The organism is Vibrio sp. nBUS_14 (assembly GCF_051201655.1).
Classification (GTDB): domain Bacteria; phylum Pseudomonadota; class Gammaproteobacteria; order Enterobacterales; family Vibrionaceae; genus Vibrio.
Map to the genome: position 1 here is coordinate 3,054,372 of NZ_CP179206.1, position 665,677 is coordinate 3,720,048.

General features: G+C 44.6%; 564 protein-coding genes, 42 tRNA genes, 25 rRNA genes, 1 other RNA gene, 20 pseudogenes and 3 riboswitches (1 of these 655 running past the window's edge). Of the genes and pseudogenes, 245 read left to right on the forward strand and 407 right to left on the reverse strand.

The genetic code is table 11. The features are described 5' to 3' along the window. The 8 genes from ACMAZD_RS14295 to hrpB form a co-directional block, all read right to left on the reverse strand. A protein-coding gene (locus ACMAZD_RS14295; RefSeq protein ID WP_435247715.1) for a Fe(3+) ABC transporter substrate-binding protein crosses the window boundary here: on the reverse strand, positions 1-60 show its beginning. The gene continues 954 nt to the left of window position 1, outside the view; 60 of the gene's 1,014 nt are visible here — the first part of the coding sequence; its start codon is at positions 58-60; its stop codon lies beyond the left edge, outside the window. 143 nt (positions 61-203) lie between these two features. Further along, positions 204-1,433 carry an ammonium transporter gene (locus tag ACMAZD_RS14300; protein ID WP_435247716.1) on the reverse strand — a complete coding sequence of 410 codons (1,230 nt, stop codon included), beginning with the start codon at positions 1,431-1,433 and terminating at the stop codon, positions 204-206. Positions 1,434-1,460: 27 nt separating this feature from the next. Continuing rightward, positions 1,461-1,799: a P-II family nitrogen regulator gene (gene glnK / locus ACMAZD_RS14305; protein ID WP_004738200.1), complete on the reverse strand. Its 339-nt coding sequence runs from the start codon at positions 1,797-1,799 to the stop codon at positions 1,461-1,463. Between the two features lie 225 nt (positions 1,800-2,024). Then, the gene (locus ACMAZD_RS14310; protein WP_435247717.1) at positions 2,025-2,393 is read right to left on the reverse strand and encodes a YacL family protein; all 369 of its coding nucleotides are present in this window, start codon (positions 2,391-2,393) and stop codon (positions 2,025-2,027) included. Positions 2,394-2,620: 227 nt separating this feature from the next. Further along, the gene (gene acnB, locus ACMAZD_RS14315; RefSeq protein WP_435247718.1) at positions 2,621-5,209 is read right to left on the reverse strand and encodes a bifunctional aconitate hydratase 2/2-methylisocitrate dehydratase; all 2,589 of its coding nucleotides are present in this window, start codon (positions 5,207-5,209) and stop codon (positions 2,621-2,623) included. A gap of 274 nt (positions 5,210-5,483) precedes the next feature. Further along, on the reverse strand, positions 5,484-7,823 hold the full coding sequence (locus ACMAZD_RS14320; protein WP_435247719.1) for a patatin-like phospholipase family protein: 2,340 nt from the start codon (positions 7,821-7,823) through the stop codon (positions 5,484-5,486). 38 nt (positions 7,824-7,861) lie between these two features. Next, positions 7,862-10,261 (reverse strand): penicillin-binding protein 1B, encoded by a 2,400-nt coding sequence (mrcB, locus tag ACMAZD_RS14325; RefSeq protein ID WP_435247720.1) that lies wholly within the window; start codon positions 10,259-10,261, stop codon positions 7,862-7,864. Further along, complete coding sequence (gene hrpB, locus ACMAZD_RS14330; protein ID WP_435249384.1) at positions 10,258-12,696, reverse strand: ATP-dependent helicase HrpB; 2,439 nt, start codon at positions 12,694-12,696, stop codon at positions 10,258-10,260. The genes mrcB and hrpB overlap by 4 nt, the downstream gene beginning before the upstream one ends. Positions 12,697-12,790: 94 nt before the next feature. Between hrpB and sfsA the strand changes: the two genes are divergently transcribed. The 7 genes from sfsA (at position 12,791) to panC (ending at position 18,856) form a co-directional block, all read left to right on the forward strand. Then, entirely contained in the window at positions 12,791-13,534 is a 744-nt protein-coding gene (gene sfsA, locus ACMAZD_RS14335) for a DNA/RNA nuclease SfsA (protein WP_435247721.1), read from the forward strand. A gap of 117 nt (positions 13,535-13,651) precedes the next feature. Further along, complete coding sequence (dksA, locus tag ACMAZD_RS14340) at positions 13,652-14,098, forward strand: RNA polymerase-binding protein DksA (RefSeq protein WP_017108728.1); 447 nt, start codon at positions 13,652-13,654, stop codon at positions 14,096-14,098. Positions 14,099-14,243: 145 nt separating this feature from the next. Next, positions 14,244-15,119 carry a tRNA glutamyl-Q(34) synthetase GluQRS gene (gene gluQRS, locus ACMAZD_RS14345; RefSeq protein WP_435247722.1) on the forward strand — a complete coding sequence of 292 codons (876 nt, stop codon included), beginning with the start codon at positions 14,244-14,246 and terminating at the stop codon, positions 15,117-15,119. A gap of 183 nt (positions 15,120-15,302) precedes the next feature. After that, on the forward strand, positions 15,303-16,658 hold the full coding sequence (pcnB, locus tag ACMAZD_RS14350; protein ID WP_435247723.1) for a polynucleotide adenylyltransferase PcnB: 1,356 nt from the start codon (positions 15,303-15,305) through the stop codon (positions 16,656-16,658). Next, complete coding sequence (gene folK, locus ACMAZD_RS14355; protein WP_435247724.1) at positions 16,655-17,140, forward strand: 2-amino-4-hydroxy-6-hydroxymethyldihydropteridine diphosphokinase; 486 nt, start codon at positions 16,655-16,657, stop codon at positions 17,138-17,140. Before pcnB ends, folK begins: the two co-directional genes overlap by 4 nt. Before the next feature lie 22 nt (positions 17,141-17,162). After that, entirely contained in the window at positions 17,163-17,957 is a 795-nt protein-coding gene (gene panB / locus ACMAZD_RS14360) for a 3-methyl-2-oxobutanoate hydroxymethyltransferase (protein WP_435247725.1), read from the forward strand. Positions 17,958-17,965: 8 nt separating this feature from the next. Then, positions 17,966-18,856 (forward strand): pantoate--beta-alanine ligase, encoded by an 891-nt coding sequence (gene panC, locus ACMAZD_RS14365; protein WP_017106898.1) that lies wholly within the window; start codon positions 17,966-17,968, stop codon positions 18,854-18,856. A 112-nt stretch (positions 18,857-18,968) separates the two neighbouring features. Here the strand turns inward: panC and ACMAZD_RS14370 are convergent, their stop codons facing one another. From ACMAZD_RS14370 to ACMAZD_RS14380, 3 genes are all read right to left on the reverse strand, one after another. Further along, the gene (locus ACMAZD_RS14370; RefSeq protein ID WP_435247726.1) at positions 18,969-19,739 is read right to left on the reverse strand and encodes an ABC transporter permease; all 771 of its coding nucleotides are present in this window, start codon (positions 19,737-19,739) and stop codon (positions 18,969-18,971) included. Between the two features lies 1 nt (position 19,740). Beyond that, the gene (locus ACMAZD_RS14375; RefSeq protein WP_435247727.1) at positions 19,741-20,658 is read right to left on the reverse strand and encodes an ABC transporter ATP-binding protein; all 918 of its coding nucleotides are present in this window, start codon (positions 20,656-20,658) and stop codon (positions 19,741-19,743) included. A gap of 311 nt (positions 20,659-20,969) precedes the next feature. Beyond that, positions 20,970-22,601 (reverse strand): SulP family inorganic anion transporter, encoded by a 1,632-nt coding sequence (locus ACMAZD_RS14380; RefSeq protein WP_435249385.1) that lies wholly within the window; start codon positions 22,599-22,601, stop codon positions 20,970-20,972. Between the two features lie 286 nt (positions 22,602-22,887). On the opposite strand from ACMAZD_RS14380, the gene can reads away from it, so the two are divergent. Then, the gene (can, locus tag ACMAZD_RS14385; RefSeq protein ID WP_435247728.1) at positions 22,888-23,547 is read left to right on the forward strand and encodes a carbonate dehydratase; all 660 of its coding nucleotides are present in this window, start codon (positions 22,888-22,890) and stop codon (positions 23,545-23,547) included. Between the two features lie 91 nt (positions 23,548-23,638). Here the strand turns inward: can and hpt are convergent, their stop codons facing one another. Continuing rightward, positions 23,639-24,169 (reverse strand): hypoxanthine phosphoribosyltransferase, encoded by a 531-nt coding sequence (hpt, locus tag ACMAZD_RS14390; protein WP_010435974.1) that lies wholly within the window; start codon positions 24,167-24,169, stop codon positions 23,639-23,641. Positions 24,170-24,506: 337 nt separating this feature from the next. On the opposite strand from hpt, the gene ACMAZD_RS14395 reads away from it, so the two are divergent. Beyond that, positions 24,507-25,112, forward strand: coding sequence for a LuxR/HapR/OpaR family quorum-sensing transcriptional regulator (locus ACMAZD_RS14395; RefSeq protein ID WP_048664508.1), 606 nt, complete (start codon positions 24,507-24,509; stop codon positions 25,110-25,112). Positions 25,113-25,436: 324 nt separating this feature from the next. Here the strand turns inward: ACMAZD_RS14395 and lpdA are convergent, their stop codons facing one another. The 5 genes and pseudogenes from lpdA to ampD all read right to left on the reverse strand — a co-directional run bounded on the left by lpdA (position 25,437) and on the right by ampD (position 33,611). Then, positions 25,437-26,864, reverse strand: a complete 1,428-nt coding sequence (gene lpdA, locus ACMAZD_RS14400) for a dihydrolipoyl dehydrogenase (RefSeq protein ID WP_372262177.1) — start codon at positions 26,862-26,864, stop codon at positions 25,437-25,439. Positions 26,865-27,106: 242 nt separating this feature from the next. Next, on the reverse strand, positions 27,107-29,014 hold the full coding sequence (gene aceF / locus ACMAZD_RS14405) for a pyruvate dehydrogenase complex dihydrolipoyllysine-residue acetyltransferase (RefSeq protein WP_435247729.1): 1,908 nt from the start codon (positions 29,012-29,014) through the stop codon (positions 27,107-27,109). 26 nt (positions 29,015-29,040) lie between these two features. After that, entirely contained in the window at positions 29,041-31,704 is a 2,664-nt protein-coding gene (gene aceE / locus ACMAZD_RS14410; RefSeq protein ID WP_435247730.1) for a pyruvate dehydrogenase (acetyl-transferring), homodimeric type, read from the reverse strand. 62 nt (positions 31,705-31,766) lie between these two features. Next, positions 31,767-32,528: a pyruvate dehydrogenase complex transcriptional repressor PdhR gene (gene pdhR / locus ACMAZD_RS14415; protein ID WP_009847596.1), complete on the reverse strand. Its 762-nt coding sequence runs from the start codon at positions 32,526-32,528 to the stop codon at positions 31,767-31,769. A 482-nt stretch (positions 32,529-33,010) separates the two neighbouring features. Further along, positions 33,011-33,611: pseudogene (ampD, locus tag ACMAZD_RS14420) on the reverse strand (1,6-anhydro-N-acetylmuramyl-L-alanine amidase AmpD). 83 nt (positions 33,612-33,694) lie between these two features. Here ampD and nadC point away from each other — a divergent pair. From nadC to yacG, 8 genes are all read left to right on the forward strand, one after another. After that, a complete protein-coding gene (nadC, locus tag ACMAZD_RS14425) occupies positions 33,695-34,585 on the forward strand; it encodes a carboxylating nicotinate-nucleotide diphosphorylase (RefSeq protein ID WP_435247731.1) in 891 nt (296 codons plus the stop codon). Positions 34,586-34,840: 255 nt separating this feature from the next. Then, on the forward strand, positions 34,841-35,257 hold the full coding sequence (locus tag ACMAZD_RS14430) for a pilin (protein ID WP_435249386.1): 417 nt from the start codon (positions 34,841-34,843) through the stop codon (positions 35,255-35,257). Next, positions 35,258-36,943: a type IV-A pilus assembly ATPase PilB gene (pilB, locus tag ACMAZD_RS14435; RefSeq protein WP_435247732.1), complete on the forward strand. Its 1,686-nt coding sequence runs from the start codon at positions 35,258-35,260 to the stop codon at positions 36,941-36,943. A 14-nt stretch (positions 36,944-36,957) separates the two neighbouring features. After that, positions 36,958-38,187: a type II secretion system F family protein gene (locus tag ACMAZD_RS14440; RefSeq protein ID WP_435247733.1), complete on the forward strand. Its 1,230-nt coding sequence runs from the start codon at positions 36,958-36,960 to the stop codon at positions 38,185-38,187. A 68-nt stretch (positions 38,188-38,255) separates the two neighbouring features. Then, positions 38,256-39,125, forward strand: coding sequence for a prepilin peptidase (locus ACMAZD_RS14445; RefSeq protein ID WP_435247734.1), 870 nt, complete (start codon positions 38,256-38,258; stop codon positions 39,123-39,125). A gap of 2 nt (positions 39,126-39,127) precedes the next feature. Continuing rightward, entirely contained in the window at positions 39,128-39,742 is a 615-nt protein-coding gene (gene coaE, locus ACMAZD_RS14450; protein WP_435247735.1) for a dephospho-CoA kinase, read from the forward strand. Between the two features lie 26 nt (positions 39,743-39,768). Continuing rightward, on the forward strand, positions 39,769-40,509 hold the full coding sequence (gene zapD / locus ACMAZD_RS14455) for a cell division protein ZapD (protein WP_435247736.1): 741 nt from the start codon (positions 39,769-39,771) through the stop codon (positions 40,507-40,509). A gap of 81 nt (positions 40,510-40,590) precedes the next feature. Next, positions 40,591-40,788, forward strand: a complete 198-nt coding sequence (gene yacG, locus ACMAZD_RS14460; RefSeq protein WP_435247737.1) for a DNA gyrase inhibitor YacG — start codon at positions 40,591-40,593, stop codon at positions 40,786-40,788. A 331-nt stretch (positions 40,789-41,119) separates the two neighbouring features. Here yacG and rplS read toward each other — a convergent pair whose 3' ends face one another. From rplS to ffh, 5 genes are all read right to left on the reverse strand, one after another. Continuing rightward, entirely contained in the window at positions 41,120-41,473 is a 354-nt protein-coding gene (gene rplS / locus ACMAZD_RS14465) for a 50S ribosomal protein L19 (protein WP_009847607.1), read from the reverse strand. 59 nt (positions 41,474-41,532) lie between these two features. Then, positions 41,533-42,273: a tRNA (guanosine(37)-N1)-methyltransferase TrmD gene (trmD, locus tag ACMAZD_RS14470; RefSeq protein ID WP_009847608.1), complete on the reverse strand. Its 741-nt coding sequence runs from the start codon at positions 42,271-42,273 to the stop codon at positions 41,533-41,535. Between the two features lie 26 nt (positions 42,274-42,299). Beyond that, positions 42,300-42,854, reverse strand: a complete 555-nt coding sequence (rimM, locus tag ACMAZD_RS14475) for a ribosome maturation factor RimM (protein WP_009847609.1) — start codon at positions 42,852-42,854, stop codon at positions 42,300-42,302. A 26-nt stretch (positions 42,855-42,880) separates the two neighbouring features. After that, positions 42,881-43,129 (reverse strand): 30S ribosomal protein S16, encoded by a 249-nt coding sequence (gene rpsP, locus ACMAZD_RS14480; protein WP_004735508.1) that lies wholly within the window; start codon positions 43,127-43,129, stop codon positions 42,881-42,883. A 211-nt stretch (positions 43,130-43,340) separates the two neighbouring features. Beyond that, positions 43,341-44,735 carry a signal recognition particle protein gene (gene ffh, locus ACMAZD_RS14485; RefSeq protein ID WP_435247738.1) on the reverse strand — a complete coding sequence of 465 codons (1,395 nt, stop codon included), beginning with the start codon at positions 44,733-44,735 and terminating at the stop codon, positions 43,341-43,343. Positions 44,736-44,935: 200 nt separating this feature from the next. Here ffh and ACMAZD_RS14490 point away from each other — a divergent pair, with 200 nt between their 5' ends. Continuing rightward, positions 44,936-45,730, forward strand: coding sequence for a cytochrome C assembly family protein (locus tag ACMAZD_RS14490; protein WP_019825854.1), 795 nt, complete (start codon positions 44,936-44,938; stop codon positions 45,728-45,730). Between the two features lie 127 nt (positions 45,731-45,857). Beyond that, entirely contained in the window at positions 45,858-47,129 is a 1,272-nt protein-coding gene (locus ACMAZD_RS14495) for an HlyC/CorC family transporter (protein ID WP_435247739.1), read from the forward strand. 124 nt (positions 47,130-47,253) lie between these two features. Here the strand turns inward: ACMAZD_RS14495 and luxS are convergent, their stop codons facing one another. The 24 genes and pseudogenes from luxS to ACMAZD_RS14615 form a co-directional block, all read right to left on the reverse strand. Further along, on the reverse strand, positions 47,254-47,772 hold the full coding sequence (luxS, locus tag ACMAZD_RS14500) for an S-ribosylhomocysteine lyase (RefSeq protein ID WP_017079953.1): 519 nt from the start codon (positions 47,770-47,772) through the stop codon (positions 47,254-47,256). A gap of 24 nt (positions 47,773-47,796) precedes the next feature. Next, on the reverse strand, positions 47,797-48,447 hold the full coding sequence (locus tag ACMAZD_RS14505) for a hypothetical protein (protein WP_435247740.1): 651 nt from the start codon (positions 48,445-48,447) through the stop codon (positions 47,797-47,799). 10 nt (positions 48,448-48,457) lie between these two features. Next, positions 48,458-50,026 carry a glutamate--cysteine ligase gene (gshA, locus tag ACMAZD_RS14510; RefSeq protein WP_435247741.1) on the reverse strand — a complete coding sequence of 523 codons (1,569 nt, stop codon included), beginning with the start codon at positions 50,024-50,026 and terminating at the stop codon, positions 48,458-48,460. A 99-nt stretch (positions 50,027-50,125) separates the two neighbouring features. Beyond that, positions 50,126-52,984, reverse strand: a complete 2,859-nt coding sequence (locus ACMAZD_RS14515; protein ID WP_435247742.1) for a M16 family metallopeptidase — start codon at positions 52,982-52,984, stop codon at positions 50,126-50,128. 9 nt (positions 52,985-52,993) lie between these two features. After that, positions 52,994-53,434, reverse strand: a complete 441-nt coding sequence (locus ACMAZD_RS14520) for a YqaA family protein (protein WP_435247743.1) — start codon at positions 53,432-53,434, stop codon at positions 52,994-52,996. A 6-nt stretch (positions 53,435-53,440) separates the two neighbouring features. Then, entirely contained in the window at positions 53,441-54,394 is a 954-nt protein-coding gene (locus ACMAZD_RS14525) for an NADP-dependent oxidoreductase (protein WP_435247744.1), read from the reverse strand. Between the two features lie 171 nt (positions 54,395-54,565). Then, complete coding sequence (locus ACMAZD_RS14530; RefSeq protein WP_435247745.1) at positions 54,566-55,696, reverse strand: sodium ion-translocating decarboxylase subunit beta; 1,131 nt, start codon at positions 55,694-55,696, stop codon at positions 54,566-54,568. 9 nt (positions 55,697-55,705) lie between these two features. After that, positions 55,706-57,490 carry a sodium-extruding oxaloacetate decarboxylase subunit alpha gene (gene oadA / locus ACMAZD_RS14535; RefSeq protein ID WP_435247746.1) on the reverse strand — a complete coding sequence of 595 codons (1,785 nt, stop codon included), beginning with the start codon at positions 57,488-57,490 and terminating at the stop codon, positions 55,706-55,708. A 31-nt stretch (positions 57,491-57,521) separates the two neighbouring features. Then, positions 57,522-57,779: an oxaloacetate decarboxylase subunit gamma gene (locus tag ACMAZD_RS14540; RefSeq protein ID WP_435247747.1), complete on the reverse strand. Its 258-nt coding sequence runs from the start codon at positions 57,777-57,779 to the stop codon at positions 57,522-57,524. Positions 57,780-58,146: 367 nt separating this feature from the next. Continuing rightward, positions 58,147-59,439: a group II intron reverse transcriptase/maturase gene (gene ltrA, locus ACMAZD_RS14545; protein WP_435249317.1), complete on the reverse strand. Its 1,293-nt coding sequence runs from the start codon at positions 59,437-59,439 to the stop codon at positions 58,147-58,149. Between the two features lie 603 nt (positions 59,440-60,042). Beyond that, positions 60,043-60,119, reverse strand: a tRNA-Arg gene (locus ACMAZD_RS14550). 88 nt (positions 60,120-60,207) lie between these two features. Then, positions 60,208-60,284, reverse strand: a tRNA-Arg gene (locus ACMAZD_RS14555). Positions 60,285-60,372: 88 nt separating this feature from the next. Beyond that, positions 60,373-60,449, reverse strand: a tRNA-Arg gene (locus ACMAZD_RS14560). Between the two features lie 88 nt (positions 60,450-60,537). Further along, positions 60,538-60,614, reverse strand: a tRNA-Arg gene (locus tag ACMAZD_RS14565). An 88-nt stretch (positions 60,615-60,702) separates the two neighbouring features. After that, a tRNA-Arg gene (locus ACMAZD_RS14570) sits at positions 60,703-60,779 on the reverse strand. 88 nt (positions 60,780-60,867) lie between these two features. Next, positions 60,868-60,944 (reverse strand) — tRNA-Arg (locus ACMAZD_RS14575). A gap of 85 nt (positions 60,945-61,029) precedes the next feature. Next, positions 61,030-61,122, reverse strand: a tRNA-Ser gene (locus ACMAZD_RS14580). Between the two features lie 48 nt (positions 61,123-61,170). Further along, positions 61,171-61,247 (reverse strand) — tRNA-Arg (locus ACMAZD_RS14585). A gap of 46 nt (positions 61,248-61,293) precedes the next feature. Continuing rightward, a tRNA-Ser gene (locus ACMAZD_RS14590) sits at positions 61,294-61,386 on the reverse strand. 475 nt (positions 61,387-61,861) lie between these two features. After that, positions 61,862-62,059 carry a carbon storage regulator CsrA gene (gene csrA, locus ACMAZD_RS14595; protein WP_004415691.1) on the reverse strand — a complete coding sequence of 66 codons (198 nt, stop codon included), beginning with the start codon at positions 62,057-62,059 and terminating at the stop codon, positions 61,862-61,864. A 92-nt stretch (positions 62,060-62,151) separates the two neighbouring features. After that, positions 62,152-63,333 carry an aspartate kinase gene (locus tag ACMAZD_RS14600; protein WP_435249387.1) on the reverse strand — a complete coding sequence of 394 codons (1,182 nt, stop codon included), beginning with the start codon at positions 63,331-63,333 and terminating at the stop codon, positions 62,152-62,154. A 220-nt stretch (positions 63,334-63,553) separates the two neighbouring features. Then, positions 63,554-66,136: an alanine--tRNA ligase gene (gene alaS / locus ACMAZD_RS14605; RefSeq protein WP_435247748.1), complete on the reverse strand. Its 2,583-nt coding sequence runs from the start codon at positions 66,134-66,136 to the stop codon at positions 63,554-63,556. 324 nt (positions 66,137-66,460) lie between these two features. Beyond that, a pseudogene (gene recA / locus ACMAZD_RS14610) lies at positions 66,461-66,892 on the reverse strand (recombinase RecA); the annotation flags it as partial. A 194-nt stretch (positions 66,893-67,086) separates the two neighbouring features. After that, positions 67,087-68,250: a hypothetical protein gene (locus ACMAZD_RS14615; RefSeq protein ID WP_435247749.1), complete on the reverse strand. Its 1,164-nt coding sequence runs from the start codon at positions 68,248-68,250 to the stop codon at positions 67,087-67,089. Between the two features lie 116 nt (positions 68,251-68,366). Between ACMAZD_RS14615 and ACMAZD_RS14620 the strand changes: the two genes are divergently transcribed. After that, complete coding sequence (locus tag ACMAZD_RS14620; RefSeq protein WP_435247750.1) at positions 68,367-69,584, forward strand: chromosome partitioning protein ParB; 1,218 nt, start codon at positions 68,367-68,369, stop codon at positions 69,582-69,584. A gap of 47 nt (positions 69,585-69,631) precedes the next feature. On the opposite strand, the gene ACMAZD_RS14625 is transcribed toward ACMAZD_RS14620, so the two are convergent. Further along, positions 69,632-72,844, reverse strand: coding sequence for a type I restriction endonuclease subunit R (locus tag ACMAZD_RS14625; protein WP_435247751.1), 3,213 nt, complete (start codon positions 72,842-72,844; stop codon positions 69,632-69,634). Between the two features lie 21 nt (positions 72,845-72,865). Then, positions 72,866-73,804, reverse strand: a complete 939-nt coding sequence (locus ACMAZD_RS14630; protein WP_435247752.1) for a COG2958 family protein — start codon at positions 73,802-73,804, stop codon at positions 72,866-72,868. Between the two features lie 52 nt (positions 73,805-73,856). Between ACMAZD_RS14630 and tnpC the strand changes: the two are divergent. The 3 genes and pseudogenes from tnpC to ACMAZD_RS14645 all read left to right on the forward strand — a co-directional run. Further along, positions 73,857-75,254: pseudogene (gene tnpC / locus ACMAZD_RS14635) on the forward strand (IS66 family transposase); the annotation flags it as partial. A 131-nt stretch (positions 75,255-75,385) separates the two neighbouring features. Further along, entirely contained in the window at positions 75,386-77,005 is a 1,620-nt protein-coding gene (locus ACMAZD_RS14640) for an IS1634 family transposase (RefSeq protein WP_435247103.1), read from the forward strand. A 7-nt stretch (positions 77,006-77,012) separates the two neighbouring features. Further along, positions 77,013-77,168 (forward strand): annotated as a pseudogene (locus tag ACMAZD_RS14645) (transposase domain-containing protein); the annotation flags it as partial. Between the two features lie 103 nt (positions 77,169-77,271). On the opposite strand, the gene ACMAZD_RS14650 reads toward ACMAZD_RS14645, so the two are convergent. From ACMAZD_RS14650 to ACMAZD_RS14665, 4 genes are all read right to left on the reverse strand, one after another. Next, a complete protein-coding gene (locus tag ACMAZD_RS14650) occupies positions 77,272-78,270 on the reverse strand; it encodes an outer membrane beta-barrel protein (RefSeq protein WP_435247753.1) in 999 nt (332 codons plus the stop codon). 122 nt (positions 78,271-78,392) lie between these two features. After that, positions 78,393-78,986 carry a transposase gene (locus ACMAZD_RS14655; protein WP_435247754.1) on the reverse strand — a complete coding sequence of 198 codons (594 nt, stop codon included), beginning with the start codon at positions 78,984-78,986 and terminating at the stop codon, positions 78,393-78,395. 79 nt (positions 78,987-79,065) lie between these two features. Then, positions 79,066-79,494, reverse strand: coding sequence for a hypothetical protein (locus ACMAZD_RS14660; protein ID WP_435247755.1), 429 nt, complete (start codon positions 79,492-79,494; stop codon positions 79,066-79,068). 205 nt (positions 79,495-79,699) lie between these two features. Beyond that, positions 79,700-82,921: an Ig-like domain-containing protein gene (locus ACMAZD_RS14665; protein WP_435247756.1), complete on the reverse strand. Its 3,222-nt coding sequence runs from the start codon at positions 82,919-82,921 to the stop codon at positions 79,700-79,702. 425 nt (positions 82,922-83,346) lie between these two features. Here ACMAZD_RS14665 and ACMAZD_RS14670 point away from each other — a divergent pair, with 425 nt between their 5' ends. Then, positions 83,347-83,667, forward strand: a complete 321-nt coding sequence (locus ACMAZD_RS14670; RefSeq protein ID WP_435247757.1) for a transposase — start codon at positions 83,347-83,349, stop codon at positions 83,665-83,667. 72 nt (positions 83,668-83,739) lie between these two features. After that, on the forward strand, positions 83,740-84,933 hold the full coding sequence (locus ACMAZD_RS14675; protein WP_435247758.1) for an IS91 family transposase: 1,194 nt from the start codon (positions 83,740-83,742) through the stop codon (positions 84,931-84,933). Positions 84,934-85,098: 165 nt separating this feature from the next. Here ACMAZD_RS14675 and ACMAZD_RS14680 read toward each other — a convergent pair. Beyond that, positions 85,099-85,356: pseudogene (locus tag ACMAZD_RS14680) on the reverse strand (type I restriction-modification system subunit M N-terminal domain-containing protein); the annotation flags it as partial. Between the two features lie 110 nt (positions 85,357-85,466). Between ACMAZD_RS14680 and ACMAZD_RS14685 the strand changes: the two are divergent. Further along, a pseudogene (locus tag ACMAZD_RS14685) lies at positions 85,467-86,063 on the forward strand (tyrosine-type recombinase/integrase). A 9-nt stretch (positions 86,064-86,072) separates the two neighbouring features. Here ACMAZD_RS14685 and ACMAZD_RS14690 read toward each other — a convergent pair. The 10 genes from ACMAZD_RS14690 to pncC form a co-directional block, all read right to left on the reverse strand. Beyond that, complete coding sequence (locus ACMAZD_RS14690) at positions 86,073-86,498, reverse strand: DUF2971 domain-containing protein (RefSeq protein WP_435247759.1); 426 nt, start codon at positions 86,496-86,498, stop codon at positions 86,073-86,075. Continuing rightward, positions 86,455-86,808 carry a hypothetical protein gene (locus ACMAZD_RS14695; RefSeq protein ID WP_435247760.1) on the reverse strand — a complete coding sequence of 118 codons (354 nt, stop codon included), beginning with the start codon at positions 86,806-86,808 and terminating at the stop codon, positions 86,455-86,457. The genes ACMAZD_RS14690 and ACMAZD_RS14695 overlap by 44 nt, the downstream gene beginning before the upstream one ends. A 260-nt stretch (positions 86,809-87,068) precedes the next feature. After that, positions 87,069-88,826 (reverse strand): hypothetical protein, encoded by a 1,758-nt coding sequence (locus tag ACMAZD_RS14700; protein ID WP_435247761.1) that lies wholly within the window; start codon positions 88,824-88,826, stop codon positions 87,069-87,071. Positions 88,827-89,116: 290 nt separating this feature from the next. Then, the gene (locus ACMAZD_RS14705; RefSeq protein ID WP_435247762.1) at positions 89,117-90,514 is read right to left on the reverse strand and encodes a tyrosine-type recombinase/integrase; all 1,398 of its coding nucleotides are present in this window, start codon (positions 90,512-90,514) and stop codon (positions 89,117-89,119) included. Further along, complete coding sequence (locus ACMAZD_RS14710) at positions 90,495-91,046, reverse strand: hypothetical protein (protein ID WP_435247763.1); 552 nt, start codon at positions 91,044-91,046, stop codon at positions 90,495-90,497. Before ACMAZD_RS14710 ends, ACMAZD_RS14705 begins: the two co-directional genes overlap by 20 nt. Beyond that, positions 91,030-92,115 (reverse strand): hypothetical protein, encoded by a 1,086-nt coding sequence (locus ACMAZD_RS14715; RefSeq protein WP_435247764.1) that lies wholly within the window; start codon positions 92,113-92,115, stop codon positions 91,030-91,032. The genes ACMAZD_RS14710 and ACMAZD_RS14715 overlap by 17 nt, the downstream gene beginning before the upstream one ends. Before the next feature lie 83 nt (positions 92,116-92,198). Beyond that, entirely contained in the window at positions 92,199-93,371 is a 1,173-nt protein-coding gene (locus ACMAZD_RS14720) for a hypothetical protein (RefSeq protein ID WP_435247765.1), read from the reverse strand. Continuing rightward, positions 93,372-95,450 carry a hypothetical protein gene (locus tag ACMAZD_RS14725; protein WP_435247766.1) on the reverse strand — a complete coding sequence of 693 codons (2,079 nt, stop codon included), beginning with the start codon at positions 95,448-95,450 and terminating at the stop codon, positions 93,372-93,374. Next, positions 95,450-96,496: a recombinase RecA gene (recA, locus tag ACMAZD_RS14730; protein ID WP_435247767.1), complete on the reverse strand. Its 1,047-nt coding sequence runs from the start codon at positions 96,494-96,496 to the stop codon at positions 95,450-95,452. Before recA (ACMAZD_RS14730) ends, ACMAZD_RS14725 begins: the two co-directional genes overlap by 1 nt. Before the next feature lie 139 nt (positions 96,497-96,635). Continuing rightward, a complete protein-coding gene (pncC, locus tag ACMAZD_RS14735; RefSeq protein WP_435247768.1) occupies positions 96,636-97,130 on the reverse strand; it encodes a nicotinamide-nucleotide amidase in 495 nt (164 codons plus the stop codon). Between the two features lie 123 nt (positions 97,131-97,253). On the opposite strand from pncC, the gene mutS reads away from it, so the two are divergent. Further along, entirely contained in the window at positions 97,254-99,815 is a 2,562-nt protein-coding gene (gene mutS, locus ACMAZD_RS14740) for a DNA mismatch repair protein MutS (protein ID WP_372243657.1), read from the forward strand. A gap of 144 nt (positions 99,816-99,959) precedes the next feature. Here mutS and rpoS read toward each other — a convergent pair whose 3' ends face one another. The 13 genes from rpoS to rlmD form a co-directional block, all read right to left on the reverse strand. Continuing rightward, a complete protein-coding gene (gene rpoS / locus ACMAZD_RS14745) occupies positions 99,960-100,940 on the reverse strand; it encodes an RNA polymerase sigma factor RpoS (RefSeq protein ID WP_029223238.1) in 981 nt (326 codons plus the stop codon). A gap of 97 nt (positions 100,941-101,037) precedes the next feature. Further along, entirely contained in the window at positions 101,038-101,952 is a 915-nt protein-coding gene (gene nlpD, locus ACMAZD_RS14750) for a murein hydrolase activator NlpD (protein WP_435247769.1), read from the reverse strand. Positions 101,953-101,987: 35 nt separating this feature from the next. Beyond that, positions 101,988-102,614, reverse strand: a complete 627-nt coding sequence (locus ACMAZD_RS14755) for a protein-L-isoaspartate(D-aspartate) O-methyltransferase (RefSeq protein ID WP_435247770.1) — start codon at positions 102,612-102,614, stop codon at positions 101,988-101,990. Then, on the reverse strand, positions 102,615-103,358 hold the full coding sequence (gene surE, locus ACMAZD_RS14760; RefSeq protein ID WP_435247771.1) for a 5'/3'-nucleotidase SurE: 744 nt from the start codon (positions 103,356-103,358) through the stop codon (positions 102,615-102,617). Positions 103,359-103,434: 76 nt separating this feature from the next. After that, positions 103,435-104,481: a tRNA pseudouridine(13) synthase TruD gene (gene truD, locus ACMAZD_RS14765; RefSeq protein WP_435247772.1), complete on the reverse strand. Its 1,047-nt coding sequence runs from the start codon at positions 104,479-104,481 to the stop codon at positions 103,435-103,437. Between the two features lie 22 nt (positions 104,482-104,503). Beyond that, positions 104,504-104,983 carry a 2-C-methyl-D-erythritol 2,4-cyclodiphosphate synthase gene (gene ispF / locus ACMAZD_RS14770; protein WP_004735397.1) on the reverse strand — a complete coding sequence of 160 codons (480 nt, stop codon included), beginning with the start codon at positions 104,981-104,983 and terminating at the stop codon, positions 104,504-104,506. A 2-nt stretch (positions 104,984-104,985) separates the two neighbouring features. Next, positions 104,986-105,687 (reverse strand): 2-C-methyl-D-erythritol 4-phosphate cytidylyltransferase, encoded by a 702-nt coding sequence (gene ispD / locus ACMAZD_RS14775; RefSeq protein ID WP_435247773.1) that lies wholly within the window; start codon positions 105,685-105,687, stop codon positions 104,986-104,988. After that, positions 105,687-105,968: a cell division protein FtsB gene (ftsB, locus tag ACMAZD_RS14780; RefSeq protein WP_004735394.1), complete on the reverse strand. Its 282-nt coding sequence runs from the start codon at positions 105,966-105,968 to the stop codon at positions 105,687-105,689. Before ftsB ends, ispD begins: the two co-directional genes overlap by 1 nt. Positions 105,969-106,385: 417 nt before the next feature. Then, on the reverse strand, positions 106,386-107,684 hold the full coding sequence (gene eno, locus ACMAZD_RS14785) for a phosphopyruvate hydratase (protein WP_435247774.1): 1,299 nt from the start codon (positions 107,682-107,684) through the stop codon (positions 106,386-106,388). Positions 107,685-107,765: 81 nt separating this feature from the next. Continuing rightward, a complete protein-coding gene (locus ACMAZD_RS14790; protein ID WP_017108150.1) occupies positions 107,766-109,406 on the reverse strand; it encodes a CTP synthase in 1,641 nt (546 codons plus the stop codon). Between the two features lie 132 nt (positions 109,407-109,538). Next, entirely contained in the window at positions 109,539-110,354 is an 816-nt protein-coding gene (gene mazG / locus ACMAZD_RS14795) for a nucleoside triphosphate pyrophosphohydrolase (RefSeq protein ID WP_435247775.1), read from the reverse strand. Positions 110,355-110,596: 242 nt separating this feature from the next. Continuing rightward, entirely contained in the window at positions 110,597-112,822 is a 2,226-nt protein-coding gene (gene relA / locus ACMAZD_RS14800; protein WP_435247776.1) for a GTP diphosphokinase, read from the reverse strand. A gap of 136 nt (positions 112,823-112,958) precedes the next feature. After that, the gene (gene rlmD / locus ACMAZD_RS14805) at positions 112,959-114,278 is read right to left on the reverse strand and encodes a 23S rRNA (uracil(1939)-C(5))-methyltransferase RlmD (RefSeq protein WP_435247777.1); all 1,320 of its coding nucleotides are present in this window, start codon (positions 114,276-114,278) and stop codon (positions 112,959-112,961) included. Positions 114,279-114,443: 165 nt separating this feature from the next. On the opposite strand from rlmD, the gene barA reads away from it, so the two are divergent. After that, positions 114,444-117,242: a two-component sensor histidine kinase BarA gene (barA, locus tag ACMAZD_RS14810; protein ID WP_435247778.1), complete on the forward strand. Its 2,799-nt coding sequence runs from the start codon at positions 114,444-114,446 to the stop codon at positions 117,240-117,242. A 215-nt stretch (positions 117,243-117,457) separates the two neighbouring features. Here the strand turns inward: barA and acpS are convergent, their stop codons facing one another. The 11 genes from acpS to rpoE form a co-directional block, all read right to left on the reverse strand. After that, positions 117,458-117,838, reverse strand: a complete 381-nt coding sequence (gene acpS, locus ACMAZD_RS14815) for a holo-ACP synthase (RefSeq protein WP_017108146.1) — start codon at positions 117,836-117,838, stop codon at positions 117,458-117,460. An 85-nt stretch (positions 117,839-117,923) separates the two neighbouring features. Continuing rightward, positions 117,924-118,661: a pyridoxine 5'-phosphate synthase gene (pdxJ, locus tag ACMAZD_RS14820; RefSeq protein ID WP_435247779.1), complete on the reverse strand. Its 738-nt coding sequence runs from the start codon at positions 118,659-118,661 to the stop codon at positions 117,924-117,926. After that, a complete protein-coding gene (recO, locus tag ACMAZD_RS14825) occupies positions 118,658-119,386 on the reverse strand; it encodes a DNA repair protein RecO (protein ID WP_017108686.1) in 729 nt (242 codons plus the stop codon). Before recO ends, pdxJ begins: the two co-directional genes overlap by 4 nt. 102 nt (positions 119,387-119,488) lie before the next feature. Then, the gene (gene era, locus ACMAZD_RS14830; protein WP_004735384.1) at positions 119,489-120,460 is read right to left on the reverse strand and encodes a GTPase Era; all 972 of its coding nucleotides are present in this window, start codon (positions 120,458-120,460) and stop codon (positions 119,489-119,491) included. Continuing rightward, on the reverse strand, positions 120,453-121,130 hold the full coding sequence (gene rnc, locus ACMAZD_RS14835) for a ribonuclease III (RefSeq protein ID WP_004735383.1): 678 nt from the start codon (positions 121,128-121,130) through the stop codon (positions 120,453-120,455). The genes era and rnc overlap by 8 nt, the downstream gene beginning before the upstream one ends. A gap of 26 nt (positions 121,131-121,156) precedes the next feature. After that, positions 121,157-122,053, reverse strand: a complete 897-nt coding sequence (gene lepB / locus ACMAZD_RS14840; protein WP_435247780.1) for a signal peptidase I — start codon at positions 122,051-122,053, stop codon at positions 121,157-121,159. A gap of 245 nt (positions 122,054-122,298) precedes the next feature. Further along, positions 122,299-124,092 (reverse strand): translation elongation factor 4, encoded by a 1,794-nt coding sequence (gene lepA, locus ACMAZD_RS14845; protein WP_102361365.1) that lies wholly within the window; start codon positions 124,090-124,092, stop codon positions 122,299-122,301. A 137-nt stretch (positions 124,093-124,229) separates the two neighbouring features. Then, a complete protein-coding gene (locus ACMAZD_RS14850; RefSeq protein ID WP_435247781.1) occupies positions 124,230-124,700 on the reverse strand; it encodes a SoxR reducing system RseC family protein in 471 nt (156 codons plus the stop codon). Continuing rightward, complete coding sequence (rseB, locus tag ACMAZD_RS14855) at positions 124,697-125,659, reverse strand: sigma-E factor regulatory protein RseB (protein WP_435247782.1); 963 nt, start codon at positions 125,657-125,659, stop codon at positions 124,697-124,699. The genes ACMAZD_RS14850 and rseB overlap by 4 nt, the downstream gene beginning before the upstream one ends. Next, entirely contained in the window at positions 125,656-126,276 is a 621-nt protein-coding gene (locus ACMAZD_RS14860; RefSeq protein ID WP_435247783.1) for an RseA family anti-sigma factor, read from the reverse strand. Before ACMAZD_RS14860 ends, rseB begins: the two co-directional genes overlap by 4 nt. A 26-nt stretch (positions 126,277-126,302) precedes the next feature. Then, positions 126,303-126,881, reverse strand: a complete 579-nt coding sequence (gene rpoE / locus ACMAZD_RS14865; RefSeq protein ID WP_008223963.1) for an RNA polymerase sigma factor RpoE — start codon at positions 126,879-126,881, stop codon at positions 126,303-126,305. A 389-nt stretch (positions 126,882-127,270) separates the two neighbouring features. Here rpoE and nadB point away from each other — a divergent pair, with 389 nt between their 5' ends. After that, complete coding sequence (gene nadB / locus ACMAZD_RS14870) at positions 127,271-128,887, forward strand: L-aspartate oxidase (protein ID WP_435247784.1); 1,617 nt, start codon at positions 127,271-127,273, stop codon at positions 128,885-128,887. An 81-nt stretch (positions 128,888-128,968) separates the two neighbouring features. Here nadB and tnpA (ACMAZD_RS14875) read toward each other — a convergent pair whose 3' ends face one another. The 3 genes from tnpA (ACMAZD_RS14875) to ACMAZD_RS14885 form a co-directional block, all read right to left on the reverse strand. After that, positions 128,969-129,397, reverse strand: a complete 429-nt coding sequence (tnpA, locus tag ACMAZD_RS14875) for an IS200/IS605 family transposase (protein WP_140150538.1) — start codon at positions 129,395-129,397, stop codon at positions 128,969-128,971. Positions 129,398-129,527: 130 nt separating this feature from the next. Continuing rightward, entirely contained in the window at positions 129,528-129,956 is a 429-nt protein-coding gene (locus ACMAZD_RS14880; protein WP_435247785.1) for a protein YgfX, read from the reverse strand. Continuing rightward, the gene (locus ACMAZD_RS14885; protein WP_435247786.1) at positions 129,904-130,164 is read right to left on the reverse strand and encodes a succinate dehydrogenase assembly factor 2; all 261 of its coding nucleotides are present in this window, start codon (positions 130,162-130,164) and stop codon (positions 129,904-129,906) included. The genes ACMAZD_RS14880 and ACMAZD_RS14885 overlap by 53 nt, the downstream gene beginning before the upstream one ends. 167 nt (positions 130,165-130,331) lie before the next feature. Between ACMAZD_RS14885 and ygfZ the strand changes: the two genes are divergently transcribed. The 3 genes from ygfZ to ACMAZD_RS14900 all read left to right on the forward strand — a co-directional run bounded on the left by ygfZ (position 130,332) and on the right by ACMAZD_RS14900 (position 132,539). Further along, a complete protein-coding gene (ygfZ, locus tag ACMAZD_RS14890; RefSeq protein ID WP_435247787.1) occupies positions 130,332-131,303 on the forward strand; it encodes a tRNA-modifying protein YgfZ in 972 nt (323 codons plus the stop codon). 4 nt (positions 131,304-131,307) lie between these two features. Next, positions 131,308-131,769, forward strand: coding sequence for an aminoacyl-tRNA deacylase (locus ACMAZD_RS14895; protein WP_435247788.1), 462 nt, complete (start codon positions 131,308-131,310; stop codon positions 131,767-131,769). A gap of 563 nt (positions 131,770-132,332) precedes the next feature. Beyond that, positions 132,333-132,539: a DUF1107 domain-containing protein gene (locus ACMAZD_RS14900; RefSeq protein ID WP_017108134.1), complete on the forward strand. Its 207-nt coding sequence runs from the start codon at positions 132,333-132,335 to the stop codon at positions 132,537-132,539. 135 nt (positions 132,540-132,674) lie between these two features. Here ACMAZD_RS14900 and ACMAZD_RS14905 read toward each other — a convergent pair whose 3' ends face one another. From ACMAZD_RS14905 to ACMAZD_RS14915, 3 genes are read right to left on the reverse strand one after another with little or no spacing between them, the layout of a single operon-like run. Further along, the gene (locus ACMAZD_RS14905) at positions 132,675-133,898 is read right to left on the reverse strand and encodes an FAD-dependent 2-octaprenylphenol hydroxylase (protein WP_435249388.1); all 1,224 of its coding nucleotides are present in this window, start codon (positions 133,896-133,898) and stop codon (positions 132,675-132,677) included. A 12-nt stretch (positions 133,899-133,910) separates the two neighbouring features. Continuing rightward, complete coding sequence (ubiH, locus tag ACMAZD_RS14910; RefSeq protein WP_435249389.1) at positions 133,911-135,089, reverse strand: 2-octaprenyl-6-methoxyphenyl hydroxylase; 1,179 nt, start codon at positions 135,087-135,089, stop codon at positions 133,911-133,913. A 24-nt stretch (positions 135,090-135,113) separates the two neighbouring features. Continuing rightward, entirely contained in the window at positions 135,114-135,689 is a 576-nt protein-coding gene (locus ACMAZD_RS14915; RefSeq protein WP_435247789.1) for a YecA family protein, read from the reverse strand. Between the two features lie 307 nt (positions 135,690-135,996). Here ACMAZD_RS14915 and zapA point away from each other — a divergent pair, with 307 nt between their 5' ends. The 5 genes from zapA to serA all read left to right on the forward strand — a co-directional run bounded on the left by zapA (position 135,997) and on the right by serA (position 139,356). Continuing rightward, positions 135,997-136,305, forward strand: coding sequence for a cell division protein ZapA (gene zapA / locus ACMAZD_RS14920; RefSeq protein WP_192889420.1), 309 nt, complete (start codon positions 135,997-135,999; stop codon positions 136,303-136,305). Positions 136,306-136,316: 11 nt separating this feature from the next. Then, positions 136,317-136,499, forward strand: a non-coding RNA gene (gene ssrS, locus ACMAZD_RS14925) — 6S RNA. A 6-nt stretch (positions 136,500-136,505) separates the two neighbouring features. Next, positions 136,506-137,105, forward strand: coding sequence for a 5-formyltetrahydrofolate cyclo-ligase (locus ACMAZD_RS14930; RefSeq protein WP_435247790.1), 600 nt, complete (start codon positions 136,506-136,508; stop codon positions 137,103-137,105). Positions 137,106-137,208: 103 nt separating this feature from the next. After that, positions 137,209-137,865, forward strand: coding sequence for a ribose-5-phosphate isomerase RpiA (gene rpiA, locus ACMAZD_RS14935; RefSeq protein WP_102436032.1), 657 nt, complete (start codon positions 137,209-137,211; stop codon positions 137,863-137,865). Between the two features lie 261 nt (positions 137,866-138,126). Further along, entirely contained in the window at positions 138,127-139,356 is a 1,230-nt protein-coding gene (gene serA / locus ACMAZD_RS14940; RefSeq protein WP_435247791.1) for a phosphoglycerate dehydrogenase, read from the forward strand. Positions 139,357-139,473: 117 nt separating this feature from the next. On the opposite strand, the gene ACMAZD_RS14945 is transcribed toward serA, so the two are convergent. After that, positions 139,474-140,187 (reverse strand): oxidative stress defense protein, encoded by a 714-nt coding sequence (locus tag ACMAZD_RS14945; RefSeq protein WP_435247792.1) that lies wholly within the window; start codon positions 140,185-140,187, stop codon positions 139,474-139,476. 109 nt (positions 140,188-140,296) lie between these two features. Then, complete coding sequence (locus ACMAZD_RS14950; protein WP_435247793.1) at positions 140,297-141,193, reverse strand: LysR family transcriptional regulator ArgP; 897 nt, start codon at positions 141,191-141,193, stop codon at positions 140,297-140,299. Positions 141,194-141,335: 142 nt separating this feature from the next. Here ACMAZD_RS14950 and ACMAZD_RS14955 point away from each other — a divergent pair, with 142 nt between their 5' ends. Further along, positions 141,336-141,965: a LysE/ArgO family amino acid transporter gene (locus ACMAZD_RS14955; protein WP_435247794.1), complete on the forward strand. Its 630-nt coding sequence runs from the start codon at positions 141,336-141,338 to the stop codon at positions 141,963-141,965. A 66-nt stretch (positions 141,966-142,031) separates the two neighbouring features. Here the strand turns inward: ACMAZD_RS14955 and ACMAZD_RS14960 are convergent, their stop codons facing one another. Continuing rightward, positions 142,032-142,553 carry a TetR/AcrR family transcriptional regulator gene (locus tag ACMAZD_RS14960; protein WP_435247795.1) on the reverse strand — a complete coding sequence of 174 codons (522 nt, stop codon included), beginning with the start codon at positions 142,551-142,553 and terminating at the stop codon, positions 142,032-142,034. A gap of 114 nt (positions 142,554-142,667) precedes the next feature. Between ACMAZD_RS14960 and ACMAZD_RS14965 the strand changes: the two genes are divergently transcribed. Continuing rightward, the gene (locus tag ACMAZD_RS14965; protein ID WP_435247796.1) at positions 142,668-142,910 is read left to right on the forward strand and encodes a hypothetical protein; all 243 of its coding nucleotides are present in this window, start codon (positions 142,668-142,670) and stop codon (positions 142,908-142,910) included. Between the two features lie 111 nt (positions 142,911-143,021). Here the strand turns inward: ACMAZD_RS14965 and mscS are convergent, their stop codons facing one another. From mscS to epd, 5 genes are all read right to left on the reverse strand, one after another. Beyond that, positions 143,022-143,888 carry a small-conductance mechanosensitive channel MscS gene (gene mscS, locus ACMAZD_RS14970; RefSeq protein WP_435247797.1) on the reverse strand — a complete coding sequence of 289 codons (867 nt, stop codon included), beginning with the start codon at positions 143,886-143,888 and terminating at the stop codon, positions 143,022-143,024. A 57-nt stretch (positions 143,889-143,945) separates the two neighbouring features. Next, positions 143,946-145,049, reverse strand: coding sequence for an ISAs1 family transposase (locus tag ACMAZD_RS14975; protein WP_435247249.1), 1,104 nt, complete (start codon positions 145,047-145,049; stop codon positions 143,946-143,948). A 458-nt stretch (positions 145,050-145,507) separates the two neighbouring features. Next, entirely contained in the window at positions 145,508-146,584 is a 1,077-nt protein-coding gene (fbaA, locus tag ACMAZD_RS14980) for a class II fructose-bisphosphate aldolase (protein WP_435247798.1), read from the reverse strand. Between the two features lie 155 nt (positions 146,585-146,739). After that, entirely contained in the window at positions 146,740-147,903 is a 1,164-nt protein-coding gene (locus ACMAZD_RS14985; RefSeq protein ID WP_435247799.1) for a phosphoglycerate kinase, read from the reverse strand. A 166-nt stretch (positions 147,904-148,069) separates the two neighbouring features. After that, complete coding sequence (gene epd / locus ACMAZD_RS14990; RefSeq protein ID WP_239716672.1) at positions 148,070-149,119, reverse strand: erythrose-4-phosphate dehydrogenase; 1,050 nt, start codon at positions 149,117-149,119, stop codon at positions 148,070-148,072. A 198-nt stretch (positions 149,120-149,317) separates the two neighbouring features. Between epd and ACMAZD_RS14995 the strand changes: the two genes are divergently transcribed. Then, entirely contained in the window at positions 149,318-149,554 is a 237-nt protein-coding gene (locus tag ACMAZD_RS14995) for a hypothetical protein (RefSeq protein ID WP_435247800.1), read from the forward strand. Between the two features lie 94 nt (positions 149,555-149,648). On the opposite strand, the gene tkt is transcribed toward ACMAZD_RS14995, so the two are convergent. After that, positions 149,649-151,643, reverse strand: coding sequence for a transketolase (tkt, locus tag ACMAZD_RS15000; protein WP_435247801.1), 1,995 nt, complete (start codon positions 151,641-151,643; stop codon positions 149,649-149,651). Between tkt and ACMAZD_RS15005 the strand changes: the two genes are divergently transcribed. From ACMAZD_RS15005 to ruvX, 9 genes are all read left to right on the forward strand, one after another. After that, positions 151,642-151,899 (forward strand): hypothetical protein, encoded by a 258-nt coding sequence (locus ACMAZD_RS15005; protein ID WP_435247802.1) that lies wholly within the window; start codon positions 151,642-151,644, stop codon positions 151,897-151,899. The two genes, tkt and ACMAZD_RS15005, sit on opposite strands and share 2 nt — an antisense overlap. A 119-nt stretch (positions 151,900-152,018) precedes the next feature. Continuing rightward, positions 152,019-153,173 (forward strand): methionine adenosyltransferase, encoded by a 1,155-nt coding sequence (metK, locus tag ACMAZD_RS15010; protein ID WP_435247803.1) that lies wholly within the window; start codon positions 152,019-152,021, stop codon positions 153,171-153,173. A gap of 368 nt (positions 153,174-153,541) precedes the next feature. Then, positions 153,542-154,339, forward strand: coding sequence for a DUF2189 domain-containing protein (locus ACMAZD_RS15015; protein WP_435247804.1), 798 nt, complete (start codon positions 153,542-153,544; stop codon positions 154,337-154,339). Between the two features lie 78 nt (positions 154,340-154,417). Continuing rightward, on the forward strand, positions 154,418-154,918 hold the full coding sequence (locus ACMAZD_RS15020; protein ID WP_435247805.1) for a SprT family zinc-dependent metalloprotease: 501 nt from the start codon (positions 154,418-154,420) through the stop codon (positions 154,916-154,918). Positions 154,919-155,015: 97 nt separating this feature from the next. Then, complete coding sequence (locus ACMAZD_RS15025) at positions 155,016-155,747, forward strand: endonuclease (protein ID WP_435247806.1); 732 nt, start codon at positions 155,016-155,018, stop codon at positions 155,745-155,747. Positions 155,748-155,906: 159 nt separating this feature from the next. Beyond that, complete coding sequence (gene rsmE / locus ACMAZD_RS15030) at positions 155,907-156,638, forward strand: 16S rRNA (uracil(1498)-N(3))-methyltransferase (RefSeq protein WP_435247807.1); 732 nt, start codon at positions 155,907-155,909, stop codon at positions 156,636-156,638. A 9-nt stretch (positions 156,639-156,647) separates the two neighbouring features. Beyond that, positions 156,648-157,598: a glutathione synthase gene (gshB, locus tag ACMAZD_RS15035; RefSeq protein ID WP_004735482.1), complete on the forward strand. Its 951-nt coding sequence runs from the start codon at positions 156,648-156,650 to the stop codon at positions 157,596-157,598. A gap of 109 nt (positions 157,599-157,707) precedes the next feature. Continuing rightward, complete coding sequence (locus ACMAZD_RS15040; protein WP_435247808.1) at positions 157,708-158,271, forward strand: YqgE/AlgH family protein; 564 nt, start codon at positions 157,708-157,710, stop codon at positions 158,269-158,271. A 46-nt stretch (positions 158,272-158,317) separates the two neighbouring features. Continuing rightward, positions 158,318-158,740, forward strand: coding sequence for a Holliday junction resolvase RuvX (gene ruvX / locus ACMAZD_RS15045; RefSeq protein ID WP_435247809.1), 423 nt, complete (start codon positions 158,318-158,320; stop codon positions 158,738-158,740). Positions 158,741-158,821: 81 nt separating this feature from the next. Here the strand turns inward: ruvX and ACMAZD_RS15050 are convergent, their stop codons facing one another. Beyond that, positions 158,822-159,931 carry a PilT/PilU family type 4a pilus ATPase gene (locus tag ACMAZD_RS15050; protein ID WP_435247810.1) on the reverse strand — a complete coding sequence of 370 codons (1,110 nt, stop codon included), beginning with the start codon at positions 159,929-159,931 and terminating at the stop codon, positions 158,822-158,824. Positions 159,932-159,945: 14 nt separating this feature from the next. Continuing rightward, positions 159,946-160,983, reverse strand: a complete 1,038-nt coding sequence (locus tag ACMAZD_RS15055) for a type IV pilus twitching motility protein PilT (RefSeq protein WP_004735478.1) — start codon at positions 160,981-160,983, stop codon at positions 159,946-159,948. 26 nt (positions 160,984-161,009) lie between these two features. On the opposite strand from ACMAZD_RS15055, the gene ACMAZD_RS15060 reads away from it, so the two are divergent. The 7 genes and pseudogenes from ACMAZD_RS15060 to hemW all read left to right on the forward strand — a co-directional run bounded on the left by ACMAZD_RS15060 (position 161,010) and on the right by hemW (position 165,865). After that, positions 161,010-161,714, forward strand: coding sequence for a YggS family pyridoxal phosphate-dependent enzyme (locus tag ACMAZD_RS15060; protein WP_435247811.1), 705 nt, complete (start codon positions 161,010-161,012; stop codon positions 161,712-161,714). 84 nt (positions 161,715-161,798) lie between these two features. Next, a complete protein-coding gene (proC, locus tag ACMAZD_RS15065) occupies positions 161,799-162,617 on the forward strand; it encodes a pyrroline-5-carboxylate reductase (protein WP_435247812.1) in 819 nt (272 codons plus the stop codon). A 75-nt stretch (positions 162,618-162,692) separates the two neighbouring features. Beyond that, positions 162,693-163,250 carry a YggT family protein gene (locus ACMAZD_RS15070; RefSeq protein WP_004735475.1) on the forward strand — a complete coding sequence of 186 codons (558 nt, stop codon included), beginning with the start codon at positions 162,693-162,695 and terminating at the stop codon, positions 163,248-163,250. 29 nt (positions 163,251-163,279) lie between these two features. Next, a pseudogene (yggU, locus tag ACMAZD_RS15075) lies at positions 163,280-163,570 on the forward strand (DUF167 family protein YggU). Positions 163,571-163,598: 28 nt separating this feature from the next. Beyond that, positions 163,599-164,030, forward strand: coding sequence for a DUF4426 domain-containing protein (locus ACMAZD_RS15080; protein WP_435247813.1), 432 nt, complete (start codon positions 163,599-163,601; stop codon positions 164,028-164,030). Between the two features lie 48 nt (positions 164,031-164,078). Next, positions 164,079-164,678, forward strand: a complete 600-nt coding sequence (locus ACMAZD_RS15085; RefSeq protein ID WP_435247814.1) for an XTP/dITP diphosphatase — start codon at positions 164,079-164,081, stop codon at positions 164,676-164,678. Then, positions 164,678-165,865 (forward strand): radical SAM family heme chaperone HemW, encoded by a 1,188-nt coding sequence (hemW, locus tag ACMAZD_RS15090; protein WP_435247815.1) that lies wholly within the window; start codon positions 164,678-164,680, stop codon positions 165,863-165,865. The genes ACMAZD_RS15085 and hemW overlap by 1 nt, the downstream gene beginning before the upstream one ends. 228 nt (positions 165,866-166,093) lie before the next feature. Here the strand turns inward: hemW and glsB are convergent, their stop codons facing one another. Then, positions 166,094-167,014 (reverse strand): glutaminase B, encoded by a 921-nt coding sequence (glsB, locus tag ACMAZD_RS15095; RefSeq protein ID WP_435247816.1) that lies wholly within the window; start codon positions 167,012-167,014, stop codon positions 166,094-166,096. A gap of 187 nt (positions 167,015-167,201) precedes the next feature. Next, entirely contained in the window at positions 167,202-167,921 is a 720-nt protein-coding gene (trmB, locus tag ACMAZD_RS15100) for a tRNA (guanosine(46)-N7)-methyltransferase TrmB (protein ID WP_102276311.1), read from the reverse strand. Positions 167,922-168,086: 165 nt separating this feature from the next. Here trmB and mutY point away from each other — a divergent pair, with 165 nt between their 5' ends. The 16 genes and pseudogenes from mutY (at position 168,087) to ACMAZD_RS15180 (ending at position 173,600) form a co-directional block, all read left to right on the forward strand. Further along, complete coding sequence (gene mutY, locus ACMAZD_RS15105) at positions 168,087-169,148, forward strand: A/G-specific adenine glycosylase (protein ID WP_102276312.1); 1,062 nt, start codon at positions 168,087-168,089, stop codon at positions 169,146-169,148. 28 nt (positions 169,149-169,176) lie between these two features. Continuing rightward, positions 169,177-169,449: an oxidative damage protection protein gene (locus ACMAZD_RS15110; protein ID WP_004735465.1), complete on the forward strand. Its 273-nt coding sequence runs from the start codon at positions 169,177-169,179 to the stop codon at positions 169,447-169,449. 69 nt (positions 169,450-169,518) lie between these two features. Then, positions 169,519-170,664, forward strand: a complete 1,146-nt coding sequence (gene mltC, locus ACMAZD_RS15115) for a membrane-bound lytic murein transglycosylase MltC (protein WP_435247817.1) — start codon at positions 169,519-169,521, stop codon at positions 170,662-170,664. A 90-nt stretch (positions 170,665-170,754) separates the two neighbouring features. After that, positions 170,755-170,830, forward strand: a tRNA-Phe gene (locus ACMAZD_RS15120). Between the two features lie 74 nt (positions 170,831-170,904). Next, positions 170,905-170,980: transfer RNA gene (locus ACMAZD_RS15125), tRNA-Thr, on the forward strand. A gap of 7 nt (positions 170,981-170,987) precedes the next feature. Further along, positions 170,988-171,063: transfer RNA gene (locus ACMAZD_RS15130), tRNA-Phe, on the forward strand. A 56-nt stretch (positions 171,064-171,119) separates the two neighbouring features. Continuing rightward, positions 171,120-171,195: transfer RNA gene (locus ACMAZD_RS15135), tRNA-Asn, on the forward strand. Between the two features lie 70 nt (positions 171,196-171,265). Continuing rightward, positions 171,266-171,341, forward strand: a tRNA-Thr gene (locus tag ACMAZD_RS15140). A 7-nt stretch (positions 171,342-171,348) separates the two neighbouring features. Continuing rightward, positions 171,349-171,424: transfer RNA gene (locus ACMAZD_RS15145), tRNA-Phe, on the forward strand. 74 nt (positions 171,425-171,498) lie between these two features. Further along, positions 171,499-171,574: transfer RNA gene (locus ACMAZD_RS15150), tRNA-Asn, on the forward strand. Positions 171,575-172,120: 546 nt separating this feature from the next. Then, positions 172,121-172,840: pseudogene (locus tag ACMAZD_RS15155) on the forward strand (methyl-accepting chemotaxis protein); the annotation flags it as partial. Positions 172,841-173,075: 235 nt separating this feature from the next. Beyond that, positions 173,076-173,151 (forward strand) — tRNA-Phe (locus ACMAZD_RS15160). 56 nt (positions 173,152-173,207) lie between these two features. Next, positions 173,208-173,283 (forward strand) — tRNA-Thr (locus ACMAZD_RS15165). Between the two features lie 24 nt (positions 173,284-173,307). Next, positions 173,308-173,383, forward strand: a tRNA-Asn gene (locus tag ACMAZD_RS15170). A gap of 36 nt (positions 173,384-173,419) precedes the next feature. Beyond that, a tRNA-Thr gene (locus ACMAZD_RS15175) sits at positions 173,420-173,495 on the forward strand. Between the two features lie 29 nt (positions 173,496-173,524). After that, positions 173,525-173,600, forward strand: a tRNA-Asn gene (locus ACMAZD_RS15180). Positions 173,601-173,921: 321 nt separating this feature from the next. Here ACMAZD_RS15180 and ACMAZD_RS15185 read toward each other — a convergent pair. After that, a complete protein-coding gene (locus ACMAZD_RS15185) occupies positions 173,922-174,317 on the reverse strand; it encodes a DUF2391 family protein (protein WP_076654782.1) in 396 nt (131 codons plus the stop codon). A gap of 545 nt (positions 174,318-174,862) precedes the next feature. On the opposite strand from ACMAZD_RS15185, the gene istA (ACMAZD_RS15190) reads away from it, so the two are divergent. Continuing rightward, positions 174,863-176,395: an IS21 family transposase gene (gene istA, locus ACMAZD_RS15190; RefSeq protein WP_435247818.1), complete on the forward strand. Its 1,533-nt coding sequence runs from the start codon at positions 174,863-174,865 to the stop codon at positions 176,393-176,395. Positions 176,396-176,405: 10 nt separating this feature from the next. Further along, entirely contained in the window at positions 176,406-177,128 is a 723-nt protein-coding gene (gene istB, locus ACMAZD_RS15195) for an IS21-like element helper ATPase IstB (protein ID WP_286291966.1), read from the forward strand. A 747-nt stretch (positions 177,129-177,875) separates the two neighbouring features. Here istB (ACMAZD_RS15195) and ACMAZD_RS15200 read toward each other — a convergent pair. The 9 genes from ACMAZD_RS15200 to ACMAZD_RS15240 form a co-directional block, all read right to left on the reverse strand. Then, a tRNA-Asp gene (locus ACMAZD_RS15200) sits at positions 177,876-177,952 on the reverse strand. Between the two features lie 30 nt (positions 177,953-177,982). After that, positions 177,983-178,098: ribosomal RNA gene (gene rrf, locus ACMAZD_RS15205) — 5S ribosomal RNA — on the reverse strand. Positions 178,099-178,140: 42 nt separating this feature from the next. After that, positions 178,141-178,217 (reverse strand) — tRNA-Thr (locus tag ACMAZD_RS15210). 72 nt (positions 178,218-178,289) lie between these two features. After that, a 5S ribosomal RNA gene (gene rrf, locus ACMAZD_RS15215) occupies positions 178,290-178,405 on the reverse strand. Positions 178,406-178,551: 146 nt separating this feature from the next. Then, positions 178,552-181,444, reverse strand: a 23S ribosomal RNA gene (locus ACMAZD_RS15220). A gap of 411 nt (positions 181,445-181,855) precedes the next feature. Next, positions 181,856-183,410: ribosomal RNA gene (locus ACMAZD_RS15225) — 16S ribosomal RNA — on the reverse strand. The 16S, 23S and 5S rRNA genes sit together here with 2 tRNA genes alongside, the layout of an rRNA operon. 693 nt (positions 183,411-184,103) lie before the next feature. Then, positions 184,104-185,357: an HD-GYP domain-containing protein gene (locus ACMAZD_RS15230; RefSeq protein WP_435247819.1), complete on the reverse strand. Its 1,254-nt coding sequence runs from the start codon at positions 185,355-185,357 to the stop codon at positions 184,104-184,106. An 83-nt stretch (positions 185,358-185,440) separates the two neighbouring features. After that, positions 185,441-185,848, reverse strand: coding sequence for a VOC family protein (locus ACMAZD_RS15235; RefSeq protein ID WP_435247820.1), 408 nt, complete (start codon positions 185,846-185,848; stop codon positions 185,441-185,443). 245 nt (positions 185,849-186,093) lie between these two features. Next, positions 186,094-186,178: transfer RNA gene (locus ACMAZD_RS15240), tRNA-Leu, on the reverse strand. Between the two features lie 195 nt (positions 186,179-186,373). Here ACMAZD_RS15240 and ACMAZD_RS15245 point away from each other — a divergent pair. Further along, a pseudogene (locus ACMAZD_RS15245) lies at positions 186,374-186,469 on the forward strand (RDD family protein); the annotation flags it as partial. 803 nt (positions 186,470-187,272) lie between these two features. After that, on the forward strand, positions 187,273-187,545 hold the full coding sequence (locus tag ACMAZD_RS15250) for a helix-turn-helix domain-containing protein (protein WP_435247821.1): 273 nt from the start codon (positions 187,273-187,275) through the stop codon (positions 187,543-187,545). 113 nt (positions 187,546-187,658) lie between these two features. Here ACMAZD_RS15250 and ACMAZD_RS15255 read toward each other — a convergent pair whose 3' ends face one another. Then, positions 187,659-188,144 (reverse strand): type II secretion system protein, encoded by a 486-nt coding sequence (locus ACMAZD_RS15255; RefSeq protein WP_435247822.1) that lies wholly within the window; start codon positions 188,142-188,144, stop codon positions 187,659-187,661. 548 nt (positions 188,145-188,692) lie between these two features. On the opposite strand from ACMAZD_RS15255, the gene ACMAZD_RS15260 reads away from it, so the two are divergent. Next, positions 188,693-189,292 (forward strand): chromosome partitioning protein ParA, encoded by a 600-nt coding sequence (locus ACMAZD_RS15260; protein ID WP_435247362.1) that lies wholly within the window; start codon positions 188,693-188,695, stop codon positions 189,290-189,292. A gap of 16 nt (positions 189,293-189,308) precedes the next feature. Next, positions 189,309-190,807: pseudogene (locus tag ACMAZD_RS15265) on the forward strand (hypothetical protein). A 492-nt stretch (positions 190,808-191,299) separates the two neighbouring features. Here ACMAZD_RS15265 and ACMAZD_RS15270 read toward each other — a convergent pair. The 7 genes and pseudogenes from ACMAZD_RS15270 to ACMAZD_RS15300 form a co-directional block, all read right to left on the reverse strand. After that, the gene (locus tag ACMAZD_RS15270; RefSeq protein WP_435247823.1) at positions 191,300-191,719 is read right to left on the reverse strand and encodes a hypothetical protein; all 420 of its coding nucleotides are present in this window, start codon (positions 191,717-191,719) and stop codon (positions 191,300-191,302) included. Between the two features lie 418 nt (positions 191,720-192,137). Then, the gene (gene ltrA / locus ACMAZD_RS15275) at positions 192,138-193,610 is read right to left on the reverse strand and encodes a group II intron reverse transcriptase/maturase (protein ID WP_435247824.1); all 1,473 of its coding nucleotides are present in this window, start codon (positions 193,608-193,610) and stop codon (positions 192,138-192,140) included. Positions 193,611-194,302: 692 nt separating this feature from the next. Next, positions 194,303-194,573: pseudogene (locus ACMAZD_RS15280) on the reverse strand (topoisomerase DNA-binding C4 zinc finger domain-containing protein); the annotation flags it as partial. 710 nt (positions 194,574-195,283) lie between these two features. Continuing rightward, positions 195,284-198,316 (reverse strand): DNA polymerase, encoded by a 3,033-nt coding sequence (locus tag ACMAZD_RS15285; protein WP_435247825.1) that lies wholly within the window; start codon positions 198,314-198,316, stop codon positions 195,284-195,286. A 54-nt stretch (positions 198,317-198,370) separates the two neighbouring features. Continuing rightward, positions 198,371-198,835 (reverse strand): hypothetical protein, encoded by a 465-nt coding sequence (locus tag ACMAZD_RS15290; RefSeq protein WP_435247826.1) that lies wholly within the window; start codon positions 198,833-198,835, stop codon positions 198,371-198,373. A gap of 570 nt (positions 198,836-199,405) precedes the next feature. Then, on the reverse strand, positions 199,406-199,600 hold the full coding sequence (locus ACMAZD_RS15295) for a hypothetical protein (protein ID WP_137027067.1): 195 nt from the start codon (positions 199,598-199,600) through the stop codon (positions 199,406-199,408). Between the two features lie 297 nt (positions 199,601-199,897). After that, on the reverse strand, positions 199,898-200,164 hold the full coding sequence (locus ACMAZD_RS15300; RefSeq protein WP_435247827.1) for a hypothetical protein: 267 nt from the start codon (positions 200,162-200,164) through the stop codon (positions 199,898-199,900). 267 nt (positions 200,165-200,431) lie between these two features. Between ACMAZD_RS15300 and ACMAZD_RS15305 the strand changes: the two genes are divergently transcribed. Further along, positions 200,432-201,313, forward strand: a complete 882-nt coding sequence (locus ACMAZD_RS15305; protein ID WP_435249390.1) for a helix-turn-helix transcriptional regulator — start codon at positions 200,432-200,434, stop codon at positions 201,311-201,313. Between the two features lie 882 nt (positions 201,314-202,195). On the opposite strand, the gene ACMAZD_RS15310 is transcribed toward ACMAZD_RS15305, so the two are convergent. From ACMAZD_RS15310 to ACMAZD_RS15330, 5 genes are all read right to left on the reverse strand, one after another. Further along, on the reverse strand, positions 202,196-202,624 hold the full coding sequence (locus ACMAZD_RS15310; RefSeq protein ID WP_435247828.1) for a DUF2787 family protein: 429 nt from the start codon (positions 202,622-202,624) through the stop codon (positions 202,196-202,198). A 266-nt stretch (positions 202,625-202,890) separates the two neighbouring features. Beyond that, on the reverse strand, positions 202,891-203,370 hold the full coding sequence (locus ACMAZD_RS15315; protein ID WP_010434987.1) for a hypothetical protein: 480 nt from the start codon (positions 203,368-203,370) through the stop codon (positions 202,891-202,893). A gap of 50 nt (positions 203,371-203,420) precedes the next feature. Beyond that, a complete protein-coding gene (locus ACMAZD_RS15320) occupies positions 203,421-203,795 on the reverse strand; it encodes a hypothetical protein (protein ID WP_435247829.1) in 375 nt (124 codons plus the stop codon). Positions 203,796-203,897: 102 nt separating this feature from the next. Beyond that, positions 203,898-205,124, reverse strand: coding sequence for a tyrosine-type recombinase/integrase (locus ACMAZD_RS15325; RefSeq protein ID WP_435247830.1), 1,227 nt, complete (start codon positions 205,122-205,124; stop codon positions 203,898-203,900). 239 nt (positions 205,125-205,363) lie between these two features. Continuing rightward, on the reverse strand, positions 205,364-207,298 hold the full coding sequence (locus ACMAZD_RS15330) for a HAMP domain-containing methyl-accepting chemotaxis protein (protein WP_435247831.1): 1,935 nt from the start codon (positions 207,296-207,298) through the stop codon (positions 205,364-205,366). A 1,332-nt stretch (positions 207,299-208,630) separates the two neighbouring features. Here ACMAZD_RS15330 and ACMAZD_RS15335 point away from each other — a divergent pair. After that, positions 208,631-209,107, forward strand: a complete 477-nt coding sequence (locus ACMAZD_RS15335) for an RDD family protein (RefSeq protein ID WP_281053292.1) — start codon at positions 208,631-208,633, stop codon at positions 209,105-209,107. 62 nt (positions 209,108-209,169) lie between these two features. On the opposite strand, the gene lptG is transcribed toward ACMAZD_RS15335, so the two are convergent. Both lptG and lptF read right to left on the reverse strand, forming a co-directional pair. Continuing rightward, on the reverse strand, positions 209,170-210,240 hold the full coding sequence (lptG, locus tag ACMAZD_RS15340) for an LPS export ABC transporter permease LptG (RefSeq protein ID WP_435247832.1): 1,071 nt from the start codon (positions 210,238-210,240) through the stop codon (positions 209,170-209,172). A gap of 3 nt (positions 210,241-210,243) precedes the next feature. After that, a complete protein-coding gene (lptF, locus tag ACMAZD_RS15345; RefSeq protein ID WP_435247833.1) occupies positions 210,244-211,344 on the reverse strand; it encodes an LPS export ABC transporter permease LptF in 1,101 nt (366 codons plus the stop codon). A gap of 192 nt (positions 211,345-211,536) precedes the next feature. Here lptF and pepA point away from each other — a divergent pair, with 192 nt between their 5' ends. From pepA to ACMAZD_RS15360, 3 genes are all read left to right on the forward strand, one after another. Beyond that, complete coding sequence (gene pepA / locus ACMAZD_RS15350) at positions 211,537-213,057, forward strand: leucyl aminopeptidase (protein WP_435247834.1); 1,521 nt, start codon at positions 211,537-211,539, stop codon at positions 213,055-213,057. Between the two features lie 99 nt (positions 213,058-213,156). Further along, on the forward strand, positions 213,157-213,606 hold the full coding sequence (locus ACMAZD_RS15355) for a DNA polymerase III subunit chi (protein ID WP_017107785.1): 450 nt from the start codon (positions 213,157-213,159) through the stop codon (positions 213,604-213,606). 102 nt (positions 213,607-213,708) lie between these two features. Next, complete coding sequence (locus ACMAZD_RS15360; protein ID WP_435247835.1) at positions 213,709-216,597, forward strand: valine--tRNA ligase; 2,889 nt, start codon at positions 213,709-213,711, stop codon at positions 216,595-216,597. 149 nt (positions 216,598-216,746) lie between these two features. On the opposite strand, the gene ACMAZD_RS15365 is transcribed toward ACMAZD_RS15360, so the two are convergent. Then, positions 216,747-217,748: a M48 family metallopeptidase gene (locus ACMAZD_RS15365; protein ID WP_435247836.1), complete on the reverse strand. Its 1,002-nt coding sequence runs from the start codon at positions 217,746-217,748 to the stop codon at positions 216,747-216,749. Further along, a complete protein-coding gene (locus tag ACMAZD_RS15370) occupies positions 217,749-218,921 on the reverse strand; it encodes a YjgN family protein (RefSeq protein WP_435247837.1) in 1,173 nt (390 codons plus the stop codon). Between the two features lie 265 nt (positions 218,922-219,186). Between ACMAZD_RS15370 and ACMAZD_RS15375 the strand changes: the two genes are divergently transcribed. Further along, positions 219,187-220,092: a bifunctional helix-turn-helix transcriptional regulator/GNAT family N-acetyltransferase gene (locus ACMAZD_RS15375; RefSeq protein ID WP_435247838.1), complete on the forward strand. Its 906-nt coding sequence runs from the start codon at positions 219,187-219,189 to the stop codon at positions 220,090-220,092. Positions 220,093-220,186: 94 nt separating this feature from the next. Here ACMAZD_RS15375 and ACMAZD_RS15380 read toward each other — a convergent pair whose 3' ends face one another. The 4 genes from ACMAZD_RS15380 to ACMAZD_RS15395 form a co-directional block, all read right to left on the reverse strand. After that, the gene (locus tag ACMAZD_RS15380) at positions 220,187-220,984 is read right to left on the reverse strand and encodes a glycosyl hydrolase 2 galactose-binding domain-containing protein (protein WP_435247839.1); all 798 of its coding nucleotides are present in this window, start codon (positions 220,982-220,984) and stop codon (positions 220,187-220,189) included. 660 nt (positions 220,985-221,644) lie between these two features. Beyond that, entirely contained in the window at positions 221,645-222,598 is a 954-nt protein-coding gene (locus ACMAZD_RS15385; RefSeq protein WP_435247840.1) for a Shedu immune nuclease family protein, read from the reverse strand. Between the two features lie 36 nt (positions 222,599-222,634). Then, the gene (locus ACMAZD_RS15390) at positions 222,635-222,895 is read right to left on the reverse strand and encodes an AbrB/MazE/SpoVT family DNA-binding domain-containing protein (RefSeq protein ID WP_435247841.1); all 261 of its coding nucleotides are present in this window, start codon (positions 222,893-222,895) and stop codon (positions 222,635-222,637) included. Between the two features lie 100 nt (positions 222,896-222,995). Continuing rightward, positions 222,996-223,250, reverse strand: a complete 255-nt coding sequence (locus ACMAZD_RS15395; protein WP_435247842.1) for a helix-turn-helix domain-containing protein — start codon at positions 223,248-223,250, stop codon at positions 222,996-222,998. 82 nt (positions 223,251-223,332) lie between these two features. Between ACMAZD_RS15395 and ACMAZD_RS15400 the strand changes: the two genes are divergently transcribed. Continuing rightward, the gene (locus ACMAZD_RS15400) at positions 223,333-223,860 is read left to right on the forward strand and encodes a hypothetical protein (protein WP_435247843.1); all 528 of its coding nucleotides are present in this window, start codon (positions 223,333-223,335) and stop codon (positions 223,858-223,860) included. A 100-nt stretch (positions 223,861-223,960) separates the two neighbouring features. On the opposite strand, the gene ACMAZD_RS15405 is transcribed toward ACMAZD_RS15400, so the two are convergent. The 3 genes from ACMAZD_RS15405 to ACMAZD_RS15415 form a co-directional block, all read right to left on the reverse strand. After that, a complete protein-coding gene (locus ACMAZD_RS15405) occupies positions 223,961-227,047 on the reverse strand; it encodes a type I restriction endonuclease subunit R (RefSeq protein ID WP_435247844.1) in 3,087 nt (1,028 codons plus the stop codon). Between the two features lie 82 nt (positions 227,048-227,129). Continuing rightward, positions 227,130-228,356, reverse strand: coding sequence for a restriction endonuclease subunit S (locus ACMAZD_RS15410; protein WP_435247845.1), 1,227 nt, complete (start codon positions 228,354-228,356; stop codon positions 227,130-227,132). Further along, entirely contained in the window at positions 228,346-229,893 is a 1,548-nt protein-coding gene (locus ACMAZD_RS15415) for an N-6 DNA methylase (protein WP_435247846.1), read from the reverse strand. The genes ACMAZD_RS15410 and ACMAZD_RS15415 overlap by 11 nt, the downstream gene beginning before the upstream one ends. 118 nt (positions 229,894-230,011) lie before the next feature. Here ACMAZD_RS15415 and ACMAZD_RS15420 point away from each other — a divergent pair, with 118 nt between their 5' ends. Beyond that, positions 230,012-230,185 (forward strand): hypothetical protein, encoded by a 174-nt coding sequence (locus tag ACMAZD_RS15420; RefSeq protein WP_435247847.1) that lies wholly within the window; start codon positions 230,012-230,014, stop codon positions 230,183-230,185. Between the two features lie 125 nt (positions 230,186-230,310). Here ACMAZD_RS15420 and ACMAZD_RS15425 read toward each other — a convergent pair whose 3' ends face one another. The 5 genes from ACMAZD_RS15425 to rraB all read right to left on the reverse strand — a co-directional run bounded on the left by ACMAZD_RS15425 (position 230,311) and on the right by rraB (position 236,877). Continuing rightward, positions 230,311-230,763: a hypothetical protein gene (locus tag ACMAZD_RS15425; RefSeq protein ID WP_435247848.1), complete on the reverse strand. Its 453-nt coding sequence runs from the start codon at positions 230,761-230,763 to the stop codon at positions 230,311-230,313. A gap of 98 nt (positions 230,764-230,861) precedes the next feature. Continuing rightward, positions 230,862-232,850, reverse strand: a complete 1,989-nt coding sequence (locus ACMAZD_RS15430; RefSeq protein ID WP_435247849.1) for a hypothetical protein — start codon at positions 232,848-232,850, stop codon at positions 230,862-230,864. Between the two features lie 2 nt (positions 232,851-232,852). Next, entirely contained in the window at positions 232,853-234,700 is a 1,848-nt protein-coding gene (locus ACMAZD_RS15435; protein WP_435247850.1) for a hypothetical protein, read from the reverse strand. Next, complete coding sequence (locus ACMAZD_RS15440; RefSeq protein ID WP_435247851.1) at positions 234,697-236,325, reverse strand: tyrosine-type recombinase/integrase; 1,629 nt, start codon at positions 236,323-236,325, stop codon at positions 234,697-234,699. The genes ACMAZD_RS15435 and ACMAZD_RS15440 overlap by 4 nt, the downstream gene beginning before the upstream one ends. A 135-nt stretch (positions 236,326-236,460) precedes the next feature. Beyond that, positions 236,461-236,877, reverse strand: coding sequence for a ribonuclease E inhibitor RraB (gene rraB / locus ACMAZD_RS15445; protein ID WP_435247852.1), 417 nt, complete (start codon positions 236,875-236,877; stop codon positions 236,461-236,463). 577 nt (positions 236,878-237,454) lie between these two features. Between rraB and arcA (ACMAZD_RS15450) the strand changes: the two genes are divergently transcribed. The 5 genes from arcA (ACMAZD_RS15450) (at position 237,455) to ACMAZD_RS15470 (ending at position 242,051) form a co-directional block, all read left to right on the forward strand. Further along, on the forward strand, positions 237,455-238,675 hold the full coding sequence (gene arcA, locus ACMAZD_RS15450; RefSeq protein WP_009847726.1) for an arginine deiminase: 1,221 nt from the start codon (positions 237,455-237,457) through the stop codon (positions 238,673-238,675). Positions 238,676-238,831: 156 nt separating this feature from the next. After that, positions 238,832-239,833: an ornithine carbamoyltransferase gene (locus tag ACMAZD_RS15455; protein WP_435247853.1), complete on the forward strand. Its 1,002-nt coding sequence runs from the start codon at positions 238,832-238,834 to the stop codon at positions 239,831-239,833. Positions 239,834-240,122: 289 nt separating this feature from the next. Continuing rightward, a complete protein-coding gene (gene pyrB / locus ACMAZD_RS15460; RefSeq protein WP_009847728.1) occupies positions 240,123-241,052 on the forward strand; it encodes an aspartate carbamoyltransferase in 930 nt (309 codons plus the stop codon). A 12-nt stretch (positions 241,053-241,064) separates the two neighbouring features. Beyond that, complete coding sequence (pyrI, locus tag ACMAZD_RS15465; RefSeq protein ID WP_435247854.1) at positions 241,065-241,526, forward strand: aspartate carbamoyltransferase regulatory subunit; 462 nt, start codon at positions 241,065-241,067, stop codon at positions 241,524-241,526. 135 nt (positions 241,527-241,661) lie between these two features. Next, the gene (locus ACMAZD_RS15470) at positions 241,662-242,051 is read left to right on the forward strand and encodes a RidA family protein (RefSeq protein ID WP_004735319.1); all 390 of its coding nucleotides are present in this window, start codon (positions 241,662-241,664) and stop codon (positions 242,049-242,051) included. Positions 242,052-242,175: 124 nt separating this feature from the next. Here ACMAZD_RS15470 and ACMAZD_RS15475 read toward each other — a convergent pair whose 3' ends face one another. The 9 genes from ACMAZD_RS15475 to tnpA (ACMAZD_RS15515) form a co-directional block, all read right to left on the reverse strand. Continuing rightward, positions 242,176-242,901 carry a 1-acylglycerol-3-phosphate O-acyltransferase gene (locus tag ACMAZD_RS15475; RefSeq protein ID WP_435247855.1) on the reverse strand — a complete coding sequence of 242 codons (726 nt, stop codon included), beginning with the start codon at positions 242,899-242,901 and terminating at the stop codon, positions 242,176-242,178. A gap of 150 nt (positions 242,902-243,051) precedes the next feature. Next, positions 243,052-244,317, reverse strand: a complete 1,266-nt coding sequence (murA, locus tag ACMAZD_RS15480; RefSeq protein WP_435247856.1) for a UDP-N-acetylglucosamine 1-carboxyvinyltransferase — start codon at positions 244,315-244,317, stop codon at positions 243,052-243,054. Between the two features lie 8 nt (positions 244,318-244,325). Continuing rightward, positions 244,326-244,580: a BolA family iron metabolism protein IbaG gene (gene ibaG, locus ACMAZD_RS15485; protein WP_017058924.1), complete on the reverse strand. Its 255-nt coding sequence runs from the start codon at positions 244,578-244,580 to the stop codon at positions 244,326-244,328. 13 nt (positions 244,581-244,593) lie between these two features. Beyond that, positions 244,594-244,902 carry an STAS domain-containing protein gene (locus ACMAZD_RS15490; RefSeq protein WP_435247857.1) on the reverse strand — a complete coding sequence of 103 codons (309 nt, stop codon included), beginning with the start codon at positions 244,900-244,902 and terminating at the stop codon, positions 244,594-244,596. Continuing rightward, positions 244,902-245,504, reverse strand: coding sequence for an ABC transporter substrate-binding protein (locus tag ACMAZD_RS15495; protein ID WP_435249391.1), 603 nt, complete (start codon positions 245,502-245,504; stop codon positions 244,902-244,904). Before ACMAZD_RS15495 ends, ACMAZD_RS15490 begins: the two co-directional genes overlap by 1 nt. Positions 245,505-245,565: 61 nt before the next feature. Beyond that, the gene (mlaD, locus tag ACMAZD_RS15500) at positions 245,566-246,057 is read right to left on the reverse strand and encodes an outer membrane lipid asymmetry maintenance protein MlaD (protein ID WP_435247858.1); all 492 of its coding nucleotides are present in this window, start codon (positions 246,055-246,057) and stop codon (positions 245,566-245,568) included. A 2-nt stretch (positions 246,058-246,059) separates the two neighbouring features. Then, complete coding sequence (gene mlaE / locus ACMAZD_RS15505) at positions 246,060-246,839, reverse strand: lipid asymmetry maintenance ABC transporter permease subunit MlaE (RefSeq protein ID WP_435247859.1); 780 nt, start codon at positions 246,837-246,839, stop codon at positions 246,060-246,062. A gap of 1 nt (position 246,840) precedes the next feature. After that, entirely contained in the window at positions 246,841-247,635 is a 795-nt protein-coding gene (gene mlaF / locus ACMAZD_RS15510; protein ID WP_435247860.1) for a phospholipid ABC transporter ATP-binding protein MlaF, read from the reverse strand. Positions 247,636-247,763: 128 nt separating this feature from the next. Further along, the gene (gene tnpA / locus ACMAZD_RS15515; RefSeq protein ID WP_140150538.1) at positions 247,764-248,192 is read right to left on the reverse strand and encodes an IS200/IS605 family transposase; all 429 of its coding nucleotides are present in this window, start codon (positions 248,190-248,192) and stop codon (positions 247,764-247,766) included. Between the two features lie 238 nt (positions 248,193-248,430). Between tnpA (ACMAZD_RS15515) and ACMAZD_RS15520 the strand changes: the two genes are divergently transcribed. The 12 genes from ACMAZD_RS15520 (at position 248,431) to mgtE (ending at position 257,699) form a co-directional block, all read left to right on the forward strand. Continuing rightward, entirely contained in the window at positions 248,431-249,396 is a 966-nt protein-coding gene (locus tag ACMAZD_RS15520; protein WP_435247861.1) for a calcium/sodium antiporter, read from the forward strand. A 34-nt stretch (positions 249,397-249,430) separates the two neighbouring features. Beyond that, positions 249,431-250,402, forward strand: coding sequence for a KpsF/GutQ family sugar-phosphate isomerase (locus ACMAZD_RS15525; RefSeq protein ID WP_435247862.1), 972 nt, complete (start codon positions 249,431-249,433; stop codon positions 250,400-250,402). Beyond that, complete coding sequence (kdsC, locus tag ACMAZD_RS15530) at positions 250,402-250,959, forward strand: 3-deoxy-manno-octulosonate-8-phosphatase KdsC (RefSeq protein ID WP_435247863.1); 558 nt, start codon at positions 250,402-250,404, stop codon at positions 250,957-250,959. Before ACMAZD_RS15525 ends, kdsC begins: the two co-directional genes overlap by 1 nt. Further along, positions 250,956-251,519, forward strand: coding sequence for an LPS export ABC transporter periplasmic protein LptC (gene lptC, locus ACMAZD_RS15535; RefSeq protein ID WP_435247864.1), 564 nt, complete (start codon positions 250,956-250,958; stop codon positions 251,517-251,519). The genes kdsC and lptC overlap by 4 nt, the downstream gene beginning before the upstream one ends. Continuing rightward, positions 251,500-251,994 carry a lipopolysaccharide transport periplasmic protein LptA gene (gene lptA / locus ACMAZD_RS15540; RefSeq protein ID WP_435247865.1) on the forward strand — a complete coding sequence of 165 codons (495 nt, stop codon included), beginning with the start codon at positions 251,500-251,502 and terminating at the stop codon, positions 251,992-251,994. The genes lptC and lptA overlap by 20 nt, the downstream gene beginning before the upstream one ends. Positions 251,995-251,996: 2 nt before the next feature. Then, entirely contained in the window at positions 251,997-252,722 is a 726-nt protein-coding gene (gene lptB, locus ACMAZD_RS15545; protein ID WP_017107768.1) for an LPS export ABC transporter ATP-binding protein, read from the forward strand. Between the two features lie 54 nt (positions 252,723-252,776). Continuing rightward, the gene (locus ACMAZD_RS15550; RefSeq protein WP_435247866.1) at positions 252,777-254,237 is read left to right on the forward strand and encodes an RNA polymerase factor sigma-54; all 1,461 of its coding nucleotides are present in this window, start codon (positions 252,777-252,779) and stop codon (positions 254,235-254,237) included. 57 nt (positions 254,238-254,294) lie between these two features. Then, the gene (gene hpf, locus ACMAZD_RS15555) at positions 254,295-254,582 is read left to right on the forward strand and encodes a ribosome hibernation promoting factor (RefSeq protein ID WP_017110569.1); all 288 of its coding nucleotides are present in this window, start codon (positions 254,295-254,297) and stop codon (positions 254,580-254,582) included. A 1-nt stretch (position 254,583) separates the two neighbouring features. Further along, the gene (ptsN, locus tag ACMAZD_RS15560) at positions 254,584-255,045 is read left to right on the forward strand and encodes a PTS IIA-like nitrogen regulatory protein PtsN (RefSeq protein WP_017107765.1); all 462 of its coding nucleotides are present in this window, start codon (positions 254,584-254,586) and stop codon (positions 255,043-255,045) included. Position 255,046: 1 nt separating this feature from the next. Next, positions 255,047-255,916: an RNase adapter RapZ gene (gene rapZ / locus ACMAZD_RS15565; protein ID WP_435247867.1), complete on the forward strand. Its 870-nt coding sequence runs from the start codon at positions 255,047-255,049 to the stop codon at positions 255,914-255,916. A 2-nt stretch (positions 255,917-255,918) separates the two neighbouring features. Then, positions 255,919-256,194: an HPr family phosphocarrier protein gene (locus tag ACMAZD_RS15570; protein WP_017110571.1), complete on the forward strand. Its 276-nt coding sequence runs from the start codon at positions 255,919-255,921 to the stop codon at positions 256,192-256,194. Between the two features lie 149 nt (positions 256,195-256,343). Beyond that, on the forward strand, positions 256,344-257,699 hold the full coding sequence (gene mgtE / locus ACMAZD_RS15575; protein ID WP_435247868.1) for a magnesium transporter: 1,356 nt from the start codon (positions 256,344-256,346) through the stop codon (positions 257,697-257,699). A 149-nt stretch (positions 257,700-257,848) separates the two neighbouring features. On the opposite strand, the gene pmbA is transcribed toward mgtE, so the two are convergent. Next, positions 257,849-259,192, reverse strand: coding sequence for a metalloprotease PmbA (pmbA, locus tag ACMAZD_RS15580; protein WP_435247869.1), 1,344 nt, complete (start codon positions 259,190-259,192; stop codon positions 257,849-257,851). Between the two features lie 118 nt (positions 259,193-259,310). Between pmbA and yjgA the strand changes: the two genes are divergently transcribed. Further along, entirely contained in the window at positions 259,311-259,835 is a 525-nt protein-coding gene (gene yjgA / locus ACMAZD_RS15585; RefSeq protein ID WP_017107760.1) for a ribosome biogenesis factor YjgA, read from the forward strand. A gap of 108 nt (positions 259,836-259,943) precedes the next feature. On the opposite strand, the gene thiQ is transcribed toward yjgA, so the two are convergent. From thiQ to mpl, 5 genes are all read right to left on the reverse strand, one after another. Next, a complete protein-coding gene (gene thiQ, locus ACMAZD_RS15590; protein WP_435247870.1) occupies positions 259,944-260,648 on the reverse strand; it encodes a thiamine ABC transporter ATP-binding protein in 705 nt (234 codons plus the stop codon). Beyond that, complete coding sequence (gene thiP / locus ACMAZD_RS15595; protein ID WP_435247871.1) at positions 260,648-262,261, reverse strand: thiamine/thiamine pyrophosphate ABC transporter permease ThiP; 1,614 nt, start codon at positions 262,259-262,261, stop codon at positions 260,648-260,650. The genes thiQ and thiP overlap by 1 nt, the downstream gene beginning before the upstream one ends. Positions 262,262-262,345: 84 nt before the next feature. After that, positions 262,346-263,338: a thiamine ABC transporter substrate binding subunit gene (gene thiB, locus ACMAZD_RS15600; protein WP_435247872.1), complete on the reverse strand. Its 993-nt coding sequence runs from the start codon at positions 263,336-263,338 to the stop codon at positions 262,346-262,348. Between the two features lie 53 nt (positions 263,339-263,391). After that, positions 263,392-263,511: riboswitch (TPP riboswitch) on the reverse strand. Between the two features lie 43 nt (positions 263,512-263,554). Continuing rightward, positions 263,555-264,178 carry a flavin prenyltransferase UbiX gene (locus tag ACMAZD_RS15605; RefSeq protein ID WP_435247873.1) on the reverse strand — a complete coding sequence of 208 codons (624 nt, stop codon included), beginning with the start codon at positions 264,176-264,178 and terminating at the stop codon, positions 263,555-263,557. Between the two features lie 37 nt (positions 264,179-264,215). After that, complete coding sequence (mpl, locus tag ACMAZD_RS15610) at positions 264,216-265,574, reverse strand: UDP-N-acetylmuramate:L-alanyl-gamma-D-glutamyl-meso-diaminopimelate ligase (protein ID WP_435247874.1); 1,359 nt, start codon at positions 265,572-265,574, stop codon at positions 264,216-264,218. A 270-nt stretch (positions 265,575-265,844) separates the two neighbouring features. On the opposite strand from mpl, the gene fbp reads away from it, so the two are divergent. Next, positions 265,845-266,855, forward strand: coding sequence for a class 1 fructose-bisphosphatase (gene fbp / locus ACMAZD_RS15615; protein ID WP_435247875.1), 1,011 nt, complete (start codon positions 265,845-265,847; stop codon positions 266,853-266,855). A gap of 86 nt (positions 266,856-266,941) precedes the next feature. Here fbp and ACMAZD_RS15620 read toward each other — a convergent pair whose 3' ends face one another. Genes ACMAZD_RS15620 through tamA form a run of 3 tightly spaced genes read right to left on the reverse strand, consistent with a single transcriptional unit; the run spans position 266,942 to position 272,820 of the window. After that, a complete protein-coding gene (locus ACMAZD_RS15620) occupies positions 266,942-267,298 on the reverse strand; it encodes a gamma-glutamylcyclotransferase family protein (RefSeq protein ID WP_435247876.1) in 357 nt (118 codons plus the stop codon). A gap of 54 nt (positions 267,299-267,352) precedes the next feature. Then, entirely contained in the window at positions 267,353-271,111 is a 3,759-nt protein-coding gene (tamB, locus tag ACMAZD_RS15625) for an autotransporter assembly complex protein TamB (RefSeq protein ID WP_435247877.1), read from the reverse strand. Beyond that, positions 271,108-272,820, reverse strand: a complete 1,713-nt coding sequence (gene tamA, locus ACMAZD_RS15630) for an autotransporter assembly complex protein TamA (protein ID WP_435247878.1) — start codon at positions 272,818-272,820, stop codon at positions 271,108-271,110. The genes tamB and tamA overlap by 4 nt, the downstream gene beginning before the upstream one ends. Before the next feature lie 196 nt (positions 272,821-273,016). On the opposite strand from tamA, the gene msrA reads away from it, so the two are divergent. Next, entirely contained in the window at positions 273,017-273,646 is a 630-nt protein-coding gene (gene msrA, locus ACMAZD_RS15635) for a peptide-methionine (S)-S-oxide reductase MsrA (RefSeq protein ID WP_435247879.1), read from the forward strand. Between the two features lie 114 nt (positions 273,647-273,760). Here msrA and ACMAZD_RS15640 read toward each other — a convergent pair whose 3' ends face one another. Beyond that, positions 273,761-273,961 (reverse strand): DUF1107 family protein, encoded by a 201-nt coding sequence (locus ACMAZD_RS15640; protein ID WP_135382122.1) that lies wholly within the window; start codon positions 273,959-273,961, stop codon positions 273,761-273,763. 252 nt (positions 273,962-274,213) lie between these two features. Here ACMAZD_RS15640 and ACMAZD_RS15645 point away from each other — a divergent pair, with 252 nt between their 5' ends. From ACMAZD_RS15645 to ACMAZD_RS15675, 7 genes are all read left to right on the forward strand, one after another. Next, entirely contained in the window at positions 274,214-274,765 is a 552-nt protein-coding gene (locus tag ACMAZD_RS15645; RefSeq protein WP_435247880.1) for a YtfJ family protein, read from the forward strand. Between the two features lie 90 nt (positions 274,766-274,855). Further along, on the forward strand, positions 274,856-275,146 hold the full coding sequence (locus ACMAZD_RS15650; protein ID WP_435247881.1) for a DUF2607 family protein: 291 nt from the start codon (positions 274,856-274,858) through the stop codon (positions 275,144-275,146). A gap of 40 nt (positions 275,147-275,186) precedes the next feature. Then, entirely contained in the window at positions 275,187-275,963 is a 777-nt protein-coding gene (zrgA, locus tag ACMAZD_RS15655) for a zinc uptake protein ZrgA (RefSeq protein WP_435247882.1), read from the forward strand. A gap of 140 nt (positions 275,964-276,103) precedes the next feature. Beyond that, positions 276,104-276,820, forward strand: coding sequence for an ABC transporter ATP-binding protein (locus ACMAZD_RS15660; protein ID WP_086714269.1), 717 nt, complete (start codon positions 276,104-276,106; stop codon positions 276,818-276,820). Then, on the forward strand, positions 276,817-278,076 hold the full coding sequence (locus ACMAZD_RS15665; RefSeq protein WP_435247883.1) for an ABC transporter permease: 1,260 nt from the start codon (positions 276,817-276,819) through the stop codon (positions 278,074-278,076). Before ACMAZD_RS15660 ends, ACMAZD_RS15665 begins: the two co-directional genes overlap by 4 nt. Before the next feature lie 13 nt (positions 278,077-278,089). Further along, positions 278,090-278,605 (forward strand): DUF3299 domain-containing protein, encoded by a 516-nt coding sequence (locus ACMAZD_RS15670; protein ID WP_435247884.1) that lies wholly within the window; start codon positions 278,090-278,092, stop codon positions 278,603-278,605. A gap of 426 nt (positions 278,606-279,031) precedes the next feature. Then, positions 279,032-279,940: a TIGR03899 family protein gene (locus ACMAZD_RS15675; RefSeq protein ID WP_435249392.1), complete on the forward strand. Its 909-nt coding sequence runs from the start codon at positions 279,032-279,034 to the stop codon at positions 279,938-279,940. Positions 279,941-280,094: 154 nt separating this feature from the next. Here ACMAZD_RS15675 and cysC read toward each other — a convergent pair whose 3' ends face one another. The 4 genes from cysC to cysD all read right to left on the reverse strand — a co-directional run bounded on the left by cysC (position 280,095) and on the right by cysD (position 284,887). Then, on the reverse strand, positions 280,095-280,715 hold the full coding sequence (cysC, locus tag ACMAZD_RS15680) for an adenylyl-sulfate kinase (protein ID WP_435247885.1): 621 nt from the start codon (positions 280,713-280,715) through the stop codon (positions 280,095-280,097). A 24-nt stretch (positions 280,716-280,739) separates the two neighbouring features. Next, a complete protein-coding gene (locus ACMAZD_RS15685) occupies positions 280,740-282,464 on the reverse strand; it encodes an SLC13 family permease (protein WP_435247886.1) in 1,725 nt (574 codons plus the stop codon). A 65-nt stretch (positions 282,465-282,529) separates the two neighbouring features. Then, positions 282,530-283,960, reverse strand: coding sequence for a sulfate adenylyltransferase subunit CysN (cysN, locus tag ACMAZD_RS15690; RefSeq protein ID WP_435247887.1), 1,431 nt, complete (start codon positions 283,958-283,960; stop codon positions 282,530-282,532). 18 nt (positions 283,961-283,978) lie between these two features. Then, entirely contained in the window at positions 283,979-284,887 is a 909-nt protein-coding gene (cysD, locus tag ACMAZD_RS15695; RefSeq protein ID WP_435247888.1) for a sulfate adenylyltransferase subunit CysD, read from the reverse strand. A 450-nt stretch (positions 284,888-285,337) separates the two neighbouring features. On the opposite strand from cysD, the gene ACMAZD_RS15700 reads away from it, so the two are divergent. Next, the gene (locus ACMAZD_RS15700; protein WP_435247889.1) at positions 285,338-287,314 is read left to right on the forward strand and encodes a bifunctional 2',3'-cyclic-nucleotide 2'-phosphodiesterase/3'-nucleotidase; all 1,977 of its coding nucleotides are present in this window, start codon (positions 285,338-285,340) and stop codon (positions 287,312-287,314) included. A 58-nt stretch (positions 287,315-287,372) separates the two neighbouring features. Here the strand turns inward: ACMAZD_RS15700 and ltrA (ACMAZD_RS15705) are convergent, their stop codons facing one another. After that, positions 287,373-288,665, reverse strand: a complete 1,293-nt coding sequence (ltrA, locus tag ACMAZD_RS15705; RefSeq protein ID WP_435249317.1) for a group II intron reverse transcriptase/maturase — start codon at positions 288,663-288,665, stop codon at positions 287,373-287,375. Between the two features lie 821 nt (positions 288,666-289,486). On the opposite strand from ltrA (ACMAZD_RS15705), the gene ACMAZD_RS15710 reads away from it, so the two are divergent. From ACMAZD_RS15710 to ACMAZD_RS15765, 12 genes are all read left to right on the forward strand, one after another. Next, on the forward strand, positions 289,487-290,074 hold the full coding sequence (locus ACMAZD_RS15710; protein WP_435247890.1) for a DedA family protein: 588 nt from the start codon (positions 289,487-289,489) through the stop codon (positions 290,072-290,074). Further along, positions 290,071-291,204 carry a D-alanine--D-alanine ligase gene (locus tag ACMAZD_RS15715; RefSeq protein ID WP_435247891.1) on the forward strand — a complete coding sequence of 378 codons (1,134 nt, stop codon included), beginning with the start codon at positions 290,071-290,073 and terminating at the stop codon, positions 291,202-291,204. Before ACMAZD_RS15710 ends, ACMAZD_RS15715 begins: the two co-directional genes overlap by 4 nt. A 19-nt stretch (positions 291,205-291,223) precedes the next feature. Next, positions 291,224-291,766 (forward strand): hypothetical protein, encoded by a 543-nt coding sequence (locus tag ACMAZD_RS15720; RefSeq protein WP_435247892.1) that lies wholly within the window; start codon positions 291,224-291,226, stop codon positions 291,764-291,766. A 2-nt stretch (positions 291,767-291,768) separates the two neighbouring features. After that, complete coding sequence (locus ACMAZD_RS15725) at positions 291,769-292,518, forward strand: NRDE family protein (protein WP_435247893.1); 750 nt, start codon at positions 291,769-291,771, stop codon at positions 292,516-292,518. Positions 292,519-292,530: 12 nt separating this feature from the next. Next, positions 292,531-292,968 (forward strand): YHS domain-containing (seleno)protein, encoded by a 438-nt coding sequence (locus ACMAZD_RS15730; protein ID WP_435247894.1) that lies wholly within the window; start codon positions 292,531-292,533, stop codon positions 292,966-292,968. A gap of 10 nt (positions 292,969-292,978) precedes the next feature. Next, a complete protein-coding gene (locus ACMAZD_RS15735) occupies positions 292,979-293,422 on the forward strand; it encodes a hypothetical protein (RefSeq protein ID WP_435247895.1) in 444 nt (147 codons plus the stop codon). Between the two features lie 12 nt (positions 293,423-293,434). After that, positions 293,435-295,189 (forward strand): lysophospholipid acyltransferase family protein, encoded by a 1,755-nt coding sequence (locus ACMAZD_RS15740; RefSeq protein ID WP_435247896.1) that lies wholly within the window; start codon positions 293,435-293,437, stop codon positions 295,187-295,189. Between the two features lie 71 nt (positions 295,190-295,260). Beyond that, positions 295,261-295,827 carry a Crp/Fnr family transcriptional regulator gene (locus ACMAZD_RS15745; RefSeq protein WP_435247897.1) on the forward strand — a complete coding sequence of 189 codons (567 nt, stop codon included), beginning with the start codon at positions 295,261-295,263 and terminating at the stop codon, positions 295,825-295,827. 57 nt (positions 295,828-295,884) lie between these two features. Further along, positions 295,885-296,337, forward strand: a complete 453-nt coding sequence (locus ACMAZD_RS15750; RefSeq protein WP_435247898.1) for a GNAT family N-acetyltransferase — start codon at positions 295,885-295,887, stop codon at positions 296,335-296,337. Beyond that, the gene (locus ACMAZD_RS15755; protein WP_017107732.1) at positions 296,337-297,215 is read left to right on the forward strand and encodes a DMT family transporter; all 879 of its coding nucleotides are present in this window, start codon (positions 296,337-296,339) and stop codon (positions 297,213-297,215) included. Before ACMAZD_RS15750 ends, ACMAZD_RS15755 begins: the two co-directional genes overlap by 1 nt. Further along, positions 297,187-297,897: an AraC family transcriptional regulator gene (locus ACMAZD_RS15760; protein ID WP_435247899.1), complete on the forward strand. Its 711-nt coding sequence runs from the start codon at positions 297,187-297,189 to the stop codon at positions 297,895-297,897. The genes ACMAZD_RS15755 and ACMAZD_RS15760 overlap by 29 nt, the downstream gene beginning before the upstream one ends. A 92-nt stretch (positions 297,898-297,989) precedes the next feature. Further along, on the forward strand, positions 297,990-298,466 hold the full coding sequence (locus ACMAZD_RS15765) for a hypothetical protein (protein ID WP_017107730.1): 477 nt from the start codon (positions 297,990-297,992) through the stop codon (positions 298,464-298,466). A gap of 110 nt (positions 298,467-298,576) precedes the next feature. On the opposite strand, the gene ACMAZD_RS15770 is transcribed toward ACMAZD_RS15765, so the two are convergent. After that, positions 298,577-299,161 carry a LysM-like peptidoglycan-binding domain-containing protein gene (locus ACMAZD_RS15770; protein WP_435247900.1) on the reverse strand — a complete coding sequence of 195 codons (585 nt, stop codon included), beginning with the start codon at positions 299,159-299,161 and terminating at the stop codon, positions 298,577-298,579. 212 nt (positions 299,162-299,373) lie between these two features. On the opposite strand from ACMAZD_RS15770, the gene ACMAZD_RS15775 reads away from it, so the two are divergent. Further along, positions 299,374-299,994: an FKBP-type peptidyl-prolyl cis-trans isomerase gene (locus ACMAZD_RS15775; protein ID WP_435247901.1), complete on the forward strand. Its 621-nt coding sequence runs from the start codon at positions 299,374-299,376 to the stop codon at positions 299,992-299,994. Between the two features lie 134 nt (positions 299,995-300,128). Next, positions 300,129-300,623, forward strand: a complete 495-nt coding sequence (locus ACMAZD_RS15780) for a DUF2780 domain-containing protein (RefSeq protein ID WP_435247902.1) — start codon at positions 300,129-300,131, stop codon at positions 300,621-300,623. A gap of 273 nt (positions 300,624-300,896) precedes the next feature. On the opposite strand, the gene rplQ is transcribed toward ACMAZD_RS15780, so the two are convergent. The 37 genes from rplQ to fkpA form a co-directional block, all read right to left on the reverse strand. Beyond that, positions 300,897-301,277, reverse strand: a complete 381-nt coding sequence (rplQ, locus tag ACMAZD_RS15785; protein ID WP_004729812.1) for a 50S ribosomal protein L17 — start codon at positions 301,275-301,277, stop codon at positions 300,897-300,899. A 24-nt stretch (positions 301,278-301,301) separates the two neighbouring features. Then, complete coding sequence (locus ACMAZD_RS15790; protein WP_435247903.1) at positions 301,302-302,294, reverse strand: DNA-directed RNA polymerase subunit alpha; 993 nt, start codon at positions 302,292-302,294, stop codon at positions 301,302-301,304. Between the two features lie 22 nt (positions 302,295-302,316). Next, complete coding sequence (gene rpsD / locus ACMAZD_RS15795; protein ID WP_017076303.1) at positions 302,317-302,937, reverse strand: 30S ribosomal protein S4; 621 nt, start codon at positions 302,935-302,937, stop codon at positions 302,317-302,319. Between the two features lie 31 nt (positions 302,938-302,968). After that, positions 302,969-303,358 carry a 30S ribosomal protein S11 gene (rpsK, locus tag ACMAZD_RS15800; RefSeq protein WP_004738778.1) on the reverse strand — a complete coding sequence of 130 codons (390 nt, stop codon included), beginning with the start codon at positions 303,356-303,358 and terminating at the stop codon, positions 302,969-302,971. Between the two features lie 19 nt (positions 303,359-303,377). Next, a complete protein-coding gene (gene rpsM, locus ACMAZD_RS15805; protein WP_017029081.1) occupies positions 303,378-303,734 on the reverse strand; it encodes a 30S ribosomal protein S13 in 357 nt (118 codons plus the stop codon). A 148-nt stretch (positions 303,735-303,882) separates the two neighbouring features. Further along, positions 303,883-303,996: a 50S ribosomal protein L36 gene (gene rpmJ, locus ACMAZD_RS15810; protein ID WP_000868186.1), complete on the reverse strand. Its 114-nt coding sequence runs from the start codon at positions 303,994-303,996 to the stop codon at positions 303,883-303,885. A 39-nt stretch (positions 303,997-304,035) separates the two neighbouring features. Beyond that, positions 304,036-305,370 (reverse strand): preprotein translocase subunit SecY, encoded by a 1,335-nt coding sequence (secY, locus tag ACMAZD_RS15815; protein WP_004736759.1) that lies wholly within the window; start codon positions 305,368-305,370, stop codon positions 304,036-304,038. A gap of 20 nt (positions 305,371-305,390) precedes the next feature. Then, on the reverse strand, positions 305,391-305,825 hold the full coding sequence (rplO, locus tag ACMAZD_RS15820) for a 50S ribosomal protein L15 (RefSeq protein ID WP_004736758.1): 435 nt from the start codon (positions 305,823-305,825) through the stop codon (positions 305,391-305,393). 5 nt (positions 305,826-305,830) lie between these two features. Further along, on the reverse strand, positions 305,831-306,007 hold the full coding sequence (rpmD, locus tag ACMAZD_RS15825) for a 50S ribosomal protein L30 (protein ID WP_004736756.1): 177 nt from the start codon (positions 306,005-306,007) through the stop codon (positions 305,831-305,833). 7 nt (positions 306,008-306,014) lie between these two features. Continuing rightward, a complete protein-coding gene (gene rpsE / locus ACMAZD_RS15830; protein WP_004736754.1) occupies positions 306,015-306,515 on the reverse strand; it encodes a 30S ribosomal protein S5 in 501 nt (166 codons plus the stop codon). Positions 306,516-306,529: 14 nt separating this feature from the next. Beyond that, entirely contained in the window at positions 306,530-306,883 is a 354-nt protein-coding gene (gene rplR / locus ACMAZD_RS15835; protein WP_004736752.1) for a 50S ribosomal protein L18, read from the reverse strand. A 9-nt stretch (positions 306,884-306,892) separates the two neighbouring features. Further along, positions 306,893-307,426, reverse strand: a complete 534-nt coding sequence (rplF, locus tag ACMAZD_RS15840) for a 50S ribosomal protein L6 (RefSeq protein WP_017104677.1) — start codon at positions 307,424-307,426, stop codon at positions 306,893-306,895. A 10-nt stretch (positions 307,427-307,436) separates the two neighbouring features. Then, positions 307,437-307,829: a 30S ribosomal protein S8 gene (rpsH, locus tag ACMAZD_RS15845; RefSeq protein WP_017104676.1), complete on the reverse strand. Its 393-nt coding sequence runs from the start codon at positions 307,827-307,829 to the stop codon at positions 307,437-307,439. A 29-nt stretch (positions 307,830-307,858) separates the two neighbouring features. After that, positions 307,859-308,164: a 30S ribosomal protein S14 gene (rpsN, locus tag ACMAZD_RS15850; protein ID WP_004736747.1), complete on the reverse strand. Its 306-nt coding sequence runs from the start codon at positions 308,162-308,164 to the stop codon at positions 307,859-307,861. Positions 308,165-308,180: 16 nt separating this feature from the next. After that, the gene (gene rplE, locus ACMAZD_RS15855; RefSeq protein ID WP_004738790.1) at positions 308,181-308,720 is read right to left on the reverse strand and encodes a 50S ribosomal protein L5; all 540 of its coding nucleotides are present in this window, start codon (positions 308,718-308,720) and stop codon (positions 308,181-308,183) included. A gap of 24 nt (positions 308,721-308,744) precedes the next feature. Then, entirely contained in the window at positions 308,745-309,062 is a 318-nt protein-coding gene (gene rplX, locus ACMAZD_RS15860; RefSeq protein WP_017108547.1) for a 50S ribosomal protein L24, read from the reverse strand. An 11-nt stretch (positions 309,063-309,073) separates the two neighbouring features. Beyond that, positions 309,074-309,445, reverse strand: a complete 372-nt coding sequence (gene rplN / locus ACMAZD_RS15865; RefSeq protein WP_004736740.1) for a 50S ribosomal protein L14 — start codon at positions 309,443-309,445, stop codon at positions 309,074-309,076. A 161-nt stretch (positions 309,446-309,606) separates the two neighbouring features. Then, positions 309,607-309,861 (reverse strand): 30S ribosomal protein S17, encoded by a 255-nt coding sequence (rpsQ, locus tag ACMAZD_RS15870; RefSeq protein WP_004736739.1) that lies wholly within the window; start codon positions 309,859-309,861, stop codon positions 309,607-309,609. After that, positions 309,861-310,052: a 50S ribosomal protein L29 gene (gene rpmC / locus ACMAZD_RS15875; RefSeq protein ID WP_004736737.1), complete on the reverse strand. Its 192-nt coding sequence runs from the start codon at positions 310,050-310,052 to the stop codon at positions 309,861-309,863. The genes rpsQ and rpmC overlap by 1 nt, the downstream gene beginning before the upstream one ends. Next, positions 310,052-310,462, reverse strand: coding sequence for a 50S ribosomal protein L16 (gene rplP / locus ACMAZD_RS15880; RefSeq protein WP_004736736.1), 411 nt, complete (start codon positions 310,460-310,462; stop codon positions 310,052-310,054). The genes rpmC and rplP overlap by 1 nt, the downstream gene beginning before the upstream one ends. 11 nt (positions 310,463-310,473) lie before the next feature. Then, the gene (gene rpsC, locus ACMAZD_RS15885) at positions 310,474-311,172 is read right to left on the reverse strand and encodes a 30S ribosomal protein S3 (protein WP_004736734.1); all 699 of its coding nucleotides are present in this window, start codon (positions 311,170-311,172) and stop codon (positions 310,474-310,476) included. An 18-nt stretch (positions 311,173-311,190) separates the two neighbouring features. Next, a complete protein-coding gene (rplV, locus tag ACMAZD_RS15890; protein WP_004736732.1) occupies positions 311,191-311,523 on the reverse strand; it encodes a 50S ribosomal protein L22 in 333 nt (110 codons plus the stop codon). A 10-nt stretch (positions 311,524-311,533) separates the two neighbouring features. After that, positions 311,534-311,812, reverse strand: a complete 279-nt coding sequence (gene rpsS, locus ACMAZD_RS15895) for a 30S ribosomal protein S19 (RefSeq protein WP_004736729.1) — start codon at positions 311,810-311,812, stop codon at positions 311,534-311,536. Positions 311,813-311,831: 19 nt separating this feature from the next. After that, positions 311,832-312,656, reverse strand: coding sequence for a 50S ribosomal protein L2 (gene rplB, locus ACMAZD_RS15900; protein WP_017104674.1), 825 nt, complete (start codon positions 312,654-312,656; stop codon positions 311,832-311,834). Positions 312,657-312,670: 14 nt separating this feature from the next. After that, positions 312,671-312,973 (reverse strand): 50S ribosomal protein L23, encoded by a 303-nt coding sequence (gene rplW / locus ACMAZD_RS15905; RefSeq protein ID WP_004738802.1) that lies wholly within the window; start codon positions 312,971-312,973, stop codon positions 312,671-312,673. Next, the gene (gene rplD, locus ACMAZD_RS15910; protein WP_017104673.1) at positions 312,970-313,572 is read right to left on the reverse strand and encodes a 50S ribosomal protein L4; all 603 of its coding nucleotides are present in this window, start codon (positions 313,570-313,572) and stop codon (positions 312,970-312,972) included. Before rplD ends, rplW begins: the two co-directional genes overlap by 4 nt. A gap of 16 nt (positions 313,573-313,588) precedes the next feature. Further along, a complete protein-coding gene (gene rplC, locus ACMAZD_RS15915) occupies positions 313,589-314,218 on the reverse strand; it encodes a 50S ribosomal protein L3 (RefSeq protein WP_004736763.1) in 630 nt (209 codons plus the stop codon). 14 nt (positions 314,219-314,232) lie between these two features. Continuing rightward, a complete protein-coding gene (rpsJ, locus tag ACMAZD_RS15920; RefSeq protein WP_004736761.1) occupies positions 314,233-314,544 on the reverse strand; it encodes a 30S ribosomal protein S10 in 312 nt (103 codons plus the stop codon). Positions 314,545-315,022: 478 nt separating this feature from the next. Continuing rightward, positions 315,023-316,207, reverse strand: a complete 1,185-nt coding sequence (gene tuf / locus ACMAZD_RS15925) for an elongation factor Tu (protein ID WP_012604914.1) — start codon at positions 316,205-316,207, stop codon at positions 315,023-315,025. Positions 316,208-316,353: 146 nt separating this feature from the next. Beyond that, the gene (gene fusA, locus ACMAZD_RS15930; RefSeq protein WP_435247904.1) at positions 316,354-318,450 is read right to left on the reverse strand and encodes an elongation factor G; all 2,097 of its coding nucleotides are present in this window, start codon (positions 318,448-318,450) and stop codon (positions 316,354-316,356) included. A 165-nt stretch (positions 318,451-318,615) separates the two neighbouring features. Beyond that, positions 318,616-319,086 carry a 30S ribosomal protein S7 gene (rpsG, locus tag ACMAZD_RS15935; RefSeq protein WP_017073678.1) on the reverse strand — a complete coding sequence of 157 codons (471 nt, stop codon included), beginning with the start codon at positions 319,084-319,086 and terminating at the stop codon, positions 318,616-318,618. A gap of 103 nt (positions 319,087-319,189) precedes the next feature. Continuing rightward, positions 319,190-319,564, reverse strand: a complete 375-nt coding sequence (rpsL, locus tag ACMAZD_RS15940; protein ID WP_012604917.1) for a 30S ribosomal protein S12 — start codon at positions 319,562-319,564, stop codon at positions 319,190-319,192. Positions 319,565-319,745: 181 nt separating this feature from the next. Then, complete coding sequence (gene tusB / locus ACMAZD_RS15945) at positions 319,746-320,021, reverse strand: sulfurtransferase complex subunit TusB (RefSeq protein ID WP_435247905.1); 276 nt, start codon at positions 320,019-320,021, stop codon at positions 319,746-319,748. An 8-nt stretch (positions 320,022-320,029) separates the two neighbouring features. Continuing rightward, the gene (tusC, locus tag ACMAZD_RS15950) at positions 320,030-320,386 is read right to left on the reverse strand and encodes a sulfurtransferase complex subunit TusC (protein ID WP_435247906.1); all 357 of its coding nucleotides are present in this window, start codon (positions 320,384-320,386) and stop codon (positions 320,030-320,032) included. After that, complete coding sequence (tusD, locus tag ACMAZD_RS15955; protein ID WP_435247907.1) at positions 320,383-320,772, reverse strand: sulfurtransferase complex subunit TusD; 390 nt, start codon at positions 320,770-320,772, stop codon at positions 320,383-320,385. The genes tusC and tusD overlap by 4 nt, the downstream gene beginning before the upstream one ends. After that, a complete protein-coding gene (locus ACMAZD_RS15960; RefSeq protein ID WP_004729851.1) occupies positions 320,766-321,491 on the reverse strand; it encodes a helix-turn-helix transcriptional regulator in 726 nt (241 codons plus the stop codon). Before ACMAZD_RS15960 ends, tusD begins: the two co-directional genes overlap by 7 nt. Before the next feature lie 218 nt (positions 321,492-321,709). Next, on the reverse strand, positions 321,710-322,486 hold the full coding sequence (gene fkpA / locus ACMAZD_RS15965; RefSeq protein ID WP_435247908.1) for an FKBP-type peptidyl-prolyl cis-trans isomerase: 777 nt from the start codon (positions 322,484-322,486) through the stop codon (positions 321,710-321,712). Positions 322,487-322,617: 131 nt separating this feature from the next. Between fkpA and ACMAZD_RS15970 the strand changes: the two genes are divergently transcribed. Then, a complete protein-coding gene (locus tag ACMAZD_RS15970; protein WP_435249393.1) occupies positions 322,618-323,604 on the forward strand; it encodes a WD40 repeat domain-containing protein in 987 nt (328 codons plus the stop codon). Beyond that, positions 323,601-323,828: a SlyX family protein gene (locus ACMAZD_RS15975; RefSeq protein WP_004729640.1), complete on the forward strand. Its 228-nt coding sequence runs from the start codon at positions 323,601-323,603 to the stop codon at positions 323,826-323,828. Before ACMAZD_RS15970 ends, ACMAZD_RS15975 begins: the two co-directional genes overlap by 4 nt. Before the next feature lie 181 nt (positions 323,829-324,009). Here the strand turns inward: ACMAZD_RS15975 and ACMAZD_RS15980 are convergent, their stop codons facing one another. From ACMAZD_RS15980 to kefG, 5 genes are all read right to left on the reverse strand, one after another. Beyond that, on the reverse strand, positions 324,010-324,975 hold the full coding sequence (locus ACMAZD_RS15980) for an isoaspartyl peptidase/L-asparaginase family protein (protein WP_435247909.1): 966 nt from the start codon (positions 324,973-324,975) through the stop codon (positions 324,010-324,012). Positions 324,976-325,194: 219 nt separating this feature from the next. Beyond that, the gene (gene slyD, locus ACMAZD_RS15985) at positions 325,195-325,743 is read right to left on the reverse strand and encodes a peptidylprolyl isomerase (protein WP_435247910.1); all 549 of its coding nucleotides are present in this window, start codon (positions 325,741-325,743) and stop codon (positions 325,195-325,197) included. Between the two features lie 94 nt (positions 325,744-325,837). Beyond that, on the reverse strand, positions 325,838-326,038 hold the full coding sequence (locus tag ACMAZD_RS15990) for a YheV family putative zinc ribbon protein (protein ID WP_020477226.1): 201 nt from the start codon (positions 326,036-326,038) through the stop codon (positions 325,838-325,840). A 146-nt stretch (positions 326,039-326,184) separates the two neighbouring features. Beyond that, positions 326,185-327,981 carry a glutathione-regulated potassium-efflux system protein KefB gene (kefB, locus tag ACMAZD_RS15995; RefSeq protein WP_435247911.1) on the reverse strand — a complete coding sequence of 599 codons (1,797 nt, stop codon included), beginning with the start codon at positions 327,979-327,981 and terminating at the stop codon, positions 326,185-326,187. After that, on the reverse strand, positions 327,968-328,552 hold the full coding sequence (gene kefG, locus ACMAZD_RS16000; RefSeq protein ID WP_435247912.1) for a glutathione-regulated potassium-efflux system ancillary protein KefG: 585 nt from the start codon (positions 328,550-328,552) through the stop codon (positions 327,968-327,970). Before kefG ends, kefB begins: the two co-directional genes overlap by 14 nt. Before the next feature lie 173 nt (positions 328,553-328,725). Here kefG and ACMAZD_RS16005 point away from each other — a divergent pair, with 173 nt between their 5' ends. The 6 genes from ACMAZD_RS16005 (at position 328,726) to crp (ending at position 334,517) form a co-directional block, all read left to right on the forward strand. Continuing rightward, the gene (locus ACMAZD_RS16005; protein WP_435247913.1) at positions 328,726-330,648 is read left to right on the forward strand and encodes an ABC transporter ATP-binding protein; all 1,923 of its coding nucleotides are present in this window, start codon (positions 328,726-328,728) and stop codon (positions 330,646-330,648) included. Beyond that, positions 330,645-331,115, forward strand: a complete 471-nt coding sequence (locus tag ACMAZD_RS16010; RefSeq protein ID WP_435247914.1) for a TIGR02444 family protein — start codon at positions 330,645-330,647, stop codon at positions 331,113-331,115. The genes ACMAZD_RS16005 and ACMAZD_RS16010 overlap by 4 nt, the downstream gene beginning before the upstream one ends. A 274-nt stretch (positions 331,116-331,389) precedes the next feature. Further along, positions 331,390-332,382, forward strand: a complete 993-nt coding sequence (locus tag ACMAZD_RS16015) for a hydrolase (RefSeq protein WP_435247915.1) — start codon at positions 331,390-331,392, stop codon at positions 332,380-332,382. A gap of 101 nt (positions 332,383-332,483) precedes the next feature. Beyond that, entirely contained in the window at positions 332,484-332,696 is a 213-nt protein-coding gene (locus ACMAZD_RS16020) for a YheU family protein (protein ID WP_435247916.1), read from the forward strand. 77 nt (positions 332,697-332,773) lie between these two features. Beyond that, complete coding sequence (locus ACMAZD_RS16025) at positions 332,774-333,643, forward strand: phosphoribulokinase (RefSeq protein WP_102465063.1); 870 nt, start codon at positions 332,774-332,776, stop codon at positions 333,641-333,643. Positions 333,644-333,884: 241 nt separating this feature from the next. Then, positions 333,885-334,517 carry a cAMP-activated global transcriptional regulator CRP gene (gene crp / locus ACMAZD_RS16030; protein ID WP_004729651.1) on the forward strand — a complete coding sequence of 211 codons (633 nt, stop codon included), beginning with the start codon at positions 333,885-333,887 and terminating at the stop codon, positions 334,515-334,517. Positions 334,518-334,721: 204 nt separating this feature from the next. Here crp and ACMAZD_RS16035 read toward each other — a convergent pair whose 3' ends face one another. From ACMAZD_RS16035 to pilM, 18 genes are all read right to left on the reverse strand, one after another. Next, positions 334,722-335,513: a DUF1338 domain-containing protein gene (locus ACMAZD_RS16035; protein WP_435247917.1), complete on the reverse strand. Its 792-nt coding sequence runs from the start codon at positions 335,511-335,513 to the stop codon at positions 334,722-334,724. 258 nt (positions 335,514-335,771) lie between these two features. Further along, positions 335,772-337,229, reverse strand: a complete 1,458-nt coding sequence (gene astD / locus ACMAZD_RS16040; protein WP_435247918.1) for a succinylglutamate-semialdehyde dehydrogenase — start codon at positions 337,227-337,229, stop codon at positions 335,772-335,774. A 39-nt stretch (positions 337,230-337,268) separates the two neighbouring features. Then, complete coding sequence (gene astA, locus ACMAZD_RS16045; protein ID WP_435247919.1) at positions 337,269-338,288, reverse strand: arginine N-succinyltransferase; 1,020 nt, start codon at positions 338,286-338,288, stop codon at positions 337,269-337,271. 107 nt (positions 338,289-338,395) lie between these two features. Then, positions 338,396-339,607: an aspartate aminotransferase family protein gene (locus ACMAZD_RS16050; protein ID WP_435247920.1), complete on the reverse strand. Its 1,212-nt coding sequence runs from the start codon at positions 339,605-339,607 to the stop codon at positions 338,396-338,398. A gap of 465 nt (positions 339,608-340,072) precedes the next feature. Then, entirely contained in the window at positions 340,073-340,651 is a 579-nt protein-coding gene (locus tag ACMAZD_RS16055; RefSeq protein ID WP_210446803.1) for an aminodeoxychorismate/anthranilate synthase component II, read from the reverse strand. A 188-nt stretch (positions 340,652-340,839) separates the two neighbouring features. Continuing rightward, positions 340,840-343,434 carry an ExeM/NucH family extracellular endonuclease gene (locus tag ACMAZD_RS16060; protein WP_435247921.1) on the reverse strand — a complete coding sequence of 865 codons (2,595 nt, stop codon included), beginning with the start codon at positions 343,432-343,434 and terminating at the stop codon, positions 340,840-340,842. 384 nt (positions 343,435-343,818) lie between these two features. Next, positions 343,819-344,835 (reverse strand): tryptophan--tRNA ligase, encoded by a 1,017-nt coding sequence (trpS, locus tag ACMAZD_RS16065; protein ID WP_010435234.1) that lies wholly within the window; start codon positions 344,833-344,835, stop codon positions 343,819-343,821. 176 nt (positions 344,836-345,011) lie between these two features. Continuing rightward, complete coding sequence (locus tag ACMAZD_RS16070) at positions 345,012-345,698, reverse strand: phosphoglycolate phosphatase (protein WP_435247922.1); 687 nt, start codon at positions 345,696-345,698, stop codon at positions 345,012-345,014. Positions 345,699-345,817: 119 nt separating this feature from the next. Then, positions 345,818-346,492 carry a ribulose-phosphate 3-epimerase gene (gene rpe / locus ACMAZD_RS16075; RefSeq protein ID WP_029222055.1) on the reverse strand — a complete coding sequence of 225 codons (675 nt, stop codon included), beginning with the start codon at positions 346,490-346,492 and terminating at the stop codon, positions 345,818-345,820. 200 nt (positions 346,493-346,692) lie between these two features. Beyond that, positions 346,693-347,541: a Dam family site-specific DNA-(adenine-N6)-methyltransferase gene (locus ACMAZD_RS16080; protein WP_435247923.1), complete on the reverse strand. Its 849-nt coding sequence runs from the start codon at positions 347,539-347,541 to the stop codon at positions 346,693-346,695. Positions 347,542-347,610: 69 nt separating this feature from the next. Then, positions 347,611-349,128: an SPOR domain-containing protein gene (locus ACMAZD_RS16085; protein WP_435247924.1), complete on the reverse strand. Its 1,518-nt coding sequence runs from the start codon at positions 349,126-349,128 to the stop codon at positions 347,611-347,613. A gap of 79 nt (positions 349,129-349,207) precedes the next feature. Next, a complete protein-coding gene (gene aroB, locus ACMAZD_RS16090; protein WP_435247925.1) occupies positions 349,208-350,296 on the reverse strand; it encodes a 3-dehydroquinate synthase in 1,089 nt (362 codons plus the stop codon). A 25-nt stretch (positions 350,297-350,321) separates the two neighbouring features. After that, entirely contained in the window at positions 350,322-350,840 is a 519-nt protein-coding gene (gene aroK, locus ACMAZD_RS16095; RefSeq protein WP_004729664.1) for a shikimate kinase AroK, read from the reverse strand. A 176-nt stretch (positions 350,841-351,016) separates the two neighbouring features. Next, positions 351,017-352,735 (reverse strand): type IV pilus secretin PilQ, encoded by a 1,719-nt coding sequence (locus ACMAZD_RS16100; RefSeq protein ID WP_435247926.1) that lies wholly within the window; start codon positions 352,733-352,735, stop codon positions 351,017-351,019. A 35-nt stretch (positions 352,736-352,770) separates the two neighbouring features. Beyond that, positions 352,771-353,289, reverse strand: a complete 519-nt coding sequence (locus tag ACMAZD_RS16105; RefSeq protein ID WP_435249394.1) for a pilus assembly protein PilP — start codon at positions 353,287-353,289, stop codon at positions 352,771-352,773. Then, positions 353,276-353,887: a type 4a pilus biogenesis protein PilO gene (locus ACMAZD_RS16110; protein ID WP_435247927.1), complete on the reverse strand. Its 612-nt coding sequence runs from the start codon at positions 353,885-353,887 to the stop codon at positions 353,276-353,278. The genes ACMAZD_RS16105 and ACMAZD_RS16110 overlap by 14 nt, the downstream gene beginning before the upstream one ends. Next, complete coding sequence (locus ACMAZD_RS16115; RefSeq protein WP_435247928.1) at positions 353,880-354,479, reverse strand: PilN domain-containing protein; 600 nt, start codon at positions 354,477-354,479, stop codon at positions 353,880-353,882. Before ACMAZD_RS16115 ends, ACMAZD_RS16110 begins: the two co-directional genes overlap by 8 nt. After that, complete coding sequence (gene pilM / locus ACMAZD_RS16120; protein ID WP_435247929.1) at positions 354,463-355,488, reverse strand: type IV pilus assembly protein PilM; 1,026 nt, start codon at positions 355,486-355,488, stop codon at positions 354,463-354,465. Before pilM ends, ACMAZD_RS16115 begins: the two co-directional genes overlap by 17 nt. Positions 355,489-355,639: 151 nt before the next feature. Between pilM and ACMAZD_RS16125 the strand changes: the two genes are divergently transcribed. After that, a complete protein-coding gene (locus tag ACMAZD_RS16125) occupies positions 355,640-358,198 on the forward strand; it encodes a penicillin-binding protein 1A (protein ID WP_435247930.1) in 2,559 nt (852 codons plus the stop codon). Positions 358,199-358,299: 101 nt separating this feature from the next. On the opposite strand, the gene oxyR is transcribed toward ACMAZD_RS16125, so the two are convergent. Further along, the gene (oxyR, locus tag ACMAZD_RS16130) at positions 358,300-359,193 is read right to left on the reverse strand and encodes a DNA-binding transcriptional regulator OxyR (protein ID WP_435247931.1); all 894 of its coding nucleotides are present in this window, start codon (positions 359,191-359,193) and stop codon (positions 358,300-358,302) included. Between the two features lie 221 nt (positions 359,194-359,414). Between oxyR and ACMAZD_RS16135 the strand changes: the two genes are divergently transcribed. After that, positions 359,415-360,143: a glutathione peroxidase gene (locus ACMAZD_RS16135; protein WP_017073712.1), complete on the forward strand. Its 729-nt coding sequence runs from the start codon at positions 359,415-359,417 to the stop codon at positions 360,141-360,143. 292 nt (positions 360,144-360,435) lie between these two features. Beyond that, positions 360,436-361,902 carry a dihydrolipoyl dehydrogenase gene (locus ACMAZD_RS16140; protein WP_435247932.1) on the forward strand — a complete coding sequence of 489 codons (1,467 nt, stop codon included), beginning with the start codon at positions 360,436-360,438 and terminating at the stop codon, positions 361,900-361,902. Between the two features lie 159 nt (positions 361,903-362,061). On the opposite strand, the gene ACMAZD_RS16145 is transcribed toward ACMAZD_RS16140, so the two are convergent. After that, a complete protein-coding gene (locus ACMAZD_RS16145; protein ID WP_372213112.1) occupies positions 362,062-362,409 on the reverse strand; it encodes a RidA family protein in 348 nt (115 codons plus the stop codon). A gap of 87 nt (positions 362,410-362,496) precedes the next feature. Between ACMAZD_RS16145 and ACMAZD_RS16150 the strand changes: the two genes are divergently transcribed. Then, positions 362,497-362,745 (forward strand): DUF3624 domain-containing protein, encoded by a 249-nt coding sequence (locus ACMAZD_RS16150; RefSeq protein WP_102314086.1) that lies wholly within the window; start codon positions 362,497-362,499, stop codon positions 362,743-362,745. Between the two features lie 253 nt (positions 362,746-362,998). Here the strand turns inward: ACMAZD_RS16150 and argH are convergent, their stop codons facing one another. From argH to argC, 4 genes are all read right to left on the reverse strand, one after another. Beyond that, positions 362,999-364,873: an argininosuccinate lyase gene (gene argH / locus ACMAZD_RS16155; RefSeq protein ID WP_017086009.1), complete on the reverse strand. Its 1,875-nt coding sequence runs from the start codon at positions 364,871-364,873 to the stop codon at positions 362,999-363,001. A gap of 348 nt (positions 364,874-365,221) precedes the next feature. Beyond that, positions 365,222-366,433 (reverse strand): argininosuccinate synthase, encoded by a 1,212-nt coding sequence (locus tag ACMAZD_RS16160; RefSeq protein WP_009848894.1) that lies wholly within the window; start codon positions 366,431-366,433, stop codon positions 365,222-365,224. Positions 366,434-366,546: 113 nt separating this feature from the next. Beyond that, entirely contained in the window at positions 366,547-367,335 is a 789-nt protein-coding gene (gene argB, locus ACMAZD_RS16165; protein WP_435247933.1) for an acetylglutamate kinase, read from the reverse strand. Between the two features lie 12 nt (positions 367,336-367,347). Further along, complete coding sequence (argC, locus tag ACMAZD_RS16170) at positions 367,348-368,352, reverse strand: N-acetyl-gamma-glutamyl-phosphate reductase (protein ID WP_435247934.1); 1,005 nt, start codon at positions 368,350-368,352, stop codon at positions 367,348-367,350. Positions 368,353-368,505: 153 nt separating this feature from the next. Between argC and argE the strand changes: the two genes are divergently transcribed. From argE to ACMAZD_RS16185, 3 genes are all read left to right on the forward strand, one after another. Beyond that, positions 368,506-369,642: an acetylornithine deacetylase gene (gene argE, locus ACMAZD_RS16175; protein WP_435247935.1), complete on the forward strand. Its 1,137-nt coding sequence runs from the start codon at positions 368,506-368,508 to the stop codon at positions 369,640-369,642. A 252-nt stretch (positions 369,643-369,894) separates the two neighbouring features. Continuing rightward, complete coding sequence (gene ppc / locus ACMAZD_RS16180) at positions 369,895-372,531, forward strand: phosphoenolpyruvate carboxylase (RefSeq protein WP_435247936.1); 2,637 nt, start codon at positions 369,895-369,897, stop codon at positions 372,529-372,531. A 363-nt stretch (positions 372,532-372,894) separates the two neighbouring features. Beyond that, on the forward strand, positions 372,895-373,434 hold the full coding sequence (locus ACMAZD_RS16185) for a PadR family transcriptional regulator (protein WP_435247937.1): 540 nt from the start codon (positions 372,895-372,897) through the stop codon (positions 373,432-373,434). 138 nt (positions 373,435-373,572) lie between these two features. On the opposite strand, the gene metF is transcribed toward ACMAZD_RS16185, so the two are convergent. From metF to ACMAZD_RS16200, 3 genes are all read right to left on the reverse strand, one after another. Next, the gene (metF, locus tag ACMAZD_RS16190; protein ID WP_435247938.1) at positions 373,573-374,472 is read right to left on the reverse strand and encodes a methylenetetrahydrofolate reductase; all 900 of its coding nucleotides are present in this window, start codon (positions 374,470-374,472) and stop codon (positions 373,573-373,575) included. Between the two features lie 300 nt (positions 374,473-374,772). Beyond that, positions 374,773-377,184, reverse strand: a complete 2,412-nt coding sequence (locus ACMAZD_RS16195) for a bifunctional aspartate kinase/homoserine dehydrogenase II (RefSeq protein ID WP_435247939.1) — start codon at positions 377,182-377,184, stop codon at positions 374,773-374,775. A 2-nt stretch (positions 377,185-377,186) separates the two neighbouring features. Next, on the reverse strand, positions 377,187-378,368 hold the full coding sequence (locus ACMAZD_RS16200; protein ID WP_435247940.1) for an O-succinylhomoserine (thiol)-lyase: 1,182 nt from the start codon (positions 378,366-378,368) through the stop codon (positions 377,187-377,189). A gap of 208 nt (positions 378,369-378,576) precedes the next feature. On the opposite strand from ACMAZD_RS16200, the gene metJ reads away from it, so the two are divergent. After that, on the forward strand, positions 378,577-378,897 hold the full coding sequence (gene metJ, locus ACMAZD_RS16205) for a met regulon transcriptional regulator MetJ (protein WP_004729686.1): 321 nt from the start codon (positions 378,577-378,579) through the stop codon (positions 378,895-378,897). A 185-nt stretch (positions 378,898-379,082) separates the two neighbouring features. Here the strand turns inward: metJ and ACMAZD_RS16210 are convergent, their stop codons facing one another. Continuing rightward, the gene (locus tag ACMAZD_RS16210) at positions 379,083-380,372 is read right to left on the reverse strand and encodes a malic enzyme-like NAD(P)-binding protein (RefSeq protein WP_435247941.1); all 1,290 of its coding nucleotides are present in this window, start codon (positions 380,370-380,372) and stop codon (positions 379,083-379,085) included. 331 nt (positions 380,373-380,703) lie between these two features. Further along, complete coding sequence (gene rpmE / locus ACMAZD_RS16215) at positions 380,704-380,922, reverse strand: 50S ribosomal protein L31 (RefSeq protein ID WP_086715817.1); 219 nt, start codon at positions 380,920-380,922, stop codon at positions 380,704-380,706. A 331-nt stretch (positions 380,923-381,253) separates the two neighbouring features. On the opposite strand from rpmE, the gene priA reads away from it, so the two are divergent. From priA to rraA, 7 genes are all read left to right on the forward strand, one after another. After that, complete coding sequence (priA, locus tag ACMAZD_RS16220) at positions 381,254-383,455, forward strand: primosomal protein N' (RefSeq protein ID WP_435247942.1); 2,202 nt, start codon at positions 381,254-381,256, stop codon at positions 383,453-383,455. Positions 383,456-383,695: 240 nt separating this feature from the next. Then, on the forward strand, positions 383,696-384,700 hold the full coding sequence (gene cytR, locus ACMAZD_RS16225; RefSeq protein ID WP_435247943.1) for a DNA-binding transcriptional regulator CytR: 1,005 nt from the start codon (positions 383,696-383,698) through the stop codon (positions 384,698-384,700). Positions 384,701-384,822: 122 nt separating this feature from the next. After that, positions 384,823-385,362, forward strand: coding sequence for an SPOR domain-containing protein (locus tag ACMAZD_RS16230; RefSeq protein ID WP_065104139.1), 540 nt, complete (start codon positions 384,823-384,825; stop codon positions 385,360-385,362). A 229-nt stretch (positions 385,363-385,591) separates the two neighbouring features. Then, positions 385,592-386,140: an ATP-dependent protease subunit HslV gene (hslV, locus tag ACMAZD_RS16235; protein WP_192889527.1), complete on the forward strand. Its 549-nt coding sequence runs from the start codon at positions 385,592-385,594 to the stop codon at positions 386,138-386,140. Positions 386,141-386,198: 58 nt separating this feature from the next. Continuing rightward, positions 386,199-387,539 carry an HslU--HslV peptidase ATPase subunit gene (hslU, locus tag ACMAZD_RS16240; RefSeq protein ID WP_435247944.1) on the forward strand — a complete coding sequence of 447 codons (1,341 nt, stop codon included), beginning with the start codon at positions 386,199-386,201 and terminating at the stop codon, positions 387,537-387,539. A 155-nt stretch (positions 387,540-387,694) separates the two neighbouring features. Then, a complete protein-coding gene (locus ACMAZD_RS16245; protein ID WP_435247945.1) occupies positions 387,695-388,612 on the forward strand; it encodes a 1,4-dihydroxy-2-naphthoate polyprenyltransferase in 918 nt (305 codons plus the stop codon). A 73-nt stretch (positions 388,613-388,685) separates the two neighbouring features. Then, positions 388,686-389,204, forward strand: a complete 519-nt coding sequence (gene rraA / locus ACMAZD_RS16250) for a ribonuclease E activity regulator RraA (RefSeq protein WP_017108581.1) — start codon at positions 388,686-388,688, stop codon at positions 389,202-389,204. A 129-nt stretch (positions 389,205-389,333) separates the two neighbouring features. On the opposite strand, the gene ltrA (ACMAZD_RS16255) is transcribed toward rraA, so the two are convergent. Together ltrA (ACMAZD_RS16255) and zapB are read right to left on the reverse strand one after the other, a co-directional pair. After that, complete coding sequence (gene ltrA, locus ACMAZD_RS16255; protein WP_435249395.1) at positions 389,334-390,626, reverse strand: group II intron reverse transcriptase/maturase; 1,293 nt, start codon at positions 390,624-390,626, stop codon at positions 389,334-389,336. Between the two features lie 615 nt (positions 390,627-391,241). Further along, the gene (zapB, locus tag ACMAZD_RS16260; RefSeq protein WP_017104626.1) at positions 391,242-391,484 is read right to left on the reverse strand and encodes a cell division protein ZapB; all 243 of its coding nucleotides are present in this window, start codon (positions 391,482-391,484) and stop codon (positions 391,242-391,244) included. A 325-nt stretch (positions 391,485-391,809) separates the two neighbouring features. On the opposite strand from zapB, the gene glpX reads away from it, so the two are divergent. The 3 genes from glpX (at position 391,810) to ACMAZD_RS16275 (ending at position 394,050) form a co-directional block, all read left to right on the forward strand. Continuing rightward, complete coding sequence (glpX, locus tag ACMAZD_RS16265) at positions 391,810-392,817, forward strand: class II fructose-bisphosphatase (RefSeq protein WP_435247946.1); 1,008 nt, start codon at positions 391,810-391,812, stop codon at positions 392,815-392,817. Between the two features lie 162 nt (positions 392,818-392,979). Further along, on the forward strand, positions 392,980-393,600 hold the full coding sequence (locus ACMAZD_RS16270) for a helix-turn-helix transcriptional regulator (protein WP_435247947.1): 621 nt from the start codon (positions 392,980-392,982) through the stop codon (positions 393,598-393,600). 102 nt (positions 393,601-393,702) lie between these two features. Continuing rightward, entirely contained in the window at positions 393,703-394,050 is a 348-nt protein-coding gene (locus ACMAZD_RS16275) for a DUF3135 domain-containing protein (RefSeq protein ID WP_435249396.1), read from the forward strand. 90 nt (positions 394,051-394,140) lie between these two features. On the opposite strand, the gene ACMAZD_RS16280 is transcribed toward ACMAZD_RS16275, so the two are convergent. Together ACMAZD_RS16280 and ACMAZD_RS16285 are read right to left on the reverse strand one after the other, a co-directional pair. Next, positions 394,141-394,563, reverse strand: a complete 423-nt coding sequence (locus tag ACMAZD_RS16280) for a DUF805 domain-containing protein (RefSeq protein WP_435247948.1) — start codon at positions 394,561-394,563, stop codon at positions 394,141-394,143. Positions 394,564-394,649: 86 nt separating this feature from the next. Continuing rightward, positions 394,650-394,997: a 5-carboxymethyl-2-hydroxymuconate Delta-isomerase gene (locus ACMAZD_RS16285; protein WP_435247949.1), complete on the reverse strand. Its 348-nt coding sequence runs from the start codon at positions 394,995-394,997 to the stop codon at positions 394,650-394,652. Between the two features lie 249 nt (positions 394,998-395,246). On the opposite strand from ACMAZD_RS16285, the gene tpiA reads away from it, so the two are divergent. Beyond that, entirely contained in the window at positions 395,247-396,017 is a 771-nt protein-coding gene (tpiA, locus tag ACMAZD_RS16290; RefSeq protein WP_012604968.1) for a triose-phosphate isomerase, read from the forward strand. 158 nt (positions 396,018-396,175) lie between these two features. Here tpiA and pfkA read toward each other — a convergent pair whose 3' ends face one another. The 3 genes from pfkA to ACMAZD_RS16305 all read right to left on the reverse strand — a co-directional run bounded on the left by pfkA (position 396,176) and on the right by ACMAZD_RS16305 (position 399,036). Further along, entirely contained in the window at positions 396,176-397,138 is a 963-nt protein-coding gene (pfkA, locus tag ACMAZD_RS16295; protein WP_029223212.1) for a 6-phosphofructokinase, read from the reverse strand. 315 nt (positions 397,139-397,453) lie between these two features. Further along, entirely contained in the window at positions 397,454-398,362 is a 909-nt protein-coding gene (fieF, locus tag ACMAZD_RS16300; RefSeq protein ID WP_435247950.1) for a CDF family cation-efflux transporter FieF, read from the reverse strand. A 164-nt stretch (positions 398,363-398,526) separates the two neighbouring features. Continuing rightward, positions 398,527-399,036, reverse strand: a complete 510-nt coding sequence (locus ACMAZD_RS16305) for a CpxP family protein (RefSeq protein WP_435247951.1) — start codon at positions 399,034-399,036, stop codon at positions 398,527-398,529. A 180-nt stretch (positions 399,037-399,216) separates the two neighbouring features. On the opposite strand from ACMAZD_RS16305, the gene ACMAZD_RS16310 reads away from it, so the two are divergent. The 4 genes and pseudogenes from ACMAZD_RS16310 (at position 399,217) to ACMAZD_RS16325 (ending at position 402,581) form a co-directional block, all read left to right on the forward strand. Further along, entirely contained in the window at positions 399,217-399,906 is a 690-nt protein-coding gene (locus ACMAZD_RS16310; protein ID WP_435247952.1) for a response regulator, read from the forward strand. Beyond that, complete coding sequence (gene cpxA / locus ACMAZD_RS16315; RefSeq protein WP_435247953.1) at positions 399,906-401,285, forward strand: envelope stress sensor histidine kinase CpxA; 1,380 nt, start codon at positions 399,906-399,908, stop codon at positions 401,283-401,285. Before ACMAZD_RS16310 ends, cpxA begins: the two co-directional genes overlap by 1 nt. Before the next feature lie 76 nt (positions 401,286-401,361). Beyond that, positions 401,362-401,973, forward strand: coding sequence for a superoxide dismutase (locus tag ACMAZD_RS16320; RefSeq protein ID WP_435247954.1), 612 nt, complete (start codon positions 401,362-401,364; stop codon positions 401,971-401,973). A gap of 127 nt (positions 401,974-402,100) precedes the next feature. Further along, positions 402,101-402,581 (forward strand): annotated as a pseudogene (locus ACMAZD_RS16325) (tRNA (cytidine(34)-2'-O)-methyltransferase). Positions 402,582-402,766: 185 nt separating this feature from the next. On the opposite strand, the gene ACMAZD_RS16330 reads toward ACMAZD_RS16325, so the two are convergent. Continuing rightward, entirely contained in the window at positions 402,767-403,291 is a 525-nt protein-coding gene (locus ACMAZD_RS16330) for an FxsA family protein (protein WP_012604974.1), read from the reverse strand. Positions 403,292-403,575: 284 nt separating this feature from the next. Here ACMAZD_RS16330 and aspA point away from each other — a divergent pair, with 284 nt between their 5' ends. The 3 genes and pseudogenes from aspA to ACMAZD_RS16345 all read left to right on the forward strand — a co-directional run. After that, entirely contained in the window at positions 403,576-405,027 is a 1,452-nt protein-coding gene (aspA, locus tag ACMAZD_RS16335) for an aspartate ammonia-lyase (protein WP_435247955.1), read from the forward strand. A gap of 180 nt (positions 405,028-405,207) precedes the next feature. After that, positions 405,208-406,515 carry an anaerobic C4-dicarboxylate transporter gene (locus ACMAZD_RS16340; RefSeq protein WP_435247956.1) on the forward strand — a complete coding sequence of 436 codons (1,308 nt, stop codon included), beginning with the start codon at positions 405,208-405,210 and terminating at the stop codon, positions 406,513-406,515. A 510-nt stretch (positions 406,516-407,025) separates the two neighbouring features. Continuing rightward, positions 407,026-407,253 (forward strand): annotated as a pseudogene (locus tag ACMAZD_RS16345) (YfcC family protein); the annotation flags it as partial. Positions 407,254-407,300: 47 nt separating this feature from the next. On the opposite strand, the gene ACMAZD_RS16350 reads toward ACMAZD_RS16345, so the two are convergent. Continuing rightward, positions 407,301-408,221 (reverse strand): IS5 family transposase, encoded by a 921-nt coding sequence (locus tag ACMAZD_RS16350; protein ID WP_435246996.1) that lies wholly within the window; start codon positions 408,219-408,221, stop codon positions 407,301-407,303. Between the two features lie 80 nt (positions 408,222-408,301). Here ACMAZD_RS16350 and ACMAZD_RS16355 point away from each other — a divergent pair. The 9 genes and pseudogenes from ACMAZD_RS16355 to ACMAZD_RS16395 form a co-directional block, all read left to right on the forward strand. Further along, a pseudogene (locus ACMAZD_RS16355) lies at positions 408,302-409,537 on the forward strand (YfcC family protein); the annotation flags it as partial. Between the two features lie 834 nt (positions 409,538-410,371). Further along, positions 410,372-411,595: an arginine deiminase gene (gene arcA, locus ACMAZD_RS16360; protein WP_435247957.1), complete on the forward strand. Its 1,224-nt coding sequence runs from the start codon at positions 410,372-410,374 to the stop codon at positions 411,593-411,595. Positions 411,596-411,667: 72 nt separating this feature from the next. Further along, the gene (gene arcC, locus ACMAZD_RS16365; protein WP_435247958.1) at positions 411,668-412,579 is read left to right on the forward strand and encodes a carbamate kinase; all 912 of its coding nucleotides are present in this window, start codon (positions 411,668-411,670) and stop codon (positions 412,577-412,579) included. Positions 412,580-412,772: 193 nt separating this feature from the next. Beyond that, entirely contained in the window at positions 412,773-413,783 is a 1,011-nt protein-coding gene (locus ACMAZD_RS16370) for an ornithine carbamoyltransferase (protein ID WP_004729719.1), read from the forward strand. Positions 413,784-414,282: 499 nt separating this feature from the next. Beyond that, positions 414,283-415,212, forward strand: a complete 930-nt coding sequence (gene pyrB, locus ACMAZD_RS16375; RefSeq protein ID WP_435247959.1) for an aspartate carbamoyltransferase — start codon at positions 414,283-414,285, stop codon at positions 415,210-415,212. Positions 415,213-415,227: 15 nt separating this feature from the next. Next, the gene (gene pyrI / locus ACMAZD_RS16380; protein ID WP_435247960.1) at positions 415,228-415,692 is read left to right on the forward strand and encodes an aspartate carbamoyltransferase regulatory subunit; all 465 of its coding nucleotides are present in this window, start codon (positions 415,228-415,230) and stop codon (positions 415,690-415,692) included. Between the two features lie 326 nt (positions 415,693-416,018). After that, entirely contained in the window at positions 416,019-416,504 is a 486-nt protein-coding gene (locus ACMAZD_RS16385) for an arginine repressor (protein WP_435247961.1), read from the forward strand. 175 nt (positions 416,505-416,679) lie between these two features. Then, positions 416,680-418,524, forward strand: coding sequence for a protein-disulfide reductase DsbD (locus ACMAZD_RS16390; protein WP_435247962.1), 1,845 nt, complete (start codon positions 416,680-416,682; stop codon positions 418,522-418,524). 211 nt (positions 418,525-418,735) lie between these two features. Continuing rightward, positions 418,736-419,365, forward strand: coding sequence for a response regulator transcription factor (locus ACMAZD_RS16395; protein ID WP_012604978.1), 630 nt, complete (start codon positions 418,736-418,738; stop codon positions 419,363-419,365). Here the strand turns inward: ACMAZD_RS16395 and ACMAZD_RS16400 are convergent. Then, positions 419,362-421,113: a potassium/proton antiporter gene (locus ACMAZD_RS16400; RefSeq protein WP_435247963.1), complete on the reverse strand. Its 1,752-nt coding sequence runs from the start codon at positions 421,111-421,113 to the stop codon at positions 419,362-419,364. The two genes, ACMAZD_RS16395 and ACMAZD_RS16400, sit on opposite strands and share 4 nt — an antisense overlap. 434 nt (positions 421,114-421,547) lie before the next feature. On the opposite strand from ACMAZD_RS16400, the gene ACMAZD_RS16405 reads away from it, so the two are divergent. The 4 genes from ACMAZD_RS16405 (at position 421,548) to ACMAZD_RS16420 (ending at position 425,523) form a co-directional block, all read left to right on the forward strand. Beyond that, on the forward strand, positions 421,548-421,814 hold the full coding sequence (locus ACMAZD_RS16405; protein WP_004729726.1) for a DUF4212 domain-containing protein: 267 nt from the start codon (positions 421,548-421,550) through the stop codon (positions 421,812-421,814). A 10-nt stretch (positions 421,815-421,824) separates the two neighbouring features. Then, positions 421,825-423,528, forward strand: coding sequence for a sodium:solute symporter family protein (locus tag ACMAZD_RS16410; protein WP_435247964.1), 1,704 nt, complete (start codon positions 421,825-421,827; stop codon positions 423,526-423,528). A gap of 213 nt (positions 423,529-423,741) precedes the next feature. After that, positions 423,742-424,125, forward strand: coding sequence for a hypothetical protein (locus ACMAZD_RS16415; RefSeq protein WP_435249397.1), 384 nt, complete (start codon positions 423,742-423,744; stop codon positions 424,123-424,125). 12 nt (positions 424,126-424,137) lie between these two features. After that, the gene (locus ACMAZD_RS16420) at positions 424,138-425,523 is read left to right on the forward strand and encodes a class II fumarate hydratase (RefSeq protein WP_435247965.1); all 1,386 of its coding nucleotides are present in this window, start codon (positions 424,138-424,140) and stop codon (positions 425,521-425,523) included. A 101-nt stretch (positions 425,524-425,624) separates the two neighbouring features. Here ACMAZD_RS16420 and ACMAZD_RS16425 read toward each other — a convergent pair whose 3' ends face one another. Next, a complete protein-coding gene (locus tag ACMAZD_RS16425; RefSeq protein WP_435249398.1) occupies positions 425,625-429,056 on the reverse strand; it encodes a hybrid sensor histidine kinase/response regulator in 3,432 nt (1,143 codons plus the stop codon). Positions 429,057-429,166: 110 nt separating this feature from the next. Beyond that, positions 429,167-430,357: a 3-phenylpropionate MFS transporter gene (locus ACMAZD_RS16430; protein ID WP_435247966.1), complete on the reverse strand. Its 1,191-nt coding sequence runs from the start codon at positions 430,355-430,357 to the stop codon at positions 429,167-429,169. A 230-nt stretch (positions 430,358-430,587) separates the two neighbouring features. Here ACMAZD_RS16430 and ACMAZD_RS16435 point away from each other — a divergent pair, with 230 nt between their 5' ends. From ACMAZD_RS16435 to fis, 9 genes are all read left to right on the forward strand, one after another. Continuing rightward, positions 430,588-432,420, forward strand: coding sequence for a DUF294 nucleotidyltransferase-like domain-containing protein (locus ACMAZD_RS16435; RefSeq protein WP_435249399.1), 1,833 nt, complete (start codon positions 430,588-430,590; stop codon positions 432,418-432,420). Positions 432,421-432,431: 11 nt separating this feature from the next. Continuing rightward, entirely contained in the window at positions 432,432-433,064 is a 633-nt protein-coding gene (locus ACMAZD_RS16440) for a 3'-5' exonuclease (RefSeq protein WP_286294960.1), read from the forward strand. 218 nt (positions 433,065-433,282) lie between these two features. Next, complete coding sequence (gene acs / locus ACMAZD_RS16445; protein ID WP_054548246.1) at positions 433,283-435,232, forward strand: acetate--CoA ligase; 1,950 nt, start codon at positions 433,283-433,285, stop codon at positions 435,230-435,232. Between the two features lie 322 nt (positions 435,233-435,554). After that, positions 435,555-436,004 carry a type II 3-dehydroquinate dehydratase gene (aroQ, locus tag ACMAZD_RS16450; RefSeq protein ID WP_004729735.1) on the forward strand — a complete coding sequence of 150 codons (450 nt, stop codon included), beginning with the start codon at positions 435,555-435,557 and terminating at the stop codon, positions 436,002-436,004. 74 nt (positions 436,005-436,078) lie between these two features. Continuing rightward, positions 436,079-436,549 carry an acetyl-CoA carboxylase biotin carboxyl carrier protein gene (gene accB / locus ACMAZD_RS16455; protein ID WP_435247967.1) on the forward strand — a complete coding sequence of 157 codons (471 nt, stop codon included), beginning with the start codon at positions 436,079-436,081 and terminating at the stop codon, positions 436,547-436,549. A 15-nt stretch (positions 436,550-436,564) separates the two neighbouring features. Continuing rightward, the gene (gene accC / locus ACMAZD_RS16460; protein ID WP_435247968.1) at positions 436,565-437,908 is read left to right on the forward strand and encodes an acetyl-CoA carboxylase biotin carboxylase subunit; all 1,344 of its coding nucleotides are present in this window, start codon (positions 436,565-436,567) and stop codon (positions 437,906-437,908) included. 206 nt (positions 437,909-438,114) lie between these two features. Then, entirely contained in the window at positions 438,115-439,002 is an 888-nt protein-coding gene (gene prmA / locus ACMAZD_RS16465; RefSeq protein ID WP_435247969.1) for a 50S ribosomal protein L11 methyltransferase, read from the forward strand. Positions 439,003-439,142: 140 nt separating this feature from the next. Next, positions 439,143-440,111: a tRNA dihydrouridine synthase DusB gene (dusB, locus tag ACMAZD_RS16470; RefSeq protein WP_435249400.1), complete on the forward strand. Its 969-nt coding sequence runs from the start codon at positions 439,143-439,145 to the stop codon at positions 440,109-440,111. A 23-nt stretch (positions 440,112-440,134) separates the two neighbouring features. Further along, on the forward strand, positions 440,135-440,431 hold the full coding sequence (fis, locus tag ACMAZD_RS16475) for a DNA-binding transcriptional regulator Fis (RefSeq protein WP_004729744.1): 297 nt from the start codon (positions 440,135-440,137) through the stop codon (positions 440,429-440,431). A gap of 198 nt (positions 440,432-440,629) precedes the next feature. Here the strand turns inward: fis and zntR are convergent, their stop codons facing one another. Continuing rightward, positions 440,630-441,061 (reverse strand): Zn(2+)-responsive transcriptional regulator, encoded by a 432-nt coding sequence (gene zntR / locus ACMAZD_RS16480; RefSeq protein WP_435247970.1) that lies wholly within the window; start codon positions 441,059-441,061, stop codon positions 440,630-440,632. Between the two features lie 324 nt (positions 441,062-441,385). Here zntR and purH point away from each other — a divergent pair, with 324 nt between their 5' ends. After that, positions 441,386-442,996, forward strand: a complete 1,611-nt coding sequence (gene purH / locus ACMAZD_RS16485; RefSeq protein WP_435247971.1) for a bifunctional phosphoribosylaminoimidazolecarboxamide formyltransferase/IMP cyclohydrolase — start codon at positions 441,386-441,388, stop codon at positions 442,994-442,996. A gap of 283 nt (positions 442,997-443,279) precedes the next feature. After that, the gene (purD, locus tag ACMAZD_RS16490; RefSeq protein ID WP_435247972.1) at positions 443,280-444,569 is read left to right on the forward strand and encodes a phosphoribosylamine--glycine ligase; all 1,290 of its coding nucleotides are present in this window, start codon (positions 443,280-443,282) and stop codon (positions 444,567-444,569) included. Between the two features lie 133 nt (positions 444,570-444,702). Here the strand turns inward: purD and ACMAZD_RS16495 are convergent, their stop codons facing one another. Together ACMAZD_RS16495 and hupA are read right to left on the reverse strand one after the other, a co-directional pair. Then, entirely contained in the window at positions 444,703-445,401 is a 699-nt protein-coding gene (locus tag ACMAZD_RS16495; RefSeq protein ID WP_435247973.1) for a DUF1481 domain-containing protein, read from the reverse strand. Between the two features lie 47 nt (positions 445,402-445,448). Then, complete coding sequence (hupA, locus tag ACMAZD_RS16500; protein ID WP_017108607.1) at positions 445,449-445,721, reverse strand: nucleoid-associated protein HU-alpha; 273 nt, start codon at positions 445,719-445,721, stop codon at positions 445,449-445,451. A gap of 270 nt (positions 445,722-445,991) precedes the next feature. Between hupA and ACMAZD_RS16505 the strand changes: the two genes are divergently transcribed. Next, on the forward strand, positions 445,992-447,161 hold the full coding sequence (locus ACMAZD_RS16505) for a CNNM domain-containing protein (RefSeq protein ID WP_435247974.1): 1,170 nt from the start codon (positions 445,992-445,994) through the stop codon (positions 447,159-447,161). A 162-nt stretch (positions 447,162-447,323) separates the two neighbouring features. After that, positions 447,324-448,631: an IS4 family transposase gene (locus ACMAZD_RS16510; protein ID WP_435247567.1), complete on the forward strand. Its 1,308-nt coding sequence runs from the start codon at positions 447,324-447,326 to the stop codon at positions 448,629-448,631. Between the two features lie 64 nt (positions 448,632-448,695). On the opposite strand, the gene ACMAZD_RS16515 is transcribed toward ACMAZD_RS16510, so the two are convergent. Further along, positions 448,696-449,283: a YjaG family protein gene (locus tag ACMAZD_RS16515; RefSeq protein ID WP_435247975.1), complete on the reverse strand. Its 588-nt coding sequence runs from the start codon at positions 449,281-449,283 to the stop codon at positions 448,696-448,698. A 71-nt stretch (positions 449,284-449,354) separates the two neighbouring features. On the opposite strand from ACMAZD_RS16515, the gene ACMAZD_RS16520 reads away from it, so the two are divergent. Both ACMAZD_RS16520 and ACMAZD_RS16525 read left to right on the forward strand, forming a co-directional pair. Beyond that, entirely contained in the window at positions 449,355-450,281 is a 927-nt protein-coding gene (locus ACMAZD_RS16520; protein ID WP_435247976.1) for a D-2-hydroxyacid dehydrogenase, read from the forward strand. Continuing rightward, complete coding sequence (locus ACMAZD_RS16525) at positions 450,281-450,910, forward strand: uracil-DNA glycosylase family protein (RefSeq protein WP_435247977.1); 630 nt, start codon at positions 450,281-450,283, stop codon at positions 450,908-450,910. The genes ACMAZD_RS16520 and ACMAZD_RS16525 overlap by 1 nt, the downstream gene beginning before the upstream one ends. Positions 450,911-450,981: 71 nt before the next feature. Here ACMAZD_RS16525 and hemE read toward each other — a convergent pair whose 3' ends face one another. Both hemE and nudC read right to left on the reverse strand, forming a co-directional pair. After that, on the reverse strand, positions 450,982-452,049 hold the full coding sequence (hemE, locus tag ACMAZD_RS16530; protein ID WP_435247978.1) for a uroporphyrinogen decarboxylase: 1,068 nt from the start codon (positions 452,047-452,049) through the stop codon (positions 450,982-450,984). 299 nt (positions 452,050-452,348) lie between these two features. Then, the gene (gene nudC, locus ACMAZD_RS16535; RefSeq protein WP_435247979.1) at positions 452,349-453,158 is read right to left on the reverse strand and encodes an NAD(+) diphosphatase; all 810 of its coding nucleotides are present in this window, start codon (positions 453,156-453,158) and stop codon (positions 452,349-452,351) included. A gap of 165 nt (positions 453,159-453,323) precedes the next feature. On the opposite strand from nudC, the gene rsd reads away from it, so the two are divergent. Continuing rightward, positions 453,324-453,821 (forward strand): sigma D regulator, encoded by a 498-nt coding sequence (gene rsd, locus ACMAZD_RS16540; RefSeq protein WP_435247980.1) that lies wholly within the window; start codon positions 453,324-453,326, stop codon positions 453,819-453,821. 374 nt (positions 453,822-454,195) lie between these two features. Here rsd and rpoC read toward each other — a convergent pair. From rpoC to ACMAZD_RS16605, 13 genes and pseudogenes are all read right to left on the reverse strand, one after another. Then, a pseudogene (gene rpoC / locus ACMAZD_RS16545) lies at positions 454,196-458,397 on the reverse strand (DNA-directed RNA polymerase subunit beta'). A gap of 89 nt (positions 458,398-458,486) precedes the next feature. Beyond that, a complete protein-coding gene (gene rpoB / locus ACMAZD_RS16550) occupies positions 458,487-462,515 on the reverse strand; it encodes a DNA-directed RNA polymerase subunit beta (RefSeq protein ID WP_017104578.1) in 4,029 nt (1,342 codons plus the stop codon). A gap of 234 nt (positions 462,516-462,749) precedes the next feature. Then, positions 462,750-463,115 carry a 50S ribosomal protein L7/L12 gene (rplL, locus tag ACMAZD_RS16555; protein ID WP_004729770.1) on the reverse strand — a complete coding sequence of 122 codons (366 nt, stop codon included), beginning with the start codon at positions 463,113-463,115 and terminating at the stop codon, positions 462,750-462,752. A 57-nt stretch (positions 463,116-463,172) separates the two neighbouring features. Continuing rightward, complete coding sequence (rplJ, locus tag ACMAZD_RS16560; RefSeq protein WP_010435550.1) at positions 463,173-463,667, reverse strand: 50S ribosomal protein L10; 495 nt, start codon at positions 463,665-463,667, stop codon at positions 463,173-463,175. A gap of 251 nt (positions 463,668-463,918) precedes the next feature. Beyond that, entirely contained in the window at positions 463,919-464,623 is a 705-nt protein-coding gene (gene rplA, locus ACMAZD_RS16565; protein WP_435247981.1) for a 50S ribosomal protein L1, read from the reverse strand. Positions 464,624-464,627: 4 nt separating this feature from the next. Further along, complete coding sequence (gene rplK, locus ACMAZD_RS16570) at positions 464,628-465,056, reverse strand: 50S ribosomal protein L11 (RefSeq protein ID WP_010435555.1); 429 nt, start codon at positions 465,054-465,056, stop codon at positions 464,628-464,630. A gap of 213 nt (positions 465,057-465,269) precedes the next feature. Next, entirely contained in the window at positions 465,270-465,818 is a 549-nt protein-coding gene (gene nusG, locus ACMAZD_RS16575) for a transcription termination/antitermination protein NusG (RefSeq protein WP_012605006.1), read from the reverse strand. A gap of 13 nt (positions 465,819-465,831) precedes the next feature. Continuing rightward, a complete protein-coding gene (gene secE, locus ACMAZD_RS16580; RefSeq protein ID WP_017096511.1) occupies positions 465,832-466,209 on the reverse strand; it encodes a preprotein translocase subunit SecE in 378 nt (125 codons plus the stop codon). Between the two features lie 223 nt (positions 466,210-466,432). Continuing rightward, positions 466,433-467,617, reverse strand: coding sequence for an elongation factor Tu (tuf, locus tag ACMAZD_RS16585; RefSeq protein ID WP_012604914.1), 1,185 nt, complete (start codon positions 467,615-467,617; stop codon positions 466,433-466,435). A 96-nt stretch (positions 467,618-467,713) separates the two neighbouring features. Further along, positions 467,714-467,789 (reverse strand) — tRNA-Thr (locus tag ACMAZD_RS16590). Positions 467,790-467,802: 13 nt separating this feature from the next. Next, positions 467,803-467,877: transfer RNA gene (locus tag ACMAZD_RS16595), tRNA-Gly, on the reverse strand. A gap of 38 nt (positions 467,878-467,915) precedes the next feature. Then, positions 467,916-468,000, reverse strand: a tRNA-Tyr gene (locus ACMAZD_RS16600). 45 nt (positions 468,001-468,045) lie between these two features. Next, a tRNA-Thr gene (locus tag ACMAZD_RS16605) sits at positions 468,046-468,121 on the reverse strand. A gap of 210 nt (positions 468,122-468,331) precedes the next feature. On the opposite strand from ACMAZD_RS16605, the gene coaA reads away from it, so the two are divergent. After that, positions 468,332-469,255 (forward strand): type I pantothenate kinase, encoded by a 924-nt coding sequence (gene coaA / locus ACMAZD_RS16610; RefSeq protein ID WP_017078366.1) that lies wholly within the window; start codon positions 468,332-468,334, stop codon positions 469,253-469,255. A gap of 7 nt (positions 469,256-469,262) precedes the next feature. Here coaA and birA read toward each other — a convergent pair whose 3' ends face one another. Together birA and murB are read right to left on the reverse strand one after the other, a co-directional pair. Then, positions 469,263-470,228, reverse strand: coding sequence for a bifunctional biotin--[acetyl-CoA-carboxylase] ligase/biotin operon repressor BirA (gene birA / locus ACMAZD_RS16615; protein ID WP_435247982.1), 966 nt, complete (start codon positions 470,226-470,228; stop codon positions 469,263-469,265). Continuing rightward, positions 470,225-471,271: a UDP-N-acetylmuramate dehydrogenase gene (murB, locus tag ACMAZD_RS16620; RefSeq protein ID WP_435247983.1), complete on the reverse strand. Its 1,047-nt coding sequence runs from the start codon at positions 471,269-471,271 to the stop codon at positions 470,225-470,227. Before murB ends, birA begins: the two co-directional genes overlap by 4 nt. A gap of 66 nt (positions 471,272-471,337) precedes the next feature. Here murB and ACMAZD_RS16625 point away from each other — a divergent pair, with 66 nt between their 5' ends. Beyond that, positions 471,338-471,769 (forward strand): GNAT family N-acetyltransferase, encoded by a 432-nt coding sequence (locus ACMAZD_RS16625; RefSeq protein ID WP_435247984.1) that lies wholly within the window; start codon positions 471,338-471,340, stop codon positions 471,767-471,769. A gap of 91 nt (positions 471,770-471,860) precedes the next feature. Continuing rightward, on the forward strand, positions 471,861-473,201 hold the full coding sequence (gene pssA, locus ACMAZD_RS16630) for a CDP-diacylglycerol--serine O-phosphatidyltransferase (RefSeq protein WP_435247985.1): 1,341 nt from the start codon (positions 471,861-471,863) through the stop codon (positions 473,199-473,201). 457 nt (positions 473,202-473,658) lie between these two features. Here pssA and istB (ACMAZD_RS16635) read toward each other — a convergent pair whose 3' ends face one another. The 16 genes from istB (ACMAZD_RS16635) to ACMAZD_RS16710 form a co-directional block, all read right to left on the reverse strand. After that, positions 473,659-474,381 (reverse strand): IS21-like element helper ATPase IstB, encoded by a 723-nt coding sequence (gene istB / locus ACMAZD_RS16635; protein ID WP_286291966.1) that lies wholly within the window; start codon positions 474,379-474,381, stop codon positions 473,659-473,661. 10 nt (positions 474,382-474,391) lie between these two features. Then, positions 474,392-475,924: an IS21 family transposase gene (gene istA, locus ACMAZD_RS16640; protein ID WP_435247818.1), complete on the reverse strand. Its 1,533-nt coding sequence runs from the start codon at positions 475,922-475,924 to the stop codon at positions 474,392-474,394. Positions 475,925-476,456: 532 nt separating this feature from the next. After that, positions 476,457-476,533: transfer RNA gene (locus tag ACMAZD_RS16645), tRNA-Asp, on the reverse strand. 67 nt (positions 476,534-476,600) lie between these two features. Then, a 5S ribosomal RNA gene (gene rrf / locus ACMAZD_RS16650) occupies positions 476,601-476,716 on the reverse strand. Between the two features lie 148 nt (positions 476,717-476,864). Continuing rightward, a 23S ribosomal RNA gene (locus tag ACMAZD_RS16655) occupies positions 476,865-479,758 on the reverse strand. Between the two features lie 319 nt (positions 479,759-480,077). Next, positions 480,078-480,153: transfer RNA gene (locus tag ACMAZD_RS16660), tRNA-Glu, on the reverse strand. A 91-nt stretch (positions 480,154-480,244) separates the two neighbouring features. Further along, a 16S ribosomal RNA gene (locus ACMAZD_RS16665) occupies positions 480,245-481,799 on the reverse strand. 477 nt (positions 481,800-482,276) lie between these two features. Further along, positions 482,277-482,392: ribosomal RNA gene (gene rrf, locus ACMAZD_RS16670) — 5S ribosomal RNA — on the reverse strand. 146 nt (positions 482,393-482,538) lie between these two features. After that, a 23S ribosomal RNA gene (locus ACMAZD_RS16675) occupies positions 482,539-485,432 on the reverse strand. A gap of 367 nt (positions 485,433-485,799) precedes the next feature. After that, positions 485,800-485,875 (reverse strand) — tRNA-Val (locus ACMAZD_RS16680). Positions 485,876-485,908: 33 nt separating this feature from the next. Beyond that, positions 485,909-485,984: transfer RNA gene (locus tag ACMAZD_RS16685), tRNA-Lys, on the reverse strand. A gap of 2 nt (positions 485,985-485,986) precedes the next feature. Continuing rightward, a tRNA-Glu gene (locus ACMAZD_RS16690) sits at positions 485,987-486,062 on the reverse strand. A gap of 91 nt (positions 486,063-486,153) precedes the next feature. Next, positions 486,154-487,708, reverse strand: a 16S ribosomal RNA gene (locus ACMAZD_RS16695). 528 nt (positions 487,709-488,236) lie between these two features. After that, positions 488,237-488,352: ribosomal RNA gene (rrf, locus tag ACMAZD_RS16700) — 5S ribosomal RNA — on the reverse strand. 149 nt (positions 488,353-488,501) lie between these two features. Beyond that, a 23S ribosomal RNA gene (locus ACMAZD_RS16705) occupies positions 488,502-491,395 on the reverse strand. Between the two features lie 403 nt (positions 491,396-491,798). Then, a 16S ribosomal RNA gene (locus tag ACMAZD_RS16710) occupies positions 491,799-493,353 on the reverse strand. Between the two features lie 655 nt (positions 493,354-494,008). Here ACMAZD_RS16710 and ACMAZD_RS16715 point away from each other — a divergent pair. After that, a complete protein-coding gene (locus ACMAZD_RS16715; protein ID WP_004736687.1) occupies positions 494,009-494,461 on the forward strand; it encodes an RNA recognition motif domain-containing protein in 453 nt (150 codons plus the stop codon). Here ACMAZD_RS16715 and murI read toward each other — a convergent pair. The 3 genes and pseudogenes from murI to ACMAZD_RS16730 all read right to left on the reverse strand — a co-directional run bounded on the left by murI (position 494,424) and on the right by ACMAZD_RS16730 (position 497,928). Then, entirely contained in the window at positions 494,424-495,230 is an 807-nt protein-coding gene (gene murI / locus ACMAZD_RS16720; RefSeq protein WP_435249401.1) for a glutamate racemase, read from the reverse strand. The genes ACMAZD_RS16715 and murI overlap by 38 nt on opposite strands. A 60-nt stretch (positions 495,231-495,290) precedes the next feature. Then, positions 495,291-495,957, reverse strand: a pseudogene (locus ACMAZD_RS16725) (ATPase). Between the two features lie 45 nt (positions 495,958-496,002). After that, positions 496,003-497,928 carry a TonB-dependent receptor family protein gene (locus ACMAZD_RS16730; RefSeq protein WP_435247986.1) on the reverse strand — a complete coding sequence of 642 codons (1,926 nt, stop codon included), beginning with the start codon at positions 497,926-497,928 and terminating at the stop codon, positions 496,003-496,005. 40 nt (positions 497,929-497,968) lie between these two features. After that, positions 497,969-498,172: riboswitch (cobalamin riboswitch) on the reverse strand. Positions 498,173-498,327: 155 nt separating this feature from the next. Between ACMAZD_RS16730 and trmA the strand changes: the two genes are divergently transcribed. Next, on the forward strand, positions 498,328-499,437 hold the full coding sequence (gene trmA, locus ACMAZD_RS16735; RefSeq protein WP_435247987.1) for a tRNA (uridine(54)-C5)-methyltransferase TrmA: 1,110 nt from the start codon (positions 498,328-498,330) through the stop codon (positions 499,435-499,437). Positions 499,438-499,511: 74 nt separating this feature from the next. Here trmA and ACMAZD_RS16740 read toward each other — a convergent pair whose 3' ends face one another. Together ACMAZD_RS16740 and fabR are read right to left on the reverse strand one after the other, a co-directional pair. Continuing rightward, positions 499,512-499,883 carry a YijD family membrane protein gene (locus ACMAZD_RS16740; protein WP_004736696.1) on the reverse strand — a complete coding sequence of 124 codons (372 nt, stop codon included), beginning with the start codon at positions 499,881-499,883 and terminating at the stop codon, positions 499,512-499,514. After that, positions 499,883-500,524, reverse strand: a complete 642-nt coding sequence (gene fabR, locus ACMAZD_RS16745) for an HTH-type transcriptional repressor FabR (RefSeq protein ID WP_435247988.1) — start codon at positions 500,522-500,524, stop codon at positions 499,883-499,885. Before fabR ends, ACMAZD_RS16740 begins: the two co-directional genes overlap by 1 nt. 327 nt (positions 500,525-500,851) lie before the next feature. Here fabR and sthA point away from each other — a divergent pair, with 327 nt between their 5' ends. Then, positions 500,852-502,252, forward strand: a complete 1,401-nt coding sequence (gene sthA, locus ACMAZD_RS16750) for a Si-specific NAD(P)(+) transhydrogenase (RefSeq protein WP_435247989.1) — start codon at positions 500,852-500,854, stop codon at positions 502,250-502,252. 190 nt (positions 502,253-502,442) lie between these two features. Here sthA and ACMAZD_RS16755 read toward each other — a convergent pair. The 6 genes and pseudogenes from ACMAZD_RS16755 to ACMAZD_RS16780 form a co-directional block, all read right to left on the reverse strand. Further along, a pseudogene (locus ACMAZD_RS16755) lies at positions 502,443-502,790 on the reverse strand (MATE family efflux transporter); the annotation flags it as partial. Positions 502,791-502,821: 31 nt separating this feature from the next. Next, a protein-coding gene (locus tag ACMAZD_RS16760) for an IS5 family transposase (protein WP_435247990.1) occupies positions 502,822-503,584 on the reverse strand; the annotation gives its coding sequence in 2 pieces (ribosomal slippage) (positions 502,822-503,133 and positions 503,135-503,584; 762 coding nt in all). 89 nt (positions 503,585-503,673) lie between these two features. After that, positions 503,674-504,684: pseudogene (locus ACMAZD_RS16765) on the reverse strand (MATE family efflux transporter); the annotation flags it as partial. Positions 504,685-504,801: 117 nt separating this feature from the next. Continuing rightward, positions 504,802-505,680: a class I SAM-dependent methyltransferase gene (locus ACMAZD_RS16770; protein WP_435247991.1), complete on the reverse strand. Its 879-nt coding sequence runs from the start codon at positions 505,678-505,680 to the stop codon at positions 504,802-504,804. A gap of 97 nt (positions 505,681-505,777) precedes the next feature. Continuing rightward, complete coding sequence (lexA, locus tag ACMAZD_RS16775; RefSeq protein ID WP_017104719.1) at positions 505,778-506,398, reverse strand: transcriptional repressor LexA; 621 nt, start codon at positions 506,396-506,398, stop codon at positions 505,778-505,780. A gap of 94 nt (positions 506,399-506,492) precedes the next feature. After that, complete coding sequence (locus tag ACMAZD_RS16780) at positions 506,493-506,855, reverse strand: diacylglycerol kinase (protein WP_435247992.1); 363 nt, start codon at positions 506,853-506,855, stop codon at positions 506,493-506,495. Between the two features lie 219 nt (positions 506,856-507,074). On the opposite strand from ACMAZD_RS16780, the gene plsB reads away from it, so the two are divergent. Further along, a complete protein-coding gene (plsB, locus tag ACMAZD_RS16785; protein WP_435247993.1) occupies positions 507,075-509,498 on the forward strand; it encodes a glycerol-3-phosphate 1-O-acyltransferase PlsB in 2,424 nt (807 codons plus the stop codon). Positions 509,499-509,602: 104 nt separating this feature from the next. On the opposite strand, the gene ubiA is transcribed toward plsB, so the two are convergent. Further along, positions 509,603-510,457, reverse strand: coding sequence for a 4-hydroxybenzoate octaprenyltransferase (gene ubiA, locus ACMAZD_RS16790; protein WP_435247994.1), 855 nt, complete (start codon positions 510,455-510,457; stop codon positions 509,603-509,605). Further along, positions 510,458-510,997 carry a chorismate lyase gene (locus ACMAZD_RS16795; RefSeq protein ID WP_435247995.1) on the reverse strand — a complete coding sequence of 180 codons (540 nt, stop codon included), beginning with the start codon at positions 510,995-510,997 and terminating at the stop codon, positions 510,458-510,460. 162 nt (positions 510,998-511,159) lie between these two features. Here ACMAZD_RS16795 and ACMAZD_RS16800 point away from each other — a divergent pair, with 162 nt between their 5' ends. Further along, a complete protein-coding gene (locus ACMAZD_RS16800) occupies positions 511,160-511,567 on the forward strand; it encodes a flagellar basal body-associated protein FliL (protein ID WP_435247996.1) in 408 nt (135 codons plus the stop codon). An 89-nt stretch (positions 511,568-511,656) separates the two neighbouring features. On the opposite strand, the gene glpG is transcribed toward ACMAZD_RS16800, so the two are convergent. The 6 genes from glpG to ftsY form a co-directional block, all read right to left on the reverse strand. Beyond that, complete coding sequence (glpG, locus tag ACMAZD_RS16805) at positions 511,657-512,499, reverse strand: rhomboid family intramembrane serine protease GlpG (RefSeq protein ID WP_435247997.1); 843 nt, start codon at positions 512,497-512,499, stop codon at positions 511,657-511,659. 41 nt (positions 512,500-512,540) lie between these two features. Continuing rightward, on the reverse strand, positions 512,541-512,861 hold the full coding sequence (gene glpE / locus ACMAZD_RS16810) for a thiosulfate sulfurtransferase GlpE (RefSeq protein ID WP_017104726.1): 321 nt from the start codon (positions 512,859-512,861) through the stop codon (positions 512,541-512,543). A 416-nt stretch (positions 512,862-513,277) separates the two neighbouring features. Next, positions 513,278-514,135 carry an RNA polymerase sigma factor RpoH gene (gene rpoH / locus ACMAZD_RS16815; RefSeq protein WP_029225660.1) on the reverse strand — a complete coding sequence of 286 codons (858 nt, stop codon included), beginning with the start codon at positions 514,133-514,135 and terminating at the stop codon, positions 513,278-513,280. 177 nt (positions 514,136-514,312) lie between these two features. Next, on the reverse strand, positions 514,313-515,269 hold the full coding sequence (gene ftsX, locus ACMAZD_RS16820) for a permease-like cell division protein FtsX (protein WP_435247998.1): 957 nt from the start codon (positions 515,267-515,269) through the stop codon (positions 514,313-514,315). Further along, a complete protein-coding gene (gene ftsE / locus ACMAZD_RS16825; RefSeq protein WP_435247999.1) occupies positions 515,259-515,933 on the reverse strand; it encodes a cell division ATP-binding protein FtsE in 675 nt (224 codons plus the stop codon). The genes ftsX and ftsE overlap by 11 nt, the downstream gene beginning before the upstream one ends. Positions 515,934-516,010: 77 nt before the next feature. Further along, positions 516,011-517,276, reverse strand: a complete 1,266-nt coding sequence (gene ftsY, locus ACMAZD_RS16830; protein ID WP_435248000.1) for a signal recognition particle-docking protein FtsY — start codon at positions 517,274-517,276, stop codon at positions 516,011-516,013. A gap of 230 nt (positions 517,277-517,506) precedes the next feature. On the opposite strand from ftsY, the gene rsmD reads away from it, so the two are divergent. Both rsmD and ACMAZD_RS16840 read left to right on the forward strand, forming a co-directional pair. After that, positions 517,507-518,109 (forward strand): 16S rRNA (guanine(966)-N(2))-methyltransferase RsmD, encoded by a 603-nt coding sequence (gene rsmD, locus ACMAZD_RS16835; RefSeq protein ID WP_435248001.1) that lies wholly within the window; start codon positions 517,507-517,509, stop codon positions 518,107-518,109. 10 nt (positions 518,110-518,119) lie between these two features. Beyond that, positions 518,120-518,386 (forward strand): DUF1145 domain-containing protein, encoded by a 267-nt coding sequence (locus ACMAZD_RS16840; protein WP_435248002.1) that lies wholly within the window; start codon positions 518,120-518,122, stop codon positions 518,384-518,386. A 144-nt stretch (positions 518,387-518,530) separates the two neighbouring features. On the opposite strand, the gene ACMAZD_RS16845 is transcribed toward ACMAZD_RS16840, so the two are convergent. The 4 genes from ACMAZD_RS16845 to ACMAZD_RS16860 form a co-directional block, all read right to left on the reverse strand. Then, positions 518,531-519,115 (reverse strand): YhgN family NAAT transporter, encoded by a 585-nt coding sequence (locus ACMAZD_RS16845; RefSeq protein ID WP_029223649.1) that lies wholly within the window; start codon positions 519,113-519,115, stop codon positions 518,531-518,533. Positions 519,116-519,324: 209 nt separating this feature from the next. Next, on the reverse strand, positions 519,325-519,561 hold the full coding sequence (locus tag ACMAZD_RS16850) for a YecH family metal-binding protein (RefSeq protein ID WP_435248003.1): 237 nt from the start codon (positions 519,559-519,561) through the stop codon (positions 519,325-519,327). Between the two features lie 91 nt (positions 519,562-519,652). Next, entirely contained in the window at positions 519,653-520,273 is a 621-nt protein-coding gene (locus ACMAZD_RS16855; RefSeq protein ID WP_435248004.1) for a lysoplasmalogenase, read from the reverse strand. 925 nt (positions 520,274-521,198) lie between these two features. Then, positions 521,199-521,573 (reverse strand): DUF4145 domain-containing protein, encoded by a 375-nt coding sequence (locus ACMAZD_RS16860; protein WP_435248005.1) that lies wholly within the window; start codon positions 521,571-521,573, stop codon positions 521,199-521,201. 244 nt (positions 521,574-521,817) lie between these two features. On the opposite strand from ACMAZD_RS16860, the gene ACMAZD_RS16865 reads away from it, so the two are divergent. After that, on the forward strand, positions 521,818-522,147 hold the full coding sequence (locus ACMAZD_RS16865) for a DUF2500 domain-containing protein (protein ID WP_286295065.1): 330 nt from the start codon (positions 521,818-521,820) through the stop codon (positions 522,145-522,147). Between the two features lie 29 nt (positions 522,148-522,176). Here the strand turns inward: ACMAZD_RS16865 and ACMAZD_RS16870 are convergent, their stop codons facing one another. The 7 genes from ACMAZD_RS16870 to rhtB form a co-directional block, all read right to left on the reverse strand. Continuing rightward, positions 522,177-523,190, reverse strand: coding sequence for an acyltransferase (locus ACMAZD_RS16870; RefSeq protein WP_435248006.1), 1,014 nt, complete (start codon positions 523,188-523,190; stop codon positions 522,177-522,179). Positions 523,191-523,329: 139 nt separating this feature from the next. Then, positions 523,330-524,550 (reverse strand): organoarsenical effux MFS transporter ArsJ, encoded by a 1,221-nt coding sequence (arsJ, locus tag ACMAZD_RS16875; RefSeq protein WP_435248007.1) that lies wholly within the window; start codon positions 524,548-524,550, stop codon positions 523,330-523,332. Positions 524,551-524,647: 97 nt separating this feature from the next. After that, positions 524,648-525,157, reverse strand: coding sequence for a cyclin-dependent kinase inhibitor 3 family protein (locus ACMAZD_RS16880; protein ID WP_435248008.1), 510 nt, complete (start codon positions 525,155-525,157; stop codon positions 524,648-524,650). 186 nt (positions 525,158-525,343) lie between these two features. Beyond that, entirely contained in the window at positions 525,344-526,345 is a 1,002-nt protein-coding gene (locus ACMAZD_RS16885) for an ArsJ-associated glyceraldehyde-3-phosphate dehydrogenase (RefSeq protein ID WP_435248009.1), read from the reverse strand. 173 nt (positions 526,346-526,518) lie between these two features. Next, a complete protein-coding gene (locus ACMAZD_RS16890; protein WP_435248010.1) occupies positions 526,519-526,860 on the reverse strand; it encodes an ArsR/SmtB family transcription factor in 342 nt (113 codons plus the stop codon). A gap of 99 nt (positions 526,861-526,959) precedes the next feature. Further along, positions 526,960-528,180 carry an EAL and HDOD domain-containing protein gene (locus tag ACMAZD_RS16895; RefSeq protein ID WP_435248011.1) on the reverse strand — a complete coding sequence of 407 codons (1,221 nt, stop codon included), beginning with the start codon at positions 528,178-528,180 and terminating at the stop codon, positions 526,960-526,962. Between the two features lie 44 nt (positions 528,181-528,224). Next, entirely contained in the window at positions 528,225-528,842 is a 618-nt protein-coding gene (gene rhtB / locus ACMAZD_RS16900; protein WP_435248012.1) for a homoserine/homoserine lactone efflux protein, read from the reverse strand. An 81-nt stretch (positions 528,843-528,923) separates the two neighbouring features. Between rhtB and ACMAZD_RS16905 the strand changes: the two genes are divergently transcribed. Together ACMAZD_RS16905 and ACMAZD_RS16910 are read left to right on the forward strand one after the other, a co-directional pair. Beyond that, positions 528,924-529,904 carry an alpha/beta fold hydrolase gene (locus ACMAZD_RS16905; protein ID WP_435248013.1) on the forward strand — a complete coding sequence of 327 codons (981 nt, stop codon included), beginning with the start codon at positions 528,924-528,926 and terminating at the stop codon, positions 529,902-529,904. Positions 529,905-530,091: 187 nt separating this feature from the next. Next, positions 530,092-530,919, forward strand: coding sequence for a Cof-type HAD-IIB family hydrolase (locus tag ACMAZD_RS16910; protein ID WP_435248014.1), 828 nt, complete (start codon positions 530,092-530,094; stop codon positions 530,917-530,919). 82 nt (positions 530,920-531,001) lie between these two features. Here ACMAZD_RS16910 and ACMAZD_RS16915 read toward each other — a convergent pair whose 3' ends face one another. Continuing rightward, positions 531,002-531,469, reverse strand: coding sequence for an EVE domain-containing protein (locus ACMAZD_RS16915; RefSeq protein ID WP_435248015.1), 468 nt, complete (start codon positions 531,467-531,469; stop codon positions 531,002-531,004). Between the two features lie 39 nt (positions 531,470-531,508). Between ACMAZD_RS16915 and ACMAZD_RS16920 the strand changes: the two genes are divergently transcribed. Continuing rightward, positions 531,509-533,053, forward strand: coding sequence for a COG3650 family protein (locus ACMAZD_RS16920; protein WP_435248016.1), 1,545 nt, complete (start codon positions 531,509-531,511; stop codon positions 533,051-533,053). Positions 533,054-533,055: 2 nt separating this feature from the next. Next, positions 533,056-533,652, forward strand: a complete 597-nt coding sequence (locus ACMAZD_RS16925; protein WP_435248017.1) for a tRNA-uridine aminocarboxypropyltransferase — start codon at positions 533,056-533,058, stop codon at positions 533,650-533,652. A 146-nt stretch (positions 533,653-533,798) separates the two neighbouring features. Here ACMAZD_RS16925 and ACMAZD_RS16930 read toward each other — a convergent pair whose 3' ends face one another. The 8 genes from ACMAZD_RS16930 to lptM all read right to left on the reverse strand — a co-directional run bounded on the left by ACMAZD_RS16930 (position 533,799) and on the right by lptM (position 543,769). Beyond that, positions 533,799-536,279 carry a bifunctional diguanylate cyclase/phosphodiesterase gene (locus ACMAZD_RS16930; protein ID WP_435248018.1) on the reverse strand — a complete coding sequence of 827 codons (2,481 nt, stop codon included), beginning with the start codon at positions 536,277-536,279 and terminating at the stop codon, positions 533,799-533,801. A gap of 193 nt (positions 536,280-536,472) precedes the next feature. After that, the gene (locus ACMAZD_RS16935; protein ID WP_435248019.1) at positions 536,473-538,971 is read right to left on the reverse strand and encodes a bifunctional diguanylate cyclase/phosphodiesterase; all 2,499 of its coding nucleotides are present in this window, start codon (positions 538,969-538,971) and stop codon (positions 536,473-536,475) included. A 168-nt stretch (positions 538,972-539,139) separates the two neighbouring features. Next, positions 539,140-539,856, reverse strand: a complete 717-nt coding sequence (gene yigB, locus ACMAZD_RS16940; protein ID WP_435248020.1) for a 5-amino-6-(5-phospho-D-ribitylamino)uracil phosphatase YigB — start codon at positions 539,854-539,856, stop codon at positions 539,140-539,142. A 15-nt stretch (positions 539,857-539,871) separates the two neighbouring features. Then, positions 539,872-540,804: a tyrosine recombinase XerC gene (gene xerC / locus ACMAZD_RS16945; RefSeq protein WP_372283252.1), complete on the reverse strand. Its 933-nt coding sequence runs from the start codon at positions 540,802-540,804 to the stop codon at positions 539,872-539,874. Next, positions 540,773-541,471: a DUF484 family protein gene (locus ACMAZD_RS16950; protein ID WP_435248021.1), complete on the reverse strand. Its 699-nt coding sequence runs from the start codon at positions 541,469-541,471 to the stop codon at positions 540,773-540,775. The genes xerC and ACMAZD_RS16950 overlap by 32 nt, the downstream gene beginning before the upstream one ends. Before the next feature lie 44 nt (positions 541,472-541,515). Next, positions 541,516-542,346 (reverse strand): diaminopimelate epimerase, encoded by an 831-nt coding sequence (gene dapF, locus ACMAZD_RS16955; protein WP_435248022.1) that lies wholly within the window; start codon positions 542,344-542,346, stop codon positions 541,516-541,518. An 11-nt stretch (positions 542,347-542,357) separates the two neighbouring features. After that, entirely contained in the window at positions 542,358-543,611 is a 1,254-nt protein-coding gene (gene lysA / locus ACMAZD_RS16960; protein WP_435248023.1) for a diaminopimelate decarboxylase, read from the reverse strand. Positions 543,612-543,652: 41 nt separating this feature from the next. Continuing rightward, the gene (lptM, locus tag ACMAZD_RS16965; RefSeq protein WP_407829960.1) at positions 543,653-543,769 is read right to left on the reverse strand and encodes an LPS translocon maturation chaperone LptM; all 117 of its coding nucleotides are present in this window, start codon (positions 543,767-543,769) and stop codon (positions 543,653-543,655) included. 75 nt (positions 543,770-543,844) lie between these two features. On the opposite strand from lptM, the gene cyaY reads away from it, so the two are divergent. Beyond that, on the forward strand, positions 543,845-544,159 hold the full coding sequence (gene cyaY / locus ACMAZD_RS16970) for an iron donor protein CyaY (RefSeq protein WP_010438796.1): 315 nt from the start codon (positions 543,845-543,847) through the stop codon (positions 544,157-544,159). 71 nt (positions 544,160-544,230) lie between these two features. On the opposite strand, the gene ACMAZD_RS16975 is transcribed toward cyaY, so the two are convergent. Next, complete coding sequence (locus ACMAZD_RS16975; RefSeq protein ID WP_435248024.1) at positions 544,231-546,759, reverse strand: class I adenylate cyclase; 2,529 nt, start codon at positions 546,757-546,759, stop codon at positions 544,231-544,233. A 344-nt stretch (positions 546,760-547,103) separates the two neighbouring features. Between ACMAZD_RS16975 and hemC the strand changes: the two genes are divergently transcribed. From hemC to ACMAZD_RS16995, 4 genes are read left to right on the forward strand one after another with little or no spacing between them, the layout of a single operon-like run. Then, positions 547,104-548,042 (forward strand): hydroxymethylbilane synthase, encoded by a 939-nt coding sequence (gene hemC / locus ACMAZD_RS16980; RefSeq protein ID WP_435248025.1) that lies wholly within the window; start codon positions 547,104-547,106, stop codon positions 548,040-548,042. A 2-nt stretch (positions 548,043-548,044) separates the two neighbouring features. Continuing rightward, positions 548,045-548,773, forward strand: coding sequence for a uroporphyrinogen-III synthase (locus tag ACMAZD_RS16985; protein WP_435248026.1), 729 nt, complete (start codon positions 548,045-548,047; stop codon positions 548,771-548,773). A gap of 19 nt (positions 548,774-548,792) precedes the next feature. Beyond that, positions 548,793-550,019 (forward strand): uroporphyrinogen-III C-methyltransferase, encoded by a 1,227-nt coding sequence (locus ACMAZD_RS16990; protein WP_435248027.1) that lies wholly within the window; start codon positions 548,793-548,795, stop codon positions 550,017-550,019. After that, a complete protein-coding gene (locus ACMAZD_RS16995) occupies positions 550,019-551,200 on the forward strand; it encodes a heme biosynthesis protein HemY (protein ID WP_435248028.1) in 1,182 nt (393 codons plus the stop codon). The genes ACMAZD_RS16990 and ACMAZD_RS16995 overlap by 1 nt, the downstream gene beginning before the upstream one ends. On the opposite strand, the gene ACMAZD_RS17000 is transcribed toward ACMAZD_RS16995, so the two are convergent. From ACMAZD_RS17000 to trxA, 21 genes are all read right to left on the reverse strand, one after another. Beyond that, positions 551,197-551,331, reverse strand: coding sequence for a hypothetical protein (locus ACMAZD_RS17000; RefSeq protein ID WP_435248029.1), 135 nt, complete (start codon positions 551,329-551,331; stop codon positions 551,197-551,199). The genes ACMAZD_RS16995 and ACMAZD_RS17000 overlap by 4 nt on opposite strands. A gap of 781 nt (positions 551,332-552,112) precedes the next feature. Further along, a tRNA-Asp gene (locus ACMAZD_RS17005) sits at positions 552,113-552,189 on the reverse strand. A gap of 67 nt (positions 552,190-552,256) precedes the next feature. Beyond that, positions 552,257-552,372: ribosomal RNA gene (rrf, locus tag ACMAZD_RS17010) — 5S ribosomal RNA — on the reverse strand. A gap of 149 nt (positions 552,373-552,521) precedes the next feature. After that, positions 552,522-555,415 (reverse strand): 23S ribosomal RNA (locus tag ACMAZD_RS17015). 315 nt (positions 555,416-555,730) lie between these two features. Then, positions 555,731-555,806, reverse strand: a tRNA-Ala gene (locus ACMAZD_RS17020). A 21-nt stretch (positions 555,807-555,827) separates the two neighbouring features. Then, positions 555,828-555,904 (reverse strand) — tRNA-Ile (locus ACMAZD_RS17025). Between the two features lie 67 nt (positions 555,905-555,971). Next, positions 555,972-557,526: ribosomal RNA gene (locus ACMAZD_RS17030) — 16S ribosomal RNA — on the reverse strand. Between the two features lie 429 nt (positions 557,527-557,955). Beyond that, positions 557,956-558,071: ribosomal RNA gene (gene rrf, locus ACMAZD_RS17035) — 5S ribosomal RNA — on the reverse strand. 147 nt (positions 558,072-558,218) lie between these two features. Further along, positions 558,219-561,112 (reverse strand): 23S ribosomal RNA (locus tag ACMAZD_RS17040). Between the two features lie 315 nt (positions 561,113-561,427). Next, a tRNA-Ala gene (locus ACMAZD_RS17045) sits at positions 561,428-561,503 on the reverse strand. A gap of 21 nt (positions 561,504-561,524) precedes the next feature. Beyond that, positions 561,525-561,601, reverse strand: a tRNA-Ile gene (locus ACMAZD_RS17050). 67 nt (positions 561,602-561,668) lie between these two features. Further along, positions 561,669-563,223 (reverse strand): 16S ribosomal RNA (locus ACMAZD_RS17055). Positions 563,224-563,652: 429 nt separating this feature from the next. Then, a 5S ribosomal RNA gene (rrf, locus tag ACMAZD_RS17060) occupies positions 563,653-563,768 on the reverse strand. Between the two features lie 149 nt (positions 563,769-563,917). Continuing rightward, positions 563,918-566,811 (reverse strand): 23S ribosomal RNA (locus ACMAZD_RS17065). Between the two features lie 486 nt (positions 566,812-567,297). Continuing rightward, positions 567,298-568,852, reverse strand: a 16S ribosomal RNA gene (locus ACMAZD_RS17070). 650 nt (positions 568,853-569,502) lie between these two features. Further along, positions 569,503-570,216, reverse strand: coding sequence for an NAD(P)H-flavin reductase (gene fre / locus ACMAZD_RS17075; protein WP_435248030.1), 714 nt, complete (start codon positions 570,214-570,216; stop codon positions 569,503-569,505). 20 nt (positions 570,217-570,236) lie between these two features. Continuing rightward, positions 570,237-570,506 (reverse strand): 2Fe-2S iron-sulfur cluster-binding protein, encoded by a 270-nt coding sequence (locus ACMAZD_RS17080; protein ID WP_435248031.1) that lies wholly within the window; start codon positions 570,504-570,506, stop codon positions 570,237-570,239. Continuing rightward, on the reverse strand, positions 570,503-572,344 hold the full coding sequence (ubiD, locus tag ACMAZD_RS17085; protein ID WP_435248032.1) for a 4-hydroxy-3-polyprenylbenzoate decarboxylase: 1,842 nt from the start codon (positions 572,342-572,344) through the stop codon (positions 570,503-570,505). The genes ACMAZD_RS17080 and ubiD overlap by 4 nt, the downstream gene beginning before the upstream one ends. Positions 572,345-572,442: 98 nt before the next feature. Beyond that, positions 572,443-573,438 carry a hypothetical protein gene (locus tag ACMAZD_RS17090; RefSeq protein ID WP_435248033.1) on the reverse strand — a complete coding sequence of 332 codons (996 nt, stop codon included), beginning with the start codon at positions 573,436-573,438 and terminating at the stop codon, positions 572,443-572,445. Between the two features lie 110 nt (positions 573,439-573,548). Then, positions 573,549-574,808, reverse strand: coding sequence for a transcription termination factor Rho (gene rho, locus ACMAZD_RS17095; RefSeq protein WP_010440702.1), 1,260 nt, complete (start codon positions 574,806-574,808; stop codon positions 573,549-573,551). A gap of 200 nt (positions 574,809-575,008) precedes the next feature. After that, positions 575,009-575,335 (reverse strand): thioredoxin TrxA, encoded by a 327-nt coding sequence (trxA, locus tag ACMAZD_RS17100; protein WP_435248034.1) that lies wholly within the window; start codon positions 575,333-575,335, stop codon positions 575,009-575,011. A 111-nt stretch (positions 575,336-575,446) separates the two neighbouring features. Here trxA and rhlB point away from each other — a divergent pair, with 111 nt between their 5' ends. Continuing rightward, the gene (gene rhlB, locus ACMAZD_RS17105) at positions 575,447-576,757 is read left to right on the forward strand and encodes an ATP-dependent RNA helicase RhlB (protein ID WP_435248035.1); all 1,311 of its coding nucleotides are present in this window, start codon (positions 575,447-575,449) and stop codon (positions 576,755-576,757) included. A gap of 6 nt (positions 576,758-576,763) precedes the next feature. Next, the gene (gppA, locus tag ACMAZD_RS17110; protein ID WP_435248036.1) at positions 576,764-578,257 is read left to right on the forward strand and encodes a guanosine-5'-triphosphate,3'-diphosphate diphosphatase; all 1,494 of its coding nucleotides are present in this window, start codon (positions 576,764-576,766) and stop codon (positions 578,255-578,257) included. A 96-nt stretch (positions 578,258-578,353) separates the two neighbouring features. Here the strand turns inward: gppA and ACMAZD_RS17115 are convergent, their stop codons facing one another. The 3 genes from ACMAZD_RS17115 to recQ form a co-directional block, all read right to left on the reverse strand. Then, positions 578,354-579,025: a 7-cyano-7-deazaguanine/7-aminomethyl-7-deazaguanine transporter gene (locus ACMAZD_RS17115; protein ID WP_435248037.1), complete on the reverse strand. Its 672-nt coding sequence runs from the start codon at positions 579,023-579,025 to the stop codon at positions 578,354-578,356. A 278-nt stretch (positions 579,026-579,303) separates the two neighbouring features. Next, positions 579,304-579,615, reverse strand: a complete 312-nt coding sequence (locus ACMAZD_RS17120) for a DUF3630 family protein (RefSeq protein ID WP_435248038.1) — start codon at positions 579,613-579,615, stop codon at positions 579,304-579,306. 80 nt (positions 579,616-579,695) lie between these two features. Further along, the gene (gene recQ / locus ACMAZD_RS17125) at positions 579,696-581,534 is read right to left on the reverse strand and encodes an ATP-dependent DNA helicase RecQ (RefSeq protein WP_435248039.1); all 1,839 of its coding nucleotides are present in this window, start codon (positions 581,532-581,534) and stop codon (positions 579,696-579,698) included. A 180-nt stretch (positions 581,535-581,714) separates the two neighbouring features. Here recQ and rarD point away from each other — a divergent pair, with 180 nt between their 5' ends. From rarD to tpx, 5 genes are all read left to right on the forward strand, one after another. Continuing rightward, a complete protein-coding gene (gene rarD / locus ACMAZD_RS17130; protein WP_435248040.1) occupies positions 581,715-582,623 on the forward strand; it encodes an EamA family transporter RarD in 909 nt (302 codons plus the stop codon). Between the two features lie 86 nt (positions 582,624-582,709). Next, on the forward strand, positions 582,710-583,504 hold the full coding sequence (locus ACMAZD_RS17135; protein ID WP_435248041.1) for an AraC family transcriptional regulator: 795 nt from the start codon (positions 582,710-582,712) through the stop codon (positions 583,502-583,504). A 92-nt stretch (positions 583,505-583,596) separates the two neighbouring features. Further along, entirely contained in the window at positions 583,597-584,259 is a 663-nt protein-coding gene (locus ACMAZD_RS17140) for a LysE family translocator (protein WP_435248042.1), read from the forward strand. A gap of 91 nt (positions 584,260-584,350) precedes the next feature. After that, a complete protein-coding gene (gene ggt / locus ACMAZD_RS17145; protein ID WP_435248043.1) occupies positions 584,351-586,108 on the forward strand; it encodes a gamma-glutamyltransferase in 1,758 nt (585 codons plus the stop codon). 785 nt (positions 586,109-586,893) lie between these two features. Continuing rightward, positions 586,894-587,391, forward strand: a complete 498-nt coding sequence (gene tpx, locus ACMAZD_RS17150) for a thiol peroxidase (protein WP_435248044.1) — start codon at positions 586,894-586,896, stop codon at positions 587,389-587,391. Positions 587,392-587,526: 135 nt separating this feature from the next. Here tpx and uvrD read toward each other — a convergent pair whose 3' ends face one another. After that, positions 587,527-589,701, reverse strand: coding sequence for a DNA helicase II (uvrD, locus tag ACMAZD_RS17155; protein ID WP_435248045.1), 2,175 nt, complete (start codon positions 589,699-589,701; stop codon positions 587,527-587,529). Between the two features lie 264 nt (positions 589,702-589,965). On the opposite strand from uvrD, the gene ACMAZD_RS17160 reads away from it, so the two are divergent. The 4 genes and pseudogenes from ACMAZD_RS17160 (at position 589,966) to ACMAZD_RS17175 (ending at position 592,376) form a co-directional block, all read left to right on the forward strand. Continuing rightward, on the forward strand, positions 589,966-590,226 hold the full coding sequence (locus tag ACMAZD_RS17160) for a BufA1 family periplasmic bufferin-type metallophore (RefSeq protein ID WP_016783738.1): 261 nt from the start codon (positions 589,966-589,968) through the stop codon (positions 590,224-590,226). A 64-nt stretch (positions 590,227-590,290) separates the two neighbouring features. Further along, positions 590,291-591,152: pseudogene (gene bufB / locus ACMAZD_RS17165) on the forward strand (MNIO family bufferin maturase). Then, positions 591,149-591,916 carry an HvfC/BufC N-terminal domain-containing protein gene (locus ACMAZD_RS17170; RefSeq protein ID WP_435248046.1) on the forward strand — a complete coding sequence of 256 codons (768 nt, stop codon included), beginning with the start codon at positions 591,149-591,151 and terminating at the stop codon, positions 591,914-591,916. The pseudogene bufB and the gene ACMAZD_RS17170 overlap by 4 nt, the downstream one beginning before the upstream one ends. Position 591,917: 1 nt before the next feature. Beyond that, entirely contained in the window at positions 591,918-592,376 is a 459-nt protein-coding gene (locus tag ACMAZD_RS17175; protein WP_435248047.1) for a DoxX family protein, read from the forward strand. Positions 592,377-592,443: 67 nt separating this feature from the next. Here the strand turns inward: ACMAZD_RS17175 and tsrA are convergent, their stop codons facing one another. Together tsrA and ACMAZD_RS17185 are read right to left on the reverse strand one after the other, a co-directional pair. Beyond that, positions 592,444-592,725, reverse strand: coding sequence for an H-NS-like global regulator TsrA (gene tsrA, locus ACMAZD_RS17180; protein ID WP_435248048.1), 282 nt, complete (start codon positions 592,723-592,725; stop codon positions 592,444-592,446). A 102-nt stretch (positions 592,726-592,827) separates the two neighbouring features. Next, entirely contained in the window at positions 592,828-594,027 is a 1,200-nt protein-coding gene (locus ACMAZD_RS17185; protein WP_435248049.1) for a multidrug effflux MFS transporter, read from the reverse strand. 101 nt (positions 594,028-594,128) lie between these two features. On the opposite strand from ACMAZD_RS17185, the gene ACMAZD_RS17190 reads away from it, so the two are divergent. Together ACMAZD_RS17190 and ACMAZD_RS17195 are read left to right on the forward strand one after the other, a co-directional pair. After that, on the forward strand, positions 594,129-595,070 hold the full coding sequence (locus ACMAZD_RS17190) for a LysR substrate-binding domain-containing protein (protein WP_435248050.1): 942 nt from the start codon (positions 594,129-594,131) through the stop codon (positions 595,068-595,070). 122 nt (positions 595,071-595,192) lie between these two features. Beyond that, positions 595,193-596,983, forward strand: a complete 1,791-nt coding sequence (locus ACMAZD_RS17195) for an aminopeptidase P family protein (protein ID WP_435248051.1) — start codon at positions 595,193-595,195, stop codon at positions 596,981-596,983. Between the two features lie 136 nt (positions 596,984-597,119). On the opposite strand, the gene thiH is transcribed toward ACMAZD_RS17195, so the two are convergent. From thiH to ACMAZD_RS17270, 15 genes are all read right to left on the reverse strand, one after another. Then, on the reverse strand, positions 597,120-598,247 hold the full coding sequence (thiH, locus tag ACMAZD_RS17200; protein WP_435248052.1) for a 2-iminoacetate synthase ThiH: 1,128 nt from the start codon (positions 598,245-598,247) through the stop codon (positions 597,120-597,122). 7 nt (positions 598,248-598,254) lie between these two features. Further along, positions 598,255-599,019, reverse strand: coding sequence for a thiazole synthase (locus ACMAZD_RS17205; protein ID WP_435248053.1), 765 nt, complete (start codon positions 599,017-599,019; stop codon positions 598,255-598,257). A 2-nt stretch (positions 599,020-599,021) separates the two neighbouring features. Continuing rightward, a complete protein-coding gene (thiS, locus tag ACMAZD_RS17210) occupies positions 599,022-599,231 on the reverse strand; it encodes a sulfur carrier protein ThiS (protein WP_435248054.1) in 210 nt (69 codons plus the stop codon). After that, positions 599,228-600,010 (reverse strand): HesA/MoeB/ThiF family protein, encoded by a 783-nt coding sequence (locus ACMAZD_RS17215; RefSeq protein ID WP_435248055.1) that lies wholly within the window; start codon positions 600,008-600,010, stop codon positions 599,228-599,230. Before ACMAZD_RS17215 ends, thiS begins: the two co-directional genes overlap by 4 nt. Continuing rightward, positions 600,000-601,292, reverse strand: a complete 1,293-nt coding sequence (locus ACMAZD_RS17220; RefSeq protein WP_435248056.1) for a thiamine phosphate synthase — start codon at positions 601,290-601,292, stop codon at positions 600,000-600,002. The genes ACMAZD_RS17215 and ACMAZD_RS17220 overlap by 11 nt, the downstream gene beginning before the upstream one ends. After that, complete coding sequence (gene thiC, locus ACMAZD_RS17225) at positions 601,292-603,241, reverse strand: phosphomethylpyrimidine synthase ThiC (RefSeq protein WP_435248057.1); 1,950 nt, start codon at positions 603,239-603,241, stop codon at positions 601,292-601,294. Before thiC ends, ACMAZD_RS17220 begins: the two co-directional genes overlap by 1 nt. A 129-nt stretch (positions 603,242-603,370) precedes the next feature. Continuing rightward, positions 603,371-603,469: riboswitch (TPP riboswitch) on the reverse strand. Positions 603,470-603,531: 62 nt separating this feature from the next. After that, positions 603,532-603,915, reverse strand: coding sequence for a fluoride efflux transporter CrcB (gene crcB, locus ACMAZD_RS17230; protein ID WP_004736665.1), 384 nt, complete (start codon positions 603,913-603,915; stop codon positions 603,532-603,534). A 100-nt stretch (positions 603,916-604,015) separates the two neighbouring features. After that, a complete protein-coding gene (locus tag ACMAZD_RS17235) occupies positions 604,016-605,398 on the reverse strand; it encodes a multicopper oxidase family protein (protein WP_435248058.1) in 1,383 nt (460 codons plus the stop codon). Between the two features lie 601 nt (positions 605,399-605,999). After that, a tRNA-Asp gene (locus tag ACMAZD_RS17240) sits at positions 606,000-606,076 on the reverse strand. A gap of 67 nt (positions 606,077-606,143) precedes the next feature. Further along, positions 606,144-606,259: ribosomal RNA gene (gene rrf, locus ACMAZD_RS17245) — 5S ribosomal RNA — on the reverse strand. Between the two features lie 149 nt (positions 606,260-606,408). Then, positions 606,409-609,302: ribosomal RNA gene (locus ACMAZD_RS17250) — 23S ribosomal RNA — on the reverse strand. Positions 609,303-609,684: 382 nt separating this feature from the next. Further along, positions 609,685-609,760 (reverse strand) — tRNA-Val (locus tag ACMAZD_RS17255). Positions 609,761-609,793: 33 nt separating this feature from the next. Then, positions 609,794-609,869 (reverse strand) — tRNA-Lys (locus ACMAZD_RS17260). 2 nt (positions 609,870-609,871) lie between these two features. Beyond that, positions 609,872-609,947: transfer RNA gene (locus tag ACMAZD_RS17265), tRNA-Glu, on the reverse strand. Between the two features lie 120 nt (positions 609,948-610,067). Beyond that, a 16S ribosomal RNA gene (locus tag ACMAZD_RS17270) occupies positions 610,068-611,622 on the reverse strand. A gap of 608 nt (positions 611,623-612,230) precedes the next feature. On the opposite strand from ACMAZD_RS17270, the gene ACMAZD_RS17275 reads away from it, so the two are divergent. Next, entirely contained in the window at positions 612,231-612,776 is a 546-nt protein-coding gene (locus ACMAZD_RS17275) for a gamma carbonic anhydrase family protein (RefSeq protein ID WP_435248059.1), read from the forward strand. On the opposite strand, the gene ACMAZD_RS17280 is transcribed toward ACMAZD_RS17275, so the two are convergent. From ACMAZD_RS17280 to ACMAZD_RS17295, 4 genes are all read right to left on the reverse strand, one after another. Then, on the reverse strand, positions 612,773-613,042 hold the full coding sequence (locus ACMAZD_RS17280; RefSeq protein WP_435248060.1) for a DUF1488 domain-containing protein: 270 nt from the start codon (positions 613,040-613,042) through the stop codon (positions 612,773-612,775). The genes ACMAZD_RS17275 and ACMAZD_RS17280 overlap by 4 nt on opposite strands. 17 nt (positions 613,043-613,059) lie before the next feature. After that, complete coding sequence (gene aroE / locus ACMAZD_RS17285) at positions 613,060-613,890, reverse strand: shikimate dehydrogenase (RefSeq protein ID WP_435248061.1); 831 nt, start codon at positions 613,888-613,890, stop codon at positions 613,060-613,062. A gap of 75 nt (positions 613,891-613,965) precedes the next feature. Further along, positions 613,966-614,883, reverse strand: a complete 918-nt coding sequence (gene hemF / locus ACMAZD_RS17290; protein ID WP_435248062.1) for an oxygen-dependent coproporphyrinogen oxidase — start codon at positions 614,881-614,883, stop codon at positions 613,966-613,968. 20 nt (positions 614,884-614,903) lie between these two features. Continuing rightward, complete coding sequence (locus tag ACMAZD_RS17295; protein ID WP_435248063.1) at positions 614,904-615,461, reverse strand: L-threonylcarbamoyladenylate synthase; 558 nt, start codon at positions 615,459-615,461, stop codon at positions 614,904-614,906. Between the two features lie 195 nt (positions 615,462-615,656). Between ACMAZD_RS17295 and purE the strand changes: the two genes are divergently transcribed. Together purE and ACMAZD_RS17305 are read left to right on the forward strand one after the other, a co-directional pair. Further along, complete coding sequence (gene purE, locus ACMAZD_RS17300) at positions 615,657-616,142, forward strand: 5-(carboxyamino)imidazole ribonucleotide mutase (protein ID WP_004735777.1); 486 nt, start codon at positions 615,657-615,659, stop codon at positions 616,140-616,142. 5 nt (positions 616,143-616,147) lie between these two features. Continuing rightward, positions 616,148-617,278, forward strand: coding sequence for a 5-(carboxyamino)imidazole ribonucleotide synthase (locus ACMAZD_RS17305; protein WP_435248064.1), 1,131 nt, complete (start codon positions 616,148-616,150; stop codon positions 617,276-617,278). A gap of 68 nt (positions 617,279-617,346) precedes the next feature. Here the strand turns inward: ACMAZD_RS17305 and ACMAZD_RS17310 are convergent, their stop codons facing one another. From ACMAZD_RS17310 to ACMAZD_RS17325, 4 genes are read right to left on the reverse strand one after another with little or no spacing between them, the layout of a single operon-like run. Beyond that, positions 617,347-617,916 carry a DNA topoisomerase family protein gene (locus tag ACMAZD_RS17310; RefSeq protein ID WP_012605086.1) on the reverse strand — a complete coding sequence of 190 codons (570 nt, stop codon included), beginning with the start codon at positions 617,914-617,916 and terminating at the stop codon, positions 617,347-617,349. A gap of 12 nt (positions 617,917-617,928) precedes the next feature. Then, complete coding sequence (locus tag ACMAZD_RS17315; protein ID WP_009848094.1) at positions 617,929-618,405, reverse strand: DUF494 family protein; 477 nt, start codon at positions 618,403-618,405, stop codon at positions 617,929-617,931. Between the two features lie 3 nt (positions 618,406-618,408). Next, a complete protein-coding gene (gene dprA, locus ACMAZD_RS17320) occupies positions 618,409-619,521 on the reverse strand; it encodes a DNA-processing protein DprA (RefSeq protein ID WP_435248065.1) in 1,113 nt (370 codons plus the stop codon). Continuing rightward, positions 619,518-620,609: a LysM peptidoglycan-binding domain-containing protein gene (locus ACMAZD_RS17325; protein ID WP_435248066.1), complete on the reverse strand. Its 1,092-nt coding sequence runs from the start codon at positions 620,607-620,609 to the stop codon at positions 619,518-619,520. The genes dprA and ACMAZD_RS17325 overlap by 4 nt, the downstream gene beginning before the upstream one ends. A 140-nt stretch (positions 620,610-620,749) precedes the next feature. On the opposite strand from ACMAZD_RS17325, the gene def reads away from it, so the two are divergent. From def to ACMAZD_RS17355, 6 genes are all read left to right on the forward strand, one after another. Next, on the forward strand, positions 620,750-621,262 hold the full coding sequence (gene def / locus ACMAZD_RS17330) for a peptide deformylase (protein ID WP_004735769.1): 513 nt from the start codon (positions 620,750-620,752) through the stop codon (positions 621,260-621,262). Between the two features lie 38 nt (positions 621,263-621,300). Beyond that, on the forward strand, positions 621,301-622,266 hold the full coding sequence (gene fmt, locus ACMAZD_RS17335; RefSeq protein WP_435248067.1) for a methionyl-tRNA formyltransferase: 966 nt from the start codon (positions 621,301-621,303) through the stop codon (positions 622,264-622,266). A gap of 135 nt (positions 622,267-622,401) precedes the next feature. Continuing rightward, complete coding sequence (gene rsmB, locus ACMAZD_RS17340; protein ID WP_435248068.1) at positions 622,402-623,682, forward strand: 16S rRNA (cytosine(967)-C(5))-methyltransferase RsmB; 1,281 nt, start codon at positions 622,402-622,404, stop codon at positions 623,680-623,682. A gap of 110 nt (positions 623,683-623,792) precedes the next feature. After that, entirely contained in the window at positions 623,793-625,169 is a 1,377-nt protein-coding gene (trkA, locus tag ACMAZD_RS17345) for a Trk system potassium transporter TrkA (protein WP_004735766.1), read from the forward strand. Positions 625,170-625,265: 96 nt separating this feature from the next. Then, on the forward strand, positions 625,266-626,711 hold the full coding sequence (locus tag ACMAZD_RS17350) for a TrkH family potassium uptake protein (protein WP_435248069.1): 1,446 nt from the start codon (positions 625,266-625,268) through the stop codon (positions 626,709-626,711). Positions 626,712-626,737: 26 nt separating this feature from the next. Then, positions 626,738-627,310 carry a DUF3157 family protein gene (locus ACMAZD_RS17355; RefSeq protein ID WP_435248070.1) on the forward strand — a complete coding sequence of 191 codons (573 nt, stop codon included), beginning with the start codon at positions 626,738-626,740 and terminating at the stop codon, positions 627,308-627,310. Here ACMAZD_RS17355 and trhA read toward each other — a convergent pair. Next, the gene (trhA, locus tag ACMAZD_RS17360; RefSeq protein WP_102296550.1) at positions 627,307-627,960 is read right to left on the reverse strand and encodes a PAQR family membrane homeostasis protein TrhA; all 654 of its coding nucleotides are present in this window, start codon (positions 627,958-627,960) and stop codon (positions 627,307-627,309) included. The two genes, ACMAZD_RS17355 and trhA, sit on opposite strands and share 4 nt — an antisense overlap. Positions 627,961-628,104: 144 nt before the next feature. Continuing rightward, entirely contained in the window at positions 628,105-628,896 is a 792-nt protein-coding gene (locus ACMAZD_RS17365) for a sporulation protein (protein WP_435248071.1), read from the reverse strand. Between the two features lie 282 nt (positions 628,897-629,178). On the opposite strand from ACMAZD_RS17365, the gene ACMAZD_RS17370 reads away from it, so the two are divergent. From ACMAZD_RS17370 to ACMAZD_RS17395, 6 genes are all read left to right on the forward strand, one after another. After that, entirely contained in the window at positions 629,179-629,346 is a 168-nt protein-coding gene (locus ACMAZD_RS17370) for a hypothetical protein (protein ID WP_435248072.1), read from the forward strand. Positions 629,347-629,482: 136 nt separating this feature from the next. Then, positions 629,483-629,746 carry a YihD family protein gene (locus ACMAZD_RS17375; RefSeq protein WP_017109664.1) on the forward strand — a complete coding sequence of 88 codons (264 nt, stop codon included), beginning with the start codon at positions 629,483-629,485 and terminating at the stop codon, positions 629,744-629,746. Between the two features lie 300 nt (positions 629,747-630,046). Next, positions 630,047-631,465 (forward strand): cytochrome c oxidase accessory protein CcoG, encoded by a 1,419-nt coding sequence (gene ccoG / locus ACMAZD_RS17380; RefSeq protein WP_435248073.1) that lies wholly within the window; start codon positions 630,047-630,049, stop codon positions 631,463-631,465. A gap of 74 nt (positions 631,466-631,539) precedes the next feature. Next, positions 631,540-632,526, forward strand: coding sequence for a serine/threonine protein kinase (locus tag ACMAZD_RS17385; RefSeq protein WP_435249402.1), 987 nt, complete (start codon positions 631,540-631,542; stop codon positions 632,524-632,526). A 55-nt stretch (positions 632,527-632,581) separates the two neighbouring features. After that, complete coding sequence (locus ACMAZD_RS17390) at positions 632,582-633,181, forward strand: thiol:disulfide interchange protein DsbA/DsbL (protein WP_435248074.1); 600 nt, start codon at positions 632,582-632,584, stop codon at positions 633,179-633,181. Positions 633,182-633,320: 139 nt separating this feature from the next. Then, positions 633,321-634,277, forward strand: a complete 957-nt coding sequence (locus ACMAZD_RS17395) for a DUF2860 domain-containing protein (protein ID WP_435248075.1) — start codon at positions 633,321-633,323, stop codon at positions 634,275-634,277. A gap of 125 nt (positions 634,278-634,402) precedes the next feature. On the opposite strand, the pseudogene ACMAZD_RS17400 reads toward ACMAZD_RS17395, so the two are convergent. Continuing rightward, positions 634,403-635,927, reverse strand: a pseudogene (locus ACMAZD_RS17400) (YifB family Mg chelatase-like AAA ATPase). Positions 635,928-636,397: 470 nt separating this feature from the next. Between ACMAZD_RS17400 and ilvG the strand changes: the two are divergent. Genes ilvG through ilvA form a run of 5 tightly spaced genes read left to right on the forward strand, consistent with a single transcriptional unit; the run spans position 636,398 to position 642,734 of the window. Then, positions 636,398-638,044 carry an acetolactate synthase 2 catalytic subunit gene (ilvG, locus tag ACMAZD_RS17405; protein WP_435248076.1) on the forward strand — a complete coding sequence of 549 codons (1,647 nt, stop codon included), beginning with the start codon at positions 636,398-636,400 and terminating at the stop codon, positions 638,042-638,044. Position 638,045: 1 nt separating this feature from the next. Continuing rightward, a complete protein-coding gene (ilvM, locus tag ACMAZD_RS17410) occupies positions 638,046-638,330 on the forward strand; it encodes an acetolactate synthase 2 small subunit (RefSeq protein WP_435248077.1) in 285 nt (94 codons plus the stop codon). A gap of 12 nt (positions 638,331-638,342) precedes the next feature. Further along, positions 638,343-639,311, forward strand: coding sequence for a branched-chain amino acid transaminase (locus ACMAZD_RS17415; protein WP_435248078.1), 969 nt, complete (start codon positions 638,343-638,345; stop codon positions 639,309-639,311). Positions 639,312-639,344: 33 nt separating this feature from the next. Further along, positions 639,345-641,186, forward strand: a complete 1,842-nt coding sequence (gene ilvD, locus ACMAZD_RS17420) for a dihydroxy-acid dehydratase (protein ID WP_435248079.1) — start codon at positions 639,345-639,347, stop codon at positions 641,184-641,186. Positions 641,187-641,189: 3 nt separating this feature from the next. Beyond that, complete coding sequence (gene ilvA / locus ACMAZD_RS17425) at positions 641,190-642,734, forward strand: threonine ammonia-lyase, biosynthetic (protein ID WP_435248080.1); 1,545 nt, start codon at positions 641,190-641,192, stop codon at positions 642,732-642,734. 106 nt (positions 642,735-642,840) lie between these two features. Here the strand turns inward: ilvA and punR are convergent, their stop codons facing one another. Further along, positions 642,841-643,755: a DNA-binding transcriptional activator PunR gene (gene punR, locus ACMAZD_RS17430; protein ID WP_435248081.1), complete on the reverse strand. Its 915-nt coding sequence runs from the start codon at positions 643,753-643,755 to the stop codon at positions 642,841-642,843. A gap of 163 nt (positions 643,756-643,918) precedes the next feature. Here punR and punC point away from each other — a divergent pair, with 163 nt between their 5' ends. After that, positions 643,919-645,130, forward strand: a complete 1,212-nt coding sequence (gene punC / locus ACMAZD_RS17435) for a purine nucleoside transporter PunC (protein WP_435248082.1) — start codon at positions 643,919-643,921, stop codon at positions 645,128-645,130. Between the two features lie 158 nt (positions 645,131-645,288). Here the strand turns inward: punC and glmU are convergent, their stop codons facing one another. From glmU to ACMAZD_RS17550, 23 genes are all read right to left on the reverse strand, one after another. Further along, complete coding sequence (glmU, locus tag ACMAZD_RS17440; protein ID WP_435248083.1) at positions 645,289-646,647, reverse strand: bifunctional UDP-N-acetylglucosamine diphosphorylase/glucosamine-1-phosphate N-acetyltransferase GlmU; 1,359 nt, start codon at positions 646,645-646,647, stop codon at positions 645,289-645,291. 184 nt (positions 646,648-646,831) lie between these two features. Further along, positions 646,832-647,254, reverse strand: a complete 423-nt coding sequence (locus tag ACMAZD_RS17445) for a F0F1 ATP synthase subunit epsilon (RefSeq protein WP_017107532.1) — start codon at positions 647,252-647,254, stop codon at positions 646,832-646,834. A gap of 18 nt (positions 647,255-647,272) precedes the next feature. Beyond that, positions 647,273-648,676 carry a F0F1 ATP synthase subunit beta gene (gene atpD / locus ACMAZD_RS17450; protein WP_017107531.1) on the reverse strand — a complete coding sequence of 468 codons (1,404 nt, stop codon included), beginning with the start codon at positions 648,674-648,676 and terminating at the stop codon, positions 647,273-647,275. A gap of 34 nt (positions 648,677-648,710) precedes the next feature. Continuing rightward, positions 648,711-649,577, reverse strand: coding sequence for a F0F1 ATP synthase subunit gamma (gene atpG, locus ACMAZD_RS17455; protein WP_004735739.1), 867 nt, complete (start codon positions 649,575-649,577; stop codon positions 648,711-648,713). Between the two features lie 48 nt (positions 649,578-649,625). Continuing rightward, complete coding sequence (gene atpA / locus ACMAZD_RS17460; RefSeq protein WP_004735737.1) at positions 649,626-651,167, reverse strand: F0F1 ATP synthase subunit alpha; 1,542 nt, start codon at positions 651,165-651,167, stop codon at positions 649,626-649,628. Between the two features lie 13 nt (positions 651,168-651,180). Next, entirely contained in the window at positions 651,181-651,714 is a 534-nt protein-coding gene (gene atpH / locus ACMAZD_RS17465) for a F0F1 ATP synthase subunit delta (RefSeq protein ID WP_017107529.1), read from the reverse strand. 15 nt (positions 651,715-651,729) lie between these two features. Next, positions 651,730-652,200: a F0F1 ATP synthase subunit B gene (gene atpF, locus ACMAZD_RS17470; protein WP_017077303.1), complete on the reverse strand. Its 471-nt coding sequence runs from the start codon at positions 652,198-652,200 to the stop codon at positions 651,730-651,732. A 58-nt stretch (positions 652,201-652,258) separates the two neighbouring features. Next, positions 652,259-652,516 carry a F0F1 ATP synthase subunit C gene (atpE, locus tag ACMAZD_RS17475; protein WP_004735734.1) on the reverse strand — a complete coding sequence of 86 codons (258 nt, stop codon included), beginning with the start codon at positions 652,514-652,516 and terminating at the stop codon, positions 652,259-652,261. Between the two features lie 49 nt (positions 652,517-652,565). Beyond that, positions 652,566-653,363, reverse strand: a complete 798-nt coding sequence (gene atpB, locus ACMAZD_RS17480; protein ID WP_004735733.1) for a F0F1 ATP synthase subunit A — start codon at positions 653,361-653,363, stop codon at positions 652,566-652,568. Positions 653,364-653,371: 8 nt separating this feature from the next. Then, entirely contained in the window at positions 653,372-653,761 is a 390-nt protein-coding gene (locus tag ACMAZD_RS17485; protein ID WP_004735732.1) for a F0F1 ATP synthase subunit I, read from the reverse strand. 191 nt (positions 653,762-653,952) lie between these two features. Next, on the reverse strand, positions 653,953-654,834 hold the full coding sequence (locus tag ACMAZD_RS17490; protein WP_435248084.1) for a ParB/RepB/Spo0J family partition protein: 882 nt from the start codon (positions 654,832-654,834) through the stop codon (positions 653,953-653,955). A 23-nt stretch (positions 654,835-654,857) separates the two neighbouring features. Then, entirely contained in the window at positions 654,858-655,631 is a 774-nt protein-coding gene (locus ACMAZD_RS17495; RefSeq protein WP_435248085.1) for a ParA family protein, read from the reverse strand. A gap of 14 nt (positions 655,632-655,645) precedes the next feature. Then, positions 655,646-656,278 (reverse strand): 16S rRNA (guanine(527)-N(7))-methyltransferase RsmG, encoded by a 633-nt coding sequence (gene rsmG, locus ACMAZD_RS17500; RefSeq protein ID WP_435248086.1) that lies wholly within the window; start codon positions 656,276-656,278, stop codon positions 655,646-655,648. Beyond that, positions 656,278-658,173 (reverse strand): tRNA uridine-5-carboxymethylaminomethyl(34) synthesis enzyme MnmG, encoded by a 1,896-nt coding sequence (gene mnmG, locus ACMAZD_RS17505; protein WP_435248087.1) that lies wholly within the window; start codon positions 658,171-658,173, stop codon positions 656,278-656,280. The genes rsmG and mnmG overlap by 1 nt, the downstream gene beginning before the upstream one ends. A 479-nt stretch (positions 658,174-658,652) precedes the next feature. Then, positions 658,653-659,087, reverse strand: a complete 435-nt coding sequence (mioC, locus tag ACMAZD_RS17510) for an FMN-binding protein MioC (RefSeq protein ID WP_435248088.1) — start codon at positions 659,085-659,087, stop codon at positions 658,653-658,655. A gap of 48 nt (positions 659,088-659,135) precedes the next feature. Continuing rightward, the gene (mnmE, locus tag ACMAZD_RS17515; RefSeq protein ID WP_029223656.1) at positions 659,136-660,497 is read right to left on the reverse strand and encodes a tRNA uridine-5-carboxymethylaminomethyl(34) synthesis GTPase MnmE; all 1,362 of its coding nucleotides are present in this window, start codon (positions 660,495-660,497) and stop codon (positions 659,136-659,138) included. A gap of 130 nt (positions 660,498-660,627) precedes the next feature. Then, the gene (gene yidC, locus ACMAZD_RS17520) at positions 660,628-662,247 is read right to left on the reverse strand and encodes a membrane protein insertase YidC (RefSeq protein ID WP_435248089.1); all 1,620 of its coding nucleotides are present in this window, start codon (positions 662,245-662,247) and stop codon (positions 660,628-660,630) included. Between the two features lie 2 nt (positions 662,248-662,249). Beyond that, entirely contained in the window at positions 662,250-662,507 is a 258-nt protein-coding gene (gene yidD, locus ACMAZD_RS17525; protein WP_004735802.1) for a membrane protein insertion efficiency factor YidD, read from the reverse strand. Further along, entirely contained in the window at positions 662,474-662,797 is a 324-nt protein-coding gene (gene rnpA / locus ACMAZD_RS17530) for a ribonuclease P protein component (RefSeq protein ID WP_017055478.1), read from the reverse strand. Before rnpA ends, yidD begins: the two co-directional genes overlap by 34 nt. A gap of 45 nt (positions 662,798-662,842) precedes the next feature. After that, positions 662,843-662,977, reverse strand: a complete 135-nt coding sequence (gene rpmH / locus ACMAZD_RS17535) for a 50S ribosomal protein L34 (RefSeq protein WP_004735800.1) — start codon at positions 662,975-662,977, stop codon at positions 662,843-662,845. A gap of 206 nt (positions 662,978-663,183) precedes the next feature. Next, positions 663,184-663,921: an amino acid ABC transporter ATP-binding protein gene (locus ACMAZD_RS17540; RefSeq protein WP_017111750.1), complete on the reverse strand. Its 738-nt coding sequence runs from the start codon at positions 663,919-663,921 to the stop codon at positions 663,184-663,186. After that, the gene (locus tag ACMAZD_RS17545) at positions 663,918-664,589 is read right to left on the reverse strand and encodes an amino acid ABC transporter permease (RefSeq protein WP_004735796.1); all 672 of its coding nucleotides are present in this window, start codon (positions 664,587-664,589) and stop codon (positions 663,918-663,920) included. Before ACMAZD_RS17545 ends, ACMAZD_RS17540 begins: the two co-directional genes overlap by 4 nt. A 129-nt stretch (positions 664,590-664,718) precedes the next feature. Next, complete coding sequence (locus ACMAZD_RS17550) at positions 664,719-665,468, reverse strand: amino acid ABC transporter substrate-binding protein (protein WP_435248090.1); 750 nt, start codon at positions 665,466-665,468, stop codon at positions 664,719-664,721. Positions 665,469-665,677: the final 209 nt, after the last annotated feature.

A 665,677-nucleotide genomic window follows, 5' to 3' on the forward strand; every position in this document is an offset into this window, starting at 1 on the left:
GATTGCTGCTGGTGCGATAGTGCTGCACGCAATAGCTGAAAGAGTTAGCAGTTTTTTCATGGTTCAATCCTTTTTGCATAGAAATGATAATATTTATCAGTTGCATTATTATATGTATCATTAGATTAAACACAACGTTAAACATCAAAAAAACCTGCTCATCTGAGCAGGTTTCAAGTAGGTTAAATGTAAATGTTTGTAAATTATTTTACCGACACAAATTCTGGATAAGCACCTACACCACAGTCATGCATGTCCATACCTTCTAGCTCTTCGTCTTCACTTACACGAATACCGATTGTCGCTTTAAGTACAGCCCATACCGCTAGACTCGCACCAAATACCCAAGCAAATATAACCGCTGCGCCGAATAGCTGTGCACCAAATGTTGCATCTGTATTGCTTAGTGGCACAGCCATTAGGCCGAAGAAACCACACACACCGTGAACTGAGATAGCACCTACTGGATCATCAATCTTAGCTTTGTCTAGGGCAATGATGCTGAACACCACCAGTGCACCAGATACTGAACCAATTGCCACTGCAAACAGAGGTGATGGTGATAGAGGGTCTGCCGTGATTGCTACTAGGCCAGCCAACGCACCGTTAAGAATCATAGTTAGGTCCGCTTTACCCCAAGTTGTCTTACATACTAGTAGTGCTGCGATTGCACCCGCTGCTGCAGCTGCGTTGGTGTTAAGGAAGATTTGCCCTACTGCTGTTGCGTTCTCGAAATCCGAAACCATCAGTTGAGAGCCGCCGTTGAAACCGAACCAACCAAACCAAAGGATGAATGTACCTAGTGTAGCAAGTGGCATGTTTGAACCAGGAATTGGGTAGATTTCACCGTTCTTACCATATTTACCCTTACGAGCACCCAGTAGAAGCACACCCGCTAACGCTGCTGAAGCACCAGCCATGTGTACGATACCCGAACCAGCAAAGTCACTAAAGCCTGCTTCTGATAGGAAACCACCGCCCCAAGTCCAGTAACCTTCCATTGGGTAGATGAACGCTGTTAGCACGACAGAGAAGATAAGGAATGACCAAAGTTTCATTCGCTCAGCAACCGCACCAGATACCACAGACATTGCTGTTGCAACGAATACTACTTGGAAGAAAAAGTCTGATTCTAATGAGTGGTCTGCACCTTCACCTTGAGTACCAATCAGGGTACCAAATGACGGTAACCAGCCACCTCCGCCGTTATCGACATACATAATATTGTAACCAACGACTAAGAAAGTCGTACAAGCAATCGCGTACAAACAAATGTTCTTAGTTAAAATTTCTGTAGTGTTCTTTGAACGAACGAGGCCAGCTTCTAACATCGCGAAGCCTGCAGCCATCCACATTACCAACGCACCTGAAATGAGGAAGAAAAAAGTGTCTAGTGCGTAACGTAGTTCCGTTACTGTTGTTGTAAGTTCCATATTAAAGTCTCCAGTCCTTGTAATTCTTTAAAGTGCTTCAGCATCCATTTCACCAGTACGAATTCGTACAGCTTGGCTTAGATCGTACACAAAAATTTTGCCATCGCCGATTTTTCCGGTGTGTGCTGCTTGGCTAATCGCTTCAACAACTCGGTCAACATTTTCCGCTTGGGTTGCAATTTCTAACTTTACCTTTGGTAGGAAATCAACTTGGTATTCCGCACCGCGATACAACTCAGTGTGCCCTTTTTGACGACCAAAACCTTTCACTTCAGAAACTGTCATACCTTCAATACCGACATCAGAGAGCGCTTCTCGAACATCATCTAACTTAAATGGTTTAACTATGGCGTTTATTAATTTCATATTCTTTCCTTAAATTCTTCACTTAATCCGTTAATACTCTCATTACAATCCAAGTAGCGTGCCAAAAATTTAAGCTGTTGATTTTGAATGAAATAGAAACAATAGCGCTTTAGAAACGAAAAAGGCCGCACCAATATGGTGCGGCCTTTTCACTATCTTAATGCGTTGCACTGTCGTTGCTCTAGTTTTGGGCAACGAAGCTTTCATGATGCAAAACCATCACTACTAGTAACCTAAAAAATCAATCCAACGTTCGATGAGTAACTCGAAATCATCGATTCCGCAGCTTGCTTCGCTTTCACAATTATAGAAATCGAACTCACTGCCCTCTTCCATCTCTTGCTCATGCCTTAGTACATTTTCTTGGATGGTTACGTCGTCTTCGTTGATCGCCAGGCTGATCTCTTTGCCTAGTAGAATAACTTCATTATTCAGATCCAAACGTGAACGCTCAATAAGCGCCATAACGTGGTCAAGCTTTTGCTTATCTTTACCGATCTCTTCTTGAAGCCAGCGGCCAACAATTTCATGACCCATGCTGCATTTCACATAGTATTCACCCATCAGAGTGTTTCTAGTAAATTCGAATTCCATAAGACTCCAAAGCTCTAATAAAAAGAGGATTCAATAAAGAGGGTGTGGCAAAAATGAGGCGAGAGTATATAGCGAAGTCTATTGGAGATCGAGTCTGATTCATTCAACATTAAGCGAGCAGTTGGAGCGCAGAAACAAAAACGCCTTCTCACAAAGAGAAGGCGTAGTATTAGCAGCAAGTGCTTTACTGCAACGCAGTCGGCACTTTATCGCACTTCATTAACCGCTTACGCAGGCTCTTGGAAGATAACTGTGTCGGCTTTATCCGTGTACTGACCCATTTTATGGAAGTTCAAGTAACGGTAAGTATCGGCAGCGGTTGCATTAATCTTCTCTGCGTACGCTAAGTACTCTTCTTTAGTTGGAATACGACCAAGAATCGCACCAACAGCAGAAAGCTCAGCAGAAGCTAGATAAACGTTCGCACCATTACCCAAACGGTTCGGGAAGTTACGAGTAGACGTCGACATAACCGTCGAAGCGTCAGCAACACGAGCTTGGTTACCCATACATAATGAACAACCTGGAGTTTCAATACGAACCCCAGCACGACCGAAGATGCCGTAGTAGCCTTCTTCTGTCAGTTGATCTTTATCCATCTTAGTTGGCGGAGCAACCCATAGGCGAGTATTCAAAGAGCCATTAAACTCTTCAAGCATCTTACCTGCAGCACGGAAGTGACCGATGTTGGTCATACAAGAACCGATGAACACTTCTTGAATCTCAGTGCCTTGAACGTCGGAAAGAAGACGAGCATCATCTGGATCGTTTGGTGCACATAGGATTGGCTGATCGATGTCAGCAAGGTCAATCTCGATAACATGAGCGTATTCAGCATCTGAATCAGCAGCAAGCAACTCAGGGTTCGCTAGCCATTCTTCCATTGCCGTAATACGACGCTCAATAGTACGAACATCACCGTAACCTTCAGCAATCATCCACTTAAGCATAACGACGTTCGAGTTAAGATACTCTTCGATAGACTCTTGAGAAAGCTTAACGGTACAACCTGCAGCAGAACGCTCAGCAGATGCATCTGAAAGTTCAAACGCTTGCTCAACAGAAAGGTGCTCAACACCTTCAATCTCTAGTACACGACCAGAGAATTCATTGATCTTACCAGCTTTTTCTACAGTCAGTAGACCTTGCTTAATACCGTAAAGAGGAATGGCATGTACAAGGTCACGTAGCGTGATACCTGGCTGCATTTCGCCTTTAAAGCGAACCAAGATTGATTCAGGCATATCAAGAGGCATAACACCTGTTGCCGCAGCAAATGCTACTAAGCCAGAACCTGCAGGGAACGAGATACCTAGAGGGAAACGAGTATGCGAGTCACCACCTGTACCAACAGTATCAGGCAGAAGCATACGGTTTAGCCATGAGTGGATAACACCATCACCCGGACGAAGTGAAACACCCGCACGGTTCATGATGAAATCAGGCAATGTATGGTGAGTGTTTACATCAACTGGTTTCGGGTATGCAGATGTGTGACAGAAAGACTGCATCACAAGATCCGCTGAGAAACCAAGACAAGCTAGATCTTTCAGCTCATCACGAGTCATAGGACCCGTGGTATCTTGAGAACCTACTGTTGTCATTTTAGGTTCACAGTACTGACCCGCACGCACACCTTCAACGCCACATGCTTTACCTACCATCTTCTGAGCTAACGTATAACCTTTATCAGAAGCAGAAGGGTCGATTGGCTTAGCAAACAGATCAGTTTCAGCAAGACCTAGAGCATCACGAGCACGGCCCGTTAAGCCACGACCGATGATCAATGGAATACGCCCACCAGCACGAACTTCATCTAGAAGTACTTTGCCTAATTCAAAGCTTGAGATATCTGCACCGTCTTTACGAACAACACCTTCATAAGGATAGATATCAATCACATCACCCATGTTCATGTCTTGTACGTTCAGCTCAATTGGTAGTGCGCCTGAGTCTTCCATTGTGTTGTAGAAGATTGGAGCAATTTTACCACCAAGACAAACACCGCCAGTACGCTTGTTTGGTACGAATGGGATATCTTCGCCCATGAACCAAAGCACTGAGTTTGTCGCAGATTTACGTGAAGAACCAGTACCAACAACATCACCAACGTAAGCCAGTGGAATGCCGTCTTTTTGCATTTCTTCAATTTGAGTAATTGGGCCAACGTTGCCCTGCTCATCAGGACTAATGCCATCACGTTCCATCTTCAGCATCGCTTTTGCGTGTACTGGGATATCAGGACGTGACCATGCATCCGGCGCTGGAGATAGGTCATCGGTGTTTGTTTCACCAGTGACTTTGAATACTTTAACGGTAATTTTTTCCGCTACTTTATCTTTAGCTGTAAACCACTCAGCATCAGCCCAAGACTGAAGAACTTGCTGAGCAGAAGCATTGCCAGCTTTTGCTTTTTCTTCTACGTCGTAGAATGCATCAAACATCAATAGAGTATGAGAAAGCGCTTTAACGGCGATAGGAGCAAGATCTGTATCATCCAGTAGAGAAACTAGAGATTCGATGTTGTAACCACCTTGCATTGTGCCAAGTAGTTCCGCAGCTTTTTCTTTGCTTACTAGTGGAGATTCAACTTCACCTTTAGTGATAGCCGTTAGGAAGCCCGCTTTAACGTAAGCAGCTTCATCTACACCTGGTGGAATACGGTTTTCTAGTAGGTCAAGAATAACAGCTTCTTCACCTTGAGGCGGGTTCTTTAAAAGTTCAACTAGGCCTGCTACTTGTTCAGCATCTAATGGTCTAGGAACAACTCCTTCGGCAGCACGCTCTGCGACGTGTTTACGGTAGGCTTCAAGCACGACTTTTTCCTCTCATTGCGGTTCCTTCTTTACATTGGTAATTATTAGTAAAATAAAGAAGCGAACATCCTTGGAAACTTAGCTCTCCATTGCCATTTTTGTCATTCAATTTGTATTGATGAGCGGCGTCATAGAGGCCAAACTGTGAGCGACACAATAGCAAAATTAACGATAAATTAAAATCTTATCATTTTGACCAACATAGCAAGTTAAGACGAAAGTCCTACGATTTTTGCCTATTTAGTCAGAAAAAGAGCTATCCCGCGCATTATTATTAGTAAGATGTACCGATGATTAAGTAAACAGAATCGTAGTTATCTTCTGTTTTACCATAAGCCAAAATGATTGGCCCAATTGGTGAATCTACACCAGCAAAGAGTGACCCAGCAGTAAACATCGGCGCTTCATCCAATGACAAGTCGGTGTTCGACCAAACGCCGCCATGTTCTAGAGATGCGCCTATGTAAAATGGCGACTCAAACAAGCCAAAATCATTTTCAAACCATTTATAGCGATAAATTAAGCTGCCATACGCCAAGTTTTGCCCAATAAGACTGTTTCTCGGAATTCCCGATAAATTTAAGAAGCCTCCAAGCTCCTTTGGATCAATAGGGAACACGGAGTTTTTACTCTCTACCGCGCCAAAATCGAACTTTGCAACTAAAGTATGCTTTTCAATACTCTGCGCCGCCATAAAATTAGCTGAAATCTCATAAACCGTATCACTTTCAGAATTAAACTCAGAATCAGCAAGAGAAGAGTTGTTATCAAAATCATCATGAGAAATAAAATACTCGAGATCGACGAAGTAACCTTCGGTTGGTAAATTAAAGTCATTCAAAGTATCCAATCGAAAACTGAGGAAACCACCAAGGCGAGTATAATCTCCCCCACTCCCAAATGAAGGTAACGAAGCTATCCTTACGTGACCATTTTTATAGCGAGCACCAAATTTTAGCTCTTGCCACAAAGTGGGCTGATAACCTATTGCGAACTCACCAATATACTCACGATAGTTCAAAGAAAGGTAATCTTGAGTGACATCTAATGTTGGCTCTGCTACATCTTGACTCCCCACAGACAAATTTCGATTCTGTTTACTGTAAACCACAGAAGCTGAAGTAAAGAGCTTCTGACTAGAAAAAAAGGGAGAAAACAGTTCTGCTTCGATACGCTTATCTGTGCCCATTTCTAAGTTAGTTCTCAACTCTGCACCGTGCGAATTAAGATCAGTAAAGTTAGCTGAAACACCTAATGAATACTGGCTTTGAGTAGTAAAATCATCAGCAAGAAAGAACCTAAAATTAAGGTAATTAGGCCCCCATGATTTTTCATTTACGTCAACCTGAAGTTGGTCTTCACCATCGACATTTTCAAATTCATAGGTCACCAGCTCAAAGCGGTCTAATGCATAGAGGTCTTGTACCTTAGATTCGATTTCACTGGTTTTTAGAATCTCACCTGAATCGAGATTTAAGCGGTTTTCAATCAATTTATCTGAGTAGTGGGTATTGTTGTTGATAACCACTCGGTCGACCACGGTTTTATCACCATGCTTGAGCTGCTTTCGAGCTTTCTGCTTGTCATCAATATAATGTTGGTAGTCCGCATTCGAGAGCGCCAACTTAGAAAGCTGATCCCGATACTGCCTTGTTGCTTCGTATCCAGCATGGTAAGCCGTCGGCATTTTATCGAACTCTGTGGTCTCCATTTGCCCAACATCAGGACGTAGGAAAAAGTCATCGTCTGTTAACGTCTCGGCTTGCTCTTGAGTACTGCGTTGAACAAGGTAGTTAGAGAGTTGATCTGCGGCGGCTAAAAAGTTAGTGAAATCTTCCTTGCTTTTGTAGTTAGTACTGATATCTACGGCAATAACGATGTCGGCTCCCATAGATCGAGCAACATCAACGGGCATGTTATTGGTGACACCACCATCAACCAGCATTCGCCCATCAATCTCATAAGGTGGAAGGGCGCCGGGTACCGACATACTGGCCATCATCGCATCAACAAGATGACCATGGTCGATGACCACCTCTTTAAGATCGATGATGTCGGTTGCGACAGAACGATATGGAATAGCGAGGTTATCGAAAGAGTCGAGTGGAGATAAGTTACCTGTCGTTTCGCGCAGAATACGCAACATATTCTGGCCTTGAACCACACCTTTTCTGGCTTTGATTTCGCCCCAACCTAAACCGAGGTCGGTATTCAGTTGATAACGGTCTTCATACTCTTTGTCTCGCACACGGCGATCACTACGGTTAACGCGATCGCGATAGCCACGATTCCAATCAACCGTATAAATAAAGCTCTCGATCTCATCTGCGCTCATCCCCGTCGCATAAAGACCACCAACGTATGCACCCATACTGGTACCGGTAATGTAATCAACCGGAATTTGCATCTCTTCTAAGGCTTTAAGTACGCCAATGTGGGCAGCACCTTTAGCGCCTCCACCCGCGAGAACGACAGCAACGGTTGGCCTTTTATGAGCTTGTTTGAGTTCAACATGTTCTGATGAATCAACCTGTGCTGCAGTAGCTGCAAACAGTTGAAAACTGATCACAGTACCGACAATACCTAAGCCACTCACTAACCAACGAAAAATCATTATCTAAACTATCCTTGTCATTCTTTTCTGTTATGACTTTACCACTGAAAAAGCTTCTTTAGCCACTGTTTTGGTTGACTTTCGCAGCCCTTTTTAATGCTGCCACTCTCATCCCAAACCGGCAATTTGACCGTACCATCACAGTCAAACTCTAACGCCCCTTCAGAAGTTCGAGTAAAGCTTGCGGTTGCAATTCCGGTTGGCCAAGACAGCAATAACTGTTCTGGCGTTCTTTGTTTCAAATAATCGGCATAGACACGCAACGCACCGCTAGAACCTGTTAGTTTAGTCGGTTTATTGTCGTCTCGACCCAACCAAATCGTCGTTACTTCACGACCATCAACACCAACAAACCAACTGTCTCGGCTATCATTACTGGTACCCGTTTTACCCGCTAAGCCCGCCCATGCAAACTGACCTTGTAGGAAACGGCCTGTACCTTCTGATACACCACGCTTCATCGCATACGTTGTTAACCAAGCTGCTTGTTGATCAACGCTTTGTGATACACGAGGAATCGATTGATACAACACCTCACCTTCACTATCAACAACAGAGCGAAGCGCAGACAATGGCGCGATACGGCCAGAGTTGGTAATTGTTTGATACATCTGAGCAACCTGGAAAGGTGTCAGCGAGAATGAACCCAAGAACATCGATGGCACTGGACGAATTTCGTTTTTATCGACACCCAACTTCTCAATCGTATTGGAAACACTATCGATACCTAACTGCATGCCCAGACGAACCGTTGGTACGTTATAAGACTTAGAAAGCGCCACATACAACGGTACGTCTCCGCGGAACTTACGGTCAAAGTTTCGAGGGCTCCACACGCTGCCTTTACTGCCCTTCAAACTTAGTGGGGTGTCCATCAAGGTTGTGGCAAGCGTGTACTTCTGAGGTTGATCTAGTGCTGTCAGATAGATAGCGGGCTTCACCAAAGAACCAATCGGGCGACTTGCATTCAGTGCACGGTTAAAACCGTCATAACCCGTGCGTTTACCGCCGACCATCGCTCGGATTTCACCAGTATTTCTATCAACGGCAATCGCAGCCGCTTCGAGTTTATCACCCGCCGTTTTAGACAGTTCCGGCACCTTACGAGCTATCGACTTCTCCAGCTTGTCTTGAGAGACAGGGTCAAGAGAAGTAAATACTCTGATGCCTTTTTGAGCCTCAAATCGATCGCCGACGTATTTCTTCAGCTCAATATTAACCTGCTGAAAATAAGCGGGTTGACGGCTGGCGATACGAGGGTTGTCTTGAATATCCAAGTCTCGGCCTGCGGCTTCTTCGTACTGTTTCGGCGTCAATATGTCTTGTTGCATCAGCAAACGTAGAACCAAATCACGTCGAGTCTTAGCTCTCTCAGGGTAACGAACCGGGTTGTAATACGAAGGTCCTTTGACCATACCGACCAGCAGTGCTAGTTGGTCGATCCGGAGTTCTTGAATAGGTTGCCCGAAGTACAAGCGAGATGCTAACCCAAATCCATGAATCGCTTGCCCACCATTTTGCCCAAGATAAACCTCGTTTAAGTAGGCTTCTAAGATGCGATCTTTACTGTAACGATGATCCAAGATCAACGCGATATACGCTTCACGAACTTTACGCCACAAGGTACGTTCACTGGATAGAAAGAGGTTTTTGGCTAATTGTTGAGTCAGGGTACTCCCCCCCTGCACCGTGCGCCCAGCTTTAACGTTGATCACCATGGCACGCGCTATTGCGAGTGGCGATACACCATCATGTTGATAGAAGTTTCGGTCTTCGGTTGCCAGCAATGCATCAACCATCACTTCTGGGAACTGATTACGTTTTAAGAACAAGCGCTGCTCATCGTTGCTTTTTTCAAGCATGCCAAGCATTTTCGGTTCAACCCGCAGATAACCCATGTCGCCTTTCTTCTCGAGCGACTGGATACGAGTTAGTTCGTTGCCATCGAAGTGCAACATCACATGACGATCCGCTTCAGGGCCATCGACAAACTCGAACGGACGACGAATCATTTCAATCTTGGTTGAAGAAGAAGAGTACTCACCTGGATGACGAGGAGAGTTCACCTTACGGTAATTCAGCACGTCCAGTTCATTTTTGACTTGTACCAAACTAGCGGCAGTACCCGGAGAGAGATCCAACACACGAGCATAAACAACCGTCGGCAAATCAAACAGCTGACCTTCAAAACGTTGCTTAACTACCGAATCCAAATAGATCCCAACGAACAACAACAGAGCTGCCGTCGCTAAACTCACCTTCCAAGCGATGCCCCATAGCGTCTTCAACCAACCTCTGTTGCCTGTTTTCTTAGCCTTTACCTTACCTTTCTTCGCTGCCGCTCTAGGCTTTCTTGCCTTGGCTTTGGTCGCTGGTGACTTTTTTGCTGGCGCTTTTTTAGGTGGTGCCTTTTTCGGCGTTAACATTTTGGTCATCATCGGTTCAACTGTCGTTTAGTTTTAGTGGTTGCTACATGATTAGCAGGGTCATCCGGCCAAGGATGTTTGGGGTAACGGCCTTTCATTTCTTTTTGAACTTCTTTATACGCGCCAGCCCAAAAGCCAGCTAGATCCTGAGTGATTTGCAGTGGTCGTTGCGCAGGAGACAATAACTCAAGCACCACCTTTTTACGTCCTTGGGCAATCAAGGGGGAATCTTGCTCACCAAAGACTTCCTGCATTCGAACAGAGATCATTGGCTCAGATTGATATTGGTATCGAATCGACTTCTTACTGCCCGTTGGCATCAGGTAATTAGTAGGTAGCCACTGATCAACTTCTTGATTAAGAGGCCAGCCAAGATAAGCCGACAATGCTTGCTCAACCGAGATACTCATCAGTCCTTTTGCTGACTTAATACCATTCAAATAAGGTAAAAGCCATTCATCAAGATGACGCAATAAGCTCGCTTCATCCATTTGAGGCCATTGTTGTTCGGGCAGCCACAACTCAGCACAGCGCACGCGTTCAACCAGCTGTTTAGCAGAAGCCGTCCAATTTAAACTCTCAAGTCCGCGTCGAGCGATATAATTCAACAACGCTTGGCTTATCTGATCGGAATCAGGCTCCGGCAAAGGTTTAGTGCTGATAATCAGCTTACCCAGTAATACTCTTTGTTCAGCCACCAAACGACCGCGTTTTTCATCCCAATCCGCATAATCTTCGCGTGTGAAAAAACCGGAAAATGAAGCCTCTAGCTGCACAATATCAATCGGCGTCGCTAAAAATATCTGACTTGCTCGCCCTGCAGTGCGCATCAAATCAATCACCAAGATGTATTCGTTGTTTGCCAACGGATCATCATCACAAACCTCGGCTCCATGACCGTTGGCAAGACGAAATGCACAGCCAGTCGCACTTCTCGATTGGGCAATTCGGTCTGGAAAGGCCAAGCAAAGCACTAATGGTAGCAATGATTCATCGAGTTGTGACAAATCTAAGTGATGATTGAGTTTGCTGGCGAGACTTTTCGCTCGCTGCATCACAACACTATTTTTCGTATGCTTTCTTTGCTTAAATCGATTTAGCGAGTGCTGAATATCCGTCACGTTACGTTCAGGCTCTTCGAGCAAAGCGGCAGCGACAATCGCGACATTTAACAAGGCTTGGCTGTTTTGTTGTGCTTTGATCAGCATACTGGCGATCCGTGGCTCAATACCTAAGCACTGAGCTTGCTTGCCTACTGAAGTAAATTGCCCATTACTATCCAATAAATCAAGCTCTTGTAACAGTTCTGTCGCTTGCTCAATCGATGGCTGTGGCGGAATATCTAACCAATGAAGCTCATCGGCACGGCTTGCTCCCCATTGCGTCAATTCAGCCACTAGCGAAGAGAGATCGGAATGAAGGATTTCAGCTTCTGGAACGGAGGGTTGTTGCATCAACTGTGTCTCGCTGTATAAGCGAACACACAAGCCCTCTTCGATTCGCCCTGCACGACCAGCTCTTTGTTCTGCTGAGGATTGTGAGATTTTTACTTGCTCAAGTTTGGTGATTCCGGTTTTAAGATCGAACTTTGCGACCCGTTCCAATCCCGAATCAACAACTAAGCGAATTCCCTCAATCGTCAAAGAAGTTTCCGCGATATTGGTGGCTAACACCACTTTTCGGCGACCTTGCTTTGACGACGCAATGGCTCTCTGTTGCTGTTCAAAACTCAACTGGCCATACAACGGACACACATCAATATCACTAGCAAGTTGTCCAAGCTGTGATTCCACTTGTTTTATCGCCGAGACACCCGGTAAGAAAGCCAAAAGTGAGCCCAATTCTTTCTCTATCAGAGATTGGATCACCTTTGCCATTTTAGGTGCTAAGTATTCATTCGAGCCTAACGGTTGATAACGGAAATCGACAGGGAAAGTACGGCCTTGTGATTCAACATACTTGGCATCAGGTAGCAAAGATTGCAGCGCGTATTGATCCAATGTTGCCGACATCACGATCACCTTGAGATCATCTCGCAGCGCTTCTTGGATCTCTAAGCTAAACGCTAATGAGGTATCGGCATGAATGCTGCGTTCGTGGAATTCATCAAAGATCACCATGTCCACACCTGTCAATTCAGGGTCACTTTGGATCATTCTGGTCATGACCCCTTCAGTTACGATTTCCAAACGCGTTGCACTACTGGTTTTAGATTCACCACGAACTCTAAAACCAATGCTCTCTCCCACCTTCTCTCCCAATTGACTCGCTAGGTAAGTGGCAATATTCCTAGCCGCTAAGCGCCTTGGTTCGAGCATGATAATTTTCCCTTTAACAGCATTAGTCTTAACCAACTGCAGAGGGAAAAATGTTGACTTACCCGCACCGGGAGCGGCCTTTAGAATAAGTTGAGTATGTGTTTCTACGCCAGCGAGCAGATCTGGCATCACAGCTTCTATGGGCAGTTGTGGCAATGGGAGAACCTTGTGGTGTAATGTTGGCAACATTGTACATAAAAACCCACCTGTCTAAATAAGTAATATGCACTTCAATCCCCCTTTAGAGCCAGCGACTCTTATTAAACGCTATAAACGTTTTCTCGCTGATATCACATTGCCTGACGACAGTGAGCGTACCATTCACTGTGCGAACACCGGAGCCATGACTGGCTGCGCCACACCCGGCAATACGGTTTGGTATTCAACCTCAGATAATGCAAAGCGAAAATACCCAAACAGTTGGGAGATCTCAGAAACAGATAAAGGTCATCGAATTTGTGTAAATACTGCGCGAGCGAACCAGCTAGCAGTGGAAGCAATTGAAAATCAGACTATAGTTGAACTCTTAGGCTATGACGCTTTGCGAACTGAAGTGAAATATGGCCGTGAGAATAGTCGAATTGATATTCTACTGGAAGACAATGAAAAGCCATCTTGTTATGTCGAAGTAAAAAGCGTCACTTTGTTCGATGAACAAGAAACCTCAACCGAAGGGCAAGGCTTTTTCCCTGACTCAGTCACCACCAGAGGTCAAAAACACCTGCGTGAACTCACAGAAATGGCAGAATCTGGAAATAGAGCCGTACTTTTATTCACTGTTTTACATTCAGGTATTGAAAAAGTATCTGCAGCACACCATATAGATGCCAAATATTCGTTATTACTAAAACAAGCACAAGACGCTGGGGTTGAAGTGCTTTGCTATAAAGCAGAGCTCAGCAGTACTCAAATACAACTAAAACAGGCTGTTGAATTTATCAATAGCCAAACAAAGATGATGAAGTAATCACTTTGACTACAAGTTTAAATAAGAGTATTTGCCAGAACCAGATCTTTCTGCTATAGATACCCGCCTTAAAATTAGCTGCTTTGCAGTTGACTAGGTGTAAATAGGAGATGCTGTATGCCAGAATCTAAGAAAAAAGCGCTAGGCATCCTAGCCATCGCAGGTGTTGAACCGTACCAAGAAAAGCCAGGTGAAGAGTACATGTCACCTGAGCAAACGGAACATTTTACAAAAATTTTAGCAGCTTGGCGCAACCAGCTCAGGGAAGAAGTTGATCGTACTGTGCACCACATGCAGGACGAAGCAGCGAATTTCCCAGACCCAGTTGACCGTGCTTCTCAAGAAGAAGAATTCAGCCTAGAGTTACGTAACCGTGACCGTGAGCGTCGTCTTATCAAGAAAATTGAAAAGACACTAGATAAGATTGAAGAAGATGATTTTGGCTTCTGCGATTCTTGTGGTGTTGAGATCGGTATTCGTCGCCTTGAAGCTCGTCCAACAGCTGACCTTTGTATTGACTGTAAAACACTTGCAGAGATCAAAGAGAAACAAATGCAAGGTTAATTCTTGCTGATGTAAAAAAGGGAGCTTTCGCTCCCTTTTTTGTTTGTATTGAAAGCTATTTTCAACATGTGTTATCTCATTATCAAATAGCTACCAATACCAACAAACAGTTAATGTTGTTCTATCCAGACTAGGTTTTTCACTCATGAGTTATATCGGGCGTTTTGCACCATCACCGTCAGGTCCTCTTCATTTTGGCTCACTGGTTGCCGCACTAGGTAGCTACTTTCAAGCGAAATCACACCAAGGACAATGGTTGGTTCGTATGGAAGACCTTGACCCACCAAGAGAAATGGCTGGCGCTACAGAACTCATCCTCAAAACACTTGAGGCTTATCACCTATTTTGGGATGGTGAAGTGGTGTATCAAAGCCAGCGTCATGATTTGTACCAAGCTCAAATAGATACATGGGTAGCCGATAACCAAGCCTACTATTGCCAATGCACTCGTAAACAGATCAAAGCCCTTGGCGGCTTTTATACCGGGACTTGCCGCAACGCTGCGTTAATGGATTCAGGTGACCAAGCCGTTCGCTTACTTATGGCACACCCTATTGAATCGTTTACCGACATTCGCCATGGTGAAATACATATACCGAAAGCACTGGCTGAAGAAGATTTCATCATAAAGCGTAGAGATGGCTTATTCGCTTATAACTTGGCTGTTGTGCTTGATGATGTAGACCAAGGCATCACAGAGGTTGTGCGAGGAGCCGATTTGATTAAGCCAACAGGCCGTCAAATTAGTTTGTATAAAACACTCAAACAAAAAACAGTCAGTTACTTGCACTTACCATTGGCAACCGATGGCTTGGGTAATAAACTGTCAAAACAAAATCATGCAACTGCGATAGATCTCGACAATCCGAAACCGACGCTAATTAACGCGATGCGATTCTTAGGTTTTGATATCACCGAAGCCCTTTTGAGTGCTTCAATTGACGAGATTTTGTTTTGGGGCTGCCAGCAATGGAGCATTGCTCAATTGCCTGATAGTTTACAAAAAGAACACCGTGATTAACCCGATTTCAGAGCTAAATAGCAAAAACGACACATAAAAATGCCATAACCAACAACTGTGGTTAAGCAGACGATGTTCTCAAATGGCTCGCGCTAAGCTATTATTAGCCGCAATTAAACTCTGCACTACCACTTTGGACTAAGAGAAAAACAAAGTTGGCGATACCTACTTTGTTCTAAACTAATGAATAAAAACGACAATACCCCAAGCGAACAACGCGGATTCCACGAATTAGCACTGAATATTTATACTCGTCAAGAGCACAGTATTTCACGCAAGCAGATCAGCGACAACGCACTAAAAGTATTATATCGCCTAAATGGGGCGGGTTTTGATGCATTTTTAGTCGGTGGTGGTGTGCGCGACATCTTATTGGGTTCTCAACCAAAAGATTTTGATATCGCAACCAACGCTACGCCAGAACAGATCAAAAACCTGTTTAGAAACTGCCGCCTAATTGGCCGTCGTTTCCGCTTGGCACATATCATGTTTGGTCGCGATATCATCGAAGTTGCAACTTTCCGTGGCCACCATCAAGAGCCATCGAAAAACGTGTCTGCACAATCGAAAGAAGGCATGCTATTACGTGATAACGTTTATGGCAGTGTCGACGAAGATGCAGAACGTCGCGATTTCACCATTAACGCGATGTACTACAACATTGCCGATTACAGCATCCACGACTACGCGGGTGGTATCGAAGATTTAGAAGATAAGCTGATCCGCTTGATTGGCGATCCTGAAACTCGTTACCGTGAAGACCCGGTACGCATGCTACGTGCTATGCGTTTCGCCGCTAAACTGGATTTCGATATTGAAGAAGATACTGCCGACCCAATCGAAGAGTTGGCACACCTTCTAAAAGATATTCCAGCTGCGCGTCTTTACGAAGAGTCACTTAAGTTACTGCAATCAGGACACGGCTTAGAAACTTACCACTTAATGCGTGAGTACAACCTATTCCAACAGATGTTCCCAGCTGTGGCTGAGCACTTCACTAAAGGTTATGATTCTCATACCGAGCAGATGCTTGATTTAGTACTCGATTCAACTGACCTTCGTATCGATGATGGCAAGCGAGTAAACCCAGCCTTCATGTTTGCTGCAATTCTTTGGTACCCAATGAATAAGCTAGCGGACAAGCTAGTCGCAGAACAAGGCATGGCGCACTACGATGCGATCATGGAAGCAAGTAACATCATCCTTGATCAGCAAGTAAAGTCGATTGCTATTCCTCGTCGTCACACCGCGACTATTCGTGAAATTTGGCAGCTGCAAGTTCGACTTCCGCGTCGCAACGGTAAACGTGCTGTACGCCTAATGGAACTGAACAAATTCCGTGCAGGCTACGACTTCCTAGAAATGCGTGGCGAAATCGAGGGTGACGAAACCAAAGAGTTGGCCAAATGGTGGGAGCGTTATCAAACGGCTGGTCGCAATATGCGCCAAGCTATGGCTAATGACGTTGCTGCACCATCAAAATCAGGTCATCGTCGCCGTAAGACTTACCGTAATAAAAAAAGTAAGCAATCCGAATGATAACGGCTTATATTGCGGTCGGCAGCAACCTCGCCGACCCAGTTAGCCAAGCAAATTTGGCTATCGAAACACTAAAAAGCTTACCGCGATCAACGTTTATTGCGACCTCTAAGCTATATAGTAGCACTCCAATGGGGCCGCAAAATCAACCCGACTACATCAACGCGGTAGTGGCAATCCAAACCGAATTAACGCCAATTGAACTGCTTGATTGCACTCAAAAAATCGAGTTAGAGCAAGGGCGCGTCCGTAAAGACGAGCGTTGGGGACCAAGAACCTTGGATCTCGACATTATACTTTACGGCAATGAGGTGATCGATTCAAAGCGCTTAACCGTTCCTCATTATGGAATGAAAGAACGAGAGTTTGTACTCTATCCGCTTGCTGAAATCGCACCAAGTTTACAACTCCCTGATGGGACTGAGCTGAACGAACTACTCAAAATAGTCGATCAAAATGGGCTCAACGTTTGGCAACAATAGCCAAGCGCATTAAGGAAACCCAATGAAAAAAGTAACCATTAACGACCTTATCAAGTGCAAACAAGAAGGCCGTAAATTCGCGACGTCGACAGCTTATGATGCGAGCTTTGCTCAATTATTCGAAAGCCAAGAGATCCCTGTATTACTTGTCGGTGATTCACTAGGCATGGTTTTACAAGGCCAAACTGACACATTGCCAGTAACAGTCGAAGAAATTGCTTACCACACTCGCTCTGTGCGTGCTGGTAGCCCAAACTGTCTTCTTATGGCAGATATGCCGTTCATGAGCTATGCAACACCAGAGCAAGCTTGTGAGAGCGCTGCAACCATAGTGCGAGCTGGTGCAAACATGGTCAAAATCGAAGGCGGAAGCTGGTTGGTTGATACCGTGAAGATGCTAACAGAGCGCGCTGTTCCCGTTTGTGCTCACTTGGGGTTAACCCCTCAATCAGTGAACATCTTTGGTGGTTACAAAATTCAAGGCCGTGACGATGATCAAGCGGACAAAATGGTTGCTGACGCTCTAGCACTGCAAAACGCAGGTGCTCAAATAGTTCTCCTTGAATGTGTGCCCGCTTCATTGGCAAAACGAATTACAGAAGCTTGTCACGTGCCAGTTATCGGCATTGGTGCAGGTAATGTTACCGATGGTCAGATCTTGGTTATGCATGATATGTTCGGTATATCAGCAAACTACATGCCGAAATTCTCTAAGAACTTCCTAGCTGAAACAGGTGATATGCGTAAAGCCGTCGCTCTATACAAAGAAGAAGTAGAGAGCGCACGTTTCCCTGATGATGCTCATACAATCGCTTAGGAGTAACTATGCAAACTTTTGCTGAAATAGCGGCTCTTCGCGAGCAGATTAAACAGTTTAAGCGTGATGGACGTACCGTTGCTTTCGTCCCGACGATGGGAAACCTGCATGAAGGTCACCTGACTCTAGTCAAGAAAGCTCGTGAACTGGCAGACATTGTTGTGGTAAGCATCTTTGTAAACCCAATGCAGTTTGACCGTGCTGACGACCTGAACAATTACCCTCGAACGTTAGAAGCTGATTTAAGCAAACTAACAGGCGAAGGTGTTGAGCTTGTGTTTACTCCAACGCCAGAAGTGATGTACCCAGATGGACTAGACAAACAGACGTTTGTTGAAGTGCCTGGTATTTCGCACATGCTGGAAGGTGCATCTCGCCCAGGCCACTTCCGTGGTGTGGCGACGATTGTTGCTAAGCTTTTTAATATCGTTCAGCCAGACTTTGCATGCTTCGGCGAGAAAGACTTCCAACAGCTTGCGGTCATTAGTCACATGACGACGGATCTTGCTTTAGATATCCAAATTATCGGCGTACCAACCGTTCGTGAGATGGATGGACTTGCGATGAGCTCTCGCAATAGCAATCTGACTATCGACGAGCGCCAGCGCGCACCTGTGCTTGCTCGCACTATGCGTTGGATCAGTAGCGCTATTCGTGGTGGCCGTGACGATTACGCATCTGTCATTGAAGACGCAACCGATCAACTTCGTGCTGCAGACCTGCAACCTGATGAGATTTTCATTTGCGATGCTAAAACGCTGCAAGCCATCACTTCAGAATCAACTCAAGCCGTTATCTTGATGTCAGCTTTCTTAGGTAAGACTCGTCTTATCGACAACCAAGTTCTCGATTTGGTCACGGAAACGAAAGAAGAAGTGAAAGAAGAAACAGCAGAATAATCACTCACTGCTCTAAATACGAAACAAAAGCACAAAACGCAGAACACAAAAAAGGTCGATGTAATATCGACCTTTTTCTTTACCTGTCATTCCAAAACTTACAAGTAATGCATTAACTACGTAAGCCGATGCCCTTTGTTACTAGGTAGTGAGCAATGCTATACAACACCACAATAAACACACCTAATACGCTGAATGAAGCCACGATGCCAACATCAGAAACACCCAAGAAGCCATAACGGAACGCGTTTACCATGTATACGATAGGGTTCAACTTCGACACGCTCTGCCAAACTTCAGGCAATAGACTGATTGAGTAGAACACGCCACCAAGGTATGTCAGCGGTGTCAGAATAAACGTTGGGATAATAGAAATATCATCGAACGTGCGTGCAAATACCGCATTAATCAAACCACCAAGAGAAAAAACTATCGAGGTCAAAAATACCGTCGCGATGATTACCCCCCAGTGTTCAACCTGCAGGTCAACAAAAAATAGTGATACGAAGGTTACAATCGTACCCACTAATAAGCCACGCACCACGCCACCCATAACGAAACCAGCGATAATCACATAATTAGGAACAGGGGCTACGAGTAACTCTTCAATGTTCTTTTGAAATTTCGCGCTAAAGAACGACGAAGCAACGTTAGAGTATGAGTTGGTGATCACCGACATCATGATCAAACCCGGCACAATGTATTCCATGTAACTAAAACCGTCCATTTCACCGATACGAGCACCAATCAGGTTGCCGAAGATGATGAAGTAAAGCGTCATGGTAATGGCAGGAGGAACCAGTGTCTGCACCCAAATCCGAGTGAATCGGTTCACCTCTTTGGTCAACAAGCTACAAAAAGCTGTCCAATATAATTTATGCATGTTACTTTCTCCCCTCACGCACGATGCTCACAAATAGCTCTTCTAGACGGTTCGCTTTGTTACGCATAGAAAGGACTTTTACCTGTTGCTCTGTCAATTGAGCAAAGATAGTGTTCAAACCTAGGTTCTTGTCGATTTCGATCTCTAGCGAGCCATTGACCATTACTTGGCTATTCACGCCATCAAGCTGAGGCTCTGCACTGCCCTCTTCAAGATCAAGAATAAAGGTCTCAGCACTTAACTTACCCAGCAGCGCTTTCATGGTTGTGTTCTCAATCAGCTCACCGCGATTGATGATACCGATGTTGCGACACAGCATTTCAGCTTCTTCTAGGTAGTGCGTAGTCAAGATAATGGTAATGCCCTGCTTCTCGTTGATCTCTTTCAGGAATTCCCACATCGAACGACGTAGCTCAATATCAACACCCGCTGTTGGCTCATCAAGGATCAGCAAATGAGGTTCATGCATCAGTGCACGAGCGATCATCAAACGACGCTTCATACCACCAGACAAGTTACGCGCACGTTCGCCACGCTTTTCCCACAAATCGAGTTGAGATAAGTACTTTTTCGCGCGTTCTTTAGCAAGAGTTTTAGTCACGCCGTAATAACCCGCTTGTTGCAGCACAATCTGCTCAACGGTTTCGAACGGGTTAAAGTTAAACTCTTGCGGTACTAAGCCTAAGTTCTGTTTCGCTAACTCCAGATCGGTATCAATGTCATACCCAAACACCTTAACCTTGCCGGATGTTTTGTTAACCAGAGAAGAAATAACACCAATGGTCGTGGATTTACCCGCGCCGTTTGGACCAAGGAGCGCGTAAAAGTCGCCCTTTTCCACTTGTAAACTGATGCTTTTTAGAGCCTCAAAGCCCCCTGCATAAGTTTTTCTTAATTGCTCAATTTCTAATGCATACATAGAGATAAACTGCCATTTGCTATAGATAGATGTTGATGACTGAGTATGAGGAAGAGAGTGAAACTTAAAACGAGCTAGTTGAACACTAACCCAAAACTTGTTAACTCGGCCATTTTGCAAGCAAGATTATCGTTATTTAACGATTAACACAAACATCGATTGATACTTTCTTTTTTAAGAGACGAGCGATCTTATTGCCTGTAGATGTAAAAATGCTGCCAAGTCATTCGCTTAACAGCATTTTGTATTTATAAATGAATTCAATTGTATTAGCGAAAACCCAAACAGAATTTAGCTAAAATTGCTTATTACTAAATCGTTTCGAATTGATGCTCGTCTCTATCAACATAACTCGTAGCGGCGGTGAGTGCCTCATATCTGAATCGATAGGTGTTGGACTCCGGCACTAAATCAATCACATGGAACTTCTCTAGCTGCTGACGGGTATTCTCGTTTGGACACAACAAATAAACCTCACATTCAGCATCGAGGGCATCTTTGATTGCGTTCTCTAGCGCGAGGCCGACTGTCACGTCAATCATAGGCACATCCGTCAGATCCAAGATCATTGCTTCATAATCAGAGATGCTTGAGTGCTGGCGCGATATCGCCTTCGAAACACTGAAAATCATCGGCCCAGAAAGGTAGAAGAACAACACCTTACCGTTAGCGGTATCTAGCAGCTGACGCTCACTGTCCGTCAGCGGAATATCGTCTTCGTCATCACCATCACTGATGGACTTTACTTGTCTGGCTTGTTCACGACTCAAACGTTCAATAATCAGGATATTCGATATAAATACACCAAGACCAACAGCAATAATCAGATCAACAAATACGGTAAGGAGCATCACGCCATACATCACGCCCATGCCCGCATAACTCACCTTGTGCGCACGCTGAATGAAACTCCAATCAAGAATATTGAAACCGACATACATCGCGATACCCGCGAGCACGGCCATCGGAATCGGTTCAGTCAAACCACCCGCCACCAATACCACCAGTGCCAGAACTAATGCACGAATAACACCTGAAAGTGGGGAGCGGGCACCTACTTGGATATTCGTTACTGTCCCCATGGTGGCACCTGCGCCCGGCAAAGCACCGAACAAGCCAGAAATCATATTAGCGATGCCCTGCCCTCGAAGTTCCTTGTCAGAGTCATGCTCTTTACGGGTTAATGAATCCCCTATCACCGCGGTAAGCAGCGTATCGATACAACCCAACGTACCCAACACCAAGGCATCAATTAACATGGTCGTGAACAGTTCAGAGCTAATCGTTGGAATAACTAAAGAAGGTAAGCCAGCCGGAATTTCACCAATACGGCGGATAGAATCAGTATCTAAAATAATGACCGACAATAGGGTCACAGCAACTAGGGCAACCAATTGCGCAGGAACATACTTACGGTATTTAGCAGGAAAACCAAAAAGGATACAGAGCGTTAGTGCTCCTAAAAACAGTTCGCTTATTTTCAAGTTGGCCAAGGTATCAGGCAGCGCAGAAAGCGTCCCCATCACCCCACCAGATGGAGCCGCGTGTCCTAACAGTGGAGACAGTTGCAAGATAATAAGAATAACGCCAATGCCCGACATAAAGCCGGAGATCACGCTATATGGCATCAAAGTAACGTATTTACCGAGCTTTAATGTCCCAAGTAATATCTGAAACGCACCCGCCATCATCACGACGGTAAAGGTCATTGCCATGCCAGTTTCAGGATATTTAGCGACCATGCTGGTCATCACCGCCGTCATGATCACCGTCATAGGTCCGGTGGGCTCAGAGATCAGGCTGCTGGAACCGCCAAATAATGCTGCAAACAGGCCAACCATAATGGCGCCCCACAAGCCCGCTTCCGCACCCGCTCCAGAAGCAACACCAAAAGCTAATGCTAAAGGCAGTGAGATGATGGCTGTAGTGACACCGCCAAACATATCTCCTTTGAGATTGATATCCGCAAAACGACTTCCAAACAAAACACACCTTCCTGATGATGAAATGACAAACCTTATTACTTTAACAAATGAGTCTGTAACACAGAAAGTGTTAATTCAATCACATTATTCATGTCTTATAACCAGATGCTAGCTTCTACGCTAAGTTAATGATTTTAACAGCTAGAACACGTCAGATGAGTGCGAGTTGACACAGTTTTTACGAGATTGAATTTGTAACATTGTGTATAGTTATAATTCTTAATTAAGGGACGTAAGACGCAAAATGCCAGAGATTAAACAGCTTTTTGAAAACAACTCTAAATGGTCTGAAGAAATTCGTTCTCAAAGACCAGAGTATTTTACAACGCTTGAAGAGGGTCAAAACCCTGGTTTCCTATGGATCGGCTGCTCTGATAGCCGTGTACCGGCCGAGCGTCTCACTGGTTTGTATTCTGGCGAACTGTTTGTTCATCGAAATGTCGCTAACCAAGTGGTTCATACTGACCTAAACTGCCTGTCTGTTGTGCAGTACGCCGTAGATGTGCTCAAGGTTAAACACATTATTGTTTGTGGTCACTACGGTTGTGGTGGTGTTAATGCGGCGATTGATAACCCTAAACTTGGCCTTATCAATAACTGGTTACTTCACATCCGTGATAATTACTTAAAGTACCGTAAGCAAATCGAGGCGCTTCCTCGTGAGCAATGGGGCGACAAACTGTGCGAAATTAACGTTGCAGAGCAGGTTTATAACTTGGGCAATTCAACGATTCTGCAAAATGCGTGGGAACGTGGTCAAGAGGTTGAAATCCACGGTGTCGTTTATGGTATTGGTAATGGCAAACTGCAAGATCTTGGTGTGCGTTGCTCAAGCAATGACACTTTAGAAAACAGCCATTTAGAGGCGCTTGATAAAATCCTCTCGTCTCCAATTCTTGGTTAAGATTTAAACCTTATCGTTTTAATCACTAGATATAAGAAAGGCTCGCATTGTGCGAGCCTTTTTGTTTTGTCAGTCTTCAACAGAGTAGTAATTACTCTTGAGGTACAACTTTACCGATGTACGGCAGGTGACGATATTTCTGTGCGTAGTCGATGCCCACACCAACAACGAATTCGTCAGGAATTTCAAAACCAATCCACTTAGTATCAACAATCACTTCACGGCGAGAAGGCTTGTCTAGCAGCGTACAAATCTCGATAGATTTAGGACCACGTAGACTTAGAATCTCTTTCACTTTAGTCAGTGTGTTACCTGTATCGATAATATCTTCTACAAGTAGAACGTCTTTACCTTGGATGTCGTCGTCAAGGTCTTTCAAAATACGCACGTCGCGCGAGCTTTCCATACCGTTGCCGTAGCTAGATGCGGTCATGAAATCAACTTGGTGAGTTAAATCGATAGCACGAGCAAGATCCGCCATAAAGACAAAAGATCCACGTAATAAGCCAACTAGAACCAGATCTTCACTACCGTTGTAGTGTTCCGTGATCTGTTTACCTAGTTCATTCACTCGATCCTGAACTTCTTGCTCAGAGATCATGACTTCAACTGTATGCTTCATACTGCTCTCATTTTATTTGGTGATTGCGACAAGTGTAGACAGTTTTGCCATTGATGCCGCTCAATTTTGTGGGTAAGTCTAGCATTGCTCAAATACCCACACCACCTTATGGTTCGAATTTACTCATACATTATCAACGAAGTGTGCGCTGATGTCTTGTCTAATACTCGCTTCCTTTCACATCAATCCTGATCACGCTTTATGGATCTAGTTTGATGTAACTGCCTATAAAACAAGCTCAAAGGATTGACCATTCGCATATGCACCATTACACTCATCTAGGCTTAAATAATAATAAAATCATTAATATAAAAAATTCGTTGGCAAGGAAAAAAAAATGGACTCAATCTCTAAGAGACCTAGAACTAGGCTTTCACCCCTAAAAAGAAAACTGCAATTGATGGAGATCGCTCTTGAAGTCTTCTCTCGTCGTGGCATTGGCCGTGGCGGTCATGCAGACATCGCAGACATTGCTCAAGTATCAGTTGCAACGGTATTTAACTACTTCCCAACCCGTGAAGATCTGGTTGATGAAGTGCTTAATCACGTGGTTCGCCAATTCTCTAACTTCCTTTCAGACAATATCGACTTAGATATTCACGCAAAAGAAAACCTACATAATATTGCGACTGAAATGGTGACGTTAGTGGCTCAAGATAGCCATTGGTTGAACGTATGGTTTGAATGGAGCGCTTCTACTCGTGATGAAGTGTGGCCTCTCTTCGTAACCACTAACCGCACTAACCAAATGTTAGTGCAAAACATGTTTAGCAAAGCGATTGAGCGCGGCGAAGTTTGCGACGATCACGACCCTAAGCATCTAGCGAACCTATTCCACGGAATCTGCTACTCGCTGTTCATTCAAGCGAAACGTGTAGAAACGCCAGAAGAGCTTTCAAGCTTAACGGATAGCTACCTAAACATGCTGTGCATCTATAAGTAGCTTAGAGCTTCGAGATAAATTGTTAAAGGGTTAGCCTAATGGGTCAGCCCTTTTTTTGCGCTGTGTAGTCGCTCTTCGCATCACGCAGCGCAGCGTAATCGCATCTCGAAGTGTAATGTTTCTGCTCTTTTCGTCAGACATAAAAAACCGCTGACGAATCAGCGGTTTTTATAATCTAGATATACTCAAAATAATTGGTGTTGCAGCTGGGCAATCCTTTCTTTATTAAGTGACTAAAGTTCAGCCCTATGAGCATAGATTTACTATGTGATTAGGGTGAACTTACGCAGTTAATAACGCTGCGGCTTCAAGTATGAAGAGTATTTACTTTTTCTTTTTCACTGCTTTTTTGTTTGGAAGGTCAGTGATTGAACCTTCGAATACTTCCGCAGCTAGACCAACAGACTCGTGTAGAGTTGGGTGAGCGTGGATAGTAAGTGCGATATCTTCAGCATCACAACCCATTTCAATTGCTAGGCCGATTTCACCAAGAAGTTCACCACCGTTAGTACCAACAACAGCACCACCGATTACGCGATGAGTATCTTTATCGAAAATCATCTTAGTTATACCGTCAGCACAGTCAGAAGCGATTGCACGACCAGAAGCAGCCCAAGGGAAAGTAGCAACTTCGTAGTTCAGGCCTTCCGCTTTCGCTTCTTTCTCAGTCTTACCTACCCAAGCAACTTCTGGCTCAGTGTACGCAATTGATGGGATTACTTTAGGGTCGAAGTAGTGCTTTTTACCAGAGATAACTTCAGCAGCTACGTGACCTTCATGCACACCTTTGTGAGCAAGCATTGGTTGACCAACAACGTCACCGATCGCATGGATGTGAGGAACGTTAGTACGCATTTGCTTATCAACATTGATGAAACCACGCTCATCAACTTCGATACCTGCTTTTTCAGCGTCGATAAGTGCACCGTTTGGAACACGACCGATAGCAACAAGAACAGCATCGTAGCGCTCAGCTTCAGCTGGTGCTTTTTTGCCTTCCATTGAAACGTAGATACCGTCTTCTTTCGCTTCAACAGCAGTGACTTTAGTTTCAAGCATTAGCTTGAACTTGTTCTTGATGCGTTTAGTGAAGACTTTAACGATGTCTTTATCCGCAGCAGGGATAACTTGATCGAACATCTCAACAACTTCAACTTTAGAACCTAGAGAGTGGTAAACCGTACCCATCTCAAGACCGATGATACCACCGCCCATAATAAGCAGTTTTTCTGGTACTTCGTTTAGTTCTAGTGCATCCGTAGAATCCCAAATACGTGGGTCTTCATGTGGGATGAAAGGAAGTTTGATTGGGCGAGAACCCGCTGCAATGATTGCATTATCAAAGTTAATTGTTGCCGTCTCTTCGCCAACAACTTCAATGCTGTTAGGACCAGTAAACTTACCGAAACCGTTAACAACAGTAACGTTACGCATCTTAGCCATACCGCCAAGACCGCCAGTCAGTTGATCAACTACTTTGTCTTTCCAGATACGAACTTTGTTGATATCCGTTTGTGGCTCGCCGAATACAACGCCGTGCTCTGCCATCGCTTTTGCTTCTTCAATTACTTTAGAAACGTGAAGAAGTGCTTTTGATGGAATACAACCAACGTTTAGACATACACCACCAAGAGTGCTGTAACGTTCAACTAGTACTGTTTCTAGACCTAAATCCGCACAACGGAATGCCGCTGAGTAGCCAGCAGGACCTGAACCAAGTACAACAACTTGGGCTTTAATTTCTTTGCTCATTGTGACCTCTTGTAGTCATTATCCCTAACAGGCTGAGTAGATGTTCTTAAAATTATTGGGCTTTCAAACTGGAAACATTTTACAGAGATGTTAACAGTGTGAAAGTAGCTTTAAGTTAGCCTGTGAGCTAGACAACAATTCCCCCGCACTTTATGAGAAATGCCGGAAACTGTTCTCTAAAAATAGTCTTTATATAAAGAATTAAGGTGACCCGAAAGCCACCTTAATAATTACTTTCTCAATTACAGTACTAGACGACGGATGTCAGATAGTGCGCTGTTTAGGAAAGTAATGAAGCGTGCACCTTCAGCACCATCGATCACACGGTGGTCGTATGATAGAGATAGTGGAAGCTGAAGACGTGGCTGGAACTCTTTACCATTCCAAACTGGCTTAATTTCAGACTTAGATACACCTAGGATACCTACTTCTGGCGCATTTACGATTGGCGTAAATGCAGTACCGCCGATGCCACCAAGGCTAGAAATTGTGAAACAACCGCCTTGCATGTCTGCTGCTGTTAGCTTACCAGAGCGTGCTTTCTTAGAAACAACCATTAGTTCTTCAGATAGCTCGTAAATGCCTTTCTTGTTCACGTCTTTGAATACAGGAACAACTAGACCGTTTGGCGTATCTACCGCGATACCTACGTTTACGTACTTCTTAAGAATGATGCTTTCGCCATCGTCAGAAAGAGAAGAGTTAAACGCTGGGAACGCTTCTAGTGCTTTCGCAACAGCTTTCATGATGAACACAAGAGGAGTGATCTTCATGCCAGTATCTTTCTTCGCTTCGATTGCGTTCTGCTCTTTACGGAATGCTTCTAGCTCAGTGATGTCTGCGTTATCCCATTGTGTAACGTGAGGGATCATTACCCAGTTACGGTGTAGGTTTGCACCAGAGATCTTCTTGATCTTAGAAAGCTTCTGAACTTCAGTTTCGCCGAATTTGCTGAAGTCAACTTTTGGCCATGGTAGTAGACCAAGAGCAGAGCCGTCACCGCCTTTGCCAGATGCTGCAGCACCAGACTCTAGACGCTTAAGTGCATCTTTAACGTAAGACTGAACGTCTTCTTTTAGTACACGACTCTTACGACCAGTACCTTTAACTTTCGCTAGGTTTACACCGAACTCACGAGCTAGACGACGTACAACTGGAGACGCGTGTGCGTACTCACCGTTTTCTTGGAAGTCGTCTGTTGCTGCAGGAGCTTCAGCTTTAGGAGCAGGTGCCGCCGCTGGAGCTGCTGCTTGTGCAGGTGCTGCAACAGGAGCTGGAGCCGCGCCTTCAACCGGAGTGCCGGCCACAACGAAAGTCATGATTGAAGAGCCAGTTGACACTTTGTCGCCAGCTGCAATCTTGATCTCTTTTACTGTACCAGAGAATGGTGCAGGCACTTCCATTGAAGCTTTGTCGCCTTCAACAGTAATTAGAGATTGCTCTTCTTCTACTGTATCGCCAACCGCTACCATTACTTCAGTAACTTCAACTTCGTCACCACCGATATCAGGAACGTTCACTTCTTTTTCTGCTGACGCCACAGGAGCTGCTGCTGGAGCCGCTTCAACTGCTGGAGCAGCTGCTACTGGTGCACCAGAGCCTGCTACTTCGAATACCATCACTAGAGAACCAGTTGATACTGAGTCACCAGAAGCAATCTTGATTTCCTTAACGATACCAGCGAATGGTGCAGGAACTTCCATTGAAGCCTTGTCACCTTCAACAGTAAGAAGAGATTGCTCTTCTTCTACTGCGTCGCCGATAGCGACCATGATTTCAGTTACTTCAACTTCATCACCGCCGATATCAGGAACGTGAACTTCTTTAAGCTCAGCGGCCGCTGCAGAAGCAGCTGCAACTGGTGCCGCCGCTTCAACTGGCGCAGCCGGTGCTGCTGCAGCACCTTCCGCAGGAGAGCCTGCCTCTTCAAAGATCATGATAAGAGAACCAGTAGAAACAGAATCACCTTCTGAAATCTTGATTTCTTTAACGATACCCGCTTGAGACGCAGGAACTTCCATTGAAGCTTTGTCGCCTTCAACAGTAATAAGTGACTGCTCTTCTTCAACCTTGTCGCCAACGTTTACAAGAATCTCAGTTACTTCAACCTCGTCAGCACCGATGTCTGGTACATTAATTTCGATTGTCATTGTATTTACCTACCTTAATGCCAGTCTTATGCGTATTGCGGGTTAGTTTTTTCAGTGTCGATATCAAACTTAGCAATTGCTTCAACAACTACTGATTTCTCAATATCACCACGTTTAGCCAGTTCAGTTAGAGCTGCAACTACGATGTAGCCAGCGTTCACTTCGAAGTGACGACGTAGATTTGCACGACTGTCAGAACGGCCGAAACCATCTGTACCAAGTACTTTGTAAGACTCAGTTGGCATGTACGCACGTACTTGCTCAGCGTAGTTCTTCATGTAGTCAGTCACTGCGATTGCAGGTTCTTTACCAAGAACAGTCGTGATGTACGGTACTTTCTCTTCAGCTTCTGGGTGAAGCATGTTGTCACGCTCTACCGCTTGGCCGTCACGAGTTAGTTCGTTGAACGACGTTACAGAGAATACGTCAGATGCTACGCCGTACTCTTCGCTTAGAATTTCAGCGGCTTTACGCGCTTCATTCATGATAGTACCAGAGCTCATTAGTTGAACTTTACCTTTAGCACCAGCGTGAGATTCAAGCTTGTAGATACCCTTACGAATGCCTTCTTCAGCGCCTTCTGGCATTGCTGGCATTGCGTAGTTCTCGTTCATTACTGTTAGGTAGTAGTAAATGTTCTCTTGGTTCTCACCGTACATGCGACGGATACCGTCTTGCATGATAACCGCTAGCTCGTAAGCAAACGTTGGGTCATAAGAGATACAGTTAGGGATCGTATTCGCTTGAATGTGCGAGTGACCATCTTCGTGTTGTAGACCTTCACCATTCAGTGTTGTACGGCCTGCAGTAGCACCTAATAGGAAACCACGAGCCTGTTGGTCACCAGCTAACCACGCCATGTCGCCTACACGTTGGAAACCGAACATTGAGTAGTATATGTAGAACGGAATCATTGGTAGGTCATTCGTGCTGTATGAAGTTGCCGCTGCAACCCATGAAGCCATAGAACCTAGCTCGTTGATGCCTTCTTGAAGAACTTGACCAGACGTTGCTTCTTTATAGTAAGAAACGATGCCTTTATCTTCAGGGGTGTATTCTTGACCATCTGGGTTGTAGATACCAACCTGACGGAATAGACCTTCCATACCAAATGTACGAGCTTCATCACAAATGATAGGAACGATGTTCTTACCAATGTTCTTATCTTTAAGCAGGATGTTCAACGTACGTACATAAGCCATAGTCGTTGAAATTTCACGCTTTTGGGCACCTAGTAGAGGAGCAAACTCTTCTAGTTCAGGCACTTTGAACTCTTGTGTAAACTTAGGCAGACGCTGTGGCGTGTAACCTTTTAGGTCTTTACGACGTGCATGTAGGTATTCATACTCGGCAGAACCTTTTTCCAGTGTCAGATAAGGAAGATCTGTAATTTTCTCATCAGAAAGGAGGTCCTGTAGACCTAGACGATCACGTAGGTATTGTACGTGAGTCATGTCCATCTTCTTAACACCGTGAGCGATGTTCTTACCTTCTGCAGCTTCACCCATGCCGTAACCTTTAACAGTCTTAGCTAGGATTACTGTTGGCTTACCACCGGTCTCTTTTGCATTGTTGAATGCAGCGAACAGTTTAGAAGAATCGTGACCACCACGCTTCAGTTCGAAGATTTGGTCGTCAGTCATGTCTGCAACTAGTGCAGCTGTTTCTGGGTACTTACCAAAGAAGTGCTCACGTACGTATGCGCCATCTTTAGATTTAAATGTCTGGTAGTCACCATCGATAGTTTCGTTCATTAGTTGAAGAAGCTTACCGGTCGTGTCTTTAGCTAGTAGAGAATCCCAGTTGCTACCCCAGATAACTTTAACAACGTTCCAACCTGCGCCTTTGAATAAGCCTTCAAGTTCTTGAATGATGCTACCGTTACCCATTACAGGGCCGTCTAAACGCTGTAGGTTACAGTTGATTAGGAAACATAGGTTGTCTAGCTTCTCACGTGCAGCGAAAGAGATAGCACCACGTGATTCTGGCTCATCCATCTCACCGTCACCTAGGAACGCATATACGCGTTGAGCTGAAGTATCTTTAAGGCCACGGCCATTAAGGTACTTAAGGAAGCGCGCTTGGTAGATAGCAGAGATCGGGCCAAGACCCATAGATACTGTCGGGAACTGCCAGAACTCAGGCATCAGTTTCGGGTGCGGGTAAGAAGGGACACCTTTACCATCAACTTCTTGACGGAAGTTATCTAGCTGTTCTTCAGTTAGACGACCTTCAACGAATGCTCGAGAGTAGATACCTGGAGAGATGTGACCTTGGTAATAGACTAGATCGCCACCGTCCGTCTCATTTGGAGCACGGAAGAAGTGGTTGAAACATACTTCATAGAACGCTGCAGCTGACTGGTAAGAAGCCATGTGACCACCAAGGTCTAGGTCTTTCTTAGAAGCACGCAATACTATCATGATTGCGTTCCAGCGAATAATCGAACGAATACGACGCTCAAGAGTTACGTCACCAGGGTAAGCTGGCTCTTGTGCTGCTGGAATTGTGTTGATGTAGTTCGTGTTGATGCCTGTAGCCATATCAACACCATCTAAACGCGCTTTATCTAGAACTTGTTCTAGTAAAAACTGTGCACGTTCTACACCTTCTTCACGTACTACTGACTCAAGAGCTTCTAACCAATCTTGAGTTTCCAGAGCATCAACGTCATGCTTCATGTCAGACATGGCGATCTATCCTTTTTGTTAGTTGGATTCTACTAAACACGTAAAAAGCCGAAGTATTACGGCTATTTACCCTGTTGGATTCGACGTAAAGAACGTTCGCGGCGCGATTCTTCTTTGGTCAAATCCATCAATGTTTCTTCGATGTAAGCTAAATGAGAATGTGACATTTCACGAGCCTGTTCAGGCTGTCCTGAAACGATCGCATCCACAATGTTAGCTCGATGTATACTCACTTTCTCCACAACGTCTTTACGACGATGTAACAGCTTTAAATTTTCTAAGACGTTTTGCTCAAGTAACGGAGCCAAGCTACGAACAATATGCAATAACACCACATTGTGCGCTGCCTCTGTTAAAGCAATAAGAAAAGCCATCACAGCTGCAGATTCGGCTTCAATATCACCCTTATCTTGCGCACCGCGAATTTTTTCTTGGCATGCTTGAATTCGAGCAAAGTCTTCATCAGTACCACGTAATGCCGCGAAGTAAGCCGAAATCCCTTCCATCGCATGGCGCGATTCCAATAAGTCTAGTTGGGTTTCAGAATGGGAGGACAACAAATTAAGCAAAGGATCTGAAAAGCTTTTCCAGATATTTTCACTAACAAACGTACCTCCACCTTGACGGCGAGTAAGCAAGCGTTTTGCTTCTAAACGTTGTATCGCTTCTCGGATTGAAGGACGAGACACATCGAACTGTTTCGCCAGTTCGCGCTCAGGCGGCAGCTGCTGCCCTGGAGCCAGTGTTCCTTCCACTATCAACCTTTCTAACTCTTGTTCGATAACGTCCGAGAGTTTTGGCTGACGAATCCTTTGATAAGCCATAGTTTGTTATTCTTCTTTTCTTCGCTGACAATTGGTATTACCAATTTTAAGTTGAGCAGAAATTAACATAATTAAAACGCCACTGTCCAGCCTAAAGTTGACCTGAATCATAGAACACAATGTGAATTAACCGTGATTTAACAAATGAAATTTAAAACAGCAACCAAATTGGTCTTACCATTTACAGGGGTAATACTTTTGGGAAGGTTTCGTGCTAGAAAGTTTCAGGATAAAAATGAATTGTTTCAGAAAGATTAGCGTCACTTGATTAAAAATCGAACCAAGCGCACATTTAAGGTGGAAATTCTGTTCATAAGTTTTAATAAATGAGTGTTTGATAAGCTCGTCACACTCTCGATTTATTGACGCTCACCATCCGACCACTTCCTTTACAAAAGCACAACAAAAATTCACAAACAGTTATGCTCATCGTTGATTATTTAGAACTCTTCAATGAGCAGAGTCTTGTTGTGAATTCGGATTTAGAAGCTCAGTTGACCTTGATATTTATTCCAATCAAAAACCAAGCCGGGGTCAGTTTTTCGTAGCGGAGCGATGTATTGGTGCCCAGTGATGCGCTGACGAGTAATCTGCGGGAAGTTCGACACCAATGTCTCCGTCAATTGAGCCAGGGACTGATATTGCAGCTCGGTATAAGCAACAAAGTCACTGCCTTCCAATTCAATGCCAATAGAGTAATCATTGCACCTTTCGCGGCCAGCGAAGCTCGATTGACCTGCATGCCAAGCTCGGTCTAAGAAAGAAACGAACTGCACCACTTCCCCATCACGACGAATCAAGCAATGCGCCGAGACGCCCATTTGGTGAATCACCTTAAAAAACGGATGCTCAGCGGGATCGAGTTTTCCCGTAAAAAACTGTTCGATGTAAGGCCCACCAAATTGACCCGGTGGCAAACTGATGTTGTGGACCACCAGCAAAGAGATATCGTCACCCTTTGGCCTTGCATCAAAATAAGGCGAAGGTACATGCCGAGCGTTGTCATACCATCCGTTAGAGCTGATCGTCATCTTGGTCTCACTTTCTTTTCTGCTAGCACAATAAGATTGTGACCTTGCCCATAGAGCAGTCGCGCTAGCCTCTTTAATTTGAAGTTAAGCAAGAGTATCATTCCATTCCCACTCCCTTTCAAGATTAGATTTGCGATGAAAAACACACATAACAGCCACCAACGCCTTGATTACTTAAAAGAGCAACTGCCGCTAGAGATCATTCGCTCAGTAGCTGAGACTATCAAAGAAGATCTAGGTGGAACATTAGATCCAGCGGCTGATATCACGGCAAGTCTAATCCCAGCAGACGCAATCAATAGCGCAACCATCATTACGCGTGAACACGGTGTGTTCTGTGGTAAAGCTTGGGCTGATGAAGTGTTTAAGCAATTGGGTGGTGAAGTTACTATCAAGTGGAACGTAGAAGATGGCGACAAAGTTAAACCAAACCAAACGCTTTGCTCGTTAACAGGCCCTGCTCGCGCACTATTAACGGGTGAGCGTAATGCCATGAACTTCATTCAAACGCTATCGGGTTGTGCGACTACAACCGCCATTTACGCTGACAAAATCAAACACACAGAGTGCCGCCTGTTAGACACCCGTAAAACGATTCCAGGCCTACGTAGCGCACTAAAATACGCTGTGGCTTGTGGTGGCGGTTTCAACCACCGTATCGGTGTTTTCGATGCCTACCTAATCAAAGAAAATCACATCATTGCCTGTGGTGGTATCGAGAAAGCTATCTCGACGGCAAAAGAGCTTAACCCAGGTAAACCTGTTGAAGTAGAAACAGAAAGCCTAGCAGAGCTAGAGCAAGCGATCAGCGCTGGCGCAGACATCATCATGCTAGACAACTTCACCACAGACATGATGCGTGAAGCCGTTAAAATCAACGCAGGTCGTGCAGCATTAGAGAACTCAGGTAACATCACTCTAGACACTATCGCAGAGTTCGCTGAAACGGGTGTTGATTACATCTCGGTAGGTGCACTTACTAAGCACTTAAAATCGATGGATTTATCAATGAGATTCAAAGCTTAATTTATTGAAATATAAATAATTTATTCATAAAGGCACGGTTAACTACCGTGCCTTTTTTATTGCCTAATTTATCAGTATTTCAATCACTTATTTAAGTTGGTCGCATAAATTTGCTCGCTATATGAAACACGGTACTAATAAATACCAAACCACTCGCGACCACACATGAACACCATTCCACTTCCCCATTCCGACTTCTATTCTCTCAATCAACCAGTGCTTGCGCTGAAACAAACTAAACAATGGAATAGAACAATGGATAACAAAAAGAGAAGAACAAATCAGAAAGGCTTTACGCTGATTGAATTGATGATTGTGGTGGCGATTATTGGTGTGTTATCGGCGATTGCTGTACCTGCATACAAGGATTATGTGTCAAAGAGCGAGCTAGCCTCTGGATTTGCCAGTGTAAAATCAATAATTACTCCAGCTGAACTTTACATCCAAGAAAATGGGTCATTATCAGGTGCAAACCCAAGTCTTTTGGGTATATCTGCTGGAGCTAACAGTCTAGGAAACCTTTCGGTTGGTACAAACACTGTTGTATTTACACATGATAATGGCGCGGTGACAGGAGCTATTTTTACTTATTCAAGAAGTACTACTACAGGATGGGCTTGCGCCTTAACAGGCCAACCAACAAATGTAGCAGCTCCAAAAGGTTGCTCATAAGTGCTAACCAACCTCCCCACGGTTCTACGTCAGGCTAATCTACTTAGTCTGACTCAAGAACAAGCCGTTGCGGAACATATACATGCTTCAGGAATTTCAACGCCTGAAGCTTTGCTCGTTCTTGATTTCTTCACCGGCGATTCCTTAGCAAATAACATCAAAACTATTTTCGGTTTACCGTTAGTACAACTAGCCAGTACTGACTACGAAGTCTTATGCGACCAATTAGGGCTTCGCGAGCTGATCACTAAATATCACGCTATTCCGATTTCAGTCTCTAGTTCGACTCTCACTCTCGCCTCAGCTGATCCAACCGACTTACAAGCAGAAGATGATTTCAGATTCGCGACCGGATTGCAGATAGAACTCGTTGTCGCTAACTACTCTGAATTAGAAGGCGCAATACGAAAGCTGTATGGACGATCTATTTTTGGGCAAGACTCCAAGCGTAAAGAGATCACCCAAGATGAACTCGCCAATCTCGTTGAAGTCTCTGACGATGAGATGACTTCTATTGAAGATCTCAGCCAAGACGACTCCCCTGTCAGCCGATTTATCAATCAGATACTGGTTGATGCGGTGCGTAAAGGAGCATCGGATATCCACTTTGAACCTTATGAAGAACGCTTCCGAGTACGACTGCGTTGTGATGGCATCCTTGTTGAAATACAGCAGCCCGCTTCCCATTTAAGTCGCCGTTTATCTGCTCGTTTAAAGATCCTCGCCAAGCTGGATATAGCTGAGCGTCGCTTACCTCAAGATGGTCGTATCAAGTTGCGTTTGAACGACGAACTCGCGATTGATATGCGCGTATCTACACTGCCAACCTTATGGGGAGAAAAGATCGTTCTTCGCCTTCTAGACAGCAGCGCGGCCAATCTCGATATCGACAAACTGGGTTACAGCGAGGATCAAAAAGCACTCTATCTCAATGCATTGAAACGTCCACAAGGTATGATTCTAATGACCGGCCCAACCGGCAGTGGTAAAACAGTTTCTCTCTACACTGGCCTTCGAGTGCTTAACACCTCTGAGCGCAACATCTCAACAGCCGAAGATCCGGTAGAGATCAATCTATGTGGGATCAATCAAGTTCAAGTCGCAACCAAAATCGGTTTTGGGTTTGCCGAAGCATTGCGATCGTTTTTACGACAAGATCCCGACGTGGTCATGGTTGGGGAGATCCGAGATTTAGAAACCGCAGAGATCGCGATCAAAGCATCGCAAACCGGACACCTCGTCCTTTCGACATTGCACACCAACTCCGCCGCAGAAACCGTAACTCGACTCGCTCACATGGGAATTGAACCCTTTAATCTTGCTTCATCATTAAGCCTGATTATCGCCCAACGACTGGCAAGACGATTGTGCAACCACTGTAAAGCTGCTGACGACTCTCCGGACATATTTCTGCGCCACTCCATCCCTAACAGCCAAACGATCTACAAAGCCAATCCAAAAGGGTGTGATGAATGTAACCAGGGATACTCCGGCCGAGTGGGTATCTATGAAGTTATGCCGTTTAGCGACCAACTGAAGAGCTGCCTGATCGACAAACCGAACGCGTTAGCCATTGAAAACTTGGCGCGCCGAGAAGGCATGCGAACATTACAAGAATCAGGGCTAGATAAATTGCTGGAAGGCACTACCAGCTATCAAGAACTACAACGTGTTCTGTACCTATAATTCACGGAGCGAGAATGAGTAGTAAAAACAAAAAATCACAACTAAAAAACTACCATTGGAAGGGAATGAACAGCTCCGGAAAGAAAGTCTCAGGGCAAACCTTAGCATTGACGGAATTAGAGGTACGAGAAAAGCTCAAAGACCAGCATATCCAAATAAAGAAAATCAAAAAGAAAAGCATCTCAGCACTGACTCGTTTAACGCACCGAGTTAAGGCCAAAGACATCACAGTACTAACTCGGCAACTCGCGACCATGTTAGCAACGGGTGTTCCTATCGTGCAGGCCATCAAGTTAGTCTCAGACAACCATCGTAAAGCTGAGATTAAGTCTATCTTGTCGCATATCTGTAAAGGCGTGGAAGCAGGCACTCCGATTTCAAAAGCCATGCGCACCGCAAGCCGTCACTTTGATGATCTGTATACCGAATTAGTTGCGACAGGAGAACTCTCAGGAAACCTAGCGCAAGTCTTTGAACGTTTGGCGACATACCGTGAAAAAAGTGAGCAACTAAAATCTAAGGTTATAAAGGCTCTCATCTACCCAGCAATGGTTGTTGCGGTCGCCCTTACCGTTTCCTATTTAATGCTGACCATAGTCATCCCGGAATTTGAATCGATGTTTTCTGGTTTCGGAGCAGACTTACCTTGGTTCACTCAGCAAGTGCTTTACCTTTCCCATTGGATGCGGGCCTACAGTTTCTATACTGCTATCGGTGTTAGTTTATTATTCCTGTCCATTCAGCAACTGCGTCAGCGATCTTACTCGATTCGACTTTCAACCAGTCGTCTTGGTTTACGCTTCCCTATCTTGGGTATTGTCATCACTAAGGCATCAATTGCAAAATTCAGCCGGACGCTATCAACCAGTTTTGGTTCTGGGATTCCCATCTTAACTAGCCTAAAAACCACAGCTAAAACAGCGGGGAATCTGCACTATGAATCGGCAATCATCGAGGTTCACCGTGAGACTGCCGCAGGCATGCCGATGTACATTGCAATGCGCAATACCAACGCCTTCCCGGAAATGGTTTTACAGATGGTGATGATAGGTGAAGAGTCCGGAAACCTTGATGATATGCTCAATAAAGTCGCTTCCATTTATGAGTTTGAAGTAGATAACACCGTCGATAATCTAGGTAAAATTCTCGAACCGCTGATTATTGTCTTTTTAGGTACGGTTGTTGGTGGGCTTGTTATCGCGATGTACTTACCGATCTTTAATCTTATGAGTGTGTTAGGATAGCCAAAAGCAACCAAACACCCATGAGTAGCCAATCTCTACTCATATAGATCAAGTGGTAAAAGGACACTATGGAAGTATTTCACTACTATCCTTGGCTATTCCCCGTATTAGCTTTCATTTTTAGCCTTATTATCGGCAGTTTTCTCAACGTCGTCATACACCGTTTACCTATTATGATGGAGCGAGAATGGCAACAAGAGTGCTCGGAGTATTTCTCTCAGTATAAGATTCCAGCACCAGAGGGAAAGTTTAATCTCAGCATTCCTCGTTCTACCTGCCCAAAATGCAAAACCCAATTAAGGGTAATCGACAATATTCCTGTATTAAGCTGGTTGTTCTTAAAAGGTAAATGCCATAGCTGCGCTAACCCAATCAGTGCTCGCTACCCTTTGGTCGAACTGCTTACCGCAATCCTTTGTACCGTAGTCGCTAGTCATTTGGGTTTCAGTTACTATGCCATCACCCTGATCTTTTTCACGTTTGCCTTGATTACCGCAACCTTTATCGATCTCGATACCATGCTGCTGCCTGATCAAATCACCTTACCTTTAGTTTGGTCTGGTATCGCTTTAGCTCTGTTTAACGTCAGCCCAGTATCGCTTCAAGATTCCGTGATTGGTGCAATGGCTGGCTACCTAGCCCTATGGTCCGTCTATTGGCTGTTTAAGCTACTAACAAGCAAAGAAGGCATGGGTTACGGCGACTTCAAGCTTCTGGCTGCGCTTGGTGCATGGCTTGGCTGGCAGCACCTACCAATGATCATTCTTTTGTCGTCGCTGGTCGGTTTGATTTTCGGCTTAATTCAACTTCGCTTGAAACAACAAGGCATAGATAAAGCCTTCCCATTTGGTCCCTACCTCGCGATTGCTGGTTGGGTAAGCCTATTGTGGGGTAATGACATCATGGGTTGGTATTTCACTTCTGTGTTAGGGATTTAATCATGGCAATCATTATCGGATTAAGTGGTGGTATCGCTAGTGGCAAAACCACGGTAGCCAACCTATTCAATCAGCATTTCAATATTGATATTGTCGATGCTGATATCGTGGCACGCGAAGTGGTGGCGTTGGGCAGCGAAGGTCTAAAACAGATCGCTACTCATTTTGGTGAAGGCATATTAGTCAAAGATGGGACACTAAACCGAGCTAAACTTCGAGAAGTGATCTTCACTGACCCCACAGAAAAACAATGGCTCAATGATCTTCTTCATCCAATGATCCGCGACAAAATTGACAGTGACCTGTCTAAAGTCACATCTCCTTATGCTTTATTAGTCGCACCGCTATTGGTTGAAAACCAAATGCAAGGCATGGCCGATCGCGTTTTAATCATTGATGTGCCTACAGAAGTGCAAATAGAACGCACAATGAGTCGTGACAATGTTTCAAAGGAACAGGTTACAGCAATTTTAAAATCACAGGCTTCAAGAGAACAGCGCTTAGCGGTTGCAGATGACGTGATTAAAAACCATACTAAAAACCAAGAACTTTTGCCTCAAATCACAGATTTACATCAAAAGTACCTGGCAATCAGTACAGTAGATGGGTCAGAATAGAACTATGTTGAATGAAGGTTTGCTTGATGATCACCCATAAATTTGAACATCCTCTAAATGAGAAAACAAGAATCTACTTAAGAGTTGAATCACTCTTAAGGCAGCTCCACCTGTCTTCTACATTTTCTGATGCTCAACAGTATCAACTCTTTTTCCGTTCAATCTTTGATCTGATTGAAATATTCGAACAGATCCAACTTAAGAGTGAACTTGCGAAAGACATTGAGAAACAACGTGTAACCTACAAGAGTTGGTTAGATGTTGAAGGTGTCGATCAAGAGATGCTAACGTCGTTACTTAATGATATTGGCAACATCTATCGCGAACTGATGCAGGCCGAGCGTTTTGGGCAATCCCTAAAAGAAGACCGCTTCCTGAGTGCGATTCGTCAGCGCTTTAATTTACCCGGTGGTTCGTGCTGCTTTGATTTACCCGCACTGCATTATTGGCTACACCTGCCTCTCGATAAAAAAATGAGAGATGCCAAAGCATGGATGGACAGCCTACAACCGCTGTATGAAGCGTTGACACTGTGGTTAAAGCTCACCAGAGAGACTGGTCACTTTAAAGAACAAGTCGCTCGTGCAGGCTTCTTCCAGAGCGATGCTGATGAAGCAAATATCCTTCGCCTTTCTATTCCAATGCAATACGGTGCCTACCCGATGATCTCGGGACATAAAAACCGTTTTGCTGTTAAGTTCATGAGTTTTGAAACCGGCCAAGCCTGTACGCAAGATATCGAATTTGAATTGGCTATCTGCACCTAATCAATTTCCTTTTATAGTTTGGCTTGAGTCCTCACTCGAGCTTAAACTCTTTCTTACAATACCCTCTAATTAAGAATCACTATGTCGAAAAAAATCACCATCGTAAAATGCCCTCAATGTAATACTGACGTTGAATGGGGCGAGCAAAGCCCACATCGCCCGTTTTGCAGCAAGCAATGTCAGATGATTGATTTCGGAGAATGGGCAGACGAAGAAAACAGCATCGCTGGCGCACCAGACATGTCAGATAGCGATGGTTGGTCGGAATACCCACACTAAACGAGTAAATTTTGAAGGGTTGACGTTTACGTCAATCCTTTTTTATTGCCGGTAACAGGGTATTGGTAGAGATTCCATGTTCGTTCCTCTGTCAGTCTAGGGAATGACGGTTCTTTGGGTTATTAAGTTCTATTCATCACTGCCACCTTAAACTCAGCCTACTTCCAATAAATATCCATCACCCGACTACATAATTCCAGTTATCTATTCGTCATCCTCAAGAGCGAAGTACAAGCGAGTTGGAAATCTCTTATCTGCGAAGCTCTAAAAAAGCCAGCACAAAAAAGCGGAGCCAAATGGCTCCGCTTTTATCGATAGAATGCAAAAAGAATTACTTCTTAGTAAGCTTCTCTTTAATACGAGCTGACTTACCAGAACGCTCACGTAGGTAGTACAACTTGGCACGACGTACTGCACCACGGCGTTTAACTTCGATGCTATCAACCATTGGAGAGTGAGTTTGGAACGCACGCTCTACACCTTCACCGTTCGAAATCTTACGAACTGTGAATGCAGAGTGAAGACCACGGTTACGAATAGCGATTACAACGCCTTCGAAAGCCTGTAGACGCTCACGGTCACCTTCTTTTACCTTAACCTTAACTACAACAGTGTCACCTGGTGCGAATTTAGGAAGGTCTGATTTTAGTTGCTCTTCTTCAAGAGCCTTGATGATGTTGCTCATTTGTATAAATTCCTAGAATAAACTGATACTAAATTTAATAGGTTACTGCTTGCTTTTCGTTAAGAGCGTTGCTCTTTAATGAATTCAGCCAGTAATTGTTCCTGTTCGTCAGTCAGAGCTAGGTTTTCCAGGAGTTCTGGTCTTCTTAGCCAAGTTCGGCCCAACGATTGTTTCAATCGCCAGCGACGAATGTCCTTATGGTTTCCAGACTTGAGTACCGAAGGTACATCTTTATCGTCTAGCACCTCAGGGCGCGTATAATGGGGGCAATCTAGCAAACCATTTGCAAAAGAATCTTCTTCTGCTGATGCGAAATCTCCCAGTACACCCGGAACAAACCGAGAGACTGAATCAATCAACGTCATGGCTGGCAACTCGCCACCCGTCATCACAAAATCTCCAATCGACCATTCTTCGTCGACTTCAGATTGAATGATGCGCTCATCTACCCCTTCATAGCGACCACAAATAAGAAGCAAGTTCTCGTTTGTTGCCAGCTCTTCAACACCTTGTTGGTCGAGTTTGCGACCTTGAGGTGAAAGGTAAATAACCTTCGTCTTTCCCGGTGCTGCCTGTTTGGCTGTTTGGATAGCATCGCGCAAAGGCTGAACCATCATTAACATGCCAGGACCACCACCGTAAGGTCTGTCATCAACAGTGCGATGTTTATCATGAGTGAAATCACGAGGATTCCATGTCTCAATAGATAAAAGACCTTTTTTAACCGCTTGACCTGTTACTCCAAAATCAGTAACAGAACGGAACATTTCAGGAAAAAGGCTAATAATGCCAACCCACATGTGTTCTCTCGCTCTGTAATTTGGAGTTAGAATCCAGGATCCCAGTCAACTTCGATCCGGCGAGCTTCGCGATCAACTTTCTTGATCACTTGCTCTTCAAGGTACGGGATTAACCGTTCCTTTTGGCCAAAAGCATCTTTAAGATTTGCTTTGATCACTAGAACATCGTTCGAGCCAGTTTCTAATAGGTCAGTGACCTCACCAAGATTGTAACCTTTAGTGGTAAAAACTTGCATACCGAACAATTCGCGCCAGTAGAATTCATCTTCTGATAATTCAGGTAATGAAGCAGGGTCAATAGCAATTTCAAAGTTGGTCATCAGTTGCGCGTCTTCACGTACATCTAATCCCGCTAGCTTACATACATAGCCTTGACCATGACGTTTCCAGCTTTCAACTTTATACTCAACCCACTCGCCCTTTAGCTTTAAATACCAAGGACTGTAATCAAATATGCTTTCAGCATTGTCTGTGTAGGAGAACACTTTAAGCCAGCCACGAATACCATAGGTAGACCCAAGTTTACCCATAACAATTCTTTCGTTTTGCTCGCTCATCGTTTCTTTACCCTTCATCGACATAAGCTATTTCTCTTTTTAAAAAAGAATTAAGCCGCTTTTTGAGCGTCTTTAACTAGCTTAGCTACGCGGTCAGATAGAGATGCGCCTTGACCAACCCAGTGGTTAACACGATCTAGGTCTAGACGTAGACCTTCTTCTTGACCTTGAGCAGTAGGGTTAAAGAAACCTACTTTCTCGATGAAACGGCCAGTTACAGAGTTACGGCTATCCGCAACTACGATTTGATAAAATGGGCGCTTCTTTGCACCGTGACGTGCCAAACGAATGGTTACCATGTCGTCCTCTTTGCTTTCTTAATAAAATAATTAACCCCAAGTATAAGTAAATAGCTTGGGGTCTCGTGCCAAATTAAAGCCCCGAAATTTTACTCTTATTCCGGGGCAATGCAAGGGCTTTAGCTATTTTTCACCAACATAGCCACCGTACACTTTCTGTGACACGGCTAACACTATGAAAAGTAACGGAGCTAAAGCTTACATTTGTAGATTATCGGCCAAACGGGTTAAAACCACCACCCATTCCGCCCATACCTCCACCGCCGCCCATCATGCCTTGCATGTTGCGCATCATGCCTTTCATTCCACCCTTCTGCATTTTCTTCATCATCTTCTGCATTTGAGTGAACTGTTTCAGCATTCGGTTTACATCTTGTACTTGAGTACCAGAACCTGCAGCAATACGCTTCTTGCGCGAGCCTTTGATTAGGTCAGGACGCTGGCGCTCTTTCATTGTCATAGAGTTGATGATCGCTTCCATTTGCTTGAACATCTTGTCATCCACTTTATCTTTTACGTTGTCCGGTAGCTGAGACATGCCTGGAAGCTTATCCATCATGCCCATCATACCGCCCATGTTCTGCATTTGTCCTAGCTGTTCACGGAAGTCTTCAAGGTCAAAGCCTTTCTTCTCTTTGAACTTCTTAGCCAGTTTCTCTGCTTTCTCGGTATCAACGTTTTTCTGTAGGTCTTCAATAAGAGACAGTACGTCGCCCATACCAAGGATACGAGAAGCAACACGATCTGGGTGGAACGGTTCTAGTGCATCAGTTTTTTCACCAACACCCAAGAATTTAATCGGTTTACCTGTGATATGACGAACAGACAGTGCAGCACCACCACGTGCATCACCATCCACTTTCGTTAAGATAACACCAGTAAGTGGTAGCGTATCGCCAAAGGCTTTTGCAGTATTCGCAGCATCTTGACCTGTCATTGCATCAACAACGAACAGTGTCTCTACTGGGTTAATTGCAGTATGAAGCTCTTTGATCTCCCCCATCATATCTTCATCGATAGCCAAACGACCGGCAGTATCGACAATTAGTACGTCGTAGAATTTCTTCTTCGCGTGGTCGATTGCGGCGTTTGCAATATCAAGAGGCTTTTGGTCAGCTGAGGATGGGAAGAAGTCGACACCAACATCGCTGGCTAAGGTTTCAAGCTGTTTGATCGCTGCTGGACGATAAACGTCGGCAGACACAACCAAAACTTTCTTCTTGTCACGCTCAGTCAGGAGCTTAGATAGCTTACCTACCGATGTGGTTTTACCCGCACCTTGTAGACCCGCCATTAAGATAACTGCTGGCGGTTGTGCTGCTAGGTCAAGAGCCTCGTTAGACTCCCCCATAACAGCTTCAAGTTCAGCTTGAACGATCTTAATGAATTCTTGGCCAGGTGTTAGAGATTTAGATACCTCAACACCAACAGCGCCTTCTTTTACGCGCTTAACAAAATCACGGACAACTGGCAGTGCAACGTCGGCTTCAAGTAGCGCCATACGTACTTCACGCAGCGTCTCTTTAATATTGTCTTCGGTCAGGCGACCTTTACCGCTGATATTCTTCAGCGTTTTGGATAGACGATCCGTTAAGTTATCAAACATAGTTTTCTCTTCGCTCAATCCTGCGACTATTACTGTGAGTATACATTAGCGTGGATTAGAGTCATACCCGTTGTAGAGCGTTAATCATCCACGCTTGTGATGTGAGACATTGTTCCTTTGGAATTGAGTGAGGTTCACCATAGCCCCAAAGAGCGATGCAAGGTATAATTCGGCAACTAGTAATCATTTAAATGGATACCATGGACAGTCTTATTGCGATTGCAGCAGCCTTTCTTTATACAATGGCGATTTCCACGATCATTCCAGGTCTCGTGCACCAAACAGGAATCCGTGTAAAAACGGTGTTTATCAGCGCATTACTTGCTTTAGCTTTCCATGCTTGGTTGCTTGGCGATTTAATCTTTAATGCCAGTGGTCAAAACCTCAGTATCTTAAACGTTGCTTCTTTAATCAGTTTGATCATATCTGTGGTCATGAGCGGTGCTATGCTCAAAACACGTTTGTGGTTCATCTTACCTGTTGTTTATAGCTTCGCTGCTCTAAATCTAATGGCTGCCACTTTTCTTCCTAGCACCTTCATCAAACACTTAGAGAATGATCCAAAACTGCTTGTGCACATCTCTTTGGCGCTCTTCTCATACGCGACACTAACTATCGGCGCGCTATACGCCCTACAACTCGCGTGGCTCGATCACAAACTTAAAAAGAAAAAAGCGTTAGTAATAAACCCTAACCTACCTCCATTAATGATGGTGGAAAGACAACTTTTCAAGATCATTCTTATCGGTAATGGTTTATTAACAGGCACCTTGTTGACCGGGCTTATCTTCGTACAAGATATGTTTGCTCAAGGAAAGGCGCACAAAGCCGTGTTGTCTTTTATTGCTTGGGTTATCTACTCCATCCTTCTTTGGGGTCATTATCAGAAAGGTTGGCGTGGACAGAAAGTTACTTGGTTCGCCCTTGCGGGTGCCAGCATGCTCACATTAGCCTACTTCGGTAGCCGCTTCGTTCAGGAAATAATCCTGAATTAGTCTGTAAAATAAAGGCAAGGTCTCACACACCTTGCCTTTAAAATGTTGAGTCCGTTAGATTCAATTGACATCTCGACCATGTTCGGTCATAAATTAATCAAGATACACAAATAGGAAAAGAATAGTTTTGGACGACATATCAACGGGTATCTTATTTGCGCTACTCGCGTGTCTCATCGTAATTTCTGGTTATTTCTCTGGTTCTGAAACGGGCATGATGTCCCTGAACCGCTACCGTTTAAAGCACTTAGCCAATACGGGCCATAAAGGTGCCAAACGCGTAGAAAAACTTCTGAGTCGTCCAGACAGATTGATCGGCCTCATTCTCATCGGCAACAATCTCGTCAACATTCTTGCATCTGCGATCGCTACGATTCTTGGTATGCGTATCTATGGGGATATCGGTGTTGCAATCGCAACCGGAGCCCTGACCCTAGTGATCCTCGTCTTTGCTGAGGTTACCCCAAAAACCATCGCCTCACTTTTTCCAGAACGAGTGTCTTACGCCAGCAGTATTCTATTAATGATACTGATGAAGGTGCTGTCTCCACTGGTTATCTTGGTTAACTTTATTACTAACGGCTTCATTCGTATCTTAGGTGTCAAAGCCAGCCATGATGCGACCGACCATTTGAGCTCAGAAGAACTTAGAACCGTAGTAAATGAAGCGGGAACCTTGATACCTCAACGCCACCAAGATATGTTGGTTTCTATTCTAGATTTAGAGCACGTCACCGTGAATGACATCATGGTGCCACGTAATGAGATCACTGGCATCGACATCAACGATGATTGGAAGTCTATCGTCCGTCAGCTTACTCACTCTCCTCATGGTCGTGTAGTTCTGTATCGAGATCAGATAGATGAAGTGGTTGGTATGCTGAGGCTGCGTGAAGCTTATCGCTTGATGCTTGAAAAGAATGAATTCAATAAAGAGACATTGTTGCGTGCCGCAGATGAAATCTACTTTATTCCTGAAGCGACGCCACTCAACATTCAACTGCTTAAATTCCAACGCAACAAACAGCGTATTGGCTTGATCGTCGATGAGTATGGCGATATCAACGGCTTGGTCACGCTAGAAGATATTCTTGAAGAGATCGTGGGCGAATTTACGACCTCTATCGCACCGAGCTTATCTGAAGAGATCACTCCACAGAGTGATGGTAGCTTCTTAATTGAAGGCAGCGCCAATATCCGAGATATCAACAAGGGCTTGCAGTGGACATTGCCTACAGACGGTCCAAGAACACTCAATGGCCTGATATTAGAACATCTAGAAGATATCCCAGAAAGTCACCTCAGTGTTCAGGTTGCCAGTCATCCGATGGAAATCGTTGAACTCGAAGAGAACCGTATCAAGCTAGTACGCGTGTTTCCGCAGGTAGCTAACGGGTAATAGCGACTCAGACAAAAAACAAAAGGCCCGGTTCATTGAACCGGGCCTTTTAGTATCTAACTCACTCTGTCTCTAAAGTGAAATATATCTAGAGTAAAGCGCATTCAAGGTGGACTATCAGTGATTAGTCGATTTTAAGCTCTTGAAGCATCGACTCTGGCAGTGCCAATTCATCATTTTTGTTTACAGAGATCCCTGCAGCGATGATCGCGTTGGCGATATCTTTCGCTTCATCCAAAGAGTGCATTGCCGCAGTACCACATTGGTATTCGTTCAACTCAGGGATCTTATTTTGATTCTCAACTTTCAGTACATCTTGCATTGCAGCCAACCAACCGTCTGCCACTTGCTGCTCTGAAGGCGTACCAATCAAGCTCATGTAGAAACCAGTACGGCAACCCATCGGTGAAATATCGATGATCTCTACATCTGAACCGTTCAATTGATTACGCATGAATCCAGCGTATAGGTGCTCTAGAGTATGGATACCTTTTTCAGATAGGATATCTTTATTTGGTGCCGTAAAACGCAGGTCAAATACCGTAATGGTATCCCCTTTTGGGGTTTGCATTGTTTTAGCTACACGAACCGCAGGTGCGTTCATGCGCGTATGATCAACAGTAAAACTATCTAATAAAGGCATTGCTATTCTCCATGACGGTTGGCTTTAGAAAAACCAACTTCTATTGTCTTCTAGTTCTTTACGACACTGTTTAAGCTGCCATCCATAATCTTTTGCTTGCTGTTCGACTTTGCGCGCCACCTTAATCAAAGATGGCTTGCTGTTATACGATTTACGCTTATAACCACCACGACCTTCATGATAAGCCAGGTATTGGTTATACGGATCCCATAATGAGATACCAAGCTGACGACGTGTCTCGCTGGTGTACCAACCGATGAACATCAATGCATCATCAAAGTTGGTTCTTGAGCCACCGTTATTCGTCGCCTTTTGGAAGTCTTCCCAAGCAGGGTCTTGAGCTTGTGCATAACCGTAAGCACTGCTCACACGGCCCCACGGAATAAAACCCAAAAGGTAATCTTTAGACGGCCGCGCATCATGACGGTAGCTACTCTCTTGTTTAACAAAAGCCATCGCTACGTTGATGGGCGTTCCCCACTCTTCTTGCATATCTAGCGCATCTTCGTACCACGAAGGGTGCTCTCTAAAAATACTGCAGATGTTACTTTGTTCTTTAGGCGGTGGCGTTGCACAACCAACCAAAAGGCTAGAGACAACACCAACAGTCACTACGGGCAGCCACTTTCCACTTACACGAGTGGACAGGCCGAATAAGGCTTGCTTCCTTTCCACCAAAGTCTCGCTATGCTTTTAAATACGAAAAATAATCCGTTAAGAAGCTGTCAAAATCTTGCGTACTGGCTTCTTCAGTTTGTTGCTGAGCAATCACAGAGCGTTGAACCTCTGCTTCCATCAGCTCAGCTGAATACACTTTGTATTGTTGTGCTTTGTGTTGTTGAGCGTAGGTTTTTCCTAGCGCACAACCGACTTTACCCAAACCACCTAATCTTTTGGTCTCTTCAAGTAGCTGACCAGAAATGGTTAATTCTGGATTATCTATCCAAGCTTCAAGCGTTTCGCACGTTTCTTGGTATACACGACCACCTTGCTCAGCATCCATCAACTCAGCGATAACACGAAGATCTTTGAATACGCGTTTAGCCCACTCTTGCAGAGACAGTCTCTCGCCATCACAACCAATCTTGAGCTCTAAACCAACCTGACGACCTTCTAAGATCACCTTGTTCCAGTTATCGCGCCAGCATTCAAGTTCGCAGTTATCCATCTCAGCAGAGTCGGTTAACACGCTCCAAGTTAAGAATAAATCTAAGAAACGAACTTGTTGCTCATTGATACCAATTGAGCTGAATGGGTTTACGTCTAAAGAGCGAACCTCGATGTACTCGACACCAGCACGAGCTAGTGCTTCTGATGGCTTTTCACCACTTTTAGCAACACGCTTAGGACGAATCGGTGCATAAAGTTCATTCTCGATTTGAAGAACATTGCTATTCAACTGACGGTATTCACCATCAACTTTAGTACCGATTTCGGCAAACTCTTCTGATGGTGTGCGAATCGCTTGGTTCAACCCCTCTAGGTACTGATCTAGGTTATTAAAGCCAATTTTCAATACACTTTGAGCACTGTTAGTGTAGCCAAGATCGCTAAGACGTAGTGCCGTTGCTTTTGGTAGATACAGCGTCTCGCCAATCTTTTCAAAAGGTAGCTTTGTCTCCCTGCCTTTGATGAAAGAAGGACATAGCGCAGGTGAAGCGCCGAAGAAATAAGGAATTAACCAACCAAAACGGTAGTAATTACGAATCAAACCAAAGTAAGAGTCGGATTTAGACTCACAACGCGCTTCTTCGGTTTGCTCTCCAAACAGGCTATCCCAAAAACTATCAGGGAAAGAGAAGTTGAAGTGAACACCTGAAATGATCTGCATCAGGCTACCGTAGCGACGCTTTAGGCCTTCACGATACAGAGTCTTCATCTTGCCATTGTTAGAGATGCCGTATTGCGCTAGCTGAATGTAATCTTCACTGCCCACATAACAAGGCATAGAAAGCGGCCACATCTTTTCGCTATCTAATTTGGTTTGTGTGAAATGGTGGATATCAGACAACTGATTCAAAAGCGTCGTAACGTCGTTAGAAACAGGCGTAATAAACTCCAGTAACGACTCAGAAAAGTCGGTCGTTACCCATCCGTTCATCAACGCAGACCCCAAAGCCTTTGGGTGCGGCCCAGTCGCAAGATGCCCATCTTCCGTGTAGCGTAACGTTTCCCTTTCAACTCCACGACCAAATTGAGAGAAGGTCTTAGGGTTGGTTGCAACTTGCTTTAGTCGCGCAGCAAAATCAGTCAAAATTCAGTTCACTTATCTTATATCGTTCTGATTAGAACTATCATAAATTAGGTCGGAGGAGAAAAATAGAGTCTTTTCCCTCCCCCTTTAATGTGTACTCTAACGAATGATTTCAAGCTCTTCTATTGGAATATCTAACTTTTCTAGTTGAGGACGAAGCGAAGCCGCGTCGCCAACAACAATTATTTGATAATCATTCGGGTCAAACCATTTCTTAGATAGCTCGTTTAATGTCTCTTTTGAGACTGTTTCAACTATCTGATTACGTTGTTGCAGGTAATCTTCGTCAAGGTTCAGCGCAACAATATTACTCAACAACCCAGCCTTTTGAGTTGGTGTTTCGTATTTAAGTGCATCTTGTTGACCGACGGCAAGACGCATAAATTTCACCTCTTCGTCAGTTAGTCCACTCTGACTGAATTCATTTAGCTCAGAGATAAACTCTTGAATCGATGGAACAGTCGCATTGGCTCTCACTTGAGCACTGAATACTACCGCACCAGTTTCACGCGTACTGGCGAAGTAACCGCTCGCACCGTAAGTGTAGGCTTTGTCCTCACGTAGATTCTGGTTGATACGGCTATTGAAGTTACCGGCTAAATTAAAGTTAGCCAGCTGGCTCAAATACAACTCACCGGTAGCGTCAAACGGTAACCCTTTACGAACCAGGCGAACAATGCTTTGCGGCGCACCCGGTTTATCGACCAAGTACAAGTGCTGACCAGAAAGCTCTTTGACGATCTGCGGACGCGTTAGTGGTGCCGCATCGCCTTGCCATTGTTCAAAGAATTGTAGCTGCTTCCCGACCTCTTTCTTCGAGATATCCCCTACAATAACAATATTAGCTCCCTCCGGAGTATAGTGCTGACTGTAAAACAGTTTTACATCGTCTAGAGTTAATGATTCTAGAGAGTCCTTAGTGCCATCACTTGCACGAGCAAAAATACTGTCGCCAAACAGCACTTCACGGGTTGCTTGAGAAGCCATCCAGCTTGGCTGCTGGTGCTGATACACAACGCCTTCTAGCATCTGTTTCTTAACACGCTCGAAATCTTGCTCATCAAACTTAGGCTCAAATAGAACCTCTTGTACAATTGCTAAGGTTTGAGGCAGATTTTTCTCTAGCGTTGAAACAGAGATATCCGTGGTATAACTTCCAGCGCTAATGCTGACACTGCTACCTAGCTTATCTAAGGTCGCCTGTAACTCTTCAACCGTTCGTTTCGTCGAACCTTCTTCCATCATAGAAGCCGTTAAGTTCGCTAAGCCCTCTTGCCCTTTGCGAACATAGCGTTCGCCTGCAGGCAGTTGAATTTGTAGCTGCACTGTCGGCGTTTCACTGGTCACGGTACCAATCAAGTCAGTGCCGTTCGCAAAGTGCATGTGATATAGCTCAGGCATGGTCGCTTCAACGCCAAAGTTCACTTCTGGCATCACGCTGCGATCAAATGTGTTCGATACTTTTCTGAAGTTCAGCTGATCTTCAGTCACCTTGCTATATTCAGGTAACGTGCGAGCTGGAGTGGTGAATGTGGCTTCACGAACCGCGAGATCGAGCTGCTTCTTGGGAACGACACTCAAGGTAACCTTATGCTTGCCCTCGATGAAATCTTGGTATGCCTTGCTGACGCTTTCTGGTGTTACCGCTCGGATTTGATCGAGTTGTGATTCAATACGATCCGGTTGACCATAGAAGGTTTGATTCGAAGCCAGTTGTGAAACTTTCCCTTTGACACTTTGCAGAGCGAAAACCGCATCCGCTTCAGCCATACCGGTAATTTGGTCTAAACGTTCTTGTTCAACACCCTCTTTCGAGAACTGTTCTAAGGTATCCATCAACTCTTTGTTCAGAACCGTCAAATCACCTTTTTTACCAGAGTCGCCCATCGCATAAACATACATGGTACAAGCCAATTCAGCACAGTCATGGAATGAACCGGCACTCACCGCTTTTTGCGTCTTAACCAAATTTTGATATAGGTAACTGTTTGTACCAGAACCTAAAACATTAGACAGTGCATTTAACGAAGCTTGTGTTTCTTCACCACGATACGTCGTTGGCCAACCGACCAGTACCATCGGCTGACGAATATTATCCTTTAAGGTGATGTACTTATCTTCAGTCAGCACGGCAGGTTGTTTCTCAGCAGCCTTAACTTCAGGGCCTTGAAGGATTGGACCAAAGTACTTGTTAACCCACTCTAGCGTGTCATCAACATCGATATCGCCACCGATAGTCAACACGGCATTATTTGGGCCATACCAGCGTAGGAAGAAGGCTTTGAGGTCATTCACATCTACACGGTCTAAGTCTTCAACATAACCGATTGGTTGCCACGAATACGGGTGTCCTTCAGGGTAAAGCGCTTCACCCATTCGTTCCCACATTAAGCCATAAGGCCGATTTTCGTAGCTTTGAGCTCGCTCGTTCTTAACCGTGCCTCTTTGAACTTCAAATTTCTTCTGAGAAACCGCATCCAACAAAAAGCCCATACGGTCTGATTCCAACCACAACATTTTCTCAAGTTGATTAGATGGAACGGTTTCAAAATAGTTGGTACGGTCACGGTTGGTGGTGCCGTTTAACGAGCCACCAGCCTCGGTAATGATCTTAAAATGCTGTTGGTCACCAACGTTCTCAGAACCTTGGAACATCATGTGCTCAAAGAAGTGAGCAAAGCCTGACTTACCAATCTGTTCACGTGCAGAACCTACGTGATAAGTAACATCAACATGCACCAGTGGATCGGAATTGTCAGGAGAAAGAATAACGGTCAGGCCATTTTCAAGCTGATATTTCGCATACGGAATCACGACTTTATCTTTAGAAGGCTTAACTTCTTCTAATAAGGTGACACCTTCAGGTAGCGAAGAAAAGAAGGGGGTTGAGCTAGGTACATTGTAAGAACAGCCAGCGATGGCGATAAGAGAAAATGTACCAAGTAAAACCGTTTTCATAGGTTCTCCTTAGAAAAAACCGAAGTAAATAGCAGCAAGTAAGCTGTAGCGAGCGGCTTTGCCAATCACTATCAAAATAATGCTAGGGATAAATTTCATTCTCAGCCAACCCGCAGCCAGACACAAAGGATCACCAATGATAGGTAACCAACTGAACAATAGTGTCCAATAACCATAACGGCTCAGCCAAGCCATAGCCTTATGACCATGCTTTTCAGATTGAGTTCGATTAGGCAACCATAAACCAATCCAATAGTTGGTCAGCCCGCCTAAAGTATTACCGAGTGTCGCCAAAAGAATGATCGATGATGTTGAGTACTGCTCTAAGCTCAGGGCTGCCACAACGCTCGCTTCTGCCCCCCCTGGCAATAATGTGGCACTCAAGAATCCACTGATAAAGAGTACCCACAGCGCTATATTTTCGAAAAGAGAATTAAAGAACTCTAGCACTGCATATCAACCTTCTTGCATTTTAAGTAATACCTTGCCTCTGGTATGCCCAGTTTCAACCTGCAGATGCGCTGACTGCGCTTCGTCTAACTGGTAGATACCTTGAATTTCTGTTTTGAGCAATCCGACACTGACCATGTACAGCATAGTATCCATTTGCTCTGGGTTTGGCTCAACCAGCATACCTGACGCAGTAAAGCCTAATAATGTTGCTTTTTCGCAGATCAATTCAGCAGATAAAGTTGGGACTGTCACGACTCTTGCGCCGTCTTTTAGACACTTCAATGCATCGAGAGCGGTATCGCCACCGACCAAATCAATCAGCACATCAACATCGGATACTCTTTCTGATGCTGGCGCAAACTTATAGTTAATCGCGTGAGCGCCTAACGTTGCTAAGTAATCAAGATTCGCTTCACTACAAGTGGTATAAACCTCGGCTTTCGCGGCCACTGCGATTTGAACCGCTAGATGACCAACGCCACCTGCACCCGCCAAAATAAGTACGCGATCGCCCTCTTTCACCTCAGCTTTGTTGAGTGCCTGTGCTGCCGTTTGGCTGGCTAGTGGCAATGCAGCTGCCGCTTCTAGAGTTACCGAATCAAGAACCATACTTAATGCCGCTTCTGGAACACACACATATTGGCTGTAACCGCCGCCTTGCAATGGAAAGCCAATAAAGCCGGCTACGTTATCACCGACAGTAAAACGCTCTGCCTGTTCGCCTAGCGCGACAATTTTTCCAGAAATGTCGTAACCAGGTACCCAAGGAAGGTTATCTTTGTTCTGTGCTGCGGCCCAACCAAGGCCTGCACGAGTTTTGACATCAATCGGATTAATGCCTGAAAAGGAAACCTTAACCACGACCTCCCCGGCTTTAGGCTCAGGAATAGCACTAGTTTGAATACTTAGGTTTTCGACGCCACCGAATTGAGTAATCGCAATCTGTTTGTTTTCCATTTCCACATTTCCTTGATTGATAAAAGCCCTAGTGAGCAAACACCCTAATTGATAAAAAGAAAGGGATGCGAAAGCATCCCTTTGACTATAAACCATTTAATAAGGCGAAGTTAACCGCTCATTCGTAAATTGGCGACCAATTAACGTAACGATACATGACCCAGCAGTTCATTAACGCACTAGCGCTAATAGAATACCTGCGGCAACCGCACTACCAAGTACACCTGCCACGTTCGGGCCCATCGCATGCATCAACAAGAAGTTCTGAGGGTTTGCCTCAAGACCAACCTTGTTTACCACACGAGCTGCCATCGGAACCGCTGATACACCAGCTGCACCAATCAATGGGTTGATGTCTTCTTTAGAGAGGCGATTAAGCAGCTTAGCCATTAATACGCCCCCCGCCGTACCGATACTGAACGCCACCGCACCTAAACCGAGAATACCCAGCGTCTCTAAGTTCAAGAACGTATCTGCTTGAAGCTTAGAACCAACACCTAGACCTAGAAAAATAGTCACGACGTTAATCAGTTCGTTTTGAGCTGTTTTTGAAAGACGATCAACCACACCTGCTTCACGCATTAAGTTACCTAAACAGAACATACCCACTAGAGGTGTTGCTGAAGGTAGGAACAGAATTGTCATCAGCAGTACAGCAAGCGGGAAAAGGATCTTCTCGGCTTTACCAACGTGACGTAACTGCGCCATTTTAATCTTACGTTCTTCAGGAGTCGTTAACGCTTTCATGATTGGCGGCTGAATAATAGGAACCAACGCCATGTAGCTATAAGCCGCTACCGCAATGGCACCTAATAAATCAGGAGACAACTTACTTGCCAAGAAGATCGCAGTTGGGCCATCAGCACCACCAATGATCGCAATCGAAGAAGCATCGGCCATCGAGAATTCCATTCCTGGAACATAGTTCAGCAAGATCGCGCCAAATAACGTTGCGAAGATACCAAACTGAGCCGCAGCCCCTAGCCATAACGTTTTAGGGTTAGCAATCAACGCACCGAAGTCCGTCATTGCACCAACACCCATAAAGATAAGCAGTGGGAAAATACCCGTTTCAATACCAATGTAGTAAACGTAATAAAGCAAACCACCTGGCTCAGTAAACCCAGCATTTGGAATATTTGCTAATACGGCACCAAAACCAATCGGCAGTAGAAGTAACGGTTCAAATCCTTTACGAATTGCCAAAAACAACAGTAAGCAACCGACCAACATCATACAGATCTGGCCGAACTCAAAGTTAGCAATACCTGTTTCAGACCATAAGGTCATCAATCCTTCCATGGGACTCCCTTACGCTAAGCTTAGTAGTGGAGCGCCTACAGTAACTGCATCGCCTTCTTTAACATTCAACTCTTGAACGATACCACCACGGGCAGCACGAACTTCCGTTTCCATCTTCATCGCTTCCAAGATCAGTAGCACATCACCTTCAGCCACTTCAGCACCCGGCTGAACGATAACTTTGAAGATGTTACCCGCTAATGGAGCTGGAACTGCTTCTGCATCAGAAGTCGCAGCAGGTGCTGCTTGAGCCGCTTGTGCTGGTTTCGCTGATGGAGATACCGATGTCAGTTCACCTTGAGGGCCAACTTCAACATCATAAACTTGACCATCAACCTTCACACTGTAGCTTTCAATACCGCAAGCAGCAGATTGTGGTGCTACCGTAGCAGGAGCTGCCGCTTCAGCAGTCGGTGCAGGTTCAAATGCTTCAGGATTACGACGGTTCTTAAGGAACTTAAGGCCAACTTGTGGGAAGAGAGCGTATGTCAGCACATCATCAACGGTATCTTCAGCGAGTGAAATGCCATCTGATTTCGCTTTTTCTAAAAGGTCAGTCGTTAACGTATCCATTTCTGACTTAAGTAAATCAGCAGGACGACACGTGATTGGCTCAGCACCATCTAACACTTTCGCTTGCAGATCAGCATCAACCTCAGCAGGAGCTTGACCGTATTCGCCTTTCAGCAGACCCGCTGTCTCTTTAGTGATGCTCTTATAGCGCTCACCCGTTAGAACGTTGATAACCGCTTGAGTACCAACAATCTGAGAAGTAGGTGTTACCAAAGGAATGTAACCCAACTCTTTACGTACGCGCGGGATCTCTTCAAGCACTTCGTCCATACGATCGGCTGCACCTTGCTCTTTAAGCTGACCTTCCATGTTGGTTAACATGCCGCCAGGAACTTGAGCAATCAATATACGAGAATCCACGCCCTTCAGCTGGCCTTCCCATTTCGCGTACTTTTTACGTACATCACGGAAATAAGCCGCAATGGGTTCGATCTGATCAAGCTTAAGATTCGTGTCGCGCTCTGTGCCTTCTAACATAGCAACAACCGTTTCGGTTGGTGTATGGCCGTAAGTACAGCTCATAGAAGAGATTGCGGTGTCTAGAATATCAATGCCAGCTTCAACAGCTTTAACGGCTGTAGCGGTTGATAGACCTGTTGTCGCGTGGCTATGCAGCGCTAGAGGCACATCACAAGATGCTTTGATGCGAGTGATTAGTTCTTCCGCTTCATAAGGCTTTAATAAACCTGACATATCTTTGATACATAGTGAATGGCAGCCTAGATCTTCCAAGCGCTTAGCAAGATCAACCCACGTATCTGAGTTGTGTACTGGACTGGTTGTGTAAGACAACGTACCTTGAGCGTGGCCGCCAACATCAATCGTTGCTTTCACGGCCGTTTCAAAGTTACGAACATCATTCATCGCATCAAAAATACGGAATACGTCCATGCCGTTCTTATGGGCACGTTCAACAAACTTTTCAACTACGTCATCCGCGTAGTGGCGGTAACCTAATAAATTTTGACCACGCAGTAGCATCTGCATTGGTGTATTTGGTATCGCTTTTTTCAGCTCACGCAAACGCTCCCACGGATCTTCTCCAAGAAAACGGATACACGAATCAAACGTCGCGCCACCCCAAGTCTCTAAAGACCAGTAACCGACTTTATCCAGTTCTGCCGCAATAGGCAGCATATCTTCGATACGCATACGTGTAGCAAATAGTGACTGGTGCGCGTCACGAAGTACCACATCAGTGATAGCTAGTGGTTTAGACATGCTCATAAACTCCTTTTTAATCCTTTAAATGCTACTCAGCAGTAGACGCACGGTATTGGTGAACCGCGGCCGAAATTGCTGCCACTACCTGTGGACTAACAGCAGAAGGGTTTGATTGTAATTTTTTAATTTTTTTAGGTGCTGCGATCGGTTCAGGTACTTCTTCTGGTACCAGTTTTGACATCAACCGAACGAGGTAAACTAGAATAGTTAGGAAAATAAAGACAACGGACATTCCCGTTATCATTAGGGTTGCTGCATCTCCTAGCAGGCTTCCAATATTAGTCATGTTGCTTCCTTTCTTCGTCATCCTGACATAGGTGCAGGATTTCAGCGAATAGTGATCCCGACCCATGGATTATCTCGATTGGTAAAAGTTTGTCAATTTTGTTTAAGGTTCTGTTACGGATAACGCACACATAAGGTTAATTATTCGCCTATCAGATCACATAAATCTGTCAAACGAGTCATTTTTAGATATTTAAACTGTGACTTAAACGGGGCTTTTCTGAGAATTGATATAAGAAAGGTGGAATAACAAAGAAGCAATCAAGAATTACTTTAAATACAACAAGTTAAAAAACCGTAGAATTAACATTATTGCAACAATTTTATAGCTGAATCGAGTAGGAGGAGGCCTCGCAGCCTCCGTCCTCTCACACCACCGTACAAGCGTGGGTCGCATACGGCGGTTCCGAATATACTTTCAGTGACTCGTACCCATCTCTTAATGAGTACAGCCCCAACCCCTCGAACCATTTTATTGGCATGGCGTGATTAACCTGTGGCGTTAAAGCTAGATGCCACCAACCCTTATCTGACATCGCTAGCTTCCACGCATTACGCTCCGTTACACCTTGTCGCTGTAACCATGTCGCTATGCTGTGTCTGCGTTTGCGCTGCTTTAGTCGGTAGCACCTTAGTCTACGCCGTATCCATTCATCTAAGCGCTGCATTGCACTTTTACGAACAGTAAGCTTGAAGTAGTGTTGCCATCCTCTTAGATATTGAGTTAACTCCGTGATTATCACCTGTAACTCTCGTCCTCGATTTCGCTTCGTTATCTGACGTACTCGCTTCTTCATTTGAGCTTGTGCCGTCTTCGATATCCCGATTGTTCCGTCTATCTGGAAGCGATGGCTTAGGTAAGTTCGCTTTGTCACTCTCGTTGCTGCACTTTTCTTACGGTTTACCGTCAGCTTTAGTTTCTGCTCCAAGAACTCCGTTATCGACTCTTTGACTCGATGAGCGGCTTCCTCACTACGCACGTAGATTTGACAGTCATCTGCATATCGACAGAACTTATGCCCTCTACGCTCTAACTCTTTATCCAGTTCATCTAATACAATATTTGATAGTAGCGGAGATAATGGCCCACCCTGGGGTGTGCCTCGTTGTCTCTGCTCAACTAGTCCATGTCGCATTATGCCTACCTGTAGGTATGACCTAATTAGCTTTAACACGCGTTTATCAGCAATATCTTGTGACAGCCTGTGCATTAGCCTATCGTGATTCACTGTATCGAAGTATTTTGCTAGGTCTATATCTACTACATAACCTCGACCCTCTCGGATGTAGCGACTGGCGGCCGCCAATGCATGGTGCGCACTGCGGTTGGGTCTAAACCCGTAACTATTGTCGGAGAACTTCGGCTCATAGATACATGACAGCACTGATGTGATTGCCTGTTGGACTACCCTATCAAGGACTGTTGGGATACCTAATTGCCTTACGCCACCACTAGCTTTGGGGATTTCTACACCAAGAACAGATTGAGGTTGATAGCTTCCATCCAGAAGAATCTGGCGAAGCTCTTGCCCGTTTGATGCCTGTCGAAGTCTTGAGATAGTGGCGTTGATGTCGAGCTTGTCGACTCCTGCACACCCTTTGTTCTTCTTCACGCGTCTAAGAGCTTGATTCAAATTGGTTGAAGAGCAAATTTGCTCCATCAACGAAGTTGAGGTCACCAAGACTCGCCCTCCTGTCTATGCCGACCATGCTTGTCATTCTTCGTATCCATGAGCTTTACTTGCGGTATTGCCCTTTGGGACGTAGAGATGAGTTTCATCTTGCTATGACTCCACATGATTGAGTGTCTAGTGACTGCTTCTTGATATATTCAGTTCAGGCCTTCCTTTGAGTTGTACATTCTCAAAGTACTATGCCTTCTGCTGACTTCTTATTGTCCATCACACAACATCACTGCTGTATTAGTCTCTATTGAGACAAACAATAAGATCTCCCGAGGTAAGGCGTTGTTCTTTCCCTTGGCTGTGCCTGATTTACCACTACACACTTCCCGTCGAGGCATTGGACTATTCTATCTATGGCTAGGTTGCCCAAGTTGTAATGGCCTACTATCAGATTTCTGTTCGTCACAACCAAGTTTTGCCATTTGCTTCCTTCAGATTTCACCTCACGGTGAACACCCTTGCATAGGCTAACGGTTCTCGCTCGACTGAGCCCGTAGAGGACTTTCACCTCCTAGATCAACGCCATGCTCGGCGCACCATAAAAAAAGCCTCGTAAAAACGAGGCTTTCTCTAGTAATGTGGTGCGCCCTGGAGGATTCGAACCTCCGACCGCCTGGTTCGTAGCCAGGTACTCTATCCAGCTGAGCTAAGGGCGCAACGGTTTCGATATTGAGCTGTTAGTTAAGATAATAAAGCAGTTAAAACTAAACATTCAACATCAGGATTAATGAAAACCCTAAATAGTGGTGCGCCCTGGAGGATTCGAACCTCCGACCGCCTGGTTCGTAGCCAGGTACTCTATCCAGCTGAGCTAAGGGCGCAACGGTTTCGATATTGAGCTGTTAGTTAAGACAATAAAGCAGTTAAAACTAAACATTCAACATCAGGATTAATGAAAACCCTAAATAGTGGTGCGCCCTGGAGGATTCGAACCTCCGACCGCCTGGTTCGTAGCCAGGTACTCTATCCAGCTGAGCTAAGGGCGCAACGGTTTCGATATTGAGCTGTTAGTTAAGACAATAAAGCAGTTAAAACTAAACATTCAACATCAGGATTAATGAAAACCCTAAATAGTGGTGCGCCCTGGAGGATTCGAACCTCCGACCGCCTGGTTCGTAGCCAGGTACTCTATCCAGCTGAGCTAAGGGCGCAACGGTTTCGATATTGAGCTGTTAGTTAAGACAATAAAGCAGTTAAAACTAAACATTCAACATCAGGATTAATGAAAACCCTAAATAGTGGTGCGCCCTGGAGGATTCGAACCTCCGACCGCCTGGTTCGTAGCCAGGTACTCTATCCAGCTGAGCTAAGGGCGCAACGGTTTCGATATTGAGCTGTTAGTTAAGACAATAAAGCAGTTAAAACTAAACATTCAACATCAGGATTAATGAAAACCCTAAATAGTGGTGCGCCCTGGAGGATTCGAACCTCCGACCGCCTGGTTCGTAGCCAGGTACTCTATCCAGCTGAGCTAAGGGCGCACGGTATCTTCAAGTGAAGAAGTTGTGAAATACATCACATTCTCGTTTCTACGAAACAAAAAAAAGGCCATAGGCCTGTAATGAATGGCGGTGAGGGAGGGATTCGAACCCTCGATGCGGCTACAAACCACATACTCCCTTAGCAGGGGAGCGCCTTCGGCCACTCGGCCACCTCACCTAATTCATTATTCTTATCCATTACTTCTTAACAAAGTAATCTAAAGAATGGTGCGCCCTGGAGGATTCGAACCTCCGACCGCCTGGTTCGTAGCCAGGTACTCTATCCAGCTGAGCTAAGGGCGCACATTGTTACTTCTGTGTTTGCTTGCAAATTCAAACGTGCAAGAAATGGCGGTGAGGGAGGGATTCGAACCCTCGATGCGGCTACAAACCACATACTCCCTTAGCAGGGGAGCGCCTTCGGCCTCTCGGCCACCTCACCGTCTTGCGGAGGCACATATTACGTTTTACCGAAAATATGTCAAACACTTTATTGAAAAAAACCGGACAAAAACACTCAACCGTTTGCAATTTAATCAAAGCGATTGCAAATTGAACTTATAACATCCAATTAGCGCTTTTTTCCTTAAAAATTAAGGTCAAAGATTGGCAAGAATTAACAGAGGAAACAATTATCTAATTTATCTCGCAGTAAGTGTCACTGCTGTTTGCACCATACTACGGGATGCTCTATTTCGCCATAGGGTAGGTCAGTAAAACTTGAACTATGGCAAACAAATATCCTGTGCCTCAATAAGAGTTAACTAAGACAGCGTAGCTTTTCTACCTCAAGCATTCAGCCCTGCATCTTGAAATAAGCCAGTTATTGAACTAACCAATCACTAAGTTGTGATCATGATCCCCCCAAGATCAAAAAAGGCTAGCAACAATGCTAGCCCCTCTTCTACGCAAAAGTATTAGTAGTTGCCAGATGCAACGTTACCATTACCTTTTTCAGCTTGAATGCGCATGTAGATCTCTTCACGGTGAACAGATACTTCTTTAGGTGCGTTAACACCAATACGTACTTGGTTACCTTTAACGCCTAGTACAGTAACTGTTACTTCATCACCAATCATCAGTGTTTCGCCAACACGGCGAGTCAAAATTAGCATTCTTTGCTCCTTGAGTAATCTCTAAATTTATCTAGCTACGAGAGCATTATCCAACAAAAGTTATATTTTCGTAAACTATCGATTGAGTTTATTTAACCAAAATGCACTTCTTTTTTAAGATAACCCTGTGTTTCACGCGCTACGATGTATGCATTGTGTAATATGTTAGCAGCCATATCGACTTGCGTTGGTGATATCACCAAAGTTAAAGACTGCTGCTGCAATAAGTGATGTTGTACATCAATTTCGCCTTCAGACAACAATCCATGTGAACTGACCACAATTTCTTGTGTTCGGCTTCCTACCACAGTTAACAAACTAACATATTCACTATTACGGATTTTTTCAGCAAAAACTAGTTTTAATTTAGCACTTATGTCCGGTTTGATAATGAGCGCTGCCCGTTCTGCTTTCTCGATCACACTACAGACTTCGATCCCTAACAACCGGCAATGCGACATGAGACACGGTAAATCTTGATTCAAACACTCGATGCGAACCATATCTCTTTGAATGGCTATCCCTGCAATATCATTCAAACAGTCATTACCCGCGATAAGAGTTCCCTCGCCTTCTTCAAAGCTCGAAAGCACTCTCAATGGTACATTGTGTCGCCACGCATGCTGAACACATGGAAGGTGCAAAACCTTAGCGCCTCTGCGAGCCATTTCTTCCATAGAGGGAAAGTCTAAGGTATCTAGTTTCTTAGATTGCTTAACCACTCTAGGGTCGCAGGAATATACGCCATCAACATCGGTATAAATCTGACACTCTTTCGCTTGAAGCGCGCCCGCCATCGCAACGGCCGTGGTGTCTGAACCACCTCGCCCTAAAGTTGTGATATCACCTTTCGCATTAACGCCTTGAAAACCTGCAACAATGACAATCTGGTCGTCATCTAACAGCGCTTTAATAGGAGCGGTATCAATACGCTCAATCGTCGCATTATTATGATTAGAATCGGTGTGTATCTTGGCTTGATAGCCAGTCATCGATGTCGCTTCATAACCCAACTTGTGCAACGTCATCGCTAACAAAGCCATGGAAACTTGTTCTCCAGCCGTTAACAGCACATCCAACTCTCTAGCATTTGGTACGCTATCAACTTGTGAAGCTAAGTTAACTAACCGATTTGTTTCACCTGACATAGCAGAAACGACAACCAGGATCTGGTTCCCTTCATTTTTCGCTTCAATGATTTTTTCTGCTACATGATGGATTCGTTCTATTGAACCCACCGACGTCCCGCCAAATTTCTGCACGATAAGAGGCATTTTCACCCTTCCTCACCTTCCCAAGACCAATGTCTATATATGACAAAAAAACACATACCCCGCGTCATGGCGAAGCAATAAAAAATTAACCAAGGAGTCTAACGTTACCATTAGACTTCTTGGTTAATCTCAATCAAACCTTTTTCAGACGTTCTTCCAATAGGCAAAATAAAAGATGCCCAATCAGTTGATTGGGCATCTTTGTATCAATTACTTAAGCTTAAAGACGCTCTTCTAGCCAAATACGTACTGATTTAAGCGCTTCAGGTAGTGCTTCAACGTCTGTACCACCCGCTTGAGCCATGTCTGGACGACCGCCGCCTTTACCGCCAACTTGCTCAGCAACCATCTTAACGAGGTCACCAGCTTTTACTTTACCGATAAGGTCTTTGGTTACGCCAGCAATTAAGCCAACTTTACCGTCGGCTACGTTCGCAATCAGGATGATGCCGCTACCTACTTGGTTTTTAGCATTATCAACCATAGTGCGTAGGTTCTTGTTGTCTGCGCCTTCAATTGCAGCAACCAGAACTTTAGTACCTGAGATGTCTTCCACTTTACCCATGATGTTTGCACCTTCAGCTGCAGCCATCTTTTCTTTAAGTAGTTGGATTTCTTTCTCTAGCGATTTCGCTTTCTTAGCCGATTCAGCCAATTTCTCTTCGTAAGCGTTATTCTGAGCATCAACTGCATCTAGAGCAGCTTCACCCGTTACCGCTTCAATACGACGAATACCAGCAGCAATACCACCTTCAGAAGTGATCTTGAATAAACCGATATCACCGGTGTTGCTCGCGTGGATACCACCACAAAGCTCAGTAGAGAAATCGCCCATCGACAGAACGCGAACTTCATCATCGTACTTCTCGCCAAACAGTGCCATCGCACCTTTTTCTTTCGCTGACTCGATGTCCATGATGTTCGTTTCAATCACATGGTTCTTACGAACTTGTGCGTTAACTAGACGCTCTACTTCTTTAATCTGTGCTGGTGTTACCGCTTCAAGGTTAGAGAAGTCAAAACGTAGGTTGTCTGGCTTAACTAAAGAACCTTTCTGAGCAACGTGTTCACCTAGCACTTCGCGCAATGCAGAGTGAAGTAAGTGAGTTGCAGAGTGATTTAGTGAGATAGCAGCACGACGCTCAGCATCAACGCGCGCTTCTACTTTATCGCCTTGAGCAAATACACCTTCAACGAGATCGCCGTGGTGTGCAAATGCATTACCTAGCTTCTGAGTGTCTTGTACTTTGAACAGACCCGACGCAGTGCTTAGCGTACCAGCGTCACCACATTGACCGCCTGACTCAGCGTAGAATGGTGTCTCTTCAAGGATGATGATTGCTTTGTCGCCAGCCGATAGTGAAGATACTTCTTCGCCGTCAACGAATAACGCAGAAATTTCACCAGCACCTTCAGTACCTGTATAACCACAGAACTCAGTGTTCGTGTCTACTTTGATCGTTGCGTTGTAATCAGTACCGAACTGACCCGCTTCACGTGCACGCTTACGCTGTGCTTCCATCGCCTTCTCGAAGCCTTCTTCATCGATAGTAAAGTCGCGTTCGCGAGCTACATCGTTAGTAAGGTCAGCTGGGAAGCCGTATGTGTCGTAAAGTTTGAAGACTGTTTCACCGTCAAGCTCTTTACCTTCAAGTGCGTCTAATGCGTCGTTTAGGATAACCATGCCGCGCTCTAGCGTGCGACCAAAGTTCTCTTCTTCGATGCGAAGTACTTTTTCAACAAGCTCTTGTTGTTTTTTAAGTTCTTCAGCTGCAGAACCCATCACTTCAGCCAGTACACCCACAAGTTTGTGGAAGAACACGCCTTGTGCACCAATCTTGTTACCGTGACGAACTGCACGACGAATAATACGACGTAGAACGTAGCCACGACCTTCGTTTGAAGGCATTACGCCATCAGCGATTAGGAATGAACAAGAACGGATGTGGTCAGCAATAACACGTAGAGATTGGTTAGATAGGTCGTCATGACCAACAACTTCAGCTGTCGCTTTAATTAGCTTTTGGAATACATCAATTTCATAGTTAGAGTGAACGCCCTGCATGATTGCAGAGATACGTTCAATACCCATACCAGTATCTACAGCTGGCTTAGGTAGCGGTTCCATAGTGCCGTCAGCGTGACGGTTGAACTGCATGAATACGTTGTTCCAAATCTCGATGAAACGGTCACCATCTTCTTCAGGTGTACCAGGACGGCCACCCCAAATGTGCTCACCGTGATCGTAGAAGATTTCAGTACATGGACCACAAGGACCTGTGTCACCCATTGTCCAGAAGTTATCAGATTCAAACTTCTTACCGCCTTCTTTGTCGCCGATGCGAACAATCTTGTCAGCTGGGATGCCCACTTTCTTGTTCCAGATTTCGAATGCTTCGTCATCTGTCTCGTAAACCGTTACTAACAGGCGATCTTTTGGCAGACCTAGTGTTTCAGTCAGGAATTCACAAGCAAACCCAATCGCTTCTTCTTTGAAGTAATCACCAAAGCTGAAGTTACCTAGCATTTCGAAGAATGTGTGGTGACGAGCCGTGAAACCTACGTTTTCAAGGTCATTGTGTTTACCACCCGCACGTACACAACGCTGAGCCGTAGTTGCTCGAGTGTAGGCACGTTTTTCGGCGCCTAAGAAGCAATCTTTGAATTGGTTCATACCTGCATTAGTAAATAGCAGGGTTGGATCGTTATGTGGAACTAACGATGAACTGTCTACGATTTGGTGTTCTTTGCTCTCAAAGAACTTAAGGAACGCCTTGCGAACCTCATCAGTGCTCATGTACATGCAGCTCTTCCTGAAAATAGTCGAGTTAGAATTTTGCCGTATTGTAGATCATGGTTAAGGCTTCGACTAGTTTTCTTGTAGAAAAGACACCCTTGGGCAGAATTTTAGTTGGAATTCGATAAAATGAAGAATATTCCACTAGCTTAGGTGGGAGACAAACAAAATAAATTGGCAAGCTACCTCAAACAACCAGGAACATTTAACTAGGCTCAGCAAGGATAGATATGGGCACTTCAATAAAAAAGCCCCGCATAACATATGCGAGGCCTTCTATTCTTTCAAAACGAATGTTTATTTAAAACACCCGCTCTATAAAACGTTAGCTTATAGCTCTTCGTTTTCTTCTTCTTTCTCTGCGCCTTTCTCTTCAAGAACAGCAGGAGTCAGTAGCAATTCACGAAGCTTAGTGTCAAGTTCCAGAGCGATCTCTGGGTTTTCACGTAGGTGCTTACAAGAGTTCGATTTACCTTGGCCGATCTTATCGCCTTTGTAGCTGTACCAAGCGCCCGCTTTCTCTACCAGCTTATTCTTAACACCTAAATCGATAAGCTCACCTTCGCGGTTGAAGCCTTTGCCGTAAAGGATTTGAGTTTCAGCTTGTTTGAATGGTGCAGCAATCTTGTTCTTAACAACCTTAATACGAGTCTCGTTACCAACAACTTCATCACCATCTTTGATTGCACCAGTACGGCGAATATCAAGACGAACAGATGCGTAGAACTTAAGTGCATTACCACCTGTTGTTGTTTCTGGGTTGAATGTAACATTAGCTAAAGAGTATAAATCTGTCTGAGACGGTAGATGAACTACACCGGATCAGGACGTAAAGAAAACTCCTACCTAATATTAACAAAGTAATAGCTAGTAGAGAGTAAACCTGCTATTCACTCAATTAATCTGTGGACGCTATATCACTATGTCGACCAAGTTTAGGCTTTGAGCCTTTACACTCAATTACACTCAATTATTTTGATGAAGTAGTCTTTCAACCCTAACTTAAACTCACGTGTGGACTTCGCGCCGTTTTTAAAAAGCCTGCCATTGGAATCTAACTGCATCACATCACAATTCTCCCAGTGCTTCGCTCGTTTTCCGTAATCAAGCTTGCCTAGTTGCGATCCTGCGTATGATATTTCATCTATTGTCTTCCCTTCCAAGGCTAACTCATTAATAACCAATGATAAGGCTTGCCATATCTGAGCAGATAACCTAAAACCTTGCCTGTTATACTCATGGTTTTCGTTAATCGGACTTAGCCATGCTCTAAAAAAGGTTTCCACGTACTGTTGGTATATATCTGAATAAGCCTGAACAAAGATACCACCATCTTTCAAAGTAATATCATCTGACATTTTAGCCCGCTCTTGAGCTTTCTCACCACATACAGAACCAACGAGCACTTTGAACAAAATATATTCCGTCGTTATGTATTTTTCTGAAGCTCGTACATGCTTTGTCTGATTAGATATACCGCCGAAGTCATCTAAGGCTAGGTTTTTACCTAACTGAGACACTACTTTTTGCAAAGGAAAGGAATCCGTATCTGCGAACTGCGTTAAATGAACTTCCGACTCTCGCCTATTATGTTTAAAGAATAACGATCTCACGTCATCTTCACTAAAGCCATTTTCTCTAAAAACAATGGTTAACATCAGATCTTGAGTCGCTAGTAGTTGTCGGAAAACACTATTTTTTTGCAAGTCACTTGAGCTGATCCTAGATGAAAACAGCGGGGCTTTTAAGCCTGTCAGATTAAGGAGTGCGTTATATGTCAATAGATTACCAATTACGAATGCTTTACTTCTTTCGAATTCAATTTCAGTAGCAAATTTATTCTCGCGCACTTCACTGTCACCACTAACGACGGCAGTCAACGATAGAGGAACTCCTAATTCACCAGATAGAACCTCATTTTTTATATCCCCTTGAAGGGTTAGTGTTTTTTTCTTATTGGTTGCGTTTTGCGCTGCATTGAACAACATTTTCAACGCTTCATGTGGCTTAGTTGTTTCAACGTAACTACTTAATTCAATTACAGGAATAAAGGTTACAAGAGCCTTTGTTGGCTGACTTCCATAGGAAATCACCTTCCCCTTTAACTTGACCTTAGACAATGAACCAATCTCATTAATTACATGTAGCTTTGCAGTGTAAAATAAAAATAATCATTGATCAGACAAATTGTCTGATCAATGATTAACAAGACCAAGAAAAAATACGAGAATTCAATATGATCGATAAGCACCCGATTGCAAATGATGCACTTGATTGTTCAATAGAAGAGTCCATCACTAATAAACTTGTAGATCACTACGATCAAGTGACTTCCAGAAGCTACCTCGCTAGCTCGACCAAGCTATTGGAGACAACTGGGAAAAACTTAACCGCTCAACAAACGGAAGCGATATTTAAGTCTAAAGCCAAGTATTACAGTGGATTAAGATCTGTTGAAACAGGGTTAAAGCATATTCATATTTACATAAGCCCTTCTTTAGCTCGTGATATGCTCCAGTTTTCTAGAAGAGGCGTGGTAAATACAAACAATAAAAATCGTCGGCTAAGCAAAACCAAAGTGAACAAATACGCAGAAGCAATGAAAAAAGGAGAATGGTGCCTCACAGGAGAGCCTGTAATCATCTCCCATGAGGGTGAAATTCTAAATGGCCACCATAGGCTAGAGGCAGCTTGTGAAGCTCAAGTCGGCTTTATTGCAACAGTGGCATACGATGTTATTGATGAACGAAGTTTTGCCAACATTGATGTAGGCAACACACGAAGTCGTGCGCAAGTTCTCGAAATGGCAGGGGTGGAAGTGAATGCGGCGTCTCTTTCTCGTGTTGCAATGTTAGCCAAAGCTTTTGAAACGATGCCTAATCCTTTTGCTTTCCGAGGCACTCAAGGCACATCATTTCAGCCTGAAGAGATTCTTAAATACGTTGAACAGAACCATGAACTCGCCCTGTCTGTAGATTTTGTTTCAAAAGTGCTAAAAAGAAACAAGCAGGAGAGCCAAGCATCGGAACCGATCTACGCTTTTGCGCATTACTTGATTAAGTTGAAGTTGCAAGAGTCTCAGTTAGAGCACTTGCCAATCACACCAGAGTTGTATTTAACGCGCTTGATTTCTTCAATTGGCTTAGAATCTGAGAATGATATCGAGTATCAGGTACGAAAATATCTTCAATCATTGGTTCATGAATCAACATCTTATTCATTATTGTGCCGTCTTTCTTCAATTTTCAAAGGCTGGAATACCTACTTAAACATTCCTATCGTGGGTAACAAGGTTTCAGTTAAGCGCATCGCTCGCTATAAAAAAGATGAAGATGGTAATAAACTCCCTTTACCGGGTGCGGGTAATATTAACGAAGCTTTTACGATCCCGTGTGTAGCTAAGGGACCAACGCCTAAGCGCATTCAAGACCAAGCAAATATTCAGATGATGTAAAAACAAAAAGGGTAACGACATTTAGCTGTTACCCTTCTTATTTCTGGCTACTTATACCACCCATCAGCCTGCTCTAACACAAGCTTAATCGCCTCTTCAGCCGCGTCAGGCGGGTACTTCCAACGGCGAAGCAATCGACGAACGAGGTTGCGCATGCGAGCACGAACACTATCTCTTTTTTGCCAATCTACTGTGGCTGACTTACGTAGTTGATGAGTCAATTCAATAGCAAGCTTACGCAAGTTGTCGTCACCAAGATCTCTAACCGAAGATTCGTTGTCGACCAAGGCACGATAAAAAGCAATTTCGTCAACAGAGAGGTCGAGCTTCTCTAATAGCTCTCCATCTTCTTGCATCTCTTTTGCCCATTGAATCAGCTCTTCGATAACCTGAGCCGTTTCAATGCTGCGGTTATGATACTTTTGCAGCGTCGACATAATACGTTCAGAGTATTTCTTCTCCTGAACCACATCATTCTTCATGCGAGCTTTAACCTCATCACGAAGTAGCTTCTCTAACAGCTCTACAGCGAGATTCTTCTCCTTCATGTTCTTCACATCTTCCAAGAACTCTTCAGAAAGAAGCCCGATATTCGGCTTATCAAGACCAACCATAGTGAAAATGTCATCAACACCATCGGCTACCACAGCATTATTTAAAATTTGCTTCAATGCTGTATTGCGCTCTTCATCGGTACGTTTCTTGTCTACCGTTGAGTGCTTGATGAAAGCTGTCTTTATCGCAGAGTAAAAAGCAATTTCATTCTTATAACCATGAGTTTCATCCATGGTGCTACACAGTGAATATGCTTTAGCTAAAGCAGCCATCACATCGAGGAATCGCCTCTTTCCGTCTCTGACTTGCTTTCCGTTAGCACCAGAATGAGACAAACCTGATAAATGGTTTACCGCTCCCGGTAACAAGCGCAATGCATCCGTTTCAAAGTCCGGACGGTAGTTGAATACCTTTGTATCAACGGGTGTTGCGAACATACCTCGAATGATATCAACCTTTTCCATTAGTACAGCAAACGCTTCTGCCGTATCGACGGTGGGTTGCCCCTTACCTTGGCTATTAGTGTAGGTTTTCAGTGCATTTTTAAGCTCATTAGCGATACCGATATAGTCAACTACCAGACCGCCGGGCTTATCTTTAAACACGCGATTTACACGAGCAATCGCCTGCATCAGGTTATGCCCTTTCATTGGCTTGTCAATATACATGGTATGACAACAAGGCGCATCGAATCCTGTTAACCACATATCTCGAACGATAACGAGTTGAAGCTCATCGTCAGTATCTTTGTAGCGCTTCTCGAATAGTTTTTTGGTTTTCTTATCATGGATGTGAGGCTGCATCTTTTCTTTGTCTGATGCAGAGCCTGTCATCACAATCTTGATTGCACCTTTAGCTGTATCTGGGTGATGCCATTCTGGTTTAATTGCCACAATAGCATTGTAGAGGTCAACACAGATTTCTCGACTCATCGAAACAATCATCGCCTTACCGGGAAATGTCGACGTTCGAGTAGTGAAGTGCTCAACCAGATCTTTGGCTACTTGTTCAATGCGAGGCTCAGCGCCTACCAACTTTTCTAACGTTGCCCATTCTGATTTTACTTTTTCGCGATCTGCCGTTTCTTCATCTTCACCGATTTCATCTTCAACTTTATCGTTAAGTTGCTCAATTTCATCTTGGTTAATATCAAGCTTTGCGAGGCGAGATTCGTAGTAGATAGGCACAGTGGCACCATCGTCAACGGCATCTTGAATATCATAGATAGAGACGTACTCACCAAAAACACCACGCGTGTCTTTGTCATCCATTGCGATAGGTGTCCCTGTAAAGCCTATGAATGAAGCATTAGGCAATGCGTCACGCACATACTTGGAATAACCATAAACGTACTTATGACCCGTTACAGTGCCGTTTTTGTCCTTCACTTCCACCATCTTTGACTTGTTGCCATACTGGCTGCGGTGCGCCTCATCAGAAACGACAACAATATTACTTCGCTCAGACAGCCTAGGGTGCTCTGTCTCTTCATCTAATAAAGCAAACTTTTGAATCGTCGTGAAGATGATGCCGCCAGATTGACGATTTAAAAGCAGATCACGTAACGCATCACGATCATCCGCTTGTTGAGGTATTTGCTTTAACGTTTCTTGCGCCATCCCAAAGGTGTTGTAAAGCTGACCATCGAGATCATTTCGATCAGTTACCACCACAATCGTTGGGTTATTCATGGATGCTTGCTGTAACAGTTTACTCGCGTAGCAAACCATAGAGATGCTTTTGCCACTACCTTGAGTATGCCAAACAACCCCAGCCTTACCACTGCCTTGCTTAATCTTTTCTAATGCAGGGATAGTGCTCTCAAGGAAGTTTCCTGAAGTATTAGCAGCGCGAACCGTTGCTTCAACCGCCGCTCTCACCGCGTGGAATTGGTGATAACCTGCGATTTTTTTAATAATTTTGTCACTGTCAGTTTCAAACAGTACAAAATAACGAATGTAATCGAGCAGCAAATCTTGCTTGAAAAAGCCTCGAACCATCGTTTCTAATTGAAACTCCAATAACGGTCTATCATCCTCTGTAGCAACTGTTTTCCAAGGTAAGAATCGTTCTTTATTAGCCGTTAATGAACCAACACGAGCCGTCCAGCCATCGCTAACAATCAACGCTTCATTAAAAATAAACAGATCTGAAATTTCATCTTTGTAGGTTTGAAGTTGATTAAAGGCATTCCAAATGTCGGCATGTTCATCGGCTGGATTTTTCAACTCAATAACAGAGATGGGTAGGCCGTTAATAAACACCACAACATCAGGGCGGCGATTGCCCTTGGTGCCAGTAATGGTGAACTGATTCACGATAAGGAATTCATTATTATTAGGCGTTGCAAAATCCATTAACTGAGCGTGAGTATGCTTTGTCTTCAATTCACCGTCTTCAACAGCCGTGTATTCGACAGGCACCCCTTCAATCACAAACTTATGGAAAGCGCGGTTGTTTTTAATAAGAATTGGCGTATCGGGGGAAGATACCGTGTTAACCACATCATTCAGTGCCTCTATCGGAAGCTCCGGATTGATGATTGCTAATTGATTTAATAGCCGTTGCTTCAAAACAACTTGATGGTAATCATCACGCTCTGGAAAATCTCCATCAGGTGCGATGTCATAGCCATTTTTATACAGATAACCTTGGTCGGTGAACCATCTAATACATTCTTGTTCTAACTGGTCTTCAGTGATCATTAAGCCTTACCCTTGTTATTTTTATTTATTCCATGCGCTCTGAATCAATCGTCCAGTTTGGTTATAAATTCCGACTTGCTCGATATAATGATGAAAGTCACTATTCTCAGTCACAATCCGATTTGCAGACTGCCAGTCAACGTTACTTTTTTCCTGAGCTGGAATCAGGATCTGGCTATCAAATAATGATTCAGTATCGAGGATGACGACCCCAATACCATGCAGACTTGATAACATTTGCAACTCGCCTTCAACATCACTGTTCAAGCCCGTCGCAACTAAGTAACCAAAATTAGCCCAGCTAGAGTTCGAGACTGCTTGAAAGAAATACTTCCTAACGTTGCCTTTTGTTAGGTGTTTCTTCACTTCAAAAGACCAAAGTCTCACCGAACTGTGATTACCACTTCGAACACAGCTTCGGACAATTTCATCCCAACCTTGCTCAAGAGGCTCTAAAGCGACAATATCAGGATGAAGCCAATGGTTACCGCCGTTACCATGTGAGTTTTTCGACTTTCGCTCGTCAATGCGCTGGCAGTACAGGCCAAGATCTTTACTCAAGTATTTGACAAGCATAGGGTAGAGATCGTGCTCACTGTAACTATGCGATGCGAATGGAGTATCAACCTCGACCTCTTCTTGTTCGTTTTCGTCCTTTACTATGACTCGTGACGGCTCTGTTACTGGATTAGCTTCCCAGTAATAAACGCGTGGCCTTGGTTTATCCCTTGTGATCACGTTGGGGCAAACGTTCTTCGCTCTTTCTGTTCTCTCCCCACCGATTTCAGCCGCCAATTGCGCAATCAACTTTTCTTCAGTGTTATAACGAGGGTTGGTTTGCTTTTCTGCAATTTCTTGTGGGTATCGAAGTACGAACTCTTTGGCTAAATCCCGAGCAGTAAACTTTTTCTCAGGATGCGATTTAAGCGTCTCGATGATCATTTCCACTCGGGTCGCCATTAGTTTACCTCTACCAATTCTTCGGTTGTATCTAAGTTGATTTCGTCCAAAAGTGACTGAGCTTGAATCTACGGTACTCACACTTCGCCAATCTCTAAGCGAGAGCGAATTAACCATCCAATCGCTGGTTGAAAAACTCAACCTAGCGCGGCGTAAACGCTTTGGTAGCACTAGTGAAACCCTGCCCCCTCAGGACTTAGAGTTCAATGAGGCGGAGACTCATGCCGATACGACAGGTGAAGAGGAAGCACCCGATAATCCGAATGATGACGCTTCGGAAGCGGAAAACACTTCATCCGAGACAAAACGTCGTGGTCGCCCAAAGCTTCCTGAAGACCTGCCACGAGAGCGAGTCGTGGTGGACATACCAGAATCAGAAAAAACCTGCTCGTGTTGTCAGTCGATACTCTGCAGGATGGGGCAAAGCACCAGTGAAAAACTGGTGTATATCCCGGCCAAGTTGTATGTCGAAGTCACTGAAAGACCCAAATACGTCTGTCGTCAATGTGACGCGTTAGGAGAGAAGGGTGTTGTTGCAATGGCTCTACCGCCAGCATCGATTATCCCGAAAAGCATCGCGACTCCCTCTTTGCTTGCGCAAATTATCACGAACAAATACCACTACGCCCTGCCTCTCTATCGTCAAGAATCGCTGTTCAGACAATATGGGCTAGCGCTCAGCCGAAAAACGATGAGTCAATGGATACTGCGTTGCGCTGATAAGGTAGAGCCGTTAATCGCCTTACTGAAAGAAACCCTCCTTGCACAAGATGTTCTGTTCGCGGACGAGACCACGTTGACCGTGCTCGATGACGAAAGAAAGAAAAGTTACATCTGGTTGTATGGGTGTGGTCCAGACCGGGGCGGTAATGCGCAATCTCCCGGTATCGTCTTGTTCGACTACCAGGAAGGGAGTCGGGGGCACCACTGCCCTGAATCGTACCTGTCAAACTACACTGGATACCTTCATGTTGATGGGTATAAAGCGTATGAAAAGACAGAAGCGAAGTTGGTGGGTTGCTGGGCTCATGCAAGACGTAAGTTCATAGAGGCAGAGCAGAGCCAACCAAAAGGCAAGCAAGGAAAAGGGGGTAAAATCCAGTGGGCAGTGAGTTGGTTCCAAAAGCTCTATCGTGTTGAACAAGCACTCAAAGATAAGACGAGGGAAGAGCGATATGTTACCCGCCAGTCAAAGACTCAGTCTCTGCTCAATGAATTCAAGGCGTGGTTAGATAAATCGGTCACTCAGGTGCCCCCTAAAAGTAAATTGGGTGAGGCGATTAGCTACAGTCTCAATCAATGGTCGAAGCTAGTAAGAGTTATCGATGATGGCCGGTTAAGCATGGATAATAACCGAGCGGAACGTTCAGTACGTCCGTTCACGGTAGGACGGAACAACTGGTTGTTCTCAAAGACTCATAATGGAGCCCGCGCCAGTGCAGTGTTGTACCCGTCATTCCGCAGCCAATTCTAGATTTTAATTAGTGTGATCCCACGATCATTTATCAATAATGATTGCAGTTGAGACTTGACGCAGATCCCCCGTTTTGATCTATTACTTTTATTTGCCGGTAACTTGCGATGTCTGCTCCTCAACCTGTCATAAAACGCTTAGATCATCTTGGATTAATCGCTGCATTCTGTCATGAGATTGATTTACCCGGGCTTATCGACCGCATAATTCCTAAGTATTCAGAGCATAATGTCTCACACGGTGATGCCGTTCTAGCCATGATTTTGAACGGTTTGGGCTTCCATAGTCGAACATTGCATATGTTTTCTGACTTTTTCGAGACAAAGCCAATATCAAAGCTGCTTGCTAAAAACATAGAAGCGCACCACTTAACTGATGATGTTCTTGGGCGCACATTAGATGCTTTATTTGAAGCTGATGTATCTATTTTATATCAAGTTATTGCAGAGCATACCGTTGAAAAATTGGGCCTCAAGACAGAGTCTGTCCACCTTGATATAACGAGTTTCCATGTTGATGGTGAATATGCTCAATCAGCAGAGGATGACATTAATTCTATTCAACTCGTCAAAGGTTATAGTCGAGATCACCGACCTGAATTGAATCAGGTTGTCCTTGAATTAATTTGTGAAAATCAAGCAGGGCTCCCTGTTTATATGCAGGCTCTCAGTGGAAACACGAACGATGCAAAAGCATTTGCAGAGGTCACTAAGCGCCATATTCACTGTCTTAAAGCCGCGCAAAATAGTCGTTACTTTATTGCTGATGCAGCTTTATACACGTCAGACAGTATTTGCTCACTTGATGAACAAAAGCAGAAGTTCATTACACGCGTCCCAATGACCATTAAAATGGCCAAACAAGCTCTACTGGCATTATCGCCAGCGCAATTAGAGCCTATCGGTAATGGTTATTCGGGGCACTGGATTGAATCTGATTATGGCAACGTGAAGCAGCGATGGTTGTTAGTGAACAGCGAGCAAGCGACAAAGCGAGAAGAAGCCACTTTTTATAAAAATTTGGATAAAAATCTGACCAAAGAGCTTAAATCTCTAGCTCAATTAGCTAAGAAACAATTTGCCTGTGCGACTGATGCACAAAAGGCTATGAGTGAATTTCAGAGTCAATGCCAACTGTTGAGTTTCGAGCAAAGTGAGATACGGCAAGTGCCCGAGTTTGCTGGCCGAGGGCGCCCTAAAAAAGATGAGGTTCCAACTGGATACCACTACAAAATTGAAGCAAATCCGTTCACTGATTTAGAAAAAGTAAAACTCGCGAAGCTTAAAGTTGGTATGTTCATTCTTGCGACCAATGATACTGAAAGTACCGATCTCGATATGGCTGCGTTACTGGAACACTACAAGTCACAACAGAAAGTCGAGCGAGGTTTTCGCTTCCTTAAAAGCCCTGAGTTTTTAACATCATCTATCTTCTTAAAAAAACCACAACGCATCGAAGCTTTACTCATGATAATGACCTTAAGCCTAATGGTTTATGCTGGACTCGAGCATAAGATACGTGAAGAGTTGGCTGTTACTGAAGAATTTTTTCCAAGCATGGTTAAGAACAAAACCACATCTAAGCCAACTGCTCGCTGGGTGTTTTTAAAATTTGAAGGGGTCGATACACTTGAGTTCGGCGAACAATGGTTTATCACCGGCATTCAAGACCATCAGAGGAGATTGCTTCAATTGCTAGGTAAGCTATATGAAGCAATTTATTCCTAAATGAGGTGCGGAATGTCGGTTGTACAGTCTTATCGAAACCGCGAAGGCTAACGACTGTGAGCCGTATGAGTACCTCGAATACGTGTTACGAGAAATCCCGAAACTGAAGAGTGAGGATGACCATGGTCATCTTCTACCTTGGAACATGCCAAAGACGGAATAGTCCGCCCCTACAGAATACCGCTCAGAATGACAGATACCGCCTTAGTTGGCGGTATCTGCGTAGATATTAGAAAGTCAATGAGTCGGTTCGTAGACGCTTACACTTATCCTTGAAACTGAAAGCTAGGAATGGTGATTTCTACTCGGCGATTTTTAGCTCGTCCTTCTGCAGTATTGTTTCCTGAAACAGGTTGAGATTCACCCTCACCTCTCCACTCAAGTTGCGTCGGTGTGGCACCCAATTCAATCAGTTTATTGACGACCGCTTGAGCACGATGCTCAGAAAGGTTTTGATTGTAGAGTGCAGAGCCTTTTGAGTCAGTGTGTCCAACAACCACAGCATGACCTTGTGGGTAAGAATTTAATACTGAAGAGACTTCAGTTAATTGGTCAATAAACTCTTGGCTAAATTTGACTGAATCAAAACCAAACAATCCATCTGTAGTTTTTGGTGAAAAGACCTGTATTTGAGGAGGTGCTTTTACAGTGGCTGTCTCTTTAACGGGAGTATCTTCAATAATAGACGTTGGCGCTGTTTCGACTAACGTTAGTTGAGTTGTACTGCCAAACGTATAGGTAAGACTGACTAACAATCCATTGCTATCATACCTTCCCGTGTTTGACTTACCAATACTGTCAATGTATTGATAGCCCGCTGATAATCGGACGTTAGGGTTAAAGTGATAGTTAATACCCACCTCACCGAGAGGAGAAAAACCTGTCGCATGGCTCTTACTTGAAGACAGTTGCGTTTTTCCCATGTCCCAATAAGTAGCACCAAGTCGACCGTATAAACTTAGGTCATCTTGTAGGGACCAATCGTAACGAAGAGCACTTTCAATCAGCCAAGTTTTAACATTAACCGATGTGGCGTCCGCCTTTATTTCATCGTGATATTGATAGCCTAAATCCCAACTCCAAGAGGGAGTGAATTGTAAGCCGCCATAGAGACCTAAAATTGTGCCCTCTGGATTTGAATGATTGTAATTGTCGTCTAGGGCCCATTGATACCCACCCTTTACGCCAACAAAAATCTGAGGGGATTCCGTCGCAGCCAGTACTGGAATACTGAACAAGCTAGTAAGTAATAGTATTTTTTTCATAATTTTCATATAGATAGATAGATAGATAGATAGATAGATAGATAGATACATAGATAGATACATAGATAGATAGTATCATTTTCAAGCAAATATTAGGTTCTACGTGTCTTTGCGTGGAATGCTTAAAAACCAATCACCCCAGGAGCAAAGCGAGTCATACCAGTGGTATCCACGAGTAACCGTTGAAATAGCTTAGTCGGCTCTGATAATCCATAGCATCGTCGTTTCAATACTTTTACTCGATTATTGAATCCTTCGACAAATCCGCTGCTATGTCGCGCGATAAAATAATTAGTAATTTGCTCCTGATAATTCACCAAAGTTCGAATAAACCGGTTAAAACAAGTAAGCTTAGAAGTTGTCACGCTATTCACCCACTCGGTCATCTTTTCCTTAGCTGTCTCAGGGGAAATGTGGCTGTCGAATATCCCACTGAGTTGGCGGCTAAACTCATATCCTTGCTTCAATTTCGGTGAGACTAAAAACAGGGGTTCAACAACCGTCTTCTCTTCATTAGTAAAATAATCTTTTTGTTTCCTCAGCAGGGATATAGCTGGTTTTAACTCTGCATACTCTTCCGCCGTAATTTCTTTTCTTAATCGTTTCACCTCGAACTTCCGTAAACTAACGAGACCCTTTCGATACAACTTACGAACATGAAAACGGTCAGCGACAATGGGAATAATCTTATTGAATACAGCGTTACAAGCATTCATATAACCATCGTATCGAGCCCTAAAACACCCAGTGTTTTAATTGTCGAAAAATCGATATCGGTTTCAATATAGCGATCAATTAAGGCATCAACTGTATGATAATCCACATCAGCTTTCGACTGACATCTGAGACGGTCGAATTGACCATCTCAAACAGCAAGTGATGCTCTAATGGTTTAGTTAATTTGCCTTTAGTATCATACCAATCCAGTTTTTCAGTGGTGGTAGGGCCCCCATCACAATGTTCACATCGACCTCTGCGAGGAATAATTTTAATGATTGTATCTCTGCCAAACATGGGCAAATGTCGCAATCGTAATTTACGGCCCAAACCATGTGATTTAGTCGGCTTACCGCATTGACGACAGAGGAGGTGTTTTCGTGTACTTTCAACTGCAATAGTAATCTCACGAATTGATAAATTAGTGTGGACGTCGATCACTTTCACATCTGGTAACCCTAATAGTTCCGCTGTAATATTGAGTGAACCTGAAGGAATACCGAACATAGAAAATACCTTTTTGTATCATGATTGAAAGTGACAAAAGTTTACTAAAATTAATTATTCCACGCAAAGAAGCGTAGAGCCAATCTTTAACGATCAAGAGTATAGTATATTCTTTTTTTAAATTTTTTTGATTTTCAATACTTAAAATTATATTAAAGTGCCAGATATTAATCTGACACTTTATAGTTATGAAATCTATGCTTTATTACTCTGAAATACAGGAAGCAAAATATGCCACGGATTTTCCATCAGCGTAGGCAAATCCACTGTTAAGATCTATTCTTGAATAAAAATCGGTATTAGTTCCGGATGTTGAAGTCCACCATCCATACCCGCCACGTGTCGGCCAATTACGAGATTCTAAGTCACCAAATTTATCATACAATTGAGTAAGTTCATCTAATGATGGAAGTCTCCAATTATTTCTACCACCTACAAAATAAGTATTATAACTATTACAAATATTATTTGCTTTATCCCAATCGAAAGTATAGTAATCATCTCCACGCACATTGAGAGTACTACTAAAAGTAGGAGAGGGGCTTATACTATTTAAGTATGCTACTGATGGTGTACCAGTAATTAATACATGTTCACCCATATTGACAAAATCAAGACATTCATTACCGAAATCATTACAAGTATTAAAAGTAGCTGAATCTGAAGCAGTATCTGACGTTACAGTTATATTTGCTTGTCCGACACTGATGTTAGTGACTAACCCTGTATCGCTTACAGTCATAATACTTTCGTTATCACTTTCGAACTTTGACAGTTTAGTTATATCTATTCCATCTTGGTTTAAAACTATTAGTTGAAGAGTTCCTAACCATGGGAGTACTTCAGATTTGTTTGAAATTGATAAAGATATAACATCTGATACAACATCTACGCTAATTGTGTCCTGAAATTTGTCATCTATCGATGCGGTGATATCAAGCTTACCCGCTTTATATGTAGTTAGATTACCATAAGGATCAATGGTAGCAATTGATTTATCAGATGTTAATAAATCAGTAAAGGTTGTAATTTCAGCAGTATGATCGTCTTCCCAAGTTCCTATTACCACTACCTGTTCTATAGTTCCAGCTTGTAATGTAGTATTTCCAGATTTAAATTTAACATCAATTGATTTAAGCGATGCTGGCTTAACTTCAACAATAACTTCATCACTTAAATATCTAATATTATCGGTAGCTTTAATAGTTGTATAACCGACTGATTTTGGCGTAAAAATACCAGCATTATCAACGATACCAATGTTTGGATCTGTACTGATAAATGATACCTTATCAGTATCCATTTTATTTCCATCACTGAATTCAGCTTCCACAGTGAATTGAATCGGCACTCCGACTCTAGTTTGAACGTTACCTTCTTTAATCTTAATGGCCGTTATTTCTGAAGGAGTAACTTCTAAAGTATAGTTTGAACTTGGTGTTACTCCTGATAAATCACCGGTAATTGAAATTTCAACAGTACCTGCCTGCTTTGTAGTTAATACCCCAGTGTTAGCATCTATAGTTGCGATATTAGTATCACCACTAACCCAAGAAAAACTTGGACTCGAATATATTTTTGACTCTACACCTGTTGAGCTTGTCGCCATTAAGTAAAATTTAGCATCAATTCCGACAGGCAAAGTACTTGATTGATCACTTACGATATCAAGTGTTACGATGTCTGATGAAGATAAACCAATAACACTTAAATAAACACTATCGGTATAGCCATTATAGTTAGCTCTAATTATTGTTTGGCCTGGCGAATTACCCTTCACAATACCAGATGAAGTGATTTCTGCTATAGAAGGATCATCAGAAGTCCAAGATATTTCTTCTGAACGAGTTACGTCTACGGTTTTAGAATTAGATAGCGTGACTTCACCTAGTAACTGTAACGACTGAGTTTCAGATAATACATGATTACGAGGTGTAATTATCAATTCATTAATAACAGCATTATTTACGTTTACTGCGATTGTGTCATCGAATACTTCGCCATTGAAAGTACCTGTAATTGTAATATTTGTCGTACCAAGAGATTCAGCAGTAACAAGACCCGCTTTATCTACACTTGCAATAAGAGGATCATTTGAGAGCCAATTAATAGATGAATACGAAGAAACATCTAGAGATTCACCTGATTCGAATATTAAGAACGCTTGTAGCTTTTCAGTAAGACCATTAGATAAACTAATATCTCTAGGGGAGATAGAAATATATTCAATAGGTGATGATACAATAGTTATAATCTCTTTCGCAGTCTGTTCATTATATGTAGCAGTAATTTCTAAAGTTCCAGTTTCTCCATAGATCGTCAGTAAACCGGAATCATCAATAGATGCTAAACTTGTATCATCAATGCTCCAATTGGTATCATTAGAAACATCATAGTTGCTGCCATCATCATATATGGCTGTTGCTGTAATTTTATAATTGGAAAAAATTGGAAGTACAGGATCAACAAATATACCAAAGCTATTAATGTTTGAAACATTATTATCCACGACTACATATGCATCATCGCTGAATGATGTATCTATTGAAGAGTAACTAGCACTAATTTTTGCTTGACCTGACTGAGTTATACCTGCGGTAAGAAGACCGTTGATATCAATAGTGGCTATGCTCGGATTATCTATATTCCAAGTTACAAGCTTTGTTATATCAGAAGTATTATTATCAGAATATATAGCCATCGCGGTGTATTGCTTTGTTTCTCCACCATTCATAAACGAATTCTGTGGAGTTATGGCAATTCGAGTAACAACAGCGTTTGTAACTGTCAATGTGTCAGTAGCAGAAAAATCTATCCCATTAGCTTTACCAGAAAGACTGATTTCTGCTGTTCCAGCTGAAATAGTAGTAAATTCTCCCGTTATTTCGTCTATTGATACAACATATGGATCACTACTTTTCCAAATAGAGTTATTCTGTTGGGTAATATCCAGAGTTGAGTTATCAGAGAAAGTTGCTGTAGCATTATAGGAACCGACCTCTCCAATACTAAATGAGCTTTTTCCCGAATTGATAACAATTGATTGAATGATCGAGTCTTCGGCTGTTAACGCTGTAAATGCAGAATAATTAACACCTAAATATTCGATCTGAGATTCTAAATCAACTCTACCGGGACTTAAAGCTACAGCTCTATTTCCATCTATAATCTCGATCACTGATTCTTTAGATGATTTGAATGAAACTTCATTTGTAACATCTTTACTTAAACCTGTTTCATTTGATATCAACTCAGCTGTTAATGGAATTTCGAAATCGATAGGTATTTTTTGCTCTTTAACAACCAGCCGATAATCACTGTTAATAGACCCAGAACCAGAGTCTGAATCTAGCCCGTAATCGGAATTACAACCATTTAAAATAAAGATAACGAGCAGTAAAAATGTAGATATAACTTTATTCTTCATATTTTATAACTTATATTAATACATTAACTTAAAGTTAATGATTTTGATGATAAAAAAAGTCCCGAATTCAAGTACGAAGTATGACACTTCCTCATTTAAGTACCCATGCACATTTCTTTGAATATTGTGACTAACGGTTTAAAGCCTAAACACTTCTTTGGCCTGTAATTTATTCTCTCCATGCAAGATATATCACGTTCAATACAGCTTAATCAGCGCGATAACCACCCTCACCAAAAGCAAAATCAGTGCCAACTTTTAAAATCCCCAACATTACTTAACTTTGCACTCAAAACCTCTTTTATACAAGAGTTAAAATGACCTCTTTTCGTGTCAATATGACTGCATTGGGTCCTATTGACACGCTCATAAATTCGTCAATTTTGATTTGAGCGTGCCTTACTTTATCATTGCCATCTATCTTCGTGTCCAGTTCAAAAATCATGCCTTACAAATACAACGAATCCAGACGTCATCACTTCAAAAAGCACACCTATCGGCAAACCAATTATGCTGAATACAACCAAAGTCTTCGTGATCGTGGGCGCATTGATATCTGGTTATCTGACGATATCATAGAGAACTGGCAAACTGAGCAACGCTCTTACGATGGCACAGGGTCATCACCAAAATACCCAGACAGCACACTCATGGCGTGCCATTATTTGAGACTCGTATTCAAACAACCTCTCCGCCAGACTCAAGGCTTTATCGATAGTCTCCGAACCGGCGACGGGGTCGCCTGAGCGGCCTAAGGCCGAAAACAAAGAGACTCAACCGACTAGGGTGCTTTACATAGATCGTTTGTCCTATAGGTCATGCATCCGAATAAGCCCATCAAACAACTCTTCAATGCCAACGATACTTGGCTGAACTACCTCAATAAGTACCGAGAAACCCTCCGAACCGTCGTCATTGAAAACGTCACCAAGATGCTCGCTTGCAGTACCGCTGCTTTTGGCTCTAAAGAGTATCGATGCACTCATGCTGACTGCACCCATCACAAATACATTCACCAGACGTGTAAATCTCGCTTTTGCAGCAGTTGTGGCATAAAAGCCACAGAGCGGTGGATACGAAAGCAACAACATGTCTTTCCTGAGTGTGAGTATCAACACGTTACGTTGACGCTACCACACACGTTGTGGCCCATCTTTCGGGATAATCGTTTTCTTCTCAATCATCTCTTTAGCTGCGCAGCCAAAATCTTCTTAGGATGGGCAAAGCAACTCGATATCGATATTGGCGTGTTCTGTGCACTTCATACCTACGGCAGAAAGCTGAATTGGAATGTGCACATCCATTTGTCTGTCACCCGTGGGGGTTTATGTAAGAAAACTGGTCTATGGAAGCCGATTTTCTTTAAAGCTAAGACCACTGAGAAGTGTTGGCGAGGTGCCATCACTCAACTTCTCAGTTCCCATTACGCAGAGTTAGACTTAAGTGGAGAAAACTGCCCTTTTATTCGCAATGAGCAAGATTGGTCCCGATTTTTAACCAGCCAATATTGCCGTCGATGGAAGCTGCACTTTGCAAAGAAAACAGCCAACGTGACGCCAACCATGACTTACCTGGGTCGATACCTAAAACGGCCACCGATATCGGCGTCGCGTTTACGACATAACTTCCAGGGAGGCTTGGTGACGTTTGATTACCTCAACCATAGGAATGGTCGAACGGAATCCCTCATTTTGAGTCCAGAAGCTCTGATAGAGCGCATGATTGAGCATATTCCAGATAAGCACTTCAAAATGATTCGATACTTCGGTTTTCTATCAAACCGACGTCGTGGTGAGATGCTCCCTAAGGTCTACGGTGCCTTGGGTGTCGCACCTAAAGACGCACCTGAAATGCCCGGTTACGCAGCTATGCTGAAAGGGTATGTGAAGGTTGATCCGTTTGAGTGCATTCTTTGTGGGCACCGTTTAACGTTTCTTCGCTTTAGGGCTGGGGAGCCGCTGTCAGAGCTGGTCCACCATGCTCTGGTTCAAGCCCAAATCAGGTCAATTTAGGCGTTTCAAAGGATGGGTGTATCTGAAATAGCGAAAACAGCATGAAAGTGTTCAACAAACATCCGTGTTTAGATTGTAGAGCAGAAGTTAGATCAATCAGCGACTCATTCTGACGTGAGTTATGCCGCGATCATCAAGGTAAGGAATCATTCAGATTCCTTACCTTTCAATAGCAACCTCTGCCGCTAGCTCTTCTTCCGAGAAGTCAGCAGGATCTAAGTAGTATTCGTGCTCAGGGTTAGCGATGTCAGCTTTGATCTCATCCTGACGCAGCTTAAACGCATCAGAGACGTACTTAACGAAGATTAGACCTAATACTGCATGTTTGTACTGCGCGGCGTCTAGCGTTGAGCGTAGCTTGTCTGCTGCGTTCCAAAGCTTGCCTTCAAGCTCTTTCAAATACTGTTGTTCTGTTTGATTCATTGGAAGTTTTCTTGTTATAGAAATATTCCGTCAATCATACCACTGGATGCAGCATTGTCTTTGATTTCTGCCTTACTTAAAGAGCATTTTTATGAAGTAAGGAGCACATTATGGAAGCTTGGAATAAAGGAAAGCGTATAGGTCAGAAGAAAGCCTTCAAACTAGAAGACATTTGGCGCATCCGTATTCGGCTTGAATTGGAAGAGCGCTTGTTTGAGTTGGCATTGTTTAATCTTGCCATCGACTGCAAGCTGAGATCCTGTGATTTACGTAACTTGAAAGTCCAAGATGTCAGTCGCAGTGGTTGTGTGATGTAGAGAACAATCGTCAAACAACAGAAGACCCAGCAGGAAGTACACTTCGAGATCACACCCAAGACTCAACAAACATTATCGCAGTGGATCATTCAAAATTCATTGTCACCAACAGACTACCTGTTTCCAAGTCCACGCCGTGAAGGACAACCCATCTCGTACCATTACTACACCACCATGGTTAACCGATGGGTTACTGATATCGGGCTCGATAAAACGCAATACGGCACGCATTCACTGCGAAGAACCAAGGCTTCTTTGATCTACGCCAAAACCAAGAACTTACGTGCTATCCAGTTGCTTCTTGGTCATGCTATGTTAGAAAGTACGATTGAATACCTTGGTGTCGAGATTGAAGATGCGCTAAGGATTTCAGAGAGTTGTGAGACCTGAGGCACCTCCTCAACACTGCTTAAAGTAGATACCAAATTTGTCACTATACTGGTGTCCCATAAAATATTGTATTGTAGGGTCAGCGATAACGTTCTTAACTAAAGTGATATCCGACTCATCAACCTTGCATCCAAAGTATACCGCTTTCAAAGGCGCGGGCCATGGGTGCAACTTATTCCCATCCTCAACAATATGCCGCCACTCTTGCTCATGCTCCCAATGCTTTGATTTTGAATAAAGTATACGTCGTTTACTTGTGAGGGCATCGGTTTTATCAATTAAGGACTTTGTATTTAAAGTCGGGTGATTATCGATGTAGTTAACTGGATTGCAGCTTTTTGAATCACCTAACGCTGAGTCCGGATGACGCTGAAACTCTAAACACATACCTTTATGGTCTGCCGCATAATGAGACCACATTAAAAGATTTTTCATTACTATCAGCTAATGACAGTATTCCAAGCTCTTCAACTCCCTTACGAAACTCATCTAAGTGTCCATCAAGTGATACTTTTTTCATAACGATCGCACTACTCATATCCTCGTCAAAAAAATGCTGGAGCTTTTGAGAATCGGTTTCCTGTGCATATGCGAATTTTTCACCCTTTACAGAAAATCGAGTATCGAACGGATCATTAAAACCTGCCGGCTTTGAGTACCACATTTTCTGTTGGGAAAGCGCACTTAATTGATTCTTACCGATGGGACAGTATTTAAACAAGGATGTAACGTCTGGATGTTTCACTAATTCTTCATCTTAGTCGAACAGAGTAAATTGAAATGATGCTACGTGATTGCTCTGATGAACAGAGCTACGAGTGAGAAATGTGATTAATGACTGAGTCGCTTTTGTCCCGTAGCGAAAGACCGCGGACGAACCAACACTATCTCAACGAAAAAAGAAAACCACTGCTAGTTCTTCAACATCAGGTGTGAATGAAATTGAGTAATTCACCTCTAAAATGATCGCTTACAGGGCAAAAAACTTTGCCCTTACATTGAAAACTATGAATGTATGGGCATAGCATAGGCAAGTTCATGAACTAATTGTCTAAACAACGATTCTTTGCCCTCTGGGATAATTAACTGGTCTTTTCCTACGCGTTGGCACAATTTCTGTAATTTTGTTGCTGACGCTGTGTTCTTTGCTATCGACTCGGTATCGCATTTCAAAAGTAAAAAACGCCCCTCTAATCGTACTTCATTCTTATTGCTCTCCAACGTTTTGAAGAGGTGCTCAATTTGAGTCGGGAAATATGGTTGTTCATCTCTTTCAGATAGGAAAGATTGTATTTCTTCTAAGTCACCACCATTTTCGAGGTGTGAGAGTATCCTGCTTGTGCATAGCTGCCAGACTTGGTCGGTAACTTCATCCGCATAATTAGTAAGAAATACTCGCTCACTTGTAGTGGGTGGCTGCATAAACTGAACACGATTCTTCGGCAATAATGCGATCGATGTTTTCGTTGATTCGGATACATCGATGTAGGTATCAACCACTCCAAGCACATAGGCTCCGAGCTTTGTAAGCCTGATATATTTTAAACCATCATAAATGGACAAATAATCTAGGTCATATTGCCCCCAACGGTCATAGTAATTATCTTGAGCGCTCTCCGGCGTTACGTAAGCTATATCGACGATCCCTAGAGTCGCGAAATACTCCATAATTAAACAGCGAGAGTAAGCATTAGTAAGAAAGGTACCGTCATGAATGCGGCCATACGTGGAATCACCGATATACAAGCTATAGGGTTCAAACGTAATATTAAAGAATTGCCCCTCAACCGCCATTAATCTCAGATAGTCATCAAAAGAGACCCATTCTTCAGGTGGGCAAGATCGCAATGTTTCTATACAAGCATCCCTGCGGCTCAGAACATTGGTAAAATATTTCTGACCTTTTCCTTTTTGCCCTTTAATCTGATTGATACGTGAGAACTCGTCAAATTTGCTTCGATCTTTCCAGTCCAAGAAAAGCTGTTTAATGACGTCACAATGTCGTTGTTGAAGAGCGGCTTTTTTTAGGTTGATTTGCAATTCACCATTTGTCTCTTTGAACCATAGAGCAGCTCTTAGAATTTGAATCCAACCAAAAGCCTTTATACTTTTCGCTGATTCGTCATCAAGTGATGTTGCCTTTTGATACGGTTCATTGAGTTTGTTGCACAGTTGGTTGAGCAATGCTTTAGAAGGCTGCCCAGTTTTCGGACTGACTTTTAACTTCTTAACCTTAATAGTATTAAGAAGAACGTTAAGCTCCGCTTCCGTGTATTGTGGTGTTTCTGACGTTTCAATCTCGTCACCATCGACAATTGCCGTTGGCACAGAAAAATGTGGTGGCAATGGAACATGAGGTTTCAAAAAAGCTAATAGGTCATTAGGTATTCTGCGTGAAGATCCGTAACGGCGGTCAGGATAAAAGAACGGAGATAAAGCTTTGTCACCGTTATCTTTATCTCGACTTCGATACAACGACCAGTCTTCTGTACTAGGTGGTTCTTTTTGATATTTTGACCAGAATACGAAACCGTCCATATAACCTGCTTGATTGTGAACGGCCTCTTGCAAAGCAAGTTTCTGAACCTCTGAGAGGTGGTTCCAAATTGACTGTAGGTTGTCTGGGTTCATCAATGCATTAAAGAGTACACTTGCAACTTCTGCTTTGCGACTGGGGATAGCACAAGAAAAGGGTAATGACTTGATACGAAACTTCAGGTCATCAACGGTGCTGTAATCAATAAGGTTTTGAAAATTATCCATGCTGTTCCTAGCTCTCTTGATATCTTCAGGAGATTTTATACTATCCCCCTTAGCTCTTTTTCCTTATTTTCGAAAAGGCGTACTTTGCATGGCTTGAATAAATGCAAATTCAATGGAAAGTGTGATTTTGCTAAGGCGCTTTTGTCCCGAAGCGACCTTAACAAAATAAAAAATCACTTTTACTGCATGAGTCTTGTTATCATCACATGTGCAGCGATTTGCTAAACCACGCACAGAAAGATCGATTCTTACAACAAAAATCGAGACACGAAAAACAGCGTGATAGCTGGTTATTCCTCTAGAGTCTTATTTTTCAGCTCGTCAAGCTCCCTCATCAGCTTTTCAAGCTGGAAATCCTTGGCGATAAGTTCGGCTTTTAATGAACCAATCGAACCCATTTTGTCTCGCTGACACATCTCAAAGGCTAGTGTGTAATGGTACTCAGCGGTTTCGCCTCTTGAACGTGCTGAGTGCCCTAGAAACTCACCAATCAATAGCAACGATGTTGGTTTGTCGAACCCTGCATTAATGCAGACCATTCCGTACTCTGTAGCACTAAGTTTTCGTAAATCATGAGGGCTTAGATCAAAAGGTTTTAGCTTCTTATTTATTGCTTGGCGTTGCAATGGTTTACCCGTTTTGCTGGAAGGAAATAGGTACTCTTTGTCGGCTTTGGATATCTTGCCTGATCTGGTTTTAGGGATTAGATCATCAGAAACATCTTCCTCAATGTAGTCCCTAATAGCTATGTATAAATCTTTTGAAACCTCTAGTGGTCGAGAATACTTTCCTCTGCCTTTGGTCACTGATGTGTCAATTAAGACAATATTGCCAGTCTCGTCATACTGTGGCTTTTCTAGGAACGCTGACTTTTTCAATGTGATCGCTTCCGAAACACGCGGCCCTGCCTCTCTCATGAGTCTTAGTATGAGAAAGTCACGTTCGGCTACGACGTTGGAACGTTCACTGAGGTTTTCATTTTCAGAGCGCTCAAACGTTGACTTAAGGGCGAGGTCAGTTTTGTTTATGATGGCTCTCTTTTTTCTTGGTGTAGAAATTGGTTCATCCAGAAGCCAAGGGATATGATAATCAGCTCTAGTGACAGACTTTTTACTGGATTTCGGCTTTTCAACTGGTACAGGGTAAGTTGGAGTATCCTGATCATGGATTCCAATTAAATTCTGGGAGTAACCTTTTTTGTTAGTCCACCATAAAAAACGAACGAATGCCCTGATATAGCTGTTCAGTGTACTAGGGTCGTAGCCATCTTTTTCTTTCTCGACTTTCCAAGTCTTTAGTATTCTTCTGAATCTTGATCTTGAACTGTTAAGCCAGCAATCATGAAACTTGTTCGAAGCTGAAGCGATTGTGATATCACCACCACGCACAGACCACCTCGTCTCAATCCCACTCACCAGCCGAGCTAAAATGTTGTATGTTATAACAATATTAAGCGTTTCTTGATAGATAGTGCTATTAATATCCATTCTTTGCACAACAGCTCTGTGCCGAATATAGGCGTTAATTACCTGATGCGGCCTTCCATCCTGATCTAGAACGAAAGGCAACCTTGGAAGCTCGGTTCCACCTATCTGAAAATGCTCGGACAACCTAATAGTCTCCAGCCTGAAATGACGTGGATTGTGACTCAGCTTAAGTTCCTTATCACTAGAAGATGGATGTAACATTGCTACTCCTATTCGCAAGCATAGATTCTAAGCGTTCATTCTCCTCAAGCAGCTCCGAAATCCGGGTCTGCAACTCCTCTATGTGCTGTTGGTACTCATGTTCAATCTGAGTGTTTAATTCAGCAAGGTTTTGAGTGCGGATAGTAAGTCTCTCAATTTCAGCCTCTGAAGCTTTTTTTTCTTTGGCTACATTTTCCGGATTTTTGACGGCCTTACATAGATTTGTGACTTCATTCAGTTTAGAAATGAATTCATCTTCTTTTTTGTATAAGGTTGCTCTGGATACCTTTATTGCAGTGGGGTCGATAGCTTCTTTGGAGTCGGTAACTTCAGGTAACCAGTTATCTTCCAAGAACTTCGTCGGATTAAGTGGCAACCCCTCCATTGAAATAAGGTTTTCCTTACGTTCATTGATCAACCTCTTGAAGATTGCAATTCGCGCTTTTAACCTACCTAGAGATTGATTTCTGGATTCTTCTGCATGCTTACGAACGTTCTCATGACCTTTGTTAAGTTTACCTTTCGCAGCCATTACATACCTCCATTAAGATGTCTGATTGCCCGTTGTCTTCGAGTAATTTGATATGTCCCTTGCCAATTTCTGGAACCGTCAACTGCGCTGGACATCCTGCACACATATCATTAGAAGCTTTATGGATTAAAGCCTTGCCAAGGGCTTCATCGTGGCAATTACAGCTACCAGAATCTGATAACGATGGCGTAGCACCGAAACAAATACCAGTGCTAATAAAATCGATGACATAGCTATGCTCTGCAATCTTCCGAATTGCACGATCTCGTTTGTTCCTGACGTCTGCTACAGATTTTATCGATTCCGCCACCTCTGCTTTGAGTCTAGGAAGCATCTTGCCACCAACGTTCTCTCGCACAAGATAATCATATATCCTGTCATTCATTACAGAGCGACTGGCTTCAACCTGCTTCTTCTTCATTGCTCCAGCGGCTTTTAACGTTAGATAAACCTCTGTCATACCCCAATCAACATGTTTAAACTCATGCATTAGAGCGTCGGCTTTTGCATCCTCATAGTGATAAAAGTACATCACGGCGAAAAACCGCCTAAACTGGTGCTCTGATAGCTTCCAGTGCTGACCATTTTCATCTCGTTCTGCACCGATAAAATCAAAGAACCTATCAGCAACTTCATTGATTCTGTTTAGGTTTCTAGGCGCATCTCGCTGATAGGTATCTTCGAAGACAAAAAGTGAATCGGCTCCAAGCTTTTTGCGAGCAGAGGCACTAAGCTTTTCCAGAATTTTTACGGCCTTCTCTACCAAGGAAACAGTCGAAAAGTTGTATTCATCCTGTAGTGTTTTGGCAACGTAGCAGTTTATCCATAGCTTATCGGTGGCATCACTGGAAACACAGCCAGCCTTCAAAGAGTAAACCTCTGACTCACGCCTAGCTGTCAACGCAAAAATGATGACCGTGCACGAGAAGATAAGGTACTGGTAAATAGCCTTTTGCAATGACATGCCGCCGTTGTCAGGGTTTCGTACAAGCCTCCTCAGTAATGAGTCATACTGTGACTTTGATAGCTTAAATCGCTCTCGCGTAGTCACTGCCTCTTCACCAAGCAAAATAGCTTCCTTAATTAGAGAAATAACTTCTTGTGGATACCTTTGGCTTGCCAAATTCCCTTTTTGCGCGTGTTTATATGCTCCTAATGGAAATGGGGAGTGCTTCCTATCATCATGAGGCTTCCAACTTCGAGCATCTGAGTTAATTCTGTTACTGGAGCTCTAGTGCCTAGCCCTAACTGCAAATAAGATTCATACTGTTTGTCTAGGTATGACTTTGCATCAAGTAACTCATCCGCATAATCCAAAACGAATCGAGCCGCTGCATCCATCATTTGCAGGAAAGTTAGCGGGGGGATATCACGAGTCCGTCCAGCCAGATCCAACTTCTCATCAAAGTTCTGATTTTTTAATAGATCATACCTATCAAATGTGTACGGAGAAAAATCGTAGTTGAATAGATGAGGCAAGAACCTGTACGCCTTATGTGCACCTTCAACTGCCGATAGAAAATCTTCATATGTTGCTCTGTTTGTTTTGGTCGAAAAAGCTGTTTTCTCAAGCGCAGCCGCATACCGTGGCTTGAAGCCCTTTATTGTAAGGGCACCTATCATCTCTTGCTCTTTTCGACCAAGAATCGCCTTTACGTTATCATCAACCCTGTAAACTTCTGGGTCTAAACCCAGCTCTTTCTTTAGGTACGCAACATCCAGTTGCGGAGGGTTTTTATTGGCAGGTGTATACTGAACTGGAATATCATCAAGTTTGGTTTGTTCGAAATAACGTTTGATGATGTCCGCGTAACCCAAAGTTATCGACCTCTTGTTAGATGCCTCCTTCATAACTCTGTCAAAGGTAGTCCTCTTTAACATCGACGGGTTCAGCATGTGTGGTGCCATCATTACGTCTGTTACATATCGCTTTAATGAATATGCAAATGATCTGCAACCACTAGCATTATCGAGGGATAGTTTGATATTAGATTTTGTCATTTTCACTATGACAAAAGCAGTTTTCATATCCTCGATAATCAATGGGTTATCACTGAGCTTCCGCCCTTTCCCTAACAAAACCGTGTTTTTGTTATCTCTACGCTTAGGGGCGGGGAAAGTGGAGTCCCAATTAATGGTCTCCTTCTTATTTCCTATTTTAATCACCCAACGATGATCTTCGAAATCCCCCTCAATAAGCCAGTCAAACTCCATTGAGATAATACTACTCAACTTAAACCCACTACGTTTAACAGAAGTCTTTAGTGCTTCTTGTTCATGACGGGGCAATTGAATGTAATCACTGAACTTCATCTGTGAAACCACTTAGACAACCTCCTTGAAATCGATAACCAAATACGGGTTAGGCGTTGATGCCACAATGCTTTCTGCTTCAGCCAGCATTGCCTGTTTTCTTCCGCTTGCTATATCGTCCTCTGTCATTCTACGGAGCATTTCTTTGATAAAAGCCATCCAGAAAAACCAGTTCGGTGCTTTTGGGTCTATCTCTTTACGCTCAGCACCAAGAGTTAGCGCTTTCTCCCATTGCAGCAGGTGAACTAAATTTTGAACTGTCTCAATGAATACATTTCTGCGTTGCGGACAAAATAAGCACCGAGCTATTTTGTTACATGTAACCCCCTTCACTGTACCTTCTTGGGTGCCTGCTTTCGGGTCATTGCAGCCCAACCCTCCGAATCGATACCTAACGGTCATCTCTGCACGTTTTTTGTAGTCATCAGGATCGACACCAAGTTTTTCAGCAGCACCCTCAATATTTAGTGTAATGATGGTTTGGAGCCACTCTTTGAATTCACGCATGGACTCGTTGTGTTGCAACTGTACTAATGCTTTGTCTGCATATCTGGTAGATACCGCTGAACTCCCATTGTCGTCACTGTGTAGAGCTTCTTCCTTAAGCCCTTCAACCCCATCATCTAAGGCTATAAGTAAAAGAATGCTGTTTCTCAATTGATTTGCAGTAGATGTCCAATCAGCGCTACTAGCCTTAGACAACGCGCTTTTCGTATATCTAGCAAACGTTGCCCATTCTGGCTTACGTGGAATCAACAGAGCTGTCTTTTGCTCTTTACTGCTGTGGTAGTTGAGGAAAAGATACTTATCATTGATATTAAATTCATCCAAAAGATACCGTCGGTACACCTTCGTAGCATTAGCTACAACCCTAATTACCTCATCTGTACTTACAGAGATATTTATTGGTAAGAACTTGAATAATGAGCTTTTTGCCCGCTTCTTTACCCAGTGAAGAACAGGTACTCCAAATTCATTAGAAAGTGGTTTGTTCTCAATATCATAAGCTGATGTTGGATTTACACAGTGGTCAAATACAAGCATCAAAGTAGCAGATGCAATGAGGCTTTCACCGCATCCTAATCGGTCTGCAAACCATCGGTCATCCCATTTGAACTCTCCGACTGGTAGATTCTCAGCTAACCTTACCTCGTTGAAGTTCTTGATGGCAGTCCTGTAGTGACCTGTGTTTAGGGTTTCTTTTAGCTGTAGCTTGTTGTTTTGATACCAAAACCATGAAAGCAGCGCATTTCTGAAAGCTTCATACCCCAATGCATGTACATCACTTTTATATGGATTAGATTTTCCTGAGCCGCCACCTTTTCTCCAACTTAGTAGGTTGTCAATTAAAGGAACTAAGTGACGGTGTTGTCTAATTGTTCTAAGACCTTCAAGTCGGAGCTGTTTGGCTTCTAAGAACTGGCTCTCAATACCTTCTCTTAAGGTGGCTAGTCTTGTTTCCAAAACCCAGCGCGATTGCTCGTGAAAAGATAGTCCATCAAAGCCACTTGGTTTATCCTCAAGTAGGCTGATTTCATATCTTGTATGGGTATAAAACCGCTTGATTTCATCTGGCTCTTCCACATTCATGGATCCCAAAGCCTTCAATACATGCTCAGGAAGGTGAGTGTCGATAATGGTACTCGGCTTTTTTCTATTTTTGACTTTCGGAGTTGGGTACCTTGCAACTCCATCAAAGAATGGAATGCTCTTTGCGGACTGCAACCGACTTATCCACCAATTCAATGAGGATAGCGACTTGTTGGCACGCTCCTTTGTTTCTCGCTCTTTTAATAACCATTGGCGATAAGCAAGAAGAGCTGTCGTCCAAGTGTATGTATCTTGAACAGGCAGGTAAGGGGAGTTAGAAAATTTGATTGAATTGAATAGAGTAGGGGCCTCTTCGACTAAATACCTGAGAAATAGTCTTATCCCTTGCCAGTGTCCTCCGAAGGTCGAGTTCTTAAGCCCGTCAATTAGGTCTGGGACGTTACATAGTGAACTTATGAAGTCAGGGTGGTACAGGGTAGAGAACCCTGCTTTTTTAAAGCAGTATTCTCTACCTTCAACAATGAAGTTAACCTTCTGCATTAAAAGGCTTCATCCTCAGTTTGGTCGGCCACATCGTCACCTTCAGACTCAAGGGTCGCTGGAGTCAATAGTAGCTCACGAAGTTTAGTGTCGATCTCTAGAGCAACCTCTGGGTTTTCACGCAGGTATTTACCAGCGTTAGCTTTACCTTGGCCGATCTTGTCGCCCTTGTAGCTGTACCAAGCACCCGCCTTTTCTACCAGCTTGTTCTTAACACCTAAGTCGATAAGCTCACCTTCGCGATTGAAACCTTTGCCGTAAAGAATTTGAGTTTCAGCTTGTTTGAATGGTGCAGCAATCTTGTTCTTAACCACCTTAATGCGAGTTTCGTTACCAACGACTTCATCACCATCTTTAATCGCACCAGTTCGGCGAATATCAAGACGAACAGATGCATAGAACTTGAGTGCATTCCCGCCAGTAGTTGTCTCAGGATTTCCAAACATGACCCCGATCTTCATTCGGATTTGGTTGATGAAGATAGCCATACAGTTAGACTGCTTTAGGTTACCTGTTAGCTTACGCATTGCTTGAGAAAGCATACGTGCTTGAAGACCCATGTGGCTATCGCCCATTTCGCCTTCGATCTCAGCTTTAGGTGTTAGTGCAGCAACCGAGTCAATAACAAGAACATCGATAGCACCTGAACGAGCCAGTGCATCACAAATTTCTAGAGCTTGTTCACCTGTATCTGGTTGAGACACAAGCAAAGCGTCGATATCAACACCCAACTTTTGAGCGTAGATAGGATCAAGTGCGTGTTCCGCATCAACGAATGCACACGTTTTGCCCACTTTCTGCGCTGCTGCAATAAGCTCAAGCGTTAGCGTTGTTTTACCTGATGATTCTGGACCGTAAACTTCAACGATACGTCCCATCGGTAGGCCACCAGCACCTAGTGCGATATCTAGAGATAGAGAACCTGTAGAAATAGTTTCTACGTCCATTGTACGGTTATCACCAAGACGCATGATCGAACCTTTACCAAATTGCTTTTCAATCTGACCAAGGGCTGCGGCTAACGCTTTTTGTTTATTCTCGTCCATTTCTATCTCCACATAATCGGTTGTCTCAACAAGCGACTTAGAATCTATTTCTAACCCACAAAGGGGTGACTAATTGGCTTTTATTATACTGTTGATTCATACAGTGTCTATACCTGTATGAAAATAATTTGTACAAATGTTACTTGTCTTCCATTGATAGGTAATCATAAATAACTTGCAGGGCATGGTGCGTGGCTTGTTGGCGTACTTGTGATCTATCGCCTGTAAATACATGCGTTGCTACTTTGTTCCATCCATTTGCAGCCTTCCAAGCAAAACACACGGTCCCTACCGGCTTATCTTCCGTGCTACCGCTAGGGCCAGCAATGCCACTGATCGATACAGAAATAGTGCCGTTTGAATGATGCAGCGCCCCGTGAGCCATTTCTATAACCACCGGCTCACTCACGGCACCAAATTCAACTAAGGTTTCAAGCTGAACACCGATCATCTCTTGTTTCGCTTCATTACTGTAGGTCACGAAAGCACGGTCAAACCAAGCTGAGCTTCCAGCAATATCCGTTACCGCGCTAGCAACACCACCGCCAGTGCAAGATTCAGCCGTCACTAATACATGTTTATGTTTCGCAAGTAAGTGTCCAAGTTTTTCACTAAGAGCTTGAGTCATCTGCATCTTTGGCTTCCCTTATCTGGATGTATATCATTTGGATTTGCATCTTTTCGCATGTGTCGCTTTTCGCACGAAACGCTTTCACGTATCCTAAGCCGCAATAGAAATAAACGAAAGAAGTTAACTGTGAAAGCCGATCAAAAACATACTCCTATGATGCAGCAGTACCTAAAACTAAAAGCAGAAAATCCAGAAATTTTGCTGTTCTACCGCATGGGAGATTTCTACGAGCTTTTCTACGATGATGCTAAAAAAGCCTCTCAACTCCTCGATATTTCGCTAACCAAGCGTGGCTCTTCAAACGGTGAGCCTATTCCTATGGCTGGCGTTCCATACCACGCTGTTGAAGGTTACCTAGCGAAGTTAGTGCAGTTGGGCGAGTCCGTAGCGATTTGTGAGCAGATTGGTAATCCAGCAACTTCAAAGGGCCCGGTTGACCGCGCTGTCGTAAGAATTGTGACACCGGGAACTGTAACCGATGAAGCATTGCTTTCTGAGCGTGTTGATAACCTGATTGCCTCCATTTACCACCACAACGGTAAATTCGGCTATGCGACGCTTGATATTACTTCTGGCCGATTCCAGCTATGTGAGCCGGAAACCGAAGAAGCAATGGCGGCAGAGCTACAAAGAACGTCACCACGTGAGCTGCTATTCCCTGAAGATTTCGAACCCGTAAATTTGATGGCAAGTCGTAATGGCAATCGCCGTCGCCCAGTATGGGAATTTGAATTAGATACAGCGAAGCAACAACTCAATCAACAATTTGGTACTCGTGACCTAGTTGGCTTTGGCGTTGAAAGCGCAAAACTAGGTTTATGCGCTGCGGGCTGTTTGATTCAATATGTAAAAGACACGCAACGTACTGCTCTTCCACACATCCGTTCACTCACAATGGATAAGCAAGATCACTCTGTGATCCTTGACGCGGCTACTCGCCGTAATTTGGAGATCACCCAAAATCTTAGTGGCGGTACAGACAACACCCTAGCCGAAGTACTCGATCATACTGCGACCGCTATGGGCAGCCGCATGCTTAAGCGTTGGTTACATCAACCAATGCGTAATATTTCAGCTCTTGATCAACGCCTAGATGCGATTGGTGAGATGAAAGATCTAGCTCTATTTACTGAGTTACAACCAACGCTGAAACAGATCGGTGATATCGAGCGTATTCTTGCGCGTCTTGCACTTCGTTCTGCTCGTCCACGTGATATGGCACGACTTCGCCAAGCAATGGAATACCTACCAGAGCTTGCAGAAACGCTGACGCAACTTAAGCACCCATACCTTACTCAGCTTGCTCAATATGCATCTCCTGTGGATGAAGTATCAGAGCTGCTTGAGCGTGCGATCAAAGAAAACCCACCAGTGGTTATCCGCGATGGTGGCGTGATAGCTGAAGGCTACAACGCAGAACTCGATGAATGGCGCGACCTTGCGGCTGGCGCAACCGAGTTTTTAGATAAGCTTGAGCAAGAAGAGCGTGAACGTCACGGTATCGACACGCTTAAAGTTGGCTACAACAACGTACACGGTTTCTTCATTCAAGTTAGCCGCGGACAAAGCCATCTTGTGCCACCACACTATGTTCGCCGTCAAACACTGAAAAATGCAGAACGCTACATTATTCCTGAGTTGAAAGAGCACGAAGACAAAGTTCTCAGCTCTAAATCGAAAGCCCTAGCTATCGAGAAGAAATTGTGGGATGAGTTGTTTGATTTGTTACTGCCTTATCTAGAGCGACTACAAAACATCGCTTCTTCAGTGTCTCAACTGGATGTTCTACAAAACTTAGCTGAACGTGCAGACACCCTTGATTACTGTCGTCCAACCATGACTGAGTCTGCTGGTGTACAAATTCAGGCGGGCCGTCACCCTGTTGTTGAACAAGTGATGGACGAACCGTTTATTGCGAACCCTATCGACCTCAATGATCAACGTAAGATGCTGATCATCACGGGTCCAAACATGGGTGGTAAGTCGACCTACATGCGTCAGACCGCACTCATTGCGCTGATGGCTCATATCGGTTGTTATGTTCCAGCAGAAAGCGCAACGATTGGTTCTATCGACCGTATCTTTACGCGTATTGGCGCATCCGATGATTTGGCTTCGGGTCGTTCAACATTCATGGTTGAGATGACAGAAACCGCGAATATTCTGCACAACGCAACACCAAATAGCCTTGTGCTAATGGATGAAATCGGTCGTGGTACCAGTACTTACGATGGTCTGTCACTAGCTTGGGCAAGTGCTGAATGGCTAGCCAATCAAATCAATGCGATGACACTATTTGCAACGCACTACTTTGAGCTAACTGAACTACCTAACCAAATTCCAACCTTAGCGAACGTACACTTAGATGCGGTTGAACATGGTGACAGCATTGCCTTTATGCACGCAGTTCAAGAAGGTGCAGCAAGTAAATCTTATGGTCTTGCGGTTGCTGGATTGGCAGGTGTACCTAAAGCGGTGATCAAAAACGCACGTGCGAAGCTGACTCAGCTAGAAGCATTGAGTATCGACTCTCCGACATCAAAGCCAAGTGGCGTTGATATCGCGAACCAACTGAGCCTGATACCTGAACCAAGCGAAGTAGAACAAGCACTTGCGAATGTTGATCCAGATGATCTAACCCCTCGCCAAGCATTAGAGGAACTCTACCGCTTGAAGAAGTTGCTTTAGTCTCTTTCCAAATAGCTGGTTATTGTCGCTTTGTACTGTCGTTTAAGTCGGCAGCATCAAATACAAAAGCCACAAACAAAAAAACGCTGACTTAAAGTCAGCGTTTTTATTTGTCTTCTATTCAAAGAAACATCATCAGTTCATTTAGTCGTTTTCTACGTTGAACAGATTTTCCATGTTCAAGCCTTGCTTGATTAGAATCTCACGTAGACGACGAAGGCCTTCAACTTGGATTTGACGAACACGTTCACGAGTCAGGCTGATTTCACGGCCTACTTCTTCTAATGTTGACGGTTCATAGCCAAGTAGTCCAAAGCGACGCGCAAGCACCTCTTTCTGCTTAGGATTCAGCTCATCAAGCCAGAAAATTAACGAGTTTTTGATATCGCTATCTTGAGTTGAAACCTCAGGATCTGAGTTGTTGATGTCCGGAATAATATCCAGTAGCGCTTTCTCACCATCACCACCAATCGGCGTATCAACGGAGCTCACTCTTTCGTTTAGACGAAGCATCTTACTCACATCACCAACTGGTTTATCTAACTTAGAAGCGATCTCTTCAGCCGTTGGTTCGTGGTCAAGTTTTTGTGATAACTCTCGCGCAGTACGCAGGTAGATGTTCAGCTCTTTCACAACATGAATTGGCAAACGGATAGTGCGAGTCTGATTCATTAGCGCACGTTCAATGGTTTGACGAATCCACCATGTCGCGTAAGTTGAGAAGCGGAAGCCACGCTCTGGGTCAAACTTCTCTACGGCGCGAATCAAACCTAGGTTGCCTTCTTCAATAAGATCGAGAAGTGCAAGACCACGGTTGCTATAACGACGAGAAATTTTTACCACCAAACGCAGGTTACTTTCGATCATGCGTTTGCGTGCTGCTTCATCACCGCGTAGAGCTCGACGTGCATAAAGCACTTCTTCTTCAGCGGTTAATAGTGGTGAGAAACCGATTTCGCCTAAGTAGAGTTGAGTAGCATCTAAACTCTTAGATGTAACTTCAGTCTCTTCTTTCGTTTCGGCTTTCTTTTTGACTGTTCGTTTTGCTTTTCCAAGAGCTTCCGGTTCCGTGGTTGCTTGGTTAAGATCGAACTCTTCTTTGGTTACTGCATTGCTTATACTCATAACGCCTCCCCCTGGCGAAATTAGCATGACATTACAACTTCATATGTCGCTAAATGACTGTGTCACTCCATACAATACGTAATTTTGCATACTGTATTTAAGGTAAATATCGTTTTGGATTAACGGATTTGCCTTGGTAACGAATCTCAAAGTGCAGCCTAACACTGCTGGCTCCAGAGCTTCCCATTGTTGCAATCTTCTGCCCTGGTTTCACACTTTGCCCTTCAGATACTAATAGTCGGTCGTTGTGCGCGTATGCACTTAAGTAATTATCATTGTGCTTCACAATCACTAGATTGCCGTAGCCTCGTAGTGCATTACCCGAATAAACAACCGTTCCCCCTGCAGTAGATACTATTGGCTGACCTCGCTGTCCTGCTATGTCTATGCCTTTATTTCCTTGTTCGCCTACCGAGAAATTCTTGATTACTCTCCCTTTAGTTGGCCATAACCATTTGGATACTTTATCATTTGTTGGTTTGGTGGACGGTGTAACATTCTGTTTACCTTTAGACCCAACATACTCCTTTGATTTGGATTGTTCAACCTTCTTTGGTGGATCTTTTTTCACCGGTTTGGCGGAAGTTTGCGCAGGCTTGGAATTAGAGTTTTTACTCTTTGGCGGAGTAGTTTTAGGCTTACTGCTCGCAGACGCTGTCGTGGCAGCGGCTGCAGGAGCTACCACAGCTGCCGCAACGACCGTTGATTTACCATACGCTGGCGCGCTATAGCTAGGACGCCATAACTTAAGCTTCTGTCCGGGATGAATAGTGTAAGGTGCTGCGAGGTTGTTATAACTCACAAGGTCTTTAACGTCTTTATTGGTGACATAAGCAATGAAATAAAGGGTATCGCCTTTTTTGACTTCATAGTAACTGCCACGATAACTACCACGATCAATCGATGAGTAATTTTTGTTTAGGCTAGAAACTGGCGCAGGCGAGTTAGCCGCACACCCAACAAGTGCACAGCTAAGTAACAAAGTACTTCCTTTAAAAACCTTCGAACGCATCGACTATCTATCCACCTACACCATTAGTCTTGTTATTAAGCTAGCTCACCAGGAACAAGAGGTACAAACCTTACCATTTCAATCACGCTGGATAAGAACTCATCACCATGGCGAACGATTTTCAGCAACTGTTGTTCATCATCACCAACAGGAATCAACAAGCGACCACCATCTTTTAGCTGCTGCAGGAGTGCTTGAGGGATCGACTCCGCTGCTGCTGTTACAATAATGGCATCAAAAGGCGCTTTTGCTGCCCAGCCTTGCCAACCATCGCCATGTTTGGTTGATATGTTGTAGAAATCGAGCTGCTTGAGGCGACGCTTAGCATCCCATTGCAATGATTTAATTCTTTCAACCGAATACACATGATCAACCAGTTGAGCCAAGACGGCCGTTTGATAGCCAGAACCCGTACCGATTTCTAAAACACGGCTATTTTGCTGTAATTCTAGCAACTCTGTCATCTTAGCGACAATGTACGGCTGAGAAATCGTCTGGCCCTGTCCGATAGGAAGCGCATTATTATCATAGGCTTGATGATACATCGCCTGTGATAAAAAGCTCTCTCTCGGCAGTTGATAAATAGCATCAAGAACCTTTTGTTCCTGAATACCATTTTCAATCAGAAAAGTAATTAAGCGCTCTGCTTGAGGATTACTCACTTACTTCTCCCCTAACCATGCTGTCATCGCACCTAGCGACTCATGCGCTGTCAGGTCAACTTGTAACGGTGTTACTGATACAAAGCCATGCTCGATAGCATAAAAATCGGTGCCTTCACCGGCATCTTGCTCTTTGCCAGGAGGGCCAAGCCAATAGATATCATGACCACGTGGGTCTTTTTGCTTAATCATATCTTCAGCATGATGACGAGCACCTAGGCGTGTCACCTGAGTGCCAGACAACTGCTCTAAAGCTAAATCAGGGATATTAACGTTTAACAAGCGATTGGTTGGGATTGGGGTTACTAAATGTTGTTCGACGATACGACGAGCAATGGCCGCCGCTGTCTTAAAATGTTTTTTACCCACCAGAGAAAACGCCACCGATTGAACGCCTAAAAAATGCCCTTCCATGGCTGCAGCCACTGTGCCTGAATAAAGCACATCATCACCTAGATTAGCACCATGATTAATACCCGTTAATACCAGTTCGGGCATATCATTCTTTAGCAATTCATTTAATGCAAAATGTACACAGTCGGTCGGTGTTCCTTGTACCGAATATGTATTTTCAGTAATTTCTTGAACACGTAAAGGCTGCTCTAAAGTTAATGAATTTGAAGCACCTGAGCGATTACGGTCAGGTGCAACAATGATAATTTCAGCAAGATCACGTAATTCATTGGCCAACTCATGAATACCCTGAGCATGCACACCATCATCGTTACTGAGTAAAATCTTCATCTTGTATCCTTTCTTTTGTTCCAATGCCAAGTCACTTAATTTCCGATATCAAGTGACTTCGCTCCAAGCAGAATCGTTATTGCTCGTAGCTTCTCTCTACGTGAACTTCTTCAACCAATTCACGGACAATAGCGGTTGCGAAACAACCCGCATCAAGAGAGAACTTAAGAGTGACATTGTCTTCGTTCACTTCCCACGCTAAACCCATCGGCTTCAATGAAGCTTCACGGCGATCATGACGCATACGGTTGCCACAAATAAGAGCCATTAGATCCGGTTCAGCATCAAGGTGTTTCTGCTCTAGAGCTTGAGCCTCATCGGTCGTCGGTAACGCATTATCTCCAGCTAAAGCAACGGTAATAAACGCAGAACCGTTCGCGATATCTTGATTTACCGTTTCGATGTTATCTGCCGCCATAGCTAATTGAGCGCCGTCTTTAACGACGATATCGCCAACCAATGCCGACGTAAACGCATCTTGCTCAATACGCTCAGAAAGGATTAAGTTGTAGATCCAAGAACGAGCTGCAGAGAGATACAAGCTGCGCTTATTTTGATTACGCGTACGAACGTTTTCACGCCCCCAACGACGAGCCTCAGATAAGTTGTTACCTTCATTACCAAAGCGCTGAGCACCAAAGTAATTTGGCACACCGACTTGAGCGACTTTTTCTAAACGCTTTACCACATCATCACAGTCCGTTACTTCAGACAAAGTAAGCTCGAATTGGTTGCCAACTAAATCGCCTGGACGTAACTTTTTGTTGTGACGTGCTGTCGCCAAGATCTCAATGCTTGGGTATTGTGCGAGAAAAGCAGAAAAGTCAGGTTCACCTTTTGGTAGATGCACGCTCAACCACTGTTCTGTCACAGCATGACGGTCTTTCAAACCAGCCCAGCTAACGTCTTTCGACTTAACACCACACGCTTTAGCCAGCTCGTTTGCTACGAAGCTCGTGTTCTCACCAGTTTTACGAATACGCACCATCAGGTGTTCGCCTTCACCAGTAAACTCAAAACCCAAGTCTTCATTAACGACAAAGTGTTCGGCTTTTGCTTTTAGTTTTGCTTTCGCAGTTGGTTTACCGTTTAGGTAAGCCAATGAAGATAAAATATCTGACATGCTGTTCTTTTCGTGTTGGTGCTTACGCACTTTTAGTAATTAGGACCACCGCTTCACATGCGATGCCCTCTTTGCGACCTGTAAAACCTAAACGTTCGGTAGTCGTGGCTTTTACATTCACATTGCTAATGCTTGTTTCTAAATCTTGAGCAATGGCTTGGCACATAGAATCTATATGAGGAGCCATCTTTGGAGCTTGCGCCATGATAGTAATATCCGCATTACCAATCACATAACCTTGCTCTTTTACTCGACGGTAAACATCTTTAAGTAATTCGCGGCTATCTGCGCCTTTCCATTCATCGTCCGTATCAGGGAAATGACGACCAATATCACCGGCTGCAATCGAACCCAGTAAAGCATCGCATAATGCGTGCAAGGCAACATCACCGTCAGAGTGTGCGATAAGACCCTGCTCATAAGGGACACTCACGCCACCAATAATTACCGGGCCTTCGCCACCAAATTTGTGTACATCAAAGCCATGACCAATACGAATCATCTTTATTCCTTATTCTGACTTAAATAGAACTCAGCCAAAGCCAAATCTTCAGGCTGAGTAATCTTAAAATTATCTGAACGCCCAGCAATCAATGCTGGTGATAAACCTTTCCACTCAAACGCAGAGGCCTCATCGGTAATCGAAACGCCTTGTTGTAAGGCCTCATTTAAGACTGTCCGTAAAGGCTTAGATCGAAACATCTGAGGGGTAAGCGCATGCCAAAGATCGACGCGATCGACCGTGTGTTCAATTTGTCCCTGAGCCCCACGCTTCATTGTATCGCGAACCGGCGCTGCTAAAATTGCGCCCACATCATGGGTCATGGCCCCAGAGATCAGTTTGTCGATATCGCTCAATTGGATACAAGGCCTAGCGGCATCATGTACCATCACCCAATCACTGAGTTGCTGTCGGGCAATATAATCCAGAGCCGAAAGCACCGAGTCGGCTCTTTCCGTTCCGCCGAAAACTCTGATCACCTGTGGATTAAGGTTAAGCGGTAATTCAGGGTAATAAGGGTCATCGTCGCTGACCGCTACCACGATTTTAGACACCTGAGGGTGAGACAACAGTTTCTCAACAGTGTGCTCTAAAATCGTTTTACCGTGAATTTGAAGATATTGCTTGGGACGGTCTGCCTTCATTCGGCTGCCGACGCCCGCAGCGGGGACCACTGCAATAACGCTTTGAAGTTGGTTCGACATTAATGAGATTCCTCACCAATAATACGATAAAACGTTTCGCCTTCTTTCACCATTCCAAGCTCATGACGTGCGCGCTCTTCTATCGCGTCTAAGCCTTGGCGTAGATCGTCGATTTCCGCAAACATCTCAGCATTACGCAGATGAAGCTTTTCATTTACTTGCTGCTGAACTTGGATTTCGTTGTTCACACCGTAGTAATCAGAAATACCATTTTTACCGAGCCACAGTGTGTGTTGTAGCCAGCCAAACACTATGAGCAGTACTAAAGCAAAAATTCGCATAACACCTTTCGCCGGTTGAAAAAGAAGGAACTAGAATAAGGCACATATATACCATAATGAGCTTATTGGTGCGAGATATGTGGTGTCTGGGAATCAATAAGTCGGGGAATTATTGGACAGAATAGTGAGTGGTAACAATGAAGTTCCCCACTCCTTTCTTCGTTAGTCTAAGGAATGACGAATTTGAGGCAAAAAAATGCCCCGCATAAGCGAGGCATTTAAAATGCTTAGATTAACAATTCCGTTGGTTTAAAACCAAAAAGATTATTGACCTTTAACTTATTTGAGACCGCTTTCGTTGTAAAAAAGAGGAGCTTTAGAATCTAGAGCTTCTTTCCACCATTTTCTACAGGCAAAAAAAACGCCCTACCGAAGTAGAGCGCTTTCAAAAGCTTTAAGCTAATAATTCAGAGTGAATTATTGACCTTTAACTTCTTTAAGACCGTTGAAAGGAGCTTTAGAACCTAGAGCTTCTTCGATACGGATAAGTTGGTTGTACTTAGCAACACGGTCAGAACGGCTCATAGAACCAGTTTTGATTTGACCTGCAGCTGTACCTACCGCTAGATCAGCGATAGTTGCATCTTCAGTTTCGCCAGAACGGTGAGAGATTACTGCTGTGTAGCCAGCGTCTTTAGCCATCTTGATAGCAGCTAGAGTCTCTGTTAGAGAACCGATTTGGTTGAACTTGATAAGGATAGAGTTAGCTACGCCTTTCTCGATACCTTCAGCAAGAATCTTAGTGTTTGTAACGAACAGATCGTCACCAACGATTTGAAGCTTGTCGCCTAGAAGTTCAGTTTGGTGCTTGAAGCCATCCCAATCTGACTCGTCAAGACCGTCTTCGATAGAAACGATTGGGAAGTTGTTAGCTAGTTCAGCTAGGTAGTGGTTGAACTCTTCAGAAGTGAAAGTTTTACCTTCGCCCTTCATGTTATAGATGCCAGCTTCTTTGTCGAAGAACTCAGATGCTGCACAGTCCATAGCAAGAGTAACGTCTTTACCTAGTTCGTAACCAGCAGCTGCAACAGCTTCTGCGATAACTTCTAGAGCTTCAGCGTTAGATTTAAGGTTAGGAGCGAAACCACCTTCATCACCAACAGCAGTGCTGTAGCCTTTAGACTTAAGAACTTTAGCTAGGTTGTGGAATACTTCAGCGCCGATACGCAGACCTTCTTTAAGAGTTTTAGCGCCAACGGGTTGGATCATGAACTCTTGGATGTCAACGTTGTTATCAGCGTGCTCGCCACCGTTGATGATGTTCATCATAGGTAGAGGCATAGAGAACTGACCAGCAGTACCGTTTAGCTCAGCAATGTGCTCGTATAGAGGCATACCTTTCGCAGCAGCAGCAGCTTTTGCGTTAGCTAGAGAAACAGCAAGGATAGCGTTAGCGCCAAACTTAGACTTATTCTCAGTACCGTCTAGATCAAGCATAACTTGGTCAACGTCAGCTTGTGCTTTAGCGTCTTTACCAACTAGAGCGTCTGCGATTGGGCCGCTTACAGCTTCAATTGCTTTAAGAACACCTTTACCTAGGAAACGGGATTTGTCGCCGTCACGTAGCTCAAGAGCTTCGCGAGAACCAGTAGATGCGCCAGATGGAGCAGCAGCCATACCTACGAAACCGCCTTCTAGGTGTACTTCAGCTTCTACAGTTGGGTTACCACGTGAATCGATGATTTCACGACCTAGAACTTTAACGATCTTAGACATTGAATGTTTCCTTCTCGTTGAATATATAAATGTCAAATTTAAAGGTAGCAGCACAACTTACGCAGCTACCTGTATTCCTTTTTACTTTTCTAATTCGCCGCGCTGGAATTCACCAGCTGCTTTAACGAAACCTGCAAACAATGGGTGACCATCGCGAGGTGTTGAAGTGAACTCTGGGTGGAACTGAGCAGCAACGAACCATGGGTGGTTCGGGTTCTCGATAACTTCAACCAGCTTCTTGTCCGCAGATAGCCCCGATACTTTTAGGCCCGCTTTTTCGATTTGTGGACGAAGATTGTTGTTCACTTCGTAACGGTGACGGTGACGTTCATGGATCGTCGCGCTACCGTATAATTCGTAAGCTTTCGTCCCTTTCGCTAGGTGACAAAGCTGTGAACCAAGGCGCATTGTGCCGCCTAGGTCTGATTTCTCAGTACGCTCTTCAACTTTACCTTCGCCGTCAATCCACTCAGTGATTAGGCCAACAACAGGGTATTTAGTTTCTTTGCAGAATTCAGAAGAGTGTGCACCTTCCATTTTCGCAACGTTACGAGCGTACTCAATAAGAGCAACTTGCATACCTAGACAGATACCTAAGTAAGGTACTTTGTTTTCACGAGCGTATTGTGCAGCAAGGATCTTACCTTCAACACCACGATCGCCAAAACCACCAGGAACTAGGATTGCATCTAGATCTTGTAGAATTTCTGTGCCTTTAGATTCAACATCTTGTGAATCTACATATTTAATTGTGACACTTAGGCGATTTTTCAAGCCTGCATGTTTCAACGCTTCATTCACTGATTTGTATGCGTCAGGCAGTTCAATGTACTTACCAACCATACCAATCGTCACTTCACCCGTAGGGTTAGCTTCTTCGTAAATGACTTGTTCCCACTCAGACAGATCAGCTTCTGGTGCATTGATACCGAAACGCGTACATACAAGATCATCAATGCCTTGAGCACGGATTAATTGTGGGATCTTGTAGATTGAATCTACGTCTTTCATAGAGATAACGGCTTTTTCTTGTACATTACAGAAAAGAGCAATTTTCTTACGTTCGTTTGCAGGGATAACACGATCTGAACGACAAACTAGGATGTCAGGCTGGATACCGATAGACAGCAGCTCTTTTACAGAGTGTTGCGTTGGCTTAGTTTTCACTTCGCCCGCAGCTGCTAGGTATGGCACTAGAGTAAGGTGCATGAACATTGCGCGTTCACGGCCGAGTTCTACTGCTAGCTGACGAATCGCTTCCATGAATGGTAAAGATTCGATATCACCTACAGTACCACCAACTTCAACAAGCGCGATATCGTGGCCTTTAGCACCAGAGATTACGCGTTCTTTGATAGAGTTAGTGATGTGAGGGATAACCTGAATTGTTGCACCTAGATAGTCACCACGACGTTCATTGCGTAGAACATCAGCATAAACACGACCTGCTGTGAAGTTGTTACGCTTAGTCATCTTGGTGCGAATGAATCGCTCATAGTGACCAAGGTCAAGGTCTGTTTCAGCGCCATCTTCCGTAACGAACACTTCACCGTGTTGAGTCGGGCTCATAGTGCCTGGATCAACGTTGATGTAAGGGTCAAGCTTCATCATAGTCACTTTAAGACCACGAGCTTCTAAAATAGCCGCAAGAGATGCTGCTGCAATACCTTTACCTAGAGAGGATACAACCCCGCCAGTAACAAAAATGTAATTTGTCGTCATGTTTAACCTGAAATTGGTTGAATGAGGGAAATGGATTACTTCTGGACGGGATGAAAATATACCAGAAGCCCCTTATCGCCACAACGTGAAATCTATCACACTGCAATTTTTTATTTTTTGCTTCAAATCAATTCATGATAAAAGCTTTGATGATCTTTTCTCCGCCACTTTGACTTCATCCCACATGGAATCAAGCTGTTGTAGAGAAAAATCGGTCAACATTTTATCTTGCTGACGAACTTTTTGTTCCACACCTTTAAAGCGGCGTGAAAATTTCAGATTGGCTTTATTGAGAGCCGTTTCTGGATTTTTACCTAAATGTCGCACTAAATTGACGGTAGCAAACAACAAATCACCCAGTTCTTCTTCAACTAAATCTTCGTTTGGCGTTACTTGAAGCGCTTCTTCTAATACCTCATCAACTTCCTCTAAAACCTTATCGGCAACTGGGCCAATAGAGTCCCAATCAAAGCCAAATTTCGCGACTTGCTTTTGAATTTTTGTAGCACGCGAAAGTGCGGGTAGAGAGTTTGGTATTGAGTCTAGAATACTTTCCTGAGTTTTTCCTGCCTGTGCTTTTTCTTTGGCTTTTTCAGCTTCCCAGTTGGCATGAATTTCTTCATCACTGGCAAACTCTTTATCAGAAAAGACATGAGGATGACGGCGCGTCAGCTTCTCATTAATACCATCGACCACATCAGAGAACTCAAACAAACCCAGCTCTTTCGCCAGTTGGCTGTAGAAGATCACCTGAAACAACAGGTCACCCAACTCTTCTTGTAGGTTTGGCCAATCTTTATTGTGGATCGCATCCACCACCTCATACGTCTCTTCGATAGTATGCGGCACAATTGTTTCAAAATTTTGTTTCAAATCCCAAGGACAGCCACCTTCTGGATCACGCAGCTTAGTCATAATCTGTTCAAGTTGTTCAATCGGGTGATTCATCTATTCTTCCTATCCACTGTCTTTGATTGTTAAATTTAAAGCTTCACTAAAACTAAAAAAGGTGAGCAGCCAAAACCACTCACCTTTGTTGATACTGTCTAATTCTCTAAATAATTGAAACTGTGGCTAGGCGACAAGCAAACGAGACTCCTGAGCATAGCTTGTCTATGTGATGAGCCTGGGCCGGCACTCCGGAGTGCGCGCAGGCAACAACACCATCAGCTTCAAGTATGACGAGAATTTTAGCCGAGGCGTTTTACGCTCATAACATCTTTGATCTGCTCGACTCGGCTGGTCACTCGGCTCAGAATCTCAATGTTGGTCACTTCCAAATCGAAATCCATCACCGACAGCTGACGTTTATAATCAATACGGCTCTTCATTGTCGTCACACTGACTTTTTCGTTCAAGAACAGGGATGTTATGTCCTTCAACAAACCGGTACGTTCCAACGCCTCTACACGCAGCGTTAAGATATACGAGCCTACAAAACCATCGCCCCACACGGTATCGATGATACGTTCGGGAGCATGCAGGTTAAGCTCACTCAGCTGTTCGCAATCGCTGCGGTGTACTGAGATACCACGCCCTTGAGTAATGTAACCTTTGATCACATCGCCAGGGATTGGCTGACAACAACGAGCCAAGTGGGTCATTAGGTTATCAACACCTTCAACAACGACCGCATCCTTTTTCGGGCGACTTTGATGCGCGGGCTTATTGTCAGATTCAAGCAACTTCTCTAGCGCTTTCTTATCTTCTTCTTCCGCCGTTGGCTTATTGACCAAAGCATTGATGTGATTAACGACTTGGTTGATACGTAAATCGCCGCTACCAATACCCGCATACAACTCATCTGGAGTGTTGACGTTGAATCGTTTCAGCGCGTATTGCTCTGCATCTTTCAGTGTTGCGCCGACTCTACCTAGCTCGACTTCTAAAATATCTCGTCCAGCTTCGAGGTTTTTCTCACGACTCTGAGCACGGAACCAAGCGTTAATTTTTGCACGAGCTCGACTTGAATGAACAAAACCTGTGGTCGGGTTTAGCCAATCACGTGATGGATTCGGTTCTTTTTGAGTGATGATCTCAACTTGATCCCCCATCGCCAACTTATGAGTAAACGGAACGATTCGACCTGCCACTTTGGCACCGATACAACGGTGTCCAACCATCGAGTGGATGTGGTAAGCAAAATCCAACGGTGTTGCACCCATTGGTAAATCAACCACATCACCGCGTGGTGTAAAGGCATAGACACGGTCATCAAAGACTTGGCTACGGACTTCATCCAGCATTTCGCCAGAATCCGACATCTCTTCTTGCCAGTCGATAAGCTTACGCAACCAGGTGATTTTCTCATCGTAGCCACTGCGTACGCCGCTAGATGCGCCTTCTTTGTATTTCCAGTGCGCAGCAACGCCTAATTCAGAGTCTTCATGCATCTGCTTGGTTCTAATCTGAATTTCAATAGTCTTGCCTTCAGGGCCAAGAACTATGGTATGAATCGACTGATAACCATTTGGCTTAGGATTCGCCACGTAGTCATCAAATTCACTGGGTAGGTGTTTATATTTGGTGTGAACCACACCTAAGCCGGCATAACAGTCTTGCAGCTGGTCTGCGATAATACGCACCGCACGCACGTCAAAAAGCTCATCAAACTCTAAGCCTTTTTTCTGCATTTTACGCCAGATACTGTAGATGTGTTTTGGCCGACCGCTGACTTCAGCATTGATGCTTGAACGGTTCATTTCTGACGTGAGATCGTCGACAAAGTCAGTAATGTATTGTTCGCGCACGATACGGCGCTCAGACAGCTGTTTAGCAATCTGCTTATAGGTATCTGGTTGTTGGTAGCGGAAAGCGTAATCTTCAATTTCCCACTTTAGCTGACCAATACCAAGACGGTTTGCTAGAGGCGCATAGATGTTGGCACACTCTTTTGCTGCCGCACGGCGCACAGCATCAGGAGCCTTTTTCACTTCTATGAGGTTACAAATTCGCTCTGCTAGTTTGATGACTACGCAGCGGAAATCATCCACCATTGCCAATAGCATTCGTCGAACATTATCGACTTGACCCGAGGCTGCACTGCCTTCAAGGGTCACATTTAGCTGGCCCAAAGCCGCCATTTCTTCCACGCCATCAATCAGCTTTACGGTTTCCTTTCCGTAACTTTCTTCAAACGCTTCACGCTCAAAAACACCGCTTGATACGACAGGGAAGAGTTGTGCCGCAACTAAAGTAGCGCGATCCATCGACAAGGTGACCAAGATTTCGATCATCTCGCGACCACGCCAAAGCAAAAGTTCACCTTGCTCGTGATCTTTTAATAGCTCTTCACAGTGACGATAAACTTTGGTCAGTTTATTCGAGGTTTTTGCGTCTTGATTCAGTGACGCAATCCAATTATCTAGCTCAAACTGTTCGCTTGGGTTTAAATGTGCGCTTCGTACCGCAACCATCATGCCTTCCTAGTTATTATGTTTTATACCCAATTCAATATGACTAACTGGTTCCACATTAGTTCGACTCATATTGATATCGGTGCAGGCAGTCCCGCACCTTTGTAATACATTTTTAAGCCTTATTTAAGGACTTCTAAGCCTTAATAAAGAGAGCCATCGATTCGAGATGACTGGTATGAGGGAACATGTCCAACATGCCTAGCTTAGCCAATTGGTAGCCTTGTTTTTCCAAGCTCTCTGAATCTCTAGCTAGAGTAGCAGGATTACACGAAACATAAACCACACGCTTCGCTCTTAACCCTGAAATTTGATCAACGATCCCACTCGCTCCTGCACGTGCTGGATCAAGTAAGATTTTATCAAATCTTTCTTTTGCCCAAGGTTGTGAAGACAGCTCTTCTTCAAGGTTCGCTTGGAAGAATTCTGTATTACTTAATTGATTCAAAGCTGCGTTAGACGTTGCCTGTTGAACCATTTCATCGACACCTTCAACACCCACAACAAACGCAGATTGCTGTGCGATAGGTAGGCTGAAGTTTCCTAAGCCACAAAACAAGTCGAGCACTCGCTCATCAGCTTGAGGCTCCAACCATTCAATCGCTTGAGTGACCATCTGTTGATTGACCTTTTGATTCACTTGAATGAAGTGGTTTGGCTCAAAAGGCAAGGTTACGCCAGTTTCGCTATAGCTTGGCGTATCACCCATCAAACGAATCAACTTGTCAGTTTCTGGCATAGAATACAGCGTAGCGCCTTCTGTCTGAGCCAGCTCAATCAAAGATTGCTTATCTTTTTCAATCAAAGGCTTAAGGTGGCGTAGCACCATGACTGGACCAGTATCCCCGATCACTAATTCAACGTGTCCTAAAGAAGTAAGGTTGCTGAAAGTATTCAGTAAACTTTTCAGCTTTGGCAGCAAAGTATTAAGGCGAGGGTCAAGCACCGCACAATCGGTAATATTTTCAATCTGCTTGCTTTGCTTTTTGCGGAAACCAAACTGAAGTTTCTGTGTTTTCTTATCAACAAACAAGCTGATGCGCGCACGGCGGCGATAACCTGTTTCATCACCAATAATCGGTTCAACAACGTCTGTTTTATCCGTTTGATATTGGCTCATTAAATGGCTCAAAGACTGCGCCTTATGCTCTACCTGAGAGGAGTAGCCGAGATGCTGGAGATGGCAGCCACCGCACTGATTAAAGTGTTTACAGAAAGGCTTCAAACGCAGTTCGCTTGGCTCAAGTAATTTAATCAGTTTTGCTCGCGCAAATTTACTCTTACTCTCGATGAGCTGAATAACAACCTGCTCACCCGGCAATGCACCATCAATAAAAACGGGCTTATTTTTCTGATAAGCAATCCCTGCCCCATTGTGATCCATTCGTTCAACCAAAACCGATTGGTGCTTGGTCTCGAATTGAGTTTTCTTTTTTGGTTGAAAAAAACGTGCCATTGCTTGTGCCTAATGTATCTTTTAATAAGTAATTTGTATCCAGGACTCACTATTATGTCTTGGAATCATTGTCGAACGTCACGGCTTTGATTAAGCTTACCGTTCACTTAACCGCCATTGTGCGCGTTATTTTCCCATATCCAGACCTCGATGTAATTAAAGAACATGACCAGATATGGCTTAAGAGCCCGTGTAATTACCTTAACTCTAGCTCCAACCCTAATTATTGGGCTGCTATTGAGTGCATTTTTCTCATTTAACCGCTATCAAGACCTTGAGGGTCAGGTGGTTAACACTGGTACTAGCATTATAGAACCGCTTGCAATTGCGAGCGCATCTGGCATGCAACTCGAAAGCCGAGAGTCTGTTCGCCAGCTCATCAGCTATGCGCATCGAAAAAACTCTAACCTTGTGCGCAGCATCGCGGTGTTTGATGAACGCCATGAGTTGTTCGTAACCTCAAACTTCCACCCCGACTTTGAAAGCCTCACTTATCCCAAAGATAAGCCGATACCGCATTTGAGCTCGTCGAACCTGCTCGATAACACGCTGATTCTCAGGACGCCCATCATCGCTGAGGGGCAATACATCAACTCAGCCAATGGGCAATCGCAAGCGAACCAAGCGATCGGTTATATCGCAATTGAGCTCGACTTATCTTCATTACGATTACAGCAGTATCAAGAAGTATTCTCTGCTTTCTTGGTGTTGATTCTGGGACTTGGTTTATCGGGCGTGTTTGCGTTCCGCTTAATGCACGATGTAACTCAACCGATCACACACATGAAAAACATGGTTGACCGGATTCGACGCGGTCATCTCGATGTACGTATCGAAGGCAAGATGCATGGTGAGCTAGATTCACTGAAAAACGGTATCAACGCGATGGCGGTATCGCTGTCAGAGTATCACGTTGAGATGCAACACAGCATCGACCAAGCAACGTCTGATCTGCGTGAAACTCTAGAACAACTAGAGATTCAAAACGTTGAGTTGGACATTGCGAAAAAACGCGCTCAAGAAGCTGCGCGTGTTAAGTCTGAGTTCTTGGCAAATATGTCTCACGAATTAAGAACGCCGCTAAACGGTGTGATTGGCTTTACTCGCCAGATGCTTAAGACCCACCTATCGACCAGCCAAACCGATTACTTGCAGACCATTGAACGCTCTGCCAATAACCTACTCAGCATCATCAACGACATTCTGGATTTCTCGAAGTTGGAAGCCGGTAAATTAGCGCTCGAGAACATCCCATTTGAATTCCAAGCCAGCCTTGAAGAGGTTGTGAACCTTCAAGCGACCAATGCTCATGAGAAAGGTCTAGAATTGACACTTAAGATAGATCCGAAAGTGCCACCAGGCGTGGTTGGTGATCCACTGCGCATTCAGCAGATCCTAACCAACCTTGTTGGTAACTCAATCAAGTTTACCGAGCGTGGCAATATCGATATCAGTGTTGAACTTCGTTCTCAGACCGAAGACAACATCGAACTTCAATTCATGGTTCGGGACACCGGTATAGGTATATCGGAGCGTCAACAGGCTCAGCTATTCCAAGCCTTCAGCCAAGCAGATGCGAGTATCTCTCGTCGTTATGGTGGTACAGGCCTTGGTCTCGTTATCACACAGAAATTGGTAAGCCAAATGGGCGGTGAGATCAGCCTCACTAGCCGCCTGCACCAAGGTTCAACCTTCTGGTTTACTTTAAGGCTATCAACGACTGATATGCCAATGACCGAGCTTATCGAAACTCAATGCCTACAAGACAAACAGTTGTTGTTGATCGAGCCGAACATGCAAGCCGCATCAATCACTCAGCAGATCTTGACCCAAGCAGGGCTAGTCGTCACTTATCGTTCAGTGATGCCTGACGAAAGCACCTCTTATGACTACGTATTACTTAACCTTGCCGCAAATCAAGAGTACCAACTTGATACCGTCAGTGGTTGGGCGATTGGTGCTAAGAAGATTGCTCAGAACGTCATTATTGGTACACCAAGTACCGAACTTGCATTAGGTGAGCAATTGATGAAAGAGGTCGATGTTCAATGCATCACCAAACCTCTCTCTCGGAAGAAGCTGCTGCAAACTCTGATCTCTAATCAAGCACCAACCTTGATTGCACCAGCAATTGAAACGCACTCAGAAGAGAAGCTACCGTTAACAGTACTGGCGGTAGACGATAACCCAGCCAACCTTAAGTTGATTACTGCGTTATTGAAAGAGCGCGTGGAAACCGTGATCAGCTGTACTAACGGTCAACAAGCGATCGACAAAGCGACTAGCACACCATTTGATATCATCTTCATGGATATCCAAATGCCACAAATGGATGGGGTGACCGCTTGTAAGCACATTAAGAAACTCGCTAACAACGCCAACACACCGATTATCGCGGTGACCGCGCACGCCATGATGGGTGAGCGAGATCGACTGCTAGCTGCAGGCATGGATGATTACCTCACCAAGCCTATCGAAGAGCATGTCTTACAGCAGGTTCTGCTCCATTGGAGCCCAGCTTCAGAGGTTGAGCATATCAATAAGATAGACCCAGAACATCCTGCCGTCGCAGTTGAGATAGATAGTAGCCAACCGCAAGAAGCAGAAGCGAACGTGCACAAAAATATCATCATTGATTGGCAGGCCGCAATGAAGCAAGCCGCTAACAAAGAGGATCTTGCACGCGATATGCTGCGGATGTTAGTGGACTTTATTCCTGAGGTTTATGAAGCCGCAGAGAAAGCGATAGAAGACAATGACTTCCCTATTGAAGAACTGATACATATCATCCACAAAATGCATGGCAGTAGCTCATACAGCGGCGTACCAAGACTAAAATCAGTCTGTGCCACGATAGAGAAAGAGCTACGCTCAGGTACTTCCATTGAGGCGATTGAGCCAGAGCTATTTGAATTACAGGATGAATTAGACAAAGTTCAGGCAACAGCGATCCATTACTTATAGCCGACTTAGAGCTAAAAGTTAACGGTTGGTAGTTGGTAGTTGGTAGTTGGTAGTTGGTAGGAAACTGTAACGCGTTCAGATAATAAAAAAGCAGAGCCATGAGCTCTGCTTTTTATAACTGGAATATTTGGTCAGTGTTAGTCAGTTTATTCGTGGTCTAAACATGCTCGTAACTAAACATGCTCGTAGTCTAAACACATGGCTCAATTCAAAGCTTACGACTCAAGTAATACCGTCGCCACCGCGTAGTGGCGCTCATCGGAAATCGTCAGATGAATCGACTTTGTTCCATTCGCCAATGCGATTTCCTGAGCTTTTTTATGCAAGCTCAGCACTGGCTTACCATGCTCGTCGTTCGAGATTTCGAAGTCATGAAAAGTAACACCCAGTGCGATGCCTGTACCCAGCGCTTTTGATGCTGCTTCTTTAGCCGCAAAACGCTTCGCAAGGTAACGCCCTTTTTGCTTAAGCTGCTGGAATACTTCAAATTCAGAATCCGTCAAAATACGTTTAGCGAAAGCCTCACCACTTCGTGACAGTGCTTTTTCTACACGTTCTATTTCTGCGATATCTGTACCTAATCCAACAACAGCCATGTTTACCTTAATATCAAACTTCGATTTATTGATTCTATTGGTTTTTGATTAACCACTAACACTTAACTACTTACTAATTAAAAAGTTAAGCGTTGTTGCGTGCTGTTTCCATCACGGCTTTCATGTCTGCAACGGCTTTGTTCAAACCATCAAACACTGCGCGTCCCATGATCGAGTGACCGATGTTCAGCTCGTAGATCTCTGGAAGTGCCGCAATCGGTGCTACGTTGTGGTAAGTCAGACCATGGCCAGCATTGACGGTGATACCAAGATCGTCTGCGTAACTTGCGCCTGCAGCAATCTTTTTCAGCTCGTCTTGTTGATCTTCTTCTGTTTTCGCATCGGCATAATGGCCAGTGTGCAGCTCAATGAACGGTGCGCCACACGCTTTTGCTGCGTCGATTTGCTCACGATCTGCATCGATAAATAGAGAGACCTTGATACCCGCTGCCGACAGCTTTTGCGTTGCTGCTTTGATCTTCTCAAGTTGACCAACCACATCCAAGCCACCTTCAGTAGTTAGCTCTTCACGCTTTTCTGGAACTAGACAAACGAACTCTGGATTAGTATCGAGTGCAATTTGAACCATCTCGTCCGTCACTGCCATCTCTAAGTTCATGCGAGTCTGGATTGTCTCAGCAAGAATACGTACATCGCGATCAACAATATGACGGCGGTCTTCACGCAGGTGAATGGTGATGCCGTCAGCACCAGCGCGCTCAGCAATTTCAGCTGCGTGTACTGGATCTGGGTATTTAGTACCACGTGCATTACGCAGTGTTGCAATATGGTCGATATTAACGCCTAAAAGGATTGAGCTCATTTTCCAATACTCCGTGCTCTAGAGAGGGCTATTGTTGGCATAAATAGCTCTCTACTTTTTAATGGTTTACCGCCAAGATACGGCTTTAAGGCTATGCGTGTAAAGCGTTTTGCCGCTTTTAACTGCTCTTTAGTGATAAACCTACGTTCGCTGATTGCGATAAGTTCATCGCCCATAAAAGTTAGGTTATCTCGACGTACCGATGCGATAAAACCTTTCTGCTCTCGATAACGATAAGTCATGCTCGGATCAATCGGCTCACCGGTACCCGCACAGTGTAAAAAGTCGACGCCATACCCCATAGCGGAAAGTAGAGCCAATTCAAAACGACGTAGCGCTGGCTCAGGATTCTCATTATGAGCGAGTTCTGTTAAGGCATGAAGATAGTCATGAAAAAATGCGGGCATCGCCACTTCAGCCATCAACACTCGCCCAACTAACTCGTTAACGTACATTGCTGAATACAGATTAATACCGGCAAGAGGGAGTCCCAAGCTGATCGGTTCTGCTTGGCGCAACGTTTTCATTGAACCATTACCAGACCACTTAAGCAGCAGAGGCGTAAAAGGTTGCAATGCACCTTTCAAATTAGAACGCTTACTCCGCGCACCTTTAGACATCAACGTCACCCGACCGTATTCTTCACTGAAGACGTCCAGAATCAGGCTCGACTCACTGTATGGTCGACGGTGCAACACAAAGCATCGCTGTAACCCTTCGCTCAATATCTTACCCTTCTTACAGATACAAAAAGAGAGAGTTCGCACTCTCTCTTGTATTTATATTCAATTCAACTTTCTTAATATCAGAAAGTGACGTTCAATATATTATAGATCGTCGATGTAGCCTAACGAGCGAAGTGCACGCTCATCGTCAGCCCAACCAGACTTAACTTTAACCCAAGTCTCTAGGTAAACCTTACGACCGAATAGTTCTTCCATATCGATACGAGCTTCACGACCAATCGTTTTGATCTTCTCGCCCGCTTTACCAATCACCATCTTCTTCTGACCAGTACGTTCAACAAGAATCAAAGCATTGATGTGGAAACCATCATTATCTGGGTTGTAATCAAAACGCTCGATTTCAACCGTTACTGAGTAAGGTAGCTCTTCGCCCGTGAATCGCATCAGTTTTTCACGGATGATTTCAGAGGCCATAAAGCGCTGTGAACGATCCGTTACGTACTCTTCAGGGAAGTGATGCGTCGCTTTTGGTAAAGAATTACGAACGTGCTTACGCAGTACATCGATATTCTTACCTTGTTTCGCTGAGATTGGCACAACATCAAGGAAGTCCATCTTCTTAGACACTTCCATCATGTGTTGCATTACGTCAGTACGGTCTTGAACGTTGTCTACCTTGTTAATACAAAGGACGACTGGGAAATCTGTTTTTCTCAGCTTGTTCAGTACCATTTCATCGTCGTCAGTCCAATGAGTACCGTCAACAAGGAAAAATACTAGGTTCACATCGCTCAGTGAGCTGTTCGCCGCACGGTTCATCAAACGGTTGATTGCACGCTTTTCTTCGATGTGAAGTCCAGGAGTATCAACGTAGATCGCTTGGTAATCACCTTCAGTTTCTACGCCCATAATACGGTGGCGTGTCGTCTGAGGCTTACGTGATGTGATCGAGATTTTCTGACCCAAAATATGGTTCAGAAGCGTCGATTTACCTACGTTTGGTCGACCCACGATAGCGATGAAGCCACAGTGTTGGTTTTCCGGTAGGCCCGTTTTTTTGCTATCAGATGAAAAGAATGCATCGATATCGAAATCTTGATTGTTATCAGACATTGCTTAGTTGCTCTAATGCTGTTTCAGCAGCCGCTTGTTCTGCCTTGCGGCGGCTAGTGCCTTTACCGATAACAGGTTTATCCACACCTGCCACTTCACACTCAACCGTAAACTCTTGGTTGTGTGCTTCACCTTTAATATTAGTCACTGTGTAGACAGGTAGGGGATTTCTTCGACCTTGTAAAAACTCTTGTAGGCGAGTTTTCGGATCCTTTTGAGATACACCAGGCTGAATAGACTCTAGGCGAGATTGGTACCAGCTTAAAATAATGCGGCGAACAACCTCGGTATCACTATCCAAATAGACAGCACCGATGATCGCTTCTACTGCATCCGCTAGAATAGAATCACGACGGAAACCGCCACTCTTCAACTCACCTGGACCTAATTTTAAGTAATCTCCTAGTTCGAATTCACGACCTAGTTCTGCCAATGTATGACCACGTACTAATGTTGCGCGCATGCGGCTCATATCACCTTCGTTTACCTTAGGGAAACGGTGGTAAAGATCATCAGCGATAACAAAACTTAAAATTGAATCGCCCAGAAACTCAAGACGTTCGTTGTGTTTACCTGCGGCGCTGCGGTGAGTCAGCGCCAGATGGATAAGATCGGCATCATTAAACTGATAGCCAATCTTTCTCTCTAGTTTATCAATTGGAGAATTCATGCTCTCTCGATGTGTTATGTGATCGATTAGTGAATCCCACCGATGCGATTAAAACGCACACCAGTAGGAATCCATGTTGGAAGTACACTGTCTGAACCGCGTTCGAATTCGAAGCTGATCCAAATAGCAACGGCCTTACCAACAAGGTTTGCTTCAGGGACAAAGCCCCAGTAACGGCTATCAGCACTGTTGTCACGGTTATCACCCATCACAAAGTATTGGCCTTCTGGAACGATCCACTCGTTAACACCATTGCGGGGTTGATATGCTTGCACACGATCACGACGTAATGGGTTAACTAAAATTTGGTGCTCCACGTCACCCAGCTGTTCATTCAGCTGAATCAGAGGCACACCGTCTTGAATAAATTGGCTTTCTTCAACGTGACTTAGTTTCACTGGTTCACAGCTACTTGTACCCTTCGCTTGAATGCAAACCTCTTTGCGGCTGCTGTAGCGAATGGTGTCGCCAGGCATACCAACAACACGTTTGATGTAGTCGATATTCGGCTGAGGTGGGTACTTAAATACGATTGAATCACCGCGTTCTGGCTTGCCTGTTTCGACCAGTTGAGTGCGCCAAACTGGGTCTTTTAGACCGTACGCGTACTTCTCTACTAAGATGAAATCACCAACCAAAAGGGTTGGCATCATCGAACCAGATGGGATTTGAAACGGTTCATAGATGAATGAACGCAAGATCAAAACAAATGCAATTACCGGGAAAATGGACACACTGTTCTCAACCCACCAAGGCTGAGCCGTAACTTTTGCGCTGGTTGCAGCGTCTAGGCCATTCGATTGTGCTTCAACGTTAGCCAGTTTTTGTTGGCGCTTCTTCGCCCACACAAACTTTTCCAACGCCCATATAATGCCGGTCACTAGAGTTACGATCACTAAGATAAGCGAAAATGTATTAGCCATTGATATCCCTTAAATTTCATTTCTTTAAAAATAACGAAAGTGAAAGAGTATAACCCTTTCACTCTGCTTAATATTTCTAATCTGTATCAATCATGCTGACTAAATGCTGGGGAGATTACGCAGGAAGAATCGTTTAGTTCGAGGCGCAAAGTGCAGTGACTAGTGGGCCTAATTGCAATCTTTGCAACAAAGAAATAAACGATTTTAACCAGTAATGTTCAGCAGATAGTTAGTGCGATTGATACCTAGTCTTTACCAACATGAAGAATCGCTAAGAATGCTTCTTGAGGCAGTTCAACGTTACCGATCTGCTTCATACGCTTCTTACCTTCTTTTTGTTTCTTAAGAAGTTTCTTCTTACGACTGATATCACCACCGTAACATTTTGCGATTACGTTCTTACGCAGTTGTTTCACTGTAGAACGAGCAATGATGTGGTTACCAATCGCTGCTTGAATCGCGATATCAAACATTTGACGAGGGATGAATTCTTTCATCTTCTCAACCAATAGACGACCACGAGACTGTGCAATGTCTTTGTGCGTAATGATAGCCAGTGCATCAACTGTTTCGCCATTAAGCAATACGTCTACACGAACCATGTTCGACATTTCAAAACGTTGGAAGTTGTAATCCAGTGACGCATAGCCACGAGATGTTGATTTCAAACGGTCGAAGAAGTCTAGAACTACTTCAGCCATTGGCAGGTCGTAAGTCACTGCAACTTGCTTTCCGTGATAAACCATATCAACTTGAACACCACGTTTTTCTACACATAAGGTAATTACGTTACCTAGGTAGTCAGACGGTACAAGGATATTACAACGAGCGATAGGCTCACGAATTTCTTCTACATCATTAGTCGCAGGCAGTTTAGCCGGGCTATCAACGTAAAGAATGCTGCCATCCGTTTTTACAACTTCGTACACTACGGTTGGTGCCGTTGTGATTAAGTCTAGGTCGTATTCACGCTCTAAACGCTCTTGGATGATCTCCATGTGAAGCATTCCTAAGAAGCCACAACGGAAACCAAAGCCAAGTGCTGCTGAACTTTCTGGTTCGTAGAACAGTGATGCATCGTTCAGGCTTAATTTGCCTAGTGCGTCACGGAAGTTTTCGTAGTCGTCAGACGATACTGGGAATAGACCTGCGTATACCTGAGGCTTCACTTTTTGGAAACCAGGTAGACGTTCAGTGCTGCCGCCTTTTGCAAGCGTCAACGTATCACCAACAGGTGCGCCAAGGATGTCTTTAATACCACAAACAACCCAACCAACTTCGCCAGTATTTAGCTCAGTTGTGTCGATTTGCTTAGGTGTGAAGATACCTAGACGGTCAACACCCCAAACTTGGTCTGTCGACATCACTTTAATCTTGTCGTTCTTCTTCAGCTTACCGTTCTTGATACGAACCAAAGAAACAACACCTAAATAGTTATCGAACCAAGAGTCGATGATCAGCGCTTGTAGTGGCGCTTCTGGATCACCTTCTGGTGGTGGGATAGCCGTTACGATGTTTTCAAGAACGTCGTCAACACCGATACCGGTTTTTGCAGAACAACGAGTCGCTTCCATCGCATCGATACCAACGATCTCTTCGATTTCTTCAGCAACACGCTCAGGTTCAGCCGCAGGTAAGTCAATCTTGTTCAAGATTGGCACTACTTCCAGTTCCATTTCGATCGCGGTGTAACAATTTGCTAGAGTTTGTGCTTCAACACCTTGACCAGCATCCACAACCAATAGCGCGCCTTCACAAGCGGCTAGAGAACGAGATACTTCGTAAGAGAAATCTACGTGTCCTGGAGTGTCGATAAAGTTAAGTTGGTAAGTTTCACCATCTTTCGCTTTGTAATCTAAAGTCACACTCTGCGCTTTAATTGTAATACCACGCTCGCGTTCTATATCCATAGAATCGAGGACTTGAGCTGCCATCTCACGTTCACTTAACCCTCCACAAACTTGGATTAAGCGGTCAGAAAGGGTCGACTTACCGTGGTCGATGTGGGCGATAATCGAAAAATTACGAATGTGCTTCATAGGCTTGGTGTGACTAAACTCTTTGAATAGGGATAATAAGAAAGCCGCGACGCGTCCAATCTACAGTCAGCATTGGTGGCGGCATTTCAATCAAGTTGGCAGATTCTACCCAATTTAAGGGCAAGAAGCATCATAAATTAGACGAGAGGCTCGCCTAGGATTCGAATCAAGACGACTTCTTGCTTGGATTTGTCTTCCATAGGTTTGGCTAAGCGCTTCGCTAAGGCAATACCACCAGCCGTAAACAGCGCAGCACTTAAGATAACAATGCCCTCGCCCTCTTGGAGTAAGGGTTGTAACAAGAGTTGCCCAAAACCAGCACCAATCATCAACATGAAAAGTGGAATGAGGTAAACAATCGCCGCCGACTGAAGTAGGCTTTTTTCTGGAAAGCCAATTTCTACGATTTGTCCTGTTTTAACTAAACTTTTGGTTTTAAGCCGCCAAAACAAAGATTTATTGCCGACAGCTTTAGTGACAATACCAGTTCCACAGCTTTTTTGAGAAGAACAGCTACTGCAACTGGTTTGTTGTTCGCAGCTCAGATGAACAAAAAATTGCTTACCTTTTTGTTCGACTGAGCTGACGGTAGCAAGCGCGGTCATCATTGCGCTGCAACCGAATTAGCAAACTTGATCGATAGAGCAATACGCTTAGCGGTTGCTGGCGGAATGTCACCCACCACAGAGATCTCGCGGTCTCCATTCACTAAACTGTGTAACGTTCTGCGTCCTTGACGCACCAACTGACCTTTCAATGAATGTTCATCTTTATCGGCAACGTACACCGAGAAACTGAATAATCCATCACTGAACAGTTGGCTCTCAACCATTTTATTGGTTGCCGCCATTGGATAACGACTGAGTTCTTTTGACTTAAAGCCTTCGGGTATCCAAGACACTTCCCAGTTCGTTTCACTCACTAAGCCTTCAGGTAATGACAGTACTTTCGGTAATTGAGCACTATTCAAGCCTCCCATCGCTTCTGCAATTTTGTCATTCACCACGTAAGAAATAGTGCGGTACTGTTCTAAAACTTCACCGTCACGATCAAGAAGATCGGCACGTAAAGGAAGATTGGTTTTTTCGTCAACCCATACGACATAAGAGTAGCGAAGCCCATCTTTCGGAACCACTCGCAATACTTGAGTGGTACTTCCAGCTTCACGAGCTCGACCCACTTTCACGAAATCGTAGTAGTCGTTAAGCGCGTCAATATCTCGGTTAATCATAGGAATGACAGGCGCAACCATACTGCCAGACTGGATAGTGAATGGTTCTGTACCCGGTTCTATATAGCTAACTTCGTCGCCACGTCGAATGACTTCGCGAACAGGGCCACTTAAGTAAGCAAGGTGTGCGAGTTGTTGGTCGTCGTTGACTGCATGACGATAAAGCAGAGGTTCAATACTGCTCTTCTTTATCAAAATATAGGAGAGTTCGTAATTTAGATGCTGACTGGCCTCGTTCATTTGATGCAATAACGCCTTTGCAGTAATTTCCTCTGCAAAGGCCGTTGGAGACATCAAGCTGAACAGTGTCAGTGCACTGACCAGAATTTTCTTCATTCAATGTCCGATTCTAGATGTGCATCTTGCATTGGCGATGCATCACTGTTTAATCTTAGCTGTAACTCATAATCTTCTAACAATGCATGAACGCGTTTGCGCTGCTCTTGCAAATTAGCTTCAGATGCTGGTTTCTCAACAGAGTCACGCGTTAAGCTTACTGGTTCAGCAGAACCCGCAAACGGAATCGTCTGGAGTACAGGCAGCTGTTCTGCTGCTGGGTCACTACCACCATATTGTTGAACACCTAACACAACAGCTAGAGAAACACAGGCTGCAACGGCAACTTGTCCAAACTGTTGTAACCAAGCAGGAAGCTGGCGCTTCGCTTGTTGAGGTTTCGGTTGTTCTTCAACTGGAGCAACAACAGGTTCTACATTCACTTGGTGCAAGTTCGACATTGAACCATGTGCTGGCTCGCTTTCAAGCGCAGCGGCAACACTGTTAGCAATGTTCCAACCTTGACTTTCTGGCGCATCCCCACGCATTACATCACCAATTAAATGGTAATTCTGCCAGGTATCCATGCTTTCTTGATCAGACTCCAACTCTGCAATCAGAGCTTTGTCGATCATTTCTCCATCCATGAGTGTCGAAAGCTTTTCTTTATCAGCCATTATTTTCACCATAATTATTACAAGTTCTAGCGTTGTAAAAGAGGTTTAATTTTCTTTTCCACTGCTTCACGAGCTCGGAAAATACGCGAACGTACGGTTCCTACAGGGCAATCCATTACTTCTGCAATCTCTTCGTAGCTCAAACCTTCGAGCTCACGCAGCGTCATTGCAGTTTTTAAGTCTTCTGGTAACGCTTCAATCGCACCAAAAACGACCTGTTTCAATTCTTTGGACAGCGTTAAGTTCTCAGGGTTCGATATTTCTTTTAACGCGCTGCCTGTTTCGTAATATTCTGCATCTTCTGCATCAACATCTGTTGCTGGCGGCCTGCGGCTCTGAGCAACAATATGATTTTTAGCGGTGTTCACGGCAATTCGGTACAACCATGTATAGAAGGCACTTTCGCCACGAAAATTAGGTATCGCGCGGTAAGCTTTAATAAAAGCTTCTTGTGCTACGTCAGGTACATCACCAGAATTATTCACGTATCGAGAGATAAGGTTACAAACTTTATTTTGGTACTTAACCACTAGTAAGTTAAATGCCTGCTTATCTCCACTCTGCACTCGCTCAATCAACACTTGATCGGTTAGCTGCTCGTTCATTCGAGCGGGTACTCCTATTGTTATAACCCTTACCTTCGCAGATATGGGTACTAATTATGCAAAATGTAGTATTGACACCACCGTCTACAAGAGCACTATTGTGACTAAGCCAAATACTGAAAGTTCCAACTTTCTTAAAATTATTTGCCATTATTGTTTCACAATGTGATGTAATAAAAATAGCTATCCCTATTAATTTGGGGAAACTTGAGCAAAAGCAATGGTATTGAGCAATTAAATATTTCTAGATAGCTGTCTATATCTTGATTTTGCATAGCGTTTTAGGATGGTACTCTGGGGATTATAACAGTCTTACCCCAACTCCTAAAACAAGACAGAGTCAATTGAGAGTGGACAACTCTACTATAGCCCGGGATTTAATAAGTTTTATGAACGCAAACCGTGAACATCAGTGTGATGTATTAGTGGTAGGAAGTGGTGCGGCCGGCTTGTCATTAGCCTTACGTGTAGCAGAACATGCAAAAGTAATTGTATTAAGCAAAGGACCACGTAGCGAAGGATCGACGTATTACGCACAAGGTGGTATTGCCGCGGTATTCGATGAATCAGACAGTATTGAGTCTCACGTAGAAGATACTCAAATTGCGGGTGCTGGGCTATGTGAAGAAGATACAGTTCAATTCATTGCTGAAAATGCAAAAGAGTGTGTGCAGTGGCTAATTGATGGCGGTGTTCCATTTGATAAAGATGAGAACAGCACTGAAGGCCAACCTAAATATCACCTCACTCGTGAAGGTGGACACAGCCACCGTAGAATTTTGCACGCTGCCGATGCAACTGGCATGGCAATGCAAACCTCACTACAAGACAACGTCAATAATCACCCAAACATCGAGATCTTCGAACGCCATAATGCGCTTGATTTGATCACAGAAGATAAAGTCGGTGGCTCTAAAGACAAAGTTATCGGTGCCTACATCTGGAACCGTAACCAAGAACACGTAGAAACCGTGCGCGCTAAATTTGTGGTACTAGCAACTGGCGGCGCTTCCAAAGTTTATCAATACACTTCAAACCCTGATGTCTCTTCAGGTGATGGGATTGCTATTGCTTGGCGTGCAGGTTGTCGTGTCGCAAACCTCGAATTCAACCAATTCCACCCAACGTGTCTATTCCATCCAGAAGCACGTAACTTCCTTCTAACGGAAGCATTGCGTGGTGAGGGTGCTTACTTACGTCGCCCTGATGGTTCAAGATTCATGAAGGACTTCGACGAGCGTGGTGAACTGGCACCTCGTGATGTGGTTGCTCGTGCGATTGACTTCGAAATGAAGCGTTTAGGCGCAGACTGCATGTATGTAGACATCAGCCACAAGCCTGAAGAATTCATCACCGCGCATTTCCCAATGATCCACACGCGTTTGATGGATTTGGGTATCGACATGACCAAAGAGCCGATCCCTATCGTACCGGCTGCCCACTATACCTGTGGTGGTGTAATGGTGAATAAGCAAGGTCAAACCGATCTCACTAACTTATATGCGATTGGCGAAGTCAGCTATACTGGCCTGCACGGTGCAAACCGTATGGCTTCAAACTCACTGCTTGAGTGTGTGGTATACGCATGGGCAGCAGCGAAAGATATTGTTGAGAACATCGACCAATCTCAACTGTGCGCTGAACTGCCTGCATGGGATGAAAGCCAAGTCACCAACAGCGATGAAGAGGTGATCATTCAGCACAACTGGCACGAGCTAAGGCTGTTCATGTGGGATTATATGGGTATTGTTCGAACGGATAAACGTCTAGAACGTGCAATGCGACGTATTCAGATGCTGCAGCAAGAAACTCATGAGTACTACAGCTACTTTAAGGTTTCGAACAACCTACTTGAACTGCGCAACTTATTGCAAGTGGCTGAACTGATGGTGCGTTGTGCGATGCAACGTAAAGAGAGCCGAGGTCTGCACTATACGTTGGATTACCCAGAGCTTGCAGAAGACTGCAGTCCAACCATTCTCACACCAGAGAGAAACCAGTCATAAACATTGGTTAAAAATTGTTAGCGACTTAATACGTTAACCAAAATCAGTAGATACCCCCGTGCATGCACGGGGTACTTACTGTTACAACTCCATGCGGAGTTGACCAGAATCCTTTTCGCCCTGGTGTCTAACGTAATTCGCTATAACTTGTTCATTCACGCCTACGCTACTGACAAAGTAACCTGGCGACCACACAATGTTCTCTTTCCAGTAAACCTTACTTAGCCAACTGAACGTTTTTCGCATGTGGTGCGACGATTGGCTTTTTAGTTTACCCATGACGTCTGAAATACTGTATTTCGGTGGGATAAGCATCATCATATGCAGATGATCTTCATCAAAGCCTATCGTCTCAATCTCAACGCCAGGTAAACTTCGCAGTAACTTTGGCATAACCTTCCGTAGGTAGCTGCACATACCAGGATTCAGGATTTTCCGACGGTACTTAGTTACCCAAACTACGTGATACTTCGTGTAGTAGACACTATGGGATGAGGTGTAATATTGCATTTATCCATCGTACCGTCTCCAAAGGCATTCATCCACGGGTAAACCCGTGGTTTTCTGTATCCACAGAATAAAATGAAAGGGAGCCAAGTGCTCTCTTTTCTTTTATCTACGCTTTCTTTTATTTGATGCTCTAGTTTATCTCGCGGGAGCGTTGTAGGTTTGCCAGAAAATGTCGATACTCACGCTCATCACAACTATCTCGCCATAACAGGACTGAATGTCCACATTCAAAACTCAGCTTAACGAAAAATTGCGCCCAAACCTTATCGACGGTCTTGAGAACATAACGTTGGTCATTCAATCTAACTTCCCCATCGAGCTTGTAATCGAAACAGCCTTGAGCCGCATTAACCACAACCGCATCGGTTTTGAATAAAGAAATCATGAGATACAAACAGTAGAGGCTGGCAACAAGAGGGATAGAAGAGAATACGATGAAAAACAAAAGGCACCCAAAAATAGTGCCTTTTGCAAATAATGCGGAATATGAAGGGTTAAGCTGAAGCCTAACGAACCTTGCTGAGATTATGCGCGACAATTTTATCAACCATTGATGCATGACCTAGGTTTTCACTGCGCCCGTGTCCCATCACCCAAGTAAACAGATCTGGGTCATCACACTCTAATAGAGAAACAAACTCGCGCTGTTCCTGCTCTTGCAATGAATCAAAACACTCTTCAAAAAATGGCATGATGACTACATCAAGTTCTAACATGCCGCGACGGCAACCCCATTTAACTCGTGCTTTCTGCTCTGCAGTGTACATTGGCTATCCTCACCTATAGTTTTTCTTTTTCGGAGTGTAACAAGTCATACGCTCTGCAACTACTATGTGAGTCACAGTCCCTATCAAAGCTCACAAAAAAACCTTGGCTGACAAAGAAACAGAACCGGATTAACATAGAGCCAAATAAAATTCTTAGGAAAGATAAAATGGATTGGAAAAACACATTTCAGCCGCTCGCTCATACGCAAAATGAATCGCTGCCAAAACTGATGATGACACACGTGTCAGATTGGAGCGCAATCACCATGATAGGCGATGACAAAAAGTCGTACCTACAAGGTCAAGTTACGTGCGATGTCGTCACTCTTCCTAATGATGAATCTACATTAGGTGCGCATTGTGATGCGAAAGGAAAGGTATGGAGTATCTTTCGCTTGTTCCACCACAACGGTGGCTATGCACTCATGCAGCCTAAATCGGCAATTGAAGTCGAGCTAGTTGAAATCAAGAAATACGCCGTATTCTCTAAGGTTGATATCGAGCAAACGTCTGATGTTGTTATCGGTGTGATGGGCGCGTCAGCTGCTCAATACATTGACTCGATTTCAGAAAGCCAAGGTAAAGTGCGTGTTATTTCTGGTGGTACAGCGGTTCAAGTCTCCGACAACCGTTGGGCTCTACTTGTTACGCAAGAAGCAGCCGAAACTTTGGTATCAAGCAGCACAGCAGAAAAAGTATCGGAAGCGCTTTGGCAGTATTATGAAATTCTTGATGCTCAACCGAACCTATCGAAAGCAGAGCAAAACGAACACATCCCTCAAGCACTTAATCTGCAAGCAATTGGCGGTATCAGCTTTTCAAAAGGCTGCTACACAGGTCAAGAAACGGTTGCTCGTGCTAAGTACCGTGGCATGAACAAGCGTGAAATGCGCATTGTTTCTGGAACGACTTCAGATGTACTGTCTCTAGAGAATAAGATTGAACTAGAACGCAGCGTGGGTGAAAACTGGCGCGGTACAGGCCGATTATTAAACGTGTATCAGTTTGCTGATAGCCACGCGATTGGTTTGATGGTATTGCCAAACAACCTTGATGACGATGTTCAGCTTCGATTGGCTGCGCAGCCTGATCAAGTGTGGAACATTCTGCCACTGCCTTACAGCCTTGATGAAGAGTAACCACGTGGAAACACTGATTACACAATGGTTAGATCAACAGCAGGTGGACTATCGCCTGCTGATGCAAAGTAAACCAACCACCAGCATCGAAGAGACAGCGCAAGAACGAGGCATCGATTCCTCTCAAATGGTCAAGTGCATCCTGCTCAAGGATATGGGAAACCAATATGCGTTAGCTTGTATTGCAGGTGATCGCTCTGTCGACCCTAAGAAAGTACGCTCGGTACTGAATTGCCGCCGAATGACCTGCGTATCACTGAAAGATGTTGAATCCATCACTGGCTTTAAAGCTGGGTGTGTTGGGCCGCTTGCTCTGAAGAGACACATGCCGATCATTTTTGATCCTTCTCTACAGAACAACACCTTCGTGACGATCAGCTCTGGCGATCGAATGGCTGGCGTCGGACTGGATCTCGATGATCTTATGGCGTTGTGTGCCCCTATCGTCGCAGAGATCAGTCGATGATCGACTCTAAGGCGTAATTGATCGCAAACCTCACTTAAAGTTTTCATTAAATACATATTTTGTGTGAAGTTCGTCATAAGAAAAACACTCCAACATTAAATATTTAATCAAATTAAATGCATGGGTAGTCACAACATAAAATCTGCGTTATTGTTAATTTACTGACTAGCCTTTGGGTAAATCAGTACAAGTGAATCCACTGAGTAATATCAGTATCCACTTTTGTGTAATGCATCTGTGACTATTCGCCCGTTTTAGACGGGCTTTTTTTATGTCTAAAATTTACAATTTGATTACACAAATAGAAAAATCCCGCCTATTCTTATACTTGTAACATTTCTACTGCTTAATACCGAACAGGAAAGTTCACGGCAGTTTCCCTACTCACTATTATTTTGAGGAGAAGCTCACGTAAAAATAGATATTTACTATAGGAAGTGCTTAGAACAGCACAAATATCTAATAAACGTCAACTCTGCTGCATATTAATCCACGCTTATCACAATTATTATCACGGATTTTTCTATAATATGCAGGCTAGGTAAATATAAGGATAATTAAGAATGAGACTGTTTAAGCGCTATACACCGGGTATGATTGCTAAACATGTAAGTCGACTTTTCAAAGGACGAATCTACATTTACGGCGTCGGCAAATTTGAGTTTGATAATGGCAAGCTCGTACTACCGGAGCGAGCAGAGAAACGTCATTTTCAAACAGTGAAAGAGATCAACAGTGAAATCATGAAGCTGCGTTGTGCATACGCCTAATCTGATTATCTAAAGAATTCGAAACAAAACGGGTTGGCATATTAATGCCAACCCTTTTTTAGTGCTTATGATTCTGAAACCTGTTCTGCCGCGAGTGATTCGTTATGAATACTCAACAACTTAGCCATTAAATCACTATCGGTGAGTTACGGGGCGTTTTGCTAAATAAGGAAGGTTTCCTGATAGGCCGAGTGCTCTTTTCATGATTTCATCTTTCGCGCCAGGCAGTTGACCCGCAAGCTTCATACCGATGCCGCGAATCAACTTCTTGGCTGGATTGTTACCTTCAAACAGATCTTTAAAGCCTTGCATAGACGCAATCATTTTAGCCGCCTCCGCTTTTCTCCAGCGCTCGTAGCCACGAAGGTTACGCTTAGTACCAATGTCCTCGCCAGCAGCCCACAGCGTTAACAGCTCTTGCGCTAAGCTTGCAGCATCTAATAGCCCTAAGTTAACACCCTGCCCCGCTAACGGGTGAATCGTATGAGCAGCATCACCAACTAAAGCTACACGCTCTACCGCGAAATCGCGCGCGTATCGCATGCGCAGCGGGAAGGCAAAACGCTCCCCAACTACTTCGCACAATCCAAGCTTGGCATCAAACTCAGCCGTTAGCTGTTTATTGAAATCAGCGTCCGACATGGATACAAGCTTCTCGGCACGATTTGGTTCCGTAGACCAAACGATAGAGTTCATATTCGTTGGCTGCATTGGCAGGAACGCCAGTGGCCCTTGCGGTGTGAATATTTGACGAGCAACACTGTGGTGAGGCTCTGTTGTTTTAATGTTCGCGACAATCGCACTGTGGCCGTAATCCCAATGTGTCAGCGGGATATCTTGTTGTTTGCGAACCCAAGAGTTTGCACCGTCAGCGCCAACAACTAACTTAGCGGTCAGAGCTTGGCCATTGTCTAACGTTAACCATGCTTCACTTTCACCAATCGCCATCGTTTTGCACGTAGCTGGCATGTATAAGCTGACATTGTCTTGTTTCTTAACCTGCTCAAGCAATGCTAATTGAATCACGCGGTTCTCAACAATATGGCCTAGGTTAGGCTGAGCTAAACGCGTCGAGTCAAACTCGATACGAGCAAAGCTGTCTTGCTCCCACACTTCCATCGCTTGATAGGGCGCAGCACGCCTTTGTTCGATGCCTTGCCATGCGCCTAGATTACGCAGAATAACCTCACTCGAACGGCTCAGGGCCGACACTCGCACATCGGGTAATTCACTAAGCCCTTCAATGGGTGCTTTGCCTTCAATCACCGCAACTCTTAAGTCACTATCTTTCAATGCGGCCGCAAGCGCTAGGCCAACCATGCCACCGCCGACAATGGCGATATCAACACTTTGCATCATCATTTTTTTACCTTATCTATCTACTAGGCCAAGCGTATGACGCAAAAGTGGACCTTTAAGAGATGGGAGGTTATCGATTACGGCTAACCCAAGATTTCGCCCAATACGAGCGGTCAAAAAATCGTTTGAGAACAGATGAACGAGGCTTGAAGTCAACGTAATCGTTGTGTCTCTGTCTTGTTCTCTACGCTTTCTAAAGTTAACAAGACCAGTGTAACGGCCCACATCATCTGATTGAGTACATAACTCTTCCGCTAAAGAAGCGACGTCACGAATGCCGAGGTTAAAACCTTGACCCGCAATGGGGTGAAGCGTTTGAGCGGCATTGCCTACGATCGCAAAGCGATGAGAAATATTCTGCTGGCGGTGACGAAGGATTAATGGGTAACTCGCACGCTTGCCAACTTTTTCTAATCGGCCTAATCGCCAGCCAAAATCTTTCTGCAGTTGCTCAAGAAATTCATCATCGTTTAAAGCGATGACTTGCTGTGCTTGCTCTGGTGATAAACACCAAACCAGAGATAAACGATTGTCACTCATCGGTAACAGAGCAACTGGCCCATGATGGGTAAAACGCTCAAAGGCTCGACCTTGATGAGGTTCACTAGCGACAATATTGGCAATCACCGCAACTTGTTCAAAGTCATGTTCGCTCAATGGTATATTCAGTTGCTGACAGCAGGTTGAGATAGCACCGTCAGCTGCAACCAATAACTTAGTTGTTACTGTTTTCCCACTTGTCAGCTCAATCGTCGTTAACGATTCATCACGTTCAACGGTTCTAACAGACTCAGGGCAAAGCATCGTAATTGCAGCTTCTAATTCTAATTTCTGCTGGTAGATCCGACCAACATCCGCCAACTCGACTACATAGCCAAGCGCATCAACAGCAAGTTCTTCACTGTAGATGTCCGTCATCCCAGCATGGCCTCGATCTGATACATGAATATCTTTGATCGCGGTGGCGACTGGAGCGATAGATTGCCACAACTGCAAAGAGTCAAGGATCTGCACTGTGCCATAAGACAAAGCGATAGAGCGAGAATCGAATCCAGGATGAGCTTGATGATCAACCAGATAAGGCTCCACTACTGCAATAGATAGAGAGCCTTGACTTAAGTGGTTCAGAGCAAGGGCTAAGGTTGCCCCCGCCATTGCACCACCAGCAATTACAACATCATACTGAGCCATCATAACCTCAAGCGAGCAAACGAATTAGTGAATGGTTGGAGCGGCATCTTCAGATGGACGAGCACCAAACTCAGCATGAATCGTTAATGCACACGCTTTAACATGCTCGATAACGTGTTCTAGAAGCTGTGCTTGTTCTTCTAAGTCGTCTTCTTCGTCAATACCCAGCTTCGCCATCTCTTCCAGATCAGCCAAGGCTTCTTTGGTGCCATCAGACGCTTTGTTTAACGGAGCGCCCACTAAACCCAAACCAGAAATAAAGTGGTTAATCCAATCAGAAACACCGTCAGCAAGATCAAACAGACTTGCACTTGCGTCTTCATCAGGCAGCAACATAGATAATTCCATGCCAGAACCGGTAATTTCGCTGGTCGTCACCTTTAATGTCGCTTCAGCTAACGTTAAGACACGATCAGGCCAACCCATGCCTTCATTGGTGTAATCAAAGATCAGTGGTTGCCAGCTTTTATCTGTAAGGTTTAAACCTCCACTTAACATACCCGTTAACAAACCATGCATTTCAGCAGGTGTTAAGGCTAGACTTGCCGATTGAAGTTCAGTCGCAACCGTTAGGTAATCAGGTAAAGTAGTTTCGCTCATCAGTAGCTCGCTCAGTTATTCTTTATATCGATAGTATAATCGTACCACTTCACCCCAATTCTGGTAAGCATCGATCCCCAGCAATTGAAGGATGACTGACTACCAAACGTTCAATTTGCTGAATTACTGTGTGCTCAAGCTCTCATTTACAAACAGTCACTCTGAAAAGCTTGAATCTTAATAGCGGTTTACCTATAGTTTCTCCCTCAGAGGAGATTGCTTCCTCAGCGGTGTTTGCTCTTTTTCTTTTTCAAAAATGAGAAAGTGCAACAGCCTTAAAAATAGCGCGTTAAAGAGTTCATCCATCATGAGTAATCAAGCGGTAGACGTTGAAATATTAGGGAAACTGACTCGAGTTAATTGTCCTCCTGGGCAAGAAGAGTCATTAATTGCAGCGGCGGCCGATCTTGATAATCGATTGAAAGAGATGGCTGAACGTACTAAGGTAACCAATGAAGTGAAGCTGCTAACGATCGCAGCTCTGAATATTTGTTATGAGCTACAAACTAAGAAGTTTGAAGCAAGCGACGAACAAGACGCACTGACCGAGCGAATGGAACAGCTCACGACATCACTTTCCGATGTCCTCAGTAAAGTTAAGCACGGACAGCAATAGCGTACACAAAATTTACCCTGGAGTGTTTGTCAGAGGATTCACGTCCCCGAGCCGATAAGCAATCCCTAAGGGTTAGTACTTGAGTGCTATTGAGCATGCTCGGTCCGCCGAGAAGCCTACGGTAATCATTGCTGATCCGCCTTGAACTCGCTGGTTCAAGGGCCATCTATTCTCAACGGCACTTTGGGGTATCCCTTCTTATGAAGACGCTCACACGCAGCGAATTTCGCAAACAGATCCGTATCAAACGTAATGCCTTATCTGGCGAACAACAAACTCAATCCGGTTTAGATTTAGTCCAGCAGTGCGCTCAGCTTGATGAAGTTCAGTCTGCTCAGCATATCGCACTCTATATATCCATCGATGGCGAACTCGATACCCAACCGTTAATTGAATGGTTATGGGCGCAAGGTAAACAAACTTATTTACCGGTATTACACCCCTTCTCTGCCGGACACCTGTTATTTCTTCACTATTCTCCAGATACACCGACCGTCCTCAATAAGTACGGAATCGTTGAACCTCAGCTAAATCAATTACTCGTCAAACCCTGCCAACAACTTGATCTTATTCTCACACCACTGGTGGGCTTTGACTCTCAAGGGCATCGATTGGGGATGGGCGGCGGGTATTACGATCGCACTTTGGCTCGATGGTTTGAGAGTGGCAACGGTGCACCCCCAATTGGTTTAGCTCATGATTGCCAACATGTCGATACCTTACCGACTGAAGAATGGGACATTCCGTTACCTAAAATCGTGACTCCGAGTAAAACTTGGCAATGGGAAAACAACCATTAAAGCGCTATAATCGCGCCCGCAAACGTTAACCTCGTTATCCAAACGTTAACTTTAATACGCGAACGATTAATTCAAAGCGCACGACCTTATTCAGGAGAATGGCATGACTCAAGATGAAATGAAAAAAGCAGCTGGCTGGGCAGCACTTCAATATGTTGAAGAAGGCAGCATTGTAGGTGTAGGTACTGGCTCTACAGTAAATCACTTCATCGACGCACTTGGCACAATGAAAGATAAAATCAAAGGTGCGGTTTCAAGCTCTGTCGCTTCTACTGAAAAACTAGAAGCACTAGAAATCAAAGTTTTTGAGTGCAACGACGTTTTCAAACTAGACGTTTATGTTGATGGTGCTGACGAAATTAACGGTTCACGTGACATGATTAAAGGCGGCGGCGCTGCTCTTACTCGTGAAAAAATCGTAGCGGCAATCTCAGACAAGTTTATTTGTATCGTAGATGGCACGAAAGCGGTTGATGTTTTAGGTAAATTCCCTCTTCCTGTTGAAGTTATTCCAATGGCACGCTCATACGTAGCTCGCGAGCTAGTCAAACTTGGTGGTGACCCAGTTTACCGCGATGGTTGCACAACGGATAACGGCAACATGATCCTAGACGTGTACGGCATGGCGATCGAAAATCCAAAACAACTAGAAGATATTATCAATGGTATCGCTGGTGTGGTAACGGTTGGTCTGTTTGCTCACCGTGGTGCTGATGTGGTTATCACAGGCACGCCTGAAGGTGCAAAAATCGAAGAATAAATAATAGAAGATTGAGTTTTTCTGTTACTTCATTACATACGGTGCCCAAGTGCGCCGTTTTTTTTGCTTTATACCTGTAAAATTATGTCTTATTCCGTAATTTTCTTACCCAAAACATTTTTTTTTTGTTACTTTATTGTTCAGAAGACGCACAGGGAAAACGTTTGTCTCCTGACAAAGTGGTGAATTTGTTCCCCTTTCAGCCATTTTGTAGCACGTGCGCCGCATTTGCCCAACCTTTCCATTTTAAGGACGAGAACAATGGCCAAAGTTTCACTGGAAAAAGAAAAAATCAAAATTCTACTTCTAGAAGGTCTTCACCCTTCTTCTGTAGAAGTACTGCAAGCTGCTGGTTACACAAACATTGAGTACCACAAAGGCTCGCTACCTGAAGATGAACTTCTTGAAGCAGTTAAAGATGCTCACTTCATTGGTATCCGTTCTCGCACAAACATCTCCCAAGAAGTTATTGATGCGGCTGAAAAGCTGGTTGCAGTTGGTTGTTTCTGTATTGGTACCAACCAAGTAAACCTTCAAGCGGCAGCAAAACGTGGTATCCCTGTGTTCAACGCACCGTTCTCAAACACTCGAAGTGTTGCTGAGCTGGTTCTTGGTCAGGTTCTATTGCTACTGCGTGGCATTCCAGAAAAGAACGCTCTTGCACACCGTGGTATTTGGAAAAAGAGTGCAGACAACTCTTACGAAGCTCGTGGTAAGCGTTTAGGTATTATTGGTTACGGTCACATTGGTACTCAGCTGGGTATTATTGCGGAAAACCTTGGTATGCGCGTTTACTTCTACGACATCGAAAACAAGCTATCTCTAGGTAACGCAACGCAAGTTCATACCATGACTGAACTGTTGAATAAGTGTGATGTGATCTCTTTACACGTCCCTGAAACCAACGAAACTAAGAACATGATGGGTAAAGAAGAGTTCGAGCGCATGAAGCCTGATTCTATCTTTATCAACGCAGCACGTGGCACAGTGGTAGACATTCCAGCTCTGTGTGGCGCTCTAGATTCTGGTCACCTTGCAGGTGCAGCGATCGACGTTTTCCCAACAGAACCAAAAACCAATGCAGACCCATTTGAGTCGCCATTGATGCAGTTCGACAACGTGATTCTTACTCCTCACGTAGGTGGTTCAACTCAGGAAGCGCAAGAGAATATCGGTGTTGAAGTGGCTGGCAAGCTAGCGAAATACTCTGATAACGGTTCTACGCTATCAAGCGTTAACTTCCCAGAGGTATCTCTACCGCTGCACACGGGCACGTCTCGTTTGCTGCACATTCACGAAAACCGCCCAGGTATCCTAACTCAGATTAACACCATCTTCGCTGAAGAAGGCATCAACATCGCGGGTCAGTACCTACAGACTGCGGCTGATATGGGTTATGTAGTTATCGATGTAGAAGCGGATCGTTCAGAAGAAGCACTGCTTAAATTGAAAGAGATCGAAGGCACAATCCGTGCTCGTCTACTTCACTAATCATCGAACTCGATATTAGTAAAAACAAAAAGGCTCTCCTTATGAGAGCCTTTTTAGTATTTTTTTTATCATAGGTAATTAGATCATCATGATCCAAAAGCCTCTATAGCGCTGTCATTACTCTTCGATCTGGTAGATCACATTAACGCGATCACGAATGGTGATAGTTGAGTCTTCATAAGAATTCGACTCTGTTCTCGCATCCATCGCCATTGAACGCATTAGCACAGGCTGAGAAGATTGTGTGTTGTAATCAACACGCCAAACATCACCTAGCTCACGCTCAAAACCACTCGCTAATGATTTCGCTTTCGATCGTGCATCCTTGATGGCTTCTAAACGCGCTTGTTCTTGATACTTAGCTTGATCACGAACTTGAAGCTGAATGTTGTCGATCTGATTAATGCCCTCTCCAATCGCAATATCCATGTACTCATTGAGATTGGCTAGCTCGTTCACTTGAACGGTCACATTACGTGACGCGCGGTAGCCGACCAATTCTGGTTTACCATCTTTTGGATAATGATATTGAGGAGATAGATACAGGTTAGAGCTGTGTACGCTCGCCTCTTCGACACCGGCTTGGTGCAATTTATTGAGGAAGCCAGTCACTACTTTATCAACGGTATTTTTAGCTTGTTCAGCAGTCATCGTCGATTCCACGACTCTAACAGAGAATGTCGCCATATCTGGTGTTGCGATCACTTCACCATAGCCCGTCGTTGAAATATACGGGAAGGATGGAGAGTCAGCCAATGATGGGAAACTCACAGAACTCAACGCTGCAGTAAGAGTAAGAGACGTTGCTAACATCTTTGGTGCAAACTTCATTAGGTAGACCTGTGCTAAACAAATGTACTTTCATCATAGAGCAATTTGCCGTTTCGCCAATCCTGATGCAGAACTTCTAACAGAACTTTGACGCTGAAAAAACCACAATTTACTGAGGTAAGTGGTTGTGAGCAAAACCTAATATCGCTTGAGATATCTCTTTGAGTACCCCACTTTCTAGCTGCCAGTGGTGCCAATAGATACGATAAGACAACAAAAAACCGGGCGTAATATCGATCAACGCACCAGACTCTAGCTCATCGATGATCTGTAATCGAGGGATCAAGCAATAGGCCACACCCGATAATGCCAAACGCACAAACGCCTCTGAGCTGCCGACCGTATGATTAATCACGCTGTCCCTTGGTACATTAAAATGGTCATGCAGAAACTTCTTATGTAAATCATCGTATTGGTCATAAGAAACAGCCGGTGCCTTGCTTAATGTGGCGTAGTTTACACCTTCAGAAAAATATCGCTGGTGAAAGTCAGGGCTCGCCACACACACATAATCCATCCTGCCAAGATAGTCAGCACTGCAACCAGGAATTGCTTGAGACTCTAAACTGATTGCACCAGCAACCTCACCACTTTTAATCTTATCAATGGTTCTCGCCTCACCATGAATCGCAAGGTTTAATTCCACTTGGCGAAACTTCATCACATCTGATAATGCAGGCAACAACCATGTCGCTAAGCTATCGGCATTGGTGGCAATAGATATTGATAAAGGTTGCGCACTATCTTCATTCATCAACTCAGGCACCAGTTCATGCTCTAACAAACGAACCCTGCGATACAAACCCAATAATTTTTTCCCCGCAGGGGTTGGCCTAGGCGGGTTTTCTCTCACCAAGGCAGGCTGGGCTAACCACTTTTCTAGCTGTTTGATGCGTTGAGATACCGCAGACTGGGAGATATATAACTGCTCCGCAGCCCTTTCAAAGCTACGTTGTTTCACCACAGCATCCAGTGCTTCTATCCACTTATAATCCAATCCACGCATCAATTTGCTTCCTTTTTAAGCTAACTCAACACCACATTAGTAACTCTAATAATATATTAAAATCATTAATTATACTTATTTAAAAGGTCAGAGTATCTTCGCCATATAGCACGTAAATATCGTTAAATAAGTGGAGATTAAAATGAGTTTTTGGGTTTTATTACAAGGTTTTGGTCTAGGGGCCAGCATGATTATCCCTATTGGTGCTCAAAATGCGTACGTCCTAAATCAAGGGATAAAGCGCAACCACCATTTAACCACAGCGACAATCTGTAGCCTGCTCGACGCTCTGTTTATCTCATTGGGTATCTTTGGTGGCGGTGCAATTTTGTCGAAAAATGAATTGCTACTCACCTCGGTGACGTTAGGCGGCATCGCTTTTCTAATCGTGTATGGTTTGTTATCACTGCGCAGTGCCTTTAAAGCGCCCTCAAGCGAAGAATCAAAAGGAGAAATACTGGCTCGTGGTAAGCGCACCGTTATTTTGGGCGCCTTGGCGGTGACAGTATTAAACCCACACCTCTATTTGGATACCGTGGTGATTCTTGGTTCGATTGGCGGACAGTTTGAAGGTAACGACAGAATTGCTTTTGCTATGGGAACCATCTTGGCTTCATTTGTTTGGTTTTACTCTTTGTCATTGGGTGCAGCAAAGTTAGGACCAACGCTATCTAAACCGAATGTTAAGAAAGGCATTGATATAGCAGTAGCAACTATGATGTTCGCAATTGCTGCTGTGCTTACCAATGGACTGATTGAGCAATACTGGTAAGCAATTAAAGAACAAAGACTGCCAACCAAGCCAGAGATGACATCAGTAAGTCATTAATATCATAAGCTACGCTAGAATGACTCGAATTTTACTGTTCAGTTCACTCAGCGCAGCTTCAAGACTTGGTTCAAGTTGGCTCAAGTGACTTATCAAGGTCATGAAATAGCTATCCATAATCAATGGCATTTTTTCAGAAATAGATGCATCGACATTAACCGTCTGAAAGAGTCCCTGATCAAAGGTTCGGTAATAGTCTAGATCCCAAATGACCTCTTTGAGTAACGCTCGACTTAACTCAACATTCTCAAAATAATAGCGATAGTAATGTTCAATCAGCGAGATACCGACATCCACAGCACGTTTATCTTGCTCAGCAGCTAACACCTCCTGACCAACCTTTTCCAACTGCGATAGCATTCCTGCTCGAAGAATCGTCAACTTGGTTTCAAAATGACTAAACACCGTGCCATCAGCTACACCCGCGTGGCGAGCGATCTGTCGAGTTGTGGTATTGTCATAACCATTTTCCCCAAACAACTCCCAAGCAGACGCTAAGATCTTCTGTTTTGTTATCTCTCTCTTACTCACGAAAATACACCCTTCTCAAATCAAGCTTGATCATACTCTTAGTACTCTAATTTGACAAATTGAGCATGCTCAATTATAAAATGAGCGCGCTCAATTTAACTTGGAGATACGGACATGATGAATTTATTAAACCGACTGGGACAAGTGTTGATTTTTCTGCCCACGATCTTTTGCTTCTCTTACCTACTTCGACCACTACTGATGATGATTTTGATTCCTGGCGGTTTATGTTTATTGGCTATTTTGGGAGGACAAGAAGTAAGAAAGCCCTTATATGCGATGTTGAAAACATTGATGTGGCCAACGTCGAGTAGAACGCGAAATAGAGATATACAAAGAAAAGAAGCTAAGCAGTAACAACAATTAACGAGTAAGAGGAATGATATTGAAGACAACAAAAAAGGCGGACAACCGAAGTTATCCGCCTTTCGTTATAAAAGCTTACCGCTGTAAAAGCCGATTAAAAAATTAAGCTTCTACTTTATTCATGTGCACATCCATTTGTGGGAATGGAATTTCGATACCTTCTTTATCCAAGCCTTCTTTGATTGCTTGCATCAGGTCGAAGTAAACATTCCAGTACTCTGCAGTACTAACCCATGGACGAACCACGAAGTTAACTGAAGAGTCAGCAAGTGTGTGAACACCTACTTGAACACCTGGTTCTTTCAATACGCGCTCATCAGATTCACAGATCTTAGCCAGAAGTTCTTTAGTCTTTTGAAGATCAGCACCGTAAGAAACACCAATCATTAGGTCGATACGACGTGTATCATGACGAGAATAGTTCGTGATTGGGCTACCGATAACGCTGCCGTTTGGTACTACAACCATTTTGTTGTCAGGTGTTGTTAGAACAGTTTGGAAGATTTGAATTGAATCAACTGAGCCCGCTACACCACCGATTTCCACGTAGTCACCAGACTTAAATGGACGGAATGCAACAATAAGTACACCAGCAGCAAAGTTAGATAGTGAGCCTTGTAGTGCAAGACCAACGGCTAAACCAGCCGCACCAATAACAGCAACTACAGATGCCGTTTGAACGCCTAAACGACCAAGTGCAGCAATTAAAACAATAACAAACAATAAGTAACGAACTAAGCCATGAATAAATTCCACAACCGCTCGGTCCATCTTCTTCTTCTGAAGAACCTTAGCCACGCTATTCGCTACAGCTTTAACAATTAGGTTGCCAATAAATAAAATTATCAGTGCTGAAATAATATTTACGCCATATTGGATAAATAGATCTGAATTATTTGTTAACCACTGCTCTGCTTGAGATAAACCATCCACAAGCGGAGTTTCAATTACTATCGAACTATCAGCCATAATGTGCATCCTCTATATAATATGCTATGGGCTAAACAAGGGCACGAATGTACTTTGTTAATTTGATGTAAACAAAACCGAAGCTCTGTAATCTTTGTCCCATACCGCTTTATTCATCTTCCTGGGTACTGACAAGTTCCCTTCGGATTTTCTAAACAAGTTCTGAACAAAACGTCTGCAACAAGCCATATTTAGTGCTGAATCTCCAGCATAAATACATTGTTCATCTTCTTTGAAAATAACGTCCAACGCCCAGTGCTGCTGGTTCTCGATGTGCCAGTGTTTTCTGGTCGCTTGTAAGGCTAACTCTAACGACAAGTGATCTGTGCAAATATAATACGATGTTTCATAACTTCCTTTCCCTTTGACACTTCTATCTCTCACCACTGCAACAACACTTTTAACGACAGACCACTTTTCTCTGAGTGCTTCACTGAAGGCTGCTGGGAGAACGTAAACCTCACGAACCTCTTTTCTGCCATGCCCTTTATCTTCGGTGATGTATGACTCTTGTTTATCTTCAGGCAAAGACCAATAGTCTTGGAATTGTGCATCCACTTCTGCAAGCAAACTGGGCTGATTCAGTTTGACTTGCACTAAGAAATCGCCACCTTTATCAACCACTTTATTCAGAGTTTCAACCTGACAATGCAGGGCATCAGCCGTTAATAGACATCCTTTTATATCTAAAGTATCTAACAGGTTTTTTATCGCTGTTAGCTCCGTCCCTTTGCCTTTACAGGGTTGATGTGTGAGGGTCAAACCTTCATCAACATCGAATGCCGAGACCATATAAAGGGGGTTATCTTGTTTGTTTGCTTTAGCACCTTTTAGTACCTTCCCGTCAACACTGATGATAGGTTGAGCATGCCTCTCTCTATGCAAATTAACCCAGCCCACCATAGCTTCTAAGAGTGTTTCAGGAACAATAGTCCTCATAATTGCTGCAATATTATGACGAGTAGGAAGGCCATTTTCGTAGGGGAAATACTCACGTAACCAGTCGATATTTCCTTCACCAAAATCCTTGATATCCGTCCACTTGTTTTGACCACAAAGCATGGCTGTTATGACAACAAAAGCGACTTCTATAACAGGGTAGACTTGGTTGATGTGCGAACGGGTATCTTTCACTTTTTTTAGCTGTTCAATGATAATCATGCGAGTTTCTCATATTTTTTATTTCATGATCTGATCGTGACTATCAGGAAAAGTTCCAATTGAAAATAAAGTTATTTATTTTCAATAACTAAAGTTCGATCCCGCCCTTGGGCTAAACTGCCTTAAGCCTAATTTACTCTGCAATGTAACAAACAGTCCAATTACCGTTAAATCATTGTATTAAAAGCAAATTAAATCCAAGTCCTTTTTTATAAACTGAACCAAGTCCAGTTTTTCGGCACGATATCCTATCTTTGACAGATTGCAAAATCATATTTATGTAAGCTTTTGAAATAATAAAACTTACTGATAAACACAAATACCGATACCTAAAAGACTACGAAATTTATTCACCGCACGCTAGTTTTTTCACATAATTAATACAAGTTTTTATCAGACATAAAAAAACCCGCTCAATGAGCGGGTTTTTAAAACTTAAGAGTGCTTAATTCAAAGAATTATAGTACGTCTACAGCGTTAAGGTCAGCAAATGCTTTCTCTAGACGAGCAACCATTGAAGCTTGACCAGCACGTAGCCATACGCGTGGATCGTAGTACTTCTTGTTTGGAGCAGCTTCGCCAGTTGGGTTACCGATTTGACCTTGTAGGAAATCGAAGTTGTCAGCAGAGTACTGACGGATACCGTCCCAAGTTGCCCACTGTGTATCAGTATCGATGTTCATTTTGATAACACCGTAGCCGATAGACTCTTGGATTTCTGCTTCAGAAGAACCAGAACCACCGTGGAATACGAAGTTTAGAGCGTTAGGATCAATACCGAACTTCTCTGCACAGTATGCTTGAGAATCACGTAGGATAGTTGGAGTAAGTACAACGTTACCAGCTTGGTAAACACCGTGTACGTTACCGAAAGAAGCAGCGATAGTGAAACGTGGGCTAACAGCCATTAGTTTCTCGTATGCGTATGCTACGTCTTCAGGAGAAGTGTAAAGCTCAGATGCATCCATATCAGAGTTATCTACGCCGTCTTCTTCACCACCAGTACAACCAAGTTCGATCTCGATTGTCATGTTCATTTTAGCCATGCGCTCTAGGTACTTAGCACATGTTTCGATGTTCTCTTCTAGAGACTCTTCAGAAAGGTCTAGCATGTGAGAAGAGAATAGAGGCTTACCGGTTTGTGCGAAGAACTCTTCACCAGCGTCTAGTAGACCGTCGATCCATGGAAGAAGTTTCTTAGCAGCGTGGTCAGTATGTAGAATAACTGGAACACCGTAAGCTTCAGCTACAGCGTGTACGTATTTTGCACCAGCTACTGCGCCAAGAACTTGTGCGCCTTGACCTTCAAGTTTAACGCCTTTACCTGCGAAGAATGCAGCGCCACCGTTAGAGAACTGAACAACTACTGGAGCTTTAACTTTAGCAGCGGCTTCTAGTACTGCGTTTACAGAGTCAGTACCAACAACGTTTACAGCAGGAAGAGCAAATTTGTTTTCTTTTGCTACTTCAAATACTTTCTGTACGTCATCGCCAGAAATCACACCAGGTTTTACAAAATCGAAGATCTTAGACATGGAAATAGTCCTATTTATTCTATCGTTTTAAGATTAAAAAACTTAAGTTCAAAAACTTGCAATCGTTTGCTCACAACTTACACCATTCTAGCAAAAAAGTGTGATATGCAGCAAATGTTAAAAGGCGAGATTCGTATCTCGCCTTTCTAAATCAATTATGCTTTAGCGCGCTCTTCAAGCATTGCTACTGCAGGAAGTACTTTACCTTCAACGAACTCAAGGAAAGCGCCACCGCCAGTAGAGATGTAAGAAACGTCAGCTTTGATACCGAACTTGTCGATGGCTGCTAGCGTGTCGCCACCACCTGCTACAGAGAAGCCTACAGACTCAGCGATTGCTTTAGAGATACCAGCGGTACCCGCTTCGAAGTTTTTGAATTCGAATACGCCTACAGGGCCGTTCCAAAGGATAGTTTTAGCGTTGCCGATGATTTCAGCTAGTGCAGCAGTTGAATCTGGGCCAAGGTCGAAGATCATATCGTCGTCTTGAACTTCAGAAACGTGCTTGATTTCAGCTTCTGCGTTTTCGTCGAATGCTTTAGCACACGCAACATCAGTTGCTACTGGGATAGCACACTCTTTCATTAGTTTTTGAGCCGTTTCAACTAGGTCAGCTTCGTATAGAGACTTACCTACGTTGTGGCCTTCAGCAGCGATGAATGTGTTCGCGATACCGCCACCAACAACAAGTTGGTCAGCGATTTTAGATAGGGACTCAAGAACTGTTAGCTTGGTAGACACTTTAGAACCACCAACGATCGCAACTAGCGGACGCTCTGGGTTGTCCATTGCTTTACCAAGAGCTTCAAGCTCAGCAGCAAGAAGAGGACCAGCACATGCTACAGGAGCGTGAGTACCAACACCGTGAGTAGATGCTTGTGCACGGTGAGCTGTACCGAATGCGTCCATCACGAAGATGTCACATAGCGCAGCGTACTGCTTAGAAAGTGCTTCTTCGTTCTTCTTCTCACCTTCGTTGAAACGAACGTTTTCAAGAACAACCAGTTCACCAGCGTTTAGCTCTAGGCCATTTAGGTAATCTTTAGCTAGTTTAACTTCGCAGTCTAGTGCATCGTTTAGGTAGTTAACTACAGGAGCTAGAGAGAATTCTTCGTTGTATTCGCCTTCAGTAGGACGACCAAGGTGAGAAGTAACCATAACTTTTGCGCCAGCTTCTAGGCAAAGTTTGATAGTTGGTAGAGATGCTAGGATACGTGCATCTGAAGTTACTTTACCGTCTTTTACTGGTACGTTTAGGTCAGCACGGATAAATACGCGTTTACCTGCAAGTTCCAGGTCAGTCATCTTGATCACAGACATGATTTGTCCTCTCAAATTTAAATAAAAATAAAGTTTTGGAAACTCAGCAACCCTGCTAAGCCTATAAATTATTCAACTGGTAATTCTTTAACTACTAGTAATATGTGGACACTTAGAATTTATTTCAAGCTAAAAAATAAATAATCCGCACATTTGCTTCTAGGTCTTACTTCTTGCCTTCAGAAGCTTGCATTGCGAGAACCGTATCCAGCATTCGGTTCGCAAAGCCCCATTCATTGTCACACCACACTAGCATTTTTACTAAGTGGCCGTTGCTCACTCGAGTTTGTGAACCATCAACAATTGCGCTATGAGGATCGTGATTAAAGTCGATGGAAACGAGCGGTGCTTCAGTATAGTCAACTATATTGTGTAATGTACACTGGGATGCATTAACAATGGTTTGATTTACGTCATTAACTTTCACATTTGCATTAATTGTGACACTTAAATCCATCGCAGTGACGTTTACCGTCGGCACACGCACAGATATCGCTTCAAATTTGTTGGAAAATTTCGGGAAGATTCTTTCAATACCTTTATGCAATTTGGTATCGACAGGAATGATGGATTGGCTTGCAGCTCGAGTACGGCGAAGGTCGCTGTGGTACGCATCGATCACTTGCTGATCATTCATTGAAGAGTGAATCGTTGTGATAGTACCGGACTCGATGCCAAAGGCATCATCAAGAACCTTAATGATAGGAACAATACAGTTGGTGGTGCATGAACCGTTGGAAACGATTCGATGGTCAGCTTCGATGGTATCGTGATTCACGCCATAGATAATGGTGTTATCAAGGTCGTTAGCACCTGGATGTGAAAACAGCACCTTTTTCGCCCCAGCAGCAATGTGTGCTAGACCGTCAGCTCGGCAACCGTAAACACCGGTACAGTCGAGTACAATATCCACCTCAAGATCACGCCAAGGCAACAACTCGATATCAGCGAGGTGCAAGATACGAATTGTATCGAACTCTCCTTTGTCTTCAGCACCAATACCATGATGAACATAGATGTGCTCTTGATCGTTAGAGATTTTCTTGCCGAAACGGCCGTGACTGGTGTCGTATTGCAATAGGTGAGCCATAGCGTCAGGCTGAGCAAGCTCATTGACAGCTACTACTTTGATTTGTTGGCTTTTGCCACTTTCATAGACAGCGCGTAATACATTACGCCCTATTCGTCCAAATCCGTTTATCGCGACTTTTAGCATAGTTCCGCACATCTAACCAAAATTTCGTGCAACAGATAATAACTTAATCTGAGGTAAAACGCATTAATTGAGTGGACAGAGATGAAAGCCCACAGGATGCATCTTGACTCATATCTGGGCGATATATATAGTCATTATGAATAAATTATTTTCTATTGGCTGTTTCTTACCTACTTTTACCAACCAAAGGAAATGATTATGTCTGGATACCCAGCAAACCACTTTTGTAAACAATGCGAACAAAAAACACCGCATAGTGAAATGCTTGTAAGAAAAACCAGCAACTACGACACAGACACTTCTCTGTTAGGTAGGATCAGACTTTTTGCTCATACCGTTATTAATGGTGGCCAATACTATGACATGGACAGATACGTCACCTGTAAGGTATGCGGTAACAAAGAGAAGGATAATTGGGGCAAGGAGTTTGACTAAACAATTGCTCTTAGCTTAAACGCACAAAAAACCGAGCTCAACGCTCGGTTTTTTTGTTTCATTTCACTGTTAGTACAAGGCTAGCAATCAATGATTAAGCAAGAAGCTCTTTCGCTGTGTTTACTACATTTTCAGTAGTGAAACCGAACATCTTGAATAGCTCGCCTGCTGGTGCAGATTCGCCAAACGTTGTCATGCCGATAATCTTGCCACCGAAGCCAACGTACTTGTACCAGAAGTCAGCGATGCCAGCTTCTACTGCGATACGCGCTGTAACGTCAGATGGAAGTACAGACTCGCGGTATTCAGCGTCTTGCTTGTCGAATGCGTCAGTTGCAGGCATAGATACTACGCGTACTGCTTTGCCTTCAGCGGTTAGTTGTACAGCAGCTTCAACTGCAAGCTCAACTTCAGAACCTGTTGCAATGATGATTAGCTCTGGCTTGCCTTCACAGTCTTTCAGGATGTAACCACCCTTAGCGATGTTAGCTACTTGCTCAGCGTTACGATCTTGTTGTGCAAGGTTTTGACGAGAGAAGATTAAAGATGAAGGACCATCTTTACGCTCAATAGCCAGCTTCCAAGCCACTGCTGATTCAACTTGGTCACATGGGCGCCATGTGCTCATGTTTGGCGTCAGACGTAGAGATGCGATCTGCTCAACCGGTTGGTGAGTAGGACCATCTTCGCCTAGGCCGATAGAGTCGTGCGTGTAAACTTGGATGTTCTGAACTTTCATCAGAGCAGCCATACGCATTGCGTTACGAGCGTATTCCATGAACATTAGGAACGTTGCGCCGTATGGCACGAAACCACCGTGCAGAGCGATACCGTTCATGATAGCCGTCATACCGAATTCACGTACACCGTAGTGGATGTAGTTACCAGAGAAGTCAGTTGCTTCAAGAGACTTAGAACCAGACCACATAGTTAGGTTAGAAGGCGCAAGGTCAGCAGAGCCGCCCATGAATTCTGGAAGCATTTGACCAAACGCTTCTAGTGCGTTTTGAGATGCTTTACGTGAAGCGATGTTGGCTGGGTTAGCTTGAAGATCAGTAATGATTGCATTTGCTTTTTCTTCCCACTCAGCTGGAAGTTCACCGTTAGTACGACGTTTGAACTCTGCTGCTAGCTCTGGGTAAGCAGCTGCGTATGCATCAAACTTAGCATTCCATGCCGCCTCTTTCATTGCGCCTGCTTCTTTCGCATTCCACTCAGCTGCAATATCAGCTGGGATTTCGAAAGGACCGTGTTCCCAACCCAATGCTGCTTTAGTTGCTGTGATTTCATCAGCGCCTAGTGGAGCACCGTGACAGTCGTGCGTACCCGCTTTGTTTGGAGAACCAAAACCAATGATAGTTTTAGTACAGATAAGCGTTGGACGAGGATCCGCTTTAGCCGCTTCAATAGCCGTGTTGATAGCGTCAGCATCGTGGCCATCTACCGCTGGGATTACATGCCAGCCGTATGCTTCAAAACGCTTTGGTGTATCGTCAGAGAACCAACCTTCAACTTCACCATCGATAGAGATACCGTTGTCATCCCAGAAAGCAACCAGCTTACCAAGACCTAGCGTACCTGCTAGCGAACATGCTTCGTGAGAGATACCTTCCATCAGACAGCCATCACCCATGAATGCATAAGTGTAGTGGTCTACGATGTCGTGGCCTTCTTTGTTGAACTGTGCAGACAGTGCTTTCTCAGCCATTGCCATACCAACAGCGTTAGTGATGCCTTGACCTAAAGGACCAGTTGTTGTCTCGATACCAGGAGCGTAGCCGTACTCTGGGTGACCTGGAGTCTTAGAATGCAGTTGACGGAAGTTTTTAAGGTCTTCAATTGAAAGCTCGTAACCTGCAAGGTGAAGCAGAGAGTAAATCAGCATTGAACCATGGCCGTTAGATAGAATAAAACGGTCGCGGTCAGCCCACTCTGGGTTTGCAGGGTTGTGGTTCAAGTGGCCACGCCAAAGAACTTCAGCGATGTCAGCCATGCCCATAGGTGCACCTGGGTGGCCTGAATTTGCTTGTTGAACACCATCCATGCTGAGTGCGCGAATTGCATTGGCTAGATCTTTACGAGAAGGCATGTCTGCTCCTGAGTACATAAGCGATTTAAAAAAGATTGATGCTAAAATTTTCATTTTTATTAGCGCGGGTATTCTCTCAAACGACTTTAGCGACTGCAAACGTTTTACTGGCATTTTAACGGTCATTTTTCGCAATTTTCGAACATTTACATCACTTAGGAATGCCTTATCTCGACCGATACGCAAACGTTTAGTTATGACATATCATAAAAAAGAGCTTGTAATTCGACCGCTGGAATTTAGAATAGCCGTCTAGATGTAGAAACACCTACGAAATATACTGTATTTAATGGCGGCGCTTTCTAGCTTGCGACGCCTGAAATTATTTGCATTTAACTATTTGCAACTAAAAACTAAACTAAAAGTGGAGCTCTCATGGCTAAGCACCTATTCACTTCTGAATCTGTTTCAGAAGGCCATCCAGATAAAATTGCAGACCAAATCTCTGATGCTGTTCTTGATGCCATTTTGGAACAAGATCCAAAAGCACGTGTTGCTTGTGAGACTTACGTAAAAACCGGCATGGTTATGGTTGGCGGTGAAGTAACAACGTCTGCATGGGTTGATATCGAAGAAATCACTCGTGAAACAGTACGTGAAATTGGTTACGTTCATTCTGATATGGGCTTTGACGCTGACTCTTGTGCTGTACTAAACACAATTGGTAAGCAGTCTCCAGACATCAACCAAGGTGTTGATAAAGCAGACCCTAAAGAGCAAGGCGCAGGCGACCAAGGCATCATGTTTGGTTACGCGACTAACGAAACACCAATCCTAATGCCAGCTCCAATTACTTACTCTCACCTTCTTGTTAAGAAGCAAGCTGAAGTACGTAAGAGCGGTAAGCTTGACTTCCTTCGCCCAGATGCGAAATCCCAAGTTACGTTCCAATACGACCAAGGTAAAATCGTTGGTATCGATGCTGTTGTTCTTTCTACTCAACACTGTGATTCAGTAACAACACCTGACCTACGTGAAGCGGTAATGGAAGAGATCATCAAGCCAGTACTTCCTACTGAGTGGATCAACAAAGATACTAACTTCTTCATCAACCCAACCGGCCGTTTTGTAATCGGTGGCCCAATGGGTGACTGTGGTCTAACAGGCCGTAAGATCATTGTTGATACCTATGGCGGCGCAGCTCGTCACGGTGGCGGTGCATTCTCTGGTAAAGATCCATCAAAAGTTGACCGTTCTGCAGCTTACGCAGCGCGTTACGTTGCGAAAAACATCGTTGCTGCTGGCATGGCTGACCGTTGTGAGATTCAACTGTCTTACGCTATCGGTGTTGCAGATCCAACATCTATCATGGTTGAAACGTTTGGTACTGAGAAAGTAGCTCACGAAATCATCATTGAAGCCGTTCGTCAAAACTTCGACCTACGTCCATACGGCCTTCAAGAGATGCTGAACCTTCTTCAACCTATCTACAAGCAGACTGCTGCATACGGCCACTTCGGTCGTGAAGAATTCCCTTGGGAAGCGACTGACAAAGCAGCAATCCTTGCGGACTTCGCTGGCCTAAAATAATTTAGCTACTGCTATTTATTTCTTTAAAGCCCTTACTGCTTAGTAAGGGCTTTATTTTTATGCACTTACCAAACCTTTCCTTACTAGAACACCCTGCCCAAGTCTTCTTTACCGTTAACCACTTAGTATAAAAACTCACCGATAATTTGTGTTTTCGAACACTACTGACAATAGTTAAGGTAGCTCCTAAGAGATCAAGCTCACATTTAACTCAAAGTAATTCAGTCTGATAGCTCTCGTTAAATGCACGCTAGAACAGTAACTGGGACGAAAAAGAGCATTTTAGCTCAACACCATAATCCTCATATGATCGCAAATACTGAGCTTTATGGAACTATAACTAGGACGTTATTTAACTAGGGGGATATATGCCTCGTACTGTACACCCATCCGAACTGAACGATAAGAAACACAAGGTCAGCGATCAGGATTATGCTCGCACCATTCCTTGTAACCAAGTAAGCATATCAGCCCCATTCCATTGGTTATCGCTTGCACTGTATGACTTAGTGAAAATGCCATTAATCAGCGCATTTTACGGTTTGTGCTTCATGGCTGCGGCCATCGCCATCGTGCAACTAGTGCAATGGCAAGGAACACACCTAGTCATCATGCCAAGCTTGATAGTCTATATGTTGATAGGTCCATTCCTTGCTTTGGGTTTATACGATGCGAGCTGGGAAAGAGAGAAAGGACATTCCCCAAGCTTGTTCCACTCAATGAAAGCAATTACTCGCAACTCCACCCACCAATGGGCCTTTGCGATTGTGTTAATGGTTGCAATGATCTTTTGGATGCGGATTGCTGCGTTATTGCATGCACTCTACCCTTCCGTACAAGGCGCACCATTAAGCGAGTTTGCACCATTCCTGATGACGGGTTCGGTGATTGGGTTGGTTATCGCGAGCCTGATATTTAGCATCTCAGCATTTTCGATTCCATTGATGATGGAAAGACGTGTAGATGTAATGAGTGCCATTTTTACTAGCTTCAACGCTGTTAAATCAAACATCCCTGCGATGGTCGTTTGGGCGGGTATCATTGGTACAGGTATCTTAGTCGGCTTCGCGACCTACGGTGTGGGTATGATTGTCACGATGCCATTACTTGGCTACGGAACATGGCATGCTTACCACGAAGTCATAAAAAAGAAACATCACGTTTAAATCGTTTCACGATCGATGAGCAATGTTATGATGAGGCCTTAGCTTAAACGCTGAGGCTTTTTTTGGAGTTAACAACGCTTGTCTTACCCCCCTCAACAACATCGAGTAAATAAAAAACTGGGCGAATGCCTAGCTATTGCTAGTCAACATTTTTCTCGTGAATTTCCATGCCCAACCGTCACTTACAAGTTAAGAGGAAAGGCAGCGGGAAAAGCCTACCTCCAATTAAACGAGATAAAACTCAACCAAGTGCTATTCAGCGAAAATGAAGACGCCTTTATTAACGAAGTCGTGCCTCATGAACTCGCACATCTGATCACACATCAGGTCTTCGGACGAGTTAGGCCTCACGGGAATGAGTGGAAATACGTGATGGAAAAGGTATTCAATGTACCGGCCAAAACGACTCACAGCTTAGAAATTACCTCAGTGCAGGGTAAAACCTTTGAGTACCGCTGTGATTGCACCACTTACTCCTTGTCAATACGACGACACAACAAAGTCATCCGCAACCAATCAACTTATCGTTGCCAACAATGCCAACAAACCTTAGCTTTTACCGGTCTTCAATTGAGCTAACTCTTAAGCTCACAAAGTAACGAAAATAAATGTAATAGAGAGAACTAACATTTGAGTGATAGACTGTTGTTTATCATACTTTCATCAGTCTTCTTCTATGCAAAAAACCACTTCAAAAGCATTTAGCCTATCGGTGTATTTTTACCTATCAATAGTATTTGGCCTACTGGTAACCCAATGCGTTTTCGCCGCTCCACCAAGCTCTTTCTCCAAAGCAAAAAAAGAAGCCGTGAAGATTTATCTCGATCACCCGACTTCATTTTATTGTGGTTGTGATATTACTTGGAAAAACAAAAAGAAAGGTATCCCCGACCTCGATGGCTGTGGTTATCAAGTGAGAAAACAGCAAAAACGCGCTTCACGTATTGAGTGGGAACACGTAGTTCCAGCTTGGCAATTTGGCCACCAGCGTCAGTGCTGGCAGGATGGCGGACGTAAGAACTGTACTCGCAATGACAAAATATTCAAATCAATGGAAGCCGATCTTCACAACCTGACGCCAGCCATTGGTGAAGTAAATGGCGACCGTTCGAACTACAACTTCAGCCAGTGGAATGGAATGGATGGCGTGAGCTATGGCCAGTGTGAAATGCAGGTCAACTTCAAGCAGCGTAAAGTTATGCCGCCAGACAGAGCAAAAGGATCTATCGCTCGCACTTATCTTTATATGAGCCAAGAATATGGTTTTAAGCTATCTAAACAACAAAGCAACCTGATGATGGCGTGGAACAATCAGTTTCCTGTCGATAAGTGGGAATGTACTCGTGATGAGCGAATCTATGCGATCCAAGGTAATCACAACCCATTTGTTTTCCCTGCTTGTAAATAACACGACTCAGGCAACCAACATCTCCAATTGCCTCCATCTCAAACAAGAGTTTCAGAATTGCCTCTGAAACTCTCGCTCTACCCTTGTTTTTTCAACTAAAAGCATCCATGTTAGGCAGAGACAAAATACCCAAATGACACTATTTATAGGTTTACCAGCATGAGAATCCCTCGTATCCATCACCCAGAACGCATTCATCAGTTAGGTTCATTCGCTTTAGGCGAAGATGCCGCGGGTCATGTTGGTCGAGTCCTTCGTATGAAAGAAGGTCAAGATGTTCTTCTATTTGATGGCAGTGGCGCTGAATTCCCTGCGACAATTGCTGAAGTATCAAAAAAGAACGTCACAGTTAATGTTACTGAGCGTATCGAGCGTAGCAGCGAATCTCCGTTAGACTTACATTTAGGCCAAGTGATTTCACGTGGCGACAAAATGGAATTCACGATTCAGAAATCGGTTGAGCTTGGTGTGAACACCATTACCCCGCTGATTTCAGAGCGCTGTGGCGTTAAACTGGATACTAAACGCTTCGAGAAAAAGCTCGCGCAGTGGCAAAAGATTGCTATCGCAGCATGTGAACAATCTGGTCGCAATACGGTTCCGGTTATTCGCCCAATCATGCAACTTGAAGAGTGGTGCAGCGAACCGAGTGAAGCGTTGAAGCTAAACCTGCATCCTCGTGCAAAATACTCAATCAATACCCTTCCAGAACCCATCAGTAAGGTGCGCCTATTGATCGGTCCGGAAGGCGGACTGTCAGCTGAAGAAATCGGTATGACAGAACAATACAAATTTGAAGAGACGCTACTCGGCCCACGTGTACTTCGTACCGAGACAGCAGCTCTAACCGCAATTACTGCCTTACAAGTCCGTTTTGGCGATCTAGGCTAGGAGAAAAAAATGATCAAACTTGGCATCGTAATGGATCCAATTTCATCCATTAACATCAAAAAAGACTCTAGCTTTGCCATGATGCTTGAAGCTCAGCGTCGTGGTTACGAAATCCATTACATGGAAATGGATGATCTACATTTAGATCAAGGCGTAGCCATTGCTGACACTAAGGTTGTTGAACTAAAAGAAGATCCAAACGGTTGGTACGAATTCAAATCAGAACAAACTATCGCGCTATCCGATTTAGATGCGGTATTGATGCGTAAAGATCCTCCGTTTGATACTGAGTACATCTACGCAACTTATATTCTTGAGCGTGCTGAAGAGAACGGTGCACTGATCGTCAACAAGCCACAAAGCCTACGTGACTGTAACGAGAAGTTGTTCACGGCTTGGTTCCCTGAACTGACACCAACCACCATCGTGACTCGTAAAGCTGAAAAAATTAAAGCATTCCGAGAAGAGCACGGTGACGTGATCCTAAAACCACTTGATGGTATGGGTGGCGCATCTATCTTCCGTGTTAAGGAGGGAGATCCAAACGTATCAGTGATCATTGAAACCTTGACTAACCACGGTCAGAACTACGCAATGGCACAGACCTTTGTTCCAGACATCAGCAACGGTGACAAGCGTATTCTTGTGGTTGATGGTGAGCCAATGCCTTACTGCCTAGCGCGTATTCCGGCTAAAGGGGAAACTCGAGGCAACCTAGCGGCTGGCGGTACTGGTGAAGCTCGCCCTCTAAGTGAAACTGATTGGGCTATCGCACGAGCGGTTGCTCCAGCACTAAAAGAGAAAGGACTAATCTTCGTAGGACTTGACGTTATCGGTGACAAGCTAACTGAGATTAACGTGACGAGCCCAACTTGTATCCGTGAAATTGAAGCTGCTTTTGATATTTCAGTTACAGGTAAATTAATGGATGCAATCGAGCGTCGAGTTAACGCTAAATAGCCTAAACTTAAGAAAGTCTTAGCTATTCGCAAATATTTAGACACAGAATCAATGAGCGGCTTTACGCCGCTCTTCTTCCTTTACTGGGAACACACTGGCAGGAGGCTCTATGAATTTAACGAACCACTTTCTGGTCGCTATGCCCGGAATGAAAGATCCGTACTTTCAAAATTCGGTGATCTACCTTTGTGAGCACAATGACGAAGGCGCGATGGGTTTGATGATCAACGCACCTATCGATGTCACTGTCGGCACTATGCTCAAACGAGTTGAGGTTGATTCTGAGCAACCAAAATCCAACCAAGCAAGTCTTGATAAGCCCGTATTAAATGGTGGGCCTGTAGCAGAAGACCGCGGGTTTATTTTGCACAAACCTAAAGGCAGCTATCAGTCTAGCATTAATATGACGGACCAAATTTCGGTAACGACCTCAAAAGATATCTTGATGGTGTTAGGAACCGAAGATGAACCTATCAATTATCTGGTTGCACTTGGTTATTCTGGGTGGGAGCCTGGCCAGCTGGAGACTGAACTGACCGAGAATTCATGGCTAACCGTTGAGGCCGATCCAAAGGTCATCTTCGACACGCCAATCTCAGACCGCTGGAAAGTTGCGGTACAAATGTTAGGTATTAATGCTACTCAGCTTTCAGCAGACGCAGGCCATGCTTAACTCAACTCAATAAACACTCTCAAACACAGATAAATTTGGAAGCCCCATGTCACGAACAATTATGGCATTTGACTACGGTACGAAAAGTATCGGCAGCGCGATCGGACAAGAAATTACTGGCACAGCAAGTCCTTTAAAAGCCTTTAAAGCCAAAGATGGCATCCCAAATTGGGACGATATCGAGAAGCAAATTAAGGAATGGCAGCCAAATCTTATTGTGGTTGGCCTTCCTACCGACCTTCATGGTAAAGATCTAGCATCCATTACACCCAGAGCGAAGAAGTTCGCTAACCGTCTTAAAGGTCGCTTTGGTGTGGATGTTGAACTGCATGATGAAAGACTTTCTACGACAGAAGCAAGGGCCGACCTTTTTGAAATGGGTGGCTATAAAGCGCTAAGCAAAGGTAATGTCGATAACCAGTCTGCAGTCGTCATTTTAGAGAGCTGGTTTGAAGCACAATATTCTTAACGAAAATAATGACAATTGAATACGCATCTGCAAACGCCTGAGTTTTTAATCTTAGGCGTTCTTCTTTAGAGCCTATAGCTTCTACCCCATATCAATCTTAACGCCAGCCAACGCACCAGTTCCGTAGTCATCATCGCCACGTCTGGTTTTTAACATCAAGCGCAAATCATTAGCCGAGTCGGCACTGTGGAACGCACCCTCTTCGCTAATCTTGCCAGCAATGACCAGGTCATACAAAGCTTGGTCAAAAGTCTGCATCCCAATCTCTTTCGATTTCGCCATCGTTGCTTTTAGCTCATGTAACTCACCACGGCGAATCAAGTCAGACACTCGTGGGCTGTTGAGTAGAATCTCAAACACACCATGACGACCGCTGCCATTCTTATCTCGGATTAATTGCTGAGCGACCACACCACGTAGATTCATCGACAGATCAAACAAGAACTGTTCTTTTTGTTCCTTCGGTACCAAATGGAGAATACGTTCTAACGCTTGGTTAGCGTTATTAGCGTGCAAAGTTGCCATACACAAGTGACCCGTTTCAGCAAAGGTCATCGCGTATTCCATGGTTTCACGGCTACGGATTTCGCCAATCAAAATCATATCAGGTGCTTGGCGCAAAGAGTTCTTAAGCGCGACTTCATAGCTCTCGGTGTCTAGCCCAACCTCACGTTGAGTTACGATGCACTTTTTATGTTCGTGAACGAATTCAACCGGGTCTTCAACCGTCAATATATGCCCCGAGCGGTTGGTATTGCGATAACCCGTCATTGCAGCCATTGAGGTTGATTTACCAGAGCCCGTCGCCCCAACCACCAGCACAAGTCCACGCTTTGCGATTGAAAGGTCTTGCAGTACATCAGGAAGCTTTAGTTGCTCAAAGGTTGGGATGTTAGTCTCGATACGTCGAATGACTGCTCCAGGTAGCTCTCGTTGAAAGAATGCACTCACACGAAAACGACCAAAATCACGCACTATGGCAAAATTAGCCTCACGCGTTTGCTGATATTCATCACGTCGGTCTTGATTCATCATCGCGTCAAGCAACTGTGCGACCTGAGCCGAATTCAATTTCTCGCCTTGAGATCGCAGTTCACCATCCACACGAAACAGGATTGGCGCATCAACAGTGATATAAAGATCCGAAGCCTTTTGAGATAGCATCCCCTCAAGGATTTGATTCAATTCCATTTTGTTCACCTTGATTAAAACATTGAGGTTTCAATTTCGATCTTTTTCTCGACCTCTTCTGAATCAACCAAGCCTTGAGCCATCAGCTGCTTCGCATTTTGCTCCATGGTCTGCATACCATGTGCCGCGCCCGTTTGAATAATCGAATACATCTGCGCGACCTTGTCTTCACGAATCAAGTTTCTGATCGCAGGTGTCGCCATCATAATTTCATGACAAGCCACACGACCGCCACCAACACGCTTTAACAGCTTTTGGGCAATCACCGAACGTAACGATTCAGACAACATTGAACGCACCATGTCTTTGTCGCTACCTGGGAATACATCGATAATACGGTCTATGGTTTTTGCCGCAGAACTGGTATGCAAAGTACCAAAAACTAAGTGGCCTGTTTCTGCTGCGGTTAGCGCTAAGCTGATCGTCTCTTGGTCACGAAGCTCGCCAACAAGGATAACGTCTGGGTCTTCACGTAACGCACTGCGCAACGCCGCTTTGAAGCTATGAGTATCGCGATGCACTTCACGTTGGTTGATTAAGCATTTGTTGTTGGTATGAACAAATTCGATCGGGTCTTCAATCGTCAATATATGCTTATTATGGTTACGGTTAACGTAATCTACCATCGCAGCCAAAGTTGTCGACTTACCCGAACCCGTCGGCCCTGTCACCAAGACTAAACCTTTTTCGTAATTAGATATTCTTTCAAAGATCTCAGGAGCCCCTAGCTGTTCAAGGGTAGGAATCTCTACTGGAATGGTACGAAATACAGCAGAGCAGCCACGAGATTGGTTAAAAGCATTAACACGGAATCGACCAACGTTAGGTAATTCAAAAGAGAAGTCTACTTCCAGTTTTTCTTCAAACTCACCGCGTTGTGAATCACTCATGATCTCAAAAACCAAACGATGCACATCAGCATGACTCAAAGCTGGTATTCCAAGCTTCCTTACTTCACCATCTATACGTACCATTGGAGATACACCCGCAGAAAGATGTAGATCTGACGCGTTATGCTTTACACTAAAATCTAGTAACTCAGTGATATCCATTTATTTTCCCTTAAGTAAAGTCAGCTATGAGCAGTATTCAACAAAATATCGAACAAATCACCTCACAGATTCGTAGTGCTGAGCAAAAGTGCGGACGAGCTCCAGACTCCGTGCAACTTTTAGCCGTCAGTAAAACGAAACCTATTGATGCGATTCTAGAAGCCGCACTCGGAGGCCAAGTTGCCTTTGGTGAAAACTATGTTCAAGAAGGTGTCGATAAAGTAAAACACTTTTCAGAACAACATTCTAACCTAAATTTAGAATGGCATTTTATTGGCCCAATTCAATCCAATAAAACCCGCCCTATCGCAGAAAGCTTCCAGTGGGTGCATTCTGTCGATCGCGATAAAATCGCGCAAAGGCTTAATGATCAGCGACCAAACGAGCTTCCACCTCTACAAGTACTCATTCAAGTAAACACCAGTGGTGAAGATTCGAAGTCAGGAACGTCAGAAGAGACAGTTTTTGCACTCGCAGAGTTGATTTCGTCGCTCCCTAACCTCACCTTAAGAGGATTGATGTCGATTCCTGCAAACGTATCTGACTATCAATCACAGCTTAATGCATTTTCGCAACTGGCAGAGCTTAAAGACAAGCTAGCCGGGAAGTATCCAAACATCGATACCCTTTCGATGGGCATGAGTGGTGATATGGATGCGGCAGTTGAGGCTGGTAGCACAATGGTTCGTATTGGAACGGCTATTTTCGGTGCTCGTCATTACGCGAAATAGCAAATAGTCAGCGACCAAAAGTCGATGATAAGTATTGATACCGCTTCGCTTTAACTGCGCAGCGACACGCTCAGGATTTTATATATGGAACATAAGAACATCGCCTTTATTGGGGCGGGAAATATGGTTCGCTCAATTATAGCGGGCTTAGTGGCGAGTGGTTACCCAGCGCAAAAGGTTACTGCAACAGCACCTTCAGACACCAGAAGGCTGCCGTTAGAGCAAGAATACGGCATCAATACCACCAGCGATAATATTGCCGCAGTAGAGCAAGCAGACGTTGTGGTGTTATCAGTGAAACCACAAATGATGGCTGATGTATGTAAACCCTTACAAAGCATCGACTTTAGCAACAAACTGGTTATCTCAATTGCAGCGGGTATTAATGCGAATAGACTCAATGAGATGTTAAACTGCCAACTGAACCTGGTACGTGTGATGCCAAACACGCCATCACTGCTTGGTAAAGGGATGAGCGGCCTTTATGCTGATTCAACGGTCAGCCAAGATGATAAAGACTTTGCTTCTCAGCTAATGCAAGCCGTAGGTGAGGTAAGCTGGGTTGAACAAGAGTCTGGTATCAACAACATCATTGCGGCAGCGGGGAGTGCTCCGGCTTACTTCTTCCTGTTTATGGAAGCGATGCAAGCTGAAGCAATTAACCAAGGTTTTGACCAAGAAACCGCTCGTAAATTAGTGCAGCAATCTGCATTAGGCGCGGCAGAGATGGTAGTAGCAAATCCAAATACTGAATTATCAACACTGCGTGAGCAAGTAACTTCAAAAGGCGGAACGACCGCAGAAGCATTGCGAACGTTTAACGACCATCAACTATCAGACATCGTAGCGAAAGCCATGCAAGCGGCGGTTGCTCGAGCTGAAGAGATGGAAAAACTGTTTTAATACTCGTTACAGTACAAAAGCATTGTGTCGTTCGGGTTATACCTAGCGGCAAGTAAATCCGAAAAAGGAAACAATATGAATTCGATGAGCTTTCTGATCTCGACCGTTTTTGATCTTTACATCATGGTTGTGATCTTGCGTATCTGGCTACAAGCATCACGTGCAGATTTCTACAACCCATTCTCACAATTTATCGTAAAAGCGACACAACCGGTTGTTGCCCCACTACGCCGAGTGATTCCATCAATAGGCAGCCTTGACCTGGCGACTGTTGTTTTCGCTTACGTGCTGTGTGTACTTAAGTTCGTCGCCCTAAACTTGATTATCTCTGGAGGTGCGGCTGTATTTGATATCAGCTTCCTGATCTTTGGCGCACTATCTCTGCTCAAAGCGGCTGGTGGGTTAATTTTCTGGGTTCTGCTAATCCGTGCAATTCTGAGCTGGGTTAGCCAAGGCCGTAGCCCAATCGAATACGTATTCCATCAGTTAACAGAACCAATGTTAACGCCGATTCGCCGTATCCTTCCTGATATGGGTGGCTTCGACCTAAGTGTGCTCGTTCTGTTCATTGTTCTACAATTTGCGAACTTCCTAATGGGCGACATGATCGGTCCTATTTGGTATCAGCTATAATTCAAGCACGAACATCAGGTACTTTGACGATGCCAAAAGCAGTTTGGGCCGAAGAAGACGATATTATTCTTAGGCTCTATATCTAACCCAAAGCAAGCCGAGACAAGATTGTCGGCTTGCACGGAGAGGAACTGAAAATTGCCATTACTGCACCACCGGTTGATGGCAAAGCAAATGCTCACTTAGCGAAATACCTTGCGAAACAATTTAAGGTCGCTAAAGGGCAAATTAAGATAGAAAAGGGAGAGCTCGGTCGGCATAAGCAAGTTCGAATATGCTCACCAAGCCAGATCCCAACTGAAGTCAAAGCCATCCTATGATGGCTTTTTGCTATTTATTGGAGTCATTATGCGTCTATGGATAACAGCACTACTCACCGCTCTGATTGCCCTACCAAGCTCGGCAGGACAATTTAAAAGTATCAAGGATGTCGAGGTTCATTACTCGGCTTTCAATTCCACGTTTTTAACTGCGCAGGTTGCTAAGCAATATAAATTAAAACGAAACGGATACTCAGCGATTCTAAATATCAGCGTGCTAGACAACGCTTCTTTAGGCAAGCCTGCAACAACGGCTAAAATTACGGGAACAGCACGCAACCTAGTAGGTAACACCCGCACGCTTAACTTCCGTGAAATAAAGGAAGGCGATGCGATTTATTATCTTGCTGAGTTTCCGGTCACTCACGAAGAGAACATCACTTTTAATATTGATGTTAACGCAGGTTTGAAAGGCACAGGTCCACTGCGTTTCACACAAAAATTCTATATAGAAGAGTAGCTTCAAAGCTCACTTTTCTAGTCATTAACTTATTAGAGCCACATCCCTATGACTAAGATTGTTTTAGCAACAGGCAACCAAGGCAAAGTTCTCGAGATGGCAGATATTCTGTCTGAGTTTGGTTTCGACGTTGTCGCGCAAAGTGAGTTTAACGTTTCAGAAGTTGCTGAAACGGGAACAACTTTTATTGAAAATGCCATCATCAAAGCTCGCCACGCTGCGAAAGAGACGGGACTACCAGCCATTGCTGACGATTCTGGCTTAGAAGTTGATTACCTTAATGGTGCACCCGGTATCTACTCAGCGCGTTACTCAGGTGAAGGAGCGACTGATACGCAGAACATCGAAAAGCTGTTAGATGCAATGCAAAGTGTGGAAACTGAAAAGCGTACCGCCCGCTTCCACTGTGTGTTGGTGCTAATGCGTCACGAAAACGATCCAACACCATTGGTGTGTCACGGTAAATGGGAGGGCCGCATTCTTACTGAAGAACACGGTAAAAATGGCTTTGGCTACGATCCTGTATTCTTTGTACCAGAAGATAACTGCGCCTCAGCAGAGCTTAAATCGTCACGCAAGAAGCAACTGTCACACCGTGGAAAAGCCCTCGCGTCATTATTCAAGACTCTCAAGGAGCAAGCTCTGTAATGCACAATGCAGCGCTTATACCACCCGCACTTAGCCTTTATGTCCACATCCCATGGTGTGTACAAAAGTGTCCGTATTGTGATTTTAACTCTCACGCTCTCAAAGCCGAGATTCCTGAAAAAGAGTACATTGATGCACTGCTTGAGGATCTCGATACCGATATCGAAAAATACCAACTCAATAGCGCACCTCGCCCATTGCATTCGATCTTTATTGGTGGCGGCACACCGAGTCTATTTTCTCCAGAAGGAATAGGTCGATTACTACAAGGTATTGAACAACGCATCCCGTTCAAACCTGAAATAGAAATCACCATGGAAGCCAATCCGGGTACTATAGAGGCAGAACGTTTCGCTGGTTACCAAAAGGCAGGAATCACTCGAATCTCGGTAGGCGTACAAAGTTTTGAGCAAGAGAAACTGGAAAGGCTTGGTCGTATTCATGGTCAAGATGAAGCGGTCAACGCAGCTCACTTAGCGCATAAAATCGGATTGAACAGCTTCAACCTAGATCTAATGCACGGCTTACCCGATCAAAGCATTGATCAGGCCTTGGTTGATTTGGACAAAGCGATCGAGCTCGATCCTCCACATTTGTCTTGGTATCAGCTAACAATAGAACCTAACACCATGTTCTATTACAAAACGCCCAAACTGCCTGACGATGATGACCTATGGGATATCTTCGACTTGGGCCATAAGAAGCTTGCAGATGCAGGTTATGTACAGTACGAAATTTCAGGCTACAGCAAGCCAGGATATCAGTGTCAGCATAATCTCAACTACTGGCGCTTTGGTGACTACCTAGGTATTGGTTGTGGCTCTCATGGCAAGCTGAGCTTTGCAGATGGACGTATTGTTCGCACCACTAAGGTTAAACACCCTAGAGGCTACCTAGCAGCGTATCAGAATCTGGTGAAGCCCTATCTGTCGGATGAACTTGAAGTCCCTAATGAGGACCGCCCTTTTGAGTTTTTCATGAACCGCTTTAGGCTAATGGAAGCATGTCCAAAACAAGACTTCATTGATACAACTGGGTTAGAGTTTGATTCGATTCAGCCAACGATAGAGTGGGCCAAAGAGCTCGGTTATCTTAATGAAACCGACAGCCATTGGCAGATCACTGAAAAAGGAAAGCTGTTCCTTAATGATCTGCTTGAAGCCTTTATGGCTGAGGAAGACGAGTAGTTCGATATTCGATATTCGATATTCGATATTCGATATTCGATATTCGATATTCGATAAGTATTGAGTAAGGGTTGGCTTTAGGGTCAGCCTTTTTCTAACCGGTGCGCCGAAAAAAATAGAGTTAAAGCGAGAGCGTCGAAATTACAAACAACACCGTCATCCTCAAGAGCGAAGGATGAGTGAGTTGAGGATCTCTTGCAAATGTAGAACCCCAACGTAAAAGCGCTTTTAGAAAATAGAACGACCAATGCGCTCAGAGAGTAATTCTAAAGCCTGAGTTCCCGCCAGTGAATTACCCGAAGCGTCTAATTCTGGAGACCAAACCGCGATCGTCATTTCACCAGGAACAATCGCAATAATCCCGCCACCGACACCAGACTTTCCTGGCATACCAACACGATAGGCAAACTCTCCCGCCCCATCGTACAAACCACATGTCGCAAGCAAAGCATTCAGCTGTTTGGTTTGAACTGGCGTGATGATCTCTTTCTTGGTCTGAACTGACACACCTTTGTTTGCCAAATAGCTAAAAGTCTTCGCTAAATCCACACAGGTCATTTTAAGCGCACAAGCATGAAAGTAATTGTTGAGTACGGGGATAACATCGTTCTCAAAATTACCAAATGAACGCATCAAATAAGCGATAGCAGCATTACGATCGCTGTGCATCATCTCAGAAGCCGCTACAACCTTGTCATACACAATATGAGTATCACCTGATAACTGACGCACAAATTCTAATAAACGGTGTCTTGGTGCTGATAGACGGCTTTGTAATAAGTCAGCCACGACAATCGCGCCAGCATTAATAAACGGGTTACGGGGGATGCCGTGCTCCATCTCAAGCTGAATCATCGAATTAAAGGCTTGCCCTGAAGGCTCCTTCCCTACTCGCTGCCATATTTCTTCAGGCTTATACAACACCATAGCCAACGTCAGGCTTAAAGCTTTAGAGATTGATTGCACAGAAAAGGCTTCATTGGCATCGCCAGCTTGAATAACTTCACCTTCATTGGTGTATACCGCAATCGCCAGTTTCTGGTTTGATACGCGAGCCAATGCAGGAATATAATCTGCGACCTTTCCCTGACCAATTAAAGGGCGAACTTCATCTAAAATCTCGGCCAAAATAGCTTGAGTTGGTTTCATGTGTACTTACTTCTTTATTGTTATTCTTCTAGGGGGTGTGACATTATTTTCTGTCCTTAAACCTTTATCGCAATAAAAGCCTAAGGACAAAAAAGCCAACATTACAATAATGTTGGCTTTAATCAATCCCATAAAGTGTAGGGTTTAATCCTAAGTCGGATCCACCTTCACTTAATTTGATTCAGAATTACTTAGTACGCTTAAACTTAATGTCCCAAACGCCATGACCTAAACGGTGGCCACGCGCTTCAAACTTAGTTAGCGGACGCTCGTCTGGACGAGGAATGTAATCCCCATCTTCAGCGATATTCTTGAAGCCTGGAGCTACGTTCATCACTTCAATCATATGTTCTGCGTAATTTTCCCAGTCTGTTGCCATATGGAAAATACCAGTATCAAGTTGCAGCTTACCGCGAACCATTTCTGCAAACTCAGCCTTAACAATACGACGTTTGTGGTGACGAGCTTTATGCCATGGGTCAGGGAAAAACAGTTGCAGTGAATGCAGGCTGCTGTCTGGGATCATGTGTTCAAATACTTCAACTGCATCATGACACATTACACGCAGGTTAGTTACGCCAGCATCGCGAGCTGTACCTAAACACGCACCAACTCCTGGGCTATGAACTTCAATACCTAAGAAGTTTTTCTCAGGCGCATTCTTTGCCATTTCAACCAGTGATGCACCCATACCGAAGCCAATTTCTAGTACAACAGGGTTGTCGTTGCCAAACACTTCTTTCCAATTAAGAAGTTCTGGGTTGTAGTCGATACCCATTGTTGGCCAACATTCGTTCATTGCGTTTTCTTGGCCTTTTGTTAAGCGGCCTTCGCGGCGAACAAAACTACGGATCTTACGAACCAGTTTGCCGTCTTCAGTATATTCGTTAGTGGTCACTTCACTCATTGATTTTTGCCTGCACATTGATTAATCAAAGCGGGGATTATCCAAAGAATTGCCTCCGGTGCAAGTCTTTCCGTGGATAAATTCCCACACAATTTGTCTGTTTTACATCCAACCGTAAGTGTGGTGCAATTTCACTCCTAATAATAGCAAAGCATAGAGCATGTCGTGACTCCTTTCGCAACCGCCATATTAAAGTGGTATGACGCCTTTGGGCGTAAAGAATTACCTTGGCAACAAAACAAAACCGCCTACACCGTTTGGCTATCTGAAATCATGCTTCAGCAGACTCAAGTCGCCACGGTCATTCCATACTACAAACGCTTCTTAGAACGTTTCCCAACGGTTATTGACCTAGCGAACGCCGAACAAGATGAGGTGCTTCACTTATGGACAGGGCTTGGCTATTACGCGCGAGCTCGTAACTTACATAAGGCTGCCAAAATTGTTGCCGAACAATACGGTGGTGAGTTTCCGCTTTCTATCGAAGAGATGAACGCGCTACCGGGCATTGGACGCTCTACTGCCGCTGCAGTACTATCTTCTGTTCACAAGCTTCCTCACGCGATTCTTGATGGTAACGTCAAGCGCACCTTGGCGAGAAGCTTTGCAATTGAAGGTTGGCCGGGGCAAAAGAAAGTCGAGAACCAGTTGTGGGAACACGCAGAAGCACACACTCCCAATCAAGATGTTGATAAGTACAATCAAGCCATGATGGACATGGGCGCGATGGTTTGTACCCGTAGCAAGCCTAAATGTACCTTATGCCCGATTGAAAGCATGTGTGAAGCTAAGAAGCTCGATAGACAGCTCGATTTTCCTGGCAAGAAACCAAAGAAAGAAAAGCCAACAAAAGAAACATGGTTTGTGATTCTGTACCACAACAATCAAGTATGGCTCGAACAACGCCCTCAATCGGGTATCTGGGGAGGACTATTCTGTTTCCCTCAAAATGAAAACGCAGAGATCGAACATCAGTTAGATCTTCGTTCAATCAAAGACAATGAAACAGATTCGATCAAGACCATGATTGCGTTTCGACATACTTTCAGCCACTACCACTTAGATATCACGCCTGTATTAGTAAAATTAGATAAACAACCAGTTTTGATAATGGAAGGGACTAAAGGTCTCTGGTATAACTTATCAAAACCGGAAGAAATTGGCCTAGCCGCTCCTGTAAAGCAGCTTATTGAGAGCCTACCCTTTGAACTGAACGACGACGTTTGAATCAACGAACATGATAAGAGGAACCACTATGAGCCGCACTGTATTTTGTGCTCGCCTTCAAAAAGATGCTGAAGGCCTAGATTTTCAACTTTACCCAGGTGACTTAGGTAAGCGTATCTTTGACAACATCTCTAAAGAAGCTTGGGGACAATGGCAAAGCAAACAAACCATGCTTATCAATGAAAAGAAGCTAAACATGATGGATCCTGAACATCGTAAACTTCTTGAAACTGAGATGGTTAACTTCCTTTTCGAAGGTAAAGATGTCGTTATTGATGGCTACACTCCACCAAGCGAATAAGACATTTATTTAAGCAAATTTTAATGACATCATGGTTAACGCTGCGATGTCATTTTTGTATGAGGAACTATGAAAAAGCTAAGTTACTTCCTAACAGCCATGTTGTTAACTGGGTGCAGTCGTGAATTTGTCGAAAGCATATATGATGTTAACTACGAACCAACCAACCGATTTGTCAGTAATTTAGCGGAGCTACCCGGTCAATTTGAAAAAGACACTGGGGCGTTAGATTCTTTAATTAATAGCTTTTCTGGTAATATCCAAAAACGTTGGGGCAGCAGTGAAATAAAGATGGCGGGCAAGAGTAACTATGTGAAATACATAGATAATTACTTGAGTCGTTCAGAAGTAAACTTTAGCCAAGGTCTAATCACAGTTGAAACCGTCTCTTCAACGGATCCTAAAAAGCACCTCAAAAATGCAATAATGACGACACTTTTAACGCCAGATGATCCTGCGAATGTCGATCTATTCTCTTCCAAAAACATCAAGTTAGAAGGTCAACCTTTCCTCTATAACCAAGTCGTTGATCAAGATAAGAAGCCTATCCAATGGACATGGCGCGCTAATAAGTTTGCTGATTACCTAATCGCCAATAATCTAAAAACCAAGGAAGTCGACTTTAAAAAAGCGTATTACGTCGAGATTCCAATGGTGGCCGATCACGCCAGCAAACGAAGCTATAAGTACGCAGACATCGTTCGTCGCACATCTCAACGTTATGACATTCCTGAAGACTTGATTTACGCAATCATCAAAACAGAAAGCAGTTTCAATCCATACGCCGTGAGCTGGGCGAATGCTTATGGTCTTATGCAGGTGGTCCCAAAAGCGGCAGGCCGAGATGTCTTTAAGCTCGTCAAAAAGAAACCTGGAGAGCCGAGTCCTGAGTACTTATTCAATCCAGAAAACAACATAGATGCTGGCACTGCGTACTTTTACATCCTTAAAAATCGTTATTTGAAGGACGTGCAACACCCAACCACACTCGAATACAGCATGATCTCAGCATACAACGGTGGCACTGGTGGGGTACTCAATACCTTCAGTAAGGACAGAAAACGGGCAATGCGTGACTTAAACTCATTGCAACCCAGTCAAGCTTACTGGGCACTGACAAAGAAACATCCAAACAAAGAGTCGCGTCGATACTTAGAAAAAGTAACAAAATTCAAGAAAGATTTTAACCAAGGTAAACGTAAGCCTCACTTTTGAATAAAAAAACAACTAACGAACGTTTTTTTTAATTATTTTCAAAAAAGGTGTTGACGGTTATGCAGAAAATCCGTTTAATAGCGCTCCGTTGCCCGGATAGCTCAGTCGGTAGAGCAGAGGATTGAAAATCCTCGTGTCGGTGGTTCGATTCCGCCTCCGGGCACCACAATTTGATTTGTTGGTGTCATGACTCTTTAACAAGGAGTAGCAACACGAACGAAAGCATAAAGAATTTAGTGTGCCGACTTAGCTCAGTAGGTAGAGCAACTGACTTGTAATCAGTAGGTCACCAGTTCGACTCCGGTAGTCGGCACCATTCTTTTGCCTCGATAGCTCAGTCGGTAGAGCAGCGGATTGAAAATCCGCGTGTCGGTGGTTCGATTCCGCCTCGAGGCACCATTATTTGGCACTTGACAAATAATGGTCTTTACAGACCTGATGTTGAGACAAGTAATTCCCCTTTAGTTCAGTTGGTAGAACGGCGGACTGTTAATCCGTATGTCGCAAGTTCAAGTCTTGCAAGGGGAGCCATTTTCAAGAACTTCATTTTATATGAGGTTTTAGTTAGAGAGTTTACTCTCTAAAGCAAAGAATTTAGTGTGCCGACTTAGCTCAGTAGGTAGAGCAACTGACTTGTAATCAGTAGGTCACCAGTTCGACTCCGGTAGTCGGCACCATTCTTTTGCCTCGATAGCTCAGTCGGTAGAGCAGCGGATTGAAAATCCGCGTGTCGGTGGTTCGATTCCGCCTCGAGGCACCATTATTTGGCACTTGACAAATAATAGTCTTTATAGATTATTCATATCTTAAAGAACATTGTTAAACACAAATAATTCCCCTTTAGTTCAGTTGGTAGAACGGCGGACTGTTAATCCGTATGTCGCAAGTTCAAGTCTTGCAAGGGGAGCCACATTCAAGAAAGCCAAGTCGAAAGACTTGGCTTTTTTTCATTTGAACAAAAGTTAAAACTCTCTTCGACATACATATCAGCTCGGCTCTAACACTCTATAAGTCCCAATAAATTAAAATTCATGCTTCCAGCCTTTCACTACAGCACCAGTTTCTTCACTCTGTAAATCATACCTAAACAAACTGGACCAACTCCTGCAAAAATTCATTGTCTTTAATCCCTTAAATCACCACATAAAATAACAGAACTCCATCTTGTTATTTTTTCTTCGAAAATTTAATCTCTATCATGTTTTGATATCTTTCTAATATCTGCCCCACACGACTTAGATTGAGGTTCGATGAATTATATCTAATACTAATTATTGAATCGCTACGCAGGAAAATATTAAATTAAAAACGCAAGCTTACTTATTATCGAGCATCACCTTGATCGCTCTGCTGGCGCTAACTGCTACTGGTTTATGGACCTGAGAGTCGCTTAGTAACATGGACAACAAAGCTCCTGTGACAGAGCTATTTAAGAGCGCATACAGCATTCTTACTGAAGTCGACTGAGATGATCGCGACAGCTATGACGGAAATGGTCTCTTCAGCCAACAACGTTGCTGATTCAGCTGGCGATACTGCTCGTAATACCGATGAGGCCGATAAACAGAGCCAACATACTCAGCGCCTGATTCACAACCGGTAGATAACATCCAAGGCCAGCACAGCAAGTGAAGCCGTCGCTAACTTAGACTGCGATGTACATAACATCGTGAAGGTATTAGACGTCATCGGTGATATTGCGGAACAAACTAACCTTCTAGCGCTAAATGCGGCAATTGAAGCTGCGCGCGCTGGTGAACAAGGCCGCGGATTTGCCGTTGTAGCAGATGAAGATCGCCACTTTGCTGGTCGAACACAATCAAGCACGAAAGAAATCCAGCTAATGATCAATAACCTTCAAGAAGGCTCTCGTAACGCGATAGAAACTATGGAAGTGTGTGAAAGCACCGTAACGGAGTCCCAGAATGCCTCTGAAGCACTACAACAGATAGTTGTAGTGTTAGAGTCTATTTCATCAATGAGTCATCAAATCGCGATAGCCGCCGCTGAACAGACTCAGGTGAGTGATGATATTTCGAAGCGTATCAATATGATCGAAGAAAGTGGCAACCAATTGAGTAATGTAGTGACAGAAAGTCATAACAGCACTCAAACACTAGCCTCTCTTTCTAACGAATTAGAAGCTTGGGTTAATAGGTTTGAAGTAAAACACTAAACTCTCAGCAAAATTCTTAAATATAAAAGCACGTTTTCATACGTGCTATTTTTATTTCGACGCCCATTCAGTGTAGTTAACCGTACTTTTACTATCTTTTAGAGCATGCTAGACCTAGGTTTTTCGCTCTAAATGAACAAAAACAACCCACTAAGTATAGAAAAACATCAAACAATACTTTTTTTGCAATTTAATGTTGACCCAGAACGCGAAAACACGTTTAATACACCTCGTCGCCCGGATAGCTCAGTCGGTAGAGCAGAGGATTGAAAATCCTCGTGTCGGTGGTTCGATTCCGCCTCCGGGCACCAAAATTTATTTGTTGGTGTCCTAGACAACGACAGTAAAGCACAAAAAAATATTATGTGCCGACTTAGCTCAGTAGGTAGAGCAACTGACTTGTAATCAGTAGGTCACCAGTTCGACTCCGGTAGTCGGCACCATTTCTTTAAAGCTTTAAGAATAATTCCCCTTTAGTTCAGTTGGTAGAACGGCGGACTGTTAATCCGTATGTCGCAAGTTCAAGTCTTGCAAGGGGAGCCAAGTTAATCATCAAGCATAAGCTTTTTGATTCATGATGCCGACTTAGCTCAGTAGGTAGAGCAACTGACTTGTAATCAGTAGGTCACCAGTTCGATTCCGGTAGTCGGCACCATTCTCTTGATTAGAGACTAAACAATCAATTCCCCTTTAGTTCAGTTGGTAGAACGGCGGACTGTTAATCCGTATGTCGCAAGTTCAAGTCTTGCAAGGGGAGCCAATTAAAAAAAGCCGCATCATTGATGCGGCTTTTTTGCATCTGAAGATCCTACTTTATCCTACACTTCCTATTACCTCCTATCATTCAAACCTAGCCAATATAGCGCTCTTTTACAGTTATCAGATCTTACTCTTTAGCTTCCTTTGAATCCTTGAAACCTCAAACTGAACATCTGTGTCACGAACTTACTTATAACGTTATCTATGAAGCGTTCTCCAGAACAATTCAAACCATAAGTATAAGGATAAGAAAGCTATCGGACTAATCGAATAAGCTATCTAGAGGTTCTGTTAGCTACTTCAATTCAAATGCTATGGTAATTCACTCTTTATCAAAACTATCTACCACAATCGCTCCCATCGATGCTGGCATTGAAATAACAATAACCCTTTTGATCGATACAATAGGATCACTCAGTAAAGGCAGTTTATCTAAACAAGTCAGCACCAAAGCAACGACCATTGCAGTCATCACATAAGCAATCACTATTCTGAAAATAAACACCGGTAACCGAGCAACAACGTCTTTTTGAAAGACACTCTCATACGTATAAAAGCCAAGGAAAACAGCAGACAGCAGAAATAGCAACAGTAAGTTAGCGGTAGGTAAAGTCTCCCCTAACTTCCACGCCTCTTCAGAAAAAGAAATCGGGACAGCTAAAGCAAAAGATCCTACAAAGATCTGGCTCGCATCTTCAAAGTTAAAGCTTAATTTCATCGAGTTACCTTTAATGCTTTGGGACTTAACCGATTTATCAAAGTAATCCCAAAACTATCAGTTCATGGCTACAAAAGTTTGAGGCTTACCAATTAACAAAGATAACCTTATGTAGCTTTATATTAGTCACATTAACCAAAACATAGCTTGAGCTAGTAGGCACTAAACTAACTTATATACAAAGATATTTGGTAATCAAGTAACTCATGGAATTTCGATAACTGATATCGGGTAAATAAATACGATTCAGTCAAAGAGAATCTTTAACGCAACTAAGGAAAGTATCGATGACCTCTCTAAGCAAGATCACCAGGGATCTTATATTTATTTGGTTAATTGCATATTTCGGAGCTATCCGACCGCCTATTTCGGTTTTAATCGACCACCAAATCCGTTTTTAACCGACCACTCATTTCGGTTTTAATCATCCACTTTTCGGTGTGTTTCCGAAATCGATGGTCGATTTACCGAAATAAACCTCTTTTCTCTTTTAAATCAATAGGTTTAACCTGAGTCTTTCATGTTGAGAGCACTAAGGATAAATCATGCCGAAAAAGAGAATGCCAATGAATAAAATTAAGGAAATATTACGCCTCCGATACGAGTGCAATCTTTCTAATCGACAGATCGCCGCTTGCCTCAATATTGCTCATTCCACTGTATCCCAGCATCTATCCCGATTTAAATCCAGTGGCCTCACGTGGCCACTGGAAGAGACTCATCATGAAAATCAAGTCACCCAAGCTTTGTTTGATGGTCGCTCATCTTCTCAGCATAAAGTGATGCCTGATTTCACTCTCTGCTACTTAGAATTGAAGCGTAAAGGGATGACTAAAGCTTTGCTTTGGGAAGAGTATTGTCATCAGCATCAAGACAAAGCCTATGGCTATACACAGTTCTGCGAACTGTATAGACGTTGGCTAAAGACACAAAAACGCAGTATGCGCCAACTTCACCATGCTGGTGACAAGCTCTTCATTGACTACTGTGGCCCAACGATCCCTGTTGTGAATCCAGATACAGGAGAATGCAGACATGCTCAGGTATTTGTCGCCACTTTAGGGGCGTCAAATTACACCTATGTCGAGGCGAGTGAGAGCCAAGGGCTTGAACACTTCCTCATGGCTCATGTGAATACCTTTAATCACTTTGGTGGTGCTCCGAATCTACTTGTACCTGATAATCTGAAATCTGCTATAACGAAAGCAGACCGTCATAGCCCTATCCTCAATGAGAGCTACCGAAAACTGGCACAACATTACGGCGTTGCTGTGATGCCAGCCAGGCCCTACAAGCCTAAAGATAAAGCCAAAGCTGAGAACGCAGTTCTCATCGTAGAGCGCTGGATAATGATGCGCCTTCGCCACCAAGTGTTCTATACAATGGCTGAGCTGAACCTGGCTATCCGAAAGCTGATGCATGACTTAAACCAACGAGAGATGAAGCAGCTTGGTGTCAATCGACATGACTTGTTCAACAAAGTTGACCGTCCAGCGTTAAAACCACTGCCATCGCAACCATATGTGTATATCGAAACTAAACGAGCAACCGTCTCCCCTGATTATCACATTCAATATAAAAAGCACTTCTACTCTGTGCCGCACCAACTTGTTGGGCAACAAGTTGAGCTTGAAGCAACGCATCAAATAATACGTATCTACCACAAAGGGAGCATTGTTGCTCACCACTGCACAAGCCAAAAAGAATATGGTCTCTCTACCGTTTACGAGCATATGCCAAGCAACCATCAATACCAATCATGGACACCCGAGCGTTTTATCCGTTGGGGAAAATCTATTGGGCCAGCCACAGGTGAACTGACTCAGATGTTGCTCAAACGCCCAGAGCATGAAGCATTGGCCTTTAGAAGTTGCTTTGGGTTACTAAGTCTTGCCAAAAAGCACTCAGACGCACGGTTAGAACAAGCTTGCCGAGATGCCTTAGTGACAGAGAAGCCATACCTTGGCTTCGTCAAAAACTTATTGAAGAACCATCGTGAAGGCACTCTCTCTCAGCCTTCCACTGATACACCAAACCTTAAACACACTAATGTTCGTGGTTCCAACTACTACCACTAGGAGAAACAATATGGACGCAATAATCCAACAGTTAAAATCACTACGCCTAAGTCATGCTTCTGATGCACTGGAACAGCAAAGAATACACCCCGCGACCTATGCTGAACTTGGCTTTGAAGAAAGGTTAGGACTCATCCTTGATCATGAGATAGTGAACCGAGATCAAACCAAAATCCAACGACTTAAACGGCAAGCCAAGCTGCGCCTAAGCGCTAGCGGTAATCAACTGGACTACCGCCCAGAACGAGGCTTAAAAAGAGCAATGATGGGAGAGTTATTATCAGGCACTTATTTACAAAAGCGACAGAATGTCCTGATTACAGGTGCAACAGGTGCAGGTAAAACCTATGTTGCTTGTGCGCTCGCCGAGCAGGCGTGTGAGCAACACTGCCCAAGTCGTTATTATCGCCTAAATCGTTTACTTGATGACCTGAGTAGTAGCCGCCTTGATGGCAGCTATCAAAAGCTACTACTGAGCTTGTCTAAGAAAAAACTGTTGGTTATCGATGACTGGGGAATGGAAAAACTCAGCCAAGAGCATGCAAGTAATCTTCTCGAAGTGCTAGAAGATAGATACCAAGAGTGCAGTACGATCATTATCAGCCAACTACCTGTAAAAGAATGGCACGAGATGATCGACAACTCGACGATCGCTGATGCGATCTTAGATAGGTTGGTTCATCAAAGTCATAGAATCGAGTTACGAGGGGAATCAATGAGAAAACTGGCTTAAATCGACCACTTGGAGTAAAACTAAGGAAGAGAAAAGAGAGGCTTAAAAAGGTGGTCGATTAAAAACGAAACTAGGGGTCACATCAGCCGAAATACGCAGTTAATCGCACTTTGTAATTTCAAACCTAAGCTAATCACATCATTAGCATCAGCCTAATACATGGCTAGTCACTTAAATAATACAGTTTGAGTTGGTAACCTTTAAGTCTATTAAATAAACGCTCTTGACGCATGCTAAGAGGCGTAAAGTGATAGCAAGCAGTCTAGCACTCTACTCTCTAAAGAGGTTTCTTAAGCACGGCGAGATAAAGAATCTCATATTAAGGGATAGTAGACTAGCATATGCCCAATGCTGGATTAACAATACTCATAGCCTAAACGAAGTCATGGCTGCACAAACCAAACAGAATTAGACTATCCCTCTATTTCATATAGCGGCAGGCCGCTAGGGTAACTGCATAGGCTAGTCGCCCGACTTTGTTTACCAAGGGGGAGAATACCAATAAAGATCGAGCTATGTGGCATCGCAACCTATTGAGTTTGTACGTCGAATCACAAAATTTCATCTAAGAAATGGGAAAGGCTAGGTGTTCTGAGAAGGACTGAAATGGTAAAAATTGACACGATAGACCAATGAGCAGAGCTCCCGGTCGATAGGTAAACATCTATAGGACTAAGTTGGTTGAAGATCAATATATGATGCCAGAAACGACGAAAGCCTAGTCGTGAGACTAGGCTTTCTAATAAGTGGCGGAGTGGACGGGACTCGAACCCGCGACCCCCGGCGTGACAGGCCGGTATTCTAACCAACTGAACTACCACTCCGCAGTGTCTATTCAGCATAATGCAATTTAAGCCTGACGATGTCCTACTCTCACATGGGGAAACCCCACACTACCATCGGCGCTATTGTGTTTCACTTCTGAGTTCGGCATGGAATCAGGTGGGTCCACAATGCTATGGTCGTCAAACAAATTCTGTTGTTAACTTGATGAATCAAATCAACTAAATAGTGGTGCTGATACCCAGACTCGAACTGGGGACCTCACCCTTACCAAGGGTGCGCTCTACCGGGCTGAGCTATATCAGCAATTCAGAAATCGCTTAAAAACGATTCTGAAAGATTTTGTCTTCACTTTTAAAAAGTGAAACTAAATTTGGAGCCTGGCGATGTCCTACTCTCACATGGGGAAACCCCACACTACCATCGGCGCTATTGTGTTTCACTTCTGAGTTCGGCATGGAATCAGGTGGGTCCACAATGCTATGGTCGCCAAGCAAATTTTGCTTTACTTTCAGTTTTTAAAAACTGAAGGCAAAATAATCTGGAAAGCTGTTCTCTATTCAATAGAGCAATAAAAGTTGTATCTCTTCAAACGCATTCAAGGTCTGTCTTTGAGTCCACAAAACCCCTTGGGTGTTGTATGGTTAAGCCTCACGGGCAATTAGTACAGGTTAGCTCAATGCCTCGCAGCACTTACACACCCTGCCTATCAACGTCGTAGTCTACGACAACCCTTTAGGACACTTATAGTGCCAGGGAAAACTCATCTCAAGGCTCGCTTCCCGCTTAGATGCTTTCAGCGGTTATCGATTCCGAACTTAGCTACCGGGCAATGCCATTGGCATGACAACCCGAACACCAGAGGTTCGTCCACTCCGGTCCTCTCGTACTAGGAGCAGCCCCTTTCAATTTTCCAACGCCCACGGCAGATAGGGACCGAACTGTCTCACGACGTTCTAAACCCAGCTCGCGTACCACTTTAAATGGCGAACAGCCATACCCTTGGGACCGACTTCAGCCCCAGGATGTGATGAGCCGACATCGAGGTGCCAAACACCGCCGTCGATATGAACTCTTGGGCGGTATCAGCCTGTTATCCCCGGAGTACCTTTTATCCGTTGAGCGATGGCCCTTCCATTCAGAACCACCGGATCACTATGACCTGCTTTCGCACCTGCTCGAATTGTCATTCTCGCAGTCAAGCGGGCTTATGCCATTGCACTAACCACACGATGTCCAACCGTGTTTAGCCCACCTTCGTGCTCCTCCGTTACTCTTTGGGAGGAGACCGCCCCAGTCAAACTACCCACCAGGCACTGTCCGTAACCCCGATTCAGGGGCCAACGTTAGAACATCAAAACTACAAGGGTGGTATTTCAAGGACGACTCCATCACATCTAGCGACGCAATTTCATAGTCTCCCACCTATCCTACACATGTAGGTTCAATGTTCAGTGCCAAGCTGTAGTAAAGGTTCACGGGGTCTTTCCGTCTAGCCGCGGGTACACTGCATCTTCACAGCGATTTCAATTTCACTGAGTCTCGGGTGGAGACAGCGTGGCCATCATTACGCCATTCGTGCAGGTCGGAACTTACCCGACAAGGAATTTCGCTACCTTAGGACCGTTATAGTTACGGCCGCCGTTTACCGGGGCTTCGATCAAGAGCTTCGACCGAAGTCTAACCCCATCAATTAACCTTCCGGCACCGGGCAGGCGTCACACCGTATACGTCATCTTACGATTTTGCACAGTGCTGTGTTTTTAATAAACAGTTGCAGCCACCTGGTATCTGCGACTCTCGTCTGCTCCATCCGCAAGGGACTTCACTGATAAGAGCGTACCTTCTCCCGAAGTTACGGTACCATTTTGCCTAGTTCCTTCACCCGAGTTCTCTCAAGCGCCTTGGTATTCTCTACCCGACCACCTGTGTCGGTTTGGGGTACGATTCCTTACAATCTGAAGCTTAGAGGCTTTTCCTGGAAGCATGGCATCAATGACTTCACTACCGTAGTAGCTCGACATCGTATCTCAGCGTTAAGAAAGTCCGGATTTACCTAAACTTTCCGCCTACATACTTGAACCTGGACAACCGTCGCCAGGCCCACCTAGCCTTCTCCGTCCCCCCATCGCAATTGTAAGAAGTACGGGAATATTAACCCGTTTCCCATCGACTACCCCTTTCGGCCTCGCCTTAGGAGTCGACTTACCCTGCCCCGATTAACGTTGGACAGGAACCCTTGGTCTTCCGGCGAGGGAGTTTTTCACTCCCTTTATCGTTACTCATGTCAGCATTCGCACTTCTGATACCTCCAGCAGCCCTTACAGACCACCTTCAACGGCTTACAGAACGCTCCCCTACCCCACATACCCTAAGGTACGTAGCCGCAGCTTCGGTGTATAGCTTAGCCCCGTTACATCTTCCGCGCAGGCCGACTCGACCAGTGAGCTATTACGCTTTCTTTAAATGATGGCTGCTTCTAAGCCAACATCCTGGCTGTCTGAGCCTTCCCACATCGTTTCCCACTTAGCTATACTTTGGGACCTTAGCTGGCGGTCTGGGTTGTTTCCCTCTCCACGACGGACGTTAGCACCCGCCGTGTGTCTCCCGGATAGTACTTACTGGTATTCGGAGTTTGCAAAGGGTTGGTAAGTCGGGATGACCCCCTAGCCTTAACAGTGCTCTACCCCCAGTAGTATTCGTCCGAGGCGCTACCTAAATAGCTTTCGGGGAGAACCAGCTATCTCCAGGTTTGATTGGCCTTTCACCCCTAGCCACAAGTCATCCGCTAATTTTTCAACATTAGTCGGTTCGGTCCTCCAGTTGATGTTACTCAACCTTCAACCTGCCCATGGCTAGATCACCTGGTTTCGGGTCTAATCCTAGCAACTGTACGCCCAGTTAAGACTCGGTTTCCCTACGGCTCCCCTAAACGGTTAACCTTGCTACTAAAATTAAGTCGCTGACCCATTATACAAAAGGTACGCAGTCACACCACAAAGGTGCTCCTACTGCTTGTACGTACACGGTTTCAGGTTCTATTTCACTCCCCTCACAGGGGTTCTTTTCGCCTTTCCCTCACGGTACTGGTTCACTATCGGTCAGTCAGTAGTATTTAGCCTTGGAGGATGGTCCCCCCATATTCAGACAGGATATCACGTGTCCCGCCCTACTCGATTTCACTGATTATGATGTGTCGGTTACGGGGCTATCACCCTTTATTGCGCCACTTTCCAGAGGCTTCACCTGCATCATTAAAAGCTTAAGGGCTAATCCAATTTCGCTCGCCGCTACTTTCGGAATCTCGGTTGATTTCTCTTCCTCGGGGTACTTAGATGTTTCAGTTCCCCCGGTTTGCCTCCTGTTGCTATGTATTCACAACAGGATACGTGCTTATGCACGTGGGTTTCCCCATTCAGAAATCCCAGACTCAAAAGGTTATTACTACCTAATCTGGGCTTATCGCAAGTTATTACGTCTTTCATCGCCTCTGACTGCCAAGGCATCCACCGTGTACGCTTAGTCACTTAACCATACAACCCGAAAGGGTCTTAGTGTATGGCAACTAACCAAGGTTTTTGGTTGTCATTAAGAAGGGTTAATTCCTGATGACTGTTTGCCGGACTCAATTTACTTTTTGTTTCCACTTTTTAATAAAAAGTAGAATCAAAAAATGAACAATCATTTCTGATCATTCGAATACAAGACACTTGAATGTGTTTGTTGTGTTTATACCGTTCTTAATAAATAAGAGCAGATAAACATTGAGAACTTTTAAATTTGATTGAATTACTCGTAAGTAATCAATCAGTCAGCTTTCCAAATTGTTAAAGAGCATAAAGCAAAAAGCTTTAATCAATAACTTACGTTATTAATTAAAGCTCTGGCTTTAACTAAATCTAAACCATCAATCTGTGTGGACACTCATCGTGACTATCTTCGTATAAGGAGGTGATCCAGCCCCAGGTTCCCCTAGGGCTACCTTGTTACGACTTCACCCCAGTCATGAACCACAAAGTGGTGAGCGTCCTCCTCGAAAGGTTAAACTACCCACTTCTTTTGCAGCCCACTCCCATGGTGTGACGGGCGGTGTGTACAAGGCCCGGGAACGTATTCACCGTGACATTCTGATTCACGATTACTAGCGATTCCGACTTCATGGAGTCGAGTTGCAGACTCCAATCCGGACTACGACGCACTTTTTGGGATTCGCTCACTATCGCTAGCTTGCTGCCCTCTGTATGCGCCATTGTAGCACGTGTGTAGCCCTACTCGTAAGGGCCATGATGACTTGACGTCGTCCCCACCTTCCTCCGGTTTATCACCGGCAGTCTCCCTGGAGTTCCCACCATTACGTGCTGGCAAACAAGGATAAGGGTTGCGCTCGTTGCGGGACTTAACCCAACATTTCACAACACGAGCTGACGACAGCCATGCAGCACCTGTCTCAGAGCTCCCGAAGGCACACCTGCGTCTCCGCTGGCTTCTCTGGATGTCAAGAGTAGGTAAGGTTCTTCGCGTTGCATCGAATTAAACCACATGCTCCACCGCTTGTGCGGGCCCCCGTCAATTCATTTGAGTTTTAATCTTGCGACCGTACTCCCCAGGCGGTCTACTTAACGCGTTAGCTCCGAAAGCCACGGCTCAAGGCCACAACCTCCAAGTAGACATCGTTTACAGCGTGGACTACCAGGGTATCTAATCCTGTTTGCTCCCCACGCTTTCGCATCTGAGTGTCAATGTCTGTCCAGGGGGCCGCCTTCGCCACTGGTATTCCTTCAGATCTCTACGCATTTCACCGCTACACCTGAAATTCTACCCCCCTCTACAGCACTCTAGTTCACCAGTTTCAAATGCAGTTCCGAGGTTGAGCCCCGGGCTTTCACATCTGACTTAATGAACCACCTGCATGCGCTTTACGCCCAGTAATTCCGATTAACGCTCGCACCCTCCGTATTACCGCGGCTGCTGGCACGGAGTTAGCCGGAGCTTCTTCTGTTGCTAACGTCAAGAGGTAACGCTATTAACGTTACCCCCTTCCTCACAACTGAAAGTACTTTACAACCCGAAGGCCTTCTTCATACACGCGGCATGGCTGCATCAGGCTTTCGCCCATTGTGCAATATTCCCCACTGCTGCCTCCCGTAGGAGTCTGGACCGTGTCTCAGTTCCAGTGTGGCTGATCATCCTCTCAGACCAGCTAGGGATCGTCGCCTTGGTGAGCCATTACCTCACCAACTAGCTAATCCCACCTAGGCATATCTTGACGCGAGAGGTCCGAAGATCCCCCTCTTTGGCCCGTAGGTATTATGCGGTATTAGCCATCGTTTCCAATGGTTATCCCCCACATCAAGGCAATTTCCTAGGCATTACTCACCCGTCCGCCGCTCGACGCCCAACAAATCCTCCGAAGAGTCAATGTTGTCGTTTCCGCTCGACTTGCATGTGTTAGGCCTGCCGCCAGCGTTCAATCTGAGCCATGATCAAACTCTTCAATTTAAAGTTTTGATTACCTAAATTAATAGGTGTGACTCAACGAATACTGACTTCAAAACTATTCTTTATAAATAAAGAGTGTAATTTTAAAGCTATTACCTCTCTCTTCTTAAATAAATAGGAACAGAATGGTAATGAATTGACTGTGCCGCTAGTTGTTTTCACTTTTTAATAAAAAGCAAAACCAAAAAGCATTCGAACTATTTCTAGCTCAGGTCACTCAGCTCATTGAAATCATTGTGTTACCGAAGTAACTGCTATTACGCTCTTTCGAAAAAGAACCAATAACGTTTTGATATTCATCAACGAGTGCCCACACAGATTGATAGGTTTAAATTGTTAAAGAGCTTCACTTGTTGAGCGTTCCTTTTAAGTAAGGAGCCTCTCGAAGTGGACGGTCATTCTAGCGTTTTAATTCTCAGTGTCAAACACTTATTGGGAATTAATTTCTACTTTTTAAAAGTAGGAGCGATTAAACGCTTTAAGCTAGTTGCCTTACCAACATTCTGCGCTGAAGCCTTGTGGCGTCTGCCGTGTCAGTGATGCGGCATTATAGAGATGCCGCTCATATTGGCAAGCATTAAATACGTTTTTTATTGAAAAAAGAGGTTAAGTGAAGACAATTCCACCAAGGGCTTATTTATACTACTTTCAACCCAAGTTTCGAACAGATTACCCACAACACCCTGTGGATAACTACTCGCCATTATCAAAAAAGTAAGATAAACGAGCCCTTGGGTTTAGATATTCTCTAACTTGTTCCGGTAACTTGCTTGGATTAACCGCATTGACAATTTTTATCTCTTTAGTAAAGAGGTCAATGATCGGGGCTTGGGTTCTTGGAACGCTAGGATCATAGATCAGTACATTCGGGTAAAGCATGTGTTTGGCATTAACCGAAATCACGATTCCAATCGATTCATTTGAAAGATGCACGACAGTACCGGGTGGGTACACTCCCATAAACTTAACTAACAAGCTCAAGTTGTCCTTGCTATATAGGTGTTTACAGTTCTTATATAAATGAGAGAGTGCTAAGTAAGGAATCTTTTGTTGGGATTGCGCTTTACCATGGCAAAGGTTATCAAATGCATTAGCTACTGCAACTATCTTGGCAAACTCATCTATGTCTTGCTCTTTTAAGCCTTCAGGATAACCAGAACCATCATTCATCTCATGATGTTGAGCAATCACCTTTTTAGCACGGTCAGGAAAGTTATCAATTCCTGAGACAATATCTGCACCATATTTGGTGTGAAGCTTTAGGTAATTCTCCTCTGGTGGCGTCAGTGCGCTCTGCTTTCTTAATATCGCAACTGGTATTTTGATTTTGCCTATATCGTGGAACAATGCGGCCAATGAAAGATCTTTCAACTTTTGCGTACTGTAGCCTTTGGCTTTACCTATCATTAGCGCAACAACAGAGACATTTAATGTATGAAAATAGAGGTCTTCAAAGTCAGCTTTTGCATTCATGAGATGCAAGGTTACGTTATCGTCACTCACTAGCGTTTCGACAATGTCATCAACAAGAGCCTTAACCTCCCCTACCGCATCTAATGGGCGATTACGGATTTTAGTCATCACTGAACGCATTCGGGCAAGCGAACGTTCGAATTCTTTCTCGCAATGACTCACCCTACGACGGTAAGAACTTAGAGTTTCGATACGCTCATGCTTATCTTTCCACATTATTTCCGCATCAAGACTTACCTGTAAATCAGTATCAAGATCTTGTTCACTCACATGGTTAGCGGGTAAAGGTGATCTATCACTTTGGTTCGGGTTTATATAGACGTGCTTAATCCCAAGATGTCGAATGACCTTTACTTGAGCATCATCTTTGATTTTAAAGCTGTTGAGTAGAAATGGGTGTTCATTCCATTTTACTGGGAGTCGTATATGTAGACCGGGCTGAATGCGATCTACGGTAATCTTTATGCTGCCCATTTTTATATATGATATTGATTATTTATCTCTATTTATAATTCTAATAAAACCAAGCCGTAATTTCACTATCCAATTTCACAGGTTCAACTTAAAGAATCACAATTCACCATCCAACGTATACCGAACTTGTCTTCGACTTTGCCAAACCGGGCGCCCCAAAACGTATCCGCTAGCGGTGTCATTATACGCCCGCCTTGCTTAAGCTTTTCAAAGATGTGTTCCTGAGTCGCGCTATCTTCGGTAACAAGCGAGAGTGCCAGATTGTTACCTTCGAGTTCCTTGGCTTTAACACCATCAGACATCATGAGCTTCATACCGAACGCTTCGAACTCAGCATGCATAATCCAATCAGGTTGAGCTCCCTCTATTACTTGTGGCGCATCACTAAAAAGTTGTTTCGATAAAACCACACCGCCAAAACACTTATGGTAAAAATCCAACGCTTCATTACAACGGCCATCAAAAAACAAATAAGGGGTTACTGTCAGCATGTCTCTCTCCTCTGCTATTCCTTTAAACATAGACAATAGAAGACAGAATGATAGGTAACATTCTGATTTAAGATGATTAATTCACTAGGAATTTGAATTACGAAAGGAAACGGTGAGATTTAGGGAGGAAACATAAAGATCTGACTGATTAATGAAGTATTCCTACCGCCACAGCGAAGGCAACGTTTTCTGCTCTCCAGATACAACAAAGCCCCGACTTGAGTCGAGGCTTTGTCATTTAAATATGGTACCGGTAGGCGGACTTGAACCGCCACGCCCGAAGGCAACGGATTTTGAATCCGTCGTGTATACCAATTTCACCATACCGGCATTATCTTAGGGCATTGCCCTTTCGATGTCTGGCATTATACGTATGCGAACTGATGTGGCAAGTATAAAAACTTGAATTCATGTGTGTTTGCCGATAATTTCGCCACTAAGTCATAAGCTGTGCGTCATGTCTCTTTTCACGCTCAGCCTTAAACTATATTCTGACGCCTAAATTTTTGAAGAAGTAATAACACCATGACATCTACCAACACATTGCCACCAGCAGGAATGATACGCCGATTCGGTGCTTTGTTCTATGACGCCCTTATCGTAATAGCTATTGAAATGATGGAAATGCTACCGCAGAGCTGGCGACGGAATTGATAAACCATATATAGCCCCTCAAACAGTCCTCCAATCGCTTCAACACACTACCTCTTCAAAATCTCGTTGCTTCGGGCGTGACTGTTCAGTACAGGGACACATCAACCATCTCACCTTACTACAGTCTGGCTCATTGCAAACTCCAATCTCGCCTTCAAAGCTAGCTGCTTTTCTTCTTTTGTTTGAATTCCCAAGAATTTTCTTATCAGTGTCATGGTATCTCTTTGCCGCTTCTATGTTTTTTTAGTAAGACATAGCAATTAACGAGCCACAATAATAATTAATACCAATGGGTTTGATGAATTTGATACAAATCTGTGATTCATGACCATCATCGGTAATGCGATCATCTAACCAAGTTGTCAACTAACCACTATCAATCGGCAAATCGAACATTAGAAAATCATGAATAACAAAGGTATGGCAAAGTGAAAAAAAAGCCCACTATCAGGAGCGAAAAAGTGGGCAAAGTGTGGGTGACGTGATGTTATTCCAAGTAAGCAAGTAAACTATATGCATGCAAAGTCACACTAGCAACAGTATTTCTATGATCTATAGCTCGCTTTTGGACATCTATTTGTCAGCGCTTTTTGCTAAATTAGCAAACTACGAATAATCACAGGTATGGCAAATTATGTTTTCAGCAGTGAGCCTGAAGCAAAGACCGCACTGATAGGAAGCTAGGGTAAAGTGCAGGCCAAGAAGATTTACGTTAAACTCGGTTTACTCAACAACCAATGCTAATCTTGCCAGTGCCTAATCTAACAAATATGAATGACCATCTATCTCCTATCAATAAGAACCAAATCCAAAAGCTTATCCGAGAAGAATTAGCGCCGACGTGGTTTGATAGTAAATCAGCGTCACCTGATATGTCTTGGGTAACACCAACGGTACTTGATGTATTATTTTCCGAGTTGATAACGCACACACGTGGCAACCAATCAAAAGCGGCAAGAATTTTGGGTGTCAACAGAGGCAACTTCAGTAAAAAATTAAACCAGATTATAAGCCGAGAATTTGATAGTCATGAGGCACAGTAAGTATCACGCCTATTGGTACTCTGCGGATGGTGCAGAGCTTGCGACAACTCCTAAATTTCTCTCTATAGACTGTGGCCCACACTTACTGTTTCTCAATGATCGAATGAAATTATTCAAAAAATACGTTTAGTGAGGGTTACTTCGCCATTTTCTTCTGAGTAACTCAAATCGAACGGAGCCCTCTTAAATACATATATGCATTTATTTCCTAATCCAGCTCCTACAGGAGCTGGATCATCGTAGTCTTCAGCAGTGAACCCAGAATCTGGCAATAAATTTTCTAAAATTACTTTACAGCCTTGTAATGATTTAATGATTCTAGGATAACCAAATTTATTATAGTGGAGATTATAGATAGTGTATCCCCAGTCACCCTCACGATTTTTAGAAATGTCTGGATTTGGTTCGCCGTCAACTAACCACTTAGCATGAAATAGCGAGACGGCTGATTGAAATGCCCCTTTAAGGTTTGAATATGTTGCACTTCTGGCATCGTCTTGCACATTCATGAATCGAGGTGCTAGGCTTATCGCTAAAACCCCCATGAGGACAGTTACAATAACCAATTCAAACAGCGTAAAGCCACCCATACGTTTCATTATTGACCTTTCATAACGCTAAAAGCGATGTCTACCAATGTACAACCTGTAACATACCAAAAAGTTAGAGGAACGAGAACAAGAACAAGAACAAGAGTATATGTATTGCCGTAATACTTAATCCAAAATTGTTAAGCGTCATGGTTCTTCTCCGCTTACAAATCTCTTGGGATAAGACTGTTCAGGATTACCCTTAGCAAGGAAAGGACATTTTCGAACTAGAAAGTGCCACGAGTAAAAAATCAACCTGAAAAGTTTTTGGACAAAAATGCGTTTAAGAAAATAGAACATTAGCGAAACATGAATAACTAAAAGTATGGAAAGTCATTTAACTTTGTATCCACTGTTGATGGAACAGGCCATTATGGCAATAAACCTGATTAAAACTGCTCGATAAGTACTTGCAATTCTTGTTCTTGGTTCATGCTCGCTTACGATTCATTCTGCCTATCACCACTCCTTATGCTGTCATTAAAATTCTTTATTATTCAGTGAGTTAATTTATCCGTATTCTTTGGTATCTATTTGAAATACTGAGGGAAACAAAAATGAAAAATGGGTTAGTTTGCACTTTATCGGTGATGTTAATTGTAGGATGTAAAGAATCGAATGAGCCAAACGCTGCTGTAGTGGAACAACCGAGTGTCATCTCTCACATAGAGAAAACACCGGAACTAAGTGCAGAATTAAAGGCACAGCCGACCATTGATGATCAACTTAGGCTTCTATATGAGCGTTTTGAATCCATGCTTGACCGCAGCGACTCTCTCACTGGTACTGATGCAAACAATGATGGTATCCGCGATGACATTGAGGCGTTTATCGATGCGTTAGAAGTGACCGAGCCAGTCCGAAAAGCCTTAAAACAAAACGCTCGCTACTCACAAGAAAACCTGTACCACGACTTCTCGAAAAAGACTAAAGCCAATATCGACAAGGCAATGGCGATGGGTAATAGATATAACAAAGTTATCGCCTGTAAGAAGTTTGTTGGCATTCCAGTCAGAGATAGAACAAATACAGGAAAAACCATTAGAGCTCTCACCTACAACACCAAAGCACGCACCATGGCCTACCTTGCTTATAGCCATTTACAAGACGGCGCGATAAGTGCATCCCTGAATGCAGAGGCCAAATATTGTGAATAAACAAGCAATAATACTTATGGCTAGTGCCTTACTTTCCGTTAACGCCAATGCAAATTCCTGTAAAATCGAAGGCTATACCATAGGTTTCTTTAACGGGGTCGCAACAACGATAGACGAAGCCAACGACGGTCGAGATGAATTAGAATCCACTATAGATATCAACCAATACAACGGTGAGTCTGTCGAATACCAGCTTTTCTACAACGATTCTTATATTGAAGGAAGTGGGCTTAACGTACTGGCTGATTTTGCTGAAACCTTTGACCAAAGAACTTACGAGTTAGAGCAGAAACAATTCGACCGGTGGGAGGCCTTTTGGGACATTGTGAGCGGTCGGCAAAACAGCTCTATCATCCAAAAATTCAGCGCCACTTTTGCTTGGTTTGCTGGGTTTGTTCTCGACTTCACAAACCAAACCATCAATGCAACCATCACGACATATTTAAAAGAACTAGCCTCACTTATTGATGCCCCCGAAACCAGCCAAACTAGAATGCAGCATCATCTTTTAAATGACTCTCTTACGTGGAAAGGAAAAAAGCTCATTTACATCGCGCATTCACAAGGGAACTTATGGGTAAACGAATCATACAAGCATGTGACATCTCAATACGGTTACAGTGCCGATAACATTCGCGTCGTTCACATCGCTCCCGCTTCCCCAACCCTTAGCGCGGACAGTGATTATATTTTATCGGCCTCAGACCTTGTGATTAATGGACTTAACTTTACAGGGATAGGCAGCGTTCCGCCTCCCAACACCATGATAGCACCGAGTAAATTAGACTTTTCAGGACACGGACTCATTCCTATTTACCTCACTCACCCCAAATCCATTGAGAAAATCAAAGCGTCGGTCAATACAGCTTTCACCTCTCTTACTAAACCTGAGATGGAAGATTTTTTGTTTAAAATTGAGTTCGATTATAGTGTTAGCTATGACGCACTTCATGATAATCCTGTTTATGAAATTGTTGACGCAAGTAAAACTGACAATTTGGGTTCTTACCTAAATCGTCCTGCTTTTTATCTCAGCCCAGAGAATGATTCTTGGTTCAAGAGGAATGTGGATTCTTATATACAAGATGAAGATAGATTGCCATTTAGAGTTGCGGGCAATGATGTGGTTTTTTTGATACTTGTAAAAGCCCGAACGAGGCAATGAATGACATACCATCGATTCCCTCGCAAGACACTTATATGTTCGTACAATGGCGAAATTTAAAAAGCTTTGAGCGAGGTACATTTAAGGATATTTGGAGGTCGAGAAAGATGACTGATAGATATGGATTGGTAGATGAAAACCCAATAGCGTTTCAAGATATGGACGACGACTATTTCATTTGTGCTGGGGATGGAGATGCCATTGAACTAGAGGCAACACAGCACTTTTATAGTGAAGAACAACGTCAATATTTAGCCACTCAGCATTTATCAGGACGTTATGATGTGTCGGCACGTTATGCAGTACGTTTTCAAAGTTTTCATCCCAATAATCTCTGCCAAGGTCATTGATTGCTAGCTTTGTCAATATAATCAATGCATTATTGAAAAATCTCATCAACTAATCGCTAAATGACTAGGGCATGTTGACCTTTTGCGGTTAATTTTTTTCGAGATAAAAGCGTTTTAATCGCGGCGAGGGGTAAGTAGCCTAGTCATTATAAGCAAATCTTCCTCAACAAAGAATAAAACGCTTTTAGCCGAACCCTACGGGCTGTGTTTGCTGCAAGAATCAGCTCGAAAGATCAACACGCCCTAATAGTATGTAGTCATGATTCAGATAACTATTTTTTAAGGTTATTAAAGTAAAAGGAAGGCAATAGGGTCACATCTTGCGTTTTGCCACACATTACTTTTGATAGGGTAAACATACATTAACAGTATGTGAATGAGTATTTACTCTGACTGATAATGGGGCACTTTCTAGCTAGAAAGCGCCAAGGGTAAAATGCCAAGGGTAAAAATTTATGTTTGTGAAGCCTTTGTACAAAAGCGCGATAGGTGTTACCACCCAGCCTCCATAGGTTGATAATAACTCACCCACTCATCTTTATTTTCTTTTATAATTTCAAGTAGTTCCGAGTATTGAAAGGGAGAAACAAGTTCTTGAGATAAAAGGTATTTGTAAAACTTTTTAAGAACTGTAATTGTTGCCTTTACTGATTCTGGACTCGACCACATTGCTTTTCGAGGAAACCAACCCTCAAAGAAATATCCAATTTCCTCGACACCACCATTTTGAGGCTCAATAATTTCTTCATACAAAAGGTAGTGGTTCACATAGAAATCAAGATTATTAAGGTGCTTAGACACCGTTTTCTTGGACAGTTTTTCACCTTTTAAATGTGATTCAAATTTATCTAGCAATTGATTGTTCTTAACCCTTTGTTGTTCAACTAACAACTCGTACTCTTCGTAGTCCATAAAAATCCCGTCGACGCTATTTTTTATGATGATACAGAAGTTTACATCAAATGGGTTATGTTGAACATGAACGGACACCTAACGCTTATTAGACCAAACTTAGCCGTCTTTCATCCTTCATTAGTGCAACCTTTTTTATATAATTAGCTCATATGACTATCAATAAGTTATACCACATGAAGGGAAGTTAGACTGCAAGATGCCTCCTAATGATGAGAATGAACAATTATCAACTCCATCGAATTAGTTTTAGTAGGGCAAACGCACGCACCCCATATGTGTAGAGTAGTAGCTCTGAACGATTTTGGTCGGGTAGACGACACTTGTTACCAAGTGCCGTCCCCCTAAGAACCCAGCGTGCAACTTTCACTGCACTAGGCTCAAGCCCTCACGAAGGCATCGTTTGATACCCAGCAACTTATAAAGCAGTGAGAATAGGCTCCTTCCAAGAGTTGCGAGCTTGCCTTTTTGACTTTCTCTTAGCCAAGTATTCTTGGTGTTGAGGGTCATATGGTGTCGCTGCACTTCGGATTTTTACATGCCTCTCGATCGGTACTTTGGCTATTTGGAAGAGATTGAACTGGCAATCCATATCCATGACCTTCTGCCAACCATGAAAATGCCATTGGCCTTTTCGATTGACGAAGTATTTAAGGGCCACCCAAGTTTTGGATTTTGTCGGATGACGCCTCACTGCCCAGTGCCATAATGCTAGAAATAGCTTATGACCAACATATCCGAATACCTGTTTAGCCACGCAATGGCGATAATAATTAGCCCAACCCCTTAATTTCGGATTTATCAGTTTGATAAGATCGTTTACAGAGGTTGTTGCATGCTTTTTGATGAGTTCGCGCAGATTACTCAAGAACAGCAATGTGTTAGATTTACTCGGTTTAATGAGCAATTTCCCTTTGTACTTCCTATGGTTGAATCCTAGAAAGTTAAAGCCGTTATCGATGTGTGTAATGTGCGTTTTCTCTTCGGATAATGTTAATCCTCTTTCCGCTAAAAAGTCAGCGATCAACGGTTTAATATCGTTCTCCAACACTTCCTTTGAAGTGCAGGTGACGACGAAATCGTCGGCGTATCCAATGAAATTGGCTCTACTACCCTTTTTGAGGGCCGTAGACTTAATATGCTGCTCAAGTCCAGCAAGAGTCATTAGCATCAAGGTTGGTGATATTATCCCACCTTGTGGTGTTCCCTCATCGGTGCGATAAAACAGACCTTTGTCCATAAAGCCAGATTTTAGCCATTGTTCCAACATTCTCTTATCAATAGCGATGTTATCAAGAAGCCATTGATGGCCGATCTTGTCGAAACAAGCTTTAATATCCCCTTCAAGTACCCATTTAGCTGATTTCTTTAATGCCAAACATTTGAAACACTGCCCAACTGCATCGGCAGTACTGCGATTTGGCCTAAATCCATAACTGTTAGGGTCAGCAAACGTTTCCGATATAGGCTCTAATGCAAGAAGATGGAGGGCTTGTTGCGCTCTGTCTATCATGCATGGAATGCCTAATGGTCTGAGCTTGCCGTTCTTTTTAGGGATGTAGATACGCTTGAGCGGTTGGGCTTTGTACGCCTTTCGACTCAATTGATTAACTGCTTTTATGCGGCGTGCATCTGTGTTCCAGATGACACCATCTATTCCAGGCGTTTTACTACCTTTATTTTGAGATACTCGCCTTACCGCAAGAAGCTTGGCTGAGCGAGAATGAGTTAGTATCCACTGCAAGGCTTTCGCTTTACCGTGTTTACCTTCTCTAGTTGCCTTTGCGATACGCATCTGAAGCTTTAATACATGCGATTCAATAGGTTTCCAGTCGATAGACTGCCATTGAGCACTGTCAGGAGAGGCACTAATCTCTTTAGAAATCATCATTTGCGTTTCTCCTTAAATAAAGTTCTTCAAACTTTCTCGCAACGAAAGACCAGTCGGAAGTGGGCTCACTTTCGTGACCAGACACGGGTCTGTATCTGCATCGTTACAATGCAGCCTTCGCTTTCTCCGACCTCCTTTACCCGCATCGCTATCGGCCACAAGGGCTTTCCCATAGGGAACGATACAGGCTTACCCTGTTCCGTATGTTACGTAAAATGTCAACTTAGATGCCCACTCTAGTGCGGAGAGTACTTTGATCACGAAAGGCCAATGCCCAACTCCTTTCCGACTCTCGTTGCCGTTTTGGCTACAGCGTATTAACCACTTCCGCTGCTTCATCGTATAACGCACCTTACATGGATTCACATTACATTCATCATATTGACTCCCTAGCACTCACCCGAGCTGTGGTTCTCAGGAGGAACATCTTCTCACGATTCCGTTCCCACTCAGCTAACGACTGAGTTTCGTTACATTGTCGGTTCCGCTGCTTTATTCAGGAACCTAGGGTCATCTGGTGATACAGATGGTTCACTCTTGTCGTGGTGAACAACGCTTCATACGACTTCAGGTCGCACGGGCATTTTCAAGTTAGGAAGCACTTCGAGTAAAGCACTTCGAGTAAAGTGATCACCAAGCTATTCTACCCACTCCCTACGATTGCACTTTGCACTTTGCCCTATGCACATATATCAACAATCACAGGTGTAACGACACTTCGGATAAGTCGAACAGCCATAGAAACTCTTACCCGAATTAACTCCCCTTTTAGCAACACGCATCACAAGCCCAGATTGGCAACTAGGGCAAACTCTATGTTCAACTGCCGATACTTTCTCAGATGCAGGTAATAACTAGCTTATGCAGAAAACTACGTCCATCCTCGACCATGTGAACTAATTCACTGCCATTAACCAACCACAAGCGCTTATCAACAGCGAATGCAATCGCTTCAGAAGTGAAAACAATAAATCTACCGTAGATAGATGTTACCCAATCCTAATCAGGGATTAGGCTTTTTTATAACTCACATAGGCTCCTAGGATTTTCAGACTCAATCACCCAACACTCACTACTAGAGTAAATCATATTTAAATCGGACCTCTTAGCAGAGTTATTTATTAGTTTAGTTACGTTCGACGAAAAACAGCATCGTTTTCAAAGTTCTGAGGTGGGATAAGGGCTCTTGGTTTCGGCGGAATTGAAGTTTCTCTTACACCAAATGGTCAGCGTTAAAATCACCAGACTAGACAATCAACTCCCAAGACCACCAATGCATCATTACAGCAAAGCTTCAAGAAACCATGCTTACTGGAAATTTTCCACCATAGTATTGTAGATACAAGGAAATCAGTATCACACGGGACCAAGCATTACAGAAGGTGGAACATTCGCTTACAAACACACCCAGCAATCAAGTTGCCATGATGACCAACTAAGTAGAAACGTTCAGTCCTGTTGCTTTCTTCTCATTTTCATACATATCGCCACCGATCAAGAGGCAACACGACACCGACCAAGATTTAATACTTATCCCACATACATACATGATTAAGGCAGACTATACATTCACCAGACACCGAACCTAAGAGTACAACACCAATCACCACAGAGAAGCGGCTAGAAAGACACGTAGGGTGAATACTTCCAATTTATTTACCCTACGAACCCATTTATAAAGCCAGTTTACTACGTTCAGCTTCCATCAACTTCAACACTTCTGCGTATTCATCTTCCACAAAGAACTTCTCAACTTGCATATCTGGGAACTGATCTTTTACCCACATCAACATAGGAACAAGCTTAGGTGCAGCAGGCAACATATTTTCATACAATTTCCGACCTTTAGAGTTCTCGACATCTTTCTTCGTAATTGGATAACCAGCATCAGTAAACATCTCAGCAATAGCAGCATAAGTGATTCTCTTTCCATCAGAACCAATACGACTCAACCCCCAAGCATCATTAGTTAAAGCAGTCAGGAAATGACGCTTAAAGATACCCTCAGAACTATTGTTCTCGTAATTCTGGCCTTTAACCGTCATAACGGCTTTAATCTTGTAAAAGTCAGTCCAATCATGCCAGTCGTCCATTGTTTTAAGGCAACGAGCATCAATCCGCTTATACTCTTTCGACTTAGCTTGCTCAGCTTCACCAGTCTCATCTTTTGGTTTCTTAGGCGCTTTTCCTTTACGCCACGCATCAAACGTAGAGCGAGCAAGCTGACCTTCATCACTGTTAAGCCAAGGAACAGTATCGAAAGCAAGATGTTCCATTACTTTGCCATCTTTCGGGTTTAGCACTTCCATCATTCGTGGGTTCACTGGTTTGCGCTTAAAATCGAACTCTAGGTTCAGGAACTTGTCCCTCGTGATTTCCACCATATCCAACTCATGCAGATACATGTCTCGCTCAGATACTAAGGAATTGTTAGATATGCGCTGAGAAGGTTCACGATTAAGGAACAGGTCCACCATCCATTGATTTTCATCCTTGCAATTCCTCGGTGGTTTAACTCCAGCTTTAGCTGTAACAGGCTTTTTACGAAGTTCTACTAAATCAGGTCTACTACCATCATTAGGAAGCATTTCAGCGGTTAACTGTCCTCTCGTCTTCATAGCAATGACCTGCTTAACTTGATGCTTCAAAGCCAGCATGTCCTCATCACCAAACTTACGACATAAATCCCGAAAGCGTGAGGTAACGGAAGGATAGGTTTCTCCATCCAGATGGTATTCATTAATAATCATCTGGCTTCCATCTTCTAAATCAGTAAGCATTCCATCTGTAGTAGCACTGTATACAGTCGCATCACCTACGTTAGCCAATAGCTCAGACAAAACGCCTCTTATAAAACCAGTTACATGCGAAGCGAAATAAGAGTTAGTCACAGGTGAGCTGGTAGACGGTCTGCTCAACCCTGTTTTGGTATCAAATTTGTTCCGTTGAAATCCAACCTGCTGGCCAATTTTTCCGTAGAGTGTATTTCCTACGTCTTTAGCGATCTTCTCTTTAAATGTCCCTTTATGCTCTTTCCGAAGCTTACGGATAACCTTGGTAAACGGCTCAAAGACAGGTTCAGCGCCCTCTACCCAAGGAATAATATCGCCATACAGGATTTCAATCTCACATCCCATATTATAAGCGACCGCAATTTCAGGCGCAGTACAGTAAGTCTCACCACTCAATGGGTAATACAAACCATAAGTCTCAGTTCTCACTGGAAGGGATGGAAATCTTATTCCCTCTTTGAATCTGAAACGCACATAAGCAAATCCCATCACATGACCAAGGTAATCTTTAATATTGGTTGATGAAAACGCCCTACGATAATCAACAGGTAATATGTCAACTAACCCCGTGGTATACGCTCCAACCAAATCCCAGTCACTTATCACGCCTTTAGGTGATGGACCATAAACATAGTCCTCATTACGACCACCAAAAAAACAACGTCGAGCTGTCGCTTCATTTCGGTCTCGTTCTCCAGACAATACTAATAGAGACTTAGGAACAGAACGTTTTGACTTGTCATCCCATTTGTACGTGATGACCTCTTCCATACCAAATACTTTATTCAGCGCTAGATTCGGCTTTATCTCGGCTTTTTCCCTCTTTTCGTACAGGTCAGCATAAACATTCTTAAACAGCGCAACGGATAAGTTTCCTAGCGTATTCGGTAGATACTTCAATCTATTACGCGCTTTTCTCTTCCCATTAATATTAGACTCAGGTGCAATGACCTCATTTAACTCATTTAATGCAAACTCTTCTGCGAAACGACCATATTTCACGGCAATTTCTGCATCGGTTATGGCGTAAAGCTCATAGGTTCCTTGGTCATCCCGAAGCAACTCACTCATTCGCTCAATGGAGTAGCCTTTTGGTATTTCCACTTTAGGAATACCAATAGCCTCACCGATAACATCAAGTGATGTCCTCCCAGGAGACAAAAACAATGTATCTTTCAGGTGAATAGAGGTCTTTTCTGGCCTCTTATTATTTCCGGTAAACGTTACTTCTTTCGGTTTATATTGAGATGCGCCAATTGACCTCAAATCCAGTCCGTAGTCCCCTCTAGCATTACTCACCGTAGTCATAGCAGCATCGTGTTTTTTGCTGCCTTTTATATTCCAGTAAGCAGCAAATGACGCTAGATCAGCTCGCATAAAGTGGCAATACACAAAGGTGTTAGCGGGGTACTCATCTATCCATCCATGCCGTTTGGCTCTATTAAGGATCTGGAAGAGGTAATTATTAAACTCGAATCGGTCTTCCTTGGCGGTGCTCTTGGGGTAATCAACGCCTTTATACTCATTACCATCAGGGGTCAGTAAGCAGTACTGATAAGAAAGAATCTTGTTGCACTCATTTTCCTCATCGTATTCCCATTCAGAATCGATTCCGATGTGAACATTGCCACCCTTCGCCTTAAGAAACTTAAATCGACTCTTTCGATCAGTTAGATATTGATCTAGTTCTTGCGACACTTCACCACCAGAGCGAACAGAATCAGATCGTTTCCGTTTCTCTAAATATGCTTTGAGTTCATCAGCACTGTTTTTCTGATTCTCAGGTTCAAAACGGTTATTCCATGTCTCAATCAAGTTATTCAGCTGTGCGGTTTCAGTCGCTCTTTTAGTCGCCTGAACACCTAAAATAGGGGAAAAGGAGGTTGTGTCTGTGATATCTAAATTCGTAGTCATAGTTTTTTTTGTTATCCATAAATTAAAAAGGAGACCCGCCCAATACCAAGTGGATTACCCCAATAACTTCTTCCATTCAGGTTGATAACCTTTCGCCCTTCCGGTCTTCTCCTCTAATGACTTCAATAACTCAGCTTTAATGATCTCACGTTTACCCACGTCACTTTCCGCCACAAAATCAACAATCTGGTCTTTCCTATTCCTTAAGATGAAACCTTCATATGTATTGGTAATCAGCTCTATCGCCATAATTTGCTCTTTTCGAAGAAGATTTCCATTTGGAAGCTCGATAAAGCGGTTACCTTTGACAACCTCACCTTGACTTAATGCATTAACTAACTTTCTAAAGACATCACCAGCTTCCTCAATAGAGTCATACTGTTGAAAATCGATATTCTGAGAATCACTACCAGTCAGTACAATCGTTTCCTCACACAGCAAAGCACCATGTATCGTTTGAATAGATCGCTCATCACCACTTGGAGTTGTAATAAAACCTTTCTTTACCTTCGTTGCCATTTTTTCTTATAGTCCTTATTTAGAGAGAAAAGCATCTTACTACTTTAAAAGAAGCCCACCAGAGTGACATTCGAGAGTAAAGTCATCAACTTGCGACATTTTATACCTATTACCGCAATTCAAAAACCATCTCACACCTTATGTATCAGTGGCTAGAGAGAAACCCTAGAAGTTATATATGGGTAAGGAGATTTAGGCTAAATATTTGTGTTCGTATTTACCCTCCTGAATTTTTTGCTGTGATAGGGCATCAATATTCACTTACCACAACCGTTTCCAATGTATTAGAGGGTAGAATCAACAAGCAAGAATTAACCTGTGATATAGGAACAAGGAATCTTGATGCCAAGACATCGGTATCAAGAAAAATCACCCCTCGATGATTGCACAGGGATATCACGCTCCTAATCTCTTACCCATACGCATCATTTAGGACCACCAGTATACACATTAAAATTCAAACACTTAGTTAAAATCAAATTGCGACCACGAGTTAAAAAGTCGCATCTAAAGTACCAGTGTGTATCGAAAAAAAGAGAAGAAGCAGAGTTACCTCCACTCCTTCAATCATTAGAGAACGTCTAGCTCATCCAGAACACCACCGATTAAGGCTCCACTGACAAACCCGATTGCACCACCAAGGACAACACCCTGAGCCCCAAACCTAGCGCCTAGAGCCGTTCCGTATTGTGCGCCTTTCAATCCGGTTGAAACGCTAGGCTTAAACCATCGTTGTTGAGGCATGATTCGATCATACGCTTTCATCATGATTCTCCTTTCCTATAGATATGAAAAAAGGCCATGCTCAATTAAGAACATGACCCCTTAGATTTTTACCAATACAGCTTTAGTGAGAGTGACCACACACCTGACAGCTACCATCATCATAAGCACGCTCACCACATGCAGGACAGGTTGTAACGAGTGTTGTAATTGATTTAATCGCCATGTTAAGGCTCCTTGTTGTTGGTTGATTGGGTGTTGCGGAGCTCACTGATACCTCAGCCTAGAGAGTTCCAATTTCGAAACTGAGGCATCGTGAGTCAAGCTCCGCAACAAAACTTATTGTGCTTTACCTTTCGGGGTGTCTGAGGTGCATTTCGTCGTATCAGTGACATGACCATTCATGGTTCCACAGACATCCGCTTTCCATTGAACGATGACACCGTAAGACGTTGTATTCTGAATACCTGCTTTACCATTCCATTGCGGCTCTAGCAGTTCTTTCATTTTCGAAATATCAACAGGATTACCACCGAACGTACCACCTGCAAATACTGAAGATGCGAAAAGCGAAGTTAGACCTAGCAGGACAATTGATTTTTTCATTGTTGTTTTTCCTTAAAGACGTAATGACGCCACCGATAAAGACGGCGTTAACGTGATTGATGATTAGTTTAAAGAGGGTTAGGGACAGGGTGTGTCGCTCAGATGTAGAAATATTGAAATGATTGATGAATGCCTTGTAAGACATACCTTGAGATAACTAATGAAAGCTATAGCAATATCAGTAACCTTATGAAAATTAGCTAGAAATAATCAGGTTCTTTCTCAGTGCGACACCACCTGACGAGCGACCTATCTACAATGCGTAGAATGAAAGAGCATGACAAACTAGCGAAACGACTTGGCATCATCCTGACCCGTTTGAATACGGGTGAGAAGTTACATCTAGATGATTTAAGTCGTGAATTTGGAGTAGCAAGGAGGACGTTAAATCGGGACTTCAATGAACGGTTAAATTACCTACCTATACAACGTGACGGTGCTTGTTACTCGTTAGACCCTAAGTTCTTAGGCAGACAGACCAATAACGAGCTATCTCTCCTGCTGTTAAACATGGGATTCGATACTTTGTTTTCGGGTAAGCACTATCTAAGCAATGGCGTATTGAACAATAAAACCACACCACCTTTTCTCTTCAAGAACCCACAAGTCGAGGACATCAGTGAATGTGCTTCGGTGTTCGAGAAACTTATCGAATCGATACAACGACGAAACGTGATCAGCTTTAGCCATGAAGGGAAAACCTACGATGAGTTCCACAGCTACAAACTGTTGAATGAACGTGGATTGTGGTTCATTGTCGGGACACACAGAAACCACCTAGAGTCACTCAGAGTGGCTAAGATTCGTGAGTTAGTGCGTTACGAGGATAAATACTCTCCTGACCCTAGCGTTGAGCAGAAGCTGACTGGTTGCGGATATGAGGATGAACTACTCAATCCCGTTGAAGTTCTTATACAGATGAGCGCTAAAGGCGTGGGAGCTTTCTTAAATGAAGGTAACGCCGATGACTTCCGAGTATTGAAAGAGCTAGATTCAGGGGATGTGTTCATTAGTCACCAAACTAAGAACATTCCAGAGTTAATACGCCAACTTAAAACGTGGCTACCTCATGCAGAGGTGCTCTCACCAGATTGGATACGTTACTTGTTGAAGCAAGAGCTCCAAGCGTATCTAGACTCAACCAAGTAGAAGGCAGTGAGCAGATTGAAGTACGCCGTTGGGTTTGTTGATGGTTCGTTGAGATGAAATGCAACCACCAAGACATAATGTCGTTTCGGTTCTCTGTTGTAGTCGCCCCATGTCATAAAGAAACCACTATGCAGAGGTTTGTAAGCTTTGGATGCTAGATATAGGAACTGGGGTATTTTACGAAACTTCGAACCGATACCAGTTAAGGGAAGACTCAAAACGATGCTGTTTTTCAGCGAACGGTGACTAACTAATAAATAACTGCGCTTTGAGCAGGTTGAATATATAGGGGTATTACTATGAGAACTGATGCTAGAAATCTGCTTCAAATCACTGAATTCAGCCCATATTTGTTTATCGTCGATATTACCAATGTGGCTGTGGTGGTTCTCTTGAGCCAGATAACTTGGTTGTTTTAGCGAGAGTGGTTTTAATGGATTAAACTTGTCATTGAGCTTATAAAGGGCAAGTTTCTATTCCAATCAATGCTTATCTCGGTGTCGTGGTAAAACGCCCGTTCTGACCTTGTTTCTCATACCAAAAGTGAAAATGGCCAAGTTGTCACTCCGAGCTGTAAACATTGAATTAAGGTGCGCTCTTGGCGCTGTAATTAGAACGGATGACTATAGAAAATCTCCGGGGAAGTCGTTCCCAATACCTCTATACGTTACGCGCCATAGCTAAACCTAAACACTCGCTCCCATTGCTTCCAGATAGCAATGGGAGCCTTTAATAACAAAACACCGGCTACCCTAATGAAAAAGGCTTCCCATCACACCATGAGTTACATGGAGCAATAGGAAGCCTTGGTTTCACTAGGAAGTGAGAGGCGGATTTTATGGTCCATACATGGTGCTTTCAACTTGATTCGTTAGTGATGGACTAATCCACCGTGACTTTTACCTCATCAAAGCAGTCCATTCCGATGTAGCTTAGAAAGTTGGTTTCCCACATCGAATAGAACTCAGCGACACTGGATTCAGTAATGGGAACTTCACCCATGTAACGGATGTAAGCCACACCATGACCAAAATCAAAGTCGATTTCTTTCTCAAGTTCAGGCATCAATCCACAGTAACTAAAATCCGTGATGTAATCGAAAACCCATTGATCATTAAGCCTAGTGATACGAACCTCGACAGGGTGGTAGCCACCGTTCTCAGGACTGTATGATTTTTCTCGAAAGTTAATCACGACCGATTGGATCATGGGTGTCCATTTGCCTGATTCGTTGATCACTCGGTTTAAAGTATCTTGAAGATCGACACTGACAGGTAAAGTCAGCTTATTCTTTGAAAAGCATAGTTTCATAATAAATTCTCTTTTAGTTTGTTAGGGATGCACACTTGTGTGGTGCGAGGTATGAAAACTAGGAAATGGCTTGGTTCGAGGTGAGTATTCTGATCTCGTCATTAACTCTTCCAGTGATAACTCAAGAAATTTGAAATCCGTCGAGTAGTGATATCAGTGATGACCGTATTACTCATCGTCCGTTGGTGGTAATTACCTGATGAAGTAAACAAGTTACGACTCATCGACCTAGCAAATTTCTTCTGTCGTCTTACTGTCTAGTAGAGTTATTTTTTCTTAGATGTGGTTTGAGATTTGGTGAGTGCCAGTAATGCACTTTTCTTATCTTCGAAGTCTGTTGAAAGTACATGTAAGTAGCGTGATGAATCCGTTTTTGATGCTAAACCTAAGTCCCTAATTATCACGGAACAGAACGAATGGTTGTTTGCTGAGCCTCCATTAAACAACTGCTTGTACAGCTGACTTTTCCATGGTTTATCTTTCTGCGCTTCTATCAGTTCAAGCATGGCTGTAACGGATAGCCACTCTTTTGAATGAAGTCCTGCGCCACCTTCCTGCCCTGCAATCCTGAAGTAGAGTTGCTTTTCTTCATTATGCAACGCCACTTCGTACAAGACCTTGCCAGTCCCTGCTAGTTTCGATGCTGCACCTGTTAATACGATTTGTTCGAAATGATTAATCTCTTGGCGTTGCTCGTCTTGAGTGTCAGCATTAGGAAAGTCTGGGTCTACTTTGTGTTGGTTCATAGATATTCTCCTGTCGGTAATAATGTGAAATATTGCTGCGTGAGTGACGACTAGCTATCAACCTGGGTCAATAGCGTCTGAATTGGATGGAGCTGAGTGCTGGTGTATCCGGCTAGGTAACAACCTGAGCCATGGTCGTTAAGTACACCTAACGCTATGACCATAGAGCCGATAAGCAGCACGTACTCTGGGTGATTAGTGACGAAATCAATCAGGTACTTGGTCTGTTCATCCATATGATCGAGGTCTTGATTGGTATCGCTCTCATCGAACAAAATCAGGGTGATGCCTATTTCGTCCCAACTTTTCTCCAACTCATTCAAATCGCCATCCGTTACTTCAGTTAAATGTGTCATGAGATTAGCCTTATCAGAGCTAGGTAAATTCAAGCCCATCAATTCCGTAAAAGTTTTTATTACTTGCATGTGTTTTTCCTTGTTCCAGATACGAAAAAGCCCCTACTAGCGAGAGCCAGTAGGGGCATATATGTAATTTTTATATATGTTTGATTTTAAGGTTAAAACTATTTAACTGATGCGGTGCGCCAGCCTTGGAGCTTGTTCTTTCAGTACCGAGGACAATGTATCCGAACTATTGAGCAGCTTTTGTTTGGAGTGTTTTACATACCTTTGGGTGCTACTCAGGTCTTTATGGTTCATTAGACGCTGCACTGTTAAAACATCAACACCGTTCTCTATTAAATTTGTCGCGAAGCTATGACGTGCCACATGAAAACAAACTTCATGAGGGTTCTTGATCCCAGCCCTCTCTTTGATACGCGTAAAAGCATTGCGCGGTTGTGATATGTAGCTTCTCTCCTTTCGACCAAAGAAGATGTATGGATTGCCTTTTTGTCTCATGTTTAATAGCTCCCGGAACAGTTCGACCATAAATGGCGTCAGCGGCACCGTCATACTAGATCCGTTCTTGGTATCAGGAACGAACATGGTTTTATCAATGAGGCTGATATCTTTCCACTTTCGGGTTCGAAGTTCAGAGTCCCTACATCCGGTAAGAAACAGAAGCGCTATGAAGTTTCCAGTCACACGACAATAGTAATCTCGTGATGTACGTATCACTGCGGCTGTTTCTTCCATGGTTAAGTAGCGAGTCCTCATGTTATCTGGATTGATAAGCGACACCTTATCGCCAATGTAGGGTATGTCTAAAAGGCGGTATGCTTCCTTTAGAACAGTTTTCATCAGGGCAATGGTGCGGTCTACAGTGGCTGCTGCGTACTTCTTACCAGGGCGATACTCCGTTGCTAATAGCTTTGCTTGAACTTGATGAAGATGGACGCCAGTTATCTTATCGATAGGTTTAGTATGTAGGTGCTTCCAGTGCTCAAACCTAGCGATATCATCACGCCACGTTTTCTTACCTTTGCTTCTCTTAGAAACAATAAAGGTATCGTGAAAGAAGTCGTATAAGGTCGGTACTTGAGTTTCGACTTGCTTATCCCTTTCAAGTTTAGGGTCGATACCATCGGCAATTTGTACCTTTAACTTACGAGCTTTGTTTCGAACAGTGGGTAAGTCGATATCTGGCCATTGACCGAGTGCAATGCTGGATTTTTTCTTTGAGATTGGCGATATAAACCTTAGTAGGAAGCGCTTCTTACCAGATTTGCCGATAAGCAATTTCAAGCCCTGCACTTCGGTATCAGAGACTTCATTGTTGGTGGATTTAGACCGTCTATCGTGGGGTGGAATATTGTTAAGTTTGGTTGGGGTAAATTTGAATAGTTTACTCATGTGAATACCTCAGTGATTAACTAAGGTATTCATATATATTTTCAAGTTATGAAGGTGCGGGAGACTTTAGTTTGAGGTTGTGATTCGTTTTTCCCAAAAAACCATTCAGAGCTTATACTCTAAAAATTTGGGGCATTGATTCTCCATAATAAAAGTTATCCAAAATCAGCGGGAACTAGTGGAAATGCGGACCAAGAGAACCTCTATCTAGTGCTTTTCTGTTGTAATAACTTATTATTCTAAACTTTAAAGAAATCAAATTCTTTTTTAAGTTCCTCAGTGACAACCTTGACCTCATCACTAGATGAAACTATCTTTTCCATCACTTGAATATTTTCTTTAACCTGGCTGTTTACGTCTTCAAGTTGTTTAGAAATATCAAAAGTAACCGCGCTTTGCTCTTCAGAAGCAGTAGCAACAATAGCATTAACATCTGAAATGTTATCTACATATTTAGAGATTACATCGAATGACTGAACTAGCTGTTGACTGTCTTTCACTGTCGTTTCCATTAATTCAACATTAACTTGCATCGATTCATCAGCTTTTTGGGATTGCTCTTGAAGCTGGGTAATGATTGCCTGTATATCAATAGTTGATTTTTGAGTTTTAGCTGCCAAGGCACGAACCTCGTCAGCAACAACCGCAAAGCCTCGCCCTAGGTCTCCGGCTCTAGCTGCTTCAATTGCCGCGTTTAAAGCAAGTAAATTAGTTTGCTCAGAAATGGTATTGATAACATCAATGACGCTATTAATATTTTCAGTGTGCTCCCTAAGTTCATTTATAGTCTTTTGTGATTCAAGTATTGAGTCTGTAATTAAAGTTGTCGTTTTTCTAGACTTTTCTATCACCAAACGGCTGTCTGAAATGGTATTGCTCGCATCTTTTGCTGCTTGCTCAGCTTTCTGTGCACTATCAGCTACATCTGTCGCGGTTGACGATAGTTCAGTTGAAGCAGTTGCAATTTGCTCTACAGCCGATAGCGAATGTAACGCATTTTCCATACCTAAGTTTACAGCCGATATAGATTCTGTTTGCTTTATTGATACAATGTCAGCCGATGATTTACCCTTTGAGATAACATTGTTTAGAGTATTGGATGTATGCTGTATTGCATTCAACAAGTCACCAATTTCATCTTTTCCACCTTCAACGTTAACTATTAAATCACCTTGAGATATTTGTTTTGCGGCACTAAGTGCTTTTCGAATGGCCCTAGTAATCGCACCGGTTAAAACGTAGGCTAGAATAAGTCCCAATATGATAGCTATGATTGCAATAGTAAGAGTAATAGTTTCACTTGATAAGACATTTGATGTAACTTTCTCACCAATTTCTTTTTGGTCTCGGATTACGGATAGTTTCATATCGTCGAGATTCTTTGCTACTCGGGGGCCTATTGCATCGAGTTTATTTTTAATTAGATTGTTTTTTTGTTCTATTAAAGAATAAACTTCTTTCATCGACTCAGTATAAGATTCGTGTGCTTTTTTAAAGTCACTAAGTAACTTTCTACGTTCAGAGTTTTGCAGTTCAGCGTCTAATGTAATGATAGAACTACGAAGTTTGCCATTCATAAAATCTAACGCTTTCTTGTAGTCATTTTCGATATTAGACTGAAGAAACTTGACTACGTACAAGCGTCCAACAAGCACTTCTTTTTGTACTCTACTTGCATAAAATACAGCTCGTGCATCATTATCCTCATTTGCAGATGTAAGAATATTATCAATGACCAACCTCATGTCTTCTCCCTTGGGAGCCAATGAATTGTTCTCAATCACAGTATGTTGCTTACTTAATTGTACAACTTTTTCAAATGAGTCTTGATAAACACTTATAAGCTGGATTGTCTCCTTTAATAAGGAAGCACGTTCAGGTTTGTTGATCTCAGTTTCTGCACTATTAAGTAGCCTTTTAGTTTTATCAAAATAATCGTGATACTGCTTAAGGTCCTTATCACTCTGTGTTATGAGATAATCCTTTACATTCATACGCACCATCAACATATTAGATTCTAAATTGCTAGATAAGTTAGAGTCTGAAGACAGTTCATTGTATTGAGAAAGGCTACTATCTATTTTCTCTAAGCCATAAAAAGAAAACCCAAAGACTATAGATGTAAGTAACAATATAGAGCCGAAGCTTAGGAATATTTTTGGTGCGAGTTTCAAATTTTGTCCTCAAAAAAACACCCCTCCAGTACAAGTTGATTTGTAGCGTAGAGGGAATAGGTTAGCAATAACTGTTAAGGTAAATTACAAGTCCCTTAAAGTTTTGTTAGAGTTTAAATATAGTGTCCAATAAGTTGTGAGCATTGACTTAAGGCGACTTGAAAATATCGTTTGAGACGTAGCAGATCTACTCTCCCCCGATATGACCATCCTGCGGGATTATAAAGCCTGGAAGTGCAATGTCTATATTTTCTATTAATCCAGCTGCGTCATTCCACCAAGATATTATCAATCAGGGAGAGCATACAGAACCTATAAACCATGTTTCGCCATTGTCTTATCGCAAAAGTTTTAGCTGTGTATCTACCGCGATTAGCGCATCGGGTAATAATTGATAATGATAGTAAATTTTCCCTAATCCTTTAAATAGACTAAGCCTTTTCCTTTGATTTTAAAATTGGTTTTATATGGAAATGATATGTTTATTCCTATAATAATAACTCTCCATGTGAACCCGAATGCACATTTATACCTACTGCCTTATTACATATTCTCATCATGTCTGCTTTACTCAATTTCAACCCATCTAAAAGTTTATTTTAGCCAGTAATACTTGACGATATTTATGAGCCACTAATGTTTCCCATTTTCCGAAACTGATTTTAGTCCAGAAACTTGCTAGACCACCTGAAAGCATCACCATCCGGTACATTTTAAGTTAAGTAGCTCTCCGACTAACATGGGAACTCCTCGGCTGTCTTTTCTCGACATACGACAGTAGCGTGACAGTACCTTTTCGGTTTTGCTGTCTTGAGTATCTAACCATCAAGCTTTGAAGATATTCTAAATTGGAGACACACTAACGCTTTTCGGTTTACCGCTTTGACCGCAGTGACCAGTAAAACTTAGGTTCTGTTTTTGCTGTTCTATGATTAAGTTGGACAGGAAGTTGTCCGTAAGGAAAAGATAAAAGAAATTAAGAAGGAATATTTTGAAGTGTGATGGAGGTTGTATTTTTGCATATTCTGAATGTAGAAAAGCCTCGATAAAAATCGAGGCTTTTCATAAAAATTCTTTATAAATTAGTAACTTAGGAATTTTTGAATCCGTCGTGTATACCAATTTCACCATACTGGCATTATCTTAGGGCATTGCCCTTTCGATGTCTGGCATTATACGTATGCGAACTGATGTGGCAAGTATAAAAACTTGAATTCATGTGTGTTTGCCGATAATTTCGCCACTAAGTCATAAGCTGTGCGTCATGTCTCTTTTCACGCTAAGCCTTAGCCTATATTCTGACACCTAAATTTTTAAAGAAGTAATAACACCATGACATCAACAAATACAATGCCACCAGCAGGAGTAATGCGCCGATTTGGTGCCTTGTTCTATGATGCCCTTATCGTAATCGCTATTGAAATGTTGGCGGCTGGCGTCATTGTCGCTCTGCTGCACGCTCTCATGGCTCTTGGCATTTTTAACCATAGCGGTTATGCCGATGTTAGTGACTTCTTAACGAACCACCCTATCTGGAGCCCTGCATATACTTTCTACTTAGTCGTGGTTTGGGTGTACTTCTTTGTTTTCTTCTGGACAAGAGCAGGCCAAACGCTAGGAATGAGAGCTTGGAAACTGCGTGTTCAAAACAAAGATGGCTCAGCAATTACCGTAACCCAAGCGCTGATTCGTTTAGGAACCTCAGGATTTGGATTGGCAAACTTATGTGTTCCATTCGATCCTCAGAAGCGTGGCTTTCACGACATCTGGGCGAAGACTGAAGTAGTAGTGCTACCACAAGCACGATAACGCTATTAATCTCACTACAATCAAGATCAAAAAAGGAAGGCGTTATGCCTTCCTTTTTCTATTTACAGTTTCCGTCGCAAGAGCATGATGGCAATTCCGAGGAACACCACGCTCGGAGCGAGCGCACCAAAGGCCGGTGGTATTTGATAAACCAAACTGACAGGACCAAAGAACTCACTGGATATATAGAAGGTGAAACCTGCAATAACCCCCGATAGAATCCTTGCTCCCATAGTCACACTTCGCAATGGACCAAAGATAAACGACAGTGCCATCAACATCATGACCGCTATCGAAATAGGCTGAGTTATCTTTCTCCATAAAGCGAGTTCATAGCGTGATGCATCTTGCTCCGACGCTTTAAGGTAGGAAACATAATCATACAGTCCACTTAAAGAGAGCTCTTCTGGCTTAACCGTTACAATCGCAAGCTTATCTGGAGCAAGTGATGTCTTCCATGAGTATGTCGGTAGACTTTCTTTGGTAATTTGAATCTCATTTTCGAACGACGTGATCTCGACATCGTTCATTGTCCAAACGTTGTCTCCGACGTAATCGACTTCTTCAGAATATATCGCCGTCTTAAGTACCTTATTTTCATCAAAGCGCCACATGTTCAAACCATATAACTTTTCATCGTCAATTTTGACAACGAATATAAAGTCATTAGCATCACGCGCCCATACCCCACTTTGGGTAGAGATGATATTGCCACCAGCAATCGATATGGTTCTTAAGTCACGAGCCATCTTCTGTGCTTGAGGAGCTCCCCATTGACCAAGAAGAGTCACGACGATCATTAATGGAATAGCGGTTTTGAGTACCGATAGGCCAATATCTAACTTAGAGAAACCCGCAGCCTGCATCACCACCAGCTCAGAACTCGCAGCAAGCATACCCAGTCCAATCAGTGCACCAAGTAATGCAGCCATTGGAAAGAACATTTCGATATCACGAGGAACACTCAATAGAACGAAATACAGCGCTTGTAATAGATCATAAGTACCACGACCAACCTTTCTCAGTTGCTCTACGTACTTGATAATCCCAGAGAGACCAACAAACGTCACCAATACCAGTGACGTAGTTGCGATGATGGTTCTGCCTATATATAAATCGAGAATCTTAAACACGGCTTAAGCTAACCTTTTATTCTTGAATTTTTCTTTCAAACGCCTTACTGGCACGCTATCCATAAAGTTTGCACCAATCGCAACAAATAACAATAACGCATTAACTGGCCACATGCCGACTACCGCAGGCATACTCCCCTCTTCAATCGAAGATTTAGTTGCACTGATTGCTAAGAAATAGGTTAGGTAAATTAGAATGGCTGGGCCAATTTTAGCGAAACGACCTTGTCGAGGGTTCACCGCAGACAGTGGCACAACAAGCATGGTCAACAATGGAATACAAAGCACCAATGAAATTCGCCACTGTAATTCTGCTTTCGCACTGTTTTCTGAATTACCAATCAGTTCGAGCGTAGGAATGGCTTCCCAGTCACGGCCTTTTTTCTCGACCTCACGCTGACCAATTAAACCTTCGTACTCTTCAAAGTGCGTCACCATATAATCGAGGCGCGTTGGAATCCCTTCATGACGAGTACCATCGTACATCACAATCACTTGGCGACCATCACTAAGTTCTTTTACATCACCCGACTTAGAGAACATTACACTAGGCAATACCGAATCACGTGGGCGCATTTGAGCAACGAACACATTTTCTAACTTATTACCGTCGATATCATCAATGAAAACGACAGAAGAACCATCCGGCGTACCTTCAAATTTACCTTTTGGCAGCAAATCAACACTGTTCTCTGCAGCCACTTCTTCATACATTTGCTCAACTTTATCTTGAGACCAAGGAGATAACCAAAATGAGTTAAAGGCAGCAACAGATGCAGTAATCAAAGCCAAATAAAGCGCAGATTGGATAAGAAATTTATTACCAATCCCCGTAGCGTTCATTACGACTATTTCACTTTCAGCGTAAAGGCGACCAAAAGTAAGTAAAATACCAATATAGATACTGAGTGGAAGCATCAATAAGCCCATCGCTGGCATATTTAGACCAACAATCGACAATATAAGGCTCGCAGGAATATCACCATCAGAGGCGTCCGCTAAAACACTGATGAATTTTTGGCTGAGAAACACGAGAAAGAGAACAAAAAAGATCGCAAATTGGCTCTTGATTGTCTCGCGGATCAAATATCTAACAATAATCACGCTCAAATTACCTATACAAAACTTGTTTTTTTGATTGAATCACTATAATTTCCCGTTGAACCTTTTATTTTTTTAAATTTTTAGCTAAGTGTTAGCGTGCTTCTTTAAGGTTAGTTCCATTATAGGATCCAACAAGTAAGAACTCATTATCTAACATTTAGTTCGATTTGTCTTCAGGATGTAGGAGTACGCATGGAGTTCAGTGTAAAAAGTGGCAGCCCAGAGAAACAGCGCAGCGCATGTATCGTTGTCGGTGTATTCGAACCGCGCCGCCTTTCTCCAGTAGCCGAGCAATTAGATAAGATTAGCGATGGCTATATTAGTTCACTGCTTCGTCGCGGTGATCTAGAGGGTAAACCTGGCCAGATGCTGCTACTGCATCAAGTACCAGGTGTACTTTCAGAACGTGTTCTATTGGTAGGCTGTGGTAAAGAACGTGAGCTAGGCGAGCGTCAATACAAAGAAATTATCCAAAAAACCATCAGTACACTAAATGAAACAGGTTCTATGGAAGCAGTATGTTTCCTTACAGAGCTTCACGTTAAAGGTCGCGACACTTACTGGAAAGTTCGTCAAGCGGTAGAAGCAACTAAAGATGGTCTTTACACATTCGACCAATTTAAGAGCAACAAACCAGAGACTCGTCGCCCATTGCGTAAATTGGTATTCAACGTACCAACACGTCGCGAACTAAGCCTTGGTGAAAAAGCGATCTCTCATGGTCTTGCTATTGCTTCAGGTGTGAAAGCATCTAAAGACCTGGGCAACATGCCACCGAACATCGCAAACCCGGCTTACCTTGCTTCTCAAGCTCGTCGTTTAGCTGACGATTATGAGACAGTAAAGACTAAGATCATCGGTGAAGAAGAGATGGAAAAGCTGGGTATGACTTCATACTTAGCAGTAGGCCGTGGCTCTAAGAACGAATCTATGATGTCTATCATGGAATACACAGGTGCTGCTGACCCAAATGCAAAACCTATCGTTCTAGTGGGTAAAGGTCTTACTTTCGATTCAGGCGGTATCTCACTTAAGCCTGGTGAAGGCATGGATGAGATGAAGTACGACATGTGTGGTGCTGCATCTGTATTCGGTACAATGAAAGCATTGGCGAAACTGAACTTGCCAATCAACGTTGTAGGTATTCTTGCGGGCTGTGAAAACATGCCGGGTAGCAATGCTTACCGTCCAGGTGATATTCTAACAACCATGTCTGGCCAAACAGTTGAAGTACTAAACACGGATGCTGAAGGTCGCTTGGTTCTATGTGATGCTCTAACTTACGTTGAGCGTTTTGAACCTGATTGCGTTGTTGACGTTGCAACACTAACTGGCGCGTGTGTTATTGCTTTAGGCCACCACATCAGTGGCGTTCTATCAAACCACAACCCTCTTTCTCATGAACTTGTTAATGCTTCAGAGCAAGCAAGTGACCGTGCATGGCGTCTACCTATGGCAGACGAGTACCATGAGCAGCTAAACAGCCCGTTTGCTGATATGGCAAACATTGGTGGCCGTCCTGGCGGTACTATCACCGCGGGTTGTTTCCTGTCTAAATTCACCAAAAAGTACCACTGGGCTCACATCGACAGTGCAGGTACAGCGTGGAAGTCAGGCGCAGCGAAAGGCTCGACAGGTCGTCCTGTCTCAATGCTAGTCCAATTCTTATTGAACCGCAGCGGCCATGAGACTGAAGAGCAATCTTCAAAATAATGAAAAGGGCCTACGGGCCCTTTTTTAATAAGCGCTATTTGTTAGATCCTGTTAATTAAGTAACATTGATATCCACGATTTTCAGTTCGAGTGTTAAATATGCAGACTGCTACGTTTTACATTGTGTCTCCAGACAGCCCGCAAGCCAGTGAAGAGGGTTTTGCTCACTACGTGTTGTTTCTTGCGCAGCATTTTGCAAAACAAGGCGCTAAACTTTATCTCAACTGTAACGATAAAGATCATGCTGAGCGTATCGCTGAAGTTTTTTGGCAGGTAGAGCCTACTGAATTTATCGCGCACAACTTGGTTGGCGAAGGTCCAAAATATTCAACGAATATTGAGATAGGCCATCAAGGTGTCAAACCTAATTGGAACCGCCAATTGGTAATAAATTTGGCCGATAATCATACAACCTTTGCGAACGCCTTTGCTCAGGTGATAGACTTCGTTCCTTGCGAAGAAAAACCTAAGCAACTCGCTCGAGAAAGGTATAAAATTTACCGTCAGGCTGGATATCAGCTACAAACTATCGAGATTCAACATCCATAGTCAAACCTCATAGTTAAAGCTATCTTTGGATTTAGATTCAAGAAGCTTCACTTATGAAGTTTGACCACGATTAACCATTCACAGTATCCGTTTAAGAGCACTATGGAAAAGACATACAACCCAACATCAATCGAACAAGCTCTGTATAAGACTTGGGAAGAGAAAGGCTACTTTAAGCCACACGGTGACACATCAAAAGAAGCTTACAGCATCATGATCCCGCCACCGAACGTCACTGGTAGCCTACACATGGGTCACGCGTTCCAAGATACGATCATGGATACGCTTATCCGTGCTCAACGTATGAAAGGCAAAAATACACTTTGGCAAGTGGGTACTGACCACGCTGGTATCGCAACTCAAATGGTTGTTGAGCGTAAGATCGCTGCTGAAGAAGGCAAAACAAAACACGACTACGGCCGTGAAGCTTTCATCGACAAGATCTGGGAATGGAAAGGCGAATCAGGTGGCACGATCACTCAACAACTTCGTCGTCTTGGTGCATCTGTAGATTGGGATCGTGAGCGATTCACTATGGATGACGGCCTATCGGCTGCGACTCAAGAAGTATTTGTTCGTCTATACGAAGAAGACCTAATCTACCGTGGTAAGCGTCTAGTAAACTGGGATCCTAAACTGCACACTGCAATATCTGATCTTGAAGTTGAAAACAAAGACAAAAAAGGTTTCATGTGGCACTTCCGCTACCCGCTAGCGAATGGTGTTAAAACCGCTGATGGCAAAGACTACATTGTCGTCGCGACTACGCGTCCTGAAACCATGCTTGGTGATACAGGCGTAGCGGTTAACCCTGAAGATCCTCGCTACAAAGATCTTATCGGTAAAAAAATCCTGCTTCCTATCGTAAATCGTCTTATCCCTATCGTAGGTGATGAGCACGCTGACATGGATAAAGGCACGGGTTGTGTGAAGATTACGCCAGCTCATGACTTTAACGATTACGAAGTGGGCAAGCGCCATAGCCTACCAATGATCAACATCCTAACGTTCAACGGTGATATCCGTGATGCGGCAGAAATCTTCACAACAAACGGTGAAGAAAGCAATGTGTACTCAACAGAGCTTCCAGCAAAATACCAAGGTATGGAGCGTTTTGCCGCTCGTCGTGCAACGGTTGCTGAATTTGAAGAGCTAGGCCTACTTGAAGAAATCAAAGATCACGATCTAACCGTTCCTTACGGTGACCGTGGTGGCGTGGTTATCGAACCAATGCTGACGGACCAATGGTACGTACGTACAGCGCCTCTTGCTGCTCCTGCTGTTAAAGCCGTTGAAGATGGTGAGATCCAATTCGTACCTAAGCAGTACGAAAACATGTACTTCGCGTGGATGCGTGACGTGCAAGATTGGTGTATCTCTCGTCAACTTTGGTGGGGGCACCGTATCCCTGCATGGTACGACAACGATGGTAAAGTTTACGTTGGTCGCACTGAAGAAGAAGTTCGTGAAAAGAACAATCTTTCACCAGTAATTGTTCTTAAGCAAGACAACGACGTTCTTGATACCTGGTTCTCTTCTGCACTTTGGACGTTCGGCACGCAAGGCTGGCCTGAAGATACTGAAGCAATGAAAACATTCCACCCATCTGAAGTACTAGTATCTGGTTTTGATATTATCTTCTTCTGGGTTGCTCGTATGATCATGATGACCATGCACTTCGTGAAAGACGAAGATGGTAAGGCTCAAGTACCTTTCAAAACAGTTTACATGACGGGCCTTATCCGTGATGAAAACGGCGACAAGATGTCTAAGTCGAAAGGTAACGTACTTGATCCAATCGATATGATTGACGGCATCGGCCTTGAAGAGCTAGTAGAAAAGCGTTGTGGCAACATGATGCAACCTAAACTGGCTGCTAAGATCGAAAAAGCAACACGCAAGACTTTCGAAGATGGTATCGAACCATACGGTACTGATGCACTGCGTTTCACTCTTGCTGCTATGGCTTCAACTGGCCGTGACATCAACTGGGACATGAAGCGTCTTGAAGGTTACCGTAACTTCTGTAACAAGCTATGGAACGCAAGCCGTTACGTACTGATGAACACAGAAGAGCACGATTGTGGCATGTCACTGTCTGTTGAAGACCGTGCAAACATGGAATTCTCTCTAGCAGACAAATGGATTGAATCTCAGTTTGAAGTTGCAGCGAAAGAGTTTAACGCTCATCTAGACAACTACCGTCTAGACATGGCAGCAAACACGCTTTACGAATTCATCTGGAACCAATTCTGTGACTGGTACCTAGAGCTAACGAAACCTGTTCTTTGGAAGGGTACTGAAGCTCAACAGCAAGCGACTCGTTACACGCTTATTACGGTTCTTGAGAAGACTCTACGCCTTGCTCACCCTGTTCTTCCTTACATCACTGAATCTATCTGGCAGAGCGTTATTCCGCTGTTCGACGACGTTGAAGGCCCTGATGCAGAAGAAAGAACTATCATGAATCAAGCACTTCCTCAGTTTAATGAAGATAACTTCAATGCTGAGATCGTTGACGACATCGAATGGGTTAAAACCTTTATCACCGCTATCCGTAACCTACGTGCGGAATACGACATTGCCCCAAGCCAAGGCTTAGAAGTAATGATCAAAGTCGCTGATGAGAAAGATGCAGCTCGTATCGAAGCAAACAAGATCGTTCTTACTTCTCTGGCTAAGCTAGACGATATTAAAGTTCTAGCAGACGGCGAAGCAACTCCGGCTTGTGCAACCAAACTGGTTGGCAAATCTGAGCTGATGATCCCAATGGCTGGCCTTATCGACAAACACGCTGAGCTTGCTCGTCTAGATAAAGAAGTTGCGAAGACTCACGGTGAGATTAAGCGTATCGAAGGCAAACTAGGTAACGAAGGTTTCGTTGCTAAAGCACCTGAAGCGGTTATCGCGAAAGAGCGTGAAAAGCTTGAAGGCTACCAAGAAACTCTTGTTAAGCTAGAAGAGCAAAAAGCGACAATCGCAGCTTTATAATCCATGCGATAGTTTTTAAGTAAGAAAAAGGGCAGATAATAATCTGCCCTTTTTATTGTCTAAAATTCGGTGATAATGGTTTGATTAATATAAATTACAATTAGATAACAATGATTTAGGTATTAACACAAACCTTTTTCACTAAACAACTAACGTACGTCCCTCAATGATTCAATCCGTTCACCCAATTCAGGATGAGAACTGAGCCATGTGGGTAGTTCAGCATGTCCACCAGAATCTTTTCCTAACAATTCAAACATCTCAATCATAGCTTGATTAGAACCATGCAGCTCGATCATCGAATAGGAAGCAAATGAATCCGCTTCTCGCTCTGCATCTTGTGATTGACCATTATTTGCAACAAACACACCAAGACCAGTAAGGTTATCAATGATCCCAGAGCTTTCACCAGTCAAAGCCGCTACAGTTACTGACAACAAACTTGATCGAACCAATACTTTCATTACATGCTGGTGCTGAACATGTCCTAATTCATGTAACAAGATACTGTCTAGTTGCTCTTCCGTTTGAGTCAATCTAACGAGATCATCTAATACAATGATTGTCCCCGCACTCAGCGCAAAAGCATTGGCGCCAAGTTCTGAAGAACGAAAGACCAACTGTACATCGCCCTCAATATTCATTTGTTGCAACTGCTTTTCAAAGCGCTGACGAATATGATGCTGTCGTTCTTCCGGCAGAGTAGAACTCTCGAAGAACTGTTCATCTAAAGACTCTAAAACCTGATTTTTAACCAGTCTAGGTACCGAGTCAGGTAGATAAGTGACTATTTGATGAGTTAACCACGGGATCCCATGAGTGAACATAGAAATAGTAAGTAACACGAGAACAACACTACTAACTAAGATAGCCGTGATGTTCTTCTCTAATTTACCTATGAAATTATGTTTACCTCTGTCTCTCAAATAGGCGTCCAGCTCATCACTTTCCTCCGAGATAAATTGCCATCCACCTGGGAATTTGAGCTTTGTTGGAGCGGATCCAACGCCTCGCATAATTTCAACACGTTCAAAATATGCAGAAACAAAAGAACTATCCACTCTCAGGAGTAGTTTATTAGGGTGAGATATTTCTAAAATGGCCTCACAGCGTTCAGAACTGCGAGGCGGGTGTGCAACACCAGAGATCATTTAGCCAATACCAAGATCAACATTAAACGCTTGAGCTATTTCATCAGAAATAGCCGATTCCACATCAGACGGTTGGTCGTTTGCTACTAGTAAATCTAAGTTACCTTGAACATACGTATTCTCCGACAAGTAGTTCATCGTTCTTACCATCACCCATGGTCTAGCTAACCCGAGGGTAATCACTTGAAGTAAGAAGTTAGTTAATACTAAAAGCATGTAGCTTTTTATCGTTAATGTCGAAGCAAAACTTAACGTTGAATCGGCCTCATTTTCTTTTCCTTCAAGCACTAATTCAGAGAAGGTGTAATTTCTAATTTTTACTTGAATGTAAGCAGCAATCGCAATACTCATAACAATGAAAGCAAAGTAATAAGCCACCATCATTGAAGTCAAACTTCCGTTGTTAACGATTTCGGATAACGACTCAGGGTTGCTGATCATGTTGAAGCCAACGGCACTGAAGAGAGCCAAGACGGCAACAATAGAGACAACCAGCCATGCAATCATACTGGTTAAGTATACTTTGAAATAAAAGCCATCTTGGTAATCAGCTTTAAACTGACGATCGCCATAGCGATAACCATTAGAAAAATAATTGGCGATACCGGCAAGTAACCAGGATTGTAAATAAACATAAGAAGGTATGGATATTAAAATGGCGATGCCACCAGCAATCATGTTCATTTGCATAGTAAATATTATTGCCATGATTGCCGTAAATACGCCGACACCCACAACAAGACCGCGCCCAAGAATTGCCCAGTAGGCTCCAGAAACAGTACCATGGAAAGAGAAGTGAACATTTCGAAAGCTTGTCATTGCAGAATCAAAACGAGCATTACTGCGAGATAACAATGGTAACAATGCAAAAAAAACCAGTAATAAAACCAATGCCATCTTAGGGGCAAACTGATTACTGACTCCCCAAGCGACGACACAAATCAACGCAATGATTCGCCCTTTCAATATTTGCATAGGCTTACCATGATATTCAAAGCTATCACTGCCAATAAATGTATTCCCATAAAAGTAACGTTTATTTCGAACTTTCGCCCAAGCCGAGTAAATACCCAATGTGATAACGGATAAAAGGATATTAACAATCCAAATACCAAAATATTCGTTCCCCTTTCCCTTAAAATTCACCCTAGTTTCTAACTGTTTTGTTTCCATTTCTCTATTCCATTTGACGTTTCAAAAACAACCATGTACATCTGCGCGCACATAAACAAAGTAAAAGTATAGAAACACATCATTCTGATCAATTGATAATTAATATAAAAAGAGAGCTAACCATCAACATTAACCCTTGGATCTCTAATTTATTCCCACCCTTCCTACGATAACCTTATTGACATGGTTGCGGATCGCAATTAATTTATAGTTGTACATCACAATTGATTTATAGTTGTATATCGCAACTACATTGAGAGGCAACATGACTTCAACACAACTTAGAGAATTATCACGTCAACTCGTTCGACAGCTTGGAATGCTCGACAAAAATTGTGGTGACATTGCCCTACCTCCAATTCAAGCTCATACACTGATCGAAATAGAACAGCAGCCATTAACCGTGAATCAATTAGCGGATAAGCTCAATATTGATAAGTCCAACGCCAGTAGAGCAGTCAACAATCTAGCGAAGAACTCGTTAATCCAAACCTCGCCACATCCCAGCGATAAGCGCAGTGTTGTTGCTTCAGTAACAGAGCAAGGGGTAAATACTCTTGCCAAACTTCACAGTCAACAAAATCGATTTTATGACTCGGTACTTGAACGTTTAACGGAAGCGGAAACTCAACAAGTTTCGGGGGGAATGGAGTATTACCTTAAAGCACTGCAACAAAGCCACGCTTCAAGTAATGTGGTAGTTCGTCCCCTACAACAGCAGGACAACACCATAGTGGCCAATGTGATTCGCCAAGTTTCTTATGAGAACGGGCTAACTGAAGATAAAGGTTATGGTGTGGCTGATCCCACCTTAGAAGACATGTTCAGCGTTTATAACAATGAAAGATCTCAGTATTGGGTCATTGAACTTGATGGAAAGGTTGTCGGTGGTGGTGGATTTGCACCATTATCAGGTATGCCAGAAGTCTGTGAACTGCAAAAAATGTACTTCTTGCCAGAAACCAGAGGCAAAGGCTTAGCGAAGAAGCTGGTTAATATGTCGATGGAGAAAGCTAAAGATCTGGGTTATCAACATATGTATTTAGAAACGACCGAATGCCTTAATGCCGCCGTTAAACTTTACGAAAAATTGGGCTTTGAACACCTTGATTCAGCCTGGGGAGCAACAGGCCATGACGCTTGTGAGGTTGTCATGGCCAAAACGCTATAATGTGTTTATGAAATAGGGCTAGCGTCGGCAGTTCATTAGATGACAAACGAGTGAACAAATTAATTCCTTGCGCAAAGGGCTAATCGAATAACCGCTAGTTACGCAAAAAGTTGCTCACGCAAGAGGCTGGATTCAAGGCAACGAAAGAACTCTCTTTTTGCACATCGAGTTCCACTTCTAACTGATATAAATGCTTAGGGTTGGGCTTTTCAAGGTTAAATACCATTGGAGCCTCAACCTGAAACACAACACCAGTATGCTCAGCTCGTACATCTATTGGCATGACTAGTGTCATACCGTTGAATTTGATTGATGCAGAGACTAGCCCTGCTTTTAGTGTCTGGTAAATAACATCCACTTTAAACTCACAGCCACCACCGTGATGCCAGATTTGCTCGGTGACGACTTGTTCAAGCTTCACATTACGAACAAACTGCAAATACGGTGCGTGCCAAATCCCAATACGAGAATCTGATTTAGCAACGACCTGTGAAGAGATAGAGTCATCCATATCCTCTTCAAGCAACAGGCTCTCCTCTTCTTCAAGGAAAAGGATCTCAAAACGATTTCGACCAGGCTGCATATAAGGACGGATGTCTTTACGATATTCAGCTTCGCTGCCATCACAGTCAAACACGGCAACGCCATTAAGCCGCACTTCTGCGAAGTAATCGACGCCTGCAACCACTAACTCAACAAATGGACACGCCAACATGGCATCATCAACTTCAATGTCATGCATCAGGTGCCACTCTTGCTCTGCGATTTCCTCTTCACTCAGGTTATCAGGGAGTTTAGAGCTTAACGGGGCAGGAAAAGTAATGTCATCTTGTGGGATAGAGAGATCCGTCAGTGGCGAAACTTGCCAAAGACCATCGAGAGGTAGCCGCATACCATTCCTTGAGCTAGATCAATTTTGACCGCATTATAATGAATGAATGCATATAAAGACATTTATTTTTCTGAGGACAAAAAAATGCCAGCTCAAGGCTGGCATTCTTTAAAACTGGGAGAGATTACTCTTCGTCTTCATCATCTTCGTCAGGGTAGATAGCATCTTCACCTTCGCACACCCTTACACTTAATTATTCCAAAAACATGAGAGCAACCAATTAGAATAAGGCTTCATAATAATTCTCACATTTTACAAAAAAACTAAAGAAATGTGAGAATAACAAGCTATAAATTCACACATTTTATATAGAACTTCTATGGTCGAAAAGTGGTTAAGAATTTTACTTTACATAGTAAAAACTGCTTTGTAACCAACGCCTCTTTCTAGTTATCTATTCCATTATTTAGATAAACAAGCTCAAGCGCTTCGGCTTATTCGTCTGATGAACAGCCAGTAAATTTGAGTGTCTACTTAATTTTAGTCACATCTTATCACTGTATAGGTCAAGCTGTAGTAGGGGAACCATGTATCACTAGAGCTGCTCACAATGCGATACCACTAAACCAGATCACATAATTTATTATAAGAAACAACTACCCACTTATTCAATATTCAGACTTAAGCGCTGTATGCACAGCCGCTAATCCTTATCTTTTATCAGTTTTGCCCTAGTATACGTTTAGCCCTTTCTAACACATGATCAAAAGTCATAATGGTTAAGTTATGATAACTTGAGTTTAAGATTCTAAATGCTTCTTGTTGTTCAACATTCCACTCATTCGAACGACCATAAATTAATGTGCATCTTGGCTTGATTGTAGTCACACCACCAACCCTCTTAAAGAACTTTTGACTATCTGCTTCTCTCTCTACTTCATGGATATATGTAGACGATTGGGTAATAGCTTTAATCAAATCAGAGTGCGGAATATAATTGCCATGATCTAATGTTGACTGCCAAAATTTCAACCCACCTTCAGGACGTTTAATTTCAACAATATCAAGAAAGCCATCGTAACTTTGCATTAAAAAGTCAGATATATTGGCAGTATCAATAGTACGTTCATCAAGTACCTTTACAAAATCTGTACCTAACACCCATGAGTTTTCTTCAAACCATGCTTGCCAATTATTCTCTGTAAGATCTAGCTCTAACATCGCATTGAATTGATCTATCGCTCGTGAACGTTTAGCATGAACTAAACCTATTTCTAAATCACTTGGGATAACTTCATTATCAATGAGAAAGTTAAGCATTCTTTCTCGATCATTGAGATTCAATAGTTGCTTAACTTGATGAGCAACACTCTGATCATATGGATTATCGAGTGGTATAAATGCTTTTGTTCCATTTTTGAATGGTTCATAGTTTTCTTGGATAAAACTAATTAGGTTAACAAATTCATCACCTGTTAAAGTCAACTCACTTTTAGGCTTATCAAGTTCTGCAACCTCACTTTCAAACCATTCTTTGGGCTTAAGGTAACGACCAATTTTCAGATGTACTTCATCATCACGTGTATTATGCGGAACCTTCCACATACCAGCACGTGTAATTACTGTTTTTTTATCTTTTAATACTGTGAATTTTTGACCGTTAACTTTTGCCACTGAACTCTCCAACTTACTACACTGCTGATAAATACGTTAGATCCCCTCGCGCCCTGCTCTTGACTTAGTTTGCCATGCTTGTAATTCGGGGTCATCACGTTGCGACTCAAAATCCGTATTAGCCATTAAGTCTTTGATGTCAAAATTTGGTTTTTTATCCAATGCCTTAACAAAGACCCCATCCTCTTTGCGGATTAGCGTGACTTTAGAACCTGGTTTCAGTTGCATCTCTGCTAAGAATTCGTCAGGAATAACAATTCCTGTCGAACTTTCAATTTTTATGAGAATTGTTTCCATATCAATCTCCATTAACAGCAAGGTACGCATTGTACAATTGTATTAAATACTTCAACCCACTTTCAAGTTCGTATGCAATCGTAGAGCCTAAGGCTCGTATTTACTGTTCAGACTCTTCTTGTATTAACTCAAAGATCTCATCGTCATTCGGTAACAAGTCTTGTACAGAACACTCCAAAACGTAAGCGCACAAGTAAACTTTTTCTAACGTTACGTTACTCTCACCTCGTTCTAACATTCCTACATAGTTCTTACTTAAACCACATAATTTTGCGAGATCACCTTGCAGCCATCCCTTTTCTTTTCTTTTATCGGCAACTTTAATGCCGAAGCAGATCGCTATTTCTTTTTTCATTTTAATCTCAAAACCAAATATATTTGGTTTTACTCTAAAAAACAATTATACTTGGTCTGGTTGTTAGTTTTGGAGTTATCGTATGCAAGATTCATTTGAAGAAACAATGTTAATGGCACTATGTACCAAGATGCCTCAGGTCTTCTATTTGAATGATCTCGTTAAAAAAATTGAAAAAGATTATCAGGGAAATTTACCTCAACGTTCTATCAAGCGATTGGTCGAACGCTTATTAGAGTCATATGAATCTGAAGATCAGCCAATCATTCAATCACTCGGCATTAAACCAGCCGCTGGCGCTGTTTACAGAAAGCTCTATACTGAAAATGAGAAAGGCGAACTCATTAAGAGTTATCCAATATTGCCAGACTATTTTGAGATCGAGCACATCAAAGAAGTACGCAATAGCATAGATGAAAAACTAGACTCGCTCGAAAATCAAATTCACGCATATCAAAGATTGAGTTATAGCTTCCCTAAAACTGAAGATTGGTCTGATGCAAAGTTAAGCCGACTTCTAAAACAAAAAGCATTTCTCACTGAAGATCTTGATGTCATTGACGAACTTCTAGCAGAAACACAGCATCTAGAAAACGAGTGTGATTCGTAGAAATCACACTTTTAATCTTTCATCTCAACTCATGATTACAAGAGTTTGTCATAGTATAGAATAGAAATTGTTTCGATATTCTATGTAGCTACTCTTAAAGTTAAGGATTCACTAGCTCAGCTTGCTCTAACACAAGTTCAACTGCATCGGCTTGCTCATCTGGCGGGTAGCCTGTACGTTTAAGTATCTGTTTGATTTTGAGGCGCATCTTAGCTCGCAAATTTTTGCGCTTTGCCCAGTCTGGCTGAGCGCTTTTACGAATTTCCTCGGCAAGCCTACGAGCGATAGTCAAGATGTCTTCTTGCTTCATAGCTTCACGAGCAGAATCGTTAGCAACTAAAGCATCGAAGAATGCTAATTCCTCTTTGGTTAGATCTAATTCTTCCCCACGATCTGCTGACTCTCTCAATTCTTTTGCAAGTTTGATCAGCTCTTCGATTACCACGCTAGTTTCTACTGAGCGATTACGGTACTTATCAAGTGAATTGCGTAACATCTCTGAGAAGGTCTTGTAAGCTACAGCGTTCTTAACAGTACGAGTTTTGATTTCATCTTGAATGAGCTTTTTAAGCATTTCTACTGCTAAACTCTTGTGCTCACTCTTCTCAACTTCAGCTAAGAACTCATCGTCAAGAATGCTAATGTTTGGCTTATTCAACCCTGCTGAATCAAATACATCTACGATATCACCCGAAACAATTGTCTCAGAAACCACTTGCCTTAGTGCCGTTTGAACCTTTTCATCAGACATACGCTGTTTTGAAGTCGTAGACTTTTTAATAGCAGCACGCAGAGTCTCGAAGAAAGCAATCTCTTCTTTAATTTCCTTAGCCTCATCCATGCTTGAACACAGACTGAAAGCCTTGGATAGAGATAAAGCTGCTTTATCAAAGCGCTTTTTGCCATCCTCTAAGTTAAGAATGTGGTTCATTGCGCCAGCAAGCAGTCCAAGCGTATTCGTCTTGAAATCGCGGTAATCAAAGCCATGCATGATCCCACGACAAACATCTAGTTTTGTCTTAGTCACTGCCATAGCTTCGCTTAGGTCGATGGTTGGAGAACCATTACCACTTGCTGTGTAGTTTGCGATAGCATTGCGTAGCTCAGGCGCAATACCTAGATAATCAACAATTAGACCACCTTCTTTGTCTCGGAACACACGGTTAACACGAGCAATTGCCTGCATTAAGTTATGTCCTTTCAGCGGTTTGTCGATATACATGGTATTTAAACAAGGAGCATCAAAACCCGTTAGCCACATATCACAAACGATGACCAACTTAAGCTCATCATTAGGGTTCTTAACTCGCTTAGCAATTTTCTTCTGAATAGGCTTCTTGTGAATGTGTTTCTGGTATTTCTCAGGATCGTCAGAAGTCCCTGTCATGATCACTTTCATGCAACCCTTTTCAGGATCGTCATCAGCCCATTCAGGTTTTAGCTCAGCAATTTTATCGTAAACCTGAACGCAGGCTTCACGACTGATGCAAACCATCATCGCCTTAGATAGAGACGTTTCTTCACGATCAGCAAAGTGATTGAGCATATCTTTCACAAGGCGTTCAACACGGTCTTCCGCACAGATAAGCGCTTCTAAAGCTGCATTACGAGACTTAGTTTTAGCTTGATCATCTTCATCATATTCAGACACCAGATCATCAACTTTTTGGTCAACGTCTTCTTCTGTGGTGTTTTTATCCATATCTAGCTTGATAAGACGACTCTCATAATAGAGTGGTTTTGTTGCTCCATCCTTCTGAGCCTGTTCAATATCATATACAGAGACATCTTCACCAAATACGATACGAGTATCTTTGTCTTCCATCTCGATAGGTGTACCAGTAAAACCAATGAAGCCAGCATTAGGTAGCGAGTCTCTCAGGTGTTGAGCGTAACCATACTTCATTTCGCTCGTCTTCTTGTCTACACGAGCTTTTAAGCCATATTGAGTACGATGGGCTTCATCTGCCGCTACAACGATATTATGACGTTCTGTGAGTGGTTTACAGCGAGTCTCGCCTTTCGGTGGTGAGAACTTTTGCATTGTTGTAAAGATAATGCCGCCAGATTGACGATTATTGAGTAGGTCAATCAAATCGTCTCTATCTTTGGCTTGTACTGGCGTGTCATTTAAAAGCTCAGCATTTTCCGAGAATGTTTCGAACAACTGCTCATCTAAGTCATTACGGTCAGTAACAACGACAATCGTTGGATTATTCATTGAAGGAGAAGCCATCAGCTTCGCACTGTAGAACGTCATCGACAGAGACTTACCAGAGCCTTGCGTGTGCCAGTACACGCCACAGCGTTGATCACCATCGTGCCTTGTCGCTCGAATAGTGCTTTCTACCGCAGCACGAACACCGTGGAATTGGTGATAACCAGCGATTTTCTTAACCACCTTTTCGACATCAACTTCATACGAAATGTAGTATTGAAGGTAATCAAGCAATAGCTCTTGATTAAAGAACCCACGCACCATGACTTCTAGGGCTAACGTATCTTCTGTATCATCACGAGAGCCATCAATGGTTCTCCAAGGTGTAAAGCGGTCACGGTCAGCAGTTAAAGAGCCAATATAAGCTTCAGTACCGTCTGAGATAATGAGCGACTCATTGAAGATGAAGAGATCTTTAATAGCACTCTTGTAGGTTTGTACTTGGTTGTACGCTCGCCACACATCAGCTTTTGTATCGGCAGGATTTTTAAGCTCTAGAACCGATATTGGTAAGCCATTCAGGAAAACGACAATATCAGGTCTACGATTGTCCACTTCGCCATTTGTCACACCGTTGACTGAGAACTGACGGATTGCTAACCAGTCGTTATCTTCATTCTCAAAATCAACGAGCATGACTCTATCACCGACAGGCTGACCATCTTCATCTTCGTAATCGACTTGAATGCCTTCGATTAATTGACGGTGAAAAATATGGTTAGCACGCTCGGTAGACGGTACGGTGGTAAGTAAGATGTCTATAGCTGTGTCAATACAAGCTTCAGGAAGGTGTCCATTGATATCAATAAGAGCCTGACGCAAACGAGGTTTAAGCACGACATCCGATAGCGATTCTCGCTCTGGTGTACCACCTGTAGGCTCTAGTTCGCTACCGTTGATGGTTTGGTAGCCTATTTGGTTAAACCAGACCATACAATGGTCTTCTAGCATTTCTTCAGTTATTTTCATTGTTATATCTATTCTTTGTTATTATTTTTATTGTTCTAAATAGTAATAAGCCTAGCCCTCTGACGAGAGCTAGGTCTTCTAGTTATACCGCTTCTGCAAGCTCCTGTTGAGCCTCACTTACAGAAATTTGACCTGAGATCAATTTTGGGAGTAATCGGTCACGAATGCCAACTAAGGTTTTATTCTGTCGAGCGTTTGTTTCGCTCTTTTCAAGTAAAGGGGTTATTAGCTCATTGTATGCATTGGCGATTTCGTTTCCGCTGAATGCAAAAGAGTAAGTGTCAAAGGTATTAGTAGTAATTGTGTCAAAAACAGCACCATGTACATTTTGCTTCAATGTCAAGATAGCTTGCTTGAGGTTGAAGTAATTAAAGTAATCTCCTACTTCCCTTCCTCTTACACCATAGCAAGATTGATTCATACACATGTCGGTTGCAACTAATGCAAGCTTACCGACAGTACCACGAGAAGTGATAATTGTAGTCCCACGGGGAAGTACTTTTGTCGAGGATTTCTGTAAACCAAGTTCTGTAATTTTTTCTTCTGTATCAATAACAAAAACTTCTCCACGTTCTGGAGCATCCTTCATTGAAAACCAAGGTATTTCACCATTCCAATATCTAGCCTCAGAACGCTTAGGCGTTCCACCGCCAGTCAGTTTTACTACTTTTGAAAGTAACGTTACTTCCCACCCCTTCGGAATCATCCCTAACTCTGAGCTTTCAAATTCACTTGGAAACAACGCTTGGATCTCAGGAGATAGCCCATCAAAAGGGATTCCTTCTTTATTCGCTTTAACAGGGTCAAAGTCGATGAACCACGACTTAAAGATCCGCTGGGCGATCTTTTCGAGGGTTTGGTTCATGGCTTGGTTGTTGGCGATTTTGTTATCAAATAACTCTAAAAACTGTCCAGTAGCAATTCTAGATTCTTGTGATTTCGGTATTGTCACATCAACAGATCTTAAGGTTGTCTGATTTAGCAATGGCTGTCCAGAACCTCCACGGTGCTTATTCAGGTTTAGGTGAATTAGGCAATGTTTCCAGAAATGACTTTCATCAGGATTTTTTGCATGACATGCAATAGCGTTATCTGAAACCCAACAGTTGTCATCTGAAAAATGTACGCTGCCACAATATGTACCTACACGGCCAATGACGATTGTTTTTCTTGGGTTGTTACTTTCTTGAGAAAAACCAATTTGTCCATTCGACCCAAAAACAGGCACACACCAGCTATCGTTTCGCTCTGGAGAAGTTTTGCCATTTTTGAATGTTAGATGCTCACCAAGGATGGTTTTATAGCTCATACCCAACCTCCGCAAGCGAAGCCTTGATTTTCTCATCAAGAGTCACTGACTTAGCAATTTGACCTGAAAGTTGCTCAGTAAGAATTGCCATATCTTCTTGATAAGAAGCTTCATCTTCCTCAACTTCAGCAGCGCCAACGTAACGACCTGGTGACAGAACAAACCCTGCTTTCTGAATATCTTCAAGTTTTGCTGACTTACAAAAGCCTGGAATATCAAAATATTTACTGTCTTTTTCAGCAAATTCAGTCTTCGCCCACGTATGGTACGCTTGTGAGATTTCCATGATGTGTTCATCATCAAAAACAAGTTGAGCACGAGTCTCTAAGCGACCTAGATGACGAGCATCGATGAATAGAGTTTCACCTTTACGCTTCTTGTCTTTGTTGTAGATGAAGAGACAGGAAGGGATTTGTGTATTGATGAATAGCTTTGGTGGCAGAGCTACCATACATTCAACTAGGTCATCCTCGATGATAGCTTTACGGATATCACCTTCAGTGTTTGCTGTTGAAGTCATCGCACCGTTCGCCATAACCACACCTGCACGACCTGTTTCTTTCAGGTGATACAGCATATGTTGCATCCAAGCATAGTTAGCGTTGCTGTCAGTCGGTGTACCCCATTTCCAACGTACATCATTGGCAACTTTGCTTGCGCCCCATTTTTCTTGGTTGAATGGTGGGTTAGCTAGGATGTAATCAGCGCGAACGTCTTTGTGTAAATCGTTTAGAAGTGTATCGGCATTTTCTTCACCAAGGTCGAAATCAAGACCACGAATAAGCAGGTTCATCGCTGCCATCTTCCAAGTCGTGTGTGTATATTCTTGACCGTAAACACTGATATCACCACGCTCACCACCATTGCGCTCCATGAACTTCTCAGACCATGCAACCATACCGCCAGAGCCGATAGCTGGCTCGTATAGAATACCTCGTGTTGGTGCAATGATTTCTACAAGCGTTTTAACAATAGATTCACTAGTAAAAAATGCGCCTGCATCAGAGCCTTCGGCAAGAGCAAACTTACCCAAAAAGAACTCATAAGCCATACCAAGAACATCAGCAGAACGGTGCTCAGCATTTTTGAAGCTAAGGGAGCTAAGTAGATCAACTAGCTCACCAAGCTTACTTGGTGGGATTTTCAAAAGACCAAAACCACGATAAAGCATGCCTTTTAATTCAGGGTTGTGCTCTTCAATCGCTTTTGATGCGTCATCTAGAACTTTTGCGTAATTAGTTTGTTTAGCGTTATCAACTAAGTATTCCCAACGAGCAATTTCAGGAACCCAAAAGATGTTCCCAGCTTCGTATAAATCACGGTCTTCCAAGTCCATCTCGAAAAACTCATGGTCTTCATCTTTTACCCATTCTTGAGCGTCTTCACGGAATTCCACAAAGGAGTCGCTAACATACTTAAAGAATAGAAGAGCAAGCACAGGGTGCTTGTACTCGGAGGGCTGCAATGCACCACGTAACGCTACGGCTGATTCCCACAACGTGTCAAAAAACTCTTTGTCACCAACGTTTTTAACCATTTTTTAGTTCTCATCATAATCTGGTTTTAATTACCAAACATCTTATCTGAAATTGATTGAAATGTCCAGTTATGTTATGTAACATAACAACCATAATAATATTTAGAATCAGTATATTATGAAGAAAATGAAAGGCGAGTCAGGACGTATCGTTTTAGAAATAGACCCTAAGATCAAGAAGAAGCTTTATACCAAAGTAAACAAGAATGGGTTAACGATGAAAGATTGGTTTTTAGCCAAGGCTGAGCAAGATTTTCCAGAGTTATTTCAAAGTGCAAAAAAGGAGGTGTAAGACATCAAAGATATTACTCCTGTAATGAGATGTAGACTCCCCAAATTTAGAATAAAAAACAGCCTCCTTTGAGGCTAGTTTTTATTTGATAAGGCTTCATAATAGATATGCCACTTCCTGTGTTGTCACTTCTTACGATGACCTGACACTTCATAAACTCGTTCACCAAATTCTTCTTGTAGTTCGTATACACGAAACATTAGAGACTTATTTAGCCCTTCAAGGATTTTATTTTGCTCTTTTAGATCATCACGCTCATTGGCATATTTTTTTTTGAGATTTTTTTCTCGACTTAGCTCTTTCTTTAACTTATCAACATCACTCATATCTTCTGGGTTCGAGGCTTCTTGGCTAACTAGTGAAGGTGCATCTAACTCTTTGTTGTACTTTTCGATTGCAGGATTTGCGACATCATTAATAAATGGCTTGAATTTATGGATATAGCTATGCCCCAAACCAGCTTCTTGATTTATTTTATTTAATGATAGACGGCCTGTTGCCTTAACTCTTTCAGGCTTTCCCTTGACTAATCGATCCAATGCATCTTGTAATTGCATTACTGCTTTTGGGTTATTCAAAATCACTCCCCCCTATTTAACTGCCAAATGCGCTTAACATATTCAATTGTCTGTGGACACTATCTGCTGCAACCACAGGAACATTTATCGCTCTAGGTTTAACTAAAGATGATTTCATCTTTAAACGATACATAAGGAATTTCGTGCTTCTTCAGAGTCAACTCTTCTGATTGGATTTTCTGTTTTAGCCCAGTCAAAATAGAACTCTTCAGCTTATCGCCAGTATTCATAGCTTTAAACTTTGTAATCAAGCGCTCTCGTTGCTTAGCCACTTTTTTTGCACCTTTATCAGTAACAACCTTGTGCGCACACTCTTTAATCTCAGCTCTAAACGGCTGACTGCCACAAACTCGGTCACACGATACATTAGTACAATAAGCTCCATTTGGAAGCTGAATGATATTAAAATCTCCTGTACGAATATGTTCCTCGATTTCAGCACGAGTCATGATGATACCTTCACCATCATCGAGCATTTTTAATCGGTCTTGCTTTATCTCTTCGCCTTTACTACCACTCAAGTTTTTACTCTCATTATAGATCTCATAATATTGATCCACGCCTAGATCAATTCCAGCGTCCTTGAGTTCAACAATCAATTCACTATCCATTACAATATCATTCATTTGCGCAAGAACAGCATTGTTGGCGTAGTAGCCAGACATGTTGATATTCTGGTGTTTAAATTGGAATTTAATCCCAGAAGCAGTACCAAATCCGTAACGAACAAAAAATACAGCAAATGTCCTTCTAAGGTCGTGAGAACTCAACTTATTGTATGTCCCTCCAACCTTGAGTTGACCTTCTCTTGTTGGGTTCAATAAATTAAACTCTTCCACATCCTCATAAGTTACTTTGTAATCTAGTTTTTTAATAAAACTTTTGAGGTGTTTGTCAGGCATGTACAAATAATTATCAGAATTTTGGTAAGATGAATTCGTCATTAAGAAAGCAGATGCTAATTGTCTTCTCATATGGTTAACCATCCCTGCACTTTCGCCTTGCCTTTCTTTTTCATCAATGCTCTCACCATAGAGTATGCGAGTTGACTCCATCATGTCATAAGCAAGCTCTAATGCCGTTTGTGCTACAGGGTGCGATTGCCATGTGACGATCTTAGGTATTCCATCATTACCCTTAGTTGTTTCTCCTTGCAGCAAGACTATCAGGTTATCATTTAATATTTTTGACTTAGCACTGTGTTTGTTGAAGCTCAAAGCCTCTCCAAACCTTGTTCCAGAAAACCCCATTACCACCACAAAACAGCTAGTTAAGATCTCCGTTAACGTTGTAGAACGAAAGCTAACTTTAAAGTCAGGAATGTCATGAGAAATATTCTGTATTGCATATCTAATTCTCTGTTCAACAGATTCATTTTTCATGCATAGTTTTCTACCAGATCCCTTGCCTTCGACAATTACTTTTTCCCCACTTTTAATCCTTTTGCGCAAATCATAAGCCTCACCCATAGCTTGTGAAATTTCGTGGCGATATTTATGATATTTTTCCACGACCTTAAGTGCATGGCTTAACATAGTCTGATACAGCTTATTAGGGATAGCTGTGTGTTGCTTGGCACTTCCTGGAGCTGCACATTTCCTCAAATCTTCAGTATCTAGATATGAATCAAGTACCCCAAGAGAAGTGAGTCGATTTATCGCTGTAACAATATGACCAATAAAGTTGAGTTTTTTATTTTTCAACCTTCGAGTAAACGCATTCCACTTCCTAGCTGTATTCAAATCATTCCATTTTGTACCACCTAAGGAGTCAGCTATGATCTGCAAAGCACTCTTCATTGCATTGATCTGAGTAACTGACATGGGCAAGGTCTCTGTTTGCTTTGAATCATGGTAAAACTTATACAATACGTCTTGTATTTCTTTTACATACTCAGCTTGAGTTGATCTGAATGAAACCTTCAGACTAGCGTTAAGACCCACGATGTGTGATGTCGAAAAGTCCCACTCATCAACATAGTAAGGCTTGTCGGCTAGCTCAAAGTCATCCAACCCTTCAATTAAGAACGCTGTCTTCGACTTTTGATACAAATTTATCGAGGCTACTTTTTTATGTGTACTTTGCATATCTAAAATACCTCTAACAAATCAACTAAGCTGTAAGCATCGCTATAAAGTGGATGGGGCGCGTTTTTTGACTTTTCTAATGCGTTAGCATAGTTGTTTGGAGAAACCTCTTTAAAACGCTTTAAAACAGCTTCTACTGTATTGCACAGTTTGTAATACTTCTCTGTAGGGAGGCTATTTATTGCTGGATAATCTTTCATCTCTTTCAAAGTGTCGCTAAAGGACAGCATCAACCAAATATCTTCTATTTCAGCAACCAGTCGATGATACGTACACTCAAAACAGCTCAAAAAGTCGGTACACGTTATTTCATTTGGTTGCTTAACACCTTCTTTTTCTAAATTTTTCTTGATAGTGTTAGCTGCTCCTTGGGATGAATCCATACAACGAGATCCTATCGGTGTTTGCTTATCATTCTCTTTATCTTCTCTACGTAACCTTTTATAGTCATAATCACTTAAAACGTTGCTAAAATTAAATTTAGCTTCCTTTGCTGCATTATGAATATCCACACCATTTTTCGCAAAGTTATACATAGCCTCTTGAGATGCAGCCAAGCTATGTCTATGGTCGCTTTCATTCCCATGAGAGTAATGGGCAGAAATGACACTAATTGAGTTATTAGCAGACATAGATACAACCCAGAGATCCTCTGTAACCTTCATTAAGGTATCTATTTTAGTCTGCCTTGAAATTGACGCTGTTATGTGAGCAAGCCCTAGTGATTTAGTAAGTTTATTTACTGGTTCTTGAGGAGACCTTCCAGCATCAATATAACTTATTGCATTTCCCGACTCCGTGAAATATGGAAAAAGCCAATCACTTCCAGAGTCTTTTTGAAGTTTTGTTGAAATTGCTAACCACTGATGAAAAAACTCTTGAACTTTCGTATGGAACCCAAGCGTAGTATCAAAGCTTAAATAATTAGCTCTTGCTTTATCCATGTCAAAATACACCTTGCCATTCGACTTAGCTGTGAACCTTATGTCACCAAATCGCATTTTGAGTATTGGAGATGTATTTTGACCTGTAAAACAGAAAGTTAGCATTATAGCCAATCGAGTAAATTGATTAAAAACAGCATTAGAACCGTATTTATTGACTACAGATTGAACAAAAGCTCGCTTTTTATGCGCTGTACTCCTTGCACTCCAACCTTCCAGCTCTGCCGTTTGAGCAAATAATTTTTCAGTATTTTTATTCCAAAATGGATGTACGTCTGGCAAAGTTCCTTCATTAATGTGCTGCCTAAATTCTTTAAATGCAGATAAAAACAGCTTGATTAAGGGTCTCAACTCATCTTTAACATCGATACCTTTATATGAATTAGTACTTCGTTTTATGCCTTTTATCGATGGCAGTCTCTTTGCTTCAAGCTCACGACTTTTAGCCTTAAGAAAAAAACTCATCATGTTTTTTGCCGAAGACCAAGTTGCTTTTGACTCATCACCTCGATTCACTTTTTCTTGATGATGAGTCATATAAGACTTGCATAAATCAGGATGAAAGAAGTCTTGTTCAATCGGCTTTAAGTTATTTTCATCAAGCCAACGAACATATATTTTCAGCTCGTCAAAATAACCTTTTTTAGTTCTATTAAAGTCTGGCTTAAGGATTCGATATACTTCTCTGACAAAACTCTCCCTCCCCATAGGAATGTAGTCAGTTCCCTTCTTCATTCTGTTGTTACCACTTGAATAACTTGGTACATACTTAAAGTTAAGCTGTTCAACATAGCTTGTAAGCGCATTTACTTTCAGAACCAAAGCCCCCAAGCTAAGTGGTTCAATAGAAGCTATTTTTTCTTCATAAAAATCATCATCAATAACAGCAGGCTTTCTTCGGCTCATGATGACGGCTCCTCAAATGCCTGTGTCTTTAAATCAGTCTGTAGTGGTAAATCATCCAATACTCCTTCTTCCTCCATTTCTTGGAACACACCAAGATAGTCTAATATATCCTCCCAGATCTCATCTCCCGTGGGTTCACCTTCAGCTATTTTCAAATAGAGTAATGTAGTGGCAATATCTTCATGACCAAGAAATTCTGATACCATTGCTAAAGCCTTTTCAGAATCAACTCCTCTCTTTAATAAGGCTCGAAATGTAGATACTGCAAATGTAGAACGCAGATTGTGAACTACTGCATCAATCTCATTTAAGAGGTTAATGCTCGCTGTTTTTCTTACCTCATTCCACCTAGTGTTAATTTCTGATAACTTTCTAAAAAATGGAATACCAGTATTGCTAATAAACAAATATCGTTTATTTTCATCGACACCATCTACCCCGTCAAAGTATGCTTCATTACCTGAATTTCTTTCTAATTTGCATCTTTCTTTGAACTTATCTAAGCGATGTTTATAACGCTCACTTTGACTATAGTTATACAAGTCAAGCATTAAGGAACTTGGGATAATTGTTTGTCTATTTTTATTGTGGTATCCGCCCTTGGGATCTTTGGTCAATGAGCCATACTGATTTCCTACACCAAGCCTTAGCATAGGTTTTGCCATATTCGGGGGGATAATTTGATTTAAGTGTAAGCTTGCACCTTCCTCTTTTCTAAGTCCTGTATAACGGTAAATACGGAATAAAAGGCAATATTCATCAGGTAAACTCACCCATTTATCGTCACCTTTTACATTTTTAATTACTTTCTTGAGCGTAGTTAAAATTTTATTTATTTCTAACCATTCCGCATTGGTTAGTGGTTTTAAATCTCTCCTTGAGGTAGGTAAACTACCTCCATTATTTTTCCTTGATTTCGAAAACTTCAACCGAAGATCAGTCGTTTGGATAGCTTTCGTTTTATGTGACCTCATATCAGTCCCACTATTATCAATAGAGATTAAGACCTCCTCATATTCGAATGGAGAATTATTAAATCTCATACCAAGTTTAAGATGATATTTATAAAAATTAACCACTTCACGCATGTAAGCAGTAGCTGTTGTCTTTGCTAGACCAGTTCCATCAATTGCCCCTCTTTCAATAGATTTGTGATACATATAAGTAATGCGCTGATTTTTTCTAACACCAAACTTATTCCAAGCAGGTCTAGGGGGATCTATATATGAATCATGAGAGTCATTATCATACCTTCGATCCCATGCAGCCTGAGCAGCCAAGACAAATGAAAAATAATGAGTTAGAGCTTTAGAGGATTGCTTAGACTCTTCTTTTTCGTCTAAAACATGCTTTGAAAGGATATATTGATTTGCGCAGTCCAAAGGTTCATAGGAAGTTAACTTACCTTTATTTATAACGAGGGATTCTCCACTTTTCCCTCGCTTTTCAACCTTTTCGTAACCGACAAGATTTAAGAAGACAATCTCCTTAATATGAACGTGAGCATCTTTGTCTTTGGAGTAAACCACTTGTGGTTCTCCATTCTTATCGATAGAAACTAATGGCTTCTTATATGTGAAATCTTTAAGCGCTTCAGTCTTAATCTCATAAATTACCTCAGACATATAAACTCACCAATTCATTCCGTTGCATACACTCAATGTATCACACATTCTCACATTGACAATGTGTAGGGTTATATTTTATTTTTTTAGATATAAAAAAACCTTGCTCTTAGGCAAGGTTTCTCATGTTTTATCTTATTCAGAATCGTATGGTTCGTCATCGTCTTCAAAATCGTCAGGGTGTTCGTAGTAAGTGCCCCAACCGTCGTAGATAATGTCAAACTTCTCAGCAAGATTTACAAGCTTTTCAACTTGCTCATCAATCGCTTCTGCGTTCAGAGTACACTGCATCGTCGCATCACAACAAAGTAACTTGTTGCCATCTTCGTCTTCTGTCTCTTCAGCTTCAAGCACTTCAAAGCCCATTTTGAATGCTTCAACAACGGCTTTCTCAAGTACTGCGAAATCTTCAGCGAATAGGTGATGCTCGATATCGTATAGAGCTTCAGGATCGCTACCATCTTCGATTAGTGCTTCAATGATGTCGCGAGTCTCTCCTTTTTGAAATTCAATTAATTCCGCTACTGATAGATATTCATCTTCGTGAGACATGTGTCTGCTCCAGAGTGTTGACTATGAAAAGATCAAATTTGATTGCCACGAAATATGGCACGGATCGCCTAGAAAAGCCACCTAGATCAAGTGTAGAAGAGTAAGTTTATCGCTAGATAACAGAAGGGACATCAATTAAAAAGTGAAATCAAAATCACAGAAACAAATTTTCAACATATTATTAACCATCGTGTGTTTTAGCATTTCATCTTTATTGTTACTTTTAACCTTACACCCTAAAAATTGAGTGGATAGTCATATCAGATGCATACTGCCGATTACTCCACTGATGCATAAAACCTCACTTATAAGGAAGTAACTGCATAAATTTTGAATGAAAAATCACGTTCACCAAGCAAAGTGGATTATCTAATCACTGAAATTGGAGCATAGAACCGCAAAAAGTTTGTTCCAGAACTTACCCTTTTGATTGAATTTTAATATCACAAAACCAAATTAAATCAGCATTTAAAACCAAAAATATCAAAATAACATAACCTTTACACAAGTATCAAAACTTGCATATTACGAATAAGCTTGTCATAAATAGACGCTGGATTAATAGTAAGGATGCAAAATGAGTAAGCTGTACGTTGGCTCCGAAGTCGGTCAATTAAGACGAGTTCTCCTAAATAGGCCTGAAAGGGCACTCACCCACCTCACCCCTTCTAACTGTCACGAACTACTCTTTGATGATGTACTTGCAGTAGAAGCAGCAGGTGAAGAACACGATGCCTTTGCGACAACACTTCGTAACCAAGACGTTGAAGTGTTATTACTGCATGACCTACTGGTTGAAACGCTTGCTGTGGCTCAAGCTCGTGAGTGGCTGCTTAATACTCAAATCTCTGATTTCCGTTACGGCCCTACATTCGCACGTGATTTAAGAGAATACCTTGCTCAGATGGACAATGAGCACTTGGCTACGATCCTACTTGGTGGTTTAGCCTACTCTGAGCTTCCTATTAAATCTTCTTCAATGCTACCGAAGATGCACCGCCCACTTGATTTCGTTATTGAGCCGCTGCCTAACCATCTATTTACCCGCGATACTTCTTGCTGGGTTTATGGAGGCGTCTCTCTTAACCCTATGATGATGCCTGCTCGCCAACGAGAAACTAACCACTTGCGAGCAATATACCGCTGGCACCCTGTATTCGCAGGCCAAGATTTCATTAAGTATTTCGGTGATGAAGATCTTCACTACGACAATGCGAATATTGAAGGTGGCGATGTACTGGTTATCGGTAAAGGCGCCGTTCTTATCGGTATTTCAGAGCGTACTAAACCACAAGGTGTTGAAAACCTAGCGGCTAGTTTATTCAAATCAGGTCAAGCTAAAGAAGTGATTGCGATTGATTTACCGAAGCATCGCTCTTGTATGCACCTGGATACAGTCATGACGCACATGGATATCGACACATTCTCAGTCTATCCAGAGATCGTTCGCAAAGACCTAGATACTTGGCGCTTAACGCCGAAAGAAAATGGCGAAATGCGAGTAGAGAAAGCTGAAAACTACCTAACAGCGATTGAAGGCGCGCTGGATCTCGATCAACTTAAGATCATCACAACTGGTGGGGATAACTACGAAGCTGAACGTGAACAGTGGAATGACGCTAACAACGTACTGACGGTGAAACCGGGTACGGTTATCGGTTATGAACGTAATGTTTACACCAATGAGAAATACGACAAAGCAGGCATCGAAGTTCTGACAATTCCAGGCAATGAACTGGGGCGCGGTCGTGGTGGCGCTCGTTGTATGAGCTGCCCTATCGAAAGAGACGGTATCTAAGCTACAAAACTCAATAAAGCGAACACACTAACTTATCTAGGCCAGTACTATTGTACTGGCCTTTTTTATTAAATAAATAAAATAAATATTCACAAATATAGCATTTTTATGTTTAAATAAATTCTTCATTGATTCTATATACCCAAGGAGTGAGAGATGGCCTTTAATCTTCGCAATCGTAACTTTCTAAAACTTCTCGACTTTACTCCTAAAGAGATTCAGTTTTTACTCGACCTGTCTTCCGATCTAAAAAAAGCAAAGTATGCAGGTACAGAGCAGAAGAAGCTCAATGGTAAAAACATCGCTTTGATCTTTGAAAAAGCATCAACTCGAACACGTTGTGCTTTTGAGGTAGCCGCCTTTGATCAAGGTGCTCAAGTCTCTTACCTCGGTCCTTCTGGCTCTCAGATTGGTCAGAAAGAATCAATGAAAGATACCGCGCGTGTATTAGGTCGTATGTACGATGGTATTGAATATCGTGGTTTTGGCCAGAGTATTGTCGAAGATCTTGGCGCTTATGCGGGTGTACCGGTTTGGAATGGTCTAACCGATGAGTTCCACCCTACTCAGATCTTGGCTGATTTCCTGACTATGATCGAACATAGTCGCGGTAAACATCTGCATCAAATCAGTTTTGCTTACCTAGGAGATGCACGTAACAACATGGGTAACTCTCTGTTAGTGGGTGCAACTAAAATGGGTATGGATATTCGCCTTGTCGCACCTAAAACGTTCTGGCCAGAAGAACAGCTTGTCGAAGATTGCCAAGCTATTGCACAAAGTACTGGTGCAAAAATTACCCTGACAGAAGACGTTGCCAAAGGCGTGAAAGGCTGTGATTTCCTTTACACCGATGTTTGGGTTTCTATGGGTGAAGCGCCAGAAGCTTGGGACGAACGTGTGGCTGTAATGAAACCTTACCAAGTGAATATGGATGTCATAAAGCTTACAGGGAACCCTCAAGTGAAGTTCATGCATTGCCTGCCGGCTTTCCACAATAATGAAACCGTAATCGGCCAACAAGTCGCAGACAAATATGGAATGAACGGTTTGGAAGTCACTGACGAAGTGTTTGAGTCAGACTACTCGATTGTGTTCGATGAAGCAGAGAATCGCATGCATACCATCAAAGCGGTCATGGTCGCGACACTTGGCTAATAGAGAATAATGAAAGTAAACAAAGCTTGATGTAATCGCTTGCGCTCACAAATTGAAAGCGTATAATTCTCGGCAATTTGTCTTAGAGTAGTGAAAATGACGCCAAGCAATGTTGTGATAAAACATAATGATATTGTGAAAACACACAATAAAATGGTGAAAACACCAAATATTGCTCGCAAGCTAGCATGCTTGCCAGGCCGTCTATTCTGCTTTTTAGCACTTTTTTAAAGCCTCCCATTATGGGGGGCTTTTTTATGGCCAATACATTATTGTGGGGAAGAAGATCATGGCGAATTCGCTCTATCAAAAGCACATCATCTCAATTCCAGAGCTTTCTCGTGAAGAGCTAGAATTAATTGTTCAAACGGCAGGTCAACTTAAAGCTGAACCAAACCCAGAACTCATCAAGAACAAAGTTGTTGCAAGCTGCTTCTTCGAACCTTCAACACGTACTCGTCTCTCTTTTGAAACGGCTATTCAACGCATAGGTGGTGATGTGATTGGTTTCGACAGCGGTGGTAACACGTCACTGGCGAAGAAAGGCGAAACCCTAGCGGATTCAGTACAGGTTATCTCTTCATACGTTGATGCTTACGTAATGCGTCACCCTCAAGAAGGTGCAGCGCGTCTGGCTTCTGAGTTTTCTAACGGTGTACCTGTTATTAACGCGGGCGACGGCGCAAACCAACACCCAACACAAACGCTATTAGACCTGTTCTCTATTGCCGAAACTCAAGGCCGTTTAGACAACCTTAACGTTGCATTCGTTGGTGATCTTAAGTACGGCCGTACGGTTCACTCGCTGACTCAAGCACTCGCGAAGTTCGACAACATCTGTTTCTACTTCGTTGCTCCAGAAGCACTGGCGATGCCTGACTATATTTGTGAAGAGCTGGATGAAGCGGGTATCAAGTACCAACTACTGACAGACATGGAAGATGTGATTCCTGAGCTGGATGTTCTGTACATGACTCGAGTTCAGAAAGAACGTTTTGATGAATCGGAATACGCGCACATTAAATCAGCGTACATCCTGACTGCTCCTATGCTGGAAAATGCACGCGATAACCTAAAGGTTCTGCATCCTCTGCCTCGCGTTGACGAAATTACAATTGATGTCGATAAAACGCCTTACGCTTACTACTTCCAGCAAGCTGAGAACGGTGTTTACGCACGTGAAGCATTGCTAGCCCTTGTTCTTAACGAAACGCTGTAGAGGAGAGATATCATGTCTAAAGAGACTCAATTAAAAGTTGAAGCAATCAAAAACGGAACGGTTATCGACCACATCCCAGCCAACATCGGGATCAAGGTACTCAAGCTGTTCGACATGCATAACTCGAATCAGCGAGTGACGATAGGCCTAAACCTACCGTCCTCTGCACTAGGTGGAAAAGACCTACTCAAGATTGAGAATGTGTTCGTCACCGAAGAACAAGCGAGCAAGCTGGCTCTTTACGCACCTCACGCAACGGTAAACCAAATCGAAGATTACGAAGTGGTTAAGAAGCTAGCCTTGGAACTTCCTGAGCAAATCAACGATGTGTTCGAGTGTCCAAACACCAACTGCATTACTCACAACGAGCCCGTTGAAAGCAGCTTTAAGATCTTTGAAAAAAATGAAGATATTCGATTGAAGTGTAAGTACTGCGAAAAAGTATTCTCTCGTGAGATCGTGACAGAAAGATAACGTCATACGGCAACGCCGATCGAACGCAAAAACTATTCAATACCTCGCCTGTGCGGGGTATTTTGCTCTTTACCTATCCTAAGTTTGAAGGCACACTGAAAATCGCTTTTTATCTAATAACTGACGGAATAACCAATGACTAAAGTACTTCACACAGAATCTGCTCCAGCTGCAATCGGCCCATATGTACAAGGTGTTGACCTTGGCAACATGGTTCTGACTTCTGGTCAAATCCCAGTAAACCCAGCAACTGGTGAAGTATCTGCTGATATCGCAGAGCAAGCTCGCCAATCTTTAGACAACGTTCAAGCGGTTGTTGAAGCTTCTGGCCTTACTGTAAAAGACATCGTAAAACTAACGGTATTCGTTAAAGACCTAAATGACTTCGGTACAGTAAATGAAGTTTACGGTAAATTCTTTGATGAGCACGGTGTTGCAAACTACCCTGCACGTTCATGTGTTGAAGTAGCGCGTCTGCCAAAAGATGTAGGTATCGAGATCGAAGCTATTGCGGTTCGCAAATAGGTTTTAATATCTAGAATAAAAGGTTTATCGTAAACAAGTTAGCATAATGCTGAGCGTTTATCAGATACAAAAAAGGTTGCCCAATTAGCAACCTTTTTTATGGTTCATCGTTTTGCTTAGATGATTACTTCTTATTAAGCTCAACCACTTCTTTGTCTAACTCTTCAAGCTTCGCAGCCATCTGCTCACGAGCTAGGTTAGCCAGTTGACGAACATTAGACTTATCGTAATCTTCAGTGCTGATTGGTGGCAGCATTTCAACAATCACATAACCATTGTTCCAACGGTTCAGCTTAACGCCACCTGTTGAGCTACATACGATAGGAACAATAGGTAAACCCGCGCCAATTGCAGCATGGAAAGCACCAGTCTTAAATGGTAACAAGCCACGGCCACGAGAACGAGTGCCTTCAGGGAACATCCACACTGAAACATCACTCTCTTTAAGGCTAGTGACCACTTGGTCAATCGTACCTACCGCTTTGCTGCGGTTAGCTCGGTCGATTAGGATATTACCCGTCAGCCAATATAGCTGCCCAAAAAGAGGCATCCACGCTAGGCTTTTTTTACCAACCGTCACGACTTTAGGCGTTACCGCTGATGAAATCGTGAATAGATCCCAGCTATTTTGGTGGTTCGCAACGTAAACGTGTTGACCACGAGAGTAGGCATCTTCCGGGATGCGAAGCTCTAGTTTCATACCGAAGATCTTCGACATGCGACCGAAATAGCGGCCAAAGGTAAATACGTGCTTTGGATTACGTGGACTAAGTAGACAGTAACCACACCCAAATACAAACATAAGAATCGCAAATATCGCCAATGCGAAAATACGTAATATTGCTATCATTTTGTTCCTCACAACCGCCAAGTTGATTCCTCTATTCGCCCAAAATAGGCAACAGATTCACTGGCGGTAAATACAGCTATAAAAAAGCCGAAACCAAGGTTCCGACTTTTATGTTTTCATCTTACTGATTCATGAATCCACTAACCTGAGTTAGTTCGACTCACTAAACCGTGTAATGTTTGCGCCTAAGGCTGACAATTTATCTTCAATCTTATCGTAGCCACGATCAATGTGATAAATACGGTCAACAATGGTTTCACCTTGAGCAATACAGCCAGCAATAACAAGACTCGCAGATGCGCGAAGATCCGTTGCCATTACTTGAGCACCGCTCAATTTTTTCGTTTCACCACAAATAGCAGTGTTGCCTTCTATTTCCGCTTTTGCACCCATTCGCTGTAACTCAGGGATGTGCATAAAGCGGTTTTCAAAGATAGTCTCAGTGATAACACCACTGCCCTTCGCCATCATGTTAAGCAGAGTAAATTGTGCTTGCATGTCGGTTGGGAAACCTGGGTGAGGTGCTGTTACGATTTTCACTGCTTTCAGCTCACAATCTGTCATATCAAGGCTGATCCAGTCTTCGCCTGTTTCAACCTTCGCACCCGCTTCTTCAAGCTTCGCTAATGCAGCCTCAAGAAGATGAGCATTAGTATTGCGACAAACCACTTTACCACCAGAAACAGCAGCAGCAACCAAGAAAGTACCGGTTTCAATACGGTCAGCAACCACAGAGTGTTGGCCCCCATCAAGACGCTCAACGCCTTCGATAGTAATCGTGTCTGTACCTGCGCCAGAAATCTTAGCACCTAGTTTGTTTAGGAAATCAGCCGTATCAACAATCTCAGGCTCGCGCGCTGAGTTATCTAATACTGTTATTCCTTCAGCTAATGTTGCTGCACACATGATAGTAATCGTAGCTCCAACGCTTACTTTATCCATCACGATATGCGCGCCTTTCAGACGGCCATCAACACTTGCTTTTACATAACCATCTTCCAATTTAATAGTCGCACCTAGTTGCTCTAGGCCATGGATATGCAAATCAACAGGTCGAGCACCAATTGCACAACCACCAGGAAGTGACACTTGGCCTTCACCAAAACGAGCAACTAGAGGACCTAAAGCCCAGATAGAAGCACGCATTGTTTTCACTAAATCGTAAGGCGCACAAAATTCATTAATTTCGCTGCCATCAACATGAACACTACCGTTGCGTGATACTTTTGCACCTAAACGCTTAAGCAATTCCATCGTAGTATCGATGTCACGTAGGTGAGGAACATTACTCACTTCAACCGGCTCTTCAGCAAGGATTGATGCGAATAAAATAGGTAGCGCTGCATTTTTTGCGCCTGAGATCGTCACTTCACCGATTAACGGCTTATCCGATCCAATAACTCGAAACTTTTCCATCATAAACCTTAAAGAGACATCAGTTTCTTATCACGTTCCCACTCTTCTGGCGTGAAAGCCTTAATAGAAAGAGCATGGATGTCATTGCGTTGAATGTATTCCATTAGTGGGCCGTAGATTAGCTGCTGCTTCTTAACTCGATTCATGCCATCAAAACATGGATCAACGGCAACAACTTCGTAATGACTGCCTTCGCCCTTCACGAAAATCTCCTGAAGGTTCAGTGCTTCTGCTAATAATTCTTGTACTTTTGTGCTGTCCACAAATAGCTCCTGCCTAATTTTTTATGTGTTCTGCCATCATTGGCTGGATATTGCTCAATTGGAACAACGTTCGTAATTGTTCTGGCACGAAACTGAGCATTATATGACAGTTTTGATTTTTTGCATGCTCTAATAAGTGAATTAGCATCACCATTCCTGCTGAATCAACTCGATTTATATGGCTAAGGTCAATTTCAACGTCTGATTCCGTCGTTCGCCACTTTTCCAATATACGCCAGATTGCAGGGACACTGTCTCGATCGATATCACCGAGCAGCTGATACTCTTTAGAGCTTAGTGCTTGCCATTGAGAATGGCTCATTATTTGTTACTCTCGAAACGAATAGGTTGTGCAGCCAGCTTTTCTAGTTCGTCGGCAACTTGTAAGATGCCTTCTTGACGAATCTTAGTATTCCACTCTGACTGCTTGCTTGAAAGTAGGCTAATGCCTTCAGCAACCATATCAAATGCCTTCCACTCGCCCGAATTCTTGTCTTTGCGAAGCTTAAATTCAAGTTTAATGTTAGGTCGCGGCGAATCAATGATATCTACCTTAATACTAGTAATACGACTATCTGCTTTGATTTTTGGCTCAGGACCAAATTGAATCGTCTGATCCGAGTACTGAGTCAGTACTTGAGCATAAGAAGAAACCAAGTACTTACGGAATGCATCTATAAATACACGTACGTCTTTTCTGTCCGCCCCTTTCAGGTTAGGCCCTAACAACTTAAGTGCCGCATATTGCGCGTTCACATAAGGCATTAATTCTTCTTCTACAATAACCTTCAATAATTCAGGATCATTGTGGATGTTTTCTTGCTCGTTCTTCAGCCGTTCAAAAGACACTTCAGCGACTTGAGTCATCATCTGGTAAGGCTGAGTGCGATCAATCGATTCTTCGGCAAAGACTTGAGTTGCCATCAGCAAAGCAACCGCTGTTATAAACCATTTTTTCAATAGGCTATGAGTCTTCAGCATGAGACTACTCCTTAGCTTCGTTATCATCAGAACCGCCAACGCTATAAAGCACTTGGCCTATCAAATCTTCGAGCACTAATGCTGATTTGGTGTCTTCAATAGAGTCACCATCAACCATCGTCTCTTCATCGTCAAAAATGAAGCCAGGAACAAGACTGACGTATTGCTCACCAATTAAACCAGACGTTAAGATTTGAGCACTAGAGGTATCAGGAAATTGTGAGTACTTCGCATCAATAGATAGCTCAACCACTGGGAGATAGCTTTCCGTATCAAGCTGAATACTCTGAACTCGGCCAACAACTACGCCACCCACCTTAACCGGAGAGCGAACTTTTAGGCTACCAATATTGTCAAAAGTCGCTTTTAAGTTGTAAGTATGATTTGAACCGAGACCTTTTACGTCAGCGACTTGAAAGATCATGATTAAGATTGCGCAAATTCCGGCAATAACAAAGGTGCCGACCCATAATTCTAATTTTCGAGTTTGTTGCATGATTAATTCCCAAACATCAATGCGGTAAGAACAAAATCTAGCCCTAACACCGCTAGAGAAGAGTGCACTACAGTGCGTGTGGTTGCCTGACTAATACCTTCTGAGGTCGGTACTGCGTCGTAACCATTAAAAAGTGCGATCCAAGTTACCGTTATAGCAAAGACCATACATTTGATTGTGCTGTTGCCAATATCTCGCCCCAGCTCCACAGAAGATTGCATTGCAGACCAGAAACTACCGTGGTCAATACCTTTCCAATCAACACCCACTAACTGACCACCCCAGATACCTACAGCCATAAAGATCATAGCGAGCAATGGCATTGAGATAAGTCCAGCCCAAAGACGTGGTGCAATAATTCGTTTAAGAGGATCGACCGCCATCATTTCAAGGCTAGAGATTTGCTCCGTCGCCTTCATTAAGCCAATTTCCGCAGTCAATGCTGAACCAGCACGTCCGGCAAATAAAAGCGCTGTGACCACAGGGCCGAGTTCACGTAACAATGAGAGCGCAACCATTTGCCCAAGGTTACCCTCCGCGCCGTAATCAATTAATACGACATAACCTTGTAGGCTGAGTACCATGCCGATGAACAGACCCGAAACTAAAATGATAGCCAATGATTGAACGCCAACGCTATAAAGTTGCTTAACAAATAAAGGGAAGTTTTTTAGTCTCGGGATGCCAAACAAAGCGCCAAATAACATCAGGCTTGCTCGACCAAATGATTCACAGACCGCAAGTGTACGTCTGCCGACACCCGCAATAGTTTTCGCAATCATATTAAAACAAATCCTTTTCTAGACTCTTTGCCGGAAACCTAAATGGCACAGGGCCATCTGCATCACCTTGCAAAAATTGTTGTACTCTTGGATCACTATTGTTGTAAAGCTCGTCAGGCGATCCACTTGCTATGATTTTTCCATCAGCAAGCAGATAAACTAAATCAGCAATACTCATCACCTCTGGCACATCATGAGATACAACCATAGAAGTTAAACCCAAAGCCTGATTAAGGCTTCTTATTAGCTCAACAAGCACACCCATAGTAATAGGGTCTTGGCCAACAAACGGCTCATCGTACATGATAAGCTCAGGATCCAATGCGATAGCACGAGCCAGCGCAGCTCGTCTCGCCATCCCACCGGAGAGTTCACTTGGCATCAATTGAGCCGCACCACGCAACCCTACCGCTTCAAGTTTAAGCAAAACAACAGTTCGAATGAATGCCTCGTTAAGCTCAGTGTGTTCACGAAGGGGAAATGCCACGTTATCAAAGACGTTGAGATCCGTAAAAAGCGCCCCCGACTGGAAAAGCATGCTCATTTTTTTACGGGCTTGGTATAACTTACGGCGTGACAACGCTGGGATATTATCGCCATCAAACCACACTTCTCCAGCATCTGGAGGCAGTTGACCGCCAATCAATCGCAGTAAGGTGGTTTTACCAATCCCAGACGGTCCCATGATTGCAGTAATTTTGCCTTGAGGTACCTTTAAACTAATGTCATCAAAGATAACTCGCTCACCTCGAGAGAAGCTAAGGTTTTTAACCTTCACAAGCTCAGTATTCAACATGTTTTTGTTGTTTCCTTGCTTTTAAAAACGCCAATTATGGCTGCAATAATAATGAGTCTACTTTAGAATTAAAAGCACTGTTCGATTAATTACGTAGATACCCCCGTGCATGCACGGGGTACTTACTGTTACAACTCCATGCGGAGTTGACCAGAATCCTTTTCGCCCTGGTGTCTAACGTAATTCGCTATAACTTGTTCATTCACGCCTACGCTACTGACAAAGTAACCTGGCGACCACACAATGTTCTCTTTCCAGTAAACCTTACTTAGCCAACTGAACGTTTTTCGCATGTGGTGCGACGATTGGCTTTTTAGTTTACCCATGACGTCTGAAATACTGTATTTCGGTGGGATAAGCATCATCATATGCAGATGATCTTCATCAAAGCCTATCGTCTCAATCTCAACGCCAGGTAAACTTCGCAGTAACTTTGGCATAACCTTCCGTAGGTAGCTGCACATACCAGGATTCAGGATTTTCCGACGGTACTTAGTTACCCAAACTACGTGATACTTCGTGTAGTAGACACTATGGGATGAGGTGTAATATTGCATTTATCCATCGTACCGTCTCCAAAGGCATTCATCCACGGGTAAACCCGTGGTTTTCTGTATCCACAGAATAAAACAAAAAAAACAGGCAGGGATTTGAAAGCATTGAAAAATTCACCTTTCGAGTGCATTTCTTTATCACTAACCCTGAATTAATTTGTAGAGTGACTTCCCTTTTATCTATCAACAAGTCAAAATTAGCGGTTAATTCTCCGTTTTTTATTAATTTTTAGGAATCATCATGCTTGAAGCGATTGCGTTTCTCATTATCGGTCTAGGTCTTTTGGTGTGGAGTGCAGATAAACTGGTTTATGGAGCCGCTGCTCTTGCCCGCAACTTCGGTATTTCACCTTTAGTTATCGGTATGACGATTCTTGCAATGGGATCTTCTGCGCCAGAAATGATGGTTTCAGCAACAGCGGCTCTCGACGGAAAAACAGATACTGCAGTGGGTAACGTTTTAGGTTCCAACATCGCTAACATCGCTCTGATTTTAGGTATTACAGCGCTCATCAAGCCACTATCTATTAGCTCTGGTGTGATTCGCCGTGAACTACCATTGATGATTGGTGTCACTCTACTTGCAGGCGCTTTGCTGTGGGACAACCATTTAGGGTTCTACGAAGGCGTGTTGTTGTTTGTTCTTTTTGCCGCATTCTTATTCGCAATGCTACAGATCAGCCGCAGTGAGAAAAAGAATGGTGATGCCTTTCTTGAAGAGCAAGAATCAGAAGTTCCTGAAGGCGTAAGCAACCCCAAAGCCGCAATGTGGGTTGTGGTTGGTCTAATTATTTTGCCTCTATCTGCCAATATGTTGGTTGATAACGCGGTTGTTATCGCAAAGTTCTTTGGCATGAGCGACCTTGTGATTGGTTTAACCATTATTGCCGTTGGTACAAGTCTGCCAGAGCTAGCAGCATCACTAGCCGGCGTTATGAAGGGTGAAGATGACATGGCCGTGGGTAATATCATCGGTTCAAACGTATTCAACATTCTTGCGGTTATGGGTATTCCAGGCATCTTAAATCCATCAATACTGAGTGAATTTGCGATAGGTCGTGATTTTTGGGTAATGCTAGGCGTCTCCCTACTGCTTGTTGTAATGGCACTCGGTAAATCTCGTAGTGTGAATCGTATTGAAGGTGGCGTATTGATTGTGACGTTTGTGGCGTATCAAAGTTACCTACTAATGAACATGTCAGCTTAATTATTGATTTAACTTCCCGTATTTGGAGTATTTGATGTCTCAGTCATTCGATTATCGCAGTGTTGCCAAACAAGTTTTGGAAACCGAAGTTGCAGGTCTCACTCAATTAGACCAATATTTTAATGATGACTTTTGCAAAGCTTGCGACCTTATCCTGAACAACAACGGAAAAGTGGTTGTGATGGGCATGGGGAAATCTGGCCACATCGGCAACAAAATAGCAGCAACCTTGGCAAGTACAGGTACATCGGCTTTCTTCGTACACCCAGGGGAAGCCGCGCACGGTGATTTAGGTATGATCGGGGTTGGCGATGTTGTAATTGCGATATCCAACTCGGGTGAATCAGGGGAAATCCTGAGCCTATTTCCAGTCTTGAAGCGTTTGAACATCAAGATCATCAGCATGACAGGTAAGCCAGCTTCAAACATGGCGACGTTATCTGATATTCATTTACAAATATCCGTGCCAGAAGAAGCGTGTCCACTAGGACTTGCGCCCACAACCAGCACCACGGCAACCTTAGTGATGGGTGATGCATTAGCCGTTGCACTTTTACAAGCCAGAGGCTTTACTGCGCAAGATTTTGCTTTGTCTCACCCTGGCGGCGCTTTGGGTCGACAACTATTATTGAAGCTTGAAGATATCATGCACACTGGTGATGCACTTCCTGTCGTTGCACCTAACGCCCTAGTCAGAGATGCTCTACTAGAGATATCGCAGAAAGGTCTCGGTATGACCGCGGTTGTTGGCGATGACGGTCACATGGCGGGTATTTTTACCGACGGTGATTTACGTCGTATTCTAGATAAGCGCGTGGATATTCATAGCACGCAGATCGGTGATGTAATGACACAAAACCCAACTGTTGCCGAACCAAACATGCTTGCGGTTGAAGGCTTAAATCTAATGCAAGCAAAAAGCATTAATGGTTTGATGTTATGCCATGAAGGCAAACTCGTCGGTGCCTTAAATATGCATGACTTACTCAAAGCAGGAGTAATGTAATGACAAACACAGTAGAAACCTTATACGGCACAGCAGACGCAGCCGTATTCGAATTAGCAAAAGATATCAAGCTGCTGATTTGCGATGTCGATGGTGTGTTCTCAGATGGTCGCATCTACATGGGTAACAACGGCGAAGAACTGAAAACCTTCCACACTCGTGATGGTTACGGCATTAAATCACTGATGAACGCAGGCATTGAAATCGCGATCATCACTGGTCGTAAATCTCAAATTGTTGAGAACCGTATGACGGCTCTTGGTATTAAACTTATCTACCAAGGTCAAGATGATAAAGTTAAAGCCTACCAAGATATTTGCGATAAGCTTTCTGTAGACCCAATCAATACGGGTTACATCGGTGACGATCTGATCGATTGGCCAGTGATGGAAGAAGTTGGCTTGAAGGTATGTGTGGCAGATGGTCATCCACTGCTTGCTAGACGAGCGAATTACGTGACAACCATTAAAGGTGGTCATGGTGCGGTGCGCGAAGTGTGCGATCTTATCTTACAAGCAAGAAATGAACTCGACATGCATAAAGGTTTAAGCATATGAGTTTTACTCGTATTATCTATTTAATACTCATATTTATTGCTTCTTGGTCAACCTATTACTTGTTCGACAAAGAGCAACAATCAACGATACAAGTGGCTCCAAACTTAGAGCTGCCGGCTTTTAGTGGCAAAAGTTTAGATAACATCAGTTATGACGAAAGCGGTATTCGTAGCTATCAGGTTGAATCAACCTACTTGGATCACTATTCCGTTGTTGGCGATACACATTTTCAAAACCCCGTTCTCTCTGTTTTCCGCGAAGGACATACGATTGAATGGCAGGTGACCGCAGATCGCGCGATCATGGATAAAAATCAAGTCGTTACTTTTTATGATAACGTGGTAGCCAAGAACCTATTGCCAGAGGCGAGCTTCGATACCATGACAACCGATAAAATGGTTGTTGAGCTCACTAGCCGAGATTTTTATTCAGAGACTCCGGTCCACATGATCGGTACATTTTTTGAAACTGAGGGACAAGCAATGAAGGGTAACTTCGGTACCAACAATGCAACCCTCTTTAATTCTGTTCAAGGTAGATATGAAACTCTTACCCCTTAGTTTACTTGCTTTTGCCTTTGCTGCGCCAAGCATATACGCCCTATCTTCGGATAGCGAGCAGCCTGTCTACATTGATTCAGACAGTCAGCAATTGGATATGAAAAGCAACAAAGTCACATTCATAGGCGATGTTGTTCTTAAGCAGGGCAGCATAAATATCAATGCTGATAAAGTGATTGTTACTCGAAACGCGATCAACGGTGAAATTGAAGAAATTCAAGGCTTCGGCAAACCTGCAACCTTTTCTCAGCTTACTGACGACGGGAAGACACTCTACGGTGAAGCTGACGACTTACATTACCAGCTTGTTGCTGACAGATTGATCATGACTAAGAATGCAATGCTATCTCAAGATGGTAGTATCATTCGTGGTTCTAAGATCACTTACCAGATCGGCTCTCAAAAATTAGTCGCTGACAGTGGTGAGAACAAACGTGTATCAACGGTTTTACAACCTAATGAAGTGAACAAGTAATCATGGCAGTCCTTACAGCAAAGAACCTAGCGAAAACATACAGCAAGCGTAAAGTCGTTACCGACGTAAGCTTACAGGTAGAGTCAGGCCAGATCGTAGGATTACTTGGGCCCAACGGTGCAGGTAAAACCACGTCTTTCTATATGATTGTTGGCTTAGTCGCGCGTGATGAAGGCACTATCAGCATTGATGACCTCGATATCAGTATCTTGCCAATGCACAGTCGTTCACGCCTTGGTATTGGTTACCTGCCTCAAGAAGCGTCGATTTTCCGTAAGCTCTCGGTAGAGAACAACATCATGGCCGTTTTACAAACGCGTGATGAGCTGACTCACGAACAGCGCCAGGATAAGCTAGAAGACCTGCTTGAAGAGTTCCATATCCAACATATCCGAACCAGTAATGGTATGGCTCTGTCAGGTGGTGAGCGCCGTCGTGTTGAGATTGCCCGCGCACTTGCAGCCAACCCTCAGTTTATTCTATTGGATGAACCGTTTGCTGGTGTTGACCCAATCTCGGTTATTGATATCAAAAAAATCATTGTTCACCTGCGCGATCGCGGCTTAGGCGTTTTGATTACCGACCACAACGTTCGCGAAACATTGGACGTGTGTGAAAAAGCTTACATTGTGAGCCAAGGACACCTGATTGCAGAGGGCACTCCTGAAGATGTTCTCAATAACGAACAAGTTAAACAAGTTTATCTAGGCGAACAATTCCGTCTATGATTATATAGAGAGTATCGAGAGTTCTTAGAATAATAACTAGGTAAGTACCACTGAATGAAACCCTCATTACAACTTAAGCTAGGCCAACAGTTAGCAATGACTCCTCAATTGCAGCAAGCGATCCGTTTGTTGCAATTGTCTACATTAGATTTGCAGCAAGAGATTCAAGAAGCACTAGAATCCAACCCACTACTCGATGTCGAAGAAGGCAATGAAGAAGCGCCTACATCAGAAGAAAAACCTAGCAGTGACGAGAAAGAAACAGTTGAAACCGCAGAACCGGACTTACCTGATAGCTCCGAATTAATCGAAAAATCAGAGATTGGCAACGAACTAGAAATCGATACCACTTGGGAAGACGTTTATAGTGCGAATACCGGAAACACGGGGATTGCGATTGACGACGATATGCCCGTCTACCAAGGTGAAACAACTCAAAGCCTGCACGACTACCTACTTTGGCAACTCGACCTCACACCGTTCTCTGAAACAGACAGAACCATAGCCTTTGCACTGATTGATGCCATTGATGACTATGGGTACCTCACCGTAACGTGCGAAGACATCCTTGAAAACTTCGACAACGAAGAGATCGAGCTTGATGAAGTAGAAGCCGTACGCAAAAGAATCCAACAGTTTGATCCGCTTGGTGTGGGTTCTGTGAACCTTCAAGATTGCTTGCTACTGCAACTGGCAACTTTCCCTCAAGACACGCCTTGGCTCCACGAAGCTAAGTTAGTGCTTACTAGCCATATCGATCAACTCGGTAATCGTGATTACAAACTGGTCATAAAAGAGACCAAGTTGAAAGAAGCAGAACTACGTGAAGTTTTGCAGCTCATTCAACAACTGGACCCTCGTCCTGGCACTAAGATAACCCCAGACGAAACTGAGTATGTCGTTCCCGATGTATCGGTATTCAAAGACCTGGGCAAATGGTTAGTGACCATTAACCCCGACAGCGTACCTAAACTAAAAGTAAATCAGCAATACGCTGACTTAGGTAGCAAAGGTAATAGTGCCGACAACCAATACATCCGCTCAAATTTGCAAGAAGCGAAATGGTTAATTAAAAGCCTAGAAAGCCGAAATGAGACGCTACTCAAAGTTGCACGATGTATTGTTGAACATCAACGCGGTTTCTTCGAACATGGCGCAGAAGCCATGAAGCCGATGGTACTGAATGATGTGGCTTTAGCTGTCGACATGCACGAATCGACTATTTCTCGTGTAACGACTCAGAAATTCATGCACACCCCTCGTGGCATATTTGAACTCAAATACTTTTTCTCTAGCCATGTCAGTACTGACAATGGCGGTGAATGTTCATCGACAGCAATTCGCGCGCTCATTAAGAAGCTTGTCGCGGCTGAAAATACCGCAAAACCTCTCAGTGATAGTAAGATTGCTGCGTTACTGGCTGACCAAGGAATTCAGGTAGCTAGACGTACGATAGCGAAATACCGAGAGTCTCTGGGCATTGCCCCATCGAGTCAGCGTAAACGTCTGCTGTAGCTTATTTAGTTAGCTATTTAAGTGATATATCAGGCAACAAACTGAAAAGGAAAGTCTATGCAAATCAATATTCAAGGCCATCACGTTGATCTTACCGATTCAATGCAAGACTATGTTCACACCAAATTCGACAAACTTGAACGCTTTTTTGACCATATCAATAGTATTCAAGTTGTTTTAAAAGTTGAGAAAATCAATCAAATTGCAGAAGCGACCCTTCATATAAATCAAGGTGAAATTCATGCAGCAGCAACAGATGAAAATATGTATGCTGCGATTGATTCATTGGTTGATAAACTCGTCCGCCAACTCAACAAACACAAAGAAAAGCTAAGTAGTCACTAACATGCAATTAAGCGAAGTACTTTCATTGGACTGCACCAAAAGTGCAGTCCAATGCACAAGCAAAAAAAGAGCCCTTGAGCTCATCAGTCAAATCGCCGCTGAAAGCTGCGGTCAAGATTCAACAGAACTGTTTGAGTGTATGTTGAGTCGTGAAAAGATGGGCAGTACCGGTATAGGTAATGGCATCGCTATTCCGCATGCTCGTATGAATGTCAGTGATAAAGCGATTGCTGTATTACTGCAATGCCAAGAACCCATCGAATTTGATGCGATTGATAACCGTCCTGTCGACCTATTATTTGCTCTGCTTGTTCCTAGTGAACAATGTAAAGAACATCTAAAAACCCTTTCTTGTATGGCAGAACGACTTAACGATAAGCAGACCCTTAAACAGTTGCGTAATGCTCAGAGTGATCAAGAGCTTTACGACATCATGATTCAAGTGCCAACTTGCGAGCAATAGCATGCGATTAATCGTTGTTAGTGGCCAATCTGGGGCCGGTAAAAGTGTTGCGCTACGAGTCCTTGAAGACTTGGGGTATTACTGTGTTGATAACCTACCAGTAAATCTACTCAGCGACTTTGTCGAATCAGTACGTGAAATCAATCAGAACGTTGCCGTCAGCATTGATATCCGTAACCTGCCGAAAGAGCCAAAATTGGTCACAGATACGCTAGAGCAGCTAGAATCTGCAACCGACATCGACGTCAATGTGTTATTCCTAGATGCAAGTAAACAGACGCTACTGAAACGCTACAGCGAAACGCGCCGAATCCACCCTCTTTCGATTGGCCAAGACAAGTTATCACTTAAACAAGCTATCGACTTAGAGAAAAACCTGCTGACACCTCTCGCAGAGCAAGCTTGCATCGTCATTGATAGCAGTGACTGCAACCTTTACGAGTTGAGTGAAAAGGTTCGATTTAAAGTTGAAGGAAAAGAGAAGCAAGAGTTACTCATTGTCTTTCAATCTTTCGGTTTTAAATATGGTCTACCCAGTGATGCTGACTATGTGTTTGATGTTCGTTTCTTGCCAAACCCTCACTGGGAACCGGCTCTTCGACCATTGACTGGACTTGATGCGCCTATCCATTCTTTTCTAGAAAAACACTCTGAAGTGCTTGAACTCAAACAGCAGATCCAAGGCTTTGTTGAGCAGTGGTTGCCGATGTTAGAGAAGAACCATCGCAGTTACCTAACGGTCGCGATTGGTTGTACCGGTGGCAAACATCGCTCAGTGTATTTAACTCAGAAAATTGGTGAGTACTTCGACCAACTTGGACACCAAGTTCAAATTAGACACGCCTCCCTAGAGAAACAACAGCAGGTTTAACCATGGAATTAACTCGAACTGTACTGATCCAAAACCGTTTGGGTCTTCATGCTAGAGCGGCGGTAAAGTTAGTTGAACTCGCACAAAGCTTTGATGCCACTATCACTATCCATAGTGAAGAAGACAAAGTCGCGACAGCCGATAGTGTTATGGGGCTGCTCATGCTGGAATCAGCACAAGGGCAACATATCACCATTCAAGCCGCGGGGACTGATTCGCAGCAAGCCTTGGATGCTGTCTGCCATTTAATTGAGGACAAGTTTGATGAGGGCGAATAGCTCGAAATCACGACGCCAAATACCCAATTGTCTAGAGCAACTACCGGACATGATTAAATCTTAGTTCTACCTAAGTTAATGATTTAAATAAGCCCCAGAATTAAGTTACTATTCCAGGTATTGTTAGAATAATGAGATAGGAGGAAAATATGGCAGAGCAATTAGAATTCGACCAAGCTCACCAAACCCTCCAAGAAGTCAGTGAAGCCCTAGAAAACGGCCGATTTGTTCACGTACGCCGACTACTTCAGGACATGGAACCTGAAGATATTGCACACCTTTTAGAAGCCTCCCCTCGCAAAAGTCGTGATGTACTCTGGCAACTCACCGATCCTGAAGACTACGGTGAAATTCTTGATGAGCTAAACGAAGACGTCAAAGATGCTCTTGTGTCAAAAATGGCACCTGAAACCTTGGCAGAAGCAACCGAAGGTATGGAAACCGATGACGTCGCGTACGTACTTCGAAGCCTACCCGACGATGTTTCCCGCGAAGTCCTTTCTCAAATGGACTCCGTTGATCGTGCGTTAGTTGAAACGGCACTATCGTACCCAGAAGATTCAGCGGGTGCGTTAATGAACACCGACGTAATCACGATCCGTGGTGATGTCGATGTTGAGGTCGTCCTGCGTTATTTGCGTATGCGTGGTGAATTACCTGACGCTACCGATGCATTGTATGTTATCGACGATGATGAACGCCTCATTGGTAACCTATCGCTCAGCACGCTGATTACGACGCAACCTGATGTTGCGATTTCCGAAGTGATGGAAGATGCCGACGAAGCTATCGCGGTTGAAACCAGTGCCTCTGATATCGCCAGCCTCTTCGAACGTCGTAATTGGGTTTCTGCACCAGTGGTCGATAGTAATCAACACCTTGTCGGTCGTATCACGATCGATGACGTGGTTGATGTCATTCGTGAAGATGCTGAACACTCGATGATGAGTATGGCGGGTATGGACGATGACGAAGATACCTTCGCTCCGGTCGTCAAATCCGCTCGTCGCCGTAGTGTGTGGTTAGGTGCAAATGTTTTAGCAGCACTCGCCGCAGCGTCTGTGTCTAACATGTTTGAAGCGACACTGAATGAGATGGCAGCCATCGCTGTTTTGATGACCATCGTACCGTCCATGGGCGGTGTTGCTGGTAACCAAACCGTCGCTCTGGTCATTCGTGGTTTAGCACTTGGTCACATCGGTGACAGTAACAAACGCGAACTTCTGCTCAAAGAAGCCTCTATTGGCTTCCTTAACGGCATTCTATGGGCCCTTATCATTGGCGGTATAGTCGTAGCTTGGAAAGGCAATTGGATCTTGGGAGGCATTATCTCAGCAGCGATGATGACTAATTTAATTGTCGCGGGTATTGCAGGTGTAACCATCCCTGTGATGCTAAAGAAGATGAATATCGACCCCGCGCTTGCTGGCGGTATGGCTCTCACCACGGTAACCGATGTGATTGGCCTATCGGTGTTCTTAGGCTTAGCGACCATACTCATCTAAACTATGCTTATCTAGTGTGAATACACAGATAGCCTATTTTAAGTTAATACGCTGAATACAAAAAGGGAGCTCAAGGCTCCCTTTTTTAATGCGTCAAATTTAAGCTTCAGGCTTGAGCTTCAGATTAAAACTAAAGCAAATTAAACAAATCACTCACCCGCGACTTTCATCGACTCAAGCAAGATAGAACCGGTTTGAATTTGCGAACGTGTTTCAACGTCGTTACCTACCGCTACAACCTGAGTGAACATGTCTTTTAGATTGCCAGCGATCGTCACTTCCGATACTGGGTATTGGATCTCTCCATTCTCAACCCAGAAACCTGCTGCGCCACGAGAGTAATCACCGGTGACGGTGTTCACACCTTGACCCATCACTTCAGTTACAAGGAAACCTGTGCCTAGTTCTTTTAGCATTTGCTCAAAGTTTTGACCGGTAGATTTAACGAACCAGTTATGGATACCACCAGCATGGCCTGTCGGTGTCATTTCCATCTTACGTGCTGCATAGCTAGTAAGAAGGTAAGTTGCTAACACACCATCAGTGATAATTTCACGATCTTGAGTGTAAACACCTTCGCTGTCGAACGGGCTTGAAGCCAAACCACGCAGGATATGTGGACGCTCAGAGATATTGAACCAATCTGGTAGGATTTTCTGACCTAGGTGATCCAGTAAGAACGAAGACTTACGGTAGAGGTTACCACCGCTAATTGCCATCACAAGGTGGCCAATTAGGCCTGTAGCGACGTCGTTAGCGAACATTATTGGGTATTGACCTGTTGGAAGCTTCTTCGCATCCAAACGGCTAATGGTCTTTTCTGCGGCTTCTTGACCTACTCGCTCAGGTGTCCATAGCTCATCACGGTGGCGTGCAACGGTGTAGCTGTAGTCACGCTCCATTTCGCCGTTAGCACCTTCACCAATCACACAACAGCTTGTACTATGACGGCTTGATGCGAAGCTGGCCAATAGACCGTGGCTATTACCATAAACCTTAACGCCATAATGGCTGTCGTAGCTTGCACCATCACTTTGTTTGATCTTGTCGCTGTAAGCGAGTGCTTGTCTTTCAGCAGCAATCGCAATCTCAGCGGCATAGTCTGGATTCGGCTCATCAGGGTGAAAAAGATCCAAATCAGGAATTTCTTTCACCATATATTCTTTAGGTGCTGGACCTGCAAATGGGTCTTCAGAAGTGTATTGAGCAATATCGAGCGCGGCTGCGACGGTTTGAGCAATCGCCTTCTCACTCAGATCAGATGTAGATGCGCTGCCTTTCTTTTGGCCGCGGTAAACAGTAATGCCTAGAGCACCATCACTATTAAATTCAACGTTTTCCACTTCACACATACGTGTTGAAACACTTAAACCCGTTGACTTAGTAATAGCGACCTCAGCTGCGTCTGCACTCACTGATGCCATATCCAACGCTTTAGCTACTGCGGCTTCTAGCTCAACTCTTTGCTGGGCGACTTGCTGTTTTACATCCATATCTATTCTAATTTTTGAGGTCAATATTACGTAGGATAACAAGAATTTCGCTTTCTCCCCAAGATTCTTGCTAAAATAGGCAATATATTCGTTTGAGATAGTGACATAGGCAGAAAAGATGGCTCGCAAAAACCAAAAAGCCCCATGGGAACCCGAAGAAGAAATCATCTGGGTAAGTAAGACTGAAATGAAAACGGACATGGACGCCCTGCAAAAGCTGGGAGAAGAGCTTGTTGAACTAAAGCCTTCTATTCTTGATAAGTTTCCTTTGTCTGAAGATCTGGCTTTAGCGATTAAAGATGCGCAGCGCTTTAAAAATGAAGCAAAGCGCCGTCAGCTTCAATACATTGGTAAAGTAATGCGCAATGTAGATCCAGAGCCGATTCAAGCGGCTTTAGATAAGATTCGCAACAAACACTCTCAAGCAACAGTTGAACTGCACAAACTAGAGCAACTGCGTGACCGCGTTGTTGCTGAAGGCGATGCTGCCATTTCAGACGTTATGGATATGTACCCTGAAGCAGACCGTCAACGTCTTCGTCAGCTAGCTCGTCAAGCTAACAAAGAGAAAGCGGCAAATAAACCGGCTAAGTCTTCTCGTGAAATCTTCCAAATCTTAAAAGAGCTAAAGCTAGGCGACTAATTTTTGCTTCCCTTACTCAGAAAGATAATAAAAGACCTAGCACATGCTAGGTCTTTTTGTATTCGACGCTCTCAATATCAAAAAATGCTCAATATCGAGACTCGCTCGTTATTCTCCTGCTCGAACAAAGGAACTCAATTCGCCTTGTGGATGATCGACAGTTAGCGCATCTATCGAGTCTTCGACTAAAACCTTACCCAGTGCCACAAACACAAACTTGTTCGCGATACTGCGTGCATCACCTAAGTGGTGTGTCACCATCAAAACAGTAATGTTTCGCTCTGCTGCTAATCGCTTCACTAAGCTCAGCATCTCTTCACGAAGCAAAGGGTCAAGCGCTGAAAAGGGCTCATCAAGCAGCCAAATAGCATGCGGCTGTACAAAACATCGAGCTAGCGCAACACGCTGACGTTGCCCCCCCGATAAATGCTCAGGCAATCTATCCAAATACTCCGCGACCCCAACTTGTGCGGCAGCTTGCTCAACTTCAAGCTTTTGGGTTGCAGTAAGCTTTAACCCTGGATGCAGCCCTAAACCAATATTTTCACGCACGGTAAGATGGGCAAACAGATTATGTTCTTGGAACAACATAGCCAATGGGCGTTGATGCGCCTCTTTACCTATCAAGGATTGCCCTGCTACAGAGATCTCACCCGAGGTAGGCTCAATAAAACCAGCAACCAGCGCCAGCAGTGTTGATTTACCCGCACCACTTGGCCCCATCAATGCAATAATGTCGCCCTGCTCTGCTTGAAAATCAAAACGAAACAACTCTTGGTGATAGTGGTAGTCCACATCTTTCATCACTAACATCATCGGTTCCTTAACTTTTTAGCATTGAGATTTGAGGTTCGAGTAAATAAAAATTCAATCAGACTAAAACTGCCCACACTCAACAACAGTAGACTGACCGAAACAACGGCGGCGGCTTCCATCTGATAGCTGCCTAACAATTGGAATAGATACAAAGGCAGCGTTCTAAAGTCTTGGCTACCAAATAAAGCAATCGCACTTAAGTCGCCCATCGCTAACATGAAGCTAATCGAGAATGCGTGCGCCATAGGTTTGCGTAATGCTCGCCACTCCACGAGCCTGAATCGGGTGAAGCCAGTTACCCCTAAACTCGCACACACATACTGATACTGCTGAGAAAGGTGCAGCATAGGTTGAGCTAAGGTTTTAATCACATAAGGTAGTGCCATCAAGCTGTTCACGGCGATCACAATAAAGAAAGCTAAGCTGAACACATCGGTAAATGAACGCAGCAATAAGAAAAGACCAGTACTGATCACTAGCCCCGGCGTCACTAAAATAATAGTGCCTATCAACTCGATTTTATCGGCTCTAAAATTCTTGTTCTGCAAGCGCCACGCACGACTGGTCAGCAGTATCGCAATACCAATAAAAACGGCGATAACGCTGGCCAAAGAAGCGACACGAACCGAGGTCATTAACGCAGCCCAAAAAGGGTCACTGCTAAGCACAGTTAAAGCTTGTGAGTTAATGCCACTAAAGATAACCATAGTTAAAGGCGGTAATACCAGCATTGAGACAACGATGATCCAAAAGCTATCCCAAGCTTTTGACCACCAGCTGTCCTTAACCAAATATTTCTCTTCCGACAGCTGACTGGCTGTCACGGAGATAGGCTTAGACAAGCGCTGAATACTCACCGCTAACACACCACACAGCAGCATTTGCCATATTGCAAGTAACGCACCCGCCTGCAGGTCAAAATCAAACTTAATCGCTTGATAGATGGCTAGCTCGATAGTGGTCGATTTCGGGCCGCCACCAAGAGCCATTACAGTAGCAAAGCTAGTGAAGCACAGCATGAAGACCAAACCACAAACATGTGGTAGTTGTTGCCTTAAACGAGGCCATTCGACCGATTTAAATTTATTCCAATGACTCATACCCAAATGAGCACACAGTTTATGTTGCTCGGCAGGCACGGTATCCAAAGCTTGTAAAAGTAAACGGCTAGCATAAGGCAGATTAAAGAAGACATGCGCGAGCAAAATGCCATTCAAACCATAAATCGAGAATGGCAATTCAATGTCGAAGTTAGCCAAAAATTTAGCTAACCAGCCACTGTTGCCATAAATCGCCAGCAAACCAAATACACCGACCAACACCGGCAGAACCAAAGTCGACGCGAACAGTCTTAACAACAAAGCTCGCCCAAAAAATTGTCTACGGCACAGAGCGTGTGCAATAGGTATAGCAAAGCCAACACTAAGCACCGTTGAGAGTGTTGCTTGATAAAAACTAAATTTCGTTACATGCCAATAGTAAGGATCGGACCACACTTGGCTGATATCAAGAGAAGGGGCATTGCTAAGCAATGCCCCAACTGCTGAAACCACGAAGGCGGTAATGAGTATCGCAACCCAGATCCCGACCTTAGGTGTTTTCTTTATCATAAATTGATTTTTTACCGTAAATAATTCGCTCAAAGTATATCGAACGAACCTTTAAATACAGAAAGCTAGTTTTTAAATACTACGTTAAAAAGTAAGCGCACTCTGCCATTCGCGGATCCAAGGCTTGCGCTTAGCGGCGATTTCTTCAGGCGTAAAGCTCAGAGCTTTCTGCGGTACTGTTAACTGCTCGAACCCTTTTGGTAGTTCGATGTCAGTCACTGGGTACATCCAGTTACCCGTTGGCATCGCTGATTGGAACTCGTCACTTAAGATAAATGCCATAAACTCATCAGCCAGCTTTTCGTTCTTGTTGCCTTTTACCTTAGCTGCCACTTCGACTTGAGTGTAATGACCTTCTTCAAAGCTTGCTGCTGCATACTTAGAATCACTTTCTGCAATGATGTGGTAAGCCGGAGAAGTCGTATAAGACAGGACTAAGTCCGACTCGCCTTCTAGGAACATAGAGTAAGCCTCAGACCAACCTTTAGTCACAGTAACCGTTTTCTGAGCGAGCTTCTTCCACGCGTCTGTCGCTTCATCACCATAAACAGACTTCATCCATAGCATCATGCCTTGACCTGGCGTTGAAGTACGTGGGTCTTGGTAGATAACCTTGAGGTCGTCACGCTGCTCAACCAATTCTTTCAAACTCTTAGGCGGATTTGCTAATTTTTCTTTGTTATAGATAAACGCAAAGTAACCAAAATCATAAGGTACAAAAGTACTGTCGTTCCAGTCGTTAGGAAGTGTCACTGATGACGTATCAACATTGTGCTCAGCTAATAAGCCCGTCGCTTTCGCTTCAGCCATTAGATTGTTATCTAGGCCTAATACGATATCAGCTTTGCTGTTACCACCTTCAAGACGTAAGCGATTTAAAATAGACACGCCATCCTCTAGCGCGACAAAATTCACATCACAGCCACACTTTTCTTCAAATGCTTTTTCGACGGCAGGACGAGGGCCCCAATCCGCAGCAAAAGAGTCATAGGTATATACAGTTAGAGTATTGTCTGCAGCAACGGCAGAAAAAGAGATGGCTGTAGTAACAGCAAGGGTTGTTAATGTGAATTTCACTGGACGCTCTCCATGGTCTGAGCGGCACAGGTTTGAGGGAGGAGAACGGTAGAGGTTGTTCCTAACTCAATTCCTACGCCAGCATTATCTGGTTCAGGTTTACGGGTCCCAAGCACTTGCTTGATCTCAGCTCGCATTCGTTATTTGAATGGTTCGCTCCCCGATGAGTGTCCGGAATTGTAATTCGATTTTTAACAATAAGCTATCAAGTTTGGATCAATTACGTTGATCGTAACCCCAACGAGGCACTAAACCTTGCTCGATACTGAGATGATCCAGAATGCGCGCCACCATAAAATCGACCAGATCTTCGATCGACTTAGGTTGGTGATAGAAACCCGGAGCAGCAGGCATTATCGTCACGCCCATGGTCGAGAGTTTGTGCATATTCTCTAGATGCAGCGTAGAAAATGGCGTCTCCCGAACCACCAACAACAGCTGACCTCGCTCTTTCATCACTACGTCTGCAGCTCGCTCGATCAGGTTATCTGATAGGCCATGAGCAATTGAAGCCAAGCTTCCCGCAGAACATGGACACACCACCATCTGCTTCGGCGCTGCTGAACCAGAGGCAACCGGAGAAAACCAATCATCTTTACCACACACCACCAACTTTTCTGGGTCGCAACCTAAATGCTTCACCAAAACTTGTTTCGCTGCGTCAGGCCCAGCAGGTAACTTAAGTGCATGCTCTGTCGCCAACACCACTCGCGCTGCCGACGATATCAGTAAATAGACCTGATAATCTGCCGCCAATAAGCATTCAAGTAAACGCAGTCCGTAAGGCGCACCAGATGCGCCAGTGAAAGCGAGGGTTATAGCTTTATCGTGTTTTGTCATGTTCTCAATTACTTCAAATTGTAAGGTCTTGGATCGGTTAAGCTTTTAGTGCTAACCCATCCAACAGTTTCTGGTGAATACCACCAAAGCCACCATTACTCATTACCAAGATTTGGTCTCCCGCATGTGCCTCTGAGACAATTTTAGCAACGAATGCGTCCATGTCATCACTCACGTGTGCGGGTTGATGGCACGCATTGGCAACGTCTTGTACAAACCAATCAATGTTATCCGGTTGGAATAAGTAGGTAGAATCCGCCTGCTTGAGCGAATCAGCCAAAGTTTCTTTGTGCACACCACGCTTCATGGTGGCGGAACGAGGCTCTAAAACGGCAATGATTTTTTTCGAGTCGACCTTATTACGTAAACCACCGAGCGTAAGTTCAATCGCAGTTGGGTGATGTGCAAAATCGTCATAGACAGAAACACCAGCTACTTCGCCTTTAAACTCTAAGCGACGCTTGGTATTAATGAACGTCGCCAGTGATTCGCACCCTAAATCAGGCGTAACACCAACATGTCTTGCCGCCGCAATCGCCATCAAAGCATTGCTTACGTTATGATCGCCAACCAAACCCCAGCACACGGTTCCAACACATTCGCCTTGGAAATACACCTCAAATTTAGAGCCGTCTTTAACTAATTTATTGGCATCCCAATCACCGAGTTCACCACTCAACTCAGTTTCACTCCAGCAGCCACGAGATAACACATCTTGGATCGCGGTATCTTGCTTTGGTGAGAAAATACGGCCATTACTTGGCACTGTGCGAACCAAATGATGGAACTGTCGCTTGATCGCTTCAAGATCATCAAAAATATCTGCATGATCAAATTCGAGATTATTCATCACTAACGTTCTTGGGTGGTAATGAACAAACTTAGATCGCTTATCAAAGAAAGCACTGTCGTATTCGTCGGCTTCAACCACAAAGAACATGCTTTCACCAAGGCGAGCAGAGACACCAAAATTACCAAGCACACCTCCGACAAGAAAGCCCGGTGCATAACCGCAGTCTTCAAGGATCCAAGCCAGCATGCTCGATGTTGTTGTCTTGCCATGCGTTCCGGATACCGCCAAAACCCAACGGTCATGCAGTAAAAACTCTTGCAACCACTGAGGGCCTGATGTGTATCTAAGGTTGTTATCTAAGACATACTCAACACACGGGTTACCACGGCTCATCGCATTGCCAATGACCACTAAGTCAGGTCTTGGTTCTAATTGGCTCGGTTCGAATCCTTCAATAATCTCAATCCCCTGAGACTCCAACAAGGTGCTCATTGGAGGATAAACATTCGCGTCACTACCCGTAACCTTGTGACCTAATTGACGAGCCAATACCGCAGCACCACCCATGAAGGTGCCACAAATTCCTAAGATATGAATATGCATATATTGCTTCCAAACGCTTGGCTAAATGAGCCGTGTCTAAATCAAACTACTTGCACTCATTATCATTAAATGGCGATTAAAAGCGAGCCACAATGCAAAACAAATTTAGTCGACATAGTAAGTGAGATCTGTGTCGCTTAGTTCATTACCATTAAAAAGATCTAACCTTTAGAATTTAGGTAAGCGTCTAGATGAATAAAGTCCATATAAGAGGCTAATTCTACAGTGCTCAAATCCCCCCTAATATTCAGAGAAGTTTAAGGAAATAACATGTCTGAGATGCGCACCCTTGGTGAATTCATTGTTGCAAAACAAAATGACTTCCCCCATGCAAGCGGTGATCTATCATCCCTTTTGTCATCAATTCGTCTTGCTGCGAAAATTGTTAACCGCGAAATTAACAAAGCAGGTCTTGTCGACATTACTGGCGCCGTTGGTACAGACAACGTTCAAGGTGAAGAGCAACAAAAGCTAGACCTATACGCGAACGACAAGTTTAAAGCTGCACTTGAAGCCCGAGACCAAGTTTGTGGTGTTGCGAGTGAAGAAGAAGACGAAGCCGTTGCCTTCAATAAAGAGCTCAACAAAAACGCAAAATACGTCGTATTGATGGATCCACTTGATGGTTCTTCAAACATCGATGTGAATGTATCGGTTGGTACAATCTTCTCTATCTACCGTCGAGTATCACCGATTGGTACTCCGCCAACACAAGAAGATTTCCTACAACCTGGGCACAAGCAAGTTGCTGCGGGTTATGTAATTTACGGTTCTTCAACCATGCTTGTTTACACAACAGGCGCTGGCGTAAATGGTTTCACCTACGACCCATCACTAGGTACCTTCTGTCTATCTCATGAAAACATGATCATCCCTGATGAAGGCAAGATCTACTCGATCAATGAAGGTAACTACTTCCGCTTCCCAACGGGTGTTAAAAAGTACATCAAGTACTGCCAAGAAGATGAGCCGAGTGACAACCGCCCTTACACCTCTCGTTACATCGGCTCTCTAGTATCAGATTTCCACCGTAACCTGCTGAAAGGCGGCATCTATTTATACCCAAGCACACAAAGCCACCCTCAAGGTAAGCTGCGTTTGCTTTACGAGTGCAACCCAATTGCTTTCCTTATGGAACAAGCGGGCGGCATCGCTTCAGACGGTGCTCAACGTATCATGGATATCAAACCGACTGAGCTACACCAACGTGTACCTTTCTTTGTTGGCTCAACAGACATGGTTCGCAAAGTAGAAGAGTTTCTTGAACTTAACCAAGACTAATCCTCTCGTTTATTTCTCAAAATAACGCCATTAAAAAAGCCAGCATTCACATGCTGGCTTTTTGTTTGATCACTCAAAACACATAGCTACTGAGGGTTGTCCCGTTTACACCAGTCACCCGAAAGTATTTCTTTATTAGCTGTTAGATCAAGCTGATACAAATATACCCATGCTAATCCAAATATAGTCTCTATTTGCTCGCGACGATACTCAACAGGAACATCTTCTAGCCGATCAAGCGACTCCAAAATTTCGTCGTTAATGATATAGACCTCGCCAGCGACACTTTTCTTTCCAAAAATCATCGCCGGATAGGCACCTAAATCAAAAAGGGCAAATGCCTCTGGTGTATCAAAGCATCCCAACAACTCACAATACTGCAAATAGTGGTGATTAGACTGGTCTTGTCTCAATGTGCCATAGACGAATACAAGATGCTGCATAAACCCTCCACAAGCCATTCATACTTGTACTTCGATGAATGGCTGAAACATTCTCTACTCGAACTCAAATTGATAGAGAAGATCTACAGCACTGTCTAAACCCGAAACGGCTTCAACATAGAGATCCTGCATCAGTCGGTAACGAACGGTAAACTCACCTAACGAGTTAAAGATACCCACGCCATACTTCACCTGTAAGCCAGGCAGAATGTAGCCACTTACCGTAACTTGTGAGTCATCCCCAGAACCTGCGGTATCCAGTTGTAAATCTTGCACACCAAACGCTTCACCAATTGCGCCGACAACCTTACCACTCTTCGCCAAGCTTAAACCAATTAAAGTGGTAGTCATTGAACCGCTCGACTCACCATCGATATCTTGGCCACGCAAAATATAAGACAGTGCATTCGCTTGAGGCATTGCAGGGTCAGAATAAATCTCAATCGTCGGCTCTGTCGCCGGGCCAGTCACTCGAATACCGGCGGTCACATCATCCTGAGTATTATCAGGGTTACGTATTGCATTAATTGCTACGTATGGCTGGTCCGGCGGACCATTCATTAGAATCTTACCCTCTTTGATCAACAGGTCTTGCCCGAATGATTGGTAAGTACCATCGACGATATTCACTTCACCAGTGATGAATGGGCCTTGATCTTTTTGAGCAACATTAAGCTTACCCACCAGTTCGCCTTCAAGGCCGAAAGCAGATAGTTTAAAGTCATCGCCAATGGAGATATTAATATTGGTCATCACATTAAATGGAATCGTGTCTTCACTTTCTGGCTCAAAATCTTTATTCAAGATAACTTGATCAGAGGACACACCAACCGCTGACGGCGGCAAGTCCTCGACAACAATACGCCCCCAAGGCAATGCAATATCACCAGTAATTTTCGCAAGCTCAGGCGTGATATCAATGGTCATGTCAGGAACAACCTTAACCTTGACCATCGGTGGGATATCAACCATCAACTCGTCAGCAAAGACTCTCACATTAGAGTGCCATACTTGAAGATCCTGCCAGTCCCCGGAACCCTCAATATCAAGATGGCCATCCGGTGTTTCAACATTGGCATCCAGCTTAGCGCTGTAGCCGTCAAAATCGAGGTCAATACGACCATCTTTAATATCCACTGGCGTGACATCGCCTTTGACTTGAATACCATCAACAGATAATTGACCAAAGACTTGAGGATGCATCAAAGAGCCTTTTACTTTTAAATCACTCTCAAGATCCGCCTTCAATAGGCTGTATTCACCAAGAATCGGCTGTAAGAAATCCAGATGGAACGTTGTCAGCTTAATGGCCGCATCGACCATTTTGTCTTGAGCGAGAATATCCGGTAGCGACACAGTGCCAGACAGGTCGCCATTATCAGACACATCCAGCTTAAAATCGGCGTTCAGTTGGTTGTCTTTTAGCTGTGCATTCAATGCAACGCTTTCCCAACCTAGTGTGATTGGTTCTCCAACTTGCTGAACAACCTGACCTCTCGGCATATTGACGCTAACCGTCACCTCAGGTTCACCTTGTTCCGACCACTTGGCATGAGCGGTCGCATTCACTAAGCCCTGTAGTTGCGTCTCTTTAGGCACAAAGACTTTAATCTGTTCGAAGTCGAATTGGTTGATAGCCAATTTCGCCTCACCTGATTTCCCTACACGAACGTCTTCATCCAGACATACACTCGAACCCGATTGATTCCAACAGTGTGCTTGTACATCGGCAAACTGCTTATCGACATCCGCCTTAATCGCAACAGGTTGATCTAACACCCAAGATCCCTGTTGAGTGGTAATTTTGACTCTGTCTAACGACCCATCCCAAATAAGAGATGGCTTTTGAATCAACTCACCGGAAATAGCTAAGCTTGTAGACACGACGTCGGATATCACATCAAGTGTCACAATATGCTTCTTCTCACCACCACTCACCGTTAAATCGATAGTCTCAACGCTTTGCTCCTGGTAGGTTAAGTTTTTGGCTTTTAATACAAGAGCAGCTTGAGCTTCAGGCAATGGCAGTGGCACCACAGAGCCATTAAGCGACAAGGATTCCAGTGTCGCTTCGTTATTCCAATCAACCTTATCAACATTTAAAGCAAGATCGAATTCAGGCTCTTTCGTTGGGCCGCTCATTTGGATGCTACCGATCACTTTGCCTTTCAACTCAGGAATACTTTTTGCGAGCTCAGGGAAGAAGATCTCAACTCCCATATCCCATTGCTTATCAAGCTCACCCAGCGCCTTAATCGAGTTAACACCGTGAGCTAAACTCAAACCACTGGTTTTCAGTTTAGGTTCGCCGCTCGCGCTACGATCCGATACTGACAACTGCCCTTCGATATCCAGAGGATATTCTCGCAAGATCCCTTCGATATCCAGCTTAGGCAGTTCAATCGCCCAACCACCCGCTTCGGTCAACTTACCCGAAGTGACGATGCTTCCGCTAATGTTACCTTCCGCTTCTGGCCACTGCAGACCCGGTTGAATGTCTTTGAGCGTTAAATCGGCTTGCCAATTAACGAGCTTCTTCCAGTTCGCTTTGACTACACCATTTAGTTCGCCACCCAAGGTATTCAGTTTCAAGCGTTCAAGTTCAATTTTTTCCGTGGTGCCTTTGCCTTGCAGATCTATTGTTAAGGCCGGAATTTCCTTACCATCCGCTTCGCCTTTGAGCTGCATATTAAAACCATCTAATGAGCCATCGGCTTTGAATTTCTCAATTGCAGCTTGGTAGTCACTTTTACCAGTAAGAGGCCATTGCGCTTTACCCCCCTCTAGAAGAAGGTCAAATGACAAAGTTGGCTCTAAAGGTTGAATATCCCCAGACAGTTTTGCCTCAATTAATTCAGAAAACTGAGACTCTAGACTTAACTTGGCCACACTGCCTTGTGCTTTTAGCGATAACTTCTGACCAGCGAGGTCGGTTTCTTTCACCAAAGCATCTAAAGAAAGATCTAACGGATAGCCACCTTTAAGCTCAACCTTAGAAGCAAGGTTCACGCTTGCTTGCGGCATATCGAGCTCTAGAGTGGAAACTTCTACCGTATGTTTACCTGCTCGAGCTTCTAGTCTAAGGTGATTCAGTACAATTGGGGTTTCTTGTTCTAAGGTGAAACGGTTTAAGTCAAAACGCTCCAGTACAACCTGTAAAGGAATCCAGACTTCAGGTAGCTCGATTGCTGTTTTAGCGGTTGATTCTGGCTCTACTGTTTCGGTTTGCGGTTCTTCTGTCGACTCAGCAAGCTTAACCTTTAAGTCATTGAACAAAGTTGGCGATACCGTCAGCTTTTCACCCTGCATGCTCAGAGCGGTCGAGAACAAGCTCCATTCGATCTCATGACCTAAGATATTCAGTTTGATATCAGACAAAGCGATGCGGTTAATCACGATTGGTAGTGGTGCTTTCACCGATGTCAATGGTGGAGTCGGTTCTGTTTCTTCTGAAGAGACAGGAGGCAATTCAGTAAATGCGAAGTCCAAACCTTGAATCGCTAAGCGGTCGACACACAACTTAGGATCGAGTAAGCAGCGAGGATTAATCGCCAAGTTTAGCTTTTGAACCTTGGTGTCGATATGCAGGCTGTCATCTTTAAACTGAACATTATTAAGCGTAAAGCTTGGGAAAAGAGCCCCTTTGGCGCTTTCCACTTTAAGTTGTGGCAATGCTTTTTCAGCGCCCCATAGCACTGTGTTCAACCCTGGGTTGGTGAATAAAAAAAAACCGAGCAGGGCTATCAACAGCAGCAAAATAGACGTCAACGAAATCGACGTCCATTTAATGCATTTGCCAATCACTTTGATCATAATTCTGGCCCTAAACTAAAGTGCAGTTGGAACTCATCGCCTTTCTTCGCATCTAGACCCCAAGCAAAATCTAAACTCACAGGACCGACAGGTGACGCCCAACGAACACCAACACCTGTACCACGTTTCCACTCTGGTTTATCGTTGAACGCATCACCTATATCGTAAAAGGCTGCACCCCACCAGTTTCCAACTAAACGGTATTGATATTCAAACGAGCTGGTTGCGATGAACTTAGCACCCGTTAATGCGTTACTTTCATCACGAGGAGAGATCGATTCGTAGCCATAACCACGGATACTGTTGTCACCACCGGCGAAGAATCTTAGTGAGGGAGACAGTTTCTCAAATTCATCAGCAAAGTTACCACCAAACTGTAGGCTGGTTAGACCGCGGTGATTGTTACCGATGCTTCTGATCCAAGCCGTTCGTCCTTGAAAGCGTACCACCTTGGTTTCCGACAATAAGGTGTCATCACCCGCTTCAACCATGATGGTTTGCTTGTCACCCCACATTGGCATCGCACCACCACGCGTTCGGGTTCGTGAGAAAGAGATACCCGGCAACACGAATTGCGCTAAATCATCCTGCAAACCTTGCTCATAGTTTTCGACCAAGTATCGAATGAAGATAGTACGTTGCCAGCCGTTATCCAGACGCCAATACCTTTCTAAGGCTAAGTTCGATTCCAGACTCTTAGTATCACGGTTATGTAAGTTCTTCATACCGTACTTAATTTTATAATAGTCATTAAGCACGTCATCTAAGGGAATCTTATAAGTCGCAGTAATCGTCTGCTCGGGCTTAGAAATCGATAGGCTGCTATTGAAGCTATGACCTCGGTCGTTAACCCAAGGCTTCTTCCATTTGAGGGTACCTCTTACACCAAGATCGGTTGAAACACCGATACCGGTTTCGATTTGATTGCGCGCTTGCGGTGCAAGGCTAACCTTCATCGGAATTTCTCGGCCTTCACCCAGCGCGCTTAAATCCGGTTCAACAAATACAGAAGAGAACCAATCCGTATTAGACAGGTTTTGGTTATACTCGCCGACTTTGGTAATCGAATAGGGTTCGTCATCTTCAAAGGGTTTGAGTGATTGCACCTTATCATCTCTGATCTGGCTGCCAGTAACCTGAGTCGTGCCAAAATGATAACGAATACCACTGCTGTAATGAAGACGAACGTAAGCACGGTTTAATTCCGGGGCAACCTCTAACTTGCTGACCTCATACGCACCATCAAAATAGCCTTTCGCTAATCCAAGGTTACGCATTGACGATTTCAAAGAGTCGTAACTACCATGATTGAGAACCGAGCCTTTAGAAAGCTTGCTCTTAGTGATCAAAGCCAAAAAGTCAGGATCATCTTTTGCTTCGCCGCTAAGCACAATATCAGATGTATAAATGAGAACAGGTTCGCCCGGCTCAACAGAAACAATGAGCTCAGAATCATCTTGAGAGTGAGAGAATTTGATTGTAGGTTGGTAGTAACCCAACGCATTGAGGGCTTCTTTTATCACAGATTCCAGACGAGATTGGAACCTTAGTGAAATTGCATACTCTTCTTCAGGAATGGCACTTAGATAAGCATCAACATTGTCCTCAAGCGCTCCATCAAGCCCTTTAATCTCAAGGGATACGTCGGCATAAGCAAGCGTCGATGACAGTAGAGTGCCAATCAGAACTGGTAAAGTTTTTCTTATCATGTTTAATTGGTTGAAGAAGTTATCAATACGTTAATAAGTGAAAAGAAATAATACCGCTAAAAAGGCATTGAGTCTGTAACAAATCTGGTAATAACACGGTCTAATTTAAAGACTTAGTCAATATTAACCAACCGTTAATATGAACCTAGAGTTAAATTAAACCAACGCGGTAAACGTATGCGAAAAGGAATATAACATGCTAAACAAACAACAACTGATTTCTGCAACAACCGCTTTACCGGGAAATGCGAACCCAATCCAAATCACTGAGCGCCATTTCGTTAATCAAACGGATCTACTTGATCCGCCTACGGGTTCTCAACAAGAAGTTCTGCTCGGTATGGGGTGTTTCTGGGGAGCTGAACGTCTGTTCTGGCAATTAAAGGGCGTTGTCTCTACCTCAGTTGGTTACGCAGGTGGATACACAGTAAACCCGACCTATGAACAAGTATGCTCAGGACAAACAGGCCATACTGAAGTGGTTCGTGTTGTTTTTAATAGCGAGCAAACCTCATTAGCAACATTGCTTAAAACCTTCTGGGAAAGTCACGACCCCACTCAAGGTATGCGCCAAGGTAATGATTTAGGCACTCAATATCGCTCCGCTATCTACACTTTCAGTGAGCAACAACAATTGGTTGCTGAACAATCTAAGCAGGAATACCAACGAGCGGTCACTGAATCATTAGGCAACGAGATCACGACGGAGGTTCTGCCAGCAGGAAAGTATTTTTTTGCGGAGACGTACCACCAGCAGTATCTAGCAAAAAATCCTAATGGCTACTGTGGTTTGGGCGGAACTGGTGTGTGCTTTCCACCACAATAAACGGTGCTAGGCCGTAAACGAAAACGAAAACGACATCCATTAAAAAAGGGCTTCTATTAAGAAGCCCTTTTTCATTGCTATCTATTAAGAGTGAGGCAAATCGATAAGTGTCAATTACACCGGCAACGCAGCAATCGTGCCGTTAACTTCTTTAAAAATGGTGAGCTTTTGTTTGTCTGAAACTTCAGGGAGAAGTACTTTGCCTTGGTCGAAGCGAAACTCTCCGATACCTTCAATAGCAAACCGGCCTTTAAATAAGACTTTAACGAAACGCGCCACCTGATGTGGACGGTAAGTAGAAAATTTCCTTAACATAATACAACCTCAATTCCATTTGAGTACAACAGTTACCTGCCTGAACATAGCCTTGTTCAAAGCACATATAATCGCTAAATCCTTTAGCAAACAGCAAGATAATCTATTGTTCATCTCGATATTGAAGTATTATACCTTTTGATAACAAGCTTGCAACTTATTACTACGCCGTACAATAAAAAAGTTAAAGAGGCATTTTTCAAATTTCATATTATACTTCCAGTGCAAACCAATAAGCGGAACAAAAATATAATGAAAAACATAACTCTACTGGCTTTTTTAGCCGCAGCCTCTCCACTCTTCGCCAATGCTCACAACCTCTCTGTAGGTGAAACTCTGCCTACTGTCGATGTTAGCAACTATGGTGAAATCGTACTAAACGATGGAAATACCGGATATCAAGCTTGGGCAACCAACGATCTCCTAGGTAAAGTTCGCGTCGTTCAAGCTATCGCTGGCCGTAGCAGCTCTAAAGAGCTCAACGCACCACTGATGGCAGCCATTACAGCATCCAAGTTCTCAGAAGACAGCTACCAAACCACTACCATCATTAACCAAGATGACGCGATTTGGGGCACAGGTTCTTTTGTGAAATCGTCTGCCGAAAGCAGTAAAGAAGAATTTCCATGGTCTTCGATGGTGCTAGATGAAGACGGAATAGTAGCTTCATCATGGGATCTGAAAGAAGAAAGCTCAGCGATTATCGTTCAAGACAAGCAAGGTAAAATATTGTTTGTTAAAGAAGGTGCATTAAACGAGTCAGAAGTCACTCAAGTCATTGAGTTGATTAAAGCGAGTCTTTAATAATATATTCGCGTCTTTTTCGAGACCTAACCAAAGGATATTGTTATATTATAACAGTATCCTTTTTTAATTCTGTGGTTAATCATCCTCATGTGGAAAAACACACCTAACAATGTGAAACGCAAAACAGGCTTCTTGCTTGGGCTGATGCTCATGTTAAGCGTGTTAGCTGCAACACATATGGTGGATATTGACCCCGATCACCACACCTCGCATCATTGTGAGCTGTTTTCGATAAATCAACTCATTACTGCGCACTCACTTCCACAAGTTCCAGAGTCCCATTCAGAATTTACTGCCACGATTACAGAGTCAGTAATTTCGTTACAGCGCCTGTATTTCGCTTATTTAGCACGTTCACCTCCTGTAAATATCGCTTAATTACCACTACTTTTAATTAACCTTTATTCAGGAAAAAAACATGAAACCTACTATTTTAGCCGTTGTTATCGGCATGACTGTCTCTACTAATGTTCTAGCTAACGAAGAATTCCGCTCTCACAGTGCACACGTGCATGGTCAGGTTGAAGTAAACATTGCTCAAGACGGACAAGAACTGCTTGTTGAAGTGACAGCCCCGGGTGCAGACGTAGTTGGCTTTGAGCACGCTCCAGAAACAGCAGATCAAAAGAAAATATTTGAGCAAGCTATTGCGCAACTGAACAAGCCAGAGGAGCTATTTAGCTTTAACAACGCGAACTGTACGCTGAAGTTTAAATCAGTGTCGAACACGTTAGAAGGCGATCATGATGAGCATGAAGGCCATGACCACGCTGAACACGGTCATGATGACCACGAAGGCCATGACCACGCTGAACACGATCATGACGACCACGAAGGTCATGACCATGCTGAGCACGATCATGATGACCATAAAGACCATGACCACGCTGAACATGATCATGATGACCATAAAGACCATGACCACGCTGAACATGATCATGATGACCATAAAGACCATGACCACGCTGAGCACGATCATGGCGACCACGAAGGTCATGACCACTCTGAAGGTGGCCACGGTGAGTTCACTGTTGAGTACCACTACCAATGTTCAGATGTAGCTAAGCTAGACACAATTAGCACTCAGTGGTTCTCTAAATTCAGCAACACTGAAAAAATGACTGTGAACCTACTAACAGACAACGCTCAAGTACAAGAAGTACTTAACGCAGAGCGTATTAGTTTCCGATTCTAATCACTCCTAGATCGGATTAAACGTAAAATAAACAGCCAAGTAAGTGCCTACTTATTTGGCTGTTCAAATCGGTGTGCTATGGGAATTTATGTCGCTAACTGCTGTCCAGTAGATACACCGCTTTAATTATTGGAGCTAGCATGTCTTTTGACAGTTCATCACTTGTGGTCAAACTCGAAAATATCAGCTTTCGTTGGAAACCAGAATTACCCCCAACTCTAGAGATCCCTTCTCTGCATATCCAAGCCCAAGAACACCTCTTCATAAAAGGGCCAAGTGGTTGTGGCAAGTCAACATTATTAGGGTTACTGACTGGCATAAACCAAGCAGAGCAAGGCGAAGTCTCTATTTTAGGTCAAGATCTAACTCAGCTAACACCTCGCCAAAGAGACACGTTTAGAGCCGATCATATTGGTTATATTTTCCAACAATTTAACCTTCTTCCTTATTTATCAGTGATCGATAACGTCACGCTTCCTTGCCAATTTTCAAAAACACGTAAGCAGCAAGTTACTGATAGCAAAAATAGTTTGCAAGAAACAGCCCAAGAACTACTGCTCCGATTGAAGCTCCCCCAAGCTTTAATGGATAAGCCAGTGACTGAACTTAGTATTGGCCAGCAACAGCGTGTTGCTGCTGCCCGTGCTCTTATGGGGCAACCTAAAATCATCATTGCCGATGAACCAACATCGGCTTTGGATCACGACAACCGAGAAGCTTTTATCGAGCTATTGCTAGAGCAAGCCAATCAAGCAGGCTCTACTCTGATATTTGTCAGCCATGATCCAACATTAGAAAAACTGTTCACTCGAACCATAGATTTAAAAACCGTTAACCAAGCTAAGGTTGTCGTATGAAAGTAATTACTCACTTAGCCCTAAAAAGCGTACTCAACCGTAAAGCCACGGCTATTCTGACCATTCTTACAGTAGCAGTGTCTGTGATTCTATTGCTCGGCGTAGAGCGCTTGAGAACCGAAGCCAAGAGCAGCTTTGCCAATACCATTTCAGGCACTGACCTTATCGTTGGTGGCCGCTCAGGTCAGGTAAACCTTCTGCTCTACTCTGTATTTAGAATCGGTAATGCGACCAACAATATCGACTGGAAAAGCTATCAAGAATTTAGCCAGCACAAAGCCGTAAAGTGGGCGATCCCTATTTCATTGGGTGATTCTCATAAAGGCTTCCGTGTGATGGGTACTAACCATAGCTATTTTGAAAACTACCGCTATGGAAGTAAGCAACCACTTACTTTCCAGCAAGGTAAAGAATTTAATGAGCTATTTGATGTGGTGATTGGTGCCGATGTCGCGAAGAAACTGGACTACACGATAGGTGACCAGATCATTCTTGCACACGGTATCAGTGATGTGGCGTTCAGCCGTCACGAGAACCTGCCCTTCAAGATTGTCGGAATACTCGCACCAACCGGAACGCCGGTAGATAAAACCGTACACGTATCACTAGAAGCCATCGAAGCGATTCACGTTGGTTGGGAATCGGGGGCTAACCTAGGCCACACCCCAGACGCTGAAATCTTAAAGACCTATGACTTCCAGCCTCAGCAAATCACCGCAATGATGCTTGGATTGAACTCGAAGATTCAAACCTTCGCACTGCAAAGAGAAATCAATAACTACCGTCAAGAGCCGTTGAGCGCAATTATGCCGGGCATTGCTCTGCATGAATTATGGGGCATGATGGCCGTAGCAGAGCAAGCATTGCTGATTGTTTCAGGGTTTGTTGTCGTTGCCGGTTTACTGGGGATGCTAAGTAGCCTACTGACTAGCTTACAAGAGCGACGTCGAGAGATGGCTATTCTGCGTGCGATGGGCGCAAGGCCTCGCCATGTGTTTGGTCTATTGATTAGTGAAGCCAGTTCCCTGACCTTCTTAGGCATAACATTGGGCGTTGCAGTGTTGTTTGCTCTGATCGCAGTAGTTGCTCCTATTGTGCAACAAAGTTATGGTATCAACATCTCGATATCTGCGATTACACCGCATGAGTGGAAATTGCTTATGCTGGTACAAATTGCCGGAATAATTATCGGCTTCATTCCCGCTTTCAGGGCTTACCGTCAGTCATTGTCTGATGGCATGACAATTCGAATCTAAATAGGAAACTACGATGCAACGCAAATTTCTACTGATACTTGGGCTACTAATGTTCCCATTTATGAGTACAGCTCAAGCTGAAACACCTCAGAATGAGGAATCAGTATTAACACTCGAATGGATTGATTTGATTCCAGAATCAGAGCGCGCTCAACTAGATTCGTTTGGCATGCCAATGGTTGACCATAACAGTATGGAAAAGCCTCAGCAGTCGACACTTGGTGCAGTTCGTCCAGAGTTAAACGGCAGTAAGGTTAAGATCCCAGGGTTTGTGATTCCATTGGAAGGCGATGAGAATATGATCACTGAGTTTCTTTTAGTGCCGTACTTTGGTGCATGTATCCACGTACCACCACCGCCACCGAACCAAATCATCTACGTTAAGTTTCCTAAGGGAGCGCCAATACAGCAGTTGTGGGATGTTATCTATTTGGTCGGTACGCTAAAAACGGAATCGATCAGTCACGATCTAGCGCAAACGGGCTATTTGATTGAAGGGACTGCGATAGAAGAATACGACGACATGTAGTCGTTTGGAGGGTGGCTCAGCAATGAGTCCCCGTCACTGAATAAAAAAATTATTCAATAACAGTTTAATAACGATATTGTTCCTCTAAATTACGCAATGTAATTAGATAAATAAGCTAGTACACCCACATAAGTCGCGAGTAATAAACCTATACCAAGCTGCTTTTTCAGCTTGTTATCATTGACTTGATTCATAACTCCTCCTTGATAATTACAACAAATTTAACATTTTATTATCATTATCAAAAGTAAAATTTTGTTGAAGTCTTCAACTCTGCACGCAAAATCTAGCCACCAATCAGATAAAGAGTTACATTTTAGACAGTTATACCAATCACAGTAAGTAATAAGAAATAGCGTTCTAACAAACTAGGGCGAGCAATTAATGACTACGATTGGTATTGATTCGTCTCCTAACGGTACTCTTATGTCAGAAACCAAACAGCCAGTGATCATTGAGCATGCTAGCGATACACAGCATAAGCATGAGAAAAAGCCTCATATTGCCGACAGTGCTAGTCGAATGCTGCACATTGCCCAAAGCTTCGGTTTAGACTCCTTAATTAGCCATAATGAAAAAGCGAGCGATAAAGCCGCCAGCCCCCTGATTGAGCGAGCGTTATTGCGAGAGAAGAAACGCAAGGAATTACGCCAAAAGAACTTAGAGCAAATCCTAAAACTGGCACACTCTTCATGTAAAGATGAAGCGGCTGGCGACCCGGATCAGGACTGGTTATATCGCTTTTTCGATATGGCACAAGAGATCCACAACACATCGATGCAAAGGCTTTGGGCTCAGGTACTGAAACGAGAAGTTACCAACCCAGGTTCAACCTCGATGAAGGCGCTGCAAATCCTAAAAAATATGACACCAAAGGAAGCTCTGACCTTACAAAGAGCCGCTTCACTGGGTTGCAGCTTTGGTAGCGACAACAGTAAAAAGCTGTTGCTTGGCTTTAAGTCTCACGCAGGACTGTTTAGTTTTGGTAAAAGAGACACCACCAACACCATTAACCTTGGTGGGCACAACCTGCCCTACTCTAGCCTTCTCCACTTAATTGAACTTGGCATTATTCTAGGCACGGAGTTAGAGTCTGGAGAGATCGACTTCGACCCGGCATTACATCTAACGTATCAAGGTAAAAGTATGTCACTGGCGCCGTTATCAAAAGGCGTAAAGTTGGTGTATTACAGATTCAGCCCTACAGGTAATGAGCTGTGTGCGCTACTAGGCAATAAACCTAACATGCTTTATTACGACCAATTGATTGCCCTATTGAGCCAGAAATTCACGGTACAAACCGAAGTGAAAAGCAGTGTGAACTACACCGTCTAAAGGCTAGACGGTGTTAAAAATAGACGGTGTAAAAAGTGAAGAGTATTGAGAGGAAAAAAGATAATCTAGAGGATAGGTTTCTTGTCTCGGTAGAGTAAGGCTGCACTGCTTTTAGCGGACATGCCCATACGCAGCCTTAGTCATACCAGCGGTCTCAATTAGCTAAAATGTTACGATTCTCTAGCGCATCAATGCACAGCTCGACCAATTCATCGATCGTCTTCTCTCCTGCAGGTAGATCGATCTCAGGGTTCTGTGGCGCTTCGTAAATAGAGCTGATTCCGGTGAAATTAGGAATATCTCCAGCACGTGCTTTCTTATACAAACCTTTAGGGTCACGCTGTTCGCAAACCTCTAATGGCGTATTAACAAACACCTCTAGAAACTCACCTTCCGGCAATAAATCACGCACCAACTCTCTCTCCGCTTGATGTGGAGAAATAAACGCTGACAACACGATCAAACCCGCATCCGCCATCAATTTAGCGAGTTCACCAATACGACGAATATTCTCTCGACGGTCTTGCTCAGAGAAGCCGAGATCGCTACATAAGCCGTGACGAACATTATCGCCATCCAATAAGTAAGTATGGTAACCAAGCTGTGCTAAGCGGTTTTCTAATGCTCCAGCGACTGTCGACTTCCCAGAACCAGATAATCCCGTGAACCAGAGTACGGCTGGCTTTTGTGATTTCAGATCCGCGCGGAATGCTTTATCAATCGAGTGTTGATGCCACACAACATTCTCACCTTTTGGTTTGAGTACTGCGATCATAATTAGTCCTTTAAATAAACAGCATTAAAATGGGAAAAAATAAGGAATTAGGGTCAATACCAAACCCGAATAGACAATCGAGATTGGGATACCGATACGTAAATAATCCGTGAGATGGTAATTACCTACGTTATAAACAAGTAAATTGGTTTGGTAGCCGTATGGCGAAATAAAGCTGGCACTGGCACCAAACAATACCGCCATGATGAACGGCATTGGATCAACGCCATAGCCCACGGCCATACTGTAACCAATCGGAAATGAGAGTGCTGCTGCCGCATTATTAGTAACAAGCTCGGTAAGAACCAGCGTCATGAAATAGGTCGCGACTAACGCGCCAAATACGCCCCAGCCATTAAAAGCTTCGATGAACATCAACCCCATTTGTTCAGACAGACCTGACGAAATCATCAGTTGAGCGATAGACAGTGCCGAGCCAACAATCACCACAATATCAACTGGGAAACGGCGGCGAAGTTCACCAAGCTGCACGACACCAAAGGCCACCAGCAACAGTAAAAAACCTGCCAAGCCTTTGATAATAGGCACTGCATCTACTAACGCTAGACCAATCACGCTAGCAAAACCGAGCAATACGAACGTCGACTTATCAGCATCAAGCTTGGCACTCGAATCCAAATCATTCATCAACACAAACTCTTTGTTGTGTTGCTGGCGCTGCTCTTCAAAGCGTTTTCCGGGAACCAAAATCAAGGTATCACCAGCGGTTAGTGTAATGTTTCCAAGACCACCTTCAAGTCGCTCATGGCCACGACGAATGGCGACCACAACCGCATCAAAACGATCTCGAAACTGGCTGGTTTTAAGGGTTTTATTACAAAAGCTTGCCGACGAGCTCACCACGACTTCAACAAAACTTTGACCATTAAGGTGGTGTTGGCCAAACAAGGTAAGTCCTTGGATTTCTTGCAATGTCGCTACGCTCTCAACGTCGCCACAAAACAGCAGTCGGTCACGTGCTTGAAGTATGAAGTCTGGGTCGATAGATGCCGTTGTTTTCCCGTCTCGAATCACTTCCGCTAAGAACAGTTTTCTCAGAGCTCTAAGATTATTTTCGCTCACGCTACGACCAACTAACGGTGAGCCTGGTTCTACTATTGCTTCTAGAAAGTAAGGCAAATCATCTTGGGAACCATCATCGTAGCTTGGTAAGAAGTAACTCAGCGGAATAAGGATCAACACGCCACCAACCAAGACGGCGAAACCGATCAATGTTGGTGTGAAAAAGTTTAAGCTCGGTAATCCCGCATCTTCAACAAAGCTATTGATGATCAAATTGGTTGAAGTGCCGATCAATGTCAGTGTTCCACCTAAGATGGCAGCGTATGACAGAGGGATAAGTAACTTAGATGGCGCATGTTGTTGATTACGTTTGATCGCACCGATCAAAGAAACCACCACAGCGGTATTATTGGTAAAAGAAGAAAGTAACGCTGTGGAAATACCTAACTTCGCAACCACAGTACCTAGCCTACCTTCTGATATATTACGGCTAACCCAGCTGATTAAGCGAGTTTTCTCCAACGCACTCGATGCGAGGATCAAAAGAATTAACGTCAGTAACGAGGTGTTAGTGAAGTTATTAGCTAGGCTCGACAAGTCGATCATGCCAGCCATAAAAGCAATAAAAGCCGCACCAGCAAAAATAAAGCTTGGCTTAATACGGGTAACGAGCAGGCAAGTAATGATGCCGAGCAAAATCGCTAATACAAATCCTTGTTGCCACATATACCCGTCCTTTATGGCGGAAACGATGCGTTTCCGCCTGATTCAATAAGCTGTTACTTAGCCGTTTATGACTTCAGTAGTTGGCTTAGATCTTTGGCATCCCAATGAGGGAAGTGTTTGCGAACCAATGCGTTGAACTCAAGTTCAAATGCAGAGAAGTTACCGACTTGCTGTTCAACAGAGTCCAAACGGTCTCGAATCAAACCTGCACCAATCGTAACGTTGGTTAGACGGTCGATAACGATGAAGCCGCCAGTATCGGCACTCTCACGGTATTTATCCAATGCGACAGTCTCGTTCAATGACCATTCACACAAGCCAATACCATTCAGTGGTAATTCATCAACTGCGTAGGTCGACAGGTTATTGATGTCATATTGGTGACGAACCGTTTCAACCTGGCCGACGGTTTTCTTGCCTGCGATCTTGATATCGTAAGATTTACCCGTTTGCAGTGGTTGCTCCGTCATCCATACGATGTCAGCCAATACATGATTGGTGGATTCAATTTGCGCGTTTTCCAACACAATCAAATCGCCACGACTGATGTCGATCTCATCTTCAAGAGTCAGCGTTACCGCCAAGCCCGCTTGTGCTGATTCAAGTTCACCATCAAAGGTCACAATGCTTGCCACCTTAGAAGTTTTACCTGAAGGCAACGCCTTGATTTCATCCCCCACGCCGACACGACCAGAAACCACGGTGCCGGCAAAGCCGCGGAAATCTAGGTTAGGACGATTAACGTACTGCACTGGGAAACGGAATTCACCCGCAGAGCGTTTTTGGTCAATGTCTTCGTTCTCTAGCACTTCTAATAGCGATGGGCCTTCGAACCATGCAAGCTCTTTACTTGGTGCAGCAACGTTAATGCCTTCAAGCGCGGAAACAGGCAGAATTTGAATGTTAGTTTCGCCTTCTAGGTTTTCTGCAAACTCTAGGTACTGATCGCGAACCTCTTCAAAACGATCTTGTGAATATTCCACAAGATCCATCTTATTGACTGCAACGATGAAATGCTTCAAGCCAAGTAGGTTAGAAATAAACGAGTGACGACGCGTTTGATCCAGAACGCCCTTACGAGCATCAATCAAGATCACAGCCAGATCACACGTTGAAGCGCCTGTTGCCATGTTGCGCGTGTACTGCTCATGCCCTGGGGTATCAGCAATAATGAATTTACGTTTTTGTGTCGAGAAGTAGCGGTAAGCTACGTCGATCGTGATGCCTTGCTCACGCTCAGCCTGCAAGCCATCAACAAGCAGTGCCAAATCAGGTTTCTCACCCGTCGTACCCACTCGTTGGCTATCCGAGTGAACCGCTGCTAGCTGATCTTCATAAATCTGTTTTGTATCATGGAGCAAGCGACCGATTAACGTACTTTTACCATCGTCTACCGAGCCACAAGTTAAAAATCTAAGCATAGATTTATGCTGATGCTGACTTAGATAACCTTCAATCCCTAGTTTAGCCAATTCGGTTTCTACTGCACTATTCATTTTTCTTTCCTTAGATTCTTAGAAATAACCTTGGCGCTTTTTCAGCTCCATAGAGCCCGACTGATCATGGTCAATCGCTCGACCTTGACGCTCACTGGACGTTGCCACCAGCATCTCTTCAATAATGCCTGTTAGCGTGTTCGCCTCAGATTCAACGGCTCCGGTCAGTGGGTAACAACCCAAAGTACGAAAGCGAACGCTTTTCTCTTCAATTACTTCACCTTCTTGCAATTCCATACGGTCATCATCAACCATGATCAGCATGCCATCACGCTCAACCACAGGACGCTTGTCTGAAAGGTAAAGTGGAACAATATCGATGCTCTCTAGGTAGATGTACTGCCAGATATCGAGCTCAGTCCAGTTAGATAGTGGGAATACACGAATGCTTTCGCCCTTATTAACCTGGCCGTTATAGGTGTGCCAAAGCTCTGGACGCTGGTTTTTTGGATCCCATGTATGGTTCTTATCTCGGAAAGAATAAACACGCTCTTTCGCTCGAGATTTTTCTTCATCACGACGCGCCCCACCAAAAGCGGCATCGAACCCGTACTTGTTTAACGCCTGCTTGAGACCTTGAGTTTTCATGATGTCAGTGTGCTTAGAAGAGCCATGTACAAACGGGCTACACCCCATCTCAATACCTTCAGGGTTCTTATGTACTAAAAGGTCGAAGCCATACTTTTTAGCCATACGATCACGAAACTCAATCATCTCGCGGAATTTCCAATCCGTATCAACGTGCAATAGTGGGAATGGAATCTTGCCTGGATAAAACGCTTTGCGCGCTAAATGAAGCATCACAGAAGAATCTTTACCGATGGAGTACATCATCACTGGGTTATCAAACTCAGCAGCAACTTCACGGATAATATGAATACTTTCCGCTTCAAGCTGTTTTAGGTGGGTTAAACGTTCTTGGTCCATTTCAGTGCTTCCTTTAAGGCTCGCAGTACGAGCAATTCATTACTTGATCTTGCCAAGCAAGGGATTTAACTCATCCACCTGAGTGAATGGGAGTATTGGCACTAGAAGAAAACAGAAGCTTCGTTTTGAGCTGTCCTTGCTATTCATCTGCCTGATACGTCCTTAATATAGGCATTATGACGAGCCTCTCATATTACTGGAAATTCTAAAATTTCATTTTTTATTCGAAAAGCTGATAAGGGATGAGATTAATCGATAAATAGGTGAAATGAATGGACTAATACTATCGATGTGATTTGTACATTGATCGAGCAAGTTTGGGAGGCGTCTTGCAGAACACCATAAAGTAATCGATCTAAGTCACGAATTAACATTCGTTGTAATCATTGTTTCATTCAGTTTTGTTACATTACGCAACGAATTTTCGCCTATCCACTTTGGAGCTAAAAAATGAAAGTTGCGATAAAACCTTTGTCATTGGCTGTACTTGCAGGTCTTGGTTTGACTCTAGCTGGCTGCACAACAACACCAGATACCGATGAAGTGATTAAGTTACGTGTCGTAGAAACGACGGATATCCATACCAACCTAATGGATTACGACTACTACAAAGACAAGCCATCGAAAAAAATCGGCTTAGCACGTACTGCAACTCTAGTAAAAGAAGCTCAAAACGAAGTAACCAACAGCGTATTAGTTGATAACGGTGACTTGCTACAAGGTAGCCCAATGGGTGACTACATGGCAGACAAAGGCATCGAAGCGGGAGAAGTTCACCCTGCATATAAAGCAATGAACCAACTAAGCTACGACGCTGCAAACCTAGGTAACCACGAATTCAATTACGGTCTTGAGTTCCTAGAAGAATCGATCAACGACGCTGATTTCCCATACATCAGTGCTAACGTGTACGACGCAGAAACTAAAGAACACTACTTCACGCCTTACATCATCAAGACGCACACGTTTGAAGATACTGCTGGCGTAAAACATGAAGTAAAAGTCGGCTACATCGGTTTTGTTCCACCACAAATCATGACGTGGGATAAGAAGAACCTTGAAGGCAAAGTGATCGCTCGTGACATCATTGAGACAGCTAACGAGTTAGTGCCTCAAATGAAAGCGGAAGGCGCAGACGTTATCGTTGCAATCCCTCACTCTGGTGTATCTCAAGACCCATACAAAGCAGGCGAAGAAAACTCGACGCTTTACCTATCAGAAGTAGAAGGCATTGATGCGATTGCATTTGGTCACTCTCACGCCGTATTCCCGGGTAAAGGCTTCGACAATATCCAAGGCGTTGACAACGAAAACGGCACCATGAATGGTGTTGCGGCGGTAATGCCTGGTCGTTGGGGTAGCCACGTAGGTGTTATGGACCTAACACTGGTGCAAAAGGACGGCAAGTGGGAAGTGGTAAAAGGCCAATCTGAAGCTCGCCCTATCTACGACAAGGTTGAGAAGAAATCACTGGCTGCAGCGGATGAAGGCATCGTTTCTGCACTAGAAAAAGACCACGCAGGTACTCGTGATTTTGTGAACCAACCAATTGGTAAAGCAGATGACGTGATGTACAGCTTCCTATCGCTAGTTCAAGACGATCCAACGGTTCAAATCGTTAACCTTGCACAAAAAAATTACGTTGAGCAATTCATCCAAGGCGACCCTGATCTAGAGGGTACACCAGTACTTTCTGCAGCGGCACCATTCAAAGCAGGTGGTCGTAAGAATGACCCAGCAAACTTCACTGAAGTTGAATCTGGTCAACTGACATTCCGTAACGCTGCTGACTTGTACCTCTACCCGAACACGCTAGTTGCAATGAAGATAACAGGTCACGAAGTAAAAGAGTGGCTTGAATGTTCCGCTGGTCAATTCAACCAAATCGATGTGAATTCAACAGCACCACAACAGCTGATTGAGTGGGATAACTTCCGCACTTACAACTTCGATGTTATCGACGGTGTTGATTACCAAATCGACGTAACTCAACCTGCGAAATACGATGCAAACTGTAAAATCGTTAACCCTGACTCACAGCGTATTGTTGGCCTAACTTACCAAGGTAAGCCAATCGACATGAAGCAAGACTTCCTGATCGCAACCAACAACTACCGTGCTTACAGTGCTAAATTCCCAGGTACAGGTGAAGACTTCATCGCATTTGATGCACCAGATGAAAACCGTACTGTACTGGCGAACTACATCTCTCGCGCAAGCAAAGAGCAAGGTCAAGTAAGCCCAAGCGCGGATAACAATTGGTCATTTGCGCCAATCAAAACGGATAGCAAGCTAGATATCCGCTTTGAAACGTCACCAAGTGAGAAAGCTGCTCAGTTCATCAAAGATAAAGGTCAATACCCGATGAAACGCGTTGCGACTGACGATGTTGGTTTTGCTGTTTACCAGATTGACCTAACTAAATAGATTACCCAATAATCCATAGTTAAATCGAGTAGGAGGAGGCCTCGCAGCCTCCGTCCTCTCACACCACCGTACAAGCGTGGGTCGCATACGGCGGTTCCGAATATACTTTCAGTGACTCGTACCCATCTCTTAATGAGTACAGCCCCAACCCCTCGAACCATTTTATTGGCATGGCGTGATTAACCTGTGGCGTTAAAGCTAGATGCCACCAACCCTTATCTGACATCGCTAGCTTCCACGCATTACGCTCCGTTACACCTTGTCGCTGTAACCATGTCGCTATGCTGTGTCTGCGTTTGCGCTGCTTTAGTCGGTAGCACCTTAGCCTACGCCGTATCCATTCATCTAAGCGCTGCATTGCACTTTTACGAACAGTAAGCTTGAAGTAGTGTTGCCATCCTCTTAGATATTGAGTTAACTCCGTGATTATCACCTGTAACTCTCGTCCTCGATTTCGCTTCGTTATCTGACGTACTCGCTTCTTCATTTGAGCTTGTGCCGTCTTCGATATCCCGATTGTTCCGTCTATCTGGAAGCGATGGCTTAGGTAAGTTCGCTTTGTCACTCTCGTTGCTGCACTTTTCTTACGGTTTACCGTCAGCTTTAGTTTCTGCTCCAAGAACTCCGTTATCGACTCTTTGACTCGATGAGCGGCTTCCTCACTACGCACGTAGATTTGGCAGTCATCTGCATATCGACAGAACTTATGCCCTCTACGCTCTAACTCTTTATCCAGTTCATCTAATACAATATTTGATAGTAGCGGAGATAATGGCCCACCCTGGGGTGTGCCTCGTTGTCTCTGCTCAACTAGTCCATGTCGCATTATGCCTACCTGTAGGTATGACCTAATTAGCTTTAACACGCGTTTATCAGCAATATCTTGTGACAGCCTGTGCATTAGCCTATCGTGATTCACTGTATCGAAGTATTTTGCTAGGTCTATATCTACTACATAACCTCGACCCTCTCGGATGTAGCGACTGGCGGCCGCCAATGCATGGTGCGCACTGCGGTTGGGTCTAAACCCGTAACTATTGTCGGAGAACTTCGGCTCATAGATACATGACAGCACTGATGTGATTGCCTGTTGGACTACCCTATCAAGGACTGTTGGGATACCTAATTGCCTTACGCCACCACTAGCTTTGGGGATTTCTACACCAAGAACAGATTGAGGTTGATAGCTTCCATCCAGAAGAATCTGGCGAAGCTCTTGCCCGTTTGATGCCTGTCGAAGTCTTGAGATAGTGGCGTTGATGTCGAGCTTGTCGACTCCTGCACACCCTTTGTTCTTCTTCACGCGTCTAAGAGCTTGATTCAAATTGGTTGAAGAGCAAATTTGCTCCATCAACGAAGTTGAGGTCACCAAGACTCGCCCTCCTGTCTACGCCGACCATGCTTGTCATTCTTCGTATCCATGAGCTTTACTTGCGGTATTGCCCTTTGGGACGTAGAGATGAGTTTCATCTTGCTATGACTCCACATGATTGAGTGTCTAGTGACTGCTTCTTGATATATTCAGTTCAGGCCTTCCTTTGAGTTGTACATTCTCAAAGTACTATGCCTTCTGCTGACTTCTTATTGTCCATCACACAACATCACTGCTGTATTAGTCTCTATTGAGACAAACAATAAGATCTCCCGAGGTAAGGCGTTGTTCTTTCCCTTGGCTGTGCCTGATTTACCACTACACACTTCCCGTCGAGGCATTGGACTATTCTATCTATGGCTAGGTTGCCCAAGTTGTAATGGCCTACTATCAGATTTCTGTTCGTCACAACCAAGTTTTGCCATTTGCTTCCTTCAGATTTCACCTCACGGTGAACACCCTTGCATAGGCTAACGGTTCTCGCTCGACTGAGCCCGTAGAGGACTTTCACCTCCTAGATCAACGCCATGCTCGGCGCACCATTCTGAAAGGCTGAGTTTAACGACTCAGCCTTTTTCTTTTCTTATCTAAATACACAGTCTCAAGCCTTAACTTTCGAACCTTAAACACCTGTTCATTCTTCATCTAAATCGCCCACCTCAAACCACCCATAAAGTTCAATCAACGTAAAAAATCAGCAATTCGCTGTAAGTTTTTCAGAACTCCCCCTGTCTATTTAGTTACTACACTCAATGAATGGCTAATAAGCCATTCGTCTATAGGATAGATAAGGACATTTGATGGGCATCGTCGAGAGCATTCAAGCATGGTTAAATTCAGGGGAGGAGTCGCTACTATGGCTGATGCTTGGCGTTATCGCGCTTTCTTACCTGCTTGAAGATCTGGCAATCGTTACGGCCGCAGGTTTAGCGACTCAAGGGCTCATACCACCTCAATATGCGTTACTTGCAATTTTCATTGGCATTACCACTGGTGACTTAGGCCTCTATTACCTTGGGAAATCAGGACATTACTTCCGAGGTGTTCGATATAAAGCCCTCACTAATAAGTACTTTCGTTCGCTTCATACCAAATTACGTCAGAACGCATTCAGCAGCCTTTTTGTTATCCGCTTTATTCCTGGGCTTCGCACAGTCGGATTTACCTTGAGTGGCTTTTTCGCCATACCAATGTCTACCTTCTTGTTTGCTGTCATCAGCGCCACCGCGATCTGGAGTGGTATTGTCTTCTCTGCCATCTACTATTTAGGGACATCAACGTGGCTGCAAGCCTCTGAATATCAATGGATCATCACCTCGTGTGCCATCGCTTTGCTGTTTATCGGCAATCGATTAGTGAATAGAACCTACTCTAGAGGATTATCATGAGTTCACCGCAAGATATTCGCATCATTCCAGCACATCAAATCAATGCAGGCATGCCCTTGCTTGAAAAAGATACCGTGCGCAGTGTCTCTCCTTATGAGTTTCTTCCAAGTTGGTTCTTCTACACGCCAGTGGTGATTCAAAGCCTGATGCAAGGGTTACGGCACTTTGACTGGACGCTGCCGCTCATCGCCAACCCGAGTATTAAGTTAAGCGGCATGGTAGGCGAATCAAAACACGAGATACTGAGCCTTGCCGGATCATCGAGTCAGCGTTGGATCTCTCCGTTTATCACCTTAACCAAAACTGACCTTAGCAGTAAGAAACAAGCCGAAGATGCGCGCAGCGCACTCATACAGTCGGATCTCGATTTCCCGATTGTGGCTAAACCGGATCTTGGTTGTCGAGGTGTTGGCGTTAAGCTGATCAACACACAAGATCAACTTGAGCAGTATGTTGAATCTTTCCCAAATAATGCTCGCTTTCTATTGCAAGAAAAGGCGCCTTATCAAGCCGAAGCGGGTGTTTTCTATGTTCGCTACCCAAACAAAAAGCAAGGCGAGATCATCTCGATCACACTCAAGTATGCGCCAATAGTCGTGGGTGATGGCAACTCGACACTCGAACAGTTAATTGAAAATAGCCCGCGTGCTGGGCAGCTTAGTCACCTCTATCTGCCGAGACATGAGGATAAATTGGATCGAGTGCTCGCAGAAGGCGAAGAGTTCCAACTTGCGTTCGCAGGTAGCCATAGCCGTGGCTGTATCTTCCGAGACGGCAATCAATACATCACTCAGGCTTTAACCGAACGCTTAGACGAGATATTCGACGACTTCGATGGCTTTCACTTTGGTCGACTCGACGTCAAATTTAAGGACATGCACAGCCTAATGAACGGCGAGGACTTCACGATCCTTGAGGTCAATGGCGCAAGCAGTGAGGCCGGGCACATCTGGGATCGCAACACACCGCTGCGAGAGATATTTTCGACGCTACTCCTGCAATACCGCATTCTTTTTGATATTGGCGCTCAACAGAAACAAAGAGGCCACCAGCCTCCTTCTTTTAAGAGCTTATTTAACGCATGGCAAGAAGAGCGACGCCTTGTTCAACAATATCCGATCACCGATTAACTTTGTACGAGGATCATGAATGAACCCTATAGCCCAACCGAGCGCCCTCACTTCTTTATCTCCTAGTATCAAGGGAGCGGTAGAGATCTTGAATCAGGGTTTAGAGTTTTTGTTAGCCATATCTGACAGCGACTATCTGACACGAGCAAAGCCGCACGTCACAAGTTCTATTGGTGAGCATACCCGTCACACGCTCGATCTTTTTCACGCTCTGATTTTAAAAGAAAATGCGACCGTTGATTACAACACTCGTCGTCGTGGTCACCCCCTCGAATTCGACAGGTCGATTGCGTTGAAAGAGATCCATGACGTGATCAACTGGCTTGAGCGATTAGACCGCAGAGATCTCGAAGCGCCCATCATGATCCAAACCGAAGTTTCAATGGATACACAAGTGTTCGCCAGCCTGCCTTCTACGCTAGAAAGAGAGGTCACCTTTGCCGCGCTGCATGCCAATCATCATTACGCGATGATCAAGGTGATCACGACCTTTCTTGATGTCGAAACATGCAATACCTTCGGTTATGCCCCAACCACCAGCAGCTATTTGAGGGAGCAATAATCATGTGTTCAGTATCTTGGCTGCTTGAAGACAATGGCTATCAGGTCTTCTTTAATCGTGATGAACAAAAGACACGGGCACTGGCGATGCCACCTAAACAATATCGAGTTAACGGCGTCGATATCATCATGCCACTCGACCCAACCGGCGGTGGTAGCTGGATCAGTATCAATGAGTTCGGGCTTTCGTTATGCCTACTCAATAACTATCAAGGCATCGTGCCTGATGGCCTTTTAGTCAGCCGTGGTTTGTTACTCAAGAACCTATCATCAAGTCGCAACATCAATCAGCTCTCTGAAGCATTTCATAAGCTCGACCTGCACTCTTTTGCCCCGTTTACCTTGCTGGCTTTCGCACCGAACTTAACTCAACACCATGGTTTGGTTATCGCCTACATGTGGGATGGTATTCAACAAAAAATAGTTGAAACCGATTCTCCGCTCTTCTCATCCGGTATTGAGTTAGAGCGAGTACAAGCCTATCGACAAGCAAAATACGATCAGCTTATGGCAACGGGCAAGAATCAACAGAACTTACTTCAGTTTCACTCTCACCATCACAGCGAACAACCTCATTTAGCGACCTGTATGCATCGTGAAGACGCGCACACCGTGAGCTTTACACACTTACGCAATCTACACGGCCAAGCCTCTATGTTTTACGCGCCCGGCTCGCCTTGTGAACCCATTAAACCATGCCAGATAAATCAACAGCGTTTTACCTTCGATTTATCACCAGCAATCAATCTATAGATGGAGTCCATCATGAGAAAACTATTAACCATGGTCATGCTACTTGTTAGCCCTTACGTATTTGCCGCCGATGAAATCTACACCGGATTCTTTAGCAGCAAGGCGCTCGATGGCTACGACACTGTGGCTTATTTCACTTCAGGTAAGCCTATTGAAGGCAGTAAAAAATTCAGCACCGAGTACAAAGGTGCAGACTGGTATTTCTCTTCTGAAAAGAATCTGACTTTATTTGTTAATAATCCTGAAAAATATGCCCCTCAATATGGTGGCTATTGCGCTTGGGCTGTTTCAGCAAAAAGTGACTTTGCACCCGGTGACCCGAATCGATGGACGATTGTTGATAACAAGCTTTACCTCAACTATGACCAAGAGATTAAGCAGCGTTGGGAACAAGACCGAGCACAACATATTCAAAAAGCCGACACCGTTTGGCCGCAACTGATCAAATAAGGGAATAACTATGACATTCATCCCAGCTAAACATATCCCTGCGGCATTTATCGCTTTCGTATTTATTCAGTCGCTGTTTTTTAAGTTCACAGGGTCATACGAGACAGAACATATCTTTGGCACCTTGGCGACATGGTCTGGCCTGAGTTGGTTCGGTTCATTTGGCGGCTACTTGATTGGGTTCGCTGAATTGATTGCTGCCATTTTGTTGTTTACTCGTTGGCATGGGCGGGGGGCCATCATGAGTGTGGGGATCATGAGTGGCGCAATTTTCTTCCACCTGTTTACGCCGCTCGGTATTCAAATGCCTGAGTTTAATACAGCAGGAGAAATTGTCGGTTATGACGGTGGATTATTGTTTGGTATGGCATGCCTAGTGTGGTTATGCAGTGCGTTTTTAAGTGTGAAAGATTTCAAGAATCAAGACGGTTTCCCAAACAACTTTAGTCAATAAGGTAGCTTCATTATGATTGATAGTCCTTTTAGTTTACCACGTTACACGCCTTTTGGTTTAGGTGAGTCTGTTGTCGAGTGGGCAACTGGGCTATCTAAGCTAGATAAACTCTATCAAGATAGACCTGATGATTTATCTAGCTTTGAATTCATGCATCACACCCTGTCGGCACTCAATATCGACTATTCTGTTTCCGCAGGTGCCACTGATAATATCCCTGAGGAAGGACCTGTAGTCATTGTGGCTAACCACCCGCTTGGCGCAATTGAAGGTGTGATCCTTGCTGATCTCGTAGGATCGGTAAGGAAGGATGTGAAGGTGTTAGCGAATGAGTTGCTCAAGCGAATGCCTGAACTGGATGATCTTTTCATCGGAGTCGATGTCTTTAATAGTAAAGAATCGAAACGCACCAACGCCAAAGCCATTCGAGATGCGAATCGTCATTTGGCAGACGGTGGATTGGTGATTGTGTTCCCTGCGGGCGAAGTATCGAGTTACCGTAAAGGGGCAAAAACACTGACAGACATAGAATGGAGCAAGTCGGTTGCCAAGTTCGTCAAACGTCATCAAGCCACCACAGTGCCTATCTTCATCAATGGTAAAAACAGCGAGCTTTTCTACCAAGCCGGACGAGTTCATCCACTGCTACGAACTGCTTTACTTGGGCGTGAACTTCTTAATAAACGAGCGACTACCATCTCTATTTCTATCGGTTCTTCAATCCCATACTCAGAGATCAAATCGTTTGAACAAGAGATGGATATCGTCAACTATCTGCGACTCAATACCTATCTGATGAGTCAACAAGATAGCCCTAGCACGCCAATCCATGCACCCTCTTTTGACACTCAGGTTATTGCTCCTATTCCATCAGAAGTACTCTCTATAGAAGTCGCGTCACTTCCTCAAGAAATGAGGTTACTTGAACAGGGCGATTTTGAGGTGTATTGCACACCGAGCCAGTCGATCCCCAATTTAATGCGCGAGATTGGTCGAGTAAGAGAAGAGAGCTTTAGAGAAGTTGGCGAAGGCAGCGGGCTTGCCTGTGATTTAGATGAATATGACCTTTACTACCATCAACTGTTTGTGTGGAACAAAGCCAAGGCTGAACTGGTCGGGGCGTACCGACTTGGTATGGTCGACAAATTAATCGCTGAGCACGGGCTTGATCAACTCTATTCCCGCAGCCTGTTTAACTACAATCAAGAATTCATCGATACCTTAGACAACAGTATCGAGCTTGGGCGTTCTGTAGTGAGCAAGCCTTATCAAAAGAGCCTTAACTCACTATTACTATTGTGGAAAGGTATCGCGGCCTTCGTGTATCGTCATCCTCAATACACTCACCTATTCGGCCCAGTCAGTATCAGTAATGATTACAGTCATAATGCTCGCCTGTTGATTGCGACAACCTTATCGATACATCATTATGACGAAGAAAAAGCAAACCTGGTTTCTCCTTCGTCACCACTCAATACCAGTAATCATGTGTTCTGGCAGAATCACCTGTTATCTTCATTGGCTAGTGTTCCTCTGCTCTCTAAAGTGTTAGCACGTATGGAGCAAGGAAAAGGCCTACCAGTACTACTGCGCCAGTATCTAGGGATGAACGGTAAGTTAGTGTGCTTTAACGTCGACCCATCATTTAATGATGCTCTGGATGGCTTGATTGTGGTTAACCTTAAGAAAGTACCACTAAAAACTCTTGGTAAATACATGGGTAGAGAACTTGCTCAAGATTATCTAGAACAGCACGCTCGCCGCTGATTTAGCCTGCTCTGTACCTATACTCAAATAAGTGCGATGATTTCGACACTTATTTGGGTTAGGTTATTTCCATGCACACCTCTTTTATCGAACAACTACAAAGCTTCGACTTCTCTGAAAGTCAGATCGAATCTCTATTAGCCGTCGCGAAACCGCTTGAGCTACCAACCAGACACATCCTGATCAATCAAGGTGAGATGGCGAGTTCAATCTACTTTGTACTTGAAGGCTTGTGCCACGCTTGTTATCTCACTAATGACGGTAAGCAATACAGCAAAGAGTTCTACTGGGAACAGGATTGGATCATCGGCTTTGAGAGTTTGATAAAAAACCAAGCGTCCCCTTACCTGTTAGAAACGCTCACACCAATTATTATGTTAGAGCTGCCTATGAACGCGGTTATCGAGTGGCGCGCATCAAACAATCCTCTGTATTTAAAGCTATTAGAAACTCAGCTGATGCACAAGGAAAACAAAGAACGCTTTATGCTGCTCTACACTCCAGAGCAACGCTATCAGCTTTTCTGCGAACACTTCCCCGACCTGGAGCAACGCTTGAACGATAATCAAATTGCGGCCTACCTAGGAATAACCGCGATCAGCCTGAGCAGAATTAAAGGTCGAATTAACAATAGTTAATGCCAACAATCATCGCACATAGTACATTCAGAATATCGATAACCTCTGGATGTAAACATGATCACTTGGCACTCAATTCCCTTCTCTGAACTTTCAACACAACAGCTTTATCAACTACTTAAATTACGAGTCGATGTGTTCGTCGTTGAGCAAAATTGCCCTTATCCAGAGCTCGACGGTAAAGATACACTCGCAGGTGTTGAACACTTGCTTGGCTATGCTGATGCAGAGTTAGTGGCGTGTGCACGCTTGTTACCACCAGGTGCGTCTTATGACAACACAAGCATCGGCCGAGTAGCGACTCTGCAATCGGCAAGAGGTGATGGTTTAGGTCATCAGTTGATAAAAGAAGCGTTAACACGCTGTGAGGCTCTTTGGCCGAGCACGACTATCGATATTGGTGCGCAACAACACCTAGAAAATTTCTATGCGAGCCACGGCTTCAAAACCATCTCTGAGATGTACTTGGAAGACGATATTCCGCACGTTGATATGAGGTTAAAGAAGTAATGTCGAATGTCACTGTCGGTATCCTATTGCTGATTGCAGGCAACCTGTTTGCCTCACTTTCGGACGTAGCGGTAAAACTATTAAATGGCGAAGTGCCACCTCTTCAATATATTTTTTTCCGACAGTTGATATCTCTGCTTATCATCACCCCTTTGTGGATAAAGCAGAAAAAGGAACAACGACGCTTACAGCAAGCCAAAGTGACCATCATACGCGGACAGCTGATATTAATTGGCAGTGGATGTATGGTTGTCGCGATCACCCACCTTTCTTTGGCTACCGCCAACGCAGTATTTTACGTCGCGCCCTTGTTGATGCTACCGCTATCTATGTTTCTACTCAAAGAGCAACCTGCACTTGGCAAGGTCATCGCCACCACTATCGGTTTTATTGGTGCATTGATTGTCTTGAGGCCATCGCAATTTCATTGGGCAGCATTGTTTGCATTAGGCACAGCGCTGACACTCGCACTGTTCAATGTATTAGTAAGAAAGATTCCGAATGAGCAAACAGTCGTCACAACACTGTGGTGGACAACATTATTTTCCCTGCCAATCTCTGCACTATTAGCAATACTCAAATGGCGGCCCATAACAGGTGAAGAGATGGGGTTAGTGTCCATAAGCGCGGTTTGCATTTTAGCCTACAATGGCTTAGCGGTAGTCGCTTACCAAAAAGCACCAGCTGGAGACGTTGCTTTTGCTGAATATTCGGGCTTAGTATTTGTTGTACTATTTGGCATACACTGGTTTGATGAAATACCGGATATTTTGAGCATCATTGGGATGGCGATGATCCTCATGCCGATAATTCTAAAAAATACCATTTCCACCCGCTGGAGATTAAAATATGATAAAGCACAAAATAAAGCATTATGACATAGAAGAACATACGGATTATCACTCTCACCAAGAACATCAACTAGTCTATGTCCACAGTGGACTATGCGTTTCACAAACAGAGGGAAAAAACTACTATGCTGTTAATGGTCAGGCTCTTTGGATACCTGCAAATGAATCGCATTCAGCGATCTTCTTTCAAGACTCCAGATTGAGCTTACTATTTTTTGACCGACCTCCACCGTCGCCCTTAACGACAAAACCAGCGTTACACAGAGTCACGAACTTTTGGTCTCTATTAATGTATGAGTATTCGCTACATCACCTAGGCTTCGATAACAATACTCAACATGCTTACAACGATGTTCTTTGGGATCAAATACAATATTTAAGCCAAATACAAGGATCTCAAACTCACACAAATCATTTCGACAAGCGGCTCAATAATCTCATTCATACAGTATGCCTTAAACCAAATAAGAATATTACTTTGCAAGATTTTGCCAAACATTGCGGCGCTTCAGAAAGGACATTGAACCGACTGTTTTACAAACAATTTCATCGTTCGTTTGGTGAGTGGCGAAATATGATCGTAATGGAGCGTGCCAATCAAATGCTTATACAAGGCCTTAGCGCAACCAATATCGCTCTCGAACTGGGATACCAAAGCCTTCCAACCTTTTCTTCTGCACTTAAACGTTATAACACAAAAGGAAAATGACAAAGAAAATGCTAACTTTGTCATAAATCAATAAGTCATATTTTAGCAGAACTTTATAATCAATTTAATGAATGAACTGAAGGTAAAGTATTATGCTACAAAGAAAGAAAACCACACCACTTCTGATAATCAGCAGCCTACTGGTATTAACATCAGGAGTAATGCTGTTCTTCGACATTATTCCACAAAAAGTGATTTTGATGCATGAATGGATAGGGCTTATTCTTGCCCTAGCAGTCGTGAGCCATGTATTAATGCATAAGAGATCGGTTCAAATGCACTTAAAAAAAGGCAGTAACCTGGTGTTAATGGTCTGTGTCTTATTACTTGGTAGCAGCATGTTACAACCTGAAGATGGCGCGGGTAACCCTGCAGCAAACCTATTTACAGCCATAGATAATGCCTCAATGGAAACCATTGCTTCGTTAAAGCATATGTCATTCGAGGAAATAGAAGATGTGATGCAGGCCAATCACATTACAATTACCAGTAATAATACGACAGTCACTGAAGTGGCTAATCAAAACAATGTAACAACGGAGCAACTACTAGAATTGGTTTTTAGATAAATATCTTAAGCGCCGTTGGTACAAATATAGTAAAGATAAACACAATATTTACCGGAGTACTCTCAAAGAGCTTGGGTGAACATTCTTTGAGGAACAGAGACAATTCTCTATTATTTACTTCGGCCAAAGCCGCCATCAGATAAACGGAAGAACATGACAGATGTGTCGCCCTTCTCTAACTGTAGGATATCCAGTTGTCCGGTCTCAGCTAATTTGAATCGAACTAACTGACCTTTGCGGATTTGGCTGAGTGGTTTGTCTGCTCCTTCAATTCGGACTAGCGAATTTAAATCAGACAGTGATAGATCATTGTTTCGGAAAACCTGGGCCAAGGTATCACCTTGCTTAACCAAGTACTCCTGCCAGCTGTTGATACTCGGTTCTGATGAAATGCTCTTAGTATTTTGCTGTTCGCTTAAGCCAATAGTGTTAATTTCAAGCTCAACGCGCGATGTGGTTAAGGCAACGCCTACTTTAGGTTCTGGTAGCGGGACAAAAAGTAAGATTAATATGATCGGCGAAATCACCATCAATAGTCTCTGGTGTAATTTAGGTAATGATCCCAAAGTGTGTACTATTGAGGTTTTCATGTTCTTTATATCGATCGAACTTAAGTTCTTTTTGACCTGATTCAGTCGATCCTTAAATTCTGCTAAGTGGTCTACTTTCTGTTTTTTCTTTTGACGACGATTCATGCCACTGTGTCCTATACATTGAATAACTACAGTATAAAAACCAAAGTACCAACAGTATAGATCTTTCCGCTACAACAGAGACCAAAGCAAAAAAATTGACACAGCTGTGATTTGGACACAGTAAAGCGTAAGTGATCAAGGGCTAGCCGTTTATTCAGGCTGCTAATACTGGTATTCTTACCCTTTTCGTACTGACAAAAGAGTGACTTTTCATGTCTGAAGTAAAATTTGAAACTGTAGAGCAAAAAGCTAGCTACGGTATCGGTCTACAAATGGGCCAACAACTTGCTGGTTCTGGTCTTGAAGGCCTAAACGTTGACGCAATCGCTGCTGGTATCGCAACGGCTCTAGTTGGCGATATGCCAGCTATCGAAGTTGACGAAATCAACAACGCACTACAAGAGCTACACACTCGTGGTGAAGCTGCACGTCAAGAACTAGCTAAAGCTGCTGCTGCTGACGGCGAAGCTTTCCTAGCTGACAACGCTCTTCGCTCAGAAGTAACGGTTCTTGAGTCTGGTCTTCAGTACGAAGTACTAACTGAAGGTACTGGCGACATCCCAACTGCAGACAACCAAGTACGTGTTCACTACCACGGCGAACTAACTGACGGCACTGTTTTCGACAGCTCTGTATCTCGCGGTCAACCAGCTGAATTCCCAGTAACTGGCGTAATTCAAGGTTGGGTACAAGCTCTACAAATGATGCCTGTTGGCTCTAAATGGAAGCTATACATCCCTCAAGATCTAGCATACGGTGAGCGTGGCGCAGGTGCTGCAATCCCACCATTTGCTGCTCTAGTATTTGAAGTTGAACTTCTAGCTATTCTTTAATTTTTATAAAAACCTACAGTAAAACAAAATACTATAGGCAAATAAAATTGAAATAACTCAACGGCGATGTGACTACATCGTCGTTTTTCGTTTATAGTGAATAGGTCGATTACTTTATTACTTAAGGAAGAATAATGAAGAAAATACTCATCACTATGCTCAGCAGCCTTGCTGTAGTCTCTTGCGCTAGCACGAGCGATTCTGAACAAACCAGTCCATCATCAGATACTAACTATTCTCAACTATCACAAACTGCACTGATGGCAGCGGTGAATATGTGGTCTCAACAAAATGAAACAACGCCACTTGCTGATACCGTTGCTGACAAAGCATCTGTAACAAGCGATCAAGCTATCGGCGGCATCGGTTCAATGTTGGCGCTTGCACAAAATTCACTTGGCTCTGCCGACAATAAAGAGCTCGCGTCGCTTATTCCTGGGATGTCTTCACTTGAATCAACTGGCTTATCATCGGTTCTGAACTCACAAGGTGCTGTTGAAAGTGCGTTTTCTGGGTTAGGTATGGATTCGTCAATGATTACAACATTCGCACCAATCATTCTTCAAACACTTCAATCTCAAGGTGCAACCAGCGGATTGATGGATTCACTTGCCGCTATTTGGCAGTAGACCTTCGCGATTAGTTGAAGAATATTGTAAGGGAACTTCAGTGCTCTTTTTTGTGCATGGAAGAAAAGGGATTTGAGATACGAGATACGAGATACGAGATACGAGATACGAGATACGAGATACGAGATACGAGATATTTTTGAAAAGTGAAGCAGAGAAGGCGAGAATAAATGCCAAACATCGTGGTGCAAGTTTCATTCTTTAAATACGTAAAGTCCAGATACAAAAAAGCCGAGCTAATGCTCGGCTTTTGTATTAAGAATCTAGTATAGATTACTCAGCAGCTTCTTCAGCAGCTGGGCGGTCTACAAGCTCAATGTAAGCCATTGGAGCTTTATCACCAGTACGGAAACCACATTTAAGAATGCGAGTGTAACCACCTTGGCGAGCCGCGAAACGCGGGCCTAGTTCATTAAATAGTTTTGCCACAACTTCGTTATCACGAGTGCGAGCAAATGCAAGACGACGGTTAGCAACACTGTCTGTCTTAGCTAGGGTAATCAACGGCTCAATTACGCGACGTAGTTCTTTTGCTTTAGGCACGGTAGTTTTAATAACTTCGTGACGAACAAGAGAGCTAGCCATGTTGCTGAACATCGCTTTGCGATGACTGCTGTTGCGGTTGAGTTGACGACCACTTTTACGATGGCGCATGACCTAATCCTTCTAACTTTTCGATTAATCTTCAGCGATTGACGCTGGTGGCCAGTTTTCTAGGCGCATGCCTAGAGAAAGACCACGTGAAGCAAGCACATCTTTAATCTCTGTAAGAGATTTCTTACCAAGGTTTGGCGTTTTAAGTAGCTCAACCTCAGTGCGCTGTACAAGATCACCGATGTAGTGAATCGCTTCTGCTTTCAAACAGTTAGCAGAGCGAACTGTTAGTTCAAGATCGTCTACAGGACGCAGTAGGATAGGATCGAATTCTGGCTTCTCTTCCTTCTCCTCAGGTACACGTACATCACGAAGATCTACGAACGCATCCAGTTGTTCAGCTAAAATAGTAGCTGCACGACGGATTGCTTCCTCAGGTTCAAGAGTACCGTTCGTTTCCATATCGATAACAAGCTTGTCTAAGTCAGTACGTTGTTCTACACGTGCCGCTTCTACAGCGTAGGCGATTTTATCGACCGGGCTGTAAGTAGCGTCAACAAGTAGACGACCGATTGGACGCTCATCTTCTTCAGTATGGATACGAGCTGAAGCTGGAACGTAACCACGACCACGTTCAACTTTGATACGCATAGCGATCTCAGCGTTGTCATCCGTTAGGTAACAAATAACGTGCTCAGGGTTAGCGATCTCTACATCACCATCGTGGGTGATGTCACCTGCAACAACAGGGCCTGAGCCTGATTTGTTCAGTGTAATAAACACTTCATCTTTGCCTTCAGCAACGCGTACAGCCAAACCTTTAAGGTTTAGAAGGATTTCTAGGATATCTTCCTGAACGCCTTCTTTAGTGCTGTATTCGTGTAGCACACCTTCGATTTCAACTTCTGTTACGGCACAACCCGGCATAGAAGATAGAAGAATGCGGCGAAGAGCATTACCTAGAGTATGGCCGAAACCGCGCTCTAATGGCTCAAGAGTTACTTTCGCGTGTGTCGTATTGATCTGTTCAATGTCAACAAGACGCGGCTTAAGAAATTCTGTTACAGAACCCTGCATTGTGTCCTCTCTTTTTTTAACCTTACTTAGAGTAAAGTTCGACGATCAAGTGTTCATTGATGTCAGCTGATAGGTCAGAACGCTCAGGCATACGCTTGAATGTACCTTCCATCTTGCTAGCATCTACTTCAATCCAAGTTGGCTTTTCACGTTGTTCAGCAACTTCTAGAGCCGCTTTAATACGAGATTGCTGTTTAGCTTTCTCGCGGATAGAAACAACGTCGTTTGCCGCTACTTTGAAAGAAGGAACGTTTACAACTTTACCGTTAACTAGAATAGACTTGTGGCTAACTAGTTGACGAGATTCAGCACGAGTAGCGCCAAAGCCCATACGGTAAACTACGTTATCAAGACGACCTTCAAGAAGCTGAAGCAGGTTTGCACCTGTGTTGCCTTTAAGACGTGCAGCTTCTTTGTAGTAGTTGCGGAATTGTTTTTCTAGAACGCCGTAAATACGACGAACCTTTTGCTTCTCACGAAGCTGAACGCCATACTCAGATAGACGACCGCGACGAGCGCCGTGTACACCTGGTGCGTTATCAATTTTACACTTGGTATCGATCGCACGGACACCAGACTTAAGGAATAAGTCAGTACCTTCGCGACGGCTAAGCTTCAGCTTAGGACCCAAATATCTTGCCATGATCTTTCTCCAATATTCCTAGAAACGAAACTTAAACGCGACGTTTCTTAGGTGGACGACAACCGTTATGAGGGATTGGTGTCGCATCAACAATGTTAGTGATACGGAAACCAGCAGCGTTCAGTGCACGAACAGTAGATTCGCGACCTGGACCTGGACCCTTAACCATAACTTCCAAGTTCTTTAGGCCATATTCTTTAGCCATTTCACCACAACGCTCAGCTGCAACTTGTGCTGCGAACGGAGTAGATTTACGAGAACCACGGAAACCTGAACCACCAGCTGTAGCCCATGCAAGAGCGTTGCCTTGACGGTCAGTGATAGTTACGATTGTGTTGTTGAAAGAAGCATGGATGTGCGCTACGCCATCAGCTACTTGCTTGCGTACGCGCTTACGCGCGCGAGTTGGTTGTTTTGCCATTGTACTCTACCTTATCCGACTATTTCTTGATCGGCTTGCGCGGACCCTTACGGGTGCGAGCGTTGGTTTTAGTACGCTGTCCACGTAGTGGTAGACTGCGACGATGACGAAGACCGCGGTAACAGCCAAGGTCCATAAGACGCTTGATGTTCATCGATACTTCACGACGTAGATCACCTTCTACAGTGTACTTAGCTACACCATCACGCAGTTGATCGATCTGCTCTTCAGTTAGTTCACTGATCTTAGCATTTTCAGCAATACCCACTTCAGCTAGAATAGCTTGAGAGCGAGTTTTACCGATACCGTAGATTGCAGTAAGTGCAATTACAGAATGCTTGTGATCAGGAATGTTAATGCCGGCTATACGGGCCATTATTCACTCCTAAGGGGTTCATAAAAGAATTATCCGCAGCAAAGCCCGTGATGGATACGCTGCGGCATACTACTTCTTTTGCACGCAAAAGGTAGGCCGAGGAATATACTCGACTCTACCTTGTATTTCAAGTAAAAATTTCTGCTAATTAGCCTTGGCGTTGCTTATGCTTTGGCTCACTGCAAATCACGCGAACGACACCGTTACGCTTGATAACTTTACAGTTACGGCAGATTTTTTTAACGGAAGCACGAACTTTCATTGCTAAACTCCGTAATGGAATCTAAATGCTACAACCGGATTAACGGCCGTAACCTTTAAGATTCGCTTTCTTTAACACAGAATCATACTGTTGTGACATCAGATGAGTCTGTACCTGTGCCATGAAATCCATGATAACAACCACTACGATTAGTAGGGATGTGCCGCCAAAGTAGAAACGAACGTTCCACGCGACCATCATGAACTCAGGAATCAGACATATAAAAGTAATGTATAGAGCGCCCGCTAGGGTTAGCCTAGTCATCACTTTATCGATATATTTCGCTGTCTGCTCACCTGGGCGGATACCGGGTACGAATGCACCAGACTTCTTCAAATTATCAGCTGTTTCACGTGGGTTAAACACCAACGCTGTATAGAAGAAACAGAAGAAGATTATAGCTGCTGCATAAAGCATTACATACAAAGGTTGACCTGGGCTAAGAGCTAATGACACGTCAGTTAACCAACCGAACGCGCTGCTTTCACCATTTTGACCGAACCATTGCGCTAATGTTCCTGGGAACAAAATAATACTTGATGCAAAAATCGCTGGTATAACACCTGCCATATTAATCTTAAGTGGCAAGTGAGAACTTTGTGCTGCAAACACTTTACGACCTTGTTGACGCTTCGCATAGTTAACAACGATACGACGTTGACCACGCTCCATGAAAACCACGAAGTAAATTACAGCAAAAGACAATACCGCGATAAACAACAGAAGAAGCACATGCAATTCACCTTGACGCGCTTGCTCGATTGTTTGACCGATTGCAGAAGGCAATCCAGCAACAATACCTGCAAAAATCAGAATGGAAATACCATTACCGATTCCTCGCTCAGTGATTTGTTCACCTAACCACATCAAAAACATGGTACCAGTTACTAAACTCACGGTAGCAATAAGCGTAAACATGGTTTGGTTGATAACAACCAGATTGTCGACCATGTTTGGTAAGCCTGTTGCGATACCAATAGCTTGGAATGTTGCAAGTACAAGCGTGCCGTAGCGTGTATATTGGCTTATCTTACGACGGCCTGCTTCACCCTCTTTCTTGAGTTCCGCTAACGCTGGATGAACTACAGTTAGCAATTGGACTACGATCGATGCCGAAATGTACGGCATGATACCCAATGCTAATATAGATGCACGCTCAAGAGCACCACCGGAGAACATGTTAAACATTTCTACGATGGTACCTTTTTGCTGATCGAACAAATCGGCAAGTACAGCTGCGTCAATACCAGGGATCGGCACAAAAGAGCCGGCTCGGAATACTAAAAGTGCACCAATTACGAATAACAAGCGCGACTTTAATTCACTTAAGCCGCTCTGAGCACTGCGAAAATCTTTTCCTGGTTTCTTAGCCATCTGTACCTCGTTCCTCGAGATTATTCCTCGATTTTACCGCCTGCAGCTTCGATTGCAGCTTTAGCGCCTTTAGTCACGCGTAGACCTTTAACAGTCACAGCTTTGCTTAGGTCACCAGAAAGAACGATCTTAACAAACTCGATGTTCTTAGTGATAACGTTAGCAGCTTTAAGGCTGTTAAGATCAACTACGTCACCTGTTACTTTCGCTAGCTCAGCTAGACGAACTTCAGCAGACACTAGACTCTTACGAGAAGTGAAACCGAATTTAGGTAGACGTTGTTTTAGAGGCATTTGACCGCCTTCAAAACCTGGACGAACAGAGCCGCCAGAACGTGACTTTTGACCTTTGTGACCGCGGCCACCTGTTTTACCAAGGCCAGAACCGATACCACGACCTACACGCTTCTTAGAAGGTTTAGAGCCAGCAGCCGGTGATAGAGTATTCAAACGCATTCTGATTACTCCTCAATCTTAACCATGTAGTAAACCTTGTTGATCATACCGCGTACGCACGGTGTATCTTCAAGTTCTACTGTATGGTTGATGCGACGAAGACCTAGACCTTTAAGACACGCTTTGTGCTTAGGTAGGCGACCAATTGAGCTTTTAGTTTGAGTTACTTTAATAGTTGCCATCGTGTTCTTACTCCGAAATAGATTCAACAGTTAGACCACGTTTAGCAGCAACCATTTCTGGTGACTTAACGTCTACTAGAGCACCAATCGTTGCGCGAACAACGTTGATTGGGTTCGTTGAACCGTATGCTTTAGAAAGTACGTTATGTACGCCTGCAACTTCAAGTACGGCACGCATTGCACCACCGGCAATAACACCTGTACCTTCAGCAGCTGGCTGCATGTAAACTTTAGAGCCCGAATGACGACCTTTCACCGGGTGGTGAAGAGTGCCTTCGTTAAGCGCAACAGTAACCATGTTACGACGCGCTTTTTCCATTGCTTTTTGAATCGCAGCAGGTACTTCACGAGCTTTGCCGTAACCGAAACCTACGCGACCATTACCGTCACCAACTACTGTTAGTGCAGTGAAGCTCATGATTCGACCACCTTTAACCGTCTTAGATACACGGTTAACAGCGATCAGCTTTTCTTGCAAATCATTAGCTTGTTGTTGTTCTTTAGCCATCTTCCAACCCTACCTTAGAATTTCAGACCAGCTTCGCGAGCAGAGTCTGCTAGCGCCGCTACTCGACCGTGGTATTGGAAACCAGAACGATCAAATGCAACTGTAGCTACGCCTTTTTCAAGAGCGCGCTCAGCAACAGCTTTACCAACTGCTTTAGCTGCATCAACGTTACTAGTGTTCTTAACTTGCTCACGGATCGCTTTTTCTACAGTAGAAGCAGCTGCGATAACCTCAGAGCCGTTTGCCGAGATAACTTGAGCGTAAACATGGCGAGGAGTACGGTGTACTACCAAGCGAGTTGCGCCAAGTTCTGCAATCTTACGACGTGCACGTGTAGCACGACGGATGCGAGATGCTTTCTTATCCATAGTGATACCTTACTTCTTCTTAGCTTCTTTAGTACGCACATTTTCATCTGCGTAACGAACACCTTTGCCTTTGTAAGGCTCAGGAGCACGGTAAGAACGAATGTCAGCCGCAACTTGACCTACTACTTGCTTATCGCAACCGGTAATGATGATCTCAGTTTGGCTAGGGCACTCAGCTTTAATACCTTCAGGTAGAGCGTGCTCTACTGGGTGAGAAAAACCAAGAGTTAGAGCTACAGTATTGCCTTTCATAGCAGCACGGTAACCAACACCCTTAAGAGTTAGCTTCTTAGTGAAGCCCTCAGTAACACCCACAACCATGTTATTAACTAGAGCGCGAGCTGTACCAGCTTGTGCCCATGCGTTAGTAACACCTTCTTTCGGACCGAAAGTAAGGTTGGTTTCTTCCTGTGCAATAACTACGGCGCTGTTAAGAACGCGAGTAAGCTCACCTTTGCTACCTTTTACAGTAACTTCTTGGCCGTTTAGTTTCACCTCTACGCCAGCTGGAATAGCGACAGGTGCTTTAGCAACACGAGACATAATCTACTCCTTAAGCTACGTAACAGATGATTTCACCGCCAAGACCTGCTTTACGAGCAGCACGGTCAGACATCAGACCCTTGGAAGTAGAAACAACTGCAATACCAAGACCACCCATCACTGTAGGTAAAGAGTCTTTATTCTTATAAACTCTTAGACCAGGACGTGATACACGCTTGATTTGCTCGATTACAGGTTTAGCTTGAAAGTACTTAAGAGTAACTTCTAGCTCAGGTTTTGCTTCGCCGTCAACAGCGAAGTCTACGATGTAACCTTCAGCTTTAAGTAATGCAGCAATTGCAACTTTAAGCTTTGAAGAAGGCATTTTTACAGCAACTTTGTTTGCTGCCTGACCGTTGCGAACGCGGGTCAGCATATCCGAAATCGGATCTTGCATGCTCATAAGATTTACTCCAAATGATTAAGTGGCAATTACCAGCTAGCCTTACGAAGACCCGGAATCTCGCCTTTCATGCAAGCTTCGCGAACCTTAATACGGCTTAGACCGAATTTACGTAGGTAACCGTGTGGACGACCAGTTTGGTTGCAACGGTTGCGCTGACGTGATGCACTTGAATCACGTGGAAGAGATTGCAGTTTAAGAACCGCATTCCAACGATCTTCTTCAGATGCGTTTACATCGCTAATGATAACTTTTAGCGCAGAACGCTTTTCAGCGAACTTAACTACTAGTTTTGCACGTTTAGCTTCACGTGCTTTCATTGATTGTTTAGCCATAACAGTAACCCTACCCTTACTTACGGAATGGGAAGTTAAAGGCAGCCAGCAGAGCTCGGCCTTCCTCATCGGATCCCGCAGATGTCGTGATAGTAATATCAAGACCGCGGACACGATCGACTTTATCGTAGTCGATTTCCGGAAAGATGATTTGCTCGCGAACGCCCATGCTGTAGTTACCGCGTCCGTCAAAAGACTTAGCGCTAACACCACGGAAATCACGTACACGTGGAAGTGCGATAGAGATTAAACGCTCTAAAAATTCCCACATGCGCTCACCACGCAAGGTTACTTTACAACCGATTGGGTAGCCTTCACGAATCTTGAAACCAGCTACAGATTTACGCGCTTTAGTGATAAGTGGCTTTTGACCAGAGATCGTTGCCATATCAGCTGCTGCGTTTTCTAGCAGTTTCTTATCGTTGATTGCTTCACCAACGCCCATATTTAGGGTGATTTTCTCAATCCTAGGGACTTGCATGACGCTTGTGTAGCTGAACTCTTTGGTAAGCTCAGCGACTACAGACGACTTGTAGTAATCATGCAGTTTCGCCATAGTAGAACTCCAAATTACTTCTAATTAGTTAGAAACAGTTTCGCCGTTAGATTTGAAGAAACGAACTTTCTTACCATCTTCGATACGGAAACCGATACGGTCTGCTTTACCAGTAGCCGTGTTAAAAACTGCAACGTTAGAAGCATCAATAGCTGCTTCTTGTTCAACGATGCCACCTTGTTGACCTAGAGCCGGAACCGGCTTTTGGTGTTTTTTAACAAGATTGATGCCTTCAACAACAACTTTACCAGTTGTCAGAACCTTAGTTACTTTACCTTTCTTGCCTTTATCTTTACCAGCAAGAATGATTACTTCGTCATTACGACGGATTTTAGCTGCCATGTTGCCGCTCCTTACAGAACTTCAGGTGCTAGTGATACAATCTTCATGAATTTCGCGTTACGAAGTTCACGAGTCACAGGACCAAAGATACGTGTGCCGACTGGTTGCTCAGTAGTGTCATTTAACAATACACAAGCATTACTGTCGAAGCGAATGACAGAACCGTCTGGGCGACGAACGCCTTTACGGGTGCGCACTACTACCGCCTTCAGAACATCACCTTTCTTTACTTTACCGCGAGGAATCGCTTCCTTCACTGTAACCTTGATGACGTCACCGATATGTGCATAACGGCGGTGAGAGCCACCCAGAACCTTAATACACATTACCTTGCGCGCGCCAGAGTTATCTGCTGCGTCAAGTGTACTTTGCATCTGGATCATTGTTAGTGCTCCGCTAAATATTAAAACTAGACCCTCTCGGGTCGGGCTGCCTCTTTAAAAGGGACGCGAATTGTACCACCCTTTTTTTAAATTGGGTAGACAAAAAACAAGCGGCTCCAAAAAATTATTTGGAGCCGCTTTAAGTCATAGAATTACAAAGATTAAATCTTCGCTTTTTCTAGAACTTTAACCAATGTCCAAGACTTAGTCTTAGACAGAGGACGACACTCAGCGATTTCAACTTTGTCGCCTAGGCCACAAGTGTTGTCTTCGTCGTGTGCGTGTACTTTAGTCGTGCGTTTGATGAACTTACCGTAAATAGGGTGTTTTACAGTACGCTCAATAGCAACAACGATAGACTTGTCCATCTTGTCACTTACTACACGGCCTTGCTGGATGCGGTTAGTTTCGCTCATTATGCGCCTGCCTTTTCAGTCAAAACAGTTTTCACACGTGCGATGTCACGGCGTACAGCTTTTAGAGTATGAGTTTGCTGTAGTTGACCAGTTGCAGCTTGCATGCGCAAGTTAAACTGTTCACGTAACAAATTCAATAGCTCAGCGTTAAGCTCTTCAACGTTCTTTTCGCGTAGATCTTGTGCTTTCATCACATCACCTGCTTAGTTACAAAAGTAGTTTTAACAGGCAGTTTACGTGCCGCTAGGCGGAACGCTTCACGTGCCAACTCTTCAGGTACGCCATTCATCTCGTACATAACTTTGCCTGGTTGGATTTGAGCAACCCAGTACGCAACTGAACCTTTACCTTTACCTTGACGAACTTCAAGAGGCTTTTCAGTAATCGGTTTGTCTGGGAACACACGGATCCAGATTTGACCTTGACGCTTAATGTGACGTGTCATAGCACGACGTGCCGCTTCGATTTGACGTGCAGTCAGACGACCACGGCCAACAGCTTTAAGACCGAATTCGCCGAAGCTCACTTCAGTACCTTTAGCTAGACCACGGTTACGACCAGTCATAACCTTGCGGAACTTAGTACGTTTTGGTTGTAGCATCGTTCGACTCCTTACTTACGGCCTTTACGCTGCTTCTTAGGCTTATCGCCTTTAGGCTCTACTGCGTTAGCAGCTGGCATACCGCCTAGAATCTCACCTTTGAAGATCCAAACTTTAATGCCGATCACACCGTATTGAGTGTGAGCCGAAGAAGTTGCGTAATCAATGTCTGCACGTAGAGTGTGTAGAGGCACACGGCCTTCACGGTACCACTCTGAACGTGCGATTTCAGCGCCGCCAAGACGGCCGCCTACTTGTACTTTGATGCCTTTAGCGCCTAGACGCATAGCATTTTGTACCGCACGCTTCATTGCACGACGGAACATAACACGACGCTCTAGTTGAGACGCGATGCTATCAGCTACAAGCTGACCATCTAACTCAGGTTTACGTACTTCAGCGATGTTAATCTGCGCTGGTACACCTGCGATTTTAGCTACAGCTGCACGTAGTTTCTCTACGTCTTCACCTTTCTTACCGATAACAACGCCAGGGCGAGCAGTGTGAATAGTCACACGGATGCTCTTAGCTGGACGCTCGATAACGATACGAGATAATGATGCTTTTTGTAGTTCCTTAGTAAGGAACTGACGTACCTTGAAGTCGCCGTCTAGGTTGTCAGCGAATTCGTTGGTATTAGCAAACCATGTAGCATTCCAAGGCTTAACGATGCCAAGACGAATACCATTAGGATGTACTTTCTGACCCATTGCTTAATCTCCTAGTCTTTAGCGATCTGCTACAACAATAGTGATGTGGCTTGAACGCTTCAAGATACGATCCGCACGACCTTTAGCACGAGGCATAATGCGCTTCATGATAGGGCCCTCATCTACGAAGATTTTAGCGACATTTAGATCGTCGATATCTGCACCTTCGTTATGTTCCGCGTTAGCGATAGCTGACTCAAGAACTTTCTTAACTAGTACAGCAGCTTTTTTGTTGCTGAAAGTTAGAATTTCTAGAGCCTGGTCTACCGACTTACCGCGAATTTGGTCTGCAACTAAGCGAGCTTTCTGTGGAGAAATACGAGCAAAGTTATGTTTAGCTAAAGCTTCCATCATCTACTCCTTATTTCTTCTTAGCTTTCTTATCTGCAGCATGACCGCGATAAGTACGAGTTGGTGCAAATTCGCCCAGTTTGTGACCGATCATTTCTTCGGTAACGAAAACTGGAACGTGCTGACGACCATTATGGACAGCGATGGTCAAACCAATCATTGTTGGGATGATCATTGAGCGACGGGACCAAGTCTTAATAGGCTTTTTGTCTCCGCTTTCCACCGCTTTCTCTACCTTCTTCAGCAAGTGTAGGTCAATAAAAGGACCTTTCTTGAGAGAACGTGGCATGGCGATTCCTCTTTATAGATTATTTATTACGACGACGTACGATGTACTTGTCAGTGCGTTTATTCTTACGAGTCTTGAAGCCCTTAGTAGGAACGCCCCAAGGAGAAACTGGGTGACGACCACCAGATGTGCGGCCTTCACCACCACCATGTGGGTGATCCACCGGGTTCATTACTACACCACGTACGGTTGGACGTACGCCGCGCCAGCGTGAAGCACCAGCTTTACCAAGTTCACGTAGCATATGCTCAGAGTTACCAACTTCACCGATCGTTGCACGACCTTCAGAAAGTACTTTGCGCATCTCACCAGAACGTAGACGGATAGTTACGTATGCACCATCGCGAGCGATGATTTGTACATATGCACCAGCCGAACGAGCTAGTTGAGCACCTTTACCAGGCTTAAGTTCAACACAGTGTACAGTAGAACCTACTGGGATGTTGCGCATCGGCAGAGTGTTACCTGCTTTGATTGGCGCATCAGAACCAGATTGAATCTGGTCACCTGCGTTAACACCTTTAGGTGCAATGATGTAACGACGCTCACCGTCTGCGTACAGAACTAGAGCGATGTTAGCACTACGGTTTGGATCGTATTCTAAACGCTCAACTTTCGCTGGGATACCGTCTTTAGTACGTTTGAAGTCAATCAAACGGTAATGGTGCTTATGACCACCACCGATGTGACGTACTGTGATACGACCGTTGTTGTTACGACCACCGTTCTTAGAGTTTTTCTCTAGAAGTGGTGCGTATGGCTTACCCTTGTGCAGGTCAGCGTTAACAACTTTAACGACGTGACGACGACCAGGGGAAGTCGGCTTACATTTAACAATAGCCATTTTTACTACTCCTGTTATTCCGCGCCGCCAACGAAGTCAAGATCTTGACCTTCTTTCAAAGTAACGTAGGCTTTTTTCACGTCTGAACGACGGCCTTCACGCATACCTTGACGTTTGGTCTTACCCTTTTGTACAAGAGTATTTACTGACTTAACTTCAACTTCAAATAGCTTTTCTACAGCTGCTTTGATCTCTTTCTTAGTTGCATCTTTAGCTACTTTGAAAACGATAGTGTTCGCTTTCTCAGCCGCCATAGTTGCTTTTTCAGAGATGTGCGGAGCACGTAGAACTTTTAAGATACGTTCTTCAGTGATCATGCTAGCATCTCCTCAACTTGCTTAACTGCGTCAGCAGTCATTAGAACCTTGTCGAATGCAATTAGAGATACTGGATCAATACCAGCAACGTCACGTGCGTCAACTTTGTACAGGTTACGAGCAGCTAAGAATAGATTTTCATCTACTTCGCCAGTTACAATCAGAACGTCGTTAAGCTGAAGCTCATTAAGCTTAGCTAAAAGTTCTTTTGTTTTTGGTGCTTCTACAGAGAAGTTATCAACAACGATTAGACGCTCTTGACGAATCAACTCAGAAAGAATGCTTTTCATAGCACCGCGGTACATTTTCTTGTTAACTTTTTGGCTGTGATCTTGTGGTTTCGCAGCAAAAGTAACACCACCTGTACGCCAGATTGGGCTACGAATTGTACCAGCACGTGCACGGCCAGTACCTTTTTGGCGCCATGGCTTAGCACCGCCGCCTGATACTTCAGAACGAGTCTTTTGAGCACGAGTACCTTGACGAGCACCTGCTGCATACGCAACAACTACTTGATGTACTAGAGCTTCGTTAAAGTCACGTCCGAAAGTAGTCTCGGAAACAGTTAGTGCATCAGCACCTTTAACCATCAATTCCATTACTTACTCCTAGACGTTATGCTTTAACAGCAGGTTTTACGATCACGTTACCGCCTGTTGAGCCTGGTACTGCACCTTTAATAAGGAGTAGATTGCGCTCAGCGTCAACACGTACGATCTCTAGGTTTTGAGTCGTTACACGCTCAGCACCCATGTGACCTGCCATTTTCTTGCCTTTAAACACGCGGCCTGGAGTTTGACATTGGCCAATTGAACCCGGTGCGCGGTGAGACAAAGAGTTACCGTGAGTCATATCTTGAGTAGAGAAGTTCCAACGCTTGATAGCGCCTTGGAAGCCTTTACCTTTAGATGTACCAGTAACGTCTACTTTTTTAATTTCGTTGAAAAGTTCTACGTTTAGCTCAGCGCCAACTTCAAACTCTTCGCCGTTTTCTAAACGGAATTCCCAAAGACCGCGACCTGCTTCAACACCCGCTTTCGCGAAGTGACCAGCTTCAGGTTTAGTTACACGGTTAGCTTTCTTAGCACCAGTAGTTACTTGGATTGCTGCGTAGCCGTCTGTCTCAAGAGTTTTAACTTGAGAAATACGGTTCGCTTCAACCTCAACAACAGTTACTGGGATAGAAACGCCTTCTTCGGTAAATACGCGGGTCATACCCACTTTACGTCCGACTAGACCAATCATTATTCTTATCTCCCTTAACCTAGGCTGATTTGAACATCAACGCCAGCTGCAAGATCAAGACGCATTAGAGCATCAACAGTTTTATCTGTTGGCTCAACGATGTCGATCAAACGCTTGTGAGTACGAATTTCGTACTGGTCGCGTGCATCTTTGTTGACGTGTGGAGAGGTAAGAACAGTGAAACGCTCTTTACGAGTAGGAAGTGGAATAGGACCACGAACCTGTGCGCCAGTACGTTTTGCTGTTTCAACGATTTCCGCAGTTGAAGCATCGATTAACTTGTAATCAAACGCTTTAAGGCGGATACGAATACGTTGGTTCTGCATGAGACAGAGCTCCAATTATTAAAAATTACACAAACAATATCGCCACTCAAGCTCGAAATAACGAGAGAATGCCGATTGATTTATGTGAAACCGTAGCATCCAAAATCAGGACGCATTGTCAGTTAACTTTTGAAGTAAACACAAGGCTTACTATTTTTATTAACCGCGAACATAAGCTGAGTATACATTACTAGGTAAGACCTACTCCTCAGTGCTCATTGGTTCACAAACCGGCGTTAGCCAGTGCGATGCATTATACAGATCACATTTTGCTATGCAAGTGTCGTTGGAAAAATAATCGAAATATATTTGATGGCGGTAATCGACGATAGTTGAATGACGCAAGTCGAATAGCAAAGAACGGGGGAACGCTGGGGAATTGAAGAAACAAAAGAGATTAGAAAAATAAAAGGGAAGCCGAAGCTTCCCTTTTTCACTGCCGTTCTTCTAATGAAGAATGTGCAAAATCAATTCGCGATTAAGCGAAGATTTTAGCTACAACACCAGCACCAACTGTACGGCCACCTTCGCGGATTGCGAAACGTAGACCTTCGTCCATTGCGATTGGAGCGATTAGCTCGACAGTCATTTGAACGTTGTCACCTGGCATTACCATTTCTACGCCTTCAGGTAGAGTGATATCGCCTGTTACGTCAGTTGTACGGAAGTAGAACTGTGGACGGTAACCCTTGAAGAAAGGAGTGTGACGGCCGCCTTCGTCTTTAGAAAGTACGTATACTTCAGACTCAAACTTAGTGTGTGGGTTGATTGAACCTTTAGCAGAAAGTACTTGGCCACGTTCAACGTCATCACGCTTAGTACCACGTAGAAGTGCACCAACGTTCTCACCTGCACGACCTTCGTCAAGCAGCTTACGGAACATTTCAACACCAGTACAAGTAGTAAGAGTAGTTTCTTTGATACCAACGATTTCTACTTCGTCACCTACACGTAGGATACCGCGCTCGATACGACCAGTAACTACAGTACCACGACCTTGGATTGAGAATACATCTTCAATAGGAAGTAGGAACGGTAGATCAACAGCACGCTCTGGAAGTGGAATGTAAGAATCTAGTGCTTCTGCAAGCTCAACGATCTTGTCTTCCCACTGCTTTTCGCCGTTTAGAGCGCCAAGTGCAGAACCTTGAATTACTGGAAGGTCGTCTCCTGGGTACTCGTACTCAGAAAGAAGTTCACGAACTTCCATTTCTACTAGCTCAAGTAGCTCTTCGTCATCAACCATGTCACATTTGTTCATGAATACGATGATGTAAGGGATACCAACTTGACGACCAAGTAGGATGTGCTCACGAGTTTGTGGCATAGGGCCATCTGTAGCAGCAACAACTAGGATACCGCCGTCCATTTGAGCAGCACCAGTGATCATGTTTTTAACATAATCGGCGTGTCCAGGACAGTCTACGTGTGCGTAGTGACGTTCAGGAGTATCGTACTCAACGTGAGAAGTTGCGATTGTGATACCGCGCTCGCGCTCTTCTGGAGCGTTATCGATAGATGCGAAATCTTTAGCAACACCGCCGTACACTTTTGCAAGTGTAGTACAGATAGCAGCAGTTAGAGTTGTTTTACCGTGGTCAACGTGGCCGATAGTACCAACGTTTACGTGCGGTTTCGTACGTTCAAATTTTTCTTTAGACACAATCGTGTTCCTTCCTAGTTATGATTCGCCACGTTCATTATTGAGCGAGACGCGCCAGAAATTGCTATTTTATGCGCCAACTCTCGTTAGCGCAATATTTGGACGCATTGATCTTTCAAAAAATGAAAAAAATGCATCCCTTTTGTTTAACCACGCTCTGCAATGATTGCATTAGCAACATTTTTTGGCACTTCAGCGTACTCACTAAACTCCATAGAGTAAGAAGCACGACCTTGTGTCGCAGAACGCAAATCAGTTGCGTAACCGAACATGACAGACAACGGAACTTGTGCACGAATTATCTTCAGGCCAGCTGTCCCCTCGTCCATACCTTCGATGATGCCGCGACGACGGTTAATATCGCCAACAACGTCACCCATCCAGTCTTCTGGAGTAGTTACTTCAACTTTCATCATAGGCTCAAGCAAAACTGGTTGCGCTTCTAGTGCACCCGTTCTGAAAGCCATAGAGGCAGCGATTGTAAACGCCATCTCACTTGAATCTACTTCATGGTAAGAACCATCATATAGTGTAGCTTTGATATCCAAAACTGGATAGCCCGCTAATACACCATTGTTCATTTGCTCTTCAACGCCTTTAGCGACAGAAGTAATGAACTCTTTTGGTACGATACCATTGGCAATTTCATCTACGAAGACAAAGCCTTCACCGGCTTCTGATGGTTCCAGTTTTAGCCACACGTGGCCGTACTGTCCTTTACCACCATGTTCGCGGATAAATTTACCTTCAGCTTTCGCTGTACCACGAATGGTTTCACGATAAGCAACTTGCGGATTACCAACGTTGCAGTTCACACTGAATTCACGCTTCATGCGGTCAACGATGATATCTAAGTGCAGTTCACCCATACCAGAGATTAGTGTCTGGCCAGTTTCGTCATCCGTTTCAACACGGAACGATGGATCTTCTGCCGCTAACTTACCTAACGCGATAGTCATTTTATCTTGATCGGCTTGAGAGCGAGGCTCTACAACGATCTGAATAACTGGGTCTGGGAATTCCATTCGTTCAAGAATAATTTTATGGTTCTGGTCACATAGAGTTTCACCAGTAGTCACATCTTTAAGGCCGATAATGGCTGCGATGTCACCTGCTCGTACTTCTTTTACTTCTTCACGTTTGTTTGAGTGCATTTGAACAATGCGCCCTAAACGTTCACGTTGTTTCTTCACAGAGTTGTAAGCTGTTTTACCGCTTTCAACAACACCAGAGTAAACACGGATGAAAGTTAAAGTACCAACAAATGGGTCTGTTGCAATTTTAAATGCTAGCGCTGAGAACGGTTCTTTGTCGTCCGCGTGACGCTCAATTTCATTCTCGTCGTCATCGATACCCTTAATTGCAGGTACATCGACTGGAGAAGGAAGGAAATCAACAACTGCGTCTAGAACAGCTTGTACGCCTTTGTTTTTGAAAGCACTACCGCAAGTTGCAAGTACGATTTCATTGTTAAGGGTACGAGTGCGAAGACCTTGTTTAATTTCAGCTTCTGTCAATTCACCTTCTTCAAGGTACTTATCCATCAGTTCTTCATTTGCTTCTGCAGCAGCTTCAACAAGTTCTATACGATATTCTTCAGCCATTTCTTGCATGTCAGCTGGAATGTCTTCGTACGTAAAAGTCATGCCTTGGTCAGCTTCGTTCCAGTTGATTGCCTTCATCTTGATAAGATCGACAACACCCTGGAAGTTTTCTTCAGCACCGATGTTAAGTTGAATAGGCACAGGAGTCGCACCTAGGCGGTCCTTAATCTGTTCAACTACGCGCAAGAAATCTGCGCCAGTACGGTCCATTTTATTAACGAAAACCATACGCGGAACTTGGTATTTATCAGCTTGACGCCATACTGTCTCTGACTGAGGTTCAACACCAGATGAGCCACAGAAAACAACAACTGCACCATCAAGTACACGCAGAGAACGTTCTACTTCGATAGTGAAGTCAACGTGTCCAGGAGTGTCGATGATGTTGATGCGGTGGTCAGGATACTGAGCTTCCATACCACGCCAAAACGTAGTGGTTGCTGCTGAAGTGATCGTAATACCGCGCTCTTGCTCTTGCTCCATCCAGTCCATGGTTGCTGCACCATCGTGAACTTCGCCGATTTTGTGAGAAAGACCGGTATAGAACAGAATACGTTCACTTGTGGTTGTTTTACCTGCATCTACGTGAGCAACGATACCGATATTACGGTACTGCTCAATAGGAGTTTTACGAGCCACGGTTGAATCCTCTTATTAGAGACTTAGGGACTATTGCTATGTCTAGATTATGCGTTAAAAGCGATGTTTCGCTAAAAAGCTTTGTCCTAGAAATAGCAATAGTTCCTAGCATAAGCATAGGAACTAAAGAAGTGCTGCAAGGAACCTTGCAGCACTGAAAAGGTATTACCAGCGGTAATGTGCGAACGCTTTGTTTGCGTCAGCCATGCGGTGAACGTCTTCACGTTTCTTAACCGCAGTACCTTTGTTCTCAGACGCGTCTAGCATTTCAGCAGCTAGGCGTTGAGCCATAGATTTTTCACCACGCTTACGCGCAGCTTCAACTACCCAACGCATAGCAAGAGCGTTACGGCGAACCGGACGAACTTCTACAGGTACTTGGTAAGTTGAACCACCCACACGGCGAGATTTAACTTCTACCGCTGGGCGAACATTTTCAAGAGCTTCTTCAAATACAGCTAAGTGATCTTTACCAGATTTCTCAGCCATAGTTTCTAGTGCAGTGTAAACAATCTTCTCTGCAGTAGATTTTTTTCCGTCAACCATAAGGATGTTAACGAATTTTGCCAGCAGTTCAGATTTGAACTTAGGATCTGGAAGGATCTTACGCTGGCCTATTACGCGACGACGTGGCATGGAATTTCTCCGTTGTCTTCTTCAGGTTTTTTCCAAAACTTTTCAGAATAATAAATAAATAGTGTTTGGCCTTACTTAACGCTTTCTTTTTAAAAAAGACGCATTAAGACTTAGGACGTTTCACACCATACTTAGAACGACCTTTCTTACGGTCGTTAACGCCTGCACAGTCAAGTGCACCGCGAACAGTGTGGTAACGCACACCTGGTAAATCTTTAACACGACCACCACGGATAAGAACAACACTGTGTTCTTGAAGGTTATGACCTTCGCCGCCGATGTATGAAGTAACTTCAAAGCCGTTAGTTAGACGAACACGACATACTTTACGTAGTGCTGAGTTCGGTTTTTTTGGAGTAGTAGTATATACGCGAGTACATACACCACGTTTTTGTGGGCACGCTTCTAGTGCAGGCACGTTGCTTTTAACAACCTGCTTTACACGAGGAGTACGTACCAACTGGTTAATAGTTGCCATTAACTAGCTCCTGATTTACTTGAAAGTAAGCTTGATGAAAAATCTAGCCCTATTACACATAGTGTAAATAGGGACGCAAAATTCTATTCAGCAGTGGGATGTGTGTCAAGAAATATACAGATCTTTTTTAGCCGTCTAGAGCTCAGGATGGTCTTTTTTTAACCATCCTGATAAAACACGGCTACCAAGTCACTGATTTGTCGTTCAAAACCGTCAGTTTGACGAATCCATCAAAGTCCACTTGATTCAGAGTGCTTGAAGCAAGTTGTTGTAAACCTCGGCTATCGAGATCTGTTTTTAATACCGACACATGTTCAACGGTTGAGGTTTGATTGAATAACTCATGATTTGGCAGGCAAACATACACCGCATCTTCAACCAAAAGGATATGATCCTGTTGTTGCGAGTACGCCAATGCAAGCTTGAGTTTGTCTACTGATTTTACAATATGAAGCATAACGTTCCCTAGAAAGTCAGTATTTTTTGGCTCTGAGCTAACTTCTGCGTCAACTCATTCACTTCTAGCGCAGTCACCTCGATCAGTAAGTTAGCTGTCGAGAGGCCGAACTGATTGAGGCTATGTTGGCACGCGTAAACCTGCTCGATGTCGTAGAGGTCCATGAGCTTGAATGCAGAAATATAGTCACGTGATAGGGATTCATCTGGCTGTTGAGCCTTGAGAAGCTGTGTAACGCCATCACCGACAAAGAATACGGTAATGTCTTCACTATAGGCTGAAGCCGCTAGCAGCGCATCTAGCCCTTCCCTACCCGCAGCCGTCGTATGAGGAAAAGTGTTAAATACAAAGGCCAATTTACTCAAAACTGCACAACCCTGTCTTGCGTTAAAAGTGCTTCAGATAAGCTCCCTAAACCAGCTTGGGTAAACCCAGCCGCCAAATTAGAGGCACTCAATTGATGTTGCGTCGCTTCTTCTGTGCTGATCACTCCGCGTCTCAACGCAGCAGCCACACATGTCTCTAGGCTAACATTGTGCTCATCCGCCAGTTTTTGCCAAGCAGAAGCCAAGTCAAATTCATCATTAGCAGGTACAGTAATGCCAGAGCCATTGCTAACACCATCTTGATAGAAGAACACACTGTGGAGTTTGTGGCCCTGTTTCAATAGAGCCACGGCAAACTGATAAGCACTTCTTGCGGATTGTGAGCCGTAAACCGGCCCATTAACTAGGAGTGTGTAGTTTAACAACCCTCTTCATCCTCTGTTTTGCGTTGACGGATGTATAAGTAAACGGTGTGCTTCGAGATATTCAATCGCTCAGCCACACGGTTAATCGCGTCTTTAATATCGAAAATACCTTTGTCGTAAAGCTCCATCACGATTTGACGGTTCTTGGTATTGTTTGATACTGATTTGTCTGCATTGATTTCTTCAATGGTGCGCTCAACCGTTTGGTCGACAAGCTCTTCGACATCACTGGCAAAGTTTACTGATGATGCAGCTTCGTCCGCATCTTGTGTAGGCATGAAAGATTGCAGTACTTGTGAGAATGGCGCATCTAGGTTGACGTTAATACACAGCAAGCCAATCACTCGGTCTTCACCATTGCGGATAGCAACCGTGATCGACTTCATCAATACTCCGCCTTTCGCACGAGTAAAGTATGAACGTGAGAAGTTACGCTTAGAACCTTCAATATCTTTCAGCATCTTTAATGCAAGATCGGTGATCGGCGAACCAACCTGACGACCTGTATTTTCGCCGTTGGCAATTTTAATCGCAGAAGTATTGAGGTCTTCTAAAGAGTGTAAAACAATTTCACAAAACGGACCGATAAGACTCGCAATACCGTCAACCACGGCCTCATAAGATCTTAAGATAATTTTATCGTGTTCACTGAATGGCATAACGTGGACTGATTCCATTTCAAGTAACACATCCGCATTGACTGTTTCTGTAGTAGTCACTTATTCCTTACCTTCGTGTGAAAAATCAACAAATTTATGTAAGTTTATCAGAAAATTTTAATTGCACACCTAGCTAACATTGTAACTAGTGATTTAGAACAACTTTAAAAATCAAATACTCACTTAAAAAGCAAAAAAAAAGCCCAACTCAACGTTAGGCTTTTTATTCAATCCGCGTATTTTAATACGAGAGATTCATTCAATACTTTCGTTCGATATTACTGAGCAGGAGCTGTTTCAGCGTTATCGATTTTCAGTAGCTCAACTTCAAATACTAGTGTTGAGTTAGCTGGGATAGTCGGTGTGTCTTGCTCACCGTATGCTAGCTCTGGCGGGATTACGAATTTGTACTTAGAACCAACTTGCATTAGTTGTACGCCTTCAGTCCAGCCTGGGATTACGCGGTTTAGTGGGAATGTTGCTGGTTCGCCACGATCGTAAGAGCTATCGAACTGAGTACCGTCTGTTAGCGTACCTTTGTAGTGTACTTGAACCGTATCAGTGTCTTTTGGAGATGCGCCTTCGCCAGCTGTCATTACTTGGTAAAGCAGACCAGATTCAGTTTGCTTCACGCCTTCAGTTTTAGCGAACTCAGCGCGGAAGTCATCACCCGCTGTCTTCACTTCAGCTGATTTCTCTGCCGCTTGTGTTTGCATTGTTTCAGCAACACGCTTGTCTAGAGCTTCAAGTGCAGCGCGCGTCTCTTCTTCATTAAGTGCAGTTTTCTCTGCAAATACGTCTTCGATACCTTGAAGAACCATATCTTTGTCTAGGTTGATGCCTAGCTCGCTTGGCTTATCAATGCTTGTGCTTAGGTAGTTAGCGAAAGATACACCGATTGCGTATGCCGCTTTGTCGTTTTCTGTTTTAAAGTTTACTGCTGCAACTTTAACTTCTTCTACCTGTGGAGCTTCTGCCTTTGGTTCTTCTTTCTGACAACCAACTGCTAGCATAACCGTTGCGGCAAGCAGTGATACTTTTAAAACTGATTTCATTGAATTCTCCAATTAATGGCCAAGCCATTGGTTATTGTGCACAAATCTAATGATTAGATTGGTGTGAATACGTTAGTTATAACAATATACTAGTCATATGTCTTTCGACAAAAACCGGATTATTAGACGTGATGCAAATATTTTTCCATTCATTGCTATGCGCAATTGTCATCACCTTGTTAAATGGATGTTTTTTCTTCCAAGATGATGAGCAACGTTGGGAAATTGAACCCAATGGTGCCACCAGCTTTGCCCTAAGCAGAGATGGACGCTTCGCTCTACTCTACTCTCAGCAAAAACACTTACTGCTCTGGGACTTAGACCAAAACAAAGAGCTCGCTCAACTCGGCCCACAGGACCAATCCGAAAACCAAATATCGCGAATTCGCATCTCTGACAATGGTCGCTTTGCGATTACCGCAAGTCAGATGAATTTCGCCGTTTGGGACCTGTCTTGGACTCAAGCTGAAGGGCTTTGGTCTATTTCCGATGGCTTGATTCGCGATGTCGACATATCCAGCAATGGTGAAAAAGTCTTACTTGGCCTGTCTAACGGCAAAGCCATCTATGTGGACTTAGTCACCGGACGCCGTCTGGAGTTCCTCGCTCATCGAGAAAAAGTTAATTCCGTCTCCCTATCTTCGAATGGGCGTTACGCATTATCAGGTGGTAACGACTACAAAGCTTACCTTTGGGATACCGAATCAGGCTTGGTGTTACGTACCTTCGAGCATGAACAAAGAGTAGTACGAGTTGCACTACAACGGGATGGAGAATTGGCTTTTACTTCCGATGGCGGCAACCAAGCGATGATTTGGGATCTAGAAACAGGTGAACCTCAAGCACAATTGCAGAGCTGGTCTCGACAGCTGATATTCTCTAGTGCTCGCTTTTCTGACGACGGCAGTATGTTAGTGACGGGTACGCCATCAAGCCAAGTGAGCGTGTGGAATACTCAAGATGGAAAACGAATTTTTCGTCACGATGCCGAGCCATTAAAAGATGCTCGCCCTCCCCGTTCGGTAGTGTATGATGCAGCCTTTGATGAAAAGAACCGTGTGATATCGGGCACCTCTGCGGGCATCGCCCAAGCTTGGAATGTGGATGAAGAACGATGACAGAAAAGCGAATTGAACAACTAGAAAGCCGCGTGAATGACCTAGAATGTCAGTTGGCTTTCCAAGAACAAACCATTGAAGAACTCAATGAAGCGCTTAGCCAACAACAGATGTTGATCACGAGAATGCAAGATCAAATGAAGTTCGTGGTGGGTAAAGTGAAAAATATGGATGGCTCAAACCTCGCTGACGCATCAGAAGAGACGCCACCTCCACACTATTAAGTGCGGTTCCAAATAACGAATGGGTTCTAGTGACGCATATAGCTAGTCTCTCGTCCTCGATGTGTCAGTACATTTCAGGACGGGACATAGAAAACTAAAAGGGCGACAGATGCTTATCTGTCGCCCTTTTGTTTGTTTAGTCTGAACTAATACAACTAAAGTCAGTTAAACCAATACAAGCTTAGTCATCGGCATAAATCTTCACTTCCACACAGCCGTTAGTATCAACACTCGCGCGGTACATTCCTGAACTGTTCATACCGAAGTGAATATCACCTTGGCCATCGATAGCAATCAGGCCACCTTCGCCGCCCATGGTTTTCAGTTCACCTTGAATGATGTGTTCACAAGCGGTATGCACATCTTCTTTGAGATAACGCATTCGTGCTGCTACATCACTCGCGACCATCTTTCTAAGGAAGAACTCACCCATACCTGTCGTTGATACGGCCACGTTGCCATTTTCAGCAACAGTGCCTGCTCCAATGATTGGAGAATCCCCCACACGGCCGTATTTTTTATTGGTTACGCCACCAGTGCTGGTTGCGGCCGCTAAATTGCCTGCTTGGTCTAACGCCACCGCGCCAACCGTGCCGTACTTTTTATCATCAGAGTATTTCTGTGCTTGTTGCTCATCGTATTTTGCTTCAGACAGAGCAAAGATACCTTTCTCTTTCATTGACTGAAGTTGATCATAACGACGCTCAGTAAAGAAGTAATCCTGCTCGGTGAAAGTGTACTCATGCTCAAATGCAAACCTCTCTGCGCCTTCGCCAATCAGCAGTACGTGGTCGCTTTTAAGCATTACGTCACGTGCCAGCTCTATCGGATTTTTAATATGACGGACACCGGCAATAGCGCCTGCGTCCATTTCGCGACCATGCATAACAGAAGCATCCATCTCAACAAATTCATCATGAGTCAGAACCGAACCTTTACCGGCATTAAAGTGTGGGCTGTCTTCCATCACTTTAACCGATGCCACCACCGCATCCAGAGCATCACCGCCCGATTGCAGTACTTGATAGCCCGCTAAAACTGACTTTTCCAAAGCCTCGGTAATACTCGTTTTTAATTCATCGCTCATTTGCTCTCGTAAGATGGTGCCAGCACCGGCATGAATAGCAATTGAAAAAGGCTGTGACATGCGAACTCTCCATTGACGTCGTCTTATAATGTTGTGCTATAAATACCACATTCATGGTTTGATGTCTGATAGCGAAAACCAAACTTTTTACGAACGCTTAGATTTACGGACACTTAGTTCGGTAGATAAAAAGTCCGCTCAAAAAGCTCGGCTCCTAAACGAAGAAAGCCTCCACAAGGGAGGCTTTCAATATTCTTAAACTAAACCGTTAATTCGGTATTAGTGAGAACCACAGCTACCGCCGCCGCAGCAGTCGTCTTTTTTCTCTTCATCGTGGTCGTGACCGTGGCTGCCACAGCCGCCTTCTTGATGTACGTGACCGTGTTGAACTTCTTCTTCAGTCGCTTCACGAACAGCTACAACTTCAACGTCAAACGTTAGAGTTTGGCCAGCAAGCATGTGGTTACCGTCAACAACAACTTCGTCGCCGTCTACTTCAGTAACTTCAACTGGGATTGGACCTTGGTCAGTATCCGCTAGGAAACGCATGCCAACTTCGATTTGCTCAACACCTTGGAACACGTCAGCAGGAACACGTTGAACTAGGTCATCGTTGTGATCGCCGTATGCGTCTTCTGGAGTAACAGTTGCTGAGAACTTGTCGCCAGCTACTTTGCCTTCAAGCTCTTTTTCAAGACCTGTAATTAGGTTGTTGTGACCGTGAAGGTAATCTAGTGGAGCTTCTGCAGTTGATTGATCAACTACTACGCCATCTTCAAGTTTCACTTGATATGCAACACTAACTACTACGTTCTTTTCAATTTTCATGAGAGCTCCAAGGAGGTTTGGACTAAGCTCGAAAAGTTGAGCTTAGGAAAAATTCTGTACCGGGATATTATGGGGATCAATTAACGAAACTCAATCATTCTGGCTTAAAAATACCGATCATTTCTTGATTCGCGTGTTCAGATTTCTCTACAGTTTTCGGTTTACGCTGCTCGGTGAAGTCACAATCGACGCATTCAACCAGCTCGATATTATTTTCAACCCACCAGCGGAGTGTGTCTTGAGTACTGCAGCTTGGGCAGCTCGCCCCAGCGATAAAGCGTTTTTTCTGTTTCACGTTCATATCCTTTACTACTCTGGATTCGCAGTTCTTCTACTCGTCTCTGAGTTAAAGACTCTGTAGAGACCGCGTTTATTATTAGGGTGTATTGTTGTTGGTTATAATATCTGGGTTATCAGTTCTGAAGAGCTATTGACTCCAGACTATTGCCAGTAATTTCGAGATTGGTGATCGTTTTCCATCTCGTGCCCAAAAATCTCTTCGAGCTCTTTACGAGCCTCTTTCGCTCGCTGGGCTAACTCGGCATCTTCGTTATGCTGAGGAAGTAACTCTTTCAGCATACCATTATCCAATTTCCTAAAGTGTGCTTCTGCTCGCTTCGCTTTATATGGATGCATGCCAAGTTCGGTCAATGTTTGACGACCTAAATCTAATGCCCCAAGGAAGGTTTCACGCGAATAGTTACTCACACCGTGGTTAAGTAATTGATACGCTTCAACACGGCTTCGAGCACGCGCTAAAATCTTTAACTGTGGGAAGTGCTGCTTACACAAATCGACTGTCTTCATGATTTCATCGGGAGAGTCGGTACACAACACAATGGCCTCTGCCTTATCAGCTCCCGCCGCTCGTAACAGTTCAAGGTGAGTTGAGTCACCGTAAAATACCTTGTAGCCGAATTTTCTAAGGATATGTATTTGGCTGGCATCACTTTCAAGGACGGTGATACGAATCTTGTTGGCATACATCAGACGACCAATGATCTGACCGAAACGACCAAAGCCCGCAATAATCACTCGAGGGCTACGATCAACCACATCGGAAGACATCGCGCTTTCACTAATTTGATTAAGTTGACGAGCAAAGAATCGGTCTTGCAGCTTAAGCATCAATGGTGTGGTCACCATAGATAGGCTCACAACCACCAGTAAAAACGACACTTGGTCAACGCTTAAGATGCCTTGTGCACTCGCAGCGGTAAAAATAACGAAGGCAAACTCACCACCTTGACTGAGAATCATCGCCATTCGGCTACGTGCTTTAGCTTGAGTGCCAAAGATACGAGCCAGCGCATACAGCACCAAACCTTTCAATACGACCAGAGACGACACTGCGATAAGTATTGCGAATGGGCTTTCTGCCAGTAGACCGAGGTTTACAGCCATACCCACAGAGATAAAGAACAGACCAAGCAGTAACCCTTTGAATGGGTCAATCGCGATTTCTAACTCGTGTCGATACTCACTTTCAGCCAGAAGTACGCCCGCTAAGAAAGTACCGAGTGCCATCGACAAACCAATCTGTTGCATGATGACAGCAATACCAATCACCAATAACAGCGCTGCGACAGTAAACAACTCACGCACACCGCTCATCACTACATATCGAAATAGTGGTCTTAATAAGAAGTGACCACCGACAAGCAAGCCAATCACACCGCCCAGCATCCACAGCATGTCAACCCAACTGCCTCCGGTATTACCAGCGAGTAAAGGCAGCATCGCCAACATAGGGATTACGGCAATATCTTGAAAAAGTAAGACTGCAAAGCCTGACTGCCCCGCTTCTTTACCACCAAGTTCTCGCTCTTCAATAACGCGTAAAGCAATAGCGGTCGAAGACAGCGCTAAACCCATACCTATTACCAGGCTGGTTTGCCAAGTTAATCCGAACATACAGGCGATGGCGGTAATAATCAGAGTAGTGATCAACACTTGTGCGCCACCCAATCCGAGAATCGGCGCTCTCATCTGCCACAGCTTTTTAGGGTTAAGTTCTAAACCGATGAGAAAGAGCAGCAGTACCACCCCGAACTCGGAGAAATGCAGAATCGCTTCGACATCACTGATTAAACCAAGCCCCCAAGGACCAATCGCTACGCCAGCTAATAGATAGCCAAGTACTGAGCCTAAGCCAGCTCGCTGCGCGATAGGAACCGCGACCACAGCAGCGGCTAAAAAAATAACGCTACTTTGTAGAAAATCGTTAGTCAGAGCCATCATTCGCTCCTATATATTGTAGCGGGTCTCGCAACCAGTTTCGATACGCTTCCGCGTGTTGATAACGCGTCATATCCGAGACGTTTCTTGCCCAATGTAGAACTAAAGGTGATATCCAGTGCATCTGACACAAAGCAGCGGTGAGTTCGAATGGTTGCAAGATCTCTTGTAATGGATATTTATTATAGCCTGCAGCACCAAACGCCTCTTCTTTACCACCGGTTGTGATAACGCTACGCCAGTGTTTACCCTTAAGCGCGCTTTGTTCACCAAACGCAAAACCTTTACCCAGTACGCGGTCAAACCACTCTTTTAATAATGAGGGACAGGAATACATAAACAGAGGATGTTGAAACACAATCACATCGTACTCGAGAAGTAATTCATGCTCATAAGGCACATCGATGAAGAAGTCTGGGTAGATGGCGTAGAGATCATGAATTTTGACATGACCAAGCGACTCTATCTTTTTAATCATCATCTGATTGGCAATAGAAGTTTGCGGCTCTGGGTGTGCGTAGATGATCAACACCTTTGGCACGACTTTGTCTGTCGAGGGAGTATTACTCATTCCTTTGAAACATTCCTTTGAAGGCTAAACGGTGGCAAGGCCACAAGAATTTAAGCAAAAGTTATTAATATGTTATTGGCATCATAACGCAAATTGCATTGTGATCGACTTTTATCTGTTTTCAGCCTACTATGCAGGCGTCTGTTCACCTCTAATTTCTATGCTATCTCTATATGATTACTTTCTCCGATATTCAATTGCTACGCGGCGGTAAGCCACTCCTTGACCAAGCATCTGCAACTCTTCACCCTAGCGACAAGATCGGTTTGGTTGGTAAAAACGGCTGTGGTAAATCTACGCTGTTCGCCTTAATCAAGGACGAACTGTCTATTGATGCAGGCTCATTCAGCAAACCAGCTCATTGGGAAATGGCTTGGGTTGCTCAAGAAACGCCTGCATTAGAAAGAACAGCAATTGAATACGTGATCGATGGCGACCGTGAATACCGAGGCCTTGAAGATCAACTAGAGGAAGCGGAAAAAGCTGACAACGGCACCTTGGTCGCAGAGATCCACGGCAAGATCGAAACCATTGGTGGTTACAGCATCAAGGCACGCGCTGCCGAGTTGTTGGATGGCCTAGGCTTTAGCCAAGAACAAATGACATGGAACCTGACTAAGTTCTCTGGTGGTTGGCGTATGCGTTTGAACCTAGCGCAAGCTCTACTGTGTCGCAGTGACTTATTGCTGCTTGATGAGCCTACCAACCACTTGGATTTAGACGCAGTAATGTGGCTAGAGCGCTGGTTACAAACCTACCCGGGCACGCTAGTGCTTATCTCGCACGATAGAGACTTCTTAGACCCTATCGTCAACCGTATCGTCCATGTTGAAAACCAACAGCTTAACGAATACACGGGTAACTACTCATCGTTTGAAACTCAACGAGCGCAAAAGCTGCTTCTGCAACAAGCGATGTTCCAGAAGCAGCAGAAGCAAATGGCTCACATGCAGAGCTACATTGACCGTTTCCGCTACAAAGCTTCAAAGGCTCGCCAAGCGCAAAGCCGTATTAAAGCGCTTGAGAAAATGGAACAAGTGTTACCTGCTCAGTTTGATAACCCATTCAGCTTTGAGTTCAGAGAGCCAGATGCGCTACCAAACCCAATCATGATGATGGACGAGGTATCTGCAGGCTACGACGACAATCTTATACTAGAAAAGATTCGCCTAAATCTCGTTCCGGGTAGCCGAATTGGTCTACTTGGTCGAAATGGCGCAGGTAAATCAACGCTCATAAAACTGCTTTCAGGTGAATTGAAGCAGCAAGGCGGTGAACTGAGCTATTCGCAAGGCATTAAAATTGGCTACTTCGCACAGCACCAATTAGAAACGCTGCACCCAGAAGAAACACCGTTGCAACACATGATGCAGATTGCGCCTAAGCACACAGAACAACAACTGCGTGATTACCTAGGTAGCTTTGGCTTCCAAGGTGAAAAAGCACTGGATAAAGTGGCGCCATTCTCAGGTGGTGAAAAAGCGCGTTTGGTATTGGCGCTACTGGTATGGCAAAAGCCTAACCTATTGCTACTCGATGAACCAACTAACCACTTGGATCTCGACATGCGTCAGGCGCTGACTTTTGCATTGCAGACGTTCGAAGGCGCGATGATTATCGTATCGCACGACCGTTACCTACTGCGTGCTACCACCGATGACTTATATCTAGTACATGATCGCCAAGTGGCACCGTTTGATGGTGACCTAAGCGATTACTACAAGTGGCTAACTGAACAACAAAAAGTTGAGCGCAAAGAAGCGCAAGCATTGGTACCAGCGAAAGACGGCACCAACAGTGCAGCTGCGAAAAAAGAGCAGAAACGCAAAGAGGCCGAGTTCAGAAAACTAACTGCACCACTTCGTAAAAAGCTAACTCAATTTGAAAAGCAAATGGATAAGCTGACGCAGGCTCTTGAAGAAGCCGAGCAAGAATTATCCGACACTTCACTGTATGAAGCTGAAAATAAGGCTAAACTGAACAAAGTGCTCGCTCTACAAGCGAGCAGTAAGTCACAGCTAGAAGAAGTTGAAATAGATTGGATGTCCACTCAAGAAGAGCTTGAGCAGATGGAACAGGATATGGATAGCTTATGAGCCCAGAGCACGCCCCAATATCACTAACACTGGAACGACTATGGCAATTTAGCCTTCAGTATTACAGTGTGCGCGGTGTAAAGGATGCGTGCCTAGCTTTGCAAAACCAGTTCCACGGCAACGTCAATCTACTGCTGCTTCTCAAATGGCTTGATGAGCAACAATTGTCTTTTTCCGAAGAAGAGTGGCACAAGGTACAACAGTGCTTAAGCCGCTCTGAAACCCTGCTTCATAGCTATCGAGAGCTGCGTAAGCACCTCAAACCTCAAGTCGTCGATTCCCTCTACCGTGAAGCTCTCCAATTTGAACTTCAGTTAGAGAAGCAACAGCAATCTGATCTCGTCGACTGCATTAACTCTCTTCAGCTTACGGCTAACCAGCAATCACCACTCGCTTTTCAATACTGTCGTTTATTGGGGGCTGAAAACCTCTACGACGCTTTTTCTGAACCAGCACCTCAACCCTAACGCGTTTACTTTCTCTTATCTTCAATCAAGATCCAAGCTTACCTTGGTAGTATCGCTCTTCATTTTCACACGGGATTGGCGCGCATGATTGGCAATATGTTTGAAGCTCAATCTCGAAAATATTCAACTAGTTACCTACGCCCTGTTTTTGTAACCCGTATCAGTGAAACCCTTGCACTTATACCGAGAATCAACCAAGCTCAAATAAAAACGTGGGCGTTTCGCCAAAAGCTCAATACTTTACAAAGCCCATAAAAGAAGCATGGACTGTTTTATGACAATATTTACCGCAGCCGCTGGTTTATCGAATCCGCACTTACAAACCTTAGTGCCACGGTTTATTAGAAAGCAGGCATTGTTTGACCCTCAATGGCAAACCTTAGAAACACCCGACGGTGACTTTCTCGATCTTGCTTGGAGCGAAACGCTAGAGGGTGACACCCCAAGTAATGAGGTTCGAAGTAACAAGCCGATATTCGTTCTATTCCATGGCTTAGAGGGAAGCTTTGAAAGCCCTTATGCCAACGGACTGATGAATGCCTTTGCTAAAGATGGCTGGCTATCAGTGATGATGCACTTCAGAGGCTGCAGCGGAAAGCCCAATCGCTTGGCTCGCGCTTACCATTCAGGTGAAGTCGAAGATGCGCGCTTTTTCCTAAGACATCTACACGCCCAGTTCCCCAATAACCCTAAGGTAGCGGTTGGTATCTCTTTGGGCGGTAACATGCTGGCGAACTATTTGGCTGAGTACGCGGACGACCCATTGCTGTCGGCGGCGACGATTGTCTCTGCACCTTTTGATCTGGCTTGTTGCTCTAGTCGTATTGAGCGAGGTTTCTCTAAGCTCTATAAAAAGTACCTGCTCAACTCTCTCAAATCTAATGCCTTGAAAAAGATTAAGCTGCTGCAAGAAAAGCTCGGTATCACCGCCGAAACCATTAAGAAGATAGACAAGCTGTATGAGTTTGATGAACGGATTACTGCGCCTCTGCACGGGTTCAAGAATGCTCAGGACTACTATGCCCAATGTTCTGCATTGCCTAAATTGAATCGGATTAAACTGCCCACACAGATCATTCATGCGAAAGACGATCCTTTCATGACCGATGATGTAATTCCAAAATTCGTTCTACCGGACAATATCGATTATCGTCTGTTTCAAAAAGGCGGCCATGTGGGGTTCATTACTGGTAGCACGCTCAAACCAAGGTTTTGGTTAGAAGAAGCATTACCCGCCTACTATGAAAGTATTCAAGATTCGGCATAATGGCGAAGCCTTTGTTAAGGGCTGAGTGGTAGACACACTGATCAACACATCAATAAACCTATTAATGAACATATCCATGAACATAAAAGAGAGAAGTATTTATGATCATCCCATGGCAAGACATCGCACCAGAAACGCTGGAAAACCTCATTAAAGAATTCGTGCTGCGTGAAGGCACAGACTACGGTGACGTAGAGGTTTCACTGCAAAACAAGATTGACCAAGTGAAACATCAATTAGCCTCAAAGGAAGTCAGCATCGTGTTTTCTGAGCTCCATGAAACCGTTGATATTCAAGTCACAAAATGCTTCTAAGCTGCGCTCATACAGGAGCCGTGTTATAGTGGTAAACGATTGCTAACAAGTAAGTTACTCAAAAGACAAGGGTTGTCATGTCCGCTAAACATCCAATTATTGCAGTGACGGGTTCATCTGGAGCCGGCACCACCACTACCTCAGAAGCCTTCCGTAAAATGTTCAATATGATGGACGTGAAGGCAGCTTGGGTTGAAGGGGATAGTTTCCATCGCTTCACTCGACCAGAGATGGATGTCGAGATCCGTAAGGCACGCGAACAAGGTAAGCACATCAGCTACTTTGGTCCACAAGCTAACGATTTTGGCGCATTAGAAGAGTTCTTCCGTCAATACGGTAATGAAGGCACGGGCAAAGTCCGCAGTTATCTACATACCTTCGATGAAGCCGTTCCTTACAACCAAATGCCTGGCACCTTTACGCCATGGCAAGAGATCCCTGAAAACTCGGATGTGATGTTCTATGAAGGCCTTCATGGTGGTGTAGTCGATGGAGACATTAACGTCTCGCAATACGTCGACCTGTTGATCGGCATGGTACCTATCGTAAACTTGGAGTGGATCCAGAAATTCGTTCGTGACACACGCGATCGTGGGCACTCTCGCGAAGCGGTGATGGACTCGATTGTTCGCTCAATGGATGATTACCTTAACTACATTACCCCGCAGTTTTCGCGCACTCATATCAACTTTCAGCGTGTTCCAACCGTAGATACATCGAATCCACTGAACGCCAAAGGGATTCCAAGTTTAGACGAAAGCTTCGTGGTTATACGTTTGCGCGGTATCAAAAACGTCGATTTCCCTTATCTTTTGGCTATGATTGATGGCTCATTTATGTCACGTCATAACACGCTTGTAGTGCCAGGAGGCAAAATGAGTTTTGCTATGGAGCTCATTGTAAGGCCAATCTTGCAACAACTCATCGAAACCGGAAAAATAGGTTAACAAAACGACATTCTGGTTGATTACTTTTCATACCGTGATCATGTGCACAATTTTGCGTAAAAAATCGTAGCTTGGCCACGATTAAAATCAAGAAATAGTACCTGAAAAAGGATACTATTCTTAAACGAGACACAAGATAGCTTGCAGCACTCAACGAGTGCTCTTATCCTAACTGAGTCAATTCAGGCTTAGCTAAAATACGGAAAGCGGCAAGCATACCCTGCAGAGGAAGTGAGATATTATGGTTCTAGGTAAACCTCAAACCGATCCAACATTAGAGTGGTTCCTTTCACACTGTCATATTCATAAGTACCCTTCAAAAAGTACTTTGATTCATGCTGGTGAAAAGGCAGAAACCTTGTACTACATCGTTAAAGGTTCTGTGGCTGTTCTTATTAAAGACGAAGAAGGTAAGGAAATGATTCTTTCTTACCTAAACCAAGGCGACTTCATCGGTGAACTTGGACTTTTCGAAGAAGACCAAGAGCGTACTGCATGGGTTCGTGCAAAATCTCCTTGTGAAGTAGCTGAAATTTCGTTCAAGAAATTCCGTCAACTTATTCAAGTGAACCCAGATATCCTAATGCGCCTTTCAGCGCAAATGGCAAACCGTCTACAAGTAACTAGCCAAAAAGTTGGTGACTTAGCGTTCCTTGACGTAACAGGTCGTATCGCTCAAACGCTACTTAACCTAGCGAAACAGCCAGATGCAATGACTCACCCTGACGGCATGCAAATCAAGATCACTCGTCAAGAGATTGGCCAGATCGTTGGTTGTTCTCGTGAGACAGTAGGACGTATCTTGAAAATGCTTGAAGAGCAGAACCTAATTTCTGCACACGGTAAGACTATCGTGGTATACGGCACTCGTTAATCTCGATTAGCTGAGCCAAAAATTTGAAAGCCACCAAATGCAAATTTGGTGGCTTTTTTGTTTTCCAAGGTCTAGAGAGCAGATACAAGATACAAGATACAAGATACAAGATACGAATGGGACAGTTACTGCTTCCAAGCGCAAACACTTTCGAAGCGAAGCGTAACCGTATCTCTAGGGCAAAGCACATGCTCGTATCTTTCTTTAACCGTTGGTGCTTTCGAAGATCTTATCCGCTGATGCTGCAACGAATCCTGTATAAAGCTCACCATTGGCCATCGCATAACGCTTAGCGAACTCATAGAAACCACCGGGAATCATCTCATTGCCTTCAACAAATGAAACTGGGACTTTGTCTGCCATTGTTGATGATTGCTCTAATAAGACCTCTGGAGAGCCTTTAACCTCACCACCAGACGCATTGACCGTGAAGCCTGACTCGCTCAGGTAATCATTCACTGACTGCACTTCATCAAAAGCGTCGAGTTGATTAACACTCACCGTAAAGTGGTTTGCACCGTAACCATGAGCTGCGAGCCAAGAAGCGTATTCACTCTCTTTTGCTAGCACTTGGAAATCTGCGAAATTCAAATCCCAAAGACGACCACCAAACAAGAATTCATGGCCTTGAAGCTTACTTGCGTCAACTTGCTCAACCAACTTAGCAACAATCTGTTGCAGATCACTTGAACACTCTTCTACTTTCAACTCACTAATGAACACTTTTGGTTGGTTTGGATCTGGGTGCTCGTAGTGCTTAGCCACTAGCTTCTTGCTCTCAAATAAGTAATCGCCACACGCCTTGTAACCTAACTCAAAGAAAGGTTTAGCCAATGTTTCAATACCTAGCGGTGCAACATTGAAAGTACGCAGTGCAATGTGATCATTAATCAGAGCTTCGTCTTCTTTCAGCAAGTGATGCACTTTCTCAGCCGATGGACACAGCCTGTGAATATAATCGTCCCATAGTGATTTAAAGAGTAGATCGGGCGTCATGGTGACTCCTTGTTAGAGGTTCTAGCAAGCTAGTAATTTGGATTAGAAAGGAAGAGGCTGGACATAGAGTCAGCAGCCATCAGCCTGTGACATACTTGTTCTATTATTATCTACCGCCCAATCGAGGTGTCGGACGTGGGTGAAAAGAGGAAGCGATAACACCGCTTCCTTATTACACAATTAACCAATGAATCTGTTATTCATGAACCTAGAGCTCATAAGCTTGTGATTCATCAAGTTATAGCTTAAAAGCCAAAACTACAGCTCAATACCAGGGCTAAACGTAGCTGGCAGTTGAGTTTCACCACCTTCCATTGACGCCATTGGGTAAGCACAGTAGTCCGCCGCGTAGTAAGCACTTGGGCGTAGGTTGCCTGAAGCACCCGGGCCGCCAAATGGTGCATCACCACTTGCGCCTGTTAGCTGGCGATTACGATTAACAATACCCGCACGGATATGATCAACGAAGTATTCCCACTCTGAATCGTCTGTTGATACTAAACCGGCAGACAAACCAAAGCGCGTGTCATTAGCCAATTCAACCGCTTGCTCTAGCGATTGATAACGAACCACTTGCAGCAATGGGCCGAAGTACTCTTCATCTGGCAACTCAGCAATGTTGGTTGCATCGATAATACCCGGAGAAACAAACGCCGCTTCGCCCGCTTTTGCTTCGACTAGGCTTACACCACCTAGTGATTGCAGATTAGCTTGCGCGTCCAGAATGAACTTAGCTGCCGCTTCAGAGATTTGTGGGCCCATGAAGGGTGCGGGCTCAGCGAATGGCTGCTCAACACGAATCTTCAAGGTAGCCGCAACGAGCTTATCGAGCAATTGATCGCCCTTCTCGCCAACAGGAACATACAAACGACGAGCACATGTACAACGTTGACCCGCACTGATGAAAGCCGATTGAATGATGGTATAAACCGTCGCGTCAGCATCACCAAACTGGTCACTGATCACCATCGGGTTGTTGCCACCCATCTCTAGCGCCAGCATCTTGCCCGGTTGACCTGCGAATTGACGGTGAAGGATATGACCGGTATTAGCACTACCCGTGAATAGCACGCCATCAAGACCTTTAGCATCGGCTAGTGCAATACCTGTCTCTTTCGCGCCTTGCACTAGATTGATCACACCAGCAGGAAGGCCAGCTTCTTGCCATAGCTTCATCGCAAACTCACCCGTCCAAGGTGTCTGCTCTGACGGCTTAAATACCACGGTATTACCCGATAATAGAGCTGGAACAATATGACCGTTTGGTAGGTGACCAGGGAAGTTATAAGGGCCAAATACCGCCATTACACCTAATGGACGATGGCGCAATACGATTTGGTTACCTGCCGCTTCACGCGAAGCTTCGCCCGTACGTTCGTGGTAAGCACGAATAGAGATAGCGATCTTACCCGCCATTGCGCCCGCTTCAGTGCGAGTTTCCCAAATCGGTTTACCCGTCTCTTTTGCAATAATCTGTGCAATCTCTTCGCTGTTCTCTTTTACCTTCTCAGCAAAGTTCAACACGACCGCTTCACGCTCAGCAAAGCTCAGTTTTTTCCAAACTAAGAACGCGTCACGAGCCGCTGTTACTGCAGATTCAACCTGCGCTGGTGTTGCACTATCGCCTTGCCACACGACTTCATTATTGTATGGACTTACTGATGTCATGGCATCGCCTTGACCTGCCACCCACTGTCCTGCTATCCACTGAGTCATACTTCTATCCTTAAAATCTTCGACAGATAATCGCCGCTCTTATTGAGCCAACATGCGAACGAATTCGCCTTCTTTTACTTCAAGAGCGCTTGCTACTTCAGATGATAAAATCACTGTGTCGCTTGCTTGGTCATACGCGCCTTTCGCGGCTACTGCGCGGAAGTTCTCAAACGAGGTATTACCAATTAGGAAGTCTTTAGAGCTGGAGTGCTCTGCAATTTTCACCTGAGCTCGAATCGCATGACGCACTGATTCAATGTTTCTTAAATCACACTCAACCGTTGGGCCTGCATCAAAGATGTCGACATAACCGCGGTTAGTGAAACCTTCACGTTCCAACAACTTAAGTGCTGGGCGTGTATTATCATGTACCTCTCCAATCACCGCCTGAGCCTCTTTGCTCAGTAGGTTCACGTAGATAGGCAGCTTCGGCATTAGGTCAGCAATAAAGCCTTTCTTACCGATACCGGTTAGGTAATCTGCAAGCGTGAAATCAATTGAGAAGAAGTGCTCTTGCAGCCATTGCCAGAAAGGTGAGTTACCTTCCGCATCCGATACACCACGCATCTCAGCAAAAATCGTTTTCGAGAAACGCTCTGGGTGCTCAGACATGATCAGGAAGCGACACTTCGACATCAAACGACCATTCAATCCACCACGGAAAGCTGGGCGCAAGAACAGTGTGCAGATCTCACTGCATCCTGTGTAGTTATTACCGAAAGTCAGTAACTTCACGACGTTATTCACGCCAAGCTTTTGCGATGAGTGAACCACTTTGCTGATGTGGTAAGAGTAAAACGGAACATCCCAGCCAATTGAGGCTTCGATGCCTGTCGTGCCAGCGACTTCTTCCGTTTCAGTGTCGAAGCCAACCATTAGGTAGCCTTCATCACCAGGTTCAGTCACGTCTTGCTTAGCAAAGCTGTATTCAGAATGAGTAATTCGGTTGGTTAACAGTTCTTCGTTAACCGGAAGAGATGTGAATCCGTGACCAGATTCAACCGCGCAAGTATGCAGCGCATCGTAATCAGATAATTTTATTGGGCGAACAACTAGCATCAATATTCCCTCCAGATGCAAAACAGGCCCAAAACCAGAAGCTTGGGCCTTTAGCAGTACGTCATGGGATCGCTCTAATGGCGATCATTCCTATGACGCCGCTCAGGCTAAACTAACGTAGCGATTGCTTTGTCTAGTTTTGATAAACCTTCTTCAATTTCTTGCGTAGTGATAACCAGTGATGGTGTGAAACGAACCACGTTTACACCCGCAACCAGTACCATCAAGCCTTGTTCGCCTGCTGCTACTAACACATCACGAGCACGACCTTGCCATGCTTCATTAAGCGCAGCGCCTAATAATAGGCCTTTACCGCGAACTTCACTGAATATTTGGTATTTGTCGTTAATCTTAGCTAAACCATCACGGAACATAGCTTCACGTTCTTTCACACCAGCCAACGTTTCAGGTTGGCTTACTACGTCAACAACTGCTTCTGCAACGGCACACGCTAGTGGGTTACCACCGTAAGTAGAACCGTGCGTACCCACTTTTAGGTGTGTCGCCAGTTCAGACGTTGTTAGCATTGCACCGATAGGGAAACCGCCACCTAGTGATTTCGCTGTGCTTAGGATATCAGGTGTCACACCTAGACCTTGGTAAGCGTAAAAGTTACCCGTACGGCCATTACCCGTTTGCACTTCATCAAAGATAAGCAGCGCATTGTGTTTGTCACACAGCTCACGAACCGTGTTCACGAACTCTGATGTTGGAGAAATGATACCGCCCTCGCCTTGCAGAGGTTCCATCATGATTGCACATGTGCGATCTGAGATGTGCGCTTCTAGCGCTGCAATATCGTTGTAAGGCAGGTGAGTTACATCGCCCGGTTTAGGACCGAAGCCATCAGAGTAAGCCTCTTGACCACCGACCGTTACGGTAAAGAAAGTACGACCGTGGAAACCTTGTTTGAATGCAATGATTTCAGATTTCTCAGGACCGTGAACATCTGCTGCCCAACGACGAGCTAGCTTCAATGCGGCTTCGTTCGCTTCTGCACCAGAGTTGGCAAAGAATACTTTTTCTGCAAAACATACGTCTGTTAGCTTCTTCGCTAGACGCAATGCAGGTTCATTGGTCATTACATTACTTAAATGCCAAATCTTGTTTGCTTGCTCAGTAACTGCGTTAACCATTGCTGGGTGACAGTGACCCAAACAGCTCACAGCGATACCACCAGCAAAGTCGATATACTCTCGGCCTTGTTGGTCCCAAACGCGTGCGCCTTCCCCTTTTACTGGGATCATTTCCATGGGGTTATAACAAGGTACCATCACCTCATTAAACAGACTACGTTCTACTTTTTTTTCCACTGTCATCGTACATTCCTTCTCGATACCGCAAGCTTCGCAAATAAGCGTACTGGTTCATAAGTGAGACAAAGATATTTTCTCTCGCCATAATCCCGCTGCAGCATTATATTTACATTTAATTAACGTTTTCAATAGTGGATTATTCTTTAGCCATCCCTAACAGCCAGCTAAACGTCACTACCCATGACTATTTATGCATCAATTAATCTGTTTTATGAAGCTTTTTCTACCTAAACGCATAACCAGTAATAGCAAAGCCTTACTGGCATTGCGGTATATAGGGTTCGAGACGAAATAAGGCGAATAATTTTGCATAGGCTAAAAACTTAGCCTGAAGAGAGAGAAATGTTATAAAAAGTGATCGGCGTCAGAGGAGTAAGAGACGCGTAGCGCCCGAATTTAAACGCTTAACGAATAGGCTAACAGGTTCAACTGGCTTATTTAGACGCAGAAAGAGTCAAATTTAAACACTCAACGCGCTAAGAAGTTAGCGAGAAGCTGGTGTCCTTGCTCTGTTTTAATCGACTCAGGGTGAAATTGCACGGCATCTATCGGCAAGGTTTTGTGTTGATAACCCATGATCTCATCCATACTGCCATCTTCAAATTCCGTCCAAGACGTCAGTTCAAAGCAGTCAGGCAGCGTGCCATTTTTCACCACTAGAGAATGGTAACGTGTCACGGTTAGAGGGTTATTAAGCCCTTGAAAAACACTCTTGCCATTGTGGCGTATTGGAGAGGTTTTACCATGCATCACTTGTCTGGCTCGCACTACTTCACCACCAAACACTTGAGCAATGGCTTGATGACCAAGACACACACCTAAAATAGGCAGCTTGCTAACGAAGTGTTCAATGACTTGCAGAGAGATTCCCGCATCATCTGGCGTACAAGGGCCTGGCGAGATAACAAGATGGCTAGGATTTAACGCTTCAATACCCGCAATATCAATCTCATCGTTGCGAACAACTTTCACAGTGACCCCTAACTCACAGAAATACTGATACAAGTTATAGGTAAAAGAGTCATAGTTATCGATGATAAGTAACATGGGTCGAAATCGTTTGCTAAATACTAAATGATTGGGAGATATAGGGGCGGTATTGTGCAATACCCATGGCGAAAGGCAAGTGGAAACTGCAATTCGCTAATAATTAAGGCCAACCTAAGTTGACCTTAATTGTTTACAGATAACTGTCAATTACCTGAATCAGGTAGCTTGCATGGTTAACGATGTCGCTACTTACGACGACGCCACATTGCTAAGCCAAACAATGACATCAGTGCACCGAAGCCAAATGAACCGCCCACTCGCAGTTCAAGAACCGCAGGATCATGATCCGATGAACGGAAGTGATCTTGGTACTTAGGTAGGTCACCTTTGAACTCTTCGTTGTAGTCAAACAACGTCGACTCACCACCATTGATGTGCCAATCGGTCGCATCGACAACCCTATCTTTAAGGCTGTCACTGATCAACAAATGATCCAAGGCACCAACTTCATCATTGTATGAGTAGCTCCAGCTGTCTGGGTGCTTTTGAGCCACAGCATTAATGTAGCCGTAGTTTTTAGTAATCACCGCACCGCTGTCACCAAACTGCTCAACGCCGTCAATGTAAGTGTTACGCGCCGCTTTGATTTGCTTGCCGTATTTCTCTTCAGAGTAATCCGTCAGTACCAACATTGGATCTTCCATGCCGTATGAGTTCATATCACCCAGAATCACTTTATGGCCTTTGATGCCGTCTAGCGCTTCACCCAGTGCAACCGCAGCTGCCACACGGAAGTTCTCACATGAACCTTGCTTGTCGGCATCAACGCCACCTTGACCACCCTGCTCAACCGGCGCTGCATCTTCCCAACACTTAGAACCTTTCGATTTGAAGTGGTTGATCGCTACGGTGAGTTTCTCTTTGGTGCCTTTAACTTTAAAGGTTGGCGCCAATGAGTCGCGTTGGTAGTTTTTACCGTCTTCAATCACCTTGCCAGAATCGTCTAACACTTCTGGGGCTTGTTGACTTGGCATCGCGATAACACGGCTGTCTTTAAGCTTAACCACCTTCTTACGGTAGATAACGCCCGTTGTAATCACGTCAGTGCCGATCGAGTCCATCTCGTCGGTTACTCCATCCTCATTTGAATCGACAGCCACAAAGGTATAGCGGTCTTTCTTACGCTCAATACGATCGTTCAGTTGATTCACAAGCTGTTGAATTGCCGAACCTTCACCAAAGCCGTTGTTCTCAATTTCCATCAAACCAATGATGTCAGCGTCTAAGCGAAGAATCGCGTTCACAATCTTCTCTTGCTGCATCTCAAACTCAGTCATGGTATTCGCGCCACGATTGTTACCATGTTGATTCGCGTCGCCACCAAAAGGAGAGTTAAAGTAGTTCAAGACATTAAAGGTCGCGATACGCAGGTCGCCTTCATCCATATCAGGTTTGCCGGTACGTGGGTCATTACGTACAAAGTTTTCAGCCGAGATCTGGTTAGTTGTCACTAAGCGATACTCGCCGTAGCTGTAGGTCAGCACGCCTTCTAGGCCAACGATGGTGTCATCTATACGGATGTAGTCTTCCGTCGAGCCATCTTGGTCAATATCAGTACGGCCAAAATCTGAATAGAAAGGAACTTGTCCATCACCCGCTTTTTGATCGGTTTCAACGAAAAGACGACGGTCTGCGTTATCTTCCATTTGTTGTTTCGCGTCTTCAGAACCTGCTGCGAAAAGCTGGTTAGGTTGCATGTTAATACGCTCATGGGCCAGTACCATATTGTTACGACGACCTGCGTAGTCATAACCAAAGGTACGAGTGACACGCATATCAAGCGCTTCTGTTGTTTTCACCAACATGCCTTCATAGCGTTCAAGCGTTGCAGCGAAGTTTTCATCACTGTCTAGAGCTTCAATCGCCGTTGCTTCAGGCGCTTCTTGTTCGCCCTGTTTTAGCCATTGGTTGTTTTCAACTTTAAGCTGAGTATGGCCGTAGTATTCTTGAACCTTACCTTTCACACACACTACATCGCCCGCAGCCAGTTCTGAGCTCGATTGATTCGTATAGATAAATAGACCTTCAGAAGTGCTTGAATTGAAGTCATCCTCAAGTGCTTGCAGGTAGAAGCCTTTGGTTATGCCCGTTGTCACGGCACTCACAACACCTTTTAAGAAGTACTCATCGTCAGTGATGTACGGGTAGCCATCAATGAACGGTGATGTTAGGCCCTCGCCTTGGATCTCTTGAATGGTTGTGAATACTGGATCAGAGCCATCTTGTGTACAAGTGAACGCTTCTGGTAGTTCAACAATGTCTAGTGAACCTAGCCCTTCAATACTGTCTTTTGGTAACGATACCCATTGTGAAGCATCGAATGTTGCCGAAGGGATTTGTGTCGCTCGAACCAAAGTAACATCTTTACCCCAATCCACATCGCCCATTAAACCAACAACATCATGTACCGAACCATCTGAATTCAAGATAGCTAGCGGGTCGTCACCGTTATGATTAGCGATAGAAGCATTAATGATGTCAGCTTTAGCTTTAATCTCATCACTCGCACTAGAATGCGCGACCACAAGTACTCCACCGGGCGCTAAAACGTGGCCATCTAAAGGTAAAGTGGCGCCCCATAATCCGTTGCCATTCGCAGACTTCGCCAGCGAGTAACCATCTAAATTCATGCTGCTATCGCCGTTATTAGCAATCTCAACCGCTTTGTTGTAGCTGCCGCCTTCCACATATTGTGAAATAAACAAATCAGCGTGTGCACTTGCTGTTAGCAAGCTACCAATTGCCACTGCTAGCAATGAAGGTTTGTGTAAAAGAGCCATCCGTTTCACCTGAGTTCATCGATTTATAATTACTGCCGTCTATGGACAGTCATGTATTTTGTGGTAACTATCAGGTTTATTTATGAAAGGAATAAGTCAGTTAGCAAGAAAATGAGGAACTTATCACTTAATAATCATCAATTGTTTGGCACGTTATGTATTTCCAACATATATAGAAACGAGTTCAATTTTATAAAGCTTGAGAGCTGTGAATAAGATCAATAACACAGCATTAATAAATTAAATGTGTTAAACGGAAATGTATAAATTCTCAATTCAAACAAGGTTTTTGGGGCAAGTTCAAATAAGACGGGCACTAAAAAGCCCAAAGTAAACAAAGTCTACTTTGGGCTCAAATTCTCAAACGAGTTGTTTTAGTTCACTCTAAGGGCGAGTAACAAAACCTACCGCTTCGTATGCTTTTTTCAGAGTCACTGCAGCACGCTCAGACGCTTTTTCAGCACCCGCTTTCATTACTGCGTCCATGTAAGCACGATCAGCACGGATACGGTGGTATTCAGATTGAATCGGCTCAAGCATCTCAACCAATGCTGCGCCTACATCTTTCTTAAATGGACCGTACATTTCAACGCCTTGGTATTGCGCTTCGATCTCTTCAAACGTTTTACCCGTCGCCGCAGAGTACAGACCCATTAGGTTAGAGATACCCGCTTTGTTTTCCCAATCGTGAGCAATACGTGGTGGTGTTTCTGCATCCGTTTGCGCTTTGTTGATCTTCTTGATAATCGACTTAGGCTCTTCTAGCAGAGTAATCACGTTCTTACGGTTATCGTCCGACTTAGACATCTTCTTAGTCGCGTCTTGCAGGCTCATTACACGTGCATTCACTGTTGGAATGTAAGGTTCTGGCACTTGGAAGATTGGCGTTTCAGGGCCGTAAATGTTGTTGAAACGAGTTGCGATATCACGCGCGAGCTCTAGGTGTTGTTTCTGGTCGCTACCTACAGGCACTTGATGTGCACCGTAAAGCAGGATATCTGCGGCCATTAACACTGGGTAGTCGTATAAACCTACGTTTACGTCGTTTGAGTGACGTGCAGACTTATCTTTAAACTGAGTCATACGGCTCAGCTCACCCATTTGTGTGTAACAGTTAAGAAGCCAACCAAGTTGAGCATGCTCTGGTACGTGTGACTGAACAAATAGCGTGCTCTTCTTTGGATCAACACCGACGGCAAGACAGATTGCTAGTGCGTCTAGAGTCGCTTCATGCAGTGCTTTCGGGTCTTGGCGAACCGTAATTGCGTGAAGGTCTACAACACAGTATTGGCAATCGTAATCATCTTGCATCTGTTGCCATTGACGTAGAGCACCCAAGTAGTTACCGATACTTAGTTCACCAGATGGTTGAACACCACTCAATACGATGGGCTTGCTCATGGTTTTAATTCCTTTGCTTATTCGCTTAGCGTCTTAACAACTCAGTTTTTAATAACTTCGTCAAAACATAGCTTCTTAACTTTAAAATAGAAAAGCCGCACAGCTCTTCTGTACGGCTCATCCAGTGTACTCATTGATAAGTATTTTGCTAGTAGGTTAGCTAACTTTTGTCCGCTTTATGCTGAAACTAGAACGACATCTAGTAATTGCGCGACGTTATCCGCAACATAGTCAGGGTTTGATGCTGAAATAGGCTCACCGTGGTTGTAGCCGTAAGTCAGACCAAACGAGTGACAGCCTGCATTCTTAGCGGCTTTGATGTCGTTGCTTGAATCGCCAACCATTAGCATCTCGTCAGCCTTAACATTGTGCTTTTCTAGCAACCAATTCAGCGCCACTGGGTTCGGCTTTTTCTCTGGGAAAGAGTCGCCGCCCAACACATCAACAAAGTACTTATCGATACCGTGCTGCGCCAGAACGTCTGGTACAAATTTCGATGGCTTGTTGGTAACAAGTGCCATAGTGAAACCCGCTTTGTCTAGCTCTGCTAGCGTCTCTTTAACCGATGGATAAAGGTGACTTAGTTTGTGGCCGCCCTGCTCGTAGAAATCATCAAACAGGATACGCGCTTTCTTTAGCAGCTCAGGCTCTAGGCTTGGATCTACGGTAAGGTTGCGGCTCAGTGAGCGTCCGATAAGAACATCAGCACCATTACCCACATAGTCGCGAACTTGTTCTTCACTTACTGAAGAAAAACCCAGTTCCTGACAAGCTTGGTCAGCGGCGACAGCCAAATCAGGCACGCTATCTAACAAGGTTCCATCCAAATCAAAGGCGATCAGTTTTATTGAGCTTAATGACATCTTACTTTCCTATTTATAATTGTCGTCTTATGAGTTGAGCTATAAGACGTAAAAAAGGGGCCAATGAGCCCCTTAATCTAAATTTTTTGATTTTAGGTCAACAGACCTTAGTTCTACTTTTATGCGTTAACTTTTGCAAGCTCTGCACGCATCTCATCAATCACTTCTTTATAATCCGGTTGATTGAAGATAGCGGAGCCTGCAACGAACATATCTGCGCCCGCTTCTGCGATTTCACGGATGTTATCAACCTTCACGCCGCCATCAATCTCAAGGCGGATATCACGGCCAGATTCGTCAATAAGTTTACGTACAGCGCGTAGCTTATCAAGCGTGTGTGGTATGAAAGATTGACCGCCAAAGCCAGGGTTCACTGACATCAGTAGAATCATGTCGACTTTGTCTAGGATGTAATCAAGGCAAGAAAGTGGCGTTGCTGGGTTAAGTACTACACCCGCTTTACAGCCGTGCTCTTTGATTAGCTGCAGAGTACGATCAACGTGCTCAGAGGCTTCAACATGGAAGGTAATCATTGATGCGCCGGCTTTAGCAAACTCAGGCACGATGCTATCTACAGGCTTAACCATTAGGTGAACATCGATAGGAGCAGTAATACCGTAGTCGCGCAGCGCTTTACAGATAGGTGCGCCAAAAGTCAGGTTAGGTACGTAGTGGTTGTCCATCACATCGAAGTGCACAACATCAGCACCGGCTGCGAGTACTTTCTCTACATCTTCACCAAGACGAGCAAAATCTGCAGACAAAATCGATGGAGCGATTAGAAAATCTTTCATACCAAACCTCTTAAGAGTGAGTAAATTGCGAATATCACCGCCTTGCTGACCTCTCATATACAAATACAAGACTCAATCCCAAGGCTATTTGGTGTGCAATTCTACCTAAGCACCTAAGCAGATCCTAGCAGTTCGAAAGATTAGTTTATGAAAGTACCCGTTAGACACTTAATTTAATGAGTTCGAGGGTTATGCTGACCCTACAATTCTGCTGAAGCGTGTTGCTGGTTTTTCTCTTTATGAAAAAGTGCCAGTAGCTCATCGACTTTATTGCGCCCTGCGCCATTACGGCTAATGGTACGTTTAACCTTGACCACGTTCAGTTCTGCACCATGGTATAAGCGGCGCGTTAAGGTGGTGTCATGGTTTGAGATCAAGACAGGGATACCTCGCTCCATTGCCGCTCTTTCTGCAACATCAGCCAAGGCTGCTTGGTCATCTAAGCTGAAGCCATTACCCGCATAAGAGGTAAAGTTAGCGGTGCTAGACAATGGCGCATAAGGAGGATCACAATAAACCACACAGCCTTTACGGGCGCGGCTAAAAGTCTCACTGTAGCCTTCACAAACAAACGTCGCTTTTTTCGCTTTCTCAGAGAAAAACTCAAGCTCAGCTTCTGGGAAGTAAGGTTTTTTGTAAGAACCAAACGGAACGTTAAAACCACCTTTCTTGTTGTATCGACACAGGCCATTGAAGCCGAATCGGTTCATATACAAGAAAGCAAGCGAGCGATACATGACATTGTCGGTGCCATTGAACTCAGCTCGAATATCTAAAAAGACTTCTTTACGATTATTCTCAGGACAGAACCAGCGCTTCGCTTCAGATATGTAGGTTTCAGGGTCAGTTTTAAGAAGGTTGTACAAGTTGATAAGATCGGGATTGATATCCGCTAGCAAGTACTGTTCAAAATCAGTATTCAAAAACACCGAGCCGGCACCGACAAACGGTTCTACCAATTTTCGAGCAGGTGGCAGGTGACGCTGGATGTCTTCAACTAGGCCATATTTACCACCAGCCCATTTTAGAAAGGCACGCTGCTTTTTCATTTACTGCTCTATCTATCAACTCAAAAATAAGGCTGCGGAATGTAACATATTTTGAGGCTAAGCTCAGGGTTATTTCGCACGTTCTATCTCTCGATGCACTTGATTCATCGATTTTGCCCAAGGTTCCAACTGTTGAAGTGGTTTTGATAAAGCACTTACCGCGTCTCGCGCCACTTGAATCGTCGGGTAATCTTGATAAGTGATGATAAACCACTTGGTGTCATTACGAAGTGTCGGGTAAATACGAACCTTGCCCTCAACTTCATATTTTTCAATAAAAGACTGAACATCTTCTAATGACGTCATCGCGCTCAACTGTAAGGTGTAAGCGCGTGGCGAGATAGCTTGTAACTCTTCGCGAGCAAATGAGAAGGTGATCTTTTTCGTCGGCGGTGTTGATTCCGTGAGGTCAGCATCTTCATCAACCGAAGCTTGTGACTCATTTTTCGCCGCATCAGGTTGCGAGCTAACCTCTACACCTGTGTTTTCTTCAACGGCAGCATCAATCGCACTGGTATCGGCACTTTTCGGCTTATCATCCAGTAACGCATCAACCACATCAGAGGTAATAACCACGCGCTGCTGCTCTTGTTTCACCTCGCCAACACTGGCTGTACCTTCCACGACAACCGGTGGTAAAGATGAACTGTCATCGTCAGCACCTTGGTAGCTCATGTCACTATCAGCTTCAGAATCAACCGAGCCGTCGATTCCAGTTTGTTCTGTGCCACTTTCCACTTCAACCGTCGGGATAGCGGTCTGTTCTATCGGTACAATAAGAGACTGCGCTTTATCATCAGGGGTTGGCTGACTGAACATCCACCAGTAACCGCCGCCGATAACAACCAACAATAACGCCACCAAAATCGCGATATTGATAGGTGAACCAATAATTGAGCGAATAATAATCCTTTTTTCCACTTTCAATTCTCCTAAGGCCATTAACTCACCGGGCAAAGGTTGCGCTTTATTAAACGCACGTCGCACACGAGCTTCAGACTCATCATCAACATATCGAATCACCAGTGATTCAAAGAAATGTTCAGCTTCGGGTTGGGATAGGTTATCGATTTCTAGACCGATAGGCTTGTGTTGTTGACCGTAGCTCAGACGTGTTAACAGCGGGTCTAAATGGTCAGGTTCCGAGAAGAGAACGATATTGATCGTCCATTGAGGATTAGATTGAGCCTCAAGTACCAGCATCCACAGTTCGGAGACCAAGAGCTCTGAGAGTCGGTGGGCATCATCGATAACGATAACCACATGACACGAATCTCCATCCAGTAACCGTGCAAGGCTATCTGATAAAGAGTCATGTTGATTAAAGAGTGGATCAGAAACGATCTGGTTAAGAATTAGAGCTCGGTGTTGCTGATCATCTTGGCTTGGGTGACAAAGCAGTAAACACTGATTCTTTTCTGTCGACCACGCCTCTAGATAACGCTGAGCTAACCATGAACGGCCAGAGCCAGTTTTACCAGCGACCGTGATTAGGTTTGAGCCAAAGTTAGTCAAAAGCTGCAAGCGTTCTAATAGCTCAACTTGAGATTCTAACTCTAACACTCTTAATTCATGAGCCAAACTCATTGAGGATCCCTACTGATAAAATCGATCAGTAAAACGCTTCAGTTGCCTAGGGGTTAACTAGACAACATCACAACCAAATTTAAAGAGTACGGCAGAAATCAATCGCTTGTTTAATGATGTCTTGAGGCACATCAGCGACCACTTCAGCAGTACCAACACTTGTTGGCAATACCAAACGTAACTGACCAGACAGCACTTTTTTATCGCGCATCATATGCTTCATAAAGTCTTCAAAAGACATGCTTTCTGGCGTATGGATTGGCAGTTTCGCATTCTTGAGTATAGAAATAATTCGCTCAAGCTGCTGCTGGGAGATCAGTCCCTGTAATTGAGCCGTTTTGGCTGCCATTACAGTCCCTGAAGACACAGCTTCACCATGTAGCCAATTACCATAGCCTAGTTCTGCTTCAATCGCATGACCAAATGTATGACCTAGGTTCAATAACGCTCTGATTCCTGACTCTTTTTCATCGATAGCAACCACTTCAGCCTTAATTGCACAGCAACGAGCAATTGCGGTGATCAGTGCTTGTTCATCAAGTTGATAAAGTTTCTCTAGATTCAGTTCCAACCAATCAAAGAAGGTTTCATCATAGATGATGCCGTATTTGATGACCTCAGCAATACCCGCTGCAAACTCACGCTCAGGAAGCGTTGATAAACAGTTTGTATCGATGATGACAGATTTTGGTTGATAGAAAGCGCCGATCATATTCTTGCCAAGGGGATGGTTCACTGCGGTTTTACCACCTACAGAGGAATCCACTTGAGAAAGAAGGGTCGTCGGGATCTGAATGAAATCAATACCGCGTTGGTAACAAGAAGCAGCAAAACCGACCAAATCACCGATAACACCGCCGCCTAAAGCAATCACCACCACATCGCGGCTGTAATTTCCTTCAAGCATGTAGCTCATCACTGAGTTGAACGTTTCAAGTGTTTTGTACTGCTCACCGTCTGGCAACTCTAGAAGAGAAGTTTGACAGCCTACTTGATCCAATAAAGATAAAATTTTATCGGCATAAAGAGGCGCTACCGTCACATTACTGATAACTACAACTTTCTGTTTGCCAGATAAAAAAGAAAGGTACGCCGGGTCTTCAAATAACCCGGCACCAATAGAGATAGGGTAGCTACGCTCAGCTAGATTGACCGTAATCCGTTCCATGGGTTTGCTCTCCGAAAAAATAAACTTAACGTTCTTCTAGCATTTTTACGATCTGGTTGGCTACCACTTTTGCACTTTGATCGTCAGTACGAACTGTGTAGTCCGCCACTTCGTCGTATAGTGCGTTGCGAGATACAGCTAGATCTTCTAGCACATCACGCGGGTTGTCTGTTTGAAGTAGAGGGCGTTTCTTGTCGCGGTTAGTGCGAGCAAGTTGCTTTTCAATTGTTGTCTCTAGGTATACAACAATGCCTCGTGCAGATAGACGGTTACGGTTCTCTTTGCTCAGTACTGAACCACCACCTGTCGCAAGAACAATACCTTGTTCTTCTGTCAGATCGTTGATTACAGATTCTTCGCGTTTACGGAAACCATCTTCGCCCTCAACATCAAAAACCCATGCGATGTCTGCGCCAGTGCGCTCTTCGATCACAGTGTCAGAGTCTAAAAACTCCATATGAAGTTGGGAAGCTAGGTGTCTACCAATTGTACTTTTGCCGGCGCCCATTGGGCCAACAAGAAAAATATTGCGTTTCTCAGCCATGTTTTTAGCAGTAATTTACAACGTTAATTCAATGACATCGCCACAAGGTAGGTCAGTACAAGTACTGAAATTAAAAGGCCCGTGGCACCGATTCCTCACAGATAATTCGTGATAAGACCCGAAATTATCAAGGTTAGGTGCCACTAATGCAACTTTATTTTTAATCTAATTGTTCATTACTGAATCACAACTTTAGGTGTAACAAAAATAAGCAGTTCACTTTTACCTACATTTTCATAGCTGCGACGGAACAAAGCCCCCAAAACTGGCAGGTCTCCCAACAGAGGAACTTTGTCAACTGTGCTGCTAACACTGTGTTGAAATATCCCGCCGAGAACAACCGTTTCACCATTATTAACAAGCACTTGCGTGCCAATTCTTTGGGTGTAAATTGCCACAGCCTCACCCGTTCCCGTTTTCACAACCTGGCCAGGTCTGTCTTGAGTGACACTCAAATCTAGTACCAGACGATTATCAGGGGTTATCTGCGGTGTGACCTTAAGACTCAAGACCGCTTTTTTAAATGCGACGGAAGTTGCACCACTGGAAGAGGATTCTAAATAAGGGATTTCAGTACCTTGCTCAATGTAAGCGGGCTTTTTATTGGTGGTAATTAAGCGTGGGCTAGAAATAATCTCAGCTTTTGATTCTTGTTGCAGTGCCGACAATTCAAGATCAAGCAAGGTATCTGAACCCAGCTTAGCCACCTGAAACGCAATGCTTGATGCATTAAGCGATGTCACCCCTAGATTAACGTTGAGGTAATCGTCAATCGCACTATCCCCACCATTATCGTGATACGGTGCAAATTGTGATGGGTGGTTACCTTCTATTGAGCCGCCGACTTTGAAGCTTCCGTTGGTCGAAGAAACGCCCCAGCGTACCCCTAACTCATCAAGATTACCCTCAGTAACAGTGACAATACGCGCTTCTATCTGTACTTGCTTCACGGGAATATCTAATGATTCAATGATGCCTCGTATCACCGCAATGTTTTCTTCCAATTCACGAATGAGCAGTGAGTTGGTTCTCTCATCAATGGTCATCGAACCGCGGTCAGACAGCATACTCACCGCCCCTTCCCCACCAATCATATCGGCTATGTCGGTGGCTTTAGCAAAGTTAATCTTGATGATTTCCGATTTAAGCTCGCCCAACTCTTCTTCCAAACGAGACTTTTCTAGGGCTTGCTGCTCTCGAAGATCAAGTTCAGCTTTCGGCGCAACCAAGATGACATTGCCATCAACACGCTTATCCAAGCCTTTAACTTGCAAGATAATGTCGAGAACTTGCTGCCAATGTACACCATCTAACCGCAAAGTGAGGTTCCCTGAAACCGAGTCAGACACCACAAGGTTAAAATCGTTATAATCGGCAATGAGCTGAAGAACATTACGAACTGGAATGTCTTGAAAATTAATTGAGATGAGTTTGCCCTCTTTCTCTAAGACACTCTTCTCTGCGGCGCTCTCTTTAACCAGCGGCTTACTCACGATGACCTCGATAAAGCGACCTTTTAGGTTGTACTCGTATTGGTAATCATCGGCGATCGTGGCTAACAGTCGGGTACTCGGCGTTTCTCTGAAGACCTCAACTCCTTCAACTAAGGTGGTAAAGTCTTTTACATCAAACAAGTAGAGCTTGTCGTCATCAACCTTAGTATTGAGCAGTTCAATGCTCAGCCCTTCTTGGACCCTTTGAACATCGATCACCGCAGTGCTGGTTGCTAATTCAATAATGATGACCGCATCTTTGTTCTTGTTGACCCTGAAATCGATGTTGTCCAAATTATTGGATGATGCCTCTGCGTAACTCAGTACGTTAAAAAACAACATCACAGACAGCAGTGCAACCTGTAGCCCTTTGTTCATTATCTCGCTTATTCCTTTAATCATCGTTACATCTCATATCCACATCATGTGGTATTGGTTTACTTCAGAGCCAGCCTAACGTTGCGCTTATGCCAACAACCTAAGCCATCTGGAAGAGTTTCATTAATCTGAACGTACTGGTTCGTCACCTTAGTCACTCGGCCATTGTTTAGGCCAATAAACTGGCCTTTCTTGACGTTTACCACGTTGCCTTTTGGGGTTTGCACTAGCCCAAACACACTTGAGCCACTGCCCATCACGCCTCTTAAACGCAGCTTACTCAGCGGGTACTTCTCTAACTTGCCATTGCGAGAACGTACGCTCGGTTGCCAACAGTCTTTCTTAACCAGAGGTTGGTTTTGCACAATGGCTTCTTTGGGAAGTTCAAAGGGAGGACGAAAGGCTCGGTGCTGATAAGTCGCAGCCAGGAACTCGCTCGCAGGGACAAGTTGCTCAACGTCTTTTCTCGCCTTGGCTTCAATCTGCAACACAAAGTCTTCGAGTGAATCTTGATTGGCTTTGCAGCCTGATAGTGCAAGCAGCAACAAGATTGAATAAAACGCGCTATTGGCTTTCATCATTGACCTCCGACTTAAACTGATAGGTATAAGCTCGAACCCTAAAGTGCAACGTGCTGCTTTCTTGGCTGACTCGTTGCCAATTCACATCATCAAAGCTGATGATACGCGGCAGCTTGGCGATAGCCGCAGAGAAGTCGCCTATCTCGTGGTATTCACCTGTCAACTCGATATTGAGCGGTAAACGATAGAGAAACTCCTTGTTCTGCTTTTGTCCCCAATCGATTCGTGTGAAGTTCAGCGAATTATCCAAGCCGAGTTCATTCACAGACGCCAACATACTGGCTAGTTCTTTTTGAACGGGTAATTGCTCTAACAGATAATCGTAGCGGATGGTTAGCTCATCCAACTGGCTCTGCAACTTAGGTAAGGCCGCAACCTTATTGGCCTTTATTCGCAAGGTCGTCTTTAAAGTTTGTTCTTGTTGCTTCATCTGTTGCAATTCATCGTCGAGTGGCAACACATAAAGCCAAGTGCCGACACCTTGGATTAACACCATCAATACAAGAATGACTAAGAGCTGGGGCAGCAACGGCCATTCCGTGATCTCATCGACATCGAGGCCTTGCAAACTGGCCATATTTTGAAAACTAGCCATGGTTCGCCCCCTTCTCTTTTATCTTCGCGGTTGTGTTGTCTAAAGAAACAGGGCTGAACACAAAAGAGACCTTGAAGGTCTGGAAGTCCTTATTGAAGCGCTTGCGGTTATGAACAATTGAGTGCATTTCGACACTTTCAAGTGACTCGGAGCGCTCTAAATTATCCAACATAGTCGCAAGGCGAGCGGTGCTGTCGCTGATGCCAGACATTTCAACTTCCTGACCATTCATCTTTATCTCGTCAACATAGACGCCCTCAGGAATCAGCTCCGGCATCAGGTTCATAAAGTCGGTGGTCTTGTTACGACCAAGCTGTAAGGATTCCACGACGTCGAGTCGAGTCAGGATCGCTTTATGTTCTTGCTCCGCGACTTTCAGTGACTGAATTTGTTGGTCGAGCTCTGCAATGTATTGATTGAGGTAGTTGAGGCGTGCTTGCTGCTTGGCTTGTTGGTCGTGAAAATAGTTACCGACCGCCCATTGCCCACCAAGCGCAATGATGACGCCAAGAATAACTAAATGAACAAAACGCTTCTCATGCTGAGCACGAATCTCATCGCGCCAAGGCAGTAGGTTAATTTGATGCAACATGCTTTTCTCCCTGCCACTTGAGTCCACTGATCGCCATACCCGCGGCAATGCCAAAATGTTGCCAGTCCATTGGCAGTCGACGTCTCTTGGCGACCTTGTTCTCAAATAGAGACAAAGGACTAAATGACTGACAGCTCAGCTGAAAATGGCGCTCTAGTTCTTCGGTTACCATAGGAATGCTGGCTCCCTCACCCATCAGCCAGATCCCAGAGATAGGTTGCTGCGCATTTCCTGATGAATAGAGCTGTAATTGACGCTTGAGCTTCTCAATCAAATTAACAATGAATTGATGGGTTTCTTCAGCCGTGCCGGACACACCTTCTATATCACTCGGGTTATCTGAGCTGCGAAGATCTTGAGTTCCAAAAGCGATGTCTTTATAGAAAGGCGCTGAATTCTGCGGGATAATCCCTAGCGACGTTTGGTCGATTCCAACATCTACCAGCAGCCAGTTATTCTTATTGGGATACAAATGCGAAGCCAATTGCCAGATATTAAGTAGCCCATGCGCCTTCGTATCCACCACCACAGGTTTAAAGCCAGCCTTAGTTAATGCATCCGCTCGGCTATCCACCACTTCCTTACGAGTAGCGTATACCTGATAACTGCTTATCGATCCTTTACCAAATCGTTTGTCTTCCAGCTTTACAAAATCTAAACTCAGCTCCTCGATAGGAAAGGGAGATTGATGAGCGAAGGTTTGATAGATAGAAAACTCTTTTTCTCTGTTTTCTAACTCACTCTCTATTTGCAATACTTTGCTGATCACCGTGTTATCAGGTACCGAAATGGCGACGTTGCGACAGCCAAAAGGCAATCCTTTCCTAAGTTCTTTAAGTTTCTTAACAGTTTTCTGATACTCCAAAGTATGGTTAGCTGTAAAAATGTCGTCCGAAATCGGCAGCTCTTTGTATCCCACTAGGGCATACAACTCCCCCACGGGTTTTAGTACCACGGCTTTGATGCTGTGATGATTGATATCTATACCTGTAATTAATGATGAACCCATGTGACCTAGCTCCTGAAGTGCCAAGCATTTCGTTGATTATCTAGGGGTTGTGATTATTAGTTAAATAAGCGTTAATAAACGAAAGCTAAGTTTTTAGCCTAGAGTACAAGGGTTTGCTGCTTATCAGCCTTAACTAATCAGGGATTATCCGGTGAAGTTCATAAAGCGATTATTCATATTTACATTGATTTGCATGATTCTTGGAGTCAGTACAATTTTCGGGTTTTATTATTACGTAAAACCCGAGTTGCCTGATGTTGCCACTTTGCGCGACGTAGAACTCCAAACGCCAATGCAAGTCTTCAGTCAAGACGGTAAGTTGATCTCTCAATTTGGCGAAAAGCGTCGTAATCCAGTGACATATGACGAGATTCCTCGCCACTTAGTTGAGGCTCTGATTGCCACCGAAGATAGCCGTTTCTATGAGCACCCTGGTATTGATCCAATCGGCATCACACGAGCAGCACTCGTGGTTGCCATGTCGGGTTCAGCAAAACAGGGGGCGAGTACCATTACTCAGCAGCTTGCGCGTAACTTCTTCTTATCTAATGAGAAAAAGATCATGCGTAAGATCAAGGAGATCTTCATTGCGATCCATATTGAGCAATTGCTCAGCAAAGAAGAAATCATGGAGCTGTACGTAAACAAGATCTTTCTAGGCCACCGTTCATATGGCTTTGGCGCTGCTGCACGCGTTTACTTTGGTAAAGACCTCCCTGAACTGACTCTGAGTGAAATCGCTACGCTTGCGGGTATGCCAAAAGCACCATCAACCATGAACCCTATCTATTCTCTTGAGCGCGCGACAAACCGTCGTAATGTGGTATTACGCCGTATGTTAGACGAGCAATACATCACTCAAGAAGAGTACGATGAAGCGCGTAATGAAGTACTTATGTCCAAATACCACGGTGCTGAGATTGAACTCAGTGCGCCGTATGTTGCTGAAGTGGCACGTGCTTGGATGGTGGAACGCTACGGCGAAGCTGCTTATACGTCAGGCATGAAGGTCTACACGACCGTTGATTCAAAACTGCAAAAAGCCGCTAACCAAGCCGCGATTAAGAACCTACTTGGCTACGATGAACGTCACGGCTACCGTGGTGCTGTAAAAGTATTGTGGCAAACCGAGCAATCAGCTTGGGATCATGAACAAATCGTTAAGCACCTTAAGTCTCAACCAACTTACGGTGACCTTGTCCCTGCCGTTGTAACAGACGTTGATTCGAAAAGTGCACAGATTTGGGTTAAAAACCAAGGCGAAGGATCTATCGAATGGCAAGGCATGAACTGGGCGCGTAAATTCCTAACAGATAATCGCCAAGGGCCTGACCCATCTCAAACAAAAGAGATTCTTGCGGTTGGTGAACAGATCTGGGTTCGCCATGAAGCGGTAACAGGTGACGAAGTCTCTGAAGAGCCAACAGAAGAAGCAACAACGGAAACTGGGACACCTGTTGTATGGCGACTAAGCCAAGTACCAAACGCGAACACCGCTTTTGTTGCAATGAACCCGAACAACGGCGCTGTACTGTCGATGGTGGGTGGCTTTAACTTTGTTCACAACAAATTCAACCGTGCGACGCAATCTATTCGTCAGGTTGGTTCTGGTATCAAACCATTTATCTACTCAGCGGCGATTGATAAAGGCCTAACGTTGGCATCACTGATCAACGATGCGCCTATCAATCAATGGGATAAGAGCCAAGGTACGGCATGGCGGCCAAAGAACTCGCCACCAACTTACTTTGGGCCAACTCGCTTGCGTATAGGCCTCGCAACGTCTAAAAATGTGATGGCGGTACGTGTACTGCGTGAGGTTGGCCTCCATGAAACACGCAACTATCTAACTCGATTTGGTTTTGATATTGACCAAGTACCCAACTCTGAAACTATTGCACTAGGTGCGGGTAGCTTAACGCCAATGAAGGTAGCGCAAGGTTACTCAGTATTCGCTAATGGCGGTTACTACGTTGAACCTTTCTACATCAGCCACATTGACACTCCATTTGGCGAGACTGAATTTGAAGCAACGCCAAAAGTCGTCTGTAAAGAAGATTGCAAACAAACCATCACAACCGATCCAATGGCAGATGAGTTTTCCGAGCAAGATGTAGATACCAAAGTTCAATACGCACCTCAGGTTATCTCTGAGCAGAATGCATTCCTTGTTCGTGAAATGATGTACAGCAACATCTGGGGGGGCGGTGATTGGAGAAAAGGTACAGGGTGGAACGGTACAGGTTGGCGTGCGCAACCATTGAAACGTCGTGATATTGGTGGAAAAACAGGTACCACCAACGACGCAAAAGATACATGGTACAACGGTTATGGCCCAGACATAGTTGCAACGGTATGGGTTGGCTTTGATAATCATAACCGTAAGCTAGGACGAACAACAACCAATGCTAACCTTGGTAAAAGTCAAGTTTCTGGAGGTGAGTTTGGAGGCTCAACAGCGCAACCGGCTTGGATTGAATTTATGGGTACTGCGCTGGCTGGTGTTCCAACGCAGCGCAAAAAAATCCCAGAGAACATCGTTCGTGTGCGTATTGACCGTGATACAGGATTACTAACTAACAAGTCCGATAGCTCGTCAATATTCGAATACTTCGAGAAAGGTACAGAGCCGACTGAATACGTCACTGAAGGATTCAATGATGACATCTACTCCACCTCTTCAGGTGAAGCGGTAGAAGAACTGTTCTAAATAGTTTTTTGAGACTAGCAACATGGACCAATAAAAAGGGTTGATATGAATTCATATCAACCCTTTTTTATATCTATATCTGACCAGACTAAACTCAAGCGCTAAGCCGTCTTCTCCAGTTGAGTTCGAATCGTTTCAGCCAGTTGCTCGAAACGTCCCTTCAATGGAGATCCCGGACGGTAAGCCACGACAATTCTACGTGAAGGTGTTGGATTCACCGCAGGTACGTAACACACTCCATCTTTCTGCTTTTCCTTTGGCACAGATAACTGAGGTAGCAAGGTAATGCCTGCCCCCGCCGCGACCATGTTACGCAGAGTTTCTAAGCTGGTTGCTTTAAAACGTTTGTCATCTTTTGCACCCGCAGCAAAACAGAAGCCCAAGGCTTGGTCTCTTAAACAGTGACCGTCACCTAGCGCCAGTACGGTTTGTCCATTGAGCTGCAGCATATCGACAGTGTCCTGCTGAGCCCATTCGTGACCGCACGGTACAGCAACACTTAACGGCTCGTCATAAACATCAATTTCTTTGAACGCTGCCGTTTCATCAACCGCAGCTAATACCAAGCAATCGAGTTTGCCATCTTCCAACTGACTCACCAATTGATGAGTCTGAGCTTCGTGCAGGTAAAGCTCAAGATCGGGAAAGCTCTCTTTCAGATGAGGAATGATTTTTGGCAGAATGTATGGGCCAACGGTCGGGATAAAACCAATGTGCATTGGCCCCGTCATCGCTTCACCGTGTCCACTCGCCATATCTTTAAAGGTCTTCACCTCGTTGAGAATGCGTTTGGCTTGCTCAACAAGTTGTAAGCCTGATTCTGTAAATATTACCTTTCTTGGACTACGCTCGGTTAACTGAAGACCGATTTCATCTTCGAGTTTGCGTATCTGCCCACTTAAAGTAGGTTGACTGACGAAGCACGCCTCTGCCGCTTTTCTAAAGTGCTTATGCTCTGCGAGCGCCACTAAGTATTCAAAGTCACGAATGTTCATGATCAGTCTCTTACCTCAGGTTTTAATAAGAACAAGGGTTCTAATAGAAACATTTTAAAAAAAATGCTCTTGATAGGATTTACCTATCAAAACCATAACATCAAACGATTAGAACTATCAAAGGATTTATCTAATAATGGGCTCAACGAAACGAAACAGAGCAAAGAAAAACGTTAAGCTCTGATAGAGCAAAATTAAAAATACTATTTAAGGAAATCAATATGTTTGCATCTAAAGAAGGTCAATCAATCCCTCAAGTAACATTCCCAACTCGCCAAGGCGATGCATGGGTTAACGTAACGACGGAAGAGCTATTCAAAGACAAGACAGTTATCGTATTCAGCCTACCAGGTGCGTTTACACCAACATGTTCGTCAAGCCACCTACCTCGTTACAACGAACTGCACTCAGTGTTCAAAGAAAATGGCGTTGATGACATCCTTTGTGTTTCTGTAAACGATACGTTCGTAATGAACGCATGGAAAGCTGACCAAGAAGCTGAAAAAATCACATTCATCCCAGATGGCAACGGTGACTTCACAGACGGCATGGGTATGCTAGTTGAGAAAAACGACATCGGCTTCGGCAAACGTTCATGGCGCTACAGCATGCTGGTTAAAAACGGCGTGGTAGAAAAAATGTTCATCGAAGAAGACGTACCAGGCGACCCGTTCAAGGTTTCTGATGCTGATACTATGCTTAACTACCTTGCTCCAGAACACAAAGAGCAAGAGTCAATCACAGTATTCACTAAGCCAGGCTGTCCTTTCTGTATGAAAGCGAAACAAAACCTAATCGACAAAGGTCTAAACTACGAAGAAGTGGTTCTAGGTAAAGACGCAACAACAGTAAGCCTACGTGCAATCTCTGGTCGCACTACCGTTCCTCAAGTATTCATCGGTGGCAAACACATCGGTGGTAGCGAAGAACTAGAAGCTTTCCTAGGTTAATCACTTAGTCGCTAATAAACGCTTAGTAATACCAGCTAACCCACCCTCTTGTGGGTTAGCTATTCCAAATCACTCTTATCTGAGCTTTGGAAAAAGATGCAGCTTCTGACTCGCTAACTTTTAACTAACCTATAGTTAGTAACAAGAAGCAGTTAGTAACAAAAATCTGAATCACAAGCTAAACCTAATAAAACAGAATCACAAAACTGACCCGCTATCCTAACTCTCAAAAAAATCACCAGAGTTGGAGGGGTTCGTTCACACTAAATTTAGCCATTGCGAGAAAATTATTATGAAACAAGTCAATGTAGATGTAGCAGTTATCGGGGGCGGTACGGCAGGTCTAGGTTCTTACCGCGCTGCAAAAGCACACACTGACAGTGTCGTGATGATTGAAGGCGGCCCTTACGGTACAACCTGTGCTCGTGTTGGTTGTATGCCATCTAAACTGCTGATTGCAGCTGCAGAAAGCGTACACCACATCGAGAAAGCTCCGGCTTTTGGCGTTCACCCACAAGGCGACATCGTGATTAACGGCCGTGAAGTAATGGACCGAGTGAAGTTTGAACGTGACCGTTTTGTTGGTTTTGTTTTAGAAGGTGTTGATGAAATCCCAGAGCAAGACAAGATCTCTGGCTACGCAAAATTCTTAGACGACAACACGCTACAAATTGATGACCACACGGTTGTGACCGCTAAGCGTATTGTTATCGCGACAGGTTCGCGCCCTGCATATCCTGCAGTTTGGAATGAACTTGGCGACCGCCTGATCATTAACGATGACGTGTTCAGCTGGGATGATTTACCAGAATCGGTTGCCGTATTTGGCCCTGGCGTTATTGGCCTTGAGCTTGGTCAGTCACTGCACCGCTTAGGAGTGAAGACCAAACTGTTCGGTTTGGGTGGTCAAGTTGGCCCAGTAACCGACCCAGAGATCATGGCTTACGCAGACAAAGCCTTCAATGAAGAGTTCTATTTAGATGCTGACGTGAAAATCGAAAGCATGAAGCGTATTACCACTGAGTCAGGTGAGGCTCGCGTCGAAATCCAGTTCATCAATAAGCAAGATGAACTAGAAACTAACATCGTTGAATACGTACTGGCAGCAACAGGTCGTCGCCCTAATACAGATAAACTTGGCCTAGAGAATACCTCTCTAGAGCTTGATGAACGTGGTGTGCCAATCGCTGACCACTACACGCTACAAACATCGCTACCATCAGTTTTTATTGCTGGTGACGCAAGTAACCAACTGCCTCTGCTACATGAAGCAGCAGATCAAGCACGTATTGCAGGTGATAACGCAGGTCGTTTCCCCGAAATTCGCGCAGGCCTACGCCGCTCTAAAATCTCAGCGGTATTCTCTGACCCGCAAATCGCGATGGTTGGTGAAACATACAAAGAGATCATAACCCGCTTAGGCACCTGTGGTTGTTTCGCAACCGGTGAAGTGTCTTTCGAGAACCAAGGCCGCTCACGAGTGATGCTACGCAACAAAGGTATTCTGCACGTTTACGGCGAGCAAGGTACAGGTCGTTTCCTTGGTGCTGAAATGATGGGACCAAACGCAGAACACTTGGCTCACTTGTTAGCATGGGCACACCAAAACAAGATGACAGTTTCTGAAATGCTAGATATGCCGTTCTACCACCCAGTAATTGAAGAGGGTGTACGAACAGCGCTACGTGACCTCAATGCGAAACTTCACCTTGGTCCAGAGATGGTGAAACACTGTCTAGATTGCGGCCCTGGCTGTTAATCTCAGATTATCGTTAGCAATGAGCAAACGCTAGATACTAAAAAGGAAAGCCATTGGCTTTCCTTTTTGTTTTTGGCTAAGAGCAACGTCATTCCAGAACCGAGGGACGAGGTATCTGGAATCTCTTAAAGCCATTGCTTGTATCTAAAGACTTAGCTATTACTTCTCAGCGGCAATCACAGAGATCTCAACAAGTAGCACTTCACGAGCCATGTCGCCGGTTACACATGCGCGAGCTGGGGCGTGACCTTCAGGAACCCATGCGTCCCATACTGCGTTCATTTCTTGGAAGTCTTTCATGTCTTTCAAGTAAATCGTTGCTGACAGCATGTGCTCTTTGTCGCTGCCTGCTTGTTCAAGTAGCGCTTCAACTTTATCTAACATTGTCTGTGTTTGTTCTGTGATGTCTTTGGTTGCATCAGCACAAACTTGGCCACATAGGTAGATAGTACCGTTGTGTTTAACAATACGGCTCATGCGTTGCTTAGTTTCTTGGCGCTCAATCATCGATCTTCTCTCTCTATGTCACCGTGATCCAATATCTTGTGACGTGGTATTATCAAGGCAACAAGCATAACGCGAATTAAGCCTAAGATGACATGTGTTCATTGCAATAAAAATGAAAAAATCTTCAACAAACTCGGTCGCTGCCAACGTTGTATGAACCAACTGATGGTGTTGTCGCTAGTAAGTTGGGGAGCATGGTGGTTATTTTTCAGAGAAGACCCTAAAACCATCAATGCCATCGCCTTGATGATGGCCGCGTTGGCATTCAGTAGTTTGCTGTCACTGCATTGGATAATGAAGTTTTTGGTGCTGCCTTTAAGGAAAAAGAAGCGTTAACTGATGGTTTTTTTGAGATAAGTGTTAACGGCTAAATACCGATTCAATGACCCGATAGTACCTCGATTTAGCTCCCCATACTCATTTCCCAAACAGCAGATAGAAAAAAGCCCCAGAACCAATCGATTCTAGGGCTTTCTTAGAAAATTCTAAGAAAAAGCAGTGGTACTTTAATAGACCGGACTTTTCTTAGTTTGTTCCCAAAAAAGATCAGATTTTTGATCTTTTTTTTAGGAGCTATAAAATCAATGCCTTATGCAACATTAACCTTAGCGATAATCTGCTCTACCAAGTTCACTTCCAACGCCACTTCATCACATGCATGTTGACGAGGACACTGGTCACAATCTTTCAGTACCTTTTCAGGTAGCAGAGATTTCGATGTTGGTAAGAAATCATGCTTCATGAAGAACTCAGGAGTACGAGTCAGCACAAACACCTTCTTAATGGCCATTTGTCGTGCTTTCTCAACCAAGTGCTGCACAATCGCGGTACCCTGCCCTTGACCTTGCCAGCCAGCTTCAACACCCAACGAACGAATTTCCGCTAAACCAGAGTCATACACATAGAGTGATGCACAACCCGTTACCTCACCATGATGCTCAGCGACCGCAAACGAGCCAATATCACGCACCAGCTCATTACGAGAACGAGGTAGGTTTTCACCGAGGTTCGCCCAATAAGCCACCATGCCTTCCAGCGATTCGATATCGGTCAAACGAGCCGGACGAACTTTAACAATGGAAGTATCACGCTGTGATAAGCGCTTCTCAGCTTGGTCAACCGCGTAAGCGACTTGCTTCGGTGATACACCACCCAGCGCGCTACGTTTTTCAAGGCAAGATTCAATGGTCAAGATGTCATACACATCATCTTCAATCACCTCAGAGAACTCTTTCATTTCTGCGATGGTTAATTCTTCTAATGCGCAGCCTTTAGCAATCGCAGCAACGACCGTCACACCAACAATATGGTGAGCTTCACGGAAAGGAATGCCTTTCGCTACTAGGTAATCAGCCAGTTCTGTTGAGTTTGCATAACCTTGCTTCGCCGCTTCAAGCGTACGTTCACCGTTCACTTTAATGCCGTCAAAACAAAGAGCTGCCATTTCCATACAATCATTCCAAGTATCTAAAGCGTCAAACAGACCTTCTTTATCTTCTTGCATATCTTTATTGTAAGCCAAAGGCAGTGCTTTAACTGTCATCATCATTGCGGCTAACGAACCGTATACACGGCCAGTTTTGCCACGGATAAGCTCTAGCGCATCCGGGTTTTTCTTTTGTGGCATCAGAGATGAACCTGAAGTCACGGTGTCTGCTAACTCGATGAAATTCGATTCACCTGAGTTGTAGAAAATCATATCTTCGGCAAGACGTGAAAGGTGAAGCATTGAGATAGATGCAATCGACATCAGCTCCATCACATGGTCACGGTCAGAAACTGAATCTAGAGAGTTACGCGTTGCACGACGGAAACCTAAGTTGTGAGCTAACTCTTCACGGTCCATCGGGTAAGCGGTTCCTGCAAGGGCACCAGAACCCAGCGGACATGTATCTAGACGCTTAATCGCATCATTCAAACGCGAGTAATCACGCTCAAGCATTTCAACGTAAGCCAAGCACCAGTGAGCAAAAGTTACCGGCTGAGCACGTTGTAAGTGAGTGTAGCCAGGAAGCACGGTTTCTTGATGCTGAGAAGCAACATTCACCATTTGGCTTTGCAGACGATCAAGCGCTAACAGCAGTTGATTACCTTGCTGACGACACCAAAGCTTAAGGTCAGTCGCTACTTGGTCATTACGAGAACGGCCAGTATGAAGTTTTTTGCCCAAATCACCGACTTTGCCGATCAGTTGTTGCTCAACCCAGCTGTGAATATCTTCTGCATCAGAACGTAAGATCTGTTCAGGGTCTTCCATCACTTCGAGTTTTAGCTCGTTCAGTGCAAGCTCTAGTCTTTGTTGTTCTTCTTCAGTTAGAACATTGACCGATTGTAGAGCCTTTGACCAGGCAATAGAGCCCACAATGTCTTGCTCAGCCAATCGGTAATCAAAACGAAGAGAATCGTTAAAATCTTTGAACCGCGTGTCTGCTGCTTGGGTAAATCTACCGCCCCATAATGCCATTGTGTATCTCCTAATTGCACAGTGCTCACTGTTTTTGCAAATGATAATTCTGATTAAGATTCAGTATTTTTCTGATGGTTTAAACTTACGGCAATTCAAAATGAAAATAAAGTATTAATTCATTATTTTCACATATTTATTCACCAAAAGATCATTCCATTGATTATTTTCAGCGTGGAGCGCGAATTATATGCCATTCATCGGTAAAAGCTGAAGCTGATTTATTAAGCGAATAGAAAACAAAAAAGCCCATTCACTGTTTAGTAGTAAATGGGCTTTGCATAATAATGTCGGTTTACTGGCCTTTAATCTTTCGCTAAAGGCTAGCTCGCTAACTCATTGTTAGGATTACTTTTGGCTATTTAAAGCACGGATACGGCTTGATAGCGAGTAAAGACGGATGAAGCCTTCAGCGTGGCTTTGGTCGTAAACTTCATCTTCACCAAAGGTTGCAAACTCTTCTGAGTACAGGCTGTTGTCAGAACGCTTCTGAGTCACCGTTGCATGGCCTTTGTAAAGTTTGATAACCACTTCACCATTCACGTCTTGTGCTAGCTCATCTGTTGCTGCAAGAATTGACTTACATAGCGGAGTGAACCAACGACCGTCGTATACAAGGTGAGAAGCCTTAACACCCAGCTCTTCACGGAATTCGAATGCCGCTTTATCAAGAACCAGTTGCTCTACTGCACGCAGTGCTTCCATCATGATTGTGCCACCTGGAGTTTCGTAACAACCACGAGACTTCATACCAACAAGACGGTTTTCTACAATATCGATACGACCAACACCGTGCTTAGCACCTTTCTCATTTAGGTAAACCAGTGCGTTGTATGGCGTCATTGTTTCACCATCAACCGCTACTACTTCGCCTTTTTCAACTTTAAGCGTCACAGTTTCAGATTCGTTTGGCGCTTGCTCTGGGTCTACAGTCCAAGCCCAGCAATCTTCATCCGGTGCGTTCCATGTATTTTCTAGAACGCCACCTTCTGTAGAGATGTGCCATGCGTTTGCATCACGCGAGTAAATCTTAGTAAGAGAGGCAGTACAAGGGATATTACGCTCAGCTAGGTAATCTAGACACTCTTCACGGCTCACTAGATCCCATTCACGCCAAGGTGCAATTACGTGTAGGTCTGGTGCTAGTGCAGCAAATGCACCTTCAAAACGAACTTGGTCATTACCCTTACCTGTACAACCGTGACATAGCGCGTCAGCACCGACTTTACGTGCAACTTCAACCTGAGCTTTCGCAATGATTGGACGAGCCATTGAAGTACCTAGCAGGTATTTACCTTCGTAGTAAGCGCCAGTTTTTAACGTTGGGTAGATGTAATCTGCCACCATCTCTTCTTTGAGGTCAGCGATGTAACACTCAGAAGCACCAGAAGCTTTTGCTTTCTCTTCAATACCAATCAGCTCTTCATCGCCTTGGCCTACATCAGCAACAAATGCGATAACTTCGCAGTCATAGTTCTCTTTCAACCATGGAATGATTACTGATGTGTCTAGACCGCCAGAGTAGGCTACTACAACTTTCTTTACGTTAACTTTGCTCATTTTCTTTCTCCTAATTTCCATACTGCACATGGCGGTCAGCGTTGGAAATGACTTCATAATTATATGTTTATTTAGTTTGTCTAAATTATTTAAGTAGTCACTCGTAGTGAGGCCTACTGAGGTAAAAACTGTGTTCCTATGCTCTTACCTGAAAAAAGTTGTGTCAGTTTGTCTGGGTATCGCCAAGTAGCGACTTCGATTGGTCGTCCGAGGTCGTTAGCGGCTTCTAATGCGGCTTTAACCTTAACGATCATGCCGTCAGTAATAACTTTGCCTGTGATGAGGTCATCGGCTTGTTGTTGATTAAGACTTGGAATCAAGTGACCTTTACCATCCAACACGCCACTTACATCAGAAAGCAGCACCAGTTCAGCATCAAGTGCGCCTGCAACAGCAACCGCGGCTTGATCGGCATTAACGTTCATCAGTTGTCCTTGCTCAGTAAGACCAATAGAACTAATGATTGGTAATGCACCAGCATTAAGGATGGCTTGCAGGACGCTTGAGTCGCCCGGCTCAGCTTTACCTACGGCACCCAATTCAGGGTTCAGCTCACTAACTTTACATAGGCCACCGTCTGCTAGGCTCAAACCGACGGCGTTGATACCATCTTTAATCGCCTGACCCTGAAGTAATTTATTGGCTGTGCCCGCTAGTGCACCAGCAATCACTGGGATTTGATCATAAGGAGTAACACGTAGCCCCTCTTTCTTAACCGTTTCGAGGTTCAACTTATTCATCAAGTCATCAACAAGGTAACCACCACCGTGAACAATCACGATTGGTCGTTGTGCCTGTTGTTGGTAAGCAGAGATAGCACCAAATAACTTGCTAAGTGTTTCACCACAAGATAGCGCAGCGCCACCTAACTTTATGATTAATGGTTGATTATTAAGGCTCATATCTAGATTTCCTTACACTAACGCAGTTAATGGCGCAAAACCATAACGTAAATTCAAACACTGCATCGCTTGGCTAGATGCACCCTTTAATAAGTTATCAATCGCTGAAACAACGATGATGTGTTGACCTTGAACCTTCCAACCTAAGTCGCAGAAAGGCGTCTGTTCTACATCTTGAATTCTTGGTAATGTCTCTTCGAGTAATCTCACCGCTGGCTTACCTTGATATGCTTGCTCGAAGGCATCTTGTATCTGCTTTTCTGTCACATCGTCAGCCAGTTTCATGGTAATGGTCGCTAAAATGCCACGCTTAAAGTTGCCTAGGTGCGGGGTAAAAATTACATCACACCCTAGGTGTGCAGCCATTTCAGGTTGATGACGGTGGTTAAATACACCATAAGCTTGCAGGCTTACTTCGCAGAAGCTGTTGACCATAGTCGCCTTGCGCCCTGCCCCACTAACGCCACTAGTCGCGTTAATCACTGGCCATTGGTTCTCATCCAGTAACTTTGCTTCAACTAAAGGCTTAATCGCCAGTTGTGATGCGGTTGGATAACAACCCGCGACTGCAACAAGCTGAGCTTCTTTTATTTCTTGTTCGTTCCATTCAGCTAAACCGTAAGCCGCTTTGTCTAGCCATTGTTCGTGTTGATGTTCAAAACCGTAAAACTCTTGATAGAAGTTTTCGCCTTTAACTCTAAAGGCACCTGATAGGTCGAAGACTTGGCAATCGTTCTCAAGGAAGATTGGCGCTAGGTCGTGACTGACTTCGTGTGCCGTTGCTAGAAAAATCACATCAGACTGTTTAGCTACTTCTTCTGGATTCATTAATGGCTGTACTGGCATATCAACCAGACCAGCTAACTTACCGTGCAGTGCCGCGATAGGTTTACCTGCGTCTACACTATTGGCTGAGACATATAAACCTGATAGCGTGAGCTCAGGGTGTCTGTTTATCATTAGAGCCAGTTCTGCTCCTGTATAGCCGCTTGCGCCAATGATCGTGGTTTTCAACATCTCAACACATCCATTTTTGAGGTAAGTTACATTTCAAATTTGACTATTAATACTTAATTCTTAGCTTTATTTGATTTCTTATGCATTAAATATGATTTAATATGTGTTTTACCGACTTATGGTTTTCCTGTCAATAGTAGAAGTGAAGTTATTATGCAATTACCGAGTTTTCTTGAGGTCTATAAAGGCCTAATTACCACCGACTCCATTAGCTCGACCGATCCAAGCTGGGATCATGGCAACGAGAAAGTGATCGAAAAAATGGCTCAATGGTTTAAAGATGTAGGCTTTAGTGTTGAGGTGGTAGAGGTCGAACCCGGCAAGCATAATATGGTCGCAAAGATGGGTTCTGGCGAAGGGGGCTTACTGCTTGCAGGACATAGCGATACTGTGCCATTCGATGAAGGACGTTGGAACTTTGACCCTCACGCCCTGACAGAACACAACAACCGCTTCTACGGATTAGGCACCGCCGATATGAAAGGCTTTTTTGCCTTCGTGTATGAAGCCGCGAAGAAGATGGACTGGAGCAAGCAAACCAAGCCGCTTTATGTATTAGCAACCTGTGACGAAGAAACCACTATGCTGGGTGCTCGTCATTTCACTGAAAATGCACCGTTTAAACCGGACTACTGCATTATTGGTGAGCCAACCAGCCTTGTGCCTATTCGTGGTCATAAAGGCCATGTCGCTAATGCCGTGCGAGTAACCGGTAAATCAGGTCACTCTTCAGATCCCGCTTTAGGCGTCAACGCTATCGAGATCATGCATGAAGTGCTGTTTGCTTTAATGCAGCTGCGTGACAAGTTAGTCAAAGAGTATCACCACCCAGGTTTCGCAATTCCAAGCCCTACCCTAAACCTTGGTCATATCCACGGTGGCGACAGTGCTAACCGTATTTGTGGTTGTTGTGAACTGCACTATGATGTTCGTCCTCTACCGGGTATCAGCTTAGATGGCTTGGATAACATGCTGCGTAGCGCACTGAAAGAAATAGAAGCAAAATGGCCGGGCAGAATCGAGATTACTCCACTGCACGAACCTATTCCGGGTTACGAGTGTCAGCACGATCATCCATTTATCGGTGGCATGGAATCGGTATGTGAAACTGAATCACAAACCGTGAACTACTGTACTGAAGCACCTTTCCTTCAAGAATTATGTCCAACACTGGTGTTAGGTCCAGGCTCAATTGACCAAGCTCACCAACCGGATGAGTTCTTGAGCTTTGACTTTATTGACCCAACAATTGATGTTCTGAGTAAATCTATCCGTAAATATTGTTTCTAGTTATTACTTCTCAATCCGAACATTCACATAAAAGCCACCCTAAAAAGTGGCTTTTATTCTGCCATGCCTGATATAGCCGCAATCTTGTAATTAAATTTCACTTTATTCCGAAGTCTTGGAAAATTTACTTCTCCCGCATTTCGAAAACTAATAATTGCAAACTTAGAATGCTTTATTTGACTAGATACAGCAGTTTTCGCTAGATTGTGTACTTAACAAGGAACAATGGATGTAATTTTTTTACGAGGCAGGATGACAATGAACGAGAAATACGCCGCTCTCAAGAGTAACGTAAGCATGCTAGGACGCTTGCTAGGTAACACAATACAAGATGCACATGGTGACGTTATCTTAGAGAAAGTGGAAACTATCCGTAAACTTTCCAAATCCGCCCGCGCAGGCAACAAAGCTGACCGTGACAGCCTAGTTGAAGAAATCAAAAACCTGCCGAACGAACAACTCACTCCTGTTGCTCGTGCATTTAACCAATTTCTCAACCTCACCAACATAGCAGAACAGTACCACACGATCTCTCGCCACTGTGAGGAGCATGTTTGCGAACCAGACGTGCTGCAATCTCTATTTTCCAAATTAAACCAAAACGATATCAGCAAGCTAGATGCGGCTCAAGCTGTTCGCGACCTGAACATCGAACTCGTTTTGACGGCTCACCCAACAGAAATCACTCGTCGCACCATGATCAACAAGTTGGTTAAAATCAACGAGTGTCTGTCTAAATTAGAATTAAGTGACCTATCACATAAAGAGCGCGTGAAAACCGAGCGTCGCCTAGAGCAGCTTATTGCTCAAGGTTGGCACTCTGATGTGATTCGTCAGCAACGCCCAACACCACTTGATGAAGCTAAGTGGGGCTTTGCGGTTGTAGAAAATTCTCTTTGGGAAGCCGTGCCTGATTTCCTTCGTGATATGGATGGCCGACTCAAAGGTTACCTTGGTGAAGGCCTACCAATCGATGCACGCCCGGTACACTTCTCATCATGGATGGGTGGCGACCGCGATGGTAACCCATTCGTAACGCACACCATCACCAAAGAAGTACTTCGCCTATCTCGCTGGAAAGCCGCTGACCTGTACCTAGGTGACGTGAACGAGCTGATTACCGAACTGTCGATGACAAAGTGTAATGATGCCGTTCGTGAATTGGCTGGCAATGAGCATGAAGCTTACCGTGCAATCCTGAAGAGCCTACGTACTCTGCTGAACAACACGCTAGAAGTGCTTGATGCAAAACTGCACGACGCAGAAGTACCGAAGAAAGAAACACTACAGAACATAGACCAACTTTGGACACCGCTTTACGCATGTTACCAATCGCTGCACGAATGTGGCATGGGCGTAATCGCAGACGGTTCTCTACTTGATACCCTGCGCCGCCTGAAAGCATTCGGCGTGCACCTGGTTCGTCTTGATGTTCGTCAAGAAAGTACCCGTCACTCAGATGTGCTATCTGAACTGACTCGCTACCTAGGCATTGGCGATTATGACCAGTGGAGCGAGCAAGACAAGATTGCTTTCTTAACCAATGAATTAAGCTCTAAGCGCCCACTTCTTCCTCGCGATTGGGAGCCATCTGAACAGGTTAAAGAGGTTTTAGACACCTGTAAGGTCATTGCAGCTCAACCTCGTGAAGCCTTCGGTGCTTACGTGATTTCTATGGCGCGTACTGCATCAGATGTACTGGCTGTTCACTTGCTACTTCAAGAATCTGGCTGCCCATACCGCATGGACGTGTGTCCATTGTTCGAAACGTTAAACGACTTGAACAACTCAGAAGCAGTAATGAAACAGCTAATGAGCATCGATTTGTACCGTGGCTTTATCCAGAACCACCAAATGGTGATGATCGGATACTCTGACTCAGCGAAAGATGCGGGCGTAATGTCTGCAGGCTGGGCTCAGTATGACGCGATGGACAAGCTGGTTAAGGTTTGTGATGAAGAAGGCATTGAACTGACTCTATTCCACGGTCGTGGCGGTACAGTTGGTCGTGGTGGTGCTCCGGCTCACGCAGCTCTTCTTTCTCAGCCACCTAAGAGCTTGAAAGGCGGTTTACGTGTAACTGAGCAAGGCGAAATGATCCGCTTTAAGCTTGGCTTACCAGATGTTGCTGTAAACAGCTTCAACCTTTACGCAAGTGCGATTCTAGAAGCAAACCTTCTGCCGCCACCTGAGCCAAAACAAGAGTGGCGCGACCTAATGGAAGTGCTGTCTCAAATATCTTGTGAGGCTTACCGTAACGTGGTTCGTGGCGAAGAGAAATTCGTACCTTATTTCCGTCAAGCGACACCTGAACTGGAGCTAGGCAAACTGCCGCTTGGTTCTCGCCCAGCAAAACGTAACCCGAACGGCGGCGTAGAAAGCCTACGTGCGATTCCATGGATCTTCTCTTGGAGCCAAAACCGTTTGGTACTGCCTGCATGGCTAGGCGCCGGTGAAGCGATTCAATATTCCGTCGACCAAGGGCATCAAGCCTTGCTTGAAGAGATGTGTCGCGAGTGGCCGTTCTTCTCTACCCGTCTAGGTATGCTGGAAATGGTATACTCGAAGTGCAACATGGAAATCGCTAAGTACTACGACCAACGTCTTGTTGACGAAGAGCTATTGCCGTTAGGTGAATTGCTGCGCGAACAGCTGCAAAAAGACATCAAAGCCGTCCTAAATGTTGAGAACAACGAGAACCTAATGCAGAGCGACCCATGGGGACTTGAGTCAATCCGCCTACGTAACATCTACGTTGAGCCACTAAACATGCTTCAAGCTGAGCTGCTTTACCGTACTCGTAAATGTGAAACACCACCAGCAGAGCTTGAAGAAGCACTAATGGTGACGATTGCAGGCATTGCAGCAGGCATGCGAAACACTGGTTAATTAACACTGGTTAATTAGTGATTCCTACTATACAATAGACAAAAGGTCGCCTAGTGCGACCTTTTTATTTCACAAAATAAGCAATACTGAGTTTTTTGTCAGTTTTTTGGGTTATTTTGTCCATGTATTCTACTTTATGCTTATTATTTAGATATACTATTGCTCGGCTGCGGAAACACTCCCAAAAAATAATCTGCAGCAACTTGACCAATAAACTGGTCAACCTAGGTGATAAACGGCTTTGTAAGGTGACATAACCAACCGATGAGTTGGTGCTACTTAAACATAACCAATATAACGTGCCATTAGAAGCACACTTGTTGTTTAAGTATTTGTTTACTGTTTACCATTTGGATTTCAGACATGTCATTACCACACGTAATTCTAACCGTTTTAAGTACACGCGATGCTACTGGTTACGATATCACAAAAGAATTCTCCGCAAGCATTGGTTACTTCTGGAAAGCTAGCCACCAACAAGTTTACCGCGAGCTAAATAAAATGGCTCAGAACGACCAGGTAACTTGCGTGCTTGAGCCTCAAGAAGGCAAACCTGATCGTAAAGTTTACTCTATCACTGATGCTGGCCGTGGCGCGCTAGGTGAATGGTTTGAACAACCAACTGCACACCCAACCGTTCGTGACGAGTTCTCAGCTAAGCTAATGGCTTGTGCTGTACAACCTTCTGACGCTTACCGTGTACAACTTGCTGAGCTAGTAGAAGAGTCTCGCAAACTGGTTTCTCACTACCGTGAAATCGAAGCGGCTTACTACGCAACGCCATCAACACTAGACAAGCAAGCACGCCTTGAGCGTCTTACTCTTCGTCGTAACCTACTTATCCGTGAAGCATGGATTGTATGGGCTGAAGAAGTACTGCTTGAACTTGGCGTTCTTGCTTAAGTTAAGCTAGAAGCTAGAAGCTAGAAAAGCAAAAGGCTTGAACTCTTAGAGTCTAAGCCTTTTTTGTATCTATAGAATTTGAAATTTTACAGCCAGAGGCTTTTTACAAGCGCTTAGGCTTTACTTCTTAGGTTTTACTTAAAGCGCAGCGACTTGTGGACGAACACCTAATGTGTGGCAAAGTGCGTAAGTCATTTCTGCACGGTTTAGCGTGTAGAAGTGGAAGTCTTTCACACCTTCACGGCTCAGTGTACGAACCATATCAATCGCTTGGCTAGCACCAACAAGCTGGCGAGTCGTTGGATCATCATCCAAACCTTCAAACTGCTTCGCCATCCAACCCGGTACTTTTACGTTGTTCATCGCAGCAAAGCGAGATGCTTGCTTGAAGTTAGAAACTGGCAGAATGCCCGGTACAATCTCAACATCAACGCCAGCCGCTACACAGCGGTCACGAAAGCGTAGGTAGCTCTCTACATCAAAGAAGAACTGAGTGATGGCACGGTTAGCACCGGCATCCACTTTACGTTTTAGGTTAATAAGATCCGATTGAGCACTTTTTGCTTCAGGGTGAACCTCTGGGAATGCCGCTACTGAAATATCAAAGTCGTGACGAGATCTAAGCAGCTCGACTAGGTCAGAGGCATACATATCTGGAGCACCGCCGCCAGCAGGAATATCACCACGCAGTGCAACAATGCTTTCAATCCCATTAGCCCAGTAATCGTCGGCAATTTGAATCAGCTCTTCACGGCTAGCATCTATACACGTTAAGTGTGGTGCTGCCACTAGGCCAGTTTGGTTTTTGATTTCTTTAATGATTGAGTGGGTACGATCACGCTCGCCCGAGTTTGCACCATAGGTTACCGATACAAATTTTGGTTGAAGTGTTTTAAGACGGTGAACAGAGTTCCACAGTGTTTCTTCCATCTTATCATTGCTTGGTGGAAAGAATTCAAATGACACATTGATGTTGTCAGAAAGCTCAGCGATATTCTGATTCAAAGCGTCGATATGGCCTGCGTGTGTGTATCCCATCTTACTCTCCCTGTGGCAAAAGCAACCACTAAAAAATCTTAAATCCTTCAAGCGACGTTTAGACGTCTATATGTCTGTAGAATGTATTGAATACGATTTAATGTCAACAGATCCATTATGAATTTTTCTCAAGTAAATCATGAGTAAAATTCAAGTAGTTAGATGGGGCGAAAAGCAGAAATAATGTAGAAAAAAGGCTGAAAAACACATCGTGCTTTCAGCCTTATTTATCTTAGTGAATAGTATGCTATTTACGAACTAAAACACTTGATCTGAGTATTAAACCAACCAATCTGAGTATCAGAACAGGCTAGACATTCTGTTTAGATCCGACTGAATCGCACCAGCCGTCACTTCACGACCGGCACCTGGGCCACGAATAACTAATGGATTATCTTTATACCATTTACTCTCAATCGCAAAGATGTTGTCGCAAGGCAGTAAGTTCGCCAGTGCGTGCTCTTTCGATAGAGCTTCAACACCTACCGTTGCCTTACCATTCTTCTCTAGACGCGCTACATAACGTAGAACCTTCTGTTGAGAATGCGCTTTCTCTAAACGCTCAGCCAACTCTTCGCTTAGAACAGAAGCTTTATCGAAGAAGTCATCCACCGATAAGTCTTGCAGCTCTGCAGGTACCAGTGATTCCACTTTCACGTTTTCAGGTTCAATGTCTAAACCCGATTCACGCGCCAGAATCACCAGCTTACGCATCACGTCTGAGCCATCAAGGTCAGCACGAGGATCCGGTTCCGTCAGGCCTTGTTGCCATGCAAGGTCAACCAATTCGCTGAATGGCACCGTGCCATCGAACTGTTGGAACAACCAAGACAAAGTGCCCGAGAAGATACCCGATAGTGCGATGATGTCATCGCCGCTTTCACGCAAGTCACGTACCGTGTGATTAATCGGTAAGCCAGCACCTACTGTCGCGTTGTACAACCAATGACGGCTGATCTTAGCGAAAGCATCTTGCACTTGATGGTAATACTCGCTTGATGCAGAGCCTGCCACCTTGTTAGCCGAGATCAGGTGGATACCTTGTTGTGCGACTTGCAGGTATTTTGCTGCAAGCACCGGGCTCGCCGTAACATCTAAAACAACTGCTTCATCGTAGCCCTGAATAGAACCCAAACGTTCTAGCCAGTCGTTGCCGTTGTTGGTAATCGCTTCGTCATCAAAGCGTCTACTAACTAAAGTCGCATCAATGCCTTGGTCGTCGAACCAATAAGTTTGGCTATCAACCACCGCAACCAATTCGAAGTTCATTCCACGACGCTTTTCAAGTTCCGCCTTTTGCTCGGCAAATAAGCTTAACCAACTTGAACCAATGTTGCCCTTGCCACATAAAGCAATCGCAACACGCTTCTGCGCTTGGAACAGTTGAGAGTGAATGCCTTTCACTAGACTTGATGTTTCACTCTTACGAATCACAGCCACTAAGCTCAAGCCTGAGTTTGCTTCTGAGATGAATTCAACCGGTGAGCTCTTGAGCTGTTGGTAAAAGCCGTAGCAATGGTTAGGGTTTTTAGTCACCCCCGCACCCACCGCAGCGATCAGAGAGAAACCTTCTTTGAGCTTAATCTCAGCTTCAATTGCGTGGTCTTGTAGATATTCCAGAGCGCCACCAGCAATCTCTTCTGTATAAGCAAGACGCAAGCAGTGCTGATCCGGTTCAAGTTCATAAGCAAGCGGGTCTAATTGAGCACGCTTAAGCCCTTCAAGAGCTTCACTCTTTAGACGATCGAAATCATGACCGTGACCAAAAGTCAGCTGCACGATAAGAACTTCATCTAAAGAGGTAATAATTTTTGCACCACGACCGGATGCCAGTACACGCTCTATCTGTGTAGAGCCCGCTTCTGGCTGATAGCTGCAACGTAAGCTTAAGTCCATAGCACTTTGAGCAACAGGCTGTAACGTTCGGCTATGGAGCACTGGAGCAGCTAAACGAGCTAACTCACTCGCTTCATCAAGACGGAGCAGAGGCAGTAAACACGCATCTGAAACCAAGCGAGGATCTGCGCTATATACACCCGCCACGTCGCTCCAAATCGTCACGCGTTCAACTTCAGCCAAAGCACCAATCACGGTTGCTGAGTAATCCGAACCGTTACGACCAAGTAGTACCGTTTCACCTTCGCTGTTCTGAGCCATAAAGCCTGTAATCACCACGCGACAATAGGCATGCTGCGCTAGGGATTCTTTAATCAGAGGATAAGAGCGCGCGCGGTCGACTTCAGGTTGAGCACCCGCTTCTGCACGTAAAAAGGCACGCGCATCTTGAGCAACCGCTTGTAAGTCATGCTGGCACAACAAAGTCGCCAACAAACGTGAAGACCAAACCTCACCATGACCAAGCACTTGCGCTTTTTGTGCTTCGCTCAAGGGAGAAGTGAGCTCACCCAAAGCAGTAAATTCTTGTTGAATGGTTGCCGTTAGTTGAGAAGCGGCTTCACCCTCAAGTAATGTTTCAATCAGTTCAAGTTGGAACTGACGAAGGGTTTGTAGGCATTCATGAGCAATGCGGCCATCTTTATCGAGCGCTTCAACAAACTCAATCAAACGGTTGGTCGTTTTACCTGCTGCCGATACAACGACTAAGTCGGTTGCTGATGAGTATTCTCTAAGAATGTTGACCACGCGTTGGTAACATTCAGGGTTCGCTAAACTGCTGCCACCAAATTTATGTAGCTGGCGAAAGGTTGTCATTATTAACCCTCCCCTTCAACGATAAAGGCTTGTGTTCTTTCGAAGGCTTGCTTGAGATCGTCAATTAGGTCTTCTGCATCTTCAAGGCCAACAGAAAGGCGCAGTAGTTGTTGAGAAACACCCGCTTCTGCTAGAGCGCCTTCACCCATAGCACGGTGAGTCATCGACGCAGGGTGACAAATCAAGCTTTCAACACCACCCAGTGATTCAGCCAAAGAAAATAGCTCTAACTTATCGACAAAATATTTAAGTGCTTCAAAAGAGCCCGCAAACTCAAAGCTCAACATGGAGCCAAAGCCCAACTGCTGTTTCTTGGCAATCTCGTGACCTGGATGTTCAGGAAGGCTTGGGTGGTAAATCGTACCCACTAGAGCTTGTTGTTGCAGATCCGTCAGAATTTCACGTGAACTTTCTTCGTGAACACGCATACGCGCACCTAGCGTACGAATACCGCGGAGCGTCATGTAGCTATCAAATGGTGTGCCGGTTGCACCAATACAGTTGCCCCACCATGCTAGTTCTTCAGCGTGCTCTTCAGTTTTCGTCACAACAACGCCACCAATAACATCCGAGTGTCCGTTGATGTATTTAGTGGTTGAGTGAATAACAAAATCAGCCCCCAGCTCTAAAGGCTTTTGGAACACAGGCGTCAAAAACGTATTATCGACAGCAACCAGAGCACCCACTTCTTTCGCTTTGCGGCAAGTTTCTGCAATATCAACCACACGAACTAATGGATTCGATGGTGTTTCAATTAAGATCAACTTTGGCTTAAGCGCGATCGCGGCATCCAGCGCGGCTTGATCCGATTGATCAACAAAAAGAACTTTGAAGTCACCTTTAAGTGAGCGTGTATTAAACAGACGGTAAGTGCCTCCGTAGCAGTCGTGCGGTGCGATAATAAGATCATCGCCACCTAAGAAAGCGGAAACCCATACGTTAAGCGCCGAAGTACCACAGTTAGTAACAACCGCGCCTTTACCAGATTCAAGCTCAAACAGTGCCGTTTCTAATAAACCACGGTTTGGGTTACCGGAACGGGTATAGTCATACTTTGGCACTTCACCAAAAGCGGGAAATCCATAGTTAGTCGAAAGATAAATTGGTGGGACAACGGCATGGTGTTGCGTGTCTGACTCGATACCAGTACGTACTGCGATGGTTGCTGGCTTCCGGCTGCTCATAGGTGTTTCCTTACAAGTTTTACGTCTGAGAATCACAGCTGCTTGTCGGCATTTTTCGGCTGTGTTAGATATATGTTATTCACTTTACTTTCACAAAACCGAGACGTCAACACTTCTAGACGTCTATATGTCTTTGCTTATGGCAGTAAATCCCGCTAAAATCAGCACTATTAATTTATTCTAACAACTAAAGTGATGAAGGTACGCAATGGCCGACTGGAATGGTGAATACATAAGCCCATATGCTGAGCATGGAAAGAAAAGCGAACAAGTAAAGAAAATTACAGTTTCTATCCCTCTAAAAGTGTTAAAGGTTCTTACTGACGAGCGCACTCGCCGCCAGATTAATAACCTACGCCATGCAACAAACAGTGAGCTACTGTGCGAAGCCTTTCTACATGCGTACACAGGCCAACCACTACCAACGGATGAAGACCTTCGTAAAGACCGTCCAGACGATATTCCTACTGAAGTGAAAAAACTGATGACAGAGATGGGTATCGAATTCGAAGCGTTCGACGAAGAATAAAAACACCTCAGTCACTGCCTTCAATATTGATTCGCGATAACTGAACCCTATTTGTCACATCTACCACTACGCCCTCTATAACTGCGCAGTTAATAATAGACATAAAATAACCGACTCCTAATGGGTCGGTTTTTTATTATTCTTTTCACTCAATAGAGCAACCGCTATAAAGCTATAACAAACTATTAAGCCATATAGTTAGCAGGCATCTCAATACGAGCAACACCAGACTCAACCGCCGCTTGCGCAACTGCTTTTGCAACGCGAGAAAGTAGACGTGGATCCATTGGCTTAGGAATGATGTAACCTGTACCAAACTCCAATGCAGTCTCACCCGCAGCGGCTAATACTTCAGCTGGAACTTCTTCTTTTGCTAGTTCACGAATCGCTTTAACTGCCGCTAGCTTCATCTCGTCATTGATTTCGCTTGCACGCACATCGAGTGCACCACGGAAAATGAATGGAAAACAAAGTACGTTATTTACTTGGTTAGGGTAATCACTACGACCTGTACCCATAATAAGGTCAGAACGAACTTCGTGAGCAAGCTCAGGCTTGATCTCTGGATCTGGGTTTGAACATGCAAACACAACTGGCTTATCAGCCATCAGCGTTAGTGCTTCAGCTGGCAGCAAGTTAGGGCCAGATACGCCTAAAAACAGATCAGCGCCTTCAATAACATCTTCAAGTGTGCGCTTATCCGTGTTATTTGCGAACAACGCTTTGTACTCATTCAGATCTTCACGACGAGTATGAATTACACCTTTGCGGTCCAGCATGTAGATTTTCTCACGCTGAGCGCCACACTTAATCAGCAATTCCATACAAGCAACCGCTGCTGCGCCAGCACCCAAACAAACGATTTTACACTCTTCAAGTTTCTTACCTTGAAGCTCAATCGCGTTCAGCATACCTGCTGCCGTTACAATCGCAGTACCGTGTTGGTCATCGTGAAATACAGGCACATCACAACGCTCAATTAGACGACGTTCAATCTCGAAACAGTCTGGTGCTTTAATGTCTTCTAGGTTAATACCACCGAATGTATCTGCAATATTCGCAACCGTATCAACGAACTCATCGATTGTGCGGTGTTTTACTTCAATATCGATAGAATCTAAACCAGCAAAACGCTTAAACAGTAGCGCTTTACCTTCCATTACAGGTTTAGAAGCAATAGGACCAAGGTTACCTAGGCCAAGAATCGCAGTACCGTTAGAGATAACAGCAACCATGTTGCCTTTACCTGTGTACTTATAGACGTTATCAACGTTCTGTGCAATCTCGCGAACAGGTTCAGCCACGCCTGGGCTGTATGCAAGTGCTAGATCTTCTGCAGAGTTTGCAGGCTTCGTCAGTGCTACGGCAATTTTGCCTGGAATTGGGAACTCATGATAATCAAGAGCTTGCTGACGGAATCGTTCTTGAGGCGATAATTCTTGAGAGGATTGATCTTGGCGGCTGTCTTCAGACATAGGTGTAGGTTCCTAGGATATTATTATTTGGGGGATCATGTTCATGTTAATGGATGTACTTCAAAGTTCCTAGGTGGTTGGAGCCTCTGTCTCATTAAAAAACGAGATTTCACTACTAATAAGACCAGTGAGCAGTTGAAATTACTGTCGCTTGTTGAACTTTCGAGCGGATTTACAGGGAGGAACGTTTGAGGAAAATGATGGAGAAAAATTCAATTCGTTAGTTGACCGTCAAGATGAATTGATAGTTGCATCAAATTCACGGTTTTCTCAAATGACAGGCAACAAAAAAGGACACCGAAGTGTCCTTTTTATGTCTAAATAGCGAGAATTACTTCTTGCTAGAAAGAGCACCGAAACGCTTGTTGAAGCGATCAACACGGCCGCCCGTATCTACGATACGTTGCTTACCAGTGTAGAATGGGTGACATTTGTCACATACGTCTAGGTGGATAGATTCTTTTGCAAGCGTTGAGTTGAACTCAAATGTGTTGCCGCAAGAACAAGTTGCAGTAACTGCTTTGTATTCTGGGTGGATACCGACTTTCATGGGAAAACCTCAGTTAGGCCGTGTCGCTATACGATTCTATGCCGCACACCACACGTAGTTAAAAAATAAAATAAAGATACCGCAACATCACTAAAAAGCGATAAGGCCATACCTTTAAGGCGCGATATAGTAATGAATCTGTGAGATAGGATCAACTGATTTGATACATTTTTCGCCAACACAGTCCTTAAACCCTCTGTTAAGCGTTATTTCCTAGCTCCACTAACATTCACGACTCAAGTAAGCTCTGTCATCTAAACTGCTCCTCGAATTTAACGCCCTTATCCTTTAGACTGTTCGCTCTCGTCAACTCAGATAAAGCCGTCCCTTTATGCGTCCAATGATTGCCCGTGTGGCACTGCCTGTTCCACTCGACAAGCAGTTCGATTACAAGATTCCTAGCCACCTATTTCCGATTATTGGTGGGCGAGTCTCTGTGCCTTTTGGACGACAAACCTTAACTGGTATCGTGACGGCTCTGGTTAATGAATCTGAATTCGAGCTCGACAAACTCAAGCCGATCAAAACCTTATTAGACAACCAACCTGTTTGGCCTGAATCGGTCTACTCACTCTTGGTCTGGTGCAGTCAGTTCTATCAGTATCCACTGGGTGAAACCTTAGTGAATGCCCTACCTAGCGCTTTACGAAAAGGCAAAGCTGCCGACTTCGCAACGCTTGTCGAGTGGCAACTGACCCCATCAGGTAGAGACCAACTGATGCAAGGCTTTGGTCGCGCGGTCAAACAAGCCAAAGTAATGCACATGCTTGAATACGGCGCAGTTCCTCATCAAGAGTTCATTGATGAAGAGGTGGGCAGCGCAGTACTGAAGACATTAGAAGAAAAAGGCTGGATTGAGTCGGTAGAAAAAAAGCCGAAGCGCAAACCATGGCCAATTGAACTCGAAAACGACCAAGACAAGCCTAAACTCAATGCAGAGCAAGCCATCGCGATTGCGACCGTAAATAGCCAGACCGACTTTGGTTGCTTCTTGCTAGAAGGTGTCACTGGTTCAGGTAAGACCGAGGTCTACCTGAATATGATCAAGCCGATTCTCGACCAAGGCAAGCAAGCGTTGGTCTTGGTACCTGAGATTGGTCTCACTCCACAAACGATTAACCGCTTTAAGCGGCGCTTCAACGTACCTGTTGAGGTTATCCACTCTGGATTAAACGATTCTGAGCGACTCAATGCATGGCTATCAGCCCGCGATAAGATTGCAGGTATCGTGATTGGCACCCGTTCGGCTCTGTTCACGCCGTTTGCTGATTTGGGTATTATCATTGTTGATGAGGAGCATGACGCCTCTTATAAACAGCAAGATAGCCTGCGCTACCACGCTCGTGACGTCGCGATCATGCGTGCTCATAAGGCGCAGATCCCAGTGGTTCTTGGGTCAGCAACACCGGCTTTTGAAACGCTACACAATGCCCAGATAGGTAAATACAACTACCTAACTCTGACCTCACGCGCTGGTGTCGCACTGCCGACCACCAATAAAGTGCTGGATGTTAAGGGCGAATATCTAGAAAGTGGTTTATCTGCATCATTAATTGCAGAAATGCAAAGACACTTAAAAGCGGGCAACCAAGTGATGTTGTTCCTCAATCGCCGTGGTTTTTCCCCAGCATTGATGTGTCACGACTGTGGTTGGACAGCCGAATGTAAGCGCTGTGATGCCTACTACACCTATCACCAATACAGTAATGAAATGCGCTGCCATCATTGCGGCTCGCAACAGCATATCGTGCACAATTGCCAAGGCTGTGGTTCAGCGAACTTAGTGACGGTGGGTGTCGGCACCGAGCAGCTTGAAACACAACTTGGTCAACTGTTCCCGGAATACAAAACCATTCGTATTGACCGCGACAGCACCCGCCGTAAGGGCAGCTTAGAAAGTGCGCTAGAGTCGATTCGTAAAGGTGAATACCAAATACTGATCGGCACACAGATGCTTGCCAAAGGGCACCACTTCCCTGACGTGACACTTGTAGCGTTATTGGACGTTGATGCCTCTTTATATAGTAGTGACTTCCGTGCCTCTGAAAGACTGGCTCAGTTGTTCACTCAAGTTGCAGGTCGAGCAGGACGTGCCAGTAAGCCAGGAGAGGTTATCTTACAGACTCACCACCCAGAACATGGCTTGTTACAAGCACTTCTGCACAAAAATTATAATCACTTTGCCCAAACGGCTCTGGCTGAACGCAAACAAACGATGTTGCCGCCTTATACATTCATGACTCTGTTTAGAGCCGAAGCGAACGATACGCGCTTGGTGGAAGAGTTCTTGCGTCAAGTTCGTTACACATTGGAATCACATCCGTTGTTTGACCAATATTGTATGGTGCTCGGCCCAACCCCTGCACCATTGGCAAAACGAGCAGGTAAATCTCGCTGGCAGCTGATCTTGCAAACACAGACTCGTTCATTAATGCAGAAGCTATTAATGAGTGCTAAACCTGCGATCAATATGTTACCCGCTGCGAAAAAAGTCCGCTGGTCACTCGATATTGAGCCGCAAGATCTGAGCTAAACCCACTCGGGTTAAAACTAATGATAAGTTTGTTCACAAATATTTCATATTTCTCGTGAGCAACTTCACACTAGTCATGTGATTTTTGTTAATCTAGCCGTAACTTTACACGGATGAAACGAATAAAATATTGCAATAAAAAAAGTATTAGCAACACTTTCACAATATCTATCCGATTGTATTAATCATTCATGCCTTAGATACTTAGGCAGCAAAGGAACTTAAAAGAGGGTTTAATTTATGGCGACAATGAAGGATGTTGCCCAGCTAGCAGGCGTCTCAACCGCAACGGTATCACGTGCATTGATGAACCCTGAGAAAGTCTCAGTTTCGACTCGTAAACGAGTAGAGACAGCAGTACTTGAAGCTGGATACTCACCCAATACATTAGCTCGAAACTTACGTCGCAACGAATCAAAAACCATCATCACTATTGTTCCTGATATCTGTGACCCTTATTTCGCTGAGATCATCCGTGGTATCGAAGATGCTGCAGTAGAAAATGATTACCTAGTCCTGCTTGGCGACAGTGGTCAGCAGAAGAAACGTGAATCATCATTCGTTAACTTGGTGTTCACCAAACAAGCTGACGGCATGCTGCTGTTAGGCACTGATCATCCATTTGATGTCAGTAAGCCAGAACAAAAGAATCTACCGCCAATGGTTATGGCGTGTGAATTTGCACCCGAGCTTGAATTGCCAACGGTACATATCGACAACCTAACCTCTGCATTTGAAGCCGTGAACTACCTAGCTCAATTAGGTCATAAGCGCATTGCTCAAATCTCTGGGCCAACGACTGCTACCCTGTGTAAGTTCCGCCAACAAGGTTACCAACAAGCACTGCGCCGCGCTGGAGTATCAATGAACCCAGCTTACAGCACAGTGGGCGACTTTACCTTTGAAGCTGGCGCGCAAGCAGTTCGTCACTTATTGGCACTTCCAGAGCAACCAACTGCAATTTTCTGTCACAACGATGCGATGGCAATTGGTGCGATTCAAGAAGCGAAGAAGCTAGGTTTACGTGTTCCTCAAGACTTATCGATTGTTGGCTTCGATGACATCCAATTCGCTCAATACTGCGATCCACCGCTAACGACGATTTCTCAACCTCGTTACGAAATTGGACGCCAAGCGATGTTGATGATGCTCGACCTACTTAAAGGTAACGATGTACAAGCAGGTTCTCGCCTACTTGAAGCCAAACTCATAGTTCGAGGCAGTACAGCACCACCTCGAATTTAGACAAGATAAATACCCATACAAACCTGCGGCACATTTTGATGTGCCGCTTCCATTTCTACACTATTATCCTCGCGCAATCTGGATTACCATGAGAACAGAACTATCAACTATCGAATTGTCTTGTGGCTAATAGAGATTATGTAAAGCGCGGTCGTGGCACGAAAAAACCGACCAAGAAACAAGCCCCTCGCCGTAAACCTTGGCGCAGTGGTCTTTTGGCGATCCTCCTTGCCGGTGGTTTTGGTTACGGACTTTACTTACTGAGTAACGATCCTGAGCCGCCAACACCAGTGCCAGAGGTGAGCAAGCCGAAACCTAAGCCAAAACCAGCGAAAGTGATTCCACCTCCTCCAGAAGAGAAGTGGGACTACGTTGAAACGCTGCCGAGTCGTGAGATTGAAGTTAAGGCCAAAGAGCAAGAGATCTCGAAGATCCCTTACATCATGCAGTGTGGCGCTTACAAAACCGCTTCCCAGGCAGATGCTCGTAAATTGGATATTGCTTTCCAAGGTATCTCGAGTGAAATCCGTAAGAAAGACGGCAGTAGCTGGTACCGTGTGGTTCTAGGTCCATACAAGTTTAAGCGTGACGCCGAGCGTGATCGCCACAAACTACAGCGAGCAAAAATCGAACCTTGCGCTATTTGGAAAGACACCGAGTAGTTTTAGATTTTGCGATAGTCTCAGTCTTAATCTTAACAAAGGCCGAAAACCAAACACCGAAAGCCTCCCATTGTGGAGGTTTTCTTTTATCCCCTCCCCTTTAACCAAATTTCCTTACAACTTCCGCCGATAAGTTACGCGACATCGCTCGACCTTCCTTGAATTATCCGAGTGCCATCCTCATATACTTTTTATACCCAAGGATAAGAAATATTAAGAGGCCCTACTCGTGACTACCATTGTATCTATACGTCGTAATAATAAAGTCGTCATCGCGGGTGATGGACAAGTATCTCTAGGCAATACTGTAATGAAGGGCAATGCCCGTAAAGTACGTCGCCTATACAACAACAAAGTACTGGCTGGTTTTGCTGGCGGTACGGCTGATGCTTTCACGCTATTCGAAAAATTTGAAAGCAAACTGCAAATGCACCAAGGCCACCTAACCAAAGCTGCCGTTGAGTTGGCGAAGGATTGGCGTAGCGATCGTGCTCTACGTAAATTAGAAGCACTACTAGCAGTAGCGGATGAAACCGCTTCATTGATCATCACTGGTAACGGTGACGTAGTTCAACCAGAGAACGACCTGATTGCTATCGGTTCAGGCGGTAACTTCGCTCAAGCAGCAGCTACTGCACTATTAGAAAATACAGATTTAGATGCGCGTGAAATTGCAGAAAAGTCGCTGAACATTGCTGGCGATATCTGCGTATTCACCAACCATCACCACACTATTGAAGAACTAGAGAGCACCGTTGAACTGCCAAAGCCAGAGTAGCGACCGCTTCCATCAATAACGTTGTATTCAACAGTGATTAAAGAATTAAGGAAAAACCATGTCTGAGATGACTCCTCGCGAAATCGTTCACGAACTCAATCGCCACATTATCGGCCAAGACAACGCTAAGCGTTCAGTAGCCATCGCGCTGCGTAACCGCTGGCGCCGTATGCAGCTCGAAGAAAGCCTACGTGTTGAAGTATCACCAAAGAACATCCTGATGATCGGTCCAACTGGTGTGGGTAAAACTGAAATTGCTCGCCGCCTAGCGAAACTGGCGAATGCGCCGTTCATCAAGGTAGAAGCGACTAAGTTCACTGAAGTGGGCTACGTAGGTAAAGAAGTTGAAACCATCATCCGTGACCTAACGGACGTTGCGATCAAGATGACGCATCAGCAAGCGATGGAAAAAGTACAATACCGCGCTGAAGAACAAGCTGAAGAACGCATTCTTGATGCTCTTCTACCACCAGCACGCGATGCTTGGGGTCAGAACGAGCAATCGACGGAAGAAACAACCTCTTCAAACACTCGTCAGGTTTTCCGCAAGAAACTGCGCGAAGGTAAGCTAGACGACAAAGAGATCGAAGTTGATGTAGCCGCGCCGCAAATGGGCGTTGAAATCATGTCACCTCCTGGCATGGAAGAGATGACTAACCAGCTACAAGGCATGTTCCAAAACCTAGCTGGCGACACCAAGAAAAAGCGTAAGATGAAAATCAAAGACGCATTCAAAGCACTGACTGAAGAAGAAGCTGCGAAGCTTGTAAATCAGGAAGAGCTAAAAGAGAGTGCGATCTTCAACGCTGAAAACAACGGCATCGTATTCATCGATGAGATCGACAAAATCTGTAAGCGTGGCGACAGCTCAGGTCCAGACGTATCTCGTGAAGGTGTTCAACGTGACCTACTTCCTCTTATCGAAGGCAGCACAGTTTCAACTAAGCACGGTATGGTTAAAACTGACCACATATTGTTTATCACTTCAGGTGCATTCCAAGTGGCTAAGCCATCAGACCTGATCCCTGAATTGCAAGGTCGTCTGCCAATCCGTGTTGAACTGGAAGCACTTTCTGCACATGACTTCAAACGTATTCTTACTGAGCCAAAGGCATCACTGACAGAGCAGTACATTGCCCTTATGAAAACAGAAGATGTCGGTATTGAGTTCACTGAAGATGGCATAAACCAAATTGCTGACGCAGCATGGCGTGTGAACGAAACCACTGAAAACATCGGTGCGCGTCGTCTACACACCGTCATGGAGCGCCTAATGGATGAGATCTCATTCGACGCAACAGACCGAGCAGGCAGCAAATTGGTGATTGATGAAGCTTATGTAACATCTAAGCTTGGTGAGCTAGTAGAAGACGAAGACCTAAGTCGCTTCATTCTGTAGCACAGGAAACTCCAACTTATTGCTCTGCCTCAAAGAAATAGCAGCTAGTAAGCGAATTCAAGGCCCACTTTCGAGTGGGCTTTTTATTACCCGAAAAATGGGCGTATACTCAAAACACAGTTTGAAACCAAGACTTACAAAGAATTAGACATACGATGAAACAATCTCTACTGATTTGGCTTGATGCCGCACGACCAAAAACTCTGCCTCTCGCACTTGTCTCTATTCTTACAGGAAGCAGTTTAGCTTTCGCTAACGACCAATTTTCTTTGTCGATAGCCCTGCTGGCATTTTTAACTGCCACGCTATTGCAGATTTTGTCGAATTTAGCGAATGACTATGGCGATGCTGTTAAAGGCACGGATAACGACAAACGCCTAGGCCCGATGAGAGCCATGCAATCGGGCACTGTCACCGCCCAAACCATGAAACAAGCAATCATTCTCAATATCGTATTTACGGTAATCGCTGGGTTGATTCTTATTTTTCATGCACTGAGTTCACTCGAAAGCATATTATCTTTTATTGCTTTAGGTGTTTTAGCGATTGTCGCTGCGATTGCCTATACCGTGGGTAATAAGCCTTATGGTTATATTGGTCTTGGCGACTTGTCGGTGTTTATCTTCTTTGGCTTATTAGGGGTTTCAGGTACTTACTTCTTGCACACAGGTCATGTAGAACCAAGTTTGTTCCTCCCAGCGTTAGGTTGTGGACTGATGGCCGTAGCTGTTCTCAACATCAACAATATGCGTGATATTGAAAACGATAGCGAATGTGGTAAACGCACCATGGCCGTTCGCCTAGGGCAACGTAAAGCTAAGCAATACCATTTCGCGTTACTCGGTTTGGCGCTTGCGTCTTTCGCCATCTACCTACTGATTCAAGAAAAACCGGTCTGGATTAGCCTGCCGTTTTTACTCAGCATTATTATTGTGTACAAGCATGGCAAGGCCGTTTGGGAAACCGAGAAACCGGCTCAGATTGCACCAATGATGCCCGTTATTGTGAAATGTTCACTGGTGACTAATCTACTGTTTGCAGGGGTTGTCGTAGCTCAAACTCTATTGAGTTAATTAAGACTAATCATTGCAAAGGGATCAAGCATCGATATACTCAAAGTAAGCTCATTGTTCAAAAGGTATGCTAATGGAATACAACACTTCAGCACTGTGCGACATATATTTGGATCAAGTTGATGTCGTGGAGCCAATGTTCAGTAATTTTGGTGGACGAGCGTCATTCGCCGGACAGATCTCGACGATAAAATGTTTTGAAGACAACGCATTAATTCGGTCTGTATTAGAACAAGATGGCCTGGGGCGGGTGTTGTTGATCGATGGTGGCGGCTCACTGAGAAAAGCGCTGATCGATGCTGAAATAGCACTGCTTGCCGAAGACAACGAGTGGGAAGGTATTGTGGTTTACGGCTGCGTACGCGAAGTCGATGAACTAGAAGACATGAACCTTGGTATTCAGGCTTTGGCCTCTATTCCCGTTGGTGCGAGCCAAGAGGGTGTGGGCGAATTAGACGTACCGGTTAACTTTGGCAGCGTAACCTTCTTACCGGAAGATTACCTCTACGCAGACAACACGGGCATCATTCTTTCTGCTGAGCCTTTAGATGTTGAGCTTGACTTAGATGTTGAAGAAGAAGAGCCAGAGTAACGATTCGAACGAGTCACACCCAAGCTAACATTCGCAAACCAACAATTTTTTAATTAGTACTTTTTAAATTAGCACTGTGCAAATTAGAACAACAATCGAGTAGGAGGAGGCCTCGCAGCCTCCGTCCTCTCACACCACCGTACAAGCGTGGGTCGCATACGGCGGTTCCGAATATACTTTCAGTGACTCGTACCCATCTCTTAATGAGTACAGCCCCAACCCCTCGAACCATTTTATTGGCATGGCGTGATTAACCTGTGGCGTTAAAGCTAGATGCCACCAACCCTTATCTGACATCGCTAGCTTCCACGCATTACGCTCCGTTACACCTTGTCGCTGTAACCATGTCGCTATGCTGTGTCTGCGTTTGCGCTGCTTTAGTCGGTAGCACCTTAGTCTACGCCGTATCCATTCATCTAAGCGCTGCATTGCACTTTTACGAACAGTAAGCTTGAAGTAGTGTTGCCATCCTCTTAGATATTGAGTTAACTCCGTGATTATCACCTGTAACTCTCGTCCTCGATTTCGCTTCGTTATCTGACGTACTCGCTTCTTCATTTGAGCTTGTGCCGTCTTCGATATCCCGATTGTTCCGTCTATCTGGAAGCGATGGCTTAGGTAAGTTCGCTTTGTCACTCTCGTTGCTGCACTTTTCTTACGGTTTACCGTCAGCTTTAGTTTCTGCTCCAAGAACTCCGTTATCGACTCTTTGACTCGATGAGCGGCTTCCTCACTACGCACGTAGATTTGACAGTCATCTGCATATCGACAGAACTTATGCCCTCTACGCTCTAACTCTTTATCCAGTTCATCTAATACAATATTTGATAGTAGCGGAGATAATGGCCCACCCTGGGGTGTGCCTCGTTGTCTCTGCTCAACTAGTCCATGCCGCATTATGCCTACCTGTAGGTATGACCTAATTAGCTTTAACACGCGTTTATCAGCAATATCTTGTGACAGCCTGTGCATTAGCCTATCGTGATTCACTGTATCGAAGTATTTTGCTAGGTCTATATCTACTACATAACCTCGACCCTCTCGGATGTAGCGACTGGCGGCCGCCAATGCATGGTGCGCACTGCGGTTGGGTCTAAACCCGTAACTATTGTCGGAGAACTTCGGCTCATAGATACATGACAGCACTGATGTGATTGCCTGTTGGACTAACCTATCAAGGACTGTTGGGATACCTAATTGCCTTACGCCACCACTAGCTTTGGGGATTTCTACACCAAGAACAGATTGAGGTTGATAGCTTCCATCCAGAAGAATCTGGCGAAGCTCTTGCCCGTTTGATGCCTGTCGAAGTCTTGAGATAGTGGCGTTGATGTCGAGCTTGTCGACTCCTGCACACCCTTTGTTCTTCTTCACGCGTCTAAGAGCTTGATTCAAATTGGTTGAAGAGCAAATTTGCTCCATCAACGAAGTTGAGGTCACCAAGACTCGCCCTCCTGTCTACGCCGACCATGCTTGTCATTCTTCGTATCCATGAGCTTTACTTGCGGTATTGCCCTTTGGGACGTAGAGATGAGTTTCATCTTGCTATGACTCCACATGATTGAGTGTCTAGTGACTGCTTCTTGATATATTCAGTTCAGGCCTTCCTTTGAGTTGTACATTCTCAAAGTACTATGCCTTCTGCTGACTTCTTATTGTCCATCACACAACATCACTGCTGTATTAGTCTCTATTGAGACAAACAATAAGATCTCCCGAGGTAAGGCGTTGTTCTTTCCCTTGGCTGTGCCTGATTTACCACTACACACTTCCCGTCGAGGCATTGGACTATTCTATCTATGGCTAGGTTGCCCAAGTTGTAATGGCCTACTATCAGATTTCTGTTCGTCACAACCAAGTTTTGCCATTTGCTTCCTTCAGATTTCACCTCACGGTGAACACCCTTGCATAGGCTAACGGTTCTCGCTCGACTGAGCCCGTAGAGGACTTTCACCTCCTAGATCAACGCCATGCTCGGCGCACAACAAAAACGCCCGCTACTGAGTAGCGGGCGTTTTTTAAAATCTGAAGAGTTGATTACTCTACGTCATCCATTTTACCTAGAAGGTTACGGATGCGATCTTGCCATGCAGAGTGCTCTTCCTGCATTTGCTGAGTTTTTTGCTCTAGGTCGTGACGGCTTGCTTTTAGCTCACCAGCTTCTGTTGCTAGTGCTTCTTTCTCTTCTTTAAGCTCTTCCACTTCCATTTGAAGAAGTGCAATTGTATCTACTGCTGTTTGAATTTTTGCTTCTAGCTGCTCTAGTACTTCAAAAGACATTCTGGCCTACCTTTAAGTTATCCGTTTGATGGTGAAGGTCTACTCCACTTATTTCCCCATTCTACTCAGCAGAGCAAGGATAAACACTCTATATATTCGATATTTTGCGCCATTCGATGAAAAAAACAGCGCTTTTTACCGAATATTGACGTGAATTATTACTACCGCGACAACAGACTGATTATTTTGATGAATATTGCCTGTTTTCACCTGCAAATTGATCAAGAGCAATCCCCAAAAAATAAAAAAGCAAACGCTCCCTTTGGGATATGGTAAAATTTGCCGCGAAATTTCTATTCCCCCCTTTGAAAATGTTGGAGTCCGCATGAAACGCGATTTAGCAATGTCATTCTCTCGTGTCACTGAAGGTGCAGCACTAGCTGGTTACAAGTGGCTTGGCCGCGGCGATAAAAACGCTGCAGATGGCGCTGCTGTAGAAGTAATGCGTAGCCTACTGAACAAAACCGAAATTAGCGGTGAGATCGTTATTGGCGAAGGTGAAATCGATGACGCACCTATGCTATACATCGGCGAAAACGTCGGTATTGGCGGTGATGCTGTAGATATCGCCGTTGACCCAATTGAAGGGACACGCATGACAGCAATGGGCCAGTCAAATGCATTGGCAGTATTGGCTGCAGGCGAGAAAGGCAGCTTCCTTAAAGCGCCTGACATGTACATGGAAAAATTGGTTGTTGGCCCTGGCGCAAAAGGCGTGATTGACCTAGAACTGCCACTAACAAAAAACCTAGAAAACATTGCGAAAGCACTAGGTAAAACACTCGATACACTAGTAGTAACCACTCTTGCTAAACCACGTCATGAGCAAGTGATTGCCGACATGCAGGCGATGGGCGTTCGTGTATTCGCAGTGCCAGACGGTGATGTTGCTGCTTCTATCTTAACGTGTATGCCAGACAGCGAAGTCGACGTAATGTACTGCATCGGCGGCGCGCCTGAAGGTGTCGTTTCTGCTGCAGTTATCCGCGCACTCGACGGCGACATGCACGCACGTCTGCTTCCTCGTCATGAAGTAAAAGGCGATACAGAAGAAAACCGCAAACACGGTGAGCTTGAATTAGAGCGTTGTGCTGAGATGGGCGTAACAGCAGGTATCGTGTTGAAGATAGAAGACATGGCTCGTAGCGACAACGTTGTGTTCTCTGCAACGGGTATCACTAAGGGTGACCTGCTAGAAGGCATCACTCGTACAGGCAATATCGCAACCACAGAAACACTGCTTATCCGTGGCCGCTGTCGTACTATTCGTCGCATCAAGTCGATTCACTACCTAGAGCGTAAAGACCCAGAAGTGATTGGTCACATCCTGTAAACCTAAACTAGGTTCAACAGAAAACGCGAAGGCTGATACCAAGTATCAGCCTTTTGTTTTATTGGCCATCAATAACCCGTGCATTTCACCTACACCATAGTAAATGGTTTGCTTTATAAACACCTTGCCTCATAATAGTAAGGTTCATTAGGTAGAGATAGTATGAAAACAAGCGACAAAATCTTGCAGACCATTAAGCGTCAAGGCGCGGTAACCGCGAAACAACTGTCAGAAGAATTTGGCATGACGACAATGGGTGCCCGACAGCACCTACAAAGTTTGGAAGATGACGGTATTCTTGCGTTTCATGACGTCAAAGTAAAAGTAGGTCGCCCAACTCGTCATTGGTCACTGACTCAACAAGGTCATGGTCAATTTGCAGATCGACACGGTGAACTCACGATTCAAGTGATAGATGCTGTCGAGAATCTGTTTGGTAAAGAGGGGCTAGCTAAAGTGGCTGCTGAACGTGAACAACACACGTTAAAGCAATACCAAACTGCCCTATCTGGCTGCGACAACCTAATGAGTAAACTTGAAAAGCTAACCCAACTTCGAGAAGAAGAAGGGTATATGGCTGAACTTCAAGATCAAGGCGATCACTACATCTTGATCGAAAACCACTGTCCTATCTGTAAGGCTGCGATTCGCTGCCCTAGCCTGTGCCAATCAGAACTCAATGTTTTCAAAGAATTACTCAAAGATGAATGTCATGTGAGCCGAACAGAGCACATCATTACTGGCGAACGTCGTTGTACTTATACTCTAACGCCAAGTTACTAATTCCGTCTCAATATTGAGAAAACAAAAATAGAACAAAATTTGCACATATTTCTTTCTTAAGCTTAAAGCATATGAAACATGCTTAATTCTAAGGAAGGAATGATGGGACATCCACAGCCAAATCAAAAACTGCCCCCCTTTGATGAACTTGTCCAACTCGCGAAAAGCGATCCGAAAGCATTCAATCAATTCAAGCATGAGATGTGCGAACAGATGATATGTTCAGCATCAGAAAACATGCAAGACAGGCTTCGTGCCCAACAGAGCCACATCGATTTAGTGGTTAGCCATTGTAAAAACCCGCATCATACTAATGTAGTGTTGATGCAAGAATTAAGCTGCCAAGTGTGTAAGTTCCAAGACGCGCTACAAGGTCGTTGCGGCTTTGAAGAGTCTCAGACTGAAAATGTCGTACCTTTTAGACCCAATATAGAACCCAAAATGTATTAAATCGTATATGAGTTAAAAGCAGACAAGTAAGCTGTCTTAAAACAAAGAAGGGAACGCATGTTCCCTTTTTAATGATGAATCACCCAATTTTTATACTGGGTCTTCACCGTAATCGTTACGACCTTCTGTGCCTTTCAATAAACCACATTCAATCAGAATCCATAAGCCACACACTAATGCAGCAACCGTTGCCGCCATATGAATAAGCGATACCGACTCTGTCGTGGTCGCTGCTATTGGTGAAGCAAGGCGCCCTAACACGAGCGGCACATTTAGCAATAGCCAGTAGTTCGACTTGTTACGGTCGTGCCAGCGCTTAGCCGTGACTGCAAGATCTGGAATAACCAGCAGCAGTAGAAAGATTGGTAGTAGGATGTAAGAGTACGTAGGAAACAAAACAGAGATACCGGAAGCAAAACCCGTAATCGCTATATAGTAGAAAATATTCCAAATCCAGTAAGTCTTACGACCAATTCTCCCCTTGAAAGAGAGCAGTAAATCTTTCATCGACATCTTAAATACTCAAAAAATTAATACGCTACCAAAAAGTTAGCAGCAAATAGTCAGTTAATCACTTTTAGTTAGTTGATTCTTTTTAGCTAATTAATCACTTTCTGAAAGCAACTTTTATCCATATCTCGTATGTTGACCGTTAGGCTTCGGACATGGCTTGCCTGTTCTTGTAGGGTTTGCATCAACAAACGCGACAATTCTCTTTTCTGTTCTTCGGTACGCCCTGCAAGTAACTCGAAGCTGATATGAACAAAATCCACATTGTCCTCTTCATCACCGACCAACCAGTTATGACAGCGCAGTGAACGAGACTTCACAGAAGGTACATCAAACAAACCACAGTTTAATGTAACTTGATGAAGGTCTTCCAGTAAACCTTGGATATTCACTCGCTCATCCACTGAATTTGAGTACTCTAGAACTAGATTCGGCATTATTACTTCCTATTGTTAACGCAATCGTTTGTCCCTTAATAACAACTAACGATGAAAAATCCGAGAAGTTAGCTGTTATTCTGTCTGCCGGATCACTGATATGTGCTCAAAATCTACTCTGACCATTGAGTAAGATCCAAGAAAGTCATGACCACAGTCATGATCTGTTGATATTATTCTGTTATATTATTTCGTAATAAAGTTTACTTTTTTACATTCGATTTATTTAAATACTTTGGAGATATTCTTATGCGTCATCCTGTAGTTATGGGTAACTGGAAACTAAACGGCAGCAAAGAAATGGTTGTTGATCTACTAAACGGTCTTAACGCTGAACTTGAAGGCGTAACAGGTGTAGACGTAGCAGTTGCTCCACCAGCACTTTTTGTTGATCTTGCAGAGCGTACGCTTACTGAAGCGGGCAGCGCGATCATCCTAGGTGCTCAAAACTCTGACCTAAACAACAGCGGTGCATTCACTGGCGACATGTCTCCAGCAATGCTTAAAGAGTTCGGCGCATCTCACATCATCATCGGTCACTCTGAGCGTCGTGAATACCACGCTGAGTCCGACGAATTCGTTGCTAAGAAATTCGCATTCCTAAAAGAGAACGGCCTAACTCCAGTTCTTTGTATCGGTGAATCTGAAGCACAAAACGAAGCAGGCGAAACTGTTGCTGTATGTGCACGTCAACTTGACGCTGTTATCAACACTCAAGGTGTTGAAGCTCTTGAAGGCGCTATCATCGCTTACGAACCAATCTGGGCTATCGGTACTGGTAAAGCAGCTACAGCTGAAGATGCACAACGCATCCACGCTCAAATCCGTGCACACATCGCTGAGAAATCTGAAGATGTTGCTAAGAAAGTTGTTATCCAATACGGCGGTTCTGTTAAGCCAGAAAATGCAGCAGCTTACTTCGCACAACCAGACATCGACGGTGCTCTAGTTGGCGGCGCAGCTCTAGACGCGAAAAGCTTTGCAGCTATTGCTAAAGCAGCAGCTGAAGCAAAAGCTTAATTTAGACATCACCGTTTAAATTGAATGAAAGGTCAACTTAGGTTGGCCTTTTTTATTGTCTGTCGTTTGGGGTTCAAGCTTCAAAATCAAACGATAGACAAAAAAACCGCTGATAAATCAGCGGTTTTTAAATTCTTTAAGCGAACGCTAAGCGTGGCTTAGAACAGCTCTTCTGCAACGCGGAACAACTCAGAACGGTCTGGGTTCTGCATGTTCTCGATACAGTCGATGATGTCGTGGTGAACAAGCTCTTCTTTCTCGATACCAACACAACGACCACCGTGGCCTTCTTGAAGAAGGTGAACAGCGTAGTTACCCATGCGAGAAGCCAGTACACGGTCAAATGCAGTAGGACGACCACCACGTTGGATGTGACCAAGAACCGTTGCACGAGTTTCACGACCTGTTGAAGATTCGATCTCTTTAGCCAGCTCGTTTGCGTCCATCATTAGCTCAGTTAGAGCGATGATTGCGTGCTTCTTACCCTTCGCAATTCCATCTTGGATATTGCTGATTAGCTGCTCTTTATCTAGACCAGTTTCAGGAGTAATGATGTACTCACAGCCGCCTGCAATTGCTGACATAAGCGTAAGGTCACCACAGTGACGGCCCATGATTTCAACAATAGAAATACGTTGGTGAGAAGAAGACGTGTCACGTAGACGGTCGATTGAATCAATAACTGTGTTAAGCGCAGTTAGGTAACCGATTGTGTAGTCAGTACCTGCGATATCGTTATCGATAGTGCCTGGAAGACCGATACATGGATAACCCATTTCTGTCAGTTTCTTAGCGCCCATGTAAGAACCGTCGCCACCGATAACAACAAGTGCCTCGATACCGTGCTTCTTAAGGTTTTCGATGCCTTTTTCGCGAACTTTAACATCTTTGAATTCAGGGAAACGTGCAGAACCTAAAAAAGTACCGCCGCGGTTGATGACGTCAGATACGCTTGAACGGTCAAGCTTTTCAATACGGTCTTCAACAAGGCCTTGGTAGCCATCGTAAATGCCGTAAACTTCAATGCCAACTGATAGTGCGGTACGAACTACGCCGCGTACTGCTGCGTTCATGCCTGGAGCGTCACCACCACTGGTCAAAACACCGATCTTCTTAATCATGCTCACCCTCGATTTTTGGGAATCTATTATTCAATTCTTTTGCTTGCCGATTGTATATCAACAAGATTTTAAATCTATATATGTGCTTTATGTTACATTTCCTCAATAGGAATAGCACTTAAATCGCGTAAATTTATGTAACATTTCTACTTCTGTAAGAGTATTACAGTTTTACTCAGTAACTTTGTTGATTCACATCAGAATCAACATTAATTGTTATGCGGTGGTTTTTGTATCACCAAAGAATTCGCAATTTTTACTAACTTTAGTTCAAAAGCTACCCACTTACCATTTGCAGACTGCTTTTCCTGCTCATTACCAAGAATGAAATTTCTGCTGCTTCTCGGGTCCAAATACGACCGAATACGGGTCTTGATGAATTAATACATCCGCATCAGGGAACACGGAGATAAGCTTGGCCTCTACTTCGTCAGAAATGCGATGCGCTTCAATAAGTAGGATATTATCTTCCAATTCTAAATGCAGTTGGATAAAGCGAACCGGCCCCGAACGACGCGTTCGTAATTGATGCACACCCAACACGCCTTCAATGCTTAATGATGTCTCTTTAATCTGTTTCAGCTCTTCATCTGGCAGCTTATGATCAAGCAGAGATTGCACCGCTTCCATCGCCATTTGGTAAGCGCTGTACAGAATGTAGATACCAATACCGACCGCAAACACTGAATCCGCCTGACCAATACCAAACCAGCTCAACGCCAATGCCAGCATGATCGCGGCATTCATATAGAGATCGGTTTGGTAGTGCAGTGAATCAGCCGCAATGGCTTGGCTACCGGTTTTTTTTACGACATGCTTTTGGAATCGAACCAGACCGAAGGTCATCATCATCGCGAATAAGCTGACGTAAATACCCATTTCTGGGGAGTTCAGTTCATGGGGTCTAAAGAAGCGCTCAATACCGTTAAGAATGAGGAAACAAGCCGAGCCGGAGATAAACATCGCCTGCGCTAAGGCAGCAAGGGATTCAGCCTTACCATGACCAAAGGTATGTTCTTTGTCGGCGGGCTGTAAAGAGTAACGAACCACGATAAGATTGACGACAGAAGCCGCGATATCCAGCATTGAATCCACAACAGAAGCCAAGAGACTCACAGAACCTGTCACCCACCACGCTGCGACTTTCACTATCAATAAAATAGTGGCGATGGCTGTGGCAGCCCAAGCGGCGAGCGTAACTAAACGTGCGTATTCTTGTTTCATAATTTGGCTATAAAGTGACTGATAGCACAAAGTATAACCTGCAAACAATCAATTGAATATGACAGCTAGGATGTAAAACATTCATTTATAGGGATCAAAAAAAGCGGCACTCGGCCGCTTCTTTCTCAACACTTTCATTCAATCTGGCTTTATCAAGCCATGAATTACTTGTCTTTGTTCATGCGTTTTTCCATTTTGTCAGTACACTTAGTCATACGATCTTGCTGGATTTCTTTCAGTTGAGTTTTTTGCTCAGCCGTTAGTACGCTCATCATTTGGTGTTGCTTCTTAAGCATTGCTACGCGACGCTCAGTTTGCTTCTCAACCATTTGGCTTGCTAGTTCGTTTGCTGCAGCTTCATCAAAATTGTCAGCCAGTACCAATGTTTGAACTTTCTCTTGGTGCGCTTTCATTTTCGCTATTTTATCGGCTTTATTGCCAGCGTGCTTTTCTTTCATCTCTGCACGATTCGCTTCGCGCATCTCTTTCAATTCTGTTTTTTGTGCATCAGTCAGGTCTAGTTGACGCATCACTTTCTTATCGAAGCCGCCACATTTACCGTGCATGCCTTTGTGGTCGCCTTTATCGCCGCCGCCATATGCGAACGCGCTTGCTGTACCTAACATTAGTGGAAGTGCCGCAGCTGCTAGTACAAGTTTCTTAGTCATTTTCATAATTGTTGCCTCAATTCGGTATAATAAGTCATGTGTTGCGTCTGTTTCTCAGCGCTTGAATATAGATTAGTCTTTCCCTCGTAAAGCGACGTTTAGAAAGCGTAAAGAATCGTAAAGAGTGAAAGTTGACGAATAATTAGCAGTATTATTAACCTATAAATCCCCAATTAAGGCTTCCCAATGGCGAACATTCTTCTGATTGATGACGACACCGAACTAACCGGCTTACTTAAAGACATTCTGAGCTTTGAGGGGTTTACTGTTTCCGAAGCCAATGACGGCTATGCGGGACTTGATACCATCAATGATGAGATAGACCTGGTTCTTTTGGACGTGATGATGCCACGCCTTAACGGTATGGAAACGCTAAAGAAATTGAGAGAAAATTGGGAAACGCCAGTATTGATGCTGACCGCCAAAGGTGAAGAGATCGACCGTGTGATTGGTCTTGAACTTGGCGCAGATGATTACTTGCCAAAACCGTTCAGTGACCGAGAGTTACTTGCTCGTATTCGAGCGATTCTACGTCGTACACAAACCGCTGCTGCACCTAAAGCAGCCAGCGATAGCATTCAATACCAAGACATCGAAGTGTTCCCCGGTAAACAAGAGGCTTACTGCAATGGTCAGCAAATCGACCTCACCACCACAGAATTCGCACTGCTTAGCCATCTGATTCAGAATCCGGGGCAAGTAATCACCAAAGAAGCATTGAGCTTAGATGTATTAGGTAAAAGGCTGGCGGCATTTGACCGCGCGATTGATATGCATATCTCTAACCTACGTAAGAAGATTCCAGAACGTAATGACGGTAAGTCTCGCATCAAAACCTTACGTGCCCGTGGCTATTTATTGGTAGAGGAAGGTTAATGCGTATACCTAAAATCACTAGCTTATATGGACGTATCTTTGCCATCTTTTGGTTCACCATGTTACTGGTGCTTTTATCCGTATTATCTCTACCTCACTTAGACCCGCGAGTCGCACGCGATGTGCCTGCAGATCACTTCGATAAATTAGAACGCATCGCCAAAGGCACCGAAAAACGCTACGCCAAAGAGCCGAATCTAGGAAAGATCGTCTTCCAACTAGAGGCTCCACGTAGCCGCAAGGATTCTCGTACTCGCATTTATTTAACCGATCTTGAAGGTGCAGTCTTAACCTCGAAAAGGCATTCGGACTACAAACTTAAGGCAATTCGTAACTTTGTTACCTCGATTGATAACCCAGAAGTACCAAAACAAAAGCTTTACGGACACTACATGGTCGCAGGGCCAGTACCGATTACACTCGCCGGTGAAGAACTGTTGATGTACGCCGGAGTGAAGTGGAACCAACCACCGCCATTTTTGCTGCGACTGTTTGATAGACCTTTGCAGCTATTACTTGCCGTCATGTTAGCGAGTACTCCGCTATTACTTTGGTTAGCTTGGGCATTGAGCCAACCGGCTCGCAGACTTGAACGCGCCGCGCAACGTGTGGCGAAAGGTCAGTTTGAGGTCGATCCTCAGCTCGAGAAAGGCACATCAGAATTCAGACAAGCGGGTGAAAGCTTTAACCAAATGGTCGAAGCGGTAAACCAGATGATCTCAGGGCAACAACGCCTACTCTCTGATATTTCACACGAACTGCGCTCACCACTAACTCGTCTGCGTATGGCCAATGCTCTTGCGATTCGTAAACAGGGTGAGAGCCAAGAGCTAGAACGTATCGATATGGAAGCACAGCGATTAGAGCAGATGATCAGTGAACTGCTGACACTCTCTCGCATGCAGGTCGACAGCCACATAACTCGTGAGGTTCAACCACTCTCAAGTCTATGGGAAGAGATATTAAAAGACGCACAGTTTGAAGCCGAGCAGATGGGCAAACAGCTGACGTTCTGCGATATCCCAGATCGTTCTATTTCTGGTAATCCCAAACTCTTAATGAGTGCGTTCGACAATATTACGCGTAATGCCATCTATTATGGTAAAGACCAAGTCGATGTACAATTCAGCGTTTTAAACGATCAACTGACTATTCGAGTCAATGACAATGGCGATGGTGTACCTGATGACGAACTGGATTCGATTTTCAGACCGTTCTATCGTGTTTCAACGGCGCGAGATCGTAACTCAGGCGGTACTGGACTTGGGTTAACCATTACTGAGAGTGCAATTCGCCAACACAGCGGAACCATCACGGCAAGCCGTAGCACGTTAGGCGGATTACAGCTGGAAATCACCTTACCTATCCTACCGGTGTAATACCCCCACAAAGATCACAGTTGATAATGATTGCTATTATCATTATGGTAAATCCTCTAGTTAAGGAGGATTTATCATGTCACACACTTTCCCTGCTCTACCCTACGCTTACGATGCTCTAGAACCTTACATTGATGCGAAAACGATGGAAGTGCATTACAGCAAGCACCATAGAACCTACTACGATAAGTTTGTTGCGGCTGTCTCTGGCAGTGAACTTGAACAGCAATCTCTAACTGAAATCTTCGCTAATATTTCTCAGCACAGCCCTGCCGTGCGCAACAATGGTGGCGGCTACTACAACCACATTTTGTATTGGAATTGCATGTCTCAAGATGGCGGTGGTGAACCGACTGGCGAACTGGGTGAGGCTATCAAAAGTACATTCGGAGATTTCAAAGCGTTCCAAGAGCTGTTCGCGCAAGCGGCGATCAATACCTTCGGTTCCGGCTTTGCTTGGCTGATAGTAGAAGAAGGACAACTGAAGATCATCTCGACGTCGAACCAAGACAATCCGTTGATGGATACGGTTGCCAGTAACGGCAAACCGATTCTTGCGCTCGACGTTTGGGAACACGCCTACTACATCAGCTACCAAAACCGTCGCCCAGATTACATCAATGCATGGTGGAACGTGGTGAATTGGGATGTAGTTTCTGAAAACTACGCACAAGCACTGACTAAATAAGTTTAACGACTGCATAAGCCTAAGCGAGTCTTAATACCATCACTCGCATAACCAGAGGTGGTGAACTGTACTCACTCAGCTTGCCACCGTATACTCTGGCTATCTTTGATTACTCTTGTGAACCAACATGTTTGACATCGCTCTATACGAACCAGAAATTGCGCCCAATAATTGCAGACATCATCCGCCTATGTGCTAACTGCGGCGCAAATCTACACCTGATTGAGCCACTTGGCTTTGATTTTGAAGAGAAGAAAGTTCGTCGTGCTGGCTTGGATTACCACGACCTAGCACGTGTTAAGCGTCACAAGAACCTAGAAGCCTTCCTTGAGTATCTAGAGAATGAACGCGAGGGTGATTTCCGTATCTTCGCTTGCACGACTAAAACTACGGGTCACCACGTTGATGCGAAATTCCAACAAGGTGATGTGTTGATGTTTGGCCCTGAAACACGCGGCCTGCCTGCCGAATTCATCGAAAGCATGCCAATGGAACAACGTATTCGTATTCCAATGATGCCAGACGCACGTAGCCTAAACCTGTCTAACGCGGTTGCTATTATTGCATTCGAAGCGTGGCGACAAATGGGCTTTGAAGGCGCGGTATAAGCCAATCTCAGTAAATCAATCTCAGTAAATAACTGTTCACATGGCCTGTTACCTGCTCCTGCGAGCAATCGTAAATAGCAGGTAACATGCAATAAAAAGGCTCTTACCATTATCACTTTCTTGCGAAGGATAAAGGTAAGAGCCTTTTCTGTTTTTTCCTCTATATAGATAAGAGGGAAAACGGATTAGTTCAAACGGTTACGATCGTTGTCGTCGTCTTTCTTCTCAAACTCACCCTCAAAGGTGTTGCCGTCTTTTGATTGGTCAGAGGGATCACGATTAAATGGGTCTTGTCCAAATGGACTCTGACCAAAACCAGCCTGTCCACCCGCATGGAAACCGCCAGACATATTGGTAACCACCATCTTTTCCATCATTTTCTTAGCAATCATCGCTCTTGGTGCTGGTAGCAATACCAACATACCGAGTGCGTCCGTCATAAAGCCCGGAGTCAGCAGCAATACCCCTGCAACCGCAAGCATCACGCCTTCAAGAATCTGTTGTGCCGGCATTTCACCTTGTTGTAGTCGACCTTGCACAGACATAAGTGTCTGAATACCTTGGCTACGAACAAGCGATGCACCTACAAATGCAGTAATCAAAACTAACGCAATAGTTGGCCACAATCCTAAGAAGCCACCAACTTGAATAAATAGACCAATCTCAATAATAGGTACGAAGATAAATAGTAATAATAAGATAGGAAACACACGCCCTCCTTTGTTACTCCCAGTTTACGCTGAAAGCTCTATCAATCTCAAATTTATCCTGTAAATAGGCGTGTTTATTGACCGAGAATAACTTTGCAAAATATTAACGAAACAAAAGCGAAAAAGGTGATCAACTTACTATTTTTATGTGCTAGGTACAGTATCATGTGCGACATAAGTCAGGACGGATTTATCAGCCCAATATTCTAGCGAACGGAGTATTTGCATACAGAATAGGCTAATAACTAACTATATAATCAGAATTATTCTCTAAGGATCCTGTTATGGCTAATCTATCAGAAGCTCAAATTGATGCTCCTCAAGCTACTCGTCTCGAAGAAGATCTTTTAGGTCAACGTCATGTTCCGGCTGATGCTTACTACGGCATCCACACTCTACGCGCAGTTGAAAACTTCAACATCTCAAATGTAACGATCTCAGATGTACCTGAATTCGTTCGAGGTATGGTGATGACAAAAAAAGCAGCGGCTTTAGCAAACAAAGAGTTAGGTGTAATCCCAAGCGAAGTGGCTAAGTACATCATTCAAGCTTGTGACCTCATTCTAGACACTGGCAAGTGCATGGATCAGTTCCCATCGGATGTATTCCAAGGTGGTGCTGGTACTTCTGTAAACATGAATGCTAACGAAGTAGTGGCAAACGTGGCGCTTGAACTTATGGGCAAAGAAAAAGGCCAATATGAATTCATCAACCCAAATGACCATGTAAACCGCAGCCAATCAACTAACTGTGCTTACCCAACGGGTTTCCGTATCTCTGTGTACAACAGCGTTCGTAAACTGATTGATGCTATCGAATACCTAAAAGGTGCATTCGAGCTTAAAAGCCAAGAATTCAATACAATCCTGAAGATGGGTCGTACTCAACTTCAAGATGCAGTACCTATGACGGTTGGCCAAGAGTTCCACGCTTGGGCTGTAACCATCAATGAAGAAATCAAAAACCTAGAATACACTTCAAAACTACTGCTTGAAGTAAACCTAGGCGCAACGGCTATCGGTACCGGTCTGAACGCAGCACCGGGTTACCAAGGCCTAGCAGTGAAACACCTAGCGGAAGTAACTGGCCTAGAGTGTGTAGCGGCTGAAGATCTTATCGAAGCAACGTCTGACTGTGGCGCATACGTAATGACGCACGGTGCACTTAAACGTCTAGCAGTTAAACTGTCTAAGATCTGTAACGACTTACGTCTTCTTTCTTCAGGCCCACGCACTGGCTTCAACGAGCTAAACCTACCAGAACTGCAAGCGGGTTCTTCAATCATGCCTGCTAAAGTAAACCCAGTTGTACCTGAAGTAGTAAACCAAGTTTGCTTTAAAGTTCTAGGTAACGACAACACGGTTTCTTTCGCAGCAGAAGGCGGTCAGCTTCAACTGAACGTAATGGAACCGGTTATCGCACAAAGCATGTTTGAGTCTTTAGACATCCTAACAAACGCATGTGTGAACCTACGCGACAAGTGTGTAGACGGCATTACTGTGAACAAAGAAGTATGTGAATCTCACGTATTCAACTCTATCGGTATCGTAACTTACCTAAACCCATACATTGGCCATCACGAAGGTGACATCGTTGGTAAGATTTGTGCAGAAACAGGTAAGAGTGTTCGTGATGTAGTTCTAGAGCGTGGTTTATTGAGCGAAGAAGAACTTGATGACATTTTCTCTGTTGAAAACCTGATGCATCCTCAGTACAAAGCGAAGCGCTTCGAATAAAGTTAGCGAGAAAGGGCTCCAAGCGGAGCCCTTTTTTAGGCTCCAATACGGTTAACCCTGCTTATTTTATGGACTTCCGTTGGTTGCACTTTTGCTTAATCGAATCTAAACCATAGAACTATTATCTGAACATTCTCTCAATGAGTAGTCACATAATAAAATCTAAATGAGGTGTTACTTATGATTGCAGTAGAACTATTTATCGTCCTGCTCTTTATCTTTCTGGGGGCCAGAATTGGCGGTATCGGTATTGGTTTTGCCGGTGGTGCTGGTGTTATTGCCCTTTCACTTATTCTTGGTGTTCCAACAAGCCAATCTTTCATCCCGATCGATGTAATCTTGATCATCATGTCGGTTATCACCGCAATTGCAGCAATGCAGGTTGCTGGCGGTATGGACTGGTTGGTGCAAATTGCAGAAAACTTTTTGCGTAAACACCCTGAACGCATCACCTTTTACGCGCCAATCGTGACCTTTGTAATGACATTAATGGCGGGTACTGGCCACACAGCATTCTCAACGCTTCCTGTAATCGCAGAAGTAGCGAAAGGCCAAGGCGTGCGTCCTTCTCGTCCACTGTCTATCGCAGTAGTAGCTTCTCAAATTGCTATCACAGCTTCTCCAATTTCGGCAGCGGTTGTAGCATTCGCAGCAATGCTGGCACCATTTGGTGTTGATTACCTAACGCTATTGATGGTTTGTATCCCAACAACCTTTATCGCTTGTATGGTTGGTGCGGTTGTCGCGAACTACATGGGCAGCGAACTAAAAGACGATCCTGTTTACCAAGAGCGTCTAGAAAAAGGTCTAATCAAACTGGCAATAGAAGAGAAGCGCGAAATTCTACCAACAGCGAAGAGAGCAACGTACATCTTCCTAGCGGCGATTGGTTTCGTGGTTTGTTACGCAGCGGCTATCTCTAGCTCTGTTGGCCTAATTGAAAACCCAGCTCTGGGCCGTAACGAAGCAATCATGTCTGTGATGCTGGCAGCGGCTGCTGCAATTGTTATGTTCACTAAGATTGATGCAGCGAAGATTTCTTCAGCGCCAACATTCCGCTCTGGTATGACAGCATGTGTATGCGTACTGGGTGTGGCTTGGTTAGGTTCAACGTTCGTAAACGCACACGTTGCTGAAATCAAAGACGTAGCAGGCGCTCTACTGGCTGACTATCCTTGGATGCTGGCTCTTGTTCTGTTCTTCGCTTCTATGCTGCTTTACTCTCAAGGCGCAACAACGGTTGCACTGATGCCTGCAGCTCTAGCGATTGGCGTAGCACCACTTACAGCCGTGGCTTCTTTTGCTGCGGTAAGTGCACTGTTCGTACTTCCAACTTACCCTACGCTACTGGCAGCGGTTGAGATGGATGACACAGGCTCAACGCGTATCGGTAACTATGTATTCAACCATCCATTCTTCATTCCAGGTGTGGTAACAATCAGTACTTCGGTTGCACTAGGCTTCGCATTCGGCGGTCTGTTCATCTAACATTCGCTGATGTTCAAAACTTTAAAAGGAAGCTTCGGCTTCCTTTTTTGTTTTCTACTCAATGTGTTATTTGATACACGTCAAATAACCATTATAAACTTTAAAAACCGCTCAAAAATAAAGTTTGAATAAAATTCCAGGATTATTCACGCGATTAATTAGGAATGCCTACCCAATCAATCTCCTTTTGCTTTTCCCTCTTCCATACCGAATATTAATCCAAGCTAACCAACCAAAAAACTTTGCTGTTTTTATGCCATTTTCAAGCCCTCTTATTGGACACTATTTTTGTGAACAAAACCAAACTTAAATATCTAGGCAAGGAATAAAATAACCGAAGCTAAATTAAATCTAACTTCATTTGGATCAGTAAATATAAAAACGAACTTAATTTAAAGTCAGCAATTTTATATCGCTGGATACTTTATAATAATCAGTATATTTACAATCTATAAATCATTAGTCGCTAATTCACATCACTTTTATTTAAGATGATGTAAGGAGATAGCTATGACGACTCAGACAATGCCAAGCGAGAAAAAAAAGGGCGGCTTCTTTGCCAATTTTAAATTCCCTTCAGCCTACACCATTTTATTTATTCTTATTGCGTTCGTAGCGCTCCTTACCTGGGTTGTTCCGGCAGGCCAATACGGCCGAGCCATGAATGAAGAACTCGGTCGAGAGGTCCCTGTAACCGGAACCTATCAAGCGGTAGAAGGTAACCCTCAAGGGGCTTTGTTGCTTAATTCAGAGAGAAGGCATGCCTGCCCCATTGTGCTTAATTCTTAATCGATATACTGTGTTTCAGGCATACCAAGCCCTGTAAGCTTATTCAGGGCTTTAATCATAGCGTAAGTCTCGCCAACTTGAGCGTTGTAGTTCCTCAGGCTTAATTTCCCACCTAGCAGCTGTTTTACTCGGTACATCGCGGTCTCTGATAGAGAGCGCTTATGATAGCCATACCGCTCTTTCCAATACTTATTTGAGCCATATAACTTCTGGCAACCCACGGCGAGATTTCGGGGGTGACCACGCTCCCAGAAGGCAGCCCCTTCTCTTGGTGGGATGAGCGGAACAGCTCGCTTGATCCGTATGGCATCATGGCAATTCCTTGTGTCATAAGCGCCATCACCTGATATCTCAATGATTTTCCGACGTGTCTGATTGAGTAAGTTGGGGAGCACTTCGGCATCGGTTACGTTAGATAAGCTCAGCTCTGCTGCGACTATTTCGTGGGTGCTTGTATCTACTGCGATGTGCAGCTTACGCCAGACTCTTCGCTTCCCATCAGTTCCATGCTTCTTGACCTTCCATTCACCTTCGCCATAAACCTTGAGACCAGTGGCATCAATGGCTAGGTGTTGTATCGCACCTCTGGTTTTAGTTTTAAATGAAACCTCAACATCCTTAGATCGACGACTTATACAGGTGTAGTGTGGGCAAACCAGAGGGATGTTAGCCAGCTTAAAGACGGAGTCTAGAAAACCTTGCAGCGCTCTCAATGGCATAGAGAAAACGCGTTTCACCATCAGAGCGGTAGTAATGGCTAAGTCGCTGAATCGGCGAGGTCTACCACGCTTGCCTTGTTTGTTTTGCTTCCACTCGGCTAACGTCTCCTCATCAATCCAAAAGGTCAGAGAGCCACGGTTGATTAAGGCTTTATTATACTGCTTCCAGTTAGTTGTTTTGTAACGAGGTTTAGGCATGAGACTACGACGATTGATGGGTGTATCCGATCAGATCGTAGCTTCCTGATTTAGTTCCATCGATTTAAGCAACAAGGCCCCCTCAAGGTATAATTGACGTACTGCTCGCGCCTATTGACGGCTTCTACGACCACAATAGCTATGAAGCTGCGGCCATCGACGTTTCGCTGTTCATTTTAATCATTGGTGGCTTCTTAGGGCTAGTAACCAAGACTGGCGCGATTGATGCTGGTATCGAACGCGTCACCGCCCGCCTCGAAGGGCGAGAAGAGCTGATGATACCAATACTGATGGCACTGTTTGCTGCAGGCGGCACTGTCTACGGCATGGCAGAAGAGTCACTCCCATTCTATACGCTGCTAGTGCCTGTAATGATGGCCGCTCGCTTTGACCCTCTAGTTGCAGCTGCGACGGTATTGCTTGGCGCAGGCATTGGGGTACTAGGTTCAACGATTAACCCATTCGCGACCGTTATTGCTGCCAACGCATCTGGTATTCCATTTACTGACGGTATCGTGTTGCGTATTGCCATGCTCGTCATTGGTTGGATCATCTGTGTCGCATACGTCATGCGATACGCAAGAATGGTTCAAACAGATCCATCAAAATCAATTGTCTACGACAAATACGAAGAGAACAAAGCGCATTTCCTTGGTAACGCAAATGGTGAAAAACTTGAATTCACCGCGACTCGTAAACTGATTCTGACCATTTTCGGTGGCTCTTTCGCTGTGATGATTTACGGCGTATCCGTTGCTGGGTGGTGGATGGCTGAGATCTCTGCGATGTTCTTAGCAGCTACAATCATTGTTGGTATTGTGTCTCGTATGAGCGAGGAAGAGTTTACCACTAGCTTCATTGATGGTGCTCGGGACCTACTGGGCGTTGCGCTTATCATAGGTATCGCACGTGGTATCGTTGTCGTAATGGACCGCGGTATGATCACCGACACCATTCTTTTCTCTGCAGAACAAATGGTTACCGGGTTATCTTCGGTTGTCTTTATTAACGTGATGTTCTTCTTAGAGATTCTATTGTCATTCTTAGTGCCGTCGACCTCCGGTTTAGCGGTACTGACTATGCCGATCATGGCACCGTTGGCTGACTTTGCAGGCGTAGGTCGTGACCTTGTTATCACCGCTTACCAATCGGCATCAGGCTTGGTTAACTTAATCACTCCAACCTCTGCGGTGGTAATGGGTGGCTTGGCGATTGCTCGTGTCCCTTACGTACGCTGGGTTAAATGGGTGATGCCATTAATCGGTATCTTGATGGTGTTCTGCATCATTGTGCTAAGTATTGGTGCGCTTATCTAGACAGCCCTAACCAACAAGCTTCAGATAACAAGCTTCATCTTCTCGTTCAAAGCCGCTTTCCTTAGCGGCTTTTTTTATCGCTATTGAATCTAACTCCAACTCCGGTCTCCGAAACAGCCTCACGAGGTGCGCACACCTCATCTAAGCCTCTCTATTACCTACTCAGTAGCAAAGCTTAAACGAGCAAAAACCACTTGCGATAAAGAATAAGCCAACGTTTAATCATCAAGGTTAAAGCTAATAAAAAGCCAACTATTCTTCGTTATTATATTTATACAAATATTTAGTTATTTATTAGCGTTAATTATATTCAAAGTAATTCACTCCATAATCACCAAAGGAAAAATAGTAGTGATTTTTATAGGAAACCGGCTTAAAACACCCAATTATAAAGTGTGACCACAATAGTTTTATTCGCATTTAATTTGTTAAGGAATAATTAATTCCATGTGCAAAATTAAATATATAAATACTAACATTGCATACTTCCAATCTAAGCTCATTCTTATCAATAAAACCATTTTGCATATAATCCCTCACAAATTGGATTCTAGCTAGGCGAATGAAAAAAGCATGCATAATATTCCCAAGGAGTTAACTATTTAGAAAGGGCTGACAATAGTTGAAAGTGCATAAAATTTGTTAAAACTCTTGATTTTAAAGGGCTTCGGGATAAAAAACGATTTGTGATAGATCTCTAAGAATACCTGACTAGCAGGCGTAATATTAATTCCAGACAAGAGATATGAATAAAATAATTAATTCTTCTCAACTGAAAACAAATAATTACTCTTAGCAATAAAAGTAATTCAAATATATAAGAGAGAGACGATCATGAGTAAGTTCTATGTAGGTTCTGAAATAGGTCAATTACGCCGTGTTCTAGTTCACCGCCCAAGACGCGCACTGACTCACCTAACACCCTCTAACTGTCACGATTTGCTGTTTGATGACGTACTGGCTGTTGAGCGTGCAGGTAAAGAGCATGACGCGTTTACTCAAACGCTACGTGATCAAGGTGTTGAAGTTCTTCTTCTTACTGACTTGCTAGCCGACACATTAGCTGTGCCAGAAGCTAAAGATTGGCTACTAAGCTGCCAAGTATCTGATTACCGTTTGGGTAAAACATTCGCCAATGATGTGCGCTGCTACTTGGGCGACTTACCAAACCTAGAGCTAGCAAAAATTCTAACAGGCGGTTTGTCTTACGCTGAGATGCCAATGAAATCATCTTCAATGGTGCAAGGCATGCACGCACCAACCGACTTCATTATCGAGCCTCTACCAAATCATCTATTTACTCGCGATACATCTTGCTGGGTATACGGCGGTGTCTCTATCAATCCAATGGCAAAACCTGCTCGTCAACGTGAAACCAACCACGTTCGCGCTATTTACCGCTGGCACCCAACATTCGCAGGCCAAGACTTCATTAAGTACTTCGGCGATGAAGAAAAGATCAACTACGACAACTCAACGATTGAAGGTGGTGACGTACTTGTACTCGGTCGTGGCGCGGTGCTTATCGGTATGTCTGAGCGTACAACAGCACAAGGTGTTGAGCACTTAGCATCTAGCCTATTCAAACACGGTCAAGCGAAGCAAGTTATCGCAATGCAGCTACCAAAACACCGCTCTTGCATGCACTTAGACACCGTTATGACGCACATGAGCGAAGATACCTTCTCTGTTTACCCTGAAGTGGTGAGTAAAGATGTGCAGTGCTGGAACCTAACTGGCGATGAATCAGGCGCTGTGAAAGTGAAAGAAGAAGGCTACTTCGTAACGGCTATCGAGAAAGCACTTGGCGTAGACAAGCTAAACCTAATCACAACGGGTGGTGACAACTTCCATGCAGAACGTGAACAGTGGAACGATGCGAACAACGTGCTGACTGTTAAACCAGGTGTTGTGGTTGGCTACGAAGGCAACACCTACACCAACGAAAAATACGACCAAGCAGGTATCACGGTTCTTCCGATTCCAGGCGATGAACTTGGCCGCGGTCGCGGTGGTGCACGCTGCATGAGCTGCCCAATTGAGCGTGATGGTATCTAATCACTAAGACGAAACGGCCAAGTTGAACAATCTTAAATAATCTCAGCTTGGCCAAAATGAGAGAACACAATTATGACTAAGCAAACTGTTGTTGTTGCACTCGGCGGTAATGCCCTACTTCGTCGCGGTGAGCCGTTAGAAGCCGATGTTCAACGCCGTAATATTGAAACTGCGGTTAAAACCATCTCTGAAATCGCAAAAGTATACAACGTGGTGTTAGTGCACGGTAATGGTCCACAAGTTGGCCTACTTGCTCTGCAAGGTTTGGAATACAAAAAAGTAAATCCGTATCCGCTGGATGTATTGGGTAGTGAAACTCAAGGCATGATCGGCTACATGCTGATGCAAGAATTCAAGAACTATCTGCCTGATCGCAATATCTCGTGCATGTTGACACAAATGACGATTGATCCAAACGATCCTGCCTTTGCGGATCCTACTAAGCCGATTGGCCCTATCTACGAAGAAGCAGAAGCGCGTGAATTGGCAGAAAAATTCCACTGGATCGTAAAACCCGACGGCCAACATTTCCGCCGCGTAATACCAAGCCCAAGCCCTACCGGCATTGTTGAACACGAAGCGATCACCCAGCTTATCGGTGCGGGTCACCTTGTGATTTGTACTGGCGGTGGTGGCATCCCAGTGAAAAAAGAAAATGGCAAATTAGTCGGTGTTGAAGCGGTTATCGACAAAGACATGTCAGCGGCTTTCCTAGCAAAACAATTGGATGCAGATGCACTGCTTATTCTGACCGATGCTGAGGCTGTGTACCTTGATTGGGGCAAACCAACTCAACACGCACTGCGCAGCACCACACCAAGCGAATTGGCGAAGTTCACATTTGATGCAGGCTCAATGGGGCCAAAAATTGAAGCATCGTGCGAATTCATTAAGCAAGGCGGCAAAGTAGTGGGTATCGGCGCACTCGAAGATGGTTTGCAAATCCTGCAAGGCCAAGCGGGCACCAATATCACCAAAGGTTAACGCACTAGCGAGCTTTATCATCTTGAAAAACTTAAAGCTTGAGAACCTTAAACCTGAGAGCTTTTAAAGCTTGCGAAAACAGAATTAAACGAACAAACAGAACCGAACAAATTTAACTAAATATTGAATCGCGCTTTCTTGAATTTTCTTTCCCTGTAACAAGGAAGCGCCTAAATCTAAAAAGGAATACATCATGGCTTTTAACCTACGCAATCGTAACTTCCTAAAACTACTAGATTTCACTCCACGCGAAATTCAACACTTGTTAGATCTTTCTATGGAGCTAAAAAAAGCGAAGTACAACGGTTACGAACAGCCAACACTGACTGGCAAAAACATTGCGCTTATCTTTGAGAAAACCTCCACTCGTACTCGCTGCGCATTCGAAGTAGCGGCATTCGACCAAGGTGCTCGCGTTTCTTACTTAGGCCCATCTGGCTCTCAAATTGGCCACAAAGAATCAATGAAAGATACAGCTCGCGTTCTTGGACGTATGTACGATGGCATCGAATACCGCGGCTTCGGTCAAGAAATCGTTGAAGAGCTAGGCGCTTACGCTGGCGTACCAGTATGGAATGGTCTGACTGACGAATTCCACCCAACACAAATTCTTGCTGACTTCCTAACTATGACGGAATACGGCCGTGGTAAACAACTACATGAGATCAGCTTTGCTTACCTAGGTGATGCGCGCAACAACATGGGTAACTCTCTGATGGTTGGCGCTGCGAAAATGGGCATGGACATTCGCCTTGTCGCTCCAAAACAGTTCTGGCCACAAGAAGAGCTATTGGCTCAATGTCGTGAAATTGCAGAACACACAGGCGGCAAAATCACGCTAACAGAAGATGTTCAAGAAGGCGTGCAAGGTTGTGACTTCCTATACACCGATGTTTGGGTATCAATGGGCGAAGCGAAAGAAGCATGGGCTGAGCGCATCAACCTAATGATGCCTTACCAAGTCAACATGGACATGATCAAAGCGACGGGCAACCCACATGTGAAATTCATGCACTGCCTACCGGCGTTCCACGGTGAAGACACCACAGTCGGCAAACAGCTTGCTGCTGAATATCCGCAGCTTAAAGACGGCGTTGAAGTAACAGATGAAGTGGTTGAATCTGAATACTCTATCGTGTTCGATGAAGCAGAAAACCGCATGCACACCATCAAAGCTGTAATGGTTGCGACATTAGGCAGTTAATAAGCTGAGCAACTAAGAATCTAGATAACCAATAATCTAAATAGTTAAGCACTCACTTGTTTGCAAGGCATTAACAAGTTAAGTGCAGTAGCAGGGAAATGCGGGTGGCATACTTGGGGTTTAACCTTTGGATAAAGCCCGCATTTTTTTTCATTCGATTGAAGAGGTTTTCGCCCCAAAAAACATAAGTTTTTCAGTTTCAACAAAGGCTTAAATGGAAGTTAAAAACGGATGTTATTTCGCATAAAAATCCATTAAATGAATACTTTACAGAAAGTATTGCATGGCGTTTTTATCTGAGTATAATCCTCCGCAATTTGTCTTAAGAGAGCAAAAAATGAACTGCAATTTTGTCGAACATGATTGTCAAACTACACGCCAAAGAGTGGCGGTGGTGTCATTTTTATTTTGCTCTATTGATCGTTTCGAAGCCTCCTATTTTTAGGGGGCTTTTTTTTGTCCGCAATTTGACTGTATGCATAAAAAAGGAAGACCCGTTATGGCGCATTCGTTATTTAACAAGCACATCATCTCCATTCCAGAGCTCTCTCGTGACGAACTGGAGCTTATCGTCGATACTGCCGCAAGACTTAAAGCAGAGCCAAATCCAGAGCTGCTGAAAAATAAGGTTGTCGCGAGCTGCTTCTTTGAACCTTCAACTCGGACTCGCCTTTCATTTGAAACCGCCGTTCAACGCCTTGGCGGCACTGTCATCGGTTTTGATAATGGCGGAAACACATCGCTGGCCAAGAAAGGCGAAACACTTGCCGATTCGGTGCAGGTCATTTCTTCTTACGTCGATGCTTTTGTAATGCGCCATCCACAAGAAGGGGCAGCGCGTTTAGCCTCTGAATTTTCTAAAGGTGTTCCAGTGGTAAACGGCGGCGACGGTGCCAACCAACACCCGACTCAAACCTTGTTGGATCTGTTCTCGATTTACGAAACGCAAGGCACGCTTGATAACCTCAATGTGGCGTTCGTCGGCGACCTAAAATATGGCCGCACTGTGCACTCATTGACTCAAGCACTATCAAAATTCAATAACGTGCGTTTCTTATTTATCGCGCCAGAAGTGTTAGAGATGCCAGATTACATCTGTGAAGAATTAGAAGAGATGGGCATCCAGTACAGCACACACACCAGCATTGAAGAAGTGGTGCCGGAACTGGATGTTCTGTACATGACTCGCGTACAGAAAGAGCGTTTTGATGCGTCGGAATACGCACACATGAAGTCGGCTTACATCCTAACCGCCGATACATTGAAAGACGCACGCCAAAACATGAAGGTACTTCACCCACTGCCACGCGTCGACGAGATCACCACCGACGTTGATAAAACGCCACACGCTTACTACTTCGAACAAGCTGAAAACGGTGTATACGCTCGCGAAGCCCTATTGGCCCTTGTTCTTAACGACACTTTATAAGCAGGAGAAACAGTCATGGTTAAACAAACTCAGCTACAAGTAGAAGCGATCCGTAACGGCAGCGTCATTGACCACATCCCTGCTCACCTTGGTATCAAAATCCTTAAACTATTTAAGCTACACAAGACAGAACAGCGCATCACTATAGGGTTAAACCTGCCATCATCGGCACTTGGCCATAAAGACCTAATCAAGATTGAGAACGTCTTCCTGACCAAGGAACAAGCCAACCAATTGGCTCTTTATGCTCCCCAGGCAACGGTGAATCAGATTGAAAAATATAAAGTGGTTAACAAGCTAACCCTTGTGCTACCAGAACAAATCCACAGTGTGTTCTCTTGCCCAAATAGCAACTGTATTTCACACGGTGAACCTGTCGAAAGTCACTTTAAAGTGCAGCTAAAACACGAAAACGTACAGCTAAAATGTCACTATTGTGAAAAAGTATTCTCTCGCGATATCATGAATGAAATTCGCTAACCCTTAGCGGTATTACCTTCGCAGAAAAAACCACCTAGATAGCATGGATATTTATTCCCAAGCCGGAATAAATATCCATTAACCAAAGAATAAAAACCCAAAATAAAGTCAATTAACCAGAATATTATTTGGTGATCGCCTTCAAAAAGATAACTATCCTTTAGTGGTAGACTCAATGCATAGATGATCATACATCTCGCATACCCTCCCTTCTTTACTTCGGGATTCATCGGTAAGCCCTATTAATAATCGTACTCTACGGCTTTGGGAGTGCGTTCGGCGCTATGGACAAGCGATATCCACACGTTGACCTTAAGGAGTTGTTCATGAACCAAATCACTGAGCACGGTTGCTTGTATTCAGCTGAAGATAAAACACTGACTGCGGCGTGCAAACGCTTACTACAACAAAGCTTCTCGACCCAAAATCAACTGCGCGAGAAACTGGTTGAGATCGGTTATACCGGCATTAGCCAATCAACCGTATCTCGCATTTTGTCGCAGCTTGGCGTAGTAAAAATCCAGAACGCCTGTGGCAAAAAGGTGTACTGCATCACTGTTGAAAGTGCACCGGTTCGTGTCGATGCCTCAATATCATCACAAATCGAATTAATTACTCATAACCAAGCGATGGTGATAGTAAAAACCCACCCTGGTTGTGCACAGTTAGTCGCGCGATTGGTTGATATCGACCCACATACCGAGATTATCGGCACCGTTGGCGGCAACGACACCGTGTTAATTATCCCGAAAGACACGACCAACATTAATGCTTGCGAACAAGTGGTAAAAGCACGCTTGGGCGTTGCCTAAATGTCTTATTGGCAAGGTCTGTTCACTGCAGTTGCGCTGCTAACTCTCTCTCGACTGCCTACGAAGGTGGCTCACCCGCCCTAAGGGATATTTGTTTGCTAATGAAACTAATCACAAACTATTACGGTCTGATTGAGTTAAGATACCTTTAACTCCATTTAGATGACTAAATAGTATGCGACGACTTGCCACATTACTTTTTGTTTGTATTTCCCTATTCACTCAACCTGCGTGGGCGCTTTTTGGGAATGACAACGCCGAGCCAAGCTTCGGAGGCAATAACAATGGTTTTGTCCCTGTAGACCAAGCTTTCCCCTTCAATTACTACCAGCAAGATGGAGAAGTCCTTCTCGACTGGCAAGTAAAAGAGGGCTACTACCTCTATCAACATAGCCTATCTTTCAGTGGCCAAAATCTCACGATCGGTAATGTTAAGATGGAAGACGGCCAACCACACCAAGATGAATTCTTTGGTGAGGTGAGCATTTATACCCAGCCGCTATTCGTGCAAGTTCCGCTACAGAGTTACCAAGAGGGCTCACAACTGATCGTTAAGTATCAAGGCTGTGCGGACGCTGGTTTCTGCTATCCACCTGAAACTCGCGTGATCGACATTGAACCATTTACAGGTTCCAGCGACTCTCAAGCTAATGCAACGTCGCAAGGCTCATCGGCTGCAAAAAATGAGACAGATGTTTCAACACAGCAAGCTTCTCAAAAAGCTGACGTTGCAAGCAACACCACTCCGCAGACAAGTGCGCCCGTTTCAAAAGAAGCGAACCTAGCCGATAAGCTCGGTGACAGTTGGTGGACGCCATTATTATTCTTAGCACTCGGTGTTGGCTTAGCTTTTACACCTTGTGTTCTGCCTATGTACCCAATTCTAACGGGTATCGTATTAGGTGGCGGCAAGCTCTGCCAAGGTCGTGCGCTGATGTTGTCCTTCATCTACGTGCAAGGCATGGCGTTAACCTACACCTTATTGGGTTTAGTGGTTGCCTCTGCGGGCATGCAGTTCCAAGCTGCGATGCAACATCCTTACGTATTGATTGCGTTGAGCGTTCTATTCGTGGCGTTAGCCATGTCGATGTTTGGCGTTTATAACCTGCAACTTCCAAGCAGTATCCAAACCTGGCTTAACAACCAAAGCAACAAGCAACAAGGTGGCAATACCTTAGGCGTATTCGCGATGGGTGCTATCTCTGGCCTAGTGTGTTCACCTTGTACCACCGCTCCATTGTCGGGTGCGCTGCTGTATGTGGCTCAAAGTGGCGACCTATTAACGGGGGCAATTGCTCTGTATGCGTTAGCGATGGGTATGGGTATCCCGCTGATCTTGGTTGCGGTATTTGGTAATAAGCTGCTGCCGAAATCAGGTAGCTGGATGGACAAGGTTAAGATCGTATTTGGCTTTATCTTGCTGGCAGCACCTATCTTCCTACTAGAGCGTATTATCCCTGAATTATGGGCAACCATGCTTTGGTCTGGGCTTGGTTTCATCGCCTTTGGTTGGCTTTACCATAGCAAGAATGCACTGCCATTCGGCGGTTGGAAGCAAAGCGCAGTGGGTATCATCGCAATGCTCGGCCTATTCGCTTCAGCGCAACCTGCCTTAAATGGCTGGTTTGCAGAAAAGAGCGTTGTGGTTGAACAGCAAATCCAATTTGCGCGCGTCAACACGGTTGAAGAGTTAGAAATCCAGCTCGTCGAAGCGAAGAAACTCGGTAAGCCAGTGATGCTCGATTTCTACGCCGATTGGTGTGTCGCATGTAAAGAGTTTGAAAAGTACACCTTCCATCAAGCTGATATCGAGAACAAACTTTCTGATTTCGTCCTGCTTCAGGCAGACGTAACGAGAAACATGCCTCAAGATATTGAACTGCTTAAACAATTGCAGGTACTCGGCTTACCAACCATTGAGTTCTGGGACGACAAGGGTAACCATGTTCCAAATGCTCGTGTAACCGGTTTTATGCCTGCCGATGTATTCTTAAAACACATGCAAGATCACCAGCTATAACGACGACATTCGTCTAAATACAACCTCGAATAAAAGCCGCACCGCCCCTCATCACAGGATGGCAGTGCGGCTTTTTTGTGATTATAGGAAACACTTTCCAAGAACAGGGATAAAAGTCGATATGGTTCAGACTTTTAATGCATAGATATTGTCCAAATACTCAATCAGGATGATAATAAATATTAACTAAATTGTTAAAAGTATGAACGTCATGGACTCGACCTATACCATCATCATTGCTGATGACCACCCTCTCTTTCGCAACGCCCTGTTTCAGTCAGTTCATATGGCGATCAGCGGTGCGAACCTGCTTGAGGCTGATTCTCTCGACGCCTTACTGACTTTACTAAAAAAAGAAGATGAACCTGACCTGTTACTGCTCGACCTTAAAATGCCGGGAGCAAATGGAATGTCGGGCTTGATTCAACTGCGTGCTGAATATCCAGATTTACCGATTGTGGTGATCTCAGCCAGCGAAGATGCCAGCGTTGTTACTCAAGTGAAGAGCCACGGTGCCTTTGGCTTTATTCCTAAGTCGAGTGATATGCGTGAATTGGTGAGTGCACTTAATCAAGTACTGAATGGCGACCCATTCTTCCCTGAAGGGCTGATCACAAACAATGCAGCCTGTAGCGACCTTGCGGAAAAGCTTTCCACACTGACGCCTCAACAATACAAGGTGTTAGGGATGCTTTCAGACGGCCTGCTGAACAAGCAAATCGCGTATGAACTGAATGTTTCGGAAGCGACCATCAAGGCACATATGACAGCCATCTTCCGTAAACTGGATGTAAAAAACCGAACTCAAGCGGTTATCTTGCTACAAGAAGTCCACAACTAAGCTTCGCTTATCTCCTCTTCTAACGTCGTCTTAGGCAAACATAAACCCAGCTTGACCACTTTATGATCATCAATCTCTGCAACCACCCAAGTAATGTCATGCCACACAAAACTATCACCTAATACAGGGTGGGCACCAAGCTCTCGCTCAGCCAATTGTTTTAGAGTCATTTCTCGCTCTTCTTCCGAGCCTAGTTCAATGCCATAACAATCACTCACCGCGGCAACCGATAGTCCTACATCCAAAAAGAAATCACCAAAGAATCGAGCAGCCTCTTCAGCTAAAGGAGCCTCACTAAACAGCTCACTTAGGCTATCTAGGTCTTTATCCTGACCAAGCACACAGAGAATATCATTCGCCTCTAACACGGTACTGCCCGATGGGTGAAGCAAAGCATCTTTTCTAAACAGTGCGGTAATTCTCGTCCCTTCTGGCATAGACAAACGCTTCAGCGGTTCGCCAATACACCACTTTTCTTCTTTCAACTTATAAACAAACATCTCCCACTCACTGGTAGGGTAGATCTCAATACCAGTACGAGAAATCGGTGTCGGCGTTGGTGGTAAGGTCACTTTAGCGAGTCTTGCGACTTTCATTAAGCTGCCACCCTGAACAATCAGCGAAACCATAACCACGAAGAAGGCGATATTGAAGTACAACTGAGCATTCGGTAGGCCCGCCATCATCGGGAACACCGCCAGAATGATCGGCACTGCGCCACGTAAACCCACCCAAGAAACAAACCAGCGTTCCTTGGTGGTAAAGCTTCTGAATGGAAGTAAACCCAACCAAACAGACAGTGGACGAGCAAACAAAATCATACCAAACGCCAGTGCCAACGCAGGAAGTGCAATGTCCATCAACGTTGATGGCGTAACCAATAACCCAAGCACCAAGAACATCACGATCTGACTTAGCCACGTCATGCCATCAAGAACATTGAGAATAGAGTGTCGGGAGCGCGTCGGACGATTACCAATGAACAAGCCCACTAAGTAAATCGATAAGATACCGCTTCCGCCAAGCATGTTAGAGAACGCAAACAGAGCCACACCACCGCTGAGCACCAGAATCGAGTAAAGGCCATCGGCCAGTTGCACTCGGTTGATTAGGCTCCATAGAACCCAACCACCACCGATGCCAACAAGGGTGCCGATACCAAACTGCATCGCAAAGCTTTTGAGTAGGAAGTTCATTCCCATCTCGGCATCAGGGTTACCCAGCAGCGCAATTAAGGTTACCGTCAGGAAAACCGCCATTGGGTCATTGGTACCGGATTCGATCTCTAGGGTTGAGCCAACACGTTCATTGAGGCTCTGCCCTTTCAACAAAGAAAATACCGCAGCTGCATCGGTCGAACCTACAATCGCACCAACCAAGATTCCCTGCATCAGTGACAGATCGAACAACCAAGCGGCCATAAGTCCGGTTAAGGTCGCGGTACATGCCACGCCTATCGTTGCTAGTGAGAGTGACGGCCAGAAAGCGACTTTGAAGCTTGCGACCTTGGTTCGCATACCACCATCAAGCAAGATCACGGCAAGCGCCAAGTTACTCACCAAGTAGGTCAGCGAGTAATCATTGAAATTAATGCGACCGGGGCCATCTTCGCCCGCCAACATACCAACGAACAAAAAGATCAAAAGAATCGGAACGCCCAATCGCGAGGACACTTGCGAGAAAAGTACACTGATGGCGATGAGTACGGCACCAGTCAGAAATAAGTGATTAATGGTTATTGCGTCCAATTCGTTCCCTCAAAGAATAAAACTCGAGCTTTAAGCCTGTTGATCTTTTGCAACTAGCTTGTTGATCTTCTGCCGTTAAGCAAGGCACGGCCAAAGAAAGTACCGCAGTTACTATAACAAACTAATGTTTCGCTTCGTGTCATAGGCAGGACTAAATACAGTTTCTCGGTCATTTAGTTGTTAAATTTTATGACTCGCACTCTAATTAATCCCTTTTTGTTAGACCTTTGGCTAATTTAACATCATTGCAACATCACGTTTTTCTATGGTTCTGTCTCCTAGCTCCCATAATTCAGTACATTAGCGTGAATGCCGTCCCGACTAAAGTTGCACAGCTCCCTTGAATCATCCTTGCTACATTCTAAACCGTAACATTACGTTAACACGCTATTTTACAAAACGGTTTCTACGAAAACGGAATAAAGGAGAAGGCAATGGCGTTCGAATCTACGGAACATGCTCAAGCCTACTGGAAGGAAAACTTGGGAATAATGGGAACACTACTCGCAATATGGTTTGTGGTGTCTTATGGCGCTGGCATCTTATTTGTGGATGTCCTAAATACCATTCAATTTGGCGGATTTAAGCTAGGTTTTTGGTTCGCTCAACAAGGTTCAATTTATACCTTCGTGGCGTTGATATTTATTTACGTTGTTCGCATGAATAAGCTGGACAAAAAATACAACGTACAGGAAGACTAGAGGCTAGAATATGGATATTCAAACTTGGACGTTTATTCTCGTCGGTATTACTTTCGCAGTATATATCGGCATCGCAATCTGGGCTCGCGCGGGGACAACCAGTGAATTCTACGTTGCTGGCGGCGGTGTACACCCAGTAGCAAACGGCATGGCAACAGCCGCTGACTGGATGTCGGCAGCATCATTCATTTCAATGGCAGGTATCATCTCATTCGTTGGTTACGACGGTGCGGCTTACCTAATGGGTTGGACAGGTGGTTATGTACTACTTGCGCTATGTTTAGCACCTTACCTACGTAAATTCGGTCAGTTTACGGTTCCTGATTTCATCGGTGAACGTTACTACTCGAAGACAGCACGTATGGTAGCGGTATTCTGTGCAATCTTCGTATCATTTACGTACGTTGCAGGCCAGATGCGTGGTGTTGGCGTTGTATTCTCTCGTTTCCTAGAAGTTGACATTAATCTAGGCATCATCATTGGTATGGGTATTGTGTTCTTCTACGCAGTACTTGGTGGCATGAAAGGCATCACTTATACGCAGGTAGCTCAATTCTGTGTCCTCATTTTCGCCTTCCTTGTTCCAGCAATCTTTACATCAATCATGATGACAGGTAACCCGCTTCCACAAGTTGGTATGGGGTCAACGATTTCAGGCACAGACGTTTACCTACTCGATAAACTGGATGGACTAACTGAAGAGCTCGGATTTACCGCCTATACCGAAGGTAACAAGAGCATGGTGGATGTATTCTTCATCTGTGCAGCTCTAATGGTAGGTACTGCAGGTCTTCCACACGTAATCATTCGTTTCTTCACGGTACCAAAAGTACGTGATGCTCGTGTCTCAGCAGGTTGGGCACTACTGTTCATCTCATTGCTATACACAACAGCACCAGGCGTTGCAGCGTTCGCTCGTGTAAACATGATCGAAACGATTAACGGCCCAGACATGCAAGGTGTCGCAGCAGCAGACGCACCAAGCTGGTATAAAAACTGGGAAAGCACTGGTCTGGTCGGTTGGGAAGATAAGAACGGCGATGGCAAAATGTTCTACTCGGGCGATGAACGCAACGAGATGAAGATTAACCGTGACATCATCGTACTGGCTTCTCCAGAGCTAGCAAAACTACCAAACTGGGTTGTAGCACTACTTGCAGCCGGTGGCCTAGCAGCCGCACTATCAACAGCTGCTGGTCTACTATTGGTAATCTCAACGTCGATTTCACATGACTTGTTGAAGAAAGGCTTCAGACCAAACATGACCGACAAACAGGAGCTATTAGCCGCTCGCTTGGCCGCCATGGTCGCGATTGTCGGTGCTGGTTACCTAGGTATTAATCCACCAGGTTTCGTAGCTCAGGTAGTAGCGTTTGCCTTCGGCTTAGCCGCAGCATCCTTCTTCCCTGCCATCATCCTAGGTATCTTCTATAAGAAGATGAACAAGGAAGGCGCGATTGCAGGTATGTTGTCAGGTATTGCCTTCACAGCAAGCTACATCATCTACTTCAAGTTCATTAACCCAGCAGCAAGCACACCGGAAAACTGGTGGTTTGGTATCAGCCCAGAAGGCATCGGTACGCTAGGTATGTGTCTAAACTTCGTAGTATCAATTGCTGTAAACAAAGTAACAGCTGAAGTACCACAAGACGTACAAGAGATGGTTGAATCTATCCGTTACCCTAAAGGTGCAGGTGAAGCTCACGACCACTAAGCAACAAAAAAAGCCACTCATAAGAGTGCGACACAATAAGATAAATCAGTACTTACATTGTAGGGATTAGGTACTGATTCCAAGAAAGCCGATACGTTATGTATCGGCTTTTTCTTTTGCCTTCAAATTTTATAAAAAGAAATAATAAAGGGTTGTTTTTAAACCTTTAATTGATAATACTTATCATTAACATCCAATAAAGAGATGCAAATAATGATGAAAGAGCAGCAGGTTATCTATTCAAGGTTTTATAAGGCACAGGATCGCTTTACTTCAATAGAACAAGTTCAAGGCAACGAACCTAATATCATTCGAGACTATATTCAATGTGGCCTAACGCTTTCGGCTTACTATGAAAAGCATGCCGCCCAAGAAAATATCTTGTTATGTGAGTTGTACCTGCGCCAAGTTTTCTTCCATTTAATTGAAGCTATTGAGTCTCCTGACCGTAGTTTCACCTTTCGTCATATCTGCCTAGACTCTATTCACTCTCCACTATTTTATTTGAAACGCCACTACTGCCAACAACCACAAGGCCAAGCGCGTTTTTTGAACCTCAGCCAAACACTACAACAAGTCCAAGCCCCACTTGGCTAACAAGGATAGAATATGACCCTACAATTTCGGATTGAAAAAGACAGCATGGGCGAAGTGAAAGTGCCTGCCGAAGCGCTATACCAAGCACAAACTCAACGTGCCGCAGATAACTTCGCTTTTAGCTCGCTCAAGATGCCAACCAGCTTCATTCAAGCACTGGCGTTAATTAAGCTGGCCGCCGCCGATACTAATGCTCAGTTAGGTTTGTTAGAAGGTGATATTGCCAACGCGATAGCCGAAGCCAGCCAAGAGATCATCGATGGTAAACACCTCGACCAATTCCCGATTGATGTCTTTCAGACGGGCTCAGGCACAAGCTCTAACATGAATGCTAACGAAGTGATTGCGACACTCGCGTCAAGAAGCCTACAAGGAGACGTCAACCCGAATGATCACGTAAACATGGGGCAAAGCAGTAATGACGTAGTGCCAACGGCCATTCAAGTCAGTGTTGCTCTGATGGCAGAAAATAAGCTACTGCCTGCACTTACCCACCTTTCTACAGCGCTTACCGTCAAACAACATGAGCTTGCTAAAGTAGTCAAAACTGGACGTACTCATCTAATGGATGCAATGCCGATTACCTTTGCTCAAGAGCTGGGTGGTTGGAAATTTCAGATTGAACATGCCAAGCAAGCGATAGAACGCAGCTTGCCAGCAGTCAAGGCGCTTGCTCAAGGTGGCACAGCGGTTGGTACGGGAATCAATGCCGACCCACGCTTTGCCGATAAGTTTGCAAGTAACCTGTCTCAATCAACAAAGATCAGTTTTACCTCGAGTGAAAACTTCTTTTTTAACCTCAGCAGCCAAGACGCGATCGTTGCACTATCTGGTCAGCTCAAAACTGCAGCAGTTGCGATCATGAAGATCTCAAACGATCTTCGCTGGATGAATTCAGGACCGTTAGCAGGCTTAGGGGAGATTGAGTTGCAAGCGCTACAACCGGGTTCATCGATCATGCCGGGCAAAGTGAACCCTGTAATTCCAGAAGCAGCTGCCATGGCGGCTGCACAAGTGATTGGTAATGACACCACCATTACGGTGGCTGGGCAGTCTGGCAACTTCCAACTGAATGTGATGCTGCCTGTGATTGCTCATAACGTGTTAGAAAGCATAGAACTATTAGCCAACAGCTCAGTCGCATTGGCTGATAAAGCGATTGCTACTTTCACGGTGCGCCAAGACAATCTCGATCTAGCGCTTTCAAAGAATCCTATTCTAGTGACAGCACTCAACCCTGTGATTGGCTACCTAAAAGCGGCGGATATTGCCAAGAAGGCCTATAAAGAAGGCTTACCGATTCTTGATGTTGCAGAAAGAGAAACTGATCTCAGCCGAGAAGAACTTAGCAAGCTGCTTGATCCAAGCACACTGACGCAGGGTGGAATCGCAGGTTAGTTAATCAGTAAACAAGAATTCATGCTCCTTACCGAAACCCAAAAGGCCTCATCCGAGGCCTTTTCACTATCCGTTCACAAATCCGAACCTGTTAATTCAAGCTAGCTCACTCGATTCAAAACCGCTCTTAACTTGAGTGGCTTTACTGGCTTAGCAATAAAGTTGAAGCTGTTGGCCTTTATCGCTGCCAACATTTCATCAGTTCTATCAGCACTGATGATGACACCTTCAAAAGAATCCCCAAGACGTAAACGGCATTGCTGCAACACCTCCAGTCCTGTCCGACCATTATCGAGGCGATAATCCGAGAAAATCACATCCGGGTGCCAATCACCATCGAGACACTGCAAGCTTTCGACTAAGTCGACGGCGGTCTTAACCTCACACCCCCAACGTCCTATCAAGTTTTCCATACCAACTAAGATTTCTCGCTCATTGTCGACACACAGTATTTTCAGATGCTCGATGTCGCTGGTCGCCATTAGCGTAGAAGCTTGCACAACCTTAGCGACCTGTTCTGCTCTCGCTAAGGTGATGGAAAAGACGCTGCCTTGCTCTGGCCATGAACGCATCGATATTTGATGACCAAGAACATGGGCAATGCCTTTCGAGATCGCTAACCCTAATCCCAGGCCTTGATCGGCACGAACTTGGCTACCACGTGTAAACTCTTCGAAGATCTCTTGTTGTTTGTCTTCGTCGATACCGGTTCCGTTGTCCCACACATCAATTCGAACCTGACCATTCACTCGTCTCGCACCGAGGACCACTTTTCCTTCAGGGTTATAGCGGAACGCATTAGTCAAAAAGTTCTGAATCACACGTCTCAATAATTTAGGATCCGAGTGAATAAACAGTGACGAAGGGATCATCTTAAATTCAATCTTTTGCTGCACAGCCAACGCACTGAATTCAGCATTCAAATGGGTTAATACATCGTGCACCGTAATTGCATGAATGTGGGTTTCTAACTTTCCTGATTCCAATCGAGAGATATCCAACAGGTCCCCAATCAGATCTTCAGCCGCACCCAACGCACTTTCAATATGAGATGAAAGCTGCTTCTCCTCTTGCTCTTTTGCCACCTCAGAAAGAGAAGAAGCAAATAGACGCGCGGCATTGAGCGGCTGCATCAAATCGTGACTCACCGCAGCAAGAAAACGACTCTTAGATTGAGATTCTTGATCCGAAATTTGCGTCGCTTTAACTAAACGTTGGTTAAGCTTTTCGAGCTCTTGAGTTCGCTCATGCACTCTCGACTCCAAGCTTTCATTGGCATCTTTTAGCGCTTGTTCTGCTTGTCTGAAGACCGTGATGTCGGTAAAGCTCATCACAAACCCGCCACTTGGCATCGGGTTACCTTGCACCTCAATGACTCGACCATCAGGACGAATACGAGATGAGGTGTGTCGAGTGCCTTGTTCAAGGTGATAAACACGGCGTCGAACGTGATCTTCTGGGTCGCCAGGACCACACAAACCTTGCTCAGCATTGTGGCGAATCACATCTGAAATGGGTCGGCCGACTTGAATCAAGCCAGCAGGGAATTCAAACAGCTCAAGATAACGTTGATTCCACGCCACCAGCCTCATTTGTTTGTCTATTACTGCAATGCCTTGCCCTATGTGTTCAATCGCACCTTGCAGTAAACCGCGACTGAAGTCGTACAGTTCTGAGGCTTCATCAACGATGGTCGCAACTTCCTCAAGCTGCATGTTTCTGCCTTGCAAGGCCGAAGTGAGTACTAACTTAGCAGACGAAGCACCGAACACCCCTGCAAGTACGCGCTCTGCGTGTCGAATCAAACTCGCGGGCGCTTGTTGATTGGGAAGTAACGGCTGGCCGTGTTGCTGCCAATAGCTGTGTAAAGCACTTTTCGCTCGCTTACGACCCACAAAACGCGAGGCGAGCATCTCTAATTCAGCCACCGTTACGCGGTTCTGATAGAGACTAATATTCTCATTTTCAGGCAATGGCGTACCAACGAATGCTGCCGATTGTAAGCGCTCACTTAGGCTTGGTCGTGTCGTCATCGAGACCAGCACATAACACAAGGTATTGAGTAAGATACTCATCACGATACCCCAGTTTGAACTGCTGACATCCCATCTACTCAGCAGCTCTGGCGGCGTAATAATCCACAGCAGTAAATTACTGTCGCTATCGCCCGCCAACATACTGGTTTGGCTCATCAAGGTGATCAGCCAAATCACTGAACCAACTAATAAGCCAACATAGACACCCTTTCGATTGCCCAGACGCCAATACAAACCACCGATCAAGGCGGGGGCAAACTGCGCAATCGCCGCAAAAGAAAGAAAGCCGATCGCCGACAGGGAATGAATGGTATCGAGCGCCTGATAAAATGCCCAAGCACCCAACAGCAATAATAGGATCAGTCCACGACGAATCACCAATAACAAGCCCGAAAAATGTTTATGCGTTCTTTGCGTCAAGCGCATGCGGCGCAGCAACAGTGGCATCACAAGATCATTCGATACCATGATCGCCAATGCGATGGTTGAGACAATCACCATACCACTCGCCGCAGAGGTTCCTCCAAGAAAAGCCAGCAAGGCAATATGATTGGCTCCTTCTGCCATCGGCACGCTGATCACATAGGTATCAGCCGGCATACCCGTAAGTAACCCCTGACCAGCCCACGCAATCGGTAGAACAAACAGCCCCATTAGAATGAGATAAAGAGGAAATAACCAACGAGCGGTGTGTAAATCTTGCGGTCGTTCGTTTTCAACCACCATCGTGTGAAACTGACGCGGCAGACAGACAATCGCCAACATCGTGAGAATGGTGTGAATCACTAACGTGGGAATATTGGGCGATTCATAAGTGGAAGCCGCCACATCAAGCAGGTCGATTTTATCGCTACTCATCGCGAGATAAATGATAAACAGCCCAACAATCAAGAAGGCGGCCAGCTTAACGATCGACTCAAACGCCACCGCCATCATCATGCCACGGTGATGTTCTGTGTTATCGATGTGCCGAGTACCAAACAGCATCGTAAAAATCGCTAATGCACCGACCACAAACCAAGAGACGTGATAATTCTGATATCCAAAATCTTCCGCGAGATCGGGGGCGACAATCTCCAAGCCCATCGTGATACCACGCAACTGTAGCGCGATATAAGGAAGAATACCGACCACGGCAATCACGGTAACAGCAACAGCCAGGCCCTGAGATTTTCCATAACGAGCCGCGATAAAGTCGGCAATAGAGGTGATGTGTTCACGCTTCGCGATGAGGATCAGCCGAGCTAAGATCCGCCACCCCAACGTGAAAACTAAAATAGGGGCGAGGTAGATGGGTAAGAATGACCAAGGGTTATTACTGGCCTGCCCGACCGTTCCGTAGAAGGTCCAAGAGGTACAATACACCGCAATAGAAAGACTATATATCCATGGACGCCAGCGTGATAGCCAACGAACTTGCCTGTCTCCATACCACGCGATCAGAAATAACACGCCCAAGTAAGCTAAAGAGACTGGAATTACTACCCATCCTTGCATTAAAAACCCTTTCTTCATCCATAAAAAAACTCTCCATAAGGGAGAGGTTTCATTTAACTAGGGAAGTGCGTTTAACTCAATCGCATCGCTTAAATTCTGTGCTTTGGGCTTTAATTCTGAGCATCAGATTGAGCTGAGGCTGTTTGATTGACTTCAACGACTGAACTTCTTTCATCCAGTTTAATGAATAAGGCCAATCCGCCCATCGCTGCCATACCCCAGAAAATATTCGCACCCCAAAGCTCATAGCCCCAACCACTTAAGGTCGTCATTAGCGCGATAAAGGCACCTAATGGAATCGCGTTGTACAGAGCTTGTAGGGCAACCATCTTGTTCTGTTCTTCAGATTGGATATATTGAATCGCAGCGATGTGCGCCATGGCAAATGTCACGCCGTGAAGCAATTGCACAAGAATCAAAGCCGCGATCGCGGTGGTCGATGCGGTAATACCCCAGCGAGCCATCACACCTAATGCTGCTATCACGAACAGAGTACGTAATGTGATTCCAGAAAACAGTCGCTTGCTCAAAGCAAACACAGCCACTTCTGCGACAACACCTAGACTCCACAAGTAACCAATAATCGCTTCAGAGTGACCCGCCTCTTTCCAATAAATCGCACTAAAGCTGTAATAAGCTGCATGGCTACCTTGCAGCAGCGCCACCAAGACTAAAAATTTAACCACTGACGACTCTCTTAATAACTCACCTAATTTTGGTCGTACTGCCTGTTGCTCAGAGTGTGTCACTGGCATCACGTTAGGGTTTCTCATCGCCAACACTAATGACATCAGCACACCAGCAAACGCTGTATACAAAATCATGTCAGTCCCGAATTGCGCGACCAAATAACCAACCACAGTCGAGCCGGCAATAAAGGCAATCGAACCCCATAAACGAGTACGTCCGTAGTCGAGCATATTAAGACGGCTGTAGTGGTTAGCCATCGCATCCGAGAGTGGAATGATTGGCCCATAACAGAGGTTAAACAAAACCGTTGCCAACAACATCAATATGAAGCTGCCGCCAGTGAAGAAGTGGAAGCCAACAAACAGCAGTGCCGCGAAACTCAAGCAACGCAAAGCCGGCATTAAATGCTCAACTTTATGGATACGTGGCGTAATCACGAGGTTAGCAACACAGCGCGTCGCAAAACCAATACCAATTAGGACACCAATGTCACCCGCAGAAACGCCCTGGTCTTCAAACCACAGCGCCCAGAATGGCAAATAAACGCCATAAGCAAAAAAGAAACCAAGAAAATACTGGGAGATCCAGCCATAAGGGGAAGGACTAAACATAGGCAACCTATAAAAATGTGCAAACAAAGGCAGAACCAATTATGCCTAGGTCGCATACGATGAAAAAGGGAATTATTGAGGAGATAGCATTCCTGTATTCAATGAATACCGATATCCCATTTGACTCAGGTATTCAGCGATCACCAACACCCACGATCGCATTTAGACTAAAGTCGTCTGGAGCTTCGCTGGTAATTTGTCAGACTGAAAAGAGACTCCTACTTCTTTCGATGCTTATGCCTGATAAATTTAATATGCAGCACCCGCCTTTCGATAGCCTATCCGACACGGAGCAGTTAACGCTGCGTTCCTCATTGGATGTGGTTTATTACCGAGCACACGAGGTGATATTGGAGGCAGACCGCCCAAGTCGCCATCTGCATATTCTGATTAAAGGCGCTGTTGAAGAGCGCGCGAGCAGCGATGGAGAGATCTACGCACACTATGCCAATGACGATATCTTCGATGTACGCAGTCAGTTTGAGCCTCACACCAAACACCAATATATCGCGCTTGAAGATACGTTAAGTTATCTACTGCCAACCGATACCTTTCTCGAGCTGTACCACGCCAATGGCCAGTTTGCCGCTTACTTTGATAGCAACCTTTCGACACGAAAAGCCTTGATAGAAGCCGCTCAACAGCAACAGAATCTTGCCGAGTTCATACTAACCAAAGTGGACGAGTCGATCTATCACCCTCCACTGATACTGGAACCCAGTAAACCTATCAACCAAGTCACTCAAACCCTTAAAGAACAAGGGCTGGACTCGGCCCTTATTCATTTAGAACATGATAATCCAAAAGCTTTTGGATCATCATGTACCTTTCCGTATGGAATCGTCACAAGAACCAATTTATTGCACGCGGTGATGCTCGATAATCATCCGCTCGATACCGCGGTTGGCGAGATAGCAACGTTCCCGGTACTGCACGTTAATCAAGGGGACTTCTTGTTTAACGCCATGATCACCATGACCCGAAATCGCGTAAAAAGGCTGATGGTTTGTGATGGTCCCAATGCTGTTGGTATGGTGGATATGACGCAGATTCTGAGTGCATTCTCTACTCATTCTCACGTTCTTACTTTGCGTATTGCGCGATCCACCAGCATTGAAGAGCTGGCATTAGCCTCCAACAAACAACGTCAATTGGTCGAGAGCTTGCTCAGTAACGGCATTCGCACGCGCTTTATCATGGAGCTAATTTCAGCCGTTAATGAACAGATCATAGAGAAGGCTTTTGAGTTGGTTATTCCACCAGCATTGCAGAATCACTGCTGCCTGATCGTGTTGGGGTCTGAAGGTCGCGGAGAGCAAATCCTTAAAACCGACCAAGATAATGCGCTGATTATTCAGGATGGCTTGGAGTGGCACCAATGCCAGAGCGCCATGAACGACCTAACTCATACATTACAGCAATTGGGCTACCCACTCTGCCCGGGCAACGTGATGGTTAACAACCCTAAATGGGTTCATTCACAACAAGAATGGAAACAAACGCTCACCCGTTGGGTAAAAAAAGCAACGCCCGATACCGTGATGGATATTGCCATCATGGCGGATGCACATGCCGTTGCGGGTAACAGAGAACTATTAAATCCAGTCAAACAACACCTGAGTGATTTGATACTAGGACAAGAGTTAATTCTGACTGAATTCTGCCGCCCAGCTCTTAACTTTTCAGTTCCCCTCACCCTGTTTGGTAATGTAAAAAAATCCAAGTCAGGGCTCGATATCAAACAAGGTGGTATTTTCCCGATTGTGCACGGTGTGAGAGCACTTTGCCTTGAGCATGGTGTGACGGTGAACAACACCTTTGAACGCATTGAACAGCTGGTTAGCAAGAAGGTGTTAGAGCAAAGTACCGCGGACAACCTCAATGAAGCACTCAGACAGTTCTTTAAGTGGCGCTTGGCGCAAAGGCTTTCACAGCAACACAGCAGCAATAAAATCGACGTCAAACTGATGGAACGGGCTGACCGAGACTTACTTCGTCATAGCCTGCATGTGGTCAAGAAGTTCAAGCAATGGCTTGGCTACCATTATCAGATAAGGGATTAGACGACTGAACGATGAATAGATTGGTTCGCTATTACTGGCATCACAAACTCAAAGGCTCTCCTTATCAGCCTCTGTTTGCTGCGCCTGTTGATCACGAATACGTATCTCTTGATTGTGAAACCACCAGCCTCGACCCCAATCAGGCCGAACTGGTCACCATTGCCGCGACCAAGATCATCGGTAACCGAATCATTACCAGCCAACCTTTTGAAGTCCGGCTACGAGCCCCTCAATCGCTCGATTGCAATTCAATCAAAATTCATCGTATTCGCCATCAAGATCTAAAACACGGTATTGAAGAAAAACAGGCCTTAATCGAACTGCTCGACTTCATTGGTAATCGTCCTTTAGTCGGTTACCACATCCGCTATGACAAGAAAATTCTCGACCGAGCCTGTTTAAAACAACTCGGATTTCCACTGCCTAACCGATTAGTCGAAGTGAGCCTGCTCTATCAAGACAAACTCGAAAGACAGCTTCCCAATGCCTACTTCGATCTCAGTATGGACGCCATCTGCCGCCAGCTCGATTTACCTATCCCAGTAAATAAACATGATGCATTACAAGATGCTATCTCCGCTGCGCTGATCTTTGTTCGCCTTAAACACGGTGATTTACCTCGTTTCAATTCTTCTTATTCCTAATTCAACCATTGCCTCTCTACATAGAGAGCAATATCGCAAAAATGAACTTAACTCGCTATTTTGTAAGTGAAAAGCGCCGTCTCATCCTAAAGTCTAATTGTGGAAATCGCCGTCCTAGCCGAGAGTGATAGCACAACGACGGTCCTGTAATAGACTTAGAAACTGAACACAAAGGAAGTTGCCAGTTCATTAAGAATGTAGGCACAAGGAGAGATGCAATGAGTGAAGCCCACGTTTATCCGGTAAAAGAAAGTATTAAATCAACCACACACGCGGATAATGACACTTACCTAGCCATGTACCAGCAATCTGTTTCTGACCCTGAAGGCTTTTGGGGTGAACACGGAAAAATCGTTGATTGGATTAAGCCTTTCACACAAGTAAAAAATACCTCTTTCGACCCAGGTCACATTGATATTCGCTGGTTTGAAGATGGCACGCTTAACGTTTCGGCTAACTGTATCGACCGCCACCTTGCTGAGCGCGGTGATGAAGTCGCTATCATCTGGGAAGGCGATGACCCTGCTGATGATAAAACCCTAACCTTTAACGAACTGCACAAAGAAGTATGCCTGTTTTCAAATGCTCTAAAAGAGCAAGGCGTACGTAAAGGCGATGTGGTTTGTTTATACATGCCAATGGTTCCAGAAGCTGCAGTTGCGATGCTGGCATGTACCCGTATCGGTGCGGTTCACACAGTGGTATTCGGTGGTTTCTCACCTGAAGCACTGTCTGGTCGTATTATCGATTCAAATTCTAAAGTCGTTATCACTGCCGATGAAGGCGTGCGTGGCGGCCGTGCTGTTCCACTGAAGAAGAATGTCGATGAAGCACTGACTAACCCTGAAGTGAAGAACATCGAGAAGGTTGTGGTATTCAAGCGTACTGGCGGTGATGTTGCTTGGCACGAACACCGTGATGTGTGGTGGCATGATGCTATCGCAAACGTATCAGCTGATTGCCCACCTGAAGAGATGAATGCGGAAGATCCACTATTCATCCTTTATACATCAGGCTCAACAGGCAAACCTAAGGGTGTAATGCACACCACAGGTGGCTACCTTGTTTATGCAGCCATGACCTTCAAATACGTATTCGACTACCAAGAAGGCGAAACCTTCTGGTGTACTGCGGATGTGGGTTGGATTACTGGTCACACTTACCTTGTCTACGGTCCACTTGCCAATGGTGCAAAAACCATTCTGTTTGAAGGCGTGCCGAATTACCCGAACACAAGCCGCATGAGTGAAGTGGTCGATAAGCATCAAGTTAATATTCTTTATACTGCACCAACGGCGATTCGTGCCCTAATGGCAAAAGGCAATGAAGCGGTTGAAGGGACTTCTCGTGACAGCCTAAGAGTCATGGGATCGGTAGGTGAACCTATCAACCCTGAAGCGTGGGAGTGGTACTACAAAACGATTGGTAATGAGCAGTCTCCGATTGTCGATACATGGTGGCAAACAGAAACAGGCGGCATCTTAATCGCACCACTACCGGGCGCAACAGATCTAAAACCGGGTTCAGCGACTCGTCCATTCTTCGGTGTGCAACCCGCGCTTGTCGACAACATGGGCAACATCATTGAAGGCGCGACTGACGGCAACCTAGTGATTCTTGACTCTTGGCCGGGCCAAATGCGTACAGTTCACGGCGATCATGACCGTTTTGAGCAGACTTACTTCTCTACCTTTAAAGGCATGTACTTTACCAGTGATGGCGCTCGTCGTGATGAAGATGGTTACTACTGGATTACGGGTCGTGTGGATGACGTGCTTAACGTGTCAGGTCACCGTATGGGTACCGCTGAGATTGAATCGGCACTAGTAGCATTCGATAAGATTGCAGAGGCAGCGATTGTGGGCATTCCTCATGATATTAAAGGCCAAGCAATTTACGCTTACATCACGCTAAATGATGGTGAGTTCCCAACCGCAGAACTTCATAAAGAAGTGAAAGACTGGGTACGTAAAGAGATTGGCCCAATCGCAACACCAGATGTACTGCATTGGACAGACTCTCTGCCAAAAACTCGTTCAGGTAAAATCATGCGTCGTATCCTACGTAAGATTGCCACAGGCGATACTGGCAACCTAGGCGATACGTCGACACTGGCCGATCCAAGCGTGGTCGATAAACTGATTGCAGAGAAAGCTGAACTGGCATAAGCAACCCGTCACATTAGCTTGTCACTTTTTAAAACAGTCATTAATAAACCGTCACCTATGTGGCGGTTTTTTTATGGCTGATCTTGATCTCAAATATCTTCGATAAAATTAAGGCAATCGCGGTTTTTTGTTAAGTTGATAACAATTCCATGCCGTACTTATAGGAGATTAGACCAGTAAATTGCTGCGATTTGCGCTGAATTAGCTATAATCTGGTTCTAATTTTTAAATTTGGGTTTTTCTTACTGGAAATTAACCCTAAATTTTCAATAAAATGGCAATATTCACATTCGTAAACACGATAAAGGAAGATAGCCCCACAATGTCTACAAAGTTTCGCATTCTAGTTTTAAATGGCCCAAACCTTAACCTGTTAGGCCTTAGAGAGCCTGCACACTATGGTTCTCAAACACTTGACCAGATTATTAGCTCTTTGACTGAGCAAGCGAAAACACAAGATGTTGAGCTGTCTCACTTACAGTCAAATCGTGAGTATGAACTGATTGAAGCTATCCATAGTGCTTATCAAAATGTTGATTTCATTATTATCAACCCAGCGGCCTTTACACATACCAGTGTGGCGTTGCGTGATGCACTACTTGGTGTTGCTATCCCATTTATTGAGGTTCATCTATCGAATGTTCACGCACGTGAACCGTTCCGTCACCACTCTTACCTATCTGATAAAGCAGAAGGTGTGATTTGTGGCTTAGGTGCCCAAGGTTATCAATTTGCTTTGACGGCTGCGCTCAACAAGCTCAACGCAAAATAAATAAAAACAACGAACTATTACTAACCTACTCAGTCAAAGAGTAAGTTCAATCAACAGATAAAGAGAAAGAAACAATGGATATTCGCAAAATCAAAAAGCTAATCGAATTGGTTGAAGAGTCTGGTATTTCTGAGCTAGAGATCTCTGAAGGTGAAGAGTCAGTACGAATCAGTCGTAACAGCCCTGTATCTGCAGCGCCTATTCAATATGCAGCGGCTCCAGCTCCTGTAGCGGCAGCAGCTCCTGTAGCGGCAGCAGCACCTGCGGCGGCACCTGTAGCAGCAGAAGCAGCAGCTCCTGCGGTTCCAGCTGGTCACCAAGTTCTTTCTCCAATGGTTGGTACGTTCTACGGCGCTCCAAGCCCAGATGCAAAACCATTCGTTAAAGTTGGTCAATCTATAACTGCTGGCGAAACTCTATGTATCGTTGAAGCAATGAAAATGATGAACCAAATCGAAGCTGATAAGTCTGGTGTTGTAACGGCAATCCTAGTTGAAGACGGTCAACCAGTAGAATTCGACCAAGCTCTAGTAATTATCGAATAATAGAGAGCACTTATTATGTTAGATAAATTAGTAATCGCGAACCGTGGTGAAATTGCACTGCGTATTCTGCGAGCATGTAAAGAGCTTGGTATCAAAACGGTAGCGGTTCATTCAACTGCTGACCGTGATCTTAAGCACGTACTTCTTGCTGACGAAACAATTTGTATTGGTCCAGCTCGCGGTATCGATAGCTACCTGAACATCCCTCGTATCATCAGCGCAGCTGAAGTTACCGGTGCAGTCGCTATTCACCCAGGCTACGGCTTCCTATCTGAAAATGCAGACTTTGCAGAACAGGTAGAACGCAGTGGTTTTATCTTCGTTGGCCCTAAAGCTGAAACTATTCGCATGATGGGTGACAAAGTGTCAGCTATCACGTCAATGAAAAAAGCCGGTGTACCTTGTGTACCAGGTTCTGACGGTCCTCTTGATAACGATGAAGTAAAAAACAAAGCGCACGCTAAGCGCATTGGCTTCCCTGTAATCATCAAGGCATCTGGCGGCGGTGGCGGTCGTGGTATGCGTGTTGTTCGTTCTGAAGCAGAACTAACAGAAGCTATCGCAATGACGCGTGCTGAAGCAAAAGCATGCTTCAATAACGACATGGTTTACATGGAAAAATTCCTAGAAAACCCACGTCACATTGAAGTACAAGTGCTTGCAGATGGCCAAGGTAATGCTATCCACCTAGGTGAGCGTGACTGTTCAATGCAGCGTCGTCACCAGAAAGTTGTGGAAGAAGCGCCAGCACCAGGTATCACTGAAGAAATGCGTAAATACATCGGCGACCGTTGTACTCGTGCATGTCTTGAGATTGGTTACCGCGGCGCAGGCACATTTGAATTCCTATACGAGAACGGTGAGTTCTACTTCATCGAAATGAACACTCGTATCCAGGTTGAGCACACGATTACTGAAATGGTAACGGGTATCGACCTAGTGAAAGAGCAACTTCGCATTGCTGCTGGTCAGCCTCTATCATTCACACAGGATGATATTAAGCTGCGCGGCCACTCAATCGAATGTCGTATCAATGCTGAAGATCCTGTTCGCTTCCTACCTTCACCAGGTAAGATTGAACGTTTCCACGCACCAGGCGGCATGGGTGTTCGTTGGGAATCTCATATCTACACTGGCTACACAGTGCCACCGCATTACGATTCAATGATCGGCAAGCTGATCACTTACGGTGAAAACCGCGATGTAGCGATTGCACGTATGAAGAACGCACTGGCAGAAATGATTGTTGAAGGTATCAACGTCAATACTGAGCTGCAATTAGCGATTATGAACGACGAAAACTTCCAACACGGTGGTGCAAACATCCACTACCTTGAGAAGAAGCTTGGTCTGCAATAGAAGCTTGGTCTGCAACAGAAGCTAGTCTTCCGTAATACGCTCTCTGTAGAACAGTAGTAAATGCTCACTTCGGTGGGCATTTTTGTTTTTAAACACTCGCAAAAATCAATCGATAATCCTTCTTATAATCCGCGGTGTTTTGGTGAATTTGCTCATATTTTCTGCTAGACTCCCCATCCAATTTTTCTCATATAGAAGATGCAGCCATGCCTTGGATTCAAATCAAGCTTAATGCGACCAATGAAAATGCCGAACAAATCGGCGACATGTTAATGGAAGAGACTGGTGCTCTTTCTGTAACTTTCCTGGATGCACAAGATACCCCTGTATTTGAGCCTCTGCCGGGTGAAACTCGCCTTTGGGGTGATACTGACATTCTCGCGCTATACGACGCTGAGATTGATACCGGTGTCGTTCTAGCGCAGATTAAAGCCAGCAACATGTTCCCTACAGACTTTGCTCATAAAATCGAGCAGATTGAAGACAAGGACTGGGAACGTGAATGGATGGATAACTTCCACCCAATGAAGTTTGGTGAGCGTCTTTGGATCTGTCCGAGCTGGCGTGATATCCCAGAACCTGACGCCGTTAACGTTATGCTAGACCCTGGTCTTGCATTTGGTACAGGTACTCACCCAACAACGGCATTGTGTCTTGAGTGGCTTGAAAGCTTAGACCTTACAGGCAAAACCGTGATCGACTTCGGTTGTGGTTCAGGCATTCTTGCGATCGCTGCGATCAAACTGGGTGCTGCAAAAGTTGTCGGGATCGACATTGATCCTCAAGCTCTGCTTGCTTCAAAAGACAACGCACAACGCAATGGTGTTGCTGAGCAGCTAGAGGTGTTCCTACCTCAAGATCAACCTCAAGGTCTGATTGCTGACGTTGTTGTTGCTAACATTCTTGCAGGTCCATTACGCGACCTTTCAGGCATCATCAAAGGCCTAATTAAGCCAACTGGCGTGCTTGCGATGTCGGGTGTTTTGGATACACAAGCAGAAGATGTTGCGACTTATTATCGTGATGAGCTTCACATTGATCCAATCATTGAACAACAAGAATGGTGTCGAATCTCTGGTCGCAAGCAAGGCTAAACAAGACTTTGGACGCTAATTGATTGAATTTTAAGCAAATTACAAAAACAAATTGTAAATGCTCAAATATTAGTCTTTTCACGCAGCGAAAAAATGCGTAAAATGCGCGCCCTTGCTGGTACAGAACTGTGATGACATTTTTGAAAATCGGAAATTATCAACTTAAGAACAATCTAATCGTCGCTCCTATGGCTGGCGTAACGGATAGACCATTCCGTGAGTTGTGTCTTCGTTACGGTGCGGGGATGGCAGTCAGTGAAATGATGTCCTCCAATCCGAAAGTTTGGAAAACGTCAAAGTCTCAGCAGCGTATGGTACATGAAGGCGAATCGGGCATTCGTTCAGTACAAATCGCTGGTGCAGATCCACAGCTTATGGCCGAGGCTGCTCAATTCAATGTTGCTAACGGTGCGCAAATCATCGATATCAATATGGGTTGTCCAGCCAAAAAAGTGAATAAGAAGCTTGCGGGCTCAGCCCTGCTTCAGCATCCAGAACTCATTGAAGATATTCTGAAAGCTGTGGTAAATGCTGTCGACGTTCCAGTAACGTTGAAAACGCGCACAGGCTGGGATACAGAAAATAGAAACTGTGTCCAAATCGCTAAAATAGCCGAAGACTGCGGCATACAAGCTCTTGCCCTTCACGGGAGAACTCGCGCTTGTATGTACAAAGGTGAGGCAGAATACAAACACATTAAAGCAGCAAAACAAGCAGTATCTATTCCGGTTATCGCTAACGGTGATATCGATAGCCCGGAAAAAGCTAAGTTTGTGCTGGAGTACACTGGCGCTGATGCTTTAATGATAGGTCGACCTGCCCAAGGACGCCCTTGGATTTTTAACGAAATCCTACACTATTTGGAAAACGGCACCACGATGGACCCGCTTCCGACTTCGGAAGTGAAAGACATCATGCTTGGCCATGTGAACGCTCTACATAAATTTTATGGCGAGTTTTTAGGCCCCCGTATTGCTCGTAAGCATGTGGGTTGGTATCTAAAAGAACATGAACAAGCGAGTGAGTTTCGCCGTACCTTCAACGCATTCGAAGCAGGTGATCTGCAGCTTGAAGCGCTTGAAGGTTTTTTTGATAACGTTGCACCATAATTACGAGAAGAGCTAGACCGAATATGTTCGAACAAAATCTGACTTCAGAAGCATTGACAGTAACTACAGTTACATCACAAGACCAAATCACGCAGAAGCCTCTACGTGACTCAGTTAAAGCATCATTGAAAAATTACCTTGCTCAATTAAACGGTCAAGAAGTCAGCGAGTTATACGAATTAGTATTAGCTGAAGTTGAACAGCCACTACTAGACACTATCATGCAGTACACTCGCGGTAACCAAACTCGCGCAGCAACCATGATGGGTATTAACCGCGGTACTCTTCGCAAGAAACTTAAAAAATACGGCATGAACTAATCGTTCTTTCGTAATTAATTGAATTGAAAGCCAAGCTCATTTATTGAGTTTGGCTTTTTTTTGCCTATTGATTATGTCACTGAACAAAACTGCCTCGCTGAGTAACAAGGATATAAGGCAATAAGTTATAAGGTCGTAAGGCAATAAGACAGCAAGGAAACAGACCTAACGAATGCAAATCAGCTGCTATCGGCTTGGTTAGCTACAACACCGCCCCTTCTCAAGGTTTGCTGAGTCCAAGGCAGCCAGAATCGAACAATGGCTCGCATCGTCATCAATATGGCCACAGCAGGCATCATTAATCTTTTTGAGTGCCGTTCGAATCTTAGTAAGCTCCTTTATCTTTTCATCAATCATCTCTAACTTAGAAGAAGTAATCGACTTCACTTCAGCACAACTGTGTTGAGTCGCTTCAAGACGAATCTCTAACAATTCTTTGATTTCATCTAAACTCAGCCCTAACTCTTTGGATTTGAGAATAAACGTCACCTGCTTTTGGTTATTTTCATCATACAGACGATAACCCGACTCACTGCGACTGGCTGGTGCAATCAGGTTATTCTTCTCATAAAAACGCAAGGTATCGGCTGTCACACCGCATCTTTTCGCCAATTCGCCAATCTGAAACATGCTTTTTCCTATTTCTTTCATCCATTCCACTATTAACCTTGTTGTTACTTTTCAGGCTGAAATGGCACTTTTCATAATTAATTTTGAGATGCCAAACGATTGCGCGAGCTTTTTTGTAATAAATTAGTTAGAATCTGCGCCATCAAATTTGGAGTTGGTTATCTTATAGCTTGATTATAAGAACACCCAAAAGGTCTTTACCAAAACTGGCCAATATTTTATCTCTTGCTGGTATCTAAGATACTCCACGCTGAGAAGATAGAAACAAGTTCTTTTTTGGCAAATATCTTTATTTTAACCCCATGAATTTGAGGAAATGGAAGCATGAATAACGCTCGTCCAATTCGCCGCGCTCTCATCAGCGTATCAGACAAAACTGGTATCGTTGAATTTGCACAAGCTCTTGCTAACCGTGGTGTAGATATCTTATCTACTGGTGGCACTGCTCGCCTGCTTGCTGAAAAAGGCATCTCTGTAACAGAAGTATCTGACTACACTGGCTTCCCAGAAATGATGGATGGCCGTGTTAAGACTCTGCACCCAAAAGTTCATGGTGGTGTTCTAGGCCGTCGTGGCCAAGATGATGACGTGATGGAAACTCACGGTATCAACCCTATCGATATGGTTGTTGTAAACCTATACCCATTCGCAGAAACCGTTGCTAAAGAAGGTTGTACCCTTGCTGACGCTGTTGAGAACATCGACATCGGTGGCCCAACAATGGTTCGCTCTGCTGCTAAAAACCACAAAGACGTAACGATCGTTGTAAACGCACACGACTACGAGCGTGTTGTAGCTGAAATGGACGCGAACGAGCAATCTCTAACACTAGAGACTCGCTTCGACCTCGCTATCGCAGCATTCGAGCACACCGCTTCTTACGACGGCATGATCGCAAACTACTTTGGCACTATGGTTCCATCTTACGGCGCCTCTTTACTTGATGAAGAAGGTAAGAAGGCTGATGAAGAGAGCAAATTCCCTCGTACATTCAACCAACAGTTCGAGAAGAAACAAGACATGCGCTACGGTGAGAACAGCCACCAAGCAGCCGCATTCTACGTTGAAGCGAGCCCTGAAGAGGCATCAGTTTCAACGGCTCGCCAAATCCAAGGCAAAGCACTTTCTTACAACAACATCGCTGACACTGACGCAGCACTTGAGTGTGTGAAAGAGTTCGACCAGCCAGCATGTGTGATCGTTAAGCACGCTAACCCATGTGGTGTAGCACTAGGTGAAGACATCCTAGGAGCTTACGACCGCGCATTCAAAACAGACCCAACCTCTGCATTTGGCGGCATCATCGCATTCAACCGTGAACTAGACGCTGCAACAGCAACAGCTATCACTGAGCGTCAATTCGTTGAAGTTATCATTGCACCTTCTATTTCTGCTGAAGCAGTAGCAATCGTCGCAGCTAAGAAAAACCTTCGCCTGCTGGAGTGTGGTGAGTGGACAACGAAGACAACTGGTTTTGACGTGAAACGCGTTAACGGCGGCTTGCTAGTTCAAGACCGCGACCAAGGCATGGTCTCTGAAGATGACCTTAAAGTGGTTTCTAAGCGCCAACCTACAGCGGAAGAACTAAAAGACGCGCTATTCTGCTGGAAAGTAGCGAAGTACGTTAAGTCTAACGCGATCGTTTACTCGAAAAGTGACATGACGGTTGGTGTTGGCGCAGGCCAAATGAGCCGCGTTTACTCTGCAAAAATCGCAGGCATCAAGGCGGCAGACGAAGGTCTACAGGTTGAAGGTTGTGTGATGGCATCAGATGCATTCTTCCCATTCCGTGACGGTATCGACGCGGCAGCAGAAGCGGGTATCAAGTGTGTTATCCAACCGGGCGGCTCTATGCGTGATGACGAAGTTATCGCAGCAGCAGACGAACACGGCATGGCGATGATCTTTACGGGCATGCGTCACTTCCGCCACTAATTTCCTCTTCGTATTTGGCACTGTGGCGTCGTTAGCTGCTTTCGCCCCCCTCCGGTCACATAGCGAGCTATGCTCCCGGGGATGGGCTCAATTGCTGCCTAGCCACATCACCAACTACTTTGAGCAAAGCTTATAATTTTGTTTTTTAAATATTCCGATATTTGAAATACGTAGAGCAACTCAGTGACTTTAGTTCAAGGAAAACACGCGGAGCTTATGACCATAAGTGAGCATGTTTGACACAGAAATAAAGGCTCTGAAGCAGCTATAAGGATTTTAAAACATGAATGTATTGATTATCGGTGCCGGCGGTCGTGAGCACGCACTAGGCTGGAAAGCTGCACAAAACCCAAATGTTGAAACGGTATTCATTGCTCCAGGTAACGCAGGTACTGCCCTTGAGCCGAAACTTGAGAACGTAAACATCGGTGTTGAAGACATCGCAGGTTTAGTGGCGTTTGCTCAAGATAAAAAAATCGAACTGACTATCGTTGGTCCTGAAGCACCATTGGTTATTGGTGTAGTTGATGCCTTCCGCGAAGTTGGCCTACCAATCTTCGGCCCAACTCAAGCGGCAGCACAGCTTGAAGGCTCTAAAGCATTCACCAAAGACTTCCTAGCTCGTCATGAGATCCCAACAGGCTACTACTCAAACTTCACTGAGATTGAGCCAGCTATCGCTTACGTTCGCGAGCAAGGCGCTCCAATCGTAGTAAAAGCTGACGGCCTTGCAGCAGGTAAAGGCGTTATCGTCGCGATAACCCTTGAAGAAGCTGAAGACGCAATCAAAGACATGCTAGCAGGCAACGCATTTGGCGAAGCAGGCAGCCGCGTAGTGATCGAAGAGTTCCTTGAAGGCGAAGAAGCAAGCTTCATCGTAATGGTTGACGGTTCTAGCGTACTGCCTATGGCCACCAGCCAAGATCACAAACGTGTTGGCGACAAAGATACAGGCCCTAACACGGGCGGCATGGGTGCTTACTCTCCGGCACCAGTTGTTACTCCAGAAATCCATAACCGTATCCTTGAAGAAGTTATCTACCCAACGGTACGTGGTATGGATGCAGAAGGCGCACCGTACACAGGTTTCCTTTACGCAGGTCTAATGATCGATGCTGATGGCACGCCAAAGGTTATCGAATACAACTGCCGCTTCGGCGACCCAGAAACGCAACCTATTATGATGCGTATGGAGTCGGATCTTGTCGAGCTTTGCCTAATGGCTATCGACGAGAAACTGGATGAAGCAGAATCTAAGTGGGATCCACGCGCTTCTATCGGTGTTGTTCTTGCGGCTGGCGGTTACCCTGCTGACTACGCAAAAGGTGATGTAATCTCACTGCCGACAAGCGAAGTTGAAGGCCAAAAAGTTTTCCACGCGGGTACCACAAATAACGAAGCTGGCGACGTTGTGACAAACGGCGGCCGCGTGCTGTGTGCAACCGCACTGGGCAATACGGTTTCTGAAGCTCAGGAGCGCGCTTACGCGTTAACTAAGCAAGTTAGCTGGAATGGTATGTTCCACCGCAATGACATTGGTTACCGTGCGATTGCGCGCGAACAAGAGCAGTAATCTCTCTCGAACAATATCTCTAACTCATTGCCGTTAGCTGAATCAAAAAAGGCGCCTAAGGCGCCTTTTTTAATATTTAAAATTCATTATGTTCGCTGACAAAGCATTTGGCCTATCGTAGGTCAAAAGCTCTCTACTCACTGAGGAGTGATGGCCTTTGAATGCATTGATGGTTTTCATCGGCTAATACCAATAACTCCGCGACCGACACTTTACGTAGCGAAACCTTCCCAATAAGAGCACCATAACTCTCTACTGAAGCGAGACGATTGACAACGATTCTTGGTAAGGTCTTGTTAAACTCAAAGTACTCGAATTGATCGCCTGAACACGTCTCAAATATCTCACCGTTCCAGTAACCCTGAAGAAGTTCTAACCCTTCATCATTTTGCTTCTCTGTGATATCGAGGACCGAAATCGCCTGCTTTTGGTAGTTTTCCAGCTGCTCTGATTGAAGTGGCAAGATTTTGCTACCGATACGGTATTGTTGATACACGGCCTCGCCAGACTGATTAAAGCGTACATGGACACGATAAGGTGCTAACGCTTGTGAGTCGTCACGTAGCTCGCCTTCACGAATAAATTCACGCAGTACACCATCGGACCAAGCATAGTCGGTTTTGTACCAGCCATAGTCGCCCATTGTGACGTAATCAGCAGAAGTGTGTGGTTGTGTTAGCTTGTTGGTGACCCAGAAGAAACTTGTCGCGTCGCCCATGACTTGGCCGCCGGTATAGGTTTCAAATTGCTCTAGGTTTTTGCCGGGGCTTGTTGAAGAACAGCCGATAAGAAATATAGATAACAGTGAAACGAGAAGAAATGCTTTTTTCATAAAACCTGTACCGAGGTGAGAGTAAAACTACCTCGGTACAGTTTAGATTATTTCACTGAATCTTTCAGCGCTTTACCTGCAACAAATGCTGGAACATTTGCAGCAGCGATTTGGATCTCATCACCAGTTTTTGGGTTACGACCAGTGCGAGCTGCACGGTGGTTTACTTTAAAAGTACCAAAACCAATTAGCTGAACTTGATCGCCATCTTTAAGAGTCTCAGTCACGCCGCCAAGAGTTGCTTCAAGAGCCGCTTTAGCCTGTGCTTTCGAAAGGTCCGCTTTTTCAGCAATAAAGTCGATTAATTGAGTCTTGTTCATTTTAGGTTTCCCTTCTTAGTATTTTCGAATTCAATTAACTCTAAAACATAAATGCCCTATCTGGCAAAGGTTTGTCGTCGATCTTTAGCTCTAATGCCGTAGTTTTAGCCATAATATGAGTAATAACTCACAATTTGTTACTGATTTTATTGAGTAAGCCCTTGTTTAAAAGGGGCTGAGAGTGAAATTAATGATGACCTAGCCACTACTTATTCTCTATAATCCACCTTGAATCGCTGACAAAGCGTACAATTTAATTTAAGGGCAAACATGCTGCTGCTAACTATTTACGTCTCCATTGCTATTGGAGTTTCTTTCATTTGTTCTGTTTTGGAAGCTGTACTTTTGAGTATTAGTCCGAGCTACATTGCTCAACTAAAACAAAATGGGCACCCTGCAGCCGCGTCTTTAGACAAACTGAAAACAGATATTGACCGCCCGCTCGCGTCAATTTTAACGCTCAACACCATCGCACATACCATTGGTGCGGCAACCGCAGGTGCACAAGCCGCTGTGGTTTTTGGTAGCCAATGGCTAGGTGTATTCTCTGCCGTGCTCACACTGGGCATTCTGGTGTTGTCTGAAATTGTTCCAAAAACGATTGGTGCGACCTACTGGCGTCAACTTGCTCCAGCATCGTCAACGGTACTGCGTTGGATGGTATTCTTCCTAACTCCGTTTGTTTGGTTCTCAGAGCAAATTACTAAGCGTCTAGCTCGTGGTCACCAAGCACCTAAGATGCGTGACGAACTATCAGCGATGGCTATTTTGGCAAAAGAGAGTGGCGAGTTCGCAGAAGGCGAATCAAAAATCCTAAGCAACTTATTAGGCATTCAAGATGTGCCAGTTACCCAAGTCATGACACCTCGACCGGTTGTATTCCGTGTAGATGCAGAGATGAGCGTCAATGTGTTCCTTGAGAAACACAAAGACACGCCGTTCTCACGCCCATTGGTCTACAGCGAACAGAGTGACAATATCATTGGTTTTGTTCACCGTCTGGAGCTGTTTAGATTGCAACAAGCGGGTTGCGGCGAAAAAGCGTTAGGCGAAGTCATGCGCCCTATCCACGTATTATTGAACAACATGGGTCTAGCTAAAGCCTTTGACCAAATGATGGCCAATCGCCTGCAATTGTCTTTGGTTGTTGATGAATACGGCACAATTCAAGGCATCATCACCCTAGAAGACATCTTTGAGCATTTGGTTGGTGAAGAGATCGTTGATGAAGCGGACAAGACCACAGACATGCAAGAGCTTGCGTTTCAACGTTGGGAAAAGTGGAAAGAGACACACGGTGTTATCGAAAACCGCGATGAAGATGAAGAGGACGAGCTAGAGCAAGAAACTCCAGCAGACAGCGAAGCCTCAGATTCAAAATCAGCGGATGATGACGACGCAGCAAAAGATAATGCATCCAAAGACAAAGCTCAGAACTAAAAGCTAAGAAACAAAAAAGACGCTTAGTCAGAATTTGATAGCGTCAGATACAACAAAGGCTCCCCAGGGAGTAATGCCGATCAGTTAAAGCCAAAGTGATCGGTTGAACGATCCTCCAGAACTGTCAAAATCCAAGTGTATTTAATGCACTTGGATTTTTTTATGGATGTTTCCCAAGCTCTAAACATAATTAATGATTGGAAACCTAGCAACGTTGAAACTTTGTCTGACTTGCTTCCAATTGACCTCATCGATGAAGCTTATTCTCTTACTGATACTGTCACTATGAGAAAGAGGAAATTAACTCTAGAATCCATGGTTTGGTTACTTGTTGGAATGGCTATCTACAACAATAAATCCATGAAAAACTTAGTTAACCAGCTCGATATTGTCGACCGTACAGGTAAAGCTTTTGTCGCACCGAGCGCGTTGACTCAACGACGAAAGACGTTGGGTGAAGACGCAATTAAAGCGGTCTTTGAGCGAATGACAACCTCATGGTTAAAAAGTGCAAAGTTACCCCAGTGGAATGGATTAACGCTGCTTGGCGTCGATGGAGTTGTTTGGCGAACGCCCGATAATCCACAAAATGAAAATGCATTTTCTCGACAAAAAGGGACACAATATCCGCAAGTGAGAATGGTCTGCCAAATGGAACTAAGCAGTCACATAATCACGGCCAGTGCCTTTGATAATTACAATACAAACGAAATGGTATTAGCTGAAAAACTGATAGAAAAAACACCGAATCATAGTGTGACAATGTTCGATAAGGGTTTCTATTCTTTAGGTTTATTACATAAATGGCAAGACTCTGGCTCAGAGCGCCATTGGCTTATCCCCCTCAAGAAAAATACACAATATGATATTGTTCAATCTTTAGGGCGAAATGACAAACTGGTTCAACTACATAGTAATCCAAGAGCGAGAAAGCTATGGCCTGATTTACCAAAGTCGATAACCGCTCGACTTGTCACTCGTAAAATTAAAGGAAAAGACTACCAAGTATTAACTTCCATGACGGACTCTCTGCGTTACCCATCAAAAGATATTGTAGGCCTCTATGAGCATCGTTGGGAAATAGAGTTAGGTTACCGAGAACAAAAACAATACATGCTTGGAAACCGTCTTACGCTGCGAAGTCGTTTACCGGAGCTGGTAAAGCAGGAGTTATGGGGCATCTTGCTTACTTACAATTTAATCCGATATCAGATGGTCGAGCTTTGCTTCAATTTAAAGGGAAATTATCTTCCCTATCAACTGAGTTTTAACGGCACATTGGCTCATGTATCAGCGTTACTTGTAGGCTTACCTTACTCAACACCAGGCGCAATACCTCGGCAGTTAAAGGGGTTCCACAACATGGCTGAAAGCTTAATACTTGAAGGGCGAAGGGAAAGAACATTCCCTAGAAAAGTTAAACCTAGACCACAACGATATGCTAAGAACAAAAATGCCGTTCACTCTTAAGTGAACGGCATTACTCCCCAGGGAGCCTTTGTTTTTTATTCTATTCGCTACAACTCAAAATCCGTTATAACGCAACACCAATGTTGCTCACTGGGTCTTCACGCAGTTCATGACGCAGGTCTTTAATCAGTTCAAGGTCGCGCTCTGTCGTTTCACGAAGTGGTCGGAAGATCGCCCATTGAACGTCCCACTCTTCGCATACCGCTTCATTTTCTTTCTGGTTTGCATTCGTGACTTCTTCAGCACCTTGAGCGAATTCAAGCTCTGCAACCGTCTTAACCGACTGTTGGCTCACTTTAATTACCGATTCAAGCATGTGTTCACGATCAAGCAGGCCGTGTATTAACGTTGCTAAGCCTTGGCATGCGTCCATTGCTGGATAAACACCATAAAAATCAAAATCATCACCGCTAGGGAATAGCTCTTCTACTTTCTCAAGTTGACGCTCAAAGTTCACCTTTGCCGTTTTAACCGTTAGGATTTCCCAAATGCTATCCAAAACATCACGATAGATTCGAGCTTCGGCAAATTCTGTATTCTCACAAAACATGGCATAGTTAGGATACATACGTTCACACAGACACGCCATGAAGGTAATTTGTTGCCAAGGTTCTAACTTTTCAAGACGAACCTGCAGTGGATTCTGAAGCATAGTCACTCAATAATTGCAGAAAAAGACAGCGAAAGTGTACTTGATAAACCCTGGGGGGAAAAGGTAAGCCGATGAACAATTTTACTAATAAGCTCTATATTGCTACTGAGCATGACGATACCTACGTACAACTGATTCTAAACCAAGATTTACCCGACCTAGAAATCACTCAAAACCCAAAGTCTGCAGAGATCGTATTAGCCTCACCTCCCCTCATCGCTGACCGTTTGGATGAATTTACGCAGTTAGATTGGCTACAAAGCACCTACGCTGGTATCAATAAACTTACTCAGCCCAATCTGCGCCATGATTACACCCTAACTAACGTGAGAGGTATCTTCGGTCCAGCGATCGCAGAGTACGTACTAGGTTATACCATTAGCCACTTCAGGCACTTTTCCCACTACCACCAGCAACAACAGCAACAAAATTGGCAACCTCAGCTTTATACTAGCCTTACCGATAAAACCATGGTGGTTTTAGGTACGGGTTCAATTGGCAGTCATCTAGCGCAAGCCGCATCAGCCTTTGGTATTCGCACCATAGGAGTCAATCGCACTGGCATTCCCCCAAAGCAAGAAACCTTTAAAGACACTTTCCATATCAATGAACTGGAGGCCGCTCTCAAACAAGCGGATATTGTGGTGAATACACTGCCATCAACGGATGAGACCTACCACCTACTGAATCAAACCACCTTAAGCTACTGCTCTAACATATTGCTGTTTAATGTGGGGCGTGGGGAAAGCGTAGACAATAAAGCGTTACTGCTTGCGATTAAGAACAAATGGGTTGAACACGCTTTCTTGGATGTTTTTGAATGCGAACCTCTCACGCAAGAACACCCGTTTTGGAAATTACCGCAAGTCACCATCACCCCGCACATTGCGGCTCTGAGTGAGCCAAGACAGGTTGTGGAGATCTTCGCCAATAATTACCAACAATGGCGAGATGGCTTTACACTGAATCACATCATTGATTTTGATAAAGGCTACTGATGTTCTCATCACTGCTCACCGAGATACGACAATGCACCGCTTGTGAACCTCATTTGTCACACGGTGCAAACCCAGTGATTCAGGCACACCCAAACGCGCGCTTGTTAATCATAGGGCAAGCGCCCGGCATCAAGGTTCATGAATCATCTATCCCATGGAATGATGCCAGTGGGGAAAGATTAAGAGAGTGGCTAGGGATAGGCAGCGATACCTTTTATGACGAAAAAAAGGTCGCGATTGTACCTATGGGTTTCTGCTACCCTGGTAAAGGAAAGAGTGGCGATCTACCACCACGCAAGGAGTGCGCAGAGCTCTGGCATAAGAAAGTACTGCAATCACTGCCCAATATTCAAATGACACTTTTGATTGGTCAGTATGCGCAAAACTATTATTTAAAGGAAAGAACCACCAAAACACTGACAGAGACCGTCAAAAACTGGCAGGATTGGGCTCCAGAATTTTTGCCACTACCGCACCCGTCACCACGTAATAATATCTGGCTCAAAAAGAACCCATGGTTCGAAAGTGAAGTTCTTCCCTATATCAGGAAGCACGTATCAGAGTATTTGGCCTACCATGATCCAAATACCAAATTAGCTGCACATTCACGATTATTAAGCCGATATTGAATACGGATAAAAGGTAATAAAAAAGCGCTGCAGATTTCTCGACAGCGCTTTTTCTAAAAACACATACTGAATTACTTATGGTATGGCTTAGATAGATCGTGAACTGCGTCCACAAATACACCAGCATTTTCTGGTGGCACATCTAGGTGAATACCATGGCCAAGGTTAAATACGTGGCCAGTACCATCGTCACCGAAACCTTCAAGGATAGTGCCGACTTCTTCACGAATACGCTCAGGTTGTGCGTAAAGTACTGATGGATCCATGTTGCCTTGTAGAGCCACTTTATTGCCAATACGTGCTTTTGCATCAGCAATATTGATTGTCCAGTCTAGGCCAACTGCATCACAGCCAGTCGCTGCGATAGATTCTAGCCACATGCCACCGTTCTTAGTGAACAGAGTAACCGGTACACGGCGACCTTCGTTTTCACGGATTAGTCCATCGACAATTTTGTGCATGTACTGCAGTGAGAACAGGTTGTAGTCACGCGGAGTCAGTACACCACCCCATGTATCGAATACCATTACCGATTGTGCACCCGCTTTAATTTGCGCGTTCAGGTATTCAATCACGGTGTCAGCAAGCTTATCTAGAAGTAAGTGCAGTGTTTGTGGCTCTGCATACATCATCTTCTTGATCTTAGTAAATGCCTTCGAGCTGCTGCCTTCAACCATGTAAGTTGCCAGTGTCCAAGGGCTACCAGAGAAACCAATCAGTGGCACTTCGCCTTTCAGGTCTTTACGGATCTGACGAACGGCATTCATTACGTATTGAAGCTCGCCTTCTGGATCAGGTAGGCTAATCTTCTCTACGTCAGCTTTACAAGTAATCGGACGCTCAAATTTAGGGCCTTCACCTGTTTCGAAGTACAAACCTAAACCCATCGCATCTGGGATAGTTAGGATGTCAGAGAACAAGATTGCCGCATCAAGAGGGAAACGACGCAAAGGCTGAAGCGTTACTTCTGATGCTAGTTCCGCGTTCTTGCACAAAGACATGAAATCGCCTGCTTCTGCACGCGTTGCTTTGTATTCAGGAAGATAACGCCCCGCTTGGCGCATCATCCATACTGGAGTACAATCAACAGGCTGCTTTAAAAGTGCGCGTAAATAGCGATCATTTTTTAATTCGGTCATTCCGTTCAATTCCAATTCAATCTTGTCTAGTTTTGATGGCAAGTATTCTAACACTGATTGAGGGGTAAAAGCTGTGTGCTTTGCAACCTAGATCAAGTTATTAACTTTTAAATCAATGCTTAATTTGCACCCAATTGCAGACGTATGTTAAAAATTTGTTCGCTAGCGCAAATTACAATTATAACATCTGAGTAGTCACTACTCAGCATCTCATAACGACATCTTACTTACCCCCTCCACTTGTGGAGGGTTTTTTTTAGCTTTTGACCACCCATGGGCTAAATACTATCACAGGCTAATTAGTGCTCGAGCGCCTGCTCCGTCATTGCACCTTTCATCACATCATCGACTGTTTTCTCAATCAACTGTCTCGCAATGGTTCCAACTGGAGCGACATCCGGCAGGCTTGTTACATCAAACCATTGGGCATCCGACAGTTCACTGTAATCTGGTTTGAGCGTTCCACCAGCATAGTCAGCAAGGAAGGCCATCATCATACTCGATGGAAACGCCCATGGCTGGCTACCAAAGTAACGAATATTACTCACATCGATACCCGTTTCTTCTTTGACTTCTCGCGCTACACACTGCTCTAAGGTTTCTCCAACCTCTAGGAAGCCCGCTATCACGGTATACATGCCTGTTTTATGCCTTGGGTGCTGCGCAAGTAATATCTTGTTGTCGTTTCGCACAGCGACAATGATGCACGGGAAGATACGAGGGTAATGAAGAGTTCGACAGTCACCACACTGCATCGCAACCTGATTGTGATTCAAATGATTGCGACCGCCGCACTGTGGACAAAAACGCATACTTTGAGTCATGTGTCCGTACTGGATAGCCTTACTTGCCATAAGAAAACTCGATTCAGACCAGTGCAATAACTCACGTAGATTAATCATGGTCAGTTCACTCTCGACATCGCAGTAGTTGAGCCAATAGGCCTGACGACCTTGATGCTGACCAATACAGATAGCGTGTTCGACACTCAGCCCTAGCTCTTCAGCCGAGCCATAAGGAAACTGATCATTATTAACCCAAATATCACTACCAGAAACGACGCACCAGTAAGCTTGCTCTGTCATTTTTGTATCACTTTTTTTTAACATCCCTATGCCTCATTGCTTGCAGTTCGTTCATTTTACTGGCAATCTAATTTCATACTAGAGTTGTAGCAGAGAATATTTCAAGCTATTACTTTTAGTAGTTACCAATAAACGGACCTTGCTTAGGCAATTACCATGATCACAAGGTTGTGATCAGATCATGAGGACATGGTCATGCTAAATAAATTCAAACAAATACAGGAACAATGGGGTGGCTCTAATGAGGTCATCGATCATTGGCTCGAAACTCGACAATCTCTAATCGTTGAGTATTGTAAGCTTGCCGCTCTACAACCTTCATCGTCGAAAGCAACGGCAATCACTGAACTACCTTCTCCAGAGGCGCTCCAAAAATTCAGCCAACATCTTGTTGATTACATCTCCGAAGGTCATTTCAAAATTTATGACATGGTGATGGACAGGTGGCAGTCTACTGGCTTCAAAGCAACAGACGAAATTAACCAATCTTATGGTCATATTGTCCTTACCACAGAACCACTACTCAACTTTACGGATAAGTACGCCGCCATCGAAGCCAGTGATGCATTGGAAAGCTTTGACAGTGATTTGTCTTTGATTGGCGAGATTATTGAGGCGAGGTTTGAGGTTGAAGATCAACTGATACAGCAAATTGCCGATAGCCTAGCGGTTCCGCCAGGAGCATAGTTGGCTAACTATCTTGTAAGCTTGCCTCTGTGCAAGCTTTTTGTTTTGTCTATGAATCATGAATACCATCTACCTTCAGAAGCCTAGGGCTTGATAGCATTCAACACATTGATACTCTCTTTTCGCTATCTATCCGCACACATTCCTGCACCTCAGCAACCTACACACCCAGCTTACGGTTCTCTATATAAATCCGTAGAGACAGCAACGTCATTAACTCCATTCCAGAAATGAAACACATAACTCACTTGAAACTTGTACCAAAGATACAAGTCTGCCCCTGCAAGATTAATCCGATTTAAGTCAAACGACAGATACAAAAAAGGCACCCGAAGGTGCCTTTTTTCTTATTTCTTAGAGACTACTCGTAGAACTTACTCTTCTGAAGAGAAACCAGCGTTTAGAAGTGCTGCTAGATTGTCAGTAGCTTGTTCAGCTGAAGGACCTTCTTGCTCTTCTTCACGTTGCTTTTGACGCTCTTGGTGGTATGCGAAACCAGTACCAGCTGGGATCAGACGACCAACAATTACGTTCTCTTTCAGACCGCGAAGGTCATCACGCTTACCAGAAACCGCAGCTTCTGTTAGTACGCGAGTCGTTCTTGGAACGATGCAGCTGAGATAAATGACTCAGTTGCAAGAGATGCTTTAGTAATACCTAGTAGATCACGTTCGAAACGTACTAGTTCTTTACCTTCAGCTTCTAGCTTACGGTTAGCAATCTTAACATTGTGGTACTCAACTTGTTCGCCAGGTAGGAACGGAGAGTCACCAGAATGAGTGATTGTACACTTACGTAGCATTTGACGAACGATAGTCTCGATGTGCTTATCGTTAATCTTTACGCCTTGTAAGCGGTAAACTTCTTGAACTTCGTTCGCGATGTACTGAGTCACAGCGTGGATACCACGTAGACGCAGGATATCGTGTGGAGTTTCAGGACCGTCGGCGATTACATCACCACGTTCAATCTTCTCACCTTCGAACACGTTCAATTGACGGTGCTTAGGAATCATCTCTTCGTAAGCGTCACCGCCTTCACGAGTGATGACTAGACGACGCTTACCTTTCGTTTCTTTACCAAACGACACAGTACCTGTGTGCTCAGCAAGGATCGCAGGCTCTTTAGGCTTACGAGCTTCGAATAGGTCAGCTACGCGTGGTAGACCACCAGTGATATCTTTGTTTCCGCTCGATTTTTGAGGGATACGAGATAGTGTGTCACCAATGCCAACTTCAGCGCCATCTTCGATGTTTACAATCGCTTTGCCAGGTAGGAAGTAGTGAGCTGGCATATCAGTACCAGGGATCATTACGTCGTTACCTTGCTCATCAACAAGTTTGATAGCTGGACGCATATCTTTACCTGCTGCTGGGCGAGCTGCTGCGTCTGTTACTTCACTTGAAGAAAGACCAGTTAGGTCGTCAGTTTGACGAGAAACTGTAATACCATCGATCATATCTACAAATTGGATACGACCTGCCACCTCAGTAATGATTGGCATGGTATGCGCTTCCCAGTTAGCTACAACTTCACCAGCAGTTACTGCGGCGTTGTCGCCTTTGGTTAGCATCGAACCGTAAGGAAGTTTGTGCTTCTCTTTCGTACGGCCGAATTCATCAATAATCGTCATCTCAGATGCACGAGAAGTGATAACCAGCTTCTTATCTTTGTTGATTACAAACTTAGCATTGTGAAGTTTCACAGTACCAGTTGTCTTAGCTTGGATGCTGTTCTCTGCTGCTGCAGTAGATGCCGCACCACCGATGTGGAACGTACGCATCGTTAGCTGTGTACCCGGTTCACCGATAGATTGTGCAGCGATAACACCAACTGCTTCACCTTGGTTCACTAAGTGACCACGTGCTAGGTCACGACCGTAACACTGCGCACAACACCCGAAGTCTGCATCACAGGTAACAACAGAGCGCACTTTCATGCTATCTACTGAGTTGTCTTCCATGATCTGACACCACTTCTCATCAATCAGAGTATTACGTGGAATCAGTACATCTTCAGTACCAGGCTTAAGAACATCTTCAGCAACTACACGACCAAGAGCAAGCTCAGAAAGTGCAACTTTAACGTCACCACCTTCGATGTGAGGCATCATGTCGATACCTTCATGTGTGCCACAGTCATGTTCGTGTACTACAACGTCTTGTGCTACGTCTACTAGACGACGAGTTAGGTAACCCGAGTTAGCTGTTTTCAGTGCTGTATCCGCAAGCCCCTTACGAGCACCGTGCGTTGAGATAAAGTACTGAAGGACGTTTAGACCTTCTTTAAAGTTCGCAGTGATCGGCGTTTCGATGATAGAACCATCTGGACGCGCCATCAGACCACGCATACCTGCTAGCTGACGAATCTGAGCTGCAGAACCACGTGCGCCCGAGTCGGCCATCATGTAGATGCTGTTGAACGATTCTTGCTGTTCTTCTTCGCCGTCACGGTTAATAACAGTTTCAGAAGAAAGGTTATCCATCATTGCTTTCGCAACACGGTCATTCGTAGATGCCCAGATATCGATAACTTTGTTGTAACGCTCACCCGCAGTAACAAGACCAGATTGGAATTGCTCTTGGATTTCACGAACTTCTTCTTCAGCAGATTCAATTTCATCGTATTTCGCTTGAGGTACAACCATATCGTCGATACCTACAGAAACACCAGAAAGTGCAGCGTATGCAAAACCTGCGTACATGATTTGGTCAGCAAATACTACCGTATCTTTTAGACCAAGCTTACGGTAACACTCGTTAAGAAGAGTAGAGATCTGCTTCTTACCTAACTTTTGGTTAACGATGCTGTACGGTAGGCCAGCTGGAACGATTTGCCATAGCATTGCACGGCCGACAGTTGTATCAACCATCTTCGTTTCAGTAGTGCTGTTACCATCTTCGTCTACTACAGTCTCGGTGATACGTACTTTAACGCGAGCGTGTAGCTCAGCAGTCTTAGTACGGTATGCCTTTTCAGCCTCTGCAGGGCCAGCAAGGTACATACCTTCACCTTTCACGTTGATCTTGTCACGTGTCATGTAGTAAAGACCCAATACAACGTCCTGCGAAGGAACGATGATCGGATCACCTGATGCTGGCGACAGAATGTTATTCGTCGACATCATTAGGGTACGAGCTTCTAGCTGTGCTTCTAAAGTTAGAGGCACGTGTACAGCCATTTGGTCACCATCGAAGTCGGCGTTGTATGCCGCACACACTAGTGGGTGAAGCTGAATCGCTTTACCTTCGATTAGTACTGGTTCAAACGCTTGGATACCTAGACGGTGAAGTGTAGGTGCACGGTTAAGCAGTACTGGGTGTTCGCGGATAACTTCGTCTAGGATATCCCAAACGATCGCTTCTTCGCGTTCTACCATTTTCTTAGCAGCTTTGATTGTCGTAGCCATGCCACGAGTTTCTAACTTGCTGTAGATGAATGGTTTAAATAGCTCAAGTGCCATCTTCTTAGGAAGACCACACTGATGTAGACGAAGGTATGGACCAACTGTGATTACAGAACGGCCAGAGTAGTCTACACGTTTACCTAGAAGGTTCTGACGGAAACGACCTTGTTTACCCTTGATCATATCAGCAAGAGATTTCAGAGGACGCTTGTTAGAGCCAGTGATCGCACGACCGCGACGACCGTTATCTAGAAGTGCATCAACAGACTCTTGCAGCATACGCTTTTCGTTACGTACGATGATGTCCGGAGCAGCTAGCTCTAGAAGACGCTTCAAACGGTTGTTACGGTTGATCACACGACGGTAAAGGTCGTTCAGATCTGAAGTCGCAAAACGACCGCCATCTAGTGGAACTAGAGGACGTAGATCAGGCGGTAGCACTGGAAGTACAGTTAAGATCATCCACTCAGGCTTGTTGCCTGATGAGATGAATGCTTCAACTAGCTTCAAACGCTTAGTCACTTTCTTACGCTTAGTTTCTGAGTTAGTTGTTTCTAACTCTTCGCGCATTTCTTCCACTTCTTGATGAAGGTCCATTGTTGAAAGCAGATCTTTGATCGCTTCAGCACCCATCTTAGCAGTGAATTCGTCACCCCACTCTTCTAGACGATCCAGATACTCTTCTTCAGTAAGCATCTGAGATTTTTCTAGATCAGTCATCCCCGGTTCAGTTACTACGTACATTTCGAAGTAAAGAACACGTTCGATATCACGCAGAGGGATATCCATTAGTAGGCCGATACGAGACGGTAGTGATTTTAAGAACCAGATGTGAGCAACTGGTGAAGCTAGCTCGATGTGGCCCATACGGTCACGACGAACTTTAGTCTGTGTAACTTCAACGCCACACTTCTCACAGATAACACCACGGTGCTTCAGGCGCTTGTATTTGCCACAAAGACATTCGTAGTCTTTAACTGGACCAAAAATACGTGCACAGAACAGACCATCACGTTCAGGTTTGAACGTACGATAGTTAATTGTTTCTGGCTTTTTAACTTCACCAAAAGACCACGAACGGATCGTGTCTGGTGAAGATAGACCGATTTTGATTGCATCAAATTCTTCGGTCTTATGCTGTGCTTTTAGAAAGTTTAATAAGTCTTTCACGTTCAGCTCCTGTAAGGAGTTAAAGGAGCTCACCGACTAAAGTGAGCCCCCTTTACCAAGTAATCCAATCTTCTTTTAAAAAATAGGGATTACTCTTCGTCTTCTAGCTCGATGTTGATACCTAACGAGCGAATCTCTTTCAACAGTACGTTGAACGACTCTGGCATGCCAGGTTCCATGCTATGGTTACCATCTACGATGTTCTTATACATCTTAGTACGGCCGTTAACGTCATCTGACTTAACTGTTAGCATTTCTTGTAGAGTATATGCAGCACCGTATGCTTCTAGTGCCCATACTTCCATCTCACCGAAACGCTGACCACCGAACTGAGCTTTACCACCAAGTGGTTGCTGAGTTACTAGGCTGTAAGAACCAGTTGAACGAGCATGCATCTTGTCATCAACCAAGTGGTTCAGTTTCAGCATGTACATGTAACCAACAGTTACAGGACGCTCAAACGAATCACCAGTACGACCATCAAACAGTTTAAGCTGACCAGATTCTGGCAGATCACCCAGTTTAAGTAGTTCTTTGATTAACGCTTCTGACGCACCGTCGAACACAGGAGTAGCAATCGGTAGACCGCCACGTAGGTTCTTGATCAGTGTACGAACTTGATCATCAGACAGTTCAGCAATATCAACTTTCTGACGAGTATCACCAAGATCATAAACCTTCTGTAGGAACTCACGGAACTTATGCAGTTCTTGTTGTTCCTTAACCATTTGGTTGATCTTGTCACCGATACCTTTAGCAGCCAAACCTAAGTGTACTTCTAGGATTTGACCGATGTTCATACGCGATGGTACACCCAGTGGGTTAAGTACGATGTCTACAGGCTGACCTTTTTCATCGTATGGCATGTCTTCAACAGGGTTAATCTTAGAGATTACACCTTTGTTACCGTGACGACCCGCCATCTTATCGCCAGGCTGGATACGACGTTTAACCGCTAGGTAAACTTTAACAATCTTAAGAACGCCAGGCGCTAGATCATCACCTTGAGTGATTTTACGACGCTTAGTTTCAAACTTCTTATCGAAGTCTGCTTTTAGCTCATCCCACTGCTCAGCAAGTTGCTCAAGCTGTGTTTGCAGCGCATCGTCTTCTAGAACTTGCTCTAGCCATTGCTTACGACCGATCGTATCAAGCTTAGCTTCAGAGTAACCACCAGACAGAAGTACAGCTTTAACGCGGTTAAGAAGGCCACCCTCAAGAATTTGGAACTCTTCAGTAAGGTCTTTCTTAGCTTCTTTAAGCTGCATCTGTTCGATTTCAAGTGCACGTTTGTCTTTCTCTACGCCATCGCGAGTGAAGACTTGTACATCGATGATAGTACCCGAAACAGAGTTTGGTACACGTAGAGAAGTATCTTTAACATCAGATGCTTTCTCACCGAAGATAGCACGTAGTAGCTTCTCTTCAGGAGTCAGTTGAGTTTCACCTTTAGGCGTTACTTTACCAACTAGGATGTCGCCACCCTTAACTTCAGCACCAATGTAAACGATACCTGACTCATCTAATTTAGACAGAGCAGACTCACCTACGTTTGGAATATCAGCTGTGATCTCTTCAGAGCCCAGCTTAGTATCACGAGCCACACAAGATAGTTCTTGGATGTGGATTGTCGTGAAACGGTCTTCTTGAACTACGCGCTCAGATACTAAGATCGAGTCTTCGAAGTTGTAACCATTCCAAGGCATGAACGCGATACGCATGTTTTGGCCAAGAGCAAGTTCACCAAGGTCAGTTGAAGGACCATCAGCAAGAACATCGCCGCGTGCAACTGGTTCACCAGGAAGTACAGTTGGACGTTGGTTAATACATGTGTTTTGGTTCGAACGCGTGTACTTAGTTAGGTTGTAGATATCAATACCAGCTTCGCCAGGTACCAATTCATCTTCGTTAACCTTAACTACGATACGAGAAGCGTCAACAGACTGAACTTGACCCCCACGTTTAGCAACCGCTGTAACGCCAGAGTCAACTGCGATGTTACGTTCAATACCGGTACCTACTAGAGGCTTATCAGCTCTCAGTGTTGGCACAGCTTGACGTTGCATGTTCGCACCCATCAATGCACGGTTCGCATCATCGTGTTCTAGGAACGGGATAAGCGAAGCAGCAATAGATACTACTTGGTTTGTCGCAACGTCCATGTAGTCAACGTGATCGCGTGGGTGAAGACCAGATTCACCTTTTTGACGAGCAGTGATTAGCTCATCAGCAAACGTCGCTTCTTCAGTAAGAACCGTGTTTGCCTGTGCGATAACGAATTGACCTTCCTGGATTGCAGACAGGTAATCAACTTCTTCTGTTACTACACCATCTACAACGCGACGGTACGGAGTTTCTAGGAAACCGTAATCGTTACAACGCGCAAACGCAGATAGCGAGTTAATCAGACCGATGTTTGGACCTTCAGGCGTTTCGATCGGGCATAGACGACCGTAGTGAGTTACGTGAACATCACGTACTTCAAAGCCTGCGCGTTCACGAGTTAGACCGCCTGGACCTAAAGCAGAAATACGACGTTTGTGCGTAACTTCTGACAATGGGTTGTTTTGGTCCATAAACTGTGAAAGCTGTGAAGAGCCAAAGAATTCTTTAACTGCAGCAGAGATCGGTTTAGCGTTGATAAGATCTTGAGGCATGATTGCATCAAGGTCACCAAGGCTTAGACGTTCTTTAACGGCACGTTCTACACGAACTAGACCAACACGGAATTGGTTTTCTGCCATTTCACCTACAGAACGGATACGACGGTTGCCAAGGTGGTCGATATCGTCCACTTCGCCTTTACCGTTACGGATGCCAATCAGTTTCTTCATCACTTCAATGATGTCTGATTCATCCAGAGTACCGCGCTCTTCTTCTTCTTCACGCTCGATAGAGCTGTTGAATTTCATACGGCCTACAGTTGATAGGTCGTAACGATCTTCAGAGAAGAATAGGCTTTCGAATAATGATTCTGCAGCTTCTTTTGTTGGTGGCTCGCCAGGACGCATCATGCGGTAGATTTCTACCAATGCAGAGATGCGATCTACTGTGCTATCTGCACGTAGAGTGTCTGACATGAATGGACCATGGTCTAGGTCATTCGTGAACAGAGTTTCTAGAGATTTGTGACCTGCTTGAGATAAGTTAGCAAGTGCCTCTAGGCTGATCTCTTGGTTTGCGCCAACGATGATCTCGCCAGTTGCTTCGTTGATGTAATCTTTCGCAGCAATCTTTTCAACGATGTACTCTACAGGTACTTCGATGTGCTCAACGCCATCTTTTTCAAGCTGACGGATATGGCGAGCAGTTACACGACGACCAGTCTCAACGTAAGTCTTACCATTTGATTCGATGTCGAATGATGCAGTTTCACCACGTAGACGATCAGGAACCAACTCCATAAGTAGAGTCTGGTCTTTCACTTCGAAGTTCACTTTGTCGAAGAACAGATCTAGGATCTCTTCTGTCGATTTACCAAGTGCACGAAGGATAATCGATGCTGGTAGCTTACGACGACGGTCGATACGTACGAATAAGTTATCCTTAGGATCGAACTCAAAGTCTAACCATGAGCCACGGTAAGGAATTACACGTGCGTTATAAAGAACTTTACCAGATGAGTGGGTCTTACCCTTATCACTGTCGAAGAACACGCCTGGGCTTCGGTGCAGCTGGGATACGATAACCCTCTCGGTACCATTAATTACGAAAGTACCATTGTCTGTCATAAGCGGAATTTCGCCCATGTAGACTTCTTGTTCTTTAATGTCTTTTACAGTACCTGCAGGCGCATCTCTATCAAAGATAACTAGACGCAGTTTAACGCGTAGTGGCTTTGAGTAAGTTACACCACGAATTTGACATTCTTTAACATCAAATACTGGCTCACCAAGACGGTAGCTAACGTATTGCAGCTCTGAATTGCCGTTGTAGCTCTGAATTGGAAATACAGAACGAAAAGCAGCCTCAAGACCGTATTGACCTTCTGGATCCTGTTCGATGAATTTATCGAAAGAATCAAGCTGGATCGATAACAGGTATGGAATGTCCAAAACTTGTGGACGAGTACCAAAATCCTTACGGATGCGCTTTTTCTCGGTATAAGAGTAAACCATGGGGTTCCTCAGCTCGCTGATAAGTGACCCAAACTGTCCAAACGCTCATTAGAGTGGGACAGTGACTAACAGCTGTTTATTGTGGTTAACAATTATTTCGAAGAAATAACTGTTTTTTTGCTCAGACGATGACGCTTAAACAGCGGGAAATTCATCATAGCCCTACAGCGCAAAAAAGCCGGTGGTTAATAAACCACCAGCCAATAGCCTTGCGGCTAGGAAATTAAGTAATAATTACTTGATTTCAACAGAAGCGCCAACTTCTTCTAGCTGTGCTTTAAGAGCTTCAGCTTCAGCTTTGTCAACGCCTTCTTTAAGCGCTGCAGGAGCTGAGTCTACAAGACCTTTAGCTTCTTTAAGACCTAGGCCAGTTGCGCCACGTACAGCTTTGATAACTTGTACTTTGTTTGCGCCAGCGCCAGTAAGGATAACGTCGAATTCAGTTTGCTCAGCAGCAGCTTCAGCTGAAGCACCACCAGCTACAACTGCAGCAGCAGCAGTAACACCGAATTTTTCTTCCATAGCTTCGATAAGCTCAACAACTTGCATTACAGACATTTCTGCAACTGCGTCTAGGATTTGCTCGTTAGTAATAGACATAACAATTCTCTTTTAAGTCAACAATAAGTTTAAATAGCAACCAGTGAAAAGCAAGGCTTATGCCGCAGCTTCTTCTTTTTGGTCGCGAACAGCAGCGATAGTACGAACCAGCTTGCCAGCAGAAGCTTCTTTCATGCACATCATTAGGCGTGCGATAGCTTCGTCGTAAGTTGGTAGTGTCGCTAGTACTTCAGCATCAGTAACTGCGCCTTCAAATGCAGCAGCTTTGATCTCGAAATCTTTATTCTCTTTAGCGAAGTCTTTGAAAAGACGCGCAGCAGCACCAGGGTGCTCATTAGAGAATGCGATCAGAGTTGGACCAGTGAAAGTGTCTACTAGACACTCGTAGTCTGTACCCTGAACCGCACGGCGTGCTAGTGTGTTACGAACAACTTTCATGTAAACACCCGCTTCGCGAGCTTGTTTACGTAGAGAAGTCATTGCGCCAACTTCAACGCCACGAGAATCAGCTACAACTGCAGAAAGTGCACCACTGGCAGCTTCGTTGACTTCAGCAACAATTGCTTTTTTGTCTTGAAGATTTAAAGCCATTTGGATTAACCTCTGGTTGTGATTACAGCACTCAATACAAAATGTACTGAGCGTTTACGATGTTATTTAAAAAAGAATAAATTCACTTCAAACCACAACATCGCCTACGTAGGTTTTATTAAGCCATCAATAATCCAAGGAAAATCGACAGCGCCTACGGTCTTGGGATAGACGATTATGAATTGCTTCAAAAACCACCCAACCACAAATATTAGGCGCAGAAGTATACACTAAATCTGCGCCCAAGCAAATTAGTTTGCTTGTGTGTCAAGACTAGCTTGATCAACAGCAACACCAGCACCCATCGTAGTAGAGATGCTTACTTTCTTCAGGAAAGTACCTTTCGCTGAAGAAGGCTTAGCTTTCTTAAGAGCAACTAGAAGTGCTTCTAGGTTCTCTTGAAGCTGGTTAGCTTCGAAAGTTGCTTTACCGATAGTAGTGTGGATGATGCCGTTCTTGTCGTTACGGTAACGAACCTGACCGGCTTTAGCATTTTTAACTGCTTCAGCAACGTTAGGAGTTACAGTACCAACTTTAGGGTTTGGCATTAGACCGCGTGGACCTAGGATTGTACCTAGTTGACCAACAACGCGCATTGCATCTGGAGAAGCAACAACAACGTCAAAGTCCATTACGCCTTTTTTCACTTGCTCAGCAAGATCTTCCATACCAACGATATCTGCGCCAGCTTCTTTAGCTGCTTCTGCGTTTGCACCTTGAGTGAACACAGCAACGCGGATTTCACGGCCAGTACCGTGAGGTAGCACAGTTGCGCCACGTACGTTTTGGTCAGATTTACGAGCATCGATGCCTAGGTTAACAGCAACATCTACAGACTCAACGAATTTAGCAGTTGCTAGTTCTTTAAGAAGAGCAACAGCTTCGTTGATTTCGTATTCTTTAGTTACTTCAACTTTGTCGCGGATTACGCGCATACGCTTAGTAAGTTTTGCCATGATCTTATCCCTCTACCACTAGGCCCATTGAACGAGCAGTACCAGCAATAGAACGCTTCATTGCTTCGATGTCAGCACCAGTCATATCAGCAGCTTTAGTTTCTGCGATTTCCTGTACTTGAGCGTCAGTTACTGTGCCCACTTTTTCAGTGTTTGGACGACCAGAACCAGACTTAACGCCAGCAGCTTTCTTAAGAAGAACAGCAGCAGGTGGAGTCTTAGTTACGAACGTGAAAGAACGGTCGTTGTATACAGTAATAACTACTGGAGTAGGTAGACCTTTCTCAACAGATTCTGTTTTTGCGTTGAACGCTTTACAGAATTCCATGATGTTCACGCCGTGTTGACCTAGAGCAGGACCAACCGGTGGACTTGGGTTTGCCATACCAGCTGCAACTTGCAGTTTGATATAAGCTTCAACTTTCTTAGCCATGATATTTCCTAAATATTTGGGTACGTGCGCTAGCCTTTAGGCGAGCTCCCCTTAATTTCATTAATTACTTTTCACTTCCTAAGAAGTAAAAAGGCGCGAAATTATAATCATAATTCGCGCCTTTAACAACCCTAAAAAGGTGGTTTTTTATACTCTTTGATTTTGAACAGCTTGTTAAATAGTTATCAACAGCTTACTCAAACTAACCGAGTCTTAGTCTAGTTTTTCAACCTGACCGAATTCAAGCTCAACAGGTGTTGCACGACCAAAGATCGATACAGATACCTTAATACGGCTCTTCTCGTAATCCACTTCTTCAACGGTACCGTTAAAGTCAGCAAATGGACCATCGTTCACACGAACCACTTCACCTGCTTCGAACATTGTCTTAGGACGTGGGGACTCGCTCGCTTTCTCTAGACGGTTCAAGATAGCATCAGCTTCTTTGTCAGTGATTGGTGCAGGACGATCAGAGGTACCACCAATGAAGCCCATAACACGAGGAATGCTGCGTACTAAGTGCCATGATTCATCATTCATGATCATTTGCACTAATACGTAGCCAGGGAAGAACTTACGTTCGCTTTTACGGCGTTGACCTGCACGCATTTCCACTACTTCTTCAGTAGGTACTAAAACGTCACCAAAGAATTCTTCCATGTCGTGCATTTTAATATGTTCGCGTAACGATTGAGATACACGACCTTCATAGCCTGAAAAGGCTTGAACTACATACCAACGTTTTTTTGGAGCTTCACTCATGAATCAGAACCCTCTACACCCCAGTCGCTAGAGAAACTAAACGGACCATAATGCCGTCAATTCCCCAAAGCACTAGAGACATAACAATACATACAGCTAAAACGATCAATGTAGTTTGCATAGTTTCTTGGCGAGTAGGCCAAACAACTTTACGAATCTCCATACGAGATTCTTTTGCAAAATCGATCGCAGCTTTACCTTTAGTTGTTGTTGCTGCAACGCCTAGTGCGGCAGCAATCAGCACAACTACACCTGCAGCGCGAATTACAACAGACAATTCACCATACAGGTAATTACCCACAACAGCAGCAGCCAACAGTACAAAAGCGACTACCCACTTCATTGTATCTGCTGCACCTGAGCTATCAGGAGTTTCAGCGTTTGCTTTCATAAAACCAACCTGTGATAAGTCTTAAATATAGACGACAATAACCCCGCTGTTGCAGGGCACATTCCTTTGCGTTGCAAAACAACACATCTAACAGTCATTTTAGTCAAAAAGACCGTTTAATTCTTTGCTAAGAGCTAAAATTGGTGCCAAAACACCCAACTCTTTTTTCAGCGCAGAAAAAGGGCATCAAATGATGCCCTTTTTACTAGTGGTTCGTCAAATCTTATGCAAAGATTTTAGCTACAACACCAGCACCAACTGTACGGCCACCTTCGCGGATTGCGAAACGTAGACCTTCGTCCATTGCGATTGGAGCGATTAGCTCAACAGTCATTTGAACGTTGTCACCTGGCATTACCATTTCTACGCCTTCAGGTAGAGTGATATCGCCTGTTACGTCAGTTGTACGGAAGTAGAACTGTGGACGGTAACCCTTGAAGAAAGGAGTGTGACGGCCGCCTTCGTCTTTAGAAAGTACGTATACTTCAGACTCAAACTTAGTGTGTGGGTTGATTGAACCTTTAGCAGAAAGTACTTGGCCACGTTCAACGTCATCACGCTTAGTACCACGTAGAAGTGCACCAACGTTCTCACCTGCACGACCTTCGTCAAGCAGCTTACGGAACATTTCAACACCAGTACAAGTAGTAAGAGTAGTTTCTTTGATACCAACGATTTCTACTTCGTCACCTACACGTAGGATACCGCGCTCGATACGACCAGTAACTACAGTACCACGACCTTGGATTGAGAATACATCTTCAATAGGAAGTAGGAACGGTAGATCAACAGCACGCTCTGGAAGTGGAATGTAAGAATCTAGTGCTTCTGCAAGCTCAACGATCTTGTCTTCCCACTGCTTTTCGCCGTTTAGAGCGCCAAGTGCAGAACCTTGAATTACTGGAAGGTCGTCTCCTGGGTACTCGTACTCAGAAAGAAGTTCACGAACTTCCATTTCTACTAGCTCAAGTAGCTCTTCGTCATCAACCATGTCACATTTGTTCATGAATACGATGATGTAAGGGATACCAACTTGACGACCAAGTAGGATGTGCTCACGAGTTTGTGGCATAGGGCCATCTGTAGCAGCAACAACTAGGATACCGCCGTCCATTTGAGCAGCACCAGTGATCATGTTTTTAACATAATCGGCGTGTCCAGGACAGTCTACGTGTGCGTAGTGACGTTCAGGAGTATCGTACTCAACGTGAGAAGTTGCGATTGTGATACCGCGCTCGCGCTCTTCTGGAGCGTTATCGATAGATGCGAAATCTTTAGCAACACCGCCGTACACTTTTGCAAGTGTAGTACAGATAGCAGCAGTTAGAGTTGTTTTACCGTGGTCAACGTGGCCGATAGTACCAACGTTTACGTGCGGTTTCGTACGTTCAAATTTTTCTTTAGACATGGGGTGTCCCTCTAGGTACGGATTAGGTGGCTTGAAATAAGACCACGCAACCAAAAAAAAATGGTTTTTTTATTAAAAGGAGAAGAAGCTTTAGACTGGTGCTAATACCCAGAGTCGAACTGGGGACCTCACCCTTACCAAGGGTGCGCTCTACCGACTGAGCTATATCAGCACACAAAATGAGTTGGAGCGTGCAGCGGGAATCGAACCCGCATCATCAGCTTGGAAGGCTGAGGTAATAGCCATTATACGATGCACGCAACACGTAACTCTTTTGAGCTATTTAACCTTTAGAATATGGTGGAGGGAGACGGATTCGAACCATCGAAGGCAGTGCCGGCAGATTTACAGTCTGCTCCCTTTGGCCACTCGGGAACCCCTCCAAATTTTGATCTTTCTCTCGCACTCTATAAATAGAAGGGAGAAAGTGGTGCCGACTACCGGAGTCGAACTGGTGACCTACTGATTACAAGTCAGTTGCTCTACCTACTGAGCTAAGTCGGCACAAGTGGGGCGCATTTTATTGAATGATTTTCCACCTTGCAATAGTAAATTGCAAAAAAGTGAAAAATTCTCTTATCAAATTCATATATACGGTTATTTAGCTCAAGGTTTCTGCCTTTAATCTGCATCTAGTAAAGGAAGATATTTTATTTATCTATCGCTTGATGTATTTTCCATGCACTTGTTTTGTTACCCACTATAGAGTTTTGTATGAGCCCATTTATGTCATTTGACCGCGCGCAGTGGTCTGAACTAAGGAATTTAGTTCCAATGACACTTTCTGAGAGCGATTTGAAAGAGCTTCAAGGCATCAATGAAAAGCTGACAATGGAAGAAGCAGTAGAGATTTATCTACCGCTATCGCGCCTGTTGAACCTCTATGTGGCCGCTCGACAAAATAGAAACTCAGTACTACATCAATTTCTGGATAAGAAAGAAACTGCACCACCATTCATTATTGGTATCGCGGGTAGTGTCGCGGTAGGGAAAAGTACAACAGCTCGTCTACTGAAAGCATTGTTATCTCGTTGGGAAAACCACCCTAAAGTTGAACTAGTTACGACAGATGGCTTCTTATATCCCAATGAAATACTGGAAGAAAAAGGGTTAATGAGTAAGAAAGGGTTCCCTGAGTCTTATGATATTAAAGCGCTAGTCAATTTTGTATCAGACGTGAAAGCATGCAAGCGTAATGTGACAGCACCTGTGTACTCCCACCTCACCTACAACATTACCAAGGAAGTAAAAGAGGTCGACTTACCCGATGTGCTTATTATTGAGGGACTCAACGTTCTACAAAGCGGTATGAATTACCCACATGAGCCTCATAGAGTCTTTATTTCAGACTTCCTCGACTTCTCATTATATGTCGATGCTGAAAGCGCTCAAATTCAACAATGGTATGTAAATCGCTTTATGAAGTTTCGTGAAGGTGCCTTCGCTAAACCAGGGTCATATTTCGGACACTACACTAAATTATCAGACCTAGCCGCTAAGGAAAAAGCAGAAGGTATTTGGCAATCAATCAATGGCTTGAACCTAGAGCAGAATATCCTTCCGACCCGAGAAAGAGCTCACCTTATTTTACGCAAAGGCGCAGATCATATGGTTGAGGAAGTATTACTAAGAAAATAATAACCTCTTAGTCCCCTTTTCTTAGGGATATCTCTCCACCGATATAGCTCTCAACACCGTTCTCAGTTTTGAGTAACACGGCACCTTGTTCATCGATACCCTGTACAACACCTTCAATTTCTCTAGGTCCAATGATCAGTCTAACATTGCGACCTAAGAAGTTATCTAAACGATTCCAGCGTTCGACAAAATTCGACATCCCTTTCAATTCATAGTCGACGAGCGATTTGTCCCAAGCATTAATCAAAGCCTGAGCTAAGTCATTACGATCTGGCACTTTCCCATCACACACTTCTTTGAGAGAGGTCCATGGCTGGCCAATACCTGATGTTGTTGGATCCATCGATAGATTAAGCCCCAAACCAATCACAATATGAGCAGCACCACCAGATTGCCCTGACAGCTCTACCAAGATGCCTGCAAGCTTCTTATCATTATGATAAAGGTCATTCGGCCACTTTAGTTTAACGCCCTCAACCCCCATATCCTCCAACGCCTCTGCAACGGCTACACCAACGACGAGGCTCAGCCCCATAGCCGCTGCCATACCGGCATCGAGTCTCCAGTACATTGAAAGGTATAGATTGGCACCGAATGGCGATACCCATTCACGTCCACGCCGTCCACGACCCGCAGCCTGATATTCAGCAACGCAGACCGAACCTGACTCAAGGGTGCTAGTACGCTCTAACAAGTGTTGGTTTGTTGAACCTATGATTGGAATCAACTCCAGAGAAGCGTCACTGCTGACAGCAGATAACCTCTCCTGATCGAGCATATCCAAACGACTGGCTAACTTATATCCCTTACCCTGCACTCGATAGATATCCAAACCCCACTCTTGAATACCTTTAATATGTTTGCTGATAGCGGCTCTCGACACGCCCATCATTTCACCCAGACCTTCACCAGAGTGAAACTCGCCATCAGCAAGACATTTTAGTAATGTGAGCTTGGTACTGTGTTCTCTCATGCTATTGCCTCCAAGGCCTTGTTTAAGTTTGTTTCACTGTCTTGCCCCATAAAGCGAACTTCGTGTTCCAATGGAATGTCGAACTTTTCCAAGACAGCTTGACGTACTCGTGATGCAAGTCTGACGATATCCGCAGCAGACGCTTCATCGTAATTGATGATAACCAAAGCTTGATTTGGATGAACTTGAGCACCACCTTCAATCACACCTTTGAATTGGCATTGATCAATGAGCCATCCAGCGGCGACTTTGATCATATCGTTACTCTCGTAACCGACAATATTTGGGTATAACGCAGACAGCCGATCAAAATGATCTTTGCTGATCACAGGGTTTTTGAAGAAACTTCCCGCATTACCCTGCAAGGAAGGGTCTGGTAGTTTACTTGAGCGTATAGCACATACTTCATCGAATATAGAACGAGGAGAAAGTGTCTCTAAAGGTAAACCTTTAAGCGGGCCGTAGTGGTTACATGGCTTCCACTCTTTAGTTAATGTTAAGCCAATCGCGACAACAATCGCTTTGCCGTAGAGAGCGTGCTTAAAAATAGAATCTCGGTAACCAAAAAGACATTCATCTTTGCTTAATCGCTTAACTGTATAAGTATCCAGACAAAGGATATCAACATATTCACATACATCTTGTAGTTCAACGCCATAGGCGCCTATATTCTGAATAGGCGCAGAGCCAGAGCAACCAGGGATCATGGCTAGGTTCTCTAGACCACCCAGTCCATGGTCAACACTCCACTCAACAAGGCTAGGCCAGTCTTCCCCACCAGATACATGTAGAGAGTAACTTTTTGAGCTTTCTGTTAACTCAATACCACTTAATCGATTAATAATGACCAAGCCAGAAAAGTGCTGAGTAAAGAGCATATTACTCCCTTTCCCGAGCATTAATTTAGGCAAGGCAGACCATTGAGGGTCTTGATATACGGAGATGAGTTCATCAACAGAGGTGACTTCGATAAGTACATCGCAAGTCTGCTCTATCGAAAAAGTATGAACATTTTTTAAGCTAGCATTGAGATAAGATTGCATGGCGATATTTAATTAAATTACACTGCCGATATTCTAACGCAGATAAACAAATGGCGCAGTGACTGAATGAACAATGTCATCATTACACAATTAGACTCCGTAAAGGCTCCCCTCGTTAAGCGTTTTTACAAAGAGCACTACCCAACAGGTAAAGCCAATAAAAGCGAGCTGATCTACTCATTAGAACTAGATGGCCAGCTATGTGGTGTCGTTCGCTTTCGAACGATCGAAGATGCACGCTTATTGACAGGAATGGCTATCTCTAAGGAATACCGCGGCAAGCAATTAGGTTCAAAGCTAATGGATTATTGTGTTCTTCACACGCTAACGGAAAAAGATTATTGTTTCGCCTATTCCCATCTGACTAATTTCTACAATCGTCATCAATTCACACAAATCGATCCTAATGAACTACCAAATGGTTTAAGAGTCTTATATGAGCGCTATTCGAATAGCGGAAAAGATCTCATTCCTATGCATTATCAGCAAAATTGTTAGAGAATGACTCGATTATCTAGTATTTAATGCTAACCCTTTGGTAAAATTGAAGGTTCGCAATTTTGCATATTTTTAAGGTAAAACAGTCAATATGATTGCTAGTAGGAATCCATTCATACAGTTGCCAACCATAGCGCAGAATCCTGACAAGTTTGAAGTACTGCTATCAGCGCAAGAGTTCCGAACTCGCTTACTTGATGAGATATCTCGTGCAACTACTCGTATTAGTTTAGTTGCTCTGTATCTTGAGGATGATGACGCTGGCCGTGAGATCCTAACTGCCTTATACGAAGCAAAGAAAAATAACCCAGAATTAAACGTAAGCGTTTGTGTCGATTGGCATAGAGCTCAGCGTGGATTGATTGGTGCGGAGTCCTCTGAGGGCAATGCAGCAATGTACAACGAGTTTGCCGATAAATACCAGCATACCGTACCAGTTTATGGCATTCCTGTTCGTGGCAAGGAAGTGTTTGGTGTATTGCATCTAAAAGGCTTTATTGTCGATGATAGCGTGATATACAGTGGTGCTAGCCTTAATAATATCTATTTGAGTTATCATGATCGTTACCGTTTCGATCGCTACCATGTTTTAAACAACGCAACACTTGCGGACTCAATGTTCTCCTATGTCCAAGAACAGATGATCTCAGACATCGCTGTTTACGATCTTGCTGATAAGAACAAACCGCTTACTAAAGAGTTAAAGCCAGCAATCCGTCAATTCAGAGCGTCGTTAGCACGCTCTCAATACAAGTTCGATTCTCAAGAAGTCTCAGCAGATCAAGTTGCTGTAACCCCTTTAGTTGGTATAGGTAAGAGACGTAATCGCCTAAATCAGGGAATTAACCAACTGGTTGCTCAAGCTAAAGATGAAATTTTCATTTGTACGCCATATTTCAATTTCCCTCCAAGCCTAGCGAATGAAGTGAAGAAAGCACTTAAGCGTGGCGTAAAGGTCACGATTGTTGTCGGCGACAAAACAGCGAATGATTTCTTTATCTCACCGGAAGAAGAGTTTAAGACAATTGGTGGCTTGCCTTACTTATACGAATTGAACCTGCGTCGATTCGCGAAGGCAAATGAAGCAAATATAGCAAGTCGTAACCTGTCTATCCGACTTTGGCAACACGATTCCAACAGCTTCCATTTGAAGGGGATTTGGGTTGATAAACGCTACATGCTGCTAACGGGTAATAACCTAAACCCACGCGCATGGAAGTTGGACTTAGAAAATGGCATATTCATCCAAGATAACTATCATCACCTAACGGACAAGTTCCAAGTAGAGGTTGATAATATTGTTCAACACACACAGCTTATTTGCACCTATAAACAGTTAGATAAAGTAGATAGCTACCCAATGGAAGTACAGAAACTGATTCGAAAAATTACTCGAGTTAAAGCAGACAGAGTTCTTAAACAAATACTCTAAATCGTCGTATTTTCCATAATCTGAATGCCTAGCAATTGCTGGGCATTTTTATATCTACGTTAGAACCTCAAACTTAACCCCGAGAGCCTATATCTCTTCTGAAATTACTTATCTAGAACCTACTAACACCTACTCATAAGATAACTTTTGGCAATTCTCTGATGAGATATTCAAGTAATATATCTAACAACCAGATACCAAACCTACCGCCCTAGCGATATTCACTGATAGACCAAGAAAAAACTAGCAGGCTAGTTTGATCTGGAATCGCAGTCTACCTTACAAAACAACAAACCTTACTATTACTCACTCGTTTTCTTGCCAATTATATCCCTAATGCTCCGAAGAAGCTTATTTACTGCGTATTTCGGCTGATGTGACCCCTAGTTTCGTTTTTAATCGACCACCTTTTTAAGCCTCTCTTTTCTCTTCCTTAGTTTTACTCCAAGTGGTCGATTTAAGCCAGTTTTCTCATTGATTCCCCTCGTAACTCGATTCTATGACTTTGATGAACCAACCTATCTAAGATCGCATCAGCGATCGTCGAGTTGTCGATCATCTCGTGCCATTCTTTTACAGGTAGTTGGCTGATAATGATCGTACTGCACTCTTGGTATCTATCTTCTAGCACTTCGAGAAGATTACTTGCATGCTCTTGGCTGAGTTTTTCCATTCCCCAGTCATCGATAACCAACAGTTTTTTCTTAGACAAGCTCAGTAGTAGCTTTTGATAGCTGCCATCAAGGCGGCTACTACTCAGGTCATCAAGTAAACGATTTAGGCGATAATAACGACTTGGGCAGTGTTGCTCACACGCCTGCTCGGCGAGCGCACAAGCAACATAGGTTTTACCTGCACCTGTTGCACCTGTAATCAGGACATTCTGTCGCTTTTGTAAATAAGTGCCTGATAATAACTCTCCCATCATTGCTCTTTTTAAGCCTCGTTCTGGGCGGTAGTCCAGTTGATTACCGCTAGCGCTTAGGCGCAGCTTGGCTTGCCGTTTAAGTCGTTGGATTTTGGTTTGATCTCGGTTCACTATCTCATGATCAAGGATGAGTCCTAACCTTTCTTCAAAGCCAAGTTCAGCATAGGTCGCGGGGTGTATTCTTTGCTGTTCCAGTGCATCAGAAGCATGACTTAGGCGTAGTGATTTTAACTGTTGGATTATTGCGTCCATATTGTTTCTCCTAGTGGTAGTAGTTGGAACCACGAACATTAGTGTGTTTAAGGTTTGGTGTATCAGTGGAAGGCTGAGAGAGAGTGCCTTCACGATGGTTCTTCAATAAGTTTTTGACGAAGCCAAGGTATGGCTTCTCTGTCACTAAGGCATCTCGGCAAGCTTGTTCTAACCGTGCGTCTGAGTGCTTTTTGGCAAGACTTAGTAACCCAAAGCAACTTCTAAAGGCCAATGCTTCATGCTCTGGGCGTTTGAGCAACATCTGAGTCAGTTCACCTGTGGCTGGCCCAATAGATTTTCCCCAACGGATAAAACGCTCGGGTGTCCATGATTGGTATTGATGGTTGCTTGGCATATGCTCGTAAACGGTAGAGAGACCATATTCTTTTTGGCTTGTGCAGTGGTGAGCAACAATGCTCCCTTTGTGGTAGATACGTATTATTTGATGCGTTGCTTCAAGCTCAACTTGTTGCCCAACAAGTTGGTGCGGCACAGAGTAGAAGTGCTTTTTATATTGAATGTGATAATCAGGGGAGACGGTTGCTCGTTTAGTTTCGATATACACATATGGTTGCGATGGCAGTGGTTTTAACGCTGGACGGTCAACTTTGTTGAACAAGTCATGTCGATTGACACCAAGCTGCTTCATCTCTCGTTGGTTTAAGTCATGCATCAGCTTTCGGATAGCCAGGTTCAGCTCAGCCATTGTATAGAACACTTGGTGGCGAAGGCGCATCATTATCCAGCGCTCTACGATGAGAACTGCGTTCTCAGCTTTGGCTTTATCTTTAGGCTTGTAGGGCCTGGCTGGCATCACAGCAACGCCGTAATGTTGTGCCAGTTTTCGGTAGCTCTCATTGAGGATAGGGCTATGACGGTCTGCTTTCGTTATAGCAGATTTCAGATTATCAGGTACAAGTAGATTCGGAGCACCACCAAAGTGATTAAAGGTATTCACATGAGCCATGAGGAAGTGTTCAAGCCCTTGGCTCTCACTCGCCTCGACATAGGTGTAATTTGACGCCCCTAAAGTGGCGACAAATACCTGAGCATGTCTGCATTCTCCTGTATCTGGATTCACAACAGGGATCGTTGGGCCACAGTAGTCAATGAAGAGCTTGTCACCAGCATGGTGAAGTTGGCGCATACTGCGTTTTTGTGTCTTTAGCCAACGTCTATACAGTTCGCAGAACTGTGTATAGCCATAGGCTTTGTCTTGATGCTGATGACAATACTCTTCCCAAAGCAAAGCTTTAGTCATCCCTTTACGCTTCAATTCTAAGTAGCAGAGAGTGAAATCAGGCATCACTTTATGCTGAGAAGATGAGCGACCATCAAACAAAGCTTGGGTGACTTGATTTTCATGATGAGTCTCTTCCAGTGGCCACGTGAGGCCACTGGATTTAAATCGGGATAGATGCTGGGATACAGTGGAATGAGCAATATTGAGGCAAGCGGCGATCTGTCGATTAGAAAGATTGCACTCGTATCGGAGGCGTAATATTTCCTTAATTTTATTCATTGGCATTCTCTTTTTCGGCATGATTTATCCTTAGTGCTCTCAACATGAAAGACTCAGGTTAAACCTATTGATTTAAAAGAGAAAAGAGGTTTATTTCGGTAAATCGACCATCGATTTCGGAAACACACCGAAAAGTGGATGATTAAAACCGAAATGAGTGGTCGGTTAAAAACGGATTTGGTGGTCGATTAAAACCGAAATAGGCGGTCGGATAGCTCCGAAATATGCATTTACCAAGACTTACCCAACCGGCATAGCAAAACCTACAAATGTGAAAAGCTCTGCTATTTCTAAGTGAGTTTCTTGTTAATGGTCGATTCAATTGATTACTGAGCGTGAACAACCTTTGTACGAAAGTCATAGCCAAGAGTTAAAACTCAGTCCCAAAAACGAGGAAAGCCTAGTCGTAAGACTAGGCTTTCTGATAAATGGTGAAATAGCCGAGATTGCGAACTTTGGGCAGCCCCTTTGTGGGACTCATTCGACTGAAGGGTAAACACTATTACTTAGATGTAAAAAAGCCCCGCTATTTCTAGCGGGGCTTCTTAATAAGTGGCGGAGTGGACGGGACTCGAACCCGCGACCCCCGGCGTGACAGGCCGGTATTCTAACCAACTGAACTACCACTCCGCAGTGGTCAACTCACTAAGTGAGCGTCCATATCTTCAGGTTGGTCAACCTAAAGATTTAATTTAAAGCCTGGCGATGTCCTACTCTCACATGGGGAAACCCCACACTACCATCGGCGCTATTGTGTTTCACTTCTGAGTTCGGCATGGAATCAGGTGGGTCCACAATGCTATGGTCGCCAAGCAAATTTTGCTTTTACTTTCAGTTTTTAAAAACCGAAGGCAAAATAATCTGGAAAGCTGATTCTCTATTCAATAGAGCAATAAAAGTTGTATCTCTTCAAACGCATTCAAGGTCTGTCTTTGAGTCCACAAAACCCCTTGGGTGTTGTATGGTTAAGCCTCACGGGCAATTAGTACAGGTTAGCTCAATGCCTCGCAGCACTTACACACCCTGCCTATCAACGTCGTAGTCTACGACAACCCTTTAGGACACTTATAGTGCCAGGGAAAACTCATCTCAAGGCTCGCTTCCCGCTTAGATGCTTTCAGCGGTTATCGATTCCGAACTTAGCTACCGGGCAATGCCATTGGCATGACAACCCGAACACCAGAGGTTCGTCCACTCCGGTCCTCTCGTACTAGGAGCAGCCCCTTTCAATTTTCCAACGCCCACGGCAGATAGGGACCGAACTGTCTCACGACGTTCTAAACCCAGCTCGCGTACCACTTTAAATGGCGAACAGCCATACCCTTGGGACCGACTTCAGCCCCAGGATGTGATGAGCCGACATCGAGGTGCCAAACACCGCCGTCGATATGAACTCTTGGGCGGTATCAGCCTGTTATCCCCGGAGTACCTTTTATCCGTTGAGCGATGGCCCTTCCATTCAGAACCACCGGATCACTATGACCTGCTTTCGCACCTGCTCGAATTGTCATTCTCGCAGTCAAGCGGGCTTATGCCATTGCACTAACCACACGATGTCCAACCGTGTTTAGCCCACCTTCGTGCTCCTCCGTTACTCTTTGGGAGGAGACCGCCCCAGTCAAACTACCCACCAGGCACTGTCCGTAATCCCGATTCAGGGACCAACGTTAGAACATCAAAACTACAAGGGTGGTATTTCAAGGACGACTCCATCACATCTAGCGACGCAATTTCATAGTCTCCCACCTATCCTACACATGTAGGTTCAATGTTCAGTGCCAAGCTGTAGTAAAGGTTCACGGGGTCTTTCCGTCTAGCCGCGGGTACACTGCATCTTCACAGCGATTTCAATTTCACTGAGTCTCGGGTGGAGACAGCGTGGCCATCATTACGCCATTCGTGCAGGTCGGAACTTACCCGACAAGGAATTTCGCTACCTTAGGACCGTTATAGTTACGGCCGCCGTTTACCGGGGCTTCGATCAAGAGCTTCGACCGAAGTCTAACCCCATCAATTAACCTTCCGGCACCGGGCAGGCGTCACACCGTATACGTCATCTTACGATTTTGCACAGTGCTGTGTTTTTAATAAACAGTTGCAGCCACCTGGTATCTGCGACTCTCGTCTGCTCCATCCGCAAGGGACTTCACTGATAAGAGCGTACCTTCTCCCGAAGTTACGGTACCATTTTGCCTAGTTCCTTCACCCGAGTTCTCTCAAGCGCCTTGGTATTCTCTACCCGACCACCTGTGTCGGTTTGGGGTACGATTCCTTACAATCTGAAGCTTAGAGGCTTTTCCTGGAAGCATGGCATCAATGACTTCACTACCGTAGTAGCTCGACATCGTATCTCAGCGTTAATGAAAGTCCGGATTTACCTAAACTTTCCGCCTACATACTTGAACCTGGACAACCGTCGCCAGGCCCACCTAGCCTTCTCCGTCCCCCCATCGCAATTGTAAGAAGTACGGGAATATTAACCCGTTTCCCATCGACTACGCCTTTCGGCCTCGCCTTAGGAGTCGACTTACCCTGCCCCGATTAACGTTGGACAGGAACCCTTGGTCTTCCGGCGAGGGAGTTTTTCACTCCCTTTATCGTTACTCATGTCAGCATTCGCACTTCTGATACCTCCAGCAGCCCTTACAGACCACCTTCAACGGCTTACAGAACGCTCCCCTACCCCACATACCCTAAGGTACGTAGCCGCAGCTTCGGTGTATAGCTTAGCCCCGTTACATCTTCCGCGCAGGCCGACTCGACCAGTGAGCTATTACGCTTTCTTTAAATGATGGCTGCTTCTAAGCCAACATCCTGGCTGTCTGAGCCTTCCCACATCGTTTCCCACTTAGCTATACTTTGGGACCTTAGCTGGCGGTCTGGGTTGTTTCCCTCTCCACGACGGACGTTAGCACCCGCCGTGTGTCTCCCGGATAGTACTTACTGGTATTCGGAGTTTGCAAAGGGTTGGTAAGTCGGGATGACCCCCTAGCCTTAACAGTGCTCTACCCCCAGTAGTATTCGTCCGAGGCGCTACCTAAATAGCTTTCGGGGAGAACCAGCTATCTCCAGGTTTGATTGGCCTTTCACCCCTAGCCACAAGTCATCCGCTAATTTTTCAACATTAGTCGGTTCGGTCCTCCAGTTGATGTTACTCAACCTTCAACCTGCCCATGGCTAGATCACCTGGTTTCGGGTCTAATCCTAGCAACTGTACGCCCAGTTAAGACTCGGTTTCCCTACGGCTCCCCTAAACGGTTAACCTTGCTACTAAAATTAAGTCGCTGACCCATTATACAAAAGGTACGCAGTCACACCACGAAGGTGCTCCTACTGCTTGTACGTACACGGTTTCAGGTTCTATTTCACTCCCCTCACAGGGGTTCTTTTCGCCTTTCCCTCACGGTACTGGTTCACTATCGGTCAGTCAGTAGTATTTAGCCTTGGAGGATGGTCCCCCCATATTCAGACAGGATATCACGTGTCCCGCCCTACTCGATTTCACTGATTATGATGTGTCGGTTACGGGGCTATCACCCTTTATTGCGCCACTTTCCAGAGGCTTCACCTGCATCATTAAAAGCTTAAGGGCTAATCCAATTTCGCTCGCCGCTACTTTCGGAATCTCGGTTGATTTCTCTTCCTCGGGGTACTTAGATGTTTCAGTTCCCCCGGTTTGCCTCCTGTTGCTATGTATTCACAACAGGATACGTGCTTATGCACGTGGGTTTTCCCATTCAGAAATCCCAGACTCAAAAGGTTATTACTACCTAATCTGGGCTTATCGCAAGTTATTACGTCTTTCATCGCCTCTGACTGCCAAGGCATCCACCGTGTACGCTTAGTCACTTAACCATACAACCCGAAAGGGTCTTAGTGTATGGCAACTAACCAAGGTTTTTGGTTGTCATTAAGAAGGGTTAATTCTTAATGACTGTTTGCCGGACTCAATTGTGAATCAAACTAAGTTTGATTCGAATACAAGACACTTGAATGTGTTTGTTGTGTTTATACCGTTCTTATTAACTAAGAGCAGATAAACATTGAGAACTTTTAAATTTGATTTGAATTACTCGTAAGTAATCAAATCAGTCAGCTTTCCAAATTGTTAAAGAGCTTAATTCAAACTAATGAACCATTTTTAAATACTCTGATATAAGAGAATACTTAAAGATGGTATCCCGTAGGGGAGTCGAACCCCTGTTACCGCCGTGAAAGGGCGGTGTCCTAGGCCTCTAGACGAACGGGACACTGGATATTGAAGAACTTGGGAGTTCTTCATCTCTTTACTTTTCTAAACCTAATCAATCTGTGTGGACACTCATCGTAAGTATCTTCGTATAAGGAGGTGATCCAGCCCCAGGTTCCCCTAGGGCTACCTTGTTACGACTTCACCCCAGTCATGAACCACAAAGTGGTGAGCGTCCTCCCCGAAAGGTTAAACTACCCACTTCTTTTGCAGCCCACTCCCATGGTGTGACGGGCGGTGTGTACAAGGCCCGGGAACGTATTCACCGTGACATTCTGATTCACGATTACTAGCGATTCCGACTTCATGGAGTCGAGTTGCAGACTCCAATCCGGACTACGACGCACTTTTTGGGATTCGCTCACTATCGCTAGCTTGCTGCCCTCTGTATGCGCCATTGTAGCACGTGTGTAGCCCTACTCGTAAGGGCCATGATGACTTGACGTCGTCCCCACCTTCCTCCGGTTTATCACCGGCAGTCTCCCTGGAGTTCCCACCATTACGTGCTGGCAAACAAGGATAAGGGTTGCGCTCGTTGCGGGACTTAACCCAACATTTCACAACACGAGCTGACGACAGCCATGCAGCACCTGTCTCAGAGCTCCCGAAGGCACACCTGCGTCTCCGCTGGCTTCTCTGGATGTCAAGAGTAGGTAAGGTTCTTCGCGTTGCATCGAATTAAACCACATGCTCCACCGCTTGTGCGGGCCCCCGTCAATTCATTTGAGTTTTAATCTTGCGACCGTACTCCCCAGGCGGTCTACTTAACGCGTTAGCTCCGAAAGCCACGGCTCAAGGCCACAACCTCCAAGTAGACATCGTTTACGGCGTGGACTACCAGGGTATCTAATCCTGTTTGCTCCCCACGCTTTCGCATCTGAGTGTCAGTGTCTGTCCAGGGGGCCGCCTTCGCCACTGGTATTCCTTCAGATCTCTACGCATTTCACCGCTACACCTGAAATTCTACCCCCCTCTACAGCACTCTAGTTCACCAGTTTCAAATGCAGTTCCGAGGTTGAGCCCCGGGCTTTCACATCTGACTTAATGAACCACCTGCATGCGCTTTACGCCCAGTAATTCCGATTAACGCTCGCACCCTCCGTATTACCGCGGCTGCTGGCACGGAGTTAGCCGGTGCTTCTTCTGTTGCTAACGTCAAGAAATAGCGCTATTAACACTACCCCCTTCCTCACAACTGAAAGTACTTTACAACCCGAAGGCCTTCTTCATACACGCGGCATGGCTGCATCAGGCTTTCGCCCATTGTGCAATATTCCCCACTGCTGCCTCCCGTAGGAGTCTGGACCGTGTCTCAGTTCCAGTGTGGCTGATCATCCTCTCAGACCAGCTAGGGATCGTCGCCTTGGTGAGCCATTACCTCACCAACTAGCTAATCCCACCTAGGCATATCTTGACGCGAGAGGTCCGAAGATCCCCCTCTTTGGCCCGTAGGCATTATGCGGTATTAGCCATCGTTTCCAATGGTTATCCCCCACATCAAGGCAATTTCCTAGGCATTACTCACCCGTCCGCCGCTCGACGCCCATTAACGCACCCGAAGGATTGTTAGTGTCGTTTCCGCTCGACTTGCATGTGTTAGGCCTGCCGCCAGCGTTCAATCTGAGCCATGATCAAACTCTTCAATTTAAAGTTTTGATTACCTAAATTAATAGGTGTGACTCAACGAATACTGACTTCAAAACTATTCTTTATAAATAAAGAGTGTAATTTTAAAGCTATTACCCCTCTCTTCTTAAATAAATAGGAACAGAATGGTAATGAATTGACTGTGCCGATTAACTACAAGTAGTTAAACGTATTGGTCACTCAGTTCATTGAAATCATTTGATTCCGAAGAATCTGTTTTATCTAACAATAAAACGTTTTGATATTCATCAACGAGTGCCCACACAGATTGATAGGTTTAAATTGTTAAAGAGCTTATTCTCTAAAAAGAGAACGCTTTCAGTGCCTTAGCACGTAAGCAGGACGCGCATATTACGCTTTCCACTTTGAAAGTCAACATAAAACTCTAAGAAACTTAGAACTCTATGGTGACTTGTCTATTCAATAGACAAAGTCGAACTTTTGTCTTCACTTTTAAAAAGTGAAAATAAATTTGGAGCCTGGCGATGTCCTACTCTCACATGGGGAAGCCCCACACTACCATCGGCGCTATTGTGTTTCACTTCTGAGTTCGGCATGGAATCAGGTGGGTCCACAATGCTATGGTCGCCAAGCAAATTTTGCTTTACTTTCAGTTTTTAAAAACTGAAGGCAAAATAATCTGGAAAGCTGTTCTCTATTCAATAGAGCAATAAAAGTTGTATCTCTTCAAACGCATTCAAGGTCTGTCTTTGAGTCCACAAAACCCCTTGGGTGTTGTATGGTTAAGCCTCACGGGCAATTAGTACAGGTTAGCTCAATGCCTCGCAGCACTTACACACCCTGCCTATCAACGTCGTAGTCTACGACAACCCTTTAGGACACTTATAGTGCCAGGGAAAACTCATCTCAAGGCTCGCTTCCCGCTTAGATGCTTTCAGCGGTTATCGATTCCGAACTTAGCTACCGGGCAATGCCATTGGCATGACAACCCGAACACCAGAGGTTCGTCCACTCCGGTCCTCTCGTACTAGGAGCAGCCCCTTTCAATTTTCCAACGCCCACGGCAGATAGGGACCGAACTGTCTCACGACGTTCTAAACCCAGCTCGCGTACCACTTTAAATGGCGAACAGCCATACCCTTGGGACCGACTTCAGCCCCAGGATGTGATGAGCCGACATCGAGGTGCCAAACACCGCCGTCGATATGAACTCTTGGGCGGTATCAGCCTGTTATCCCCGGAGTACCTTTTATCCGTTGAGCGATGGCCCTTCCATTCAGAACCACCGGATCACTATGACCTGCTTTCGCACCTGCTCGAATTGTCATTCTCGCAGTCAAGCGGGCTTATGCCATTGCACTAACCACACGATGTCCAACCGTGTTTAGCCCACCTTCGTGCTCCTCCGTTACTCTTTGGGAGGAGACCGCCCCAGTCAAACTACCCACCAGGCACTGTCCGTAATCCCGATTCAGGGACCAACGTTAGAACATCAAAACTACAAGGGTGGTATTTCAAGGACGACTCCATCACATCTAGCGACGCAATTTCATAGTCTCCCACCTATCCTACACATGTAGGTTCAATGTTCAGTGCCAAGCTGTAGTAAAGGTTCACGGGGTCTTTCCGTCTAGCCGCGGGTACACTGCATCTTCACAGCGATTTCAATTTCACTGAGTCTCGGGTGGAGACAGCGTGGCCATCATTACGCCATTCGTGCAGGTCGGAACTTACCCGACAAGGAATTTCGCTACCTTAGGACCGTTATAGTTACGGCCGCCGTTTACCGGGGCTTCGATCAAGAGCTTCGACCGAAGTCTAACCCCATCAATTAACCTTCCGGCACCGGGCAGGCGTCACACCGTATACGTCATCTTACGATTTTGCACAGTGCTGTGTTTTTAATAAACAGTTGCAGCCACCTGGTATCTGCGACTCTCGTCTGCTCCATCCGCAAGGGACTTCACTGATAAGAGCGTACCTTCTCCCGAAGTTACGGTACCATTTTGCCTAGTTCCTTCACCCGAGTTCTCTCAAGCGCCTTGGTATTCTCTACCCGACCACCTGTGTCGGTTTGGGGTACGATTCCTTACAATCTGAAGCTTAGAGGCTTTTCCTGGAAGCATGGCATCAATGACTTCACTACCGTAGTAGCTCGACATCGTATCTCAGCGTTAATGAAAGTCCGGATTTACCTAAACTTTCCGCCTACATACTTGAACCTGGACAACCGTCGCCAGGCCCACCTAGCCTTCTCCGTCCCCCCATCGCAATTGTAAGAAGTACGGGAATATTAACCCGTTTCCCATCGACTACGCCTTTCGGCCTCGCCTTAGGAGTCGACTTACCCTGCCCCGATTAACGTTGGACAGGAACCCTTGGTCTTCCGGCGAGGGAGTTTTTCACTCCCTTTATCGTTACTCATGTCAGCATTCGCACTTCTGATACCTCCAGCAGCCCTTACAGACCACCTTCAACGGCTTACAGAACGCTCCCCTACCCCACATACCCTAAGGTACGTAGCCGCAGCTTCGGTGTATAGCTTAGCCCCGTTACATCTTCCGCGCAGGCCGACTCGACCAGTGAGCTATTACGCTTTCTTTAAATGATGGCTGCTTCTAAGCCAACATCCTGGCTGTCTGAGCCTTCCCACATCGTTTCCCACTTAGCTATACTTTGGGACCTTAGCTGGCGGTCTGGGTTGTTTCCCTCTCCACGACGGACGTTAGCACCCGCCGTGTGTCTCCCGGATAGTACTTACTGGTATTCGGAGTTTGCAAAGGGTTGGTAAGTCGGGATGACCCCCTAGCCTTAACAGTGCTCTACCCCCAGTAGTATTCGTCCGAGGCGCTACCTAAATAGCTTTCGGGGAGAACCAGCTATCTCCAGGTTTGATTGGCCTTTCACCCCTAGCCACAAGTCATCCGCTAATTTTTCAACATTAGTCGGTTCGGTCCTCCAGTTGATGTTACTCAACCTTCAACCTGCCCATGGCTAGATCACCTGGTTTCGGGTCTAATCCTAGCAACTGTACGCCCAGTTAAGACTCGGTTTCCCTACGGCTCCCCTAAACGGTTAACCTTGCTACTAAAATTAAGTCGCTGACCCATTATACAAAAGGTACGCAGTCACACCACGAAGGTGCTCCTACTGCTTGTACGTACACGGTTTCAGGTTCTATTTCACTCCCCTCACAGGGGTTCTTTTCGCCTTTCCCTCACGGTACTGGTTCACTATCGGTCAGTCAGTAGTATTTAGCCTTGGAGGATGGTCCCCCCATATTCAGACAGGATATCACGTGTCCCGCCCTACTCGATTTCACTGATTATGATGTGTCGGTTACGGGGCTATCACCCTTTATTGCGCCACTTTCCAGAGGCTTCACCTGCATCATTAAAAGCTTAAGGGCTAATCCAATTTCGCTCGCCGCTACTTTCGGAATCTCGGTTGATTTCTCTTCCTCGGGGTACTTAGATGTTTCAGTTCCCCCGGTTTGCCTCCTGTTGCTATGTATTCACAACAGGATACGTGCTTATGCACGTGGGTTTTCCCATTCAGAAATCCCAGACTCAAAAGGTTATTACTACCTAATCTGGGCTTATCGCAAGTTATTACGTCTTTCATCGCCTCTGACTGCCAAGGCATCCACCGTGTACGCTTAGTCACTTGACCATACAACCCGAAAGGGTCTTAGTGTATGGCAACTAACCAAGGTTTTTGGTTGTCATTAAGAAGGGTTAATTCTTAATGACTGTTTGCCGGACTCAATTGTGAATCAAACTAAGTTTGATTCGAATACAAGACACTTGAATGTGTTTGTTGTGTTTACCTAATGAAAGATAAACATTGAGAACTTTTAAATTTGATTTGAATTACTCGTAAGCAATCAAATCAGTCAGCTTTCCAAATTGTTAAAGAGCATGAGATTTAAGAACTAATGTTCTAAATTCACATTTTCTAAAGACTCTCACAGTCGAAAAATCCAACCAACGACATAAGAAGTGGTTTGGAGTTTTAACTTCCAAGAATATTTAGAGAATGGTGGGCGATACCGGGCTCGAACCAGTGACCCCCTGCTTGTAAGGCAGGTGCTCTCCCAACTGAGCTAATCGCCCACTAAAAGTTTTAATTCCTTCGTGGAGAAAGAATGGTGGGTCGTGCAGGATTCGAACCTGCGACCAATTGATTAAAAGTCAACTGCTCTACCAACTGAGCTAACGACCCAATGGTATCCCGTAGGGGAGTCGAACCCCTGTTACCGCCGTGAAAGGGCGGTGTCCTAGGCCTCTAGACGAACGGGACACTGGATATTGAAGAACTTGGGAGTTCTTCATCTCTTTACTTTTCTAAACCTAATCAATCTGTGTGGACACTCATCGTAAGTATCTTCGTATAAGGAGGTGATCCAGCCCCAGGTTCCCCTAGGGCTACCTTGTTACGACTTCACCCCAGTCATGAACCACAAAGTGGTGAGCGTCCTCCCCGAAAGGTTAAACTACCCACTTCTTTTGCAGCCCACTCCCATGGTGTGACGGGCGGTGTGTACAAGGCCCGGGAACGTATTCACCGTGACATTCTGATTCACGATTACTAGCGATTCCGACTTCATGGAGTCGAGTTGCAGACTCCAATCCGGACTACGACGCACTTTTTGGGATTCGCTCACTATCGCTAGCTTGCTGCCCTCTGTATGCGCCATTGTAGCACGTGTGTAGCCCTACTCGTAAGGGCCATGATGACTTGACGTCGTCCCCACCTTCCTCCGGTTTATCACCGGCAGTCTCCCTGGAGTTCCCACCATTACGTGCTGGCAAACAAGGATAAGGGTTGCGCTCGTTGCGGGACTTAACCCAACATTTCACAACACGAGCTGACGACAGCCATGCAGCACCTGTCTCAGAGCTCCCGAAGGCACACCTGCGTCTCCGCTGGCTTCTCTGGATGTCAAGAGTAGGTAAGGTTCTTCGCGTTGCATCGAATTAAACCACATGCTCCACCGCTTGTGCGGGCCCCCGTCAATTCATTTGAGTTTTAATCTTGCGACCGTACTCCCCAGGCGGTCTACTTAACGCGTTAGCTCCGAAAGCCACGGCTCAAGGCCACAACCTCCAAGTAGACATCGTTTACGGCGTGGACTACCAGGGTATCTAATCCTGTTTGCTCCCCACGCTTTCGCATCTGAGTGTCAGTGTCTGTCCAGGGGGCCGCCTTCGCCACTGGTATTCCTTCAGATCTCTACGCATTTCACCGCTACACCTGAAATTCTACCCCCCTCTACAGCACTCTAGTTCACCAGTTTCAAATGCAGTTCCGAGGTTGAGCCCCGGGCTTTCACATCTGACTTAATGAACCACCTGCATGCGCTTTACGCCCAGTAATTCCGATTAACGCTCGCACCCTCCGTATTACCGCGGCTGCTGGCACGGAGTTAGCCGGTGCTTCTTCTGTTGCTAACGTCAAGAAATAGCGCTATTAACACTACCCCCTTCCTCACAACTGAAAGTACTTTACAACCCGAAGGCCTTCTTCATACACGCGGCATGGCTGCATCAGGCTTTCGCCCATTGTGCAATATTCCCCACTGCTGCCTCCCGTAGGAGTCTGGACCGTGTCTCAGTTCCAGTGTGGCTGATCATCCTCTCAGACCAGCTAGGGATCGTCGCCTTGGTGAGCCATTACCTCACCAACTAGCTAATCCCACCTAGGCATATCTTGACGCGAGAGGTCCGAAGATCCCCCTCTTTGGCCCGTAGGCATTATGCGGTATTAGCCATCGTTTCCAATGGTTATCCCCCACATCAAGGCAATTTCCTAGGCATTACTCACCCGTCCGCCGCTCGACGCCCATTAACGCACCCGAAGGATTGTTAGTGTCGTTTCCGCTCGACTTGCATGTGTTAGGCCTGCCGCCAGCGTTCAATCTGAGCCATGATCAAACTCTTCAATTTAAAGTTTTGATTACCTAAATTAATAGGTGTGACTCAACGAATACTGACTTCAAAACTATTCTTTATAAATAAAGAGTGTAATTTTAAAGCTATTACCTCTCTCTTCTTAAATAAATAGGAACAGAATGGTAATGAATTGACTGTGCCGCTAGTTGTTTTCACTTTTTAATAAAAAGTAAAACCAAAAAGCATTCAAACTATTTCTAGCTCAGGTCACTCAGTTCATTGAAATCATTGTGTTACCGAAGTAACTGCTATTACGCTCTTTCGAAAAAGAACCAATAACGTTTTGATATTCATCAACGAGTGCCCACACAGATTGATAGGTTTAAATTGTTAAAGAGCTTATTCTCTAAAAAGAGAACGCTTTCAGTGCCTTAGCACGTAAGCAGGACGCGTATATTACGCTTTCCACTTTGAAAGTCAACATAAAACTCTAAGAAACTTAGAACTCTATGGTGACTTGTCTATTCAATAGACAAAGTCGAACTTTTGTCTTCACTTTTAAAAAGTGAAAATAAATTTGGAGCCTGGCGATGTCCTACTCTCACATGGGGAAACCCCACACTACCATCGGCGCTATTGTGTTTCACTTCTGAGTTCGGCATGGAATCAGGTGGGTCCACAATGCTATGGTCGCCAAGCAAATTTTGCTTTTACTTTCAGCGTTTTAAAAACTGAAGGCAAAATAATCTGGAAAGCTGATTCTCTATTCAATAGAGCAATAAAAGTTGTATCTCTTCAAACGCATTCAAGGTCTGTCTTTGAGTCCACAAAACCCCTTGGGTGTTGTATGGTTAAGCCTCACGGGCAATTAGTACAGGTTAGCTCAATGCCTCGCAGCACTTACACACCCTGCCTATCAACGTCGTAGTCTACGACAACCCTTTAGGACACTTATAGTGCCAGGGAAAACTCATCTCAAGGCTCGCTTCCCGCTTAGATGCTTTCAGCGGTTATCGATTCCGAACTTAGCTACCGGGCAATGCCATTGGCATGACAACCCGAACACCAGAGGTTCGTCCACTCCGGTCCTCTCGTACTAGGAGCAGCCCCTTTCAATTTTCCAACGCCCACGGCAGATAGGGACCGAACTGTCTCACGACGTTCTAAACCCAGCTCGCGTACCACTTTAAATGGCGAACAGCCATACCCTTGGGACCGACTTCAGCCCCAGGATGTGATGAGCCGACATCGAGGTGCCAAACACCGCCGTCGATATGAACTCTTGGGCGGTATCAGCCTGTTATCCCCGGAGTACCTTTTATCCGTTGAGCGATGGCCCTTCCATTCAGAACCACCGGATCACTATGACCTGCTTTCGCACCTGCTCGAATTGTCATTCTCGCAGTCAAGCGGGCTTATGCCATTGCACTAACCACACGATGTCCAACCGTGTTTAGCCCACCTTCGTGCTCCTCCGTTACTCTTTGGGAGGAGACCGCCCCAGTCAAACTACCCACCAGGCACTGTCCGTAACCCCGATTCAGGGGCCAACGTTAGAACATCAAAACTACAAGGGTGGTATTTCAAGGACGACTCCATCACATCTAGCGACGCAATTTCATAGTCTCCCACCTATCCTACACATGTAGGTTCAATGTTCAGTGCCAAGCTGTAGTAAAGGTTCACGGGGTCTTTCCGTCTAGCCGCGGGTACACTGCATCTTCACAGCGATTTCAATTTCACTGAGTCTCGGGTGGAGACAGCGTGGCCATCATTACGCCATTCGTGCAGGTCGGAACTTACCCGACAAGGAATTTCGCTACCTTAGGACCGTTATAGTTACGGCCGCCGTTTACCGGGGCTTCGATCAAGAGCTTCGACCGAAGTCTAACCCCATCAATTAACCTTCCGGCACCGGGCAGGCGTCACACCGTATACGTCATCTTACGATTTTGCACAGTGCTGTGTTTTTAATAAACAGTTGCAGCCACCTGGTATCTGCGACTCTCGTCTGCTCCATCCGCAAGGGACTTCACTGATAAGAGCGTACCTTCTCCCGAAGTTACGGTACCATTTTGCCTAGTTCCTTCACCCGAGTTCTCTCAAGCGCCTTGGTATTCTCTACCCGACCACCTGTGTCGGTTTGGGGTACGATTCCTTACAATCTGAAGCTTAGAGGCTTTTCCTGGAAGCATGGCATCAATGACTTCACTACCGTAGTAGCTCGACATCGTATCTCAGCGTTAATGAAAGTCCGGATTTACCTAAACTTTCCGCCTACATACTTGAACCTGGACAACCGTCGCCAGGCCCACCTAGCCTTCTCCGTCCCCCCATCGCAATTGTAAGAAGTACGGGAATATTAACCCGTTTCCCATCGACTACGCCTTTCGGCCTCGCCTTAGGAGTCGACTTACCCTGCCCCGATTAACGTTGGACAGGAACCCTTGGTCTTCCGGCGAGGGAGTTTTTCACTCCCTTTATCGTTACTCATGTCAGCATTCGCACTTCTGATACCTCCAGCAGCCCTTACAGACCACCTTCAACGGCTTACAGAACGCTCCCCTACCCCACATACCCTAAGGTACGTAGCCGCAGCTTCGGTGTATAGCTTAGCCCCGTTACATCTTCCGCGCAGGCCGACTCGACCAGTGAGCTATTACGCTTTCTTTAAATGATGGCTGCTTCTAAGCCAACATCCTGGCTGTCTGAGCCTTCCCACATCGTTTCCCACTTAGCTATACTTTGGGACCTTAGCTGGCGGTCTGGGTTGTTTCCCTCTCCACGACGGACGTTAGCACCCGCCGTGTGTCTCCCGGATAGTACTTACTGGTATTCGGAGTTTGCAAAGGGTTGGTAAGTCGGGATGACCCCCTAGCCTTAACAGTGCTCTACCCCCAGTAGTATTCGTCCGAGGCGCTACCTAAATAGCTTTCGGGGAGAACCAGCTATCTCCAGGTTTGATTGGCCTTTCACCCCTAGCCACAAGTCATCCGCTAATTTTTCAACATTAGTCGGTTCGGTCCTCCAGTTGATGTTACTCAACCTTCAACCTGCCCATGGCTAGATCACCTGGTTTCGGGTCTAATCCTAGCAACTGTACGCCCAGTTAAGACTCGGTTTCCCTACGGCTCCCCTAAACGGTTAACCTTGCTACTAAAATTAAGTCGCTGACCCATTATACAAAAGGTACGCAGTCACACCACGAAGGTGCTCCTACTGCTTGTACGTACACGGTTTCAGGTTCTATTTCACTCCCCTCACAGGGGTTCTTTTCGCCTTTCCCTCACGGTACTGGTTCACTATCGGTCAGTCAGTAGTATTTAGCCTTGGAGGATGGTCCCCCCATATTCAGACAGGATATCACGTGTCCCGCCCTACTCGATTTCACTGATTATGATGTGTCGGTTACGGGGCTATCACCCTTTATTGCGCCACTTTCCAGAGGCTTCACCTGCATCATTAAAAGCTTAAGGGCTAATCCAATTTCGCTCGCCGCTACTTTCGGAATCTCGGTTGATTTCTCTTCCTCGGGGTACTTAGATGTTTCAGTTCCCCCGGTTTGCCTCCTGTTGCTATGTATTCACAACAGGATACGTGCTTATGCACGCGGGTTTCCCCATTCAGAAATCCCAGACTCAAAAGGTTATTACTACCTAATCTGGGCTTATCGCAAGTTATTACGTCTTTCATCGCCTCTGACTGCCAAGGCATCCACCGTGTACGCTTAGTCACTTAACCATACAACCCGAAAGGGTTTCTATTTGCTTTCACTTTAAAAAGTGAAGACAAATAAGCGTATGGCAACTAACCAAGGTTTTTGGTTGTCATTAAGAAGGGTTAATTCTTAATGACTGTTTGCCGGACTCAATTGTGAATCAAACTAAGTTTGATTCGAATACAAGACACTTGAATGTCTTTGTTGTGTTTATACTGTTCTTATTAACTAAGAGCAGATAAACATTGAGAACTTTTAAATTTGATTTGAATTACTCGTAAGTAATCAATCAGTCAGCTTTCCAAATTGTTAAAGAGCATAAAGCAAAAAGCTTTAATCAATAACTTACGTTATTAATTAAAGCTCTGGCTTTAACTAAATCTAAACCATCAATCTGTGTGGACACTCATCGTAAGTATCTTCGTATAAGGAGGTGATCCAGCCCCAGGTTCCCCTAGGGCTACCTTGTTACGACTTCACCCCAGTCATGAACCACAAAGTGGTGAGCGTCCTCCCCGAAAGGTTAAACTACCCACTTCTTTTGCAGCCCACTCCCATGGTGTGACGGGCGGTGTGTACAAGGCCCGGGAACGTATTCACCGTGACATTCTGATTCACGATTACTAGCGATTCCGACTTCATGGAGTCGAGTTGCAGACTCCAATCCGGACTACGACGCACTTTTTGGGATTCGCTCACTATCGCTAGCTTGCTGCCCTCTGTATGCGCCATTGTAGCACGTGTGTAGCCCTACTCGTAAGGGCCATGATGACTTGACGTCGTCCCCACCTTCCTCCGGTTTATCACCGGCAGTCTCCCTGGAGTTCCCACCATTACGTGCTGGCAAACAAGGATAAGGGTTGCGCTCGTTGCGGGACTTAACCCAACATTTCACAACACGAGCTGACGACAGCCATGCAGCACCTGTCTCAGAGCTCCCGAAGGCACACCTGCGTCTCCGCTGGCTTCTCTGGATGTCAAGAGTAGGTAAGGTTCTTCGCGTTGCATCGAATTAAACCACATGCTCCACCGCTTGTGCGGGCCCCCGTCAATTCATTTGAGTTTTAATCTTGCGACCGTACTCCCCAGGCGGTCTACTTAACGCGTTAGCTCCGAAAGCCACGGCTCAAGGCCACAACCTCCAAGTAGACATCGTTTACGGCGTGGACTACCAGGGTATCTAATCCTGTTTGCTCCCCACGCTTTCGCATCTGAGTGTCAGTGTCTGTCCAGGGGGCCGCCTTCGCCACTGGTATTCCTTCAGATCTCTACGCATTTCACCGCTACACCTGAAATTCTACCCCCCTCTACAGCACTCTAGTTCACCAGTTTCAAATGCAGTTCCGAGGTTGAGCTCCGGGCTTTCACATCTGACTTAATGAACCACCTGCATGCGCTTTACGCCCAGTAATTCCGATTAACGCTCGCACCCTCCGTATTACCGCGGCTGCTGGCACGGAGTTAGCCGGTGCTTCTTCTGTTGCTAACGTCAAGAGGTAACGCTATTAACGTTACCCCCTTCCTCACAACTGAAAGTACTTTACAACCCGAAGGCCTTCTTCATACACGCGGCATGGCTGCATCAGGCTTTCGCCCATTGTGCAATATTCCCCACTGCTGCCTCCCGTAGGAGTCTGGACCGTGTCTCAGTTCCAGTGTGGCTGATCATCCTCTCAGACCAGCTAGGGATCGTCGCCTTGGTGAGCCATTACCTCACCAACTAGCTAATCCCACCTAGGCATATCTTGACGCGAGAGGTCCGAAGATCCCCCTCTTTGGCCCGTAGGCATTATGCGGTATTAGCCATCGTTTCCAATGGTTATCCCCCACACCAAGGCAATTTCCTAGGCATTACTCACCCGTCCGCCGCTCGACGCCCAACAAATCCTCCGAAGAGTCAATGTTGTCGTTTCCGCTCGACTTGCATGTGTTAGGCCTGCCGCCAGCGTTCAATCTGAGCCATGATCAAACTCTTCAATTTAAAGTTTTGATTACCTAAATTAATAGGTGTGACTCAACGAATACTGACTTCAAAACTATTCTTTATAAATAAAGAGTGTAATTTTAAAGCTATTACCATTCCAACAGAATGGTAATGAATTGACTGTGCCGAATAACTACAAGTAGTTAAACGTATTGGCCACTCAGTTCATTGAAATCATTGTATTACCGAAGTAACTGCTATTACGCTCTTTCGAAAAAGAACCAATAACGTTTTGATATTCATCAACGAGTGCCCACACAGATTGATAGGTTTAAATTGTTAAAGAGCGCTAGCGTTTTGTGATTTACATCTCATCTGCTAGGGGTGCGTACTATACCTGCACCACTTAGAGAGTCAAGGGTTATTTTTAACTCCTTTTTCTCTACCGATTTCGCTGTGTGACTTTCGTCTCACTCCGTGTCGGTGAGGCGGCATTATAGAGAGATCGGCATAGAGCACAAGGGCTTTTTTGAATAAAAGTTTTGTTCGCCTAAAAAGCCACCAGATCCGCATTTTTCGAATAAAAACTAAACATTTGAGACGTATCACAGCAATACATTGGCAAAATGGAAACCATGAACGTAAGATTCATGTATCTATTTTGTTAAGAGTAGATGCGTCTATTTCGTTTATTAATATGTAGTATTCCGATATGAACTCAAAAAAATCGATGTTGTTAATTGTCGCACTAGCTGTTCTAGGTGGCATTGTTTTCTCTCAGGTAGATATATCGCCTGCAATTACCTTTATCCTTGGTGTCTTGGCTTCCGCTTTTGTTGTTAACTTTTCAAGCACCGACTCAAAATCAGATTCAGAACCTAAGGCATCAACAAAAACACTTTATGTAGGTAACCTTCCATACAAAGCGAATGAGTCACACGTACGTGAATTATTCTCAGAGTATGGTGAAGTATTTGCAGTACGCTTAATGAAAGACAAACGTACTGGTAAAAGAAGAGGCTTTGGATTTGTCGTAATGGCTAGCAATGATGTGAATCATGCTATTTCAGAACTTAACGATAAAGATTACATGCAACGAACTTTAAAAGTGCGAGTTGCAAACGATCCTAAACATCCAGAAACGGACGAAGCTGAACTGAGCTAAATCCTAACTGCTTCAACATGCTATTTAGTGCACTTTCTTTCTTAGGAAGTGCACTACAAAAAACCTCACGCACTCCCCCTTCTTCATTAATACTTTCCAAACCCAACAAATCTTGAACCCGTTTAGCTATCGCTTTACCAGAATCTATCAGCACTACGCTTTCACCTAGTACTTGTTGAATCTCTGATTTGATCAGTGGGAAATGAGTGCATCCTAATACGGCCACATCAACCATGTTGATCATCGGTTGAAGAATCTGCTGCAGCTCTTCAAGGTCAATCGTCTCCCCCCTGAGTTTATCTTCGGCCATATCCACCAGCCTAGTAGAACCTAAAAGTTCGACCCTTTTATTACTCGAGAAGTTTTGGATGAGCTCGTGTGTGTATTCACGAGTAATCGTTGCGGGAGTAGCAATGAGACCCACTGCTTTATTGGCAAGTAGGGATGCAGGCTTAATTGCCGGAACAACACCAACAATTGGGATTTGATTATTAGCACGGAGTGTAGGTAAGACAATCGTACTTGCAGTATTACAAGCTATCACTACGATATCTATTGCGTGAGTAGCAACAAAGCTAGCGACGATGCTTTGGACTCTGCGGACAAGAACTTGTTGATCGAGTTCACCGTATGGGTAAGCCTCGTTATCGAATACATAAGTATAGTTATGATTCGGTAGTAACTGGCTTATCTCCTTATATACAGATAGGCCACCCACTCCAGAATCAAAGACCAATATATTTTTTTGCAGACTATCCGACACAACGATTACCTATAATAAGTTTCGCTGCAATAATACTCCTTCACTTAGTTTTCGCCAATCCTCACTCTATATAATGCAAGCTTGATAACGTTGATGAACAAAGCGGTCACCTTGCTCTACATTTTCGAATTCAATATTAAGCTTTCCTTTAAAGCATGGCGCTGACGTCACTAAGGTATAGAACTCGCCATCTTCGCCACATGGATCTACATGACTCGGTAAGCTGCCTATTAGCTCAAGTGTGTATTTCTTCCCGCAATAGCTCATATCTAATACATCGCTATCGACCGTGATGAGAAAGGTTTCGATTCCTCTGTCGATTATTTCACTCGCAAGTGCCTGACTGCTCTCTCCCATTAGGGGAAACACACACTCCTAACCCGCTGGTTCTATATAGCTTCTTCGATAATCGGCAATGCCATTACAAAACATGTCTCCAAACGCGACCGCATCAATTGATAAGCCAGAACCTTTAAGTGCAGAGACAATAGTACTTTGATAAGTCTCATTACTAGGAAACACTTCTGGAAGCTCAATCGTGATTAATGGTAAATCGACTAATTGCGCCTGCATTGCAACAACATCAATAGGAGTCACTTGGAAAGGAACTTCATCTCCAACATACGTCGTATAGAGAGCAACAACTTCATACTCGGAGCTTTCAAGTAGACGCTCCAGCGTTAATGTCGAGTCCTTACCATTATGACCAACTTATGACGACTTTCTTTTTCATTGATATACCCAATAAGAAAAAACCGCCCGGAGGCGGTTTAATATTCTAGAAATCATATGTCGCATTTAAGTAATAAGCTCTCTCGTTACCCGAATACCAATCACTATAGAAGACATAACTTGCATATTTTTCATTAAACAAGTTTTCCGTACGGAAACTCAATGTTAAATCGTCATAATTGTAATTAACCGCTAGGTTTACCAACCAATAAGCATCAAGTTTATCTAAGCTATTAGAATTATCACCGTCTCGATATTTATCACCCGTGTATACCGCGTCAGTATAAAGGCCTAGGCTCTCTGTTAGCGAGTAATCAAGCGCCACTCTACCTGTATGATTAGCCACCCATGCTACATCTTTTCCATCATTTATACCTTCGGTAAATTCGGCATCAACATAACTATATTCAGCACTTAATAGAAGGTCATCAAAAACATAGTAATCACCAGCAAGCGTTGCGCCATTGCGTGTTGAAGCATCAGCATTAGCATTGCGCCCGGAACCAGAGCTAGGATCGGTTACGTATACGATTTCATCCTCTAGTTGGAGGTTGAAGAAATCTGCTCTGAAAGAAAATATATCGTCATTCCAATTCCAACCGAACTCATTAGATATACCAGTTTGCGGTTTTAAGCCAACAACACCAGGGAAGGTATAAGATTGCTCAGAAACTTTTGCGAATCGAAAGTTGCTTTCGGTACGGATATAAACTCTAGATTTATCGTTGATACGATAATTGGCAGATAGCTCATAAGCTGGCGCATCATTATCTAAATCTTGCCCATCTGGGTACTGCACCATATCTGTTACACGATCTTCAACTTTCGCGTAACGGCCACCAATGTTAACAGTTAGATCTTGCGTCAGCGGGTGACTATAGCGGGTATAAATATTTACAGACTCTTGTTCATTATCTCTATCAGTCCAAGGGCTAGCATAATCGTAATGACTCTTTAACAAATCTAAGCCGACAATCAGATTTCGGGCGCCACTTTCAGAATCGAAGGTTCCTTCAAACTGACCGGCATAAAATAGCTGTCCGCTTTCTGTTTTCTTATCCGTACCATACACCAAACCATGACCACTCATATCATCGAACATAATTTCATTCTTTAGCGTCCAAGTTTGGTTAAGCTTTTGGTCGTAGCCTAATCGAACAGTTCTAGTTATCTCATGATTGAAGTCATCAGGATACGCAGTATTCGCTTGCGTAGGATCTTCCTTAAATTGATCTTCAGTTAAACTGCCTGCATATTGTCTTTCTGTGTCGTAATATCCAACCTCTACAAACAACTTACGCGTCTCATCTCGATACTCAATTAAGCCTAAGATTGAGCCATTCTCACTATCGTTATGATCTCTGTAGTTATCTGAGTTATTTTGCGTTGCCGAAAAACGATAGCTGACTTCATCTGTCACACTACCTGACGTACTCGCACTAAGTATTGTGGTATTGAAACTACCGTAAGTCGCACTTACAGACGTGGCATTTTCCGAAGGAGTTCGAGTAACGATATTAATTACACCACCGACAGCTTGGTCACCATAGAGCACACCAGCACTCCCAGATAAAACCTCAATTGTTTCAATATCTTTAATTTGAATAAAGTTTAAGTTTGGAGCTACTAGATCTTGAGAGTTTAAACGACGACCATCTAGCAATATTAGTGTATTACTTGAAGCTTGCTCTCCACTAAATCCACGTAAAGAAAAAGCAGCACCACTATTTGAGTCAGATATTTGAATACCAGCTCTGCCGCGCAATAAAGATTCTAGCGAGTTAGCACCACTTTGTTCGATTTCAGTGCGGTCTATAATCACAATGTTCGATGGAACATCTGCAATAGTATTAACATTATTACTACGAGCTAAAACCACCATGGTTTCGTCGACAGAGGCTTCTTGGGCGTGTAAATTGGAGATAGGTGAAAGCAGCGATGCTACAGCTATCGCTAAAAGGGATTTGTTCATGTTGTTATCCTAAATCGCGTAAATTCCTACCAAACCACATGTTATGGTTTAGCTACTGGCAGGTATTCGGACTCAAGAGCACAACCTTATGGTTACCTTGTATTCGACTTCCCACAAAAAGCTATTTGCAGTGTCTTATGAATACTTGTTCTCTTTTACCGCTGCGCGTCAGTTCTGGATTTACACCAGATTCCCTTTTCAGCCATCTATACATCCAAATGGCACCAGCTTGCGGGAGATAGTATTAACCTATGAATCATTTGTCTAGTCTAAGATAGTTATAAGCTATAGTTTTCATGCTCGATTTACATTGAATAGCTCTCAACACTGGACAAGCGCCTGTGATTGAATAAAATCTGCGCTCTTGATTTAAAAGCACGACAGCAAAAAGGCATAACAATGGCGAATTTAGATGTAAACCCGCAACGCTACCAAGAACAACTGGCAGAAAAGACTGAGCGTCTTACTGAAATGTTCTCACAATACGATGTGCCTGAGTTGGAAGTGTATGAATCTCCAGAACAACACTACCGCATGCGTGCTGAGTTTCGCGTGTGGCATGAAGGTGACGATATGTATTACGTCATGTTCAATCAAGAGACCAAAGAAAAATATCGTGTAGACCAGTTCCCAGCGGCTAGCCTTCTTATCAACGACTTAATGCCTCTACTAACAGATGCAATGAAAGAGAACCATTCTCTACGCCACAAGCTATTCCAAGTAGATTTTCTTTCTACGTTGAGTAGTGAGATTTTGGTATCACTGCTTTACCACCGCCAATTAGGTGAGCAATGGATTCAAGATGCTAAAGCACTGAAGCAGCAATTGAATGATGAAGGTTTTAACCTAAACCTGATTGGCCGTGCGCGTAAGATGAAAATTGTCCTTGATCGCGACTACGTCATTGAAAAGCTAGACGTGAATGATGACAGCTACATCTACCAACAAGTAGAGAACAGTTTTACTCAACCAAACGGTAAAGTAGCAGAGAAAATGCTGGAATGGGCTGTCGACTGTACTCAAGACAGCAAAGGTGACTTATTAGAACTTTACTGCGGTAACGGTAACTTCTCATTAGCACTGGCACAAAACTTTGAGCGTGTACTTGCAACTGAGCTAGCGAAGCCATCTGTTGAGTCTGCTCAATACAACATTGCGGCGAACAAGATTGATAATGTTCAGATCATTCGTATGTCTGCGGAAGATTTTACCGTAGCAATGGAAGGTAAGCGTGAATTCCGCCGCCTGCAACAAGCAAACATCGATCTAAAGAGCTACAACTGCAACACTATTTTTGTTGATCCACCGCGTTCAGGTATGGATGTTGATACTTGTAAGATGGTTCAAGGCTACGAGCGTATCATGTACATCTCTTGTAACCCTGAGACATTGAAAGAGAACCTAGACATTCTAAGCGAAACACACGACATCACTCGTTTTGCTCTATTTGACCAGTTCCCTTATACACACCACATGGAAGCAGGTGTATTCCTAGAGCGTAAAGCGTAAATCTCGCTCTCTAGGCCGTACAACAGATACAAAAAAACGAGCCAATTGGCTCGTTTTTTTATTTATACATTGGTTTAAGCGGTTTTACCGATAAAGCCTAGCTTCTTACCTACCCAAGCGAGTAGCAGCATCGCGACAATAATCGCAAAGAAGTTTGAACCTGCATCAGGGTGTTGTGCTTTCACAAAAGCCGAGTGGCCAAATGCACCCACAAAGAAACAAGCTAAACCTACTAATGGAATATCTTCAGATACTGGATTCGTTAGATATTCTTGGTAAAGCGCTTGTACAGCCAAAACTAAAGCAATCAGCGGAAAAATAGAGAAGCCCACTTCGCTCATTGTTACCCAAGATAACAGTGCATCACCACACACACCAGCAACAACAGCAAGTACGAGTGTCTTTCTTTCAGAACCACGGTTTACAGTATTATTTTCATTCGACATTATTCAATCCCGCCTTTTAATCGGTTACGTTCACGTTCTTTACGATACCAAAAAGCCCCTTTGGCCATCATTCGCAATTGCATGATCAAGCGATCAGCCAATTCATCTCGCTGACGTCGATCTAAATCTAATGCTTCTGCCCCTGAGTTGAAGACCAAAATGACAGAGGCTTCAGCTTGAGTAAAAGCTTCATCTCGTGTCATGCCAGTCGTTATCAAATATTCGGTTAACTCAGCAGAGAAGTGCTGTATCTCACGAGCTACCGCTGCACGAAACTCGAATGAAGTTCCTGAGCGCTCTCGCAATAACAGTCTGAATACGTTTGGACTGCTTTCAATGAATTCCATAAAGGTTTCAACCGATGTGCGAATCACACTGCCTTCTTTTACTATGCGTTGCCTAGCTTGTCGCATTAGCTGGCGCAACAGTAAGCCACCTTCATCAACCATGATTAAGCCAAGCTCATCCATATCTTTGAAGTGACGATAAAAGGAAGTCGGTGCTATTCCAGCCTCACGAGCGACTTCTCTCAAGCTTAGATTGGAAAAACTACGATCCGCACTGAGTTGGCTAAATGCCGCATCGATTAAGCTACGACGAGTTTTTTCTTTTTGCTGTGCGCGAATGCCCATTGGTTTCATACTTTATCAACATCTTCTTTTACAGCCTAAACAGGCATGTCTAATACTCTCTTCAATATAACGCGAATCACATATTTATATAAGACACTCTGGCTATATAAGACACTCAACATACCTCTTTGTTCACGTACCAAAGTAAATACGTTCGAAGAAAAAATTTCAATCTCCACACGGCCATTTGGAGACATACGACATACCAAATATTATTTTTTCGATAACACTGCGTGATCCCACCGACTCTCTGATGTCCTTTTCATGTACCCAAGAACAGAATCAGTTAAAATCTCGCTAAAGCAATGTTAATCAAATATAACAAGGAAGATATCTATGCCACACTCCAACCACTTTGATGTAATCGTAATTGGTAGTGGCCCCGGAGGCGAAGGGGCAGCGATGGGATTAACCAAAGCCGGGTTGAACGTTGCAATCATTGAGAAAGAGAGCAGCGTTGGTGGTGGTTGTACTCACTGGGGAACCATTCCTTCAAAAGCACTGCGTCATGCCGTGAGTCGTATTATTGAATTCAACAGCAACCCGCTGTTTTGTCAGAACAACAAAAGCATTCACTCAACCTTCTCCAACATACTGGGTCATGCTAAATCAGTCATCGATAAGCAAACTCGACTGCGCCAAGGTTTCTACGATCGCAATCAATGTACACTGGTATTCGGTACTGCTCGTTTTATCGATACTAACACTATCTCTGTCATGCAGAGCGATGGTACTGAAGAACACTACAGCGCAGACAAGTTTGTTATCGCGACAGGCTCTCGCCCTTACCAACCAGACAACGTCGACTTCCTACACGAACGTATCTACGATAGCGATTCTATTCTTTCTCTTAAACACGACCCTCAACACATCATCATTTATGGTGCTGGCGTTATCGGTTGTGAGTACGCGTCGATTTTCCGTGGTTTAGGCGTAAAAACCGATCTTATCAATACGCGAGACCGGTTACTGTCATTCCTAGACAATGAAACTTCAGATGCGCTTTCATACCACTTCTGGAACAGTGGCGTGGTAATTCGTAACGATGAAACCTTTGAGAAAATTGAAGGTACTGACGATGGCGTGATCATTCACTTAGAGTCTGGTAAGAAAATGCGTGCCGACTGTCTACTGTATGCCAATGGCCGAACAGGTAACACAGACAAACTCAACCTTGGTGCTGTGGGGCTAGAATCGGACTCACGTGGCCAAGTGTCGGTTAACAGCAACTACCAAACCAGTATCAGCCACGTTTATGCCGTGGGTGATGTGATTGGCTACCCTAGCCTGGCAAGTGCTGCCTATGACCAAGGTCGTTTCGTGGCTCAAGCAATAGTGAAAGGCGAAGCGGAAGGCCATCTGATTGAAGACATTCCAACGGGCATCTACACCATTCCGGAGATCAGCTCCGTTGGTAAAACAGAGCAAGAGCTTACCGCTGCTAAGGTTCCTTACGAAGTAGGACGCTCTTCATTCAAACACCTCGCTCGTGCACAAATCGCAGGCAAAGACATTGGTAGCTTGAAAATCCTATTCCACCGTGAAACCAAAGAGATTTTAGGTATCCACGTGTTTGGTGAGCGTGCTGCTGAGATCATCCACATCGGTCAGGCGATCATGGAACAGAAAGGCGAAGCCAACACCATCGAGTACTTTGTGAATACGACCTTCAACTATCCAACAATGGCCGAAGCGTATCGCGTCGCAGCGCTTAACGGACTTAACCGTTTGTTCTAAACAAAGAACCAATAGGACTATTTTACCACCTGTAGGCCAAATACATAAACAGCAAGCCATGAGCTTGCTGTTTTTATTTAAACCACCGAGTTAAATATCTATTTTAGCAATAAGATCATAATATTCTAAATACCCTGTTACCTGCATAGCTTCTATTTATCGCTCCCGGAACTAATCTATCTAAGCTTAGCTAAGCGAGAAACTCTCCTTTCTTCCACTGAGAAACAAATAAAACACCAAGACCAATCCCACGCATCGCCATAAAACTCAACATTGCTAGCCACAGCGCATGGTTTTCTAAACCTGATGCTAAGTAGAAAATCGCAAAGAAACTGCAGGTGGCCACAAACATACTGTTACGCATATCTTTGCCTTTGGTCGCGCCCACGAAAATACCGTCCAGCAAGAAGCACCACATAGAAACGAGTGGCATCGCAATCAACCATGGTAAATAAACTTCAGCCTGAGTTTTAACTGCTGGGATTGTGGTGATCATATTAATCAAACTAGACCCAGCAATCGCGAACACTATGGTTAGGGCGTGTTGATCTTTGCTGTACATTCCGTGTTCAACAATACATCGGTAGCCACATTAACATGAATGCCAGTGATAACATGCTGGCATAATTCCTTTCTAGCTTGTCATATCTACTTGAAATAGCTCGATAATGCTTAATTCTCCCAAAGGCATTTTCGACCAAGTGACGATACTTGTATAGACACCAATCCATACTGTCTTTGTCTATATCTTGTCCGTAATTGCGTTTAGCAATTACTGTTTCTCCGCCACGTTCCTTAACAAAAGTACGGAAAGGTTCGCTGTCATATCCTTTATCACAAACGATGGTATTAACTTCATCGAGTTGCTCAACTAAGCTTTTCGGCATGCACTATATCGTGGCGTTGTCCCTCTGATAAATCAAAGCAAATCGGCAGGCCACCACTATCTACAGCTAAGTGAATTTTGGTTGAGTTGCCCCCGCGACTTTTTCCTATTTGCTCTGAACTTTCAGTAGCTGCACCTGTACTATGCTGATGCGCTCTAACTATAGAGCCATCAAGAAATACCCATTCAAAGTCAGCCATGCTAGATAAGCTTTTGAAAAGATTATCTAAAATCCCTTTCTTTGACCAAAGATTAAATCGTCTGTAAACGGTACTCCACTCTCCGAACTCAGAGGGTAGATCTCGCCAAGGAATACCTGTTCTCATTCGATAAAGTATTCCTTCAAATGTCATTCGATGTTCAGTTTTATCGTAAATACGACCTGTACTTTTCATAACTTGGAGTAGCAGTTCCCAGCGAATATCAGTTAGCATTGTTCTTGGCATGGTATTGGTTATGGTTTTACTTTTGGCGAAGCAAATTATAACTCTTTACCATGCTGTTCAAAAAACACTCACGAAAGATCAACGCGCCCTAGTATCAAACAAATATTGAAGCTCCAGAAGACGGTGCCTATCAAAGACTGATTGAGCTCATCTTTATCTTTCGCGCCGATCGCTTTACCGACCATGGCTTCCATTGCGTAGGCAAAACCATCCATCCCATAAGAGATAATCATCAAGAAACTCATCAATACTGCATTGGCTGCCACCACATCATCACCAAAGCTTGCACCTTGGAAAGTCATAAAAGTAAAAGTGGCTTGCAGACATAATGAGCGCAGAAAGATGTCGCGATTCAATTTCACAAAGCGACTCAAGCCTTGGCTGGTTTTCTTAAGCAGCTCCCATGGGGATGGCAATTGCCTCTTCATCCAGATTCGATAAACACAAATTAAGCCAAACGTTAGACCCGCATAGTCCGCAATCACCGATGCTAACGCAGCGCCTTCAACTTGCCAGCTGAGGCCAATCACAAATACGATATCTAAAACGATGTTGGTGATATTAGTAATGATCACCATCCACATGGGTGCTTTGGCATTTTGGGTTCCGAGTAACCAACCTAACAAAACAAAGTTAGTCAACGCAGCAGGCGCACTCCATGCTCGGATAGAGAAATATTGCTGACCATAGTGTTTCACTTGTTCACTGGCACTACTCAGAGAGAAAACCGCATCCGCAACAAAGCTATACAATAGCAAAAAGGCACCAGCAAACCCTAGTGCCATGGTCACGCCTTGCACAAACACTAAGCCAAGCTGCTTGCCATCATTCGCCCCATAAGATTGGGCAGCCAGTCCGGTCGTCGACATTCGGAGGAAGCCAAGCAACCAAAAAGTCACACTGATCATAGTGCCACCCAAGGCCACACCACCTAAATACCAAGAATGCTCTAAGTGACCGATAACCGCAGCGTCGACTAAACCCAATAGAGGAACCGTAATATTGGAAAGAACCATCGGGATCGCGAGCAACAGCACTTTTTTGTGTATCGCTTGATTGGATAGAGTTTGGAAAATAGTTTGGAGATTAAATAACTTCACGATCACCTCTTTGATTAGAGACGATAGTTTAACCTAGTGGGTGTGCTTTCACTATGTTGTGTACTTTATGTCTTGCTTAGCTTTTGCCAAGCTATCTGTTGATAGAAAAAGCTAGCATTACCATTTAACGAGTACTAATTGAGGCGTTAAACGCTTTTTAAACTGAGAAATTTTACACAACAATCGCTGCCACAACTTCCAACGATTACATTGCTGTTCTAAAGGTGAAAACGATTTAACCCATTGCGCCCATGGCAACCAGTTAAGGACGCTGTCTATTGGTGAAGACAACCCGTGAGCATACTCACCAGATCCCAGCTTCTGCCCCAACGTACTTGAGCTCTTATCTCCAGCCAATACTAAGCAGGCGTGGGCGTGAGTAAAATAACGACTGAGAGACTGAATAAAATGTGCCGTCTGCTGTTCATGGCAATCAAGCAGAGCGTGTTCACATACCACCATTACTGAGGCTTGCTCTGGGATGTTCAGTTCATCGAGCCACGTCAGATCGTCAACCGAGCCACACTCCAGACGATAGCGTTCATTTTTGTGGAACAAGCGTTGGCGCCAAACTAAGTTCTCTGTGACATCCAATTCAACCCAATGACAACGGCCATTATCTAAACGGTAGAAACGCGTATCAAGCCCAGCACCAACATTAATGATCCAAGCATCTGGGTTATGAGATAAAAACTGCTGTACCTGAGAATCGCAAAGCTGAGTCAATGTGGCATAGAGAAGTTGTTGTTGGTCGAGTTCACCAGTAAGACATTCAGGGGCTAGTTGGCAACGCTTGCAGGCTTGAGCTGCAATAGGATCATAAACTAGACCATCATCGGCAAGACTTTCGCGACTGCGAAACCAAAGGTGTTGAACGAGATTGGTCGGAACTTGAAATTCTTGATGTGCAGACCCTCGATCAGAAGAAGCCTTTTGATCAGAGGAGCGCGGCTTACGAACAAGCGGCTTCATTTGAGGTTTGGTTGAGTTTGGCATCATCATCTTCCTTGTATCTCGACAAAGAAGATGATAATGAATATCAATTACAATAACAAGTTATTGAGAATAAATATCAATAAGCTGCTTGTAATGACTACATCCAGTCCGTATTACGAATAATACCAACCGCAAGTCCTTCAATAGACAGGTGTTGGGATTCTAAGTCCACGTGAATTGGAGAAAACTCTTCATTTTCAGCATGTAACAGAACGGTAGAACCTTTACGTTCTAGACGTTTTACCGTTACATCATCGTCGACGCGAGCAACAACCACTTGTCCATCACGCACGTCTTGTGTTTTATGCACGGCCAATAAATCGCCATCCATAATACCGATGTCTTTCATACTTTCGCCATTTACGCGAAGTAAGAAGTCAGCTTGTGGCTTAAACATACCTGGGTCAACTTGGTAATGCATTTCTACATGCTCTTGAGCCAAAATAGGCTCGCCAGCGGCAACCTGACCGATTAATGGTAAACCTTGCTCTTCGTTCGCTGCATCTTCAAGCAAAATACGAATACCGCGAGACGCACCCGGGATAATCTCAATCGCTTCTTTACGAGCAAGAGCTTTCAAATGTTCTTCTGCAGCATTAGCAGAACGGAAGCCTAGTTCGCGTGCAATTTCTGCGCGTGTCGGTGGCATACCGAAATCGTCAATCTTACTTTTGATAAGATCGAAAACTTGTTGTTGGCGGGGCGTTAAGGGCTTCATGATTCACCTGTCTTTTTATACAGTTGACTGTGAGTATATCCAGTAACCGAACAAAAGCAAAGCAATTGGTTGTTTTTAGTTCATTTTTCAAAAATCACAAACATAAAATGTCTAGCCAAACATAACCCGCCAAGCCTAAACAGACAAAAACCGCAGCAGAACCGGCATCTTTAGCCATGCCCGCTAACTCATGATGTTCACTGCCAATCCGATCAACGACCGCTTCAATCGCCGTATTGATCAACTCGACAACCATCACCAACACGACTGCTGAAATCATCAAGATTCTCTCAACTTGGCTTACATCTAAGTAAAACGCCAACGGAATAAGTACTGCGGCCATGAATACTTCTTGTCGAAATGCCGCCTCGTTTTTAAACGAGCTCGTGATGCCTTGCCATGAAAAGCCCGCCGCTTTCACGATACGTTTGAATCCGGTGTTTGATTTTTTGGTCATTTTTAACCCTATACTCAATCAGTCGATGAATGATTTTCCACAAACTTAACGGCAATATGACTATTTCCATTAAAAGGTTAGACCAGTTTCTGGTATTCTTGCATCGATTAAATTTACGCCTAGGCTTATCCCTATTTCACTCACAGGATTTATCCTTTCATCATAGAAATAGAAATACGCTTAAGCACATTGAAATAACTATTGAGGCAGTGAACCTATATGTCTTCTGGACAATCTTTTTCACGTTCATTAATGAAGCTACCTTTATCCGTTTTGGTAAAGGGCACATCAATACCTTCAAATCCAGTTGAGGATTTGAACATTGATTTAGGCAAACCGATTGTATACGCCTTACCATTTCGCTCAAGTGTCGACCTACTTACGCTGCAAAAGCACGCGCTGGAATTGGGCTTACCCGATCCTTTTAGCAAGCTTGAAATAAACGGCAAATCACTGCAACGCTTCGTGTTCATCTCTTCCCGCAAAACATTGCTGCAAGATGATGACTATGTTCCAAGCTCTTCAATTGAAGTTTTCTCTGAGCTGCTTTCACTGCATGCTGAAGACTCAGAGCTTGATGTTCAAGTTATCCCAGCGACGGTATTGTGGGGACGTAAGCCGGGTAAAGAGAATAACCAGAAACCTTACCTACAAGCAATGAACGGCTTAGAAAAATCAAAAGCCGTATTGCTGGCTGGTCGTGACTGTCTGGTTCGTTTTAGCCCAGTTGTCTCTCTACGCTACATGGCTAACTCACACGGCACCGATAGCACTATCGCGCATAAGCTTGCTCGTGTGGCACGCATTCACTTCTCACGTCAAAAGCTTGCAGCATCAGGTCCTAACCTGCCAAGCCGCCAAGCACTGTTCGATCGCCTATTAAAATCAGCAGCAATCAAGAAGGCGATAGAAGACGAAGCTGAAGCAAAAAATATTTCCATAGAGAAAGCGAGCAAAGAAGCTCAGGACATCATGGATGAGATCGCAGCTAACTTCTCTTACTCATTAATTAAACGCGGTGAGAAGATTCTTGGTTGGTTGTGGAATAAGTTGTACCAAGGTCTGCATATTAGCAACGCTTCAACGGTTCGTAAGCTAGCTCAAGACGGACACGAAATTGTTTACGTGCCTTGTCACCGTAGCCACATGGATTACTTACTGCTTTCTTACGTACTTTATCATGAAGGCATGGTTCCTCCGCATATCGCTGCGGGTATCAACCTCAACTTCTTCCCTGCCGGTCCTATTTTCCGTCACGGCGGTGCGTTCTTCATTCGTCGTAGCTTTAAAGGCAACAAACTGTACTCTACGATTTTCCGTGAATACCTAGCCGAACTGTTCGCTAAAGGTTACTCAGTTGAATACTTCAGTGAAGGTGGTCGCTCTCGTACGGGTCGTCTACTGCAAGCGAAAACGGGCATGCTAGCGATGACCATTCAAGCCATGCTGCGTGGCATGAACCGCCCTGTTACTTTGGTTCCGGTGTACATCGGTTATGAACACGTAATGGAAGTGGCTACTTATGCGAAAGAGCTTCGTGGTAAGCGCAAAGAGAAAGAGAATGCGAGCCTTGTGATTCGTACTCTGCGTAAGCTACGCAACTTTGGTAAAGGTTATGTGAACTTCGGTGAGCCGATCCAACTTAACCAATATCTGAACGAGCACGCACCAGAGTGGACTAAAGACATCGATCCAATGGGCACCAGCAAACCACAATGGATGAATCCTGTGGTTAACGATCTGGCGACTAAGATGATGACGCACATTAACGATGCAGCAGCGACTAATGCACTGACACTCTGTGCGACCGCGCTACTCTCATCTCGACAGCGTGCATTGTCTCGTGATTCTCTAGTTTCGCAAATCAACTGCTACCTGTCTCTGCTTAAGAACGTTCCTTACTCGGATACTTTCACAGTGCCTAAAGACAGTGCTGAAGACTTAGTCAAACACGCAGAGTCATTGAACAAGTTCTTGATTGAATCAGACACGATGGGCGACATCATTTCACTTGATCGTCACCAATCTATTCTAATGACTTACTACCGTAATAACATCATCCATTTGTTTGCACTGCCATCACTGATTGCTCAGATGACAATTCGCCAGCGTGGTATCTCAATCGCGAATATTCAAAAGAATGTCGCGGCGATCTACCCGTTTTTGAAGAAAGAGCTGTTCTTAAGCTATGACGAAGATCAGCTTGAAGATGTGGTTGCGAACATCATTAATGAACTAGTCAGCCAAGGCATGATTGTCGTTTCTGACGGTGGAGTAACGATCAACCAATCAAATAGCCAAGCACTGATGCTATTAGGTCGCACGATTTCAGAAACTTTACAGCGTTACTCAATTGCGTTGAATCTGTTGGCAGAGAACCCTGATCTTGATAAATCCGATCTTGAACAGAAGAGCCAAGACATCGCGCAACGACTGGGGCGTTTACATGGTATCAACGCTCCAGAGTTTTTCGACAAAGGTGTATTCGCCTCGATGTTTGCAACACTGAAACAGCAGCAATACCTTGATAACGATGGTAACTGTTATATAGAAAAGACTCAGCAATTCGCTAAGCTTCTTTACTCGATGCTTTACCCAGAGGTCCGTCTGACTATTCAAGAGAGTATTCACCAAGCAGAGTAATCTCTTGCTATACCGTGAATATCTGTTCAAGGTTTGATTGAACACGATCGAAAAAGGCACCCAATGGGTGCCTTTTTATTTGGAGCTGATTCAATGACCAAAACTTACCAGAAGGTAATGAATAAGCCTGCTGTCACTGCCATTCCAACGTAGTTATTGTTTAGAAAAGCTTGGAAACATAAGTCTCGGTCACGATGACGCATCAAATGTTGTTGATACACAAACAAACTGCCTGCCACTAACAACGCCCAATAGAAGGTATCACCCAACTGGTAATGCATGCCTAGCGCAATCAACATTGCCAGTGTCACTAATTGTAAGAAGCCAACGATAAGCTTGTCGAAGCGGCCAAATAAAATGGCGGTCGATTTGATACCAATTTTAAGGTCATCATCTCGGTCAACCATCGCATATTGTGTGTCGTAGGCTATTGTCCAAAGCGCATTAATCACGAAAATAAACCACACTACACTTGGTAGTTCATTGGTTTGAGCAGCCCATGCCATTGGAATCGCCCAACTAAAAGCTAACCCAAGAAACAGTTGTGGAAGATGTGTAAAGCGCTTCATAAAAGGATAGATAAAGGCTAATCCAACACCGATAACAGAAAGCTTAATCGTCAACGGGTTCATGGTTAACACCAACAAGAATGAAACCACCGCCAGCACTAAGAAGAGTAATATCGCTTCTTTACTGGAAACTAAACCTGAAGGCAATGGGCGCTGCTTGGTACGTTTTACATGACCATCGACTTTACGATCAGCAAAGTCATTGATCACACAGCCCGCCGAGCGCATCAACACGACGCCGAGTACGAAAACAACCAAGACATCAAAATCTGGCATGCCTTGTGCGGCAATAACCAGAGACCATAAGGTCGGCCAAAGGAGTAATAAGGTACCAATTGGGCGATTCATTCGCGTTAACTGCCAATACGCTTTCGCTTTGGTGGCCAGCATTTACACATTCTCCTTAGAGTAAATTGGGGCTGTGAGTAAAAACAGCTCTGCCACAAGCATTGGCTTGTGGTTCATCCATAATCGAGAGCGGCGTGCGAGCAATCGTTCATCGCCAGCAATAACCCAACCGACTTGCAGCGCATCTCGCTTCACGTTCTCTGCGCTGAAAACCGTTAAACCAAGCGGAATATTACCTTGTTGAGAAAGGTCTGAATGCTGATCGTCTAACGTGACTCTGGGAATTAGGGTACGACCTAACACCCACGGGGTATCATCACCCTTTAAAATTACTTTACGCAGCAAGCAATCAAACGATGATAAAAGATGTTCCTCGTCTTGTTGTAGCCTTGAGCGTTCTACAACTTGGTTATGAAGCAACTCAACAGACAGGTGCTGACAGCTCTTGGCCAACTTACGGGAAAGAGAACCTTGCTCCATCAGCCACTCTTTGGTGGTTTCATTAGGAAAATCAAATGTTTCTGTACTTTGCCAATCTACATTCATTAACGAATTAAGATACAGCGATATTGGCTGATTCATACTAGTATTCAATAGGTGACTTTACACGTACAATAAAGCTTCAACTTTCGAACAAAATTAAAGCGTTCTTCGAATTGTAAACGTATTTAAATTTAGACCGCTCATTGTAACAAGACAAACGCGTTTCGAATATCGCGAATAAACTAAAGAAAAATCACAAATATGCACAAACGTTATGTAACCCAAATATTTCTTGCGATTACCCTACTCTTTTCAGCATCAAGTTTTGCAGAAGAAGAGTCTGGACCTAAACTCGCCTACTTCACACTAGAGCCTGACCTCACTACCAATTTTTACACTAAAGGTAAAAATCTTGGCTATATTCAGGTACGCCTCGACATCATGGTAGCAAACAGTGATGACCTTGCGGCCATTGAGCATCATCAACCTTTAATTCGTGATGCAGTGATTGAATTACTTGGCAAACAAAACGAAGAAACCATTAAATCGCTGTCTGGTCGTGAAGATTTAAGAAAAGGCCTAGTTGAGCATCTCAATAAGATTCTGCTTCCGGAAACAGGCAAAACGATCATTGCTGACTTACTGTTTACCAAGTACCTCTACCAGTAACAGTCATCGCAAATAGATTCCCAATAAAAAAGCGGCCAGTGGCCGCTTTTTTTGTTTTTATCGTTTCTCTATCAATGAGAGAGCATTATTTAACTTCTTGCTGCGTTCGGCGCTTTAATTGCGTCAATCAAACCAATAATCACACCGGCAGCTAAGCCAGCTAGATGCGCAGTATTGGCGATGGCCATGAATGGCTGCATATAACCTAAGACTAACCATACCAACATAAAGCCGACGATTTGTCTTGGGATACCTAAGCCAAGCTGAGGTGCTTTTGCACCCACTACCCACAAGTAACCGACCAACGCATATACTACGCCAGAAAGACCACCAAAGTTCGCACCCTCAACCCAGTATTGCCCAGCACCAGAAAGTGCAGAAGACACAGCAAAGATCTGAAGTAGTTTGAGACCGCCTAACTTTTTCTCAATATCTCCGCCCAGTTGCCACCACCACAAGATATTAAATGCAATGTGCATAACAGAGAAATGCAAAACAGCGTGACTTAACCAGCGCCAAAGCTGCCATTGTTGCCCATCAACCGCAGGAAAGTGCAAGGCGTTAAAGATTGCCTGACCAAAACCTATCTGCTGCAGAGCAAAAATAACGACACATACCAGTATAATACTGAGCGTCACTGGGCCAGCTTTTGCTTTTATCATGCCCATGAAACTCGGGGTGTGATAATGAAAGTTGCTCTTTCTAGTTTCCGCCATATCCCAAGACGCTGCTTGGTAGCGTTTATGGTTTGGCTCAGACAAGAAACGATTGAGCTCTGATTCCGTCTCGACCTGATACTGATCATCCGTCAGCCAAAGAGCAAAACGCCCCTCACCTTCAGGAGACATTTGAATAGGGATCTGGCGAGAAGCCATGTAATCAATAAATGCTTGAGCAAGACGCGGGTTATCTAACACCATCAGTCTAATCATTATCACTTCCTATTCATTCTACTGAGAAACGTTTAACGCCACTAACCAGCGTTCACTGGAAGCTCTGCGCGATGCCAGGCTTCAAACCCACCATCAACACTATATACCTCTTCGAAGCCTTGGTTCACTAAATATTGTGCAGCGCCTTGGCTACTAATGCCGTGATAGCACATCACCAAAATAGGCTGTTCAAACTCAACTTCATCCATAAACGACACCATCGTATCGTTCGTTAGGTGATAAGCGGTTTTAGAGTGAGCGACCGCAAAAGACTGCGGATCGCGGATATCGACAAGTCGAGCTTCACCTTGCTCTATAAGGGCTTGAGCACCTTTAACATCGATATGTTTAAACTGGTCCATGACTTTCTCTTTTATGCTGATTTACTTTGCTGCCATTGTAACCTATCCCAAGGCTAACAATCACATCCACTTAATAAGGTTATCCACCAGCGATCACTTTTACACCGATTGTGGATAAACCTGTGAATTGCGTGAATAAAGTGTTTTTTGGAGAATGGATCCACAACATATAGTAATGATCCTGATCTAGCTGTGGGTTACTTAAAACATATCCCCACACCAAAAACCCTTCCAAAGCCTTACTACACCCTGCTTTTAGACAGCTGACGAATAAACTTCTCACAGAGTTATCCACAAAATCACAATGCAAATATCGATCGCAAAAGTTGATAATTCGATCCAAAATAAAAAGGCCGAGATCTCTCGATCTCGGCCTTTTCAAATTCTAACTTTTTATGCTGCTGTTAGTTTAGTGCTTAGAAGTCGCCAACGGCTTGTTTCAACTTCTTCATGGCATTCTTCTCTAACTGACGTACACGCTCAGCTGAGATGCTGTAGGTATCCGCTAAGTCTTGCAAGGTCGACTTGTTATCATCCAACCAACGTGAACGCACAATGTGCTGGCTGCGTTCGTCTAAGCTCTTCAAAGCGAGCCCTAAACGATTATTGGTATGAGATTCCCAGTTAGCCGCTTCAACCGTTTCAGCAACGTCTGACGCTTTGTCTTCTAGGTAGTAAACCGGAGCCGTGTAAGCAGAACCGCCTTCGTCGTCATCCATCGGTGCTTCAAAGGTCGCATCTTGTGCCGCTAAGCGAGATTCCATTTCACGAACTTCTGAGGGCTCAACACCCAGTTCACGCGCAACAGCCTCAACTTCACCATTATTGAACCAGCCTAAACGCTTCTTAGATTTACGTAGGTTAAAGAACAGTTTGCGCTGTGCTTTGGTTGTCGCAATCTTAACGATACGCCAGTTACGTAGTACATATTCATGAATCTCAGCTTTGATCCAGTGAACAGCAAAAGAAACCAGTCGAACACCCACTTCAGGGTTGAAGCGCTTCACCGCCTTCATTAGGCCGATGTTACCTTCTTGGACGAGATCAGCCATTGGCAGCCCGTAGCCAGAGTAGCCTCTTGCAACGTGCACCACGAATCTTAGGTGTGAAAGGATCAAACCTTTCGCAGCATCGATCTCACCTTTGTAATGTAATCGCTCTGCAAGTCCACGTTCCTCTTCAGGCGTCAGCATTGGGTAGCTGTTCGCTGAGCGGATATAGCTATCTAAGCTATCTTGTGTGACTAAAGCCATTTGATACGATTGGTTTGCCATTCGGTTCCTCATCAATCTCTGATCTGGAGTAATATATCTATTAAAACCCGACAATCTTGAACCTAAAATGAACAGGATTCAAGAAGGGGGAAGTAATTATGCATAATCAATTCGTCTATACAAGGTAAAAACTGATTAAAAAGTGCCTATTTATCGTCTAAATATGACTCTATTCAACTAAACAGGTTCAATTTCTTTTAGGTGGCGCTGTGCGGAAAGCTTCGCAGCCACGCTACCTAATAGGGTTCCAACGATCAAAAGCAGTAATGATTCGTCCCAACTTAAGCCAATCAATCTAAAGTGACTATCGTAAAGCTGAGCTAAATCATCAACTGCACTGTTAAGTAAAACAGTAATCAGCGCCGTCATTACCCAAGCGCAGATCGCGCCTAACACACCAAACCACATTCCAGAATATAGGTATGGGCGTAAAATGAAGCTATCGGTGGCACCAATCAGCTTCATAGTTTGAATCTCTTCTTTATGCGCCAACACATTAAACCGTAATGTATTGCCAATAATCAAAAACACAGCGCCCAACATAAGCACGGTTAATGTAATCACGATGACGGCCGCCAGTGTTTTAATCGCATCCAGCCTTGCAAGCCAATCTTCATCTAAACGAACATCGGTCACGAGCTCTTGCTTCTTAACCTTACTCGCCAATTCTTTGATTTGCTTGTCGTTGTGTACACTTGGCGTAATCACCAACACACCTGGCAACGAGTAATCATCTAAAATAGTCAGTGCATCATCAAAACCAGAATACTTGCTCAAATCAGCAAGGCCTTGTTGTGGTGAAATGTATTCAACCAACTCGACCTGATCCCAGCCTTCTATCTCATCTTTCAGCACTATCACTCGAGGCTCAGGAATTCCATCCTCTACATAAGCACTGATTTGTGATGGGCTGGTGACGTCTTTCGCCACTTCTCCAACGTTTTTACCTAGTAGATACAAACAGGCAGGCATCGCCAAAGCCATTGAGATAACAGCCAACGTCAGTAAATTACCCAGTGGACGCTGCCACATTTGCGAGAAAGACGATTTGGCTTGTTTCCAGTGAACAACAAAAAAGCCGTCACTGGCGGCTCGCTTAGAGTGAGGTTTCTTGATGCGCTTATTAGCGGTCATAATCTTCAACCTCACTCAAAAATCCTTGGTTTAATTCAAGATGACGGTATTGGGGGCGAGTGTTCACTAACCCGATATCGTGCGTCGCTAGGATGATCGTTACGCCCGCGCGGTTAAACTCTTCAAACAAGCGCAGGACACGGTTCGACAATTCAGGGTCTAGGTTACCGGTCGGCTCATCCGCTAAGAGCAGAGTTGGACGGTTAACCACAGCGCGAGCAATACCCACGCGTTGCTGCTCACCACCAGAAAGTTGGCTTGGCAAACAACAGGCTTTATCTAGTAAGCCGGTTTTATCCAACGCGGCACTGACTCGGCGCTTTATTTCATTTTCAGAAATAGATTCAATACGCATAGGCAGTGCGACGTTATCAAAGATAGAGCGATCCATCAGCAAGCGATGGTCTTGAAAGACAATCCCAATATTACGGCGTAAAAAGGGAATGTCTTTGGCTGGTATACGAGTGATATCGTGGTCGTTAAACCAAACGCGGCCATCCGTTGGACGCTCGATGGCGCAAATCAACTTCAGCAAGGTACTTTTACCAGCACCGGAGTGCCCGCCTAAAAATGCCATCTCTCCACGTTTGAGATGAAAGTCCACTTTTTGGAGCGCCTGGCGTCCGCCTCGGTAGGCTTTACTCACTTGCTGAAATTTGATCACCGAAAATTCCTCTTACGATCACTCATGTCAAACTTAAAACGGTAGCAGGTTAAGGATAAACCACTTTGCTACACGAGTTACTCTTCACGACTAAATAGTGCTTCAATAAAGTCTTTCGACTCAAATGGACGTAGGTCATCAATGCCTTCACCCACACCAATGTAACGAATTGGAATCTGGAACTGGTCAGCAATTGAGAAAATCACACCACCTTTCGCCGTACCATCTAGTTTAGTTAGCGTAATACCCGTTACCGGCGCGACTTCACTGAACAGTTTCGCTTGGCTGATCGCATTCTGACCAGTGCCTGCATCTAGCGTAAGCATGATTTCGTGCGGTGCAGAGTCATCAATCTTCTTCATTACACGAACAATCTTACGTAGCTCTTCCATCAAGTTGCTCTTGTTCTGTAAACGACCTGCCGTATCCGCAATCACGACATCAACACCACGTGCTTTAGCGGCTTCAATCGCATCGTAGATAACAGAAGCACTGTCTGCGCCAGTGTGTTGAGCAATCACAGGAACGTCATTACGTTGTCCCCAAACTTGAAGTTGCTCTACAGCAGCCGCACGGAAGGTATCACCGGCCGCCAGCATCACTTTTTTGCCTTCGCCTTGGAATTGTTTCGCCAGCTTACCGATAGTGGTCGTCTTACCCACACCGTTCACACCCACCATTAAAATAACATAAGGCGTTTTCGTTGTATCAACCATAAGAGGCTGTTCAACTTGGCTTAAGATTTCTGCCATCTCTTCTTTGAGCAGACCATATAGAGCTTCACCATCTTTTAGGTCATTGCGAGATGCTTTTTCTGTCAGGTTTTCAATGATCTTAACGGTAGTATTCATACCCACGTCAGCGATCAGAAGTTGCTCTTCTAGCTCTTCAAAAAGATCTTCATCGATTTGCTTCCCCTTGAACAAGCCAAAGAAGCCAACACCGATATTCGCTTTAGTACGGCTTAGGCTGCGCTTAAGACGCGCAAAAAAGCTTTCTGTTGGCTTCTCTTGAACTTCTTCAATCTTAGCTTGAGGAACAACAACTTCTTCCGGTTCTGCTTCTGCTTCTGCTTCTGCTTCTGCTTCTGCTTCTGCTTCTGCTAGGACAGGCTGCTGCTCTTCTTGAGTCTCTTCAAGCGCTTGATCTGATTCAGCAAGCTCAGATTCAACTGACTGAGTTTCAGTTTGCTTAGCTACTTCAGCTTCAGCCTCGACTTGTGATTCAACTTCAGTTTGCTCTTCAACGTTTTCTACGTTCGCTTCATTCTGAGTTTTTGGGCTTTGTTCTTCTTCACCAAAACCAAGCCACGATAATAATCCGCGCTTCTTTTTTTCCGTCATCAGAGGAGTTTCCTAGATCTACTAATTAACTGCATTGACTTAATGCACGTTGACTCTTTGCTATTGTTATACAATACAAGCTTGTACAAACGAATAGTAAAGAAAAATGACAAAGCAGTGATAAGTTTGCTTTTAGCTTGATACACTTTGTCATTGCAAATTTATCTAATACCCGAACCCAACTAAATTGGGCTCGGTATAGTATCACTTTATTAGCGGTCAAAAAATCTATGGTAAGACGTCGCCAGCAAAACACATCACAAAAAAAGCCATCCGGAGGCTTTGTTCGAATTATTAGTGGCTCATGGAGAGGTCGAAAACTGCCTGTTCATGACTTAGAAGGCTTACGCCCGACCATTAATCGAGTAAAAGAGACTCTTTTTAACTGGGTAGCACAAGATATCCCACACTCGACCTGCTTGGATGTATTTGCTGGTTCTGGTGGCCTAGGTTTTGAAGCGGCTTCTCGCCAAGCAAAATTAGTGACACTACTAGAAATGAATCAGAAAGCCGCTAAACAGCTTGCTGATAATGCAAAAGAGCTCAAAGCAGATAACATCAACGTGGTGAACACCGATGCAATCTCTTTCCTCAAAAAGCCGGGTACTCCTTACGATATGGTCTTTCTTGATCCTCCATTTCGTAAAGGCTTATTAGCTGAAACTGTAGAGCTTCTTGAGAGCAATGGCTGGCTTGCCGACAATGCCATCATTTACGTTGAGACAGAAAAAGAATTACAACTCGAAGCGATGCCAGAGAACTGGGAGTTGCACCGCGATAAGACCACGGGCCAGTCGAGCTACCGTCTGTTTAATCGAACCACTGAAGACTAGGAGTTATTGAATGAAGTTCTTACTTCCACTAGCAAAAGCAGCCATTGCCTTTGTTTGGTTTATCTTAATCGTCAACATTGTCTACCCATTCCCGGGTAATGCTGCGATTGCGCTTTATATCATGACAGCATTCTTGTTCTTCATGCACGGCCTGCAGATGCTGATCTTTATCGGTGCTTTCGGCGATAAGATCGAAATGTCACGTTGGGAAAAGTGGTCAATATTGATTTTCGGAGTCTTTGCCCTCCTCGATATCCGACGCAAACACATGATGTAATCGAGCTAGAGCCTAGATATACAAGCTTCAGTACACAGTACTCGATGCAGAAAGCCTAGTGACGAGAAAGATAAATACAAAAACGCCGCTCATTTGAGCGGCGTTTTTTTATTGTTCGAGAATAAATTGAACGATAAGAAAATGCTAAGACATGTAGCTTTTCACACCATCTAAGAACATTTGAGTCGACAGCATAACCAACAGTAAGCCCATTAGACGTTCTATCGCTTTCAAGCCTCTCTCACCAAGAATGCGTAGGAAGAAACCATTAAACATAAGAATGAAGAAGGTTACGCCCCATGCCAGTAAAACCGACAGAGACAACTCAAACATCTGGTCTGGGTTTTGAGTCGCCAAAAGAATCAGCGCAGCGATAACCGATGGGCCCGCAATCATTGGAATGGCCATCGGCACGATAAACGGCTCTTCACCCGCGGCTAAGCCTGTAATGCTGCCTGCACTTGGGAAGATCATCTTAATCGCAATAATAAAGAGAATGATACCGCCAGAAATACTCAGAGTTTCAGGCTGAACGTGCAAGAAGTTCATGATGCTTTGGCCAGCAAACAAGAACAGCAACAAGATAACGAGTGCAAACATCAGTTCACGAACGAGAACAATACGACGACGCTTAGGATCGATATGCTTAAGGATTGAGAGCACAATTGGCAGGTTGCCAAGCGGGTCCATAATAAGAAACAGCATGGTTGCTGCAGATAAAATTTCCATAAGTTTGTCTCGAAAAGCGTAAGTGCGCGGAGTATAGCAGCCTCAACATTGATTTTCGAACGCAGTAATAAACGAGTTAAATTATGCTATTTAAAAGGGAATTAACGAGAGCAAGTAGAAAAGAGAATTTAAGGAGTGGAACCGAAACATAGCATCCACTCTTCTTATCTATAAAAGCCAAAAGGCTCTAAAAACCAAATCATTGGTAATTAGTGGTTACACACACGTTCGCGATTGGTGCAAAGCTTATCATCGACAACCACAACCTTTTCCATCTTCAGGAAAAACTTAAGCAGGTCATCCAAATCTAAACCATTTAGCTTACAAGTATGGAAACGAGCTTCTGCGCCATACGTTTGAGCGAGTTCTTGTGTTAGCTCTTCGCGAGTCAGTGACTTCTCACTAAGCAGGTTTAAAACGTTGTGTGCGTGAATTTCAGTCGTCATAACTCTATCTCAATATTTAATGAATCAAACGTAGAGTACCGATTTTCAGCAAGCCTGCCTTGATGTAGCTCAGAGTTGAGAGTGCTCTACCCTAAATGGTTAGAGATGCCACGATAAGAGCGTGCGCTAGGAAGTAACTGCCCGTTACCCAAAGATAAGCGCCCTTGATTGGACTACGATAGCAATTGAGAGCATACGCCAATGCAGAAAGCAGCAGCACGCTACAGCCAGCAAAACCAACCGCGTGTGATAGCTGAGGCTCAAGTAACCAAACCTCACCAGATGCCCAAGCCAGCTGGATAAGCACAATGCCCATAATGACCACGGGAAAAACCAATCTATCTAAGCGTGGAAGAAGTAAGAAGAAAGCGACAACGCAGGCAGCCAACAATAATGCAAACAACCACCAAACCATCTCTCCTGAGAGTTGTAGCCAAAATGCCTTGCTATAACAGAGTTGAGCCAATAAAAAACAGACAAAATAAAGCGGTCGTTTTTGAGTCACCGTATGTAGAACATCAGCCACAGCCGAGATCGCTAAGCCAGCGATAACCCAATAAGTATATTCAGCAACGATCGATTGAGTGACCGCCACTACCGCCAACAAAACAAAGGTAAACACCTTGTACACTAAGGCCTGACCGATATGTCCATGTTTCGTCCCTGATATCGCTCCGATACCAGATAAAGAAACCGCTAACCAACTCCACATACCCATTGCCCTATTGCTTTAAAACGTCGCCAGTCTAGGCACACGAGTGTTGATGTAAAGCCTAAGCCCCTCAAAATTGGATCTTGATTACGCTTCCACTAAAAAGAGTCCTTTTCAGTTAAAGCAATGACAATTACGCGGAGATAGCAGTGATTCGTTTAAAAATAAAGCGATTCGCCGTAAAACCCCTTTAAAACGGCGTTACACGACTCAGATTTAAATTTTAGACACTTCTTGATCATTTAAATCCCAACAAACCACTAAATACTGCCAAAAATCACGACTAAAAGTGAAAAATCAACACAACAAAAAATACAAAAAACAAACACTTAATATCAAAAACCCAGACTTAACTAGCGAATAAAAAACTCCAGGCAACTCTAGGTTTGTAAAGTGAGAAACTTGTTTTTCTCATACCTAGAACTGTCATAATTTCCCAAGCCTCGAGTCAAAACAACCACCAAAACCGAGCTAAAAACCCAGAAACAAAACCAAATCAAACCTCACCACCACCAACCCCTATTAATACAGTTTAACAACCTTTAACAATATAAATCACAAATAAAAGCCAACACAAAACAGTAACTTAAAAAAAATAAGAACAAACATGAATCACAACGAACAAAATAAGAACACACCAAAACACACAGTTAAACAGAGCCAAAAAAGCCAAAAACCAATAGTTTCCTACTACTTTTGGAGCTTTCGAAAGTAATTATTGATCTAAACCTATAAGTGGGCTATTCTTTAAAACATAGCGAGAGACAACCCAATTTAGGAGTAGTGTTATGATTTCATCTTCGCAAAGACAAGGACTTGTAATGATCGCGGTAGTTGTAGGTCTTATGACACTACCGATGATGTACTAAGCAAGTTACAGATAAAAAAAGGGACGCTCATGGCGTCCCTTTTTTTGTTCAATTTTTCACTTCGAAAACAGATGCAGTGTTAACACATCCCAGTTCGCATAATAGAAACCCGCTGCGGCTAAAGTCATCGTCATCATCAGTAAGATCGCAACTCGCCAGATAAAACGACCGCTTCGTGGAGTCAGTTCCTTCTCACAGTCGTTACACATCATGATGAATTTATGCTGGTCTTCCAGTTGAGCGTCATGCTCATTCACTACCTTATTGCGACACGTTGCGATATAACGCAATTTGATTACCATATCGTGCGGTAGCCTTTCTTCACAGCTTGTCACAAGCTCGTGTAATCCTTCGCCTTCAGCGTGGTATTGAAGTCTCAATAATTTTTCAATATTGCGAGTTCTTGTCACCACTTTTTCAATATCGGTCATCTTAGCCCTCCCACTCCACACTATAATTCTAGTCGAGCATTTCCCTATTTTTATACAAATTCATTGCTATTTACTTAAGAAAGAGACAATAAATAACAATGCTTTATCCCAAGATTGCCATTAAATGTGATATCAGCCGAAAAATAATCAGCTTAGCTTACAGCAGTTCACGAATAGCGGCTTTAAACACATATCCCTATTGCCCGAAAGACTAGAATAACCATCACGACTACATGGAGGTTCTATGCCTAATTCACTCTTTCTTGCCATCTTTGCACTTGCTGGCCTTGCTGCTTGGGTATTTCTTGGTTTCTATCGAAAACACATGCAGGGTGATAACGCGCCAGAAAAGAAAGTGAATGTCACTGTACTAGACAAACAGTCGATCGACCTTCCTGACGCAGAGCCTGGCCAAGAAGATCAAGAGTACTGGATTTACGTTCAACGTGGTGTTGTTGGACCGAAGCGAGAATTCCAAGTCGGTATCCATTACTTTCATGCTCTTAACCCTGGAGATAAAGGAACTCTAACCTACCAGGGCGATAAGTTCTTACACTTTGCATTGAAACGTTAATCACTTCAATACAACCATCCTCAGCAGCACTAAGGCAATAGCCAACTCGTTTTCTCTGATTTAGAAACCAGCCAGCTCATCCATAAAGCCCCTGCACCACTGATCACTATCCATAATGGAATCACCCATGCAGGGTGTCCTTGGTACCAACCGAGCTCTTTCATTGGCCACAAGAAGATAGGGTGCAGCAGATAGATACCTAAGCTATGTTTACTGATAAAGCCAACCACTTGGTTACTTTTCTCAGATAACCCTTCTCCGTAGTAACGACACAGCATAAACACCATGCTCGCGGCTAATACGGTATTCAGCGTTTTGTAAGATAACCAACGACCAACCGTGTACTCCTCGGCAATTAAGCTCGCATCAACCACCATGTAGACTGTGGTTAACAATGCCAATGCGCCAAGCCCCACACTCACACCAACGGTTAACTTGTCAAGTGGCACCTTCTTGTACAACAGGTAACCCAGTGGCAAGTAGCCAGTGTAAAGCCACAACTCGTGACTCCATGGGCCATCTATCCTGAGTAAGAACAGTAAAGTCGTAAATAACCAAACCGCAGTGAAACCATAAACGGCCTTGTCTCCATACTTTCTGACCATGACCTGTAAGAAAGGAATCACGAAGTAGAGCGGGATAAAGTAATAGAAGAAACCAAGGTGGTAATAGGTGTAGTGATGGTAGCTGTTGAGCAACACCTCCCAACTCACGTCGGCATCAAAGCCCATCGCAGACCAACCAGACAGGTAGGTATAGAAAAGCGACCAGACAATAAAAGGTATCAGTACCTTACCTAGGCGGCGCTTGAGGTAATATTTGGCGTCAAACGGGCGCTGATCGCTCAGCATCAACGCGCCACTAATCAAAATAAACACTGGTACAGCCCAGCGACTGAAGCCATTGACGGTGATCGCCGTTAACCACTCGCCGAAAGGAATGGTTCCTAGCTCATTTCGATAAGGAGCTAAAACATGAATCGCAATAACCGCTACAGCCGCGACACATCGTGCTAAATCAAAAAAGAGAATTCGCTGCTTCATGTAAATGCCTGATTAATATTCAATCATTCTACTATAGCAATAAAAAAGCTGACCGGAATAAATACCAAGTCAGCTTATTGTTAAAGGAGAAGCATATCGCGAATTAAGATCGTTCGACTTTAGCTCTTGCGAATGAGGATCATGCGGCTGACGCTTGCGGCAACTTAGGTAAGCGCAAAGAGATTACCGTCGTTATAGCTAAGAACGCGAACGATACCCACAAACACGCAGACAAACCGGCCATTTGAAATACCAAGCCCGATAGAATAGTGCCAATCAGACGGCCCATCGCATTCGCCATGTAGTAAAAACCGACGTCAAGCGACACACCATCGCCCTTCGCATAACTGACAATCAGGTATGAGTGAAGTGATGAGTTCACCGCAAAAATGGCGCCAAATACCATCAAACCACCGATGATAACCAGCTCGGGTTGCCAACCAATCTGTACCGCATAAGCAATACCGGCGGTCACGATAGCCAATGCACCCGTCCACAATAGCGCTGCATGGCCATCAGGCACCTTGCCTTGCGCTTTACCGGTAATCTTAGGTGCAATGCCCTGTACAAAGCCATAAGCGATGGTCCAAGCCGCTAAGAAGCCACCAACCCATGAGTGATCCCAACCAAACACGCTGCCTAGATAAATCGGCAGAGCAATTACAAACCACACGTCACGAGCGCCAAACAGGAACATACGCGCTGCCGATAAGATATTGATGGATTCAGACTTAGAGAAAATCTGTTTGAACTTGGGTTTGGTTTTCGCTTTACCCATGTCCGCTTCTAAGCTCACCAAACTGCCAATGAAGACCAATGTCAGCACAGCAGCCATCGCTAGCACTGCGTATTGGAAATCAATCGTCGAAAGCAGTAAGCCACCGATAAAGAACCCGGCACCTTTCAGTGCATTCTTAGATCCGGTCAGAATCGCAATCCACTTATAAAGCGCGCCTTGCTGCTCGTCCGGGACCAAGGTTTTGATTGAGCTCTTGGCACTCATCTTATTGAGGTCTTTAGCGATACCAGACAACGCCTGCGCGGCCATCACCCAAGGGATGGTCAACATTGCGCTTGGCACCGCCAGCATACCCAAGGCGACAACTTGCATCCCTAAGCCGATGTTCATGGTCTTATTGAGTCCAAGACGAGCCCCTAACCAACCGCCGATGAGGTTAGTCACCACACCAAAGAATTCATAAAAAAGGAACAGTGAGGCGATCTCTAACGAACTGTAGCCAAGGTCGTAGAAATACAGAACCACCAGCATACGAAGTGCACCATCAGTAATGGTGAAATTCCAGTAGTTGAAAGTCACCAACATGTATTGGCGAACGCTCTTACTTAGATTTGAAAACATAACGCTATCTCTGCAATCTAAACAAAAAGAGCTTTTGGATCATGATAAGTTCAATACTCCAGATACCAAAAGCTCCTTGTATAACAACCATGGCTTACTAGCTATTCGCTACGCCATTAATGTACTCAACCTGAATGGGTTTAGTAAAAGCACCTGGACGAAGCGCCTGAACTTCTTGAACAATCTTATTCAGGTCCCAACTCTTCTCTAACAGCAGATGTGCAGCCAACAAACCAGTACGGCCAGAACCGCCCATACAGTGCATCGCTACCTTGCCACCGTTATCCACGACTTGGTGTAGTGCAGGGCTCGCTGCTTGCCATTTCGCAGCAAAATCAGCACCCGGTGCACAGTCGTCTTCTATTTCGATTTGGAACCATTGCATGCCTAGTGCTTGCGCTTTCTCGCCTAATTCAGCAACGTTCTTGCTCGCCAGTTCTTCACTGTCTAAAGCTGTCACAATCGCTTCCACACCTTGCGCTTTAAGTTGCGTTAAAGATGCATCTAAGTCAGCTTCTTTAGTACCTGGACACGGAGTAAGCACTAACGCACCAGTGTCTAAATCTAGTTGCCATGTTGGGTGTACTTGAGAATTTGTCATCATCAATCTCTTAAAATTCTTTTATATATAGACCGATACTCAAAATAATTGGAGTTGCAGCTAGGTAACGTTTTCCCTACAAAGAAATGAAGTTCAGCCCTATGAGCATAGATTTCCTATGTAATTAGGGCGGCCGGCGATCCGGTGAACTTACGCAGTTAACAACGCTTGCAGCTTCAAGTATGAAGAGTATTAAGCGAGGCCGACTGTGCGTGCTAACTCAGCGGTGCGCGTTGCGTAGCCCATCTCGTTGTCGTACCAAGCGTAGATCTTAACCATGCGCTTACCAACTAACATGGTTGATAGTGCATCTACGATCGTTGAACGTTGGTCGCCTTTGTAATCGATAGAAACCAGCGGACGCTCTTCAAAACCGAGAATGCCTTTCAGTTCGTTCTCAGAAGCTTCTTTCAGCATCGCGTTAACTTCTTCTGCTGTTGTGTCTTGCTTCACTTCGAAAATGATGTCAGTCAGAGAAGCGTTCGCTAGTGGTACACGAACTGCGTGGCCGTTGATGCGATTTTCAAGCTCTGGGAAGATCTCAACAATCGCTTTAGCGCTGCCCGTCGTTGTCGGGATAAGGCTCATGCCACATGCACGTGCACGGCGTAAGTCTTTATGGGGCGCATCAAGAATAGTTTGCGTGTTGGTTAGATCATGAATAGTAGTGAAGGCTGCGTTTTCGATACCTAACTTCTCATTGATCACTTTAACCACAGGCGCGAGACAGTTGGTTGTACAAGACGCTGCGGTTACGATTTTGTGTACAGCTGGGTCGAAGATGTTGTCGTTCACACCAACAACAATGTTTGCAATGCCTTCTTCTTTCACTGGTGCCGATACCACAACGCGCTTCACGCCTTGCTCAAGGTATTTGTTCAGGAAAGATGCCTTACGGTGAACACCGGTCGCTTCAATCACCACATCACAGCCAGACCAATCGACCGTGTCGATGTCGCGCTCTTTGGTGGTTTTGATGCGTTGACCGTTGATGATCATCTCATCGCCTTCAACAGACACTCCGTGGTTCCAACGACCTTGAACTGAATCGAACTCTAGAAGGTGAGCCAGTGTCGCTGTATCGCCAGCAACATCGTTGATTTGAACAAATTCTAGCTCAGCCCAATCGAATGCTGCGCGAAGTGCTAGACGGCCGATACGGCCAAAACCATTAATACCTACTTTGACTGTCATTTTCTGTTCTCTCAGTTAATTGCTTTCATATTTGAAGCCGCAGCGTTGTTGACTGCGTTCACTTACCGGAACACCGGCCGCCCAAATCACATAGGATATCTATGCTCATAGGGATAAGTTCACTTGTCGCCTAGCTGCAACTCCAACTATTTCGGCAATAAGTTTTAATGTATTTAAACGCAACATTGAGGGCGTGAAGTTATCGCTTCTAAACGCTCAATATCTTGTTGGTATTCAGTTTTCAAACAGTTCGATGCGATAAGGTCATCAATTAACTTTAGCATCCAACCCGGTAAATCTTTGGCAAGGCGGTAGAACACCCACTGTCCTTGGCGAACATCCGTCAAAATGCCATTTGAGCGCAACTGTGCTAGGTGACGGGAAACCTTTGGCTGACTTTCTTGTAATGCCTGAGTGAGTTCACCAACAGACAAGCACTCATTGCGCACTATCAACATTAAGCAACGCACTCGCGTTTCATCAGACAGTAATTTAAAAAATTGGTGAGGAAGCATAGCTATATACTCATATATGGATATGCGTATATATTAGTTATAAAAAAACGCACGTCAAGGCGTGCGTTTCAATTGTCATAAAAATTTAACGAAGAGAAATCAGAGCTGATTGGTTACGTTATGACTCCAGCGTTGAGCTTCAGTGAGTTCGGTTTTGACCTGCTCAACATTCAGTCCCAAATGAGCACAGTGCTTATCAATCTGTTGCCAATCAGCATGTTCAAAGCTCTCTTCAAGCGCTAAAAGCGTTCCATATGGCCCTTCTCTGCGTAACAAAGCGACCTTGATGGTTTTAGATAATGGGAGTTGTTCAACAAGGTTTTCTAGCGATAAATCTAACAGAGCGTCGAGCGACGAAAACAAGCCAATCATAAAGGCTTGTTCAGCATGCCCTGAAAATGGCTGATAACGAGACATACGCTGACAGAACTGAGCTCTCTGAAGCGATAAGCTGTATAACTCTTTCGGTTTCTTATCTGACACATAAGAAGCCACCGCCAACGAAACAAACATTTTGAGTTTTTCTTGCCCTAGATAAACCAAGGCCTGACGGAAAGAAGAAATTGTCACTTCAAGACGCGGCGACATGGAATTTACGAAGCGTAAAAGCTTGTATGACAACGCCACATCTTTGGCTACGATATTTTCAACTCGTTGAAAATCGACGTTGGCTTTACACACTTCTTGAAACAGCTCCATAGCAATCACCTGCTCTGGGCTGATGTATTTGGTTTTAACTATCTCTGGCTTACTGAAGAAGTAACCCTGAAAAAATCGAAAACCCGCTTCTTTGGCTTGTTGGAATTCTTGTTCGGTTTCGACTCGCTCAGCCAGAAAGCTAAACTTCTGCCCTTGGTGAGCCTTAACTAACTCACACGCTTCATCCAAGCCCATTTGCATAATATCGAGCTTCACAATATGCGTGTATTTTAGGAAACGTTCCCATTCTGGCGTCGAAGTAAAATCATCTAGGGCAATCATGTAGCCCGCTTGGTAAAGTTCTTTAACAGCTTCTAATAACTGGTCTGTCGGTTGGCAGGTTTCAAGGATCTCAACCACCACCTTGTCTTTAGGCAAGCTCAAAGGCAGCCGACGGATCAAACTTTGATACGGGAAGTTAATAAAGCAGCGTGAAGATGGGATCGAAGGGTTGAGTCCAACCGATAAGAAGTTCTCAACAATCAGACGATACGTTGCTCGATTAGACTCAATATGCGCAGGATAGGCATTCCTTTCTCCATCGCGAAACAACAGCTCATAACCAAGCGTGTTCTTGTTACGATTTAAGATAGGTTGTCTAGCAACGTAGGTAGCGGTCATTTATTGATAACTCTATTGGTTTAACGATAACTCTATTGCCTAAACTAAGCTTTCGCGGCAGCCAGCAAAGCCCCGCAGCCCATGAACATACCACCAAATATTTTATTTATCTTACCCATTACGCGATCAGAACGAATAAAACGCCCCATTTGTGAAGCTAATGAGGTGTAACCCAACATAACCACGCTATCAATGAATACAGTCGTTACACCAAGCACTAATAGCTGTGGAGCCTGAGGCTGTGTCGGATCGATAAATTGAGGAAACAGTGCCACCAAAAATACGATAGATTTCGGGTTGGTAAGATTAACCAGCACGGCATTTCTCAACAATCTTCCGCTCGATAATGTTGTGCTCTCTTCTGAAGCCACCAAGCTAGAATTATCACGCCACTTTTGAATGCCCAACCACAAAAGATAAGCCACACCGACCCATTTGATGATAGTGAACGCCAACGCGGATTGAGCGACTAATGCACCAATGCCTGCACCCACCAGCATGATGTGAAATGCTAGACCGAGCTGTAAGCCTGCGATCGACACGAGCGACTTCTTGGTGCCATAACTTAGCCCATTGCTGATTGAATTAACGGTACCAGAGCCCGGAGCCAAACTAAACAAAATCGCCGTGACGACATAAGCAAGCCAAACATGAGTATCCATTTGCATTTCCTTACTAGTTCTTTAATCTAACAACATTAGTAGCGCTAACGCTCTCACATGCATCAGTTCAGGTAGTTTCCCATGGAAAACCACAGTGCCGCCCTGTTTTCGTACACGCAAGAACCTGAGTTCGAGCAAGCGATTAAACACCCGATCCCTGCCCTTTGGCAACAACGAAAAGATGGGTATGTCACATCATCTGGTAAAAAGAAGCTGTACTGGTGTAGCCTAACCTCACCGAAGCACACCAAAGCCATTGTAATTTCAAATGGTCGCATCGAGTGTTGCTTGAAATACCAAGAACTCTTTTATGACTTCTATCAACAAGGCTATGACGTTTATTCATTTGACCACCAAGGTCAAGGCCTGTCGGAACGTATGGTAACAGACTCTGACATCGGTCACATTCATGAGTTTGATGATTATGCGTCAGATATGTCCGACATCATTGCCAGTTTTGACCTCAACCGATATTCCAATCGTTATCTACTCGCTCACTCAATGGGCAGCACGATAGCCACTCGCTACCTGCAAACTCACCCCGACCACCCATTTGACAAAGTCACGCTGTGCGCACCCATGTTTGGGATCAATACTGAATGGTACTTCAAGCCCATCGCGATAGTTGTTGGGCAAGTACTCACGGCTTGCTATGCCAAGCCGACTTATGCCCCAGGCCAACAAGCGTATTACTCGAAGCCCTTCGAAAATAATTTATTAAGCCACAGCAAAATTCGTTACCAATGGTTCCGTCGCCTGTATGACGAGTCACCCTCTTTGCAGGTGGGTGGACCAAGCACACGCTGGGTATGGCAAGGATTAATGGCGGCCAAGCAGGCAATCCAGCAAACTCGTCAAATCAAAATCCCTCTGCTATTGATTCAGGCTGGAGAAGAGAAGATTGTGAGTAACGATGCTCAAATGAAGTTCATCAATAAGCTGAAGAAAACCAACTCAGCCAGCCAGTTTAAGGCCATTGAAGGGTCTAGACATGAGGTGTTGTTTGAGAAGGATGAGTATCGCAATCAAACACTGGATGCTATTAACCAGTTTTTTGTTTAACGCTCGCACACCAATAGAAAGTAACGAATAACAAAATAAGCGCTAAAGAGGAAGAGAAGTTAGTGAGCTTTGCCCTCTTTTCTTGCATGAATTTGGCATACAATTTCTAGATAAAGATATTGTATTTCAAAGGGCACTGACATTGGTTGGTGTCGATATTGGTTAAGCATTTTGCAATGAGGGTTAAATGACTATTCCTGCACTCAAAGATTCCGTGAAAATTGTTGCCTCTGATCTAGATGGTACGCTTTTGGCTCCCAACCATCAGTTAAGCGATTTTACCAAGCAAACACTCACGAAGTTACACGAACAAGGTTATACCTTTATCTTCGCAACAGGTCGTCACCATGTTGATGTTGCCGGTATTCGTAAGCAAACGGGCATTCCTGCTTACATGATCACCTCGAATGGTGCTCGCGTGCATGACCAAGACGACAATCTAATGTATGCCAAGAACATCCCTGCCGAATTAGTGCAAAGTGTTGTGGATGTGTTTAAGAAAGACCCTGAAATCTTCATCCATATCTATATGAACGATGAGTGGTTACTGAATCGTGATGACGAAACAATGAAAAAGTTTCACGATCAAACAGGTTTCACATACGGACTGTACGATGCAGATAACGCACCGAGTGAAGGCATTGCTAAAATCTTCTGTACTCACCCAAATAAATCACATGAACACCTTGTTCCTTTTGAAGATGAGCTCAATGCTCTGTTTGGTGAAAAATTGAATGCCGCTTTCTCAACACCTTGGTGCTTGGAAGTGATGGCTGCAGAAGTATCTAAAGGCGATGCGCTACAAGCCGTGGCTCAATCTATCGACCTTGAGCTAGAAAACTGTATTGCTTTTGGTGATGGCATGAACGATGTCGAACTATTATCAATGGCAGGTAAAGGCTTAGTGATGGGTACATCCCATGAAAAAGTACTTAAAGCACTGCCTGATAATGAAGTGATTGGCAGCAACGCCGACGATGCAGTTGCGCACTACTTAGAAAAGCACCTGCTTTAATCTAGTCAAAAAAATCTGAATAAATAAAAAGGCAGCCAATGGCTGCCTTTTTTGAACCTTACGCTAAAAGCTTCCTCTAACGCTAACGAGAGCCGAGTACTTCTTTTCCTAATATCGCCTGCCACTCCTGTTCGGTAACAGGCATGATGGATAAGCGGTTGCCTCGTTTAACCAGCGGCATTTCTGCGAGCTCAGGTATAGCTTTAAGCGTTGCCAGAGGGATCAAGCGCTCAGTCACTCGCACAAACTCGACATCAACCATAATCCAGCGAGGGTTATCGGGTGAAGACTTGGCATCATAGTAATCACTCTCGGGATCGAATTGAAAATGGTCTGGGTAGGCTTCTCTGGTTACCTTTGCGATCCCTGCTACGCCAACTTTTTTGCATGATGAATGGTATATCATCACCAGATCGCCAAACTTGACGTCATCACGCATCATGTTTCGAGCCTGATAGTTGCGAACACCCTCCCAACAAGAGGTTTTTTGCACTCTAAGAGTCTGAATAGAGAAGGTGTCGGGTTCTGTTTTAAATAACCAATATGCCATAATAAATCCAATTAACGGTTGCTCCGAGGAAGATATAACATGAAGGTAATGAAAAACCCAGTGACATGGCTAGTCGCATTCGCTTTACAAGGCTGTGTAACGGTACCAGATACGCCGCAACAACCTGAATTACCACCAGCAATCTTAGATGAACCACTGAGCATTCAACCGCAAACCTTCATCATGCGTGGTCAGGTTGTGGTTGGTCATGAAAGCCGAACTTTCACGCCTTGCGGCAGCCAACAACAATACTGGTTAGATTTATCACCCGAGTTAGCGCTAGAAGCACAAGGGCTGGCAACCAGACCTTATCAAGCCTTATACGGCGAGCTTATCGGCCATCTCACCGTACCGAGCCAAACGGGATACAATGCCGATTTCATCGCACGCTTCGTCGTTGACCAAGTCAATGTGCTAACGTCAGAGAACCCTGTTCGTTATGACCAACCACTTCGCGCAACACGCGCTTTTGGTAATGAACCATACTGGTCAGCAACCTTCGATAAAGACCAACTCAAATACACTAAGATGGGCGAAGAACCTCAGCGCCTCAATATCGAATCTAGCCGCACCACACCAAGCACCCGCGACTACCAGCTTAAAGGTAACCAGACACAAGGTGAGTTAAATCTTAAAAAAGAGCGCTGTAGCGATAGCATGAGTGACTCTATCTATGGCTGGCACGCCAAACTTAATCTCAATGACAGCAGTTACAATGGCTGTGCAATGGTGGCCAATCAAGACCCAACTCTCGACTGGAGTGGAATCTACTTCGCAAGCTCAACGCAGAACACTGGCTTCTCTATCAACCTAGAACTCAACGATGACCACAGCGCTATGACGACTTACTCGTACAACAATGGCGATCCTTCCATTGTTGAGCAAGGCTTTTGGCAACAGCTCAACCAAAATCAAGTTCAAGTAGTGATGACTCGCCACCAGCAGCAATATCTAATATCAGAACGCATCTTTACACTCGATAACGGCAAACTGGTCGCAGAGAAGGAAAAAGTGGGCAATGTTGTCTACCCTATTGCCAATGGCGGTCTAGTGCTATTTGAAGCCAAGAGTGAACAGGCACAAGTGAATACGACCACCAAGGTTGATCTAACCGCAAAGCAGGTAAACTCGCATGATCAACTTGATCAAAACGTCGACCAAGCGATCCGTGAGTATTTTAAGACCAATAACACCTCACCAGACAATACTCAGTACCGCTGGCTAACCTACGATCTGAACGGTGATGGTAAGGAAGAATTGTTTGCTCAACTGGACTGGTGTGGCTCGGGTGGCTGTACCTTGCTTATCTTTGAAAACAGCCAAGACAACTGGCGCTTCAATAGCCGCGTGACACTGGTTAAGGGCGATATACGCTTAGGCAAGTCACAAAATCATGGCTGGCAGGATCTGATCTTCAATGTTAGCGGCGGCGGAGCAACACCTGCGAAGCACACACTGTCTTACACCGGTGTTAGCTACCCACTAAACCCAAGCGTTGCTCCAGTAGCAGATGATACTGATATCAGCGACGTGGTTTTGTTTGCTGATGGCGTATCTCCAGCACAAAGCGGAGTTAAGCTATAACCATGAGTAATCAACAAGCTTGCGGTGGTTGTGGCTTCACTCATCAATGTATTTGTCATCGTATACCAAATGTTGAAAGCCAAACTGATCTTGTACTGCTGACTCATGAGAATGAACTGTTGCGAGACACCAACACCGGAAAGTTGCTTCAGCAATCCCTTGAGCAGTGTCGGTCCATTGTGTGGCAAAGGAAAACACCACCAGCAGAGCTAATGGCGCTGCTTAAAGATGAAACACGACAACCGTTTCTTTTATTCCCGAGTGATCAAAGCATCGAGTGTCAGCAAGCAGTGATGACCCAAGCCATGAGTCGAAAACCGCTATTCATTATCTTGGATGGCACATGGCAAGAAGCGAAGAAGATGCTTAACAAGAGCTCGTGGTTACAAGCTGTCCCACAAGTTCACCTCGACATCACCAGCGAATCCTCTTACACCTTGCGCCGCAATCAAGACAGTGGCCATCTGTGTACTTGCGAAGTGGGTATTGAGTTACTCAAATCTTTAGGTGAAAGCGAACCTGCCAAGCTCCTTGATGACTACTACCAACAGTATCTAAAAGTATTCCACGCCGACAAATGTGGCCACGCCCTCAAATAGATCAAGCAGGTGCGCGGGAAAGTAATATGCACATTTCAGGACGGGACCGATACTAAAAACAAAAAGGGTGATCCATAAGCTCACCCTTTTTACATTGTACATTCGTTATTGAACCAACCAGTGTTTCACGTGAAACTCTCGATCCATCAAAACAAACGCTGAGGTTGACCAAAGTAATACCCTTGCAGGTAATCGACCCCCATGTCTTCTGCAATACGACACACCTGTTCATTATGTACGAACTCCGCCACCGTCTTAGCATTCAGAATCTGACATAAGCTCACCAGCTGTCGGGCTATTTTGCGTTGCTTTCTATCCTTATCGATATTGCTAATTAAACTGCCATCAAGCTTTATCACTTGTGGTTCCAGCTTCAAGATCTCATCAATGTTCGAATAGCCTGAACCAAAGTCATCGACAATAATATTCACACCAAGATCTCGGAAGTGATTACACACCTCGATCAAGCGACCGTAATCCTGAATTTGCTCGGTTTCCAACACTTCTAAACCAATACGCTGTGGGTGACTGATTTTTTTGATGGCTTGTTCAAGGTGAAGAATGGTTTTCTCATTGCTGAAATCTTGCGGCGCCAAGTTAATTGAGAACGAATCGGTTCTCTGACTCATAAAATCAAAGGTGCGCGTTATCATCTGGCGACTTAAACGCGTATAGAGATGAGTTCCCTCAATGATCGGTAAGAACTTACCCGGCGCAATCAACTGACCGTCCTCTTCAATTCGAACTAAGCACTCATAGCTTTCTACCTGGTGGCTATGCGCCGATACAATAGGTTGAGAGCACGCAACAATATTTTGATTGAGCACTGCGCGGCTCACACACGACAGCCAGCCGAGTTGCTCTTGGCGATGCTTCTCGAGTTGAATTAACGTCTTGGCACTCACCAGATGTTTATTCTGGCTCACCGCACTGCGTCGAGCTTCAATCGCTTTCAGTAACAAGTCATCAGTCGAGGTCGCAGGAAAATCTCGACGACTCGCGATACCCGCACAAATTGAAACCGAAAGATAATCGATATCGGGTAGCCCCATCGGCTCAAAATTGACATGCTCGGTTTGGTCTGAAAATTCAGAGAAACGCTGATGAATGTGTTCTTGGCTGGCCCAACTATCAAACACCACCGCCCACTCACCAATACCAATACTGTAGAGCTGGCAACCCTCATCAAAAAACTGCCACAGCGCTTTCTGAAAGTAATCACTCAGATCATGCAGAAGTTTGTCACCTACTCGATAACCATACTTCTCATTGATTTGACCAAATGTGGTGATCTTCAAAGCCAACAAATGACTGTCAGAGCTCATTTGTGACAGCTTCTCACGCAGTACACTTCTATTGGGTAGCCCAGTGCGACGATCGATTCGGTAGCTCGCCGTTAATGCGGTCGCTTGTTGCTGAATCTTACTCGCCATGCTGTTGTTCATGTCATCAACATCAAGCAGTGCATTTCGAATCAATGAAAACAGAGGCGATATATTGGTCGCGGGTTGTGTCTCTAATGTCTGTACAGCCTTGCCTTCACCTTCTCTAAGCGCGAGATACGTGAGGCTATGATGCAGGATTCTTTGTTGGCCACGCTCTTGATAAAGTTCTCCCATGCAGTACACACCATAGGTGTCTGTGAGCTTCTGGAAGACTTCTATTTCTTGGTTACCATCAATAAAATCGATACGAGAGGTGCAGTTGTAGATAAAAAACTGCTCCGGTTTATGAGAGGCAATCTGTTGAACACCGAGTCGGATCTGCTCCAGGGTCAGTGAAGGATGGTCGTAACAAAACCTGACCTCATCACCAATCTGAAAATGACCACTAAATTCTATCTCTCCACATTCTCTCACCTTGAGTGGCAAGTGAATGTTTTGCTCTTTCGGGTCACCGACCATCAAGGGGAAATTATGCAGTTGCTCGAAAGGCACTTCGAGGCCATCAGCAAGGTAGCGATTATAAAGATCGAGAACAGGCATACCATCCAATTCAGCCAACCGATTATCTTGAGCACCCGTGACACGGAAGGTGCGGCCAATAGGGTTCCATTCGGTGTAATAGCCTTTGGTTACTGCTAGCTCAGAGCTGTGTAAGGCCAACATTACGTAGGCATTTTCGTAGCAATTGCCGTTCAGCATAACCCACCGTCCACTGTCGGTAATGGTCGATGCGCCTCCACAAATAGGCAGCGAGTATCTAGATTGTTCAAACGCAGCAAACAAGGCTCGGTTATTTATCTGCAAGCGATCGGCAAAACAGATAATATTTTGAGTCTGAGCATTACACCCCAACTGTTCCCACATCGATTGGCTATCAAGTAGTGGCTGCTCGCTATACTCTACAACACCACAAGAAAATGAGGTGCTGTCGAAGCGAGTAACAATAAGGAACAAGCCTTGATGTAAAATGACAGCTTGGCTAATGTAATGATTCGCACTACAACCAATGAGCTGTGCGTTGGGGAAAGTCGATTGAATTACTTGGCAGGCAGCCAAAACCAAACCTTTCTCGAAAGACGAAAACACCTGAATCATTAGGCTTTCATGTGTATGAAAATCTATCTTTTCCAATTCACGTTGGGTTTGCTCTATGTCTTGTATCAGGAGAGAGGTCGACTGCATATTCACATTAATCGTTGTGTTAATGATTTGTTATTGTGCTTGTTGTAGATAAGGCTTGCACGGAATACTTACTATCGTCTTATAAATAATGTGACGTTAGTTAAACATCATTCCTTTCACTAAAAAAACAGTCATTAATGGTGGCTGAGCACTTTCAAAGTAAGGAGTGAAAGAGTTTTACGAACTTTAATAACTAAAACAATCGCTTAGGCTCGCCAAAATAATAGCCTTGCAGGTAATCGACACCCATTTGCTCCGCTATCTCACAAACCTGTTGGTTATGAACAAATTCAGCGACCGTTTTAGCATTAAACACTTGGCACAAACGAACAAGCTGAGAAGCAATATTTCTTTGCTTTTGATCTTTGTCTATGTTGCGAATCAAGCTGCCATCGAGCTTGATGATCTGCGGCTCGAGCTTGATGATTTCATCAATATTGGAATAACCTGCACCAAAATCATCAACAATGATTCTCGCCCCAAGGGAGCGGAAGTGATCACACACTTCAATCATACGACCGTAATCTTTGATCTGCTCAGACTCTAGAACTTCTAAGCCAAGCCGAGTGGGATCGTTCATTCCACTAATCGCAGCCTCGAGAATCTCTAGCGTCTTATCGCTCAATAGGTCTTGTGGAGACAGGTTGATCGAGAACGGACTCTGCTTATCCGCCATATAACCTATGGTGTTCTTAATCATGTGTCGGCTAAGGCGAGTGTAAAGGTGCGTGTCGGCAATGATAGGTAAGAACTTACCTGGTGGCACAATCGTTCCATCAGCTTCCATTATTCTCACCAAACATTCTTGACCAATCAGCTCATGTGTTCTCGCCTCAACAATCGGCTGCGAGTAGGTAATGATATTCTGATCTAAGATTGCTCGGCTTACACAGCTCAGCCAACCAATCCGCTCTTTACGCTCTTCTTCACTCACCAGAATATCTTTGGCGTTAGTTATGTGGGTGTTGTTACGCACACCATAACGTCGTGCTTCAATCGCTTTTAGAAGGATTTCATCACCATTATCAGTCAAAAAGTCACAGCGACTGGCAAAACCGCCACACAGAGATACCGAAAGGTAGTCAATATCGGTTAAGCCATACGGTTCGAAGTTAATACGTTCAACTTCATCTGCAAATTCGACGAAGCGCTCCTTTATCTTCGCTCCTCCTGCACTGGCATTGAAGATAATCGCCCATTCACCAACCCCAATACTAAATAGTTCAACTTTGATCTTAGATCTCTTAACTACACGAAGCTGCAAACGCTCTACGAGGTGATTGGAGAGATCTAAGAGTAATTTATCGCCAACTTGATATCCATACTTGTCATTCACCTCATGGAAATTAGTCAATTTCAAAGTCAACAAATGTTCAGTAAAGAGAATCGTGTTGAGTCGTTCTTTTAGTACGATACGGTTAGGTAGCTCAGTAAGAGAGTCAATCCGATAACTCTCCGTTATACGACGCGCCTGTTGATGAAGTTTCTTCTCCATCTGGGTATTAATGCTGTCTAAGTCCGCAACCGCATTTCTCACTAAATTGAGCAGTGGTGATACCGTGGAATCACAATGGAAATCATCACAACGAAACTCATCAATTTCATCCGACTCTCTCATCGCAATGTAGGTAAGGCTGTGATGAAGTATGTCTTGACGATCTTCATTGCGATATAGCTCACCCATGCAGTAAGCACCGCTGGCCTTCACAATGCCTTCAAATGGCTTTAGTTCGAGCTTACTGTCGATGAATTCAAGTCGAGAGACACAGTTATAAATGATCACCGATTCCGGTTGATGCATCGCAAGCACCTCGGCACCATGACGCACTTTCTCTGCGGTCAAAGACGGGTGGTTATAACAGAATTGTGCTTCCTCTCCAATATGCCAAGGGCTATCAAACTCAATACTGCCATCGTCATTGATACGAAGAGGCGTTGAGATCCCCTTCTTTCTTCCGAGCTCACGATAAAGCGGGAAACTCATCAATTGACTGAATGGGAGGTCTTTGCCGTCAGCAAGGTAATGTTTGAACACATCAATGGCTGGCTTGTCATTCAATGCATATAAACGGTTGCCCTCGGCTTGAGTAACTCTCAACTTCATTCCGATAGGATTCCATTCAGAATAAGCATCCGACCAAACCTTTAACCTGGGGTTGCTCAAAGCAACTGCAACACAGGCGTGCTGATAGGTCTCTTCGTTATGCATAACCCAACGGCCAAAATCATTCTCATGGCATAGGCCACCAGCCACCGGCAAGGTATAAGGCAGGTTTTCAAAAGCACCATAAATGGGATAATCGCGCCCTTCAACCTGATCACATAAGCTAATCACTGTTTTAGTATCTTTGGAAAGAGATAATTGAGCTACCAGAGCTTGGCTATCGTGGTTAGGATTGCCAGTAAAAGGCTGCACAGCAGAGGTTAAATGTGTTTCATCAAACTCGCTGATAATCACTAAGGTACACGCGCTTTCAAGGCTGTTATCACAAATAACATGACGTGCACTTTGTCCTATCAATATGGAATGATCTAAATGCTTGAGAGCAACACTCGCAATGCGTCGAGCAATATCGGGTGATTGAGCTGAGAAGAGTTGAATTAGGTATTGCTTGCGGTCACACCATTCTCGCTGTTCAAATTGAGATCTAAATAATTCCTCAGTATTTGCGAGAAATGTAAATGTTTGCATACCAACCCTTGTTCAAAATCGAGTGAAGTGAAAACCCGCAACCACTGCTATGATTGAAATGAATCGATAAAAAGTAGTCGCCAATTATCCTAGCCTAAACAGGCAATTAATTACGACTAATGTAACAATTCAATATCATAAATGCGACCCAATAGATTACCGTAGCCATTAAATTAGTCGCATAAGATCGCTAAGTTGCTCTATTTCAACATCAGGTAGCACACTCGCCTTCGAGGATAGGTATAAATTGGAACCAGTGTCATTAAACCAGCACGCTTGGAAACCATTTTGCTTAGCTCCGTAAACATCCGTTCTAAGATGATCGCCGACATGAAGAATGTTGATGGCATCAACATCTAAGTATTGCTGCGCTTTATCAAACATATCTGGGTAGGGTTTTGCTCTACCGTTTGGGCCAGCTTTAAGAATTCGTTGAAAATACTGCCCTAAACCAATTTTATGTGGATCGACATTGCCATTGGTAATCGCAACCAAAGGAATGCGTTGGCTAAGTTCTGCCATCACTCGATGCGTTTCTTGAGGAACATCGACTTGATTGCGCAACCACAAAGTATGTTCTATCCCCTCACGAGCCGCCTGTTCAGCTTGCTGCTGAGAGTAGCCCAACTGCAGTAAGCCACTCTTAATCTGTGTTTCACGCCAAACGGTAACATCATGCTTTAAAGCTGGGTTTTCAGAGGCGACTTGCTGCTTAATGCCCTGCCACTCTTCAAGCGATAAAGAAGCCGACACTGGGTGCTTTTGGTAAAGCCACTGCGCCATCTCTTTTTCTACCTTCATGATCACAGGCCAGTTATCATACAGGGTGTCATCCAAGTCAAAGGTCATGGCTTTGATGGGCTTCAACCCTCGATAAATTCGCATAGTAAAACCTTTAATCTAATCTTTATTCTTCTTACGTGCTCGAGGGTGAGCCTCATCGTACGCTTGAGCTAAATGTTGGAAGTCCAAGTGAGTATAAATTTGGGTTGTCGAGATGTTTTCATGCCCCAACAACTCTTGGACAGCACGAAGATTCTGGCTCGATTCAAGCACATGAGTTGCAAAGGAGTGACGCAGTTTATGCGGGCTAATATGACTCGCGACGGATTGCTTCTTACCCCACTCTTCCATGCGCTTTTGCACACTGCGATGAGAGATCCGGGTCCCTAACTTGGACACAAACAGGGCCTTTTCTCCCGGAGAAGCAAGATCACCGCGAACTTTGAGCCATTTATCGACCCACTCTTTAGCCAGTCCTGAAAACGGTGCTTTGCGTTCTTTGTCGCCCTTACCAATCACTCGGATTTCGCCTTGCCGGCCCAGCACATCTTTAAGATTGATGCCAACCAGTTCAGCGAGACGTAAACCTGCACCATACATCACCTCCATCATCGCTCGATCACGAATAGATAATGGATCGTCTTCATTCACGTCAAGCAACTGTCCGACTTCATCGACATCGAGATTTTTAGGTAAAGGACGCTGTTTGCGAGGTGCAGAAACCCCTTTGGCTGGATTTGCAGTCATTTCGCCACGTAACACAAGGAAATCAAAGAAGCTGCGTAGTGACGATAAGCGCGTCGCGATACTGCTCGCTTTCATTCCTTCACGCATGCCTTTACTGGCAAGTTGTCTTACCCACGCCGCGTCTACTTGGCCCCAATCTTTCAGTCCAAGTGTGACCAAATGAGAAGCCATAGTTTCAAGTTGTTGTTTGTAATTACGTTGGGTGTGCAGGCTGAGTCCCTTCTCGCTTCTGAGATATTCATAGAAGCGAGAAAGTGGCTTTTGAAGGCTGTTAGGAAGAGGTATTTTGGGCTCTAGGCTCATTATTTATCTGCCAAGGTAAGGTGTCCGCCAAATGAGACACAACAAGTGCTAAATGGCGTAAAAATAGCGTATCCATATGAGGTTGGAAATGTCCGCCATCTTCGCTAGAAAAGGCGAGCAAGCCCAATGGAGACTGCTTAGCAAGCGGAAGTACTACATAAGAGCCTAGCTCTGTAACTGGAAAATCACCAAATAAATCTTGTCTATCTGCTTTTCTCAAGCGCCCCAAATAAGCATCTTTACCGTTGAAATGGTTCAATGAAAACTTCGAATAACGCTCTCCGTTAAGCTGAAAAAAGCCCAACGGAGACAGTAGGCGAATATGAGCTTTCAAACCTAATTCAATCGCCTTTTGTTCAACCGCCTTAATAACTTGCATGAAATCACTGCATTTCAATACCTGAGCTTGCAGATCCATAAACTCATAAAAAGTTTTGTCGTTATTCGCAGCCAGTGACATCAAACCAGTGATCTCTTCCTCTAACTCTTCGATTCTCTGGCGTTGACGCTTAAGCTGAACCTCAACCAAAGAAACCGCGCCCTGCTCAACATTGTTAACAGCAAGGCGATCAACCAGATTTCTTCTGTCTTGAAAAAAGTCTGGGTTATCACGTAAATATTCCGCGACCACTTCTGCGGTGAGTGCGTCGGCTTCAACGTAAGACAAAACCTATCCTTTATTTTTATGAATCTATTTGTTATCAGTCATTATTAGCAAGAAAGTTGACCATCAAACACATGCGTTGCAGGGCCAGTCATAAACAGAGGTTTATCCGGACCTTGCCAGCTAATGTGTAAGTCACCGCCAGGTAGACGAACTTTCACATTCTCAGCCAGTAAGCCTTGAGTAATACCAACCGCAACTGCGCCACATGCGCCGCTACCACATGCCTGAGTCTCACCCGCGCCGCGTTCATAAACACGTAAGCGAACCTCTTCACGGTTAACCACTTGCATAAAGCCAGCGTTAACACGCTCTGGGAAACGTTCATGTGATTCAAGAAGCGGACCTAAGGTCTCCACATCGGCAGTATCGACGTCATCAACAACGGTAACCACATGCGGGTTACCCGTGCTTACAGCACCACAGAACAAGGTGTGTACATCCGTTCTCAGGATATACGTCTTCTCTGGCTGCTTCGCCTTGAATGGAATCTTGCCGGGTTCGAACTCAGGAATGCCCATGTTCACCGTGATCTGGTCATTGTCTTCAATCTTGAGAACCATTTTTCCTTTCTTGGTGCTCACGTTGATGCTGTACTTATTCGTTAAGCCTTTCATGCGAACGAATCGTGCAAAACAACGAGCGCCATTGCCACACTGCTCCACTTCACTGCCATCCGCATTGAATATGCGGTAATGGAAGTCAGTTTCCGGATCATAGGGAGCCTCAACCACAAGTAGCTGATCAAAACCCACACCAGTGTGACGATCCGCCAAACGACGGATCAAATCTGGAGAAAAGAAAATATTTTGAGTAATGCAGTCCACGACCATGAAATCATTGCCCAAACCATGCATTTTAGAAAAGTGGAAGTGCATAACGCTTAAAATTACTCCGGAAGAATGTTTTCAAGTTCCCACAGACTCGTAAGCTCTTCACGCTGACGAACCAAGTGAGTTTTATCGCCATCAACCATAACTTCAGCCGCACGCGAACGAGTGTTGTAGTTAGATGACATAGCGAAGCCATAAGCACCTGCAGAACGAACGGCCAGTAGATCGCCTTCTTCAAGAACAAGGTCACGATCCTTACCTAGGAAGTCACCCGTCTCACATATAGGACCAACCAAGTCGTAAGTAACGGCTTCACCCTGACGCGGGCTTACAGGAACAATATCCTGCCAAGCTTGGTAAAGTGCCGGGCGCATCAGATCGTTCATTGCTGCATCTATGATGGCAAAGTTCTTATGCTCAGTAGGCTTAAGGAACTCGACTTTCGTTAATAATACACCAGCGTTAGCAGCAATCGCTCTTCCAGGCTCGAAAATCAGCTCTAGATCAGAATGATTATCTAGGCGAGCCAACAAGGCTTTCGCGTAGTCTGAAGGTTGTGGTGGTAATTCATCGCGGTAAACCACGCCCAAGCCGCCACCGACATCAAGATGTTTGATGTTGATGTCATTAGCACGTAGTTGATCGATCAGTGCAAGCAGGCGGTCAGTTGCATCGATAAAAGGTTCGATATCCGTTAACTGAGAACCGATGTGACAATCAATACCATGGATAGACAAGTTATCGAGTGTATTTGCAAACGCATAAACAGCAGGAGCACGGTCGAAAGCAATGCCGAATTTGTTATCACGCAGACCCGTAGAAATGTAAGGGTGAGTGTTCGCATCAACATCTGGGTTAATGCGCAGTGAAATCGGCGCCTTAACACCAAGCTCACCAGCAACTTTATTCAGTCGCTCTAGTTCTGGCTCAGACTCTACGTTGAAACATTTAATGTTCAACTCAAGCGCACGCTTCATTTCAGCGGCTGTTTTACCGACACCAGAGAACACAACTTTCGCCGGATCGCCACCGGCAGCAACCACACGCTCTAGCTCACCGCCAGATACAATGTCGAAACCAGAGCCCAAGCGAGCCAAAGTGTTCAACACGCCAAGGTTTGAGTTAGCTTTAACGGCATAACACACCAAGTGTGGATGCTCGCCAACCGACGAATCAAACGCATTCCAATGGCGTTCTAATGTGGCACGAGAATATACATACAACGGTGTACCATATTGCTCTGCTAGTTGTGAAAGTGCGACGTCCTCAGCCCAAAGCTGGCCATCTTCCTGATAGTTGAAGTAATCCAAAGTTCTTATCCCTTATAAATAACGATTTCTGCGTGTTTCACTTATTGTGATTGTTCAGTCTGCTGAACTTCATCAGGATCGTACAACGGACCCGTTTGACCACAACCAGAAAGTCCAATAACGGACACCATAAACAGAGCGGTAATTAATTTTTTCATTTTGCATATCGTGATTATTAACTCAATGCCCCCTATAATCGCACCACACTCAAGAAAAGCAATAGGATAGAAAGGATGAACGATACTGAATTTCATCAGCTGGTCGATATACAGATGCAAAACATCGAAGAAGCTATCGATGAATCAGAGGCAGATGTTGATTACGAAGTGACTGGTAACGTGATGACGCTGGAGTTTGAAAACCGCAGCCAAATTATCATCAACCGCCAAGAACCAATGCGTGAGATCTGGCTAGCGTCTAAATCTGGTGGCTTTCACTTCAAGCTAATTGATGACAAGTGGACATGCTCAAAGACGGGCATGGAATTGTTTGAGATGGTAAAAGAAGAATGCGTAAAGCACGCAGGTGAAGAGATCAATTGGGTCTAATCATTTGTAAGCAAAACTAAAAAGGAGTGAATCAATCACTCCTTTTTTAATATCAATCAGTCTTAATAAGACTAGATGTTAGCTATCTTTGAACTCCGAGAAGCTAACGTCGCATCGTTACGGTAAGGCACAACATAAGAGTTACCCTCTTCAGGGTGCACGATCTGATAGTACTGAGGGAGATTGAAGTTAATCAACTTAGACGACATCTTCGACTCATCTTTTACCGACGTGTAGAAAGAATTTACGCTCGCGATCATCTCATCTTTTTCACCGCTGTACTGCTGATACACCTCAACCTGATTCGACTCGTCCAATACATAAATATTGAAACCTTTGTCGGTATCTTCGAAGAAAAATTGAATTAACCCTTCACTGGCAAAGCCATCAACCACATCTGGCAGTTGATACTCTTGCTCTTTATCAAGCATCAGTAACGGTGAGCCCTTCAGCTTATTGGTTGAGATACTACGGTAGAAATCGACCGAGTTTTCCAACATCTGCACCGACACACCACGACGTTCAAAGAATAGACCAAACATCTTGTTGGCTAAGCGAATAGCTTTAAAGCGACGACGTTTCTCTGGTTCGATCGGTTTCAAGCGTAAGTCGATACACTCAGCAAGCAGTTGATAGACCATGTTACGCATAACACCGCGTAGGTTTTTGCTATAACAGAAAACATCGACCGATTCTGGCGGTAAGGCATCTTGGTGCATCTTACCCAGTACCGTCTTAAGCGCGTCGAGCATCGCAGTATCACCTTGGAAATGAAGCGTACGCACTTCATGCCAAGAGTTACGATAAACCAGATCGACACTTCCGACTAAACTCTTACCCTCTTCACCAAAACTGAAGATATTGACGTTCTTTAGATCAACCTTCAATGCACGACCACTTAATTCAGACGTCGGGTCATTTTCAAAGTTGATGAACATCGCCAGTTGGCTTATCTCACACGGGCTCGCCAGTGCTTGCATACTCGGACGACGTTTACGTAAAGAGAAGGTGTTACGTAGGTCACTCACCATTTGATAGAACTTATCGATATCAATGTGAGCATCACGAACCACAGAGTGCAAACGCGTCGATTCTGTAATCAAGCCATTAAAGAATGACCAAGCAACCAGCTTACTCAAGTACTCATGGTGCTCTAGTGAAGGCTGACCAAGAATACGATGCGCTACCAGCGGCTGTTTATACAAATACCAACCGGCTTTGTTAGACTGACCCTGACGAACTTCGATAAAGCTCAAGTCTGGCTCATGCAGGTCCGGGGATATTTGTGGGTTCAATAGCGTCACTTTGCCGGGCAACACCTCGAACGCAGCATAAAGCTTACGCGCCAAAATACTGATATCTTGTGGGCTGATAGCCGAAGTGATGTCGTTGCGACGCGCAAATTGAATCAGGTTACGGTAGCTCAGCATCAAGGCATCAAGCAGCGCATGGTGCACCACTTTAATCTGCTCAACCTTCCAGTTACGGCGGTTGTCGAGCTCAGCAATGGTTTCCTGTCCCCAGTTCCAAGATTTAGTCATCTCAGTTAAGGCTTCACGACGCCATGCTACAGAGCCAATACCCGCTTCACGCGACAACTTCTCATGGGTCTTAAGGTAGAAACAACGTCTCACCAGATCCAAACGAGTGTGGTCATTAATGCGTTCTAGATAGCGCGTTACCTTCTCTAGCATCAGATAGTAGCTATCCATACCATACAGATCCGGTTCATCGGCAAAGAAGCGACGCTTGGTATCAATACTCAGCAATTGGGTATTTGGGTATTCCCATGAATACGCTTCTAATAGGATCGCCTTCAACACCGATTTATACGGTGAGTCGATACTCTTATAAAGCTGCCACAGGTTTGAACCAAAGTACTCTTCAGCAGGAATGCGATTCAACTTGCCGAAATCGATCCACTGCGAACAATCAAGATAACCATCCTGACACAAGCCTTGGACATACTCGTCGTAACACTCTTCCATTTCTGGCGGAATTATTTGCCACAACAAACGTTGGCCAGCCAAGCGAACCGCAGAGCGATAAAACTCATCAAGCAACAACAAGTGCTGTGAAGAACCGCAGTTATCACCGGTCATCTCTTCAGAATAATTCGAGCGAAAACGCTGTTCATCCATCAAGAAGAAATTTGCCTCAACCCCTAAGGTTTCCGCCCAATCAGTAATAAGCAGACATTTGTTGGTCAGGCTATCGCGAGCTGCGCCATCCATATCCGGAGAAACACACACCCAGATATCAAGATCACTTGAGGTGCTTTGACCAATAGAGGAAGTACTACCCATAGTGTACAGACCAAGAATTGCCGGTTCAGCAGCCTCAGTGAGTTTGCCACCAAGCGTTAATTCGGTGTCAGACACAAATTGCTTTTGGAATTCATTAAGCGTGAAGCTACGAATTCCAAAAGGAACTTGTTGGTCATAGTAACCAGGCATCATGGGATGATTGAAGTGAAGCAGTGCGGGGATAAGGTTGAAAACTCGCTGACCTTGGACATTCATCAACGCCAACGCACGATCAATGCGCTGCTGATTTAGATTGTCTAATCGTTGAATCAAAGTCTGAGTGTAAGCCTGCAAGGTAAGTCCTTGGTTTGAGATTAAATGCACTTCTGTTTAGTTACTGAACGAAAGCAGCAACAAAACGTGATCAATTTAACACTTTTACTCTTAATGGTAAAGCAAAGGAAGCCGTCATACTGGCCTATTCCTCAATGACAAAAAGTTAAACTCACGGCGCTGTAGTGTCCTCTTTATTGACCATTTCTAATAATAGCCCATGTTTCAAATGAGATACCAATCACACTATTTTGGTGAACTCATGAAAATCTCTCAGCTATCAAAGCATGGAATGATCAAACAGTAAGAATTTCCGTCTCACAATGGTAGGATTAGGCTATTACAGAACCTATATCGGAAACACCATGACAAATTCAGCACCAATCCGTATCGCTACCAGAAAAAGCCCTCTTGCCCTTTGGCAAGCATACTTTGTAAGGGATGCACTGCAAGCTGCTCACCCTGGTTTAGAGGTTGAGTTGGTAACTATGGTGACCAAAGGTGACATCATCCTAGACACTCCGCTTGCTAAAGTGGGTGGTAAAGGACTGTTCGTTAAAGAACTCGAAGTGGCGATGCTAGAAGGTCGTGCTGACCTTGCAGTTCACTCAATGAAAGATGTGCCTGTCGACTTCCCAAAAGGTCTAGGTCTGGTGACGATTTGTGAACGCGAAGATCCTCGTGATGCTTTCGTATCAAACACTTACAACAACATCAATGAGCTACCACAAGGTGCTGTCGTGGGTACATGTAGCCTACGTCGTCAGTGTCAGTTACTGGAATACCGCCCTGATTTAATCATCAAAGAGCTACGCGGCAATGTAGGTACTCGTTTAGGTAAACTCGATGACGGTCAATACGATGCGATCGTACTGGCTGCAGCTGGTCTTAAGCGTCTAGAATTGGAAGAGCGTATCCGCAGCTTTATCGAACCAGAACAGTCTCTACCAGCTGTAGGCCAGGGCGCTGTTGGTATTGAATGTCGTCTTGATGATGATCGTCTGATTAAGCTTCTTGAACCACTGAACCATAAAGATACAGCCGATCGCGTGCTATGCGAACGTGCAATGAACCTAACTCTGGAAGGTGGTTGTCAGGTTCCTATCGGTAGCTACTCACTATTAGACGGCGACAACATCTGGTTGCGTGCGCTTGTCGGTGAACCAGACGGTTCTAAAATGGTTCGCGGCGAGATCTCTGGCTCTCGTAAAGATGCTGAAGCGCTTGGCGTTACTCTGGCAAATCAACTGCTGGATGACGGTGCGAGAGAAATCTTAACCAAGCTATACGCAGACCAAGAATAATTATGACAGTGTTGGTGACTCGTCCTGGTTCAGAGGGACAATCGCTTTGCCAACAACTAGCGGATGAAGGGATTCAAGCAATCCATCATCCGCTGATTCGTATCGTTGATAATCCAGACTCAGTGGATTTAAGCACCCAGCTTAATAACAGCGATATTATTATTGCAGTCAGTCACCGTGCCGTGACCGCTGCCCAAAGTATTCTTTCGAAAACCTCATCTATTTGGCCTACTTCGCCGCTTTATCTTGGCGTTGGTCAAAAAACTGCGCACGTTTTAAGCAAAGTCTGTAAACAAAAAGTAAACTATCCTCAAGTCAGTGATAGTGAACATCTTCTTAAACTTGCTGAACTTAATGGCGTAGATAATAAATCCATTTTGATACTACGGGGCAATGGTGGGCGTGAGCTCATTCGAGATTCTTTACTCAATCGAGGTGCACAAGTCTCTTATTGTGAGACCTACCGTAGAGAATATATTCCCATTAGTGACCACAATACCTATCAAAAATGGATAAACAAAAACACGTCCAAAGTTGTCATCACTAGTCAGGAGCAATTGGAGTATCTCTGCTCAATTACCCCTGATGAGTATTTGGCTTGGCTTTCAACAAGACAACTACTTGTCCCAAGCCAGCGCATAGCAGAACGAGCACAACAGCTCGGCTTCTCGAACGTGACCAATACTCAAAGTGCTACGAACCAAATATTACTGGCTGCTCTCCGGCCTTAGCTAGAAACAGGAAATAAGCATGACAAGCAAAAAAAATAATGAGCATATTGAACCTGAACAGAAACAAGACACTCAGCCAGTAGCTGTTGAAAACGAAAAAGCTGAATCTACAGAGACAAAGCAGCCTGAACAAAAACTTGATGCTTCTGCTTCAAATACCGCTCAAAATGTACAGCCTCAAGCTGAACATAAAGAACAAATAGAGAAAGCTCAAAAGCAAGGTAAGCGCGGCGTCAAATTAGGCGCTATTGCGATCGCTATTTCTATTCTTTTCAGCGGCGGCATCGCGTTTCAAATGCAGCAAAAGAGCGCTGAGTACTCAGCTCAGATCGCGGCTCTTCAAGCACAACTGCAAACTACCCAATCTGCAGTAAATAAAGACCTACAAACCATCAAGCAAGAGACTGTCCAAGAAGCGTCACACGCAGTGGAGAAAACTCAGGTCGTACAATCTCAACAACAGAAGAGTATCCAAAGCCTACAGTTAGCAGTAGCTGACGTAAAAGGTCGCCGTCCGAATGACTGGTTGCTTGCTGAAGCCGATTACCTTGTGAAACTTGCTGGTCGTAAACTGTTCCTAGAGCATGATGCCGTTAGTGCAACCAAACTAATGGAAAGCGCCGATCAACGTATCGCCGCACTGAATGATCCAAGCTTGGTCTCTCTTCGTCAATCAATGACTAATGACATTACTAAGCTTCGTACTATCCCTCAGATCGACCGTGATGGCTTAGTTCTGCGTATCACAAGCCTACAACAACAAGTCGATACTCTACCTCTTGCCAATGCGATTCTCCCAGAAGCTGAAGTTGTAGAGAGAAAAGCCGTATCGCAAGACATCAATGATTGGCAGAACAACCTGATGACGTCGATGAAAGACTTCTCAGAAAACTTCATCACCTTCCGCAGTCGTGATGGAGAAGTCATTCCTCTACTATCACCAGAGCAACATTTTTACCTGCGTGAGAATATCAAGGGCAAATTAGAGACAGCCATTCGCGCAGTCTACAAAGAGCAAGGCGATATCTATAGTGCCGCACTACAAACAGCCAACGAATGGTCGAAGTCGTACCTAAACCAAGATAACAACTCAGTGATTGAGTTTGAGAAAGCAATTAAGCAGCTGAGCGAGCAGAATATTTCTGTGAAATATCCTGTGAAACTTGAATCTCAACATGAGTTGTCTGACGTGATTCGTGAACGCCTGCGTCGTGAAGTAACCGTTATCACCACGGAGGAAAAATAATGATTCGTTGGATTTTTCTTTTTCTCGTTCTAGGTGCTGGACTCGTTGTTGGTACCCAGTTCTCAGGTCAGCAGGGTTATGTCCTAATCTCAATTGCGAACAGGACGATTGAGATGAGTGTGACAACTCTAGTTATTTTTGTGATTGCAGTTCTAGCGGCTTTATTCGGCTTAGAATACCTCTTTAAGAAACTTATTTACGCAAGTTCAACAACTTGGAACTGGTTCAGTGTTCGTAAACTAAAACGCTCTCGCCGCTACACCAATGAAGGCATCATCAAACTTCTTGAAGGTGATTGGAAAGGTGCAGAGAAGAAAGTCACACGTTGGGCTAACCACCACGACATGCCTCTGCTTTGTTACCTAGTGGCTTCTCAAGCAGCGCATGAGCAAGGCAACACTGCTGAACGCGATAAATACATCGAACTGGCTAGCCAACAAGATGATTCGCTGCTAGCAGTTGAACTGACAAAAGCGAAACAGCAAATCAATGAGTCAAACTATGAAGCTGCTTTCGATACGCTTTCTAGCTTAAAAGGTTCGTACCCTAACAACACTGCTGTCCTGGGCTTGCTAAAAGTGACCTACATGCAGCTTAAGTTATGGCAACCATTGCTAGAACTAACGCCTAAGCTCACTAAGAACAAGCTTATAACGACAGAAGAACAGAGTGAATTAGAGAAGAAAGCACAATGTGGTCTGCTTCACGATGTCGCACAGCAGCAAGGCAGCGAAGGCCTAATCAGTCACTGGAACAAGCTTCCAAGAAAACACAAGCAAAGCTCACACCTTGTCTCTTGTTTCGTCAAACAGCTGATTGCTCGTAAGGCTGATGCTGAGGCTTTCACTGTAATCAAAGAGAATATCGCTAAAACGTGTTCGAACGAGCTCTACATACTACTTCCAGAGCTGAATCTTGCTGATCACCATCCAGTGGTTGTTATGTTAGAGCGCGCTATCAGCAAAGATAGCAATAATGCAGAAGCGCACAGTGCATTAGCTCAGTTCTACTTAAGAGAACAGAAGTGGGCAGAAGCACAAAGTCACTTTGAAAAAGCATTGGCACTTCGCTCTAATGTTTCAGATTACGGATACCTATCTGATGCACTAGAGAAGCAGAACCTAACCAAAGCAGCCCATGAAGTTTCTCGTAAGGCACTCGCTCTAGTTCAGCCAGCTTAATCTAATACATCTAAAATGAAGCCGGTACCTAGCATCGGCTTTTTTTTGTCTGCAGTTTGGCCTAGATAACTTCCTAAGAACTGATAAGCCAACACTAGAGCATGAATCACGTCCAACTTGATAGTGACCAAAGCTTACGCGTAAAAAGTCCATTCTTTATTAAACCTATCTAGCCCTTAACCACTCATAGCTAACACACCTGAATCATTGGCCTTCACATACTACCAACGATCTATTAGTGCTGATTTAAAAATCACACAGTTAAATCATCCTGAAATCGCTCACAAGGTTTACAAAAAACACAGAGAGATACTTTAGGTCAATGCGTAGACAAGTTCAGTAAATTATGAAAAAAGCACTGTAGAAGCCGTTAGAGTTGGCTGAAACCTATGTATAAGTTCTTAAAGGAATAAGGAACCGGTAACTTGGAGGGATTGTAGCGAAAGAAATAGAAAACGTTTTGCGGTAGTTGTCACTTGATTGAAGTGAGGTCGATATTAGAGTGGGCTTAGCTATTGTAGTCACTAGATGAAAGTCCACACCCCAGCAAGAAGCCTCAAAGCGATGGATCTTTTAATCCCGAACTATCTTCGTAGCTAACCTATTGATTAAAAAATAAAGAAGGGATATATAACAGCGGACTTCAAACTCTAGACAAAACCAATGCTGAGATACAACAAAGCCTCCCAGTTTAAAGCGAGGATTAGTCATAACGCAGAGTACGCTTAACGTAGGGTTTCAATGTGTAAACACATTTTAGGTCAAAGCCTTGCTATTCCTAGCAGGGCTTTCTAATCAATGATCAAAGGTTATTGCCCATGAACAACTTGTTACGAAAGTCTTAACCAATAGCTAAAACTCATACCCCAGAAACGACGAAAGCCTAGTCGTAAGACCAGGCTTTCTGATAAGTGGCGGAGTGGACGGGACTCGAACCCGCGACCCCCGGCGTGACAGGCCGGTATTCTAACCAACTGAACTACCACTCCGCAGTGGTCAACTCACTAAGTGAGCGTCCATATCTCCAGGTCGGTCAACCTAAAGATTTAATTTAAAGCCTGGCGATGTCCTACTCTCACATGGGGAAACCCCACACTACCATCGGCGCTATTGTGTTTCACTTCTGAGTTCGGCATGGAATCAGGTGGGTCCACAATGCTATGGTCGCCAAGCAAATTTTGCTTTTACTTTCAGCGTTTTAAAAACTGAAGGCAAAATAATCTGGAAAGCTGATTCTCTATTCAATAGAGCAATAAAAGTTGTATCTCTTCAAACGCATTCAAGGTCTGTCTTTGAGTCCACAAAACCCCTTGGGTGTTGTATGGTTAAGCCTCACGGGCAATTAGTACAGGTTAGCTCAATGCCTCGCAGCACTTACACACCCTGCCTATCAACGTCGTAGTCTACGACAACCCTTTAGGACACTTATAGTGCCAGGGAAAACTCATCTCAAGGCTCGCTTCCCGCTTAGATGCTTTCAGCGGTTATCGATTCCGAACTTAGCTACCGGGCAATGCCATTGGCATGACAACCCGAACACCAGAGGTTCGTCCACTCCGGTCCTCTCGTACTAGGAGCAGCCCCTTTCAATTTTCCAACGCCCACGGCAGATAGGGACCGAACTGTCTCACGACGTTCTAAACCCAGCTCGCGTACCACTTTAAATGGCGAACAGCCATACCCTTGGGACCGACTTCAGCCCCAGGATGTGATGAGCCGACATCGAGGTGCCAAACACCGCCGTCGATATGAACTCTTGGGCGGTATCAGCCTGTTATCCCCGGAGTACCTTTTATCCGTTGAGCGATGGCCCTTCCATTCAGAACCACCGGATCACTATGACCTGCTTTCGCACCTGCTCGAATTGTCATTCTCGCAGTCAAGCGGGCTTATGCCATTGCACTAACCACACGATGTCCAACCGTGTTTAGCCCACCTTCGTGCTCCTCCGTTACTCTTTGGGAGGAGACCGCCCCAGTCAAACTACCCACCAGGCACTGTCCGTAACCCCGATTCAGGGGCCAACGTTAGAACATCAAAACTACAAGGGTGGTATTTCAAGGACGACTCCATCACATCTAGCGACGCAATTTCATAGTCTCCCACCTATCCTACACATGTAGGTTCAATGTTCAGTGCCAAGCTGTAGTAAAGGTTCACGGGGTCTTTCCGTCTAGCCGCGGGTACACTGCATCTTCACAGCGATTTCAATTTCACTGAGTCTCGGGTGGAGACAGCGTGGCCATCATTACGCCATTCGTGCAGGTCGGAACTTACCCGACAAGGAATTTCGCTACCTTAGGACCGTTATAGTTACGGCCGCCGTTTACCGGGGCTTCGATCAAGAGCTTCGACCGAAGTCTAACCCCATCAATTAACCTTCCGGCACCGGGCAGGCGTCACACCGTATACGTCATCTTACGATTTTGCACAGTGCTGTGTTTTTAATAAACAGTTGCAGCCACCTGGTATCTGCGACTCTCGTCTGCTCCATCCGCAAGGGACTTCACTGATAAGAGCGTACCTTCTCCCGAAGTTACGGTACCATTTTGCCTAGTTCCTTCACCCGAGTTCTCTCAAGCGCCTTGGTATTCTCTACCCGACCACCTGTGTCGGTTTGGGGTACGATTCCTTACAATCTGAAGCTTAGAGGCTTTTCCTGGAAGCATGGCATCAATGACTTCACTACCGTAGTAGCTCGACATCGTATCTCAGCGTTAATGAAAGTCCGGATTTACCTAAACTTTCCGCCTACATACTTGAACCTGGACAACCGTCGCCAGGCCCACCTAGCCTTCTCCGTCCCCCCATCGCAATTGTAAGAAGTACGGGAATATTAACCCGTTTCCCATCGACTACGCCTTTCGGCCTCGCCTTAGGAGTCGACTTACCCTGCCCCGATTAACGTTGGACAGGAACCCTTGGTCTTCCGGCGAGGGAGTTTTTCACTCCCTTTATCGTTACTCATGTCAGCATTCGCACTTCTGATACCTCCAGCAGCCCTTACAGACCACCTTCAACGGCTTACAGAACGCTCCCCTACCCCACATACCCTAAGGTACGTAGCCGCAGCTTCGGTGTATAGCTTAGCCCCGTTACATCTTCCGCGCAGGCCGACTCGACCAGTGAGCTATTACGCTTTCTTTAAATGATGGCTGCTTCTAAGCCAACATCCTGGCTGTCTGAGCCTTCCCACATCGTTTCCCACTTAGCTATACTTTGGGACCTTAGCTGGCGGTCTGGGTTGTTTCCCTCTCCACGACGGACGTTAGCACCCGCCGTGTGTCTCCCGGATAGTACTTACTGGTATTCGGAGTTTGCAAAGGGTTGGTAAGTCGGGATGACCCCCTAGCCTTAACAGTGCTCTACCCCCAGTAGTATTCGTCCGAGGCGCTACCTAAATAGCTTTCGGGGAGAACCAGCTATCTCCAGGTTTGATTGGCCTTTCACCCCTAGCCACAAGTCATCCGCTAATTTTTCAACATTAGTCGGTTCGGTCCTCCAGTTGATGTTACTCAACCTTCAACCTGCCCATGGCTAGATCACCTGGTTTCGGGTCTAATCCTAGCAACTGTACGCCCAGTTAAGACTCGGTTTCCCTACGGCTCCCCTAAACGGTTAACCTTGCTACTAAAATTAAGTCGCTGACCCATTATACAAAAGGTACGCAGTCACACCACGAAGGTGCTCCTACTGCTTGTACGTACACGGTTTCAGGTTCTATTTCACTCCCCTCACAGGGGTTCTTTTCGCCTTTCCCTCACGGTACTGGTTCACTATCGGTCAGTCAGTAGTATTTAGCCTTGGAGGATGGTCCCCCCATATTCAGACAGGATATCACGTGTCCCGCCCTACTCGATTTCACTGATTATGATGTGTCGGTTACGGGGCTATCACCCTTTATTGCGCCACTTTCCAGAGGCTTCACCTGCATCATTAAAAGCTTAAGGGCTAATCCAATTTCGCTCGCCGCTACTTTCGGAATCTCGGTTGATTTCTCTTCCTCGGGGTACTTAGATGTTTCAGTTCCCCCGGTTTGCCTCCTGTTGCTATGTATTCACAACAGGATACGTGCTTATGCACGTGGGTTTCCCCATTCAGAAATCCCAGACTCAAAAGGTTATTACTACCTAATCTGGGCTTATCGCAAGTTATTACGTCTTTCATCGCCTCTGACTGCCAAGGCATCCACCGTGTACGCTTAGTCACTTAACCATACAACCCGAAAGGGTCTTAGTGTATGGCAACTAACCAAGGTTTTTGGTTGTCATTAAGAAGGGTTAATTCTCAATGACTGTTTGCCGGACTCAATTGTGAATCAAACTAAGTTTGATTCGAATACAAGACACTTGAATGTGTTTGTTGTGTTTATACTGTTCTTAATAAATAAGAGCAGATAAACATTGAGAACTTTTAAATTTGATTTGAATTACTCGTAAGTAATCAAATCAGTCAGCTTTCCAAATTGTTAAAGAGCATGATTTTTTTCGAAACCATTTTTAAAGATTCTTAGGGAAAAACCCTTAAAGATGGTGGAGCTATGCGGGATCGAACCGCAGACCTCCTGCGTGCAAGGCAGGCGCTCTCCCAGCTGAGCTATAGCCCCATCTAGGTATCTAGTCGATATTGGTGGGTCTGAGTGGACTCGAACCACCGACCTCCCGCTTATCAGGCGAGCGCTCTAACCAGCTGAGCTACAGACCCAATATCGTCTCTTTTACTTTCTAAACCTAATCAATCTGTGTGGACACTCATCGTGTATATCTTCGTATAAGGAGGTGATCCAGCCCCAGGTTCCCCTAGGGCTACCTTGTTACGACTTCACCCCAGTCATGAACCACAAAGTGGTGAGCGTCCTCCCCGAAAGGTTAAACTACCCACTTCTTTTGCAGCCCACTCCCATGGTGTGACGGGCGGTGTGTACAAGGCCCGGGAACGTATTCACCGTGACATTCTGATTCACGATTACTAGCGATTCCGACTTCATGGAGTCGAGTTGCAGACTCCAATCCGGACTACGACGCACTTTTTGGGATTCGCTCACTATCGCTAGCTTGCTGCCCTCTGTATGCGCCATTGTAGCACGTGTGTAGCCCTACTCGTAAGGGCCATGATGACTTGACGTCGTCCCCACCTTCCTCCGGTTTATCACCGGCAGTCTCCCTGGAGTTCCCACCATTACGTGCTGGCAAACAAGGATAAGGGTTGCGCTCGTTGCGGGACTTAACCCAACATTTCACAACACGAGCTGACGACAGCCATGCAGCACCTGTCTCAGAGCTCCCGAAGGCACACCTGCGTCTCCGCTGGCTTCTCTGGATGTCAAGAGTAGGTAAGGTTCTTCGCGTTGCATCGAATTAAACCACATGCTCCACCGCTTGTGCGGGCCCCCGTCAATTCATTTGAGTTTTAATCTTGCGACCGTACTCCCCAGGCGGTCTACTTAACGCGTTAGCTCCGAAAGCCACGGCTCAAGGCCACAACCTCCAAGTAGACATCGTTTACGGCGTGGACTACCAGGGTATCTAATCCTGTTTGCTCCCCACGCTTTCGCATCTGAGTGTCAGTGTCTGTCCAGGGGGCCGCCTTCGCCACTGGTATTCCTTCAGATCTCTACGCATTTCACCGCTACACCTGAAATTCTACCCCCCTCTACAGCACTCTAGTTCACCAGTTTCAAATGCAGTTCCGAGGTTGAGCCCCGGGCTTTCACATCTGACTTAATGAACCACCTGCATGCGCTTTACGCCCAGTAATTCCGATTAACGCTCGCACCCTCCGTATTACCGCGGCTGCTGGCACGGAGTTAGCCGGTGCTTCTTCTGTTGCTAACGTCAAGAGATAACGCTATTAACGTTACCCCCTTCCTCACAACTGAAAGTACTTTACAACCCGAAGGCCTTCTTCATACACGCGGCATGGCTGCATCAGGCTTTCGCCCATTGTGCAATATTCCCCACTGCTGCCTCCCGTAGGAGTCTGGACCGTGTCTCAGTTCCAGTGTGGCTGATCATCCTCTCAGACCAGCTAGGGATCGTCGCCTTGGTGAGCCATTACCTCACCAACTAGCTAATCCCACCTAGGCATATCTTTACGCGAGAGGCCCGAAGGTCCCCCTCTTTGGCCCGTAGGCATTATGCGGTATTAGCCATCGTTTCCAATGGTTATCCCCCACATCAAGGCAATTTCCTAGGCATTACTCACCCGTCCGCCGCTCGACGCCCATTAACGCACCCGAAGGATTGTTAATGTCGTTTCCGCTCGACTTGCATGTGTTAGGCCTGCCGCCAGCGTTCAATCTGAGCCATGATCAAACTCTTCAATTTAAAGTTTTGATTACCTAAATTAATAGGTGTGACTCAACGAATACTGACTTCAAAACTATTCTTTATAAATAAAGAGTGTAATTTTAAAGCTATTACCCCTCTCTTCTTAAATAAATAGGAACAGAATGGTAATGAATTGACTGTGCCGAATAACTACAAGTAGTTAAACGTATTGGTCACTCAGTTCATTGAAATCAATTTTGATTCCGAAGAATCTGTTTTATCTAACGATAAAACGTTTTGATATTCATCAACGAGTGCCCACACAGATTGATAGGTTTAAATTGTTAAAGAGCTTTGCTATCAACACTTTAGCGTCGAAGCGGATGCGTATAATACGCGACTGACTTTTGAAGTCAACATAAAACTCTAAGTTTATTTAGAACTTTATGGTGACTTGTCTACTTAGTAGACAGAGTCGAATTTAGAGCCTGGCGATGTCCTACTCTCACATGGGGAAGCCCCACACTACCATCGGCGCTATTGTGTTTCACTTCTGAGTTCGGCATGGAATCAGGTGGGTCCACAATGCTATGGTCGCCAAGCAAATTTTGCTTTACTTTCAGTTTTTAAAAACTGAAGGCAAGATAATCTGGAAAGCTGATTCTCTATTCAATAGAGCAATAAAAATTGTATCTCTTCAAACGCATTCAAGGTCTGTCTTTGAGTCCACAAAACCCCTTGGGTGTTGTATGGTTAAGCCTCACGGGCAATTAGTACAGGTTAGCTCAATGCCTCGCAGCACTTACACACCCTGCCTATCAACGTCGTAGTCTACGACAACCCTTTAGGACACTTATAGTGCCAGGGAAAACTCATCTCAAGGCTCGCTTCCCGCTTAGATGCTTTCAGCGGTTATCGATTCCGAACTTAGCTACCGGGCAATGCCATTGGCATGACAACCCGAACACCAGAGGTTCGTCCACTCCGGTCCTCTCGTACTAGGAGCAGCCCCTTTCAATTTTCCAACGCCCACGGCAGATAGGGACCGAACTGTCTCACGACGTTCTAAACCCAGCTCGCGTACCACTTTAAATGGCGAACAGCCATACCCTTGGGACCGACTTCAGCCCCAGGATGTGATGAGCCGACATCGAGGTGCCAAACACCGCCGTCGATATGAACTCTTGGGCGGTATCAGCCTGTTATCCCCGGAGTACCTTTTATCCGTTGAGCGATGGCCCTTCCATTCAGAACCACCGGATCACTATGACCTGCTTTCGCACCTGCTCGAATTGTCATTCTCGCAGTCAAGCGGGCTTATGCCATTGCACTAACCACACGATGTCCAACCGTGTTTAGCCCACCTTCGTGCTCCTCCGTTACTCTTTGGGAGGAGACCGCCCCAGTCAAACTACCCACCAGGCACTGTCCGTAACCCCGATTCAGGGGCCAACGTTAGAACATCAAAACTACAAGGGTGGTATTTCAAGGACGACTCCATCACATCTAGCGACGCAATTTCATAGTCTCCCACCTATCCTACACATGTAGGTTCAATGTTCAGTGCCAAGCTGTAGTAAAGGTTCACGGGGTCTTTCCGTCTAGCCGCGGGTACACTGCATCTTCACAGCGATTTCAATTTCACTGAGTCTCGGGTGGAGACAGCGTGGCCATCATTACGCCATTCGTGCAGGTCGGAACTTACCCGACAAGGAATTTCGCTACCTTAGGACCGTTATAGTTACGGCCGCCGTTTACCGGGGCTTCGATCAAGAGCTTCGACCGAAGTCTAACCCCATCAATTAACCTTCCGGCACCGGGCAGGCGTCACACCGTATACGTCATCTTACGATTTTGCACAGTGCTGTGTTTTTAATAAACAGTTGCAGCCACCTGGTATCTGCGACTCTCGTCTGCTCCATCCGCAAGGGACTTCACTGATAAGAGCGTACCTTCTCCCGAAGTTACGGTACCATTTTGCCTAGTTCCTTCACCCGAGTTCTCTCAAGCGCCTTGGTATTCTCTACCCGACCACCTGTGTCGGTTTGGGGTACGATTCCTTACAATCTGAAGCTTAGAGGCTTTTCCTGGAAGCATGGCATCAATGACTTCACTACCGTAGTAGCTCGACATCGTATCTCAGCGTTAATGAAAGTCCGGATTTACCTAAACTTTCCGCCTACATACTTGAACCTGGACAACCGTCGCCAGGCCCACCTAGCCTTCTCCGTCCCCCCATCGCAATTGTAAGAAGTACGGGAATATTAACCCGTTTCCCATCGACTACGCCTTTCGGCCTCGCCTTAGGAGTCGACTTACCCTGCCCCGATTAACGTTGGACAGGAACCCTTGGTCTTCCGGCGAGGGAGTTTTTCACTCCCTTTATCGTTACTCATGTCAGCATTCGCACTTCTGATACCTCCAGCAGCCCTTACAGACCACCTTCAACGGCTTACAGAACGCTCCCCTACCCCACATACCCTAAGGTACGTAGCCGCAGCTTCGGTGTATAGCTTAGCCCCGTTACATCTTCCGCGCAGGCCGACTCGACCAGTGAGCTATTACGCTTTCTTTAAATGATGGCTGCTTCTAAGCCAACATCCTGGCTGTCTGAGCCTTCCCACATCGTTTCCCACTTAGCTATACTTTGGGACCTTAGCTGGCGGTCTGGGTTGTTTCCCTCTCCACGACGGACGTTAGCACCCGCCGTGTGTCTCCCGGATAGTACTTACTGGTATTCGGAGTTTGCAAAGGGTTGGTAAGTCGGGATGACCCCCTAGCCTTAACAGTGCTCTACCCCCAGTAGTATTCGTCCGAGGCGCTACCTAAATAGCTTTCGGGGAGAACCAGCTATCTCCAGGTTTGATTGGCCTTTCACCCCTAGCCACAAGTCATCCGCTAATTTTTCAACATTAGTCGGTTCGGTCCTCCAGTTGATGTTACTCAACCTTCAACCTGCCCATGGCTAGATCACCTGGTTTCGGGTCTAATCCTAGCAACTGTACGCCCAGTTAAGACTCGGTTTCCCTACGGCTCCCCTAAACGGTTAACCTTGCTACTAAAATTAAGTCGCTGACCCATTATACAAAAGGTACGCAGTCACACCACGAAGGTGCTCCTACTGCTTGTACGTACACGGTTTCAGGTTCTATTTCACTCCCCTCACAGGGGTTCTTTTCGCCTTTCCCTCACGGTACTGGTTCACTATCGGTCAGTCAGTAGTATTTAGCCTTGGAGGATGGTCCCCCCATATTCAGACAGGATATCACGTGTCCCGCCCTACTCGATTTCACTGATTATGATGTGTCGGTTACGGGGCTATCACCCTTTATTGCGCCACTTTCCAGAGGCTTCACCTGCATCATTAAAAGCTTAAGGGCTAATCCAATTTCGCTCGCCGCTACTTTCGGAATCTCGGTTGATTTCTCTTCCTCGGGGTACTTAGATGTTTCAGTTCCCCCGGTTTGCCTCCTGTTGCTATGTATTCACAACAGGATACGTGCTTATGCACGTGGGTTTCCCCATTCAGAAATCCCAGACTCAAAAGGTTATTACTACCTAATCTGGGCTTATCGCAAGTTATTACGTCTTTCATCGCCTCTGACTGCCAAGGCATCCACCGTGTACGCTTAGTCACTTAACCATACAACCCGAAAGGGTCTTAGTGTATGGCAACTAACCAAGGTTTTTGGTTGTCATTAAGAAGGGTTAATTCTCAATGACTGTTTGCCGGACTCAATTGTGAATCAAACTAAGTTTGATTCGAATACAAGACACTTGAATGTGTTTGTTGTGTTTATACTGTTCTTAATAAATAAGAGCAGATAAACATTGAGAACTTTTAAATTTGATTTGAATTACTCGTAAGTAATCAAATCAGTCAGCTTTCCAAATTGTTAAAGAGCATGATTTTTTTCGAAACCATTTTTAAAGATTCTTAGGGAAAAACCCTTAAAGATGGTGGAGCTATGCGGGATCGAACCGCAGACCTCCTGCGTGCAAGGCAGGCGCTCTCCCAGCTGAGCTATAGCCCCATCTAGGTATCTAGTCGATATTGGTGGGTCTGAGTGGACTCGAACCACCGACCTCCCGCTTATCAGGCGAGCGCTCTAACCAGCTGAGCTACAGACCCAATATCGTCTCTTTTACTTTCTAAACCTAATCAATCTGTGTGGACACTCATCGTGTATATCTTCGTATAAGGAGGTGATCCAGCCCCAGGTTCCCCTAGGGCTACCTTGTTACGACTTCACCCCAGTCATGAACCACAAAGTGGTGAGCGTCCTCCCCGAAAGGTTAAACTACCCACTTCTTTTGCAGCCCACTCCCATGGTGTGACGGGCGGTGTGTACAAGGCCCGGGAACGTATTCACCGTGACATTCTGATTCACGATTACTAGCGATTCCGACTTCATGGAGTCGAGTTGCAGACTCCAATCCGGACTACGACGCACTTTTTGGGATTCGCTCACTATCGCTAGCTTGCTGCCCTCTGTATGCGCCATTGTAGCACGTGTGTAGCCCTACTCGTAAGGGCCATGATGACTTGACGTCGTCCCCACCTTCCTCCGGTTTATCACCGGCAGTCTCCCTGGAGTTCCCACCATTACGTGCTGGCAAACAAGGATAAGGGTTGCGCTCGTTGCGGGACTTAACCCAACATTTCACAACACGAGCTGACGACAGCCATGCAGCACCTGTCTCAGAGCTCCCGAAGGCACACCTGCGTCTCCGCTGGCTTCTCTGGATGTCAAGAGTAGGTAAGGTTCTTCGCGTTGCATCGAATTAAACCACATGCTCCACCGCTTGTGCGGGCCCCCGTCAATTCATTTGAGTTTTAATCTTGCGACCGTACTCCCCAGGCGGTCTACTTAACGCGTTAGCTCCGAAAGCCACGGCTCAAGGCCACAACCTCCAAGTAGACATCGTTTACGGCGTGGACTACCAGGGTATCTAATCCTGTTTGCTCCCCACGCTTTCGCATCTGAGTGTCAGTGCCTGTCCAGGGGGCCGCCTTCGCCACTGGTATTCCTTCAGATCTCTACGCATTTCACCGCTACACCTGAAATTCTACCCCCCTCTACAGCACTCTAGTTCACCAGTTTCAAATGCAGTTCCGAGGTTGAGCCCCGGGCTTTCACATCTGACTTAATGAACCACCTGCATGCGCTTTACGCCCAGTAATTCCGATTAACGCTCGCACCCTCCGTATTACCGCGGCTGCTGGCACGGAGTTAGCCGGTGCTTCTTCTGTTGCTAACGTCAAGAGATAACGCTATTAACGTTACCCCCTTCCTCACAACTGAAAGTACTTTACAACCCGAAGGCCTTCTTCATACACGCGGCATGGCTGCATCAGGCTTTCGCCCATTGTGCAATATTCCCCACTGCTGCCTCCCGTAGGAGTCTGGACCGTGTCTCAGTTCCAGTGTGGCTGATCATCCTCTCAGACCAGCTAGGGATCGTCGCCTTGGTGAGCCATTACCTCACCAACTAGCTAATCCCACCTAGGCATATCTTTACGCGAGAGGCCCGAAGGTCCCCCTCTTTGGCCCGTAGGCATTATGCGGTATTAGCCATCGTTTCCAATGGTTATCCCCCACATCAAGGCAATTTCCTAGGCATTACTCACCCGTCCGCCGCTCGACGCCCATTAACGCACCCGAAGGATTGTTAATGTCGTTTCCGCTCGACTTGCATGTGTTAGGCCTGCCGCCAGCGTTCAATCTGAGCCATGATCAAACTCTTCAATTTAAAGTTTTGATTACCTAAATTAATAGGTGTGACTCAACGAATACTGACTTCAAAACTATTCTTTATAAATAAAGAGTGTAATTTTAAAGCTATTACCCCTCTCTTCTTAAATAAATAGGAACAGAATGGTAATGAATTGACTGTGCCGAATAACTACAAGTAGTTAAACGTATTGGTCACTCAGTTCATTGAAATCAATTTTGATTCCGAAGAATCTGTTTTATCTAACGATAAAACGTTTTGATATTCATCAACGAGTGCCCACACAGATTGATAGGTTTAAATTGTTAAAGAGCTTTGCTATCAACACTTTAGCGTCGAAGCGGATGCGTATAATACGCGACTGACTTTTGAAGTCAACATAAAACTCTAAGTTTATTTAGAACTTTATGGTGACTTGTCTACTTAGTAGACAGAGTCGAATTTAGAGCCTGGCGATGTCCTACTCTCACATGGGGAAGCCCCACACTACCATCGGCGCTATTGTGTTTCACTTCTGAGTTCGGCATGGAATCAGGTGGGTCCACAATGCTATGGTCGCCAAGCAAATTTTGCTTTTACTTTCAGCGTTTTAAAAACTGAAGGCAAAATAATCTGGAAAGCTGATTCTCTATTCAATAGAGCAATAAAAGTTGTATCTCTTCAAACGCATTCAAGGTCTGTCTTTGAGTCCACAAAACCCCTTGGGTGTTGTATGGTTAAGCCTCACGGGCAATTAGTACAGGTTAGCTCAATGCCTCGCAGCACTTACACACCCTGCCTATCAACGTCGTAGTCTACGACAACCCTTTAGGACACTTATAGTGCCAGGGAAAACTCATCTCAAGGCTCGCTTCCCGCTTAGATGCTTTCAGCGGTTATCGATTCCGAACTTAGCTACCGGGCAATGCCATTGGCATGACAACCCGAACACCAGAGGTTCGTCCACTCCGGTCCTCTCGTACTAGGAGCAGCCCCTTTCAATTTTCCAACGCCCACGGCAGATAGGGACCGAACTGTCTCACGACGTTCTAAACCCAGCTCGCGTACCACTTTAAATGGCGAACAGCCATACCCTTGGGACCGACTTCAGCCCCAGGATGTGATGAGCCGACATCGAGGTGCCAAACACCGCCGTCGATATGAACTCTTGGGCGGTATCAGCCTGTTATCCCCGGAGTACCTTTTATCCGTTGAGCGATGGCCCTTCCATTCAGAACCACCGGATCACTATGACCTGCTTTCGCACCTGCTCGAATTGTCATTCTCGCAGTCAAGCGGGCTTATGCCATTGCACTAACCACACGATGTCCAACCGTGTTTAGCCCACCTTCGTGCTCCTCCGTTACTCTTTGGGAGGAGACCGCCCCAGTCAAACTACCCACCAGGCACTGTCCGTAACCCCGATTCAGGGGCCAACGTTAGAACATCAAAACTACAAGGGTGGTATTTCAAGGACGACTCCATCACATCTAGCGACGCAATTTCATAGTCTCCCACCTATCCTACACATGTAGGTTCAATGTTCAGTGCCAAGCTGTAGTAAAGGTTCACGGGGTCTTTCCGTCTAGCCGCGGGTACACTGCATCTTCACAGCGATTTCAATTTCACTGAGTCTCGGGTGGAGACAGCGTGGCCATCATTACGCCATTCGTGCAGGTCGGAACTTACCCGACAAGGAATTTCGCTACCTTAGGACCGTTATAGTTACGGCCGCCGTTTACCGGGGCTTCGATCAAGAGCTTCGACCGAAGTCTAACCCCATCAATTAACCTTCCGGCACCGGGCAGGCGTCACACCGTATACGTCATCTTACGATTTTGCACAGTGCTGTGTTTTTAATAAACAGTTGCAGCCACCTGGTATCTGCGACTCTCGTCTGCTCCATCCGCAAGGGACTTCACTGATAAGAGCGTACCTTCTCCCGAAGTTACGGTACCATTTTGCCTAGTTCCTTCACCCGAGTTCTCTCAAGCGCCTTGGTATTCTCTACCCGACCACCTGTGTCGGTTTGGGGTACGATTCCTTACAATCTGAAGCTTAGAGGCTTTTCCTGGAAGCATGGCATCAATGACTTCACTACCGTAGTAGCTCGACATCGTATCTCAGCGTTAATGAAAGTCCGGATTTACCTAAACTTTCCGCCTACATACTTGAACCTGGACAACCGTCGCCAGGCCCACCTAGCCTTCTCCGTCCCCCCATCGCAATTGTAAGAAGTACGGGAATATTAACCCGTTTCCCATCGACTACGCCTTTCGGCCTCGCCTTAGGAGTCGACTTACCCTGCCCCGATTAACGTTGGACAGGAACCCTTGGTCTTCCGGCGAGGGAGTTTTTCACTCCCTTTATCGTTACTCATGTCAGCATTCGCACTTCTGATACCTCCAGCAGCCCTTACAGACCACCTTCAACGGCTTACAGAACGCTCCCCTACCCCACATACCCTAAGGTACGTAGCCGCAGCTTCGGTGTATAGCTTAGCCCCGTTACATCTTCCGCGCAGGCCGACTCGACCAGTGAGCTATTACGCTTTCTTTAAATGATGGCTGCTTCTAAGCCAACATCCTGGCTGTCTGAGCCTTCCCACATCGTTTCCCACTTAGCTATACTTTGGGACCTTAGCTGGCGGTCTGGGTTGTTTCCCTCTCCACGACGGACGTTAGCACCCGCCGTGTGTCTCCCGGATAGTACTTACTGGTATTCGGAGTTTGCAAAGGGTTGGTAAGTCGGGATGACCCCCTAGCCTTAACAGTGCTCTACCCCCAGTAGTATTCGTCCGAGGCGCTACCTAAATAGCTTTCGGGGAGAACCAGCTATCTCCAGGTTTGATTGGCCTTTCACCCCTAGCCACAAGTCATCCGCTAATTTTTCAACATTAGTCGGTTCGGTCCTCCAGTTGATGTTACTCAACCTTCAACCTGCCCATGGCTAGATCACCTGGTTTCGGGTCTAATCCTAGCAACTGTACGCCCAGTTAAGACTCGGTTTCCCTACGGCTCCCCTAAACGGTTAACCTTGCTACTAAAATTAAGTCGCTGACCCATTATACAAAAGGTACGCAGTCACACCACGAAGGTGCTCCTACTGCTTGTACGTACACGGTTTCAGGTTCTATTTCACTCCCCTCACAGGGGTTCTTTTCGCCTTTCCCTCACGGTACTGGTTCACTATCGGTCAGTCAGTAGTATTTAGCCTTGGAGGATGGTCCCCCCATATTCAGACAGGATATCACGTGTCCCGCCCTACTCGATTTCACTGATTATGATGTGTCGGTTACGGGGCTATCACCCTTTATTGCGCCACTTTCCAGAGGCTTCACCTGCATCATTAAAAGCTTAAGGGCTAATCCAATTTCGCTCGCCGCTACTTTCGGAATCTCGGTTGATTTCTCTTCCTCGGGGTACTTAGATGTTTCAGTTCCCCCGGTTTGCCTCCTGTTGCTATGTATTCACAACAGGATACGTGCTTATGCACGTGGGTTTTCCCATTCAGAAATCCCAGACTCAAAAGGTTATTACTACCTAATCTGGGCTTATCGCAAGTTATTACGTCTTTCATCGCCTCTGACTGCCAAGGCATCCACCGTGTACGCTTAGTCACTTAACCATACAACCCGAAAGGGTTTCTATTTGCTTTCACTTTAAAAAGTGAAGACAAATAAGCGTATGGCAACTAACCAAGGTTTTTGGTTGTCATTAAGAAGGGTTAATTCTCGATGACTGTTTGCCGGACTCAATTTACTTTTTGTTTCCACTTTTCAATAAAAAGCAGAATCAAAAAATGAACAATCATTTTTGATCATTCGAATACAAGACACTTGAATGTGTTTGTTGTGTTTATACCGTTCTTAATAAATAAGAGCAGATAAACATTGAGAACTTTTAAATTTGATTAACTTAATCACAGCCTTGGCCGTTTTGTTTTACTTTTTTAAAAGTAGAAATAATTAAGCTAATCAGTCAGCTTTCCAAATTGTTAAAGAGCATAAAGCAAAAAGCTTTAATCAATAACTTACGTTATTAATTAAAGCTCTGGCTTTAACTAAATCTAAACCATCAATCTGTGTGGACACTCATCGTGTATATCTTCGTATAAGGAGGTGATCCAGCCCCAGGTTCCCCTAGGGCTACCTTGTTACGACTTCACCCCAGTCATGAACCACAAAGTGGTGAGCGTCCTCCCCGAAAGGTTAAACTACCCACTTCTTTTGCAGCCCACTCCCATGGTGTGACGGGCGGTGTGTACAAGGCCCGGGAACGTATTCACCGTGACATTCTGATTCACGATTACTAGCGATTCCGACTTCATGGAGTCGAGTTGCAGACTCCAATCCGGACTACGACGCACTTTTTGGGATTCGCTCACTATCGCTAGCTTGCTGCCCTCTGTATGCGCCATTGTAGCACGTGTGTAGCCCTACTCGTAAGGGCCATGATGACTTGACGTCGTCCCCACCTTCCTCCGGTTTATCACCGGCAGTCTCCCTGGAGTTCCCACCATTACGTGCTGGCAAACAAGGATAAGGGTTGCGCTCGTTGCGGGACTTAACCCAACATTTCACAACACGAGCTGACGACAGCCATGCAGCACCTGTCTCAGAGCTCCCGAAGGCACACCTGCGTCTCCGCTGGCTTCTCTGGATGTCAAGAGTAGGTAAGGTTCTTCGCGTTGCATCGAATTAAACCACATGCTCCACCGCTTGTGCGGGCCCCCGTCAATTCATTTGAGTTTTAATCTTGCGACCGTACTCCCCAGGCGGTCTACTTAACGCGTTAGCTCCGAAAGCCACGGCTCAAGGCCACAACCTCCAAGTAGACATCGTTTACGGCGTGGACTACCAGGGTATCTAATCCTGTTTGCTCCCCACGCTTTCGCATCTGAGTGTCAGTGTCTGTCCAGGGGGCCGCCTTCGCCACTGGTATTCCTTCAGATCTCTACGCATTTCACCGCTACACCTGAAATTCTACCCCCCTCTACAGCACTCTAGTTCACCAGTTTCAAATGCAGTTCCGAGGTTGAGCCCCGGGCTTTCACATCTGACTTAATGAACCACCTGCATGCGCTTTACGCCCAGTAATTCCGATTAACGCTCGCACCCTCCGTATTACCGCGGCTGCTGGCACGGAGTTAGCCGGTGCTTCTTCTGTTGCTAACGTCAAGAGATAACGCTATTAACGTTACCCCCTTCCTCACAACTGAAAGTACTTTACAACCCGAAGGCCTTCTTCATACACGCGGCATGGCTGCATCAGGCTTTCGCCCATTGTGCAATATTCCCCACTGCTGCCTCCCGTAGGAGTCTGGACCGTGTCTCAGTTCCAGTGTGGCTGATCATCCTCTCAGACCAGCTAGGGATCGTCGCCTTGGTGAGCCATTACCTCACCAACTAGCTAATCCCACCTAGGCATATCTTGACGCGAGAGGCCCGAAGGTCCCCCTCTTTGGCCCGTAGGCATTATGCGGTATTAGCCATCGTTTCCAATGGTTATCCCCCACATCAAGGCAATTTCCTAGGCATTACTCACCCGTCCGCCGCTCGACGCCCATTAACGCACCCGAAGGATTGTTAATGTCGTTTCCGCTCGACTTGCATGTGTTAGGCCTGCCGCCAGCGTTCAATCTGAGCCATGATCAAACTCTTCAATTTAAAGTTTTGATTACCTAAATTAATAGGTGTGACTCAACGAATACTGACTTCAAAACTATTCTTTATAAATAAAGAATGTAATTTTAAAGCTATTACCTCTCTCTTCTTAAATAAATAGGAACAGAATGGTAATGAATTGACTGTGCCGCTAGTTGTTTTCACTTTTTAATAAAAAGCAAAACCAAAAAGCATTCGAACTATTTCTAGCTCAGGTCACTCAGTTCATTGAAATCATTGTGTTACCGGAGTAACTGCTAATACGCTCTTTCGAAAAAGAACCAATAACGTTTTGATATTCATCAACGAGTGCCCACACAGATTGATAGGTTTAAATTATTAAAGAGCTTCACTTTTTGAGCGTTCCTTTTAAGTAAGGAGCCTCTCGAAGTGGACGGTCATTCTAGCGAATTAACATTCAGTGTCAAACACTTTTTGAAAATTAATTTTTGTCGCTTTCCGTCTAACTGATTCTTGCTGAAGCCTTGTAGCATCTGCCGTCTCAGTGTTGTCGCATTATAGGGAACCCACTCAGCTTAGCAACTACTTTTTCATGAAAAATGAATAAATAGAGGTTAAGCGCCTAATAGTTCACCTAAACGGAAAAAAGAGAGCATTTCTGCTCTCTTTTTGCTCTAAATCTAAAAGTATTCTTAGATAAATGCGTAAGCATCTGCGTACATATGGTCACGCTTTGCTTGTTTATTCTGAGTAAACAAGTCTCTTGCAGCACCTGCCATTTCGAAACGACCCGCAATGTAGATATCGAAATCAGCTAATGATTCGAAACTTTGCGTGATTGCTTCAAGTACATTGCCCGTTTGACCGTGCCAAACTTCAGGTGCTTCTTCTACTACTGGTACAAAATGTACATTGCTGTGTTTTGCTGCAATGTCGACAAGCTCTTCTTTCGCATACAGCTGGCACTCATCTTTTGCGCCCCAGTATAGATGAATCTCTTTTTTACTGTTCTGCGCGATGCAGTGATCGAGAATAGAGCGCACATAGCTAAAGCCAGTACCACCAGCAATGAGTAACAGAGGACGATCGCTTTCTTCTTTAACCCACGCATTACCGTGCGGAGCATCAATAGCTATGTCGCCATCTTCAGCTTGCGCTTTCTTCATTGCCTCAACAACTTCTGAAGCGTAAGCATTGTGCTCCGCTGCACCAATGTGTAACTCAAGCTCGCCTTCATGGCGACAAGGGCTGCTTGCAATCGAAAATGGACGCTTATCTTTTTCGCCCATTTCAACCATCAAGTATTGGCCCGCTTTAAAAACTACTGGCGTTTCTGGGTGAAGTAGGATTTGGTAAGTGTTACAAGCCAATGGCTCGATAGACTTCACTTTACATTTAATAGTCATGTTCTTCCTCTCACTAACCCTTAATCGGCAAAGGTTAGAACTAAATTACTTTCTGCAAATGCTTGGCAAGCAAAAATCCAACCTTGTAGCTGCTCTTTCTCCGTGAGCATGGGTTCAAGGTGGTAACTCACTTGGCCTTCTAATTTCTTGCACATACACATAGCGCATGCACCAACTTGGCAGCGGTTTGGAAAATTGATATTGCTGTTGAGCGCAGCATCCAAAACCGTTTGCCCTTTTTCTAAGGTAAAACTGATATTTTCTGGGTATAAGACTACTTGGAAGCTCATGAGATTCCTAGTTGTTCCCAGATGCTATCAATTTTTTTAACTACGTCTGGGTTCTTAGTGATTGGAACACCCCACTCACGTAGGCATTCACCTTCAAACTTGTTCGTCGCATCTAGACCCATTTTTGAGTGTCCAGTTTGGTTTTTCAGGAAGAACGTATCTCTTGCAGGATCCATTCTTGTCGTCACCGCCCAGATAATGTCATTCCAGTCACTAACGTTAACGTCACTATCACACACGATGATAAACTTGTTCTCATCGAACTGAGACCAGACCGATTCAATGATTTTCTTACCATTGCCTGCCGCTTGTTTATCGATAGACACAACGACCATGCACGCATTGTCATTCTGTAAGTGAATATCAATAATTTCAGGGAAGGTTTCGGTTAGCTGAGCTAGGCAACCTTCAATATGTTGATTATCTGTAGGTAAAGATGGAGTATCAGGTGATAGTGCCAGTTCCGCATCCCACTTCTTAGTAATGTCTAAACCCATTTTTGAGCCTAAACCTACCACTGGCGATGCAAAATCTAGTGAATCGATAGGTGTGTTCTCTATCATCAAGCTGTCACGAGACGGGTCCATATGTCCACACATGGCAGCGGTAACTTCAGACCAATCTCGAGCGTTAACATCCTCATCGCATACCAAGACAAATTTGGTGTACATGAATTGGCGTAGGAAAGACCATACACCCATCATCACTCGCTTAGCGTGACCTGGGTATTGCTTCTTCATGGTCACTACCGCCATTCGGTACGAACAACCTTCAGGTGGCAAGTAGAAGTCTTCTATCTCTGGGAATTGCTTTTGAAGAATAGGAACAAACACTTCATTTAACGCAACACCTAATACTGCGGGCTCATCAGGAGGACGGCCAGTATAGGTACTGTGATAGATCGGATTCTCGCGCATGGTTACATGAGTAATAGTAAACACATGATGCTTTTCTTTCTCGTTGTAGTAACCAGTATGGTCCCCGTATGGCCCTTCGTCTGCGAACTCATTCGGGTCGATGTAACCTTCCATTACGATTTCCGCACTTGCGGGTACTTCTAAGTCGTTGCTGATTGATTTAACGACCTCAGTTTTACTGCCACGCAATAAACCTGCAAACGCGTATTCCGATAAGGTATCTGGTACCGGCGTAACGGCACCAAGAATGGTGGCAGGATCGGCACCAAACGCTACCGATACAGGGAATGGCTTGCCAGGATTGGTTTCCATCCAATCACGCAGATCCAACGCACCACCACGGTGGGCTAACCAACGCATGATGATTTTGTTCTTGCCGATCTTCTGCTGACGATAGATACCTAAGTTTTGGCGTTTCTTGTTCGGACCACGAGTAACAGTCAAACCCCATGTTAACAATGGTGCGACATCATCAGCCCAGCAACTCATCACCGGAATTTTATCAAGATCAACTTCATCGCCTTGCCATACGATTTGCTGACAGGCCGCCTTACGAAGGTGCTTAGCTGGCATGTTTAAGACTTGCTTAAACACAGGCAGCTTATCGATAGCGTCTTTAAAACCTTTCGGTGGCTCAGGTTCTTTTAAGTAAGCAAGCAACTTACCCACTTCGCGTAACTCTTTAACCTCTTGACGTCCCATACCAATGGCTACGCGATCAGGAGTACCGAATAGATTGGTCAAAACAGGCATGTCATAGCCTAAGGGATTTTCAAATAAAAGAGCCGGGCCACCAGCACGTAGAGTACGGTCGCTAATCTCGGTCATTTCATAGTCTGGGTCGACAGGGTGAGAAATGCGTTTCAACTGACCAATGCTTTCAAGATGGTCGACAAAATCACGTAAATCTTTAAAACTCATAGGGCTTCTACATGCTGATTATTCTGCACTCAGTATATCAAAAAGGTCGACACTGAGGTCCCCCTTTTTAGTAAGGTTATTGAGAGCCAAAATCCACTTTAAGGTAATGCTTGCTCGATCAAAGAACTCTTAACCTGAGGGTTATCATTCACAAGATCTTGCAACCAGCGAGTGTGACCTTGTTTTGCCAGTTCAAGAGCAACTAATGAGGCTTCATCGGCTATCGCCATCCGAGAGACAAGAAACTGTTTCACCTCTTCTGAGAGCGGGTTCACCTTGGTCAATAACATTATGGCTTCATCTTTCAAACGAGGGTTCTTGGTCGCAGCCATAACCTGTTCAAGCGCGAACGCTTGCTTAGTCTCGGCAAGACGTACCAGCTCAGCTTGGCTATGGTAGTCGGCCTTCATGCGCCATAAAATCTTGTAGACTTCAGAGTCTTCACTGACTTGTGCCAGTCGAACCACCACTTCTGTTGAGGGTAACCAGCTTACAATAGAAGAATTGGTCAGTTGCTTAGTCAGATAATCAACGGCTTCAGGGGACAAACTATCGAGTTCTCTGATTAACAGCGCTTCTCGAGTCTGGGCTTGATGCTCAGGACCAGATAACCACTCTTTAAGATCGAGTTGTTGCTTCTCAGCATCTAACACAAAGACCAGTGTCTTTTGGTCTTGGCGCCATTGTTTGATTAATCGGTTAGCAATCGAAGGATAATTAAAGGCAGGTACCGTAAACTCATAGCCATCGCCACGCTCCAATACTTGGTAAGTTGGCGTTATAGCAAGTTGCTGCTCAATGAAGATTGACATCTTAGACGTGAGTACGACTTTTTGCTGTTCGAGTTTTTTCAAGAGTTGGTAACGAGCTACCTCTTGCTGAGGAAATGTCAGACGCTCGAGTGCGAAGCGCAGCGAATTTATTTCGTCACGTACGACAAATTCGAGTAATTCAGCAGTTTTCAGTTTTACTTGATCATTCTCAAGCCAAGACTCTACTGTAATTGGAGACATCTCGGTGGCATAGCTCATACCAACCGGGGAAAGTAACAGTGAAGTAGACAGGAGTAATGATGACAACAGTCCATGTTGCATTTTAACTTCCTTGTAACACTTTTGGTCATTCTGCAAGCTGTCGCTACAAAATGCAAATAAAAAGCGCCACCCGAAGGCAGCGCTTTTTAATAACTATCAGCTAATCAAGACTACTGACGACGCATTGCGTCAAAGAACTCATCGTTCGTTTTAGTCATTGCTAGCTTATCGATAAGGAATTCCATTGCATCGATTTCGCCCATTGGGTGAACAATCTTACGCAGAATCCACATCTTCTGTAGTTCATCGTTCTTGGTAAGAAGCTCTTCACGACGAGTACCAGAGCGGTTGAAGTCAATCGCTGGGAATACACGCTTTTCAGCAATCTTACGGTTAAGGTGCAGTTCCATATTACCTGTACCTTTGAATTCTTCGTAGATAACTTCATCCATCTTAGAGCCAGTATCAACCAGTGCTGTTGCGATGATAGTTAAGCTACCGCCTTCTTCTACGTTACGTGCCGCACCAAAGAAACGCTTTGGACGATGTAGAGCATTCGCATCAACACCACCAGTAAGAACTTTACCTGATGAAGGAATCACAGTGTTGTAAGCACGAGCTAGGCGAGTGATTGAGTCCAGTAGGATAACCACGTCTTTTTTGTGTTCAACAAGACGCTTCGCCTTCTCGATTACCATTTCTGCTACTTGTACGTGGCGAGATGCTGGCTCATCGAAAGTCGATGCGATTACTTCGCCTTTAACTAGGCGCTGCATTTCTGTTACTTCTTCTGGACGCTCATCGATAAGTAGAACCATTAGTTCACACTCAGGATGGTTGCGAGCAATACTTTGTGCAATATTTTGCAGAAGCATTGTTTTACCTGCTTTAGGCGGAGCTACAATCAGACCACGCTGACCTTTACCAATTGGTGAAGCAAGGTCAAGAATTCGAGCTGTGATATCTTCAGTCGCGCCGTTACCCGCTTCCATCACCATACGTTCGTTGGCGTGAAGAGGAGTCAGGTTTTCAAAAAGGATTTTGTTACGAGCGTTGTCTGGCTTGTCGTAGTTAACCGTATTTACTTTAAGCAGTGCAAAGTAACGTTCGCCATCTTTAGGTGGACGGATTTTACCGCCAATCGAATCACCTGTGCGAAGGTTAAAACGACGAATCTGGCTTGGTGATACGTAAATATCATCTGGTCCAGCAAGGTACGAGCTGTCGCCGCTACGCAGGAAACCAAAACCGTCTTGAAGAATTTCTAGAACACCATCACCAAAGATGTCTTCACCACTTTTTGCATGCGCTTTAAGGATGGAGAAGATAATGTCTTGTTTTCTTAGACGAGCTTGATTTTCAAGACCTAGGCTTTCGCTAAGTTTAACAAGTTCAGACACAGGTCTGTTCTTCAGTTCAGTAAGATTCATAGTGGTGGAAGTTTGTTTAGTCAAAATAGGATCTGTTTTCTTAAGTTAAGAAGGAGTTGGTCACAGGATCGACCAAGAAGAGAAATTCGTTCAATTAACGTGCGATAAACTAGCACTAAAACTAAGACTAGTCCATAGCTTAGAAAAAACAAAACCGCGCATTTGTTAACTGCGCGGTTTATTTTCAAAGGCTCACCTAATTAAAGGTTAGCGTCTAGGAACTCTTTAAGTTGAGTTTTAGACAATGCACCAACTTTAGTTGCTGCTACGCCGCCATCTTTAAAAAGAAGTAGCGTTGGAATACCACGAATACCAAACTTTGGTGGAGTTCCAGCATTCTGGTCGATATTTAATTTACCGATAGTGAGTTTGCCTTGGTACTCGTCTGCGATTTCATCAAGAATCGGAGCAATCATTTTACATGGACCACACCATTCTGCCCAAAAATCAACAAGAACCGGGCCTGCAGCGTTGATCACATCGTTCTCAAAACCGTCATCAGTTAGCTGCAAAATCTTATCACTCATCTTCCACTCCAATGTATTTTTTAGAACTGGTTGGATGATAACCAGTAAATAGATGCCCTATTGGAATGTATTTACTTTCGTATTGCAAGCTTAAGCTGATATTCTATACCAATGAAAAAGACGCATATCACAGAGCAAAAGTTCGCCGACTTGGATTTACTCCCGCAAGTCATTGAAGGATTGGAGAAAAAAGGGTTCGATTACTGTACCCCTATCCAAGCCTTGGCGCTCCCGGTACTGCTCACCGGCCAAGACATCGCAGGCCAGGCCCAAACGGGTACTGGTAAAACGCTAGCGTTTCTTACTGCTACATTCAACCACCTGCTAAAAACACCTGAGCATGAAGGTCGCAAGCCTAATCAGCCACGTGCGATTATTATGGCACCAACGCGTGAACTCGCGATTCAGATCTACAACGATGCTGACTCTCTGGTTGAAAGCACTGGTATCAAAGCAGCATTAGCTTACGGTGGCGAGAGCTACGACAAGCAGCTAGGTAAGATCGAAGAAGGCGTAGATATCTTAATTGGTACGACTGGTCGCATCATCGATTTCTACAAACAAAAGGTATTTAACCTTAACCACATTCAAGCTGTTGTTCTTGACGAAGCTGATCGCATGTTCGATCTTGGTTTCATCAAAGACATCCGCTTCTTGTTCCGTCGTATGCCAGAACCTAAAGATCGCCTGAACATGCTGTTCTCTGCGACGCTGTCTTACCGCGTACAAGAACTAGCGTTCGAACACATGCACAACCCAGAGCATGTCGTTGTTGAACCTGAGCGTAAAACTGGTCACCGTATTCAAGAGGAGCTTTTCTACCCTTCTAACGAACACAAAATGGCTCTTCTACAGACGTTAATCGAAGAAGAGTGGCCAGATCGCGCAATCATCTTCGCCAACACTAAGCACAAATGTGAATCAGTTTGGGGCCACTTGGCTGCCGATGGTCACCGTGTTGGTTTACTAACGGGCGATGTTCCTCAAAAGAAACGTGAAAAAATTCTTGAGCAATTCACTAAAGGTGATGTTGACCTGCTTGTCGCAACTGATGTTGCAGCACGTGGCCTACACATCCCTCAAGTAACACACGTATTCAACTTTGACCTACCAGACGATTGTGAAGATTACGTTCACCGTATCGGCCGTACAGGTCGTGCTGGTGAAAGCGGTCACTCAATCAGCTTTGCTTGTGAAGATTACGCAATCAACTTGCCACCAATCGAAGAATACATTGAGCACGCTATCCCAATGTCTGACTACGATGCTTCTGCACTACTGGAAGATCTGCCAGCACCTATGCGCTTACGTACACGTAACCCGCAACAACGTCGCTCAAACAACAATGGTCCACGCAACGGTAACCGTAAACCAAACCAGAACCGTCGCCCACGCCAACCGCGTCATAACAAGGAAGCTTAGTCGCTTATGAGTCAAACAGTGTCACCCCCGCTTTACGCTGCAATCGACCTCGGGTCGAACAGTTTTCATATGCTCGTTGTGCGTCATATCGATGGCAGCGTTCAAACCATGGCTAAGATTAAGCGCAAAGTGCGTTTAGCTGCAGGCTTAAATGAAAAAAATGCGCTTAGTACAGAAGCTATGCAGCGCGGCTGGGACTGTTTGAGTCTCTTTGCAGAGCGACTGCAAGATATTCCAAAAGAAAATATCCGCATTGTCGGTACCGCTACCCTGCGTACTGCGACTAATGTGGATATCTTTCTAGAGAAAGCGAACCAGATACTCGGTTACGACATCAATGTTATCTCTGGTGAAGAAGAAGCTGCGACTATCTATAAAGGTGTAGCACACACTTCTGGTGGCAGTGGGCGCCGACTGGTGGTTGATATTGGTGGCGCAAGCACCGAGATGATCATTGGTGAAGGCTTCTCAGCGAAAGCACTAACTAGCCTAAAGATGGGCTGTGTTACTTGGCTTGAGCGCCACTTTAAAGATCGCCAATTAACCGCAACTAACTTTAACAACGCCATTGAAGCGGCGAAGTCGACGTTGGCTCCTATCCTAGATAGCTACACTGATATCGGATGGGATGTGTGTGTTGGCGCTAGTGGTACCGTTCAGGCACTGCAAGAAATTATGTTGGCACAAGGCATGGATGAAGTGATTACTCATGCCAAGCTTAAGCGCCTACAGAAACAAGCCATGATTACAGAGCGGTTGGAAGAGCTGGAAATCGAAGGACTTACTCTTGAACGCGCATTAGTATTCCCGAGTGGCCTTTCTATTCTTATTGCTATTTTTGAGCTGCTTGAAATAGATTCAATGACACTCGCAGGCGGCGCACTCCGCGAAGGCCTAGCCTATGAGATGGTTGATGAGCTGCGCCAAGAAGATATCCGTGCACGTACCATTAAGAGTATTCAATCACGCTACCAGATGGACGTAATCTACGGTGAACAAGTTGCTGTAGTCGCACAAACGCTGCTAGAGCAAGCAGGCGCCGAAGCGTGGGTTTCAGAGCCTCAAGCTGGTGTGCTATTGCAAACGGCAGCGAAGCTTCATGAGATTGGTTTAACCATCGATTTCAAAAAAGGCGGTGAGCACAGCGCTTATCTACTGCAGAACTTAGATCTGCCTGGCTTTACTCGAGCACAAAAGTACTACTTAGGTGAGTTAACTCGTCGCTACCGTGAACAGTTAACTTCATTGCCAGAGCAGCACGCTATCTCAGGCACCAGCAGCAAGCGAATCTTACGTATTCTGCGCTTGGCTATTTTGCTGACTCACCGTCGTAACCCAGTGCTAGAACCTGAGTTCAAGCTGACGACGAATGACAACAATCTAACCTTAACGCTTTCTAAGCAATGGTTAGCTGACAATCCGCTGACCGCTGCAGAGCTAGAGATCGAGTCGAATAGACAAACCGATATTGGCTGGCCATTGAATATTGAATGCCTCTGATATTAGTATCTGACGCTAGGAATTAAAAAAGCCCAAGTTAGTAGACTAACTTGGGCTTTTTCTTATCTTTGCATTAATGCGTTTCTAATCTGACCCTTAAACGTTAACGCCCGTTGCTTTGAAGTCAGGGTTCACAGCGGTTAGCTTCTTCACCACGTAATTAAGAAGCACACCGTACATAGGTACGAACAAACCTAAGCTGATGATCAGTTTGAATCCGTAATCAACCAACGCAATCTCAGTCCAGTGTTCAGCCATGAATGGGTCTGGGCTTTGGTAGAAAGCAATCGCAAAGAACGCGATGGTATCAATGGCATTACCAAGAAGTGTCGAACACGTTGGGGCTACCCACCACTGTTTAAGCTGACGCAGACGGTTGAAAACATGCACATCTAAGATCTGACCAAGCAAGTAAGCCATGAAACTTGCCGCAGCGATACGTGCAACAAACAAGTTGAACTCACCTAGCTGGCCAAAGCCTTGAAATGAACCTTCAAAGAACACCACAGACAATAAATAAGAAACGGCCAGTGCAGGCAACATCACTAAGAAAATGATTTTACGAGCAAGCTGTGCGCCAAAGATGCGTACGGTCAAATCGGTCGCTAGGAAGATAAACGGGAATGTGAAAGCACCCCAAGTGGTGTGCATACCGAAGACGGTAAAAGGGAGCTGAACCAAATAATTGCTTGATGCAATAATGATCAAATGGAACAAAACTAATAGTGCTAGGGCTTTGCGCTGTTGCGCAGGGGTAAAGTTACTCATGCTGTACCTTTTTAGTTTGGTTTGGGGGTGAGGGAACCCAAATCGAGTCATTTCTTCGAATAAACGAAGAAAACTCTTACCAATAATGTGAATTAAAAATGTTTCTATAATTTGCTCTATTGAGCGGCGAGCGATTATACATTAATCAATATTGCCTGCAACGGTGAGAGCAGACGCAAACGTTTATTCTCACTTTTATTGATGAATGACGTTAGAAGCTGTGTTTTAAAAGCTAAGTTTTTAGAAGCAATGCTAAAAATTAAAAACCACGCTTGAAGTTAAAAACCGCGCTTGAAAAGCGTCGCTAAATAATCAAACTCTTCTCGGCTTTCTTCAGCGTTCAACGACTCAAACCAGATTGACTCACTGTAATGTTCAGACTTTAAGAACATTCGACAGTCTTCAAAATCAATCAACCAAGAGTGCATGTCAGCATCCCATTGTTTCTCTACAACAGAAGCGGACAGCAATGCCACCAGCTTTTCACCTAACACTTCGTAAGAATCAAAATCAAAACTTGGAGACGTAATCAATAAACGCCCTTCCTCAGCCAAATACTCTCTTAAGCCAAATTCTGTTGGTATTGTCATGTCCCTATCAACCTTATTCTTTTTCTATGAACTAATCGTTTTTATAAGCTAAACACTTTTGAAAACTAGCAATCAGCCAATTAACCGTGTGTGGTGATGTGTTCTTGAATCAAATCTAAGAATGGATCAGCGTACTTGTCGAGTTTGCGTTGACCAACGCCATTGACTGCCAGCATCTCGCCATAAGATGTGGGTAGGATTTCGGCCATATCAATCAGAGTCGCATCACTGAATACCACATAAGGTGGCAAACCATCTTCATCAGCGATCGACTTACGCAGCTTGCGCAGTTTGGCAAACAGCTTCTTATCGTAGTTCTTGCTGCTGAGCTTATCGGACTTAGCATTACGCACCGCGGTATCTAAACGAGGTACAGCCAACTCCAAAGACATCTCACCGCGCAATAACGGGCGGGCCTCTTCGGTTAACTGCAAAGTCGAGTTACGAGTGATGTTCTGGAACAACAAGCCTTTGTGAATCAACTGACGGAAGATACTGATCCAGTAATCATGGCTGTGGTCGCGGCCAATACCGTAAGTAGATAATTTATCGTGACCATTATCGCGCACACGGATGTTCTGCATACCGCGCATCACTTCGACTACATAGCCCATACCAAATGATTGGTTAACGCGGTACACACAAGACAACGCTTTCTGCGCCTCTTGGGTTGCATCAAAGTGTTTTGGTGGATCTAGGCAGATATCGCAGTTGCCGCATTGTTTCTCGCGATACTCGCCAAAGTAGTTAAGCAGAACCTGACGACGACAGGTTTGCGCTTCAGCAAAGGCACTCATCGCGTTCAGTTTGTGCATCTCAACTTGTTTTTGCGGGCCTTCTTCTTTCTCATCCAGCATACGACGCAGCCAACCCATATCAGCAGGGTCAAACAACATCATTGCTTCCGCTGGTAAGCCATCACGACCCGCACGGCCTGTCTCTTGATAGTAAGATTCGATATTGCGTGGAATATCAAAGTGCACCACAAAGCGTACATTGGGTTTATTGATGCCCATACCAAATGCCACGGTCGCCACAACGATCTGAATATCATCACGTTGGAAAGCTTCTTGAACGTAAGCACGTTCGTCGGTGTCCATGCCAGCATGGTAGCCCGCTGCGCGAATACCGTTATTGCACAGCTTCTCAGTCACCATTTCCACTTTCTTACGGCTACCACAATAGATGATGCCGCAATTGCCTTTCTGTGTTTCTAGGTAGCGAACCACCTGAGACACGGGCTTGTGCTTCTCAACCAGGTTGTAACGAATATTAGGGCGATCGAAGCTGCCTAAGTACGTGTGCGGCTCCACCAGCTGCAAACGCGAGAGAATATCTTTGCGCGTTGCATCATCGGCAGTCGCTGTTAGCGCCATATAAGGCACATGTGGGAAATACTGTTTAAGCTGGCCTAGCAAAGCATATTCAGGACGGAAATCATGTCCCCACTGAGAGATACAGTGCGCCTCGTCCACCGCGATCATAGAAAGCGGTAAGCCTTGCAAGCGCTCGATAAAGTCACGCATCAACACACGCTCTGGTGAAGCATAAACCATCTTCAATTGGCCGGAGTTCATGCGGTTGAATACACTCAACAGTTGATCGCGTGGCATCGATGAGTTGATGCACTCAGCCGCCACACCATTGGCTTTCAATTGGTCAACTTGGTCTTTCATCAAAGAAATGAGCGGTGAAATAACCAAAGTCAGTCCATCACGCACTAAAGCCGGGATCTGGTAACACAAAGACTTACCACCACCGGTTGGCATAATCACCAAGCTGTCTTTGCCTTCAACGGCTAGGTCTATGACCTCTTGCTGACCATCACGAAAGCTTTGATAACCAAAGACATCTTGTAAGATATCTTGCGTATCATTCGCGGGAGTTGGTGTTTGCTCAGCAATCAGAGTGGCGGTCATTGTGGTTCCTAATCAAGGTATAAAGTCAGCGTGCAGCATTGGCAAGCAAGGCGCACATTGTAGAGGGGAACGCTGGCGAATTAAACCGCAAATTGTTAGGTGAAAAGGGTTAACGCTCCTATACTGACCAACTCTCTTTATAAATCTTATTAATAAGCACTCAGTGCTAGAGAAAGTTACATGACACAAGACGAACAACAACGTACGCGACAGGGAATTTTGCTTGCCGTTGCCGCTTACACCATGTGGGGAATTGCTCCCATATATTTCAAATCTTTAAGTGAAGTATCCCCATTTGAGATTCTTAGCCACCGTGTAGTATGGTCTTTTTTCCTACTCGCTTTTCTACTGCACATGAGTCGTGGCTGGCGTAAGGTTCGAGACACCCTCACCTCCAAGCCCAAAATGCTTTATTTAGTCGCTACTTCGACTTTAGTGGGCGCCAACTGGCTTATTTTTATTTGGGCGGTGAATTCCAATCACATGCTCGATGCCAGCTTAGGTTATTACATCAACCCACTGATTAACGTGTTGCTCGGGATGTTCTTCCTTGGCGAGCGCTTACGCAAGCTTCAATGGTTTGCCGTCAGTCTTGCTGCAATTGGCGTGATAATTCAATTGATCGCGTTTGGCTCTGTGCCGATCGTTGCCATTGCCCTAGCCTTCAGCTTTGGTTTCTATGGCTTGTTACGTAAAAAGGTTAGCTTGGAAGCTCAAACTGGCCTATTTATTGAGACGCTGGTGATGCTACCCATAGCTGCAACGTACTTGTTGTTTATAGCAGACAGCGCAACATCAGATTTCTCGATGAACCCGATGCAGCTCAATCTATTACTGGTTGCAGCAGGTGTGATCACCACGGTTCCATTGCTTTGTTTTACTGGCGCAGCAACTCGCTTGAAGCTATCGACACTCGGCTTCTTCCAGTACATCGGTCCAAGCTTGATGTTCTTGCTCGCGGTTCTTATTTACGGCGAAGCATTTACCAGCGATAAAGCAATTACCTTCGCCTTTATCTGGGGTGCCTTGGTGGTATTTAGCTTTGACAGTCTGCGTAACAACAAAAAGAACAAACGAGCTAAACAGTAACACTGATCGTTTTTTACAAGACAATTTCTAGATACGAATATAAGCTTGGTTTAATTGATGATAATTTAACCAAGCTTTTTTATGCCATGGATAAAGTCCACTACTACTCAACACCCAGCCAAGATATCAGCCTGATCCAAGCTCAATACCAAGAGTTTGCCTTTCAGCGCCACTATCATTTGGACTTCCACATCGGCCTAATCACTCAGGGGCAGCAAAAGTTTGTCTATAAAGGGACGAGCTACCACGCTGGCGCAGGACAAGTGGTGATGATGCCGCCTGATGAATTACATGATGGTCACTCAAAACTAGAATCTGGCTACCAAGTCAGTGTCTTTGCTGTCTCCCCACAATGGCTGGGCGATCTTGCCGATCACGGCAAAAATGGTCACGCTTTAAGCTTTTCTGAGTTGATCCTCTCCGATCAAGCCACTTTCTTACAATTACGTAACCTGCACGGGCTGCTTATCAATCCAGACATCAGTCAACTCGCTCAGGATTGCCTGCCATTCGAAGGTTTTTCGACGATTGTTGATCGTTACGCGCACTTTGGATCAAAAACAGAGGTGCAGCTTGGTACCCAATCGATGTACACGCTCAAAGACTATTTGATGGCAAACCTTGATCAACCGGTACGACTCGAACAATTATCTGAGCTCTGCGATCTCACCGCCACTCAGTTTCAACGCCATTTTAAGAACAAGATGGGCATTACGCCTTATGCTTGGTTGAGTCGTTTACGAATGGAGCAAAGTATGCGACTGATTAAGTCCGGCGTTGGCGGGACAGAGGTAGCTCATCAAGTTGGGTTTTACGATCAAGCCCATTTCTCGAAGGCATTTAAGACCACATTTGGCGTTTCTCCTTCGAAAATTAACTAGATGTTGATAATTTACAATTAGCTGGTTTGAAATCGCGCTAAGCTGCGCTCAACAAAACAATCAAACAGAATAACCGAGTTACTGGAACAGATATGAATGAAGTTACCATCTTAGTCACCCTTGCCTCAATCCACTTTATCGCCTTGATGAGCCCAGGCCCTGACTTTGCGCTCGTCGTACAAAATGCAACACGTCACGGACGCCAGACCGGATTGTACATTGCGCTTGGTTTATCTTGCGGGATCTTGCTGCACTCATTGCTCAGCTTGACGGGCATCAGTTACCTCGTCCACAAGCAACCGACTCTATTTGCGATCATGCAGTTGGCAGGCGGCAGCTACTTGTTGTACCTCGGTTTTGGTGCATTAAAAGCCACGTGGCAGATCATCCAATATCATGACGATAACTCAGAGTTCGTTAACTCAAAGGATCTGATTCTCACCAACAAACGGGATGCATTTTCTAAAGGGTTTATGACCAATATTCTCAACCCTAAGGCTTTAGTGTTCTTTGTTAGTTTAATGTCGAGCTTAGTCCCTGCTGACATGTCTCTGTCAGGCAAAGGCTTTGCCCTGATCATTCTATTTGGCCTATCACTCTTTTGGTTCTCACTGTTGGCGTGGATGCTTTCAACCAAAGCACTGCAGAAAAAACTGCATGAAGCGACCGTTTACATCGATGCTTTGTGTGGCGCGGTATTCACCATTATCGGCTTCGGTATTCTTTGGCAGTCGCTGTCTGGTTTAATCGCTTAAATTCGAATCAAGATTACAATTCGTTAAAAACGCACTGGCTATCTTATCTTTCCACTGCCAATCTAGCTCTGCATATTAAAAGGAGAAGATCATGCAGTGGAAAACAAAACTAACAACCCTCGCCACTTCTACCCTACTTTTTGCCTCTCACGTCAGTTGGGCAAATCAAGCTGCCGATTCCGTCGCACCCGAACAAAGTAGTGGTTTAGAAACCAAACAACTCGTTAAAGCCAATGATTGGATGGTCACCGCAGCCAACCCATTAGCAACACAAGCTGGTGCTGATGTGCTTGCTCGTGGTGGTAACGCCATTGATGCCATGGTTGCCGTGCAGCTTATGCTTGGCTTAGTTGAGCCTCAGTCATCAGGTATTGGTGGTGGCGCCTTCCTTGTTTATTTTGATGGCAAGGACAAGCAACTCAAAACCTATGATGGTCGCGAAACTGCGCCACTTGACGCCACACCACGTCTCTTCCAAGACGAAAACGGCCAACCGCTTAAGTTTTATGATGCCGTTGTTGGCGGTCGCTCCGTTGCAACACCAGGCACAGTGCAATTACTGTGGGATACTCACCAGAAATACGGCAAGTTAGAGTGGGCATCACTGATAAAACCCATTGCTCAACTGGCTGAAAAAGGTTTTACCATCAGCCCACGTTTAGCCACCTTGATCGAAAACGACCAAGAACGTCTAAGCCGCTTTGCCACTACCAAAGCCTACTTCTTCAATGCCGATGGCAGCCCGAAAACCGCAGGCACGCAACTTAAGAACCCAGAATACGCGGCTACGTTAAACGCTATCTCGAAGAACGGTGCTAAAGCCTTCTATCAGGGTGAGATCTCTGCTGATATCATCAACACAGTGCAGACTGCCAAAGGTAACCCTGGCGTATTGACGCAGAAAGATTTCGACGCGTATTCAATTAAGCAACGTGAGCCAGTTTGTTCTGCTTACGAGAGCTATCAAGTATGTGGAATGGGACCACCAAGTTCGGGGGCATTAACCGTTGGGCAGATCTTAGCGATGACCGAGCAGTTTGATCTTAAATCATGGGGACCAAACAACGCAAAATCTTGGCAAGTGTTAGCAGACGCTTCTCGCCTAGCCTTTGCTGACCGTGGTATGTACATGGCAGACCAAGATTACGTGCCAATGCCGACCCAAGGGTTAGTGAATACTGACTATTTGCAGGAACGTGCTCAGTTAATTACCGCAGGCAAGGCACTAGAAAACGCGCCATCGGGCACCCCACCGTGGGATCACGCAATGCAAAGAAGCCAAGATGTGTCTATTGAACTGCCGTCCACCAGCCACTTTAATATTGTCGATAGCGATGGCAATGTCGTATCGATGACCACCACCATTGAGAACGCATTTGGCTCACGTCTGATGGTAAGAGGCTTCCTACTCAACAACGAGCTGACCGACTTCTCATTCAAGACTCATAACGATGGCAAGCCTATCGCGAACCGACTTGAACCGGGTAAGCGTCCACGTTCTTCGATGGCACCGACCATCATCATGCAAGACGATAAGCCTTACATGGCGATCGGTTCTCCTGGCGGCAGCCGTATCATCGGTTACGTAGCACAAACAATCATTGCGCATACCCAATGGGACATGGATATTCAGCAAGCCATCAACCAACCGCACTTCCTGAACCGTTTCGGCACTTTAGATTTGGAAAAAGGTACATCAGCGGAAAGCTTCAAACCTGAGCTAGAAAAGATGGGATTTGAGGTCAACGTTCGCGATCTTAACTCGGGTTTACACGCGATTCGTCTCACAAAAGACGGCTTAGAAGGCGCTGCAGACCCTCGTCGAGAAGGTGCAGCTATTGGTCAGTAGGGAATAATCATCCCTTTTTACTCACTGCCTTGTGCGAGATCTCTCACAAGGCAGTGAGTAAATATCGATATTTGATGACGAAATTAGTCACCTACATACCGTAACCAATTGAAACAAAAAGATACGTTCATTTATCACTCAAATAATTATATAGAAATTCGCTTATGCACCATTGCTGATAAATAAGGAATCGGTAATATCAATGGTGTCGGAAGGATGCTGACACGGAACAGGAAACGCCAAGGATTTGGTTATCTTCAGGATGAAGATTTGATTACTCAGGATGAATAATCGGCATGGATAGCGAAATGGACATTGAATGGACGTAATAGTAACTAGGATGGTTGCTACTAAGGAAAGACAATGGACACCTCTGGACGAGGAAAGGACTGAACATCAGGATGATGTACAAGGACACCGCTCAAGGAACAAGTGACGCGCGCTAACGAGGATTGTTGGCAGATCAGGATAAGATCAAGGACACCGCTAGGAAGGCGCGAAAGGAATACGCTGAAGGATAACAGCACACTATCATGGATTTGATGCATGGAGCACACTTAGTAGCCGGATTGCTGCGAGTAAAACTATAGACCCCGATGAGCGCAAGCTCTCGGGGTTTTTCTTTATCTGTCGTCCCATCTTTTCTTCCCCTAAAACAAATAAATCAAAGACCTTTGATTACAATTCTGACATTTAAACCATTCACTTCTTAACAACTTCCGAGTAACGTAAGTCTTACTAGGCTCAACTAGTTTTATAACCATAATTAAACCAAGGACAAATTCATGTCACACGTTACCTTCAAAGGCGCTGCTGTACCGCTAACTGGCACATTCCCACAAACTGGCGAACAGGCACCAAGCTTCGCACTGACTGCTGGCGATCTTTCTGAACTGACTCTTGCTTCTCTTGCAGGCAAGAAAGTGGTTTTAAACATCTTCCCAAGTATCGACACAGCAACTTGTGCGACGAGCGTACGTACGTTCAACGCAAAAGCGGCAGAGCTTGAGAACACGGTTGTGGTTTGTATTTCTGCTGACCTACCGTTTGCTGCGGGCCGCTTCTGTGAACTAGAAGGCATTGAAGGCGTTCAACACGCTTCAACTTTCCGTTCTCCTGCGTTCGCATCAGACTACGGCGTGGCGATTGCTGAAGGCCCACTAGCAAGCCTAACAACACGTGCCGTTGTCGTTGTGGATGAAAAAGGTGTGGTAACACACAGCGAGTTAGTTACAGAGATCACTGAAGAACCAAACTACGAAGCGGCACTTGCAGCACTGTAAGTCTCACTTTGAGGCAGAAATGTCTTCAGCTTGTATTAACCTAATTTAGGTCGGTACAAAGCAATAAAAAGAGCAGCCATTGGCTGCTCTTTCTGTTTTTAATAATGAACGATTTTTAGATGCCGAAGTAGCAGATCAAAGCTGTTCTAGGCGAGCGTAAGCCGTTACTAACCACTTGATGCCTTCACCGTTAAACGCGACTTGAACTCGGCTTTGTGGGCCACTTCCCTCGAAGTTGATGATGGTACCTTCACCAAACTTAGGGTGCTTAACGCGAGCTCCCAAGCTAAAGCCTGTTTCGTTGAAATTCTCTTTCACGGCGGTTTGGCTAAAACGACCACTGCTTGCCGGGCGGCTCACTTGCGCTTTCATACGCACTTCATCCAGACATGCCTCTGGTAGCTCACGAATAAAGCGTGATGGTTTGTGGTACTTGTCCTGACCGTACAAACGACGCATCTCAGCGTAGGTGATGTAAAGCTTCTCCATCGCACGTGTCATGCCTACGTAACACAGACGACGCTCTTCTTCTAAGCGCCCAGCTTCTTCGGCCGACATCTGGCTTGGGAACATGCCCTCTTCAACGCCAACCATGAATACCATTGGGAACTCTAGGCCTTTAGCACTGTGCAGGGTCATGAGCTGAACCGCATCATCAAACTCATCAGCCTGACCTTCACCCGCTTCCAAAGCTGCATGAGTTAAGAATGCCGTTAGCATGCTCATTTCATCGGCTTCTTCTGGCTTCTCGAACTGACGCGTTGCCGTTACCAATTCTTCCAAGTTCTCAATTCGAGCCTTCGATTTCTCGCCTTTCTCTTGCTCGTACATCGCAAACAAGCCCGACGATTTGATCACGTGGTCGGTTTGCTCATGAAGTCTCAGTTCTATGGTGTCATCTTCAAGTGCATTGATAAGCTCAATAAAGCGGCTCAAAGCACCCGCAGCACGACCTGGCAACACTTGTTCTTCTATCAGAGCAACACTGGCTTCCCACATGGTTGCACCACGATCACGCGCCGCAAGACGAATCGTTTCTAGCGTTTTATCGCCCAAGCCACGCGTTGGCGTATTGACGACACGTTCGAATGCCGCATCATTGCTTCGGTTACTCATTAAACGCAGGTAACTCAAAGCATCTCTGATTTCCTGACGCTCGAAGAATCGCATGCCGCCGTAGATTCGGTAAGGTAAACCACCTTGGATAAGCGCTTCTTCAAGTACACGAGATTGGGCATTATTACGATAAAGCATCGCGGTATCTTCTAACGCACCGCCTTTCTCTTGCCACTCTTTGATTTTACTGACTGTGAAGCGCGCTTCATCTAGCTCGTTATAAGCCGAGTAAACAGAGATTGGCTCACCATCGTTACCATCGGTCCACAGCTCTTTACCCATACGCTCGGTGTTGTTCGAGATAAGCTCGTTCGACGCCTGCAGAATGGTTTTGGTTGAACGGTAGTTTTGTTCGAGTCGAACCGTTGAAGCTCCTGGGAATTCATCCAAGAACTTTTGAATATTTTCAATTTTAGCGCCGCGCCAGCCATAGATAGATTGGTCATCATCACCCACGATCATCACACGACAATCCGGGCCTGCCATCATACGTAGCCAAGCGTATTGGATGTTGTTGGTATCTTGAAATTCGTCGACAAGAATGTGCTTAAAGCGAGCTTGGTAGTGTTCGCGGATGTGTTTCTTATCGCGCAATAGTTCATGCGATCTTAACAATATTTCAGCAAAGTCGACCAAGCCAGCACGATCACATGCTTCTTGGTAAGCCGAATAAATCTTTAACCACGTTTGAGTTATTGGATCATGGTAGGCGTCAATGTGACTTGGGCGCAGCCCTTCGTCTTTCTTGCCATTGATCCACCAAGAAGCTTGCTTGGCTGGCCACTGCTTTTCATCAAGGTTTTGCGCCTTGATTAAGCGACGTAGTAAGCGAATCTGATCATCTGAATCAATGATCTGGAAGTCTTCTGGCAGTTTTGCATCTAGGTAGTGAGCACGAAGAATGCGGTGACAAATGCCGTGGAAAGTACCGTTCCACATGCCTGACGAGCTGCCCATCATCAACTCTTCAATACGGCCACGCATCTCTGCTGCCGCTTTGTTGGTAAAGGTAACCGACATAATAGAGAACGGCGATGCTTGCTCTACGCTTTGTAACCAAGCGATACGATGCACCAACACTCGCGTTTTACCACTGCCAGCACCTGCCAGAATAAGTAGGTTTTCTAAAGGTGCTGCGACCGCCTCACGTTGTTTGTCGTTTAGGCCATCGAGTAAAAGCGAAGGATCTATCATTGGATATGCTCACTACTGGGTATTTATACATAAAAGTCGATTATAACCTAAACACTAAGCTGCGTTTAGGATAATAAGAAGAAAAAATAATCAAAAGTTAATATCATAAAATCAGTTATTTAAAAGATAACTCATCATTAATATTGATATTTCTTATAATGCCGTGAAATTATTTCCTGGTTCTTACTATCCTTTTTAGTAAGCAAGTTAACAATTCATTAACCTGCGATATAAAAATACTATTAAGTCCTAGAGGGAATGACTATGAAAAATTCTAATCTTGCTGTTACAGCTGCAATCACAAGTGTACTAGCGTTCGGCGGTGCAGTTCTTACATCAGCACCTGCGGAAGCAGCAGCAAAAGAAAAATGCTACGGCGTGGCAAAAGCTGGCCAAAATGATTGTGCAACTAAAACAAGTTCATGTGCGGGTACAGCAAAAGAAGACAACCAATCCGATGCATTCGTGGTCGTTCCTAAAGGACTGTGTGGCAAATTATCAGGTGGTGACACTCAATCATCATAATTGAGCTGCTTAGTATGGTGAGCTGATATTCAGCTCACCTCCACTTCCGATTAGGAGAATCGTTGTGACTCAAACTCTTAACCCCAACGCAGGGGTTGGCCTTAGAACACCGCACTTGGACTTCTTTAGCCAAAATCCCGCTTTAGTGAGTTGGTTAGAGGTTCACAGCGAGAACTACTTTTTAACTCAATCACCGCAACGTCAACAACTCCGAGAAATTCGTAACGCCCACAACATCAGTTGCCACGGTGTTGGTTTGTCTCTCGGTTCTGTTGAGCGCATCAACCCAAATCACTTACTACAGCTTAAAGAACTCACCGATGACATCGAGCCGTTCTTGGTTTCTGACCATCTCAGCTGGACTCAGACCGGCGGTCATTACTTCAATGACTTGCTACCGCTGCCTTACACAGAAGAAGCGTTAGAAGTCTTCTGTCGCAATGTCATCGAGGTTCAAGACAGCCTGCAACGCCCTATGTTGATTGAGAACCCATCGAGCTACCTAGCCTTCAAGCATTCAACCATCCCAGAGTGGGAATTTTTAGCCGAGGTACAGAAGCGCACTGAGTGTCGCCTATTACTCGATTTCAATAATATTTTCGTCTCATCTTTTAATCATGGCTTCAGCTGTGAAGAGTACTTAAGCGGAATTCCTGCAGATAAAGTGGAAGAGATTCACTTGGCAGGTTTTACCAAAAAGAAGCTTGAACAAGGTGAGATCTGGATAGACACCCACAGTAAACCTGTCTGTGACGAAGTGTGGTACCTCTACACTGACTGGGTAGCACAACATGGTTTGCGCCATACCTTGATTGAGTGGGATCTGAGATATCCCAGAGCCACAAATTTTATTGGCTGAAGCAGCCAAAGCCAGTGATATTTTGTATCAACACGACAAGTTCAACCAAAGGAGTCGCGCATCATGAGCCACTCTTTAGCTAATGTGCAATCGGAGTTTGCTAACGCCCTACGCTATCAAAACAATGGTGAGCACTGCGACATAGTGAGCGACCACTTTACCTATGAACAGCGCATACAGATCTACCGAAATAACTTTGTGATTAGCTTGAGCGAAGTACTGGCTGCTACGTATCCACTGACTGAAATGTTGGTTGGTGAAGAGTGCTTCCAACAAATGGCTCGTCAACATGTCTTAAGTTATCCATCAACCTCTGGTGATGTCAGTGGTTACGGTGAACACTTTGAACAAACTATCCAAGCCTTTCCTGCGGTTATCGAGGCTGCACCTTATCTCGGTCAAGTGGCTTTGTATGAATGGCAAAAAGATAGCTTAGTGAGATGCGTTTCAGAATCACATGTCGACCAACGTCCTCTTTCTCGTTTAGCTGATGTACCGCAAGAACAACAAGGCGCTTTGGTTTTCCATCTCAAAGATTCAATAACACTAATTCATTCTAGTTACACGATTATCGTGCTTGAACAAGCCATCTATCAGCAGCAACTCGACGGGTTAGACATCAACCAACATGAATTTGGGGTGTTAATCCGCGCCGAGAATTCACAGATTGAGAGTCATTGTTTGACAGAAGAATGCCACCAACTATTAACTGAATTGCAATCGGGTCAAACGCTCGCTGAGATTGACCCTTCACTACTACAACACCTGAATACTGTCATGGCGCTTAACGTCATCTCAAGCTTTTCAATCGATGCCGAACTGGAGACATAATATGGATAACAACACAGTCACGAACATGATGGCTCAATACGACAATTTGATTGAGAAATCACAGGCACTTTTTGTTCCACTGCTTCTGCTATTTTGTCGCCTTTGGGTGGCGTGGGTATTCTTTAATTCTGGACTGACTAAAATAGCAACTTGGGATAGCACTCTGTACTTGTTTGAGTTGGAGTACCAAGTCCCACTGTTACCTTGGGAGTTAGCGGCCTATATGGGTACTGCCGCTGAATTGATTCTGCCAGTATTCTTAGCACTTGGTTTATTAACTCGACCTATGGCTGCAGCACTATTCGTTTTCAATATCATGGCCGTCGTGTCATACCCTGTATTGTGGGCGCAAGGCTTCTACGATCATCAGCTTTGGGGATTAATGATTCTTATCGTCGTTGTATGGGGCGCCGGACCATTTTCATTGGATAGAATCTTGAAGAAGCAATTTAGCAACTAGTCCTCATCGCAAATCCAAAACGCAAAAAACCACTCAAATGAGTGGTTTTTTTTTAACTGGTGAAAAACTACTTGCTCAGAAAAGCTTGTAATTCCTCAGCTGAAATACCTTGCTCTGCCAGCTCTTTTGCTAGTAGCTGAACTTGTTCACCTTTACGAGATTCAACCACGCGTTGAAATTGGTAAATGATATCTCGCAAAGTGTCGATTGGAACTTGTTTTGCCGCACTGCGAATACGCTCTTCACTTTGGTTTCCTAGCTCTTTAAGCAATTTACCAAACATGACCTTTTCAGGTGCATCTTCCATTTGTTCTAAGACGCGCGCCATTTCGTAGGTTGTTAATGACATTACAGTATTTTCCGTTGGGGACTAACGTTTCAATGAGTGACAAATATACCATGTTTTAACGTTTCGCAAACCGCCATTTGTATATTTTGTCACCCTTGAGACTTATGCCTTAGCAAACGTCGTGTGCCACGACTTACCTGCTTTGCTCGCAAGTACTAACAATGCAGGAACAATCAGGAACATTTGTAGCGCAATCATCTCTTGTGACGTTACATCAAGACGCTGCATGGTACCAACAAGTAAGCCCGAACCACTCATTTGGAACAAGCCAAGCAGTGCAGCGGCTGTGCCCGCACGGTCACCGAAAGGTTCAAGAGCCTTACCAGCAGCCGCACCGAGAATCCAAGCAAAGCCAACAGATGATAAGAAGATAGGAAGCATGAATGCGATTGGAGTCGCATGCTCTGCAAGCACCAACATGATCACGCCTGCTAGACCGAGCATTAAAATACCGATAACAAGAGTTTTATAAGTCCCAAAACGGTCCATAAATTTTGGTGCGGTAAACGCAGCGGCAATATTGAATACCGCGTTAAAACTGAACCAAAAAGTAAATTCCTTCATAGTCAAACCGAGGTTTTCCATCAATACAACCGGTGCTGAGGTTACATAAGCCAGGATCACAGCCATCGCCATCAAACACAAAGTGGCGTGAAAAAGGAATGAAGGTGTTTTCAATATAGACCAGTAGCGCTCTAGTTTGAACACCGCAACCTTTTCCGTCGCCGGGTTCGACTCTTTCATTTGGAAGAATAAGATGCTGCCAACGACTACCGCAAAACCCGCCATAAAGCTGAAGTTCGCACGCCAACCAAATTGATGAGTTAGCCAAGCGCCAAGAATCGGAGCCAAGGCAGGAATAAAACAAATAGCGCCATTCAGGTAGCTAATCATTCGACCGCTCTTCTCTGGACCAAATAGATCGCGAACCGTTGCAAAGGCTGCCACAGAAGTCGCACAAGCTCCTAAGCCTTGTAGCAGCCGAGCTATTAGCATCATATCAATCGATTGAGCTGCCCACGCCAAGCAAGCACTCAATGCATAGATACCAACACCTCCCAATGCAACGGTTCGACGTCCTAGCTTATCAGCCAAAGGGCCTGCAAATAATTGCCCGACACCCATGGCGAATAAAAACCAAGTAATCGTATCTTGTGCTAGTGCGTGTTCCACGTGAAACGCTGTTGAAATTTGTGGCAGAGCTGGAAGATAAATATCTATAGCCAGAGGGCTAAATAGAACCAGCATTGCCAATAAAGCAACCTGCAGTTTACTAGGGATTGGAAGCGCGTTAGAAGGCACAAGGTTCTCCAAATGAGTTAATTTAGGTGCATAATAACCAACTAAAGATATGAACAAAAATGGCATATACTCATTAGCATTATTCCAAATAGGAAACTCACATGAATATCGAGAAACTATCACGCCTCGACCTCAATCTATTGGTTTGCTTACAGGTGCTGATGGAAGAGCTGAGTGTCACTCGCACCGCACACCGATTATGCTTGAGCCAATCGGCTGTGAGTAAGTCACTAGCCAAGCTTCGTGAGCAATTTAATGATCCCCTTTTTACGCGAAGTGCGCATGGCCTACGACCGACACCTAAGGCTGTATTTCTCAGGCCTCGATTGGAAACACTGATCAATCAACTTGATGTACTTACCCAACCAGAGACATTCATTCCAAACAACAGCGACCACAGTTTCCATATTGCTGCCGTCGAGAGTGTTTACCCGCTGATTCTTCCGCACTTCTTACCTGCAATATTTCGACAAGCGCCTAAGGTCAATATCAACACCCATGCTTGGACAGAGCAAACCTTTAAGAAGCTGCAGCTTGGCGAACTAGATATCGGACTCACTGGCAAAGACATCGACATCAACGATGCGCGTTTAACCATGCTGCCGCCAGACGACATCTGCGAACAAGAGATCTACCGCGATGCACAGATGTGCGTGCTAAGACGCAACCACCCTGTTCTGAGTGGTAAATGGGATCTGGAAACCTACCTTGCGCAGCGTCATGTACAAGTAAGGTGTGATGGTAACAACCGCTGGCTGCTCGACTACAAACTGGCTGATCTTGGTCATCAGCGCGATATCGCGATTTCTGTTCCAGACTTCAATAGTGCAGCAAGCTTGTGTACCTACACCGACTTTGTGTTCACCGCACCAAGCCACTTTACTTATCTTGTCGCCAAACAACTCGACTTAGTGGCTGTGCCTCTACCAATGGAGTTTCCTCCGATGGCATACACTCTGTTTTGGCACCGTGACAGAGAAAACGACCCAGCGTTAACTTGGCTACGAGATATCATCAAAGAAAAAACTCTGCACCTTAGATAAAAATGGCGTACAGCGTTTGCAGCAAACGAACAAAAGCGCTAGCTTATTGACCTAATAAGTCCCCTCACATGTATATCGACTGTGAGTGTTAACAAGGACCCTAACAATAAGGATAAACACAGATGCACAATATCACTGCGGAACACGTTACTGCGGTTCGAGCTTGGCTTGAAGCAAACCAACTAGATGCTGTTATCATCCCACACGAAGATGAGTACCTAGGCGAATACGTTCCAGCTCATAACGAGCGACTTCACTGGTTAACTGGTTTCACTGGCTCTGCAGGTGCCGCGGTTATCACTCGTGAAAACGCGGCTATTTTTGTTGATGGTCGCTATACCGTTCAGGTTCGTAAGCAGGTACCAGCAGAGTTATTTGAGTATCGCCACCTTATTGAAGAACCGGCTTTAGATTGGATCATCAATTCACTAGTACAAGGCAGTAAAGTTGCTTTCGACCCACGCATGCACACAGCAGCTTGGTTGAAAGGCGCACAAGCAAAACTCGCAGAGAAAGTTGAGCTTACGACACTCTCTTCTAATCCAATTGATGAGCTTTGGTCTGATCGCCCTGAGCCTGTCGTGTCTGATGTTCGCCTAATGGCAACAGACGCCGTTGGTCAATCAAGCGAGAGCAAGCGCGCTGAGATTGCTGGCTTACTAACAGCAAAAGGTGCGGACGCCGCTATCCTTACAGAGCTAGACTCAATCTGCTGGTTACTCAACATTCGTGGTTTAGACGTAGCTCGCCTACCTGTTGTGTTATCCAACGCGATCATTCACGCCGATGAAAGCGTCGATTTCTTCCTAGACCCAGCACGTATCCCTGCAGGCTTTGAAGCTCACGTTGGTAATGGCATTCGAGTTTCTCACCCATCAGAACTTGAAGCACGTCTTCAATCTTTAGAAGATAAGAATGTGTCAGTTGATTCAGGCACAAGCAACGCTTGGTACACGCTTGTTCTACAAAACGCTGGCGCTCATATCATTGAAGCAGCAGACCCATGCCTAATACCAAAGGCCGCTAAAAACGCAACTGAAATCGCGGGCATGAAAGCGTGTCACATTCGTGATGGCGTTGCTATGGCGAAGTTCTTGTCTTGGATTGATGCCGAAGTAGCGCAAAGTAACCTACACAACGAAGCAGTATTGGCTGAAAAAGTACAATCATTCCGCGAGCAAGATCCAACGCTGATGGACCTAAGTTTTGACACCATTTCTGCAGCAGGCGGTAACGCTGCAATGTGTCACTACAACCACGAGAACCAACCTGAACCAGGTCAGTTAGAGATGAATACTCTTTACCTAGTCGACTCAGGCGGCCAGTATTTAGATGGTACAACCGACATCACTCGTACTATCGCAATTGGTCAGCCAAGCGACGAAATGATTCAACAGTTCACTCTCGCGCTGAAAGGTCATATCGGCATCGCACGAGCTCGTTTCCCACAAGGCACTCGTGGTTTCCAACTTGATACCCTAGCGCGTCAGCACTTATGGGCGGAGGGCTTCGATTACGACCACGGTACTGGTCACGGTGTTGGTCATTTCCTAAGTGTTCATGAAGGACCGCAAAGCATCTCTAAGAAGCTAATCGACGTACCTCTTGTTGAAGGTATGGTGCTATCAAACGAGCCGGGTTACTACCGTGCTGATGAATTTGGTATCCGTATCGAGAACCTAGAACTGGTTGTTGAACTTCCAACTCAAGGTGACTTCGCAGTATTGACGTTTGAATCGCTAACACGTTGCCCTATCGATAAGCGCAACATCAATGTTGATTTGCTAACACGACCTGAACTGGCGTGGCTGAACGACTACCATCAGAAAGTATGGAACGATGTTAGCCCATTAGTTGATGGTGATACGCTGGAATGGCTACGCCAATCAACGACACCATTAGCTCACGTATAATGCTTCGTTAAGCTATTAACTGAACCAAAACGGGCTTGCTAGGTTAATAGGTTAAATAGCAAAACGGCTACCCAAAGGTAGCCGTTTTTATTTACCTGTATCAGGTGTTTCACGTGGAACATAAACCAAACATTGATTAACCAGAATAGGCACTGTGCCAATCACGCCACACTGGGTCGAACCCTCGCTGACGAATCATCGACTCAACATCGGCTGCACTTCTCTCATCGCTAATCTCAAACTGCTCGAGTTCTTCTTCACCAGAAGCATAACCACCAGGCTGGGTTTTAGAAGCCGCAGACATACTCGTGATTCCCAATGGCAACACATTATCGCGGAAGGTTGCAGACTCACGAGTAGATAGAGATAACTCGACCTCAGGGTTCAAGAGTCGATATGCGCAGATAAGCTGAACCAACTGTTTATCGTTCATGATCGACTTCGGCTGTAAACCTCTACTAGAGCCTCCCCCCTCGCACGGGCGAAGGCGCGGGAACGAAATAGAGTAACGAGTCTGCCAATAAGTACGCTCTAGGTAATCTAAGTGAGCAGCAACAAAGAAGCAGTCGGTTCGCCAATCTTCCAAACCAATCAAGGCACCAATACCTATCTTATCAATACCCGCCTTTGCCAAGCGATCAGGGGTTTCAAGACGATATTCAAAATCCATTTTATTGCCACGTAGATGATGCTCAGCGTAGGTCCTTGGTTGATAGGTCTCTTGGTAAACCATCACCGCATCTAAACCGAGATTTCTAAGTTCGGCGTAATCTTGTTGATCAAGCGGCTGCACTTCCATCGCAAGGTAGTTGAATTCCTTTTTAATATTCGGCAACACCTGTCGAAAGTAATTCATCCCGACCTTAGTTTCATGTTCACCGGTGACCAACAAAACGCTATCGAACTTCATCTTTTTGATAGCCGCACTTTCGGCATCGATTTCATCCAAAGTAAGCGTGCGGCGCTTGATGCGGTTCTCCATTGAAAAACCACAATACGTACACGCGTTAGCGCACAGGTTAGATAGGTATAAAGGAATATACAGCGACATCGTATTACCAAATCGCTTGCGAGTTAGTGCCAACGATTGCTGTGCCATCTGCTCTAAGTAAGGTTCTGCCGCCGGAGAGATCAGAGCCTTGAAGTCTTCTAAATCGCGTTTGGGTTTACTCAGAGCGCGTTCAACATCCGCTGCCGTTTTACTGAAGATAGACATACCAATGTCATCCCAGTTGAGCTGTTTAAATCGATCAACAAACGTCATAACAATACTACTCGTCTAGGAATGAAGTTAACGGGCTGGAAGCAACCGCGTGAGATACTTTTCCTGCAAGTCCAGCAAGGTAAGCCATTCGACCCGCTTCAACCGCCAACTTAAAGGCAATCGCCATATCGACGGGTTGTTGGGAAGCCGCAATCGCCGTATTTACTAACACAGCGTCTGCGCCCATTTCCATTGCACGAGCAGCATGAGATGGCGCACCAATGCCCGCATCAACAATCACAGGAACATTCGCTTGGTCGATAATGATCTCTAAGAAGTCTGCTGAAGCAATACCTTTGTTTGAACCAATAGGCGCACCTAACGGCATAACTACAGCACAACCCACCTCTTCCAAGCGTTTACACAAAACTGGGTCGGCATGACAATAAGGCAACACAACAAAGCCATCTTTGACCAGTTGCTCTGCAGCTTTAAGCGTTTCAATTGCGTCCGGCATTAAGTATTTTGGATCTGGGTGAATTTCCAGTTTAAGCCAGTTTGTACCCAGAGCTTCACGAGCCAAATGCGCAGCAAAGATGGCGTCTTTTGCATTCTTAGCACCTGATGTATTCGGCAGTAAGTTCACGCCAGCATCAATGATGGGTTGTAGGATATCGTCTTGCTCAGAGCGAATATCAACTCTCTTCAGTGCCATGGTTGCCAATTGCGAACCTGAAGCCTCGATAGCACTCGCCATCAAATGCTTATTGGCAAACTTACCAGTTCCAGTTAAGAGTCGAGATTGAAACGTTTTATCAGCGATAGTTAACATGGTTAGCCTCCTGCAATGGCTTGGAAAAGAGAAATAGCGTCGCCTTCATTAACGACCGTTTGTTGCCACTGGCTACGCGGGACAACCGCATTATTGATTGCAAATACACAACCTAGATCAGGTAATGATAAAGTTTGGATAATGTCAGCTAGAGACGACGAGTGCGCTACCTGTTCTGGTTGCTCGTTTATAGAGATCGTTATATGACTCATTGGATTTCTTCTTCTAAATACCTAACTATAGACGCACTGCACACAGGACATTCACTATCCTGAGTGAGCATTAGGTTTTGCCAATTCATCGTTTGGCCATCAAACCGTTTAAGCTGATGTGTTGCGACCTGAAACTCACCACAAGTTAAACGTTGAATCGCAGCTAAAGCTTGAAGGTTACCTATGGTGCCGACAACTGGACCTATGATGCCGCTATCGCTACAACGAGTCGTTTGTGGATGATGACTGAACGGGAACAAACAGTGATAGCACCCTTTCTGAATCTGATAATCAAATACAATAAACTGGCCTTTCCAGCCGATTGCAGAACCAGAAATCAAAGGGGTCTTCGTGCTGAAACATGCTTGGTTAACCTGCTGGCGTGACTCGAAGTTGTCAGTACAATCCAACACTAAGTCAGCTAGCATCACTTCAAGCTCAAGCTGACTTTCACTCATTCGTTGATTGATGGTTCTTACTTGGCTGCAACTATTGAGCTCGCTCAGTTGTTGCTTGAGAGCTTCAACCTTAGGCGAACCTAACTGACTTTCCCTGAACGCGACCTGTCGTTGCAGGTTCGATGAATCTACCCAATCATCATCGACCAGCACGATCTTTCCAACACCAGAAGCTGCGAGGTAAAGAGCAGCAGCATTACCTAAGCCACCACAACCAATCAACAGCACATGACTATTTAGTAGGTTGCGTTGCCCTTGCTCACCTACTTCAGGTAACGCAATTTGTCGTTGATAACGAATAAATTCAAAGTCACTCAGCATAACTAGGCTCCTGCATAACCTCTTCTTTGAGAGTTGGAGATTTAGGCGCCATCAGTTTTTCGAAAAATTCGATCACTTTCTGTGGGTCTTCCGCCAATGTAATCGCACGTACCACCGCTAAACTTGACACCCCACATTCCCACACCTGATCAGCTGTCGATTGCTCAATACCGCCAATAGCAACCGTCGGATAACCGGTGAGTTGTTCTGTGTATGGGATAGTATCAATCAGCTGTTGATACAGAGATAGACGCACTAAACCCTGAGGCTTCGATGGCATCTGTTTAGTTGTTGTTGGGAAGATATGCCCCAGCGCAATATAGCTTGGGTTAATTTGAACAATACGCAGCAACTCGTAATAACCATGAGTCGAGAGACCGATCTTAATACCTGCTTGGCTTAACTGTAAGAGGTTTGACTCTTCAATATCCTCTTGCCCTAGATGAACACCAAAAGCACCATGCTTGAGTGCAAACTGCCAATAATCATTGATAAAAACTTGAGCGTTATGCTCTCGACCAAGCTCGATTGATCGTGCGATTTGTTGTTCTAAGTCCGCTTGCTGCGAGTTTTTAATACGTAGTTGAACAGTGTTAATTCCAAGCTTGAGCAACCTTTCGATCCACTCGACATCGTCAACTACTGGGTATAGCCCTAGGCTACTCTTACTCAATTCAGGGAACGAAAGTGATGTTCCTTGGTGCGCCCAACCAACACTAATATCCAGTCGCTCATCTTCCAAAACTGGAATTGGAAAGTTTTGGTAATGTGCTGGCCATGTTCCACGTGAAACATCGGACGCTGCGCGAGCTAAAACCAGTGCGTCTTCTAATGGGAATTCCAGCGCCAACAAAGTAAGTAACCAAGCAAAGTGGCCGCGATGATCTAACTCCTGATGAGCTGTAGTTTGACTCTTGATAGCACGATTAGCATCTAGGTGTGACCAGGTGTCTAGTACAGCTGAATCATCTGAGACACCGATATAGATAGTATTCGGAGTTTGTGTAAATGCATCACAAACGTCAGTTAGCGCGATTGAATAACTGTAATCAACAACATGATTAAGTTCCGCTAGCTTACACTCCGCCAATGAATCAACATCATGAGCGAAGCCAATAGATAACGCCTGCTGAGCATCAACAATAGAGAAGTATTGAGTTGAGCTTACGCCCAACTCAACTGCATCGGTTGCCAATCCTTGTCGCTTAGCAACCAATAGACAGTTCTGCACCTCTCCCGTTAACTCAATATTTTGAGATGGGATGAGTATCTTCACTGTCATTATTCCTCTAATTGAGCTTCTTTTGCACCGACGGCAGGGTGGTAAAGTTCAGAGCCAGTATCACGAAACTCTTGTGATTTCTGACGCATCCCTTCCAACGGGTTATCCAGCATCTTAATCTCGATAGCCTGATCAGCCGCCACTTGTTCGGTGTCTTTCGCATACTCTCTGACTTCTTGAGAAATCTTCATCGAGCAGAATTTAGGTCCACACATTGAGCAGAAGTGAGCAACCTTGCCCGACTCTTGTGGCAGGGTTTCATCATGGAAAGAACGCGCTGTTTCCGGGTCTAAAGCTAGATTAAATTGGTCTTCCCAACGGAATTCAAAACGTGCCTTTGATAACGCATTGTCGCGGATTTGTGCGCCCGGGTGCCCTTTCGCCAAGTCTGCAGCGTGTGCTGCCAACTTGTAAGTGATCAGGCCGGTCTTCACATCTTCTTTATTTGGTAAGCCTAAATGTTCTTTAGGGGTGACATAACAGAGCATCGCACAGCCGTACCAACCAATCATGGCCGCACCAATTCCAGAGGTAATATGGTCATAACCAGGGGCAATATCTGTCGTCAATGGGCCTAAAGTATAGAAAGGCGCTTCATGGCAATGTTCTAACTGCTCGTCCATATTCTCTTTGATTAAATGCATTGGCACATGTCCAGGGCCTTCAATGATCACCTGAACGTCGTATTCCCAAGCGACTTTAGTCAACTCACCTAGAGTCCGTAACTCCGAGAATTGAGCCTCATCATTGGCATCTGCAACAGAACCCGGACGTAGGCCATCACCTAATGATAGAGCAACATCGTACTTCGCACAGATCTCACAGATCTCTCGGAAGTGGGTATAAAGGAAGCTTTCTTGGTGATGAGCAAGGCACCATTTCGCGATAATAGAACCACCACGAGAAACAATACCAGTCACACGCTTAGCCGTCATCGGAACGTAGCGAAGCAACAAACCAGCATGGATAGTGAAGTAATCAACACCCTGCTCTGCTTGTTCAATCAAGGTATCACGCATCACTTCCCAGTTGAGGTCTTCGGCTACGCCATTCACTTTTTCAAGCGCTTGATACATAGGAACCGTACCAATCGGCACTGGACTGCTACGCAGAATCCACTCGCGAGTCTCGTGGATATTACGGCCAGTTGAGAGGTCCATTACGGTATCGCCCCCCCAACGAGTTGACCAAACTAGCTTCTCAACTTCTTCTTCAATCGAAGAGCTTACTGAAGAGTTACCGATATTAGCATTCACCTTCACTAAGAAGTTACGACCAATAATCATCGGTTCTGATTCTGGGTGGTTGATGTTTGAAGGGATAATAGCTCGACCTTCAGCAACCTCTTTACGAACGAACTCAGGGGTAATTTCTTTCGGCAGGTTTGCGCCAAAGTTATGGCCAGGGTGTTGATGGTTAAGCTGCTCATCAGCGAACTTCTGACGTCCCATGTTCTCACGTATGGCAATATACTCCATCTCAGGCGTGATAACGCCCTGACGAGCATAGTGCAGCTGAGTAACACATTGATCGCCAGTCGCGCGGCGAATTCTAGGTAGGTTGCCATAGCGAAGGTCGTCTAGGGTTTCATCTTCTAAACGTTCTTTGGTGTAAACAGAGCTTACATCGTCTAACAGTTCCGTATCACCACGCTCTTCAATCCATTGCTCTCGCAACTTAGGAAGACCGCTATACAGGTCTATCTCGTGTGTAGGATCTGTGTAAACACCTGAGGTATCGTAAACTTGAATGGGTGCATTAGGTTCGAATACAGGCTCTTTTTTGCTGCCACCAACTAGGCTATCAGCGAGTGATATTTCTCGTACAGGGACTTGAATGTCCTCTCGAGACCCTTGGACGTAAGCCTTTTTCGAATTTGGGTAAGGTTGTACGGATAAAGAATCAATGAAATTCTTCGCTTCCAGTCTTGCTTGTTTACGACTCGACATAGCATTTTTCCTTGGCTTTTAGCTATTATTTATAGGGATAAAAATGCTTGACGGATTAGATGCTACAAGAGGGATCACGGTAAGAAATACAGTTGTGATCTGGAGATAGATCTCTAGAAGGATTCTAGTTAGATATCTACTCTTGTTCCCTTCGCAGGTATTAGCCTGATCAGGTTCAACGGATCCCGAGTAAACGGTCTCAGCCATATGGCACTCCGACAAGTTCGATCGAGTATATAAAAACGGCTTGGATAAACCAAGCCGAGTTGTTTACAAATCGTAAGAAAGTTTTAAGACTTTATCAAAAGTTGGAAGCCGATCCATGCTGCTGAGATGCTGAGAACCACATTGAGTAGCACATTGAGCCCCATCTTAAAGAAAGCGCCCTGCTGCATAAGAAGGACGTTATCCATTGAAAATGTAGAAAATGTAGTCAGTGCTCCAAGAAAACCAAGACCGATGATCTGTCTCCATGGTTCTGTCGCCACCATCTCATTCTCAAATGCAGCGATGAGCAAACCCATAATTAATGAGCCAATCACGTTAACAGTTAGCGTACCGTAAGGAAAACCACGCCCTAGCATCACCACACATAACTCTGAAATCAAATAGCGCGAACAAGCACCAAATGCACCACCAATGGCAATAAAACCTAAAATAGATAACTGACCCATGAATCCTCCCAAACAATAATTCCTATATTCTAGCTTTAACGCCGATAAAAGCGAGGGTAGAAACTAAGAATGCATGTGCAAATATTAAACGTTACAGGTGTCACTTAACCTCAATATATCCCATCAATCCTGTTTTCATGTGTTCAATCACATGACAGTGGTACATCCAACGTCCTGGGTTGTCTGCAACAAATGCAGCTTTAGCTCGGCCGTTTTTTCCAAGTAACACTGTATCGGTATGGAAAGGCTCTTCAATTTTTTTACCATCAAGTTCCAATACAGTAAATGTATGACCATGAATATGAATCGGGTGATGATATTGAGTGACGTTCTTAAGATCGAATATGTAAGTCTTACCCAACTCTAAAGTCGCCAACGGTTCAGGAATATTGTCTTTGCTCATCCCCTCCCATGCTCTTTTATTAGTAAGCCAAAACTTAGGCATGGACTTCCCATCTTTAGATACTGGTGATACCGCACCTTCCCACTCGAACACAAAATCGATCTCTTCAGCATTAGCAAGATCTAGGTTAGGTACTGGATTCAATGGTAATACTGGAAACACTCGCTCTTGAGTAAATGCTGAATCTACGACTTCAAATTGACACAAAGAAAATGGGAAACGTCCCTTCATTTGGAGAACGTTAACTCGCTCACCAGCTTTAGGAGCGATCAGCCCGATATCTACACGCATCCCTGGACCAATTTTATGTTGAGTCAGTTTATAAGGCGTTTTCACAGGATTACCATCGATGGCAATCACCCATGCTTCAGCCCCTTCGACAGCAATAGGGTAAGTGATCGTGTTGTCGACATTAGCGATACGCAATCTAGTCGTTGCATACTGTTTCAACTGGTATACAGGCTCATGAACTCCATTCACACTACTCCACTCACCAGGAGTGCCCATACGAGCACTAAGACGGGGAATCATTAGGTCTTTCCATTGACCTTGCTTGTCGATATGCCAATGTTTAAGCATCAATGCGTGTTCTTCGTCAAACTGCACTGGTGTGCTTTCTTCTACGATAATAAGGCCAACCAAACCCATACCAAGTTGTTTAACGCTATTCATGTGTGGGTGATACCAAAATGTACCAGCATCTGGCGGCGTAAACTCATAAATAAATGTTTCGCCTGGCATGATCGGAGGCTGACTCAAAAAGGGAACGCCATCCATTTCGATAGGAATTCTTAAGCCATGCCAATGAATAGTCGTCGGTTCTGATAGCTTATTGGTAAAACGAATTGTGACCTTTTCACCCTGTCGACATCGAATCGTCGGAGCAGGAATCTGACCATTAAAGGCCAAAACATTGGTATCAAATACCGCGATTAACTCAGCCGTTGAAGGTTCAGCAGTTAAGTCATAAACATACTTTCCTTGTTCATCAACAGACCGCTTCATTGAACAAGCAGGTAGGACTGTTAGTGCAGATATAGCGAGGGATGATTGAATAAACTTGCGACGGGAAATATCCATATTTGTTGCCTTTTAGTAATAACGACCAAAATGTAACAAAATATTTAGAATAATTCTCATAAAGAAGTGTGGATTGTGCTGTTGATTGTTTATAAAAGAGGCAGGGATAAGTAAGCACTTACCTTTCTAAGGTCAAATATCATCTAAGGTAAGAAATAACAGCTTAAATATTCCAAATATAGAAAGCCCAAAGACCTCCCTCTTAGATTAGATCTTCAGGTAGTACGGAAGCGCTATGATTCGAATATCAGCATATCCAAATTAGAAGAATTAAGTGAAACCATTAACAAGTAGAAGCTAGTAAAAAAGGCTCCAGCATTTCTGCCGGGACGCGTAGTCTGGAGCCTTAAATTTCGCAGGATGGGCTGAGATGGCATTCAAAATACTTGATCGGACTGGTGTAAAAAGTAACAGGTATAAAAAAGCCCCAGCATTTCTGCTGAGGCTTCAAATATGGCAAGACTAGAGGTTTAGACTCCCAACACGCGCTGTTTTGGTAAGTCGGGTGAATCCGCTGCTCTGCCAATTGGAGCTACACCCCTAAAACTTTCATTACTTCAGATTCGAAAAAACCTCGCACTAGGCGAGGTTATCGAATAAGTGGCGGAGTGGACGGGACTCGAACCCGCGACCCCCGGCGTGACAGGCCGGTATTCTAACCAACTGAACTACCACTCCGCAGTGGTCAACTCACTAAGTGAGCGTCCATACCTTCAGGTCGGTCAACCTAAAGATTTAATTTAAAGCCTGGCGATGTCCTACTCTCACATGGGGAAACCCCACACTACCATCGGCGCTATTGTGTTTCACTTCTGAGTTCGGCATGGAATCAGGTGGGTCCACAATGCTATGGTCGCCAAGCAAATTTTGCTTTTACTTTCAGCGTTTTAAAAACTGAAGGCAAAATAATCTGGAAAGCTGATTCTCTATTCAATAGAGCAATAAAAGTTGTATCTCTTCAAACGCATTCAAGGTCTGTCTTTGAGTCCACAAAACCCCTTGGGTGTTGTATGGCTAAGCCTCACGGGCAATTAGTACAGGTTAGCTCAATGCCTCGCAGCACTTACACACCCTGCCTATCAACGTCGTAGTCTACGACAACCCTTTAGGACACTTATAGTGCCAGGGAAAACTCATCTCAAGGCTCGCTTCCCACTTAGATGCTTTCAGCGGTTATCGATTCCGAACTTAGCTACCGGGCAATGCCATTGGCATGACAACCCGAACACCAGAGGTTCGTCCACTCCGGTCCTCTCGTACTAGGAGCAGCCCCTTTCAATTTTCCAACGCCCACGGCAGATAGGGACCGAACTGTCTCACGACGTTCTAAACCCAGCTCGCGTACCACTTTAAATGGCGAACAGCCATACCCTTGGGACCGACTTCAGCCCCAGGATGTGATGAGCCGACATCGAGGTGCCAAACACCGCCGTCGATATGAACTCTTGGGCGGTATCAGCCTGTTATCCCCGGAGTACCTTTTATCCGTTGAGCGATGGCCCTTCCATTCAGAACCACCGGATCACTATGACCTGCTTTCGCACCTGCTCGAATTGTCATTCTCGCAGTCAAGCGGGCTTATGCCATTGCACTAACCACACGATGTCCAACCGTGTTTAGCCCACCTTCGTGCTCCTCCGTTACTCTTTGGGAGGAGACCGCCCCAGTCAAACTACCCACCAGGCACTGTCCGTAATCCCGATTCAGGGACCAACGTTAGAACATCAAAACTACAAGGGTGGTATTTCAAGGACGACTCCACCACATCTAGCGACGCGGTTTCATAGTCTCCCACCTATCCTACACATGTAGGTTCAATGTTCAGTGCCAAGCTGTAGTAAAGGTTCACGGGGTCTTTCCGTCTAGCCGCGGGTACACTGCATCTTCACAGCGATTTCAATTTCACTGAGTCTCGGGTGGAGACAGCGTGGCCATCATTACGCCATTCGTGCAGGTCGGAACTTACCCGACAAGGAATTTCGCTACCTTAGGACCGTTATAGTTACGGCCGCCGTTTACCGGGGCTTCGATCAAGAGCTTCGACCGAAGTCTAACCCCATCAATTAACCTTCCGGCACCGGGCAGGCGTCACACCGTATACGTCATCTTACGATTTTGCACAGTGCTGTGTTTTTAATAAACAGTTGCAGCCACCTGGTATCTGCGACTCTCGTCTGCTCCATCCGCAAGGGACTTCACTGATAAGAGCGTACCTTCTCCCGAAGTTACGGTACCATTTTGCCTAGTTCCTTCACCCGAGTTCTCTCAAGCGCCTTGGTATTCTCTACCCGACCACCTGTGTCGGTTTGGGGTACGATTCCTTACAATCTGAAGCTTAGAGGCTTTTCCTGGAAGCATGGCATCAATGACTTCACTACCGTAGTAGCTCGACATCGTATCTCAGCGTTAATGAAAGTCCGGATTTACCTAAACTTTCCGCCTACATACTTGAACCTGGACAACCGTCGCCAGGCCCACCTAGCCTTCTCCGTTCCCCCATCGCAATTGTAAGAAGTACGGGAATATTAACCCGTTTCCCATCGACTACGCCTTTCGGCCTCGCCTTAGGAGTCGACTTACCCTGCCCCGATTAACGTTGGACAGGAACCCTTGGTCTTCCGGCGAGGGAGTTTTTCACTCCCTTTATCGTTACTCATGTCAGCATTCGCACTTCTGATACCTCCAGCAGCCCTTACAGACCACCTTCAACGGCTTACAGAACGCTCCCCTACCCCACATACCCTAAGGTACGTAGCCGCAGCTTCGGTGTATAGCTTAGCCCCGTTACATCTTCCGCGCAGGCCGACTCGACCAGTGAGCTATTACGCTTTCTTTAAATGATGGCTGCTTCTAAGCCAACATCCTGGCTGTCTGAGCCTTCCCACATCGTTTCCCACTTAGCTATACTTTGGGACCTTAGCTGGCGGTCTGGGTTGTTTCCCTCTCCACGACGGACGTTAGCACCCGCCGTGTGTCTCCCGGATAGTACTTACTGGTATTCGGAGTTTGCAAAGGGTTGGTAAGTCGGGATGACCCCCTAGCCTTAACAGTGCTCTACCCCCAGTAGTATTCGTCCGAGGCGCTACCTAAATAGCTTTCGGGGAGAACCAGCTATCTCCAGGTTTGATTGGCCTTTCACCCCTAGCCACAAGTCATCCGCTAATTTTTCAACATTAGTCGGTTCGGTCCTCCAGTTGATGTTACTCAACCTTCAACCTGCCCATGGCTAGATCACCTGGTTTCGGGTCTAATCCTAGCAACTGTACGCCCAGTTAAGACTCGGTTTCCCTACGGCTCCCCTAAACGGTTAACCTTGCTACTAAAATTAAGTCGCTGACCCATTATACAAAAGGTACGCAGTCACACCACGAAGGTGCTCCTACTGCTTGTACGTACACGGTTTCAGGTTCTATTTCACTCCCCTCACAGGGGTTCTTTTCGCCTTTCCCTCACGGTACTGGTTCACTATCGGTCAGTCAGTAGTATTTAGCCTTGGAGGATGGTCCCCCCATATTCAGACAGGATATCACGTGTCCCGCCCTACTCGATTTCACTGATTATGATGTGTCGGTTACGGGGCTATCACCCTTTATTGCGCCACTTTCCAGAGGCTTCACCTGCATCATTAAAAGCTTAAGGGCTAATCCAATTTCGCTCGCCGCTACTTTCGGAATCTCGGTTGATTTCTCTTCCTCGGGGTACTTAGATGTTTCAGTTCCCCCGGTTTGCCTCCTGTTGCTATGTATTCACAACAGGATACGTGCTTATGCACGCGGGTTTCCCCATTCAGAAATCCCAGACTCAAAAGGTTATTACTACCTAATCTGGGCTTATCGCAAGTTATTACGTCTTTCATCGCCTCTGACTGCCAAGGCATCCACCGTGTACGCTTAGTCACTTAACCATACAACCCGAAAGGGTCTTAGCGTATGGCAACTAACCAAGGTTTTTGGTTGTCATCAAGAAGGGTTAATTCTCAATGACTGTTTGCCGGACTCAATTGTGAATCAAACTAAGTTTGATTCGAATACAAGACACTTGAATGTGTTTGTTGTGTTTATACTGTTCTTATTAACTAAGAGCAGATAAACATTGAGAACTTTTAAATTTGATTTGAATTACTCGTAAGTAATCAAATCAGTCAGCTTTCCAAATTGTTAAAGAGCATGAGATTTTAAGAACTAATGTTCTAAGTTCACATTTTCTAAAGACTCTCACAGTCGAAAAATCCAACCAACGACATAAGAAGTGGTTTGGAGTTTTAACTTCCAAGAATATTTAGAGAATGGTGGGCGATACCGGGCTCGAACCAGTGACCCCCTGCTTGTAAGGCAGGTGCTCTCCCAACTGAGCTAATCGCCCACTAAAAGTTTTAATTCCTTCGTGGAGAAAGAATGGTGGGTCGTGCAGGATTCGAACCTGCGACCAATTGATTAAAAGTCAACTGCTCTACCAACTGAGCTAACGACCCAATGGTATCCCGTAGGGGAGTCGAACCCCTGTTACCGCCGTGAAAGGGCGGTGTCCTAGGCCTCTAGACGAACGGGACACTGCAATTTATCTCTACTTTAAAAGTAGAAACAAACTTCGAAGAACTTGGGAGTTCTTCATCTCTTTGCTTTTCTAAACCTAATCAATCTGTGTGGACACTCATCGTGGTATCTTCGTATAAGGAGGTGATCCAGCCCCAGGTTCCCCTAGGGCTACCTTGTTACGACTTCACCCCAGTCATGAACCACAAAGTGGTGAGCGTCCTCCCCGAAAGGTTAAACTACCCACTTCTTTTGCAGCCCACTCCCATGGTGTGACGGGCGGTGTGTACAAGGCCCGGGAACGTATTCACCGTGACATTCTGATTCACGATTACTAGCGATTCCGACTTCATGGAGTCGAGTTGCAGACTCCAATCCGGACTACGACGCACTTTTTGGGATTCGCTCACTATCGCTAGCTTGCTGCCCTCTGTATGCGCCATTGTAGCACGTGTGTAGCCCTACTCGTAAGGGCCATGATGACTTGACGTCGTCCCCACCTTCCTCCGGTTTGTCACCGGCAGTCTCCCTGGAGTTCCCACCATTACGTGCTGGCAAACAAGGATAAGGGTTGCGCTCGTTGCGGGACTTAACCCAACATTTCACAACACGAGCTGACGACAGCCATGCAGCACCTGTCTCAGAGCTCCCGAAGGCACACCTGCGTCTCCGCTGGCTTCTCTGGATGTCAAGAGTAGGTAAGGTTCTTCGCGTTGCATCGAATTAAACCACATGCTCCACCGCTTGTGCGGGCCCCCGTCAATTCATTTGAGTTTTAATCTTGCGACCGTACTCCCCAGGCGGTCTACTTAACGCGTTAGCTCCGAAAGCCACGGCTCAAGGCCACAACCTCCAAGTAGACATCGTTTACGGCGTGGACTACCAGGGTATCTAATCCTGTTTGCTCCCCACGCTTTCGCATCTGAGTGTCAGTGTCTGTCCAGGGGGCCGCCTTCGCCACTGGTATTCCTTCAGATCTCTACGCATTTCACCGCTACACCTGAAATTCTACCCCCCTCTACAGCACTCTAGTTCACCAGTTTCAAATGCAGTTCCGAGGTTGAGCCCCGGGCTTTCACATCTGACTTAATGAACCACCTGCATGCGCTTTACGCCCAGTAATTCCGATTAACGCTCGCACCCTCCGTATTACCGCGGCTGCTGGCACGGAGTTAGCCGGTGCTTCTTCTGTTGCTAACGTCAAGAGGTAACGCTATTAACGTTACCCCCTTCCTCACAACTGAAAGTACTTTACAACCCGAAGGCCTTCTTCATACACGCGGCATGGCTGCATCAGGCTTTCGCCCATTGTGCAATATTCCCCACTGCTGCCTCCCGTAGGAGTCTGGACCGTGTCTCAGTTCCAGTGTGGCTGATCATCCTCTCAGACCAGCTAGGGATCGTCGCCTTGGTGAGCCATTACCTCACCAACTAGCTAATCCCACCTAGGCATATCTTGACGCGAGAGGCCCGAAGGTCCCCCTCTTTGGCCCGTAGGCATTATGCGGTATTAGCCATCGTTTCCAATGGTTATCCCCCACATCAAGGCAATTTCCTAGGCATTACTCACCCGTCCGCCGCTCGACGCCCATTAACGCACCCGAAGGATTGTTAGTGTCGTTTCCGCTCGACTTGCATGTGTTAGGCCTGCCGCCAGCGTTCAATCTGAGCCATGATCAAACTCTTCAATTTAAAGTTTTGATTACCTAAATTAATAGGTGTGACTCAACGAATACTGACTTCAAAACTAATATTCATGTAAACATGAACATGTAATTCTAAAGCTATTACCCCTCTCTTCTTAAATAAATAGGAACAGAATGGTAATGAATTGACTGTGCCGATTAACTACAAGTAGTTAAACGTATTGGTCACTCAGTTCACTGAAATCATTTGATTCCGAAGAATCTGTTTTATCTAACGATAAAACGTTTTGATATTCATCAACGAGTGCCCACACAGATTGATAGGTTTAAATTGTTAAAGAGCTTTTCCTTTTTGAGCTTCGCTCAAATCGGACGGCCATTTTAGCGATTTAAGTTTTAGTGTCAACCACTATTTTCAAAACTTTTTTCAAGCGCTTAGCTTGGCTAATTTGACCTGCTGATTCGTTTTGGTTTCTTAAGAAGCCTTCCCGTTTCAACGAGGTCGCATTATAGAGATTTCGATCACACTGGCAAGCCCTTTTTGAAGTTTTTCTTACTTTTTTGATTGTTCGAGCGTTTTTTGTTCAAAACACCCCATTTTCACTAGTATTCCCCTTAATTAAGGGCTTAAGGTGCCTATATAAAGGAGGATTTATGAGTTCAATACGTAGTTATAAAGGAATATCCCCTCAGATTGGGCAAGGTGTCTATATAGATACAAGTTCAGTACTGGTTGGTGATATCAAAATCGGTAACGACTCTAGCGTGTGGCCTTTGGTTGCAGCTCGAGGGGATGTGAACCACATTCATATTGGAGAGAGAACGAATATCCAAGACGGCAGCGTTTTGCATGTCACCCATAAGAATGCAGAAAACCCTGACGGTTATCCTCTATTTATAGGTAATGACGTTACTATCGGACATAAAGTAATGCTGCATGGCTGTACTATTGAAGATCGTGTACTTGTTGGTATGGGAACTATCGTGCTTGATGGTGTGATTATTAAAGAAGAAGTGATGATTGGAGCTGGTAGCTTGGTGCCACCGAATAAGGTACTTGAAAGCGGTTATCTCTATGTAGGAAGTCCAGTAAAACAAGCTCGCCCATTAAATGATAAAGAGCGAGCCTTTTTACAGAAATCAGCTGACAACTATGTTCAGAATAAAAATGACTATCTAGACTCTGTGCTTCCAGTCTAAAGCGCTTTGATCTGAATCCGATTAGAGGAGTCATACTCCTCTTCTTCTATTAACTCTTCCGCTAGCTCTTCAATATCGAAACGCAACTCTGAAAAGATAACTAAAGCTTGCTCGCCTTCTTCTATATATTTACCTGCCAATCGAGACAACTCTTCAATAGACATAATACACTCAATCAGCGCGCCCGACTGTTGTGCTGGGAAGGTGATTGATTGATTTTCTTCATCCCAATCTTGGATATCAGGAAATAGAATTGATTGATTCATTTTTTATAAACACCCCATTACATCTCTAGGTTTTTACGTAACTCTCTTAAAATCTGTTTTGTTCCCGGACGAAGACCACGCCAAAGCATAAAGCTCTCTGCTGCCTGCCCCACTAACATACCTAAACCATCATAAGCAGCGTGAACACCATTACCTAATGCCCATTGATTGAATACTGTGGTTCCCGATCCATAAACCATGTCATAAACGGCGCTAGTAGAATTGAAAATCACCTCAGACACTTCAGGAAGCTGCCCGCTTAGACCAGATGAGGTAGAGTTAATAATGACATCAAAGCCTTCATTAACATCACTTAGCCCCACCCCCTTGATGTTGCCATGCGACGAAAACATCTCAGCCAGAAGTTCAGCCTTAGAGCTGGTTCGATTAGCGACCACTAGCTGTTGCGGCTTTTGGTCTAGAAGAGGTTGAATCACTCCTCTAGCAGCACCACCAGCGCCAAGCAGAAGAATGCGAGCACCTTTTACAGCAACTTGATGTTGAAGCAGGTCTTGAACTAAGCCCTCACCATCGGTGTTATCACCAATGATCTCTCCGTCATCTAACTTCTTAAGGGTATTTACGGCACCAGCTAGTTCAGCTCTCTCTGTTAGGCGATTAGCAAACTGATAGGCATCTTCTTTAAAAGGTGCTGTTACGTTACATCCTCGACCACCTTCGCTGAAAAAGGCTTTGGCAGCAGTGATAAATTCATCATGCTCTGGCTGTAATGCTGTATAGGTAAGTTGTTGGCTGGTTTGGCGAGCAAATAATGTGTGAATGAATGGCGATTTGCTTTGCCCAATAGGGTTACCGAAAACGGCATAACGATCTACTTGCTGTGTCATATCCTTACCTAACAGAAATAAAAAAGGGTCATCTATATAGATGACCCTATCACTATCCCGATAAGGAAGGAAGAACTACCAAACTCGAGGCTTTAGGTAGTCGCTATAAAGCAGAGCTTCTGGTGAGCCCGCTTGTGGTGCGTAGCGGTATTCCCAGCGAGCCAATGGCGGCATCGACATCAATATAGACTCTGTACGACCACCGCTTTGTAGACCAAATAGGGTGCCACGGTCATACACTAAGTTAAATTCAACATAGCGACCACGACGATAAAGTTGGAAATCACGCTCGCGCTCACCATAAGGCGTCTCTTTGCGTCGTTCTACAATTGGTAAGTATGCGGCTGCAAAACCTTCACCGACCGCCTGCATATAAGCAAAGCTCTTTTCAAAGCCCCACTCGTTAAGATCATCAAAGAACAGACCACCAACACCGCGTGTTTCATCTCTATGTGGAAGGTAGAAGTACTTATCACACCATTCTTTGTGCTCTTGATAAACGTCATCACCAAACGGCGCACAAAGATCTTTAGCGGTTTGATGCCAAGATTGGCAGTCTTCATCGAAAGGATAAAATGGCGTTAAGTCAAAACCACCACCAAACCACCAAATCGGGTCTTCCCCCTCTTTTTCCGCAATAAAGAATCGAACGTTCGCGTGTGAGGTTGGGATATATGGGTTTTTAGGGTGGATAACTAATGAAACCCCCATCGCCTCAAACTTACGTCCGGCTAATTCAGGGCGATGAGCTGTGGCTGAGGCAGGCATAGCCTTACCCGCTACGTGAGAGAAGTTAACACCACCTTGCTCAAAGACCGCACCGTTGGTCATCACACGAGTACGACCACCGCCACCGAGGCGTTCGCCAGGCTCGCGCTCCCATGCGTCTTCTTCAAACAACGCGCTACCATCAGCTTGCTCAAGCTGTTGGCAAATCGAATCTTGTAGGCTCAGTAAAAACTGCTTTACTGCTTCTTTATCAATTGCTGACATTTTACTTTCCTTTGCAGGGTTTAACCCTGTCTTAATATTTTCGACGTTTTTGCATCTCTAATTTCGCTAGGCTTCTCGCGGCCACCCGTTTGACCTTCAAGAATCGCGACCAAGTGTTGGCCAAGTTGCTGTTGTACTTCTTCAGTCGTCATACAAGGTGGTTCGCCCGTAAGGTTGGCACTGGTAGAGGTTAACGGCTTACCGAATTCATTACACATTCTTTGAACCAAAGGGTGATCCGTCACTCGCACAGCGATTGAATCAAACTGCCCACTCACCCACTCTGTCACTTTAGCACTGGTTGGCATGATCCAAGTCACCGGACCTGGCCATGTCGCTTTCACTGTTGCCAACTGTTCTTCCGTCAATTGGCTTTCATCAATGTAAGGTAACAGTTGCTCGTAGTTCGCAGCAATTAAGATCAACCCTTTCTCGACTGGTCGTTGTTTTAAGTCGAGTAATTTCTTGATGGCCTGTGGATTATCGGGATCACAACCGACCCCAAAAACGCCTTCGGTCGGGTAAGCAATGACTTCACCTTGTTGTAATGCCTGCAAAGTATGTTGAAAGTTATCCACGGGTTGCCTCATTAATTCAGTTATCTAACTCACTAAGTGTACAAATTATCATTCACTGTGACTAAAGCTATTTGCTTATAAAATGTATCAATTAACAACTTAGACTGACGCAAACGTTTTCCTTGAGCAATTTTACCCGTATAATGCGCGCAAAATATCTAATCACTAATTAAATCGTACCTGAAGGAGTTTGAGATGACTGTCGGTATTATCATGGGTTCTAAATCTGATTGGCCAACAATGAAGCTAGCTGCAGAAATGTTGGATCAGTTTGGCGTGGCGTACGAAACAAAAGTGGTTTCTGCTCACCGCACACCTCAGTTGCTTGCAGACTACGCAACCAGTGCGAAAGAGCGCGGTATTAAAGTGATTATTGCTGGTGCTGGCGGTGCAGCTCACCTTCCGGGTATGGCTGCTGCTTTCACAAGCGTACCAGTTCTGGGTGTTCCAGTTCAGTCCAAAGCACTGAAGGGCATGGACTCTCTGCTTTCTATCGTGCAGATGCCAAAAGGTATCGCGGTAGGTACTTTGGCTATCGGTGAAGCTGGCGCTGCCAATGCAGGCATCCTAGCTGCTCAAATCATTGGTACACACAATGAAGAAGTAATGGCAAAAGTAGAAGCGTTCCGCTCTGAACAAACAGAAACGGTTCTGGCTAATCCAAACCCTGCAGAGGACTAATTTCCATGCATGTTCTTGTGTTAGGCGCGGGCCAACTTGCTCGCATGATGTCCCTAGCTGGGGCACCGCTGAATATTGAAATTTCTGCTTTTGATGTTGGCAGCAAAAATATTGTTCACCCATTAACGCAAGCGATTCTAGGTAACGGCTTAGAAAATGCGATTGAGCGTGCGGACGTCATTACTGCTGAATTCGAACATATTCCTCACGATGTACTTGAGGTGTGTGAACGCAGCGGTAAGTTCTTACCGACAACAGAAGCAATTAAAGCCGGCGGTGACCGTCGTCTTGAAAAAGCCCTGTTAGACGAAGCAAACGTGAAAAATGCCAAATACTACGTGATTAACTCTCGCGAAAACTTTGACGCTGCGATCGCTCACGTTGGCTTACCAATGGTATTGAAGAGCACACTTGGTGGTTACGATGGCAAAGGTCAATGGCGCTTAAAGACATTAGACAATGTTGACGCAACTTGGACAGAAATGGCCGAGTGCATTGCCGCAACAGACAACCAAGCGATTGTGGCTGAAGAGTTTGTTCCGTTTGACCGCGAAGTATCACTGGTTGGTGCTCGTGGTACTAATGGCGAGATTCAAGTGTACCCACTGGCTGAAAATGTTCACACCGACGGCGTGTTGAGCTTATCGACAGCGATTGATGACATTGAACTGCAAGAGCAAGCGAAAGCCATGTTCACTGCCATTGCTGAGCGCCTAGATTACGTTGGTGTGCTAGCACTTGAGTTCTTTGATGTTCAAGGTTCACTGCTTGTTAATGAGATTGCACCACGTGTTCATAACTCTGGCCACTGGACGCAACAAGGCGCAGAGACTTGTCAGTTTGAGAACCACCTACGTGCCGTATGTGGTATGCCACTAGGCAGCACCAAACTGATTCGTCCAACTGCAATGATCAACATTCTTGGTGAAGATACCCTACCTGAAGCTATTCTGGCTCAAGGTGGCTGTCATGTTCATTGGTATGGCAAAGAGAAGCGTGCAGGTCGAAAGATGGGCCACATTAACGTGAGCGCTGACTACAACGCAGAACTGCAAAGAACATTATGTTCACTAGCAGATATTCTCGATAAAAAAGCCTACCCTGCTGTGCATGAGTTTGCTGAGCAAATGAAGTAAGCCTACATTATGGATTTGATATAAAAATGGCGCTCAGTGAGCGCCGTTTTTTTGTTTATAACATCAGGTTATTGAGATTGAATGTGATGACACTTGCGATCAGCACATTGTTTCTTGGTTCCATTGGCTGTTTTCTTCTCAAGTAACAACGGAAACTGACACTCTTCACAACGACCGATAATAGGTGGTTGGTTTACTGCGAACTTACACTTAGGGTAGTTATCACACGCATAGAAGGTTTTGCCATAGCGAGATTTACGCTCAACCAAATGGCCTCTGCCACACTCAGGGCAAGCAACAAGTGGCTGTTCTTCAGGTTGTTCTTTTGGTTGATCCAAAGATTCGATGTGATTACACGTTGGGTAGCTGCTACAACCAATGAACATCCCAAAGCGGCCTTGCCTTAATACCAATTCGTTTTGGCATTTAGGGCACGGAACACCCAGCTCTTTCACCACATGACCATCATTTTGATGAAGAGGCTTGATGTAATCACAGCTCGGATACTGCTTACAGCCTAAAAATGGGCCGTGCTTACCATGGCGAAGCTGAAGCTCTCCACCACACTGTGGACATGGTTCATGCTCTAGTGCATGTTCATGTGCTGAAAAAAGCTGATTATCAATCTTACTACTCATGACAAGCCTGTATTAATGCAAGATACCTTGCTCTTTGGTGTACAACAGCTCTTCCATTTGCGTGTAAGCACTTTCATTACCCGGTACATTGAATAGCACCATTAAGATAATCCATTTCAGATCATCCAATTCAAATTCGTTGGTCTCAAGCCCCATCACACGATCAATCACCATTTCACGAATCTCTGTCGTGAGTACATTGATCTGTTCAAGGAACAGTAAGAAACCTCGACACTCCATATTAATGCGTGAAATCTCTCGACTGGTATAAATACGCATCGAAGTATTAGAACACACACTAATCGCCGCTTGGTTCTCGGTATCTTGCAATGCCGCAAGATCTTCTAACCAATGGAGGGCCTTATAAATATCATCTTGGTGAAACCCTGCTCGAAGAAGCTCATCTTCCAGCTCATCTTGATCCACCTGCAATTCAGAATCGCTATGGATGTAGGTTTCAAACAAGTACATCAGTATGTCCATCATCATAGCTTAGCCTCTCCCCTTTCGAATATAGCCACCGGAAACTGCAACAACATGCCCTGAGAGCTCAAGCTCTAAAAGCTGCATCATGACCTCATGCACAGGTATATGGGTTCTCTGTGCCAAAATATCAACGGGTGTCGCCTCTAACCCTACGTTAGCTAACAGCTGTGGAAATGGCAATTGTTCATTTTCCCCCATGCTGGGCGTAGATTCGAACAAGCTGAGTTGCTGATCGATAGACCAGTCTAACAGACTCTTTATTTCAATCAGAACATCTTGAGCATTTTGTACTAAACATGCTCCAGCTTTAATTAAGCTGTTGCCTCCGCGACTGGTTGGGCTGTGAATTGAACCGGGCAGCGCAAACACCTCTCGGCCTTGCTCCATGGCATATCGAGCCGTAATCAAAGAACCACTCTTTTCAGCTGCCTCAACCACCAAAGTTCCGAGCGACAACCCACTGATAATACGGTTACGGCGAGGGAAATGTTCAGGTCTTGGTTTTGCGCTTGGACGAAATTCTGAAATTAGCACCCCATTTTCACAAATCCTATCAGCTAGGTTTCTGTGCCGCGCAGGGTAAATGGAATCCAATCCAGATCCCAGCACCGCGAAAGTCTCTCCTCCTTTATCCAAAGCACCATCATGAGCATAGCCGTCAATGCCCAACGCTAAGCCACTGGTGACGATCAAACCATTTTGTACAAACTCTTTAGCGAAGGACTTCGCTGTCTGTAGCCCTTCAATACTCGCACTCCGACTGCCGACCATCGCGATTTGAGGCTCAATCAGTTTCTCAATGTGACCTTTAACGAAAAGAACACTTGGTGCAGAGGCGATCTCATTGAGCAGTTTGGGATAATGTGAGCAATTAGGAGTAATGATGTGATGGTTGGGTTGTCTTGCTTGCCATGCGAGACAAGCCTCAACTTCTCTTGGGGCTTGCTCTCTTAGATAGGAAATTTGCTTGGCAGACAAACCAAGTGCTTGTAGCTGCTGACTTGAGTAGCCAACAATATTAGAAGGATAATCAATACTCAGCAAACGAGAAAGACGCTTACCACCCAATTGCGGAACAAAACTTAGAGTTAGCCAAGCGCTCAGTTGTTGCTCATTCACTCGGTGCCCTTAACCTCTTCCGTAAAAGCAAGGTCCAAAGGCGATACCGCCAGAATGTCATTGCTTATAGGCTTAGAGCTCTGAGTGATCAACGCGAGGCTAAAATACTCATAAGGACGAATGACCATCAAACTACCGAGTGAGGTACTTGGCAATTGCACCTTATCGCTCGCTGCCGACTCTTCATAGCTGTATTCGCCTTGCTTACCAAACACCACCGCGCCGCTTTCGCTGAGCGTAAACATAGAGCCTTGGCGGAGATTGTCTTGCGAGCCTTTGTTAATAACCAAGACCTGATTCTTTGCGCTGTATTGGCTGCCATCTAACGAACCCAAGATATTAGCAAACTGACCCGCAGCACTAGGCGCAGGATAAAACGTGGTTGAGAGCTTCACCTGATCAACGCCAAGCTCTGGTAACACGAGGTCATTAAGTAACACCTCTTGCAGCTGAGTCTCTATCTGTAAACTACTGAACTCAGCACCCACCTCTTTCAGGCGCGCCGTGGCGACCAAACGCAAAGAAGTCATACTCGCTTGAGGTTGCTGTCGTTGGTAAGTTTCGACAGAACGGTAAATACCCCATTTTTGATGTTGCTGGTTGCCCGAGATAAGTAGTCGGCCTTCACCCGATAAGAAACGTTTACCATCACTTGTCCCCAACACTCGTTGAGCCGATTGGATATCTTGCTGCTCAACCAAGCGATCAGATTGTAGATATGGCAGAACAAGCCCCTCATTCACGGCAGGTACTGCTTTCTTCTCTGATACACGAATCTTAGGGCTTAGCTTGATGACGGGTTTGAGGCTTAATACAGGCTCGCCATCAATCCAAATCAGAGACAACTTGTCTCCGGGGTAAATAAGGTGAGGGTTTTCTATCTCAGGATTTACCTGCCATAACCTTGGCCACAGCCATGGGTTGTCGAGATACATCGCGGATATATCCCATAAGGTATCCCCCTTAACCACCACATACGCCTCGGGTGCGCCTTGTTTAATGGTTAAAGGTTGCTCACTATTTTCAGCCATCACGGCGAACGAAAGCGAGGCAAAAAGAAGAGATAAAGCGGGGAAAAAATGACGCATGACCTAGGTTCCTTGGTCTGAATATATGACATCTGATTAGAGAATTAACTTCAGGATGCTGTCATTTGACCTCTAAAATGTCTAGAATTGAGCCAACAAGGTTTAAGCTGTTTCGGCACAGTTCAATATTTCGAGTGTATATGTCTGTATTACAAGTATTAACATTACCAGATGATCGTCTACGTACCGTGGCGAAACCGGTAAAAGAAGTTACCCCAGAGATTCAAAAGTTCGTTGATGACATGATTGAAACCATGTACGACGAAGAAGGTATCGGCCTTGCTGCGACGCAAGTAGATTTCCACCAGCGCATCGTTGTTATCGATATTTCAGAAACACGTGACGAGCCTATGGTTCTGATCAACCCTGAAATTACCGACAAACGTGGCGAAGATGGTATCGAAGAAGGCTGTCTATCTGTACCAGGCGCTCGAGCTCTAGTTCCTCGCGCTGCAGAAGTAACGGTTAAAGCATTAGACCGTGAAGGTAACGAATTCACATTCGACGCTGACGACCTTCTGGCAATCTGTGTTCAGCACGAACTTGACCACCTAGAAGGCAAGTTGTTTGTTGATTACCTATCGCCACTAAAACGCAAACGTATTCAAGATAAGCTAGCGAAGATTAAACGTTTCAACGAGAAACAAGGTTAATCACCGCTGCTATTACTAAATAAAGAAGGAAGTCTACCTTGAGTCAATCTTTAAGAATTGTCTTCGCAGGTACTCCGGATTTCGCCGCCCGTCATTTGGCGGCGTTGTTGTCTTCGGAGCATGAAGTTATTGCTGTTTACACACAGCCAGATCGTCCAGCAGGCCGCGGTAAAAAGCTGACTGCGAGCCCAGTAAAAAACATCGCACTTGAAAACAATATTCCGGTTTACCAACCAGAAAATTTCAAGTCAGATGAAGCTAAGCAAGAGCTAGTAGATTTGAATGCTGACATCATGGTTGTTGTGGCTTACGGCTTATTGCTTCCACAAGCTGTATTAGATACGCCTCACTTGGGTTGTATCAACGTGCATGGCTCTATCTTACCGCGCTGGCGTGGTGCTGCTCCGATTCAACGCTCTATCTGGGCGGGAGATAAAGAGACTGGCGTGACGATCATGCAGATGGATATCGGCCTAGATACTGGTGATATGTTAAGTATCGCGACGCTACCAATCGAAGCAACAGACACCAGCGCATCAATGTACGAGAAGTTGGCTGGCCTTGGTCCTAATGCTCTTGTTGAATGTTTAGCTGACATAGCTTCTGGTAAAGCCGTTGCAGAGAAGCAAGACGACGAACTTGCTAACTACGCGAAGAAGCTAAGCAAAGAAGAAGCTAAAATTGATTGGAATGACAGTGCAGAACACATCGAACGTTGTGTGCGCGCTTTCAACCCATGGCCAATGAGTCACTTTGCGATTGTTGATAGCAGCTCTAATGATGAAAAAAGCATTAAAGTTTGGCAGACACGTGTTGATGAAGAATCGACATCTGCACCAGCTGGCTCAATCATCAAAGCAGATAAGACTGGTATTTATGTTGCGACTGGCGACAAAATACTGGTTTTGGAACAGCTACAAGTTCCAGGTAAGAAAGCCATGTCAGTTCAAGACATCTTGAACTCACGTGCAAGCTGGTTTGAAGTTGGCACTCAACTTTCTTAACCACTTTAAAGCTACTCAATATGTACTTAAAAGCATGTGGCTTATAAAATATGTAGCTTATAAAAACACAGTTTAGAAAACCTTTACGAGGGCAGAGATGCCCTCATGTATTCAAATAAATATTCGGTACCCCTCATGAATGTTCGCGCTGCAGCTGCAAATGTCCTATTCCAAGTTGTCGATAAAGGCCACTCTCTTTCACACGCTCTCCCTGCGGCTCAAAAAACGATCCGCCCGCGAGACCATGCTCTACTGCAAGAGATTTGCTACGGCGCACTTCGTTACCTGCCTCGCTTAGAGTCAATTGCTAACGAACTGATGGAAAACTCGCTTAAAGGTAAAAAGCGCGTATTCCACCACCTGATCTTAGTAGGCATTTACCAGTTGAGCTTTATGCGCATTCCTTCGCATGCTGCCGTTGCTGAAACTGTTGAAGCAACCAAAACCCTGCGCGGCCCAAGTCTCAGTGGTTTAATCAATGCAGTGCTTCGCAGCTATCTGCGCGATCAAGAAGAGCTAGATGAGAAAGCAGTTAGCCACAATGCGGGCAAATACAGCCATCCAAGCTGGATCCTAAAAATGCTTCAAGAAAGCTACCCAGATCAGTGGGAGCAATTGGTTGAAGCAAACAACAGCAAGGCACCAATGTGGCTGCGCGTAAACCGCCAACACCACACTCGTGACGAGTATGTTGAACTGCTTAGAAACGAAAACATTGAATACACACTGCACCCAGAAGCGGCTGATGCCATAAAATTAGCGTCACCTTGTGATGTTACTTTACTTCCTGGTTTCGACCGAGGCTGGGTATCAGTACAAGACGCTGCAGCTCAACTTTCTGTTGATTACCTAACACCAAAAGATGGTGAGCTAATCCTAGATTGCTGCGCAGCACCTGGCGGTAAAACTGCGCACATTCTTGAACATACTCAAGACACTGAAGTGGTTGCGATTGACAGTGATATTAAACGCCTAGACCGCGTTTACGATAACCTTGAACGCCTACAACTGCGTGCCGACGTAATCTGTGGTGATGCTCGCTACCCTGAAGAGTGGTGGACTGGCAGTCAGTTCGACCGCATCCTACTTGATGCTCCGTGTTCAGCGACCGGTGTAATTCGCCGTCACCCTGACATTAAGTGGCTACGCCGTGCCTCTGATATCGATGCACTAGCAGAGCTACAAAGCGAGATCTTGGATGCAATGTGGCGCCAGCTAAAAGAAGGTGGCACCATGGTTTATGCGACATGCTCTATCACGCCGCAAGAAAACGTGCTGCAAGTGAAAGCATTCTTAGAGCGTACCGAGAACGCAACGCTGGTTGGGTCTGATATCGAAAAACCGGGTCGTCAAATACTGCCTGGTGAAGAAGATATGGATGGCTTCTACTACGCAGTTCTAGTAAAACAGGCATAACAACTAACAGCGGCTAAGAATTTATTTCTTAGCCGCTGTTTCTTTCTAGTGCATTATCAAAGCGAAATGAGATCACTAGGATTACAACGGCAAAAAATAAGAGAAAGGCTATGAAGATCATTATTCTAGGTGCTGGACAAGTTGGCGGTACCCTTGCTGAAAACCTAGTGGGTGAAAACAATGACATCACGATCGTCGACCGTAATGCCGACCGACTGCGTGAACTTCAAGACAAATACGACCTTAGGGTTGTAAACGGCTATGCCAGCCACCCGAACACACTACGTGAAGCGGGCGCGCAAGATGCCGACATGTTGGTTGCCGTAACCAACATGGATGAAACCAACATGGCCGCATGTCAGGTTGCCTTCTCTCTGTTTAACACACCGAATCGTATTGCCCGTATCCGCTCTCCACAGTATTTAGAAGAGAAAGAAGCACTCTTCAAATCAGGTGCGATTCCGGTCGATCACCTGATTGCACCCGAAGAGCTGGTAACCAGCTACATCGAGCGCTTGATTCAATACCCAGGTGCACTGCAGGTTGTGAGCTTTGCTGAACAGAAAGTGAGCCTAGTAGCAGTAAAAGCTTACTACGGTGGACCATTGGTTGGTAACGCACTGTCTGCTTTGCGTGAGCACATGCCTCACATTGATACTCGTGTTGCGGCTATCTTCCGTCAAGGTCGCCCTATTCGCCCACAAGGCACTACCATCATTGAGGCCGATGATGAGGTTTTCTTTGTGGCAGCGAGTAACCACATCCGCTCAGTAATGAGTGAGCTTCAGCGTCTAGAGAAACCGTATCGTCGAATCATGATTGTGGGCGGTGGTAACATTGGGGCAAGCTTGGCGAAACGCCTTGAGCAGAGCTACAGCATCAAGCTTATCGAGCGCAGCTACACTCGTGCCGAGAAGCTATCTGAAGAATTAGAAAACACCATCGTATTCTGTGGTGACGCAGCCGACCAAGAACTGCTGACCGAAGAGAACATTGATCAGGTGGATGTGTTCATTGCCTTAACTAATGAAGATGAAACCAACATCATGTCAGCGATGTTGGCTAAGCGAATGGGTGCCAAGAAAGTAATGGTACTGATTCAGCGTGGTGCCTACGTCGATCTGGTTCAGGGCGGTGTGATTGATATTGCGATCTCTCCACAGCAAGCGACCATTTCTGCGCTGCTTACTCACGTTCGTCGTGCTGATATTGTAAACGTATCCTCTCTACGTCGTGGCGCTGCTGAGGCGATCGAAGCCATTGCTCACGGTGACGAAACCACATCTAAGGTTGTTGGTCGAGCGATTGGCGACATCAAACTGCCACCGGGCACCACCATTGGGGCGATTGTTCGCGGAGAAGAGGTGCTTATCGCGCACGATAGAACCGTAATCGAGCAAGATGACCACGTAGTAATGTTCCTAGTGGACAAGAAATACGTACCTGATGTTGAGTCTCTATTTCAACCGAGCCCGTTCTTCTTATAGCTTTGTTCTCGTAAGCTTCTTCTCACAACTTTCTTCTAGTGAGAACGACGCTCTGGCACAAAGCTGTAATCAATTAAAGCTATGGTCTATTAAGCTATGGTCAACTTTCGTCCGATATTATTAGTGATAGGGTTAGTGTTATCGAAGCTCGCCCTTTTCATGTACATCCCTACATTGGTTGCCTTTTTTACTGGCACCGGTGGCTTCCTCGAGTTTGGTCAATCGGTAGTGATCACTCACATTGTGGCGTTCATCTGCTTAAGCTTAGGCCGCTCCGCTAAGTTTCGATTAGGGGTGCGGGACATGTTCCTTATTACCTCTTTGGTATGGACTATTGCCAGTGCCTTCGCTGCACTGCCCTTTGTCTTCATCAACCACATCAGCTTCACTGACGCCTATTTTGAAACCATGTCTGGTATCACCACGACAGGATCAACCGTATTAAGCGGCTTAGACAGCATGGCACCAAGCATTCTGTTATGGCGTTCTATACTGCAATGGTTAGGCGGCATCGGCTTTATCGTGATGGCGGTAGCCGTTCTGCCAATGCTTAACGTCGGCGGTATGCGCCTGTTCCAAACCGAATCTTCCGATTGGTCAGATAAAAGTAGCCCTCGAGCGAAAACCGTCGCCAAAAACATTGTGGCGGTTTATTTGGTACTGACAGGCTTGTGCTTGGTGAGCTACCTGTTTGCTGGAATGAGCGTCTTTGATGCCATCAATCACGCATTCACAACGCTCTCGACTGGCGGTTACTCGACCTCAGACGGCTCAATGAATCATTTCTCTAACAGCGCCCACTGGGTCGGAACTGCGTTCATGTTCCTTGGTGGTTTGCCGTTCTTACTGTTTGTCAGTGTACTTCGAGGCCGAAAGCTCTCATTACTCTATAAAGACGCGCAAGTCAGAGGTTTCACTTACCTATTCTTATTCACCAGTGCTGTGATCTCCACATGGTTGGTGATGAGAGATGGGTATAGCGTGATGGATGCTCTGCGTGTCTCGATGTTCAACATCGTATCAGTCGTCACCACAACCGGTTTTGGCTTAGAAGACTTCACCGCATGGGGCGCACTACCAACCACACTGTTTGCCTTCCTAATGATGGCCGGGGCTTGTTCAGGCTCAACCTCTGGTGGTATTAAAATATTCCGCTTCCAGATCGCGATGACCATGCTCCACAAACAAATGATGAAGCTGATTCATCCGTCAGGTGTGTTTGTGCAACGCTACAACCAACGCCCAGTCAGTGACGACATTGTTCGCTCATTAGTCGCATTTGGTTTGATGTTCTTTATTACTATTATCTTAATCGCTGGTGGTTTGAGTGCGATGGGATTAGACCCAATAACAAGTATCTCAGGTGCGATTACAGCCGTAGCCAACGTTGGCCCAGGCATGGGCAGCGTGATCGGTCCAACGGGGAACTTTGCCCCACTACCAGACGCCGCTAAATGGTTATTAAGTTTAGGTATGTTGATGGGCCGACTTGAGATACTGACGCTAATTGTTCTATTTTTCCCAGCCTTTTGGCGACGCTAATTACGCGAATATTTAAGGAAGCACAGATGAAATCATACCTACTTATCGCAAGCGCACTGCTTAGCAGCTCTGCATTCGCCGACCAAATGGTGACTCTGCAAGATGGTAAACAGATACTGCTAAAAGATGACTTTACGTGGCAATACGTGGCACAGAAGCAAGCAGAAACGGCGACAACATCAGAAATCGCAGTCCCTGTTGCAGCAGCGCCGGTTGTAGCCGTCCCAATCGCGACTAATGTGCGTGGTACTACGATTGTTATTGATAGCAAGAAGCCAAGCTTACAGCTATCTCAATCGGGTGTGGATGTAGTATTGGGTGAGAGCCACTACGAAGATGGCGAACTGATCATCCCAACGGCGATTACCAACCAAGGTACGCAGGCTGTGATCTTAGTTTCTTTGAAATTAGGAGTGTATTCACCAAGTGGGGAATTATTAGAAGAGAAAACGGTAGCGGTTTGGAAATCGATAAAGCGTATGGCGGATACCTACCTTCGACCAAAAACCGATGCCGAAGGTACGCCGCTTAACCTAGCTGTTGATCAATACCCAGAGTATCAAATCAAAGCTGAAATCGTTGAGGTGCTGGCTCGTTAAACCGGAGTCACGTACAGATAAATAGCGAAGAAATGGCAAGCGCAGCCCGCCAATACAAACAAGTGCCAGATGGCATGGTTATAAGGGATGCGTTTTGCCACATAGAAAATCACACCCAGCGAGTAAATCACCCCACCCACCGCTAGCAACACCAAACCACCGATATCGATGTTCATCGCTAATTGATAAACCACAATCAAAGATAGCCAACCCATCGCTAAGTAAATGAACAGCGATAGACGCTTAAATCGGTACACGAATGCTATCTTCATGATAATACCGACCAACGCAATTCCCCAGATAACCGCCATCAAGCCCATTGCCAGTGGGGTTCTTAATCCGACCAATAAAAAAGGTGTGTAGCTGCCTGCGATCAATAAATAAATAGCACAGTGATCGAGGGTTTTCAGTAAGCGCTTGGTTTTTTCCGTGGTGATCGAGTGATAAAGCGTAGAAGCAAGAAACAGAAGGATAATGCTACTGCCATAGACCGTCATGCTGGTAATAGTCAGCATGTCAGCTTGATAGTCAAACGCACGAATCAGCAGCAGGATTAAACCAACCACACCAAGCACCACGCCTAAGCCATGAGTTATCGCATTAGCGCGTTCTTCGATGTCACTGTATTCGCTCGCCGATGATGCAGACATGATTATCCTACTAGAGTAAATGTTCGATTAGACTAGTATTGCACATTAAGCTTACACGTGTAAGCTTAAATTTTCATGGCAAAATGACTTATGAGGTGCGCAATAAAGCTAACCAATGTGATTAAGAAAATAAATGCGATTCAGCTAAGAGGCGCTTTCTAGATACTCGACCACCATTTTACCGGCATCTTCTGGTGAAGTATCAAGCGGGACGCTCAATTGGCGTTGTAGCTGACAAATACCAAGTAAGCTCGCTAACATGCCTTTGGCACCATCGCGATTTCTATCGATCTCAAACCACAGCTTGAGCTCTGTTTCATCGTGGTGTGCAACCACTTCCAATTCACGCCAGCGGCCATGATAAGGGCCTGTGGTTGGAACAAATTCAAACTCTTGTACAAACGGTAACTCAAAACCTTCCACCGCTTCACACTCGACTTGGCGAATGCGTAGCCCTTGAGCTTCAAGTTCGTTAAAAATACCATCGAGCAGCGGATCGGGGCGAACCGTCAAAACGTCTTTATCAGACGGGTCGATTGCCATCGCAATATCGAGTCCTGTCTCTAACCAAACCTTGGAATCACCAATCGTCACTGGGGTATTCAATGGCACATCGAACTCACATTCAAAATCGCGAGTTTCCCCCGGCTGAATAACAAAAGCATACGGTAGGCTCCATTTGGCCAACGAGTATGTTTGGTGCATTCGCCGTTTATGACTGCCTTCTTGCCTTTGCGAGTTCATCGTGACTTCTTTGACATAGCGGCAACACAGATTGAGATCGATATTGTCGATCTCCTGTGGCTGAGCGCCACCGTACACATGCACAATAATGCTCGCCTTCTTACCTGGGTAAAGCACTTCCTGTTGCAATACAGAGTCCACCTTGGCAGACCCAATTCCAAAACTTGCTAACGTTTTCTTCAAGAACGACATATGCACCTCCTTTAAAGCATCATCTTAAGCCTGAAAGAGGTTCAAACTCAAATATACTGCTCACACTATTTTAGCTCTAATATCGTCTATTTATCACTCAGACGTCGATCGATAACTGAGATAATGGTAATCTAGCCTTGATATGCATGCATATCATTATCCTGATTTATTATTCGGATTGGCGAGAGCCAGACGAGTGAAGCCTCAAGCAATTGGAGCCAAGCTCATAAGAAGTCAGGCCATTAGATTGGCAATGGATATGCCTGACCGTTAGGTTACTGAATGCGCCCAACAGCTGTCAGGATCTCGCACACCAACCGTAGTGCGATGCGTCGTCGTAGTGGCTTTGTTGCTGCTCCAATGGCAAAGAAATTGGCTCCAACAATGACTTTAGTAGAGAAGACTACTTTATTAGCACCGACTCCAACTAAAGTAATTAAAGCCGCTTAACAAAAAGCGCAGTTTTTACTGCGCTTTTTTCTTTTCTAGCACAGTCCCGTCCTGAAATGTGTTTACACATTGGTATTCCCTATCCGATTTGATACCTTAACCACAAATCATTATAAAATTTGTGGAGAATTAAAGTATGAAGTGTCACCGCATTGAAGAACTTCTTGAGCTTATGGAGCCTGAGTGGCAAAAAGATCAAGAGCTTAACTTATTAGAGTTCATCATTAAGCTATCAAAAGAAGCGGGCTACCAAGGTAAGCTTGAAGATCTGACTGATGATGTTCTTATCTATCATCTAAAAATGCGTAACAGCGAAAAAGATGAAATGATCCCAGGTCTAAAAAAAGACCAAGAAGATGACTTCAAAACAGCGATTCTGAAAGCGCGCGGCATCATCTAACCAGCTTTAAACGATCACACAGACTTTCAACAAGCGCCTACTCGGTCGCTTATTTTGTTTCTGTTCGCTATTTTTTCGTCACAACTGTTACCACTTTTGTTGTTAAAGGTTGATTGCGTTAAAGAAATGGCAACAAGATTGCCGTTATAATCGCCACCCATAAGAATCTTCTAAAATAATAAGAGTCAGTGCTAAGTCAGCCCATGCACCAAACTCGAAGCTTAGGTTCTCTAACATCATATTTTAAAGCAATGTCGTCAATACTCTCGCAGAAGGGTATAGCCACCAAAAGGATATTCCATGAGTCAGGATAAAATCGATATCAAAGATGTGACTCCTAAAACCTTTAACCCTAAGACACATAAAGGTAATGGAGATCGATTTAACCCAAGTAACCGCATCTATGTGCGAGAAAGCAAAGGTAAATTCCAACAGTTACGCCGCTATGGCGGTTGGTTCTTACTTTTACTTTTTGCGCTTATCCCATGGCTCCCATTTGGTGAACGACAAGCGATCTTGCTCGATATCGGCAGCCAACAGTTCAACTTCTTTGGTACAACTCTGTACCCACAAGATCTGACGCTACTCGCCATCCTATTCATGATTGCGGCATTTGGCTTATTCTTCATAACCACCTTCTTAGGACGTGTCTGGTGTGGCTATTTGTGCCCGCAAACCGTCTGGACCTTCATGTACATCTGGTTCGAAGAGAAACTGGAAGGCGCGGCTAACAAACGTAAGAAGCAAGATTCAAACAAACTCACCGCCAATTTGGCGATCAGGAAAACACTCAAACACATCGCATGGTGGGCTATTGCTATCGCAACCGGTCTCACCTTCGTTGGCTACTTCATTCCAATCAAAGAGCTGGTGATTGGCTTCTTTACCTTTAACTCCACTTTTTGGCCTGTGTTTTGGGTACTGTTCTTCGCAGGTTGTACGTATGCCAACGCGGGTTGGATGCGCTCGATAGTTTGTCTCCACATGTGTCCGTATGCGCGTTTCCAATCGGCGATGTTCGACAAAGATACCTTTATTGTGGGCTATGACAACGAACGTGGTGAAAGCCGTGGTCCTCGTTCACGTAAAGTGGATCACAAGCAACTCGGCTTAGGCGACTGTATTGACTGTAATTTGTGTGTGCAAGTATGTCCGACCGGGATTGATATTCGTGATGGCCTTCAATACGAGTGTATTAACTGTGGCGCGTGTATCGATGCCTGTGACAACACGATGGAACGTATGGGTTATGAGAAGGGCCTGATCAACTACACCACTGAGCATAGGCTTGAGGGGCACTCAACCAAGGTGATGCGTCCTAAGCTGCTAGGCTATGGAGCCATATTGATTCTTATGCTTGGTTTGTTCTTCGTCCAAATAGCAAGCGTTGACCCTGCAGGTTTAAGTGTTCTACGTGATAGAAACCAGCTGTTCCGAATCAATAGCCAAGGACTTGTTGAAAACACCTATACCCTAAAAGTGATTAACAAAACCCAGCAAGAGCAAGAATATAAGCTTGATGTGAGTGGGCTTCCAGAATCGATCTGGTACGGTAAGCAAACCATTACCGTCGAACCAGGCGAGGTTCTGAATCTACCTCTCAGTTTGGGAGTCGATCCAGAAAAACTCAGCTCACCAGTTTCGACAATTCAGTTTATACTCTCGGACAATGAAGAGTTTACGATAAAAGTCGAAAGCCGCTTTATCAAGAAGCTCTGATACCAATCATCTGAACGGTTGGTATAACACCCAAATAAATGGAAAAAGGCTCAGCAATGAGCCTTTTTTATTATATGACGATGCAAGCCTTTAACTTTGATAACCTAACCCCTGACTTCATGTGGTACGCACTGGAGAGCATTGGGGTTCGCGCTGAATCCGGGCTTCTCGCTCTTAACAGTTACGAAAATCGGGTCTACCAATTCACCGATGAAGACCGCAAACGCTATGTTGTTAAGTTTTATCGCCCTCAGCGTTGGAACAAATCACAGATCCAAGAAGAACACGACTTCGCGTTAGAGCTGATCGAACAAGAGATGCCAATCGCACCGCCAATGCGTATCAATGGTGCGACCTTACACGAATACCAAGGCTATCTGTTTGCACTGTTTGAAAGTGTCGGTGGCCGACAGTATGAAGTGGATAACTTAAACCAATTGGAAGGTGTAGGTCGTTTCCTTGGTCGAATCCATAAGGCGAGTGCAGGCAAAATATTCCAACATCGTCCAACCATCAGCCTACATGAGTATTTGTATCAGCCACGTAAGATATTAGAAAACTCTCAGTTTATCCCGACGCATCTAGAAAATGCGTTCTTCAATGACGTCGACCTTCTAATTAAAGAGTTAGAGAGCCAGTGGCCGAGCAATACTGATAATATCCGCCTGCATGGCGATTGCCACCCGGGTAATATTCTATGGCGCGACGGACCAATGTTCGTCGATCTCGATGACGCGCGTAATGGCCCTGCGGTTCAAGATCTGTGGATGCTGCTTAACGGTGAGCGCCAAGATAAGCTGATGCAACTCGATATTCTGCTAGAGAGTTATCAAGAGTTTTGTGATTTTAATCCCTCGCAACTGAAACTAATCGAACCACTACGCGGTCTACGTATGGTGCATTACATGGCATGGTTGGCTAAACGATGGCACGACCCGGCGTTTCCTTTGGCCTTCCCATGGTTTAATGACCCGAAATATTGGGAGCAACAAGTACTTGCTTGTAAAGAGCAAATTGCTACCCTGCAAGAGCCACCACTTTCGTTAATGCCTCAGTGGTAACCGCAATCGCAACATACAACTAGATAAAAATTCAAATATAATGGAGATTGGATAAATGAAAAAGCTATTCGCATTTTTCTCATTGATCATGTTGAGCCTTTCAGCTCACGCTGCGAAATTTAACGAAGGTGAACACTACAAAGTTCTCGATCTAGAAGCATCAAAGAAGCCAATGGTGGCAGAGTTCTTCTCTTTCTATTGCCCACACTGTAATAGCTTTGAGCCTATCATCCAGCAGCTAAAACAACAGCTACCAGCTGACGTGAAGCTACAAAAGAACCATGTATCATTTATGGGCGGCAACATGGGTCTGCCAATGAGCAAAGCTTACGCGACCATGATTGCGCTTAAAGTGGAAGACAAAATAGTGCCAGTGATGTTTAACCGCATTCATAACATGAACAAGCCACCACGCGATGAAGCAGAACTACGTCAAATCTTCTTGGACGAAGGCATCGACGCGAAGAAATTTGACGCTGCTTACAATGGCTTTGCAGTGGATTCCATGGTTCGTCGTTTCGACAAAGCATTCAAAGACAGCGGCCTTTCAGGTGTGCCTGCTGTCGTGGTTAACAACCACTACCTAGTAGAAGCTCAAGGTATTAACTCTCTTGATGAATACTTCGAGCTGGTTAACTTCTTGTTAAAGAAGTAAGGCAATGATTAAAGAAAGCTTCGGCTTCCTTTTTTCCCCTAGTTCAAAAATCATCATTGATAAATGATCAGCCACAAAACTCAGAGCTTTACTGACATTAATCGCCCACCCTAAGAGCCGGTGGGCAAGGAACTCTTAAATGAAAATAAAAATCACACTTCTCGCATTGAGCGTTGTTGCTTCGCCAGCCTTTGCCAAACTTGCAGACGAACAAGGTTTTAGTGGTGAAATCTCTATCAATACCGGGGTAACCTCTTCCACCTCAAATTTTAATACCGACGCTGATAGCACCCTCTCGTCAAATACACAGAAAGCCTCATCTGAAAGCTCATTTCTTGTCGTACCTTTAGGCAGTCTCGCTTACACCTTTGGTGAAAAACTAAATCACCAGGTGTACACAGGTACCGCTCGTGAAGATATAGCAACCGGTACTTTAGTGCTGGAGGTTGGCTATAAATACCAACTAGAGTCTGGCATGACTATCGACGCATCACTTCTGCCAACGATTATGTCTGGTGAGACTTGGGCTAATCCATACAAAGTTGGAGAAGCTCGTAGCAAAACGGACGAAACCGGTAATGCGTTCCGTCTAAAGCTAGACAGCATTGCTGGCTCTCCATTCTCATTGGACATGGCCTTCGCAACCAGAGATGTAGAAAACGATCTGGTTGGATACAAAGAACTAAAGCGTGATGCGGATACCTTCTACCTGAAAGGTCAGTACCGTCAGCCTATTAGCCGCACCATAATGCTGGTTCCGTCTTTGATTTATCAATCAACGGATGCAGAAGGTGATGCAGCATCATTCGAACAGTTAGGTGGTGAAGTCAGCTTATTCGGTAGTATGGGTCGTCACCAGTACGCACTAACTGCGGGTTACAACCAACGCTCTTACGATGCAAGTAACCCTATCTACGGTAAGAAGCGCAGTGACGACAACATCAACCTGTTTGCCGCGTATGAGTATGATAAATTCATGGATTGGGAAAACTGGTCGTTCGTTTCTCTTGCGGGTTACGGTACCAGTGAGTCAAACATTACCTTCTACGATGAATCACAATATATCGTCTCAGTTGGCTTGAACTACAAATTCTAGTTAGGCATCACTGCTCGCTAATAACCATCAGTTCACAACAACGAAAGCCTGCGTAAAGCAGGCTTTATTGCTTTTATACCAATCACAGTAAATAAATGACACGTTGTTTACTACGATTGGTATGACTACACAGCTTGAGCTGTGAGTTGCTTCAACAATCTGTCCATCGCTCGATAGCCTAGCGCCTCCGATAGATGCTGCTTTTCGATCAGCTCGTTACCGTCAAGATCGGCAATGGTTCGCGCGACCTTAATAATGCGATGATAGGCACGAATCGATAAGCCCAATCGATGCAGCGCTGTTTCTAAAAATTCCGCATCCTCGCGTCGCAACGGGCAATACTTTTCGATTTCTCGGCTGCCTAACAGCGCATTCGATTTATGGTTCCTAGACAGCATCAACTGGCGCGCTTGCTTGACCCTTTGTTTGACCACTTGAGTTGTTTCGCCACGATCGCCACCTTCAGCCAACATCCCTTTGGGCAGTAACGGGATCTCCAATGACATATCGAATCTATCCAATAACGGCCCCGATAATCGATTGAGGTAGCGCAATATGATCTGTGGATTAGCTCGCGCTTGATTACCTTCGTAGTAACCTGTCGGGCTGGGGTTCAGCGCACCCACTAATTGAAAACGTGCCGGGAAACGTGTCTTGCCTGCCACGCGTGAAATAATGATCTCGCCTGACTCCAGAGGCTCTCGTAATGAATCGAGAACCTTGCGTTCAAACTCATATATATCTCATCAAGAAACAACAATCCGTTATGTGCCAAAGATATTTCACCGGGGCGAGGTATCGAGCCACCACCGACCAATGCTGCCATCGAGCTCGAATGGTGTGGAGAACGGAAAGGTCGTTGTTTCCAGTTGTATTGATTAATCTCTTGTTGCGTTAAAGAAGCCACCGAAGCGGTTTCCATCGCCTCGTCGTCACTCATCTCAGGTAACAAATCGCGCAATCGAGAAGCCAACATGGTTTTTCCAGTTCCGGGCGGGCCCAGAAAAAGCAGGTTATGGTTACCCGCCGCAGCAATTTCTACACTCGCTTACCTTGCTGTTGACCAATAATATCTTGTAAGTCACGATTATCTGACACATCGACATGATGATGCTCGGTTCGATATAAACCAAGCTGAGCCTGGCCACACATATCCGCACAAACCTCTAGCAAGGTTTGCGCTGATTTATGAGCCCCCTTGCCGACTAAGGCTGCCTGATCACCATTGTGGTGTGGAACCACTAAACATCGCTCGACACTATCGGCCGCTAATGTCGCTGGTAGCACTCCTTTGACTGAGCGCAGCTCTCCCGATAACGCTAATTCACCAATAAACTCATGTTGAGCTATTTTGGATGTGGGTAGTTGATCGGATGCCACCAAGATTCCAAGCGCGATTGGCAGGTCAAAACGCCCTCCCTCTTTGGGTAAATCCGCAGGAGCGAGATTGACGGTGATTCTTTTCGATGGGAATTCAAAGCGAGAATTGATGATGGCACTCCTCACTCGGTCTTTCGATTCTTTAACCGTCGTCTCAGGTAAACCCACCAGCGTAAAGCCAGGCATTCCGTTGCTTATATGCACCTCAACGGTCACTTCTGGCGCCTCTACACCCACACTAGCTCGGCTATGAATTATCGCGAGTCCCATAACTTTCCTTTGTCTTTGATTTAAAAGTATTCACTCTGGATATTCATTGCTCACCAAAGCGATAAGATTGTTATATAGCGTGGTGGAATGGTGTTTTAATGTGAAAAAAGAATGACATTTTCCTTGTCATGCGGCAGATTTGTGTGATAACACTAGAGATGTAGACAATTACTTAAGACAATAAACGAGAAAACTCGAATTTTATGAACTTCAATGCTCGCATTTACGCACTGATTAACCTGATTATCGTAGTCATTATTAAGACTACGCGGGGGCGAGTGGGAAAAAAGTAACCACGAATTAGAAAAAACCCCCGCACTGAAAAGTCCGGGGTTTTTTCTAATTTGACGATTCGATTTTTATATTTGAAACACTTTCGGCTTTGCCGATTTACAGGAAGAATGGGAGCACAAGATGTGCATAGACAATGGAAACAGTTACCAAAATATAGGTAATACGGGGAAATTCCGATGAAAGGCGCAGAACTAGTTGTATCCGCATTAAAACAGCAGGGTATTGAAACCGTATTTGGTTACCCAGGTGGTGCCATCATGCCAATCTACGATGCACTTTATGACGGTGGGGTTGAGCATATCCTATGTCGCCATGAGCAAGGTGCTGCAATGGCCGCTATCGGTATGGCACGTGCAACACAAGACGTCGCTGTTTGTATGGCAACCTCAGGTCCTGGCGCCACTAACCTAGTGACAGGTCTTGCTGATGCCTTTATGGACTCTATCCCACTCGTCGCCATTACAGGCCAGGTTGCTAGCTCCCACATTGGTACCGATGCATTCCAAGAAATGGATGTGATTGGTATGTCTCTGTCATGTACTAAACACAGCTACCTCGTTACCGATATTGAAGATCTTGCTCCAACATTGGCTGAAGCATTTATCGTTGCAAAAGCAGGGCGTCCCGGTCCGGTTATTGTCGACATAGCTAAAGATGTTCAGCTAGCAGAATCCCCTGTAAAAATTCTTCCTGAATTTACACCACCAACAATTCCTGTTGTGACAACGGATGCCATTGAACAAGCACAGTACTTCTTGTCTCAAGCGACTCGTCCTGTTTTATACGTAGGTGGTGGCGTTCAACTGGCGAAAGCAACCGATGCAGTTCGTGAGTTTTTACGTCTAAATCCAATGCCTGCAGTAAGCACACTAAAAGGCTTAGGTACCATTGAACGTGACGACCCACACTACTTGGGCATGCTAGGTATGCACGGCACTAAAGCGGCTAACCTAGTAGTTCAAGAAAGTGACCTGTTGATTGTTGTTGGCGCTCGTTTTGATGACCGAGTTACCGGTAAGCTCGATACCTTTGCACCGCACGCTAAGGTTATCCATATCGATATCGATGCGGCAGAGTTCAGTAAACTGCGTCTGGCCAATGCGCCTATTCGTGGTGACATCAACAAGATCATGCCTCAACTAGAGCTAAGCCAAGACATCTCCTCTTGGGTTCACCACTCTGAAGGGCTGCGCAGCTCATTCAAATGGCGCTACGACCATCCAGGCGACCTTATCTTCGCACCTCTGTTGTTGAAGCAACTGTCAGACATGATGCCTGCGAGTTCTATGGTTTCAACCGATGTTGGCCAACACCAGATGTGGGCAGCTCAACATATTCAGCCTCGCGATCCACAAAACTTCATCACTTCAGCGGGCTTAGGCACTATGGGCTTTGGCCTACCGGCAGCGATGGGTGCATCGGTTGGGCGTCCTGATGACCAATCCATTCTAATCTCTGGCGACGGTTCGTTCATGATGAACGTGCAAGAGCTTGGTACACTGAAACGCCGCCAAATCCCAGTGAAGATGGTGTTGCTTAACAACTCTCGTTTAGGCATGGTTCGCCAATGGCAATCTCTGTTCTTTGATGGCCGACACAGTGAAACTATCTTGGATGACAACCCTGATTTCGTCATGCTAGCGAAAGCGTTCGATATCCCGGGCAAAACCATCACGCGTAAAGAAGAAGTAGAGCCAGCATTGAAAGAGATGCTTGAGAGTAAAACCGCTTACCTACTTCATGTCCTTATCGATGAAGAAGAAAACGTATGGCCACTAGTACCGCCAGGAGCTTCAAACAGCGAAATGTTGGAGAACACATAACATGAAAAGATACTTATTAGACATCAAAGCCGATGATAAACCAGTACTGTTAGAACGTGTTCTTCGTGTTATCCGCCACCGTGGTTTCATCGTTAAGCAAGTGGCAGGCACCCAAAACCACGAAAGCAAAGTCGCGAGCATTGAGATCATTGTCGACAGTGACCGCCCGATTTCTTTCTTAGTTAATCAGATCGAGAAGCTGTGGGATGTACGTACCGTTGACGTTATCTCCATCAGTCGTAATGAATTGCCAAACAATAACTTACAACAAAAAATTAGTGCATAAGGAACCGCAAACATGACAGCTAAAACGGCAGACTATATTTGGTTTAACGGTGAAATGGTTCCTTGGGCAGAGGCGAACGTTCACGTCCTGACTCACGCAATGCACTACGGTACTTCTGTATTTGAAGGTGTTCGTTGCTACAACACGCCAAAGGGTCCGGTTATCTTCCGTCACCCAGAGCACGCAAGACGCCTAAAAGACTCAGCGAAAATCTACCGCTTCCCAATTCCTTTTACTGAGGAAGAAATTATGGAAGCGACTCGCGAAACGCTACGTCAAAATAAGCTAGAGTCAGCGTACATCCGCCCTCTCGGCTTTGTGGGTAACGTTGGTTTAGGTGTTTGCCCTCCTGAAAACACAAAAATGGATCTGATCATCGCCGCTTTCCCATGGGGTTCTTACCTAGGTGAAGAAGCGCTAGAAAATGGCGTAGATGCGATGATCTCAAGCTGGAACCGTGCAGCGCCAAATACTATCCCAACCTCAGCAAAGGCTGGCGGTAACTACCTATCATCACTACTCGTTGGTGGTGAAGCTCGTCGTCATGGTTACGATGAAGGTATTGCTCTGAGTGTTGATGGTTATCTTTCAGAGGGCGCAGGCGAGAACATTTTTGTTATTCGTAACGGCATTCTCTCTACACCACCAGCAACCAGCGCGATTCTACCTGGCATCACTCGTGACTCGATCATGACGTTAGCAAAAGACATGGGTTATGAAATCCGTGAAGAGAACATTGCTCGTGAAGCACTGTACCTTGCTGACGAAGTCTTCATGACAGGCACGGCTGCAGAGATCGTTCCGGTTCGCAGCGTAGACAAAATTACAGTAGGTGAAGGCAAACGCGGTCCTATCACTGAAAAAGTTCAAGCAGCTTACTTTGGTTTATTCAATGGCACGACTGAAGATAAGTGGGGCTGGTTAGATTATGTTTACCCAGCAAACCACGCGTCAAAAAGCCAAACACAAACCACTAAGTAAGCAACAGCCAAATATTTTATAAGGATTAAAGCAATGCCAATCTATCGTTCAGCAACGACTACCCACGGACGCAACATGGCTGGTGCGCGCGCTTTATGGCGTGCAACTGGCGTTAAAGATGATGACTTCGGTAAGCCAATCATCGCGGTTGTAAACTCTTTCACTCAATTCGTACCAGGCCACGTTCACCTTAAAGATATGGGTCAACTGGTTGCGGGTGAAATCGAGAAAGCGGGCGGTATCGCTAAAGAATTCAACACCATCGCTGTCGATGATGGTATCGCAATGGGCCACGGCGGCATGCTGTACTCACTGCCATCACGTGAGCTTATTGCAGACTCAGTAGAATACATGGTCAATGCACACTGTGCGGATGCGATGGTGTGTATCTCTAACTGTGACAAAATCACTCCGGGCATGATGATGGCTGCAATGCGCCTTAACATCCCAGTAATCTTTGTATCAGGCGGCCCAATGGAAGCAGGTAAAACCAAGCTTTCAGATCAGATCATCAAGCTCGACCTTGTTGATGCAATGATCCAAGGTGCCGATCCAACAATTTCAGATGAACAAAGTGAGCAAGTAGAACGTTCTGCATGTCCAACTTGTGGTTCATGTTCAGGTATGTTCACAGCCAACTCAATGAACTGTCTAACAGAAGCTCTTGGCCTATCTCAGCCAGGTAACGGTTCTATGCTGGCGACGCACGCAGACCGTGAAGAACTGTTCATCAATGCAGGTAAGCGCATCGTTGACCTAACCAAGCGTTACTACGAGCAAGACGACGAGTCAGCACTGCCACGCAACATTGCAAACCGCGCAGCATTTGATAATGCGATGGCGCTTGATATCGCGATGGGTGGTTCTAGCAACACCGTTCTTCACCTTTTAGCGGCCGCTCAAGAAGGCGACATTGATTTCGATATGGATGATATCGATGCGATGTCTCGCCGCGTTCCACACCTATGTAAAGTGGCACCTTCAACTCCGAAATACCACATGGAAGATGTTCACCGCGCTGGTGGTGTGATGGCTATCCTTGGCGAACTTGACCGTGCAGGTCTGCTGAACAACCAAACTCGCACCGTGCTTGGTTTAAGCATGCAAGAGCAACTTGCGCAGTACGACATCATGCAGACAGAAGACGAAGCCGTGCTTAAGTTCTTCCGTGCTGGCCCTGCGGGCATCCGTACAACTAAAGCTTTCTCACAAGATTGCCGTTGGGATCGCCTTGATGACGATCGCAAAGAAGGTTGTATTCGTACTAAAGAAAACGCATTCAGCCAAGAAGGTGGCCTAGCGGTACTTTCAGGTAACATCGCCGTTGATGGTTGTATCGTTAAGACTGCAGGTGTTGATGAAGAAAACCTTAAATTCCAAGGCCCAGCAATCGTATTTGAAAGCCAAGATACAGCAGTAGAAGGTATCTTAGCGGGTAAAGTAAAAGCAGGCGAAGTCGTGGTTATTCGCTACGAAGGCCCTAAAGGTGGTCCAGGTATGCAGGAAATGCTGTACCCAACGACTTACTTGAAATCAATGGGCCTAGGCAAATCATGTGCTCTACTGACTGATGGTCGTTTCTCTGGTGGTACATCGGGTCTGTCTATCGGTCACGCTTCTCCAGAAGCAGCAAGCGGCGGCGTAATTGGTCTAGTGAACACAGGTGATATCATCACTATCGATATCCCTAACCGCTCAATCACGCTTGATGTGGCTGAAGATGAACTAACAGCACGTCGTGAAAAACAAGATGCATTAGGCTGGAAACCAGAAAACCGTCAGCGTGAAGTGTCATTCGCACTGAAAGCTTACGCGAGCATGGCAACCAGTGCCGACAAAGGCGCAGTGCGTGATAAGTCTAAGCTTGAGGACTAATCTATGAGTGACGACACCTCCACTCCCAAAAAACAAAGTGGCGCAGATTATCTGCGCCAGATCCTGAGAGCGCCGATTTACGAAGCAGCAATCGTGACACCTCTGCAAGATATGCCGCGTCTGAGCGCTCGTATCGCTAATCAGGTTCAGCTAAAACGAGAAGACCGCCAGCCGGTACACTCGTTTAAGTTGCGCGGCGCCTACAACATGGTTTCAAGCCTTTCTGAACAACAGAAAGCCGCAGGTGTGATCGCTGCATCAGCAGGAAACCACGCACAAGGTTTGGCGCTATCTGGCTCTAAGCTGGGTATTCAAACCACGATCGTGATGCCAAAAACGACGCCGGATATCAAGGTCGATGCGGTACGCGGGTTTGGCGGTAAAGTGGTTTTGCACGGCAGTAATTTCGATGAAGCGAAAGCGGAAGCGGAACGCCTATCAGCTGAACATGGCTTCACCTTTGTTCCTCCTTTTGATCACCCATTGGTGATTGCGGGGCAAGGTACTATGGGCATGGAGATGCTGCAGCAAAACGGTCACATGGATTATATCTTTGTGCCGGTTGGTGGTGGTGGCTTAGCCGCTGGTGTTGCAGTGCTTATCAAACAACTGATGCCAGAGATTAAAGTGATTGCGGTAGAGCCTGAAGACTCAGCTTGCTTGAAAGCAGCACTGGATGCGGGTGAACCAGTGGTACTGGACCAGGTCAGCATGTTTGCTGATGGTGTTGCGGTTAAACGCATTGGTGAAGAAACCTTCCGCCTTTGCCAACAGTACATCGATGGCCATATTGCCGTTTCTAGCGATGAGATCTGTTCTGCTGTGAAAGACATCTTTGAAGACACTCGTGCGATTGCCGAGCCTTCAGGAGCGCTTGCTCTGGCTGGCCTTAAAAAGTTTGCTGAACAAAACCAACTGCAAGGTAAACAACTGGCGACGGTATTGTCTGGTGCGAACACCAACTTCCACGGTCTACGTTATGTCTCTGAGCGTTGTGAATTAGGTGAGAAGCGAGAAGGTCTGCTTGCGGTTACGATTCCAGAACGACAAGGTGCATTCTTAGAGTTCTGCAATCTGATTGGTGGTCGCGCAGTGACGGAGTTTAACTACCGCCACAACGACGAAAGCCTAGCGAATATCTTCGTTGGTGTACGCCTACAAGGTGGTCAAGAAGAACTGCAACACATCATCAATGACCTACGTGAAGGTGACTACGCGGTTGTCGACTTGTCTGATGACGAGATGGCAAAGCTGCACATTCGTTACATGATTGGCGGTAAACCATCGAAGCCATTAAAAGAGCGCCTTTACAGCTTTGAGTTCCCTGAATACCCAGGAGCATTGATTAAATTCCTTGATACCTTAGGCACTCACTGGAATATCAGCTTGTTCAACTATCGTAACCATGGTGCTGATTACGGTCGTGTGCTGTGTGGTTTTGAGCTTGGGGATGACGATTTGGCTCAGTTCTCTACGCACTTAGAAGAACTCGGCTACCAATGCAAAGATGAAACCGATAACCCTTCCTACAAGTTCTTCTTGTCTTAAGAGTTCGGCCTAAGCATCAAAAAGAGCGAGTTATGATAACTCGCTCTTTTTATTGGGCTGATTCAAACCTCACTCGCAAGATCCTTAACCGATCGCGATCGCATCATTAGATCGCTTTACGATGCTCCAACCAATCCTGGTGAAGCTGTTCACTCGATCCTAAATATTTAATCATCCACTCGATCAACTTATGGTTGTCGTCTTTTCGCCACACTAAGCAACAGTGACTCTGTGGACTAGGCTCGGGCAATATTTTTTCCACCAGTAAACCTTGCTCAATAATAGGTGCGGCAATATGCCTTGGCATGTAACCCACCCCTACACCATTTTTAAGGCACTCTATCGCGCTGTACCAGTTAGGTAATAGAAGACGTCTCTGACTCGCATAGTGGCCAGTATGACGCTTAGGCAGCACACTAGAGGTATCATCCAAACAGATCGCTAGATATTGACTGACAAAAGCTTCATTGAGGTTTTGCTCTCGCACACAAGGATGACTGGGTGACATAACAAATGCCCAATCTAAACATCCCATGTCCTTTACTTCAAAGTCACCGCCAACCGGAATCGCCGAAGTAGCGCCAATCACAATATCCGCCCTGCCCTGTGCAATAGCTTCCCAAGAACCGTTAAACACTTCCATGTTGATCTGTAACTCAGCGAACTCAAAGGTTTGATAAAACTCTTCAATCATTGGCTTCATCTTGTCGAGCTTCACCACGTTATCAAGGGTTAGGCGTAGGGTTTTCTTCCAACCACGCGCAGCGCGGCGAGTTTGTGCACTGAGTTCTTCCATTTGTCTCAGCAGCTGGCGAGCCTCTTCAATAAACAGCTCCCCAGCAGGCGTTAGCTCTACTTTTCTGGGTAAGCGTCTGAAAAGTAAAACATCAAGCTCTTGCTCTACCTGTCTAACCCCATAGCTGATCGCCGATGGTACTTTGTGCAATTGTTCTGCCGCCGCAGTAAAGCTGCCCAAGCGAGCAACAGTATCAAGCATTTCTAACGAGGATTTAGAAAACATAAGCCTTCAAATTTTTTGATTGATAACTACATATTTTAGCGTTTTATTTTATCAGTTCTGAAAAATAGAATGTCAGCATAAATAAACAGGAACTTTCATTCCTGATTATCTAACAATTTTTTTGATGATAAAAACATCACTACTTTTAGCTTAATGGCATCTTATGAATATTTCTAAATTTCAATTGGTCTACCTTGCAGTACTTTCAATGCTTGGTTTCATCGCGACTGATATGTACCTTCCAGCGTTCAAAGCAATGGAAGTCGACTTTGCAACAGGACCAGAGCAGATCGCCTTGTCTCTAACCGTATTCCTTGGCGGTATGGCACTGGGTCAGCTTCTTTGGGGTCTAGCAAGTGACAAATATGGTCACCGCATTACGCTGGCAGTCGGTCTAGTAATATTCACCGCCGCTTCATTTGGCTTAGCATTCAGTACCGAAGTATGGCACCTATTAACACTGCGCTTCATTCAAGCGATCGGTGTATGTGCGCCTGCGGTAATTTGGCAAGCAATGGTTATTAAGCGTTACTCTCAAAGCAGTAGCCAGCAAATTTTTGCGACTATCATGCCTCTAGTCGCGCTATCTCCAGCATTAGCACCTCAACTGGGTGTGTTGCTAGCAGACAGCTTTGGTTGGCACAGTATCTTTATCACATTGACGCTAATGGGCGCATTGTTGATCGCAACGACAATGGCTCAACCAAAAGAAGTGCCGGAAGTAAAACAGACATCGATCAAGACTGATATTAAAACGCTACTTAAGTCTAAGCCATACATGGGCAATGTGTTGATGTTTGCATCGGCGTCAGCAGCGTTCTTCGCTTACCTAACGGGTATGCCAGAGATAATGGCTCAGCTAGGTTATGAAGCAAAAGACATTGGTCTTAGCTTCATTCCACAGACAATCGCCTTTATGGCTGGTGGTTACTTCGGTAAACAAGCAGTGAAAAAGTACGGTGATGGCATCGTATTACGAAACCTGATTGGTTTGTTTAGCGTTGCTGCGTTACTTATTTTCATCGCATCACAATGGGAACTGACTTCAATTTGGCCTCTACTGGCACCGTTCTGTCTGATTGCAGTTGCAAACGGCGCACTTTACCCAATCGTAGTAAACCGTGCCCTATCAAGCGCAAAACAGAGCCCTGCAACGGCAGCAGGCCTGCAGAACAGCCTTCAGATCAGTATTAGCAGCCTATCAAGCGCACTCGTTGCCGCAATGGCGAGCCAAGCTCTAAGCGCGACAGGCATCGCTGTGGTGATTTGTTTAGGTACTTTGTGGATTGGCTACATAGTTTCAAACAAAGAACTGTCTGACCACTTTGTTGCGCCAGATAACTCTCGCGTAGTGGCAGAAGAGAAGCAAGACTAGCTTCTAGCTTCTAGCTTCTAGCTTCTAGCTTCTAGCTTCTAGCTTAAGAAAACAAAAAAAGAGCGAGATTACTCGCTCTTTTTTGTATCTAGATAAATACAAAAAAGCCAGTAGCGATGCTACTGGCTTTCATAAGAATATATTTTGGACGTTAGAGATTACTTCTTAGTTGGACGTTTCCAATCAGTAATCTTGCGTTCTTTTGCACGGCTGATAACTAACTCATTTTCAGCAACATCACGAGTTACTGTAGAGCCAGCACCAACGGTAGCACCGTTACCAATCGTAACAGGAGCGATCAGTTGGCTATCTGAACCAACAAATACGTCATCGCCAATGATGGTCTTAAACTTGTTCGCACCGTCGTAGTTACAAGTGATAGCACCGGCACCCACATTTACGCGCTGACCAATTTCAGCATCGCCTAGATACGTTAGGTGGTTGGCTTTAGAGCCCTCACCAAGTCGGGTGTTCTTCACTTCAACGAAGTTGCCTACATGCGAATTGTTACGCATGTCAGCACCAGGACGTAAGCGAGTGAAAGGACCAACCGTACAGTCTTCCCCAATTGTCGCACCTTCGATTATGCTGTATGGGCGAACGATAGTGTTGTCATCAATCTCACAGTCTTTCAGTACACAACCAGTGCCAATAACCACGTTATCACCAATGCTTACGCTGCCTTCAATGATGACGTTGGTATCAATCTCAACATCCATACCACATTGAAGCTCACCACGTAGATCAAAGCGGCTTGGGTCGCGCAACATTACGCCTTGCTTTAATAACTTGTCTGCTTGCTCAGCTTGGTAAGCACGCTCTAGGCAAGCCAGTTGAGAGCGATCGTTCACGCCTTCAACTTCAATAGGGTTGACAGGGTGAACCGCTTCAACCGCACGGCCTTCATCATGAGCGGCTGCAATAACGTCAGTCAGATAGTATTCACCTTGTGCATTGTCATTGCTTAGGCCTGATAACCAACGCTTAAGATCGCCGCCTGTTGCGACCATAACGCCAGTGTTGATCTCTTTGATAAGCTTCTGCTCATCGGTTGCGTCTTTCTGTTCAACGATTGCCACAACAGGGCCGTTGCGACGAATGATACGACCGTAACCCATAGGGTTATCTAGAACGACAGTAAGCAGTGCGATACCACCGTTTGGTTGAGCGTCTAATAGGTTTTCAATGGTTTCTGGCGAGATAAGCGGAACATCACCGTATAGCACAAGTACTTTTTCATCATCAGCGAAATGTGCAGAAGCCTGATCAACCGCGTGGCCAGTACCCAGCTGTTCTGCTTGCAGTGCCCAGTTTACTGTCTCGCTTGCTAACGTAGACTTCATCTGCTCACCACCATGGCCGTAAACCAAGTGGATGTTTTGAGCGCCTAAGCCGTTACAAGTATCGATAACATGTTTAACCATCGGCTTACCCGCAAGCGTGTGCAGAACCTTTGGTGTGTTTGAATACATGCGAGTGCCTTTGCCTGCTGCGAGAATTACCGCGCTAAACTTCATTGTAAACCTATCCAACATTATTTTTTATTAAGCCGATATTGTAACCGTTTTTGGCGAAAAAATTAAATCGCAATAACCATTTAACCGATATTGATATGTAAAAGGAACATTTTTGACAATCCAAAAATGCAAAAAGGCGACCCTTAGGTCGCCTTTATCTCAGAATCACTAATCTTATAAAAGATTAACGACGCTGTTTTGTCAGTTCGATAACTCGTAACTGAGCAATGGCTTTAGCCAGTTCACCGGCCGCTTGTGCGAAGTCTATGTCGCCATGCTGATTTTGGATATTCTCCACAGCCTTGCGTTTAGCTTCTTCCGCCTTTGCTGCGTCTAGTTCTTCACCACGGATAGCCGTATCAGCCAGTACAGTCGCTGTACCAGGTTGAACTTCTACCATACCACCAGAAACATAAATGATTTCTTCGTGGCCGTGCTGCTTAACAATACGCACCATACCAGGCTTGATAGCGGTCAGCAGTGGAGTGTGACCATGGAAAATACCAAGTTCACCCTCACTACCGGTCACCTGAAACGTTTCAACAAGACCAGAGAAAAGTTGTTTCTCTGCGCTTACAACGTCTAGGTGAAAGGTTATTGCTGCCATATCGCCTCCTAGTTAGCCTTATAGCTTCTTAGCATTCTCAATAGCTTCGTCAATTGCACCACAGTACATAAACGCTTGCTCTGGAATGTCATCGTATTCACCAGATAGAAGACCTTGGAAGCCACGTAGAGTCTCTTTAAGAGGTACGTAAACGCCTGGGTCACCTGTAAATACTTCCGCTACGTGGTAAGGCTGAGTTAGGAACTTCTCAATCTTACGAGCACGAGATACGACTTGCTTATCTTCTTCAGATAGCTCATCCATACCTAGGATAGCAATGATATCTTTCAGCTCTTTATAGCGCTGAAGTGTAGACTGAACGCCACGAGCGATGTCGTAGTGTTCTTGTCCAACTACCAATGGATCCAGTTGACGTGAAGTAGAATCTAGCGGGTCGATCGCTGGGTATAGACCCATAGATGCGATATTACGGTTAAGTACTACCGTTGCATCTAAGTGAGCGAACGTTGTTGCTGGAGACGGGTCAGTCAAGTCATCCGCAGGTACGTATACCGCCTGTACAGACGTGATAGAACCAGCTTTAGTTGACGTGATACGCTCTTGTAGAACACCCATTTCTTCAGCTAGTGTAGGTTGGTAACCTACCGCAGAAGGCATACGACCTAGAAGTGCTGATACTTCAGTACCTGCTAGTGTGTAACGGTAGATGTTATCAACGAACAGTAGAACGTCACGACCTTCGTCACGGAAGCGTTCTGCCATTGTTAGACCAGTCAGTGCAACACGTAGACGGTTACCTGGTGGCTCGTTCATCTGACCGTAAACCATCGCTACTTTTGATTCTTCAGGTTTTTCGATGTTTACAACACCAGCTTCCTGCATCTCAAAGTAGAAATCGTTACCTTCACGAGTACGCTCACCTACACCTGCAAATACAGATAGGCCTGAGTGTTGAAGTGCGATGTTGTTGATAAGTTCCATCATGTTAACGGTCTTACCTACACCAGCACCACCGAATAGACCGATTTTACCACCCTTAGCGAATGGACAAATCAAGTCGATTACTTTAACACCAGTTTCTAGAAGAGAAGTCTCATTAGACTGCTCTTCGTAGCTTGGAGCTTCACGGTGAATAGCGTAATGCTCTTCAGCACCGATTTCACCACACTCATCAATTGCGTCACCTAGGACGTTCATGATACGACCAAGTGTCTTAGTACCTACTGGTACCGAGATTGGAGCGCCAGTATTTTCAACTGTCAAACCACGACGTAAACCATCAGAGCTACCCATTACGATTGCGCGTACTACGCCACCGCCAAGTTGTTGCTGAACTTCAAGAACTAGACGCTCTTTCACTTCATTAACATTCAGAGCATCGTATACACGAGGTACTTCGCCCTGTGGGAACTCTACGTCGACTACCGCACCAATGATCTGTACGATCTTACCTGTAGCCATCGTTAATCCTCTAACTATTTAGTTTTACCTAAGCTTAAACCGCAGCTGCGCCTGAAACGATCTCAGAAAGTTCTTGTGTAATCGCCGATTGACGGGCTTTGTTATACACAAGTTCTAAGTCATCAATAATGTCACCAGCGTTATCTGTTGCTGATTTCATTGCAATCATTCGAGCCGCTTGCTCACAAGCAAGATTCTCGACCACACCTTGATACACTTGAGATTCGACGTATCGAACTAATAGTGCATCTAGTAATGGTTTTGGCTCGGGCTCATAAATGTAGTCCCAAGAATGACTGCGTTTCATTTCTTCGCTGTCTGATTTAGGCAAAGGAAGTAATTGATCGATCGTTGGTTCTTGAACCATAGTGTTTTCAAATCTGTTAAACACTACGAACAGGCGATCCAATTCACCTTCATCATATTTCTTCAGCATAACGCTCACAGAGCCAATCAAGTCTTCAAGGCTTGGACGATCGCCCAGACCAGAAACTTGAGCTGCTACTTTCGCGCCGCTGTTATTGAAAAATGCTGTTGCTTTAGAACCTACAATTGCAAGCTCTACATCAGCACCTTTCTCAGACCAATCTTTCATGTCATTCATAGCTTTCTTGAACAAGTTAATGTTCAAACCACCACAAAGACCACGGTCTGTAGAAACGATGATGTAACCAACACGTTTGGCTTCACGTTCCTCAAGATAAGGATGCTTATACTCGAGGCTACCATTAGCCAAATGACCGATCACTTTACGCATTGTTTCTGCATATGGACGAGTAGCTTCCATTGCGTCTTGAGAACGACGCATTTTTGAAGCTGCTACCATTTCCATTGCTTTCGTAATCTTCTGTGTGCTTTTAACACTACCGATTTTATTACGTATCTCTTTTGCGCCGGCCATCGTTACTCTCCGTTAATGGTATGAGGTGGCCCTAAGACCACCTACCAATTACCAGGTCTGGGTTGCCTTGAAATCGTCAACAAGCTTCTTCAGCTCAGCTTCGATTTCTTTGTTGAAAGCACCCGTTGCGTCGATCTGTGTTGCTAGATCAGCGTATTGACCACGAGCAAACGACAGTAAAGCAGCTTCAAAATCTAGAACTTTAGACAGTTCTACGTCTTGAAGGTATCCACGCTCTGCAGCGAAGATTACTAGAGCTTGGTCAAATACAGACATAGGAGCATATTGTTTCTGCTTCATCAGTTCTGTCACTTTTTGACCGTGGTCTAGTTGCTTTTTGGTCGCTTCATCAAGATCCGATGAGAACTGTGCAAATGCTGCAAGTTCACGGTATTGAGCTAGAGCAGTACGGATACCGCCAGATAGCTTCTTGATGATTTTAGTCTGCGCCGAACCACCTACACGAGAAACTGAGATGCCAGGGTCAACAGCTGGACGTACGCCCGCGTTGAATAGTTCAGTTTGTAGGAAGATCTGACCATCAGTAATCGAGATTACGTTCGTTGGTACGAATGCAGATACGTCACCAGCTTGCGTTTCGATGATAGGTAGAGCAGTTAAAGAACCAGTCTTGCCTGTCACTTCACCGTTAGTGAACTTTTCTACGTATGCTTCGCTTACACGAGCAGCACGCTCTAGTAGACGAGAGTGAAGGTAGAAAACATCACCAGGGAACGCTTCACGGCCAGGTGGACGCTTAAGTAGTAGTGAAATTTGACGGTAAGCTACCGCTTGCTTAGATAGATCATCATAAACAATCAGTGCATCTTCGCCGCGATCACGGAAGTATTCACCCATCGCACAACCAGCATACGGTGCAAGGTATTGCAGCGCTGCAGATTCAGAAGCAGATGCAACAACAACAACAGTGTTAGCCAGTGCGCCGTGCTCTTCTAGTTTGCGAACTACGTTAGCAATAGTCGACGCTTTTTGGCCGATAGCTACGTAGATAGAGAAAATACCAGAGTCTTTCTGGTTGATAATCGCATCGATCGCCATTGCTGTTTTACCAGTCTGACGGTCACCGATTACTAGTTCACGTTGACCACGACCGATAGGGATCATTGAGTCAACTGACTTATAACCAGTTTGAACAGGTTGATCTACCGATTTACGGTCGATTACACCTGGTGCGATAATTTCTACAGGCGAAGTTAGTTTCGCTTCGATAGGACCTTTACCATCAATTGGCTCGCCTAGCGTGTTTACAACACGACCAAGCATTTCAGGACCTACTGGTACTTCAAGAATACGACCAGTACCTGTAACTTTCATGCCTTCCTGTAGGTCAGCATACGGGCCCATTACAACAGCACCAACCGAATCACGGTTCAAGTTTAGTGCTAGCGCGTAACGGCCACCCGGTAGTTCGATCATTTCACCTTGCATCACGTCCGCTAGGCCGTGGATGCTAAGGATGCCATCGCTTACAGAAACGATAGTACCTTCATTGCGAGCTTCACTAACAACGTCGAAAGATTCAATACGTTGTTTAATTAGATCGCTAATTTCAGTGGAATTAAGTTGCATGCTCCAATCCCCATTAAGACTGCAATGCATCGCTCAGGCGGTCTAAACGACTGCGCGCTGAGTTATCGATGACTAGGTCTCCGGCTCGAATAATAACTCCACTAAGTAGAGTCTCATCTATACTGCAATTCAGCTGAACTTTGCGCGCTAGGCGCAGTTCCAATTTGCTGATGATGCTTGAACGTTGTTCTTCAGAAAGCTCAACCGCTGAAGTTACTTCAACGTCGATTTCTTTCTCATGCTCTTGTTTAAGCAATAAGAACTGTTTGCAAACATCAGGAAAGGCCATTAAACGACCATTCTCTGCCATCACTTTAATTAAGTTCTGGCCGAATTCATCAAATTGTTCGCCACAAATTACAATGAATACTTCAGCTAACTTTTCAGCAGTCATAGAACTGCTTAACAAATTATGAACATCATCATTTTGTGCCACTTCGGCAGCAAAAGTAAGCATTTGACCCCATTGGTCTAGCTCACCTTTATCTACCGCAAAGTCAAACGCTGCTTTAGCATAGGGGCGTGCGATTGTAGTCAAATCAGACATATACAGCCCCTTGCTTTAAAGTTTTGCAGTAATGTTGTTAAGAAGATCATTGTGTACATCTTTATCGATAGTACGCTCAAGGATTTTCTCAGCACCAGCTATAGCCAGAGTTGCGACTTGTTTGCGCAGGTCATCACGGGCACGTGTGCGTTCAGCTTCAATTTCTGCTTCAGCTTGCGTTAAGATCTTCTGGCGTTCTGCCTGAGCCTCTTCGCGCGCTTCATCAATAATTTGAGCTTTACGTTTGTTTGCCTGATCAATAACCTCAGTTGCAGTGCGCTTCGCTTCCTTCATTTGCTCAGAAGCGTTGGCTTGTGCCAGGTTCAAGTCTTTAGCAGCGCGTTCAGCGGCTACAAGACCGTCAGCAATTTTTTTCTGACGTTCTTCAATTGCTTGCATAATTGGTGGCCATACATATTTCATGCAGAACCAAACAAACAGCGAAAAAGCAATTGCTTGACCTAACAGAGTTGCGTTCATATTCACAACAGCTACTCCTCGTTAAGAATCAACTACAAAAATTTAATTAACTATTGAGAGTTAATTAGCCTGCTAGCTGACTTACAAATGGGTTAGCAAACGTGAATAGTAGTGCGATTACGATACCGATCATTGGAACAGCATCCAGTAGACCAGCGATGATGAACATCTTAACTTGTAGCATTGGAGCCATTTCAGGTTGACGCGCAGCGCCTTCTAGGAATTTACCACCAAGAATAGCAAAACCAATTGCAGTACCTACGGCACAAAGACCAACAATGATAGCAACAGCGATTGCTGAAAAACTTAGTACAGTTTCCATTTACGTTCTCCGATTAACATTAATAGTTAGAATAAAGCTTAAAAATTTTTTAGTGATCACTATCTTCATGGGCCATTGATAGATAAACGATTGTCAACATCATGAAAACAAACGCTTGAATCAAAATAACCAAGATATGGAAGATAGCCCAAGGTAGTGCACCTACCCATTGTAAGTACCACGGTAGCATTGCCGCGATAAGAATAAACACCACCTCACCCGCAAACATATTACCAAATAAACGCATACCGAGAGATAGTGGCTTCGCTAATAACGAAATTACCTCAAGTACCAAGTTAAATGGAATCATGATTGGGTGATTAAATGGATGCAGTGCCAATTCTTTAGCAAATCCGCCTAAGCCTTTCACTTTGATGCTGTAGTAGATCATCAGAGCAAAAACACCTAAAGCCATTGCCATTGTTATATTTACATCAGCTGTAGGAACCACTTTCAAGTAAGGGATACCTAGCCAATGCTCTGCAGGATACGGTAAGAAATCGATAGGCACTAAGTCCATCAAGTTCATAATGATAATCCAGCAGAATATAGTCAGTGCTAATGGAGCTACCAGAGGATTGCGGCCATGGAAAGTTTCTTTAACGTTGTCGCCAACGAATTCCACTACCATTTCAACAAAACACTGAAGCTTACCAGGTACACCTACTGTTGCTTTCTTAGCGACTGAGCGAAAAACCCAAAGGAATAACACCCCTGTCAGCACAGAAAAAAACAGACTGTCTATATGTACGTTCCAGAAACTTGTTTCCTCTACAAGACCAAACTTAGCTAAAGAAAGGTTTTGTAAATGGTGTTCAATGTATCCGGATGCTGTTGGCGCAGCCATAACTCATCCTATTTTTTATTGTTAATGAAAAGCACTGGCGCAAAGATATTAATACCTAGAACCAGTAAATAGGTCAGTTTGAGGGGAATTAATTCCACCTGCATATACATGTAGACAATAGAGAATAATAAAACTGTGATTAAGATTTTGAGCACTTCGCCAGCATAGAACGACGCCGCAACTAACTTAGTTGCGCGAGCTCCACAAAATAGGAAAGCACACACACAAAAAACTACATTTGCGATGACAAAAATACCGCCACCGATTAATGCAGCAAAACCCCAATCAGGATTAACAGCTAAACCTAACCCTATCGCCACTAATATAACCGCGCTAAGCTCGATCAATAACATTTGCTTTGCAAGCACTCGTCCTGGTCTTGCTAACGCCGCTACCATGTATTCGTTCCTCTTTAAGCCCACTTTACCACTCGCTTCAAAGCGTGCTGAGAAATTGGCGAAAATTATACGTTCAGCCAAATTGATTGCAATCACAATGCAGCAATCATTTACATTTTTGCATACAAACCGACAACTTTTGTACGAAATTACTTATTTATTACATAATTGACCTAAATCAATTATCTCATTTAGTACTCTAGTTTAGCAATAAGTTGCTCTAATTTGTGAGGCTCATCAAGAGTAATTGTTACTTTTGACTTACCGCTAACAGAACGTGTAACTGAAACGTTTGCTTGCAATTTTTCCGTAAGTCTTCGTGAAAGTTCGATGGCTTCTTTGTCCTCGGGCTTCGATTCAGACTCAACCTCTGGTTTTAAGCACTTTTTGACGAGTTGCTCAGTTTGACGCACGGTCATCTGTTTGCTTGCCGCGGTGTTAGCCGCTTCTATCTGAACATCGCCTTCAAGTGCTAATAATGCACGCGCATGACCCATTTCAAGCTGCTTTGACACAACTAACGCTTTTACCGGTTCAGCCAATTGATTAAGACGCAGTAGGTTACTCACAGTCGCGCGAGATTTACCTATCACATCAGCCACCTTCTGGTGCGTCAGTTCAAATTCGTTCTGTAAACGTTCTAGAGCCTGCGCTTCCTCGATCACATTCAGGTCTTCACGCTGAATATTCTCGATCAATGCCATAGCAATGGCGGCCTTATCTGTAACTTTCTTAACCAGACATGGAACCTGCTTAAGACCAGCTTGACGCGCAGCTCTCCAACGACGTTCACCAGCGATAATCTCAAACTGGTCCTGCGTTAAATGACGCACAACAATCGGTTGAATGATACCTTGAGATTGAATAGATACTGCGAGCTCTTCTAGCGCTTCAGGCGCGATATCCTTACGCGGTTGATATACACCTGGCTTCAAGCTACCGATAGCAATCTCTGTGAACTCACCATCAGCAGACAAAGCCTGGCTATGAGAAGCAACTTGTTGTTTTTCACGAGCCAACGAGCTAGTTGCAAGCAATGCATCTAGCCCTTTTCCTAAACCACGCTTAGACATTGAGTGAATTCCTTTGGTTAGACTTATACTGGGATTTCTTCACGACGCAACATTTCGCCTGCCAGAGCAAGATATGCTTTAGCCCCTGCGGAATATTTGTCGTAGTACATTGCTGGCTTGCCATGACTTGGCGCTTCTGCCAGACGCACATTACGAGGGATCACAGTTCGGTAGACTTTATTACCGAAGTGTTTTTTGAGTTGATCAGAGACTTCATTCGATAAGCGATTACGGGGATCATACATTGTACGCAGAAGACCTTCGATCTTTAGATCCTCGTTTACTACAGCGGCAAGTTTACTGATGGTATCCATCAATGCAGTCAAACCTTCCAGAGCAAAGTATTCACATTGCATAGGAACCAAAACGGAATCGGCCGCAGCCATCGCGTTGATGGTAAGAAGATTTAATGACGGCGGGCAATCAATAAAGATGTAATCATAATTGCCACGAATGGATGCCAGCGCGTTCTTTAGGCGAACTTCGCGAGCAAATACTTCCATCAACTTGATTTCTGCAGCCGTAACGTCACCGTTTGCGGCGATGAGGTCATAATTGCCAGATGTACTTCGGCAAACTACCTCATCAAATGGGCTGTCTTCAACCAGCAAATCGTAAGCCGTTGCTTCAACCTGATATTTGTCGACACCACTCGCCATAGTGGCATTACCTTGAGGGTCGAGGTCAACAACCAATATCTTGCGTTTAGTTGCCGCCATTGATGCTGCTAAGTTAACACAAGTTGTTGTTTTTCCTACGCCACCTTTTTGGTTGGCAATTGCTACAATTCTACCCACTATGGCCTCGCTGATTATCCCTGACGCGATAAAGTAACTAAATGACGCTCTCCATCAAGCTCTGGCACTTGCAAAGCTTTGATGTCTGTCACTGAACACCATTCAGGTAACAGGTCGACTTCGTCTCTAGGATGTTGTCCCTTAAGAGCCAAAAATACACCGGATTGCTCTTTAGGTAAATGGTGACACCACTCTACCATGTCTGTCATGGAAGCAAATGCACGGCTGAGCACAGCATCAAACTTTTCTTCTGGTTGAAATTCTTCAACACGGCTTTGTACTGGAACAACGTTATCGATGCCCAATTCATGAATCACTTGTTTAATAAAACGAATACGCTTGCCTAGGCTATCGAGCAAGTAAAACTCGCAGTCAGGGTTCATGATTGAGAGCGGAATCCCAGGAAGACCAGGGCCTGTACCTACATCAATAAAGCGCTTGCCTTGTAAGTGAGTACTAACAATGATGCTATCTAAGATATGTTTCACCATCATTTCTTGCGGGTCACGAACAGACGTTAAATTATAAGCCTTGTTCCATTTATTGAGTAACTCAACGTAGCCCACTAATTGGCTACGTTGTTTTTCCGATACTTCAAGTTCAGTCTGGCCAATCAGGTGATCCAGTTTTTCGCGTAATACGCTCATTATGCTTCCTCACCTTTTTTCAATAGGCCGTGCTTTTTCAGATAAACCAACAAAATAGAGATTGCAGCAGGCGTTATACCAGAGATACGCGAAGCAATACCGATCGAATCAGGTTTAGCGGTAGTTAGTTTTAGAACCACTTCGTTAGAAAGCCCTTTTACCTTGCTGTAATCGATGTCAGCCGGCAGTTTGGTATTTTCATGACGCAGTGATTTTTCAATTTCATCTTGTTGACGCTGGATATAGCCATCGTACTTAACTTGGATCTCAACTTGCTCAGAGGCTTGTTGATCTTCCAGTGCAGGACCGAAACGATCCAACGACGTTAGCTGTGAATAAGTCATTTCAGGACGACGAAGAAGATCTTCACCACTCGCTTCACGAGACATCGGTGTTTTAAGGATTTGGTTCAATTGATCTATATCTTCAGATTTTGGATTAATCCATGTTTCTTTAAGACGTTGACGCTCTTTCTCCATGTTTTCCATCTTCTCGTTGAATCGCATCCAACGAGCATCGTCGACCAAGCCAAGTTCACGTGACTTTTCAGTCAAACGGATATCAGCGTTGTCTTCACGAAGCAACAAACGGTATTCGGCGCGAGATGTAAACATGCGGTACGGTTCTTTGGTCCCCATTGTCGACAAGTCATCGATAAGTACACCCATGTAAGCTTGATCGCGGCGTGGGCTCCAGCCCTCTTTGCCTTGCGTAAACAAACTCGCATTCAAACCGGCCATTAAGCCTTGTGCTGCGGCTTCTTCGTAGCCAGTGGTGCCATTGATTTGACCGGCAAAGAACAGACCCTTAATAAACTTAGTCTCGTAAGTCAGTTTAAGATCGCGAGGGTCAAAGAAATCGTACTCAATCGCGTAGCCTGGACGAACGATGTGCGCGTTTTCAAAACCTTTCATTGAGTGAACAATTTTTACCTGAACATCAAACGGCAAACTGGTTGAAATACCATTCGGGTATAACTCGTGCGTCGTTAGGCCTTCAGGCTCAATGAAAATTTGGTGACTGTTTTTATCAGCAAAGCGCATCACTTTGTCTTCAATCGACGGACAGTAACGAGGGCCAATACCTTCAATTACACCAGCGTACATTGGGCTGCGATCGAGATTGGCACGAATAACGTCATGCGTATTTTCGTTAGTGTGCGTGATGTAACATGGAATCTGACGCGGCTGCTGAGCTCGGTTACCCATGAATGAGAAAACCGGAGTCGGATTATCGCCGTGTTGAACCTCAAGCTCAGAAAAATCAACGCTGCGTGCATCGATGCGAGGAGGTGTACCCGTTTTCAGGCGATCAACACGAAATGGAAGATCACGAAGACGGTCAGCAAGCGCGATCGATGGTGGATCACCTGCACGTCCACCCGATGAACTTTCCATACCAATATGGATCTTACCACCTAGGAATGTGCCTACCGTTAAGACCACAGCGTTAGCGCGGAATTTGAGGCCCATTTGCGTAACCACACCCACCACTTGATCTTGTTCAACGATCAAGTCATCAACCGACTGTTGGAACAGAGTTAGGTTTGGTGTGTTTTCAAGAACATTACGGACAGAGGCTTTGTAAAGTGCGCGGTCAGCTTGTGCACGAGTTGCACGTACCGCAGGGCCTTTTGATGCGTTTAATGTTCTGAACTGAATACCTGCATGATCAATAGCTTGCGCCATTAATCCACCCATAGCATCGACCTCTTTTACCAAGTGGCCCTTACCGATCCCGCCAATGGCTGGGTTGCAAGACATCTGTCCCAAAGTATCGATATTATGAGTTAGTAATAACGTACTTTGACCAGTACGTGCAGATGCGAGTGCGGCTTCCGTTCCTGCATGGCCACCACCAACAACGATGACGTCAAATTTTTCGTGATAAAGCATGAACCGACCTCAGGTACTCAAACGTTTCTAGATTGATAAAAAGGAGCGATATTCTACCTGTTTTCATAGCTTGAGAAAACGTTTTTGGCATTTTTCGAGAAAGCTGTTTTTAATTAATATAGATAAGATCTTTAAAGAGATCTTTTATTAGATCTATTATTAGGATCGAGGGTATCTGTGGGTAAGTCAAAAATGATCAACAAGATCATGGATCTTTTTTGGATCAAAGACTGTGATCTAACTTTGATCATAATGAGGATTAGCTGGGATCAAAATGGCTACTTATACACAAGGTGAAATTACCTAGAAAGTTGTTATTTGGATAACTATAGGTTAATCACCGTATATGTATGATCTTATCCACAGAGAATATTGAAAAAATGACATGTATTTCGATTTATTTTCAAAAAAGTTATTCACAATCACGATATTCAGAGACAAAAAAAGCGGCATAAGCCGCTTATTAGAAGATTGAGGAGTTAAAACTGGTCGCTATGATCGTTAAACCAGTCCTCTGCAGCATCCTCAGGAACCGGTGTTTCAAGAACATCGATGGTAAAACACGCTGAAATAGGCTGAGCACCAAGCTTTTCTAGAAGCAAATAAGCAGACTGACCTGCAGAACAGAAGGTGTCGTAGCTTGAGTCACCAAGAGCAACCACAGCAAAGCGAATCGCGCTTAAATCGGGAGATTCTTGATTCAATGACTTGATCAAAGGTTGGATATTATCAGGAAACTCACCCGCACCATGCGTCGATGTTACCAATAACCAAGTACCTTGCTGCGGAATATTGTCGTATTCAGGCTGATTATGAAGCTCGATCTCGTGCCCTTGAGCCACTAGAAGATCGTTAAGGTGATCGCCAACGTATTCAGCGCCACCTAAGGTGCTGCCAGTAATAATGTGGATCATTAAGCTGTCCTTACAAAAGAAAAGGCCAGCGTAAGCCAGCCTTTATGGTTATTTACCGATACAGAATGAAGAAAATATACGACCTAATAAATCATCTGAACTGAACTCGCCAGTGATCTCATTGAGGTGCTGTTGGGTGATTCTAAGCTCTTCCGCTAATATCTCTCCGGCCATGTAGCCTTCAAGCTGTTGTTGTCCAATATCAAGGTGTTCCGATGCGCGTTCTAGGGCATCTAAGTGGCGGCGACGTGCCATAAAGCCACCTTCGTTGCCACCAGCAAAGCCCATGCACTCTTTAAGATGGCTACGTAGGGCATCAACACCTTCACCTGTTTTTGCGGATAGACGGATGAGAGTTGGATCATTTACATGGCAGATCCCTAGCTCTTCACTGGTTTGATCCGCTTTGTTGCGGATCACCGTCATACCTATATTATTGGGTAGACGATCAACGAAATCTGGCCAAATTTCTTTAGGGTCCGTTGCCGTTGTCGTCGTGCCATCCACCATAAATAATACGCGGTCTGCTTGTGCAATTTCTTCCCAAGCGCGTTCAATACCGATTTTTTCTACTTCATCGGAGGCATCACGCAGGCCTGCGGTATCGATAATGTGCAGTGGCATGCCGTCAATATGGATATGTTCACGCAGTACATCACGTGTCGTTCCCGCAATATCGGTCACAATGGCAGACTCTTTACCCGACAGCGCATTCAATAGGCTTGATTTGCCCGCATTTGGGCGGCCTGCAATCACGACTTTCATGCCTTCACGCATGATTGAGCCTTGATTGGCTTCTTGGCGTACAGCTTCTAAGTTATCAATGATAGCTTGTAAGTCAGTACTTACTTTACCGTCAGCCAGAAAGTCAATTTCTTCTTCTGGGAAATCAATCGCGGCTTCAACGTAGATTCTTAAGTAAATCAGAGAATCTACCAGCGTATTAATGCGTTTAGAGAACTCACCTTGCAGGGATTGTAGTGCTGATTTCGCCGCTTCTTCTGAGCTGGCGTCAATCAGGTCGGCAATCGCTTCAGCTTGTGTTAAGTCCATCTTGTCGTTTAAGAATGCACGTTCAGAGAACTCACCAGGACGCGCGGCACGTACACCTGAGATGGATAGGATACGTTTGATCAGCATGTCCATAACCACAGGACCACCGTGGCCTTGCAGCTCTAACACATCTTCGCCAGTGAACGAGTGTGGGTTAGGGAAGTAAAGTGCAATACCTTGGTCGAGTTCGGTGCCATTGTGAGATTTAAAAGGTAGGTACTCGGCATAGCGCGGTTTTAGTACTTTGCCTGTTACTTCTAGAGCGACTTGAGCGGCTTGTGGGCCTGAAACGCGGATAATACCGACGCCACCACGCCCTGGCGCAGTCGCTTGAGCAACAATCGTATCTGTAGTCATAGTTGTGCCTGCTAGCATGTGAAGGCCAAAGGGGGCGTTCACGATTAATCAATTAGCTGAATTGTAATCAGCTCAAAACAAAAAGGCGACCTTTTGGTCGCCTTTCTTTTATCTCTTTCTGTTATCGAACTTACTTAGAGTGTAAGCCTTTCTTTTCCAGCGCGCGGTAGATAAGCGTTTGCTGAATCAGAGTTACGATGTTCGATACTAGCCAGTAAAGAACCAGACCTGACGGGAAGAACAAGAAGAAGAAAGTAAACATAACCGGCATAAAGGTCATGATTTTCTGCTGCATTGGATCCGTTACAGTAGTTGGGCTCATCTTCTGGATTAGGAACATTGAAGCACCCATCAGAAGTGGCAAGATGTAGTATGGGTCTTGTGCTGAAAGGTCAGTAATCCAACCGAAGAACGGTGAGTGACGCAGTTCAACAGACTCCATTAGTGCCCAGTATAGTGAAATGAAGATCGGCATTTGCAAGACGATAGGTAAACAGCCACCAAGTGGGTTTACTTTCTCTTTCTTATACAACTCCATCATTTCTTGGCTCATGCGTTGACGATCGTCGCCAATACGCTCACGCATTGCAGTCAGTTTAGGCTGAAGCATACGCATTTTCGCCATAGACGTGTACTGAGCTTTCGTTAGTGGGTACATAGCACCACGAACGATAAACGTTAGACAGATGATTGCCAGACCCCAGTTCACAACAATGCCCTGAATGAACGAAAGCAGAGTATGAAGTGGTTTAGCAATGAACCATAACCAACCGTAATCAACTACTAGGTCTAGGTTTGGTGCAACAGCAGCCATTTGGTCTTGAAGTTTAGGACCAACCCAAAGCGTTGCTTTGAAGCTTACTTCGTCGCCAGTAGCGATGGTCTTGTTCGGCATGCGGATACCGATGTCGCCAAGATTACCGATGACACGAGTGTAAAGGTTGCTGCCTGCTTCGTCGCGTGGGATCCAAGCACTTGCAAAGTAGTGCTGAATCATCGCTGCCCAACCTTGACCATTGGCTAGGTTAAGAGACAGGTTGCGATCTTGCATGTCGTCGAAGCTGTATTTTTTGTAGCGCGTATCTTCCGTAGAGTAAGCACCACCACGGTAAGTTGGCATTGTTAAGCTACCGCCGTCGTCCATAACGTTTTGACGTAGGTGAGCGTACATGCCGAATGTCGCGTTGGTACCAGAGTTGTTGACTACATCGTATTCAACATCTATTGCGTAGCTGCCACGCTTAAGGACGAATGTTTTCGTGTAATCAAGGCCGTTCGCTTGGTAAGTCATCGGGATGCGTAGTTCATCCTGACCATCAGCAAGCGTGAAGCTGTCTGCTGAAACTGTGTAGCTTGGGCGGTTTGTGCTGCTTAGGTCGATACCTTGAGGACCCACTAGACCGCTTTGTGCGATAAATTGGTGACCTGGTTCGTTCTTAAGAAGAACAAACGTATCTTCAGAATCAAACTCAGCAGAGTAATCATTTAGATTTGCTTTAACGACATCACCACCAACCGTATCAATTGACAGAGTCAGTACATCAGTTGTTACTGTGATAGTTTTTGCAGAAGCAACTTGACCCGGAGTTGGGTCTAGATCATCTGCATAAGATGGTGCTGGTAGGGTGCTGTCAGATTGTGCCTGCTCAACCGCTTGTGGTGCTGGGTTCTGAGCTACGTTCCATTGTTGGAACAGTAGAAAAGAAACCAATGCCAGTGCGATTAACAGGATATTACGTTGAGAATCCATCGTTATTTATCTCTGTCTTGTTTTTGGACCGGTGGAACGGGGTCAAAGCCCCCTTCGTTCAAAGGATGGCATTTTAATAGACGTTTGCCTGATAACCAACACCCTTTTACAAAACCGTGAGCTTTCAACGCTTCTATCGCATATAAAGAGCAGGTTGGAGTAAATCGGCAGCGTGGGCCGATGAGTGGACTAATAAACCATCTATAAAAATAGATGGGTATTAGCGCTATCCACGCGAAGGGCGAGACAGGCGAAGCCATAATTTGTCGAGTAGCTTGAACATTTCTTCATTGCTTAAATCTTGCGCGCTCTTCTTAGCGATTACAACAAAATCTTTGTTAGGAAGTTTGTGTTGAGTGTTACGAAAGCTTTCACGAGTAAGACGCTTGAATCGGTTACGACCCACGGCGGTTTTAATCTGCTTTTTCGGAACAGCTAATCCAAGGCGAGGATTTGAAAGAGAGTTATTTCGGGCAATGATGGTGAAATGAGGGGAGCCTGCTCGATGAGCTTGCTTGAAGACATTCTGATAATGTTCGGGAGTTAACAAGCGTAACTCCCGACCGAAGGCTAGCTTATTCAAAATAATCAAAGATTACTTAGAAAGACGCTTACGGCCTTTTGCACGACGTGCATTGATTGTTGCGCGACCGTTCTTAGTAGCCATGCGAGCACGGAAACCGTGTGTACGCTTACGCTTTAGAACTGTAGGTTGAAAAGTGCGTTTCATTGTAATTACCTTACTGATCAGTAGTTTTAGGTTTTTGTTAAACCCGGCGTGGGCATTTTTTCTCTTCTTTATATAAGAAAGGAAAACCGACGCCTCTCAACAAAGAGGCGGAATTGTAATCACTGTCACAAAAAGTGTCAATGATTGGGTTAACTAAAATTCCGGTCGGGGGATTATACGTAGAATAACTAAAATCACAAGGATCCTTAGTCGATCCCAACCTTATTTAAGAATTTTTGTAATTTAGGATCCTGTGGATTACCAAAAATATCCTGTGGAGATCCCTGTTCGACAATATGGCCATCAGCCATGAAGATCACTCGGTCTGCAACCTCTTTAGCAAATTGCATTTCATGGGTAACCACTAGCATAGTTTGATGCTGATTTGCTAATTTTTTCATTAGGTTAAGTACTTCACCAACCCACTCAGGATCGAGCGCTGAAGTCGGCTCATCGAACAATAAAAGCTCCGGTTGAAGGGCCATTGCTCGGCCAATACCAACGCGTTGCTGTTGCCCACCAGAGAGTGCAGCAGGGTAGCTGTCTGCTCTGTCACCTAAACCGATATCATCTAATATTTGTTGTGCTTTTTCATGAGCTTGCTGCTTTTTCCAACCACGAACGGTAATCAAACCTTCAGCAATATTCTGCTTTGCCGTTTGATGAGCAAACAAGGCGTAGTTTTGGAACACAAAACCGGTCTTACGGCGTAGTGCCAGTACCTCGGCTTTGGTGTGTTTTTTTACATCGACGTTAATATCATCAATGGAAATCTTGCCTTGATCGGCTTGCTCGAGAAAATTAACGCAGCGCAGCAGTGTAGACTTACCAGTACCACTTGAACCTATGATGACAATAATCTCACCTTGATTAATTTCTAGGTCGATTCCTTTAAGAACTTCGGTGTCACCAAACTGCTTGTGGATATTTTCTAATTTGATCATCGTACATACGCCTTATTCAGTTTCACTTCGGCCCAGATTTGAATGCGAGTAAGGATAACCACCACGCCCCAATAAATCAGCGCAACTGCTAGGAAGGCCTCAAAGAAACGGAAACTTGAAGATGCTTCCATTTGAGCTTTGGCCATGATTTCAGCTACACCTAAGGTGAAGGCAAGGGAAGTTGACTTGATCATGTCGATGAAATAGTTCATCAAAGACGGCAGTGCCACACGGGTTGCTTGCGGCAAGATCACTCGACGCATCGCTTGGCTGGTTGTCATACCTACTGAGAGGCTGGCTTCCATTTGGCTGCGATCGATACCGATAATAGCAGCACGAATACTTTCAGCCATGTAGGCAGCAAAGTGTAAGGTTAAGCCAATAACCGCAGCGCCAAACGCATCGAGTCCAACCATCCACGGAAATACCTGAGGTAGGCCGTAATATAGAAGGAACAGTTGCACCAGCAGTGGCGTGCCTCGGAAGAAGCTAATATACAGCTGGCTCAGTTGGTCGAGTACAGGGATTTTGAATACACGAATGTTCGCCAGTATCAGAGATAGAATCAGAGCGAAAAATAAGCCCCAGATTGCCATCTCCATAGTGGTGCCTAAATACTTCAGCAGTATTGGCAACAGACCTAGCATGTAGTTAAAGTCAAATCCCATAATCTATCTCATATTTTTATTGGTAGTATTGTTCGGAAATACTGTTATATCTGGCTTTTTAATCAGTACACGAAAGCAAAAAGCCCACCGCTGTATAAGCAGTGGGCTCTGAATGCATTGAGTGAGTAATTACTTCTTAGTAATGTCCGCACCGAACCATTTTTGAGAGATGCTCTCTAGCGTACCATCTTCACGCATTGCTGCGAGTGCTTGGTTTACTTCAGCTTGCAATTTTTTGCCGTTATCGTTGTTTACGAAAGGCCATGCATTCTCGATAGTCTCGAATGGTTGTCCTGCTAGCTGTAATGGTAGACCAGTCTTCTTAATAAGCTCTAGTGCTGATAGGCGATCCATTACGAATGCATCGGCACGACCCAGCGCAACATCATGCTCAATACCTGTATCGTAGGTTTTCACATTGATTTTGCCATCTTTATCGTAGCTGCGTAATAGTTGCTCAAAGTTTGAACCAAGATTTACTGCAACCGTCTTGCTATCAAGGTCTTCGATGCCTTGAATGCTGTCATTACCCTTACGAACGGTAATTTGTGCGCCGTCTACTACGTATGGGTCTGCGAATAGGTATTTAGCCTTACGTGCATCCGTGATTGTAATTTGGTTTGAAATCGTATCGATGCGACCTGTTTCAAGAAGACCGAATAGACCAGAGAAGTTTGCTGTCACGTATTCAACGCTATAGTCATTCCGTTTACCGATCTCATCCCATAAATCCACTTCAAAACCTTGCAGTTGATCCTGTTTTACGAAAGTGAATGGGAAGTAGCGACCAGACATGCCGACTTTAACTTCAGTCGCAGCTTGAACAGTAGCAGCAGAGAGTGCGATAGCCGCAATTGCAGCCTTAATCCAGTTATTCATTTGGTAACTCCTTATATTTATGGGATTGGATGTTACTGGGAAAATGCTCAATAGAATAAATAACCAGATGTTATTAACCATAACCAGATCGCATTCTCGATTTGGGGATAATTAGCAAGGATCCGGGCATAAGTCGATCGTTGTGTGAGTAAAGTAGGGGCAAGATGTGTGGATCCAGCCAAATTTACCCTATTTATTGTGAATAACTT

Bases quoted from the DNA above. Each gene is read 5' to 3' on its own strand.
- ACMAZD_RS14300 (WP_435247716.1), bottom strand. From the start codon at position 1,433: ATGGAACTTACAACAACAGTAACGGAACTACGTTACGCACTAGACACT.
- glnK (WP_004738200.1), bottom strand. From the start codon at position 1,799: ATGAAATTAATAAACGCCATAGTTAAACCATTTAAGTTAGATGATGTT.
- ACMAZD_RS14310 (WP_435247717.1), bottom strand. From the start codon at position 2,393: ATGGAATTCGAATTTACTAGAAACACTCTGATGGGTGAATACTATGTG.
- ACMAZD_RS14320 (WP_435247719.1), bottom strand. From the start codon at position 7,823: ATGATTTTTCGTTGGTTAGTGAGTGGCTTAGGTATTGTCGGTACTGTG.
- mrcB (WP_435247720.1), bottom strand. From the start codon at position 10,261: ATGATGACCAAAATGTTAACGCCGAAAAAGGCACCACCTAAAAAAGCG.
- hrpB (WP_435249384.1), bottom strand. From the start codon at position 12,696: ATGCCAGATCTGCTCGCTGGCGTAGAAACACATACTCAACTTATTCTA.
- sfsA (WP_435247721.1), top strand. From the start codon at position 12,791: ATGCACTTCAATCCCCCTTTAGAGCCAGCGACTCTTATTAAACGCTAT.
- dksA (WP_017108728.1), top strand. From the start codon at position 13,652: ATGCCAGAATCTAAGAAAAAAGCGCTAGGCATCCTAGCCATCGCAGGT.
- gluQRS (WP_435247722.1), top strand. From the start codon at position 14,244: ATGAGTTATATCGGGCGTTTTGCACCATCACCGTCAGGTCCTCTTCAT.
- pcnB (WP_435247723.1), top strand. From the start codon at position 15,303: ATGAATAAAAACGACAATACCCCAAGCGAACAACGCGGATTCCACGAA.
- folK (WP_435247724.1), top strand. From the start codon at position 16,655: ATGATAACGGCTTATATTGCGGTCGGCAGCAACCTCGCCGACCCAGTT.
- panB (WP_435247725.1), top strand. From the start codon at position 17,163: ATGAAAAAAGTAACCATTAACGACCTTATCAAGTGCAAACAAGAAGGC.
- panC (WP_017106898.1), top strand. From the start codon at position 17,966: ATGCAAACTTTTGCTGAAATAGCGGCTCTTCGCGAGCAGATTAAACAG.
- ACMAZD_RS14370 (WP_435247726.1), bottom strand. From the start codon at position 19,739: ATGCATAAATTATATTGGACAGCTTTTTGTAGCTTGTTGACCAAAGAG.
- ACMAZD_RS14375 (WP_435247727.1), bottom strand. From the start codon at position 20,658: ATGTATGCATTAGAAATTGAGCAATTAAGAAAAACTTATGCAGGGGGC.
- ACMAZD_RS14380 (WP_435249385.1), bottom strand. From the start codon at position 22,601: ATGTTTGGCGGTGTCACTACAGCCATCATCTCACTGCCTTTAGCATTA.
- can (WP_435247728.1), top strand. From the start codon at position 22,888: ATGCCAGAGATTAAACAGCTTTTTGAAAACAACTCTAAATGGTCTGAA.
- hpt (WP_010435974.1), bottom strand. From the start codon at position 24,169: ATGAAGCATACAGTTGAAGTCATGATCTCTGAGCAAGAAGTTCAGGAT.
- ACMAZD_RS14395 (WP_048664508.1), top strand. From the start codon at position 24,507: ATGGACTCAATCTCTAAGAGACCTAGAACTAGGCTTTCACCCCTAAAA.
- lpdA (WP_372262177.1), bottom strand. From the start codon at position 26,864: ATGAGCAAAGAAATTAAAGCCCAAGTTGTTGTACTTGGTTCAGGTCCT.
- aceF (WP_435247729.1), bottom strand. From the start codon at position 29,014: ATGACAATCGAAATTAATGTACCAGACATCGGTGCTGACGAGGTTGAA.
- aceE (WP_435247730.1), bottom strand. From the start codon at position 31,704: ATGTCTGACATGAAGCATGACGTTGATGCTCTGGAAACTCAAGATTGG.
- pdhR (WP_009847596.1), bottom strand. From the start codon at position 32,528: ATGGCTTATCAAAGGATTCGTCAGCCAAAACTCTCGGACGTTATCGAA.
- nadC (WP_435247731.1), top strand. From the start codon at position 33,695: ATGAAAAACACACATAACAGCCACCAACGCCTTGATTACTTAAAAGAG.
- ACMAZD_RS14430 (WP_435249386.1), top strand. From the start codon at position 34,841: ATGGATAACAAAAAGAGAAGAACAAATCAGAAAGGCTTTACGCTGATT.
- ACMAZD_RS14440 (WP_435247733.1), top strand. From the start codon at position 36,958: ATGAGTAGTAAAAACAAAAAATCACAACTAAAAAACTACCATTGGAAG.
- ACMAZD_RS14445 (WP_435247734.1), top strand. From the start codon at position 38,256: ATGGAAGTATTTCACTACTATCCTTGGCTATTCCCCGTATTAGCTTTC.
- coaE (WP_435247735.1), top strand. From the start codon at position 39,128: ATGGCAATCATTATCGGATTAAGTGGTGGTATCGCTAGTGGCAAAACC.
- zapD (WP_435247736.1), top strand. From the start codon at position 39,769: ATGATCACCCATAAATTTGAACATCCTCTAAATGAGAAAACAAGAATC.
- yacG (WP_435247737.1), top strand. From the start codon at position 40,591: ATGTCGAAAAAAATCACCATCGTAAAATGCCCTCAATGTAATACTGAC.
- rplS (WP_009847607.1), bottom strand. From the start codon at position 41,473: ATGAGCAACATCATCAAGGCTCTTGAAGAAGAGCAACTAAAATCAGAC.
- trmD (WP_009847608.1), bottom strand. From the start codon at position 42,273: ATGTGGGTTGGCATTATTAGCCTTTTTCCTGAAATGTTCCGTTCTGTT.
- rimM (WP_009847609.1), bottom strand. From the start codon at position 42,854: ATGTCGATGAAGGGTAAAGAAACGATGAGCGAGCAAAACGAAAGAATT.
- rpsP (WP_004735508.1), bottom strand. From the start codon at position 43,129: ATGGTAACCATTCGTTTGGCACGTCACGGTGCAAAGAAGCGCCCATTT.
- ffh (WP_435247738.1), bottom strand. From the start codon at position 44,735: ATGTTTGATAACTTAACGGATCGTCTATCCAAAACGCTGAAGAATATC.
- ACMAZD_RS14490 (WP_019825854.1), top strand. From the start codon at position 44,936: ATGGACAGTCTTATTGCGATTGCAGCAGCCTTTCTTTATACAATGGCG.
- luxS (WP_017079953.1), bottom strand. From the start codon at position 47,772: ATGCCTTTATTAGATAGTTTTACTGTTGATCATACGCGCATGAACGCA.
- ACMAZD_RS14515 (WP_435247742.1), bottom strand. From the start codon at position 52,984: ATGAAAACGGTTTTACTTGGTACATTTTCTCTTATCGCCATCGCTGGC.
- ACMAZD_RS14525 (WP_435247744.1), bottom strand. From the start codon at position 54,394: ATGGAAAACAAACAGATTGCGATTACTCAATTCGGTGGCGTCGAAAAC.
- ACMAZD_RS14530 (WP_435247745.1), bottom strand. From the start codon at position 55,696: ATGGAAGGATTGATGACCTTATGGTCTGAAACAGGTATTGCTAACTTT.
- oadA (WP_435247746.1), bottom strand. From the start codon at position 57,490: ATGTCTAAACCACTAGCTATCACTGATGTGGTACTTCGTGACGCGCAC.
- ACMAZD_RS14540 (WP_435247747.1), bottom strand. From the start codon at position 57,779: ATGACTAATATTGGAAGCCTGCTAGGAGATGCAGCAACCCTAATGATA.
- ltrA (WP_435249317.1), bottom strand. From the start codon at position 59,439: ATGGAGCAAATTTGCTCTTCAACCAATTTGAATCAAGCTCTTAGACGC.
- csrA (WP_004415691.1), bottom strand. From the start codon at position 62,059: ATGCTAATTTTGACTCGCCGTGTTGGCGAAACACTGATGATTGGTGAT.
- ACMAZD_RS14600 (WP_435249387.1), bottom strand. From the start codon at position 63,333: ATGCCTCTTATCGTGCAGAAATTTGGCGGGACGTCGGTGGGTTCAATA.
- alaS (WP_435247748.1), bottom strand. From the start codon at position 66,136: ATGTACATGAGCACTGATGAGGTTCGCAAGGCGTTCCTTAAGTTCTTT.
- ACMAZD_RS14620 (WP_435247750.1), top strand. From the start codon at position 68,367: ATGATCGATAAGCACCCGATTGCAAATGATGCACTTGATTGTTCAATA.
- ACMAZD_RS14625 (WP_435247751.1), bottom strand. From the start codon at position 72,844: ATGATCACTGAAGACCAGTTAGAACAAGAATGTATTAGATGGTTCACC.
- ACMAZD_RS14630 (WP_435247752.1), bottom strand. From the start codon at position 73,804: ATGGCGACCCGAGTGGAAATGATCATCGAGACGCTTAAATCGCATCCT.
- ACMAZD_RS14640 (WP_435247103.1), top strand. From the start codon at position 75,386: ATGTCTGCTCCTCAACCTGTCATAAAACGCTTAGATCATCTTGGATTA.
- ACMAZD_RS14650 (WP_435247753.1), bottom strand. From the start codon at position 78,270: ATGAAAAAAATACTATTACTTACTAGCTTGTTCAGTATTCCAGTACTG.
- ACMAZD_RS14655 (WP_435247754.1), bottom strand. From the start codon at position 78,986: ATGAATGCTTGTAACGCTGTATTCAATAAGATTATTCCCATTGTCGCT.
- ACMAZD_RS14660 (WP_435247755.1), bottom strand. From the start codon at position 79,494: ATGTTCGGTATTCCTTCAGGTTCACTCAATATTACAGCGGAACTATTA.
- ACMAZD_RS14665 (WP_435247756.1), bottom strand. From the start codon at position 82,921: ATGAAGAATAAAGTTATATCTACATTTTTACTGCTCGTTATCTTTATT.
- ACMAZD_RS14675 (WP_435247758.1), top strand. From the start codon at position 83,740: ATGCATCCGAATAAGCCCATCAAACAACTCTTCAATGCCAACGATACT.
- ACMAZD_RS14690 (WP_435247759.1), bottom strand. From the start codon at position 86,498: ATGAAAAATCTTTTAATGTGGTCTCATTATGCGGCAGACCATAAAGGT.
- ACMAZD_RS14700 (WP_435247761.1), bottom strand. From the start codon at position 88,826: ATGGATAATTTTCAAAACCTTATTGATTACAGCACCGTTGATGACCTG.
- ACMAZD_RS14705 (WP_435247762.1), bottom strand. From the start codon at position 90,514: ATGTTACATCCATCTTCTAGTGATAAGGAACTTAAGCTGAGTCACAAT.
- ACMAZD_RS14710 (WP_435247763.1), bottom strand. From the start codon at position 91,046: ATGGCTGCGAAAGGTAAACTTAACAAAGGTCATGAGAACGTTCGTAAG.
- ACMAZD_RS14725 (WP_435247766.1), bottom strand. From the start codon at position 95,450: ATGCAGAAGGTTAACTTCATTGTTGAAGGTAGAGAATACTGCTTTAAA.
- recA (WP_435247767.1), bottom strand. From the start codon at position 96,496: ATGGACGAGAATAAACAAAAAGCGTTAGCCGCAGCCCTTGGTCAGATT.
- pncC (WP_435247768.1), bottom strand. From the start codon at position 97,130: ATGCAGATGACTCAAGCTCTTAGTGAAAAACTTGGACACTTACTTGCG.
- rpoS (WP_029223238.1), bottom strand. From the start codon at position 100,940: ATGAGTATAAGCAATGCAGTAACCAAAGAAGAGTTCGATCTTAACCAA.
- nlpD (WP_435247769.1), bottom strand. From the start codon at position 101,952: ATGCGTTCGAAGGTTTTTAAAGGAAGTACTTTGTTACTTAGCTGTGCA.
- surE (WP_435247771.1), bottom strand. From the start codon at position 103,358: ATGAAGATTTTACTCAGTAACGATGATGGTGTGCATGCTCAGGGTATT.
- truD (WP_435247772.1), bottom strand. From the start codon at position 104,481: ATGTCAGATATTTTATCTTCATTGGCTTACCTAAACGGTAAACCAACT.
- ispF (WP_004735397.1), bottom strand. From the start codon at position 104,983: ATGATTCGTATTGGTCATGGCTTTGATGTACACAAATTTGGTGGCGAA.
- ispD (WP_435247773.1), bottom strand. From the start codon at position 105,687: ATGTCGAACCAACTTCAAAGCGTTATTGCAGTGGTCCCCGCTGCGGGC.
- ftsB (WP_004735394.1), bottom strand. From the start codon at position 105,968: ATGCGAATTTTTGCTTTAGTACTGCTCATAGTGTTTGGCTGGCTACAA.
- eno (WP_435247774.1), bottom strand. From the start codon at position 107,684: ATGTCTAAGATCGTTAAAGTTCTAGGTCGTGAAATCATCGATTCACGT.
- ACMAZD_RS14790 (WP_017108150.1), bottom strand. From the start codon at position 109,406: ATGACGACAAATTACATTTTTGTTACTGGCGGGGTTGTATCCTCTCTA.
- mazG (WP_435247775.1), bottom strand. From the start codon at position 110,354: ATGAATCACCCGATTGAACAACTTGAACAGATTATGACTAAGCTGCGT.
- relA (WP_435247776.1), bottom strand. From the start codon at position 112,822: ATGGTTGCGGTACGAAGCGCACATTTAAACCCAAGCGAACAGTTTGAG.
- rlmD (WP_435247777.1), bottom strand. From the start codon at position 114,278: ATGGCACGTTTTTTTCAACCAAAAAAGAAAACTCAATTCGAGACCAAG.
- barA (WP_435247778.1), top strand. From the start codon at position 114,444: ATGACCAGATATGGCTTAAGAGCCCGTGTAATTACCTTAACTCTAGCT.
- acpS (WP_017108146.1), bottom strand. From the start codon at position 117,838: ATGGCTGTTGTTGGATTAGGTACAGATATCGCAGAAATAGAACGTGTA.
- pdxJ (WP_435247779.1), bottom strand. From the start codon at position 118,661: ATGAGCTCAATCCTTTTAGGCGTTAATATCGACCATATTGCAACACTG.
- era (WP_004735384.1), bottom strand. From the start codon at position 120,460: ATGTCTGATAACAATCAAGATTTCGATATCGATGCATTCTTTTCATCT.
- rnc (WP_004735383.1), bottom strand. From the start codon at position 121,130: ATGAATTCTCCAATTGATAAACTAGAGAGAAAGATTGGCTATCAGTTT.
- lepB (WP_435247780.1), bottom strand. From the start codon at position 122,053: ATGGCTAATACATTTTCGCTTATCTTAGTGATCGTAACTCTAGTGACC.
- lepA (WP_102361365.1), bottom strand. From the start codon at position 124,092: ATGAAGCACATTCGTAATTTTTCGATTATCGCCCACATCGACCACGGT.
- ACMAZD_RS14850 (WP_435247781.1), bottom strand. From the start codon at position 124,700: ATGATGACCGCGCTTGCTACCGTCAGCTCAGTCGAACAAAAAGGTAAG.
- rseB (WP_435247782.1), bottom strand. From the start codon at position 125,659: ATGAAGAAAATTCTGGTCAGTGCACTGACACTGTTCAGCTTGATGTCT.
- ACMAZD_RS14860 (WP_435247783.1), bottom strand. From the start codon at position 126,276: ATGGCTGATAAAGAAAAGCTTTCGACACTCATGGATGGAGAAATGATC.
- rpoE (WP_008223963.1), bottom strand. From the start codon at position 126,881: ATGAACGAGCAGCTAACCGATCAAGTGTTGATTGAGCGAGTGCAGAGT.
- nadB (WP_435247784.1), top strand. From the start codon at position 127,271: ATGAACGCAAACCGTGAACATCAGTGTGATGTATTAGTGGTAGGAAGT.
- tnpA (WP_140150538.1), bottom strand. From the start codon at position 129,397: ATGCAATATTACACCTCATCCCATAGTGTCTACTACACGAAGTATCAC.
- ACMAZD_RS14880 (WP_435247785.1), bottom strand. From the start codon at position 129,956: ATGCATCAATGGTTGATAAAATTGTCGCGCATAATCTCAGCAAGGTTC.
- ACMAZD_RS14885 (WP_435247786.1), bottom strand. From the start codon at position 130,164: ATGTACACTGCAGAGCAGAAAGCACGAGTTAAATGGGGTTGCCGTCGC.
- ygfZ (WP_435247787.1), top strand. From the start codon at position 130,332: ATGGATTGGAAAAACACATTTCAGCCGCTCGCTCATACGCAAAATGAA.
- ACMAZD_RS14900 (WP_017108134.1), top strand. From the start codon at position 132,333: ATGAGACTGTTTAAGCGCTATACACCGGGTATGATTGCTAAACATGTA.
- ACMAZD_RS14905 (WP_435249388.1), bottom strand. From the start codon at position 133,898: ATGATGCAAAGTGTTGATATCGCCATTGTCGGCGGTGGCATGGTTGGC.
- ubiH (WP_435249389.1), bottom strand. From the start codon at position 135,089: ATGGCTCAGTATGATGTTGTAATTGCTGGTGGTGCAATGGCGGGGGCA.
- ACMAZD_RS14915 (WP_435247789.1), bottom strand. From the start codon at position 135,689: ATGAGCGAAACTACTTTACCTGATTACCTAACGGTTGCGACTGAACTT.
- zapA (WP_192889420.1), top strand. From the start codon at position 135,997: ATGAGTAATCAAGCGGTAGACGTTGAAATATTAGGGAAACTGACTCGA.
- ACMAZD_RS14930 (WP_435247790.1), top strand. From the start codon at position 136,506: ATGAAGACGCTCACACGCAGCGAATTTCGCAAACAGATCCGTATCAAA.
- rpiA (WP_102436032.1), top strand. From the start codon at position 137,209: ATGACTCAAGATGAAATGAAAAAAGCAGCTGGCTGGGCAGCACTTCAA.
- serA (WP_435247791.1), top strand. From the start codon at position 138,127: ATGGCCAAAGTTTCACTGGAAAAAGAAAAAATCAAAATTCTACTTCTA.
- ACMAZD_RS14945 (WP_435247792.1), bottom strand. From the start codon at position 140,187: ATGAAGTTTGCACCAAAGATGTTAGCAACGTCTCTTACTCTTACTGCA.
- ACMAZD_RS14950 (WP_435247793.1), bottom strand. From the start codon at position 141,193: ATGCGTGGATTGGATTATAAGTGGATAGAAGCACTGGATGCTGTGGTG.
- ACMAZD_RS14955 (WP_435247794.1), top strand. From the start codon at position 141,336: ATGAGTTTTTGGGTTTTATTACAAGGTTTTGGTCTAGGGGCCAGCATG.
- ACMAZD_RS14965 (WP_435247796.1), top strand. From the start codon at position 142,668: ATGATGAATTTATTAAACCGACTGGGACAAGTGTTGATTTTTCTGCCC.
- mscS (WP_435247797.1), bottom strand. From the start codon at position 143,888: ATGGCTGATAGTTCGATAGTAATTGAAACTCCGCTTGTGGATGGTTTA.
- ACMAZD_RS14975 (WP_435247249.1), bottom strand. From the start codon at position 145,049: ATGATTATCATTGAACAGCTAAAAAAAGTGAAAGATACCCGTTCGCAC.
- fbaA (WP_435247798.1), bottom strand. From the start codon at position 146,584: ATGTCTAAGATCTTCGATTTTGTAAAACCTGGTGTGATTTCTGGCGAT.
- ACMAZD_RS14985 (WP_435247799.1), bottom strand. From the start codon at position 147,903: ATGTCTGTGATCAAGATGACTGACCTGGAACTTGCAGGTAAACGCGTA.
- epd (WP_239716672.1), bottom strand. From the start codon at position 149,119: ATGCTAAAAGTCGCGATAAACGGATTTGGACGAATAGGGCGTAATGTA.
- ACMAZD_RS14995 (WP_435247800.1), top strand. From the start codon at position 149,318: ATGTCTGGATACCCAGCAAACCACTTTTGTAAACAATGCGAACAAAAA.
- ACMAZD_RS15005 (WP_435247802.1), top strand. From the start codon at position 151,642: ATGTCTGCTCCTGAGTACATAAGCGATTTAAAAAAGATTGATGCTAAA.
- tkt (WP_435247801.1), bottom strand. From the start codon at position 151,643: ATGCCTTCTCGTAAAGATCTAGCCAATGCAATTCGCGCACTCAGCATG.
- metK (WP_435247803.1), top strand. From the start codon at position 152,019: ATGGCTAAGCACCTATTCACTTCTGAATCTGTTTCAGAAGGCCATCCA.
- ACMAZD_RS15015 (WP_435247804.1), top strand. From the start codon at position 153,542: ATGCCTCGTACTGTACACCCATCCGAACTGAACGATAAGAAACACAAG.
- ACMAZD_RS15025 (WP_435247806.1), top strand. From the start codon at position 155,016: ATGCAAAAAACCACTTCAAAAGCATTTAGCCTATCGGTGTATTTTTAC.
- rsmE (WP_435247807.1), top strand. From the start codon at position 155,907: ATGAGAATCCCTCGTATCCATCACCCAGAACGCATTCATCAGTTAGGT.
- gshB (WP_004735482.1), top strand. From the start codon at position 156,648: ATGATCAAACTTGGCATCGTAATGGATCCAATTTCATCCATTAACATC.
- ACMAZD_RS15040 (WP_435247808.1), top strand. From the start codon at position 157,708: ATGAATTTAACGAACCACTTTCTGGTCGCTATGCCCGGAATGAAAGAT.
- ruvX (WP_435247809.1), top strand. From the start codon at position 158,318: ATGTCACGAACAATTATGGCATTTGACTACGGTACGAAAAGTATCGGC.
- ACMAZD_RS15050 (WP_435247810.1), bottom strand. From the start codon at position 159,931: ATGGAATTGAATCAAATCCTTGAGGGGATGCTATCTCAAAAGGCTTCG.
- ACMAZD_RS15055 (WP_004735478.1), bottom strand. From the start codon at position 160,983: ATGGATATCACTGAGTTACTAGATTTTAGTGTAAAGCATAACGCGTCA.
- ACMAZD_RS15060 (WP_435247811.1), top strand. From the start codon at position 161,010: ATGAGCAGTATTCAACAAAATATCGAACAAATCACCTCACAGATTCGT.
- proC (WP_435247812.1), top strand. From the start codon at position 161,799: ATGGAACATAAGAACATCGCCTTTATTGGGGCGGGAAATATGGTTCGC.
- ACMAZD_RS15070 (WP_004735475.1), top strand. From the start codon at position 162,693: ATGAATTCGATGAGCTTTCTGATCTCGACCGTTTTTGATCTTTACATC.
- ACMAZD_RS15080 (WP_435247813.1), top strand. From the start codon at position 163,599: ATGCGTCTATGGATAACAGCACTACTCACCGCTCTGATTGCCCTACCA.
- ACMAZD_RS15085 (WP_435247814.1), top strand. From the start codon at position 164,079: ATGACTAAGATTGTTTTAGCAACAGGCAACCAAGGCAAAGTTCTCGAG.
- hemW (WP_435247815.1), top strand. From the start codon at position 164,678: ATGCACAATGCAGCGCTTATACCACCCGCACTTAGCCTTTATGTCCAC.
- glsB (WP_435247816.1), bottom strand. From the start codon at position 167,014: ATGAAACCAACTCAAGCTATTTTGGCCGAGATTTTAGATGAAGTTCGC.
- trmB (WP_102276311.1), bottom strand. From the start codon at position 167,921: ATGAGTGAAGTGACCACTAACGAATATACTGAAGACGGCAAACTGGTT.
- ACMAZD_RS15110 (WP_004735465.1), top strand. From the start codon at position 169,177: ATGAGCCGCACTGTATTTTGTGCTCGCCTTCAAAAAGATGCTGAAGGC.
- mltC (WP_435247817.1), top strand. From the start codon at position 169,519: ATGAAAAAGCTAAGTTACTTCCTAACAGCCATGTTGTTAACTGGGTGC.
- ACMAZD_RS15185 (WP_076654782.1), bottom strand. From the start codon at position 174,317: ATGAAATTAAGCTTTAACTTTGAAGATGCGAGCCAGATCTTTGTAGGA.
- istA (WP_435247818.1), top strand. From the start codon at position 174,863: ATGCCGAAAAAGAGAATGCCAATGAATAAAATTAAGGAAATATTACGC.
- istB (WP_286291966.1), top strand. From the start codon at position 176,406: ATGGACGCAATAATCCAACAGTTAAAATCACTACGCCTAAGTCATGCT.
- ACMAZD_RS15230 (WP_435247819.1), bottom strand. From the start codon at position 185,357: ATGGGCAGCATAAAGATTACCGTAGATCGCATTCAGCCCGGTCTACAT.
- ACMAZD_RS15235 (WP_435247820.1), bottom strand. From the start codon at position 185,848: ATGCTGACAGTAACCCCTTATTTGTTTTTTGATGGCCGTTGTAATGAA.
- ACMAZD_RS15250 (WP_435247821.1), top strand. From the start codon at position 187,273: ATGAATGACCATCTATCTCCTATCAATAAGAACCAAATCCAAAAGCTT.
- ACMAZD_RS15255 (WP_435247822.1), bottom strand. From the start codon at position 188,144: ATGAAACGTATGGGTGGCTTTACGCTGTTTGAATTGGTTATTGTAACT.
- ACMAZD_RS15260 (WP_435247362.1), top strand. From the start codon at position 188,693: ATGAAAAATGGGTTAGTTTGCACTTTATCGGTGATGTTAATTGTAGGA.
- ACMAZD_RS15270 (WP_435247823.1), bottom strand. From the start codon at position 191,719: ATGGACTACGAAGAGTACGAGTTGTTAGTTGAACAACAAAGGGTTAAG.
- ltrA (WP_435247824.1), bottom strand. From the start codon at position 193,610: ATGATGATTTCTAAAGAGATTAGTGCCTCTCCTGACAGTGCTCAATGG.
- ACMAZD_RS15285 (WP_435247825.1), bottom strand. From the start codon at position 198,316: ATGACTACGAATTTAGATATCACAGACACAACCTCCTTTTCCCCTATT.
- ACMAZD_RS15290 (WP_435247826.1), bottom strand. From the start codon at position 198,835: ATGGCAACGAAGGTAAAGAAAGGTTTTATTACAACTCCAAGTGGTGAT.
- ACMAZD_RS15295 (WP_137027067.1), bottom strand. From the start codon at position 199,600: ATGAAAGCGTATGATCGAATCATGCCTCAACAACGATGGTTTAAGCCT.
- ACMAZD_RS15300 (WP_435247827.1), bottom strand. From the start codon at position 200,164: ATGAAAAAATCAATTGTCCTGCTAGGTCTAACTTCGCTTTTCGCATCT.
- ACMAZD_RS15305 (WP_435249390.1), top strand. From the start codon at position 200,432: ATGAAAGAGCATGACAAACTAGCGAAACGACTTGGCATCATCCTGACC.
- ACMAZD_RS15310 (WP_435247828.1), bottom strand. From the start codon at position 202,624: ATGAAACTATGCTTTTCAAAGAATAAGCTGACTTTACCTGTCAGTGTC.
- ACMAZD_RS15315 (WP_010434987.1), bottom strand. From the start codon at position 203,370: ATGAACCAACACAAAGTAGACCCAGACTTTCCTAATGCTGACACTCAA.
- ACMAZD_RS15320 (WP_435247829.1), bottom strand. From the start codon at position 203,795: ATGCAAGTAATAAAAACTTTTACGGAATTGATGGGCTTGAATTTACCT.
- ACMAZD_RS15325 (WP_435247830.1), bottom strand. From the start codon at position 205,124: ATGAGTAAACTATTCAAATTTACCCCAACCAAACTTAACAATATTCCA.
- ACMAZD_RS15335 (WP_281053292.1), top strand. From the start codon at position 208,631: ATGACATCAACAAATACAATGCCACCAGCAGGAGTAATGCGCCGATTT.
- pepA (WP_435247834.1), top strand. From the start codon at position 211,537: ATGGAGTTCAGTGTAAAAAGTGGCAGCCCAGAGAAACAGCGCAGCGCA.
- ACMAZD_RS15355 (WP_017107785.1), top strand. From the start codon at position 213,157: ATGCAGACTGCTACGTTTTACATTGTGTCTCCAGACAGCCCGCAAGCC.
- ACMAZD_RS15360 (WP_435247835.1), top strand. From the start codon at position 213,709: ATGGAAAAGACATACAACCCAACATCAATCGAACAAGCTCTGTATAAG.
- ACMAZD_RS15365 (WP_435247836.1), bottom strand. From the start codon at position 217,748: ATGATCTCTGGTGTTGCACACCCGCCTCGCAGTTCTGAACGCTGTGAG.
- ACMAZD_RS15370 (WP_435247837.1), bottom strand. From the start codon at position 218,921: ATGGAAACAAAACAGTTAGAAACTAGGGTGAATTTTAAGGGAAAGGGG.
- ACMAZD_RS15375 (WP_435247838.1), top strand. From the start codon at position 219,187: ATGACTTCAACACAACTTAGAGAATTATCACGTCAACTCGTTCGACAG.
- ACMAZD_RS15380 (WP_435247839.1), bottom strand. From the start codon at position 220,984: ATGCGGCTACCTCTCGATGGTCTTTGGCAAGTTTCGCCACTGACGGAT.
- ACMAZD_RS15390 (WP_435247841.1), bottom strand. From the start codon at position 222,895: ATGGAAACAATTCTCATAAAAATTGAAAGTTCGACAGGAATTGTTATT.
- ACMAZD_RS15395 (WP_435247842.1), bottom strand. From the start codon at position 223,250: ATGAAAAAAGAAATAGCGATCTGCTTCGGCATTAAAGTTGCCGATAAA.
- ACMAZD_RS15400 (WP_435247843.1), top strand. From the start codon at position 223,333: ATGCAAGATTCATTTGAAGAAACAATGTTAATGGCACTATGTACCAAG.
- ACMAZD_RS15405 (WP_435247844.1), bottom strand. From the start codon at position 227,047: ATGAAAATAACTGAAGAAATGCTAGAAGACCATTGTATGGTCTGGTTT.
- ACMAZD_RS15410 (WP_435247845.1), bottom strand. From the start codon at position 228,356: ATGAGCTATAAAACCATCCTTGGTGAGCATCTAACATTCAAAAATGGC.
- ACMAZD_RS15415 (WP_435247846.1), bottom strand. From the start codon at position 229,893: ATGGTTAAAAACGTTGGTGACAAAGAGTTTTTTGACACGTTGTGGGAA.
- ACMAZD_RS15420 (WP_435247847.1), top strand. From the start codon at position 230,012: ATGAAGAAAATGAAAGGCGAGTCAGGACGTATCGTTTTAGAAATAGAC.
- ACMAZD_RS15430 (WP_435247849.1), bottom strand. From the start codon at position 232,850: ATGCAAAGTACACATAAAAAAGTAGCCTCGATAAATTTGTATCAAAAG.
- ACMAZD_RS15435 (WP_435247850.1), bottom strand. From the start codon at position 234,700: ATGAGCCGAAGAAAGCCTGCTGTTATTGATGATGATTTTTATGAAGAA.
- ACMAZD_RS15440 (WP_435247851.1), bottom strand. From the start codon at position 236,325: ATGTCTGAGGTAATTTATGAGATTAAGACTGAAGCGCTTAAAGATTTC.
- rraB (WP_435247852.1), bottom strand. From the start codon at position 236,877: ATGTCTCACGAAGATGAATATCTATCAGTAGCGGAATTAATTGAATTT.
- arcA (WP_009847726.1), top strand. From the start codon at position 237,455: ATGAGTAAGCTGTACGTTGGCTCCGAAGTCGGTCAATTAAGACGAGTT.
- ACMAZD_RS15455 (WP_435247853.1), top strand. From the start codon at position 238,832: ATGGCCTTTAATCTTCGCAATCGTAACTTTCTAAAACTTCTCGACTTT.
- pyrB (WP_009847728.1), top strand. From the start codon at position 240,123: ATGGCGAATTCGCTCTATCAAAAGCACATCATCTCAATTCCAGAGCTT.
- pyrI (WP_435247854.1), top strand. From the start codon at position 241,065: ATGTCTAAAGAGACTCAATTAAAAGTTGAAGCAATCAAAAACGGAACG.
- ACMAZD_RS15470 (WP_004735319.1), top strand. From the start codon at position 241,662: ATGACTAAAGTACTTCACACAGAATCTGCTCCAGCTGCAATCGGCCCA.
- ACMAZD_RS15475 (WP_435247855.1), bottom strand. From the start codon at position 242,901: ATGATAGCAATATTACGTATTTTCGCATTGGCGATATTTGCGATTCTT.
- murA (WP_435247856.1), bottom strand. From the start codon at position 244,317: ATGGAAAAGTTTCGAGTTATTGGATCGGATAAGCCGTTAATCGGTGAA.
- ACMAZD_RS15490 (WP_435247857.1), bottom strand. From the start codon at position 244,902: ATGAGCCATTCTCAATGGCAAGCACTAAGCTCTAAAGAGTATCAGCTG.
- ACMAZD_RS15495 (WP_435249391.1), bottom strand. From the start codon at position 245,504: ATGGCAACTCAAGTCTTTGCCGAAGAATCGATTGATCGCACTCAGCCT.
- mlaD (WP_435247858.1), bottom strand. From the start codon at position 246,057: ATGCAACAAACTCGAAAATTAGAATTATGGGTCGGCACCTTTGTTATT.
- mlaE (WP_435247859.1), bottom strand. From the start codon at position 246,839: ATGATTGCGAAAACTATTGCGGGTGTCGGCAGACGTACACTTGCGGTC.
- mlaF (WP_435247860.1), bottom strand. From the start codon at position 247,635: ATGTTGAATACTGAGCTTGTGAAGGTTAAAAACCTTAGCTTCTCTCGA.
- tnpA (WP_140150538.1), bottom strand. From the start codon at position 248,192: ATGCAATATTACACCTCATCCCATAGTGTCTACTACACGAAGTATCAC.
- ACMAZD_RS15520 (WP_435247861.1), top strand. From the start codon at position 248,431: ATGCTTGAAGCGATTGCGTTTCTCATTATCGGTCTAGGTCTTTTGGTG.
- ACMAZD_RS15525 (WP_435247862.1), top strand. From the start codon at position 249,431: ATGTCTCAGTCATTCGATTATCGCAGTGTTGCCAAACAAGTTTTGGAA.
- kdsC (WP_435247863.1), top strand. From the start codon at position 250,402: ATGACAAACACAGTAGAAACCTTATACGGCACAGCAGACGCAGCCGTA.
- lptC (WP_435247864.1), top strand. From the start codon at position 250,956: ATGAGTTTTACTCGTATTATCTATTTAATACTCATATTTATTGCTTCT.
- lptA (WP_435247865.1), top strand. From the start codon at position 251,500: ATGAAACTCTTACCCCTTAGTTTACTTGCTTTTGCCTTTGCTGCGCCA.
- lptB (WP_017107768.1), top strand. From the start codon at position 251,997: ATGGCAGTCCTTACAGCAAAGAACCTAGCGAAAACATACAGCAAGCGT.
- ACMAZD_RS15550 (WP_435247866.1), top strand. From the start codon at position 252,777: ATGAAACCCTCATTACAACTTAAGCTAGGCCAACAGTTAGCAATGACT.
- hpf (WP_017110569.1), top strand. From the start codon at position 254,295: ATGCAAATCAATATTCAAGGCCATCACGTTGATCTTACCGATTCAATG.
- ptsN (WP_017107765.1), top strand. From the start codon at position 254,584: ATGCAATTAAGCGAAGTACTTTCATTGGACTGCACCAAAAGTGCAGTC.
- rapZ (WP_435247867.1), top strand. From the start codon at position 255,047: ATGCGATTAATCGTTGTTAGTGGCCAATCTGGGGCCGGTAAAAGTGTT.
- ACMAZD_RS15570 (WP_017110571.1), top strand. From the start codon at position 255,919: ATGGAATTAACTCGAACTGTACTGATCCAAAACCGTTTGGGTCTTCAT.
- mgtE (WP_435247868.1), top strand. From the start codon at position 256,344: ATGGCAGAGCAATTAGAATTCGACCAAGCTCACCAAACCCTCCAAGAA.
- pmbA (WP_435247869.1), bottom strand. From the start codon at position 259,192: ATGGATGTAAAACAGCAAGTCGCCCAGCAAAGAGTTGAGCTAGAAGCC.
- yjgA (WP_017107760.1), top strand. From the start codon at position 259,311: ATGGCTCGCAAAAACCAAAAAGCCCCATGGGAACCCGAAGAAGAAATC.
- thiQ (WP_435247870.1), bottom strand. From the start codon at position 260,648: ATGTTAGTGATGAAAGATGTGGACTACCACTATCACCAAGAGTTGTTT.
- thiP (WP_435247871.1), bottom strand. From the start codon at position 262,261: ATGATAAAGAAAACACCTAAGGTCGGGATCTGGGTTGCGATACTCATT.
- ACMAZD_RS15605 (WP_435247873.1), bottom strand. From the start codon at position 264,178: ATGACAAAACACGATAAAGCTATAACCCTCGCTTTCACTGGCGCATCT.
- mpl (WP_435247874.1), bottom strand. From the start codon at position 265,574: ATGCATATTCATATCTTAGGAATTTGTGGCACCTTCATGGGTGGTGCT.
- fbp (WP_435247875.1), top strand. From the start codon at position 265,845: ATGTCTGAGATGCGCACCCTTGGTGAATTCATTGTTGCAAAACAAAAT.
- ACMAZD_RS15620 (WP_435247876.1), bottom strand. From the start codon at position 267,298: ATGCAGCATCTTGTATTCGTCTATGGCACATTGAGACAAGACCAGTCT.
- tamB (WP_435247877.1), bottom strand. From the start codon at position 271,111: ATGATCAAAGTGATTGGCAAATGCATTAAATGGACGTCGATTTCGTTG.
- tamA (WP_435247878.1), bottom strand. From the start codon at position 272,820: ATGATAAGAAAAACTTTACCAGTTCTGATTGGCACTCTACTGTCATCG.
- msrA (WP_435247879.1), top strand. From the start codon at position 273,017: ATGCTAAACAAACAACAACTGATTTCTGCAACAACCGCTTTACCGGGA.
- ACMAZD_RS15640 (WP_135382122.1), bottom strand. From the start codon at position 273,961: ATGTTAAGGAAATTTTCTACTTACCGTCCACATCAGGTGGCGCGTTTC.
- ACMAZD_RS15645 (WP_435247880.1), top strand. From the start codon at position 274,214: ATGAAAAACATAACTCTACTGGCTTTTTTAGCCGCAGCCTCTCCACTC.
- ACMAZD_RS15650 (WP_435247881.1), top strand. From the start codon at position 274,856: ATGTGGAAAAACACACCTAACAATGTGAAACGCAAAACAGGCTTCTTG.
- zrgA (WP_435247882.1), top strand. From the start codon at position 275,187: ATGAAACCTACTATTTTAGCCGTTGTTATCGGCATGACTGTCTCTACT.
- ACMAZD_RS15660 (WP_086714269.1), top strand. From the start codon at position 276,104: ATGTCTTTTGACAGTTCATCACTTGTGGTCAAACTCGAAAATATCAGC.
- ACMAZD_RS15665 (WP_435247883.1), top strand. From the start codon at position 276,817: ATGAAAGTAATTACTCACTTAGCCCTAAAAAGCGTACTCAACCGTAAA.
- ACMAZD_RS15670 (WP_435247884.1), top strand. From the start codon at position 278,090: ATGCAACGCAAATTTCTACTGATACTTGGGCTACTAATGTTCCCATTT.
- ACMAZD_RS15675 (WP_435249392.1), top strand. From the start codon at position 279,032: ATGTCAGAAACCAAACAGCCAGTGATCATTGAGCATGCTAGCGATACA.
- cysC (WP_435247885.1), bottom strand. From the start codon at position 280,715: ATGATCGCAGTACTCAAACCAAAAGGTGAGAATGTTGTGTGGCATCAA.
- ACMAZD_RS15685 (WP_435247886.1), bottom strand. From the start codon at position 282,464: ATGTGGCAACAAGGATTTGTATTAGCGATTTTGCTCGGCATCATTACT.
- cysN (WP_435247887.1), bottom strand. From the start codon at position 283,960: ATGAATAGTGCAGTAGAAACCGAATTGGCTAAACTAGGGATTGAAGGT.
- cysD (WP_435247888.1), bottom strand. From the start codon at position 284,887: ATGGACCAAGAACGTTTAACCCACCTAAAACAGCTTGAAGCGGAAAGT.
- ACMAZD_RS15700 (WP_435247889.1), top strand. From the start codon at position 285,338: ATGAAAGTTGCGATAAAACCTTTGTCATTGGCTGTACTTGCAGGTCTT.
- ltrA (WP_435249317.1), bottom strand. From the start codon at position 288,665: ATGGAGCAAATTTGCTCTTCAACCAATTTGAATCAAGCTCTTAGACGC.
- ACMAZD_RS15710 (WP_435247890.1), top strand. From the start codon at position 289,487: ATGGGCATCGTCGAGAGCATTCAAGCATGGTTAAATTCAGGGGAGGAG.
- ACMAZD_RS15715 (WP_435247891.1), top strand. From the start codon at position 290,071: ATGAGTTCACCGCAAGATATTCGCATCATTCCAGCACATCAAATCAAT.
- ACMAZD_RS15720 (WP_435247892.1), top strand. From the start codon at position 291,224: ATGAACCCTATAGCCCAACCGAGCGCCCTCACTTCTTTATCTCCTAGT.
- ACMAZD_RS15725 (WP_435247893.1), top strand. From the start codon at position 291,769: ATGTGTTCAGTATCTTGGCTGCTTGAAGACAATGGCTATCAGGTCTTC.
- ACMAZD_RS15730 (WP_435247894.1), top strand. From the start codon at position 292,531: ATGAGAAAACTATTAACCATGGTCATGCTACTTGTTAGCCCTTACGTA.
- ACMAZD_RS15735 (WP_435247895.1), top strand. From the start codon at position 292,979: ATGACATTCATCCCAGCTAAACATATCCCTGCGGCATTTATCGCTTTC.
- ACMAZD_RS15740 (WP_435247896.1), top strand. From the start codon at position 293,435: ATGATTGATAGTCCTTTTAGTTTACCACGTTACACGCCTTTTGGTTTA.
- ACMAZD_RS15745 (WP_435247897.1), top strand. From the start codon at position 295,261: ATGCACACCTCTTTTATCGAACAACTACAAAGCTTCGACTTCTCTGAA.
- ACMAZD_RS15750 (WP_435247898.1), top strand. From the start codon at position 295,885: ATGATCACTTGGCACTCAATTCCCTTCTCTGAACTTTCAACACAACAG.
- ACMAZD_RS15755 (WP_017107732.1), top strand. From the start codon at position 296,337: ATGTCGAATGTCACTGTCGGTATCCTATTGCTGATTGCAGGCAACCTG.
- ACMAZD_RS15760 (WP_435247899.1), top strand. From the start codon at position 297,187: ATGATAAAGCACAAAATAAAGCATTATGACATAGAAGAACATACGGAT.
- ACMAZD_RS15765 (WP_017107730.1), top strand. From the start codon at position 297,990: ATGCTACAAAGAAAGAAAACCACACCACTTCTGATAATCAGCAGCCTA.
- ACMAZD_RS15770 (WP_435247900.1), bottom strand. From the start codon at position 299,161: ATGAATCGTCGTCAAAAGAAAAAACAGAAAGTAGACCACTTAGCAGAA.
- ACMAZD_RS15775 (WP_435247901.1), top strand. From the start codon at position 299,374: ATGTCTGAAGTAAAATTTGAAACTGTAGAGCAAAAAGCTAGCTACGGT.
- ACMAZD_RS15780 (WP_435247902.1), top strand. From the start codon at position 300,129: ATGAAGAAAATACTCATCACTATGCTCAGCAGCCTTGCTGTAGTCTCT.
- rplQ (WP_004729812.1), bottom strand. From the start codon at position 301,277: ATGCGCCATCGTAAAAGTGGTCGTCAACTCAACCGCAACAGCAGTCAT.
- ACMAZD_RS15790 (WP_435247903.1), bottom strand. From the start codon at position 302,294: ATGCAGGGTTCTGTAACAGAATTTCTTAAGCCGCGTCTTGTTGACATT.
- rpsD (WP_017076303.1), bottom strand. From the start codon at position 302,937: ATGGCAAGATATTTGGGTCCTAAGCTGAAGCTTAGCCGTCGCGAAGGT.
- rpsK (WP_004738778.1), bottom strand. From the start codon at position 303,358: ATGGCAAAACAACCAACTCGCGCGCGTAAGCGCGTACGCAAGCAAGTA.
- rpsM (WP_017029081.1), bottom strand. From the start codon at position 303,734: ATGGCCCGTATAGCCGGCATTAACATTCCTGATCACAAGCATTCTGTA.
- rpmJ (WP_000868186.1), bottom strand. From the start codon at position 303,996: ATGAAAGTTCGTGCTTCCGTTAAAAAAATCTGCCGTAACTGTAAAGTT.
- secY (WP_004736759.1), bottom strand. From the start codon at position 305,370: ATGGCTAAGAAACCAGGAAAAGATTTTCGCAGTGCTCAGAGCGGCTTA.
- rplO (WP_004736758.1), bottom strand. From the start codon at position 305,825: ATGCGTTTGAATACTCTATCACCGGCTGCTGGCTCTAAACCTTCTAAG.
- rpmD (WP_004736756.1), bottom strand. From the start codon at position 306,007: ATGGCAACTATTAAAGTAACTCAAACTAAAAGCTCAATTGGTCGCCTA.
- rpsE (WP_004736754.1), bottom strand. From the start codon at position 306,515: ATGGCTAAAGAACAACAACAAGCTAATGATTTGCAAGAAAAGCTGATC.
- rplR (WP_004736752.1), bottom strand. From the start codon at position 306,883: ATGGATAAGAAAGCATCTCGCATCCGTCGTGCTACACGTGCACGTCGT.
- rplF (WP_017104677.1), bottom strand. From the start codon at position 307,426: ATGTCTCGTGTTGCTAAAGCACCTGTCGCTATTCCAGCTGGCGTAGAG.
- rpsH (WP_017104676.1), bottom strand. From the start codon at position 307,829: ATGAGCATGCAAGATCCGATTTCGGATATGCTGACCCGCGTTCGCAAC.
- rpsN (WP_004736747.1), bottom strand. From the start codon at position 308,164: ATGGCTAAACAATCAATGAAAGCACGTGAAGCTAAACGTGCAAAACTA.
- rplE (WP_004738790.1), bottom strand. From the start codon at position 308,720: ATGGCGAAACTGCATGATTACTACAAGTCGTCTGTAGTCGCTGAGCTT.
- rplX (WP_017108547.1), bottom strand. From the start codon at position 309,062: ATGGCAGCTAAAATCCGTCGTAATGACGAAGTAATCATTCTTGCTGGT.
- rplN (WP_004736740.1), bottom strand. From the start codon at position 309,445: ATGATCCAGATGCAAAGTACACTTGACGCAGCAGATAACTCTGGCGCG.
- rpsQ (WP_004736739.1), bottom strand. From the start codon at position 309,861: ATGAGCGAAACTAACCGCATCCAGCAAGGCCGTGTAGTAAGTGACAAG.
- rpmC (WP_004736737.1), bottom strand. From the start codon at position 310,052: ATGAAAGCACAAGATCTACGCGAAAAGAACGTTGAAGAGCTTAACGCT.
- rplP (WP_004736736.1), bottom strand. From the start codon at position 310,462: ATGCTACAACCAAAACGTACTAAGTTCCGCAAGGTTATGACTGGTCGT.
- rpsC (WP_004736734.1), bottom strand. From the start codon at position 311,172: ATGGGTCAGAAAGTACATCCTAATGGTATTCGTCTTGGCATCGTTAAG.
- rplV (WP_004736732.1), bottom strand. From the start codon at position 311,523: ATGGAAGCTTTAGCTAAACATAACTTTGCTCGTATTTCTCCACAGAAA.
- rpsS (WP_004736729.1), bottom strand. From the start codon at position 311,812: ATGCCACGTTCTCTCAAGAAAGGTCCTTTTATTGACCTACACTTGCTG.
- rplB (WP_017104674.1), bottom strand. From the start codon at position 312,656: ATGGCTATTGTTAAATGTAAGCCGACTTCCCCTGGTCGTCGTCACGTC.
- rplW (WP_004738802.1), bottom strand. From the start codon at position 312,973: ATGATCACTGAAGAACGTATCTTAAAAGTTCTACGTGCTCCGCACATC.
- rplD (WP_017104673.1), bottom strand. From the start codon at position 313,572: ATGGAATTGATGGTTAAAGGTGCTGATGCACTAACTGTTTCCGAGACT.
- rplC (WP_004736763.1), bottom strand. From the start codon at position 314,218: ATGATTGGTCTAGTCGGACGTAAAGTGGGTATGACCCGCGTATTTACC.
- rpsJ (WP_004736761.1), bottom strand. From the start codon at position 314,544: ATGCAGAACCAACGTATTCGTATCCGCCTTAAAGCGTTTGATTACAAG.
- rpsG (WP_017073678.1), bottom strand. From the start codon at position 319,086: ATGCCACGTCGTCGCGTAATAGGCCAGCGTAAGATCCTTCCAGATCCT.
- rpsL (WP_012604917.1), bottom strand. From the start codon at position 319,564: ATGGCAACTATTAACCAGTTGGTACGTACTCCTCGTGTAAAGCAGGTT.
- tusB (WP_435247905.1), bottom strand. From the start codon at position 320,021: ATGCTTCATATTGTAAAATCAGTAGACAAACTCAAGCTTGCATTGGCG.
- fkpA (WP_435247908.1), bottom strand. From the start codon at position 322,486: ATGAAATCAGTTTTAAAAGTATCACTGCTTGCCGCAACGGTTATGCTA.
- ACMAZD_RS15970 (WP_435249393.1), top strand. From the start codon at position 322,618: ATGCAAATATTTTTCCATTCATTGCTATGCGCAATTGTCATCACCTTG.
- ACMAZD_RS15975 (WP_004729640.1), top strand. From the start codon at position 323,601: ATGACAGAAAAGCGAATTGAACAACTAGAAAGCCGCGTGAATGACCTA.
- ACMAZD_RS15980 (WP_435247909.1), bottom strand. From the start codon at position 324,975: ATGTCACAGCCTTTTTCAATTGCTATTCATGCCGGTGCTGGCACCATC.
- slyD (WP_435247910.1), bottom strand. From the start codon at position 325,743: ATGAAAATTGAAAAGAACGTAGTAGTTAGTGTTGCATATCAAGTGAAA.
- kefB (WP_435247911.1), bottom strand. From the start codon at position 327,981: ATGGCTCTGACTAACGATTTTCTACAAAGTAGCGTTATTTTTTTAGCC.
- kefG (WP_435247912.1), bottom strand. From the start codon at position 328,552: ATGAGTAATACTCCCTCGACAGACAAAGTCGTGCCAAAGGTGTTGATC.
- ACMAZD_RS16005 (WP_435247913.1), top strand. From the start codon at position 328,726: ATGATTACTTTCTCCGATATTCAATTGCTACGCGGCGGTAAGCCACTC.
- ACMAZD_RS16010 (WP_435247914.1), top strand. From the start codon at position 330,645: ATGAGCCCAGAGCACGCCCCAATATCACTAACACTGGAACGACTATGG.
- ACMAZD_RS16015 (WP_435247915.1), top strand. From the start codon at position 331,390: ATGACAATATTTACCGCAGCCGCTGGTTTATCGAATCCGCACTTACAA.
- ACMAZD_RS16020 (WP_435247916.1), top strand. From the start codon at position 332,484: ATGATCATCCCATGGCAAGACATCGCACCAGAAACGCTGGAAAACCTC.
- ACMAZD_RS16025 (WP_102465063.1), top strand. From the start codon at position 332,774: ATGTCCGCTAAACATCCAATTATTGCAGTGACGGGTTCATCTGGAGCC.
- crp (WP_004729651.1), top strand. From the start codon at position 333,885: ATGGTTCTAGGTAAACCTCAAACCGATCCAACATTAGAGTGGTTCCTT.
- ACMAZD_RS16035 (WP_435247917.1), bottom strand. From the start codon at position 335,513: ATGACGCCCGATCTACTCTTTAAATCACTATGGGACGATTATATTCAC.
- astD (WP_435247918.1), bottom strand. From the start codon at position 337,229: ATGACTCAGTGGATAGCAGGACAGTGGGTGGCAGGTCAAGGCGATGCC.
- astA (WP_435247919.1), bottom strand. From the start codon at position 338,288: ATGCTAGTTGTTCGCCCAATAAAATTATCTGATTACGATGCGCTGCAT.
- ACMAZD_RS16050 (WP_435247920.1), bottom strand. From the start codon at position 339,607: ATGACAGTGGAAAAAAAAGTAGAACGTAGTCTGTTTAATGAGGTGATG.
- ACMAZD_RS16055 (WP_210446803.1), bottom strand. From the start codon at position 340,651: ATGTTACTTATCATCGATAACTATGACTCTTTTACCTATAACTTGTAT.
- ACMAZD_RS16060 (WP_435247921.1), bottom strand. From the start codon at position 343,434: ATGGCTCTTTTACACAAACCTTCATTGCTAGCAGTGGCAATTGGTAGC.
- trpS (WP_010435234.1), bottom strand. From the start codon at position 344,835: ATGAGCAAGCCCATCGTATTGAGTGGTGTTCAACCATCTGGTGAACTA.
- ACMAZD_RS16070 (WP_435247922.1), bottom strand. From the start codon at position 345,698: ATGTCATTAAGCTCAATAAAACTGATCGCCTTTGATTTGGATGGAACC.
- rpe (WP_029222055.1), bottom strand. From the start codon at position 346,492: ATGAAAGATTTTCTAATCGCTCCATCGATTTTGTCTGCAGATTTTGCT.
- ACMAZD_RS16080 (WP_435247923.1), bottom strand. From the start codon at position 347,541: ATGAAAAAGCAGCGTGCCTTTCTAAAATGGGCTGGTGGTAAATATGGC.
- ACMAZD_RS16085 (WP_435247924.1), bottom strand. From the start codon at position 349,128: ATGAGTTTGGCTCATGAATTAAGAGTGTTAGAGTTAGAATCTCAAGTT.
- aroB (WP_435247925.1), bottom strand. From the start codon at position 350,296: ATGGAACGGATTACGGTCAATCTAGCTGAGCGTAGCTACCCTATCTCT.
- aroK (WP_004729664.1), bottom strand. From the start codon at position 350,840: ATGGCTGAGAAACGCAATATTTTTCTTGTTGGCCCAATGGGCGCCGGC.
- ACMAZD_RS16100 (WP_435247926.1), bottom strand. From the start codon at position 352,735: ATGATTAAAGGAATAAGCGAGATAATGAACAAAGGGCTACAGGTTGCA.
- ACMAZD_RS16105 (WP_435249394.1), bottom strand. From the start codon at position 353,289: ATGAAAGCCAATAGCGCGTTTTATTCAATCTTGTTGCTGCTTGCACTA.
- ACMAZD_RS16110 (WP_435247927.1), bottom strand. From the start codon at position 353,887: ATGGCTAGTTTTCAAAATATGGCCAGTTTGCAAGGCCTCGATGTCGAT.
- ACMAZD_RS16115 (WP_435247928.1), bottom strand. From the start codon at position 354,479: ATGTTGCATCAAATTAACCTACTGCCTTGGCGCGATGAGATTCGTGCT.
- pilM (WP_435247929.1), bottom strand. From the start codon at position 355,488: ATGGGTTCATCATTAATTACAGGTATAGATATCAATCATCACAGCATC.
- oxyR (WP_435247931.1), bottom strand. From the start codon at position 359,193: ATGAACATTCGTGACTTTGAATACTTAGTGGCGCTCGCAGAGCATAAG.
- ACMAZD_RS16135 (WP_017073712.1), top strand. From the start codon at position 359,415: ATGTTTGCATCTAAAGAAGGTCAATCAATCCCTCAAGTAACATTCCCA.
- ACMAZD_RS16140 (WP_435247932.1), top strand. From the start codon at position 360,436: ATGAAACAAGTCAATGTAGATGTAGCAGTTATCGGGGGCGGTACGGCA.
- ACMAZD_RS16145 (WP_372213112.1), bottom strand. From the start codon at position 362,409: ATGATTGAGCGCCAAGAAACTAAGCAACGCATGAGCCGTATTGTTAAA.
- ACMAZD_RS16150 (WP_102314086.1), top strand. From the start codon at position 362,497: ATGACATGTGTTCATTGCAATAAAAATGAAAAAATCTTCAACAAACTC.
- argH (WP_017086009.1), bottom strand. From the start codon at position 364,873: ATGGCATTATGGGGCGGTAGATTTACCCAAGCAGCAGACACGCGGTTC.
- ACMAZD_RS16160 (WP_009848894.1), bottom strand. From the start codon at position 366,433: ATGAGCAAAGTTAACGTAAAGAAAGTTGTAGTAGCCTACTCTGGCGGT.
- argB (WP_435247933.1), bottom strand. From the start codon at position 367,335: ATGAGCCTTAATAATCAACCATTAATCATAAAGTTAGGTGGCGCTGCG.
- argC (WP_435247934.1), bottom strand. From the start codon at position 368,352: ATGTTGAAAACCACGATCATTGGCGCAAGCGGCTATACAGGAGCAGAA.
- argE (WP_435247935.1), top strand. From the start codon at position 368,506: ATGCAATTACCGAGTTTTCTTGAGGTCTATAAAGGCCTAATTACCACC.
- ppc (WP_435247936.1), top strand. From the start codon at position 369,895: ATGACAATGAACGAGAAATACGCCGCTCTCAAGAGTAACGTAAGCATG.
- ACMAZD_RS16185 (WP_435247937.1), top strand. From the start codon at position 372,895: ATGTCATTACCACACGTAATTCTAACCGTTTTAAGTACACGCGATGCT.
- metF (WP_435247938.1), bottom strand. From the start codon at position 374,472: ATGGGATACACACACGCAGGCCATATCGACGCTTTGAATCAGAATATC.
- ACMAZD_RS16195 (WP_435247939.1), bottom strand. From the start codon at position 377,184: ATGACAACCTTTCGCCAGCTACATAAATTTGGTGGCAGCAGTTTAGCG.
- ACMAZD_RS16200 (WP_435247940.1), bottom strand. From the start codon at position 378,368: ATGAGCAGCCGGAAGCCAGCAACCATCGCAGTACGTACTGGTATCGAG.
- metJ (WP_004729686.1), top strand. From the start codon at position 378,577: ATGGCCGACTGGAATGGTGAATACATAAGCCCATATGCTGAGCATGGA.
- ACMAZD_RS16210 (WP_435247941.1), bottom strand. From the start codon at position 380,372: ATGTCTGAAGACAGCCGCCAAGATCAATCCTCTCAAGAATTATCGCCT.
- rpmE (WP_086715817.1), bottom strand. From the start codon at position 380,922: ATGAAAGTCGGTATCCACCCAGAATACAAAGCAGTTACTGCAACTTGT.
- priA (WP_435247942.1), top strand. From the start codon at position 381,254: ATGCGTCCAATGATTGCCCGTGTGGCACTGCCTGTTCCACTCGACAAG.
- cytR (WP_435247943.1), top strand. From the start codon at position 383,696: ATGGCGACAATGAAGGATGTTGCCCAGCTAGCAGGCGTCTCAACCGCA.
- hslU (WP_435247944.1), top strand. From the start codon at position 386,199: ATGTCTGAGATGACTCCTCGCGAAATCGTTCACGAACTCAATCGCCAC.
- ACMAZD_RS16245 (WP_435247945.1), top strand. From the start codon at position 387,695: ATGAAACAATCTCTACTGATTTGGCTTGATGCCGCACGACCAAAAACT.
- rraA (WP_017108581.1), top strand. From the start codon at position 388,686: ATGGAATACAACACTTCAGCACTGTGCGACATATATTTGGATCAAGTT.
- ltrA (WP_435249395.1), bottom strand. From the start codon at position 390,626: ATGGAGCAAATTTGCTCTTCAACCAATTTGAATCAAGCTCTTAGACGC.
- zapB (WP_017104626.1), bottom strand. From the start codon at position 391,484: ATGTCTTTTGAAGTACTAGAGCAGCTAGAAGCAAAAATTCAAACAGCA.
- glpX (WP_435247946.1), top strand. From the start codon at position 391,810: ATGAAACGCGATTTAGCAATGTCATTCTCTCGTGTCACTGAAGGTGCA.
- ACMAZD_RS16270 (WP_435247947.1), top strand. From the start codon at position 392,980: ATGAAAACAAGCGACAAAATCTTGCAGACCATTAAGCGTCAAGGCGCG.
- ACMAZD_RS16275 (WP_435249396.1), top strand. From the start codon at position 393,703: ATGGGACATCCACAGCCAAATCAAAAACTGCCCCCCTTTGATGAACTT.
- ACMAZD_RS16280 (WP_435247948.1), bottom strand. From the start codon at position 394,563: ATGTCGATGAAAGATTTACTGCTCTCTTTCAAGGGGAGAATTGGTCGT.
- ACMAZD_RS16285 (WP_435247949.1), bottom strand. From the start codon at position 394,997: ATGCCGAATCTAGTTCTAGAGTACTCAAATTCAGTGGATGAGCGAGTG.
- tpiA (WP_012604968.1), top strand. From the start codon at position 395,247: ATGCGTCATCCTGTAGTTATGGGTAACTGGAAACTAAACGGCAGCAAA.
- pfkA (WP_029223212.1), bottom strand. From the start codon at position 397,138: ATGATTAAGAAGATCGGTGTTTTGACCAGTGGTGGTGACGCTCCAGGC.
- fieF (WP_435247950.1), bottom strand. From the start codon at position 398,362: ATGAAACAAGAATACGCACGTTTAGTTACGCTCGCCGCTTGGGCTGCC.
- ACMAZD_RS16305 (WP_435247951.1), bottom strand. From the start codon at position 399,036: ATGAAAATGACTAAGAAACTTGTACTAGCAGCTGCGGCACTTCCACTA.
- ACMAZD_RS16310 (WP_435247952.1), top strand. From the start codon at position 399,217: ATGGCGAACATTCTTCTGATTGATGACGACACCGAACTAACCGGCTTA.
- cpxA (WP_435247953.1), top strand. From the start codon at position 399,906: ATGCGTATACCTAAAATCACTAGCTTATATGGACGTATCTTTGCCATC.
- ACMAZD_RS16320 (WP_435247954.1), top strand. From the start codon at position 401,362: ATGTCACACACTTTCCCTGCTCTACCCTACGCTTACGATGCTCTAGAA.
- aspA (WP_435247955.1), top strand. From the start codon at position 403,576: ATGGCTAATCTATCAGAAGCTCAAATTGATGCTCCTCAAGCTACTCGT.
- ACMAZD_RS16340 (WP_435247956.1), top strand. From the start codon at position 405,208: ATGATTGCAGTAGAACTATTTATCGTCCTGCTCTTTATCTTTCTGGGG.
- ACMAZD_RS16350 (WP_435246996.1), bottom strand. From the start codon at position 408,221: ATGCCTAAACCTCGTTACAAAACAACTAACTGGAAGCAGTATAATAAA.
- arcA (WP_435247957.1), top strand. From the start codon at position 410,372: ATGAGTAAGTTCTATGTAGGTTCTGAAATAGGTCAATTACGCCGTGTT.
- arcC (WP_435247958.1), top strand. From the start codon at position 411,668: ATGACTAAGCAAACTGTTGTTGTTGCACTCGGCGGTAATGCCCTACTT.
- ACMAZD_RS16370 (WP_004729719.1), top strand. From the start codon at position 412,773: ATGGCTTTTAACCTACGCAATCGTAACTTCCTAAAACTACTAGATTTC.
- pyrB (WP_435247959.1), top strand. From the start codon at position 414,283: ATGGCGCATTCGTTATTTAACAAGCACATCATCTCCATTCCAGAGCTC.
- pyrI (WP_435247960.1), top strand. From the start codon at position 415,228: ATGGTTAAACAAACTCAGCTACAAGTAGAAGCGATCCGTAACGGCAGC.
- ACMAZD_RS16385 (WP_435247961.1), top strand. From the start codon at position 416,019: ATGAACCAAATCACTGAGCACGGTTGCTTGTATTCAGCTGAAGATAAA.
- ACMAZD_RS16390 (WP_435247962.1), top strand. From the start codon at position 416,680: ATGCGACGACTTGCCACATTACTTTTTGTTTGTATTTCCCTATTCACT.
- ACMAZD_RS16395 (WP_012604978.1), top strand. From the start codon at position 418,736: ATGGACTCGACCTATACCATCATCATTGCTGATGACCACCCTCTCTTT.
- ACMAZD_RS16405 (WP_004729726.1), top strand. From the start codon at position 421,548: ATGGCGTTCGAATCTACGGAACATGCTCAAGCCTACTGGAAGGAAAAC.
- ACMAZD_RS16410 (WP_435247964.1), top strand. From the start codon at position 421,825: ATGGATATTCAAACTTGGACGTTTATTCTCGTCGGTATTACTTTCGCA.
- ACMAZD_RS16415 (WP_435249397.1), top strand. From the start codon at position 423,742: ATGATGAAAGAGCAGCAGGTTATCTATTCAAGGTTTTATAAGGCACAG.
- ACMAZD_RS16420 (WP_435247965.1), top strand. From the start codon at position 424,138: ATGACCCTACAATTTCGGATTGAAAAAGACAGCATGGGCGAAGTGAAA.
- ACMAZD_RS16425 (WP_435249398.1), bottom strand. From the start codon at position 429,056: ATGCAAGGATGGGTAGTAATTCCAGTCTCTTTAGCTTACTTGGGCGTG.
- ACMAZD_RS16430 (WP_435247966.1), bottom strand. From the start codon at position 430,357: ATGTTTAGTCCTTCCCCTTATGGCTGGATCTCCCAGTATTTTCTTGGT.
- ACMAZD_RS16435 (WP_435249399.1), top strand. From the start codon at position 430,588: ATGCTTATGCCTGATAAATTTAATATGCAGCACCCGCCTTTCGATAGC.
- ACMAZD_RS16440 (WP_286294960.1), top strand. From the start codon at position 432,432: ATGAATAGATTGGTTCGCTATTACTGGCATCACAAACTCAAAGGCTCT.
- acs (WP_054548246.1), top strand. From the start codon at position 433,283: ATGAGTGAAGCCCACGTTTATCCGGTAAAAGAAAGTATTAAATCAACC.
- aroQ (WP_004729735.1), top strand. From the start codon at position 435,555: ATGTCTACAAAGTTTCGCATTCTAGTTTTAAATGGCCCAAACCTTAAC.
- accB (WP_435247967.1), top strand. From the start codon at position 436,079: ATGGATATTCGCAAAATCAAAAAGCTAATCGAATTGGTTGAAGAGTCT.
- accC (WP_435247968.1), top strand. From the start codon at position 436,565: ATGTTAGATAAATTAGTAATCGCGAACCGTGGTGAAATTGCACTGCGT.
- prmA (WP_435247969.1), top strand. From the start codon at position 438,115: ATGCCTTGGATTCAAATCAAGCTTAATGCGACCAATGAAAATGCCGAA.
- fis (WP_004729744.1), top strand. From the start codon at position 440,135: ATGTTCGAACAAAATCTGACTTCAGAAGCATTGACAGTAACTACAGTT.
- zntR (WP_435247970.1), bottom strand. From the start codon at position 441,061: ATGTTTCAGATTGGCGAATTGGCGAAAAGATGCGGTGTGACAGCCGAT.
- purH (WP_435247971.1), top strand. From the start codon at position 441,386: ATGAATAACGCTCGTCCAATTCGCCGCGCTCTCATCAGCGTATCAGAC.
- purD (WP_435247972.1), top strand. From the start codon at position 443,280: ATGAATGTATTGATTATCGGTGCCGGCGGTCGTGAGCACGCACTAGGC.
- ACMAZD_RS16495 (WP_435247973.1), bottom strand. From the start codon at position 445,401: ATGAAAAAAGCATTTCTTCTCGTTTCACTGTTATCTATATTTCTTATC.
- hupA (WP_017108607.1), bottom strand. From the start codon at position 445,721: ATGAACAAGACTCAATTAATCGACTTTATTGCTGAAAAAGCGGACCTT.
- ACMAZD_RS16505 (WP_435247974.1), top strand. From the start codon at position 445,992: ATGCTGCTGCTAACTATTTACGTCTCCATTGCTATTGGAGTTTCTTTC.
- ACMAZD_RS16510 (WP_435247567.1), top strand. From the start codon at position 447,324: ATGGATGTTTCCCAAGCTCTAAACATAATTAATGATTGGAAACCTAGC.
- ACMAZD_RS16515 (WP_435247975.1), bottom strand. From the start codon at position 449,283: ATGCTTCAGAATCCACTGCAGGTTCGTCTTGAAAAGTTAGAACCTTGG.
- ACMAZD_RS16520 (WP_435247976.1), top strand. From the start codon at position 449,355: ATGAACAATTTTACTAATAAGCTCTATATTGCTACTGAGCATGACGAT.
- ACMAZD_RS16525 (WP_435247977.1), top strand. From the start codon at position 450,281: ATGTTCTCATCACTGCTCACCGAGATACGACAATGCACCGCTTGTGAA.
- hemE (WP_435247978.1), bottom strand. From the start codon at position 452,049: ATGACCGAATTAAAAAATGATCGCTATTTACGCGCACTTTTAAAGCAG.
- nudC (WP_435247979.1), bottom strand. From the start codon at position 453,158: ATGTTAAAAAAAAGTGATACAAAAATGACAGAGCAAGCTTACTGGTGC.
- rsd (WP_435247980.1), top strand. From the start codon at position 453,324: ATGGTCATGCTAAATAAATTCAAACAAATACAGGAACAATGGGGTGGC.
- rpoB (WP_017104578.1), bottom strand. From the start codon at position 462,515: ATGGTTTACTCTTATACCGAGAAAAAGCGCATCCGTAAGGATTTTGGT.
- rplL (WP_004729770.1), bottom strand. From the start codon at position 463,115: ATGTCTATTACTAACGAGCAAATCCTAGACGCAGTTGCAGAAATGTCT.
- rplJ (WP_010435550.1), bottom strand. From the start codon at position 463,667: ATGGCTTTAAATCTTCAAGACAAAAAAGCAATTGTTGCTGAAGTCAAC.
- rplA (WP_435247981.1), bottom strand. From the start codon at position 464,623: ATGGCAAAACTTACTAAGCGTATGCGCGTAATCCGCGACAAAGTTGAA.
- rplK (WP_010435555.1), bottom strand. From the start codon at position 465,056: ATGGCTAAGAAAGTTGAAGCTTATATCAAACTGCAAGTTGCAGCTGGT.
- nusG (WP_012605006.1), bottom strand. From the start codon at position 465,818: ATGAGTGAAGCTCCAAAAAAACGTTGGTATGTAGTTCAAGCCTTTTCA.
- secE (WP_017096511.1), bottom strand. From the start codon at position 466,209: ATGAAAGCAAACGCTGAAACTCCTGATAGCTCAGGTGCAGCAGATACA.
- tuf (WP_012604914.1), bottom strand. From the start codon at position 467,617: ATGTCTAAAGAAAAATTTGAACGTACGAAACCGCACGTAAACGTTGGT.
- coaA (WP_017078366.1), top strand. From the start codon at position 468,332: ATGAGCCCATTTATGTCATTTGACCGCGCGCAGTGGTCTGAACTAAGG.
- birA (WP_435247982.1), bottom strand. From the start codon at position 470,228: ATGAGAGAACACAGTACCAAGCTCACATTACTAAAATGTCTTGCTGAT.
- murB (WP_435247983.1), bottom strand. From the start codon at position 471,271: ATGCAATCTTATCTCAATGCTAGCTTAAAAAATGTTCATACTTTTTCG.
- ACMAZD_RS16625 (WP_435247984.1), top strand. From the start codon at position 471,338: ATGAACAATGTCATCATTACACAATTAGACTCCGTAAAGGCTCCCCTC.
- pssA (WP_435247985.1), top strand. From the start codon at position 471,861: ATGATTGCTAGTAGGAATCCATTCATACAGTTGCCAACCATAGCGCAG.
- istB (WP_286291966.1), bottom strand. From the start codon at position 474,381: ATGGACGCAATAATCCAACAGTTAAAATCACTACGCCTAAGTCATGCT.
- istA (WP_435247818.1), bottom strand. From the start codon at position 475,924: ATGCCGAAAAAGAGAATGCCAATGAATAAAATTAAGGAAATATTACGC.
- ACMAZD_RS16715 (WP_004736687.1), top strand. From the start codon at position 494,009: ATGAACTCAAAAAAATCGATGTTGTTAATTGTCGCACTAGCTGTTCTA.
- ACMAZD_RS16730 (WP_435247986.1), bottom strand. From the start codon at position 497,928: ATGAACAAATCCCTTTTAGCGATAGCTGTAGCATCGCTGCTTTCACCT.
- trmA (WP_435247987.1), top strand. From the start codon at position 498,328: ATGGCGAATTTAGATGTAAACCCGCAACGCTACCAAGAACAACTGGCA.
- ACMAZD_RS16740 (WP_004736696.1), bottom strand. From the start codon at position 499,883: ATGTCGAATGAAAATAATACTGTAAACCGTGGTTCTGAAAGAAAGACA.
- fabR (WP_435247988.1), bottom strand. From the start codon at position 500,524: ATGAAACCAATGGGCATTCGCGCACAGCAAAAAGAAAAAACTCGTCGT.
- sthA (WP_435247989.1), top strand. From the start codon at position 500,852: ATGCCACACTCCAACCACTTTGATGTAATCGTAATTGGTAGTGGCCCC.
- ACMAZD_RS16770 (WP_435247991.1), bottom strand. From the start codon at position 505,680: ATGCCAAACTCAACCAAACCTCAAATGAAGCCGCTTGTTCGTAAGCCG.
- lexA (WP_017104719.1), bottom strand. From the start codon at position 506,398: ATGAAGCCCTTAACGCCCCGCCAACAACAAGTTTTCGATCTTATCAAA.
- ACMAZD_RS16780 (WP_435247992.1), bottom strand. From the start codon at position 506,855: ATGACCAAAAAATCAAACACCGGATTCAAACGTATCGTGAAAGCGGCG.
- plsB (WP_435247993.1), top strand. From the start codon at position 507,075: ATGTCTTCTGGACAATCTTTTTCACGTTCATTAATGAAGCTACCTTTA.
- ubiA (WP_435247994.1), bottom strand. From the start codon at position 510,457: ATGCTGGCCACCAAAGCGAAAGCGTATTGGCAGTTAACGCGAATGAAT.
- ACMAZD_RS16795 (WP_435247995.1), bottom strand. From the start codon at position 510,997: ATGAATCAGCCAATATCGCTGTATCTTAATTCGTTAATGAATGTAGAT.
- ACMAZD_RS16800 (WP_435247996.1), top strand. From the start codon at position 511,160: ATGCACAAACGTTATGTAACCCAAATATTTCTTGCGATTACCCTACTC.
- glpG (WP_435247997.1), bottom strand. From the start codon at position 512,499: ATGATTAGACTGATGGTGTTAGATAACCCGCGTCTTGCTCAAGCATTT.
- glpE (WP_017104726.1), bottom strand. From the start codon at position 512,861: ATGGACCAGTTTAAACATATCGATGTTAAAGGTGCTCAAGCCCTTATA.
- rpoH (WP_029225660.1), bottom strand. From the start codon at position 514,135: ATGGCAAACCAATCGTATCAAATGGCTTTAGTCACACAAGATAGCTTA.
- ftsX (WP_435247998.1), bottom strand. From the start codon at position 515,269: ATGACCGCTAATAAGCGCATCAAGAAACCTCACTCTAAGCGAGCCGCC.
- ftsY (WP_435248000.1), bottom strand. From the start codon at position 517,276: ATGACGGAAAAAAAGAAGCGCGGATTATTATCGTGGCTTGGTTTTGGT.
- rsmD (WP_435248001.1), top strand. From the start codon at position 517,507: ATGGTAAGACGTCGCCAGCAAAACACATCACAAAAAAAGCCATCCGGA.
- ACMAZD_RS16840 (WP_435248002.1), top strand. From the start codon at position 518,120: ATGAAGTTCTTACTTCCACTAGCAAAAGCAGCCATTGCCTTTGTTTGG.
- ACMAZD_RS16845 (WP_029223649.1), bottom strand. From the start codon at position 519,115: ATGGAAATTTTATCTGCAGCAACCATGCTGTTTCTTATTATGGACCCG.
- ACMAZD_RS16850 (WP_435248003.1), bottom strand. From the start codon at position 519,561: ATGACGACTGAAATTCACGCACACAACGTTTTAAACCTGCTTAGTGAG.
- ACMAZD_RS16855 (WP_435248004.1), bottom strand. From the start codon at position 520,273: ATGTGGAGTTGGTTAGCGGTTTCTTTATCTGGTATCGGAGCGATATCA.
- ACMAZD_RS16860 (WP_435248005.1), bottom strand. From the start codon at position 521,573: ATGACCGATATTGAAAAAGTGGTGACAAGAACTCGCAATATTGAAAAA.
- ACMAZD_RS16865 (WP_286295065.1), top strand. From the start codon at position 521,818: ATGCCTAATTCACTCTTTCTTGCCATCTTTGCACTTGCTGGCCTTGCT.
- ACMAZD_RS16870 (WP_435248006.1), bottom strand. From the start codon at position 523,190: ATGAAGCAGCGAATTCTCTTTTTTGATTTAGCACGATGTGTCGCGGCT.
- arsJ (WP_435248007.1), bottom strand. From the start codon at position 524,550: ATGTTTTCAAATCTAAGTAAGAGCGTTCGCCAATACATGTTGGTGACT.
- ACMAZD_RS16885 (WP_435248009.1), bottom strand. From the start codon at position 526,345: ATGACAGTCAAAGTAGGTATTAATGGTTTTGGCCGTATCGGCCGTCTA.
- ACMAZD_RS16890 (WP_435248010.1), bottom strand. From the start codon at position 526,860: ATGCTTCCTCACCAATTTTTTAAATTACTGTCTGATGAAACGCGAGTG.
- ACMAZD_RS16895 (WP_435248011.1), bottom strand. From the start codon at position 528,180: ATGACCGCTACCTACGTTGCTAGACAACCTATCTTAAATCGTAACAAG.
- rhtB (WP_435248012.1), bottom strand. From the start codon at position 528,842: ATGGATACTCATGTTTGGCTTGCTTATGTCGTCACGGCGATTTTGTTT.
- ACMAZD_RS16905 (WP_435248013.1), top strand. From the start codon at position 528,924: ATGGAAAACCACAGTGCCGCCCTGTTTTCGTACACGCAAGAACCTGAG.
- ACMAZD_RS16910 (WP_435248014.1), top strand. From the start codon at position 530,092: ATGACTATTCCTGCACTCAAAGATTCCGTGAAAATTGTTGCCTCTGAT.
- ACMAZD_RS16915 (WP_435248015.1), bottom strand. From the start codon at position 531,469: ATGGCATATTGGTTATTTAAAACAGAACCCGACACCTTCTCTATTCAG.
- ACMAZD_RS16920 (WP_435248016.1), top strand. From the start codon at position 531,509: ATGAAGGTAATGAAAAACCCAGTGACATGGCTAGTCGCATTCGCTTTA.
- ACMAZD_RS16925 (WP_435248017.1), top strand. From the start codon at position 533,056: ATGAGTAATCAACAAGCTTGCGGTGGTTGTGGCTTCACTCATCAATGT.
- ACMAZD_RS16930 (WP_435248018.1), bottom strand. From the start codon at position 536,279: ATGCAGTCGACCTCTCTCCTGATACAAGACATAGAGCAAACCCAACGT.
- ACMAZD_RS16935 (WP_435248019.1), bottom strand. From the start codon at position 538,971: ATGCAAACATTTACATTTCTCGCAAATACTGAGGAATTATTTAGATCT.
- yigB (WP_435248020.1), bottom strand. From the start codon at position 539,856: ATGCGAATTTATCGAGGGTTGAAGCCCATCAAAGCCATGACCTTTGAC.
- xerC (WP_372283252.1), bottom strand. From the start codon at position 540,804: ATGAGCCTAGAGCCCAAAATACCTCTTCCTAACAGCCTTCAAAAGCCA.
- dapF (WP_435248022.1), bottom strand. From the start codon at position 542,346: ATGCACTTCCACTTTTCTAAAATGCATGGTTTGGGCAATGATTTCATG.
- lptM (WP_407829960.1), bottom strand. From the start codon at position 543,769: ATGAAAAAATTAATTACCGCTCTGTTTATGGTGTCCGTTATTGGACTT.
- cyaY (WP_010438796.1), top strand. From the start codon at position 543,845: ATGAACGATACTGAATTTCATCAGCTGGTCGATATACAGATGCAAAAC.
- hemC (WP_435248025.1), top strand. From the start codon at position 547,104: ATGACAAATTCAGCACCAATCCGTATCGCTACCAGAAAAAGCCCTCTT.
- ACMAZD_RS16985 (WP_435248026.1), top strand. From the start codon at position 548,045: ATGACAGTGTTGGTGACTCGTCCTGGTTCAGAGGGACAATCGCTTTGC.
- ACMAZD_RS16990 (WP_435248027.1), top strand. From the start codon at position 548,793: ATGACAAGCAAAAAAAATAATGAGCATATTGAACCTGAACAGAAACAA.
- ACMAZD_RS16995 (WP_435248028.1), top strand. From the start codon at position 550,019: ATGATTCGTTGGATTTTTCTTTTTCTCGTTCTAGGTGCTGGACTCGTT.
- fre (WP_435248030.1), bottom strand. From the start codon at position 570,216: ATGACTATTAAATGTAAAGTGAAGTCTATCGAGCCATTGGCTTGTAAC.
- ACMAZD_RS17080 (WP_435248031.1), bottom strand. From the start codon at position 570,506: ATGAGCTTCCAAGTAGTCTTATACCCAGAAAATATCAGTTTTACCTTA.
- ubiD (WP_435248032.1), bottom strand. From the start codon at position 572,344: ATGAGTTTTAAAGATTTACGTGATTTTGTCGACCATCTTGAAAGCATT.
- ACMAZD_RS17090 (WP_435248033.1), bottom strand. From the start codon at position 573,438: ATGCAACATGGACTGTTGTCATCATTACTCCTGTCTACTTCACTGTTA.
- rho (WP_010440702.1), bottom strand. From the start codon at position 574,808: ATGAATCTTACTGAACTGAAGAACAGACCTGTGTCTGAACTTGTTAAA.
- trxA (WP_435248034.1), bottom strand. From the start codon at position 575,335: ATGAGTGATAAGATTTTGCAGCTAACTGATGACGGTTTTGAGAACGAT.
- rhlB (WP_435248035.1), top strand. From the start codon at position 575,447: ATGAAAAAGACGCATATCACAGAGCAAAAGTTCGCCGACTTGGATTTA.
- gppA (WP_435248036.1), top strand. From the start codon at position 576,764: ATGAGTCAAACAGTGTCACCCCCGCTTTACGCTGCAATCGACCTCGGG.
- ACMAZD_RS17115 (WP_435248037.1), bottom strand. From the start codon at position 579,025: ATGAGTAACTTTACCCCTGCGCAACAGCGCAAAGCCCTAGCACTATTA.
- ACMAZD_RS17120 (WP_435248038.1), bottom strand. From the start codon at position 579,615: ATGACAATACCAACAGAATTTGGCTTAAGAGAGTATTTGGCTGAGGAA.
- recQ (WP_435248039.1), bottom strand. From the start codon at position 581,534: ATGACCGCCACTCTGATTGCTGAGCAAACACCAACTCCCGCGAATGAT.
- rarD (WP_435248040.1), top strand. From the start codon at position 581,715: ATGACACAAGACGAACAACAACGTACGCGACAGGGAATTTTGCTTGCC.
- ACMAZD_RS17135 (WP_435248041.1), top strand. From the start codon at position 582,710: ATGGATAAAGTCCACTACTACTCAACACCCAGCCAAGATATCAGCCTG.
- ACMAZD_RS17140 (WP_435248042.1), top strand. From the start codon at position 583,597: ATGAATGAAGTTACCATCTTAGTCACCCTTGCCTCAATCCACTTTATC.
- ggt (WP_435248043.1), top strand. From the start codon at position 584,351: ATGCAGTGGAAAACAAAACTAACAACCCTCGCCACTTCTACCCTACTT.
- tpx (WP_435248044.1), top strand. From the start codon at position 586,894: ATGTCACACGTTACCTTCAAAGGCGCTGCTGTACCGCTAACTGGCACA.
- uvrD (WP_435248045.1), bottom strand. From the start codon at position 589,701: ATGATAGATCCTTCGCTTTTACTCGATGGCCTAAACGACAAACAACGT.
- ACMAZD_RS17160 (WP_016783738.1), top strand. From the start codon at position 589,966: ATGAAAAATTCTAATCTTGCTGTTACAGCTGCAATCACAAGTGTACTA.
- ACMAZD_RS17170 (WP_435248046.1), top strand. From the start codon at position 591,149: ATGAGCCACTCTTTAGCTAATGTGCAATCGGAGTTTGCTAACGCCCTA.
- ACMAZD_RS17175 (WP_435248047.1), top strand. From the start codon at position 591,918: ATGGATAACAACACAGTCACGAACATGATGGCTCAATACGACAATTTG.
- tsrA (WP_435248048.1), bottom strand. From the start codon at position 592,725: ATGTCATTAACAACCTACGAAATGGCGCGCGTCTTAGAACAAATGGAA.
- ACMAZD_RS17190 (WP_435248050.1), top strand. From the start codon at position 594,129: ATGAATATCGAGAAACTATCACGCCTCGACCTCAATCTATTGGTTTGC.
- ACMAZD_RS17195 (WP_435248051.1), top strand. From the start codon at position 595,193: ATGCACAATATCACTGCGGAACACGTTACTGCGGTTCGAGCTTGGCTT.
- thiH (WP_435248052.1), bottom strand. From the start codon at position 598,247: ATGACGTTTGTTGATCGATTTAAACAGCTCAACTGGGATGACATTGGT.
- ACMAZD_RS17205 (WP_435248053.1), bottom strand. From the start codon at position 599,019: ATGTTAACTATCGCTGATAAAACGTTTCAATCTCGACTCTTAACTGGA.
- thiS (WP_435248054.1), bottom strand. From the start codon at position 599,231: ATGAGTCATATAACGATCTCTATAAACGAGCAACCAGAACAGGTAGCG.
- ACMAZD_RS17215 (WP_435248055.1), bottom strand. From the start codon at position 600,010: ATGCTGAGTGACTTTGAATTTATTCGTTATCAACGACAAATTGCGTTA.
- ACMAZD_RS17220 (WP_435248056.1), bottom strand. From the start codon at position 601,292: ATGACAGTGAAGATACTCATCCCATCTCAAAATATTGAGTTAACGGGA.
- thiC (WP_435248057.1), bottom strand. From the start codon at position 603,241: ATGTCGAGTCGTAAACAAGCAAGACTGGAAGCGAAGAATTTCATTGAT.
- crcB (WP_004736665.1), bottom strand. From the start codon at position 603,915: ATGGGTCAGTTATCTATTTTAGGTTTTATTGCCATTGGTGGTGCATTT.
- ACMAZD_RS17235 (WP_435248058.1), bottom strand. From the start codon at position 605,398: ATGGATATTTCCCGTCGCAAGTTTATTCAATCATCCCTCGCTATATCT.
- ACMAZD_RS17275 (WP_435248059.1), top strand. From the start codon at position 612,231: ATGAGTTCAATACGTAGTTATAAAGGAATATCCCCTCAGATTGGGCAA.
- ACMAZD_RS17280 (WP_435248060.1), bottom strand. From the start codon at position 613,042: ATGAATCAATCAATTCTATTTCCTGATATCCAAGATTGGGATGAAGAA.
- aroE (WP_435248061.1), bottom strand. From the start codon at position 613,890: ATGACACAGCAAGTAGATCGTTATGCCGTTTTCGGTAACCCTATTGGG.
- hemF (WP_435248062.1), bottom strand. From the start codon at position 614,883: ATGTCAGCAATTGATAAAGAAGCAGTAAAGCAGTTTTTACTGAGCCTA.
- purE (WP_004735777.1), top strand. From the start codon at position 615,657: ATGACTGTCGGTATTATCATGGGTTCTAAATCTGATTGGCCAACAATG.
- ACMAZD_RS17305 (WP_435248064.1), top strand. From the start codon at position 616,148: ATGCATGTTCTTGTGTTAGGCGCGGGCCAACTTGCTCGCATGATGTCC.
- ACMAZD_RS17310 (WP_012605086.1), bottom strand. From the start codon at position 617,916: ATGAGTAGTAAGATTGATAATCAGCTTTTTTCAGCACATGAACATGCA.
- ACMAZD_RS17315 (WP_009848094.1), bottom strand. From the start codon at position 618,405: ATGATGATGGACATACTGATGTACTTGTTTGAAACCTACATCCATAGC.
- ACMAZD_RS17325 (WP_435248066.1), bottom strand. From the start codon at position 620,609: ATGCGTCATTTTTTCCCCGCTTTATCTCTTCTTTTTGCCTCGCTTTCG.
- def (WP_004735769.1), top strand. From the start codon at position 620,750: ATGTCTGTATTACAAGTATTAACATTACCAGATGATCGTCTACGTACC.
- rsmB (WP_435248068.1), top strand. From the start codon at position 622,402: ATGAATGTTCGCGCTGCAGCTGCAAATGTCCTATTCCAAGTTGTCGAT.
- trkA (WP_004735766.1), top strand. From the start codon at position 623,793: ATGAAGATCATTATTCTAGGTGCTGGACAAGTTGGCGGTACCCTTGCT.
- ACMAZD_RS17350 (WP_435248069.1), top strand. From the start codon at position 625,266: ATGGTCAACTTTCGTCCGATATTATTAGTGATAGGGTTAGTGTTATCG.
- ACMAZD_RS17355 (WP_435248070.1), top strand. From the start codon at position 626,738: ATGAAATCATACCTACTTATCGCAAGCGCACTGCTTAGCAGCTCTGCA.
- trhA (WP_102296550.1), bottom strand. From the start codon at position 627,960: ATGTCTGCATCATCGGCGAGCGAATACAGTGACATCGAAGAACGCGCT.
- ACMAZD_RS17365 (WP_435248071.1), bottom strand. From the start codon at position 628,896: ATGTCGTTCTTGAAGAAAACGTTAGCAAGTTTTGGAATTGGGTCTGCC.
- ACMAZD_RS17370 (WP_435248072.1), top strand. From the start codon at position 629,179: ATGCGCCCAACAGCTGTCAGGATCTCGCACACCAACCGTAGTGCGATG.
- ACMAZD_RS17375 (WP_017109664.1), top strand. From the start codon at position 629,483: ATGAAGTGTCACCGCATTGAAGAACTTCTTGAGCTTATGGAGCCTGAG.
- ccoG (WP_435248073.1), top strand. From the start codon at position 630,047: ATGAGTCAGGATAAAATCGATATCAAAGATGTGACTCCTAAAACCTTT.
- ACMAZD_RS17385 (WP_435249402.1), top strand. From the start codon at position 631,540: ATGACGATGCAAGCCTTTAACTTTGATAACCTAACCCCTGACTTCATG.
- ACMAZD_RS17390 (WP_435248074.1), top strand. From the start codon at position 632,582: ATGAAAAAGCTATTCGCATTTTTCTCATTGATCATGTTGAGCCTTTCA.
- ACMAZD_RS17395 (WP_435248075.1), top strand. From the start codon at position 633,321: ATGAAAATAAAAATCACACTTCTCGCATTGAGCGTTGTTGCTTCGCCA.
- ilvG (WP_435248076.1), top strand. From the start codon at position 636,398: ATGAAAGGCGCAGAACTAGTTGTATCCGCATTAAAACAGCAGGGTATT.
- ilvM (WP_435248077.1), top strand. From the start codon at position 638,046: ATGAAAAGATACTTATTAGACATCAAAGCCGATGATAAACCAGTACTG.
- ACMAZD_RS17415 (WP_435248078.1), top strand. From the start codon at position 638,343: ATGACAGCTAAAACGGCAGACTATATTTGGTTTAACGGTGAAATGGTT.
- ilvD (WP_435248079.1), top strand. From the start codon at position 639,345: ATGCCAATCTATCGTTCAGCAACGACTACCCACGGACGCAACATGGCT.
- ilvA (WP_435248080.1), top strand. From the start codon at position 641,190: ATGAGTGACGACACCTCCACTCCCAAAAAACAAAGTGGCGCAGATTAT.
- punR (WP_435248081.1), bottom strand. From the start codon at position 643,755: ATGTTTTCTAAATCCTCGTTAGAAATGCTTGATACTGTTGCTCGCTTG.
- punC (WP_435248082.1), top strand. From the start codon at position 643,919: ATGAATATTTCTAAATTTCAATTGGTCTACCTTGCAGTACTTTCAATG.
- glmU (WP_435248083.1), bottom strand. From the start codon at position 646,647: ATGAAGTTTAGCGCGGTAATTCTCGCAGCAGGCAAAGGCACTCGCATG.
- ACMAZD_RS17445 (WP_017107532.1), bottom strand. From the start codon at position 647,254: ATGGCAGCAATAACCTTTCACCTAGACGTTGTAAGCGCAGAGAAACAA.
- atpD (WP_017107531.1), bottom strand. From the start codon at position 648,676: ATGGCTACAGGTAAGATCGTACAGATCATTGGTGCGGTAGTCGACGTA.
- atpG (WP_004735739.1), bottom strand. From the start codon at position 649,577: ATGGCCGGCGCAAAAGAGATACGTAATAAAATCGGTAGTGTTAAAAGC.
- atpA (WP_004735737.1), bottom strand. From the start codon at position 651,167: ATGCAACTTAATTCCACTGAAATTAGCGATCTAATTAAACAACGTATT.
- atpH (WP_017107529.1), bottom strand. From the start codon at position 651,714: ATGTCTGATTTGACTACAATCGCACGCCCCTATGCTAAAGCAGCGTTT.
- atpE (WP_004735734.1), bottom strand. From the start codon at position 652,516: ATGGAAACTGTACTAAGTTTTTCAGCAATCGCTGTTGCTATCATTGTT.
- atpB (WP_004735733.1), bottom strand. From the start codon at position 653,363: ATGGCTGCGCCAACAGCATCCGGATACATTGAACACCATTTACAAAAC.
- ACMAZD_RS17485 (WP_004735732.1), bottom strand. From the start codon at position 653,761: ATGGTAGCGGCGTTAGCAAGACCAGGACGAGTGCTTGCAAAGCAAATG.
- ACMAZD_RS17490 (WP_435248084.1), bottom strand. From the start codon at position 654,834: ATGTCTAAGCGTGGTTTAGGAAAAGGGCTAGATGCATTGCTTGCAACT.
- rsmG (WP_435248086.1), bottom strand. From the start codon at position 656,278: ATGAGCGTATTACGCGAAAAACTGGATCACCTGATTGGCCAGACTGAA.
- mnmG (WP_435248087.1), bottom strand. From the start codon at position 658,173: ATGCTTTATCACGAAAAATTTGACGTCATCGTTGTTGGTGGTGGCCAT.
- mioC (WP_435248088.1), bottom strand. From the start codon at position 659,087: ATGATCCACATTATTACTGGCAGCACCTTAGGTGGCGCTGAATACGTT.
- mnmE (WP_029223656.1), bottom strand. From the start codon at position 660,497: ATGACTACAGATACGATTGTTGCTCAAGCGACTGCGCCAGGGCGTGGT.
- yidC (WP_435248089.1), bottom strand. From the start codon at position 662,247: ATGGATTCTCAACGTAATATCCTGTTAATCGCACTGGCATTGGTTTCT.
- yidD (WP_004735802.1), bottom strand. From the start codon at position 662,507: ATGGCTTCGCCTGTCTCGCCCTTCGCGTGGATAGCGCTAATACCCATC.
- rpmH (WP_004735800.1), bottom strand. From the start codon at position 662,977: ATGAAACGCACTTTTCAACCTACAGTTCTAAAGCGTAAGCGTACACAC.
- ACMAZD_RS17540 (WP_017111750.1), bottom strand. From the start codon at position 663,921: ATGATCAAATTAGAAAATATCCACAAGCAGTTTGGTGACACCGAAGTT.
- ACMAZD_RS17545 (WP_004735796.1), bottom strand. From the start codon at position 664,589: ATGGGATTTGACTTTAACTACATGCTAGGTCTGTTGCCAATACTGCTG.
- ACMAZD_RS17550 (WP_435248090.1), bottom strand. From the start codon at position 665,468: ATGAATAACTGGATTAAGGCTGCAATTGCGGCTATCGCACTCTCTGCT.